At 63.4% G+C, this 867642-nt stretch carries 787 protein-coding genes, 4 tRNA genes, 3 rRNA genes, 20 pseudogenes and 2 other annotated features (1 of these 816 cut by a window edge); of the genes and pseudogenes, 405 read left to right on the top strand and 409 right to left on the bottom strand.

Going from position 1 to position 867642, the window contains the following annotated elements; genetic code table 11:
- Positions 1 to 46 precede the first annotated feature (46 nt).
- Both A2G96_RS13260 and A2G96_RS13255 read left to right on the top strand, forming a co-directional pair.
- A protein-coding gene (locus A2G96_RS13260; RefSeq protein WP_085960508.1) for an IS3-like element ISRme15 family transposase occupies positions 47 to 1296 on the top strand; the annotation gives its coding sequence in 2 pieces (ribosomal slippage) (positions 47 to 341 and positions 341 to 1296; 1251 coding nt in all).
- Positions 340 to 456: a sequence feature (AL1L pseudoknot), on the top strand. It overlaps the preceding gene by 117 nt.
- Positions 1297 to 1424: 128 nt before the next feature.
- Entirely contained in the window at positions 1425 to 1991 is a 567-nt protein-coding gene (locus tag A2G96_RS13255) for a P-loop NTPase family protein (RefSeq protein WP_062799899.1), read from the top strand.
- Positions 1992 to 2058: 67 nt separating this feature from the next.
- Here the strand turns inward: A2G96_RS13255 and A2G96_RS13250 are convergent, their stop codons facing one another.
- Entirely contained in the window at positions 2059 to 2361 is a 303-nt protein-coding gene (locus A2G96_RS13250) for an H-NS histone family protein (protein WP_062799898.1), read from the bottom strand.
- 220 nt (positions 2362 to 2581) lie between these two features.
- On the opposite strand from A2G96_RS13250, the gene A2G96_RS13245 reads away from it, so the two are divergent.
- Positions 2582 to 3010 carry a hypothetical protein gene (locus tag A2G96_RS13245; protein ID WP_062799896.1) on the top strand — a complete coding sequence of 143 codons (429 nt, stop codon included), beginning with the start codon at positions 2582 to 2584 and terminating at the stop codon, positions 3008 to 3010.
- Between the two features lie 65 nt (positions 3011 to 3075).
- On the opposite strand, the gene A2G96_RS13240 is transcribed toward A2G96_RS13245, so the two are convergent.
- From A2G96_RS13240 to A2G96_RS13125, 22 genes are all read right to left on the bottom strand, one after another.
- Positions 3076 to 4032 carry an ATPase gene (locus A2G96_RS13240; protein ID WP_062799894.1) on the bottom strand — a complete coding sequence of 319 codons (957 nt, stop codon included), beginning with the start codon at positions 4030 to 4032 and terminating at the stop codon, positions 3076 to 3078.
- A 293-nt stretch (positions 4033 to 4325) separates the two neighbouring features.
- Positions 4326 to 4760 carry a hypothetical protein gene (locus A2G96_RS13235; protein WP_062799892.1) on the bottom strand — a complete coding sequence of 145 codons (435 nt, stop codon included), beginning with the start codon at positions 4758 to 4760 and terminating at the stop codon, positions 4326 to 4328.
- A 119-nt stretch (positions 4761 to 4879) separates the two neighbouring features.
- Positions 4880 to 5782, bottom strand: a complete 903-nt coding sequence (locus A2G96_RS13230) for a GNAT family N-acetyltransferase (RefSeq protein WP_150124146.1) — start codon at positions 5780 to 5782, stop codon at positions 4880 to 4882.
- 16 nt (positions 5783 to 5798) lie between these two features.
- Positions 5799 to 7226, bottom strand: coding sequence for a DNA topoisomerase (locus tag A2G96_RS13225; RefSeq protein ID WP_062799888.1), 1428 nt, complete (start codon positions 7224 to 7226; stop codon positions 5799 to 5801).
- A 5-nt stretch (positions 7227 to 7231) separates the two neighbouring features.
- Positions 7232 to 7531, bottom strand: coding sequence for a hypothetical protein (locus A2G96_RS13220; RefSeq protein ID WP_062799886.1), 300 nt, complete (start codon positions 7529 to 7531; stop codon positions 7232 to 7234).
- Positions 7532 to 7957: 426 nt separating this feature from the next.
- Entirely contained in the window at positions 7958 to 13228 is a 5271-nt protein-coding gene (locus A2G96_RS13210) for a strawberry notch C-terminal domain-containing protein (protein ID WP_082818959.1), read from the bottom strand.
- A gap of 71 nt (positions 13229 to 13299) precedes the next feature.
- A complete protein-coding gene (locus A2G96_RS13205; RefSeq protein ID WP_062799880.1) occupies positions 13300 to 14487 on the bottom strand; it encodes a hypothetical protein in 1188 nt (395 codons plus the stop codon).
- 20 nt (positions 14488 to 14507) lie between these two features.
- Positions 14508 to 15536, bottom strand: coding sequence for a hypothetical protein (locus A2G96_RS13200; RefSeq protein ID WP_150124145.1), 1029 nt, complete (start codon positions 15534 to 15536; stop codon positions 14508 to 14510).
- 338 nt (positions 15537 to 15874) lie between these two features.
- The gene (pilV, locus tag A2G96_RS13190; RefSeq protein WP_082818958.1) at positions 15875 to 17326 is read right to left on the bottom strand and encodes a shufflon system plasmid conjugative transfer pilus tip adhesin PilV; all 1452 of its coding nucleotides are present in this window, start codon (positions 17324 to 17326) and stop codon (positions 15875 to 15877) included.
- 9 nt (positions 17327 to 17335) lie between these two features.
- Entirely contained in the window at positions 17336 to 18346 is a 1011-nt protein-coding gene (locus tag A2G96_RS13185; protein ID WP_062799871.1) for an ATPase, T2SS/T4P/T4SS family, read from the bottom strand.
- 35 nt (positions 18347 to 18381) lie between these two features.
- Positions 18382 to 18942, bottom strand: a complete 561-nt coding sequence (locus tag A2G96_RS13180; protein WP_062799864.1) for a type 4 pilus major pilin — start codon at positions 18940 to 18942, stop codon at positions 18382 to 18384.
- Positions 18943 to 18981: 39 nt separating this feature from the next.
- The gene (locus tag A2G96_RS13175; RefSeq protein WP_062799863.1) at positions 18982 to 20091 is read right to left on the bottom strand and encodes a type II secretion system F family protein; all 1110 of its coding nucleotides are present in this window, start codon (positions 20089 to 20091) and stop codon (positions 18982 to 18984) included.
- Positions 20092 to 20099: 8 nt separating this feature from the next.
- Positions 20100 to 21809 carry an ATPase, T2SS/T4P/T4SS family gene (locus A2G96_RS13170; protein WP_062799862.1) on the bottom strand — a complete coding sequence of 570 codons (1710 nt, stop codon included), beginning with the start codon at positions 21807 to 21809 and terminating at the stop codon, positions 20100 to 20102.
- A 19-nt stretch (positions 21810 to 21828) separates the two neighbouring features.
- Complete coding sequence (locus A2G96_RS13165; RefSeq protein ID WP_062799861.1) at positions 21829 to 22422, bottom strand: hypothetical protein; 594 nt, start codon at positions 22420 to 22422, stop codon at positions 21829 to 21831.
- The gene (pilO2, locus tag A2G96_RS13160; protein ID WP_062799860.1) at positions 22409 to 23677 is read right to left on the bottom strand and encodes a type 4b pilus protein PilO2; all 1269 of its coding nucleotides are present in this window, start codon (positions 23675 to 23677) and stop codon (positions 22409 to 22411) included. Before pilO2 (A2G96_RS13160) ends, A2G96_RS13165 begins: the two co-directional genes overlap by 14 nt.
- A gap of 14 nt (positions 23678 to 23691) precedes the next feature.
- Positions 23692 to 25443 carry a PilN family type IVB pilus formation outer membrane protein gene (pilN, locus tag A2G96_RS13155; protein WP_062799859.1) on the bottom strand — a complete coding sequence of 584 codons (1752 nt, stop codon included), beginning with the start codon at positions 25441 to 25443 and terminating at the stop codon, positions 23692 to 23694.
- Positions 25440 to 26249 (bottom strand): toxin co-regulated pilus biosynthesis Q family protein, encoded by an 810-nt coding sequence (locus A2G96_RS13150; protein WP_062799857.1) that lies wholly within the window; start codon positions 26247 to 26249, stop codon positions 25440 to 25442. The genes pilN and A2G96_RS13150 overlap by 4 nt, the downstream gene beginning before the upstream one ends.
- 15 nt (positions 26250 to 26264) lie before the next feature.
- On the bottom strand, positions 26265 to 26534 hold the full coding sequence (gene icmT, locus A2G96_RS34415; protein WP_062799854.1) for an IcmT/TraK family protein: 270 nt from the start codon (positions 26532 to 26534) through the stop codon (positions 26265 to 26267).
- Entirely contained in the window at positions 26531 to 27649 is a 1119-nt protein-coding gene (locus A2G96_RS13140) for a type IV pilus twitching motility protein PilT (protein WP_062799852.1), read from the bottom strand. The genes icmT and A2G96_RS13140 overlap by 4 nt, the downstream gene beginning before the upstream one ends.
- Positions 27646 to 28413: a type IV secretory system conjugative DNA transfer family protein gene (locus tag A2G96_RS13135; RefSeq protein WP_150124144.1), complete on the bottom strand. Its 768-nt coding sequence runs from the start codon at positions 28411 to 28413 to the stop codon at positions 27646 to 27648. Before A2G96_RS13135 ends, A2G96_RS13140 begins: the two co-directional genes overlap by 4 nt.
- A 34-nt stretch (positions 28414 to 28447) precedes the next feature.
- Positions 28448 to 28801 carry a DotD/TraH family lipoprotein gene (locus A2G96_RS13130; protein ID WP_062799847.1) on the bottom strand — a complete coding sequence of 118 codons (354 nt, stop codon included), beginning with the start codon at positions 28799 to 28801 and terminating at the stop codon, positions 28448 to 28450.
- A gap of 251 nt (positions 28802 to 29052) precedes the next feature.
- A complete protein-coding gene (locus A2G96_RS13125; RefSeq protein WP_150124143.1) occupies positions 29053 to 30255 on the bottom strand; it encodes a hypothetical protein in 1203 nt (400 codons plus the stop codon).
- A gap of 183 nt (positions 30256 to 30438) precedes the next feature.
- Between A2G96_RS13125 and A2G96_RS13120 the strand changes: the two genes are divergently transcribed.
- The 3 genes from A2G96_RS13120 to A2G96_RS13110 all read left to right on the top strand — a co-directional run bounded on the left by A2G96_RS13120 (position 30439) and on the right by A2G96_RS13110 (position 34049).
- On the top strand, positions 30439 to 31761 hold the full coding sequence (locus A2G96_RS13120) for a ParA family protein (protein WP_335340538.1): 1323 nt from the start codon (positions 30439 to 30441) through the stop codon (positions 31759 to 31761).
- A complete protein-coding gene (locus A2G96_RS13115) occupies positions 31745 to 32767 on the top strand; it encodes a ParB/RepB/Spo0J family partition protein (RefSeq protein ID WP_062799841.1) in 1023 nt (340 codons plus the stop codon). Before A2G96_RS13120 ends, A2G96_RS13115 begins: the two co-directional genes overlap by 17 nt.
- Before the next feature lie 262 nt (positions 32768 to 33029).
- Positions 33030 to 34049 (top strand): helix-turn-helix domain-containing protein, encoded by a 1020-nt coding sequence (locus A2G96_RS13110; protein WP_150124142.1) that lies wholly within the window; start codon positions 33030 to 33032, stop codon positions 34047 to 34049.
- 278 nt (positions 34050 to 34327) lie between these two features.
- Here the strand turns inward: A2G96_RS13110 and A2G96_RS13105 are convergent, their stop codons facing one another.
- Genes A2G96_RS13105 through A2G96_RS13095 form a run of 3 tightly spaced genes read right to left on the bottom strand, consistent with a single transcriptional unit; the run spans position 34328 to position 35909 of the window.
- Positions 34328 to 34768, bottom strand: coding sequence for a hypothetical protein (locus tag A2G96_RS13105; protein WP_062799836.1), 441 nt, complete (start codon positions 34766 to 34768; stop codon positions 34328 to 34330).
- A gap of 10 nt (positions 34769 to 34778) precedes the next feature.
- Positions 34779 to 35468 carry a StbB family protein gene (gene stbB / locus A2G96_RS13100; RefSeq protein ID WP_062799833.1) on the bottom strand — a complete coding sequence of 230 codons (690 nt, stop codon included), beginning with the start codon at positions 35466 to 35468 and terminating at the stop codon, positions 34779 to 34781.
- A complete protein-coding gene (locus A2G96_RS13095) occupies positions 35469 to 35909 on the bottom strand; it encodes a hypothetical protein (protein WP_062799830.1) in 441 nt (146 codons plus the stop codon).
- Positions 35910 to 37030: 1121 nt separating this feature from the next.
- Between A2G96_RS13095 and A2G96_RS13090 the strand changes: the two genes are divergently transcribed.
- From A2G96_RS13090 to A2G96_RS13020, 15 genes are all read left to right on the top strand, one after another.
- A complete protein-coding gene (locus A2G96_RS13090; protein ID WP_062802174.1) occupies positions 37031 to 37957 on the top strand; it encodes a site-specific integrase in 927 nt (308 codons plus the stop codon).
- A 585-nt stretch (positions 37958 to 38542) separates the two neighbouring features.
- On the top strand, positions 38543 to 38896 hold the full coding sequence (locus tag A2G96_RS13085) for a helix-turn-helix domain-containing protein (protein WP_167354368.1): 354 nt from the start codon (positions 38543 to 38545) through the stop codon (positions 38894 to 38896).
- A complete protein-coding gene (locus A2G96_RS13080; protein ID WP_062799826.1) occupies positions 38893 to 39579 on the top strand; it encodes a DotI/IcmL/TraM family protein in 687 nt (228 codons plus the stop codon). Before A2G96_RS13085 ends, A2G96_RS13080 begins: the two co-directional genes overlap by 4 nt.
- 8 nt (positions 39580 to 39587) lie before the next feature.
- Entirely contained in the window at positions 39588 to 39854 is a 267-nt protein-coding gene (locus tag A2G96_RS13075; protein ID WP_150124141.1) for a hypothetical protein, read from the top strand.
- A gap of 2 nt (positions 39855 to 39856) precedes the next feature.
- Positions 39857 to 40774, top strand: coding sequence for a DotH/IcmK family type IV secretion protein (locus A2G96_RS13070; RefSeq protein ID WP_062799822.1), 918 nt, complete (start codon positions 39857 to 39859; stop codon positions 40772 to 40774).
- Between the two features lie 2 nt (positions 40775 to 40776).
- Complete coding sequence (locus A2G96_RS13065) at positions 40777 to 41937, top strand: DotG/IcmE/VirB10 family type IV secretion system protein (protein WP_062799819.1); 1161 nt, start codon at positions 40777 to 40779, stop codon at positions 41935 to 41937.
- A 57-nt stretch (positions 41938 to 41994) separates the two neighbouring features.
- Complete coding sequence (locus A2G96_RS13060) at positions 41995 to 42924, top strand: hypothetical protein (RefSeq protein ID WP_062799817.1); 930 nt, start codon at positions 41995 to 41997, stop codon at positions 42922 to 42924.
- Positions 42924 to 43454, top strand: a complete 531-nt coding sequence (traQ, locus tag A2G96_RS13055; RefSeq protein WP_062799815.1) for a conjugal transfer protein TraQ — start codon at positions 42924 to 42926, stop codon at positions 43452 to 43454. Before A2G96_RS13060 ends, traQ begins: the two co-directional genes overlap by 1 nt.
- A gap of 24 nt (positions 43455 to 43478) precedes the next feature.
- Positions 43479 to 44030 (top strand): hypothetical protein, encoded by a 552-nt coding sequence (locus A2G96_RS13050; protein WP_062799813.1) that lies wholly within the window; start codon positions 43479 to 43481, stop codon positions 44028 to 44030.
- Between the two features lie 12 nt (positions 44031 to 44042).
- On the top strand, positions 44043 to 44819 hold the full coding sequence (locus A2G96_RS13045) for an HNH endonuclease signature motif containing protein (RefSeq protein ID WP_062799810.1): 777 nt from the start codon (positions 44043 to 44045) through the stop codon (positions 44817 to 44819).
- Positions 44794 to 46077: a hypothetical protein gene (locus tag A2G96_RS13040; RefSeq protein ID WP_150124140.1), complete on the top strand. Its 1284-nt coding sequence runs from the start codon at positions 44794 to 44796 to the stop codon at positions 46075 to 46077. Before A2G96_RS13045 ends, A2G96_RS13040 begins: the two co-directional genes overlap by 26 nt.
- Positions 46058 to 46312 (top strand): hypothetical protein, encoded by a 255-nt coding sequence (locus A2G96_RS13035; RefSeq protein WP_062799806.1) that lies wholly within the window; start codon positions 46058 to 46060, stop codon positions 46310 to 46312. Before A2G96_RS13040 ends, A2G96_RS13035 begins: the two co-directional genes overlap by 20 nt.
- The gene (locus A2G96_RS13030; protein WP_062799804.1) at positions 46309 to 49377 is read left to right on the top strand and encodes a hypothetical protein; all 3069 of its coding nucleotides are present in this window, start codon (positions 46309 to 46311) and stop codon (positions 49375 to 49377) included. The genes A2G96_RS13035 and A2G96_RS13030 overlap by 4 nt, the downstream gene beginning before the upstream one ends.
- Positions 49374 to 49871 carry a hypothetical protein gene (locus A2G96_RS13025; RefSeq protein WP_150124139.1) on the top strand — a complete coding sequence of 166 codons (498 nt, stop codon included), beginning with the start codon at positions 49374 to 49376 and terminating at the stop codon, positions 49869 to 49871. Before A2G96_RS13030 ends, A2G96_RS13025 begins: the two co-directional genes overlap by 4 nt.
- A gap of 10 nt (positions 49872 to 49881) precedes the next feature.
- A complete protein-coding gene (locus A2G96_RS13020; RefSeq protein ID WP_082818953.1) occupies positions 49882 to 52149 on the top strand; it encodes a DotA/TraY family protein in 2268 nt (755 codons plus the stop codon).
- Between the two features lie 184 nt (positions 52150 to 52333).
- Here the strand turns inward: A2G96_RS13020 and A2G96_RS33335 are convergent, their stop codons facing one another.
- Positions 52334 to 53293 (bottom strand): hypothetical protein, encoded by a 960-nt coding sequence (locus A2G96_RS33335; protein WP_150124138.1) that lies wholly within the window; start codon positions 53291 to 53293, stop codon positions 52334 to 52336.
- A gap of 124 nt (positions 53294 to 53417) precedes the next feature.
- Entirely contained in the window at positions 53418 to 53693 is a 276-nt protein-coding gene (locus A2G96_RS13005) for a hypothetical protein (RefSeq protein ID WP_231909566.1), read from the bottom strand.
- 854 nt (positions 53694 to 54547) lie between these two features.
- Here A2G96_RS13005 and A2G96_RS32550 point away from each other — a divergent pair.
- Positions 54548 to 54769, top strand: a complete 222-nt coding sequence (locus A2G96_RS32550) for a DUF2188 domain-containing protein (protein ID WP_082818952.1) — start codon at positions 54548 to 54550, stop codon at positions 54767 to 54769.
- A 55-nt stretch (positions 54770 to 54824) separates the two neighbouring features.
- Entirely contained in the window at positions 54825 to 55412 is a 588-nt protein-coding gene (locus tag A2G96_RS13000; protein ID WP_231909565.1) for an ATP-dependent DNA ligase, read from the top strand.
- A 47-nt stretch (positions 55413 to 55459) separates the two neighbouring features.
- On the opposite strand, the gene A2G96_RS12995 is transcribed toward A2G96_RS13000, so the two are convergent.
- The gene (locus A2G96_RS12995) at positions 55460 to 55735 is read right to left on the bottom strand and encodes a hypothetical protein (RefSeq protein WP_150124137.1); all 276 of its coding nucleotides are present in this window, start codon (positions 55733 to 55735) and stop codon (positions 55460 to 55462) included.
- A 356-nt stretch (positions 55736 to 56091) separates the two neighbouring features.
- Between A2G96_RS12995 and A2G96_RS12990 the strand changes: the two genes are divergently transcribed.
- Positions 56092 to 56820: an SOS response-associated peptidase gene (locus A2G96_RS12990; protein WP_167354367.1), complete on the top strand. Its 729-nt coding sequence runs from the start codon at positions 56092 to 56094 to the stop codon at positions 56818 to 56820.
- Positions 56821 to 56829: 9 nt separating this feature from the next.
- Here A2G96_RS12990 and A2G96_RS12985 read toward each other — a convergent pair whose 3' ends face one another.
- Positions 56830 to 57141 carry a hypothetical protein gene (locus tag A2G96_RS12985; protein WP_150124135.1) on the bottom strand — a complete coding sequence of 104 codons (312 nt, stop codon included), beginning with the start codon at positions 57139 to 57141 and terminating at the stop codon, positions 56830 to 56832.
- A gap of 495 nt (positions 57142 to 57636) precedes the next feature.
- The gene (locus A2G96_RS12980; RefSeq protein ID WP_062799785.1) at positions 57637 to 58644 is read right to left on the bottom strand and encodes a replication protein RepA; all 1008 of its coding nucleotides are present in this window, start codon (positions 58642 to 58644) and stop codon (positions 57637 to 57639) included.
- 463 nt (positions 58645 to 59107) lie between these two features.
- Here A2G96_RS12980 and A2G96_RS12975 point away from each other — a divergent pair, with 463 nt between their 5' ends.
- The 25 genes from A2G96_RS12975 (at position 59108) to A2G96_RS12860 (ending at position 84932) form a co-directional block, all read left to right on the top strand.
- On the top strand, positions 59108 to 59515 hold the full coding sequence (locus A2G96_RS12975; RefSeq protein ID WP_062799783.1) for a hypothetical protein: 408 nt from the start codon (positions 59108 to 59110) through the stop codon (positions 59513 to 59515).
- Positions 59512 to 59988 carry a lytic transglycosylase domain-containing protein gene (locus tag A2G96_RS12970; protein WP_062799780.1) on the top strand — a complete coding sequence of 159 codons (477 nt, stop codon included), beginning with the start codon at positions 59512 to 59514 and terminating at the stop codon, positions 59986 to 59988. The genes A2G96_RS12975 and A2G96_RS12970 overlap by 4 nt, the downstream gene beginning before the upstream one ends.
- Positions 59973 to 61091: a secretion/conjugation apparatus DotM-related subunit gene (locus A2G96_RS12965; RefSeq protein ID WP_062799777.1), complete on the top strand. Its 1119-nt coding sequence runs from the start codon at positions 59973 to 59975 to the stop codon at positions 61089 to 61091. The genes A2G96_RS12970 and A2G96_RS12965 overlap by 16 nt, the downstream gene beginning before the upstream one ends.
- Positions 61092 to 61101: 10 nt before the next feature.
- Positions 61102 to 62115 carry a thioredoxin fold domain-containing protein gene (locus A2G96_RS12960; RefSeq protein WP_062799775.1) on the top strand — a complete coding sequence of 338 codons (1014 nt, stop codon included), beginning with the start codon at positions 61102 to 61104 and terminating at the stop codon, positions 62113 to 62115.
- A gap of 14 nt (positions 62116 to 62129) precedes the next feature.
- Complete coding sequence (locus A2G96_RS12955; RefSeq protein WP_150124133.1) at positions 62130 to 64985, top strand: type IV secretory system conjugative DNA transfer family protein; 2856 nt, start codon at positions 62130 to 62132, stop codon at positions 64983 to 64985.
- Positions 64986 to 65077: 92 nt separating this feature from the next.
- Entirely contained in the window at positions 65078 to 65521 is a 444-nt protein-coding gene (locus A2G96_RS12950; protein WP_167354366.1) for a YcbK family protein, read from the top strand.
- Positions 65522 to 65637: 116 nt separating this feature from the next.
- Positions 65638 to 66759 (top strand): hypothetical protein, encoded by a 1122-nt coding sequence (locus A2G96_RS12945; protein WP_150124132.1) that lies wholly within the window; start codon positions 65638 to 65640, stop codon positions 66757 to 66759.
- Positions 66760 to 66762: 3 nt separating this feature from the next.
- Entirely contained in the window at positions 66763 to 67278 is a 516-nt protein-coding gene (locus tag A2G96_RS12940; protein WP_150124131.1) for a hypothetical protein, read from the top strand.
- Positions 67279 to 67299: 21 nt separating this feature from the next.
- Positions 67300 to 67899, top strand: a complete 600-nt coding sequence (locus A2G96_RS12935) for a hypothetical protein (RefSeq protein ID WP_062799766.1) — start codon at positions 67300 to 67302, stop codon at positions 67897 to 67899.
- Positions 67900 to 68037: 138 nt separating this feature from the next.
- Entirely contained in the window at positions 68038 to 68709 is a 672-nt protein-coding gene (locus A2G96_RS12930) for a hypothetical protein (RefSeq protein ID WP_062799764.1), read from the top strand.
- Between the two features lie 7 nt (positions 68710 to 68716).
- Positions 68717 to 69406, top strand: a complete 690-nt coding sequence (locus A2G96_RS32545) for a bactofilin family protein (RefSeq protein ID WP_167354365.1) — start codon at positions 68717 to 68719, stop codon at positions 69404 to 69406.
- Positions 69403 to 69651 carry a hypothetical protein gene (locus A2G96_RS12920; protein ID WP_062799760.1) on the top strand — a complete coding sequence of 83 codons (249 nt, stop codon included), beginning with the start codon at positions 69403 to 69405 and terminating at the stop codon, positions 69649 to 69651. Before A2G96_RS32545 ends, A2G96_RS12920 begins: the two co-directional genes overlap by 4 nt.
- A 39-nt stretch (positions 69652 to 69690) precedes the next feature.
- On the top strand, positions 69691 to 71079 hold the full coding sequence (locus tag A2G96_RS12915; protein ID WP_062799758.1) for a helicase HerA domain-containing protein: 1389 nt from the start codon (positions 69691 to 69693) through the stop codon (positions 71077 to 71079).
- An 814-nt stretch (positions 71080 to 71893) separates the two neighbouring features.
- A complete protein-coding gene (locus A2G96_RS12905) occupies positions 71894 to 72391 on the top strand; it encodes a hypothetical protein (protein ID WP_062799754.1) in 498 nt (165 codons plus the stop codon).
- Between the two features lie 12 nt (positions 72392 to 72403).
- Positions 72404 to 73042 carry a DNA topoisomerase gene (locus A2G96_RS12900; RefSeq protein ID WP_082818948.1) on the top strand — a complete coding sequence of 213 codons (639 nt, stop codon included), beginning with the start codon at positions 72404 to 72406 and terminating at the stop codon, positions 73040 to 73042.
- A gap of 1 nt (position 73043) precedes the next feature.
- The gene (locus tag A2G96_RS12895; protein ID WP_062799750.1) at positions 73044 to 73472 is read left to right on the top strand and encodes a hypothetical protein; all 429 of its coding nucleotides are present in this window, start codon (positions 73044 to 73046) and stop codon (positions 73470 to 73472) included.
- 12 nt (positions 73473 to 73484) lie between these two features.
- Positions 73485 to 73712, top strand: coding sequence for a hypothetical protein (locus tag A2G96_RS12890; RefSeq protein ID WP_062799748.1), 228 nt, complete (start codon positions 73485 to 73487; stop codon positions 73710 to 73712).
- Positions 73713 to 73714: 2 nt separating this feature from the next.
- Positions 73715 to 80257, top strand: coding sequence for an LPD1 domain-containing protein (locus tag A2G96_RS12885; protein ID WP_062799745.1), 6543 nt, complete (start codon positions 73715 to 73717; stop codon positions 80255 to 80257).
- Positions 80258 to 80264: 7 nt separating this feature from the next.
- A complete protein-coding gene (locus A2G96_RS33330; RefSeq protein WP_150124130.1) occupies positions 80265 to 80459 on the top strand; it encodes a hypothetical protein in 195 nt (64 codons plus the stop codon).
- Positions 80440 to 80853, top strand: coding sequence for a hypothetical protein (locus A2G96_RS33325; protein ID WP_150124129.1), 414 nt, complete (start codon positions 80440 to 80442; stop codon positions 80851 to 80853). Before A2G96_RS33330 ends, A2G96_RS33325 begins: the two co-directional genes overlap by 20 nt.
- Positions 80825 to 81301 (top strand): hypothetical protein, encoded by a 477-nt coding sequence (locus tag A2G96_RS12880; RefSeq protein WP_150124128.1) that lies wholly within the window; start codon positions 80825 to 80827, stop codon positions 81299 to 81301. The genes A2G96_RS33325 and A2G96_RS12880 overlap by 29 nt, the downstream gene beginning before the upstream one ends.
- An 18-nt stretch (positions 81302 to 81319) precedes the next feature.
- Entirely contained in the window at positions 81320 to 81826 is a 507-nt protein-coding gene (locus A2G96_RS12875) for a hypothetical protein (protein WP_062799741.1), read from the top strand.
- Entirely contained in the window at positions 81823 to 83025 is a 1203-nt protein-coding gene (traW, locus tag A2G96_RS33320) for a conjugal transfer protein TraW (protein ID WP_167354364.1), read from the top strand. Before A2G96_RS12875 ends, traW begins: the two co-directional genes overlap by 4 nt.
- The gene (locus tag A2G96_RS12865) at positions 83015 to 83968 is read left to right on the top strand and encodes an ADP-ribosyltransferase-containing protein (RefSeq protein ID WP_150124126.1); all 954 of its coding nucleotides are present in this window, start codon (positions 83015 to 83017) and stop codon (positions 83966 to 83968) included. The genes traW and A2G96_RS12865 overlap by 11 nt, the downstream gene beginning before the upstream one ends.
- Before the next feature lie 145 nt (positions 83969 to 84113).
- On the top strand, positions 84114 to 84932 hold the full coding sequence (locus A2G96_RS12860) for a prepilin peptidase (RefSeq protein WP_150124216.1): 819 nt from the start codon (positions 84114 to 84116) through the stop codon (positions 84930 to 84932).
- A gap of 76 nt (positions 84933 to 85008) precedes the next feature.
- Here A2G96_RS12860 and A2G96_RS12855 read toward each other — a convergent pair whose 3' ends face one another.
- The 3 genes from A2G96_RS12855 to A2G96_RS12845 form a co-directional block, all read right to left on the bottom strand.
- Positions 85009 to 85464, bottom strand: coding sequence for a hypothetical protein (locus tag A2G96_RS12855; RefSeq protein ID WP_062799733.1), 456 nt, complete (start codon positions 85462 to 85464; stop codon positions 85009 to 85011).
- 80 nt (positions 85465 to 85544) lie between these two features.
- Positions 85545 to 86678, bottom strand: a complete 1134-nt coding sequence (locus tag A2G96_RS12850; RefSeq protein ID WP_062799732.1) for an AlbA family DNA-binding domain-containing protein — start codon at positions 86676 to 86678, stop codon at positions 85545 to 85547.
- A gap of 344 nt (positions 86679 to 87022) precedes the next feature.
- Positions 87023 to 88126 carry an IS5 family transposase gene (locus A2G96_RS12845; RefSeq protein WP_062799342.1) on the bottom strand — a complete coding sequence of 368 codons (1104 nt, stop codon included), beginning with the start codon at positions 88124 to 88126 and terminating at the stop codon, positions 87023 to 87025.
- Positions 88127 to 88471: 345 nt separating this feature from the next.
- Here A2G96_RS12845 and A2G96_RS32540 point away from each other — a divergent pair, with 345 nt between their 5' ends.
- The 4 genes from A2G96_RS32540 to A2G96_RS12835 are packed head-to-tail and all read left to right on the top strand — an operon-like array spanning position 88472 to position 90059.
- Positions 88472 to 88666 (top strand): hypothetical protein, encoded by a 195-nt coding sequence (locus A2G96_RS32540; protein ID WP_197672292.1) that lies wholly within the window; start codon positions 88472 to 88474, stop codon positions 88664 to 88666.
- 6 nt (positions 88667 to 88672) lie between these two features.
- Positions 88673 to 89203 carry a PAAR domain-containing protein gene (locus A2G96_RS32535; RefSeq protein ID WP_082818946.1) on the top strand — a complete coding sequence of 177 codons (531 nt, stop codon included), beginning with the start codon at positions 88673 to 88675 and terminating at the stop codon, positions 89201 to 89203.
- Positions 89200 to 89760 (top strand): DUF4105 domain-containing protein, encoded by a 561-nt coding sequence (locus A2G96_RS12840; protein ID WP_062799730.1) that lies wholly within the window; start codon positions 89200 to 89202, stop codon positions 89758 to 89760. The genes A2G96_RS32535 and A2G96_RS12840 overlap by 4 nt, the downstream gene beginning before the upstream one ends.
- A 2-nt stretch (positions 89761 to 89762) precedes the next feature.
- Positions 89763 to 90059 (top strand): hypothetical protein, encoded by a 297-nt coding sequence (locus A2G96_RS12835; protein ID WP_062799728.1) that lies wholly within the window; start codon positions 89763 to 89765, stop codon positions 90057 to 90059.
- Positions 90060 to 90149: 90 nt separating this feature from the next.
- Here A2G96_RS12835 and A2G96_RS32530 read toward each other — a convergent pair whose 3' ends face one another.
- From A2G96_RS32530 to A2G96_RS12765, 16 genes are all read right to left on the bottom strand, one after another.
- Positions 90150 to 90581, bottom strand: coding sequence for a helix-turn-helix domain-containing protein (locus A2G96_RS32530; protein ID WP_082818945.1), 432 nt, complete (start codon positions 90579 to 90581; stop codon positions 90150 to 90152).
- Positions 90582 to 90656: 75 nt separating this feature from the next.
- Positions 90657 to 90902, bottom strand: coding sequence for a hypothetical protein (locus tag A2G96_RS12830; RefSeq protein WP_062799726.1), 246 nt, complete (start codon positions 90900 to 90902; stop codon positions 90657 to 90659).
- An 8-nt stretch (positions 90903 to 90910) separates the two neighbouring features.
- On the bottom strand, positions 90911 to 91093 hold the full coding sequence (locus tag A2G96_RS12825) for a hypothetical protein (protein ID WP_062799723.1): 183 nt from the start codon (positions 91091 to 91093) through the stop codon (positions 90911 to 90913).
- Complete coding sequence (locus A2G96_RS12820) at positions 91083 to 91862, bottom strand: adenylosuccinate synthase (protein ID WP_150124125.1); 780 nt, start codon at positions 91860 to 91862, stop codon at positions 91083 to 91085. The genes A2G96_RS12825 and A2G96_RS12820 overlap by 11 nt, the downstream gene beginning before the upstream one ends.
- A gap of 24 nt (positions 91863 to 91886) precedes the next feature.
- Entirely contained in the window at positions 91887 to 92318 is a 432-nt protein-coding gene (locus A2G96_RS12815; protein ID WP_150124124.1) for a hypothetical protein, read from the bottom strand.
- Positions 92300 to 92572 (bottom strand): hypothetical protein, encoded by a 273-nt coding sequence (locus tag A2G96_RS12810; protein WP_062799716.1) that lies wholly within the window; start codon positions 92570 to 92572, stop codon positions 92300 to 92302. Before A2G96_RS12810 ends, A2G96_RS12815 begins: the two co-directional genes overlap by 19 nt.
- 274 nt (positions 92573 to 92846) lie before the next feature.
- Positions 92847 to 93092 carry a hypothetical protein gene (locus A2G96_RS12805; protein WP_062799714.1) on the bottom strand — a complete coding sequence of 82 codons (246 nt, stop codon included), beginning with the start codon at positions 93090 to 93092 and terminating at the stop codon, positions 92847 to 92849.
- Positions 93093 to 93246: 154 nt separating this feature from the next.
- A complete protein-coding gene (locus A2G96_RS12800; RefSeq protein ID WP_062799712.1) occupies positions 93247 to 93558 on the bottom strand; it encodes a hypothetical protein in 312 nt (103 codons plus the stop codon).
- A gap of 77 nt (positions 93559 to 93635) precedes the next feature.
- The gene (locus A2G96_RS12795) at positions 93636 to 94076 is read right to left on the bottom strand and encodes a hypothetical protein (protein WP_150124123.1); all 441 of its coding nucleotides are present in this window, start codon (positions 94074 to 94076) and stop codon (positions 93636 to 93638) included.
- Positions 94077 to 94153: 77 nt separating this feature from the next.
- Positions 94154 to 94450 carry a hypothetical protein gene (locus A2G96_RS12790; protein ID WP_062799708.1) on the bottom strand — a complete coding sequence of 99 codons (297 nt, stop codon included), beginning with the start codon at positions 94448 to 94450 and terminating at the stop codon, positions 94154 to 94156.
- Between the two features lie 535 nt (positions 94451 to 94985).
- The gene (locus A2G96_RS12785) at positions 94986 to 95333 is read right to left on the bottom strand and encodes an outer membrane protein assembly factor BamE (protein WP_062799706.1); all 348 of its coding nucleotides are present in this window, start codon (positions 95331 to 95333) and stop codon (positions 94986 to 94988) included.
- A 123-nt stretch (positions 95334 to 95456) separates the two neighbouring features.
- Positions 95457 to 95804 carry a hypothetical protein gene (locus tag A2G96_RS12780; RefSeq protein WP_062799704.1) on the bottom strand — a complete coding sequence of 116 codons (348 nt, stop codon included), beginning with the start codon at positions 95802 to 95804 and terminating at the stop codon, positions 95457 to 95459.
- Positions 95805 to 95818: 14 nt separating this feature from the next.
- Complete coding sequence (locus A2G96_RS32525) at positions 95819 to 96256, bottom strand: single-stranded DNA-binding protein (RefSeq protein ID WP_082818944.1); 438 nt, start codon at positions 96254 to 96256, stop codon at positions 95819 to 95821.
- Positions 96257 to 96418: 162 nt separating this feature from the next.
- A complete protein-coding gene (locus A2G96_RS33315) occupies positions 96419 to 96781 on the bottom strand; it encodes a hypothetical protein (RefSeq protein ID WP_150124122.1) in 363 nt (120 codons plus the stop codon).
- The gene (locus A2G96_RS12770) at positions 96778 to 98013 is read right to left on the bottom strand and encodes a tyrosine-type recombinase/integrase (RefSeq protein WP_062799700.1); all 1236 of its coding nucleotides are present in this window, start codon (positions 98011 to 98013) and stop codon (positions 96778 to 96780) included. Before A2G96_RS12770 ends, A2G96_RS33315 begins: the two co-directional genes overlap by 4 nt.
- Before the next feature lie 14 nt (positions 98014 to 98027).
- Positions 98028 to 99014 (bottom strand): hypothetical protein, encoded by a 987-nt coding sequence (locus A2G96_RS12765; protein WP_062799698.1) that lies wholly within the window; start codon positions 99012 to 99014, stop codon positions 98028 to 98030.
- A gap of 319 nt (positions 99015 to 99333) precedes the next feature.
- Here A2G96_RS12765 and A2G96_RS12760 point away from each other — a divergent pair, with 319 nt between their 5' ends.
- Positions 99334 to 100173 (top strand): hypothetical protein, encoded by an 840-nt coding sequence (locus A2G96_RS12760; protein WP_062799696.1) that lies wholly within the window; start codon positions 99334 to 99336, stop codon positions 100171 to 100173.
- A 75-nt stretch (positions 100174 to 100248) separates the two neighbouring features.
- Here A2G96_RS12760 and A2G96_RS33310 read toward each other — a convergent pair whose 3' ends face one another.
- Positions 100249 to 101316 carry a hypothetical protein gene (locus A2G96_RS33310; protein ID WP_150124121.1) on the bottom strand — a complete coding sequence of 356 codons (1068 nt, stop codon included), beginning with the start codon at positions 101314 to 101316 and terminating at the stop codon, positions 100249 to 100251.
- 470 nt (positions 101317 to 101786) lie between these two features.
- Here A2G96_RS33310 and A2G96_RS12755 point away from each other — a divergent pair, with 470 nt between their 5' ends.
- Positions 101787 to 103508, top strand: a complete 1722-nt coding sequence (locus A2G96_RS12755; RefSeq protein WP_062799693.1) for a site-specific integrase — start codon at positions 101787 to 101789, stop codon at positions 103506 to 103508.
- Between the two features lie 29 nt (positions 103509 to 103537).
- Here A2G96_RS12755 and A2G96_RS12750 read toward each other — a convergent pair whose 3' ends face one another.
- On the bottom strand, positions 103538 to 104155 hold the full coding sequence (locus A2G96_RS12750) for a LysE family translocator (protein WP_024542570.1): 618 nt from the start codon (positions 104153 to 104155) through the stop codon (positions 103538 to 103540).
- A gap of 247 nt (positions 104156 to 104402) precedes the next feature.
- Between A2G96_RS12750 and A2G96_RS12745 the strand changes: the two genes are divergently transcribed.
- Positions 104403 to 105737 (top strand): chloride channel protein, encoded by a 1335-nt coding sequence (locus A2G96_RS12745; RefSeq protein WP_062799690.1) that lies wholly within the window; start codon positions 104403 to 104405, stop codon positions 105735 to 105737.
- A 140-nt stretch (positions 105738 to 105877) separates the two neighbouring features.
- Here the strand turns inward: A2G96_RS12745 and A2G96_RS12740 are convergent, their stop codons facing one another.
- The 3 genes from A2G96_RS12740 to A2G96_RS12730 form a co-directional block, all read right to left on the bottom strand.
- Positions 105878 to 106564 carry a haloacid dehalogenase type II gene (locus tag A2G96_RS12740; RefSeq protein ID WP_015063407.1) on the bottom strand — a complete coding sequence of 229 codons (687 nt, stop codon included), beginning with the start codon at positions 106562 to 106564 and terminating at the stop codon, positions 105878 to 105880.
- 106 nt (positions 106565 to 106670) lie between these two features.
- Positions 106671 to 108227, bottom strand: a complete 1557-nt coding sequence (locus A2G96_RS12735; protein WP_015063408.1) for a solute symporter family protein — start codon at positions 108225 to 108227, stop codon at positions 106671 to 106673.
- Positions 108224 to 108616: a DUF485 domain-containing protein gene (locus A2G96_RS12730; protein WP_015063409.1), complete on the bottom strand. Its 393-nt coding sequence runs from the start codon at positions 108614 to 108616 to the stop codon at positions 108224 to 108226. The genes A2G96_RS12735 and A2G96_RS12730 overlap by 4 nt, the downstream gene beginning before the upstream one ends.
- Before the next feature lie 337 nt (positions 108617 to 108953).
- Between A2G96_RS12730 and A2G96_RS12725 the strand changes: the two genes are divergently transcribed.
- Positions 108954 to 110645, top strand: a complete 1692-nt coding sequence (locus A2G96_RS12725; RefSeq protein WP_062799688.1) for a sigma-54 interaction domain-containing protein — start codon at positions 108954 to 108956, stop codon at positions 110643 to 110645.
- Between the two features lie 35 nt (positions 110646 to 110680).
- On the opposite strand, the gene A2G96_RS32520 is transcribed toward A2G96_RS12725, so the two are convergent.
- Positions 110681 to 111133 (bottom strand): helix-turn-helix domain-containing protein, encoded by a 453-nt coding sequence (locus A2G96_RS32520; protein ID WP_167354363.1) that lies wholly within the window; start codon positions 111131 to 111133, stop codon positions 110681 to 110683.
- A complete protein-coding gene (locus A2G96_RS33865; protein WP_062799684.1) occupies positions 111127 to 111561 on the bottom strand; it encodes a cupin domain-containing protein in 435 nt (144 codons plus the stop codon). Before A2G96_RS33865 ends, A2G96_RS32520 begins: the two co-directional genes overlap by 7 nt.
- 396 nt (positions 111562 to 111957) lie before the next feature.
- Here A2G96_RS33865 and A2G96_RS12710 point away from each other — a divergent pair, with 396 nt between their 5' ends.
- The 15 genes from A2G96_RS12710 to A2G96_RS12640 all read left to right on the top strand — a co-directional run bounded on the left by A2G96_RS12710 (position 111958) and on the right by A2G96_RS12640 (position 122028).
- Positions 111958 to 112551 carry a cytochrome P460 family protein gene (locus tag A2G96_RS12710; RefSeq protein ID WP_082818941.1) on the top strand — a complete coding sequence of 198 codons (594 nt, stop codon included), beginning with the start codon at positions 111958 to 111960 and terminating at the stop codon, positions 112549 to 112551.
- 47 nt (positions 112552 to 112598) lie between these two features.
- Positions 112599 to 113177 carry a cytochrome P460 family protein gene (locus tag A2G96_RS12705; protein ID WP_062799680.1) on the top strand — a complete coding sequence of 193 codons (579 nt, stop codon included), beginning with the start codon at positions 112599 to 112601 and terminating at the stop codon, positions 113175 to 113177.
- Positions 113178 to 113222: 45 nt separating this feature from the next.
- Positions 113223 to 113669: a peptide-methionine (R)-S-oxide reductase MsrB gene (gene msrB / locus A2G96_RS12700; protein WP_470290484.1), complete on the top strand. Its 447-nt coding sequence runs from the start codon at positions 113223 to 113225 to the stop codon at positions 113667 to 113669.
- 1 nt (position 113670) lies between these two features.
- Complete coding sequence (gene msrA / locus A2G96_RS12695) at positions 113671 to 114222, top strand: peptide-methionine (S)-S-oxide reductase MsrA (protein ID WP_062799678.1); 552 nt, start codon at positions 113671 to 113673, stop codon at positions 114220 to 114222.
- Positions 114223 to 114234: 12 nt separating this feature from the next.
- Entirely contained in the window at positions 114235 to 114912 is a 678-nt protein-coding gene (gene ccmA, locus A2G96_RS12690) for a cytochrome c biogenesis heme-transporting ATPase CcmA (RefSeq protein WP_062799676.1), read from the top strand.
- The gene (ccmB, locus tag A2G96_RS12685) at positions 114909 to 115580 is read left to right on the top strand and encodes a heme exporter protein CcmB (protein WP_062799674.1); all 672 of its coding nucleotides are present in this window, start codon (positions 114909 to 114911) and stop codon (positions 115578 to 115580) included. The genes ccmA and ccmB overlap by 4 nt, the downstream gene beginning before the upstream one ends.
- A gap of 108 nt (positions 115581 to 115688) precedes the next feature.
- Positions 115689 to 116444 carry a heme ABC transporter permease gene (locus A2G96_RS12680; protein ID WP_062799672.1) on the top strand — a complete coding sequence of 252 codons (756 nt, stop codon included), beginning with the start codon at positions 115689 to 115691 and terminating at the stop codon, positions 116442 to 116444.
- The gene (gene ccmD / locus A2G96_RS12675) at positions 116441 to 116620 is read left to right on the top strand and encodes a heme exporter protein CcmD (RefSeq protein ID WP_062799670.1); all 180 of its coding nucleotides are present in this window, start codon (positions 116441 to 116443) and stop codon (positions 116618 to 116620) included. The genes A2G96_RS12680 and ccmD overlap by 4 nt, the downstream gene beginning before the upstream one ends.
- Positions 116617 to 117084, top strand: a complete 468-nt coding sequence (gene ccmE, locus A2G96_RS12670; RefSeq protein ID WP_062799668.1) for a cytochrome c maturation protein CcmE — start codon at positions 116617 to 116619, stop codon at positions 117082 to 117084. The genes ccmD and ccmE overlap by 4 nt, the downstream gene beginning before the upstream one ends.
- Positions 117081 to 119054 (top strand): heme lyase CcmF/NrfE family subunit, encoded by a 1974-nt coding sequence (locus A2G96_RS12665; protein ID WP_062799665.1) that lies wholly within the window; start codon positions 117081 to 117083, stop codon positions 119052 to 119054. Before ccmE ends, A2G96_RS12665 begins: the two co-directional genes overlap by 4 nt.
- Positions 119051 to 119590: a DsbE family thiol:disulfide interchange protein gene (locus A2G96_RS12660; protein WP_062799662.1), complete on the top strand. Its 540-nt coding sequence runs from the start codon at positions 119051 to 119053 to the stop codon at positions 119588 to 119590. The genes A2G96_RS12665 and A2G96_RS12660 overlap by 4 nt, the downstream gene beginning before the upstream one ends.
- Positions 119587 to 120075, top strand: a complete 489-nt coding sequence (locus A2G96_RS12655) for a cytochrome c-type biogenesis protein (protein ID WP_062799660.1) — start codon at positions 119587 to 119589, stop codon at positions 120073 to 120075. Before A2G96_RS12660 ends, A2G96_RS12655 begins: the two co-directional genes overlap by 4 nt.
- Positions 120072 to 120572 carry a c-type cytochrome biogenesis protein CcmI gene (gene ccmI / locus A2G96_RS12650; protein ID WP_062799657.1) on the top strand — a complete coding sequence of 167 codons (501 nt, stop codon included), beginning with the start codon at positions 120072 to 120074 and terminating at the stop codon, positions 120570 to 120572. The genes A2G96_RS12655 and ccmI overlap by 4 nt, the downstream gene beginning before the upstream one ends.
- A 239-nt stretch (positions 120573 to 120811) precedes the next feature.
- Positions 120812 to 121447 carry a nitroreductase family protein gene (locus A2G96_RS12645; protein WP_062799655.1) on the top strand — a complete coding sequence of 212 codons (636 nt, stop codon included), beginning with the start codon at positions 120812 to 120814 and terminating at the stop codon, positions 121445 to 121447.
- Positions 121448 to 121482: 35 nt separating this feature from the next.
- Positions 121483 to 122028 carry a carboxymuconolactone decarboxylase family protein gene (locus A2G96_RS12640; protein ID WP_062802164.1) on the top strand — a complete coding sequence of 182 codons (546 nt, stop codon included), beginning with the start codon at positions 121483 to 121485 and terminating at the stop codon, positions 122026 to 122028.
- A 185-nt stretch (positions 122029 to 122213) separates the two neighbouring features.
- Here A2G96_RS12640 and A2G96_RS12635 read toward each other — a convergent pair whose 3' ends face one another.
- The 4 genes from A2G96_RS12635 to A2G96_RS12620 all read right to left on the bottom strand — a co-directional run bounded on the left by A2G96_RS12635 (position 122214) and on the right by A2G96_RS12620 (position 126252).
- The gene (locus A2G96_RS12635) at positions 122214 to 123206 is read right to left on the bottom strand and encodes a Bug family tripartite tricarboxylate transporter substrate binding protein (protein WP_062799653.1); all 993 of its coding nucleotides are present in this window, start codon (positions 123204 to 123206) and stop codon (positions 122214 to 122216) included.
- Between the two features lie 80 nt (positions 123207 to 123286).
- A complete protein-coding gene (locus A2G96_RS12630) occupies positions 123287 to 124048 on the bottom strand; it encodes an SDR family NAD(P)-dependent oxidoreductase (protein WP_062799651.1) in 762 nt (253 codons plus the stop codon).
- A 5-nt stretch (positions 124049 to 124053) separates the two neighbouring features.
- Entirely contained in the window at positions 124054 to 125346 is a 1293-nt protein-coding gene (gene hisD, locus A2G96_RS12625; RefSeq protein ID WP_062799649.1) for a histidinol dehydrogenase, read from the bottom strand.
- Between the two features lie 114 nt (positions 125347 to 125460).
- On the bottom strand, positions 125461 to 126252 hold the full coding sequence (locus A2G96_RS12620) for an HpcH/HpaI aldolase family protein (protein WP_062799647.1): 792 nt from the start codon (positions 126250 to 126252) through the stop codon (positions 125461 to 125463).
- Between the two features lie 134 nt (positions 126253 to 126386).
- Between A2G96_RS12620 and A2G96_RS12615 the strand changes: the two genes are divergently transcribed.
- Positions 126387 to 127325: a LysR substrate-binding domain-containing protein gene (locus A2G96_RS12615; protein ID WP_062799642.1), complete on the top strand. Its 939-nt coding sequence runs from the start codon at positions 126387 to 126389 to the stop codon at positions 127323 to 127325.
- A 67-nt stretch (positions 127326 to 127392) separates the two neighbouring features.
- Here A2G96_RS12615 and A2G96_RS12610 read toward each other — a convergent pair whose 3' ends face one another.
- On the bottom strand, positions 127393 to 128214 hold the full coding sequence (locus tag A2G96_RS12610) for a class I SAM-dependent methyltransferase (protein ID WP_062799641.1): 822 nt from the start codon (positions 128212 to 128214) through the stop codon (positions 127393 to 127395).
- A gap of 450 nt (positions 128215 to 128664) precedes the next feature.
- On the opposite strand from A2G96_RS12610, the gene A2G96_RS12605 reads away from it, so the two are divergent.
- Positions 128665 to 131577: a molybdopterin oxidoreductase family protein gene (locus A2G96_RS12605; protein ID WP_062799640.1), complete on the top strand. Its 2913-nt coding sequence runs from the start codon at positions 128665 to 128667 to the stop codon at positions 131575 to 131577.
- Positions 131578 to 131614: 37 nt separating this feature from the next.
- On the opposite strand, the gene A2G96_RS12600 is transcribed toward A2G96_RS12605, so the two are convergent.
- On the bottom strand, positions 131615 to 132232 hold the full coding sequence (locus tag A2G96_RS12600) for a LysE family translocator (protein ID WP_062799639.1): 618 nt from the start codon (positions 132230 to 132232) through the stop codon (positions 131615 to 131617).
- A 66-nt stretch (positions 132233 to 132298) separates the two neighbouring features.
- Between A2G96_RS12600 and A2G96_RS12595 the strand changes: the two genes are divergently transcribed.
- Complete coding sequence (locus A2G96_RS12595; RefSeq protein ID WP_062799636.1) at positions 132299 to 133219, top strand: LysR family transcriptional regulator; 921 nt, start codon at positions 132299 to 132301, stop codon at positions 133217 to 133219.
- Between the two features lie 277 nt (positions 133220 to 133496).
- Here the strand turns inward: A2G96_RS12595 and A2G96_RS12590 are convergent, their stop codons facing one another.
- The 3 genes from A2G96_RS12590 to A2G96_RS12580 form a co-directional block, all read right to left on the bottom strand.
- Positions 133497 to 134051 carry a hypothetical protein gene (locus tag A2G96_RS12590; RefSeq protein ID WP_150124120.1) on the bottom strand — a complete coding sequence of 185 codons (555 nt, stop codon included), beginning with the start codon at positions 134049 to 134051 and terminating at the stop codon, positions 133497 to 133499.
- 489 nt (positions 134052 to 134540) lie between these two features.
- Positions 134541 to 135023, bottom strand: a complete 483-nt coding sequence (locus tag A2G96_RS12585) for a hypothetical protein (protein WP_053821809.1) — start codon at positions 135021 to 135023, stop codon at positions 134541 to 134543.
- Between the two features lie 246 nt (positions 135024 to 135269).
- Positions 135270 to 136328: a DMT family transporter gene (locus A2G96_RS12580; RefSeq protein WP_053821810.1), complete on the bottom strand. Its 1059-nt coding sequence runs from the start codon at positions 136326 to 136328 to the stop codon at positions 135270 to 135272.
- A gap of 134 nt (positions 136329 to 136462) precedes the next feature.
- Here A2G96_RS12580 and A2G96_RS12575 point away from each other — a divergent pair, with 134 nt between their 5' ends.
- From A2G96_RS12575 to A2G96_RS34410, 7 genes are all read left to right on the top strand, one after another.
- On the top strand, positions 136463 to 136816 hold the full coding sequence (locus A2G96_RS12575) for a hypothetical protein (RefSeq protein WP_053821811.1): 354 nt from the start codon (positions 136463 to 136465) through the stop codon (positions 136814 to 136816).
- Between the two features lie 98 nt (positions 136817 to 136914).
- Positions 136915 to 138135: a TolC family protein gene (locus tag A2G96_RS12570; protein WP_150124119.1), complete on the top strand. Its 1221-nt coding sequence runs from the start codon at positions 136915 to 136917 to the stop codon at positions 138133 to 138135.
- Positions 138132 to 138686 carry a hypothetical protein gene (locus A2G96_RS12565; RefSeq protein ID WP_053821813.1) on the top strand — a complete coding sequence of 185 codons (555 nt, stop codon included), beginning with the start codon at positions 138132 to 138134 and terminating at the stop codon, positions 138684 to 138686. The genes A2G96_RS12570 and A2G96_RS12565 overlap by 4 nt, the downstream gene beginning before the upstream one ends.
- An 11-nt stretch (positions 138687 to 138697) precedes the next feature.
- A complete protein-coding gene (locus A2G96_RS12560; RefSeq protein WP_053821814.1) occupies positions 138698 to 139831 on the top strand; it encodes an efflux RND transporter periplasmic adaptor subunit in 1134 nt (377 codons plus the stop codon).
- A gap of 8 nt (positions 139832 to 139839) precedes the next feature.
- Positions 139840 to 142944, top strand: coding sequence for an efflux RND transporter permease subunit (locus A2G96_RS12555; protein ID WP_053821815.1), 3105 nt, complete (start codon positions 139840 to 139842; stop codon positions 142942 to 142944).
- A 51-nt stretch (positions 142945 to 142995) separates the two neighbouring features.
- Positions 142996 to 143373, top strand: a complete 378-nt coding sequence (locus A2G96_RS12550; RefSeq protein ID WP_053821816.1) for a hypothetical protein — start codon at positions 142996 to 142998, stop codon at positions 143371 to 143373.
- 105 nt (positions 143374 to 143478) lie between these two features.
- Positions 143479 to 143613 (top strand): YHYH domain-containing protein, encoded by a 135-nt coding sequence (locus A2G96_RS34410; protein WP_099047658.1) that lies wholly within the window; start codon positions 143479 to 143481, stop codon positions 143611 to 143613.
- A 28-nt stretch (positions 143614 to 143641) separates the two neighbouring features.
- Here A2G96_RS34410 and A2G96_RS12545 read toward each other — a convergent pair whose 3' ends face one another.
- From A2G96_RS12545 to A2G96_RS12535, 3 genes and pseudogenes are all read right to left on the bottom strand, one after another.
- Positions 143642 to 144100, bottom strand: a complete 459-nt coding sequence (locus A2G96_RS12545; RefSeq protein ID WP_053821817.1) for a chromate resistance protein ChrB domain-containing protein — start codon at positions 144098 to 144100, stop codon at positions 143642 to 143644.
- A 47-nt stretch (positions 144101 to 144147) separates the two neighbouring features.
- On the bottom strand, positions 144148 to 145338 hold the full coding sequence (locus A2G96_RS12540; protein ID WP_053821818.1) for a chromate transporter: 1191 nt from the start codon (positions 145336 to 145338) through the stop codon (positions 144148 to 144150).
- A gap of 22 nt (positions 145339 to 145360) precedes the next feature.
- Positions 145361 to 145897: pseudogene (locus A2G96_RS12535) on the bottom strand (chromate resistance protein ChrB domain-containing protein); the annotation flags it as partial.
- Between the two features lie 63 nt (positions 145898 to 145960).
- Between A2G96_RS12535 and A2G96_RS12530 the strand changes: the two are divergent.
- The 9 genes from A2G96_RS12530 to A2G96_RS33300 all read left to right on the top strand — a co-directional run bounded on the left by A2G96_RS12530 (position 145961) and on the right by A2G96_RS33300 (position 156130).
- Positions 145961 to 147781, top strand: coding sequence for an IucA/IucC family protein (locus A2G96_RS12530; protein WP_062799628.1), 1821 nt, complete (start codon positions 145961 to 145963; stop codon positions 147779 to 147781).
- Positions 147778 to 148965, top strand: coding sequence for an MFS transporter (locus A2G96_RS12525; RefSeq protein ID WP_062799626.1), 1188 nt, complete (start codon positions 147778 to 147780; stop codon positions 148963 to 148965). Before A2G96_RS12530 ends, A2G96_RS12525 begins: the two co-directional genes overlap by 4 nt.
- Before the next feature lie 28 nt (positions 148966 to 148993).
- Positions 148994 to 150838, top strand: a complete 1845-nt coding sequence (locus A2G96_RS12520) for an IucA/IucC family protein (RefSeq protein ID WP_231909563.1) — start codon at positions 148994 to 148996, stop codon at positions 150836 to 150838.
- Positions 150835 to 152067, top strand: a complete 1233-nt coding sequence (locus tag A2G96_RS12515) for a type III PLP-dependent enzyme (protein ID WP_062799620.1) — start codon at positions 150835 to 150837, stop codon at positions 152065 to 152067. Before A2G96_RS12520 ends, A2G96_RS12515 begins: the two co-directional genes overlap by 4 nt.
- On the top strand, positions 152054 to 152818 hold the full coding sequence (locus A2G96_RS12510; protein WP_062799618.1) for an HpcH/HpaI aldolase family protein: 765 nt from the start codon (positions 152054 to 152056) through the stop codon (positions 152816 to 152818). Before A2G96_RS12515 ends, A2G96_RS12510 begins: the two co-directional genes overlap by 14 nt.
- Before the next feature lie 271 nt (positions 152819 to 153089).
- Positions 153090 to 153464 carry a Fur family transcriptional regulator gene (locus A2G96_RS32510; RefSeq protein WP_082818940.1) on the top strand — a complete coding sequence of 125 codons (375 nt, stop codon included), beginning with the start codon at positions 153090 to 153092 and terminating at the stop codon, positions 153462 to 153464.
- Positions 153465 to 153972: 508 nt separating this feature from the next.
- On the top strand, positions 153973 to 155133 hold the full coding sequence (locus tag A2G96_RS12505) for an IS30 family transposase (RefSeq protein WP_062799617.1): 1161 nt from the start codon (positions 153973 to 153975) through the stop codon (positions 155131 to 155133).
- A 313-nt stretch (positions 155134 to 155446) separates the two neighbouring features.
- Entirely contained in the window at positions 155447 to 155845 is a 399-nt protein-coding gene (locus tag A2G96_RS32505; RefSeq protein ID WP_082818939.1) for a VOC family protein, read from the top strand.
- A 57-nt stretch (positions 155846 to 155902) separates the two neighbouring features.
- Positions 155903 to 156130 (top strand): hypothetical protein, encoded by a 228-nt coding sequence (locus tag A2G96_RS33300; protein ID WP_135706367.1) that lies wholly within the window; start codon positions 155903 to 155905, stop codon positions 156128 to 156130.
- Here the strand turns inward: A2G96_RS33300 and A2G96_RS12500 are convergent.
- Positions 156113 to 157021 (bottom strand): LysR family transcriptional regulator, encoded by a 909-nt coding sequence (locus A2G96_RS12500; protein WP_231909561.1) that lies wholly within the window; start codon positions 157019 to 157021, stop codon positions 156113 to 156115. The two genes, A2G96_RS33300 and A2G96_RS12500, sit on opposite strands and share 18 nt — an antisense overlap.
- A 119-nt stretch (positions 157022 to 157140) precedes the next feature.
- Here A2G96_RS12500 and A2G96_RS12495 point away from each other — a divergent pair, with 119 nt between their 5' ends.
- Positions 157141 to 157536, top strand: a complete 396-nt coding sequence (locus tag A2G96_RS12495; RefSeq protein ID WP_062799615.1) for a GFA family protein — start codon at positions 157141 to 157143, stop codon at positions 157534 to 157536.
- Positions 157537 to 157660: 124 nt separating this feature from the next.
- Here the strand turns inward: A2G96_RS12495 and A2G96_RS12490 are convergent, their stop codons facing one another.
- Complete coding sequence (locus tag A2G96_RS12490) at positions 157661 to 158560, bottom strand: helix-turn-helix transcriptional regulator (protein WP_062802160.1); 900 nt, start codon at positions 158558 to 158560, stop codon at positions 157661 to 157663.
- 241 nt (positions 158561 to 158801) lie between these two features.
- Between A2G96_RS12490 and A2G96_RS12485 the strand changes: the two genes are divergently transcribed.
- The 4 genes and pseudogenes from A2G96_RS12485 to A2G96_RS12470 all read left to right on the top strand — a co-directional run.
- The gene (locus A2G96_RS12485; RefSeq protein ID WP_417926412.1) at positions 158802 to 159488 is read left to right on the top strand and encodes a fumarylacetoacetate hydrolase family protein; all 687 of its coding nucleotides are present in this window, start codon (positions 158802 to 158804) and stop codon (positions 159486 to 159488) included.
- Positions 159489 to 159512: 24 nt separating this feature from the next.
- Complete coding sequence (locus tag A2G96_RS12480) at positions 159513 to 160391, top strand: polysaccharide deacetylase family protein (protein ID WP_062799607.1); 879 nt, start codon at positions 159513 to 159515, stop codon at positions 160389 to 160391.
- Positions 160392 to 160453: 62 nt separating this feature from the next.
- Positions 160454 to 161704, top strand: a complete 1251-nt coding sequence (locus tag A2G96_RS12475; protein WP_062799604.1) for an MFS transporter — start codon at positions 160454 to 160456, stop codon at positions 161702 to 161704.
- A pseudogene (locus A2G96_RS12470) lies at positions 161701 to 162039 on the top strand (TSUP family transporter); the annotation flags it as partial. The gene A2G96_RS12475 and the pseudogene A2G96_RS12470, both read left to right, overlap by 4 nt.
- Before the next feature lie 683 nt (positions 162040 to 162722).
- Here A2G96_RS12470 and A2G96_RS12465 read toward each other — a convergent pair.
- Together A2G96_RS12465 and A2G96_RS12460 are read right to left on the bottom strand one after the other, a co-directional pair.
- Positions 162723 to 163580, bottom strand: a complete 858-nt coding sequence (locus tag A2G96_RS12465) for an FAD synthetase family protein (RefSeq protein ID WP_062799598.1) — start codon at positions 163578 to 163580, stop codon at positions 162723 to 162725.
- 91 nt (positions 163581 to 163671) lie between these two features.
- Positions 163672 to 164643, bottom strand: coding sequence for a LysR family transcriptional regulator (locus A2G96_RS12460; RefSeq protein ID WP_062799596.1), 972 nt, complete (start codon positions 164641 to 164643; stop codon positions 163672 to 163674).
- A 148-nt stretch (positions 164644 to 164791) separates the two neighbouring features.
- Here A2G96_RS12460 and A2G96_RS12455 point away from each other — a divergent pair, with 148 nt between their 5' ends.
- The 8 genes from A2G96_RS12455 (at position 164792) to A2G96_RS12420 (ending at position 171431) form a co-directional block, all read left to right on the top strand.
- A complete protein-coding gene (locus A2G96_RS12455; RefSeq protein ID WP_062799594.1) occupies positions 164792 to 165343 on the top strand; it encodes a flavin reductase in 552 nt (183 codons plus the stop codon).
- Positions 165344 to 165447: 104 nt separating this feature from the next.
- On the top strand, positions 165448 to 167001 hold the full coding sequence (gene tcpA / locus A2G96_RS12450) for a 3,5,6-trichloro-2-pyridinol monooxygenase TcpA (RefSeq protein ID WP_062799593.1): 1554 nt from the start codon (positions 165448 to 165450) through the stop codon (positions 166999 to 167001).
- A 69-nt stretch (positions 167002 to 167070) separates the two neighbouring features.
- Positions 167071 to 167661 (top strand): malonic semialdehyde reductase, encoded by a 591-nt coding sequence (locus A2G96_RS12445; RefSeq protein WP_062799591.1) that lies wholly within the window; start codon positions 167071 to 167073, stop codon positions 167659 to 167661.
- A gap of 17 nt (positions 167662 to 167678) precedes the next feature.
- Entirely contained in the window at positions 167679 to 168509 is an 831-nt protein-coding gene (locus A2G96_RS12440; RefSeq protein ID WP_062799589.1) for an intradiol ring-cleavage dioxygenase, read from the top strand.
- Positions 168510 to 168606: 97 nt separating this feature from the next.
- Entirely contained in the window at positions 168607 to 169587 is a 981-nt protein-coding gene (locus A2G96_RS12435; RefSeq protein ID WP_062799587.1) for a SphA family protein, read from the top strand.
- Between the two features lie 39 nt (positions 169588 to 169626).
- Positions 169627 to 170694, top strand: a complete 1068-nt coding sequence (locus tag A2G96_RS12430; RefSeq protein ID WP_062799584.1) for a maleylacetate reductase — start codon at positions 169627 to 169629, stop codon at positions 170692 to 170694.
- Positions 170695 to 170791: 97 nt separating this feature from the next.
- The gene (locus A2G96_RS12425) at positions 170792 to 171016 is read left to right on the top strand and encodes a DUF2798 domain-containing protein (RefSeq protein ID WP_062799582.1); all 225 of its coding nucleotides are present in this window, start codon (positions 170792 to 170794) and stop codon (positions 171014 to 171016) included.
- A gap of 70 nt (positions 171017 to 171086) precedes the next feature.
- Entirely contained in the window at positions 171087 to 171431 is a 345-nt protein-coding gene (locus A2G96_RS12420; protein WP_062799580.1) for a Dabb family protein, read from the top strand.
- A gap of 20 nt (positions 171432 to 171451) precedes the next feature.
- Here A2G96_RS12420 and pdxR (A2G96_RS12415) read toward each other — a convergent pair whose 3' ends face one another.
- A complete protein-coding gene (pdxR, locus tag A2G96_RS12415) occupies positions 171452 to 172981 on the bottom strand; it encodes a MocR-like pyridoxine biosynthesis transcription factor PdxR (RefSeq protein WP_062799578.1) in 1530 nt (509 codons plus the stop codon).
- Between the two features lie 189 nt (positions 172982 to 173170).
- Here pdxR (A2G96_RS12415) and A2G96_RS12410 point away from each other — a divergent pair, with 189 nt between their 5' ends.
- Both A2G96_RS12410 and A2G96_RS12405 read left to right on the top strand, forming a co-directional pair.
- Positions 173171 to 173926 (top strand): SDR family oxidoreductase, encoded by a 756-nt coding sequence (locus A2G96_RS12410; RefSeq protein WP_062799577.1) that lies wholly within the window; start codon positions 173171 to 173173, stop codon positions 173924 to 173926.
- Between the two features lie 294 nt (positions 173927 to 174220).
- Entirely contained in the window at positions 174221 to 174679 is a 459-nt protein-coding gene (locus A2G96_RS12405; protein ID WP_062799576.1) for a cupin domain-containing protein, read from the top strand.
- A gap of 190 nt (positions 174680 to 174869) precedes the next feature.
- Here A2G96_RS12405 and A2G96_RS12400 read toward each other — a convergent pair whose 3' ends face one another.
- Positions 174870 to 175982 carry an ATP-binding protein gene (locus A2G96_RS12400; RefSeq protein ID WP_231909559.1) on the bottom strand — a complete coding sequence of 371 codons (1113 nt, stop codon included), beginning with the start codon at positions 175980 to 175982 and terminating at the stop codon, positions 174870 to 174872.
- A gap of 158 nt (positions 175983 to 176140) precedes the next feature.
- Here A2G96_RS12400 and A2G96_RS34130 point away from each other — a divergent pair.
- Positions 176141 to 176329: pseudogene (locus A2G96_RS34130) on the top strand (dienelactone hydrolase family protein); the annotation flags it as partial.
- 425 nt (positions 176330 to 176754) lie between these two features.
- Here the strand turns inward: A2G96_RS34130 and A2G96_RS32495 are convergent.
- The 4 genes from A2G96_RS32495 to A2G96_RS12385 all read right to left on the bottom strand — a co-directional run bounded on the left by A2G96_RS32495 (position 176755) and on the right by A2G96_RS12385 (position 178434).
- Positions 176755 to 176904, bottom strand: a complete 150-nt coding sequence (locus A2G96_RS32495) for a hypothetical protein (protein ID WP_197672291.1) — start codon at positions 176902 to 176904, stop codon at positions 176755 to 176757.
- Positions 176905 to 177244: 340 nt separating this feature from the next.
- Complete coding sequence (locus tag A2G96_RS12395) at positions 177245 to 177451, bottom strand: H-NS histone family protein (protein WP_062799574.1); 207 nt, start codon at positions 177449 to 177451, stop codon at positions 177245 to 177247.
- Positions 177451 to 177876, bottom strand: coding sequence for a phage tail protein (locus A2G96_RS12390; protein ID WP_082818938.1), 426 nt, complete (start codon positions 177874 to 177876; stop codon positions 177451 to 177453). Before A2G96_RS12390 ends, A2G96_RS12395 begins: the two co-directional genes overlap by 1 nt.
- Before the next feature lie 9 nt (positions 177877 to 177885).
- On the bottom strand, positions 177886 to 178434 hold the full coding sequence (locus A2G96_RS12385; RefSeq protein ID WP_062799573.1) for a phage tail protein: 549 nt from the start codon (positions 178432 to 178434) through the stop codon (positions 177886 to 177888).
- Between the two features lie 456 nt (positions 178435 to 178890).
- Between A2G96_RS12385 and A2G96_RS12380 the strand changes: the two genes are divergently transcribed.
- Positions 178891 to 183006, top strand: a complete 4116-nt coding sequence (locus A2G96_RS12380) for a putative Ig domain-containing protein (RefSeq protein WP_062799571.1) — start codon at positions 178891 to 178893, stop codon at positions 183004 to 183006.
- 57 nt (positions 183007 to 183063) lie between these two features.
- On the opposite strand, the gene A2G96_RS12375 is transcribed toward A2G96_RS12380, so the two are convergent.
- The gene (locus A2G96_RS12375) at positions 183064 to 183543 is read right to left on the bottom strand and encodes a hypothetical protein (RefSeq protein ID WP_231909558.1); all 480 of its coding nucleotides are present in this window, start codon (positions 183541 to 183543) and stop codon (positions 183064 to 183066) included.
- 254 nt (positions 183544 to 183797) lie between these two features.
- Between A2G96_RS12375 and A2G96_RS12370 the strand changes: the two genes are divergently transcribed.
- Positions 183798 to 185225 (top strand): homospermidine synthase, encoded by a 1428-nt coding sequence (locus A2G96_RS12370; protein ID WP_062799567.1) that lies wholly within the window; start codon positions 183798 to 183800, stop codon positions 185223 to 185225.
- 32 nt (positions 185226 to 185257) lie between these two features.
- On the top strand, positions 185258 to 186568 hold the full coding sequence (locus tag A2G96_RS12365) for an NAD(P)/FAD-dependent oxidoreductase (RefSeq protein ID WP_062799562.1): 1311 nt from the start codon (positions 185258 to 185260) through the stop codon (positions 186566 to 186568).
- A gap of 12 nt (positions 186569 to 186580) precedes the next feature.
- On the opposite strand, the gene A2G96_RS12360 is transcribed toward A2G96_RS12365, so the two are convergent.
- On the bottom strand, positions 186581 to 187021 hold the full coding sequence (locus A2G96_RS12360; RefSeq protein ID WP_062799560.1) for a DUF2231 domain-containing protein: 441 nt from the start codon (positions 187019 to 187021) through the stop codon (positions 186581 to 186583).
- A gap of 94 nt (positions 187022 to 187115) precedes the next feature.
- Positions 187116 to 188645: an FAD-dependent oxidoreductase gene (locus A2G96_RS12355; protein ID WP_062799557.1), complete on the bottom strand. Its 1530-nt coding sequence runs from the start codon at positions 188643 to 188645 to the stop codon at positions 187116 to 187118.
- 184 nt (positions 188646 to 188829) lie between these two features.
- Here A2G96_RS12355 and A2G96_RS12350 point away from each other — a divergent pair, with 184 nt between their 5' ends.
- On the top strand, positions 188830 to 189459 hold the full coding sequence (locus A2G96_RS12350) for a DUF2239 family protein (protein ID WP_062799555.1): 630 nt from the start codon (positions 188830 to 188832) through the stop codon (positions 189457 to 189459).
- Positions 189460 to 189468: 9 nt separating this feature from the next.
- Here A2G96_RS12350 and A2G96_RS12345 read toward each other — a convergent pair whose 3' ends face one another.
- A complete protein-coding gene (locus tag A2G96_RS12345; RefSeq protein ID WP_062799553.1) occupies positions 189469 to 189870 on the bottom strand; it encodes a hypothetical protein in 402 nt (133 codons plus the stop codon).
- 385 nt (positions 189871 to 190255) lie between these two features.
- On the opposite strand from A2G96_RS12345, the gene queE reads away from it, so the two are divergent.
- The 5 genes from queE to A2G96_RS12320 all read left to right on the top strand — a co-directional run bounded on the left by queE (position 190256) and on the right by A2G96_RS12320 (position 194927).
- On the top strand, positions 190256 to 190891 hold the full coding sequence (gene queE / locus A2G96_RS12340; RefSeq protein WP_062799551.1) for a 7-carboxy-7-deazaguanine synthase: 636 nt from the start codon (positions 190256 to 190258) through the stop codon (positions 190889 to 190891).
- 145 nt (positions 190892 to 191036) lie between these two features.
- Entirely contained in the window at positions 191037 to 191513 is a 477-nt protein-coding gene (locus A2G96_RS12335) for a 6-pyruvoyl trahydropterin synthase family protein (protein ID WP_018005632.1), read from the top strand.
- Between the two features lie 10 nt (positions 191514 to 191523).
- Complete coding sequence (gene tadA, locus A2G96_RS12330; protein WP_062799549.1) at positions 191524 to 192159, top strand: tRNA adenosine(34) deaminase TadA; 636 nt, start codon at positions 191524 to 191526, stop codon at positions 192157 to 192159.
- Entirely contained in the window at positions 192156 to 193112 is a 957-nt protein-coding gene (gene ldcA / locus A2G96_RS12325) for a muramoyltetrapeptide carboxypeptidase (protein WP_062799547.1), read from the top strand. Before tadA ends, ldcA begins: the two co-directional genes overlap by 4 nt.
- Before the next feature lie 192 nt (positions 193113 to 193304).
- The gene (locus tag A2G96_RS12320) at positions 193305 to 194927 is read left to right on the top strand and encodes an ABC-F family ATPase (RefSeq protein ID WP_062799545.1); all 1623 of its coding nucleotides are present in this window, start codon (positions 193305 to 193307) and stop codon (positions 194925 to 194927) included.
- 66 nt (positions 194928 to 194993) lie between these two features.
- On the opposite strand, the gene A2G96_RS12315 is transcribed toward A2G96_RS12320, so the two are convergent.
- Positions 194994 to 195596, bottom strand: coding sequence for a hypothetical protein (locus A2G96_RS12315; RefSeq protein ID WP_062799542.1), 603 nt, complete (start codon positions 195594 to 195596; stop codon positions 194994 to 194996).
- A gap of 245 nt (positions 195597 to 195841) precedes the next feature.
- Between A2G96_RS12315 and A2G96_RS12310 the strand changes: the two genes are divergently transcribed.
- The 4 genes from A2G96_RS12310 to A2G96_RS12295 all read left to right on the top strand — a co-directional run bounded on the left by A2G96_RS12310 (position 195842) and on the right by A2G96_RS12295 (position 201409).
- Positions 195842 to 197275, top strand: coding sequence for an aldehyde dehydrogenase family protein (locus A2G96_RS12310; RefSeq protein WP_062799540.1), 1434 nt, complete (start codon positions 195842 to 195844; stop codon positions 197273 to 197275).
- A 111-nt stretch (positions 197276 to 197386) separates the two neighbouring features.
- Positions 197387 to 199846 (top strand): penicillin acylase family protein, encoded by a 2460-nt coding sequence (locus tag A2G96_RS12305; RefSeq protein WP_062799538.1) that lies wholly within the window; start codon positions 197387 to 197389, stop codon positions 199844 to 199846.
- 130 nt (positions 199847 to 199976) lie between these two features.
- Positions 199977 to 200684, top strand: coding sequence for a glutamine amidotransferase (locus tag A2G96_RS12300; protein WP_062799536.1), 708 nt, complete (start codon positions 199977 to 199979; stop codon positions 200682 to 200684).
- Positions 200681 to 201409, top strand: coding sequence for an MOSC domain-containing protein (locus tag A2G96_RS12295; RefSeq protein ID WP_062799534.1), 729 nt, complete (start codon positions 200681 to 200683; stop codon positions 201407 to 201409). Before A2G96_RS12300 ends, A2G96_RS12295 begins: the two co-directional genes overlap by 4 nt.
- A 22-nt stretch (positions 201410 to 201431) precedes the next feature.
- Here the strand turns inward: A2G96_RS12295 and A2G96_RS12290 are convergent, their stop codons facing one another.
- Positions 201432 to 201683 (bottom strand): DUF1289 domain-containing protein, encoded by a 252-nt coding sequence (locus A2G96_RS12290; protein WP_062799533.1) that lies wholly within the window; start codon positions 201681 to 201683, stop codon positions 201432 to 201434.
- A gap of 210 nt (positions 201684 to 201893) precedes the next feature.
- On the opposite strand from A2G96_RS12290, the gene A2G96_RS12285 reads away from it, so the two are divergent.
- The 5 genes from A2G96_RS12285 to A2G96_RS12265 all read left to right on the top strand — a co-directional run bounded on the left by A2G96_RS12285 (position 201894) and on the right by A2G96_RS12265 (position 207269).
- Positions 201894 to 202379, top strand: coding sequence for a PaaI family thioesterase (locus tag A2G96_RS12285; protein ID WP_062799531.1), 486 nt, complete (start codon positions 201894 to 201896; stop codon positions 202377 to 202379).
- 274 nt (positions 202380 to 202653) lie between these two features.
- A complete protein-coding gene (locus A2G96_RS12280; protein ID WP_062799528.1) occupies positions 202654 to 204234 on the top strand; it encodes an alpha-amylase family glycosyl hydrolase in 1581 nt (526 codons plus the stop codon).
- A complete protein-coding gene (locus tag A2G96_RS12275; RefSeq protein WP_062799526.1) occupies positions 204231 to 205853 on the top strand; it encodes an alpha-amylase family protein in 1623 nt (540 codons plus the stop codon). The genes A2G96_RS12280 and A2G96_RS12275 overlap by 4 nt, the downstream gene beginning before the upstream one ends.
- Positions 205854 to 205892: 39 nt before the next feature.
- Complete coding sequence (locus tag A2G96_RS12270; protein WP_062799523.1) at positions 205893 to 206264, top strand: sensory rhodopsin transducer; 372 nt, start codon at positions 205893 to 205895, stop codon at positions 206262 to 206264.
- Between the two features lie 33 nt (positions 206265 to 206297).
- Complete coding sequence (locus tag A2G96_RS12265) at positions 206298 to 207269, top strand: TIGR03885 family FMN-dependent LLM class oxidoreductase (RefSeq protein ID WP_062799521.1); 972 nt, start codon at positions 206298 to 206300, stop codon at positions 207267 to 207269.
- Positions 207270 to 207376: 107 nt separating this feature from the next.
- On the opposite strand, the gene A2G96_RS12260 is transcribed toward A2G96_RS12265, so the two are convergent.
- The 5 genes from A2G96_RS12260 to prpB form a co-directional block, all read right to left on the bottom strand.
- On the bottom strand, positions 207377 to 208510 hold the full coding sequence (locus A2G96_RS12260; RefSeq protein WP_062799519.1) for an asparaginase: 1134 nt from the start codon (positions 208508 to 208510) through the stop codon (positions 207377 to 207379).
- 294 nt (positions 208511 to 208804) lie between these two features.
- Entirely contained in the window at positions 208805 to 209995 is a 1191-nt protein-coding gene (gene prpF, locus A2G96_RS12255) for a 2-methylaconitate cis-trans isomerase PrpF (RefSeq protein WP_062799517.1), read from the bottom strand.
- Between the two features lie 239 nt (positions 209996 to 210234).
- Positions 210235 to 212847, bottom strand: coding sequence for a Fe/S-dependent 2-methylisocitrate dehydratase AcnD (gene acnD, locus A2G96_RS12250; RefSeq protein ID WP_062799515.1), 2613 nt, complete (start codon positions 212845 to 212847; stop codon positions 210235 to 210237).
- A gap of 122 nt (positions 212848 to 212969) precedes the next feature.
- Positions 212970 to 214127, bottom strand: coding sequence for a bifunctional 2-methylcitrate synthase/citrate synthase (gene prpC / locus A2G96_RS12245; protein WP_062799513.1), 1158 nt, complete (start codon positions 214125 to 214127; stop codon positions 212970 to 212972).
- Between the two features lie 99 nt (positions 214128 to 214226).
- Positions 214227 to 215135, bottom strand: a complete 909-nt coding sequence (gene prpB, locus A2G96_RS12240; RefSeq protein ID WP_062799512.1) for a methylisocitrate lyase — start codon at positions 215133 to 215135, stop codon at positions 214227 to 214229.
- A gap of 280 nt (positions 215136 to 215415) precedes the next feature.
- Between prpB and prpR the strand changes: the two genes are divergently transcribed.
- Positions 215416 to 217389: a propionate catabolism operon regulatory protein PrpR gene (gene prpR, locus A2G96_RS12235; protein WP_082818937.1), complete on the top strand. Its 1974-nt coding sequence runs from the start codon at positions 215416 to 215418 to the stop codon at positions 217387 to 217389.
- An 8-nt stretch (positions 217390 to 217397) separates the two neighbouring features.
- Here prpR and A2G96_RS12230 read toward each other — a convergent pair whose 3' ends face one another.
- On the bottom strand, positions 217398 to 218399 hold the full coding sequence (locus A2G96_RS12230) for a cysteine synthase A (protein ID WP_062799510.1): 1002 nt from the start codon (positions 218397 to 218399) through the stop codon (positions 217398 to 217400).
- A gap of 131 nt (positions 218400 to 218530) precedes the next feature.
- Complete coding sequence (locus A2G96_RS12225) at positions 218531 to 218824, bottom strand: putative quinol monooxygenase (RefSeq protein ID WP_062799507.1); 294 nt, start codon at positions 218822 to 218824, stop codon at positions 218531 to 218533.
- 226 nt (positions 218825 to 219050) lie between these two features.
- On the opposite strand from A2G96_RS12225, the gene A2G96_RS12220 reads away from it, so the two are divergent.
- On the top strand, positions 219051 to 220274 hold the full coding sequence (locus A2G96_RS12220; RefSeq protein ID WP_062799505.1) for an HD-GYP domain-containing protein: 1224 nt from the start codon (positions 219051 to 219053) through the stop codon (positions 220272 to 220274).
- 146 nt (positions 220275 to 220420) lie between these two features.
- A complete protein-coding gene (locus tag A2G96_RS12215; RefSeq protein ID WP_062799503.1) occupies positions 220421 to 221749 on the top strand; it encodes a mechanosensitive ion channel family protein in 1329 nt (442 codons plus the stop codon).
- Positions 221750 to 221779: 30 nt separating this feature from the next.
- On the opposite strand, the gene purT is transcribed toward A2G96_RS12215, so the two are convergent.
- The 7 genes from purT to A2G96_RS12180 form a co-directional block, all read right to left on the bottom strand.
- Positions 221780 to 222985, bottom strand: a complete 1206-nt coding sequence (gene purT / locus A2G96_RS12210) for a formate-dependent phosphoribosylglycinamide formyltransferase (protein WP_062799501.1) — start codon at positions 222983 to 222985, stop codon at positions 221780 to 221782.
- 71 nt (positions 222986 to 223056) lie between these two features.
- Positions 223057 to 223536, bottom strand: coding sequence for a hypothetical protein (locus A2G96_RS12205; protein ID WP_062799499.1), 480 nt, complete (start codon positions 223534 to 223536; stop codon positions 223057 to 223059).
- A 144-nt stretch (positions 223537 to 223680) separates the two neighbouring features.
- Positions 223681 to 224850: an MFS transporter gene (locus tag A2G96_RS12200; protein WP_062802157.1), complete on the bottom strand. Its 1170-nt coding sequence runs from the start codon at positions 224848 to 224850 to the stop codon at positions 223681 to 223683.
- Positions 224851 to 225128: 278 nt separating this feature from the next.
- Positions 225129 to 226154, bottom strand: a complete 1026-nt coding sequence (locus tag A2G96_RS12195) for a Bug family tripartite tricarboxylate transporter substrate binding protein (RefSeq protein WP_062799497.1) — start codon at positions 226152 to 226154, stop codon at positions 225129 to 225131.
- Between the two features lie 89 nt (positions 226155 to 226243).
- Positions 226244 to 227008, bottom strand: coding sequence for a crotonase/enoyl-CoA hydratase family protein (locus A2G96_RS12190; protein ID WP_062799494.1), 765 nt, complete (start codon positions 227006 to 227008; stop codon positions 226244 to 226246).
- A 28-nt stretch (positions 227009 to 227036) separates the two neighbouring features.
- A complete protein-coding gene (locus A2G96_RS12185) occupies positions 227037 to 227801 on the bottom strand; it encodes an SDR family NAD(P)-dependent oxidoreductase (RefSeq protein WP_062799492.1) in 765 nt (254 codons plus the stop codon).
- A 50-nt stretch (positions 227802 to 227851) separates the two neighbouring features.
- Complete coding sequence (locus A2G96_RS12180) at positions 227852 to 229030, bottom strand: thiolase family protein (RefSeq protein ID WP_062799489.1); 1179 nt, start codon at positions 229028 to 229030, stop codon at positions 227852 to 227854.
- A 215-nt stretch (positions 229031 to 229245) separates the two neighbouring features.
- On the opposite strand from A2G96_RS12180, the gene A2G96_RS12175 reads away from it, so the two are divergent.
- On the top strand, positions 229246 to 230061 hold the full coding sequence (locus A2G96_RS12175) for an IclR family transcriptional regulator (protein WP_062799487.1): 816 nt from the start codon (positions 229246 to 229248) through the stop codon (positions 230059 to 230061).
- A gap of 15 nt (positions 230062 to 230076) precedes the next feature.
- On the opposite strand, the gene A2G96_RS12170 is transcribed toward A2G96_RS12175, so the two are convergent.
- The gene (locus A2G96_RS12170; protein ID WP_062799485.1) at positions 230077 to 230874 is read right to left on the bottom strand and encodes a crotonase/enoyl-CoA hydratase family protein; all 798 of its coding nucleotides are present in this window, start codon (positions 230872 to 230874) and stop codon (positions 230077 to 230079) included.
- 271 nt (positions 230875 to 231145) lie between these two features.
- Between A2G96_RS12170 and A2G96_RS12165 the strand changes: the two genes are divergently transcribed.
- The 7 genes from A2G96_RS12165 (at position 231146) to A2G96_RS12135 (ending at position 239537) form a co-directional block, all read left to right on the top strand.
- Positions 231146 to 233326: a PQQ-dependent dehydrogenase, methanol/ethanol family gene (locus tag A2G96_RS12165; protein ID WP_062799483.1), complete on the top strand. Its 2181-nt coding sequence runs from the start codon at positions 231146 to 231148 to the stop codon at positions 233324 to 233326.
- A 338-nt stretch (positions 233327 to 233664) separates the two neighbouring features.
- Complete coding sequence (locus A2G96_RS12160) at positions 233665 to 236469, top strand: monovalent cation/H+ antiporter subunit A (protein ID WP_062799481.1); 2805 nt, start codon at positions 233665 to 233667, stop codon at positions 236467 to 236469.
- On the top strand, positions 236469 to 236855 hold the full coding sequence (locus A2G96_RS12155) for a Na+/H+ antiporter subunit C (RefSeq protein WP_062799480.1): 387 nt from the start codon (positions 236469 to 236471) through the stop codon (positions 236853 to 236855). Before A2G96_RS12160 ends, A2G96_RS12155 begins: the two co-directional genes overlap by 1 nt.
- A complete protein-coding gene (locus A2G96_RS12150) occupies positions 236852 to 238417 on the top strand; it encodes a monovalent cation/H+ antiporter subunit D (RefSeq protein WP_062799478.1) in 1566 nt (521 codons plus the stop codon). Before A2G96_RS12155 ends, A2G96_RS12150 begins: the two co-directional genes overlap by 4 nt.
- 3 nt (positions 238418 to 238420) lie before the next feature.
- Positions 238421 to 238924, top strand: a complete 504-nt coding sequence (locus A2G96_RS12145) for a Na+/H+ antiporter subunit E (RefSeq protein ID WP_062799474.1) — start codon at positions 238421 to 238423, stop codon at positions 238922 to 238924.
- Positions 238909 to 239181, top strand: a complete 273-nt coding sequence (locus tag A2G96_RS12140) for a K+/H+ antiporter subunit F (RefSeq protein WP_025586311.1) — start codon at positions 238909 to 238911, stop codon at positions 239179 to 239181. The genes A2G96_RS12145 and A2G96_RS12140 overlap by 16 nt, the downstream gene beginning before the upstream one ends.
- An 11-nt stretch (positions 239182 to 239192) precedes the next feature.
- Positions 239193 to 239537 (top strand): Na+/H+ antiporter subunit G, encoded by a 345-nt coding sequence (locus A2G96_RS12135; protein WP_062799472.1) that lies wholly within the window; start codon positions 239193 to 239195, stop codon positions 239535 to 239537.
- Positions 239538 to 239568: 31 nt separating this feature from the next.
- Here the strand turns inward: A2G96_RS12135 and A2G96_RS12130 are convergent, their stop codons facing one another.
- Entirely contained in the window at positions 239569 to 240438 is an 870-nt protein-coding gene (locus tag A2G96_RS12130; RefSeq protein WP_062799470.1) for a DUF72 domain-containing protein, read from the bottom strand.
- 243 nt (positions 240439 to 240681) lie between these two features.
- Between A2G96_RS12130 and A2G96_RS12125 the strand changes: the two genes are divergently transcribed.
- The 4 genes from A2G96_RS12125 to A2G96_RS34120 all read left to right on the top strand — a co-directional run bounded on the left by A2G96_RS12125 (position 240682) and on the right by A2G96_RS34120 (position 244260).
- On the top strand, positions 240682 to 241473 hold the full coding sequence (locus A2G96_RS12125; protein ID WP_062799468.1) for a TorF family putative porin: 792 nt from the start codon (positions 240682 to 240684) through the stop codon (positions 241471 to 241473).
- Positions 241474 to 241565: 92 nt separating this feature from the next.
- The gene (locus A2G96_RS12120) at positions 241566 to 242387 is read left to right on the top strand and encodes a class I SAM-dependent methyltransferase (RefSeq protein ID WP_062799466.1); all 822 of its coding nucleotides are present in this window, start codon (positions 241566 to 241568) and stop codon (positions 242385 to 242387) included.
- A gap of 115 nt (positions 242388 to 242502) precedes the next feature.
- Positions 242503 to 243750, top strand: a complete 1248-nt coding sequence (locus A2G96_RS12115; RefSeq protein WP_062799464.1) for an MgtC/SapB family protein — start codon at positions 242503 to 242505, stop codon at positions 243748 to 243750.
- Positions 243751 to 243798: 48 nt separating this feature from the next.
- The gene (locus A2G96_RS34120; RefSeq protein WP_231909556.1) at positions 243799 to 244260 is read left to right on the top strand and encodes a hypothetical protein; all 462 of its coding nucleotides are present in this window, start codon (positions 243799 to 243801) and stop codon (positions 244258 to 244260) included.
- Here A2G96_RS34120 and A2G96_RS12105 read toward each other — a convergent pair.
- Positions 244257 to 245309, bottom strand: a complete 1053-nt coding sequence (locus tag A2G96_RS12105; RefSeq protein ID WP_062799461.1) for a glycosyltransferase family 4 protein — start codon at positions 245307 to 245309, stop codon at positions 244257 to 244259. The genes A2G96_RS34120 and A2G96_RS12105 overlap by 4 nt on opposite strands.
- Before the next feature lie 898 nt (positions 245310 to 246207).
- Positions 246208 to 246549 (bottom strand): winged helix-turn-helix transcriptional regulator, encoded by a 342-nt coding sequence (locus A2G96_RS12100; protein ID WP_062802155.1) that lies wholly within the window; start codon positions 246547 to 246549, stop codon positions 246208 to 246210.
- A 256-nt stretch (positions 246550 to 246805) separates the two neighbouring features.
- Between A2G96_RS12100 and A2G96_RS32485 the strand changes: the two genes are divergently transcribed.
- Positions 246806 to 247219 (top strand): GFA family protein, encoded by a 414-nt coding sequence (locus A2G96_RS32485; protein ID WP_082818934.1) that lies wholly within the window; start codon positions 246806 to 246808, stop codon positions 247217 to 247219.
- A gap of 87 nt (positions 247220 to 247306) precedes the next feature.
- On the opposite strand, the gene A2G96_RS33725 is transcribed toward A2G96_RS32485, so the two are convergent.
- The gene (locus tag A2G96_RS33725; protein ID WP_154676084.1) at positions 247307 to 247465 is read right to left on the bottom strand and encodes a hypothetical protein; all 159 of its coding nucleotides are present in this window, start codon (positions 247463 to 247465) and stop codon (positions 247307 to 247309) included.
- Between the two features lie 348 nt (positions 247466 to 247813).
- On the opposite strand from A2G96_RS33725, the gene A2G96_RS12090 reads away from it, so the two are divergent.
- Together A2G96_RS12090 and A2G96_RS34405 are read left to right on the top strand one after the other, a co-directional pair.
- Positions 247814 to 248917: an IS5 family transposase gene (locus A2G96_RS12090; RefSeq protein WP_062799342.1), complete on the top strand. Its 1104-nt coding sequence runs from the start codon at positions 247814 to 247816 to the stop codon at positions 248915 to 248917.
- A 119-nt stretch (positions 248918 to 249036) separates the two neighbouring features.
- Positions 249037 to 249495 (top strand): DUF6882 domain-containing protein, encoded by a 459-nt coding sequence (locus A2G96_RS34405; protein WP_417926411.1) that lies wholly within the window; start codon positions 249037 to 249039, stop codon positions 249493 to 249495.
- Here A2G96_RS34405 and A2G96_RS12085 read toward each other — a convergent pair.
- Positions 249476 to 250667: pseudogene (locus A2G96_RS12085) on the bottom strand (helix-turn-helix domain-containing protein). The gene A2G96_RS34405 and the pseudogene A2G96_RS12085 sit on opposite strands and share 20 nt — an antisense overlap.
- A gap of 771 nt (positions 250668 to 251438) precedes the next feature.
- Between A2G96_RS12085 and A2G96_RS12080 the strand changes: the two are divergent.
- Together A2G96_RS12080 and A2G96_RS12075 are read left to right on the top strand one after the other, a co-directional pair.
- Positions 251439 to 252074, top strand: coding sequence for a hypothetical protein (locus tag A2G96_RS12080; protein ID WP_062799459.1), 636 nt, complete (start codon positions 251439 to 251441; stop codon positions 252072 to 252074).
- An 88-nt stretch (positions 252075 to 252162) separates the two neighbouring features.
- Entirely contained in the window at positions 252163 to 252453 is a 291-nt protein-coding gene (locus tag A2G96_RS12075) for a hypothetical protein (protein ID WP_062799457.1), read from the top strand.
- A gap of 520 nt (positions 252454 to 252973) precedes the next feature.
- Here A2G96_RS12075 and A2G96_RS32480 read toward each other — a convergent pair.
- The 3 genes from A2G96_RS32480 to A2G96_RS33285 are packed head-to-tail and all read right to left on the bottom strand — an operon-like array spanning position 252974 to position 260666.
- A complete protein-coding gene (locus A2G96_RS32480) occupies positions 252974 to 255730 on the bottom strand; it encodes a pPIWI_RE module domain-containing protein (RefSeq protein WP_082818933.1) in 2757 nt (918 codons plus the stop codon).
- Positions 255727 to 259185 carry an ATP-binding protein gene (locus tag A2G96_RS33290; RefSeq protein WP_150124118.1) on the bottom strand — a complete coding sequence of 1153 codons (3459 nt, stop codon included), beginning with the start codon at positions 259183 to 259185 and terminating at the stop codon, positions 255727 to 255729. The genes A2G96_RS32480 and A2G96_RS33290 overlap by 4 nt, the downstream gene beginning before the upstream one ends.
- The gene (locus A2G96_RS33285) at positions 259182 to 260666 is read right to left on the bottom strand and encodes a restriction endonuclease-related protein (RefSeq protein WP_150124117.1); all 1485 of its coding nucleotides are present in this window, start codon (positions 260664 to 260666) and stop codon (positions 259182 to 259184) included. The genes A2G96_RS33290 and A2G96_RS33285 overlap by 4 nt, the downstream gene beginning before the upstream one ends.
- Positions 260667 to 261293: 627 nt before the next feature.
- On the opposite strand from A2G96_RS33285, the gene A2G96_RS33280 reads away from it, so the two are divergent.
- The 4 genes and pseudogenes from A2G96_RS33280 to A2G96_RS34115 form a co-directional block, all read left to right on the top strand.
- Complete coding sequence (locus A2G96_RS33280) at positions 261294 to 261923, top strand: hypothetical protein (RefSeq protein WP_150124116.1); 630 nt, start codon at positions 261294 to 261296, stop codon at positions 261921 to 261923.
- On the top strand, positions 261920 to 263881 hold the full coding sequence (locus tag A2G96_RS33860; protein WP_167354361.1) for a helix-turn-helix domain-containing protein: 1962 nt from the start codon (positions 261920 to 261922) through the stop codon (positions 263879 to 263881). Before A2G96_RS33280 ends, A2G96_RS33860 begins: the two co-directional genes overlap by 4 nt.
- A complete protein-coding gene (locus tag A2G96_RS32475) occupies positions 263874 to 264863 on the top strand; it encodes an ATP-binding protein (protein ID WP_167354360.1) in 990 nt (329 codons plus the stop codon). The genes A2G96_RS33860 and A2G96_RS32475 overlap by 8 nt, the downstream gene beginning before the upstream one ends.
- A gap of 1589 nt (positions 264864 to 266452) precedes the next feature.
- Positions 266453 to 266653: pseudogene (locus A2G96_RS34115) on the top strand (hypothetical protein); the annotation flags it as partial.
- Between the two features lie 757 nt (positions 266654 to 267410).
- On the opposite strand, the gene A2G96_RS33275 reads toward A2G96_RS34115, so the two are convergent.
- Positions 267411 to 267719, bottom strand: coding sequence for a hypothetical protein (locus A2G96_RS33275; RefSeq protein WP_147316269.1), 309 nt, complete (start codon positions 267717 to 267719; stop codon positions 267411 to 267413).
- 424 nt (positions 267720 to 268143) lie between these two features.
- A complete protein-coding gene (locus tag A2G96_RS32470) occupies positions 268144 to 268539 on the bottom strand; it encodes a DUF305 domain-containing protein (protein ID WP_082818930.1) in 396 nt (131 codons plus the stop codon).
- A gap of 201 nt (positions 268540 to 268740) precedes the next feature.
- Here A2G96_RS32470 and A2G96_RS33270 point away from each other — a divergent pair, with 201 nt between their 5' ends.
- The 6 genes from A2G96_RS33270 (at position 268741) to A2G96_RS12010 (ending at position 275345) form a co-directional block, all read left to right on the top strand.
- Entirely contained in the window at positions 268741 to 268965 is a 225-nt protein-coding gene (locus tag A2G96_RS33270) for a hypothetical protein (RefSeq protein ID WP_147316270.1), read from the top strand.
- A 1529-nt stretch (positions 268966 to 270494) separates the two neighbouring features.
- Positions 270495 to 271997, top strand: coding sequence for an IS21 family transposase (gene istA / locus A2G96_RS12030; RefSeq protein ID WP_062797539.1), 1503 nt, complete (start codon positions 270495 to 270497; stop codon positions 271995 to 271997).
- The gene (istB, locus tag A2G96_RS12025) at positions 271984 to 272751 is read left to right on the top strand and encodes an IS21-like element helper ATPase IstB (protein ID WP_062797542.1); all 768 of its coding nucleotides are present in this window, start codon (positions 271984 to 271986) and stop codon (positions 272749 to 272751) included. Before istA (A2G96_RS12030) ends, istB (A2G96_RS12025) begins: the two co-directional genes overlap by 14 nt.
- Positions 272748 to 272954, top strand: coding sequence for a hypothetical protein (locus A2G96_RS12020; protein ID WP_062797544.1), 207 nt, complete (start codon positions 272748 to 272750; stop codon positions 272952 to 272954). Before istB (A2G96_RS12025) ends, A2G96_RS12020 begins: the two co-directional genes overlap by 4 nt.
- Positions 272955 to 273090: 136 nt before the next feature.
- Positions 273091 to 274725: an FAD-dependent oxidoreductase gene (locus A2G96_RS12015; protein WP_082819048.1), complete on the top strand. Its 1635-nt coding sequence runs from the start codon at positions 273091 to 273093 to the stop codon at positions 274723 to 274725.
- Positions 274722 to 275345, top strand: a complete 624-nt coding sequence (locus A2G96_RS12010; protein WP_062799437.1) for a c-type cytochrome — start codon at positions 274722 to 274724, stop codon at positions 275343 to 275345. The genes A2G96_RS12015 and A2G96_RS12010 overlap by 4 nt, the downstream gene beginning before the upstream one ends.
- 832 nt (positions 275346 to 276177) lie before the next feature.
- Here A2G96_RS12010 and A2G96_RS12005 read toward each other — a convergent pair.
- From A2G96_RS12005 to A2G96_RS11975, 7 genes are all read right to left on the bottom strand, one after another.
- Entirely contained in the window at positions 276178 to 276516 is a 339-nt protein-coding gene (locus A2G96_RS12005; RefSeq protein ID WP_062799435.1) for a copper-binding protein, read from the bottom strand.
- Positions 276513 to 279686, bottom strand: coding sequence for an efflux RND transporter permease subunit (locus A2G96_RS12000; protein ID WP_062799432.1), 3174 nt, complete (start codon positions 279684 to 279686; stop codon positions 276513 to 276515). Before A2G96_RS12000 ends, A2G96_RS12005 begins: the two co-directional genes overlap by 4 nt.
- Complete coding sequence (locus A2G96_RS11995) at positions 279683 to 281260, bottom strand: efflux RND transporter periplasmic adaptor subunit (protein WP_062799430.1); 1578 nt, start codon at positions 281258 to 281260, stop codon at positions 279683 to 279685. Before A2G96_RS11995 ends, A2G96_RS12000 begins: the two co-directional genes overlap by 4 nt.
- Positions 281257 to 282564: a TolC family protein gene (locus tag A2G96_RS11990; RefSeq protein ID WP_062799428.1), complete on the bottom strand. Its 1308-nt coding sequence runs from the start codon at positions 282562 to 282564 to the stop codon at positions 281257 to 281259. The genes A2G96_RS11995 and A2G96_RS11990 overlap by 4 nt, the downstream gene beginning before the upstream one ends.
- 72 nt (positions 282565 to 282636) lie before the next feature.
- Positions 282637 to 283035: a hypothetical protein gene (locus tag A2G96_RS11985; RefSeq protein ID WP_062799425.1), complete on the bottom strand. Its 399-nt coding sequence runs from the start codon at positions 283033 to 283035 to the stop codon at positions 282637 to 282639.
- A gap of 160 nt (positions 283036 to 283195) precedes the next feature.
- Positions 283196 to 283417, bottom strand: coding sequence for a hypothetical protein (locus A2G96_RS11980; RefSeq protein ID WP_062799422.1), 222 nt, complete (start codon positions 283415 to 283417; stop codon positions 283196 to 283198).
- 601 nt (positions 283418 to 284018) lie between these two features.
- The gene (locus A2G96_RS11975) at positions 284019 to 284237 is read right to left on the bottom strand and encodes a hypothetical protein (RefSeq protein ID WP_145987315.1); all 219 of its coding nucleotides are present in this window, start codon (positions 284235 to 284237) and stop codon (positions 284019 to 284021) included.
- 986 nt (positions 284238 to 285223) lie between these two features.
- Between A2G96_RS11975 and A2G96_RS33265 the strand changes: the two genes are divergently transcribed.
- The 7 genes from A2G96_RS33265 to A2G96_RS11945 all read left to right on the top strand — a co-directional run bounded on the left by A2G96_RS33265 (position 285224) and on the right by A2G96_RS11945 (position 291280).
- Positions 285224 to 285526 carry a hypothetical protein gene (locus A2G96_RS33265; RefSeq protein WP_116322061.1) on the top strand — a complete coding sequence of 101 codons (303 nt, stop codon included), beginning with the start codon at positions 285224 to 285226 and terminating at the stop codon, positions 285524 to 285526.
- A 247-nt stretch (positions 285527 to 285773) separates the two neighbouring features.
- Complete coding sequence (locus A2G96_RS11970) at positions 285774 to 286172, top strand: hypothetical protein (RefSeq protein WP_062799417.1); 399 nt, start codon at positions 285774 to 285776, stop codon at positions 286170 to 286172.
- Positions 286173 to 286462: 290 nt separating this feature from the next.
- Entirely contained in the window at positions 286463 to 287230 is a 768-nt protein-coding gene (locus A2G96_RS11965; RefSeq protein ID WP_231909555.1) for a class I SAM-dependent methyltransferase, read from the top strand.
- A gap of 347 nt (positions 287231 to 287577) precedes the next feature.
- Positions 287578 to 288054, top strand: coding sequence for a CzcE family metal-binding protein (locus A2G96_RS11960; protein ID WP_082819047.1), 477 nt, complete (start codon positions 287578 to 287580; stop codon positions 288052 to 288054).
- A gap of 129 nt (positions 288055 to 288183) precedes the next feature.
- Positions 288184 to 288420 (top strand): hypothetical protein, encoded by a 237-nt coding sequence (locus A2G96_RS11955; RefSeq protein ID WP_062799411.1) that lies wholly within the window; start codon positions 288184 to 288186, stop codon positions 288418 to 288420.
- 216 nt (positions 288421 to 288636) lie between these two features.
- Complete coding sequence (locus A2G96_RS11950; protein WP_231909554.1) at positions 288637 to 290460, top strand: phosphoethanolamine transferase; 1824 nt, start codon at positions 288637 to 288639, stop codon at positions 290458 to 290460.
- Positions 290461 to 290467: 7 nt separating this feature from the next.
- Positions 290468 to 291280: a phosphatase PAP2 family protein gene (locus A2G96_RS11945; RefSeq protein ID WP_082818929.1), complete on the top strand. Its 813-nt coding sequence runs from the start codon at positions 290468 to 290470 to the stop codon at positions 291278 to 291280.
- Here the strand turns inward: A2G96_RS11945 and A2G96_RS11940 are convergent.
- Positions 291245 to 292510, bottom strand: coding sequence for a hypothetical protein (locus A2G96_RS11940; protein ID WP_062802153.1), 1266 nt, complete (start codon positions 292508 to 292510; stop codon positions 291245 to 291247). The two genes, A2G96_RS11945 and A2G96_RS11940, sit on opposite strands and share 36 nt — an antisense overlap.
- Positions 292511 to 292685: 175 nt before the next feature.
- Here A2G96_RS11940 and A2G96_RS11935 point away from each other — a divergent pair, with 175 nt between their 5' ends.
- The 5 genes from A2G96_RS11935 (at position 292686) to A2G96_RS11915 (ending at position 297306) form a co-directional block, all read left to right on the top strand.
- Complete coding sequence (locus A2G96_RS11935; RefSeq protein WP_062799407.1) at positions 292686 to 292961, top strand: DUF2933 domain-containing protein; 276 nt, start codon at positions 292686 to 292688, stop codon at positions 292959 to 292961.
- A gap of 13 nt (positions 292962 to 292974) precedes the next feature.
- Positions 292975 to 295416: a heavy metal translocating P-type ATPase gene (locus A2G96_RS11930; protein ID WP_082818928.1), complete on the top strand. Its 2442-nt coding sequence runs from the start codon at positions 292975 to 292977 to the stop codon at positions 295414 to 295416.
- 64 nt (positions 295417 to 295480) lie between these two features.
- Positions 295481 to 295897: a DUF411 domain-containing protein gene (locus A2G96_RS11925; protein WP_053823085.1), complete on the top strand. Its 417-nt coding sequence runs from the start codon at positions 295481 to 295483 to the stop codon at positions 295895 to 295897.
- 61 nt (positions 295898 to 295958) lie between these two features.
- On the top strand, positions 295959 to 296489 hold the full coding sequence (locus A2G96_RS11920) for a c-type cytochrome (RefSeq protein ID WP_062799403.1): 531 nt from the start codon (positions 295959 to 295961) through the stop codon (positions 296487 to 296489).
- A gap of 619 nt (positions 296490 to 297108) precedes the next feature.
- On the top strand, positions 297109 to 297306 hold the full coding sequence (locus tag A2G96_RS11915; protein WP_062799402.1) for a hypothetical protein: 198 nt from the start codon (positions 297109 to 297111) through the stop codon (positions 297304 to 297306).
- A gap of 213 nt (positions 297307 to 297519) precedes the next feature.
- Here the strand turns inward: A2G96_RS11915 and A2G96_RS34110 are convergent, their stop codons facing one another.
- The 6 genes from A2G96_RS34110 to A2G96_RS11890 form a co-directional block, all read right to left on the bottom strand.
- The gene (locus A2G96_RS34110) at positions 297520 to 297816 is read right to left on the bottom strand and encodes a CzcE family metal-binding protein (protein ID WP_257733711.1); all 297 of its coding nucleotides are present in this window, start codon (positions 297814 to 297816) and stop codon (positions 297520 to 297522) included.
- Between the two features lie 429 nt (positions 297817 to 298245).
- The gene (locus tag A2G96_RS11910) at positions 298246 to 298722 is read right to left on the bottom strand and encodes a cupredoxin domain-containing protein (RefSeq protein ID WP_053821774.1); all 477 of its coding nucleotides are present in this window, start codon (positions 298720 to 298722) and stop codon (positions 298246 to 298248) included.
- 69 nt (positions 298723 to 298791) lie between these two features.
- Entirely contained in the window at positions 298792 to 299709 is a 918-nt protein-coding gene (gene copD, locus A2G96_RS11905; RefSeq protein WP_062799400.1) for a copper homeostasis membrane protein CopD, read from the bottom strand.
- A gap of 7 nt (positions 299710 to 299716) precedes the next feature.
- On the bottom strand, positions 299717 to 300103 hold the full coding sequence (gene copC, locus A2G96_RS11900; protein ID WP_053823086.1) for a copper homeostasis periplasmic binding protein CopC: 387 nt from the start codon (positions 300101 to 300103) through the stop codon (positions 299717 to 299719).
- A gap of 38 nt (positions 300104 to 300141) precedes the next feature.
- Positions 300142 to 301410 carry a copper resistance protein B gene (locus A2G96_RS11895; RefSeq protein ID WP_231909553.1) on the bottom strand — a complete coding sequence of 423 codons (1269 nt, stop codon included), beginning with the start codon at positions 301408 to 301410 and terminating at the stop codon, positions 300142 to 300144.
- Between the two features lie 17 nt (positions 301411 to 301427).
- Positions 301428 to 303314: a copper resistance system multicopper oxidase gene (locus A2G96_RS11890; protein ID WP_062799397.1), complete on the bottom strand. Its 1887-nt coding sequence runs from the start codon at positions 303312 to 303314 to the stop codon at positions 301428 to 301430.
- 202 nt (positions 303315 to 303516) lie between these two features.
- On the opposite strand from A2G96_RS11890, the gene A2G96_RS11885 reads away from it, so the two are divergent.
- On the top strand, positions 303517 to 304203 hold the full coding sequence (locus tag A2G96_RS11885; protein WP_053821777.1) for a heavy metal response regulator transcription factor: 687 nt from the start codon (positions 303517 to 303519) through the stop codon (positions 304201 to 304203).
- Positions 304200 to 305594: a heavy metal sensor histidine kinase gene (locus A2G96_RS11880; RefSeq protein WP_053821778.1), complete on the top strand. Its 1395-nt coding sequence runs from the start codon at positions 304200 to 304202 to the stop codon at positions 305592 to 305594. The genes A2G96_RS11885 and A2G96_RS11880 overlap by 4 nt, the downstream gene beginning before the upstream one ends.
- A 118-nt stretch (positions 305595 to 305712) precedes the next feature.
- On the opposite strand, the pseudogene A2G96_RS11875 reads toward A2G96_RS11880, so the two are convergent.
- The 6 genes and pseudogenes from A2G96_RS11875 to A2G96_RS11855 all read right to left on the bottom strand — a co-directional run bounded on the left by A2G96_RS11875 (position 305713) and on the right by A2G96_RS11855 (position 312736).
- Positions 305713 to 306749 (bottom strand): annotated as a pseudogene (locus A2G96_RS11875) (IS630 family transposase).
- A 70-nt stretch (positions 306750 to 306819) separates the two neighbouring features.
- The gene (locus tag A2G96_RS11870; protein WP_062799395.1) at positions 306820 to 307893 is read right to left on the bottom strand and encodes a porin; all 1074 of its coding nucleotides are present in this window, start codon (positions 307891 to 307893) and stop codon (positions 306820 to 306822) included.
- 917 nt (positions 307894 to 308810) lie between these two features.
- Positions 308811 to 309095, bottom strand: a complete 285-nt coding sequence (gene copK, locus A2G96_RS11865; protein ID WP_053821780.1) for a periplasmic Cu(I)/Cu(II)-binding protein CopK — start codon at positions 309093 to 309095, stop codon at positions 308811 to 308813.
- 89 nt (positions 309096 to 309184) lie between these two features.
- Complete coding sequence (locus A2G96_RS33260) at positions 309185 to 309571, bottom strand: hypothetical protein (protein WP_144200242.1); 387 nt, start codon at positions 309569 to 309571, stop codon at positions 309185 to 309187.
- A gap of 238 nt (positions 309572 to 309809) precedes the next feature.
- Positions 309810 to 310802 (bottom strand): copper resistance protein B, encoded by a 993-nt coding sequence (locus tag A2G96_RS11860; RefSeq protein ID WP_223819835.1) that lies wholly within the window; start codon positions 310800 to 310802, stop codon positions 309810 to 309812.
- Complete coding sequence (locus tag A2G96_RS11855; RefSeq protein WP_053821781.1) at positions 310799 to 312736, bottom strand: copper resistance system multicopper oxidase; 1938 nt, start codon at positions 312734 to 312736, stop codon at positions 310799 to 310801. The genes A2G96_RS11860 and A2G96_RS11855 overlap by 4 nt, the downstream gene beginning before the upstream one ends.
- Positions 312737 to 313001: 265 nt before the next feature.
- Between A2G96_RS11855 and A2G96_RS11850 the strand changes: the two genes are divergently transcribed.
- The 5 genes and pseudogenes from A2G96_RS11850 to A2G96_RS11830 all read left to right on the top strand — a co-directional run.
- Positions 313002 to 313328, top strand: a complete 327-nt coding sequence (locus A2G96_RS11850) for a four-helix bundle copper-binding protein (protein ID WP_062799392.1) — start codon at positions 313002 to 313004, stop codon at positions 313326 to 313328.
- Positions 313329 to 313525: 197 nt separating this feature from the next.
- Complete coding sequence (locus A2G96_RS11845) at positions 313526 to 315340, top strand: glycoside hydrolase family 15 protein (RefSeq protein ID WP_053821782.1); 1815 nt, start codon at positions 313526 to 313528, stop codon at positions 315338 to 315340.
- Positions 315341 to 316336: an SDR family oxidoreductase gene (locus tag A2G96_RS11840; protein ID WP_062799390.1), complete on the top strand. Its 996-nt coding sequence runs from the start codon at positions 315341 to 315343 to the stop codon at positions 316334 to 316336.
- Between the two features lie 21 nt (positions 316337 to 316357).
- On the top strand, positions 316358 to 319042 hold the full coding sequence (locus A2G96_RS11835) for a vitamin K epoxide reductase family protein (RefSeq protein WP_082818925.1): 2685 nt from the start codon (positions 316358 to 316360) through the stop codon (positions 319040 to 319042).
- 249 nt (positions 319043 to 319291) lie between these two features.
- Positions 319292 to 321043 (top strand): annotated as a pseudogene (locus tag A2G96_RS11830) (Tn3 family transposase); the annotation flags it as partial.
- 346 nt (positions 321044 to 321389) lie between these two features.
- Here A2G96_RS11830 and merR read toward each other — a convergent pair.
- Complete coding sequence (gene merR, locus A2G96_RS11825) at positions 321390 to 321797, bottom strand: Hg(II)-responsive transcriptional regulator (protein ID WP_062799388.1); 408 nt, start codon at positions 321795 to 321797, stop codon at positions 321390 to 321392.
- Between the two features lie 71 nt (positions 321798 to 321868).
- Here merR and merT point away from each other — a divergent pair, with 71 nt between their 5' ends.
- The 6 genes and pseudogenes from merT (at position 321869) to A2G96_RS11795 (ending at position 328058) form a co-directional block, all read left to right on the top strand.
- Positions 321869 to 322219: a mercuric ion transporter MerT gene (gene merT / locus A2G96_RS11820; RefSeq protein WP_062799386.1), complete on the top strand. Its 351-nt coding sequence runs from the start codon at positions 321869 to 321871 to the stop codon at positions 322217 to 322219.
- A 13-nt stretch (positions 322220 to 322232) separates the two neighbouring features.
- Positions 322233 to 322505 carry a mercury resistance system periplasmic binding protein MerP gene (merP, locus tag A2G96_RS11815; protein WP_062799383.1) on the top strand — a complete coding sequence of 91 codons (273 nt, stop codon included), beginning with the start codon at positions 322233 to 322235 and terminating at the stop codon, positions 322503 to 322505.
- Between the two features lie 28 nt (positions 322506 to 322533).
- Positions 322534 to 322953, top strand: coding sequence for an organomercurial transporter MerC (merC, locus tag A2G96_RS11810; protein ID WP_062799381.1), 420 nt, complete (start codon positions 322534 to 322536; stop codon positions 322951 to 322953).
- Between the two features lie 40 nt (positions 322954 to 322993).
- On the top strand, positions 322994 to 324679 hold the full coding sequence (gene merA / locus A2G96_RS11805) for a mercury(II) reductase (RefSeq protein ID WP_062799379.1): 1686 nt from the start codon (positions 322994 to 322996) through the stop codon (positions 324677 to 324679).
- Positions 324639 to 324902 (top strand): annotated as a pseudogene (locus A2G96_RS11800) (DoxX family membrane protein); the annotation flags it as partial. The gene merA and the pseudogene A2G96_RS11800, both read left to right, overlap by 41 nt.
- 218 nt (positions 324903 to 325120) lie before the next feature.
- Positions 325121 to 328058: pseudogene (locus A2G96_RS11795) on the top strand (Tn3 family transposase).
- Between the two features lie 58 nt (positions 328059 to 328116).
- Here A2G96_RS11795 and dsbD read toward each other — a convergent pair.
- The 9 genes and pseudogenes from dsbD to cueR form a co-directional block, all read right to left on the bottom strand.
- Positions 328117 to 330053: pseudogene (gene dsbD, locus A2G96_RS11790) on the bottom strand (protein-disulfide reductase DsbD).
- Positions 330054 to 330243: 190 nt separating this feature from the next.
- On the bottom strand, positions 330244 to 330420 hold the full coding sequence (locus tag A2G96_RS34105) for a P-II family nitrogen regulator (protein ID WP_227311957.1): 177 nt from the start codon (positions 330418 to 330420) through the stop codon (positions 330244 to 330246).
- Positions 330421 to 330633: 213 nt separating this feature from the next.
- A complete protein-coding gene (gene petA, locus A2G96_RS11780; RefSeq protein WP_062799377.1) occupies positions 330634 to 331239 on the bottom strand; it encodes a ubiquinol-cytochrome c reductase iron-sulfur subunit in 606 nt (201 codons plus the stop codon).
- A gap of 494 nt (positions 331240 to 331733) precedes the next feature.
- Positions 331734 to 331982 (bottom strand): DUF2933 domain-containing protein, encoded by a 249-nt coding sequence (locus A2G96_RS11775; RefSeq protein WP_062799375.1) that lies wholly within the window; start codon positions 331980 to 331982, stop codon positions 331734 to 331736.
- Positions 331983 to 332027: 45 nt separating this feature from the next.
- Entirely contained in the window at positions 332028 to 332330 is a 303-nt protein-coding gene (locus A2G96_RS11770; RefSeq protein ID WP_062799373.1) for a hypothetical protein, read from the bottom strand.
- Between the two features lie 155 nt (positions 332331 to 332485).
- Complete coding sequence (locus tag A2G96_RS32450; protein ID WP_116359830.1) at positions 332486 to 332728, bottom strand: hypothetical protein; 243 nt, start codon at positions 332726 to 332728, stop codon at positions 332486 to 332488.
- 120 nt (positions 332729 to 332848) lie between these two features.
- On the bottom strand, positions 332849 to 333106 hold the full coding sequence (locus tag A2G96_RS11765) for a hypothetical protein (RefSeq protein ID WP_062799371.1): 258 nt from the start codon (positions 333104 to 333106) through the stop codon (positions 332849 to 332851).
- 96 nt (positions 333107 to 333202) lie between these two features.
- Positions 333203 to 335638: a heavy metal translocating P-type ATPase gene (locus A2G96_RS11760; RefSeq protein ID WP_371558780.1), complete on the bottom strand. Its 2436-nt coding sequence runs from the start codon at positions 335636 to 335638 to the stop codon at positions 333203 to 333205.
- 5 nt (positions 335639 to 335643) lie between these two features.
- Entirely contained in the window at positions 335644 to 336072 is a 429-nt protein-coding gene (gene cueR, locus A2G96_RS11755; RefSeq protein ID WP_062799367.1) for a Cu(I)-responsive transcriptional regulator, read from the bottom strand.
- A gap of 238 nt (positions 336073 to 336310) precedes the next feature.
- On the opposite strand from cueR, the gene A2G96_RS11750 reads away from it, so the two are divergent.
- The 5 genes from A2G96_RS11750 (at position 336311) to A2G96_RS11730 (ending at position 343139) form a co-directional block, all read left to right on the top strand.
- Positions 336311 to 336712, top strand: a complete 402-nt coding sequence (locus A2G96_RS11750; protein ID WP_062799365.1) for a hypothetical protein — start codon at positions 336311 to 336313, stop codon at positions 336710 to 336712.
- 70 nt (positions 336713 to 336782) lie between these two features.
- Positions 336783 to 338084, top strand: coding sequence for a TolC family protein (locus A2G96_RS11745; protein ID WP_062799363.1), 1302 nt, complete (start codon positions 336783 to 336785; stop codon positions 338082 to 338084).
- Positions 338081 to 339622, top strand: a complete 1542-nt coding sequence (locus A2G96_RS11740; protein WP_062799361.1) for an efflux RND transporter periplasmic adaptor subunit — start codon at positions 338081 to 338083, stop codon at positions 339620 to 339622. The genes A2G96_RS11745 and A2G96_RS11740 overlap by 4 nt, the downstream gene beginning before the upstream one ends.
- Positions 339619 to 342789, top strand: a complete 3171-nt coding sequence (locus tag A2G96_RS11735; RefSeq protein ID WP_062799358.1) for an efflux RND transporter permease subunit — start codon at positions 339619 to 339621, stop codon at positions 342787 to 342789. Before A2G96_RS11740 ends, A2G96_RS11735 begins: the two co-directional genes overlap by 4 nt.
- Positions 342786 to 343139 carry a copper-binding protein gene (locus A2G96_RS11730; RefSeq protein ID WP_053821791.1) on the top strand — a complete coding sequence of 118 codons (354 nt, stop codon included), beginning with the start codon at positions 342786 to 342788 and terminating at the stop codon, positions 343137 to 343139. The genes A2G96_RS11735 and A2G96_RS11730 overlap by 4 nt, the downstream gene beginning before the upstream one ends.
- 399 nt (positions 343140 to 343538) lie before the next feature.
- Here the strand turns inward: A2G96_RS11730 and A2G96_RS11725 are convergent, their stop codons facing one another.
- Complete coding sequence (locus tag A2G96_RS11725; RefSeq protein WP_082371464.1) at positions 343539 to 344435, bottom strand: sterol desaturase family protein; 897 nt, start codon at positions 344433 to 344435, stop codon at positions 343539 to 343541.
- 160 nt (positions 344436 to 344595) lie between these two features.
- Between A2G96_RS11725 and A2G96_RS11720 the strand changes: the two genes are divergently transcribed.
- From A2G96_RS11720 to A2G96_RS11685, 7 genes and pseudogenes are all read left to right on the top strand, one after another.
- A complete protein-coding gene (locus A2G96_RS11720; RefSeq protein ID WP_053821792.1) occupies positions 344596 to 345228 on the top strand; it encodes a cation efflux transmembrane domain-containing protein in 633 nt (210 codons plus the stop codon).
- Positions 345229 to 345306: 78 nt separating this feature from the next.
- Positions 345307 to 348342 (top strand): heavy metal translocating P-type ATPase, encoded by a 3036-nt coding sequence (locus A2G96_RS11715; protein WP_170265910.1) that lies wholly within the window; start codon positions 345307 to 345309, stop codon positions 348340 to 348342.
- Entirely contained in the window at positions 348332 to 348826 is a 495-nt protein-coding gene (gene lspA / locus A2G96_RS11710; RefSeq protein WP_053821794.1) for a signal peptidase II, read from the top strand. Before A2G96_RS11715 ends, lspA begins: the two co-directional genes overlap by 11 nt.
- Positions 348783 to 349646, top strand: coding sequence for a helix-turn-helix transcriptional regulator (locus tag A2G96_RS11705; protein ID WP_082371465.1), 864 nt, complete (start codon positions 348783 to 348785; stop codon positions 349644 to 349646). Before lspA ends, A2G96_RS11705 begins: the two co-directional genes overlap by 44 nt.
- A complete protein-coding gene (gene cadR, locus A2G96_RS11700) occupies positions 349643 to 350068 on the top strand; it encodes a Cd(II)/Pb(II)-responsive transcriptional regulator (protein WP_053821795.1) in 426 nt (141 codons plus the stop codon). The genes A2G96_RS11705 and cadR overlap by 4 nt, the downstream gene beginning before the upstream one ends.
- Positions 350069 to 350748: 680 nt before the next feature.
- Positions 350749 to 351126 (top strand): annotated as a pseudogene (locus tag A2G96_RS11695) (OmpH/Skp family outer membrane protein); the annotation flags it as partial.
- 40 nt (positions 351127 to 351166) lie between these two features.
- Positions 351167 to 352416 (top strand): IS3-like element ISRme15 family transposase gene (locus A2G96_RS11685; protein ID WP_085960508.1). Its coding sequence is split into 2 segments (ribosomal slippage): positions 351167 to 351461 and positions 351461 to 352416, totalling 1251 coding nucleotides; the frame shifts between segments, so codons are not numbered across the junction.
- Positions 351460 to 351576 (top strand) — a sequence feature (AL1L pseudoknot). Its footprint overlaps the gene before it by 117 nt.
- Here the strand turns inward: A2G96_RS11685 and A2G96_RS34400 are convergent.
- Positions 352307 to 352870 carry an MAPEG family protein gene (locus A2G96_RS34400; RefSeq protein ID WP_417926431.1) on the bottom strand — a complete coding sequence of 188 codons (564 nt, stop codon included), beginning with the start codon at positions 352868 to 352870 and terminating at the stop codon, positions 352307 to 352309. The genes A2G96_RS11685 and A2G96_RS34400 overlap by 110 nt on opposite strands.
- An 88-nt stretch (positions 352871 to 352958) precedes the next feature.
- Positions 352959 to 353531 (bottom strand): phosphatase PAP2 family protein, encoded by a 573-nt coding sequence (locus tag A2G96_RS32440; protein ID WP_115737191.1) that lies wholly within the window; start codon positions 353529 to 353531, stop codon positions 352959 to 352961.
- A gap of 417 nt (positions 353532 to 353948) precedes the next feature.
- On the opposite strand from A2G96_RS32440, the gene A2G96_RS11680 reads away from it, so the two are divergent.
- Together A2G96_RS11680 and A2G96_RS34100 are read left to right on the top strand one after the other, a co-directional pair.
- Entirely contained in the window at positions 353949 to 355874 is a 1926-nt protein-coding gene (locus A2G96_RS11680) for a cytochrome c/FTR1 family iron permease (protein WP_053823089.1), read from the top strand.
- A gap of 182 nt (positions 355875 to 356056) precedes the next feature.
- A pseudogene (locus tag A2G96_RS34100) lies at positions 356057 to 356233 on the top strand (DoxX family membrane protein); the annotation flags it as partial.
- Positions 356234 to 356256: 23 nt separating this feature from the next.
- Here the strand turns inward: A2G96_RS34100 and A2G96_RS11675 are convergent.
- Together A2G96_RS11675 and A2G96_RS11670 are read right to left on the bottom strand one after the other, a co-directional pair.
- Positions 356257 to 357762, bottom strand: a complete 1506-nt coding sequence (locus A2G96_RS11675; protein ID WP_004635319.1) for a tyrosine-type recombinase/integrase — start codon at positions 357760 to 357762, stop codon at positions 356257 to 356259.
- Positions 357759 to 358697: a DNA-binding protein gene (locus A2G96_RS11670; protein ID WP_004635320.1), complete on the bottom strand. Its 939-nt coding sequence runs from the start codon at positions 358695 to 358697 to the stop codon at positions 357759 to 357761. The genes A2G96_RS11675 and A2G96_RS11670 overlap by 4 nt, the downstream gene beginning before the upstream one ends.
- 598 nt (positions 358698 to 359295) lie before the next feature.
- Here A2G96_RS11670 and A2G96_RS33850 point away from each other — a divergent pair.
- Positions 359296 to 359472: a hypothetical protein gene (locus A2G96_RS33850; RefSeq protein WP_004635326.1), complete on the top strand. Its 177-nt coding sequence runs from the start codon at positions 359296 to 359298 to the stop codon at positions 359470 to 359472.
- A 693-nt stretch (positions 359473 to 360165) separates the two neighbouring features.
- Entirely contained in the window at positions 360166 to 361404 is a 1239-nt protein-coding gene (ltrA, locus tag A2G96_RS11665; RefSeq protein ID WP_231909552.1) for a group II intron reverse transcriptase/maturase, read from the top strand.
- Between the two features lie 657 nt (positions 361405 to 362061).
- Here ltrA and A2G96_RS11660 read toward each other — a convergent pair.
- On the bottom strand, positions 362062 to 362520 hold the full coding sequence (locus A2G96_RS11660; protein WP_004635330.1) for an MgtC/SapB family protein: 459 nt from the start codon (positions 362518 to 362520) through the stop codon (positions 362062 to 362064).
- A 249-nt stretch (positions 362521 to 362769) separates the two neighbouring features.
- Here A2G96_RS11660 and czcN point away from each other — a divergent pair, with 249 nt between their 5' ends.
- From czcN to czcE, 9 genes are all read left to right on the top strand, one after another.
- Positions 362770 to 363420, top strand: a complete 651-nt coding sequence (czcN, locus tag A2G96_RS11655; protein ID WP_020206397.1) for a heavy metal efflux RND transporter CzcN — start codon at positions 362770 to 362772, stop codon at positions 363418 to 363420.
- A gap of 314 nt (positions 363421 to 363734) precedes the next feature.
- Positions 363735 to 364082, top strand: a complete 348-nt coding sequence (czcI, locus tag A2G96_RS33245) for a CDF family cobalt-zinc-cadmium transporter CzcI (protein WP_137924345.1) — start codon at positions 363735 to 363737, stop codon at positions 364080 to 364082.
- 75 nt (positions 364083 to 364157) lie between these two features.
- Complete coding sequence (gene czcC / locus A2G96_RS11640) at positions 364158 to 365414, top strand: heavy metal efflux RND transporter CzcC (protein WP_004635338.1); 1257 nt, start codon at positions 364158 to 364160, stop codon at positions 365412 to 365414.
- A gap of 17 nt (positions 365415 to 365431) precedes the next feature.
- Positions 365432 to 366994: a heavy metal efflux RND transporter CzcB gene (gene czcB, locus A2G96_RS11635; protein ID WP_004635340.1), complete on the top strand. Its 1563-nt coding sequence runs from the start codon at positions 365432 to 365434 to the stop codon at positions 366992 to 366994.
- 16 nt (positions 366995 to 367010) lie between these two features.
- A complete protein-coding gene (gene czcA, locus A2G96_RS11630) occupies positions 367011 to 370202 on the top strand; it encodes a heavy metal efflux RND transporter CzcA (RefSeq protein WP_004635342.1) in 3192 nt (1063 codons plus the stop codon).
- A 50-nt stretch (positions 370203 to 370252) separates the two neighbouring features.
- Positions 370253 to 371203, top strand: coding sequence for a cation diffusion facilitator family transporter (locus tag A2G96_RS11625; RefSeq protein WP_062739169.1), 951 nt, complete (start codon positions 370253 to 370255; stop codon positions 371201 to 371203).
- Position 371204: 1 nt separating this feature from the next.
- On the top strand, positions 371205 to 371882 hold the full coding sequence (czcR, locus tag A2G96_RS11620; RefSeq protein WP_008646724.1) for a heavy metal homeostasis two-component system response regulator CzcR: 678 nt from the start codon (positions 371205 to 371207) through the stop codon (positions 371880 to 371882).
- 4 nt (positions 371883 to 371886) lie between these two features.
- Positions 371887 to 373317, top strand: coding sequence for a sensor histidine kinase CzcS (czcS, locus tag A2G96_RS11615; RefSeq protein ID WP_011229349.1), 1431 nt, complete (start codon positions 371887 to 371889; stop codon positions 373315 to 373317).
- Positions 373318 to 373425: 108 nt separating this feature from the next.
- Positions 373426 to 373827, top strand: a complete 402-nt coding sequence (gene czcE / locus A2G96_RS11610) for a copper-binding periplasmic protein CzcE (protein ID WP_011514820.1) — start codon at positions 373426 to 373428, stop codon at positions 373825 to 373827.
- Positions 373828 to 374425: 598 nt separating this feature from the next.
- Here the strand turns inward: czcE and A2G96_RS11605 are convergent.
- The 6 genes from A2G96_RS11605 to A2G96_RS11585 form a co-directional block, all read right to left on the bottom strand.
- Entirely contained in the window at positions 374426 to 374632 is a 207-nt protein-coding gene (locus A2G96_RS11605) for a hypothetical protein (protein ID WP_062799353.1), read from the bottom strand.
- Positions 374629 to 375396: an IS21-like element helper ATPase IstB gene (gene istB, locus A2G96_RS11600; protein ID WP_062797542.1), complete on the bottom strand. Its 768-nt coding sequence runs from the start codon at positions 375394 to 375396 to the stop codon at positions 374629 to 374631. Before istB (A2G96_RS11600) ends, A2G96_RS11605 begins: the two co-directional genes overlap by 4 nt.
- Complete coding sequence (gene istA / locus A2G96_RS11595) at positions 375383 to 376885, bottom strand: IS21 family transposase (RefSeq protein ID WP_062797539.1); 1503 nt, start codon at positions 376883 to 376885, stop codon at positions 375383 to 375385. Before istA (A2G96_RS11595) ends, istB (A2G96_RS11600) begins: the two co-directional genes overlap by 14 nt.
- A 765-nt stretch (positions 376886 to 377650) precedes the next feature.
- Positions 377651 to 378652, bottom strand: coding sequence for a hypothetical protein (locus A2G96_RS11590; protein ID WP_147316357.1), 1002 nt, complete (start codon positions 378650 to 378652; stop codon positions 377651 to 377653).
- Positions 378653 to 378752: 100 nt separating this feature from the next.
- Positions 378753 to 379040: an H-NS family nucleoid-associated regulatory protein gene (locus A2G96_RS32415; protein WP_082818915.1), complete on the bottom strand. Its 288-nt coding sequence runs from the start codon at positions 379038 to 379040 to the stop codon at positions 378753 to 378755.
- Between the two features lie 417 nt (positions 379041 to 379457).
- Positions 379458 to 379658: a hypothetical protein gene (locus tag A2G96_RS11585; RefSeq protein ID WP_062799349.1), complete on the bottom strand. Its 201-nt coding sequence runs from the start codon at positions 379656 to 379658 to the stop codon at positions 379458 to 379460.
- Between the two features lie 632 nt (positions 379659 to 380290).
- Here A2G96_RS11585 and A2G96_RS32410 point away from each other — a divergent pair.
- Positions 380291 to 380371: pseudogene (locus A2G96_RS32410) on the top strand (H-NS family nucleoid-associated regulatory protein); the annotation flags it as partial.
- Positions 380372 to 380398: 27 nt separating this feature from the next.
- Here A2G96_RS32410 and A2G96_RS11580 read toward each other — a convergent pair.
- The 6 genes from A2G96_RS11580 to A2G96_RS11555 all read right to left on the bottom strand — a co-directional run bounded on the left by A2G96_RS11580 (position 380399) and on the right by A2G96_RS11555 (position 391190).
- The gene (locus tag A2G96_RS11580) at positions 380399 to 381457 is read right to left on the bottom strand and encodes a DMT family transporter (RefSeq protein ID WP_062799347.1); all 1059 of its coding nucleotides are present in this window, start codon (positions 381455 to 381457) and stop codon (positions 380399 to 380401) included.
- A 188-nt stretch (positions 381458 to 381645) separates the two neighbouring features.
- Entirely contained in the window at positions 381646 to 381963 is a 318-nt protein-coding gene (locus A2G96_RS11575) for a hypothetical protein (protein ID WP_062799346.1), read from the bottom strand.
- Between the two features lie 103 nt (positions 381964 to 382066).
- Positions 382067 to 382363, bottom strand: coding sequence for a hypothetical protein (locus A2G96_RS11570; RefSeq protein ID WP_062799344.1), 297 nt, complete (start codon positions 382361 to 382363; stop codon positions 382067 to 382069).
- Between the two features lie 1787 nt (positions 382364 to 384150).
- Entirely contained in the window at positions 384151 to 385254 is a 1104-nt protein-coding gene (locus A2G96_RS11565) for an IS5 family transposase (RefSeq protein ID WP_062799342.1), read from the bottom strand.
- 885 nt (positions 385255 to 386139) lie between these two features.
- Positions 386140 to 390138 carry a PIN domain-containing protein gene (locus tag A2G96_RS11560; protein ID WP_043355224.1) on the bottom strand — a complete coding sequence of 1333 codons (3999 nt, stop codon included), beginning with the start codon at positions 390136 to 390138 and terminating at the stop codon, positions 386140 to 386142.
- Between the two features lie 116 nt (positions 390139 to 390254).
- Positions 390255 to 391190 carry a LysR substrate-binding domain-containing protein gene (locus tag A2G96_RS11555; RefSeq protein ID WP_052495059.1) on the bottom strand — a complete coding sequence of 312 codons (936 nt, stop codon included), beginning with the start codon at positions 391188 to 391190 and terminating at the stop codon, positions 390255 to 390257.
- A 410-nt stretch (positions 391191 to 391600) separates the two neighbouring features.
- On the opposite strand from A2G96_RS11555, the pseudogene A2G96_RS11550 reads away from it, so the two are divergent.
- Both A2G96_RS11550 and A2G96_RS11545 read left to right on the top strand, forming a co-directional pair.
- A pseudogene (locus tag A2G96_RS11550) lies at positions 391601 to 392227 on the top strand (aspartate/glutamate racemase family protein); the annotation flags it as partial.
- A gap of 63 nt (positions 392228 to 392290) precedes the next feature.
- Positions 392291 to 393130 carry a D-alanyl-D-alanine carboxypeptidase family protein gene (locus tag A2G96_RS11545; protein WP_052495066.1) on the top strand — a complete coding sequence of 280 codons (840 nt, stop codon included), beginning with the start codon at positions 392291 to 392293 and terminating at the stop codon, positions 393128 to 393130.
- A gap of 261 nt (positions 393131 to 393391) precedes the next feature.
- Here the strand turns inward: A2G96_RS11545 and A2G96_RS11540 are convergent, their stop codons facing one another.
- Positions 393392 to 393772: a winged helix-turn-helix transcriptional regulator gene (locus A2G96_RS11540; protein ID WP_043355288.1), complete on the bottom strand. Its 381-nt coding sequence runs from the start codon at positions 393770 to 393772 to the stop codon at positions 393392 to 393394.
- A 93-nt stretch (positions 393773 to 393865) separates the two neighbouring features.
- Between A2G96_RS11540 and A2G96_RS11535 the strand changes: the two genes are divergently transcribed.
- The 3 genes from A2G96_RS11535 (at position 393866) to A2G96_RS11525 (ending at position 395751) form a co-directional block, all read left to right on the top strand.
- Positions 393866 to 394270, top strand: a complete 405-nt coding sequence (locus tag A2G96_RS11535; RefSeq protein ID WP_043355290.1) for a DoxX family protein — start codon at positions 393866 to 393868, stop codon at positions 394268 to 394270.
- A 12-nt stretch (positions 394271 to 394282) separates the two neighbouring features.
- Positions 394283 to 395014 (top strand): SDR family NAD(P)-dependent oxidoreductase, encoded by a 732-nt coding sequence (locus A2G96_RS11530; protein ID WP_043355291.1) that lies wholly within the window; start codon positions 394283 to 394285, stop codon positions 395012 to 395014.
- A gap of 98 nt (positions 395015 to 395112) precedes the next feature.
- Positions 395113 to 395751, top strand: a complete 639-nt coding sequence (locus A2G96_RS11525; protein WP_043355292.1) for an NAD(P)-dependent oxidoreductase — start codon at positions 395113 to 395115, stop codon at positions 395749 to 395751.
- A 258-nt stretch (positions 395752 to 396009) separates the two neighbouring features.
- Here A2G96_RS11525 and A2G96_RS11520 read toward each other — a convergent pair whose 3' ends face one another.
- The 4 genes from A2G96_RS11520 to A2G96_RS11510 are packed head-to-tail and all read right to left on the bottom strand — an operon-like array spanning position 396010 to position 398313.
- Positions 396010 to 396741 carry a hypothetical protein gene (locus tag A2G96_RS11520; protein WP_066735637.1) on the bottom strand — a complete coding sequence of 244 codons (732 nt, stop codon included), beginning with the start codon at positions 396739 to 396741 and terminating at the stop codon, positions 396010 to 396012.
- Between the two features lie 47 nt (positions 396742 to 396788).
- Positions 396789 to 397424, bottom strand: coding sequence for a hypothetical protein (locus A2G96_RS33240; protein WP_043355296.1), 636 nt, complete (start codon positions 397422 to 397424; stop codon positions 396789 to 396791).
- Between the two features lie 29 nt (positions 397425 to 397453).
- Positions 397454 to 397777, bottom strand: coding sequence for a hypothetical protein (locus A2G96_RS11515; protein ID WP_066735635.1), 324 nt, complete (start codon positions 397775 to 397777; stop codon positions 397454 to 397456).
- Between the two features lie 5 nt (positions 397778 to 397782).
- Complete coding sequence (locus A2G96_RS11510; RefSeq protein WP_043355300.1) at positions 397783 to 398313, bottom strand: HAD domain-containing protein; 531 nt, start codon at positions 398311 to 398313, stop codon at positions 397783 to 397785.
- Between the two features lie 330 nt (positions 398314 to 398643).
- Here A2G96_RS11510 and A2G96_RS11505 point away from each other — a divergent pair, with 330 nt between their 5' ends.
- Entirely contained in the window at positions 398644 to 398907 is a 264-nt protein-coding gene (locus A2G96_RS11505; RefSeq protein ID WP_043355301.1) for a helix-turn-helix domain-containing protein, read from the top strand.
- Positions 398908 to 398932: 25 nt separating this feature from the next.
- Here A2G96_RS11505 and A2G96_RS34395 read toward each other — a convergent pair whose 3' ends face one another.
- A complete protein-coding gene (locus A2G96_RS34395; protein ID WP_370459387.1) occupies positions 398933 to 399073 on the bottom strand; it encodes an H-NS family nucleoid-associated regulatory protein in 141 nt (46 codons plus the stop codon).
- A gap of 120 nt (positions 399074 to 399193) precedes the next feature.
- Positions 399194 to 400225, bottom strand: a complete 1032-nt coding sequence (locus tag A2G96_RS11500; protein WP_043358190.1) for a DNA-binding protein — start codon at positions 400223 to 400225, stop codon at positions 399194 to 399196.
- A gap of 526 nt (positions 400226 to 400751) precedes the next feature.
- Here A2G96_RS11500 and A2G96_RS11495 point away from each other — a divergent pair.
- The gene (locus A2G96_RS11495) at positions 400752 to 401978 is read left to right on the top strand and encodes a tyrosine-type recombinase/integrase (protein WP_043355303.1); all 1227 of its coding nucleotides are present in this window, start codon (positions 400752 to 400754) and stop codon (positions 401976 to 401978) included.
- Between the two features lie 88 nt (positions 401979 to 402066).
- Here A2G96_RS11495 and A2G96_RS11490 read toward each other — a convergent pair whose 3' ends face one another.
- The 3 genes from A2G96_RS11490 to A2G96_RS11480 all read right to left on the bottom strand — a co-directional run bounded on the left by A2G96_RS11490 (position 402067) and on the right by A2G96_RS11480 (position 404238).
- Positions 402067 to 402402 carry a helix-turn-helix domain-containing protein gene (locus tag A2G96_RS11490; protein WP_043355318.1) on the bottom strand — a complete coding sequence of 112 codons (336 nt, stop codon included), beginning with the start codon at positions 402400 to 402402 and terminating at the stop codon, positions 402067 to 402069.
- 461 nt (positions 402403 to 402863) lie between these two features.
- Positions 402864 to 403271 (bottom strand): DUF4345 domain-containing protein, encoded by a 408-nt coding sequence (locus A2G96_RS11485; RefSeq protein WP_043355321.1) that lies wholly within the window; start codon positions 403269 to 403271, stop codon positions 402864 to 402866.
- A gap of 10 nt (positions 403272 to 403281) precedes the next feature.
- On the bottom strand, positions 403282 to 404238 hold the full coding sequence (locus A2G96_RS11480) for a sterol desaturase family protein (RefSeq protein ID WP_313817267.1): 957 nt from the start codon (positions 404236 to 404238) through the stop codon (positions 403282 to 403284).
- A 124-nt stretch (positions 404239 to 404362) separates the two neighbouring features.
- Here A2G96_RS11480 and A2G96_RS11475 point away from each other — a divergent pair, with 124 nt between their 5' ends.
- Positions 404363 to 405361 carry an AraC family transcriptional regulator gene (locus A2G96_RS11475; protein WP_043355323.1) on the top strand — a complete coding sequence of 333 codons (999 nt, stop codon included), beginning with the start codon at positions 404363 to 404365 and terminating at the stop codon, positions 405359 to 405361.
- A 230-nt stretch (positions 405362 to 405591) separates the two neighbouring features.
- Here A2G96_RS11475 and A2G96_RS11470 read toward each other — a convergent pair whose 3' ends face one another.
- From A2G96_RS11470 to A2G96_RS11460, 3 genes are all read right to left on the bottom strand, one after another.
- Positions 405592 to 405930: an EthD domain-containing protein gene (locus A2G96_RS11470; RefSeq protein WP_052495067.1), complete on the bottom strand. Its 339-nt coding sequence runs from the start codon at positions 405928 to 405930 to the stop codon at positions 405592 to 405594.
- Between the two features lie 327 nt (positions 405931 to 406257).
- The gene (locus A2G96_RS11465) at positions 406258 to 407883 is read right to left on the bottom strand and encodes a GMC family oxidoreductase (protein WP_196765235.1); all 1626 of its coding nucleotides are present in this window, start codon (positions 407881 to 407883) and stop codon (positions 406258 to 406260) included.
- Entirely contained in the window at positions 407876 to 409252 is a 1377-nt protein-coding gene (locus A2G96_RS11460; protein WP_063778466.1) for an MFS transporter, read from the bottom strand. The genes A2G96_RS11465 and A2G96_RS11460 overlap by 8 nt, the downstream gene beginning before the upstream one ends.
- Positions 409253 to 410287: 1035 nt before the next feature.
- Here A2G96_RS11460 and A2G96_RS11455 point away from each other — a divergent pair.
- The 5 genes from A2G96_RS11455 to A2G96_RS11435 all read left to right on the top strand — a co-directional run bounded on the left by A2G96_RS11455 (position 410288) and on the right by A2G96_RS11435 (position 415485).
- Complete coding sequence (locus A2G96_RS11455; protein ID WP_197672290.1) at positions 410288 to 411577, top strand: cytochrome P450; 1290 nt, start codon at positions 410288 to 410290, stop codon at positions 411575 to 411577.
- 24 nt (positions 411578 to 411601) lie between these two features.
- Entirely contained in the window at positions 411602 to 411799 is a 198-nt protein-coding gene (locus A2G96_RS11450; RefSeq protein WP_062802147.1) for a ferredoxin, read from the top strand.
- Positions 411796 to 412995, top strand: coding sequence for an NAD(P)/FAD-dependent oxidoreductase (locus A2G96_RS11445; protein ID WP_082818913.1), 1200 nt, complete (start codon positions 411796 to 411798; stop codon positions 412993 to 412995). Before A2G96_RS11450 ends, A2G96_RS11445 begins: the two co-directional genes overlap by 4 nt.
- Positions 412996 to 413026: 31 nt before the next feature.
- Positions 413027 to 413995, top strand: a complete 969-nt coding sequence (locus A2G96_RS11440; protein ID WP_062799334.1) for a Bug family tripartite tricarboxylate transporter substrate binding protein — start codon at positions 413027 to 413029, stop codon at positions 413993 to 413995.
- A 62-nt stretch (positions 413996 to 414057) separates the two neighbouring features.
- Positions 414058 to 415485: an NAD-dependent succinate-semialdehyde dehydrogenase gene (locus A2G96_RS11435; RefSeq protein ID WP_062794397.1), complete on the top strand. Its 1428-nt coding sequence runs from the start codon at positions 414058 to 414060 to the stop codon at positions 415483 to 415485.
- A 257-nt stretch (positions 415486 to 415742) separates the two neighbouring features.
- On the opposite strand, the gene A2G96_RS32400 is transcribed toward A2G96_RS11435, so the two are convergent.
- The 6 genes from A2G96_RS32400 to A2G96_RS11405 all read right to left on the bottom strand — a co-directional run bounded on the left by A2G96_RS32400 (position 415743) and on the right by A2G96_RS11405 (position 422218).
- Complete coding sequence (locus A2G96_RS32400; RefSeq protein WP_224040759.1) at positions 415743 to 416108, bottom strand: MarR family transcriptional regulator; 366 nt, start codon at positions 416106 to 416108, stop codon at positions 415743 to 415745.
- 387 nt (positions 416109 to 416495) lie between these two features.
- Positions 416496 to 417020 (bottom strand): gamma carbonic anhydrase family protein, encoded by a 525-nt coding sequence (locus A2G96_RS11425; RefSeq protein ID WP_043355330.1) that lies wholly within the window; start codon positions 417018 to 417020, stop codon positions 416496 to 416498.
- A 127-nt stretch (positions 417021 to 417147) separates the two neighbouring features.
- Complete coding sequence (gene glcF / locus A2G96_RS11420; protein ID WP_043358198.1) at positions 417148 to 418407, bottom strand: glycolate oxidase subunit GlcF; 1260 nt, start codon at positions 418405 to 418407, stop codon at positions 417148 to 417150.
- A gap of 10 nt (positions 418408 to 418417) precedes the next feature.
- Positions 418418 to 419491, bottom strand: a complete 1074-nt coding sequence (gene glcE / locus A2G96_RS11415; RefSeq protein WP_062794395.1) for a glycolate oxidase subunit GlcE — start codon at positions 419489 to 419491, stop codon at positions 418418 to 418420.
- A 1-nt stretch (position 419492) separates the two neighbouring features.
- Complete coding sequence (locus A2G96_RS11410) at positions 419493 to 421004, bottom strand: FAD-linked oxidase C-terminal domain-containing protein (RefSeq protein ID WP_043355338.1); 1512 nt, start codon at positions 421002 to 421004, stop codon at positions 419493 to 419495.
- 332 nt (positions 421005 to 421336) lie between these two features.
- A complete protein-coding gene (locus tag A2G96_RS11405) occupies positions 421337 to 422218 on the bottom strand; it encodes a LysR substrate-binding domain-containing protein (protein WP_043355340.1) in 882 nt (293 codons plus the stop codon).
- A gap of 472 nt (positions 422219 to 422690) precedes the next feature.
- Here A2G96_RS11405 and A2G96_RS11400 point away from each other — a divergent pair, with 472 nt between their 5' ends.
- The 4 genes from A2G96_RS11400 to A2G96_RS11385 all read left to right on the top strand — a co-directional run bounded on the left by A2G96_RS11400 (position 422691) and on the right by A2G96_RS11385 (position 427747).
- Complete coding sequence (locus tag A2G96_RS11400) at positions 422691 to 424295, top strand: FAD-binding oxidoreductase (RefSeq protein ID WP_043355342.1); 1605 nt, start codon at positions 422691 to 422693, stop codon at positions 424293 to 424295.
- Between the two features lie 34 nt (positions 424296 to 424329).
- Positions 424330 to 425553 carry a CaiB/BaiF CoA transferase family protein gene (locus A2G96_RS11395; protein ID WP_043355344.1) on the top strand — a complete coding sequence of 408 codons (1224 nt, stop codon included), beginning with the start codon at positions 424330 to 424332 and terminating at the stop codon, positions 425551 to 425553.
- A 58-nt stretch (positions 425554 to 425611) separates the two neighbouring features.
- On the top strand, positions 425612 to 426598 hold the full coding sequence (locus A2G96_RS11390) for a Bug family tripartite tricarboxylate transporter substrate binding protein (protein ID WP_043355346.1): 987 nt from the start codon (positions 425612 to 425614) through the stop codon (positions 426596 to 426598).
- 129 nt (positions 426599 to 426727) lie between these two features.
- Positions 426728 to 427747: a LacI family DNA-binding transcriptional regulator gene (locus tag A2G96_RS11385; RefSeq protein WP_043355348.1), complete on the top strand. Its 1020-nt coding sequence runs from the start codon at positions 426728 to 426730 to the stop codon at positions 427745 to 427747.
- Between the two features lie 357 nt (positions 427748 to 428104).
- On the opposite strand, the gene A2G96_RS11380 is transcribed toward A2G96_RS11385, so the two are convergent.
- On the bottom strand, positions 428105 to 428548 hold the full coding sequence (locus tag A2G96_RS11380; RefSeq protein ID WP_043355349.1) for a MarR family winged helix-turn-helix transcriptional regulator: 444 nt from the start codon (positions 428546 to 428548) through the stop codon (positions 428105 to 428107).
- A 151-nt stretch (positions 428549 to 428699) separates the two neighbouring features.
- On the opposite strand from A2G96_RS11380, the pseudogene aceE reads away from it, so the two are divergent.
- The 3 genes and pseudogenes from aceE to A2G96_RS32395 form a co-directional block, all read left to right on the top strand.
- Positions 428700 to 429062 (top strand): annotated as a pseudogene (gene aceE, locus A2G96_RS11375) (pyruvate dehydrogenase (acetyl-transferring), homodimeric type); the annotation flags it as partial.
- 109 nt (positions 429063 to 429171) lie between these two features.
- Positions 429172 to 430488, top strand: coding sequence for a cytochrome P450 (locus A2G96_RS11370; RefSeq protein ID WP_081201625.1), 1317 nt, complete (start codon positions 429172 to 429174; stop codon positions 430486 to 430488).
- A gap of 20 nt (positions 430489 to 430508) precedes the next feature.
- A complete protein-coding gene (locus tag A2G96_RS32395) occupies positions 430509 to 430730 on the top strand; it encodes a ferredoxin (protein ID WP_196765233.1) in 222 nt (73 codons plus the stop codon).
- Positions 430731 to 430903: 173 nt separating this feature from the next.
- Here the strand turns inward: A2G96_RS32395 and A2G96_RS33235 are convergent, their stop codons facing one another.
- The 9 genes from A2G96_RS33235 to A2G96_RS11330 all read right to left on the bottom strand — a co-directional run bounded on the left by A2G96_RS33235 (position 430904) and on the right by A2G96_RS11330 (position 440022).
- Entirely contained in the window at positions 430904 to 431506 is a 603-nt protein-coding gene (locus A2G96_RS33235) for a helix-turn-helix transcriptional regulator (RefSeq protein ID WP_124684263.1), read from the bottom strand.
- 121 nt (positions 431507 to 431627) lie between these two features.
- Entirely contained in the window at positions 431628 to 432743 is a 1116-nt protein-coding gene (locus A2G96_RS11365) for an acyl-CoA dehydrogenase family protein (protein WP_043355352.1), read from the bottom strand.
- 11 nt (positions 432744 to 432754) lie between these two features.
- Positions 432755 to 433936, bottom strand: a complete 1182-nt coding sequence (locus A2G96_RS11360; RefSeq protein ID WP_043355354.1) for an acyl-CoA dehydrogenase family protein — start codon at positions 433934 to 433936, stop codon at positions 432755 to 432757.
- Between the two features lie 29 nt (positions 433937 to 433965).
- On the bottom strand, positions 433966 to 434703 hold the full coding sequence (locus A2G96_RS11355; RefSeq protein WP_043355356.1) for an enoyl-CoA hydratase/isomerase family protein: 738 nt from the start codon (positions 434701 to 434703) through the stop codon (positions 433966 to 433968).
- 7 nt (positions 434704 to 434710) lie between these two features.
- A complete protein-coding gene (locus A2G96_RS11350) occupies positions 434711 to 435451 on the bottom strand; it encodes an enoyl-CoA hydratase/isomerase family protein (RefSeq protein WP_043355358.1) in 741 nt (246 codons plus the stop codon).
- Positions 435448 to 436716, bottom strand: coding sequence for a CaiB/BaiF CoA transferase family protein (locus A2G96_RS11345; protein ID WP_043358200.1), 1269 nt, complete (start codon positions 436714 to 436716; stop codon positions 435448 to 435450). Before A2G96_RS11345 ends, A2G96_RS11350 begins: the two co-directional genes overlap by 4 nt.
- Positions 436717 to 436729: 13 nt before the next feature.
- Positions 436730 to 438145, bottom strand: a complete 1416-nt coding sequence (locus A2G96_RS11340) for an aldehyde dehydrogenase family protein (RefSeq protein ID WP_043355360.1) — start codon at positions 438143 to 438145, stop codon at positions 436730 to 436732.
- On the bottom strand, positions 438145 to 439014 hold the full coding sequence (locus tag A2G96_RS11335; RefSeq protein WP_052495072.1) for a VOC family protein: 870 nt from the start codon (positions 439012 to 439014) through the stop codon (positions 438145 to 438147). Before A2G96_RS11335 ends, A2G96_RS11340 begins: the two co-directional genes overlap by 1 nt.
- A 24-nt stretch (positions 439015 to 439038) precedes the next feature.
- Entirely contained in the window at positions 439039 to 440022 is a 984-nt protein-coding gene (locus tag A2G96_RS11330; protein WP_043355363.1) for a Bug family tripartite tricarboxylate transporter substrate binding protein, read from the bottom strand.
- A gap of 94 nt (positions 440023 to 440116) precedes the next feature.
- Between A2G96_RS11330 and A2G96_RS11325 the strand changes: the two genes are divergently transcribed.
- Both A2G96_RS11325 and A2G96_RS34390 read left to right on the top strand, forming a co-directional pair.
- Positions 440117 to 440764 (top strand): IclR family transcriptional regulator, encoded by a 648-nt coding sequence (locus A2G96_RS11325; protein WP_043355366.1) that lies wholly within the window; start codon positions 440117 to 440119, stop codon positions 440762 to 440764.
- Positions 440765 to 441023: 259 nt separating this feature from the next.
- Positions 441024 to 441362 (top strand): DUF5615 family PIN-like protein, encoded by a 339-nt coding sequence (locus A2G96_RS34390; protein WP_373424146.1) that lies wholly within the window; start codon positions 441024 to 441026, stop codon positions 441360 to 441362.
- 582 nt (positions 441363 to 441944) lie between these two features.
- On the opposite strand, the pseudogene A2G96_RS11320 reads toward A2G96_RS34390, so the two are convergent.
- Positions 441945 to 442955, bottom strand: a pseudogene (locus A2G96_RS11320) (IS110 family RNA-guided transposase).
- Positions 442956 to 443170: 215 nt separating this feature from the next.
- Here A2G96_RS11320 and A2G96_RS11315 point away from each other — a divergent pair.
- From A2G96_RS11315 to A2G96_RS11295, 5 genes and pseudogenes are all read left to right on the top strand, one after another.
- Positions 443171 to 443533: pseudogene (locus A2G96_RS11315) on the top strand (IS5/IS1182 family transposase); the annotation flags it as partial.
- Between the two features lie 28 nt (positions 443534 to 443561).
- On the top strand, positions 443562 to 444023 hold the full coding sequence (locus A2G96_RS11310; RefSeq protein ID WP_224039293.1) for a group II intron maturase-specific domain-containing protein: 462 nt from the start codon (positions 443562 to 443564) through the stop codon (positions 444021 to 444023).
- Positions 444024 to 444244: 221 nt separating this feature from the next.
- Positions 444245 to 444687: pseudogene (locus A2G96_RS11305) on the top strand (transposase); the annotation flags it as partial.
- Between the two features lie 121 nt (positions 444688 to 444808).
- The gene (locus A2G96_RS11300; RefSeq protein WP_231108945.1) at positions 444809 to 445441 is read left to right on the top strand and encodes a tripartite tricarboxylate transporter substrate-binding protein; all 633 of its coding nucleotides are present in this window, start codon (positions 444809 to 444811) and stop codon (positions 445439 to 445441) included.
- A 124-nt stretch (positions 445442 to 445565) separates the two neighbouring features.
- Positions 445566 to 446588 (top strand): LacI family DNA-binding transcriptional regulator, encoded by a 1023-nt coding sequence (locus tag A2G96_RS11295; RefSeq protein ID WP_043355368.1) that lies wholly within the window; start codon positions 445566 to 445568, stop codon positions 446586 to 446588.
- A gap of 586 nt (positions 446589 to 447174) precedes the next feature.
- Here the strand turns inward: A2G96_RS11295 and bsrA are convergent.
- Complete coding sequence (bsrA, locus tag A2G96_RS11290; protein ID WP_043355370.1) at positions 447175 to 448089, bottom strand: LysR family transcriptional regulator BsrA; 915 nt, start codon at positions 448087 to 448089, stop codon at positions 447175 to 447177.
- A 165-nt stretch (positions 448090 to 448254) separates the two neighbouring features.
- Between bsrA and A2G96_RS34385 the strand changes: the two genes are divergently transcribed.
- From A2G96_RS34385 to A2G96_RS11280, 3 genes and pseudogenes are all read left to right on the top strand, one after another.
- A complete protein-coding gene (locus A2G96_RS34385; RefSeq protein ID WP_062799332.1) occupies positions 448255 to 449400 on the top strand; it encodes a sterol desaturase/SRPBCC family protein in 1146 nt (381 codons plus the stop codon).
- A gap of 42 nt (positions 449401 to 449442) precedes the next feature.
- Positions 449443 to 449565, top strand: a pseudogene (locus A2G96_RS34380) (hypothetical protein); the annotation flags it as partial.
- A 322-nt stretch (positions 449566 to 449887) separates the two neighbouring features.
- The gene (locus A2G96_RS11280; protein WP_043355374.1) at positions 449888 to 451114 is read left to right on the top strand and encodes a hypothetical protein; all 1227 of its coding nucleotides are present in this window, start codon (positions 449888 to 449890) and stop codon (positions 451112 to 451114) included.
- Positions 451115 to 451129: 15 nt separating this feature from the next.
- Here the strand turns inward: A2G96_RS11280 and A2G96_RS32390 are convergent.
- Positions 451130 to 451348: pseudogene (locus A2G96_RS32390) on the bottom strand (transposase domain-containing protein); the annotation flags it as partial.
- On the opposite strand from A2G96_RS32390, the gene A2G96_RS11275 reads away from it, so the two are divergent.
- On the top strand, positions 451296 to 453029 hold the full coding sequence (locus A2G96_RS11275; RefSeq protein WP_224039289.1) for an SAVED domain-containing protein: 1734 nt from the start codon (positions 451296 to 451298) through the stop codon (positions 453027 to 453029). The pseudogene A2G96_RS32390 and the gene A2G96_RS11275 sit on opposite strands and share 53 nt — an antisense overlap.
- 907 nt (positions 453030 to 453936) lie before the next feature.
- Here the strand turns inward: A2G96_RS11275 and A2G96_RS33225 are convergent.
- The 4 genes from A2G96_RS33225 to A2G96_RS33210 form a co-directional block, all read right to left on the bottom strand.
- Positions 453937 to 454689: a hypothetical protein gene (locus A2G96_RS33225; protein ID WP_137924358.1), complete on the bottom strand. Its 753-nt coding sequence runs from the start codon at positions 454687 to 454689 to the stop codon at positions 453937 to 453939.
- A gap of 578 nt (positions 454690 to 455267) precedes the next feature.
- Positions 455268 to 455654 carry a hypothetical protein gene (locus A2G96_RS33220; RefSeq protein ID WP_150124115.1) on the bottom strand — a complete coding sequence of 129 codons (387 nt, stop codon included), beginning with the start codon at positions 455652 to 455654 and terminating at the stop codon, positions 455268 to 455270.
- Positions 455655 to 455805: 151 nt separating this feature from the next.
- Positions 455806 to 456276 (bottom strand): hypothetical protein, encoded by a 471-nt coding sequence (locus A2G96_RS33215; protein ID WP_150124114.1) that lies wholly within the window; start codon positions 456274 to 456276, stop codon positions 455806 to 455808.
- A gap of 24 nt (positions 456277 to 456300) precedes the next feature.
- Positions 456301 to 458322, bottom strand: a complete 2022-nt coding sequence (locus A2G96_RS33210) for a hypothetical protein (protein WP_124684261.1) — start codon at positions 458320 to 458322, stop codon at positions 456301 to 456303.
- 1349 nt (positions 458323 to 459671) lie between these two features.
- Between A2G96_RS33210 and A2G96_RS11265 the strand changes: the two genes are divergently transcribed.
- The 3 genes from A2G96_RS11265 to A2G96_RS11255 all read left to right on the top strand — a co-directional run bounded on the left by A2G96_RS11265 (position 459672) and on the right by A2G96_RS11255 (position 462716).
- Positions 459672 to 461396: a galactose oxidase early set domain-containing protein gene (locus A2G96_RS11265; protein ID WP_231909551.1), complete on the top strand. Its 1725-nt coding sequence runs from the start codon at positions 459672 to 459674 to the stop codon at positions 461394 to 461396.
- 72 nt (positions 461397 to 461468) lie between these two features.
- Positions 461469 to 462008, top strand: coding sequence for a DUF4142 domain-containing protein (locus A2G96_RS11260; protein ID WP_062799330.1), 540 nt, complete (start codon positions 461469 to 461471; stop codon positions 462006 to 462008).
- 45 nt (positions 462009 to 462053) lie between these two features.
- Positions 462054 to 462716, top strand: coding sequence for an SOS response-associated peptidase family protein (locus A2G96_RS11255; RefSeq protein ID WP_062799329.1), 663 nt, complete (start codon positions 462054 to 462056; stop codon positions 462714 to 462716).
- Positions 462717 to 462718: 2 nt separating this feature from the next.
- On the opposite strand, the gene A2G96_RS11250 is transcribed toward A2G96_RS11255, so the two are convergent.
- Positions 462719 to 462973 (bottom strand): RNA-binding protein, encoded by a 255-nt coding sequence (locus A2G96_RS11250; protein WP_062799327.1) that lies wholly within the window; start codon positions 462971 to 462973, stop codon positions 462719 to 462721.
- Between the two features lie 593 nt (positions 462974 to 463566).
- On the opposite strand from A2G96_RS11250, the gene A2G96_RS11245 reads away from it, so the two are divergent.
- Entirely contained in the window at positions 463567 to 465048 is a 1482-nt protein-coding gene (locus A2G96_RS11245) for a SulP family inorganic anion transporter (protein ID WP_062799325.1), read from the top strand.
- Between the two features lie 127 nt (positions 465049 to 465175).
- Here the strand turns inward: A2G96_RS11245 and rrf are convergent.
- The 13 genes from rrf to A2G96_RS11180 all read right to left on the bottom strand — a co-directional run bounded on the left by rrf (position 465176) and on the right by A2G96_RS11180 (position 487016).
- Positions 465176 to 465288, bottom strand: a 5S ribosomal RNA gene (gene rrf / locus A2G96_RS11240).
- A gap of 115 nt (positions 465289 to 465403) precedes the next feature.
- A 23S ribosomal RNA gene (locus A2G96_RS11235) occupies positions 465404 to 468375 on the bottom strand.
- A 335-nt stretch (positions 468376 to 468710) separates the two neighbouring features.
- Positions 468711 to 470244: ribosomal RNA gene (locus tag A2G96_RS11230) — 16S ribosomal RNA — on the bottom strand.
- The 16S, 23S and 5S rRNA genes sit together here, the layout of an rRNA operon.
- A gap of 543 nt (positions 470245 to 470787) precedes the next feature.
- Positions 470788 to 472959, bottom strand: coding sequence for a PQQ-dependent dehydrogenase, methanol/ethanol family (locus A2G96_RS11225; protein WP_062799323.1), 2172 nt, complete (start codon positions 472957 to 472959; stop codon positions 470788 to 470790).
- A gap of 34 nt (positions 472960 to 472993) precedes the next feature.
- Positions 472994 to 473899, bottom strand: a complete 906-nt coding sequence (locus tag A2G96_RS11220; protein WP_417926410.1) for a transporter — start codon at positions 473897 to 473899, stop codon at positions 472994 to 472996.
- A gap of 101 nt (positions 473900 to 474000) precedes the next feature.
- Positions 474001 to 475419, bottom strand: a complete 1419-nt coding sequence (locus A2G96_RS11215) for an aldehyde dehydrogenase family protein (protein WP_062799315.1) — start codon at positions 475417 to 475419, stop codon at positions 474001 to 474003.
- Between the two features lie 256 nt (positions 475420 to 475675).
- Positions 475676 to 477562, bottom strand: coding sequence for a sigma-54-dependent Fis family transcriptional regulator (locus A2G96_RS11210; RefSeq protein WP_062799313.1), 1887 nt, complete (start codon positions 477560 to 477562; stop codon positions 475676 to 475678).
- 195 nt (positions 477563 to 477757) lie between these two features.
- Entirely contained in the window at positions 477758 to 480124 is a 2367-nt protein-coding gene (locus tag A2G96_RS11205) for a DNA polymerase II (RefSeq protein WP_062799311.1), read from the bottom strand.
- Between the two features lie 82 nt (positions 480125 to 480206).
- A complete protein-coding gene (locus A2G96_RS11200; RefSeq protein ID WP_062799308.1) occupies positions 480207 to 480698 on the bottom strand; it encodes a VOC family protein in 492 nt (163 codons plus the stop codon).
- Between the two features lie 180 nt (positions 480699 to 480878).
- Positions 480879 to 481481 carry a glutathione S-transferase family protein gene (locus A2G96_RS11195; RefSeq protein WP_062799306.1) on the bottom strand — a complete coding sequence of 201 codons (603 nt, stop codon included), beginning with the start codon at positions 481479 to 481481 and terminating at the stop codon, positions 480879 to 480881.
- A gap of 62 nt (positions 481482 to 481543) precedes the next feature.
- Positions 481544 to 483559, bottom strand: coding sequence for an acetyl/propionyl/methylcrotonyl-CoA carboxylase subunit alpha (locus tag A2G96_RS11190; protein ID WP_062799304.1), 2016 nt, complete (start codon positions 483557 to 483559; stop codon positions 481544 to 481546).
- A 67-nt stretch (positions 483560 to 483626) separates the two neighbouring features.
- Positions 483627 to 485234, bottom strand: coding sequence for a carboxyl transferase domain-containing protein (locus A2G96_RS11185; protein ID WP_062799302.1), 1608 nt, complete (start codon positions 485232 to 485234; stop codon positions 483627 to 483629).
- A gap of 57 nt (positions 485235 to 485291) precedes the next feature.
- Entirely contained in the window at positions 485292 to 487016 is a 1725-nt protein-coding gene (locus A2G96_RS11180) for an AMP-binding protein (protein ID WP_150124113.1), read from the bottom strand.
- Positions 487017 to 487355: 339 nt separating this feature from the next.
- Here A2G96_RS11180 and A2G96_RS11175 point away from each other — a divergent pair, with 339 nt between their 5' ends.
- The 11 genes from A2G96_RS11175 to A2G96_RS11125 all read left to right on the top strand — a co-directional run bounded on the left by A2G96_RS11175 (position 487356) and on the right by A2G96_RS11125 (position 501560).
- Positions 487356 to 488051, top strand: a complete 696-nt coding sequence (locus A2G96_RS11175; protein ID WP_062799300.1) for a TetR/AcrR family transcriptional regulator — start codon at positions 487356 to 487358, stop codon at positions 488049 to 488051.
- A 74-nt stretch (positions 488052 to 488125) separates the two neighbouring features.
- On the top strand, positions 488126 to 488494 hold the full coding sequence (locus A2G96_RS11170) for a VOC family protein (RefSeq protein ID WP_062799298.1): 369 nt from the start codon (positions 488126 to 488128) through the stop codon (positions 488492 to 488494).
- Between the two features lie 127 nt (positions 488495 to 488621).
- Positions 488622 to 489386 (top strand): cell envelope integrity protein TolA, encoded by a 765-nt coding sequence (tolA, locus tag A2G96_RS11165; RefSeq protein ID WP_062799296.1) that lies wholly within the window; start codon positions 488622 to 488624, stop codon positions 489384 to 489386.
- A gap of 200 nt (positions 489387 to 489586) precedes the next feature.
- Positions 489587 to 490150, top strand: coding sequence for a cysteine dioxygenase family protein (locus A2G96_RS11160; RefSeq protein ID WP_062799294.1), 564 nt, complete (start codon positions 489587 to 489589; stop codon positions 490148 to 490150).
- A 56-nt stretch (positions 490151 to 490206) separates the two neighbouring features.
- Positions 490207 to 490665: an Lrp/AsnC family transcriptional regulator gene (locus A2G96_RS11155; RefSeq protein ID WP_062799292.1), complete on the top strand. Its 459-nt coding sequence runs from the start codon at positions 490207 to 490209 to the stop codon at positions 490663 to 490665.
- Between the two features lie 329 nt (positions 490666 to 490994).
- On the top strand, positions 490995 to 492962 hold the full coding sequence (rpoD, locus tag A2G96_RS11150) for an RNA polymerase sigma factor RpoD (RefSeq protein ID WP_062799290.1): 1968 nt from the start codon (positions 490995 to 490997) through the stop codon (positions 492960 to 492962).
- Positions 492963 to 492999: 37 nt separating this feature from the next.
- Entirely contained in the window at positions 493000 to 493578 is a 579-nt protein-coding gene (locus A2G96_RS11145) for a DUF2760 domain-containing protein (protein WP_062799288.1), read from the top strand.
- Positions 493575 to 495422 carry an Hsp70 family protein gene (locus A2G96_RS11140; protein ID WP_062799286.1) on the top strand — a complete coding sequence of 616 codons (1848 nt, stop codon included), beginning with the start codon at positions 493575 to 493577 and terminating at the stop codon, positions 495420 to 495422. Before A2G96_RS11145 ends, A2G96_RS11140 begins: the two co-directional genes overlap by 4 nt.
- A complete protein-coding gene (locus A2G96_RS11135; protein WP_062799284.1) occupies positions 495415 to 498237 on the top strand; it encodes an Hsp70 family protein in 2823 nt (940 codons plus the stop codon). The genes A2G96_RS11140 and A2G96_RS11135 overlap by 8 nt, the downstream gene beginning before the upstream one ends.
- Before the next feature lie 101 nt (positions 498238 to 498338).
- Positions 498339 to 499082, top strand: a complete 744-nt coding sequence (locus tag A2G96_RS11130; protein ID WP_062799279.1) for a protein-L-isoaspartate(D-aspartate) O-methyltransferase — start codon at positions 498339 to 498341, stop codon at positions 499080 to 499082.
- A gap of 48 nt (positions 499083 to 499130) precedes the next feature.
- On the top strand, positions 499131 to 501560 hold the full coding sequence (locus tag A2G96_RS11125) for a spermine/spermidine synthase domain-containing protein (protein WP_062802141.1): 2430 nt from the start codon (positions 499131 to 499133) through the stop codon (positions 501558 to 501560).
- A 28-nt stretch (positions 501561 to 501588) separates the two neighbouring features.
- Here the strand turns inward: A2G96_RS11125 and A2G96_RS11120 are convergent, their stop codons facing one another.
- The 14 genes from A2G96_RS11120 to A2G96_RS11055 all read right to left on the bottom strand — a co-directional run bounded on the left by A2G96_RS11120 (position 501589) and on the right by A2G96_RS11055 (position 520124).
- Positions 501589 to 502467, bottom strand: a complete 879-nt coding sequence (locus A2G96_RS11120) for a class II glutamine amidotransferase (protein WP_062799276.1) — start codon at positions 502465 to 502467, stop codon at positions 501589 to 501591.
- Positions 502468 to 502580: 113 nt separating this feature from the next.
- Positions 502581 to 504278 (bottom strand): aspartate-alanine antiporter, encoded by a 1698-nt coding sequence (gene aspT, locus A2G96_RS11115; RefSeq protein ID WP_062799273.1) that lies wholly within the window; start codon positions 504276 to 504278, stop codon positions 502581 to 502583.
- Positions 504279 to 504312: 34 nt separating this feature from the next.
- Complete coding sequence (locus A2G96_RS11110; protein WP_231909549.1) at positions 504313 to 505719, bottom strand: BatD family protein; 1407 nt, start codon at positions 505717 to 505719, stop codon at positions 504313 to 504315.
- Between the two features lie 11 nt (positions 505720 to 505730).
- Positions 505731 to 507392 (bottom strand): VWA domain-containing protein, encoded by a 1662-nt coding sequence (locus A2G96_RS11105; RefSeq protein ID WP_062799269.1) that lies wholly within the window; start codon positions 507390 to 507392, stop codon positions 505731 to 505733.
- Entirely contained in the window at positions 507392 to 508468 is a 1077-nt protein-coding gene (locus tag A2G96_RS11100) for a vWA domain-containing protein (RefSeq protein ID WP_062799267.1), read from the bottom strand. Before A2G96_RS11100 ends, A2G96_RS11105 begins: the two co-directional genes overlap by 1 nt.
- A complete protein-coding gene (locus A2G96_RS11095) occupies positions 508455 to 508961 on the bottom strand; it encodes a DUF4381 domain-containing protein (RefSeq protein WP_231909548.1) in 507 nt (168 codons plus the stop codon). The genes A2G96_RS11100 and A2G96_RS11095 overlap by 14 nt, the downstream gene beginning before the upstream one ends.
- A 17-nt stretch (positions 508962 to 508978) precedes the next feature.
- Entirely contained in the window at positions 508979 to 510001 is a 1023-nt protein-coding gene (locus tag A2G96_RS11090) for a DUF58 domain-containing protein (RefSeq protein ID WP_062799263.1), read from the bottom strand.
- 29 nt (positions 510002 to 510030) lie between these two features.
- The gene (locus A2G96_RS11085) at positions 510031 to 511005 is read right to left on the bottom strand and encodes an AAA family ATPase (RefSeq protein ID WP_062799261.1); all 975 of its coding nucleotides are present in this window, start codon (positions 511003 to 511005) and stop codon (positions 510031 to 510033) included.
- Positions 511002 to 513668, bottom strand: coding sequence for a fused MFS/spermidine synthase (locus tag A2G96_RS11080; RefSeq protein WP_082818912.1), 2667 nt, complete (start codon positions 513666 to 513668; stop codon positions 511002 to 511004). Before A2G96_RS11080 ends, A2G96_RS11085 begins: the two co-directional genes overlap by 4 nt.
- Positions 513669 to 513737: 69 nt before the next feature.
- Positions 513738 to 515495, bottom strand: a complete 1758-nt coding sequence (locus tag A2G96_RS11075; RefSeq protein ID WP_062799259.1) for an arylsulfatase — start codon at positions 515493 to 515495, stop codon at positions 513738 to 513740.
- Positions 515496 to 515560: 65 nt separating this feature from the next.
- Complete coding sequence (locus A2G96_RS11070) at positions 515561 to 516643, bottom strand: HAD family hydrolase (protein ID WP_062799257.1); 1083 nt, start codon at positions 516641 to 516643, stop codon at positions 515561 to 515563.
- 58 nt (positions 516644 to 516701) lie between these two features.
- Positions 516702 to 517943: a formylglycine-generating enzyme family protein gene (locus tag A2G96_RS11065; protein ID WP_062799254.1), complete on the bottom strand. Its 1242-nt coding sequence runs from the start codon at positions 517941 to 517943 to the stop codon at positions 516702 to 516704.
- A gap of 160 nt (positions 517944 to 518103) precedes the next feature.
- Positions 518104 to 519276 carry a BamA/TamA family outer membrane protein gene (locus A2G96_RS11060; RefSeq protein WP_231909547.1) on the bottom strand — a complete coding sequence of 391 codons (1173 nt, stop codon included), beginning with the start codon at positions 519274 to 519276 and terminating at the stop codon, positions 518104 to 518106.
- 50 nt (positions 519277 to 519326) lie between these two features.
- Entirely contained in the window at positions 519327 to 520124 is a 798-nt protein-coding gene (locus A2G96_RS11055) for a hypothetical protein (RefSeq protein ID WP_062802138.1), read from the bottom strand.
- Positions 520125 to 520381: 257 nt separating this feature from the next.
- On the opposite strand from A2G96_RS11055, the gene A2G96_RS11050 reads away from it, so the two are divergent.
- On the top strand, positions 520382 to 521338 hold the full coding sequence (locus A2G96_RS11050) for a SphA family protein (protein WP_062802136.1): 957 nt from the start codon (positions 520382 to 520384) through the stop codon (positions 521336 to 521338).
- Between the two features lie 205 nt (positions 521339 to 521543).
- Positions 521544 to 522446 (top strand): acyltransferase, encoded by a 903-nt coding sequence (locus A2G96_RS11045; RefSeq protein ID WP_062802135.1) that lies wholly within the window; start codon positions 521544 to 521546, stop codon positions 522444 to 522446.
- A 6-nt stretch (positions 522447 to 522452) separates the two neighbouring features.
- Here the strand turns inward: A2G96_RS11045 and A2G96_RS11040 are convergent, their stop codons facing one another.
- From A2G96_RS11040 to A2G96_RS11030, 3 genes are read right to left on the bottom strand one after another with little or no spacing between them, the layout of a single operon-like run.
- On the bottom strand, positions 522453 to 524318 hold the full coding sequence (locus tag A2G96_RS11040; protein ID WP_062799250.1) for an NAD(P)-binding protein: 1866 nt from the start codon (positions 524316 to 524318) through the stop codon (positions 522453 to 522455).
- A gap of 7 nt (positions 524319 to 524325) precedes the next feature.
- On the bottom strand, positions 524326 to 525651 hold the full coding sequence (locus tag A2G96_RS11035; protein WP_082818911.1) for a cytochrome c: 1326 nt from the start codon (positions 525649 to 525651) through the stop codon (positions 524326 to 524328).
- A gap of 13 nt (positions 525652 to 525664) precedes the next feature.
- A complete protein-coding gene (locus A2G96_RS11030) occupies positions 525665 to 525850 on the bottom strand; it encodes a DUF2970 domain-containing protein (RefSeq protein WP_012352788.1) in 186 nt (61 codons plus the stop codon).
- A gap of 150 nt (positions 525851 to 526000) precedes the next feature.
- Here A2G96_RS11030 and A2G96_RS11025 point away from each other — a divergent pair, with 150 nt between their 5' ends.
- The gene (locus tag A2G96_RS11025; protein ID WP_062799247.1) at positions 526001 to 527416 is read left to right on the top strand and encodes an aminotransferase-like domain-containing protein; all 1416 of its coding nucleotides are present in this window, start codon (positions 526001 to 526003) and stop codon (positions 527414 to 527416) included.
- Here the strand turns inward: A2G96_RS11025 and A2G96_RS11020 are convergent.
- Positions 527413 to 528891: a glycine betaine ABC transporter substrate-binding protein gene (locus A2G96_RS11020; protein WP_062802131.1), complete on the bottom strand. Its 1479-nt coding sequence runs from the start codon at positions 528889 to 528891 to the stop codon at positions 527413 to 527415. The two genes, A2G96_RS11025 and A2G96_RS11020, sit on opposite strands and share 4 nt — an antisense overlap.
- Positions 528892 to 529120: 229 nt before the next feature.
- Here A2G96_RS11020 and A2G96_RS11015 point away from each other — a divergent pair, with 229 nt between their 5' ends.
- The 5 genes from A2G96_RS11015 to A2G96_RS10995 all read left to right on the top strand — a co-directional run bounded on the left by A2G96_RS11015 (position 529121) and on the right by A2G96_RS10995 (position 533999).
- The gene (locus A2G96_RS11015; protein ID WP_062799245.1) at positions 529121 to 530131 is read left to right on the top strand and encodes a LysR family transcriptional regulator; all 1011 of its coding nucleotides are present in this window, start codon (positions 529121 to 529123) and stop codon (positions 530129 to 530131) included.
- Positions 530124 to 531590 (top strand): FAD-dependent oxidoreductase, encoded by a 1467-nt coding sequence (locus A2G96_RS11010; RefSeq protein ID WP_062802130.1) that lies wholly within the window; start codon positions 530124 to 530126, stop codon positions 531588 to 531590. Before A2G96_RS11015 ends, A2G96_RS11010 begins: the two co-directional genes overlap by 8 nt.
- A gap of 43 nt (positions 531591 to 531633) precedes the next feature.
- Complete coding sequence (locus A2G96_RS11005) at positions 531634 to 532164, top strand: CMD domain protein (protein WP_062799242.1); 531 nt, start codon at positions 531634 to 531636, stop codon at positions 532162 to 532164.
- Positions 532161 to 532763 carry a peroxidase-related enzyme gene (locus A2G96_RS11000; protein WP_062799239.1) on the top strand — a complete coding sequence of 201 codons (603 nt, stop codon included), beginning with the start codon at positions 532161 to 532163 and terminating at the stop codon, positions 532761 to 532763. Before A2G96_RS11005 ends, A2G96_RS11000 begins: the two co-directional genes overlap by 4 nt.
- Before the next feature lie 123 nt (positions 532764 to 532886).
- Positions 532887 to 533999: an IS481 family transposase gene (locus tag A2G96_RS10995; protein ID WP_062798133.1), complete on the top strand. Its 1113-nt coding sequence runs from the start codon at positions 532887 to 532889 to the stop codon at positions 533997 to 533999.
- 215 nt (positions 534000 to 534214) lie between these two features.
- Here A2G96_RS10995 and A2G96_RS10990 read toward each other — a convergent pair whose 3' ends face one another.
- Positions 534215 to 534556 (bottom strand): cupin domain-containing protein, encoded by a 342-nt coding sequence (locus tag A2G96_RS10990; protein ID WP_062799237.1) that lies wholly within the window; start codon positions 534554 to 534556, stop codon positions 534215 to 534217.
- 32 nt (positions 534557 to 534588) lie between these two features.
- Complete coding sequence (locus tag A2G96_RS10985; RefSeq protein ID WP_062799235.1) at positions 534589 to 537780, bottom strand: DNA translocase FtsK; 3192 nt, start codon at positions 537778 to 537780, stop codon at positions 534589 to 534591.
- 257 nt (positions 537781 to 538037) lie between these two features.
- Between A2G96_RS10985 and A2G96_RS10980 the strand changes: the two genes are divergently transcribed.
- Positions 538038 to 539261: an EAL domain-containing response regulator gene (locus A2G96_RS10980; RefSeq protein WP_062799233.1), complete on the top strand. Its 1224-nt coding sequence runs from the start codon at positions 538038 to 538040 to the stop codon at positions 539259 to 539261.
- 18 nt (positions 539262 to 539279) lie between these two features.
- Here the strand turns inward: A2G96_RS10980 and A2G96_RS10975 are convergent, their stop codons facing one another.
- The 3 genes from A2G96_RS10975 to A2G96_RS10965 form a co-directional block, all read right to left on the bottom strand.
- Complete coding sequence (locus A2G96_RS10975) at positions 539280 to 539837, bottom strand: DUF4136 domain-containing protein (RefSeq protein WP_062802129.1); 558 nt, start codon at positions 539835 to 539837, stop codon at positions 539280 to 539282.
- 92 nt (positions 539838 to 539929) lie between these two features.
- Complete coding sequence (locus A2G96_RS10970; protein WP_062799231.1) at positions 539930 to 540349, bottom strand: DoxX family protein; 420 nt, start codon at positions 540347 to 540349, stop codon at positions 539930 to 539932.
- A 145-nt stretch (positions 540350 to 540494) separates the two neighbouring features.
- On the bottom strand, positions 540495 to 541442 hold the full coding sequence (locus A2G96_RS10965; RefSeq protein WP_062799230.1) for a LysR family transcriptional regulator: 948 nt from the start codon (positions 541440 to 541442) through the stop codon (positions 540495 to 540497).
- 184 nt (positions 541443 to 541626) lie between these two features.
- On the opposite strand from A2G96_RS10965, the gene A2G96_RS10960 reads away from it, so the two are divergent.
- Both A2G96_RS10960 and egtB read left to right on the top strand, forming a co-directional pair.
- Positions 541627 to 542247 (top strand): FMN-dependent NADH-azoreductase, encoded by a 621-nt coding sequence (locus A2G96_RS10960; RefSeq protein ID WP_062799228.1) that lies wholly within the window; start codon positions 541627 to 541629, stop codon positions 542245 to 542247.
- 183 nt (positions 542248 to 542430) lie between these two features.
- Positions 542431 to 543720, top strand: a complete 1290-nt coding sequence (egtB, locus tag A2G96_RS10955; protein WP_062799225.1) for an ergothioneine biosynthesis protein EgtB — start codon at positions 542431 to 542433, stop codon at positions 543718 to 543720.
- Here the strand turns inward: egtB and A2G96_RS10950 are convergent.
- The 8 genes from A2G96_RS10950 to mltG form a co-directional block, all read right to left on the bottom strand.
- Positions 543717 to 544118 carry a YkvA family protein gene (locus A2G96_RS10950; RefSeq protein WP_062799223.1) on the bottom strand — a complete coding sequence of 134 codons (402 nt, stop codon included), beginning with the start codon at positions 544116 to 544118 and terminating at the stop codon, positions 543717 to 543719. The two genes, egtB and A2G96_RS10950, sit on opposite strands and share 4 nt — an antisense overlap.
- Positions 544119 to 544133: 15 nt before the next feature.
- A complete protein-coding gene (locus A2G96_RS10945) occupies positions 544134 to 544880 on the bottom strand; it encodes an ankyrin repeat domain-containing protein (protein ID WP_062799220.1) in 747 nt (248 codons plus the stop codon).
- On the bottom strand, positions 544873 to 545667 hold the full coding sequence (locus A2G96_RS10940; protein ID WP_062799218.1) for a TatD family hydrolase: 795 nt from the start codon (positions 545665 to 545667) through the stop codon (positions 544873 to 544875). The genes A2G96_RS10945 and A2G96_RS10940 overlap by 8 nt, the downstream gene beginning before the upstream one ends.
- 44 nt (positions 545668 to 545711) lie before the next feature.
- Positions 545712 to 546218 carry a GNAT family N-acetyltransferase gene (locus A2G96_RS10935; RefSeq protein ID WP_062799215.1) on the bottom strand — a complete coding sequence of 169 codons (507 nt, stop codon included), beginning with the start codon at positions 546216 to 546218 and terminating at the stop codon, positions 545712 to 545714.
- A 37-nt stretch (positions 546219 to 546255) separates the two neighbouring features.
- Positions 546256 to 546669, bottom strand: coding sequence for a PilZ domain-containing protein (locus A2G96_RS10930; protein ID WP_062799213.1), 414 nt, complete (start codon positions 546667 to 546669; stop codon positions 546256 to 546258).
- A 74-nt stretch (positions 546670 to 546743) separates the two neighbouring features.
- Positions 546744 to 547751 carry a DNA polymerase III subunit delta' gene (locus A2G96_RS10925; protein ID WP_062799211.1) on the bottom strand — a complete coding sequence of 336 codons (1008 nt, stop codon included), beginning with the start codon at positions 547749 to 547751 and terminating at the stop codon, positions 546744 to 546746.
- A 75-nt stretch (positions 547752 to 547826) separates the two neighbouring features.
- Positions 547827 to 548438 carry a dTMP kinase gene (tmk, locus tag A2G96_RS10920; RefSeq protein ID WP_062799208.1) on the bottom strand — a complete coding sequence of 204 codons (612 nt, stop codon included), beginning with the start codon at positions 548436 to 548438 and terminating at the stop codon, positions 547827 to 547829.
- Positions 548439 to 548445: 7 nt separating this feature from the next.
- Entirely contained in the window at positions 548446 to 549441 is a 996-nt protein-coding gene (mltG, locus tag A2G96_RS10915; protein WP_062802128.1) for an endolytic transglycosylase MltG, read from the bottom strand.
- A gap of 217 nt (positions 549442 to 549658) precedes the next feature.
- Between mltG and ygfZ the strand changes: the two genes are divergently transcribed.
- The 3 genes from ygfZ (at position 549659) to A2G96_RS10900 (ending at position 551887) form a co-directional block, all read left to right on the top strand.
- Positions 549659 to 550675 (top strand): CAF17-like 4Fe-4S cluster assembly/insertion protein YgfZ, encoded by a 1017-nt coding sequence (ygfZ, locus tag A2G96_RS10910; RefSeq protein ID WP_062799205.1) that lies wholly within the window; start codon positions 549659 to 549661, stop codon positions 550673 to 550675.
- A gap of 16 nt (positions 550676 to 550691) precedes the next feature.
- Positions 550692 to 550982 carry a DUF4936 family protein gene (locus tag A2G96_RS10905; protein ID WP_062799204.1) on the top strand — a complete coding sequence of 97 codons (291 nt, stop codon included), beginning with the start codon at positions 550692 to 550694 and terminating at the stop codon, positions 550980 to 550982.
- 77 nt (positions 550983 to 551059) lie between these two features.
- Positions 551060 to 551887: an NRDE family protein gene (locus A2G96_RS10900; protein WP_062799202.1), complete on the top strand. Its 828-nt coding sequence runs from the start codon at positions 551060 to 551062 to the stop codon at positions 551885 to 551887.
- Positions 551888 to 551903: 16 nt separating this feature from the next.
- Here A2G96_RS10900 and A2G96_RS10895 read toward each other — a convergent pair whose 3' ends face one another.
- Positions 551904 to 552332: a GNAT family N-acetyltransferase gene (locus A2G96_RS10895; RefSeq protein ID WP_062799200.1), complete on the bottom strand. Its 429-nt coding sequence runs from the start codon at positions 552330 to 552332 to the stop codon at positions 551904 to 551906.
- A gap of 195 nt (positions 552333 to 552527) precedes the next feature.
- Here A2G96_RS10895 and A2G96_RS10890 point away from each other — a divergent pair, with 195 nt between their 5' ends.
- From A2G96_RS10890 to denD, 7 genes are all read left to right on the top strand, one after another.
- On the top strand, positions 552528 to 553262 hold the full coding sequence (locus A2G96_RS10890) for a FadR/GntR family transcriptional regulator (protein ID WP_062802127.1): 735 nt from the start codon (positions 552528 to 552530) through the stop codon (positions 553260 to 553262).
- Positions 553263 to 553310: 48 nt separating this feature from the next.
- Positions 553311 to 554222: an L-threonate dehydrogenase gene (ltnD, locus tag A2G96_RS10885; RefSeq protein ID WP_062799197.1), complete on the top strand. Its 912-nt coding sequence runs from the start codon at positions 553311 to 553313 to the stop codon at positions 554220 to 554222.
- 12 nt (positions 554223 to 554234) lie between these two features.
- Positions 554235 to 555506: a 3-oxo-tetronate kinase gene (gene otnK, locus A2G96_RS10880; RefSeq protein ID WP_062799194.1), complete on the top strand. Its 1272-nt coding sequence runs from the start codon at positions 554235 to 554237 to the stop codon at positions 555504 to 555506.
- Complete coding sequence (gene otnC, locus A2G96_RS10875) at positions 555506 to 556159, top strand: 3-oxo-tetronate 4-phosphate decarboxylase (protein ID WP_062799192.1); 654 nt, start codon at positions 555506 to 555508, stop codon at positions 556157 to 556159. Before otnK ends, otnC begins: the two co-directional genes overlap by 1 nt.
- Before the next feature lie 143 nt (positions 556160 to 556302).
- Complete coding sequence (locus A2G96_RS10870; protein ID WP_150124112.1) at positions 556303 to 557667, top strand: MFS transporter; 1365 nt, start codon at positions 556303 to 556305, stop codon at positions 557665 to 557667.
- Between the two features lie 26 nt (positions 557668 to 557693).
- On the top strand, positions 557694 to 558476 hold the full coding sequence (gene otnI / locus A2G96_RS10865) for a 2-oxo-tetronate isomerase (protein ID WP_062799190.1): 783 nt from the start codon (positions 557694 to 557696) through the stop codon (positions 558474 to 558476).
- Positions 558477 to 558502: 26 nt separating this feature from the next.
- The gene (denD, locus tag A2G96_RS10860) at positions 558503 to 559489 is read left to right on the top strand and encodes a D-erythronate dehydrogenase (protein WP_062799187.1); all 987 of its coding nucleotides are present in this window, start codon (positions 558503 to 558505) and stop codon (positions 559487 to 559489) included.
- Positions 559490 to 559681: 192 nt separating this feature from the next.
- On the opposite strand, the gene A2G96_RS10855 is transcribed toward denD, so the two are convergent.
- The 3 genes from A2G96_RS10855 to A2G96_RS10845 all read right to left on the bottom strand — a co-directional run bounded on the left by A2G96_RS10855 (position 559682) and on the right by A2G96_RS10845 (position 562228).
- Complete coding sequence (locus A2G96_RS10855; RefSeq protein ID WP_062799184.1) at positions 559682 to 560122, bottom strand: YbgC/FadM family acyl-CoA thioesterase; 441 nt, start codon at positions 560120 to 560122, stop codon at positions 559682 to 559684.
- Positions 560123 to 560146: 24 nt separating this feature from the next.
- Entirely contained in the window at positions 560147 to 561142 is a 996-nt protein-coding gene (locus tag A2G96_RS10850) for a tripartite tricarboxylate transporter substrate binding protein (RefSeq protein ID WP_062799182.1), read from the bottom strand.
- Positions 561143 to 561214: 72 nt separating this feature from the next.
- A complete protein-coding gene (locus A2G96_RS10845) occupies positions 561215 to 562228 on the bottom strand; it encodes an alpha/beta hydrolase (protein ID WP_062799179.1) in 1014 nt (337 codons plus the stop codon).
- 353 nt (positions 562229 to 562581) lie between these two features.
- Here A2G96_RS10845 and A2G96_RS10840 point away from each other — a divergent pair, with 353 nt between their 5' ends.
- Positions 562582 to 563730 (top strand): iron-containing alcohol dehydrogenase, encoded by a 1149-nt coding sequence (locus tag A2G96_RS10840; protein WP_062799177.1) that lies wholly within the window; start codon positions 562582 to 562584, stop codon positions 563728 to 563730.
- A gap of 59 nt (positions 563731 to 563789) precedes the next feature.
- Positions 563790 to 564311: an O-acetyl-ADP-ribose deacetylase gene (locus A2G96_RS10835; protein ID WP_062799175.1), complete on the top strand. Its 522-nt coding sequence runs from the start codon at positions 563790 to 563792 to the stop codon at positions 564309 to 564311.
- Between the two features lie 43 nt (positions 564312 to 564354).
- Here A2G96_RS10835 and A2G96_RS10830 read toward each other — a convergent pair whose 3' ends face one another.
- From A2G96_RS10830 to A2G96_RS10785, 10 genes are all read right to left on the bottom strand, one after another.
- Complete coding sequence (locus A2G96_RS10830) at positions 564355 to 565302, bottom strand: alpha/beta fold hydrolase (RefSeq protein ID WP_062799173.1); 948 nt, start codon at positions 565300 to 565302, stop codon at positions 564355 to 564357.
- Positions 565303 to 565369: 67 nt separating this feature from the next.
- Positions 565370 to 566272 (bottom strand): SDR family oxidoreductase, encoded by a 903-nt coding sequence (locus A2G96_RS10825; protein ID WP_062799171.1) that lies wholly within the window; start codon positions 566270 to 566272, stop codon positions 565370 to 565372.
- Positions 566273 to 566333: 61 nt separating this feature from the next.
- The gene (locus A2G96_RS10820; RefSeq protein WP_062799169.1) at positions 566334 to 567182 is read right to left on the bottom strand and encodes a class II aldolase/adducin family protein; all 849 of its coding nucleotides are present in this window, start codon (positions 567180 to 567182) and stop codon (positions 566334 to 566336) included.
- 81 nt (positions 567183 to 567263) lie between these two features.
- Positions 567264 to 568274: an NADP-dependent oxidoreductase gene (locus tag A2G96_RS10815; protein WP_062799166.1), complete on the bottom strand. Its 1011-nt coding sequence runs from the start codon at positions 568272 to 568274 to the stop codon at positions 567264 to 567266.
- 96 nt (positions 568275 to 568370) lie between these two features.
- A complete protein-coding gene (locus A2G96_RS10810) occupies positions 568371 to 568808 on the bottom strand; it encodes a PaaI family thioesterase (protein WP_062799164.1) in 438 nt (145 codons plus the stop codon).
- Positions 568809 to 568912: 104 nt separating this feature from the next.
- Entirely contained in the window at positions 568913 to 569695 is a 783-nt protein-coding gene (locus tag A2G96_RS10805) for an SDR family oxidoreductase (RefSeq protein ID WP_062799161.1), read from the bottom strand.
- Positions 569696 to 569737: 42 nt separating this feature from the next.
- The gene (locus A2G96_RS10800; protein WP_062799159.1) at positions 569738 to 571600 is read right to left on the bottom strand and encodes an acyl-CoA dehydrogenase; all 1863 of its coding nucleotides are present in this window, start codon (positions 571598 to 571600) and stop codon (positions 569738 to 569740) included.
- A 247-nt stretch (positions 571601 to 571847) separates the two neighbouring features.
- Entirely contained in the window at positions 571848 to 573026 is a 1179-nt protein-coding gene (locus tag A2G96_RS10795) for an acetyl-CoA C-acyltransferase (RefSeq protein ID WP_062799157.1), read from the bottom strand.
- Positions 573027 to 573073: 47 nt separating this feature from the next.
- Positions 573074 to 573718, bottom strand: coding sequence for a bifunctional nicotinamidase/pyrazinamidase (gene pncA / locus A2G96_RS10790; protein WP_062799155.1), 645 nt, complete (start codon positions 573716 to 573718; stop codon positions 573074 to 573076).
- A 30-nt stretch (positions 573719 to 573748) separates the two neighbouring features.
- Positions 573749 to 575830, bottom strand: a complete 2082-nt coding sequence (locus tag A2G96_RS10785; protein ID WP_062799153.1) for a 3-hydroxyacyl-CoA dehydrogenase NAD-binding domain-containing protein — start codon at positions 575828 to 575830, stop codon at positions 573749 to 573751.
- A gap of 492 nt (positions 575831 to 576322) precedes the next feature.
- Between A2G96_RS10785 and A2G96_RS10780 the strand changes: the two genes are divergently transcribed.
- Positions 576323 to 577861 (top strand): amino acid permease, encoded by a 1539-nt coding sequence (locus A2G96_RS10780; protein WP_082818910.1) that lies wholly within the window; start codon positions 576323 to 576325, stop codon positions 577859 to 577861.
- A 117-nt stretch (positions 577862 to 577978) separates the two neighbouring features.
- Here the strand turns inward: A2G96_RS10780 and A2G96_RS10775 are convergent, their stop codons facing one another.
- The 6 genes from A2G96_RS10775 to A2G96_RS10750 all read right to left on the bottom strand — a co-directional run bounded on the left by A2G96_RS10775 (position 577979) and on the right by A2G96_RS10750 (position 584944).
- Positions 577979 to 578692 carry an ABC transporter ATP-binding protein gene (locus A2G96_RS10775; RefSeq protein WP_062799149.1) on the bottom strand — a complete coding sequence of 238 codons (714 nt, stop codon included), beginning with the start codon at positions 578690 to 578692 and terminating at the stop codon, positions 577979 to 577981.
- The gene (locus A2G96_RS10770) at positions 578692 to 579468 is read right to left on the bottom strand and encodes an ABC transporter ATP-binding protein (RefSeq protein WP_062799147.1); all 777 of its coding nucleotides are present in this window, start codon (positions 579466 to 579468) and stop codon (positions 578692 to 578694) included. Before A2G96_RS10770 ends, A2G96_RS10775 begins: the two co-directional genes overlap by 1 nt.
- On the bottom strand, positions 579465 to 580778 hold the full coding sequence (locus tag A2G96_RS10765; protein WP_062799145.1) for a branched-chain amino acid ABC transporter permease: 1314 nt from the start codon (positions 580776 to 580778) through the stop codon (positions 579465 to 579467). The genes A2G96_RS10770 and A2G96_RS10765 overlap by 4 nt, the downstream gene beginning before the upstream one ends.
- A 4-nt stretch (positions 580779 to 580782) precedes the next feature.
- The gene (locus A2G96_RS10760) at positions 580783 to 581730 is read right to left on the bottom strand and encodes a branched-chain amino acid ABC transporter permease (protein ID WP_062799143.1); all 948 of its coding nucleotides are present in this window, start codon (positions 581728 to 581730) and stop codon (positions 580783 to 580785) included.
- Between the two features lie 189 nt (positions 581731 to 581919).
- Positions 581920 to 583170, bottom strand: a complete 1251-nt coding sequence (locus tag A2G96_RS10755; RefSeq protein ID WP_062799140.1) for a branched-chain amino acid ABC transporter substrate-binding protein — start codon at positions 583168 to 583170, stop codon at positions 581920 to 581922.
- A gap of 148 nt (positions 583171 to 583318) precedes the next feature.
- Complete coding sequence (locus A2G96_RS10750; protein ID WP_062799137.1) at positions 583319 to 584944, bottom strand: 3-(methylthio)propionyl-CoA ligase; 1626 nt, start codon at positions 584942 to 584944, stop codon at positions 583319 to 583321.
- A 455-nt stretch (positions 584945 to 585399) separates the two neighbouring features.
- Here A2G96_RS10750 and A2G96_RS10745 point away from each other — a divergent pair, with 455 nt between their 5' ends.
- From A2G96_RS10745 to A2G96_RS10720, 6 genes are read left to right on the top strand one after another with little or no spacing between them, the layout of a single operon-like run.
- Positions 585400 to 586977 (top strand): protein adenylyltransferase SelO, encoded by a 1578-nt coding sequence (locus tag A2G96_RS10745; protein ID WP_062799135.1) that lies wholly within the window; start codon positions 585400 to 585402, stop codon positions 586975 to 586977.
- A 51-nt stretch (positions 586978 to 587028) separates the two neighbouring features.
- Positions 587029 to 587484, top strand: coding sequence for a peptide-methionine (R)-S-oxide reductase MsrB (gene msrB / locus A2G96_RS10740; RefSeq protein WP_062799133.1), 456 nt, complete (start codon positions 587029 to 587031; stop codon positions 587482 to 587484).
- A 45-nt stretch (positions 587485 to 587529) separates the two neighbouring features.
- Positions 587530 to 588069: a septation protein A gene (locus tag A2G96_RS10735; RefSeq protein ID WP_062799131.1), complete on the top strand. Its 540-nt coding sequence runs from the start codon at positions 587530 to 587532 to the stop codon at positions 588067 to 588069.
- Positions 588070 to 588118: 49 nt separating this feature from the next.
- Positions 588119 to 588445 (top strand): BolA family protein, encoded by a 327-nt coding sequence (locus A2G96_RS10730; protein ID WP_062799129.1) that lies wholly within the window; start codon positions 588119 to 588121, stop codon positions 588443 to 588445.
- A 4-nt stretch (positions 588446 to 588449) separates the two neighbouring features.
- On the top strand, positions 588450 to 589244 hold the full coding sequence (locus tag A2G96_RS10725) for a peptidylprolyl isomerase (protein ID WP_062799127.1): 795 nt from the start codon (positions 588450 to 588452) through the stop codon (positions 589242 to 589244).
- A gap of 42 nt (positions 589245 to 589286) precedes the next feature.
- The gene (locus tag A2G96_RS10720; protein ID WP_062799125.1) at positions 589287 to 589586 is read left to right on the top strand and encodes a hypothetical protein; all 300 of its coding nucleotides are present in this window, start codon (positions 589287 to 589289) and stop codon (positions 589584 to 589586) included.
- Between the two features lie 132 nt (positions 589587 to 589718).
- On the opposite strand, the gene purL is transcribed toward A2G96_RS10720, so the two are convergent.
- The gene (gene purL, locus A2G96_RS10715; RefSeq protein WP_062799123.1) at positions 589719 to 593765 is read right to left on the bottom strand and encodes a phosphoribosylformylglycinamidine synthase; all 4047 of its coding nucleotides are present in this window, start codon (positions 593763 to 593765) and stop codon (positions 589719 to 589721) included.
- Positions 593766 to 593954: 189 nt separating this feature from the next.
- Positions 593955 to 594563, bottom strand: coding sequence for a winged helix DNA-binding protein (locus A2G96_RS10710; RefSeq protein ID WP_062799121.1), 609 nt, complete (start codon positions 594561 to 594563; stop codon positions 593955 to 593957).
- Between the two features lie 246 nt (positions 594564 to 594809).
- On the opposite strand from A2G96_RS10710, the gene A2G96_RS10705 reads away from it, so the two are divergent.
- From A2G96_RS10705 to pgi, 10 genes are all read left to right on the top strand, one after another.
- Positions 594810 to 595058, top strand: a complete 249-nt coding sequence (locus A2G96_RS10705) for a hypothetical protein (protein ID WP_062799119.1) — start codon at positions 594810 to 594812, stop codon at positions 595056 to 595058.
- A gap of 2 nt (positions 595059 to 595060) precedes the next feature.
- Positions 595061 to 595342 carry a hypothetical protein gene (locus tag A2G96_RS10700; RefSeq protein ID WP_062799117.1) on the top strand — a complete coding sequence of 94 codons (282 nt, stop codon included), beginning with the start codon at positions 595061 to 595063 and terminating at the stop codon, positions 595340 to 595342.
- Positions 595343 to 595528: 186 nt separating this feature from the next.
- Positions 595529 to 595747, top strand: coding sequence for a DUF2188 domain-containing protein (locus A2G96_RS32385; RefSeq protein ID WP_082818909.1), 219 nt, complete (start codon positions 595529 to 595531; stop codon positions 595745 to 595747).
- A gap of 126 nt (positions 595748 to 595873) precedes the next feature.
- Positions 595874 to 597259, top strand: coding sequence for an amidase (locus A2G96_RS10695; protein WP_062799115.1), 1386 nt, complete (start codon positions 595874 to 595876; stop codon positions 597257 to 597259).
- A gap of 125 nt (positions 597260 to 597384) precedes the next feature.
- Positions 597385 to 598350 carry a TRAP transporter substrate-binding protein gene (locus A2G96_RS10690; protein WP_062799113.1) on the top strand — a complete coding sequence of 322 codons (966 nt, stop codon included), beginning with the start codon at positions 597385 to 597387 and terminating at the stop codon, positions 598348 to 598350.
- Between the two features lie 87 nt (positions 598351 to 598437).
- Complete coding sequence (locus A2G96_RS10685; protein ID WP_062799110.1) at positions 598438 to 598989, top strand: TRAP transporter small permease subunit; 552 nt, start codon at positions 598438 to 598440, stop codon at positions 598987 to 598989.
- Positions 598989 to 600299, top strand: coding sequence for a TRAP transporter large permease (locus A2G96_RS10680; RefSeq protein ID WP_062799108.1), 1311 nt, complete (start codon positions 598989 to 598991; stop codon positions 600297 to 600299). The genes A2G96_RS10685 and A2G96_RS10680 overlap by 1 nt, the downstream gene beginning before the upstream one ends.
- 46 nt (positions 600300 to 600345) lie before the next feature.
- Positions 600346 to 601653: a D-amino acid dehydrogenase gene (locus A2G96_RS10675; RefSeq protein ID WP_062799106.1), complete on the top strand. Its 1308-nt coding sequence runs from the start codon at positions 600346 to 600348 to the stop codon at positions 601651 to 601653.
- A 29-nt stretch (positions 601654 to 601682) separates the two neighbouring features.
- Positions 601683 to 603272 (top strand): bifunctional ADP-dependent NAD(P)H-hydrate dehydratase/NAD(P)H-hydrate epimerase, encoded by a 1590-nt coding sequence (locus A2G96_RS10670; RefSeq protein ID WP_062799104.1) that lies wholly within the window; start codon positions 601683 to 601685, stop codon positions 603270 to 603272.
- Positions 603273 to 603478: 206 nt separating this feature from the next.
- Positions 603479 to 605122 carry a glucose-6-phosphate isomerase gene (gene pgi, locus A2G96_RS10665; RefSeq protein ID WP_062799102.1) on the top strand — a complete coding sequence of 548 codons (1644 nt, stop codon included), beginning with the start codon at positions 603479 to 603481 and terminating at the stop codon, positions 605120 to 605122.
- Between the two features lie 16 nt (positions 605123 to 605138).
- Here pgi and A2G96_RS10660 read toward each other — a convergent pair whose 3' ends face one another.
- On the bottom strand, positions 605139 to 605837 hold the full coding sequence (locus tag A2G96_RS10660) for an ABC transporter ATP-binding protein (protein WP_062799100.1): 699 nt from the start codon (positions 605835 to 605837) through the stop codon (positions 605139 to 605141).
- Here A2G96_RS10660 and A2G96_RS10655 point away from each other — a divergent pair.
- Entirely contained in the window at positions 605836 to 606522 is a 687-nt protein-coding gene (locus A2G96_RS10655) for an arylesterase (protein ID WP_062799098.1), read from the top strand. The genes A2G96_RS10660 and A2G96_RS10655 overlap by 2 nt on opposite strands.
- A gap of 578 nt (positions 606523 to 607100) precedes the next feature.
- Here the strand turns inward: A2G96_RS10655 and A2G96_RS10650 are convergent.
- Positions 607101 to 609035, bottom strand: coding sequence for a SurA N-terminal domain-containing protein (locus tag A2G96_RS10650; RefSeq protein WP_062799096.1), 1935 nt, complete (start codon positions 609033 to 609035; stop codon positions 607101 to 607103).
- 302 nt (positions 609036 to 609337) lie between these two features.
- Positions 609338 to 609414: transfer RNA gene (locus A2G96_RS10645), tRNA-Asp, on the bottom strand.
- 317 nt (positions 609415 to 609731) lie between these two features.
- On the opposite strand from A2G96_RS10645, the gene A2G96_RS10640 reads away from it, so the two are divergent.
- The 6 genes from A2G96_RS10640 to A2G96_RS10615 all read left to right on the top strand — a co-directional run bounded on the left by A2G96_RS10640 (position 609732) and on the right by A2G96_RS10615 (position 615699).
- Positions 609732 to 610817 (top strand): LacI family DNA-binding transcriptional regulator, encoded by a 1086-nt coding sequence (locus A2G96_RS10640; protein ID WP_062799093.1) that lies wholly within the window; start codon positions 609732 to 609734, stop codon positions 610815 to 610817.
- Positions 610818 to 610914: 97 nt separating this feature from the next.
- Positions 610915 to 611937 (top strand): ABC transporter substrate-binding protein, encoded by a 1023-nt coding sequence (locus tag A2G96_RS10635; protein ID WP_062799091.1) that lies wholly within the window; start codon positions 610915 to 610917, stop codon positions 611935 to 611937.
- 55 nt (positions 611938 to 611992) lie between these two features.
- Entirely contained in the window at positions 611993 to 612826 is an 834-nt protein-coding gene (locus tag A2G96_RS10630; protein WP_062799089.1) for an ABC transporter permease, read from the top strand.
- 8 nt (positions 612827 to 612834) lie between these two features.
- Positions 612835 to 613755, top strand: a complete 921-nt coding sequence (locus tag A2G96_RS10625; RefSeq protein ID WP_062799087.1) for an ABC transporter permease — start codon at positions 612835 to 612837, stop codon at positions 613753 to 613755.
- Positions 613748 to 614833 carry an ABC transporter ATP-binding protein gene (locus A2G96_RS10620; RefSeq protein ID WP_062799085.1) on the top strand — a complete coding sequence of 362 codons (1086 nt, stop codon included), beginning with the start codon at positions 613748 to 613750 and terminating at the stop codon, positions 614831 to 614833. Before A2G96_RS10625 ends, A2G96_RS10620 begins: the two co-directional genes overlap by 8 nt.
- Positions 614830 to 615699, top strand: coding sequence for a phosphodiesterase (locus A2G96_RS10615; RefSeq protein ID WP_062799083.1), 870 nt, complete (start codon positions 614830 to 614832; stop codon positions 615697 to 615699). Before A2G96_RS10620 ends, A2G96_RS10615 begins: the two co-directional genes overlap by 4 nt.
- 67 nt (positions 615700 to 615766) lie before the next feature.
- On the opposite strand, the gene ppk1 is transcribed toward A2G96_RS10615, so the two are convergent.
- Both ppk1 and A2G96_RS10605 read right to left on the bottom strand, forming a co-directional pair.
- Positions 615767 to 617890 carry a polyphosphate kinase 1 gene (ppk1, locus tag A2G96_RS10610; protein ID WP_417926426.1) on the bottom strand — a complete coding sequence of 708 codons (2124 nt, stop codon included), beginning with the start codon at positions 617888 to 617890 and terminating at the stop codon, positions 615767 to 615769.
- A gap of 135 nt (positions 617891 to 618025) precedes the next feature.
- On the bottom strand, positions 618026 to 618976 hold the full coding sequence (locus tag A2G96_RS10605; protein WP_062799079.1) for a GlxA family transcriptional regulator: 951 nt from the start codon (positions 618974 to 618976) through the stop codon (positions 618026 to 618028).
- 176 nt (positions 618977 to 619152) lie between these two features.
- Between A2G96_RS10605 and A2G96_RS10600 the strand changes: the two genes are divergently transcribed.
- From A2G96_RS10600 to A2G96_RS10590, 3 genes are all read left to right on the top strand, one after another.
- A complete protein-coding gene (locus A2G96_RS10600) occupies positions 619153 to 619956 on the top strand; it encodes an SDR family NAD(P)-dependent oxidoreductase (RefSeq protein WP_062799077.1) in 804 nt (267 codons plus the stop codon).
- Between the two features lie 37 nt (positions 619957 to 619993).
- Positions 619994 to 620215: a DUF2798 domain-containing protein gene (locus A2G96_RS10595; RefSeq protein ID WP_062799075.1), complete on the top strand. Its 222-nt coding sequence runs from the start codon at positions 619994 to 619996 to the stop codon at positions 620213 to 620215.
- A gap of 186 nt (positions 620216 to 620401) precedes the next feature.
- The gene (locus A2G96_RS10590; RefSeq protein ID WP_062799073.1) at positions 620402 to 621301 is read left to right on the top strand and encodes a MipA/OmpV family protein; all 900 of its coding nucleotides are present in this window, start codon (positions 620402 to 620404) and stop codon (positions 621299 to 621301) included.
- Positions 621302 to 621431: 130 nt separating this feature from the next.
- Here A2G96_RS10590 and A2G96_RS10585 read toward each other — a convergent pair whose 3' ends face one another.
- The 3 genes from A2G96_RS10585 to A2G96_RS10575 all read right to left on the bottom strand — a co-directional run bounded on the left by A2G96_RS10585 (position 621432) and on the right by A2G96_RS10575 (position 623973).
- The gene (locus A2G96_RS10585) at positions 621432 to 621833 is read right to left on the bottom strand and encodes a cupin domain-containing protein (protein ID WP_062799071.1); all 402 of its coding nucleotides are present in this window, start codon (positions 621831 to 621833) and stop codon (positions 621432 to 621434) included.
- A 4-nt stretch (positions 621834 to 621837) separates the two neighbouring features.
- Entirely contained in the window at positions 621838 to 622317 is a 480-nt protein-coding gene (locus A2G96_RS10580) for a carboxymuconolactone decarboxylase family protein (RefSeq protein ID WP_062799069.1), read from the bottom strand.
- 186 nt (positions 622318 to 622503) lie between these two features.
- Complete coding sequence (locus A2G96_RS10575; protein ID WP_231909646.1) at positions 622504 to 623973, bottom strand: patatin-like phospholipase family protein; 1470 nt, start codon at positions 623971 to 623973, stop codon at positions 622504 to 622506.
- Between the two features lie 461 nt (positions 623974 to 624434).
- On the opposite strand from A2G96_RS10575, the gene A2G96_RS10570 reads away from it, so the two are divergent.
- Positions 624435 to 625529, top strand: coding sequence for a branched-chain amino acid aminotransferase (locus tag A2G96_RS10570; RefSeq protein ID WP_062799065.1), 1095 nt, complete (start codon positions 624435 to 624437; stop codon positions 625527 to 625529).
- Positions 625530 to 625550: 21 nt separating this feature from the next.
- Here the strand turns inward: A2G96_RS10570 and A2G96_RS10565 are convergent, their stop codons facing one another.
- Together A2G96_RS10565 and A2G96_RS10560 are read right to left on the bottom strand one after the other, a co-directional pair.
- A complete protein-coding gene (locus tag A2G96_RS10565) occupies positions 625551 to 625952 on the bottom strand; it encodes a cupin domain-containing protein (protein ID WP_062799063.1) in 402 nt (133 codons plus the stop codon).
- Between the two features lie 48 nt (positions 625953 to 626000).
- Complete coding sequence (locus tag A2G96_RS10560; RefSeq protein WP_062799061.1) at positions 626001 to 626978, bottom strand: alpha/beta fold hydrolase; 978 nt, start codon at positions 626976 to 626978, stop codon at positions 626001 to 626003.
- A gap of 282 nt (positions 626979 to 627260) precedes the next feature.
- Here A2G96_RS10560 and A2G96_RS10555 point away from each other — a divergent pair, with 282 nt between their 5' ends.
- Both A2G96_RS10555 and A2G96_RS10550 read left to right on the top strand, forming a co-directional pair.
- Positions 627261 to 627746 (top strand): DUF6130 family protein, encoded by a 486-nt coding sequence (locus A2G96_RS10555; RefSeq protein ID WP_062799059.1) that lies wholly within the window; start codon positions 627261 to 627263, stop codon positions 627744 to 627746.
- Positions 627747 to 627820: 74 nt separating this feature from the next.
- Positions 627821 to 628714 carry a LysR family transcriptional regulator gene (locus A2G96_RS10550; protein WP_062799057.1) on the top strand — a complete coding sequence of 298 codons (894 nt, stop codon included), beginning with the start codon at positions 627821 to 627823 and terminating at the stop codon, positions 628712 to 628714.
- A 74-nt stretch (positions 628715 to 628788) separates the two neighbouring features.
- Here A2G96_RS10550 and A2G96_RS10545 read toward each other — a convergent pair whose 3' ends face one another.
- Positions 628789 to 629874, bottom strand: coding sequence for an alkene reductase (locus A2G96_RS10545; protein WP_062799055.1), 1086 nt, complete (start codon positions 629872 to 629874; stop codon positions 628789 to 628791).
- A gap of 155 nt (positions 629875 to 630029) precedes the next feature.
- Here A2G96_RS10545 and A2G96_RS10540 point away from each other — a divergent pair, with 155 nt between their 5' ends.
- A complete protein-coding gene (locus tag A2G96_RS10540) occupies positions 630030 to 630611 on the top strand; it encodes a Rid family hydrolase (protein ID WP_231909645.1) in 582 nt (193 codons plus the stop codon).
- A 21-nt stretch (positions 630612 to 630632) separates the two neighbouring features.
- Here A2G96_RS10540 and A2G96_RS10535 read toward each other — a convergent pair whose 3' ends face one another.
- Genes A2G96_RS10535 through A2G96_RS10525 form a run of 3 tightly spaced genes read right to left on the bottom strand, consistent with a single transcriptional unit; the run spans position 630633 to position 632557 of the window.
- Entirely contained in the window at positions 630633 to 631619 is a 987-nt protein-coding gene (locus A2G96_RS10535) for a LysR family transcriptional regulator (protein ID WP_062799051.1), read from the bottom strand.
- Positions 631620 to 631675: 56 nt separating this feature from the next.
- Entirely contained in the window at positions 631676 to 632131 is a 456-nt protein-coding gene (locus tag A2G96_RS10530; RefSeq protein ID WP_062799049.1) for a carboxymuconolactone decarboxylase family protein, read from the bottom strand.
- 9 nt (positions 632132 to 632140) lie between these two features.
- Positions 632141 to 632557, bottom strand: coding sequence for a cupin domain-containing protein (locus tag A2G96_RS10525; RefSeq protein WP_062799047.1), 417 nt, complete (start codon positions 632555 to 632557; stop codon positions 632141 to 632143).
- A gap of 87 nt (positions 632558 to 632644) precedes the next feature.
- Between A2G96_RS10525 and pdxR (A2G96_RS10520) the strand changes: the two genes are divergently transcribed.
- Positions 632645 to 634060 (top strand): MocR-like pyridoxine biosynthesis transcription factor PdxR, encoded by a 1416-nt coding sequence (pdxR, locus tag A2G96_RS10520; RefSeq protein ID WP_062799045.1) that lies wholly within the window; start codon positions 632645 to 632647, stop codon positions 634058 to 634060.
- A 183-nt stretch (positions 634061 to 634243) separates the two neighbouring features.
- Positions 634244 to 635155, top strand: coding sequence for an NAD-dependent epimerase/dehydratase family protein (locus A2G96_RS10515; protein ID WP_062799043.1), 912 nt, complete (start codon positions 634244 to 634246; stop codon positions 635153 to 635155).
- Between the two features lie 160 nt (positions 635156 to 635315).
- Here A2G96_RS10515 and A2G96_RS10510 read toward each other — a convergent pair whose 3' ends face one another.
- Positions 635316 to 636617, bottom strand: a complete 1302-nt coding sequence (locus A2G96_RS10510) for a c-type cytochrome (protein WP_231909644.1) — start codon at positions 636615 to 636617, stop codon at positions 635316 to 635318.
- 301 nt (positions 636618 to 636918) lie between these two features.
- On the opposite strand from A2G96_RS10510, the gene A2G96_RS10505 reads away from it, so the two are divergent.
- Positions 636919 to 637653 carry an RNA polymerase sigma factor gene (locus tag A2G96_RS10505; protein ID WP_062799041.1) on the top strand — a complete coding sequence of 245 codons (735 nt, stop codon included), beginning with the start codon at positions 636919 to 636921 and terminating at the stop codon, positions 637651 to 637653.
- Between the two features lie 469 nt (positions 637654 to 638122).
- Here the strand turns inward: A2G96_RS10505 and A2G96_RS10500 are convergent, their stop codons facing one another.
- Positions 638123 to 639184: a VWA domain-containing protein gene (locus tag A2G96_RS10500; RefSeq protein WP_062802124.1), complete on the bottom strand. Its 1062-nt coding sequence runs from the start codon at positions 639182 to 639184 to the stop codon at positions 638123 to 638125.
- A 114-nt stretch (positions 639185 to 639298) separates the two neighbouring features.
- Positions 639299 to 640039 carry a FadR/GntR family transcriptional regulator gene (locus A2G96_RS10495; RefSeq protein WP_062799039.1) on the bottom strand — a complete coding sequence of 247 codons (741 nt, stop codon included), beginning with the start codon at positions 640037 to 640039 and terminating at the stop codon, positions 639299 to 639301.
- A gap of 261 nt (positions 640040 to 640300) precedes the next feature.
- On the opposite strand from A2G96_RS10495, the gene uxuA reads away from it, so the two are divergent.
- Entirely contained in the window at positions 640301 to 641341 is a 1041-nt protein-coding gene (uxuA, locus tag A2G96_RS10490) for a mannonate dehydratase (RefSeq protein WP_062799037.1), read from the top strand.
- A 148-nt stretch (positions 641342 to 641489) separates the two neighbouring features.
- Here the strand turns inward: uxuA and A2G96_RS10485 are convergent, their stop codons facing one another.
- From A2G96_RS10485 to istA (A2G96_RS10475), 3 genes are read right to left on the bottom strand one after another with little or no spacing between them, the layout of a single operon-like run.
- Complete coding sequence (locus tag A2G96_RS10485) at positions 641490 to 641696, bottom strand: hypothetical protein (RefSeq protein WP_062797544.1); 207 nt, start codon at positions 641694 to 641696, stop codon at positions 641490 to 641492.
- Positions 641693 to 642460: an IS21-like element helper ATPase IstB gene (istB, locus tag A2G96_RS10480; RefSeq protein ID WP_062797542.1), complete on the bottom strand. Its 768-nt coding sequence runs from the start codon at positions 642458 to 642460 to the stop codon at positions 641693 to 641695. Before istB (A2G96_RS10480) ends, A2G96_RS10485 begins: the two co-directional genes overlap by 4 nt.
- Positions 642447 to 643949 carry an IS21 family transposase gene (istA, locus tag A2G96_RS10475; RefSeq protein ID WP_062797539.1) on the bottom strand — a complete coding sequence of 501 codons (1503 nt, stop codon included), beginning with the start codon at positions 643947 to 643949 and terminating at the stop codon, positions 642447 to 642449. The genes istB (A2G96_RS10480) and istA (A2G96_RS10475) overlap by 14 nt, the downstream gene beginning before the upstream one ends.
- 824 nt (positions 643950 to 644773) lie before the next feature.
- On the opposite strand from istA (A2G96_RS10475), the gene A2G96_RS10470 reads away from it, so the two are divergent.
- Positions 644774 to 645793 (top strand): Bug family tripartite tricarboxylate transporter substrate binding protein, encoded by a 1020-nt coding sequence (locus A2G96_RS10470; RefSeq protein ID WP_062799034.1) that lies wholly within the window; start codon positions 644774 to 644776, stop codon positions 645791 to 645793.
- Positions 645794 to 645960: 167 nt separating this feature from the next.
- On the opposite strand, the gene A2G96_RS10465 is transcribed toward A2G96_RS10470, so the two are convergent.
- The 6 genes from A2G96_RS10465 to mnmC all read right to left on the bottom strand — a co-directional run bounded on the left by A2G96_RS10465 (position 645961) and on the right by mnmC (position 654733).
- Positions 645961 to 646036 (bottom strand) — tRNA-Val (locus tag A2G96_RS10465).
- Positions 646037 to 646226: 190 nt separating this feature from the next.
- Entirely contained in the window at positions 646227 to 648638 is a 2412-nt protein-coding gene (lon, locus tag A2G96_RS10460) for an endopeptidase La (protein ID WP_062799032.1), read from the bottom strand.
- A 255-nt stretch (positions 648639 to 648893) separates the two neighbouring features.
- Positions 648894 to 650171, bottom strand: a complete 1278-nt coding sequence (gene clpX / locus A2G96_RS10455) for an ATP-dependent Clp protease ATP-binding subunit ClpX (RefSeq protein ID WP_012352668.1) — start codon at positions 650169 to 650171, stop codon at positions 648894 to 648896.
- Positions 650172 to 650423: 252 nt separating this feature from the next.
- Positions 650424 to 651074 (bottom strand): ATP-dependent Clp endopeptidase proteolytic subunit ClpP, encoded by a 651-nt coding sequence (gene clpP, locus A2G96_RS10450; RefSeq protein WP_011615108.1) that lies wholly within the window; start codon positions 651072 to 651074, stop codon positions 650424 to 650426.
- 99 nt (positions 651075 to 651173) lie between these two features.
- The gene (gene tig, locus A2G96_RS10445) at positions 651174 to 652529 is read right to left on the bottom strand and encodes a trigger factor (RefSeq protein ID WP_062799030.1); all 1356 of its coding nucleotides are present in this window, start codon (positions 652527 to 652529) and stop codon (positions 651174 to 651176) included.
- 230 nt (positions 652530 to 652759) lie between these two features.
- On the bottom strand, positions 652760 to 654733 hold the full coding sequence (mnmC, locus tag A2G96_RS10440; RefSeq protein WP_062799028.1) for a bifunctional tRNA (5-methylaminomethyl-2-thiouridine)(34)-methyltransferase MnmC2/FAD-dependent 5-carboxymethylaminomethyl-2-thiouridine(34) oxidoreductase MnmC1: 1974 nt from the start codon (positions 654731 to 654733) through the stop codon (positions 652760 to 652762).
- Between the two features lie 161 nt (positions 654734 to 654894).
- On the opposite strand from mnmC, the gene A2G96_RS10435 reads away from it, so the two are divergent.
- Complete coding sequence (locus A2G96_RS10435; protein WP_062802123.1) at positions 654895 to 655752, top strand: 23S rRNA (adenine(2030)-N(6))-methyltransferase RlmJ; 858 nt, start codon at positions 654895 to 654897, stop codon at positions 655750 to 655752.
- On the opposite strand, the gene A2G96_RS10430 is transcribed toward A2G96_RS10435, so the two are convergent.
- Entirely contained in the window at positions 655727 to 656101 is a 375-nt protein-coding gene (locus A2G96_RS10430) for a VanZ family protein (RefSeq protein WP_062799026.1), read from the bottom strand. The two genes, A2G96_RS10435 and A2G96_RS10430, sit on opposite strands and share 26 nt — an antisense overlap.
- A 251-nt stretch (positions 656102 to 656352) precedes the next feature.
- Here A2G96_RS10430 and A2G96_RS10425 point away from each other — a divergent pair.
- Positions 656353 to 656439: transfer RNA gene (locus tag A2G96_RS10425), tRNA-Leu, on the top strand.
- Between the two features lie 266 nt (positions 656440 to 656705).
- A complete protein-coding gene (locus tag A2G96_RS10420) occupies positions 656706 to 657155 on the top strand; it encodes a hypothetical protein (protein ID WP_062799023.1) in 450 nt (149 codons plus the stop codon).
- A gap of 42 nt (positions 657156 to 657197) precedes the next feature.
- Here A2G96_RS10420 and A2G96_RS10415 read toward each other — a convergent pair whose 3' ends face one another.
- Positions 657198 to 660311, bottom strand: coding sequence for an efflux RND transporter permease subunit (locus A2G96_RS10415; RefSeq protein ID WP_062799020.1), 3114 nt, complete (start codon positions 660309 to 660311; stop codon positions 657198 to 657200).
- A gap of 4 nt (positions 660312 to 660315) precedes the next feature.
- Positions 660316 to 661524, bottom strand: a complete 1209-nt coding sequence (locus A2G96_RS10410; protein WP_062799018.1) for an efflux RND transporter periplasmic adaptor subunit — start codon at positions 661522 to 661524, stop codon at positions 660316 to 660318.
- 417 nt (positions 661525 to 661941) lie between these two features.
- On the opposite strand from A2G96_RS10410, the gene hpnD reads away from it, so the two are divergent.
- Both hpnD and A2G96_RS10400 read left to right on the top strand, forming a co-directional pair.
- A complete protein-coding gene (gene hpnD / locus A2G96_RS10405) occupies positions 661942 to 662778 on the top strand; it encodes a presqualene diphosphate synthase HpnD (protein WP_062799016.1) in 837 nt (278 codons plus the stop codon).
- 50 nt (positions 662779 to 662828) lie between these two features.
- The gene (locus A2G96_RS10400) at positions 662829 to 664091 is read left to right on the top strand and encodes a Zn-dependent hydrolase (protein ID WP_062799014.1); all 1263 of its coding nucleotides are present in this window, start codon (positions 662829 to 662831) and stop codon (positions 664089 to 664091) included.
- Here A2G96_RS10400 and A2G96_RS10395 read toward each other — a convergent pair.
- Positions 664088 to 664435 (bottom strand): hypothetical protein, encoded by a 348-nt coding sequence (locus A2G96_RS10395; protein ID WP_062799012.1) that lies wholly within the window; start codon positions 664433 to 664435, stop codon positions 664088 to 664090. The two genes, A2G96_RS10400 and A2G96_RS10395, sit on opposite strands and share 4 nt — an antisense overlap.
- A 301-nt stretch (positions 664436 to 664736) precedes the next feature.
- Between A2G96_RS10395 and ompR the strand changes: the two genes are divergently transcribed.
- From ompR to A2G96_RS10365, 6 genes are all read left to right on the top strand, one after another.
- On the top strand, positions 664737 to 665459 hold the full coding sequence (ompR, locus tag A2G96_RS10390; protein ID WP_010810107.1) for an osmolarity response regulator transcription factor OmpR: 723 nt from the start codon (positions 664737 to 664739) through the stop codon (positions 665457 to 665459).
- Positions 665460 to 665483: 24 nt separating this feature from the next.
- A complete protein-coding gene (locus tag A2G96_RS10385; RefSeq protein WP_018004459.1) occupies positions 665484 to 666833 on the top strand; it encodes an ATP-binding protein in 1350 nt (449 codons plus the stop codon).
- 222 nt (positions 666834 to 667055) lie between these two features.
- Positions 667056 to 668360, top strand: a complete 1305-nt coding sequence (gene tcuC / locus A2G96_RS10380) for an MFS transporter (protein WP_062799010.1) — start codon at positions 667056 to 667058, stop codon at positions 668358 to 668360.
- Positions 668361 to 668648: 288 nt separating this feature from the next.
- Complete coding sequence (locus A2G96_RS10375; protein WP_012352655.1) at positions 668649 to 669197, top strand: peroxiredoxin; 549 nt, start codon at positions 668649 to 668651, stop codon at positions 669195 to 669197.
- A gap of 105 nt (positions 669198 to 669302) precedes the next feature.
- A complete protein-coding gene (locus tag A2G96_RS10370) occupies positions 669303 to 669824 on the top strand; it encodes a carboxymuconolactone decarboxylase family protein (RefSeq protein ID WP_010810111.1) in 522 nt (173 codons plus the stop codon).
- Between the two features lie 203 nt (positions 669825 to 670027).
- On the top strand, positions 670028 to 670600 hold the full coding sequence (locus A2G96_RS10365) for a GNAT family N-acetyltransferase (RefSeq protein WP_062799008.1): 573 nt from the start codon (positions 670028 to 670030) through the stop codon (positions 670598 to 670600).
- Positions 670601 to 670614: 14 nt separating this feature from the next.
- Here the strand turns inward: A2G96_RS10365 and ispF are convergent, their stop codons facing one another.
- Positions 670615 to 671124: a 2-C-methyl-D-erythritol 2,4-cyclodiphosphate synthase gene (ispF, locus tag A2G96_RS10360; protein ID WP_012352652.1), complete on the bottom strand. Its 510-nt coding sequence runs from the start codon at positions 671122 to 671124 to the stop codon at positions 670615 to 670617.
- 4 nt (positions 671125 to 671128) lie between these two features.
- Positions 671129 to 671869, bottom strand: coding sequence for a 2-C-methyl-D-erythritol 4-phosphate cytidylyltransferase (gene ispD / locus A2G96_RS10355; RefSeq protein ID WP_062799006.1), 741 nt, complete (start codon positions 671867 to 671869; stop codon positions 671129 to 671131).
- Positions 671870 to 672106: 237 nt separating this feature from the next.
- Between ispD and mfd the strand changes: the two genes are divergently transcribed.
- The 8 genes from mfd to A2G96_RS10315 all read left to right on the top strand — a co-directional run bounded on the left by mfd (position 672107) and on the right by A2G96_RS10315 (position 682238).
- A complete protein-coding gene (gene mfd, locus A2G96_RS10350; RefSeq protein WP_062799005.1) occupies positions 672107 to 675556 on the top strand; it encodes a transcription-repair coupling factor in 3450 nt (1149 codons plus the stop codon).
- Between the two features lie 79 nt (positions 675557 to 675635).
- Entirely contained in the window at positions 675636 to 676871 is a 1236-nt protein-coding gene (argE, locus tag A2G96_RS10345; protein WP_062799004.1) for an acetylornithine deacetylase, read from the top strand.
- 234 nt (positions 676872 to 677105) lie between these two features.
- On the top strand, positions 677106 to 678473 hold the full coding sequence (locus A2G96_RS10340) for an amidohydrolase (protein WP_062799002.1): 1368 nt from the start codon (positions 677106 to 677108) through the stop codon (positions 678471 to 678473).
- Between the two features lie 98 nt (positions 678474 to 678571).
- Complete coding sequence (serB, locus tag A2G96_RS10335; protein ID WP_062799000.1) at positions 678572 to 679426, top strand: phosphoserine phosphatase SerB; 855 nt, start codon at positions 678572 to 678574, stop codon at positions 679424 to 679426.
- Positions 679427 to 679640: 214 nt separating this feature from the next.
- A complete protein-coding gene (locus A2G96_RS10330; protein WP_062798998.1) occupies positions 679641 to 679928 on the top strand; it encodes a hypothetical protein in 288 nt (95 codons plus the stop codon).
- Positions 679925 to 680236, top strand: a complete 312-nt coding sequence (locus A2G96_RS10325) for a hypothetical protein (protein WP_062798996.1) — start codon at positions 679925 to 679927, stop codon at positions 680234 to 680236. Before A2G96_RS10330 ends, A2G96_RS10325 begins: the two co-directional genes overlap by 4 nt.
- 10 nt (positions 680237 to 680246) lie before the next feature.
- Positions 680247 to 681896: a PepSY-associated TM helix domain-containing protein gene (locus A2G96_RS10320; protein ID WP_062798994.1), complete on the top strand. Its 1650-nt coding sequence runs from the start codon at positions 680247 to 680249 to the stop codon at positions 681894 to 681896.
- A gap of 102 nt (positions 681897 to 681998) precedes the next feature.
- Positions 681999 to 682238, top strand: coding sequence for a DUF2789 domain-containing protein (locus A2G96_RS10315; RefSeq protein WP_062798992.1), 240 nt, complete (start codon positions 681999 to 682001; stop codon positions 682236 to 682238).
- 26 nt (positions 682239 to 682264) lie between these two features.
- Here the strand turns inward: A2G96_RS10315 and A2G96_RS10310 are convergent, their stop codons facing one another.
- The 5 genes from A2G96_RS10310 to A2G96_RS10290 all read right to left on the bottom strand — a co-directional run bounded on the left by A2G96_RS10310 (position 682265) and on the right by A2G96_RS10290 (position 688053).
- Entirely contained in the window at positions 682265 to 683488 is a 1224-nt protein-coding gene (locus A2G96_RS10310; protein ID WP_062798989.1) for a cystathionine beta-lyase, read from the bottom strand.
- Positions 683489 to 683623: 135 nt separating this feature from the next.
- Positions 683624 to 684247 (bottom strand): hypothetical protein, encoded by a 624-nt coding sequence (locus tag A2G96_RS10305; RefSeq protein WP_062798987.1) that lies wholly within the window; start codon positions 684245 to 684247, stop codon positions 683624 to 683626.
- An 8-nt stretch (positions 684248 to 684255) separates the two neighbouring features.
- Positions 684256 to 685440 carry a beta-ketothiolase BktB gene (bktB, locus tag A2G96_RS10300; protein ID WP_062798985.1) on the bottom strand — a complete coding sequence of 395 codons (1185 nt, stop codon included), beginning with the start codon at positions 685438 to 685440 and terminating at the stop codon, positions 684256 to 684258.
- Positions 685441 to 685555: 115 nt separating this feature from the next.
- Positions 685556 to 686935 (bottom strand): 30S ribosomal protein S12 methylthiotransferase RimO, encoded by a 1380-nt coding sequence (rimO, locus tag A2G96_RS10295; RefSeq protein WP_062798983.1) that lies wholly within the window; start codon positions 686933 to 686935, stop codon positions 685556 to 685558.
- Positions 686936 to 687096: 161 nt separating this feature from the next.
- Positions 687097 to 688053: a tRNA dihydrouridine synthase gene (locus A2G96_RS10290; RefSeq protein ID WP_062798981.1), complete on the bottom strand. Its 957-nt coding sequence runs from the start codon at positions 688051 to 688053 to the stop codon at positions 687097 to 687099.
- A gap of 222 nt (positions 688054 to 688275) precedes the next feature.
- On the opposite strand from A2G96_RS10290, the gene A2G96_RS10285 reads away from it, so the two are divergent.
- The gene (locus A2G96_RS10285) at positions 688276 to 688575 is read left to right on the top strand and encodes a type II toxin-antitoxin system RelE/ParE family toxin (RefSeq protein WP_041232117.1); all 300 of its coding nucleotides are present in this window, start codon (positions 688276 to 688278) and stop codon (positions 688573 to 688575) included.
- 3 nt (positions 688576 to 688578) lie between these two features.
- Complete coding sequence (locus tag A2G96_RS10280; RefSeq protein ID WP_012352636.1) at positions 688579 to 688869, top strand: addiction module antidote protein; 291 nt, start codon at positions 688579 to 688581, stop codon at positions 688867 to 688869.
- A gap of 51 nt (positions 688870 to 688920) precedes the next feature.
- On the opposite strand, the gene phaR is transcribed toward A2G96_RS10280, so the two are convergent.
- The 4 genes from phaR to phaC form a co-directional block, all read right to left on the bottom strand.
- Entirely contained in the window at positions 688921 to 689472 is a 552-nt protein-coding gene (phaR, locus tag A2G96_RS10275; protein ID WP_012352635.1) for a polyhydroxyalkanoate synthesis repressor PhaR, read from the bottom strand.
- A 422-nt stretch (positions 689473 to 689894) separates the two neighbouring features.
- The gene (locus A2G96_RS10270) at positions 689895 to 690635 is read right to left on the bottom strand and encodes a 3-ketoacyl-ACP reductase (protein WP_012352634.1); all 741 of its coding nucleotides are present in this window, start codon (positions 690633 to 690635) and stop codon (positions 689895 to 689897) included.
- Positions 690636 to 690706: 71 nt separating this feature from the next.
- On the bottom strand, positions 690707 to 691888 hold the full coding sequence (locus A2G96_RS10265) for an acetyl-CoA C-acetyltransferase (protein WP_062798979.1): 1182 nt from the start codon (positions 691886 to 691888) through the stop codon (positions 690707 to 690709).
- Between the two features lie 80 nt (positions 691889 to 691968).
- Positions 691969 to 693750, bottom strand: a complete 1782-nt coding sequence (gene phaC / locus A2G96_RS10260) for a class I poly(R)-hydroxyalkanoic acid synthase (protein ID WP_062798976.1) — start codon at positions 693748 to 693750, stop codon at positions 691969 to 691971.
- 447 nt (positions 693751 to 694197) lie between these two features.
- Between phaC and A2G96_RS10255 the strand changes: the two genes are divergently transcribed.
- Positions 694198 to 694425, top strand: coding sequence for a hypothetical protein (locus A2G96_RS10255; protein ID WP_062798974.1), 228 nt, complete (start codon positions 694198 to 694200; stop codon positions 694423 to 694425).
- A 12-nt stretch (positions 694426 to 694437) separates the two neighbouring features.
- Here A2G96_RS10255 and pgeF read toward each other — a convergent pair whose 3' ends face one another.
- Both pgeF and A2G96_RS10245 read right to left on the bottom strand, forming a co-directional pair.
- Positions 694438 to 695250: a peptidoglycan editing factor PgeF gene (gene pgeF, locus A2G96_RS10250; protein ID WP_062798972.1), complete on the bottom strand. Its 813-nt coding sequence runs from the start codon at positions 695248 to 695250 to the stop codon at positions 694438 to 694440.
- The gene (locus tag A2G96_RS10245) at positions 695234 to 696493 is read right to left on the bottom strand and encodes an RluA family pseudouridine synthase (protein WP_062798970.1); all 1260 of its coding nucleotides are present in this window, start codon (positions 696491 to 696493) and stop codon (positions 695234 to 695236) included. The genes pgeF and A2G96_RS10245 overlap by 17 nt, the downstream gene beginning before the upstream one ends.
- A 17-nt stretch (positions 696494 to 696510) precedes the next feature.
- Between A2G96_RS10245 and A2G96_RS10240 the strand changes: the two genes are divergently transcribed.
- Positions 696511 to 697341, top strand: coding sequence for an outer membrane protein assembly factor BamD (locus A2G96_RS10240; RefSeq protein ID WP_082818907.1), 831 nt, complete (start codon positions 696511 to 696513; stop codon positions 697339 to 697341).
- Positions 697342 to 697437: 96 nt separating this feature from the next.
- Here A2G96_RS10240 and A2G96_RS10235 read toward each other — a convergent pair whose 3' ends face one another.
- The 3 genes from A2G96_RS10235 to A2G96_RS10225 all read right to left on the bottom strand — a co-directional run bounded on the left by A2G96_RS10235 (position 697438) and on the right by A2G96_RS10225 (position 700743).
- Positions 697438 to 699624: a DNA repair helicase YoaA gene (locus A2G96_RS10235; protein WP_062798966.1), complete on the bottom strand. Its 2187-nt coding sequence runs from the start codon at positions 699622 to 699624 to the stop codon at positions 697438 to 697440.
- A 76-nt stretch (positions 699625 to 699700) separates the two neighbouring features.
- Entirely contained in the window at positions 699701 to 699904 is a 204-nt protein-coding gene (locus A2G96_RS10230; RefSeq protein ID WP_062798964.1) for a DUF465 domain-containing protein, read from the bottom strand.
- Positions 699905 to 699936: 32 nt separating this feature from the next.
- Positions 699937 to 700743, bottom strand: a complete 807-nt coding sequence (locus A2G96_RS10225) for a hypothetical protein (protein WP_062798963.1) — start codon at positions 700741 to 700743, stop codon at positions 699937 to 699939.
- A 166-nt stretch (positions 700744 to 700909) separates the two neighbouring features.
- Here A2G96_RS10225 and A2G96_RS10220 point away from each other — a divergent pair, with 166 nt between their 5' ends.
- The gene (locus tag A2G96_RS10220; RefSeq protein WP_062798960.1) at positions 700910 to 703270 is read left to right on the top strand and encodes a Tex family protein; all 2361 of its coding nucleotides are present in this window, start codon (positions 700910 to 700912) and stop codon (positions 703268 to 703270) included.
- A 57-nt stretch (positions 703271 to 703327) separates the two neighbouring features.
- On the opposite strand, the gene A2G96_RS10215 is transcribed toward A2G96_RS10220, so the two are convergent.
- Together A2G96_RS10215 and A2G96_RS10210 are read right to left on the bottom strand one after the other, a co-directional pair.
- Positions 703328 to 704689: an ATP-binding protein gene (locus A2G96_RS10215; RefSeq protein WP_062798957.1), complete on the bottom strand. Its 1362-nt coding sequence runs from the start codon at positions 704687 to 704689 to the stop codon at positions 703328 to 703330.
- On the bottom strand, positions 704686 to 705357 hold the full coding sequence (locus A2G96_RS10210; RefSeq protein ID WP_062798954.1) for a response regulator: 672 nt from the start codon (positions 705355 to 705357) through the stop codon (positions 704686 to 704688). The genes A2G96_RS10215 and A2G96_RS10210 overlap by 4 nt, the downstream gene beginning before the upstream one ends.
- A 212-nt stretch (positions 705358 to 705569) precedes the next feature.
- Here A2G96_RS10210 and A2G96_RS10205 point away from each other — a divergent pair, with 212 nt between their 5' ends.
- Both A2G96_RS10205 and A2G96_RS10200 read left to right on the top strand, forming a co-directional pair.
- Positions 705570 to 707351: a glycosyltransferase family 39 protein gene (locus A2G96_RS10205; RefSeq protein ID WP_062798951.1), complete on the top strand. Its 1782-nt coding sequence runs from the start codon at positions 705570 to 705572 to the stop codon at positions 707349 to 707351.
- A 3-nt stretch (positions 707352 to 707354) separates the two neighbouring features.
- A complete protein-coding gene (locus A2G96_RS10200) occupies positions 707355 to 708410 on the top strand; it encodes a bifunctional UDP-4-keto-pentose/UDP-xylose synthase (RefSeq protein WP_062798949.1) in 1056 nt (351 codons plus the stop codon).
- Between the two features lie 65 nt (positions 708411 to 708475).
- On the opposite strand, the gene A2G96_RS10195 is transcribed toward A2G96_RS10200, so the two are convergent.
- The 12 genes from A2G96_RS10195 to A2G96_RS10140 form a co-directional block, all read right to left on the bottom strand.
- Positions 708476 to 708904, bottom strand: a complete 429-nt coding sequence (locus tag A2G96_RS10195) for an Hsp20/alpha crystallin family protein (protein WP_062798947.1) — start codon at positions 708902 to 708904, stop codon at positions 708476 to 708478.
- 15 nt (positions 708905 to 708919) lie between these two features.
- Positions 708920 to 709360: an Hsp20/alpha crystallin family protein gene (locus A2G96_RS10190; RefSeq protein WP_026163953.1), complete on the bottom strand. Its 441-nt coding sequence runs from the start codon at positions 709358 to 709360 to the stop codon at positions 708920 to 708922.
- Positions 709361 to 709532: 172 nt separating this feature from the next.
- On the bottom strand, positions 709533 to 710621 hold the full coding sequence (locus tag A2G96_RS10185; RefSeq protein ID WP_062798945.1) for an alpha/beta fold hydrolase: 1089 nt from the start codon (positions 710619 to 710621) through the stop codon (positions 709533 to 709535).
- Between the two features lie 123 nt (positions 710622 to 710744).
- Positions 710745 to 711134, bottom strand: coding sequence for a hypothetical protein (locus tag A2G96_RS10180; RefSeq protein ID WP_062798943.1), 390 nt, complete (start codon positions 711132 to 711134; stop codon positions 710745 to 710747).
- A gap of 468 nt (positions 711135 to 711602) precedes the next feature.
- Positions 711603 to 713501: a potassium transporter Kup gene (locus A2G96_RS10175; protein WP_062798941.1), complete on the bottom strand. Its 1899-nt coding sequence runs from the start codon at positions 713499 to 713501 to the stop codon at positions 711603 to 711605.
- 321 nt (positions 713502 to 713822) lie between these two features.
- Entirely contained in the window at positions 713823 to 714563 is a 741-nt protein-coding gene (locus A2G96_RS10170; protein ID WP_062798939.1) for an ABC transporter ATP-binding protein, read from the bottom strand.
- Complete coding sequence (locus A2G96_RS10165; RefSeq protein WP_062798931.1) at positions 714560 to 715330, bottom strand: ABC transporter ATP-binding protein; 771 nt, start codon at positions 715328 to 715330, stop codon at positions 714560 to 714562. Before A2G96_RS10165 ends, A2G96_RS10170 begins: the two co-directional genes overlap by 4 nt.
- Positions 715327 to 716406 carry a branched-chain amino acid ABC transporter permease gene (locus A2G96_RS10160; protein ID WP_062798929.1) on the bottom strand — a complete coding sequence of 360 codons (1080 nt, stop codon included), beginning with the start codon at positions 716404 to 716406 and terminating at the stop codon, positions 715327 to 715329. Before A2G96_RS10160 ends, A2G96_RS10165 begins: the two co-directional genes overlap by 4 nt.
- A 1-nt stretch (position 716407) precedes the next feature.
- On the bottom strand, positions 716408 to 717274 hold the full coding sequence (locus A2G96_RS10155) for a branched-chain amino acid ABC transporter permease (protein ID WP_012352611.1): 867 nt from the start codon (positions 717272 to 717274) through the stop codon (positions 716408 to 716410).
- A 256-nt stretch (positions 717275 to 717530) separates the two neighbouring features.
- Positions 717531 to 718745 carry an ABC transporter substrate-binding protein gene (locus tag A2G96_RS10150; protein WP_062798927.1) on the bottom strand — a complete coding sequence of 405 codons (1215 nt, stop codon included), beginning with the start codon at positions 718743 to 718745 and terminating at the stop codon, positions 717531 to 717533.
- Positions 718746 to 718866: 121 nt separating this feature from the next.
- The gene (locus A2G96_RS10145; protein ID WP_174549314.1) at positions 718867 to 719682 is read right to left on the bottom strand and encodes an alpha/beta fold hydrolase; all 816 of its coding nucleotides are present in this window, start codon (positions 719680 to 719682) and stop codon (positions 718867 to 718869) included.
- Between the two features lie 34 nt (positions 719683 to 719716).
- On the bottom strand, positions 719717 to 721336 hold the full coding sequence (locus A2G96_RS10140; RefSeq protein ID WP_062798922.1) for a benzoate-CoA ligase family protein: 1620 nt from the start codon (positions 721334 to 721336) through the stop codon (positions 719717 to 719719).
- Positions 721337 to 721622: 286 nt separating this feature from the next.
- Here A2G96_RS10140 and A2G96_RS10135 point away from each other — a divergent pair, with 286 nt between their 5' ends.
- The 12 genes from A2G96_RS10135 (at position 721623) to A2G96_RS10085 (ending at position 731361) form a co-directional block, all read left to right on the top strand.
- Entirely contained in the window at positions 721623 to 722570 is a 948-nt protein-coding gene (locus A2G96_RS10135) for a helix-turn-helix transcriptional regulator (protein ID WP_062798920.1), read from the top strand.
- A 102-nt stretch (positions 722571 to 722672) separates the two neighbouring features.
- A complete protein-coding gene (boxC, locus tag A2G96_RS10130) occupies positions 722673 to 724370 on the top strand; it encodes a 2,3-epoxybenzoyl-CoA dihydrolase (protein WP_062798918.1) in 1698 nt (565 codons plus the stop codon).
- 32 nt (positions 724371 to 724402) lie between these two features.
- Positions 724403 to 725827, top strand: coding sequence for a benzoyl-CoA 2,3-epoxidase subunit BoxB (gene boxB, locus A2G96_RS10125; protein WP_062798916.1), 1425 nt, complete (start codon positions 724403 to 724405; stop codon positions 725825 to 725827).
- Positions 725828 to 725840: 13 nt separating this feature from the next.
- Complete coding sequence (gene boxA, locus A2G96_RS10120) at positions 725841 to 727085, top strand: benzoyl-CoA 2,3-epoxidase subunit BoxA (RefSeq protein WP_062798914.1); 1245 nt, start codon at positions 725841 to 725843, stop codon at positions 727083 to 727085.
- A 115-nt stretch (positions 727086 to 727200) separates the two neighbouring features.
- Positions 727201 to 727590, top strand: coding sequence for an MbcA/ParS/Xre antitoxin family protein (locus A2G96_RS10115; protein WP_062798913.1), 390 nt, complete (start codon positions 727201 to 727203; stop codon positions 727588 to 727590).
- Positions 727550 to 728302: an RES family NAD+ phosphorylase gene (locus tag A2G96_RS10110; RefSeq protein WP_082818906.1), complete on the top strand. Its 753-nt coding sequence runs from the start codon at positions 727550 to 727552 to the stop codon at positions 728300 to 728302. Before A2G96_RS10115 ends, A2G96_RS10110 begins: the two co-directional genes overlap by 41 nt.
- 122 nt (positions 728303 to 728424) lie before the next feature.
- Positions 728425 to 728500 (top strand) — tRNA-Met (locus A2G96_RS10105).
- A 175-nt stretch (positions 728501 to 728675) separates the two neighbouring features.
- Entirely contained in the window at positions 728676 to 728912 is a 237-nt protein-coding gene (locus A2G96_RS33200) for a hypothetical protein (protein WP_150124111.1), read from the top strand.
- Entirely contained in the window at positions 728909 to 729316 is a 408-nt protein-coding gene (locus tag A2G96_RS10100; RefSeq protein WP_062798908.1) for a type II toxin-antitoxin system death-on-curing family toxin, read from the top strand. The genes A2G96_RS33200 and A2G96_RS10100 overlap by 4 nt, the downstream gene beginning before the upstream one ends.
- 169 nt (positions 729317 to 729485) lie before the next feature.
- Positions 729486 to 729707, top strand: coding sequence for a DUF2188 domain-containing protein (locus A2G96_RS10095; protein ID WP_062798907.1), 222 nt, complete (start codon positions 729486 to 729488; stop codon positions 729705 to 729707).
- A 52-nt stretch (positions 729708 to 729759) separates the two neighbouring features.
- On the top strand, positions 729760 to 729987 hold the full coding sequence (locus tag A2G96_RS10090; RefSeq protein WP_150124110.1) for an ATP-dependent DNA ligase: 228 nt from the start codon (positions 729760 to 729762) through the stop codon (positions 729985 to 729987).
- A 198-nt stretch (positions 729988 to 730185) separates the two neighbouring features.
- On the top strand, positions 730186 to 731361 hold the full coding sequence (locus A2G96_RS10085) for a tyrosine-type recombinase/integrase (protein WP_062798903.1): 1176 nt from the start codon (positions 730186 to 730188) through the stop codon (positions 731359 to 731361).
- A 169-nt stretch (positions 731362 to 731530) separates the two neighbouring features.
- Here A2G96_RS10085 and A2G96_RS10080 read toward each other — a convergent pair whose 3' ends face one another.
- The 37 genes from A2G96_RS10080 to A2G96_RS33720 form a co-directional block, all read right to left on the bottom strand.
- Positions 731531 to 732706, bottom strand: a complete 1176-nt coding sequence (locus A2G96_RS10080) for a tyrosine-type recombinase/integrase (RefSeq protein ID WP_062798903.1) — start codon at positions 732704 to 732706, stop codon at positions 731531 to 731533.
- A 534-nt stretch (positions 732707 to 733240) separates the two neighbouring features.
- Positions 733241 to 733972 carry a KfrB domain-containing protein gene (locus A2G96_RS10070; RefSeq protein ID WP_150124109.1) on the bottom strand — a complete coding sequence of 244 codons (732 nt, stop codon included), beginning with the start codon at positions 733970 to 733972 and terminating at the stop codon, positions 733241 to 733243.
- A 201-nt stretch (positions 733973 to 734173) separates the two neighbouring features.
- On the bottom strand, positions 734174 to 735859 hold the full coding sequence (locus A2G96_RS10065; RefSeq protein ID WP_062798898.1) for a DNA cytosine methyltransferase: 1686 nt from the start codon (positions 735857 to 735859) through the stop codon (positions 734174 to 734176).
- Positions 735860 to 735910: 51 nt separating this feature from the next.
- Positions 735911 to 737140, bottom strand: a complete 1230-nt coding sequence (locus A2G96_RS33195; RefSeq protein ID WP_150124108.1) for a KfrB domain-containing protein — start codon at positions 737138 to 737140, stop codon at positions 735911 to 735913.
- Positions 737141 to 737151: 11 nt separating this feature from the next.
- Positions 737152 to 740298, bottom strand: coding sequence for an LPD1 domain-containing protein (locus A2G96_RS10060; protein ID WP_150124107.1), 3147 nt, complete (start codon positions 740296 to 740298; stop codon positions 737152 to 737154).
- Positions 740299 to 740302: 4 nt separating this feature from the next.
- A complete protein-coding gene (locus A2G96_RS10055) occupies positions 740303 to 741250 on the bottom strand; it encodes a KfrB domain-containing protein (protein WP_062798894.1) in 948 nt (315 codons plus the stop codon).
- A 21-nt stretch (positions 741251 to 741271) separates the two neighbouring features.
- The gene (locus tag A2G96_RS10050) at positions 741272 to 741859 is read right to left on the bottom strand and encodes a hypothetical protein (RefSeq protein ID WP_062798892.1); all 588 of its coding nucleotides are present in this window, start codon (positions 741857 to 741859) and stop codon (positions 741272 to 741274) included.
- A 118-nt stretch (positions 741860 to 741977) separates the two neighbouring features.
- Positions 741978 to 742973 (bottom strand): hypothetical protein, encoded by a 996-nt coding sequence (locus A2G96_RS10045; RefSeq protein ID WP_150124106.1) that lies wholly within the window; start codon positions 742971 to 742973, stop codon positions 741978 to 741980.
- 256 nt (positions 742974 to 743229) lie between these two features.
- The gene (locus A2G96_RS10040) at positions 743230 to 743502 is read right to left on the bottom strand and encodes a hypothetical protein (RefSeq protein WP_062798887.1); all 273 of its coding nucleotides are present in this window, start codon (positions 743500 to 743502) and stop codon (positions 743230 to 743232) included.
- A 22-nt stretch (positions 743503 to 743524) separates the two neighbouring features.
- Positions 743525 to 744244: a hypothetical protein gene (locus A2G96_RS34030; protein WP_062798885.1), complete on the bottom strand. Its 720-nt coding sequence runs from the start codon at positions 744242 to 744244 to the stop codon at positions 743525 to 743527.
- Between the two features lie 66 nt (positions 744245 to 744310).
- A complete protein-coding gene (locus A2G96_RS10030) occupies positions 744311 to 746944 on the bottom strand; it encodes a DUF5710 domain-containing protein (protein ID WP_062798883.1) in 2634 nt (877 codons plus the stop codon).
- Positions 746944 to 747264 (bottom strand): hypothetical protein, encoded by a 321-nt coding sequence (locus A2G96_RS10025; protein WP_062798881.1) that lies wholly within the window; start codon positions 747262 to 747264, stop codon positions 746944 to 746946. The genes A2G96_RS10030 and A2G96_RS10025 overlap by 1 nt, the downstream gene beginning before the upstream one ends.
- A 122-nt stretch (positions 747265 to 747386) precedes the next feature.
- Positions 747387 to 749075, bottom strand: a complete 1689-nt coding sequence (locus A2G96_RS10020; protein WP_082818905.1) for an LPD7 domain-containing protein — start codon at positions 749073 to 749075, stop codon at positions 747387 to 747389.
- 39 nt (positions 749076 to 749114) lie between these two features.
- Entirely contained in the window at positions 749115 to 749945 is an 831-nt protein-coding gene (locus A2G96_RS10015) for a KfrB domain-containing protein (protein ID WP_062798876.1), read from the bottom strand.
- Positions 749946 to 750032: 87 nt separating this feature from the next.
- Positions 750033 to 751094: a KfrB domain-containing protein gene (locus A2G96_RS10010; protein ID WP_062798874.1), complete on the bottom strand. Its 1062-nt coding sequence runs from the start codon at positions 751092 to 751094 to the stop codon at positions 750033 to 750035.
- On the bottom strand, positions 751091 to 752092 hold the full coding sequence (locus A2G96_RS10005) for a recombination-associated protein RdgC (protein ID WP_082818904.1): 1002 nt from the start codon (positions 752090 to 752092) through the stop codon (positions 751091 to 751093). Before A2G96_RS10005 ends, A2G96_RS10010 begins: the two co-directional genes overlap by 4 nt.
- Before the next feature lie 89 nt (positions 752093 to 752181).
- Positions 752182 to 754299, bottom strand: coding sequence for an LPD7 domain-containing protein (locus tag A2G96_RS10000; RefSeq protein WP_062798871.1), 2118 nt, complete (start codon positions 754297 to 754299; stop codon positions 752182 to 752184).
- 116 nt (positions 754300 to 754415) lie between these two features.
- Positions 754416 to 754928 (bottom strand): KfrB domain-containing protein, encoded by a 513-nt coding sequence (locus A2G96_RS09995; RefSeq protein ID WP_062798869.1) that lies wholly within the window; start codon positions 754926 to 754928, stop codon positions 754416 to 754418.
- A gap of 69 nt (positions 754929 to 754997) precedes the next feature.
- Positions 754998 to 755294, bottom strand: coding sequence for a hypothetical protein (locus A2G96_RS33190; RefSeq protein ID WP_150124105.1), 297 nt, complete (start codon positions 755292 to 755294; stop codon positions 754998 to 755000).
- A 365-nt stretch (positions 755295 to 755659) separates the two neighbouring features.
- Complete coding sequence (locus A2G96_RS09990; RefSeq protein ID WP_062798866.1) at positions 755660 to 756856, bottom strand: ATP-binding protein; 1197 nt, start codon at positions 756854 to 756856, stop codon at positions 755660 to 755662.
- 161 nt (positions 756857 to 757017) lie between these two features.
- Positions 757018 to 758223, bottom strand: a complete 1206-nt coding sequence (locus tag A2G96_RS09985; protein ID WP_062798864.1) for a DUF1173 domain-containing protein — start codon at positions 758221 to 758223, stop codon at positions 757018 to 757020.
- 214 nt (positions 758224 to 758437) lie between these two features.
- Entirely contained in the window at positions 758438 to 759709 is a 1272-nt protein-coding gene (locus A2G96_RS09980; protein ID WP_062798861.1) for a ParB/RepB/Spo0J family partition protein, read from the bottom strand.
- 47 nt (positions 759710 to 759756) lie between these two features.
- A complete protein-coding gene (locus tag A2G96_RS09975) occupies positions 759757 to 760548 on the bottom strand; it encodes a ParA family protein (RefSeq protein ID WP_062798860.1) in 792 nt (263 codons plus the stop codon).
- 664 nt (positions 760549 to 761212) lie between these two features.
- Positions 761213 to 762691: a TraB/TrbI/VirB10 family type IV secretion system protein gene (locus tag A2G96_RS09965; protein WP_062798856.1), complete on the bottom strand. Its 1479-nt coding sequence runs from the start codon at positions 762689 to 762691 to the stop codon at positions 761213 to 761215.
- Positions 762691 to 763590 (bottom strand): P-type conjugative transfer protein TrbG, encoded by a 900-nt coding sequence (gene trbG / locus A2G96_RS09960; protein WP_062798854.1) that lies wholly within the window; start codon positions 763588 to 763590, stop codon positions 762691 to 762693. The genes A2G96_RS09965 and trbG overlap by 1 nt, the downstream gene beginning before the upstream one ends.
- Positions 763591 to 763613: 23 nt before the next feature.
- Positions 763614 to 764327: a VirB8/TrbF family protein gene (locus tag A2G96_RS09955; protein ID WP_082818903.1), complete on the bottom strand. Its 714-nt coding sequence runs from the start codon at positions 764325 to 764327 to the stop codon at positions 763614 to 763616.
- Positions 764328 to 764413: 86 nt separating this feature from the next.
- Positions 764414 to 766033, bottom strand: coding sequence for a TrbL/VirB6 family protein (locus tag A2G96_RS32370; protein WP_082818902.1), 1620 nt, complete (start codon positions 766031 to 766033; stop codon positions 764414 to 764416).
- 14 nt (positions 766034 to 766047) lie between these two features.
- Positions 766048 to 766380, bottom strand: coding sequence for a hypothetical protein (locus A2G96_RS33185; protein ID WP_150124104.1), 333 nt, complete (start codon positions 766378 to 766380; stop codon positions 766048 to 766050).
- A 21-nt stretch (positions 766381 to 766401) separates the two neighbouring features.
- Positions 766402 to 767145: a TrbJ/VirB5 family protein gene (locus A2G96_RS09950; RefSeq protein WP_062802122.1), complete on the bottom strand. Its 744-nt coding sequence runs from the start codon at positions 767143 to 767145 to the stop codon at positions 766402 to 766404.
- Between the two features lie 73 nt (positions 767146 to 767218).
- Positions 767219 to 767506 (bottom strand): hypothetical protein, encoded by a 288-nt coding sequence (locus A2G96_RS34095; protein WP_062798845.1) that lies wholly within the window; start codon positions 767504 to 767506, stop codon positions 767219 to 767221.
- A 160-nt stretch (positions 767507 to 767666) separates the two neighbouring features.
- The gene (locus A2G96_RS09940; protein WP_062798843.1) at positions 767667 to 768257 is read right to left on the bottom strand and encodes a hypothetical protein; all 591 of its coding nucleotides are present in this window, start codon (positions 768255 to 768257) and stop codon (positions 767667 to 767669) included.
- Between the two features lie 44 nt (positions 768258 to 768301).
- Positions 768302 to 769405: a carbon-nitrogen hydrolase family protein gene (locus A2G96_RS09935; RefSeq protein WP_150124103.1), complete on the bottom strand. Its 1104-nt coding sequence runs from the start codon at positions 769403 to 769405 to the stop codon at positions 768302 to 768304.
- A gap of 167 nt (positions 769406 to 769572) precedes the next feature.
- The gene (locus A2G96_RS09930) at positions 769573 to 772098 is read right to left on the bottom strand and encodes a TraG/VirB4 family ATPase (RefSeq protein ID WP_062798839.1); all 2526 of its coding nucleotides are present in this window, start codon (positions 772096 to 772098) and stop codon (positions 769573 to 769575) included.
- Between the two features lie 59 nt (positions 772099 to 772157).
- Positions 772158 to 772478: a VirB3 family type IV secretion system protein gene (locus A2G96_RS09925; protein ID WP_062798837.1), complete on the bottom strand. Its 321-nt coding sequence runs from the start codon at positions 772476 to 772478 to the stop codon at positions 772158 to 772160.
- A 16-nt stretch (positions 772479 to 772494) separates the two neighbouring features.
- Positions 772495 to 772842, bottom strand: coding sequence for a TrbC/VirB2 family protein (locus A2G96_RS09920; protein WP_062798835.1), 348 nt, complete (start codon positions 772840 to 772842; stop codon positions 772495 to 772497).
- A 248-nt stretch (positions 772843 to 773090) separates the two neighbouring features.
- Positions 773091 to 774053: a P-type conjugative transfer ATPase TrbB gene (trbB, locus tag A2G96_RS09910; RefSeq protein ID WP_082818901.1), complete on the bottom strand. Its 963-nt coding sequence runs from the start codon at positions 774051 to 774053 to the stop codon at positions 773091 to 773093.
- Positions 774050 to 774211, bottom strand: a complete 162-nt coding sequence (locus A2G96_RS33720) for a hypothetical protein (protein WP_154676083.1) — start codon at positions 774209 to 774211, stop codon at positions 774050 to 774052. Before A2G96_RS33720 ends, trbB begins: the two co-directional genes overlap by 4 nt.
- Positions 774212 to 774403: 192 nt before the next feature.
- Between A2G96_RS33720 and A2G96_RS09905 the strand changes: the two genes are divergently transcribed.
- The 11 genes from A2G96_RS09905 to pilV (A2G96_RS09855) are packed head-to-tail and all read left to right on the top strand — an operon-like array spanning position 774404 to position 785819.
- Positions 774404 to 775519, top strand: a complete 1116-nt coding sequence (locus A2G96_RS09905) for an OmpA family protein (RefSeq protein WP_062798830.1) — start codon at positions 774404 to 774406, stop codon at positions 775517 to 775519.
- Between the two features lie 12 nt (positions 775520 to 775531).
- Positions 775532 to 775984, top strand: a complete 453-nt coding sequence (locus A2G96_RS09900; RefSeq protein ID WP_062798828.1) for a TcpQ domain-containing protein — start codon at positions 775532 to 775534, stop codon at positions 775982 to 775984.
- Positions 775985 to 775998: 14 nt separating this feature from the next.
- Positions 775999 to 777753, top strand: coding sequence for a hypothetical protein (locus A2G96_RS09895; protein WP_062798826.1), 1755 nt, complete (start codon positions 775999 to 776001; stop codon positions 777751 to 777753).
- Positions 777753 to 778502, top strand: coding sequence for a type IV pilus biogenesis protein PilP (gene pilP, locus A2G96_RS34260; protein ID WP_257733534.1), 750 nt, complete (start codon positions 777753 to 777755; stop codon positions 778500 to 778502). Before A2G96_RS09895 ends, pilP begins: the two co-directional genes overlap by 1 nt.
- Positions 778499 to 779692: a type 4b pilus protein PilO2 gene (gene pilO2, locus A2G96_RS09885; protein ID WP_082818898.1), complete on the top strand. Its 1194-nt coding sequence runs from the start codon at positions 778499 to 778501 to the stop codon at positions 779690 to 779692. The genes pilP and pilO2 (A2G96_RS09885) overlap by 4 nt, the downstream gene beginning before the upstream one ends.
- On the top strand, positions 779682 to 781265 hold the full coding sequence (locus A2G96_RS09880) for an ATPase, T2SS/T4P/T4SS family (protein WP_062798820.1): 1584 nt from the start codon (positions 779682 to 779684) through the stop codon (positions 781263 to 781265). Before pilO2 (A2G96_RS09885) ends, A2G96_RS09880 begins: the two co-directional genes overlap by 11 nt.
- Complete coding sequence (locus A2G96_RS09875) at positions 781255 to 782430, top strand: type II secretion system F family protein (RefSeq protein ID WP_062798818.1); 1176 nt, start codon at positions 781255 to 781257, stop codon at positions 782428 to 782430. Before A2G96_RS09880 ends, A2G96_RS09875 begins: the two co-directional genes overlap by 11 nt.
- Positions 782431 to 782483: 53 nt before the next feature.
- The gene (locus A2G96_RS09870) at positions 782484 to 782966 is read left to right on the top strand and encodes a type 4 pilus major pilin (protein WP_062798816.1); all 483 of its coding nucleotides are present in this window, start codon (positions 782484 to 782486) and stop codon (positions 782964 to 782966) included.
- Between the two features lie 3 nt (positions 782967 to 782969).
- Positions 782970 to 783983, top strand: a complete 1014-nt coding sequence (locus A2G96_RS09865) for an ATPase, T2SS/T4P/T4SS family (RefSeq protein ID WP_062798815.1) — start codon at positions 782970 to 782972, stop codon at positions 783981 to 783983.
- 13 nt (positions 783984 to 783996) lie between these two features.
- A complete protein-coding gene (locus A2G96_RS09860; RefSeq protein ID WP_062798813.1) occupies positions 783997 to 784473 on the top strand; it encodes a type IV pilus biogenesis protein PilM in 477 nt (158 codons plus the stop codon).
- 14 nt (positions 784474 to 784487) lie between these two features.
- Entirely contained in the window at positions 784488 to 785819 is a 1332-nt protein-coding gene (pilV, locus tag A2G96_RS09855) for a shufflon system plasmid conjugative transfer pilus tip adhesin PilV (protein WP_062798811.1), read from the top strand.
- A gap of 142 nt (positions 785820 to 785961) precedes the next feature.
- Here the strand turns inward: pilV (A2G96_RS09855) and A2G96_RS09850 are convergent, their stop codons facing one another.
- Both A2G96_RS09850 and A2G96_RS32360 read right to left on the bottom strand, forming a co-directional pair.
- Entirely contained in the window at positions 785962 to 787977 is a 2016-nt protein-coding gene (locus A2G96_RS09850; RefSeq protein WP_062798809.1) for an acyltransferase family protein, read from the bottom strand.
- Positions 787978 to 788246: 269 nt separating this feature from the next.
- Complete coding sequence (locus A2G96_RS32360; RefSeq protein ID WP_082818895.1) at positions 788247 to 788507, bottom strand: helix-turn-helix domain-containing protein; 261 nt, start codon at positions 788505 to 788507, stop codon at positions 788247 to 788249.
- A gap of 117 nt (positions 788508 to 788624) precedes the next feature.
- On the opposite strand from A2G96_RS32360, the gene A2G96_RS09845 reads away from it, so the two are divergent.
- Positions 788625 to 790445 carry a type IA DNA topoisomerase gene (locus A2G96_RS09845; RefSeq protein ID WP_167354357.1) on the top strand — a complete coding sequence of 607 codons (1821 nt, stop codon included), beginning with the start codon at positions 788625 to 788627 and terminating at the stop codon, positions 790443 to 790445.
- 80 nt (positions 790446 to 790525) lie between these two features.
- On the opposite strand, the gene A2G96_RS09840 is transcribed toward A2G96_RS09845, so the two are convergent.
- The 8 genes from A2G96_RS09840 to A2G96_RS09805 all read right to left on the bottom strand — a co-directional run bounded on the left by A2G96_RS09840 (position 790526) and on the right by A2G96_RS09805 (position 798759).
- Positions 790526 to 791803 (bottom strand): hypothetical protein, encoded by a 1278-nt coding sequence (locus A2G96_RS09840; protein ID WP_150124100.1) that lies wholly within the window; start codon positions 791801 to 791803, stop codon positions 790526 to 790528.
- A 221-nt stretch (positions 791804 to 792024) separates the two neighbouring features.
- Complete coding sequence (locus tag A2G96_RS09835; protein ID WP_062798803.1) at positions 792025 to 792567, bottom strand: SEL1-like repeat protein; 543 nt, start codon at positions 792565 to 792567, stop codon at positions 792025 to 792027.
- 104 nt (positions 792568 to 792671) lie between these two features.
- On the bottom strand, positions 792672 to 792998 hold the full coding sequence (locus A2G96_RS09830) for a hypothetical protein (protein WP_062798801.1): 327 nt from the start codon (positions 792996 to 792998) through the stop codon (positions 792672 to 792674).
- A gap of 9 nt (positions 792999 to 793007) precedes the next feature.
- On the bottom strand, positions 793008 to 794873 hold the full coding sequence (locus A2G96_RS09825) for a hypothetical protein (RefSeq protein WP_062798798.1): 1866 nt from the start codon (positions 794871 to 794873) through the stop codon (positions 793008 to 793010).
- 55 nt (positions 794874 to 794928) lie between these two features.
- On the bottom strand, positions 794929 to 795330 hold the full coding sequence (locus A2G96_RS09820) for a hypothetical protein (RefSeq protein ID WP_062798797.1): 402 nt from the start codon (positions 795328 to 795330) through the stop codon (positions 794929 to 794931).
- A 244-nt stretch (positions 795331 to 795574) separates the two neighbouring features.
- Complete coding sequence (locus tag A2G96_RS09815) at positions 795575 to 796327, bottom strand: P-loop NTPase family protein (RefSeq protein WP_150124099.1); 753 nt, start codon at positions 796325 to 796327, stop codon at positions 795575 to 795577.
- 12 nt (positions 796328 to 796339) lie between these two features.
- Positions 796340 to 797137, bottom strand: a complete 798-nt coding sequence (locus tag A2G96_RS09810) for a P-loop NTPase (RefSeq protein WP_082818894.1) — start codon at positions 797135 to 797137, stop codon at positions 796340 to 796342.
- Positions 797138 to 797391: 254 nt separating this feature from the next.
- The gene (locus A2G96_RS09805; RefSeq protein WP_082818893.1) at positions 797392 to 798759 is read right to left on the bottom strand and encodes a replication initiation protein; all 1368 of its coding nucleotides are present in this window, start codon (positions 798757 to 798759) and stop codon (positions 797392 to 797394) included.
- 576 nt (positions 798760 to 799335) lie between these two features.
- Here A2G96_RS09805 and A2G96_RS09800 point away from each other — a divergent pair.
- Both A2G96_RS09800 and A2G96_RS09795 read left to right on the top strand, forming a co-directional pair.
- Positions 799336 to 800547 carry a ParA family protein gene (locus A2G96_RS09800; protein WP_062798787.1) on the top strand — a complete coding sequence of 404 codons (1212 nt, stop codon included), beginning with the start codon at positions 799336 to 799338 and terminating at the stop codon, positions 800545 to 800547.
- A gap of 136 nt (positions 800548 to 800683) precedes the next feature.
- A complete protein-coding gene (locus tag A2G96_RS09795) occupies positions 800684 to 801727 on the top strand; it encodes a ParB/RepB/Spo0J family partition protein (RefSeq protein ID WP_082818892.1) in 1044 nt (347 codons plus the stop codon).
- 351 nt (positions 801728 to 802078) lie between these two features.
- On the opposite strand, the gene A2G96_RS09790 is transcribed toward A2G96_RS09795, so the two are convergent.
- The gene (locus A2G96_RS09790) at positions 802079 to 803902 is read right to left on the bottom strand and encodes a tyrosine-type recombinase/integrase (RefSeq protein ID WP_062798782.1); all 1824 of its coding nucleotides are present in this window, start codon (positions 803900 to 803902) and stop codon (positions 802079 to 802081) included.
- A 181-nt stretch (positions 803903 to 804083) separates the two neighbouring features.
- On the opposite strand from A2G96_RS09790, the gene A2G96_RS09785 reads away from it, so the two are divergent.
- From A2G96_RS09785 to A2G96_RS09665, 26 genes are all read left to right on the top strand, one after another.
- A complete protein-coding gene (locus A2G96_RS09785) occupies positions 804084 to 804773 on the top strand; it encodes a hypothetical protein (RefSeq protein ID WP_062798780.1) in 690 nt (229 codons plus the stop codon).
- A 10-nt stretch (positions 804774 to 804783) separates the two neighbouring features.
- A complete protein-coding gene (locus A2G96_RS09780) occupies positions 804784 to 804969 on the top strand; it encodes a hypothetical protein (RefSeq protein WP_062798777.1) in 186 nt (61 codons plus the stop codon).
- A 46-nt stretch (positions 804970 to 805015) separates the two neighbouring features.
- Entirely contained in the window at positions 805016 to 805504 is a 489-nt protein-coding gene (locus tag A2G96_RS09775) for a hypothetical protein (protein WP_062798774.1), read from the top strand.
- 105 nt (positions 805505 to 805609) lie between these two features.
- Entirely contained in the window at positions 805610 to 805816 is a 207-nt protein-coding gene (locus A2G96_RS09770) for a hypothetical protein (protein WP_062798772.1), read from the top strand.
- Between the two features lie 5 nt (positions 805817 to 805821).
- Positions 805822 to 806058: a hypothetical protein gene (locus A2G96_RS09765; protein ID WP_062798770.1), complete on the top strand. Its 237-nt coding sequence runs from the start codon at positions 805822 to 805824 to the stop codon at positions 806056 to 806058.
- A gap of 833 nt (positions 806059 to 806891) precedes the next feature.
- Entirely contained in the window at positions 806892 to 807398 is a 507-nt protein-coding gene (locus tag A2G96_RS09760; protein WP_062798768.1) for a transposase, read from the top strand.
- Positions 807398 to 808471, top strand: a complete 1074-nt coding sequence (locus tag A2G96_RS09755) for an IS3 family transposase (RefSeq protein WP_062798766.1) — start codon at positions 807398 to 807400, stop codon at positions 808469 to 808471. Before A2G96_RS09760 ends, A2G96_RS09755 begins: the two co-directional genes overlap by 1 nt.
- A gap of 26 nt (positions 808472 to 808497) precedes the next feature.
- The gene (locus tag A2G96_RS09750; protein ID WP_150124098.1) at positions 808498 to 808719 is read left to right on the top strand and encodes a hypothetical protein; all 222 of its coding nucleotides are present in this window, start codon (positions 808498 to 808500) and stop codon (positions 808717 to 808719) included.
- 141 nt (positions 808720 to 808860) lie between these two features.
- Entirely contained in the window at positions 808861 to 809100 is a 240-nt protein-coding gene (locus A2G96_RS33175) for a hypothetical protein (protein WP_150124097.1), read from the top strand.
- Positions 809101 to 809169: 69 nt separating this feature from the next.
- Entirely contained in the window at positions 809170 to 809403 is a 234-nt protein-coding gene (locus tag A2G96_RS09745) for a hypothetical protein (RefSeq protein ID WP_062798760.1), read from the top strand.
- A 29-nt stretch (positions 809404 to 809432) separates the two neighbouring features.
- Positions 809433 to 809657 carry a ribosome modulation factor gene (locus A2G96_RS33170; RefSeq protein WP_150124096.1) on the top strand — a complete coding sequence of 75 codons (225 nt, stop codon included), beginning with the start codon at positions 809433 to 809435 and terminating at the stop codon, positions 809655 to 809657.
- Positions 809658 to 809694: 37 nt separating this feature from the next.
- Positions 809695 to 809922, top strand: a complete 228-nt coding sequence (locus A2G96_RS09740; protein ID WP_062798758.1) for a hypothetical protein — start codon at positions 809695 to 809697, stop codon at positions 809920 to 809922.
- A gap of 36 nt (positions 809923 to 809958) precedes the next feature.
- A complete protein-coding gene (locus A2G96_RS09735) occupies positions 809959 to 810405 on the top strand; it encodes a hypothetical protein (RefSeq protein ID WP_062798756.1) in 447 nt (148 codons plus the stop codon).
- A gap of 387 nt (positions 810406 to 810792) precedes the next feature.
- Positions 810793 to 811803, top strand: a complete 1011-nt coding sequence (locus tag A2G96_RS09730) for a deazapurine DNA modification protein DpdA family protein (protein WP_231909642.1) — start codon at positions 810793 to 810795, stop codon at positions 811801 to 811803.
- A 76-nt stretch (positions 811804 to 811879) separates the two neighbouring features.
- Positions 811880 to 812593, top strand: a complete 714-nt coding sequence (locus tag A2G96_RS09725; RefSeq protein ID WP_150124095.1) for a hypothetical protein — start codon at positions 811880 to 811882, stop codon at positions 812591 to 812593.
- A gap of 23 nt (positions 812594 to 812616) precedes the next feature.
- Positions 812617 to 813815 (top strand): IS3 family transposase gene (locus A2G96_RS09715; RefSeq protein WP_150124094.1). Its coding sequence is split into 2 segments (ribosomal slippage): positions 812617 to 812884 and positions 812884 to 813815, totalling 1200 coding nucleotides; the frame shifts between segments, so codons are not numbered across the junction.
- Positions 813816 to 814583: 768 nt separating this feature from the next.
- Positions 814584 to 815102: a peptidoglycan-binding domain-containing protein gene (locus tag A2G96_RS09710; RefSeq protein WP_062798748.1), complete on the top strand. Its 519-nt coding sequence runs from the start codon at positions 814584 to 814586 to the stop codon at positions 815100 to 815102.
- Between the two features lie 61 nt (positions 815103 to 815163).
- Positions 815164 to 815562, top strand: coding sequence for a hypothetical protein (locus A2G96_RS09705; RefSeq protein WP_062798745.1), 399 nt, complete (start codon positions 815164 to 815166; stop codon positions 815560 to 815562).
- Between the two features lie 349 nt (positions 815563 to 815911).
- On the top strand, positions 815912 to 816382 hold the full coding sequence (locus tag A2G96_RS33165; protein WP_150124093.1) for a hypothetical protein: 471 nt from the start codon (positions 815912 to 815914) through the stop codon (positions 816380 to 816382).
- An 11-nt stretch (positions 816383 to 816393) separates the two neighbouring features.
- The gene (locus A2G96_RS09700; protein ID WP_062798744.1) at positions 816394 to 816699 is read left to right on the top strand and encodes a hypothetical protein; all 306 of its coding nucleotides are present in this window, start codon (positions 816394 to 816396) and stop codon (positions 816697 to 816699) included.
- A gap of 210 nt (positions 816700 to 816909) precedes the next feature.
- Positions 816910 to 817122, top strand: coding sequence for a hypothetical protein (locus A2G96_RS09695; protein ID WP_062798743.1), 213 nt, complete (start codon positions 816910 to 816912; stop codon positions 817120 to 817122).
- 895 nt (positions 817123 to 818017) lie between these two features.
- The gene (istA, locus tag A2G96_RS09690; RefSeq protein ID WP_062797539.1) at positions 818018 to 819520 is read left to right on the top strand and encodes an IS21 family transposase; all 1503 of its coding nucleotides are present in this window, start codon (positions 818018 to 818020) and stop codon (positions 819518 to 819520) included.
- Positions 819507 to 820274, top strand: coding sequence for an IS21-like element helper ATPase IstB (istB, locus tag A2G96_RS09685; RefSeq protein WP_062797542.1), 768 nt, complete (start codon positions 819507 to 819509; stop codon positions 820272 to 820274). The genes istA (A2G96_RS09690) and istB (A2G96_RS09685) overlap by 14 nt, the downstream gene beginning before the upstream one ends.
- The gene (locus tag A2G96_RS09680) at positions 820271 to 820477 is read left to right on the top strand and encodes a hypothetical protein (RefSeq protein WP_062797544.1); all 207 of its coding nucleotides are present in this window, start codon (positions 820271 to 820273) and stop codon (positions 820475 to 820477) included. The genes istB (A2G96_RS09685) and A2G96_RS09680 overlap by 4 nt, the downstream gene beginning before the upstream one ends.
- A gap of 134 nt (positions 820478 to 820611) precedes the next feature.
- The gene (locus A2G96_RS09675) at positions 820612 to 821070 is read left to right on the top strand and encodes a hypothetical protein (RefSeq protein ID WP_062798742.1); all 459 of its coding nucleotides are present in this window, start codon (positions 820612 to 820614) and stop codon (positions 821068 to 821070) included.
- Between the two features lie 728 nt (positions 821071 to 821798).
- On the top strand, positions 821799 to 822431 hold the full coding sequence (locus tag A2G96_RS09665; RefSeq protein ID WP_062798730.1) for a hypothetical protein: 633 nt from the start codon (positions 821799 to 821801) through the stop codon (positions 822429 to 822431).
- 863 nt (positions 822432 to 823294) lie between these two features.
- Here A2G96_RS09665 and A2G96_RS32350 read toward each other — a convergent pair.
- The 12 genes from A2G96_RS32350 to A2G96_RS09615 all read right to left on the bottom strand — a co-directional run bounded on the left by A2G96_RS32350 (position 823295) and on the right by A2G96_RS09615 (position 828743).
- Complete coding sequence (locus tag A2G96_RS32350) at positions 823295 to 823717, bottom strand: helix-turn-helix transcriptional regulator (RefSeq protein WP_082818890.1); 423 nt, start codon at positions 823715 to 823717, stop codon at positions 823295 to 823297.
- 161 nt (positions 823718 to 823878) lie between these two features.
- A complete protein-coding gene (locus A2G96_RS09660; RefSeq protein WP_062802120.1) occupies positions 823879 to 824136 on the bottom strand; it encodes a hypothetical protein in 258 nt (85 codons plus the stop codon).
- 70 nt (positions 824137 to 824206) lie between these two features.
- Complete coding sequence (locus A2G96_RS33155; RefSeq protein ID WP_150124091.1) at positions 824207 to 824488, bottom strand: hypothetical protein; 282 nt, start codon at positions 824486 to 824488, stop codon at positions 824207 to 824209.
- Positions 824489 to 824516: 28 nt separating this feature from the next.
- Positions 824517 to 824954, bottom strand: a complete 438-nt coding sequence (locus A2G96_RS09655) for a DUF7673 family protein (RefSeq protein WP_062798728.1) — start codon at positions 824952 to 824954, stop codon at positions 824517 to 824519.
- Between the two features lie 144 nt (positions 824955 to 825098).
- The gene (locus A2G96_RS09650; RefSeq protein ID WP_167354355.1) at positions 825099 to 825584 is read right to left on the bottom strand and encodes a 1-acyl-sn-glycerol-3-phosphate acyltransferase; all 486 of its coding nucleotides are present in this window, start codon (positions 825582 to 825584) and stop codon (positions 825099 to 825101) included.
- Positions 825585 to 825708: 124 nt separating this feature from the next.
- Positions 825709 to 826110 (bottom strand): hypothetical protein, encoded by a 402-nt coding sequence (locus A2G96_RS33150; RefSeq protein WP_150124090.1) that lies wholly within the window; start codon positions 826108 to 826110, stop codon positions 825709 to 825711.
- Positions 826111 to 826143: 33 nt separating this feature from the next.
- Positions 826144 to 826428 carry a hypothetical protein gene (locus A2G96_RS09645; protein WP_062798724.1) on the bottom strand — a complete coding sequence of 95 codons (285 nt, stop codon included), beginning with the start codon at positions 826426 to 826428 and terminating at the stop codon, positions 826144 to 826146.
- A 35-nt stretch (positions 826429 to 826463) separates the two neighbouring features.
- A complete protein-coding gene (locus A2G96_RS09640; RefSeq protein ID WP_062798722.1) occupies positions 826464 to 826949 on the bottom strand; it encodes a hypothetical protein in 486 nt (161 codons plus the stop codon).
- A 17-nt stretch (positions 826950 to 826966) separates the two neighbouring features.
- Entirely contained in the window at positions 826967 to 827164 is a 198-nt protein-coding gene (locus A2G96_RS09635; RefSeq protein WP_062798720.1) for a hypothetical protein, read from the bottom strand.
- 14 nt (positions 827165 to 827178) lie between these two features.
- Positions 827179 to 828006: a hypothetical protein gene (locus tag A2G96_RS33145; protein WP_150124089.1), complete on the bottom strand. Its 828-nt coding sequence runs from the start codon at positions 828004 to 828006 to the stop codon at positions 827179 to 827181.
- Positions 828007 to 828015: 9 nt separating this feature from the next.
- Entirely contained in the window at positions 828016 to 828453 is a 438-nt protein-coding gene (locus A2G96_RS09620; protein ID WP_062798714.1) for a hypothetical protein, read from the bottom strand.
- Positions 828450 to 828743 carry a hypothetical protein gene (locus tag A2G96_RS09615; protein ID WP_150124088.1) on the bottom strand — a complete coding sequence of 98 codons (294 nt, stop codon included), beginning with the start codon at positions 828741 to 828743 and terminating at the stop codon, positions 828450 to 828452. Before A2G96_RS09615 ends, A2G96_RS09620 begins: the two co-directional genes overlap by 4 nt.
- Here A2G96_RS09615 and A2G96_RS33140 point away from each other — a divergent pair.
- Positions 828742 to 829029 (top strand): hypothetical protein, encoded by a 288-nt coding sequence (locus tag A2G96_RS33140; protein WP_150124087.1) that lies wholly within the window; start codon positions 828742 to 828744, stop codon positions 829027 to 829029. The two genes, A2G96_RS09615 and A2G96_RS33140, sit on opposite strands and share 2 nt — an antisense overlap.
- A gap of 58 nt (positions 829030 to 829087) precedes the next feature.
- On the opposite strand, the gene A2G96_RS09605 is transcribed toward A2G96_RS33140, so the two are convergent.
- From A2G96_RS09605 to A2G96_RS09595, 3 genes are all read right to left on the bottom strand, one after another.
- Positions 829088 to 829378 (bottom strand): hypothetical protein, encoded by a 291-nt coding sequence (locus A2G96_RS09605; protein ID WP_062798708.1) that lies wholly within the window; start codon positions 829376 to 829378, stop codon positions 829088 to 829090.
- 652 nt (positions 829379 to 830030) lie between these two features.
- The gene (locus A2G96_RS09600; RefSeq protein WP_231909641.1) at positions 830031 to 830303 is read right to left on the bottom strand and encodes a hypothetical protein; all 273 of its coding nucleotides are present in this window, start codon (positions 830301 to 830303) and stop codon (positions 830031 to 830033) included.
- A 92-nt stretch (positions 830304 to 830395) separates the two neighbouring features.
- On the bottom strand, positions 830396 to 831565 hold the full coding sequence (locus A2G96_RS09595; protein ID WP_062798706.1) for a hypothetical protein: 1170 nt from the start codon (positions 831563 to 831565) through the stop codon (positions 830396 to 830398).
- An 872-nt stretch (positions 831566 to 832437) separates the two neighbouring features.
- Here A2G96_RS09595 and A2G96_RS09585 point away from each other — a divergent pair.
- The 4 genes from A2G96_RS09585 to A2G96_RS09570 all read left to right on the top strand — a co-directional run bounded on the left by A2G96_RS09585 (position 832438) and on the right by A2G96_RS09570 (position 837885).
- Positions 832438 to 833952 carry a Fic family protein gene (locus A2G96_RS09585; protein ID WP_062798702.1) on the top strand — a complete coding sequence of 505 codons (1515 nt, stop codon included), beginning with the start codon at positions 832438 to 832440 and terminating at the stop codon, positions 833950 to 833952.
- 80 nt (positions 833953 to 834032) lie between these two features.
- Positions 834033 to 834362: a plasmid mobilization protein gene (locus tag A2G96_RS34090; protein WP_231909640.1), complete on the top strand. Its 330-nt coding sequence runs from the start codon at positions 834033 to 834035 to the stop codon at positions 834360 to 834362.
- Between the two features lie 11 nt (positions 834363 to 834373).
- Positions 834374 to 835060 carry a phosphohydrolase gene (locus A2G96_RS09575; protein WP_335340550.1) on the top strand — a complete coding sequence of 229 codons (687 nt, stop codon included), beginning with the start codon at positions 834374 to 834376 and terminating at the stop codon, positions 835058 to 835060.
- A gap of 8 nt (positions 835061 to 835068) precedes the next feature.
- On the top strand, positions 835069 to 837885 hold the full coding sequence (locus A2G96_RS09570) for a relaxase/mobilization nuclease domain-containing protein (RefSeq protein ID WP_062798697.1): 2817 nt from the start codon (positions 835069 to 835071) through the stop codon (positions 837883 to 837885).
- A gap of 148 nt (positions 837886 to 838033) precedes the next feature.
- Here the strand turns inward: A2G96_RS09570 and A2G96_RS33135 are convergent, their stop codons facing one another.
- The 3 genes from A2G96_RS33135 to A2G96_RS09560 all read right to left on the bottom strand — a co-directional run bounded on the left by A2G96_RS33135 (position 838034) and on the right by A2G96_RS09560 (position 839900).
- Positions 838034 to 838414, bottom strand: coding sequence for a hypothetical protein (locus A2G96_RS33135; protein ID WP_150124086.1), 381 nt, complete (start codon positions 838412 to 838414; stop codon positions 838034 to 838036).
- Positions 838415 to 838498: 84 nt separating this feature from the next.
- Positions 838499 to 839248, bottom strand: coding sequence for a hypothetical protein (locus A2G96_RS09565; RefSeq protein WP_062798695.1), 750 nt, complete (start codon positions 839246 to 839248; stop codon positions 838499 to 838501).
- Positions 839249 to 839276: 28 nt separating this feature from the next.
- On the bottom strand, positions 839277 to 839900 hold the full coding sequence (locus A2G96_RS09560; protein WP_082818889.1) for a phospholipase D family nuclease: 624 nt from the start codon (positions 839898 to 839900) through the stop codon (positions 839277 to 839279).
- Positions 839901 to 840249: 349 nt separating this feature from the next.
- Here A2G96_RS09560 and A2G96_RS09555 point away from each other — a divergent pair, with 349 nt between their 5' ends.
- Positions 840250 to 841008: a TIR domain-containing protein gene (locus tag A2G96_RS09555; protein ID WP_062798693.1), complete on the top strand. Its 759-nt coding sequence runs from the start codon at positions 840250 to 840252 to the stop codon at positions 841006 to 841008.
- Positions 841009 to 841311: 303 nt separating this feature from the next.
- On the opposite strand, the gene A2G96_RS09550 is transcribed toward A2G96_RS09555, so the two are convergent.
- Complete coding sequence (locus A2G96_RS09550; protein ID WP_029306638.1) at positions 841312 to 842985, bottom strand: site-specific integrase; 1674 nt, start codon at positions 842983 to 842985, stop codon at positions 841312 to 841314.
- Between the two features lie 232 nt (positions 842986 to 843217).
- On the opposite strand from A2G96_RS09550, the gene A2G96_RS09545 reads away from it, so the two are divergent.
- On the top strand, positions 843218 to 843502 hold the full coding sequence (locus A2G96_RS09545) for an H-NS family nucleoid-associated regulatory protein (protein WP_017515957.1): 285 nt from the start codon (positions 843218 to 843220) through the stop codon (positions 843500 to 843502).
- A gap of 254 nt (positions 843503 to 843756) precedes the next feature.
- Here the strand turns inward: A2G96_RS09545 and A2G96_RS09540 are convergent, their stop codons facing one another.
- The 6 genes from A2G96_RS09540 to A2G96_RS09520 all read right to left on the bottom strand — a co-directional run bounded on the left by A2G96_RS09540 (position 843757) and on the right by A2G96_RS09520 (position 848046).
- A complete protein-coding gene (locus A2G96_RS09540; RefSeq protein ID WP_231909639.1) occupies positions 843757 to 844317 on the bottom strand; it encodes a LamG domain-containing protein in 561 nt (186 codons plus the stop codon).
- 83 nt (positions 844318 to 844400) lie between these two features.
- Positions 844401 to 844862 carry a chromate resistance protein ChrB domain-containing protein gene (locus A2G96_RS09535; RefSeq protein WP_024570398.1) on the bottom strand — a complete coding sequence of 154 codons (462 nt, stop codon included), beginning with the start codon at positions 844860 to 844862 and terminating at the stop codon, positions 844401 to 844403.
- Positions 844859 to 845197 (bottom strand): rhodanese family chromate resistance protein ChrE, encoded by a 339-nt coding sequence (gene chrE, locus A2G96_RS32345; protein WP_017515810.1) that lies wholly within the window; start codon positions 845195 to 845197, stop codon positions 844859 to 844861. The genes A2G96_RS09535 and chrE overlap by 4 nt, the downstream gene beginning before the upstream one ends.
- Positions 845198 to 845214: 17 nt before the next feature.
- On the bottom strand, positions 845215 to 845808 hold the full coding sequence (locus A2G96_RS09530; RefSeq protein WP_017515809.1) for a superoxide dismutase: 594 nt from the start codon (positions 845806 to 845808) through the stop codon (positions 845215 to 845217).
- Between the two features lie 18 nt (positions 845809 to 845826).
- Positions 845827 to 847032 carry a chromate transporter gene (locus A2G96_RS09525; protein ID WP_024570397.1) on the bottom strand — a complete coding sequence of 402 codons (1206 nt, stop codon included), beginning with the start codon at positions 847030 to 847032 and terminating at the stop codon, positions 845827 to 845829.
- A 39-nt stretch (positions 847033 to 847071) separates the two neighbouring features.
- Positions 847072 to 848046 carry a chromate resistance protein ChrB domain-containing protein gene (locus tag A2G96_RS09520; RefSeq protein ID WP_017514989.1) on the bottom strand — a complete coding sequence of 325 codons (975 nt, stop codon included), beginning with the start codon at positions 848044 to 848046 and terminating at the stop codon, positions 847072 to 847074.
- Positions 848047 to 848179: 133 nt separating this feature from the next.
- On the opposite strand from A2G96_RS09520, the gene A2G96_RS09515 reads away from it, so the two are divergent.
- The 7 genes from A2G96_RS09515 to A2G96_RS09485 all read left to right on the top strand — a co-directional run bounded on the left by A2G96_RS09515 (position 848180) and on the right by A2G96_RS09485 (position 856317).
- Positions 848180 to 848467, top strand: a complete 288-nt coding sequence (locus A2G96_RS09515) for a CnrY/NccY family anti-sigma factor (RefSeq protein ID WP_017514988.1) — start codon at positions 848180 to 848182, stop codon at positions 848465 to 848467.
- Positions 848464 to 848910: a periplasmic heavy metal sensor gene (locus A2G96_RS09510; RefSeq protein WP_024570396.1), complete on the top strand. Its 447-nt coding sequence runs from the start codon at positions 848464 to 848466 to the stop codon at positions 848908 to 848910. Before A2G96_RS09515 ends, A2G96_RS09510 begins: the two co-directional genes overlap by 4 nt.
- Positions 848907 to 849482, top strand: coding sequence for an RNA polymerase sigma factor (locus A2G96_RS09505; RefSeq protein ID WP_017514986.1), 576 nt, complete (start codon positions 848907 to 848909; stop codon positions 849480 to 849482). Before A2G96_RS09510 ends, A2G96_RS09505 begins: the two co-directional genes overlap by 4 nt.
- Before the next feature lie 73 nt (positions 849483 to 849555).
- Entirely contained in the window at positions 849556 to 850812 is a 1257-nt protein-coding gene (locus tag A2G96_RS09500) for a TolC family protein (RefSeq protein ID WP_024570395.1), read from the top strand.
- Positions 850809 to 851996 (top strand): CzcB/NccB family metal efflux transporter periplasmic adaptor subunit, encoded by a 1188-nt coding sequence (gene czcB, locus A2G96_RS09495; RefSeq protein WP_024570394.1) that lies wholly within the window; start codon positions 850809 to 850811, stop codon positions 851994 to 851996. Before A2G96_RS09500 ends, czcB (A2G96_RS09495) begins: the two co-directional genes overlap by 4 nt.
- Positions 851993 to 855223, top strand: coding sequence for a CusA/CzcA family heavy metal efflux RND transporter (locus A2G96_RS09490; protein ID WP_024570393.1), 3231 nt, complete (start codon positions 851993 to 851995; stop codon positions 855221 to 855223). Before czcB (A2G96_RS09495) ends, A2G96_RS09490 begins: the two co-directional genes overlap by 4 nt.
- A 38-nt stretch (positions 855224 to 855261) precedes the next feature.
- Positions 855262 to 856317 carry a DMT family transporter gene (locus A2G96_RS09485; RefSeq protein WP_024570392.1) on the top strand — a complete coding sequence of 352 codons (1056 nt, stop codon included), beginning with the start codon at positions 855262 to 855264 and terminating at the stop codon, positions 856315 to 856317.
- Between the two features lie 137 nt (positions 856318 to 856454).
- On the opposite strand, the gene A2G96_RS09480 is transcribed toward A2G96_RS09485, so the two are convergent.
- A complete protein-coding gene (locus A2G96_RS09480; protein ID WP_024570391.1) occupies positions 856455 to 859388 on the bottom strand; it encodes a Tn3 family transposase in 2934 nt (977 codons plus the stop codon).
- A 244-nt stretch (positions 859389 to 859632) separates the two neighbouring features.
- Here A2G96_RS09480 and A2G96_RS09475 point away from each other — a divergent pair, with 244 nt between their 5' ends.
- Both A2G96_RS09475 and A2G96_RS32340 read left to right on the top strand, forming a co-directional pair.
- On the top strand, positions 859633 to 860478 hold the full coding sequence (locus A2G96_RS09475; protein WP_062798690.1) for a hypothetical protein: 846 nt from the start codon (positions 859633 to 859635) through the stop codon (positions 860476 to 860478).
- Between the two features lie 301 nt (positions 860479 to 860779).
- Positions 860780 to 861103 (top strand): hypothetical protein, encoded by a 324-nt coding sequence (locus A2G96_RS32340; RefSeq protein ID WP_231909638.1) that lies wholly within the window; start codon positions 860780 to 860782, stop codon positions 861101 to 861103.
- Positions 861104 to 861303: 200 nt separating this feature from the next.
- On the opposite strand, the gene A2G96_RS09470 is transcribed toward A2G96_RS32340, so the two are convergent.
- The 14 genes from A2G96_RS09470 to A2G96_RS09410 all read right to left on the bottom strand — a co-directional run.
- Complete coding sequence (locus A2G96_RS09470) at positions 861304 to 861639, bottom strand: hypothetical protein (RefSeq protein WP_062798688.1); 336 nt, start codon at positions 861637 to 861639, stop codon at positions 861304 to 861306.
- Positions 861640 to 861652: 13 nt separating this feature from the next.
- A complete protein-coding gene (locus tag A2G96_RS09465) occupies positions 861653 to 861874 on the bottom strand; it encodes a DUF7706 family protein (protein WP_062798686.1) in 222 nt (73 codons plus the stop codon).
- 460 nt (positions 861875 to 862334) lie between these two features.
- Positions 862335 to 862634: a hypothetical protein gene (locus tag A2G96_RS33130; protein ID WP_150124085.1), complete on the bottom strand. Its 300-nt coding sequence runs from the start codon at positions 862632 to 862634 to the stop codon at positions 862335 to 862337.
- A gap of 46 nt (positions 862635 to 862680) precedes the next feature.
- On the bottom strand, positions 862681 to 863439 hold the full coding sequence (locus A2G96_RS09460) for a hypothetical protein (protein ID WP_062798684.1): 759 nt from the start codon (positions 863437 to 863439) through the stop codon (positions 862681 to 862683).
- Positions 863440 to 863455: 16 nt separating this feature from the next.
- Positions 863456 to 863713 (bottom strand): hypothetical protein, encoded by a 258-nt coding sequence (locus A2G96_RS33125; RefSeq protein ID WP_150124084.1) that lies wholly within the window; start codon positions 863711 to 863713, stop codon positions 863456 to 863458.
- A gap of 54 nt (positions 863714 to 863767) precedes the next feature.
- Positions 863768 to 863986: a hypothetical protein gene (locus A2G96_RS09455; RefSeq protein ID WP_062798682.1), complete on the bottom strand. Its 219-nt coding sequence runs from the start codon at positions 863984 to 863986 to the stop codon at positions 863768 to 863770.
- 74 nt (positions 863987 to 864060) lie between these two features.
- A complete protein-coding gene (locus A2G96_RS09450; protein ID WP_062798680.1) occupies positions 864061 to 864339 on the bottom strand; it encodes an HU family DNA-binding protein in 279 nt (92 codons plus the stop codon).
- 433 nt (positions 864340 to 864772) lie between these two features.
- Positions 864773 to 865255 carry a hypothetical protein gene (locus tag A2G96_RS09445; RefSeq protein WP_062798677.1) on the bottom strand — a complete coding sequence of 161 codons (483 nt, stop codon included), beginning with the start codon at positions 865253 to 865255 and terminating at the stop codon, positions 864773 to 864775.
- 52 nt (positions 865256 to 865307) lie between these two features.
- Positions 865308 to 865586 (bottom strand): hypothetical protein, encoded by a 279-nt coding sequence (locus A2G96_RS09440; protein WP_062798671.1) that lies wholly within the window; start codon positions 865584 to 865586, stop codon positions 865308 to 865310.
- 23 nt (positions 865587 to 865609) lie between these two features.
- Entirely contained in the window at positions 865610 to 865831 is a 222-nt protein-coding gene (locus A2G96_RS09435) for a hypothetical protein (RefSeq protein WP_062798669.1), read from the bottom strand.
- A 579-nt stretch (positions 865832 to 866410) separates the two neighbouring features.
- Positions 866411 to 866734, bottom strand: coding sequence for a hypothetical protein (locus tag A2G96_RS09425; RefSeq protein WP_062798664.1), 324 nt, complete (start codon positions 866732 to 866734; stop codon positions 866411 to 866413).
- A gap of 38 nt (positions 866735 to 866772) precedes the next feature.
- Complete coding sequence (locus tag A2G96_RS09420; RefSeq protein WP_062798662.1) at positions 866773 to 867066, bottom strand: hypothetical protein; 294 nt, start codon at positions 867064 to 867066, stop codon at positions 866773 to 866775.
- 61 nt (positions 867067 to 867127) lie between these two features.
- Positions 867128 to 867433, bottom strand: coding sequence for a hypothetical protein (locus A2G96_RS09415; protein ID WP_231909637.1), 306 nt, complete (start codon positions 867431 to 867433; stop codon positions 867128 to 867130).
- On the bottom strand, positions 867433 to 867642 hold the end of the coding sequence (locus A2G96_RS09410) for a site-specific integrase (RefSeq protein WP_231909636.1). The gene runs 435 nt beyond the window's last position; 210 of the gene's 645 nt are visible here — the last part of the coding sequence; the start codon falls outside the window, past its right edge — the gene reads right to left on this strand; it ends in the stop codon at positions 867433 to 867435. The genes A2G96_RS09415 and A2G96_RS09410 overlap by 1 nt, the downstream gene beginning before the upstream one ends.

The following is an 867642-nucleotide window of genomic DNA, read 5'->3' as shown; positions in this document are numbered from 1 at the left end:
GAACTGAATCGCCCCGGGTTTTGCGGAGGCTCTCACTCTTGAGAGAATGCGAGCCATGAGCAAGAACAACGCAAACAAGTTTTCCCCGGAAGTGCGCGAGCGCGCCGTGCGCCTGGTGCAGGAGTCGCGCGGCGAGTACCCGTCGCTGTGGGTGGCGGTCGAGTCCATCGCGCCCAAGATCGGCTGCTCGGCGCAGACGCTGCTGACCTGGGTCAAGCGCCACGAAGTCGACAGCGGACAGCGCGAAGGCGTCACCACCAGCGAGCGAGAACGCATCAAGGAGTTGGAGCGGGAGAACCGAGAGCTGCGCCGCGCCAACGACATCCTGCGCACTGCCAGCGCTTTTTTCGCGCAGGCGGAGCTCGACCGCAAGCTGAAGTCGTAAACACCTACATCGACCGGCACCGGGAGGTTTACGGGGTCGAGCCGATCTGCAAGGTGTTGCAGGTTGCCTCGTCGGCCTATCGGCGCCATGCCGCACGGCTGCGTGATCCGTCACGGCGCAGCGACCGTGCGCGTCGTGATGAACGGCTCATGCCGCAAGTCCAGCGAGTGTGGCAGGAGAACCATCGCGTCTACGGCGCCGACAAGGTCTGGCGGCAACTGAACCGCGAGGGCGTGACGGTTGCCCGCTGCACGGTCGAGCGATTGATGCGCGCCCAGGGACTGCAAGGTGTGCGGCGCGGCAAGCGGCTGCGAACGACCATCGCTGACGACGCCGCCAGTCGCCCGGTGGATCGCGTCAACCGGCAGTTCCGGGCCGACCGTCCCAATCAGCTCTGGGTCTCGGACTTCACCTACGTCTCGACATGGCAGGGTTGGCTGTACGTGGCCTTCGTCGTCGACGTCTACGCCAGGCGCATCGTCGGCTGGCGCGTGAGCAAATCCATGACGACGGACTTCGTGCTCGATGCGCTGGAGCAGGCCCTATACGCTCGCCAGCCTGGCAACGACGGTTCTCTGACCCACCACTCCGATAGGGGATCGCAGTACGTCAGCATCCGCTATAGCGAACGCCTGGCCGAAGCCGGCATCGAGCCGTCGGTCGGCAGCCGTGGCGACAGTTACGACAACGCCTTGGCCGAGACGATCAATGGCTTGTACAAGGCCGAGCTGATCCATCGCCGCGCGCCTTGGAAAACCAGGGAATCCGTCGAACTGGCAACACTGGAATGGGTCGCTTGGTTCAACCATAAGCGCCTGCACTCATCCATCGGCTATATCCCGCCCGCCGAGGCTGAGGCAAACTACTACAACCAACTCGGCAAAACCGCCGACGAGGCCGTTTTACTTTAACCAAACAGCCTCCGCGAAAACCGGGGCGATTCACCACGCCAGTCGACAAATACGTTGGTGCAATGCGAATCGTGCAGACTCGCACCGGAAAGGCTCCGCGAGCCGCTCTGGAGAACACGTTGCCAGTCATGCTCACCTCCGACGAAGCGGTCCTGTCGACTGCTCGCACTAGCGGGATCCCGCACGGACAACGTCTCGAACACGAGCCCGTGGTGCAAAGCTCTCGAGAACAGGTGCTCTTCCTTCAGCGCGGAGACCTGATCATGATCCAGGTGGACAGCGGAGGAGAACGGCGCCGTCTGCATCTCGGGGTGACGTTCGACGTGACGCCCCGAGTCCTGGTATCCGAACGGCCGATTGCGATGCCGTCGCCTTGGGCACAGCCCATCGTGGACGCTGACGCTGTCCAGCTATTGGAGGTGGCGTTGCGGCGCGAACTGACGCGCGCCGAGCAGTTCTTTGCCGCGGTCGCGATGCCGCAAACCTGGCAGAAATGTGGTGGCGGCCCCGTCGCGGCGATATCGAAACCAGGGAAAGACGACGCCGATCAGTGCAGGACGTTTGCTGCTTTGTTCAGCCAGCCGCGCGAGAAGCTCCGGCATTTCGCCGACACAGATCCGGCGTGGGCGTCGATCCTGTTCGATGAAAGCCCTGCGGTGGCCGGGACATCTGCCGCTCCACGGGTCCGAATGTAGGTCGCCGCCGGCTCCCTTGCTGGGGACCTGCCAACGTCTGTCACGGTCATTGCGGCCGTCAGCCCGATCAGACTTTGATCAGGAACCTTTCCGGCCGCTTCCCAAGCCAGCTGGGAGCACGACCCCGGCCAGACCACGTCTTCCCCGTCTTCGGATCCATGTATTTCGCCGGAACGGCCGTTCTTGCCCCGCCTACACCACGCGGACGGCCTCGGCCCCGCCGCGGCGCCAGATCATCGACCGTGAGCCCATAGTCGTCCATCAAGGCGCGGATTTTCTCGATCACGGCACCTATCTCATTCTCGCGGGCCTCGTTGAGTCTTGCTTCCAATGCTTGCTTTTCGGCGAGCAGTTCCTTGTATGTGGGCATGCTAAATTTCCTTTGAAATTTGCCTCGAAAGTCGATGCAAAGCGGCCATCCTTTTCGGCCATTGCGATACTACAAGCTGCCGGCGTTTCAAACCACTACGTTAAGGCCGCGGCGAGCGCTCGGGCCACGCATCGGCATAGAATATCGGCCTGGCGCGACTAGCGCTCCGTACCGGCCGGCAGACGGGACTCTCAATCAATGCATATCCACATAGGCTGATATGGCGAGCTACTACAAGGGAATGGAGTTCAGAACAAAGCTACTTGCCCGCTGGGCTGCCTTCTTTGATCTAGCCGGATGGAATTGGCATGCGAACCCGGCTTCAGTGGGAGACTGGCTTCCAGATTTCTTTGTCTCGTTTCGGTGTGGCCACTCCGAATGCTCCGGGGAGCACTCGCTGCTGGTGTCGGTTCTTTCGATAGAGGACATCGACGGCAATAGGGGCCATCCAGCGCTGCAGCACCACTACACCGTCGTCGACGGCACCGGAGCCATCCGTGCAAATGCGGGGGCATTGTTTGGCGTGAGCCCTGCTGTGTCGCAGTGGGAGATGGCCCATGGAGCAGGCGGAGGTATCGATGACGTGCCGGGTTGGGTGCCAGGCTTCACGCAGCTTTGGACCCAGGCGGGCCAGCTGGTGAGGACCTGAGCGTCCCGGGCTTCGGATGGCGCCTGCTTGAGCGGCAGGCCCATCGAGGAGAGGCGCGCCGCGCGCTACAACTTCGGCCGAGGGCTACCTTTCTCTTCAGGAACTGCGGCGGCGAGCAGTCCGGTGCGGTCGATCTTGCCTTTGGCGTACCGATATTGCAGGCACTGCCAAGCACCATTCTTGATGACGTCAGTTGCGAGCAGCTGCCGGTCGTGCAGAATGTATTCTCCTTTTGCGCTGAGCTGCAGGACGTGGTGCGCCGTATGGGCGAGGATCAATCCCATGTAATCCGCCCCATTAAATGCTTCCGCCTGCTTCGGCTCATCAGGCGGATCTTCCCCCCGCTCGGCGGCCCGCTCCACCATCACCGAAAGAAGTTCCGAACGCGAGGCGACACGCTCGCGCCATGGCCGTTCCAATGCTTCCGTGGCCCATGACGTATCTCGCTCCGCATACGAAAAGAACTGGACCTCCCCCTCGAACTTCCGAGCTACAACAACATGCTGAGCGTTGGTCGCAGAATTATCGTGAACAAGGGCGGCGTCTGCATGCTCGACCGCGCAGGCCAACAGATCGTGGGCTCGCCGGTACCGGTCCCTGACTGCCTCCGGATCCACGGCATGGCCGCCCAGCGCAACGCGGTTGGCAACACGCGCAACGTTTATCTCCGGGTCATTCGTAGACACGAAGATAAGTGCGACTTCATAGCCCTTGGCCTTAGCCTGCGAAAGGAGCGCGACCTTCTCCGGCGTCGACATGACCGTTTCGAAGGCGAAATCTTTGCCAGAAGCTAGCGCGGCCAGGCGGCGCTGTTCGGCAATTTCCGCGGCCTTGATGTTCCGTTCGCGATAGTCGGATATCTTGCCTTCAAGCGACTTGGCGATATCGTCGGCATTGATGTATGCCTCGGGAGGTAGTCCGTAGTCCTCAATAACCTCGATGATCGCCGTGCTCTTGCCGGAACCGTTTGGCCCGGCGAAGCAGATTACTGTGGATTCGTTCTTATTTTCGGTGTCCGTCATGCAACTCGCAGAGTCTTGCGCCTCGGTTTCGCTGGGGTGGGACCTTCAACGATTACCGTAGTCGCAGGACGAGTGCTTGGCTTGATGTTCGGATCGCCAGCGGGCGTCAAGCCGGCTGCACGCGTCCTCGCAACTGCCTTGTCGACACCGTGGCCAACAACGCCTTGGAAGCGTTCGCTCATGATGTAGCGGGTCAGTTTCGAAGCCATTTCACTCTCCATGTCGCCTATGGATTCCATTATAGGCCCATCACGCAGGGCACGCTGGGACATCGCCGCAGCGTGTGTCCAGCCCTACATTTTCATCGTTTTTTGCCGCGGCGCAGCAGCCTGGCGATTGGCCTCACCAGCTACCAGCGCCGAAATTGTGCGCTCAACGACATAAATTATGCCGCGGTTATAGGCGCTGAGGGCCTCACCTCTCAGGGCTGCATCCAGCGCGGCACCGACATCCGATGCCGTTTCCCACGGCGACTGGCCGTAGCTGCCAGGCCAACTTAGGTGTTTCGTCTCCCGCCAGAACTGGATGAGCTGGGACTTTGTCACTCCACCTTTGATCAAGCCAACAATCCTTTGCTCTTGATTGCCGAACCGATCATTGATGGCGGCGTCTTTGAGATGCGCCCACCTTGCGAGCGCGGCATCCCTGGGAAGAGGCGTAGCGTCAGAGAACTGGCGTTCCGGTTCCGCGTCGCTTGGGCCAATAATGTCCTTGGTACTCGTTGTCATCTTTTCGCCCCGTCACATGCGAGAAGCCGCCGCCTTTGAATGTACGGCAGCTGGGAGTCATCCGCGCCCTCCCGGAACCGGTTCCTTTGATGGCGCGCTGTGCCAGCGATAGTTTGCGTTCAGGGCTTCATTCGGGGCAGCTCAGCCGCCCGCCCGAGGTCCCCGGTGCGGAAACGCGCCAGAGCCGACTCCACATCCTCCGGGGTAACGGAAGAACGGTGCTTCCGATTGTCTTCCGACCTGTTCTCCGGGATCCTTCCATCAGGAAGGCGCGTTACGGTATGGGCCCGCCCATAGTCTGGGCACTTCCAGGACTCGCCGACTTTCAAGGTCCGGATGCCTTCAATGTCGTCCTCCGAGTAGCCCGCCTGCGCATTGAAATCCTGCTCGAGCTGCACCCGCTCGCCTGCCCGTTCGAAACTGGCATCCCATCTGGCGACGAACACCTTTGCACAATGCTCAGCCTCAATTGCCCCTGTCTGCTGCATATTGCTGCTTGTCACGGTAGCCTTGTTGTCCATGTTCGACCTGTCCTCTCCAATTGCAATGAGTTGCTTGACTGCGCTCTTACCAGCGACTTCCTGCTCGATCTCATCGATGCGGTCGTGCAGTAAGTTGATTCGATCCAGATCCGCGCGCTCGCCGCCAGCGATCCTGTCCAGCAGCGCCGCGCGCTCATGCCGTGCAAGCTCCAGCTCCTGCTTCGCTTCGGCGACATTGCGGTCCGGAATCGAAACCATAGGGAGGGAACGTCTCCAAGCGGCTCCGTCTTCGGTGAGCAGGCCGAACTCGATCTCTTGCCCTGGATGTTCGGCATGGAGTGCTTGTGCCAGCGCCGTAGCAATCCCGCGCCTTCGATGTGCCGAAGCCACTTCGATGAAAGCGATCCTCGGAACGCCCTGAAAACAGGAGTAATCGAGATGACCCAATTGCACATCGCCTGCTCGCGCCACCAGCGAGTAGTCGTCCTGACCGTGATGGCTCCCGCGATGGAGCGAAACAATTTCGATCTGCTGACCCATGAGTCGGCCCTGCCCTTTAAAAGGGACGCATGCGCAAAGTTTCGCGGTCCCCGGGCAAGCCTTCTGCCTTCGCGTCTTCATCATGCGGCTCGTCAACGGCCTTCCATCCTTGCACCGTGGTTTGCTTCCACGACGAGACAAAAACGTCTGCTCCGTACTCTGCCTCCAGCTTGTTGTCGATGAACTTGTGCTTTGGATAGAACTGAGCCATGTAGCGCCGTGCGACAGCGTCGAACACCTGTTGCTCCATCTTCGATAGGCCGGAGGCGATCTCTCCTGTCGGGATGATCGCGTGGTGAGCGGACACCTTTGCATCGTTCCAACATGCGTACTTGATGCTCGGGCTACTGCCACTGGCCAGCTTTGTGTATATCTGCGAGATGCCCTTCAACACGCCCGTGGCTTCGGCATGCATGGATTCGGGCAGGTACTGGCAGTCGGTGCCCACGTAGGACACCATCTTGTGATTCTGGTAGAGCGCTTGCGTGGCGGCAGAGGTCTCCTTTGCCGACATGCCGTGCCTGGCCGACATCTCCGACTGAAGCTTCGCCAGATTGAATGGCAAAGGCGGTGCCTGCTCCTTTTCATCGCAGTCGTAACGACTGACGATGCCATCCAGGCCAGCCTGAATGGCATTGACGATGGCCTCGGCCACCGCCCTATCGATGATGCGGCCTTCACCGTCGATACCACGCATGTCGCCACCCTCCTTTCGGCTGGACCAGGCGAGCACGCGCCCGTCTGGCAAGGCAATTTCTGGCACGAAATAGGCCACCGGCTTGAAGTTGCGGATCTCCATCTCCCTGCGCACGACCAATGCCAGCGTAGGAGTCTGGACGCGACCAACGGAAAGTGGCTTTTTCAGCCTCGCATTGACGGCCGCACGAACTGCGCGCGAGCCATTCATCCCAACGAGCCAATCCGCTTTGGCGCGGCAGTCCCCTGCCTGGCGCTGCAGAACGAACTGACTCTCGCCATTGTTCCGAACAGCGCTCTGCGCGAATGCGCCAGCCAGCGACGCATGGTTCAGCGCCTTGATCAAAACTCGCTCCACCGGCTTGCCTGCTCCGCTCGGGTCGACCCCGGCATAGCGCATCGTCTTGTCCGCGATGTATTGGCCCTGCCGGTCGATATCGCCCGCGTTGACCACTACGTCGGCTCTCTTCAACAGGGCAACTACGTGTCGCAGTTGATCCCGCTTCTCCGCGTCAGGGAAGTCCTTGAAGGTGGCCGGCAGGATAGGTAACTGAGCGAATCCCCGTAGCCCTTTCTGGGACTCGCTCATATAGTCCTCTGGCTTACCCTGGTCGAACATGTCGCCGATCATCCAAGTCACGGCATCCCCGTTCTTGAGCCAGTACGCTCCGGACTCGCGCCGTTCATAGCCGAAGAACTCGGCAACATGCTTGGCCACGTCCGGTTTCTCGGTCAGATAGACTCGCATTGCAGTCATCCTTGCTTGACAGAGAGCAGCTGAACTGCCTCGCAGAACTCCAGAAAGTTGGTGTGCACATCCTCATCGCGAAACACCACCTCTTCGGCCTCTGCATCCACGCGCGCAACTCCTTGGAAGATGGCCCCGTCTGCAGCGTCTTCATAGATCGACCAACTCATTTCGGGCGCCTCGTTCGTGAGGCGCATCTGAGCAATAACGCCAGGACCCAGCCAGGTCTGCGCGTGCGTACCCACTTCTGCGAGCGGGATCCCCGCTAGGGCCGCGACACTCTTGTAGGTCTCGGTAATCCTCATGGTCACCCCCTCCGTTACATCCGCGGACCCGGCGTGTACGCCCTGTCCTTTTGGTGGTCCCGCTCTGCATCCACCCGCATCTCCAATAGGCGGAAATGGTCATCCTTCACGGTCGCCAACCACTCAGGCCCCAGCTGGTTACGAATCGCCTGCAGATGCCCCGGATACGCGGCACGTATCCATCCCGCAAGGAGTCTGGACTTCCATCTCCGACCGGCTCCGTCTCGGAATCGGGACAGTGCTTCGAGCTGCCCGCCTTCGAGTTGGTCAAGCGGGTTCGTGCTACCAGCGCTGGCGACATCCTGCCGGAGGCCTCCTCGCGGCAGGTCGTCAGCATTCGACGATTCGGCGGTCTCGTTCCAATTCATCGGAAACTCCCCTGTGTGATACCGACATTGTTCCGTAGTGTTGCTATAGTACGCAACCTCATGCAGCCATCCTATGCTTTGATGGCGCGGCTTCGGCTTCCTCGCCGCCCCACACTTCGTCGGTTGCGAGTTGCGGCAAGAGTCGCTTCGCCTTTCCAGCGGCGACATACAAGGCCTGTCCGCATGGACCGGTCAGCGCTTCGATCACTGGCTCCAGCTTGTGGAGGGGAACCTCGACGGCCATCCAGGTCCTATTTCCGCCGAAGTCACCAGTTAGCGAGGTAAGCGCCGGATTGGTGTAGATGCTTCCCCCTGCTGTTTTCGTCCCGGGCGCTACCAGCTGGAAGCGCTCCGGATTCCTTCCATTGAAGACCAGCTGCACCCCATTCTTCGGCTCCAATGCGGGATCTCCGACGAGCGCCACGTTCACGCCCTCCGCGCTGGCGCGCTCCACAAGCGCTGCGGCCTGGCTCTTGGAGAGCGCAACGGGCTGACTTTCGAGGTCTTCTCGTGTAACGCGTCCGTACATGATGACGGCACGATGGCGCTCGCCCTTGTCGTCCACAAAGATGCCGGCGTTGCCAAAGCGGTTTTGCGCCGCGAACTGTGCCGCGGCGAACATGTTGCCCATCAGCACATACCGGCTGAATAGAATGCGTCCGGGCTTCGCCTCATCGAATGCCGGAAATGGATCGTTTTGGCCGGGGACGAGTTGCGCCAGCGGTGCGTACAGTGGGTCGCCGAAAAGTTGGTTCAGCGTCAGCGTGGTGGCCGTGGCGGAGCCCGGCACCACTACCTTCACGTTGTATTGGCCGAGCAGATGCGCGGCTTCCTTCTCCTCGGGCGGATCGAAGTGCATGACCATGCCATCGCGCGCCTCGTCCTCCTCGCCTGTGAACCGAATTAGCTTGCCCGGCATCACGTGTCGCAGGTTGTCTCGCATCCAATCTCGCCTCTTCTGGGAGAATTTGATTGGATTGGCTGAATCCGCCTGGAGGGCGGCCTGAATCGACTCAAAATCGGGCATTGACCGTATGGCCCTCTTTTGCACCTGATCGAACGCAGCTTCGACGTCCGCCATGAGCTTGTCCGGGGAGAGCATCCATCGATGCGCCTCGGTTACGGCATACTGGTTCTCCTTCAGCTCAAAGCGACCGTCGCTCTCAACCAGATACTGTCGGCTCCTGGCTACAGCGGCGCGCATGACGTCTGAACTGAGCGGGATGACTTCCTCTTCCCACTCGACCCGAGCGCAATACGTCGGTCGGTCGAATACCGAGCCTGACTCTTTCCCGGGGCGGAAAACTGTCTTCTCGACAATGCGTGCGCGCCAGTCGTAGACGGAAGTTTGGAAAGGGTTGATTCCCTTCGCCGCCATTTCTTGAAGCGTTTCAGCATAACCCCGCGAGAGATCCGCATAGGCCTGCCGCTGCTTCGCCACCGGCAAGAGCGCGATCCGACCCGTCAATTTGTTCGCGAAGTACGCCTCGTCGTCGCTCGGCGTCTCGTCCTCGGGATCAATGTCGAGCAGCGCAGCGATGTCCGGATTCTCCATCAGGTATCGCTTGCAGATCTCGTTGCCGACCTTGTTCAAGATGTCAGGCACGTCCCGCATCTCAGCCTGGTTGTTGCGGTTCGACTGGGTATTCGCCGACAGCTTGCGAAGCTTTGCGTTTTGCATCGCGAGCGTGCGCGCTTCCGAGGGAAGCGGCGAGACCAGCGTTGTAATCATTGGCTCGCAAACCTGGCCACGGCGGTTCACTCGCCCAAAGAACTGAACGCGCTCGGCAACGTTGTTCGCGATTTGCAACTCGATCAGTTCACGCTGCCGTTGGTCAGAAAATTTTTCGCTGGCATGGAGCGAGAGGCCTGTCGCTCCCGCTCGCGTGATCGCGACCGCGTCTTTGGTGCCGTTGTTGAACTCCTGAATCGTGCGCAGGCGCTCATCCGGACGTACGCTGACAATCATCTTGTTGCGATCAGTGGGGTCCACGCGCGTCTCGAAGCTGCGCCCAGAAATCTCGCCGGCCGAGTACCCGAGCGCCTGGATTCGTTCCCGAACCGTATCCAAGGGCGACACGGGCAGATCCGGCAGGTCTTCGATGCGCGCGCGCATCGACGCAATCATCCCCTCGATGGCCTCGCGCTCTTCGTCGGTCTCCGCCTGCTGCAACACATGCTCGTAGTGACCTACGCCATAGTCGTCGCGCACGTAGATGTACTCGAGCTTGGCTGCTACCCTGCGCATCACGTCCCGGAACGTCACGCGGTCAATACTGGTCCCTTCACCGGAGGCTCCAACCTTACCGGCCTCCATATCGTAAGGGTCATCCTGATCATTCTTCGCAAGCGCTTCCTTCAACAGGGCCTCGAACGTCTGCTCGACGACCAAGACCGGCTTGCGGCCCTCGCGTAGCGCGTTCGCCGCGGCTTCCGCCGCATCGTCAACCTTGATGGCGAGGCTAAACTGCCGGAGGATGTTGTAGAGGCGTGAGCCAAAGCTTTGGTAAGACACGCCCATCCGGTTGCCCTTTCGTGCCGCCTCCGGCAGTTTCTCCAGCTCCTTTTTGATCGCCTTGTTCATGCGCTGGGTGACCCGTGTCACATCGCCGGAGAAGTAAGCCATTTCACGCAACGCCGCGCTTAGCGAATCCGCCCACGATTCATAGTCGGCGGCATTCTTGCTGGCGACAACCGTCCGGAATTCCAGCTTAGACAGGTCGTGCTCGCGCCGAATGAACACGCCCTCTTCTGCCAACATGGCAGACAGCACCTCTTGCAGAGGCTCGCCGCCGACGGCCAGAGTATCCGCGAGGCTCTCGACCTGAACGCTCTCCGGGAATACCTTGCGGTATGCCCGCATGTTCTTGGCGCCCTTGGCGTAAGTAGCGCTCGAGTAGATCGCAGCATCGCAATACTCAGCGGCACGCGCGATGTTGTCTGAAATGTTGGAATCGCCAGCCGCAACATGGGACTCGTCCAAGATCATGACGCTGCCCTTGACGCCATCTGCGATCCAGTCGGCCTTCTTGCTCTTCGTCGCCTCCCGGTTGAACTGGGAGTAGGTGGCGAACATGATGTTGTACCCAGCATCACGTACGGACAGCTTCGCGTCCATGATGCGCTGCAGCTCGCCTGCCTTCGTCGCCTTAATTTCAACCTTGTTGGTATCCATATTGCGGATGTGTTCGTCCGCATTCAGGATCACTGGGCGAAACAGATCTTCTGTCCCGATGTCTTTCAGGTCGCGCCAGAAGTCTGAGAACAGATTCGCTTTCTCTGTGCAGAAGGTAACGGCCTTGCCATTGAGCGCTGCATAGCGTGCGATTCCCGCAAGTACCCGCCCCTTGCCTTGCCCGGTCTGGTCGCCGAGGATGAAGCCGCGCCCTTCCTCGATTCGCTTGATCGCGAGCGCGATGGCGTCTACTTGCTCGGCAGTGAATGCAATCTCCAGATCTTCTGGTGTGAAATCCAGCTTTCCGGCGACATAGCTGTCTACGCTCTCCCCGATCTCGTCGGTCAGTCTTGCGAGTGCTTTTCGGACGGGTTCGAGCAGATTTCGCGGCGTCATCGCGGTCGGTTCACTAATGAGGGACGCCGGAACGTACGGGGCCTGGTACTCGTTCTCCTCCTTCGCCGGCCGTTCTCGGCCGCCAGCCTCATCGGGCTCCGTACCATCGTCGGCCGTAAGATCCATGATCTGTGCAGGGAGCGCTTCTGCTTCGACCTGCTCGACGTCGATCTCTCCTACCCGCGGATCCGCGTCGGTGACGGATCCGGTGGCGACGTTTTCAGCTCCGATAGTGGCCCGCTCGGACAGGCGAGCGGACAGCCCCTTTGCATGCGACCAGAGTGCCTCCCATGTATGGATGACGGGAAGCGTGTCTCCAATGCGGAATTCTTTGGTCTTCAGCGCCGCCGCGGCCTCTACCTCGGTGCGCCGCCGCCCGACCGTAACCATGCGAACCGGGTACTCCGATCCCTGCTTTCGATACAGCGCACCGTTCAACTCGACGACATCCTCCACCTCGTAATGGTCCGCCAGCCACGCGAAGAACGCCTTGCTGCCGCCAGCGACCTTCCCCGGGTGCACAAGGCTCTCGCGGTCAGCGGCTATGAGAAATACCCCGCGTCCATTCGCTTTGCGGCGCTGCAGCGCCTTGATGACGATGAGGTGGTCGATCCGCGTACAGCGCAGACCATCGATTACGACCGACTGCTGCAGGCCACCGAAGGGAGGGTTCGCGATCACTCCGTCGTAGTCCTTGCCGCCGCGCCGGCCTATCCCCACGAAATCCCCCTCGATAACCGTTATTGGCTTACCGGTCACCTCGCTGCCGAAACGCGTTTGTTCTGCCCGTCTGGGGTCAATCTCGATACCGGTAACCGCCACATCACGCGGAACGAGTGCGACCAGGCTCGCATTACCAATGGTCGGCTCGAGGATCGTTTGGCCGCCAACGGGAGCGAGGATTCGTTGCGCCGCGACCGACATCGGTAAGGGCGTCGAGTACTGCTGATTCTCGACACTGGTAGACGTGCGGAAGGCAAATACCGGCTGTTTGTCTGTCAGCGCCACGGCATATCTGAAGGCCTCATCGGTCGGCGAGTCCGCGGCGCGCGTCAGTTCGCGTTGCATCGCTGCTTCGATTGCTTCCTGCGCCTGGCGCAGGCGAGTATCCGATGCGGATAGCGGCGTTTCGGCGCCAAACACGGCCTGCGCAAACTGCCGCAGATCGGCTTGGCGCATATTCCGACCGTCGAGCATCCAACGAACGAAGCCCTCCGCACAAAAATGCAGGCCTACCTCGTCATCTGCACGGAGCCACTCCGCCGCGCGCGCGCTGCGATCATTGGCGCTCGCGCCAGCTGCTACAAAGGCGCGGTCTTCATAGACTTGTGCACCCTGATAGCGATAGAACCGGCCTGACTGGTCTTCGAAGACCGGGTGGCCGGCATGATTGACACCGAGTTGACGGACTTCCACGTCGGCGCCCTGCTCCGGCTCATCGCCGCGTGCTGATGGCCTTTTCGAGGTCGTCTGTGCCCTCGCCTTGATCCACACCCGCGACACGTCCATCTCCGCGATTGCAGCCCGCGGGAAGATCTGTCGCAGTACACGGCTGTTCAGGTCTGCGCCCTCGCGGATCATCGTCTTGCCGGAGGCAGATGCGACGAACCCGAGCGCCTCGAGGCCCAGCCACTGCTGCGAGCCTGGAGCAACACCTGCAACGATAAGGTGGGTGGTACGGTCGTCCGCCTGATATAGCGCGAGGCGCGCGTTGTGCGCGGACAAATCGAGCCAACGCATTGTCGTGGAGTTGGACATGTTTCGGAAAAGCGGGAGTGGTCCAGAAAAAAGGGCCGCCCCGCGGGCGGCCCCGAGCCTAGATTCGGCCTTTACATGCGCATGCGCGGCGCGGTGTGGGCGGGCGCTGCCGTCTGCAGCATGACGTCCTGCAGCTCGAATTCCTCGTCCTCCTCGAAACCGGCCTCCTGACGAGTGCCTTCGCTCAGATCACGTGCCTCCGCGGTGACGCTATGCCCGGCAAAGTTCGCCGTAGCGACGTCGCGCGCATGAAAGAGCTGCGGCTTGTTCGACAGCGGTTCAGCCATAGTGAAGACTTTGGCACCGTTCGGCAGGCGGTGCAGCACGAGATAGGACTCGGCAAAGCCCGTTTCGCCCTGATCTTGGCGGTCCAGCCGATAGGCGCGGTTGACAACGTCGAGTTTGCCGCCGTTCTGCTCATAGCCGGCTTTGGTTTGACTACCCATCGCCAGCGATGCCAGAGGCATGACCTCGACTTGCAGAGCCGGGTTGGCCACCAGGGCCGAGATCTGCTTACCAGTCGAGGACTGCAGGAAGCGAGCAACGGCCTGGTCAACCGGCATATCCGAATACTCGTCGGTGTCCTTGCTCTTGACACGGGGCACGAGCATTTCCACTGCCTTGCTGACCTGCCCGTCGCTCAGTCGGATCAGCACGCCATTGCGACCGCCCACGTCGTTGCCATTGCCGCCGAAGGCCGACATGACTGCAGCTTCCAGTTGCTCCGCAGACTTGACGAGCTGCGCCATCGCGGGGTTGATGACGGTGACCGTAGCCGATGCCGGAGCGTTGTCACGGTAGATCACGGGATCGACCCGGGCCATGACCGACGGGTGCACCACCGTGTGGCCGGCATACTTCGATGCCGACACCAGCCAGCCTGCCTGCACCATCCCTTCGGCATCGGTGAATGCGCGTTGCACGATGATCGTGCCGCCCGGCTCGGTCTTCGCCTTGTAGCCCTTCATGACGCTCTTGCGGACTTCGTCGTTCGGCAGGCTGTCGATGACACTGGAGATCTCGCCGGGCTTGGCGTAGAAGTCCTTGATTTCGGCCCGCGGCGCCTTGAGGGGAGTCTTGCCGGTGTAGGGACGCAGATACACGCACACCTCCTCGCCCGTGTCCTGACGGACGCCGGTGATGAACGGCTCGCCCTTGGGGTCCCGCTTGTAGCCCTGCACTTCCATGGAGAAGTTCTCGGTCGGCGGCAGCTGACGCCGAGCACCGGTCTGCTCTTGAAACGAGTTGAGAATGGACATTTCCTGCTCCTGTTTGCGAGTTAAAGAGAAGCCGGCTTGCGAGCGGGCTTTCGGGTGATTTCCGTTGCCGGAAGTAGCTTTTCCGCAGGCACGTCGCAGATGGACGTGACGAACGACAAGTGGGTATCGAGCATCTGGGCGACGTCGCGTCGCAGGGCTTCTCGAAGGCTGGAGATTTGCGGGCTGCGGGTAATCAGGAAACGCAGATCGCCCGAATCTGATGCTTCGACGGTCAGGGCGCGCAGCTGCAGACTGGCGCTGCGCAAGCGCTTCTCGGCAAGCTGGGATCGAAGCGCCGGCTCGATAGCCTTGAATTCAGCGTATGCCGCGTCACCAAGCAGCTTGAGGAACGCAGCGCGGTCTGCCAACGCCTGCAGTCCCTCCCCCGCCGTCTCTGGTAGCTGATCGACCGCGATGTGGGCATGCCAGTAGTGATCCTGTACGCGGTCAATCTCGGCAAGCATGTGGGGACTGAGCTTTACCTCTGAGAGGGCGCCGTGCGAGCCAGCTGCGAACAGGCGAGTAACCTCGCATCCAAACGACTTCGCGATCACTGCGTCTACGTGCAGTTGCACCGCCAGTTCATACCCCTGCAGGTCCGTCCGCGTGATTATGGCCAGGGCACCATCGGGCAGCTGTCCAATCACGCTGTTTCCGGGGCGTAGCAACTGCCTCCGCGACTCTTGTCCTGCCTGCAGCGCCAGGTCCGACATCGGGATAATGTCGAGGCGGTTAAGTGCATTTTCCTTTTCCGCCTCTCTCCATCGAGCCTCGCCGCTGCGGTTCAGCTGCGCAGGAACTGCAAGCAGGAGCTTCTCGGCGCAGATTTGGCGGCCTGAGCGGCCGTGATGCGGGATGCCGTTCAGCTCCTTCGCGAGAAGCGCGACTTCGTCATGGGGAAAGTGACTGGCGAGAACTGCAGCTTGAAGAAGGGAGTCAGGACCATGCAGGCGCTCAACCTCCGCCGCCCATTCAGGGAACCGGCCGGCGATGACATTCCACTGCGGATGTTGTGCAAGGACAGCGAATGCCGTCGCTTTCGGATGCATGGTGCTGCTCGAATTGGTTGCGTATCGTACATATGATACGTACCCGAATCAGGGCGGCAAGCCATTTTTGTCGTTGGCCAAATGCCGACTTTCCTACCTTGCAACGGATTTCCAGCGCTTCCACCGCCAGGCCTAGAAAACCGTTCCCACCGTGCAAGAAAAAAAATTCGACCGCGTCCGGACGGATGCGGCGTCTTGCCAACAGCGGCTCAGGAGTTCGTTGCATTGCGCCGGCGCGCCAGCCCAGTGTCGTTGGCAAGGCGCTCGCCCGCGCCAGAAGCAAAAGAGCCGCCCGGTCCCACCTTCCCGAGCGGCTCCCCTGCTTCCAGACTACGGCGTTAATACTTGACGCACATGTGCATACGGTTGCCGCCCTCGACCAACACCTCGGTCCTTCCCCACCCACCCGGACATGCCATAGGCCCGGTGACCCAGCTAATACCCATGCATGCGACGGTGGGTCTCCCCGTATTCCACTGAACCCCGCAAAGTGAGCCAGCTGGTGGCTCGCCGCCGCCCAGCTTCTTCCAGATGCCGTCCTGGCAGCTGAGAAGTGCTCCCGGCCCATCCCGACCGATTAGCCCGTTGGGGGCACAGCCCCAGTTTTCATTCGCGATGCCGTCGATCTGCATGTACTCCCCTGAGCGGACCCGGCCCCATGATGAAATGTAGCCAGAGGTTACGCTTCCATCGGCCTGCATTGCGCCGGAAGTCCATATTCCCTTGCCGTTTAGGGCGCGAATCCAGCTTCCATCGCCCATGTACCAACCGCCCCCCCATTTCTCCCAATACAGCCCCGAGTCGTTTCGGGCGCGGAACCACCCGTTCACATAACTTTCGTTCGCCTGTGTGGTATTGGCGTACACGTCGCGGGTGTAGATGTCTCGCGACGATTTGATATCAGCCGCATTCCCGTTCACGTCCTGGACATGAAAACCTCCGCCAGCCGGTGTACGAACTGCCGAGTTCAATCCGTCGCCATAGAAGTAGGTGTTGCCCACGCGCAAGCTGTTGGCATTGCTAGCCCCAGGAAGGGTGGCGGACTGGGCGTCGAGCGCGTTGACGTTCGCGATACTGTGCCGCGTTCCCGCGGCATCTCGCATGTTGAGTGTGCCGGTCATTGGCAGGGAGCCATCCCGACGCAGGAACTGTTGCCAGCCTAGAGTCGCGTAACCAACCTGCATCGCAAGGGTGCCGATCTGAGATCCCATCGGATTAGGCTGGCTCCACTGTCCTCCGAAGCCAGAGATCGTTGCAGGGCTGAACTCGTCGGAGAAGCCGCCATCGCCGCCAATCGCTGATATTGCCTCACCAAGCCCCCGTCCGTATACACCTCCAGTCGCCGGATCCGTCAACGGGCCGGCCAGGTAGACGAGTCCGTTCACGTCGCAAGCTGGAGGAGTGCAACCCGCCGGCACACGCTGGAAGCGGAAGCGATAAGGCAGGCTGGTCCAGCCCGTGTCAGCGAAGTTCTGGAGTGGGAGGCCAAGTGCCTTCAACTCGGCCATCGTGGGTCGATAAGGGTCAGCTACGCCGGGGATGCTCGGCGCGGCTTTCTGCAGCTCGTTGTAGTAGCGCAGGATGTACTCGTTTCCTCCCGCATTACCGATGGCCTTCAGCGTTTCACCTTGCGCCTTGAAGGCATCGGCGAGCGCCTCTTGGCGAGCTGCCCACAAGCCTGCGGACAGGCCGATAGCAAGCAACGTCGACGCGATCAGCATTTCGACGATGGTGAATCCACCTTGGCCGTTTCGCGATGGCGAGCGACGGTGCAATCTTTCGCGTAGCATGGTGTTGCCTTACGGGCGCATCTGGGACTGGAACGCGGCCCGCCCAAGCAGTTGAGTGCTTGCCTGCCGGCGCTGCTGATCGATTGCGGTCGCGAGCGTTTTCAGATCCGCCGAGGAATCCGAGATGATGTTCGCCACCTCCTGCGTGACACGCAGGCATCGCACCATGGCACGCTGGTTCTCGAGCTTCTGATGGACCACAGCGCGCAAGTTCTGACCAATGAGGCTGCGTGCATACGTTTCCCCACCGCGCTCGGCAAACGCGATCAGCATCTCGATGGCCTGTTCCATTGTTGCCGAATGGATGGTCGTGATGACCAGATGGCCGCGCCCAATCAGCCGAGCCAACTCCGCCGCGGCCTCTTCATCGAGCACTTCGCCGAAGAAGAACATCGAGCGGGTTTCAGCTGGAAACTTGCGCATCGCACTGGCGACCTCGGATTTGAAACCCGTGTTGGTGGCGTCTACCTGTTCGCAGTAGCCCTCACCATGAAAGCCCTCCAGTTCCTTTTCAACAGGGCTTTCAACGGTCAGGCAATAGCCTCCGTATCGGGTCAAGCGTTCCTTGACCGTTGCATAAGCTGTCGTCGTCTTTCCCGAACCTGTGTCTCCGGCAACAAGAATCAGGCCGCCCTTGCGGAAGCTCTCGTCCAGAAGAAGCTGCGAAGCCTCAACCCCCAGCTTCAGCTCACCAAGATTCTGCACGACCTTCGGTGACAGCCGAAGTGCATACCGACCTGGCCGAATGCGCTCTCCGCGGAAGAAGAGCGGGCCGACAGGAAAGGACAGACTTTTGACGGCACTGTCGCCGACCGCCTCCCTGAGAACTTGCGCGATAGCGTGGCACACAGGAAGCATCGCCTGGGGAACCCTGGACGGCATCGACTGCGCCGTTGCCTCACCATCCCGCTGAGGACGAAACACCACGGTCTTGTCGATGTCGTCGAGGTCAACATGCCAGTCGCGAAAGCTGGAAGCTTCCAGCCAAAGCATGTCATCGATGGGAATATGGCCGTTCATCACCGTCCGCTCTCCTGATCAATCACGCGCCCGGCTTACGCCTTGCCGATGGTGTACACGATGGTATTTGAGGCACCGCCTGCAGCGCAGGCATTGCCGACTAGCATGATGTCGGTCTGGGCGTTGTTCGCCTTGACCGGAGTTCCGCCCACCGTGACGGCACGTACGCTTTGCTCCATTCCAGGGACGACGTCAGTACATTCGGCTCTCGGAACTTGCGTGAAGGTCAGCGTCAGACCATCGTTCGCCGACACAAGTGTCGTGGTGGCAACGGTGACAGTTCCGCCCCAACGGTTCTGTACGGTGTTCCCGATGACCCAGGACTCCGGAAACACACCGAGGTTGACCAGGCCCGCAGTCGTGGCTCCAGCGTAGCTCTGTCGTTGTGCGAACTTCTGCTGGATTGCCGCGATGACTGCAGGCAATTCCTTCAACTCCCGATTCGCACGGTCATTGGCCAAGTAGTCGGCCACGCCCTTGTAGATGCCGGCAATGGCGAGAGCCAGCAGCACTGCGGCGATCAGCATTTCCACCAGGGTGAAACCACCTTGGTTGTTGCGAAGCTTCATTTGGCCGGTAGTGCGCGCTTGATTCATAAGACTGCTCCTTTTCGTTGGAAAGTTTGTTCTGCCGCCTCAGCGGCGGTACTGCTGTTGATTTAGCTGACTCTTCATCGCACTCGATAGGTCCTGACCTGTGCGCAGCGTGCCGAGGATGAGATACCCAACTACGACCCCCATGATCAGCACCATCGTGAGGTTCAACTTGAATGCACTCTCCTCGACCTGCTGCCTCGTTTCGTCCATTCCCTCGATGCCGATTCGCTTCATGACGGCAGGAAAGTCGCTACTGCGACGGCTACTATCGATGAGCCTGTTGGCGATGGGCTGCGCAAGTACGCCCGTGTTGAAGGCCTCACCATGCGACCGCGAAGCGCGCAGGCGATTCTTCGCAATCTTGGCGATGTGCCATCGCAGCCATGGGCTTGATCGCTTCTTCAACTCCTCCAGTGTCGTGTCGAGGCCAACGCCCGCCGCCAGCATGGACGCCACGGCAACCAGGAACTGGGCCGCGTAATAGTCTCGAAACACGCGATAGAAGACTGATCGGTCCGCCTTAATACGGTAGGGTCCGGTCCAGTTGCGGATCGACCATACATATCCCCACGCACCGACTCCCAAGGCAACGGCGATCAGGACGCCGTAGTGGGTCACTACATAGGAGATCAGATACAGCGAGTAGCCGTATGTGCCCCACTTTTCCGGTGGAGCGATAAGAGAGAACACCGGCACCACGAGCAACGACAGGACCACCATGAAGACCACCGTGATACCAAGCGCAACGACGGGCACGGTCACGGCCTTGACGAGTACGCTGTTCAGCTTCCGCTGAGACTTGATCGTTGTCGCGAGAAACCGGAGCGTTTCGGGCAACCGGTGGAGCGTGAGGTCTTGCGCGGAGATGATCATTAGATCCATCTCGGGTGCGCATCCCTTCAACACGTAGGAGAGTCGCCCTCCTTCAGCGCCCGGCATGTCCATGCGCCGTAGCCACTGCTTGTACAACACCGCAAGGGGGTCCTTCTGCACTGCGGCCCGCGCGGCTAGCGCGCTGAAGTACCTCGCCATCGCCTCGCCGTCAGCAATGGATTCCGCGAGGGAGTCATAGAATTTCTCACGGGTCTTGCGAAACGCGCGTACCGCCGCGCGATACTTGACCTCATCGATAATTTCCCGAAATGCCATGGTGCGTCTCACAGGACGATTTCAAACCGGTCGAACGTTTCGAACGTCTCTACCGTGCGAGGGTCGATGCGGCCCAGATATGCCTTGTAGAGTGCATGCTGGAACACGGTTTTTCCGGTCATGTTCGGCGTGTCAAAGCGACCGTCCCAAGAGGCGCGCCACAACCGCTCGGCTTCAAAGATTTCGCCCTTGCGAATCTTGTCCAGGATTGCGCGCGTCGGCTGCAGCATCTCCGCTACGACTTCAACGCCAGCAACTCCGGTGTGATTGCACTTGGGGCAGCCTTTGGGGTTGCGCACCCGCATGCCACTGGTGTCGAGACTGAACCGCTCCTCGAGAAACTGCGCCAGATCCGGAAGGTGATCGGATAGCGGCTCTTTGCAGTCTGCGCACAGCGTTGGGACGAGCGCCTGGTAGACGATCAGGTTCCAGAAGTTGGGCATAGTCAGCGTGCCCAGCGTGAAACCAATCGTCGGGTCGACCAGACGGTTGAAGACGCCAAGCACGGAGTCCGCGTGAACCGTGAACAACGTCAGGTGCCCCGTTTCGTTCATGATCTTGGCGGTCTGGCCCGACTCGATACACCGCACTTCCCCGATGAAGACGGCATCGGGATCCTCTCGCACTAGCCGCCGCTGCACATCCCGCCAGGCGTCTGGTGTCGTTTCCTGAATGGTCTTCTGTCGAGCACCGTGGATCCTGTATTCGACAGGGTGCTCGACGGTGATGATGTTCAGACGGTGCCCGTTCAGTTTGTCGACGGATTCGAGAAAGTATTTCGCGGTGGTCGACTTACCCGAGCCCGTTATCCCTGAAATACTGATTGCACCCTTACGCGCCCGCATGGCGGAGAAAAGCAACGCCTCTTGGTCTGGCGAGTACCCGGCCCCTTGGGGCGATGACCAGTCAGTGGTCTTTGAGAACAGGTATCGCAGGTAGACGGTGAACCCACCGAACATCGGCGTGCCTGTGTAGCGAATGTTGAAAGACTCCTTGCCATTGTCATAGGGCACCATGCACTCGAGGTCGATCTCCGTGCTGAAGCCGGCATCGTTGTTCGTCTTCTCGGCATGCAACTTGTTGTAAGCGAACGCGACCGCATCCTTCACCGTGTCGATGGGATGAATGCCCTTGTCTTCCGTCCTTGGAGGGATCAAGTCACCGTTGACTCGGTACAGCAAGTGCGCGGTGCGGCTCGCCTCCTCAAGCAGTACGTGTAGGTCGGTAGCGCCCAGCGCTAGACCGTGATCGATCATTTCGTTCCAGAAGGCCTCGGCTTGCGTGAGCCCTTCCGTCAGTACGCGGTTGCCCGCCTCCAGGGTCGATTCCGTCGCATACAGCTGCGCGATCAACTCCGGGGGGGCGTAGTAATAGCTCTCAATCCTGATCCCTGCGGACCTGAGCTGCGCCGCCATGGACCGCACCAACGACTTGCGCTCTTCGTGAAACCGAGGATCGACGTAGAAACTCGCCGACTTCTCACTACCCAGTGCAATGCATCCGCGGCGAAAGTCGTCGGTGACGCCTTTTGCCAAATCGCTCTTTTTCCCCGTATGGATGCAACGATACGGTGGAACCTCGGCGAAGCTGCGCACCCACTTATGCTGCTCAGAACCTGGCTGTCCGGCTGGTTTCGCCGCGCTCTTGCGCATCGGCACCGGCGTCACGATGGCCGGCTTCTTTGGCCCGAAGCCAAGGAGGTTCGCGATGGCGTTCATCAACGTGCCCTCGTGGCGCTCAGCGCTTTTCAGCGCTTGCCGCCATATTCGTCAAGGCCTGCGCCAAAGGACTTACATGCGTCGGGGTCGGGGCGACGATTGGCGGCAAGGATGCACCGAAGCCGGTCGGCGGCGAAATGCCGCGCGCCTGCGTGCTCGCAACGGTTGCCGGTTCGGACAGGTACACGACGTGCCGCGCCCCCCCCTTTCCCTTCTTCTTCCCGCGCGTGAAGTTGACGCGCTGCGATGTGATCGTGTCAACGTACCAGCCGGGCATGACTTCGTAGCCTTCCTTAACGGCCGTCGGTACCCCGCCCTTAACCGAGACATCAGCGGTGAGTTTCCCAACTTCACCATATACGGCGACCACCGCGACGTCCGCTATGCGAGGCGTGGTGTCTTCTTTCGCGACTTGCGTCTGGACGGCGGCAACCGCCGGCGCGCCGGCCGCCGGCACCTCTCCCTTGGTCCGGGACTCGGCTCGCTTCTTCGCAATTTCGTCGGCCATCGCGGCGCGCTGCTCGTCGACAAGCTCACGCAGCGGCGCAGCCTGTACGACCTGCGCAACCAGCAGGGCCGCGGAGATGACCACGAATGCCTTAGTCTTTGACATAGTATTTGCCTTCCAGGTTGAATATCGGCCCAGTGCTATCGGAGCCCATCGTTATGCGCCCAAATGTCATATTCGGAGGCAGCATCGACGCGACTTCGGCTGCAAGCGCGAGAGGGCCTGTGTAGCTGTACGTGCCAGCGCGAACGGGCGATTTGATCGAACCAGCGGGAATGGTGGGGTCGGCCCCGAATATCTCGCTTGGTGTGAAGCTAAATTCGACACCAACGAGTCGGATGTCCTGGGAGAACGAGCCCGTCTCTTCCATGAAGCGCTGCATCGTCGGGAAGCGCGAGGGATCCGGGAGCGAAGGCGATGCCTTCTTGACTGGGACCGTGAACGACGCGCCTTTGCCATCCAAGGACGCGGTGATCGTCATCCCGCCCATGGCCTCCTTGAGCGAGAGATTGTTGCCGCCGACGTTCTCCCATGAGTAGGTGCAGCCGTTCGGTTCACAGACAACCTGCTTCATCATCCAGCCGCCCTCGTATACCTCTTGCTTCATCGCCGATTCGATGAGGGGAGGTGCAGCCTCTGCCACCGGAGGGCCGGCGGTCGATAGAGCGGCTGCGAGGCTTGCGGCGTACAGCTTCTGAGGATCCTGCTGCTGTGCGCGCGCCGCCAAGCGCGCCTGACGTTCGCGCTCGTTGCTCCAGCTCGAGTAACCGTACCCTGCGGCAACCACCGCTACTAGCGCCGCGAGGAACAGTAGCTTCGGATCGATGCCACGCGATGCAGGCACCAGGGTCGCGGCTTTGATGTCCCCCTCTTTCACCAGATCCGCTAGTGGAAGCGGGATACTGTCCGGAAGCAGGTTTCCAAAGAACTGGAACTTCGAGTCCGTCTGCGCCAGGATGGATTCAGCCGCGGCCAGCACTTCCGCCTTCGACCCGCGATAGTCGCCGCCTGGGAAAGGAACTCCGTTCTCAACGACGGCCATCTGGGCTGAGTCGCCTCGCAACTCAGCCCAAAGTAGGTTTGCACCTGCGTCAGGCATGGTCGCCAGCAGGATTGCCGGCGATACCAGCTTCGCGTTGCGCGGAACCGTTCCGGCTGAAACCAGCGCCCGGCGGTCATCCGCGGTCAGCAAGCCGTAGAGCACCTCCACCTGGCTGGCAGCGCGCACGCAATGCGAAGCGTCGAACTCCTTGAAGAGTTGGCGCGCCTCTGCCCGTTCGCGGTCAGTGTCGCTAAGCGGGTGCCAGCTTAGCCCGAAGACCGCCAAGGCATCGCCAGCTGGAACGATATGCACAGACATTCGGTCGTTCCGCCTTAGATTGCGCCTTCGGACAACACCGGCGTGACGAGGATGACGACGGCTTCACGATTCGAAGCGCCGTTGAGCGACCCGCCCAATCCGATAGGCGCACCGGACGACAGCGTGCGCTTGTCGTACTGGCCAGTGCTACGCTCGTAGCCTGACAGTACGAGCGTTTCCCCAGGTCGGATCGCTACCTTCTGCAGAAAGTCCGTCGAAGAGATTTCGGGTGCCTGGATCTTTTGATCGCCCGATGGCACATCCACGAGTCCGGTGAGGTCGGAGATCCCGAGGCCGAACTGCAGCAGGATGCTATTGCTGTCGAGGACGGTCGGCAGAAGGTTGAGCAGGAAGCCGGTTGTCACCGTACCCGGCTCCAAGCCCGGGGTGCCACCGGCACTGCCACTTGCGCCGGCGGGCGCAGGCGTGACCTTCGCGAGGTAGGTCGTCTGGTTGGTGATCGCCACCGGCACCGGCTGGCGATTCAAAGTCATCGCGTTCGCAGTTGTGACCACGCTCACGCGCCCGAAACTCGACAGCGCTTTGAAAAATGCCTTTGAACCTCCCCAACGAGCCTGAGATGCCGACATTGCGCCATTGGTCGGCGCAAGGATCGATACGCCGAGGTTCGATGCGTTGTTGCTGACCAGCGATGCGGGCGACGAGAAGCGCAGAGTCCAAGGAACCAGATTGGAAACTTGGTTGAACACCAAGTCCCAGTCGACACCGAACTCCTGGCCGTTATTCAGTTTGACCGAGAGGACTTCAACACGCATGGCAATCTGGCGCGTATTGGCAGCATTCTCGTGCTCCACGATCTTAGCCACTTGCTCCACCACATCCCGTGTATCCGTCACCGTGATGGTCCCAGAGGCCTGTGAGATCGCGTACTTGCCAGCGGGCGAAATTACCGATTTGATGGCGTCCTCAACCGATTCCCACAGACTGAATTTCGAGTTCATCTCGATGTTGGTCTGCGAGTTGTAGCCGGCGCTCGACTGCGTAGAGTTGCTGGAGCCCACTGCGCCCGCTTGCGTTTGTCCCTGTTTCCCGATGGACGATTTGAAGGTGGAATCGCCGGGAATTGCCTTGAGCGTGAAGATCTTCGTCACGAGGCGATGCAGCGAAATCACGCCCTCGCGGTATTCCCACGAAATACCAGCGCGAGCGGATAGAAGATCAAGAAAGCCACTGACAGCGCCCTCGTAGTTCATCTCGTATTCCGCCAGGCCCGGGTTGAATGCACCGCTTGCCGACAGGCCTGTTGCGAGCAACGATGACTGCGTGCCCGTCGTCTGCGGCGCAGGCAGGGGAGGCAGAATGGATGCGTTGCCGACGGGCGCAGGCTGCGCAGCCTGGCGTGCCACCGTGGCGAGGTTACCCCCGGTCACAAACGCGGTGGCCGGCAGCATCACATCGGGCTTCACGCGGACCGGAATGCCCGTCACTTGCGTGATGCGCTGGGCGACCGTCTCAATCCCTACCTTCCCGGGGAACTTAAAGGCGTAGCGCTTGCGAAAAACCTCGGGCAGCGTCAGGTCGGCCTGCAGCGGGAGTGCCTTGCCACCAAGCCATGCCCCGCTGCTCTTCTGAACCAACGGCACATTGCTGGTAGCGGTCTGAGTAAGGACCTTATTGCCGTAGGCCGTGACGGCGTCGCGGTTTGCCATATATTGGCTATCGACAGTCTGCTGAACAGTGCCGCAGGAGGCCAGAAGCAGCGTGGATGCGGCAATGGTTCCGCGCGCGGTAGAGTTGAGATTCACTGTTCGCATTCCTTCTTGTCGCCGTAATGGAGGATTCGGACCACACGATTCCCTTCGTACATGCAGCCCAGTAGGGGGAACTCGCTGGTCCGTAGCGATGCCGTGAACTGCTCCACCGCGTTTTCGAACGTGCCGCCGAACGCAGCCTCGAGCTGGACCGGGAAGTCGTACTTCACCTCCCACGAGACCTGCCAACCGGCATCTTTCGCCCACCGCATCAGCGACTGGCGCAGTGTGAGGTCGCTCGCACGGACCTCCCACCTCGCCGCGGCAGGGCTCGCACGGGCCAACTCCGTCTCGTTGCTGTGAACCTTCTGCATGCCGAACGTGATCGAGTGGTTGGTCCAGTCAAGGGTCGCGATAACGCCGGGCAGCTGTGAAACGACTTCACCCATGACCACCGGCCAAGGCTTACCGCCGGCCCAGCTGACCGGGACAGTACGGTTTACATCCGCGTAGTCGGCCCGAAACGTCGTTGGCAGGATCGCGGGAACGACATCGCCGAGGGCCATGGCAGAACCCTTGCCTCGCAATTCCTTGACGGTTGCCGGCCGAGTCCCAATCTCGATAAGGCGGCCAGGTGACACGCGGGCCTCAGAAAGTGGCTTTTCACCTTGGGCCGGGATGGGTGGCGTGCCGCCCACGGGCTGTCCGGCCCCAGTCGACGTCTGGGCGGCAGAGCCGGGTGCGAGCGCCCCGGCAGGCGCAGCGCCAATTGCCGCTTCATTGATGAAGCCGGCCATGGCTCCGCTGCTAAAGAGCAGCCCGCTAGCCATCAGCGCTGCCACCAGGTTCTTCTTATCCATTTGCTCTGAGATCCTTCAATCAAAGAAGCGGCGGTGTACCCACCACCCGCGAGAAGGCACACTCCTGCCCCGTAGCCAGTGCCGGACCGCCCTTAGGAACACGGGCAACGTATAGCCCCGCGTTTCCATCAGTCGAAACATGACAACAACGACGAATGCCAGGCAGAAGGTCCAGACACGCATGTGAAACAGCGCGAAGATGAGAGGGAAGAACGCGCGCGCGTCGACCGACGCAATACGGGGCGTACGAGCTGCGTCCCGCCAGATCGACTTCCTGCCCGTCATGCGTTCGACTCCCCTGCGTAGCGCTTGTAGGCCTTGGCGTCGATGCGTCCTGCTTCCAGCAGCCGCTTCAGTCCGTCGCTCATGGCTTGCTTACGCTCGCCCACCTGGCGGCGCAGGAAGCTGCCCCATTTCGTGTAGTCGATCTCTCCCATCTCGGCGCGGATCATGTCATCGAAGTAGAGCCATTCGCGGACGGCCACCCGGTCGCCGTCCAGCGTAGGCACCAGAATCTGCACGACCACAAGACGGATGGACCCTAGCAGCTTGGAAGCCACCGCCGAATGCTGGGCGGGCGGGAAGACCTGAATCGCACGGCTGATGGTCTCCGCAACGCTGTCGGTATGCATGGTCGCGTATGCACCGTGCCCGGTGAGCGCAGCCTCGACCAGCGTGCCGATAGTCTCGGCATCGCGCGCTTCGCCGATACCGATGATCGTTGGCTTGCAGCGCATGGCATTCCGCACGCCCGCAGCGAAGTCGGGGATGTGCCGACCAATCTGCATTTGCCGGATGCGCGGGCCGTTGTTCTTCACCTTCGTATAGAGAAACTCGATGGGGTCCTCGTAAAGGAGGATCTTTGCGTCCCCGGCGTGCTCTGAGCAGTGGGCATAGAAGGCCGACATCAATGTGGTCTTGCCAGAGCCGGTGGGCCCGCAGATCAGCACCAAGCCTCGCGGCTGGTAAAGGTTTTCCTCGATCCCCGCAGGAAGCCCGAGCGAGGTCATCGCAACAGGCGTTTCCGGGATGGATCGCATGGTCACGGAAATCCCATCATCCGCATCGCCGATCTGGCCGCTCGCGATGTTGACGCGATAGCGGAAGTTCTCGCGCGCAACGGTGAAGCGATAGGGGCGGTCTGCATCGCGACCGCCACGGATAACGCCGATCAAGTCGGCACCAAATGCACCGCTCAAGAGGGCCTTGATCTCCTGGTCCCGCAGTGGGCGAGTAGTCGCTCTGCGCTGCCGGCCTTTGATCTCCACCCAGGCATAGTCGTTGGTCTGTAGGACGATGTCCGAGGCGCCCTTTTCAGAGCAATAGCTAAGGAAGGACTGGCACTCGCTTTCGGAGAAATTCGGAGCCAGCTCGAACGGCTGGATATAGTCGTACGTCATTCCGCTGCCTTCGAGCCCGGCACTACAGTAGGCTGCCACTTCTTGGGGTCAGTAATGAAGCCGCCCGCATCGGTGACACGCATCAGCGTGTCACCTAGGCGCAGCTCGTTGCGGTCTCCGCTCACCACGCGCGGGGCCACGGCCACCGTCGGCTCCGAGACCATGCCGTTGTTCAGAAGATACGAGTACCTCATGATCCCGATGAAGTCGCGGTCCAGCCTGGCAAGGTTTCGTTCAAGGATCTCGTCCGCCAGCTTTTGGCCATGCGCCCAACCATCTGCCACGGCCTTCTTCCAGAAGGCCTTTTCTGCCGCAGTCTTCGGCAGCGCCGACGCCGCAGGCATCGGCAATTCCTTTGTCATACGCAAGCCGACGAAGAGATAGTCGCGCCAGGAAGGTGGCGTCGTGACCGGCCTCGCCTTGACCACGATCTTGTAGATTCGGTCTGCCACGCGAACCTGCTCGTCGGTAGACTGAACCGCGTCCCGCGCTTCGGTAATTACGGGAGGCAGAAGGCCGCTTTTGGTGATGTAAGCGGAGAAGCGATATTGCCTGTCCAGCACATAGGCACGCTTCTCAAGGTCCGCCACCAAGACGGCACAGCGATCAGCGAGTCCGGCCTTCGACCCCAGGCTCAGCGCGGCCTCGCGCAACATGGCAGCGCGAACGGGCGTGACCTCGGCGTGGGCCGGCACATGATCGGCTGAAAGCGAAGAGATTTGGTCCAGCGACATCTGTGCAAACGCTGCCTTGGTGGCAAACATGAGCGCGGCAGCAAGCGGCAAGAGCGCCCGGCGGTCAATTCGCACGGTAATGAACTTCCAAGGACTGCTGACGGAGCACAACGTCGCCGCGTCCGCCCAGCTGCACGCCGATGTTTTCTAGTACCGAAAGGAATGGCGCGTTAATCGCTTCGATAGCGACGGGCGACGGAACTCGTCTCCCCTTGATATCGAAGGCTAGCCCCTTGGCTTCGGCGAGCTTCTTGATCACGTCCGGCGCGTCACCGTGCCACACGACGGTGACGATATCCCCGTTGATTTCGACCTTGCTCGGCTTCTGCGCCGGCGATGTCAGAGCACCTGCGCGCGCGATGTCGACCAGCATGGCGTCAATCCTCTGAGCGGAAGCATTCAGCCTGGTATCAAGCATGCGCGCGGTTTCATCAACAGGTGCGGGTGCTGTCGTGCATGCGGCCAAGCAGCTGAGTGCGGTCAATGAAAGCAAGTAGGCACGTATGCACGTCATGGTTTTGCTAGTCAGTGTAATTTCGTATCGATCATATCATACGTAATTTTCCTACCAAACAAAAGTCTGCCCCGCGCAGGCTGCGCCCACGCGCCGCGGCAGACTGGAATGAAGGTACCGCTCGGGAATCTGGGAGTGGGCCGCTGCAGATCGGCCTAGACGAGGGCGTACCCCTTGCCTGATCGTTTCAGCTCCCCTGCGGCAAGCATTGCTGCGAGGTAGCGGCTAGCGACTACCTGCGTTGCACCATGTGCGGCGTAGATGGACCGCAATGAAGGCTTTATCTTACCGGCCAGAATGTCGGCCCGGACCCGAACAAATCGCCATCCGTCGTCATCGCCTGTTCCGGAATCCTTCACGCTCGCAACTCTCCGCTGCTCTTCTGGCGGCGCGTCGTTTTCGGTCACCTCCGCGCTGACGTTGCCAGTCGGTGCGGCCCGCTGAGGTTCCTTGATAGAAGGCTGTTGCGGTGTCCATGACTGGACGCTTACTTGTTGAGCAATCGCCGAAGGCAAAAGACTCATGAAGGCGAGCGGTACTGCTGCATACCGACCGCCACCGTGCGATGGCGCACCGGCCGTTCTCGCGACCGCAGTACTGCAAGGCTTTTTCGCGGCGAGGGACCCGCCCGCGGCCTGCTCTCGGCGCGCCTGGATCAATGCGCCGGCAACGGAGAAGAGCACTACTCCCATCAACACTAACAATAGCGAGCGAGCGAGCGCGTACGCGATCATGCCCTCCTTACCAAGGACGTCCCTTGTGGTTGCGACAACCCGTGCTTCTAGGTCTGCTAACTCGGCGGCCTGCGCAGACACCGCCGCGTTAATGTGCACGGCCTTGCTTGCCTGGGCGACGGCGGCCTCTCGGATCCAGGCGTGGCGGCTCTGCGATTGGCGGTTCGCTGCTTCTTGAATGGTGGCCAGTGCAGCGCGTTGCGCCGAAATGGAGTGTCGCAATTCCTCAATGCGCGTGTTCTGGCCGCGAGCGACCGCTTGGGAGGCCTCTACCAAAGCAACTTGGGTGAAGTACAGGGTGCCGGCTTCGAAACCAAGAAGTGCAACGCCAAGCGTCAGCAGTTTGATCCTGACAGCGCGTAGCGCTTGTTTTGGAAGGGTCGCCGCGAGGAAGAACGCCAGAAGTTCCACAATGACCATGATCCCGCCAGCCGCCATGAGTGCATGTCGCGCAGAGGCATCTGCTTCAAGCCGGTCTAGACCGATCATGAAGAACTTGGTTGTTATGGCAGCTGAAGCCAATCCGGCTGTGCCAGCAAGCAGCGCAAGAACCGTATAGGCCCATGGAGCCAAGGCGGCGTCGGGCGTCACCACACGGCGCGCCGTGTATGATTGTTTTTGCATTCCAGTCCTCTCGTACAGGGTTGGGGTGCCGGCGTGGGCGAGGCTGCAACCTCGTCCGCGCCACCTTCTTGTTCCTTCTTCTTTTACTGCCCCCCGGCAGCACTGCGCCCCCCTGCCCAAGAGCCTCTTGAGCAACATTGGCGGCCAACGCACCAGCTCTGCAAGGAACTCTTAAGAGTTTACTTGAAGTTTACCAAGCGGCGTTTTATTCTCCGGGTTAGCCGAATTATCCACGCCAACCCGGAAAATTTCCAGCTTACTTGGGACAGAACTGTGACCGCGAACGATTTGCTCATCTCCAGGGTGCCTGAGATTGACCAGTCAGTCTCAATCGCTGACATCCGCGATGTGATCGCTGGCCGGGCATTGGATATGTTGGATCAGGTCAGGGCGACGATGCTTGAACCCTACCCGCGCAAAAAGCCGCCAACTTTCACTGCGGCAAATATCGCGTCCTTGTGCGGGTTCGATAAGACGCGCATGAAGTACCTGACGACCAAGCTCGGCCTGCCGACCGGGACGCAGACCGGTACGGGCCGAGCGAAGATATTTACGCTGGAAGAAACGCTGGCTTGGATAGCCGCAACATCAAGCCGTGTGCAGCGTCCGAAAGGAGTCCGAGGTCGTGTGATTGCTTTCGCTAACTTCAAAGGAGGAGTCGCGAAGACGTCGACCTCGGTAAGCGTAGCGCAAAAGCTGACGCTGCTCGGCCGGAAGGTACTCTTGTTGGACAGCGACCCACAAGGTTCGGCTACGCAGTTATGCGGATTCGCTCCCGATGCTGAGATCTCGGACACGGACACGCTTCTTCCCCTGATATATGGGGACGAGACCTCGCTCCGGTACGCGGTCAAAGAGACCTACTGGAAGAACCTGGACCTGATCCCCGCGTGCAACGCGTTACAGGATGCGGAGTTTTCGATTCCCTCCCACATCCTCGAGGACAGCCGCTTCGAATTCTGGAACATCCTGCACTACGGGTTGGAATCTCTTCTCGATGAGTACGATGCGGTCGTCATTGATACGCCTCCTGCATTGAGTTATCTGACGACCAACGTACTGATGGCTGCAGACGCAATCATTATGCCGCTGCCGCCTGAAGCGCTGGACTTCGCTAGCTCGACGCAATTCTGGCAAATGTTTGGCGAGATTGCGTCGCGCCTTCCGAATGCTGAGCACAAGCGGTATGACTTCGTCAACGTCTTTATGACCAAAGTCCGGCCGTTCGACGCCGCCAAAGGCGTACAAGGTTGGATCCGCAAAGCATACGGTGAGCGGGTCTTCCCTCTGCATGTACCCGACTCAAAAGTGCAGGCAGCGGCGCTGGGAGCCTTGTCCACGGTCTATGACCAGAAGCGCCTCGATGTGGACGCAGAAGGTGAGACGCGAATGTCTGGCGAACAGTATGAACGCCTCAAAGCGCCATTGGACGCGCTTTCCGAGTTCATCGATGATCAACTCGTCAAAGCTTGGATGAAGGACACCAAGAATGAGCAAACTACTTGAGAAGACGGCCGCCCTCGAGCCGGGCAAGGGCGGCCAGCGGACGGAACGCTCAACGTCTGCCCGCACGGCACCGGGGCGGATGTTCGAGTTCACGAGCCGAATTAACGACGCAGAAGATCGAGCTGCAGCTGCCTCCGCTGAGGCAGCTGCAGTCAAAAAGCTGTTGGAGGAAGCCCGTCAGAAGATCGAGAGCCTTCAGCAGGGCCAGGGTGCTGCCGGTGCAATCGAACTCGCGATTTCATCCTTGGTGGAGGTTCCTGGGCGGCGTCGCATCTTGTCTCCAGTGGAGTACGAAGAACTCCGTGCCAATCTGGCCAAGAACAAGCTCATCCATCCAATCGTCTACTTGCCGCGGCCGGATGGAACGAACGAGATCGTGTCGGGCCACAATCGCGTGGCCATCTACCGGGACCTCGGTCGCACTACGATCTTGGGCATCCCGTTTTCTGGCGATGCCAAGAGTGCCGAACTTGGTGCGACCTTCTCGAACTTGCTGGCGCCTGCCCTACCCGACTTTGAGAAATATCGGCAATTTGTCCGGCTTCAGGAAGAGTCGGGGTTTACCCGCAGCGACATTCTTGAAGCGTCGGGCCTCAGTGCCTCACATGTCTCGCGGATCCTGGCATTTGAAAAGCTACCCGCGGCGGCTCGCGCGGCAATCGCTATGCGGCCCGACAGAGTCGGCGGCCATGCGGCCGAGGAGTTCGCTGCAATCGCCAGCAGCGGGAACGCTGAGGCCGTCGTCAAAGCAATCGAAGCACTCATCAGCGATGAATCGATGACACAGAAGCGAGCCTTGGAGCTTGCGAAGCCGAAGCTTGCAAGACCGGCCGCACCTGCAGCTCGTGCCATATTCGTCGGCAAGCGGAAGCTTTGTGACGTGTCAGTGCGAGGGGGTGTTATCGGACTCCGATTTAACGGCAAGAACAATGAGGCTGCGGTTGAGGATTGGGCCAGCAAGATCGAGGCCTTCATCCGCTCACAGATTGAAGAGGCGAACAAATAACCCGGCCCGCAAACGTTCCCAATGGGGAATCGTTAAAAATCAATCACTTAGAGAAAAAGGTGCCGATTTGACCAGCAACTATTGCTGACCCAAAAGACAAAAGCCTTCGGCTGGAACCGAAGGCTTTTGCAAAATGGGCTTGGCTGGAACCTTACCCGCTAGACTCACCGGCTGGAACCGGATGAGGACCGTAACTCGGAGTGTAGCGAAACGTGAGGGGCAGTCAAGCATTGTTTGGCCATTCTTGAAATGGAAGCTTGACATGTCTATCGCGCAACACTTCGTTGCTGGCGAGGGTGGCGTTCGCCCGACCCACGAATGCCAGCAGGGTCATCCTGTAACCCTGACTCCAGCAACACGTCGCAATCTGCCCAACCGTATCCTTCGTGCGTTTGACGCAGCGAAACACATTGAGGGCTTGAGCAAGAGCCTCCGCGCCGCACTCGCTGAGCTTGTTCGCTACGTGCCGCAATCCGAGCCGTTCGCTACCGTCTTTGCCCATAAGTCAAAGATTGCAGACCGTCTGGGCGTAACTGAGCGAACCCTGTACCGCCACCTGGCTGGACTCAAAAGCGAAGGCCTCATCGAAGTGATGCCCCAAGAGCGCAAGTCGCGTAACGGGCGGTACGCCGTCGCCCGCATCCGTCTTACCCCGAAGGCCGCTGCATTGGTGGGGCTGATCGAGGCTCCTAAGGATGTTATCCACACGCCACCGTCTGACAATTTGTCAGTCGGCCATTCGTTATCTGAACCCACTATCGCAAAGAATCATCGCCCTGTAGCCACTATTGGCGCCCTCCCCGTCGACTTGGCCCATCTCACTGGCCAAGGTTTGTCCAAGGCGGGCCTTTTCAAACTGATGGGAATAGCCAAAGCCCACGGCAAGCGGCTATCGGACATCGTGGCAGCGATGGCTAACCGTCTCGCCGATTTCAAAGGAGGTCGCCTGTATGCGTATCTGGCGAAGCTAGCCAGCGGCCCGACCGACTTTTCCGTCGCTGCCACTGCCGCCCGTGAGGCCGCCGCAAAGGCGCACGAGGCCGCACTGCTGCATACCCGGGTAGCGCGCTTCAAGGAGCGCTTCCGCGGCGCAACCTTGGCAACCCGCAGCGGTGACCGTCTCTATCGCATTGATCGCGATGCACGCTACGTGCAAGTCCTAGGGATGGACCGCAGCGGCACCGCCCCGATGAATGATCTCTTGCCCTGGATACAGGCCGTGGAACGCGGCGACCTGGTTCTAGCCACCTTCGATGTCGAGCGACGGCTCAACTGCCAATAATGCCGAACTGCATCGCCCAATGGCCTCGCATTGGCGATCCGGTCTCTTGCATCGCACCAACGATGATGCACCTCTGGCCCCACTGCAAAAACATGTCTCAGTGTCTGCAGCTGTGCGGTGCCGCGGCCGCCGAGCCACGACTGCTAGCGCCGCCCCGATCCATGTAGTGCATTGTGGTCCCATGGACGATGCGTTCACGCATGGGGAGATAGGCGTGCAGCGAAAGGTGCATCGCGAGTGCGAAGGCCAAACTGTAGCGAACACGCCACGCTAGCCAGTTACCTGCGATTTGCGGAGCGGGCCAGAGCCTCTTGAGCCTCCGGCGTCAGCGCGTTCCACATCCTCCTCTGGGTAGCGGGATCGAATGTCGGCCAAGCTTGCACGATGGCGTTTCCGATTTTCGCCGCGCGCTCCTGCTCCGGCGTATGCATAGGCTGAGTGCGGCTCACCCAGGCAGCCACGCCGGCCGATGTCATGACTCCTGCCATAATCGTTGCGACCACAAGTCCTTGACCCCAAGCCGACCGCGCAGCAAACGCATTGCGGTCAGGAGGATTCTGCGACACCCGCCCGGGCCGGGGCGTGCCACAGACCGCCGTTAGCGTGGCGGTGGCCCGCTCCACTTTTTCGGCGGCGTCCGTGATCTTGTTGGCGAGCCGGTCGACGTCTTCGAAGTGCTGAGCCAGCAGAGCCTCGTGGATCTTTCGGATTTCGCGCATGGCCGTGGCTCTACTTGAACAACACCTTGTAGACGGCGTCGAGGTTCTCGTCGGCCGAGTCAGCCAGGCGCTTTGCGAGGATCATCTGAACACAATACTCCTTCTCCTGATCGTCCTTGGCATCCTTGAGCTTGGCGCGGAAGTCGGTCGTGTCAGCGAGGATCTCGGAGATGGTCTTTCCCAGCGCCTGGCTTCTCTCGAAGATATCGCTTTCAAAGACGGCGGCTTCAGGCCGTACCACACACTTCTTTTCCTCGGCTGCATACCCGAAGATCGCGCCGAACTGGCTGTGCACATCGTCATCAATGGCCAATTTATTGAAGACCACGCGGATTTTCCTGGCAGGCACACCAAGAGCCGCCAGGGCGTCAATGGTGGCAATCGTGTCCTTCTGTTGCTTCGCTTCCTTTACGACGGGAACGACAAAGTAGTCAAAGTCCTCGTGCGACTTACGGTATTGAGCCATCGCATGGATGAAGACCTCGATGTTCGAAGCTCCAATGTCGACCACTGCAGTATGGGTCGTGAGCAGATGGCGTTGTAGGTCGTGAAACTGGCTGGCCCTAATGCTCTCGCCGCCTTCGCCGGCATTGATGGTTTCCACGGTAATCACGTGGGTGTTCAACCGCGGTGCCGCAAGATGGTGGGCGAGGGTGGTCTTGCCGTTGTTGCCGGAAAAATTGGCAAAGGCGATACGCATTTATGACTCCTTTTTCTGTCCGAGACGCTGGGAAAGGGTGGTGCTGGTTGAGTAACGAGAGAACTTCTCTTCGCGAGATTTCTGATTGGTCAATGCATCACGTACTGCATCGGTGTCGGCGACGGGCTCGATAGCCATGGGCGGCGCGTGTGCGGCTCCAACCGGTGTTTGGGGCGGGATGGCGGGCAGCGTCACTCCGCACGCAGCTGGCGTCCTTTGGCTTCGCTGCTTGCGAATTCTGTACATCGCGCTCTCGAATCCCTTGAAGGTCATCTTGAAGCCCTGTTGGTTCAGTGCCTCCAGGATCGCCCGACGCTTCACGCCGGCATTGAGAGCCGCTTCCACGTCTTCAAACACTTCGCGCAGACGCGCAGTGTCGGAGCGCCCCTTGTTGTCGGCTGCAAGCGCGCGCAGCGCGCAGACCACGCTGCTCTTCTCCATCGAATGTTCCTCTGCATGTATGTATCGCTGCAATTATACGGAATCAGGACGTCTGCGCAGTGAGCTTGGGGTGAGAGGGCGAGCGTCATGCAGTGCCGGCGCACTGATAGTGCAGGACAGTTGCAGTGAAGATGCAGTGCCCTTGCAGTGCACCTGCAGGAACACTTCGTCGGCTCGCCCGAAAGGCGGGGCATTCGGCGCTATGCCCGGTAACGGACCACTTGTTGTAGACCGTTCAAAGGCAACCGCTCCGATGCAGAGCACTACGAGGTAGCCGGGACAGCCTTGTGCAATATGGGCCGAGAGCCGCTATGTGGTTGCTGTCCGCGCCCGTTACCAAGCACATCGATATGCTCGGTAACGGGCGCTGGAGGGGACGGCAGGAGACCCATGGCGATGGAGACCTCAGCTGAAGGGAGCGCAACGCAAAGAGGGCGCTGGCGTGCGCGCCGCCCCGCGTTCGCCAGCCGGCCCACGCTTCTCGAACGCAATGTCGCGCTGCCACGGCTAGACCGTCACCGATATGGTCGCCAGCCAAACCGACGCTCCCACCCGGGTGGCACAGCGCGATGCGCAGAAAACACAACATCAGATTCCCGACGAACACGGTATCTGCTAGGATTCCGTCACCATGGGCCTGTTACACGACGCAGTGAGCGCTCGTGTAACGCGGCTATGTGACAACATAGCCGCCGCCGATACCAACCCGAGTAACGGAATCAACCAGAATCGCGACCTGCAGCGGCCGGCCACTGCAGGATCAGCACACCAGCAGCCAGCGCCCGTAAGCTCGTCACCACTCACTCGCAGATAGCAACCGCGGCACCCGTCACATCGGACCCTGCAGGTCAGAGACCGGTGTGGCCACCCAGGCAGGAATCGACCGGACCGGGCCCGCGAGCACGGATACCACCCGAAGGCGGGAGCCACCAGGAGGCACCGGCGAGGCCGACATCAACGGGGCAGCTATCGGAATGGGCGCAGGAGGCTGACATTGGATTCGAAGCGCATGGACCCTACTTGGCCGCGGAGACCATCGCGGTAGGTAAGCTGCAATGCACAGTGATGCCGCCGGGCGGCACGGCCTGCGGCCGACGACAATGGAATGGAGTTCGACGCACATGAATCCCAACAGAGCCCGTAAGCAGTCTCGGACGTCGGCAACAGTCGACAGTTACCTGCGGCGTGCGAATGGCCTGATGACCCGCTTGGCGAAGGAGATGGCGCTCCCCGATGACGCCTATCCGCCGCCCGAGGCCGTCGTCGCCTTCATGAAGCAGAACGCCCCGCAATGGAAGTGGTCAACATTCCGGCAATATCAGGCCAGTTTGGCCTGCCGCTACGAAATCGAAGCCGAACGAACCGGCAACGCGCTCTTCATGCAGACGGCTGAGGAAATCCGCCGCCTACCTTACGGCGACTGCATCCCCGCGAATACCGTGGGCCAGACTTCGTCGCGAAAGCGCAAGGGGATCAGGAAGGCAGACTACGATTTGCTTGTCGCCAACCTCTCGAACCCTACCCGAAACGGTTACTACGCCACGCGCGCCAGCCTATGGCTGATGGCCGCCGTCGCCACCGGCCTGCGACCACGCGAGTGGGAGCATGCCGAACTGGACGAAGCCACCGGCCAGCTGCATGCACGTAACGCCAAGGCGACCAATGGCAGGGGAACCGGTCCGACGCGCTCGGTCCCTGTCGCGCACGAAGACATGGGCATCGTACGGGCGCACATCGCCTCGATCCGCGAGATGCTCGGTGCCGGAAAATCCTTTACGGAGATCCACGAAAATTGCGCGGTGGCGGTCTATCGGGCCTGCAAAGCTTTGTGGGGGAACGACCCTACAAAGCGCTACGCGTTGTATTCCGCACGTCACCAGTTCAGCGCCAACGTCAAGGCTGTTCACTCGCACGAAGAAGTCGCAAAGCTACTCGGGCACGCGTCCACGAGAACGGCTCGCACGCATTACGCTCCAAAGCGCTCCGCCTGGCCGAAGTATCGGGACAAGACAAAACCGGTGCCCGTTGCGAAGCCAGACGGCAGCTGAGCAGGTACCAGCCTATTTGGGCGTCCCGCCTACAGCGCATGAGTCCGTAAGTCGCTGATTCGGAAGCAATAACGCCCGGTGCCCCCGCCGGGCCTCCCGGATTTGTAGGGCAGAGTGCAATGCAAATTATTTTTCGTAGCGCTCCTCCGGCCTCTACTCCGTGAGGCATCCCGCTACGGCGCAGCCATCTAGATTCACTCCTGCCTACCCACGGCCCGCTCCTTCGCAGCGCCGACCATCCAGCCAGCTGACGCAGCAAGAGCAAACGCCGATAGCGGGGCGACACGGCCCCCCCCCGAGTGGGGTATCCAGAAAGTGGCCGTCCGCGCCGTTTAACACAGTGGATAAATCAGATTAAAGAAGCGCTTACATCACATAGCGCTCGAGACCACGGTGCTTCATACGTCATTTCCATAGGCTTTCGCGCCGCCCGCCGACCCACGAGGGGGCAAAGAAACACCGCGCGCAAGCCATGGCCCCTCACGTCGCAGATTTGTTTCCCGTCAGTGAATGTTCTTGACAGTCAAAATCCGCGCGCGGTTTAATTTCGTACCATTCACACGATACATAATTACGCCCGTACCAATGTCCGCATCCGATAGACCGCTGACGGCACTCAAGGCCATACGCGTGGCGCGCAACCTCAGCCCAGACAAGCTTTGTGAAGCTGCTGGGATTTCCCGTTCGTACTTCACGCGTCTCGAGCAGGGGGGCGTCCCGACCCCGGAAGTCGCCGCGAGTTTGGCGCGCATTCTGAACTCTGGGACTTGCGGCCGTGATAAGGACGGGGCGCCCTCGGAACAGAAGACAAAGCTCTTGGCGGCCTGCAAGGAGCTGCTCGACCGCATGGGTGGGGTGTACATGATCGTGTCAGAGATCCACCTCCTTTATCCCGAGCGATTTGCTGCCCGCCAACCAGAAAAGGACGCTGTGCAATGACCTCGCCCGTCCAGAAAGCGGCGGCCAGCGCGCGCCCGGCCGCAAATACAGACCCCATCATGAGGACGCTCGCCACGTCCGGCTTCTACAAATCAGGCTTTAGCCGTCAGCTGACGAACAACCTAGTCATCGGGCTTGCGCTCGTTGGATCCATTGGCCTGAACATCATTCAATTCGTGACGCGGCCTGGCCCGCAACTGCTTGGCATGACAGAAGGGGGACGTCTGATCCCGATAGTTCCTCTGTCGAAGCCCTTCGTCAGTAGCGAAGCAGTCCTGCAGAAGGTGCAGAAAACCGCGACCGGCGCGTTCTCCCTGGACTTTGATGACACCAACCTCAAGGCGAAGTTGGTTGCGCTGCGACCACAGTTCACCCGGGATGGGTACGCCTCTCTGATGCAGCAGTACGACACGTCGGGTCTCATCGAGAAGATCCGCTCGCGTCGTTTGGTCACTTCGGCTGTAGCCACCGGTGCAGGGGTTATTGCGAACGAGTACGACCAGGGCGGCGTGTACACGTGGGAAACCGAGATGCCCATCGCCATCACCATTACCGGCCAGAGCGAACGCAAGACCTACGAATGCCTGGTCAAGCAGACGGTCAAGCGACTCCCGATCGAAGACAACCCGGCAGGCATTGCTACCCAGTCCCTGCGGCTTACTTGCAACACGAAAATCAACTAGGTTAAGTCATGCCACAAGAAGCAGAAGAATTCTCCTTGCCGACATCGCTGGACATCGTTCAGGAAGCGGCCTGCGGGGAGCACGGTCACCCTCTCAGCTCAGCGATGCAAACCGACTGGGCAGTCCAGCTCGATCTGATCGACGTCTTCGCGGCTTCGCGCGACACCCTCACCGAGTTGCAGCAAAGCGCACCGTCGCGCCGGTGCCATGACTGGTTGCAAGGCATCATCGATACCCGCTGCATGGTAGCCGCCGTCACCGGAGTGCCATTCTAGCCATGCGCCTTTCGATTCCGCGGCTCTACGCACTGTTGATCGTGTCGATCTCAACTGTCTGCGGCCAGGCCGCCGCGCAGGGCAGTCCCAGTGGGGCGGATGATGCAAACGCTCCGCGTGCACTCCCGCCTCTCAAAGCGCCTCCAGTCGGTTCGGCGAACTTCAACAGCGCTGTGGATACGATCTCGCCGTTGACGGCCAATGAGATCTTAGACCTGCGGAAACGAGTAGACAGCGCCAGGCGCGCTGCCGCGACGCATCCGGGCGTCCCGCCGAAGCCTGTCATCTCGACAATAACCGTCGATCTCTCTCCGGGATCGACTCCACCCATTGTGCGAGTGAGCAATCAGGGGGCTGCCGTTTCATTCATCGATATCACGGGCGCGCCATGGGACATCCTTGATGTGAACAACCTTGCCAAGCGGTCCTTTGAAGTGAAGCAGCCGGTCAAGGAAGTTCCCACCATCACGATCACAGCAATGGGTGATTACGTCGAAGGCAACGTTGCCATTTTCCTGAAGGGCCTTTCGATTCCCGTGATGGTGCGCATGGTCGCTGGCCAGCGTGAAACCGACTACCGTCTCGATCTGCGTATTCCGCAGCGCGGCCCCAACGCCATTGATCCGATTGCTGGCACGCCGTCGATCAACCTGCCCGCCAACTATCTGCAGACATTGCTGGACGGCATCGACACGCCAAACGCAAAGTCAATTCGTGTCGAAAATGCTCCCCCCGGGACGCGTGCATGGATGGTCGGTGGAAATGTGGTTCTCCGCACGACACATTTTCTAAACAATCCGGCCTATCAAGCAACGATAGCCGCCGCTGACGGCACGCGGGTGTACGAGATGGCGGCAACGCCCGTTGCCACACTTAGCGAGAACGGCTCGCTGCGCAATATCTACTTTGACTTGGAATGACCATGGCCGAACGCAAGAAGCTGCATCCCGGATTCAAGAAGAATGCCAAAGTCATGGCGGTCGTTGCCGGAGTAGCCGTGGCCGGGGTAGGGGTTGCATATATGGCTATGCAGGGGCGAAGCTCTCAGGCCGCAATCGTTGAAGTGCCGGCCATCGACACGCACGGCGCCAAGAAAACCGAAGAGACACCGAATTACTCGAAGGCGCTCAACCGGGCCAACGAAAAAGGGTTCCAGCAGGCCGAGCATGTTGGCGGGACGTTCATTCCCACGCTGTCCGAGAACAGCGGCAAGACGACGACCCTGGAGGACGATCCAGCCAAGCGCGCCGAGGCAAATCCCCCGCCGCAGGAGCGCGATCTGGCCCGTCCAAATCAACCCTATACAGCAACTGAAGCGCAACAGGTACAACCCACGTCGACGGGCTTGGGCGATCAACTGCAGGGGCTGCGGGCAGTATGGACACGGGACGAATCGTCGCAGCAGATCCTGAACATTGCCGCCCAGACCGGTGATGCTCGGAACGCGAACGCAACGACAACGAGTCTGGCCGGGGGAGGTACGTCAACGGCATCTGATGGCGCCAGCACGAAGCGCCAGGCAACTCCATACATTCGAGGCTTGGACCAAATCCCAGCGGTCTATCAGAACAGTATCGATACCGATGCACCGTCTGATGTACTCGCAAGCGTAGAGACCGGAAAATATGCTGGCAGCCTGTTGTACGGGACTGCGCGCCTATCAAACGAAGTCGTTGTCACCGAATTCACCAAGATGAAGGTACCGACGGGCGAAATGATCACCATCACAGCTGTGGCCCTGGACGAGGCGGAAATGCGCACGGCTCAGCCGGCAGACATCGATCACAGATACGCGCAGCGAATTGGCGTTCCGGCTCTTCTGGGCGCGTTGGGGGCCGCAGGTTCGGTCTACCAGAATGCAGGATCCGTCGTACAACAGACGCCGCTAGGAGGCGTTTCCACGACGACCAATCCGCATCCAAGTGGAAAGCAACTTGGCGGTGCGGCCGTATCGGCTGGCCTACAAGCTACGCAACAAGTAATCCAGCAGGAGAATGCGAGCATCCCACCGCGTCGCGGGCGCATCAAACGAGGCACGCCGATCATGGTGCTCTTCAAGGCAGACGCGTATTTGAAAGAGTAGGGTTTTTCCGCCCACGTTAGTACGTATAATTACATCGATACGCATCCGGGGACCCGCATGAGCCAGACCAATCACTTTGACGCCAATCTCGAAACGACCGACCACGACGACGCCCCATACGATCCTTCGCAAGACGAGATCACCGACGTTCCGACTTCGGAAAAACCGAAGCGCAAGCTGCCCGCCAACTTTCTGATCTATGGCGCGGTCGCTTTCGCCGTCCTGGGCTTCTGGGGCTACAAGAAGATGAGTAAGCCTTCTAGCCCGGCCGCATTCTCGTCGAGTGCACCGATGAGCGAAGGCGGAATGATGGGCGCACTGCAGCCGAATGGGGAGGGCCCCGCACCGGACTCGTTCTCTCCCAGCCGTCAACTTCAGCACGAGACCGCACCACAGGGTTTCGTTCCCAATGGCACAGGTCCGGCCATGCAGAGCGACAGCTTTGCTGCGGCTGTGACGGGGTCGGCGGCTTCTATTGGTTCTGCGAGCGAGGTGTCTGCTGCCTCCTTGACTGCTAGCGCTGTGAACGCGCCCACTGAAATCGGTAGCCGCAAGGAAGTTCCCAAGGACTCCGACAGGCGGGAAGCGAGCGACACGGACGCGGCCATCCTAGCGCAGCTGAAAGCTCAGACGGCTCAACTCGAGGACATGGGAAAGCGACTTGCCGCGCTAGAAAATCGTCGCGTCGAAGTCCAGCCGCGACCGAAAGCCACGCGAGCCACCAAGCCTCTATCTGACGAAGACCGCGCGCGCGAGAAGGCGGCTGGCGTAGTCCGCGCCAAGGCGACGCGTGCGCGCTCGAACCCGAGGGACGAAATTCAACTCGGCTACAAGATCAAGCAAGTCATCCCTGGACAGGCCTGGCTCGAAGATGAGACAGGCAAGCAGTATGTGAAAACCAAAGGAGACAAGCTTGGCGGCAGTGAAATCGTGGAGATTGACGCTGACAAGTACATCGTTCGCACGACGGCGGGCGTCATTCGCTGATGGATCTCACAACGATTGTCACGCAGATTGCCGCCTCTATTGTCGAGTTTCAGTCGCTCGCGGCGGCTGCAGCCTACGGAGTCGGCCTCTGGTACATCGCAAAGGCAGTAAATCGAGGGATCAAAGCCTCTAGTCACCCCGGGGGTGGCGAAACATCCGGCGCAGCGATCCTCACCGCGCTCCTGATCGGCGCAGTGTTGCTCAACTTCACCAGCACGATGGGCGATCTCTGGGAAACCATGACCGGCCAACGTGGTGCTGGGTTCGGCATGGTGTCCTACTCGGGGGCCAGTGCCGCTGGCGTGTTTGCGCCGGCTATCAACGCCATCTTCACCATTGTTTCGACGTTTGGCTGGTGGTACGGATTCAAGGGATTAACGATGTTCAAGAAAGCATCGGAGGGACACGGTAGCGGCGGATACGAAGACTACGCATGGAAAGGATTCATCCACGCCATGGGCGGAGCCGCGATGGTCAACATCGGCAGCACCGTGGATGCGTTCAAAGAAACCATTGGCATGACGTTTTAACAGTTCCCCATCTCGGAGATCAAAATGCAACACTGGATCAACAAGGCACACATCGCCGCCCAGACTCACGCCCATGTCCTGAAATTCGGGACGGCCGTGGCCATCATTTTCGGTGGTCTGCTGTATCGCAACCCGTCTCTGGCTTGCACGCTACTCCTTTCGACCGCCATCTGCTTGTACGTCCTCGTCGCAGCTGGCAAGAAGCCGCGGCTGGAGCCCGGCAGCATGGCTCCGATGGTAGCCGCCTCGCTCACGCTCGCGATGCTGCTCTCGCCCGATGTCGCCCACGCCGCCGGCGGCATTGCTGGCTGGGCTCGCGCCATCAAGGCGCAACTGGGCGACGTCTATGACCTGCTGATCTATGGGGCCTATGGCGGTGGCATGGTTGCGCTGATTACCGCCGTGGCGAACGGCAAGAAAAAGTCCAATGGCGACCAGAGCATCAAGACCGCCAGCATCTATGGCAACGGTATCGGTGGCATCGCACTCATGATGTTTGGTTACCTGGCCGACTCGCTCGCAGAGTCCGTTGGCGGCAGCTCCGGTCAGATGAACCGGATGCCTGGCGGCCTCTAAGGACTCGACCGAATGACAGAGAGCACCGCGCGCATGGGCGACGATCTCGTGGAAGCCATCGCGACCGGAATCTCGTGGGACAAGGCGACCGAGGGAATGTCGCCTCCTTCTGAGTCGCTCGGCGCCAACTTTGCGGTTCGCCGCTTTGCGCCCATCGTGTTCTCCGTCAAGCGCCATCTGTGGCGCAAGAACGACGACAACATGGAAGCCGCCGACGCCGAGTACCGCGCAAAACGGGAGTCGCGGCTTCAGAAGGGAAACTATCAGTGCGTGTTCTGTGGCTTCCGGTCCAAGCACACGGAGATCCACCACAAGAACGACAACCATGCGGATAACCGAGCTGAAAACCTCATCGTGGCAGATCCACTCTGTCATGGTACCCAGCACATCGGTCAGGTGGGGGCCAAGCGGCATGGTTTGATGATTGAAGCCGCAGGCCTGCCGCAGGCGGAGCTGAATCATCTGCAGCGAACAATTGCCGTGGTGCTGGAGGTCGGTACGGACGCCGAAAAGCGCGAAGCGTCGTCACTTCTTCAACACCTCGCCAGCCGCGGGGAACTAGTCATCAAGGTGTGGGGCAGCGCCAACCCGTCTGACTTTGCGAACGCAATGCTCGAATTGAAGGAGCAAGAAATGGAGAAGCGGGAAAGCGCTTTCGCCGGCCTCGGGCTCCTTTACCGACCATCGCGCTTTGTCGAGTACATCGGCCGCTGGGTAGACGAGTTGTACAAGTCTCTTCCCACGAATACCTGGCAGCGCATCCATGACCGTGCAGTCGGAAAACAATAGGAGGCAAGGCACGTCCACTGAAGCGGAAAACGACATCGTCATCCCTGAGGTGGGCGTCCTACTGTACGACAACCCGAACGAATGTACCTCAGGGCATGCCTCCGTCAATGGATCGCCTGCCACTCACGTTCGTCAGCATTCCGATCTCGCAAACAACGTCATCTGGATCACGAACGGCGCCTGGAGCCAGTTCATGGTGCAGGGCCACCGCAACGTTCACAATCTCCGCGGCTCGGACTTCTTTCGGACAAACGTCAGTCAGATCGGCGCGGATCTGGGCCTGGACATGAGCACGACAAACTCGGCCCAAGTTGCGCCGACCATCAGCCTCATCGCCACCCGGACGTTCAAGCTGCTGGCGGAGTGCTACGAGTGGAAGCCAAACGAACTCGCAAATGCGGAGAAGCTCCACCAGAACATCAGGTCGCGCTTTCCGCGCGACGTGAGCCTGAACAACCCCGCGCTTGAAAGAGGGTTGCAGGCTGCCTATCAGACGGATTCCGCATTGTCGAAAGCAGATTTCATCGCGGACTCCGTATTCCTCACGCTTCGTATGAACCGCCTCGCACACGCGAAGCGAGTGATGTCGTGTCCAATTCCAGAAGACGCGTGGGAGTACATCCCGGGCGTCGCGCTGCCGAGTAGCCAGCGAGAGCGCCTCGCATTCTGCCTTGGCCACGAACACCCTGTCCTGGCGGAAGTGCTGGTCGACATGTCCAAGGCCGACTCTCAGTATGCCGCGCTCTCAGCCTTCGGTCAGAAGGCCAGCAGTCGCATGGTGCTGCGTGAGTGGGTGTCCCATCCGGAGCTGCATTGGCTGTCACGCTTCGCACCGCTGGAGATCAAGTCCGTGTTCCGCTCATCACGATACGTTGCCCTGCCGGATACGCTGCAGTTACCAGCCGCGCTCACCTCCGATCCTCTGCTCCAACTGTCGTACTCGGCGGGGCTGCTGGCGGAGAATCACTGGATGAGCCTTGCCAGCGACGAGTACAACAAGATCACGAAACGAAAGACGCTTTCATCCCGCGCTGTATGGCTGCGGGCAGCAGACCGCGCGTTGTGCTTCGCCCTGGCGAAGAAGGCCGTCGACAAGGGGTTCGTGGTGACGGGATACGGAACGGGGGCCGTACGGGTGCGCATTCAACGGTCCGAGTTGTTTCAAGCACTGGAATTCGCAATCGAGAACCAGCTCGTTGCGCCCAACTTCGGCCGGATCATTCATGCAGGAGACGTCGATGCAGCCGCAGCAGCATGACCCCGTAGATCTGGAGGATCTAAGCGAGATCCTGTGCGCAGTGGCAATCCGAGCTGGCGATTTTCTAAGCCTTGACGTCCTTGCCACCATGTCGCCATTACAGCGTGTAATCCACGCCGTGAAGACGGCGAACGAATCCCTGAGCGCAGATCCGTTGGTGGCAAAGGTGCTGAGCGAGACGGGAGCAGCCCCCCTACTGAAGAGAGAATTCATGAAAAGAAGGAATGCACAATGAGCAGGGCACTCGCAACGAACGTAGTCGAGGGCGTGGAATCGATCTTGGCGTGGCTGGCCAGCTTCGGGTTAGGGGCCGACCTTCCTTCGTACTGCCATCTGGAATCGGCTATCGGACTAGACGAAGAAGACCCTCGCACTATTGCCGCGCGAGCCAAGAACCCGGACGGGGTCAAGCCTTATATTCTTCTGACCCGCGAATGCTCCATGCTCACCGCGTTCGAGTTGACGGGCTCGATGGACGTGGTCGGCGATGCAGAGTTTGAGTCCATCACATCGAAAGTTCACGACGCGCTCGCGTCCTACTTCCAGCGGCCCGGTCACAGCATCGAAATTTCATTTGACCGGGATCCCGCTCTTATGCGGGCTCATGTGGACAGGATGATGGAGCCTGCGTATGCGACAGCAAGGCGGCTAGGGTTGGACGGTCTGTGTGATGTTTTGGACGACCGTTGCGCACGTGTCGCCGCGCTATGCCAACACGAGTCCTGCCTGCTGCTCGTTTATACGCATCTGTCCTCGATGTCTTCGGAGGAACTCAAGCGCGAGATGGCGGACCACCGCCAACGAATCAAGGAACACGCGGTACCCGCTGCCAAGTATGCGCAGTCCCCAACCGCATTGATCAAAGGCCTACTCCATACGCATGAGACTCTGATCGAAGCCATTGAAGAGGACTTGCGCTCGGCGAAGATGCACGTCGGCCGCCTCTCTACGCACCACGCACTTCGCGAGATCCGCAGGTCCTTTGATCGACGGAATACTGGCTTGGACTGGAAAGCGGCGTTGCCTGGTGATCGGTACACGCCGCGGGCCTCGTCGCGCAAGGATGATGCTTCGAACCTGCTGCTTCCGAAGCTATCCCATCAGCTGTGCAAATCGAAAGTGGAGACCGATGGCGAGTTTGTGGTCATCAACGGCCAGTACCACGGGTATTGCTTTATGGAGCTTGGACCGCAGGATCCACGTGACTTCATGACCCTCTTCCGCCGGATGGGGGACCAACTGCCCTGGCGCGTCAAGTGGACCATTGAACCTGGTGGCATCGAGTCCATGGCCATGAAGAAAACAATCGTCGATATCACGGCCTTCTTGAGTTCCACTAACGCCGCAATCAAGCGCTCGTTCGACGCGCTGCAGGCGGCAATTGATGACGGCGAGCATACCGTCACCGTGAAGATCTGTGCGTCTACCTGGGCCGATAGCAAGGCAGACTGCCAGCGGCAAGTCTCCACCATCGCCAAGGCGTTGGAGGGCTGGGGAATTACCCAGGTTACTACCGATGCCGGCGATCCGATTCAGGGCTTGGTATCGACTCTGCCGGGCTTTAGCGAGAAGAACATCGCGCCGCGCATGGTGGCGTTGCTGAGCGACGTGGTTCGGATGCTGCCTTGGCAGCGGCCGGCGTCGCCTTGGTTCGAAGGCGGATCAATCCCGCTTCGGTCGCTTGATGGAAAGCTCTATCCCTACCAGCCGACGTCGTCGAAGCAGACCGCGTGGATCGACCTGATATGGGCGATCATGGGGTCGGGTAAGTCAGTCTGGCTAAACACATTGAATCTCGGATCGATTCTCTCCCCCGGGCTGAAGCGCATCCCGCTGATCACCATCATCGACGTGGGGCCAAGCTCCGCGGGTCTCATCGATCTATTGCAGAGTGCGCTGCCTGAAGAGCGCAAGCACGAGGCTATCTACGTTCGTCTGCGCAATACCGATGAGTTCGCTATCAACCCGTTCGATACGCAACTTGGTTGCCGGTACCCGACGCAGTTTGAGCGCGAGTTTCAGATTGCGCTGATCAGCATGCTGGCGACGCCGGCCGGTCACACGGACCCTCCCGAAAGCGCGCCCGAGCTGGCCGCTATGATGATCGATGAGGCATACAAGCTGTACGCCTCGCCCGGATCTATGAAGCGCTACGATGCCATGACGGATGAAGCTGTCGATCAGGCTCTGTCCGACATCCGCTTCGCGGCAGACGACATGACGACCTGGTGGGAGGTCACCGATGCACTGATGGATGCCGGCAAGCCGCGCGAGGCGCGATTGGCCCAGCGATTCGCCGTGCCAGTCTTGTCGGACCTCATTGACGTTGTTCGCAGTCCTTCGATTAGATCCATCTTCTCGCCGAGTGAAGATTCTCAGGCCCGCACCGCCTCTGGTCTCACACTGATCGACAAGATGGCACAGGTACTGACGACCGCACTGCGGGACTTTCGGATTATCTCTAGCCACAGCCGTTTTGAAATCAACGAGAACTCGCGTGTGGTAGCGCTGGACTTGGATGAAGTGGCGCGGGGTGGCGGGGAGGATGGCGAGCGGCGTGCCGGGATCATGTTCGTGTTCGCGCGGCAGATCGCGGCTCGGCAGTATTACTTGTCAGAAGAGATCCTGAAGCTTTGCCCCGCTCAGTACCAACGCTACCACCAAGAGCGGATCGAGGAGATCCGAGATCAAATGAAGGGGCTTTGTGTTGATGAACTGCATCGCACGGGTGGCAAGAAGGCCTTCCGCAAATTGCTGTCCCTTGATCGGCGGGAAGGGCGCAAGTGGGGGATTCGCGTATCCCTGGCATCGCAATTCATGAACGACTTCAATTCCGATGGCGAGTCCATCACGGAGTCTGCGTTCTCGGTCTACATCATGAATGCGGGTACCAGCGAAACGCAGAGGGCTGCGCAAGAGCTGTTCGGCCTTTCCGATTCGGCCATCGAGCGCCTGAAGCGAGATGTGCATGGCCCTGGCAAGTTCTTGGTATGGCACCAGGTCAAGTCCGGCGTGGTTACGCAGGTCTTGCATAACGCTCCTGGGGCTATCGAGTTGTGGGCCTTCTCTACGACGCCGAAGGATACGGGCCTTCGCCGAAGGTTGTATCGTCACATGAAGCCTGCGACGGCCCGCAAGATCCTCGCTAAGGAGTTCCCTGCAGGCACCGCCGAAGCCTACATGGAGCAGCGGCAGAAGGAGCTGAGCGAAAGCGAGGCGGACGGGATCATCGACATAGTGGCCAGCGAACTGGTCGCGAAATATCAAGCCGAGATTCAAGCAGAGAGGATGGCAGCATGAGTGAAGAAAAGAACCGAGGCGTCCTGCGGGCAGTCGGGAAAGTTATGAATCCATTCTCACCGCTGACGTCGATGAAACGAACGGTGAGCAGCGGTTGGCAAACGATTCAAGACCTGCAGGCCGACCTTGCGCATCAACGTCAGAACCCGCGGATCCGGACCTTTCGGGAGGCCATGGCAGCGCGCCCTACGGACGCTGCGCCGCTGGAGCAGATCCAACGCAATTGTCTGACCAACAAGCGCATCGCACTCGCGTTCGGCGTCCTTGCGCTGGTGTACGCCCTCGCGAGCATGGTGCCTGGCAATCTTTTCGGTGCTCTGACTGGCACGCTCTTTACTATTCTCTGCGCTATCCTGGCGACGCGTTACGCGCACCGGTCGTGGCAGATTGCTATGGGGCAGGCGTCTCCCGACGAGCCACTGCGTGGCGTCCGCGATTTCGTGCGCTCCAGTGACTTCTTACGAAAGACCTTCGATCCGCAGCTTTTTGAATAGGCGTGTGACTATGTATCGTGCCGTTTATACAGATGACCGCGGTGTGCTCCATTTCGCGGTGGCCTTGGTCCGCGCGGCCAGCGCGCTTGCTCTTGCTCTGACCAGTTCGGCGGCGTTTGCGCAGACGTCGGTTGGAGAGATCCAGAATGCGGCAAATCGAACTGGCGATAAATCCATGGCGCTGCTTGAGCTGGTCTTCGGCAGCATTGTCCGGAACCCGCTCTCGGCCTCCGGAGGCGCGGGCGGCGGGATGCTGGCCAGCATCTTTCTGGTTATCACCTCCTGCATCCTTGCGGTCGGCGTCATTTGGGCGATCTATCATTTCGCGTCCAGCATGATCGCCACCGGCCAGGATGGCGAGTTTCTGGGGCAGAAGAAGTCGTCGCCTTGGTTCATGATCCGCATGGTTGTCGGCTTTTGCTCCCTGGTGCCCATCTTCGGCGGCTACTGCGGCGCGCAAGTTGTGATGCTATGGGCCACGATGATGGGTGTCGGTGTAGCGAACCTCACGCAGGACGCAACCATCGCTGTGCTCAAGTCCGGCGGTTCCATGGTGGCCACGCCAGCCGCGCCGGCCGCAAATACCTTGGCGCAGGCGCTATTCGAGGCGAACCTCTGTGGTGAGTCGGTGAACACCGCAATTACGCAGATGCCAGCTGAAAGCGGAGTCAGCGCCGATGCGGCCGAACGATTCTCGCCGTCAGTCTCCAGTAAGAGCATCAATATTGTGAACGGGCGAGGGCAGTCTTGCGGTGGGGCGAAGCTTGAGCTTCCCCAGCCAGTCTCAATGACAGGCGGGGCCGAGAGCATTGCCGGCTATGGGCTAGATACTTCGACTTTGTATGGTCCGATGCAATCGGCTCACGAGGCCGGGCTGTCGACCATGCAGTCCACGCTAAGTGCGCTTGCCCAGCAGTACGTAAATGCGGTGAACGGTGGCAGCGCTCCGCCTGACGTGAGCGCGGCGCTGGCCTCGGCAGCGCAAGCGTATGAGAACACGATTCGCCAAGCGATAGCAGGATCTCGGGGATCCATCGACTCGCTGACCAGCAGAATCGAGCAGAACCTCAAGCGCGACGGTTGGATCATGACGGGGGCCTGGTATCAGACCTTTGCGCAGGCAAACGCCCAGGCAACGGCGTTGGCTAACGCAACCGCCGCTGGCATCGCAGGGACCGACACGAACAATCTGGCATATCCACAACTGTACCGCAAGGTTCTGAGCGCCTATCAGCAGCAGCGCGCAAAGGACGGGTCAAGTGCGTCCAGCACTGCGAATGCAGTCGCCGCATTGAAGACGGAATCGACGGATGCAAAAGGCTTTGTCGCGAGCATCTTCAGCGGGCAAGAGTGGGTCAAAGCCGCCATCAATTTGAACGGGAACAACGGAGGAGGCGGCACTACAAATCCGATGATAGGGATGAAGAATCTCGGCGACTACATCCTGATGGGGGGGTGGGGCGCCCTTGGAACCTACACGGCCATCAAAGGCGGCCTAGCCGCGGCAGATTCGACGCTGGGAAAGGCGGCAACCGCTGTGGCCGATGCGGTTACGTTCGGAGCCGCTGGGGCCTTGAAGAAGGCCGCGCTGGGGGTGCTGGATGCGTTGGGTCCCTTCATCATTGTCGCTCTACTCTCGCTATTCTTCTTTGGCGCGATGCTGTCCATCTATATCCCGATGGTGCCGTTCATCGTCTGGTTTGGCGGAGTCACCTCATGGTATGCGGTGGTGGGGGAGGCGCTGATCGCTTCGCCCTTGTGGGGCATTACACACCTGGATGGAGATGGTGAAGGCGTTGGGCAGCGGTCGACGCACGGCTACATTTTCCTGCTGAACGTCCTATTCAGACCCGCGCTGATGATGGTCGGCTTTGCGCTTGGCGGTGCCGGTGTCATTGTGCTTGGAACGCTGTTAAACACGATGTTCGGCGTTGCCATGGCAAACGCACAGTTCGATAGTACGACCGGGCTGGTGAGTATTATCGGATTTATCGCCTTGTACGTAGGCTTGTGCCTGACCCTTATCCACGGATGCTTCAATTTAATCCATGTCGTTCCCGATCAGGTATTTTCGTGGGTCGGAGGGCATATGGCCGGGCAGGTCGGGCGTGACACAGAAGATCGCGCCAAGCATGTCTTCGTCGGTGGCGTCGCAACAGGCAAGGACGCGGCACGGAACTCTATGGCGGGAATGGGCCGGGCTCCTCGTGCGGCGCCAGGGCCGAAGCCACCAAAGGCTCCCTCTGGCGACCACCCCTCGAGGCCGCCCTCGTTCTAATCCAACGCAAGGCCCGCCACCGGGCCTTTCATCTGGCATCGAACAGTCAGCGCCGGAGCAGTATCGAGTCCGTCCTGTATGCGCTGACTGGGGGACTTCATGAAACGTGCGGCTGGGGTAGCGACGCCCATAGGTATGTGCGGCGCTCGCAATTCGGAGTTGAGTAGGGGGACGGGCATCGAGACTACGCCATTTCCCCGCGGCCCCGAGACTGCTGTGCCGCAGGAAGCGGCATGCCAGTATTCATTATGTCCAGAATCACATTGATATACTCGTACGTCTGCATTTTGCTCGTTGAGGCATCGATCACCACGACTTCGCCGACTTGATCCTCGGCGCTGAAACCGGTCGCCGGCGTGACAAAGAAGCCATTGATCCCTCCGAACAACGTCACTCCGGACAGGATCGTCCTGCCAATTCGCACACAAGTAAGCACGTGCTGATTCTTCTGGTGAGGGCGGGGGAGCCCTGGGGGAAAGTCTTGAAACGTCGCGCCGCCTATGCCGACCTCCTTCAATTCCTCAACCGTCGACGTCATTATCGCTGCCCGATACAACCGGCCCGACTCGGACACGATCGCGTCGTCCCCGAATACGCGGACAGTCATAAGATAGGCGATCTTTAAGAGTTCTCTGCGCACGACGTGGTAATCCATCGCCGTTTCCACATGCACATCGGAGGGGTGCGGAATGACGTCGCCCGCCGCGACCGTCTTGCCCTTCTTCGCGTTGTCGCGTTGGAACTGGTCTGCCAGTTTCTGTGCATCATCTCCAAAGCCCATAATGCCGCGAATCTCGCCCGTTTCTGGGTCACGGTCCACAGGGCTGCGCAGTTTGAAAGTCGCGCCATCCTGGCTCAGCGTGACTCGAACATCTGCTCCGAGCGCGATGGCCGTGCCTTGGAGATCGACCTTGACCGAGCCCGAACGAGACTTGACACCTTGGGCGACTGCCAGGAGCCTGAGAACCGGATCATGAATTGCCGGTTCGTCAATCAGCTTATTCATCTCCAGATTCTTAGCCGCCTTCGCGGGCACGGTGAAGTTCTCAGGCGCACCTAATGCAGAAGGCAAGATGTGTTCAGCGTTCTCGGGCTCTGAACCGTCAAGGGGTTCCGTTGAGTAGGGGCATAGTGTTTGCGTCATAGTTCGCTTTCTCCGTCGAGATTGATCGCCACTTCGAGGTTCCCTCTCACTGGGCGGAATGTCCCGGCAAAAAATAAAAATGGCGAGTCTCAGACTCGCCATCCGGCCGTATCTGCGATTTCGTTCAGGATGCCTTGCGTTCTTCCAGGGCCTCATAGTAGGCCGCGTTGCCCAAAGCCTGGCGGTTCTTCTGGACCAAGAGGTAGTTGCGAGGGTCGACTCGTGCCAGTTCGGCAAGCGCCGCGTCCTTGACGGCATTAACGGCCTTTTCGCGCGCATTCGCTTCGAGCAGCAGCTGCTCGAGTCGATGGGCGTATGCGGCCCAGTCATCGGCAGCCTGTGCGTTCGCATTCGCGACGCGCGCATTTGCCCTTGCCTGCCCCATGAAAAGCATGTCCATCGCCATTTTGACCCCGCCGTGTATCTGTCACGCCGAATATATCGGACACACGAACGACCATGCAAGCCATTTTCGAGCTGGGACGGACTGTGTCCAAGGACGTAAACAATGGGCCGACATTCGTGGAGATCGCCGCGGTTGGTCAGATCCCTATGTCAAGTTTGGTCGTCGCGCCCGAGGAACCTGTGGGCAGCCGCCGACCGGTGGGGAAGGGCAGGGCAACCTGAAGGGTTGTCCTGTGCTTCTCCACGGGGAACCGCGTAGCGGTTAGGCGGGGACCCGCGAAGCGGGCTGTCCATAGGTTGTTCGGGCAAGTCCTAGCCGAATGGGTTATCCACAGCGATGCGTCGGTTAACTACAGGGATATATAGGAAGACCTAAAGGAAGAAATACAGGTACTACAGGGTATACGTGCCAAGCCGCCAGCAGCTTGGCTTAGCGGCAAATGGATGCGACCAATTCACCCCCCAGGCGCGACCACTTCACCTTCGGAGCGCGACCAATTCACCCTAGATGGCGCGACCATTTCACCTCGGTAAGCGCGACCATTTCACCTAGGATAACTTTAGTTATCCACAGGCTTATTCCTGGGACGCAGAGACCGCGACCAAAACACCCCACCATGGCAGCGCGACCATTTCACCCCCGCCCACCGCCCAAGCTGGCGCTGTGACAAGCATCTCACCTTCCCGCGGTTGGAGCGCGACCAAATCACCCCTCGTAGAGTGCAGTATTAGGCGCGCGACCAAATCACCCCTCGTTTCTTAGATGAATCGGTGTAGGACGCCGGCGGATACGCGATGTGGTGGCGCTGGTGCGAGACTCGATTCACTATTCACCCGCGAGAAGCAACCATGCCTGCAAGGAACATCCACGTTGTGCCGTCGGGGGACGGCTGGGCCGTCGAGATCGAAGGCGCGCAAGGCGGAGATGTACACGCGACACAAGAAGCCGCGATTACGGCCGGTACCGAGCGCGCGAAGCGAGACCAGGTTGAGTTGATCATCCATGGGCGGGACGGCCAAATCCGTGAGCGAAACAGCTTCGGTCATGATCCCCGGAATGTGAAGGGCTGATGCCATGCCTGGGCAGCCCGCTGACGCATCGCTCGACCTGGGCTGCTACTCATTGATGCTTGCCAAGCCCGGGATGATGCCGCAGGCCGGTGACTGGCATTACGAGATCAAGTACGACGGATATCGGCTTCTCGCACGGACTGGCGATCCAGCGCTTCGTCTGCGAGAAGGTGGCGACGCGACCGCCTGGTTTCCGGAGCTGCACGATTCACTTGCGGCGTTACCTTCGAGTTGTGTACTGGACGCCGAAGGCGTGATCCTGGATGACATTGGTCGCCCGGACTTCAACGCTTTTCATGAGCGGGCGTTGCGCAGGCGTTGGTATCCCGGTGCACGCCCGGTTGTCTTGGCAGCTTTTGATCTTCTGGTTCGACGAGGCCAAGATATCCGGGACTGGCCTATCGAAGAGCGGAAGGCCGCCCTCCAGGAGCTGCTGCACGGGGTCGATGTTGGTCTGCTCTGCGTGACTGCGGTTGACGAAGGGGAGGGACTGTATCAGTTCGTCAAGCAACTAGGCATGGAAGGCATCGTTGCAAAGCGCGCCGGTAGCGCGTACCGCGGTGGGGCATCCAACGACTGGCGCAAGGTCAAAGTGCCCGGCTATCACCGGCTCGGTAAGTTCACAAGGGCGGCTCAAGAATAGACCGCAAAGGGAAACCGTAGCGGAAGGTGCACCCTATAGTTGTCGCCTCATTCTTGTTCGTCGGCGTCTTCGTCCGGATCATTCATCCAGTCAGGCTCGATGTCATAGAACTGCAGATCGTGAGTAGTGGGCAGGATCTCGACGTCGTCAATCGTGAAGCCATCGCCGGTGCGGACGGTGACAAGAGCAGCGAACTCCACTTCGGCGGTTTCGCTCAGTTCTGCGAGGCCCATGTCGATGTACTCCCGGTCAATGCCACCCCACTTCTGAAGGCTGAAGCTGACACTGGCCGAGACGGTGGCGGTCCCACGTACCCTGATCACGGCATCTGGGTCTGGCCTGCACTGACCGACATAGGGTTGACCGAGACGATGGCACTGTATATATATACAGTCCATGAGATACCCCATCGGCCCAGACGGCAAATACGAGCTTCCAAAGCTTACGGCCCGTGAGCTACGTGCGCTCTGCCGCGCGGCACCATCGAAGCATGTGGTGATGGCGCTGGCGTGGGAAGTGTTTCGCCTTCGCCGGTTGGTGGTCCGGGGCGATCAGCTCGAACGGTCTCTGGACGGTGGATGCCTAGAGTCGAGAAACTTCATTCGAGCATGCTGGCAGCACGAGACTGCCGGCGAGCCATGTATTGCTGAGCACAATGCACGTGTGCACGACATTTTCCATGGGGCCAGCAACCCTGGCCGAGATGTTTCATTTCCGAGGTGACGGGATGTGCGGACGCATCACCCAATTTAGCGATTTACGGCTGTTTGCGGTAGCGATGGGCTGGGACAGTAGCGTCGCCGAGCACGTCGGGGATCTCCGGCCACGATACAACGTTGCGCCGCAGACTGAGGTTTGGGCCTTTGACCGCCTGAATTCCCAAGCCCTAGGCCGCTGTGAGGCCATCACATGGGGCTACAAGCCGCACTGGGCTCGCGCCGATAAGACCCGTAGGGTTGTCATCAATGCCCGCATCGAAAGCGTTCCGACCAGCGGGTATTACCGGGGGCTTTGGGCGGCTCGCAAGCGAGTAATCGTCCCCGCCGATGGCTGGTATGAATGGCCGGTTATCGACGGGGTTAAGCGACCACAGTTCATCTCACGTCGTGAGGGCCCCTGCTTCTTTGCCGGCCTAGCGGACGTCTGGGAGGAGCAGCCGGCCGGCGGAATGGTGATTATCACTTCGGATGCTGATGGGGGCCTGGTCGACGTCCATGATCGGCGCCCAGTCGTCTTAGATGGGGAGGATGCACGGTTGTGGCTTGATCCTGCCCTGGCACCCGAGGGCGCAGAGAATCTGCTTCGCACGGGCATGCTTGCCGCGGACACGTTCCAATGGTGGGAAGTAGGGAAGGAAGTGGGGAACGTTCGGAATCAAGGGCCCCAGCTCGTTGTTCCCGTCCAGTAAGACGCTTGCCTATCCAATAGCCTTGGCTGGAGCTGACCCGCCATCCGTCGCCTGTCCTAGAGCTTTCCGGCACCACCCCAGCTCATTGCGGAGTCGCTTGTTATCCGCCTCGAGCATCCGGATGTGTTCCTGCAGCACGGCGACCTTCTGGACGTAGTGCTGGGGATCATAAGCGTAGAGCCGGACAATGAAGTCACGCAGTGGCTTGGGAAGCGCGTTGATGTTTGGGGCCGATGGCACCCAGTCGCTTCCGATGACAAGCTTGTCGGTAATGACTCGGTTCCGGAACTGTTCGACCTTTCGGATGCGTCGGATCTTCACGTTGGCCTCCGTGCCCAGCACGGTTCCGCCAGCCAGTCTTTAGGATCGATGGCGGTCAAGCATCGCGCGACGTTGGGCGAGCATCGATTCCAGGTCGGCAATCAACCTCGTTACGGTGGCGTGCCGGACTAATACCTCGCGAACTTTATAGCAGATACAGAGAATGAATGCAGCAGCGACGATAACGATATCAATCATAAGAAAAGCACGAGAGACGCTTGGGAAACCCACGAATCTGTTGCTTGGTTATCGGTCTGCGAAAAGCGATTCCACACCCAACGTTGTGGGGGCATTCGCTTAGCCACGTTGCTGGCTCGCGCGACTCGGTGGCATCCACCGCCTGTAGTTTCGCCGCTGGCCGGCTCGCATGCCGCTGGAAGCGCGACCATTTCACCCCGGATGTTCGAGCTGCGGTATATCTGCTCCCAACACAGATTGCGCGGCTCCTTTGGTGGCTTTCGGTATCGGGCGCCGCGGCCTTACGTGAAACACCGTTTAGCTAACCAATAGCAGTTGGGGCGAAGCTTCACTGGCGTTGCGCGCCGCGGGCAGTGAGGTTGGCGCGACTGGTGTCGGCGATGGATAAAGAACTAGACCGGACCCACCTTCGGCTTCAGATACGCGGAGCCCGGGGTAGACGAGGTGGACTCGTTTAAGTGATTCGATGAACTCGCTTCGGAAGTCACGCAACCGCCCGTAGTTTGAGCCGAACTGCTGGTACAGCTGCTCCCAGGTTGGATAGGCCGGCTTGGTCAGCTTGAACATCCGATAGGCAAGCCACTGATAGATATCCAGATCCATGGGCGAGCGCTGCAGGGCAGTAACGGCTCGCAGATCCACTGGAATGCAGTGAGCCGTAATTTCGTCGAAGAAGTTCTCCGTAAGGGTAATTTCTGAGCTAAAGAGGGAACCTTGCTGAGACGCTTGCTCATCCGGATCAAAGAAGAGCGAGTATCCGTCGGCGAAGCTGAGTAGGTCGGTGTGCTTTAGCTTCGCGCTAAGAAAGTCCGCTCGCTTGCCGGTCGCGAGATGCGCGGGAAGTGTTACGAAGGCAGCACGGCTCTGCAGGAAGCGATCTGCTTGTTCGATCAGGGCTTTGCCCGCACCGCGCTTGCCTCGACTCCGATCAATATTCAGCTTGCGACAAAACTCAGCGAACGTTCCACCGGTATGAATCTTCCGGCTGCCCGTGCGGAGCGCCTCCGATGTCAGCCACATGACAAACAGTCGCGGATAAATGCCGTATGGAATCCCGTTGATACCGCCTTGTACCCACAGAGCGTAGTTGCCGTTGTGCCTGAGCCACGCGCCGTTGACCAACTGCTCTGGCTTCGGATTTCGGTATGGCAAGGAAGCCGAGACGAGACATTTCGCGCCAAATCCGACCTCATCAAGACCGGGCTTGCGAGCGGCGATCACGGTCGATGCGTGAATGACCTTTTCGCCAGCAACAACCTTGGGTCTCCTCGTGGCAGCCGGGGCAACGAGTTCCAATTCAGCCATGACCAATTCCGTATCGTTGTAATGACACGTAACCATAGAGCCGGAGCGGTGATATGTCAAATTCCTCGCGTCGTTCCTATCGCGCCGCCGATACACCTGCGCCAAGTAGGCCGGTGCTCGGCCCAACGCCAACCAGCGCTCACCTGGGGGTATAGCGCTTGCGAGGCTCGACCGCTGCTCGCGGGTCCGTGGCGAGGACGGACCCACCTGGGCGTTCGCCAACAATTTCCTCGGAAGCAGTTTCAGCAAAGTCTGCAACGTGACCAATCAGCCCGAGTCCTGCAAGACTCGCCAGATGACTAAGGTCCTGCGTGGAGCCTTCGTCATCCTCCTGCATAGCCGGCTTGGGGCGCGCTTGTGGCTTCTCCGTGGGTGCAGACAATTTTTCCTCCCAGTCAACTTAAATTTTGACGATACAATGCGTATCGTTACAGCGATACGGAACCACAGGAGATCCTAACACATGGCCTCAATGCTCGGAGAGCCACGGGCGGCGTTGATCGAACTGCTCCAGTCGGAAGTGGGCCGCATGGTGGCAAGGCAGATCGACGCGTCGCCCACAGGCATGCCCAGGCAGCAGATTGCCGCCGCTGCCCACCGCATGGCGCAGATGGTGTCAGCGATGTCACGGGATGACCTGGAAGCGTGCCATGTCGAGCTAAACCGCTTTTTCTCTGCAGTGCCTTTCACCGCGGCGATACCGGTTGTGATCGCCATCGAGCACAAGTGGCCGCATCACATCGAGACCATTCCGGAGGCAAATCGGCGCCTGGACCGTATCCGGAAGGGAGGCGAGTACGCCTTGTTGTTCTCGACTGAAAAGCTGCGCCATCTACTGGTTTGCATTGAAGAGATCGAGGAGACGCAATGAGGGTCCGGCTGGGAAAGCTTCTGGGTGCCGCAGCGATAGCTGGAATGGGATCCGTCGCGTCAGCTTCGGACGATGCAGAACTCGCGCAGTGTTTTGCGGCGACAGAGATCGAATATCAGGTGCCTTCCTGCATTCTGCGTGGCATCCACCAGGTGGAGTCTTCCGGGTCGAAAAGCACAACCATGGTCTCCCGACCCAATCGAAACGGATCACGCGATTACGGAATCATGCAACTTAATGACTTCTGGATCCGGGTGTTCCAGCGCAACTTCGGCATCACGGCGCAGCAGATCGTCCAGGATCGGTGTCTTGCAATCCGCGGTGCCGGATACGTCTTGCGCTACGAGATAAACCGTGCACGTGATTTCTGGACTGGCGTGGCGAGGTATCACAACCCGGACCCCGTCATTGGTTATGGCTATGTCTTGCGGGTCGCCGACGCCGCAAGGAGGTTCGGATGTCAGATCAAGTAAAGAACGACCGCTCGGCAGCGCCGCTGTTCGGCATGTGCATTCTGATCGCGGTCGCGCTCCTCTGGTTTCTGTGGACGTTCCGACATGAGGCCATGGCTCAACGACTGCTGATCTGGAAGGGATACGAGATCTACCCTTGGGCGAAACTGTTCGACTTCGCCAGAGATCGTCAGTGGCAGCTGGTCACCTATTTCAAGTACGCACGTGTCGTGACGTTCAAAGAGATCTGGGTGGCCGGGTCGGCAGTCGGGTACCTCTGGGCGTTTGTGCCTGTGTCCTTGGGCATCTGGTTCGCCCTCAAGGCTTTGCGCAACCCGATCCTAAAGGCAAAAAGCGTCTACACGATTCAAGGCCTGTTGGAAGCACAGAGCCGCAACTTCTCCGCGGTCGCGCCAATCTTGCACCGCGATCTCTCCCAGGAAGATCCGCCGGAGTGGGCATCGTCGGTGCATCCGGAAGAATGGGTTGCGGAGCACGGGCTTATCCATTCAGAGAAGCTGGACGATGAACGGGCCCGCGATCTCCTGGCGCAACAGCTCGGCAGGCCCATTGCTGACCGACGTGAGCTGGGGCAGTTGACGCCTACTGAACGGGCACTGTTCGCCGTGTTCGGGCTGCGGGTCTTCTTCAAGGACATCGATGCGTGTCGCGACCTCATGGATGCCCTCAACTACAGTGCTTCGAATGAAGGTTCGCGGCCAGACTTCTCTGTGGCCACCCCCGCATTTCAGCGTTGCCTGCGATCCAAGGAAGTGGATACCTGGATAAAGAAGCACAGGTACCCACGCACGCTCTTAATGGCGATGCTGATTCAAGCGCGGGAACTTGGCACTCTCCCATCCTCGGAATTCATCTGGCTCAAACCGAACGACCGCGCACTGTGGTACCCGCTCAATACGGCCGGGCGTAAGGCCCCGATGATGGAGTCGGCTGGCGTCTTCAATCATATGCAGGCTGAGGAGGTGGCGTGGGAAGCCGGATGCGTTTTGAAGGAACCACACGTGGACAACGCGCTGGCTGGCCTACGCAAGTACCTCGAGGATACGGGCCTAATCGAGCCATCCAGTAAGCAAGAAGAATTTTCGCTATTGAACCGACCGTGAAGGAATGAACATGAAGATCTCGTTTGAGCGTAAGGCGAAGGATTGCGTGCGAATCGAGCCGGACGGCTCCCTCTCGTCCTTCTTTGCTAGTACCGGCCACCTGAAAGCGTTGTCGCGCGTCCGGTTGACTACGGCGCCCGACGCATCGCTGAATGCGTTCTCGGTGGTCTCGGCCAGACAGGCCGAAGTGTCGCACGACGATGCGGCTACGGCGCCGTATGCCATCGTCTTTGTGACCGAAGATGCCAGCGAGAAGCTTCGCATTCTTGAGCGATTCCATTCGCGCGAAGACGCCGAGCGGGCGCATGGCCTGATTGTCGGCGCATTCCATCGTCGCTCGTCCGCGGAGCGTTGGAAAGCGCGGCTACGCACGCTCGGCTTATATGTCGGCGTCCCTATGCTCGTGCTGGGCCTATACAGCAGTATCGCCACCCTTGCGACAGCGAAAGCGCAATCGCCGGAATTGGCAGCCGCGATCTTGGCCCAGGCCAACAAGATGGTCGCACCGTCGGGACTGCCGTCGGAATCCGCGACGCATGTACCGAAGATCGCGCGCACGGAGCTTTTGGGTACAGACGGGCAGATCTACGTCAGTCCCGCGCTCTTTACCGAAGGCACGCCGCCGGTCTACGTTTTTTCCGACCCGAAATGCCCCGCGTGTCGTGCAGCTGAGCCTGTGATCCAGGAGCTTGCGCAACATCAACCGGTTGTCGTCCTACCCGTCGCGTACAAGCCAGGGTCCGATGAAGTGGCTGTCGACGCGTTGTGCCGCGGCGATTGGCAGCAGCAGGCAGAGACATGGCGAGAAGCGATGGCAGTCGACGTACGCGGTAAGGAGAACACTCTGAACGATGAACTATTCAAGAACCGAGATCGTGTTCCCAAGCTGTGCACCAAAGGCAAGGATTGGCTCGAGAAGAATCGTCAGGCATTCGAAGCCATGGGCCTCACGCAGACGCCTTCCGTGGTAAACGCGGATGGCAAGTTGCTGGACCTGAATGAGCTGGTGAAGCAGTACCGGTGATGCGGTGATCGACCGTGAATAACCCATACCAGACGTCGCCAAATCGAGAATTATCCCAACAGGGGATCACGCTCGACCCTCGACCAATCGCCCAAAAGATGGGCGATTGGCTCAAGCAGCCACGGAACTACGCCAAGTTCCAGCTAGGGGCCGCCGTGGCCTCGGTCGCACTGTCGTTCCTATGGCTGCCAATCACCGTGGTGATGCTGCTCGTCCAACTCTGGTACTCGTGGCAGCGCTTCCAATTGCCGATGCGAATGCCGAAGCATCTTGGGGGCATCGATCCTACGCTTGAAGCGGCGGAGCCGAACAAGGATGGTACAGGGGAGGTCATCAAACGCAAGGAAGCCGACGGCATCCTGCACCTAGGGAACCAGCGCTCCGTTGATCCTGCTGAGCATCTCAAAGAGCTTTGGGTCACGAACTCGGACGCGCGTACTCACATGCTGCTGATGGGGACAACGGGGTCGGGTAAGACTGTCACGCTGCTCTCGATCTGCTTCAATGCCTTGGCTTGGGGGTCGGGCTTCTTCTACTCGGACGGGAAGGCCGATTCGAGCCTGCATGCCGCAGTGTGGAGCATGTGCCGTCGCACGGGGCGAGAGGACGATTACCTTGTCCTCAACTTCATGACGGGCGGCGCGGATCCGTACAAGCGCAAGAAGACCACGGAGAAGCATTCGAACAGCATGAATCCGTGGTACGAGGGCACGCCAGACTTCTTGTCGCAGCTTTCGTCATCCCTGTTACCGAAGGCCGGCGGGGATGGAGCGCAGTGGCAGCAGAAAGCCGTGAACATGATGGACGCCGTACTGCGTACGCTTTGTTACGAGCGTGCCGCCGGGAACCTTACGCTGTCTATCGGCGTAATTCGGGAATACCTGGCGCTGCCCAACCTGGTGAAGCTATATCTGAAGGGCAAGAAGGGCGAGATTCCTGAATATGCGTTCCTTCCCATCAAAGCCTATTTGGAGACAGGTTTGCCAGGCTTTCGCCCGGATCTCGCGGACAAGCCTGACAAGTGGGATCAGGGCGTCTATGACCAGCACGGATACCTGACGGGCCAGTACGCGCGGACGCTCTCCATGCTCATGGACACGTATGGCTACATCTTCAAGGACAAATACTCCGAAGTCGACATGATGGATGTGCTGCTGAATCGGCGCATCCTGGTGGTCATGATCCCGACGTTGGAGAAGTCCGCGCAGGAAGCGGCCAACCTTGGCAAGCTTGTCGTCGCGAGTATTCGCCTCATGATGGCGATGAACCTCGGCCATAGGCTTGAAGGCACTTACGCTGAGATCATCGACACCAAGGCAACGAACTCGCCAGCTCCTTACATCATTACGATGGACGAACTGGGCTACTACTTTGCAGAGGGCATCGCACTGATGTTCGCGCAAGCGCGAAGCCTCGGCTTCATGATGATTGCCGCGGGTCAGGACGTGGCCGCAATGGCGAAGGGGGAGAACAAAGAAGAAGTCGATTCGATGATTGCCAACACCAAGATCAAGTACACGTTGGCACTGGAGGATCCAGACAAGACGCTGGAGGTCTTCAAGAAGGTCGCCGGTCAGGCGATCACTGTGGAGACGGGCTCCTATGAGGGCAGTGTTGGAAATCTCTTTCCGACAAACTTCAACCAGGCACTGACAGGCTCAATCCAGCGAAGAGATCGTATCGAGTTGCAGGAATTGAAAGCCTTGAAGGAGATGGAAGGTATCTTGATCTTCAAAGATCAGGTTACCAGGGCACGCAGTTTTACGTGGTTCCACTCGTTCAAGAAGACCAAGCTGCCTTTCCGTCTGAACCGCTTTCTGCAGGTGGACCGTCCACAGTTCGCTGAACTGAAAGGCAAGGTTACACCGATCAAGGCAACGGATCGTCGGTTCACGATCATCGCCAATATCATCCAGAAGATCCGAGAGGGAACGGCCAAGAAGTACCCCGGCAATGACGACCCAGTCCTCGCGGCGGTCCGCGAGACCTGGCTAAAGATCGAGGAATTGAATCCCAACGAAGGGGCAGTGAATCGCGGCATTGCCTATTACCAAGCGGCAGTGACAGCGATGCGCGCACGTCAGCCTGATGCGCAAGGCCGCTACTGGACCGCCGCCGGAGGCGAGGAAGAGCACATTCCAGAGGTCAGTGCGATAGACCAGTACGAAGGTGTCGACTTCGCAGCTGAATCGCCTGCAATCGTGTCCTCCGCTACGGCGCAAGAAGCGACCGTCCGGACCGACCCCTACCACAATCCTCCGCTGCAGGAGAAAGCAGCGCCCAACGCATTCGCGGACCTGGTGCGGGAATTCGCTGAGTCCACGCAGCGACCGGCATCGGTCCTGTCGAGCATCAAGGAGGAGACTGTCAGCGCCGTTGTGACAGAAGATTATGACGCCTTGCCGGATGCGCAAGCGGCGCGCCCGGTGAACAGTGGCGACGAAAATCTGGCCGACCCAGCAAGCGGCGACAGCACAGACGGCGGTCTGCACGAATGGCTCGCCCAGTATCAAAACAGCCAGCAGGGTGACGGTGGCACGGTCGATGATCGTCCCATGGAGCGGAGACAGAATCTGACCCCAGCCCAGGTGGACCTCGTCAACCCCGAGCCGCCAAGTCGGACAGTGCACCAGGTCGAAACGAATCCAGTCGTCATCGGCTTTAAGCAAGAGGCCGCCGAGATGCTGGTCCGCATGGAGGAGGCGCTCGGCAGCGAACATCCGCAGGAGGCGGTGCAGGCGACCGAGCGAGAGATCTCAGCGCAGCTGAAGTGGACTCAGCCCGCGGAAGACATGACCATCGACGACATTGAGCACCTCTTCGGAAGCATGCAAGCGAATATCGAGAAGTCGGCGAGCAAGGCACGGTGATGCTAAGACGGGAATTCCTCCGCGCGGCCGTGGCGGCTGCAACGATTGCTCCTTGCGTCGGGGTGCGTGAGGCCTTGGCCCAAGAGGTGGTGATGCCTTCTGTCCTGTGGCTGCGCCGCGGCAAGGACCATGCGCGCATCGACTTTGCCACTCCCGAGGGATACCGGGCTGCGGCGTACCTGCTTCGGGACGTCCAAGCCGGCTTCACCGGTAGTCCGCACCCTGCGCTGCTCCGGCTGCTTGCGTGGGAGCAAGCGTGGCTGTCGGCCTACGGCTACACGATTCCGTTTGTCATCCACTCCGGTTGCCGTGTGGCTTCAACAAATAGCCGTGAAGGCGGAGTCCAGAATTCGCGGCACTTGCCAAATCAGATGGGTGTGTTCCGGGCGGTGGACTTCAGCACTCGCGAGATCTCTGCAGAGTATCTCGGTCGCCTGGCCTATTTGGCGCGCCAAGGAGGGGTGGGTTTCTACAACCAAAGGGACTTCGTGCATAACGACGTCGATGAGAAAGTCAGAGCTTGGAGGGGCAAATAGTGACGCAGACGCCACATACTAACTTTTCCTCACCATTTTGGATGAAGCCAATTTTGGTCTTCCCTGTTTGCAACCCCGTATAATTGAAGCGATACAGAATCGCGCTGGAGCACTCTATGCCCCCGGGCGTAATGTCGGAAAGTTACTTTGGAAGCCCCGCAGAGAAAGATCTGGCCACCGCTGGTAGCGGTGAGCTTTGGCTCGACAAAGCCGCGCTGGCAAGCCGGGTGAAACGGTCCCCTATACAAGGGCAGGCGGCGGAGGGTATCAGTTTGCGCCATCTGATCGAGGCCATTCGAGTGTTGTTGCGCCGTATCGTCAGTTTCTTTACTGGCAGACCAGAGGTACCGGGCAGCGCAACTGGCGAAGGGCCGGCCGCTCCTCCGACCGGCGCGGGCTACGATGGCGGCCCGGCCATGACGGCAACAGAATCGCCTGAAGGCTTCCATGTGAAGGGGCCTCAGGAAATCCTCGAACGTGTCAATGCCATGGTAACCGGCTTGGTCGAGTCCGCAACGGGGCAGAATTTATCTGCTTCTCTGCAGGCTGCACTGAGTACGCCGGAACTTGCTGACCCAAAGATTGCTCTGCGGGTGCTACTCCAGTCGAACTGCGACTTGGATAGACAGATGAAGGGTGTGGTCTCGGATCTCGAATGCCGGGTTCTGGTCCATATCTCGCCGGCCGCGGCACGGCTGGACATCAGCGCGGAAGACGCCCTATCGGTGTTTGCCAATGACGTTCGCCGCGGCGGCGGCGCGCTGGCGCGTGAATTCGATCCACAAGGCGAAATGACGCCCTACATTGCTGAGTTGGACCGGCTTCACTCCGCACTGGCGGCACAACGTCGGGCGCGAGAGCAAATCTGCGCGACGGCATTGGAGGCCGGCTACAGTGAGGCGGCGTTGGCGGGGCTACTCGATAAGTATGGGGTAGGGCGGGACGCAATCAAGAATGCCCTTGCCCTCCGGCATCAAGCTAACGAGGAACTGCCGAACAATGTGGTGGAGTTGAAGCCGCTCCGCAACTTGCGGGCAGTCTCTGAGCCGCCAGCGGCGGTGCAGGATGTATTGAGCAAACTGGAGGCGGCCGGCCATTTGCCTCCGGCCGAGAAAGCAGGAATCGAGCAATCTGCTGCCCAACACGTTGCCTTGGTGGGTGACGACGACCTGTTTGAAATTGAAATGCAGGCGGATGACCTTTCCGGTTTTGGGAAAGGGAGTCGACCAACAACCTAACTTATGAAAAAGACAGACCGAAACTTGGCCGAACCAATCAAGAATCTTGAGGTCGAGAAGTGGCGCATAAAAAATGGCCTAACTGTGAGCGCGGCGTGCGAGCAACTGGGGCTGCAACGCGCTAAGTTCACTGAAATGCGATCTAGGCCGCAAGATCCAATCGAAGACAAGGCGGTCTGTCAGCTGCTTGAGATATACGAGGCCTATCCAGAATCAATGCCGAGCGTCCGGCAGCTCGATATTCAGCAATTTATGATCGAACTGGGTTTCGATCCGGAAAACCCTTCGCACAAGAAGGAGTTTGCAGTGCTCGTGGGGCGCGAGCCTGCAGCTGTCTACCGCTGGCTCGCTGGAGAGGGGAACTACAGCAAGCCAGTCGAGCGACTGATGGAGGCGTATAGCCGAATTCACCTGCCCGGACCGAAGAAGCGGGCTTTGCTGCGGACATACGCCATCAAGATTGCTGAACGCCTAGGAATTAAAGACCTGTTCGAACGGGCTACCTGGCGCAAGGAATAACCTGGGGAGCAGAGAGCCAACATGACAAAAAAAGGGGCGAGCGTCGACGTTGCTGTCGTTCTATTCTTCAAGAAATCGGAGATCCCGGACCAGATTCCAATCCGGGATTGCTCGATGCCGATACTTCACCGCATACCAGGATTTATTACCGGGCTGTCGGGCCAATCGAGTCTGGTGGGCATGATGCATGCGCGCAAGTATGCGGATGCGAAGAAGAGGGAAATGATCGTGGTCGACCTTACGGTCGAGGTCGCCAAGCCGTTGTATCCAAAGATACTTGGCACGGATCAATTAGAGAATGTCGACCTGCTCAACCTCAATAGGACCAGCCGGGAGTTGATTCAGATCATAGGTGAACACTGGCATGAGTGGCTGACTGAGGATGGTAAGCGAGGGATGGATCCCCGCAATCCTAAAGAAGCGGAGCTGATCGCCCGACGTCCCGATCTATTGCCGCGCCTATTGCGCTTGCCGGCCTTTTCTCATGTGAAAGTCGTCACCCATCCTGTCATGACGCAGTTTCACACGTTGCCTCTTACCGCAACCTCCTTTCCAAGCGACTACAAAAGGATTGCCTCCGCGAGGGCGCGTTTGCACCCGGACATCGAGATCGTGCTGTAGACGGCTTCTTGCGGGCGGATCGCGAGTGTCGCCGATCCGCCGCGCACAGACTTGCATTTCTTGACTCCTATGCAAAATGTTGCGAGCATGTATAGTATGTATCGTGTATGCGATACGCAATACAGAAATGAGGGCGAGATGCAAGGCGAGGGCACACTGAAGGCAATGACGACGGGGCATGCGGGCAAGTCAGGCGGCTATGAGATTACCGCGTCAGGTAAGGCGCTCCTGGTTGCGCTCCTGTTCGCAATTGGCATAGCGGGTTACCTGTACACCGAATCGAATGGATGGGGGTCTACCGAAGCCAGCGCCGCCGTCCCAAGGGAGGCGGCTGCGCCGCCTCCCTCAATAGTCGGGCTGCAAAGCAAGGAGGCCCCTGCGTCGCCGGTACACAGCACCGGGAAGGAACCTACGGCCGTGCTGCTGGCTGCGTTGCGGGCTACGACGGAAGCGCAGAGTGCGCGCCTCTCCGAGGCGGAGCGCGCTCTAAACAGGCTTGAAACCCAGCTGGAGTCCCTCCCGAAGGCGACGAGCCCGAGGGCGAAGGAGGAGGCCGCTGTATCCGCTCAGACGGCCCGCAAGACGGTAGCAGAGGCGAAAGTCAGCAAGGTCGACGTGAGCGCCCTGCCGGTCGAGTTCATGACAGCCGAAAAGAGCGGGATCAGCTCATTCGACAGCGGGTCTGTCGTGATCGCGGGCACGCGGCACACGGTCGGCGCGCACCTTCCTAGCGGCGAACTACTCGTCGCTGTGGATCCTCAAACGCGCACGGTCGTTACGGACAAGCGCATCGTCAACGTGCCGAACTGAGATGAGTATGCAAAGCAATCCCCCACTCCTCACGCGCATTCTCATATCTGCCGGCTTCGTACGGAAAAGGCCCATAGCTTTGCCGATGAAGTCGGTCCAGGATGCAGAGTCATCTCAAGTACGCACTGCGTTGACTCCGGCGCCGCATGCACCTCAATCTGAGGCCGGCAAGTCCCTCATTCCAGCCATTCCTACCAAGGTGAAGGTTCCCGGCGTGAACGGAACCGAGGTAGTCCATACGCTGATCCCCCCCTCCATGACGGTTGTTGGCGAGATCGAGATTGGCGAGAACGTCGTGTTCCAGGGGCCCGTCCGCGGCAACATTACGGTGAGGGGCGACCATCAGGTCATCCTGACCCACACGTCGAGCGTGCACGGAAATATCAGCGGAAAGGCCGCCATCATCGGCTGCCAGGTGGAAGGTGACATCGAAGCAGAGCGAGTGATCCTCACCGAAGGGGCCAGCGTACGGGGCGACATTCGGTACAGCACGCTCGCTATGGCCGAGGGGGCACGGGTTGACGGCACGTTGACCATGGTGATTCCGAACGTCGTGGCGGAGCATCCTGCCGAACCGGACCCGGCAAAGGAACTCGGCATCGATCTCGGTGCGAATGCTCGCGTTGAGGTGACGCGGGACGAAGGTGCTGAGGGAACAAACGTAAGCACGATTCGGCCGGCGGTGCGAACGGCATGAGCATTCGCGCGGCCGCGCTGGCGGTCTGCTTGTGGCTTGCCGCGTCGTTCGCAGTCGGGATAGCGCATCCACTCTGGATGTGTCTGGCGGCGGAAGAGCTTGCCCATGGCTTCGCACCTGTATTGGGCGTTGAAGCTGCTCTAACAGTGCTCGCCGTCCTCGTTGCCGCCTTGATAGTGCTGTTTAGCGCGGCGGCGGCCTCCCTGTTTCAACTGAGACGCTCAGGGCGCGCACAGCGCCGGTAACCAGACGTCGGATCAGCAAAGCACCATCGATATCGAATCATGAGAGTCTTTCTAGGCTACGACGACTACAAGCGAAAACACCAGTCCCAAGACGTGCCCGTCTATTGGGACCCGTCTTCCATCATCAACCCGCACATACTCGTTTGCGGTAAGTCTGGCACCGGCAAGAGCACTCGATTGAAGCAAATGATTGCCGAGGCGGTTGCAACGGCAGGTGATGAATTCGAGCGGTACCACAACCTTGACGTCCACGGCGACCTGGTTATCGAAGGCGAGTCGCGCGTTAGATTCGACGGCGAGACGAGATACGGATACAACCCGTTGGTCCTCGATACTGACCCACGGACGGGGGGCGTGAACCGCCAGATCAATTTCCTGATCTCCACGATCAACCGGACATCCCGAAAGTTGATGGACCGACAGGAGGCGACGCTGCGAAACCTTCTGACAGACCTCTACGCGTTCTATGGGATCCATGAGCGACAGCCCGAAACTTGGGTGCGCAAGGAGATGACCGAAGCGCTGCGCGACGAGATCTGGGAGCAGCGACGATGGAGCGAATTGAACCTCTACTATCCGACTCTGCGAGACGCCATCGGCTTCGCCGAGCGGCGCCTGAAGGCGATGTATGGTGGGCTGAACGGCAGCGAGTCCGGCTTCCGTGCTGTGGGCGCGCTGGAGGCGATGAACAGTGCAGCGGCACGCAAGTACCGCGCACAGGTTAAGCAGGAAAAGGCATTCTCCGTAGAAGAAAAGGAGAAGGCCCAGAAGGAGTTTGACGCCGCAGTGGCCCTCTTCAGGGAGAAGGTGGACGAGTACATTGCCTCCATCGAGAACGGTCTGGAGTTCGACAACTTAATCAAGTACGACAGCAAGGAAACGCTGAAGGGCGTCATTGACCGGTTGAAGAACTTCGAAGCACGGGGCATCTTCAATGCGAATCCGCCGCCTTTCGACCCTGCTGCGAAGGTCTGGTCCTATGACCTGACCAGCCTGTCAGAAGAAGAGAAGACGCTGTTCTGCATGGTCCGCGCCCAGTACATCGCGCGACGCAGGAAGCTGCTCGGAGCGGTGCCCCAGGTAAGGGAGATCCTCGGCGCGGACGAAGCGCACAACCTCTTCGATGATGATCCAGACAGCATCTACGTGAAGATCTGCCTCGAACTGCGGAAGTTTGGCATGGCCCTGTGGGTGGTCTCGCAAGCGCCGTCTCATTTCCCCGAGGCTGTCATCACCACGGTCGGGACAAAGATCCTTCTCGGCATCGATAGCTACTACTGGAGCGCGTCCTGCAAGAAGCTCAACATCGAAGAGAGTGTTCTGAAATTCATTAAGCCATGGAAGACCATGGCGGTGTACCGGGACACAGTAGGCTCGATTGCTTCGAAGTTCATACAAGTCCAACTTCACGCAATGGACACGGCATAGGCCATGAACCGGTTGCGCGCCGCGCGTCACGAGCCATGAACCGGGCAGTTGATTGTCGCGATACAGCGGGCTTTGCGCCATAATTGCGGGCGCTAGCGGAGACCCCTCGGGGACGTTGGCATTGACCCTTGGCCCGCCGTCCCGGCGGGCCTTTTTTTATTCCTCGGCACGAACGCAGAGAGCACCACGGGCCGGGGCTCTCCGCCTTGGCGCCCAGAGCCCCGCAGCGTGCCTTGGCAGCCTGTCATTCAACCGGAAAGGACCGTAACATCAGAATGCTCGAGAAGGCAAAGACCCTCGCCCTATGTGCGCTTGTTATATTGACCCTAACGATGTCGATCCGCGATCAGCTTCCTGCCACTCAGGACGACATCGTAGGCGCCATGGCGAGTCTGCACCATCTCCCGGCTGCGGCCGCAGCCTTGCAGCGCAATCTAGTTCTTCAGCCACATCCCACGAAGGCCGCCTTGCGGCGGATGCGCGCCGAGGTCCTTGACGAAACCACGCGCACAGCCACATCCGACGAATCTCTCTCTAGCGAAGCGAGAAACCGGCTGGCCATCTTGGTTGGGCTCACCTCCTGCGTGGTCTTGGTTGCTCTGCGCATCCTTGTGAGGCGCTTGCAACGTCGTTGGAACACCACGGCCGCGAGAAAATGCAATAAACCGCCAAGCCGGTTATCGAACAAGGATCGCTAGACAGTGCAAGCCCAAACGGCTATATTTTGTTGGTATTATGTATCGTTATGATGATACGAACGGCATGGCTACGTGTACTTGGCTCTGCTCTTCCAAACTTACTTCGGAGAATCGCGATGTCGTACGACCAAGGCCCGCAGCCGATCTTGCGTTGTGTACGCAAGATTGGTGAAAAGTGGTTCGAAAAGGCGGCGTTCTACAAGAATACCAATCCGAACAGCCGGGCTGCCTTCTCCGGTTATATCGATCTGGTCGGGCAGGGGCGTCAGCATGTGTTCGGCTTCATCAACCCTCGGCGTGATGGAGAGGGAGTCGTAATCTCTCTGACTGCCAGCTACATCGACCCAACTTCGGGCGAGATGGGCCGCCGGACGGTAGCCCTTGGAAGCGTTGTGAACCAACGTGCGGACGGCGGTGACGTCTATTTCGACACCATTCTGTTTAACCCGCTCGACGATGATGAGCAGCGCATCGACGACGCGGAGCCGGTGGCGGTGTACGTCACCGACGAGTGCGATTCAGACCTGCACCGGCAACTCGGCTTTCGGGAAGCGCGGCGGCCCCGACCAAAGCGGGAGTCCAGCGCAGACCAACCTCAGCGCTTCGGTGACTAACTCGGCAATCTCATGACGTATTCGGTTGGGCAGCGGCTTGTAGGGGGCCGCGCCCGTCTTCGGGCGGCCGAGACCACACCTCCGCGGCGATACAGCGATGGAACGTTGATCACGGCTATGACCAACATTCACCGCTTCGTTACGAACGAGGCGGATCGCCGCATTCTGCGGGACACGAAAGGGATAGGTACCGATCGGACTCGCGACGCGATCATTGAAACCTTGAAGGCGCGCGGATACCTCAAGGCCGTGAAGGGGGAACTGCATCCGACAGAGGCTGGGATCGAGTTGATCGAGAAGCTTCCACCGGAACTCAGGGATCCCGTAACCACCGCGAAATGGGAGATGGCGCTAGGGCTGATCGCCGAGGGAAAGATGCCTCCTGCCAGCTTTGACGACATGATCCGCAAGATGTGTTGCGCCCTGGTTGAGGGAATGAAGTCAGTCAAGTTCGACCTCTCCAAAATGGGTGCACAACAGGAGGTAGACGCAAAACCCCGCTCCGAAATCGATCATACGTTGCCAGGCCATGGTCAGCCATGCCCTAAGTGTCGAGAGGGGACGATGACTGGCCGCCGCCTCGCGTCGGGAAAGAGGCTGGTGAGCTGCTCCGCTTACCCCGCTTGCAAACACACTTCATGGATCGACTGACATGAGCGCTGGCGCACCTATTGCAAAAACTAAGTACCTATCTTTGATCGCGGATCTGGCAGGGGACAGAGCGCCACCGCTCCTGCTGCTGATTAGCCATGCGATGGGAGTTGTCGAGCTGGTCGGCGCTCACAACGACAGCGACGTCGCTACGTTGCGTCTCAGCGGCGATGTCATCGAGTTCGCCTGCTATCTCGGTGTCCACGGGACCATCTACCCGAGTTTCACCCTTGATGCGGGGTCACGGACACATTCGCTGACAGGGCAGCCTTACACAGAAGACAGCGTCATTCGGCTCCTGCGGACGTGCCTCCGGAGCGCGAGCGCACTGCGGGTCGAGGACGACTCGACCCTGTTCGACCCCGAGGACGAAACGTTCATCGTCGACCCGGCGTTCGAAGAACAGCTGCACGAGTTTCACAATACCTAAGAAGCAATCATTATGTCCCTGGACGAAAACATTGACCTCACCCGCAAGTTGCAGCACGCGGGACAGACGCTTGTCCGGCTGAGCCGTTACGGCGCGCTTGGCATTACGCCAAGCCGTGACAACCTGCAGAAGGCAGCGGACTACTTCGAATCTATCTCCGCGAAGCTGGAGCCCATTCTCAAGAGCGTCGAAGCGACCAAGTCTGTTCAGCGCGTGCGACCCCTCGGCATGAGGGGGTAGTCATGGCTGTGCGTCGCTGGGTCGATCTATCGCGCTACGACGGCGCGGAAATGCTCATTGCAACCGGGTGCCCACCTGACGGCAGACATCGCCTGGCAGTGCGCAACTACATCCGGAGTGATCTTTCGCAGTTCGGTTTCACGAGGCTGCAGGACAATGTCTGGCTCGGAAGCGTCCCCTCGTTCAAGACGAGCGATCTGCGAAAGTGGTTTCCGGGTTTCGACCCAGCTCGTGACGTGCGTGAGTTCGACACCGGGACTTTCCTGGTCGGTTACGAGGATCTGGACCTGGCGAACGCTGACTTCCAGCTCGATGAGCTGGTCGCGAAGGCCGCAGACCCCCATACCCATCCCGGCCGGGAAGAACAGGCACGTCGAGCACGCGCGGAGGCAACGCCGGAGCAGGTCGCGTCAATCCTCGCGGAATTTCCGAGTCTGGAAGCGTTGCTGGCCGCGAAACGCAGCTACACCGACCAAGCGTCCGAGAGGGCGCTGGAAGGGCTTGCGTTATCGGAAGATGCACAGGAGAGAGCTGATGCTCTACGGCAGCGTTTGGAGCAGAAGCACCACGCGCTACAGAGCCTGGTCGACCGCTATGACGAATTGCGGACGGTAGGACTCGATGCCATCTCTGACTACGACATTCTGATCGCCTTTCACGGTAAGGCACTTTTTGCCCTGAGAGGTTCGCTGAACTATCTGCGCAGTCTGATCAACGACGAGCTTGATCAGATCCTTGCACTGACGGTAGCCGCTCGAGAAGCGGAGGAGCACCTCAGGGCCGGAGCAGAGGCTCGTCAACATTCCGGGAGCGAGCTGCTTGCGCGGAAGGGTGACGTCCTGGTTGATATGCACGGCGAAGACGCGTGGTGGATCAACCATGATGTTGTCACCGCGAATCCGTTCATCGTATTCGTTACGGTGAACCTCGATCAGCTGAACGAGCAGACACGATTCGTCACGGCTGGTGAATTCCTTACCCGGGTCGCAGAGGATCGGGCCTTCCGGGCAACGGGGAGCGATGAATCCCGCAACAATACGACGCCGGGGACCAACATCCATTGGGGAACGCTCGGGCAATGGGTGGCGGGTTGGCGAAGCCTTAACCGGCGTGCGCCTTCTGCAAAAAAGCATGAACAGCTGGAAAGCCATGTTCACGCGCTTGCTCGCAAAGTCGGCATCATTACCTCCGAGTCGAAAGAGTCAGTTCTCGTTGCCGCTAAGCGGCTCATTGAACAGCTGCAGCCGCCTCGAGGAGCGCGGGAGCGTCATCCAACTACGGAGATCCTGCACCGCGTCGGTACGCGGCTGAATGAAGTTCGGAATGCCGCTCGGGACGCGGACTACCGGGACCGGCTCGCGAAGGCTAAGGCCATCGGTGAGGCGAACGGCATGGTCCAGTCGCCCTACAGCGACGGTTCCTCGTGGGAGAAGGGGGACGGCAATGACGACACACGAATTGAATTGCAGGTCTATAGCCCGCTGCATAGCGGGAAGACGAAGTATTCGGTGGTCCGCTTCTTCGGCGGTGAATATGCGAGCGGGACCTACGACACACCGGAAGAAGCCGAGCACGCCATCAAAGCGCGGTCCCGTGCGGAATTCGAGGCCGTCATTGATCCAACCGCAAGGTCCACGGCGCGCATCGCGGCTGCCGAACAGGCTGCAAATGCTGCCGGCTTGGTTCCTTCGGGCCAAGTCGGCTGCGACTGGGCGCATCCAACCCGTAATGACCGTCTTTCGCTATCCGCGCACGCGGGTCCAGGCGCCACCAGTGTGTTCACGGTGTCGCGCCTGAAGGCTGGCAGCTTCGAATACAGCAAGCACGATGAACTGGCAGATGCCCTGAGTGTCTTGTCCCAGTGGTCGCGAGAGCCTGATTCCGTCGATCACCTCGATGACGACTCCAAGACGGCGCGGGTCCATCACTTCGCGGTCGCCATGCGCTCGCTTGGTCTCGAAATGGATGGGCTCGACCCGCGCCGCTGGTCGGTGGACCTGGGCGGAGGACATGAAGTCCACGCCGAACTGGACGCGAGTGGCTCGACGATTCAAGTCCGCCGGCTGGAACGTGAAGAGTGGGTGGAGGAATGGGAGGGGCCGTACTCCGCTGAGGCAACCCGCCAGGTGGGCGATTTCGTCCGCCGCGCCATGGAGGCACCCGCAGCTGAGGTCGAACACGCCGACGTGGACGGAGGCCCCGAGGGGCGCGTCAAGGCTTTGCAGGAGCGGGTTACGCGCTTTGCCTCCGGCATGTCGAGAGCCAAGGACTTCCATCCCGCGGCACGGGCTGAGCACGGGATCGGCGTCGACATAGGGGAGCTGTCGGATGCCGCCCTGCGAGAACTGGCGGACCGGATCGTAAACATGCGGGCCCGAGTCTTCGTTGACTCTGGAGCGTTTGGTCTGTTCAAGCGGGGGCTCAAGAACGGGGATACGCAACCGATGAACTTCGATGCGGTGCTCAGGAAGTACGGGCAGCTGCAACAGTACATTGCCGAAGCCAACCCCGCTGAGGAACGGGTGACACCCCCTATGTTGGTAATGCCCGATGTCGTGGGCGACCAAGCCGCCTCTATCGATCTTGTTCGGCAGTACCGGGACTGGATCAAGGTGGAAACGGAGTTTCGGGTTTCGCGGCCCGTGGTGCCGCTGCAGCGCGGTGATCTGTCGCTTTCCGAGGCATATGCGAAAGTGGTAGAGGTCCTCGGTAGTGACCGATTTGTCGTTGGGATTCCGTCGAACGCTGCGGCGATCACGCCGGAGGAGTTCATTACATTCCTGCGCGAGAGCAAGCCCAAGGCAGTCCACATTCTCGGCGCGCTGGCGGACAGCCGCCTTGCTCCGCGACTGCAGCAAATCGTTGACGCCGGCCTGGACGCAGATATAGAGGTGTCGGCTGACGCAAATATCCTTCGCAGCAAGATTCTCACGAAGGATGCTCCAGCAGAAGGCAGGGCCGAACGCATCGAGCGGGTGCTTAGCCAGGCAGCAATCCAGGCAGATATTGAGCAGGTTCGGCGCGCCAAGGAGCGGGAAGCCGAAGCGCTCCACTCGGCTGCCACGACGGTGGATGACTTCGATGCTGCCCTGGTCGCGGCTAAAGGCGCGTCTTCATTGCCGGATGCCGGCTTCTCGATAGAGGAGGACGGACGGTTCAGGAAAGTGCTGTTCCGAGGCAAGCACGTTTGCACTCTCGATGGAAGGATCACACGTCGCGCCCTCCTGGCGGCGTTGGAGGGCAACGCCCAGGCGGAGCGCCAGCGTGTCGACGTGCTTCTCGAAGTCGCCAGTATTCGCCGAGGCCAGCACGCCGGATTCCGGGGCCTCAGTGACGCGGTCGCAAATGCTGATTTCTTCCTGTCTCGGTATGCCCGGGAGAATCCTGAGCTGGCAAAGGCTGCAGCGGCTGCGTGGCTCGCTCAGCCTGAGCACTACAGTACCGTCAGCGGATTGTCCCCCGCCCGGGTCAAGCAGCTGGGCAACTATCTTTTCGCCCAGCACAAGATCGCGATTGCCAATAAAGAGGAGGAGCGCACCGCGACCCGGACGGGTTCGCCGCCTGCTTCGTCAACGCCCGGACAACCGGACCGTGACGCCGAGCGAATCGCCCGTTGGATCGAGATGTTCGCCGCGATCAAGGTGAAGCTGGCGGCGGATCCGGAATGGCAGGCGAACGCAACGTCGGATCTGCGCGGAACTGGCCCCGATCACACGGGCATAGGGCATCGCGCCAGACTCGTCCTGGAAGCCGCTGTGTCGCTGTTCCCTATCGACAAGGTTAGCGTGGATGACTACGCCGAGTTGGTCAGGATCTGGCAAGAGCATCCGGCACAGTTTGCCAGCTTGGTGAGCGCTCTCAATGGGAGAGTGGAAACGGGTGACTCCCGACCCGAGGGATTGGCAGCCCACGAAGCCAATGAGCACTATCGTTGCGGCCATTGGGTAGTCATACCGGGGTCGGCCGTCGCTACACAGTCAATGGCCACCATCTTGGCTGCCGCGTTCAGCGGTGCTGACCTGCACCACCACTATCGTGCTTTGCAGTCCGGCGACGGCTGGATCGTTGAAATGCGATTCCGCGGGTCCGACCAGTATGAGACCTACCGTAGCGACCTCGATGCCTTCCGCGAACAAGGAGGCCTGGATACGGAGGGGCTGTTCGACTTCATCCGAGCCGATACCCGTCTGCAAGCCGGCGAGCGTGAGCGCTTGCTGGCCTACGCTGGCATCGAACCGCAGGCGGAGGCGGATATCGGTGGTCACCGGCTGACCGAAGGAGAAGCACGGGCTGCGGCAGTGGCCTACGTCGCCTCGCTAATCCGTCAAGATGGGATCACCGGCCCTAATCTGGTGATGCCTGGGATCCAGAAAGGCCACACGTTCCAAACATGGGCGGGTGCGGGGCTCCGCGTTAAGCGAAACCACCTGATGGTGGATGGCCCGATGGGTCACCAGTTCCCACTTCCCGGCCTATGGAAAGACGCCCACGCCGAGATTGCGAGCGAAAAGGCGGATGCCGGCAGCGTGCTGAACGCACAGGAACCGGTGCGCCGCCGCCGTGCAGCGAAGAATCCAGAGGCCGCGCGGGATCGCATCGATGATGCCGGTGAGAAGATCGGAGGAGCCCGCAAGGATTTCTACAACTTGGCCCTTCGCGTGGAAGATTTGGCGGACATGAACGACCGGGAGAAGATGGAACTGGTCACGAAGGACAACGTCTGGCCGTCGCGGTCTCTCGCAGATTATCGTGAGCGGGGCGTCGACGCGAGAGTCGCGCTATTCGTGCAGTCCATGCGCAGGGAGTTTCCTGCTGCTCCCAAGCACATTAGCCATGTGGAAGTCTATGTCGACATGGCGCGGAAGCTCCAGGATCTAGCGGGCAGGATCAAAACGAAGGCCGATCTTTCTGCCTTCGAGGATGGCCTGGTCAGTGCCGGTGTTCTCGTGCGAGAAGAGCGGCCCTATGGGACCTCACGCTCGTTGTCGAACGAGTATTCCGACATGCTGTACGCGGCTTCGCGCAGTGGCTTTAGGTTCGTCAACCGGTTTCTGTTCGATGCTGACGAAGGGTACAGGCTGGCCACCTATCCGTACCACTCCAAGCAGTTCAAGATTGGAGATGAGTGGCAACGTCCCCGTGACATGGACTCGGACGCGTTCTACGATTTTCTGGAGGCTCAGAGGCAGCAAACCGCGCAGAAGCGTAGGCAGACAATGGAGAACCGAGAAAGCGGGGATGCAGACAAGCAAGCACTGGCGCGTCCGCACCTCGCCAACGTCATCCGAGAGGGTCTTCCGGATGAGCGCTATGGCCGGAACGTTTTGCCTGAGGACCTGCTAAATGACTTCGGCTTCCGCGCGTGCGAGTTCGGAAACTGGCTGCCGGATACCGAGCGGCAGGACGTTTTGAATCGCGCCTACGATGCCTTGTGCACGCTCGCACGGGTGCTCGAAGTCGACAAGAAGGCCCTAAGCCTCGAAGGCACCTTGGCCCTTGCATTCGGATCGCGCGGCGTCGGACGAGCCCTCGCACACTACGAATGCGCACGAAAGGTGATCAACCTCACGCGTCTACGCGGGGCCGGATCTCTCGCTCACGAATGGTGGCACGCGTTCGACGATTATGTCGGCGATAAGCTTAAGAAGGAGGCCGCCGAGAAGCGCGGAGCAAACGCCCAGCTTGGCGACACGTACTTCGCATCGGAGCTGTTCCTTGCGGTGCAACGCGGCCGGCGGCGCGGAGATTTCAAGACGGCTATCTACGCGAACTGGAACAAGCTTCCCGCGGAGATGGAGGAGATGGGGCCACTGTTGAAGCTGGTCGATTCGATAAGTACGCGCCCCTGGTCGGACGAAGAAGTCCTGCGCGCAGTGCAAGAAGACGTGGCGAGAGAAGAGCGCGCATTGCTAATCTCGTTGGAGAACATCCTTCTTGCCGCACAACCGAATGCTTCAGCGGAGATTGCCAAGCACACTTGTCGAAAGTATCTCGACCAGTTGCGCCTTGAAGCTACGGACCCGGAGGCGAGACAGTGCAGTTGGGCGAAGCATCCGCTGCAGGAAGCATTGCGAGACCTTCCGGTGGTGATGGATGGAAAGGCCAAAGCGGATCATGACGTTCGCTTGATGGTGCTGGGCAGGCATATCCGTGGCTATATTCAGGCCTACGCGCTTCTCGCTGACGATACGCTGCGCCGCGAGAGCGACCATGCGAAGAAGCGGACCTATACACAGTATGCCGTCAGTGCACAGAATTTCGACAAGAAGAAGGCGCAGCCGTATTGGTCCCAGATGCGAGAGCTGACGGCTCGGGCATTTGAGAGCTTCGTCCAAGACCAGATCGAGGAAAACGGCTGGAGGGAGGACTATCTTGTCCATGGTACCGAGGAATCAGCTCACGAGACGCGGCCACACTCCGCGTATCCCCTCGGTCGGGATCGAGCAACGATCAACACCGCAATGAAGGACTATCTCGACATCGCGCGAACGAAGTTCGAGATGGTCCAGTCGAGCGCTCGAACACCGCGGCCGAAGGCTGCTTAGGACCGATATGACGATGCTGATCCGCTTTCTAAGCGCGGCACAGGAAAGACTGTCCCCGGAAGAATGGGACTACTTCAAAGCGCGGTACATGTCGTCGACGTCGCCACCTCCGCTGGTGGACGGCGGCCGGGCGGCCGAGATGCACGACCGCGTCCTTCGCAAGCTTCGTGAGGGTAAAGGCAATGCCGCGAATTGCCCTTGAGACGGACGAGAGGCGGGTTGCCGGTGGATCCATCTTCAAGCATCTGGCCATCGAAATGCTCGAATTGGCCGCCGCGGATCTAGCGCGGCCATTGCCGGGGCACCAAGATCTAACGCGCGGCGCTCGAGAAGCCAGGCTGAATCACAAGTCTGCAAAACGCTGGATCTCGGCCAGCTGCGGCGACGCCGCAACCATTCCATTCCCCTTTTGCTGCGATGCCTTGGGCATCGACCCACTGGTCGTTGCGGGTGCGCTGCTTGCGGATCCCAAAGGACTGATGGAGAAGCTGCGTCAACTGTCCAGGAGAGAAGAGCTGGGGCAGCGTGAGTTGGAGCACCGTGACGGCACGGTGCTTGCCGTTTCTCATGTCGCAGTACGCCATTCGTCTCGTTGACGGTAGAATACGTATCGTGGCGGCTATACGGAAATATATGGAAACTTTTCGGATTCCAGTGGAGCACCCGCGAGCGCTCGCCGTCTATTACGAGCGGGCACTGGGTTGCTCATTTGTCCTTAACGGACAAGAGTTCGGCCACGATGAAGTCTTTCACCATGGTGGCTTCCTGCCGATGGTCGTGGACCTCGCCAGCCAGTTGAGCGAGCGCATCTTCGGTGCACCACTACGTGCCCGATTCACCGCGTCCGAGCAAAGCATCCTTGGCAGGCGTGTGGAACTGGAGGACGAAGGCACGCAGCCGGTAATCCTTCTCCTATCTCGCGCCGCCGAGTTGATGTTCTCACCTGAGCGAGGAAAGACCGTCGAGTTGTATCCGATGTTCGAGTATGCCTGGCTGCCTCCTGAGCAGCGTGGTCGGGCGAGCTGGCGGCCGATTGCAATCTAGGGTCAAGAGAGGGCACGAATGAAGGTGACACTACGCGCTCGCTGCGTGACGGTAGCCCTGCTTGCCGCGAGCGTAAGCCCGTACGCAAACGCGGCCGCACAGGCCTGTGACATGTCAGCGGCGATGGAACAGAAGCGGCAGGAGGAGCGTGACCGGCGCATGAAGAACATCGACTCGCAGCTGGAGGTGCTTCAGAAGGCTAACGATCTGATGAAACTCTGCCTCGAGAATTTCCCGAGCTATCCAACGCAGTTGCCGTCGACCGCACTACTGCAGGAGGCGTTCAAGGTGCTGCGAAAGTCGACCTGCGAGGAGTTAAGCAAGAAGGCGCAGCAGAATTACGATGCGGCGGTGCAAGCTGCTCGAAATGCAACAAACGAGGCGGTGAAGGGCGCCACGAACGCCTTACCAGGAGGCCTCGGAAACAGCCTTCCCGGTGTGATCAACGGGATCGCGGGTCAAGGCAACGCAGCATCTAATGGTGGCGGCGGCCTCGTGGATTCTCTAAGGAGGTTCTTCCAGTGAAGCGAAAACTCCTAGCCCTGAGCGCGGTCATGGCGACGACGGCATCGCAGTCCGCCTTCGCCGTCTGCGACGGATGTGTTGTTGCCGCAGTCCAAACTGCGAATGCCACAATCACGGCCGCCGTTGCTGCTTCAACCACGACAATTTCGACCGCGATCAACCTGCTCAGTACCAATCTGGCAAACGTTGGTTCGAAGGTCTCCGACGCGGTTGTGCAATCTGCAAATCAGCAGCGCGAGCTGCAGATCGAAACGCAACGACGAACCGAGAAGGAGCGTGTCGAGCGGGAGACGGAGCTACCCATTGACCCATGCTCGAACTCGAGCGGGAACTACGCGAGCCAGGCAACAATTTCTACAGGCGGCAAGTCGTCAGGGTACAAGCGCGGCGGTGGCGGTGGATCCTCAGTCAGCAGTCCCGTGCTCAGCAAAGCGTTGAACGATCCCTTCCCTTCCCCCGAAGTAGCGCGCAGGCAATCCCACGCCATCCATATGGCGAAATATTGCAACGCAGTTGAACAGCGGTTGGGCTACGCGGGCTGCAGTGGTTCCAGCATGCCGGATGCCGACGCAAACGTCGAATCGATCCTCACCGGCGCGGGCAAGCCAGGCAAGGACCCTGAGCTTACTTTCTCGACCGAGCAGGAGGAGGCCGCACGCGCGTACGCGAGACTGTCGCTCGACCCCCACCCGCCCCAGAACATAACCAAGGCCGAGGCGGCCACGGAACAGGGCAAGAGCTATATCGCCCTGCAGAAGATGTATCAGGCGAACATGAGCGCAGCAGAGAAGATCCAGTTTGACCTGATTGCCTCTCGCATGCCTTTTCCCGGTAGCAACCAACTGGTTCAGGAGATCAAAAAAGCGGACCACGCTGCCAAGTATTTCGACATGACGGCATCAAAGCAGGCCAAGAATGGCGCGATGAGCCTTGCGGAGATGATGGACTTCGAGTCGGGTCGGCGCTTCCGTAATCCGTACTGGGTGATTGCCATGGCGGCCGAAGCTAGCCCAGAGAAGCTGCAGCGCGAGATGGTCTTGATGCAAGCCTATTCGAATGAACTGCAGCTCCAGAATCTGCGGATGATGGAAAAGGTGGGCGTTGCACTTGGCCAACTTCTTGCGGCCCAGACGCGGGCCGAGATGCGGCCGTCCATCGAGGCACAGCTTCTGCGAGCACAGAGCACGAATGCCAGATAGGAGACGACAGGAAGACGGAGCGTTCCCGCATACCAAGGTCGCCGGGCAAGATGGTTCGCTTCTGTCTGTCTACCACGGTACGAAAGCCAACTTTGCACAGTTCTCGAGAGATGCAATTGGCAGCGGTGCGGATTCCGAAACAAGTATCGGGGACTATGGGGACGGCTTTTATTTCACGAATGATCGCGAATATGCAGAGGCCGTGGCAAGGGGAGTGCAGGGCGAAGGAGAGCCCCGCATCATTGTCGCCCACCTGGATATCCGCCGCCCCATCACAAAGGCCGAGATGGTGGCGATACCCGAGGTCGCGGGAGCGCTGGTTGACCCCTACCCGGGCGAGAGCGTTGTACAGCTTCTGATGAAGCTCGGATACGACGGGATAGTGGTCGACGGCGGTAGGGAATATGTTGTTTTTGAGCCAGCACAGATCAAGATCGTAAGCAACATGACGATTGCCGAACACATGAACCAGAGCCAGGGGGCAGCAGCCCTACCGAGCCTTGTGCCAAGCCCAACGGATGCCATCGCGGCGTTTCGACGGGCGCGCGTCCAGACGGCGGTTGAATCGATAGCCGCCACGACACAGACCTTTGCCGCAGTGGTGGATGACTCGGTATCGGGTGAACGCGCGGCTTCGGCCTCGGTGAAGGCACTGGTGAAGGCCTTCGTGGCCAGTTTCCGCGCGCTGCAGGAGACACAGGACGCCGCCAAGGCGGCGGGTGTCATCAGCCACGACACCTCCAGCGCAATCAACGGCGTAATGAAGGGTATCCGTGGGGATTTCGAACAGGGCGTCGGCCGCCTCCGTGCGGAAGTGGACCGCCTTGAGGCGCATTCGCCCGGTGACTTCGGCGATTTCTGCCGGACTGCACAGGAGAAGCTAAGCAAGCTCGGCGTCTTCTGGAAAGACGCCGCCAAGAACGCGCCAGCCATGAAGATGTAGGGGGCAGATGCTATGGCAACCCCGGTTGAACAGTGTGGCCGCTAACGTGACAGGCCAATATTTCTACGTGCCCGCGGCGCATGCTCAATGGGAGGTGGCCGCTATCGCGGTGCAGCCGCTATGGTTCCAGTTCGGCGTCGTGGTGATGCTCGGCCTGCTGGTCGGCAGCTTTCTCAACGTCGTAATTCACCGCCTGCCGCGCATGATGGAGCGAGCGGAGGCCAACTATGTTGCTTCGCTGCGCAACGAGCCGCTGCCTTACCGGGATCGCTTCGACTTGGCTATGCCGCGCTCCCATTGCCCGGATTGCCAGCGGCCGGTTGCGCACCGGCATAATGTCCCGGTGATTGGCTTCCTGCTGCTGCGCGGGCGCTGCGGGGCCTGCGGAGCGCCAATCGGTTGGCGCTATCCGGCCGTCGAGGTGACTGGTGCCGCGGTCGCCGCGGCTGCACTGTGGCAACTCGGACCGACCTGGCAAGCGGCTGCCGGCATGGTGCTTGGGTGGTCGCTGCTCGCACTGGCGCTCATCGACGCGGAATCCTTGCTTCTGCCTGACCAGATCACGCAGCCGTTGCTCTGGCTGGGACTGTTGGTCAATGTCTGGGGCTTGTTCGTGCCCGCCACTGATGCGATTGTCGGCGCGGCGGGTGGCTACCTGATGCTGTGGGGCGTCTACTGGCTGTTCAAGCTGCTGCGGGGCAAGGAGGGTATGGGTTACGGCGACTTCAAGCTGATGGCTGCGCTGGGTGGCTGGTTCGGGTGGCAGGCTCTGCCGGCGCTGCTGCTACTGTCATCGCTCGCTGGTCTCGTCTGCGCGCTGGGCACCGGCCTTGTGCGCTCTCTCGACCGCGACCGTCCTCTTCCTTTTGGCCCCTGTCTTGCAGTGGCCGGCATCCTGGTATTGCTGGGCGGCGACGATTGGCTATTGCGCGTCATCGCGGCCGCCTTTCCATGGGTCCGTTGATGCAACCTCTGCCCTGTTGCGGCTTGCCCCTGTGCGACGTGGCCCCCATGCGGGGACATGAGAGGCAACTGTTTATTCAGCCTGCGTACTTTTCCCAGCGCTTCGTCGCACAGCGCTCGGGTGACAGCTCGTTGTCGGTTCCGGCCACAATCGAGTCCACAAGGCGTAGGTGCTCGGCCATATAGGCGTCGAATTCGGAGGGAGACACCCCGCGGTAGAGGGCCCGCATCCACCACCCGTAGACGATGGCTAACTTGCCGTCTTCCGCGGTGTAGCGGGCTAGGTCTAGTGGGCGATCTTGATAGGCGAGATTCCAGCCCACTGTCTTAAGCAGTTCACGTGCGACCATAGGCATACTGCCTTGGGCCAAAGCCGCATGCTCGGCCTCGTGCGAGCGCACGTCCTTGGCCTCACTCGTGACAAACGACATCCGGCAGACCCTGCAGGTCACCAGGTGGGAATCGGCGCGTCCGTTAGGGTTCGTCACCATGTCCGAATGGGCGGTGTGGAATCCTTGGATCTTGGGTGGCATAGAAGCTCCTTCGATAAAAATGAGGGCCGGCACATCCTCACTGTGTCGGCTCGATGGTCGCGACGCCGCGCGCCGAGGTGCTAAAAGTACCGCGAGCGGATGCCGTCCCTTCCGAACGCGTGATGAAGCACCACGCGAAGCTCTTCCAGCAACAATTCCATCGCCCCTGCATCAATCTCGCTCGGGTCAAGATAGCGTGCCGGCAGCGGCAGCGTATCTTCCCTCGCCGCGTTTCCCCACGTCGAATAGCGCGGTGGTTCATCCCGTAGCGGCTGCATGCCCTGCACGCCCACCAGCGTCACCGCGAATTGGAAAGGGCCCGCAACGGCGAGGTCGCTCACGCCCTCCAACCAGCGGGGAAGCAATGTTTCGACAGTAGCCTGCAACCTGGACAACGCGAGCCCGGGATTCCCGACGTGGGGATCCAACGCTAGGAACGACTCTAGCGCCCCGTTCCGGAAGATGTGGACATAGTGTGTCGATGCGGCATCATGCTCTTCGCCACGGTGAACGATGCCCTCAAGGTGATGCCGTGGGCCCCAGCCGTTTCCACGTGCCGGCAAAAATGCGGGCGACCTTGCCGCGGTCGCTAAGTCGATGCCAGCCGCCGTGCCGACCGCACTCAGGGGATAAAGGTGGATCAGCGCCGCAGGCTCAGCTGCCACCACAAGAGGCAGACGATTCGCGTAGTACCTGGAAATCCGCTCGTTGCGAAAGGCCTCCCATACCTGGGCGGCGTGGTCCCGCGCCAGGAAAGCCTGGCGTAGTCCGAGAATGTCGTACTCGCTGTTAGTGCTATCGCCCCGCACCATGAACCGGCGTTGGCCGACTGTGCGGTGAGGCCCGGACCAGCTCTGCGGCACACGAATTCCCACGACATGCCGTCCGTCAGCGACCGGCACGCAATCAATGCGCAATCCCGATAGCCGTGGCTCTAGTCCGGTCTCCACCATCTGGATCAGCCGTAGACGCAGTGCATCGGGGTCCGCCACCTCCAGGCCGGGCAGACCCGAGACGCTCCCCGCCTCCTCGGCCACGCCGAGCAGAAGCCATCCACCTCGCGCATTGGCGAATGCGCAGGCGTCTTCAATCAGACCCCGGCGATGATCTGCGTTGTCGGCGTTGAAATCCGACTTGAAATCCAGCTCGGCCGACTCACGCGCGGCACTGTCGAGTAGCGCCTGCAGTACGCCATTATCGAGTCGTGTCAGCATGAACTGCTCCTTCGCTGTGGCGGCGCATGCCGCCTAACCTGTCGTCGGCGGTGGTGCGTTGGGAAATGGAGGGCGGCATAAGTAATGATCTTCTTTGGACAGTGCAGACCAATAAGGCCAGATACCGGCAAAGGGGCCAAAAACGAAATCACACAGCCTGATGCAGCCGTAACTTGCGGAGCCAAGCGATTCCCCTAGCAGGTTGCTGAAGTACTCCCCGTACAAGAGGCGAGGCTTCCCCCTGCAAGGCAGTAGGCTTGCGATTTTTCACAATCTGGAAGCGGGACGTCCCTACATCGATTTTTTCGGCGGTTTGGCGCCCGATTCCGGCCTCATTACCGCGATTACTGCAACTGCGGACGGATTTGTCCCAGTGAGCGCATGCGCACGAGGTTGTAGGCGGCCATGCTCAGCACGAACATCTGGTCGACTCGCTTCAGTCCACGCACCATCACCTGGCGCATGCGCCCGACAGTCTTGACCCATCCGAAGCCTTGTTCGATCAGCTTGCGCTTTTGCTGCGAAACGGCATACCCGGCGCTGCAAGCAATGGCATCAGGAACGGCCGAGCGGCGCCCCGAGGTGTTCTGTGCCACGTGGGGCGTCACCTTCAGTTCCAGGCAGGCTTGAATGAACTCTTGCGCGTCGTAGCCCTTGTCTGCACCCACCGTGATTTCGGTGTTCGGGTCGTCCGTCACCTGTCGGGCATCGTTGAGCATCACCTTCGCGGCCTCGCGCTCAGCATGTCCGTCCGCATTGGTCACCATGGCGCTCACCACCAGGCCGTGACGGTTGTCGCTCAGGGTATGACCCATATAGCGAAGTTCACTCGCAGTTTTGCCCTTGCGGTACAGCTTGGCATCGGGATCGGTCTTGGACTCGTGCGTCTCGTTGCTGCGCGTGCGACCTTTGAAGTTGGCGCCGTCGTTGTCGTCCTTGTCGTCGCCGCCGTCCTTGCGCACGAAGCTCTTGTGGCCTGCCCACGCCTGAATCAGCGTGCCGTCCACGCTGAAGTGCTCGCCCGACAGCCAGTTCTTCTTCTGCGCGATGGCCAGCACCTCGTTGAAAAACTGGATCACCGCATCATGCTTGATCAGCCGCTCGCGGTTCTTGGTGAAGACCGTGGGCACCCAAACGGTGTCGTCCATCGACAGCCCGATGAACCAGCGAAACAGCAGGTTGTACTGCGTCTGCTCCATGAGTTGGCGTTCGGAGCGAACGCTGTAGAGCACCTGCAGCAGCATGGCCCGCAGCAACTTCTCCGGCGCGATGCTGGGCTGGCCACCCTTGATATCGTCCTCGTACATCTGTGCGAACAACCGGTCCATCTTTACCAGCGCCTGGTTGGCCATGGCGCGGATCGAGCGCAGCGGGTGGGACTTCGGCACGAAATCATCCAGCCTCCGCATAGTGAACAAACTTTCCGTGAAGGTATCTGCGCCGCGCATGAAAGTGGAGTTGGATGGGTTCCTCAAATCAACGCTTCAGCCAGTTGTCGCGCTGACGTCCACCGGAGGTATTTCAGCGGCCTGCTAGGGGTCTCGGCCGCTCTGTCTGATATATTAACGCAGCCCGCCTGTAAACCTTGGTTGCAGCTTTCAACCTGCTACCGCAGGCGGTCCGATAAAATAAAAAAACGCATGATAATGGTCAATATTCGAAAGCCTCTCTTGATTGCGGCCGTCTTAATCGCTGTCGTCTCCGGCGTGGGAGGCTGCGGGCGGACGGGAAGCCGTGCTGCTGATCTGTCGATGGCGGAACAATACCCTGGCCCTTGGAACGAGTCCTTCGACTTGGAGATCACCCAAGCCTTGGCAGCGAACCGGATCGGTGGATGCGGCCAGTACCGTTTCCGCCGACATTACCAAACGCCAGGCGAGGCCATCGTCGAATGCACGCGGGACGGGAATAGTTGGCAGGCCTATCTGGTCTTTGCTACCACCGGAAAAGTGATGGGGCCATACGCCCCAGATCCGACGTTGCGCTGATCTGCCATGAAGGACATCGTGCGGGTCGGTGATCGAACTGATCATGGTGGAACTGTGATTGAGGGCTTCGGCACAACAACCTCCGGCGGCAAGCCTTGGGCCGGCGTCGGCCACAAGGTCGTGTGCCCAAGGTGTAAAGGAGCGTTCCCGATTATCGAGGGACATGCGCACATCACGGTGGATGGTGTCCCCGTGGCAATGCATGGGATGAGGACCGCCTGTGGTGCGACACTTCTTGCCACGCCCTCCACAACAACCGGCCAACATCCGCTCCCAGGCGCGGCAGCGGGAGTGGCCACCGCTTTCCTGAACAGCGCCGGCACGACAACTGCACTGCCTCCTGCGTTGCTGCATGACGATCTGTATGTGCTTCGCGATGCTGGCACAGATGAGCCTATCGCAAATGCCGATTACGCGATCCGACGTGCCAACGGCGAGCTTGAGTATGGCCGAACGAATAGGCGAGGGCAGACCCATTTGCTGAGCGCGGTAGCCAAATCCGAACCCATCGAGATCTTTGTCGAAGGGCAAAGATGAGCGAGTTCGTCAAACACCCAAGCGGCAAGACGCTCTACCTGGCCGCCAAGCGCAAGACTACACCCACGCCCGCGAACGCCCCTAAGTCCATCTACCTGGACCGCGAGATCATTGAGGTCCAGGTTTTCGACAGCATTCTGGCCAATCCCGCAGCGGTGATGGGCCACGCAGCAATCGAGGTACGCGGCATTAGCTACAACCGGCAGCTAGATGGTTACCATCGCGAGCCTCCGTGGCAATACATTAGAGAGCAAGCCTCGGTACGAGACATCATCGGCGTACGCTTGTGGGTAACACCGATGGAGGCGAATAAGCTTCAGCAAGAATTGGAACGCCGCGTAAAGGAAGGGCGCCGATATAACCTGCTGAATAACTCCTGCTCTACCAACACCGCTGAGGCCCTTGAGCTGATCGGCATCATGGCCCATGACCCGCGTGGCCTGCCAACGCCCATCACCCCTGCGGAGCTGTTGGCCGCAGTGCGCAAATCAAGCCGGGTCGTCGGCGAGCGCAAGTACCCCAAAGGCTGGAAGGCAGGCGCCTCGGAGAACTGGTGACCATGAAACGAGCGGTAATAGTGTTGACGGCGTTTGCCGCGGTGGGCGTCTTATTCTGGTGGATCTTCGGGATGCGTGTCGATCCAACGCCAAGCGTTACGACTAGCGCGGTAAAGCTGTACGCAACGGAGGCAGACGCGAACGCGCGTACAGGCGATATCGCGACGATCCCTGTCGGGGCGAAGTGCTACACGGTTAGAGTCGGTGGCAAAGCAAACGCGATCCGGGTGCGCTGTGAAGACCCGAAACTGGAAGGATGGGTCCGCGAGTTTTACTTCTTCGACCCGCCACCGTTCTAGGTCAGCGGCGCTACGGCAGACGGCAAGGCAGAGAAGGGCATGCGGGGATCGGCCACCGGCGCAGCACCCGCATTTCTACCCTTGATCGGGTTATCTTCGAGAACCGCGGTGTGGCCCAACGACGCCAGACACCGGGCCGCTTGTGCTGCTCCGTCGCGATTCCCACCGTCGGACGCTCTGTTCGATAAAGTCGTCGATGCGCTCCAACTCATCCGCATCCATCTGCAGCACTCGGTCCCTGGAGACCCGAAACGGCCATCTGTCTGACGGGGCTTCTTCCCCTGGCGTCTGCGTTAGCTCGAATCCAATAGGCAGCAGGATTCGAGGATCTATGCCAAGAACCCGAGCGATGAGTGCGACCTTTGCCGGCCGCGGTGATGTCGTGTTGGATTCCCATTTTTGAACGGCCTGAGGCGTAACCCCAAGCTGTCGCGCCAACTCGGACTGGTTGAGCCCGCGCGCTTCACGCGCTCGTGCAATTGCCTCTCCGATGCTACTGGGGGTGTTCGATGTCGATGCCATGTACGGAACGCGTGCGGATGCGGTTTTCTGTCGGCCAGCAGGGGGACGGCGCTTCGGTCTTACGCTGCATGTCGCCTATGGCCCGCGATCATCGCCTTGCGGCTCGCAATCGAAATGCGCGGCTGCATACAGCGCATTGCAGCCCCACACTTGCTTGTCGTCTCGATAGAACACGCACCACTTGCCGTCGCTGACGCAATCGGCCTCGGGAAACACGAGGCTGTGGCCGTTCATGGCGGCCAGCAGCTTGTTGGGTTCTCGCGTGCGGATCCGGTATCTGCCGGCCGGCAGAGGGGCCGGTGCTTCCGTCTTGCGTTGCATGTTCGTTCCTAGGCGAGTTCGTATTTGGTGAGCAATTCGGCTTTCCGTGATCCCTTCCGCCGCCGCTCTGCCAGCGCGCGTTCGCTCGGCACAATGCTCGGATCCGAAGCAAGCGTGGCGTCGTAGCGCTCTGTCTCGGCCACCAGTTGGATCTGTTCGCGCAGTTCGCGGCGCGCATCGCTAAACACCATGTGCGGTACTCCTTTCAAGATAGGCTTGGCCGTTGCTGGCTGCGCTGGCACGGCGAGGTAGGGATTTGGGTAATCGCTCCAGCGTTGGATGCGGTATTGCATGCTCGTCCAAGGCACAGCGCAGCACGAAGTTATTGCGCTCTGCCGCCGTCGCTCGGTCGCGGTAGTGTTCGGCGGTCCTGGCTGCATAAGCCAGTCGATTGCGTGCCTCCTTCAGCTGCCGGTGCAACAGGTCGGCGTCGCCGACCCTGGCGAACAGTCGCACCATCAACGCAAGCTCACGCTCCCTGTTTGATGCAAGCGACCAAGGGGTGAAATCCCGCTGGTAGCTCTTCTCGGGCAAGCGAGGTGCCAGGACATGGCCGGCGCGGACCCGCAAGGCGCGTCCGTCGACCTCGATCAGCCCCCATCGGGGCGGCAACTCGTCGGGCCTTATCAGGCCAGCTGGCGCGAGGTAATAGCGAAACTGGCCCATGCCAGCCGCCGGTTCCTGGCGGTGCGGCTTCTTGGCGTCTGCGAGGAAATCGGCCCGCGACACCTTGACTTCGACCACTACCGAATGCAGCTCCTGGCCGACGGCGCGAAAGCCAATCGCATCGGGGATCTCGCCCGCATCGGCCGCCTGACATTCGCTGACCGCGATGGTGCAGCCTGGGCCTTGCCTGCTTTCCGACAGCTGCAGCCACCGCACCGCGCGCACGCACAAGGCGGCGTGCGCTTTGTCGTGGCCACCTTGGCGCACCACGCTTGGAATTTCCGTTGTCATCATCGTTCGTAGTCCACCCCGCCTCAGTTAGGTCGTGCGGGCAAAAGCGGCGATGGAACTTTCGACCGCCTGGATTGCCATCGGTAGCCCCGTGGGATCGAGCGCACGTTCGGCAATCAGCGCCAGCGCCCCGCCGTGTGCTGCCTCCCATCGCATGACGAGCGTGGGATCCAGCCCAAGCCGGCCGATGAGGTATTCGTTGATGATCAATCGTGGCAGGCGTTCGCGCGCGACAGACTGTGCGAGGTCGGAAACCTGGCCGCTTACCCGCAAGGCGGCTGCCAGCCATTGAACCTGCCCGGCACGCGCTAGGCGCCGGCAGGCCAGCAGCGCCGGCTCCGCGATCTCGTCAACCGTGCCGCCGTGGCGAAGGCGCGCATGCAAGGCGGACACCAGCCCATCGAAATTGATGGCTGGCTCGGCGTGGCCAGCTTCAGGCACTACGGTTGTTTTTTCCATTGTCGCTCTCGATCGAGGTCGGCCAGTCCAGCGCCGCCGGCGCGATGACGGCGGACCATGCCCTCCGCCTGTCGCGCGCTGGCGGTGCGGGCTTCGTCCTCGGTAAAAAACAGCTCCGGCGTGCGGGCCGGCTCGGCGTGGCCGTCCACGATCCCGGCGTTCCGTACGTCGCCCGCCGCCATCCAGAGGCGGATTTCGGGGACATGGGTGGCATCGGGGACGATGCGGAAACCGAGATAGTCGTAAGGCTTCATGGCAGTCATTCCAGTGGTTCGGATCTTGGGAATGATCGCGTCACGACTGCGGCAGGTGGGCGCTGGTTGCCTTCGGCTTGCCGGTGGTGCCCGGGCGCCGGCGCGCGCTCATGGTCGCCAACAGCTCGCTCAATGTCTCCTGCGCGGCGGCGCGAGCCTCGTCCCACGCCCGCCCGCTTTTGCGGACGAGAACGCCATGCCGATAATGCCAGTTATCGGCAAAGGCGCACAGGCACGAAAAGCCGCCCGCGGGCGGCTCGCCAGGCGCATTTGATTACTTCCACACGTCCGAGGCGTAGTTGACGACTTTGTTCAACGCGGCCTGCCGCTGATCGTACTGGCCAAAGGCTTGCCATTCGTTTTCCAACAGCGCCTGGATCTCCCACTTCGATTGCACAGCCGAGACCACGCGGAATTCCTTGATACGGGTGAAAGGCACAATGCGGTAGTCCGATTCACCGTCAACCAGGCCGAATGCTTTCGCATCCGCGAGTTGCCACACCTTGAGCGTCTTCGACATATTTTCTCTATTCTCGGCTACCGGCCGGTGCGGGGCGCGTGGAGCGCCTGTCTGCCCCGAAGGGCGTTTTCCTTGGCGTCGGTCCCTCACACGCTTCCGGGCGCCACTGCGCCAGGATCCCGCGGAAGTGCTGCTTGCGCCGGCGCCATCATGCTCACGCCTTGCCCTCTTGCCGGCCCGCATCTTGTGCCAAGGCTGCCTCCGCGGATGCTTGGGGAGCGTTTGGTGTTTGCGACGACTTGGCAGGAGCGGCGAAAGCGAAGTAGGCGGCGATGGACGTTATCAATGCCCACGCATAGATCCATGGGACGTCGATATCGAAGCTTTCGAAAGCGGCTTGAGCGATCCACATCGCCGGTCCAAGGCTCCCGATGATGAAAACCGGAGAGTAATACTGCTTGGCGACGCATTGGTAGGCTAAATAACAGATGCTGACGATCGTCACAAATTGCGCGATTGGCTCCATCGTTTTCGGTTCCTCCCGGCTGCCGGCCGGTTGCGAGGCGCCTTAGCGCCTGGTGCCCTGTTGGGGCGTTTTCCAAGTCATTGTTGGCTTCCCATTGGCGGCGCAACAGAGGACTGAACCTGCGAGCCCGCACCATCGGCAGTCACGAGTGCCCACGCAATTAGGATTGTAACCACGGCCGAGTAAGCCCCCTTAAACCAGCGATACCAGGGGTGCCTTTCATTGACGGTCCGCCTTCGCATACGCCTCAGATGGGCGCCATAGAGCGGATCGTGCAAGCCCTCTTCGATTTCCTTGCGCACGACAACATTACGTAGGTGAAAAAGGCCCACGGCAACGGCGAACCAAACCAGGCATGTCAAGACACCCGCCGGCCGCCAAAGAACCGATATCACGAGCGCTAGAGCCGGGGCCCCAAGCCAGAAGGCGAAGAACAGCAGGATGCGCGGTCCGGCCGCCGGCACCTCATACTTGCCGATATAAAGCGATTTGGAAGCTACCTCATGTGCGGATGTCATCGTGGAACTCTCGAACTGCTGACCGGTGCGGGGCGCCTGAGCGCCTGGTGACTGCCTAGTGGCCTCGAGGGGCGTTTTCACTGGCGAGCGGCTACCCAGCTCTCGCCTTCTGCATGCGCGTCCAGAAAGGCCGCATCGGTCAGGTACGCGCCCCAGGCGTCCTCCGGGCGCGCACTTTCCGCCTTGGCCAGCCAGCTGGCCCGTTCGTCCTCCGTCAGCGCATTGAACCACTCGATACCGCTTCGGCGTTCCGCTTCCTGGTCGACGGGGAACACACCGCCACCAACCTCGTTGCCGTCTTGCAGCAGCCGCAGTTGCCATCCACCCCCCACCTCCGACCGGCGCGGCTTGATTTCATACGCATAGGTCGTCATCAGTTTTCCTCGTGCTGTGCGACGTTTTCAGCAGTTCGCTCATCCGAGCCTCCGCGGTGGCGGTGCCCTCGGTTGGAGCTTTTTTTGTCGGCTGCGGTCAAAAAAAAGCCCGCCGGGGCGGGCAAAGGGTCAATGCCAACGTCCCTTATGCTGCATTTCATGCCGCCGACGTGGGAGATACCCCGATTTTCCACGGGGGCCTTGACCCTCAGAAGCACCAACGTCTCCCCTCCGACAGCTTTTGAAAGCCGTACGCGAGCAACTGGTGCCGGCACCGTGTCCGAAATGCCATGAGCCTAAGCGGATTGATGCGGAGCAGCAGGTCGGCACAGCATTCGTCCGCTGTCTCGCCTGCGGCCATAAGGGCCCGGAACAACTCAAAAGGGGAGACCTAACCGACCACGTCTTGTTGCTCGCAGCGGTTGGGGCTTGGAACAACCTGGCGCGATAGGCCGGCCGGCCAGCGTGCTTCTGCCTCTGACCGAGGTCACTGGCACAGCCCCGTCTACGAGAGAGGGGTTATTCCCTCTCCACCCTACAGACGGTTTTCTCCCTGCTGGAATTCCTTCACCACCCCCTTGCCCGTGAAGCGGAATACCAGACTTGATTCCTTCATGCTGTTGCCAAGCATGTTGGCAAATGGAATGTACGCGAGGGCACCGGTCTTCACGTTCTGATACGACCAGATCTGCTCCCCCTTTTCCAGATACTGAACGTTGCTCGGACGACCAAAGATCCGTTCCACATCTTTGGTGGTGGTAACGCCCGGCTTGATCATCGCGACCTTCGACTCGTCTGTGATGGCATTGCTCGCGCCTGTGGTCGTGCAGCCGGCAAGAGCCGCCGAGATAGCCAGTCCAATAGCCAGAATGGTCCTATTCATGAGGTACTCTCCCTTTGATTCTTGTGAACTCATACGACGAAACCTGGATCGCCGACACGACAGGATAAACCACTTACGAAATATCGAATAAGGGATAAAGGCGCGATTGATCGCCTATATTCATCATTCCTTTGTCGCCGAATCCGCCCCGGCATTGGTGCTGCGCTTGCTCTCCGCAAAGGCAGATCGTGCGGCGTGATCCATTGCCTTGAGGACAGGGACATAGGACTCGTCGCGTAGGCCTCCCAGCATCCACGGGAATGGCGCAAATGGCGCCCCCCCGTGGAACCCAAGGGGCTTGGGCGGATCCGTTTCTGCGCGCTTCCTTGCCCCATCTTCGCCGCCCCGGTGCAGCACCGCAGGAATCATGGCCACGTTAAGCTCCTCACAGAACCCGACCCAGCCGAGATCCTGGCCGTTTGGCGTGACGATGTGGAAGTAAGCAATTGGCACCCGCTGCATCGCTGCCATCACGCCTCTCATCCTTAGAACGGCCGTCCATCATCCCGCCACATATCCCCAAGCGCATCCGCACCGACGCCGTTGCTCGGGGGCGTGGTTGCGACGCGTGTAGGCATAGCAGATCCGCTGGCCGTTGTGTTCGACGCCAGTTTGTCCAGATCGAAGGCAATCACTTCGGTGATGTATGAGGCCTTGCCGTTGACCTCATACTTGCGTGTCTGCAGCTTTCCCTCGATGCTGACACGGTCGTTCTCGGAAAGCCTGGCGGCATCATCCGCGGTGCTGCCAAAGCACACAACACGGTGCCAGCTCGTGAACTCGGCTGTCTCGCCATTACGCTGCACTCGATCCACCGTAGAAACGCGAAGAGTTACGGTCCTATCGCCGTTGGGCTTGCTGCGGCATTCCGGCGCGGCGGCCACAGTCCCTTTGATGCTGACGCGATTGGTATCTCGACTCATGCCGAGACCTTCCCGGCAGGTGGGGGAATCTCGTTCACGCTCAGCATCGTTGCGACGGCGCTGGCGATGCGCGCGACCCGATTTTTCTGCATCGTTAAGGCTCCTTTTGTAGAGGGTAAGCCATGTACCGAACTAAGTGGCATGGGCCAGGGTCTTTTGGAGCTACTCTTTAGGCAGCCCCTCATCGAGGATTTCCACCCCTATCACTTGATCGGCTTGACCATCCAGTTCGACTGGATTGAGCAAACCTAAGGAGAATGCGAGACGCATGGGAACATTCGGAAACCCCATCTTTCTGAGCCAAATCTGCGCGCCGCGGCATTCAGCAATGCGCCCGGGGACCGCCTTGGGGTGATATGCCGCCTTGTGACACAGGAATGGCCTCGTATCATCGGCGATGAGCTGTTGAGCAATGGCGCGTAATCTTCCATCGGCCAGAGGGATAGCGCTCCCGGCAGGCCGGAAGGGGCAATTCGCGCAAGGCTCAGCCAAGGCCGCTACGGCAGGTCTGTCGACCGAGTTCATTGTTTTCCCGCCTGGTAGTGATCTAGGGTTTCGTACCGATGCATGTCCATGGCGTGCAAATCCGAGTAAAGCGACGTGGTCGAGCAGTCGGTACTTTCCGACACATCACTGGTGACGAGTACGGGCGCGCCGTTCCGGAGCATCGCTGAGGCTGCCATCCGGCGAAGCCAGTGTGCGGAGGCCGCTCTTAGATGCTCCGCGGCGGACCGATCTTCCAACGTCTTCGCCGCAGCCTCGAACATCTTCTTGAAGACTGTGTACAACGCCTGCCGTGTGATTGGGGTGAAGCCTTTCTTCACCTGGATCGAGAAGATCAGCGGCGTTGACTCTCGCGGGGCAATCGCCGCCGGCAAGCCGAACGACTGCCGGTATTGGGCCAGTTCGAGTAGCACATCGTCGGTCAATGGGATCGAGCGCGGCTTCGATCCTTTGGCCCTCACATTTAGGAACGCCCGACCCTGTTGGGCTCGGCCATCCTTTGCCCACTCAATATCCCCCATGGCTGCCGTCAACGCTTCGCTGCTGCGGATGCCGGTCGAATGGAAGAGGGCAATCAACCAGCGGTTGCGCGCATATTGACGCCGTTCGTTGACCGTGTCCCGCTTGGAGGCGGCCAGCCAGTCCAGCAGGCAACGCCACTGGTTGTCCGCTAACGTCCTCCGAGTCCGCCCCGCTTTCTCGGTATCCGATTGACATCCGCGACGGGGCGGCTGCTTGGGCAAGGGGTTCTCCGCCAGATAGCCGGCGTCACGTAGCCACAAGAACATCTGCCGGATAGCGCGCTCCGCGAAGGAGATGCTCTTGGACTGCAGCGGGCCGGCAAACGGCTTGTACGCGTCGGAAACGCGGCCGTCACGCCCGAGACGCGGCCGCTTCGCACCAACCCACAGGTCGGCTGGGCGGGGGTCCCGAAGGAACTCGGTGTAGCGCAACCAGTCGTCTCGAACGATAGAGGAAAGGGGCTTTTCCAAAGTAAGCAAGACCCAGACGTAAAAGCGCGAAACTTCTTTCTCGTAGGCGAGCAGAGTCGCGGACGCGACTCGGCCCTTATACTGGTTCAACCATAGCTCGATGGCATCCCAGTCTCGGTCCGCCGCAATCTGCGGGTGTCCTGGATTTCGGTTGGTGCCAGCGCTGCCGTCCAGATGTTTGGGAAGCGTTCCCTTCCGCAGCACCCGCAGAGCATCGCTTGGCGTCGTCAGTGTCGAGCCCGGGGCGAGGAAGTCCGTCATTCGGTCGGAGGGCCTCAACCCTTGCACAGGTCTGCGATTTCGAAGCTTTCGTCGTCCACCGGCGTCGCTCCTGCGGTTGCCTTCTTGTTGGCCTTTGCATCCTTCTTCATGTGCTTTTGGCGTTCAGCCTCCACCTTGTGGCGAGCATCGATCAGGCCCTTCAGGCAGGCGGCCGGCAACGTGATAGTCTTGTCTCCCAGCTCCGCCTCGTTGTTTTCGAGGAGGGTCGAGAGTTCGGAACGCTGCTGCTCCGAGAGCCGGTTGTAGAAGGTGTCCAGCGACCCGACCACGTCGTTGACAGTGGCGCGGGAGAAGGGTCGCCCAAGAACCGCGGTCTTGGTGATTTTCTTCTTTCCGCCATTCTGTTCCACCATGCCGCGCAACAACTCCAGCGCGCGCTTCATCCCGTACTTCTGGATTGCTGCGACCGCAGCGTCCGTGCCGACTCGTTCGTCCTCCAACAGCTTCTGCAATTCAAGAGGCGACTCCGCCAGCATGATCATCTGGTGAACATGGGTGTCCGACATACCGTTGCGCGCGCAGATCTTCTGAATCGACCAGCCCATGCGCCGCAGCCGCAGGTAGATGTGGCCAAGTTCCAAGCCGTTGAAGCGACGCCCCTGGTTGGAAGTGAGCATGTGCGCGGTACGCTCGTCTTCCGAGCCACGCCATTGTCTCGCTTCCAAGTAGAGCTGGTCGTGACCCTCGTCCATCAACTCGACGGCGGCGGTCGTGCGGCACTCCCCATCAACGAGCCAGATCTCCCCGTCTTCGACTTCTACGTCAATCGGCGGGAACGCCGCAGTGCCGGCGGTCCGCATGGACACCTTCATGGTGTCGATGTGGGCGCGTAGTCCTGCGTTCCTGATCCGCCCGTTGTGGCCAGGCCGCACCTTTACCAACCGCGGGTCGATCTTGTAGATGGTCTGCTTGCCGATGCCGTCCAGCTTCTTTTCGGCCATGGCCTTCAAGGAAGGCAGCGGCTTGATCGTGTCGTTCATCTGAATTCTCCCGTGAAAGCGGCCTCAGGCCAGTCGTCTCGCTCAGCGTCTGCGCTGCATCGTGCAAGCAGTATAACGTACGTATCGTTGTATCGCTACGCAATTCGACATAATTTTTTCTATGTCAAAGCTCGGAGACGTGGGCCCGAATCGATACGGCTCAACTCGCCATCGCCTGGCAGTGCCCCTCCCGGTGCCTCGGCGCACTTCCATGTCCGACTAAACGCTAAGCAACGATGACGCAGACTGCCTGACGAAGTGAGATGTAGTGTGTGGTGAGAACCCGTTAAACTCGCTCTTTTTTTGGTTCGAAACCGATATGAGCGATTCACACTACTTCTCGGATGGCAAGCCGGTGCATCGGCTCTCCTATTGCGCATTTCTGGATGTCCTTGGCTTTTCAGCGAGGGTCGGCGCGAGCTATAAGGACCAAACACACAACGAACTGCTTGAACGCTTTCACGGTATCCTGGCCCGAAGTATCGCGACCTTGAAGGACACTCGGGATGAGTATTCGATGCTGTACTTCAAGTCGTTCACCGACAACGTGGTGTTGGCGCATCCGCGTTACAGCTCCGACATGGAAGCGGAGTTCGGTGCCATCCTCGACGTCATCAATGAGTATCAACTCAAAATGGCGTTAGATGGCTTTTTCATTCGAGGTGGCCTGGCGGTTGGGCAGCTTTTTATCGACGACAATAGCGCCTATGGAGCCGCCTTGATCGAGGCCTATCGCCTCGAGAGCAGCATTGCCGTCAACCCGGTTGTTGTGCTCTGTGATAACACGATGCGGCTTGTGGACGAGCACATTAGGTATTACGCGGGGGAAAGCGCACCGCAGCATCAGGATGTTCTGAAAGGCCCTGACGGCCGCTATTTCCTGAACTACCTGACCGCCTGCGCTGTGGGGGACGACTTCGGCGAATTGCATCTTGATGTCACGTCCCTTCGTCGTCATAAGGAGCAGATCGAAGCATCGCTGCAGGCGTACGCGACCGTACCGGCGGTCTTCGCGAAGTTCGCATGGCTCGCCTCGTATCACAACTATTTCTGTGACACCGTGTCGGGCCACCCGCACTATGACCCCGCTCTAAAGGTGTCATCCGCGCTCACGGCAACCCAATTCAGCCGGCTGTCCAAGAAGAAGAGGAAGAAGTAGCCCGCCGTTGCACTAAGTGGTGACGCCCGGCCACACGTCGTTACCCAGCGACCGACGCAGCGCCGCGGCGGAATCTCACGGTAGATTCGGATTCGGGATGGCGCTTTTTGGTGGCCTTAGGAGGAACGGCCCTACTGCATCAATCGGTAGAGGAACAAACTCACTAGGTGGTTTCCCATCCGGCTCCGGCAGAAGAGCCACTCCTCGATAGCCGATCACGACAGGATGGGCAAACTTTCGCTGGAGCTTGAGGCCAGAATCTGAGCCAGTGACGATCTGCGCCGTTATGCCCGGAAATTGTTGTTGCTCTTGGCCCGCTGCCGATGCGAGGAGTGTATCTAGCTGGTCTCGAAGCCGTTGCACCGGTGTTCCACCGGCCGACCCTTTTTTGGGGATAGCTGCGCTCGCGGAGGAATTGGCGATTTGGCCTGACTTGGGTGTTGAACCAGATTTTGCACTGTCTGCAGGTGCATCTACGCCGCTTTCGGACAGCAGTTTCAATAGCAAGTCGAGCGTCGCATGCCTTGTGCTATCAGTGGGCAGTCGCATCGATTGCTGGAGCCTCGCCGCTCCACCTTTGGAGAAGCTAAAGTCAACGTCTAAAGCATAGGCCGCAAACACTTCCGTCACGAGCACGAAGACGGGCTGCTCGTCCACAGAGCAACTCAAGGAGTGGTAGGCGTACAGGTATTTTGTGGCCCAAGGCCAGAAGCCCGGGTCATTCCAGGGCGGTGATTGTTTTACGCTAGCCACAGCATTCCAGACCGGTAAACCGTATGACGCGGCGGCAGGAACGCTGACAGATACAGAGGCGACATCTTCACTACTCACGCCAAGGCCCGCCAATACCACTCCAGCGGGCAAGAGAGCGCCCATCTCAGAATGCGTGATCGTCGCCGAAAAGAATTCGGGCAACGAGACATTCCGTAGCCGCAACTTTGAACCATTCTTGCTTGCATCTAGGAAGGAACCGCTTTCGGGCAGCGTGCCGAAGTCTTGCGTCACGTTCGGTGAACTAGGCCCGGCCGTTGGCATGGTGATCGACGCCTCGTAGCCGTATCCCAATCCAGCCCGAACGCTGGCAAAGCGAGCAAGCCACGCTGCGATGGGCTGCCGGTGAGAACTTTTCTGCTTGGCGTCCATAGAGGATTGCTCAGGCGTTCGCGAGATACAGATACCGTAGAGGTCTCCGACTTGCAGGTCCTCGCGCGGTGGGAAGACCGGATAGATCTGGTATGCGCGGAGGCGCGAGGCCCATTGATCGGCAAGGTTAGTCGACGTGACTCCTGAATTGCTTATGCAGGCAGAAAGCAGAGGGCAGCACGCACAAGCAAGAATGGATGTAATCCGCATGCATTTCTCCATCGCGCCCTGACATCCACGGGCGCTCCTGGCCGGCCGGGGGGAAGCAGCTTGAATGGTATGACTTCCCTTTTGCTATCGACGCTGTCCGAACAACGCAATTGTGCGGTCCCGCACAATGTCGCACCCGTTAGTGCTTGACCGACGCCCGCCAACCAGCAAGGCCAGTTCCACGACGACGTGCGGCTTTGCTGCTATTGCGATAACTATTCTTATCGTAATGGCCGCATTGCTGCGCTAAACTGGCGGCCATGAAACCGCGCCCGCCTTCCACCCGTACCGCCCCTGACTTCCCGGACGCCGCCTCTGTCGCCGCGCTGCGCGCCTGGCATGCCGGGCTCGGCTCGCGGCAGGCGGTGGCGCAGTATCTCGGAGATGACAGGGCGCATGGCCAGTCTTCACGCGCCATCCTCGGCCGCATCCGGCGCCAGCTGGCGGCGTTCGCACGGCAGCGCGGCCGCGACGATCTCGCCGCGCTGTTCGAAATCCCTGCGTCCGAACGTGCCGCGCAGGGCAGGGCGGCCGACCGCGCCATCGACCTCATGCGCACGCTGCCAGCCCCACGGCCATCGATTGCCGACGATATTGGCCATTGGCTGCCGGCGCGCGCGGTGACTGCCTTGCGGGCCCATGGCATCGACACGCTGGCGGCGCTGACCGTGCGTATCCCGAGACGCCGCCGGTGGTGGACCGCCATTCCAGGACTCGGCGCGCGCAGCGCCGCGCATATCGAGGCATTCTTCGCCGCCCACCCGGCGCTGACGGAACGAGCCCGCGCGCTGGTCGTGCAGGAGCGGCGCAGCGTGGTCGTGCCCTGGGAACAGCTGCGGCTGCCACAAGAGGTCGATGGCTCGCAAGGGCGCTTTCGCGCGCCGCGGCAGACCTGCACGCTGACGGCCGACAATGACTACGAGGCAGTACAGGCCTGGCTGGCGCTGCATGAATCGCCAGCGACGCAACGCACCTACCGCAAGGAAGCCGAACGCCTGATCCTGTGGGCCATCGTCGAGCGGCAGCGGCCCCTGTCATCGTTGACCACCGAGGACGCCGTTGCGTACCGCGCCTTCCTGCGCCGCCCGACGCCTCGGGATCGCTGGGCAGGCCCGCCGCGCTCGCGCACGTCGCCGGAATGGCGGCCTTTTACCGGCGCACTATCGGCCCGGTCGGTCGCGCACGCGCTCTCCATCGTCGGGGCCATGTTCCGCTGGCTGGCGCAGCAGCGGTATGTCCTGGCCAATCCATTCGCGGGCATCAAGGTCCGGGGCGGTGGCCGCACCGCCGCGCTGGATAGCTCCCATGCCTTCAGCGAAGGCGAGTGGCGGCTCGTCCGGACCATCGCCGATGGACTGGAGTGGTCCTATGGGTGGGAAGCCGCCGCCGCGCAGCGCCTGCGTTTCGTGCTGGATTTCGGTTATGCGACAGGGCTGCGGGCGAGCGAACTCGTCGCCGCCAGGCTGGGCGATATCGGCGCCGACCGCGAGGGCGACGAATGGCTCCAGCTGACGGGGAAGGGCGGGCGTAGCGGCAAGGTGGCCCTGCCGCCGCTGGCGAGAACGGCTCTGGAGCGCTACCTGACAGAGCGCGGATTGCCCGTCAGCCGGCGCCTGTGGCGCCCGGACACGCTGCTGGTCGGCGGCCTGGGGGGCCTCGGGGGCCTCGGGGGTCTGACCGACACGCCGGACGCCGGCATCACGACCACCCGGCTTGGACATATCGTCAAGCGGTTCTTCCTGCTGGCCGCCGATGTCATCGGCGCCGATCATCCGACGGCGGCAGAGAAGCTAAGGCGCGCCAGTCCGCACTGGATGCGGCATACGCACGCCACACATGCGCTGGCGCGTGGCGTGGACCTGACCATCGTGCGGGACAATCTGCGGCATGCGTCGGTGTCGACGACGTCGGTCTATCTGCACAGCGATGAGGTAAAGCGGGCTCGGCAGATGGGGCAGGCGTTTGCCGCCGCCATCCCCTGAGTCCATCAGACCATCAGGCCATCAGGCCATCAGGCCCGGGCTGCCACCAGTGTCCCTGCGCCGATCAGCGTCAGGCCTCCCACGCGCTGGACGTTCGCCTGCGCTCGGGCACTGGTCAGCCGCGTCGCCAGCGATCGCGCCAGCAGCGCATAGATGGCGGCATTGGCCGCCGCCATGATCACGAAGGTCGGGATCAGAATGCCGGCCTGAGGCAGGAACGAACGGCTGGCATCAATAAACTGGGGAGCGAACGCAACGAAGAAGACGATGCTCTTCGGATTCAGCGCCGTTACCAGCCACGCCTTGCCGAAGCGCTGTAACGGACGGCCCTCGCTCACCGGTACCTGGCTTGCGCCGCTTCGCGCGGCGCTCCGCAGCGCCTGGACGCCAAGATAGATCAGATAGGCGGCGCCGGCCCACTTCAATGCGGTGAACAGTGTGGCGGAGGTCGCCAGGACCGCGCCCAACCCGGCCATTGACAGGGTAAAGGCCGTGAGATCGCCCGCGGCAACACCCGCCACGGTGGCGAACGCCGACTTGCCGCGGTGGGCCAAGGCATCGCCGATCACCAGCAGGATCGTCGGTCCTGGAATCGCCAGTATCACGACACTGGTCAGCACAAACGCAATCCAATGTTCGAACGACATCAAAGTCTCCCGTTGTTTCGGAACTGCGGCGAAAGCAGCGTCGCGCCAGCTTGGCGCACCGTGCGCGGCAGTCATGGTATCGGATTTCGGTCCCAACGGTCAGAGAAGACCCGAAGGCCCCTGCGCCCTGTGCCGGTGGCGAGCCTGACAAGTCGGTCTGGGGCTCACCACTGGCATGCATCCTGCGTTTGTCAGCCGCTCCGACGCGCATTGACGCACGTCGGCACGATAACAACGAGGGGACGATATGGAGCTGCGTGGGAGCGCGAACTGGAGGAAACCACGGGCCCGTGGCCGGCTGTGGTGGCATCACGCCGTACTGTGCGTCGGTGGCACCCTGGTCGGCGGTGTCGCCACGCTATATGCCTGGCTGATCGACATCGGCCACCAGCTGTTTCTCGCGGCAAGCGCCCACGGGCCGTGGGTCACCTTGCTGCTTTCGCCAGCACTGGGCGCACTCGCAGTCTGGCTCACACACCGCTATTTCGACGGTGCCGAAGGCAGTGGCATTCCACAGATCGTGGCCATCGTCAGCGGCGGCAATGGAACGGCTAAGCGGCGTCTGCTGCGGCCGGCGGTGATCGTCGGCAAGATCGGCCTGTCCTTTCTCGGCACGCTGGGCGGCTTCACGCTCGGCCGCCAGGGCCCCACCGTCCATATCGGCGCCGCGCTGCTCGTCAGCCTCCGCCGGTGGCTCCCCGGGCTGTCCGGTCCAGCCGGCGCCCATCTCACCGCGCTCGATCGCCAGCTTGCCCTTGCCGGCGCGTCGGCCGGATTGTCGGCAGCGTTCTGCACGCCGCTGGCCGGCATTGCCTTCGCCATCGAGGAACTGGCGCGCGGCATCCCGCCGCGCGGCAGCGCGGCGTTGATCGCGGTGGTGGTCTGTGCCGGCACCGTGGCGGGCGTGCTGCAAGGCGAGGGTCCGGCGCTCGGCATGATAGCGGCCGGCCCGTCGGCACCGTACCGCATGGCTGTCGCGGTCGTGACAGCGGGCGCGGTGGCCGGGCTGGCCGGCGCCGGCTTCTGTTGGCTGCTGGTTCACAGCGAGCGGTGGTTGCCGCCTCGGATACGCGGTCTGCGCGCGCAACGCCCTGCAATGTTCGGCGCGCTGTGCGGGCTGGGCGTTGCGCTCCTCGGGCTGGCGTCATCGGGAACCAGCCACGGCAGCGGGTACGGCGAAACGCGCGCGCTGCTGGCCGGCGACCTCGTGCTGCCGGCTGCGTATCCCTTCCTCAAGGGCCTGTCCTTGCTGCTGACCTGGCTGTCCGGCATTCCGGGCGGCCTGTTCGTGCCATCGCTGGCCATCGGCGCAGGGATCGGCAACCTGCTCCAATACACGATCGGGCAGGCACCTTTGCCGGTGTACGCGGCACTGGCGATGTGCGGCTATCTTGCCGCGGTGACGCAGCGCCCGGTCACGGCTTTCGTGGTGATGATCGAACTGGTGGGAGCGCGCGGCCTGACGATTCCGCTGATGGCTACCGCGTTGATCGCGGCCGGCGTATCGAGGATGGCGGTGCCGCCCTTGTATGGGGCGCTGTCGGGGCGCTATGCGCCCGCGACAGCCACGGGCAGGATGTAAGAGGAAGCAGCGGGGAAGTATCGGGAAGTAAGGAAGTAGGGAATCAGCGGAGCAGGGGGAACCAGGGGTGGCACGGCAGGCTGGATTGCCGCCGCCTCGCGCCCTCCCCGTCGGGAAGGGCGGAGGCCAGCGGCAGCCGCTCAAGCGCGATCCTGGCCTCGGACCCAATCGGCCAGCGTTTCCAGCGACTCGACCTGGACATCCGGCCGCGCACCCAGCTCGTCGTAGGTGTTGCCCACGCGATTGATCCACGCCACCTGGTAACCGAAGTGCTTGGCCCCTGATGCGTCCCAGGCGTTCGACGAGACGAACAGCATGTTGTCGCGCGCCAGGCCCATGGTCTTTTCGGGCAGCGCATAGACCTTGCCGTGCGGCTTGAACACTTCGACGTTATCGACGCTGATCAGATGGGCGAAGCGATCCTGCAGCCCCGCGTGGTGCACGACCGAATGAATCGACCGTACCGAGCCGTTGGACAGGATGGCCAGCGGAAGATCGAGCGCCTGAAGCATCGACAGGGCCGGCGGAGTATCCGGGTAGGGATTCAGCTTCAGGTACGCCTCGCACAACGCCGCGCGGTCCGGCGCCTGCAGCTGCAGCCCGAGATGGTTGCAGGTATAGACCAGCGCGTCCTCGGTGGCAGCCTCGAACGACAGGTACTGGCCCATCAGGCTGCGCAGCCAGGTGTATTCCAGTTGCTTCTGGCGCCACAGCACGCTGATCTCCAGTCCGCGTCCCGGATACAGGTCGCTGCAGCGGCCGGCTACCGAATGCACGTCGAACAGCGTGCCGTAGAGATCGAACACTACACCTTTGATTGCTTTCATCGTAAATCCCCAGTAATGGAGCGGGCAATGTGCCCGCGGGTCAGTCTTGCCCGCGCCGACCGTGGACGGCGCCGGCATGTACATGGATCGGGTGGAACCAGCGGGATCAGTCCGCCGGCACAACAGGAGCCGGCGGAGCATCCGGCCTGGCCCCGGTATGCGCCTGGAAGACGAAGGCGTCGAAGCGGGCCTCGTGCTCGGCGCTGCGCCGGCTCAGCATCGTGCCAAGCCATGCGCCGAGGAAGCCGATCGGCATGCTCAGGATCGTTGGATTCACGATCGGAAACAGCGCCTGGTCCTTCAGGAACGCCGGGCCGAGAAACGCCAGCGCGACCGACGAAACCAGGCCCGCGGTGACGCCACCGATCACACCGGCGGTATTGAAGCGGCGCCAGAACATCGACAGCAGGATGATGGGGAAATTGGCCGACGCCGCGATCGCGATGGCCAGGATCACCAGCACGCCCACATTGATGCCCTGCGCCAGCAGTCCCAGCGCGACCGCCAGCACGCCCACGCCCAACGTGGCGATGCGCGCGACGCGGACCTGCTGCTCTTCGCTGACCGCGCCCCGGCGAATCACATTCACATACAGGTCGTGCGCGATGGCGCCCGACGACGCGAGCGTGAGTCCGGCCACCACGGCGAGAATGGCGGCGAAGGCCACGGCACAGATACATGCCAGGAAGAACTGGCCGCCGAAGGTGCCGGGACCGCCGCCGAGATGCTGCGCCAGCAGCGGCAGTGCCAGGTTGCCGCCCTTGTCGGCCGCGCGGATGGCGTCCTGTCCCACGAGGGTGGCCGACGCGAAGCCGATCAGCGTGGTGACCAGGAAGAAGCTGCCGGCCAGGAACATCAGCCACAGCACCGACTTGCGCGCTGTCCGCGCATCCGGCACGGTGTAGAAGCGCGTCATGATGTGAGGCAGGCCGGCGACGCCGAACATGAACGACAGGAACAGCGATAGCGGGTCCAGCGGATGCTTGAAGTAGCCGCCCGGCAACAGCATCTGCGCGCCATACTGCTGCTCCACCGAAGCGAACAGCCGCAGCGGGTCGTATTGGACAGCAGCCAGCAGCATCGCCACCAGCACGGCAGCCGCCGCGAGCAGCAGAACGGCCTTGATGATCTGCACCCACGTGGTGGCGATCATGCCGCCGAACAGCACATACACGATCATCCCGACGCCAACCATGACCACGGCGGACTCGTACGAGATGCCGAGCATCAGCTTGATCAGGGCGCCGGCCCCTGCCATCTGCGGCACCATGTATGCCAGGTTGACCACGAAGGTCCCGATGACCGCCGCGAGCCGCGCATGCCGGCTGCGCATGCGTTCGGCGATCACGTCGCCATAGGTGAACCTGCCGGTATTGCGCACCGGCTCGGCCACCACCATCAGTACGATCAGGAAGGCTGCCAGCGCCGCCACCGCGTAGAGCGAGCCGTCCATGCCGTACAGCGAGATCAGGCCCGAGAAGCCCAGGAAAGCCGCCGCACTCATCCAGTCCCCTGCCAGGGCGAAGCCGTTGGCGCGGGCCGTCAGTTTCCCGCCGGCGGCGTAGAACTCGCTGGTGGTATTGGTGTGGCGGGCGGCCCACCACGTCACCGCCAGCGTCAGCGCGAGAATGCCGAGGAAGATTCCGATGGTCAGGGCTTTCATGACTGGCTCCTGGCGTGGGCCTCGGCTGCGGCGCGATCCGCGAGTTCCTCGAAGCGTCGGTTGGCGGTGTTCACATACACGGTGGCGACCAGCCAGCACAGGGCGTAGATCAGCAGGATCAGCACGTACCCCACGTTCAGCGGTCCAAGCACCTTCCAGCCCATCAGCTCCCGGCCGTAACCGGCGAGTAGGGTGACGGCAAGGATGAAGGCCAGACTGCCGCCAAGCAGCGGCACGACCAGGCGCCGCTTGGCGCCGATCAGTTCGCGGAAGCTGTGCGTGTATGCCGCACCGCGCCACGGCGGACCCGACGCGATAGCCTCTGGGGTGCGAGTCGTTTGCGCGACGTGCGCGGCCGGACAGACCGCGTCCTCCGATAGTTCGATCATGGTTGTCTCCTGGATTGCGCCCGTTCAGGCGGGCGTGATTTGTTGGCGCCGCACAGCCGGCAGACGCGGCGTCCTGGCGCCGACGTCCCTTGAGCAAGCGGCATGCCGACGTGCGAGCCACGGCGCCCCGGCGCTGCCAATGCCCACGCGCGATCGAATCGCGGCACGGCCGCACGCTGGGCGCGCATGCCGGCCCGGTAACGCGAACCGCTTTTGACGGCGCCTGATTCAGATATGAATCAGCGGCGGGCGGGCGTGGCGGCTTTCGAACCCGCAACGACGTGGTGTAAGCTCGCCGCACGGCCCGACGGACAAGTGGCCTGGGGAAAACAAGCCAATGGTGGAGATACTGGAAGCGTTGCCGATCGGCCTGGTGTGGCTGCGCGGCGACGCCGTGGTGCTGCAGAACGCCGTCGCGCGCGATGCCGTGGGCAGACATCACGGCGAGCCGGCGCGGACGGAGGGCGAGGGCGACGGCGACGGCGACGGCGACGGCGGCCGGCAGGATGCGATGTCCTGGAGCCGTCTGTTGTCCGCGCTTCGCGCGGACCCGGCCTCCGTGCCGGACACGGTCTCGCTGTCCGGGCGGACCTATGCGGTCGGCGTGCATGCACAGGGCCAGTACACCCTCGTCATGCTGATGCCCCTTGACGGGCACGAGACCGTCTTTCCCGCGATAGACAAGCTACGCCAGCACTGTGGCGATCTGGAGGAGATCTTCCACCATTCCTTCGATGGCATCTTTGTCGCCGACGGCAATGGCGTCACCATGATGGTCAACGAGGGCTGCGAGCGGAACTACGATCTGCCGGCAGCAGACATGATTGGCCACCACGTCTCGGAGTTCGAGAAGAAGGGATGGATTCGCCCGGTGGTCGCCCAGCACGTTGCCCGAACCGGCCAGCGCATCACCACCACGCAACATACGCACACCGGCAAGACCATCATGGTCACCGGCATGCCGCTATTCGACGGCGCGGGCAAGGTACGCAAAGTCGTGATCAATTCGCGCGACACCACCGAACTGGTGCAGTTGCAGGATGCACTGGCGCAGGCCAAGGCAGACCTGCGGCGCGTGGACGAGGAGATCGAAGCGCTGCGGACACAGAACCTGAACGTCGATGGCCTGGTGATCCGCAGCGAGGCCATGCACCGGGTGGCATCGCTGGCCGTGCGCGTTGCCAAGGTCGATGCCACCGTCCTGATCACGGGCCCGTCGGGCGCAGGCAAGGACGTGATCACGCGCCTGATCCACCGCGAGAGTCCGCGCGCAGCGGGACCGCTCATCAAGATCAACTGCGGCGCGGTGCCGCGCGACCTGCTGGAATCGGAACTGTTCGGCTATGAAGCGGGCGCCTTCACCGGGGCGCAGCGGCAGGGCAAGTCGGGCCTCATCGAGCTGGCCAACCGCGGCACGCTGTTTCTCGACGAGATCGGCGACATGCCGCTGGACCTGCAGGTCAAGTTGCTGCAAGTGTTGCAGGACCGCGTGATATCGCGCCTCGGCTCGACGCGTACCGTGCCGGTCGATGTGCGCGTCGTCGCGGCCACCAATCGCGACCTCGAAGCGATGGTCCGCGAGCGCACGTTTCGCGACGACCTGTTCTACCGCCTCAATGTGGTGCCGCTGCGCGTACCGCCGCTTGCCGAGCGCAAGGACGATATCGCGCCGATGGTGTTCCAGTTCCTGCGGGAATTCAACCAGCGCTATGGCGTGAACCGCATCGTATCGGAGGAGGCAATGACATTGCTGCTGGCGTACGACTGGCCCGGCAACGTGCGCGAGCTGCGCAACGTGGTAGAGCGGCTGGTGGTGACCAGCCAGAGCGACCTTGTCGAGCCGGCGTTCCTCGACGGGGTGCTGCCGGCCGAGATCCTCGACGCCAGCACCTTTCGCCAGCGCGTCGACCGTTTCGAGCGCCGGCTCATCGAGGACGCGATGCGCAAGTACGGCAATACCCGGGAGGTCGCACGGGCGCTTGGCATCAGCCAGTCCAGCGTGGTGCGCAAGCTCAGGCGCGGCGACTGATCCCGCTCGGGGGCGCCGCGCTGTCACGAAAAAGGCTACGGGGTATGCACGCCATCGCCAGCACCGGCACCTGGATCGTCTTTGCCGGCAGCGATCGTGGCACCCCGCTCACTGCGATACCGCGAAGGGTGCGTGCCGTAGGCATCGTGGAATGCCTTCAGAAAGCTGCTGCGGCTGGTATAGCCAACGGCGCGCGCGATCTGGTCGACGGATAACTCGCCGGTCATCAGCATCGAGGCCGCCTGGCGCATGCGCAGCTTGCGCAGGACCGTCATGGGCGGCAAGCCCACCGCTTCGGCAAACCGGGCCATGAACGATGACCGGCTCAGGCACGCGGTACGGGCGAGATCGTCCACGGAATGCGGTGCACCCGGCTGTGCTGCCATCCGCGAGAAAGCACGGGCGATATTGGTGTCTCCCATCAGCGAGAACCGTTCGACCCACAGGTTGATCGAGGATAGCGAGCGCCGGAGCAATGCAATCAACACGACGAAGCGCGGAAGTAGCCGCAGATCAGCATCAGGTGCGGACCATCTTCCCCTGCGACGAAGCGCCGGATCGCGCCAGGCGGGAATACCTTCCAGCGTCCTTCCACTTCGTTGGCAACCGTGCATTCCGGACCGTCAGGCGGCACCTCGACATGGAAGTACTGATTTGGCGGCGTAATCACCAGCGTGTGTGGCGACAGCTCGATGGCGGGATGTCCTTCCAGCACCATGCGGCCATGGCCAGACAGGTTGTAATGTATTCCGGGAGCCGAAGTGCCTCCCAGGTTCAGGCGCCAACCGGGGCTGACCAGGCACTCGGTCAGGCGGACGAATTCCACAGTCAGTACTGATAGCAGGCTATCGAGTTCGGCGTCCGAAATCCGCGCCATCGGCTGATCGCGATGGTGGTGTGCGGCACGCTTGTTCATGTAACACCCTTCGAATCCAAAGCCGCCGTTCCAGCGGCCTTCCAACGGCCCCGATCCCGTGCACGACGTGAAGCCAGGCATGGGCTGGGCGCCAGGGCGCGATGCAGCAGGATGCATCAGGGCGCCTGATCTCGCCGGCACGTTTGCGGGGAATAGCCTCTGAGTGTAGGTCAACTCCCCGCACCGCGCGTCCGGATATGGATCGATATCGTCCAATTCTCGTCCGATTCGTTTTGCCCCCGGATTATCGGGAATGCATGAACGCCAGGGCCCAATGGAAAGCGCCATTCGAATATCTGGACGAATCAGAACACTTTCGAGACCACCGAGCACGCGTGCAACGCTAGCATGAAGCCCATAACGATTCGTCATTCATCGCGAGAGAGGAGAGGGGAAATGCGTATTCCGGTAATGATTGCCTCGGTAGTTTCAAGCGCGCTTGTCATGGCGGCCGCGTTCGCCCAGCCGGCCAATGACGGCGGCGAGCAGACGAGAAAGCGCTATCTGCCCGAATATACGAAGTCCGGCGAGCTGATCCTGCCCAAGAACTACCATGAGTGGGTGTATGTCGGCTCGCCGCTCACGCCCAATGCGCTCAATGGCGGCAAGGCGAATTTCCCGGAATTCCACAACGTCTACATCGAACCCGGTTCATACGCGATTTACAAGAAGACCGGCGAATTTCCCGAAGGAACGATCTTCTTCAAGGAGTTGCAGCTGGTGCTCCCGGCCCAACACCCCGATGGATCGCGCACGGAGGCATCCGGCCGCGGCTACTTCCCCGGAAAGTGGAACGGCGCCGATGTGACTGTCAAGGATTCCAAGCGCTTTGCCGCCACCGGAGGCTGGGGCTATTTCAACTTCAATCACCACGAGCCGAAGGCCGCGACCGCCAAGGTGAAGGCCAATGACGAATGCGCGTTCTGCCACCGCGCCAGCGCCAAGAAAGACGACGTCTGGACCCAGTTTTATCCGTTGCTGGACAACTGAAAGCATCCATGATCGCTCCCGGTTCACCAACACGAGGAAACCGTGCCATGAGATTCATCGTTGCCGTGGGTGCAGCCCTCGCAGGATTGTCCATGGGCGGCGGCGCCACGGCCGCCGGACAGACCCATACGCGCTCGCAGTATGGCGCGACGACGGCCGCCGTTGTCGATAGCAAGGGAAACATGCAGGTGCCGGCCGACTATCGGACCCGCTATCAGATGCTCGGCACCTGGGCCATCGCGGCAGACAAGGGCGCCGGCGCCAAGGAAATGCACGTCGTCTATGCCTCGCCCGGAACCATCGGCGCCTATCGCAAGACGGGGCACTTTCCAGACGGCACTGTTCTCGTCAAGGAGGTGTTCAAGACGAACACCAAACCAATGACAACCGGCACCGTCAGCAGTGCTTCCACGCTCGATGGCTGGTTTGTGATGGTGAAAGACGACGTCGGCCGCTTTCCCACGAACAAGCTTTGGGGCGACGGCTGGGGCTGGGCCTGGTTCGCCGCCAGCGATGCCCGAAAGACGACATCCACGGACTTCAGGAAAGGCTGCCAGTCCTGCCATGTGCCGGCCAAGGCGTCCGACTGGATCTACACCGATGGTTATCCGCCCCTGCGCCGATAGCCGGGGCATTGCGCGCCCGGCTCTCATGCCACGTACTGGAGGCCAATGATGAAGTATGCGAAGTCACAGAAGGCGATCGATCAATTGACGCCCGAGCAGCGCCGCGTCACCCAGCAAGCCGGCACGGAGCGCCCGTTCTCCGGCAAATACAACCACCATACGGAGCCGGGCATCTACGTCGATGTCGTATCGGGCGAGCCGCTCTTTGCGTCGTCAGACAAGTTCGACTCCGGCTGCGGTTGGCCCAGTTTCACCAAGCCTCTCGTTCCCAGCCACGTCCACGCGCTGCGCGACACCTCTCATGGCCTCGTCAGGACCGAGGTGAGATCGGCTCATGGCGACAGCCACCTTGGACACGTCTTTCCTGATGGTCCGCCCGATCGCGGCGGCCTGCGCTACTGCATCAATTCCGCCTCGCTTCGGTTCATCCATCGTGACAACATGGAGCGCGAAGGCTACGGCGAGTATCTCGATCAGGTCGAGGAGGTCTGACATGTATCAGCGCGCTGTACTTGCTGGAGGATGCTTCTGGGGCATGCAGGACCTGATCCGCAGGCTGCATGGTGTGGTTTCGACGCGCGTGGGCTATACCGGCGGCGACACGCCAAACGCCACGTACCGCGACCATGGCAGCCATGCGGAAGGGATCGAGATCATCTTCGATCCAACACGGACGAGCTACCGGCGCCTCCTCGAATACTTCTTCCAGATCCACGATCCGACGACGCTGAACCGTCAGGGTGGGGACGTTGGCAGCTCATACCGCTCGGCAATCTACTATGTCGACGCGGAACAGAGGCGCATTGCCAACGACACCATCGCCGACATCGACGCGTCCGGGCTATGGAACGGCAAGGTCGTGACCGAGGTTGCGCCGGTCGGCGACTTCTGGGAAGCCGAGCCGGAGCATCAGGATTATCTCCAGAAGCGGCCAGGAGGCTATACCTGCCACTTTCCCCGCGCAGAATGGGTGCTTCCCGCGCGGGGCCCCGCGGACGCGCCCACGGCAAGTCCCGGCCGTGCGGGTATGGACGCCCCGTTATAGAAGCGGTAGGCCATGCACGAACCTGCTGGTTCGCCGGGTGCCCGGCGCGCAGCCGCTCGTCCGGTGCTCGATGCGGTGGGACTTTGCTGTGAACGGGGCGAGCGCCGGCTGTTCATGGGCGTGAGCTTCCGGCTGCAGGCCGGCGACATGCTGCAGATCCGCGGACCCAACGGCAGTGGCAAAAGCAGCCTGCTGCGGCTGCTGTGCGGCCTGGCCCAACCGGCCGCCGGACATGTCGACCTGTTCGGCCGGGCGCTGGTACAGCAGCGCGGCGCCCTGGCTTCCCGGCTGCTATGGATCGGCCATGCTGCCGGCGTCAAGGCCCTGCTGACCGTCGAGGAGAACCTGGCGTGGCTGGGCGCGCTGCACACGCCCGGCGCCTGCGCTGCGATCGGGCCGGCAGTGGCGGCGGTGGGCTTGCGCGGCTTCGAGGACACGCCGTGTCATGCGCTATCGGCTGGACAGCAGCGCCGCATTGCATTGGCGCGGCTGTACCTGCCCGGTACGCCGCCGCTGTGGCTGCTGGACGAACCTTTCACGGCGCTCGACAGGGCGGGGGCAGCGCAACTGGAAGTCCACCTGGCTGCGCATTGCGCGCGCGGCGGCACGGTGGTGCTGACCACGCACCACGACCTGACCAGACGGGCGCAAGCCTATACCGATCTCGACCTGGGGCAGTACGTCGCGTGAACACCGTCTTCATCTCCGTATTCCAAAGCGAGCTTCGCCTGCTATGCCGCCGCCCCGCCGAACTGGCCAACCCCCTGGCGTTTTTCTCCGTTGTCGTCAGCCTGTTTCCACTGGCGCTCGGGCCGCAATCCCGGTTCCTGCAACAGGCCGCGCCGGGGTTGCTGTGGGTGGCGGCGCTGCTGGCCGTGCTGCTCTCGCTGGACAGCCTGTTCCGGGCCGATTTCGAGGACGGCTCGCTGGAGCAGTGGGTGCTTTCCTCCCATCCGTTGGCGGTGCTGGCACTGGCCAAGGTATCGGCGCACTGGCTTTGCAGCGGCCTTGCGCTGGTAGTACTGGCCCCGCTGCTGGCCCTGATGCTCGGCCTGCCAGTCCAATGCCTGCCGGTGCTGGTGCTGTCGCTGTTGCTGGGCACGCCGGTGTTGAGCCTGCTCGGCGCGGTAGGGGCGGCCCTCACCGTCGGGTTGCGGCGCGGCGGGCTATTGCTGGCCTTGCTGATCCTGCCGCTTTACATCCCGGTGCTGATCCTGGGCAGCGGGGCGCTGCAGTCCGCCTTGCAGGACTTGTCCGTGGCGGGACACCTGTGGTGGCTGGCCTGCCTGGCCGTACTGGCCATCACGCTGTCGCCGCTTGCCGTCGCCGCGGGGTTGTCCATCAGCGTCGCCGAATGACGGGCGGAACGGCACGAGCCAAACGACAGGCCGAACGACACGCCGCCTGCGGCGTTGCGATCACGACATCCCGATGACATCCCCATGACATCCCGACGAACGACTCGAATGAACTGGACCTGGTTGCACAAATGGAGCTCGCCCAAGTGGTTCTACGAGATGAGCGGCAAATGCCTGCCCTGGCTATCCGGCGCCAGCGCGCTACTGCTGGCCGTTGGCCTGGCATGGGGCCTGGTATTCGCGTCGCCGGACTACCAGCAGGGCAACAGTTTCCGCATCATCTATCTGCACGTGCCCGCGGCGCTGCTGGCCCAGTCCATCTACATCCTGCTGGCGGCGGCGGGTTTCCTCGGCCTGGTCTGGCGTGTGAAGCTGGCCGACGTGGCGCTGCGGCAGGCCGCGCCCATCGGCGCCTGGATCACCGTCATCGCGCTGACCTCCGGCGCCATCTGGGGCAAGCCTACCTGGGGCACGTATTGGGTGTGGGACGCGCGCCTGACCTCCATGCTGGTTCTGCTGTTCCTGTATATGGGCGTGATCGCGCTGGGCCAGGCGGTAGCCAATCGCGATAGCGCGGCCCGTGCTTGTGCGGTGCTGGCGGTGGTGGGTGTCGTCAACATCCCGATCATCAAGTATTCGGTCGAATGGTGGAACACCCTGCACCAGCCGGCCACCTTCTCGCTGGCGCACAAGCCCGCCATGCCGGCACAGATGTGGCTGCCGCTGCTATTGGCCGTACTGGGTTTCTACTGCTTCTTCGGGGCGGTGCTGTTCGCGCGCATGCGCCTGGAGGTGCTGCGGCGCGAAGCCGGCAGCCGCTGGGTCGACGTCGAGATCGACCGGCTGCTCGAGGACCGGACATGACTGCCTTTGCCTCGTTCGCCGATTTCGTCGCCATGGGCCACCATGGTGCCTACGTCTGGACCGCGTATGGCGTCGGCCTGCTGCTGATGGCCCTGAACGCGGTGTTGCCCCTGGCGGCGCGCCGACGCTACCTGAACGAGCAGGCGCGCCGACGGCGCAGGAAGGGGCAGCCATGACGCCCGCCCGCAAGAAGCGCGTGTACTGGATACTGGCCCTGGTATTCGGCTGCGGCACCGCCGCGGCGTTGGCCCTGACCGCGCTGCAAGAGAACATCAGCCTGTTCTTCACCCCGAGCCAGATCGCCGCTGGCAAGGCGCCTGCGGGTACGCGCATCCGCGCCGGCGGCCTGGTGGAGATCGGATCGCTGGAACGTACGCCAGACTCGCTGGCGGTGCGATTCAGCGTCACCGACGGGGCGCGCAGCATCGCCGTACGCTACCGCGGCATCCTGCCCGACCTGTTTCGCGAGGGGCAGGGCATTGTCGCGTTGGGCAGGCTCGATGCGGTCGGCACGCTGCACGCCGACGAGGTTTTGGCCAAGCACGATGAGAACTACATGCCGCCGGAAGCCATGCATGCGCTACGGCAGGCGAATGGGCGCGGCCTCCTGCGCGATACCAGCCAGGAGCCATATCGATGATTCCCGAACTCGGACTGCTGGCCCTCATCCTGGCGCTATGCCTGGCCCTGGTGCAAGCCAGCATCCCGCTTGCCGGCGCCCGGCGCGGAGACCGGCTGTGGATGGGGCTGGCGAGGCCGGCTGCGTGGGGACAACTCACGTTCCTGGCGTTCGCATTCACCTGCCTGGCCCATGGTTTCCTGACCGACGACTTCTCGGTCAGGTATGTGGCGGAGAACTCCAACAGCATGCTGCCCTGGTACTACAAGTTCAGCGCGGTCTGGGCCGCGCATGAAGGCTCGCTGCTGCTGTGGGCGCTGATATTGTCGGGCTGGACAACTGCCGTCTCGCTTGGCGCCCGGCAGTTGCCGGAGGCGATGCTGGCGCGGGTCCTCGCCGTCATGGGCATGCTCAGCACGGGTTTCCTGCTATTGCTGGTCGCCACCTCGAATCCGTTCGCCCGCTTGCTGCCCAATGTCCCCATCGACGGCCGCGACCTCAATCCGCTGTTGCAGGACATCGGGCTGATCGTCCATCCGCCCATGCTGTACATGGGCTACGTCGGTTTCTCGGTGGCCTTCGCCTTCGCCATCGCGGCACTGATGGACGGCAGGCTCGACGCTGCCTGGGCGCGCTGGTCGCGACCCTGGACAACCGCCGCCTGGGCCCTTCTTGGGCTGGGCATCGCCCTCGGGTCATGGTGGGCCTATTCCGAACTGGGTTGGGGGAGCTGGTGGTTCTGGGACCCAGTCGAGAACGCATCGCTCATGCCGTGGCTGGTGGGGGCCGCGTTGATCCACTCGCTGGCGGCAACCGAGAAGCGCGGGGTATTCAAGAGCTGGACCGTCCTGCTTGCCATCGCCGCGTTCTCGCTCAGCCTGCTGGGCACCTTCCTGGTCCGCTCCGGCGTGCTGACCTCGGTGCACGCCTTCGCCACCGATCCGGCGCGTGGCGTGGTGGCGCTGGCATTCCTGCTCACGATAGTCGGCGGCTCGCTCGCGCTGTTCGCGTTGCGGGCGCCCACCGTCAGGAGCCGGGCCGCCTTCGGAGTCTGGTCGCGTGAAACGCTGCTGCTGGTGAACAACGTGTTGCTGTCGGTCGCGGCGGCCATGATCCTGCTGGGCACGCTTTACCCCTTGATCCTCGACGCGTTGACCGGCGCCAAGCTGTCGGTCGGCCCGCCGTACTTCAATGCCATGTTCGTGCCGCTGATGGCGCTGCTGATGGCTACGACCGCGGTCGGCATGCTGGCGCGCTGGAAAGGCACGCCGGTGCGCTGGCTGGCGCGCATGCTGGCCCCGGCGCTGGCGGCAAGCCTGCTTGCCGGACTCGCCTCGGCCACCCTGCACGCGGCGTCACCGTGGGCGGCGGCAACGGGTTCCGTGCTGGCCGTGTGGATGCTGTCGGCGGGCCTGCGCGACATTGCCGACAAGACGCGCCACACCGGACGCATCAAGGGGCTGCCGGGCTTGGGCCGCAGCTATTGGGGCATGCAACTCGGCCATCTCGGCTTCGCCGTGTCCGCCCTCGGCATCGTGCTGACCAGCGCTGGCAGTCTCGAGCGGGAGCTGCGCATGGCGCCCGGCACAGCCGTCGAACTGGGCGGCTATCGATTCGTGTTCGAGGGGACGGCCCGACTTCTGGGACCCAACTACGCCAGCGATCGCGCCAGTGTACGGGTCACCCGCGCCGGCCGCGAGGTCGCCTCGCTGCACCCGGAGAAGCGCTTCTATCCGGTCCAGCAGGCCACCATGACAGAGGCCGGCATCCAGGGCGGGTTCACGCGCGACCTGTTCGTGGCACTGGGAGAGCCGCTGGCCGGCGGCGCATGGGCGGTCCGCGTGCAGGTCAAGCCGTTCGTGCGCTGGATCTGGCTGGGCGCGCTGATGATGGCCCTGGGCGGTCTGCTGGCGGCGACCGACCGGCGCTACCGCGCGCGGCGCCTCCAGCCGGCCGCCGTGGCCATCGGCATCGCCGGAGCACGGCCGTGAAGCGACTGCTGTTGCTGCTGCCGCTGGCCTTGTTCCTGTTCATCGCGGTACTGCTGTACCGCGGGCTGTTCCTCGATCCAACGCGGCTGCCGTCCGCGCTGATCGGCAAGCCTTTTCCCGCCTTCGCACTCCCGGCGCTGGACCAGCCATCGCACGTGCTGACACGCACCGACTTGCAAGGGCGGCCAGCACTGGTCAACGTGTGGGCGACATGGTGTCCATCCTGCCGCCAGGAGCACCCGGTGCTGACCACGCTGGCAGGGCAGGGCGTGGTCATCTACGGGGTCAACTACAAGGACGACCGCGACGCGGCGCGGCACTGGCTACGCACCTTGCACAATCCGTATCGGCTGACCATCGAAGATGCGGCCGGTACGCTGGGCCTGGACCTCGGCGTGTATGGCGCCCCGGAAACCTTCGTCATCGACGCCCGGGGCATCATCCGGGACCGGTACGTTGGCATCCTCGATGAGCGTGTCTGGCGCGAAAGGCTGGCGCCCCTGTACCGCAAGCTGCTAGGAGAGGCGTCGTCATGAGGCGATGGACGGTGTCGGTCGTTCTAAGTCTTGCAATCCTCGGCGCCAGTCAGGCCGCCATCGACCCTCGGGAATTCGCCGACGACCCGCTGCGGCAACGCTATCAGCACCTCGCCGCGGTACTGCGCTGCCCGAAGTGCCAGAACCAGAATATCGCGGAGTCGAATTCCCCCATCGCCGCTGACCTGCGTGGCGAGATCCGGCGCATGCTGACGGAAGGGCACAGCGACCAGCACATTGTCGACTTCATGGTCGCGCGCTATGGCGAATTCGTACTGTACGACCCGCCGCTGTCGACGCGCACGGCGCTGTTGTGGTTCGGCCCGGCCGCATTGCTGCTGGCCGCCGGCGTGGCCGTGGTCGTCATCGTCGCGGGGCGGCGCCGCACCCCTTCCCGTACCGCGAGCGCATTGTCCGATGTCGAGCGGCATCGCCTGGCCCGCTTGCTGCGGGACGCAGGCCCATCTGCCGAGGATGCATCATGATTACCTTCTGGCTCTGCGCCGGGCTGCTGTGCGTGGCAGCCCTGGCCTTCGTCCTCGTGCCCCTGCTGGGCACCGCCCGCAAACAGCGCGATACCCATCGCCTCAGTGTCAATGTGAGCCTGTACCGCGAACGTGTACGCGAACTGCGGATGCAGCACGGGCGCGGCACACTGGATGCGGCGCGCTTCGAGGCCGGGCGCGTCGAGGCGGCCCGCGACCTGCTGGACGATACGCAGGATCCCCGCCCTGTCATGGAAGCGCCCCTGGGGCGCGCCGTTCCTCTGCTCATGGCGCTGTCAGTGCCGCTGCTGGCGCTGCTGCTGTACATGCATTGGGGCTCGCCGACGCCGCGCGCAATGGCGCGCCAACCTGCCGGCGAGGCAGCGCGGCACGTCGCCTTGCCAGAGCCGCTCACGGGCCGCGCCGAAATTGTCGTCCATCCCGCATCCGGCCGCGCATCCACCGAACCGAAAGCCGTGGAAAAGGCACCGCTGTGAACAGGACTTCCATCGCTGCCAGTTCAGGCCTCGATTCAGGCCCGGTGGTTCCTCGTTCCTGGTTCCTGGCTCCTGGTTCTTGGTACACACAGGAAGCGGAAGTCTTGGTTCTTCAATTCGCGTCATGCGCAGTACAGAATCCGCAGGCGATCCGGACCGCCTGCAGCAAGCCGCCTCACCCAGTGCCTCACCTCAGCCGCGCCTGAGTTCCAACTCGTCGCACACCCACAGGATTGATCATGACCAAGGGGACCACCATGACCAACGCCGTCATCGACTGCATTCTGAGCCGTACCGCCACCAAGTATTACGACCGCGCCGCCATTCTGAGCGACGACCAGATTCGGGAACTGGTGCGAATCGGCACCACCGCACCGACATCCTTTCACATGCAGAACTGGCGCTTCATCGCCGTGCGCACGCGTGAAGCCAAGGCTCGGCTCAGCCCGATCGCCTGGAGCCAGCCCGCCGTCACCGATGCCGCCGTTACCTTCATCGTCTGCGGCCAGCTGGCCGATTCGAGCGTCATACCCGAGCGCCTGGCGCCATTGGTGGAAGCGGGAGTCATGCCCGCCGCCATGGTGCCGGAATGGGAAAACCCCGCACGCGACCTGTACATGGACTACCCGCAGCGCCAGCGCGACGAGGCTGTGCGTACCGGCACCTTCGGCGCGGCGGCAATGATCTATGCGGCCCGCTCGATGGGACTGGGTTCGACGCCGATGATCGGCTTCGATGCCGATGCGGTTCACCGCGAGTTCGGGCTGGGGGAGAACGAAGTACCGGTCATGCTGTTGTCCATCGGGGCAGAGCGTCCGGGTAACTGGGCACAGAAGCCGCGCCGTCCCGTGGCCGATGTGCTGGATTTCGTATGAGCATGGACCAGACCAAGACCCTGACGGAGATCGCAATGCCAAGAACTGCTGCCTTGAAGCCGGACCAAGTCCCCGCCGAATCGAAACCGACGCTCGATGCGTTCACCAAGAATATCGGGTTCACCCCGAACATGATGGCGACCTTTGCACAGAGCCCGATCGCCTTCAACGCATGGGCTGCCTTGCTGGGCGCCTTGAGCAAGGCGCTCGACGTGAAAACGCGCGACAGCATCGGCCTCGCGGTCTCCGAGGTGAATGGCTGCAACTACTGCCTGACCGTTCACAGCTTCACGGCGCAGCATATGGCCAGGCTGCCTGCCGATGACATCATTCTCGCCCGGAAAGGCCATGCCAGCGACCCCAGGCGCGATGCCGCGATCCAGTTTGCGCGCAAGGTCGTCGAGGCGCGAGGCAATGTCAGCGATGACGACCTGCGCGCCGTCCGCGATGCTGGCTACACCGATGCGAACGTGATGGAGATCATCGCGCTGGTAGCGATGTACTCCCTGACGAACTTCCTCAACAACGTGTTCGATCCCGAGAAGGACTTTCCTCCCGTCGCGCCGGCTGGCGCGATCTGACGGGTGTCCGCTCGCATCGGGCATCTTCCGGCGGTGAAGCCGGATGGGCGCCGATGCGAGCGGGCATGCGGCGGGAAGTCCGTACTTTCCACAACGAAGACCTCCACTATGCAAGCGACTCAGGCGAGGCGTCGAGGGAGGGGGACCATGGCTACCGGCCCGCTCCCTAGACGCCCCGCGCCGCCTTACTCCGGCATCACCCCCGCCGCCTGGATGATCTTGCCCCACTTGGCCACTTCCGCCCGCTGGAACGCCGTGAACCCCGCGGAGGTCTTGCCCGACGGCTCCACGCCCAGCCCACGCAGCCGCTGCTGTACCGCCGGCGTGGCCACCACCGCTGCGATCTCGTTCGCCAGCCGGTCCACGATGGGCTTGGGCGTTCCCGCCGGCGCGAAGATGCCCTGCCACGACTGCATCTCGAAGCCCTTCAGCCCCTGGTCTGCGAGGGGTTTTACGCCGGGCAGGCTCGGCAGTGCATGGGTCGAGGTCACGCCGATCGCGCGTACCCGCTTGGCATCCAGCATCGGCTTGGCCGCCGCCACCGTCTCGAAGACGAGGTCGATCTGCCCGCCGATCAGGTCGGTCATCGCCGCGGCGCCGCCCTTGTAAGAGATCTGCTGCAATTGCGTGCCGGTGATGCTCTGGAACAGCTGGCCCGACAGCTGTTGCGAGCTGCCCGGACCTGCCGTGCCGAAGGTCAGGCCGCCGGGTTTGGCCTTCAGTGCGGCGATGATCTGGTCCAGCGACTGGTATTGGCTCTCGTTCGATACCACCAGCACGTTGCTGACCGTACCCACCAGGTTCACCGCCACGAAGTCCTTGATCGGGTCATAGCCCAGTTTCTTGTAGAAGAACGGATTGACGGCGTGGGTGGTGATCGTGCCGCCCATGACCGTGTAACCGTCCGGCTCGGCGCGCGCCACGGCCTGCGTGCCGAGAATGCCGGATACGCCTGGCTTGTTCTCGATCACCACGGGCTGTCCCAGCCGTTGCGACAGTCCCTCGGCAATGATGCGCGCGGTGGCATCCGACACGCCGCCGGGCGAGAACGGCACCACGTACTTGATCGGCTTGCTGGGCCAGGATTCCGCGGAAGCCGTCATGGCCAGCGCCATGCCGGTGACCAGCAGGCCGGCGCGAAGCGCGGTTTGCAGTGCGGTGCGATAGATCGATTTCATTGTTCTGTCTCCATGTTTGTGCTTCTGATGCTTGCTTCCGTTGCCCCGTACCGTCGGCACTGGGGCAGGACCGATGCCGCCTAATGCAGCGGACGCCCGCCATCGACGGGAATTGCCACGCCGGTGGTGAATGGCATCGCACCGGCTACGGCCAGCACGGTGGTGGCGACTTCGTCCGGACTGGCAAGGCGTCCAAGCGGCGTGAGGCGGGCCTGCGTATTGCGCCACTCCGGCTCCATCGACTGCACGAAGTCCGTATCCACCAGTCCGGGCGACACCGATACCACACGGATGCGCGGCGCCAGCGCCCGGGCCAGCGACGCCGTCAGGTTGTCCAGCGCGGCCTTGGAGGCGCAGTAGGCGATATTGCTGCCCATCGCGGTCCGCGCCGCCACCGACGAGATATTGACCACCACGGCGCTTTCCGACCCGTCGAGCAATGGCCGGAACGCCCGCACCATGGCGATCGGGCCGCGCACGTTGGTCGCCAGCACCGTGTCGATCAGGGCGTCGTCAAGGGCGTCAAGGTCGTCGTGTGGCACGAAACGGGTAGTGCCCGCGCAATTGACCAGGACATCGACCCGGCCACACGCCTGCTTGACGGTGGCCGCCGCCTGTCGCAATGCGGCGCTGTCCGTCACCGGCATGGCTACCGCGGCGTGCCGCGCGCCCGCGTGGGCGGGCAGGGCGCGCACCAGGGCCTGTGCCGCCTCGCCAGAGCGGTGATATCCCGCCACCACGGCCGCGCCGCCTTGCGCAAAGGCGTGGCAAATCGCCTTGCCCAGTCCGCCCGTGGCGCCGGTCACCACCACCACCTTGCCTTCGAAGTGCAGCGTGCCCATGGCGCTCAGGCCGCCTTGCGCGACTTGCCGTAGCGGCGAACGCGGATATCCGCCTGCTCCTTGTGCCCGGCGAATCCTTCGAGCGCGCAAAGCCGGGAGCAGTACTCACCGATCATCGCCGAGGCCTCGTCGGTCGTCACGCGCTGGTAGGTACAGGTCTTGATGAACTTGCCGACCCACAGGCCGCCGGTATAGCGCGCCGCCTTGGTAGTGGGCAAGGTGTGGTTGGTGCCAATGACCTTGTCGCCGTACGAGACGTTGGTGCGCGCGCCCAGGAACAGTGCGCCGTAGTTCGTCATGTGCTGCAGGAAATAGTCCGGATCGCGCGTCATCACCTGCACGTGCTCGGAGGCGATGCGGTCGGCTTCCGCCACCATCTCCTCGTACGAATCGCACAGGATGATCTCGCCGTATTCCTCCCATGCCACGCGGGCAATCGGCGCGGTGGGCAGGATCGCCAACTGCCGCTCGATCTCGGCCGGCACGGCTTCCGCCAGGGCGCGCGAATTGGTCAGCAGGATGGCCGGCGAGTTGGGACCATGCTCTGCCTGGCCCAGCAGGTCGGCCACGGCAAGCTCGGCGTCGCAGGTATCGTCGGCGATGATCAGCGTCTCGGTTGGCCCCGCCAGCAGGTCGATGCCCACGCGGCCAAATAGCTGGCGCTTGGCTTCCGCGACATAGGCGTTGCCCGGTCCGACGATCATGTCCACCGGCGCGATGTGCTCGGTGCCGAGCGCCATCGCGGCGATGGCCTGCACGCCGCCCATGCAGTAGATCTCATCGGCCCCGGCCAGATGCATGGCGGCCACGATGGCGGGCGCCGGCTTGCCGTCGAACGGCGGGGCCGCGGCGATTACGCGCTTCACGCCCGCTACCTTCGCGGTCAGCACGCTCATATGCGCCGACGCGACCAGCGGATACTTGCCGCCCGGGATATAGCAGCCGACGCTGTTGACCGGCAGGTTGCGGTGCCCGAGCACCACGCCCGGCAAGGTCTCGACTTCGACATCCCGCATCGAGTCCTTCTGGATCTGGGCGAAGCGCCGGATCTGCTCCTGTGCAAAGCGGATATCGGCCAGCACCTCGGGCGACAGCGAAGCCACGCAGGCCTCGATCTCTTCCTGCGACAGCCGGAAGCTGGCGGGCTGCCAGTTGTCAAAGCGGGCCGAGTATTCGCGCACGGCGGCGTCGCCCCGTTCGGCAATCTGCGCGAGGATGGCGGAAACGGTGTCGCGCACCTGCGCCTGGATCTCCGCCTTTACCTCCTGCGGCTTGGATGTCTTCAGATACTGGGCCATGCAAATCTCCTGGATCGGTTTGCTTGCCGCGCATCGCGCCGGGACGCACCGCGTCCAGGCCGCCCGCAGCGGTCCTCTTGTCATACAAAAAAAAAGTTTGGCAGCGCCTGTGGCCTAGTAGCGCAGCGCTGGCGGCGACGCATCCCGGCCGCCCTGTGCCGCCTGCCGGAACGCCTGTGTGATCAGGCTGGTGGCCACCGTGGCGAAATACCGCGCACCGAAGCCGCCGTATTGGGCTTCGTCTTCCGGGGTGAGCGCGATGATGCCGGGACATTTGCCCGCGCCGTGCACCGCACGCAGCGCGTGCTCGATGGCCACGGCAACGGCGGGCGCCTTCCAGTCGTTGCCATGGCCCATCGCATGCGCCAGGTCGTTGGGCCCGACGAACACCGCCTCGACGCCGTCGACCGCCGCAATCTCGCCGGCATTGACGACACCCTCCGGCGTCTCGATCATCGGGATCAGCGTTACCCCTTCGTTGCTTCGCTGGATATGGCTGGCGCCGGGAAAGGCGCCGTAGCCGGCGGCCCGGCCGCTGAAGGCACTGCCCCGCCGTCCCAGCACGGGATAGCGCACGCGGTTGACCAGATCGCGCGCCTGGTCGGCCGTCTCTACCATCGGCACCTGCACGGCGCTGGCTCCCATGTCCAGCACGCGCGGAATGTCCTCGGCAAAGCAGCGCACTACCGGAACGATGCCGCTCGCCCGGGCGGCGCGCAGCATATGCTCGGTGGTTTCGAAGTCGGCGGCGCCATGCTCGTTGTCGATGATCACGAATGTGAAGCCGGCATAGGCACACATCTCCACGATCGCCGGGCTGGGCAGCGCGGAAAAAATGCCGCGCAGTGGCTCGCCGCTACGCAGCAGCGCGGGCAACCGCGTGTCGATGGGGTGCTGGATCGTCATGTGTCTCCTGCCTTGTTATCGGTGTCGCCATGGGCGTGGCGGGGGGCCAGGGTGTGGCGGGTGAAGACATTCTCGGACGTCCCGAGTTATATTGCCAATACTGGTTTTGTATTGGAATTATATAAACCCTGTATATGTATACCCCGCTCGAACTCCGCGTGCTGACGTCGTTCCTGGTACTGGCCGAGGAACTGAATTTCACGCGCGCCGCCCAACGGCTCAACATGACGCAGCCCCCGCTGAGCCTGCAGATCAAGCAGCTCGAAGCGCAGGTCGGCGCGCAACTGTTCGAACGCTCCAAGCGAAGCGTGCGGCTGACCCCGGCGGGTCACGTATTGCGCAAGGAAGCCCAGAAGCTCTTCGATATCGAGCATCGGGCGCGGCAGATGGTGGGGCAGGCGGGCCGGGGAGAAGATGTCGGACACCTCGGCATCGGCTTGACGGCGATCTCGGCGATCGAGCTGGTGCCCGACATGCTTCGCCACTTCTCCGCCCGCGTGCCGGGCGTGCTGTACTCGCTGCGCGAAGTCAGCTCCGAGGTCATGGTCGAGTCGCTGCTGCGCAACGAATTGGATGTGGCGATCCTGCGGCCGCCGGTGACGGACCCGCGGCTACAGGCGCGCCGGCTGATGTCCGAACCCTATGTGCTGGCCGTGCCGCAACACCACCCGCTGGTCGGCCGGGAACGGGTGCGGGCACGCGACCTCAACGGCGAAAGCCTCGCCACCCTCGAACGGCGCCACGGCCAGTATGCGCATGACCTGATGATGAGCTGGCTGGCCGAACACAACGTCGTGCCGTCGCGCATCCACGATGCCGCCCGCCATCACGCCGTGATGTCGATGGTGGCGGCCGGCATCGCGGTCGCGCTCGTGCCGGCGTCCGCCGCGGCGCAACCGGTCAAGGGGGCGGTCTATCGCCGCCTCGCGGACCGCGACGTGCCCGCGCTGGAACTGTGGATCGCCTTCCACAAGGAGATCGGCAATCCCCTGACCTTGCCGTTCGTGGAGCAGGCGGTGGACAGTGCGGCGAAGTATCGGTTGGACGAGGGTTGTTTCGGCGCGGGCGGCTGACCGGGCTGCGGGCCGCCCCCGACTGCTACGATAGCTGCGATAGCTGCGATAGCCGTGACACCGGCGCTCAGGCACGCGCGGCAATCACATGTGCCGAGATTTTTCCTTCGATCGGACCCTCGCCAAACTGGCTGCGCAAGGCGGCCGCGCAATAATCGGTGGCACGTTGCATGGCATCGGCGCCGCGCCCTTCCAGTTCCGCACGCATCGGCGTGGCCTGGCAGAAGCCCATCGCGGGCGCCTGCGCCGATTCGGCTCGGCTACGTTTCGCGACAGTGTCGAAGCCCGGCACGGTGGCGAACCCGCCAGCGGCCAGATCGCGCTCGATGACATCCCGCCGATGGTAGCCGTGCGGAGTGCGCGCCATGAAGTCCGGCGGCGAATCCGGGAAACACGCCGCCAGCGCGCGGGATACCGCATTGGCGAATTCGTTCTCCTCGATGCGATCCCAGACATTGAACAATAGCGTGCCGCCGGGCTTCAGCACCCGGCGCGCCTCGGCGAAGGCCCGTGGCTTGTCCGGGAAGAACATCACGCCGAACTGGCAGACCACCAGATCGAAGCTGCCATCGTCGAAGGGCAACTGCATGGCGTCGGCCTGTCGCCATTGCACCACCCGGCCGCTGACGCCTGTCGCCTCGGCACGCGCGAGCATCGGCGCATTCAGGTCGGTGACGGTCAGCTCGGCCTCTTCGGGCAACACCTTCGCCATCGCCCGCGTGACCACGCCGGTGCCGGCCGCAATCTCCAGCACGCTGGCCGGTCGTCGTTCCGCCACACGGCTGGCCATGTCGTCGGCATAGGGCTGGAAGATCATCGGGACCAGATATCGCTCGTACAGCTCGGGAATGGGGCCGGTGAACAGCTTGTCGGTGTTCGGTGTGCTCATGGCGGGTCTCCTGGCAGGCTGCGCGGGGCGGTAGGCTCGCGGCTTCCGGGCCTGCCAGAACATGGTAGGCGGCGAAACACCGCCAGAGGGCATCCCATTGCGGCGCCCGCTTGCGCGAACGACAGCATCGTCGCAGCGGTGTGCCCTGGAAGCTGCAAGTTTTCCAAACAATGTAACGATGCAGGTGGAAGCCACCGGTATCGATGCAGGCCGCGCGGCGCAGCAATGCCGTGCCCGGATCGGCCCGCGGGGCTGCCACGCGCATCTGTCGGCATAAGCGGCCCCGGCGTACCGGCAGGGGCCGGCGGCCTCCCGGTGCTGGCCTGTCCTTTGCTGCACCGGGAGCGGCGCCTGCCTCATCACGAGGGGCGATGGAGGCCGTCCCCGACACGCTTCCTTGCTTCCGCCTCACCGGCTTAGCGCGCCATTCGTCATGGAGAAACGTACGCTATGGAAACGCGAGACAGCGTCGCGCAGGTCTGGGGCGAGCGCACCCCGTTTGCCGGTGAGGGCCAATGGCCGGTGCGTGTGGACCAGCGAATCGTGGACGAGCCGGACCACTGGGTTCAGTCGGCATGCGTGTTGTGCTCGAACGGCTGCGGCTGCGATATCGGGGTCAAGGGCGGCAGGATCGTTGGCGTCCGGGGCAGGGCGCAGGACGAAGTCAATCGGGGCAGGCTTGGTCCCAAGGGGCTGCATGGCTGGGAAGCCAACCACAGCGCGGACCGGCTGACGCAGCCGCTGGTGCGCAGGGACGGGCAACTCCAGCCTGCGTCATGGGATGAGGCGATGGACCTGATCGTCCGGAACGCACAGGAGGTGCGCCGCCAGTACTCCGCCGGCGCCATCGGCTTCTATACCAGTGGACAGCTGTTCCTGGAGGAGTACTACACGCTTGGCATCATTGGCAAGGCGGGGCTCGGCACGCCTCATATGGATGGGAACACGCGCCTGTGCACTGCCACCGCCGCCGCGGCGCTCAAGGAGACCTTCGGCAGCGACGGCCAGCCGGGTTCGTACCGCGATATCGACGCCACCGACTGCATCCTCATGGTGGGCCACAACATGTCCAGTACCGACACGGTGCTATGGATGCGGGTGCTGGATCGGCGCCGCCATGCCAATCCGCCCAGACTGATCGTGATCGATCCCCGCCGCACTGCGACGGCGCAGGAAGCCGACCTGCATCTCGCGCCGCGTATCGGTACCAATGTGGCCGTCCTGAACGGCCTGCTGCGCCTGCTGATCGAAGGCCAACATGTCCAGCGCGATTTCGTCGCGCAGCACACCATTGGCTTTGACCACTTGAAGGCGGTGGTGTCGACGTATACGCCTGAGCGCGTCCAGGAAATCTCCGGCGTGCCGGCCGCCGACCTCCAGCGGGCCGCACAGATGATTGCCGCATCGTCCATGTTGCTGTCCACCTGCCTGCAGGGCGTCTATCAATCCAATCAAGCCACCGCCGCGGCGGTACAGGTCAACAACATCAACCTGCTGCTGGGCCGCATCGGCCGTCCCGGCTGCGGCATCCTGCAAATGAACGGGCAGCCGACCGCGCAAAACACACGGGAAGCCGGCGCCGACGGAGACCTGCCGGCATTCCGGAATTGGGACAACATCGAGCACATCGAAGCATTGGCCAGGCTGTGGAATGTCGACCCGGCGATCATCCCGCACTGGACGCCCCCCACGCATGCATTGCAGATATTCCGCTACTGCGAGACAGGTTCGATCCGGATGCTGTGGGCCCAGGCCACCAACCCGGCGGTGACATTGCCCAACCTGCCTCGCATCCGCAACATCCTTCGGCGACCCGAGCTGTTTGTGGTGGTCCAGGATGCGTTTCTCACCGAGACCGCCCAATTGGCCGATGTCGTTCTGCCTGCGGCGATCTGGGGCGAGAAGACCGGCACCTTCACCAATGTCGACCGGACCGTACACATCAGCCACAAGGCGGTGGAGCCGCCCGGACAGGCGCGCCCGGACTTCGACATCTTCGTCGACTTCGCCCAGCGGATGGGATTCAAGGACAAGGATGGCGCACCGCTCGTCAAATGGAATACGCCGGAGCAAGCCTTCGAGGCCTGGAAGGAATGCACCCGGGGCCGGCCATGTGACTACACCGGTCTTAGCTATGCGAAGTTGACCGGAGGTTCGGGCATTCCATGGCCGTGCAATGACGAGCATCCGGAAGGCGACCACTATCCCTACCGCTCGCTGGTGTTTCCCACCGACCCGGACTATTGCGAAACCTATGGCCATGACCTGATCACCGGCGGCCTGATCTCGCCCCAGGCTTACCGGGCCATGAATCCAGCGGGCAGGGCGATCCTGAAGCCGGCGGAATATATGGCGCCGTTCGAGGAGCCGGACGACGCGTATCCCTTCTTTCTGACCACCGGCCGGCTGGTCTATCACTTCCATACCCGGACCAAGACGGGGCGCTCCCGGGCCTTGGCCGAGGCTGCCCCGGACGACTTCGTCCAGATTTCGCACGAGGATGCGCAGCGCCTGGGCATTGCCGATGGCGACTGGATAAGACTCACGTCACGGCGCGGCGCCGTCGAGGCGCGGGCTCAGTTGGGCGACATTGGTCCCGGGGAATTGTTTGTGCCGTTCCATTTTGGCTATTGGGATGATCCGGGCCGGGCACGGGCAGCCAATGAACTCACCGTCTACGAGTGGGACCCGGTAAGCAAGCAGCCGCACTTCAAGTACGCCGCCGTCCGTCTCGACAAAATCGACGCGCCCGCCACCCCGCAGCCACAGGGCATGAATGGATCAGGGCAGGGCGCCGCGGCACGCCCGGCGTCCGCCACCGGGGTGGTCCAGGTGATGAGCCGCTTGAAGGATGCGGCAGTGGAAGGATTCAAGGAGGGGCTGAACAAGGCGAAAACACCGCGGGCGCACGTGGCGGACTATATCGGCCTGCTACAGGAGAGCGAGCGGCGCTTGGTACGGGCGTTCGATCAGGTCCGGGAAACCCACCCGGACGAGCCGGATATCGCCCCGATATGCCGGATCTTCGCGAGCTGGTCCAACACCTCCGCCAACGCCCTCGACCCTTTCGTGCAACGGTATGGCGAACGGCGCAAGGGGGAACCGGAACGACTGGACAAGGCCTTGCTGCTACAGCGCAGCCAAGGCGGCTTCGACATGCTGCGCGATCTGCATGACCTGTGGCTTCTGGTCAGCGAGAGTACGATATCGCTCGATGTACTGGAGCAGGCCGCGAGGTCGCTGCACGACAAGGAATTCCAGGCGGCCGTCGAGGCAATGCGCGACCGAAACCGGCGGCAGCGAACGTGGCTCAGGACCCGCATCCGGCAGGGCGCACCGCAGGTTCTCGTCGTGCCGGCATGATGTCAGCCGCGCACCCCCTTGCAACATGGCGCGGCGGCTATCGCCCGCTGACCGAGCGCACGAGCGCGACGCCAAGCGCGACCATCAGTCCGCCGCAGACCCGGTCGACCCAGTGACGCACCGATAGCAGACGCGTGCGTACCGGCCCAGCCGACAGCGACGTGGCGACGAGGCTGAACCAGCCGATATGCGCGACCGCGATGAACACGCCGTAGGCGATCTGCGTTGCCAGCGGGGTACCGGGCTGCACCACCTGCATGAACAGGCTGACGACAAACACCATGCATTTCGGGTTCAACAGATTCGTCAGAAAGCCGGTGCGCCAGGCATCGCCATCGGACACTGCGCGCACCGTGGATTCCAGTTGCAGCGAACCCCGGCGCGTGCGCAGCATGCCGATGCCGAGATACACCAGATAGGCGGCACCGATCCACTTGAACACTTCGAACCACCACAGCGAACGCTGGATCAGCACGCCGATACCCAGCAGCGTGTAGCCCACGTGCACCAGCACCGCGCTGCCGATTCCCCACGCCGTCAGCACGCCAGCGCGGCGCGACAGCACCAGGCTGTTCCGCGTCACCATTGCGAAATCCGGCCCCGGACTAATGACGGCGAGCAGCGTGATGGTAATGACAGCCAGTGCCTCCGTCATGCAATATCTCCTATTCAGGCTCACAATGACGGGCAATATATCGTCATTCCATGCCGGCAAAAAACGATGCTTTATGACAATAACGGTGAGCCCGACTCACAATCGGACGGCCGCCTGCCGTCGCTGGTCGCGCTGCGCTGTTTCGAGGCCGCCGCGCGGCTGGAGAATTTCAGCCGCGCCGCTGAAGAGCTGCACCTGACCCATGGCGCGGTCAGCCGGGCAGTGCGCGCACTGGAGGAAGATCTCGGCGTACGCCTGTTCGAGAGGCGCAGCCGCCGCGTCTTTCTCACGCCATCGGGCCGCAAGCTGGGACGCGCAGTCAGCGAGGGACTGGAGGTGATCCGGCAAGCCATACGGGAGCTGCGCGTTGGGGCGCGCCAGAGTCGCCATTGGGTGCTGTCGTGCGAACCGACGCTGTTGATGCGCTGGCTGATTCCTCGCTGGCCCGGTTTTCAGGCCGCGCATCCGCGCATCGACGTGCATCTCGTTGCCGGCGGCGGGCCGTTTTCCTTTCACAACGGCATCGACCTCGCAATCCGGCGCAACGATTTCGACTGGCCCGACAGCTATCACGCCGTGCCATTGTTTCCTGAGCGCGTCGGGCCCGTCTGCCGGCCCGATCAGGTGTCCCGGTGGTTCACCGCGCTCGGATCGAAGGCGTCGCTCAAACGGGAAGCGCCACGCCTGCAGACACGCACCCGCCCGGGCGCCTGGCGGCAGTGGGCCTCGCTATCGGGACACACGCTGCCGCCGGGCAAGGAGACGGTGTTCGAGCATTTCTATTTCAGCCTGCAGGCCGCCGTGGCGGGCCTCGGCGTCGCGATGGGACCGTGGCAACTGGTGCGCGACGATATCGAGCGAGGTGTACTGTGCGCACCCATGGGATTCATCGAGGACGGCACGCAGTATTGTCTGCTGTCGGCGACGCCGATCGGGGAGGGAAGCGATCGCGATGCGCTATTGGCGTGGCTCAGGGGAATGGCATGACCAGTCGGCCTCGCGGTGCTGGCTGGGTAGCGGACGGCTAGGTCGTACGCCTGGACTGCTGCGCAGAGGACGTTGTTTTGCGTAATTTTGTTACTCACGCACTGACGGCGTGACGCTGCTTGTCGCTTGCCTAGTAACAAATTTAGTTGAACAAACGTTGCAGAAAATTGTTACTCCGTTGAACGGTTCAACTTAAAGTGTTCTTTGGATGTACGGCGGCCATGTTACATCTTCAGTCTGTCAGGTAGCGTGCGAAGGGGCGTGTCTCCCCGGCAGGTTATTCGTCTGCCAGTTTAAACGTGCCGTCGCCCCTCGCAATAATGCGTTCTGACCTGATCAGCGACGCCAGTCCTTCCAGAACATCGGCTACTTCCATCTCGAGCTGCTTGGCGATTTGGACCGCGTGCAACTTCTTGACGCTTGCACTGACGAGGTCGAGAATCTGGCCTTTGGGCCCCGACTCATAAGGTAGCCAGCTCAGCCGGCGGTGCTTGTCTGCGGTCTTGTCAATCTGAGGTTCGCGCTCTCTTTGCCGTGCAAGAAGTCGGTTCCGCATTTGCTCGTCTTCTTCGGCACTGGCGCGCTGTCTCTCGCGCTCTGCCGCAAGCCGCTGCGGACCCTCGGCGATAAAGGCGTCCATCACCTCGATCGGTCCCTTTCGGAAAGGCACTCCTCGAAATGCGCCGTGCTCATATAGCAGCTGTCGCAACCGTTCACATCGATACGATTCGCTCTCGCAGACGTCGGGTAGGTATTGCGCCTGTTGTTCCGCCGGTATGTCACGGTAGTAACGGCCACCAATCATGACGTAGCGCTCGATGAGGCGGAGCAACAGGTCTTCTCTGCTTAGTTCGTCGGGGTTTCCCATTGCCGCTCACAATGAAAAGAGGGCTGGCTCATCGAGTTAAAAATTGTAACAAATCTGTGCAGAAATCGAGCGGGCGGTGCCGGTGAGCCGGCGGCTATCTGCGGCGCTGCACGCTCACTGGCGCGATCGCGATGACCCGCTCTGCTATGCGTTGGGTTATCTGCGGGGCGTTCGCGCGCCACGAACCAACATGGTCGCGACTGCTACGCAACCATCACACTATAGCGCGCGTGGCCTTCGGCAACTGGTGTGGCGGGCCATGTCCGCGTTTAACGCGTCTCTCACCCTCAATGAGCGTGACCTGGGTCAGTGGTCTGCGCACATACGGCCTGGCGATTTGTCGCATGGTGTCGTGGCACGGGCGCTACCCGAACGATTGCGCGGCAAAGATGGTCCGCTGCAAATTACCGTGCGACAGCGACTTCGGCGCTGACTGGACGAGGCCGTCAGCGATCAGGTGTCATGCTCGGCGAACAGTTCCAGCCAGCCCGCGAGCCGATGGGACTGACACGCCTGCGCTAGTTGCCCGAGATTCCGCCAGAGCGTTGTGAAGGGGAGGTGTTGCTGGTTAGCGAGCTGCTCGATGGCGAGAATCAGCAGTGAAAGCGGCGTCTCATCCAGCAGGTGCCCGAGATGAGGGAACCACTCGGACACCACGCGGCCTTCGGCCAGCATGGAGGCCAGCACGTCCGACGGCAAAGAACCGCGGTAGCTGACGCTAGCTGTGCGGGCAGCCATGTCGAGCCAGGGGCGCGGTGCCAAGGGTTGCAGCGTCGAGATGTCGAGTCCTAACACGCGCACAATGCCGAGCGGGTCATCGGGGTCAGCAGCCACGGCCAAGAACCTCGCTTGGCGTGCGGACAGCTGCAGCGCCATCCGGCGCGCCGTCACCGCAGCCTGTTGCGCCGGCGTCAGCGCGAAAACGAAGTTAGTCATGCCAGTTAAGCGGTGAGGGTAGCCATAGTATTACAGGTCCGTCACGCTGCACCCACCGTTCCCCGTGGGCTGGTACCTTGGTTCCGAATCCGCCCATACAGTGGGGCTGTGCGGGTTGGGCGAGGCGGCCCAGGCGCGATGTAGCCGCGCCGGTTCGCTTCTGTGGGGTGGCGCACACACGTGCGCCAATATGGCGTTGATCCACGCAGCGCCGCATAGCGACTTTTCGGCGGGTTCGAACGTGTCCTAATGGCTGTGCCTATGGTGCGTGTCCGGATAATGCGGATGCCGATGGATCAGCACCTCATGCCGATGCCAATGGCGGTGCGGTTCGGCCCCTTCCCACGGAAAGTCATGCTCATGTTGATGGTGCGCGTCGTGCCGGTGGGCATGGCTGTGCTCGAGCGGGTCATGGGTATGCTCATGCTCGTGCCGTTCCCGGAGGTGCAACCAGATGCCGAGTGCCATCAAAGCTGCGGCAAGCCAGAACGTGACGCCTGGCACGTCGGGCCATATCGCCAGCGATATGACGACGCCAAATACCGGCGCAATCGAAAAATAGGCGCCGGTCCGCGCAGTGCCCAGCCAGCGCAAGGCTATGACGAACAGGGCGAGACTGACGCCGTATCCCGCGAAGCCCACGACCATGGCAGCCAGTGTGCTCGCAAACGGCGGCAGATCCGCGCCGGTGGCAAATGCCAAGCTTGTATTGCAGACGCCGGCTACCAGTCCCTTCAGGCAGGCAATGACCAGCGCGTCGTTGTTGGAAACCTTGCGTGTGAGGTTGTTGTCGACGGCCCAGCAAAGGCACGCTGCCACGACCAGAATCGCCCCCGATGCGAATCTGACTTCGCCCGGCTGCCACGAGAGCAGGAGCCCGCCCGCCACGATCGCGACCATCCCTAGAACGATCTGACGATCGGCGTTTTCCTTGAAGACCACCCAGGCAATCACGGCGGTCAACACTCCTTCAACGTTCAGCAGCAGCGACGCGGTCGCGGCGCTTGTCTCGTTCAGGCCCGTCATCAATAGGGCCGGGCCGGCGACGCCCCCGGCAATAATCGCGGCAAGCAGCCACGGCCACTCTGCGGGGGGAATGGCAAGCGTGCCGCCTTCGGCGCTTTGACGCGCACCAAAGAGTCGGCGGGCACCAATTGCGATGAGCAGGCCGATTCCGCTGCCCAAGTAAAGCAGTCCCGCCAACATCAGCGGCGATATTCCCCCGGTCAAAGCCTTGGCCAGCGGAGTGCTGGCTCCAAAAAGTATCGCGGCAGCGAGCGCCGGGGATGCTAAGCGTAGTGACATGGCGTATTGCGGTTGGCATAGCGGAATGGCATTGTCGCGCGCATCCGACAATTGAGGCGACCAGGTGATTGGGCGGCCCTTTACGCGGCAGGGGTGCGCCAATGACGCCGGCATATTCCTGTAGAATCCGGCGCATGTCGCGAATTGTTGCCATCCTTTTGATGCTGATGCTCCCGCTGCAGGCTCTCGCTGCAGTGGAGCGGCAATTCGCGCATGCGTCCGGCCCGGTGCTGGACCATATGGTTGTCCACGCCGAGCACGTGCCGCATCATCATGACGACGATGGCGATATCCACGAGGACGACTCCAGCGCCTCGGCGTCACACCAGTTGGACTTCGAGCTCGCCTCGAACCTCTTGGGAACGGTAAGCCTGGCTTACTCGCTTCCCGTCCTGCCGCCGCGTTACCAGACGCCCCTGTTTGACGGCGCTGTGATACCGGATCCTACCGGCACACCACCATTACGCCCACCTCACGCTCCTGTCTGACGACGGGGTAGCGTTCGTTTGTTCGTCTGCTGCGACGCCTTTTTACGGGTCGCGCCCCGTCGCATTGCTTCTTCAAGCCATTCGCGTTGGGGTTTTTCATGCAGAGATCATTTCTACTTCTGGTGGCAGCGCTCGTGCTGTCGCCCCTTACATACGCCCAAGCGCCCGCTGAGCGATCCGCGCCAGCGGACCTGCAGTCCCTGTTCGAGGTCGCATGGGAGCGTTCGGTCGCGCTCCAGACGGCCGAGGGGCGGCGACAGGAGGCCGCTGCAAGTCGTATTCAGGCGGATTCGCTGATCGCCGGACCTCCCGTCGCCGACCTGCGTCATCGTGGGGACCGGTTCACGGACGGGCGGGGCGTTCGAGAAAGCGAAGTCGCGCTTGGCGTGCCTATCTGGCTGCCGGGTCAGCGAGCGGCGAGGGGCGAGCTCGCTGACGCCCAGCTGGCGGAGGCGGATGCCAGAGCGAGACTTGCCAGGCTGGCCGTTGCCGGCGAATTGCGGGATCGGGTCTGGCAGCTTGCGGCGGCTGCGGCCGAGCAGGAAGTGTTGCGCCGACGCGTGCTAAACGCCACATCTTTGCGCGACGATGTGGCACGACGGGTTTCCGCCGGCGATCTTGCCCGGACCGATCTGCTGCTAGCGGATCAGGATCTTCTCGCCACGCGCGCGTTGTTGACCGACAGCCAGGCACGGATGACCGAACTGTCAACACGGCTGTTCCAATTGACCGGTGCCTCCGCGCTGCCGCTGCGCTACGAGGAGCGACCTGCCATGCCCGAGGCCGTCTCGGCCCACCCATCGCTGGAAGCCGCCGCCGGAGGCCTGCTCCGCGCGCAACGACAACTCGGGTATCTGCAGAAGTCCCGCCGGGACGCTCCGGAGGTAGGGGTCTCCTATCGCCGTGATGCGGCCGGTGGCGGCGCGCCGTCCGACCAGACCGTGGGCGTGTTCATTCGGATTCCGTTTGCGACGGACGCCCGCAATCTGCCAAGGGAAACTGCCGCTCAGACCGAAGTCATGACCGCACGCGCGGAGCGGGAGCGCATGGAGCGCGTGGTGCAGTCCGAAGCGGAGGCATCGCGACAGGCTCTCACGCTGGTGGAGCAGCAGCTCAAGCTCAGTGAGCAGCGCAGCGCGATGCTCGCCGAGCGCGCGGTCCTCCTGCGCAAGACCTTCGATGCAGGCGAAATCGGCCTGACCGAGGTATTGCGCGCACAAAACCAGGCGCTGGAAGCCGAAGCCGACGCAGCGCGACAGCGCGCGCGGCGCGGCGCTGCCATCGCCAATCTCAAACAGGCTCTGGGAGTATTGCCATGAATCGTTGCCTCATCGCGCTTGTGCTGCTGTTCGGATGCGGCCTTGGATACGCAGCCCCCGGCGCGCACGGCCCAAGTGGCGAACATCTTGACGCCCCGGCCGCAACTTCGGCCGGGACCACAAGGCCGACCATCGAAGCAAACACCGAAGCGTTCGAGCTAGTCGGGACGCTCTACGACGATGAGTTATCCATACTCGTCGATCGCTATGCGACCAACGAGCCAGTGACAGCAGGCACGCTAGAGGTCGAGCTAGGGGAAATCAAGGCGCAGGCCAAGCTGCATGCCGATTTGGGGGACTTTTCCTTCACCGATGCGGCACTGCTGAAGGCGCTGCAGGCACCGGGGCAGCATGCGCTCGTCTTTACGCTGGTTGCCGGCGCCGAATCCGATCTGATCGAGGGGCGTATCACCGTTGGTGGCGACGAACACGGCCACGACCACGTTGCCTGGAAGCCCTGGGCCGGCGCTGCGATCGCAGTGGTCCTCGCACTGGGGCTGTTCGTCATGATCCGCCGGTATCGCCGTCGGACTGGCGCGATGAACCGATAGGCCGACATCACATGAAAAACACGACATTCTGCCGGGCGCTGCTGGTGGCCGCCGCCGCGGCCCAATTCAGCGCCATCGTTCCCGCCTGGGCCGCTCCGGGCGCCCATGGTCCCGACGGCGAGCATCTTGACGGACCCGCGCCAACTGCAGCGGCCGGGCTCGCGCGGCTTCCTGATGGCAGCGTGCAGGTGCCCAAGCTGGCGCAGCGCCGGATGGCCATTCGTACCATCATGCCGCAAGCTGGCGAGCATCCTGTGTCGCTGGAGCTCAATGCGACTGTGGTGATGGACCCGAACGCGGGTGGCCGCTTGCAGGCCGGACACCCCGGCTGGCTTGAGGCGCCGCCGGGCGGATTCCCTGTGCTGGGCCAGCGTGTGCGAAAGGGCGACGTCATGGCGGTGTTGCGGCACAAGAACGAACCTTTCGACATCGGCAATCAGCAAGCTCAACTGGCAAACCTGAGCGCGAATTTGAAGCTCGCGCAACAGCGCCTGCAGCGGCTGGAGTCGCTGCAGGACAGCATCCCCCGCAAGGACATCGAAGCTGCACGCGCCGAAGTCCAGAGCCTGTCCGGTCAGCGCGCCGCCGTGGGAACCAGCCTGCATCAGACCGATGCGCTGCGCGCGCCGGCGAGCGGCATTGTCGCCTCGGCCAACGTCGTCGCAGGTCAAGTCGCCGCAAGTGATGACGTCTTGTATGAAATCGTCGACCCGACCCGCTTGATGGTGGAGGCCCAGAGCGCCGACGCCTCGCTCGCTGGCCGGATCCGGGATGGAGCCCTGGCAAACGTGCAGGGCGGGGCGTTGCAGTTTGTCGGCGCGGGCCGCAGCTTGCGCAACGGCGCGGTACCGCTGACGTTCCGGCTTGCCGGCCAGACGTCGCTCCCTCTTGCGGTCGGGCAACCCGTGACCGTCGTTGCGCACCTGACCGACACGGTGAAGGGAATTGTGCTGCCAAGCGAAGCGGTGGTCCGCGGGCAGAACAATGAGACCAGTGTCTGGATCAAGTCCGGGACCCAGCGCTTTATCGCACAGCCCGTCCAGGTACGTGTCCTGGATGCGCGCAATGTCGTCGTGGTTGACGGTCTGTCCCCCGAGAACCGCGTGGTGGTCAGCGGTGCCTCGTTGATCAACCAGATTCGGTAGGGGCGGGCATGTTCAACTGGATAGTTCGTGCCAGCCTCGGCAACCGGCTGGTGGTGCTGGCCCTGGCTACGATTTTGATGGCGTTCGGGGCCATGACGGCCTGGCGTACGCCCGTGGATGTGTTTCCGGACCTCAACAAGCCCCTGGTGACGGTGATCACGGAGGCAGGCGGCATGGCGCCCCAGGAGGTCGAGTTGCTGGTGTCCTTTCCCATCGAAACCGCGCTCAATGGCATGCCTGGCGTGACGCGAGTGCGTTCGGTCTCGGGCGTGGGACTGTCGATTGTCTATGCCGAATTCGATTGGGGGAGCGACGTCTATCGCAACCGGCAATTGGTGTCGGAGCGCCTGGCGCTGGTGCGGGAGCAATTGCCCGGTGGACTGACGCCCATCATGGGGCCGGTTTCGTCCATCATGGGCGAGATCATGCTCATCGCCTTGCCGATCGACGCTCAGAGCGTCAGCCCGATGGTGGCACGCGAGTACGCCGATTTCGTTCTGCGCCCGCGGCTGCTGTCGGTGCCGGGCGTATCACAGGTGATTCCCATTGGCGGCGAAGTCCGTCAGCTTCGGGTTGAACCGGACACTGCACGGATGGCGCAGTTCGGTATCTCGCTCGGCCAGTTGTCCGACGCGCTGCGGGACTTCGCCAGCAACAGCAGTGGCGGCTTCATCGACCTGAACGGCCGGGAATATCTGATTCGCAACCTGGGCCGTACGACGCGCCTGGATGATCTCGGCGGGCTGGCCGTCGCATATCGCGATGGTGCCCCGGTGCTGCTCCAGCAGGTCGCCAGTGTGCGCCATGCCCCCGCGGTCAAACGCGGCGACGCCGGGTTCAACGGCAAGCCGGCCGTTATTGTCAGTGTGCAAAAGCAACCGGACGCCGATACCGTCAAGCTGACACGCGAACTGGAAGCGGCGCTGGCCGAGCTCAAGCAGGGCATGCCCAAGGGCCTGGAAGCGCCGCGCGTGCTGTTCCGGCAAGCGGATTTCATCGAGGCTTCCATCGGTAATGTGGTTGAGGCACTGCGCGACGGCGCCATCATGGTCGCGATCATCCTCTTTGCCTTCCTGCTCAGTGCTCGCACGACCGCCATTTCTCTGATCGCCATTCCGCTGTCCCTGGCCGTGACGGCGCTGGCCTTTCACGTGTTGGGCCAGTCGATCAACGTGATGACGCTGGGGGGCTTGGCCATCGCCATTGGCGAATTGGTCGACGATGCGGTGGTCGATGTGGAGAACATCCTGCGCCGGCTCAAGCAGCGCAAGACCATGACGGAGGCGCCTGCGGTACTGGAGACGATCTGGCGCGCGTCCGTGGAGGTGCGCTCGGGCATCGTCTATGCCACGTTGATCGTCGTCCTGGTGTTCGTGCCGCTGTTTGCGCTACCAGGCATCGAGGGCCGGTTGTTCGCGCCATTGGGCGTGGCCTATATCGTGTCCATCCTTGCGTCGATGCTGGTGTCGATGACCGTCACACCGGTGCTGTCCTACTACCTGCTTCCCGGCATGAAGCGCCTGGACCATCCCGATAGTCCCTTGGTGCGATGGCTCAAGCGGGTCGATACGCGCGTGCTGAACTGGTCGTTTCCGCGTGCCCGGGTCATTCTCGCTGGCGCCGGGATCGCCGCGCTTATCGCGGCGGCATCGATACCGTGGCTTCCGCGGGCCTTCCTGCCGGCTTTCAACGAGGGCTCGCTGGTCATGTCCCTGATGTTCAATCCGGGCACATCGCTGACGGAGGCGAACCGCATGGGCGCCTTGGCCGAATCGCTGATTCGCCAGGTACCGGAAGTCACGCAGGTGGGCCGCCGTACTGGCCGCGCGGAGCTCGACGAGCATGCCGAAGGGGTGCATTCGTCCGAGATCGATGTCGACCTGAAGCGTTCCGATCGCAGCCGCGAGGAAGTCATGGCCGCCATCCGCGCACAACTCTCCTCGCTGCCTGCATCCGTCGCCATCGGGCAGCCGATCTCTCATCGCCTGGACCATCTGCTGTCGGGCGTGCGGGCGCAGATCGCCCTGAAGATCTACGGCGACGACCTCGATACCCTGCGGGGCTTGGCGGAATCCGTCCGCGGTCGCCTGGCGCAGGTGCCCGGCCTGGTCGACATCACGGTCGAGAGACAGGTATTGATTCCACAGGTGAACGTGCGCCTGGATTATCGAAAGGCCGCGCAGTATGGCATCACGCCCGGCGATGCGCTGGGCGCCATGCAGACGCTCTCCGAAGGCGCACGGGCATCCCAGGTTATCGAGGGCGTGAGACGTCATGATCTCGTTGTGCGGCTGGCCGAAACGCAGCGCACGCCACAGGATCTGGCGCGCATCATGATCCAGTCGCCACGCGGGCCCGTGCCGCTGGCCGCCATCGCATCGGTGGAAGAGGGCGATGGCCCCAATCAGATCGGCCGGGAAAATGGCCGGCGACGAATCGTCGTCTACGCCAATACCGACGGCTCCGACATGGGCCGCATCATCGCCGGAGTACGGGGCGCGGTCGCGCAGTCCAGTCTGCCGGGCGGGTACTTCGTCAGCATCGAGGGGCAATTCCAGGCGCAGGAGCTGGCTACGCAGCTGATTGCTCTCCTGGCCGTCATGTCATTGGCGTTGATCTACCTGGTGTTGTATTCCCGATATCGCGCGCATCGGCTGACGCTGATCATCATGGCCAACATACCTTTCGCGCTGATTGGCAGCGTCATTGCGATGTGGGCCGCGGGCCTGACGTTGTCCGTCGCATCGATGGTCGGTTTCATCACGCTGACCGGCATCGCGACGCGCAATGGCATTCTCAAGGTCAGCCATTACATCAATCTTTGCCGGCTCGAAGGGGAGTCGTTCGGCATGCCGATGATCGTCAGAGGCTCGCTGGAGCGTCTGACCCCGGTGCTCATGACCGCTCTCGTGGCGGCATTCGCTCTGACGCCGCTATTGGTGGCGGCCGATGCGCCCGGCAAGGAGATCTTGCATCCGGTGGCCGTCGTGATCTTCGGGGGGCTGGTCAGCTCGACCTTGCTGGACACCGTGCTGACGCCGCTGGCGGTATGGCTGTTCGGGCGTGAATCCATCGAAGAACTCGCCGGCCAAGCCGGCACGCACGCCTATTGAAATGGGTCAGGGCGGCGCCCTCGAGCCGCCCACTGTTTTTTGGAGTGGACTATGAACCAACGCATTGCCGCGGCGCTGGCCGCAATCTGCATCTCGATCTCGGGCACGGCGATGGCGCACGGCGCTAAGCCGGCGCAGTACGGCGGCGTCGTGCAGACGGCGAGCGATATGCAGTTCGAACTGGTGGCAAAGGACGGCAACGTCAGCCTGTACGTGGACGACCATGACCAGAAGAAGTCGGTCGCGGGCGCGAGCGGCAAGCTGACGGTGCTCAATGGCAGCAAGAAGAGCGAGACGGCGCTCAAGCCCGCGGAAGGAAATGTGCTGGTGGGCGCCGAACAAATCGCCGTGGCTCCCGGTGCGAAGGTGGTGGCAAATGTCGCCTTTGCCGATGGCAAAACCGTAACCGTCAGGTTCGCGGTGAAGTAAGCCTCCGCGCTTGAGGAGGTGGCCATCCCTCCTTGCGAAGGGATGGCCAAATGCGTCTTCGGTGCTACCTTACCGTCAAATCAACACTAGACGGACGGAGACATCATGCTGCGCAGCGCCATTGTTCTTATCTTTGCGGTCCTCGGTTTCGCGTCTACTGCGGCGTGGTCGCATAGCGGCGGCACCGATCGAAATGGCTGCCATATGGACCACAAGACTGGCATTCGACATTGCCATTGATCTCGCAGCGGGCTGCCAGCTGCTGCGTTCAGATGCGTTGCGCTGGTGGCCAGTTGTGCGTCTCCGATTGGCAATCCCTGCACCAGGCGTACAGCGCATCGTAGAGAACCATGCCATGGCGAAGCATCTCGTGATCGTCGGCAAAGCGCCGCGATAAACCGAGCGAGATGGCATAAAGTCCCGCCGACTGTGGCGTGAGGTCCAGCCTCGATGTGTCCGCGCCACGCACGATGGCGGCAAGCTGCTGCAGGGCCGGCTCGGCTAATCCGTACTTATCGAGAAAGGCATCGAAGCTGCAATGGTCGCCGACATGCGACAACTCCACATCGGGCACATCATATGGAACGGCGCCAGTGCTTTGTGCAACAGCCAATACGTCGGCCGGCGGCACATACAAAAACTCAGGCGTCTCATCGATATAGCGGGCGATCAGCCAAGGACAGGCAATGCGGTCGATCTTTGGCCTTTCGCGGGTGACCCATTTCATGGTCGTCTCCTCATGGGTACGGGTGCCTGGCCGCCCGCATCAGGGTTTCAGGACCGCAGCAGCGGATACACCAGGAGACCCACTGCCGCGGCGCCAGCGACAATCGCCGGTTCCGGCAACTTCTTGAATCGCCAAAGCAGCAGCACGGTCACGATCGCCAACACCAGTGTGGGTGCATCGATAATGGAACGTTTAGCCAGCACAACGACGGCGCCCGTGATGGCCCCGACTGCGGCGGCTGTCACGCCGTCCACGAAGGCGACAATGGCAGGCAGCTTCCCGTACTTCTTGAAGTAGGGCGCCGGAATCACGGTGAACAGATAGCACGGCAGGAAGGTGGCCAACGAAGCGACGATGGCCCCGGGAAGCCCAGCCACCAGATAGCCGATAAAGCCCACCGTGATGACGACGGGACCCGGCGTAATCATCGCCACCGCTACCGCATCGACGAACTGCTTTTCGTTGAGCCATTGATGCTCGGTCACGACGCCGCCGTACAGGAACGGAACGATGGCAAGGCCCGAGCCGAAGACGAAGGCGCCAGCCTTGGCAAAGAACAACCCAATCTGCGTCAGCAACGGCAAATCGAAGTTGGTCAAAATTCCCGAGCCCGGCGCAATTTGCCACGCAGCAGCGATCGGCATGCCACCTTGTTTGAACCACTTCGGCGGCGCGCGCCAGAACCACACGAGGACGCCGGCGGCAATGAACAGCCACGCGATCTCTGATTCCGTGATGATGGTGACCGCGACCAGGACGGCATAGATGGTCCAGAGCAAGGGGTCACCGCCAACACTCTTGCGCGTCAGCTTGTACGCACTGATCGCGATAATTCCGATCACCGCGGCACCCACGCCGTAGAAGACCGACTGCATCCACGTCAGGCCGCCAAAGCGCACGTATGCCCAACCCAGCGCCAACACCATGAGGAAGGACGGAAGCACAAAGGCGATGCCGACCAGGGTCGCGCCGGCAATACGGTAGTGGACAAAACCGAGATAGATGGCAAGCTGTGCTGCCAGCGGGCCGGGCGCCAATTGGGCCAGGGCCAGTCCTTCCTTGTAGTCGGCCTCGGTGAACCAGTTGCGCGACTCGACAAGGTCGCGATGCATATAGCCAGCCAACGCCACGGGGCCGCCAAAGCCCAGGGTGCCCAGGCGCAGCATGTACGCCACCAGTTGCCACAGGGTGTAAGACCCCCCTGAGGGGGACGGAACGGTAGTGCGATCGGCTTTCATTGGTGCATAGGTAAGTGAGAGATCAGCGCTTGGGCCGGGTGCTGAAATGACGATGCAACGCGCTCAGAACCGGTATGCCTTCGGCGAGCAATTGGTCGTCGTCCCGAGCGGTCTGCCGCAGCCCTGACAGCATCGCTTCGAGACCGGCGGCCTCCGCGGGCGGGTCCCCGCCGACATCCAGGGCATGGACGATCGCGGCGATGCGGGCAAGGGCGCGGTCTTCCTCCAGCCCAAAGCTGGCCAACAACACCTCGAAACTGACGCGCTGGCCCACGTGCGTGAAAGCGGCACCGTCGAAATCGAATCCAAGCGCGTCATCGGGACACGCCTGCGGATCAGCAAGCCAGAGGAATGTCGCGTGCGGATCAATGAAGCGCTGAATCAGCCAGGCGCAGGCGATGCGGTCAATCCAAATATGTCGCCGTGTTGCCCAGCGGCGTCCCTGGTACTGGGCGGGATCCCTGGGAACGATGCCCATGTCCGCCGCGTGCGGCTCACCTGGCGAGAGAACCCGACCGGCCCCGCGCTGAAATGCGTCCCAGCTCGCGGACGGTCCGGATACCTCGGGTCTCGCCGCCGCGGTGGAGCTGGCCAGCAGCAAGCTCGCATGGGAGATCGCACAATGACCGACCGTCTGCCTGACCAACCGGGCCTGTCCGCCGCGACGCCAGATGCGGATGCCGCCTATATCTGCGTCCGTGTCGTCGACACCTTGCTGCGCGAAGATGTCCGCGCGTGCGCCAGTCGCGGCGAGTTGCACAGCGCCGATGCCGTACCGGCCGCCACCGGGCATGGCTTCGACGCCCGCCAGCAGTGGCTGCGCGTGGCTCACCTTGGTGCCGGCACGCTCTGGATCCCAGTTACGCCCACCCGCTACATGCAGGAATGGCGCCTGACCCGCCTGCCGCTGCTGCGAGAAGACGCCGGCGCGTTCTCCCCACTGCATGACGTCGACACGATCCTGGCAGCATTCGCCGGCAATCTTCCTGCTGAAGACGCACGCCTGTTCACCGACTACGGCGACGAATGCCGTGCGGCTGTCGAGCATCGCAAGGTTTCGATGGCTGAGCGCGCACGCTGGTTTACGCAACCCGACAGTGCCGACGGTCACGCACTGCCGGCATGGGGCCAGCGCATGCTCCACTACGACCGCATCGCAGGCTTCCTCGACCATCCCTATTACCCCACCGCGCGTGCCAAGCTTGGCTTTGCCGCCAGTGAGCTGGCTCACTACGCGCCCGAGTTCCAGCCGGTCTTTGCGCTGACCTGGCTGGCGGTCCCGCGCGAGCGCCATCATCCCAGCGGCGACACGCTGCCGCCGATTTGGCCGGACTTCACCGATGTCGGTCTCGATCCCGCGCTCGCTGCATCACATGCGCTGGTGCCCGTGCATCCGTTCGTATGGCAGCATCACCTGGACGGCTTCCTGGCCGAAGCCGGACTGGACGGCCAGATCATCCGCGCCCCACGCGCCTACATGCGCGTGTCGCCCACGCTGTCGGTGCGTTCGCTGATCCTGCTCGATGCGCCCGACTGGCACGTCAAGCTGCCGCTCACGATCCGTACCTTGGGCGCCAGGAACATCCGTACCATTAAGCCCAGTACTATCGGCGACGGACATCGCATCCAAACGCTGCTTGGTGATATCGTCCGGCGTGAACCAAACCTTAACGGCCAGGTGCTTCTGACGGATGAGGCTAACGGCGCCCACATTGACCAGCGCCCATTCCTGGGCTACATCCTGCGCCGCTACCCCGAACAGCAGCTGGCGAACGCTACGGTGGTGCCGGTTGCCGGTCTGCTGGCCGAAACCGCCGGCGGCCTGTGCGTGGCAGAGGAACTTGCCGCCCGCTACCACACCGGCAACCTCAATGCATGGTTTGACGCCTACCTGGCACTCACGCTGCAACTGCACCTCACGCTGTGGCTGCGCTACGGGATTGCGCTGGAGTCGAACCAGCAGAATTCGATGCTGGTCTATGGCGACGATGGCTTGCGCCTGCTGCTGAAGGACAACGATGCCGCCCGCATCGACCGCGGCACGCTCGCGCGCCGTTGGCCGGCACTGGCGGGCCGCCTCAACGATCTGGAAGACCAGCGCATTGGCGTGGCAAGTGCGCTGCCGCTGGCGCAGATGTTCGTCACCATCACGCTGCAGCTGAACATTGCAGCGCTGGTGGAAGGCCTGGCGCAGCGTCGCGGCACCGATCCCGCCGCGGGGTACGCGCGCGTGCGGCGCCATGTGGAGGCCGTGCTTGCCGACCTGGCCGCCGCTGGCGAAGACACCGCCTTCGCGCGCCAGGTGCTGCTTGATGACGACCGGTTGCACCTCAAGTACCTGCTGACCGCGGCGTCGCTGGTGGAGAAGGCTCAGACCGGCGCGACCGACGTCAACAAGTTCTACGGCAAGCGCGCGCCCAACTTCCTCCAGGTGACCGCATGAGTACCGGCACCAGTACCGGTACCCGACAGGTAGTGGCGGTGGTCATGCTGTGCCATTTCATCGCGGCGTTTGCGGCGCTGGGCATGCCGCCATTCTTCGCGCTGATCCTGCAGCGCTCGCTGCACAATGACGTGCCGTGGCTCGCGGGTGCGTTCTACGTGGTGCCGACGCTGCTGGCAGCGGTGTCCGCGCCATGGTGGGGGCGGCTCGCGGATCGCTTCGGCAAGAAGCCGCTGCTGATGCGCGCGCAACTGGGCCTGGCGGCAAGCTTCCTGCTTGCCAGCTACGCGACCAACTCGCTCACCTTCCTGGCGGCGCTCGTGCTGCAGGGTGTGCTGGGCGGCACCTTCTCCGCATCCAATGCCTACCTGGCAACTGTCGCCAGCGGCACCACGCTCACACGCAGCCTGACGGCGATGCAGTGGTCGGCGCGCGCCGCGCTGGTGGCGGCGCCCGCCTGCCTCGGCCTGTGGATGGGGGCGGAGTCGCCGATCGTGCTGTACCGCTGGCTGGCGTTGCTGCCGCTGGCCGCCGCGGCACTGATCGCATGGTTGCCTGCGAGCGATGCCGCCAGCGTGGCAAAGCGCGCGGCGGCACCCACCGGCGACACAAGTGCCGCGGCACCAGCCACGGCCCGCCAGATCTACGTGCTGCAGTTCGCGTTCGTGTTCGCCACCGTCGTGACGTTCCCGTACTTCATCCCCGACATTCAGCAGCGCATGCCTGCCATATCCGCGGCGAAGGCCGGGCTGCTGTTCGGTCTGCCACACCTGGTGTATCTGGCCACCGCACCGCTGCTGTCACGGCGGCTGGGTCTGGCCCCGTCGCTGGGACTGCTCGCTACCGCCTACGGCACGCTGGTGATCACCCTGCTGGCACAGGCGGCGCCGCTCGGCCTGCCGGCGCTGGTGGCCTGGCGCCTGTTGATGGGCACCGCCATGACGGTCGGCTTTATCGCGCTGCACGCGCTGGTGGCCAGCGTCGTGCACGCCGGCAATGCCGGGCGGACCTTCGGCTGGTTCGAAAGCAGTTCGAAATGGGGGGGCGTCGTCGCCGGACTTGCCGCAGGCGCGACAGTCAGCCTGGCCGGCCAGCGTACGCCTTACCTCTTTGGCGCCGCGCTGCTTGCGCCGGCCGTCGCTTACCTGCTCCTTACCGCCAAACAGCGGATGAGCACACTCTGATCCCTCCCGAGAACGAGGTCACACGACAATGCAAGTGCAAACCAAGATGGAAGTTACCGGCAGGCGCCGCATGTCGGCAGAACTGGCGGAACTGGCTGCCGCGCGTCGCTGCCAGGAAACGCTGTTGAACTGCTACTGCCGCGAAGTCGCGGCGCCCGCCGGCCAGCTGCGCGTCGGCCTGCCAGCCGGGCAGAACGACTGGCCCGCGACGATTACGATGACGCTGCAGCGCGAGCAGGCCCAGGTCCTGGAAGTGCAGCTGCCGCATATCCACGACCGGCTCCTGGCCGTGGTCGGCGGTGCCTGGCTGACCGGTAACTATCGCTATCTGTCGCCAGTGTTCCACAAGGCCGAGAACAAGCCGTGGGCGCTGCTCGACTGGGAATCGCTGGCCGCGCTGGTGTTGCGCGAGATGGCGCAGCAGCACGAACTGCCGCCCAATACGGAGCTGATGGAGCAGATCCGCAACAGCGTGGCCGTCAGCACGGAAGTCCTGTCCGTGCCGGTGCCCGCCACGATTCCGGCCGATCCGGTGGAGGCCTACATTGATTCCGAGCAATCGCTTACCTTCGGCCATCCGTTCCACCCCACACCGAAGAGCCGGCAGGGCTTCTCCGATGAGGACCTGCTGCGCTACTCGCCGGAACTGCGCACCCGCTTTCCGCTCGCGTGGTTTGCGGTACCGCGCGACGACATCGCGCAGCAGTCCCTGCTCGACGCCAACTGCGACCAGCTGATCGCGGCGAATGCCCCGGCGGTCGCCGCCGACCGCGTGGCGGTGCCGGTCCATCCCTGGCAGGCGGGTTACCTGCGCGAGCACCCGCTTGTGCGCGATGCACTGGCGAGCGGCCGCATACAGGACCTGGGCGCGCAGGGCGCGGACTTCTTTCCTACCTCGTCGATCCGCACCCTGTACCAGCCCGGCAATCCATACTTCTACAAGCTGTCGCTGAACATCCGTATTACCAACTGCGTGCGCAAGAATGCATGGTACGAACTGGAGAGCGCCATGCACGTCAACCGCGTGCTGCGTCCGCTGCTGCCGGATCTCGGCCGGCTGTTCCCGGGCCTGGCGCTGATGGAGGAACCAGCGTTCCTGTCGGTGGACCTCAAGGACGCCGATATCGAGAAGAATCGCCAGGTCATCGAAGGCTTCGGCCTGATCCTGCGCCAGAGCGTGGATACATTGCGCACGCCTGACTGCGTGCCCCTACTGGCCGGCTCGCTGTTCGGCAACCATTACTACGGCGAAGCCCGCATGCAGCGCCTATTGACCGAACTCGCGGCGCAGGCAGGGACGCCTGTGGATGCCATGGCCGAGCGCTGGTTCTCCGCCTACGTGTCGCAACTGGTCTATCCGGTCTTCCACCTGTTCTTCGCGTACGGCGTCATCTTCGAGCCGCACCTGCAGAACGTGGTGCTCGGACTGCGCCAGGGCCTACCTGCGCAGCTCTTCCTGCGCGACTTTGAGGGCGTGAAGCTGACACCCTCGCGCCATCCCGCGTCTTCGATGCCGGAGCTCAGCGAACGCGCGCAGGCATCGCTGTGGTACGACGAGGAACAAGGCTGGAACCGCGTGGCCTATTGCCTGTTCGTCAACAACCTGTGCGAAGTCATCGCCCAGCTCGGTGCCGGCAGGCCGTCCATGACCACGCGGCTGTGGTCCGTGGTGCGCCATCACCTCCATACCTACCAGCATCGCTATGGCAATGCGGCCTCGGCCCGGCGTATCAATGGGCTGCTGGCCGGCAGCCCATTCCCGGCCAAGACCAATTTCAGCAACCGCTTCTTCCAGCGCGCTGACCGCGCTTCCACCTATGTGCCTGTCACCAATCCCATTCCTTTCGCCGGCGTGGAGGCGGCATGGCAATGACCGCCCCCGAACTGCGCTGGACGCGCGTCGCTGCCCACCTGCACGACGCGCTGGCCAATGCCAGCACCCCGCTGTGCACCTACGTCTACGACCTGGAGGCGCTGCGGCGCCACGCCGCGGCCACGGCGCGCGGCCTGCCGGCCGGCTTCGAGCTGTTCTACGCGATCAAGGCCAATTCCGACCTGCCGATCCTGCAAACACTGGAGCCGCTCGCGCACGGCTTCGAGATCTCCTCGGGCGGCGAATTGGCCTGGGTGCGCGAGCACTTTGCGGATGTACCGCTGATTTTCAGCGGCCCCGGCAAGACCGATGCGGAACTGGCCAGGGCGCTCGATCTCGGCGTCGAGGCCCTGCATGCGGAAAGCCTGCATGAACTCGAACGGCTGGCCTGGCTCGCGCGGGAGCGCAGCGTCACCGCCCCGGTGTTGCTGCGTGTCAACCTCGCCATCGAAGGACTGCAGGCCACCACGCTGATGATGGGCGGCAAGCCCACGCCATTCGGTATCGCCGGCGACCAGCTGCCATCCTGCCTGGCATGGCTGCGCGAACACCCGGAGATCCGGCTGCGTGGCTTCCATTTCCACCTGATGTCGCACCAGCTCGATGCCGCCGCCCACCTGCGCCTGCTCGACGCCTACCTGCAACAGGTCAGGCGCTGGCGCGCGGAGTACGGGCTCGACACCCTGGACCAAATCAACGTCGGCGGCGGCATCGGCGTCAATTACCGCGAGCCCGAGCGGCAGTTCGATTGGGCCGCCTTCGCCGAAGGCCTCCCGGCGCTATCGGATCAGCGCGACGGGCTGACCGTGCGCTTTGAATGCGGGCGCTATATCACCGCCTTCTGCGGCTACTACGCGATGGAGGTGATCGACGTAAAGCACGCCTTCGACCGCGCTTTCGTCGTGGCCTGCGGCGGCACACACCATTTCCGCACGCCCTATGCGCAGGGGCACAGCCACCCGTTCCAGGTGCTGCCCGTGGAACCATGGCGCTACCCGTTTGCGCGCCCCAGCGTGCAAGACGCGCGGGTCAATATTGTGGGGCAACTCTGCACGCCGAAGGACATCCTCGCGCAAGACGCTCCGGTGGTCCGCGTGCGCGCTGGCGACCTGGTGGTCTTTCCGTATGCCGGCGCCTACGCCTGGCACATCTCGCACCATGACTTCCTGCGCCACCCGCACCCGCGGCACTGCTACCTTCGCGTGGAGGATTCCCATGCTGCAGCCTAACCAACTGAAGGCTGCGCTTGCGGCCGGGCGCGATGTGTTCGGGCTGATCAACTCGCTGCCCCTGCCGCTGATGACCGAGATGATCGGCTACGCCGGCTTTGATTTCGTGATCCTGGACCTCGAGCATGTCGGCGTGAACCCCGAGACGCTGGAGAACATGATTCGCGCCGCGGAATGCGCCGGCACCACCGCCTTGGTACGCGTACCATGCGCGGCGCCGGACATCATCCTGCGCGTGCTGGATGCCGGCGCGCAGGGCATCGTGGTGCCGCACGTGCGCAGCCGGGCGGAGGCCGAACTGGCGGTCGACAGCGCGCGCTATCATCCGCTCGGCACGCGCGGCATCACCGGGGGGCGGACCACCGGCTTCGGCACGCTGGCGTTGCCGGCCTACTTCGAGCGGGCCAACCGTGAGCTGATGGTGGTGGCCATGATCGAGGACCGGGAAGGCGTCGATGCCATCGAAGAGATTGTCAGCGTGCCGGGCATCGACATGGTGCTGGAGGGTGCGATCGACCTGTCGCAAAGCCTCGGCGTGCCCGCTGACGCGCAGCATCCTTCCGTGCAGGCTGCTATCCGCCGTGTCGCGCAGGCCTGCCATGGACACGGCGTGCCGTTCTGCGCCATTCCGCGCGCTGCCGGGCAATGCGAGCACTGGCGCGAACAAGGCGTTCACGCCTTCCTGCTAGGCGACGACCGCGCTACAGCCTTCCGGGCAATGAAGCAACTGGTTGCCGGCTTTCGGGGGTGAATCCGAACTCTGGACTGTGCGTGTGCCAGGTCCTATGGGCCAGTAGTGCTGCCGCTGATTGTGAATCATTATTGGGTGCACTATGCTGATTGCTCCCACGGTTCGATGTTCACCAATGGCGAGCAGCATAATTGCGGGCTGGCGATTAGCCTGTATGGCGAGCCCGTCATTGGCGTACTACTATTGTCCAGTGTTGCCGGCACCACAGTGACCGATCCGAGGAACGCCGTTCCCCCTCGGCCGCGCTGAAGCTGGCCATCTCCGAACATCAATGCCAATCCCTCGCCGACCGGGACCTGAGACCTCCGCGTACGCCGTTGTCGAGGAGGACAGGATATGGGCTACGGAACTTCTCAGGAAAAGCGGCCTGTCTCCGACACCAGCAAACCAATTGGTCCTGCATATCCTTCGTCGCTGCCCGCCCCGCCATTTGACAGTCGACAGGCTTTGCGCGGTCATGCTGACCCTGCAGGAGAAAGTACCGGTGTCAACCTTCCGCAGTGCGCTCTATCAGTTGGCGGACGCGGGCCTGGTGGGCAGAGTCAAGATTGAAAGAGGGATTCCTCGCGCCCGTCACTACTATGAACTAGCCGACCATCCCCCGCATTTCCATTTTTTCTGCACGCAATGCCACGCCTTGGAGTAGATCGTCGATGTGAGGCTGGACGAACTGCATCGTGCGGCGATGCATCGGTATGGGTTCAATTTATCGGCTGCGGATTTTGTCGACTGTGGTCGATGCCGGCAATGCGAGCAAGATTTCCGGGAGCTAAAGTCGGTCGGTTGCTCAGCTGCCGCCCATTTCGACCTTGCTCCCGTTCCGAGCGCCTGCCCATTGACAGCCGACTCCGACACATCACCGCTACCACGACGCACTGCGCATTCAGCGGTTTTAGTTCTGACTCCGTGTCTTGCCATCTGCACGACGCTTTCACGGATACAAGATCACCAATTCCGCTGCATCCCCTTCGCGTGGTATTGACGCGATAAGCACAACGTTATCGAACCTTATTGCCGCGCCAGGCAACGCCGGCGTCATGTGGATCGTGTCCACGCGCAAAAGTCTGGAGGGAGCGCAGCGGCAGCAGCCGGCTGCAGATTCCACCGGTCGATGCAACACACTAAAGGCTTTGCGAGCCTGAGGGGTGCTGCAAATGAAACAAAGACGGCGGATCTACTACACCGAGAGTCAAAAGGCACTGATGTGGGAGCGGTGGCGCAAAGGTGACACGCTTGCGCAGATCGCCCGACTGTTCGATCGCTACCACTCCTCCATACAAGGGATTCTCGCCAAGACTGGCGGAATACAGCCAGCGCAACGACACCGCTCCAGGTTGGCCTTGACGCTTGCCGAACGAGAGGAGATTTCGCGCGCAGTAGTCGCCGGCCACTCCATCCGATCCGTAGCAGCCCGGCTGGGGCGTGCTCCTTCTACTATCAGCCGCGAGGTCCGGCGAAATGGGGGCAGACAGCGCTATCTGGCGAACCAGGCCGACGAGCTCGCATGGGAGCGCGCACGGCGCCCAAAGGCATGTAAGCTCGTCAAGAATCGGACACTTGCCCAGGTGGTGGCAAGCAAGCTTCGATTGCAGTGGTCGCCAGAGCAGATTGCGGGTTGGCTCAAGCACGTGTACGCGGTCAACAGGGACTATCAGGTGTCGCACGAAACCATCTATCGGAGCCTCTACATCCAGGCCCGTGGCGCGCTGAAAAGGGAGTTGCTGGAACACCTACGGCGTTCTCGAGCCATGCGTAGATCGCGCCAACACACACTGAAGACCGACAACCGTACGAACATCCGAGATGTCGTATCGATCAGTGAACGCCCTGCCACGGCAGAGGATCGCGCGATACCCGGGCACTGGGAAGGCGATCTGCTGTTCGGCAGCGCCAACAGCCAGATTGCAACACTCGTCGAACGCCAGACCCGGTTTGTGATGCTGGTGAAGATTGCCAGCAAGGACTCTGAGGCTGTAGTCAACGCCCTGATCAAGCACGCTGGCAAGCTACCGCAGGAATTGTACAAATCGCTGACGTGGGATCGCGGCACAGAGATGGCTGGCCACAAGCGCTTCACTGTCGCGACCGATATCAAGGTCTATTTCTGCGATCCTCAGAATCCCTGGCAGCGCGGCACGAACGAAAACACGAACGGGCTCTTGAGACAGTACCTCCCGAAAGGAACCGATCTCTCGGTCTATTCGCAAGCCAAGCTCAATGCCATCGCCAGGCGGCTCAACGAACGCCCGCGCAAGACATTAAACTTCGATACACCGGCTGAACGATTCCATCAAGCTGTTGCGTTGACCGGTTGAATCTGCGGCCGGCTGCGGCCGTTGCGATGCTCTCCATCGTTGGCATTTCAATTGGCTCAAGGGTGCGGAAATCCTGGATCGGGGAGGAAGGCAGTCCGGACGGTCGTGCTCAATGACCAGTTGCGATCGCACGTTGAGCGACGGTTTCCATCTATTGCCGCAGAAGAACAACATCGCCTTGCCGCTTAATTAGCCCCGATTTTGCGTCTCGGTATCGGACCGGCGAGGCTGACCCTTCGTGGGGAGGCTAGGAGCGATGCCACCTCACAGCCGTGATATTGTTCGTCGCCGCCACCTTCCTGGGAGACGCAAAGTGATTTCGCACATTTTTCTTGGCGTTAACGACTTCGATCGTGCTTTTGAGTTTTATTCGGCGTTGATGCATGAACTAGGACACAACCTCAAATTCTGCGAGCGCGACACGCCATGGGCAGGGTGGATGGCAACGGACGCACCGCGGCCGCTGTTCCTTATTGGCAAGCCATATGACGGCAATGCTGCGCGAGGTGGGAATGGTCAAATGGTGGCATTGCTTGCGCGTGACCGGCAGACCGTTGACCAGGCATACGCCCGTGCGCTCGCAAACGGAGCAAATTGCGAAGGCGCTCCTGGCCTAAGAACCCAGTATCACCCTCACTTCTACGGCGCATACTTCCGAGATGCTGATGGAAACAAGCTTTGCGTATGCTGTCATCACCCGGTGTCGGTTTAGCGTTATCGATTTAGCACTGACCTGCCTCTACGCCTGTCGACACGGCCAGCGCCTCAGATGGCCGTCGACGCGCTGGCGCGGGCAACGGAAGCCGAAGCGGACGGCGCATATACGGCGTTGAACGCCATCCTCGTCGAAGGAAACCACTTGCCACCGCCGACGATAGCTGTCATCCGAGCCATCCGTCCGGTCAAGGAAACGATGGGCGCCTGCGATCCCAGCAAGACACTCGATATATGGCGCACGACCCTCGCCCCGTTTGTGACGCTACTGGTGGGATGCTGAGGCGATCTTTTGAGAAAAAAACTTCACGAAAGCCTCGACCTTCCTCGGGTGATTGCGAGGTTTCGGAAACACCGCATATATTCCCGGCTGCTTAGACGCACCAATCTCGTCGTACTCTTCCAGCAGCCGAATCAAGCCACCGCTGAGCAAGTCCTGCGCGACAAGCCAGTCGGGCTGCCGGGTGATTCCCTTGCCTGCCTTGGCCCATGCAATCAGCGCATGCGATTCGTTACTCGAAAATGGCCCATCTACCGGAATTGCCATAGTTGTGCCGTCCACCTGGTACTGCCAAGATGAGGAATGCGGTTCATGGCGGTAAATCAGGCACTGATGTCGTGCCAGTTCGGCCGGATGCCGGGGGGCGCCATGAGATGCCAGATAGGCGGGGCTGGCGCATGTTACGCGGCGGTACGTGCTGAGGCATCGAGCGGAGAAATCGGAATCCCCCGGTCGCCCCGCCCGCAGGGCGAGATCGAAGCCGTTGGCGACAAGGTCGACAATCCGGTCGCTAACCTGGAGATCGAGGCTGATTCTCGGGAAGCGTGCCGTGAACTCATGGAGATGCGGGTACACAAAGGTCAGCGCCACGCCCAACGGTAATGTCACGCGCAGCTCACCCCTTGGTTCCGACGCAAGGCGCCGGACCGCATCTTCAGCTTCATGCGACTGTTCAATGATGCGCTTCGCGTGTTTGTACCAGAGCCTGCCCGCCTCGGTCACGGCGATGCGACGCGTCGTCCGGTCGAGCAGGCGCGCGCCAAGCCGTTTTTCTATTCGAGCTAGTGCGCCGGTCACCGTCGCAGGCGCGAGTCCGAGGACCCGGGCTGCCTGCGCCATGCTCCCCGAGTCCACGATCTGGCAGAACACCTGCATGCTGAACAGCTGATCCATCGTCGATTATTCGTAAATCATGAAGAATCCATTCATGGGCGGCTACTTTATCAAAATTTCCGCACACCCTACGATCTTCTCCAATTTGGCATTCATCGCAACACTTCCTGGAGAAGCCCATGACCCAGCACGGCAGTTGTCTCTGCGGACGCATCAAATACCGAATCCACGGCCCGCTAACCGACGTCCTGAATTGTCATTGTTCGATGTGCCGAAAGCTCCATGCCTCGGCCTTCCGCACGAGAGCTAAGGTGGCGATTAGGGATTGGGAATGGGTATCGGGGCAGAACACCGTCAAGTTTTACGAGTCCTCGCCTGGCGAGCACAAGGGATTCTGCAGCGAATGTGGCTCAAGCATATTGACGCGATTTGACTGCAATCCCGAGGTATTCGGATTCCCCCTCGGTACGCTTGATAGCGATCCCGGCGTGAAGGCCGAGCGTCATGTTTTTGTCGGCAGCAAGGCGTCGTGGTATGACATCACCGATACGCTTCCGCAGCACAAGGAATACTGAGGCCAGTCGGAGGGCAGTACACATACAAGGTAAATATCACGAATAAGAAGCTTGAAATAAAGAATAGTGGAAAGCCCCAACAATGCCAGTCTCATCGGCTAGCCCTCAGCTCACCACCGTGGTCTTACTCAACCCAAGTTCGCGCGCCCACGTCCTGGAATTGGCGTCGATATGCCAAAGGTGTCGAACCCACGATCTGCCGAAACCGCCTAGCAAAGTTATTTGGTTCACCGAATCCCGTGCTTTGCCCGATTTCTGCGGCCGAGGCGGATGTGAAAGCCAGCAAAGTCTTTGCCCGCTCGATCCGCCTTTCAGTCACGATCTCCAGAAAGGTCTTTCCGGTTTCACTTTTCAGCAGGTGGGCCAGGTGTGTTGCTGATACATGACTGGCCTGCGCAGCGTCGCCCAAGGTCAGTTCCCGCGAAAGGTTTTGGGTGATATACCGAATGCAGCGCAGCACGGACTGCTTGTACGACTGCAGCAACATCCCGTTGCCCTCGCAAAGACGGATCTTGTCACCGTGGCGTCGCCACACCATGCCAATCAGGTTTAGCAAGTGGCTGCGGATCAGCAAGTTGCTGGCCGTATCGTCACTGGGCGATTGCTGGGATTCTTGCGCCATGCGCTCGCATAGCTCCTGAAGGTACTCGGTGTCCAGTTCATCGAACTGAAAATCCAGACAATGCTGAAAGCGGAAGGGACCAAGCTCTGGCGCGCGCGCGAGCGGCACTTCCGACAACTCGAAGACATCAAGGTTAAGCGACGGTAGCAGATACTCTTTGCTGATGTTGATTACGTGGAACTTGCCGTCCGCTACGTTCGGAATGTAGTGAACCAGAAACGGCAGGACGAAGCTTACGGTGCCGGGGCGAATGGGCCGCTGCTGGCCCCCAATGTAGTGAGTGGTTTCGCCTAGCGTGTTGACGTAAATCTGGAAGTACTCGTGACGGTGCGGCACCGGGTTCGGCAGACAGTTGCTCTGATCGTGGATGCCAAAGTAGGCGCTCTGCGCCCGGGCCGCCATGGTGTAGTTCCGGATGACAGCGCCCTTTTTGCCCTCGTGGTCGAGGGGCGTCAGTGGGGCGTTCGAGGGATTCGCTCTGTGCATGGAAACGTGAGGAGCAAAGGATCGTAAGGATTGCGCATCTTTTCGCAAGCCTGTGCGTTGAGGCCGAACGACCGCGTCTCTAAACTCTAGCCACTCCGTTCAATAATCTTACACAGAGACAATCCTTATGCCTAGAGCCAGTGCGGACAGCGTCGTCGTGCAATCGACGAAGGTCCCGAGCGTTACCCCCGCCTTTATTGGTATCGTCGGCAGCGATCAGCGCTTCCCGGTACGGCGCGTCTATTGCGTGGGGCGCAACTATCTTGCCCATATCCGGGAAATGGGGGAGGGTGACGAACGCGACCCGCCATTCTTCTTCCAGAAGCCGGCCGATGCCATTGTGACCGATGGACGCGTCCCGTATCCGACGTTCACAGACGACTTTCAGTTCGAATTTGAACTCGTCGTTGCTATCGGCAGTGAAGCGGCGGACGTGCCGCCGGATACTGCATTGGATCATGTCTTCGGCTACGCCGCAGGGCTTGACATGACGCGGCGTGACCGCCAACGCGAATGCAACAAGCGCGGCCTGCCGTGGGAGCTGGGCAAGTCATTCGACCATTCGGCGCCATGCGGTCCCATCCATCCCGTGGCGAAGGTCGGCCATCTCCGTTCGGGCGCACTGAGCCTGGCGGTAAACGGTGACGTACGACAGCACTCGGTCCTGGAGAAGATGATCTGGAACGTCCATGAAATCGTCAGCGAGCTTTCCAGACAGTACCGCCTGCTTCCTGGGGACTTGATCTTTACCGGCACGCCAGAAGGCGTTGGGCCGGTGCAGCGCGGTGACAGGTTGATCGGCCGTATTGAAGGACTCGACCTCTTGCAGGTCGAGATCGTCTGAGTCCCGGGTCAAAGGAAACACGCCATGAAACCACTCGAACGCATCTCATTTTCGGCCATTTCCGAGCGTCCCGCCCTGACGCTGCCGGCTGGCAAGCGCCTGGCCGTTTGGGTCATCGTCAATGTTGAGGAATGGGATATCAACGAGACCATGCCGCGCACGGTTCTCACGCCTCCGGCGGGCGGTTCGCCGATGCCAGACATCCCGAACTGGGCCTGGCACGAGTACGGCAACCGCGTCGGCTTTTGGCGCATGCTGGACGTCATTGACGGGCTTGGGATCAATGCAACGCTCGCCATCAACGGCGCCGCCATCGATGCCTACGAGCCTATCGCCAAGGCGGCGAAGGCGCGTAACTGGGAGTTCATCGGCCATGGCTTTGGGCAGCGCAACATGCAGAAGGTGCCCGACGAAGCGGTCGACATCGCAAAGACCACCGAGGCCATTCGCGCCTACACCGGGAAGCGCCCCCGCGGCTGGCTCGGACCGGGGCTCACCGAGACCTGGAACACGCCTGACATCCTCGCGGAGCAAGGCTACGAGTACGTGTGCGACTGGGTGCTCGACGATCAGCCCGTGGAACTGAGGACGCGAGATGGTGGCCGTATCGTGAACGTGCCCTACACACAGGAGTGCAACGATGTAGCGATGATGCTGATCCAGCATCACAAGGCCAGCGAGTATCGCGACCGCGCTATCGACCAGTTCGAGCAGCTCTACGCCGATGCGAAGGACTCAGCCCGGGTGATGGCGCTGGTCGTGCATCCGTACATCATGGGCGCGCCACACCGCCTGCGCTATTTCCGGGAGGCGCTGGCGCACATTCGGGCACACGACGACGTTGCCTTCCTGACGGGAGAGCAGATCCTCGATTGGTATAAGGCAGCGCGCGCGGGCTCATAGCCGGATCCGTGCATCGCCAGGAACTCGAACAAATCTCTCGCTTGACGAGAAGGAGACAACACGTGAATTCCTCGACTTCGGCCGGCTCGCTGACCGGAGACGTGCGCAGCGATGCGCCCGTCACGGCATTGGAGATCGGCATGTTTCTTGTGCTGCTTGCCTCCTATGCGCTCAACGCGATGGACCGGCAGATCTTTCCGCTGATCGCCGCAGATGTGCGAAGGGAGTTTGGGTTCGGCCTCGCCGACACCGGCCTGCTTTCGACCATCTTTACGCTCGGCATGGCACTAGCCGGGGTGCCCACAGGCTACCTGCTGGCGCGGTGGTCGCGCAAGGCCGTGCTCCAGATTGGCATCGCGATTTTCTCGCTTGGCACGCTGTTGACTGCCTACTCGAGCGGCTTCGCCGACATGATCCTCTACCGCGCCGCTACTGGCATCGGCGAAGCGATGCAGCTGACTGTGGTGATCGCCATCGCGGCGAGCTATTTCGCTCGCTTCCGCGCGACGGCCGTTGGGGCCATCAACTTCTCCTTCGGTGTCGGCGCCATCGTGGGACCGCTGCTCGGTGGGCACCTGATCGGCATTGAGCGAAACTGGCGCTTGCCGCTGGTGGTGTTCGGCCTGACCGGATTTGTCGCCATGGCGCTGATCGCGGCTACCGTGAGCAAGCGCATGACCGAAAAGGCCAGCGCGATCGCCACGCACATCGACACGCGCGGTGCAACCACGATGTGGAACCGCAACACGGCTCTCTTGACTGTGATGAGCATCATTGGCGGGTTGTGCATCTATGGCTACCTCGGCATGTACCCCACGTTCCTGCGCGAGCATCTGCACTACACGCCGTCGGACACTGGTCGCGTCATGAGTATCTTCGGGTGCGGCGTGTTCGCCTCCATCTTTGGCGGCTGGCTTGGCGACCGCTTCCACCCCAAGCTTGTGTTGTCGCTGAGCTTTGCGGGGACCGGGCTGCTCGGCTTCCTTCTGTTCTCGGGGCCGACGGGCATGTTGGTCCAATCGGTGCTGTCATTCGTGTGGGGTCTGGTGGTAAGTGGCGTGCTGTACGTGAACCTGGCCGGCTACCATATCAAGTCCGTGCGCTCTTCGCTCACGAATCGGGCCACCGGTGTCTTTGTCACGACGCTCTACGGCGCGGGCGCTTTCGCGGGCTACATCATCGGCGGCATCGCGGCGCGCTTTGGCTGGAGCACCGCCGGCTTTGCGCAGATCACCTTGCTATCGGTCTTCGGAATAGTACTCACCGTGCTACTGCGGACCGACCGGATGTCGTTGCCTGTGCGTAAGCCATGACGCCGGCCGAATGGGTGCTGCTCGGTGGCGCTGCGACTTTCGCCGGGACGCTGAATGCGGTGGCAGGCGGCGGTAGTTTCCTGACACTGCCGGCCTTGGCGATGGTCGGCGTGCCGCTGGTATCTGCCAACGCCACCGGGACCGCCGCGCTCCTGCCTGGCTATATGGCGGGTGCCTGGGCACAGCGCAAGGATCTGTCGGGGCCGATGGCACCCTCGCTTCTTCGGCTAAGCGTGCTGTCGGTGCTGGGCGGTGCGGCAGGCGCCACGTTGCTGCTGTCGACCTCGAACAGCGACTTCGGGCGCATTGTGCCATGGTTGCTGTTGGCCGCGACCCTTCGCAATACGCAGCGCTGCTGCGAGAGCAAGGCGTCGAAACCAAAGTGGTAGTGCAGGCACGAGGTCATCACTTCGATGCAGTCGATTATCTGGGCAATGCAGAGGGAGAGCTTGCTGCGGCGGTGTTGCGGATGATTGCCGCCGCGTCTTAGGCGCCGGCACGTCCCCGCGCGCGGCGTCTCCCGATTGTGAAACATCAGAACATCGACCGCAACTCGCACAAAGCGTCTCCGGCTCTCACCCGGTCTCGCCCGGAAAGGCTATAACGCCATCCAAAGATAACGGTGCCGGCCTCTGCCGGCACCGAGCTGGTTTCTAAGTAGATCCAATTTGGCGGTGTTCGTCGTCAGCAAGTGAGATGTTGCAGTGCGTCGCGTCGCGGCGCATTGCAACCCAGTCGTGCCAACAACTTCCTGATGCGATAAGCACAACGTTATCGCGCCTTATCGCCGCCTACCCCAACGCCGATCCCGGATTTCCACATCCCGCGACACCCATAGGTGTGGCAGCGTATGCCACGCGCAACCAGTCAAGGCTGGCTTCGGAACGCATGCCCCGGGGTTTCGCTCTCCCCGATCCATAGCCGTCATCGGAGCGCGTGCCGTGCCGCCGCAATGAGCGGCTCGATAAAAGGGCTTTCCAGATCGCGGCGCAGGCAGACGGCTAACGCCAGGCTCTCTCTATTCGAGCAGATACCGCAGCTTCGCCGGCGCCGCGCCGAAGAAGCGTACCGACACCGCACTGCCCTGCCTCGGCGCGAACTGCGCGTCGCTGAACACGCGCGCCATGCCGTCCGCTCCTGTCAGATGCACGAGCGCCGGGCTCCAGCGTTGGGCACCAATCTGGACTCGGACCGCGGCAGCATATTGCCCCACAGGCGGCAAGCAGATTCCCTCCGGAAGACGAATCTCCGCCGCGCCGCTGGCGCGGGCGGGCGTCCTGGTCACCACCATGGCGCGGATCTCGTGCGGACGCGCCAGCAATGCAGCAGCAGCGCGCACGTCGCCACTCTGGATCAGGCGGCGGGCCTCCGTGGATGAACAGCGCACGCCTGCCCCGGCTGCATCGGTGGCCCGCAGCCGAACCGGCTCGACGGCATAGCCGTACGCTTTGCCAAGCTGGCCGAGGTAATCGACGTTGCCCTGTCGTCCTCGTCCGCAGCAAAAGTTCGCGCCAACCACCAGCCGCCGCATGCCCAGACGCGCCAGCAGCAGTCCACGGACAAAGTCATCCGCACTGGCTTCGCTGAGGGCGCGGTCGAACGGCAGTACCAGGCAGTGGTCGACGGCGCCGCTTTCAGCCAGCAGCGCGATACGGTCATCAGCGGTGGAGATCATGCGGGGCGCGCTCTGCGGCTGCAGGAACGCACGCGGATGCGGGTCAAATGTCAGCAACACGGTCGGCAGCCCGAGCGAATGCCCCGCGGCGCGCAACTCGGCCAGGACCGCGCGGTGCCCGCGGTGCACGCCGTCGAAGGTGCCGATCGAAACAACGGATGCTGCCAGCCGCAGCGGGTCGGCTCGTCTTGTCACCTGCATGATGGACTCCTCGTCTTGTCATGAACCGCATGCTAGGAGGGGACGGCGCGGGATGCCAATCTCTTGTTTTCATGACGACTATAACCGGCGCTCATCCCTCCATGCCGATCCCGGCACCCGCGTCCGCCACGGCATCATGGCGGGCAAAGAGCCTGTGTACCAGCGCGCGAATCCACTGGTTGCCCGGCTCCCGGTGCACGCGTTCGTGCCAGTGCTGGGCGATGTCCATGCCGGGCAGCGACAGCGGAGGCGCCACCACTGCCAGGTCCAGGTCCGCGCATAGTGCCCGGGCCAGCGTCAGCGGCAGGATAGCCACCGCGTCCGAATGCCGGGCGATCAGGGCCGCCGTGGCAAAGCTCGGCACGCGGCAGACGATGTTGGTATGCGGCACGCCGGCTTCGATGGCGCGCTCGACGCTGAGGTGTTCATGACCGGTCCCGACCGCGGAAACCAGCACATGCTTCTCGGCTATGAAGGCGTCCGGCTCGCCAAGCTGCGCCAGCCGCGGATGGTTCTTGCGTACCACGGCGCCGTAGGTCTCACGCCATAGCAACTGGCGACGGATGCTCTGCGTCAGCGTGGGGAACGAGCCAATCGCCAGATCGACAAGGCCATTTTCCAGCCAGAGATCGAGATGCGTGGCATCTGCGTTGACCGCCTGCACTAGGATACCCGGCGCTTCCTCCGCCAGCCGGCTTAGCAATGGTGGCAGCATTTGCGAGGCGTCGGCATCTAGCAGGAAGAAGCGGAAGCTGCGCTGGCTGGTGCGTGGATCAAAGCTGGCATGGTCTGAGCGCAATGCACGCACGCTCTGCAGAATGTCCCGCACCGGCTCGCCAAGCTCCATTGCCTTGGGCGTGGGTTCCATGCGCAGGCCCACCCGGACGAACAGCGGATCACCGAAATAGTGGCGTAGCCGCGCCAGGGTCTTGCTCAGCGCCGGCTGGGTCAGGTTGAGCACGCGCGCGGCCTTGGTAAGGCTGCGCTCGCTGAGCAGCACATCAAGCACCAGCAGGTGGTTCAGGCTGAGTTCGTCTTCATGACGCTGGGGAATAGTGTCCATGACGCGAGGTGATTAGCAAACGGGCCGACTCGGCTGTAGTCTAGTTTCACACAGCTGACACAGATCAGAAAGCAGATTTCAAGAGACGAAACTTCGTCTACGCCCTGTTGCAGCGCGAGGACGAAGGCCCCATCAGGAGGAGATTGCCATGTCGTCCGCAGTATCCATCGAAGCCGTAGCAAGCCGCATTACCGATCCTGGCATCGATGCCGCAAGCTTTCGCGATGCCTTGTCGCATGCCGTCACCGCCGTGACCGTGATCGCTACCGACGGCGCAGGCGGTCGTGCCGGCGTCACGTGCTCGGCGGTCTGTTCGGTCAGCGACTCGCCGCCCACTGTGCTCTTCTGCATCAACCGCCGCAGCGCCGCAAACAGCGTGATCAAGACCAACGGCGTGGTCAGCATCAACTGGCTGCACGCGAGCCAGACCTCGGTGTCCCAGCTGTTCGCCGGGGCCGGCGCGGTGCCGATGGCGCAGCGCTTCGATGGTGACAGCTGGGGCGTGTTCACCACCGGCGCGCCATACAGCAAATCCGCGATGGTCGCCCTCGACTGCAAAGTGGTCGACCAGATCGAGATCGGCACCCACAGCGTCTTCGTCGCGCAAGTCTTCGGCAGCGCCGGCGGCGAACGCGGCAACGACACGCCGCTGGTCTACTGCCGCCGCAACTACGCCACCACGCACCCGGTCGCGGACTGACGCGCGCGCCCCGCAGCACCGGAATTCCATATCCATGTCCGTATGCCCTTCTCCAGGGCAGGGACTGTCACACCCCGAACATCATCCACAAAGGAGACCTCGCGATGATTCGCACTGGCAAGCAGTACCTGGAATCGCTCAACGACGGCCGCAACGTATGGGTAGGCAACGAGAAGATCGACAACGTCGCAACGCACCCCAAGACACGGGACTACGCGCAGCGCCACGCCGATTTCTACGACCTGCACCATCGCCCCGACCTGCAGGATGTGATGACCTTCGTCGACACCGACGGCGAACGCCGCACCATGCAATGGTTCGGCCACTTCGACAAGGAGCAGCTGCGCCGCAAGCGTAAGTACCACGAGACCATCATGCGCGAGATGGCCGGCGCTTCGTTCCCGCGCACACCGGACGTCAACAACTACGTGCTCCAGACCTACATCGACGATCCGTCGCCGTGGGAAACGCAGACTATCGGCGCTGAGGGCAAGATCAAGGCAAAGAACATCGTCGACTTCGTCAACTTCGCCAAGCAGCATGACCTGAACTGTGCGCCGCAGTTCGTCGACCCGCAGATGGACCGCTCGAACCCCGATGCCCAGCAGCGCTCGCCCGGGCTGCGCGTGATCGAGAAGAACGACAAGGGCATCGTCGTGTCAGGTGTCAAGGCGGTCGGCACCGGCGTCGCCTTTGCCGACTGGATCCACATCGGGGTGTTTTTCCGCCCCGGCCTCCCGGGCGACCAGATCATTTTTGCCGCCACCCCGGTCAACACCCCGGGCGTGACCATCGTCTGCCGCGAGAGCGTGGTCAAGGACGATCCCATCGAGCATCCGCTCGCCTCACAGGGCGACGAACTGGACGGCATGACTGTATTCGAGAATGTCTTCATCCCCTGGTCGCACGTGTTCCACCTAGGCAACCCCGAACACGCCAAGCTCTACCCGCAGCGAGTGTTCGACTGGGTGCACTATCACGCCCTCATCCGCCAGTCGGTGCGCGCCGAACTGATGGCCGGCCTGGCGATCCTGATCACCGAGCATATCGGCACCAACAAGATTCCCGCAGTGCAGACTCGCGTGGCCAAGCTGATCGGCTTTCACCAGGCCATGCTGGCGCACATCGTCGCCAGCGAGGAACTGGGCTTCCATACGCCTGGGGGCGCCTATAAGCCGAACATCCTCATCTACGACTTCGGCCGCGCGCTATACCTCGAGAACTTCTCGGAGATGATCTACGATCTGGTCGACCTCTCCGGGCGCAGCGCACTGATCTTTGCCAGCGAGGACCAGTGGAACGACAAGACCCTGCATGGTTGGTTCGAGCGCATGAACAACGGCCCAGTCGGCAAGCCGCACGACCGCGTGAAGATCGGTCGCGTGATCCGCGACCTGTTCCTGACCGACTGGGGCAACCGGCTGTTCGTCTTCGAGAACTTCAATGGCACCCCGCTGCAGACCATCCGCATGCTGACCATGCAGCGCGCCGAGTTCTCCGCAGCCGGTCCGTACTGCACCCTGGCCCGCAAGGTCTGCGGCATCGAGCTCACCGAGGTCCACGAGAGCGAATACAAGGCCACCGCCGGCTACGCCCAGGCACTGGATTCGGCGCGACACCAGGAAAAGCTCGCGCTGAGCGGCACGATGACCGTATGACCGCCCGACCGTTTCACCTACCGGCAGGCCCGTCCGGCCGGAACACCTGAACCAAGGAAGGAGTGCAAGATGCAAACCAATGAACTGCTCGACAAGATCTTCCGCGGCGCGCGCAGCCAGAACGGCTGGCTGCCCACGCCCGTGCCCGACAGCAAGCTGCATGAACTGTATGAGCTGATGAAGTTCGGCCCTACCTCGGTCAACTGCTCGCCGGCCCGGCTGGTGTTCGTGCGCACAGAGGAAGGGAGGGAGAAGCTGCGTCCGGCACTGGCGCCGGGCAACGTCGAAAAGACCATGGCCGCGCCCGTCGTCGCAATCGTCGGCTACGACACCCGCTTCTACGAGCACCTGCCGGATCTGTTTCCGCACAACCCGGCGGTCAAGGCGTGGTTCGAGGGCGACGAGAAAGTGGATTTCGCCACCACCACGGCGTTTCGCAACGGAACTCTGCAAGGCGGCTATCTCATCGCCGCGGCACGCGCGCTGGGCCTCGATTGCGGCCCCATGTCCGGCTTCAACAACCAGGCTGTCGACCAGGCCTTCTTTGACGGCACCAGCATCCGCTCTAACTTCATCTGCGCCCTTGGCCACGGCGATCCCGAAAAAGTGTTCGCCCGCAGTCCACGCCTGTCGTTCGACCAGGCCTGCCAGCTCGCCTAGCGGCAAGGAGTCTCGCCATACAAGAGTACGACCAGCATAACCTGACCAGCGCCGTCATTGCGCGCCTGGCCGATACGCCTGACCGGCGCACCAGGGAGATCATGACCAGCCTCGTGGGGCACCTGCACGACTTCGCACGCAAGATCAGGCTGACCGAAGCCGAATGGATGCGCGGGATTGAGTTCCTTACCGCCACCGGGCAGAAGTGCGACGACAAGCGCCAGGAGTTCATCCTGCTCAGCGATGTGCTGGGCCTGTCGATGCTGACGGTGGCAATGAACCACCAGAAGCCCGATGGCTGCACCGAGGCTACCGTGTTCGGGCCCTTCCATGTCGAGGGCGCGCCGCACTACGAGCACGGCGCGGATCTGGCGAACGGGGCCAGGGGCCAGCTCTGCACGGTCTACGGACGGGTCACAGGCGCGGACGGGCGGCCAATTGCCGATGCCGTGGTGGAAACCTGGCAGGCCGACGCCGACGGCCACTATGACGTGCAGTATGAAGGGCTGGAAGTGGCACAGGGCCGTGGCGTGCTGAAGTCGGGCGATGATGGCCGCTTCCACTTCCGCACCATCGTCGCACAGGCCTACCCGATTCCTGACGATGGCCCCGTGGGCGAGCTACTTCGCGCCACCGGCCGTCATCCATGGCGGCCCGCGCATCTGCACTTCATGATCAATGCACCTGGCTACGAGACACTCGTCACGCACGTTTTCCGGCGCGGCGACAAGTACCTCGACTCCGACGCCGTGTTCGGCGTGCGCACGTCCCTGATCGGCGACTGGGTCCGCCTGACCGATGGCACCTACCGGCTCGACTTCGACTTCGTGCTCAACCCAGCCCGCTAGCATCGGCACCTGGCGCGCCGCCCGAGCGGGCGGTGCGGATGCAACCACGCACCGCGGCTTCCGGCCCGGTGCTCCATGCGGTCATTCGGAGTGGCAAATGGGTTCGATTGATGGCACGAAGGCCCAGCGGGCGCGCGCACTGCTGCCCGTCCGGTTCGGGCGGCTGGCCCTCGCCGCGGCCTGCGCGGCGAGCAGCGTGCCGGCACGCGCCACCGAGGGTGGCGGCAACTCCTACCCCATCGGGGTCGACAATCTCTATTCCGGCCTGATGCTGCCCGAGGGCGCCAACTGGCTGCTGTTCTACCAGCACTACGATGCGGGCAGTTTCAAGGACAACACCGGCCACGACAACCCCAAGCTGGCCAGTTTCCACTTGCGCCTCGATGCGCTGGCGCCGCGGTTGTCGTATGTGTGGCCCGACGTCAGGCTGTTCGGCGCCAACCTGGAAACGCGCGTGGTGGTGCCCGTCGTGTCGGCGAATCTCGCCATGTCAGTGGCCAGACAAGTTCCCCTGCCGCCGCTCGCCAAAGGCGGTAACAAGACTGGCCTGGCCGACATGACGCTGGCGCCGGTGGTCCTCGGCTGGCACGGCGGCGCATTCCACCAGATGGCGGGCGTGGAGTTCCACCTCAAGACCGGCGCCTATGATGTTCACGACCCCGTCAATATCGGCCGGAACTACTACCAGATTGCACCGAGCTACGCCTTCACCTGGTTCCCCACGCGCAACGTCGACATCAGTGCCAAGCTCCGCTACGGCTTCAACACGCGCAATGAGGCCACCCGCTACCAGTCGGGTAACGAGGCGACCATCGAGTTCAGTGCCGGCTACCGGGTAACGCCGAGGCTGACACTGGGCCTGAACGGCTATTACTACGTCCAGACGACCGACGACACGCAGAACGGCGCGCGCGTCAACGGCAATGGCAACCGTGGCCGGGTCACGGCGCTGGGGCCGGATATCTGCTTCCAGCTCACCGACAAGGTCAGCTTCTCGCTCAAAGGGCAGTTTGAGTTCGGCGCCCGCAATCGCCCCGAAGGCAACCGCATCTGGGCCATGGGCCGAATCTCGTTCTGACTGGCCTGAGCCATACCGAGCAGCATTGGAGGCCCTACGATGAACGCATTCCAGTACTCCTCCCGTGCCCAGCGCGTCGTCTTCGGCGCCGGCACCATCCAGCGGGTTGGCAAGGAAATCGATACGCTGGGCGCGTCAAGCGTTCTGGTGCTAAGTACACCCGAACAGCGCCCGCTGGCTGAACACGTGGTGGACCTGCTTGGCGCCCGCGCGATCGGCATCTTCGGTGGTGCAGCGATGCACGTGCCGGTCGAGGCGGCTCGCGCGGCCTGTGCGATGGCATTTGAACTGGGCGCCGACAGCGTGGTGGCGATCGGTGGCGGCTCTACCACCGGGCTTGCCAAGGCCATCGCACTTGAAATGGGACTGCCAGTACTGGCGATTCCCACCACCTATGCCGGCTCAGAGATGACTGCGATCTACGGCCTCACCGATGCGGGACTGAAGCGCACAGGCATTGACGTGAAAGTGCTGCCGCGCATCGTCATCTACGATCCTGAACTCACTTACTCGCTGCCGGTTGCGGTCAGCGTCACCAGTGGCATCAATGCGCTGGCCCACGCCGCAGAGGGCTTGTACGCCCACGACCGCAACCCGATTTCGGATTTGATGGCGACGGAGGGCATACGGGCCATCGCAGCGGCGTTGCCGGTACTCGCGACCGAACGGGATACGGCCATGCTGCATGAAGCGCGCGCGCAAGCCTTGTACGGAGCATGGTTGTGCGGCGCCGTGCTCGGCACCGTGGGAGTGGCGTTGCATCACAAGCTCTGCCACACGCTTGGCGGCAGCTTCAACCTGCCGCATGCCGAGACGCACACCATCATCCTGCCGCACGCGCTTGCCTACAACGAGAAGGCTGCACCGGGTGCCATGGCCACCATCGCGCAGGCCATGGGCGCAGCCAGTGCTGCGCAAGGCGCTTTCGACCTGGCACGTACGACCGGCGCCCCGCTCGGCTTGCAGCAAATCGGCATGCGCGAGGATGAACTCGACAAGGCGTGCGAGATCGCGTTGCAAAACCAGTACCCCAATCCGCGTCCGCTCGAAGCCGGTGCGATCCGGGAACTGCTGCAGAACGCCTGGGAGGGACGCCGGCCGGTCTGACGCCGGCGTAACGCTTGACCGCTACCTGCGCAATTCGCAGCAGCGCCGCAGGCTTTCGCACAGGTCACCGTTTCGGACAAATATTCAAAGGTACGAGATGTGGAAGCTTCCAAAGGAATACAACCATTTTGCGTTTGGCGTGATACAGGCTGGCGTCACGTGTGCGGTCGCATCGGCGATCGCAAGCATGCAGTTCGTGGCGGAAGGCACCTTTGTTTCGCATTGGCTGCGTGCGTACTTGTATTCGTGGGTGGCGATGCTACCCGTCGTCGTGGTCGCGGCGCCGTTCATTCGCTGGCTCGCGAACCGAATCACGCGTTGAACGCTGGCGGAGGTTCTGGCGGCCGCAATGCGGCTCGTCTCAACGGTACATATCCATTGGGTGGATAACGATGATCAAACATATTGTGATGTGGAAGGTGAAGGGTTCGACCCCGGAAGAAAAAAGCGAGGGCGTGCGTCGCATACAGGCTGCATTCCACGGACTGGTTGGCGTCATCCCGGGCCTGACGGCTCTGGAGGTGGGCGCCGACGTCAGTCGCATCGACTACGCGTGCGATGTGGTGCTCTACACGGAGTTCGATTCCCAGGAGGCATTAGACTCATATGCTAGCCATCCTGACCACCTGAGGATCAAGCGCGAACTGGGCGATGTCAGGATTGCCCGTCACCAGGTGGACTACGTCATTGGCTTGCGGGCGGGTATGTGCGGCGCCTCCGTGCGGGATGTACCCTGAGCAGCAACATGGCGCGCAAGTCAGCCATCCAGGCATGCCCGTAACGTACGCGCGAGACGGCCCGCTTCGTTCGCATCGGTGATGTTCGCGAAACCCATCACCAGGCCTCGCGGCGTGTCCCGCATACGGCCGTGCGCATACCAGATCGAAAGTGGCAGCACCGCAAGTCCCGCCTGGCGGGCACGCGAGGCAACGGCGACATCATCGACCGGACCATGGGCAGCCTCGGCGAATTGCACTGAGAATTGGATTCCGCCGGACGGCAATTCAACGGTCAGCTGTTCGCCAAACGTCTGCTTCAAGGCTTGCGCAATCAAGAGGCGCCGCTGTCCATACAACGTGCGCATCCGCTTTACATGCCGCGCAAAATGGCCCTGTTCAAAGAAATCTGCCAACGCCGCCTGAAACAGCGTTGGCGCGCCGGCATTCATGCTGCACGCCACCCGTCCAACACGCTCGACCGCGCGCTCCGGCACCACCGTGTACGCGAGCCGCAGACCGGGGAACATCACCTTGCTGAACGTGCCGCAATAGAGCACGCGGTCATGCCGGTCGAGGCTCTTCAAGGCCGGCAAGGGTCGACCCAGGTAGCGGAACTCGCTGTCGTAGTCGTCTTCGATAATCCAGCGAGACCCTGTCTCCGCCCAAGTCAGCAACGCCATGCGCCTTGCGAGCGACAGCGTGTTCCCCAGGGAGCTCTGATGCGATGGCGTGACGAGCGCGAAGCGCGCCTCCGGGTCCCGTTCGATGCCGCGCTCGACATCGATGCCTTCTTCATCGATGGGCACCGGGACGAGCTGCACGCCGGTCTCGGCCAGGAAGCTGCGCGCAAGCAGATAACCGGGGTCCTCGAACCACATGCGGTCGCCGGGGCTCGCAAGACTGCGCAATACCAGCTCGAGCGTCGCGCGGTAGCCACTGGTAATGAACACCTGGTCGGGCAGACACGTGACGCCACGCGACAGGCCAAGATAGGTGGCGATATGCTCGCGCAGCGGCAGATAGCCCACCGGATCCGGGTAGGCAAGCAAAGTGCGTTCGCCGCTGCGCGCACGCCGCGTAACGAGCCGGCTCCATATCTTGCGTGGAAATGCATCAAGCGCCGGGAGCCCTGGCTGCAAGGCTCGCGGCTCGCCGCTCAGGGCGACGGCGATCGCCGACTGGCGTGCCCTTGGCTGGCCGCTGGGTGATGCGTCTGGCGTCTTCGCTGCGCCAGCGGCTTCAGTGGTCTGCGCGTCAGGGGCATCCTGGCTGCCGCCTGCAGGTGCCGCTTGCATCAGGGATTCTGATAGCGAAGGCGATACAAAAGTGCCGGCAGCGCCACGCATCTGCAAGTAGCCCTCGTCGACAAGGATCGTATAGGCCAGTTCGACGGTGCCTCGCGCCGTGCTCAACTGCGCGGCGAGGCCGCGCAACGCCGGCACCCGATCACCCGGGCGAAGATGTCCCGCCGCAATCGCCGTTCTGAAACGCTCGCAAATCTGCAGATAGATCGGCAACGGCTTCTGGCGGTCGATCTCAATGGCCAACGTCGGGTTTCGTACGGTCATGACAGTCTCGCGGGCAAAAGGGGTGCAGAAAGAACTTGGACTAGTCGAATGGTTAATTCTTGGCCCTTATCCATAGGGCATGATTGTTCCACAATGGCCTCATGCGATGCGACGGGGACAGTCACTTTCAGTGATGCCGCCACACCAGGTGCGCAGCGCGTTCCTCTACCCTCATATGGAGAATCTGCCATGAAGATCGTTGTAATCGGTGGTTCTGGCCTGATCGGCTCACGTCTTGTCACGCTGCTCAATGAGGCGGGCCATACGGCAGTCGCCGCATCGCCGCGTACCGGTGTCAACACGGTGACGGGCGAAGGCCTAAGCCATGCACTGGTGAATGCGGATGTGGTCGTTGACGTGACGAATGCGCCGTCTTGGGAGCCGCAGGCGGTGCTCGACTTCTTCCGCACCTCGGCACGCAATCTCGGCAAGGCCGAGGTGGCCGCGGGCGTGCGCCATCACGTCGCGCTGTCGATCGTCGGTACCGACCGCATGCCCGACAACGCGTACTTCACGGCCAAGGTTGCACAGGAAGCGGTGATCGACGCGGCCGGTGTGCCGTACACGATCGTGCGCGCCACGCAGTTCATGGAATTCATCGGCGGCATTGCGGACTACGGCATGGATGATGGTGGCACTGTGCGCATGGGTGACGGGCTGTTCCAGCCGATCGCTGCGGATGACGTCGCGGCAGCGCTTGCGCAGGTCGCGCTGGCGGCGCCGCTAAACGGCACCATCGACATCGCCGGACCGGATCGCGCGCCCTTCGCGGAGATCGTTTCGCGCTATCTGAAGTCGGTGGGCGACTCGCGCACCGTCGTGACAGATCGTGACGCGCGATATTACGGCGGCCACGTCGAGGAACTGTCGCTCGTGCCGCTGGGGGACGCGCGGATAGGCCGCACCAGTCTTGATCAGTGGCTGGCGCGCGCTCATGTGGAGTAAATCCCCGCCGTGGCGGCTCCAGTCAATGGCATCGACGAAATCGCCGGTCCGGAGAGTCAACCGTTCGACGACATTGTCAGCTGCCACGTGGCTATGAGCGGTGACACATGCCAGGTAGCTCGCGACCCCGAAGCGAAGTACTTCGGGCGGGACCGTCGGCGAGATGTCCCTCGTGCCCCTCCCTCGGCGACGCTCGACTTGGCGCGGCTACACAGGGCGCTTGGTTTCAACGCCAACAGCCCGTCTGCTGATATCGACTGTGAGCGATATACCTACACCCACCGGAGACACAGCATGAAGCTCCTTATCGCGTCTATGATCTTGGCCGCCCTGCCCTTGCAGGCAGCCTTCGCCCAAGACCATTCCGGCCATCAGGCAACTGTGCCAGTGCAAGGATTGGCAACCACCTCCACGGGCGTGAAAGTCACGCTCGTGTACCAGCAGGAAATCCCTAACTTGCCGGGCAAGAGTGTCAAGGGCGTACTGGTGGAGTATGAGCCGGGGGGCGTCAACGCCGCGCATACCCACGCCAAGTCGGCAATGATTTACGCAACAGTGCTGGAAGGCGCCGTGCTGAACCAACTCAACGGAGGACCACTTCGCACGTTCACGAAGGGGCAGAACTTCACCGAAATGCCTGGCGACCGGCACGACGTCAGCGCCAACGCGAGCAAGACCGAGCCCGCCAAGCTGCTTGCGGTGTTCGTCGTGGACACGAATGAGACCGTGCTAACCACACCATTGAAGCGTTAACGCAGCCTGCGTAGCCAAGCCAATTATCTGACTTGGCTCCAAGATACCCATTGGTACGTCATTGCGTCCGCCCCAAGAAGCGACACCACGGCGAACGAACGGGCTAGATCGGGCGATATGTACAAAAGGACGCGTGTCTGCCTCAACCATTAGGTCGTGTCCCCTTCGTTTGAAGGCTTACCGAATCAGGTCACTCCGGCGCAGGCTCCTGACGCTTGCGAATCCACTCGGCGAACGCTTCGTCTTCGATGCGGTAGTCGCCCATGGCCAAACGGGTCACGACGTTATCGGCCAGCAAACGTCGCAGTGCGTGAGCCGTAGTGTTCCGGGTGGCTGGCTTGCCAAGCATGGTACTGAGCTTTTCTAGTGTTGCGCTGGAATGCAAATCGGACTCGCCACGTGCTAGCAGGTATAGAATCGCCCGGTCAGCGGGCTTAAGCTTGTGCCACTGAGTGAGCGAGTGTTCGTCGGAGAACACGGAAGCCTTTGTGTAAGCAAGCGCTGCGACGTCTCCCTGCGGTTGATAGAGCATATATCTTTCGATAAACCGTTTGAAGAACTCCGGAGTGCGATGCAGTTCGTCGAATGCGCGCATACCCTGCTCCAGCGTTAGCTTCTGACGTGCCATGCTGTTCAAGAGCTTGACCGTGAAGGCAACGAACTCATCCCCGAGCAAGGGAAACGGCTCCAGAGGGGCCCAATTGAAGAACGGCTCCGACGCCCTCGCAAACATGGCGCGAAGGGTCGTCTCGGAACTGCCGGCGAAGATGACTTTGATGCGATCCTTGCGGATATCGAGCGCCGCGCGCAGAGCGTGAGCGAAATCGCTGTGGTCCGCGCCGGCCAGGACTTGGGCCTCGTCAATCACGAGGAGCAGCGGCTTCTTGGTGCGGTCAAGCTGCTTTAGTACTTCATGCAGCGCCGCGGTCCGGTCTACGCCAACCTTTCCTAGCTCGGCTTCCAATGAGCCCTCTACCCCACCTGGAATTTTCGCGCTGGCCTTCACCTTCTTGACCGGGACGCGAAGCTTGGACAACATTGCAGCGGCCCCTTTGGGTTCGAGGGCTTCGCCAAGTGCTGCCACAAGGGCCGTTTCAGGCGAGGTCCGGTTATCCCAGAGGTTTGTGTACGCGGTGAGGTAACCGTGCTCGACAGCCGCCGGCATCAGGTCTCTGCGCAAGAACTCGGTCTTGCCCATTCGCCGGCGAGCGAACAGTCCGCGAGCTGCAGATAGCTTTAAGTCGAACGCATGCAGATACGCCTTCGCCAACTCGGGGCGGCCAAAGTGCCAGGGATCGGGCAAGCTCTTCTCATCCGTTCTCATGGGATATGAGAATTCTCAAAATTAGTGAGAAGTAATGATACAAGGCGCTCAGCCGCGCGTAAAGGGCGAGCTTGAGGTCATGGGGCGGCATCATCACGGATTTGTGGCGTAATCCGTCATGACGATCGGGGTGTCAAGAGCCAACGGACAAGCTCGAGGAGAAGCTGAGCGCCGGCGGCGTCGACGCGACGCTCCACCGTTACCTCGCGCATCATGCTTTTGCCAACGAGGAAGCCATCGGCGACTGCCGCATCGCTGGTATTCAGTACGACGCCGCTTGGGCGCAACCGCACCTGACGTTCTTTGCGCGCCACCTCTGGCGCTGATCATCGCCCGCCGGGAAGCCAGAAGGGCAAGACCTGGGAGATCCGCTACCACTACTTTCAGATGAGTGCTGTAAGGCAGCGTTATCGTGCCTTATCGCCGCGCCTTGGCCCAGTTTGGGCCGACCGCCTTCCGGCTGACGGAAGGCGCTTCCCGGCCATGAAGGGACCTTCTTCCGATGCGTCGCCGAGACATTCGTATGGCAGCTCCACTCAGCAACCGGTCGTTCGATCGCCGAGAGACGGCGTCGCGTCATCGGCCGAAACGAATTTTCGACGAAAGCCGCATCAACATTCTTCCTAGACCGCCGCGGCATTCCCTTGGCGCTGACCGTGACCGGTGCCAACCGCCACGACTCGGTTGTCTTCGAAGCGGCGCTCTGCTCGGCCCGGTATGCGCCATCGGCGATGGAGCAATCGTGCCGTAGTCACTCGGGCAATCCAGCCAGCCGCAGCCCCTCCGCAAACTGGGTCAGGTCTTCTGGGCGACGGATCGGAAGCCAGCCCTTGAGATTGGAGACGCGGAGTGACGGATCGAGCGTGCGCAGGCGCTGCATCGCCTCCTTCGCTTTGTCCATGCGTCCAGCGAGCGCATGACTCGCCGCCAGAACGCCGTGGCGATGTGACCAGGGCTAACCGACACAACCCACGACGCGCGTCGAGGTCTTCCAAGGTGAGCCCATAGTCGTCCATCTGCGCCTGGATCCAGCGGATCGCGTCCGCCCGCTCAGTCTTTACTGTCATCGCTGCCGTCACGGCTGTCGTTGCCTTCGTCCTGATTGCCAGGCAGCGCCGCCGCCCCCGGCTCGTTGCCCGGCTCTTCCCCTTGGACTTCCTACGCAGTGGCCGCCGAACGTCCGGCCTGCCGAGTTTGCTAGGCTAATGGGGGCGGACCGGCCGCGCCCGCCAACCTGTCGTTCAGGACAAGAGATCGATGAGGAAACGCTCGGGCTTCTTGCCAAGCCACGCGGGAGCCCGGCCGCGCCCCGACCAGGTCTGGCCCGTCTTGGGGTTGCGGTACCTCGGAGGCGGCGCGGCCTTCGTCTTGGTCGGAACAGCGCGGGCAGCGGGCTCAACACTGGGCTTGCCCGCAATGTCCTCAATGCTGAGGTCGTACTCCTGCATCAACTGCCGAATCTCCTCCACGGGTTGGCGGTGCCGGCGTCGTAGAACGCGTTGGGCGACGGCGTGGTGCCAGGCAGCACGTCCGGTCCCGGCGTCACCGTCGAGGCCATGGTGTTGGTCGCCTGGATCGGATGGGTGTGCCCGGGGATCTGGCCCGGCAGCAGCGTGATGTTCGGGCTGCCGAAGGCCTGGCCGATGGTGCGGGCGCTCAGTCCCGGCCCCGCGCCCTGGCCCAGCGGCAGGTTGCCGCGCAGGTCGGGCAGCCTGAAGGTGGTGGTGCCGTCGCCGCCGTAGATAGTGCCCAGCAGCGAGAACAGCATCTCGTACTGGGCAATGCTGAGCGTCTGGCCAGCGCAGAACTGCCATCCCGCCGGTGCGAAGTTGCCTGCAAACATGCGGATCTCACCCACGAACGGTTGCGCCATGATGTCTCCTCAACCCCGGCTCGGGTAGATGCCGGCCAGCGAAATGATGTAGTTCAGCACCAGCGACGGCTGCATGTTGTCGTGCGGCTGCCCGCCGCCGGTGCTGCCGCAGGCCTCGTCCAGCCATGGCGTGAGCGAGTCAGGCGTGCCGTACAACAGCTCGCCCGGGCCCGAGATCGACGGATCGTTGGGGTTGTAGAGGTTGCTGGCCGCCAGCATGCGGTCTTGCGATATGCCGACATTCAGCGCCGTCGCCGGGCTGGAAGAGACGTTGAACGGATGGGTGTGGGCTGGCACCTGCGCGGTGGTCAGCGTGACCGCCTCGACCCCCGCCATCTGGCCCTGTGCGATGCCGTCGGGATCGCGGTGCATCGGCGTGCGGCCGCGCAGGTCGGGCAAGGCGAAATTGGTGGTGCCGTTGCCGCCGTATTGAGTGCCGAGCAGGCTGAACAGCGCCTGGTTCTGCGCGATGGGCAACAAGGCGCCGTCGCACAGCGCCCAGCCCTTCGGCGCAAACGCGAACGCGCACAGCCGGATTTCCCCCAGATACTGGTCCAAGATCTGCCTCCCCGGTTGAACAACACCCAAAAGATGCGGCGCGTCCCTGCCAACGGCGTCGCAACAACACTGATTTAATTAAATTTGATATCTCGTATCAAATTTGATCAATTACGTATTGATCGATTTGACGTATTTTCTGCACCGGGCCGCGTCACTATTGCGGCCCGTTCCGCAGCCCATCCCGCGCGATTCACAGACAGACCGAAGTGTTGGCGATGCCGGCGGAAAGTCAACAAAAATAACAACGCCAGTCCCGAGACGCGCCCGGCCAAGCATCGGCGCGCCGCGCTCGACGACGGCAATGGCTGCCCGCCGCAAGCCGCGGGTGTCGGGAGAAATCGGGTGTCAGGACAAGCCAGGGGTTGCGCCGGCGCTGAGCGCGCGGGGCGGACGGTGGGGGCCGTCGTACGAGTCCATCGGTGGTGGCGGGGCTGGCGTTGCGGGTTCGGATCGGTGCTGGTGGCACTGTGTCTGGGTTTGCTGCTGGGGGCGCCGGCGCCGGCATTTGCCGTCTCGTGCACGCTGAACATCGCCGCCACGTCCAACCAGCAGAAGGTCTATGCCTTCACCGCCGCGGATTACACCGCCTGCGATCCGAACCAGTTCGGCATCGCCTATGACGCCATCGGCAACGGCAACTACGGCGCATCCACTCAGTCGACGCCAACTGCCCAGGGCGGCACGCTCCATGTCTACAACGGCAACCTGCCGAACGGACAGAACGAGAACGGCTTTGTCTACACGCCGCCCGCCGGTTTCATCGGCACCGACAGCGCTGTCTTCTATACCAGCGACAATGGCGCGAGCTGGTCGCCCGCCGGGACGGTGTACTTCAACGTCGCGGCCGGCCCGCCGACCGTGACCGGCGTGACGCCTTCGTCCGGCCCGGCCAGCGGCGGCACCGCCGTGACCGTTACCGGCACAAACTTTGGCGGCGTGACCGCGGTCAGGTTCGGCGCCGCGGCCGCATCGTTCGTGGTCAACAGCCCGACCTCGCTGAGCGCCACCGCGCCGGCGGGCGCCGCTGGCACCGTCGACGTGACCGTGACCACTGCCGGCGGCACCAGCGCCATCAGCGCCGCCGGCCGGTTCAACTATGTCTCGGCGCCCCCGGTGGCCAACAACGTCAGCGCCACCGTGGCGTATGGCAGCGCCGGCAACCCCATCACGCTGAACCTCACCGGCGGCGCGGCCGCCAGCGTCAGCGTGGCGTCGCCGCCCGGCCACGGCACGGCGATCGCCAGCGGTACGTCGATCACCTATACGCCGATCTCGTCCTACGCCGGACCGGACAGCTTCACCTATACGGCCACCAACGCTTCCGGCACGTCCGCCCCCGCCACCGTGACGATTACGGTGACGAACCCGAATCTCATCTACGCGCCGGCATCGCCGCCGCCGGGCTCGGTGGGCGGGGCCTACAGCCACTCGCTCGCGGCTGCCACGGGCGGAACGGGGCCGTACACCTATGCGGTGGCGTCGGGTTCGTTGCCGCCCGGCATGACGCTGTCTGCTTCGGGTTTGCTGGTGGGGACGCCGACGGCTGGCGGCACCTTCAACTTCACCGTGCGAGCCACTGACAGCAGCACGGGAACCGGGCCGTTCAGCGTCACCAGCGGCATGCTGTCGCTGGTGCTGGGCGGGGCCGCGATGAGCCTGTCGCCGGCGCCCGGCGTGCTGAGCGCGGCGGCAGGCACGCCGTTCAGCCAGGCCTTCACCGCGAGCGGCGGCACCGGCCCGTATTCCTACTCGATCACGGTCAATGGCGGCACCATGCCGTCCGGGCTGGCGTTCAACAGCGCGAGCGGCGTGCTGTCCGGTACGCCGCGCACGGCGGGCACCGTGTCGTTCACCATCCAGGCCAACGACAGCAGCACGGGAACGGGGCCGTACAGCGTGGCCGGCGCCTATACGCTGACCATCGCCGCGCCAACGGTCACGCTGGCACCCGCGACGCTGGCCAATCCCGCGCTGGGCGTCGCGTACAGCCAGAGCGTGACGGCGACCGGCGGCACCGCGCCCTACACCTACAGCCTGGTCGCGGGCGCCTTGCCGCCCGGCCTGACGCTGAACAGCAGTACCGGCGCTATTGCCGGTACCGCGGTGGCCGGCGGCACCTACAACTTCGCCGTCCAGGCGACCGACAGCCAGGGCTTTACGGGAAGCCGCGCGTACAGCCTTGCGATCGGCGCGCCGACCATCGTCATCAATCCGGCCACGCTGCCGCAGGCGACCGTCGCCGCGGCCTACCGCCAGGTCCTTACAGCCGCCAGCGGCACGGCGCCGTACACGTTCGCGGTCTCGGCGGGCGCCTTGCCCGCCGGCATGTCGCTGTCGCCGGCCGGCGTGCTGTCGGGCACGCCGACCGGCGGCGGCACCTACAACTTCACCGTGCGCGCCACCGATAGCAGCACCGGCACCGGCCCCTATGTCGGCAGCCAGGCCTACACGCTGACCGTGAGCGCGCCGGCGCTGAGCCTGTCGCCCGCGTCGCTGCCGGCGCCGGTGACAGGGGTGGCGTACAGCCAGGCGTTTACGGCGGGCGGCGGCACCGCGCCCTACACCTTTGCCGTGGCGGCCGGAACCCTGCCGGCCGGGCTGTCGCTGAACCCGTCCACCGGTGTGCTCAGCGGTACGCCGCCGACGGCCGGCACGCATACCTTCACGGTGCGCGTGACCGACAGCAGCACCGGCACCGGCGCCCCGTACAGCATCAGCCGTGTCTATACGCTGGCGACGGGGCAGGGCATGCCTTCGGCGCCGCCGGTGGCGGTGACCACGCTGTCGAATGCGCCGGTGACGATCCATGCCGCCGCCAACGCCGCCAACGGTCCCTTCTCCGGCGTCAATATCGTCACGCCACCGGGCAGCGGCAGCGCCGTGGTGAACGGACTGGACATCGTCTATACGCCGGTGCCGACCGCGTCGGGCCCGATCACGTTCACGTATGCGCTGGTCAACAGCGCGGGGACCTCGGCGCCGGTGCCGGTGACCGTCACGGTCAATGCGGTGCCGGTGCCGGTGGCGCAGAAGCAGGTGTCGACGCTGGCGGGCCGGCCCGTCGATGTCGACGTGACCGAGGGTGCCAGCGGCGGGCCGTTTACCGGCGCCGCGATCGTATCGGTGGTGCCCGCCGAGGCCGGCACCGCCACCGTCGCCGGCGCCGCGCCGAAGACGCCGGCCGCCGACAGCAAGCAGCCCGCCGCCACCGCCTACACCGTTAACTTCGTCCCGGCGGCGACATTCGCCGGCACCGCGGTGGTGACCTATACGCTCAGCAATGCCGTGGCGACGTCGTCGCCGGCGCTGATCCAGGTGGCCGTGGCGGCGCGCCGGGATCCGTCCACCGACCCTGACGTGGTGGGGCTGGTCAATGCCCAGATCCAGGCGGCGCGGCGCTTCGCCACCGCGCAGATCGCCAACTACAACCAGCGCCTGGAGGCGCTGCACGGCAAGGGCAGGGCGCCGTCAGGCAACCAGATCTCGGTGGTGATGCCGCGCGCCCAGGCGGACCCGGAGCGCTGCCAGGCGGTCGAAGGCTTCGCCGCGCGCGATGCCTGCCTGCGCGGCACGGCCTCGGCAGGCCAGCGCGGACGCGGGCCCGACCCCGCGACCGGCTCCCGTGCCGCGCGCGCGACCGGCGAGCCCGGCGCTGGCACCGGCAACGCCCCGGACCTGCCCGGCGGCGCTGACCCCGGCAGCGGCGCCGACGCGGCTGGCGCGGACGACACCGACGACGCGCGCCTGGCGTTCTGGACCGCGGGCACCGTCGATTTCGGCTTCGCCAATGCGGGCACGCAGCGCTCGGGCTTCCGCTTCACCACGGGTGGCGTGACCGCCGGGGCCGACTATCGCTTCTCCGACCAGCTCACGCTCGGCATCGGCTTCGGCTATGGCCGCGACAGCACCGACATCGGCTCGGCCGGCACGCGCAGCACGGCGGACAGTTTCAGCGCCGCGCTGTACGGCAGCTACCGGCCGCAGCCGTCGCTGTTTATCGACGGCGTCGCCGGCTACGGCTCGCTCAGTTTCGATTCGCGCCGCTGGGTGGGCGACGAAAGCGCGTTCGCCTACGGCAAGCGCGACGGACACCAGATCTTTGCCTCGCTGTCGGCGGGATACGAGTATCGGAGCGAGGCCTGGCTGGTCTCGCCGTACGGACGGCTCTCGGTGTCCGACAGCACGCTCGATCCGTTCACCGAGACCGGCGCCGGCTTCAGCGCGCTGAAGTATTTCGGCCAGACCGTGACCACGGTGTCCGGCACGCTCGGGCTGCGCACGGAATACGCCACCTCGACGCGATGGGGGCTGTTCCTGCCGTTCGCGCGGCTGGAGTACCAGCATGATTTCAGCGGCCAGAGCGGGGCCGGGCTGGCGTACGCGGACCTTGCCGGCACCGGCCCTGCTTACACGGTGGTCAACGCGCCATACGGGCGCGACCGCCTGCAGCTGGGGCTGGGCGGCAAGCTGCGCACGCGCTCGATGACGTTTGGACTCGACTACAACGTGATGGTCGGCATGGGCGGGCTGCAGCAGGGCGTGCGGCTGACGTTCGCGGCGCCGTTCTAGACGGCGGCGCCGCGCCCGTGCTGCTGTCCCGTCAGTTGGCGCGCTCAGTCAGCGCGCTCAGCGGCCCATGCCGGTTCCAGGCGCACCACCCGACGGCCCGGTCGTGCCGGTACCGCCCGTGCCCGTGCTCGGCGCGTCCATTCCGCCGCTACGCGTGGTTCCCGACCCGGTCACGGACGGTGAGCCGGTCGAGCCGGATGGCGCGGCCACGCCCGATGCCCCCGCCGCGCGGCCGGCGCCCGCGTCGGTGCCGTGCCGCTTGCCGGCCGACGAGCGCGAGCTGCCGTGCGTGTCGCCACTGGCAGCCTTGCCGCCGCCATCGGTCATGCTGGTGCCGGTGCCGGGCGTACCCGGGCTGCCCGGCGTGCCGGTCGTTCCCGACGGGCCCGTGCCGGCGCTGCCGCCGCCGGAACTGCCGCCCGAGCCGCCGCCAGCACCGCCAGCACCGCCAGCACCGCCGGCGCCCTGCGCCACTGCCGCACCGCTTGCCAGCGCCGTGCAGGCAAGCCACGCCATCATCCATGTCCGAGCTTTCATCGTCGTCTCCTTGCATTGGAAGCACGGTAGCCGCAAGGGGCGTTCCAGCCCGGCGCGCATGCTGGCGCGCACACGGTTGCAAGGTTTGCCGGTGTGGGCCGGCAATAGTTACCTGAGGCCACATCGGCCCGCGTGCGCGGCAGTGGCGCGCGGTATATCGCTGCGCCTGCGGCGACTCCCGGGCACGGGCATACCGATTGCTTATGAGAGATAGAAGTCATCTCCGCAACGGCGGGGTTTCTCTGGAGCCTGCGATGGACGCCCCGGCAACCACGTTCAAGAAATTCGGCGGATTTGGCGGCCGCATGCTGGTCGTCGGTTTCGGCAGCATCGCGCGTTCCGCGTTGCCGGTGCTGCTGCGCCATCTCGACATCACGCCGGGGCAGATCACCGTGATCTGTCCGGCGGGCAACGATCTCTCGGTTGCACAGGGTTATGGCATCCGCGTGGTGACCAAGGCGCTGACCGAAGAGAACTACAAGCAGGTGCTGCAGGACCTCGTCGGCGCGGGCGACTTCGTGCTGAACCTGTCGGTCAATGTCTCGAGCGAGGCGCTGGTGCGCTACTGCTGGGAGCACGGCGCGCTGTACCTGGATACCTCGATCGAGCCATGGGCGGGCGGTGCCACGGACCCGGCCGCGCCGCTGTCACGCCGCAGCAACTATGCGCTGCGCGAAGGCGTGCTGGCGTTCCGCCTCGACAAGCGCGACGGCCCCACCGCGATCCTGACCCAGGGCGCCAACCCCGGGCTGGTGTCGGCACTGGTCAAGCAGGCGCTGGTCAATATCGCGGCGGACAACGACGTCGACCATGAAGCGCCGGCCAGCTTCGAGGACTGGGCGGCACTGGCGCGGCAGCTGGAGATCCGCGTCATCCATATCGCCGAGCAGGACACGCAGGTGGGCGACCGGCGCAAGGCGGCCAACGAGTTCGTCAATACGTGGTCGGTCGACGCGTTTATCGAGGAAGGGATGCAGCCGGCGGAGCTGGGCTGGGGCACGCACGAGCGGCACTGGCCCGCGGATGCGAAGCGGCACGGGTTCGGCTCGGATGCGGCGGTGTACCTGACGCGTCCGGGATTCGGCACGCGCGTGCGCAGCTGGACGCCGCTGGGCGGCCCTTACCACGGCTACCTGATCACGCACGGCGAATCGATTTCGATTGCCGACCACCTGACCCTGCGCGACAGCGGCGAAGTCGTCTACCGGCCGACCGTGCACTATGCCTACCGTCCCTGCGACGACGCGCTGCTGTCGATCGACGAACTGATGGGCAACGGCGGGCGCAAGCAGGACCACCAGCGCATCCTGCGCGACGACATCGTCGCCGGTATGGACGAGCTCGGGGTATTGCTGATGGGCAATGCGCGCGGCGTCTACTGGTACGGCTCCAGGCTGACCACGGACCAGGCCCGGCAACTGGTGGAGCACAACACCGCTACCAGCCTGCAGGTGGTCGCCGGCATCCTGGGCGGCGTGGTGTGGGCGCTGGAGCATCCGCGCGCGGGCGTGGTCGAGCCCGACGACCTGGATTACGAGACCGTGCTGCGCGTCGCGCGGCCCTACCTGGGCGAGCTGGTCGGCGTCTATGGCGACTGGACGCCGCTGAGGCAGCACTCGCCGCTGTATCCGGAAGCGGGCGACGAAGACCCCTGGCAGTTCGTCAACGTGCGCGTGCCGTAGGTACGGGCCAGGCGCAACCGGAGCCGAAGGCGATGTCGGGGCTGCTGCAAAAAGAACTGGGCGTGATCGAAAACTCGTACTACGAGGCGAGCGTCGCGCGGCCGGCGCCGAGCCCGCCGCTGCAGGGACGCACGGAGGCCGAGGTGTGCGTGGTGGGCGGCGGCTATGCCGGGCTGTCGTGCGCGCTGGAACTGGCCGCGCGTGGCTTCCACGTTGCGCTGCTCGAGGCGCAGCGGATCGGCTGGGGCGCTTCCGGGCGCAATGGCGGCCAGGCCATCGTCGGCTTCGGCGCCGAGGGCGAGGGCGCGATCGAGCGCCAGTGCCCGGCCGAGGTCGCGCAGGCGGCCTGGAATGCATCGGTCGAGGGCATGCGCCTGCTCGAGCAGCGCATCGCCACCTACGGCATCGCCTGCGACCACGTGCGCGGCTACATGACGCTGGCGCCGAGGGCGCACAAGGTCGACGGCCTGCGCCGCTGGGTGCGCCATATGCGCGAGCGCTATGACTATCCGCTCGAATGGGTCGAGCGCCCGCACCTTGGCCGCCATGTCGCCAGCGACCGCTTTGTCGCCGGGGCGTATGACCCGCACTCGGGCCACCTGCATCCGCTCAAGTACTGCCTGGGGCTGGGCGCTGCGGCGCGGCGGCAGGGTGTCGAGGTGTACGAGAATTCCGCCGCCTATCGCGTCGAGCGCGACCACGCGCCGGTGGTGAAGACGGCCGAGGGCGAAGTGCGGTGCCGGCAGGTGGTGCTGGCGGGCAACGTCTACCTGGGCGAGTTCGGCGATCACCTGGCGCCGGAAATCGCGGCGCGCATCATGCCGGTGGGCACGTACATGATCGCGACCGAGCCGATGGATGCGCAACGTGCCGCCGCGCTGATGCCGAGCCGGGTCGCGGTATCCGACAACAACCTGATCGTCGACTATTTCCGTCTCAGCGCCGACAACCGCCTGCTGTTCGGTGCCGGCGAGACCTTCAGCGCGCGCCCGCCCGGTAACCTGGTGCAGCGCATCCGCGCGCGCATGCTGCAGGTGTTTCCGCAGACCGCGGACCTGAATATCGATTATTCCTGGGGCGGGTTTGTGGACATCACCATGAACCGGGCGCCCGACCTGGGCCGCATCGGCAGCAACCTCTACTATGCGCAGGGGTTCTCCGGCCACGGGCTGTCATTTGCCGGCATGGCCGGCAAGCTGATCGCCGACGCGATGTGCGGCGATGCGTCGAGATTCGATGTCTTTACCCGCATCCGGCATCACCGCTTCCCGGGCGGCGCGCTGTTCAGGACCCCCGCGCTGGTGCTGGGGATGTGGTACTACAAGCTGCGCGACCTGCTGTAAGGCGTTGCCGCGTCACCGCAGCGGTGCCGGCGGCGTCTGCACGCCCACGCCATGGACATGCACCATCTTGCCGCCCAGCCAGCCGGACACCGCCAGCAGGCCGATGGCGAGCGCCGACAGCACGATCGCGCCAACGCCGGCCCCACGCATGCGCCACCAGGCGTTGATCACATAGAGCACGACCACGGTCAGGTTGATGCCCATGTGCAGCAGCGCAATGCGGCGGATGCCGCTGGGCAGCGACAGCAGGTCGATCAGGCCGGGCACGGCCGCGATCAGCGCGCCAATGATGCCGCCGACCATGGCATAGAGCGCCACCACCGGCCAGTTGGGACTGTCGCCGCCGAAATAGCGGATCAGGTCGCAGGCAAAGGAAAAGATCCACAAGCCGATGGGGATGGTGATCAGCATCGGATGGATCGGGTGCTTGGCAATGCTGGCGGGAGTAAGCATGGCGACTCCTTTGACGTTCAGGGCGCATTCACGCCCTCGCGTTCGCCGCGCCATCGCAACGCCATTGCAGCGCCGGCGCGGCGTGCCTCCCCGTTCAATGATGGCGCTGGTCGTCCCGTGTCACGTCGACGGGTTCCAGGCCACCTTTCGCCGGACCATGCAGCACCGAGCCATCGACGCCGAAGCGCGAGCCATGGCAAGGGCAATCGAAGGATTGCTCCAGGCTGTTCCACTGGACCAGGCATTTCAGGTGCGGACAGGTGGCGTCGAAGGTGTGCAGGCCGCCATCCGCATCGCGGAACGCGGCCACGTGGCGGCCGCCGGCCTTGACCACATGCCCCGCGCCCGGGGCGATCGCATCGAGCGCGACGCCGTCGTCCTTGCCGAGCCAGTCGACGTACTGGGCCACCACATTGGCGTTCTCGCGCGCGTACTCGACCACCGCCGTCACCGACTTGCGCGACGGGTCGTAGAGATCGGCCCAGTCATTGGTGCGGTCGGTGATCTGGTCGCGGACCAGCATGCCGGCAATCGCGCCGTGGGTCATGCCGTTGCCGGAATCGCCGGTGACGACATAAACGTTGGTATCACCGGGGTTGCGGCCGATAAAGGCGACCCCGTCGACCGGCTCCATCACCTGGCCCGACCATGCGAACACGGGCTCGTCGACCACCGGGAAGCGCTGGCGGGTCCAGTCGACCAGCCTGGCGAAGCGCTGCCCGGCATCGTCGGCCTGGCCGACCTTGTGGTCTTCGCCGCCGCTGATCAGCAGCTGGTAGCCGTCGTCGAGGTCGCCGGCGATGCGTACGTAATGGTAGGGATCGAGCGTGTCCCAGAACTGGCACAGCGGCATGCTGCCGCGCGGCACCTTCATGCCCACCACGAAGGTCCGGTACGCGGCCTGCTTGGTATGGATGGCAAAGCGGTCGATAAACGGCGTATTGGTGGCGACGATAACGCTGCCGGCCTCGATGCGCGCGCCGCTGGCAGTGCGCACCGTGGCGGGCCGGCCGTCTTCGACCTCCATGGCGCGGGTCTTGCCGTAAATCTTGCCGCCGCGGCGCTGGATCGCTTCGACCAGGCCGCCCAGGTACTTCAGCGGATGGAGCTGCCCTTGCCGCGGGAACCGCAGCGCCGAGCGCAGCGTGACCTTGCCGGTCGGCACGTCGCTGACCCGCTCGACGTCGTCCAGGCCGGCGCGGTGCGCGGCATCCAGTTCCTTGGACAGCAGGTCCTCGCCCTCGGACGATTCGGCAAAGAGAAAGCCGTCGACACGCCGGAAGTCGCAGTCGATGGCCTCGGCAGCGCAGATCGACTCCATCCGCGACACTGCCGCCGCGTGGCTCTGGGCCACCTGCCGTGCCGCCTGGTGCCCGAGGTGGCGCTCGATGTAGAAGAAATAATCGTCGAAGGCCGTCATCAGGTGCGCGGTGGTCCGGCCGGTCTCGCCCGCGCCAGGCCCGTCCGCATCGATCACGATCACCGCTTGTCCGGCGGCGGCCAGTTCATAGGCGACCGACAGGCCGGCGATGCCCGCGCCGATCACGCAGGCGTCGCAGCGCGCGTCGCCGTCCAGGGGCGGGCTGGAAAGGGTAGTCCCGGCTGCCCAGTATGAAATCGTCATGCCGCCCGACCTCCGCTTGTTCTTGCCTATGTCTCAGTGATAGGTCAGTGATGCCGGCGCAGGTATCGGGCGCGGTCCTACACCCGGATGACAGGATCGACATAAATCACCCGGGTAATATTGACTTCTTATTTTATCCGGGTAATATTTGGCGATGTTCCTGTTTCTCTTTCGCCGACCTGCCATGACCGCGCCGACGCCTCATCACTTCACCACCTTCGACGGCCACCGCCGTATCGCCTCGGGTCCGCTGCCGGACAACGCGCTGGCGCTAAGACGCGCCCTGGACCACGGCGCGGCCGGGCCGGTGCTGGTATTCGACGACAGCACCGGCCGCTCGATCGACCTGGATACCAGCGGCACCGAACATGAGATCGTCGAACGCTCGGCCGTGCGCGCGGCGCAACTGGCCACGCTGCAGCCGGCGGCCGGAGAGGGCGGCGAGGGGGACGATGCCCCGGAAGCGGCCGAACCGCGCGGCCGGGGCCGGCCAAAGCTCGGCGTGGTGTCGCGCGAGGTGACGCTGCTGCCGCGCCACTGGGAATGGCTGGCCGCGCAGCCGGGCGGCGCGTCGGTGGCGCTGCGCAAGCTGGTCGAGCAGGCCCGCCGCGATCACGCCGGCAGGGACCGCAGCCGCGCCGCCAGCGAGCGTGCGTATCACTTCATGGTGGCGATTGCCGGCGACCTGGCCGGCTTCGAGGAGGCGAGCCGGGCGCTGTTCGCCAACGACCTGGAAGGGTTCGCCCGGCAGATTGCGGACTGGCCGTCGGATGTGCGCGAACACGCGCTGCGGCTGGCCGACAGCAACGGCTGAGCGGCGCGCTCAGGTCCCGCCGAGCAGGTCGTGCGCATCGACGATCGCGTAGGCGATCTCCGGATGCGCCTCCATGCTGCGCCGGATCGCGGACGGGATCGACTGGCGGATCTTGCGGCACAGGCCGGGCTGCTCCAGCACCTGGATGCTGATGCCGCGCACGGTGCGCACGCCGCGCGCGCTGGGCGTGATGCTCAGCACGATGCCGAGCTGGGCCTGCATCAGGCCCTCCATCCGCTGCAGCTCGGCCAGGCTGGTCAGGTTCTCGAGCCGTTCGACCAGCCGCTTTTCCTCGGCGCGCGTCAGGCGCAGCACGCGCAGGTCGGCATCGGGGTCGCTCAGCAGCGCTTCGCGCCCGCAGATGCAGGCACCGGGCGGGCATTCCGTGCGGAGAGGAAACGGCGCGTTCATGTGGGCGCGGGCTGGGCAGGATTGCAGGATTGCGGGGGCGGTGGCTGGCTATGTTAAATCAGGATGACGGCCAGCGGCGGCCAAGCGGAAACCCAGGGGCCTCTGGTATACTTGCGGCACGTCCGGCCCCGTGCCGGGCGCAGCCTGCGACAGGCCAGGCAGCCCCGGACAGCCCAGAACTGCACCACCCGGCAGCACCCGCGCTGCCAGCACAGCCGCCCCGATCGATACGTTTCGGTCCCCATCGAGGGCGCGACCGCGCGCCAGTGCGAGCACAGGGCGCGCGGCCCGGCTCCGGCCCTGCCCATCCTTTACTGAACCCCGGCCAGCAAGCGCTGCCGAACCGCTGCGAACCACCGTTTACGGTCCGAGAACGACCCCACGCATGACTTACGCCGTCAAGGAAATCTTCTATACGCTGCAGGGCGAAGGCGCCAACGCCGGCCGCGCCGCGGTGTTCTGCCGCTTTGCCGGCTGCAACCTGTGGAGCGGCCGCGAGCAGGACCGCGCCAGCGCGGTGTGCCAGTTCTGCGATACGGATTTCGTCGGCACCGATGGCACGCGCGGCGGCAAGTACCGCAGCGCCGAAGAACTGGCGGCGGTGGTCGCGTCGGAGTGGCCGCAGGGCGCCGGCGGCAAGCCGCTGGTGGTCTGCACCGGGGGCGAGCCGCTACTGCAGCTCGACGCGCCGCTGATCGACGCGCTGCACGCGCAGGGCTTCGAGATCGCGATCGAGACCAACGGCACCATCGCCGTGCCGCCTGGCATCGACTGGGTCTGCGTCAGCCCCAAGATGGGCTCGGAGCTGGTGGTCACGCGCGGCGACGAGCTGAAGGTGGTGATCCCGCAGCAAGGGCAGGACTTCGCCGCATACGAGAAGCTTGATTTCCGCCATTTCCTGGTGCAGGCCATGGACGGTCCGCTGGCGCGCGAAAATACCGCCGCCGCGGTGGCCTTCTGCCAGCGCCACCCGCAGTGGCGGCTGTCGCTGCAGACCCACAAGCTGCTGGGCATCCGCTGAGCGGTCGGGGCGGCCGCTCGCCCCGCGTGCGGCAGCGGGGCGTACAAGGCCATCACCACGCAGGCAATTCAGTCCACAATAGAGGCTTCGGACGCACGCGCGGCGTCCGCTTCAACGCAGGCCGCCGGCACCGGCGCCGGTACACATGAGCAAACAAGTTTCCATCACCCGCCGGCTGGAGTTCGACTCCGGCCACCGCATCCCCAATCACTGCGGGCAGTGCCGCAATATCCACGGCCACCGCTATCGACTGGACCTGACGTTGTCGGGCGAGGTGCTGCACCGCGAGGGCGCGTCGGATGACGGCATGATCCTGGATTTCGGCGACATCAAGGCGCTCGCTAACGAGCACCTGGTCAGCAAGTGGGACCACGCCTTCCTGATCTACCGCGGCGACACCGCGCTGCTGAACTTCCTGCAATCGATGGAAGGGCACAAGACCGTGGTGCTGGATGCGATCCCGACGGTCGAGAACCTGGCCCAGGTGGCGTTCGATATCCTGGCGCCGGTGTTCAAGGACTGCTTCGGCCACCAGCTGCAACTGACCAGGCTGGTGCTGTTCGAAACGCCCAACTGCTGGGCCGAGGTCAGCGCCCCGGCGCAGCTGCCCGCGCAGGACTGAGCCGGCGACGATGACGCAGCCGCCTGCACCGGCTTCACCGCCTTCGCCGCCACCGCTGCCGCTGCGCGCCCCGCGCGCGCTGCCGGACGATCCGGCGCAAGCCGCCGAGCGCGACGCGCGCTACATGCGCGCCGCGCTCGAAGAGGCCCGCCTGGCCGAAGCCGCGGGCGAGGTGCCGGTGGGCGCCGTGGTGGTCTGGAACGACACCATCATCGCGCGCGGCCACAACCTGCCGATCCGCTCGGTCGATCCGTCGGCGCACGCCGAAATGCAGGCGCTGCGCGCCGCCGCCCAGGTGATCGGCAACTACCGCATGCCCGAGTGCGAGCTGTACGTGACGCTGGAACCGTGCGCCATGTGCAGCGGCGCGATCCTGCACGCGCGGCTGCGCCATGTGGTGTTCGGGGCCAGCGATCCGAAGACCGGCGCGGCAGGCAGCGTGGTCAACCTGTTCGAGCAGGCCCAGCTCAACCACCAGACCAGCATTACCGGCGGCGTGCTGGCCGATGACTGCGGCCAGATGCTGAAGGATTTCTTCGGCGCCCGCCGCCGCGCGCAGAAGGCGGCACAGAAGGCAGCACAGAAGGCAGCACGCCAGCCCGCCCCGGCTGCCGCACCCGACCAGAACCAAGACACTGAAGCATGAGCACGCCGCACAGCAGGCCGCATACCGAAGTCCGACTGATCGCCTCGTCCGGGTATCCGCACGATGTCGCCGTCGCCGCGCGCGGCGTTGCCTGGCTCAAGCAGCACGGCTACCACACCACCAACCCCGACGTGCTGGCGCGGCGCTACCTGCGCTTCGGCGGCACCGACGCCGAGCGGCTGGCCGACCTGCACGCGATCGGCACCGGCGTGCCGCATGAACTGACGCTGGCGGTGCGCGGGGGCTACGGCATCGCGCGCCTGCTGGCACAGGTCGACTTTGCCCGCATCGCCGGGCAGGCGCGCGCCAGCGGCACGCCCATCGTCGGCCACAGCGACTTCACCGCGTTCCAGCTGGCCTACCTGGCGGCCACCGGCGGCGTCACCTTTGCCGGGCCGATGCTGCTGGCCGACTTCGGCGCCGAAGGCGTCGACGCCTATATGTGGGAGCACTTCGAGGGCATCCTGCGCAACCCGGCCTATCGCGTCGACATCGCCGCGCCGCAGTCCGGCGGCCAGCCGTTCTCCGGCAGCGTCGAGGGCACGCTGTGGGGCGGCAACCTGGCGATGCTGTGCAGCCTGCTGGGCACGCCGTTCATGCCGCAGGTGCAGGGCGGGGTGCTGTTTCTGGAAGACATCAACGAGCCCCCTTACCGGGTCGAGCGCATGCTGGTGCAGCTGCAGCAGGCCGGCGTGCTGGGTGCGCAGCGCGCCATCGTGCTGGGCGATTTCTCCAATTACCGCGTCACCGACTACGACAACGGCTACGACATGGACGCCGTGGTGGCCTACCTGCGCGAGCAGCTGCCGGTGCCGGTACTGACGGGCTTGCCGTTCGGGCATTGCGCACGCAAGCTGACGCTGCCGGTCGGGGCGCAGGTGCGGCTGTCGGCACGCGCCGACGGCTTCAGCATGGCGTTCTCGGGCTACCCGGTGCTGCCCCCGCTGGCCTGAGTCAGCGGCTTCGCCACCGCGCGCGCCGGTCGCAAGGAATGCGTCCGGATGATAGAATGCGCGGTTATTTCCTGATTTCCTGCCGGGTTCTCGCATGAAGCCGGCGTGGCCCGTGCCGCAACGCCGGCCATGGCTGCCGGAATCCTTCCGGCCCGCGCCGCGGCGCCACCATCTCCAGACAAGGTTCAAGACGTGCTTTCTACCGCAAACATCACCATGCAGTTCGGCCCCAAGCCGTTGTTCGAGAATATCTCGGTCAAGTTCGGCGAGGGCAACCGCTACGGCCTGATCGGCGCGAACGGCTGCGGCAAGTCCACCTTCATGAAGATCCTGGGCGGCGACCTCGAGCCGTCGTCGGGCAACGTCATGCTGGAGCCGGGCATCCGCCTGGGCAAGCTGCGCCAGGACCAGTTCGCCTATGAAGACATGCGCGTGCTGGATGTGGTGATGATGGGCCACACCGAGATGTGGGCCGCCGCGCAGGAGCGCGACGCGATCTACGCCAACCCCGAAGCGACCGACGAAGACTACATGAAGGCCGCCGAGCTCGAGGCCAAGTACGCCGAATACGACGGCTACACCGCCGAGGCGCGCGCCGGCGAGCTGCTGCTGGGCGTGGGCATCCCCACCGCGCAGCACCAGGGCCCGATGAGCGACGTGGCGCCGGGCTGGAAGCTGCGCGTGCTGCTGGCGCAGGCACTGTTCTCGAACCCGGACGTGCTGCTGCTGGACGAGCCCACCAACAACCTCGACATCAACACCATCCGCTGGCTGGAGACTGTGCTCAACGAGCGCAACTCCACCATGATCATCATTTCCCACGATCGCCACTTCCTGAACTCGGTCTGCACCCACATGGCCGACATGGACTACGGCACGCTCAAGGTCTACCCGGGCAACTACGACGAGTACATGGAAGCGTCGATGCAGGCCCGCGAGCGCCAGATGGCCGCCAACGCGCGCGCCAAGGAGCGCATCAGCGAACTGCAGGACTTCGTGCGCCGCTTCTCGGCCAACAAGTCCAAGGCCCGCCAGGCAACCTCGCGCGCCAAGCAGATCGAGAAGATCAAGGTCGAGGACATCAAGCCGTCGTCGCGGCAGAACCCGTTCATCCGCTTCGAATTCGAGAAGAAGCTGCACAACCTGGCGGTCGAGGTCGAAGGCATCACCAAGAGCTACGACCGCAAGATCATCGACAATTTGTCGATGGCGATCCAGGCCGGCGAGCGGGTGGCAATCATCGGCGAGAACGGCGCGGGCAAGACCACGCTGCTGCGCAGCCTGCTCAACGGCGCGGTGCAGACCGGCGTGCAGCGCGGCGTCGAGGTCGACCGCGGCACGGTCAAGTGGGCCGAGAACGCCAACGTCGGCTACATGCCGCAGGACACCTACGAGGAGTTCCCGGAAGACCGCGACGTGATGGACTGGATGAGCCAGTGGACCCAGGCCGGCGACGACGAGACCTCGCTGCGCGGCACGCTTGGCCGCCTGCTGTTCTCGGCCGACGACATCAAGAAGAACGTCAAGGTGCTGTCCGGCGGCGAGAAGGGCCGCATGATCTGGGGCAAGCTGATGCTGGGCCGGCATAACGTGCTGGCGCTGGACGAGCCGACCAACCACATGGACATGGAATCGATCGAGTCGATGCAGATCGCGCTGGACAAGTTCCAGGGCACGCTGATCTTCGTCTCGCATGACCGCGAGTTCGTCAGCGGACTGGCCACGCGCATCATCGAAATCCGCACCGACGGCACGCTGACCGACTACCTGGGTACCTACGACGAGTACCTGCAGTCGCAGGGCATCGACGGCTGAGCGCCGCACCCCGCTGCATGCTGAAGGCCGCCTGCGGGCGGCCTTTTTGCTGTCTGGCGTGGCGTGTCAGGCGGCGCTGCCGTCGCGGACCTGGTCCAGCTGCGCCGTGATGGCGCGGGCGGTGATCTCGCCCCGCGCCTTGAGCAGCGCCGCGTGCAGCGGCTCGCGCAGCGCCATCAGCGCGGGCAGGTCGCCGGCTTTCTCCACCTTCACCTGCAGCATGTAGCCGCGCAGCCCGAGATGCTGCCCGATCACGTCGGTATAGAAATGGTAGAGGCGCTGGTATGCCTGGACCTCGGCGGGCGAGTGGACGCCGGCTGCACTGGTGTGCGGCGGCGCCGCTGCCTCTGCCACCGGCGCATGGCGCATCGCGTAGACCGAGAACAGGTTGGTGTCGGCAGCCGGTGGCGCGACATGTGCGAGTTCTTGCGGCGCGGCGGCGGATGGCTGTGCCGGCTCGGCAACGGCTTCCACCAGCCCCTGCGCCAGCAGCGTCGCCATCGCCTCCGGGCCGATCCCCATGCCCGCCACCTGCGCCAGCAAGGCCTGTTCGCGGCGCTCGCCGTTGACCATCAGCAGCAGTGCGCGCAGCTTGTGGTCCAGCTTGCGCGCGCGGCTGCGGATTTCGTCCTGCCCCGCCTCCGTCTTGCGGTAGATCGGATCGACCATGCCTCGCCCCCTTAGTCTTGTTATGTGCGCGCGCCGTGGCGGGTTTCCCCAGTCAACGAGTCGCGTGTCTCCCGTCTGTCACCCGCGGCCGATTATCGCCAGGTTCTTGTGCCAGGCGGCAGGCGCGGCCGGCGCCATTTTCCGCAGCGCCATAACATAGGCGGGAATCCGCTCTACAATGTGCGTGCACCATAAAAGTAACAAAAAATTGCAATCGCCAATTCACCAAACCGAGAACTGTGGCCATGCAACAACGAGACAAACTCTTTATTAACGGCAAGTGGGTCGCGCCCCACGGCACCGGCAAGATCGACGTCATTCATTCCGCCACCGAAGCGGTGATGGGGACTATTCCGGAGGGCTCGGCCCGCGACGCCGAAGACGCCATCCAGGCCGCGCGCGCGGCCTTCGACGGCTGGTCGGCCACGCCGCCGGCAGTGCGCGCCGGCTATATCGCCAGGATCGCCGAAGGGCTGAAGGCGCGCAGCGAAGAACTGGCCCAGCTGATCGCCGGCGAAGTCGGCATGCCGATCAAGCTGGCACGCGCGATCCAGGTGGGCGGCCCGGTCTACAACTGGGGCCAGGCTGCCAGGCTGCTGGAAGAGTTCCGCTTCGAGGAAGAAGTCGGCAACTCGCTGGTGGTGCGCGAGCCGGTGGGCGTGGTCGGCGCGATCACGCCGTGGAACTACCCGCTCAACCAGATCACGCTGAAGGTGGCGCCGGCGCTGGCCGCGGGCTGCACCGTGGTGCTCAAGCCGTCCGAGGTGGCGCCGCTCAATGCCTTCGTGCTGGCCGAGGTGATCGAGGCCGCGGGGCTGCCGCCCGGCGTGTTCAACCTGGTGACCGGCTATGGCCCGGTGGTGGGCGAGGTACTGGCCAGCCATCCGGAAGTCGACATGGTGTCGTTCACCGGCTCGACCCGCGCCGGCAAGCGCGTGTCCGAGCTGGCGGCACAGACCGTCAAGCGTGTCGCGCTGGAACTGGGCGGCAAGTCGGCCTCGGTGATCCTGGACGATGCCGACCTGCCGGCAGCGGTCAAGGGCACCATCAACGCCTGTTTCCTCAACTCCGGCCAGACCTGCTCGGCGCACACGCGCATGCTGGTGCCGCGCGCCCGCTACGACGAAGTCAAGGCGATCGCGCAGAAGGTGGTGGCGGGCTTTACCCTGGGCGATCCGCTGCAGGAAACCAGCAAGCTGGGCCCGCTGATCTCTGCGGTGCAGAAGGACCGCGTGACCGGCTATATCCGCCGCGGCCTGGAAGAGGGCGCCGAGCTGGTGGCCGGCGGCCCCGAGACCCCGGAAGGGCTGGACCAGGGCTTCTACGTCAAGCCGACCGTGCTCGGCAACGTCGAGCCGCGTGCGACAGTGGCGCAGGAAGAGATCTTCGGGCCAGTGCTGTCGATCATCTGCTATGACACCGAGGAAGACGCGGTGCGCATTGCCAACGACAGCATCTACGGCCTGGGCGGCGGCGTGTGGTCCGGCGACGAGGCGCGCGCGATCCGCGTGGCGCGCCGCATCCGCACCGGTCAGGTCGATATCAACGGCGGGCCGTTCAACATGCAGGCGCCGTTCGGTGGCTTCAAGCAGTCCGGCAATGGGCGCGAAGCCGGCAAGTACGGGCTCGAGGAATTCCTCGAGTACAAGTCGCTGCAGCTGAAGAAGTCCGCCGCCTGACGGGCGCTAGGGCAAGCAGGCCATCAGCGAGGAAATGCCCGGCTGGTCCGGGCATTTTTTCGTCGGGATAATGTGCGGAACAACATCACAACGACAAAAGGGGGGGCAACGATGCGCGGGATCGGTCGGCTGGCCAGGTGGCTGGTAGTGCTGCTGGGGCTTGCAGTGGCCGCCGCAGCCGGCGCGTTGGTCTGGTATCGCCACGCGGCACAGCCGCCGGTGTCGGGCAACGAGGTGCTGGCGGGGTTGCGCGATGCGGTCACGGTGGTCCGCGACAGCCATGGCGTGCCGCATATCCGCGCCGCCAGCAAGGCGGACGCGTGGTTCGCGCTGGGCTACGTGCACGCGCAGGACCGGCTGTGGCAGATGCAGATGAACAAGCGCATCATCGCGGGGCGGCTCGCGGAAATCCTTGGCCCGTCCGCTCTCGATAACGACAAGTTCCTGCGCACGCTGGGCGTGCGGCGCAACGCCGAGGCCATCTTCGCGCAGGCGTCGCCCGAGGCGCGCGCGGCGCTGCAGGCCTATGCCGACGGCGTCAACGCATGGATCGACCAGCGCAAGGGCCCGCTGCCGCCGGAGTTCCTGCTGCTGCGCACCCGGCCCGAGCGCTGGGAACCGGCCGACACACTGGGCTGGCAGACCATGATGGCATGGGACCTGGGCGGCAACTGGGTCCAGGAGACGCTGCGCATGCGGCTGGCGCAGGTGCTGCCGGTGGCCCGCATCAGCGAACTGCTGGCGCCGTATCCGGGCGAGCAGCCGGTACGCACCATGGACTATGGCCATCTGTACCGGCAGCTGGCGCCGCTGGCGAGCGCGATGGCCAGCGTCGCCGACAAGGCGCCGCCGGGCTATGTCGAGGGCATGGGCTCGAACAACTGGGTGGTGTCGGGCGCGCACACGCAGTCGGGCAAGCCGATGCTGGCCAACGATCCGCATCTGGGGCTGCAGGCGCCTGCGCTGTGGTACTTCGCGCGCCTGAGCGCGCCCGGGCTGGAGGTGGCCGGCGCGACGCTGCCCGGCATGCCGCTGGTGGTGCTGGGCCACAACGACCGCATCGCCTGGGGCCTGACCAATACCGCGCCCGACGTGCAAGACCTGTATCTCGAGCGCGTGCGACCGGGCAACGACACCCAGTACCAGACGCCGCAGGGCTGGGCCGTGTTCGAGACCCGCACCGAGACCATCCGCGTCAAGGGCGCCGCCGACGTGACGCTGAAAGTCCGCAGCACGCGCCACGGGCCGGTGATTTCCGACGTGGCCGAATCGCTTGCCAGCGCCGCCGCGCCGCTGGGCGCGCAATACGTGGTGGCGTTCCAGTGGACCGCACTGCGCCCGGACGACCGCACCTTCGTGGCGGGGCTGCGGCTGAACCAGGCGCGCGACTGGAACACTTTCACCGACGCACTGCGCGACTTCCACTCGCCGCAGCAGAACATCGTCTATGCCGACGTCGACGGCAATATCGGCTTCTACGCGCCGGGCCGCGTGCCGCTGCGCCGCGCCGACAACGACCTCAAGGGCCTGGCGCCCGCCCCGGGCTGGGATGCGCGCTACGACTGGACCGGCTTTATCCCGTTCGAGGCGCTGCCGCACCAGTACAACCCCGCCGGGGGCGTGATCGTGACGGCCAACCAGCGCATCGTCGCGCCCGACTATCCGTACTTCATCACCAGCGAATGGACGGTGCCGTATCGCTTCGACCGCATCCGCACGCTGCTCGCGGCCACGCCGAAGCACAGCTTCGACAGCTTCGCCGCGATCCAGAAGGACGTGGTCTCGCTGGCGGTGCGCGATGTCCTGCCGCTGCTGCTGGCCGCGCCGGTCAGCAATGACGCCGCGCGTCCGGCGCGCGAACGCGCCTTGCTGCAGGCCTTGCGCCAGTGGGACGGCACCATGGACCCCGCGCGCGCCGAGCCGCTGGTGGTGACCGCATGGCTGCGCGAGCTCTCGCGCCGGCTGTTCGAGGAGAAGACCGGCGAGGCGATCTTCGTGCGCCTGTGGGACCAGCGCAACGTGCAGCAGCCCATGCTCAACATCCTGCACGATCCGCGCAAGCTGGGCGCGTTCTGGTGCGACCGGCCCCATACCGGCCCGGCCGAGAGCTGCGACGATGCCGTGGCCGACGCCTGGAGCCAGGCCATGGCGGACCTGTCGCGCCGCTATGGCGACGATCCCGCGCGCTGGCGCTGGGGCGAGGCCCACGCGGCGCGGCTCGAGCACCGGCCGTTCGGCAAGGTCGGCTACCTGGCGCCGTTGTTCAGCCTGCGCGTGCCGACCGGCGGCGACACCTACACGGTCAACGTCGGCCGGCACAACCTGCGCGACGACAAGGCGCCGTTCGAGAACACCCATGCGGCCAGCGTGCGCGCGCTCTACGATCTGTCCGACCTGGCGGCGTCGCGCTTCATGGACTCCACCGGGCAGTCCGGCAATGCGCTGCTGCCGCGCTACCGCGACTGGATCGGCAAGTGGGCGGCGGTGGAGTACATCACCATGCCGCCGGCGGCAGCCCACGGTCAGCAGGGCGCGGCAGGCGCGCTGGTGCTGGCGCCTGCGACAAAATAGCGCGGACCACGCATGTCTCGCCGGGAAGGTTCTCAAACTGGCGAGGTCATGCCCGGGTCGTCTGCCGGGAGTTGGCGCCAGGCGCTAACATGAGGGCCTTTCTCTCCCTCAATCCCGGCAGGAGCCCCTGATGACAACGCGTACCACCCATGTGATCCAGCACGTCGCCTTCGAGCACGCGGGCGTGATCGGCAACGCCCTGCGCGCGCGCGGGCACACGCTGCGGGTGTTCCAGGCCGGCGTCGACGACCTTGGCCCCATCGCCAGCGAGCCGGCCGACCTGCTGCTGGTGCTCGGCGGCCCCATCGGGGTCTACGAGACCGACGCCTATCCGTGGCTGGAGGCGGAAATCGCGCTGATCCGCGAGCGCCTGGCCGCCGGCGGCAAGCTGATCGGCGTCTGCCTTGGCGCGCAGCTGATCGCGCGCGCCGCCGGCGCCAGGGTCTACCCCGGCCCGCGCGAGATCGGCTGGGCACCGGTCACGCCGACGCCGGCCGGACACGATTCGGCGCTGGCCGAGCTGGCCGCGGCGCAATGGGAAGTCCTGCACTGGCACGGCGACACCTTCGACCTGCCCGCCGGCGCGCAGCTGCTGGCCTCGACCGCGGCGGTACCGAACCAGGCCTATGCCATTGGCAACCAGGTGCTGGCGCTGCAGTTCCACCCCGAGGTCATGCCACGCGATATCGAGGCCTGGCTGATCGGCCATACCGTCGAACTGGGCAAGGCCGGCATCGATCCCCGCACCATCCGCGCGCGCACCGCGCAAGTCGGCGCCAGCGTCGCGGCGGCGGGAGAGCGCATGTTCGCGCGCTGGCTGGAGCAGGCCGGACTATGAGCCAGTACGTAACTCCCCTGCGCGTGCCGCTCGCTGCGGTGCTGACCGGCGCCGTGCGCCCGTTCGGACCCAAGGGCGTACCCAGCGGCATTGCCAAGGCCGCAACGCGCGCGCGCCTGCGCGTGACCGCGACCGGGCTTGAAGGCGACGGGCAGGGCGATCCGCGCCACCACGGCGGCCCGGAAAAGGCGCTGCACCACTATGCCTTCGACCACTACCCGGCGTGGCGCCTGACGCTGCGGGAACAGGGCGCGTCAGCCGACGGGGCCGACGGCATCCTCGACACGCCTGGCGCCTTCGGCGAGAACCTGAGCACCACGGGCCTGACCGAGGCCGACGTCTGCATCGGCGACCGCTTCCGGCTGGGCACGGCGCTGGTCGAGGTGTCGCAGGCGCGCCAGCCGTGCTGGAAGCTCAATCACCGCTTCGGCTATGCGGGCATGTCGCGCGCCGTGCAGCAGAGCCTGCGCACGGGCTGGTACTACCGCGTGCTGGAAACCGGCGACGTGGCCGCGGGCGATATGCTGGAGCTGGTGGCGCGGCCCTGTCCCGGCTGGTCGCTGCAGCGTCTGCTGCAGGTCCTGTATGTCGACCGGCTCGACTATGCCGCGCTGGAGGAAATGGCCGCGCTGGTGCCGCTGGCCGAGAGCTGGCGCAAGCTGGCACGGCAGCGGCTGGAACGGCGCGAAGTCGAAGCGATGGAGCGGCGCCTGTCCGGGGAATGACCCCGCTGCGGGCGAGCGCGGCTCACCCCTGGCGGAAACGCTTGCCGGTGCCTTCACGCGTGATGCGTTCCCACACCCGCCGCTTTTCCTCGTCGCTGAAAAATACCCAGTTGCTGACCTCGGCCGCGGTGCGGCCGCAGCCCTGGCACACCTCGTCGAACAGCGTCGAGCAGATGCCGATGCAGGGGCTGTCGGGGCGCTCGGACAGCGCGGCGTCCGTGGTGCCCGGGTCCGGTTCGGCGTGGACGGCGTGGGATTCGGGCGGCTGCGGCATCGTCGGGGCAGAGAGGCAAGGGGCGGTGAAGCGGGAGCACATTATACGGCCTGAGGCGCCCGGTTCCACCGAACCGCCATGCCGGCCACAGGGCCGGAACGCATCGGCAATCCAGCCTCACTGCCGCGCACCGATTACCTGCGACGTCATTGAGGCAGCGTTCGCCGGCTTCTACGCTCATGGCATGCAAAGCCAGACCAGGGAGCCGCCATGCTGCAAGCCATACTCCACCAGCCCGGTACCGACGGCACTGCTGCGGTCGACCCGCGCATGCGCGCCATGGTCGATAGCGTGCTGATGGCGTCGCCGGTGGCGCGCGCGCTCGGCGTGCGGCTCGACCAGCTCGCGCCCGATCATGTCGAGCTGTTCATGCCGTACCTGCCCACCAATGTGACCCATGGCAGCACTGTCCACGGCGGCGTGATCGCGACGCTGATCGATATCGCCGGCGCCGCCGCGGCCGCTTCCGGCGCCCGTGCTGACGAGGTGAAGGGCGGGGCCACCAGCTCGCTCTCGGTGCAGTACCTGGCTGCCGCGCAGGGCGTTGCGCTGCGTGCCGTTGCCGAGGTAGTGCGCCGTGGCCGGCGCCAGGTGGTGACCGAGGTGGCGGTGTATGCCGACTCCGCCGGAGCAAACCAGCAGGACGAACCGGGCATGCTGGTCGCCAAGGCGCTGATGAGCAGTGCGATGTTCTGATAACTGGCGCCGGTGACATGTGCGGGCCGCAAGCCGGCCCCGGCGTGCTTCCGCCTTCATTAACGCAATTAACCGCCATGCTCGGTAACACACCGCATGGCGCAAAGCGCGCTTGAGCTTGCAGGGCGAGCGCGGGAAGGTTTTACAGCCAGGCGCGTGGTGGGCCGGGTGCTTTTTGCATAGCCTGCCGGCCGGCTGCGTCGATGCGCTGCGCCGGAGCATTCGGCACAGACATTGCGTGTCAGGCAGGCCATACCCGCCCGGACCCTGCGCTATGGCTGAAGACCGCACGCCCGTTTCGGAAAACCCGCTGCCTGCCGTGGCCGACGAGCCGCCGTGGTGGCAGGATGCGATCGTCTACCAGATCTATCCGCGTTCCTTTGCCGACGGCAACGGCGATGGGGTGGGCGACCTGCGCGGCATTGCCGCGCGGCTGGACCATGTCTGCTGGCTCGGCGCGGACACTATCTGGCTGTCGCCGGTGTTCCGCTCGCCGATGGCCGATGCCGGCTATGACATCAGCGATTACTGCGATATCGACCCGCTGTTTGGCACGCTGGCCGACATGCAGGCGCTGCTCGACGCCGCACATGCGCGCGGGCTGCGCGTGCTGCTGGACTTCGTCCCCAACCATACCTCCGACCAGCACCCCTGGTTCGTGGCCTCGCGCAGCGCGCGCGACCATCCGAAGCGCGACTGGTACATCTGGCGCGACCAGCCCAACGACTGGCGCGCCGCGATCGGCGCCGGCAGCGCCTGGACCTGGGATGCGCATTCCGGGCAATACTATCTTCACCTGTTCCTGCCGCAGCAGCCGGACCTGAACTGGCGCAACCCGGAGGTGGTGGCGGCCATGCATGGCGTGCTGCGCTTCTGGCTGGACCGCGGCGTGGACGGCTTCCGCATCGACGTGGCGCATTGCGTCGGCAAGGATCCGAGCTTCGCCGACCACCCGCGTTGCCTGGCCGGCGAGCCGCTGGCGCACTTCAACGACGATCCCTACAGCCACGAAGTCTTGCGTGGCATCCGGCGGCTGGTGGACAGCTACCCGGGCCACCGCGTGCTGGTGGGCGAGGTCAACATCCGCTCGACCGCGACCGTGGTGCAGTACTACGGCGCCGGCGACGAGCTGCACCTGTCGTTCAACTTTCCGCCGCTGGACGCCCCGTGGGACCCGGTGGTGTTCCGCACCTGCATCCGCGAGGTCGATGCGCTTCTGCAGCCGGCCCAGGCGTGGCCGACCTGGGTGCTGTCCAACCATGACAACGAGCGTCACCGTACCCGCTACGGCGGCTCGCTGTGCCGCGCCCGCGCCGCGGCGCTGATGCTGCTGACGCTGCGCGGCACCCCGTTCCTGTTCCAGGGCGAAGAGCTCGGCCTGCAGGACTGCGTGACGTTGCCGCACGAGCGCGTCGATCCCGGCGGCCGCGACGGCTCGCGCGCACCGCTGCCGTGGTTGCAGGCGCCGCCGCATGGCTGGGACGGCGCGCGCCCGTGGCTGCCGTTTCCGCCCGATGCGGGTGAGCTGTCGGTGGCCACGCAGAGGGCGCGGGCCGATTCGATCCTGCACCTGTACCGCGCCCTGATCGCACAGCGGCGCGCCAGCCCGGCGCTGCGCCGCGGCAGCTGGGAAGAGCTGCCGTCGCCGCCGGAGGTGCTCGCCTATCGCCGCAGGCATGGCGACGACGTGCGCGTGGCCTGCATCAATTTTTCCGCGCAGCGGCAGACGCTGGCGCTCGCAGGGCAGTGGCAGGTGCTGGCCGACAGCGATGGCGTGCCGGTGCCGCGCCGCTTTGCCGGCGAACTGCTGTCCGACCAGGCGCTGCTGCTGCAACCCGTGGAGGCCGCCTCATGAATGCACTGTGGTATCGCAACGCGATCGTCTACCAGGTCGACGTCAGCGTCTACCAGGACAGTAACGGCGATGGCTGGGGCGATATACCCGGCCTGACGGCGCGCTTGCCGTACTTGCGCGGGCTCGGCATCACCTGCCTGTGGATTTCGCCGTTCTATCGTTCGCCGATGCGCGATGGCGGCTATGACGTGGTCGACCATATCAATGTCGATGCGCGCTTCGGCACCTTGGAGGATGTGGTCAAGCTGCTGGAAAAGGCCGAGGAACTGGGCATCCGCGTGGTGATCGACCTGGTGGCGCAACATACTTCGGACCAGCATCCGTGGTTCCTGGCGGCGCGCAAGGACCGCGATTCGCCATACCGCGACTACTACGTATGGGCCGACCAGCCGGAGCAGACCGCGGCCAAGCCGATCTTCCCGACTGTCGAGGACGATGTCTGGACCTGGGACGATGCTGCCGGCCAGTACTACCGCCACGTGTTCTACCGGCACGAGCCCGACCTGAACTTGGCCAATCCCGCGGTGCGGCGCGAGATCGAGGACATCATGTCGTTCTGGCTGCGGCTCGGGGTCTCGGGCTTCCGCGTCGATGCCGCCTCGCACATGATCGAGCTGGCGCGGGCCGCGCCCGATGGCGGCGACGGCTTCTGGCTGATGGACGAGTTGCGCCGGCATGCCTCGCTGCGCCGCGCCGACGCGGTGCTGCTGGGCGAAGTCGACGTGCCGCCGCAGCAGTATGCGCATTACTTCGGCGACGGGCACCGGCTGACCATGCTGTCGAACTTCTGGCTCAACAACCACCTGTTCCTGGCGCTGGCGCGCCGCCAGGCCGAGCCGATCGAGCGCGCGCTGCGCGAGCAGCCCGCGCCGCCGGCGCTGGCGCAGTACGCGGTGTGGGTGCGCAACCACGACGAGCTCGACCTGGAGCGCCTGAGCGAGGCCGAACGCGACGAGGTGATGCGCTGCTTCGCCCCGGAGGCGCGCATGCGCATCTACAACCGCGGCATCCGCCGCCGCCTGCCGCCGATGCTGGACGGCGACGTGCAGCGCATCGCCCAGGTGCAGGCCCTGCTGTTTTCGTTGCCGGGCACGCCGATCCTGCGCTATGGCGAGGAGATCGGCATGGGCGAGGACCTGTCGCTGGAAGAACGGCACGCGGTGCGCACGGCCATGCAGTGGTCGGATGAAGAGAACGGCGGCTTCTCGACCGCCGCCCCCGATGCGCTGCAGGTGCCGGTGATCCGCGACGGGCCGCTGCGTTTTGCCACCACCAATGTCAACGCGCAGCTGCTGCAGCCCGATTCGCTGCTGGCGCGGGTGGGCCGCATGCTGCGCACCCGGGTGGGCATGCCGGAGATCGGCTATGGCCGCTGGTCGATTCTCGCGACCGACTGCCGGGCGGTGCTGGCGCTGCGCTATGCGCTTGACGGCCGCACCACGGTGACGCTGGTCAACCTCGGCGCCGAGGCGGTCGAATGCCGCATCGGCGAGTTGTCCGGCGTGGCGCTGTGCGACGTGTTCGCCGACCGCGGCTACGCCCCGAGTCCGCCTGGGGCTGCGTGCTTTGCGCTGGGCGGCTACGGCTATCGCTGGATGCGCCGTTGCGAGGACCGCTGAGCAGCACCCGGGGCAAACGGCCATGGAGGGAGAGGGACGATGGAAGCGATCGGACAAAGACGCTGGGTAATTGCCGAAGGCTACCTGCCGCGCCCGCGCGGCGACGAAAGCCGCGAGCTGGCCAGCCACGAAACCGCATGCCTGCTCAACACCGGCGACCTGCCGGCCCACGTCACGCTGACGCTGTTCTTTGCCGAGCGCGAGCCGGCCGGGCCGTACCGCGTGACCGTGCCGGCCCGCCGCACGCTGCATCTGCGCTTCAACGACCTGCGCGATCCGGAGCCGGTGCCGCTGGCGACAGACTACGCCTGCGTGATCGAGGCGGACAGGCCGGTGGTGGTGCAGCACACGCGGCTCGATTCGCGCCAGCCGGCGCTGGCCCTGATGACGACGGTGGCGTATGCGGGCTGAGCCGTACGCGAGCATCCGCACCGGGGAGCCGCCATGGCGCTGATCGGCTACCACGCTTCGCACGAACAGTTCGCGCCGGACCACCTGCTGCGCCTGGCGGTGCTGGCGCGCGATGCGGGCTTCGGCGCGCTGAGCGCGTCGGACCACTTCCATCCGTGGAGCGAGGCGCAGGGGCAGAGCGGCCACGCCTGGACCTGGCTCGGCGCCGTCATGGCGCAGGCAGCGCTCCCCACGGGCGTGGTCACGTGCCCGTTCGGGCGCTACCATCCGGCCGTCATCGCGCAGGCAGCCGCGACGCTATGCGTGCTGTTCCCTGAGCGCTTCTGGCTGGCGGTGGGCAGCGGCGAGGCGCTGAACGAACACATCACCGGGCGCGCGTGGCCGTCCAAGCCGCGGCGCAACGCCATGCTGCGCGAGTCGGTGGAGATCATGCGCGCACTGTGGCGCGGCGAGGAAGTCAGCCACCGCGGCGCGGTCACGGTCGAGCGCGCCCGGCTGTACTCGCTGCCGGCCTCGCCCCCGCCGGTGTTCTGCGCGGCGCTGACCGAAGCCACTGCGCGCTGGGCCGGCGGCTGGGCGGACGGGCTGGTCACGGTGTCGGGCGAGCGCGCGGCGATGCGCGCCCGCATCGAGGCCTTCCGCGATGCCGCGGGCAGCGCCAGGCCGGTCTATGTGCAGGTCAAGCTGGCCTATGCGGATCCGCAGGCCGGCGACGAAGCAGCGCGCGCGCTGGCGCATGCCCAGTGGCGTACCAACCTGCTGGACAGTGCCGATGCGGCCGAGCTGGCGATGCCGGCGGATTTCGAGGCGCGCGCGGCGGGGGTGACGCTGGCCGACATGGATCGCGCAGTGCGGATCTCATCGGACCTGGGGCGGCATGCGGCGTGGCTCGCGGAAGATTTGCGGATGGGGGTCGATGCGCTGTTCCTGCACAACGTTGGGGTCAACCAGCAGGCGTTTATCGAGGCCTTCGGCGGTACGGTGCTGGGCCAGCTGGCGCAGTGAACAGGGGCGTTGTGCTTGACCGAGGCACGGCGCCCCTCTCCGCTTGCGGGAGAGGGGCAGGGACGGGCGACGGGCGGCGAGCCCGCCGCCAACGCCCGGCAGCGCCATCAGTACTTCCAGAACACCTGCTGCAGCGCCTTGCTGTCGTTGGTCTGCGTCAGCGCTAGCGCCATCAGGATGCGCGCCTTCTGCGGCAGCTGGTCGTCGGTGACGATCCAGTCGTACTTGTCGTCCGGCTGCTCGGCGTTGCGCACCACCACGCCGCTGCCGGTGCGCGACGCGCGCACGATGTGCACGCCCTTGGCGCGCGCGGCCTTGAGCGACTCGACCATGTAGTCGCCGACGCTGCCGTTGCCGGTGGCGGCGTAGATGATGGCCTTGGCGCCGCTCTTCACCGCCGCCTCGACCGCGGCCGGGTTGGCGTTGCCATAGGCATAGACCACCGCCACCTCGGGCAGCTTGTCGATCTTGTCGATGTCCCACTGCGTCTGCAGCGTGTGCGGACGCGCCGGCAGGCGGTAGAACAGGGTGCGGCCTTCGACCACGTAGCCCAGCGGGCCGAACGGCGAGCGGAAGGTCTCGGTCTTGAAGGTGTTGGTCTTGGAGACGTCGCGGCCGGTGTGGATCTCGTCGTTCAGCACTGCCAGCGTGCCCTTGCCTTTGGACGCCGGATTGGAGGCGACCAGCACGGCGTCATAGAGGTTCAGCGCGCCGTCGGCACCCAGCGCGGTGCCCGGGCGCATCGAGCCGACCACCACCACCGGTTTGTCGCTCTTCAGCGTCAGGTTGAGGAAGTACGCGGTTTCCTCGATGGTGTCGGTGCCGTGCGTGATCACGATGCCATCGACGTCGGGCTGCTTGAGCAGTTCCGACACGCGCTTGGCGAGCTTGAGCAGGCGTTCGTTGTTGAAGCTTTCCGAGCCGATCTGGAAGATCTGCTCGCCCTTGACGTTGGCGACCTTGGAGATCTCCGGCACCGAGGCGATGATCTTGTCGACCGGGACCACGGCGGACTGGTAGGCGGCGGTGTTGGTCGCCGCCGCGCCGGCGCCGGCAATGGTGCCGCCGGTGCCGATGATGACGATGTTGGCCTTGCGCGCTTCGGCCGGGGCCGTGGCAGCAGTGGCAGCAGTAGCGGCAGGCTGGGCCGCGGGCGCGAGCTGCGCGTGGGCGGCGCCGGTGATCAGGCTCGCCGACAGCAGGGCAGCGGCCAGCGTGGTGACGCGGGCGGAATATTTCATGGTTCTCCTCGGTATCTATACGAACGTGTGGCCCGTACTGGAAGCGGCACGACATACCTTATGGGTGGAATGGTGCCGTCCGTGTTCAGTCGGTGGCTGCCCGCGGCCGGGCCTGTGGTGCAGGGTCCGGTTCAGGCAGCGGCAGAGACTATACGTGAGGAGAAATTCGCGGTGGAAGGGCGGCGCAAGGGTTATGCCGATTCGGCATAAAACCGCCTGCGCCATAACTTCAGGCGCATACATCGCCGGGCTGGACGAGCGTCGCCGGCGCCGGCGTTTTCGCTGGCAACCGGCTCAGAACGCGTCGCCCGGCACGCGCACCCAGCCTTCCATCAGCACCCGCGCGCTGCGGCTCATGATGGCCTTTTTGACCACCCATTCGCCATCGACCAGCTGCGCCTCGGCGCCGACGCGCAGCGTGCCGGACGGATGCCCGAAGCGGACCGCATTGCGTTCGCCGCCGCCGGCGGCCAGGTTGACCAGCGTGCCGGGGATGGCGGCGGCAGTGCCGATCGCCACCGCCGCCGTGCCCATCATGGCGTGGTGCAGCTTGCCCATCGACAGCGCGCGCACCAGCAGGTCGACGTCGGCCGCGGCCACCTGCTTGCCGCTGGAGGCGGTGTAGTCCACCGGCCTGGCCACGAAGGCGACCTTGGGCGTGTGCTGGCGCTTGGCCGCCTCGTCGACGTTCTTGATCAGGCCCATGCGCAGCGCGCCGTAGGCACGGATGGTTTCGAACATCGCCAGCGCCCTGGTGTCGCTGTTGATGGCGTCCTGCAGCTCGGTGCCGGTGTAGCCGATGCTCTCCGCATTGACGAAGATGGTCGGGATGCCGGCATTGATCATGGTCGCCTTGAGCGTGCCGACTCCCGGCACCTCCAGGTCGTCGACGACATTGCCGGTCGGGAACATCGCGCCGCCGGCGCCTTCTTCCTCTGCGGCCGGGTCCATGAACTCGAGCTGGACTTCGGCGGCGGGGAAGGTCACGCCGTCCAGTTCGAAATCGCCGGTTTCCTGCACTTCACCGTTGGTGATGGGCACATGGCCGATGATGGTCTTGCCGATATTGGCCTGCCAGATGCGCACCACGGCCACGCCGTTTTGCGGGATGCGGCCCGGGTCGACCAGGCCGGCGCTGATGGCGAACGGGCCGACCGCGGCCGACAGGTTGCCGCAGTTGCCGCTCCAGTCGACAAAGGGCTGGTCGATCGAGACCTGGCCGAACAGGTAGTCGACATCGTGGTCCGGACGCGTGCTCTTGGACACGATCACGGTCTTGCTGGTGCTGGAGGTGGCTGCACCCATGCCGTCGATTTGCTTGCCATAGGGATCGGGGCTGCCGATCACGCGCAGCAGCAGCGCGTCGCGCGCGGGGCCGGGCACCCGGGCGCGCTCGGGCAGGTCTTGCAGGCGGAAGAACACGCCCTTGCTGGTGCCGCCACGGATGTAGGTGGCGGGGATCTTGATCTGGGGTAGGTGGGCCATGGGAATGAATGTCGTGGTTAGGCCTGGGGCCTGGTGACAGCTTAGGAATCCATTTGCGGGGAAGCAAAGCCTGGCGCTTATTTGCTCCCCTCTCCCTCTGGGAGAGGGGCGGGGGAGAGGGCAGGCGTTGCCACGAAGTGAAGCGATATCGCGCTTGCCAACCGCCAGCCCTCTCCCCCAACCCCTCTCCCGCAAGCGGGAGAGGGGAGCACACCACCGGCTTCGGTAGCAGCTCGAGCTTACGCCGCCGCCTTGTTCGACTCCAAAAAGTCCTGCGCAAACCGCTGCAGCACGCCGCCCGCCTCGTAGATCGACACTTCCTCGTCGCTGTCGAGACGGCACGTCACCGGCACCTCGACGCGCTCGCCGTTCTTGCGATGGACCACCAGCGTCAGCGTCGTGCGCGGCTGGCGCTCGCCGATCACGTCATAGGTCTCGGTGCCGTCCAGGCCCAGCGTCAGGCGGTTCACGCCCGGTTTGAACTCCAGCGGCAGCACGCCCATGCCGATCAGGTTGGTGCGGTGGATGCGCTCGAAGCCTTCGGCGACGATGGCCTCCACGCCGGCCAGGCGTACGCCCTTGGCGGCCCAGTCGCGCGACGAACCTTGGCCATAGTCGGCGCCGGCGATGATGATCAGCGGCTGCTTGCGGTCCATATAGGTCTCGATCGCCTCCCACATGCGCACCACCTTGCCTTCCGGCTCGATGCGCGCCAGCGAACCCTTTTTGACCTGGCCGTCGACCACGGCCATTTCATTGACCAGCGTCGGGTTGGCGAAGGTGGCGCGCTGCGCGGTCAGGTGGTCGCCGCGGTGCGTCGCGTACGAGTTGAAGTCCTCTTCCGGCAGGCCCATCCTGGCCAGGTATTCGCCCGCGGCACTGTTAGGCAGGATCGCGTTGGACGGCGACAGGTGGTCGGTGGTGATGTTGTCGCCCAGCACCGCCAGCGGACGCAGGCCCTGCAGCGTGCGCGCGCCGGCCAGCGCGCCTTCCCAGTACGGCGGGCGGCGGATATAGGTGCTCTGCGGGCGCCAGTCGTACAGCGGCGCGGCGCTCTCGCCGGTGTCGGCGGTCAGCGCGAACATTGGCTCGTAGACCTTGCGGAACTGCTCGGGCTTGACGCTCTGCTTGACGATGGCGTCGATCTCTTCGTCGCTCGGCCAGATGTCCTTCAGGTACACCGGCTTGCCGTCCTGGTCGGTGCCCAGCACGTCCTTCTCGATATCGAAGCGAATGGTGCCGGCAATCGCGTAGGCCACCACCAGCGGCGGCGAGGCCAGGAAGGCCTGCTTGGCGTACGGGTGGATGCGGCCGTCGAAATTGCGGTTGCCCGACAGCACCGCGGTCGCGTACAGGTCGCGGTCGATGATCTCCTGCTGGATCTTCGGATCGAGCGCGCCCGACATGCCGTTGCAGGTGGTGCAGGCAAAGGCGACGATGCCGAAGCCGAGCTTTTCCAGGTCGGGCAGCAGCTTCGCTTCTTCCAGGTACAGCTCGACCGCCTTGGAGCCGGGCGCCAGCGACGACTTGACCCACGGCTTGCGCGTCAGCCCGCGCGCGTTGGCGTTGCGTGCCAGCAGCGCGGCGGCGATCACGTTGCGCGGGTTGCTGGTGTTGGTGCAGCTGGTGATGGCGGCGATGATCACGGCGCCATCGGGCATCAGGCCTTCGGCTTCCTGCGCGCGGGCCTGGTCCAGGTCGACGGCGATGCCGCGCTCGGCCAGCGCCGAGGTCGGCAGGCGTTTGTGCGGGTTGGACGGGCCGGCCATGTTGCGCACCACGCTCGACAGGTCGAACTTCAGCACGCGCTCGTACTCGGCGTTCTGCAGCGAATCGGCCCACAGGCCGGCGGTCCTGGCGTAGGTCTCGACCAGCTTGAGCTGCTCGTCGCTGCGGCCGGTCAGGCGCAGGTATTCGATGGTCTGCTCGTCGATGAAGAACATCGCCGCGGTGGCGCCGTATTCGGGTGCCATGTTGGAGATGGTGGCGCGGTCGCCGAGCGTCAGGCTCGACGCGCCCTCGCCGCGGAATTCCAGGTAGGCGCCGACCACTTTTTCCTTGCGCAGGAATTCGGTCAGGGCCAGCACGATGTCGGTGGCGGTGATGCCGGGCTGTCGCTTGCCGGTCAGCTCGACGCCGACGATATCCGGCAGGCGCATCCACGAGGCGCGGCCGAGCATCACGTTCTCGGCCTCCAGGCCGCCGACGCCGATGGCGATCACGCCCAGCGCATCGACGTGCGGGGTGTGGCTGTCGGTGCCGACGCAGGTGTCGGGGTAGGCCACGCCGTTGTCAGCATGGATCACCGGCGACATCTTCTCCAGGTTGATCTGGTGCATGATGCCGTTGCCCGGCGGGATCACGTCGACGTTCTTGAACGCCTTCTTGGTCCAGTCGATGAAATGGAAACGGTCTTCGTTGCGGCGGTCTTCGATGGCGCGGTTCTTGGCGAAGGCATCGGGATCGAAGCCGCCGCACTCCACCGCCAGCGAGTGGTCGACGATCAGCTGCACCGGCACCACCGGGTTAACCTTGGCGGGATCGCCGCCCTGGTCGGCAATGGCGTCGCGCAGGCCAGCCAGGTCTACCAGCGCGGTCTGGCCCAGGATGTCGTGGCACACCACGCGCGCCGGGAACCATGGGAAGTCGAGGTCGCGCTTGCGCTCGATCAGCTGCTTCAGCGAATCCGTCAGCGTGGCGGGATCGCAGCGGCGCACCAGGTTTTCTGCCAGCACGCGCGACGTGTACGGCAGCTTGTCGTAGGCACCCGGCTGGATCGCCTCGACCGCGGCGCGCGCGTCGAAGTAATCCAGCTTGGTGCCCGGTAGCGGTTTGCGGTTTGCAGAATTCATGGTGTAGGGAAATCGATATAAGTATGAAAAAAGGGTAGCGGCCCCGTGTCAGCGACCAGCTACCCTTTCGCCCCCGGGCCCGGATCAGTGCCTCCCGACCCGGGGCAATCCGGCAGCCGGTCTTACTTGCGATCCTTGATCGGCACGAACTTCAGGTTTTCCGGCCCGGTGTAGTTGGCGCTGGGGCGGATGATCTTGTTGTCGATGCGCTGCTCGATGATATGCGCGGCCCAGCCCGAGGTGCGCGAGATCACGAACAGCGGCGTGAACATCGCGGTCGGCACGCCCATCATGTGGTAGCTGACCGCGCTGAACCAGTCCAGGTTGGGGAACATCTTCTTGATGTCCCACATCACCGTTTCCAGGCGCTCGGCGATGTCGAACATCTTCATCGAGCCGGCGTCCTTCGACAGCCGCTTCGCCACTTCCTTGATCACCTGGTTGCGCGGGTCGCCGGTGGTGTACACCGGGTGGCCGAAGCCGATCACGACTTCCTTGTTCTCGACGCGGCGGGTGATGTCGGCCTGGGCCTCGTCCGGGTTGTCGTAGCGCTTCTGGATCTCGAACGCGACCTCGTTGGCGCCGCCGTGCTTGGGGCCACGCAGCGCGCCGATCGCGCCGGCGATCGACGAGTACATGTCCGAACCCGTGCCGGCGATCACGCGCGCGGTGAAGGTCGACGCGTTGAACTCGTGCTCGGCATACAGGTTGAGCGAGGTGTTCATGGCGCGCTCCCACAGCGCCGACGGCTTCTCGCCGTGCAGCAGGTGCAGGAAGTGGCCGCCGATCGAGTCGTCGTCGGTCTCCACCTCGATGCGGCGGCCGTTGTGGCTGTAGTGGTACCAGTACAGCAGCATCGAACCCAGGCTGGCCATCAGGCGGTCGGCGATGTCGCGCGCGCCCGGGGTGTTGTGGTCTTCCTTCTCCGGCAGCACCGTGCCCAGCACCGACACGCCGGTGCGCATCACGTCCATCGGGTGCGCGCTGGCGGGCACCCATTCCAGCGCCGCCTTGACGTTGGCGGGCAGGCCGCGCAGGCTCTTCAGCTTGGCCTTGTAGGCAGCCAGCTCGGATTTGGTCGGCAGCTTGCCGTGCACCAGCAGGTGGGCGATTTCCTCGAACTCGCAGGTCTCGGCGATATCGAGGATGTCGTAGCCGCGGTAGTGCAGGTCGTTGCCGGTGCGGCCGACGGTGCACAGCGCGGTGTTGCCGGCGGTCACGCCCGACAGCGCGACGGATTTCTTGGGCTTGGGAGTGACGAGCGGTTGCGCTTCGGACATCTGGGTCTCCTTGGTGTGATGCCTGGTGTTGCCTGTCTGTGGTCGTGCAAGCGGCCGGGAGGGGAGTTCCCCGGCCCGGCCGCGGCTGGATCTGGTCGCTTACTTGCCCTTGCCTTGCGCGAACAGGGCGTCGAGCTTCTGCTCGAAGGCATGGTAGCCGATGCTCTCGTAGAGTTCGGCGCGGGTCTGCATGGTATCGACCACGTTCTTCTGCGTGCCGTCGCGGCGGATCGCCGCGTAGACGTTTTCCGCGGCCTTGTTCATGGCGCGGAAGGCCGACAGCGGGTACAGCACCATCGACACGCCGGCGCCGCCCAGTTCCTCGGTGGTGAACAGCGGCGTGGCGCCGAACTCGGTGATGTTGGCCAGCACCGGCACCTTCACCGCGTCGACGAACTTGCGGTACATGCCGAGGTCGGTCATGGCTTCCGGGAAGATCGCGTCGGCGCCGGCTTCCACGCACGCCACCGCGCGCTCGATGGCCTTGTCCAGGCCTTCGACGGCGAGCGCATCGGTGCGGGCCATGATGACGAAGTTGTCGTCGGTGCGGGCGTCGACCGCGGCCTTGATGCGGTCGACCATTTCACCCTGGGTGACGATTTCCTTGTTGGGACGGTGGCCGCAGCGCTTGGCGCCGACCTGGTCCTCGATATGCATGGCTGCGGCGCCGAACTTGATCAGCGATTTGGTGGTGCGGGCCACGTTGAAGGCCGAGGCGCCGAAGCCGGTGTCGACGTCGACCAGCAGCGGCGTGTCGCACACGTCGGTGATGCGGCGGATGTCGGTCAGCACGTCGTCCAGGTTCGAGATGCCCAGGTCCGGCAGGCCCAGCGAGCCGGCCGCGACGCCGCCGCCCGACAGGTAGATGGCGCGGTAGCCGGCGCGCTTGGCCAGCAGCGCATGGTTGGCGTTGATGGCGCCAACCACCTGCAGCGGATGTTCGTCGGCCAGCGCCTGGCGGAAGCGGGCGCCAGCGGAGCGCGCGAGGTCGGAAGCGGAGTAGGTCATGGCGTATGCGTTGGTGAACAGGACAAGCCGGATACTGCAAGGGATGTGCCAGGATTTGCGAAAGCGGCCGGAAACCCCGCAAACCCTTGTCGTTATTGGGCTAGCGGGTAGGGCGTGGGATTTCGCCGTGGCATCCATGCCGGGATTTACGCACTTTTGAAATCCAAACCCTGAGTTTTGGAATTCAAAGTTGAAATACCGGGCCGCGTAGCGGACAATGTGACAGCACTGTACGCCCGTTCCCGCCGCTTTTCATCCGACTTTCCTTCCGCACCGCATCATGGCTCCGCCCGTTTCCACGCAAGGCCGACCGCGCATCTGGGCGATCGGCATCAGCCGCCTCGCGCGCGCCTTCGCCGACCTGATCCCGGCCTATGCCGACCGCGCCGAATTCCGCATCGTCGGCAAGGGCTTCGAGGCCGCCGCCAGCGCGGTGTCGCGCGAGGTGCGCGAGGGCCGGCTCGACGTAGTCGTCGCCGGCGGCTCCAACGGCGCCTACCTGCGCCAGCATGTCGACGTGCCGGTGGTGCTGGTCAAGGTCACGGGCTTCGACGTGATGAGCGCGCTCGCCACCGCACGGCGGATCTCGCCGCGCGTGGCGCTGGTCACCCACGCGGCCACCTATGCCGAGGTCGACGAATTCGTGCGCGCGTTCTCGCTGTCGGTGCCGGCCTACACCTACCTGACCGAGGACGACGCCGTGGCGCGCGTGAAGGCGCTCAAGCAGGAGGGCATCCAGGTGGTGGTGGGCCCCGGCCTGGTGACCGACCTGGCCGACCGCCATGGCCTGACCGGCGTGTTCCTGTACTCCGGCAACTCGGTGCGCATGGCGCTGGAAGACGCGATCGAGGCCGCGCGCCTGCGCCGCATCGAGGCCACCCGGCGCGACTACGTCAACACCATCCTGGCGCACCTGAACGAGGGCGTGGCGGCGGTCGACGCGCAGGGACGGATCCAGTCGTTCAACCCGGCGATGGAGCGCTTCCTCGGCACCTCGGCCGCCGCCGCGGTGGGGCGCAAGCTGCAGACGCTGGCGCCCAGCCTGGCGCTGGAAGGCGTGATGCAGACCGGCGACAAGGAACTCGAGGCGATCCACAAGCTGGGCGACAAGATGGTGGTGGTCAACCGCATCCCGATCCTGGGCGAGGCCGGCACCACCGGCGCGGTGCTGACCATCCAGGACGCCAGCGCGATCCAGCGCGTCGACCGCAACCTGCGCTCGCGCAGCCGCGCGCGGCCGGCGGCGGTGCGCTACAGCCTCGACGACCTGGCCGGCACTTCGGCGGCGATGACGGCGCTGCGCGAGCTGGCGCGGCGCTACGCCGCGGTCGACTCGACCGTGCTGATCGGCGGCGAAAGCGGCACCGGCAAGGAGGTGCTGGCGCAAGGCATGCACGATGCCAGCCCGCGCCGCGCGTTCCCGTTCGTCGCGGTCAACTGCGCCGCCTTTCCCGAGGCGCTGCTGGAAAGCGAGCTGTTCGGCTACGAAGAGGGCGCCTTCACCGGCGCGCGCCGCGGCGGCAAGGCCGGCCTGTTCGAGTCGGCCCACAACGGCACGCTGTTTCTCGACGAGGTCGGCGACATGCCGCCCGCGCTGCAGACGCGCCTGCTGCGCGTGCTGCAGGAAAAGCAGGTGCTGCCGATCGGCGGGCTCGACGCGGTGCCGGTGAACGTGCGCGTGATCGCCGCCACCCATCGCGACCTGGCCGCGATGGTGCGCGACGGCAGCTTCCGCCAGGACCTGTATTACCGCCTCAACATCCTGCGCATCGCCATGCCGCCGCTGCGCGAGCGCGCCGAAGACCTGCCGGAGCTGGCCGAGCTGCTGTACCGCCGCGCGCAGGACCGGCTGGGCCTGGAACGCCCGCAGCGCCTGCCCGCGGCCGCGCGCGCGCGGCTGGCGCGCTACCACTGGCCCGGCAATATCCGCGAGCTGGAAAACGTGACCGAGCGCATCGCGGTGCTGGTCGCCGGCCGCCGGCTCGACGGCGAGGCCCTGCAGCGCGAACTGCAGGCCGCCGCGCCCGAGCTGTTCGGCGGGGCCGCGCTGGCCACTGCGCCCGCGCCCGGAGCCGAAGCCGCACCGGCGGCGCCGGCCGCGCGGGCGCGCCGCTCGCTGGCGCGCGTCAAGCAATCCAGCGAGGTCGACCATATCCGGCGCGTGCTGGAAGAGTGCGGCGGCGACCGGACCGCCGCCTGCCATATCCTCGGCATCAGCCCCACCACGCTGTGGCGGCGGCTGAAGGCGGCCTAGCCTGGACGTTACCCTGCCGGGCTGGCCCGGCGGAACGGAATCGGCTGCAGCCCCTTGCCCTGCAGCCATTCTTCATTGAACAGCCGCCCCATATACAGGTCGCCACGGTCGCACAGCAGCGTCACGATGGTGTGCCCCGGCCCCATCTCGCGCGCCAGCGCCACCGCGGCGCCGACGTTGATGCCGGACGACCCGCCGACGAACAGCCCTTCCTCGCGCAGCAGCCGGTAGACCATGTCGACGCAGGTCTGGTCGTCGATGCGCACGGCGTCGTCGATCGGCGTGTCCTGCAGGTTGGCGGTGACGCGGCTGGAGCCGATGCCTTCGGTGATCGAGCTGCCTTCGGCCTTGACCTCGCGGTGCTTGACGAAGTGGTACAGGCCGCTGCCGTGCGGGTCGGCCAGCACGATGCGCACGCCCGGCTTGTGTTCCTTCAGGCAGCGCGCGATGCCCGCCAGCGAGCCGCCGGTGCCGGTGGCGCAGGTGAATGCGTCGATATGGCCGGCGGTGGCCTGCCAGATCTCGGGGCCGGTGGTCTCGTAGTGGGCCTGGCGGTTGGCAAGGTTGTCGAACTGGTTGGCCCAGATCGCGTTATCGGTTTCGTCGGCGAGCCGGCCGGCAATCTTCTGGTAGTTGTCCGGATCGGCATAGGGCCTGGCCGGTACCGCGCGCACCTCGGCGCCCAGCATGCGCAGCCGCTCCATCTTTTCCGGCGACTGCGTGTCCGGGATCACCACGATGCAGCGGTAGCCGCGCGCCGCGCACAGGTGCGCCAGGCCGATGCCGGTATTGCCCGCCGTGCCTTCGATCACCGTGCCGCCCGGCTTCAGCAGGCCGCGCCGCTCGGCATCGCGGATGATGTAGAGCGCGGCGCGGTCCTTGACCGAGCCGCCGGGATTGAGAAATTCCGCCTTGCCGTAGATGTCGCAGCCGGTGTCGGCGCTCAGGCCGGCCAGCCGGATCAGCGGCGTGTGGCCGATGGTGCCGGCAAATCCATCCCTGACTTCCATGGTGCCCTCCTGCCGCGCCCGTGGCGGGCGTCACCTTGAGTGATAGATCGGTGCGGCGGCAATGACAAGCGGGCGGGGCGGGAAGTGACCGGGATGGCGCCTTGCGCCGGGCCGGTAATGGGGCGGCGGGCTCAGGCGGCGTTGAGCCAGCGGAAGCTGAAGTCGCCTTCGACGAAGTCCGCGCGCGCGGCGTGGAAATCGCGCATATACGGGCGGTTCAGGTGCGATTCGAGCGCGCGCTTGGAGTCCCACACCATGTAGATGACGAACACGCGCGCGTCCTCGGCATCCTGACCGACGTGGTAGTCCAGGCAGCCGGGCTCGGTCAGCCCGCGCGAGCGCAGCGCGGCGAGCTGGGAGACCAGCGCATCGCGGCGGTGGGTCTTGGCACGGGCGATGCCGACTAGCGTGTACGTTCCGGACATGGGTGAACGGGGGCGACTGGCTGGCGTCTGTGAGCACTGGGCCAGCCATTGTAGCGGCGGCCATGGCCGCGCCGGCAATGCCCGACGGCGCCGTCCGGGCATTCGTCTGGCGCTTGACAAGGGTGCGCGGCGCGGTTCCTGCGGCCGTTGCCGGCGCTCAAGTTATGCGCGACGCTGCCGATAGCCGGATCGACAACAAGAAAACCATCATCCGGGGGGATGGCGCATGCTGAGACGCATCGGGTCGGAGCAATTGCAGGTCGGGATGTTCGTCGCCAGGCTGGGCGGGCCCTGGATCAACCATCCGTTCTGGCGCGCGCGCTTCCTGGTCGCCAGCGAGGAGCAGGTACGGCAGATCCAGTCGGCGGGCGTGCGCGAAGTCTGGATCGATATCCTGAAGGGCCGCAATCTGCCGGCGCCGGAGGAGGCGGCCGACCCAGCCTTTGCCATTGCCCCGGCCCAGCCTGCGCCCATCGCCGGCGGCCAGGCCGACGCGGCGCCAGCCACCACGCTCGAAGCCGAGATCGGGCATGCGCGCGAACTGCTGCAGTCCGGCAAGGCCGTGATCGGCTCGATGTTTGCCGACGTGCGCATGGGGCGGGCGCTGGAGGTCAGCGGCGCGCTGCTGCTGGTCGACGCGGCCTCGCGCTCGCTGTCGCGCCATGGGCAGGCGCTGCTGGCGCTGGCGCGGCTCAAGGCGCGCGGCGACGACAACTACCTGCATGCCTTCGCGGTCTGCGCGCTGATGATCGCGGTCGGCCGCACCCTGGGCCTGCCCGACGACGAGGTGCGCGAACTGGGCCTCGCCGGCCTGGTCCACGACATCGGCAAGCTGACCGTGCCCAGCGCCGCCAGCCTCCGCGCGGGCGAGCGCACGCCCGAGCAGGAAGAGGCCTACCGCCGCCATCCCTCCGCCGGCTACCGCATCCTCAACGAAGCCCGGCTCTATTCCAATATCCCGCTCGACGTCTGCGTCCACCACCACGAACGCGTCGACGGGCGCGGTTTTCCCTTTGGCCTGGTCGGGCACGAACTGAGCGTGCATGCCAGGATCGGCGCGGTCTGCGATACCTACGACACGCTCACCGCCAGCCACCCCGGGCACCAGCCATGGTCGCCGGCCCGCGCCATGGAATACATGGCGGTGCGCGTCGACACGCTGTTCGACCGGCGCGTGTTCAAGGCCTTCTCGCGCACCGTCGGCATCTACCCGCTCGGCACCGTGCTGCGGCTGCGCTCCAACCGGCTGGCGGTGGTGTGCGCGCAGCATGACGCCGACCCGCTGCGGCCCAAGGTGATGGCGTTCTACTCGGTGTCGCAGTCGCGGCCGGTGCCGACCGAGCTGATCGACCTGCGTCATGGCGACGAGACCGTGGTGGCGTTCGAGAACGCGGCGGATTGGGGCTTTACGGATGAGCAGTTGTTGGGGATGTATGCGCCGGTGGCTTGAGGGGGCCGCCATTGCGCGGTAGCAGCAAGTAGCTGCGCGCCGCGCAGTGGGGGGGCGCAGGATAGACCGCACCCACACGGCAGACAGCGGAGCCGGGCGCGTTCGGTACACTATCTGGCCAAGTCCAAGGCCAGAGTCGCCCCGCCATGAATTTCGATGCCCTGCTGGAGCTGTTCCAGCAACGTATTCCTGCCCATCCATGGGCACAGATCGCGCTGTACCTGGCCGCGCTATGCCTGATCGCCGCGCTGGCGCAATGGCTGTTCGGTCGTGTGATGTCGCGCATCGCCCACCGGCTGCTGAAGGTGTGGGGCAAGACGCCGTGGAGCACGGCATTGACGCGCCACCGCGCCTACCGGCGCTTCGGCTACGCGGTGGGCTTTGCCGTGATCACCGTCGGTATCGGCGAAGTGCCGCACATGGGGCGCTATGCGCTGGCGATCGAGCGCCTCGCGCATGCCAGCCTGTGGGTGTGCTTCTTCCTGATGCTGGGCGGGGTGCTGGGCGCCTGGCAGGACGTGTACGCCAGCAGCCGCCGGGCGCAGACGCGTTCGATCAAGGGCTATATCCAGGTGGGCCGGCTGGGGCTGGGACTGGTGTGCGCGGTGCTGGTGCTGTCGATCCTGATCAACCGCTCGCCGCTGTGGATGCTGTCCGGCCTGGGCGCGCTGTCGGCGGTGCTGCTGCTGGTGTTCAAGGACACGCTGCTGTCGCTGGTGGCGAGCACGCAGCTGACCTCCAACGACATGCTGCGCATCGGCGACTGGATCGAAATGCCCCAGTGCAACGCCGACGGCTACGTCAAGGACATCGCGCTGCATACGGTCAAGGTGCAGAACTGGGACAACACCGTGACCACGGTGCCGACCTACAAGCTGTTCTCGGAGAGCTATCGCAACTACCGGCAGATGTTCGAGTCCGGCGCGCGCCGGATCAAGCGCACCTTGCGGCTCGATGCGGGCAGCGTGCGCTTCCTGGAAGACCGCGAGGTGCAGGCGCTGATGCGCTTCCGCCTGCTGCACGACTACCTCGAAGAAAAGCAGCGCGAGGTCGACGAGGCCAACCGGCTGCTGATCGCCGCCGGCAACGACCCGGTCAACCGGCGCCGGCTGACCAATATCGGCACCTTCCGCGCCTATGGCATCGCCTACCTGAAGGCGCACCCCGAGATCCACCACGACCTGCTGCTGAACGTGCGCATGATGGAGCCCGATTCGCAGGGCATCCCGGTCGAGATCTACTGCTTTACCGCGCTCACCGCGTGGATGGACTACGAGCGCATCCAGGGCGATGTGTTCGACCACCTGCTGGCGATCCTGCCGGAACTGGGACTGCGGCTGTACCAGGCGCCGTCGGGCGCCGACCTGAACGGCGTGCGCATCGCGCCGGTGCTGGCCGCGGCGCAGGTGGCGGCCGCGCAGGCGGTCCAGCATGCCCCGGCCAACGGCGCCGCCGCGGGCAGCCATCCGATGTAGCGGGATGCAGGCGAGATGTAGGAGAGCGGCTCAGCCGACCGCGCGCGGGCGCACGCGGCTGGCGGCTTCCTTGGCGCGCGTGCGCGCGGTGTCGACATCGTCGGCATAGGCCAGCGCCACGCCCATGCGGCGGCGGGCGAAGCTCTCGGGCTTGCCGAACAGCCGCACCTCGGTCTGCGGCACGCGCAGGGCCTGGTCGACGCCGTCGAAGACCACCCCTTGGGCTTCCACGCCGCCGTAGATCACGGCGCTGGCGCCGGGGCTGCGCAGCGTGGTGTCGACCGGCAGGCCGAGGATGGCGCGCGCATGCAGCTCGAACTCGTTTTGCCATTGCGTGGCCATGGTGACCATGCCGGTGTCGTGCGGGCGCGGGCTGACCTCGCTGAACCAGACCTGCTCGCCCTTGACGAACAGCTCGACGCCGAACAGGCCCATGCCACCCAGGTCGGCCGTGACTGCCTGCGCAATGCGCTGCGCGCTGGCGAGCGCGGCCGGGTGCATCGGCTGCGGCTGCCAGCTTTCGACGTAATCGCCGCTGACCTGCACGTGGCCGATCGGGGCGCAGAATTGCGTCTCCACCTGGCCGCTGGCGCCCACCGCGCGCACCGTCAGCAGCGTGATCTCGTAGTCGAAATCGATAAAGCCCTCGACGATCACGCGGCCGTGGCTGACGCGGCCGCCGGCCATGGCGTAGTCCCACGCCGCCTGCACGCCCTCGGGGCCGTCGATCTTGCTCTGGCCCTTGCCGGAGCTGCTCATCACCGGCTTGACCACGCACGGGTAGCCGATGCCGCCGTCGATCGCGGCCTGCAGTTCCGCGAGCGAATCGCAGAACTTGTAGGGGCTGGTCGGCAGCCCAAGCGACTCGGCGGCGAGCCGGCGGATGCCTTCGCGGTCCATGGTCAGGCGCGCGGCGCGGGCGGTCGGAATTACGCGCACGGTGCCGGCGGCTTCCAGCGTTTCCAGCATCGGCGTGGCGATCGCCTCGATCTCGGGCACTACCAGGTGCGGCTTCTCGGCTTCGATCAGGGCCTTGAGCTGGTCCGGGTCGCTCATCGCGATGGTGCGCGCATGATGCGCGACCTGCTGGCCGGGCGCGTTGTCATAGCGGTCGACCGCGATGGTCTCGACGCCCAGGCGCTGCAGCGCGATCAGCACCTCCTTGCCGAGCTCGCCGGAGCCGAGCAGCATCACTTTGGTGGCGGAGGGGGAAAGGGGCGTTCCGAGGGTGGTCATGGCGGCGGGGCGGCGAGGCGCAGGGAAAAACGCGATTGTACGTGCTGCCGCGCCCGCTGGCGCCGCCGGCCCTAGTCTTCGGCGTCGCGCGAGCTGGCGGGGCGCCGCGTCGCCTGGTCCTTGCGGTCGGCCGCCTCGGCCTCGGCCGGGCTGGAGGCGACGCCGTACATGCCGTGGCGCGGCGTGCCCGGGGGCAGGTTGCCGAGATCGGTGGGCTGGTAGGGGTGCGGCCCCGGCGGCGGCTGCGAGGTGTCGCTGGACGGATGCGCGCGCCCGGTCAGTTTCTCGTCGCGGGTCACGCTGTGGCCGCCATAGTGGTAGTCGGTCAGCGAGCCTTCATGCGCGGGGGCGGAGGGGGCCGGCGCGCCGGAAATATCGGTCACGCGTACCGGAATCGACGGATAGACCTGCTGCGCGCCGGCGATCGCCATCTCGGGCGAGTCGAACTCGCCGTCGAGCCGCTCCGGCGCACCCTTGCCGGTGCGCATTTCCAGATGCCAGCGGCCGTGTTCCGGGCCGCACACGAGGATTTCCTGTTCGGTCGAGGTCATGGGGGCCTCCTTGGGTCTGGGCGTTGCGTCTTTGCGCAGACAGGCAGGAACCGTTCCAGCAGCTCGGCCCGCGCCGTACCGGCCCGTGCGTGCGCTGCGTGACGCCAGATTTACAATGCGCGCCCGTTCTTACCGCCGCCGCGCTCAGGACGTCGCCATCAACGGCGGCCGCGGCCGCGTCGCCACCGCGAAAGCGATCTGCGCGAGCCCCGCCGCCAAGCCCAGCGCGACGCCGGCCTGCCAGGCCACGGTATAGGAGCCGAGCGCGTCATAGACCAGCCCGCCGCCGAAGGCGCCGACAAAGCTGCCGATCTGGTGGCTGAAGAAGGCCACGCCGCCCAGCATTGCCTGCCAGCGCAGGCCGAAGGTCTCGGCGATCCAGCCCGACACCAGCGGCGCCACGCCCAGCCACAGGAAGCCCATCACCGCGGCGAACACCAGCGTGCTCTGCGGCGTCGGCGCCGACGAGAAGTACCAGGTAAGCGCCAGCGAGCGCAGCGTATAGATGCCGCCCAGCAGCATCAGCTTGTTGTAGCGGCCGCCGGCCCAGCCGAAGAAGATGCTGCCCAGCACGTTGAAGCCGCCGATCACGCCCAGCGCCTCGGCGCTGAGCATCGGGTCCATGCCGCACACATCGAGATACGACGGCAGGTGCGTGGTCAGGAACACCAGCTGCATGCCGCAGACAAAGTACGCCAGCGCCATCACCACGAACGGCGCGTGGCGCAGTGCGGTGCCCAGCGCCTGGCGCGCGTTGTCCTGGCCGACACCAGCCGGCGTCGCCAGCGGCAGGCGGTCGACACGCCCGGCCGCCCACGCCGCCGGCAGCATCACCAGCGCCAGCAGCACGAACGCGGCCAGCCCGGTGCGCCAGCCATAGGCCTGCGTCACCATCTGCCCGATCGGCGCCGCCAGCAGCGCGCCCAGCGAACCCGCGCCCGACACCAGCCCCAGCACCGTGCTGCGCAGCGCCGCCGGCACCGGCCGCGCCGCCACCGCCATCGCCAGCGCGCTGCCGGTGCAGGCCATCGACGCGCCGATGGCCACGCCCGCACCGAGCGTGACGCCGACCAGGCTGTGCGCGGTCGCCAGCAGCACCAGGCCGGTCACGTACAGCAGCGAGCCCGCCATCATCAGCGGACGGAAGCCGATGCGCGTGGCCCAAGCGCCGGCGAGCGGCTGCAGCAGCCCCCACGCCAGGTTCTGCACGGCGATGGCGACGGTGAAATCCGACACCGAGATGCCGATGTCGCGCGTCAGCGGCGGCATGAAGATGCCCAGGCTCTGGCGCAGGCCCATGGCCAGGCTCAGCATCACCGAAGCGCCGAGCAGGATTGGCAGCGCCGGGCGCAGGCCGGCATAGCGGGAAGTGGTGGGGGAGAGGGGCACGGTGGGTCTCGTCGCGGGGTTATCGTTATCGTTGTGGGCCCCCGGGCGCCTTCCATGTCTGCAATGTCTGCAATTTAAGCGGGCACTGAATATACCGCAGGGTAGGGCGAGGGTATGCCGCGGCGCCCGGCCGTGTCAATTTGGCTTTGGGGCGGGGCGCCTTCCGATTTGGCAAAGGCGGCTCGGTGAGGCACCCTGCGGGGTCAGTCCAGGCTGACCTTCGACGCCCGGATGGTTTCGCCCCAGCGCTGGATCTCGCCGCGCACCAGCGCGGCGAACTTCGGCTGCGGCTCGCCGCCGGCGACGCCGCCCATGTCGCGCAAGCGCGCCACCACCTCGGGATCGCGCATGGCCTTGCCCAGCGCGTCCTGCAGCGCCGCGGCCGCTGCCGGCGGGGTTTTGGCGGGGGCGAAAAAGCCCAGCCAGCCCATCACCACGAAGTCCTTCACGCCGGCTTGTGCCATGGTGGGCACGTCGGGCAGCGCGGGCAGGCGCTCGGCGCTGGTCACGGCCAGCGCGCGCAGCTTGCCGGCGCGGATCTGCGGCAGCGCCTGCGTCAGGTTGTCGAACATGAAGGTGGTTTCGCCCGCCAGCACCGAGGTGGTGGCCGGCGTCGAGCCCTTGTACGGCACGTGGATGATCTCGGTGCCGGTGCGCAGCCGGAACAGTTCCGCGGTCAGGTGGGTGGTCTGGCCGATGCCGGCCGAGGCATAGGAATACTTGCCCGGCGACTGCTTGAGCTGCGCCACCAGCTCGGCCACGCTGCGCACCGGCGCCTGCGCGCCGACCACCAGCACGTTGGCGAACGAGATCAGGTCGGTCAGCGGCAGGAAATCTTGCGGCTGGTAAGACAACTGCTTGTAGGCGCTGTAGTTGATGGCATGCGATCCGGTATTGCCGACCAGCAGCGTGTAGCCGTCCGGTGCCGCGCGCATGAAGGCCTGCGTGCCGATGATGCCGCCGCTGCCGGGCTTGTTGTCGACCACCACCGGCTGGCCGACGATGGCCGACAGCTTCTGCGCCACCAGCCGCGTCGGGATATCGGTGGTGCCGCCGGGCGCGCCGGGCACGATGATGGTGATGGGCCGCTCGGGCCAGGCGGCGGCATGCGCGGCCGCGGGGACCATGCCGGGCAGCGCCGCGGCAGTGGCCAGCACCAGTGCTGCGCTGCGATGGGTCAGCGCCGGGGTCAGCGACGGGAACAGCGGTGCGGGCAGCTTGGGTGTCATGGGTCTCCTCCACGTATGTTTATGGGCTGCTTGGCAAGGCAAGAACGGCCGGCTTGCGGCCGGCCGTTCTCAGGTCAGGTGCGGGCGTTTCACTTGCCCGTCCACACCGGCTTGCGCTTCTCGGCGAAGGCGGCGGCGCCCTCGCGTGCGTCGGCGGAAGTAAAGACGTGGTCGATCAGCGGCTTCTGCTTCACGAACATTTCCTCGCGGGTCCAGTCGCCGGACTGCGCCACCACCTGCTTGCTGGCGGCAATGGCCAGCGGCCCGTTGGCGCCGACCGCGTCGGCCAGCTGCAGCGCGGCGTCGAGCGCGCCGCCGGCATCGGTCAGGCGGTTGACCAGGCCCAGCTCGTAGGCGCGCTCGGCGGGCAGCATGTCGCCGGTCAGCGCGTATTCCATCGCGACGTGATAGGGCACGCGGCGCGGCAGGCGGATCAGGCCGCCGGCCGCGGCGGCCAGGCCGCGCTTGACCTCGGGCAGGCCGAACTTGGCCGCGCGCGACGCCACCACCAGGTCGCACGCCAGCACCAGCTCGAAGCCGCCGGCGAGCGCATAGCCCTCGACCGCGGCAATCAGCACCTTGCGCGGCGGCTGCTCGGTCACGCCGCCGAAGCCGCGGCCGGGAATGCTCGGACGCTTGCCCGCCAGGAAGCCCTTCAGGTCCATGCCGGAGCAGAAGGTGCCGCCGGCACCGGTCAGCACCGCCAGGCTCAGGTCGTCGCGCGCATCGAGTTCATCCAGCGCGGCAGCAATCGCCGTGGCGGTCTCGAAGTCCATCGCATTGCGGGCCTCGGGACGGTTGATGGTCAGCACCATCACGTTGCCGCGGATTTCCTTCAGCAGGGTATCGCTCATCAGTTCTCTCCTGTCTGGGGCGGCCGGTTCAGCGCGGTGCCATGCGGATGGCGCCGTCCAGGCGGATGGTCTCGCCGTTGAGCATCGGGTTCTCGAGGATATGCAGCGCGGTCGAGGCGTATTCGTCAGGCGCGCCCAGGCGCGCCGGGTGCGGCACCATGGCGCCGAGCGAGGCGCGCACGTTCTCCGGCAGCTTGGCCAGCAGCGGGGTGTCGAACAGCCCCGGCGCGATGGTGCAGACGCGGATCGCGCGCTGCGCCAGGTCGCGCGCGGCCACCAGCGTCATGCCGACGATGCCGGCCTTGGCCGAGGCATAGGGAATCTGGCCGATCTGGCCCTCGTAGGCCGCCACCGACGCGGTCAGCACGCAGGCGCCGCGTTCGCCGTCGACCAGCTCGTTCTTCGCCATGCGCGCGGCACCGAGGCGCAGCGCGTTGAAGGTGCCGATCAGGTTGATGCGCACGATCGACTCGTATTTCTCCAGCGAGCCCGGCGAGCCGTCCTTCTCGACCACGCGCACCGGGCCGCCCAGCCCGGCACAGTGGATCAGCGCGCGCAGCGGGGCGATGGCCTCGGCGGCGTCGTAGACCGCGTTCATCTGGTCGGTTTCGGTCACGTCGGCCTTGACGAAGCGGACCTTGCCGCCGAACTCGTCGACCACGGCGTTGCCGCGCTCTTCCGACAGGTCGGCGATGACCACGTCGACGCCGCGTTCCACCAGGCGCCGCACGCAGGCCAGGCCCAGGCCGGAAGCGCCGCCGGTGACGACGGCAGACATATTGGTCAGTTTCATGGGTGTCTCCTTGATGGGTATCGGGATGGGGGAATGGGGCAGGGCGCCGCCTACAGGCGCTCGATGATGGTGGCGTTGGCCATGCCGCCGGCTTCGCACATCGACTGCAGGCCATAGCGCTGGCCGCTGTCTTCCAGCGCATGCAGCATGGTGGTCATCAGCCGCACGCCCGAGGCGCCCAGCGGATGGCCCAGCGCGATCGCGCCGCCGCGCGGGTTCAGCCGCGCCGGGTCGGCGCCGAGCGCGCGCTGCCACGCCAGCGGCACGCAGGCAAAGGCTTCGTTGATTTCGTAATGGTCGATCTGCTCCAGCGTCAGGCCGCTCTTCTTGATCGCACGCTGGCTGGCGGGAATGGGGGCGGTCAGCATCGCGATCGGGTCGTCGCCGCAGACGTCGAACGCAACGAAGCGCGCGCGCGGCTTCAAACCCAGGCGCTGCGCCATCGCCTCGCTCATCAGCAGCATCGCGGCGGCGCCGTCGCTGATCTGCGAGGCATTGCCGGCGGTCACGTTCCAGCCGATCTGCGGGAAGCGCGCGCTCAGCTCGTCGTTGCGGAACGACGCCTGCAGCGTGCCCAGCTTCTCCACCGAGGTGCCGGGACGGATGGTCTCGTCGTGCTCGACCACGCCGTTGGGGGTGCTGATGCCGACGATCTCGCGGCGGAACGCGCCGCTTTCGCGCGCGGCGGTGGCCAGTTCGTGCGAGCGGGCCGAGTAGCTGTCCATCTGCTCGCGCGACAGCTCGTACTTCGCCGCGACCAGTTCGGCCGCCACGCCCTGCGACACCAGGCCCGGCGCGTAGCGCGCTTCCATCGACGGGCCATACGGGTTCTGGCCGATGCGCGCCGAGCCCATCGGCACCCGGCTCATCGACTCGATGCCGCAGGCGATGACGATGTCGTAGGCGCCGGCCATGATGCCCTGCGCGGCAAAGTGCACCGCCTGCTGGCTCGAGCCGCACTTGCGGTCGATGGTGGTGGCCGGCACGTGCTCGGGGAAACCCGCCGCCAGCCACGCCACCCGGCCGGGACCGGCGGACTGCTCGCCCGCCTGCGTGACGCAGCCGGTGATCACGTCGTCGACCAGACCCGGGTCCAGCCGGTTGCGCTCGACCAGCGCCTTGAGCACCTGCGCCAGCAGTTCGGTGGCATGGAGTTCGGTAAAGGCCGAGCCCGGCTTGGAGCGGCCCATCGGGCTGCGGATGGCGTCGACGATGACGGCTTGTTGCATGCGGAGTCTCCTGAGAAAGCTGAGCGTTGCGAGTCGTGCGGGGATATTGAGACGTCTGTATCGAAAAGTGATCGTCCGATACGATGAATTGGGATTCTGGCGTCGGAAAATCGCCATGTAAACGTAAAAAACCCGGTTTGACTTTCGAAATAGCGAAGGGCAACATCCGGGTTTTGAGACACGGGTATCAAAAAACTCCCTATCCAGGCTCGCCGATGACTAATGCTCCACCTGCCCCCGTGGCCCCACCATCCGCCGATGCCGACGGCGAGGCGCGCCTTGTCAGCGCGCTGGCACGCGGCGTCTCGATCCTCAATTGCTTCTCGCCGACAGTGCAGGAACTGAGCAGCCGGGAACTGATGGAGCGCACCGGCCTGGCCAAGCCGACCCTGTTCCGGCTGCTCGACACGCTGTGCGGGCTGGGCCTGCTGCATTACTCGGAACGGCTGTCGCGCTATGTGCCCGGCGTCGGCCTGATCAACCTGGCAGCGCCGGCGCTGGCACGCATGACCATCCGCCAGCTGGCGCGGCCGGCGATGCAGGAACTGGCCGACCATATCGCCGGGCAGGTCGAGCTGATCGTCGGCAGCGGCCATGCGCTGACCTATGTCGAGATCGCGCAGGGCGTCGGCAGCCATGTGTTCCGGCCGGAGGTGGGCACGCGCGTGTCGCTGTCGCGCACCGGCTCGGGCCGCGCCTACCTGCTGCGCATGGAGGAGGCGGAGCGCGAAGCCTACCTGGCCCGGCTGCGCGCCACCGACCCGCCGCGCGCCGACTGGCTGCAGGCGCGCCTGGACGATGCCGCGCGCGACCTGCAGGAACACGGCTTCTGCCGCGGCCATCGCGACCTGCACCGCGAGGTGGAATCGGTGGCCGTGCCGCTGCGCACGCGCCGCGACGGCGAGGCGTGGATCTTCGCCGCGTCGGTGCCGGTGTTCAGCCAGCAGAGCACGCAGCTGGAGACGGATATCGGCCCGCGCCTGGTCAGCCTGGTGCGCAATGTTGAGGGCGCGCTCGGCGTGGCAGGCTAGGGCGGTCGCGACGTTTCAGTTGCCGGTAAACACAGGCATGCGCTTTTCCAGGAAGGCCTGCACCGCTTCGCGGTGATCGGCGGTCTGGTGCGACAGCGCCTGGAAGCCGGCCGACAGTTCCAGCAGCGTATCCAGCCGCGTATGCATCGCTTCGCGCATCAGGCGCTTGGCGAGCCGCACCGCGTGCGGCGGATTGGCGGCGATACGGCCGGCCAGTTCATAGGCGGTCGGCAACAGCGCGTCGGGCGCGACCACGCGCGACACCAGGTTCCATTCGAGCGCCTGGCTGGCGTCGATCGGCTGGCCGGTGAAGGTCATCTCGGCCGCGCGCGACAGGCCGATCACGCGCGGCAGCAGCCACGCGCCGCCATCGCCCGGAATGATGCCCAGCTTGACGAAGGACTCGGCAAACTGCGCGCGTTCCGAGGCAATGCGGATATCGCACATGCAGGCCAGGTCCAGCCCCGCGCCCATGGCCGCGCCGTTGACCGCGGCGATCACCGGCACCTCCAGGTTGAACAGCGCCAGCGGCAGGCGCTGGATGCCGCAGCGGTAGTCCTGGCGGATCTCCATGCCCGGCACCGTGCCCGAGGCCTGGCGCTCCATGTCCTTGATATTGCCGCCCGAAGAGAACGCGGTGCCGGCGCCGGTGATCACCACCGCGCGCACGCTGCGGTCGGCGTGGATGCGCTCGATCGCGGCCAGGAATTCCGCCACCGCGGTGTTGCCGGTCAGCGGGTTGCGCCGCTCGGGCTCGTTCATGGTCAGGGTGACGATGTGGTCTTGCTGATCGTAGAGAAGGAACTGGCTCATGTCGGGGGGCTCCGGATAGGGATGCGGGGGTCTGTCCTGGCGCCAAGGCTAAGCGACGGTGGCCGCCAGCGTCCAATATTCATTTCTTGCAAGGCGATATCCATTGGATATTGGTGGCGTGGCCCGGCCATGCCAGCGGCTTCGGGTTATCCCTGTACCCATAACGCAAGGGCTCGCCGATGATCGATGGGCCCCGGCCACCGTCCGGCGTCGCGCAGTAACGTAATCCTGCAGTCCCGAATTCCAACAAGAACGCCCTCCAGGAGACGATATGAGCCATGCGTTGAAGCCGGCAACGGATTCCGTTGCCGCCGAATTTGCGACCGTGTTTGCGAACGTAGTTGCCACGGCGAGACGCCGAACCAGGACGCGCGCCGCGGCCTGGCTGGCCACGCTGGCATTGGCGGCGCAGCTGCTGCCCGCCAGCGCCGCGGCCCCGCGCAACGCGGCGGCGAAAGTCGACGGCGCCTTTATCAGCGCCAATGCCAGCACCACCCGCGACTGGCCCAGCCACGGACTGGACTACGCCGAGACCCGCTTCAGCCGGCTGCGCCAGATCGACACCGCCAACGTGCGCCAGCTGGGGCTGGTGTGGAGCTATAACCTGGAGTCGACCCGCGGCGTCGAGGCCACCCCTCTGGTGGTAGACGGGGTGATGTACGTGACCGCGTCGTGGAGCGTGGTGCATGCGCTCGATGCGCGCACCGGCAAGCGGCTCTGGAGCTTCGATCCCAAGGTCGACCGCTCGCTCGGCTATCGCGGCTGCTGCGACGTGGTCAACCGCGGCGTGGCGCTGTACCAGGGCAAGGTGTTCGTCGCCGCCTACGACGGCCGGCTGATCGCGCTCGATGCCGCCAGCGGCCGCAAGCTGTGGGAGCAGGACACCATCATCGACCGCCGCTACTCGTACACCATCACCGGCGCGCCGCGCGTGTTCAAGGGCAAGGTCATCATCGGCAATGGCGGCGCCGAGTTCGGCGTGCGCGGCTACATCACCGCCTACGACGCCGCCACCGGCGCGCAGCAGTGGCGCTGGTTCACGGTCCCCGGCGATCCGTCCAAACCGTTCGAGGACGAGTCGATGGCGGCCGCCGCCAAGACCTGGGACCCCAGCGGCAAATACTGGGAGGCGGGCGGCGGCGGCACCGCGTGGGACTCACTGGTCTTCGACCCCGAACTGAACCTGATGTACGTCGGCACCGGCAACGGCGCGCCATGGTCGCAGAGCAAGCGCAGCCCGGCCGGTGGCGACAACCTGTACCTGGCGTCGATCGTCGCGCTCAATCCCGACACCGGCAAGTACGTCTGGCACTACCAGGAGACCCCGGGCGACAACTGGGACTACACCTCGACCCAGTCGATGATCCTGGCCGACCTGAAGCTGGACGGGCAACTGCGCAAGGTCATCCTGCACGCGCCCAAGAACGGCTTCTTCTTCGTCATCGACCGCACCAACGGCAAGTTCATCTCGGCAAAGAACTTCGTCGACGTCAACTGGGCCACCGGCTATGACGCCAACGGCCGCCCGATCGAACGCCCCGAGGCGCGCGCCGCCGACAAGGCCTATGACGCGATCCCCGGCCCGTACGGCGCGCACAACTGGCATCCGATGTCGTTCAACCCGCAGACCGGGCTGGTCTACCTGCCGGCGCAGCACGTGCCGCTCAACCTGATGGACGACAAGGCCTGGCAGTTCAATGAAGGCAAGCCCGGCACGCCGCATGGCAACGTGGGCTGGAACACCGCCAAGTTCCTCAATGCCGAGCCGCCGCAGAGCAAGCCGTTCGGCCGCCTGATTGCGTGGGACCCGGTACAGCAGAAGGCCGCGTGGACGCAGGAGCTGGTCTCGCCGTGGAACGGCGGCACGCTCACCACGGCCGGCAACCTGGTGTTCCAGGGCACCGCCGACGGCCGCTTCGTTGCCTACGACGCGCGCAATGGCGACAAGCTGTGGGAATCGCCGACCGGCACCGGCGTGGTCGCTGCGCCGGTCAGCTTCGAGCTCGACGGCAGGCAGTATGTCTCGGTCGCGGTGGGCTGGGGCGGGGTCTACGGGCAGGCGCAGCGCGCCACCAACCGGCAAGGGCCGGGCACGGTCTACACCTTCGCGCTCGGCGGCAAGGCGCCGCTGCCGGCCTTCGCCGAATACCGTGCCGGCAAGCTGCTGCAAGGCGTGAAGTACGACCCGGCGCTGGTCCGGGACGGCACCGCGCTGTACGTCAGCAACTGCGTGCTGTGCCACGGCGTGCCCGGGGTCGACCGCGGCGGCAATATCCCCAACCTGGGCTATATCGACGCCGCCTTCATCGAGAACCTGGACAAGGTCGTGTTCAAGGGCCCGGCGATGGCGCGCGGCATGCCGGACTTCACCGGCAAGCTGACGCCGCAGGACGTCGAGAAGATCAAGGCCTTTATCCAGGGCACCGCGGACGCGGTACGGCCCAAGCCCTGAGCGCACGGGGTAGGGGTAGGGGTAGGGGTAGGGGCAGGGCCTGGTCCCCGCGTGCCGGCGCAGCGCTGCGACCGGCATGCGCATGGCGACACGCGTTCAGATTCTTGCGCGATACGATGATTTTTTTCGCGAATCGCGCCAATTGACTGGCACAGCCGGCGCAATGCCGGCAGAATCCGGTCAGTAGCGGCCGCAATCGCCCACCGAGATCTGCCCCACCATGACCACCGCCCCGACACTCCGACTCCGACACTGCGCCCCATCTGCAACCCGGCTGACCCTGCGCCGCAAGGCCGGCTGGCACCTGCCGGCCCCGGGCAACGGCTGAAGGGGCGGGCATGGTGCTGCCGCTGCTGATTGCGCTGCCGCTGCTGGCCGCGGCGCTGACGTGGTTGATCGGCACGCGTGCTCCGCGGCTGCTGGCGCCGGTCATCATCGGCCTGCCGCTCGCCGCGCTGATGCTGCTGCTGAGCCTGCGCGGCGAGGTCTTCGCGCAGCCGGGGCACGCACTGGGCTGGCGCGTGGCGTGGCTGCCCGCGCTCGGGCTGGACCTGTCGCTGCGCCTCGACGGGCTGGCCTTCCTGTTCGCGCTGCTGGTGCTGGGCGTGGGCCTGCTGGTGATCCTGTACGCGCGCTACTACCTGGCGCGCAATGAATCTGCGGTGCGCTTCTTCTGCCTGCTGCTGCTGTTCATGGTGGCGATGCTGGGCGTGGTGCTGGCGGGCAACCTGCTGCTGCTGGTGGTGTTCTGGGAGCTGACCAGCATCCTGTCGTTCCTGCTGATCGGCTTCTGGTCGTGGCGCGCCGATGCGCGCCAGGGCGCGCGCATGGCGCTGGCGGTGACCGGCGGCGGCGGGCTGGCGCTGCTGGCGGGGGTGCTGCTGCTGGGCCATATCTGCGGCAGCTTCGAGCTGTCGGTGGTGCTGGCGCAGGCCGGCAAGGTGCAGCACCACCCGCTGTACCTGCCGATGCTGGTGCTGGTGCTGCTGGCAGTGTTCACCAAGTCGGCGCAGTTTCCGTTCAGCTTCTGGCTGCCGCACGCGATGGCCGCGCCCACGCCGGTCTCGGCCTACCTGCACTCGGCCACCATGGTCAAGGCCGGCGTGTTCCTGCTGGCGCGGCTGTATCCGGTGCTGGACGGCACCAACGGCTGGTTCTACCTGGTCAGCATGACCGGGCTGGCCACGCTCATCGTCGGCGCCGGGCTGGCGCTGCTGCAGCGCGACCTGAAGGGCCTGCTGGCGTATTCCACCATCAGCCACCTGGGGCTGATCACGCTGCTGTTCGGCCTCGATACCCAGCTCAGCACGGTGGCGGCGATCTTCCACATCATCAACCACGCGGTGTTCAAGGCGTCGCTGTTCATGGCCGCCGGCATCATCGACCATGAAACCGGCACGCGCGACCTGGACCGCCTGCGCGGCCTGGCCCGCTATATGCCGCATACCGCGGTGCTGGCCATCGTGGCGTCGCTGTCGATGGCGGGGGTGCCGCTGTTCAACGGCTTCCTCAGCAAGGAAATGTTCTTCGGCGAGACCCTGGCGCAGGGGCTGCTGGGCGAGTTCAACTGGGTGATCCCCGCTGCGGCAACCATGGCTGGTGCGTTGACCATGGCGTACTCGCTGCGCTTCATCTACGGCGTGTTCTTCGGCGGGGGCCGGCCCGACCTCCCCAACTACCCGCCGCACGAGCCGCCGCGCTTCATGAAGGTGCCGGTCGAGTTCCTGGTGGTGATCTGCCTGGTGGTCGGGCTGGTGCCGGCCTACACCGTCGGCGACCTGCTCGCGGCCGCGTCGCTGGCGACGCTGCGCGCGCCGCTGCCCGAATACAGCCTGAACCTGTGGCACGGGGTCAACCTGCCGCTGCTGATGAGCCTGGTGTCGATGGCGGGTGGCGCGACCCTGTTCTTCCTGCGCCGCGACGCGCTGCGGCGCTGGCAGCAGGCGATCGAGCACCTGAGCGCGCGGCGCTCGTTCGAACACGGCATGCGCGCGCTGGAACGCTTTGCCGCGGCGGTCACGCGCCGGCTCGAGGACGGCTCGCTGCCGACCTATATCGGCTGGATGCTGCTGGCGATGCTGGCCGTGCCTGCCTATTTCATGGCCGACCTGCCCGCGCTGGCTGGCAGCGTGCCCGCCGGCGCCATCGATCCGATCAGCGCGGCCACGCTGGCCTTGCTGGCGCTGTGCGCGATCGCCGTGGTGGCGGCGCACCGCCAGCGGCTGCTGGCGCTGGTGCTGCTGAGCGGCTGCGGGCTGATGGTGTCGCTGGCGTTCCTGCGTTTCTCGGCGCCGGACCTGGCGCTGACCCAGATCTCGGTCGAAGTGGTGACCATCCTGCTGCTGGTGCTGGCGCTGTTCTACCTGCCGCGCGAGACGAATGACCGCGCACGCGCCGGCCGCCGCGTGCGCGATGCCGTGCTGGCGCTGGGCGGCGGCACGCTGCTGGCGGTGGCGGCCTACGCGGTGATGACGCGGCCGTATGACCCGGTGTCGACGTTCTACGTCGAGCAGGCGGTGCCGGGCGGGGGCGGGCACAACGTGGTCAACGTGCTGCTGGTCGACTTCCGCGGTTTCGACACGCTCGGCGAGATCTGCGTGCTGCTGGTCGCCGGGCTGGCGGTGCAGGCCCTGCTCAAGGGCATGCGCCTGCCGACCCCGTCGGCGGCGCCGGACGGCCTGCCGTGGACCAGCCAGCCGCATCCGCTGCTGCTGGCGATGCTGGCGCGGCTGATGCTTCCGCTGACGCTGCTGGTGGCGGCCTTTATCCTGCTGCGCGGGCACAACCAGCCGGGCGGGGGCTTTATCGCGGCGCTGATCACCTCGGTGGCGCTGCTGCTGCAATACGTTGCCAACGGCGTGCGCTGGACCGAAGCCCGCATCGCGCCGGACTACCGCGCCATCGCCGGTGCCGGCATCCTGGTGGCGGGGCTGACCGGGCTGGGCAGCCTGGCCTTCGGCTATCCGTTCCTGACCACCGCCTTCGGCCATTTCCACCTGCCGGGCATCGGCGAGGTGGAGCTGGCCACCGCCATGATCTTCGACCTGGGAGTGTTCTGCACCGTGACCGGAACCACGCTGGTGATCGTGTCTCATCTGGGCGTGCGCAACCTGCCGCCGGCACAGGCCACGGAGGACGACTGATGGCCGCGCTCTACGCCATCGCCATCGGCATCCTGACCGCCGCCGGCATCTACCTGCTGCTGCGCGAGCGCGTGTTCACGGTGGTGCTGGGCCTGACCCTGCTGTCGTATGCGGTCAGCCTGTTCCTGCTCGGCATGGGGCGCCTGTCGATCGGCCGGCCGCCGGTGATTGCGCCGGGGGCCAGCTATGCCGATCCGCTGCCGCAGGCGCTGGTGCTGACCGCCATCGTCATTGCCTTCGGCATGACCGCGTTCGCGGTGGTGCTGGCGCTGCGCTCGCTGGGGCTGACCGGCAGCGACCATGTCGACGCCGCCGGCAGGCCGGAGGCGCTCGACGGCCACGCTGACGCAGGCGGCCACAGCGCTGACACGGAGCCGCGGCCATGAACCACGCCGTGCTGCTGCCCATCCTGATCCCGATGTTCGCCGGCGCGCTGCTGACGGCGATGCCGGCGCAGCGGCTGCACGCGCAGCGCGTGGCCAGCGCGGTGGCGACGCTGCTGCTGGTGCCGGTGGCGGTGCTGCTGCTGCGCCATGCGGCCGGCGGCGACATCGTGGTCTATGCCATGGGCAACTGGAGCGCACCGTTCGGCATCGTGCTGCAGCTGGACCGCACCGGCGCGATGATGCTGGCGCTGACCGCGCTGCTGGCGGTGGCCGCGCTGGCCGCGGCGGGCGAGGGCACGGCGCGCCAGGGCCGGCACTTTTACACGCTGTTCCAGTTCCAGCTGATGGGCCTGAACGGCGCGTTCCTGGCGGGCGACCTGTTCAACCTGTTCGTCTTCTTCGAGATCCTGCTGATCGCTTCCTATGCGCTGCTGGTGCATGGGGCAGGGCGCGCGCGTGTCGGCGCCGGCCTGCACTATGTGATCCTGAACCTGGTGGCATCGTCGTTCTTCCTGGTCGCGATCGGCGTGCTGTACGGGCTCTCGGGCACGCTCAACATGGCGCACCTGGGCCTGCGCCTGGCCGGGCTGCCGGCCCAGGACCTGCCGCTGGCGGTGGCCGCGGGAGCGATGCTGATGCTGGTGTTCGGGCTCAAGGCGGCGCTGTTCCCGCTGTACTTCTGGCTGCCGCGCGCCTATGGCAGCGCAACCGGGCCGGTGGCGGCGCTGTTTGCCATCATGACCAAGGTCGGCATCTACGCCATGCTGCGATGCGACGCGCTGATCTTCGGCGGCGCGCAGGGGCTGCTGGGGCCGTTCCTGCACGACTGGGTGTTCGTGCTGGCGCTGGCCACGCTGGCGGTTGGGGCGCTGGCCACGCTGGCGGTTGGGGCGCTGGGCGCGCTGGCCGCGACGCCGCTGCGCGCCATGACCAGCTACCTGGTGGTGGCGTCGGTCGGGCTGCTGGCGGCGTGCGTGTCGATGCAGAGCCAGGCCGGCTGGGCGGCGGCGCTGTACTACCTGCTCAGCACCACGCTGTGCACCGCGGCGCTGTTCCTGCTGGCCGATGCGCTCGAACCCGAAGCCGTGCGCACCGACGGCGCGCCGGTGGTTGCGTCGCGCCTGGCCGGGGTGCTGTACCTGGTGGGCGTGGTCGCGGCGGTGGGGCTGCCGCCGCTGTCGGGCTTCCTCGGCAAGGCCATGATCCTGCGCGCCACGCCGGCGCCGTGGATGCCGGTGCTGTGGCCGGCGGTGCTGGGCTCGAGCCTGCTGCTGCTGATCGCGGTCTCGCGCACCGGCACGCGGCTGCTGTGGCGCCTGCCGCATGAGGCCCAGCGCGTCGCCGAAGGCGCCGAATACCTGGACGAAGACCATCCCGGCGCGGCGCGCCTGCGGGTGCGGCCGGACGCGCGCAAGCTGGCCTGCTGCATGCTGCTGCTGGCCGGCAACCTGGCGCTGACCGTGGGCGCGCGTCCGGTCAGCGACTACGTGGCGGACGCCGCCGCGCAACTGCTGGACCGCGGCGCGTACCTGCGCGCGGTGCTGCCCGGCGAGCGGGGGTAGGCCATGCTGCGTCGTCTGCTGCCCCATCCCTGGCTGAGCCTGATCCTGATGCTGATGTGGCTGATGCTGGCGCAGAGCCTGGCACCGGGCCACTGGCTGCTGGGCGCGGTGCTGGGCTGGGCCATCGGCCGGCTGGCCGACCGCTGGCTGGTGCTGGGGGCCTTCCGCCTGTCGCGCCCGGACCTGATCCTGCGCCTGAGTTGCCACGTGCTGCTCGACATCGTCAAGGCCAACCTGCAAGTGGCGATGATGGTGCTGGGCCGCACCGCGCGGCTGCGCCCGGCGTTTATCGTGGTGCCGCTCGATGTCGAGCATGAACTCGCTACCACCGCGCTGATCAGCATCGTCTCGCTCAGCCCCGGCACGCTGTGCGCCGAACTGAGCGACGACCGCCGCGCCTTGCTGGTCCATGTGCTGGACCTGGAGGAAGAAGCCGCGCTGGTGACGCTGATCAAGTCGCGCTATGAAACCCCGCTCAAGGAGATCTTCCAATGCTTGCCATCGTGATTCCGGTGTGCCTGGCGATCCTGGGCCTGGCCTTCCTGCTGACGCTGGGCCGGCTGCTGCGCGGGCCCAGCCTGCCCGACCGCATCGTCGCGCTCGACACGCTCAACATCAACGCCATCGCGCTGATCGTGGTGCTGGGCATCAGCCTGGACTCGGCGGTGTTTTTCGAGGCCGCGCTGCTGATCGCGGTGATGGGCTTCGTCGCCACCGTGGCGCTGTCGAAGTACCTGCAGCGCGGCGATATCATCGAATACTAGGAGCCCGGCCCATGCTGCATCCCGTTGCCGAATTCATCGTCTGCGCGCTGCTGCTGGTGGGCAGCGTGTTCATGCTGGTCGGGGCCATCGGCCTGTTCCGGCTGCCGGATTTCTTCATGCGCCTGCATGGGCCGACCAAGTCGACCACGCTGGGCGTGGGTGGGGTGGTGCTGGCGTCGGTGGCGTATTTCAGCTTCAGGGGCGACGCCACCCTGCATGAGCTGCTGGTGACCGCGTTCCTGTTCCTGACCGCGCCGATCAGTGCGCATATGCTGGCCAAGGCGGCGTTGCAGCGGCAACTGCCGGTGGATCCGCGCACGCGCGGCAGCGGCTGGATGCCGCGCATCCGGGACTGAGCGGAGCCCGGCGGCAGCGCGGCCGTGCTGCCTATTTCTCCTCGATACGCGCACGCAGCCGTTGCGCATCGAACGGGGCCTTGACCTTCTTGTCGTTATCGAAGTAGCAGTAGATATCCCGGTGCGCGGCGGCGCGGGCCCGTTTCGGCGAGATCCGCTGCGCATCGGCGGGCTCGCCGCCATTGGCCCACTTGACCAGCCGCGCGGCCCAGCGGTCCAGCGCTGCGTCGGAGTAGGCGCCGCCATACAGCGTCTCGGTGCCATGCAGGCGCAGGTACAGGAAATTGCTGGTGACGTCCTCGACATAGGGCCAGTCGGCCACGGCATCGGAGATGACCAGCGCAACCCGGTGCCGCCGCAGCAGGGACGGGAACTCGGGCGTGCAGAAGCTGGCGTGGCGGATTTCCACCGCATGCCGGATCGGGCGCCGGCGCCGGGTCTCGCACCACGGCTCCCTGACGTTGCGGTTGTGCTGGCGCGCCAGCTCGCGCGCGCTGTGCGTGTCGTGCGGAATCAGCGACAGGAAGCGTTCCATGCGCTCGGCATCGAAGCCGAAGTTGGGCGGAAACTGCCACAGCACCGGCCCCAGCTTTTCTTCCAGCGCCAGCACGCCGGAGGCAAAGAAGTTGGCCATCGCCGGCCGCGCCGAGTCGTCGCGAAAGCGCAGCATGTGGGTCAGGTAGCGCGGGCCCTTGACACTGAACACGAAGCCCGGCGGCGTGGCTTCATGCCAGGCGCGATAGCTTTTCGGCGTCTGCAGCGCATAGTGCGAGCCGTTGATCTCGATGGTCTCGACCGCGCGCGACGCGTATTCGAGCTCGCGCCGCTGCGCCAGCCCCTCGGGATAGAACACGCCGCGCCAGCCGGCATAGCGCCAGCCTGAGATACCGATCCGGATCATCGCGATGCCATGGTCTGTAGTTTTTGCAATCGACGGCGCCACGGTTCATGCGGTTGACCCCGAAGTTCCGTCGCGCAAGCCTGTCGAAGCCTTTCCCGCAAGATTCGCGCCTTGCGCAGACAAAACGCGTTTACCGCATTTCAATACGGCCACGGCGTCTCTTGACGCCGTTTTTACGTCGAAGTCCCTATCGTGGCGGGGCGTTCCGATGTGGACGCGCTCCTCAATCCGCCATCTTCGACCATGACCCTGCCTCGCATTTCCGCCGGCCGACAGACCGCAACCGCCGCGCTGGCCGCCACCCTCTGGCTGGCCGGCGCCGAGCCCGTACTGGCGCAAGCCGCTGCCGACACTGCCGCCCCCGCCGCCCACACCTTCAGCGCCAACGTCGCGCTCGCCAGCGACTACCGCTACCGCGGCCTGATGCAAAGCAACGGCCGCCCGGCGCTCCAGGGCGGCTTCGACTACAGCCATGCCAGCGGCTTCTACCTCGGCAACTGGAACTCGAGCATCAGCTGGCTGGGCGACAGCCACCCGGACGTGTCCGCGCCGATCGAGATGGACTTCTACGGCGGCTACCGCCATGCCTTTGGCGACAGCGGCTGGAGCACCGACGTCGGCGTGCTGCAGTACTACTATCCGGGCAGCTATCCCGACGGCTACACCAGCCCCGACACCACCGAGCTGTACGCCGGCATCGGCTACGGTCCGGTGACGCTGAAATACTCCTACGCGCCGACCAACCTATTCGGGCTGGCCGACAGCCGCCACAGCTGGTATGCCGACCTGTCGGCCAATGTTTCGCTCGGGTTCTGGGGCTTGACGCTCAACGCGCACCTGGGCTACCAGAAAGTGCAGGTCGCCGATGCCTCGTACGCCGACTGGAAGCTCGGACTGACCAAGGAGCTTGGCCATGGCTTCGCGCTGGCGCTGGCGTATATCGATACCAATGCCGAGCGCGCCGTGTACACCAGCGCGAAAGGGCGCTACCTTGGCCGCGCCACCGTGTGGGGATCGCTGAGCAAGACGTTCTAGCGGGCCGGTTTACATTCGCCGCGATGTGTCCTACACCCAGTCAGGCGACCCCGGCGACTTCGCGGCCGGGCAGGCAAGGGGAGGACGGCGCCATGGGCATGCAGCAGCAGGACAAGGTCTTTGCCGGGGCGATTGCCGAGGTCTACGAGGCCCTGATGGTGCCGATGATCTTTGCGCCCTATGCCGCCGACCTGGGGCGGCGCATCGCCGCGCTGCGGCCGCGCCGGGTGCTGGAGCTGGCCGCCGGCACCGGCGCGCTGACGCGGGAGCTGGCCGAACGCCTGCCGGCGGACACCCTGGTGGTCGCCACCGACCTCAATGCACCGATGCTGGCGCGCGCGCAGGCCGCGGGCACCGCGCGCCCGGTGCAATGGCGCGAGGCCGACGCGATGCGGCTGCCGTTCGACGACGCCAGCTTCGACCTGGTCGCATGCCAGTTCGGGGCGATGTTCTTCCCGGACAAGGGCAAGGCTTTCGCCGAGGCCCGCCGCGTGCTGGTGCCGGGCGGCACGCTGGTGTTCAACGTGTGGGACCGGATCGCATTCAACGCATTTGCCCGCGATATCACCGCGGCCCTGGCCACGCTGTTCCCCGAGGCGCCGCCCGATTTCATGGTCCGCGTCCCGCACGGTTACCACAGCCAGGCCGCCATCGCGCAGGACCTGCGCAGCGGCGGGTTCACGGCCGGCGCGGTGTTCGAGACCGTCACCGAAACCAGCCACGCCGCCGCCGCGCGCATCGCCGCCACGGCGTTCTGCCAGGGCACGCCGCTGCGCACCGAGCTGGAAGCGCGCGGCCCGGACGCCCTGGCGCGGGCGACCGGGCACTGCGAGCGGGCGCTGGCCCAGGCCTACGGCAACGGGCCGCTGGCCGGCCCGATGCAGGCGCACGTGGTGATGGTCGCCGCGCCCTGAAGCCACGTCCGGGCCCTTACGGTCCGACCGGGGGGTGCGCAAATCGCCGCCTGCACCGATACTGTGGTCACAGCATCCGCCAGGCTTCACGGCGACCGCAACCTCGGGCACACGCATGGATCCCTTGATCATTTCGGCATCGGTGGCATTGGGCATCGGACTGGCGATCGGGCTGGAGCGCGAGCGCAGCCAGGCCGCCGACGGCAGCAGCGAAGCGCCGGCCGGGCTGCGCACCTTCGCGCTGGCCAGCCTGGCGGGCGTGGCCAGCGCGCTGCTGTCGGCGGCGCTGGTGCTGCCGGTGATGCTGCTGGGCGCGGCGCTGCTGACGGCGGTGGCCTATTACCGCTCGGCCGGCCGCGACAGCGGCCTGACCACGGAATTCGCGCTGCTGCTGACCTTGCTGCTGGGCGCGCTGGCGGCGAGCCATCCCGCGCTGGCGGCGGCGCTGGCCACGGTGGTGGTGCTGTTGCTGCATGGCAAGTCCTTCCTGCACCACCTTGCCCGGCGCGAAGTCACGCGCGAGGAAATGAGCCAGGCGCTGATCCTGGCCACCGCCGCGCTGATCGTCTGGCCGCTGCTGCCGGACCGCTACATGGGCCCGCTCGACGCGTGGAACCCGCACGCGATCTGGCTGGTGGTGCTGCTGGTACTGCTGGCCGGCGCGGTCGGGCACGTCTGCGCGCGCGTGTTCGGCGACCGCCTGGGCCTGCCGATCTCGGGCCTGTTCGGCGGCTTCGTTTCCAGCACCGCAACCGTTGCCGCGATGGCGGTGCTGTCGCGCCAGGGCGAGGGGCGCGTCCACGGTCCGGTGGCGGCGGCCTTGCTGTCGAGCGTCGCCACCTACGTGCAGATGCTGGTGCTGCTGGGCGCCACCAGCCTGTCCGCGCTGGCGGCGCTGGCGCTGCCGCTAGCCGCGGGACTGGTGGTGATCGCAGCGTTTGGTGGCATCTGGCTGTGGCGCTCGTGGCACGAGGCCCGCGGCGGCAGCGCCGGCGTGCCCGGCGGCAGCATCTTCGACTGGCGCGGCGCGGCGGTGTTCGCGCTGCTGTTTGCGGTGCTGCAACTGGTGGGCGCGGCCACGCAGGCATGGGCCGGCAACGAAGGGCTGCTGGCGCTTTCCGTGGGTGCCGGCTTTGCCGACGCGCATGCCGCGGCCACCTCGATCGGCGCCATGGTCGGCGCCGGCAAGCTGGCGCCGCCGGACGCGGTATGGCCGGTGCTGGGCGCGTTGACGGCCAATACCGTCAGCAAGATCGTCGCGTCAACGGCAGGCGGCGCGCGCTTTGCCGTGCCGGTGGCGCTGGGGCTGGTGCTGTCGACCGCCGCGGCCTGGGCGGCGGCGTGGCTGCTGCGGCTGGGCTGAAGCCCGCCCGACAAGCGACCTGCAAATTCTGCAACGCTGACGCGCAGCTTGCCTGTCGCGACCGCCGTAACGGCAGCGATTTGCCGCGATTGGCCCGTGTTTGGCCGCGTGTGGCTGCCGGCGGGCGCCGGCATGCGGCATCTCGTCGTGGAACGGATGTTGCGTGATTCTCGCTTCCCGGTGCCGGCAGCCGCTACGGAAAAGCCGAGCCGGCCGGCACGGGGGAACAAGTCCTCAGATCGACCGATGTGTCACGACAAGGAGTTGGAAATGAAACCAGGTTCGAGCGGGAAGACCGCAGGCAAGAGTTCAGGCAAAACCGCGGGCAAAACCGCAGGCAAGGCCGGCGCCGACAAGAAGAACCCGGGCGCGCGCATGGACCGCGAGGCCAGCGAAATCAAGAGCCGCAGCGCCGATCCGGGGCAAAGCAGCTATGGCTGCTTCCGCAACGAGGATCCGCGCCGCCAGCACCAGGCCGAAACCGGCAAGCCGAAAAAGCCCGCGCGCTAGTGCCGCAGGAAGCCGGCGATGGCTTCAGCGTAGCGGCGCACGACGGTCTTGCGCTGGTGGTCGGCCAGGAACAGGCGCAGGGCCGGCTCGCTGCGGCGCGACTCGCCCGCGCAAATCGCGAGCATCGTTTCGCACAACGGGTCCTCGTCGGGTTCCACCACCCAGCCGAAGCCGTCGACGGCTTCCGGCAGCCCGCCGCGCCGCGTAACGACGACCTCGCAGCCGGCCGCGAGGCCTTCCAGCGCCACGATGCCGAAAGGCTCGTAGCCAATCGACGGCACCACCAGGCAGGCATGCTGCGCCAGCATGGCGGCTACCACCGGGGGCGGCTGCGCGCCGGCAAACATCACCGCTTCGGCGCACCCCAGGGTTGCCGCCAATGCCACCAGCAGCGTGTATTGCGGCCCGTCGCCGATCACCGTCAGGCGGGCGTCGGGCCGCATGGCGCGCAGCTTTGCGAAGCTGCGCAGCAGCAGGTCAACCCCTTTCTCCGTCACCAGCCGGCCGACAAAGGCGAAGCTGCCCGGCGGGCGCGGCGCGGCCGCGGCCCGGAACAGGTCGTCGCGATAGCCGTTGTGGATCACCAGCGGCTGGCCCGGCAGCCAGCCGGCCAGGTACCGGCTGACGCAGATGTTGTCGTAGAAGCGCGTCATCCAGCGCTTGACGTTGCCGGCGGTAAAGCGCCGCGTTTCGCCATAGTGGCTGTACGGGCCATGATGCGTCAGCACGATGCGGCGCCGTAGCACGGAGGCCAGCAACACGTCGTAGAAGGTCAGGCCAACGAACACCACCAGCGGGTGCCGCAGCATGGCGCGCGCCAGCTCGGCCACGCCCGACACGCGCGTGACGGGGTAGGGGAACGCCGGCGCGTCGCCCGCGGCCGCCGGCGTGCGCGTGGCCAGTTCGATGCGGTAGCCCAGCTCGGTCAGCCCCAGCGCCAGGTCTTCGGCAAAGCGCTCCATGCCGCCCACCGAAGGGTGGAACGGGGCGCTGAATATCAGCAGATCGGGCAGCGGCGGCGCGATGTCCGGGGGCTCGGGCTGGCTCATCCTCGTTGCGCTCCATGGCTTGCACAGCACAGGCCCCCGCTGGGGGGACGGCGACGTTCAAGCATGCCGGCAGCCGGTGCGGCGTTCGGTGCGCTGGCGCACGGACGCCTGTGTCGGCACAGAACGAGCGGGGCGCTACGGTGGTGCCGCGCATGGATATTGAAACGCAGGCCTGGCAATGCGGCCCGCATCGCTGCCATGTGCCATTTGCGCTACATTGCAGCGACCCGAACCAGCGCCCCGATCCCTGCATTCTCAGTGAAGAATACGCATGACCGCATCAGACAAAAACCAGAACAAAGGTTTTGCGCCCAACGCAGGGAGTTCAATGCTTTGGCACGAAATGACACCTGGCGGCGCGGCGAGGCCGCCTGCGGGTGGCAGCGTTCGACCTCACCAAGTCCGCCCCGATTTTTTCGGCTAACGACACGCCAGGATTTTTGAATGGCGGTGCGGTCGCCGCCAAGATCGGGCCAACGTCGGCGCTCGCTTGCGCTGGTGAGCGCGGCTGCGCCGTTCGGCCTGACGTCTGGCGCAACCATCCCATGTGATTGCCGCTTTTGTTCTATCCGCGCCCCGTGGCATTTGATGTACTGGCAGGCAACGTCGTCGCTGCCCCAAACCGATGCGCGAGGCCGGGTTGGGCGGTTCGACGGTCAACGGCCGATACCCGGTGCCGCCAAACATTGCTTACTGGGCGCAACGCGATGACGAAAGCTCCCCCGCCGTGGCCCTCCACGCCACTGTATGCGCAGCAGGCGTCACCGGCAGATCGCCTTCGATGCCAATGGCGACCTGAGGAATCCGACGTCGACGCTTTACCAGTTCAAAGGTGGCCGCTGGACGGCGGTTACGACGGTTGCGGCCGAGTAAGGCGAGGCCCGGCATGCCATTCCGCTCAGGCCGCTGCTTGCTGCCTGGCCTTCCACGCTTCGTGCCGTTTGCCCCAGGCGGACATCGCCGTTACCGCGTCGTTCAGGCTCATGCCCAGCGGCGTGATCGAATATTCGACGCGAGGCGGCACTTCATCGTAATCATGGCGATGGATCAGTCCGTCCAGCTCCATCTGCCGCAATTGCTGCGCCAGTACTTTCTCGCTGACGCCGGACAACAGCCGGCGCAATTCCGCGAAGCGATGCGGTCGCAGGTGCAATTCCCAAAGCACCGATGTTTTCCATTTGCCGCCGATTGCCTGTAGCGCAGAGGCAAAGCCACAGCTGTCCGGTTCCTTGTTCCTCATCGCAAAAAACTCCATCCCCGGATTCGGGGTACTTACCTTGAAGTGCGTTCTTCCACGGGCCAAGGCGAACCGATATCATCGATTCTCTCTTCCACAAATCATCAGGCGGTCGCAACCTCGATCGTTCGATCGCCGGAGAACTGTTGCATGACATCGATTCCGCATCCGCGCGTCGCTTGCCAGACGGACTTGGCCGCCATTGCCATTTTAATGAATCCGTGCCATTCGGTTCTGCATCAGATTGGGGAGTGCGCCAATGCAGGCTGAAGTCCGCAAGCGAACCGCGGCTTGTTCATGCCGTGGCGTCGAACTGATCCTCGCGGGCGAACCGCGCCGCGTCTATGCGTGCAGCTGCTTCGAGTGCCAGCGCTGTACCGGCTCGGCCTTTTCCTATCGGGCCATCTATGCCGATTCCGCGATTGTCGGTCGAAAAGGCGAAACCCGTACGTGGCGCCGTACCGGAACATCGGGACAATGGCTGGAGCAGGAATTCTGCACCACTTGCGGATCGGTGGTGCTGATGCGGGCCGAGGCATTGAAGGAAGCCGTTTCGGTATCGGCGGGATGTCTCGAAGACCGGGATTTCCCGCCGCCGCAATTGATGCATTGGGCGGAGCGCAAGCATCGATGGCTTTGTCTGCAAGGAATTGATGCGGCCGCGCCAGCCTGAACACGACCATGCCTTGATGGGCTCCTCGGCGTAGCGCGGGGAGTACTCCTTGCCATGCGAGTGCTGCTTCACTTCCTCGCCGCCGCGTCAGGCCCAACCGCCCCGGATTGGATGAACCGTCGGCGGGATCTCCCACAGTTTCTCTGCAGCGCGCCAGACCACCAGGCCATGGTCGACCACTGCCTGAATCACTTTGAGCCGATCGAGTTCGCGCATCGTCATCGTGAGGGTCTCGGGCTTGCGCATCGCGGCCTCCGGTCTCGGACAGACGGAAAGCCGTCAGCATGACAGCCCGGGCAAGGAGGTACGACATGTCTATTTGGCCCAGGTACGACATTCTATTTTGCCCTGACAGCTGTCTGTCCAGGCAAAGTTCAAATGTCCGGTGCGCGGCAAAGTTAAAATGTCCGAAATCAATCGCGAGATACTGCGGGTACTTGCCTCTATTCCCGACGGCGATGACAAACGAAGACTTTGACGCGTACTTGGAAAGCGCTCTGGATGAGCTAGCAGGCCGCTGAAATACCTCCGGTGGACGTCAGCGCGACAACTGGCTGAAGCGTTGATTTGAGGAACCCATCCAACTCCACTTTCATGCGCGGCGCAGATACCTTCACGGAAAGTTTGTTCACTATGCGGAGGCTGGATGATTTCGTGCCGAAGTCCCACCCGCTGCGCTCGATCCGCGCCATGGCCAACCAGGCGCTGGTAAAGATGGACCGGTTGTTCGCACAGATGTACGAGGACGATATCAAGGGTGGCCAGCCCAGCATCGCGCCGGAGAAGTTGCTGCGGGCCATGCTGCTGCAGGTGCTCTACAGCGTTCGCTCCGAACGCCAACTCATGGAGCAGACGCAGTACAACCTGCTGTTTCGCTGGTTCATCGGGCTGTCGATGGACGACACCGTTTGGGTGCCCACGGTCTTCACCAAGAACCGCGAGCGGCTGATCAAGCATGATGCGGTGATCCAGTTTTTCAACGAGGTGCTGGCCATCGCGCAGAAGAAGAACTGGCTGTCGGGCGAGCACTTCAGCGTGGACGGCACGCTGATTCAGGCGTGGGCAGGCCACAAGAGCTTCGTGCGCAAGGACGGCGGCGACGACAAGGACGACAACGACGGCGCCAACTTCAAAGGTCGCACGCGCAGCAACGAGACGCACGAGTCCAAGACCGATCCCGATGCCAAGCTGTACCGCAAGGGCAAAACTGCGAGTGAACTTCGCTATATGGGTCATACCCTGAGCGACAACCGTCACGGCCTGGTGGTGAGCGCCATGGTGACCAATGCGGACGGACATGCTGAGCGCGAGGCCGCGAAGGTGATGCTCAACGATGCCCGACAGGTGACGGACGACCCGAACACCGAAATCACGGTGGGTGCAGACAAGGGCTACGACGCGCAAGAGTTCATTCAAGCCTGCCTGGAACTGAAGGTGACGCCCCACGTGGCACAGAACACCTCGGGGCGCCGCTCGGCCGTTCCTGATGCCATTGCTTGCAGCGCCGGGTATGCCGTTTCGCAGCAAAAGCGCAAGCTGATCGAACAAGGCTTCGGATGGGTCAAGACTGTCGGGCGCATGCGCCAGGTGATGGTGCGTGGACTGAAGCGAGTCGACCAGATGTTCGTGCTGAGCATGGCCGCCTACAACCTCGTGCGCATGCGCTCACTGGGACAAATCCGTCCGCAGTTGCAGTAATCGCGGTAATGAGGCCGGAATCGGGCGCCAAACCGCCGAAAAAATCGATGTAGGGACGTCCCGCTTCCAGATTGTGAAAAATCGCAAGCCTACTGCCTTGCAGGGGGAAGCCTCGCCTCTTGTACGGGGAGTACTTCAGCAACCTGCTAGAGGCTAAACAAGCCTTGCTTGCAGATGCTTACGGGCTTGGCCGCCGCGAGCGATTTGTCGTCGACTATGAAAATTCAACGCTTTCCTTTTTTGAGGGAGAACGCACCCGTGCAACCGCACAGATCCTTCCCATTGCTACGCATGTGCCCGCTCAGAATAGCTTTCGTTGGGCTTGGGCGAACGAAATGTTTCCGGAGCCAGTGCGACAGCTCTCCACGGCAGTGAAGGAACTTCATTCAGTTACGGGATTTGACATGTTTGTCCAGGAGGCCATTGAGTGCGACGAGCCCATGGCTTGGGAGATTGCCGCGCTGGCCTGCAAATGCTTGAGAAAGGCAGGGGCTTATCGGATACCGCATCCAACTGCCCACTGCTACGTTCTTATCGAGAGCGTAAGTGACAGCGCTTTTAGCTCTGCGTTCCGGTAAGGGGCCAAGGCTCTTGCTGCAAGCGCTGCAGCGCTTCCAGCATGTCGTCATGGTTTATTGAACGCTGGGATTTGGTTCCTGGTGGCCGCCCGCGCTTGCGCGGAGTACCATCAGTCCGCGGTACTGATTGAGACCTCCGGTTGTCGCGCTTCTCCTGGACGTACTGCGCCAACTGCAACACGTGCCCGAGGCGCTTGTTGTCCACGATAGCGCCTTGGTCGACCTCAGAGAGGCGATCGTAGGTCGTGTAGGGCAGGGCAGCGCCATTTGCCCGCGGCTCAATCGTGCCATCCGGGTAGTGGTAGACATCGATGTAGCGCCCAGCCAGCTTGCGTTGTTCTGGAGTATCGGCCAGCAGGTAGAGCATCTTGTCGTACTGAATCGTCAGGCTCTTGGACACACAACGTGGCTCACGCACGGTGAAGATCAGGTCCAGGTTCTCATCGGATCGCAGCGGACGATGGGTGTTATGGCTGTTCCGGGGCACCTTGGCGAAGCGTGCGTTGTAGTCCGCGATGAACTCCGGCATGAAGGCGTTGGCCGCATCCATGGTGCTGATATTGCGCAGGCGCAGTTCCTTGACCAGCCGATCCTGCAGGTTCAAGTGGGTTCGTTCCACGCGGCCCTTGGCCTGGCTGCTGTTGGCGCAAATGCCCTCAATGTTCAGCTCGAACAGGACCCGGGCAAACTAGGTGTGGCCATTGCCGCTGGTTGCACTCGGCTTGTTGACGCGGAAGACGCTGGCCTTGTCGCTGTAGAACGCCACAGGCTTGCCATGGCGCTCCAGGTAGGCGCGCGTCGCGGCACAGCCCGGCCGCCGTCATCAGCCGGCGGATCGTCTCCTTGGACAACGTGAGTCCATGGCGTTCGCGCAGCTTCTCGGCGGCCAGCGTCGGCCCGAAGTCGGCGTAGTGTTCCTGGATTAGCCCCAGCGCCGCGGCTTCACGGTCGACCGCCAGCCGGTTGTTACTTGGGCAGCCGCGCTTGCGGGACACGAGCCCCGATGGGCCTTCCTGTCGGTAGCGCTCCAGCAACCGCCGGAACTGCCGGTCCGTGATCTCCAATCGTTTGGCGGCTACTCCGGGCCGTAACTGACCATCCACGACCGCCTGGACGGTCTTGAGCCTGTCTAACTCCTGCATGCTGACTGTAATAACCTCGGATCTAGCCATCCTCTGGCGTCTCCATCGCGTTCAACCGGGCAGGCTGAATACCACGGACGGAGCGCCTCAGGAGTCCTCTAACGCAAAGTTGTCGGAACCGATTTGGGGCTCTTGCTGCCTCACGCGCGATCCTTCGCAATGCACGTCAACTTTCCTCCCACGCTCTATCAGCGGAAAAGAGGTATGACAAGAAAGGCGTAGCGCAAAACTGCGGTTAAAAATTGGAAGAGCAACGGTGCGGAGGATTACTGGTGGGCAGTGGAGTTGAATTGCTAGGCGGCCGTTGCTCCAACTGCTCCAATCCTGCTGTCAGGATGTAAAATACGCTCTCGTCACCCCAATAAACGAAGCCTCCGCATGGGAGGCTGTGTTAGCGGGACCAACGCTGCTCCAGATATTGCGTCTGTTCGGTTTGCCGGATCGGCGCGCTACCCCTGGTGGTCATTGGCCGCCACGCAGAACAACGGCGCAATTTTTCTCATTTCACTAAGGTTACGCTCTTGAGGAGGTGATCTATGAGGTACTCAACCTCCCATTCCTCAGTGCGCGAGACAAAAAATCCGATCGCGGCGCCCCGGGGCCACACGCAGCGTTTCCGAACAATGGCGTCGATTTACAATGTGGAACGGGACCTCGTTAGTCCCATGCAGTTGGTCGGCATGGCGCTCGGCGTCGTTGCGCCGGTCACGCGCACTATGCAGCGGTCGCAGGAAGAACCGCAGCACCGTGCTATTGCGCGAATCCATCTAAGAGGGTTTCGAGTTTGCTTGGAGTGGTGCCATGGCTGAAAAATTTGTGTTCAGAGACATGGAGTTTCGCGCGGGCGCGCACCTGTGGTCCAACCCAAAACTGCGCGGTACCCCGGCGGAGATTCCCATCATTCTCGGACGTCCGACCCTGTTCGATGTGGTCCGACTCGCCCGTCGCTACCCGCTGGAAACGTTGTATGAGACGAATCGGCGACTCCGAGCGAGCCGGGAAATTTCCGAGCGCCAGTTTCTTCGCACGCAGGAGATCCTGCGCAACGTCGAGCGTGTCGAGACTCGGACGACTTCAACTCTCGACGACGTCGCCCGGGCGGTCGCCAACCGCTATGAAGATCCGCCCGTTCCGGTCGAGTGCATCCCGACGGCCGCACAAACCAGGCGCGCCTTGTCCCACTGGCTGCCGGCCGGACTACCCACCATAGCGCAGGGCGAGCAGTATATCTATCTGACCGATGTCCCATTCGAGTTGGAAACTGTGATCATGCGATGGCTACGCTGGCAACTCGATAATGAGCCGGAGAGATCGTCCACTTGGTTGATCCAGGGCAGCGGCGGGCTGGCGCTCTCGCACGGCGGATGGTGTGCATTCGTGCTCTGGCTAACCGATGCCTTACACCACCGACTGGATCAAATTGAAATTGGACTGTAACTAGATCGCGGGGCTCGCGGACCACGTGGGCCACAATTCGGAGTACATTGACAGCCATCTGTCGAGGACACCCATCGGAAAATCTGCCATGCACGCCCGGGACGTGGAAGCTGCGCTTATGATCCGCTGCGCGGCGGTCGCACGCGAGCCTGCGGCGTCCGCGCTGGACCAGCGCGAGGCCAACGTGTTCCGGCTGGCCGCTATGGTTGTGCAATCGCGCTTCCCGAGCGAAGCCTTGCACCTGATGCAGGCCAGCGAGCGCTACTTTGCTTCGCATCCCACCGAACGACTGCCTGCGCAAGTGGTGGTTGCCAAGGGCTGGGTGACCAACCTGCCTTGCCTGCGCGACCGGCTCAGCCACACTTTCCGATTTCATTGAAGCCAGGCCGCGGACGATCAAATAGCGCCTGTCTTTGTCGCGGTTGGCCAAGTCCAGACAGCGCGCTCTGGTCGCTTGCTCGTCCATGATGCCGTGTCTGATGTCGGCATTGTCATCCGCAACTCATAAGTCGCAAATCATTGGAGGGCGCTTTTTGTGTAGCCGTGGACTGGAGACCGCGCCGCCGGGACAGACGACAACGAGGCCTGCGCGGGATGAAGGCCTTGTTGTCGATGGTCCTGTGCTAGCCAGAAAGATGACAACGGCCAAATGACTTTGTTGTCGCAATCAATTACTCAGAATTCCTTCCAATCACTAACAATGTTGATAATTAGGCGCACTGAGGCCGAGCACTGGTTAGGTGCCCAGCGGGATCCTCTGCGTCGTCCGAGCTTCGCCGCACGATGCATCGTGAGATAGCCAGGCGCCCCCAGTCCCGCAGTTAGCGATGCGGCGGCGCTAGTTGCTGAGTCGTTTCGGACGCTCCAGTTGTAAGGAAGCGGTTCTGAACAGCGGATTTCTATGTGCGCATGTACTCGGAGAGCTTTTCGATAATTCGCAACGGAGTCGGGGTCGTGACCCAGGGCTCATTCCTCGCCGTCAACATCCCGGCACGCAAATGCTGGGCAAAGGAGGCGAGTTGTAGGTTCGAGTCCTGTGGCTGCTTCTGGAGGATCACGATCTCCACCGCTCGCGAGGTCAAATGCTGCTTGTCGGGTTGCGCGGGAAACATCGCATACGCTTCACTCGCTTCGCTTGCTTTTGATGAAGCGGGAAGGAGAATTGAGCGGTAGCAGCTTGCGCCACGTTTGTGGTGTGTCGAAGGCTTGGCCAATGACCAAAACGTCGGCGCCGATGTACCCTCCACCTCAAACAATCTCTGTGTGGATGTCCAGGAGCGGATGAGCATCCCGTGTTCGGTGCTATGCCCGTGAAATTTTTCTTGCCCGATAGATGGCGCTTGTTCTCGCACCCTCAGCACCCGTAGCATCGGCCAACGCTGTGACAGCACGATGCCAGCAACTATTTGGCGTTGAGGTGTACGCACGCCGACGTCGCCGAGCCAAGAGGCCAGACGAGCCGTACGCGTAGAGTCAATAAACACGACTGCGCTGGGATCGAGCGACGTAATGTCATCGAACGTGTCCGCGAAAAAATTGGCCAGCAGCATGCGTTGATCGGCATTCGTTCGCGGGAGTTCGACGCGGCGAGAGGCGAGATACTTTGCACCTTGGTCAAACCGCATCCAAGGCGACATGACGTGCTCTGCCTCAGCATGGGCAAAACGCACCCAAGATTCACCCGTGGCGCATTCCAAGCGCGTGGCAACGAACACCGACTGTTGACGGTCCCACTCGGTGTGTACCTGAAGCGAGCTCACCGCGCATGCCCACCGTGGTGCCTCCGGTTGGGAGCCGAAGCAGGCTTCCCGCGCCTGTCTCAAGCCCCAGACAAAGCCGGCGTGCCCAAACGCCAGGTCCAGGACAGACGCCTGTAAGCGGGGAAGGAATCGATCCATTCTGCCGGGCTCGCTGGGCAATAGGTACTGTACCGTGCAACCCGTGCTGCTCAGCGCCTTTCGCGCGGCCAATTTGTTGACATTATCATCGGGCTTCCTCTGCCCGTCCCGGGTCTCATAGAACAGAGGAGCTTGGATGAGGATCATCGCGCGTTCAGGCACGCCAATTTGATCGACAAACTTTTGCCATTCACGCACTCGTGCATCGAATCGCTGCTTCCTTGATCCCGTGTCGACTGGCAATAGGCTCCTAGGCCCGTGCGTGTTCAGCGGCAAGGGGGCACTGATTACCTCGGTATTGTCTCCGAGGATTGCGCTTGCAGTCGTCTTGACCCACTCGATATCGTCGGCGGTATAGCTTAAGAAGTAAATTCTTTGTCTTCCCGCATCAGCTTCATACGCTGTGTCTTTGACTAGCGTTTGAATGGCCTTAACGACTCGATCGTGCGCAGCATCCGGGGTGGGCGGCTGTAATCTGAACCAACGATTCGAAGGCGCCAAGGTTGCATTCTCAATTGCGCTCTCGGTGTCGGCATCGCTAAAGCCATGACGGGCAAGCAGTCTCGCCACGACAACCTCGGCCTTCAGAACGCTCAGTGGAGGAGCCTTATGCCGGATTGGCTTCCTCGTACTGAATCCCGAGAAGGGCCGTAGACCGAATCCTTCGAGCGCGTTGGTGGCGGATGCAAACGCATCGGCTTGGTCGACGAGAGGGACGCCAGCTTGAAGGTTGGAGCGACTTGCCTCGGCAACTTCAGCCTTCACCATTACGACCACGCTGGCGCGCTCGTCGCAAGGGTAGCGAAGCACATCTTCATCCTGATAGCCCATCGCCAGGTCTAATGCATGCTCGTACACGGGATAGCCAAGATCGGTGACCCAGGCGTCTTTGCGTCGCATCACGCTAAAGCGATAAGCACTGTTCGGCCGAGCATGATGGGGAAACACGTATCCCCCGATGGTAGGACTGGCAGGATACCGATTATTCAAACTATCGGCCCACCGGCGCCGCTTAAACTTCAGATAGACGATCGGCTTAGTCGCTCCAGGAAGCGTCTCTAGTGAGATTTCGCAGACCAAACTGAAGTACCCGCCAGCCGCATGGTGAGGGCGTGTCATGACTTCCGCCTTGTTTCCATCTGGGCTCCCGACGACCCGCACCACCGGGCCCAATTCTGGAAACAGTTCCTTACCGGCAAGCTGCGATGCGAGCCAGCCTGCTGTGATATTGAACGGCGAGAACGTCCCAGACTTTCCAGCCGTATCCCATGGAAACACTTGTACCTGCGACTGGGCGAATTGAATCACCTGATTGCATTCATTGAGCTTGCGCAGTGCGGCAATGCCGAGCGTATACGCGTCTCGACCTTGGCTAAAATGGGACAATGCGCCTTCCGACCACCGAGCAAATGCATCACGCACGCATTCGCTATAGTCCTGTGCTTTCTGGTAGGGCAGGAAACCCCATGGCCCGGGCTCCTTACTGAGGTCGGGGAAAGAGCGCAGTCCAATGTCATCCTTCAGAGCGGTCCAATCTTCAATCTCCAATTGAAGCTGCGCGCGTAGACTGGCGAAGGGCAGGTGAACAAATGCTTCTTCATCCTTGTCTCTCGCGCGATTCGTTGCCTCGTCACGAATTTGCTTCAGAATACGAAGGACGTCTGTGGTCCAGCGGATGGCCACAACGTCATGGACCAACGGTGGAGCCTGTTCGGCAAACTCGAGCGCGAATGCCACATCTCGGACAACGGTCGTCATGCTCCTGCCTCTTGTTGGATGGGAGAGTCTGCAACCCACAGGGGGTTATCCGTCCAAGGCTCATCCTGGTGAGCGTCTTCTCGCGCGAAGGCAACTTTCAGGCCCTTGGTCTTCGATAACGGATCAAGGAAAGCGCCGTAGAGAGCTCGGTATAGCGCAGCTTCCTTGGGGTCCTCAGACGCCGCACCACGCTCGAGCAGCCGGCGAAGTTGAACGAGCATGCTGCTGGTCTCCGTATCCGCTTCGCCCTTGGCCGAGCGCTCCGCCCATGCGCGATCAATGAAGAAGCACTGAACAGGGCAGCCATTGCGCATCGCACGGCCAATCGTCTGTAACAGTGAGACAGCGATATTTGCTGTGAAAGGCTCAAACAGGTCGCCCAGTGCACGTGCGTATAGGGGGCGCCGCAGCAGCCTGCCAACCTTTCGATAGGCTTGCCGGCGTGCAGCCAGCAAGCGCTTACCGATCTCTTCGACGGACACGGAGTCATCGTCGCAAAGATCGAAGTCGAGCGTGGCGCGTGCCGCCATGCTTACAGGCAGGCTCATGTCATTGGGCGCAGGGTGTGGACGCGTCAAAAAGTACAGCGACCCGAGAGCCGCATCGCGCAGACGCGGACCGGATGTGAAGACAATATTTGTGCCGCGACCCAGCGCGCCGGCGGGAAATATGAGCAACCTCCATGCATCATCATCGCCCAAACTTTCGACGCGAGACGACGTCACATACCCTTCGGTTGGTCCAACGTCAGGTAAGTCATCCACAACCGCAACAACGCGGCCGCGCCATGCGGGTAGCCGCTGATCAATAAACTGCTTCAATCGGCGAGCTTGATCATAGCTGTTGACAACGAATGCGGCGCGCCGTGCTATGCCATGGCGCACGTCAAAGTGGTCGCAATCGCGGGCGAGTTGAGAGTCCGTTAGTCCCCCGTCTAACAATGCGAAGGCCATTTTCTCAAGGTTCGCCATGCGCACGCTGTCCGATCTTTCGCCGCTGAAGCGCAGGAAGGTGGGCGAATCTGAGACATGTCCATCCGCGATGGGACGAAACTCGTACATTGAGGGGGCGACGTCCTCACGCTCAGGTGAAACGCGCTGCAGGACGTAGTGGGGGGGCACAGCGATATGGTGAGCGGGGCTGGGCGGTAGGTAACTCGTCGCGCTGGTAAGCAGTACCGCGGGACCATCGAACATGCCATTCGGTCGCCGAATCCACTCATGTAGCCGGTACATTAGCAGTCGAGGTGTACCAGCGAACACGACATACTGTAGTTGTACGTCTGTGGCATGCGCCAAAGGGTCGCGTTGAGAGGGCGTCGAGAAGAAGCGAACCCCACTCAAACTGCCCAAGATATTGTCGGGTGTTGCCAGCAGCAAGGATCGCGATGCGAGTTCGTCGATGCGGACAGGATCAAGCAAGCCCTGTGCTGTCATGTCGCTGAGCTTTGGGGAAAGGCGACGATAGCTCAGGATCGTGAACGTGACTGGCAGCAGCAGCCCAACCAATTGCTGCGCCTCTGCCTCACTCGACACTCGCCGAACATCACGTAAGCGTCGAGCAATTTGTTTGACGAGGTTGGATAGTTCCTGCAGGCTTGACTCGGCGAGCCAGTTGGTCATCAACTGGCAGAGATCGCTGTGCAGGCTTGATGCCTCTTCCGCGGACATGTGAAAGGCGCTAACCAAGCGCATTGTCACATCAGCGGGAATCGCGACGCTTACGGATCTCGTACCTCGCAGTTGGAATGCTTGAATCGCGGCACTCTCCCACAACTCACACAGCGCATCCTTTGACTGCGCCTGCGGATCCGCTCCAAAGTCGTCGCTCAACGAACTGACTCGCCTAGGAGAGAGCCAGTCGCCAATAATTCGTAAGGGGGACATCAGCAACCCGTCGAACGCCTTGCGCAGATCTTCCGTTAGGCGCAGGATGGCATGTGTCAACGCGACGTTCAGTTTCTCGAACTCTGCGATCTCGATTGCCAGTTGGGCATACTCGACTCCATGTAAGACCGCGTTTTGTCCGGATGCGATGGGCTGTAGTGTACTTCGTTGAACTTGTCGATGAAATGAACGGTCGTGGCCTGAAAGACTAAGTTCCGCAATACCACCTCGATCGAGATCCTGTTGCGCTCGGTCTGCCTCATCGAAGATCACGAGGTCAAAGGATCGTGCAATCAGCTCGAAGTAGCGCTCATCGAGAAGTGTCGTATGAGCTGGGACGCGGGTATCCGCGGACAAGATGTGTCCTAACCAAATATTTGCGTTTGGCAAGTCTGCGGCGGCGCGTGTGTACCCGCACAGGGACCAAACAGGGCATAGCCTGCGCTTCAGTGTGCCATCGCTGGTCGCTTTGCCAGTGTTGTCGTTGACGGGATTCTGCAGAACCCTGGTGCAAAAGGAGTCGGCGATGCCAAAGGCAGAATTTGGTGCTTCGGTGAGGGACGGCAGAGCGCAGACGCCTTCAAACAGATGAGCACTGTCGCAGGACGTTCCGAAACCACGGAGGGGGTCGCCTGTTGCCAGTGATTCAGCAAGCTTGTGAGCATGTCGAAGTCGCGTTTCGCGTGACTGCCCGACTAGCAGGCCAGCACGGACATCGTATCGACGCAAGTCATCGAGATACTGGCGGCATACCTCGATGGATGGAAAGAAGACTGCAACCTTGAGTCCCCGGCTGCCGAGATAGCGCAGCAAACACATGAGAAGCGTTGTTTTTCCTGCCCCTGGTAACCCTATCAGGTGCTTCAGACCTTCTAGGTTCAACGTCGATTCGACGTTGAAGTCGCCGTTGTTGTCGATGCTATGCAGCGCAACGGACTGCAGACGTTGCTGCCAGTTGCCACGCCTCGGTGATTGGAGTCGTTCGTCAATGGCGTCCATTTCACTTGCTTCCGCCAGCAAGTCAGTCCACGGAATCAAATGGTGCCGCTGCGGTGGTCGGCTGGTTTCATGAGCGCGAGGTAACGGCAAGTTCGCGGGCAATGCATGAACCGGATAGCGGCGCGATTCACCGCCAAATTGGACGTGAATGGCGATCGGCTTGTCGGATTCCGCCAACGTCTGATCATGTGCATCGGGCGTGTGAGGCGCCTTTAGTGCTGCCAGTGCCTCGCTGAGCTCCGGCGCAACGATGTCGAATCTCGGCTTGATGGCCAGAGAGCGCTCATCGATGCGAAATAGACGGCGATGCGTCGAGGCTAGGGCGGAATCGTTGTACCGCACCGCAGCGGCCTTCAGTGCGGCAACCGTCGAGAGTCCATTGCATGCTCGACGGAGATTGTCGAGTTCAATCTCCCGATCACGCAACAAGGGTGCACGAGCCACACTACGGAAGCCCATGAGCAGCGCCGGTGCGTGCTGGAGCGTATGCAGATCAAGCTCGTGGACGAAGTAGGCGCACAATAGGTCCAGCCGATGTAGTCCGAGGGATTGTAGACGTTTGACGATCACGAACGAGTCCTCAGCTTTCGGCGAAGAGCACCAACTGCCATGAATTCGATGTCCGTTCTATTGCACTCCCGGCGCAAGGTATCCAAATAGCCGGGGAAGCGCGACAGGGCCTGATCGTTGATGGCTATGTATTTCTTTGGGAATAGTTCCAGGCCCCCGACGTTTCGGTTCAGGGTGTCCGCAAGAAGGAAGGGATTGGCATGGCTCTTGACATCGATCCCGATGGTGTCATTGTCCAGGCTGACGTCGCATTTATCTCGACCGGGATACAGTGTCGCCACGAGTCCGGGCGGATTTGCGGTAGCGGTGTCATACAGAGCAACCTCGTCTTGGCCTGGGCCACACCAGTACACGAGAATATGCGACTTCGCGATTAGGACATCTTGTACTGGCACCTGTCGAGCCGATCGACAGGGTACTGGTGCGTCGAATGCGCCGCACTGACGTACCGCGCAACACGCATGACCTTTGATCACTGAGTTGGCCATCGGCGCGCCGCAAGTCGCGCAGCGTAGCAGGGCGCCATTTACGAGGTGGTGAGGTTGAACCGACTCGTAACAGGTCGCCATAAAGGGTGCTGCCAGTTGCATGCTGGATGCACTCAAAAATCGGCGTATCTCTGTGGGGGAGGAGATGGGATGTCGCGTGATGAACTCTCGAAGCTTGGAGTAAACGTCGCTTCCACGCATCCCGAACTGGTCGCAAGCCGAATTCAGTTGTGCAAACGCCTGCTGCTCATTCAGGTCGATCTCGGAACCCGACTGCCGTGCCAAGTCAATGCACTCGATCGTCGGAAGGCAAGTCTGCGCATCGAGCAAGCGAATACCGTAAAAGCGACAGTCCGGGCGGTCAAAAATCGGTATGCCCCACTCGCGGGCGCGCAAAGTGTGGCGACATTGTGCAACTAGGGTGTGGGCGCCATCAGATCGAACCGGCATGCCGAACATAACGTGCAAGCTGGCCATCCGCAACATCGCTCCGCGCAGGGCGGGCGAGAGCGCTGGATCATGAACGAGCAAGCGACCGGATCGCGCTCGCTGGAAATGGTCGACCAGGCCGACCGCAAGCAAGCATACGGCTTCGTGGGCAAGTCCCAAGGCGCGCGCGTGATCCACGGTGGGAATGCCTGGTTCAACGATCTCGGCTGAACCAGGCCCGTTGTGTTGCATCAGCAGCGCAATCAGCTCAGTGGGATCCATCGACTGCATCCGCTTTGCTGCGGACTTCCTGCTGTGGCCTGACTGCACCAGCACGCAGGCGACAACCAACTGCACCAGATGTGCCCACTGATACCGTTTGCGGATGGCTGGAGCTATTAGCCCCACAGAGCGATAGTCCACGACAACGGAGCGTGATGGTGGACGCAGCGTCTGACCTTGCCAGGGGTGAGTGCCGATCAGCTCTGAAGCGGCGAGCGTCAACTCATCCAGGGATCCCTCCCATGTTTTGTGACTTCCCAGCCGCAATAGCAATGCCGACATCAGAACGCCTCCGCAAGGCTCGTCAGAACCGACGTTCTAATATCCTAGTCGAGCCTTGCTTTCGGCACAAATGCCAAAGGGATTCCGGAAATCTCGGGGGCGGGCTGCGCAACGGCACTCCGGCACAGAATGTGCTTTATTCAGCGCCTTCGGGTGCGTATAGCCTCAAAAAATCCCCGAAAACCGCTAATGTAGGCACGAATTAATGCCTATCTACGATTATCGAATAATAAAAAAATGATTTATTTCCGTGCCGGACGGGAAACCAAGCATCCTCCTCCCGTTAAGTAACTGATAATCACCTCGGCTGGCTTCTGGCAAATCCGATAGTGCTTGCGTATTTCCGGGGAGGCAGCTATGACAAATATGATCACGAAGCGCTCGTGGTCAAGACGCAACAAGGCGCGAGATCAGTAGCGGCTGATCTCGCGCCCAATTTCAAATCATCCGACCCGATGAAAGGGAGCATTATCGCCTGAAAAAATCCTGGCCAGTGCCTTTCGCGCGCTTGCCCGAAATTTCTCCAAGTCTGGATTGACTCTGGTTCATTTTTGCCAGGAAGTCAAGGGGATCTTTTGTTTGCCGCCGCGTTAAGCCTGGTCTCATCCCTCAAACTGAGGAGCTGCGATGAAACACGAGGCACATGCGGTAGTTACGCCGCGTACGATCGCTGCGCGGCATTATGTTGATTTGCCTGGACGAGGCTTGCGCAGTCTGTACGTCTTTGAGTCTCCCAAGAATGACAAACGGTTGGCGGTATTTGGGCAAGTTTGCTTCTGGCACCTCATGTTGGCGGAGGGGAATCCCGAGATTTGCCGGTATCTCTTGTGCTCAGATCTTGCCGCCGATGTTTCCGCTTCCAACGCCGTGGACGTCCATTATATGGATGAAACCGTTGAGCGCTGGTATTTCAGCAGGCGTGGCTTGCCAAAGGAAGATCAATGCCCCTATCCCATCATTGTTAAGACCGAAGTACAAATTCGTGCTGCCGGGCTACTCCCGCATAATTGGCGATTCCTCTGTGCAGCACGTACCCGTGCTTATGGCAAGTACGCAGGCAAAGAACTGTTAGTGCTCAGGGGACTCTTTGAGAACCGCCATACCGTTGCGCTGAGCGAAGTTCTTGCTCAACCAGGCATAGATGTTGCCATTATGCTCGCCGCCGTTGCGCATCAACTGGCGGTAGGCGCTTTGCGCACCGAACTCAAGAAGCAATTGTTTTCACGTCGTTCCTTGATAGCGAGGATCGAAAAATGAAAACAGGTGCGAGACGTTCCTTGATTCCTGCGGCATTGCAGGATATTGAAGCTTGGCCAGATATCGATGTGTCTCAACTCGATGAAAATGGGCGTCGTGGAGTAGCGCGCAAAAAAGAAGCAATCGCCCTCTACATGGCAGGATACAGTTTCCGAGACATTGCAGCACAAACGCTGATCTCAGATGATAATTTACGTCGCATCATCAAACGTTGCCTCGTCGTCGCTCCGGATAGGCGGATCTTTGGTTTTCGTGCGCTTCATCCCGGGCTTCACGTGGTGGCATACACGCGCACTAAACCGGTGGTGAGTAATTTCGTATTGGGCACAAGTTGCTCAAGCGGATTCGCTGGTGCACTCGGGCAGCTGTTTCTCCGGTTTCCCTGGCTACGTAAGCGAGTCGAAAAACAGTTTCTGGGTCAGAATGATGATGGCGAGTATGTCGAAGCCAGGAAGTCAATTGCCAACATTCACAAGGAGTTCTTTGAGGAATTGAAAGGACAGCTCAAGCCGGGTGAGTGGCCGTTGAATACGGAGAATCACGGATACTCTGCGCTGCAGAAATATTTGCACTCGCGGTTGAAAACCAGTCCTACCGCATACATCCGGGAGCGCAGTGGGGAGGACGCCGCGTGGCGCTTGAGGATCGGGAGAGGGCATCCACGCTTGATCCAAGCGTGGATGCCATTTTCGATCTTGGAATTAGATTATGTCCGGCAGGATGCGCCCGGGTACATCGAGTTCGAGGACCGCTATGGCCACCTACATAGATTGCTTGTCGCTCGTTGGTATGTCGGGTTGTTGGCCGACGAGTGCAGTGGGGGCATAGGCGGCTATCACGTCGCTTATGAGGCCGAGCCGTCGTCCGATACGGCCCTCCAGACTGTCCTTAGTTCGTTGATGCCGGCAGCACAGGACGACGACGCACCACTGATGCGCGATGTTGTACCTGAACAGGCTTCGCTCCTGTCGAATCTGATTCCCCTATGCGCCCGCCAGGGGTGTTGCTTACTTAAAGTCGACAATGGGTGGGCGAACGTTGCCAATGACTTTGTGAACAATGTCATCGATGTACTGGGTTGCGCTGTCGAGTTCGGCGTCCCACGTGCCTGGTGGCTTCGCCCCTTCATTGAACGACTCAATGGAAAGCTCGCTGAACGGGGCCTCCATCGACTTCGGTGTACCTATGGCAGTGGGCCGCATGACCCGCGGCGCCGCGAGCCAGAGAAGGAGGCAGCACGGTACACGCTGCGTGACAGGGATCTTACGGCAATCCTCGATGCCGTCATCGCAGAACATAACACGGTATTTACGCCGGAAAAACTCTTCCGAAGCACGATTCGCGACACCTTGGAAGGTTTTGCGATGCGGCCGGAACTCGATTGGGTACCACAGCCTTTGCCAAACGCGAGCGAGCCAGAATTACGACTACTGATGCATAAGGTGGTGGCCAGTGTCCGTGGTTCAGTGAAGAAGGGCATGCGGCCCTACGTTCAATTTGATCGATGCCGCTATACAAATGAGCGACTTTCCTCTGACTTCACGTTGATTGGACAGAAAGTGGAGCTTCAAGTCCAGCGGATGGACATTCGCAAAGCATGGGCCGTCGTTCTCAGTACTGGGCAGGACCTCGGGCAATTAAATCCGGACGCCCGCTGGGCTGACTGGAAGTACTCGATTCTGGCTCGCCGACTCATGAATCGTAAAGCCTTAGCGAGTCCGGCCGAACGAGACCCTCAGACTGTGCATGAAACTATTAGGGCGAGGCGTCAAGCACTCATCGACCAGAAGCCAAAAAAGCGAAGCAAACGCGAAGCTTTGGAAATCGCCAAACTACAGCGGCAGATCGCGTACGACCCAGCGGAGAAGCCAACCACGTCATCTGCTGAGCATCGCAGCAGGGACCTCCGGGGAGTGTTCACGGGATTCCGCAACACAAGGAGAGATGATGATGTCTGAAAAGAATGTCGATAGTCTCCGTAGCCGTCTGCAAACCGGTACACATCCGCTTCTCGCGCACGAGACCAATAGTCCCTTGTGGACGCCGCCGATAAGACACGCGTATGCCGCATGCAAGCTATGCATATTGCAGCGTCGAAGCTTCTACATCTCCGAGGATAAGGGGGAAGGGAAAACGTCATTTCTGCGGGCTTTGCGTGAACAGTTGCCAAACGACTTTGAAGATTGCTTTGCAATCATATTCTATGCAGCAGCAAACAGACACGCAAATTCGATTCGTGCATATTTCATCGAATTCCTGCGATCGATAGATCATCCTACTCTCACCGGAGAGACTGCTAGGCTCAAAGCGCGAGTCGTCGATAAGTTGGAGGTGTTGGCTAGCATGACGCTGTGGAAAATGGTGGTCTTGCTTCTCGATGAAGCTCAGGCATTTCTACCCGAGGACTTTGGATTTCTAAAAGATATACAAAATGAACTGGAAAAAAAGGGGATATCGTTGACCGTGGTGACCTGTGGCGAGGAACCCCTTATGAAGAATATGCTGACAACCATGATAGAGAAAGGACCTGCCGGTGCGTGTGCCGATAGGTTCGGTCTTCATAGAGTGCGACTGCGCGGCTACGGCAAGGATTCCCTGCGAGAGGTGCTTCGCGCTGTCGATTCCAAGATCTGGCCGCCGGGCTCCGGATGCACGTGGACTCGATATTTTTTTCCCAAAGCGTTTTCAAACGGATTTCGGTTCGAGAATCACGTGGACGACCTCTGGGCAGCATTCACGGAGTTTGGTCAAATTAGAAAGAAGGAAATAGAAGACGAAAATGGCCATAGAGAGGAGGAATGCCTGCTAAGCCGTCGAATTTTCGAAGCGCTGCCATATTTGGCTGTTCGTGTTGCGGACGACGACTTTGACCACGGGTACTTGAAGAAGAGATTTTGGACTGCGGCGGCAGCGCATGCTGTCGGTAAGTTAGACGACTAGAAACTGGTGGTCCGCATGGTTACGGTAGCGACCGACAAAGGCAAGCGACTGCTGGGTTGGACAGGCGTCGAGTGGGGCCCGCTTCCCTATGAGTCGACCCTGTCTGTGTTGATGCGATGGGTTCAATTGAATGACCTAGGCGAGGGCGAGCTAAGAAGGCTGCATGTCAAACGTTACTGGGGTATTAGGCATGAATCTTACTTCGAAGTGTCTGATGCCTTAGCCGGAGCCTTGGAGACTGCTGCGGTCATACTGCAGCGCCCGGCTGAGGAAGCGAACACCATGAGTGGGCGCGCGGCCTGCCTCTTAAATGCAATGTTCTCGTCGACGCTGAGGATATGTCCGCTGTGTTTGGAGTCGGGATACCACAGCTTTTGGTTCCAATGCGTTGCGCTTCCATTGTGCCCTGTCCATGCGGTACCGCTAACTTCCCTTTGTCAGAGCTGTGGGCACCCCTTACCTCCCGTGGTTGACGCCTGCAGCTCGTGGAAACCTTATCAGTGCAACGAATGCCTATCGTGGATTTCAGGCGCGGAGTTTGTCCCCGCAATGCATCACGAATTTCGAGATCACGGACGAGAACTTCACCGACGGTTTGACAACCTAATGGCTTGGACAAACCGTCTGCATATGGCTCATGCTGAGGTTGGGTCTGCCGATGCTGCGGTAAGTCGGTACTGGCAATGGCGTGAAACACTTGCCTACGCGTTATGCGTGCGCCTTGCCCCAGTCCTACCACCAAGCCTGGAGAATTCGAAGCACGCTGTAACGATACTCAGTTGGTGTTTGCGTCGAGATGGAACGCAATTGTTTTACGGTAAACGTCGGACGGAGGAGCGACATTACGTCGATCTCGTGTATCGCGCTACGCTACGCATGCTGGCGAAATGGCTGTTATCAAGATTGCTACTGTTCCCGGAGCGACAATGTTCGATAGTGTGGACCGACGGTGTTCAATTGAGACTACGGTCGCTAGATCGTCACGTTGCAGCCCTTCACATTCTCCGGTATTTTTTTGACGGCGGGGCGGCTTCGTGCCGGTACGCATTGACAGACGGTCTTCGACATGTCTACGCGGGAAGGGAGGTGCAATCTTTGTACGGCCGCTGCCTAACCCGCTTGTCCGTGCGCGCCGTGACGCTCTGCCTCTATGCCACCATCTTCAAAATCCTTGGTCGCGGAAAGCCATTGTATTGGCAAAGTGTTCTGGTTGAACTCATGGAAAGTTCGACTATGGCTATTTTTGGGAATGAAGGGTGTTGCCGGGGCTTCATCGCATTCGAGAGTGTGGCGGGTATGCCGTTAAGGCCGTTTCAGTGAACGGAGTCATACTGAGGAAACGCGGACGGCAGCGCGCATTGGAGGGGATGTTGCCAGAGCTGAAAATACTCGATCGGCCCGGTCGCCAGATGATGTTCGCCCTAATTTTTGCGCCGTAGCGCATCGATAGTCAACAAGCCAGAATTGGCGTGCAGCTTGGCTTTTCTGATCAATGGCTTCTGTTATTAGTTGTAAGCTTACGCGCTGGCGAGGCGCGTAGCGCCGCCACGCAACCGCCGTTGTGCATTCTCGACGTCGTCGAGCGCCTGATTGACCTTAAGATGTCCATGTTCCTCGAGGTCGAAGGCGCGGCGCACTACCTGCCCGCCTATGCCGGCAACCTGGACGCCATGACCAGCGCGGCGTTGCGCACGGCCGAGACCCCGGCCAAGGCAGCTGGCACGCACCGGTTTGAGAGGCGATACATGAAGACGCTCTATATCTCGTGGGCTAAACCTCATTACGACTAGCATCACCGAAGCTGTACGTGGCGAGCCTGGTTGACCTGGTCAACGGCTGCAAGGCGAATATCAAGACGAACAGTAAGGCGACAATGTGGAGATCGTTTTGCTAGGCACCAACTGCGTATTCGCGGATGCGACGAAAAATCGATCCGGGCGTTGTTGCAAGCAATCGACGTTGCGTGCTGGCCCGCAGGAACTAATCGGACGTGGCCGGGATTCTTTTTCCCGTGTGCCGTCGCACACGGACTTTTACTAAAGAGGCATGCGGAGATGTTGTGGAAGGACCTTCAGTATGCCGGATTAGTGCGTCCTTGGGAGCCCAATTGGCGCCAATGACAGAGGAAAAAAACCGTCCAAAGCCGAAAGGTATTTGACGCAATCGTCTGAGCCGTCACAGCGCATGCTGAACAGGATAGTGATTCATTTACCGCTTACCGAGCGGGATTGGCAACGAGCAGCTGTGTTTGCGGCCGGCGTGCCAGACGCTTGAGAAGTAAGCAAAATGAGCAAGAACAACTCAGTAGGAAGAGCGCCTCTGGAGGAATGGACGGGCGCCCGATAGCGCTCTCTTCCTGGGGAATCCCACGCCTCCCTAATTCTGCGGTTCGCTTGGCTAAACGTTCTTCGTTCTCCTGGTTTAAGGCCGTTTACCGAGCCGATGATGAGCGCCTCGTGTGCTGTGCTGAGGGATGCTCAGGCATCGGTGGCCTATCCCGAAATGGACAGCGTGTCATGTATAGCGGTGCGTCATACACCTTATGCATCACTTGGTCGGCCTATTGCCGCTATTGCAGAGGACAGTAGCGCGGGCGCGATTCGCATTGGCGATACGATCCAGAAAGTCCTGTGTGTTGGCATGCTGTCGGGCGGTGATCTCGCCTCGCGTCAATAACTGATCGTTGATGCATTCCGGTTCGGCGATTGCCCATTGCTCCGCAAGCACGACTAGGTCAAACAGCGTCGGCGCTCGCATGACGGTTGGCAGAGCGGCCTCGGTACCGCGTCGTCTTGGATTGGACCAAAGATGCATGCCTGCACGCAGCGTGATGCCATGCCAACTGAACGATTTCATCTTCGACTCATGGGAACGTGGTCTCGTTACCACTGCCTGTTGAGCATCGGCTGCGGGATGGCAGCTCCGCGTGCCAAGGTAGCCAGGCGGCTAGGGCCTTCCGCGCATACTGAAGACCCCCGGATTCGATTGCTAAGTTGTAATGCGTGCGCAACATCACGGTTAACTCGTGCGTTCTATATTTGATAGTGCCTGATCGACGCTGGCGGGGTAAGCGGCGCGTCCATCTTGCCATAGCTGGTGCCTCTCTCCCCGGGGTCCAGCATGCTTAAAAGTCCCCGCAGCACCTAGGCTGCGGGGACTTCGTTTTTTTCGATGCACAGATTTCGACGAAAAAGCCCGAAATCGGCATCCGGCGTACCAACCCCGGATGCCGTTGTGCCGCTTGTGCTCCTCAGATCAATTGGGGCGCCAGAGGCCAGGGTCACCCGGGTGTCTTGCCTTGGTCTAACCAGCGATCGAACTTGCCGATATCGCGTTGTGCATCCTTGATGATCTGTTTCGCCAAGGCTTTCATTTCTTTCGAGTCGCCTTTTGCCAGTTCAGTCTTGGCCATGTCGATCGCCATCTGGTGGTGCATCTTCATCATCGTGGCAAAATCCTTGTCAACGTTGCCTGACGGTTGCATCGCCAACATTTTGTCCATGCCTGGCGCCATCGAGCCGTGAATCTCTTGTGCGGCGGAGCCGCCTGGCACGGCGCTTTGACCGTGTTCACCGGAAGCATGTTGCGCAAGGCCGGATGAGATGCCCGTCAGCAAAAGGCAAGCCGCCACAACAAGCCGGCGATTCGTATGCAGTTTGGGTTGTAGGATCAGCATGACGGATGCTCCGCAAGAAAGAAGACATTGGCTGTGCACCGCTCCTTTTCAAGCGCACATACATCTTCAGTCATCCCCGCGATGTTGGCCGCGAGGGCTACCGTGTAGCGGCATGCAGCGGCTGCATGCCGCTAAACGGCTGGTAGTCTGGAATGTTAAAGTCACGCTCCAGCATTTCGCGTCAATGCCCATGCCTTCGGCATGCCACGTCTCGTTGCACATCCGGATGAGCGCATCATGCCGCCGATCTGCGCCGGTGATGCGGACATTGAGCGGCTCCAGCGAAGTGAAGTGGTGCCTGCTAAAGACTTCGAGAAAGGCGTGCTCAAAGCCCTTGCCCAGTTGAACTCGTTCGAGGATCTCGATGGCGGCCTGCTGCTTCGGCCGGGCTCGGGGCTGATAGGGAACGCCATACCAATCGCGTAGCATCGCGAGTAATCGCAGGATCTCTTCCCGCTGGGCACGATTCTCCTGACGAGCATTTGACTTGATCTTGTTCTAAAGTTGGCCGCTACGGCGCGGGTCGGTACCAGGTAGCCAACTCGGTCATGCGCAAGGCGGAGTAGTGATGGTCGATCAGGAGCACCATCAGCGCAACTTCAAAGTTGGCTGTGATGGCGCGACCAAGGACGGCAGACCAAGTGGGCAGGGCCGACATTGTGAAGAGTCCCGCCGCCATACAGATGCGCCACGTGGGGAGATACTGAGCGCGGCGGCTTGATCGTGGGTGCCAGCCCCTCCCTCTGCGATGCGTCGTTGGGCCGTGTGCGGTTCATGGCAGCCTCTCCTCATCGATCTCTCGTTGGTATGCGGACCATTGTAGAAGGCACATCGTTTCAATCAAGAAGTAGTCAGGTTTGACTTTGCTCACATGGCGAAACATACAAGGACACGTAGTAGAACATGCGCGCGCGTGGCGGATGGCAACGGAGCAATATGAAAGTGGCAGCGTGGTAAATCGCGATTTCTCTTAATTTTCCGATCCGTCGCAATGTTTTCGCTCGCATTGATTACACGATAATGACGCGCGCGTAAGGTTCCCCTTGGCAAGCGTCATGCGTGCATAAGCCGACTGACGACGACATTGAGTTGGCACTTTAAATGCCGTGCTGGTGGAAGTGTCACCAAACTGCGCATGGCCAACTGTGAATGGCTGTCTAAAACCGGCACTAAACGGCGGCGCGGCTTAAAGATGCGGAGCAACTCCTGCATTGCAGGATTGTCTCGAGGTCTTCTGATTCGATATTGAAGGTGGCCACCGGGCGCGTCGGAGCGAGCCCGTAGGGCGAGTGCAGACGCGCCCGGTGATGGGCATTCCGCAAGGTGGTGACGTCGCAGTGGGGATGCGGTAAAAAGGTTGGCTTTACCGCCGAAAAGAAACAGGCACGACACCGGTCCAAACCGCCAAGTTCATCCCGATGTCGTGCCCCACTCGTGCCAAGGGCGCGCGTGCCGAGCCAGTATGGCACGGCTCGTCCATCCCGTCGAGGCCGTTTCGGCATGACTGGGGGATCGCCGATGCCGGCCACGGGCCGCCTCTTTGTGTGCGCCCATTGCCGGGCGCAGGTCGTTGTTTGCCGCCGCTGCGACCGCGGTCAGATCTACTGCAATGGCGGCTGCTCGCAAGCAGCGCGTCGCGCCAGCCTGCGCGAGGCCGCTCAGCGCTATCAACGCAGCCGCCGCGGCCGCTTGGCGCACGCGGAGCGGATGCGCCGCTACCGCTGTCGCCAAAAGAAAGTGACGCATCAGGGTTCCGCCGCGCAGGCCGCCGATGCTCTACTGCCGCTGACCTTGACGACGCCGGCCAGAGCACCGGCGCCCGCTGGCGCCTCAACACCGGTGCCTGAGCATTGCCACTTCTGCCGTTGCACATATTCGGGCTTTGTCCGCCTCGGACCACTGCGTCGTCGGGTCTTCCGTGATGTTCGTACGACTGACCGCACAGGACACGACCCATGACCATTGGAGTAGAACTTGAAGCCCAGATCCTGCGTTACTACCACGTCGAGAAATGGCGCGCCGGCACCATCGCGCGCCAGTTGCATGTGCACCGCGACACCGTCCAGCGTGTGCTGGCGCAGGCCGGCCTGCCCAGGATTGGCAGCGTGCAGCGGCCGTCGCAGATCGACGCCTACCTGCCATTCATCCATGAGACGTTGAAGAAGTTCCCGTCGCTCACGGCCAGCCGCCTGTATGCGATGGTGACCGAACGCGGCTACCGCGGGAGCCAGCACCACTTCCGGCACATGATCGCGCTGCACCGGCCGCGCCCACAGCCGGAAGCCTATCTGCGTCTGCGTACCTTGCCGGGCGAACAAGGGCAAGTCGATTGGGGTCACTTCGGCCATCTGCAGATCGGCCGCGCACGCCGGCCGCTGATGGCCTTCGTGATGGTGCTGTCATGGTCGCGGCAGATCTATCTGCGCTTCTACCTTGATGCACGCATGGACAGCTTCCTGGCCGGCCATGCCGGTGCCTTCGAAGCCTGGTCCGGCCTTCCCAGGGTCCTGCTCTACGACAACCTGAAGAGTGCCGTGCTGGAACGCCAGGGCGATGCGATCCGTTTCCATCCGACACTGCTCGCGTTCGCGGCGCATCACCGCTACGAGCCCCGGCCGGTTGCCGTCGCCCGTGGCAACGAGAAGGGGCGCGTCGAGCGCGCCATCCGCTATGTACGCGAGAGCTTCTTCGCCGGACGCACCGTGACCGACCTCGATGAGCTCAACGCCCAAGCCGCCCATTGGTGTGCGGGACTTGCGGCCGATCGTCCCTGCCGGGAAGAACCGACGATCAGCGTACGCGAGGCGTTCTCCCGCGAGCAGCCCAGCCTGCTCGCCTTGCCGGAGAATCCCTATCCATGCGAACTGCAACTGGCTGTCAAGGTCGGCAAGACACCGTATGTGCGCTTCGATCTGAATGACTACACGATCCCGCATACGCATGTGCGACGCACGCTCACGGTGCGGGCCAGTCCCCGGCAGGTACGCATCCTCGATGGCACGGAACTGCTCGCCACTCATGAGCGCAGTTACGATCGCGGCGCGCAGATAGAGATTGCCGCGCACATCAATGCCTTGGTCGAACGCAAACGCGAAGCCCGCCACCATCGCGGACTTGACCATCTGGCTCGGGCGGCGCCGGCCAGCCAGGCGCTGCTGCAGCGCGCAGCGGAACGGGGCGGCAATCTGGGCAACATCACCACCCACCTGCTGCGGCTGCTCGACCGCTATGGCGCCGCTGAATTGCAAGCGGCGATCGAGGAAATCCTCGCCAGCGATGCGGCGCCTCACCAGAATCCGGTGCGCCTGGCGCTGGAGCGCCGGCGCGAGGCGCGCCAGGCACCGCCGCCCGTGGGTATCCATCTACCTGAACACGTCCGGCACAAGGACAAGCTGGTGATACCCCACCGCCTCGACATCTACGATCAGCTCACGGGAGATGCCAATGAACACGCCTGAGAACCTGCAAAGCCGTGCGAACGCCTTGCGCCTGCATGGGCTACTGGCACACTGGCCGGAGGTCGCCGACGCCGGCTGGGTGGCGCCGCTGCTGCAATGGGAAGAAGAGGAGCGCTCGCGCCGCTCGCTGGAGCGACGCATCCGGGATGCCCGACTGGGCAACTTCAAGCCCTTGTGCGACTTCGACTGGGCCTGGCCGACGCGCTGCGACCGGGCCGCCGTCGAAGAATTGATGTCGCTGGAGTTCGTCAAGGACTCGGCCAACGTCGTGCTGATCGGCCCGAACGGCGTCGGCAAATCGACCCTGGCGCTGAATCTGGCCTATCAGGCGCTCGTCCAAGGGCACACAGCGCTGTTCACCACCGCCGGCCAGATGCTCGGCGAGCTGGCCGCCCTCGACAGCGATTCGGCCTTGCGTCGACGCCTGCACCGCTATGCCTCGCCGGACGTTCTGGTCATCGACGAGGTCGGCTACCTGTCGTACTCGAACCGACATGCCGATCTGCTGTTCGAGCTCATCAGTCGCCGATATGGCGCCACCAGTACGGTGGTTACAACAAACAGACCATTCGCCGAATGGTCGGAGGTGTTCCCGAACGCCGCCTGCGTCGTCTCGCTGGTTGACCGACTGGTGCATCGTGCCGAAGTCATCGCGATCGAGGGCGAGTCGTATCGCGTCAAGGAAGCGCGTGAGCGGGCCGATCAGCGAGCAAAGAAACGCAGCGTGGCCCGGGCGGAGAAAAAGCCATCATGACGCATCTGCACCTGCCTTCAGGAATCACCAACGGGCTGGACTTCCTGATCCCAGACAACTGGTCCCCAGAACAGGCCCTCGCCGTCGTCGAACTCATCGACGATCTACGCGAGCGAATCTGCGCGCACTACCAGCTCGCACTGCATGACCTGCTGCGTGAGCAGCGCTCGCCCCCCGAGAAAAGCCTCGACGATCCGTTCTAGCCTGCACCATCCAACCCAAACAGCAAGGGGCCGCATGCGGCCCCTTGCTGTTGACCTTCTGACCCAACCATACGCCGCCATTTACTGTCGCTTTTACACCGCCGTCAACACCAACTGAGGGAGGCTACGGATGGGCATGACATCACTGTGGGCGGCGACTTCTACATTGCCGCACCGGGCGGCGCTGACCGGCCGGATTCAGGTTGAGGTCATCGTGGTCGGCGCGGGCATTGTCGGCCTGACTACCGCGCTGATTTTGGCCCAGCAAGGGCGTTCGGTGGCTGTCATTGATGCGCATCGCATTGGGCGCGGCGCTACGGGCGGTTCGACAGGCAATCTCTATGCAACGGTCGCTGACGGTCTTGCGGCCCTTGTCAAGAAATGGGATGCCCAGACAGCGCGAGCAGTGGTGGCTTCACGCACTGAAGCCATCGCCTGGATCGAGCAGCAAACCACTGTCAGGCATTCAGACTGCGCGTTTCGGCGCTGCCCGATGTTCCAATACGCGATTAGTGAGCAAGCAGAAGGGCGACTTCAGGACGAGTTGGACGCGGCGAGATTGGCGGGCATGGCCGTTGACTGGACTGACCACGTGCCAAAGCCGCTACCTGTACCTTACGGGCGGGTTCTGGTGTTGCCCGGGCAAGCCCAATTCCATCCACTGCGCTACATGCATGCCCTGGCCGCGCACGCCGAGCAATGTGGAGTGCAGGTCTACGAGCACAGTCCAGCCATGGAGCTGGATGCGGGGTCAGGGGTCGTGCGGACCCCCGCTGGCAGGCTGGTCGGTCGCCACATCGTGCTGGCGACGCATACTCCCATTGGGTTTCATTTTATCCAGGCGGGCATGCAAGTTCGCCGCGAGTATGGCCTCGCCTTTCGGCTTGGGGGAGATGTTCTAGCGCCAGGCATATTCTGGGCCTTGGGCATGCCGCGTTTATCCGTGCGTTCATTCGAAACCGACGGCCAGCGGTATTTGCTTTGCATTGGTGAACATCACGAAACGGGTCGTCATGATGCCGCCGCGGCTCTGGCGCGATTGATCGCCGAAGCGCAGACCGCCTTGCAGTTAGGCGAGCCGGCCTGGCGGTGGTCGGCGCAACACTATCACTCGCCCGACGAATTGCCCTATATCGGTCAGGACAGTGCTGGCTTCTATGTCGCCACGGGCTTCTCTACCGACGGCCTTGTGTACGGCACGCTGGCCGGTCGACTGATTGCTGACCAAATCAATGGGCGTGAGAATCGTTGGAGCGAATTGTATCGCGTGCGTCGGTTTCATCCTGGGCGGGCAGGGTCGGACATGTTCAAGGCGAACACCGGCGTTGCCAAGGAGTTCTTCCACGACTATGTGACGTACCGCAGCGCCAAGCCGGCGCAGGCGCTGGCGCCGGGGCAAGGGGCGATCGTGCGGCTGGGGCACGAACGGGTGGCGGCCTATCGCGACGCAGCCGGCGCGCTTCACGTGGTATCGGCAGTTTGCACCCACATGAAGTGCATGGTGCACTGGAATGCCGTCGAACGCAGTTGGGATTGTCCATGTCATGGCAGCCGGTACTCCCCCGATGGCCAAGTGCTAGAAGGCCCGGCGCTGTCCCCGCTGCGCAATCAACTGGTCCTCCTTCAAAACCACGAAGTCGGGGAGTGCCATACAACCGAGACGGCGTCAAATGACACGCGCGGGCGTCCCGCTATGTCAGCACGCCAGTCCGATGACGAAGGTGCGCGGCGTAACGCTTCCGACGCGGCCAGCGACAGAGACTCGCAATGAGAACCTTCACAATTTCGATCATTGCGCTGCTGCTCCTTGCCGCCGCAGCTGTATTCGGGATCGCGTACTCGGGCGCCTATAGTGTGGCCGCCGACGAACCGCACTGGCCGATTACAGAGAAAGTCCTGGCGATGGTGCGTTCGCGCGCCATTGGCCAGCAAGCCGACAAACTGGAGCCGCCGAATCTGAATGATGCCCAGCGCGTTCTCAAAGGCGCCGGCCAATATGCATCCATGTGCGTGGCGTGCCACCGCGCACCGGGCTTGCCCGACAGCCAGTTGACGCGTGGACTGTATCCCGCGCCGCCGCGCCTGGACCAGGGCCGGGCCGATCCGAAGCATGCCTTTGTTGTGATCAAACACGGCTTGAAGATGACCGGCATGCCAGCGTGGGGCAGCGATCACGACGACGAGGCAATCTGGGATCTCGTCGCTTTTCTGGATAAGCTGCCCGCCCTGACGCCAACCGAGTACCGCGACATGGTCGATCGGTCGGCTGGCGACAACAATGAACAGTTCGGTGCAGAGATTGGTGGGCACCGTGCGGCTGGCCCGCGCCAGCCCGCAGCGCAGGCATCGGGCCAATCAGGAGCAGAAAAAGGGGGGCAGCACAGGCAGTAGCCATGATGCCGCGCAACATTGATCATCATCCCGAACGCGAGCATGCTCCCAAGGGCAAGTTGCACACAGCGGTACCAAGTACAGCCCACATCTTGGCGCGGTTTGCCGACCTCCCCCTCATTCCGTCAAGCTCATGCCGCGTCGATGACGAGGTTGCCATTAGGCATTGGGCGCGTCCGTTCGACCAAGCGCCATTGCCCGGGAGATCGCGACGGCGATGATGGCAACGCAAGGTGACGTCAGGAAGGGAGCGCCATGAATAGATCGACCATTTGGAGAATCATCTTGACCGTACGCGCTACCATCGGCGTGATCGCCCTCTTGGGTGCGGTCGGCATGCTGTTGATGCACCAGCGCATGATGGGCGGACTGAGTTGTTGCTAGTCTGGGCGGCAGCGTAGTGCGCCGAGCAAGGGCATGACCGCCCCGTCGATGCCGAGGCAGGCACGAACCGGTGCTGCATCGAATTCCGCTGCGAACGAACCGTTGTGGCCGCTATTTGCGACGTCTCGTCGATTTTCTGTTGCGCTTACGCGACGCCGCGCCGCGCGGATTGCGCATTCTCGAGGCAGGGCCATGTCGGCGTCTGACATACCAGGCAAACAGGCCGAGCATACAAAGGATGATTGCCAGTGAGCTCAGGACGACAACAAGGACATCGTGGGGCAGATCAAAAAGGGAGCGGGGCACGATAGGGGTTCGATTTGGATCTGGCCTGTCAGGGACTCTGCGCAATGCAACGCGAAACCAGGCGGCTTGATATTAGCAAGCCTGCCAGGAGCTAGGGCGCGCACGGCCTGCTTGGCAGCAAACCGTGCGCGCATGGCGTGAATTATTTGCGCTGCATGTCCACGACCGTGGGCGCGCCATCCACCTTGTCGAAGGTCACCGACACGGCTTCGCCTTCCTTGAACTGGCTAAGCGAGGCGCGATCCTTGACCGGAAACGCCATGGTCATTCCGGGCATGCCCAGGTTCTCGATGGGGCCGTGCTTGAGCGTAACCTTGCCGGCTTGCGCATCGATCTTCTTGATCTCTGCGGGCACCGGTCGAGGTGCCTGTGGTGAGGCGGCCGGGGCCTTCATGTCCATGCCGTCCATTGAACCCGCGGCGAATGCGACCGGCCCAGTAAGGATGGCCACGACGGCCGCGAGGGTTTTGAGGTATTTCATTGCGATTCCTCCTGAGGTGAGAGGTGGTGGGGGGAAAGGGAAGTCTGCTTGAGCTGGCGGCGGCGTAACAGCAGGTACACCGCCGGCACCACAAACATGGACAGCAGCGGCGCCGTCACCATGCCACCAACCATCGGGGCAGCGATGCGCTGCATTACTTCTGAGCCGGTGCCGTGCGACCACATGATCGGAAGCAGGCCGGCCAGAATCACCGCCACGGTCATCGCCTTCGGGCGCACACGCAGCACGGCGCCTTCCTGGATCGCATCGAGCAGGGCCGCGAGATTGCTTTGACCATCCTCAAGCCGTTCCTGCCAAGCGTGTTTCAGATAGAGCAGCATGATGACGCCAAATTCCGCAGCGACCCCGGCGAGTGCGATGAAGCCGACAATCCCGGCTACCGACAGGTTATAGCCCAGCAGATAGAGTAGCCAGAAGCCGCCGATCAAGGCGAGCGGTAGCGTCCCCATGATGAGCAGCGCCTCATCCAGCCGGCCGAACACCAGATAAAGCAAGACGAAGATGATCAACAGGGTGAACGGCACCACCACCTTCAGCTTGGCGGTAGCGCGCTCGAGATACTCGAACTGCCCTGACCAGCTCAGGGAGTATCCGCCTGGCATCGGGACGGCTTTGGCCACCGCCGCCTGCATGTCCAGCACGGCCGAGCGCAGGTCCCTGCCGCGAATGTCGACGTAGATCCATCCGGAGAGCCGCGCATTTTCACTGCGCAGCATTGGCGGTCCTTGCACGACCTGGATGCGCGCAACGTCGGCCAGGGTTATCTGCAGCCCCTTGTCGGTCACGATCGGCAGACTGCGCAGTTGCTCGATGGAGTCCCGATAGTCGCGCGGATACCGGACATTGATTGGATAGCGCGCGAGCCCGTCGACCACTTCACCGACGTTTTCGCCGCCGATGGCCGAGGAGACGATGGCCTGAACGTCTTCAATGTTCAGGCCATACCGGCCGGCAACCGCCCGGTCGATATCCACGTCGATGTACCGGCCGCCAGTGAGCCGTTCGGCCAGCGCGGAGGTGACTCCGGGGACCGTCTTGACGGCCTCCTCGATGCGAGTAGCCAAGCGATCGATTTCCTTCAGATCCGTACCGGCGACCTTGATCCCCACTGGGCTTTTTATGCCGGTGGCGAGCATGTCGATGCGGTTGCGGATCGGCGGCACCCAGATGTTAGACAGCCCTGGCACCCTGACGACCCGATCGAGTTCCTCCACCAGCTTGTCGGTGGTCATGCCGGCACGCCATTGGTCCTTGGGCTTGAACTGAATGGTGGTCTCGAACATCTCGATTGGCGCTGGATCAGTAGCGGTATCGGCGCGGCCCGCCTTGCCATACACCGTCGCGACCTCCGGCACGGTCTTGATGAGCCGATCGGTCTGTTGCAGGAGCTGGGAGGCCTTGCCTGCGGAGAGACCTGGCAACGCCGAGGGCATGTAGAGCAGATCGCCTTCATCCAGGGGCGGCATGAATTCGCCGCCGATGCGCATAATGGGCCACGCGGTGGCGACGAGCAGTACGGCGGCAATCGCCAGAGTGGTCTTCGGATAGGTGAGCACCTTGCCAAGCAGCGGCTGGTAGCCGCGAATCAGCCAGCGATTGAGCGGATTGGCCTGTTCCGACGGAATCTTGCCGCGGATCATGTAGCCCATCAGCACCGGTACTAAGGTGACGGACAATCCCGCAGCGGCCGCCATGGAATAGGTCTTGGTGAAGGCCAGCGGCGAAAAGAGACGGCCCTCCTGCGCCTCCAGCGTGAACACCGGGATGAACGACAGCGTGATGATTAACAGCGAAAAGAACAGGGCAGGCCCGACCTCGGCGGCAGATTCGCCAATGACGCGCCAGCGCTCCTGCGCGCTGAGTTCGCGTTGTGGGTTATCGGCATGCCAATGCTCAAGATGCTTGTGCGCGTTCTCGATCATCACCACCGCGGCATCGACCATCGCGCCAATGGCGATGGCAATGCCGCCCAGCGACATGATGTTGGCATTCACGCCCTGGTAGCGCATCACCAGGAAGGCGGCCAGCACGCCCAGCGGCAGCGAGACGATGGCCACCAGCGCCGAGCGCAGGTGAAACAGAAACACCAGGCAGACCAGCGCCACGACCGCAAATTCCTCGATCAGTTTGGTGGTGAGGTTGTCCACCGCCCGCTTGATCAGTGCCGACCGGTCGTACGTCGTGACGATCTCGACGCCCTTGGGTAGGCTCTTCTGTAAGGTGGCGAGCTTGGCCTTGACCGCTTCGATGGTTTCCAGGGCATTTTTGCCCGAGCGCAGCACGATGACGCCACCGGCCACTTCGCCCTGGCCATTCAGTTCGGCAATACCGCGCCGCATCTCGGGGCCGAGCTGCACGGTGGCAATGTCGCCCAGCCGTACCGGGATGCCCGCGTCGCGGGTGACCAGCGGAATCTGGCGAAAGTCGTCCAGCGTTTTCAGATAACCGGTCGCCCGGACCATGTATTCCGCTTCGCCCAACTCCAGCACCGAGCCGCCGGTTTCCTGGTTGGCGCCCTTGAGCGCTGCCAGCACCTTGGCTTGGGACAGGTTATAGGCGCGCAGCCGATCCGGCATCAGCACGATCTGGTACTGCTTGACCATGCCGCCGAGCGAGGCCACTTCGGCGACGTTAGGCAGGGACTTGAGCTCGAAGCGCAGGAACCAGTCCTGCAGTCCCCGTAGCTGGCTGAGGTCATGCTGGCCGGTCTTGTCGACCAAGGCATACTCGTAGATCCAGCCGACGCCGGTTGCATCGGGCCCGAGCGCGGGCTTGGCTGCCGCGGGCAATCGCGACTGCACTTGGTTCAGGTACTCGAGCACGCGTGAGCGCGCCCAGTACAGGTCAGTCCCGTCTTCGAACAGCACATAGACATAGGAGTCACCGAAGAACGAGTAGCCGCGCACGGTCTTCGCCCCGGGCACCGACAGCATGGTCGTGGTGAGCGGATAGGTCACCTGGTTTTCTACGATTTGCGGCGCCTGGCCAGGGAATGGCGTGCGGATGATCACTTGCACATCGGACAGGTCTGGCAAGGCGTCAAGCGGTGTACTTTGTACCGCCCAAAGTCCCCACGCGGTCACCATGACGGTGGCGAGCAGTACCAGGAAGCGATTGCGGATGGAGGCGAGAATGAGTCGGGCGATCATGGCTTGGCTCCCGCAGTGGTGTCGGCCGTCTCGACCGCCGACAGGGTCGCCACGCCGTCCTTATCCAGTCGGAAGCGGAACCTGACCTGATCCCCGGACTTGAATCCCTTGGGCATGCCGGCCGGCGGCGCGCCAAACTCCATCGCCATGGCGCCCCACTGCGCCGAGGGAATGGCGCCATGGGAGATCGTCATGCTCTGCTCGGTCACGGCCTCGATTCGCCCAACGCCTTGATGTTCCGGCCCGGGCGCCGCAGCGGCGCCAGGCGCCGACGCGCCGGCTGCAGAGGCGGCTGTGGGCGCGGTCATGCGCTGAGTAGTGCCGCGCAGGCTCGCCTCCGAGTCGATCAGGAACTGTCCTGATACGACCACCTTCTGACCCGCTTTGAGCCCTTCAATGACTTCGGTTTCACCGCCTGCCGCCGCGCCGGTCTTGACCTCCACGGGGCTGAAGCCGCCTTGGCCGGATGCGACCATGGCGATGGTGCGCGTGCCGGTGCGAATCAGCGCCTCGGTTGGCACGAGCACACGATCTGGCCCTGGGGCGGCGTCAAAGCGCACCGAGACAAACATGCCGGGCAATAGCTGACGGGCCTTGTTCTGCAATTCGATGCGCACCTTGACCGTGCGGGTGCCGGCGCTGATATCTGGCAAGATGGCGTCGACCTTGCCCGACAGCGGGTGGCCGGGCAAGGCTGCCGCGGTGGCCGACACTGTCTGGCCGGGCCGCAACGGGGCGGCCTGGCTCTCAGGCACCTCGGCGATGACCCAAACGGTTGCTAGGCTCGCAATGCGAAACAGAGTCGTTCCCGGCGAAACCGTCATGCCATCGCGCGCCCCGATTTCGGTGACGATGCCGTCGACCGAACTGGTGATCGCCAGCCGCGGCTGCAGTTTGCCGGTGGACTGGACCAACCGGATATGGCTCTCGGTCATACCCACCTGACGCATGCGCGCAATGGCGGCCTCACGCAGATCGCGCTGGAGGCTGCCGTCCATCCGGCTCACGGCCAGATATTCCTCCTGCGCGGCGACCCATTCCGGCGCATAGATTTGCGCCAACGCTTGACCTTTGCGGACCGGATCGAGGGTGGTCCGGGCATACGCGTGTTCCACGAACCCGCTGGTGCGCGCCTGGAGCACTTCGATGCCGCGTTCATTGATCGCGACATTGCCCGGGACCTGCAAAGCGGCCTCCAGCCGGCCGGTCTTGACCTCGGCCGTGCGAATGCCAAGGTTCTGTGTCACGCGGCTGTCAATCGTGACGGCCGCACCGCCGCTGGCTTCTTCGTATACCGGCGACAACGGCATGTCCATGTACGGTGACTTGCCCGGCTTGTCAAAGCGCTGTCCTGGCACCATCGGGTCATGCCAGTAGAGGATGCGCTTGCCAGTTTTCGGGTCGATATCGCCCGCCTTGAGCGCGGCACCGCTGGCGCCGCTCGTGTCCCTGCCAAAGCTCGCCGATGCGGGCGACTGCTGGCGCCCTTGCTGTTGACCGAGGAAATAGGCCGCTCCAACGCTTGCCACCACCATCAGGCCTGCCACCGTCCGTGCGATCGTGGTCTTGTTCATGGTTGAGCTCCTTGCAGTGACGTGGGCTGGGCTGCCGTGGGTAATGGCATCAGGAAAGCCAGATCCGCCCAGAGTCGGGCGGTAGCGGCTTCAAGCTTGAGGCGCTCGAGCGAAATATTGAGCGCCTTGCGACTGGCATCGGCGACGGCGGTCAGGGTGCCTGCGCCCGCGCGATAGGCGGTCAGGGCCGCTTCGGTCTGGGCCTTAGCCAGTGGCACGGTGGTGTTCCGATAGCGCTCGAGCCGCGACTGGCTGAGCGACAGCTCCGCCTGCTTGCCACGCAACTGTCCGATCAAGCCGCGGCGTATGACCTCGGCTTGCGCGCGCGCGGCGTCGGCCTGCGCCAGCTTTGCGGCGAGTTCCCGATCCTGGCGCTGCTTCTGGTCCCAGGGAAGCGGCAGTGAGACATTGAGAGAAACCATGTTGGAGTAAGCGGGGCCACGCTGGCTGTACATCAGTTCCACGCTCACATCCGGGATCTTGTTCTCCCGGGCGACGCGGCTTTCGGCCTCGGCGACGCCGACCTGGGCCTCGGCCGCCGCCACGTCTGGCAGTTGCGCCACGCCGTCGGCCTCCAGGGTGTTGAGCCAAGCCGGCGCCTCGAGCGCCGGGCGTTCGGTCAGCGGGCGCTCGGCCGCCTGGCCCACCCAGCGGCGCAGCATCGCACGGGCTGATGCCAGCGCCGCGCGAGCCTCGTCTTCGCGATCCTGCAGTTGCTGGAGTTCCAGTTCGGCGGCCACGATGTCGGCACGGGAGCCGCGGTTGCCGCGATAGGCGGCCTGCGCCGCGTCTACCATCAACTGGATGGAGTGCGCCTGTTCGGAGAGCACACTGTAGGCGCGCTCGGCATACCAGCGGTCCAGCCAGGCCGTCGCGGCGCCGCGCTGCACCGTGGCGAGCGCCGCCGTACGCTGGGCCTCCGCCGACGACGCCTCGGCTTCGAAGCGCTGGGCGCGAGCCTCACGCTTGGCCGATCTCGTGAACTCCTGCATCAGGCTGATCGAGCGCATCGTCATCGATTCCGTGCCGAGGGAAAACCGGTCGGGTCCGTTCGCCGGTACGTTATTGACACCGACTTTGAGCACCGGATCCGGCAATTGCCGGCCAGCGACCGCCATCTCGATGGCGGACTGGACCGCCGAGCGCGATGTTTCGGCGTCCGACGAGCCGGAAGACGCGAGGGCTACCGCTTCCTGCAAGGAGAGTGCGGCCGCCGGCTGCGCCCATCCGGGATGGGCAGCGGCGAACAGCGTAAGGGCCAGCGTCAGCCGGCACCCATACGCAAAGGGAGAACGCAAATGCATAAAGCCTCCGCAAAGCAACGACCACCCTGAACACCATGGTTCAGGGCACGATAGTAGGCGTTGCTGCGGAGGCTAGTTTCGGAAACAGCAGTGGAGGATGGGCAGCGGGCGAGGGGGCCCGCGTGGCACCGCGTCGGCGTAGGCGGCTCGCTGGCTGACGACTACCGGCACCAACGCCGGCTCAACCAGATTGACGAGCACGGGCTGGAACGCTGGAATCTGCGGGCTGGGGTGGTCGGCCGATTTGGAGCCAAGCTGGCAGTGCTCCAGGCACAAGCCGTCATGGGCAGCCGGCGCTTCGGCCTTCTGCGTCATGTCGGGACAGGACTCGGTCATACCGGCCATGTCCGTCATACCGTCCATCGAATACCGGCTGCCCGCGCAGGCGTAGGCCGCCGCTGCCAGCTGAACTGTCAGGAAGGTACTCAGCAGGAAGGCGGCAAGGCAAAGCCGGCGAAAGCGGATACGCACGTGGGAAACTCGGTTTGAGCCAAATGGTAGCAGCGTTTGGCCGCTTTCGGCACTTTGCCCTCGCGGCCGTTTGCCGCAGATCAAATGCGACCCACTTGTGGCATCGCCCAATCGAGGCGCTCCGATGCGCCACGCCAACGCAGCGCATCGGAGAAGCCGGTTACTTGGGCTGACCCATCATTTCGCGGCACTTTTGCATCATGGCGGCATGGTCACGCCTCATCGCGGTGTGGTCCTCTGCCTGCTGCGCCTTCAATTGTTGCGCCTCAGCCCGCTTGGCGTTGCGAGCCTTTTCGATCACATACCAGTCCGGACCTGCGACTGCTGACAGCGAGAGCCCAAGGGCGACGGCGCCCCCTAGCGCGTGAAAAAAGAATTTCATGATGTTCCTCGTTCTGGGTATGCAGCGCGCCGCTTAAACTCACCAGCGAGCGGCAGGCGACACTGCAAATGTCGAAATCAGACAGGAGCACGTTGGTGCGATGGCACCAAGCGCGGCACCCTGCCGTGCGGGACCGCCCTACAGACAGAACCGTTTGGGCGGGCGCTCGAGGCGAGGCGGAACGACGGAGCGATATGCGAACTCCGGATGCGCGACCAACACGCTGGTCCATGCATCCGTGGGGGCGGCGGTGGCCAACGGCGTGCCCGCGAGGATTGCACAAGCGGAAATCGTGCAGGGAAGACGAGACGGGCCGCTGACATGTCGGTCACCGGCGCAACCGAATTGACTGACGCAGTCATGGGGACTGCCGGCCTCGACACTGGCTTGCGCCGCTTGAGCAGGTCCGTGTGCTGGCATTTGAGCGATGCCAGCGATACAGCAGCTGTCCAACGGTCCGGCCTGAGCTCGTAGAGGCAAAGCCAGCGCCAGGGTCAGGAGCACGACGAGACGCCAAAGGCGATTCATAGGCTTACGCATTGAACCTCTCCGAGCCGACGTGCGGTAGCGCCGTCGCGGGAACCATATTGAGTATAGAACTTCATCTTGCGCGCGGCACGGTTGAGTCCGACAGCGCGTTGCCTGCAGGGCAGGTCGACGCGAACGACAGGTAGACCTCGTCGAGCATGCGATGGTTGTCGCCGGCCAATTGTTCCAGGGCAGCCAGCAGGTGCTCGGCCACGCTGTACTGCTGCTGTGCGCAGGCCAGACGGAACGCAGCGAACACGTCATCAAATAACGTTGGCGTTGCAGTCGTCATGCTTTCCCCGCTGGATGCGTGGTACGGCCAAGGCGTGATCGCCGCGATGCCGTCCTCATTTGCACTATGGACCTTCCCACGGGGGTAAGGTCAAGCAGTGCGCAGGCTGGCGTCGCGCTTCGATTGAAAACGACCGGTAAGCGCCACCCATCCGCAGCCGCTAGGCGTCGGGTGTAGAGAACGAACTCGCCGCGAATTGCCCCGCCATACGCGGGGCATGCGTTTCAAAACCGTCGATGCATACACGGTCCACTTCCGGCACTGAGGCGTAACACGCAGTCACGCCACGGATCCGAGTCTTTCTGATAGCCGAGCTTTTCGCAAGCGGGGCCCTCAACGCGTAATGAGGTCTCCATATCGCGCTCGGCGTGCGCGGTACGTTCTGCGACGGTCGCGCACCCGGCCAACATGACGGTAATGAGTAATAAGACACGCATGATTTCTCCTTTGCCCTAGATGACGAGAGTCCGTTGCGGTGGTTCAGGGCGCGACACGACCGGGAAGCCAGCGAAGCGGTGTGCAAACGGCAATGCCGTTATCGTGAATCTAGGTTCTGATTGCTTTTGCACCAAGATCTGCCTTTGCAGAAGGGCCCCGCAGCGTGCCATCTTTCAGCGACCTTACTTCACATTGCTATGCAATGACCCAACCATTACATGCTGGGCATCCATGTTCGGTTGGGCTTTCGTCCTAGTGATGTTCATCGGCAGGGGATTGCGACATTCACGACCCGCCAATATTACGCGACCATTACGTGCAGGAATTTTTTCTGTGTTGTCTTGGCCGGCGGGAATGGCAGCAAGCGTTCCCGTTTGGAAATTGCCGCCATCATTACCCAACCATTACGCGGCACTCATCGAGTTCGACTCGCGCGTCATTGCTGGGGTAATACCGTTACAACCGCTCACATTTGTAGGGAAACGCGAACACTGCCGGCAATGCAGAAGTCGTATGCTCCCACCCTCTACGCACGCAAAGGAGAAAACATGAAAAAGCTTCCCATCCTAGTCGGCACCGCGCTGGTCATCGGGTTCAGTTACGCCAATGCGCAGACGCATGGCTACACGCAAGATGGCTATGGTCGGGCCGGCCTCTACCCGTCACGGCCGGCGCCTGCCGCTGTGCACGTCGTGCCCGCGGTTGCGGTGGTACATGATGCCCAGCCCTCGTACGGGCATGGCACTGCGCTGCGCGAGTCGCATCGCCAGCCGCGCCACGGCATCGAACATGGGCGACGTGAGCCTGAGCGCCGCCGGCACAATGCCCCTCACGGTTCACGCGACCACTGACGCACTCGCCTGTTATTGATTGCCCGCTGGCGTGCCGACACCGGCCGGAGCGGGGGACTCCCGCATGATACGGATGCTTTCATCAGAGGCATCGCTTCTAGGCTTCCTTCGTTACCGTGACGCCGGCGTCCGTTGGAAAAAGTCAGGGGAAGCGCCGCGTCTGTCATGTCCACGTCATTCTACTGACAGGCGGCTCGTATAGACTCTCGACTCAATTGATGCTTGATGCCGCCGGATGAGAAGGCTGTTGCGCCACCTATCGCTTTGGCTCGTTGTATTGGCATTGCCGATTCAGAACGTTGGCGCAGCGGCTACTCTTTCGTGCGGCGAGCTGACCGAGTTGCGGCAGGGCGCCGGTCTCTTCGCCATCGTTGCCACCATCGACGTCGCTGACGAGGCGAGCGCCGACCAGGCCGACGCACACTGCGATCCGAGGTCGCATCACTGTCCGGCAAGCAAAGAGCGCGGCAAGGGGCGCGGTTGTCATGCGTGTTCTGCCTGCTCGGCCGCCTCGACACTTGCCATCTTTGCCTTCTCGGGGACCCAAGCATTGTCCATGAACAGCATGCTACCGGCGTCTCTGCAGTGGATATTTGCCAGCACAACGCCTGAAACGCTGCTGCGCCCGCCTTCCCATCATCTCTGACGCCGCCCAAGCAACTCCTGGGCTGGCTACCTCCACCTTCCTAGATCTCGTCCTTCGGCCTGACCGAAGACGAAACAAGCCTGCCTGCGCTCGTCCCTGTGCGAGAGCAAGGTAGGGCAATTATGGTGCGGCGTGCGATTGTCGCCTGGCGGTCGCCCGCGCACATATTGGAGACAGCGATGCGCATCTGTAATCAATGTAAGGCCCCGCTCAAAATTGACGTGTGGGCGTGCACCGCGTGCGGTTGGCAGCCCCGTGTTCTGGCCGGCGTGCTCTGCCTGGCACCCGCCATGATGGTCGACCATGATGGCTTTCACGAACCGCTCTTTGTCGAGTACGAGAAGCTCGAAGCGACGCACTTCTGGTTCGTCTATCGCCGCAAACTGATCCTGGACGCGCTGCAGCGCTACTTTCCGGCCTTGCGCTCGTTCATGGACGTCGGTTGCGGGACCGCGGAGAACCTGCGCGCGATCCAGGCCCGCTTCCCGCGTGCACGCTTGGTCGGCGGCGAGGCATCGTTGCGCGCCCTGATGCAGGGACAGCGCAAATGCAAAGCTCAGTTGTTGCAAATGGATGCCCGTGCCATTCCCTTTGCCCAAGCCTTCGATGTCCTGGGGGCGTTTGACGTCATCGAACACGTCGACGACGACGCCCAAGTATTGGCGGAGATGTACCGGGCCTGCAGGAATGATGGGGGAATCGTATTGACAGTGCCCCAGCATCCGTCGCTGTGGAGCCATATGGACGATGCGGCCAAGCATAAGCGGCGCTATACGCGCCAAGAACTGGTGAAGAAAGTGGAGGCGGCCGGGTTCGAAATCGTGGACGTCACCTCCTTCATGACGCTGCTGCTGCCTGCGATGGCCATCTCCCGGGTGTGGCAGCGCGCCAAGCCGCCCGGCGATGCCATGGACGACGGGTTTCGCATTGGGGCGGCCATGAACGGCATGCTCGGGGGTGTTTGCACCCTCGAGCACAACCTAATACGGGCCGGTTTGCGTTTCCCGGCAGGCGGCTCGCTGCTGCTGGTGGCCAGGAAGAAGGGCTGGACTTTGTAGAGGACGCAGTCACGCGTGGGCCCATCGCGGCGTTTAACGTCAATGACGAGGACGCCGCGGGCCGCGTCTCAAGCGTTCGCCAGGCTCGTCTGTGGCGCAAGAGCGGACGCGTCGGCTTGGGTTCTTCCGAAATGCCTTGGCTCGCGCGGCCGTCAGGGCAGCGTCGCAGGCGCGGCCCTCGCGCCTGACAATCCAGGTCGTTAGCCTCGCCGACGTACCCATTTCTGCGGCGCAGATGGATGCGGGAAAGCTTACGGGGATGTAATTCGCGAGTAACGTCCGCGTGAGTGCCGGTTGCCTACCATGACACTTAAGAGGTTACGCCTCGAAACGTTATGGAGCGCATCATGAACACCAAGAAGACCGCTTTGACCGCATTGGCGCTGGCGGCCGTTTCCGTCCTATCCAGTTCACCGGCGTGGAGTGCGGACCAGACCAGAACCAATGCGGGCGACAACTGGGCGGAGCACGTGCGGCGGCAAGCCGCCGACCAAACCAGCTCATCGGCATCGCTCACAGTGCCCAGCGCAATGGCTACGGCGCAGGCTGCTACCCCATTGGGGCCGCAGGCGACGCTCTTCGGTAGCCTGGCGCCGGCGAACACGGCCGCACGCGCGGTGACGCTCGCTCCCGGCCTGAAGTCTGTCAATGTGGCCTCCGGCGACACCGTTACCTTCCGCAGCGGCGCGCAGGAGGCCACCTGGACGTTCGCCGAATTTGTTCAAGGAAAATCCGTGGATCTTGGCGTCCTGTTCCCGGCAATGCCCAACGCCCAAGGCGTGCGCGTCTATATCGAGCGCAGCAAGCTCTTTACCGGTGGCTAAGAATGGCCGGTTTGCCAGGAGTGACAACATGACACATTTGTAATTTTGTCGTCAGGCCCTGGTGGGGTACATCTTTCTACACTGCAAATGCAGGCTCACTGAGCCACTATCGAAACAAGGAGAAATAGAATGCGTACATTGAAGAAGACTGCCTTGGTGGCATTGACCGTGGCAACCCTTGGTGGCGTCGCGGGCATCGCGAACGCTGGCGTCAATTCGCCGCGCGATACCTTTACCGATGGAGCGCATGCCATGGGCACGCGCGATCCGTTCACCGATGGCAGTCACGCCATGGGCACGCGGGACCCGTTCACCGACGGTAGCCACGCCGTAGGCCCTCGCGACACGTTCAGCGACGGCGCCTAAATCTCGGCAACGCGCCGACTCGTCGGGGCGATGGGCCGCTCGGTGGGCCGGTGCGTTGACGCGGGGCGGGTATCGGGGAAACTGTCCCGATACCCGTTATCGTGCTTGCGCACGCGCCGAGATTCAGCCTTGCCGATGCGCCGGCTCGGGTCGGACCAGGCCTGATCCAGGCAGACGGCATAGGCTGCAGCGGTCGGACCGCACCCAGCCCAGCGAGTGATCATCGCGCCTTCGGCGCGATTCTTTTTGTCCACCACTGGCTCAACACAGCGTTGCGTACTGCAACGCCTGCGGCTGGTAATGTCCCGCCTTTCGCGCCATGCGCCAATGATGGAACCGAATCTAAACCGGTCGCGCCGTGACCCGGCTTCGCCCGGCACACCACCGAGCGGGGCGCGCGCAAATTGGGTGGGTCGCGCCTGGCGTCTGGAGGTCGGCGTCGAGACCTTGCTACTCGGCTTCTGCCTATACTTTGTTCTCGTCCTGAACGGTCCGTTCTGGCGGGCGCTATTTGCCGAACGGACGTTGAGCGGGCTCCGTGATCTGGGCTACGGCGTGGCAGTGGGCACCGCGCTGGTCACGGCGCATTTTGTGCTGCTGGCGCCGTTCATAAACCGCTGGACGGCCAAACCGTTGCTGACAATTTTGGTCGTAGTGGCCGCCGGTGCCAGCTATTTCATGGGTCAATACGGCATCTACCTTGACCCCAGCATGGCCCGCAATGTGCTGCGCACCGACGTGGCGGAAGCTCGCGAGTTGCTAACGCTGCGTATGATGGGCAGCATCGCGCTCTTGGCACTACCACCATTGTTGTTGTTGCCCTGGGTGACGCTGCGCCAGCGCGCACTGACACGAAGCGTCGGCCTGCGCCTGGTCGCGATTTTGGTGGCGATTGTTGCCGGCGTGGGGACGCTGTCCTTGGTGTTTAAGGACTTCGCAGCCCAGATGCGCAATCATAAAGAGATCCGCTATCTGCTCGCGCCGGTCAATGTGGTGTACGCCTTCACCGGGGCGCTGGCACGCGATGCCAGTACCGCGAACCGGCCGCGCCAGCCGGTTGGCACCGACGCCCGGCTCGGCGCTAGCTGGAGCGAGCACAACAAGCCCCTGCTCTTCGTCGTGGTCGTGGGAGAAACCGCACGAGCGGCGGACTGGGGGCTCAGTGGCAGGTCGCCCCATGACACGACGCCGAAGCTGGCGCAGCGCGCTGTGATCAATTTCGCTCAAGTCACCAGTTGCGGCACCAATACCGAGGTCTCGTTGCCCTGTATGTTCTCGCCCCAGGGACGGCGCAATTACGACGAAGATGCCATCAAGGCCAGCGAGTCTTTGCTACACGTCATCGGACGAGCGGGAATGAAGGTGGGGTGGGCAGACAATCAATCAGGATGCAAAGGCGTCTGCGCAGGCCTGCCCACGTGGCAGCCGGATCCTCAGGCTATGTCGGCATTATGCGATCGCGACCGCTGCCTGGATGAAGTGTTGTTAGCCGGGGCGGAAGCTTTGCGGCACCAGCTACCTGGCAGCTTGGTCGTGGTCCTGCACCAACTTGGCAATCATGGTCCCGCGTACTACCGGCGGTATCCGGCCCAATTCGCGCAGTTCGGTCCGACTTGCGACACCGATGATCTCTCGCGCTGTACCCCAGAGCAAATTCGCAACGCGTACGACAATGCATTGCTGTACACCGATCATGTGCTCGCACGCACCATCGACTGGCTCGAACAACTCGAGGCGCGCTATGACACGGCCATGATCTATGTATCAGACCATGGCGAGTCGTTGGGAGAGCGCGGACTGTTCTTGCATGGCATGCCTTACGCGATTGCTCCGCGGGAGCAGACCGAGGTACCGATGGTGATGTGGTTCTCAGACTCATTCGCCCAGCGCATGCGGCTCGATGTCTCCTGCCTGCGCGCGCGGGCGCACGAACCGGCCACACATGACCACCTATTCTCCACAGTCCTGGGCCTGCTGGATATCCGTACCCAGACCCAGGATGCCACCATGGATTTGTCGGCACGCTGCCGCAACGGATAATGCCCCCATGAGAGAAATGCCGTTGGTTCAGACGCCCGCCAGTCAGCGTTGGCTGCGCCAGCAATGGTGGATGCTGGCATCGGCCGCGTTGGTGCTGGCCTACGTGTTCCAGCGCACCGAACTCGACCTCTGGCTCGAGGGCCGTTTCTACGATGTCGGTCGGACGGTCTTCCCGTTGCGCCAGCACTGGCTATTTGAAGCGGTGCTCCACAAGGGCGCGAAGTGGCTCACTTACGTCGCCGTAGCCGCGGCCATGGGTGTCTGCTGGCGGGGCTGGCGGGGGCGTCTGCCTTGGCTGCCGCGTCGCAATGCGTTGCTTGCCGCTGCGGGCATGGTGGTGATCCCGTTGAGCGTCACGCTCCTGAAGCTCATGACGGGACGCCACTGTCCCTGGGACATGGCTCAATTCGGCGGCAGCTTGCCCTATATGCGGTTGCTGGATCCGCTGCCAGCAGACGTCAAGCCGGGACAATGCTTTCCTGCCGGCCACGCCGCTACCGGCTTTCTCTGGGTCGTCTGGGGGATCGCATTGCGTCCTGCCGGCCGTCGCTGGGCGTGGGTTGGGCTGGCTGGCGGACTGCTGCTGGGCGGCACGCTTGGCGCGGCGCGCATGGCGCAGGGCGCGCACTTCTTGTCGCACACGCTCGCAACCCTCTGGGTGGCGTGGGCGGTCAGCTTGCTACTCGCGCGGGGGCTGCGGGCCAACGTCCGGCTAGGCAGCGCCGCGCCGCACCAGGGCCCGAAAGCTTGCCCGCGCCGTCGCCGACCACCGCCAGGACCGGACTCACAACTGTCTCGCGATGGCCTCGATCGGCTTTAAGCCACTGCCAAAGCGCGCAATGCTTTCGCGATGCTCGCGCAGGCTGGAATAGGGGACATAGCGGATATTGAGTGCCGAGACGCGGCTAAAGGCCGGGCGGCTCAATTGCGCGCGCACGTCGCCTTCGCGATCATCCGGCGCGACCAGGAAAAGATGCTTGCGGGCGGACGGGTCGGAGCCGAGGGCCAGATCGAGCAAGCGCACGATACCGGAATAGATCGAGGTGGTATGTTCGACTTCAAAGGCGGCTTCGACCTCGAGGGTGGTGGCATTTAGCCAGACAGTGTCAATCCATGGAACGGTATCGCCTCCCGCCACCAGCAGCGCCGGCGGCAACGTTGAGAGACAGCCCTGGCTCAAGGGCTCGCCGTTGTACAGCCGACTTCGGTCGTTGGTGGCAATCCAAACGGCAAAGCCGAGCGACTTGCCGAGATCGCGCAGCCATCCCTGCACTTCGGTATGGGTGGCGTCTTCGGCCTGCCCCAGCTGAATCTGCCTGGCAAGCGCGGCAGCCTGCTCGCGCACCTTGGCCAGTTCCTGCTGCCAGACGGCCACATCGTCGGCCTGCGCTTGCCGCGGTGGCAGCGGATAGCGCTGCATGCCGATGTCAAACAGTAGGCCCGCGATCGCGCCAAGGTCATTGGAGAGCAAATCCCGATAACGCTGATTCAGGGTGAGTACCCCCTCGCGCATCGCCAGATAGTGATCCCATTTGCCAAGCTTGACCGCCGATCCGGTCAGGGCGTTATAGCCGTTGACAATTGCGGTGTTGAACGGCATCACCAGCGTGGGATGAATGAAATACAGCAGGTTGGCCGCCGCCGGCCCGAGACCCTTGATGCCGAGGCTGCTCAGCTGACGAATCGCATCAAGGACTTCGGATTCGGTGTCACAGCAGTTGCAGGTATGGAGCAGTCTGGCAAAGGCACGCTGATTGTCGGCATGCTCATAGATATCTGGAATGCGCAGTTTTGGCTTCCACAGAAAGGCGTGATCCGCGCCTTTGAAAATCTGCCGTTGCTCTGCGATTGACGACACCACGGTCTCGAGCGATGAGCCCCGATACGCGTTGCCGAATGTACCGGCGTGGATCTCGTCGACCACCGCGCCGATGCCACGCCGAATCGAGCGGAAATTCTTCAGCCGCTCCGGCCAAAGAAACCAGGTTTGATAGGCGCCGGCGGGATCGGTCTTCCAGCGCTCAATGAGGATACGGATGGTGTCGGTCATGGTGTGCATTTTTGCCGGGCAGTGTATCACCGTGAGGCCTTTTGACTTGGCGCAATGTTGACGCGAACCGGCTTGACCTTCCCATTATCGGAAGCTCTACCGTTATCACAAGAAAGCTGGGCGCGGCGATTGACTGCCGGTCAGCTTCCCGTCATGGTCAAGTAAGGAGTCTGTCATGAAAGCATGTCATTCCCAATCGACGCATCACGGCGCCATCGCCGGCCAAGTCCGTCGGTTTCGCTGGTCGCTGCGTTGGGGGATCGTCCTCGCCGCCCTGGCAATCTTCGCCGCCATCGCGCTCGGGATGCCCCGTTGGAGCGCGGTTGCCTCCTGGTTGCCGTTTGCACTAGTGTTATTGTGCCCGTTGATGCATCTATTCCATGGCGGCCACGGGCGCAGCGCGCCGTCGAAAGAGGGCGGCGACTCAGTGGACGGACAGCGCCACGACTAACAGGAGGCCTTCCATGAATGAACCCAGCAGCCAGCGCCACCCACCGAAAGCGGGCCACCCTGACAAGGCAACAGGCCCCGGTCCTGGCGCGCATGCTGACCAGCACCATTCCCATCGCCACGGTGCGCCGCACGACAGCCCAGTGTCGGGCGTCGGCACCGCCAAGGATCCAGTTTGTGGCATGGTGGTGTCGGCCGGCTCGGCATTCCACAGCGAACACGCTGGCATTCCCTATTACTTTTGCAGTGCATCGTGTCAGCGCAAGTTCGAGGCGGACCCGGCCAAGCACGCCGCGGCTGCGGCAGCTCCTACCGCGGCCCCTTCAGCCGCCCCGGATGCGGAATCGGGGCCTCCCGGCACGATCTACACCTGTCCGATGCACCCCGAGATCCGGCAGGATCATCCCGGCAACTGTCCGAAATGCGGCATGGCGCTGGAGCCGCTGTTGCCGGACCTGGACGAGACCGAGAATCCGGAGCTGGTGGATTTTCGGCACCGTTTTTGGTGGACGCTGCCATTGACGGTGGTGACCACGGTGTTGGCCATGCTCGGGCATCGATTTGGGTGGATGGAGGCGGCGACGCAGAGCTGGGTCGAACTGGTCCTGTCGACGCCGGTGGTGCTGTGGGCGGGTTGGCCCTTTTTCGTGCGGTGCATCCAGTCGTTTCTGCATCGCAGCCCCAATATGTGGACGCTGATCGGTCTCGGCACGGGTGCGGCCTATGCCTATAGCGTGGTCGCAACCGTGGCACCGGATGCGTTCCCGCAGACCTTTGCCGCCCACGGCCGCATCGGCGTGTACTTTGAGGCCGCCGCCGTCATCATCTCGTTGACGCTGCTCGGCCAGCTGCTTGAACTTAAGGCGCGATCCCAAACCTCCGCAGCGATAAAATCGTTGCTCGGGCTCGCGCCCAAGACGGCGCGCCGCATCGGACGCGATGGCGCCGAGGAGGATGTGCCCCTCACTCATGTGCATGTCGGCGACTTGTTGCGCGTAAGGCCCGGGGAGAAGGTGCCCGTCGACGGCATCGTGACCGAAGGCAGCAGTTCGGTGGACGAATCCATGATCACCGGTGAACCGATGCCGGTCACCAAGCGCGAGGGCGACCCCGTTATTGGCGCCACCATGAATACCTCAGGCAGCCTGATCATCCGATCGGAGAAGGTTGGCGCACAAACAGTGCTCTCCCAGATCGTACAGATGGTGGCGCAGGCGCAACGCTCAAAGGCGCCGATGCAACGCATGGCCGACAAGGTCGCGGGCGTGTTCGTGCTCGGCGTCATCGGCGTCGCCGTGGTGACGTTCTTTGCCTGGGGCCTGTTCGGTCCACAGCCCAGCTGGGTGTTCGGTCTGATCAATGCAGTTGCGGTCTTGATCATCGCCTGTCCCTGTGCATTGGGGCTGGCCACGCCGATGTCGATCATGGTTGCCAGCGGCAAGGGCGCCACCAACGGCGTGCTGTTCCGCGACGCCGCCGCGATCGAGAACCTGCGCAAGGTCGACACCCTGATCGTCGACAAGACCGGTACCCTGACCGAGGGGCGGCCGGCTTTCGAGCGTGCAATTGGCGCCAATGGCTATGCCGACGACGAAGTCCTGCGGCTGGCGGCGAGCCTGGACCAGGGCAGCGAACATCCGCTGGCCGCGGCGCTGGTTAAGGCGGCCCGCATTCGTGGCTTGGCGCTGGAGAAGTCACAGGACTTTGAGTCGAGCACGGGCATCGGTGTGCGCGGTACGGTCGGTGGGAAGACACTCGCCATTGGTAATACGGCGCTGATGCAAGCCGACGGCATCGACACCGAGGCGCTGCGCGCCCAAGCCGATACGCTGCGCGCACAAGGCGCGAGCGTTATGTATCTCGGCGTCGATGGCCGTCTGGCCGGCCTGCTTGCGGTGTCGGATCCCGTCAAAGGCTCAACGCCCGAGGCGCTGGCGGCCCTGAAGGCCGAAGGCATCCGCGTGGTCATGGCCACCGGCGACGGCGTGGCCACGGCAAAGGCGGTGGCCGCAAGGCTGGACATTGCGGAGTTCCACGGCGAAGTGAAGCCCGCGGACAAGCTTCAACTGGTGAGCCAACTGCAGCAAAGCGGAGCGGTGGTCGCCATGGCCGGTGACGGCATCAATGATGCCCCGGCGCTGGCCAAGTCGGATGTGGGCATCGCCATGGGCACCGGCACCGATGTGGCGATGAACAGTGCGCAGGTGACGTTGGTCAAAGGCGACCTGCGTGGCATTGCGCGCGCACGCGAGCTATCCGAGGCAACCATTCGCAACATGAAACAAAACCTTGGCTTCGCGTTTATCTATAACGCGCTCGGGGTACCGTTAGCGGCAGGGGTGCTGTACCCGTTCACCGGTTTGCTGCTTTCGCCTATGATTGCCGCGTTGGCAATGAGCCTGAGCTCGGCCTCGGTGATCTCCAATGCGCTACGCCTGCGGCAGGCAGAGATTTAAGCTGGCGATGAGGCACTCGACCGGTGCTGACTTGTCTATTGACATGATGTTTTTCGGAGAATCCATGAAGTATTTCTTGGCCACTGCCGCTTTGCTCGCGGCCGCCACCGGCGCGCAAGCGGCCTCGCCGACGCTAACGGTGTACAAGGATCCCAGTTGTGGCTGCTGTGCAGAATGGGTCAAACACGTGAACCAGGCCGGCATTCAGACCAAGGTCATTGATTCGTCCGACATGACGGCGGTCAAAGCCAGGCTCGGCGTCCCGACCCAGTTCGGCTCCTGCCATACCGCGGTGATCGATGGCAGCGCGCAGGTGGTGGAGGGGCACGTGCCGGCAGCAGCGGTGCGCAAGCTCGCTGCGAAGCCGACCTTGAAAGGGGTCGCAGTGCCCGGCATGCCGGCAAACTCGCCAGGCATGGGGCAGATGGACGGAAAGCTTGTGACAGTGGATTTTAGCGGCAAGCCATTCTCGAAAGACTAGGACTGCAGCGGGGCTGCGCGGGTAAGCGTTGCCAGAACTTCAGAACTGCCAGACAAAGGACATGGAAGAGTCAACTCAGTCGCGCTGGATCGTGGCCTGCGGGTTGGTGGTGGCCGCCGCGGCGGCCACCGGGGTCGCGCTCAAGGCGAAACGCTATCTGGAGCCACCCTCCGGTGGACCGCAGACGCTCAGGGAAGGGCGCCAACTGCGCATCGATGCCACGGATGCCGCGCAGCTCGGTCGCGGCAGGCAGCTGTACGCACAGGCCTGCGCGTCGTGCCATGGCGTCAAGCTCGAAGGCCAGCCTAACTGGCGCGAGCGGCTCGCAAATGGCCGGATGCCGGCGCCCCCGCATGATGCATCGGGTCATACCTGGCACCATGCGGACGCGGTGCTGTTTGCCATTACCAAGAACGGGCTCGTTGCCGGCGTGACCGCGCCGAGAGGCTATGTCAGTGACATGCCAGCCTTCGGCCAGTCGATGTCGGATGACGACATCATTGCCGTGCTCGCGTACATCAAGAGCACTTGGCCTGAGAAAATGGCAGTAGCGCAGCGCGAAGCGACCGCGCAGTATGCGAGCCCGAAGTAGCGACCCAAGCAAACACCGCAAGCAGGCGCTTCGGTCAGCGATGGCGCCTACGTCCGTTTCGAGCCTAGCCTGGGCTGCTGCAGTGACCCTGCACGAGCTGTCGCGGTGTGTACGCCACAGCTGACGAACATGTCGCGTTGAGCGGCCGGCTTGCTGGTATTCAGGCGCTTGGATCGGCCTGGTAATTTCTGTCTCTTGCCTGCCTGCCCGCTCGCGCGTGGCACACAGCTGTATGCGAGCAGCGGTCGCGCGCCGTCGAAACGGCTCGAACACGCGTGCCGCTACGCCGATGACTCGTCGTGGGCGAAGATCGGCGAACGCTGCGCCGCACTAATCCCCTTACGTCGTCCAGAAGAGATACAAAAGCCCAAGCACGACCAGCGCCGCCCCAATGATCGAGTAGTAGCGCATGCCATGCAGGGGCTGGTCTGGATGGCCTCGCCGGTGAAAGACGAGTCTCATAGCCGTTATGGAAAGTCGAGCATTGCCATATGGTAGACCCAGCGCCGGTGATTTACCTTGACGTGTCTGCACGGCGGTCATTGAATGAATGCTGAAACGCGTCGCCACGAGAGCGGAACCATCCGCCGATTCACTTCTAGGGGTCCTGGAGACTACGATGCTGACACCACATGAAGTGGCCACCCTTATGCTGATCGACGACGCAGCCCCCAATCTCGCCGACCTCGATCACGCGTCGATCGAGGCATTGATTGAGCGGCAGCTGGTGCATCTGGAAAAATTGGCTTACGGCGATCGTCTGCACATCACGCCGCGGGGCAGTGACTTTTTGCATGCTCTCGATAAATTGCATTAGGCTGGTCTGCAAACGCACTTGCGCACTGAAGGCTATGCGTTGCGCGTTGCGCAGTATGTCGCGATATGGCTAGACCGGCGGTGCCCCTCGGGTCTGCAAGCGCCAAGTCAGCGGACCAAGGCGGACGTTCCACCGCCTACTGGTCCGGATGCGGCGTGGGGGATGGCTGTCGAAGTGGTCGTCTGGCATAGCGTCCAGTAAGCAACCAATACGTCATGAGCTGCCCCGATAGAGCGGGCTTGGCGCGATGATGGCCGTGATGCCTTTGGCTTCCGGCAGATCCGGCAAAAGGAAGTTCAGCGCAACTGCCGATCGTCCACTACTTGTGGTCATAAAGGTCCAAGCCACCGTGCGGTTGGCGCCCCGGAAAGCAACGGTTTCTCCAGAGGTGACATTAACGTATCGCGCACCTGGCCGCAGCGTGATCGACCGAGTCGCCGTCTCGACGGCAGCGGCGGTACCATACAAATCGGCCCTAGCAGGTGGCAAAGGCGCGCACGCCGACGCCATGCCGAAGGCAGAGAGTGCCAGTGTGATCCGTAAAGCCTGCGTAGTAGTCATAATGAGACATCCCTGTCGATGTGCGCAAGGTCTAACGGACCCGCCTGCGACAAACCGACTTCCACCCGCGCCAAGGACGCACGCAGCTTGGTGCTGCGCTGATCTGTGGGCAACTGGCAACCGGCACCCAAACGCGAGTTGCCGCACGATCTAGTCTAATCAGGGCATTCCAACGATAACGTTGCCCAAACGTTACATTCTGGACAGGTAACAATGTGGTCCACGTCATGCCCCACAAGTCAACGCTTCCAAGTGGGGAGGATCACGCGCAGTAAACGGGTCCGCCACGGCGGCACCATGACCCAACCTACGCTGTCGAACCCTCAGCATCGGTGCCGCCGTTTTGTTCGCCGCCGGACGCACCCGTCGTCGCGCTTTTTACTTGACGGCCACCTTGCCGACCATGCCGGCTTCGAAATGGCCCGGCACCAGACAAGCGAAGTCGACGGTCCCAGGACCGTCGAACTGCCACACGAGTGTGCCTTGTTTGCCAGGTGCGAGCATAATCTGGTTCGGGATAGAGTGCTTAGCATCAGGCATGCTGCGCATCATCTGCGCGTGCTCTTTCAACTCAGCGGCGGTACCGATCACCATTTCGTGCTCCACTTTGCCGACATTCCGGACGACAAAACGCACGGTTTCACCGCGCTTGACCTGAATCGAGTCGGGCGCGAAGCGCATCGTGTCGCTCATGGTCACGTTAACCGTGCGTGAGACCTTGGCCGGCTTGCCCGGCTGACCGGCAGCGGACTTACTGGCGCTAGCTGGGCTCGCATGGCCCTCCATGCTGCCGGCAGCCCACACCAGCATCGGCGACAGCCCCAACACCAGCAGCAACGACTTGAGCGTCTTCATGGCATCTCCTTGGCGGTTGTTTGAGAGCAAGACAAGCGCAGCCTTGCTGCGCGGTTCGTGAAAACGTGGCTACATGCCCGCGGGGGATAGGATGCCGAGCGAGGCGACAAGAGCCAGAATGAGCGTTGCCGCACTGGTCTCGAACATCAGGCTGCGCCGCAAGGTACGAACGGCGACGGCATGGTCGCCCGTCCGTACGGCATGCTCCAGGCGCGGGCTCAGATGAAAACGGTTAGCCGCGGCAAGGGCGAGCATGGTACCGAACAGCGCCAGCTTGGACGCCAGCAGTCCACCGTATGAGTTCAGCGACAGTTCTGGCAAGACCGGACCGACAATCAACCAATAGTTCACTGCGCCGGTAATGACCAAGGTTGCGACAACGATCGTACCCACCTGAGCGAAGCCGTTCGAGGTGCGGCTCAGTAGGGCAACCTTGGCAGGTGTGGCAGAGGGATGCGACAACAACACGAACGCGAGCAGAGCGCCGACCCATGCGCCGGCGGCCATTAGATGCGCGATATCCGAGGCAAGGTGAATGTAGCGTCGAATGCCATCATCCATGGCGCCATGGCCGCCCCAGGCAAGCGTGGACAGCGCGACGCCGCCCGCTGCAGCCAGAACCCAGAATTGAAGTTCTGGCCGTTTGCGGACAAACAACGCGACCAGCACGCAGAGGACCAAGGCAACGAGTCGCACGACCCAGGCCGCGCCAAACGCGGTGCCTGTCACAATCATTTCGAAGACATGGCCTTGCAGTTCGGCGTAGGATGCGGCACCGGTCATGCCCTTGGCCATGATGGTGATATTGGCCAGCGACAGGACGATGCCCAGGGCCGCGACCGCCGCGCCAAGCGTCAAAAAGCGCGCACCCGTTGGCGACGCCATTTCCTCACGGCGCAGTGCGTACAAGCCAAACAGCGGCAGACCAAACAGTGCAGTCAGGCCGAAATAGAGTGCGAAACGCACTGCAACAGTTGCCCAGTCCATCGGCGGATCACTTCACGGTGAACGCGATGTTGCCATTAATCGGGTGCGTGTCGGACGACACTGCACGCCAATCGACGCGGTAGCTGCCAGGCGCCAGCGTCTGGGCCGGGGTGATCACCATGGTCTTGGGGTCGTCGCTGCCGGCAACCTTGGCGGCAATTTTCATCGGCGCATGGTTGGCCATGCCGGGCATGCTGGTCATGACGAGGCTGGCCCCGGAGAATTGGGTCGCGAGGTTCTCTGAAAACTTCAGCTCGATCTTCTGCGGCGCCGCCACCTCGGCCTTGTCGGCGGGCATGGACGATACCAGCTTTGGATGGGCGAAGGCTGCAGTACTAGCCAGCACAGCGGCGGCTGCCAGAGCGGCACGAATGGTGAAGCGGGGCGCTTGCATGGTGAACTCCAAATATGAGTGTGGATTGAAATACGTGGTTAGAACCACATGCGAACACCCGCTACAAAACGGGTTTCGCCACTTCGGCCGCCGGCGGTGCGAACCATGTCGGCGGTATTGCCAAAGGTTTGGTACCGTTCAATGCCGATATAGGGAGCGAACTGACGGCTGAACTCATAGCGCAGGCGCAGACCCACGGCACCGCTGGAAAGCCCGCTGCCCACGCCGACCTCGGGATCGTTCTTGCCATAAAGATTGGCCTCGATTCGGGGTTGCAGGATCAGGCGCTGGGTAATTAGCAATTCATACTCGGCTGACAGGCGCAGTGCAGTGCGACCTTCGGTGCCGATATAGCCAGTAGCGTCGACCTCGAACCAGTATGGCGCCAGGCCCTGGATACCGAAGGCCAGCCAGTTTCGGGTTGGCCGGCCATAGCCGGCATCGTTGCGGATACCCAGTTGCGTGTCCCAATAGGTGGCAATGGCATGACCCCACAGCAATTCGGTCCGCGCCTCGTGGATCTTGCGCCTCTCGGATTCGCCTTCGGCCTTGATCACGAGGCGGTTAAAGCTGCTGCCAATCCACGCTTGCGCCTCATAGGCAGCGGCATTGCTCTCATTTCCCTTGACCCATTCCAGCCGGTCAACGAGTACCGAGGCAAATAGGTGTTCGTCTGCCATGTGCAGCGAACGGTGCGGACCAATGGCGTATTGACCCACGCCGAGCTGATAGCCCCCTGAGTAACCGTGCGGGTCGCGCGCATCCGCGGGCGCGCTCCCCCCTTGCATCTGCATGTCACCATGATCCATGCCCTGCATCGAACCCGTGCCTTGCATCTGGCTGTGGTCCATGCCCTGCATCGAACCCATGCCCTGCATCTGGCTGTGGTCCATGCCCTGCATCTGGCTGTGGTCCATGCCCTGCATCGAGTCCATGCCTTGCATCTGGCTGTGGTCCATGCCCTGCATCGAGTCCATGCCTTGCATCTGGCTGTGGTCCATGCCCTGCATCGAGTCCATGCCCTGCATCTGGCCGTGGTCCATGCCCTGCATCGAGTCCATGCCTTGCATCTGGCTGTGGTCCATGCCCTGCATCGAGTCCATGCCTTGCATCTGGCCGTCGGTCGCAGCGGTGCCGCCAACCTTGCCCGAAGACTTTGCTTTCGGAATGGACTTCGCCTTTTCCGCAACGGCGGGCGACGAAGTTTGCGTTGGAACCGCTTCGGTGTGGGCGTGCTGGGCCCAAGCTGCGCTCATGCCAGCGGAAGCAAGCACGGCGGCAAGTACTGTTCTTGTTGGTTTTTCCATGTGCATATCGGTTAGGGTCAGGCCACCACCACTTCGCGGAACATCCCGGCGTCCATGTGCAACATCAGGTGGCAATGCCAGGCCCACCGGCCCAAGGCGTCGGCGGTGACGAGAAAGCTGATGCGTTGCGCCGGCTGCACCGCGATCGTGTGTCGACGCGCGAGGAAGGCGCCATCCGGCGATTCGAGTTCGCTCCACATGCCATGCATGTGCATTGGGTGCGTCATCATGGTGTCGTTGTGCAAAATGACGCGCAGCCGCTCGCCGTACTTAAAGTGCACCGGCGTCGAATTTCCGAACTCCACCCCGTCGATGGACCACGAGTAACGCTCCATATTGCCGGTCAAGTGCAGTTCCACTTCGCGCCCGGGACCGCGTTTGTCCAATGGACCGCCAATGGTGTGCTGATCGGCCAGTGTCAGGACGCGGCGCCCGGTGTCGCGCAAACCGATGCCCGGGTCGTCCAAGTTGGTGCGCGCCATGTCAACGCGCATATCGGTGGTGGCGCCATACTCGGTCTTGGCGTGGCGCGCCTTGGTGCTGGGCACCTTCAGCGACGCACCGGTCGCCATGCCCCCCGACATGCTACCCATGGCATGCTGGCTGTGATCCATGGCCATAGCGCCATGGTTCATGCCTTGCATGCCCATCGAGCCGTGGTTCATGCCTTGCATGGCCATGCCGCCATGGCTCATTCCGCCCATGGCGCCGTGATCCATGCCGCCCATGCCTCCCATACTGCCCATCATGTCGGCCATGGTGAGCCACTGCGGCTTATCCACGGCGGGCACCGGTGCCGCCAGCCCGGCTCGAGTCGCCAGGGTGCCGCGGGCATAGCCGGTGCGATCCATCGACTGCGAGAAAATGGTATAGGCCTCGTCGCGCGGCTCGACCAGCACGTCACAGGTCTCGCCCGGGCCGAAGCGGAACTCATCGACGGTTACCGGTTCGATGTTCTGTCCATCGACTTGGATGACCTTAAGCTTGAGGCCGGGAATGCGCACATCGTAGAACGTGTTGCCTGCGCCGTTGATAAACCGCAGACGAACCTTCTCGCCCGGCTTAAACACGCCGGTCCAGTTGCCGGCCGGTGTGACGCCGTTCATCAAGTAAGTCAGCGTGGCGCCCGAGAGATCCGCCAGATCGGTCGGGCTCATCCGCATCTCGTTCCACATCTTGCGCTTAGCGAGCGCGCTCTTCATCCCTTCACTGGAGACGTCGCGGAAAAAATCGATAACCGTCGGCTGGTTATAGTTGTAGTAGTCGCTCTGAACCTTCAGTTTCGAGAGCACGCGCATCGGATCTTCGTCGGTCCAATCCGAGAGCAGCACGGTATAATCGCGATCGGCTCGCACGCCATCCACGCCGGTGGCTGGATCGATGACAATGCCGCCATACACGCCGGTCATCTCCTGGAAGCCCGAATGCGAGTGATACCAATAGCTACCAATCTGGTCGACCTTGAAGCGGTAGGTGAAGGTCTCGCCCGGCGCAATGCCCGCAAAGCTGATCCCCGGCACGCCGTCCATCTCGAACGGCAGAATGATCCCGTGCCAATGAATCGACGTGTGCTCGCGCAACCGGTTCGTGACCCGAATCGTCACCGTTTCGCCTTGACGCCAGCGCAGCGTCGGCCCCGGCAACATGCCATTGATGGTGGTCGCGACGCGTGGCGTCCCGGTGAAGTTGACCACCGACTCGCCGATCACGAGGTCGAAGTCGGTCCCGCGCAGCACTGGTGCTGTGCCGGATAAGACATCTGCCGGTCGGCCTGACGGCTGAGCCCAGGCCGCACCGCCCAAGCCAGACAGCCCCGCCATCACGCCACCGGCGGCCAGACCCTGTACAAAACGGCGGCGCGGCAGATTAGGCAGCACAAGGCCAGACGGTCGATCACGTCGCATGAAATAGTCCTTTTTGCTTGAATGGCCGCGTCGGAAGGCGGCAGCAAGAGAGTAACGACAGCGAGGCTACCGTCAACTTACCCAAACATTACATTCCGGTAAGGTCTGGGTTACCCACAGAGCGTCTCGGTAGACTACCCCGTATTAGAGCCGGTCCAACAGGCGGGCACATAATCCGAAAGACGAGGGGGAGGGCACGAAGATGAAGCTGCTGGTGGTAGAAGATGAATCCAAGACCGGCGAGTACCTGCGCCAGGGGCTGACCGAGGCAGGATTCGTGGTCGACTTGGTCGCCAACGGGCTGGACGGACAGCACTTGGCGCTTAACGAAGCGTACGACCTGATTATCCTCGACGTCATGCTACCCGATCTCGATGGCTGGCGTATTTTGCAGACGATCCGCGCCGCGGACAACCCGGTTCCGGTGTTATTTCTGACCGCCCGCGACAGCGTGGCCGATCGGGTCAGGGGGTTGGAGTTGGGCGCTGACGACTATCTGGTCAAGCCATTCGCGTTCTCGGAACTACTGGCGCGCGTACGTACGCTATTGCGGCGCGGTACTGTACAGCTAGCGATGGACCGCATTCAGGTGGGCGATCTGGTGCTGGATTTGGGCAGGCGCCGGGCGTCGCGGGCCGGGCGCCGCATCACGCTGACCAGCAAGGAGTTTGCGCTGCTGGAGTTGCTCGCTCGCCGGCGCGGCGAGGTGCTGCCACGCTCGTTGATTGCCTCCCAGGTCTGGGACATGAACTTTGACAGCGATAGCAACGTGATCGATGTGGCCATTCGCCGCTTGCGGGCGAAGATCGACGATGACTTTGATATTAAGCTGATTCAGACCGTGCGCGGCATGGGCTACGTGCTGGAAGCGCCGGAGGAGCAGGCATGACGCATCGCCTGTCCCTGACGATGCGTCTGACCATCCTGTTTTCGCTCTGCTCTGCCGTGGTGCTGCTGGGCTTGGGCGTTCTCATCTGGCTGGCGATGGACCGCCACTTCGCCACCGAGGATTATGTGGTGCTCGGCGACAATATTCGCCTGATCGAAAAGATCGCGCAGGAAACGCCGGCCGAGCGCTTGCCCCAGCGGCTTCGGGAAATGGTCGATCACCATCCTGGCTTCGTCGCGCAGGTGCAGACCGCACAAGGCCACAAGCTGTATGCGACCAAGGACTTCGATTTTGCGATTGCTTTCGAGGCGATTCCGCGCGAATTGGCGCGTGACAATACCTTCGTCTGGCAGCAAGGCGAGCAGGAGTATCGCGGCATGCGCGCGCAGGTTGGTGCGGCTGACCCGCGCATTGCACCTTTGCGCGTCGTGGTCGGCATGGACACGGAAATCCACGCGCACTTCATGCATGCATTTCGTCGTTCGCTGGCCTTCTATACCACATTGGCGGTGCTCGCCAGCGGTCTCTTTGGTTGGTGGGCGGCGCGACGCGGGCTCGCACCCCTGCGCATGATGGCCTCACGCGCCAAGGGCGTCACCGCGAACAAACTGGATGCGCGCATGCCGGTCGAAGCCGTGCCGGTCGAGATGGCAGATCTGGCGATCACGTTAAACGCGATGCTGGAGCGACTGCAGGATGATTTTCGGCGGCTCTCGGAATTCTCCTCCGATTTGGCGCATGAGCTGCGCACGCCCATCACCAACCTGATGACGCAGACGCATGTCGTGCTATCGCAGCCGCGAGATGCCGCCAAATATCGAGAGGTCCTGGCCTCGAATGCCGAGGAATTGCAGCGGCTTGGGCGCATGGTGTCCGATATGCTGTACTTGGCCAAGATGGAGCACGGCATCACACTGCCGAATGAGGAAGCGATCAACGTGGCTGATGAAGTACAGGCGCTGTTCGAATTCTACGACGCGCTGGCAGAGGACAAGGGCGTCAATCTACGGCTTGATGGGCAGGCGAAAATTACCGGCGACCGTCTGATGTTACGCCGAGCGCTCAGCAATCTGCTCTCGAACGCTCTACGCTATACGCCGTCCGGCAAAGAGATCCGGGTCGAGACGCGCGAGCAGGGCGGCAGCACGTCGATCGTAGTCGAGAATGAGGGCGAGGAAATCAGTCCCGAGTTGCTGCCATCGCTATTCGACCGCTTTTTCCGTGCCGACAAATCAAGGACCCGTGCGGAGTCCGAAAGCGTGGGACTGGGTCTCTCCATCACGCAAGCCATCATGTTTGCGCACGGGGGCCAGATTTCGGCGGAATCGTCGGAAGGCACTACGCGCTTCATTTTGACGTTTCCCCGCCAGCGAAACGCCGCCCGGAGCTAGACGGTTGGCCTCCAGCGCGTCGCCGCATAAAAATAGCCACGGCGTTGCGGCGCCGTGGCTAGTGGTCCTTCGGTAAAAGGACCGTTCAACCTATTGATCCGGCATTGTATCTACAATCTCATGCGGCATCACGAAGCGGTTTGGGCTCGAAACTCGTTTTTGGTCCGCTCGGGCTGTCGTTGACACCTTCACAGGTACATGGACGTCGCCTTGACCAGTTGCAGCTTGGTGCGCGCCGGCGTCAGCGTTGTGACGGCCGGCTTGAGGTCGGCGAAGGCCCTCTCGTCCGGGGTTGAGTTCGGGTCTGTAGCTTGGCCGGTAGAAGACTTCGATTTCGCGCTTGTGCTCGGCCAACCACGCCTTTACCCGCTTGCTGTGATGCACGCGCAGATTGTCCAGGATCAGGTAGACCTTGCGCTTGGCGCCCTTGACCAGCCGTTTCACGAAATTGATCAGGATGTCGGAATTGAGCGCGCCGTCGAATACCAACCAGCGCATCGTTCCCTGGTTGGTAACGCTGGAGATGACCGACAGTCCATGGCGCTCGTTGTTCACCCGTACCACCGGAGTCTGGCCGTGCGGAGCATGGCCGGGCCCGCGTACGTCATTGCTGCGCAAGCCGGTATCATCGCCCCAGTGGATCTCGGCGGCTTCTGCCTTGGCGCTCGCCACAATGACCGGATATTCCTCATCGAGCCACTGCTTCACTGCCGCTGGCGGCTCGTAGGCCTTCTGGATCGGCCTCTGCGGCGTGAAGCCCCAGCGCTCGTGGTAAAGACCTAGGGTGCGTGCAGCGAGTTCGATGCCGTAGCGATCGCGGATCAGTTTGGCCACCGCCTGGCGCTGCCACAGCGGGTACCCCAGCTTCATCTGATCGGGCGTACGGTCGCGAATCAGGCGCAGCACTTCACGCTCCTGCTCGGCCGTCAGCGTGCGTCCAATGCCGCGGGGTCGTCCCGGCCGCGTAGTGTCCACCGCCTTCCAGCCGCCCGCTTCATACGCCTTGAATGCCGCACTCACCGTCGCGCGCGTCAGCTCGCACTGCGCCGCCGCCTCGTTCACGCTCACGCCTTGAAGCCGCATTCTCACCGCTCGCCGTCGCCGCTCGTTCAACGCGTCGACCGACAGCGTCCTCGAGTCGATTTTGTCATGCATCATCTGACTAACCCTCTCGAGAACGTCCCCTATTTGTGTGCCGGATCAACAGGTATTCAGGCGGCTTTGCTTAAAACTTATGGCGTAGACCCAGCACGACACCGGTCTGGTTGTCGCCCGGCACGACATTGACCGGCGCGCCACTGCTGGCGTTAAAGCCGTTCAAGCCCAACTGTGAGCCACCTTTGTTACGGACATAGCCGACATTGAAGTACATGTCGGTGCGTTTGGAAAACGCGTAATCGGTCGAGGCCACGAACATCAGCGGATCGGCGCCGGAACCCCGCACATCGGTATAGTACGCTGCGCCGGTGAGCGACAGCGCCGAGGTCAGCTGATAACGCAGGCCTGCCCAATACAAGTTGGAGCGCATTGCGCTTACCGCGCTCGAGATATTTCCGTTGAGCCAACGATAACCGGCATACAGCTTTGCTGGTCCGATCCCATAGCTGATCCCCACTAACGCGCGCCGGTCCTTTTGCCCCTGCGATGCAACGGTTGACCCCTGGTACTCGTCGTACAGGGCGCCCAGGGAAAGCGGTCCAGTCGAATACACCAGACCCGCACTCATCTCCCGGTCCACCTTCGGCTCGCCGGGGACTTCGCCGCCGCCAGTGCGGCCGAAGCTGTACAGTGCCATGGCGGTCACGCCGCCAAACGTGCCCTTGTACTTGACGGAATTGTCCGCGCGACCGGCAATGGTATCGTCGCTCTTGAAAAGCGAGTATCGCGGCGCGAAACCCATGGGATCAAACTGAATGGCGGTGTCGTATAGCACCGTGGTCTGGCGACCAAGGGTCAACTGACCATATGGGCTGGACAGCCCGACCAGCGCGCCCCGGTCAAACAACCGGCCGGCGCTACTCGACTGCGCGGTATCAAGGGCGAAGCCGCTCTCCAGTTCGAACACCGCTTTGAGGCCACCGCCGAGATCTTCCGTACCCCGCAAGCCCCAACGCGAGGTCGACATATTGCCGGCCGACATGCGCACCTGGTTGGTGCCGCCGCTCGACGATGGCACATTCGATAAATATTCGATGCCGACATCGGCGACGCCGTATAGCGTAACACTCGTCTGCGCATAAGCCCCCAATGACAGCAACCCCAGCAGCATGCCAGCGGCGGTCATCTTTCTTCTTTTCATAGCGTCTCCAGTTCGCCACGTTATTGGTATTCGATAGGCACTGAAGTCTAGTGAGACCAAGCTTACTGCGACATTGCAAGCCGGTTACATTGTTGGGGCGGATGCAACTTGTGCAGCGCGCAGCGGTCGCCCCTTCCCACGGAATTAGCAGGCATGCGCTCGCGCTGGGCTAATGGGAAGTAGACGACAGGGGAGTGCGCGACGGCGGGATGATGTCTTGTCATGTTCTCGTAATCTCTGTGACAGACCGGCCGCCCTAGAATCAATGGCGTTGCCGCCTTGGGTCAACAGGAGCGCCCCGTTCTTTCAGGTGCCAGGTGGCATGCCGCGTCATGATGCTGGCCGTCAGATCCCACGAAGACAGCCTGCGTCCAGTTCTTTTTTAGGGAGACTTCGATTGAATCTGATCCGAACCGGCTTATCGGCGTTGCTTGTTAGTCTTAGCGCTTCTGCGTTGGCGCACGCCCCCATTTTGGATCTCGATCGGGGCCCTGCCGCTTTCGTGCCCGGTGGCCTGGCCGAGCCGCGCCCTACGGAGTGGCTGATCGACGTCGGGGCGCGGGTCGACGCGACCTGGCGCCGAACACTTGGTGCGGGGGAGGGGTGTGTGCTGGTTCTGGACAATCCCCGCAACGAGCCAGCCGAGGTCACCGTAGTGATTTCCCAGGATGACGCCGGACACGCGATGCCCGGAACGCGCCCGGTATCGCTGCGCATCCCTGCTCATGGTCGCCATGCCCTGACACTGCAGGCCTCTCGGTCGCTTAGCGTGTCCGTATACGCTGAGAAATAATGCAGCGCTCGCTCATCGCTCGGGCCGCGTGGGTGACGCTGAGCATGGCAAGCGGCCCGGACGGGCTCCGAGCAAGGGCACTGCACGGCGCCCGCTTGCTCAGAGCCCGTGTCAGGTCGCCCGCTTAGCCGCCTTCGCGGTGACCTTTGATGAGGGCGTCGTCCAGACGGAACACCTCATTGCCCTTCATCAGGATCTTGCTACCGTCTTTGGTCTCCATGACCTTGCCTTCTGGCATGCTGACGGACTTGCCGTACTTGTTCTCCATGCCCATCTTGCCGTCTTTGAAAACGTGGACTTTTGATCCGTCTTTGAGCTCATAGGTTTTCACGACCGTGCTCAAATCGGTCGCGGCGGCAGTAAGCGATACCGCGGCAATCAGGCTTGCAACGACAAGTTTGCTTTTCATCTTCGAGATCTCCTTTGGCTCGGTGGCACAGGTTGAGACTGCGTTGGCACACGCGGAAAGCGCGTACCGAAAAAGGGGGAACGTCTAGACTATTGCGGTGGCGCCGGTCGGGGCTGGCCGCAGTCACGGTTTTGTCGCTTCGCCTCTCGCGACGGCTTAGATTTGGCAGTATTCGATGGCGCCGCGGCGCCGTTGCCGTGCTTGAATAAGCGGTGCCGGGGGTTCACGGCAAGCGCATACTGCGGGGTTTCCTTGTCCCGCTGCGCTGTACAGTCCAGCGACCTGCTTTCCCATTCATGGTCCACGGCAGGCCACATCGCGGGCGCGGCAGGAGCCGGCACGCCACCGCACTGCAGCCACCAGTTACTGCTGAGCTCTTGCCTGGGCTCCCAGCCGATTTGAATGGCGCCAATCGCACCGGGCGCGATGCCCATTGCCGCGCCACCGAGCAGGACCAGCAGCTTTCCGGCTTTCATGGGTCCTTTCCTGAGTTGGCCGGCGACGTGTGCCACGCGCGCCAGCATGGCACGCGGAGAGGACGCAGACTAATGCCCCATCAAACGGGGCCCCCCTATGGCTGCTTGCACGTGCGTCATAATGACCATTCTATTTTCCCGCGCGCGGCCTTCGCAGGCGTGATACGAAATGTAATCGCACAGTAAGTTGGCGGTTAACCAGCAGCGGGCTTGAACCTGGCCGGCGTCTCAAATGGGTTCAGAACCAGATTCGCACGCCGGCAACGATTTGCTTGTCGGTGGTCCGCTCTCCGGCAGCACGCGCAAAATCCGCGGTATTGCCCAGCTTCTTGCCCCACACCACGCCTAGGTAGGGGGCGAACTGGCGACGGATCTCGTATCGCAGTCGCAAGCCAAGCTTGAACTCGGACACGCCGCTGCCAATGCCTCGCGCCTCATCTGCCTTGCTATAGGCGTTCGCCTCGAACTCCGGCGTCAACAGCAGACGTTGGGTGAAGCGAATATCGTAGGTAGCCCGCACTCGGGCGGCAGCGCGTCCCGACGACCCCAGATAAGCCGTGGCTTCGATATCAAACCAATAAGGCGCCAGGCCTTGCACGCCAAAGGCGCCCCAGGTCCGCGGCGGCCCATTGCCGAAATCCTGGCGCACGCCCAGTTGCCAATCCCAGAACGGCGCAAAGGCGTGTCCCCACAGTGCCTCAGCTCTGGCATCCTCTGTGTTGCCATACAGACGCGTGCCTTCCGACTTGACCCATAACCGGTTCAGATCCCGTCCTACCCAGGCGAGCATGTCCCAGGCCAGTCCAGAGCCGCCGGGTGCCTTGACGTACTCGAGGCGATCGAATAGCACCTGATAGTAGATATCGTTATCGGCCATCGTATCCCCAGGCATGGGAATGCCTCGGTTCGGATCTGCCATCGGCACCGGGGCCTCATTCACCTGGATGATCGCATTCGCGCCGCCGGGCACTGAGGCAGATTCTGTCGGACTGACTGCGGGATGGCTTGGCGCTGGCTTCCCGGCTGGAGCTGCGGTCTTTGGTGGCATCGGGGCATCGTGCGCCATGCCTGGCATCGGCGTATCGTGTGTCATACTTGGCATCGGCGCCATCGTCTGCGCCGCCACGCTGTGGCACTGCACGCTGGCCAAGAGAGCCAGGCTTGCGAGAAGGATGAGACGGTGGTTGGGCACGTCAATCTCCCTGGCGTTGGCGAGGTTCAACCCGCTCATGCGACCACGACCTTGCGGAACATGCCGGCTTCCATGTGGTAAAGCAAGTGACAATGAAAGGCCCATTGTCCCGGCGCATCGGCCGTCACCAGGAAGCTGACTTGTTTGGACGGCTGGACGTTGATCGTGTGCTTTCTGACCAGCGCCTGGCCTTCGTGATTTTCCAGCTCGCTGAACATCCCGTGCAGGTGCATCGGGTGGTTCATCATGGTGTCGTTGATCAGCGTGATGCGCAGGCGCTCCCCGTAGTAGAGCCGGATCGGTTCGGCTTGGGAAAACTTCTTGCCGTCGAGGCCCCAGATGAAACGGCGCATATTGCCGGTCAAGTGCAGTTCCAACTCCCGGCTGGGCGGGCGCTTGTCGATCACCGGGCCGAGCGTTTTAAGGTCCGCGTAGGTCAACACTCGCCTGCCGTTGTTGCGCAGTCTTGGCCCCGGATCCGACAGCGAGCGGGAAGGGTTCATCGAGCGCATGTCGACCTGTGGCCCCATGCCAGGCATATTGCCCATCTTGCCCATGTCATGCCCCATCTCGCCACCGGTTTTCTGCATCCCCGGCTTCGCGTCGGACTTGCCGTGGTCCATGCCGGCCATTCCGGCATGGGCGTCCTTCGCTGGCCCGGACATGGTCGACATGTCATGCCCCCCCATGCCCCCCATGGCGCCCATGCCCGCCTCCGGCGTCATTGGTTGCATCGTGGGTGCGCCACCCATGGACTCCATCCCCATGCGATCCATGGCCATGGATGGTTTCTGATCCATCTTCATGGCCCCCATTTCCATGCTGCCCATATCCATGTCCGCCATGTCGCCCATGCCCATATCGGCCATGGTGAGCCAGGTCTTCGGATCGAGCTTGGGCACGTCGGCTTCCATCCCGACTTCCGGTGCAAGTGTCGCCCTGGCGTAGCCGCTGCGATCGATCGACTGAGCAAAGATGGTGTGCGCCTTATCGTCCGGCATCTGCACCACTACGTCGTAAGTCTCGGCGACGGCAATGCGGATTTCATCCACCGGTACCGGTTCGACATCCTGCCCATCAGCCGATACCACCGTCATCTTCACGCCGGGAATTCGGACGTCAAAGTTGCTGGTCGCCGAGCCGTTGATAAAGCGCAACCGCACGCGCTCCCCGGCTTTAGCGATCGCTGTCCAATTTTTATCTGCGGGCGTGCCGTTGATCAGGTAGGTAAAAGTGGCTCCCGAAACATCGGCCAAATCGGTCGGATTCATTCGCATCTGGTTCCACATCGCGCGCTTAGCCAAGGCCTCGGACAGCCCCATTTCGGACACATCTCGGGCAAAGTCGCCCACCGTCGGCATCTGAAAGTTATAGACGTCGCTCATCTTCTTGAGCTTCGCGAACACCATTTCCGGGTTTTCATCCGTCCATTCGCTGAGCATCACGACATAGTCGCGATCGACCTTGATCGGGTCTGGATGCATTGGCTCGATGACCAGCGGTCCGTACAAGCCGGTCTGCTCCTGAAAACGGGTATGCGCGTGGTACCAATAGGTGCCGGCTTGCCGCACTTGAAAGCGATACACGAACGTCTCGCCCGGCCCGATGCCGGGAAAGGAGATACCGGGCACGCCGTCCATCTGAAACGGCAGCAAGATGCCGTGCCAGTGAATCGATGTTTGGGTATCGAGCAAGTTGGTCACGCGCAGCGTGACCTCGGTGCCTTGCTTCCAATGCAGAATCGGCGCGGGGATGGAGCCGTTCACACTGGTGGTAGGCCGGATACGGCCGGTAAACGACATGGGCGTCGCGCCAATGGCCAGGTCAAACGTGGTCCCTGTCAGCACGACCGGATAGCCTTGGCTCTTCAAGGCCCAAACGGCGCGTGGATACGCGCCCAGGCTCGCCAAGCCGCCTCCGGCGATCAGACTTCCCAGCAGTCGGCGGCGGCTCAGTGAGACGGGGCGAAGCATGGCATCGCTAGGGCGTTCGAACACGTTGTCTCCTCGCGCAATGGTGAAACGTCCACTTAGCATAGTGCGCGCCACGTCGAAGCAAAAGCTCCTTTAGCGTCATCAGCCTGGCCAAAACATGTGCTGTCACCGGTTTCGTCATCGTCGCGTAATGCTCCTGTAAGGCAGTCGCTCCCATGCTGTCGTCTGCTTCCTGTGGCGCGCGAATTGCTCTCAATTTGGCGGCGTCTCGCAACGCTGGTCGAATTTCTTTAGGAGCTTTGCCATGCCACATGAAAACTATCTATCTTGTATTGAAGCCTGTCACGCCTGCACAGTCGCCTGTCATCACTGTGCTGCGTCTTGTCTGCGTGAGCCAGAGGTTGAGGCCATGAAACGCTGCATCGCACTCGACCTGGACTGTGCCGAAACATGTGCCTATGCCGCGGCGATGATGGCGCGCGACAGCCAGTACGCGCGCGCGATATGCGCGCTGTGCGCGAAGGTCTGTGAAGAGTGTGGGACGGAGTGCGCCAAGCACGAAGCGCAGCATTGCCAAGAGTGCGCACGTGCCTGTCAGGAGTGCGCGCAGGTCTGTCGCGCCATGGCGTAGATCCAGGTAGCCCAACGACTCGATCTTGGACGGCAACGCGCGGCTCGGGTGGTGAAGCCATGGCACGCCGCGAACTTGAGCCGTGTAACGGCAGGCATAGCGCGTTGTAGTTCTTTCCCGCGCTAGCGCCAGATGTAAGCCAGGATCCCGACCTCGGCAACGCGTGTTGCCAGCGTGGCGAGGGTCAAGGAGACGGAGTGTTCACCAACCCCAGGTATCCGCCCATTGCCGACTATGCCGTCATTGGCAACACGCATAGCGTGGCGTTGGTGAGCACGTCGGGATCCATCGACTGGTGCTGTATGCCGCACTTTGACGCCGGCGCCGTATTTTGCAGATTGCTCGATGCTAACCGAGGAGGCTACTTTCAAATCCGGCCGACGGGTCGTGCGATCAGTTCGCGCTATTACCGGGTCCCAGGGGGCGTACTGGAAACCATGTTTGAAGCCAGCGGCGGGATCCTTCGCCTGACCGACTTCATGCATAGCGAGCGTCTCGCACGCAGTCGGCTGGACCATGACTCACCCGAGTGCCATCGGCTGTTGCGGCGCATTGAGGCGACCGTTGGCGAGGTGAGGGTGGAACTTGTGTTCAGTCCGAGCTTTGACTATGCGCGCAAGCCCCACCAATGGGAAGTCGGTTCGCATGGCGTGACCGCTGTATGCGAACACCAACGTCTCAGCCTGGTATGTTCGCCGCCGCTGCCGCTGGCGACCGAAGCGCACCGCGCCAAAGGCGTGGCCATCGTGCGGCCCGGCGCGCCGCTGTGGGCGATTGCGTCCTTCCAACAAGACGGGCCGGACCGGCCTGTGCACGACCCCCAGGCGGTCCTTGATGAGACCCTACGACATTGGGGCGAGTGGCAGCAGCAATGCACCTATCGCGGTCCCTTCGAACGAGAAGTGCGCACCAGCGCCTGTGTTCTCAAGTTGCTGACGTTTGGCCCGACCGGAGCACTGGTGGCGGCGCCAACCACCTCGCTGCCGGAGTGGATCGGTAGCAGCCGCAATTGGGACTATCGGTTTTGTTGGCTGCGCGACTCGGCCATGGTGCTGCGCGCGTTGATGGCGCTGGGCCATCACGAGGCCGCAATGGACTTCTTTCGTTGGATCGAGCGATTTTGCGATCTCAAACGACTGCAGATCATGTACCGGATCGATGGCAGCCCGAACCTGCCTGAGCAGGAGCTTCGCCATCTTGACGGGTACCGTGCGTCCCGTCCGGTGCGTATCGGCAATGCGGCGGCGGAACAGGTGCAACTGGATGTCTATGGGCATGTCCTCGACGCGGCCTGGGTGTGCCAACAGGGCATGCCAATGACACTGTCCGCCCCAATGCGGCGCGTGCTCGCCCGGCTAGCCGACGCCGCCGCGGCGCGCTGGCGTGAGCCGGACCAAGGATTCTGGGAAACGCGCGGGGTGCCCCAGCATTTCGTATCATCCAAGCTGATGTGCTGGGTCGCGTTGGACCGTGCCATTGCGCTGGCACAGGCTGGGCAACTCGACGGAAACGTTGCTGTCTGGAAGCTCGAACGGGACGCGCTGCGTCGCGTCATCGAGGGGCAGGGGTTTCACCACGGGACTGGCGCGTTCACGCAAAGTTTCGGATCGCCAGCTTTGGATGCGAGCGCGCTACTGATCCCGCTGACCGGCTTTCTCCCCCCAACTGACGCGCGCGTGAAAGCAACCGTGGCCCGCATTCAGCGGGATCTCACCAAGGATTCGCTGGTCTATCGGTACCGCATCCACGATGGCGTGCCAGGAGAAGAGGCGACCCTCGCCATCTGCAGCTTCTGGCTGGTACAAGTCCTGGCCCGACAAGGCCGGGCCAAGGAGGCGATCAAACTCTTTCGGCACATCTGCTCGTTTGCCAGCGATCTCGGCTTATTCGCGGAAGAGATCGACCCGGATAGCAAGGCGCTGCTGGGCAACTATCCGCAAGGCTATACCCATCTGGCACTGATCCAGGCTGCGCTGGACATTCAGCAAGCGCAGCAACGCGGGGAGGCCTGAATGCATCCGCCCAACGTTGTTGTCGTCACCGGTGGCACCGCAGGCGTGGGGCTCGCTGCCGTGCGGGCCTTTGCGCAGCGCGGGGACTGGATCGCAATCCTGGCAAGAGAGCCGGATCGCCTGGCCCGGGTCTGTAGCGAATTGCGCGACCTGGGGATCCTGGCGCTGGGCATCCCCGTCGATGTCGCCGATGCCCAGCAGGTGGAGGCAGCAGCGTCGCGCATTGAGCTCGAACTGGGACTGATCACGATTTGGGTGAACAATGTCTCGACGACCGTGTTTGCGCCGGTCGCCGAAACAACGGCGGCCGAGTATCGCCGCGTCACGGAAGTGGTCTATCTGGGCGCGGTGCATGGCACGTTGGCCGCGCTGAAACGCATGTCGGCGCGCAATCATGGCTGTATTGTGCAGACCGGCTCGGCGCTGGCCTATCGGTCCATCCCGCTACAGTCAGCATACTGTGGGGCGAAGGCGGCGATCCGTGGCTTTACCGATTCCCTGCGTTCGGAACTCGTTCACGATCATTCGTCGGTGAGACTGACGATGGTGCATTTATCGGCGTTCAATACGCCGCAATTCGATTGGTGCCGCAGCAAGTTGCCACGCCGTGCCCAACCAGTGCCGCCAATATTCCAGCCGGAAATCGCCGGCGAGGCCATTGTCTGGGCAGCCACGCACGGCCCTCGCGAGGTATGGGTGGGCTGGCCAGCCGCCAAAACCATTCTGTCCAGTCGATTTTTCCCAGGCCTGGGTGATCGTGTGGCGGCCAGACAGGCCTATGAGGCACAGCAGACCCAGGAACCCGCCCACCCCGATCGGCCCGATAACCTGTTTGTACCGGTCGTGGGCTTGTTTGCAGCACATGGCCGCTTTGACAATCAAGCGAAGTCAACCAGTGCGCAGTGGTGGATCTGCGTGCATCGCTGGCAAGTGTCCGCAGCGATCGGTGTGGCCGCCGTGGCTGGCCTGCTCGGTCTCTTCATGATAGTCAGATAACACCCCGGCAAGGAGTCGGCGTTGGCACATAGCACGGACACGATTTTGGTAGTGGGGGCAGGATCGCTGCTCGGCCGCGCCGTAGTGGCGCGCCTGTTGCAGCAATACCGTGTGGTCGCGCTCGATGGCGAAGACCTTGCCGCAGCGTTCCCCAGTGCGCTAGCGCTTCGCATCGACGCGACACGTGAAAAAGATATGGCGCAGGCATTCGATGCGGTGATAGCCGGTCACGGCGAGCTTATAACGTCGGTCGTCTATGTGGTCAGCGAGATGGAAGACGCGCCCAATGCGGACGGCAGCGTGCAGCGGATCGCGGCGGAACTCGACCTTGTCGGCAACCTGCAACGCATCATTGTTGAATTGCTGCGGTGCGCGGTGGGTCAATTCGTGCTGGCCGGCACCTTGCTAGTCCATGCCCCGTCGCAACCCGGCAATCCGATCAATGAAGCCTCGCCCATCGATCCCAAATCGCCATTGCGGGCGATGATGATCAGGGCGGAGCACCTGCTCCAGCACGAACTCGGCGCCGTACCGCGGTTGATGCTGCGGCTCGCGCCGCTCTACGACGATCTCGGTCATAACGCTTTCCTGGTGCAGCAGATCGCGGCAAGCTACGAGTCCAGCCTTGTCGCCCGGGCCGACGCACATCCGGACACCGCCCATGTGTTCCTGCACGTCGATGACGCGGCAGCGGCGGTCGCGCACGCTGTCGCAGCGCGCGGCCAGTTGCCTTGCAAGTTGTCGTTAGTGCTTGCCGAGGAGGAGGCAGTGACACCAAGGCAACTGCGGGCAGCAATTTTGCACGCACTGGATGGCCCGGGCGAAGCGATGCGGCCGCAGGCCGGCGTCGGGGCGCGCCTTTACTCACGCTGCCAGCATGCGCGAAATGTCGGTGACGCCTCTGACCCGGAACTGCGATGCCTGGCAAGCGATCATTATGAAGTGGACAGCGCCAGCGCGCGCGAGAGGCTAAATTGGCGGCCTGAGCGCCGAATTCTAGAAACGATGCCTCGCATCATCGCGGCGCTGAAGCAGGACCCGGTCAGTTGGTATCGCGCTAACCGGCTAAACACGGCCATCATCGCCGACCATCACCCCGTGGTGCGACACGGCAGCGTGACCGTCAAGGGCGCGCCGGAAATCAGCGGCTCCGCCGCTAAGCACGAGCACGAGCACGAGCACGAGCACGAGCACGCGCAGCATATGCGCGACGCCCATTACAGCCTGTTATGGGCGCATTATCTCAACATCTTGCTTGGTGCCTGGTTACTCACAAGCCCTTTTGTCTTGGGCGCCTTTGATACTCGGGAGTTTGGCACGCTGGTAATGCAAGTGACCGCAGAACGCGGTCTTGCGCCCCCTGCGTTGCGCATGACGTGGCTGGGCTGGAGCGACATGGCCAGCGGCAGCCTGATCATGGGCTTCGCCACATTGTCTCTTTCGCGTCGCTTTTCATGGGCGCAGTGGGGCAACGCCTGTGTCGGGCTCTGGTTGCTGTTCGCGCCACTGGTGTTCTGGGCGCCGTCCCCGGCCGTCTACAACAACGATGTGATCGTCGGCGGCTTCCTCATCGCCTTTGCCATCCTCGTACCCATGATGCCAGGCATGAGCATGGCGTCGATGAAGGACCAGTCCGATCTGCCGGTCGGGTGGACGTACTCGCCGTCCACCTATTTGCAGCGGCTGCCCATTATCGGGCTGGCCCTGTTCGGGTTCCTGATCGCACGCCAGCTCACGGCGTATCAACTCGGCCATGCGGCGGCGGTTTGGGAGCCGTTCTTTTCTCCTGACGCGCAAAAAAACGGGACGGAAACCATTATTACCTCCGCCGTGTCCCGGTCCTGGCCGATTCCGGACGGTGGCCTTGGCGCGGTCAGTTATCTGCTGGAGGTGTTGATGGGCGCGATGGGTGGGCGCCAGCGTTGGCGCACCATGCCTTGGATGGTGGCGGCATTTGGGATCGTCGTCGTGCCCCTTGGCGTGGTGAGCATCTATTTCATCATTATCCAGCCAATCGTGATCGGGACCTGGTGCACGTTGTGCCTGATCGCTGCGGGCGCAATGACGCTGATGATCCCTTATACGTTGGATGAACTGGTTGCAATGGGTCAGTTTCTGGGACAAGCGCATCGGCGCGGCGAGCCGGTACTTCGCCTCTTCTTCGTGGGCGGCGCCTCGCCAGGAAGCCAGCGCGACCGGCGTCCCGGTTTCGATAGCGCATTGTCCGACGCGATGGCGTCGGCGTTGCGTGGTGTGCAATGGCCCTGGACACTGGTTGCGTGTGTCGGAGTTGGCATCGCGCTGATGTTCACGCGCCTGTTGTTTGGCACCATTCCGCCGTTAGCGGACAGCGATCATTTGATCGGTGCGCTCGTAATTGTTGTCGCTGTGGCCGCGCTCGCAGAGGTAGCAAGGTTACTGCGCTGGATCAATGTCGGCTTTGGCGCTTGGTTGGTCATCGCACCGTGGGTGCTCAGCGGCGGAAATTCCGCGGCGGCGGCATTTGGGGCCGTCGCAGGGCTTGCGTTGATCGGATTGAGCCTGCCGCGCGGCTGGCGCAGCCGGGAGCACTATGGTAGCTGGGTCGGCTCATTCGGTAGCGGAATGCGGCGAACTGGCGGCGGAGTCGCCGCCAGTTTGACCGTCGGCCAGCGTGCCTTTGTTATCGGACCTCGCCTTCATGCATCATGCCTAACAATCATCTAGCCATCATTAACCTCTCCCGCCTTGACATCCTGATTGCGTCGCTTCAGGCAAACGCCGCCTTGCAACGTCGCCGACTTGTGCGCAGTCGGCCAGCAGCAGCGAAGGACGGCCGGGCGCAAAACTTGCTGGAAGTACAACTCGCAGCGCTCACCGCCCTACGGGCGATACGCTTTAATCTAGTAGAGTCGGCACCAGCGCCACGCAATGTTGATGGCGCCGCAATATTTGATCAGGCCGCACGGCGGCAGTCTGGCTGCCATCGATACGATCCGGACGATGAACGTCAACGATGTGCGCAAAGTCCCGGCCGACGCGCCGACCTCCTTCATCAAGAAGCGCTGGGAGCCACTGGTACGCACCAAGAACGGCATCGATCGTCGCTACTATGAGCTGTGCGCGCTGTCCGAACTCAGAAACCGCCTGCGCTCCGGCGACATCTGGGTCCAGGGCTCGCGCCAGTTCAAGGATTTCGATGAGTACCTGCTGCCCGCCGAGAAATTCGTCGCACTCAGACAGAGCCGCTTGCTGCCCCTGCCCATCGCCACCGATTGCGAGCGCTACTTGAGCGAGCGGCGCGGGCTGCTTGAACTGAAGCTGGCCACCGCCAACCGGTTGGCCGCCGCCAACAAGCTGCCGGACGCGATCATCACTCAGTCGGGCCTGAAGATCTCGCCGCTCGATGCGGCCGTCCCGATGGAAGCGCAGACCCTGATCGATCAGACCGCGCTCATGCTGCCGCGCGTCAAGATTACGGAACTGCTGATGGAAGTCGACGGCTGGACCGGCTTTACCCGGCATTTCACGCACCTGAAGACCAGTGAGCCTGCCGCCGACAAGACGCTGCTGCTCACGACCATTCTTGCCGACGCCATTAACCTCGGGCTAACGAAGATGGCGGAATCCTGCCCGGGCACCAGTTACGCCAAGCTCTCCTGGCTGCAGGCCTGGCATATTCGGGACGAGACCTATGCTCAGGGCCTGGCGGATCTGGTCAACGCGCAGTCCGCCCATGCGTTCGCTGCCCATTGGGGCGATGGCAGCACCTCATCGTCGGATGGCCAGCGATTCAAGGCGGGCGGCCGTGCCGAAAGCACCGGCCACGTCAACCCAAAGTATGGCTCGGAGCCCGGCCGGATGATCTACACGCACATCTCGGATCAGTACGCGCCGTATCACTCCAAGCTGGTGAACGTCGGCGTCCGTGACTCCACCTATGTGCTCGACGGCCTGCTGTACCACGAGTCGGACCTGCGGGTCCAGGAGCACTACACGGACACCAACGGCTTCACGGACCACGTCTTCGCCCTGATGCATCTGCTCGGGTTCCGGTTCTCCCCGCGCATTCGCGACCTCGCGGACTCAAGGCTGTACATCCCCGGCAATCCTGACGACTATCCGGCATTGGCCCCTATGATCGGCGGCGCGTACAAAGAGAGACTGATTCGCACGCACTGGGACGAGGTGCTGCGCCTCGCGACGTCGATCCGGCAGGGCACGGTCACCGCCTCGCTGATGCTGCGCAAGCTCGGCAGCTACCCGCGACAGAACGGACTGGCGGTCGCCCTCCGCGAGCTCGGCCGCATCGAGCGGACGATATTCACCTTGGACTGGCTGCAGGACCTGGAACTGCGTCGGCGCTCCCATGCGGGGCTCAACAAGGGGGAAGCGCGCAACGCCTTGGCACGGTCCGTGTTCTTCTACCGGCTTGGCGAGATCCGCGATCGCAACTTCGAACAGCAGCGCTACCGTGCCAGCGGACTGAACCTGGTCACCGCGGCCATCGTCCTGTGGAACACGGTCTACCTTGAACGTGCCGTGCAGGCGCTGGTGGAGCGCGGCATGCCCATCGATCCGTCCCTGTTTTCGTACCTGTCGCCGCTCGGCTGGGAACACATCAACCTGACCGGCGACTACGTGTGGCGTCAGAGCCAAAAGCTCCAAGATGGAAAATTCCGCCCGCTGCGATCGCTTCCGGAGGTGCGTTGGCCTAGCGCTGCCTGAACCCGCAATTCACCGGCGTTACGACTTCACGACCGTTCTCGGGCAGGGCCAACACCGGCATGGCACTTACACGGCGCCACATTGTCGTATCCAACCACTGGGCCGCCCCTCGTTGGCCAAGCCGAGGGCGTCGTAGAGGAATGTACGACTGGATCTTACAGCACAAGCGCGCCTTGCAAGCGCTGCGCCCGCTGGTGCCGCTTTGTCCCCCCGACGATGTCTGACTCGACTAGGTCGCTTGCCCCTCGATACGGGGCATATGAGGCTGGCTGCGCCGAAGCCGTACAAAAGAAGCCGGAACGAACTGGGGCAGCGTAGCCCGCGTCCACTACGTCCTTTGGCGCACTTATCCCGCTTGCAGCGCTGCGATCAGCGGGCAGGATACGTTACCCTGGCTGGCATGACAGGCGCCCACCAGTTCGGACAGCACGGCCTCCATGCGTCTCAGGTCGGCCAGCTTTGCGCGCACGTCATTGAGCTTGCGCTCGGCTAGGCTGCTCGCTTCCTCGCAATGGGTGCCGTCCTCCAGGCGAAGCAGTTCACCGATTTCTTCCAGACTGAATCCCAGCCGCTGCGCCGATTTCATGAAGCGCACCCGGACCACATCCGTTTCGCCATAGCGACGAATCCCGCCGGCGGGCTTATCTGGCTCTGGCAGCAGCCCCTTGCGCTGGTAGAACCGGATCGTTTCCACGTTGACACCAGCCGCCTTGGCGAAGGCGCCGATGGTCAGGCTCTCCAATCCGCTCCGCATATCGCTTGACTCCGTACATAAGTACGGAAGTAAGGTTACGCTATCCCTACCTACTAAGAAAGGAAAAACGCATGTCACGACTGCAAGCCGGGCGCCGTGCGCTCTTTGCCGGTGGCATCGCCGCAATCCTCGCCTCCACCTGCTGCTTGGGGCCGCTGCTCCTGATCGCGCTCGGTTTCAGCGGGGCCTGGATCGGGAATTTAACGGCGCTGGAGCCATATCGGCCGCTGTTTCTCGGCACCGCAGTGCTGGCTCTGTTCGTCGCCTGGCGGCGCGTTTTACGCCCGGCGCAAGTCTGCAAGCCGGGCGAGGCCTGCGCTATCCCGCGGGTACGCGCCACCTACAAGCTCATTTTCTGGGTCGTCGCCCTGCTGGTTCTGGTTGCGCTCGGCTTTCCCTACGTGATGCCATGGTTCTACTGATCAGGAGTTCGCCATGAAGAAGCTGTTTGCCGCCCTCGCTCTCGCCGCCGTTGCTCCGGCGTGGGCCGCCATGCAAGCCGTCACGCTGTCCGTGCCGGGCATGACTTGCGAAACCTGCCCGATCACGGTCAAAAAGGCGCTCTCCAAGGTCGACGGCGTGACCAAGACCGAAGTGAGCTTCGAGAAGCGCCAGGCCGTCGTCACCTTCGACGATGCCAAGACCAGCGTGCAGAAACTGACCAAGGCGACCGAGGACGCGGGCTATCCGTCCAGCGTCAAGCGGTAAGCCCCGGATCGAACATGGGAGTGACCGCATGGGACGGATCACGCGCGTGACCAACAAGGCAGGGGCGCTCGGCGGTATCGTCTCGGCGATGGGTTGCGCGAGTTGCTTTCCCGCCATCGCCGGCTTGGGCGCGGCTATTGGCCTAGGCTTCCTGAGCCAGTACGAAGGGCTGTTCATTAGCGTTCTGCTGCGGGTGTTCGCTGGTATCGCGCTACTCGCCAATGCGACTGCCTGGTTTAGCCATCGGCAGTGGCAACGGACCGCACTCGGCGTGATCGGCCCACTCCTGGTACTGACGGCGGTGTATTTGACGGTTGGCCGGCGCAGCGAGGCGCTGCTCTATGTCGGCCTGAGTTTCATGGTCGGCGTATCGATCTGGGACTTCATCTCGCCGGCAAAGCGCTGCGGGGCACCGAACGCCTGTGAACCCCCGGTCAAGCGCGGCTGACCGCATTGGCCGCTGCCGAAGTGAACATTGGAACTGTGGTATGACCCACTTGAAGATTACTGGAATGACCTGCGACTCGTGCGCCGTCCACGTCAAGGATGCCTTGGAGAAGGTGCCGGGCGTGCGGTCTGCGGTCGTGTCCTACCCGAAGGGGACGGCGCAAATCGCCGCCGAACCCGGCACGTCGCCAGATGCGCTGACTGGCGCCGTGGCCGGACTCGGCTACCGGGCCATGCTCGCCGAGGCCCCGCCGGCGGAAAAGCGCGGCAGCCTGCTCGACAAGGCGTTCGGCTGGCTGGGCCGCGGTGAGAAATCCGCAGGCGAAGGCTGCGGGCTTCGCATCGCCGTCATCGGCAGCGGCGGCGCCGCGATGGCGGCGGCCCTCAAGGCCGTCGAGCAAGGCGCCGAGGTGACCCTGATCGAGCGCGGCACCATCGGCGGCACCTGCGTCAACGTTGGCTGTGTGCCGTCCAAGATCATGATCCGCGCGGCCCACATTGCCCATCTACGCCGCGCAAGCCCGTTCGACGGGGGCATCCAGGCCACGCCACCGGCGATCCTGCGCGAGCGCCTGCTCGCCCAGCAGCAGGGGCGTGTCGATGAGCTGCGCCACGCCAAGTACGAGGGCATCCTCGCGAGCACGCCGGCCATCACGGTGCTGCGCGGCGAGGCCTGCTTCCAGAACGGACACACCTTGAGCGTGCGCCTGGCCGAAGGCGGCGAGCGCGAGGTGGCGTTTGACCGCTGCCTGATCGCTACTGGTGCCAGTCCGGCTGTGCCGCCGATCCCCGGTCTGAAGGACACCCCGTACTGGACCTCGAACGAGGCGCTGGCCAGCAACATCCTTCCTAAGCGGCTGGCCGTGATCGGCTCGTCGGTGGTGGCCGTGGAGCTGGCGCAGGCCTTCGCCCGGCTCGGCAGTCAGGTCACGATCCTGGCCCGCAGCACGCTGTTCTTCCGCGAGGATCCGGCCATCGGCGAGGCCGTCACGGCCGCCTTCCGTGTCGAGGACATCACGGTGCTGGAACACACGCAGGCCAGCCAAGTGGCCTACGCGAACGGCGAATTCGTGCTCACTACCGGGCACGGCGAAATCCGCGCCGACCAGTTGCTGATCGCCACCGGCCGCGCGCCGAACACGCGTGAGCTGGCACTGGAGGCGGCGGGGGTGACGGTCAACGCGCAGGGCGCCATCGTCATCGACAACGGCATGCGAACCACCGCGCAACACATCTACGCCGCCGGCGACTGCACCGACCAGCCGCAGTTCGTTTACGTGGCCGCGGCGGCCGGCACCCGCGCGGCGATTAATATGACCGGAGGCGATGCCGCGCTTGATCTGAGCGCCGTGCCGGCGGTCGTGTTCACCGACCCGCAGGTCGCCACCGTGGGCTACAGCGAGGCGGAAGCGCACCACGACGGCATCGAGACCGATAGCCGCCTGCTCACGCTCGACAATGTGCCGCGCGCGTTGGCCAACTTCGACACGCGCGGCTTCATCAAGCTGGTTGCCGAGGCAGGATCGGACCGCCTGATCGGCGTGCAGGCGGTGGCGCCTGAAGCGGGTGAGCTGATCCAGACGGCGGCGCTGGCGATCCGGGCGCGGATGACCGTGCAAGAGCTGGCCGACCACTTGTTCCCATACCTGACGATGGTCGAGGGGCTGAAGCTCGCGGCGCAGACCTTTGCCAAGGACGTCACGCAACTGTCTTGCTGTGCGGGTTGAGAAAAAGCCAACCGTCTGGAACTCGGCGATGGCCAAGCTGGCCAACTGGAATACCGCCCTCGAACTGTTCCGCGGGGACTACCGGGTGCCGCTGGTGCCCTCGAAGTCTGCGGCCTACCTGGCGGTGTCAATCGAGCTGACCGCCCCAGCTCTGCTGTTGCTGGGACTAGCGACCCGCGCCGTGGGGATGGTCCTGCTCGGCATGACGGCGGTGATCGGCGTCCCCTTGATTTCGGTGCAATTTACCGGGGTAGCCACCCTTAGCATTCACGCGGGTTTCCGGGCGGCGTCCGGGAAAATACCCCAGTAAATCAATAAGTTGCTGTCTACTGTCGCCAGTTGGGCGCGATTGCCTCATAGCGCACTTATTGTGTCGAAACGTTGCGTCCCGGTCTCATTGCCGATAACCTCAGCGGTCCGTCTTACGCTTGGGAGAGCGCGATGGATCACTGGCAACTGGCGTATCTGGGCATGCGGCAGATTCCGCGCGAACTCAGCGAGTTTGAGCTTACCACGTTCTTCACCTTCTCCGCCAAAGAGCGGGCCCTGATCCATGCGCGGCGCAGCCATTTGTACCGCTTGGCCTGTGCCGTTCACATTGGCTTTGTCCGCATGACGGGGCGCACCCTCGATGCCTACAAGCAGGTGCCAAAATTCCTCTGGGCCTTTGTGGGCGCGCAACTCGGCATCACGCCGCCGGACATGGGCACGCTGAGCGCGCTGTATGACGGGCGCACCGATACCTTGGTGGACCATCAGATGCTGGCCTACCAAGCCCTGGGGTTCAGCCCGATGGCAGAGCATCAGCGACGTTACGTGACGCGCTGGCTCAAGGAGCGGCTGGCAGGGCAACCGAGCCGCAGTGACCTGCTGCACGAGTTGAAGCGCTGGCTCTACGAGCATCGCATCCTGATTCCGCATGACCGAGCGCTGAAGCGGCTGATCAGCCAGGCCGGAGAGGCATTCGAGTCGGCCCTGGCTGACGCGCTGGTGCAGGCCTACGGCGAGGTTTCCCTCGATGCGTGGGGTGCCCTGCTACCGCGGCCAGAAAACGACCGGCCGAGCCTACAACAATGGCTGTGGGCTGTCCCGCTACGCAATTCGACCCATCAGATGGGCGAGTTGTTCGACAAGATCGACCGCCTGTACAAGCTGGGCATCCACAGCGGTTGGCCGGCAGCCTGCAATGAGGCGGTGGTGCGGCACTATGCGCGGCGCTGTGCCAACCGCCCGGCGTCGGTCAGCAAGCGGGTCGCGCAACAGTCCCGCCGCCTGGAATCGGCTTGCTTTTTACGCTATGCCTTATGCGCGGCCACGGATCAATTGTCGTCCATGCTGCGGCACTGGATTCGCAAATGCGTCAACGATGCCGGACGCCTAATTGACGCGGGCCGACCGGACCCAGGTACCAAGTTGGGGGAATTCGCTGCCGCCGTCAAAGCGCTGGTCGCAGACGAGACGCAGACAAGGGATGCCCTCTGTCAGCAACTGAGCAATCTGGCTGACGAGGCAGCTGGTCAGCATCTAGCGAGCCGTGCCAGCCTCATCCGCGCGCAACTCCTGTCGCGACACAGGCTATCCCGTGCCTTGCTGGGCAGACTGGTTCATCTGCCATTTGCGGCACAGTCGGCCCACCCGGTGATCGAGGCAATGGAGGTACTGCGCAAGCTCTATGCGCGCAGGGCCGACTGGCTCCCTGATCGGGTGATGGTTCGATTGGGACGCGCCTGGCAGCCAGCACTAGAGGGCTTGGATCGCAAGCGGGCCCTGGCCGCCTTCGAGTGGGGGACGCTGTTTGCCCTGCGGGTGGCGCTGCGCAATGGCTCGGTCTTCCTGGACCACAGCTTCGCCTTCCGCAGTCAGGCGGCCCTACTCATCTCCAAAGAGGATTGGCAAGCCCGGCGTAACCATTTCTACGGTCATCTCAAGCTGCCGCAGGACGCCAAGGCGTTCCTCGATCCTGTGGTGGCGCACCTGGACGCGGGGCTCGCCAGGTTGCGCGATGCAGTCCAGCGTGGGGAGCTGAACATTGATAGCGCCATCCATATCGATCCGCTCACGGCAAAGAAACCGGAAGCCTCTGTGGAGGCGCTGCGACGCGCGCTGTTCGAGCGGCACCCCGGTGGACAATTGCCCGAAATCCTGCTGGAGATTGACAGCAGCACCCACTTCAGCTGGCTCCTGCTGGGTCGGGAACCGCATTCGCGCAGCGAGCTGCTGATGATCTACGCTGCAGTGCTGGCGCACGGCACCTCAATGTCGGCGGCGGACCTCGCACGGATGGTGCCGGAGTTGTCGCCCAGCGCGATCCGGCAAATGATGCATCGCATCGCGGACGAGCGCAAACTGCGCCAGGCCGCCGATGCCGTCCTGATCTTCATGCATCAGCACCCGATCGCCCAGCACTGGGGGCGCGCCGATCTGGCGTCGTCGGACATGATGTCGCTGGAGACCACGCGCACAGTCTGGCGGGCACGGGCTGATCCGCGCCGGCGCACGGCATCGATCGGTATGTACACGCATGTCCGGGACCGCTGGGGCATCTTCTATGACCAGCCGATCCTACTGAACGAGCGGCAGGCCGGTGTCGCCATTGAGGGCGTCATCCGCCAGAGCGGATCGGAAGACGTGGCACAACTAGCGGTCGATACCCATGGCTACACCGATTTCGCCATGAGCCTGTCCCGGCTACTTGGCTTCGATCTCTGCCCGCGGCTTGCCCACCTGCGCGATCGCCGCCTGCATGTGCCCAGGGATCACGAGATACCGGCGGAATTGGCTGCGGTGGCGGACGCGGATGTCCGGCTGGTCTTGATCGAACGTGCCTGGGACGAACTGGTCCGGATCGCGGCATCGGTGCAAAGCGGGGCAATGTACGGCAGTGCAGGCCCTGATGCGTTTCGGTGCAGCGGCGAAAGGTCAACCCATCTATGAGGCTGGCGTGCATCTCGGGCGGCTGTTTCGCACGATCTTCCTCATCGACTATTTCACCAATCCCGCGTTCCGCCATGAGATGCAGCATGCCTTGAACCGCGGCGAGGCGGTCCACACGGTGCAGCGGGCCATCCACTATGGCAAGATTCCGTTGGAATTGACCCGGCACGATGCGTCGCTGGCGGCGGTGTCGTCGGCTCTGACCTTGTTGTCCAATGCCGTGATGGCCTGGAACACGCTGCACATGCAGCGCGCGCTGGACGCGATTGAGGCCATCGGCGGCGAATCCATGCGTGCCGAGGATTTGCGCCAGATTGCGCCGACTCGTCTGGAAGGCATCAATTTGCGTGGTACTTTCGATTTTCCGATTGCACGTTACGCCCATCGGCTGCTGCCGAGTGCGACGAGCACGCCGGACTCACCATCGCAGTGGCGCACTGCATAGCCCATTTTTTTTCGGATTGTGCCGTTATCCTCGCGGGTTGGAGTCGGTGATGTCATCCTTAGGGCCTGCCTTCCTTACCGAAGGCGCGCTCGAGGCTATCAAGGAAACGCGATGCGGATTGATAGCCGATGACCCGCACCGGGCTCTCTCGCCCATCGGCGCCGAACAAGATGATGCCGGGCGGCCCGAATAGGCCGAAGCGCTTTAGCAACGCCTTGTCGTCGGCGTTGTTTTGTGTCACATCAGCTCGAAGTACGACAACCCCGGCCAACTGCGTCTGAACTCCGGGATCGCTGAAAGTCGTCTCCATCTCCTTACAGCTGACACACCAGTCGGCATAGAAATCGAGCAGTACCGGCTTGCGGGCCGCAACGGCCTGCGCCAGACGTGCGTCGAGCTCGGCCACCGAGCGGATCCGCGCGAAGTGCACCACCGCGTGGTCGGCGGCGGTGGCTGGCGACGACTGGCGAGTGCGCAGGTGCGACAGAGGCTGCAGCAGATCCCGCCCGCCCGACGCCAGCCCGACCAACAGGATGGTTCCCGCCAGCGCGGCGATCAGGCCCAGGCCCTTGCCCAGCCGGGCCACGCCATGCGGTTTGGGGCCAAGCGAATCGAAGGCGCCCAGGAAAACTGCGGCGATCAGCAGCAGAGCGGCCCACGTTGCCATCACGGCCCAGGGTGGCAATAGCGGGGTGATCACCCAAGTTCGCCTCGCCCAGCAGCAGAAAGCCAAGGCAACGCTTGGTCACCTCCAGCCAGTGCCCGGCGCGCGGCGGGAGATTGCCGGCGGCGACGCCGGCCAGCACCAGCGACAACCCCATGCCGATCGCCAATGCGAATAACGCACCGCCTCCGGTCATGGCATCACCGGTTCGTGCGAGATAGGCGAGCGTGCTCGATAGCGGCGCCGGCATGATGCGCGCGACGGCCAACGCGGACATCGCCCCCAGTGCTGCGGCAGCCCGACGATCCAGCTGCTGTGCGGATGTCGTCGATCGGGGCTGCCGCAGCAGCGCGCGGAGCCCGAACATCGATAGCGCCAGGGCCACGAGCAACGTGGCGAAGGCCCCGAGCGCCCAGGGCGTCAGCAGCCCTGTCAAGACCCTCTCACCGAGCCACCCGGTGGCCATGCCGACGCCGGCATAGGCTACCGCCGAGCCGAGCACGTAGTCTAGCGAGATGATCAGCGCACGGCTGCGTGTCACGTGCTCGCCCACGACGATGGACCAAAGGATCGGCACCATCGGCAGCACGCTCGACGTGACCGTCAGCAGCAGGCCGAAGCCGAGGAAGAGCAGCGCGATTGCCCCAAGCTGGTGGCTGGTCAGCGCGCGAATGATGCGGTCGCCGTCATCGCCATGTGGCACGATCTCCGGTATCGCATGCCCGCCCTGGTATTCGCCCGCTCCGGGAGAGGTTACTGCAGTCGGTGGCACAAGCATCGCCATTGGCGTGCCACCCTCGCGCTTATCAAATAGGCCCGCCGAGCGGGCTGCCGCCCACCTTGTATACGCTCTCCATCGGTGGATAACAGATTCCCTTGTCGGCGCAGCCTTGCGATGTCACGACCAGCGTCCATTCGCCATCCGCAGGAGTGACCTCCACTGGCACGCGAATCTTGACGCCACCATGGTAGATCTCCATCTCCTTGCCAAACGCCTCGTCGTACTTAACCTGCCCTGGTGGAAGCACAGGTGTACCGAGCTTCACCCCTGCCGGCCGGGCAGCAAAGGCGAATCGCTCACGGTAGAGGTGATAGCCGTCCGCGATGTCGAAGTGCACCTCGATGGCGTGTTCGTCGAGTTGCCGGGCCGCAAAGCGCAAGGCCCGCTCAGGCGGCAGAAGATCTTCCTCGCCCACGGCGCGGGAAACGCCAGCGGCGCCCGCGATACAGAGCCACGTGACGAGGAGCAGCCCCAGGAGGAATTGCCCCGGAGCCAAGCGCCATACTCGCCCGGTGTCGCCCGTACGCGCCACTGCCATGCCAGTTTGCATAGCCCACCTCTGGAACTGAATTACCGGCCACGCAATGCCGCGGCTCGTGCCACTTGCATTCCGACCGGTGCCACGTGCCGCCGCAACTCCGTTCAACGGGCATCGTTATCTGGCCCTGCGGCCGATCTGTGCCTCGCCGCATTCATGGGCGCTCATCCCCGCCGGCACCCAACGCACCAGCCGATTCGGGTCATTCGGCTGTATCCACTGACGCTCCCGGGGGAACGTGTAGATGCAAGAACCTCTCGACGGCGATTACCGCCACAATCCCGGCGCCTGGCACGGTCGATTGTCCTACCTCGATGATCGCTTTGGTGATGGCCTCGACGTCGCTTTCCTCCGCGAAGATCTCGATCTTGGTGTGCACGGGTGGTCAGATCGCTCGAGAAGAAATTCCGATACTCGCCGTACCCCTTGACTTTCGTTGCGGTCAATCCGGGCGCGTGGACGGTTGCGAGGCGCTTCTCCAGCTTCTCCAAAAGCTCAGAGGGCACGATGGCAATAACACATATGGTACTCATGGGCGCCTCCTTGACAACGCAGGGTTGGACGATCAGCAGTGCACTGTCGGGGTAAGTCATCATCCGGTTCCATTGCGATCCTGGCCGATCACCAGACGGGTTTCGCCTTGATACGCGTGCGGTGGGATCTCCAGATTGAGCGGCGCTGGGACGTTGCGGAACACGCGGCCGGCCAGGTCAAACTTGGAACCATGGCAAGGGCAAAAAAAGCCACCAGGCCAGTCATCCCCCAAGTCCGCCGCGCCGACGTCCGGGCGATAGGTCGGTACGCATCCCAGATGGGTACAGATGCCTACCGCCACAAAGAAGTCCGGGCGGAGCGAGCGTGTCGCATTACTCGCATACGCGGGCTGCTGGTCCTTCTGGGACAGGGGATCGCTCAACAGGCGATCGTGCCTGCCCAGACGCGCCAGCATGTCGCGGGTCCGGTGCAGTATCCAGACGGGCTTGCCGCGCCAGGCGACGGTGACGAGTCCCCCTGGCTCCACGGCGCCGAGCCTCACATCGACGGGCGCGCCCCGCGACCTTGCGGCGTCGCTTGGCGCCATGCTGGCCACGAATGGCACCATGGCGCCGACCAGGCCTACGCCTCCCATGGCGCCGGTGGCCAGCAGAAGCAATCGGCGCTGGCGTGCGCTCTGTGTGTCTGCCGTCGGATTGTTCATGGCGATTTACTCCAATCCCGGGGGGGCATGTGGCCAGCAACGTGACTGGCTGCCCAACCGCTCACTCCCAGAGCTTGCCCAATAGCTGCGCCCATTGGCAGCGGCCCGGCAAGAACACGGGCACCCGCTTGCGATACGCCTCATAGTCCGCCGCGAAGCGGTGGGCCAGGTCTTGCTCTTCCTGCCTTGCAAGCATCAATTTCCCACAAGGTTGCCGAGTCCCCTTGCTTCGCCATGGCAGGAGGGCACGCACTTGCCCGTCTACTTCAGGCGCTGCTCCCCAGCTTGCACCCGGGCTAGCAAAGACTGAACCCGCCCATCATGCGTTGATGCATCACGAGCATGCCTACCGCGCCAAAGGATGCAGCACGCCGATGATGGCGAACACGATCAAGAGGACTCTCCATATCAACGATTTGTTCACGTGTTACCTCTCTCTTCGTTGGCGGCCCGGGTACGCGTCCGCCATGCGTGCCAATTGCTCTGCCGTCCTGTCACTCCTTGATTCGAAATGGATGGGGCTTCTGCTTTGGCGCTTGCTCGGTCATTCCGCCCACTTGATCGTCCTGCGCGCTCATGCTCTTCATCATCAGCCACATCGACAATGGGCAGATCAAGAGCAGGAGATACGGCCCAATACCCAGGACAAGCGCTCGGACCGGCGGCAATAGGGCATAGGCGGCTGCCAGCATTGCCGCCAGAGCGATGCCTGCGGTGATCATTGCTTTCGGATTGCATTTCATGGTGGTGGTACTCCTTTTCAAATGGTTCGGATCTGGACAGCGTCCTTACTTCGTCGGTGGCGTCTGGATCTTGTCCGCGTACTTGCGCATGATCTCGCCCATCGCCTGCATCATGTCCGCATGCATCTGCATCGAAAGCTTCTCGTTGCCAGGTGGCAGGCCCATCATCGGGCAGCTTCCCATCATGCCGCCGCCCATCATGTGGTCCATCATCATGTCGTGCCCCTTGTCCTGTGCACCCGTCTTGGCGCTTTCGGCGCCACGGGTTGCACCGGCCGCTGCGGACCAGCCGCTGGCGCCAAGCATCACCACGGCTAGGGTTGCGGCTACTAGTGATTTCGTATTCATGGCGATCTCCTTATCGATCGCGATTCAATGACCACGCGCCAATCCAGTACCAGACAAGTGGGCGGGCAGACAGTCAGTCCGGCTCCCTCAGGGCGGATGCCAGAGGCCGGATTGCACGGATGCATGCTTTGCCTGGTCGGCCGAAGCACCCTCAGTCACTTGGACTCGGAAGGCCCCATCGGGCTGCCGCCGCCGGTCGACTGGGAATCCATTTGTTTCATCATTGCATTGCAGCGCGCCAACATCGATGCCTGAGAGGCTGATGTACTGGAGGTCGCCGCAGGGTGTTGCGCTGCAGTGCGCGCGCGATTGATGACGTCCCAGTCGGGACCCGCGAGCGCCTGCGCGGTCGCGACGGCGAGTGAAATGAGAACGAGAGTCTTGAGAGTGGAATGCATGATGATCTTCCCCAGTATTCGGTTTTGTCTGGCTCAACCGCAACGGGTCAGAGCACCCACGCTCGGGTAGAGCCACCAAAGTCAAGCACGTGGCCGAAGTGGGCCACGCGTAGGGATAGATCAGATGCGCAAGCGGGCCGTTGCGAGATAGACCGGACCAGGCGAGTTGTTCGCGCTGTCAGCCGTGTGGAAGATGCGGAAGGTGTATGGCGTGGGCGGCAGAACGTGTTCAAGCCCAGCCATAGTCGGCAAGACACCGAGATCGGGCCCGTGACCGTTGCTGTCGGCCCAGTGCCGACCGTCCTGTTGATGGTCAGCGCACAAGGCCAACAACAGCAGCGCAAGCAAGCGAGTGAAGGGGCTGCGGCTATGCTTCATGAATCACGCCAGCATTTGTCCTAGTCTAGCCCCCCGATCTGGGCAGCAAGGCAAGGAGACACGGGTTGGTAGAGTCGAATTCACACATGACAATAGCTACGCCACGCGGCGTCTGAGTCGTAGCGCATTGGAGATCACTGAAACGGAACTCAGGCTCATGGCCAATGCCGCGATCATCGGCGACAGCAACCAGCCGGTGAACGGGTACAGCAACCCCGCCGCCAGCGGGATACCCAGCGCGTTATAGATAAAGGCGAAGCCCAGGTTCTGCCGCATGTTGGCGATAGTGGCCTCGGAGAGTTCGCGTGCTCGGGCGATACCGCGCAGATCGCCCTTGACGAGGGTCATCTGGGCGCTGTGCATCGCCACATCTGTGCCGGTTCCCATCGCAACGCCCACATCGGCCTTTGCCAATGCCGGCGCGTCGTTGATGCCGTCGCCCGCCATCGCAACCACGCGGCCTTCCCCTTGCAGCTTCTCGACGAGCGCCAGCTTGTCGGCCGGCTTCACTTCGCCATGAAACTCGTCGATGCCCAGGCGACCGGCTACCGCCTTCGCCGTGACAGCGCCGTCACCTGTCGCCATCACCACGCGGACCCCGGCTTGCCTGAGCGTCATCAGAGCCTCGGGCGTGCTGGCCTTGACGGGGTCGGAGACGGCAAGCAGACCGGCCAATGTTCGATCTGCCGCCAGATACATGACACTGGCGCCTTGCTGCCGCAGGGTATCCGCCTGAGACGCCAGTGGTGCAACGTCGACCTGTTCCTGCTGCATCAGGGCGGTGTTGCCCAGCACGAGCTGGTGGCCACCGACGCGGCCGCGTACCCCCATGCCCGTGTCCGAGGCGAAATCCTCCGCCTTCGCCAGGGCCAGGCCGCGCTCACGCGCGGCGGTGACGAGGGTCGCGGCTAGCGGATGTTCGCTGCCCTGGTCGAGGCTCGCGGCCAAACGAAGCACCTCGGTTTCCGTGAACGGATCGACACGATAGGCCCGTTCAAAACTCGGACGGCCTTCTGTCAGCGTGCCGGTCTTGTCCACGATCAGGGTGTCGACCTTGCGGAATTGCTCGATGGCCGCCGCGTCCCGGAACAGAATGCCCTTGGTCGCGCCATTCCCGCTGGCCACCATGATGGATGGGGTGGCCAATCCCAGCGCGCAGGGACAGGCAATGATCAGTACAGCCACCGCATTGACCAGGCCAAAGACCCAGCTCGGCTCGGGGCCGAAGACGCCCCAGGCGAAGAACGTGAGCAAGGCGATGGTTACGACCACCACCACGAACACGCCGGCGACCCGGTCCGCCATCCGCTGCATCGGCGCCTTGGAGCGCTGTGCCTGGGCCACCATCTGCACGATCTGCGACAGCACCGTCTGGGCGCCGACCTTTTCTGAGCGCATCACCAGGCTGCCCGAGGTGTTGATGGTGGCGCCGATCACGTGGTCGCCGACGCGCTTGGAGACGGGCAGAGGCTCACCGGTGATCATCGATTCGTCGATGGCGCTGGCCCCTTCGTTCACGACGCCATCCGTGGGCACCTTTTCGTCGGGCCGGACCCTCAGGAGATCGCCGACATGCACGTGCGTGAGCGGAATATCGGCCTCGCTGCCGTCCGGATTGAGGCGGCGTGCCGTCTTGGGGGCCAGGCCGAGCAGCGACTTGATGGCTGCCGAGGTCTGCGAGCGCGCCCGCAACTCGAAGATCTGGCCGAGCAACGTCAGCGAAATGATGACGGCCGCGGCTTCGAAGTAGACCGCGATCCGGCCGTGCATGAGAAAGGCGCGGGGAAACAGCTCTGGGGCAACGGTGGCGGCGACGCTGTAGACGAACGCCGTACCCGTACCCAGACCGATCAGCGTCCACATGTTCGGGCTGCGGTTTCGGAACGACTGGAGGCAGCGGACGTAGATGGGCCAGCCTGCCCAGAGGACCACCGGTGCGGACAAGACGAGTTCCACCCAGCTTTGCGTCGCGGGCTCCAGCACCCCGAGGCGGTCCCCAAGCATCACCAGCGACACGACGGCGATCGTCAGCGGCAAGGTCCACCAGAAGCGATGGCGAAACGCCGCGAGTTCGGGATTCTGGTCGTCGTCGAGGCTTGGCATGAGCGGCTCGAGTGCCATGCCGCACTTTGGGCACGTCCCGGGATGGTCCTCGCGGATTTCGGGGTGCATCGGGCACGTATAGGTCGTGCCCGGCGCCGTCTCGCCTTCATCGGGCGCCGAAACGCTTGGTGTCTCGACATAGCGCGTCGGCTCGGCCTCGAACCGCTTCTGGCAGCCGGCACTGCAGAAGAAGTATTGTGCCCCGGCATAGCTTGCCTGGTATGGCACATCCCGCATGACCGTCATTCCACACACAGGATCGCGTGCACTGGCCCCACAGACGGCAGCGCCGTGACTGGTGGAATCATGGTCTCGTCGATTCGGCGCATTTCCGCTGCCGTGCCCTACGTGCTCATCGTCTCGCGCTGCTGCCATCGCGTGATGTGAGGCAGGGTCGAGAGATTGCCGTTGTCGATCGCTCGTGGTCATCGCGCTCACTGCCTGGTTGCACGTACTGCCGCTCGATGTTTCGGCGGTTCGCCGCTGAACTCATCCAGGATCGGGCATTCGGGGCGGTCATCGCCTTCGCAATGTCGCGACAAGTACAGGAGCGTGTCACGCATGCTGGACAGTGAGGCAATGCGGGCGTCCAGCTCCTGGATTCGCTGTTCCGCAATCGCCTTTACCGTTGCACTCGCGCGCCGTTTGTTTTGCCACAACCCGAGCAACTCGCGGATCTGGGCCATCGAGAAGCCCATCGCCCGCGCTCGCCCAATGAAGCGCAGGGTATGAATGTCAGCTTGACCATACACCCGGTAGTTCCCCGCGCTGCGTGCGGCTGAAGTCACAAGACCAACGCTTTCGTAGTAGCGGATCATCTTGGCCGAGACGCCGGATGCGCCGGCGGCTTGTCCAATATTCATGATGTGCTCCTTACCTTCAATCCCTGTTGTCTCGGACACGCAACTTGAGCAAGCTGCGGGGTGGATGGCATCCAGGGTTCGATGACTCAACGATAGACCTTGCCCCGGTGGGAAGGTCAAGGACACGATCCTTCGGAAACTTGGGCCACGTTGCGAGAAGACCCGGGGCGAAAGGTCCGGTTGCATTACCCGCAAAAGACAGTATCCTTGCGACTATCACGCCCACCGCAAAGAACTCTTGCGTCACTCGGTCCGCCGGCATCCCTGGTTCGCCGGCCTCCTTCTCGTTGTGTTTCTGACAGTCCAACTGGCAGCGGCCGCGTACGCCTGTACCGGTAGCCGCTATCAGGTGGAAGGCAGCGGCACGACGGCGGCAATGACCGAATCCTGTGCCGATATGGCGGCTGGCGGTAGCGACCAAGGCACTGACCAGAGTGCGCTCTGCCTGGCGCACTGCCAGGCAGATTCCAAGAGCGCGGACCATGTTTCACCGCAGCTTCCGGCCTTCCTGCCAGTGCTGAAGAGCGTCGTGGAACCCACGCGCGTGGTCACGGCCGAGGTTCGCATCGCGCTGCGCGCCGAGGTCGAGGCGCGCGGCCCGCCGCCCCTGAACATCCTTCACTGCAGTTTTCAAACGTAGCCTCCAGATCGACGCCCATTCGGTGCTGCCCAGCTAGACTCGGGTAGCTGTCGTCGTTCACGGAGGCTTTATGCTTTTTCCTCGTCGCCTGACGCTGGCGCTGCTTTGCGCGCCTGCCTTCAGCATGGCGGTGTCGCATGCCGCGGCTGCGCAATCTGCCCCTTCTCTTTCCCTCGAGGAGACCGTCGCGCTCGCGACCACTCACGCCGGCGATGCCGAATCCTCGCGAGGCGCCGTCGAGGCAGCCGTGCAAATGGCGGTTTCCGCCGGCCAATTGCCGGACCCGGTGCTCAAACTTGGACTCAACAACGTCCCCGTGACCGGGCCGGACCAGTTCTCGCTCACGCGGGATTTCATGACCATGCGGTCCATCAGCGTGATGCAGGAATTCACGCGCTCGGACAAGCGCCGCGCCAAGGCGGCGCGCTTTGAAGCCGAGGCGACTGCCGCCGAGGCGCAGCGCGCGGTCGGACTGGCCAACGTGCAACGGAATGCCGTCGGTGCCTGGCTCGATCGGTGGTATGCCGAGCAGACCGGTGTCCTGCTAGGCCATCACGGCCATCCCCTGGACCTGGCGCTCCAGGCGGCGACCGCCGCCTATCGCAGCGGGCGTGGCACGCGTGCGGATGTCTTGGCGATGGAGCTGGAAGTCCAGAAGCTGCATGACCGCCTCGACGAAAACCGGGCCGCCGTAGCCACCGCCATGCTTAATCTGCAGCGCTGGGTCGGGCCTGCGGCTAACCGCACACTGTCGCAGCGCCCGCCGCTCGACGTACCCCAGAGCATTCAGCAACTGGCGAAAGACGAATTCGACGCGGTTCCCGAGATCGCGGCGGCACGGCGCGACGTGGCCCTGGCCGAGTCGGAGATCCAGGTGGCAACGGAGGCCAGGACACCAGATGTGACGGTCGAGCTGATGTACAGCCAGCGCGGCCCAGCCTTCTCCAACATGGGGTCGATCAACGTCAGCTTCCCGGTGCCCTGGGACCGGGGCAATCGCCAAGACCGCGACGTCGCTGCCCGGCTGGCACAGGCCAATGAAGCGCGTGCCAAGTCCGAAATCATCCGGCGCAATACCCAGGCCATGGTAGGCGCCAAACTTGCCGAGCTGCAGCGCAACCTTGAGCGGCTCCAACGCTACGACGAGAAGACCTTACCGCTCGCCAATCAGCAGGCGGAGGCAGCGCTCACGGCATACCGGGCCAATACCGGATCGCTGCTTGCCGTCGCCGAGGCCAACCATCGCGCCATCGACACAGCGGTGGAGCGGCTGACGCTGGAGGCCAGGACGGCAAAGCTGTGGGCCGACTTGACCTTCCTGATCCCGCTGCCTACCGCGCAGACCGAGCCAGCCACCAAGGAACGCAAATGAAGAAACCAGTCATTGCCGCGGTCGCCGGCGTCGTTGTCATCGGTGCCGCCCTCTATGGCGCCTACCACCTCGGCGTCATGCGCGGCACACAATCTGCGCAGACGGCCGCGCCAGGCGCGGCGTCTGCGCTCAAAGCAGGCGACACCGATCCGAACACTGGCAAGAAGATCCTGTACTGGCACGATCCGATGGTACCCGGCCAGCGTTTCGACAAGCCAGGCAAGTCCCCTTTCATGGACATGCAGCTCGTGCCCGTTTATGCGGATGGGGATGCCGGAGGCAGCGGAGGCAGCGGCGTCACGGTCGACAGCCGTGTCGCGCAGAATTTGGGCATCCGCACGACTGAGGTCAAGGCGAGCCGGATGAGCGCCGTGCTCGAGGCACCTGGCAATGTCGCCATTGACGAGCGCAGTGTCCAGGTGATCCAGGCGCGGACGAATGCCTTCGTCCAGCACGTAGCGGTCAAAGCGACCCTCGACCCGGTCCGGCGCGGCCAAGCACTGGTGACGCTGTACTCGCCCGATTGGGTGGCCGCGCAAGAGGAATATCTTGCCGTGTCCCGCATGGCCGCGGGTGGCCAATCCGACCTGCGCAGCGCGGCCAAGGCCCGCATGCTGCAGGCTGGCATGACCCCCGGCCAGGTCAGCACCGTCGAATCATCCGGCAAGCTCCAGCCTACTCTTGGCATTGTGAGCCCCGTCGACGGCCTTGTGACAGAGGTTGCGGTCCGGGAGGGCATGACTGTGTCTCCTGGCATGACCCTGTTTCGCCTGGCCGACCTGAGCCAGGTCTGGGTGATTGCCGAGGTACCGGAGGGACAAGCCCACGCCATCGCTCCGGGCCGGGCGGTCAAGGTGTCGCCGACCGGCGCAACCGAGTCAATCGTTGGCAAGGTCGATACCGTCCTGCCCGATGTCAATCCGGCCACGCGAACCATCAAGGTGCGCATTGTCCTGCCCAACAAGGGCAGGCACCTGTTGCCGGGGATGTTCGTGACGGTCCGGTTTGACAGCGGTGATCAGAAGGAATTGCTGATGATTCCGCTGGAGTCCGTCATCCGCACCGGCCAGCGCAGCATCGTCATGGTCGATGCGGGCAAGGCCGGCTTTGTGGCAACCGAAGTCAAGACCGGGCGCGAGGCCGCCGGCATGGTCGAGGTGCTGGACGGGCTGAAAGCGGGGCAGAAAGTGGTCACCTCCGGGCAGTTCCTCATCGATTCGGAAGCCAGCTTGCGTGGCACGGCCGAACGCATGAGCGCCACGACAGCGGCTTCCGCGCCGGCTGCGGCTGCGCCCGAGCACGAGGGCGTCGGGCGCATCGAGGCCGTGACGCGCGAAGGCCTGACCATCTCGCACGGGCCGATTCCCTCGGCACAGTGGGGCGCGATGACCATGGATTTCGCCGCGCCGCCTGCCGGCCTGCCGAAGGGGCTCAAGACCGGCGACCGCATCCGGTTCCGCTTCCACCTGGACAAGGATGGCCTGGCGATCCTGTCCGCAGTCGAGCCGGCCGGCACCACCCAGGGGGCCAAGCCATGATCGCCCGGCTCATTCTTGCTTCCATCCGCAACCGTTTCCTGGTCCTGCTGGTCACGGTCATGCTGACCGCCTGGGGACTGTGGGCCGTGCGCAGCACGCCGCTCGACGCGTTGCCGGACTTGTCCGATGTGCAAGTGATCATCCGCACGCCGTTTCCCGGCCAGGCGCCACAGATTGTCGAGAACCAGGTCACCTATCCACTGACCACGACCATGCTGTCGGTCCCGGGCGCCAAGACCGTACGCGGCTACTCGTTCTTCGGTGACTCGTTTGTCTATGTGCTATTCGAGGACGGCACCGACCTGTATTGGGCGCGCTCCCGCGTGCTGGAATATCTGAACCAGGTGCAATCCCGCCTGCCCGGCGCCGCCAAGCCGGCGCTGGGGCCGGACGCCACCGGCGTCGGCTGGATCTACGAGTACACGCTGGTGGACAAGACCGGCCAGCACGACCTCAGTCAACTGCGTGCGCTCCAGGACTGGTTCTTGCGCTTCGAGCTGAAATCGCTGCCCAATGTTGCCGAGGTCGCGTCCCTCGGCGGCATGGTGAAGCAGTTCCAGGTCGTCCTGATGCCGGACCGGCTACGCGCCTACAACCTGTCGCAGGGCAAGGTGCTTACGGCGCTCAAGGGCGCCAACCAGGAAACCGGCGGCTCGGTGCTGGAATTGGGCGAGGCGGAGTACATGGTCCGGGCCAGCGGCTACCTGAAGACGCTCGATGATTTCCGGCAGATCCCGCTGGTGACCAGCGACGCCGGCATCCCGGTGCGGCTGGGCGATGTCGCCACCGTCCAGCTTGGTCCCGAGATGCGGCGCGGCATCGCCGAGCTCGACGGCCAGGGAGAGGTCGCCGGCGGTGTCATCGTGATGCGCTCGGGCAAGAACGCGCTGGAAACCATCGAAGCGGTCAAAGCCAAACTCGCCACGCTGCAGAAGAGCCTGCCGGCAGGCGTCCAGATCGTCACCACGTACGATCGCTCCGCCCTGATCAACCGGGCGGTGGAAAACCTGACCCACAAGCTGATCGAAGAGTTTATCGTCGTCGCGGTGGTCTGCCTGGTTTTCCTGTTCCACCTGCGCTCCGCGCTGGTTGCCATCGTTTCATTGCCGCTGGGTGTGCTGGCCGCGTTTCTGGTCATGCGATACCAGGGTGTCAATGCCAACATCATGTCGCTGGGCGGCATCGCCATTGCCATCGGCGCCATGGTCGATGCCGCGGTCGTCATGATCGAGAACGCGCACAAGCATCTCGAGCATTGGCATGCGGATAAGCCCGGCCTGGATCTCACCGGCCATGAACGCTGGAGCGTGATCGGCGAGTCGGCGGCTGAGGTTGGACCGGCGCTGTTCTTCTCGCTGCTGATCATCACGCTGTCATTCATTCCGGTGTTCACGCTGGAGGCGCAGGAGGGCCGACTGTTTTCGCCGCTGGCCTTTACCAAGACCTACTCCATGGCCGCGGCGGCGGGCCTCTCCGTCACCCTGGTGCCGGTCCTGATGGGCTACATGATCCGTGGCAGGATCCCCACGGAGCAGTCCAATCCCCTCAGTCGGTGGCTGATTCGCGCCTATCAGCCAGTGTTGGCCAAGGTGCTCACCTACCCGAAGACCACTGTAGCGATCGCGGCAATTCTGCTCGTCGCGACCGCCTGGCCGATCATGCGAATTGGCGGCGAGTTCATGCCGCCTCTCGATGAGGGTGACCTACTCTACATGCCGTCGGCGCTCCCGGGGCTGTCCACCGGCAAGGCAGCGCAGTTGCTGCAGCAGACCGACCGCCTAATCAAGACCGTTCCCGAGGTAGCCACCGTGTTTGGCAAGGCCGGCCGCGCCGACACGGCGACCGACCCGGCGCCCATCGAGATGTTCGAAACCACCATCCAGTTCAAGCCGCGCGACCAGTGGCGTTCCGGCATGACGACGGACAAGCTGGTGGAGGAGCTCGACCGCGTGGTGAAGGTGCCCGGCCTGTCCAATATCTGGGTGCCGCCGATCCGCAACCGCATCGACATGCTCGCCACCGGCATCAAGAGCCCGGTCGGCATTAAGGTGGCGGGCACCGACCTGAAGGAAATTGACCGACTGGCCACGAGGATCGAGGATGCTGTCAAGGCGGTGCCGGGCGTCACCTCTGCACTCGCCGAACGCCTGTCCGGCGGGCGCTACGTCGATGTCGACATAGACCGGATGGCCGCCGGGCGATATGGGCTCAACATCGAGGATGTCCAGAGCATCGTGTCCTCGGCCATCGGTGGCGACAACGTCGGGGAAGTGGTCGACGGGCTGGCGCGCTTTCCGATCAATGTGCGTTATCCACGGGACTACCGCGACTCGGTGGAACAACTGCGCAGCCTGCCCATTGTCACCGACCGTGGCCAGCATATCACGCTGTCCGACGTGGCGCGCCTCCAGGTGGTGCAAGGACCGCCGATGCTGCGCAGCGAAAACGCCCGCCTGTCGGGCTGGGTGTACGTCGATATTCGCGGACGTGACCTGCGTTCGGCCGTCCAGGACATGCAGGCCGCCGTGGCCAAGGCGGTCCCGATGCCAGCGGGCTATTCCCTCAGTTGGTCGGGTCAGTTCGAGTATCTGGAGCGGGCCACCGCGAAGCTGAAGGTGGTGGTGCCGTTCACGCTGCTGATCATCTTCGTGTTGCTGTACCTGGTGTTCGGCCGTCTCGATGAAGCGCTACTGATCATGGGCACGCTGCCGCTGGCGCTCATCGGCGGATTCTGGCTGCTTTACTTGCTGGGCTACAACCTTTCGGTAGCGGGGGTTGTCGGCTTTATCGCCCTTGCCGGCGTGGCAGCCGAGTTCGGCGTCATCATGCTGCTCTACCTGAAGCAAGCCTGGAGCGAACGCGAGGGCCGAGGCGAAACCAGCGTGTCCGCATTGCTGGACGCCATTCAGGAAGGGGCAGTGCTGCGGGTCCGCCCCAAGGCCATGACCGTCGCTGTCATTCTTGCCGGCCTGATTCCCATCATGTGGTCGCATGGCACCGGCTCGGAGGTCATGCAGCGCATTGCGGCTCCGATGGTTGGCGGCATGGTCACCGCGCCATTGCTTTCCCTGTTTGTTGTGCCGGCGGTGTACTTGCTGATACGCAGACGGCAGGCCGAATCTGTCTCACTTTCCACCCACCCCTCACTCCCGGAGGAATCACAATGAAATACGTCAAAACTCTTGCCATCATGGCTGCTCTCGCTGCCACACCGGCTGCGTTCGCGGCAGGGTCGATGGACGGCATGGATATGAAGGGCATGGACATGAAGCCGTCAGCCGAAACGAAGCAGGCCCCCCACCCGGTTGCGGCAGAGGTAAAGAAGATCGATGCGAAGGCAGGGAAAGTTACCCTCAAGCACGGCCCGATCGAAAATCTCGGCATGTCCGCCATGACCATGGCGTTCCCGGTCAAGGATCGCGCTTCGTTGAAGGACTTCAAGGAAGGTGATGCGGTTACCGCCGTATTCGACACGGTCGACGGCAAGCCGACAGTCGTGGACATGCAGCGCAAGTAAAACTCAGGCGGCACCACCGCTCGCATCGGGGCAGTGTGCCGCCTGCCATGGCCAAAATCCTCCGTCACGCCGCTTCGGTAGACCTCCGAATGGCGTCGTCGGGATCGAAACCGCTTTCCATGAACGTTCGGCCACAGTGAGCCGCCCACCCTTCGACCTGCCACGTGAAGTCATCGTTGTCATCGTGTTTGCCGTGGCGTTCACGGTGTGTGCTACAGGTTCGCTTGCCTGGCATTTTCGTCGCCAGATGCGCATCAAGCGCGGCCTCGAGAATGACAGATCAGGTTCGTCCACGCGACGTCGCATAACTTCAAGACGGCGCAAATAGTCCTGTCAGATCCCACCTGAGCATTCATGCTGGATGCAGCTTGCGAGCCGGTTTCACCAACGAGAGCGGCTTTAGACATCAGCATCGCGGCCCTGCGAGACGTCTTCGGTGGCCAGACGAACTTGCGGATCCGGTCGTTCAAACGGATAAATCAGTTGCTCGCCGTAGCGGTGCGGCACCGGGTCGCCTTCGATGCCGATTGCGCCCAGTGGCGCCTGCGGTTGATAGAAGGTACCGAAGAGGTGGTCCCATACCAGCCAGAACTCCCCGAAATTGACCTGCGCGTCCGCGAAGCGCTCCCGATGGTGCCAGCGATGGAGTTCTGCCACGCCTAACATATACCGCACCGGCCCCAGGCTATAGTCCAGGTTGGCATGCTGGAATGCCAGATGGACCGCCAGGATTGCGAACCAGCCGGCCACTACCTCGGCCGGCGCGCCTAGTATGCCCAGGACCAGTAAGCCCGGACCCGCCATCAGGGCTGCATGCAGCGGGTGGCGGCGTTCCCCGTTTAGCCAGTAGAGCCGCCGCGACGAATGATGAATGCTGTGCAGCCGCCACAGAAAGCCGTAGTGGTGGCTGAGCCGATGGACGGCATACAGCGACAGGTCCAGTGGCGCCCCTGCGAGTAATACCTGCAACAAGTATGGCCATTCCGCAGGCCACCATAGCTTGGGCCAACCCGTTCCTTCCCGCAGCACCACGAACCCCAGCACGGCACCGTGCATCACGGCCAAATTCACAACGGCATGGGCGACATCCGCCGGAAAGTCGAGATCCCGCTTTTGCCACCGTGCATCGAACGGGACAATGCGCTCCAGCCAAGCAACAAGAAATAGCCCGGCGGCGGCCCACAACGCCAGCCAAGCCAGCGGCGTGCCGTGGGATGGGGCGACCGAAACCCCTGTGATTACCAGGGCCATGATGGTCGGATAGGCGCCGTACCGCACCACAGAACGCGCTGTCATTGCGACTCCAGAGTTCAATTTCCTCCAGTTTCTCCAAGCGACAGACAGCTAGCTTGAATAAACATGCTGTGTGCGGGCGACGTCTTGACTCTATAGCAGGTACGGGGTGTGAAATTACTCAGATCTTCTGTGGAAACAGGCGGGTTAACAAAGGAGTTGCATGAACGACCACTTCCCCGACAAAGAACGCCTTGACCTCGACGCGAGTCAGGCGGCCGACCGCCGGATTCTGTGGCTGGTACTACTGATTAATGTCAGCCAATGTCTGGCAGGTATGGGCGTGGGCCTTTGGGCGGCGTCCACGGCGGTGCTTGGTGCGGCTCTGGACAACCTTGCCGACGCGTTGGTGTATGGCGTCAGCCTGTACGCCGTCGGCCGATCGCGAGCCATCAAGGTGCGGGCAGCGCGGCTATCGGGGTGGCTTTTGATTGGGCTGGCCCTGATGCTATGCGTGGAAGTCCTGCGCCGGTTCTTTGGCGGCGAGGCGCCATTGGGGCCGGCGATGATGGTCATGGCAGCGATCAATGCGGCGCTGAACATTATTTGCTTGCGCTTACTGAAACGCCACCGCGGGGAAGACGTCAACTTCAAGGCTTCCGCCATATTCACCAGCAACGACTCGATTGTGAATCTGGCCATTGTGTTGTCCGGAGCGCTCGTGATGTGGTCGGGCTCCAACCTGCCAGACCTGGTTCTGGGTCTGGTGGTATCTGCGATCGCCGCTAACGGAGGTCGTGAAATCCTGGTTGACGCGACAGAACATGAGGAAAAGGCCCGTTCCGAGGCAACTTAACCTCCGACCAGGAGGCAGAGCCCTTGACTCTGTATCTACTTTAGGGTGTGAAATTCTGACATATACAGAAAGAGGCGAATGATGAAACTCGACCAAGCCCATGCCGAAAGTGATGCGAGATCAACTCAAGAAAGGAAGAAGGCGGAGGACCTGAACGGCGCGACATCCGTCTTCCGCATTCCCAACATGGATTGCCGCAACGAAGAAGCGGCAATCCGTGCACGGCTTGCCAAATTGCCAGCGGTAGAGTCCCTTTCGTTCGACCTTCCCCAGCGCCGCCTCACCGTCCGGCATGGGCTACCGAACCCGGGGCCGTTGCTGGAGGCCCTCCATGAGATCGGCATGCAAGCATCGATGGAGGACGACGGCGAAGCCGCGGGCAACGCCGCTTGCGGATCCGCGTGCGCTGGATCCTGCGCCGGCAGCCAGAGCGCTGCGTTAGAAGAGTCAAAAGACACATTCACGATTCCAAACATGGATTGCCGCTCCGAAGAGGCGGCGATCCGCGCGCGGCTGGAGCCGTTGGCCGGCGTCCGGTCGCTCGAGTTCGACCTACCCGCACGCCAGCTGTCTGTCGTCCACACCTTGTCCTCGGTGGAACCCCTGCTGACGGCGTTGCAATCGATCGGCATGCAGGCAAGGCTGGGCGAAGACACAACTCCTCCGGGCGCGAATTGCGCAGCGACAACGGAGACTGCCTGCGGTCCCTGCGGCACGCCCCCCGTCTCCTTCGTCCCTGCAGCCACGGGCAATACCACGCAGTTCCTGATCACAAACATGGACTGCCCCACCGAGGAAGCTTTGATCCGCAAGCGCCTAGGCAAGGTGGAGGGCATCGAACGCCTCGACTTCGACCTGATGAATCGCCGACTGGAGGTGCAACACCGCCTGCCCGATCCGGCACCGGTCCTCGGCGCACTGCGCGAGATCGGCATGCATGCCACGGTCGAGCGCGAGGCAGGGGCAAGTTCCAAGGGACGAGCCACCTACTTGATCGAAAAGATGGACTGCCCGACCGAAGAGGCGCTGCTGCGCAAGGCGTTGGAAGGCATGCCGGGTGTCAGCAGCCTGCAGTTCAACCTGATGAGCCGGACCCTGACCGTCAGCCATTCGCTGAAGGACGAGGTGCCAATCACAGCGGCCATTGAGCGACTTGGCATGCAGCCGGTGCTGCGCGACCATAGTCGGCCTGCCCCCGCAGTCACGAGGGACTTTGGCACCGGCATTTCGAAGGCGGAGTGGCTGCGCATGGGGGCCGCCGGCGTGCTGGCGGTTGGCGCGGAAGTCCTCACATTCGCCGGGATGGGTGAATCGGCATGGCCGGTGGTGGCCGCGTCGCTGGCGGCCATTGCGTTGGGCGGTATCGAGACCCTGAAGAAAGGCTGGATCGCGCTGCGCACGCTGTCACTGAACATGAACCTCCTGATGACGATTGCCGTCATCGGTGCCGCTTTGATCGGCCAGTGGCCGGAAGCCGCCGTGGTGATCTGGCTGTTCGCCATCGCGGAGATGATCGAAGCGCTAAGCCTGGACCGGGCGCGCAACGCGATTCGCAAGCTGATGGACCTGGCGCCGGAAACCGCACTCGTCCGCCAGGACGACGGTCGCTGGCAAGAGGTCAAGGCCGAGACAGTGCCGCTTGGAGCCGTCGTGCGCGTTCGTCCCGGCGAACGTATCGCCTTGGATGGGGTCGTGGTGTCGGGCGCATCAGCCATCAACCAGGCGCCCATCACCGGCGAAAGCATGCCCGTGGAAAAGAACCCCGGCGACACGGTGTTCGCGGGCACGATCAATGAGCGCGGCACATTGGAATTCGAAGTGCACTCGCGCAAGGGAGAGACCACGCTCGACCGTATCGCGCGCTCGGTCCAGGAAGCCCAAGGCCAGCGCGCGCCGACGCAGCGTTTCGTTGATCGTTTCGCGAGCGTCTATACCCCCTCTGTCTTTGCGCTGGCGATCGCCATTGCCGTGATCCCGCCGCTGTTCTTTGGGGCGCCTTGGTTCGAATGGGTCTACAAGGCGCTGGTGATGCTGGTGATTGCTTGTCCCTGCGCCCTGGTGATCTCGACACCGGTGACGGTCGTCAGCGGCCTGGCTGCGGCCGCGCGGCGTGGCATCCTCGTCAAGGGTGGCCTGTACCTGGAGCAAGGGCGTCTGCTGCGCGCGGTGGCACTGGACAAGACTGGCACCCTTACGCACGGCCGCCCGGCGCTGACCGATACGGTACCGACGGGCGCGCTCTCGGAGACGGAAGTGCTGCGCATTGCCGCCAGCCTGGATGCGTTGTCCGAACATCCAGTGGCCACAGCTATCGTCAACGCCTACGGCGACAAGCCGCACGCCTCAGTGCAACGCTTCGAGGCTCTGGCTGGCCGTGGCGTCAAGGGCGACATCGACGGCCAGACCTACTACGTCGGCAACCACCGCCTGGCAAATGAGCTTGGCGTGGCCAGCGAGCAGGTCCGCAAGCTGCTGGAGAGCCTGGAAGCGCAGGCCAAGACAGCAGTGGTGCTTGCCACCGATAAGCAGGCACTGGGTGTCCTGGCAGTTGCCGACACGGTCCGGGACAGCAGCAAGCGTGCGGTAGCGGCGCTCAAGCAGTTGGGCGTAGAGCCGGTGATGCTTACCGGCGACAACCGCAAGACCGCGGAAGCGGTGGCCGCCCAGGTGGGCATCACCGACGCGCGCGGCGACCTGCTGCCGCACGACAAGTTGGCTGCGATCGCAGAGCTTGGCGCGAAGGCGCCGGTAGGCATGGTCGGGGATGGCGTCAACGATGCGCCCGCGCTGGCCAAATCGAACATCGGCTTTGCGATGGGCGCTGCTGGCACCGACACCGCGATCGAGACCGCCGACGTGGCGCTGATGCAGGACGACCTGCGCAAGCTGCCTGAGTTCATCAAGCTGTCGCGCCGGGTGGGTGGCGTGCTGAAGGCAAACATCGCCTTCGCGATCGGTACCAAGGCGGTCTTCATGGTGCTGGCCTTCACCGGCCATGCCAGCCTGTGGCTCGCGATTCTTGCCGACATGGGCGCAAGCCTGGCCGTGGTGTTCAACGGACTGCGCCTGCTGGGGACCAGCCCCTCCACTGAGAGTGACCACCATGCGGGCTGATCGCAGCATTGGCCTGGGTTTCGTATTGGCGGCCCTTATCGTGGCGATGGATATCGGGACGAAAGTAGCCATCGTGGCCTGGGTCGACTACGGTGCAAGCCTCGACTGGCTGCCCGTCCTCAACGTCGTGCATGTGCTGAACCGAGGTGCCGCCTTCAGTTTTCTGCACGGCGCGGGGGGCTGGCAGCGATATTTTTTCATTGGAATTGCCTTGGCGGCCTCCGCGTTCCTTGTGTACATGATTCGGCGTACTGGTACCACCGATACCGAGCGGATCAGCTACGGACTGATCTTGGGCGGCGCGTTGGCCAATATGATCGACCGGGTCGCACGCGGAGCGGTGGTCGACTGGATCGATCTTCATTGGGGTTCGTACCATTGGCCGGCCTTCAATGTGGCTGACATCGGCATCACACTCGGTGCTGCCTTGATCGTGTTCCATGAGCTCTTCGGCAGAATGCAGGCACGCCCAGCCCGCGGATGAACACGAAGCATCCGACAGGCAGCCGCTGCTGACCATCGGCCGCGGCTGGGCCATTTACATCGGACCGATAGAGGCCGGTCGGTTGCACCGACATCAAGCAGCTCAGTTGGCATGGAGCAAACAGGGGATGTTGCTCCTCGAAGGGGCCTGGGGCGGATTGCAGGCCCCGGGACATTTTCTTGCGGCCGGGGTGCCGCATCGTCTCGTAGCGGCCGGCCCGGTGCGCATGGTGTTTCTCGACCCGACCATGCACAGCGTTTGCCCTACTGGCCGTCGGCCCGCAGCCACGATGGCGCCGAGCCCCGTGCAGGCGGATATGCTGGAACATGAGCTGGACCGCTGGCTGCGAGGCGCAATGCCGTCTGAAACAGCGAATGTGTCACAACCTGCCACGGAGGCTTCGCGTTGGGCTGCGGTCCTCCAGTGGCTGGAAACGTCGCTGGAGGGACCCGTGCATGTCGCACATGCCGCCGACGCCGTAGGCCTGTCGTCCTCCCGTTTCATGCATTGGTTCGCGGAGGCGAGCGGACTGTCGTTCCGGGCGTACGTGCGTTGGTTGCGCCTGCAGCGTGCGGTGCGCACCCTCTCCGATGGTTGTACGCTCACCGAGGCTGCTCATCTCGCCGGCTTCGCCGACAGCGCGCACCTGACGCGCACCTTCGTGTCCACATTCGGAGTCCGGCCAGCGCCGCTGCGTGGCGCTCGGATTGTCTGTACGGCACAGTCCAAACCTCCATTCACACTGCACGGACTTGAATTTGTCGACACCATCCGGCATGGAGGGCGTCAGACAGGAGCCCAACAAAGGGGAAAAGCATGAAGATCGGCAAACTTGCTCAAACCGCCGGCACCACGGTGGAGACTATTCGCTTCTACGAGCATGAAGGCTTACTGCCGGCGCCGGCTCGTTCCTCTGGAAACTACCGACTCTACGCTTCCCAGCACCTTGAGCGGTTGGCGTTCATCCGCCATTGCCGCTCGTTGGACATGACCCTGAACGAGATTCGGTCCTTGCTGCGTCTCAAGGATGCGCCCCACGAGGACTGTGGAGAGGTCAACGTCCTGCTAGAAGGCCACATTCGACACGTGGCGCGCCGCATACAAGAGTTGATGGCATTGGAACGTGACCTGAAGCAATTGCGCAGTCAATGCGGTCTGTCGCGAGAGGCCAAGGACTGCGGCATTCTGGAGGGCCTTACGAAAACAGCCCATCAGACACCACAGCTGTTGGGAGAAGAGTAGGGACGCGGATCCCACGAAGGACTACAGGCAGATCCGCCTTCAGCGAACGCTTTCCTGTCGCCGGCGCTAAGCGGCATGTGCGCCACCCCAAACAGCGCAGGCGGAAGCGTTCCCGACGCGCAAGGCAGCCTCTGCCATAGCCCCGCAGAAAGGCACAGACTCCCAAGTGCGCCTCCCAAGCCGCCAAAACGTCTGCCGGGAAATGCATGCCTGCGACCAGACGCGACCAGCCAACAAGGTCCACGCCAGTTTGGGCTAGCCCCTTCTAGTGCTTCATCTAGCACTGTGTAGCTGCCATAGGGTCAAGGAAAACGCTACGCGTTTGCCGAACTTTTCTCCTGAAGTGCGGCGCGGGTGCTTTGTTCGTAGCAGGCGGCATATATGCGTGCAGCCTTGTCTTGACCCTGTAGCCACTACATGGTGTCAAATCGCACCGACATATCAGCTGACAGGCTGCCAATGAGAGGCGCTGGGCTAAAGGCGACCGGCCATATCATTGGGGCATGCCTCGGCACTGCTCTATAACCTGCCGAGCGCGGGATCCAAGCCGACCGATCCAATGTGCTGCAACATCTTCGATTTCACTACACTCGAGCCCATGAATTTCTGCATGCCAAACGCCACTCCGAGAAGTAACCGGTAACCGCCATACACTCACAAAAGGTACGGCTCCGTCGCTCATGCAAACGCCAACCCCACATCCGAAAACTCTGATAGCGGCGGCGCTGTCCGCCGCCATGCTGTGCGCGGTAGGACCGGTGCTAGCGCAGCCAGCGCGCATTGCCGTAGTCAATTCCGAACTTATTCTGCCGGACTCGTTGCCAGCCAAGCAGGCCCACAACAGGCTTGCACAGGAGTTTTCCACGCGCGACCGTGAACTGCAGGACATGGACCGGAAGACCAGGGCCTTGGCTGACAAGCTCGAGAAGGAAGCGGCCGTGCTCACAGATCTTGACCATCAGCGCCGCCAGCACGAAGTGGCCGAGCTGACCCACGAATTCCAGCGCAAGCAGCGTGGATTCCGAGAGGACTTGCAACAGCGCCGCAACGAGGAACTGAATCGCCCCGGGTTTTGCGGAGGCTCTCACTCTTGAGAGAATGCGAGCCATGAGCAAGAACAACGCAAACAAGTTTTCCCCGGAAGTGCGCGAGCGCGCCGTGCGCCTGGTGCAGGAGTCGCGCGGCGAGTACCCGTCGCTGTGGGTGGCGGTCGAGTCCATCGCGCCCAAGATCGGCTGCTCGGCGCAGACGCTGCTGACCTGGGTCAAGCGCCACGAAGTCGACAGCGGACAGCGCGAAGGCGTCACCACCAGCGAGCGAGAACGCATCAAGGAGTTGGAGCGGGAGAACCGAGAGCTGCGCCGCGCCAACGACATCCTGCGCACTGCCAGCGCTTTTTTCGCGCAGGCGGAGCTCGACCGCAAGCTGAAGTCGTAAACACCTACATCGACCGGCACCGGGAGGTTTACGGGGTCGAGCCGATCTGCAAGGTGTTGCAGGTTGCCTCGTCGGCCTATCGGCGCCATGCCGCACGGCTGCGTGATCCGTCACGGCGCAGCGACCGTGCGCGTCGTGATGAACGGCTCATGCCGCAAGTCCAGCGAGTGTGGCAGGAGAACCATCGCGTCTACGGCGCCGACAAGGTCTGGCGGCAACTGAACCGCGAGGGCGTGACGGTTGCCCGCTGCACGGTCGAGCGATTGATGCGCGCCCAGGGACTGCAAGGTGTGCGGCGCGGCAAGCGGCTGCGAACGACCATCGCTGACGACGCCGCCAGTCGCCCGGTGGATCGCGTCAACCGGCAGTTCCGGGCCGACCGTCCCAATCAGCTCTGGGTCTCGGACTTCACCTACGTCTCGACATGGCAGGGTTGGCTGTACGTGGCCTTCGTCGTCGACGTCTACGCCAGGCGCATCGTCGGCTGGCGCGTGAGCAAATCCATGACGACGGACTTCGTGCTCGATGCGCTGGAGCAGGCCCTATACGCTCGCCAGCCTGGCAACGACGGTTCTCTGACCCACCACTCCGATAGGGGATCGCAGTACGTCAGCATCCGCTATAGCGAACGCCTGGCCGAAGCCGGCATCGAGCCGTCGGTCGGCAGCCGTGGCGACAGTTACGACAACGCCTTGGCCGAGACGATCAATGGCTTGTACAAGGCCGAGCTGATCCATCGCCGCGCGCCTTGGAAAACCAGGGAATCCGTCGAACTGGCAACACTGGAATGGGTCGCTTGGTTCAACCATAAGCGCCTGCACTCATCCATCGGCTATATCCCGCCCGCCGAGGCTGAGGCAAACTACTACAACCAACTCGGCAAAACCGCCGACGAGGCCGTTTTACTTTAACCAAACAGCCTCCGCGAAAACCGGGGCGATTCAGCCGACCGGTAGGATGCCGCGCATAGCCAACCGCGAACGTGATACGACCGAGCAGATACAAGCTCACCAGAATCGGCATCAGCCTAAGTTCGGCGCCATACAGCACTGTCGCAAGAATCAAATGCGCGCCTACCGCCAGTACGGTCTGTTCGAGCGAGTTCTGTAGCACCGCCACGCGCAGCTCAATAGCGGGACTAGGACGCGAAAACGCCGAGCCCTGGATATCGGCTTGCGATAAAAAGCGTCCCTTGCTTACGGCTCTCACGCAATCTGCTAACCATAGGAAAACAGGGAGATCGGCCTTGAGCGCAAACGCGACACGGTCGCCAATACCAAGCTGTCCATCGAGGCCGAACAGAGCGGGGGGAAGCCAGATATAACCCGCGCCAAGAACTACCGCGCAAACTAAGCAGGCAAGCATCGAATCGCGTACGATGCGACGTTGTTGCAGACTCCATGGCATGGTTGCACTCCTCGCCTGTTACCCCGGCACGACGATCCTTGGTACGTTAAGCAGCCCCCTTCAATAACCGGCTCGAAAGAGCCAAACTGCCGAGCGCTACTAACCAGCCCGCCAAGACGTCCGCCGGGAAGTGCATCCCTGTGGCCAAACGTGACCAGCCGACTAGCGCGACATAGGTAAGTAGAGCCGGTCGCCAGTGGGCGCGGACCATTGGCCATAACCCACCAGCAACCAGAGCGGCGTACGTGGAATGTCCACTCGGAAGACTGTAGTGCGTCTCAATTGAACCGATTGAATGCCACAGGTGACCGAACACGGCAGCCGGCCGCGGGAAATCGAAGAGAAACTTTGATGCTCCAACTACAGCAAATGCCATACCGAATGCGACTACAAATCGTGCCAAGTGAGCCTGTAGCTCCAACGAACGATCTACATCCGAGGTTGTTCTTGACCAGACCCAAAAGCCTCCCATGACAACAGGCGCGGTCCAATAGTTGCCCAATAGGTAGCTAAACAGCTTGGCCAAAGGCAAGAACATTGCCGGCGTGCCTTCATTGACCAGTAGGAAGATCTCTCGATTCCAGCCGCTCCAGTCGTAGAGAACAAGTGCCCAACTCATCGGATCACCATCCTCCGCCCCTCGCATCCCACCATACGGTAAGGACTCGCGATATGGGAGCGTTGGGTTCTATTGTTCGCAATCGTGCGAACGCCTGAAAGCCGAGGCGGAGGGTCGCCCGAAGTTGTGCGCACCTCACGTAAGCGCATTGCACCCTCCCGCATCTTGCACGCGGCTGCACTTGGCTCGACCCCATACGAGCAATCCGCCGGAAGTCCCCATCGGTTTGTGTTGCGCTGACTCAAAGTAGGTCGCCAGTATTGACTAACGTTGTTATTTCTACGCCCTCTAGCGGCTATAGAGTCAAGCGCGATTCCCCATACTTCCATCACCAAGATGGGTCGCTCGCGCAAACGATATGAATTACAATCATTCGCATTTGTCCGCGAAAACTGCCGCCCGCCCGGCGTGTTCCTCATGCAAGCCCTGCGCATCCTCTCCCTCGTTCTAGTCTCCTTGGCGCTATCCGTCTCGACGGCTTTGGCCGAGCCTCTATCCACGCAAGACAAGGCCAAGCAAGTCTGGCAATTGCTGGACTACCTTGCCGTTGACTATGGCGGTTCAGTCAACGATGGCCGCATCACCAATGAGGCTGAATATGCCGAGATGCAAGAGTTCGCGCAGACGGTCGCGCGACAGCTAGGCGAATTGCCGCCAGGACCCGCCTCCGAACAACTAGGCAAGGAAGCTGGCGCATTGCGTTTGTCCATCGCAGCGAAGGCCTCGCCAGAAACTGTCGCCGAACTGGCTCGGAAGTTGGCCAGCGGCGTCCTCACAGCCTATCCGGTTCCTATGGCACCAAGCAAGGCGCCTGATTTGCAGAACGGGGCGAAGCTCTATCAAAGCCATTGTGCGTCCTGCCACGGCGTATCCGGTAACGCGGACGGCCCCCTCGCAGCGAAACTCAACCCGCCCCCGATTGCGCTGGCCGACCACGCGCGCGCGCAGGAACGCAGCGTCTTTGCCTTGCAACAGATCATCACGCGCGGCGTGGAGGGAACATCGATGCCGGGCTTTGCCCATCTCTCCGAAGACGACCGATGGGCTCTGGCCTATTTTGCTTCGACGCTGTCTTATTCAGATACTGACCGCCAGGCGGGCGCCAAGCTTTGGACTGCTGAACCGGGGCTGCGCGCGGCGGTTCCCACGCTCGACAAGCTTAGCCAGACCTCGGAGGCGGCACTTGCTAAATTCGTGGGTGCACAGACCTCTCGTGATGGTCTTGCATACCTGCGAAGCTCACCGGACGTACTGGCCGCATCGACCACCGATAGTCTCTCAATCGCCAAGGAAAAGCTGAAGGAAAGTGTCACTGCGCTTGACAAGGGAGACACGCGGGCCGCATCGCAACTGGCTTTGTCCGCATATCTTGATGGGTTCGAACCAGTTGAGCCTGCGTTGGCTGCCAAGAACCAGGCTCTCTTCCTGGACATCGAGAAGACGATGGGACTCTATCGAAATGCCGTCGCGAATGGCCAGGCAGAGCGCGCGCATGACATCGCAGCGCAACTGCAGTCAAGGCTGGACGAGGCGCAGGAAGCGCTCGCAGGCGCCAATGACGCATTCTCGACCTTCCTTGGCGCCTTTACGATCCTGCTTCGTGAAGGGCTTGAAGCGCTGTTGGTAGTCGTAGCCATGCTGGCGTTCCTCAAGAAGGCCAATCGCACTGACGTCCTTCCCTACGTTCACGCGGGTTGGGTCACTGCGCTGGGAGCCGGTGGATTGACGTGGGCGGTAGCTACCTACGTCGTTGATCTGAGCGGCGCTAGTCGCGAAATGACCGAAGGCTTCTCCGCGGTCTTCGCGGCGGTCGTCCTACTCGGCGTCGGCATGTGGATGCACCAGAAGAGTCTGGCGGGACGCTGGCAATCGTACGTGAAGGAAAAGCTGTCGTCGGCATTGAACAGGAAATCGGCGTTTATGCTCTTCCTGCTATCGTTCGTCACGGTCTACCGGGAAGTATTTGAGACCGTGCTCTTCTACGCGGCCCTGTGGTCCGATGGCAACGGTGCCTACATGCTCGCGGGACTCGGTTGCGGTATTGCTGTGCTGGCAGTGATTGCGTTTCTGCTCCTGCGATCGACGGCGCGTTTGCCGATTCGACAATTTTTCGCGTTCAGCTCCGCCTTGGTTGGCGTGCTTGCCGTGGTCCTGATTGGCAAGGGCGTGGCGGCACTGCAGAAAGTTGGCCTGTTGCAAGTGACGCCGCTCTCTATGCCGCGTATCGATGTCTTGGGCGTTTACCCCTCTGTGCAAACCATTGCCGCGCAAGTGGCTATTCTCCTCATCATCGTTGCCAGCGTGACCTATAACTTGCGATCGCAACGTACCGCGAGGGTGTGAGCCCCTGTCAGGCGCGAAGCTTTGTTCGTCGACCATTTCAAAGTCAGCGATTTGGCCCAAATGTGGCGGACTTTTTGCGACTACCTTCCATTCGCGGCAGGATCGATGGACGGCATGGACATGTAGGGCTGCCAAGGATGTCACGCAACTGTCGTGCTGTGCGGGCTGAGAAAAAGCCAACCTTCTGGAACTCGGCGATCGCCAAGCTGGCCAATTGGAATGCCGCCCTCGACCTGTTCCGCGAGGACTACCGGGTGCCGCTGGTGCCCTCGGAGTCTGCGGCCTGCCTGGCGGTGTCAATCGAGCTGACCGCCCCAGCTTTGCTGTTGCTGGGACTGGCGACCCGCGCCGTGGCGATGCGACAAGGCAACGCGCGCTGTCGCTACGGCCCATCATCCGCAAACGTGGCATCGACAAAGGCCCGCAACTGCGTCAGGTCGGTCCTGGCATAGGCCGCCGTGGTCTGCACCGAGGCGTGGCCGAGCAGCGCCTGGGCGGCCGGCAGCGGCACCTGGTGGTCGACCACCAGTGTGCGCGCATAGGCATGGCGCAGCCAGTGCGGGGAGGCCGCGCGCAGTAAGAGCGCCTGCGCCGGCTCGCGCGCCTGCAGACCATCGGCCACGGCCGCAAAGATCGCCTTGACCTCCCGGTACAGGCCTGCCGACTGTAGCGCTTCGCCCTTGTTGCCGTGGATTACAGGCAGCGCCTCGTGCGCCGGCGGCTCGGACGGCAGGCCGCGTGCTTGTCGGTAGGCGCGCAATACCGTCACGCACGGCACCGGCAGCGGAATGGCCCGTGCCTTGCGCCCCTTGCCGCAGACATAGAGCGTCCACCGCCCGGGCGCCTCGGCCTCCAGGCGGGGCAGTGCGATCTCTGTCGACCAGGCCAGTTCCGCCAGGCGCACGCCGGCGTAACGATACAGCGCCCAAATCGCGCGCCGCCGCTGCGCCGCCAGCGTGTTGGTCGTGTTGGCGGCGGCAAACTCCGGCGCCTCAAGCCAGGCATCGCACGCGGCCAGCAGCGCTGGCGGGATCAGCCGCGTCGGCGCGAAGCCGGCCCGGGTGCGGCTGCCGGCGGACAGGCCCGCGGCCGGATTGGCATGCAAGTAGCCGGTGTCGTACCAGTAGCCGTAGAGGCTTGCCACCACCGCCAGCGCGCGCGTGCGGGTCGCTTCTGACAAGGGCGGCGCGGCGTCCTCCCTGCCGGTCTCCCCGTGCTGCAGCGCGTGCCGGTAGCCGAGCAACCGCTGGCGCGTGAGGTCCGAGAGCGGCCCAAGCTCGTGCGCGCCGCACCAGCGCATCAGGCGGCGCAGTTCGGCGCCATAGGCGCGCAACGTGTGGGGCGAGCGCCCGGTTCGGTCGCGCAGGAAGAGCGCCAGCGCCTGTGCATCGTCGGCGGCGCCGAGCGTGTTGGCCGCCGCGTGCGGCTGGGCGAAGCGGCCGGCGCGCGTGAGCCACGCGTGGTCAGCAGGGCCGTAAGCGGCCAGCCACGGGTTCGCCGCGACAGCTCCCCTCGCTTCCGCGGCGGTCGGCACCGTTGCTTCGCTCGCTAAGGCGGCGGTGGACCGGATGCGGCGCCGGTGCGTGTGCAGCAGCCGCGCGAGGACCGTCTCCGGGCGGGGCGCCAGATCCGCCGTCACCGTGCGCAGGCGCCCGCGCTCCCAGTATTCGACTGCCCCATCGTGCGCCAGCAGCAGCTTGAGCACGGTCGGCTGCGCGGCCTTGGCGTCGGCCAGCGAGCCATAGCGGCGCTTGACGCGCGCCAGCGTCCAGTGCGCGTAGACCGGGTGCCCGAGTGCCTCCGCCAGGTAGGCGAGGGCCGCCGCGACGGTGGCCGGCAGTGGGCGCGGCGGCACCGCGCCCGTATCGATCCAGTCGGCCGGCTTCATGACTGGGCGGTCCGCTTGGCGGCCGCCTTGCCCGTCGATCTGGGCACGCGCGTCTTGGCCGCTGGTGGCGCCGCGGCCAGGGTCGCACGCAGCAGCTCGTCGAGCTGGGCGCGCTGGCTGGCGGTGACGGCCTTGAGTGCGCTCGCCTCGCCCGCGGCGGTCTGGCGCGCGGCCCGCTCGCTGGCCAGGTCGGCGTCGAGTCGTGCGCGCTCGTCTTCCAGCGCGGCGATGCGCCGCTCGGCGAATTTGAGTTGGGAGGCCAGTTGCGCGCGCTCGGCCCGCACCGCGTCGCGCTGGTGCGCGGTTTCCTGCAGGAGCTGCTTCGACAGCGCCTCGTAGCGCGCCTGGGTGGTGGCGATCGCCTCGGTGTGGGTGCGCTCGCCCGCCGTGGCGCGCTCCTGGGCGGTCGCCAGCGCCGCCTCGAGCTCGCCCCGGCGTGCGGCTTGCTCATCGGCGCGCGCGCACGCCGCCGCCTGGGCGGCGCACGCTACGGCCAGCGCGGTGTCGCGCGCGGCGAGCTGGCCGCGCACCTCGCTCAGTTCGGCCCGCAGCAGCTCGACCCGCAGTTCGGCCTCGGCGCGGGCGGCCTCGGCGGTGTCGGCTGTGGCTTGCGCCTCGCGCTTCAGGCGCACCACGTCGTCGAGCTGCACCGCGACCGCGGCCTGCCACAGCGCGCGCATCGCTTCGGCGATCTCGACCGGAATCTCGGGCAGGGCGAGGTCGGCCAGGCCCGAGCGCACCACCTCGGCCTCGATCGCGTTGAGCGTACGCGACAGCGTTGCAGGGTCACCGCCGCCCAGGCGGTCACGCAGCTTGCGCACCGACACCACGCGGCGAAAGCGTGCGGCCGTGGGCGGCGCCGCGTCGCCGGCCTCGGTGAGCATGGCCAGCACGGTGGCGCGGATCTGGTCGGGGGTGGCGGCGAGGCGGGGCATGGCAGTTTCCGGAGGCGCATTTCAGCCTATCTTACGCACATACCTAACGTTAGAAAAGCCATTTATGTGTTGCTTGGGAAAACCAAAGACGGATAAATCTAGTTATCTTGCGGAAACAATGGCTTCCAGCCACAGGGCGCGCTTGGCCGCGCGGCGGGGGCGGTCAACGTTCCAAAACCAAGGGGAAAAGGACCAGTCAGCAAGTGACTGATTTGACTAGGGTTTTAGGGTGGGCATCACCCTGGAACCCGCATGGCTGCTACGGGTGGCTACCCCGGTAAATTGCGGCGAAATCAAGGGGACCCCTGATCCAGACATTCGTCTATTCGCTGGCCTGGCCGCATATCCAGTGGGCGGCGATGCTGGTGGTGCGGCTGCGCCCGGGTGCGGGTAACTAGTCGCTGGACGAACTGTAGGGGGCGAGCACTAACCGTCTCGCGCGGCGGCTTGCGAACCATAGGTCGGCCCGCGGCCGGAAAAATGCTTGACCTTCCCTGCCGTGGGAACGTCCATATTAACCATGGGGGACAGAAGCCCCTGCGGCGTGGCAGGACCAAGTCGGCAGAGAGCATCGGATTTTCCGCCGGAGGTTAGTCAAATGGGCGTTCCGGGGCGCACGTTGTATGAAGAGGTCTTTGCGGTGTTCGAAAGGGCATGCCAGGAAAGCGATTTCGAGCTGGCCGAGGACCTCCTGCTCGCCCTAGAAGCGATGGATCGCCGGCAGGAAGCTCATCGGCAACTCGACCGCGCCTACCTGCTGCTAGCCGATCTCTGAGAACGGGAGTCCCCCGACTTTGGTTTCTACCTGCTTGCCATCGGCTGGCCAATGCCCCTGGGGACAGCAGTGGTCCTCTTCCATGCCTTAGCGTGCAATATTTTGTGCGCCGTGCAAAGGCACGGTTTCTCAGCGGGTGCGAATCCCGCCCGGCAACTCTCGCTCCAGCCGGTAGCAATCGGAGCAGTCGTGGAGGTAACGAAGCGGCTGAAGCCTTCGATGTAGAGGGTCATGTAAGTGACTTGGCGAGTATGCAGGCCGTAACGTGAGTGAACGCTGAGCAGGCCTCGAAAGACGCAATGCGGAAGCCGACCCGTCGGAATATCGGGGAAGGCTGCCACCGTGGGGGAAGAGAGCGAAACATGCACCCCGCGGTTCCGCCGGGGTAGTGGCGACAGCATGCATACAAGAGGGAAACCGATGCAACACGGGAAGCCCCGTGCGTGGTCGAGCGCAACGACCAACCGGAAGCCGGTGACGGACAGGCCGGGCGCATAGGGGTGGCGGAGAGGCCCGTATTACCGAGGAAGCTGGGTAATGCCAGTGGAGGAAAGGGGCCTCAGTTCAGAACCAACGTTGAAAGTGGGAAAGGACAGGAGATTGGGAAACCTAGCAACTCCGATTAGCGTTCAGGGACTACGGACGGCGTTACATGCGAAAGCGAAGGAAGAACCCGAGTTTCGCTTCTATGCCTTGTACGACAAGATCTATCGAATGGACGTGCTAAGGCACGCCTATGCGTGTTGCCGCGCCAACAAGGGGGCACCGGGTGTAGACGGCCTGACGTTCGATGATGTTGAGCAGTATGGGCAGGAGCGATGGCTTGGGGAATTGGCGCAGCAGCTTCGGGATGGAACGTATCGTCCGGAAGCGGTAAGAAGGGTCTATATTCCAAAGCCGAACGGCAAACTCAGGCCGCTTGGCATTCCGCGACTGGCGGAAAGGGTGTGTCAGACGGCGGCGATGCTGGTCTTGGAGCCAATCTTCGAGGCCGATCTGCCGCCAGAACAGCATGCCTACCGACAAAACCGGAGTGCACAAAGCGCTGTGCGCGAGGTACACGGGCTACTGGCCAGTGGCCACAAGGATGTTGTGGACGCCGACCTGTCCGGGTACTTCGACACGATCCCGCACGTCGAACTCATGAAATCGGTAGCACGCCGGGTTGTTGATAGGCGTGTTCTGCATCTGGTGAAGCTCTGGCTGGATGCCCCGGTGGAAGAGGAGGATGAGCGAGGTCGCAAGAAGCGCACGACGTCCAATCGGGATACCAAGCGGGGCATTCCGCAGGGCTCGCCGATCTCACCCCTACTGTCCAATCTGTACATGCGACGATTTATCTTGGGGTGGAAGAAGGCTGGCTTGGAACAGCGGCTTGGTGCTCGGATCGTCAATTATGCCGACGATCTGGTCATCTGCTGTAAGGGCAGCAATGCCCAGAAGGCGCTCGCCGCCATGCGGCAGATGATGGGCCTGCTTAAGCTTACGGTGAACGAAGAAAAGACCCGGATTTGCCGCCTTCCGGATGGCGAGTTCGACTTCCTGGGGTACACCTTTGGTCGGCGCTACTCGGTCAAGACTCGGCGGCCGTACATCGCCGCTCGACCGTCGCGAAAGAGCATAAAGCGCATGACTGAAACGGTGCGTATCCAGACAGGCCGAAACATGGCATGGATGGATGCCGGGGAAATGGTGAAGCGTCTGAATCAGAAACTTGGCGGATGGGCCAACTACTTTAGCCTCGGCCCGGTCACTCCTGCCTATCGGTTCCTCGACAAGTACACCACAAACCGGCTCCGCCGATGGTTGTGCAAGAAGCACAAGCAGCGCAGTGGGGGAGTAGCGCGCTACCCCGATGAGGATCTCTACCAGCAGCTTGGACTCATCCGCCTGCCAAAGCTTCCGCAGAACCTTCCGTGGGCGAAGGCATGATGTTCTGTCCGAGAGCCGGATGCGTTAGTAGCGCACGTCCGGTTCGATGAGCGGGATGTGAAAACGGAGCCACGGTTCGGCTAATGAGGCACCGCCAAACGAAAGGGGCGGCTACTGATATGCAGAACCTAACGCCACCGCGTCACATCTCGACTCTACCCGTTTTCTGAAGTGACCCCTTCTTTACGGAGTCCCGCGTATACCAGTCGTTCTTCTCGACAACCGGCTCTTTGCGATAGTGCCGCATGACCCGAAGAAAGCACTCGAGAGGCTGTTCTTCTTTCGTAACCATCGGGCCTAACGTCGTCGGAGACAATTGCACGTTCCGGCTAATTCGAGAAACATCGTCTATTTTGCAGAAAGCGGCCGCTAACCGATCGAGCGGGGGAGTATCCGAAGGTCTTGCGAGCGCCGAGGCAATTTCTTCCATGTGCGCCGGGCTGCAAGGAAACTCATGTCGATCGGACAGTGCGCTCACTTTGGCTTGCAGAGCCGGGTTCGTGCCCTCGTGAAGGTACGCAAACAGGTTGTAATCCAGGTAAATTCTCATGCGATGGAGTTTGCGTATTGTTAAGCGCGCTCATACGTTTGGGAAATGCTGGCCGAACCTGAAGTTGGCGCATTCGCGCTGCACGTGGCTTGGGAGCAGTGGGAGTCTTACTTCTTCGACATTTGAAGGATTCTGAGCACGATGAGTGCGAAGGCAGTCGCGACGATGGCCGTCACCGCATGGCCCATGCCGGCGGCCACGCCGATCGCGGCAGCAATCCAGATGCTCGCGGCAGTTGTGAGCCCCCTGACGTGTGTCTCATTGTCCGGCTTCAGGATCGCCCCTGCACAAAGGAATCCGATGCCTGACGTGAGACCCTGAAGCACGCGGCTCATGTCGGCAAGCTGCACGCCCGCCTGGAGGGGAACCACGACAAAAACGCATGCCCCCAGCGCGACGAGCATGTGAGTGCGCACGCCTGCGGATTTTCCCGAGCTCTCCCGCTCGTACCCCAGCAAGCCCCCCAAAACGATAGAGACGGTCATTCGAACGACGGCACGTACTGCCTCGGCAGCATTAGCGAGATCGGAGAATTCCGAGCTCAATGTGCGGATGATGTCGTTCATTGCGGAGCGTCTCTGGGTGTGTCCTGAAAATGGCCAAGACAGTCTATGTCGCAGAAGATGACTGTCAGATTGCCGAGCTATGACACAACCGGATTCGCTGGCCCGGGGGCAAGATTAACAACGTATTACATTTCGGCAATAAAGCCTGACAACGGAAGGGCAACCTTAGAATGCCGGCCATTAGTGCTCGTTTTCGCGCCAGTGTGTCCACTCGAAGTGCGCGACATTCTCCTCCAGCCCCCGAACCGCATGACCGATTCTTCAATCTCCCCGTCCCAACCCGCTGGTCTCTCGAGGGCGCTGGACAATTTCCTGACACGCCACCGCATCGGCGTTTGGCGTGTTGTCGTAACGTTTGTCCTGGCAAGTCTGGTCTTTGGCCATTCTCGCTGGGACGGTACCTGGGTGTCGCCGCTGCTGCTGACGCTGGGGATGTTGGGGGTGAGCCTGGCCACGGTCGGGCGGCTCTGGTGCGCGTTGTACATTTCCGGGCGCAAGAACAATACCTTGGTGACCTCGGGTCCATATTCACTGTGTCGCCATCCGCTCTATGTCTGCAACTTGCTAGGCATTATCGGACTAGGGGCGATGACCGAGTCGCTGGCGGTTACCGCAGTCCTGGCGCTCGCATTTGCGCTGATGTACCCGGCTGTCATCCGGACGGAAGACCGCTTTCTGGCTTCCGCCTTCCCGGAATTCGCCGAATACGCACGCCGTACACCAGCGTTCTTTCCCCGTCTGTCGCTGTATAGGGGGGAGTCGACATGGACGGTCCATGTGTCTTCCTTTCAACGCAATATTGCGGACTCGGTCTGGTTTCTCGGCCTGTCGGTGGTCGTGGAGTCGTTTGATTTGTTCCATGACGCCGGCGTCCTCCGGGCGGTCGTGACGCTTGCCTGATGCGGGCAACTCCGCATACACGTACAGCCATGCACTACGCTCACGTCTCCGATTCTGTTGTCGAGAGCATGCTCGTGATGCTGGTCGGCCTGATCGTCCTGTATGTGGGGTTCGCTGTCTATTTGCGGTGGAAGCATGGGCCCGCCCCCAAGCGTAAGACTGATGAGGGGCGAAAGCGGCACCCCAAAACGAGCAGGCGAAAGCGATAATCGTAATCTGCTCTTAATGCTGGTGATCGAGGATTCATGTAAACTTCGGCGACGGCCCAGCCGTTAGTACTTCAACCCCAAGCCCCCCGCACAGTCTCCCAAGGAATGCGACGTTTCGTTCTGATCTTCGTGCTGCTCATTTTGCCGTTCCAGTTTTCCTGGGCGGCAGCGGCACGCTATTGTCAGCACGAGAAAGCCACGGCCACTTGGCACCTTGGGCACCACGAGCATCGTCATCAGCAGCCGGAAGGTAAAACGGATGCCGAGAAAAAGCCATTCGTGGATACAGACTGCGGGGTATGCCATCTGGTCTCCCTCCCGTTCGTCTATGGACAGACGCAGGACGTGTTGATAGCGAATCGGGTAGAAGTGACCGATACTCAACATGCGTCCGAGTTCTCGTCTCTGAATGCCAGGGCTCCCGACCGTCCTCAGTGGCAGCGTCTCGCTTGATCGGCGAGACGACGACTCTTTTTCTCCTTTCGTCTCTCGCCGAATTCTCCTGGTCACATACCTTGGTGCAATTCGATGCGAAGACTATTTCTGCCGCTCGGGCTGGCGGTAGCATTTCTCAGCCCAAACTTTGCCGTAGCGCAATCTGACACCGGCACGTCCATGGTGCCCGTCTTCCCAAGGGAAGCGGCGGGACCGTTGACCCTCGAGGCCGCGTTGTCGCTGGCGGCAGGAAGCAATTTCAACCTGTCCGCCGCCGCCAAGGAACTCGATTCCACAGAAGGTGGGATCATGCAGGCCCGGGTTATTCCGAACCCGGAACTCCAGACGCTGGTCGAGGACACGCGGAAATCCACCCGTACATCCACCGCCCAGATGAATATCCCCATCGAACTGGGCGGCAAGCGCTCGGCTCGTATCAATGCCGCGGAAAGGACGCGCGAACTGGCGCAGGCAACGCTGGCTGGCGTTCGCGGTGACATTCGGGCGCAGGTAATCGAGAGCTTTTTTTCCGTCTTGATCGCACAGGAACGCGTCAAGCTGGCAACTGGCTCCGCGGATATCGCTGCGAGGGGCGCGCAAGCCGCTTCACGCCGCGTCGCGGCCGGCAAGATCTCCCCGGTTGACGAAACTAAGGCACGTGTCGAACAGGCCAACGCCGAACTTGAATTGGCCGAAGCAACGGCGAGCCTGCAGTCCGCCCGTCAGGCGTTGACGGCGTTGTGGGGCAATGCATCGCCGCAGTTTACCGAAGCACAGGGCAATCTGGACGCGCTGCCATCCAGGCCGGCGCCTGAACTCCTTCTGAAGGAGCTGGAAAACTCACCGCTGGTGGCCGCAAGCCGCGCTGAACTTGACCGCCGCCAGGCATTGGTGGGCGTTGAGCGCAGCCGCCAGTATCCGGATCTGACAGTCAGTCTGGGTGCCAAGCGAGATACAGAAGCCAACCGCAACATGGCGGTGATCGGTGTGGCGATCCCGTTGCCGATTTTTGACCGGAATCAGGGCAACTTGTATTCGGCCATTCGCCAGGCGGACAAGGCCCAGGATGAATATCTGGCCAATCGCATCAGCCTGACCCGAAATCTCCTGATGGCATCGAACCAGCTGTCGGTATCGCGCGCCTCGGCACAAACGCTGAAGCAGACCGTCTTGCCAGGCGCCGAGCAAGCCTTCAACGCGGCGACCATTGGCTTCGAGGCCGGCAAGTTCAATTATCTGGACGTCCTGGATGCCCAGCGCACGCTGTTCCAGGCACGCATCCGCTATCTCGGCGTGCTTGGACAAACCTATCAGGCGGCGACCACGATCGATCGCATTCTGGGACGTTAAGACGGGATTCATAAAACATGGCTATTTCGAACAAACAAAAGGCTGCCATTGCGGCCATCGTACTGGTGGGCGGCGTCGCGACTGGTGGCGTTCTGCTGAGCGGGCGCTCTGCGCCGGAAGAGCAGGGTGGGCACTCGGAATCCAAGGGGCATGGCGACACCGAGCACCATGGCAAGCAGGCGGCGGAAGCCGACCACAAGGATGACAAGTCACACGGCGACGGCGAGCATCACGAGGTCAAGAAGGGCCCCAATGGTGGCGCGCTCTTTTCGCGTGATGGCTATGACGTCGAAATTGGCACGGCCGAATCCAAGGGCGAGGCCCGTATTCGGCTCTGGGTTAGCAAGTCTGGGAAGGCGGTGGCAAATGGCGTGGCAGCGACAGGCCAGCTCGTGCGGGCTACGGGCGAGTCTCAAGCGCTCAAGTTCGTGGTGTCTGGCGACGCGCTGGAAAGCCAACAGCCAGTTGCCGAGCCCCATGTCTTTGACGTGACCGCAAATGTGACCTTGCCCGGTTCGTCTTCGCCACTCGCCGTGCGGCTCTCGAAAGAGGAAGGCAAGATTGAGTTGACAGCGGACCAGCTGGCCAAGACAGGGGTAGTGGTTCAAACCGCGGGCTCGGCAAAGGTCCAGGCTGGCGTCCAGTTCCCCGGCGAAATCCGTTTCAACGAAGACAAGACAGCCCACGTGGTGCCGCGACTGGCTGGCGTCGTAGAGAGCGTTCCGGCCAATATTGGGCAACAGGTTAAGAAGGGACAGGTTCTCGCGGTCATCGCGAGCACCGGACTTTCTGACCAGCGCAGCGAACTGCTCGCAGCACAGAAACGTCTGGATCTGGCGCGTGTCACTTATGACCGCGAGAAGAAGCTCTGGGAACAGAAGATCTCTGCGGAGCAAGATTATCTGAGCGCCCGCAACGCGCTGCAGGAAGCGCAGATCAGTGTCCAGAACGCGCAGCAGAAGCTGACCGCCATTGGCGCCAGCAACAGCTCGACGGCACTCAATCGCTACGAGCTGCGCGCACCGTTCGACGGCATGATCGTTGAAAAGCATATCTCGCTTGGGGAAGCGGTGGCGGACAACGCCAACGTGTTCACGCTGTCGGATCTGTCGTCCGTCTGGGCCGAGTTCGTGGTGTCTGCCAAGGATGTCGAGCGGGTGCGCATCGGCGAAAAGGCGTCGATCAATTCGGCATCGTCCGATGTGAAGGCAGATGGCACCGTTTCATACGTGGGTTCGCTGCTGGGCGAGCAGACGCGGACGGCGAAGGCCCGCGTAACATTGACCAATCCACAGATGGCTTGGCGACCGGGTCTCTTCGTCACGGTCGACGTATTCGGTGCTGATGTCGAGGTGCCCGTTGCGGTGAAGACCGAGGCCGTCCAGGACGTCAATGGCGAGAGCGTAGTCTTTGTCGCGGTTCAAGGTGGATTCGTGCCGCAGCCGGTGAAGGTCGGCCGGACAAACGGCAAGGTCATCGAGATTGTCGAGGGCCTGAAGCCGGGCGCACGTTACGCCGCCGCCAACAGTTTTGTTCTGAAGGCCGAACTTGGCAAATCCAGCGCCGAACACGGCCATTGATACGGGGGAAACAGCAATGTTTGAACGTATCATTAGTTTCGCCATCCAGCAGCGATGGCTGGTCCTGCTCGCCGTGTTTGGAATGGCCGGGTTAGGGATTTTCAGCTACAACCGACTACCGATCGACGCGGTCCCTGACATTACCAACGTTCAGGTTCAGGTCAATACCTCGGCACCAGGCTATTCACCGCTCGAAACCGAACAGCGTGTTACGTATCCGATCGAGGTCGTGATGGCCGGCCTGCCGGGACTCGAACAGACGCGTTCCCTGTCCCGCTATGGCTTGTCGCAGGTGACGGTCATCTTCAAGGATGGCACGGACGTCTATTTCGCGCGCCAACTCGTCAACCAGCGCATCCAGGAAGCCAAGGACAATCTGCCTGAAGGCGTTGTGCCGGCGATGGGGCCTATTTCGACCGGCCTCGGGGAGATCTATCTATGGACCGTTGAAGCCGAAGAGGGTGCTCGCAAAGCTGACGGGACTGCCTATACGCCGACAGATTTGCGCGAAATCCAGGATTGGGTGGTACGGCCGCAACTGCGTAACGTGCCCGGTGTCACCGAGATCAATACTATCGGTGGTTTCAACAAGCAGTACCTGGTCGCGCCGAGTCTTGAACGGCTAGCGTCGTACGGGCTGACGCTGACCGACGTCGTCAATGCGCTGAACAAGAACAACGACAACGTGGGTGCGGGCTACATCGAGCGTAGGGGCGAGCAGTATCTGGTTCGTGCGCCGGGTCAGGTTGCGTCCGAAGACGACATCCGCAACATTATTGTCGGTACAGCGCAGGGGCAGCCGATCCGCATTCGCGACATCGGGGATGTGGAGATTGGCAAGGAACTGCGTACCGGTGCGGCAACCGAGAATGGCAAGGAAGTTGTGCTGGGCACGGTATTCATGCTCATCGGCGAAAACAGCCGGGCTGTGTCAAAAGCGGTCGATGAAAAGGTCGCTTCCATTAACCGTACGATGCCGGAAGGTGTGAAGATCGTAACGGTATACGACCGGACACGTCTGGTCGACAAGGCCATTGCGACCGTCAAGAAGAACCTTCTTGAAGGCGCGGTGCTCGTCATCGTAATTCTGTTCCTTTTCCTGGGTAACATCCGCGCGGCGCTGATTACCGCGACGATCATTCCGCTGGCGATGTTGTTCACCTTCACGGGGATGGTGAACTACAAGATCAGTGCGAACCTGATGAGCTTGGGCGCGCTCGACTTCGGCATCATCATCGATGGCGCGGTGGTGATTGTCGAAAACTGTGTGAGGCGACTGGCGCATGCGCAGGAACACCATGGCCGGCCATTGACGCGCTCCGAGCGGTTCCATGAGGTGTTTGCCGCAGCGAAGGAGGCGCGTCGCCCACTGATCTTCGGTCAGCTCATCATTATGATCGTCTACCTGCCGATCTTTGCGCTGACGGGGGTGGAAGGCAAGATGTTCCACCCGATGGCGTTCACGGTCGTCCTGGCGCTGCTGGGCGCGATGATTCTGTCCGTGACGTTCGTTCCGGCTGCGGTCGCCTTGTTCATCGGCGAACGGGTGGCCGAGAAAGAAAATCGTCTCATGCTCTGGGCGAAGCGTCGCTACGAGCCGCTGCTGGAAAAGTCGCTCGCGAACACGGCCGTTGTATTGACGTTTGCCGCGGTGTCAATTGTTCTGTGCGTGGCCATTGCGGCCCGCCTGGGCAGCGAGTTCATCCCCAATCTGAACGAAGGCGACATTGCCATCCAGGCGCTGCGCATTCCTGGCACGAGCCTGTCGCAGTCCGTGGAGATGCAGAAGACGATCGAGACGACCCTCAAGGCAAAATTCCCCGAAATCGAGCGCGTGTTTGCGCGGACAGGTACGGCGGAGATTGCATCCGATCCGATGCCGCCGAATATTTCGGATGGCTACATCATGCTCAAGCCTGAGAAGGATTGGCCAGAGCCGAAGAAAACACATGCCGAACTGCTGTCCGCCATCCAGGAGGAAGCCGGCAAGATCCCCGGGAACAACTACGAGTTCTCCCAACCGATCCAGCTGCGGTTCAACGAGCTGATCTCCGGGGTCCGCTCGGACGTCGCAGTCAAGATCTTCGGCGATGACAACAACGTGCTCAGCGAGACGGCGAAGAAGGTATCGGCCGTGCTGCAGGGCATCCCCGGCGCGCAGGAGGTGAAGGTAGAACAGACCACCGGCTTGCCGATGCTGACGGTCAAGATCGATCGGGAGAAGGCGGCGCGATACGGGCTTAACATGAGCGACGTGCAAGACGCGGTGGCAACGGGCGTCGGAGGCCGTGATTCCGGAACCTTCTTCCAGGGCGATCGTCGTTTCGATATCGTGGTCCGCCTGCCCGAAGCTGTGCGCGGCGAGGTCGAGGCTCTGCGCCGATTGCCGATTCCGTTGCCAAAAGGAGTGGACGCGAGAACGACGTTTATCCCATTGAGCGAGGTGGCGACGCTGGAAATGGCGCCCGGCCCGAACCAGATCTCGCGCGAGAACGGCAAGCGCCGCATCGTGATCAGTGCCAACGTTCGTGGACGTGATATTGGTTCATTCGTGCCCGAGGCGGAAGCGGCTATCCAAAGCCAGGTCAAGATCCCGGCTGGCTACTGGATGACATGGGGTGGCACCTTTGAGCAACTGCAGTCCGCCACCACCCGCCTGCAGGTGGTAGTGCCGGTGGCGCTGTTGCTGGTCTTCGTACTGTTGTTTGCGATGTTCAACAACATCAAGGATGGCTTGCTAGTCTTCACGGGCATTCCCTTTGCGCTGACTGGCGGGATTCTTGCCCTGTGGATACGCGGCATTCCGATGTCCATTACTGCAGCGGTGGGCTTCATCGCGCTGTGCGGGGTGGCGGTGCTCAATGGTCTGGTGATGCTGTCGTTTATCCGATCGCTGCGCGAAGAAGGGCATTCCCTCGACAGCGCGGTCCGAGTTGGCGCCCTGACGCGACTGCGTCCGGTGCTGATGACGGCCCTGGTGGCATCCCTGGGTTTCGTGCCGATGGCCATCGCCACCGGTACGGGCGCTGAGGTGCAACGTCCCCTCGCAACGGTGGTAATCGGTGGCATCTTGTCGTCCACGGCGCTGACCCTACTGGTGTTGCCGGTGCTCTATCGACTTGCTCACCGCAAGGATGAGGACGCGGAAGATACTCGCGAGCCAGTCACTCAGACGCATCAACCGGATCAAGGCCGCCAGCCTGCATGACGTAAATCCTTGGGCGGTCATCGTACCGCCCAATTTTTATAGGAGTTTCTATGGGCGCAGGTCACTCACACGACCATCCCGGTGGCAACGAGCGATCGCTCAAGATCGCCCTTGCGCTGACCGGTACGTTCCTGATTGCCGAAGTGGTCGGTGGTGTCATGACGAAGAGCCTGGCGTTGATCTCCGACGCCGCGCACATGCTCACGGACACCGTCGCACTGGCCATCGCACTGGCTGCTATTGCGATCGCCAAGCGACCCGCGGACAAGAAGCGGACATTTGGCTACTACCGTTTTGAGATTCTTGCCGCGGCCTTTAACGCATTGCTGCTGTTCGGTGTGGCTATCTACATCCTGTACGAAGCCTACCTGCGGCTGAAATCGCCACCTCAGATTGAGTCAACCGGCATGTTCGTCGTGGCTGTGCTGGGCCTGATCATCAATCTCATCAGCATGCGCATGCTGTCCTCCGGGCAAAGCAGCAGCCTGAACGTGAAGGGTGCTTATCTGGAAGTCTGGAGCGATCTGCTCGGGTCGGTTGGCGTCATCGCCGATGCGATCATCATCCGCTTCACGGGCTGGGCGTGGGTCGACTCCGCCATTGCGGTGCTGATCGGCCTCTGGGTACTGCCTCGCACTTGGATCCTGCTGAAGTCGAGCCTGAATGTGCTGCTCGAAGGCGTACCCGATGACGTGGATCTGGCAGAGGTTGAGAAGCAAATTCTGGCGACGCCCGGGGTAAAAAGCTTCCATGACCTCCACATCTGGGCACTTACCAGCGGCAAGGCGAGCTTGACGGTTCATGTCGTGAATGACACGGCCGTCAACCCGGAAATGGAAGTGCTACCGGAATTGAAGCAGATGCTGGCTGACAAATTCGATATCACGCACGTGACCATTCAGTTCGAACTGGCACCATGCGAACAAGCGGATGCAGCTCAGCATTTCAATGCATCGCCAGCACTGGTCGGATCGAAGTCGCTTGCTGCAGGAGGAAACTAAGGTGCGGGTACTTGTTGTAGAAGACGAACCGCGTACTGCGGAGTATTTGCAGAAGGGATTGTCGGAGTCGGGTTTCGTGGTCGACATCGCGAACAATGGTGGCGATGGGCTCCACATGGCGGAAGAGACCGACTACGACGTCATCATCCTGGACGTCATGCTGCCAGGTATGGACGGGTGGACGGTCATCAAGTCCATTCGATCCAAGTCCGAGACACCCGTACTGTTTCTGACGGCGCTGGATGATGTGGCGGATCGTGTCAGAGGCTTCGAGTTGGGGGCAGACGATTACCTGGTCAAGCCCTTCGCCTTTGCCGAGCTCCTTGCCCGTATCCGGCGTTGCTTGCGCCAAAGCACCTCGAAGGAGTCCGAGCGATTGCGCATTGCCGATCTGGACATCGACGTGCTTGGAAGGCGGGTATTCCGGGGAACTACCCGCATTGAATTGACGAATCAGGAGTTCTCGCTGTTGCACCTGCTCATGCGCCGGAGAGGGGAGGTGCTGTCGCGAACCACGATCGCGTCCCAGGTCTGGGACGTCAACTTCGACACGGATACCAATGTCGTTGACGTCGCGATCCGGCGCCTGAGATCCAAGGTGGATGATCCCTTCGATCAAAAGCTGATCCATACCGTACGGGGAATGGGCTATGTCCTCGACCCAGAGCGCGGCCGGTGACGGAATGAGGCCCGGGACTTCGATAACCCCGCTGTCACTGACGAGGCGGCTTGGGCTCTTCTTTGCATTGGTACTGTCTATCGCGCTGGCCAGCATGGGCGCCTTTGCTTACTACTCGCTCGCCGCGCAACTCGAGGCCAGAGACGATGAGGTTGTAAAGGGAAAACTCGAACAGGTCGAGCATTTCTTGCGCGAGGTGGACGGGGTGCAGGGCGTCCCGGCGGCGCAGCATCGCTTCGATGATCTGGTGCGAGGTTACTCGGACCTCATCGTTCGCGTCACGGCGCTGGATGGCCGGCTTTTGTTTCGCACGGGCAACGATGCATTGCTGGAAGGCACTGACCAAGCGGCGGTCACGGGAAAGTCATCGCTCATGTTCCAGTCCGCCGATGCGGTGTTGGGGCGAGACGGTACGCGGGCGACGGTGTTCGTGGCGAAGTCTGGCGAGGACAGGAAGCAGGTGACTGCGCGATTCCGGACGACGCTCGTGCTTGGTACCACCGTCGGTGTGATATTGACGGCCCTGGTGGGGGCGGCCATTACGCGCCGTGAGCTGGAGCCGGCGCACGTACTTATCAAGCAGATCAACCGGATCAGTGTGGAACGGCTGAGCTACCGGGTGGACATGCCACCCAAGCCCACCGAAGTGCGTGATATCGCCTCTGCGTTCAATGCGATGCTGCAACGCCTCGAGGATGGTTATCAGAAGCTGTCGCGGTTCTCCGCCGATCTTGCCCATGATTTGCGCACGCCGCTTAACAACCTCATTGGACATGCCGAGGTCGCCTTGTCACGAGACCGCACCGGGCCCGAGTATGTCGCCTTGGTGGAGGAAAGCCTGGTCGAATACCAGCGACTTGCGAGGATGATCGATGCGATGTTGTTCCTCGCGCGAGCTGACAGTGCCAATGTGGCGCTCGAGTTGACGGAACTCCAGTTGAATGCAGAACTTCGCAAGTTGTCCGCCTACTTTTCGGTGCTTGCAGAGGAGCGAAGCGTCGTAATCAGGGTAAGCGGGGATGCCACCCTGGTCGCTGATGCCATTCTGTTCCAGCGTGCGATCAACAATGTTCTGTCAAATGCGGTCCGTCATGCGTGGCCGAATTCGATGATAGATCTGGTGGTGCGCCGCGAAGCGGCACATTGTTGCATCGACATCACGAACGTTGGAGACCCAATCCCGGAGCGGGAACTTTCCCTCATCTTTGATCGGTTCTTCCGTGGGGATAGGGCGAGATCCAACTCGTCACAGTCCACGGGGCTGGGCCTGGCCATCGTCCTGTCGATCATGGAGCTCCATGGCGGCGACGCGTCAGCCGTGAGCGGCTTGGATGGGAAGACACGCTTTACATTGCGCTTCCCGCTCAACGGTGCTGAAGCCTCAGCGCGGGTTTCGGTGGGTAGGCCGAGTCAGGACCGACCAGTCGTTGGGTAGAGTGGTGCAATGAGCCCGATTGCCTATTTGTAATCGCCGGGCAAGGCTGCAGCATGCGTACAATTTATACACTCGTTTTCATAGATCAACGAAGTCTCTAGAAAGGAGATGACTATGAAAACGAAGAAACACGCCTTGCTGTTTGCGGCGTTGCTGTTGGGTGGGATGTCGGCTTCGTATGCTTTGGAAATGACCGGGTTGAAACCGGGCGTGCCTGCGTCGACGGCGACGGCGCAGGCGATGGCGAAGCGTCACGCGACCTTGTATGGCGATCCAGCCGGCCAATCTCAGGCCAGTCGCATTATCGACGTGAAGCCAGGGATGCGGTATGTCAACGTGGACTCTGGCGAGACGGTGGCGTTTCGGGCCGGCGAGAAGATCGTCGCATGGACCTTCGCCCAGATGGTCAGGGATACGAGTGTGGACCTTGGCTTGTTGATGCCGGATCTGCCGGGTAGCGCTGGCGTGCGCGTCTATATTGATAGAAGCGACCTCTTCACAGGTGGCTGAACGTTGCTGAACCGGTGAACTACAGGCCCCGCACAATGCGGGGCCTTTTTCATCGTCATTGGCGTCGGTTCTGCCGCTTAGCAATACACGAGGCGATGGGAAGTTGTAGCACGCGCCACCGCATCATGAACGGCACCGGATTGACGCCGATGGAGGGAAAAAAAGCTTGCCCTCCGGGGAGGGCAAGCTTCGGAAGCTTTCGCCATCGGGATAAAGCGAAAGAGCACCAAGAGCCAAGCAACTGACGGGTGCCTGGCTCCCCCACAGAGGTCGGTCTGAGTTTCAGGGACGGCTTGCGTCAAATTCCGCGTGCGCCATCGGTGAACACATCACGCGGCCCAATACGCGAGCCGTCGGTAAATACGTCACGCTGGCCGAGGCGTGCGCCGTCGGTGAACACGTCGCGCTTGTCGATGCGTGCACCGCCGGCGTAAATGTCGTTGACTGCGGCGCGTCCGCCGTCGGTGTAGGGGTCGCGGGGACGGTGGTGTTGACGGCGGTGTAAAAGCGACAGTAAATGGCGGCGTATGGTTGGGTCAGAAGGTCAACAGCAAGGGGCCGCATGCGGCCCCTTGCTGTTTGGGTTGGATGGTGCAGGCTAGAACGGATCGTCGAGGCTTTTCTCGGAGAGCGAGCGCTGCTCACGCAGCAGGTCATGCAGTGCGAGCTGGTAGTGCGCGCAGATTCGCTCGCGTAGATCGTCGATGAGTTCGACGACGGCGAGGGCCTGTTCTGGGGACCAGTTGTCTGGGATCAGGAAGTCCAGCCCGTTGGTGATTCCTGAAGGCAGGTGCAGATGCGTCATGATGGCTTTTTCTCCGCCCGGGCCACGCTGCGTTTCTTTGCTCGCTGATCGGCCCGCTCACGCGCTTCCTTGACGCGATACGACTCGCCCTCGATCGCGATGACTTCGGCACGATGCACCAGTCGGTCAACCAGCGAGACGACGCAGGCGGCGTTCGGGAACACCTCCGACCATTCGGCGAATGGTCTGTTTGTTGTAACCACCGTACTGGTGGCGCCATATCGGCGACTGATGAGCTCGAACAGCAGATCGGCATGTCGGTTCGAGTACGACAGGTAGCCGACCTCGTCGATGACCAGAACGTCCGGCGAGGCATAGCGGTGCAGGCGTCGACGCAAGGCCGAATCGCTGTCGAGGGCGGCCAGCTCGCCGAGCATCTGGCCGGCGGTGGTGAACAGCGCTGTGTGCCCTTGGACGAGCGCCTGATAGGCCAGATTCAGCGCCAGGGTCGATTTGCCGACGCCGTTCGGGCCGATCAGCACGACGTTGGCCGAGTCCTTGACGAACTCCAGCGACATCAATTCTTCGACGGCGGCCCGGTCGCAGCGCGTCGGCCAGGCCCAGTCGAAGTCGCACAAGGGCTTGAAGTTGCCCAGTCGGGCATCCCGGATGCGTCGCTCCAGCGAGCGGCGCGAGCGCTCCTCTTCTTCCCATTGCAGCAGCGGCGCCACCCAGCCGGCGTCGGCGACCTCCGGCCAGTGTGCCAGTAGCCCATGCAGGCGCAAGGCGTTCGCACGGCTTTGCAGGTTCTCAGGCGTGTTCATTGGCATCTCCCGTGAGCTGATCGTAGATGTCGAGGCGGTGGGGTATCACCAGCTTGTCCTTGTGCCGGACGTGTTCAGGTAGATGGATACCCACGGGCGGCGGTGCCTGGCGCGCCTCGCGCCGGCGCTCCAGCGCCAGGCGCACCGGATTCTGGTGAGGCGCCGCATCGCTGGCGAGGATTTCCTCGATCGCCGCTTGCAATTCAGCGGCGCCATAGCGGTCGAGCAGCCGCAGCAGGTGGGTGGTGATGTTGCCCAGATTGCCGCCCCGTTCCGCTGCGCGCTGCAGCAGCGCCTGGCTGGCCGGCGCCGCCCGAGCCAGATGGTCAAGTCCGCGATGGTGGCGGGCTTCGCGTTTGCGTTCGACCAAGGCATTGATGTGCGCGGCAATCTCTATCTGCGCGCCGCGATCGTAACTGCGCTCATGAGTGGCGAGCAGTTCCGTGCCATCGAGGATGCGTACCTGCCGGGGACTGGCCCGCACCGTGAGCGTGCGTCGCACATGCGTATGCGGGATCGTGTAGTCATTCAGATCGAAGCGCACATACGGTGTCTTGCCGACCTTGACAGCCAGTTGCAGTTCGCATGGATAGGGATTCTCCGGCAAGGCGAGCAGGCTGGGCTGCTCGCGGGAGAACGCCTCGCGTACGCTGATCGTCGGTTCTTCCCGGCAGGGACGATCGGCCGCAAGTCCCGCACACCAATGGGCGGCTTGGGCGTTGAGCTCATCGAGGTCGGTCACGGTGCGTCCGGCGAAGAAGCTCTCGCGTACATAGCGGATGGCGCGCTCGACGCGCCCCTTCTCGTTGCCACGGGCGACGGCAACCGGCCGGGGCTCGTAGCGGTGATGCGCCGCGAACGCGAGCAGTGTCGGATGGAAACGGATCGCATCGCCCTGGCGTTCCAGCACGGCACTCTTCAGGTTGTCGTAGAGCAGGACCCTGGGAAGGCCGGACCAGGCTTCGAAGGCACCGGCATGGCCGGCCAGGAAGCTGTCCATGCGTGCATCAAGGTAGAAGCGCAGATAGATCTGCCGCGACCATGACAGCACCATCACGAAGGCCATCAGCGGCCGGCGTGCGCGGCCGATCTGCAGATGGCCGAAGTGACCCCAATCGACTTGCCCTTGTTCGCCCGGCAAGGTACGCAGACGCAGATAGGCTTCCGGCTGTGGGCGCGGCCGGTGCAGCGCGATCATGTGCCGGAAGTGGTGCTGGCTCCCGCGGTAGCCGCGTTCGGTCACCATCGCATACAGGCGGCTGGCCGTGAGCGACGGGAACTTCTTCAACGTCTCATGGATGAATGGCAGGTAGGCGTCGATCTGCGACGGCCGCTGCACGCTGCCAATCCTGGGCAGGCCGGCCTGCGCCAGCACACGCTGGACGGTGTCGCGGTGCACATGCAACTGGCGCGCGATGGTGCCGGCGCGCCATTTCTCGACGTGGTAGTAACGCAGGATCTGGGCTTCAAGTTCTACTCCAATGGTCATGGGTCGTGTCCTGTGCGGTCAGTCGTACGAACATCACGGAAGACCCGACGACGCAGTGGTCCGAGGCGGACAAAGCCCGAATATGTGCAACGGCAGAAGTGGCAATGCTCAGGCACCGGTGTTGAGGCGCCAGCGGGCGCCGGTGCTCTGGCCGGCGTCGTCAAGGTCAGCGGCAGTAGAGCATCGGCGGCCTGCGCGGCGGAACCCTGATGCGTCACTTTCTTTTGGCGACAGCGGTAGCGGCGCATCCGCTCCGCGTGCGCCAAGCGGCCGCGGCGGCTGCGTTGATAGCGCTGAGCGGCCTCGCGCAGGCTGGCGCGACGCGCTGCTTGCGAGCAGCCGCCATTGCAGTAGATCTGACCGCGGTCGCAGCGGCGGCAAACAACGACCTGCGCCCGGCAATGGGCGCACACAAAGAGGCGGCCCGTGGCCGGCATCGGCGATCCCCCAGTCATGCCGAAACGGCCTCGACGGGATGGACGAGCCGTGCCATACTGGCTCGGCACGCGCGCCCTTGGCACGAGTGGGGCACGACATCGGGATGAACTTGGCGGTTTGGACCGGTGTCGTGCCTGTTTCTTTTCGGCGGTAAAGCCAACCTTTTTACCGCATCCCCACTGCGACGTCACCACCTTGCGGAATGCCCATCACCGGGCGCGTCTGCACTCGCCCTACGGGCTCGCTCCGACGCGCCCGGTGGCCACCTTCAATATCGAATCAGAAGACCTCGAGACAATCCTGCAATGCAGGAGTTGCTCCGCATCTTTAAGCCGCGCCGCCGTTTAGTGCCGGTTTTAGACAGCCATTCACAGGGGTGGCCATGGGGCTTCCAAATCCCAATCTCGCGAACCCCAAACGTTGATGATCCAGATGGAAGGCGATGTGGGCATTGCGTGCTTCGCTGGGATGGGCGAATGGCAGATACTGATATGCGTGGCCACCGGATTGAAATTCCAGGATTCCGCCAGCTAACTGCTCGGTGATGGCCATGATTCCCCCCGGCCGGTGGACCCGCGTGCGTTGTCTCAACAGTCGCCAGGGCGAGTCTCCCCAGGACATGATCGTTACGTCGTCAGGGTGGTAATGCGGGCGCGTACCGGCCAGTAACGCCTCGAAGCCGTTCAGACAGCCAGCGTAGCCCGCTTTCACAGGGCCAGTGACGCGTTCATCGGGCGCGCGGTAGTCCGGGTAGATGTTGACGAACAGGAGCGTGCCCAGTTTCCCGGACAATAGGGGCTCGGTCACGGCGGCGAAATAGCGCCTTGCGACGGACTCGTCGTTGTCTGGCAAGAGATGCAGGCCATCCTGCCGCATGGGCCAGTTCAGCCTGTGTGGCTTACCCTCACGCTTGGGCACGATCGGATACCAGTCGTGGCCCACGATGATCACCAGGCGGCGCACCGGGGCTTTGCCGTAAGTGCGATGCAGAGCGTGGTCCGTCCAGGGACTGATGCCGAAGCTAAAGCCAAGGTCGTGCTGCCTGCAGAGCGCTACCATGCGGGCGGCCAGCGCCGGCGCCGATATGGCGCGGCCGTTCTGCACCTCGGTATCGAGTTTCTCCACGGTTGTACTGAAGGACTCGTACTTTTCGAGCGTTGCCCGATGGAAATCCGACGTTAGGTATGACCATGGACGCGTCCGCGCGGTATCCCAGTAGCTCGCTAACTCCGGGGTAATGCGAGGAAAGATCTCACGGTAAGCCTCGATGATTCGCTGCGCACCTGTACGGTCGTAATGCATCGCTCTCGAAGAAGTATCGACTGGCATGGAGTTCTGGGAACTGTTCTTGGCTTTCTATGCAAGGTGAAGCAAGCGGTGCGCTGGTCCGCAAAGTCATGCCGACAATCACAGCCGCGATAAGCGCATCCTATGGCTTTACACGAAAATGCTCGATCGACTGGCCAGCGTTCACGGCGCGCTGCAGCCAGTCCGGCAGATCGCCGTGACCATCCCACGCGTGGCCATAAGCGTCTCGGAAGCAAATCGGACGGGCGGAGGCATTGGCGAGCGACGCTCCTTCAGAAAAGCAGCCTGCGTTCTGCAGGTCGGCCAGATGCAGGCCATATCTGGCCATTTGCGTCTTGATCCATAGGATCGTCTCGGCGCGCTCGCGCAACAGTTGGGTGTCGGAATCCTGGAGAAGGGCAGGAGGCATGCTGGCGAAAGAGCTAGGGTCGAAGCATCAGGAAAGAAAGGACGTTCGGAAGGCACCCGCCGGACAGGGCAGGGCATCGGGGCCAGACGCAAGAGTATTCTAACTGGTGCGCCACGCCCCAGGTCTACGCCTGACCTCGCCCGCAGCTAATGCCTGCGAAGCGACTGCCTAACGCATTCCCGCATTAGCGGCAATCAATCCGATAGAGACGGGTCAACCCACTTTTGTCGGAAATCACTGCCACATATCATGAATTGATAGTCCGTCCGCGCGAAAGATGGCGTGCGCGGCCCAAGCGAGGAGGTAGGCCATTGGACGGGAATTGAGGATGAGCAACGGCGTCAGACTACCGCCGTCCAGAGGGCCCAGACGTACGTGGGGGTTGGGTTGCCGGGGCGCGGCGGTAAAACCAAGCCCTTATCGAATGCTGCGGACGGCTTCGAGCATCGAGTGTCCTTGGCTGGTCAGGCGAGGATAAGCACTGCCACTATCATGCCCGTGTTCCATCGTGACCAGCTTGTGGGCTAGCAAGCCGTCCAATTGATCAGGTTCGAGATCATCGATATCGTGCGCATCGCCAAGCAAGAGTAGCGCAGCGATTTCGTGCGAACTTAGCATGGTGGCCTCCTTTGCCGGGGTCGGAAAATGGAACCTACGATAGCTGGTCCGTGGATCGAACTCCACGAAGGATGAGGGGAATGGAAATGGACTCGCCGGTGTCAGGGACACGCAGGACGCGCACACCGAGGGGCCACCTTAAACTGATTTTTTGCCGGAAGCAAGTTAAGACTGTGCTGCATCGCAGCGCGGCTTTCGCACCAGTGGTCGCCAGCCTGCCGAGCGATTCCGCTCGAAGCTATGGCCACGCCGCGGCTGTGAGGGACTTTTCGCAAACTTGATGGAAGAGCTGATGCTGTCCTGCACACAGACCTCACCGTCCAAGATGCCTCCCGAGGGTAGGGCAAATCCGAGAGTGGACTTCGTTCGACAATGTGGCTCGCACGACATCAAAGGATAGTCAGCGGCAGCCAGCTTTGACGGGCCCGCCAGCGAGCCAGCCAAGGGATGCCTCCGGCTTCCACCATAGTGGATCCTAATGACCCGAAAAAGTCAGCGCAGCATCTTCTCTCACTTATTATCGGTCATTGCTTCACGTTGATCCTCCTGGCCCAATTTTCCTTGAATTCAAGTGGCATTACATTGAGGCTTTCCTATTGGATTGAGCGCCCCTGATGATCGTGTCAAAAGAAAAGACTTGGTCCGGCCGTGGTCGCCAACCGGCATGGCTTGGCAAGAACCCCAAAAGGTTCCTGATCGCAGAAGAAGCCTAGGTAAGAACGGTATTCATCTCGGCCACTTCAGTGCGAATGTCTGTGATGAATATCCGGATAGTGAGGATGCTTGTGAACTATCGGGGCATGCCTGTGGGCATGCGTGTGCGGCTCCAACCCGTCCCACGGAAAATCATGCTCATGCTGGTGATGTTCGTCGTGGCGGTGGGCATGGGTGTGTTCCATCGCCTCGTGGATATGCTCATGCTCGTGCCGTTCCCGCAGATGCAGCCACACGCCTAACGCCATCAGCGCTGCAGCAAGCCAAAACAGGACACTGGGTATCTCCGGCCATAACGCGAAAGAGATCGCCACGCCAAACAGTGGTGCCACCGAGAAGTAAGCCCCCGTCCTGGCGGTACCAAGGTGGCGAAGCGCGATCACAAACAGCGCCAAGCTCACACCATAGCCAACGAATCCGATCAGCAGCGCCGATGCCAGCGGTAGTCCGGCCGACAGCTTGGCGCCGGCTGCCAGTGCGAATCCGGTATTGCATGCACCTGCCACCAAGCCCTTCAGGCACGCGATCAGGACGGCGTCATTCGATGACACCTTGCGGGTAAGGTTGTTGTCGATTGCCCAGCATCCGCAGGCTGCGACGATAAGCAGCGCACCCGGGGACAAGGCGGCGGCCTCTGGTTGCCAGGACAGCAGGACGCCTCCGGCAACGATGGCGATCATGCCGAGCACGATTTGCCGGTCGGCATTCTCTTTGAACACAATCCAGGCGATAAGCGCGGTGAAGACGCCTTCGACGTTCAACAGGAGCGAGGCAGAGGCGGCGTTCGTGACGACAAGGCCGGTCATCAGAAGCGCCGGACCAGCAACGCCGCCAGCCAGGATCGCTCCCAACAGCCATGGAATCTCGTGACGTGGGATTGGCGGTTGCGATGGCGGCTGGTTAGCAGGCTTCCGAGCAAGCCGTCTTAGAAGCAGGTATCCACCTAGACCCAAACCGCTCCCCAGATACAACAGGCCCGCTAGCAACAGTGGCGAGACAGAACCCGTCAGGGTTTTGGCCAGCGGCGTACTTGCTCCGAACAGTAGTGCAGCAGCGAGCGCGGGGGCGGCAGAACGAATGGACATGTCAGACAGTGCGATGGCAACAGTTATGTTTCAACAAACGCTGCAAGAAATTTCGCCTCCCGCCGGCAGGTGGCCCAGCAGGATCATTGAACATAACGGTTGTGCGATTTTTGCATTGCATAACCATGCAGGGCGGGCGGTTTAGGCAGCGCTTGGCCCGGCGACTCCGCAAACGTCCTCATGAAGGACTACTCGGGCCCGCGGACGATTTCTCCCCACGAATCTAAAGAGGTCGCGGTTGTTCGCTTCACCGGGGCGAGGACTTGCAGCGCGATGCTAACGAGTTGGACCGGCCTGATGAGTTCGCGGTCCACATCGTGAATTTTGGCTTCCGTGGTATAGATGGCTTGCTGGTCTCCTGCAGTTCGCCACGCTTCCTTCAAGACGGCGTTGTAATGCCCGGTACTTTGCGTACCGCTACCGTCATTGCTGATATCGACAGCAGCAAGCAGCGTAGCTGCTTCCTCATCGCCGTCTGGCAGCAGTTCAATGCGTACCCGCAACATAGTGGTTCCTTGCCTGATTGGTTCACCGGATGGGCACCTTAATGCGACGCGCCTTCCGTATCAAAGACGGAGGGCGACCGAAAAGGGGGGCACGAAGGCGTTGCTACTGGGCTTGCTCCATGTCGATAAGCTTGGCTCGAAGTGTTTCGACGAGCCAGCAGAGGAAACTTTCCCATCCTTCCCGGGTAATGGCTAAACCCTTGCCACCCTCGACCAGAACGCAAGTTGAGAGATCTCTGTCGGTAAGATCAGGCTGCAGAAGCAGCCAACGAGCAAGGATGCTCTCCAACTCGTACGGGACGTCATGCAGGTAGAGGTAGGAGCCGACTTCAGTCTCGACGTAAGGAAGCCCGGCCGGCAGCCAGGCCGACAAGAGCCGCATCTTCTGTTGCAGTGACATAGCAGTTCTGGCTAAGACAGCCCGTTCCGTTCCCATCTGTGATGGTAAAGCGGTTTTCAGTGGGCGAGTCAGAATGTTGGCCGAAGTGACCTTAGAGGGAGCCACGCACGGCTGCCAGAGCGCTGCCACCTGAACGTGAGCCAGAGCGCTGACACCCGAACGTGAGATGGCCGGGTCGAAACCGTCCAGGACCTCTCAGCCGAAGATTTCTTCCCGAGCGGGAAGTTTTGCGTGCTTGTAGAGACTGTGCCGCTTGGATCTTCCCGAACGGGAAGAAAATCCGCGCCCGAACCCAAGTCAGGCAGCTAAACCGCGACGTAAAGCCGTACGGAAAAGATAAAAAGTGCCTCATAGATCAATGCATGACACTTTTACGTCGAGTTACCGGACAACTTTACGTTAGAGGATTTCAGGCGGACATTTGAACTTTGCCAGAACCGGACATTACAACTTTGCCGCTACAGCTTTTTTTCGCATAATGTATCTTATGTTAAATAACAGATAGCCAGCACCTGCGATCCGCCCAGCGCCCCCAACGCTGCTAGTCGAAAGACGCAAAACTATGTTTGATCGCGACGTAAATACGTGTCCGAATGCTCTTCGGCTCATACGCGCCAAAACAAACATACTTTTTCATTTGCATCCCTTACTGCCCACAGTTTTGTTATCGGCCGAATGCCTTCGACCCGTGCGATGATGTCCAACGCATACGTGCCGCAGGAGTTTACATGGCCGCTCAAGAAGATGGGCTAAGCATCTCACCGTTTCCTTCTTCCCTGAGGGATCTCCGAACTCTATGCCAACCAGGGCATCCTTGCGATCCCGTCGATCGCGCTTTACATGATGGCGCGTATCAGGAGCTGGGGACTGTACTGCAGTGGCTGTCTGGATTTGCTACCCATGCTACGGAGCGTGCCTATGAGAAGGAAGTCCATAGGTTTTACTGCTGGGCGCTCTTCATCGATCGAAAGCTGTTGGCCGAAATCACCCCGTCAGACCTAGACTTCTATGATGCATTTCTCCGGGATCCTCCAGACTCCTGGTGCGGAATGCGCAATCGGCGTCGTACTGCCGGAGATTGGCGGCCGTTCGAGGGAGCTTTGTCGGACGCGAGCTGCTCATTCGCATTTCGCGTCTTGGAAAGTTTATTTTCGTTTCTGGTCGATTTCCGGCACATCCAATATAACCTCTTCCGCGAGCGACGAATCCGTCGGAAGAAAAGTGCCATGGGATCCACAAAGCCCTCGAGATCCCTGCCCCTTTTGTCGTTTGTTCGATTACTCCGAGAGCTCGAGTTAGAGTGCGAGAAGTTTCCAGTCGGACATCCAGCGCATGACGAGGCCGAGCGGATGCTCTTCGTAATTCGGTTCATGGGAAACACTGGCATCCGCGGGGAGGAGTTGGCCTGTATCCGCCTGTCCGATTTGTTTTGCTACAAGTCACCAAGCTCCGGAGATGAAACGTGGTCGCTTTCTTTAAGGAACGCGAGCGGGCAGCAGGCAAGGAAGATTGTCCTGAATCCTTCGGCCAAGTATGCCATTTACAGATACTTGGCGGCACGTGGTATCCACATTCCTCCTCCTCCGTCAGCAACGCCCTTGGTATCCCGGCTCCACGGAGACGAGCAAGCTGTTCCTTTAGCAGGTTGCTGAAGTACTCCCCGTACAAGAGGCGAGGCTTCCCCCTGCAAGGCAGTAGGCTTGCGATTTTTCACAATCTGGAAGCGGGACGTCCCTACATCGATTTTTTCGGCGGTTTGGCGCCCGATTCCGGCCTCATTACCGCGATTACTGCAACTGCGGACGGATTTGTCCCAGTGAGCGCATGCGCACGAGGTTGTAGGCGGCCATGCTCAGCACGAACATCTGGTCGACTCGCTTCAGTCCACGCACCATCACCTGGCGCATGCGCCCGACAGTCTTGACCCATCCGAAGCCTTGTTCGATCAGCTTGCGCTTTTGCTGCGAAACGGCATACCCGGCGCTGCAAGCAATGGCATCAGGAACGGCCGAGCGGCGCCCCGAGGTGTTCTGTGCCACGTGGGGCGTCACCTTCAGTTCCAGGCAGGCTTGAATGAACTCTTGCGCGTCGTAGCCCTTGTCTGCACCCACCGTGATTTCGGTGTTCGGGTCGTCCGTCACCTGTCGGGCATCGTTGAGCATCACCTTCGCGGCCTCGCGCTCAGCATGTCCGTCCGCATTGGTCACCATGGCGCTCACCACCAGGCCGTGACGGTTGTCGCTCAGGGTATGACCCATATAGCGAAGTTCACTCGCAGTTTTGCCCTTGCGGTACAGCTTGGCATCGGGATCGGTCTTGGACTCGTGCGTCTCGTTGCTGCGCGTGCGACCTTTGAAGTTGGCGCCGTCGTTGTCGTCCTTGTCGTCGCCGCCGTCCTTGCGCACGAAGCTCTTGTGGCCTGCCCACGCCTGAATCAGCGTGCCGTCCACGCTGAAGTGCTCGCCCGACAGCCAGTTCTTCTTCTGCGCGATGGCCAGCACCTCGTTGAAAAACTGGATCACCGCATCATGCTTGATCAGCCGCTCGCGGTTCTTGGTGAAGACCGTGGGCACCCAAACGGTGTCGTCCATCGACAGCCCGATGAACCAGCGAAACAGCAGGTTGTACTGCGTCTGCTCCATGAGTTGGCGTTCGGAGCGAACGCTGTAGAGCACCTGCAGCAGCATGGCCCGCAGCAACTTCTCCGGCGCGATGCTGGGCTGGCCACCCTTGATATCGTCCTCGTACATCTGTGCGAACAACCGGTCCATCTTTACCAGCGCCTGGTTGGCCATGGCGCGGATCGAGCGCAGCGGGTGGGACTTCGGCACGAAATCATCCAGCCTCCGCATAGTGAACAAACTTTCCGTGAAGGTATCTGCGCCGCGCATGAAAGTGGAGTTGGATGGGTTCCTCAAATCAACGCTTCAGCCAGTTGTCGCGCTGACGTCCACCGGAGGTATTTCAGCGGCCTGTTAGGCCGGGACTCAATCTATGGAATAGTAAAAAACGCCGTGAACCTCGTTGCCGACAGGATCGAACACAAAAATCCGGATGAAGCTGCCCGTTTTAGGAAGGCAACTCCCCATTGGTTGAGGGTCACGTATCGTCGAATGAACGTAGATTCTCGGCAAAATGTCTACGCAATCCCAAGGATGAGTGCTTAGCTTACGGCATATCGGCACCGCTGCACCCGCCCAGGGCACCACCATTCGGCATATGGATACGCGAATAGTCTCGGCATCGTTGTCACTGGCTGGGTTACCGGCTATACGAGCCTGTGGAGTGTTGTGCCGCCGCCAACTAGCGCTGAATCTGAAAATCCTCTAACTGCTATTTCTCGTTCACACATCGCGCCACGCTCGAGTGCTCAGGTTCGCCTTCAGCGCAATTCTGAGCCATAGAGACGAACAAAAGCCCGCTTGCGCGGGCTTTTGGCGGCCACCAATGAGACATTGGGGTGGCCTCGTAGGCTAGGCCTGCTTCCATTATGCCATCGCGAAGCAGGGCTTCATCTATCTCGCAGACGGGGGCAGATTCCAACTGCCGCCGATAGCCTGAAGATGGGCCGCACTGCCAAGGCAGCCAATTGCCTGGCGGTCACGGCAAAGCGTCGGTGGACGCGAGCAGAACGCTTATGATTGACTACTAGCCACGCATTGCTGCCACGATATCAGCGGATTGCCAAATGCACGTGCGTCATTCATGCGCAACGTATAGGTGATGCGACGAAAGCTGGCCTGCCCTGCCCTACGCGTTGACCCGTCGCCGTCCTATTAGCTTGCCGTTGCCGGTGACACCGTGACGTTTGTGAGCGCTTTCGCATTTGGCTGATGAACGACGAAGCCGGTTCTGCAATAGAGCGCTCCGATCGCGGGCGGCTCTATCGCGCCGCCCTCCCCGGCCAATGCAATTCCCGTTTCTAAGCCATGCTCCAGCACGTTGAGAAATTCAGCCTTGTCTTCCCTGGGAATCTCTCGTGTAGCGGGATACGGCGAGGTATAAGCAAACAACATGTCCGCTACTTGCCGCAACCATCGGGCAAAGCCCTCGCGCATTCCTGTGACGTTATCCTTTCTGCGAAACAAGCCATTGGCGATAAATTTCACGAACTCTACAACTGCGCCGTACTGCATGGACACGTTTGGCATTCCTTGAATCAGGTCGCGCGCTAGGCCGATCGCGTACCGGCGATTGAGCGCGGTTGCGAGGTGGGTGGCAACAAATTCAAGCGTCCGCGCCGCCATCTGCGGCTGCTGGAGTCCCCAAAAGACGTCATCTGCATGAAGGGCGAAAACGGTGCGATTGTGCAGCGCCGAGTTGAGGGCGAACTCTGCGTGATCACCACGTGAGATCTTGCCGTCCTGCAAGCCCTTCATCGCCACGAGATAGGGGAACACACCCTTGATACCAAACACTCCATAGACCCAGTTCCTAAGGCGTTCATCCACCGAGAACAAGGCTGCCCCCTTTTCGAGGCACAACGCGAGCGCGTCATAGGTATCTGTATCGAGAAGATCCTTTAGAAGGATGAGTTCGTGAGGCATTTGCTCCGGCCCATACACCGGGCAAACTTCGCAGTGTTCGTCCATTAGCCTCAATGCTTCGGTATATTGGCTTGCCTTCCACTTGCGAGCCTCTTCCGTGATAGGCAAGAATGCGAACTGCCCATCTATATCGGCCGCATGTCCCTCTGCGCGAGAATCCAACGCCTCGACTTCCGCTTGTTTGAATCGATCGTAGGTCCCCCGGCAAACATACACCCGTGGCAACACTGAGAGAAGATCACCCTGTCCAAAGCGGACAAGTTCAGCCAGCGTGAGCGCGTCCATCACAACGGGGAACGATTGGTCGAGCAACAATGCACTTGCGGCCTCAAGCTCTGGCGCTGTGGTGACACCACTTGCGAGCGGAGGGTTGCGCTGGTCCCAACTGAAGACCATTTGCATGCCGTCGGCGCCGAGCATTTGCGCACACAAGCCAAGCGGAAGCTTGCTCTCGGCGTATTGCTCCATTACCGATTTGCTACGTTGCGTTTGCGCCTTGAGTCGGTCATGGATGGGCGAGACATCCAGGTTCCCATCCTCTTTCTCGGTCAGGCTGAAGAGCTGCAGACCAGGCGCGGGTTCTAGCGATTTCGACAAGAGTTCGTGCGCGTACTCGCCCAGTCCTTGATGAGCATCACTGATCTCACGAATCGTGAAATTGCGAACATCGAACGTTCCCTCGATGTCAACGGTGTCGCCGCATGCCAGTCCTAGCATCGTTTTCGCCAGCGGGCTGTCCGCAGCAAGGAATCTCGCAGATTTCGGCAGATCCGTCATGCCTGCAGGATCGATCACGATTTTTACGATGCTCCTGTCCGCGCCCTCAAGCGTCACCATGGAGCCAGGCCTCACCTCCGGAAAGTGTGTTCTACCGTGTCTGGCTCGGTGACCGATCAAAACTCCCATTAGATAGGAGGAGGCGGCACTGACGTCGTCCATGTTCGAGCGGAACATGCGATAAAGCCGCGCGTACCCGACCTCTGGCTTGCCATACTGCAACTCTGCCGCCGCCAAGTGCGCGATCTGCTTCAGGGTCCCCGTAAGACGCTCGGGCGCCTCGCTGAAGGCGTTTCGGATTTGTGCGGGTGGTCTGGTATGAAGAACAACTTGGTACCAAAAGACCCATGCTTCCGCCCGCTCTGGATGGGCCTCGCGATGCAGTCTCGCAAGCAGTTCGAGCTGGCTCCAGTCATTGGCTTCTTGTGCGACGCCCATCGCTAGGCGGCGGAAGGCGTCATCTGAAAGCCATTCGGGTGGCACTTTTTCCAGGAGGTCTTTTGACTTTCGCCGGTACCCACCAAACAATAGGGCACGCAGTCGTCGCGTCTGAATTGGTAGGCTGCGGCCGCTGGGGTCCACCGACTCCAAGAGGCCGACGGCGTCGGAGAACTGATCGGCGCGAATCAAAATATCCGCGACGATCAGACGCTCGCGCGAACTCGAATGGGTGGAGACTCGCTTCTTTATGACCTCGACAAACCGGAGCGCTTCGCTGTCACGGCCGGCATTGAGCATCAGCCCCGCAAAGGCGCTGAGTGTAATCAGATCAAGGCCATCAGCGGGCGTCTCACTGACTTCCTTGACCACCTTTTCGGATTGGCCGGAGTTGCACGCGCACACCATTTCAAGCAGCTTGACAACCGGTTTCTCGTCCGGCGCATGCTCGCGCAATGCGTGAGTGATGCGAGCAAATGCCTCGGACTCGCCTCGGTTTGCGGCCGTTTCGGCCGCAAGGAGCAATCCGTCTTCGTCCAGCGCATTGAGGTGGGCTATGGAAAATTTAACAAGATCCTCGTGCCGGCGGAGGAAGAGCAAGGATCCGATGTGTAGGGCGGCCACGTTATCGGCATACTCAGGAATTTCCGTTTCGATTCGCTCGCATATGGCGAGCGCCACGCCAGGCTTGCCGGTTAGCATGTGGGCAAGCGCCACGTGCGAGGCAGCTTCGGCCCTGTGCTGGCTATTTTCGATCCGCCATAGTTCTGTTGCCGCAGGCTCGAACGCGGCGATTACCTCATCGAGACCCTCACGCAAATCTTCGGCGTAGGCGTCGAAGTCCGCGGAAATCCCGTCCTTTCCTGCGACGCTAACGATGATGCCTGCGGCCCCTTTGCGGGTGAAAAGGCCTGCATCCTTTGCGCGTAAAGCTCGCCGTGCGTAGGTTACCGCCAAGTCGCTCTGTTGCCGATAAAAGGCGTAGGCCATCATTTGCAGCGCATCTGCTTCTTCTCTGAAGCGCGCCGGCAATTCGGCTTCCGTCAAGTCCTCGTTCTCGCAGATTCGAGCATTGGTAGCCGCTAGCCAAACATGGAGCGAAAGCGGGAATAGGCCTAGCAGGCGTGCCCCTTCAGCGTTGGCAAGCTTGAGGTCTCCCTGGATGATATGCGCTCGGATTTTGTTAGCGGCGATGCGCTCGTCATCCCAAAACAGGTCATAGGCACGTAGAAACCACTCAGCAGCGACCTCCTCACGATTCTGTTGCCAGTGTGCAATGCCATTCTGAAGAGTCCAGCGCGCCTTCTGATGTCTGTCGAAGCTCGCGATCTCGGTTTCGAGAGTGGCAAGCAACTCCTGCGCAGCCTGAAATTTCAGGCCGCGCAGCAGGTCGTTCACCTTGTCAAGCTGCCTCGTCACAAGCCCATTCGGTGAATCTGTCCGACCTGTAGGCAACATCTGCAATAGTGCCGCCTTGAATGTTGCTTCCATCGTCGCAGGCATGGCAGCGATCTGCGCCCCAGTCCTTTCTCCCTGCTCACGTAGCACCGCAATGGCACCGCCCGCGCTGTTTGGGGAGTATTTCGGATGCAATGCGTCGTATCGTTGGATGTGGTTGCATATCTCGGTCCACGATTCCACTTCGACCAAGAATTGGCCATTGGCCTGCCGAAGGTCGCTGACTTCCTGTGCGTGCTTGACGAGCGCCGTGTCGCTTGCAGCTGTCGTGGCAATTATGAGGCGGACAATCTTCCAACCCGCCGCGTCGGCCGCGGCAACCTCATCATCAATTGTCTTGGTGGTCACCCCGCCATCGACATACCGCTTGCACTGGATGCCAATTCGACCGGCTCTTGATGTAACGAAAATGTCTACACCGCCCTGCTTCTGCCCTGATCTGCCGTTCCTCTTTGGAGTCGGATCGTCGAACACGACACCGTAGACATCCGTGCACATGTTTTCGAAGCTGTCAGCATTCGTTGGCTTTGAGATCTCGATCTCGAACGCGCGCATTCTGTAGGCCTTTCTAGTTCTGTGTCGACGGATGACCCTTGCAACCATTCCGCGGTCATTGCTTCCCCGCATTCTGCCAACAGGTCCCAGCGACTCCCCTTCCCTTCGCCGCTTGTTCAGACTGGAGCATCATCTTCGACGTGTTCACACGATGAAGTATTGTCCAATGACTGCCACAGGTCTTGCAGCGTAGGGTTGGCGTTGGCAATCGCCCGGTAGCACCTGATTTCCAATTGAGCAGTCCAGGTGTCGTGGCCCGCCTGGACGAGGCGTCCCGCTGCGATCTCCTCCGCAACCGCGCTTACCGGTAACCACGCAACGCCGTATCGCTCGACCACCATCTTCATCAGCAACATCGCCATGTCCGCCTCGTAGCAGCTACGCAGATGGTACGGTGCGTCGGCGCTGTTCAAGATCATATCGACAACGCGTCCCATGAATGTCGTGGCCGTGTACGCGAGGTACGGGAGCGGAGCGTCGGTCGTGCCCGGCAGCGAAAAGATCGGTTTGCCGCGGTCGTCTGGCGCAGATACAGGGATGAAATCCTCATGGCCTAACGTGATGCCGGCGAACTTGTCGCGGTCGAGCAGGATCGGCACGAGTGGATGGTGATAGCCGATCATCAAGTCGCAACTGCCTTCAGCCAATGCGACGACGGCATCGTGAACGTTCGCTGCGACGACTCGCGCATTGAAATCACCGGTTTGTTGGTGGAACTGCTTCAACCACCTTGGCAAGAACGTCAACGAGAGCGTATGGCCGGCGGCGATCTGGATGGAACGGCCTGGCATCTTTGCCTCCTGGCGCAGTTCCGAACGCAGTTCCGTAATGGCACCGACGGATTCTTTGCTTTGCTCGCAGAACCTGCGGCCAGCAGGCGTCAATTCGACCGGGTAGGTGCCTCGGTCTACCAATTCGACGCCAACCCAATCTTCCAGCGACTTTACGCGTCGAGAAAGTGCTGATTGCGTAACAAATCGGAGCTCTGAGGCCCGGGAGAAGCTGTGCGTCTGTTCGATCGCCAAAAGATCTTCGATCCACTTCAGTTGCATTTGGCACCTCTTTGCCGCTGAGGGTCACACGTACCCAAGTGGGCAGCCGAACGCCCACGTAAACCCCATGTATGGACCGAAAACGCAAGAAATAAGCGAATCCTGATCATCAAAGTACAGCATAAAGTGCGCTATGTGGCGCTCCAAGCAAAACTATTCTGGTATGGAATAGTTTCAATTTACATCCTCATAAAGTGGATTCCATTGCGCTCCTAGAATCCGGTTGGCAAACAAGGCGCACTGATGAGGAATGCGATGGCTATTCAACAAGATTTCAAGGGAACGCGGCGCGAGCATGACTTGCTTGGCTACCGCGAGGTGCCGGCAGACGCGTACTACGGCATTCATACGCTGAGGGCACTGGAGAACTTCCCGATCACTGGCGACCCAATCTCGCGTCCAAGGACCAGGATCACATTAAGATGGTCGTGGAGCAGAATCCGCAAATCCCGGATCGCACGGCAAATCTGCTGCGCCACGAAGCGGACCCGACAGTTGCACTCTACGCAACCTGCAAACGTCTGGAATCTGAGGGGGCAAACGCCATTGCGATCCCCTGCAATACCGCCCATGCGTATGTTGAGCGGATTCAGCCGCATCTCTCGATTCCGATCGTCAACATGCTGACGGAAACCATCGGACACATCGTCGGCAAGTATGGAAAGGGAACGAAAGTTGGACTTCTTGCGACGTCGGGCACGGTGGAGAGTCGGGTATATCACGATGCTGCCGCAGGGCAGCTAGAACTGATCACACCGTCGCCCGACTTCCAGGCGATGGTGATGGAGGCAATCTATGGCCCGACAGGCGTGAAGGCTGGCTACACGCAGGGGCACTGTGCAGCGTCGCTTCGGGCAGCCATCGAGCACCTCCAAAATAAGGGTGCGCAAGTCCAGATCCTCGGCTGCACCGAACTCCCGCTCGTTTTCTCGCAGACCGACAGCTTCCCGGTCGGAAGCGCGAGCGTCGCACTAGTGGACCCAACTGATGTCCTTGCAAAACGGTGCGTCCAGCTAGCGTCCTCCGCCCAGGCGTAGTCACCTACACAATGCTCTCCTCGAGGCGGCCTCACGCCTCGGCCCACGCACGACAGTTCATTGATGCCTTTTTTGCGCTTCACTCGTTTTCTTGCCGCCTCGGCATTTGCTTTCGGCGCCCTCCCCCTCCCCGCAACGGCCGCGCAGGCTCCACAGATTGCAGCACGCTCTTACATTTTGCTCGACAGCGGCTCGCATCGCGTCATGCTCGAGAAGAATGCTGACGAGCGTCTACAGCCCGCGTCGCTAACTAAAATGATGACAGCCTACGTCGTGCTTGACGCCCTGAAGGCGAGCACGATCAAGTGGGAACAGTTGGTGCGTGTGGAGGCCAGCGACCTTGCTCATGTGGGCGGCGACGAGGCAACCATGCGCCTCCAGGCCGGCCAGATCATCAGCATTCAGGACCTACTGACGGGTCTCATTGTTGTCTCAGCAAACGATGCGGCAATGGTCCTGGCCCGTACGGTCGCCGGGTCGGAGGACGCATTTCTAGGGAAAATGAACGATTACGCCAATCGTCTAGGGCTGAGTGCCAGTCACTTCGCCACCCCTTCCGGCATTACCACGCCAAACCACTACTCGACTGCCCGAGACATTGCCCACCTGTCGGTGCGCTTGACGGAGGATTTTCCGGTCTACCTGGCCTTCTCCGCTCAGCGGGATTTCAGCTATGGCAGCTTCACCAGACACAACAAGAATCGGCTGCTGGACGATCCAACTATCGATGGCCTGAAGACGGGCCATACTGCCAAGGCAGGCTATTGCCTGGCGGTCACGGCAAAGCGCTCGGTGGCCAAGGGCAAAGCGATGCGACGTGTTTTCGCTGTGGTTCTCGGCGCACCCTCCAACGATGGGCGCTTCGTCGCGGGCAGGCAACTGATCGATTACGGCTTTCATTGAGCCCGCTGCGGCTCTGAGCCGCTCGTCGCTGGGGATGGTCAACGGCAAGCAGCGGTATAGCCCTCTGACTGCATGTTGTGCCGGCGTATGGGGGCGCGCAATGCGAAGCACGAGAACTCCAGGTCGCCGTTGACGGGAGTTTGTGTAATTCCTGGCACGTTAAGACTCTCCCTCACTAGCGGGTTGACGATGCTCACCCCTGCGCTTGGCGAGCGTGATGCGAACCGGTGCCGGGGCAAACGCAGTCTCATGCCGGATGCGCTAACTCCCCTTTGCCCTGCGCCCGCGCGACGTCGGCTTCGCCGGCACACTTCTCCCATACTCATTCCACCACGCTGTCAGCGCCTCCATCGTGGCCCCCAAGCCGCGCGCCTTTGCCGTGATCTCGTACTCGACGCGCGGCGGCACCTCAGCAAACACCGTGCGCGATATTAGGCCATCCGCCTCCAATTCACGAAGCTGTGCCGTCAACATGTGCTGAGTGATCCCCGGTATGGCCTTGCGCAGTTCCCCAAAGCGATAGATCCGCTGGTTGAGCAGCCACATGATTTCCAGCTTCCACTTTCCCGACAGTAGCGCAAATGCCCGGCGCATTTCCTCGTGCATGTTGATCTCATCGCCGCCATTAGTCTTCTTTTCCATACTAACCACCAGTTTTTCATCCTACTTGCTGACTTTTAGCTTAGACGACATTCTGTTGCGTGTCGATGCAATCCCCCAGCTTTAGGAAACCTCATGACTCAAAGTTACGTGTACTGGATCAGCACGGCGCTGCTCTCCTTGCTCTATCTCGCTTCCGCGACGATGTATTTAGCCAAACGGGCTTGGGTTGTCCAGGCACTTACAGACCTTGGCTATCCCGGCTATCTCGTACCGTTTCTCACTGCGGTAAAGCTCCTGGGCGTGGCCGCCATTTTGGCGCGCGTCAGCGCGCCGCTAAGCGACCTGGCCTACGCCGGCATGTTTTATCACCTGCTGCTGTCTGGTTTGGCTCACCTTGGCGTCCGTGAACTGAGAGGTGCGCTGCCTGCGGTAGTCGGCGTTGTGCTGCTCGTTTCGTCGTTCGCAACACAGAACATCGCTCGCGAGACCCCGTCCCCCTACGCTCCATTTGCGGAGCGCCAAACATCCCTCAACTAACGGAGATCAACCATGGCTCGACTCAACGGAAAAGTCGCGATCATCACTGGTGCCAGCCGCGGCATCGCAAAACTGTTTGCCGCAGAAGGCGCCAAAGTGGCCGTTCTTTCGCGCACCCTGGCCAATGTGGATGCGGTCGTTGCCGACATTCGCGCTGATGGCGGAACGGCAATCGGCGCGCTTTGCGACATCGCCAATGCCGGCGAGATTAAGGCAGCGGTGGATAAAGTCGTCGCTACCTATGGCGGGATCGACATCCTCGTCAACAATGCCTTCGACTCATCCGCGCCGTTCTCTTCCATTACCGATCTGTCGACGGAACAGTTGCAGCGCAATTTCGAGATGGGACCGATTGCGTATCTGCGGACGATGCAGGCGGCGTACCCCTACCTCAAGGCGAGCGGTGAAGGACGTGTCATCAACTTCGGCTCAATGGCTGGTGTCCTGGGCTTGGTGGGATATGGTCCGTACAACATGGCCAAAGAGGCAGTGCGCGCTCTCACCCGCACCGCTGCCCGTGAGTGGGGCCCCGACAAGATCACGGTGAATAATGTACTGCCGGTGGCCGAGACATGGGGTCCGGAAACCAACGTCCCTCCGCCGACCAACCCGCTCGGCCGCTATGGTTCGCCGGAAGACGATATTGCGCCTGTCGTCCTGTTCTTGGCGAGTAAGGATGCCCAGTTTTTGACCGGATACAGCCTTACCCCCGACGGCGGCTCGATCATCGACAGCGCTCGATAGCTCGGAGCAACTGTCCGTGGTTCGAACACGTATGCAATGCTATCAAATTTGATCGGGCCACTAGCACCTGAGGCTGTGAAGCGGCAATTGAGAGAGAGATGAAAGTTACCCTTTTCGGAGCGACCGGGAAAACCGGGCCATCCCTTGTAAACGAGGGCCTGCAGCGCGGCTTCGAACTCACCGTCTTTGCACGTTCCAGCAGTAAGTTTGAGAACGCCAATGTGCAGATTGTCCGAGGCGAGTTTACCGATATTGACTTGTTGCGAGACGCAATCCGTGGATCAGATGCGGTGCTTTCGGCGCTGGGCCCTGCCAGGCAGCCACACCCGAAAGGTATGCCAATCACTACGGCGACCCGGGCAATCATCTCAGCGATGGAACGCGAGCAGGTGAAGCGGTTCATCGCGGTCTCGACCGGGACAGCCGCTGATCCTGGCGATGATTTCGACCTCAAGATCTGGCTGCCTGCCGCAATCATCAAGTTCGCGATGCCAAGTGCTTACGAAGATATGATCGGACTTGCAAGAGCGATCCGTATCTCGTCGCTTGATTGGACAATGGTTCGAGCGGCTGTATTGAAGAATCGCCACGCCGCGGAGCAACTCAACGTCGGCTTGTATGGTCACGCCAAGCATTCGCTGACGGTCGCCCGTGAAGACTTGGCCAAATTCATGTTTGATCAAATTGCGAACCACGATTTCGTTCGCCGGGCTCCCGGAATCAGCACCCGACAATGACTTCGGGGAGGAGACCGCTAAGCGCTTAACTGCCCGGCCCAGTGTTCATGAACGCTGATTTTCCGTCCTGCTTACAAAGCGGTAAAACACATCGATTTCCGGGACTGTTGGGAGTTGCACCGCCTTTCAGTCACGAACTGGACTCTCGGCGCATGAATGATGAGCGACCAAGAGTGTCGTACGGGACGGCGGCATTTGACGTCGGTGAAGGGCGCCTCCTACGGCCGTTCTCGTCAGTCCACAGCGCTGCCTCGAACTCTAATGGATGGCCTCGGCACGCAGCAGCTTCCACGTGCCAATTTGGTGGTCGAATACGGCCCCATCGGGAGCCACCGCAGATCGCACATCCCAAAATTGATACCGGTCTGCCTTCCCGCCGATGGCGATAGTTTGTCCGCGGGCAATGCTCGCGCCCTTCACCAACAAATGCCGGGTAATGATTCCGACAACATTCGCACAGTTTGGGATTTCGGCCGGGGCACTGACTTCCTTCATCCCAAAATTATGCATACCGCAACTATAGGCACCGCTGCCGGCCCCATCGACCGTCACGACAAACGCCCGAAGAATCCCATCGACGCCCTCGCTCGCGAAGTCCAGCCATTTTTGCGGCGTATGGGCAATGCCGACGTGCTCGACGAGCACACCCAGCGCCCCAGCTTGAACCACAGCGCTTGCCGCAGCCATCAGATGCATCATCCGATGCAAACTGCCCCCCGCGCCCTTGATAATGACGCACGACGCGTGCTGCCTCACTGCACGCATCTCGCTGGTGTCGTGCCAGTGCAGACCAAAACACCAAAAATCCAGCACGGTATTCCTACGACGTCCTTTCCGAAACTCGATGAGGACGCTCTCCCCCGTGTGCAAATCCGTGAGCATGCCGTCAACAAGACGATACTTTGGCGCTTGAGAACTTAGCGCGGATAGAAATTCGGCACGGGAGACCCACGCGCCCGGAAGGGAAAGAACAACGAGAGAGTTTTGCATCGGACGGCTACATGAAAGTTGTCGAAGCGGCGGCGGAGCGATGCTCGTCACATACCAACTTCGATTTGATCTAATCGACAAAGCAAGGCGTCGGTTAGCCAGGACAGGAAAGCGCACCATCCGCCGTGTGAGAGACCCTGGCCGTCAGGCGTATCGATCAGCCACCCCGACGACTGGCCCGGCGCGCAATCGAGTTGCCACCGTAGCCATCGACGGAGAGGCACCGTGAACTCCGACGGCACGTCGTCAAGGCGGATGTATTCTTCGGGTTCAGATTTGATGGTTTGCAGTCCGCCCGGCAACCAATTCGCCAATGCGCAGTGTCGTTGCGCTGGTGTCGACGTTCGTTCCTCCCTCGGAGGATCTTCGTAACCTACGGTCACCGCCGTCACGCAATCTTCGCAACTGAGCGCACCATCATTCTTTGCGCGTTGGATGTTGCGCAGAATCTCCTGCGTGCGAAGAAACTGGCGCTCGGAAATCTCCCGGGTCGCCCGGAGCCGGCGATTCGCCCGGTACAACGTTTCCAGCGGGTAGCGTTGGGCGAGTTGGACCACATCAAACAGGGTCGGACGCGCGAGGATGATAGGGATTTCCGCCGGGGTGCCGCGCAGTTTGGGGTTGGACCATAGGTGTGCACCCGCGCGAAACGCCAGGTCTCGGAATACAAATTTTTCAGCCATGGTACCCCTCCCAGCAACTCGAAACCGTCTTAGATCGACTCGCGCGATAGCACGGTGCCCTGCGGCACGTCCTCCGAACGATGCATCGTGCGCTTAACCGGTGCCACGACGCTAAGCGCCATGCCGACCAATTGCATTGGGCGAACGAGGTCCCGTTCCACATTGTCTAGCGATGCGATGGTCCGGAACGTTGTGCGCGGCCCCGGGCCCCGCGCATCGAACTCGTCCATGACGATTCGGTAGGCACCGGTCACCAGCGAATCGCCCGCGATGTTCTCGATCTCAAGCTGCCCAAGTGTTCGGCGGCAGTCTTCCTGTCCGTCTGGAATGAGTTCCACGGTCACGCGTAGCATGGTGTTCACTTCCCGCTGAGCGTGCTTGCGGCCATCCCCTGCAGTCGCTGGGTCAGGTCGCACCGTGTCGACGCGCTCGCAAGCCCCAGCGCCCCATCCGTCTCGACCAAGTGGTCGCGCAGCGCGACGGGCCAGCCCTCGCTGTCGTCGTCGATGGCCAGCCAATGTTCGGCCCGCAGCCCAGATCGCGCAACGTATCGCGCGATCTGGGCATACCGCGTGAGTTCGCTGAACCAGCTCGCGTCGATGCGGTGCGCACCCTCATGGTGTCGCGCCATGGCCGAATGCCAAGTAGCGCCGATCACGCGCGCCTGCAACGCAGCGGGCAGATAGGCTTGGGTTCGGCTGAAGCTCTTGAGCACGCGCACCCACGACGTGGAGAGAACAATCTGGACCTGGGGATAGGGGGCGAGAGCTTCCACGAGAATCGGCGCCCACATGAACAGCGAGCCTGCCGCACGCAATTGAGGCCGGCCATTGACCAGATAGGCCGCATCGGGGTGCAGAACACCGTCGTAGTCCAGAAACAAAATCATCGTGCATCGTGTCGTTGCGCTGACGCAGGGCAATGCGTAGCCGCTCGTGCCTGCCGCCCCAGATCCGCCGTTCGGCGGCAGGCCCTCTCGGTGCTATGCGCGCGGGGCGGCGATCGGTGTGCGCAGCAGTGTGACGCCGCGCGAAGCCCTTGGTTAAGGGCCGCTGCAAAGGCGGCATTGTGTCTCAACGACTACAGAATGAGAAGACCTTGACGCAAGAATATGTTCGGAAAGCCTTGTCTTTCATGGAAACGGCGAGCTTATATAGCAGGAAAATATTGTGACTCAACGACCACTGACAGATAAGGGAACGGTCCGCAATATGGACGCATGTCCCGTGTCCATCAGCCCTCCGCTCGTGAATTGCTCGCCCTGAATATTCGGCGACTGCGCGCGGCCTATGCATGGACGCAGGAAGATCTGGCCTGGCAAGCGGACATGGACCGTTCGTTTCTGGCACACGTCGAAAGGGCGGCCCGCAATTTGTCGATCGACGTCATTGAACGGCTGGCGCTCGCCCTGGAAGTCCCGGTCGCGGAACTGTTTCGCGTGCCAGACGTGACGCCCCCGCGCAAGCGCGCCCCGCGTCATTGAGCCAGGGGCGTTTGGCGCAGATTCCTCAGTCGATCTGAAAGAATTCCGGCTGCTGTCCGGCGTTGATGGCCCGCTGAAACCAGTCGGGACGCTCCCCTCGCCCATCCCAGGTTTGCCCCTCGGCATTTTGCGGTAGCGTGGCCGTGCCGCTGTGGGCGCGAAACAGCCGGCCGCCAATAAATCGGCCAGTGTCAGGCCCGATTGCGCCATCTTGATACGCACCCAGCGAATGGCGTCGGCGCGGGCAATCTCATGGGGCGCGTGCATGGGCGGTGGCTCGAAGCGGTTAGGCGGCGGCCTTGCGCCGTGCCCCGGATCGCACCTTGGCGCCGTCGCGCCAATTGCCCAGCAACTCGCGCGACAGGTCCCGTTCAGTCTCGGCACGCTCGGCCCGCCGGGTCATTTCTGCCAAGGCCTCCTGGGCGGCACCCAGTTGTTGCTGTCCGCTCTCCTGCGCGTCCTGCAGCGCCGCGCAACGTACCTGCGCCGCCTGCGCCTGGGCTTGCCAACTACCCAGCGCTTCGGCCGCGGCCACCGCTTCCTGCCGCTGCATGTCGCGCAAGCGATCCACCTCCACCCGCGCCGCATCGAGTCCCCGGTCACTCTGGCGCCGCGCCGTGCGTTCCTGGTCCAATTCCAGTTGGGCACGCCGCACGGCAGCGTCCCCGCGCGCCTCCATCGCTTCGAGTTGCTCGCGCATGCGCTCCAGCTCCGCCAGGAAATCACTGCGCGCGGCGCCCGCCTGCTCGCGCGCCGCCAGCAGTTCGCTCTGCAAGGCCTCCCGGTGCGTCGATGCGGCTGCTTCGGCGCCGCGCGCCTGCGCCACCTGCTCCTGCAACTGGCGGCATTCAGCCCGCAACGCCTCGCGCTCGCGCTCGAGCGCGGTGAGCGCGGCTTGAGCGTCGGCGAAAGCCATCTGCGCGGCATCCCGCTCGGCCGCGACGACTTGCTCCTGCGCCTCTATGTCTTGGCGCGTCGCGGCGAGTTCGGCCAAGACGGCTTCGCCGGCGGCGCGCCAGATGGTCTGGACGGCGTCGGCAGCCACCTGCTTCAGGCTGTCGGGGAGATCGGGATGGTCAATCGTGACCCGCGAACGGGCGCGCAGGTCTTGCCAGAACTGCTGCAGCGCCTGGGCCGGCGTGCCCATGCTGCCCTTGCGCACCAGTTGATAGAGCTTGTTGGTGGTGGGCGTGATGCCGTAGCGAAAGAACAGCAGCCCGCACACCTCGCGGTAGAGCGTGCGCGTGTCGGCGTGAAGGTGCCGCAACTGCTCGACCTCGGCTTCGAGGCGAAGGGGATCTACAGCGTCTGGCGTCATGGTCGAGCACCTTTTTGGACATTCAGAGTTAAATATTACTACGTAATACGTAGTGGATAACAAGATTCGTGTAAAAGTTTAGACATAAGTACGCTTATGTCTATAATATTGGCTCGAATCGCCTCCCCACGCTGCCCCTGTCGGTATGCATAAATTTGTGCCCTCTTTTTGCAGAATTTTGTTCCCGACCCCCATGGGCACGCCTGGCTGGCGCGCTGGAGCGCACGCACCGGCGGCAGGCGCGGCGTGACTCGGCTAGCTTGCGTGGCACGCCTGACGGCGAACGTCATCGCTTTGCGCAGCTGAATCCCGTCCATCGGATCGCCCCGCGCCGTCGGCGGGGTGAAGGCTGACGACGGACCGATGCGTTGGGGGAAGGTACAAAATTGCTTCAAGTGTCGGCTGGGGGAACAATTTCTTGCAGCGTTTCTCGACGCAATATTGTTACCATCGCCCTGCAATCGGCTTGCTGGCGTGCGACCAGCGGGAACAAATTTGTGCAAACCGACGCTTAGGCCGATACACCATGGAACTGCTCCCGATTAAACCTTTGGATGGCCTGGCCGCCCCGCTTCCCACCCCGCTGGAGCGCCTGCGCCTGACCCCGGCGCTGTCCGGCGCGGCCGGCAGCAACCGCGCGCCCGCCAGCGCCACGCGGATCGCCGCGGCCGACGACCTGGCCGCCGTCACCGCCTGGCTCGCGCGCTATGCCGACAGCACCGCGACGCTCACCACTTATCGCCGCGAGGTGGAGCGGCTGATCCTGTGGACCGTGCTCCAGGTGGGCAAGCCCTTGTCCTCGCTGACGCACGAAGACCTGCTCGCCTACGAGCGCTTCCTCGCCGATCCGCAACCCGCCGCGCGCTGGGTGCTGGCCGGCAGCAAGAAGCTTGCACGCGGCCACCCCGACTGGCGCCCGTTTGCCGGGCCGCTGTCGCCGTCCAGCGTGCGCCACGCGATGGTGATCCTGAACGCGCTGTTCGCCTGGCTGACCGAGGCGGGCTACCTGGCCGGCAACCCGCTTGCCCTCGCCCGCCGCCGGCGCGCCCCCACCCGAGCGCGCATCACCCGCTATCTGAGCCACGACCTGTGGGAAACGGTCAAAGACACCGTCGCGGCCATGCCGACCGAGACCGCGCGGGAACGCCGGCACGCCGCGCGCTGCCGGTGGGTGCTGACCGTGCTCTATCTGGGCGGCCTGCGCGCCTCCGAGCTGACGGCGACCCCCATGGGCGCGTTCTTCTGCCGGCGCGATGGCCAGGGCATCGAGCGCTGGTGGCTCGAGGTGACCGGCAAAGGCAACAAGACCCGGCTGGTGCCGGCGACCGACGAACTGATTGCCGAACTCGCGCGCTACCGTCGCGCCCACGACCTGCCGCCTACCCCGCAGTTCGGGGAGACGCGGCCACTGGTGCTGCCGGTGATTGGCAGAGAGGGTGGCGAGAAACCCCTGTCACGCGGCGCGCTGCACCTGATCCTGAAAGAGGTGTTTGGCATGGCCGCGGAGCGCCTGCGGGCGCGCGGGCCCGAGTGGGGGGCGCAGGCCGCGGTGCTGGCCAGCGCCTCGGCCCACTGGCTGCGCCACACCGCCGGCTCGCATATGACCGACCAGCAGGTCGACCTGCGTTATGTGCGCGACAACTTTGGGCACAGCTCGCTGTCGACGACGAGCGGCTATCTGCACAGCGAAGAGGATGCGCGGCACGAGGCCACGCAGGAGCGGCACCGCATCGGATGGATCAGGAAAGCATAAGGCGCGTCAGCACACCAAGCGAAGTGCATTTCCGCACCGATCTGGGATCGCATCAGAGATTGATGCCCAGCCTGATCGCAGGCCTCTACTACTCTTCCAGCCAGGCGTGCTGTCGCCTGGCCGCGTCCTCGCCGATCTTGGCCGTATGGGCCGCTGCCTGTTCAAGCCAAGGCGCATGCGCCCTGGGAACGACCAGCATCGCCAAACCCAGTCCGTCCAACGCACGCAGGGCGTGCTCGAGATTGACGCCCTTGCCGTTCTCGAGCTTGGACAGCATGCCGACCGAGACCCCGCAATGTCTTGCCGCCTGGTCAATGGGCATCCTTTTCCCTGCCCGCGTTGCTCGAATGCGGTCGCCCAGTTGGTGAATGGTGCGAATCGTCGCACGCGACGGTGGCTTCGGATCAGGTAGTGGTCGTGGCATGGAGGTCGTTCTTGCAAAAGGAACACCAGCGTGGAGAGCGGTTTTCTGTGTTGTTTCACTATCGTGAAATTATACTCTCACAATGGCGGCCGGATGCCGGCAAAGATCTGCGCCTGCTAATAAGCACTTCGCAGAGGGTGGCAATTGCAGACACGGCATCGAAAGACCCCAGAAGAGACCGAACACTACGGTCCTGGACGCAACCTCCGTAGTCTCTACTGGGGCCAGGCCCCAACACCTTGACTGCTCTCGGGAGAGCTAGCGTTCTCTTCGCTGCGTCGGACCCGTCGCGATGAAAGGATGCTTAGAAAGCGGTGAAGCCCGTCAACGCGGATATCTCGCGCGTTGTCCGCAAGACCGGTATCAGGACAGGTGGAGGTTGATCGGTGCGAGTTTAACTTGATAGGACTGGGTGAACGATGACCTCATGTCCACGCGTCGCGGGCGCTCAAAGTGAGCGCTCATCTCATGGAAGAGCGCGCATCATGTTTGTTGAGGAAGCACAACAGCGCTAGGCCGGTGAATGCCGCTGCTGCTTCGATTCCAAGCAACATTCGAACGAGATCATTTGGCCACCCGTCAGCGGAAATGCTGACCAGCCGCCCGAGCACCAGGCCGCTGGTGAACACGACGTTGATCCACATCGAGGGCTTTCGCCACGCCTTCGAGAGTAGACCCAGGGCCAGCAACAGACTGATACCGAGATGCATGCCACCGTAGTTGGCACGGATCTCATTGAAGGCATTCACCGAATGGGGTTGCATATCGAGGCCCGCCATTGCCGTAGCGGGGTCGTGAAACGTATGCAAGCCAATTAGCAGGAAAGCCAGTGCCGAAACGGCCAGGTATATTTGAGAGAGGCGATGCATGAGTTGGCTCTCAGGTAGCGGACGTTGACGGAGTGGGTGTCGACTCACTGCCGGTCGGCTCGTTCCTGTCCACCGTCCATGTGTGGATGGGTTCATGACCACGGCGCACCCATTCCGGCGGCCGCCACAGGTGTTGCAGTCGCTGCCACACGGGCCCCGGTGACATCACGTCACGCCACATGTCGACAAACTCGTGGAGATTCAGCACCAGGATATTGTAGGACTTAATCTGTTGGGTGATGCCGTATTGCACCGTCTCCCGTTCTTCTTCGAAAGTGCCAAACATGCGATCGAAAATGATCAACATGCCACCGTAGTTCTTGTCGATATATTGGTCGTTTCGGCCATGATGGGCACGGTGATGGGACGGTGTATTGAAGATGTACTCAATCCAGCCAGGAAGGCGGCGGATCAGTTCGGTATGAATGAAATACTGATAGGACAGATTCACGGCCAGGATGAGTGCGACTGCGGCCGGCGGCACACCGAGGAGCACGGGAGGAAGGAAAAAGATGAAACTCCCAGCGACCACATTGAGCATCGATTGTCGTGCCGCCGTAGTGAAGTTCATGTTCTCGCCGGTATGATGAACGACGTGCGCCGCCCAAAACCAGCGGATTCGATGGCTGGCGCGATGAAACCAGTAGTAGCAGAACTCGACCGACAGAATGATTGGGAGAATGGTCCAACCGTCCACCGGGATATCAAACAAACGTTTTGAATATACCCACGCATAGATGGATCCTGTCACAAGAGCCACTCCCAGGGGCTCCATGATCTGGTAAGTGGTGCCCAATGCGATGTTCGCCCACACCTCTTTCCAGTTCAGTGTCGATTCGGCTCTACGCCTTCGATTGATCAGGGTCTCGAGACTGAATGCAATGATGAAGAGAGGAACCATGCTGAGCATGAACGCCTGCTTCCAATCCACGGACTTCCCAAATATGGAATGCAGCCAGTTCATCATATCGGACGGCAATTTAGACTCCTGTTCGCTTGGCTTGCCGACAGTTTGATCAAACTGGTGACCCTCCGCATTGACAGTCCTCGACACTTTCTTGACACTTCGCGACATTGTTCATTGTCATCCCATGTCCGCGCCCACCGCTTACTACGCCAGCACCTACGTGAACCTGCTTTTCGACTACTTGCAGGACCAAGGGCTGGATGCCGTGCATGTGCTGGGGGAATCCAGCCCTAATTGCCAGGAAGTGCGACTCTACGCGCTCGATCACTGGCGGCGTTTGCTTGAGCGTGCCGCCGAGGTTTGCAATGATCCGCTCCTCGGATTGCACGTTGGCCAGCGCATTGCGCCTGCGCATCTCGGCGTGCTTGGATACGCACTTGGGGCTTGCCCTGACGTCGGGGCTGTCTTGCAACGCTGGCAACAGTACGACCGTGTGGTTGCAAACGTTACGCCGGCGGAGCTAAGAACCGAAGGTAAGTCCGTCGTGATGACGTGGCCCCGTTCGACGGAACCAACGGGGCCGCTCGTTGACGAAACGGCCTTGGCTGCGATGACCCGTTTCACGCGAGCCATGACAGATGGTGATGTGAGGCTGGAGGAGGTGTGCTTTGTTAACGCAACACCTCAAGACACCACCCCTTATCTTGCATACTTCGGCTGCCCGGTGAAGTTCGACCAACCGGAGACGAGTCTGCGCTTCCCCGTCGACCTTTTGCAGGCGCCTCTGCGTCAACCTGATGAAGCGCTACTGCGAATCATGGAGCTTCAGGTACAGGCTCTGCTGGGTGCCATGCCGAAGATGGATGACATGGAACATGCCATCAGGCAAGCGGTAGCCGGGCTCGCGCGTCAAGGCGAAGTGAGCCTTGAAACAGTGGCTTCCTCCATGCACATGACCCCCCGCACGTTGCAGCGGCGACTCGACAAACTGGGTCTGAAATTTCGCGAGCTACGTGACGACACGAGACGCCGGATTGCAGAGAATTACCTAAAAGATCCACGGCTTTCGCTCGCTGAGGTGGCCTGGATACTTGGGTACTCGGAGCACAGTGCATTTACTCGCGCATTCCGGAGATGGACATCGCAGAGCCCGCAAGCCTGGCGCCGCGAAATGGATGCGTGATCCGCTACGGGCAACAGCGCAGTCGCCCATGTGATTGCAGCGCTGAAGGTTTTAGGCTGGCCTCCTCGGCCCAAGTCCCAAGCTCTCGCACCGGGTTGCATGGCCTTCCATCGCCGCTACGGCGGAGTAAGCGACCCGCCCTGGCCCGTCGCCTCACGTGGCGGAGAAGCTGTTGAGCTTCTACCCGACTCATCTTTGAGACGACGGGAAAGCAGGTACTTCCATGCCGTCTACTTACTGCGAATCACCTCGGTGATTGGCTCGAAATAGCAACCATATTTGACATCGCCCACCGTGTCACTCATTTGCATCTCCGCTGTGTTGACGCGAGCCTGGATCCCATCTGTGACGACCTGCGGGTCAGCGGCCTCGCAGTTATAGAGTGCCAGGTACTGCCACGGATGAGGCCCCGCTTTTCGCTGCTGCTCCGTGCGACTGAAGCGCTGTGCGCTCACCACGCCCGGTACGCGCAACACGTCTGGAAGGTGCTGCTCGGTATACCAGCGATTGAACTCTTCTTCACGCCCCGGAACCGCGTTCGTGAGTACCAGATAGGTGAACTTGACCATTCTTATCTCCTTAAGGTTATTGAAGTACAGGGAATGTCCAGCGGCCGATGCCCTGTGACGCGCCCGTGATGGGTATGTGTTGACTGGCGAGTCCCTTGTTCACGTGGTCCTCTTTGCTGGAACCCGCGCTTTGGCATTCCGGCGGTTTCGGCGCTTGAGAGAAAGGGTGTGGCCCAACGCTTCCATCAAACGACGCAAGCCCGTAGACGTTCCCATTCGATGCTGGGAAATCTATGCTGCAACCTTTCGTCCCCGTGTAAGGGGACAACCGGGAAGAAGGCGACGGAGCAAGCTCGAAACGCCAGTGAACAGAGTTCTCCGAAAACTTCAACGAGCGGATGTGCGTGAATTTCGTATCAAGTCTGCGGCCTTCTCTGCCATGGCCATAATGGGAAGGTTCGTGTTCCCACTGATGATCGTTGGCATCACAGATCCATCAATTACTCTCAAGTTCTCAACCCCGCGCACTTTCAACTCCTCGTCAACAACAGCGTTGTCGTCGACTCCCATGCGACACGTGCCAACCGGGTGATAGATGGTTTCCGCATGCGAGCGTATCCATGCCTTACGGGCTGCACCGGTGGAGAAAGCATCGATGTCGAGCCTTCGTTTGATGTACTTCCGGAGCGCCGGCTGGTCGACAATCTCGCACGTGCGTTCCACGCCGCGCACCAAACTCTCCAGGTCAGACTCGTCTGAGAGGAAGCGAGGGTCGATTCGGGGAGAATCGGACGGATCTGAAGAACGCAGTCGCAGCACGCCTCTACTTTTTGGACGCAGCTGGCATACGCGGACTGCAAATCCGTGGGGAACTTTTTCGTTAGGCGGTGGATTGCGCAGCGCAATGATCAGATGGGCCTGCCACTCAGGCAGATCCGGATTTCTGTCGGAGTTGTAAAATGCTCCTGCCTCAACGCCTTGAGAGGAAGCCGGCCCGCCTCCTGAAAGAAGATAGCGAGCTCCTGCCATTCCGCCTCTTACCAGGCCGATATAGGGCGTGAGCGTATTGGGCTGCGACGCTTCTAAGCGAATCGCGCAATCAAGATGGTCCTGAAGGTTCTCACCGACGCCTTGCAGATCGACCACGGGAGCGATACCAATCGACTGCAGATGTTTGGCCGGTCCGATCCCCGAAAGCATCAGGAGTTGCGGTGAGGCAATGGCCCCTGCTGTCAGAATCACTTCGCGGTCCGCGCGAAGCTCCACCTCCTCCCATCCATCCTCAATCACTACGCCTTGCGCTCGCTTTCCGGCAAGGAGAATCCTGCGGACTTTACAGTTCGCCATCAATGTCAGATTGGATCGGTTACCTGCTCGATCCAGGTAACGATAAGCACCGGATCGCTTTCCCTCGGCAATCGTAAGCTCGTAGAATCCTGCGCCTACCTGCGACGCCCCATTGAATCCGTTGTTCTCCGGCATACCGGCCGATACTGCGCTCTCTATGAACGCAGTCGATATGGCGTTTTGCTGCGTGCCGTATGACAGGCGAATCGGACCCGCGTACCCGCGATCGTCATTCCTCGCCTTCGTTACCAGTGATGCATCCTCAATCTTTCGAAAGTACGGACGAAGGGATTCATAGTCCCAGCCCGACAGGCCCTGAGATGCCCAGTTGTCGTAATCGGATCGGTTCCCCCGGATAGCAATCATGGAATTGATCGAGGATGAACCGCCCACCACCTTGCCCCGGGGTATATAAATATTCCGATTGTCCAGTTGTGTCTGGGGCTCCGTCCAATAGCGCCAGTTGAATTTTTGGCTCTTATAGAGAACCCGGATCCCTGCCGGCATCTGAACAAAGATGGATGACGCGGGAGCGCCCGCCTCTATCAGCAGTACCTTGACGCTGGGATCTTCACTCAGCCGAGAAGCGAGAACACACCCTGCCGAGCCGGCGCCGATAACAATGTAGTCGTATGTAGCGGTTTTCATAATCAGGAGATCACTCAACGCGAGCCGATGCCTTGAGCGCCATGCGCACGCGGCGAATGTGCTCGTCCGACTGTCCGAGCTCATCAATCGGTACTCGTGACGTTTCAGGAGACGCCAAGATGGCAAAAATAGACAACACTGCGCCCCCCATCATGAAATAGGCGGGTGATGAAGGGTTTCCGGTCAGCTTCGTCAGAGAAGCGCTGATTAAAGGAGCGGTGCCGCCAAATAGCACCATGGCCACGTTGTAGCCTACCGACATGGCGCTGTAGCGTGTGCGTGTCGGAAACAACTCCGTCATCATGCAGAACGGCGCGCTGCCATACATCCCCATCAATACCCCGACGCTAGCCATCGTGGCAATTACCACCTCTGGTGTCGAGCCCACGACGATCCGGAACAAAGGAAGCGCAACGACGAGGTATGCCAATGCCGCCGTAAAGGCGACGGGTCGTCGACCCACGCGGTCGGATAGCGCTGCAGCGAATGGGATCACAATCACTGAACCCAGAAAGGCCAGGCCGGACGCCGCTAGAGCTTGCCCGCTACTCAACCGTCCAGTTGACACGAGATAAGACGGGAGATACGCCAGGATCAAGTAGTAAGGGATGCCGTGTGAGATCGCTACGCCAAGACATTTGACAATGCTTCGCCAGTCGTCACGAAGGGCTTCGCGCAATGGTGCTTGTGCCGCGCCCTCGCGTTCCAAGTGCAACCGGAATGCCGGTGTTTCCTCGATGCGCAGCCGCAGCCAGAACGCACCCAACCCAATCGGACCAGCGATCAGGAAGGGCAATCGCCAGGCCCATGCCTCAACTGCCGTCTGACCAAAAATGCTGGTGATCGCCAGAACAAGACCGGATCCGCTCAACGCACCAATTCCAGCCGACATACCGAAGAACCCGATCACAACGCCACGCCGGCGTGTCGGGGCGTACTCGGCAAGGAATGCGAGTGCTCCACCTGCTTCGCCTCCCGCGGAAAATCCCTGAATCATGCGTAGGGCTACCAGCAGCAAAGGAGCGGCGATGCCAATCGCCTCGTATCCCGGTAGGACACCGACCAACCCCGTCGAAACGCTGATCAAACCAACGACAATCGCGAGCGTATCGCGCCGTCCAAGCCGGTCTCCCAGCGATCCAAAAAACAGAGCGCCGAGTGGTCGGGTAACGAATGCGACGGAGAATGCCGCGAAAGCCGCTATCAGGCTAACGATCGGGTCGCTGCTTGGGAAGAACACCTTCGCCAGGGTGGCGGAAAGATAGCCATACAACGAGTAGTCAAACCACTCCAGCATGTTTCCCACGGCGGCACCGGAGATCGGCTTGAGAACATCCCGGACCCGCTGGGGGGTGGGGGTCGAACCTCTTCGGGGATGATGTTGCATTGATTTTGTCTCCACTTCTATAAGCAATGTTTGAAAAACCGAAGCGCGCTTACTCTTATTTGTGGTAAATATTAGGTAGCCTACCTATTACAATCAAATAGGCGTTTACCCTCCCATCAACGAAGTCAGGTGGCTGATTTTGAGCCGCAAATGACACTTTTACGCTTTATCTTGACAGACCATCGTGGCGACCTACGCTCTATGTAATCGATTGCATCGTGGAATGGGCTATGCGCCGATGCGAACGAGTGTTGAAAGACCTGCTTTTTTCTTGCGGTGGCCCCCCTAACTAAAGTCGATCACCCCGGAGGTAGCTATGTCACTGATGGCAGCGGTACGCGAGGCGTTCAATCAATGGGAGCGCTTTCGATTCATGTCGATGTTCGAGTACCTCAGTGCCGAGTTAGGGGAGAGCTGGAGCCTATTTATTTGATTTGTAGGCTGCCAAAGCGAGGTCGCTTCGGCTTTCTCGCTTGCCTTCTTGCACCGGCTTCACTGTCCCCCCGCGCCTCTTTAACAACGCGTCGTGAGGCTGCCCCCTTGGTCAGCGAGTGGTGGCGATCGCGCACTTCTAACCCCACGTCCATGCGGGTGTTTTTTCACGCCTATGCATAGGTAAGAACCGAAGCCCTGCGATCCCGACCTTACGGAAGGTCCCGGCGTCAAAGGTGGCCTCCAGCAGGTCCCAAGCGGGCCTCCGGCCGCGCCTCACTCGGTACCGACCTCTGTCGTCAGCCAGCCCGGCCGGACCGCATATCTACCCTGGGACGAGCTATAACAACCAGAAGGCAAACAGTCCTCGCGCATACCCAGTGGGTCACCGGCGGCATATCTTGACCACTGAAATCGGCGGTCGCCCGCCTTCAGGCCAACTGGGCTCCCCCAGTCTAGCCACGCCCTCCTCTCCCACCCCTGGTCCCGCTCGAGATTTGTGACGCGAGGTCAATCCTCTGCACCGATTAGGGTAAACCCCTTTTGCATATAGTAGGTAGGCTACCTAATATGTACTCACAATTTCCCATCGGAGACATATTCATGACCGCCCCCCAAACCCCCACGCAGTCGACTGGCTGCCCGTTTCACGCGGCCTCACCTGCGCAGTCCACGTGTCCGATGCACGCTGGCGGGGACAGCGGGATCCCCGACTTTCCGCCCGAACGGGTCGATCCTTTGTCGCCGCCGCCGGTGTACTTCCAGATGCAGCAAGGAAGCGGCTTGGGGCAAGCTAGGCTCTGGGACGGAAAGATCGCCTGGCTGATTACGCGCTATGACGACGTCCGCTCGGTCCTGTCTGACCCTCGCTTTAGTTCTGACATTACGAATCCCGGCTATCCCACTGTCAGTGCTGCAATGAAAGTTGCCCGGGGTAGTAACAGGACCTTCATCACCATGGATGCTCCCAAGCATGCAGAGCATCGGCGCATGCTGACAGGTGAATTCTCGATCCGCAAAATCGAGGCCCTACGCCCACGGATTCAGGCGATCGTAGACAAGCTGCTGGACAACTTCGCAACAAAGCCTCAACCCTCCGACCTGGTTAGCGCCTTTACGTTGGCCACGCCGGCATTGGTGATCTCAGAATTGCTTGGCGTTCCGTACGAAGACCATGACTTCTTTCAGGAACTGGCGATGGTCCTGACGTCGAGTAGTGCGACGCTTGAGGAGGCCATCGCTGCAAATCATGAGTTGTGCGAGGTGTACCTGAAGGACCTGGTGGCGAAGAGATCGGAGAACCCCGGGGAAGATATCCTCAGCCGCCTCATCGTCAATCACGTACGAAAGGGCGATATCACCGAAACGGACGTTGTTTCCCTTGCAAGGCTCTTGCTGATCGCCGGCCACGAGACCACGGCGAATACGACCGCAATGGGAGTGCTTTTCCTCCTGCAACGACCGGATATCTGGAATGAGCTTCGACAAGACACAAGCCTCGTTCCAAACGCGGTGGAAGAAATTCTGCGCTACCTGGATGTCACACATTCAGGAAAGCGTCGTGTCGCCACCGAGGACATTGTCGTGAACGGACAAATGATCCAGGCGGGCGACCCCGTTGTAGTGCTGAGTGTCTCGGCCAATCGCGACAGCTCGAAATTTGAAGATCCGAATGTGTTCGACCTTCGCCGAGATTCAAGGACGCAGGTCTCGTTCGGATACGGCCCGCATCAGTGCATCGGTCAACCCCTCGCACGGCTCGAAATGCAGATCATGTTCACCGCCTTGCTGGAGCGGTTTCCGAACCTCGAGCTTGCTGTTCCCGTGGAAAACCTTGATTTCAAGGGCGATTCACTCATGTATGGCGTCAAGGAACTCCCTGTTCGCTGGTAATCCACCACTTAAATGATACGCATCATGAAAATCACGATCTACCCCGAAAAGTGCTGCGGTTCTGGTCAATGTGTCGTCAACGCGCCGGATCTGTTCGACCAAAAGGAGGATGGCATCGTCATTCTCTTGAACGCAGAGCCGTCGGCTGACCAATTCGAATCAGCACGCTTGGCTGCTGGCATCTGCCCAGCGCTCGCCATCGAGATTCACGAGGATCAATGATGAACTCCCCCGAGCACATCGTCGTTGTCGGCGCCTCGGCCGCCGGCATCACGGCAGCACGAGCGCTGCGCGCACAGGGCTGGGGAGGGCGGCTCACGCTGATCGGAAAGGAAGGCGGCATGCCTTATGACCGCCCTCCTCTTTCAAAGAGGCTGATGGCAGGAGAATGTCCGGTAGAGGCGCTCAACTTTGTGTCCGAGGACGGCATGAAGGCGCTGAACCTGCACTACCTGGACGGGACATCGGCCACCGCCCTCGATACGAACGCCAGTTCGCTGCAACTCAGCAACGGCTCTACACTTCAATATGATCGCTTGCTGATCGCCACGGGCGCGGACGCTCGAGTGATTCCCAACCTCAACCAGGCGGCGAACTGCTACAGCCTGCGCAACTTAAACGACGCGCTGGCGATTCGGGAGCATCTGACTGCCGGAAAGCGAGTGCTAGTAGTCGGCGCGGGCTTCATCGGCACAGAGTTAGCGGCGATTGCAAAGACCAGCGGCTGTGAGGTGACCGTCATCGACAAGTCGAAAGTTCCTCTCGGGGCGAGAGTCGGGGATATCGTTGGGAAGCGGATCGAAAAAATCCATGAAGCCAACGGCGTGGTTTTCCACAACGACTGCGAACTCAGGGAGGTGAAATGGCGTGACCGCACCATTACCGAAGTCCGCTTGGACACTGGGGCTGTGATCACTTGCGACGTAATTGTTGTGGCTATCGGCGCAGTTCCCAGCGTGCAGTGGTGCAGCGGATTAAACATCCGCAGCGGCGTAGTCTGCAATGAATACTGTGAAGCAGCCCCGAACGTGTATGCCGCCGGCGATGCTGCAGAGTGGTTTCACAAAGGCTACGGCGAGCACATGCGCATTGAACACCGGACGAATGCAAGCGAACAGGCGATGGCCGCGGCAAAGAACATGCTCGGCTCTCGCGTTGAATACGCTCCGCTTCCGTTTTTCTGGTCGGATCAGTACCAGGTCCAAATCCAAAGCTACGGACGCATCGGCCCGCAATACACCGTTGAAGTTGTCGAAGGGGATCCACTGAAAGACGACTCCTGCATCTTTCGCTACTACAAGGGAGACGTTTTGATGGGCGTTCTTAGTTGGAACGCCAGTAGAAAAGCGCGTGAGTACATCAAGCCGTTGAAGGAGGAGTGGACGAAGAACCACGCTCCAGCTGCGGTAGCAGGTTGAGACTGTATTTCATAATAAATGAGGAGACAACATGACAAAACCCGCTTCGGCTATCCGCAGAGCAGTCCTACTCTGCTCCCTGGCCCTGCCCTCCATCCTGTACGGCCAGCAACCTGACCGGTTGCCGGTCCGGCTCTTTGTTGGCTACGGACCGGGCGGTGGCACCGACGTAGTTGCACGCGCAGTTGGCGAAGAGCTGGCGAAAATCTGGAATCGGCCTGTAATCGTCGAAAATCGGCCCGGCGCAAACGGGGCGATCGCCAGCAAGGCTGTCGCGCGAGCTGAACCGGACGGTTCGACCTTTCTGGTCATGCCCCCGACAACGTTGATCATCGACGCATACTTGCGCCCCACTGTTGCTGTCGATCCCACCAAGGAACTCACTCTTGTGAGCGGGCTGGCCGCAACCCCACTCGTTGTGGTGACCCCGGCTTCCGCGCCATACAACAACCTCGCTGACCTCATTAAGGCAGCTCGTGCGGCCAACGGGAAGTTCACGTACGGATGGGCCAACTTGGGCATGCGTGTCGGTATGGAGGAATTCGCGCAAAAGACCGGAATAAAGATGACCCCAGTCGGCTACAAGAGTGCTGGGCAAAGTGTCCCAGCTATCGTCTCAGGTGAGATCGATATGCTCATGATCGATATGGCACCGATCGCGCAACTCGTTAAGGCAGGAAAAGTGAAGGCCCTTGCCGTGTCGACGCCAGAACGCTCGCCTATGCTGCCAAACGTCCCTACATTCAAGGAAGCGGGGATTGACGTCCAGCTTACGGGAACCATCGCCCTGTATGCGCCTGCCAAGATGCCCCAGAACGCAATCAAAAAAATGCAGAGCGATGTCGCTACGATTTTGAAGAACGGCGAGCTTCGCACGCGGATGCAAGGCACTGGAATGGAAGTCATTACGCAGTCCCCGGAGGATTTCGAGGGCTACCTTAAGCAGCGCAAGAAGAGCATTGATGCAGTAATTAAGGTCGGTGATTTTAAGCTCGAATAGATCGACCTCCGTCACAAGCACAGAATTTCGTAGCTAACCTCTTAGTCATTGGAGTACACGCTGTGTATCCAGAATTATCCCTTTACATCAATGGCGAATTTCTCGGCATTGAAGGCCGGCGACACCAGGACGTAGTCAATCCTGCGACGGAGGAGGTCGTTGGGCGACTGCCGCTCGCCACCCGCGAGGACCTCGACACCGCCGTCGAGGCGGCTCATCGAGCTTTCCTGACGTGGCGCGACTCATCGCCTTTGGAACGCAGTGCAATCTTGCGTAAAGTTGCGGAGCTCGCCCGTCAAAGGGCGCCGGAAATCGGCCGCAACATGACCATTGACCAGGGGAAGCCTCTGCACGAAGCCGTGGGCGAAGTAACGGTTTGTGCAGAGCATGCGGACTGGCATGCAGAAGAGGCTCGGCGGATCTACGGCCGCGTGATCCCCAGCCGCAACCCTAACGTCCGCCAGCTCGTGCTACGTCAGCCGGTCGGAGTCTGCGCAGCCTTCACCCCTTGGAATTTTCCCTTCAATCAGGCGATCCGGAAAATCTCTGCCGCGCTTGGCGCAGGCTGTACGATCATTCTGAAGGGACCAGAAGAGACACCGAGTGCCGTGCTGGCGATCGCTCAACTGTTCCATGATGCGGGCCTTCCTCCTGGTTGCTTAAACATTGTATTTGGCGTCCCGGCGGAGGTGTCAGCACACCTCATTGCATCTCCGCTGGTCCAGAAGATCTCCTTTACGGGGTCCACTGCTGTTGGCAAACAACTAGCAGCTCTAGCAGGATCCCATATGAAGCGAATCACTATGGAGCTTGGTGGTCACTCCCCTGCAATCGTCTTCGACGATGCGGATGTCCATACCGCCGCCGAGATGCTTGCAAACTACAAGCTGCGAAACGCTGGTCAGGTATGCGTCTCGCCCTCCCGCTTCTTCGTCCAGCGCGGGGCTTACGATAGGTTCCTCAGGCGTTTTACGGACGTCATTGGCGCAGTGCGGGTCGGCAACGGTATAGACAGCTCGACACAGATGGGACCGCTCGCAAACCAACGCCGTGTTGCTGCAATGGAAGGGTTGATTGCCGACTCCAAAGCGCGCGGCGGAAAGGTTGTCGTGGGAGGGACCAGGTGCAGCGACACAGGACATTTCTTCGCGCCCAGCGTCGTTATAGACATTTCAGACGACTCCATGCTCATGACTTGCGAGCCATTCGGCCCTGTCGCCCCGGTTGTAGCGTTCGACGATCTGGATGAGGTGCTGGCACGGGCGAACAAACTGACTTACGGCCTGTCGTCTTACGTGTTTACCGAGTCAGCGAAGACAGCGCATGCTGTCTCTACCCGCCTTGAGGCCGGCATGGTCAACATCAACCACTTTGGAAGCGCTCTCGCCGAAACACCGTTTGGAGGCATTAAAGATAGCGGTATCGGGAGTGAGGGTGGGACCGAGACGTTCGACGGCTATCTCGTCACGAAATTTGTAACTCAAGTGTAGATCGGGGGCCGCAAAGGGCGATACGTCGCCCTTTCCCCCGAAGCTACGTTCCCAGTCAGGTTTTGGCGCCTAAGTGAGTGTTAGGCGCCTTTTTTATTAGCGTATAGGTCGCGGCAGTGCGCCCCATATTGGGCGATGCGGTTGCTCTCGGCGACTCTGACAACTCCCTGCATGGCTCCGCAGTTGCAGCGCAAGCGCGGCCGGCTAGCGATAAGCCTTCTCGAATCGTGTCGTCTTCCAGGAAGATTTCGTTGGTATTACTCGTGGTCCAGCCACGGTTCTCTTTTGAACATCTTATCGATGATGGGGAACATCGCGATCACCGTCTGCAACTCCTCGGGCGTCAATCCCTCCATGCGCTTGCCCAGTGCCGCCGTCCGCTGTGCGGCCAATTTGCCGGCCACAGCCCGGCCTTCATCAGTAATCTGAATCATGTTGTTGTACGAGCCGACGGGTGCGGAGCGCGCGATTAACTCGGCGTCGACCATCCGCCCGACAATCTGCGTCATCGTAGGCAATCTGACGCCTTCATTCCTGGCCAGATCGCTAACTCGCATCGGCCCTCTTACGAGCAATGCACTAAGAACAGCGCTCTGCGCGGGGGGCACGTGGGCCGCTCTCATTTCCCGCCGCAGCGCTACAACGATCCGCATCAAGCGGGGTCTAAGTTCGTCCGCAAGCATTTCAACCGTAGGTTCTGTCATGTCTACAAAAAGGGGGCAATCACTGAGCAGATGATATAACGATTCAGTGAAGAATGATCGCGCGAAGTACCTGGAGGCACCGAGTCGATATGGTCCGACTGGTGAGGGTAGCGACCACGCAGACAGCGGCGGCGCGTGAAGGGGTTCTGTGCCTGTGGCCGGGTAGCAACTCAAGGCCGGGCCTTGTCGCGTTCGTTCGCGATGGCCGGAGCACCAATCTTGATGGAGAGGGATGACGAGACGAGGCGCTGGCTGGCGCTCTCGTCTCAAGGCGTCGACGCTTGATCCGCCGACGCGCGGAGCTTGCTAACTCAGCTTGACCAGGTCCTTCTTGTACGTCTTCGCCTTGTTAATGTAGTCGTCAGCGTTCTTCTCGATCGCAGCTTTGACTTCCTCCGTTAGTTCACGTACCTGCTTTGCAGGTGTGCCCATGACCAAGCCTCCTGCCGGGAAGTTCTTGCGCTCGCCGATCAAGGATCCGGCCCCCACGAGGCATTGTTGTCCGAGTTCGGATCCATTCAGGATCACAGCCTGAATGCCGACCAGACTACGTGCTCCGACCTTGCAACCGTGAAGCATCGCCTGGTGTCCAATGGAGACCATCTCGCCTACCTCGACGGGAAAGCCAGGATCGGTGTGCAACACAGCCCCCTCCTGGACGTTCACGCCTCGCCTAATCGTGATCTTTTCATTGTCGCCGCGGATCACAGCGCCGGGCCAGATGGACACGTCTTCGGCGATTTCCACGTCGCCGATGATTACCGCATGCTCGGATACATACGAGCTCGGATGAATTGTCGGTTCTTTCTCTCCAATTCGATAGATCGCCACAAAATGCTCCTCTTATCTTGATGTGACTAACTTTTCGCCGACCGCGTTACTTGCAGGAGGCGAAACACTACTGCATGGGCCGCTCTCGCAGCCCGTGCCGACTTCGACGCCGTTTCTTGCCCTGCCGCTAGATAAATACTTGTTCCTCTGGTTGGACTGCCGGCTCGATTGCATCATCCAGTACCTCGATCCAGTGCTTTACTGGCGTGGGCGTTCCACTTTGCAAATGCTGGATGCAACCGATGTTCGCGGACACGATGCAGTCAGGTTGCTTCTCGCTCAGATGCTCGATCTTGCGGTCTCTGAGCTGGAGTGAAATTTCGGGCTGCAGAACGGAGTAGGTGCCGGCTGAGCCGCAACAAAGGTGACTCTCCACGCTGGCACGATGAACGGAAAAGCCCAACTGTCCCAGATGCTCCTCCACCACTCCCCGCAGCTTCTGGCCGTGTTGCAGCGTGCACGGCGGATGGAACGCCAAGGCCGGCTTGTCGCACGCTTTGACTTTGCCGCGCAGTCTTGGCAGAAGTTCAGGAAGCAATTCGCTCAGGTCGCGGGTCAACTCGCTAACCCGAGCTGCCTTCTCGGCGTACTCCGCGTCATGCTTTAGCAAGTCGGCGTAGTCCTTCACGGTCGCGCCGCAGCCGGACGCGTTCATGACAATTGCCTCGACTTCACCGCTGGAAATCGCCGGCCACCAGGCGTCGATGTTTCTGCGCATATCATCGAGGCCGCCCTTGTGATCTCCGGTGTGCAGCCGGATCGCGCCACAGCAACCGGCTCGAGGAACACTTACAACCTGAAAGTCGGCTGCATCGAGTACCCGCGCGGTCGCAGAATTGATGTTCGGCATCATCGCCGGCTGCACACAACCTTCGAGCATGAGCACTTTCCTGGCGTGGCGGCGCGTTGGGCGCTGACCCGCAGGTCTGCTCGGCGTAAGCTTGTTGGCGAGCTTGGAAGGAAGTAGCGGCCGAACCATTCGGCCAATCTTCATGGCCGGCAAGAACAATGGCGAAGTTAGCCCCTCACGCAGCAGCCAACGCACCGCGCGGTCTTTTGGCGGACGAGGAATTCGCTCATCGACTAGCTTCCGCCCAATGTGAACTAGCTTGCCGTACTCGACACCGCTGGGACAGGTGCTTTCACAGTTCCGGCACGTCAAGCAGCGGTCTAGATTCTGTTGGGTGCTTGCTGTGACCTCTTCCCCCTCAAGCAACTGCTTCATCAAGTAGATGCGTCCCCGGGGTCCGTTACGTTCATCGCCCAGAAGCAGGTAAGTCGGACACGTTGCCGTACAAAAGCCGCAATGCACGCACTTGCGCAGAATCTCTTCGGCCTCCGCCCCTTCTGGAGTGTTGGCAAACTCATGACTTAGTTTTGTCTGCATATGGAGCCCCTTACAGGCCGGGGTAGAGTCGACCAACATTGAAGATGCCATCGGGATCAAACGCTTGCTTGAGATTGCGATGAATCTCGAAGAGCGCATCGCTCGGTGGCGTGAACACGCCGCTCCTATGATGCGGATCCCTGAACAGCGTGGCGTGACCACCAAGCGATGACGCCATTTCCCGAACGTCCTCGATGGGATCGTCGGTGTATAGCCATCTCAATGCACCACCCCATTCAATAAGCTGATTCGCGGCCAAGAAGGGTTGGGAGACTGCCGGAACGGAAACACGCCAGAGAGGCGCGTCGCTCTGTGAAAAGAAGTCGTGGCGGTGGTCGCGGACGGCATCCCACCAGGACAACGCTTCGTCTGGTTCCAGCTCAGTCCCGCCCAAACGCTTTCTGGCTTCCGTGACAGCAGAGGCTGCACCACTCAGTCGGAGGAACAGCTTTCCGTCGTGCCAGGCACTCGCATTGACTGGCAATGCTTGCCGAGTCAGCCCGTTTAAGAGAGACAACGCCCCTGCTTCGTCGCGTTCAATGAACAGGGTGATCCTCGATGAATGAATGGGCAGAACCTTCAGCGAGACCTCACAGATAACACCGAGTGTTCCCATTGAGCCCGCCAGGAGACGCGAAACGTCATAACCGGCAACGTTCTTCATCACTTGCCCGCCGAATGTCAGAAGCTCGCCTTTGCCGTTAATCATGGTCGCGCCGAGAACGAAGTCCCGAATGGACCCTACCCCGACGCGTGCTGGCCCGCTCAGACCTGCCGCGACCGCTCCTCCGACAGTACTTCCTTTAGCAAAGCGTGGCGGCTCAAAGGCAAGGTACTGATTGTGCTCGGCCAGCACGGCCTCAAGTTCTTCTAGCGGTGTGCCTGCACGAGCGGTGACAACCAGCTCAGACGGTTCATAGCTGCAAATTCCGCTGAGGCGCCGGACATCACACGGTTCACCCGACGGCTCTTCACCGTAGAAGCATTTCGTACCGCCGCCAACGATGTTGAGAGAGGTCTTCGTTTTTCTTGCATGCAGGACTGTCTCAATCAGATGAGACACTTCCGTGGGGATCGTCGTCATTCTAGAACCTCGGGATTTCTGGATGCGGCAGCATCCCACGCCGAACAGTCATGCGACCATATTCGGCACATCGATGCAGCGTCGGAATTACCTTCCCAGGATTCAAGAGCGATTGCGGATCGAATGCACGTTTCAGCGCAAACATTTGTTCTCGCTCTGCGCCTGAGAACTGAACGCACATTGAGTTCAGCTTCTCCACGCCCACACCGTGCTCTCCGGTCACCGTCCCGCCAAGCGTGACGCTTGTTTCCAGAATCTCAGCGCCGAATTGCTCCGCCTGGTGCAGTTCTTCGGGATTGTTGGCGTCGAAAAGGATCAGCGGATGTAGATTCCCGTCGCCGGCGTGGAACACGTTCACGCAGCGAAGCCCATAGCGCACCTCCATCTCGCTGATTGCTCGAAGGATCGCAGCGAGACTCTTGCGAGGAATCGTGGAATCCATGCACAGGTAATCCGGGCTCATGCGCCCCGTCGCGGGAAATGCATTCTTTCGCCCGCTCCAGAAACGAAGACGCTGCGCCTCGTCCTGACTTGCTTCAAGACGAGTGGCCCCGCTGGCGGTGAGGACGGCATTCATCTTCACAATCTCGTCCTCGACCTCCAACGCCGTCCCATCACTCTCGCACAATAGGATTGCGGCCGCGTCCAGGTCATAGCCAGCATGCACGAAGTCCTCTACGGCGGCGGTCATCGGCTTGTCCATCAGTTCCAGGCCGGCTGGGATGATGCCGGCCGCGATGACGTTGGCTACGGCGTCACCAGCGGCTTCGACGGTGTCGAAGCTTGCAACGATGCATCGCGCAAGTTCTGGCTTAGGAATTAACTTGACGGTGACTTCCAATGTCACTGCGAGCATCCCTTCACTGCCTACAACGACGCCGAGCAAATCGAGCCCAGGGACATCAAGGGCTTCCGATCCAAACTCTATCGCCTCGCCCTGAATGGTGTATCCCCGTACTTTCATTACGTTCTGCAACGTGAGTCCGTACTTGAGGCAATGGACGCCTCCGGAATTCTCGGCCACGTTTCCACCGATCGTGCAGGCAATCTGGCTGGACGGATCGGGGGCGTAGTACAGCCCATACGTAGCGGCTGCCTCACTGATTGCGGCGTTGCGTACACCGCATTGGACCACTGCGGTACAACTCACAGGATCTACCCTGACGATCCGGTTAAAACGAGCGAGCGAAAGGAGCACGCCCATCTCATGTGGGAGCGCACCGCCTGACAATCCCGTGCCTGCGCCCCGAGCCACGACGGGCGCACCGAGCGTCTTGCACGTTCGCAGAATGGCAACAACCTGCTCTTCTGTTTCGGGAAGCACCACGACGAGCGGCTGCGCCCGATAGGCCGTAAGGCCATCGCATTCAAATGGCTGGGTGTCCTCGCGCTGCGACAGGATAAGGTCCCTAGGCAGCACGCCTTCTAGCGCGGAAACCACTTCCGCACGCCGGGCTTCCCTCCGCTCAGCGTCAGTAGGATGTGCCAACCAGCCGTCACGCGTCGCATTCATGACTTTGCCCTCCTGGTGCGATGAAGCTGCGTCGTGCTGTGCCGGTCTATTGGATAATCAGTGCGGAGCGACGGCGCGACCGTAGCGAGCCGGCGAACCGCGCAATCAGCCTGGACGGATGCTGCAGCTCCAAGGCGGAGCGTTGCTTCCGGGCGCTGAGGCTCAAACGTTGAGCGATGAATGCGATGCATTGTGTGGGGAGGTTCTAATACACTTCTGTCAAAGGCGTCGACGAGACGCCATGACTTGACTGTAGACAATCACGCGATATAGCAGGTTGAGAGTTATTTGCGGTTGAGTTGCAGAAAACTTGATTGCCGTGTTTGGGCCGCTCAACTTAGCGAGTCGGTGAGCCACTCCATAAAGGCGGCGCACTCCCATCTCTCCAGGGCCCCAGGTTCCCAGCATAAGTAGTGCGCCATCGGTGAAGGCACGGATCGATCCGATATGCGGATGAGTCGCCCCCCCTCTAGCCATGACTGCGCCATACGGGTCCTCACTAGTGCCACGCCGAACCCGCACGCGGCTGCGTCATAGAGAAGCCCTAGATCGTTGAATTGAGCGCCCACATGCGGCTCCGTTCTCGTCAATCCACATGAGGAGAACCATGTCGTCCAAGGCTCAAGCGGGCTACGTATCAGACGCGCCTGGTCGATTTCACCCGCCATTTCGAAGCCTTCGAAGGGGCCGAACTCGTTGAGATAGGTAGGGCTGCAAGCCGGCGCCACCTCCTCCGAGAGAACGACGCGATGATCGACGTCCGCATATCCGCCGGCGCCGTACCGGATTTCCAAATCGGATGGCTCGGCTGTGACGTCCAGGAATGGGATGGAGACCTGCAAGATAAGGTCGATGTCCGGATACTTGTTGCGGAACAGTTCCAGTTTGGGCATCAGGAACTGCCTGGAGAAAGTTGGGGTCACCGCGACCCGCAGTCGCGTGGAAGAGGCTTTTCCATTTTTGACCGGCATCTGCTGTAGCGCAGCGAGGCCGCTTCGGACATTCGCCAGGTACGCTGCACCATGTGCAGAAAGCGTGAAGTCACTCCGCCCGAAGAGTTCAACACCGAGGTGAGATTCAAGCTGGCGGATTCGATGACTCACGGCGCTGGTTGTTACACACAACTCGTCGGCGGCACGTGTGGCGCTCCGAAGCCTTGCAACCGTCTCGAAGGTGACAAGACATTGAATGGGCGGGATGTGTTGCAGGGCCATATCTTCTCTCCGTTTGGTGGGCTACCCAGGGCGGATATGCCGCATGTCATCGCTTGAGGCCTAGGGAGCGGCCACACTTCTTGCTGCTCTGTCGCTCGAGCACCATGCCAACGCTGCAACGAGCAAGCGCCCCCAGATTGCTTGCTCAGGATCGACTCACTGGGTCCTCAGGCAAGGACGTACGTGACGCCCTGCAAGGGAAGACCACCAAGTAAGTCGCTCTCCAACCCACAGTGACCTCGCCGCGGGAAGGTCTCTTAGCGATCCGATCTCTTCGTCGACTCCTGCTCCAACCCATGGCCGCGACTGCGTTAACTGCTTGACATTATGCCGCACCAATCTAAACTTATGTAATCGATTGCACGCAGTGCTGTTTTCGCCTCATCACCGTACTGGCATTGGTTATTTACAGTCTCTGATGCAGGTTACCGTAACGTATGTAATCGATTACCACATCACACAGGAGGCAACAATGCAGGAACGTCGTCGTAAGTTTTACGGGTGGGGCTATGAGGGTGACACCGTCACGCCGGACGAAATCCGGGAGTTCGAGGCAGCGTGGACACGCTTGCTGGGTGTCGAGCACTTCGAAGCGACACCTTTTCCGACGCCCGAAGAAATTTCGCTGCGCAAACCTCGCGTACAGCTGCCCGCGTCGCTTCGCGAAATCTGCACAAGCGATCATTACGACCGCCTGTATCACACCTACGGCGCGGGCACCATGGATGTTGCGCGCGCAATGCGCCGGGAATTTTCCAACCCGCCGGACGTCATCGCCTACCCGCGCACTGAGCAGGACATCGTGGACCTGTTCGACTGGTGCGGGCGCCAGAACGTTGCTGCAGTTCCGTACGGCGGCGGCACCAGCGTCGTGGCCGGCGTGAATCCGCCCGAGCACGATCGTTACCGTGGCGTGGTGTCCATCGACATGAAGCACTTCAACAAAGTGCTGGAGGTAGACCAAACATCGCAGGCCGCGCGCATTCAAGCGGGCGTCCTTGGCCCGGAGCTGGAACGACAGCTCAAGCCCACCGGCCTGACCATGCGATTCTTCCTGCAAGCGTGGGAGTTCTCGTCACTGGGGGGTTGGATCGCAACGCGAGCAGCAGGCCACTTTGCGACCGCGTTCACTCAGATCGACGACCACGTCGAGAGCATGCGAGTGGTAACGCCCCAGGGTGCCATTGAATCCCGACGTTTCCCGGTATCGGGTTCGGGACCCAATCCGGATCGACTTTTCCTCGGCTCCGAAGGCGCACTGGGCATCATTACCGAGGCGTGGGTCAAGCTTCACCGCCGGCCGGTCTTCCGCAAGCAGGTGACCGTACGTTTCCGTGACTATGCGCGCGCTGTCGAGGCCACACGGGTACTGTCTCAATCTGGACTGAACCCTGCCAATGCCCGCCTTGTGGAACGCGAAGAAGCCTTGTACACGGGTTCGAGCGACGGCAGCTATGACATTCTCGTGCTGGGATTCGAGTCCGCCGACCACCCGGTCGAGGCACGCCTGAAGCGAGCACTGGAAATTTGCGCGGAGTGCGGCGGCGAATGGGACGATGATCCGGTCAGCGGAAACCAAGGTGGTGCGGACGCTGCGACATCGAGCTGGCGAAACAAGTTCCTGCGCGGCCCATACCTGCGCGAGTACGCCATTGCTCGCGGCGTCATGCGCGAGACCATGGAAACCGCGTGCACGTGGGACAAGTTCGCCGCTCTTCACGCGCACGTCAAGGCAGAAACGCATCGGGCCATTCGCGAAGTTACCGGCCGCCCGGGTTCGGTGACTTGCCGCTTTACCCACCTCTACCCTGATGGCCCTGCGCCATATTTCACGTGGTTTGCCTATGGCGATAAGGCTCGATTGCCCGAGCAGTTCCAAGCGATCAAACGCATTGGAGAGCAAGCCATGGTGGACGCAGGCGGTACGGTGACCCACCACCATGCGCTTGGTCGGGACCATCGCCCTTGGTACGACAAGGAACGGCCGGAGCTGTTCTGCACCGCGCTAAAGGCCGCCAAGCAGGCCTTTGATCCGCACCAGGTCTTGAACCCTGGCGTGCTGTTCGACCCGAGCTAATTAGTTAGAAACTCAAAAAAGAGGAGTAGGAGATATGGCAGGCCCCCTTGCAGGTATCAAGGTCCTAGACTTGAGCCGGATCCTTGCTGGACCCTGGAGCACGCAACTATTGTCCGACCTGGGCGCTGACGTGATGAAGGTTGAGCGTCCCGGCACCGGCGATGACACGCGAGCTTGGGGCCCGCCGTTCCTTACTCGTGAGGATGGCACGACGACGGAAGAGTCGGCGTACTTCCTTTGCGCCAATCGCGGGAAGCGTTCGATCACTCTGGATGTCAGCAGCAAGGTCGGTCAGGATTTGCTGCACGAGCTAGTCAAAGATTGCGACGTCTTCGTTGAGAACTACAAGTTCGGCGATATGCAACGTTACGGGTTGGACTTCAAGACCCTGAGTGAGATCAATCCTCGGCTCGTCTACTGCTCCATCACCGGCTTCGGGCAGACGGGCCCATACCGCAAGCGGGCTGGATACGATTTCGTGGTGCAAGCCATGGGCGGGCTGATGAGCATCACAGGCGAGCGCGACGGCGTCCCCGGTGGCGGCCCGCAAAAATGCGGGGTGCCCATATCGGACTTGATGACTGGCATGTATGCAAGCGTTGCAATTGTCAGCGCGCTATTTGAGCGAGTCGGCAGTGGCCGCGGGCAGTACATCGATATGAGCCTGCTGGATACGCAGGTGGCGTGGCTGGCAAACCAGGCCTCGAACTATTTGGTGGGCGGGAGCCACCCGCGTCGTTGGGGCAACGCGCACCCCAATCTCGCACCTTATCAGTCATTCCCTGCAAGCGATGGCTCTCTGATCGTAGCAGTCGGTAATGACCGGCAGTTCCGAGCCATGTGCGAAGCGCTGGGTTTAATCAATCTTCCGGATGATGACCGCTATCGACGCAATGCGGATCGTCTAAAGAACCGTGAAAGTCTTGTGGAGGTGCTCTCGGCTCGCTTTGAAGAAGAAGAGAGAGACACGTGGCTCAAACTGCTGGAATCGGTCGGCGTACCTTGTGGCCCGATCCAGAGCATTCCAGAAGCACTGGAGGATCCCCATATCCGGGCGCGTGAAATGGTTTTCTCTTTGCCCCACAGCAGCGGTGCAAGCGCGCCCCAGGTTGCGAACCCTATCAAGTTCTCTCGCAGCAGTATCGACTACCTTCGCGCGCCCCCAGCGCTGGGCGAACACACTGAAACCATCCTGAAAAATGAGCTCGGGAAGTCTGTGGAGCAAATTGAGGCAATGCGCCGCGATGGGACGATCTGACGTGTAATCCGCCCGACCACAGTGATCACCATAAAGATCACGTTCAAAGGAGACAGACATGCATCGATTGCTACGAATTGCGGGGGCATTAGCCGTTTGCGGAGTGACACTGACCATCGGTCTGGCCGCCGCCCACGCTAAGGAATGGCCGGTCCAGCCGATTCGGGTCGTTCTTCCATATCCCCCTGGCGGCGCCTCAGACGTGACCGCCAGGCTCCTAAGCGCTAAGCTTAGCCAGGCATGGGGAGAGTCTGTTGTTGTGGAGAACCGGCCTGGCGCAAACGGCATCATCGCTAATGAAGCCGTTGCGAAGGCGCAGCCTGACGGCTACACCGTGCTGATGGCCAACCTTGGGCCGAATGCCATCAACCCGGCCGTATACGGGAGACTTCCTTATGACACGCTGAAAGACTTTACGCCAGTTGTCTTGGTGACAAAGGTGCCGCTCATTATCGTCACGGCAGCAAATTCGCCGGTGAAGGACCTGCGCCAACTGGTCTCATTAGCAAAGGCCAAGCCAGGACAGATTACCTTTGGATCTGCAGGCAACGGTTCGGGCAGCCATCTGGCCGGGGAACTCCTTAGTACCATGGCTGGCGTCAAGATGAACCACGTTCCCTATAAGGGAGACGCGCCTTCGCTCACAGACGTGCTCGGTCAGCAGATCAATGTTGCCCTTCCCACCGCGCTTGCTGGAATGCCACATGTCAAGAGTGGAAAACTCAGGGCTCTTGCGGTCACGAGCAAGACTCGATTGCCGGCACTGCCCGATGTGCCGACGGTAGATGAAGCGCTCGGGATAAGCGGATACGAAGCCGTTTCTTGGGGTGGATTTATGGTGCCGACCGGGACCTCACCAGCCATCGTTGCTAAGATGAACAGCCAGTTCAACAAAGCCCTTCAGGATCCGGAGGTCCGCGACAAGCTGATGGCTCAAGGCGCGCAGATCGCAGGCGGCACCCCGGAAGCATTCGATGCGTTTCTGCGCACCGAAGTTACGAAATGGAAGCGCGTGGCTGATTCAGCAAAGGTCCGGCTCGACTAGCCCTCACCGGGAATGCCGGTCCGTCGTCGGGATACCCCCCGACGACGGAAACTGCCTGTGGACTACCAAGGTCGTTACAATGACGGCAGTCGGCCGATATCCCAGGCTGAAGATAACCGCTGATCCGATATGGTGAATGTCAAGCAAGTCGCCCTCCTCGCCGGCGTTTCCTCGGCAACAGTCTCCCGTGCACTGACATCGCCGGATCGGCTGCGACCTGACACGCTGGAGCGCGTGCAGAACGCCATCGCAAGCCTCAACTACGTCCCGTCTTCCTCGGCTCGGGACCTGCGTCAAGGGCGCACGCGATCGGTCGGCATCATTGCGCCGACACTGATGAACGAGCTTTACGCGAAAGCGGTCGATACCTTAGAGGCGCAGCTCGATCGGCTCGGATACACCGTTTTATTGACGTGCCACCGGGACGACAGTGAGACAGAACTACGCTGCGCGCGCGCGCTTTTGGAGCGCAGAGTCGACGGAATCGCCATTATCGGGTCACAGCATCACCCTGACGTCTTCTCGCTAATCCACAAGCATGCCATTCCGTATGTCCTAATGTGGGCCGTCGATCGTGAGGGTATGCATCCCACGGTGGGATATGACAATCGCTTGGCGATGCGCAGGTTGACGAGCTATTTGGTCAAACAGGGACATCGAAAGTTTGCCGTCCTCCCAGGGCCACTAGAGACTCAATTTCTCTCCTCTCAACGACTTCTGGGCATCCAAGACGTCCTCAGTGAGAACGGCATTTCGATACCCGACGACCGCATTCTCCCGACACCGTACGAAGCATCTGCCGTCCGGCAAGCGGTTCGGACCTGTCTCGAGCGTAATGACTCGCTGCCGCATCAGGAACAGCCGACTGCCCTGATATGCATCAATGACTTCGTTGCTGTGGCAGCGATCGCGGAGTGCCGCACATTGGGACTATCGGTTCCGAGCGACATCTCAGTTACAGGCTTCGGCGACTGGCAGATGGCGGAACTGATGACGCCCGCACTCACGACCGTACACTCGAATCCCGTTCTGATTGGCGAACTTACTTCTCGTAACCTGGTTGATCAGATTGAAGGCGGGTCCAAACGCATTCAGACCGAGTTCGAGCCTGACCTTGTAGTTCGCGAAAGTACGGCGCCGCCCCAATAGTTGGTGAGCCAAACTACGTTTTGTCGCTACGGACGGAACTCAGCCGTCGCTCTAGCTAGGCCCTCACCGGGCACAAAGCGGTCGAAGCATACGTTGTCCAGCTATTAAATGAAGCGTTGCAGACAACGTTCTGAGGGAATTCTTCAGTCATGCGGGGCGCCTAATGGATATCAGTCTCTGCTCCATCCTGATGTCCGCTTAGGGTGGGCCGGTAAGCGCCGGTCATGCCACTGACCTTTGATTGAGGCGTCAGGGTACCGCCGTTGCCAACTAAGTCGAACGTGTCCCAAAAAGCGGACACATTCGTCCCCTCCGGCGCGAGCCAGAAGCGTCACCGCACGAAAAGGGAGTTCGAACCTATTTCGGCCACCCCGCTTTGGCTGCCGCCGCATCCAGCGCACGAGAAAATCGCCCGATGTCTTCCGGCCGGAACTCGGCCAGAAACAGTTCTTTGACCGCCGCCTCGTAGATGCCCCACATCTTCTTGCGCAAGGCCTTACCTTGCCGTGTGACGGACACGAACGCGGCGCGGCCGTCTTCCTCTGACCGGATACGGGTCACCAGCTCTTCACGCTCCAGCCGGTCAATCAGGCGAGTCAGGTTGTACCGCTCGATGGCAAGCACATCGGCCAGCTCATGCATCCGGCGGCTTTCCTCCGGCCCGCTTTCAATCCCCCACAGCACGTCGTACCACGCGTAGACAGGCAGTCCAGCCTCGGCAAGACGCCGATCCACCTCACGTATCAAGGCCCGGTGCGACCGTACAAACGAAAACCACAAATCCGGCTTCTCAGTCGACATGGTATCTCCAATAGTTGCAGTTGCAATTATGCCGCAGAGCGCTCACAATGCCCAGACGATTGCAACTGCAATTTATTTGAAGCGCAATGGCCACGCCTATCCGACCGGGCCTGATGCGAACCGAAGCCCCGTCAATCCCATGGAGACAGAGATGAATGCCCCGGTGTTGCCGCTACACGTATTGCCGCTGGATGTGGACCCGCAGGAAACCCAGGAATGGATTGAGGCCCTGGCCGCCGTGACCGAAGTGGAAGGCCGCGAACGCGCCCACTACCTGATCGGCCGCCTGCATGAATCGGACGCGGCCCGACACGGGGATTTCCATGGCGCAATCACGACGCCCTACGTCAATACGATTGCCGAATCGGGCGAGCAGCCGTACCCAGGCGACACCTCGATCGAGCGCCGACTGGCCGCCATGGCGCGCTGGAATGCCATGGCGATGGTGTTGCGGGCGGGCAAGCACTCCAACGTCGGCGGGCATATCGCCACATATGGGTTCTCCGCTTTCTTCTGATGTCTACGGGTCGACCTTCGATTCTGTTGTTGAGGGTAAACCCCCCTTTGCGCCACATAGGTAGGCTACCTAACATTAGCCACCAATCGCCCTCGGAGATATTTCCATGACGGAGTCGCCTGCTCCCACCCCTTCCTCCAACCCATCTTCCGCGGTAGAAGGGCGCTGTCCTTTTGATGCGGCTGCGAACGAGCCGAAATCAGCGTGTCCTTTTCACGCTGAGGGCGACAGCGGCGGAATCCCAGATTTCCCCCCTAAGCGCGTAGATCCCTTGGCGCCGCCGCCGGTGTTCTTCCAGATGCAACAGAAGGGCGAATTGGCACAAGGTAAGCTTTGGGACGGAAAGATCGCTTGGCTTGTCACGCGTTATGACGATGTTCGCGCTGTCTTGTCGGACTCTCGCTTTAGCTCCGACGTCTCACATCCGGGATTTCCCTCTTCCAGCGCCGCAGTAAAGGTTGTTCGGAGTAGTAACCGGACCTTCATTACCATGGATGAACCCAAGCATTCAGAGCAACGGCGGATGCTGACCAGCGAATTCACGATCCGAAAGATCGAGAATCTGCGGCCGCGACTTCAGGCCATCGTGGACAAGCTCTTGGAAGATTTTGCGATGGGGCCGCAGCCTTCTGACCTGGTTAGCGCCTTTACATTGGCGACACCAGCATTGGCTATCTCAGAGTTGCTTGGTGTTCCATACGACGATCACGACTTCTTCCAAGAACAGGCGATGATCATGACGTCGAGCACCGCGACGAGGGAAGAGGCTAGCGCCGCGAATCAAGCGTTGTGCGAATACCTGCGTGAACTGGTGGCGAAGAGATCCGAAAGCCCCGGGGAGGACATCCTCAGTCGCCTTATCGTTAATCATGTACGGAAGGGCGATATCACTGAAACAGACGTGGTCTCGCTTGGAAGGCTTCTGCTGATTGCCGGGCACGAGACGACGGCAAATACGACGTCGATGGGGGTGCTCTTCCTACTTCAGAGGCCGGACATCTGGGAAGAGCTTCGCCAGAATCCAAGCCTCGTTCCAAACGCGGTGGAGGAGATGCTACGCTTCCTGGATGTCATACAGTCCGGGACGCGACGTGTCGCACTGGAGGACGTTGTCGTGAATGGGCAATTGATCCGAGCCGGTGATCCCGTTGTCGTGCTTAGTATTTCCGCAAATCGCGACCAGGAGCAGTTCAAAGATCCCCACGTCTTTGACCTCCGCCGTGATGCCCGGACACAGATCGCATTCGGATACGGCCCGCATCAGTGCATGGGACAAGTTCTCGCCAGAGTCGAAATGCAGATCATGTTCACCGCCCTACTGAAGCGCCTGCCGAATCTTCGGCTGGCCGTGCCCATCGAGAGCCTCGCGTTCAAGAGCGATTCGCTCATGTATGGTGTTAGGGCACTGCCCGTTAGCTGGTAAATCCACTACGGCGAATCACGATGAAAATCACAATCTATCCCGAAAAATGCTGCGGTTCCGGCCAATGCGTCGTCAATGCGCCGGATCTGTTCGACCAAAAGGATGACGGAATCGTCATTCTTTTGAATGCCGATCCGTCGGCCGATCAATACAAAATCTGCACGCTTGGCTGCTGGGATCTGTCCGGCGTTGGCAATCGAGATTCACGAGGCTCTCTGATGATTCCCCTAAGCAAATCGTAGTCATCGGGGCAACGGCCGCCGGCATCACGGCGGCACGAGCAGCCTGCGCGCGCGAGGCTGGGGCGGATGGTACTTCCATCGCAAAAGAGGGCGGCCTGCCCAACGGCCGCCCATCTCTTTCGAAGCGGTTGATGGCTGGCAAACGTTCAGTAGAGCTCCTCTAAATAGATCGCCTAGCGGGCATAAAATTTCATTCCGCAAATAACATCTGCCGAAACTTTAAATCTATTATAGAAAGATGACTCAAAGTCATAGGATTGGCTCCACCCAATTCTGTTCGAAATATCCGGTATAGATCTTTCCAGTCCTGCCAATTCGAACAGCGAACGCATAAGCCGCTGCGTGTTACATATTTCCGTGAAGCAATTGCCCTGGCTGAAGAGGGTCCGCCTGACTCTCGAGGATGTTGTCTGCAAACTATCCGCTATATCTGCAATATTCCAAGCTTCCTTTGGATTCATAAACACCGACAATGAAATTGCCTCCCAAAGCGGCCTGGAATCCCACAGATCGTGCATTGGTTGATCACGCACCACAGAATAACTAGTTACATCCAGATCGAAGCTGCAATGCGAGCTCTTAAAAATAGAGCCGCCCAAGAACAGACTCGCAGGAGAAAAAGCGGGGAGCTTCACGAACTTCCCCTCTTTAATTACGCGTGAATAGCCTTGTCGGATGATTATCTGCTCGCCACTCAACGAAGTCACTTTCATTGGAATTGGAAGAAAAATATCATGGATCCCGACTTGGCTTCGTGACTGAAGTTGCGTCTGCATCAATTACGCTACTATCCCGGTCCGATACTATGAGCAGCGCGAGGATGTACCACCGCGCTGCCGGAAACGATGAGGGTCACCCGCCATCGCAATTCATCGAGCACTTACTCTTCGCGGCGCCTTAGGCAGCCTTGTCAAGCTCGGGATGCATGGAGTCCGACATCTGCGCCAGATGATGCAGCGTATCTCCGAACACCGATTCCATTTGGGTAAGGCGTCTAAAATAGTGGCTGACGATATACTCATCCGTCATTCCAATCCCACCGTGCAATTGCACGGCCTGCTGGCCGACGAATCGCATCGACCCGCCCAACTGATATTTCGCTTGTGCCATGGCGCGACGTCTCTGGTTCGCCGGCGCGTTGACGTTGAGCGAGGCGTAGTAGCTCATAGACCTCGCGAGCTCTAGACTCATCTTCATATCTGCGACGCGGTGACGCAACGCTTGGAAGCTCGCGATAGCGACGCCGAACTGCTTGCGCGTCTTCATGTAATCCACCAGAGCCTCCAGGGTTACGTCCATCACGCCCACGGCCTCTGCACACGTCATTGCAATGCCAAGATCCACGGCATACGACAGGCAATCCTGGCCTTCGCGGGTGACTAGCGTGCCCGGCGCCTTCGACAACGTCAGCTCCGCGGCGCGCGAGCCGTCGACAGTTTGATAAGGGTGTACCAATACACCTGGGGCGGAGCGCTCCACAAGGAACGCTCCGAGAGTGTCAGCAATCATGGCGGGTACAATGTACGCAGCAGCATGATCGCCAACCGGCACGAGGCTCTTACTCCCAGTAAGCTCCCAACCTTCCGCCGTCTCGACTGCTCGCGTCTCGCACGTATCGATGCGATAACGATTCGCGCGCTCCTGCTGGGCCAGTACGACCAGACTTTCTCCAGAAGCGATCGTAGGCAGCCACGCCGCACGTACGCTTGCTTCGGCGTAGTTCGACAGCACTGCACCCGCAAGTAGAACTTGCGCCAGCGGTTCGAGTACGATGCCCCGCCCCAGTTCCTCCATAACCACCATAACGTCGACCGGCCCCATACCGACGCCGCCATACTCTTCTGGGACGTAAAGTCCAGTCAGCCCAAGCTCCGCAAGCTCCGAATACGCGTCCGGGGAAAATCCGCCGCTGCTCTCGGAACTGCGACGGTGCTCAAACGTATAGCTACGCTTTACCCACTTTCTTACTGCATCTCGCAGTTGGTCCTGGTCGTCAGTGAATTCGAAATCCATGCTCTACTCCTTTATCCGAGGACCACTTGCGAAACAATGTTACGCTGCACTTCATTGGAGCCACCGTAGATAGTGGTTTTCCGCAGATTAAAATATGTCGCGGCAAGCGGAGCGTTCCGTCGCTCTCCACCTGGGAACTCGCCATCCCACTCCGTCAACATAGCGTCTTGAATAAATGGGAGGCTATAGGGACCTGCAGCCAGCATCATCAATTCACTGTAGCGCTGTTGAATCTCACTGCCTCGGATTTTCAGTAGGCCTGCGATATCCAATGGATTCTTCCCGGATTTTTCTGCCGAGATAACGCGAAGAACCAGCATTTCGAGCGCGATAATATCTACCTCGAGCTTCGAAACCTCGTCTTTGAAACGAGGGTCGTCCATCATGCCTTCTGCAGCCGCGATTCGCTTCAGGCGTCGGAGCTCACGCTTGGCACGCCCGACTTCTGCAATGTTCGAGCGTTCGTGACTGAGAAGGTGTTTGGCATAGGTCCAGCCCTTATTTTCTTCGCCAATCAGGTTCTCAACGGGGACCTCAACATTGTCGAACCAGACCTCATTGACCTCGCACTCGCCGTCCAGCAGCTTAATGGGCCGAACCGTGACGCCAGGCGAACGCATGTCAATGAGCAGGAAACTGATCCCTGCCTGCGGCTTCCCTTCTGTATTGGTCCGGACGAGACAGAAAATCCACTCCCCGTACTGAGCCAACGTGGTCCAGATCTTTTGACCATTGACTATGTACTTGTCTCCCTTTCGCTCCGCTCGTGTCTTGAGCGAAGCCAGGTCGGAACCCGATCCCGGCTCGCTGTAACCCTGGCTCCACCAAACATCGCCCGTCACAATGCCGGGCAAGAAGCGCGCCTGTTGCTCAGCGTTACCAAATGCCATGATGACTGGTGCCACCATGACAGGCCCATAGGGCACGAGTCGCGGTGCTCCTGCCAACGCGCACTCTTCCTCGAATATGTGCCGCTGCACTGGTGTCCAGCCCGTGCCGCCGAACTCGACTGGCCACTTATACGTCAGCCAACCCTTTTTCCCCAGAATTTGGTGCCAACGCTGCATATCGGTGCGGGATAGCTGCAGTCCGTTGTGCACCTTGTGCGAGATCTCCTTCGGCAAATGGGCGTCGATCCACGCATGTACCTCTTTTCTAAATTCCTGCTCTTCTTCTGTGAAATTCAGATCCATTTCTCAGTCCCCTACTGTGTTAGTTAGTCCTAGCGGCCCACGAAAACGGGAGCGCGACGCTCCTTGGCCGCCAACGCCCCTTCCCGGGCGTCTTCACTCCTGGCCAGCATCTGAGCTTGGTACTGGGCGCTATAGCCTGCCTCAACCAGTCCTACCGGAATCGAGTGTCTCGCCGCCTGTTTGAGGAAACGCAGTACCAGCGGCGCTGCGCTCGCAATCTGACGCGCTGTCACTAGAGCTGCCTCTGTTTCGCTTCCTGGTTCACAGAGTTCGTTTACGAATCCGACTTCATAGGCCCGTTGGGCGGATACCGGGCGCCCGGTCAACATGAGCTCCATCGCGATCTTGTGGGGAATCCGACCGACCAGCGAGCTAATCAAGCCGGCTGCCATGCCTAGGCGACCTTCGGGATAAACGAAGGTCGTTGCCGAAGTCGCTACACAAAGATCGCAGAATGCAAGCATCGATACGCCCGCCGCTATCACGGGGCCATTAACCGCTGCAATAACCGGCTTTCCAATGTCAAATGCGACATTGGGAATGGCATGCCAAAAGGAATCCGGTGGATCGTTCGTGTCGAGGCCTGCCGTAAACACCGACCCCTCTGCACGTAGCAGGGCAACGCGATCCTCTGAGCCCGCGAAGTCTTGCCACGCGTCGTGCAACGCGTCGCACATTTCCGAGTTCAGCGCGTTTCTCTTATCCGGCCGATTCATCGTAATGACCCGGACGAAATTTTCTGATTCGATTTTTATCAACTCGGCCATGGCGTTCTTAACGCTTCTTGTTCAGGAAGGATTTGAAGATTTCCTGAGTGGCTTCGGTATTCAAGAGTTCGGCGAACATCTTCACTTCCAGGTCGAGCGCAGAACCCACAGCGGCACGATTCTCGTGGTTCAACATCCGCTTTGTCGCGCGTACCGAAGCCTTGGGAAGCTTTGCCAGTTCGGCAGCCGTTTCGCGCGCCCGTGCAAGGGCTTCCCCGTCCTGCGTCAGCGACGTCAGAAGCCCGGCATCGAAAGCTTCTTCTGCATCAAAGAACTTTCCAAGCATCAACCACTCACGTGCCTTCCGGACACCTACCAGCGATTCGAGCAGGTAGCTGGATGCGCCCTCGGGGCACAGACCCAGCGATACGAACGGCATGCGGAAGCGCGCATCTTGGGATGCGTAGGCAAAATCGACGTGTTGCAGCATCGTGGCGCCGATTCCAATCGCCAGTCCCTCGACTGCTGCGATTAGCGGCACATCGATCGCGGCCATCTTCCGGAGAAGCGTGACAGCAGGGGAATCTTCATTACCCCGCCGGGTCTGGAAATCATTGATATCGGCACCGACAGTGAAGTGTCCGCCCGCACCATGCACGATGACTGCGGCACATTCCTTGTCCGCGTTGGCCTCATCCAGAAGACGGGTCAGTTCCTGGTACATCGCGGCGCTGATCGCATTGCGCTTTTCTGGACGCGCAATGCAAATCTCCAGGACGTTTCCGACATTATTAGCTTGGATGCTCATGATTGCTCCTGAAGTGTCTTTTTTGACGTTTGGCAACTAATCACCCCACGTTCTTCGAGACCGGCGATGTGGTCCGCGGAAAGTTCTAGCAAGTCGGAAAGCACGTCTTCTGTGTGCTGACCGAGTTTCGCGGGCGCCCGAACGTAGTGCACCGGCGTTTTACTGAATTTGATGGGATTGGCGATGCCCCGTACCGAGCCGATACCTTTGTCAACCGGCACGTCGATCGCCATCTGACGGTGGATGACCTGTGGGTGAGCAAAGGCTTCCTTGTAGGTATTGATACGACCGTGCGGGATATCCGCTGCGGAGAACGCGGCAAGCCAATGCTCGGTTTGGCGCGCCGCAAGAACCGACGACACCTGCGCAATTAGCGCCTCTCGATTCCGAATGCGTCCGGATGCGGAATAGAACGTCGAATCCCGGGCCAGTTCTTTGGCGTCGATCGCTTGGCAAAAGCGTTGCCACTGGGAATCGTTCCCCACAGCAACTACCACCTTACCGTCTGCCGTATCAAAGACTTGATACGGTACGAGAGACGGATGCGCGTTCCCCCACCGGTGCGGTTCGGCGCCATTGATCAGGCACGACAATCCCTGATTCGACGACAAGCCAACCAGACAATCGAGCAGTGCCAAATCGATGTGCTGACCTTCTCCCGTGACATTCCTGTGGTTCAACGCGGCGAGGATCGCGACCGTCGCATACAGTCCCGTCGTCAGATCAGCAATGGCGATCCCGACCTTCTGTGGCCCACCACCAGGCTCGTCATCACGCTCGCCCGTTATGCTCATCAGCCCGCTTTCCCCCTGGAAAACGAAGTCGTAGCCGGGGCGGTCAGCGTACGGCCCGGATTGGCCGTACCCGGTGATAGAGCAATAGATCAGGCGCGGATTGATCTTTTTCAGACTGTCGTAGTCAAGCCCTCGACGAGCCAGATCACCAACCTTAAAGTTCTCTACAAAGATGTCGCACTCAAGAACGAGCTTACGGATCAGATCCGCACCGTCTGGGTTGGCGATGTCCACGCCAACCGATCGTTTGTTCCGATTTGCGGAAGCGAAGTAGGTGGAATCCTCAAGCACTTCCGCTTCACTCGTCATCGCATACGGCGGCCCCCACTGCCGCGTATCATCCCCTCGCGATGGGTGCTCAATCTTGATGACATCGGCTCCCATGTCGCCCAGCATCTGGGTACACCATGGCCCTGCGAGCACTCGCGTCATATCCAATACGCGAATGTTCCCTAGAGCTTGTTTCTGCATAAGAGACATCCCGTCATCCCTCGTTCATTTGGATAGATTTGTACTCGAGGAACTCATCCAAACCGACGTGACCCGCCTCCCGGCCAACACCGCTTTGTTTGAAGCCGCCGAAGGGCGCTACGGGGTTGAATCGGGCGCCGTTAATATCGACCTGTCCTGCACGAATCTTCTTAGCGGCGTCGAGTGCGAGGTCAGGATCGCCCCAAACGGCCGCCGCCAGGCCATACACCGTTGCGTTGGCGATGCGGATGCCGTCGTCGATTTCGTCGTAGGGAATCACGCAGAGCACGGGGCCAAACACCTCTTCCTTGGCCAGATAGTTATGTTGATCTGTGAGAAACACCTTCGGGCTGACGAAGAATCCTGCAGGCGGAACATCCTGGCCTGACGCGATGAGCGTGGCGCCCTCCGCTACCCCTTTTTCCGCTAGTTCCTGCACGCGGTCACGCTGCTTGCCAGAAATGAGCGGGCCGATCCGATGGCCTTCGACGAGGCTGGATCCGACAGAGAACTTGGCGAGTTCTTGCTTCACCAGGGCTTCGACGGCCGACACATCACGCGAGTGAACAATCAACCTGGTCAGCGCGCTGCAAGTCTGACCGTTGTTGAGGAAGCAGGAAGCGAGCGTTCCCTTGACGGCCACAGTCAGGTCCGCACCCGGCAATACCAAGGAAGGCGACTTGCCGCCCAATTCCAGCGTCACCTTCTTAATGGTCGACGCGGCCAAGCAAGACACTGCACGACCCGCTTCCGTGGATCCTGTGAAGCTAACCATGTCCACGCCGTCAGCTCGCGCCAACGCTGCGCCCACTACCGCACCCAAGCCGTTCACAACGTTCACCACGCCCGAAGGAAAGCCTGCGTCATTGATGGCATCGCAGATAAGGCGCGTTGTTCGGGGCGTCAATTCACTTGGTTTGAGCACGACTGTGTTCCCGGCCAGAAGCGCGGGCACCACCTTCAGAATGATCTGATGAAGCGGGAAATTCCATGGCGTGATACATGCCACGACGCCGAATGGCTCCCGGACGATGACAGATGGGCCCGTTCGCGATTGCCATGGAAATCCTTCCGCCAGCTTTACGAAGTTCCCAATGTTCCGAATGGGCGAGTCGACTTGAACGATGCGTGAGATCTTCAAGGGCGTGCCAACCTCAGCCGCGATAGCATCGGCCAACGACTCCTGCCGATTTGTGAGTTGGTCTTTTAGGCGATTAAGAATTGCGCATTTGTCCGACACGGATGTTGCGGACCAGCTGGCCAATGCGTTCTGCGCGGCACCCAAGGCGAGACCGACGTCCTCCTCGGTACCTGGAAGAATTTGGGCCGATACCAGGCCAGTATTCGGGTCCTCTACGTCGATGAGCTGTGTGCCAGAAGCACGGCGCCACGATCCCCCGATGTATTGCTGATCGAAGATCTCCGGCATCACGACTGCACCTCTGAAATCTCTTCGACTTTCTCGGGGCTACCGGACCATCCCCACGCCAACGAGGTTCGGGATACACCAAGTAGGACGCCATTCAGCGCGCTCGGATGGATCCAGAGGCCGTCCTGCTCGGGCTTGCCCGTGTCGGTCCTTCGGGTCCACTTTGCGTTGCGCGATTCGAGTCGCCTGATTACGTCCGCCAAATCATGCGTTTCGATGTAGCACATGTAAAGTGCGTCACCTCGCTTGCCCGAAAACCTGCCCATGGCAAAGGCGGGATCATGCGCTTCAGCCAATTCGATGCGATCGAGACGATCCGGCGCGAACATCAGCAGCGTGCCTTCATAGCCAAATCGCGCGAACGTGATGTCTACTGCCTTGTCGCGCTGCAGGCCCAGTTTTCGCGCGTAGCAATCCGCGACTTCTCGCCAGTCGGTGCTGAGAACCATGGTGAGCTCGTACAGAAACGACACAGGACCATTCGCTCGAACCCGCGCTGCCGCTTCGCTGACAACGAGTGGCATGCCATAGAGGCCGCCCGCGTTCAAATAGAGACGGCCGTCGGCTTCAGCAAATCGGATACCTTGCTCGGCAAGGAACCTCTGGCATTCAGCCAGGCTAGCTGTCGAGACCCCTCCAAAGAAGAGGCCTTCCCCGAAGCTATCAAGATGATCACTTACGACCCCTGCTCCCCGCGGGGTCCAAAGTTCGACCGTGCTTTCGCCGATTACCAGGCTACGGCCACGGGCATTCAGATGGTCGCTTGCAAGCTCATCAAGATACTGCGCCCCAAGTACTTCCCTGTAGTTCTGCTCTGCTTGATCGAGGTCGCGCACCGCAACGAGGATTCTGTCAACCGAGTTCAACATTGCTTCTTCCTTAAAGTAACTGACCTACTGCACGGTGATGTGCGCGGTACGAATGAGCTTTTGCCATTTCGCCGACTCCTGCTGGATGAATCGGCCGAACTCATCTCGTCCTGCGCCAGAGATGATTCCGCCGATGTCGCCAATCTTGCTGCGGACGTCAGGCATCTTGAGTACAGCTTGAATTTCGGCATCCAAACGGGTGACGATCGGCTTCGGCGTTGCGGCAGGTACCAAGACGCCGAACCAACCAGTGATCTGATAGTTGCTCAGACCAGCTTCAGTCATCGTTGGGACGTCCGGCAGCAACGGGGAACGGACAGCACTCGTGATGGCGAGTGCGCGAACCTTTCCGCCTTTTACGAGATTCAATGCCGAAGGCATGTTGTCAAACATGATCGGTACATGGCCTGCCATCGTGTCGTTCAGGCCGGGGCCGCTACCGCGGTATGGCACATGAACCATGCGCAGGCCCGCTGTCGAAGCGAACAGTTCACCCGCCAAGTGCAAAGATGTTCCGTTGCCAGGCGTTGCGTACGACAAGGGATTGGGCTGTTGCTTCGCGTACTGAACGAGTTCCTTCACCGATTTGACCGGCAGTTGCGGGTTGACCACCAGCAGGTTGGGAACCTCCGCCAGGAGCGTCACCGGCGCGAGATCTCGCGTGGGAGAAAAGCGAGCGTCGGGAGTAAGCGTGGGGTTGATGGCAATAGGACCAATATTGCCCATAACGATGGTGTATCCATCAGCGGGCTGTTTCGCAACATAGGCCGTGCCAACATCGCCCCCAGCGCCTGGCTTGTTCTCGATCACCACGGGCTGCCCGAGTCGTTCAGAGAGCTTGGCACCGACGATACGTGCCAGCATGTCAGTGGTGCCGCCCGGCGGATACGGCACGACCCACTTGATCGGGCGACTCGGCCAGGACTCGCTGGCGTTCGCAACAGATTGACCGGTCGCTGCCCAGCACCCCACCACAGCGGCGCTAAAGCCCAATATCCATCGTTTCATTCGTTGTCTCCTGACCTCAAGAAGCAGGTTGCATCTCAAGGGCACCTGGTTTATGATGTTCACTAGGTGAACTAGCGGTACACAGGGTGTACGAATGAAGAATAATAGATCGATCCAACGCTGTCTAGCGGTGCTGCGCGCTTTCCGAGAGAACGGGCGACCTACGTTGGCGGAGTTGTCGCGTGCCGTAGACCTGCCGCACCCGACCGTTCTGCGCTTTCTATTGACTTTGGAGGAGGAGGGATATGTCGCGCGCGAGGGCAACCAATGGCGCTTGACTACCCGAGTCTTCGAAATCGGCTTTGCTGCTTTGGAAAGTTTGGGAGTGACAGACTCGGTTCAGCAGATGCTCCAGCAACTGGCTGACACGTACGCAGGAACATCCAACCTGGGTGAAGCGAACCCCGACGGGGTGATCATTATTGGAAGGGCGATGGCACTCGCGGAACGCCGTCGCCTCGTGGTGATGAATCTCCGGGTTGGAAGCATCCTGCCTCCAAGTAGCGCGCTCACACAGGCGTTGACCCTCGGGGTCGGTGAATGGGCGATGGTCGAGTATCCAGAGAGCAATCAGATCTCAGTTGCAGTCCCGCTTGCTCGGGTTGGCAACCGCCAGCTGGCTATCGGGATTTCCACATCGCCAGCCGAGGCGACACCCGAAAGGATCGAGAATGAAATCATTCCAACACTTCAGAATGCCGCAGCGATGGTCTCAAGGCTTGTTGGGATGGGGCCAGCGTAGGGAGTTCGCTCATCGCCCCGGGTGCGGAACCGTCGACTGATCAACACGAATCTGCCCGCTTGGCCGCTGGGATCTGTCCGGCGCTTGCAATCGAGGTTCACGAGGATCTCTGATGATTTCCCGTGAGCACATCGTAGTCGTCGGGACACCCGCCGCCGGCATCACGGCATCACGGCATCACGGCGGCACGAGCGCTGCGGGCGCAAGGGCTGGCCCGGACGCCTTACTCTCATCGGAAAAGTAGGCGGCTTACCCTAGCATGGCGCTCATTGGACACGCCGACGAGGCCAGTTTCGCGACGGCTTGTGAAACGCGACGCATCATACTGACGCACGATTCTGATTTCTTGGATGATCAGCGCTTCCCATTTCACCGTAACCCAGGCGTGGTCGTTCTACTAGCTGCAACTGGCAATGGGACGCTGGAAATCGCATTAGCAGATCACTTGCGCATACTAACGCCCCGTACGGCAACGCCCATGTTGGCGCCAATATCTTCGCAACAGACGATCGAGAATGGACCGTCCGCAGGCATACTCGCGCCGAAGGAACGCACGTTGAAACCCGCATCAAGCTGCATCCAGGAGATGACGCCCTAATTTGGGAGTAGCGGAGGCGTACCTAGCTACGCAGACGATTCTGCGACATGAAAGTTGCCGGGCAGGATCAATCTTCGAAGCTGTTCTGATGCGTGGTGTCTGCGACACTGCCGCTTTGGCTGGCGGTCAACGTAAAGGCATTGAGATCTGGGGCCGCTCAGTAGCCAGTACTTTGAGCCCGCATCCGATACTCCAGATCAATGCGGCCACCTTGGTTGTCAGCGTGCTCGTACTGATGATGGCGCGACAACCCGGTGTTCTGGCGATGCACAACTGTCATAGTTGCTGCGGCGCGATCCGTCACTAGGGAATCGCCTTATGTGGACGCCTCCCGGATTGCAAGCCGATTGACATGGTGGTCGACAGGTGAAGGCAGCACGCCTATGTCCGGCCCTTTTGTGCAGGCCGCTCAGCCTGCTGGCCCATATGGAATTCGCTGGCGAGGTCCTCATCTGATCATCGAGCGTTGCTGCTCACATTCCCTATCGGGTTTTCCTCGCCCCGGTCCAACCTGTTAGCCATCATGCGATCAATGCTTGCGCTCCTTGAGAAGAAGTCAGTTCAGGCGGGCCACGCACCTGGCTATGCAGCCATGGCGGGTGCCGTGTATCTCGTATCCCTTGCTAGCACCGCCCAGATGGTCCGGGCGAGTTTGTTGGCTACGGCAGCCACCACTACATTGAAAGGACGTCGCTGAAGCAATCCGTCGAGCCAGGCGGTTCATGCGCCTTTGATGATCACCGATCTGGCGCCGTGTATGAGTAGGGTGCGCAGGTAGGTGTCACCTCGCTTGCTAATGCCAAGCTGGCGCACGTGACCACCGGTGCCCGTTTGTTTCGGTACCAAGCCTAACCAGGCAGCGAACTCACGCCCGGAGCGAAACGTTTTGGCATCGCCGATCGCAGCCACCGCAGCCGTGGCGGTTAGCAGCCCCACGCCAGGAATTTCAGCGATCTTCTGGCATTCCTGATTGTCGCAAAGCGCAACCTTGAGCCGACGTTCCAGCACAGCGATTTCCTTGTCGGTTGCCTGCACGCGTGCCCATTGCTCTCGTAGGCTGTCGATCAGTATGGCTGGCAAGCGATTCGCGATCTTGGCAAGCGCACCAGAAATTTTTTCGGCAAATTCCCGAGATCCTTCCGGAAGGACTTCACCAAACTCATAGAGTAAGCCGCGCAATGCGTTCGTCTGCATGATCCGGAACTTCATCAGTTGAGCCCGGATGCGGTGCAGCGCCAGAATGGTCTGTTGCTGCTCGCTCTTGATCGCAACAAACCGCGCCTCGGGCTGCTGGACTGCTGTCCAGATAGCTCTGGCATCGGCAGCGTCGGTTTTATTACGCAACACAAAGGGACGAACCGATCGCACAGAGATGAGCTTCACTTCGTGGCCGAGCTTCTGCAGTTCTCGTGCCCAACGGTGGGCGCTGCCGCAAGCTTCGATGGCAATGAGTGAACGCTCCCGCTGAGCAAGGAAGTCGGTGACCTGGCTCCGCTTCAACTTGATGCGCTCGATTTCACCGGTGTTGGCATTCACCGCATGAAGTTGGAAGACATGCTTGGCAATATCCATGCCGATGACGGTAAGCTTCATTTTGGATCGTCCCGATCAGGGTCGTTTGCAATCGACACCTCCACTTTGGCATAGGGATGCCATGGCAGCGAGGACCCTTACAGTTACTCTTGCAGGTAAGCGGCGCCCCGTTGCCGGGGGGAGGCGTCCATACCATCTGATTAAATCAGTGCGCGAGTCATCGAGGCATTGGGTGAGCGCGTTGTCATGAGCGTGTCCATGATTCAGGTCCTGTGATGAAGCGACAGATCAGTTTTGCGGAAGCGGAAAGTCACGGCAAGAAGCGTGTGACGCGCCGCCAGCGCTTCCTGTCGGAGATGGAGAGCGTGGTGCCGTGGGCGCGCCTGATTGCGGCGGTCGAGCCGTACTACCCCAAGGGCAAACGTGGCCGGCCGCCGATCGGCCTTGAGCGGATGCTGCGCATTTACTTCCTCCTGCAGTGGTACGGGCTGTCGGACGAGGCACTGGAAGACGCGCTGTACGACAGCATGGCGATGCGGGCGTTTGCCGGGATCGACCTGGCAGTCGAGGCGGTGCCAGACGCGACCACGCTGCTGAAGTTTCGCCGCCTGCTCGTCGAGCATGAACTGACGCGAAAGCCGACGGCTTCGGGAAGAGTTTGCCAAGTTGCAGGTCGAGGTCAATGAAGAGAAGAGTCGCACGGTGGATTTGGACTGCGGTGAGAGCTTTGGCTTTCTGGGATTCGACTTCCGTCGATTGCGCAGCATAAAGAGACAGGTGTGGCGAGCGCACTATACGCCCAAGTTGAAGAAACGCACGGCGTTGCTGCGCAAACTCAAGGAGGTGTTCAGGCGATACCAGTCGCAGCCGGTGGATCGGGTGGTGCAACTGATAAATCCGGTGCTACGTGGCTGGGTGAACTACTTCGCGGTCGGACACTCCAGTGAGTGCTTCAGCTTCATCCAGGACTGGGTGGAAAAGAAGGTCAGGCGCCATCTGGAGCGCTCCCGGAATCGTCGGGGCTTCGGCTGGAAGACGTGGAGTAGGCGGTGGCTCTATGACGAACTGAAGCTGTTCAACGGCTATCGGGTTCGTCGTCGACCATCGACGAAAGCGGCCCCGGCATGATAGGTCCCATATACCTTGACATGAAGCAAACAGGAAAGCGTAGTGCGGGAAAACCGCATGCTGCGTTTGACGTGGCGGGAGTTGGAAACGTGACTATGGTCGCCGGATTGCGGGCCATCGCGAAAGCGGTGGAATCACCACCGGCACCTGAAGGTGCGCGCGCCAGTTCTCGACCCTACCTTAGGGGGCAGTGGCGCAGAAATGCGCCGCTGCTACCCGACGTCGGCGTGGATGCGGCCTCTGGGCTGGTGCATAGCGTGGTGGGCACAGCGGCCAAGAGTCGGACGTGTCGCAGGCCCATGCCTTGCTGCATGGCCACGAGGAGCATGCGTTTGGCGACGCGGGCTACACGGGCGTGGACAAGCGCGAGGAGATGCAAGGCAAGACCGTGAAGTGGCAGGTGGCCGTCAAGCGCGGCAAGATCAAGGCGATGTGTGACGGAGCCGTCAAGGACTTGCTGATCGCCGTCGAGCGGGTCAAGGCACAGATTCGGTCGCGGGTTGAGCATCCGTTCCACGTTATCAAGAATCTGTTTGGTCATCGCAAGGTTCGCTACAAGGGCCTGTTCAAGAACACGGCGCAGTTGTTCAGCCTGTTTGGTTTGGCGAATCTGGTGTTCGCCAGGAGGCTGTTGTTGTCCTTAGAGGGGAGCAATCCGTCCTGAGCGCGCAAAAGCGCGACCAGGAAAGGTGCGAAACGCGAGAAAGACGGCTTGAATCGGCCCATCTCTCCCGGATTGCGAAAGCTGAAGTCCTTGGCTTGTGCAACATCAAGCGCAAACCTCATTGATCAGCAATTCCTTAGTGACAACGGTGCCGCTCATTATCGTCACAGCAGCAAATTCGCCAATAAAGGACCTGCGCCAACTAGTCTCGATGGCAAAGGCTAGGCCAGGGCAGATCACCTTTGGATGCGCCGGCAATGGTTCGGGCAGCCATCTGGCCGGGGAACTCCTTAGTACCATGGCTGGCGTCAAGATGAACCACGTTCCCTATAAGGGAGACGCGCCTTCGCTCACAGACGTGCTCGGTCAGCAGATCAATGTTGCCCTTCCCACCTCGCTCGCGGGAATGCCGCAAGTCAAGAGTGGAAAGCTCAGGGCGCTCGCGGTCACGAGCAAGACTCGATTACCGTCACTGCCCGATGTGCCCACGGTAGATGAAGCACTCGGGATAAACGGCTACGAAGCCGTTTCCTGGGGCGGGTTCATGGTCCCGAGCGGGACATCACAGGCCATCATTGCTAAGATGAACAGCGAGTTCAACAAAGCCCTTCAGGATCCGGAGGTCCGCGACAAGCTGATGGCTCAAGGAGCGCAGATCGCAGGCGGCACGCCTGAGGCGTTCAATGCGTTGCTTCGCGCCGAAGTTTCGAAGTGGAAGCGAGTGGCAGATTCAGCAAAGGTCCGGCTCGACTAGCCTCACCAGGGATGTCGATCCGTCTTCGGGAACCCTCCAACGACGGGAACTGCTTTCGACTACCAATCGTTACAATGGATGGCAGACGGCCGTCATTCCGGCTGAAGATAACATCTGACCCGATATGGTGAATGTCAAGCAAGTCGCCCTCCTCGCCGGCGTTTCCTCGGCAACAGTCTCCCGTGCACTGACATCGCCGGATAGGCTGCGACCTGACACGCTGGAGCGAGTGCAGAACGCTATTGCAAGCCTCAACTACGTTCCCTTCTCGGCGGCTCGCGAACTACGTCAGGGGCGCACGCGATCGGTGGGCATAATTGCGCCGACACTGATGAATGAACTTTACGCCAAAGCAGTAGATACCTTGGAGGCCCAGCTCGACCGGCTTGGATATACCGTTCTGTTGACTTGCCATCGGGACGACAGTGAGACCGAATTGCGCTGCGCCCGCGCCCTATTGGAGCGTAGAGTGGACGGGATCGCAATAATCGGTTCACAACATCATCCCGAAGTCTTCTCGCTGATACACAAGCACGCTATCCCGTATGTACTAATGTGGGCCGTGGACCGCGAAGGGATGCATCCGACGGTGGGGTATGACAACCGCTTGGCTATGCGCAGGCTAACCACCTACTTAGTCAAACAAGGACACCGGCAGTTTGCAGTGCTCCCAGGTCCTCTCGAAACTCAGTTTCTATCGTCTCAACGGCTTCTGGGGATCCGAGACGTCCTCAGCGAGAACGACATTTCCTTACCCGATAACCGCATTTTTCCGACCCCTTACGATGCATCTGCTGTGCGACAAGCGGTGCGCGTCTGCCTGCAGCGCAAGGACTTGCTGTTGCATCGGGAACAGCCGACCGCCCTGATATGCATCAATGACTTCATTGCTGTGGCGGCGATCGCGGAGTGCCGCACATTGGGACTTTCGGTTCCGAGCGACATCTCTGTCACAGGCTTCGGCGACTGGCAGATGGCGGAACTGGTAACACCCGCGCTAACGACAGTGCACTCGAATCCCGTTCTGATTGGCGAGCTTACTTCGCGCAACTTGATTGAGCAGATCGAAGGAGGAGCCAAAAACATCCAGACCGAGTTCGAGCCTGACCTAGTAATTCGCGAAAGTACTGCGCCACCTCGACAATAAATGGCGGCCTCAAATCAAAAGTGCAACACCTTGCCATCATGCATTACTGTCCTGATCGTCCCAAGGCTTCCCATAGCCGCATGATTTCGCGAGCCTTGGTCTGACGGTCGATGACGTTGAACGGTCTTCCATCGAGGCCCATCGCCTCACGAGGGAATTCCGCACATCCTGCTGGTGCAAGTTGGACGATCGAGATGCCCTTTCAAAACGGCATAAAGCTGCCTTGCGGCAGCGACGCATTCTTGTGGCGTTGTTGCTTGTGACACGACCCCGGTCCCCTTTGATGCAGTGGGTAGGATTTTATCGCGCGAGACCTATGTGCCACACGAGCAAATGGGGCACGAAGCAACTGTAGGCGCAGGCAGGACATGGTTCCAGATGGATCGCGGCGATCCAATCGGGTTACATGGCGGTTACATAGACCGCAAAATGCACAAGGGTTTACAGGAAAACCCCTGTAAACCCTTGATTTTATTGGTGCGGCTGCAGGGCTCGAACGCGCCGCCCGATTTCCCGACACAGCGCAGGCAGCGCCACTATGGATTCAAAGATCCATCGCGCAGGCAGCCCAATGAGGCCCGCCACATCAGCTCGATTCGGTCTGTGCAACTTGCGCAATTTGCTCCTTCAGCCATTGCAGACCAGACATGTGTTGTTGTTGACGGTGCCATATCAAGCTGACCTGCACCGCAGGCGTTTCGAAAGGAAGCTCCGCGAGCTGCAAGCCATAGTTGTGCACGAAATGCCTGGCCAAGTGCCAGGGCACGGTACCCAGCAAATCGGTGCTGGCGACGATGGCTGGAATGGTCAGGTAGTGCGGAACTTGCAACTGCACATGGCGCTGCACTTTGGCCGAGCCCAGGACGATCTCGAGCGGACTGCCGCGGCCGGCTCGCGGCAAGAGCGAGACGTGCTGTGCGGCCAGATACGCCGTCTTGTCGAGGCCTTCCCTGAATGCAGGGTGGCCCGGTCGGCCGATAACTGCGAGGCGCTCTTCGTGAATCGGTTGGTAGAGCAAATCGGCGTCGTCGAAGTACAGGTAATCAATCGCCAAGTCCAGATCTCCGCTGGCCAGTCGCTGCGGGATCAGGGCACCTTCGTCCGACAGTACCTGCAGCTTCACCTGCGGCGCCAGCGCCATCAGCCGGGTCATCAGGCTCGGTAACAGCCGTAGCTGCCCATAGTCATTCATCGACAGTCGGAAGGTTCGCTCCGTGTCCGGCTGAAAACTCTCTTGAACGGCAAGCCCTGCCTGCAGCAAGCGCAGGGCTTGCCGTACCGGCACGTGCAGCGTCATCGCCCCGGCAGTGGGCTCGAGTCCCTTAGCGGTACGGCGGAAAAGAGGTTGCCCCAGTTGCTCGCGCAGACGACTGAGCGCATTGCTCACCGCCGGCTGGCTCTTGTGCAGTCGCTCGGCCGCGCGTGACAGGTTGCGCTCCTGCATCAGCATGTCGAACACGAAGAGGAGATTGAGATCAATCTGCTGCAAATTCTGATTCATCAATAATTCTCATCATCAATATCCATTGGAATGAAAATGATCGCACCAATAGACTACAACACCAAGCGACCTACTGGCGCCAGACGTCAGAAAGGTCCGCGGGGGCTTGGCGGAACTGGCCACGTATCGCGAGCCCGACAGCGCAACAGTCTTTGAGAGCCGATCATGTCTTTTGATACCCAAACCTTCCGGAAGAAATACCGGGCGAACATTTCGCCTTACTACAACCCCTGGCTGCATGCTGGCTTCGTTCTTGTTTTCGGCGTGACCTTGATCCTCTTCTTGCTGAACAAGTTGGACCACGTCAGCGCGGTGGAGTGGCTAACTGTGCCGGCCACCTTAATTTTCCACAGCAGTGGCGAGTACCGCACCCATAAGGGTCTCGGGCACAACAAGAAGCGATTCGCGAAGGCGTTCTACCAGCGCCACACGGGCGACCATCATAGTTTTTTCGCAGATGACCAGATGCGCTACGAGTTCGCCAAGGACTGGCGGGTGATTCTGTTCCCGGCATGGCTGATCGTTGTCTACAGCATTGGCGCGCTGCTCGCTTGGTCGATCATCGGCCTGGTCAATGCGAACGTCGCTGCGCTGTTTGCCGCCACGCTACTGGGCGGCTATCTCAGCTACGAGATCTTTCATGCCTGCGAGCACCTCCCGCCGCAGAATCCGATCTGTCGCCTGCCGTGGATTCGCCACATGCGGCGGTTGCATGAGTTGCATCACCGCCGTGACCTGATGCAGACCAAGAACTTCGCCGTAGTGTTTCCACTGTGGGACTGGATCTATGGAACCCTTCATTGGGAGCCCGAAGAAGCAAGCGAGAGCCTGGTCCCCACCGTCAAGATGCAGCATTCCATTGATATCGCCCGGACGCCAAGCCAGGTACTGGCCTACGTGAGTACTCCGCTTCGTTGGCACGAGTGGCATCCTTACCACGTAGCGATCACCGGGCAGGGAGGGTCGCTGCCGGTTGGGAGCCACTTTGCGTACGTCGGCGGCCGTGCAGGCAAGTTGCAGTGGGAAGTCGTGGAAAGTCTTCCGGATCGGCTCTGGCGAACCCGGGCCCGTGGCAACCGGGGTCTTGAGATGTTCGTCACGTATGAGTGCATCGGCACAGCCACTGGCACGCGCTTCGTGCGGACGCTGGAGTATCGGTTTTCCAGTGTGGTGGCCCGCATGGCTGATCGGCTGGTTTTGCGTAAGCGAATTGAGCGCGACTCTGTTGCCTTGCTTCACAAGCTGCGCAGCGTCTCCGAGAGTGTTCTTCCCGCGGCAGAAACGGATTGTGCTTCCAAACAGGCGACATGAAGGGCATGGGGGCATGCAGGCTCCACCGCGCGTGTCAGGCTGCAATGGAGCAATGGCCAGACGGAGGGTCATGTCAACAGGCTCAAGCTCCTCAAGCGCCAAATGTATGGCCGCGCCAATATCGAGCTTCTGCGGCTGCGGGTTGTTACGTCCCGCGCAATCTGAGGTTTGGGGAGGGCCGTTTATCCCGCGAACGGCTGGGGCGATTTTCTGAACATCTCCGCAATCAGCGCGAGACGCAACGGACATAAGGAAGGCCAGTACTGCTCTGATATCGTGCGATGTTTTCCAGGCGCCACACGACAACCAGAACAGACTGGCCTATGCATCGCATTGTATTTGCGTTTCTCACGCTCGAACAACATCTTCTCGCTATCCGTTGGAGAGCGTGCAAAGGTTGGGGAGGACACCAAGAAAGTGCCGCTTAGGCACCGCGCCGGTTGTATGTGAACTAGGCTGATCGGTATCGCAACGGTGGGAGCAAGCCATGCGGTTGATCATCGAAGCCAGGTTGGCGGACGAGGGCAGCGATATTGGCCATGCCGGTGAGGGCGTTTTGGCAGTGATCGAGCGCCGTGACGGTAGTCTTGCGGATCTGGGCCTGACCCTCGCGGAGGGCCGCTCGCTGTTGGCCAAGGTTCAGACCGAGCTGGTTTCGAAACAAGTCGCGGGATGGCTTTCGGGCCAGACTCATTGCAGGAGTTGCGGGGCGGCTTTGAGCCACAAGGACCAGCGCTCGACGGTGGTGCGCACGGTGTATGGCAAGGTGATGGTGAACAGTCCGAGGCTGTGGTCGTGTGCTTGCCAACGGACTGTGCCGACGCCACGATCCGTGATCCATCCCTTGTCTAAAGCGCTGACTAATCGCGCCACGCCAGAGCTGGAATACCTCCAGGCGAAGTGGGCAAGCCATCTGCCATATCGGCAGGCCACGGCGATGCTGAAGGAAATACTGCCTCTGGACAAGGGCATTTCGTTCAGCGGCACTCGAAATCGGATTCGTGCTATCGGAAAGCAACTCGACGCTGACATCGAGCGTGATATTGCGAAGCTGCCCCCTTTCGACGGAGGCGTCCAGGTTCGCGAATCCAGCCATGTCGCGACCGTGAGCGTTGACTCGGCGTGGTTGCGGCATTGCGACTCGGTGAGGGGCCTTGGCCGACATGTCAACCTCATCGCTGGACGAGCGACGTTCACCGACAGGCCGCCAAAGTTCTATGCCTATGTGCACCGGGAAGTTACCTCGGCAGTAGCGCGGCTGGATCAATTTCTCACTCGAAACGGTGTGGCGACCGACGAGCGCGTTACCGTGATCAGCGACGACGCCGGTGAATTTGAGAAGACCATCCGGGGCAGTCAGCTCGCACGCGGCAGGATTCTCGATTGGTTCCACATCGCTATGAAGTTCAAAGCGGCGCAGCGTTCCGTGTTCGGCAGTAAGGTTATCGATTCACTGGAACGAGAGTCGATAGAGACCGAAATCACGCACGCCAAGTGGCTCGCGTGGCATGGCAAGGGCCGCAAAGCGTTGGAGCGCATCAAGGCATTGGACGCGCAGCTCCTGACCAGAGCGGGGTATGAATTCAGTACGCTGTGGTGGAATCTAGATAAGGTCTGCGGGTACCTGCGGAGCAACGCGTCTACGTTGGTCAACTATGGCGCCCGGCATCGAAAGGGCTTGCCCATCGTAAGCGCCAGTTTCGGCACACCTTGAGTGCGACGAGCGTATTCAGGCAGGATGCGGCGGGGCGGCTTTCGGCGGGGCGAAGCTGAACGGCAACAGGTCGCTGATGTCGGCGTCTGGCGTTCGCTGTGGCAACTCTGTGAGCACGTGGAGCAGATAGGCATATGGCTCGACGTCACAGGCCCGGCACGTCAGCATCAGGCTATAGATCATGGCGCTTGCCTTGGCGCCGGCCACGGTGTCTGCGAAGAGCCATGCCTTTCGATTATGGAAGCCCTTCCATAATCGAAATTATCGTAAGTTCGCAATTATGGAAGCTTCGCGGGAGCTATATCGAACGAACACGCGTCGATCCATGCCGCGGCCCTGCATTTGCTGGGCTACGGCATCGATGCGGATGCATGTCCCGCCGCGCGTCAGCTATCGACTGCCGATAACTAAAGCGCCTGTGCGTCGGGACGGCGACAACTTCCAGGCCCGGATTTTCTGGCGCAAGGCCGTTTGCCTGCTTGACCCTAACAGCCCCGTCATTCGCGTGGGTTTCGAATCCGGTCCCAAAGGCTTCGACGACGTATGGGTGGAATATGACCCCAGCCGTGCACCAAATGACCCAGAAGGAAAACCAATCCTGCGGGAGTACACGCAATGCAAGTGGCACGTTTCGGTAAGCGACTTCGGACATAGCGACCTCATAGATCCCGAGTGGATCAACGCCAATCGTTTTTCCTTTCTTCAGCGGGCCCGAAATGCTCAGCACGCCCACGCGAAAGACGGGATCGGGGTCCGATTCAAATTGCTAACCAACTGGCGGATCGCGCAGACCGACCCGCTCCGACCCCTTATCCATCAGCGTCACAAAGCCATTCGCCTGGAGCAGTTGTTTGGCACGAAGACCGATGCGTCGGCGACAGGCCGGATCCGGAAACTGTGGCGGGAACATCTGGGCATCGACGATGCCGAATTGCGTCTACTGGCCCGCACGCTTTCGCTCGACACCGACTCCACATCGCTGGATGACCTCCGCGAACTGTTGGACATGCACTTCGAGAACCGGGGACTGCTTCGCATACCGCTGAACGAGAGTAGCTTCCGGTATGACGACATCGTCTTCCAATGGCTCGCCCAGGGTCGCCTCGAGTTCACGCGGGACACCTTTCGGGACGCCTGCCAGCGCGAGAATCTGTTTGCGAAAAGGAACTCTCCAAGGACACTAGTGGGTGTCAAGTCGTTCGAGCACGCGTTCGACCGACTAGAGGAACGATGCAGCACCGTCCTGGACTTGATACCGTATTTCAACGATCGGGCCATTCGCGACCAGCAAGATTGGACCGGCAACCTGTACCCCGCGCTCAAGCGCTTTCTCATTGACGCGGCGCGCGAACCGCAACCGTTACTCCTGGCGCTAGACGCCCACTTGACGCTGGCGTTTGCCGCTGGGTCCGTCGTCAACATCAAGTCTGGACGGCACGTGGAAATCGAGCAGCGTACGATCGACCGGCAAAGCTGGAGCGCGACGGACACTTTCACCAATCCAGACTGGCCGACGTGGAACTTTGAAGTGGAAGACTTGACGTCAGAGTCAGGAGAGATGGCCGTGGCTGTTGCGCTCACCCACGATATTCCCGACGCGGTGCGCGGCTATATTGCCACCGCCTTGCCTGGCGTCAGCAAGCTATTAGTCGCGAAACCGTCGTGCGGATCGGGAGCGCAGTCGGTCGCAAGCGGCAGGCACGCTTTCGAACTCGCCGAAGCCTTGGTTCAGCGCATCAATATGGAGCGGAAGGACGTGAAACCTCCAATGCATATTTTTATTGCGGCGCCCAACGCCTTTACGTTCTTCCTGGGCCAGCGTCAGCCGGGTATGGGACGAACAACCTTGTATGAGTATGACTTCGAGGGCGCGTTTGGCGGCGGCTATCAAGCCTCCCTGACGCTCCCGACCTAGCACGCGCGTCAGGCATTGCCGAATGACTGGGCCGATGTGGCTTTGGTGTGGGACATATCTGGCGAAAGTGATGGCAAAAAGCTACCGAACGGTGAGCCACGTCGATGGCTGGACTGGCCTCCCGCAATACGAGATTCGCGACAACAAGGTCTACCGGGCGGTGTCCCATGTTAGCGGTTGAACTGGCCTGCCTCAGTATGAGATCCGTGGCGATAAGGTGTACCGTACCGTGTCGCATGCAGACAGCTGGAGCGCAGTTCCTCAATATGAAATCCGAGGCAACAAGTTGTATCGCACGTGCTCCCATGCACAGGGTTGGACCGGCTCTGCACAATACGAATTACGCTAGCGCAACCAGCGCGTACGCGGAGTGGCTCACGTCGCATGTACCGTCAGCTTTCTTAGAATCACTCGTATTGGAGCGTGCGGCGGCGTTCCAGCCATTGAAAGCGCCGATCAATGTCCAACGTTGGGTCAGTTGCCGAGAGTTGATCGGGCACTCGGCCTACTGGTCGGTATGCCCTGGAGAAGCTGGCCCGCACAGAATCCATAACAGTTCGAGGCAAGACATCGCTGCCGATCGGGTGACATTCGCTACCTCCGGAACTAGTTTTCGTTCCAGCCTGCCTCCAACGAAAACAAAGTGATGGCGGATACCCGCCAAGGAAGCTCGAAACGCTGCAGCGGCACTGACGCAAAGCCCGGCGAGTTCATGAGAAACGGCCGGACGTCTAAACTGTGCTTCCTTCGGCCACACAGCCTCAAATATCGGCCCGTTGAAGGTCCGACCACGCCCTCTCGGGATCATAAGGGGCGTGCTGGCTTTCCCGCTTTCAAGGTGCTTTCGCTGCTGGCGAGTTGGCGCATGACTCCGACCACCACCGTGCGATGCCCGATTTCAGATTTCTTACGCAGAAATGCGGGGAAGATTCGGCAAAGGCCGAAACGGAGCCAAAGGCATTCCCACGGGCATCCGGAATACTACGACTCCCCGCTCGACAGTCTCCGAGTATTGATGGGCCATGACGACACCTTGTACCAGTTCGATCAGACGATCCCATTTCACAAATCCGGAGGTCGCTGCTTCTCGAATCGCACGATGCATTGTCGCATACGCCAATAGAATTCCTGCTCGGGTCGATGCTCTCGAGTTCTCGTCCCTGGAGAGAAACCATCCCAAATCTCTACTTGGCGACACCTGTTCTACTGCTGAATCAAGCGCGATAACACTATTGGCAGGTTGTTCCACAAAATAGCGTAGCAGCAGGTAGGCCTGTACTCGTGCATCCCCTGTGCTGACTTGTATTCCGTCGCCCTTCCTGAAGACGACAAATTGCTTCAGCGGAACCCTCCCGGAGCTCGCAATACCCGCAGCATAAGAACGCAGAAGCCGCAAAGTGCAGCAATAGACAACGCGTATAAGCTCGTCTTCGCGCCGTCTAATAGTAAACAAAGGCACGAATGACATATTTCCCGCCAAATGTCGTTGCCAGAACAGGGCTACGCCGTTGCATGATGGCCGTTCCAATATCTCCGGAGGCTTTGCCAGCGCACATGCAATCGCAAAGGCACATTCCGCATCCGCGGCCCATATTTCGACGTTGGAGTAGGCGATCCAACTGTCACCGCGAGCGGAGACATCCTCTACCCACTCATTCAACGTAGAGAATGCTTGTCGATATATTTTTACGTGGGTTCGATGTTCGTGGAGGTAGCTTTCGACAAAAACTCCTGGACTAAGGGGCGCCCCCGATAATGCACAGTGACATACCGGACAATGAAGCGCCTCTCTGAAGTTTTCCAAAATACCTATATCGGAGAGAAGGCTACTACACTTCATGCAACGATCATGTATATCAACATTGTGAATCGGGCATCGCGCTAACTTGCTACACTGAAACCAGATCGAGTGATATCCGGACTCCAAACAAACGGGACAAAATCTAAGGCGACTAGTAAAAATGGCGCCCAACAAATTTGAAACCTCCCCAGCCACCAGCGAACGCTCCTCTGGAAACCTAGTACTATTGAAGTTAACTCGCTCTATGACATGGCGGATTCGTTTCAGCTTGCCGAAAAAAGTCTGCGTGCGCGTGGGAAAATTCGGAGCATCGAGTAACCTCATTGCGGCTTGCATGCCAACTGCATTCAGCCAACACAACCGATGAAAATACCCGAATGAAGACTCATTTGGTATCGAATCTAATCCACCACCGCACCAGTGAGCGTCTTTCATGCCTAAGCTTGAGAGCAGTCTGGTCTATCCGTGGCATCCGGTTTTTCATCCCAGGCCGATTTAGCTGCAAACTTAGCGGCACTCTGCCAATCTTCCTTTGGAAACTCGAAGTTTGGGCAATCTTTATCCATACCCTTAAACGCTAAAAACCCAAGAGCATCGAAAATACGCCTCGAAAGCAATTTTCCATTTTGACTTGGTTCTGATATTTTATCGTCTCTTATAAGATGTACCTCCTTCATTGCCTGCCAAAATAAACTGGCTTGATTAGCTAGGCGAAAGCCAGAGGCATATCCGAGTGGAAAACAAAATTCTGTCCATGTTGGTCCAAAATCCGTCGGCCATCTTTTCACGTCGATCACCTCAAGCAGATCTTGCAGCTCTTCCAATCCATATCCGCTGAGTCTCAGCCGATGCCTAAAATACCGATCCAGGCAGCCTATTTGCTGCTCACTGGATAAGGTTCTGAATAATTCACGAATTTTTGGAGACTCGCCACAACAAATCACGACGAAATCAATCCTCACCTCTTCTAATTCATTATGCAGATCTTTGATAAAACCGAAAATCTATAGGACGAAGGGCCTGCGCTTCGTCAACCAGCATCACAATTAGCTTCCAATTAGTCTCCAGTGCAGAAGCCACAATGTCATTAATCAATCTCCGACTTAATTCGTATGAATTTCCATCAAGAGCAGCATGATTAACCGTATAAAGCAAATCCCTCACAAATCCACCATGAGAAAATATTTCCCTATTTAAGCCTCTATAAGAGAGTACGTGAATTTCGCTGAGATCTCTTGGTAACCGCTCACGAAGGACATTCATCATGATGGTTTTTCCCTCGCCAGCGATCTCTTCTATGAAAAAACTTTGCCTGAGAAACAATAAAGTTCTGGCGTTGTCATAAAAATTCGATATCGGGAGTGTCCATAATGGTGATTCCGCTCTGCTCTTCTTGGATATAATCGGGTGCTGCAGCATTAATGCTCGAAGATGACCCTCATCCATTTCTTTCTCCACGATCGCACGCAATCATTTCTTATTCCCCGAATCCAGCTTGAATATTCCGCGCGGATTTATATTTGGAAGCAGATCGTTATCACTCCCAACATTATTATTGTGGTTATCTTCTTCGGCCGGCTTTAGGGATGCTGATTTCGAACCAGTAAAGCTATCCCGAGCTACTTTCGCTATCGCAAGCGCAGTTTTTTTTCCGATATTTTCGCCGCTATTTTCGCTCGTTACAAACTCATAATCTACTTTTCCGGATCTAGCATAAATATCGGGGCTCCGGCCTCGGGGCCGTCCCTTTGCTTTTGCGCCTACCAGTTCTCTGACCCGCAATGCACATCGCCAGTTTTCCCATTTTTCCTCACCGTATAGCTTGCCCAAATTCTCGCCAGTTTCCGCGTCACTTGCCCATGCCTCTCTCGCATCGAGACGATTGATGTAGACAAACACTTTTCTTCCTATCATAGAAAAATCAGAAGCGATACGAGGATTTGTATATCGGCAGTATGCCGTATTAATGTACGGCCTACGCGTATGGACGCCCCATTCTCCCCTAACCTCCACCTTTCGTCGGTGCATAAGGAGTCGATCATTTGAATTGATAGATCTTGGTAGAGGCTGTGGAACCCATAGAAGCTCATGCTTATCTACGAATCTTTGCAGAACATTAATTACAGTTGCACCATTAAGTCGATCACCGGTTGAGATAGTATTATGTTCACGGACAACGGCATTCAACATATCGACCACAAAATCAAGGTCGATTCCGTCATTTAAACCGAGCTGTTCGACATCGGGGGGCCGGCGAACATCGTCGGGGCCCGACGCGTATGTGGCCTTCAGGCGATGCTCTCCGCGTTCTTTTGAAACCCCAATGATCCTTTCGACTAACGACCTTCCCCACCAGGCACGTGGGGGGCCGAACTCAATGGCACAACCAAATACATCAATAACGTTATTTACAAAATCATTTGCAATATTGCACCAACCGTTATCCACCCTAAGCAAACTGAATGCTTGCCCTGCCAACTGCGGTATCAACGAGCATATCAAGGTGGGGCCGCGTGCAACAAAATCCATATTGGTGCTACGTACCTCAATGCGAACGTCACCAGAATTCCGTGCGTCTAACACGACAGGCACACTGCTCAACATCGTCTGCAACGCACAATCGGCGCTCGGGTTAACTTCCAGAGAGATATGTGCGCCCAAAATTGCGCTTGTTTTTACCTCGACCAGCAACCCTAGATACCAACGAGATATAGGTATCAAATGCCCTGTACCGTTGGGATCAATCACCCTAACATGAGTGGGAATATCAATAACTGTGTAATCAAGCTCTACGACTGCAAACGGGAGAAGTGGCGATATGAGAGCATTAGGACCCATACCATGTCCTAGATTGTTAGTCGCCTCAGCACCCATTCTGGCTTTTACCGCACGCTCTGATCTTTCATTCTTCAAAGAATGAAGGAAGCGCAAAAGGGATCGTCTACCCTTGTCTTCCGTCAGGAAGGGCCATTCATTCTCTCCAACCCCTTTTGTCCGTAATTCAGAAAGAAACTCGCCATGTATTTCAATATAAGGCTGCGGCCCTAACTGCGGCGAACGGCTATTTTTTGACTTCTTTTGTTTATCCGGCTGCAGAAAGAATTTTTGTATTAAATCTTTCTTGACATCAGGAAACTTTTCGAATAACTGCGCCAGCGCGCCAGCGTAACCACTAGAGCGTTGATCGGCCAATGGATGCTTCGCAATAATGGGTTTCGTTCTGAAGTAAGGCTTAATGCGAAAACTCGGAAGCAACGCATAAAATCCTACAATACACCCCTCCCCTGCTGATGCCACGCATCGTCGGAGCAAGCGCCTCACTTCGTTTGGCGAGAATTTTGTCTGTTCTTGAATCTCACCGTAGGGAATATCGGCAGCATATAACTCAACGGCAAGCTTTCGATTCAGAAACGTTCGACGAGTCGCATCGTCAAGAACGGTGATATCGGGATGGGGCCAGTCGACAAGCTCACCGTGATATTGTTGAATCAACGATCTCCGCGCGCCCCCGCCCATTATTCAACCCGTTCTAGAAGGGAACGTCGGTGAAATGCGCTAGTACGAAGTTCGGTTTTAAGTTTCCCGTTTGCCAAGTAGCGCGCCACACTAGCAAGTAAGTGTGCGGGATCACAATCTTCTAGTGCGAGAACCTCCTGGAGCGTGAAGCTACTTCTGGCGCTAATTAATCCTGGGAGGGCCCTGGGATTCGGGTCTATAGCTCCTCTAACGCGTGTTCGATAGGAACATAGCAACATCCAATTATGGGGCAGCCATTGCGCCATTCGGATTTCGCCTTCGGTCTTGGTTATCCTATTCTTGTGTCGCGTGGGTGCCCCGTTCCTAGAGTGATTGAAGTGCCAACACTCCGTCTTGCCAGACTGATATAAAACATCAACTGTTTGTTTGTATTTTTTTTCAGATTTTTCTTTTGGTGGCCTGGATGGAAGATACGACAGTATTTCAGGATTTCCTTCGGCTAGCAATAAATGCGAAAATGCAACCACGCCGAAAATGCCAAAGCGACGATCATTTTTTGGGGAATCAAAAAAATAGACCGACGCGTGGCCGCGATTTGGATTTCTAACAAATTCAGCCGGGCTCAATCTGTGCTGGTCTGCGGCGTGATACATGATGAGTCACAACGGCGAGTCTTGGAGAATATATGGTAGAAAATTTTGTGAGTAGATAACGGTATCAGTAACCCTATGAAACTGGTTGCATAGTGCGCATAATTTTAATATTTTTTATTATCAGAAAATCGCAAAATTCGCATTTAAACCCAAGGACTTTCCCCAAAAAAATACTTTCGGTTGCGGGGACAATGTGTGGAGTGGAGCGGAATGAACTCCATGAACTGCAGGCGATTACTAGGAGCTCTGAGACAAGAGCGCAGAACCAAGGCTTTCGCCGTTTGCCTGCAAGCTCAAGGGAGGTAGGGGCGGGTAGGCGGCGCTCACACGCCAGCGGAGACATAGGCAGCATGACAACGGCTGCGGTCGCTCCCGAAAAAGACACACAATTACATCTTCGGCGTAGAACCGATAGAATATTTCATCCCCAAAAAAGACGAAAATATGTGTTGAATGCAGCGACAAAGTCTACGTAAGTAGATAATTCTTATCAGATTTTACCCCATCACTTTTCTCGTCGTCTGACTCTGCTTGGCCAAAACGCAAGCCCCCAATCGAACGCCTTCCGTGCGCCAGCCCACATTGCCTCTCTGATTGCCACCCTAAGCTAGAAAAGTCCGGTGCGAATGTCTTTGCGCATTCCACCGCGAGCTTCGCTGCGCGGAACTCCCGCATTCCATGGCAACGCTGTCACCGCAGGAGGTGATGCAAATGCGTCGACTCACCATTTTCCGCAAAACCGTGTGGGCGTCAGTGGTTGGCTTGTCGCTGGTGGCGCTGCCGACTCACGCAGCCCCGCCCAGCTTTGATAATGACGCCTGCATCAACCCCTCCGCCGAGGCCCGGCTCAAGCAGCGGGAAACCGCTGTGCTCGGCCCCGGCCATGCCGAGGCGCATGCCCGGGCGCGCGCCAAGCAGTGCCGCGTGGCAAGAGGCCTGGAGAAAGCGCCCGAGCCGGATGAACAGGTCCTTGCGGCCGCCAGAGCCCAGGCGACCAACACGGCCGGCCAATGGAGCGCACCGTTCGTGATTCCCGTGGTCGGCATTACCGCGGTATTGCTGCACACCGGCAAGGTGCTGTTCTGGTCGTATGAGCCGACGCAATACCATAATCCGGCAGCGTCGAACACCGGTGTCGCCTATGTGTGGGATCCCGCGACACGCACGGGGTATCCCATAACGCCGCCTGAGAATATCTGGTGTGCCGGCCAGACGATATTGAGCGACGGCAGGGTTTTCATTGCGGGTGGCAATCTGCGCTACCCCGACCCGAATGCGCCGGAAGGCCAGCAGAACTTCCAGGGCGCGCTGAGCAGCTATACCTTCAATCCGCTCAGCGAGAGCTGGACCACCCAGCCAAATATGTCGGTCGGCCGCTGGTATCCGACGGTGACCAAGCTGGCAGACAACCGGGTAGTTATCACCAGTGGCCTCGACGAAACGGGATCCGGAAATACCACGTCGGTGGTTGAGTTGTTCACCCCGGCCGCGGGCATGGACAGCGTTGGCACGATGAGCACGGTTGCGTTCCACCACCCGTCCGGCATGTACCCTTTCCAATACCTGCTGGGTTCGGGCCAGATGATGCAGGCGGGGCCGGCCTTCTTCAATACGGTGCTGCTGGCGCCCGGCACCTGGTCATGGAGCAGCATTCCGAACATGCTGAGCTCGCACTATGAGTACGCCAACGGCGTTATCTATACCGATGCCTCCGTCACGCCCGTCAAGCAGGCCGTGATGATCGCGGGCGGCGCCGAAGGCGACAGCGCGTTCCGCAACAACGAATGGTTCGATGTCAGCAACCCCAACGCCGGGTGGCGACAATTTCCGCAATGGCTGCAGCCTCGCCATAATGCCAATACCGTGATCCTGCCGGATGGCACGCTGTTTACGGTGGGTGGCAATGCGGCCAGCAACGGTTATGACAACCCGCATTTTGACAGCGAGCTTTACAACAAGCCCGCCGGCGATCCGACCGGGACCTGGGTTCCGATGAGCCCGAACACCATCCAGGCGGGCTACCACTCCAGTGCCATTCTGTTGCCGGACGCCACCGTCTTGCTGTCGCAGGACGACATGAATCCCCTGGCCGCCAGTACGCACCAGGCACAGGTATATTCGCCACCGTACCTGTTCAAGGGCGCGCGACCAAATATCACCAGCGCACCGGGTACATTGGGCCTGGGACAAACCTTTACCGTTGGCTCCAGCACGCCCAATGTTTCGAGCGTTGCGCTGGTGGCGCCGGGGGCCGTGACGCACGGCAACGACATGCACCAGCGCTATATCAAATTGCGCCATACCAAACAGGGGGCCAAGAACCTGCGCGTCACCCTGCCCGCCTCCAGCTCGCTGGTGCCGCCCGGTTATTACATGCTGTTTATCATCGACTCGCAAGGCGTCCCTTCCGTCGCCAAATTCGTCCGGGTTTCCTGAGGCAGGAGGTCGCACGACATGACGGCATGATTGTTGCAAGGCCGGGTATGGTTGTCCGTTCAGGAGACAGTCATGCCATTCGATGCACCCCAGCCCGGCCGCCTTGGGCGCCATGCCAGATCCGCGCTTGCGGCGGCATTGCTTTGCCTGACAACCGGCCTGTACGCTGCGCCGCCCGCCGGCGACGTGGACTTCATGAACAAGGCCGCACAGGCGGGCCAGATGGAGATCGATGCCAGCAAGCTGGCCGAGACCAAGGCCACCAGCGCCACGGTCAAGCGTTTTGCCGGCCAGATGCTGCAGGATCACCGCGCCGCGGCGGAAGATCTCAAGCGGCTGGCCAACGCCAAGGGCGTGCAATTGCCGACCACCCCAAGTCCCGCTGACCAGAAGAAGCTGGAAGCCATGGGCGCACTGCAAGGCGCCAGCTTCGACAAGCAGTACGCCGACGAAGTCGGGGTCAAGGCGCATAACGATGCGGTGGCACTGTTCCGCAAGGCCGCAAGCGACGCCCGCGACAGCGATGTACGCGATTTCGCAAAGAAGACCTTGCCGACGCTCGAGCACCATCTGGAATCGGCCAAGAAAATGGCCTCGGAGGTATCGCGATAGCTGACCATGCCTGCGGCAAGCATCTGACGTCAGGGAGGCAATATCGTGTGTACCAATTTCACCGCGGTGACGGGCCCGGCGCTGCGCGATGTGTTCGGGGCCGAGCCGCCGCCAGGAACATGGAAGCCGGAAATCTGGCCAGGCGATACCGCGCCCATCGTCCGTATGGATGCCAGTGGCCGACGCGAAAGCTTGCTCGCCACCTTCGGCCTTGTGCCGCGCTCGCGCCACGTCCACGGCGCCCGGGATTTTGAAACCATGAATGTCCGCGCCGAGTGCGTCGGCGACAAGCGCGGTTCATGCAGCGCGTGGCACCGCAGCCAGCTGTGCCTGGTGCCTGCGATGGCGATTTACGAACCGTGCTACGTCGCTGGCCAGGGCTGGATCCGCTACCGGATCTGGCTGCCGGACGAGCCGGCGCTCGGCATCGCCGGGTTGTGGAAGCAATGGCCGGATGGAACGGTTTCCTTCGCCATGTTCACGGTGAGCGCGCCCGGCCATGCAGTAATGAAGCTGATGCATGCCCCCGGCAAGGAAAAACGGTCGGTCGTGATGATCCCGTATCTTCAATGGCAAGCATGGCTCGCATGCCGGGATCCCGAACTGGCGCGCAGCTTCATGGCACTCTACCCTGCCGAGAAAATGATGGCGGTCCCTGCCCCGCTTACGCCAGCAGCCGCCGAGGAAGCGGGCGCGCCATCGCGATAGGCTCAGGCAAAACGGTCATGCAGGATCGAAGCGCTCAGCTGTCGCTTCTTCCAGTACATATGGTCGATGCGCTGCTGCAGCTTGCCCAGCACCGCGGGGTCCAGCGTTTCATAAGTCAGCAGCACGGCCGGGTGCGAGCCGTCGCCGTCCTCATGCTCCAGGCTGTCGAATGGCGGGAATCCGTATTTTTCCAGGAACGCCCGGATCTCCTCGTCCGAGGTATCGGGCTCGATATTGGTGAGCAGCAGGCGGCTCATTTTCCCTCCCAATGGCAAGGGTGGCGGGGCAGTGCCATTTTGAGGTTAGCACCTCGACACCATCCCTGCAGCACACCGATTCCATGCGCCCATTGGCCGGGATTTGCACGAATGCGTCTACCGGCACCGGCAGAGCTTGCAAATAATCCACGCCAGGCCCCAAAGTCACCACCGTCGAAGCCCGCCACGAATTTAGCCAGACGAGGACCTCCAACGGCAAAAAAGCGGCGTTTCAGTAACGGCGAGCAGTGCTCGCGTCGCTCCCCATCGCTGGACGATGCCGGCAGCATCCTCTAGAATTCCGCGCTGCGCCCCGGCATCGAACCGCCGTCGCGGGTGCTTCCTCCTACCAGCCCCGATTCGTCCAATGTAACGTCCCACCGAACCCTTCCAGTCCCAGACGACCGAACTGGAGGTTCGTGGTGCACGCCGCGCTTCGTTCCTGCTGCGCCCCGCCTTGCATAGGCGGCAAACGTTTTGCCCGCCCTGTTTCGCTTTCCCCGGAAAGCCCCCTTGCGTGGCATTGCCGCCCTGGCAGTCCTCCTGTCGGCCGCCCCATTGTCTTATTCACCGTTAGCAACGGCTTTACCCACATGAATACGCACACCATCCGCGAGGAGTGGTTCTCCAACGTCCGCGGCGATATCCTCGCCGGCATCGTCGTCGCCCTCGCGCTCATCCCCGAGGCGCTTGCCTTCTCCATCATCGCCGGCGTCGACCCCAAGGTCGGCCTTTACGCAGCCTTCAGCATCGCCGTGGTCTGCGCCATCGCGGGCGGACGGCCCGGCATGATTTCGGCCGCTACCGGCGCGGTGGCGCTGTTGATCGGCTCGCTGGTCAAGGCGCACGGCGTGGAATACGTGCTTGCCGCCGGCATCCTGGCTGGCGTGCTGCAGATCGGCGCAGGTTATCTGCGGCTTGGCGCATTGATGCGATTTGTGTCCCGCTCGGTCATTACCGGCTTCGTGAATGCGCTGGCGATCCTGATCTTCCTGGCCCAGCTGCCGCAATTGCAGTCGGTGCCGTGGTACGTCTACGCGATGGTCGGCGCCGGCCTGGCCATCATTTACCTGTTGCCCCGCATTACCACGGCTATCCCCTCGCCTCTCGTCTGCATCATCGTGCTGACCGGGCTGTCCATGGCATTGCAGCTGGATCTGCGCACCGTCGGGGACATGGGTGCGTTCCCGGAGGAATTGCCGGTCCTGGCGTTTCCGCACGTGCCGCTGTCGCTGGAAACACTGCGAATCATCTTGCCGTATTCGGTCAGCATCGCGGTGGTCGGCCTGCTTGAATCGCTGATGACGGCAAGCATCGTCGATGATTTCACCGATACCCCAAGCGACAAGAACCGCGAATGCCGCGGTCAGGGCTGCGCCAATATCGTCGCCGGTTTTCTCGGTGGCATGCCGGGCTGCGCCATGATCGGGCAGACCGTTATCAATCTCAAGTCAGGTGGCCGCGGTCGCCTGTCGACCTTCGTCGCGGGCGCGCTGCTGTTGATTCTGGTGGTGTTCCTGGGCCCGTGGGTGCAGAGGATTCCCATGGCCGCGCTGGTCGCGGTAATGATCATGGTATCGATCAGCACCTTCGACTGGGGCTCGGTGCTCAAGCTGCGGAACCATCCGAAGAGTTCTTCCGTGGTGATGGTGGCCACCGTCGTCGCGGTTGTGGCGACCGACAACCTGGCACTAGGCGTTGGCCTGGGGGTACTGCTCAGCGCCGTCTTCTTCACCGAAAAGGCGCGCCGCGTTCTCACGGTCGAATCGGTGCTGGACACCGTGCGCAACGAACGGCGTTATACGGTGCGCGGACAGGTGTTCTTCGCTTCCTCGGAGGCGCTGGTATCGGAATTCGACTTCACCGAGCCGGTGCGCTCGGTCCACCTGGACTTGTCACACGCGCATTTCTGGGACCTCACGGCAATCGATGCGCTCGACCGTATCGTCCATAATTTCCGCCGCCACGGCATCGCCGTCGATGTCGCGGGACTGAATCGGGCCAGTGCCACCCTGATCGAGAAATACGCGACACACGACAAGGCTGACACGGTGTCGTCCAGCCTGTCGCACTAAGACATCGAAGGGTGACGGGCCTGGCTCAGCGGTGCCGGCGCCCGTCCGGTTGGGCCACGCCAAAGTGGCGATGGAAAAGCAAAAACCCCTCGCAGCACACGCTGTCGAGGGGTTTTGCACAATAAGAGCCTGGCGATGACCTACTTTCACACGGGAATCCGCACTATCATCGGCGCGGAGCTGTTTCACGGTCCTGTTCGGGATGGGAAGGGGTGGTTCCGGCTCGCTATGGTCACCAGGCATGAGGGGTTGTGACGCTGGGGTTGAGGCCAGCATCACGAATCGGGATGTAGTGTTGGTTGTGCGTGTATCGAGGCACAAGGCGACGCTCAACCAGGTGAAACACACTGGTTATAGGATCAAGCCTTACGGGCAATTAGTACTGGTTAGCTTAACGCATTACTGCGCTTCCACACCCAGCCTATCAACGTCCTGGTCTCGAACGACCCTTCAAGGAGGTCAAGCCTCCAGGGAATCCTCATCTTCAGGCGAGTTTCCCGCTTAGATGCTTTCAGCGGTTATCTCTTCCGTACATAGCTACCCTGCGATGCCTCTGGCGAGACAACAGGTACACCAGCGGTACGTCCACTCCGGTCCTCTCGTACTAGGAGCAGCCCCCGTCAAGATTCCAACGCCCACGGCAGATAGGGACCAAACTGTCTCACGACGTTTTAAACCCAGCTCACGTACCTCTTTAAATGGCGAACAGCCATACCCTTGGGACCGGCTACAGCCCCAGGATGAGATGAGCCGACATCGAGGTGCCAAACACCGCCGTCGATATGAACTCTTGGGCGGTATCAGCCTGTTATCCCCAGAGTACCTTTTATCCGTTGAGCGATGGCCCTTCCATTCAGAACCACCGGATCACTATGTCCTGCTTTCGCACCTGCTCGACTTGTCGGTCTCGCAGTTAAGCACGCTTTTGCCATTGCACTTTAGGTACGATGTCCGACCGTACCAAGCGTACCTTCGAACTCCTCCGTTACACTTTGGGAGGAGACCGCCCCAGTCAAACTGCCTACCATGCACTGTCCCCGACCCGGATTCACGGGCCAAGGTTAGAACCTCAAACAAACCAGGGTGGTATTTCAAGGACGGCTCCACGTGAACTGGCGTCCACGCTTCAAAGCCTCCCACCTATCCTACACAGATCGGTTCAAAGTCCAATGCAAAGCTACAGTAAAGGTTCATGGGGTCTTTCCGTCTAGCCGCGGGGAGATTGCATCATCACAAACACTTCAACTTCGCTGAGTCTCGGGAGGAGACAGTGTGGCCATCGTTACGCCATTCGTGCAGGTCGGAACTTACCCGACAAGGAATTTCGCTACCTTAGGACCGTTATAGTTACGGCCGCCGTTTACCGGGACTTCAATCAAGAGCTTGCACCCCATCATTTAATCTTCCGGCACCGGGCAGGCGTCACACCCTATACGTCCACTTTCGTGTTTGCAGAGTGCTGTGTTTTTATTAAACAGTCGCAGCCACCATTTTATTGCAACCCCTTCACCCTTCTGGCGCAGGCCAGTCAAGCTACCAGGGCGTACCTTATCCCGAAGTTACGGTACCAATTTGCCGAGTTCCTTCTCCCGAGTTCTCTCAAGCGCCTTAGAATACTCATCTCGCCCACCTGTGTCGGTTTGCGGTACGGTCTCGTATGACTGAAGCTTAGAGGCTTTTCTTGGAACCACTTCCAATTGCTTCGCAGCACTAGGCCGCTCGCCCCGTAGCCTTGAATTACGCGCCCGGATTTGCCTAAGCGCCTTCTCCACTACAGGGACCGGGACTTCCAACACCCGGAGAACCTTCCGCGATCCGTCCCCCCATCGCATCATACGACGGTGCAGGAATATTAACCTGCTTCCCATCAGCTACGCATCTCTGCCTCGCCTTAGGGGCCGACTCACCCTACGCCGATGAACGTTGCGTAGGAAACCTTGGGCTTACGGCGAGGGGGCCTTTCACCCCCTTTATCGCTACTCATGTCAGCATTCGCACTTCTGATACCTCCAGCATCCTTTACAAGACACCTTCACAGGCTTACAGAACGCTCTCCTACCACGCGTGCGCTCCTTTAAATCCACTAGCACGACCACCAGCGATCATTGTTGGTGGCTTTGTCGATGCTGCGCATCGACAAGCTTGGTGCACTTAAAGGAACGCACGCGTCCGCAGCTTCGGTGACTGGCTTAGCCCCGTTACATCTTCCGCGCAGGACGACTCGATCAGTGAGCTATTACGCTTTCTTTAAAGGGTGGCTGCTTCTAAGCCAACCTCCTGACTGTTTTAGCCTTCCCACTTCGTTTCCCACTTAGCCAATCTTTGGGACCTTAGCTGGCGGTCTGGGTTGTTTCCCTCTTGACACCGGACGTTAGCACCCGATGTCTGTCTCCCGTGATTGCACTCTTCGGTATTCGGAGTTTGCTATGGCGGGGTAATCAGCAATAGACCCCCCAACCATGACAGTGCTCTACCCCCGAAGGTGAGACACGAGGCACTACCTAAATAGTTTTCGGAGAGAACCAGCTATTTCCAGATTTGTTTAGCCTTTCACCCCTATCCACAGCTCATCCCCTAACTTTTCAACGTTAGTGGGTTCGGTCCTCCAGTACGTGTTACCGCACCTTCAACCTGGCCATGGATAGATCATCTGGTTTCGGGTCTACACCCAGCGACTCAACGCCCTGTTCGGACTCGCTTTCGCTACGCCTTCCCTAACCGGTTAAGCTTGCCACTGAATGTAAGTCGCTGACCCATTATACAAAAGGTACGCCGTCACCCCCGAAAGGGCTCCGACTGTTTGTATGCATGCGGTTTCAGGATCTATTTCACTCCCCTCCCGGGGTTCTTTTCGCCTTTCCCTCACGGTACTGGTTCACTATCGGTCGATCACGAGTATTTAGCCTTGGAGGATGGTCCCCCCATCTTCAGACAGGATTTCACGTGTCCCGCCCTACTTGTCGTACACCTAGTTCCACAATCGTGTTTTCGCATACAGGGCTATCACCTGCTATGGCCGGGCTTTCCATCCCGTTCTGCTAACACCACTGCTAAAGAGTACAAGGCTGTTCCCATTTCGTTCGCCACTACTTTGGGAATCTCGGTTGATTTCTGTTCCTGCAGCTACTTAGATGTTTCAGTTCGCCGCGTTCGCTTCCCACACCTATGGATTCAGTGTGGGATGACCCATACGGGCCGGGTTTCCCCATTCGGACATCTCCGGATCAAAGCTCGTTTGCCAGCTCCCCGAAGCTTTTCGCAGGCTACCGCGTCCTTCATCGCCTGTGATCGCCAAGGCATCCACCACATGCACTTGTTCGCTTGACCCTATAACAAGTGTGTCTCATCGACACGCTCACTACAGGTTGAGTTCTCGCATTTGTGCCGTATTCCAAGTCATCTTTCGATCACTTTAAAATACATTTGGTTGATACAATCACAACCCGGTATCGCGTTCAACTACTGTGCTTCTCATCAAAGCACCGCGACACCTTTACTACATCCCATATTGTTAAAGAACAGCCGATCCGCAGGTCAGACCCGCGCTCGCTTGGCAATGCCAAATGCAAACGCTCAAAGCTTAAGCGCTTGCATTTGGCCATCTGGCCTTAACCAACAAACTACCGATAAGTGTGGACGCTCAACGTTGGCTGCACGCTCTGAAAGGAGGTGATCCAGCCGCACCTTCCGATACGGCTACCTTGTTACGACTTCACCCCAGTCATGAACCCTGCCGTGGTAATCGCCCTCCTTGCGGTTAGGCTAACTACTTCTGGCAAAACCCACTCCCATGGTGTGACGGGCGGTGTGTACAAGACCCGGGAACGTATTCACCGCGGCATGCTGATCCGCGATTACTAGCGATTCCAGCTTCACGTAGTCGAGTTGCAGACTACGATCCGGACTACGATGCGTTTTCTGGGATTAGCTCCCCCTCGCGGGTTGGCAACCCTCTGTACGCACCATTGTATGACGTGTGAAGCCCTACCCATAAGGGCCATGAGGACTTGACGTCATCCCCACCTTCCTCCGGTTTGTCACCGGCAGTCTCTCTAGAGTGCCCTTTCGTAGCAACTAGAGACAAGGGTTGCGCTCGTTGCGGGACTTAACCCAACATCTCACGACACGAGCTGACGACAGCCATGCAGCACCTGTGTCCACTTTCCCTTTCGGGCACCTGATGCATCTCTGCTTCGTTAGTGGCATGTCAAGGGTAGGTAAGGTTTTTCGCGTTGCATCGAATTAATCCACATCATCCACCGCTTGTGCGGGTCCCCGTCAATTCCTTTGAGTTTTAATCTTGCGACCGTACTCCCCAGGCGGTCAACTTCACGCGTTAGCTACGTTACTGAAGAAATGAATCCCCAACAACTAGTTGACATCGTTTAGGGCGTGGACTACCAGGGTATCTAATCCTGTTTGCTCCCCACGCTTTCGTGCATGAGCGTCAGTCACGTCCCAGGGGGCTGCCTTCGCCATCGGTATTCCTCCACATCTCTACGCATTTCACTGCTACACGTGGAATTCTACCCCCCTCTGACGCACTCTAGCCTGACAGTCACAAGCGCCATTCCCAGGTTGAGCCCGGGGATTTCACGCCTGTCTTATCAAACCGCCTGCGCACGCTTTACGCCCAGTAATTCCGATTAACGCTCGCACCCTACGTATTACCGCGGCTGCTGGCACGTAGTTAGCCGGTGCTTATTCTTCCGGTACCGTCATCGACCCGAGGTATTAGCCCAGGCCATTTCTTTCCGGACAAAAGTGCTTTACAACCCGAAGGCCTTCTTCACACACGCGGCATTGCTGGATCAGGGTTGCCCCCATTGTCCAAAATTCCCCACTGCTGCCTCCCGTAGGAGTCTGGGCCGTGTCTCAGTCCCAGTGTGGCTGATCGTCCTCTCAGACCAGCTACTGATCGTCGCCTTGGTAGGCCTTTACCCCACCAACTAGCTAATCAGACATCGGCCGCTCCTATCGCGCGAGGCCGTTACCGGTCCCCCGCTTTCACCCTCGGGTCGTATGCGGTATTAGCTAATCTTTCGACTAGTTATCCCCCACGACAGGGCACGTTCCGATGTATTACTCACCCGTTCGCCACTCGCCGCCAGGCCGAAGCCCGCGCTGCCGTTCGACTTGCATGTGTAAGGCATGCCGCCAGCGTTCAATCTGAGCCAGGATCAAACTCTTCAGTTCAATCTCTGTGTGGGTCCGTAGACCCTCGCTCTTTCGAGCGGTCGCTCACTCTCAGAAAACTGACTGACCAGATCCGAAGACCCAGTCACGTTTTGCTGTGCGAGCACTGTATAACTTTTAAGCTAAAAGACCGAAGTCTTTCGCATCCGCTATCAAGCGCCCACACTTATCGGTTGTTTGTTTGTTAAAGAACTTCGCTCACCGGCTTTGCCGTTCAGCGCGCTGCGTTGTCAGCAGCGAAGGAACGAGACTTTAAAGAAATTTTTTCGATTAAGCAACTGGTTTCGAAAAATTCTTTATTGCGCCGGACGCCCTCTTTCGAGTCAATTCTTGCGCGCCGTTCCATTCCCGTTGCGCGATGCCTTGCGAACGAGGGGGCGAATCTTAATGCCTGGATGGCAGCCTTGCAAGTGTTTTATCCAACGCAATTAAAAAGAGCCTCTTCTGTCACCTTGGGGGGCGGCGCGCCCCCGCCAGGCGATCGATATCGCCCGGTGGGAAGCGCGGCCGGCTTTGCCGCATTCCTGAAAGGCCGCAAAACCCTCAGTCGGACAGCTTCTTCGGGCGCACGGCATCGGCCGTACCCTGGATGAAGGCCTGGATCTTGACGACGTCTTCGGCCGTCAGCTTGCCGGTGAAATCCGGCATGCCCTGGCCGACATAAGGCCCGTTGAACACGATCTTGTCCAGGTTCTGGATCAAGCCGGAGCCTACGTAAGCCAGGTTGGGAATATTGCCGCCCTTGTCCACCCCGGGCACGCCATGGCAGAACACGCAGTTGTTGACGTACAGCTTCTGCCCTTCCTGTACATGGGCGGGGTCGTACTTCACGCCCTGCAGCAGCTCGGCCATCGGATACGGGGCGGACGGCGGAGCCTTGGCCTTGGCGCCAATGGCAAAGGTGTAGACCGTGCCGGGCGCCTTGCGGTCGGTGGCGCGAGTGCTCAGGCCGAACACGCCGCCCCAGCCCACCGCGATCGATACATACTGCTTGCCGTCGACCATGTAGGTGACCGGCGGCGCCACCACCCCGGTGCCGGTCGGGGTCTCCCACAGCTTCTCGCCGGTCGCCGCGTGGTACGCGATAAAGCGGCCGTCGGCGGTGCCCTGGAACACCAGTTCTCCGGCGGTGGTCAGCGTGCCGCCGTTCCACGGCCCGGTGTAGTCCTGCTGCCAGGCCGCCTTCTGCCGGACCGGGTCCCAGGCGATCAGCCGTCCCATCGGCTTGCTTTTCGGCGGTTCGGCGTTGACCAGCATGCCCAGGTTCCAGCCCACGCCGCGGTGCGCCTCCGGCGAGTCCTTCTGGTTGTGCACCCAGTGCTTGTTGTCGGCCAGGGTCAGCGGTACATGCTGCGCCGGGATATAAGCCAGGCGCAGGCGCGGGTTGTATGACATGGCATGCCAGTTGTGCGCGCCGAACGGTCCGGGCACGGCGTCGACCGGCTTGCCCGAGGTGTCCGCCTGCGGCGTCTCGATCGGTCGTCCATTCTTGTCATAGCCAGATGCCCAGTTGACATCGACGAAGTTCTTTGCCGAGATGAACTTGCCGTCGGTGCGGTCGATCACGAAGAAGAAGCCGTTCTTGGGCGCATGCAGCAGCACCTTGCGCAGCCGGCCGTCGATCTTCAGGTCGGCCAGGATGATGTCCTGGGTCGAGGTGTAGTCCCAGTTGTCCCCCGGCGTTTCCTGGTAGTGCCAGACGTACTCGCCGGTATCCGGGTTCAGTGCCACCACCGAGGCCACATAGAGGTTGTCGCCGCCCTTGGGGCTGCGCACCTTGCGGCTCCACGGACCGGCATTGCCGGTGCCGATGTACATCAGGTTGAGATCGGGGTCGAAGGCCATGGTGTTCCACACCGTGCCGCCACCGCCGTTGACCCAGTACTTGCCGGCGGGATCCCAGGTGCGGGCCGCGCGTGCCATGGCTTCGTTCTCGAACGGCTTCGAGGGGTCGCCCGGCACCGTGAACCAGCGCCACTGCTGCGCGCCGGTGTCGGCGTCGTAGGCGGTGATATAGCCGCGTGCGCCATATTCGGCGCCGCCATTGCCGATGATGACCTTGCCCTTGTAGACGCGCGGCGCGCCGGTGATGGTGTAGGAATGGCTGCGGTCGACGATGGTGTCCTGCTCCCATACCTTCTTGCCGGTAGCCGCGTCGATGGCGATCAGCCTGCCGTCGAAGGCGCCGACGTACACCTTGCCCTTGTGCAGCGCGACGCCGCGGTTGACGACGTCGCAGCAGCCCTTGTAGGCCATCTCGCGCGGCACCTTGGGATCGTAGCTCCACAGCTTCCTGCCGGTGCGCGCATCGATGGCGTGGACCACGCTCCACGGCGCCGTGACATACATCACGCCGTCCACCACCAGCGGCGTGGCCTCGACACCGCGCGTCGATTCGAGGTCATAGGACCAGGCCAGGCCAAGGCTCCTGATGTTGCCGGCGTTGATCTGGTCCAGCTTGCTGAAGCGAGTTTCCGCGTAGTCGAGTCCATACGAAGGCCAGTTCGGCGTGCTGGCCTCGTTGGTGCGAATCGCTGCGCCATCGATGCGCGCGGTGGCAGTGCGGATTTGCTGCACCGTCAGCGGCTTCGCCTGGCTGCCAGCCGCTGCATCCGCCGCAGGTGCGCTGGCGGGCGCCAGCGTCAGCAGCGCCAGCGCGACCGCTGCCACAGTGCGCACGCGCCCTCCGTCGCCGGCTTCTTTGCTTCCTGTCATCTTGGTCTCCTCTCTCTATCGATTCGTGGCTTGGTCAGAACACCTTGAGCAAACGAAGGTTGAAACGGCTGCTCTCCAGCGGGCCATTGCGCACCGAGATGTCGCGTCCGTAGGTGCCGAGCACCTGAACGGCAGGCGTGGGGAACCACGCCATGCCCACGGAGAACTTGGACGTATTGGTGTGATCGTTGCGGGAGACGCCGTTCACCTTGCTTTCGCCGCCGGCCGCGTAGGACAGCCCGCCGCGGATGTCGAAGCTGTCGGTCAGGTGGTAGCGCAGCCATGCCTGCCCCTGGAACAGCGGCTCCTGCCTGAGCGTGGCTGCGGTCGGCCCGAACTTGTCGTTGCTGCCGAAGAAGGTCACGTCGGCGACCAGGTCCAGCGTGAACTTGTTTGTCAGCGGCGTGATATAGCCCGCCTGCAGCGCGAATTTCCAGCGATGCTCGCCAAGGTTCAGCGGCCGGTCCTTGTCATAGCTGCCCACCGGCACGTACAGGAACGGCGTGATGCCGAAATAGCGCTTCTTTTCCGGCTGGTTCACCAGCCAGACCGTGGCGGCCAGGATCAGGTCGCCCACGCCGCTGGCGCTGCCGAGCGCGCTGAGGTTATCGGTCGCACGCAGCTTGCCGAACGGCAGCAGGAATTGCGGGTCGATGGTGTAGCCGCCGACCTCCATAAAGCGCACGTAGCGCACGATGCCGACATCCGAATCCAGGCTGCCGCCGGCGATGCGCTCGCCGCCGGCGTAGATCTTGTTACGCTCGGCGTGCTGGTAGTACAGCAGGCCAAGGTTCGTGCCTGCCGGCAGTGCGGTGTAGTCGCCCGCATCCACGTCGATCGCCAGTGCCGGCGCCGCGCCAAGCAGCAGCGCCGCGCCGGCCGCGCTGCGGCGCAGGGCCGAGCGCATCCCCGGGCGGAATGCCGTCCGTAGCTTCTTCATGTCTCCTCCACTTCTTCTAATTGGATTGCCCGTGCTACGGCACGGCGAACTTGCCGTGCCGCCCCGCCGGGCAGCGGGTACGCTGGTATGGGGAAAAGCGATCAGCCCCCCTGCTGCCGCGCGATATTGATCACGCTCATTTGCGCATATTCGGCCAGGCCCTCGGCAGCGAACTCCACGCCAACGCCGGACTCCTTGGCACCCACCAGCGGGATATGCGGGCCGAAATGCAGATGCTGGTTGATCCAGGCGGTACCGACATCGAGCCGCTGCGCCACCGCGTAGGCGCGCTGCGGGTCGGACGACCATACCGAGCCGCCCAGGCCGTACGGCGAGGCATTGACGCGCGCCAGCGCCTCGTCGATGTCGTGGTACGTCAGCACCGGCAGGATCGGCGCGAACTGTTCCTCGGCCACCAGTTCGTTGCCGTCGGGCAGATCGCGCACAATGGTCGGCGCGACGAAATAGCCGTCGCCAGGCAGCGCGGCGCCGCCGGTCAGGATCTTGCCGTCGCGGCGTGCGGCGGCCAGGAAGCGGCCCGCCTTGTCGAACTGCATGGCGTTCTGCAGCGGCCCGATGGTAACGCCCGGCTCCGCGCCATTGCCGACCACCGCTGCATTGGCCAGCTCGGCCAGCGCCTCGCACAGTTCGTCATGGATCGACGCATGCACGTACAGGCGCTTCAGTGCCAGGCACACCTGGCCGCAGTTGTAGAAGGCGCTGCCGAAGATCTTTGGCGCGATCTCCGCCACGCTGGCATCGTCGAGCACGATGGCGCCGTCGTTGCCGCCCAGCTCCAGCGTGACGCGCTTGAGCCGCGGGCCGGCGCTTTCCATCACCTTCTTGCCCGTCGCGGTGGAACCGGTGAACGACACCTTGGCCACGTCCGGATGCGCGGTCAGGAAAGCCCCGAGGTCGTTGCGGTCGGTAATCACATTGAGCACGCCCGGCGGGAAGATGTCCCTGGCCAGCGCGCCCAGCCGCAGCGATGCCAGCGGCGTGGTCGGCGCGGGCTTGAGCACGACCGTATTGCCCAGCAGCAGCGCGGGCGCAATCTTGTAGGCCGCGATCAGCAGCGGGAAATTCCACGCGGCAATCGCCGCCACCACGCCCAGCGGCTTGTGATGGATTTCGACGCGATGCGTCGCGTCGTCCTGCACCACCTCGACCGGAAGCTCGAGTCCGGCGAGATGCCGCACGAACGCTTGCGCGAACGCCAGTTCCTGATGCGCTTCCGCCAGCGGCTTGCCCTGCTCCAGTACCAGCAATGCCGCCAGCTCTTCGGCATTGGCACCCATTTCATCCGCAAAGCGAAGCAGCAACGCGCGCCGTGCCGGCAAGCCTGCTGCGGCCCAGCCGGGCTGGGCCTGTTTGGCGGCGGCTACCGCGTCGCGCGCCTCGCGCTCCGTGGCGCACGACACGGTGGTGAATACCTGGCCGGTGGCCGGGTTGACGACATCGAGGCGAGCCGTGCCCTCGACCAGTTTTCCGCCTATCAGCAGTGCTGCGTTGCTTGCCATGTGCTTGGTCTCCTTTGGTCCCTTGGTCCGTGCGCGCGGTGCTTGCCGCACGCTCGGCACTGTTGACGCAAAGGCTGTGCCTGCGCGCCATCCCGCAGTTTTTGCCGCTTCGCGGCGCGGGCGATGCGCATGGCTGTAGCAGTCTGAACCAGTGTCTCGATACAGCTGCGACACCGGGAATGGCAAGCACGCAAAAGCAAAACCCCCGCCGCCTGCGCACAGGCTGCGGGGGTCTGGAGCGGGCTGGCGCCGCCGGTCAGGAGGACTTGCTGCGCGCCAGCTTGCGGTACAAGGTCGCGCGCGAGATGCCGAGTGCGCGCGCGGCCTGCGAGCGGTTGCCGCTGAGCGCCGCCAGCGTGCGATGGATCAGCTCGCTCTGCATGTCGGCCATCATGGTCGAGTGCGTGTCAGGCCTGGCGGGCAAGACGCCGGGAGCCGGCGCGCCGGTCGCAGCCACCGCCAGCCAGCCCTCGTCGAAGTGTTCGCGTTGCACCAGTTCACTGTCGCCGGACAGCGCCATCGCGGCACGCAGTACCTGGTGCAGTTCGCGGATATTGCCCGGCCATCGATGCGCCATCAGCACCGCCATCGCATCGGCCTCGAGCCGCTTGGGGCGGCCGCGCGCCAGCGACTGCATCATGGCGTCGATCAGTTCGGGCAAGTCGGTGCGCTCGCGCAGCGCCGGCATGCGCACCGACATGCCGTTCAGGCGGTAGAACAGGTCCTGGCGGAAGCTGCCCTGGCGCACCAGTTCGTCCAGGTTGCGGTGGGTCGCGCAAATGACGGAGATGTCGACCGGCACCGGCTTGCTGCCGCCGACGCGCGTCAGGCTGCGCTCCTGCAGCACGCTCAGCAGCCGCGTCTGCAGCGGCAGCGGCATATCGCCAATCTCGTCGAGAAACAGCGTGCCATGGTTGGCCTGCTCGATCTTGCCGATGCTGCCGCCCTTGCGGCTGCCGGTGAACGCGCCGTCGGCGTAGCCGAAGAGTTCTGCCTCGGCCAGGCTCTCGGGAATCGACGAGCAGTCGAGCGACACAAAGGGCGTCCCCGGGCGAGTGGCGTCATGCAGCGCGCGCGCCAGCAGGCTCTTGCCGGTGCCGGTCTCGCCCAGCAGCATCACCGGCACCTGCGCGCCGATAACGGTCACGGCCTTGTCGAAGGCGCGCGCCAGGGCCGCGTCGGCAATCAGGCAGCCGCCGCCAACGGTTGTGGCCGCGGCGCTGTGTGTGCGCCGTGGGTGCTGCTCCAGCGAAACGAAGAAACGTTCGCCGCTGCGCGCGCTCAGCGAGGCCAGGCCCGTGCCGGTGCCGCCATGCAGGCCGCCGGCAAAGACCTCGCGCAAATCGGTGCCCGCGCCGACGCTACCGGCGCGCAGGCCAAGCATTTGCCGGGCAGCGCGGTTGGCGGCGATGATCACGTCGTCGTCGGAGATGGCGATGATGCCTTCGGCCGGCGTATGCAGCATGCGATGGTCATGATGCAGGCGCACGATGCGGCGAGCCGGCAGCCTTGCGTACAGGCGGTTTTCGATCGACATCGCGGCAGCCTGCACGCGGCTCAGCGCGTAGGCGGGCAGGTCCACGCCGAAGCCGGTGACGTCGAGCACGCCGATCAGCCGGTCATTGCAGTCGTAGATCGGCGCCGCCGCGCAGACCACGTCGACCAGCTCGTTCAGGTAATGCTCGCCACGCCGTATCTCCACCGACACGCCGCCCTCGCGCAGCACGCAGCCGGGGGCGTTGGTGCCGAGCGCGGCTTCGCACACCTGCTTGCCACCGCGGATGGCGGCCGCGGCGGCGGGCGCCGCGGCCGGACGGCTGCTGGCGCTGACGATCATGCCGGCCGCATTGGTGCAGAACACCAGCCAGTGCTGCGCGGGAAATGCGCGCGCCAGGATTGCCATGTCCTCGCCCGCGGCTTCGATCAGCACACGGTGTTCGTCCTCGATCCGCTGCAGCTGGCCATGCGTGACGAAGTTGCTGGACAGGGCGCGATCCTCTGGCCTTAGCCCCGAATGCGCGGCGCGCTCCCACGAGCGGGCAACCAGCTCGGGCACCGTTCCGGGCGGAATCAGTTTGCCGTTGAAGAAGTTGCGCCGCGCGATTTGCACGTCACGTACCGGGCCATCCGCCGCATGACTCATTCCCTTGTCTCCACACCGTTTCTGTACCCGGGCAATTTTCTGGGGCACCCGGTGGAAGGAAACTTTATGTGAGCCCTACCCTGTTTTCAAGCCTGTGACAGGGGCGCCATGGTTTTCACCTAAGGCGGTGCCGTCTCGCTTCTATCCAGGTGTCTCAATTTGAGCCACCCCGCCGTGGCCGGAAGCAGACTTGGGCTACTGCGGGAACAGCGCCATCTGCCCGGATATCAGCGTCTCGAAGCCGTCGTCGAGGAATGGCAGGATCGCATCGGCGATCGGCTGCAGCTGCTTGGTCACGTAGTGGCCGTAATCGATCGGCGCGGTCCGCACTTCCAGCGGTTCAGGCCCAGCCACCGTCATCACATAGCTGATCCAGCCGCCCTGCTGATACTGGCGCGGACGCCCCTGGCGCTCGTTATAGTCGTCGGCGATGCGGGCGGCGCGCACATGCGGCGGCACGTTGCGCTGGTACTCCTCGAGCCGGCGCCGCAGCCGCTTGCGGTAGACCAGTTCCTGGTCGAGTTCGCCGGCCAGCGTGCGGCGCACGATGTCGCGCACATAGTCGGCATACGGCTCGCGGTTGAAGATCTTTTCGTAGAGCGTCTGCTGGAAGCGCTGCGCCAGCGGCGACCAGTCGGTGCGCACCGTCTCCAGCCCCTTGAACACCATCTCGCGCGTGCCGTCGGCACGCTCCACCTGGCCGGCATAGCGCTTCTTGCTGCCCAGCTCGGCGCCGCGGATGGTCGGCATCAGGAAGCGCCGGAAGTGCGTCTCGAACTGCAGCTCGAGCGCGCTTTCCAGCCCGTAGGCCTGCCACAGGTGGTCGCGCCACCAGTCGTTGACATAGGCCACCAGGCTGCGCCCGATCTGCGCGGCATCGGCTTCGCTACGCGCGCGCCGCAGCCAGACGAAGGTCGAGTCGGTGTCGCCGTAGATCACCTCGTAGCCGCGCGCCTCGATCAGCGCCCGCGTCTGCCGCATGATCTCGTGCCCGCGCATGGTGATCGACGACGCCAGCCGCGCGTCGAAGAAGCGGCAGCCGCTCGAGCCCAGCACGCCGTAGAACGCGTTCATGATGATCTTGAGCGCCTGCGCCAGCGGCTTGTTGCCATCGCGCTTGGCGGCCTCGCGGCCTTGCCACACCCGTGCCACGATGGCCGGCAGGCAGTGTTTGGTCCGTGAAAAGCGCGCGCCGCGGAAGCCCGGCACCGCATCGGCATCGTCCGGATGCGCCAGCCCTTCGACCAGGCCCACCGGATCGATCAGGAAGGTCCGGATGATCGACGGGTACAGGCTCTTGTAGTCCAGCACCAGCACGGACTCATACAGCCCGGGGCGAGAGTCCATGACGAAGCCGCCCGGACTGGCCTCGGGCGCCTTCTCGCCAAGGTTGGGCGCGACCAGCCCCTGCCGGTGCATCAGCGGCATGTAGAGGTGCGTGAAGGCCGCCACCGAGCCGCCGCTGCGGTCGGCCGGCAAGCCCGTGACCGTGGCGCGCTCGAGCAGGAACCGCAGCAGCTCGGTCTTCGCGAAGATCCGCGTCACCAGCTCGCAGTCGCGCAGGTTGTAGCGTGCCAGCGCCGGCTTGTCGTGCGCGAACATGCGGTCGATCGCATCCATGCGGTCGTACGGATTGTCGATCGCCTTGCCCTCGCCGAGCAGCGCCTGCGCCACCGCTTCAAGACTGAACGATGGAAAGCTCCATGTCGCGGAGCGCAGCGCCTCGATGCCGTCGATGATGAGGCGCCCGGGCGCGCTGGCGAAGAAATGCTGCTGCGCGTTGTGCTCGCGCCATTCCATTTCCGTGCCGCCACGCCCCAGCCGCAGCGGCACCTGGAACCCGCGCGCCTGTTCCTGCAACACGCGCAGGTCGAATTGCACCAGGTTCCAGCCAATGATCGCATCGGGATCGTGGTCGGCCAGCCACTGGTTCAGCCGGTGCAGCAATTCGGGCCGGGTGGCGCAGTAGGTCAGCGAGAAATCGACGTCGATGGCCGTTTGCGGCGCCGGCCCAAGCACATAGACCTGGCGCTGGCCGCAGCCTTCGAGCGCGATCGAATAGAGTTCGCCCGCCGCGCTGGTTTCGATATCGAGCGACACCAGGCGCAGCGCCGGCCGGTAGTCGGCCGACGGCTTCATCTGCGCGTTGCGCAGCACGCCGGCGCCATCCGGCTCGCCGTCGAACCACACCGGCGCGGTGATAAAGCGCTCCATCAGGTAGCGCTCCGGCGGGCGGATATCGGCTTCATATACATCGACGCCGGCGTCGCGCAGCGTCCTGGCCAGCTGGATCAGCTGCCGGTGCTGCGCGCAGTACAGCCCCAGCACCGGCCTGCGCTGGAAATCGCGCAGCGCCAGCGGGCGCAGCTCGACCCCGCGCTCGCGCGACAGCAGCGCCTCGGCACGCTCGCGCTGCACCTCTGGCACAAAGGCCACCGATGGCTGCGGCGCCAGCCGCAGCCGGCGCGGCCCGTCATCGGTTGCCAGCCAGAATTCGACTTCGGTCCCGGCTGGCGTATCGCGCCAGTGCCGCGTCAGGATGAAGCCTTGCCGAAGTGCCACGTTGCTGCAGGGTCAGGAATGGAAATGCGCTGGATGCTCGAGGAAGCGGGCCGGCTTGCGCCGCGCAAGCCGGGGCGCTGCATCAACCCGGCGCTGTGCCCCGCCTTGCGGCCTCGATGGTGGCGATGTCGATCTTGCGCATCGTCATCATCGCGTCGAAGGCACGCTTGGCCGCGGCACGGTCGGGATCGGTGATCGCCGCCAGCAGCGCGCGCGGCGTGATCTGCCACGACAGGCCCCAGCGGTCCTTGCACCAGCCGCAGTCGCTTTCCTGGCCGCCGTTGCTGACGATGGCGTCCCACAGCCGGTCGGTCTCGGCCTGGTCGTCGGTCGCGATCTGGAACGAGAAGGCCTCGCTGTGCTTGAAATGCGGGCCTCCGTTCAGCCCGACACACGGAATGCCGGCGACCGTGAATTCGACCGTCAGCACATCGCCCTCCTTGCCATCCGGATAGTCGCCCGGTGCTCGCATCACGGCGCCGACCGCGCTGTCGGGAATGGTCTTGGCATAGAAGTTCGCCGCCTCCAGCGCATCGCGGTCGTACCACAAGCAGATGGTGTTCTTGCCTGGCATATTGCGTCTCCTTGAAGGCTCGGCGCCGGAGTCCGGCGCCCGATGGACCAGCGTGCCGTTGCGACCGGCGCCGCTGGCCGGGACTCCAATGTCTCACACTCCGGTGGGCAATGCAGGCCGTGGCGGCGTCACATGGACGGCAAGCCGCTCGCATGCAGCGCCCGAAGCACGCCGGTATTGCTAGCCTTTGGCCGCCCGCACGAAAGCATCGCGTGCGGTGACGCGCGCGACGTAGTCCTGGATGCAGCGGCTTTCGCGAATGCGCGGCGCACCAAACTGTCCCGCCCACGCCAGCGACGCGCCCAGATAGACGTCGGCGGCGCTGAAGCTGTCGCCGAGCACGAAGGGTCCCGGGGACAGGGCCTTCTCGATGGCGTCGATGACTTCGTCATAGTCGCCCCAGCCGACGGTCTGCTTGGGCAGCGGCGCCTGGGCACGCATCATGCGGTCGGTCAGCGCCGGCTCGAAGCAGCTGCCGCAGAAGAACAGCCAGCGCAGCACCGTGCCGCGCGCGGACGAGCCCGGCGGCGGCATCAGCCCGGCGTTCGGATAGGCATCGGCAAGCCAGGCGATGATCGCGCCGTTCTCGGTCAGCACAGTGCCGTCATCCAGCACCAGCGTGGGGATCTTGCCCATCGGATTGATCGCCAGGAAAGCCGGCGCCCGGCTCTCCCCCTTGGCGATATCGATGTGCTGCAACGCGTAGTCGGCGCCAACCTCCTCCAGCATCCAGCGCGCCACGGACGCGCGGCTCTGGGGGTTGTAGTAAAGCGTCATGGTCATACCGTCCTCCCGGCCTCGGCCCAATGGATTCGAGGCAGCAGGATAGCACCGACCCGGCACCGTCAGTTACTGAACGCGAGCAGCTGCGCCCCCTCGGTAACCTGCTCGCCGATGCCGTAGAGCACTTCGCTGACGACACCGTCGGCGGGGGCGCAGATGGTGTGTTCCATCTTCATCGCCTCCATCACCAGCAGCGGCGCGCCGCGCGCGACCGTGCTACCGGCCTCCACCATCACGGCGATGACCTTGCCCGGCATCGGCGCGGTCAGCTTGCCGCCCTCGCCTTCGGCCTCGCCGGCATGCGCGAGCGGATCGAGCCAGGCCAGCGTGGCGTGGCGGCCGCCGTGGAACACGTGGAACTCGTCGCCATCCAGGTGGACCTGCCCGTGCGCGCGCCGCGTGCCGAGGTTGACGCGGATATCGTCGGCCTGGCAGGTATAGGCAAAGGGCGCGGCCTGGTCGGCGTAGCTCAGCGTGCTGCCGCGCTCGTTGCTGTCCAGCGTCACGTCGAGCACCTGCTCGCCATAGCCGAAGCGCAGCGTGCGCGACGCACCGCCGTTCAGCCGCCACGCGCCGGCGTGGGTCCACGGCGAGTGCTGGTCGGCGGCATCGACGCGGCGCTGCTGGTTTTCGCGCGCCAGCAGCGCAGCCACCGCCAGCGCGATCACTTCCATGCCGACCGGCGCCGGCGGCGGGAACAGGACCGCCTCGTTGCGCTCGATCAGGCCGGTGTCGAGATCGGCGGTACGGAACGCCTCTGACTTGACCAGCCGCTGCAGGAAGGCCACGTTGGTTGACAACCCCACCACGTGGTACGCCGCCAGCGCCTGGCGCATGCGCGCCAGCGCCTCGTCGCGGTCCTTGCCCCAGACGATCAGCTTGGCGATCATCGGGTCGTAGAACGGGCTGATGGTGTCGCCCTCGCGCACGCCGGCATCGATGCGCACGCCGGCCGGGCCATGGGCATCCTCGCCGCGCATGAACTGCACCGCCGGCGGCGTGCGCAGGAAGCGCAGCGTGCCGGTGGACGGCAGGAACTGCTTGTCGGGGTTCTCGGCGTAGATTCGCGCCTCCAGCGCATGGCCGTCGATGCGCAGCTGCTGCTGCGTCAGCGGCAGCGGCTCGCCGGCGGCGACGCGCAGCTGCCATTCGACCAGGTCCTGACCGGTGATCATCTCGGTCACCGGATGTTCGACTTGCAGTCGCGTGTTCATCTCCATGAAGTAGAACGAGCCGTCTTGATTGGCGATGAACTCGACCGTGCCGGCGCCCACGTAGCCGACGGCTTTTGCCGCGGCGACTGCCGCCTCGCCCATGGCGCGACGGCGTTCCTCGGTCATGCCCGGCGCCGGCGCTTCCTCCAGCACCTTCTGGTGCCGTCGCTGCACCGAGCAGTCGCGCTCGAACAGGTAGACGCAGTTGCCGTGGGTGTCGGCGAACACCTGGATCTCGATATGGCGCGGGCGCGTCAGGTACTTCTCGACCAGCACCTTGTCGTCGCCGAAGCTGGCGCTGGCCTCGCGCTTGACCGATGCCAGCGCGGCCTCGAAACCATCGCCGGACTCGACCACGCGCATGCCCTTGCCGCCGCCGCCCGCACTGGCCTTCAGCAACACCGGATAGCCGATGCGGTCGGCCTCGCGCCGCAGCAGCGCCGGATCCTGGTCCTCGCCGTGGTAGCCCGGCACCAGCGGCACTGACGCCTTCTCCATCAGCTGCTTGGCCGCGCTCTTGCTGCCCATCGCGTGGATGGCGGAGGCCGGCGGGCCGATAAAGACCAGCCCGGCCGCGGCGCAGGCCTCGGCGAAGGCTTCGTTCTCGGACAGGAAGCCGTAGCCCGGGTGGATCGCCTGGGCGCCGCTCTCCTTGGCCATCTCGATGATATGGTCGGCGCGCAGGTAGCTGTCGCGCGCGGCGGCGCCGCCGATATGCACGGCCTCGTCGCAGAAGGCGACGTGGCGCGCCTCGGCGTCGGCGTCGGAATACACCGCGACGGTGCGGATACCCAGCCGGCGGCAGGTGGCGGCCACGCGGCAGGCGATTTCACCGCGGTTGGCGATCAGGATCTTGTTGAACATGGAGCTTCCTAGTCGTTGCAGTCGTTGTAGTCGCTGTAGTCGCTGTAGTCGTTGTGACAGGCCACGATTACATGCGGAACACGCCGAACTTCATCTCGTCGATCGGCGCGTTGAGGCTGGCCGACAGGCCCAGGCCCAGCACCGTGCGCGTCTGCGCGGGATCGATCACGCCGTCGTCCCACAGCCGCGCGCTGGCGTAGTACGGGTGGCCCTGGTGCTCGTACTGGTCGCGGATCGGCTGCTTGAAGGCATCCTCTTCCTGCGCGCTCCACTGGCCGCCCTTCGCTTCGATGCCATCGCGGCGCACCGTCGCCAGCACGCTCGCGGCCTGCTCGCCGCCCATCACCGAGATGCGCGCATTCGGCCACATCCACAAAAAGCGCGGCGAATACGCGCGCCCGCACATGCCGTAGTTGCCCGCGCCGAACGAGCCGCCGATGATCACCGTGAACTTCGGCACCTGCGCGGTCGCCACCGCCGTCACCATCTTGGCGCCGTTGCGCGCGATGCCCTCGTTCTCGTACTTGCGCCCGACCATGAAGCCGGTGATGTTCTGCAGGAACACCAGCGGGATCTTGCGCTGGCAGCACAGCTCGATAAAGTGCGCGCCCTTGAGCGCCGACTCCGAGAACAGGATGCCGTTGTTGGCGACGATGCCGACCGGGTAGCCCCAGATGCGCGCGAAGCCGCAGACCAGCGTGGTGCCGTAGCGCGCCTTGAACTCGTCGAACTCGGAGCCGTCGACCAGGCGCGCGATCACCTCGCGCACGTCGTACGGCTTGCGCGTATCGGTCGGGATCACGCCATACAGCTCTTCCACCGGGTACAGCGGCTCGACCGGTTCGTGCAGCCGGATCTGGTCCGGCTTGCGCCGGTTCAGGTGCTGCACGATATTGCGCGCCAGGCTCAGCGCATGGTGGTCGTTCTGCGCGAAGTAGTCGGCCACGCCGGACAGGCGTGTATGCACGTCGGCGCCGCCCAGGTCTTCCGCGCTGACTTCCTCGCCGGTGGCGGCCTTCACGAGCGGCGGGCCGCCCAGGAAGATGGTGCCCTGGTTCTTGACGATGATCGACTCGTCGCTCATCGCCGGCACGTAGGCGCCGCCCGCGGTGCACGAGCCCATCACCACCGCGATCTGCGGGATGCCGCGCTTGGACAGGTTGGCCTGGTTGTAGAAGATGCGGCCGAAGTGGTCGCGGTCGGGGAAGACCTCGTCCTGGTTGGGCAGGTTGGCGCCGCCGGAATCGACCAGGTAGATGCACGGCAGGTGGTTTTCCTCGGCGATCTCCTGCGCGCGCACATGCTTCTTGACCGTCATCGGGTAATACGTGCCGCCCTTGACGGTGGCGTCGTTGCAGACGATCACGCATTCCTGGCCGGCGACGCGGCCGATGCCGGTGATGATGCCGGCGCCGGGCGCGGCATCGTCGTACATGTCGTACGCGGCCAGCTGCGACAGCTCCAGGAACGGCGTGCCGGGATCGAGCAGCTGCTGCACGCGCTCGCGCGGCAGCAGCTTGCCGCGCGCCAGGTGCTTGTCGCGCGCGGCCGCGCCGCCGCCTTCGGCCAGCTTCGCGATCTTTTGCTGCAGGTCGGCAACCAGGTCCTGCATTGCCTGCGCATTGGTCCTGAACGACTCGGAGCGGGCGTTCAGCTTGGTTTCAATTACCGCCATAGGGGCCTCGGGCAGTCGGTTATCGGTTGTACGGGGTTTATCTGTCGGACCCGGCGTTCAGGCCGTCCTGGATTCTTCGAGGTTCAGTTCGCGCACCATCTGGTCGCGCATCACGAACTTCTGCACCTTGCCGGTCACGGTCAGCGGCATCTCGTCGACAAAGCGGATATAGCGCGGAATCTTGTAGTGCGCGATCTGGTCGCGGCAGAACGCGCGGATCTCGTCTTCGGTGGCGCTCTCGCCCGGCTTCAGCACGATCCACGCGCACACCTCCTCGCCGTACTTGGCATCGGGCACGCCGAACACCTGCACCGCCTGCACCTTGGGATGGCGGAACAGGAATTCCTCGATCTCGCGCGGATAGATGTTCTCGCCGCCGCGGATCAGCATGTCCTTGACCCGGCCGACGATATTGCAGTAGCCCTCTTCGTCAATGGTGGCGAGGTCGCCGGTGTGCATCCAGCCGTCGCGGATGGCTTCGGCGGTGCGGGCCTGGTCGTCCCAGTAGCCCAGCATCACCGAATAGCCGCGCGTGCACAGCTCGCCTTTCTCGCCCACCGGCACGATGGCGCCGCTGGCATCGACGATCTTGACCTCCAGGTGCGGCTGGACCCTGCCCACCGTGGTGGTGCGCTTGTCGAGCGGATCGGTGGTGCTGCTCTGGAACGACACCGGGCTGGTCTCGGTCATGCCGTAGGCGATGGTCACCTCGGACATATGCATCTGCGCCACCACCCGCTTCATGGTTTCGATCGGGCATGGCGAGCCGGCCATGATGCCGGTGCGCAGCGAGGAGAAGTCGTAGTCGGCGAAACGCGGATGGTCGAGCTGCGCGATAAACATGGTCGGCACCCCATGCAGCGCGGTGCAGCGCTCTTCGCTGACCGCGCGCATGGTGGCCTCGGGCTCGAACGCCTCGCCCGGGAACACCATCGCCGCGCCGGTCGAGACGCACGCCAGCACCGACAGCACCATGCCGAAGCAGTGGTAGAACGGCACCGGAATGCACAGCTTGTCCTGCTCGGAGAAGCGCATCGCCATGGCGATAAAGCGCGCGTTGTTGACGATATTGCGATGCGTCAGCGTGGCGCCCTTGGGCGCACCGGTGGTGCCGCTGGTGAACTGCACGTTGATCGGGTCATGGCGGTCGAGCTGCGCCGTGATGTGGTCGAGCTCCGCACGCGCCACGCCGGCGCCGCGCGCCAGCACCTCGGCATAGCGGATCATGCCGGGGGTGTCGCCCTCGCCCATGCGGATCACCCAGCGCAGCGACGGCAGCCGCGCGGCCTGCAGCGCGCCGGGCGCGCTCGTGGCCAGTTCCGGCGCCAGCGCCTGCAGCATGTCGAGGTAGCGCGAGGTCTTGAAGGCCTCGGCGGCGACGATCGCCTTGACGCCGACCTTGTTCAGCGCGTACTCCAGCTCCGCCAGCCGGTACGCCGGATTGATGTTAACCAGCACCAGGCCCAGCCGGGCGGTGGCGAACTGGGTCACCAGCCATTCCACCCGGTTCGGCGACCAGATGCCGACGCGATCGCCCCGGGCCAGGCCAAGCGCGTGCAGGCCGGCTGCCAGCGCATCGATGGCTTCGGCAAACTCGCGCCAGGTCCAGCGCACGCCCTGCTCGCGAAACACCACGGCCTCGCGTTCCGGGAACGCTGCCACGGTCTGCGCCAGCAGCGCCGGCACGGTCTGCTCGGACAGTGCAATGCTGGTGTCGCCACGGACATGCGACAGCCCGCCGATCGGCAGAATGGTGGGAAGCGGCTCGCCCTGCATCTTCATCGTTGTCTCCAAAGCGCTCGGTTTCGACCTGATTTGAGCACAACTCAAGGTCACGAATATCGCCGGGGTACTTCACCCAGTCCGGGTTAACCCCGTGAAGCTGCTGTCAGTGCTGCCGGATGGTCATTCGACTTCCGGTCTCGTCACATCGGAATGACGAAAAGGTATACGGGCCAGCCGGAAAATTCAACATTAATTTGAGGCTCACTCAACTTCGCGTAGAAATGGAGTACGATGTGACGGCATCGCGACGACCGCCTCGTCCGCGCTGCCGCAGTTCCGCGCCCTGCACCGGGTACGGCCTATCATTCGCGCTTTCGCCTGCCGGGGACCGCCACCATGGAAGACAACGCCGCCACCCGCCGGATCCCGTCCGGCGCCAGGGCGGAACAACGCATCCGCGACATCCTGCGCGTCAGCCGCGAGGTGTTCGCCGAACTGGGCTACGACAAGACCACCACCACCGAGATTGCCCAGCGCCTGGGCGTGTCCGAGGCGACGGTGTTCACGTACTTCCAGAGCAAGCGCAAGCTGTGCGTGCGCGTCATCGAGGACTGGTACGACGAAATCATCGACGCGGTCGAGCGCGGCATGCCGCGCGAACAGAGCACCAGGGCCCAGCTGGCGTTCTACGTGAAGACGCACCTGCGCCTGTTCCTGATCCAGGGCACCGGGCTGTGCGCGCTGGTGTTGTCGGAAGGACGGGCCAAGGGGCCGGACCTGGGACAGGAATTCGTGCCGCTGCAGCGCCGCTATACGGCGCCGCTGATGGAGCTGCTGGCGCGCGGCCGCGAACAGGGCGAGATCCGCGCCGACCTGCCGCTGAGCCTGCTGCGCTCCGCCATCCTGGGGCCGATGGAGCATATCCTGTGGGACGCCATCGCGCGCGAGCGCGAGGTCGATATCGACAAGACCGCCGCGGGCATGGTGGCCCTGCTGTGGCCCGCGCTGCAGCCGCCGGATATCGAGCTGGAGGCGCTGCGTGCCTTCCATGGCGAAGTCGGCGCGGCGCTGAGAAGGCTGGACCACGCCTGAGCGCAGCGCCGGGCGCTGCGCCCAGAATCCTTGTACGCTGGAGGAGGCGTTGTTCTCAGCATGGAGATTGCGACATGGCCATCCAGCTCAACCACACCATCGTCTTCTCTCGCGACAAGCAGGTCTCGGCCGACTTCCTGTGCGAGGTGCTGGGCCGTCCGCCGGCCGAGCCGTTCGGGCCCTTCCTCGGCGTGCGGCTCGACAACGGCGTGACCCTCGACTTCATGGACGCGGAAGGCGAGATCGCCATGCAGCACTACGCCTTCCTGGTCAGCGATGCCGAGTTCGACCACGGTTTTGCCCGCGTCCGCGCGCACCAGCTCACGTACTGGGCCGACCCATACCGGCGCCGCCCCGGCGAGGTCAATACCGACGACGGTGGCCGGCGCATCTATTTCGAGGATCCCAGCAAGCACTTCCTCGAAATCTTCACCAGGGGCTGAGGCCGGCGCGGCCTTGCCGTGCTTTTGGCGAGACACGGACAGGCGCAGCCTGTGGCGCACTGCCCTTGGTTGATGCGGTTGCGCCTCATAGAATGAAAAGGCCTGGTTTCCGCCGCATCCAAGGACCATGCAGACCGCCGCCTCTCCCTACCAGCCCGTGCGCGAGCGGCGCACGCTGACCTGCTTCCTGCTGGCCCTGCTCATGCACCTGCTGCTGGGGGCCCTGCTGTACTACGGCGTGCGCTGGCGCAACGCCGTGCCCACGGGAGTCGCGGCGGAGTTGTGGGAGCCCGTCCCCGAGGCCACCGCGCCCGAGCCTGTCGTCAGGCCGGCGCCGACGCCGCAGCCGGTTGAAGAAGAAGACGCCGATATTTCGCTGCAGGAAAAGCAGCGCAAGGCCAGGCAGGCCGAACGCGAGGCCGAGCAGGCGCAGCAGCGTGAGAACCAGGCCCGCGCCGAAGCCGCGCGCAAGGAGGCGCAACGCAAGGCCATGGAAGCGCAGCGCCAGGCCAGCAATGCCGAGCGCCAGGCCGAACTGGCGCGCCTGCGCGCGCAGGCCGGCGGTGCCGGCGCCACGGCCAACACCGGGGCCGGCTCCGGATCGTCGGCGAGGCCGTCGTCGGGCTATGCCGAACGGGTGCGGCAGCGGGTCAAGCCCAACATCATCTTCAACGAGGATGTCGCCGGCAATCCGGCGGCGGTGGTCGCCGTGCACATGGCGCCCGACGGCTCGCTGCTGTCGACGCGGCTTGCCAAATCCAGCGGCAATGCCGGCTGGGACAACGCGGTGCTGCGCGCGGTGCAGCGCTCGGACCCGCTGCCGCGCGACAGCAATGGCGTGGCGCCGTCCAATATCCTGATCACGTTCTGGCCCAAGGACGAGGGCGGCTAGCCTTTGCCGCGCCAGGCCGCACCCTTGTCCCGTAGCGTGCGTTATCGCACCAACGGCGGCACGATGGAATAAAATTCCAATAATTCGCGCTTTGCAGGAATGAGATTACAATTCCAGCTCGCCTGGAAGGACAACTCGCATGCCTGTGCTACCGCCGGTCCCTATCATGAACAGACAAGAACAAGCCGACGAAGCCCGCCATGACGACCGCCTCACCCGTTACTGCATCCCCTGTTACCGCATCCCCTGTTACCGCCGCCCCGCTCGACCGGCTGGCGCTCGACCTCGCCGACATCTTCAGCCACAGCGCGCGCCTGGTTGCCAGCCACATCGCGCAGCACCTGCCCGACACCGAAACGCTGCTGGCCGCGCTGCCGCCCGGTGCCTTGCTGGGCGCGGCCGACACCTATACCCGGCACCTGGTCTACGGCGATCCGCTCGAGCGCTTCTCGGCCATGGTGCTGGTCTGGCGCCCGGGCCAGGCCAGCCCGGTGCATGGCCACCGCACCTGGTGCGCCTACCGCGTGCTGCGCGGCACGCTGACCGAGCAGCACTACCGGTGGGATCCCGCCAGCAGGCACGCGCACCATGCCAACACCGTCACGCGCAGCGCCGGCGATACCTTCAGCGTGCCCGGGGGGCTGCAGCATATCCACGCGCTCGGCAACGCCAGCGACGAGATCGCGGTTTCGCTGCATCTCTACGGGGTCAGCCGCGACCATATTGCGACCGGCGTGAACCTGCTGGTGCCCGCCGACGCCTAGCCGAGCCGCTGCGCGCCGGGTGCGGGCGCTCCCTCTTCAACTGACCGCCACGCACCATGGACCGCTACGACAAACAGATCCTCGCCCTGCTGCAGGAAGACGCCACCTTGCCGGTGGCGGAAATCGGCGAACGGGTCGGCCTGAGCTCGACGCCGTGCTGGCGCCGCATCCAGAAGCTGGAGGAAGCCGGCCTGATCCGCAAGCGCGTGGCGCTGCTCGACGCCGCCAAGCTCAATGCCGGCGTCACCGTGTTCGTCTCCGTCCGCACCAGCCAGCACAACGTGAAATGGCTCAAGCAGTTCCACGGACTGGTGTCGTCGATCCCCGAAGTGACCGAGTTCTATCGGATGGCCGGCGACACCGACTACCTGCTGCGCGTGGTGGTGCCCGATATCGCCGCCTACGACCGCGTCTACAAGAAGCTGATCCAGGGCGCCGAGCTGGCCGACGTCAGCTCCAGCTTCGCGATGGAGCAGATCAAGTACACCACCGCGCTGCCGCTGGACTATGCCTGAGCCGGCACTTGGCCGGCCGTAGCGCAGCGGCCGGGCCGGCCGGCCCTCGCAATTCGCGCCATGGCAGCGGCTTGTGCCGCGCTTTTCAGCGCATCCTGTTGCAAATACCACGCATTCCGGCAGACTAGCCGCCACGCATTCCGGGCCCGGAACCTGCTGCGACGCAGCAATGGCTGTAGAATATGCGGCCCCTATTCAAACGGCCGCGGCGAACGGTTATCCGCCCCGCCCCCGCCGAACCCCACGCGAGCCTTGACAGCAGGTTGGAATCACGCGCGCCCTCGTGCGCACTGCCGTCGACACGCGATGCACGAAGGAAACAGCAGTCAATGACAAGTGGCGCACAACGAACGGCAGCCAAAACACGAGCAGCAGCAGTCAAGGACACCGGCCAGGCCAGCCCGGCCGCGGCACACACTGATCCGACGGCCGAAGCCGCCGCGCGCAGCCAGCAGCTGCGCGCGCTGATCCAGCTCGGCAGGCAGCGCGGCTACCTGACGCACGCGGACATCAGCGACCACCTGCCCGAGAACTTCACGGACACGGCCGCGATGGAAAGCATCGTCGGCACCTTCGCCGAGATGGGCGTGAAGATCTACGAGCAGACTCCGGACGCCGAGACCCTGCTGCTCAGCGACGGCCCGGTGGTGGCCTCCGACGAGCAGGCCGAAGAGGAAGCCGAGGTGGCGCTGGCCACGGTCGATTCCGAGTTCGGCCGCACTACCGACCCGGTGCGCATGTACATGCGCGAAATGAGCTCGGCCACGCTGCTGACGCGCAAGCAGGAAGTCGAGATCGCCAAGCGCATCGAGGAAGGCCTGAACAACATGGTCCACGCGATCTCGGCGTGCCCGTTCACCGTCGCCACCATCCTCGAGCTGTCGGCCAAGGTCGCCGCCAGCGAGATCGGCATCGACGACGTGGTCGACGGCCTCAGCGACGAGACCATCGCCGAGCCGGCCGCCGCCGCCGCGGATGACGCCGACGACAGCAGCCTCGACAGCGCCGACGAGTCCGACGAAGACGACGACGACAGCGCCGATGAAGGCAGCAGCGGCCAGCAAAGCGCCGAAGCCGACCTGGCGCGGCTGCGCGAAGAGTGCATGAAGCGCTTCGCGCGCGTCGCCGAGCAGTTCGAGCGCATGCGCGCCGAAACCGAAGCCGGCCGCGCGGGCGCACCGGGCTTTGCCGCCGCGCGCGACGCGGTGCGCGAAGAGCTGCGCACGATCCGCTTTACCGCCCGCACCATCGAGCGCCTGTGCGCCAACGTCCAGTCCATGGTCGACGAGGTGCGCGCGCTCGAGCGCCAGGTGGTGCAACTGCTGGTCGAGCGCTGCGGCATGGAGCGCGACGACGTCATCGCGCGCTTCCCCGGCAACGAGACCAACCTGGCCTGGGGCCAGGGCCTGGCCGCTGAAGGCCGCCCCTACAGCGCCGCGGTCGCGCGCGCGCTGCCTGACCTGGAGGCGTACCAGCAGAAGCTGATCGACATCCAGGCGCGCGCGGCGCTGTCGCTGGCCGAACTGAAGGCGGTCAACCGCAAGATGCTGGCGGCCGAGCGCCAGATGCGACAGGCCAAGCACGAGATGACGCAGGCCAACCTGCGCCTGGTGATCTCGATCGCCAAGAAATACACCAACCGCGGCATGCAGTTCCTGGACCTGATCCAGGAGGGCAACATCGGCCTGATGAAGGCGGTCGACAAGTTCGAATACCGCCGCGGCTGGAAATTCTCCACCTACGCCACCTGGTGGGTCCGCCAGGCGGTCACGCGCGCCATCGCCGACCAGGCCCGCACCATCCGCGTGCCGGTGCACATGATCGAGCAGATCAACAAGCTCAACCGCCTGTCGCGCGAGATCATGCAGCAGACCGGCAAGGAGCCCGATCCGGCGGTGCTGGCCGAGCGCCTCGACATGACCGAGGACAAGGTGCGCTCGATCATGAAGATCGCCAAGGAGCCGGTGTCGATGGAGACCCCGGTGGGCGAGGACGGCGACACCAGCCTGGGCGACATGATCGCCGACTCGGACACCGCCACGCCCGCCGACGCCGCGCTGCAGGCCGGCCTGCGCGCGGTGGTGCGCGAGATGCTCGACGAGCTGTCGCCGCGCGAAGCCAAGGTGCTGCGCATGCGCTTCGGCATCGACATGTCGACCGACTACACGCTGGAAGAAGTCGGCAAGCAGTTCGACGTCACGCGCGAGCGCATCCGCCAGATCGAAAGCAAGGCGATGAAGAAGCTGCGGCATCCCAGCCGCGCGGACCAGTTGATCACCTATCTGCGCGACGCCTGAGCGGTCCTCCGCCTCCGCGCACAGAGGAGTGTTATCCATGCCTGACCCGAACCTCTCTTTCTTTGGCAGGCTCTCGCTTGCCATGGGCACGTTCTTCGCGATCCTTGGCAACCGCGAGCTGGCCGCCGGCATCAAGCGCCTGCGCGCGGGCGAAACCGCCGCGCAGGCGGCCCCGGCCCCGGTGACGGCCCCCGCCCCGGCGCCGGCTGCTGAGCCCGCCCCCGCGCTGAAAGAAGCCAGCCCGGTGGCCGCGCTGCAATTGCTCGGACTGCTGCAGCGCGACGCCCGCTTCGTCGACTTCGTCGAGGAAGACATCGCGCGCTATGCCGACGCCGAGATCGGCGCCGCCGCGCGCCTGGTGCACGATGGCTGCCGCGCGGTGCTGCGCGAGCATTTCACCATCCGCCCGGTGCGCGAGGAAGCCGAGGGCAGCCGCGTGACGCTGGCCGACGGCTTCGATGCCAGCGCGATCCGCCTGACCGGCAACGTGGTCGGCAGCGCGCCGTTCCATGGCGCCATCAGCCATCGCGGCTGGAAGGTCGAGGAAGTGCGCCTGCCGCGCCTGGCCGAGCGCCATGACGCGACCGTGATCGCCCCGGCCGAGGTGGAGCTATGAGCGAGGCCCGCTATGCCATCGGCATCGACCTGGGCACCACCCACAGCGCGGTCTCCTACGTCGACCTGGCCGCCAGCGATGGCGAGAACACCAGCCAGCGCGTGCTGCCGATCGCGCAGCTGACCGCGCCCGGCGCGGTCGAGGACCTCGACCTGCTGCCCTCGTTCCTGTACCTGCCGCACGAAAGCGAACTGGCCCCGGGCGACCTGAACCTGCCGTGGAGCGCCGCGCGCGACTTCGCGGTCGGCGAGATGGCGCGCAGCCGCGGCGCCGGCACGCCGATCCGGCTGGTGTCCAGCGCCAAGAGCTGGCTGTGCCATCCCGGCGTCGACCGCCGCGCGGCGATCCTGCCCGCCGACGCGCCGCCCGAAGTGCCGCGCGTATCGCCGCTGGAAGCTTCGGTGCGCTACCTGACGCACCTGCGCGAAGCGTGGGACCAGGCCCATCCCGACGCGCCGTTCGGCGAGCAGGACGTCACCGTGACCATCCCGGCCTCGTTCGATCCTGCCGCGCGCGAGCTGACCGCCGAGGCCGCCGCGGCGGCCGGCTATGCCCGCATGACGCTGCTCGAGGAGCCGCAGGCCGCGCTCTACAGCTGGATCCAGAAGAGCGCCGGCCAGTGGCGCAAGCAGGTCAGGGTCGGCGACATCATCCTGGTGGTCGACGTCGGCGGCGGCACCACCGACCTGTCGCTGATCGCCGTGATCGAGCGCGACGGCAACCTGGAACTGCATCGCATCGCGGTCGGCGACCACATCCTGCTGGGCGGCGACAACATGGACCTGGCGCTGGCCCACGTGGTCGCGCGCAAGCTGGCGGCGCAGGGCACGCAGGCCGATCCGTGGCAGCTGCGCGCGCTGACCTACGCCTGCCGCGCCGCCAAGGAAACGCTGCTGACCGACCCGGCGGCCGATGCCGTGCCGCTGGTCGTGCCCAGCCGCGGTTCCAAGCTGATCGGCGGCTCGATCCGCACCGAGCTGACCCGCGCCGAACTGACCCAGACCATCCTCGAAGGGTTCTTCCCGCAAGTCGACGCCGCGGCGCGCCCGGTCACCCGGGCCCGCGCCGGCCTGACGCAGCTGGGCCTGCCATACGCGCAGGACGCGGCCATCACGCGCCACCTGGCGGCGTTCCTGGGCCGGCAAGCCGGCGCGCTGGCCGAGATCGAAGGCCTGCGGGCCACGCAGCCGGAAGGCGCCAGCTTCCTGCGCCCCACCGCCGTGCTGTTCAATGGCGGCGTGTTCAAGTCGGGCCTGCTGGTCGAGCGCATCCTGCAGACGCTCAACGGCTGGCTCGCTGCCGAGGGCGCGGCGCCGGCGCGCCTGCTCGACGGCGCCGAGCTGGACCTGGCGGTGGCGCGCGGCGCGGCCTATTACGGCTACGTGCGGCGCGGCAAGGGCGTGCGCATCCGCGGCGGCACCGCGCGCGCCTACTACGTCGCGGTGGAATCGTCGATGCCCGCAGTGCCGGGCTTCGAGCCGCCGATCCAGGCGCTGTGCGTGGCCCCGTTCGGCATGGAAGAAGGCACCGAGGCCGAGCTGCCGCCGCAGGAATTCGGCCTGGTGGTCGGTGAGCCGGTGCACTTCCGCTTCTTCGGCTCGTCGGTGCGGCGCCAGGACCAGGTCGGCACCCTGCTCGACTTCTGGGGGCCGGAGGAACTGCAGGAGCTGGAAGAAATCCAGGCGACGCTGCCCGCCGAAGGCCGCACCGCCGGCGAAGTGGTGCCGGTCAGGCTGCATGCGCGCGTGACCGAGGCCGGCACGCTCGAACTCGAGGCCGTGCCGCGCGCCAGCGGCGAACGCTGGAAGGTGCAATTCGACGTGCGCGGCAACGCCGATGCCTGAAGCCGCAGCACCGGCGCTGAAGCAGTACATCGTCGGCATCGACCTGGGCACCAGCAACACGGTGGTGGCCTACGCCCGGGCCGGCTCCGACGATATCCGCGTGTTCGACATCGACCAGCTGGTCGCGCCGGGCGAGGTCGCGGCCCGCCCCCTGCTGCCCTCGGTGCGCTACCACGCCGCGCCGGGCGAGCTCAACGGCGATGACCTGCAGCTGCCCTGGCAATCCGCCGCCAGCGCGGCCGCGCGCCGCACCGTGTTCGGCCGCCTGGCGGCAACGCTGGGCGCGCAGGTGCCGGGCCGGCTGGTGGCCAGCGCCAAGAGCTGGCTGTCGCATGCCTCGGTCGACCGCACCGCGCCGATCCTGCCCTGGGGCGGCGAGGAGGATCTCGCCAAGATCTCGCCGGTGGTCGCCAGCGCGAGCTATCTCGGCTACGTCTGCGCGGCCTGGAACCACCGCTTCCCCGACGCGCCGCTCGAACAGCAGGACGTGGTGCTGACCGTGCCGGCGTCGTTCGACGAGGGCGCGCGCGCGCTGACACTCGAAGCCGCGCGCCTGGCGGGCCTGCCCGCGCTGCGGCTGCTGGAAGAGCCGCAGGCCGCGCTCTACGACTGGCTGTTCCACCATCGCCAGACGCTGGAGCAGGACCTGGCGCAAACCCGGCTGGTGCTGATCTGCGACGTCGGCGGCGGCACCACCGACCTCACGCTGATCCGCGTGGACATGCAGGACGGGCAGCCGCAACTGACCCGCATCGGGGTGGGCAACCACCTGATGCTCGGCGGCGACAACATGGATCTGGGGCTGGCGCACCAGGTCGAAGCGCGCCTGGCGCGCCTGGACGAAGGCGCGCCGGCACAGCCGCGCCTGTCGGCTGCGAGCCTGTCGCAGCTGGTGGCGCGCTGCCGCGCCGCCAAGGAACAACTGCTGGGCGCGGACGCGCCCGATGCCGTCAACGTGACGCTGCTGGGCGCGGGCTCCCGGCTGGTCGGCGGCGCGCGCTCGGTGCAGGTGACGCGGCAGGAAGTCGAGCAGCTGGTGGTCGACGGCTTCTTCCCCAACGTGCCGGCCAGCGAACGGCCGCGGCGCGCGCGCGGCGCCATCGTCGAGTTCGGCCTGCCCTATGCCGCCGATCCCGCCGTGACCCGCCACGTCGCCGCCTTCCTCGGCCAGCACGCGGCGCAGGCCCGTGCCGCGCTCGGCATGGAAGACGCGCCGGACGATGCCCTGCCGGTGCCCGACACGCTGCTGCTCAACGGCGGCGTGTTCCGCGCGCAGGCGCTGGCCGAGCGCATCGCCGACACGCTGGGCGGCTGGCGCGGCGCGCCGCTGCAGGTGCTGCACAACGCCGATCCCGACATTGCCGTGGCCCGCGGCGCTGTCGCCTATGCGCGCGCGCGCGCCGGCCAGGCGCCGCGCATCGGCGGCGGCTCGGCGCGCAGCTATTTCCTGGTGCTCGACGATGGCGCCACGGGCCAGCAAGGCATCTGCCTGCTGCCGCGCGGCACCGAGGAAGGCCACGAGATCCACCTCAGCGACCGCACCTTCGCCTTGCGGCTGGGCCACCCGGTGCAGTTCCACCTGGTGTCGTCGGTGGCCGAGACGCCCTACCAGCCCGGCGCACTGACCGACCTGTCCGGCGGCGACTTCGTGCGGCTGCCGCCGATCGCGACCGTGGTGCCGACGCGCGGCGCCGGCGGCCCGCGCGAAACGCCGGTGCAGATCACCACGTCGCTGACCGAGGTCGGCACGCTCGAAGTCCACTGCGTCAGCACCGAGGATGCCGCGCAGCGCTGGCGCCTCGAGTTCCAGCTGCGCGGCAACGACGCCGCGGCGGCACCCACGGCGCCAACGGCGCCAACGGCCCACCCGTCGCTGCCGCAGGCTTTGGAGTTGATCGACCGCGCCTTCGGCGCGCGCTCGCAGGAGGTCGGCCCGAAGGAAGTCAAGCGCCTGCGCGCCCAGCTGGAGCAGATCCTGGGCGCGCGCGAGCAGTGGGACAGCGCGCTGCTGCGCGAGCTGTTCGGCGCCTTGTGGGAGCGCGCCCGGCGCCGCCGCCGCAGCGCGGACCATGAGCGCCTGTGGCTGAATCTGGCGGGCTATTGCGTGCGGCCCGGCTTCGGCTACCCGCTCGATGAATGGCGCGTCGCGCAGCTGTGGTCGCAGTACGACCAGGGCATCCAGTACGTCAACGAAAGCCAGAACTGGTCGGAATGGTGGACGCTGTGGCGGCGCGCCGCCGGCGGGCTCGACGAAAGCGCGCAGCTGCGACTGCTGGAAGACATGGCCTTCTACCTGCAGCCACCGGGCAGCGCGCACTTCAAGAAGCCGGCCGGACCCACCCGGGGCGGCTATGCCGACATGGTGCGGCTGGCCGGCTCGCTCGAGCGCCTGCCGGTCGACGCCAAGACCGAGCTGGCCGGCTGGCTGCTGACCCGGCTGCGCAAGCCGTCCGAGAACAACCAGGGCTGGTGGGCGGTGGGCCGCATCGGCGCGCGCATGCCGTTCTACGGCAGCGCGCACAGCGTGGTGCCGCCCGACACCGCCGGCCAGTGGCTGGACGCCATCCTGGCGCTCGACTGGAAAAAGGTCGAGCCGGCCGCGTTCGCCGCAGTGCAGATCGCGCGCATGACCGGCGACCGCACCCGCGACCTGCCCGACGCGCTGCGCGCGGACGTGGTGCGCCGGCTGGAAGCCGCCAACGCGCCGCCGGGCTGGATCGCGATGGTGCGCGAGGTGGTCGAACTCGACGCCGCGGACGAGGGACGGGTATTCGGCGAGGCGCTGCCGGCCGGCCTCAAGCTGATCGCGGGCTAGCCCGCAGGATCGGCGAGCACCGACAAGCGCCTCGTTTGCCACTTGCCGGCGCCGGCGCAGCCGATGACCTACGATGACGGTAGGCTCCCTCGGGTCCCATCGTGCAGCCGTCCGCCCATCATCCCTTTATTGCCTTGCTCGCCGTTGCCGCCTTGGCAGCGGCCGGGCTGTGCCGCGCCGACGATGCACGGCAGAAGCAGCGCGCCGAGATGGTCAGCGAGATCGCCGCGATCGACGCCGGCGCCGGCGTGCCGAACCGCAGCCACGGCATCGCCCCCGGGGTGATGGCCGTGATGGGCCAGGTGCCGCGACATGAATTCGTGCCCGACCCGCAGAAACCCCACGCCTACGAGAACCGGCCGCTGCCGATCGGCCATGGCCAGACCATCTCGCAGCCATACATCGTGGCGCTGATGACCGACCTGCTGCGGGTCCAGCCGGGCGACAGCGTGCTCGAGATCGGCACCGGCTCCGGCTACCAGGCCGCGGTGCTGAGCCGGCTGGCGCGCGCGGTCTACACCATCGAGATCATCGAGCCGCTCGGGCGCCAGGCCTGCGAGCGCCTGCGGCGGCTGGCCTACCGGCAGGTGGCGTGCAAGGTCGGCGACGGCTATTACGGCTGGGACGAGCACGCGCCCTATGACGCCATCGTCGTCACCGCCGCGGCCAGCCATGTGCCGCCGCCGCTGATCCGCCAGCTCAAGCCGGGCGGGCGCATGGTGATCCCGGTGGGCGCGCAGTTCCTGACGCAGTACCTGCTGCTGGTCGAAAAATCCGCGGACGGCAGCGTCAGCACCCGGCAGATCCTGCCGGTGCGCTTCGTGCCGCTGGTCGGCAAGCACTGAGGCGCGGCATCCGGCGGGACGCTTCATGCGACCAACGAGATGAACGCGCTGCCACGCCCGCCGCTGTTCGCCCTGGCCTTGCTCTCCGCCGCTGCGCTGGGCTATGAAATCCTGCTGATGCGGCTGCTTTCGATCATCCTGTGGCATCACTTCGCCTACATGATGATCAGCGTGGCCCTGCTCGGCTACGGCGCCGCGGGGGCGCTGGTGGCGCTGTCGCAGCCGGTGCTGGTGCGGCATTTCGTGCCGGTGTTTGCCGGCGGTGCGCTGCTGTTCGGCATCAGCGCCCTGGTGTGCTTCGAGCTCGCGCAGCGGGTCGGCTTCAACCCGCTGGAAATCCTGTGGGAGCCCACGCAGCCGCTGCGCCTGGTGGCGATCTACCTGCTGCTGTTCGTGCCCTTCCTGTGCGCGGCCACCAGCGTGTGCCTGGCCTTTGCCTGCTTCCCGCTGCAGGTGCCGCGGCTCTACAGCTTCGATATCCTTGGCGCCGGGCTGGGCAGCCTGGGCATCATCGCCGCGCTGTTCGTGCTGGCTCCGGTCGATGCCCTGCGCCTGGTCAGCATGGCGGGCATGGCGGCCGCGGCGCTGGCCTGCATCGAATGCCGCGCCGACCGCTTCTATCGCCCCTGGCTGCCGGCGCTGCTGCTGGCGGCGGCAGCCGTGCCGGCGGCCATCCCTGGCAGCTGGATGCCGTTGCGGCCGTCAGAATATAAGGAGCTGAGCCAGGCGCTGCGCATCGGCGACGCGCGCGTGGTGGCGCGGCGCTCGAGTCCGCTGGGGCTGGTCACGGTGGTCGAGAGTCCGTCGATTCCGCTGCGCCATGCGCCGGGGCTCAGCCTGAATGCCACCGCGGAACCGCCGCCGCAGCTGGCCGTGTTTACCGACGGCGATGGCCTGAGCGCGCTCAACCGCTATGACGGCCGCCGCGAACCGCTGGCCTACCTGGGCGACCTGACCTCGGCGCTGCCGTATCACCTGCTGCAGGCCCCGCGCGTGCTGGTGCTGGGCAGCGGCGCCGGCGCCGACGTGCTGCAGGCGCTCTACCACGGCGCCAGCGCGGTCGATGCGGTCGAGCTGAACCCACAGGTGATCGCGCTGGTGCAGGACCGCTTCGGCGCATTCTCGGGCAAGCCGTACAGCGCGGCCGGCGTGCAGTTGCATGTGGGCGAGGCGCGCGGCTTCCTGGCGGCCAGCCGGCAGCGCTACGACCTGATCCAGGTGGCGCTGCTGGATTCGTTCAGCACTTCGTCGGCGGGCCTGTACGCGCTCTCCGAAAGCTATCTCTATACCGTGGAAGCGTTCGAGGAATATCTGCGCCACCTGCGCCCCGGCGGCCTGCTGGCGATCACGCGCTGGGTCTCGCTGCCGCCGCGCGATATCCCGAAACTGTTCGCCACGGCCGTGGATGCGATGGCGCGCGCGGGCGTGCCCGACCCGTCGCGCCGGCTGGTGCTGGTGCGCGGCTGGAACACGGCCACGCTGGTGGTCAAGCATGGTGACTTCCAGCCCGCGGAAATCGGCGCGCTGCTCGACTTCAGCCGGAAGCGATCGTTCGACGTCGAATACCATCCCGGCATCCGGCCCGGTGCGGCCAACCGCTACAACGTGCTCGACCAGCCGGATTTCTACGCCGCCGCGCAGGCGCTGCTCGGCCCCGGGCGCGAGCTGTTCCTGTCGCGCTACAAGTTCGACGTGCGCCCCGCCACCGACGACCGCCCCTACTTCTTCCACTTCTTCAAGTGGCGCACGCTGCCGGAGCTGATCTCGCTGAAGGCGCAGGGCGGGCTGCCGTTGCTGGATTGGGGCTATCCGGTGCTGGTGGCGACGCTGCTGCAGGCCACGGCGGCGGCGCTGCTGCTGATCGGTGTGCCGCTGCGCGTGCTGCGGCGGCGCGCGCCGGCGTCACCGGTGCCGTTGGTGCCCGTAGCGCGCACCGGCTTCTACTTCGTCGCGGTCGGCCTTGGCTTCATGTTCGTCGAGATCGCCTTTATCCAGAAATTCATCTTGTTCCTGAGCCATCCGCTCTATGCCGTGGCAGTGGTGCTGTGCGCGTTCCTGTGCTTTGCCGGGCTGGGCAGCCGCTTTGCCCCACGGATGCCCGCGCGCGCCGGCCCCGGTCACGGCCGCCGCCAGGTGGCGCTGGCGATCGGCGGCGTGTGCGCCGTGGCGCTGCTCTACCTGGTCGCGCTGCCCGAGTTGTTTCCGCTGCTGATTGCCTGGCCGGATCCCGCAAGGGTCGCCATCGCAGTGGCGCTGATCGCGCCGCTGGCCTTCCTGATGGGGATGCCGTTCCCGCTAGGCCTGTCCGGGATTGCGGCACGCGACGACAAGCTGGTGCCGTGGGCCTGGGGCATCAACGCCTGTGCCTCGGTGGTGGCGGCGGTGCTGGCCACGCTGCTGGCGATCCACGCAGGCTTTACCGTGGTGGTGCTGGTGGCGCTGCTGCTGTATGCCGTCGCCGCGCTGGCGTGCCCCTGAGGCTGGGTCGTGCCGCCGGGCCGGCCCCTCAGCCTGCGGCCGCGTTGCCCTGCGCGGCATGCAATACCGGCTGGCTCGGCAGGCGCGGCACGAAGCGGTGCCGGTCGATCTCGCCGCCGCGCGCCACCAGGATGGTGCCCTCGGGAATCTCCTCCCACACGCCCTGCACGTCGATCAGCGGCTCCGACAGCACCAGGAAGGCGTCGTCGCCCGCGGCGGCGATGCGCGGGTCGTCCGGATAGAGCTCGCGCAGCTGCCGGAACGAGGTGCTGTGGAACAGCGAGCGCGAGTTGGTCTCGCTCGAATAGCGCACCGCCACGATCTGCCGGCCGTCGGTCACGCACACCGTCATGTTGAGCGGGAACTGCACGTCGTGGCGCTGGCCGACGTCCTCGATCAGCCCGGCCATCTGCTCGAGCGCGCCGACCGGGTCGCGTTCCAGCCCGAAGGTCAGCGCCAGGAAGAACATCACCTCGGAATCGGTCGAGCCCTCGATCCAGCGGAACAGGTGCGGCGCCACCGCCATCATCAGGTCGCGCCGTACCAGCGGATAGTCGCGGATCAGGCCGTTGTGGACGAACAGCCAGCGGCCGAAGCGGAACGGATGGCAGTTGGTTTCCTGCGTCGGCGTGCCGGTGGCGGCGCGCACATGCGCGACGAACAGCGGCGCGCGCACCGCGCGGGCGGTCTCGCGCAGGTTGGTGTCGCTCCACGCCGGGTGCAGGCAGCGGTAGCGGAACGGCACCTCGGCATGGCGCCCGTACCAGCCGACGCCGAAGCCGTCGCCGTTGGTGGTGGTATGGCCGAGCCGGGAATTCAAACTCTGGTCGATCAGCGAGTGTTCCGGCTGGAACAGCACCGTCTCCAATGCAACGGATCTGCCCGAATAAGCCAGCCAGCGGCACATAGTGCTCTCTCCTTGTCCTTTGCCGGTGCGGCGCGGTGCCTTCCGCCCCACACTCCAGTTGTAGGACGGCGCGGCGCGAAGGGCAAAGAAATGGCCCCTCAGGCGCTCGGTGTTCAGGCGAAGCGATAGGCCAGCGAGACGATGATCGGCCCCAGCACCGGCAGCAGCACGTTAGCGATGGCATAGGTGATGGTGTAGCCCAGCAGCGGCACCGAGCTCTGGCTGGCGGCCAGGATCGCGCTGATCGCCGGCGTGCTGACATGCTGCCCGGCAATCGCGCCGACCAGCAGCGGGCCTTCGATCCTGAGCAGCTTGTGCCCGATCCACAGCGACAGGCACGCCGGAACCAGCGACACCGCCAGCCCGATCAGCGGCAGCACCGCGCCGTGCTCGCGGATCAAAGCGATCGCATCCGGCCCGGCCGACAGCCCGACGCAGGCGACGAACACCGCCAGCCCGAGGTCCTTCAGGATCTGCACCGCAGACGCCGGGAAGGTGCCGAGCGACGGCTTGCGCGACTGGAGCCAGCCGAACACCAGCCCGCTCAGCAGCGCCCCGCCGCCGCTGCCCAGCGAGATATGCATGCCGCCCAGGCTGACGCTCAGCGTGCCCACCAGCAGGCCGGCCACGATGCCGGCGCACAGGAACACCAGGTCGGTGACCTCGGAGGCCTTTGCCTCCACGCCGATGCCCGCGATGGACTCGGACAGCGAGGGCTCCAGCCCGACGACGGTGATCACGTCGCCCAGCTGCAGCGGCGTCGAGCGCGTGATCGGCAGCGACAGGCCCGAGCGCCGCACTTCCAGCACCCAGACCTCGCGCAGCCGGCGCGGGCCGGCCAGGCGCGCCAGCTCGCCCAGGGTCTTGCCGTTGACGCGGCGCTTGTTCACCACCACCTGCTTTTCCACCAGCTGGATGGCATCGGTGTGCGCCTCGGGCAGCAGCACTTCCGGGCCGATCAGCGCGGCGGCCTTCAGCAGGTTGCTGCGGATGCCGACCATCGCCAGGATATCGCCGGCCTGCACGGCGTCGTCATCGCCCAGCTCGATGCTGGCCCCGCCGCGCAGCACCTTGACCACCGAGGCCCGGCCGCCGACCTGGTGCTGCAGCTGGCTGACCGTCATGCCGGCGGCCTGCTGCACCGAGTAGGCGCGCCCGATCAGCCGCGGCAGCGCCGGCTGGGTGGCGACGTCGTCGTCGGAGGCGGCCTCCATGCGCGCCGCGACCTCGCGCGCCGCCTGGCGCAGGTCGATGCCGAGCAGCGCCGGCGCGATCTGGCTGGTAAAGAACACGATGCTGATCAGCCCGACCAGGTAGGTCAGCGTATACGCGGTGGCGATATTGGCCTCGTAGCGGCCCACGGTGGCGGCATCCAGGCCCAGGTGCTTGAGCGCCTCGGCGGCGGTGCCCACCACCGCCGACTCGGTGGCGGCGCCGGCGGCCAGCCCCGCGGCGGTGCCCGGATCGAAGCCCAGGTAAGCCGCCGCAGCGAGCGCGATCGCCAGCACGACCACTGCCTCGACTACCGGCAGCACCATATAGCGCAGGCTCGAGCGGTTCAGGTTGGCAAAGAACTGCGGCCCGCCGGCATAGCCCATGGCAAAGATGAACAAGGCGAAGGCCATGTCCTTCAGTTCGCCATGCATCTGGCAGCCGGTCTGGCCCATGAACAGCGCGACGATCAGCGTGCCGCACACGCCCCCAAGCCGGATCGGTCCGACCCGCGCCTTGCCGACGAAGTAGCCGAGTCCGACGGTGATGAACAGCACCAGCAACGGGTTGGCGGCAAGGAAATCAACGGTACAGGTCATGGGGGCGCGGGTTGGGTGGGTGGGAGCGGCTGGATCAGGGATTGAGCGGTGGCAGCGCCGGCGCGGGCTGGCGCCGCCGGCTGCGTCGCGGCGCGGGCCTGGCGTGGCGCTGCAGCGCCTGCGCGAGCGGGTTGCCGTCCCAGGCGGACGGCGCTGGCGCCGCCCCGTAGAGGTGGCGCTGCAGGCCGGTAACGGCATCGGCCAGCGCGGCATCGCCCACGGCCTCGGCCCAGGCCGCCGGCGTGGCGCCGTGGGCGGCGCGGGTCCAGCCGGCCAGCGCCTGGCTGGCGGTGGCCGCATCGCCGGCGCGGCAGGCCTGCAGCGTGGCCGCCAGCCGGGCATCGGCGCCCTCGGCGCGCGCGTGGCGGCGCTCGGCGCGGCGTTGCCGCAGGCGCGCCAGGCGCGGCCGCAGCCGCCGCCACAGCCGCCGCCACAGCCGCCGCCACAGCAGCGCCAGCACGGCGGCGCCGAGCAGCGCGCCCGCGCCCCACAGCAGCGTGCGCCACGGCAGGCCGCCCTCGCCCGGCAGCGCGCCGGCCGACGGCCCGCCCGGCGCCAGCGCCCCGCCGTTGCGCGCGGCGGCCACCTCGACCTTCACCGCCGGCGCTGCGGAGCTGGCCGGCCGGCGCGTGGCGGGATCGACCCAGTCCACCGTGACCGCGGGCAGCGTATAGGTGCCGGGCCGCTCGAACACATAGGTCAGCGTATCGACGCGCGTGCCGCCCGGTTCCGGCGCCGCCTGGGCCTGGTCGGACAGCCGCGCATCCGCGCGGAACAGGCGCACGCCGCGCGGCGACGCGGCATGCGGCGGCACGATCATCATCGCCTGGGTCTGCGGCGCAAAGGTGGTGACGGTGCGCACCAGCGCATCGCCCGCATGCAGCCGCACCACGCCGTGATCGGGCTTGTGGTCCAGCGTCTGCGTCACGCTGAGCCGCGCCACCGGCAGCAAGCGCCGGCCGGCGGCGGCGCCCGCCGCCGCGGTGCCGCTGCCGCCGGTGCCGGCCCGGATCGTGGTGACCGGCAAGGTCACGCTGCCCTCGCGCGGCGCACCGTCGTCGCCGGCGTAGGTCACGCGGATGGTCGCGGCCGGCAGCCGGAACTCGCCATCCTGCTCGGCGGTGAAGGCGTAGGTCTTGCGGATGCCCGCATAGGCCACGCCGTCGATGGTCTCGGTGGAATTCACCGCGCGCGCATCGGGCAAGGTGACCACCGCGCCCGGTACCGCGAGCGGCGGGAACTCGGGCGCCGACAGGAAATAGTTGGGCGCGAGGATGGTGACGTCGATGCCGACCTGCTGGCCCACCAGCACCGGCTGGCGCGCGCCCACCTCGACGCGCACGATAGGCCCGGTGGCCGCACCCGCCAACCACGGCCACAGCCACGCCGCCAGCAGCAGCACCAGCGGCGCAGCGCAGCGCAGCCACGCGCGCGGCGGCATGGCGTGGCGCCTCATCGCGCGCCCTGCGCCGGCGCCGCCTGCCCGTGCTGCAGCGCGAACTTGCGCTGCAGCAGGTCGGTCGGCGTGGTCTGGATCGCGCGCATCCACATCTCGGCGTCCTGCGTCAGCACCACCTGCAGCGACTTGCCGCCCGGAGCCGACGGCTTCGCGGCGTCGTACTTGACCTGGTCCGGCGGCAGGTCGGGCGGCTCTTCGCCGTCGTCGGGATCCGGCTTTTCCTGCGGCATCTGCTGCGCCAGCAGCTTTTCCATCAGCGCCAGGTTGGCGGCTGCCTCTGGCCACTGCGGCTGGCGCTTCAGCGCCTGGCGGTAGCGCGCCGCGGCCTGCCGGTACTGGCCCTGCCGCGCCAGCGCATTGCCCTGGTTGTAGTCGGCCTGTGCGGAATCGACGCGCGCGAAGCTCTGCACCGCCTGCGCGTACTGGCCGGCGCGATACTGGGCGATGCCGCGCCACATCGGGTCATCGAACAGCGTCGCGGCGCGCGCAAAGTCGCCCTGCTCGAAGGCGCGCCGGCCTTGCTGGTCGTGCGTCAGCCACAGGTCGACGAAGCGCCATGGGCGTACCGCACTGGCTTGCGTGGCTGGTGCGGATGCCTGCGCGCGCGCCTCCGGCGGTGCGCCAAGCGCCAGCGCCAGCAGCACGCCCGCACTCCAGCGCACGGTCCAGCCCTTGCGGAACCACAGCACCGCCAGCAGCGCGAGCGGCGGCACCAGCCACCAGCCCTCGTCCTTCCAGCGGGTACGGTCGCCCGCCTGCATCTGCTCGAGATGCGACTGTACGTGGCGCTGCACCCAGGCCACGTCGTCGTCGCTGTCGGGCGTAAAGGTCGCCACCGGCACGCCGCTGTCATCGCCGAAGCGCTCCAGCGCTTTCACGTCCAGCCGCGCAAACACGCGCGCGCCGTCCTGCTCGACGAAGCCGCCGGCGGCATTGCGCAGCGGCCCGCCCTGCTCGGTGCCCAGCGCCAGCACCACCGGCTGGCTGCGGCCGCTGCCGGCCTGGGCGCGGAATGCCGCCGCGGCGGCGGGGTCGACGCCGTCGGTCAGGAACAGGATGGTGCCAGGCACCGGCTCGCGCTTCAGGTCGGCGTCGATCACGCGCAGTGCCTGCGCCATGTCGCGCCCGGGCACCGGCATGATGCGGGTCTGCAGCGCATCGGCGAAGGTCTGCAGCAGGCTGGCATCGTCGGTCAGCGGCAGCACCAGGTGGGCCGAGCCGGCATAGGCATAGATGGCGGTGCGGCCGCCGTCGCGGCGCGCCAGCAGCGCCTTGATCTTGAGCTTGGCGCGCTCCAGCCGCGTGGGCGTGACGTCGACCGCGTCCATGCTCGGCGACAGGTCCACGGCGATCGCCAGCGGCGCCTTGTCGTCGAGGAACGGCGGGCGCTCCTGGCGCCAGCTCGGGCCCGCCAGCGCCACCGCACCGAGCGCCAGCAGCAGCGCGGTCAGGTGCACCGGGCGCAGCGCCAGGCGGCGGCGTTCGCCGAGCATCAGCGCGTCGAGCAGGTGCGGCGCGATGGCATCGCGCCAGCGCCGCCGCACGTCGCCGCGGCGCCGCACCGCCCACACCAGCAGCGCGGCCGGCACCAGCCCCAGCAGCCACCACGGGCGCAGGAAATGGAAGTGGGCGAGCGGGTCGAGCCAGGCCGGCATCAGCGCGCGCTCCCGGCGGCGTCCGCCATCGTGCCTGGCGCTTCTGTTGCTTCCGTCGCTGCCGTCGCTTCCGCCACCTCGGCACGGGGCGGCCTGGGCCGCGCAGCCCACGCCGAATAGCCGAACATCAGCAGCTGGTACGCCAGCACCAGCGCCAGCGCCGCGCCCAGCGGCCACATGAACAGCTCGCGCCGCGGCCGCCACGACAGCGTCTTCTGGTCATGCGGCGTGATCCGGTCGAGGGTCGCGTAGATGCCCTCCAGGCCGGCCTGGTCGGCGCCGAAGAAGTAGCGCCCGCCGGTCTGCGCCGCCAGCTTCTGCAGCACGTCGAGGTCGACTTTCTCCTCGCCCGCGGCGTTGGGGTCGCCGATGCCGATGGTATGCACCACCACCTTGCGTTCGCGCGCGATGCCGCCGGCGCGCTCGGGCGGCATCCGGCTGGCGGTGTCGTTGCCGTCGGTCAGCAGGATCATCACGCGCTCCGGCGCCTCGCTGTGCCCGAACATCTTGATGCCGAGCCCGATCGCGTCGCCCAGCGCCGTGCTCGGTCCGGCCATGCCGGGCAGCAGGTCGGCCAGCAGCGCCTGCACCAGCTGGTGGTCCAGCGTAAACGGGGCCAGCGGGTACGGCGCATCGCCGAACACGACCAGGCCGATGCGGTCGCCCGGGCGCCGCGCGACGAAGTTGCTGACCACCTGCCGCACCGCCTGCACGCGCGGGATCAGCGCACCGGACGGATCGCGGAAGTCGCGCGTGTCCATCGACTGCGACAGGTCCAGCGCCAGCAGCAGGTCACGCGCCGGCTGCACCTTCTGCACCGGCGCCTCGAGGTACTGCGGCCGCGCCAGCGCCGTCACCACCAGCAGCCACGCCAGCGGCGCCAGCACCCATTGCAGCCGGTTGCGGCGCGGCACCACGGCGCCGGCGGCCGGCGTCAGCCCGGCGGCACTGGCAACCTCGCCAAAGAACGGCAGCCGCACCGACGGGCTTTCCTCGCGGTACGGCGGCAGCCACCACCACAGCAGCAAGGGCAGCGGCAGCAGCGCGAACAGCCAGGGATATTCAAACTGGTACATGGTGCTCCGCAATCCAGCGCCGGCATGCCGCGGCCACGGCGCGCACCTGGCTGTCGGGCCATTGCGCCAGCGCGGCGTCGCCACGGTACTCGGCCTCTTCCACCAGCGCGGCCAGCTGCGGCGCGACATCCGTGGCCCGCCCCGCATGCGCGCGCAGGAATTCGGCCCAGCCGGCGCCGGCCAGGCTGGCTACCTGCGCGCGCGGCCACGCCGCCAGCGCGGTGCGCTTGAGCAGCGCCGCCATCGCGCGCAAGGCCGCCGCGCGCTGCGCGGGGTCGGGGGCCTGCGGCAGCGCCGCCAGTTCCGCCAGCGCCTCGCGCCGGTAGCGGTTGGCGCGGTAGCGCCGCCACGCGCGCCAACCGGCCCAGGCCAGCGCCAGCAGCAGCACGCCGGCTGCGATCGGCCAGCCGATGGTCTGCGGCATCCACGACGGCGGCGGCGGCACCGACAGGTCGGCCAGCGTGGCCAGGGTCGCCGGGGCGGCGCTGTGCATGAGGCTCTGCGTGGGACTCATCGCGGCACCCCCGTGCGTTGCCGCGCCGGCGCCTGCTGCAGCGGCCGGCCCAGCAGCCGGCGCAACTGCGGCGCGGTCTCCTCGGCGGCGGACAGCGGCAGCAGCGGCACGCCCATGGCATGGTGCCAGTCCAGCAGCGCCCTGGCGCGGGCATCGGCAAACTCGGCGATATTGCGCCGCGTGGCGGCGTGGCCGAAGCCCAGCTCGACCTGCAGCTCGCCGTCGCTGACCACCAGCTGCCCGGAACCCGGCAGCGCGCCGAGGAACGGGTCGTGGACCAGGATGGTCAGCACATCGTTGTGCGTCGCCAGCGCCAGCATCAGGTCGCGGGTGCGGCTGTCATGGCCGTCGAAATCGCTGATGACGATGACGAGGCAATCGTGGCGCGCCATGCGCGCGGTGCGCTCCAGCGCCGCGTTCAGCTGCCCCGCGGCGCGGCGCGCCGGCGCATCCGCGCGCAGCGCCTGGTTGAAGCGCGCGATGCCGCCCAGCAGCTGCTGCACCGCGTCGCGGCTGCGGCGCGGCGCAAACGCTTCGATGCGGTCGTCGCCCAGCACCACGCCGCCGACGCGGTCGCCTTCGGCCAGCACACGCCACGCGGCCAGCGCCGCCGCCTCGGCCGCGCTGACCGATTTCATCGCACGCCGGCTGCCGAAGAACATGTTGATGCGCTGGTCCACCACCAGCAGCACCGGACGGTCTTTCTCCTCGGTGTAGACGCGCACATGGGGCTTGCCGGTGCGCGCGGTCACGCGCCAGTCCATGCTGCGGATGTCGTCGCCCGGCAAATACAGGCGCAATTCCTCGAAGGTCAGCCCGCGCCCGCGCACGCGCGAGGCATGGCGACCGGCCAGCACGCTGTGCACCGGCTGGCGCGGCAGGAAATGGAAGTCGCGCGCGGCCACCTCGAGCCGGGCCAGCGCCGCGGCGTCCACGCTGACACCGGGCTGCGCCAGCGAAAACGGCGCGCGTGCCGCGTCCGGGGCGGCGCGGGCGATGGCGCGGAATGGCAGGCGCATGACAGGCCCTCGCGATGGTTCAGGCTGGCTCAGGCCACCGCCACCTGCTGCACCAGGCGCTCGATCACGGCATCGGCGCCGACGCCGGCTGCATGCGCCTCGTACGACAGGATCAGCCGGTGGCGGAACACATCGCCGACCACCGCCTGCACGTCCTCGGGCGTGACGAAGTCGCGCCCGTGCAGCCATGCATGCGCGCGCGCCACCTTGTCCAGCCCGATCGAGCCGCGCGGGCTCACGCCCACCTGGATCCACTTGTCGAGGTCGTCGTCAACGGGCTTGGGCGCGCGCGTGGCCTGCACCAGCGCGACGATGTAGCGCTCGATTGCCTCGCTGACATGGATGTCATGGATGGCCGCACGCGCGGCGAAGATGGCCTCGGGCGCGAGCCGCACCGGCGCGCTTGTGCCCGCGGCCGCGCCGCCCGCCTCTTCCGCGCGCGCCAGCCTGACGATGTCGGCCTCGGCCTGCGCTTCGGGATAGCCCACGCTGACATGCATCAGGAAGCGGTCCATCTGCGCCTCGGGCAGCGGATAGGTGCCTTCCTGCTCGATCGGGTTCTGCGTCGCCATCACCAGGAACAACGGCTCGAGCTTGTGGGTGGTGCCGCCGACGGTGACCTGGCGCTCTTCCATCGCCTCCAGCAGCGCCGCCTGCACTTTGGCCGGCGAGCGGTTGACCTCGTCGGCCAGCACCAGGTTGGCGAACACCGGGCCGGGCTGGAAGCGGAACTCGCCCTTGCCGCCTTCGGTGAAGTAGATCTCCGAGCCGGTGATGTCCGCCGGCAGCAGGTCCGGCGTGAACTGGATCCGCGACAGCCGCGCATCGAGGTTGCGCGCCAGCATCTTGATGGCGCGGGTCTTGGCCAGCCCCGGCAGGCCTTCGACCAGCAGGTGGCCGTCCGCCAGCAGGCCCAGCAGCAGGCGCTCGATCATGCGCTGCTGGCCCACGATCGATTCGCCCATGCGCTGCTGCAGGGCCAGGACGTCGTCGCGTGTGCTCATGGGGCGTTCCTTGGGGCGTTCTCTGGAGTCTCTGGTGCGGCCGGGGCGCGGCGGGCCTGGCCGCCGACGAACCACGCATAGTAGGGATTGTCAGGGTCGGCGCGCATGGCCTGCGTGATATGGCTGGCCCACGCCTCGCGGTCGCCGCGGTAGGCGTCGAGGCCGGCGCGATAGAACGTGTGCAGGATCTCGCGCTCGTGGCGCAGCTCGCGCCAGAAGGCATCGTCGGCACCCGCCAGCGGCGGTTCGCTTTGCAGCGACAGCAGCCTGGACAACGATTCCGGGAAGGCGTCCGGGCGCACCCAGCCGGCGTATTCGATGCGCGGGCGGTCGTCGGTCACCGGCGGGGCGTCGGCCGCATACCAGTCGAGCCCGGCGCGGTCGGTGACCCAGGTGGCCAGCAGCGCCGCCGCCGAGCGCACGCCCACCGCCTGCAGCGCGGCGGCGACCTCGGGCTGCGCAAAGCGCGCGCGCACCTGCGCCAGATCCAGCGCCAGCGGCGACATCGAACCGACCAGCAGCATCTCGTGCAGCTCGGTGGTCCACAGCGTGGCGTGCGGGAACACGTCGAGGAAGCTGCGCACCAGCATGCGCGTATCGGCGTCGTTCTGCGTCGGCAGCGGCAGCCACTGCGCCACCAGGCCGCCGGCTTGCAGCCGCGCCGCCGCGAGCCGGTAGAAATCGGTCGAATACAGGTTGGCGACGCCGGCGGCCGACGGCGGCGGCGGCTCCAGCGTGATCAGGTCGTACTGCTGCGGGCTCTGCAGCAGTTCGCGCCGGCCGTCGCGCAGGCGGATCTCCACGCGCGGGTCGGTGGCGACGCCGAAATTCCCCTTGAAGCTGGGCACCGCGCGCGCGACCGGCGGCAGCAGCTCCGCCACCACGCGCCGCTCCAGCCCCGGCCACGCCAGCGTCGCGCCCGCCGTGATGCCGGTGCCGAGCCCGATCACCAGCGCCGACTTCGGCGCGCCGTTATGCACGATCAGCGGCAGCAGCGCCTGCAGCCGCATATAGCGCTGCGAAGTCATGGCATCGCCGGAATTGGACACGCCCTGGATATAGAGTCGCCGGAAGCGGTTGGTGGCAGAGCTTTGCTCGACCACCGCCACGGTGGCGCCGCGCCCTTCCTCGTAGAACACCAGCTCGCCGCCGCGCGCCCGCGCCAGCAGCGTGGCAAGGCGGTCGGGCGGCGCCAGCGCGGCGGCAATCACCGCCAGCACGCCCAGCATCGGCACCGCCCAGCGCGCCGCCGGCCGCACCCCGCTGCCCAGCGCCACCGCGACCACGCCGACCACCGCCGCGGCGACCGCCAGCAGCGACAGCGTACGCACCAGTCCCAGGTACGGCACCAGCACGAAGCCGGCCAGCGCAGTGCCGGCAATGCCGCCGAGCGTGTTGAGCGCAATCACGCTGCCCACGCCCGCGCCGATGCGCCGGCTGTCGACACTGACGCGCAGCACGAACGGGAACGCCGCACCCAGCAGCAGCGTCGGCACGAACACCACCGTCAGCGCCGCCAGCGCAAAGCGCGCGCACGCCGCCAGCAGCGGGCTCGCGCTCAGGCCCTGCACCCACGCCGACAGGCTGCCCTGCGCGCGCAGCAGCCATTCACCCAGCAGCACGAATTCCAGCAACGCCACCAGCCCGGCCGCCGCCACCAGCAGGCCGAAGGCACCCCACGGGTCGCGCACACGGTCGGCATGGCGCGCGGCCAGCGCGCTGCCGATGGCCAGTCCGGCCAGATAAGTGGCCAGCACCACGGTGAAGGCGAAGGTGCGCGTGCTGAGGAACTGCACGATGGCCTGCGACCAGACCACCTCGTAGCCCAGCGCGATGCCGCCGGCGGCGGCATACAGCACCAGCGCGAGCCGGCCGTTGGCGACATCGCCGGCGGCAGCGGCAGCTTGCGCCGCGTGGGCGCTGGCGGGAGCGGGCGGGGGCGGTGCCCGCCGCGCCAGCAGCCACGCCGCCAGCGCCGCGACGCCGTTGAGCGTGCCCGCAGCGATGGCGCTGCCAAGGACGCCAAGCACGGCCACCAGCACAAAGCCCGCCAGCAGCGTGCCCGCGATCGCGCCGGCAGTGTTGGCGGCGTACAGCCGGCCACCGTGGCTGCCGACGCGGCCCGGGCGCGAGCCCAGCACGCGCATCAGCACCGGCAGCGTGCCGCCCATCGCGGCCGCCGGCAGGATCACCAGCACGAACGGCAACGCCCACGCCAGCACGCCGACCCGGGCCTCCAGCCAGGCAAACGGCGCGGCGGCCCGCGCCAGCGCCAGCGTCGCGCCGACGCCCAGCACCAGCACCGCGATCTCGAGCCAGGCATACAGCCGCAGCGGCTCGCCATGGCGGTCGGCGATGCGGCCGAAGACCCAGCCGCCCAGTGCCAGCCCACCGAAGAATGCGCTCACGGCGGTGGTGACGGCGTGCACCTCGACGCCCACCACCAGCGCAAGCTGCCTGATCCACAGCACCTGGAACACCAGCCCCGCGGTGCCCGAGGCAAAAAGCAGCAGGGCAGGCACCAGCGCGGCGTCATGCCACGCCTGCTGGTCCTGCCCCACCTGCCCCATCTGCGCGGCGGCCCGGGCGCCCTGCCCGTTGGTGGCCGTCGCATGCCGCACCTTATCCTTGCCGGAACCTGCGCCGGCGCGCGCTTCTACCATGGTGCGATCCCTGTTGAATAGGCCAGCCGGCCCCTGCAACGGAACCCGGCTGGCCGGTCACGCCGGAGGCTACTTGCCGCCGGCCGCGCCCCTGTCGAGCGACGACATCACCGCCTCGGTCATCTGGTCGATAGTGAAGCTCGCCGGCCGCTGGCTGGGCGGGTAGTCCTTGAAGGTCTGCAGGAACGGCGCCACGCGCGAGGACGCATAACTGATCATGTAGGCGTTCTTGGCGGTCCAGTCGTAGTACTGGTCCGAAACGATATCCGCCCGCTCATACGGATCCATGCGCAGGTTGAACGCCTTGGGCACGCGCAGGCAGGTGAACGGGTTGGCCCAGACCTGGAAGCCGCCCGGCTGGCGCTGCTCGCAGAACACGAACTTCCAGTCGTTGTGGCGCATCGCCACCAGCTGGCCGTCATCGTTGAAGTAGAAGAAGTCCTGGCGCGGCCCGGTATTGGTCTGCCCGGTCAGGTAGGGCAGGAAGTTGTAACCGTCCAGGTGCACCTTGAACGATTTGCCACCGAGGCTGGTGCCCTTGAGCAGGCGCTCCTTGATATCGGTATCGCCGGCCGCGGCCAGCAGCGTCGGGAACCAGTCGAGCCCGGAAATCATCGTGGTGGACACCGTGTTGGGCTTGATCCGGCCCGGCCAGCGGATCATCGCCGGCACCCGGAACGCGCCTTCCCAGTTGGTGTCCTTCTCGCTGCGGAACGGCGTGGTCGCGGCATCGGGCCAGCTGAACTGGTTGGGGCCGTTGTCGGTGCTGTAGATCACGATGGTGTTGTCGGCGATCTTCAGGTCATCGAGCGCCTTGAGCAGCTTGCCGACGTGGCCGTCGTGCTCGATCATGCCGTCGGCGTATTCGTTGCCGGGCATGCCGCTCTGCCCCCGCATCGACTCGCGCACGTGGGTGAACACGTGCATGCGGGTGGTATTCATCCACACGAAGAACGGCTTGTCGGCCTTGACCTGCTTGTCCATGAAGCCGATCGCCGCCGCCGTGGTCTCGTCGTCGATGGTCTCCATGCGCTTGCGGTTCAGCGGCCCGGTGTCCTGGACCTTGCCGTCGGCGAACGAGTGGATCACGCCGCGCGGCGCGTTGGCCTTGACCCAGGCCTCGTCGTTCTTCGGGTAGTACGGGCGCTCCGGCTCCTCTTCCGCGTTCAGGTGATAGAGGTTGCCGAAGAACTCGTCGAAGCCGTGCGCGGTGGGCAGGTATTCGTTGCGGTCGCCCAGGTGGTTCTTGCCGAACTGGCCGGTGGCATAGCCCAGCGGCTTGAGCGCCTGCGCAATCGTCACGTTCTGCGCCTGCAGGCCGACCGGCGCGCCCGGGATGCCGACCTTCAGCAGGCCCGTGCGCAACCCGACTTCACCGGTGATGAAGGTGGAGCGGCCGGCGGTGCAGCTGTTCTCGCCGTAGTAGTCGGTGAACAGCATGCCCTCCTGGGCAATGCGGTCGATGTTCGGGGTGCGGTAGCCCACCACGCCATGGCTGTAGGCGCTGATGTTGGTCTGGCCGATGTCATCGCCGAAGATCACCAGGATGTTCGGCTTCTTGCCGGACGCCGCCGGCCCGGCCAGTGCGGGCGCGGAGGCCGCGGGAACCGGGGCGCTGGTCGCCACCGGCGGATTCTCGGGGGCCGGTACCGGTGCGGCCGCGCCCGGCGCCGGCGTCGCGGCAGGCGCCTGCGCCGCCGGCGGCTGGGCCTTGGGCGGGGTTTCCTTCTTGTCGCAGCCCGCCATCGCGACCACCACGGCGGCCACGGCCAGCATCGCCAGCCTGGAACTCCGCCCTCTGACTATGCGTTCTTCAACTCTGTGCATGTCCCGCCTCCGTTCGTTGACCCGTTACGGTCGGTTTGCTGCTGGTTCGCTGCTGATACCTGTGGTCATGGCTTGGCGGCCGGATAGACCTGCAGCCAGTCCCGCTTCATGCTGACCACCGTCCAGCCCCTGGCGCGGGCCGCGTCCAGGGCCTTGTCGAGCTTGCCCACCTTGGACTGGCGGTCATAGGCGAACTCGCGCTCGGCATCGTCGTGATGCACCAGCACGGCCAGGCGCGGGCCGTCGCCGCCCGTGGTGTACTCCAGCATCTGCAGGTCGCCGTCGGAGTTGCCCACGGCGAGGATCGGCCGGCGGCCGATATGGCGGTAGATGCCGACCGGCTTGCCGGGCCCGTCATCGATGAAGTCCAGCTTGGGGTCGCGCACCAGCACCGGCTTGCCGTCGCGCACCTGGTAGCGCACCGCCTGCGAGGAGCCGATCACCTGCTCGGGCGGGATGCCATAGATGGCCTGGCTCCACGGCCGCATGAAGTCGATGGTGCCGCCCGAGACGATGTAGGTCTTGAAGCCGTTGGCGCGCAGGTAGGACAGCAGCTCCAGCTGCGGCTGGTACACCAGTTCGGTGTAAGGCCGGTTGAACTTGGGATGCCGGGACTTTGCCAGCCAGTCGCGGATGGTGCGGTCGTACTCGTCGACGGTCATGCCGCTGTTGGCCTTGGCGACCAGTGCGGCCAGCGCCTTCTCGTTGCGCATCAGGCCCTGCATGTCGTTGGCCATCAGCGCCTTGAAGGCCGGGTTGCTGCGCCACTCCGGATGCTGCGGCGCCGCGGCGCGGACCTGGTCGAGCAGGAAGAAGAACTGGAAGTACAGCGGCTGCTCGCTCCACAGCGTGCCGTCGTTGTCGAACACGGCCACGCGTTCGTCGGGCGGCACGAAGGCGGGCGAGCCGGGCCGCGTGACGTCGGCGACGAATTTCAGCAGCGCCTGCCGGGCCGCGCCGTCGCGCCACGACGGCAGCGCCGACTGTGCCGATTGCGCGCTCTGCACCGATTGCGCGGCCGCATCCTGTGCCGCCGGCGCGGTCGCGGAGGTCGAGCAGCCGGCGAGCGCCAGGCCGGCCAGCGCCAGCGCGGCGATGGCCTTGCGCGTGTGGCTGGCAAGGATTGCGGAAGGCGCCGCCATGGTCATATTGCTCGCTCCTGTCTCGGGTTGTGCTGCGGGAAAGAAACGTGGTCCGCGCGCATCGTTAGCGCGCTGCGGGGCCGGCGTGGCCGGCCATCGCCACCGGCGGCCGCCGCTGCATTTCCGCCCAGCGGCTTTCGTCCATCACCAGCCGGAAGCCGAGGTGCGACATGCTGTTGAACGGGTCGGTCCCGCGCCGGGCGCTGGGGCGGTAGCTGAGGCAGAAATCCTCGTTGCACAGGAACGAGCCGCCGCGCGTGACGCGCTTGGGCGCGTTGACCGGCACCCCCGGTTCGGACGGGTCCCACGATGCCAGCGGGCCCACCGGATTCTCGATCGGCTGCGCCTTGCCGGCTTCGCGCCGGAACTGGTCGGCGCGGTACCAGTCCGCGACCCACTGCCAGGCATTGCCGGTCATGTCGGCAAGGCCATAGCCGTTGGGCGGAAAGGTGCCGACCGGACTGGTGCCGAGCGCGCCGCCGGCCTTGGGGCTGACCACCGGGAACGGCTGGTTCTGCTGTCCCTGCCAGACATTGGCCATCTGCCTGCCGTCGGGGGCAAACTGCTCGCCCCAGGCATAGGTCGCCTGCTCGAGCCCGCCGCGCGCTGCGAACTCCCATTCCGCCTCGGTCGGCAGCCGCTTGCCGGCCCACTTGGCATAGGCCTGTGCGTCTTCGTATGAAACCTGTACCACCGGGTGGTTGTCCTTGCCCTCGATCGAGCTGCCGGGGCCGGTCGGATGGCGCCAGTCGGCGCCGGGCACATAGCGCCACCAGCGCGAGTAATCCTGCAGCGGCACCGGCCGCGGCGTGCCGACGAAGACCATCCCCCCCGCGACCATGGCGCTGTCGGGCGGGCGCGGCGTGCCGGGCGGCAGCTGCACGCGCAGGGTTTCCCAGTCGGGCGCGCGCTCGGCGGTGGTGACATAGCCGGTGGCTTCGACGAACTTGCGGAATTCCGCGTTGGTGACGTGATGCTGGTCCATCCAGAACGCATGCACGCGCACCTTGTGCGCCGGTTTTTCATTGGGCTGCGCCATCTTGCTGTCGCTGCCCATCAGGAACTCGCCGCCGGGCACGCGCACCATGCCGGCGGGACCGTTCTTGCCATCGCCGACGACAATCGCGGGCGCGGCCGGGGTCCGTCCCTTCAGGTACCAGTAGCTGCCGCCGAGGCCGGCCGCGAGCCCGACGCCGAGCAGGCCCGCCAGCAGCCACGCCCGCCTGCCGCCGCGCCGTGTGGCCGCCAGGGCCGCCAGGACCGCTGGGGCTGCGCCGGGATTGCCGCTATCACGTGGTCCGCTCATTCCATGTCTCTGTATGCAAAACACTGCGCCGATCAGCGAAAACAATGATCTCAGATGGATTTGGCAATCAGAAGTCAGCTTTTTATGATTTCAGGCAGCAGTGAATTAAGTTTTTTTCGCATTCCGCGGTCGCCTCGGCGCCAGGCGCTTGCCACCTGGCTCAGCGCCAGGCGCTGCCGACCTGGATATAGAACGCGTTCTGGCCCTTGCTGTGCGCCACGTCCAGGCCGATCGACACCCCCAGCTTGCGCGCGATCATGTAGCGAAAGCCCGCGCCGACACTGTAGACGGTCGATGCATCCGAAAAATCGTGCCAGCGCCCATAGGCCTTGCCGGCGCCGGTAAAGCCCAGCAGCGACCAGCGCGGAGTCACGTCCCAGCGCAATTCCATTTCCGCCGCGAGCGCGTTGCGGTCCTGGTAGCGCCCCTTCTGCACGCCGCGCAGGTCGACGTAGGGCTGCGCATAGAACGGGACGTCGCCGCTGGAAAAGCGCGTATCGGCGCGCAGGCCGAGGATCACGGTGCGCGCCAGCGGCAGCCAGGTAAAGCCGCGCGCGTTGTACATGTTGAACGACTGGGTACTGCCGAAGCCGCCGCGCGCGAACTGCGCCTCGAGCTCGGCATAGCTGCCGCGGGTGGGATAGAAGATGTTGTCGCGCGAGTCGTAGTCGATCACCAGCCCGGCCTTGCCGATGCGCTGGGTCCGGTCGAAGCTGCCCAGCTCGCCGGCATCGCCAAACCTGAAGGTCGCGGTCGAATCGAAATACACATAGCGCGGGCCCACGTACCAGCGGGTGTCGGCGATGCGCACCAGCAACTGCTGCACCAGGAACACGCCGCGCAGCTCATAGGCACGCGGCTGGTTGCGCAAGCCGTAGTAATCGAGGTTGGCATCGACCTTGGCCAGGGCGCCGAGATAGCGGTAGCGGTCGCCGTCCCAGGTGTGGAAATGCGCGACGCCGGCGCCCCAGGTGCCATTCTCGGTATAGGCGCCGCCGATGCCGGTGATGTTGGGCGGCGCCGGGCCCTTGCCGCTGGCCTTTGCACTGGCGGCCGCGTCGGCCATCGACTGCGAGAAGAACATCAGCCCCAGGCCGCCGCCATAGCCGACCGCGGGCTCGGTGATGATGGTGGGCACGGGCAGCGCGCCGCTGTGGTTGAGCAGGAAGTCGCTCATGTCGAGCGCGCCGTCTTCCGGGTCGAAGAACGACAGCGGCTTCTTTTCGCCGGCTGCCTGCGTTTGCGCCTGCACGCCGCCGCACCAGCATACGGCCAGTGCGCCCATCAATGCGCCCAACAATGCGCCGATCCGCGCGGCAATGCGTCGGTTCATGGCGGGGCGGATCATCGGCATGCGTCGGGCCCTTTGCGTTGACGGTCGTGCTAAAGCGGGAACTGGATGTTCAGCCCCATGAACACCTGGAACTTGGGTACGCCACTGCCATCATGCTTCAGCGTCCACTGGGGTTCGGCGAACAGGTTGTAGGTGTCCTTGCCGACCTTCCAGATCTTGCCGGCGCCGACGCCGACCGGAATGTAATAGCTGCCGCGCCTGAGATCGAAATTCCAGGTCGCGCTGCTGCGCAGGTACCAGCCCTGCGGCAGGTTGACGATCACGAACGGCTGCGCGGTCAGGTTGTCTTGCGTGGGCCGGTCGCTCTCTCCGGCAAACGAATGCTGCCAGGTCACCAGGCCGCCCAGCATGCCCCATTGCTGCGGCGCGATGCCTACTGCTGCCAGGCCGGCCTGCCACTTGCCGGTGCCGGTCTGGTCGCGCGAGGCGGTGGGGATGGTCAGCTGCGGGCCGATGCCCCACTCCATGCCCAGCCCTTTCATCAGCACCAGGTTGAACAGGTTCAGGTCGCCCAGCCCGGTCTTGCTGCCATCGGGCGCGACGCCGGGCGTGGTGACCACCGGCAGCGTGAAGCGGACGATCTGCGGCAGCCCGAACAGCTTGTGCGGCACGGTGCCGCGCAGCAGCACGCTGTTGCCGTCCTCGTCGCCGAGCCCGTAATAGCGGCCGACGTACTGGTCCTGCAGGTTCAGCGTAATGGTGGGGCTCAGCGGGTTGTTCGACGCATTCATATCGGCGGTCGACGGGCCGGCAGCCTGGGCAAATGCCGGCGCGACCGCCGCCGCCACCGCCGCCATGCACCCTGCACCACGCCTGGACTTCTGCATGAATTCATTCATACGCGGACGCCCTGCTCAAGTGAAATCGCTGCCATCGCCGGTCGAATATGGCGTGAGCATCATGGCAGAGCGGCTTTGGCCTTGTGAAGTAAATATTTGCGATGCCGTAATGAAAATTTTTGCGTGCTTTTTTGCGTGTTCGCGCCAATAGCGAAGCGGGGGTTTGCTGCTAGTATGCAATGTCGAAAAACCGGCGCGGGCGCCGGCCGCATGCCCTGCCCGGCCTGTCCTACCTGTTGATGCCCATGTCCAAGACTCTCGCACAACGGCTTGCCCTGACTGCCCCGCTGCTGCTGGCCTGCGCCGGCGCCCACGCCACCGAAGGCGCGCTCGGGCGCCCTGTCACCGGCACCAGCGTGGTTCCCAACGCGGGCGTGGTGTCGCCCGAACCGGCGCTGATCGTCAACGTCGGCGAGATCTACCTGGACGGCTCGATCGGCGGCAGCCGCACCGTGCCGATCGCCGGCAAGGCCTCTGCCGGCATCGACGGCAAGATCGCCTTCACCCTGGCGACCGTGATGAAGGTGTGGGACACCGGCACCGGCGCCTGGAACTTCGCCTCCAGCTTTACGCTGCCCTATGTGTGGACCAAGGTCACGGCCAACCTCGCCGTCGGCGGGCGCAGCCTCAGCACCCAGGACACCGCCTCGAACCTGTTCGACATCTCGTTTGCGCCGGTCATCGCTGGCTACCATTTTTCCAAGACCGAACACGTGGCGCTGAGCCTGAACGTGTGGGCGCCGACCGGCAAGTACGATGCCAACGCGCTGGCCAATCCCAGCCTCAACAACTGGACCTTCATTCCGCAGGTGGCCTACACCAAACTGTTCCCCGAACACGGGCTCGAGTTCGATGCCGTCGCCGGCATCCAGTTCTACACCCGCAACCACGCCACCGACTACCAGAACGCGCCGCTGTTCACGCTCGACACGATGCTGCTCAAGCGTTTTGCCAACGGCGCCGGCGTGGGCCTGATCGCCGGCACCACGCAGCAGCTGGGCGACGACAGCGGGCCGCTGGCCGACCGCCTGAACGGCTTCCGCGGCCACGACTGGGCGGTGGGCCCGATCGTCACCTACGACACCAAGGTCGGCGCCAAGAGCCTGCTGTCGCTGGGCCTGCGCTGGGTGCCGTCGGTGGCCAGCAAGAACCGGCTGAAGAGCACCAACACCTTCATGGGCACCGCGACGCTGGTGTTCTGAAGGCATCACGCGCCAACGTGAGATACCCATGAGCCAGCGTCCGCATTGATCAAGCGCAAGCTCCAATTCCTTTCCTGCCTGCAAACTGGCGCCCATGACGACGTTGCCCTCTTCTTCCCCCGCTTCCCCCGCTTCCCCTGCCTCATCCGACGCCAGCCCGACCACCCTCGCCAACCCCGCCGTGCCGCCACGCCGCCCGGCGCTGGTGCCGCGCGGCCGCTTCGCCTTTGTCACCGGCATCCTCAGCTGGACCCTGTTGATCGCCAGCACGCTGTTCTGGTGCGCATTGCTGTTTCCGCTGGCGCTGCTGAAGCTGGCGCTGCCGTTCGCCGCGGCCAGGCGCCGCATCGACCCGCTGCTCAACGGCATCGCCACCGCCTGGATCTCCGGCAACACCGGCTGGTTCGCGTGGATCCAGCGCGAGCCCTGGGACATCCGCGGCAACGAGGGCCTGCGCTATGCCGACTGGTACCTGGTCAACTGCAACCACCAGTCGTGGGCCGACATCTTCGTGCTGCAGCGGGCGCTGAACCGCCGCATCCCGCTGCTGAAATTCTTCCTGAAGCAGCAGCTGATCTATGTGCCGGTGATCGGCCTGGCCTGGTGGGCGCTGGACTTCCCGTTCATGAAGCGCCACGGCAAGGCCGAGCTGCGCCGCAATCCGGCCCTGCGGCGCCAGGACCAGGAAACCGCGCGGCGCGCCTGCGCGAAGTTCTCGCTGGTGCCGACCAGCGTGATGGTGTTCGCCGAAGGCACGCGCTTTACCGCGGCCAAGCATGCCGCGCAGGCTTCGCCCTACCGCCACCTGCTCAAGCCCAAGGCCGGCGGCCTGGCGGTGGCGCTGAACGCGATGGGCGACAAGTTCCGCTCGCTGATCGATGTCACCATCGTCTACCCCGAAGGCGCGCCGGGCTTCTGGGACCTGGCCTGCGGGCGCGCCGGCCCGGTGCTGGTGCGGATGCGCCAGTTGCCGGTGCCACCGTCCTTCTGCAACGCCGACTACGGCAGCGACAAGGCCTTCCGCACCGAATTCCACCACTGGCTGGCACGCCAGTGGGAGGCCAAGGACGCGGAGATCGACGCGCTGACGCCACCGCGCCAGGGCTGATCCGCGCTATCCGGGCAGCCGCTCGATCGCGCGTTTGCCCTGCGCCACCGCCGCCGTCAGTGACGGGCTGCCGGCGTTGTCGCTGTTGGCGATGCTGATATTGCCGACGCCGCCCAGCCCGGGCCACGCCGCGTCCGGCGCCACGTTCTCGCCGGCCAGGCTATCCGGCATGTAGCTGTAGCCATGCGCCCATCGGTTGACGGTAATGCCCCGGATCACGTCCTTCGAGGCAAAGCCCTGGTGCCCGAGCATGCGGTCGAGCTGCGCGCGGATATCGCGCTCCATCGCATCGAACGGCGTGCCCAGCAGCAAGGCGCGGCCGGCGCGGAAGCGGTCGCGCGCGGGCATGCCGCTGTCGGGCACGGTCGGCACATAGAGCATGTGCAGCACGGCCGGGTCGGAGGGCTCCCGGCCCGCGGGCGGCTCCAGCCACAGATCGGTGTAGGCCATCGCCGGCGCATGGATGCGTCGCGTGCGCAGCGCGGCGAACGCGTGCCAGTGGTCCAGCGCCACCTTGGTATAGACCAGCGGCGCCTTGGCCTCGTTGTGCAGCGTGGCCTTCTGCTGCGCCGGCAGCGACGGCAGCAGGTACGGGATCATCATGTTGTAGCCGGCCAGCACCACGTGGCGCGCCTCGACCCGGTGCAGGTTGCCGCTGAAGCCATAGGTGACGCGCGTGATCGGGCCGTCGGGCTCGACCGCGATCGCGGTGCTGTTCAGGCGCAGGCGCACCGGCTCGCCTTCGCGGTCCAGGCGGCTGTAGTCGAACGCGGCCGATACCACCTGCGCCGGCGCGGCCACGCGCGCCACGCCGAGAATCAGGCTGTGCACCAGCAGCCTGGCCAGCGAGGCATTGCCATCGGCAAACCACAACCGCGAAGCGGGCGACTTGCCCAGCCGCGCATTGCCCGCCGGCGCCGGCATGTTGGCGCCGGCGGGCAAGCCGATGGCGATGGCGTCGGCCACCGAGATGCCGTCGGCATCGAGCGCGTAGGCATCGAGGCTGCGGCTGCGCAGGAAGCGCTGCCCGGCCAGGCCGATGCCGGCCTGGTCGCGCAGGAAGGCGGCGTAGCGCATGCTGCGCAGCGCCGCGCTGCGCTCGGCGCCCGCCAGCGCCGGCAGGTAGTCGGTGGTGCCGGCGGCCAGCCGCGCCAGCGCGGCGCGGTCCGCCGCGGGCAGTGGCGCGCTGTCGAGGAAGCGCGACAAGGCCGCCGCATCGGGGCCGCCCGCACGCGCGCCGCTGCGCGCATCGATCGCTTCGCCGAAGGGGTCGCCCGCCACCCACTGGTCGCGCCCGAAATGCTCGGCATTGAAGAACACCGCCCGGCCCATGCCGAGCTCGGCATAAGGGTCAGCGGCCACGGCCGCGGGCGGACGCGCGGCATCGAGGCCGAGCCCGACCAGCAGCTCGCGCACCGCGGCGTCGCCAGCCGCGCTGGCCGGCATCTCGGCGCTGCCGCCATAGGTCACCAGCCGCTTGCCGCGCACCGTGAACTCGTTGCGCTTGGCGTGGCCGCCGAAATCGTCGTGGTTATCCAGGATCAGGATGCGGCGGTTGGCGCCGAAGCGGCGGCGGTAGAACCACGCCGCCGCCAGGCCGCTGAGGCCGCCGCCGACCACCACCAGGTCGAAGGCCTCGCGCGCCAGCACCGCCGGATACTTCGCGCCTTCGCGCGCCAGGCTGTGGGCCAGCGTGTAGGTGCCGGCATGGTTGCCGCGCAGACCGGTCAGCGCTGGCGGATAGGTAGCGGACGGCGTGGCAGCGGACGGCGCGCCCGCGCGCGGCTGCGCGTGCAGCAGCTGCGCCGGCGCCAGTCCGGCGGCAATCGCCAGCGCGGTGCCATTGAGGAAGTCTCTTCGGGTGATCGTCATCGGCGGCTCATGGTTGGGCGTCGGCCTGGCGCTGCGCGGCCAGCGCCCGGCGCCGCGCGGCCACCTCGGCCTCCGCCACCGGCGCGGCGCGGTTGCCCCAGCTGCCGCGGATAAAGGTCAGCACGTTGGCCAGCTCCTGGTCGTCCAGGGTCCAGCCATAGCCGGGCATGTGGTAGTCCGACGGCGCGGTCGCCACGCGTGCGGTCACGGCGCCGTCGAGCAGCAGGTTGACCAGGGATGCCGGGTCGGGATCGGCCACGGTCGGGTTGCCGGCCAGCGGCGGGAAGACACGGGCGAAGCCCTTGCCGTCGGCGCCATGGCAAGGCATGCAGAACACCGCGTACTGGCGCGCACCGGGCAGGTCGAAGCGGCCCTGGCGCAGCTGCTGCGCGGTGGCGGGATCGTGGCGGAACGGCTTGTTTTCCCCACGCGCGCCGGGCAGCGACTTGAGATAGGCGGCAACCGCGTCGAGGTCGGCCGGACTCATATACTGGGTCGCGGTGGAAACCACCGTCGACATCGGGCCGAACGAGGTCGCATGCGCATTGCGCCCGGTGCGCAGGAATTCGGCGATGTCCGCGCGCGACCAGGCGCCCAGCCCGGTGACCTGGTCGCCGGTCAGGTTGGTGGCGGACCACCCCTCCACGCTGGCCCCGGACAGGAAATGCCGGCTGCGCTGGTCCAGGCCCTTCTCGGCGAACAGCGTGCCGCGCGGCGTATGGCAGGCGCCGCAATGCGCCACCGCCTGCACCAGGTAGGCGCCGCGGTTCCAGGCGGCATCGCGCGCCGGATCGTTGCGGACCGGCTCGTCATCGAGAAACAGCACGTTCCATACCGCCAGCAGGCCGCGCATGCCGAACGGCCAGCGCATCTGCGGCGCGGGATTGCGCTGCGCCACCGGCGCCACCTCGGCGCGCAGGTAGGCGTACAGCGCCGCCACGTCGTCCTTGTGCATGCGCGCATACGACGGGTACGGCATCGCCGGATACAGGCGCTTGCCGTCGCGCGCCACGCCGTGGCGCACGGCGCGGTCGAACTCGGCCAGCGTGTAGTTGCCGATGCCGGTGCCGGCATCGGGCGTGATATTGGTCGAATGGAGCGTGCCGACCGCGGTGCGGATCGGCAGCCCGCCGGCAAAGGGCTTGCCGCCCGCGCTGGTATGGCAGGCGGCGCAGTTGGCGATGCGGGCCAGGTAGCGGCCGCGCTCGACCTGCTGCGCGTCGCCGGCGGCATGCGCGAGGCCCGCGGGCAGCAGCAGCGCCAGCGCCAGGCGGGCCAGCTTGCGCAACACGGTGGACACGGCGAGACCAGCCCCGCGAAAAGAAGAGCGCATGGACGCAGTCAGTTCATGCCGCCGACACGGCCCAGTTGGCCGCCAGCACCAGGCAGGCCACCAGTCCGGCGGCGACGGCCACGCCGGTCACGATCAGCGGCACCGGGCGCAGGTTGTCCAGGTCGCGCTGGTGCTCGCTGCCCTGGCGCAGGCCGAAGAAGCCCCACAGCACGGTCCGCAACAGCCTCAACGGGTTCATGGCATCTCCTTGTACAGCGCGTATCGGGACGAGAGGCCGATTATGGTCCGTCGCCGCCAGCCATACCAGCATCAGATAACTGGAAAAATTACGTATCAGTTGTTCGCAGGCGGGCGATAATCCCCACACCGCCGCCGCCCTGTCCCCACCATGAAACGGTACGAAGCCCTGGCCGAAACCCTGGCCGCCGATATCCGCAACGGCAGCCTGCCGCCGGGGACGCGCCTGCCGTCGATCCGCAAGACCGTGGCCCAGTACGGCGTCAGCCCGTCGACCGCGTTCCAGGCCTATTACCGGCTGGAAGAGCGCGGACTGGTGCGGGCGCGCGAGCGCTCCGGCTACTACGTGGCAGGGGCGGCGCGACGCGAGCTGCCGCAGCCGCAGGCGCGCCCGTCGCGGCAGGTGTCGACGCAGGTGGACATCTCCAAGCTGGTGTTCGCCGTGCTCGAAGGCGCGCGCGACCGCGAGCTGGTGCAATTCGGCTCGGCCTTTCCGTCGCCCGAGCTGTTCCCGTGGGAGCGGCTCGGCAAGTCGCTGGCGCGCGCCGGCCGCGCGCTCGACCCGTGGTACTCGGTCAACGACCTGCCGCCCGGCAATGCCGCGCTGCGCCGCCAGATCGCGCTGCGCTACCTGGGCGCGGGCGTGCCGCAGCCGGCCGACGACCTGGTCGTTACCAACGGCGCGCTCGAGGCGCTGAACCTGTGCCTGATGGCGGTGACGCAGCCGGGCGACGTGGTCGCGATCGAATCGCCCGGCTTCTATGCCTCGCTGCAGGCGCTGGAGCGGCTGCGGCTCAAGGCGGTCGAGATCCCGGTCGACCCCGCCGAAGGCATCGACCTGGGCGCGCTCGACACCGCGCTGTCGCGCCATCCGGTCAAGGCCTGCTGGTTCATGACGCAGTTCCAGAATCCGCTTGGCGCCAGCATGTCGGAGGACAAGAAGAAGGCGCTGGTGGCCCTGCTCGCGCGCCACCAGGTGCCGCTGATCGAGGACGATGTCTATGGCGAGCTCTACTTCGGCAACCGCTGCCCGCTGCCGGCCAAGGCCTTCGATACGCACGGGCTGGTGATGCATTGCAGCTCGTTCTCCAAGACCCTGGCACCGGGCTTCCGCATCGGCTGGGTCGCGCCGGGCCGCTTTGGCGAGGCGATCCAGCGGCTCAAGCTGATGACCACGCTGTCGGCCGGCGTGCCCGCGCAGGTGGCGCTGGCCGAATACCTGCAGCACGGCGGCTACGACAAGCACCTGCGCAAGCTGCGCCACGTGCTGGAGATGCAGCAGGGCCGCATGATCGACGCGATCGGCCAGCATTTCCCGGACGAGGTGCGGGTGTCGCGGCCGGAGGGCGGGTATTTCCTGTGGGTGGAGTTTGCCGCGGGCTTCGATGCGCTGGCCTTGCACCATGCCGCGCTCGAAGCCGGCATCGGCATCGCGCCGGGGCCGATCTTCTCGGCGCGGCAAGGCTACCGCAACTGCATCCGGCTCAACTACGGCCACGTTTGGAACGACGAGGCCGAGGCCGCGGTCGCCACGCTCGGGCGCCTCATCGCGCAGCAAGCCGGCTAGCGCGTGTCGCGACGGCGGCGCAGCGCCCACTCCAGCGCTTCGAACGCGGCCTGCACCACCAGCGCCAGCACCGCGGCCGGGATCGCGCCAGCGAGCAGCAGCGTGGTGTCGTTCAGCGCCAGCCCGGTGGCGATGCGCTCGCCGAAACCGCCGGCGCCGACGAAGGCCGCGATGGTGGCCGTGCCCACGCTGATGATGGCCGCGGTCTTGACGCCGGCCAGCAGCACCGGCAACGCCAGCGGCAGCTCCACGTAGCGCAGCACCTGCGCGCCGCGCAGCCCCAGCGCGCGCGCCGCATCGCGCATGCCCTGCGGCACCTGCTCCAGCCCGGTAGCGGTATTGCGCACGATCGGCAGCAGCGCATAGAGAAACAGCGCCACCATCGCCGGCCACACGCCGATGCGGCCCAGCAGCGGGATCAGCATCGCCAGCAGGGCCAGCGACGGCACCGTCTGCAGCACGCTGACCGCGCCCAGCACCGCCTGGCCGGTGCGCCGGCGCCGCACCGCCAGCATCCCCAGCGGCACGCCCACCAGCGTCGCGGCGCCGACCGCGCCCGCGACCAGCCCGACATGGCGCCGCGCCAGCCGCGCGGTGTCGGGGCCGAACAGCGCGGCCAGCAGCCGGCTGTGCTGTGCATCAGCGACAGGCGCTGCCGGCGCTCCGCCTCCGTCCAGAAAGGCGCGCGCGATCGCGGCGAACGGCTGGCCGTCGAGCTCTGCCGCCGCGTTCATCGCGATCATGTCGTCGGCGCTGACGCGCCCGGCCAGCCGCTGCAGCGCCTGCCACGCCTGCGGGAAGCGCTGCGGCACGTCGAGCCGGTAGACCACCACGGCGTCGTAGCGCGGGAAGTAATGCCGGTCGTCCGTCAGCACGCGCAGCCGGTACTTGCGGATCTTGGCGTCGGTGGAATAGATGTCGATGGCATCGACCTGCCCTGCCGCCAGCGCCTCGTAGGCGACGCCGTGGTCCAGCCCGAGCGGGCGTTGCGGCAAGCCATAGCGGCTGGCCAGTCCGGGCCAGCCATCGGCGCGGCCAAGGAACTCGTGCGACAGCCCGAGCCGGAGCGCGGGCTGCGCCGCGAGATCGCTCAAGCGCTGCAGCGACCCCGCGCGGGCGTCGGACACGGCCAGCGCATAGGTGTTCTCGAATCCCAGCGGAATCGCCGCGCCCAGTCCCAGCGGCGCCAGCGCGCGCCGGATCTGGTCGAGGCCGGCGCCGGGCGGCAGCTTGAGGATTTCGGCGGCGAGCGTGCCGGTGTAGTCGGCGTAGAGATCGATGCTGCCGGCCCGCAGCGCCGCGAACACGATCGCGGTGTTGCCCAGCCCGGGCTGGTGCTGCGCGGTGCCGGGCGGCCCGGCGGCCTGGCTCAGCAGTTCGCCGAGGATGTACGACTCGGTGAAGCGCTTGGAGCCGACGCGCAGCGGGTCCGCCGCGCGCGCCGGCACGCTCGCCGCCAGTGCCGCAGCCAGCACCCACGCCACGGCGAACCCCAGCCGGTGCCACGGCCCGCTCCTTGCCTGCCTTCCACGAATCCCGGCCAACACGTCCGTCCCGATCTGGCGCCGGTGTGCGCCCGGCATCGCTACATCATAGGCGGCGCATGAACTTATCCCGAAATAGTATTTGCATTCCGCATGTTGAAGGCCTCAGAATCCAGTTTAGACATACAACCCGCTAGCGCGCCCGATCCTGCCCAGCCCCATGGAAATCCGGCAACTGGAAGCCTTCGCCGCAGTCGTCACCACCGGTAGCGTCACCGCCGCCGGGCGGCTGCTTGGCCGCTCGCAGCCGGCGATCACGCGGCTGATCCAGGAACTGGAGGCCGAACTCGGTTTCGCCCTGTTCACCCGCAGCGGCCCGCGCGTCAGCCCGACCGAGCAGGGTTTCCTGCTCTACGACGAGGTCGAGCAGACCCTGGCGGGCATGCAGCAAATCCGCACGCGCGCCGCGGCGCTGGCGCGCGGCGATGGCCGGCCGCTGCGTATTGCGGCCACGCCCGCCCTCGCCGCAGGGCTGCTGCCGCCGGCGCTGGCGCTGGCGTTCGCGCGCGGCCTGTGCGCGCCGGAGCGCGTGGCGGTGCAGAGCCAGTCGCCGGAACAGGTGGTGCACGCGGTGCTGACCGGCGCCGCCGACATCGGCCTGAACAGCCTGCCGCTGGAGCATCGCGGCGTGACCGTGCACTGGATCGGACAGTCCGCCTGCGTGGCGGCGCTGCGCGCCGACGACCCGCTCGCGGCGCAGCCCGCGCTCAGCTTGCAGGACTGCCGCGGCCGCCGGCTGATCACCATGCACAACCCCTACCGGCTGCGCCGCCGCGTCGACCGCGCGCTCGCCGCCGCCGGCGTTCCGGCGGCCGGCGTGATCGACACCAATACCTCGATCAGCGCCCTGACCCTGGTGCGCGCGGGGCTGGGCATCGCGCTGCTGGAGCCGGTGACCGCGCGCGGGCTCCCGCTGACCGATATCGCGGTGCGGCCGATCGATGCCGATATTCCGTTCTTTTTCGGGGTGATCACGCCGCAGGCACGGCCGGCCAGCGCCGCCGTGCAGGGGCTGGTGGAGGCGGTGGCCGACGCGGCTGCCGCGCTGCTGCCCGACCTGGTGCGGCGCGAGCCCGCCGAACACGGCGCGCTGCTGCAATCGCTCTATGGCGATGCCAGCGAAGACGCTGACACGCTCTCACACGATGCCGGACTTCCAAGCCATGACTGAACTATCCGCCCCCACCCCCACAGGCCTGGCCGCCCTCGAAGCCCGGCTGCGCCAGGACCTGTCCTGGCTGGAGCTGCCCGCCAAGGCCTGGACCATGCCGCGCAGCGTCGACGGGCAGGAGGTGCTCGACGTTGCCGTGATCGGCGGCGGCATGGCCGGCCTCGCGGCGAGCGCCACGCTGACCCACCTGGGCGTGCGCGTGCGCGCCTTCGACCGCGCCCCGGCGGGCTATGAGGGCCCGTGGGCCACCACCGCGCGCATGGAGACGCTGCGCTCGCCCAAACAGCTGACCGGCCCCGCGCTGGGCCTGCCGGCACTGACCTTCCGGGCCTGGTTCGAGGCCCAGTTTGGCGAGGCCGCGTGGCAAGCGCTGGACAAGATCCCGCGCCTGCAGTGGATGGATTACCTGCGCTGGTACCGCCAGGTGCTGGCGCTGGATATCCGCAACGAACACGAGGTCGAGCGGATCGTGCCGCGCCCCGACGGGCTGGTGGCGCTGTCGATGCAGACTCCGGACGGCCCGCTCACGGTGCTGGCGCGCCGCGTGGTGCTGGCCACCGGCCGCGACGGCCTCGGCGGCGCCTATGTGCCGCCGGTGGCCGCCACGCTGCCGCGCCACCTGTGGGCGCATTCGTCGGACCAGATGGACTACGCCGCGCTGCGCGGCAAGCGCGTGGGCGTAGTCGGCGCCGGCGCCTCGGCCATGGACAGCGCCGCGACCGCGCTCGAGGCCGGTGCCGCCAGCGTCGAAATGCTGATCCGCCGCGCCGACATTCCGCGCGTCAACAAGAGCAAGGGCGCCGGCAACCCGGGCCTGACCTTCGGCCACTACGGCCTGCCCGACGCGTGGAAATGGCGCCTGCGCCATTACATCAACAGCCAGCAGGTGCCGCCGCCGCGCGGCAGCACGCTGCGCGTGTCGCGCCATGCCAATGCGTACTTCAACCTGGGCGCCGCGCTGGAAGCGATCGAGGCGCAGGGCGACGTGCTGCACGTGCGCACGCCGCGCGGCGAATTCGAGCTGGACTTCCTGATCTTCTCCACCGGCTTCCGCATCGCGCTGGAAACGCGCCCGGAGTTCGCCGCCTTCGCCCCGCATATCCGCTTCTGGCGCGACCGCCATGCGCCGCCCCCGGGCCAGGAAGACCGCGAGTTGTCCGATTCGCCCGACCTCGGCGAAGCCTTCGAATTCCAGGAAAAGACCCCCGGTGCCTGCCCCGGCCTGACGCGCATCCACTGCTTCTGCTATCCGGCGGCGCTGTCGCACGGCACCGTGTCCGGCGACATCCCGGCGATCAGCGACGGCGCGCGCCGGCTTGGCCAGGGCATTGCCGCGCGGCTGTACCAGGAAGATATCGAGCTGCACTACGCCGCGCTGCAGGCCTATGCCGAGCCCGAGGTCTTCGGCGACGAATGGGTGCCGGCGCCGCCGCCGGCGCTGCGCACCGCCAAGGCCTGAATTCGCGAACCCACTCCCGACCCAACCCAGACAAGAGCGTCCGATGACCCAGCCCCCGACTTCCGCGGTCGACCTGATCGACCAGCTCACCGGCCTTGCGCCGGGCAGCGCCACCCACGCCCTGCGGCACCAGCGCGACAAGGTCGTCGCTGCCACCCAGGGCAGCTACGATGCCCTGTTCGATCCCGACCTGCCAGGCCTGTCGCTGGCGGAACGGCTGCTGGTGGCGCTGTACGCCGCCCGGCTGACGCCATCGGCGGCACTGGCCGAGCACTACCGCGGCCGGCTCGAGCAGCTCGGCATCGACGCCAGCCAGGTCCGCGCCGCGGCCGAGGGCACGCCCGCGGACATCGCCGAGCCGCGCCTGCGTGCCATGCTGGAATTCACCCGCAAGCTGATCGAGAAACCGGTCGAGGGCGACCGAGCCGCGCTGCTGGCACTGCCTGCCGCCGGCCTGAGCACCCCGGCGGTGGTAACGCTGGCGCAGCTGGTCGCGTTCCTGTCGTACCAGGTGCGGCTGGTGGCCGGACTGGACGCACTGAAAGCCTTGAACGAAAGCGGAGCCCCGGCATGAGCGAAATCATCAAATCCCACGGCTTCACCAATGAAGTGCTCGACTGGAAGGCATGGCTGGACGTAGTCGATCTCGACCAGGCCACGCCCGAGCAGATCGCCGTGCTCGAGGAAAGCCACCCCAAGGCCAAGGTGCAGGACTACTACCGCTTCCTGGTCCACCAGCCCGAGATCCTGCGCCAGCGCTCGACCGCCTTCAACGCCATCATGTACGCGCCCGGCGGCATGCCGCGTGCCGAGCGCGAGCTGTCGACCACGGTGGTGTCGCGCATCAACGGCTGCGTCTACTGCGCCTCGGTCCACGCCCAGCGCTTCGAACAGCTGGCCAAGCGTAACGATGTCATCCGCCAGGTGTTCGAGGATCCCTACAGCGCCGGCACCACCGCGCGCGAACGCGCCATCGCAAAGTTCTCGGCGGAGCTGACCGAGCGGCCGGCCGAAGTCACCGCCGAACAGCTCAAGCCGCTGCGCGAGGCCGGCGTGACCGATGCGGAGATCCTGGACCTGATCCACTCGATCGCGATCTTCGCGTGGGCGAACCGGCTGATGCTGAATCTTGGGGAGCCGGTGTTTCCGCAGGAGCAGGTAGCGGTCGGTTGAACAAGACCACGAACCCTCGCATACGCTCCCCTCTCCCGCGCGCTGTATAGACCGGGGACATAGGTAACAGGTGTGCCAGGACATGGGTAACACTTTTCCCGCTTAGTCAGCGGGAGGATAACGTTGCCCTGGAGCCAAACCACCGTGAAGCAGCAAAGAGAAGAGTTCGTCCGCCTGGCACGCCAGGCGGACGCCAACATTGCGGAGCTTTGCCGCCGCTTCTGCATCAGTCGCAAGACCGGTTACAAGTGGTTGAATCGAGAGGATCTGGACGACCGAACTCGGCGTCCACATAGCTCTCCCGGTCGAACTCCAGCTGCCGTCGAAGAGCGCGTGCTAGCGATTCGAGCCGAACATTCGGCCTGGGGCGCCCGCAAGATCGCACACGTGCTGGAGCGCGACCACCGCCTCCAGATCGCCCCGAGTACAGTCAATTGGGTGCTGCGCCGCCATGGCTTGATCGATCCGGCCGCCAGCGCGGCCGCGACAGCATGGCAGCGCTTCGAGCACGACCGGCCCAATGCACTATGGCAAATTGACTTCAAAGGTCACTTCGCGACCGACACGCAGAGGTGCCACCCGCTCACGGTCTTGGACGATCACTCCCGGTTCAATGTGCTGCTCAGGGCCTTGGGCAACGAACAGTTTGAATCCGTACAAGAAGCGTTAGCGAAGGCTTTTGCGCGCTATGGGCTGCCCGAGCGGATCAATGCAGACAACGGCCCGCCCTGGGGTTCTCCAGTGCCTCGTGCGTTAACCACGCTGGGCGCCTGGCTGATTCGCCTGGGCGTGCGGCTCAGTCATAGCCGACCTGGCCATCCTCAGACCAACGGCAAGGACGAGCGCTTCCATCGAACCATGCAGGCAGAGCTGCTGGCCAACCAGCGCTTCCGGGATCTGGATGATGCGCAGCATCACTTCAGCCATTGGCGCCACGTGTACAACTTCAAGCGCCCACACCACGCGCTGGATATGGAGACACCCGCAAGCCGCTATGCGCCTAGTCCACGGGCGATGCCGCGCGAACTCCCGCCTATCGAGTACGACAGCGATGACATCGTGCGAAAGGTAGGCGACGGTGGGCGCATCTGCTTCCGGGGAAAGACGTTCCGGGTCGGACGAGCCTTGATCGGAACGCCCGTAGCATTGCGCCCTCGCGTGGACCTGGACGGCACCTTTGACGTCTACTTCTGCCATCAAAAGGTGGCCACAATAGACCTACAGCAGGTCTATTAAACTGGAGACTGGACTGTTACCCATGTCCCGGCACATGTGTTACCCATGTCCCCGGTCCATACAGCGCGCGGGAGAGGGGTGGGGGAGAGGGCCGGAGTTTCAACGAAGTCAAGCGCGTTGGTATGCCAGCGCCTGCCCTCTCCCCGGCCCCTCTCCCGCAAGCGGGAGAGGGGAGAAAACAGCCGCGCATCGCAAACGCGCGCAGCCTGCACGTCCTAGCCTTCGCTGCTCCCACAATGCACCGCCAGCCAGACCGTCGGCTGCGTTGCATCAGTCCACGCGACGCGGTGCCGGCAATGCGCCGGCAAGTGCAGCCAGTCGCCCGGCGCCATGCGATGCTCGCCGGGCTGCCCTTCGATCTCGAGCGCGGCACCGCCACTGAGCAGCAGCACCCACTCCGCCTCCGCGCTGTCGTACCAGAAGCCCTCCGGGCTGGCCTGGCCGTTGGAGACGATGCGCTCGATGCGCAGGCCCGGGCGCTGCAGCAGCGGCTCGAAGATTTCCTGCGCCGCGCCGGCCGGGACGCCGGCGAGCAGGTTTCCGTATTCAGGCTGCATGCTGCCTCCGTCGGGCCGTGGTCGCGGGCCGCTCAGTCGCCCGGCCCGGGCGCGAGCACGTCGCGCGCGCCGTTGCGGCCCATCGGCGAGACCAGTCCCGCCACTTCCATCTGCTCGATCAGCCGCGCCGCGCGGTTGTAGCCGATGCGCAGCTGCCGCTGCACCGCCGAGATCGAGGCGCGGCGGCTGGTCAGCACGAAGCTGGCGGCCTCGTCGTAGAGCGGGTCGGCCTCGCCGCCGCCGCCGCCGTCGCCGAACAGGTCGGCGCCGCCGGCCTCGGCCGGGTCGCCGGCGAGGATGGCCTCATCGTAGTCGGGCTCGCCGAACTGCTTCCAGTGCTCGACCACGCGGTGCACTTCGTCGTCGGCGACAAAGGCGCCATGCACGCGCTGCGGATAGCCGGTGCCCGGCGGCAGGAACAGCATGTCGCCCTGGCCGAGCAGGCTCTCGGCGCCCATCTGGTCGAGGATGGTGCGCGAATCGATCTTGGACGAGACCTGGAACGCCACGCGCGTGGGGATATTGGCCTTGATCAGGCCCGTGATCACGTCGACCGAGGGGCGCTGCGTGGCCAGGATCAGGTGGATGCCGGCGGCGCGCGCCTTCTGCGCCAGGCGCGCGATCAGTTCCTCGATCTTCTTGCCGGCGACCATCATCAGGTCGGCCAGCTCGTCGATCACCACCACGATCATGGGCAGGCGCGACAGCGGCTCGGGCGCGTCCGGCGTCAGCGAGAACGGGTTGGGCACCTTGTGCCCGGCGGCCTCGGCGGCGCGAATCTTCTGGTTGTAGCCGGCCAGGTTGCGCACGCCCAGCGCCGACATCAGCTTGTAGCGCTTTTCCATTTCGCCGACGCACCAGTTGAGCGCGTGCGCGGCCTGCTTCATGTCGGTGACCACCGGCGCCAGCAGGTGCGGGATGCCCTCGTAGACCGACAGCTCCAGCATCTTGGGATCGATCATGATCAGGCGCACGTCTTCCGGCGTGGCCTTGTATAGCATCGACAGGATCATGGCGTTGACCGCCACCGACTTGCCCGAGCCGGTGGTGCCGGCCACCAGCAGGTGCGGCGCGCGCGCCAGGTCGGTCACTACCGGGTTGCCGGTGATGTCCTTGCCCATCGCCAGCACCAGCCGCGAATGATGCGCCTGGAACGAGGCGGCGTTGACGATCTCGGAGAGCCGGATCATCTGCCGGCGCGCGTTGGGCAGCTCCAGCCCCATGCAGGTCTTGCCGGGAATGGTCTCGACCACGCGAATCGAGGTCACGCCCAGCGCGCGCGCCAGGTCCTTCATCAGCCCGACCACCTGCGCGCCGCGCACGCCCATGGCGGGCTCGACCTCGAAGCGGGTGATCACCGGGCCGGCGCCGGCGCCGACCACGGCGACCGGCACCTTGAACTCGGCCAGCCGCTGTTCGATCAGTTCGCCGGTTTCGCGCAGGCGTTCTTCCGATACCTGCTCGGCGCTGTCGACTTCGCCTTCCAGCAAGTCCGCCGGCGGCAGGCGGTAGTCGACCACGGGACGCGGCTGCGGGGGCGCCGCCGGCGCGGGCGCCGGCTGCGTTGCGGCTGCCAGCGGCACGGTGCGGCCGACCACGGCGGGAAGCACGATGCGGGGCTTGGCCGGCGGCGGGCTGGCGGGCGCCACTTCGACGGGTACCTGGGCTTCAGTGGATGCGGCAGGCTCGACGGCTTCGCCGACCAGATCGTTGCCATCCATCAGGGCGCTTTCCGTGCCGGCGTCTTCGGCCGGGGGCAGCGCCGCGGGCTCGGGCTCGCCGCCCTCCTCCATCGCGGAACTTGCCACGGCGTTGGCCACGGCGTCGGCGTCGTGATCAGGTGCGCTGGCTGCGCGTTGCTGGGCAGCCTCCTCCGGGGCTTCCGGCACGTCGGCCAACGGAGCTTCAGCTGCCGCTTCGACGGTGGCATGCGCCGCGACGTCAGCTAGCGGCTGTGCCGCGACCGGATCGGGCTCTGCAGCGTCGACGTCGATGGCCGGATCCGCAGCCGCTTCGGGCATGGCCACCGGCAACGGGTCCAAGGCAGGGTCAACTGACTGCGCCGTCGTGGCCTTGCCTGCCAGGGCTTGCAGTTCGGCCAGCAGGTCGAGCGCTTCCTGCCGCAACGCGGCCAGCGATGGCGCATCGCCATCCCGCGCAAGGGGTTCGGCCGGGGCTGCGGCAACGGCGTCGTCCACCGGAACGGAAGGAGTCGCCGGCGCAGCCATCACGATATCCGGCTCTGGCGTTGGCGCTGGCTCGGGTGCCGCGATCGCCTGCGCTGTTGCAACGGCATCCCGCTCGACACTGGGGGCCGCCTGCACGGTAACCGCGATCTCGGCCGGAGCGGTGGCATTGGCGGCAACCGTAGCGGCCGGCACTGCGGCCTCGGCAGCGGGCTGCGCGGACGCTTCCGGCAGCGTCGTGATCGCCGAACGGACCAGCGGCTGCGGCTGGCGGAACGGGCTGCTGACCACGGTGCCGCGCAGCGGCTGCGCCGGTCGCGGCGCGGGGGCCGGCGCGGGCGTGGCGGCAGCGGGCTTGCGTGCCGCCGGCTGGGCCGGACGCGTTGCCGGCGCGACGGCAGCCGGCGCCGGCTGCGGGGCACGCACCGGCTTGGTCGCGCCCGGCGCGTCGGCATGATGCAGCCAGAGTTCGCCAGGCTGCGGCGGCGATTCACGGGTGCGGCGCGGCGGCTGCCAGGCGGGCTGGCGGCGCGCGGAAACGGCTTCAAAACTGCGATGGCGCGGCGCGGGGGCGGTCCAGCCCGGGTTGCCCGCCGCCGGCGCGTCGCGGCGCTCGGCCTCGCGCAGCGGCTGGATGGCGGCGAAGGACACCGGCGCGTCCTCGGGCGCCGCGGCGGGCGCGGCGGCGCGGCGCGGCTTGCGTGCGAACAGGCTGCGCCAGGTCTCGCCGAACACCATCGGCGCGGCCAGTGCCAGCACGCCCAGCATCAGCAGCAAGGCGCCGGTCCAGCCGAACAGGTTGCCGAAGCTGCCGGCCAGCGCGCGGCCGACACCGCCGCCGGCGCTCGATTCCGGATCCGCGCCGCTGGTCAGCGCTTCCAGGCAGGCGCTCGCGCACAGCACCGCCAGCGTGCCCAGCCACACGCGCAGCGAGCCGGGCCCGGCCAGGCGCCGCTCGCCGGCCAGCCAGCGCGTCACCAGCCGCCACAGCAGCGGTACTATCCAGAAAGTCGAAAACCCGAACCAGCCCAAACCCATTATCGACATGCCATGTTCAAAACACCGGGCAGCGATTGTAGCGGTTATGACAGGCGGCGATTGAATCGGAAAGCGCAAATATTCGTAACGCGGCGCTTTTTCAACGCCATTACGCAACAATGCCAGGACGATCGCGAGCCCATTCACGACCGTGCCATGGTCTCGCCGGCCATTGGCGCAGCCGCGCCGCGCTACCATTGGGCAAACGCGTTTGCATCGCATCGCGGCGCGCCGCCCTCCCCTTCTGCTCACGCTCCATGCCAATCCGTTACGCCAGGCTGCGCATCCTCGTCGTTGAAGACCATCCGTTCCAGCGCGCCGCGGCCGAGGGCCTGCTGCACCATGTCGGCGTGCAGTTCGTGACCAGCGCGTTCGACGGCACGCAGGCGGCCGAACTGCTCGCGCGCGAGCCGTTCGACGTGGTGCTGTGCGATATCGAGATGCCCGGCTGCAACGGCCCCGAGCTGATCGCCGAACTGCACCGGCGCGGCCCGCGCGCCTTCGCCGGGGCGCCGCCGGTGTGGGTGTGGGTCACGGCGCTGGCCGAAGACATCCTCGATTCCAACCGTGGCCTGGCGCATGCCGCCGGCATCCCGCGCGTGCACGCGCTGCGCAAGCCGCTGGCGCGCGATGCGCTCGAAGTGATCCTGGCCGATGCGCTGGTGCGCCAGGACGCCGAAGCCGGCGTGCCAGCCTGGACCCCCGACGCCGAGGAACTGCTCGCCGCGACCCGCGCCGGCACCGATTTGCTGGTCATGCTGCAGCCCCAGCACGATATCGCCAGCGGCCGCCTGGCCGGGGCCGAAGCGCTGGTGCGCTGGCGCCATCCCGAGCATGGCCTGGTGCCGCCCGACCAGTTCATCCCGCAGCTCGAGGCGCTGGACGCGGCCGACCCGGTGTTCTTCCTGGTCGCGCGCCAGTGCCTGGCGGCGCTGCAGCGCCTGCGCGCCGCCGGGGTCGGGATCGCGATGGGACTGAACGCGTCGGCGCAGACGCTGTGCCGGCCGGGCGTGCTGGAATCGTTCGAGGCGCTGGTGGCCGCCAGCGGCGTGCCGCGGCAGGCGCTGACGGTGGAGCTGACCGAGGCTTGTCCGGTGCCTGACGCGCTGGCGCTGTCGGTCGCGCTGAACCGGCTGCGGCTGCTCGGCTATGGCGTGGCGATCGACGATTTCGGCGTGGGCATCGCCACCCTCAAGCTGCTCGCGGACCTGCCGTTCACGCAGCTGAAGGTGGACCGGTCGTTCGTCGCCGCAGTCGACGGGAGCGGCCAGCGCGCCACGATCTGCCGCAACATGATCGGCCTGGCCCGGGAACTGGGCCTGGAGTGCGTAGCCGAGGGCGTCGAGACCGACGCCCAGCGCGCCGCGCTGCTGGCGCTGGGCTGTCCGCTTGGCCAGGGCTATCTATGGTCGGCGCCCAGGCCGGCCGAGGCCTTCGTCGCGGACGCGATCGAGCGGGCAACGGCAACGCCGCCGGCCTGATCAGCGGCGGCGCCTGCCTTACTGCGCGGCCCGGAACGGGTACTTGGCGAAGATCTGCGCCACGGTCTTGTCGATGCGCTGCTGGGCGCTGGCCTTGTCGCTGGTGTCGACGCTGCCGACCGCCACGCCTTCCCACACCAGCTTCATCTGGCGCCGGTCGACCAGGTCGATGTTCACGGTGCCCTCGGTGTAGCGGTAGACGTCGTTATAGAAGCCGTAGCCCGGCCACGGCGCATACAGCCCGCCGCGATAGCCGTAGTAGCCCATCATCGGCGCGGGTGCCGGGCTGACGTCGACCTTTTCCTGCAGCCTGGCATTGAAGTTGACCAGCAGGTCCGGCGACTGCGCCGCGTAGCGGTAGCCGCGCGCGCCCAGCTCGCGCTGGACCGCGGTCTTGAAGTACTGGGTGGTCAGGCTTTCATAGCCCGCGCGGTCGGTGCCGGGACGCTCGACAAAGCCGAAGGTGCGGTAGGCACTGAAGTCGGTGGCGGGGTTGTAGTCGGTCTTGATGTCGGGCACGCTGGCGCAGCCCGACAGCAGCAGCGCCGCGACCGCCGCGGGGATCGTTCCCCGGATCGATACCCGGACTCCAGCCGGGAAAAATTGCCGGAACGCATTCACGATACATCTCCAGAGATTGACGGCGGCGCGCGGGGTTGCGGGTCGCGCTAGTTGAGCTTGCCGTTGAGCCCGCCCACGCTGAGCCGGCCCGCCCCCAGCAGCGCCACCGCCAGCGCCGCGGCCAGGAACATGCCCTGCAGCTCCAGCGCCCAGCCGCCGGTATTGGACAGCATGCCAAGCTCCTTGGTGTGCACCAGCCCGATGGCAAACAGCATGTTGAGCGCCACCACCAGCGCCGCCAGCCGGCTCCACAGCCCGATGATCAGCAGGATCGGCGCGACGATCTCGCCCAGGTAGACGCCGTAGGCAACCCAGGCCGGCAAGCCGGCGTCGGCGACCACCTTCGACACGAAACCGATGCCGGACGCGCCCGTGACCTTGGCGATGCCATGCATCAGGATCAACACGCCAAGCACGATGCGCAGCAGCGCCTTGCCCAAGTCCTGGGAACCCTGAGAGCCACCCATGGCCATTCTCCTTGCCGTTGTCTGTGAGAGGTGATCGAGCCATGCGCCTTAGCCCTCACGCGCACGGTTCGCCCCTGTACCTTAGTGCGAGCCGGCGTGTCCGTAAAGCCGCAAATGCGCGACGCAAATGCGCGACGCACCAGCGCTACACCACGCGGTGCATCGCCGGCGTGCGCGGCTGCTGCATGCCGACCTTGTGCGCGCACTCGGGCAACACCTCGCCCAGGAAGTCGAGGAAGCGCCGGGTGGCCGGCGTCACGCCCTTGCGCGACGGGAACACCGCGTGCAGCGTGCCGACCGGCATGTCGTACTGCGGCAGCACCAGTTCCAGCTCGCCATTCTCCAGCGCCTCGCGGCAGAACATGCGCGGCAACATGGCCACGCCGACCCCCGCGATGGCGGCCTCGCGCAGCAACGCGAACTCGTCGGTGACCAGGCGCGGATCGTAGGCGATCTGGATCGAATCCCCGGTCTTGCAGCGCAAGGTCCAGGCGTGCTTGCCGTCGTGCGGCTGCTGGCCCACGCCCGGCATGCCGTCGAGCGCCTGCGGCGTGCGCGGCCGGCCGATGCTGTCCAGCAGCGCCGGGCTGGCCACCAGCATCAGCTCGCTTTCGCCAAAGGTGCGCACCGCCAGGCTGGAGTCTTCCATCACCTCGCGCACCCGCAGCGCGAGGTCGAAGCCCTCGCCGATGACGTCGACGCGCCGGTTGGTGGTTTCCAGTTCGATCCGCACCGCCGGATTGGCGCGCATGAAGTGGCCGATCGCCGGCGCCAGCAGGATCTGCGCGATGGCGATCGGGCAGCTGACCCGCAGCGTGCCTCCCGGCTGCTCGCGCGCCTGCTCGATGACCTCGCGCGCGGCCTCGGCCTCGTTGAGCATGGCGCGGCAGCGTTCGTAGAAGGATTCCCCCAGCGGGGTCACGCGCACCTGGCGCGTGGTCCGGCGCAGCAGCTGCACGCCCAGGTCGCGCTCGAGCTGGGCGATCCGCCGGCTCAGGCGCGACTTGGGCACGCCGGTGGCGCGGCTGGCCGCGGAAAAACTGCCGTGTTCGACCACCTGGGCGAACAGCGACAGGTCGTTGAGGTCTTGCATGGGTGGCTCCGGAGTCACGCGGACGGCCCCGCCATCCCGCGGCGATATGCGGGAATGTGCAGGGAATGGCGCCCGGCATGGTGTTGCATCGGTAGAACAATCCTTTGCATTTTGCCTCACTACCGATACCAATGCCCAGCCGCTATCTTTCCTCCATCGCAACCGCATCCTTGTGGAGAAAGACATGAACATCCTGCAGATCGATTCCAGCGTCCTCGGCGACAACTCCGTATCCCGCGGCCTGACCGCCAGCGTGGTGGCCGACCTGGTCGCCGCCAACCCCGCCGCCACCGTGACCGTGCGCGACCTCGACCAAGACGCCCCGGCGCACCTGTCCGGCAACCTGCTGCCGGTGCTGGGTGGCCCGAAGGACGGCCTGAACGCCGTGCAGCAGGCGGAGCTGGAGCGCACCGAGCAGTGGCTGGCCGAGTTCCTGGCCGCCGACGTGCTGGTGGTGGGCGTGCCGCAGTACAACTTCAGCATCCCCAGCCAGCTCAAGGCCTGGATCGACCGCATCGCGCAGGCCGGCCGCACCTTCAAGTACACCGAGAACGGCCCGGTGGGCCTGGCCGGCGGCAAGCGCGTGATCGTGGTGTCGTCGCGCGGCGGCGTGCGCCAGGATGCCAGCGAGCTGGACCTGCACGAAAAGACCGTCGACATCGTGTTCCGCTTCCTGGGCATCACCGACATCACCTACGTGCGCGCCCACGGCCTGGCGATGGGTCCGGAGTTCCGCGAAGCCGGCCTGGCCAGCGCCCGCACCGAGATCGCGGCGCTGAACGACGCCAGCCGGCTGGCGGCCTGAAGCCGACCGGGGCCGCGGGCCCGGCGCTGTAGGACGGCGCCGGCTCGCCCCGGGACCGGATCGGGTCTATGATGGTTCGGGGCGCTACGGCGCCCCGCGTGCCATGGGCGGCGCGCGGCCGCCGGCCCTGGCCGCGGCGGCGCACCGCCTGCAGTCATCGACCGATCCAACCCGGGAGCCCGCATGACTTCAGCCCTGTTGCCAGGAGCCGCCCTCCATCCGCCGCACGAACCCGCCCTGCTGTCGCAGTACCGGCATGTCCGCGCCGCCACCGAAACCCTGGTGGCCGACCTGTCCGATGCCGATGCCACCGTGCAGTCCATGGACGACGCCAGCCCGGCAAAATGGCACCTGGCGCACACCACGTGGTTCTTCGAGGAATTCGTGCTGGCCGCGCGCATCCCGGACTACGAGCCGGTGGACCCGGCCTACCGCTATCTCTTCAATTCGTACTATGAAGCGGTTGGCGCGCGCCATCCGCGGCCGCAGCGCGGGCTGCTGACGCGCCCGTCGCTGGACGAGGTGCTGGCATACCGCGAGGCCGTCGACGAGGCGATGCTGGCGCTGCTGGGCAGCGCCCAGACCGACGACGAGGCGGCGCTGATCACGCTTGGCCTGCAGCATGAACAGCAGCACCAGGAACTGCTGCTGACCGACGTGCTGCACCTGTTCGCGCAGAACCCGCTGCGCCCCGCCTTTGCCCCGGAACTGCCCGCCCCCGTGGTTGCCGACCCGCGCCCCGCGCCGGACTGGGTCGGCTTCGACGGCGGGCTGGTCGAGATCGGCCACCGCGGCGAGACCTTCGCCTTCGATTGCGAAACGCCGCGCCACAAGACCTACCTGGCCCCGTTCACGCTGTGCTCGCACCCCGTCAGCAACCGGCAATGGTTCGAGTTCATCGAGGATGGCGGCTACCAGAGCGCCGGGCTGTGGCTGTCCGACGGCTGGCGCTGGGTCGGCGAGCAAGGCATCCAGGCGCCGCTCTACTGGGAAGAGCGCGAAGGCACCTGGTGGCAGATGACGCTGCGCGGCATGCATCCGGTCGACCCCGACAGCCCGGTGACCCATGTCAGCTTCTACGAGGCCGACGCGTTCGCGCGCTGGGCCGAGCGCCGGCTGCCGACCGAGGCCGAATGGGAACACGCCGCCAGCCGGCTGCCGGCCACCGGGAATTTTGTCGAGGGGCGCGCGCTGCGGCCGCTGCCGGACCGGCAGAACACCGCCGGCGTACTGCGCCAGATGTTCGGCGACGTCTGGGAATGGACCGCCAGCGCGTTCCTGCCCTATCCGGGCTTCCGCCCCAACGCGGGCGCGGTGGGCGAGTACAACGGCAAGTTCATGAGCGGCCAGATGGTGCTGCGCGGCGGGTCGTGCGTCACGCCCGAATCGCATATCCGCGCAACCTACCGCAACTTCTTCTATCCGCACCAGCGCTGGCAGTTCACCGGCGTGCGGCTGGCCGACGACGCCTAGGGCCGGGCCCAGTATGGCGCCAGCCAGCGCCACGCCAGCCAGGCCAGCGCCACCCACACCAGCACGATGACCACGGCGGCCGCGCGATTGCGCGGCCGTTGCGCATGGGTGGCCTGCCAGGCCTCGGCGCGGCCGCGGCATTCGTCCCTGACCGTGGCGGGAATCATCCGCAGCGTCAGCCAGATGCCCAGCGGCACCAGCAGCACGTCATCCAGGTAGCCCAGCACCGGGATGAAATCCGGGATCAGGTCGATCGGGCTGAAGGCATAGGCCACCACCAGCGCGCCCAGCAGCCGCGCCGTCCACGGCGTGCCGGGATGGCGGCTGCAGAACCACAGCGTCAGCAGGCTGCCCTTGAGCCCGCGCGCCCACTGGCGCAGCCGCGAAGCGCTGGCCATCGCCGCCCGCTGTGCTTACCAGCCCTTGCTCTGCGGCGCCGCGGGGCGCTGGCCGCCGGGCTCGGCGACCGGCGGCTTCAGCGGCGGCGCCGGCACGATCGGCGTCTGCGGATACAGCTTCTGCCAGCGCGCCTTCAGGCCGCTGGCGATCTCGGCCTGGTTGTAGCGCTCGGCAAAGTCGATCACGGTCATGCCCTGCTGGTTCTTCAGGCGCATGTCGGCGCCTTCGTCGAGCAGCAGCTTGACGGTTTCGATATGGCCGCCGCGCGCGGCCATCATCAGCGGGGTGGTGCCGTTGGGGCTTTCGGCGTCGATATACGCGGCATGGTCGACCAGGTACTTGACCACGTCGTTGTGGCCGTTGGTGGCGGCATAGTGCAGCGGGGCCCAGCCGGTCTTGTTGATCTCGGCCTCCATGTCGTCGACCATCAGCTTGACCATGTCGAGCTGGCCCTGCAGCGCGGCCATCATCAGCGGGGTCTCGCCGGCCGGGTTGGCCTTGTCGAAGTCGATGTCCTTGGCGCGGATCAGCACCGTGGCGGCCTTCAGCGACTTCTCGCGCAGCGCCAGCACCAGCGCCGGGTTGCCGCGATTGTCGACCACATTGGGGTCGACGCCCCTGGCCAGCAGCTTCTTGACGGTGTTGGCGTCGTCGAATTCCACCGCCTTGCGCATATCGTCGGCCGGCGCGGCCTGCGCGAACGTGGCGGCGGCCAGCGCGACAGCGCCGGCGGCACGGCGGACAAACTTCATGTCAAACATGAGATTTCCTGTCAATGTGCTTGAATAGATTGAAGAAGTTTTCCGTCGTCTGTTCCGCGACCTGCTCCACCGGCACCCCGCGCAGCTGCGCGATGAACTCGCCCACATGGCGTACCCAGGCCGGCTCGTTGGTCTTGCCGCGGTACGGCACGGGGGCCAGGTAGGGGGAATCGGTCTCGATCAGCATGCGCTCGAGCGGCACCTTGCGCGCGGTTTCCTGCAGGTCCGCCGCGCTCTTGAAGGTGACGATGCCGGAAAACGAGATATGGAAGCCCTGGTCCAGCGCCTGGCGGGCGACCTCCCAGGTCTCGGTAAAGCAGTGCATCACGCCGCCGGCCTCGCCCGCGTTTTCCTCGCGCATCAGGCGCAGGGTGTCGTCGGCGGACGAGCGGGTATGGATGATCAGCGGCTTGCCGGTCTGGCGCGCGGCGCGGATATGGGTGCGGAAGCGTTCGCGCTGCCATTCCATCTCGGCGATGCTGCGGCCGTTGAGCCGGTAGTAATCCAGCCCGGTCTCGCCGGTGCCGACCACGCGCGGGTGCGCCGACAGCGCCACCAGCCGCTCCAGCGTCGGGTCCTCGCCTTCTTCGTAATCGGGATGCACGCCGACCGACGCGTACAGGTTGGGATGCTGCTCGGCCAGCGCCAGCACACGCGGGAAGTCTTCCAGCGTGACCGAGATGCACAGCGCATGCGTGACCTGGTTGGCGCGCATATTGTCCAGCAGCTCCGGCAGGCGCGCGGCCAGTTCGGGGAAATCGATATGGCAGTGGGAATCGACAAACATGGGGAAATCTCAGGTACGGCGTTCAGGCGGCGCTCAGGGCGCGTTCAGGCCGCGTCCACGCGGCGGCCGACGATGATCAGGTCGCGCTCGACGCCGTCGAGCACGGCCACGCGCGGCAGGTCGCCCCAGCGCGTGAAGCCCAGCGCCGCGAACAGGCCCAGGCTGGGCGCGTTGTGGCCGAAGATAAAACCGAGCAGCGTGTTGACGCCGACCGTGGGCGCGTGGTCGATGGCCTGCTGCAGCAGATAGCGCCCCAGCCCCTGGCCGCGGCGCTGCGCATCCAGGTAGATCGACACCTCTGCGGTCGCGCCATAGGCCGGGCGCCCGTAGAAATCGGAAAAGCTCATCCAGCCGGCCATGCCGCCGTCGGCGTCCTCGCACACCCACAGCGGACGGCGCGCGGGCTGGTGGGCGTCGAACCACGCCTGGCGCGAGGCCACGGTGACCGGCTCGGTGTCGGCGGTAACCATGCGCGAAGCCACGGTGCTGTTGTAGATGGCGACGATGCCCGGCAGGTCGCGGGGCTCGGCAATACGTAGCGAAAAATTCATCGAAAATCAAAAGGTTGCGATGGAAATCTCGCAACATTCATAAGGTTTGGGTGGGGCGCCCGGACTCCAGCATCTTGCCCAGGATTTCCTCCACCGCGCGGCGCAGGTTGCGCCCGTTGTCGTCGTCGGGCAGGTGCACGCCGACGCCGGGCGTCTTCATCGGCGTGCCCGCCGGGGTGATCCAGGCCACATGGCCCGCGATCTGGTATTTCTGCGGCCGGTCCAGCAGCGACAATACCAGGAACACCTGCTCGCCCAGCCGGAACGGTCGGTTCGACGGCACGAAGATGCCGCCGCGCGCCAGGAACGGCATATAGGCCGCGTACAGCCCGGCCTGGTCCTTGATCGACAGCGACAGCACGTTGGGCCGCGACGCCGCCCCGCCTCCGCTCGCTGTGACGCTGCCAAAGCCCGCCTCGGCCGGCCCGGTGCCGGCGACTGCCGTGTTCATGGTTGACCCCCTGATGACGTTGCTGCTTGTTGTTATGGCTTGTTGTTTTGCACTGCGCCCGGCCGCCGGCCGCGCTAGCGGAACAGCTGCCGGTACTCCAGGAATACCGCCTCCATCACCAGCCGCGCCGCCAGCGGATGATTCTCGCTGCGGCGGTGCGCGTTCAGGCGCGCGGCAAACGCCTGCAGCCCGTGCGCATCGGTCGCGCCGGCACAGCGCGCCAGCACGGCGCGCTCCCTGGGGAAGTACCGCGGCGTGGCACCGCCATCCAGCCGCAGTGCCAGCAGATCGTACGTCCAGCGCTGCAAGATGCCAAGCACGGCGGGCACCGGCAGCTTCTGCAGTTGCTCGGCCGCGGCGGCGGCGTCGAACGCGGCCGCGGCGCCGAGCTGGCCGACCAGCCAGCGCTGCAGCGGCTGCTCCTCGGCCTCGGCCGCGTGCAGCGCGGTCAGCGGCGAGCCGCCGGCCAGCGCCAGCTGGGCCTCGGCATCCGCCACGCCCTGCCCGCGCAACCACGCCAGCGCGGCCTCGGGGGTCGGGCGCTGGGCCGAGAACTGGCGGCAGCGCGACAGGATGGTCGGCAGGATGAGGTCGAGGCGGTCGGTCACCAGCAGGAACACGGTCGACGGCGGCGGTTCTTCCAGCGTCTTCAGCAAGGCGTTGGCGCCCTCGGCCTGCAGCGCGTCGAGCGGATAGACCACCACCACGCGCAGGCCAGCGCGGTGCGTGCCCACGCCGACCGCCTCGATCAGCGCGCGCACCTGCTCCATGCGGATGATCTTGCTGGGCGCCTTCTTCTTGCCGCCCTCGTCGGTTTCGGCCTCGGCCGAGGCGTCGAGGGCCTCGGGCCGCACCACGGTGAAGTCCGGGTGGTTGCCCTGGCTGAACCAGTGGCAGGCGGCGCACTGCCCGCACGGCTGCCCGTCCGCCAGCGGCGCCTCGCACAGCAGCCCCTGGGCGAAATGCAGCGCCAGGTCGCGCTTGCCGATGCCTTGCTGGCCGTGGATCAGCAAGGCATGCGGCAGCCGCTCGCGCAGCGCGCCCAGCCGTTGCCAGTCTTCGTTCTGCCAGGGATATAGCATGTGAATCAGTAGGTTAGCGAGCTAAGTTCGTGTACTGCCTGAATATCGATCGCACCGAAGGAAAAGCCAGGCAAATCAGATAGTTGCGAGGATCTTCTCAAGTTCGTCGCGAATATCGGCAATGCTGCGCGTGGCGTCGATGACGCGGAAGCGCTGCGGCGACTGCGCCGCGCGGCGCAGGTATTCGTCGCGGGTGCGCTGGAAGAAGGCGCGCGATTCGGCCTCGAACTTGTCCGGCGTGCGCGCCGCGGCCAGGCGCGCGCTGGCGGTTTCCAGCGGCACATCGAACAGCAGCGTCAGGTCCGGCTGCAGGCCGCACTGGACCCAGCCTTCCAGCACTTCCAGCCGGTCCGTGGCCAGGCCGCGGCCGCCGCCCTGGTAGGCAAAGGTGGCGTCGGTGAAACGGTCGGAAATGACCCACTTGCCGCGCTCCAGCGCCGGGGCGATGACTTCGGCGATATGCTCGCGCCGGGCCGCGAACATCAGCAGCGCCTCGGTCTCCAGGTGCATCTTGCGGTGCAGCAGGATCTGGCGCAGGTCTTCGCCCAGCGACGTGCCGCCGGGCTCGCGCGTGGTGACAACACCGGCGATGTCGGCGCGGGCGCGCAGCCGGTCGGCGACCCAGTCGATATGGGTGCTCTTGCCGGCGCCGTCGATGCCCTCGAAGGTAATGAATTTTCCGCGCATGGAATGCCTATTTGCCGCGCTGGTACTTGTCGACCGCGCGGTTGTGTTCGGGTAGCGAGTTGGAGAAATGGCTGCTGCCGTCGCCGCGGGCGACGAAGTACAGCGCGTCGGACGGCGCCGGCGTGGTCGCCGCGGCCAGCGAGGCCAGCCCCGGCAGCGCGATCGGCGTGGGCGGCAGGCCGGTGCGGGTGTAGGTATTGTACGGGGTGTCGGCCTGCAGGTCGCGCTTGCGCAGGTCGCCGTCGAAGGCGTCACCGAGGCCGTAGATCACGGTCGGGTCGGTCTGCAGCAGCATGTTCTTGCGCAGCCGGTTGATGAACACCGCGGCGATCATCGGGCGCTCGGCGGCCTGGCCGGTTTCCTTCTCGACGATCGACGCCATCACCAGCGCCTCGTACGGGGTCTTGTACGGCAGGTCGGGCGAGCGCGCGTTCCAGGCCTCGTTCAGGCGGCGCTGCATGGCGCGGTAGGCGTGCTTGTACAGCTCGATGTCGCTGCTGCCGCGCGCGAACAGGTAGGTGTCGGGAAAGAACAGCCCCTCGGGCGAGGTCTCGGGCGCGCCGATGGCCTTCATCAGTTCCGCGTCGGTCATGCCGCGGGTGTCGTGGCGCAGCGCCGGGCTGGCATCGACCGCGGCGCGCATCTTGCGGAATTCCCAGCCCTCGATCACCGTGACCACGTAGTGCGTGACCTCGCCGCGCGAGAGCTTGCCAATGATCGACAGCGGCGTGGCGCCGGTTTCGAACTCATAGCCGCCGGCCTTCAGGTCGGCGCCGTGGCCGGTCAGGCGCGCCAGCAGCACGAACAGCCGCGGGTCCATGCCCACGCCGCCGCGCTGGATCTGCCGGCCGACGCTGGCCACACCGGAATTGGGCTTGATCACCACTTCTACCGGCGACTTGCCCAGCGACACCGGGTGATTGGCCCACCACGCAAAGCCGCCCACGGCCGCCAGCGCGAACACCAGCACGGCAAGCCCAAGGCTGAGGAGTAAACGTTTCATGTATCGGTTGTAGGGGCCGGCCATCGGCGCCATCGGCGCAAGCGCGCACCGCGGCGGACCACTGGCGCCGGCCGAAAATCTCGTAGCCCCATATAATAACCGGCAGCCCGGCACCGACCGTAAGCCGTGGCGCCGGCGCCTCCCGCGCGTCCGGCACCCCGCACCGTCGGTGGCCCGTTTCCTTCCCTTCCCGAATTGCCTCGACGATTGCCTCGCAATGCCAGCATTGAATTCCCAAGCCCAGCAACTCGCCGCCAACCTTGACGCGCTGCAGGCCGGCGGCGTGGTCTGCACCCCGGCCGGGCTCGGCCTCGTCCGCGTGGCGGGCGACGATGCCGCCAGCTTTCTGCATACCCAGCTGACCAATGCGGTCGAAGACCTGGCGCCGGGCACCGCGCGCCTGGCCGGCTACTGCTCGCCCAAGGGCCGGCTGCTGGCGACCTTCCTGATGTGGCGCGACGCCGACGGCATCGTGTTGCAGCTGTCGGCGGAGATCCAGGCCACGGTGCAGAAGCGGCTGTCGATGTTCGTGCTGCGCGCCAAGGCCAAACTGTCCGATATCACCCCCACTCACGCCATCCTGGGCGTGGCCGGCGCCGGCGCCGCCGGGGCGCTGGCCGCGGCCGGGCTGCCCGCGCCGGAGGCCGCCTTCGCCGTGGCCACGGCCGACGGCGCCACCGTGATCCGCCTGCCGGACAGCGCCGGCCAGCCGCGCTGGCAGCTGCTGCTGCCGGCCGAGCGCGCCGACGCGGTGCGCGCGGCGCTGTCCGCGACGCTGACCGGCGCCGCGCCGGCGTTGTGGGACTGGCTCGAAGTGCAGTCGGGCCTACCCCGCATCGTCGCGGCAACGCAGGAGCAGTTCGTGCCGCAGATGATCAATTTCGAGCTGGTCGGCGGCGTCAATTTCCGCAAGGGCTGCTATCCGGGCCAGGAAGTGGTGGCGCGCAGCCAGTACCGCGGCACGCTCAAGCGCCGCATGTGGCTGGTGCGGGGCGAAGGCGAGGTGCCGGCGCCCGCGGCCGAGATCTATCGCCCGGAAGACCCGGGCCAGCCCTGCGGCATGATCGTCAACGCCGCGCCCGCGCCCGATGGCGGCTGGGCCGGGCTGGCCGAGCTGAAGATCGATGCCGCCGGCAGCGCGCTGCGGCTGGGCAGCGCCGAGGGCGCTGCGGTGACCACCGCCAGCCTGCCCTACGCGGTGCCGCTGGGCGAGGCCGCGCAGGCCGCCGGCTGATTGCACAGGCCCCGCCATGAGCGATCACCTCTACGTCTATTTCCGCGTGCCGGAGGCCGTCGCCGCCGAGGCGCTGCCGCACTGGCACCGCTGGATGGAAACGGTCGCCGAAGCCACCGGAATTGGTGGTACGCTGATGCGCAGGCCGGAAACCCGCGCCGGCGTGCAGACCTGGATGGAGTGCTACGCCGACGTGCCGCCCGCGTTCGATGCCACGCTGGAAGGGCTGTGGCGGCAGAGCGGGCTGGACCATTGGGTGGAAGGCGAGCGGCGCGCCGAACACTTTATCGACCTGGACGTGCTGTAGGCGTGCTGTCGACGCCGATGGACTGAAGTATGCGGAGACCGCCGGCGCGGCAACTCCGCGGCAAAGGAAGCCATACGATGTGTCTGATCCTGGTTGCCTGGCAATCCCACCCGGACTATGCCCTGGTCGTGGCCGGCAACCGCGATGAATTCTATGCCCGCCCCGCGGCGGCCGCGCACTGGTGGCAGGATGCGCCCCAGGTGCTGGCCGGCCGCGACCTGGCCGAGGTCATCGGCGAGCCCGGCACCTGGATGGGCGTCAACGCCGACGGCCGTTTCGCCGCGCTGACCAACTACCGCGCCCCCTCCGAAAAACGCACCGACGCGCGCTCGCGCGGCGAGCTGGTGGCGGGCTTCCTGCGCGGCCACGCGGCGCCGTTCGACTACCTCGACGGCCTCGCCGGCGAAGACGGCTGCTACAACGGCTTCAACCTGCTGGCGAGCGACCTGCGCGAACTATGGTGGTACAGCAACCGCTCGGCGTCGCGCCAGCCGCAACGGCTGCGGCCCGGCCTGTACGGGCTGTCCAACGCGCTGCTCGATACGCCCTGGCCCAAGGTGCGCAGCCGCGTCGGCGCGCTGGCCGAAGTGCTGGCCGCCGACAGCGGCCAGCCCAGCGCCAGCGCCGAGCCCTACCTGCAGATGCTGGCCGACGAACGCCAGGCCGCGGATTTCGAGCTGCCCGCCACCGGCGTGGCGCCGGAGTGGGAAAAGCTGCTGTCGTCCGCCTTTATCCGCTCGCCGATGTACGGCACGCGCGCCAGCACGGTCCTGCGCATCCGCCACGACGGGCGCTTCGACCTGAGCGAGCGCAGCTTCGACGCCGACGGCCGCATCGGCGACGTGGCCTACCACGGCACGCTGAACCTGTCGCGCGACACCGGCATCGTGCAGGCGCCGCGCTGAACGCAGCGCCGGCGCCTTATCCCCGCAAGCGCTTGCGCATCTCCACGTGCGGGATGCCCGCCTCTTCGAATTCCGGCCCCACCTGCTCGAAGCCCACGCGCGCATAGAACGGCGCCGCGTGGGTCTGCGCGTTGAGAACCAGTTCCGGATAACCCAGCTGTTCCGCCTTGCGCATCAGCGCCTCCAGCACCAGCGCGCCGACGCCGCTGCCGCGCGCCGGCTTCAGCACGGCCATGCGGCCGATATGGCCGTCGGGCAGCAGCCGGCCGGTGGCCAGCGGCGTGCCGTCGTCGGCCAGTGCCAGCGCATGCCAGCTGGGCTCGTCCCATTCGTCCCATTCCAGTTCCACCGGCACGCCCTGCTCTTCGACAAAGACGGTGTAGCGGATGGCGCGCGCGCGTTCGCGGGCTTCGGACCAGGGGCAGATCAGGACGGTGGCGGGCATGGCGAAAAGGGCAAGCAAGTGGAAATGCGGGCGCCAATGATACGCCAGGCCCCGCCGCACCGCAGCCGCACCAATGTGGAGCCATGTCCGCACGCTACCGCGATCGTTTGCACCATATAAGGGTTTACCTGGGGTCGGCAGCCGTATAGCAAATTTGTATGATGACCTGATTACCGAATGACCGGGAAAGCTGCCGTGTTCCAGAAAGTCCCTGCCCGCGCCCTGACCGACAACGTTGCCGAACAGTTGCTGGACAAGATCCAGAGCGGCGCCTTTGCCCGCGGCGACAAGCTGCCGACCGAGGCGGTACTGTCCGAGGAGTTCGGCGTCAGCCGCACCGTGGTGCGCGAGGCCATCTCCCGGCTGAAGTACGAAGGCGTGGTCGAGTCGCGCCAGGGCAGCGGCGTGTTCGTGACGCTGCAGGCCGGCATCCGCCCGCTGCGCATCGACTACACCGACACCGGCACGCTCGAAGCGGTGCTGCAGATCGTCGAACTGCGCCGCGCGATCGAGGCCGAAGTCGCCGCGCAGGCGGCCCGGCGCCGCACCGATGCCTCGATGGCGGCGATCGACGCCGCGCTGGCCCGCCTCGACGAGGTGGTGGCGCAGGGCGGCGACGGCGTCGCCGAGGACGTGGGCTTCCACCGCGCCATCGCCGAGGCCACCGGCAACCCCTATTTCCTCAAGACGCTCGAGTTCCTGAGCCAGTACCTCGAAGCCGCCACCCGCGTGACCCGAACCAACGAGGCGCGGCGCGCGGACTTTTCGCGCCAGGTGCGCGAGGAACACCAGGCCATCGTCGCCGCGATCCGCGCCGGCGACCCGCTGGCCGCGCGCAACGCCGCGCAGAACCACATGTACAACGCCGCGCACCGGCTGGCCCAGCTGGGGGCCGACGAGAGCGGCGACCAGCATGGCGCCACCAACTGAAGCGCGCCGCGAGCAACGAATCATCCGTATCTGTTTCAGGGAGTCCCTATGTCCAGGAATATCGGCGTCATCGGCCTTGGTGCCATGGGCTTTGGTGTCGCGCAGTCGCTGCTGCGGGCCGGTTTCAACGTGCACGCCTGCGACCTGCGTGCCGAAGTGCTGCAGCGCTTTGCCGATGCCGGCGGCGTGCCGTGCGCCTCGCCCGCCGAGCTGGGCAGCCGCTGCGACGTGGTGCTGACGCTGGTGGTCAACGCGCAGCAGACCGAGGCCGTGCTGTTCGGCGCCGACGGTGCCGCCGGTGCTGTGTCTGCGATGCAGCCGGGCAAGCTGGTGATTGCCAGCGCCACGGTGCCGCCGGGCTTTGCCGAGACCCTGGGACAGCGCCTCGCCGAAAAAGGCCTGCTGATGCTCGACGCGCCGGTCTCGGGCGGCGCCGCGCGCGCCGCCAGTGGCGAGATGACCATGATGACCTCCGGCCCCGCCGAAGCCTATGCGCTGGCCGAGGACGTGCTGGCCGCCATCGCCGGCAAGGTCTACCGCCTGGGTGCCGCGCATGGTGCCGGCTCCAGGGTCAAGATCATCAACCAGCTGCTGGCCGGCGTGCATATCGCCGCCGCCGCCGAAGCGATGGCGCTGGGCCTGCGCGAAGGGGTGGACCCGGACGCGCTCTATGACGTGATCACCCACAGCGCCGGCAACTCGTGGATGTTCGAGAACCGCGTGCCGCATATCCTGAAGGGCGACTACACGCCGCTGTCCGCGGTCGACATCTTCGTCAAGGACCTGGGCATGGTGCTCGACACCGCGCGCACCAGCAAATTCCCGTTGCCGCTGTCGGCCGCGGCGCACCAGATGTTCATGATGGCGTCGACCGCCGGCCACGGCGGCGAGGACGATTCCGCCGTGATCAAGATCTTCCCGGGCATCGAGCTGCCCGGGCAGGCCGGCCAGGCAGAGTAAGGAGCCGCGACCATGACCGCCCTCCTTGGCTGCATCGCCGACGACTTCACCGGCGCCACCGACCTCGCCAACACGCTGGTGCGCAACGGCATGCGCACCGTGCAGACCATCGGCGTGCCCGCATCCATGGCCGATATCGGCAGCGCCGACGCCGTGGTGGTCGCGCTCAAGTCGCGCACCGTGCCCGCGGCCCAGGCCGTGGCCGAGTCGCTGGCCGCGCTGCAATGGCTGCGCGCGCAGGGCTGCCGCCAGTTCGTCTTCAAGTACTGCTCGACCTTCGATTCGACCGACGCCGGCAATATCGGCCCGGTGGCCGAGGCCCTGCTGGCGGCGCTGGACAGCGACTTCACCATCGCCTGCCCGGCCTTCCCCGAGAACGGCCGCACCATCTTCCGCGGCCACCTGTTCGTCGGCGATGCGCTGCTGAACCAATCGGGCATGGAACACCATCCGCTGACGCCGATGACCGATGCCAACCTGGTGCGCGTGCTGCAGCGCCAGAGCAAGCACAAGGTCGGGCTGCTGCGCCATGACGCGGTCGCGAGCGGCGCGCAGGCGACCGCCGAGCGCATCGCCGCGCTGCGCGGCGACGGCGTGCGCATGGCGATTGCCGATGCGGTGTCCGACGCGGACCTGCTTACACTGGGCGAGGCGTGCGCCGGGCTGCCGCTGATCACCGGCGGCTCCGGCATCGCGCTGGGCCTGCCGGAGAATTTCCGCCGCGCCGGCCTGCTGCCGCAGCGCGCCGACGCCGACGCGGTGCCGGCCGTCGACGGCCCCGGCGTGGTGCTGGCCGGCAGCGCCTCGCGCGCGACCAACGGCCAGGTGGCACGCTGGCTCGAGCAAGGCCGTCCGGCGCTGCGCATCGACCCGCTCGCGCTGGCGCGCGGCGAGGCCGTGGCCGACGCGGCGCTCGCCTTTGCCGCCGCGCATGACCAGCCCGTGCTGGTTTATGCGACTTCCAGCCCAGACGAAGTCAAGGCGGTGCAGGCCGAGCTGGGCGTGGCGCGCGCCGGCCACCTGGTCGAGCAATGCCTGGCCACGGTCGCCGCCGGTCTGAAGGTACGCGGCACGCGCCGCTTCGTGGTGGCGGGCGGCGAGACCTCGGGCGCGGTGGTGCAGGCGCTGGGCGTGCGCGCGCTGCGGATCGGCGCGCAGATCGCGCCGGGCGTGCCGGCCACGGTCACGCTGGATGCCACGCCGCTGGCGCTCGCGCTCAAGTCGGGCAATTTCGGCGGCCCGGACTTCTTTGACGAAGCGCTGCGCCAGCTGGGAGGCGAGTAATGAGCACCGAAAGCAAGCTGCGCGAAGAGATCTGCCGCATCGGCGCCAGCCTGTACCAGCGCGGCTACACCGTCGGCTCGGCCGGCAATATCAGCGCGCGGCTCGACGACGGCTGGCTGATCACGCCGACCGATGCGTGCCTGGGCATGATGGATCCCGCGGCGGTCGCCAAGGTCGCCAGCGACGGCAGCTGGGTCTCGGGCGACAAGCCGTCGAAGACGCTGACGCTGCATCGTGCCATCTATGACAACAACCCCGGGGCGCACGCCGTGGTGCATACGCACTCGACGCACCTCGTGGCCCTGACGCTGGCCGGTGTCTGGCAACCGGACGACGTACTGCCGCCGCTCACGCCGTACTACGTGATGAAGGTCGGCCATGTCCCGCTGATTCCCTACCATCGCCCCGGCGATCCCGCGGTAGCCGCGCGCGTGGCCACGCTGGCCGCGCAGGTGCGCGGCGTGCTGCTGGAGCGCCTGGGGCCGGTGGTGTGGGAGTCCAGCGTATCGCGCGCCGCGTTCGCGCTGGAAGAACTGGAGGAGACCGCCAAGCTATGGATGACCATGAAAGACGTACCCGGCTTTGCCGCCCGCGCGGCGCTGCCCGACAGCGCCCTGGCTGAGCTGCGCGACACCTTCCAGGCGCGCTGGTAGCACCAGCCCCGCTGCTTCCCTGACCACCCCGGCCTGATCCTGGCGCGGCGGCCCCGGCCACCGCGCGGGGGACGCGCATGCCTGCGATCCGCGCGTGGCCGCAACCACAAGACCAGACTCACCACCATACCCGGAGACCACCGATGCCATCCAACCAACCGGCGGCCAGCGTGCCCGCCTTCGACAGCCTGGGCGGCAACGCCAGGCTCGACGCCGACAGCCAGATCGAGAAACGCGCCTACAGCAAGGTGTTCTGGCGCATCATGCCGTTCCTGATGCTGTGCTACGTGGTCGCCTACCTCGACCGCGTCAACGTTGGTTTTGCCAAGCTGCAGATGGGCCAGGACCTGGCCTTCTCCGAGACCGTGTTCGGCCTGGGCGCCGGCCTGTTCTTCATCGGCTATTTCCTGTTCGAGCTGCCCAGCAACCTGCTGATGCACAAGATCGGCGCGCGCATCTGGATCGCGCGCATCATGATCACGTGGGGCATCATCTCGGCGCTGTTCATGTTCGTGCAGACGCCGACGCAGTTCTACGTGATGCGCTTCCTGCTGGGCCTGGCCGAAGCCGGCTTCTATCCCGGCGTGATCCTGTACCTGACCTACTGGTTCCCGGCCAACCGCCGCGCCAAAATGATCGCGCTGTTCATGTCCGGCATCCCTATCGCCGGCATGTTCGGCAACCCGCTGTCGGGCTGGATCATGGACGCGTTCAACGGCACTCACGGCATGCGCGGCTGGCAGTGGATGTTCCTGCTCGAGGCGCTGCCCGCGTTCGTGATCGGCCTGCTGACGATCTTCGTGCTGCGCGACGGCATCGACAAGGCGCCGTGGCTCGACGCCGACGAGAAGCGCGTGCTCAAGCGCAATATCGAGGAAGACCAGCGCAATGCCGGCGCCGCCGCCGGCAAGGGGCATGGCCACTCGCTCGGCGCAGTGTTTGCCGACCGGCGCGTGTGGTGGATGTGCCTGATCTACTTCTGCTTCGTCACCGGCCAGTACGCGCTGACCTTCTGGATGCCCACGCTGGTGAAGTCGAGCGGCGTGACCGGCAACTTCAATATCGGCCTGCTGTCCGCGATCCCGTTTATCTGCGCGGTGGTGGTGATGAACATCCTGGGCCACAGCGCCGACGCGCGGCGCGAGCGCCGCTGGCACCTGATCGTGCCGGCGCTGATGGGCGCGGCGGGCTTTGCCATCGCCGCCTCGTTCACCAACAATACGACCGTGGCGATTGCCGCGCTGTCGCTGGCCGCCGCCGGCGTACTGACCTGCGCGCCGCTGTTCTGGTCGCTGCCGACCTCGTTCCTGTCGGGCATCGCCGCGGCCTCGGGCATCGCGGTGGTCAACTCGGTGGGCAACCTGGCCGGCTTCGTGTCGCCGTACATGGTGGGCGCGCTCAAGGACCTGACCCAGAGCACCCAGCTGCCGATGTACGTGCTGTCGGCCATCCTGGTGGCCGGCGCCGTGCTGGTGTGGCTGACGCCCGCTAAACTGGTCAACCGCTGAACCCGCTTTCGCTTCCGGAGTTTCCCATGCCGCGCTTTGCCGCCAACCTGTCGATGATGTACCAAGAGCACGCCTTCCTGGACCGCTTTGCCGCTGCCGCGGCCGACGGCTTCCGGGCGGTCGAGTACCTGTTCCCGTACGAGCACCCCGCCGCCGAGCTGCGCGCGCGCCTCGACGCGAACGGCCTCGCGCAGGCGCTGTTCAATGCCCCGCCGGGCGACTGGGCGGCGGGCGAGCGCGGCCTGGCGGCGCTGCCGGGGCGCGAGGCGGAATTCCGCGCCAGCATCGGCCGCGCGCTCGACTACGCCGGCGTGATCGGCAATGACCGCATCCATGTGATGGCCGGCCTGGTCCCGGCCGATGCCGAGCCCGCGCGCTGCCGCGCCGCCTACCTGGAGAACCTGGCCTTCGCCGCCAATACCGCGGCCGCGCAGGGCGTGACGGTGCTGATCGAGCCGATCAACACGCGCGACATGCCGGGCTATTTCCTCAACCGCCAGGACGACGGCCAGGCGATCTGCAAGGAGGTCGGCGCTGCCAACCTGAAGGTGCAGTTCGACTGCTACCACTGCCAGATCGTCGAGGGCGATGTCGCGATGAAGCTCAGGCGCGACTTCGCCGGCATCGGCCATATCCAGATCGCCGGCGTGCCCGAGCGCCACGAGCCGGACCTGGGCGAGCTGCACTACCCCTACCTGTTCGACGTCATCGACGCGCTCGGCTATGCCGGCTGGATCGGCTGCGAATATCGCCCGCGCGCCGGCACCTCGGCAGGCCTGGGCTGGCTCAAGCCCTATCTCGGGCGCTGATGCAAAACCACTGAAGAGCTCTTGCCATGAACGTACTGATTACCGGCGGCGCCGGCTTCCTCGGCCTGCAGCTGGCCCGCCTGCTGCTGCAACGCGGCACCCTGAACCTGGACGGCAAGGCCGTTGCCTTCGAGCGCCTGACGCTGCTCGACGTGGTCGCGCCGCAAGGCCTCGACCAAGGCCTGGACAATGGGCGCGTGCGCGTCGTCACCGGCGACCTGTCCGATCCCGCCGTGCTGCGCCAGGCCATCGACCAGGACACCGGCGCGGTGTTCCACCTCGCCGCCGTGGTCAGCGGCCAGGCCGAGGCCGATTTTGAGCTGGGCATGCGCGTCAACCTGGACGCATCGCGCGCGCTGCTGGAAAGGTGCCGTGAACTGGGCCACAAGCCGCGCGTGCTGTTCACCAGCTCGGTCGCGGTCTACGGCGGCGAGCTGCCGCCGGTGGTGCAGGACGACACCGCGCTCAATCCGCAATCGTCGTACGGCGTGCAGAAGGCCATCGGCGAACTGCTGCTGTCGGACTACAGCCGCCGCGGCTTTGTCGACGGCCGCGTGCTGCGCCTGCCCACCATCAGCGTGCGCCCCGGCAAGCCCAATGCGGCGGCGTCGTCGTTCGCCAGCGGCATCATCCGCGAGCCGTTGGCGGGCGTGGCGGCCAATTGCCCGGTGGCACCGGAGACCAAGCTGTGGCTGCTGTCGCCGCGCGCGGCAGTGGCGGCGCTGGTCAACGGCATCGAACTGGCGGGCGAGCGCCTGGGCAACCGCCGCGTGGTGAACCTGCCGGGCCTGTCGGTCACTGCCGCGGGCATGGTCGACGCGCTGCGCCGCGTCGCGGGCGATGCGGTGGCGGACCTGGTGACGTGGGAACGCGAGGAACGTATCGAGAAGATCGTCGGCACGTGGCCGGCGGCATGGAATGCGGAGCGCGCCTTGTCGCTGGGGTTCGAGAGCGACGCGAGCTTTGATGCGGTGATCCGGGCTTATATGGAGGATGCGGGGGTGGGGAAGTAAGCTTCTGCCGTCCTGCAATTGCGACTGCCTGTTCAGTTGCTGAGCGCCGGTCCCCTCTCCCGCTTGCGGGAGAGGGTTAGGGTGAGGGCCAGAGCGTCGCGTCCTTGCACCGCTTGCCGCGAGGCACACGCCCCGCCCTCACCCCCGCCCCTCTCCCGCGCGCGGGAGAGGGGAGCAAACAAGCGGAAATGGTCAGGCCGAAGCCGGCTTCACCACCTCATACCCCTCGATCACCTCCCGCACCACCCCCGGGATCGGCGCCGACTTCTGCGTCGCCGGGTCCGCGCACACATAGACGATTTCACCGGTGATCAGGTGCTCGTCGCTCCGATACATCTCCACCCGGAACAGCATGCTGGACCGCCCCAGCCGCGCCATGCGGCCGCGGATATCGAGCTGATCGTCGAAGCGCGCCGACGCGTGGTACTCCAGCGTCGACTTGACCACGAAGATATCCACGCCGTGCGCGTGCAGCACGTCTTCGGGATAGCGGATGCCCAGCGCGCGCCAGTACTCGGTCACGCAGATATCGCAATACGTCAGGTAGTGCGCATTGAAGACGATCGATTGCGGATCGACTTCGGACCAGCGCACGCGCAGCGGGATGGAATGGCGGAATTCCTCTTTGGCCATACGTGGTGTCCTTGTTGATCGGGCTTACTGCGGCTTGGCCAGCCCCAGCTTTTCGATGATCGCCTTTTCCTTCTTGACGGTGTCGGCCGCGAACTGCGCGTACTGCTGGGTGTTCATGTAGAACGGCTCCATGTCGAACTTGGCCAGCGACTCGCGGTAGTTGGGCATCTCCATCGCCTTCTTGAAGGCGTCATGCAGCTTCTGCACGATCTTCGGGTCGGTGCCCTTGGGCGCGACCAGGCCGAACGGCGAGGTCTGCACGATGCCCATGCCCAGTTCCTTCAGCGTCGGCACGTTGGGGAAGCGCGCCGAGCGCTTCTCGCCCCAGGTCGACAGCAGGCGCAGCTTGCCCTGCTCCACGTACGGCGCCCACGCCGGGGTGTCGGCCACCGACATCACGTGGCCGCCGAGCAGCGCCTGCATCGATTCCGAATTGCCCTTGTACGGGATATGCGAGAACTGCACGCCCTGCTTCATCGCCAGCTCTTCCATGGTCAGGTGCAGCGTGGTCATCGAGCCCGGCGAGCCGTAGGTCAGCTTGCCCGGGTTGGCCTTGGCGTAGGCGATGTAGTCCTGCATGGTCTTGATCGGCGAATCGGCCGGCACCACCAGGCCGAACGAATAGCCGGCAAGGTTGATGATGTAGCTCAGGTCCTTGACCGGGTCCCAGTTGATCTTGGTGGTGTACGGCAGGCGGTAGACCGGCATGGCCACCTGCGCCAGCGTGTAGCCGTCGGGCGCGGTGCTCTGCATCAGCTGCGCCGGCAGCACGCCGCCGGCACCGGGCTTGTTCTCGACGATCACGGGCTGGCCGAGGATCTTCGAGGCGTTGTCGGCCAGCACGCGGAACGGGATATCCGTGGAGCCGCCGGCGGTGTAGCCGATCACCAGCCGGATCGGGCGCTGCGGGAACTTATCAGCCTGAGCCTGGGCCTGGGCCTGGGCGGGCATGGCGGCAAGACCGAGGGCCGTGGCGGCGGCGGCGATGCCCGCGCGGGCGAGGAAGTGGCGGCGTTGCATTTGACGATGTCTCCTAGTGCTGCAAATCACTGCTTGAAAAATGCGTGGACCGGCGCGACCGCAAGGCGGGCCCTAGTCCTGCGTGGTGCCGAACGCGGTGCGCAGCGCGGCGACGGCATCGGCATGCGCCTGCGCCACCGCGGGCACGAACCGGCCCAGCTTGAAGAAGTCATGGATCATGCCGGGGTAGTCGGCCAGCGTGGCGGCAACGCCGGCGGCGCGCAGCTTCTCGGCGTAGGCCACGCCCTCGTCGTGCAGCGGGTCGTAGCCGGCCACCGCGATCCAGGCCGGGCAGACCCCGCCCACCTCTGCCCCGGTGCCGCCGCCGTCGAGCGGGGCAAAGCGCCAGTCGTCGCGGCTGGCATCCCGGTCCAGGTACTGCGCGAAGAACCAGCGGATCATGTCGGCCGTCAGCAGGTAGCCGTCGGCCAGCGCGCGATGCGACGGCGTATCCTGGCGTGCGCAGGTGCCCGGATAGATCAGCAGCTGCAGCACCGGCGCCAGGCCGGCATCGCGCGCCTCGACCGCGCACGCCGCGGCCAGCGTGCCGCCGGCACTGTCGCCGCCCAGGCCGATGCGCGCCGGGTCGGCGCCGAGCTTGTCGGCTTCGGCGAAGACCCAGTGCAGCACATCGAAGGCGTCATTGACCGCGGTCGGGAAGCGCCACTCGGGCCCGAGCCGGTAATCGACCGACAGCACCATGCAATCGGCCTGGCCGCACAGCAGGCGGCACAGCGGATCGTGCGAATCGACGCTGCCGACCGTGAAGCCGCCGCCATGAAAGTACACCAGCAGCGGCAGCGGCTCGATCCAGCTGGCCTCGCGCGGCGTATACAGCCGCACCGGGATGGCGTGGCCGTCGCGCGCCGGCACCAGCAGGTCTTCCGCGGTATGCACCGGCGGCGGGTTGATATCGAGGATCGGCGCGCTTTTCTCGTAGGCGATCTTGGCGTCTTCCGGCGCCATGGCGTGGATCGGCGGCCGCTTGGCGCGCGCGATCAGGGCCAGCAACGCGGCCATCTGCGGGTCCAGCGGACGGTCCGGCAGGCCTGGCGTGGCGGATGGAGAAGACGGTACGACAGACATAGGGCGTGATGCGGCGCAAACCCGGTACGGGCCGCGCGCAGCAGCGCTGGCGCGGCGTCGGCATCGGGACAAGTTCGAATAGTGAACGATCGTTCGATTTTAGTATGATGCCAGATGTTTCCGACCCCGGGCAGTCCGAGATAACCCGGAAAAGTCCTGCCCGCCGTGCCACGCCGGCAGTTTTTGCGCGATCATCGGCTGCAGTGGCGCCGGGGCCGGCGGAAACGATGCGACAGTGCCATTGAACCCCAGCCCGGCGCATGGTGCCAGCGGCGGGCCAGGCCCGTGACAACAACGAATTCCAGCGCGAATTCCACTATTTCGCGGCAGATCCCAGCAGGAGACAAGCAAACATGGCGTTCATCTACTATCTGACCCACATTCACCTGGACTTCGGCGCGGTCAGCGTGCTCAAGTCGGAATGCGAGCGCATCGGCATCCGCCGTCCGCTGCTCGTCACCGACAAGGGTGTGGTCGCGGCCGGCGTGGCGCAGCGCGCCATCGACGCGATGCAGGGGTTGCCGGTGGCGGTGTTCGACGAGACCCCGTCGAACCCGACCGAGGCCATGGTGCGCAAAGCCGCCGCGCAGTACCGCGAGCACGGCTGCGACGGGCTGGTGGCAGTGGGCGGCGGGTCGTCGATCGACCTGGCCAAGGGCATCGCGATCCTGGCCACGCACGACGGCGAGCTGACCACCTATGCCACCATCGAGGGCGGCAGCGGCAAGATCACCGACAAAGCGGCGCCGCTGATCGCGGTGCCCACCACCTCGGGCACCGGCAGCGAGGTCGCGCGCGGCGCCATCATCATCCTGGACGACGGCCGCAAGCTGGGCTTCCATTCCTGGCACCTGCTGCCCAAGTCCGCGGTGTGCGACCCGGAGTTGACGCTGGGCCTGCCCGCCGGCCTGACCGCCGCCACCGGCATGGACGCCATCGCCCACTGCATCGAAACCTTCCTGGCGCCGGCCTTCAACCCGCCCGCCGACGGCATCGCGCTCGACGGACTGGAGCGCGGCTGGACCCATATCGAGCGCGCCACCCGCGACGGCAACGACCGCGATGCGCGCCTGAACATGATGAGCGCGTCGATGCAGGGCGCGATGGCGTTCCAGAAGGGACTGGGCTGCGTGCATTCGCTGTCGCACCCGCTCGGCGGGCTGAAGATCGACGGCCGCACCGGGCTGCACCACGGCACGCTCAACGCGGTGGTGATGCCGGCGGTGCTGCGCTTCAATGCCGACGCGCCCACCGTAGTGCGCGATCACCGCTACGCGCGCCTGCGCCGCGCCATGCACCTGCCCGACGACGCCGACCTGGCGCAGGCGGTGCACGACATGACCGCGCGCCTGGGCCTGCCCACCGGGCTGCGCCAGATGGGCGTGACCGAGGACATGTTCGACAAGGTGATCGCCGGCGCGCTGCGCGACCACTGCCACAAGACCAACCCGAAAGAAGCCAGCGCCGCGGATTATCGGCGTATGCTTGAGCAGTCCATGTAGTGCGGCAGCAAGGTGGCCCGCCGGCACCGCGGCGGGCGCCTCCCAACCGAGGAGACAATATGACCGGCGAGCACCTGCAGGTAGTCCATGGCGACATCACCCGGATGGAAGTCGATGCCATCGTCAACGCCGCCAACAGCGGGCTGCTGGGCGGCGGCGGTGTCGACGGCGCCATCCACGGGGCCGGCGGCCCCGCCATCATGGAGGCCTGCCGCGCGATCCGCGACGCGCAGGGTGGCTGCCCCACCGGCGAGGCGGTGCTGACCACCGGCGGCCGCCTGCCGGCGCCGTACGTGATCCACGCGGTCGGGCCGGTGTGGCAAGGCGGGGGCCAGGGCGAGGAAGAGCAGCTCGCCAGTGCCTACCGCAACAGCATCCGGCTGGCGGCGCAGCATCACCTGCGCACGCTGGCCTTCCCCAATATCAGCACCGGCATCTATGGCTTCCCGCGCGAACGCGCGGCGGATATCGCCATCGCCGCGGTGCGCGAGGCGCTGGCCGGGGCGCCGGAGATCGAGCAGGTCACCTTCGTCTGCTTCGACGACGAGAACTACCGGCTTTACCGCGAGCGGCTGAGCTGAAGCATGCATGCGGCGGCCTGTGCCGCCGCGTGCGTGCGCTGAATTAGACCGGCAGCGCGCTGCGGATCAGCTGGTTGATCCGCTCCGGCTGCTCGTGGATCACCCAGTGGCTGCCCTCGGGGATGCGCTCCAGCCGCAGGTCGGGCACGAAATCGGCCAGGCCATCGACCAGCGACTTCGGCAGCGCGCGGTCGCGCTCGCCCCAGATCACGAACGTCGGCACCCTGACCACGAAAGCGGCCGGGTCCAGCCGTGAAATATCCGGCGGCGGCTCGCCCTCGCCCGGCGGATGCATCGGCGAAGCGCGGTAGAAGTTGACGCCGCCGGTCAGCGGATGCACGCCGGCGTCCTTGCCCTCGCCCGGCTGCGACCACGCCGCGTGATACCTGGCGCGGGTCTCGGCGGTGTACCACGCCGCCGGCTTGCCGTCGTCGTCGGACAGCATCCGGTCCAGCAGCGCGAAGTCGTTGGCCGCCAGCGCCTGTTCCGAGCCCGGCTTGCGCAGCCAGTTCATGTACGCCGACGCGGCCTGCTGCGCCGGGTCGGTGGCCAGCGCGCGCGCGAACAGGTACGGGTGCGGCGAATTGACGATGACCAGCTGGCGCACCAGCTGCGGGAACCGGATTGCCAGGTTCCAGCAGATCGCGCCGCCCCAGTCGTGCGCCACCACGATCGCCTGGTCATACCCGAGCGCACCGATGAACTGCACCAGGTCTTCGACGATATGGCGCGGGCGGTAGGCCTCTACCTCGGCGGGCTTGCTCGACAGGTTGAAGCCGCGCAGGTCGGGCGCGACAGCGAAGTGCGTGCGCCCGAACTCGGCCAGCTGCGCCTCCCATTCGAACCAGAATTCCGGAAAGCCATGCACGAACAGCATCAGCGGCTTGCCGCGCTCGCCCGCGCTGGCGTAGTGCAGCCGAGTTTCGTTGGGCAGCGTGGCGTACTGCAGGTGGCGGATCACGGCGGCGGGAGCTGCCATGTTGGTCTCCATATGCGGTCCCTCCTCGTTGTGGCGTGGTGCTGGCCAGCGTTGGTTAACGGGGTTGGCTAACGTCAGCTCAGCCGCGCAACGCGGCAACCAGGCCCGCGCGGACCTCGGGCTTGTCGGCAAACGGATCGCCGGGGTTGCGCTGCCCGACGATATCCTCGAAGCGCTGGCGCACGGGAGCGAGCGCCTGGGGGTGGGAATAAATATAGAAGCTTTCGTCGCGGATGGCATCGAAGGTGATCTGCGCCACCTCCGCCGCGGTCACCTTGCCCGAGCCGACGGCCTTGTCCGACAAGGCCTGCGACACCAGCTGCGAACGCGTCGGCGGCGCCTGGTTGGCCAGGCCGGCGGGCCGGTTGCGCTGCGACTGGCTGATGCCGGTCGGCACGAAGTACGGGCACAGCACCGAGCAGCGCACCTGCTGCGTCACCAGCCCGAGGTCCTGGTACAGCGTTTCGGTCAGCGCCACCACCGCGTGCTTGGACACGTTGTAGACGCCCATCGCCGGCGGATTCAGCAAGCCCGCCATCGATGCCGTGTTGACGATATGCCCCTCGAACGCCGGGTCCTTCTCCGCGGCGGCCAGCATCAGCGGCGTGAAGATGCGCACCCCGTGCACCACGCCGTACAGGTTGACGCCCATCACCCATTCCCAGTCCCGCTCCGAGTTTTCCCAGATCAGGCCGCCCGCGCCGACGCCGGCATTGTTGAACAGCAGGTTGACCTGGCCGAAGGCCTCGATCGCGGCATCGGCCAGCGCCTGCACCTGCCCGGCTTGCGAGACGTCGGTACGCAAGCCGATCACCGGCACGTTGCGCGCCTGGAATTCGGCGACGGTCGCGTCCAGCGCGTCTTCCTGCACGTCGGCCAGCACCAGCTTCATGCCGAGGTCGGCGGCGATGCGGGCAAATTCCTTGCCGAAACCCGAGGCGCCGCCGGTAATGACGGCCACCCTGTTGGAGAAATCCTTCATGTCGTCTGTCCTGTCGCGTGAATCGAATGGGGGCTGCCCGCCGCGTGGCGGGCATGCGGGTTCAGTCCAGCAGGTCGGGCTGTTCCTTGACGATGCGGGCATAGAGCGGCTGGAACTGGAACCAGCCCGCCTGCGCCGTGCCGACGATCGAATACGCCTGCCGTGCGGCCGCGTCGGCAATCACCTTCAGCGGCGCCTGCGTGCGCGCCGCGGCGGCTTCGGCCAGCAGCTGCACCTGGCACGAGCGCTCCATGGTGATGAACCACCACGCCGCTTCGTCGACGGTCTTGCCGACGGTGAGCAGGCCATGGTTCTGCAGGATCGCGGCCTTGTTCTGCCCGAGCGCGTTGGCGATGCGCTGGCCCTCGTCCAGCTCCACCACCACGCCGCCAAAGTCGTCATAGACCGCATGGTCGTTGTAGAAGGCGCACACGTCTTGCGTCAGCGGGTCGAGCGGCCGGCCCAGCGTCGACCAGGCGCGGCCATAGGTACTGTGCGAATGCGCGGCCGCAACCGCGTCGGGGCGGGTCTGGTGCACGCGCGAATGGATGGCGAAGGCCGCGGCATTGACCGGGTAGTCGCCCTCGACCACGTCGCCGTGGTGGTCGCAGCGGATCAGGTTCGATACCCGGATCTGGCTGAAATGCACGCCGAACGGATTGACCCAGAAGGTGTCGGGAAACTCGGGGTCGCGCGCGGTGATATGGCCGGCCACGCCTTCGTCGAAGCCGAATTTCGAGAACAGCCGGAAGGCGGCGGCGAGGCGCTGCTTGCGGTGCTGGCGCTCTTCGCCCACGGTGGCGAACTGCGGCGGCCGCGGCAGGTTGCGGTAGCGCGCCTTGACCTCTTCGGGCAGGCCGGCGCCGATCTCGTCGGCGCTCGGGATTTGCGGGGCTTGCGGGGCATTCATCGGTGTCTCCTGTGGCGGGTCCAGTGATATCCGTTGCCCGCGGCGCGCCCAGCAGACGCGCCGCGGCCCTGCATGCGCGGGTCAGACCAGCTTGACCAGCTGCTTGCCGAAGTTCTTGCCCTTGAGCAGGCCCATGAACGCTTCCGGCGCGCTGGCCAGGCCTTCGGCGATGCTCTCGCGGAACTTGAGCTTGCCCTGCGCGACCGCGGTGCCCAGCTCCTTCAGCGCCTGCGGCCACACCTCCATGTGCTCGGAGACGATAAAGCCCTCGACGGTCAGCCGCGAGACCAGGATCAGCTGCGGATTCTTCAGCGGCAACGGCTGGCCGTCATAGCCGGCGATCATGCCGCACATGGCGATGCGGCCGAAGGCGTTCATGCGCGACAGCACCGCGTCGAGGATGTCGCCGCCGACGTTCTCGAAGTAGCCGTCGATGCCGTCGGGCGTGGCCTCCTTGAGCATGGTGTAGAGCTCCTTCGGGTCTTTCGCCGCCTTGTAGTCGATGCAGGCGTCGAAACCGAGTTCGTTGACCACGTAGTCGCACTTGTCCTTGCCGCCGGCAAAGCCCACCGCGCGGCAGCCCGCCAGCTTGGCCAGCTGGCCCACCACGCTGCCGACCGCGCCCGACGCGGCGCTGACCGCGATGGTCTTGCCCGCCTTGGGCTGGATGATCTTGTTCAGGCCATACCAGGCGGTCACGCCCGGCATGCCGACCGAACCCAGGTAGGCCGACAGCGGGATATGCGTGGTATCGACCGTCTGCAGGCCGGTGCCGTCGCTGACACCCATCTCCTGCCAGCCGAACATGCCGACCACCTTGTCGCCCGGCTTGAACTTGCTGTTCTTGCTTTCCACCACTTCGCCGACGGTGCCGCCGATCATCACCTCATTGAGCGGCTGCGGCGCGGCGTAGGACTTGCTGTCGTTCATGCGGCCGCGCATATACGGGTCGAGCGACAGGTAGTGGTTGCGCACCAGCACCTGGCCATCGGCAATCTGCGGCACGGGCACCTCTTCCAGCCGGAAATTGGCCGGCGTCACCGCGCCTTCGGGACGCGAGGCCAGGACGATGCGCTTGAACGTGTTGGACATGGTGGGTTCCTTCCAATGGGAGATGGAAACTGCATGGAAACTGCCGAGGCGGGGCAAAGCGGCATATGGAGCGCCCCGCCTGTGCTGCGCCGGCGCTCAGCCGTCGGCGCCGGTATCGGTTTCGCCCGGGCGCTGCGGCGGCATGCGCCGGATGTACTTGAACGTGCCCGAGCCACGCGCCACGGTCTTGCCGTCGGCATCGACGATCTCGGCCTCGCAGAACACCATGGTGGTGGTGCGGTGCACGGTGGTGCCGCGCGCGGTCAGGTGGCCGCGGCCCGGCGCCATAAAGCTGCTCTTCATCTCGATGGTGACCACGCCGCGGCCATCGGCATCGCTGCTGCGGCCGGCCACCGCCATGGCCACGTCGAGCAGCGTCATGATCACGCCGCCGTGGGCCATGTCCCAGCTGTTCTGGTGGCGCTTTTCGGTCGCCAGCGAGATCTCGCTGCGCCCGCCCTCGGCCAGGCTGCAGGTCACGCCGAGTTCGGCAAGGAACGGGATATGGCTCACGGAGCCGGTGTACTGGTTCATGGCAATGCGAATGGAAGTGGGGGTTGGAGAGGCGCCGGCGGTTTGGCCGCCGGCGCCGACCCCCGAATTATTGCCGCAAACGAAGGCTGTCGCCCGGACTGCGCTCAGACCGCGCTGACGCCGCCGTCCACCGCCAGGATCTGCCCGGTGATGTGCTTGCCGGCATCGCTGGCGAACAGCAGCGCGGCGCCCTTCAGGTCTTCGTCGTCGCCCAGCCGGTGCAGCGGCACGCCCGCGCACATCGCTTCGACGCCGATGCGCTCGAGCGAGCCCTTGGTCATCTTCGACGGGAAGAAGCCGGGCGCCAGCGCGTTGACGGTGATGTTGTGCTCGCCCCACTCCGCCGCCAGCGTGCGCGTGAAATTGACCACCGCACCCTTGGAGGTGTTGTAGGCGATGGTTTCCATGGTGCCCGGCGGATTGCCGGCCAGGCCGGCGATCGACGCCACGTTGATGATGCGGCCGTGGCGGCGCGGGATCATCGACAGCTTGCCGATGCGCTGGCTCAGCAGGAACAGTCCGCGGATATTCAGGTTCATCACCTTGTCCCACGCTTCCAGCGGATGGTCTTCCGCCGGCGCGCCCCAGGTGGCGCCGGCGTTGTTGACCAGGATGTCGACGTGGCCCAGTTTGGCGATGGCCTCGTCGGCCAGGCGCGCGATCTCGGCTTCCTGCGAGCCGTCGGCGGCGATCCAGTCGGCCTCGATGCCCAGGCCCTTCAGATGCTCCTGCGCGGCGCGCAGCTCGTCGGCCTTGCGCGCCGACAGCACGATGCGCGCGCCCTGCTCGCCCAGCGCCTCGGCAATCTGCAGGCCAAGCCCGCGCGAGCCGCCGGTGATCAGCGCGGTCTTGCCCTTCAGGTCAAACAGTTGCTGGATGGTGCGCATATTGTCTCTTCCCTGGTTGTCTTTGAATGATGTGGCAGGCGCTCAGAACCACGCGTCCTGCATGTCCAGCGTGGTGCGGTCGAGCGATGCCAGCAAGTCGAACTGCGGGCCGACCTTTGGCAATTCGAAGCGGAAGAAGTACGCCGCCGCGGCCAGCTTGCCGCGATAGAAATCATGGTCTTCCTGGCCGCTTGCCTGCGCCAGCGCGGCCTGCGCCAGCAGCGCCTGCTCCAGCCAGATCCACGCGACCACAACGTGGCCGAAGGCTTCGAGATAGATCGATGCGTTGGCCAGCGTCACGTTGGCATCGCCGGCGCTCCACAGCGTCTGCGTGACTTCGGCCAGCCGCCGGGTTGCGGCGCCGAGGGCGCGCGCCTGCTGCGCCAGTTCGGCATCGTCCGCGGCCAGTGCGCGGCCGATGGTGGCCTGCACGCGCTCGCCCAGCAGCCTGAACGCGGCGCCATCCTTCATCACCACCTTGCGGCCGAGCAGGTCCAGGCCCTGGATGCCGTGCGTGCCTTCGTGGATCGGGTTCAGGCGGTTATCGCGGTAGAACTGCTCGACGTTGTATTCGCGGGTGTAGCCATAGCCGCCATGCACCTGGATCGCGAGGCTGTTGGCTTCCAGGCACCATTGCGACGGCCAGCTCTTGGCGATCGGGGTCAGGATGTCGAGCAGCAGCGCCAGGCGCGCATGCGCCTCCTGGTCGCCGGCGGCGGCAGCGGCTTCTTCCTCGTCGACCAGCCGCGCGCAGTACAGGTTCAGCGCCAGGCCGCCCTCGACATAGCTCTTCTGCGCCAGCAGCATGCGGCGGATATCGGCATGCTCGACCAGCTTCACCTGCGGGCTGGCGGCGTCCTTGCCGCCGGGGCCGACGGGGCGGCCTTGCGGGCGGTTGCGCGCATAGTCCAGCGCATGCAGGTAGCCGGTGTAGCCGAGCATCACCGCGCCCAGGCCCACGCCAATGCGCGCCTCATTCATCATGTGGAACATGCAGGCCAGGCCCTTGTGCGGCTCGCCCACCAGGTAGCCGATCGCGCCGGCCTTGCCGCCCGGCTTGTACTTCATGCCCTCGCCGAAGTTCAGCAGGCAGTTGGTGGTGCCGCGGTAGCCCATCTTGTGGTTCAGGCCGGCCAGCACCACGTCGTTGTGCTCGCCCAGCGAGCCATCTTCGTTGACCAGGTACTTGGGCACGATAAACAGCGAGATGCCCTTCACGCCCGGGATCAGCTTGCCGTCCGGGCCCGGGATCTTGGCCAGCACCAGGTGGACGATGTTCTCGCTCAGCTCATGCTCGCCGGCGGAAATCCACATCTTGTTGCCGCGCAGCCGGTATTGCGCGCCCAGCGGCGATTCGCCCTCATACTCTGCGCGCGTGGTGATATCCGACAGCGACGAGCCGGCCTGCGGCTCCGACAGGCACATGGTGCCGAAGAAGCGCCCTGCCATTTCCGGCTTGACGAAGGTCTCGACCTGCGCCGGCGTGCCGTGCGTCAGCAGCAGGTTGGCGTTGCCGATGGTCAGGAACGGATAGGAACTGGTGCCGACATTGGCGCCCTTGAAATAGGCGAAGCCGGCCTTCTCGACCACCACCGGCAGCTGCATGCCGCCCAGCTCGTAGTCCTGCCCGGCGGCCATCAGCCCGGCCTCGCAGAAGGCCTTCAGCGCGGTGCTGACCTCGGGGATGATTCTGACGGTCTCGCCGTCGAATTCGGGTTCGTGCTGGTCGTTCTTCTTGTTGTGCGGCGCGAACAGGTCGGTGGCGATCTTCTCGCAGGTATCCAGCGCGGCATCGAAGGTCTCGCGCGAATGGTCGGCGTAGCGCGGGATGCGGGTCAGCTCGTCGACCTTGAGCCATTCATACAGGATGAAGTTCAGGTCGCGACGGGAAAGGATCATCGACATGGTGTCTCCATGCGGCGCACTGCGTGGGGCGCTCGCGAATTCTTTTCTGTTCTCGGGACGGCGTAGCGCTTGAAGAACGCTTTGCTTCGGATGACCAATGGCGGGCTCCCTCTCCCGCTTGCGGGAGAGGGTTGGGGAGAGGGCCGGCGTGGCCACGAAGGGAGGCGCCCGGGTACTGCTAGCTCCTGCCCTCTCCCCCGGCCCCTCTCCCGCAGGCGGGAGAGGGGAGCAAACAGGCGGTCTGTCGTTACAGGACCTCGAACAGCCCCGCCGCGCCCTGCCCGCCGCCAATGCACATCGTCACGACCACATACTTCACCCCACGGCGCTTGCCCTCGATCAGCGCATGGCCGACCAGGCGCGCACCCGACACACCATACGGATGCCCCACCGCGATCGCGCCGCCGTTGACGTTGAGGCGGTCCATCGGGATGCCCAGCGTGTCGGCGCAGTACAGCACCTGCACCGCGAAGGCTTCGTTCAGCTCCCACAGGCCGATGTCGTCGACCTTCAGGCCGGCCTTCTTCAGCAGCTTGGGCACGGCAAAGACCGGGCCGATACCCATCTCGTCGGGCTCGCAGCCGGCCACGGCAAAGCCGCGGAACACGCCCAGCGGCTGCAGGCCCTTGGCCGCCGCCACGCGCGCGTTCATCACCACCGCCGCCGAGGCGCCGTCCGAGAACTGCGAGGCATTGCCGGCGGTGATCACGCCGCCCGGCACCGCGCTGCGGATCTTGGCCACGCCTTCCAGCGTGGTATCCGGGCGGATGCCTTCGTCGCGGTCGATGGTGACTTCCTTCGTCACCAGCTGGCCGGTGGACTTGTCGGCAACGCCGGCGAGCACCGTCATCGGCACGATCTCGTCGTTGAACTTGCCGGCTTCCTGCGCGGCGGCAGCGCGCTGCTGGCTGCGCACGCCGTACTCGTCCTGGCGCTCCTTCGAGATGTTGTAGCGCTTGGCCACGTTCTCGGCGGTCTGCAGCATGTTCCAGTAGATTTCCGGCTTGTTCTTGGTCAGCCAGCTTTCCTGGACCATATGGCGGTTCATCTCCTGCTGCACGCACGAGATGCTCTCGACGCCGCCGGCGACGAAGATGTCGCCCTCGTCGGCGATCACGCGCTGCGCCGCCATGGCGATGGTCTGCAGGCCCGACGAGCAGAAGCGGTTGACGGTGGCGCCGGGCACGGTGACCGGGCAGCCGGCGCGCAGCGCGATCTGGCGCGCGATATTGGCGCCGGTGGCGCCTTCCGGATTGGCGCAGCCCATCAGCACGTCTTCGACCTCGGCGGCCTCGATCCTGGCGCGCGCGATGGCGTGCTGGACCGCGTGGCCGCCCAGCGTGGCGCCGTGGGTCATGTTGAAGGCGCCCTTCCAGCTCTTGGCCAGGCCGGTCCGTGCGGTGGATACGATGACTGCTTCGTTCATGTGTTGCTCCTCGGAATCTCTTGTGTCGTTCAGTTCGGTGTTTCGGTTCAGCCCTGGCCCCTGAGCAGTTCGGCGGACATCACGCGCGCGACGCCGGCGGCGCCGAGGTCCTGCCATGCCTGTGCCAGCGACCCGTGCAGGTCGATGGCGCGGCACGCATCCTCGACCAGCGCGGCCTCGAAGCCCGCGGCGCGGGCATCGAGCGCGCTCCAGGCCACGCAGTAGTCCGTCGCCAGCCCGGCGCAGAACACGCGCCTGACGCCGTGCTCGCGCAGGTAGCCGGCCAGCCCGGTGCGCGTGGTGCGGTCCGCTTCCATGAAGGCGGAGTAGCTGTCCACGCCGGCATGGTGGCCCTTGCGGATCACCAGCCGCGCGTGCGGCACGTGCAGGCCCGCATGCAGCGCGGCGCCGGGCGTGTCCTGCACGCAGTGCACCGGCCACAGCACCTGCTCGCCGTACGGCAGCGCCAGCGTCTGGAACGGCTGCGCGCCGGCATGGTTGGCCGCGAACGAGACGTGCGCGGCCGGATGCCAGTCCTGCGTCAGCACCACGTGCCCGAACGCGCGCGCCAGCCGGTTGATGACGGGCACCACCTCGTCGCCGCGGGGCACGGCAAGCGCGCCGCCCGGCATGAAGTCGTTCTGCACGTCGATCACCAGCAGGCAATCGTCAGGTCGGAGGGTGGTGTCCATGTCAGTGCCAGGGGGAACCGTGGTGGCGTGTTAGCCGTTGAAGCCCTTGCCTTCGTCCGCCAGCTTCTGCAGCAGCGGCGCGACCTGCCAGGCTTCGCCGTGGTAGCCCTTGGCGTAGCGCTTCATTGCCAGCGCCACGTTGTACAGGCCGACCTGGTCCGCGTACAGCATCGGGCCGCCGCGGAACAGCGGGAAGCCGTAGCCAGTCAGGTACACCATGTCGATATCCGAGGCCTTGGAAGCAATGCCCTCTTCCAGGATCTTGGCGCCTTCGTTGACCAGCGCGAACACCAGGCGCTCGACGATCTCCTCGTCCGAGATCTTGCGGCGCGTGATGCCCAGGTCCTTGGAGTGCTGCACGATCATGTCGTTGACCTGCTGGTTCGGATACGGCTTGCGGTCGCCCGCCTTGTAGTCGTACCAGCCCGCGCCGGTCTTCTGGCCGAAGCGGCCCATCTCGCACAGCAGGTCGGCGGTCTTCGAATACTGGATGTCCGGCTTGTCCACGGCGCGGCGCTTGCGGATGGCCCAGCCGATGTCGTTGCCGGCCAGGTCGCCCATGCGGAACGGGCCCATGGCAAAGCCGAACTTCTCGATGGCCTTGTCGACCTGCTCCGGCAGCGCGCCTTCATCCAGCAGGTAGCCGGCCTGGCGGCTGTACTGCTCGATCATGCGGTTGCCGATAAAGCCGTCGCACACGCCCGACACCACCGCGGTCTTCTTGATCTTCTTGGCCACCTGCATCACCGTGGCCAGCACGTCCTTGCCGGTCTTGTCGCCGCGCACCACTTCGAGCAGCTTCATCACGTTGGCCGGGCTGAAGAAGTGCATGCCGACCACGTCCTGCGGACGCCTGGTGAACGACGCGATCTTGTTGACGTCCAGCGTGGAGGTGTTCGAAGCCAGGATCGCGCCTTGCTTCATCACTTCGTCCAGCTTCTTGAACACGGTCTCCTTGACGCCCATCTCTTCGAACACGGCTTCGATCACCATGTCGGCGTCCTTGATGTCGTCATAGGACAGCGTGGTGCTCAGCAGCCCCATGCGCTGCTCGACCTTCTCCTGCGTCAGCTTGCCCTTCTTGGCGCTGTTCTCGTAGTTCTTGCGGATGATGCCGACGCCGCGGTCGAGCGCTTCCTGCTTGGTTTCCAGGATCGTGACCGGGATGCCCGCATTGAGGAAGTTCATGCTGATGCCGCCACCCATGGTGCCGGCGCCGATCACGGCAACTTTCTCGATCTTGCGCACCGGGGTGCCTTCGGGCACGTCGGGGATCTTGCTGGCGGCACGCTCGCCAAAGAAGGCGTGGCGCAGCGCGCGCGATTCCGGCGTGGTCACCAGGTACAGGAAGCCCTCGCGCTCCTGCTTCAGGCCCTGCTCGAACGGCTTGAGCGAGCCGGCCACGGCTTCCAGGCACTTCAGCGGCGCCGGGAAATTCTTGGCCATTGCGGCCACGGTATTGCGGGCGAAGCCGAGGTAGCCTTCAGCATTCTCGTGGCGCACCTTCAGGTCGCGCACCTTCGGGTGCGGGCCGCTGGCGGCGCCGACGTTCTGGGCGAACTTGATGGCGGCGGGCAGCACGTCACCGTCGACAATTTCGTCGAACAGCTTGGTGCCGGCGAACTTCTCCGACGGCACCGCGGTGCCCGACACGATCATGTTGGCGGCGGCCTCCAGACCGATCACGCGCGGCAGGCGCTGCGTGCCGCCCGCGCCGGGCAGCAGGCCCAGCTTCACTTCCGGCAGCGCGATCTGCGCGCCCTTGGATGCGACGCGGTAGTTGCAGCCCAGCGCCAGTTCCAGGCCGCCGCCCATCGCGACCGAGTGCACCGCCGCCACCACCGGCTTGGACGACGCTTCCAGCACGCGGATCACCGAGTGCAGCGTCGGCTCCTGCATCGCCTTGGGCGTATTGAATTCGCGGATATCGGCGCCGCCCGAGAAAGCCTTGCCAGCGCCGGTGATGACGATCGCCTTGACGGCGGCATCGTCCAGCGCACGGGTCATGCCTTCGACGATGCCAAGCCGGGTGCTGTGACCCAGGCCGTTGACAGGGGGATTGTCGAGCGTGATGACGGCTACGCCGTCCTGAACCTGATACTGCGCTGTCATGCTGGTTCCTTTGGTGTCAGAAGTTGTCTCGGGATTCGAATTCTCGAATGAATGTTTTTTGCAGCGCGGGGCGTGCCGGCCAGTGCCGGTGCCTGCCCCGGGGCGCGGCCTTCATGGGCGGGTTAACCCTCGACCCGATCTGCCGCTTTCCCGCGCCCCACAACGCCTTCCGGCGCTTGGGCGAAACAAGCATACACAAAATAGCACGGTCGTTCAATTTTAATTTCCGAAGATTCCGGGGGCCATGCGCAACGCGAATGCCGCCCCTGATCGCGCTGCATGGAGCCGGTGCTTAACGACCGGCAGAACGCCGCCCGCGATGCCGGCCAAGGCACTTTGCCCATCTCGCAAGCGCCGTCCCCAGACCAGTATCGGACTTTATTTGACCGATACGGGAAAATCGGCGGCGCAGACGCGGTAGACTCGCGGCTTTTCGTTTTTTGCCCCCTGGCCTTCACGAGACGCCGGGCGGCGGAAGGTCCAGCGACCCTGATGTCTTCCCCAACCCATTCTTCGTCCCGGCACGATTCCGCGCTGCAGGAACACCAGCACCCGGTGGTCGAGCACGACGACCTCCAGCGCAAGCTCAAGGCCCGCCACCTGACCATGATCGCCGTCGGCGGCGCGGTCGGCACCGGCCTGTTCGTGGCCTCGGGCGCCTCGATCGCGCAGGCCGGCCCGGGCGGCGCGCTGCTGATGTATATGCTGCTCGGCGTGATGGTCTATTGCCTGATGACCAGCCTGGGCGAACTGGCGGTGCACATGCCGGTGGCCGGCTCCTTTGTCACCTACAGCGCGCTCTATGTCGATGAGGGCTTCGGCTTCGCGCTGGGCTGGAACTACTGGTTCAGTCTTGCCGTCACCATCGCCGTCGAACTGACCGCGGCGCAGCTGGTGATGCAGTACTGGTTCCCCGACGTGCCCGGGGTGCTGTGGAGCGCCGGCTTCCTGCTGCTGATGTTCGGGCTCAACGCGTTCTCGGTGCGCGGCTTCGGCGAGGCCGAATACTGGTTCGCGCTGGTCAAGGTAATCACCGTGGTGGTGTTCCTGGGCGTGGGCCTGCTGATGATCTTCGGCATCATGCAGGGCGGCCCACAATCCGGCTGGCACAACTTCACCACCGGCGACGCGCCCTTCGTCGGCGGCATCCCGGCCATGTTCGGCGTGGCGATGATCGCGGGCTTCTCCTTCCTCGGCACCGAAACCGTCGGCGTCGCCGCCGGCGAGGCCGAACGCCCCGCCATCACCATTCCGCGCGCGATCCGCCAGACCTTCTGGCGCATCCTGCTGTTCTACGTGCTGGCGATCCTGGTCATCGGGGTGCTGATCCCGTATACCGACCCCAACCTGCTGCGCAACGACGTGACCGACGTGGGCGTCAGCCCGTTCGCGCTGGTGTTCCGCCACGCCGGGCTGGCCTTCGCCGCCGGGCTGATGAACGCGGTGGTGCTGACCGCGCTGCTGTCGGCGGGCACCTCGAGCATGTACGTGTCGACGCGGATCCTGTACGGCCTTGCCGTCAGCCGCCGCGCGCCGCGCGTGTTCGCCAGGCTGACGCCGAACGGCGTGCCGTTCTACGCGCTGCTGGCGACCACCGGCATCGGCGCGCTGTGCTTCCTCAGTTCGCTGCTCGGCAACAAGACCGCCTATCTGTGGCTGCTCAATACCTCGGCCATGACCGGCTTTATCGCCTGGCTCGGCATCGCCGTCAGCCACTACCGCTTCCGCCGCGGCATGGCCCGCCAGGGGCATGACGTCAGCCAGCTCGCCTATCGCTCGCCGCTGTATCCGTTCGGGCCGATCTTCTCGGCGGTGCTGTGCCTGGTGATTATCGGCGGGCAGAATTACCAGGCCTTTGCGGACATCCCGAACCGGTGGCAGGAGATCGTGGCGACCTATATCGGCGTGCCGGTGTTTCTGGTGCTGTGGCTGGGATATCGGCTGGTCACCGGGTCGCGGCTGATTGCGTATGAGGATATGCCGTTCGAGTTTGCGCAGCGGAAGGCGGAGGATGAGCGGGAGGCCGCGTAAGAAGTTGGGGCCGGGCACAGCGACGCATGGAACTTCGTTGACGCGCCGGCCCTCTCCCCCGCCCCTCTCCCGCAAGCGGGAGAGGGGAGAAAACAGGCGAGGATCGCGGGGCTGGAGCTAGACCTCCAGCCACTCCTTCCTGACCTGGCCGTTGGCCTTCAGTTCGCCCGGCGTGCCTTCGAACACGATATGGCCGTGGCCCATGACGTAAACCCGCTGCGAGATATCGAGCGCAATCGCGAGCTTCTGCTCGATCAGCAGCACCGAGACGCCGCGTTCCTTCAGGGTCTTCAGGTAATCCCCCACCAGCGCCACGATCATCGGCGCCAGCCCTTCGGTGGGCTCGTCGATCAGGACCAGGTCAGGATCGCCCATCAGCGTGCGGCACAGCGTCAGCATCTGCTGCTCGCCGCCGGACAGCACGCCGGCCGAGGTGTTCTCGCGCTCCTTCAGGCGCGGGAACATGTTGAACATATCCTCCACGCTCCAGCGCGGCTTGGCCTGTCGCGGGTTGCGCTTCTCCCCGAGCAGCAGGTTCTGCCGTACCGTCAGCGTCGGGAAAATATCCCGGTTCTCCGGCACGTAGCCGATGCCGAGATGCGCAATCTCGAAGGTGCGTCGCCCGAGGATCTCTTCGCCCCGGAACTTCACCGACCCTTCCGCCTTGACCATGCCGAGGATGGCCTTGGCCATGGTCGAGCGCCCCACCCCGTTGCGCCCCAGCAGCGCCACGATCTCGCCCTCGTCGATATGCGCATCGACGCCATGCAGGATATGGCTCTTGCCGTAATAGGCGTGCAGGCCCGTGACTTCCAGCATGCGCTTGCCCATCAGTGCGCTCCTTCGGTGGTGGCCTCGTCGAGCGTGGTGCCCAGGTAGGCTTCCTTGACCTTGCGGTTGTTGCGGATGGCCTGCGGGGTATCGGTGGCGATGACTTCGCCGTAGACCAGCACCGAGATGCGGTCGGCCAGCCCGAACACCACGCTCATGTCGTGCTCGACCATCACCAGCGTCTTGCCCACCGTGACCTTGCGGATCAGCTCGACCGCGTGGTCCGATTCCGAGCGGCTCATGCCCGCGGTGGGCTCGTCCAGCAGGATCACCTCGGCGCCGCCGGCGATGGTGATGCCGATCTCCAGCGCGCGCTGCTCGGCATAGGTCAGCAGGCCGGCCTGGGTATCGCGGCGATGCTGCATGCCGATCAGCTCGAGCACGTCCTCGGCGCGCTCGCGCGCATCGCGCAGGCCGGTAAGCCGGTGCCAGAACGAATACTTGTAGCCGAGCGACCACAGCACCGCGCAGCGCAGGTTCTCGAACACCGACAGCCGGTGGAAGATATTGGTGATCTGGAAGCTGCGCGACAGCCCCATGCGGTTGATGACGAAGGGCTGCAGCCCGCCGATCTCTTCACCGTTCAGCCGCACCGTGCCGCTGCTCGGCGCGAAGCGGCCCGAGATCAGGTTGAAGGTGGTCGACTTGCCGGCCCCGTTGGGGCCGATCAGCGCATGGCGCTCGCCCTTGGGAATGCTCAGGTTCACGCCGCGGATGATTTCCGTCTGGCCGAACTTCTTGCGTACATCGGTCAGTTCCAGTGCCGCCGCGCTCATGCCCTGCCTCCTGCGATTTCTGCCTGCACCTTGTCCCATTGCGCGCGCGACGCGCGCACCGCCAGCCGCCACGCGGCCAGCCCCACCGCCCACAGCGCCGCCGCCGCCAGCCATGGCATCCAGGTCGCGGCATCGAAGCCGATGCCGAACAGCTTCATCGCGGTGCCATTGGCGCTGTCGACCTGCACCTTGTAGACCAGTTCGACGGTCACGATCATCGCCACCAGCAGCACCGCGCCGGCCGCGCCGGCCCTGGCATAGAACGGCAGCATGCGGCGCAGCTTGCCCTTCGCCGCCAGCGGCAGCTGCATCAGCAGCAGGCTGGCCAGGCCGCCCGGCACGAACATCACCATCAGCACGAAGAACAGGCCCAGGTAGAGCAGCCAGGCCTTGGTCAGGTCCGACAGCGCCACCGCGAACAGCACGAACACCACCGCGCCGATGATCGGCCCGAAGAACACCCCGGCGCCGCCGATGAACACCGCCAGCAGCACGCCGCCCGAACGCACCGCGCTGACGTTCTCGGCCGAGACGATCTCGAAGTTGATCGCTGCCAGCGCGCCGGAGATGCCGGCGAAGAACGCCGACAGGATCAGCACCAGGTAGCGCACGCGCTGGGTGTTGTAGCCGATGAACTCGACCCGCTCGGGGTTGTCGCGCACCGCGTTGGCAATGCGGCCCAGCGGGGTCTGGGTCCAGGCGTACATCGCCACCATCGACACCAGGCACCACGCCGCAATCAGGTAGTAGACCTGGCGCCCGGGCCCGAAGCTGATGCCGAGGAACGGATCGCCGACCACGCGGTTGGTGGAGATGCCGCCCTCGCCGCCGAAGAATTCCGGGAACATCAGCGAGCTGGCAAAGACCATTTCGCCGATGCCCATGGTGATCATGGCGAAGGTGGTGCCGGCCTTCTTGGTGGTGACGTAGCCGAAGATGACGCCGAAGAACGCGCCGGCCAGCCCCCCCACCAGCGGCAGCATCGACACCGGCAGCCACACCTTGCCGGCGCCGACCATGTTCAGCACGTGCACCGCGATAAAGGCGCCGAGCCCGGAATACACCGCATGGCCGAACGACAGCATGCCGGTCTGCCCCAGCAGCATGTTGTACGACAGCGCGAAGATGATCATGATGCCCATCTGCGACATCAGCGTGATGGCGAAGCCGCCGGTGAAGAACAGCGGCAGCACCAGCATCACCAGTACGGTCAGGCTCCAGATGATCCAGCGCGCCAGGTTCAGCGGGCGGTAGCGCAGGGTGCGGCCGGTTGCCACCGGCTCGCGGGGTTGTTGCATCGCTTGCTCCATGGCCTCAGCTCTCCCGGGTTCCCATCAGTCCACGCGGGCGGAAGATCAGCATCACCACCAGCAGCAGGTACGGCAGCACCGGCGCCACCTGGGCCACCGTCAGCTTCCACAGCGAATAGAACGGCGTGGCCTCGCTGACCGCCAGCCCCAGGCTGGTCATCAGCCCCGCCAGCGAGGCGTCGATGGTGACCGCGAAGGTCTGCAGCACGCCGATCAGGATCGACGCGATAAACGCGCCCACCAGCGACCCCATGCCGCCCACCACCGCCACCACGAACACGATCGACCCCACCGCCGCGGCCATCGACGGCTCGGTGACGAAGGCATTGCCGCCGATCACCCCGGCCAGCCCCGCCAGCGCGGCGCCGCCGCCGAACACCATCATGAATACACGCGGCACGTTGTGGCCCAGCGCCTCGACCATCTCCGGGTGGGTCAGCGCGGCCTGGATCACCAGCCCGATGCGGGTGCGCGTCAGCACCAGGTAGATCGCCACCAGCATGCCCAGCGACACCAGCATCATGAAGGCGCGGTACTTGGGGAACGACGAGGTGAACACCGTGAACAGCGGCCCGTCGAGCTCGGCCGGGATCCGGTACGGCACCGCCGCCAGGCCCCACACCAGCTTGACGCCCTCCTCGATCAGGTAGGCCAGGCCGAAGGTGAACAGCAGCTCGGCCACGTGGCCGTACTTGTGCACCGTGCGCAGGCCGAAGCGCTCCACCAGCGCACCCGCGCCCGCCACCAGCAGCGGCGCGAAGATCAGCGCCGGCCAGAAGCCGATCTTGCTGGCGATGGTGTAGGCAAAGTAGGCGCCCAGCATGTAGAAGCTGGCATGGGCAAAGTTGAGCACGCCCATCATGCTGAAGATCAGCGTAAGGCCCGACGACAGCATGAACAGCAGCAGCCCGTAGCTGATGCCGTTCAGCAGTGAGATGACGAAGAATTCCACAGCGTGTCCTTCAAGCTGGTGCCGCCATGCGCGCGCACGGCGGCAACCGTCCGGGTCGATCGAGGGTGAGCGCCTCCGCCAGGGGCAGGCATCGCCCCCGGACACTCCCCGTTATGGTCCGGAACAAAGACCGGAAGTATGCCGGGCGCGCGGCCACTTTGTCAGCGTGGCCGCGCGCCACCGGCAGGATCAGCCCGGCCGCTTCATCTGGCACGAGGTCGGCTGGGCCGACACGTACTGGTCCATCAGCGCGTTGGTCTTCCAGCCGTAGCCGGTGTTTTCCTGGTCGTACTTGACTTCCTTGCCGTCGACCTTGGTCCAGGTGGCGACCACCAGCGGCTGCTGCGCCTGGTGGTCGGTATTGCGCATCTCGACCGTGCCGTTCATGCTGTCGACCTTGATGCCTTCCAGCGCCTTGGCCACCTTGACCGGGTCGGTCGAGTTGGTTTCCTTCATCGCCTTGCTGAGCATGGCGATGCCGGTGTACGAGGCCATCACGTAGAAGTCGTCGTTGTACTTCTTCTTGTAGCCCTCGATGATGTCGGCGCCGCGGAAGCCCTTGTTGTTGGGGTTGTAGTAGCCCACGTACTTGACGTGCTCGGCGCCGGCGGCGCCCATCGCGGTCGGCACGCCGGTGGTGCCGGCGTAGTAGGTGTAGTAGTTGGTGGTCAGCCCGGCGTCCTTGCCGGCCTTGATCAGCAGCGCGAGGTCGCTGCCCCAGTTGCCGGTGATCACGGTATCGGCGCCGGAGGCCTTGATCTTGGCCGCGTACGGCGCAAAGTCCTTGACCTGCGCCAGCGGATGCAGGTCTTCGCCGACGATCTGGATGTCCGGGCGCTTGCGCTTCAGGTAGTCCTTGGCGGCGCGCGCCACCTGGTGGCCGAACGAGTAGTTCTGGTTGATCAGGTAGACCTTCTTGACGTTCGGGTCCTTGGCCAGGAAGGTGGTCAGCGCCTCCATCTTCATGTCCGAGTTGGCGTCCAGGCGGAAATGCCAGTAGTTGCACTTGGCATTGGTCATGTCCGGATCGACCGCGGCGTAGTTCAGGTAGACGATCTCCTTGCCGGGGTTGCGCTCGTTGTGCTTGGCCACCGCATCCTGCAGCGCCAGGCCGACCGACGAGCCGTTGCCCTGCACGATGTAGCGAATGCCCTGGTCGACCGCCTGCTTGAGGATAGTCAGGCTTTCCTGCGGCGACAGCTTGTTGTCGAAGCCCACCACCTCGAACTTGTGCGGACCGGCCCAGCCCTTCTGGTTGGCGACATCGGCCACGTACTGCCAGCTCTTGAGCTGGTTCTGGCCGACCGGGGCCATCAGTCCCGAGAGCGGATCGATAAAGGCGATCTTCACCGTATCCGCGAGCGCGGACCCCGAAACCAGCGCAGAACCCAGTGCGGCAAACATGGCCACACCGGCCACCAGCGGACGCATTTTCGTCATACCTGTCTCCTTCACTCTTGTCGTGGCTTGTCGTTCGATGTCGTCGATGCGGCCGGCCGCGTGGCGCCCTGCTGTTCGCGCCGCGCGGCGGCCCCCGGCAGCGCCGTGCCGCAAGCTGGCCGGCGCACCGGATGCTGGCCTGCCGGCCTCAGGCAGTCGGCAGCTTGTAGTCCTTGAACTGCTCGCGCAGCCGCAGCTTCTGCATCTTGCCGGTGGCCGTCAGCGGAATCTCGGTGACAAAGGCCACGTCGTCGGGGATCCACCACTTGGCGACCTTGCCTTCGAAGAACTGCAGCAGCTCTTCGCGGCTGACCTCGGCGCCGGGCTTCTTCACCACCACCAGCAGCGGGCGCTCGTCCCACTTGGGGTGGTAGGCGGAGATGCAGGCCGCCATGTGCACCGCCGGATGCGCGGCGGCAACGTTCTCGATATCGATCGACGAAATCCATTCGCCGCCGGACTTGATCACGTCCTTGCTGCGGTCGGTGATCTGCATGAAGCCGTCGGCATCGATGGTGGCGACGTCGCCGGTCGGGAACCAGCCGTCGACCAGCGGGCTGGCGTCATTGCGGAAATAGCGGTCGATGATCCACGGCCCGCGCACCAACAGGTCGCCGAAGGCCTTGCCGTCCCACGGCAGTTCCTTGCCCTCGCCGTCGACGATCTTCATGTCGACGCCGTAGATCACGCGGCCCTGCTTCTCCTGGATCTTGTGGCGCTCGGCATCGGGCAGGTCGTGGTGCTTGGCCAGCAGCTTGCTCGCGGTGCCCAGCGGCGACATCTCGGTCATGCCCCAGGCATGGATCACTTCCACGTCGAGCGCCTCGAGCGCGCGGATCATCGCCGGCGGCGCGGCCGAACCGCCGATCACGGTGCGGCGGAAGGTGGAGAACCTGAGCTGGTTGGCCTGCATATGCTGCAGCAGGCCAAGCCACACCGTTGGCACGCCGGCGGAGAAGGTCACCTTCTCCTGCTCGAACAGCTCATAGAGCGAGGCGCCGTCGAGCTTCGGCCCCGGCAGCACCAGCTTGGCGCCGACCAGCGGCACCGAATACGGCAGCCCCCAGGCATTGACGTGGAACATCGGCACCACCGGCAGGATCACGTCGCTGGCCGAGCAGCCCAGCGCATCCGGCATCGCCGACGCATAGGAATGCAGCACCGTGGAGCGGTGCGAATACAGCGCGCCCTTCGGATTGCCGGTGGTGCCCGAGGTGTAGCACAGGCTCGAGGCGAGGTTCTCGTCGAACTGCGGCCATTGGTAGTTGCCGTCCTGGGCGTCGAGCAGTTCCTCGTAGCACAGCAGCGGCACCTTGGCTTCGGCCGGCATGTGCGCGCGGTCGGTCATCGCCACCCAGCCCTTGACGTTGGGGCAATGCGGGGCCACGCCTTCCACCAGCGGCAGGAAGGTCAGGTCGAAGAAGATATAGCCGTCTTCCGCGTGGTTGACGATATAGGCAATCTGCTCGGGGAACAGGCGCGGGTTGACGGTATGGCAGACCGCGCCCATGCCGGACACGCCGTAGTAGATCTCGAGGTGACGGTAGCCGTTCCAGGCCAGCGTGCCGACCCGCTCGCCCTGCTTCACGCCGAGCGCGCCGAGCGCCTGTGCCAGCTTGCGGGCACGCAGCTCGCAATCGCGGTACGTATAGCGATGCAGGTCGCCCTCCGTGCGCCGCGAGACGATCTCGGTGCTGCCGTAATAACGCGCGGCGTGTTTGATGATGGAGGAAATGAGCAGCGGTGCGCTCATCATTTGACCCATCAATGCCATGAACCTGTCTCCTGAATGCTGTTCTGTTCCACCGAAAAACGAACAACCGTACTATTTTTGGACGGTCGTTCGCATGTATGGCATCGGCTCGGAGCCGATCCGGTCGTGCACTGCCGTACTGTTGTCGCGTTGCTGTTGTCGCGTCGCTGCTCGTCGGGGCCGCAATTCTGCGGAGGTCCATGCACCGGACTCATGGGCTGACTGAAGGCGGGAAATAACCTTGCGGTGCATGGCGGCATATCCAGGCCGGGCGCGTCTGGTGCCGCAGTCTGGTACCGTTGAGGACGTACAATACTGCGTGGCATGTTGCACCTCAACATGTCGTTTTCCCTAGCCACCATCGCATTTTCGTGCCTTGCGCATGCCGCGCCGCACCGCCTCCGGCGCGTGCCGCGGCAGCGCGCCGAGCGCACCGAAAGCGCACTGCCACCCCGGCGCCCGAGCGCCCCTACGCGATGCCAGACACGCCCCCGCCGCACGCTCCGCACTCCGCAGCCGATACCGCCACGCCGGCGACGCTGCCGCTGCCGTTTCCGACCGCGCCCGGCTTTGCCGAGCTGGGCCCGCAGTTCTTCACGCGCCTGCGTCCGACGCCGCTGCCATCGGCGTACCTGGTCAGCGTGGCGCCGGCGGCCGCGGCGCTGCTGGGCTGGGATGCCGGCGTCGGCAGCCGGCAAGACTTCATCGACACCTTCATCGGCAACCAGGTGCCGGACTGGGCCGATCCGCTGGCGACGGTCTATTCCGGGCACCAGTTCGGAGTCTGGGCCGGCCAGCTCGGCGACGGCCGCGCCATCCGCCTGGCGCAGGCGCAGACCGACACCGGCCCGTGGGAGATCCAGCTCAAGGGCGCGGGCCTGACGCCCTATTCGCGCATGGCCGACGGGCGCGCGGTGCTGCGCTCGTCGATCCGCGAGTACCTGTGCTCGGAGGCGATGGCCGCGCTGGGCGTGCCGACCACGCGCGCGCTGTCGATCATGGGCTCCGACGCGCCGGTGCGGCGCGAGACCATCGAGACCGCCGCGGTCGTGACCCGGCTGTCGCCCACCTTCATACGCTTCGGGCACTTCGAGCATTTCGCCGCGCACGACGACGTGGCCGCGCTGCGCAAGCTGGCGGATTTCGTCATCGACAACTTCATGCCCGCCTGCCGCGACGACGGTCAGCCGTACCAGGCGCTGCTGCGCGAGGTCTCGCTGCGCACCGCCGACCTGATCGCGCACTGGCAGGCGGTGGGCTTCTGCCACGGCGTGATGAACACCGACAATATGTCGATCCTGGGCCTGACCATCGATTACGGCCCGTTCGGCTTCCTCGACGCGTTCGACGCCAACCATATCTGCAACCACTCCGACACGCAGGGCCGCTACGCCTACAGCCAGCAGCCGCAGGTGGCGTTCTGGAACCTGCACTGCCTGGCGCAGGCGCTGCTGCCGCTGTGGCTGCCGCCCGCGCAGGCCGACCAGGAAGCCGCGCGCGATGCCGCCATCGAAGCCGCACGCGCCGCGCTGGACCCGTTCCGCGAGCGCTACGCCGCGGCGTTCTTCCGCCACTACCGCGCCAAGCTGGGCCTGCGCCCGCCCGCCGGCGGCGACGACAAATCCGACGAGCCGCTGCTGACCAGCCTGTTCCAGCTGCTGCACGGGCAGCGCGTCGACTACACGCTGTTCTGGCGCAAGCTGTGCGGCATTTCGTCCACCGATGCCTCGCGCGACGCGCCGGTGCGCGACCTGTTTCTCGACCGCGCCGCCTTCGACGCCTGGGTGGCCGACTACCGCGTGCGCCTGCGCGCCGAGCAATCGCACGACGCCGCGCGCGAACTGGAAATGCTGGCGGTCAACCCCAAATACGTGCTGCGCAACCACCTGGCCGAGACCGCCATCCGCCGTGCGCGCGAAGACAAGGACTTCAGCGAAGTCGACCGGCTGCTGGCGGTGCTGTCGCGCCCGTTCGACGAACAGCCCGAGGCTGAACACTACGCCGCGCTGCCGCCGGACTGGGCCGCGGGCCTGGAGGTCAGCTGCTCGTCTTGACGACTGCGCCAGACCGGCCATCTACTCAAAGGGAACACCGCGAGGACAACCATGACCACCACCAAGACCGACGCCGAGTGGCGTGCACAACTCTCCGACATCGAATACCGCGTCACGCGCGAAGCCGCCACCGAGCGCCCGTTCACCGGCCGCTACTGGGACCACTGGGACCAGGGCATCTACCATTGCGTGGGCTGCGGCACGCCGCTGTTCGAATCGGCCACCAAGTTCGATGCCGGCTGCGGCTGGCCCAGCTATTTCCGCCCGATCAACGGCGAGGTCATTGCCGAGCATGTCGACCACAGCCACGGCATGACGCGCATCGAAGTCCGCTGCAAGGAATGCGGCAGCCACCTCGGCCACGTGTTCGAGGATGGACCTGCGCCGACCGGCCTGCGCTATTGCATCAACTCGGCTGCGCTAAAATTCGACGATCGCGATCCTGCCGAGCGTGCGGCGGATGATGCCCACGCTGCCGAAGCTCCCAAACGCGACCCGCAGCCCTGATGCCTTAATCGTCCGGCGACGACGCCGGACACAACCTGGACCCGCATGAAATTCCTGTTCGACCTGTTCCCGGTCATCCTTTTTTTTGCCGCGTTCAAGCTGGCCGACATCTACACCGCCACCGCCGTGGCCATCGCCGCCACGGTGGTGCAGATCGGCTGGGTCTGGTTCCGGCACCGCAAGGTCGAGCCGATGCAGTGGGTCAGCCTGCTGATCATCGCGGTCTTCGGCGGCGCCACGCTGGTGCTGCACAACGAGACCTTCATCAAGTGGAAGCCGACCGTGCTGTACTGGCTGTTCGCGGCCGCGCTGCTGGGCTCGGTGCTGGTGTGGCGCAAGAACCTGATCCGCGCCATGATGGAAAAGCAGGTGTCCCTACCCGATCCGGTGTGGGCGCGGCTGAATCTCGCCTGGGCCGGCTTCTTCGCCGCCATGGGCGTGCTCAACCTGTACGTGGCCTACCAGTTCTCGACCGAGGCCTGGGTCAACTTCAAGCTGTTCGGCAGCATGGGGCTGATGCTGGTCTTTATCGTCGCGCAAAGCGTCTGGCTGTCGCGCCACATGCCCGAAAACACCCGGGACTGACGGCGCCGCCGCGCCCCGTTTCGCCCCCACGAACCGAAGGAAACCATTGATGGCAGCCGATCCCGCTACGATCGAGGCAATGCTGCGCGCAGCGCTCGCCCCCAGCCACCTGGCCGTGCGCGACGACAGCGCGCTGCACGCCGGACACGCCGGCGCCGCGTCCGGCGGCGGACATTACGACGTGACAATCGTCAGCGAGCGCTTTGCGGGTCACAACCGGGTTGCCCGACACCGCATGGTGTATGATGCGCTGCGCGGTCTGTTCCCCACGCAGATCCACGCCCTGGCCGTGACTGCGTTCACCGACCAAGAGTACCAATCCCGCGCACAATCCCTCGCACCCTCACGCGATTCTTCCAGCAACTCTCAGACCTGATTCCATGAAGACCACCGTCCTCTCGTTCAGCCTGGCGGCTGTGCTTGCTGCCGGCAGCCTGCCGGCCATCGCCCAGAATGCCGCCGTCGTGAATGGCAAGGCCATTCCGTCGGCAAAGCTGGACAAGTTGATCGCCGGCACCGGCCAGCCCGACAGCCCGGAGCTGCGCACGCGCGCCCGCAACATGCTGATCGACCGCGAACTGCTCGTGCAGGAAGCCAACAAGCGCGGCCTGACCCAGCGCGACGACGTGCAGGAGCAACTGGAACAGGCCCGCCTGAACGTGCTGGCCGGCGCGGTGTTCGAAGACTACGTCAAGACCCACGGCGCGAGCGACGCCGAGCTGCGCAAGCAATACGACAAGATCAAGTCGCAGTTCGGCAACGGCAAGGAATACCACGCCCGCCACATCCTGGTGGAAAAGGAAGCCGACGCCAAGGCCATCATCGCCAAGATCAAGGGCGGCGCCAAGTTCGAGGACCAGGCCAAGGCCGCGTCGAAGGACCCGGGCTCGGCCGCCAACGGCGGCGACCTGGACTGGGCCAACAGCAGCAGCTACGTGCCCGAGTTCTCGGCGGCGATGACCGGCCTGAAGAAGGGCCAGATGACCGACACCCCGGTCAAGACCCAGTTCGGCTGGCACATCATCGAGCTGGTCGACGTGCGCGACGCCAAGATCCCGTCGTTCGAAGAAGTGAAGCCGCAGCTGACGCAGATGCTGATGGGCGACCAGAACTGGCAGCGCGAGCAGTTCCAGGCCATGATGAAGGCCCTGAAGGACAAGGCCAAGATCCAGTAAGCCGCGGGCCGGTCGCCCCCGCCGGCCCTGCAGCCTTCAAGGATGCAGCGCGTGCAGAAGACCGGCCGCTACTGGCAGCTCTGGCATCTCTCGTCCCGTGGCCTGTGCTACTGCGCACTGGCCTGGACCACCCTGGACGGCGCCGCCCCCGGCTGGCGCCGGCTCCATCCCCACCTCCCCTTGCGGGACCGGTATTCCCCGGAAAAGACCTTGCATGCGGTCGTGGCCTATCAGCTGGCCAGCGGCGCGCTGGTGCCTGTGCGCGGATATGAGGGCGCGCGGATGCTGACGTTTGCGTATGTGGCGTGGAGTTCGAGGCCGCGAGGGGTGGCTGCGGCCTGATGCCGGCTTTGGGGCTCGGGTGGGGACCTGCTGCCGCGCTACGCAGACGAAAAGCGCAGGCCCGGAAGCAAAAAAGCCACCGGCGCTGCCGGTGGCTTCTGGCTGGACTGCTCTACGTCAGCCGCCGGAGCCTTACCCCACCCACTTCCTCGCATTGCGGAACATCCGCATCCACGGGCTGCCGCCGTCGGCGACCTGCTTCCATGCATCCGGCGCCCAGCTCATGGTGGCAGCGCGGAATACGCGCTCCGGGTGCGGCATCAGCACGGTGAAGCGGCCGTCGACGGTGGTCACCGAGGTGATGCCGTCCGGCGAGCCGTTCGGGTTGAGCGGATAGGTCTGCGTGACCGCGCCGTAGTTGTCGACGAAGCGCAGCGCCACGTGGGCCTGGTCGATATTGCCCTGCTGCGAGAAGTCGGCAAACCCTTCGCCGTGCGCGACCACGATGGGGATGCGGCTGCCTTCCATGCCGGCGAAGAAAATCGACGGCGACGACTGCACTTCCACGGTCACGTAGCGCGCTTCGTACTGCTCCGACTGGTTGCGCGTGAACTTGGGCCAGGCGCCCGCTCCCGGGATGATCGGGGCCAGGTTGCTCATCATCTGGCAGCCGTTGCACACGCCCAGCGCGAAGGTGTCCTGGCGGTTGAAGAAGGCGGCGAACTGCTCGGCCATCTGACCGTTGAACAGAATGGTCTTGGCCCAGCCCTCGCCCGCGCCCAGCACGTCGCCGTAGCTGAAGCCGCCGCACGCGACGAAGCCGGTAAAGTCAGCCAGGTTGGCGCGGCCGGCGATCAGGTCGCTCATGTGCACGTCGTGGGTGTCGAAGCCGGCGCGGTCCATGCTGTACGCCATCTCGATCTGCGAGTTGACGCCCTGCTCGCGCAGGATCGCCACGCGCGGACGCGCGCCGGTGGCGATGAACGGTGCGGCGATGTCTTCGGCCGGATCGAAGGTCAGCACCGGGCTGATGCCGGGGTCGGCGGCGTCGAGCAGGCGGTCGTATTCGCTGTCGGCGCAGGCCGGGTTGTCGCGCAGGCGTGCGATGCGCCAGCTGACTTCGCTCCAGTTGCGCTGCAGGTCGGTGCGCGAGGCGCCGAACACCTTCTTCGCGTCACGGTAGATCTCGACCTGGTCGGAGGTGTTGGGCTTGCCCACCACGTGGCTGCATGCCGACAGGCCGGCCTCGCGCAGCACCGCGAACACGGCGTCGCGGTCTTCCATGCGCACCTGCACCACCGCGCCCAGTTCTTCGGAGAACAGCGCGCGCAGGGTCTGGTCGTTGCGGCGCTCGGCGACCTGCTGGGCCCAGTTCTTGGCGTCGCCGTAGTCCTGCTCCTGCTGCGGATCGAGCACCAGCATGTCGACGTTGAGCGAGATGCCGCAATGGCCGGCAAAGGCCATTTCGGCCAGCGCCGCCATGAAGCCGCCGTCGGAACGGTCGTGGTAGGCCAGCAGCTTGCCGTCGCGGTTCAGGCGCTGGATCACGTTGAAGAAGTTCTTCAGGTCTTCGGCGTTGTCGACGTCGGGGGCGCTGTCGCCCACCTGCTGCGTCACCTGCGCCAGGATGCTGCCGGCCATGCGGTTCTTGCCGCGGCCCAGGTCGATGGCGATCAGCACGGTGTCGCCGGCGTCGGTGCGCAGCTGCGGCGTCAGCGTGCGGTTGACGTCGTCGACCGCGGCAAAGGCCGAGATGATCAGCGACACCGGCGCCACCACTTCCTTGTCGACGCCCTGGTCCTGCCACTTGGTGCGCATCGACAGCGAATCCTTGCCCACCGGGATGCTGATGCCCAGCGCCGGGCACAGCTCCATGCCGACGGCATGCACGGTGTCGTACAGCTTGGCGTCCTCGCCCTCGACGCCGCAGGCCGCCATCCAGTTGGCCGACAGCTTGACCTTGCCCAGGTCCTTGACCGGCGCCGCGGCCAGGTTGGTCAGCGCTTCGCCGATCGCCATGCGGCCCGAAGCCGGCGCGTCGATCACGGCCAGCGGGGTGCGCTCGCCCATGGTCATCGCCTCGCCGGCATTGCCCTTGTAGTCCAGCGTGGTCACCGCCACGTCGGCCACCGGCACTTGCCACGGGCCGACCATCTGGTCGCGCGCATTCATGCCGCCGACGGTGCGGTCGCCGATGCTGATCAGGAACGACTTGCTGGCCACGGTCGGGTGGCGCAGCACGTCGCGCACCGCTTGCTCCAGGCTGATGCCGGTCACATCGACGGCCGGCAGCGGCTGCTCGACGCGCTTGACATCGCGGTGCATGCGCGGCGGCTTGCCCAGCAGCACGTCCATCGGCATGTTGACCGCGTAGTGTTCCTTGAGCGCGGCGTCGACACTGGCGTCGACCAGCTGCAGCTGCTTCTCTTCGGTGGCGATGCCGACCACGGCGAACGGCGAACGCTCGCGCTCGCACATGGCCTGGAACTGCGGGAAGCTGTCCGGCGCGATCGCCAGCACATAGCGCTCCTGCGACTCGTTGCACCAGATTTCCGCCGGCGACAGGCCGGACTCTTCCAGGTGCACCTGGCGCAGGTCGAAGCGCGCGCCGCGGTCGGCGCCGTCGACCAGTTCCGGGAAGGCGTTGGAGATGCCGCCCGCGCCGACGTCATGGATCGACAGGATCGGGTTGGCGTCGCCGAGCTGCCAGCAGGCGTTGATCACTTCCTGCGCGCGGCGCTCCATTTCCGGGTTGCCGCGCTGGACCGAGTCGAAGTCCAGGTCGGCGGTGTTGGTGCCGGTCGCCATCGAGCTGGCGGCGCCGCCGCCCATGCCGATGCGCATGCCCGGGCCGCCCAGCTGGATCAGCAGCGTGCCGGCCGGCAGCGGGTTCTTGTGCGTGTGCGAGGCGTCGATATTGCCGATGCCGCCGGCAATCATGATCGGCTTGTGGTAGCCGCGCACGGTGCCGCCGACGTTCTGCTCGTAGACGCGGAAGTAGCCGCCCAGGTTGGCGCGGCCGAATTCGTTGTTGAACGCGGCGCCGCCGAGCGGGCCGTCGATCATGATCTGCAGCGGCGAGGCGATGCGGTCGGGCTTGCCGGTCACGCCCGGCTTGTCGTCGGGATTGCGGTGCGCCACCGGCTGGGCCGCGTCGCGGTCGTTTTCCCACGATTCGACGGCGTCGGGCAGCATCAGGTTGGACACCGTGAAGCCGGTCAGGCCGGCCTTGGGCTTGGCGCCGCGGCCGGTCGCGCCTTCGTCGCGGATTTCGCCGCCGGCGCCGGTGGAAGCGCCCGGGAACGGCGAGATCGCGGTCGGGTGGTTATGGGTTTCCACCTTCATCAGCGTGTGCGTCAGCGCCTCGTGGCGGCCATACTTGTGGTCGTCGCCGCGCGGGAACCAGCGCTCGGCCACGTCGCCTTCCATCACCGCCGAGTTGTCCGAGTAAGCCACGATCGAGCCCTGCGGATTGAGCTGGTGCGTATTACGGATCATCGCGAACAGCGACTTGTCCTGCTGCACGCCGTCGATGGTCCAGGTGGCGTTGAAGATCTTGTGGCGGCAGTGTTCGCTGTTGGCCTGCGCGAACATCATCAGCTCGACGTCGGTCGGGTTGCGCTCCAGCTTCGCGTAGGCGTCGACCAGGTAGTCGATCTCGTCTTCGGACAGCGCCAGGCCCATCTCGACGTTGGCCGCGGCCAGCGCGCTGCGGCCGGCGGAGATGTCGATAAAGCGCAGCGGCTTGGCCGGCAGTTCCTGGAACAGGCCGGCGGCATCGTCACGCGACGCGACCACGGTCTCGGTCATGCGGTCGAACAGGTGCGCGGCGACCGCGGCGCGGGTGTCCGCGTCCAGCGACTTGCGGCCACGCAGCAGGCCCTTCTTGCAAACGACGGTAATCTCGATGCCGCGCTCGATGCGGTGGATATGCGTCAGGCCGCAGTTGTGGGCGATGTCGGTGGCCTTGCTGGCCCACGGCGAGATCGTGCCGAAGCGCGGGATCACCACGAAGCGGTCGCCCTCGGGCTGCTCGGCGAACGGTGCGCCATAGGTCAGCAGCGCCGCCACGCGCGACTGGTCGTCGGCCGACAGCGGCGTCTGCGCATCGACGAAATGCAGGAACTGGCCGTGCACCGACTCGATATCGGCGTCGATTTGCCGGAGAGCGGTGAGCAGGCGTTGCTGACGGAAGGCGGAAAGCGCCAAAGCGCCGGGGAAGCACGAGAAATGCGCCATGATCGTAGCGGTCGGGAGGCGAGAGGTAGGGGCTGCAGCTTGACCGGCACCGCTGCATGGGGTGCCGGCTGGCGGGAAACCGGTATTGTACCTTGCCGTGCCCCGCTTTTTGCACTGCGACATCACGGCCGCGCTGTGTCAGCACGGATCGTGATAATGCTTATGCATCACTTGCGCGCGATGAACGGCTCAGAGTGACGTCGCCGACCGTGCAGCCTGCTCGTACAGCCCGGTCAGCACCCGCATCAGCCGGGCCAGTTCGCCGATTTCGGCATTCTCTTCGCTGCCCGCGGTGAAATTGCTGGTCAGGCATTGCTCGCGGATCTCGCGGTAGCGCGAGCACGCCTCGGCGCCGGCCTCGGTGGTCGAGTAGGTCGCCTCCTTGCCCACCCGCTCCCCGCTGACCAGCCCCAGCCCCTGCAGCTTCTTCAGCGCATAGGTGACCAGGTGCGTGTCTTCCACGTTGAGCACGAAGCAGATATCGGCCAGCCGCTTGGGCCGGCCACGGTGGTTGACGTGGTGCAGCACCAGCACGTCGAGGAAGGTCAGGTCGCGCACGCCGGCGGCGCCCATGCAGCGCACCACCCAGCGGCTGTAGGCGTTGTAGGCGGTGTTCAGGCCGAACTCGAATTCCGACAGCTCGGGACTGCGCACCGACACCAGGTGCGACGACGACACGATATTGGCGCCGGCGGCGCGCGACAGTGCGGTGGCGGGCCTGCCGGCAGGGGTATCGCCAATCGCGGCGGTCGCGGCGACCGCGGCGGCGGGCGCGCTTTCGGCTGGCTTGCGTGACATGGGGACGATTCCTTTCGATTGGGGGTGGCGTTAGCAGCGTTCGGGTACCAGATCTTCACGGGATCGCCCGGGCGGCCGCCGCCTTTGGCCTGACAGTTTATCGGTGAATTACCACGAATAAAACGACATTTCGGGCGCCCGCTACCCCCTCGGAGAGCCAGACAGGCGTCACCCCGGCTCAGACTCTTCCCAGACCAGCCAGAGACGCTATACTGTATATCCATACAGTATCATTCCGAGCCCCCCATGTCGCCCGAACCTGCGAACTGCCCCCTTTGCGGCGCTGCTGCCGAGCGCACGCGCGCCGCGCCGCGCGGCTACCTCTACCTCTGCCCCGGCTGCGGCGCCTATCACATCAGCCGCAGCGCCCTGGCGTGCCGCCAGGACATTCCGGCTTCCGCCCGGAGCGATGTGCGGCTGCTGCGCGCCTATGGCCACCAGCCGCAGATCGAGGTCTGCCGGGACGGCGTGCGCATCGTGCCCGGGCGGAGGTAGGCATGGGCAACAGCAAACGGGCGGCCAACTGCCACCTGCCGGCGGCAACGCCCGAGTATCCGGTGCCCGGGGCCAACGGCATCCTGGCGCAGGTGCAGGGCCACCATGTCGCCGCCGCGCTGCAGACGCTGCCGCGCGCCACGGCGGATGCGCCCAACCACCATGAGGTGCTGGTCGAGGCCGGCCATCTCGGCACGGTCCGGCTCTTTATCGTGAAGAAGCTCGCGCGCCATAACCGGCACAGCCACTACTACTGGTCGGCCTACCGCGCGGAACCCGCCTGAAACTGCCGCCGCCCCCCAAACGTCAGGACGTGATGCATTTCTGCCACGCTACCTCTTGAGTAGGGATATGCTATGGCGACCACGGCGCGGCAATATCCGACGGTCGGATGCGTTCACCCGTCCGGCTTCGACCGCCCGCTACATGTAGCGGGCGCTTTTTTTTTGCGCCCTGACCCGGGAGGCAATATGCAAGCGCGAATCATTCGCGTTACACCGGTCGACTCTGGCTGGGCGCTGGACTGCGCAAGCTTTCCGCAACCGCAACGGTACCCGACGCTCGAGGACGCGATCTCGGCGGGATGGGCGCAGGCCCGGCGGGAGAACGGCGAACTGCATATCCATCGCCACGATGGTGGCCTGCACCTGCGCGCGGCCGCAGGCTGTCCCGAGGAACCGCAGGGCTGAGGCCGCGGCCGGTTGCGCGACGGCGCCGCTGCCGGCGCGGCAACCTCGCATGGTGTCCGGCGCGGGCGATCCCTATCTGTCGCCCCGCAGGGGTTCTTGCTACCCTTGAGGCTCCCTGTACCGACCATGCCTCCGATGCTTCCCGACCTCGATACCCTCAACGCCCGCCTGCGCGACGGCGCCACCAGCCGCGCGCAGATCGTCGAGCAGGCCGCGGCCCGGGCCGCCACGCCGGCGGCCGAGGCCGTGTTCCTGCACAGCACCTTCGACGCCGCCGCGCAGGTGGCGCGCGCCGCCGATGCCGCCAGCCGCGCCGGCAAGGCGCTGCATCCGCTGGCGGGCCTGCCGGTCTCGGTCAAGGACCTGTATGACGTGGCCGGCGAGGTCACCCGCGCCGCCTCGCTGGTGCGCGCGGACGCCGCCCCGGCCGCCGCCGACGCCCCCGTGGTGGCACGGCTGCGCGCGGCCGGGGCGGCGCTGGTCGGGCGCACCAACATGACCGAATTCGCGTTCTCGGGCGTGGGCATCAATCCCCATTACGGCACGCCCGCCAATCCGGCCGGCGGCGGCGATACCGATGGCGCCGCGCGCATCCCGGGCGGCTCGTCGTCTGGCGCGGCGGTTTCGGTGGCGCTGGGGCTGGCGGTGGCCGCGCTCGGCAGCGACACCGGCGGCTCGATCCGCATCCCGGCGGCGCTGTGCGGCATTACCGGCTTCAAGCCCACCGCGCGGCGCGTGCCGCTGGCCGGAGCCTTCCCGCTGTCGTACACGCTCGACACCGCCTGCGCGATGGCGCGCACGGTGGCCGACTGCATCGCGGTGGACAGCGTGATCGCCGACAGCGCGGTGCTGCCGCGCGTGACCGATCCCGCCGCCACGCGGCTGGCGATCCCGCGCCAGCTGCTGCTGGACGATCTCGACCCGGTGGTGGCGCGCGCCTTCGACCGCGCGCTGGGCCGGCTGTCGGCCGCCGGCGTGCGGCTGGAGCATGTCGACCTGCCGGAACTGGGCGAACTGGCCGCGCTTAACGCGCACGGCGGCTTCAGCGCGGCCGAGGCCTATGCCATCCACCGCCACCTGCTGGCGGCCCGCCGCGACCGCTACGACCCGCGCGTGGCGTCGCGCATCGACCGCGGCGCCGGCATCAGCGCCGCCGACTATATCGACCTGGGCCGCGCGCGGCTGGACTGGATCGCCCGCATGGAAGCCCGGCTGGCCAGCTTCGACGCGGTGGTGTGCCCGACCGTGCCGATGGTGGCGCCCGAGATCGGGCCGCTGCGCACCGATGACGCGCACTTCTTCCGCGTCAATGCCCTGCTGTTGCGCAATACCTCCGCCTTCAATTTCTTCGACGGCTGCTCGCTGTCGATGCCCTGCCACGCGCCGGACGAGCTGCCGGTGGGGCTGATGCTGTCACATGGGCCGATGCGCGACGCCGCGCTGCTCGGCACGGCGCTTGCATTGGAGCGCATCGTGCAGCCCATCGTGCAACCGTCACCGCGCGACGACTGAGCCCGCCGCCGCGCCGCTGATCTTGCGCCACGCGCCCGGCCCCGAGCCAGGCCCGCGCGTGGCACCAGGTAGTACGCAACCCGCTGTACAACCGCGCCCCCGCGCGCACACCAGGAGAGATCGAGATGCGAGTCAAGGCAATGATCGCGGCCACGCTGATGCTGGCCGCCGTGGCGGCACAGGCGGACACCAAGTGGGACCTGCCCACCGGCTACCCCGTCGCCAACCTGCACACCGAGAACCTGCAGCAGATGGCCGCCGACGTCGACAAGGCCACCGGCGGCAAGCTCAAGATCGTGCTGCATCCCAACGGGTCGCTGCTCAAGGCCAACGAGATCAAGCGCGGCGTGCAGACCGGCCAGGTGCAGATGGGCGAGATCCTGATGTCGCTGCTGGCCAACGAGAACCCGGTATTCGGCGTCGACGCGGTGCCGTTCCTGGCCACCAGCTATGCCGATGCCTACAGGCTGTGGCAGGCCTCGCGCCCGGTCACCGAGAAGGTGCTCGACAAGCAGGGGCTGAAGCTGCTGTACGCGGTGGCCTGGCCGCCGCAGGGCATCTACGCCAACAAGCCGATCAATTCGGCCGCCGACATGAAGGGCCTGAAGTGGCGCGCCTACAATCCCGCCACCTCGCGCATCGCCGAACTGGTCGGCGCGCAGCCGGTCACGATCCAGGCCGCCGACCTGGCGCAGGCGTTGGCGACGGGCACCGTCAACTCCTTCATGTCGTCGGGCGCGACCGGGGTCGACACCAAGGTGTGGGAGAGCGTGAAGTACTTCTATGCGGTCGATGCCTGGCTGCCCAAGAACATGCTGGTGGTCAGCAAGAAGGCCTTCGCCGCGCTCGACAAACCCACCCAGGACGCGCTGCTCAAGGCCGTCGCCGACGCCGAGAAGCGCGGCTGGCAGGTGTCGGAGCAGAAGACCAAGGAATACCTGGCCACGCTCGCCAAAAACGGCATGACGGTGCAGCAGCCGTCGCCGCAGCTCAAGGCCGACATGCAGAAGCTGGGCCAGACCATGGTCGACGACTGGGCCAAGAGCGCAGGCCCTGACGGCAAGGCCATCCTCGACGCCTACCGCAAGTAAGCCCGCGGGCCCACCAACTCCAGCGCCTGCAACGCCGCCGCGCCGGCCGCGTTGCAGGAAGCCCATCCTTTCCCTGCGCCGCCCACCATGCCCACTGCCCCCTCTTCCAAGCGCTGGCTCGACCGCGTGCTGGACCTGTTCGCCGCGCTCGGCGCGCTGTGCATCCTTGCCGTCTGCCTGATCATGATCCTGATGTCGCTGTCGCGCGAAACCACGGTGATCTTCAAGGGCGGCGACGACATCGTGGCCTGGCTGTGCGCCGCCTCCGCCTTCCTGGTGCTCGGCCAGACCTTCCAGCATGGCGGCATCGTGCGCGTGGAGATGCTGCTGTCCGCGCTTGGCCCGCGCCGGCGCTGGCTGCTGGAGCTGGTGTCGCTGACCATCTGCCTGGTGTTCGCCGCGTATGCGGCCTGGGCGCTGGGCACCTTTGCCTGGCAGAGCTGGGAGATCGGCGATGTCTCGCAGGGCCAGATCGTGATCCCGTTGTGGATCCCGCAGAGTTTCGCCGTGCTGGGCTGCGCGGGTTTCCTGCTGGCGGTCGCGGATGAATGGCTGCGCGTGGTGCGGCGGCAGAAGCCGCGCTACCAGCTGGCCCAGGAAGCCAAGCTGGCCGCCGGCGATTTCGGGGAGACGGTCTGATGAGCACGGTCGTGGTTGCACTGATCCTGCTGCTGGTGCTGATCGTCTTCCTCGCGCTGGGCGCGTGGATTCCCGTGGCCATCGCGGTCACGTCGTGGGTCGGGCTGGTGGTGTTCTCCGACCGCGAGGCGCTGGTCAGCCTGGCCAATGCGTGGTGGTCGTCGAGCGCGTCGTACACGCTGGCGTCGCTGCCGCTGTTCGTGTGGATGGGCGAGATCCTGTTCCGCACGCGGCTGTCGGAGCAGATGTTCAGCGGGCTGTCGCCATGGCTGAGCTGGCTGCCCGGGCGGCTGATGCACGTCAATATCCTGGGCTGCGGCATCTTCGGCTCGGTGTCGGGTTCGTCGGCGGCCACCTGCGCCACCATCGCCAAGTCGGCGCTGCCCGAACTGACGCGGCGCGGCTACGACGAGCGCATCACGCTGGGCTCGCTGTCTTGCGCCGGCACGCTCGGCATCCTGATCCCGCCGTCGATCACGATGGTGGTGTACGCGGTCTCGGCGGACGTGTCGATCATCCGCGTGTTCCTGGCCGGCTTTATCCCGGGGCTGCTGCTGATGCTGCTGTTCTCGGGCTACATCGTGGTCTGGGCGCTGGCCAACCCGGACAAGACCCCGGCGTCGGAGCATTACAGCTGGCGCTCGCGGCTGGCCTCGTTCCGCCAGCTGTTGCCGTGCATCGTGCTGATTGCCTTCATCACCTGGATCATGGTGACCGGTTACGCCACCGCCACCGAAGCCGCCGCCTATGGCGTGGTCGCGTCGCTGGCGCTGGCGTGGGTGGGCGGCTCGCTCACGCGCGCGGCGTTCTGGGACAGCCTGATGTCGGCCACGCGCCTGACCGCGATGATCATGTTCGTGCTGGGCGCGACCTCGTTCCTGTCGGTGACCATGAGCTTTACCGGCATCCCGCGCGCGCTGGCCGAGTGGGTGGCCGCGCTGCAGCTGTCGCCGTGGGCGCTGATCGCGGTGCTGACGGTGATCTACATCGTGCTGGGCACGGCGCTCGACGGCATCTCGATGATCGCGCTGACCACCGCCACGGTGCTGCCGATGGTGCAGGCGGCCGGCTTCGACCTGGTCTGGTTCGGCATCTTCATCGTGCTGCTGGTGGAGATTGCCGAAGTGACGCCGCCGGTGGGCTTCAACCTGTTCGTGCTGCAGAGCATGACCGGCAAGGACAGCAACTATATCGCGCGGGTCTCGCTGCCGTTCTTCATGATGATGGTGGTGGCGATCGCGATCGTCACGATCTGGCCCGCCATCGTGACCTGGCTGCCCGACGCGGTCATGCAGCAGGAGGTCAAGTAGCCTTGGCCGGCATGGCAACGGACACGCGAGGAAGGTTCCCGCAGCGATGCATGTGATCGTCATCGGCGCCGGCGCGATCGGCGTCAGTTCCGCGTGGTACCTGCGCCAGGCCGGTTTCGACGTGACCGTGCTCGAGCGCCGCGGCGCGCCGGCGCAGGAAGCCAGCTTCGGCAATGCCGGCGTGATCGCGCCCGGCTACGTCACGCCCTGGGCCGCGCCCGGCATGCCGGCCAAGATCCTGCGCACGCTGTTCGCGCGCGAGGCGCCGGTGCTGTTCCGCCCCGCCGCCGATCCGGCGATGTGGCGCTGGATCGCGCGCTGGCTGCGCGAATGCCGGCTGGAACGCTATCGCGCCAACAAGCTGCGCATGCAGCGGCTGGCTTTCTACAGCCGCGCCTGCCTGCACCGGCTGCGCAGCGAGCTGGAGATCGACTACGAGCAGTCGCAGGGCTACCTGCAGCTGTTCCGCAGCGCGCGCGACCTGGACCTGGCCGGGCCCGCCATCGCTTTGCTGCGCGAGAACAACGTGCCGCACCGGCTGGTCAGCGCCGCCGAATGCCGCCGGATCGAACCGGGCCTGGCCGCCGGCACGCCGCTGGCGGGCGGGCTGCACCTGCCCGAGGATGAATCCGGCAACTGCCCGATGTTCGTGCGCGCGCTGCAGCGGCATGCGCAGGCCGCCGGCGTATCGTTCCGCTTCGACACGCAGGTGGCGCGCCTGCGGCCCGGCCAGGCCGGCAAGCTGGAGCTCGAGCTGTCGAAACCCGGCGGCCAGGGGGCGGCGGAAGTGCTCGGTGCCGAGCGCGTGCTGGTCGCCGCCGGCGCCGACAGCGCCGCGCTGCTGCGCCCGCTCGGCCTGCGCGTGCCGCTGTATCCGGTCAAGGGCTATTCAGTGACGGTGATGATCCGCGACGAACTGCAGGCTCCGCTGGGCGCGCTGATGGACGAGTCGTACAAGGTCGCGATGACGCGCATGGGCAACCGGCTGCGCGTGGCCGGCACGGCGGAACTGGGCTCGCGCCGGCTCGACCTGCGTCCCGCCGCGCTCAACACGCTGATCAAGGTCGCGCGCGACTGGTTCCCGGTGGCCGGCAACTACCAGGAGGCCACGCAATGGGCCGGCGCGCGGCCGATGCTGCCCGACGGCCCGCCGCTGATCGGCCCCACCGCGGTGCCAGGGCTGTTCCTGAACCTCGGCCATGGCTCGACGGGCTGGGCGATGAGCTGCGGATCAGGCAAGATTGCGGCTGACCAGATCGCCGCCAGCGCTGGCGCTGGCGCCGGCCGCGGCGGTCCGGAGATCGACATGGAAGGCCTGCTGCCCGACCGCTACGGGCTGGGGCCGGCCAATTGAGCCCGAATCGAGCCCGAATTGAGCCCGACATGACCCGCCCTGCCGCCACCGCCATCACGCCCACCGACCACGATCAAGACTGGCTCCCTCTCGATGCGGCCGCGCCGGCCCCGGTGCCGCTCTACGGCGTCGCCGCGATCCGCCGCCTCGAGCACGCTGCGCTGGCGCAGCTGCCGGCCTTCACGCTGATGTCGCGCGCCGGCACGGCGGCGGCGCGCTGGCTTGCCTGCCATGCGCCCGACGGGCCGCTGCTGTTCCTGGCGGGTCCCGGCAACAACGGCGGCGATGCGCTGGTCGCCGCCACGCAGCTGCATCGCGCCGGGCGTGCGGTGCAGGTCTGGCTCGCCGCCGATCCGCAGCGCCTGCCCGCCGATGCCGCCACCGCGTGGCAGCAGGCGCAGGCCGCCGGCGTGCCGTCGAGCGTGATGGCGGAGTCGGACACCAGCCGTGACGCGCACTGGCCCGCGGGCACCGCCGCGATCGTCGACGGCCTGCTGGGCATCGGCCTGAATCGTCCCGCCGAGGGCCGCATGGCGTGGTGGATCGCCCAACTCAACTGCGCTGCGCTGCCGGTGTTTGCGCTCGACATCCCCAGCGGACTGTCCGCCGACACCGGCGCGGGCACGCCCGCCGTGCGCGCCCAGCGCACGCTGACCTTCATTGCCGCCAAGCCCGGCCTGCTGACGCTGGACGGACGCGACTGCGCCGGCGCGGTCGAGATCGCGCCGATCGGCCTGGACTATCCCCCGCGCGAAACACCGCAGGGCCTGGTCAACGGCCCCGCGCTGTTCGGTGCCGCCCTGCCGCGCCGCCGCCACGCCAGCAACAAGGGCACGCATGGCGCGCTGGCCGTGATCGGCGGCAACCTCGGCATGACCGGCGCGCCGCTGCTCGGCGCACGCGCGGCGCAATGGCTCGGCGCGGGCAAGGTGCATATCGGCTTCCTGGCGCAGCCGGCACCGCTGCTCGATCCGCTGCATCCCGAACTGATGCTGCATGCGGTCGACGCACTGGCGCTCGCTTCAATGTCGGCGCTGGTGATCGGCCCGGGCATGGGCACCGATGCCAACGCCCGCCAGCAGTTCGCGCGGCTGCTGCAGTCCGCGACCCAGCCGCTGGTGCTGGATGCCGATGCGCTGAACCTGCTGGCGTCCGATCCCGCCCTGGCCGGCGCGCTCGCCACGCGCGGCGCGGCCACCGTGATGACGCCGCACCCGCTCGAAGCCGCGCGGCTGATGGGCGTGCCGGTGGCCGAGATCCAGCGCGACCGCCCCGCCGCCGCCGCGGCGCTGGCCGCGCAATGGCAGGCGGTGGTGGTGCTGAAGGGATCGGGCAGCGTAATCGCCGCGCCCGACGGCAGCCCGTGGACGCTGAACCCCACCGGCAACGCGGCGCTGGCCAGCGCCGGCACCGGCGACGTGCTGGCCGGCATGCTGGGCGCGCTGCTGGCGCAAGGCATGGCGCCGCTGGCCGCGGCGCAGGCGGCGGTGTGGATCCACGGCCGTGCCGCCGATGTGCTGGTCGAGCAAGGCACGGGCCCGGCAGGCGTCACCGCCAGCGAACTGTATGCACCGGCACGCGGAATATTCAACCAGTTGCTGAGCGCAGCGCGCACGTGAGTCGCGCGTTCGCCGCACCTGCCGTCAGACAACATCCGATACCTGCGCCGCGCCCCGGCTGTTATGTTGCAAGTGGTAACGATATGACGCCGCCGCGAGCCGCGATGCCGCGATCGCTGGCGATATACTTACCGCTCCGTCTTGCAAGCCGGCAATGCCCCGCGGCTCGCGCCCTGCAACCCGCCAGTCCTGCACGCTAGTCCTGCATGCCCACTGACCTTCACGCCTGGAACGCCCTGCTGCGGCACCATGACACCCTTCGCGACGCCCAGATGCGCGACTGGTTCGATCGCGAAGGCGCACAGCGCGTCGCGCAATGCTCGCTCGAGGCCGCCGGCCTCTATCTCGATTACTCGAAGAACCGCATCACCGCGCAGACCATGAGCCTGCTGATGCAGCTCGCGGCCGAGGCCGGCGTCACCCACCGTCGCGACGCGATGTTCGCGGGCGAGCATATCAACACCACCGAAGACCGCGCGGCCCTGCACGTGGCGCTGCGCGCCACCGCCGGCGCCGGCTACAAGGTCGACGGCGAAGCCGTGGTGCCGGCCATCCAGCAGGTGCTGGCGCGCATGCGCGACTTCTCCGCGCGCGTGCGCAGCGGCGCCTGGAAGGGCGCGACCGGCGAGCGCATCACCGATGTCATCAACATCGGCATCGGCGGCTCCGACCTGGGGCCGCGCATGGTGTGCCGGGCGCTGGCGCATCTCGCCGATGCCGATGGCAATACCGCGCCGCGCATGCATTTCGTCTCCAACGTCGACGGCACCGACCTCGCCGAGACCCTGGTGCGGCTCGATCCGCAGCGCACGCTGGTGATCGTCTGCTCCAAGACCTTCACCACGCTCGAGACCATGGCCAACGCGCACAGCGCGCGCGCATGGTTTGTCGCCGGCGGCGTGGCCGAGCAGGACCTGGCCAAGCACTTCGTCGCGGTCTCGACCAATACCGAGGCGGTGCGCGAGTTCGGCATCGACCCGGCCAATATGTTCGAATTCTGGGACTGGATCGGCGGACGCTTTTCGCTGTGGTCGTCGGTGGGCCTGTCGATCACGCTGGCGGTGGGCTTCGATGCCTTTGCCGACCTGCTCGCCGGCGGACGCGCGATGGACGAGCATTTCCGCAGCGCGCCGCTGGAGCGCAACATGCCGGTGATCCTCGGCATGCTGGGCATCTGGTACCGCAACTTCTGGAACCTGCCCACCAGCTGCATGGCGCCCTACTCGACCTCGCTGGAGCTGTTCCCCGCCTTCCTGCAGCAGCTGGAGATGGAGAGCAACGGCAAGTCGGTGCAGCTCGACGGCCAGCCCGTCCGTGCGCATACCTCGCCGGTGGTGTGGGGCACGGCCGGCACCAACGGCCAGCATGCCTACTTCCAGCAGATCCACCAGGGCTCGCAGGTGGTGCCGGTCGATTTCGTCGCGCCGCTGGTGCCGCCGCGCCGGCTGCCGGGCCATCACGCCAAGCTGCTGGCCAATTGCTTTGCGCAGGCCGAGGCGCTGATGCGCGGACGCAGCGCCGACGAACTGCGCGCCGCCGGGCTGAAGGACGAGGTGCGCATCGCGCATATGGTGTTCGACGGCAACCGCCCCAGCAATACGTTGCTGATGGAGGACCTGACGCCCAATGTGCTGGGCGCGCTGATTGCGCTGTACGAGCACCGCACCTTCGTGCAGGGCGTGGTGTGGCGCATCAACTCGTTCGACCAGTGGGGCGTGGAACTGGGCAAGATCCTGGCGCGGCCGATCGAGGCCGAACTGGCCGGCACCGCCACCGGCCAGCACGATGCCTCCACCGCCGCGCTGATCGCGCGCGCCCGCGCGGTGCTGCAGGCGGGCGCGGCCAGCTAGCCCCTAGCCGCCAGACCTAGACCTCGGCGCCGATCCATTCGTCGCTGGCCACGCGGCCGGCGTCGATGGTCAGCACGCGCCCGCAGCGCGACGCCACCGAGCGGTCATGCGTGACCAGCACCAGCGTCGAGCCGGCATCGCGGTTCAGTTCGAACATCAGCGCGATCACTGCTTCGCCGGTGGCGGTATCGAGGCTGCCGGTCGGTTCGTCGGCGAACAGGATGTCAGGGCGCGCGACGAAGGCGCGCGCCAGCGCCACGCGCTGCTGCTCGCCGCCCGACAGCGTGCGCGGGTAATGGCCCAGGCGCGCGCCCAGCCCCACGCGCTGCAGCATGTCGACCGCGCGCTCGCGCACCTGCGCGGTTTCGCCGCGCAGTTCCAGCGGCAGCATCACGTTTTCCAGCGCGGTCAGGTGGCCCACCAGCTGGAACGACTGGAACACGAAGCCGACATGCCGGCCGCGCACCGCGGCGCGCTGGTCCTCGTCCAGCGCATACAGGTCCTGGCCCTGCAGCCGCACCGTGCCGGTGCTGGGCAGGTCCAGCCCGGCCAGCAGCCCCAGCAGCGTAGACTTGCCGGATCCGGACGCGCCCACGATGGCGAGCGTTTCGCCCGGCGTGACGGAAAACGTCACGTCGTGCAAAATCGTCAGCGAACCGGTCGTGTCGGCTACGGTCTTTCCAAGGGATTCGACTGCAAGAATGGAAGAAGACATGGATATAGGGATCCGAGGAAGAAAGCGCAGGCTGCTGCTGGCAGCCGGCATGACGCTGGCGATTTCGGCTGCCGGACCGGCGCAGGCCCAGGCCCAGGCAAAGGCCACGACCCCGGCCAAGGCCCCGGCGCTGCTGGTGCTGGGCGACAGCCTGTCGGCCGAATACGGCATCGCGCGCGGCGCGGGCTGGGTCACGCTGCTGCAGGACCGGCTGCGGCAAGAGCGCTTCGATTATAGCGTCGTCAACGCGAGCATCAGCGGCGAGACCACCATTGGCGGCAAGACCCGCCTGCCGGAGTTGCTGTCGCGGCACCGCCCCGCCATCGTGGTGATCGAGCTGGGCGCCAACGATGCGCTGCGCGGCTTGCCGCTGCAGTCCACCGAGGCCAACCTGCGCAACCTCGTCACCACGGCGCAGCAGGCCGGCGCCAGCGTATTGCTGATCGGCATGCGCATCCCGCCAAACTATGGCCAGGACTACACCGAAAAGTTCGTCTCGCTCTATCCCAGGCTGGCGAATGAATACAAGGTGCGGCTGGTGCCGTTCTTCCTTGACCAGGTGATCGCGCGGCAGGATTGGTTCCAGCCGGACCGCATTCATCCGACCGCGGCGGCGCAGCCGGCACTGCTCGAGACGGTGTGGCCGCAGCTCAAGCCATTGCTGAGGAGAAGCGAGGGCAAGTGAGGGGGTTGTGATTGGGTTGTCGTGCTTGGCGGGCGCGGCTGTTTCGCCGGCGTAGCCGGCGACCTCCTTTCTGTCCGAGCGACAGAAAGGAGGCAAAGAGCGCGTCGCCTAAGCGGCTGGCTAAGGCGGCGTTGGTGGTTCCAGCGGTGGTGACTTGCGGTCCGGCGGTTGGTGGTTCGACCCTGCTGACGCTACCTGGAGGTGCCTGGCGTTCGAGGGCGGATGGACGAACCCGACTTTAGGTCGGTGGCAGCCTTCTAAGTGCGTTGTCGGTGGGACGCCTTCGGCTGCGCTGCGCGCGCTCCCTATCTCAGGTCTACGGCTCGGGCACGGAGTGCGTCGCTGCGCTCGCACGGCGCTGTCGCGTGCGATCCCAACAGCATGTTTCCTCCCGCTTGTTTGCTCCCTCTCCCGCTTGCGGGAGAGGGGCGGGGGTGAGGGCCGGCGCATCCACGAAGTCGATCGCTGCATCACTGCTTCGCCCTCACATCACCCCCCGTTCGGTGATGATGACAAAAACCCCTGCCATGCAGCAGGGGTTTCCGTTTCAGCGTGGCCTCGCGCCGGCCTGGCGCCGATCAATCGGCGCCCTGCTCCTGCGTCGCACCCGCCGGCGTCAGCAGCTTGACCTTGGAGCGCGCCTTCAGGCTTTCATAGAAGGCCTGCAGGTCGGTCTGACCGGCCAGTTGCGCCAGCTGCTGGGCCTCGGCCTGGCGCTGGGCCGGGTTGGCCTGCGCCGGCTGGTTGACCTTGGTGATGCGATAGACCGCATAGCCCTGCGCGACCAGGTCGACACCGACCAGCGCCGGCAGCTTGGCGGCATCGGCGCGCATCACGGCTTCCACGGCCTGCGGCGTCATGCCTTCGGCCTTGGTGCGCGACACCGTCTGCACCGGGCCAAAGCCCTCGGCACTGTCGGCCTGCTTCAGCGCGGCCAGGCGCGCCTCGCCGTCCTTGCGCGCCAGCGCCGCCGCCTGCTGCGCGACATAGCCTTCGCGCACCTGGGCTTCGACTTCCTCGAACTTGCGCACGGTTGCCGGGCGGTACGCGACGATGCGCGCGGCCACCAGCGTGTTGGGCGCGACCTGCACGGCTTCGGTGTTGCGCTTGTTCTTGATCGCGTCGTCGCTGAACAGCGCCTTGAGCAGCTTCTCGTTGTTCAGCGGGCTTTGCGCGCCCAGTGCCGGATTCGGCTGGCGCGTGACGTTGTCGGCGGTCTGGATGGTCAACTTGAACTTGTCGGCGGCGGGCTTGAGGCTGTCGGCCTGCTCGTAGACGGTATTGCCGAAGGCATCGGCCTGCTCGGCAAACTTCTTGTCGGCGAACTGCTTGCGCAGCTCGGCTTCCAGCTCGGTGCGCACGGCCTCGAGCGGCCTGGTCTCGGCGGGCTTGGTGCCGGTCAGCTTGATGATGTGGTAGCCGAAGTCGGTCTCGACTACGTCGCTGATCTGGCCTTCCTTGAGCGCGTACATGGCGTCCTCGAACGGCTTGACCAGCGCGCCGCGGCCCATGAAGCCAAGGTCGCCGCCCTTCTCGGCCGAACCCGGATCCTGCGAGTTCTTGCGCGCGACGTCGGCGAAGCTGTCCGGATGCTTGCGCACTTCTTCCAGCAGCTTGGTCGCCTTGTCTTTGGCGGCCTGGCGCTGCGCCGCCGGCGCATCCTTGGGCGCGCTGATCAGGATGTGGCTGGCGCGGCGCTGCTCGTCCACGCGGAAGCGCGCGATATTGCTTTCGTAGTACGACTTCAGCTCTTCCGGCGTCACCGCCTGCGACGCGGCCAGGGCCTCGCCCGACAGCACCAGGTATTCCACCTTGGCCTGCTCCGGCACCGAGAAGTCCTGCTGGTGGCTGTCATAGTAGGCCTTCAGCGCGGCGGCGTCGGGCTGCACCTTGGCGGTGTAGCCGGCGGGCTTGAACAGCAGCGCCTGCACCTCGCGCTGCTGGTCGCGCACCGCCATCAGGCGCTCGATCAGCGACTTTGGCACGAACGCGGTCGCGGCAATCGACCCACCCAGCTGCTGCGTGGCCAGTTCGAAGCGCATGCGCGCATCGAACTGCTCGGGCGTCATGCCCTGCGACTGCAGCAACTGCAGGTAAGCCTTGTCGTCGATCTTGCCGTCCTTGCCGCGCGGCAGCTGCGCAATCGCCGGCAGGCTGTTGATCTCTTCGACCAGCCTGGCGTCCGACACCGTCAGGTGCTCGCTGGCCACCGCATTGGCCATCACGCGCTGCTGGATCAGCTGCTCGAGCACGGCCTTGCGTGCCTCCGGGCCCTCGAACTGGCGCGGGTCATAGTTGGCGCCCAGGATCTGGCGCGCGCGCTCGCTCTGGTCGCGCACCACGTTGTCGACCTCCTGCACGCTGATGGCCCGGCCGTCGACCTTGGCGGCATCGTGCGAGCTGTCCATGAAGCGCGAATAGCTTTCCACGCCGAAGAACACGAACGACGGGAAAACAAGCACCAGCAGCAGCAAGAGCATCAGGCGCCGGTTGTTGCGTACGAAATCAAGCATGCGGATTCGGGTAGTGGATTGGCACGAAAGACAAACTCCGCGATTCTATCAGGAGCCGGTGGGCAAGCGCCCTTTGTGCAGGGTGGCGAACATGACGGCGCAACGCCATGGCGCAAATGAAAACGCCCGCTGGCGCGGGCGTTTCCTTGATACTGGCGGAGTGGACGGGACTCGCCTACGTACCGCAGGCCGCGGCTGCGCCTGCAGGCGCAGCCCTTCGATTCCCGCCGGAAGCCGCGCAGGCGGCTTCCTCCACTCCGCAAAATGAAAAACGCCCGCTGGCGCGGGCGTTTCCTTGATACTGGCGGAGTGGACGGGACTCGAACCCGCGACCCCCGGCGTGACAGGCCGGTATTCTAACCGACTGAACTACCACTCCTGTGTCGGTGCCTGCTGCAGCCTCTTTCGTACCTGCGCTGCAGCAGAGAGGCCGAACTATAGCGTATGTTGCCGGACCCGCGCAATACGGGGACACGTAAATCTGGCTCCTGGTGTCATCCCGCTGTCACTTGCGCCCCGCACAATCGCCCTCGTTCGGCCTTCCAGGCCAATTGCACGACCCCGCCGGATGTCTGGCGGCGCACCGCACCAACGGTTGTCCTTGACACCCGTTTTTTTGCGGCTTGAATGAAAACGTTTTCATTTTCTTCTGCACCGACTGCTGCTAGCTCCTGCACTGATTCCGACTACTGCCCAATGCGCCGCAACGCCACCGCCCTCGCCGCTCCGCCCGCGCCATCCAATGGCGCGACCCTGGTCAATGTCGCCAGGGCCGCGGGCGTGTCGCTGGCGACCGCCTCGCGTGTGTTCAGCAATCCGGAGCTGGTGCGCCAGGACACTGCCGAGCGCGTATTGCAGGCGGCGGGTGAGCTTGGCTTCCGCCCCAACCTGCTGGGTGCCAAGCTGCGGGCCCAGCGCTCGCGCATCGTGGGGGTCATGCTGCCGACGCTCGAGAATGCGGTGTTCGCCGAATGCTGGCACGGCATCGAGGAAGCGGCGCTGGCGCAAGGCTATTCGCTGATGCTGGTGACCAGCCGCTACGACCCGGCCCGTGAACGCGAGCGGATCGAATATCTGCTGCGTCACCGCGTCGACGGCCTGGTGCTGACGGTGGCCGATGCCGCCCGCAGCGCGGTGCTGGAACAGCTGGATGCCGAAGGCGTGCCTTATGTCCTGGCGTACAACCAGGCAGCGCGCCGGGGCAAACGCTATTCGGTATCGGTGGACAACCGCGTCAGCGCGCGCGCCGGCGTCGAGACGCTGATCGCTGCCGGGCATCGGCGCATCGCGGTGGTGTCGGGCGCCTTCGTCGCGTCCGACCGCGCCAGGCAGCGCCACATGGGTTACCAGGACGCGATGCGCGCGCATGGCCTGCAACCGTTGCCGCCGCTGTCCCTGCCAGCCCATACGCCCACGCACACGCCGGCGGAGGTCGAGCGCATCCGGCAATTCGTCACGGCGCCATCCGCGCCCACCGCGCTGTTTTGTACCAACGACATGCTGGCGATCGGTGTGATTGCCATCCTGAAGCGCCTGGGGGTGTCCGTGCCCGGCGATGTATCCGTGCTGGGCTATGACGGCATCGAACTCGGCCAGTTGCTGGAACCGCCGCTGTCCACCGTGGCACAGCCTAACAACGAGATCGGTGCCCGTGCGCTGGGCTGCCTGCTGGCGCGGCTGGAGCCAGCCAGCGCCGGGGCCGCGCCTGACCCCCGCTTGCCGCGCGCGACGCTGCTGCCGCACGCGCTGCGCGAAGGCGCTACCGTCGGGCCGCCGGCCTAGCGGCACTGCAACCTAAGCAGCGCCGACATCGCCGCGTCCTATGCCGTTTTCCCTACGTCGTTTTCCACCACCGTCGTATCTAGAAAAGGAGTGCATCATGCAATCGACTTCGTCCTGGCTGCGCCGCTTGCGCTGGCTGCTGCCCACGGTTGGCGCGGTCGTATTCAGCCACGCCGCGGCCGCGCAAACGGCAATCTGCTACAACTGCCCGCCGGAATGGGCGGACTGGGCAGCGCAGATCCGCGCGATCAAGGAGAAGACCGGCGTCACGGTGCCGCACGACAACAAGAACTCGGGCCAGTCGCTGGCCCAGATCGTCGCGGAAAAGGCCAATCCGGTGGCCGACGTGGTGTATTACGGCGTGACCTTCGGCATCCAGGCGCAGAAGGAAGGCGTGACGGCCCCGTACAAGCCCGCCAACTGGAATGACATTCCCGACGGCCTGAAGGATCCGCAGGGCCACTGGTTTGCCATCCATTCGGGCACGCTGGGCCTGATGGTCAATGTCGACGCGTTGCGCGGCAAGCCGGTGCCGCAGTCATGGGCCGACCTGCAGAAGCCCGAGTACAAGGGCATGGTCGGCTATCTCGACCCGGCCAGCGCCTTTGTCGGCTATGTCGGCGCGGTGGCGATCAACCAGGCCCTGGGCGGCTCGCTGGACAACTTCGGCCCGGCCCTCAAGTTCTTCAAGGACCTGCAGAAGAACCAGCCCATCGTGCCGAAGCAGACCGCGTACGCGCGCGTGCTGTCCGGTGAAATCCCGATCCTGCTGGACTACGACTTCAACGCCTATCGCGCGCGCTACAAGGATCGCGCCAACGTTGCCTTCGTGATTCCCAGGGAGGGCTCGCTGGTGGTGCCCTACGTCATGAGCATGGTCAACAAGGCGCCGCACCCTGCGGAAGCCCGCAAGGTGCTGGACTTCGTGCTGTCCGACGCCGGCCAGTCGCTTTGGGCCAATGCGTATCTGCGCCCGGTACGGGCCAAGGCAGTGTCCAAGGAAGTTGAGGCCCGCTTCCTGCCGGCCTCGGACTATGCGCGCGCGAAGACCATCGACTACGGCAAGATGGCCGAAGTGCAAAAGACCTTCAGCGACCAGTACCTGAAGGAAGTGCGCTGACGCCGCGCCGGGGCGCGCGTCGCCCCGGCCAGTCCCTCTCAAGATGGAGAAACCCATGCGCCGTCGCACCACTGCGCCAACCGCCCGCACGCTGATCGTCTTCGCACTGCCGGCGCTGATCGTTTTCCTGGCGTTCTTCTGCCTGCCGATGGCCAAGTTGCTGGCGGTCAGCGTGGCCGGGGAAAACGGCGCGGGAGTCTACTGGACCGTGCTGTCGAGCCCGCGCTACCTGCACAGCCTGCTGTCCACGGTGCTGCTGTCGGCCTCGGTGACGCTGGCCACGCTGGCGATCGCCGGCGTGGCGGGCACCTTCCTGCAGCGGCATCCGGTGCCGGGCAAGCCGGTGCTGGTCGCGATGCTGACCTTTCCGCTGGCCTTCCCCGGCGTGGTGATCGGTTTCATGGTCATCATGCTGGGCGGGCGCAACGGCCTGCTCGCATCGGTGGGCGACCTGCTCGCCGGCGAGCGCTGGACCTTTGCCTATGGCATGGCCGGGTTGTTCGTCGGCTACCTGTATTTCTCGATTCCACGCGTGATCCTGACCGTGATGGCGGCGGTCGAAAAACTCGACGCCTCGCTGGAGGAAGCGGCCCGCTCACTGGGCGCCGGCCGTTGGCGCGTGGTGCGCGACGTGATGCTGCCCGCGCTGATGCCCGCGCTGATCTCCAGCGGCGCGATCTGCTTCGCCACCAGCATGGGCGCGTTCGGCACCGCCTTTACCCTTGCCACGCAACTCGACGTGCTTCCGCTCACGATCTACAACGAGTTCACCAACTACGCCAACTTCGGCATGGCCGCCGCGCTGTCCATCCTGCTCGGTGTCGTGACCTGGGCGCTGCTGGCGGTGGCGCGTCATCTTTCCGGCAACGCGGTTGCCGCCACCGCGTAGGAGCAAGCATGAAGACCAACCGTCGCGGCTCCGCCTATTGGGCGCAACTCGCACTGACGCTCGCCGTTTGCGCGTTCATGACTGTCCCCGTGGCGCTGTCGGTGCTGGCCGGCCTCACCAACAATATCTTCGTCGGGCTGCAGAGCGGCCTGACCACGCGCTGGGTCGAGGAAGTGTGGGGCCTGTACCGCAACACCATCTTCCTGTCGCTATGGATCGCGCTGGCGTGCCTGCTCTGCACGCTGGTGCTCGGCGTTCCAGCCGCCTATTACATGGCGCTGCGCCGCAGCCGCGTGACCCGGCTGATCGAGGAATTGCTGATGTTGCCGGTGGCGATCCCCGGACTCGCGACCGCGCTCGGCCTGATCCTGTTGTATGGCGGCCTGCCATGGCTGCGCACCAGCTGGGTCTTCATCCTGATCGGGCATGTGCTGTTCACGCTGCCCTTCATGGTGCGCTCGGTGCTGGCCATCATGTCCGCCATCGATATTCGCACGCTCGAGGACGCCGCCGCCAGTCTCGGCGCGACCCGCATGCAGCGTTTTTTCACCGTGGTGCTGCCGAATTGCCGGCAAGGGATACTCGCCGGCGCGCTGATGGTGGTGACGCTTTCGGTCGGCGAATTCAACCTGACCTGGATGCTCCATACGCCCACCACGCAGACGCTTCCGGTCGGGCTCGCCGACAGCTACGCCTCGATGCGCCTGGAGATCGGCTCTGCCTACACCATCGTGTTTTTCCTGATGATCATTCCGCTGCTGGTGATCATGCAACTGGTGTCCGCGCTGGGTGCCCGGACCCAACGACATGTGGTGCAGGACACGGCCATGCCGTTCGCCGGCACGGTCACCACTTCGCTGAACTCGCCAGCCGGACCGGACAGCACGCCGCAATCCCAGCCACAGACGGAGGCCCCTCGCCATGCATGAGCCCACCACCATCGCCCTGCGCCAATGCGGCAAGACCTTCCCCGACGGCACGCGCGCGCTCGAACCACTGGACCTGGACATCGGTGCCGGCGAAACTGTCGTGCTGCTCGGTCCGTCCGGCTGCGGCAAGACCACCACGCTGCGGATGATCGCGGGGCTGGAATTTCCCGATCCGGGCGGCGAGGTCCTGTTCGGCGGCGCAGCGGTCACGCATCTGCCGATCGAACAGCGCGGTGTCGGCATGGTGTTCCAGAACTATGCCCTGTTCCCCAATATGACCGTGGCCGAGAATATTGGCTATGGCCTGCGCGTGCGCAAGGTCGACGCACAGACCCGCCGGCGCCGGGTCGACGACATGCTCGCCATGATGCAGCTGGGCGCCTTCGCCAACCGGCGCGTCGACCAGCTGTCCGGGGGCCAGCGCCAACGCGTGGCGCTGGCGCGCGCCATCGCCGTGCAGCCGCGTGTGCTGCTGCTGGACGAACCGCTGACCGCGCTCGATGCCAAGCTGCGCGATGCGCTGCGCGCCGACATCAACCAGCTGCTGCGCAGCCTGCGCATCACCACCGTGTATGTCACGCACGACCAGGCCGAGGCGATGGCGCTTGGCGACCGCATCATCGTGATGGACAAGGGCCGCATCGCGCAAAGCGGCACGCCGCAGGACATCTACCGGCATCCGGCCAATGCCTTCGTCGCCGACTTCATCGGCTCGATGAATCGCTTGCCGGCGGCTGCGGATCACCAGGTATGGCGCGTGCCTGGTGGCGCCTTGCCGCGTGAGCCGCGGCCCATCGAGATGGAGCAGGTGGAGCTGATGTTCCGGCCCGAGGACGTAGCGCTGGCCGACGCACCGAATGCGCCCGACGTCCATGTGGCCGGCAGTGTCGTCACGGCCCTGTTCCTTGGCCATGCGACCCGGCTGCTGGTCGATGTCGGCGCACCGGCCCCGATCGTGCTCGATACCGCGCGACGCGACCGCTGGGTAGCCGGCGACCGCGTTGGCCTGCGTATCGATACTGGCCATCTGCTGACGGTGCCCGCTGCGCCCTCGGTGTCAGTAGGGAGCGCGGCATGATGCAGAACGCCCCCTCGGCCACTCCCTACCTGGTCGCCCACATCACGGACCTGCATATCAAGGCGGGCGGCAAGCTCTCCTACCGGCGCGTGGATACCGCAGGCGCCCTGCGCCAGTGCATCGACACGCTGCTGGCGTTGCCGCAGCGCCCCGACATTGCGGTGGTGACCGGCGACCTGGTCGACTTCGGCAGCGAGGATGAATATCGCTTTCTGCGCGGGATCCTTGACTCCTTGCTGATACCGGTGCGGCTGATGCCGGGCAATCACGACAGCCGCGGCGCACTGCGCCGCGTATTTTCCGATCACGCCGATCACGCCTATCTGTTCGCCGCGGGCGATGGCGACGCCCCGGTCCATTACCGCATCGACGCGGGGCCTTTGACGCTGATCGCCTTCGACTGCACCGTCCCCGGCCATAGCGGCGGGCGCGTCGACCCGGATGCGCTGCCATGGCTGGAATCCGCGCTGGCCGCTGCCCCGCAGCGCCCCACGCTGCTGATGCTGCATCACCCGCCTTTCCACACCGGCATCGGCCATATGGACCAGCAGGGCCTGGAGAACGCCGCGCTGCTCGAGGCCGTGGTGCGACGCCATCCACAGGTGGAGCGGGTGCTGTGCGGCCATCTGCATCGGCATATCACCCGGCGCTTCGGCGGCACCATCGCCATGACCGCGCCCGGCCCGGCGCACCAGGTCGCGCTGGACCTCGATCCGCAGGCGGCTTCGCGCTTCCGGATGGAGCCGCCGGGCATGCTGCTGCACTGGTGGCATCCCGTGCACGGACTGGTCACCCATGCCGTTGCCATCGGGGACCATGGGCCTGCTTATCCGTTCTTCGATGCGCAGGGGAAGCTGATCGACTGAGGCAGCCTGCACCGAGAGTCGGCGGTGTCATTGATGCGTATGGGCAATCGGGGACGCTACCTAGCACTCATGTCAACGCAGCCAGCAGCCTGCGCTGCGCCGACTCCCCGTCCGGCACCGGCGGGCGCACATAGTTGCCTTCGGGCGTCATCATCCACGCTTCACGCCGGTCGGACAGATACGGCTCCAGGCCCTCGGCAAGAATCCTTGCCTTCAGGCGCGCATCGAGCACCGGAAAGCAAATTTCGATGCGACGCGACAGGCTTCGTTCCATCCATTCCCCGCTCGACAGCATGACCCGTTCGGCGCCGCCGTCGTGGAAGCAGAAGATGCGCGAGTGCTCGAGAAACCGGCCCATCACCGATTTCACCGTAATGTGCTCGGACAGTCCGGCCACACCCGGACGCAGCGCGCACGCGCCCCGCACGATCAGGTCGATGCGCACGCCCTGGCCTGACGCGTCATACAGCGCCTGGATCAGCTCGGGCTCCAGCAGCATATTCATCTTGGCGACGATGCGGCCCTCGCGCCCGGCCCTGGCGTGTTCGGTCTCGCCCCGGATCGCTGCCAGCAGCTGCTGCTTGAGCGTAAACGGCGATTGCCAGATATGGGTCATGCTTTGCGTCTGGCCGCGGCCGGTCAGCTGGCTGAAGACCTGGGCCACGTCCTGCGTCAGCGCTTCATCGCAGGTCAGCAAGCCGAAATCCGTATAGCTGCGCGAGGTCTCGTGATGATAGTTGCCGGTGCCGAGATGCACGTAGCGCCGCAGTCGTCCGTCCTCGCGCCGCACCACCATCAGCATCTTGGCGTGCGCCTTGAAACCGACCACGCCATAGACCACATGCGCCCCCACTTCCTCGAGCTGGCCCGCCCAGCCGATGTTGGCTTCTTCGTCGAAGCGCGCCATCAGCTCCACCACGGCCGTGACCTCTTTGCCGTTGCGGGCTGCCTCGATCAGCGACGACAGCAGCGCCGAGTCGTGCCCGGCCCGGTACACCGTCTGGCTGATCGCCACCACGTCAGGATCCTGTGCTGCCTGCCTGACGAAATCGACCACCGGCGCAAACGACTGGAACGGATGGTGCAGCAGGATGTCGCCATCGCGCATCGCGCGGAAGATATCGGGCTGGTCTCGCAGCGCCTTCGGCAAGCCCGGCCGGAACGGCGGGTATTTCAGTTCCGGCCGGTCGACCTGGTCCGGCACCTGCATCATGCGGACCAGGTTGACCGGGCCGTTGACCGCGAACACCTCGGCCGGCGCGAGGCCAAACTGCTCCTGCAGGAACGCGGTCATGGCGCGCGGGCAGTTGTCAGCCACCTCGAGCCGCACCGCATCGCCCAGGTGCCGGTGCGGCAGCTCGCCCTGCAGCGCCTCGCGCAGGTTCTTGACCTCTTCCTCGTCGACAAACAGCTCGCTGTTGCGCGTGACCCGGAACTGGTAGCAGCCGCGCACCGTCATGCCGCTGAACAGCTCGCCGACGTGGGCATGCAGGATCGAAGAGAGGAACACGAAGCCGTGTTCGCATCCGGCGATCTCCGCCGGCAGCGCGATCACGCGCGGCAGCGCCCGGGGCGCCTGCACGATGGCATTGCCGGAACTGCGGCCGAATGCATCCTTGCCCTCGAGCTCGACGGCGAAGTTCAGGCTCTTGTTCAGCACCCGCGGGAACGGATGCGCCGGGTCCAGCCGGATCGGCGTCAGGACCGGCATCAGCTCGGCAAAGAAGAACTCGCGAATCCAGTCTTGCTGCGCGGCGTTCCACGATGGCCGCCGCAGGAAGCAGATCTGCTCCTGCGCCATGGCAGGAATCAGCACGTCATTGAACAGCCGGTACTGCTGATCGACCAGCTCACGCACGCGCTGGTTGACCGCGGCATAAACAGCCTGGGGCGTCAGCCCGTCCGGGCCGACCACCGGCGACGACAGCACGCACTGTTCCTTCAATCCCGCCACGCGGACTTCGTAGAACTCGTCGAGGTTGCTGCTGAAGGTGCACAGGGCCCGCAGGCGCTCGAGCAGCGGCATGGCGGGGTCGGCCGCCTGCTGCAGCACGCGGTAAAAGAATTCCAGCTGGCTGAGTTCGCGATTGATGTAGCGCGCATTGCCGTTGGGCAAGGTCGCCGCATCCGCCGGGTCGCGCCCGGGGGGCTCCTGCGGTTCGCCGTGCATGACGCCAGATTCGTGTCTCATGATGCCGTGCCAAGGGAAGCTGTTTTCGGATTCTAGCTGGCGTATTGCGCATATCGGCGCGATTCCGCTTCCGGCGTTCGCGAAAGACGCCTTGCCAGAGACCCCTATATCCAGCCAATGTGACGGCTACACCAGCTAGGCCGTCTGCAAGGCGCCGCCGCGCGCCATGCGGCGGATCGCCTGGGGCGGTTGCCCGAACGCACGCAGGAAGGCACGCCGCATGCGCTCGGCATCGCCAAAGCCGGTATCGCGGGCGACCACATCGATGGGATGGCGGCCGCTTTCCATCATCAGCCGCGCCGCCTCGACGCGCAGGCGCTCAACGGCCTTGGCCGGGCTCTGCCCGGTTTCGTCGCGGAAGGCGCGCGAGAACTGGCGGGCGCTGAGGTGCGCCGCATTCGCCAGCTGCTCCACCGACAGGTCCTGTTGCAGGTTCTGCCGGGCGAAATCCAGCGCACCGCGAATGCGGTCGGAGCGCGGCTCCAGCTCCAGCAGCGCCGAGAATTGCGACTGGCCGCCGGCGCGGCGATGGTACACAACCAGGCTCCTGGCCACGCCGCGCGCGACCGCGGCGCCGGCGTCCTTCTCCACCAGCGCCAGCGCCAGGTCGATGCAGGCCGACATCCCGGCCGAGGTCCACACCGGACCGTCGATGATAAAGATGCGGTCCTCCTCCACGCTGACGTCCGGGAAGCGGCGCCGCAGCTCCTCGGCGTAATACCAGTGCGTGGTGGCACGGCGGCCGGCCAGCAGGCCCGCCTCCGCCAGGGTAAAGGCACCGGTACACGTGGCGCCGATGCGCCGCGAAGTGCGCGCCGCGCGCTGCAGGAACCTCACCAGGGCCGGCGGTGCGGGCAGCACGTCATTGTCGCCCACCACCAGCACGGTATCGAAGCGACGCCGGCCAAAGGGCACGGTGCTGACGGCAAAGCCGCCGGAGCTCGCCACGGGGCCGCCATGTTCGGACAGCAAGTGAACCTGGTACAGCGGCTCGCCAAGCGCCCGGTTGGCGAACTCGAGCACCGTCGACACCGCAAGGTTCAGCGCCTGGAAGCCTGGATAGAGCGCAATGGCCACATGGTGCATGGTGAACTCCTGATGGCAGTGGAAGCCACATTTCCCCGCCATGGCATAAAAGGTGGGATCTACGACATTGTTGCCATTGCCATTGTGCACCTAATCTTCGATGCACGCAGCGGCAATTCGCACCGCCGGCTGCCACCGACCTTCTCACTGCCTTCCCACTGTCTTGGAGCTTCAACGTGACAACTCATACCTACGCTGGCACCGCCCTGATCACCGGGGCGTCTTCGGGCATCGGCGCCATCTACGCGGACCGGCTCGCGCGCCGCGGCCATGACCTGATCCTGGTGGCGCGCAACCGCAGCCGCCTCGAGACCCTGGCGCGGCGCATCACCGACCAGACCGGCCGCTCCGTCGAGATCGTCACGGCCGACCTGGGCCAGGCGGCCGAACTACGCCATGTCGAGAACATCCTGAGGACGGACGCCAGCATCACCACGCTGGTCAACAACGCGGGCTTCGGTGGCGCGTCGCCGTTGCTGGTGTCGGATGCGGACACCATGCAGGCGATGATCGAACTCAACGTCACGGCGCTGACCCGCCTCACCTACGCCGCCGCGCCCGCCTTCGTGGCGCGGGGCCGGGGCACGATCATCAATATTGCGTCGATCGTCGCGCTCGCGCCCGAGGTGCTGAACGGCGTGTACGGCGGCTCCAAGGCCTTTGTGCTGGCCTTTACCCAGTCGCTGCAGCATGAGCTTGCCGGCCACGGCGTGCGGGTCCAGGCGGTGCTGCCGGGGGCGACCCGCACGGCGTTCTGGGATATTGCCGGCCACCCTGTCGAGAACCTGCCGGAAACGCTGGTGATGGACGGCGACGACCTTGTCGATGCTGCACTGGCAGGACTGGACCAGGGCGAGGTGATCACGCTGCCGTCGTTGCCCGACGCCGCGGACTGGCAGGCCTTCGAGGCGGCACGCGCCGCGCTCGGGCCCAATCTTTCGCATGCGCAGCCGGCGGCGCGGTACGGGATTGCGCGCTGAACGCACGCGCCCGGATTTTCAAGACATGAGATTCGCCATGAACGTAGAACTGAAACGGAAAATCGCCTTCGCGCTGTCGATGGGCGTGGTCACCACGGGGATCATCTCGTTCGCCCTGCTCGCCCTCAATATCGGGTTCACCGAGGCATTTGTGCTGACGTGGCTGCGCTCGTGGGGGGTCGGCTATGTGATCGTGATTCCCGCCATCCTGCTGGTCGGGCCGCGCCTGCAGGCGCGGGTCGAGCGCTGGGTCCGCTAGACGATAGTGATGGGATGCTGCCGCGGCCCGCGCTCCAGCAGCGCCGCCAGCCTGCGCAGCGAGTGCGAAAAGTACCGCGGCTGAACCGGAACCGCGCAGCGGGCCGCGCTCTGGCTATACTTGCCCAGGTATCCGTCCTGCCCGGTTTTCCCCCGCCCTTCCACGAAGTTCCTCCGGAGCCACGATATGCGAGCCGGGTTTTGCGCCAGCCAACCACGGCATGCTTCGCCACAGACCGGGCCGCGCAAGCGCTGGCGCGCTCTCCCGGCCATTGCCGCAGCCTTCGCCACCACCTGCGCGGCGCAGGACTTCGATGCCATCGACCGGCCGTTGTGGGAGGCCGGGCTTGGGGTCGGCGGCATCACCCTGCCGCACTACCGCGGCTCGGACTCGCGCGCCAACCTGCTGTTTCCGGTGCCCTACTTCGTCTACCGCGGCGAGCACCTGCGCGCGGACCGCAACGGCGTGCGCGGCAAGCTGTTCGACAGCGACCAGATCGAACTCAATGTCAGCCTCGGCCTCTCGCTACCGGTCAGGAGCAGCCAGGATGAAGTCCGCCGCGGCATGCCGGATCTCAAGACCGCGGTGGAAATCGGGCCTTCGCTGGCGATCACGCTCTGGCATTCCGCCGAGGACCGCACCAGGCTGGACCTGCGGCTGCCCGTACGGCTGGCCGTGACCGTGGAATCGTCGCCCAGGGCGATCGGCTGGATCTTTTCACCTAACCTGAACCTCGACGTTGCCAACGTTGGCGGCCTGCCCGGCTGGAACCTGGGCCTGATGGCGGGTCCGCTGTTCTCGACCGCGCGCTACAACCAGTATTTCTATTCCGTCGACGAGCAATTCGCCACCGCGGCGCGACCGGCCTACCGAGCACAGGGCGGCTATTCCGGCAGCATGGCGCTGGCTTCGCTGTCCAAGCGCTTCCGCCATGTCTGGTTCGGCGCCTTCGTCCGCTACGACCGGCTCGACGGCGCCACCTTCGAAAACAGCCCGCTGGTGCGCCAGAAGGACGCCCTGGCCGCCGGACTGGCGCTGAGCTGGATCTTCGGGCAGTCGTCGACATACGTGCAAAGCCGGGAATAAGGCCGCGGCCGGCCCTGCATATCGGCGCGCGGCCAGCGCCGGGCCAGGCATGCGATGGCCTATTTCAGCGCGCCCTACATGGTCAATGGCAATACGCCGATCACCCGCTGCGGGAACGCGCAGGACCGCGCTAGTTCACCGGCGTAAAGACCGGCGCACCCTGCTTCTTGAGCAGGAACACGACGAACTTCGCTGGCCTGGTCTTGCTGGCATTGCGACCGACGGTGTGGAGGTCGTCCGGGCCTTCGTAGAAGGTTTCGCCCGCCTTCAGCGTAACTTCCTTGCCGCCCTTCACGCCCATGACAATGCTGCCCTCGAGCACATAGACGAACGCATGCGCATCATGGCGATGCACCGGGTCGAAGCCGCCGGGCGGGTACTCCACCGTGATCATCTGCACTTCCTTGCCCGCATAGTCGGGCAGCGCCCTGGTGGTCAGCGACTGGACCACCACCTCGGGCGGCGCGGCGCTGGCCAGCGGCGCCGACATCAGCAGCACCAGGCTTGCCGCCATGGCGATCGACCGTTTCATGGCATTACTCCAGGTTGGCCTTGTCCAGCCCGAAGGCCTTGTCGGAGGAACCCGGCACCATGCGGAAGGCGACGTTCAGCCGGTTCCAGGTGTTGATGGCGCCGACCATGAAAGTCAGGTCGGACAGCTCCTGCTCGGAATACTGCGTGCGCACGCGCTCGTAGACATCGTCCGGTACCCCTTGCGCGGGCAAATGGGTCAGCGCCTCGGTCCAGGCCAGCGCGGCGCGCTCGCGCGGCGAGAACAGCGTCGATTCGCGCGAGATCGCCACGTGATGCAGCCGCAGCTCGCGCTCGCCGTGGATTTTTGCCATCTTGATGTGCATGTCGACGCAGAACGCGCAGCCGTTGAGCTGCGACGCGCGAATCTCGACGAGCTCGCGAATGTGCTGCTCGAGCGTCGTTTTCGCGAACAGGCTGTTGAGCTCCATGAGCTTCTTGGACAGCTCCGGGGATTGCTGGAAGTAGTTGAGGCGTTGCGTCATGATCGCTCCTGCTGAAATGGCGGGGATATCCGGCGGACCCCGCCCGATGGCAGGCAGGGACCGCCTGGAACGAAGCGTAGCCGTGCGCCAGACGCACCGGTAGTGCCGCAGCAGTACACGCACTGTTACCGCGCCGGCACCAATCGCCGGGCACGATACGGCTGCACCGATTTGCCTGCAGCGCAACTACCGCGCCGCGTTGGCTTCGCGCTCGAACTCGCGGATCACCGGGTTGCCCAGGATGGCGTCCCGGCCAGCTTCGATCAGGCGATCGACATCCTTTTCGGGCAGCCGGAGCCGGGTCGGCAGCTCGTTCAGGCTTGCGGCGCGCGCCTTGTCGAGGGCGTCGAAGGCGATCCGCGTCACGAAGAACTCGACGTCGTCGCAGCGCCAGCCTGGGCGGCTTGCGGCGATGGCCTGCTGCCGCGCAAACGGCATGGCGCAGCGATAGGCGACCAGGTCGTTGCGCCACTGGCGCATCATGGGCACGAAGGCGTCATAGCTCATGCGCACGTTGGTGGCCATGGCGGCGTCGATCGACGCGTTTGCCACTTCGATCCCCGACGGGCCCACCTGGCTTTGGTTCCAGTCGCCACGCGGCCCCTGGCCGGCATCGACCACGACGAACAGCAGCCGGCGCACCTTGATCGCATCGTTCTCGCTCATGGGCCCGTAGGCCGTGCCCAGCAGCAGGCGCGACTGAAAGATGGTGGCCAGCCCGTAGTTGTCCGTCACGCCGCCATCGACCAGCTTGACGTACCTGCCCTTGGACAGGTCCCGGTGGCCGCGAACGGCAACCGCCAACGCGCCGATCAGCAGCGATTGCCCCGGCGCCTCGGCGTGATCCAGGTCGGGCAGCGGCGCGCGGCAAGCCTCGGTATGCTTCTCCAGCACGATGGGCGCGAAGAACAGCGGCACCGCCATCGAAGCCGCGACGGCCTCGGACACGGGAAAGCTGGCCAGATCGCTGCAGAGCGCATCGAACGCCAGCTGACTGAACGGAAACGCGACCCGGTAATAGACGTTGGTGGCATTGATCCACACCAGCGGCTTGCCGCGGCGGAACATGTCGGCGTAGGTGGCCCCCTTGAACACATCTTCGTCCAGCCAGGCCCGGAGGTCTTCCCGATTATTGAGGCCCCCGCCAAACAGCCGCGCCAGGTTGAAGGGGTTAAGCAGGCTGAAGCGCAGCCGCGCCTCGCCGTCTTTCAGAAGCACCGAGCGGAACGTCGCCAGGCTGTCCTTGCCGTGCAGGCCGTAGTAGGCGGCGGTGAGCGAGCCTCCGGACACGCTGCTGATGAAGGCCACGTCGTCGAGCAAGGAAGCGCCGCCAGGCCCGCGCATGGCGTCAAGCCCCTGCAGCGCGCCGAAGGCGAAGGCCGCGGCGCGCGTGCCGCCGCCGGAGAAAGCCATGGCGATGGTGGTCGGCCCGGCGACATCGGTGGGTTCACGCAAGGGCACGGTTGCGCCGGCGCCCGTCGCCTGGGGCAGATTGCGGGGGACATTGTGAGAAAGCGAGCCGCAGGCACCGACTCCCGCAAGCAGGAGCACCATCAAGGCGCGGCCGGCCATGCCGCAGGCGCCGCGCCAGCTTGCCAGCCGGCGTGGCTCGGCCAGGCAGCCGTTCCGGCCGGGAGAGGGGTCGTGACGAGACATGCTTGGCGTGGCGCTGGCTGCAGGATGGGATCGGGGGATGCGTTGCCGCAAGCATCGATGGCAGATGCCTCACCATAATATGGCATCACGTCGGGCCCGGCACGTATGCCGCCGCCCACGTGATTGCCCTTGCCATCCCTGGCCTGGAACCCTGGGCCGGCAGCGCCTCGGCAACCTCGCCTGCTATCCGTTTTGCAGATACCAGATGTTGGAATTCTTGAATTTACCGCGGGCCAGCCGCTTCCTACACTGCTCCGGACAAAATCGAAAATCCGGAGACAGACATCATGGATGCCACCCTGCACGCCAATCCGAACCGGGCCACGGCGTAAACTGTGCGCCAACGGCGGCCTCGACAAGGCGCCGTCCCTATCGGCAGAATATCGCGGTGGCGCGCCACAGCGCTGCGGCCTGACTTCGCCGCCAGGCCATACGGCCCAACATCCCCCGAGCACTGAAGCATGAGCACCGAAAACCCACTGCAGTTCGTCCTGGAACCCCATCCCGCCCCCACCCCCGCCGATCAGATCGCGGCCAGGCTGGAGAACCCCGTCTTCGGCCGCGTGTTCACCGATCACATGGTGACGATCCGCTGGACCGAAGGCCGCGGCTGGCATGACGCCAGGGTCGAAGCCCGCCGTCCTTTCCAGATCGATCCCGCCTGCGCCGTGCTGCACTACGCGCAGGAAATCTTCGAGGGCATGAAGGCATATCGTGGCGAAGGCGGCAAGATTTCGCTGTTCCGGCCACAGGAGAACGCCAGGCGTTTTCGCGCCTCCGCTGCCCGCATGTCGATGGCGGACCTGCCCGAGGCCACGTTCCTGCAAGCGGTGGAAGCGCTGGTCGATGTTGACCGCGCCTGGATCCCCGGCAGTGAGGGCAGCCTCTACCTGCGCCCGTTCATGTTCGCCTCGGAGAGTTTTCTCGGCGTGCGCGCCTCGGCCGAATACATATTCTGCGTGATCGCATGTCCGGTCGGCCCGTATTTCAAGCCGGGCAAATCGGCGGTGACGGTCTGGGTGTCGGATCAATACACCCGCGCGGCTTCCGGCGGCACCGGCGCCGCCAAGTGCGGCGGCAATTACGCGGCCAGCCTGATCGCGCAGACCGAGGCCGCGGCCAAGGGCTGCGACCAGGTGGTGTTCCTGGACGCCGCGGAGCACCGCTGGATCGAGGAGCTCGGCGGCATGAACGTGTTTTTCGTGATGGATGACGGCTCGCTGCGCACGCCGCCGCTGAAAGGGACCATCCTGCCGGGCATTACCCGCGCGTCGATCATCGAACTGGCGCGGCACGAGGGTATTCCGGTCAACGAAACGCCATACGACTTCGACTCGTGGCGCGCCGATGCAGCCAGTGGCCGGGTCAGGGAAACCTTCGCCTGCGGCACCGCCGCGGTCGTCACCGCCATCGGCCAGGTGCGCCACGCCGGCGGCGAATTCACCATCGGCGACGGCGGCGAAGGCAAAGTCACGCAACGGCTCCGTACCTTGCTGACCGGCATCCAGCGCGGCAGCATCGCCGACCCATACGGATGGGTGCATCACGTCGATTGAGGCCGGCGCGGCCGTGCACCTCTATTTCGCGGGCACAACCAGCGGCGAACCCTTGGTGACGATATAGGTTGCCAATTCCGATGCCAGGCCGCCGCCGACATTCCGTGCCGAATGCGGCGTGCCTGCCGGGATGAACAGCGATTCGCCGGCCTTCAGCGTCACCGGCGGCTGATCGCCAAGCTGGTACTCAAGGCTGCCCTGCAATACATGGGCGATCTCTTCACCCGGGTGCGCGTGCCTGGGGGCGAACGCGCCCGGTTCAAAGTCGACGCGCACCTGAACGCCCTCCTTGCCTGCAACGCTGAGTTCATGGCTGACCAGGTCAGCCCGATGGATCCCCGGCGCTTGTGCATGGGCGTTGTGGATCGTTGCAGCGAGGCAGGCGACGGTCATGGCGGCGCTTGCAAACTTGGCGAGATTCATTTTGGATGGTCCTCCGTTCGGATTGAGATATATGCAAAATCGCATGGTCTAGCGCGCGTCGAACGCGGCTTGTACTTCTGAAACCGTCGCCGCCTTGTCCTGCAGGTGCGGATAATGGCCAAGGCCGGGCAACACCTTCATCTTCAGGCCGGCGCGGCCCGCCAGTTCCTCGCCCATCTCCTTGCGGATATAGATATCCTTCTCGCCCCAGATCACGCTGACGGGCGTCTTCAGCTTGCCCAGGTTCGCCTCGAAATAGTCCTGGTCACGCGTGAAATGAGAGTAGTAGTGGTAGAACGCATCGGCAGACGTCAGCGCGCCGTTTTGCCATCCGCGGGCGATGTCGGCCCTGAATTCCGGTGTCAATGCAAAGTGCGAGGACTCGGGAAGTCCGCGGGTAAATGCGTTCTGCAAGATCTCGTCGCGTGTGCGGTTGAACGCGGCATGAATCGCGTCGGCCGAGGCGGGCTCCTTGAGCCCTTGCAGGCGCTCCTGCATGAACTGCGGACGGTTGAATGGCGCAAAGTCACCGACAACAATGCGCCTGGCGATGGCCGGGTCGTCGAGGGCCGCCAGCAGGGCCGGCAAGGCGCCAATGTCCGTCGCGTAGATCACCAGGTCTTTCTTGTCGATGCCTGCCGTGACGATGTAGTCCTTGAGCACCTTTGCATAATCCCTGGGTGCGTACGCAAACCTGTCGGTCGCGGGACGTGAGGAATCGCCATAGCCCGGCCAGTCGAACGCGTGGGCCTCGTAGTCGTGGCCAAGTTGCACGGCAATGTCCTTCCACGCGTACAGCGTCTCGGGGAATCCATGCAGGAACAGCACCGTGCCCTTGCCCTCGGCATTGCGTACGATCAGGCGCCTCAACTTGATATCGGGGCTGGCCTGGATGAAGCCGATTTCCGGCACCGGCGGTTGCGGCGCCGCTGCGCGGGCGCCGCCAATGAGCAGCGTGGCGGCCAACGCTACAGCGCCGACGGCCGTGAGTCTTAGTGCACTGCGAACTGTGGATGTCCTGGTCATGTCATGTCCCTCCTGCCTGGTCGTTTGCAGCCAACCCGACCACCGCGGCGGATATACGTTTGCATAGCCAGCATTGAACGATGCGGATGTATCCCTGCTGTAGCGAACGGTGGCACTTAATGTATTAGTTCGTATCTGCAGGTTGCGCCGCTACGTTGTCATACAAAACGCCCGACAGCCCGCCGCGGCGGCGTGCTCAGATGCAAGGCCTATCCTGAAATCGCACGTCGCATCCGACCCGGATGTGCGTGTAGAGGCAACCCTGCACAAAAGGAAAACGCCATGCACCCTGTCCTCAAGTCCCTTTCCGCCGCCGGCATTGCAGCCGCGTTCTGTGCGAGCGTCTCCGCGCAACCTGCACAAGACGCCGTCCGCCCGCCTGCCATCCTTCCCCTCGGCAGCGAGCCCGCACCGAAACTGGTCCCCTACGCGGCGTTACCGGAGCCGCTCGCGCGCGGCGTCGTCATCGTCCAGTTTCGCACCGAGAACTTCCGCGTCATGCCGGTATTCGGCAATGCCGCGGCCGGGATCTCGCCTCGTATCGGGCACTTGCACGTGACGGTTGACGATACTCCTGGCACCTGGGCCCATACGAGCGACGATCCGATCATCGTGGTCGGGCTCGCGCCGGGGCCGCACAGGCTGCGCCTGGAACTGGCCGATCCCGGCCACAGGATCCTCGCCACCGAGGTGGTCGCCTTCACGGTGCCAGACGTAAAGGGATCGGGATCGGCGCCGGCATCGGCGTCCGGATCCCACCGACATTGAAGCACCCGCACAACGTTTTCATTTGCTGGACAACGAAGGTAAGATTTGGCAACAAGCTCAACATTGAACCTACCGTGGATCTGGCGGCCCTGGCTGACTTCAATCTCGTTGCCGCGCAAGGAGGCTTCGGCAAGGCCAGCCGATACAGCGGCCGCCCCAAGGCGACGCTGTCCCGGCGCGTGATGGATCTGGAGGACAGCCTCGGTGTACGGCTGTTCGAGCGCGGCACCCGCTCGCTCAGACTCACCGAGGCAGGCCGCGCGCTATACGAACGCACGCATCCGCTCGTGGCGGAGATCCTGGAAGCCGGGGACCTTGTCGCAACAGGCTTGTCGCCCCCCAGAGGACGCCTGCGCATCAGCGCGCCCGTGCTGTTTTCCCATACCCTGATCGGCAAGCTTGCTGCTGGCTTCGCCAGGGCCTACCACGATGTGGTGCTGGAGATCAACGCCGAGGACCGCAATGTCGAGTTGGTCGAGGAGAACTACGACGTCGCCATTCGGGTGAATCCCCGGCCCAACGAAATGCTGGTGGGGCGCTGCTTTGCGCGTGACGAGATGCTGGTGGTCGCGCCCGCCTCCATGCCCGTTCCGGAAGGTCAGGACGGCGATGTCTTCGACGTGCCGGCCGTGGTGCTCGCCAGTGGCTTCGACAGCGGGCATTGGAACTTCACGCATGAAGGCCGCCAGATCACGCTCAATCCGCGGGAACGCCTGCGCATGTCGTCGCTTATTCCGGTCCGCGATGCGGTGCTGGCTGGCGCCGGTGTCGGCCTGCTGCCGCGCTCGTTGCTCAGCTTGCCGTGCGTAGACAAGGCAGCATTGAACATATGGGGTCCTGTCCCGGACCGCCCCATTGAGCTGTGGGTATTGCATTCATCCCGACGGCTCTCGAGTTCAAAAGTCAACGCCTTCGTCGACTATCTGAGCAACGCGTTTCCTGAACGCAAGCTGTTTGCGGCGGAATGATTCCGTCAATCCGTCGCGGCGACGGATCCGGAACGGACGGGTCTCCGCCCTCTCGGCAACCGAATCGCCCGCGATCAGGCGACCCTGGCCGCAACGTTCGACGTGGTCAGCCTGGGATAGTCGGTGTAACCCTCGGCCCCGCCGCCGTAGAACGTCCCCTGGTCGGCCTCGTTCATCGGTTCGCCGGCGCGAAGCCGGTCCACGGCGTCAGGATTGGCGAGCGCCCATCGGCCAATCGGGGCCATATCCGCCAGTCCCGCTTCAATATCCTTGCCGACGGCATCGATCGGCCGGTTGATTCGATTGACAAGCAGTATTCCGCGCCAGATGGCGCGAATGTCCTTCAGCAATGACTCGTCGCCGCCGTGCGCGAGATGCAGGTAGGCAAGGTCGAGCTTCGCCAGTTCGCCAACCAGATGGCGATACACGTCGCCGTAATGCTCGCCCTCGTCGATGCCGCCCAGGCGCGATCCGGGCGACAGTCGGATGGCGGTGCGATCGGCACCGATCTCGGCCGATACCGCGGCCGCGACTTCCATCGCAAACCGGATCCGGTTCGGGATCGAACCGCCATAGTTGTCCATGCGCGTGTTGGCGTTGGGAGCGAGGAACTGCTGGATCAGGTAGCCGTTGGCGCCGTGGATTTCCACGCCGTCGGCCCCCGCTTCCACCGCCATGGCGGCAGCACGTCGAAAGTCCGAAACGGTGGCCAGCAGCTCCACTTGCGTCAAGGCACGCGGCACCGGAACCGGCAGCATGCCCGAGGGCGTGTAGAGCTCGACGTTCGGCGCGATTGCCGATGGCGCAACGGCTTGCCGGCCGTGTGGTGTATTGGCCGGGTGCGACGTGCGGCCCGCATGCATAAGCTGGATGAACAGGTGACCGCCTTTGGCGTGCACGGCCTCGGCCACCTTGCGCCAGCCGGCGACATGCGCCTCGGTATGGATGCCAGGGGAATTCGGAAACCCCTGCCCGTCCTCCGATGGCTGCGTGCCTTCGGTAATCAGCAGTCCAAGCGAGGCCCGTTGTGCATAGTATTCGGCAGCCAGCGGTCCCGGCGTGCCATCGGCTAGCGCGCGACTGCGCGTAAGCGGAGACATCGCCAGTCGGTGCTTCAGGGTCATGCGCCCTACGCGGACCGGATCCCAGATGGTGGTCATTGATTGCTCCAGAAGGATGGATGGAATAGCGCCTGATGCGTGGTGTGAACGTTAGACCGTTCCGCATACGGGCGGTAGACCACAAAAATCAGACACCTCATCCCATATCTGGATCACTCTCCTTCGCCAGCCGGATATCCGGCGCAGCAAATCCGATGGCATTTTTGCGCGTTGAAAATGCACAAATTCCCCGCTTCGGATTGCCCCGCAATGCTAGTCTGGGTGCTGGATCGTCTCTCCCTGGCGGTCCTTCGCCCAAGGAGCAGATCATGGTTGGCAATGCGCGTTCCATCGAAAAGAAAGCGACCTACTGGGGTGTCCCGTGGGAAGAGGCATACGGCTATGCGCAGGCGGTGCTGGTCGGCAACGATATCTATGTTTCCGGGCAGCTCAGCCACGACAGCAGCGGCAACCTGGTGGCACCGGCAGCCCTCGATGCAGGCGGCCGGCCGCGCGATTTTTCCATGATGGAAGCCCAGATGCGGGTCACCTACGAAAACCTGTCGGCCATTCTTGCGCGCTTCGGCGCCACACTCGACAACGTGGTGGAGGAAACCCTGTATGTGCTGGACGTGGATGCGGCATTCGCTGCCGCCGGCACGGTGCGCAAGGAGGCCTACGGTACCGAACGGCCGCAATGCGCAAGCAATCTGATCGGCGTTTCCAGGCTGGCCATGGCACCGCAATTGATCGAGATCGCCTGCAAGGCGGTGCTGAGGCCGGCGGCGGCAGCCTGACCGCGGCGGCCGGGCCTCGGTCTACGCGCCGCCGACAGGCTCCCGGCCTTCGATCAATGCCTTGCGTTCGGCGACAGCGGCTGCGCAGAAGCTCATGAATGCCTGAACGCGCCGGGATCTTCGGATATCCGGATGGGTGAGCAGCCAGAGTTCATCCCGCAATTCGGGCACGACGGGACCGACGCGCACCAGCCCGGGCATGATGTCTCCCAGCATGCACGGCAGAAAGCCCAGGCCGAGCCCGGCTGCGATGGCCGCGCTGACCGCTGCGACCGAGTCGGAACGGTATGAAATACTGCCGGAGGCGACCCGGCGCTCGACGTACTGAGATGCCTTGAGACCGGACAATTGGCCTGCATAGGACACCCACGCGCGATCGTAGAGGCCATCGGCCGCGGGCACCTTGCGGCCGAACTGCGTCGCGCAGCCGTAAGGCGCCCACGCGATGGTCGCGAGCTTGCGCCCGACCAGGCTTTCCGACGGGCGTCGGGTCGCCCTGAATGCAATATCGGATTCGTCGCGGGCAAGGTTCAGGGCGCCGTTGCCGACCAGTACCTCGACCGCCACCGCGGCGTTGCGCGCCTTGAAGTCCGCGATGATTGGCGTGAGGAAGTACAGCAACAGGGAGTCGCTGGTCGTGATCCGCAACGTCCCCAGCGGACCGTGCAGGCCGCGCGAGACACGCCTGGCGACACTGACGACGTCGAGCTCGACGCGCTCGCACAGCGCGCGCAACTCCAATCCCTCGGCCGTGAGCCGGTAGCCGGCACGCCGCCGGTCGAACAGCGTGACCCCGAGTGCCGCTTCGGCCAGCGCCACCCGGCGCGACACCGTGGAGACGTTGATGCCCAGCTTGCTGGCGGCGACCGCACGGCTGCCGCTTTCGCTGAGGGTCTTGATGATCCGCAGGTCGTCCCAGGACAGGCGCTGGGCGGCGTCGCCCGACGCCTGCCCTGCGCGCTCTTGCGCGTCATGGCCCGGCACGTGATCTGGGGATGTCGATTGCACGTTGGTGGCTCCCGCGATGGCATCGAGCTCCGCCCGGTGTTCGGGACCCAGCCGCTTCAGGCTGCAGCAGCGAGGGCGGACTCGGGAGCACGGCGGAAGCTGATGGCGAGCCGATTATAGGCATTCATCAGCCCGATGGCCATGGTCAGGTCGGCGAGTTCCTTTTCGCTGAACACCGCCGCGGCCCGTTGGAAGTCTTCGTCGGGCACATGGGTGTCGGCGACGCGGGTGACGGATTCCGTCCACGCCAGCGCCGCCTGCTCGCGCTCGCTGAACAAGGGCCCCGCCTCCTGCCAGGCCTGCACCAGCGCAAGCTTTGCTGGCGTGACGCCCTTCTTGATCAGGTCGCGGGTATGCATGTCGAGGCAATACGCGCAGCCATTGATCTGGCTTACGCGCAGATAGACCAGTTCGACCAGCACGTCTTCCAGTCCTGATTGCATGACATAACCGTATACGCCGCCAAATGCCTTGACGCCGCCCGCCGATACCTTGGTGTAGTCCAGTCTCATTTCACACTCTTAGTTGTCGTTGATGGTCAGTTCCTGGTCGGCCGTATCGACCACGAACACGGCCAGCAGCTTTGCCGGCCGGGTCTTGCTCGCATTGCGGCTCACCGGATGGCGGGAGCCCGGATTCTCGAAGAAACTCTCCCCAGCCTTGTAGACACGTTCCGGCTCGTCGTTCACCTTGCTGGCGATGCTGCCCGAAACGACGTAGGCATAGATAAACGACGACCTGGCATGGGTATGCGGCAGCGATGCACCACCGGGCGGATAGAACACCTCGACGGCGACGAGCGACTTGCCCGGGATATTGGGGATCTCCTTCGAGAAATTGGGCTTCACCGTGTCGCCGGCGCCGTGCGCCGCTGCGACACTGCTAAAGGCGATGCCCGTTGCCGCCAGCAGGGATAGAAGTATGCGTTGCAGTTTCATGTTTGGCTCCTTGGAGGCTAGAATCATGCACCTCACCTGGTTCACAAAAAAGAACCAAAAACACGATTTTTGAATGCACCAGAGGCGATGACCAGCATCCTCGACCTGAAGCTGGACCGTGCGTCCAGAACCTCACTGGCGGAACAGATACGGCTCGGTATCACCGGTGCGATCGAGAGTGGCGTACTGGTTCCAGGCGCCAGGTTGCCGTCGTGGATCGACCTCGCTGCCCAGCTTGGCGTGGCGCGAGGCACTGTCAGGACCGCCTACGAGCGGCTGTCCGATGCGCAACTGGTGATCTCATCGCGGGCCGGCGGCACCCGGGTTTCCGACCATGCCGCTGCGGCACGGCCCCGCGCGGAACAGGCGCGTTCGGTCGAGACCGATCTGCGCTCGGCGCTGTACCAGCATTTCCTGCCGGGTCCCGCGGTGTTCCAGATGGGCGTGCCGGCATCGGACTGCTTCCCTGCCCCCTTGTTCGCACGGCTGCGATCGCGGGCGGCACGTGACGAGGTGGAGGCACCGGCGACCTACCCGGATCCGCGCGGCGAGCATGAACTCCGCAGAGAGATCGCGGCGCACCTGGCATTGTCCCGGGGAATTGAATGCCAGCCTTCACAGGTCTTCATCACCGCGGGCTTTACCGGCGCGCTCGGTGTCACGCTGCGGGTGATCCAGGCCGAGGGCCGGCAAGCCTGGGTCGAGAACCCGGGTTTTCTTCCCAGTCGCAGAGCCATGGCACTGTCCCGGCTCACGATCGTTCCCATCCCGGTCGATGAAGACGGCATCGACGTCGGCTACGGCGAGGCGCATGCACCGGATGCCGCGGTGGCGCTGGTCACTGCGGGTCAGCAGGCGCCACTGGGCCCGACCCTGTCACTCGGTCGCCGCGTGCAACTGCTCGAGTGGGCCAGCCGCGCGGATGCATGGATCATCGAGGACGACTACCTTGGCGAACTTCAGCTCAGGCGCCGGGCGGCTCCCGCACTGGCATCGCAGGATCGGGCCGGGCGGGTCATCCATATCGGGTCGTTCAGCAAGACGCTCAGCCCGACGCTGCGGCTCGGCTTCGTGGTCGTGCCGCCTGGCCTGGTGTCGCGCTTCGAAGAAGTCGTCGCCTGCCTCGCTTCCGCGCCAGGGCCGGCGGTGCAGATGGCGACCGCCGAGTTTATGCGCGATGGCCACTATCTGCGCCACCTGCGCCGCATGAAGCGCATTTACGCAGCCCGCAGCGATGCGCTCCTGGCCGCGCTTGATGCCAGGGGCTTCCAGGCCTATGCGGCAGGCCTCGCCGTAGTGGTAAGACTGCCGGACGGCGCCGACGACCAGAGGATCGCCCGGGAAGCCTATGCCTACGGGCTGGCACCCGCACCGTTATCGGCCTGGTTCTGCTCTGCGTCCACGCAACGGTCCGGCCTGCTGCTTGGTGTCGCGACGGCGATCGAACACCAGGTTCCCGCTGCCTGCGACCGCTTGCAGCAACTGATCCGCAAGTTCTCCTAGTGCACCGGCAAGTGGGCAATCGGGATAGGTGGTACAGCGTTTCCCCGGGTTCTTGGTGCTTTCCTGGCGCACAGTGGACCAGCACAATATCCGCACGGAGTCCGGGCGGAGCGTCACCCCGCTTCGCTGTGTCGTCGACTCGTCGCTGCACCGTCTGGCTGTGCAGTTTCAAGGAGAATGTCCATGAAGATCTTTGTCGCCGGCGCCACTGGCGCAATCGGCTTGCCGCTGGTGCGCGTACTGCGCGCGCTGGGCCATGACGTTACCGGGATGACTCGCGCCGGCAAAGGTGCGGACAGGCTGCGCGAGCTCGGGGCCAGGGTCTCCTTTGCCGATGCCTTTGACCCGCAAGCGGTCCGGGACGCGATCCGGGAAGCCTCGCCCGATGTCGTGATCGACCAGCTTACGTGGCTTCCCGCGAATCCGGCCGACATCATCAAATCAATGCCCGACGATACGCGCCTTCACCGGGAGGGCGGCGGCAATCTGCTGGCCGCCGCCGAGGCGCTGGGCGTGCAGCGCTATATCGTGCAGTCGCGGGGCTTTTACCTCGCCGCCCTGCCGGGACAGCTCGCCGACGAAGCGGCCGCGCTTCGTTGTGACGCGCCCGGCGAGGTCGGCGACAGCGCGCGGACGATGGCCGCGTACGAGAACGCCGTCATGGGCGCGGCCTCGCTGGAAGGCGTGGTCCTGCGCTATGGCTTCTTCTATGGCCCCGGCACCTGGTACCGGCCCGACGGCGCCATTGCGGAGCAGGCGCGAAAAAATGAAATGTCGATCATCGGCGACGGCAATGCGGTCTGGTCGTTCGTCCATATCGATGACGCCATCGCGGCAACGGTCGCTTCGCTGACGGCCGAGCCAGGCGTGTACAACGTGGTCGACGACGACCCCATTGCCGTCGCCCAATGGATGCCGGCGTTTGCTCGCTGGGTCGATGCCCCGGAGCCAGCCCGCATAAGCGTCGAGGCCGCGCGGAAGGCTGCCGGGGAGGAAGCGGTCTACTACCATACCCGCCTGACCGGCGCCTCGAACAGCGCGGCAAAGGCGAAACTCGGCTTCGCCCCGCGGCCGCTGCTGTGGAAAGACGCTTAGCGGGACTGCCGCTTATATCCGGGTACCCATTGCCTCGCCGTGCTCGCACAAGGCGTGGACTCGCTCGGCCGCGTCCGGAACGCCTCGCTCGCCGCTTACCAGAAAGGCATCGTCAGCCTGATAGAAGTCCCGGCGCAACGCATTCCGCCCGGGCTGCGGGTCACAGCGACTTCAGATACTCCGTCAGGTCGGCAATATCCTGGCTGCTCAGCCCCAGTCCGCGTTTTGTGTTGTAGGTCGTCACGACATCCGACAAAGTCGCCGCAGAGCCGTCATGGAAATAGGGAGGGTGTTGCCATGCCCCCTTCAGCGGCGTGGTCCGGTATTGCTTTGTTGCGGAGCGCGAGGCGTAGCTTGGGCTCTCCGGTTCCGCCATCGAGTCTGCGGGCGGGTGAAGCAGCGAGTTGGCATCGGTAAATGCCGGGCCACTATGGCACGTGGCGCATCGACCCGCGCCTTCGAACAGGGCCTTGCCGCGCAATGCCGCCGCGGGGTCGAAGCTTCCCGCCGGTGGCGGCGGAGCACCCAGGGATAGCTGATACGCTTGCAGGGCCGCAAGCTTGCTGGTGACAAGATCGACCGAGCCGTTGGTGATGGAGATATTCAGGCGCGGCTCGGATACGGAGCCAAGGCCTCCCATCTGGGACACGGCGACATACCGGTTCCAGTACATGACGTCTTCGCCATCGCCGGTAAAGGTGATGCGATGAATGCCGGCCAGCCCGAAGGCCGGCGGTATCACGACCGGCTTGCTGAGGCCGTCGATATTGTGGCGGGGGTCGTACTTGCCTGCACCCCAGGCGTTGAGGACCTTTTTCATGGCCTCGTCAATGGCCGGGGACAGCGCGATGATGGCGCCGGGATTGAGATCCCGGTTGGGCCATCCGTCCAGCCGCTTGCCGATGCCCGGCGCGAACGAGTTGTCCACCGTCGAATGACAGAGCGCGCAGGTAGTGCCGACGCGGGTCAGCTTATCGACCCCATTGACGGTCTCGACGGTCCCCTGGAGGCCGACGACCGCGTTCAGTTTCAGCAGCGCCACCGTCGTAGCCGGGCTCTTGAGGTCGATCGTGCCATTGCGGATGCCATTTACGACAGCCTCGGGCAAGGCCTCGGCGTCCACCTTGAGGCCGACGGATAATGCGGTCAAGGGATCCACCGAGCTGGCGATGACCTCGTGCATCCTCAGGTTATCGGTCCACTTCGCTTCGTCCCCGAAGGTATCGAAGCGAAATATCTGCTTGCCCTGCTCAACCAGGGCCTTCTGCGCCGCTTCTGTGCTGGCCGCATCGGTTCCTCCCCCTCCAGAACTGCCGCCGCACGCCGCGGCGGCCCCGACCGCGGCTGCCATGATCAGTGCATTGGCCAGCCTCCGTCGAGGCATCTGCTGCATCGCCGAGTGCCGCAGCGGTACCGGCTGCACTTCAGTTTCAGGTGTCGGTGCGGAGGGTTGCCTTTTCATGATCGACGTCCTTGCCAGGATGAGATGCAGCAACTGAAATAAGGCAACCGACATCTCGCCGACGGCAGTCGCTCGAATTTGTCCGTTGCATAGGCGTTAGACGTCGGCAGACGCCGGAAGGTGACACGAGGCCCAGGCCACATTGCGATCGGTTGTGGCTGCGTGCATTTGCCTATGATTGCTGACACGTTGTTCGTGCCCAGGCGAGGGACGGCAGACGGGTATGCGCCCCAGTCGACTGTCACCTTTTTGCAGCAGTGCCGTCTAATGATCAGCAACGGGAAAGGAGCCAGATCTCCAAATGGACAAGAGCCGGGATCTCAGGCCGCCCACACCGTCTGGCGCCAATGCCACCACAGACGCCGAACTGGTTGCCAGCGCCCGCGCCGGCACCGCGTCCGCCTTCGAGGCCATCATGCGGCGCAACAACCGCCTGTTATTCCGCACGGCGCGCGGCGTGGTCCCGGATGATGCCGAAGCCCAGGATGTCGTGCAGGAAACTTACCTGCGCGCGTTTACCAGCCTGGATTCGTTTCGCGGCGAGGCCGCGCTGAGCACCTGGCTGGCGCGCATTGCCATCAACGCCGCGCTGACAGCGCAGCGCAAAAAGCGCCGGCTGGTCCAGATGGAAGCCCGGGGTGAAGAAGAAGATTTTCCTGGCGACTCTTTACAGGAGAACATGATGTCCTTCCGCGCCGCTGACGACGAATCCCCTGAAGCCATGGCCGAACGCGGTCAGGTGCGAGAACTGCTGCAGCTTGCGGTCGAAAAATTGCCGCCGATCTACCGCTGCGTGTTCATCCTGCGGGCCGTCGAAGACATGAGTGTGGAGGAAACGGCTTATTGCCTTGGCGTTAGCGACGACGTGGTCAAGACGCGCTTCCTGCGGGCCCGCATGATGCTGCGCGAATCCCTGGCCAAAGAGGTAAGGCCCTATCTGCAGAGCACGTTCAGTTTTGCCGGCGCGCGTTGCGATGCGGTGGTCAATCACGTGTTTGCCGCCCTTGGCGAGCGCGGGCTGGTCCGATCGCTATGACCACGAGTTCTCCAGACCGTGAAAGGCCAGCCCATGCCGTTGTTGGCGAGCCGGGGCTTCTTAAGCAATGAGACATTGCCCCGCCCCTGCCATGCCCTCGGAGTGACGCCGGCCCATCCTGGTCTTTGGCTTTGCGAATCCGGCCTAGTATGGAAGTGGTATGGCTTGACGATCTGGAGACTGCCGTGAAAAAGCTGGCCTTGGTTGCCGCCCTTTCGCTAAGCGTTGCGGCCCTGGCGCAGGGTGGTCGTTACGGCTCGCCTCCAACGCCAGGGACCGACACTGGCAGGCGCGCGGAACCTTCGGCGCAGGCTGCCAGCGGTGCCGCCGGCGAAGGTGCGAAAAAGACGGACAGCAAGGTTGACCGCAGTCCGGGGCGTGCTGGCAGCGGCCAAGGCGCATCGGCTGCAGCAACGCACAGGCACCCTGCTTCGGCACCCGAGAGTCGGCCTTGATGTGCTGAGGGTGGTCACCGCCGGAACCACAGCAATGACAGACTACAAGCAGCGATCAGCAGCACAACCGAGGTCCCGGCCAGCAAAGAACTGATTTCAGTCTCCTTGCGTTCCAACGCGAAACGGGCGCTAAGCTGCCGATATACCCGCGTCAGATCCGCGGCCGAGCCGGCCAGGAAGTACTCGCCAGCAGTCAGCGTCGCGACCGTGCGCAAAGTCGGCTCATCCAGTTGTGTGAAGGAGGACTGGCTCGACACCTCCTGGCCGTGCGGGGTACCGTAGCCTACGGTATAGACGCGAACCCCACGCTGGGCAGCCATGCGCGCGGCGTCTAGCGGATCTGGCCCAGTGGTCCGGCGACCATCGCTGAGCAGGATTACCACGCCGTGCCGATAAGCCCCGGGCATCGTCTGCGGCTGTTCCAGTTCGCGCTTGCGAACGGCGTCCGCCGCAGCAGCTTCAGACCGCGTTCTTCCACCAGGTCCCGGCGCTAAGGTCTCGCCGCGGAAAAGGATGGCTTCCAGGTCGATGCCATTATCGTCGGGAAACAATACCGCCAGGGCCTGGATCAGTCCGCTGCCTGTCGCCGTGCCGTGTTGGAGCAGGAAGCGATCGATCGCATCGAGCATGTCCTGACGGTTGTCGGTTGGAGGCAGCACTACGGTGGCCGTGGCGGCAAACGAGACAATGCCCAGGCGCACGCTTGCAGGCAGTCCTATGACCAGATCTCGTGCGGCCTGCTGCGCGGCGATGATCCGACTGGGCGCCACGTCGGTTGAATTCATGCTGAGGGAGGTATCGACAGCCAGCACCACTGTGATGATGTCTGATGGCAGGGTGATGGTCGCGGCAGGACGGGCGCACGCCAGCAGGGCCGCGCCCAACGCCAGGAGAAAAAGCACCGGCGGGATGTGGCGCCGAAGGCGTAGGCTGTGCCCCAACGCGGCGCGCGGCAGAGCAAGACTGGCATACAACAGGGCAGCTTTCTTGCGTCGTGCTATCAGGTAGACGTAAGCACCTGCCAGCAAAGGGAGAAAGCACAACAGCCAGAGCAATTGCGGCCAGAGAAACTGCATGCCGTACTCCATGGCGCGTTGATAAAGCGATGATACTGCAGGCTTATGCGCCAGGTGCAATGAGCATGTTTGCCGATCGGCAACGAAATGTGCAGCTGCCGAGCAGGCTATCCCTCAACGCCACGCCTGCGTAAACTCGCCGATCACTCTCTCCAGGTGGTTACGCATTGCCGCCCGCGCCGCTGTCGCGTCGCGCGCCATCACCGCCGCGAAGATCTGCTGATGGTCTTCCTGCGATGCCTCCCGCAGCCGCGTGGTATGGAAGTGTTCCTCGATCTTGCGCCATAGCGGATCGCTGCGCCCGCTGTCCCACAGTGCGGTGACCATATGCAGCAGCACCCTGTTGCCGGTCGCTTCGGCCAGGCACAGGTGGAACTGCCGGTCCGCCGCCTCGTTGGCCTGCTTGTCGCCCATGTGTTCGCGCATCAGGCTCAGCGCCGCGAACATGCGGTCAAGGTCGCCGTCCTTGCGCTCGCTGGCCGCCAGGCCGGCGATCTCGGATTCGATCAGCGCCCGGGCACGCAGCGACTCTATCGGCCCCGGCCGCCAGGGCATCTCGAACGGCTCGCGACCGGGCGCGGGCGCTTCTGCGCAGACGTAGATCCCGGAGCCGCCGTGCACTTCGACCAGCCCCTGCACCTCCAGCGCGATGATGGCCTCGCGCACCAGGGTGCGGCTGACGCTGAACCGCTCGGCCAGCGTGCGTTCGGACGGCAAGCGCATGCCGGCGCAGAACTCTCCGGATGCAATCAATGCCTGCACCTGGCTGGCCAGGCTCAGGTACGAACGGTCGCTGGCCGCTGTCGGGTTCTCGGGTGTCGGACGGGTTACTGGATCGCTGGGGGGATGTGGCATCTCGGGTAAGGCGGCGGGTATCCAAGGTGGTCACCGGTTGACCACTTGCCAGGGGAAAGGCATGGCCGGGCAGCGCCTGATGCACACCATGGTAAACCATGACGACAAAATTGGGCAACCTCTTCATAATTGGTGAACCAGATTAGACAACCGGTACACCAGTGCCCATGGCCTGCCGGCCTTGACCCGCGCACTGGTTCAGACCGGATTGCCTTTCCGCTCTCCGCTGCCGCATCAGACTCGCCTGAAGGAAGCTCGCCCATGAAGATGTCGTTCCGCTGGTTTGGCCCGACCGACCCCATCCCTCTCGAATACATCCGCCAGATCCCGGGCATGACCCACATCGTTTCGGCCATCTATGACGAACCGGTCGGAGAGGTATGGCCGCTGGACAAGATCCTGGCGCTAAAGTCCTCCATCGAGGCAGCGGGGCTGCAGTTCAAGGTGGTGGAGTCGGTTCCGGTCCATGAGGACATCAAGCTCGGCAAGCCGACGCGCGCGCGGCTGATCGCGAACTACCAGCAGAACATCAGGAACCTGGCCGCCGCGGGCATCGAGGTCATCTGCTACAACTTCATGCCGGTGTTCGACTGGACCCGTACCGAACTGGCAAAAAAGCTCGATGACGGCTCGACCTGCCTTGCCTTCAGCACCCGCGAGGTCGAACAGGTCGATGTCAGCCAGGGGATCGCCCTGCCCGGCTGGGATTCCAGCTACGCGCCGGCAGAACTGCAGTCGCTGCTGGCCGAATATCGTGGCATCGACGAAGGCAGGCTCTGGGAACACCTGGAGCATTTCCTGCGCGCGATCATTCCGGTGGCCCAGGAATGCGGCATCAAGATGGCCATTCATCCGGACGATCCGCCGCGCCCCATCTTCGGACTGCCGCGCATCGTCAAGAACCGCGACGACCTGGCACGCATCCTGGGTATCGTCGACACGCCGGCAAACGGGCTGACGCTGTGCTCGGGCTCGCTTGGCGCCGGCCCGCAGAACAACGTCGAGGCGCTGGTGCGCGAATTCGGCGGCATGGGGCGCATCCACTTCGCCCATATCCGCAACGTCAAGATCACGCCGGAAGGCGATTTCGAGGAAACCGCCCACCTGTCGAGTTGCGGATCGCTGGATATTGCCGCGATCGTCAAGGCGTACCACGACGTCGGCTTCCAGGGCTATTACCGCCCCGACCACGGCCGCATGATCTGGGGCGAGACCGGCAAGCCGGGATACGGCCTCTATGACCGGGCACTCGGCGCGGTCTATATCAACGGCATGTGGGAAGCAATGGAAAAGTCGGCCTGAAACGCCATGGACTGCGGTCCATTTAAAACATAACCGGATGTTGACGGCGGTGTAAAAGCGACAGTAAATGGCGGCGTATGGTTGGGTCAGAAGGTCAACAGCAAGGGGCCGCATGCGGCCCCTTGCTGTTTGGGTTGGATGGTGCAGGCTAGAACGGATCGTCGAGGCTTTTCTCGGGGGGCGAGCGCTGCTCACGCAGCAGGTCATGCAGTGCGAGCTGGTAGTGCGCGCAGATTCGCTCGCGTAGATCGTCGATGAGTTCGACGACGGCGAGGGCCTGTTCTGGGGACCAGTTGTCTGGGATCAGGAAGTCCAGCCCGTTGGTGATTCCTGAAGGCAGGTGCAGATGCGTCATGATGGCTTTTTCTCCGCCCGGGCCACGCTGCGTTTCTTTGCTCGCTGATCGGCCCGCTCACGCGCTTCCTTGACGCGATACGACTCGCCCTCGATCGCGATGACTTCGGCACGATGCACCAGTCGGTCAACCAGCGAGACGACGCAGGCGGCGTTCGGGAACACCTCCGACCATTCGGCGAATGGTCTGTTTGTTGTAACCACCGTACTGGTGGCGCCATATCGGCGACTGATGAGCTCGAACAGCAGATCGGCATGTCGGTTCGAGTACGACAGGTAGCCGACCTCGTCGATGACCAGAACGTCCGGCGAGGCATAGCGGTGCAGGCGTCGACGCAAGGCCGAATCGCTGTCGAGGGCGGCCAGCTCGCCGAGCATCTGGCCGGCGGTGGTGAACAGCGCTGTGTGCCCTTGGACGAGCGCCTGATAGGCCAGATTCAGCGCCAGGGTCGATTTGCCGACGCCGTTCGGGCCGATCAGCACGACGTTGGCCGAGTCCTTGACGAACTCCAGCGACATCAATTCTTCGACGGCGGCCCGGTCGCAGCGCGTCGGCCAGGCCCAGTCGAAGTCGCACAAGGGCTTGAAGTTGCCCAGTCGGGCATCCCGGATGCGTCGCTCCAGCGAGCGGCGCGAGCGCTCCTCTTCTTCCCATTGCAGCAGCGGCGCCACCCAGCCGGCGTCGGCGACCTCCGGCCAGTGTGCCAGTAGCCCATGCAGGCGCAAGGCGTTCGCACGGCTTTGCAGGTTCTCAGGCGTGTTCATTGGCATCTCCCGTGAGCTGATCGTAGATGTCGAGGCGGTGGGGTATCACCAGCTTGTCCTTGTGCCGGACGTGTTCAGGTAGATGGATACCCACGGGCGGCGGTGCCTGGCGCGCCTCGCGCCGGCGCTCCAGCGCCAGGCGCACCGGATTCTGGTGAGGCGCCGCATCGCTGGCGAGGATTTCCTCGATCGCCGCTTGCAATTCAGCGGCGCCATAGCGGTCGAGCAGCCGCAGCAGGTGGGTGGTGATGTTGCCCAGATTGCCGCCCCGTTCCGCTGCGCGCTGCAGCAGCGCCTGGCTGGCCGGCGCCGCCCGAGCCAGATGGTCAAGTCCGCGATGGTGGCGGGCTTCGCGTTTGCGTTCGACCAAGGCATTGATGTGCGCGGCAATCTCTATCTGCGCGCCGCGATCGTAACTGCGCTCATGAGTGGCGAGCAGTTCCGTGCCATCGAGGATGCGTACCTGCCGGGGACTGGCCCGCACCGTGAGCGTGCGTCGCACATGCGTATGCGGGATCGTGTAGTCATTCAGATCGAAGCGCACATACGGTGTCTTGCCGACCTTGACAGCCAGTTGCAGTTCGCATGGATAGGGATTCTCCGGCAAGGCGAGCAGGCTGGGCTGCTCGCGGGAGAACGCCTCGCGTACGCTGATCGTCGGTTCTTCCCGGCAGGGACGATCGGCCGCAAGTCCCGCACACCAATGGGCGGCTTGGGCGTTGAGCTCATCGAGGTCGGTCACGGTGCGTCCGGCGAAGAAGCTCTCGCGTACATAGCGGATGGCGCGCTCGACGCGCCCCTTCTCGTTGCCACGGGCGACGGCAACCGGCCGGGGCTCGTAGCGGTGATGCGCCGCGAACGCGAGCAGTGTCGGATGGAAACGGATCGCATCGCCCTGGCGTTCCAGCACGGCACTCTTCAGGTTGTCGTAGAGCAGGACCCTGGGAAGGCCGGACCAGGCTTCGAAGGCACCGGCATGGCCGGCCAGGAAGCTGTCCATGCGTGCATCAAGGTAGAAGCGCAGATAGATCTGCCGCGACCATGACAGCACCATCACGAAGGCCATCAGCGGCCGGCGTGCGCGGCCGATCTGCAGATGGCCGAAGTGACCCCAATCGACTTGCCCTTGTTCGCCCGGCAAGGTACGCAGACGCAGATAGGCTTCCGGCTGTGGGCGCGGCCGGTGCAGCGCGATCATGTGCCGGAAGTGGTGCTGGCTCCCGCGGTAGCCGCGTTCGGTCACCATCGCATACAGGCGGCTGGCCGTGAGCGACGGGAACTTCTTCAACGTCTCATGGATGAATGGCAGGTAGGCGTCGATCTGCGACGGCCGCTGCACGCTGCCAATCCTGGGCAGGCCGGCCTGCGCCAGCACACGCTGGACGGTGTCGCGGTGCACATGCAACTGGCGCGCGATGGTGCCGGCGCGCCATTTCTCGACGTGGTAGTAACGCAGGATCTGGGCTTCAAGTTCTACTCCAATGGTCATGGGTCGTGTCCTGTGCGGTCAGTCGTACGAACATCACGGAAGACCCGACGACGCAGTGGTCCGAGGCGGACAAAGCCCGAATATGTGCAACGGCAGAAGTGGCAATGCTCAGGCACCGGTGTTGAGGCGCCAGCGGGCGCCGGTGCTCTGGCCGGCGTCGTCAAGGTCAGCGGCAGTAGAGCATCGGCGGCCTGCGCGGCGGAACCCTGATGCGTCACTTTCTTTTGGCGACAGCGGTAGCGGCGCATCCGCTCCGCGTGCGCCAAGCGGCCGCGGCGGCTGCGTTGATAGCGCTGAGCGGCCTCGCGCAGGCTGGCGCGACGCGCTGCTTGCGAGCAGCCGCCATTGCAGTAGATCTGACCGCGGTCGCAGCGGCGGCAAACAACGACCTGCGCCCGGCAATGGGCGCACACAAAGAGGCGGCCCGTGGCCGGCATCGGCGATCCCCCAGTCATGCCGAAACGGCCTCGACGGGATGGACGAGCCGTGCCATACTGGCTCGGCACGCGCGCCCTTGGCACGAGTGGGGCACGACATCGGGATGAACTTGGCGGTTTGGACCGGTGTCGTGCCTGTTTCTTTTCGGCGGTAAAGCCAACCTTTTTACCGCATCCCCACTGCGACGTCACCACCTTGCGGAATGCCCATCACCGGGCGCGTCTGCACTCGCCCTACGGGCTCGCTCCGACGCGCCCGGTGGCCACCTTCAATATCGAATCAGAAGACCTCGAGACAATCCTGCAATGCAGGAGTTGCTCCGCATCTTTAAGCCGCGCCGCCGTTTAGTGCCGGTTTTAGACAGCCATTCACACCGGAGACCTGTCATGACGAACACCAGGAAATCGCCCGCGAATTCGCGCCGTTCCGCATTGATACTGGGCGTCGCCGCGCTCGGCCTTGGCGCGCTGGCGACGACCGCCGCGTGGGCGCAGACCACCTGGCCAACCAAGCCGGTGACACTGCTGGTCGGCTTTCCGCCCGGTGGCCAGACCGACTTCGCGGGACGTGCGCTGCTTAACGGCCTGCAGAGTTCGCTCGGCCAGTCGTTTGTCATCGACAACAAGGCCGGCGTGAACGGCAATATCGCCTCCATCGAGGTCATGCGCGCGGCGCCCGACGGCAACAAGCTTCTGGTAGGCAACGGCTCGATGACGATCATGCCGCATGTCTACACCAAGCTTGGCATCGTCGATCCGCAGAAGCTGACGCCGATAGGCGTGATGCTGCAGTCGCCGCTGGTCCTGGTCGTGCCCGCCAGTTCGCCGATCAAGACTTACGCGCAGTTCGTCGACGAGGTCAGGGCGCGCGACAAGTCGGGCAAGACCATCGATTACGGCTCGGGCGGTACCGGCGCATTGCCGCATGTCACGATGGAACTGCTGCGCGAGCGCATGGGCGGCCCGAAGATGAACCATGTGCCCTACAAGGGCAGCAGCCCGGCTATGGTCGACCTGATGGCCGGACGCCTGGATGCGATGTTCGATGCCACGTCGGTGGTCGCGCCTTTCATCAAGTCGGGCCAGTTGCGGCCGCTGATGGTCACGGGACCCAGGCGCGTGGCCATGATCCCGGACGTGCCAACGGCCACCGAGAGCGGCATCAAGGACTTCACCATCATCTCGTTCATCGGCCTGTACGGACCGCCGGGCCTGAGCCCTGACATCGTCAAGAAGGCCAACGCCGGCTTGAATACGGCGCTGAAGGACCCGGCCGTGGTCAAGAGCATCGTCGACCGCGGCGACGAGCCCGGCGGCGGCACGCCCGAGCAGCTCGCAACGCTGACCCGCACCCACTACAAGATGTGGGGCGAGGTGGTGAAGGCCAACAACATCACGGCCGATTAAGGCTGCGCAGGCCGGTGAATGCCGGTCTGTCGCCAGCGCCGCGTCGCACCGCTACGTCCGTGCTCCACGCCAATCATGCACGGAAGACCGATGTTCGGACGGCTGAGTCATGGACAAAAAAAAGGACCCAGATCGCCCTGAGTCCTTGATTCTTGCTGGTGGAGCGGTGGTGGGTGCTGAGGGGTTCGAACCCCCGACCTACGCCTTGTAAGGGCGCCGCTCTACCAACTGAGCTAAGCACCCGCTCGACCATCGCAGGCTGTCTGCCTGCAACTTGCTGATCGCTCCGCACCTCGCGGCAGATGCCGTGGTTTGCGTTGCGAGGGCGCAAGTTTAATACAGGTGATTTCGGTTTGCCAAGGCCCGCGCGGACAAAAAAACGCCGCCGGGCATCGCTGCCCTGCGGCGTTTCGTTCATGCGGCGAAGGCGTCGTCAGTGGTGCAGGCGTTCGACCTTGGCCGTAGCCTTGTCCGCCACCTCGGCAGGCTTGGCGTCCTCTTCCGGCAGGGCCTCGGGCTTGCGCTCGAGCGCCAGTTCCAGCACCTTGTCGATCCAGCGCACCGGCACGATCTCGATGGCGTTCTTGACGTTGTCCGGAATCTCGGCCAGGTCCTTGACGTTTTCCTCGGGGATCAGCACCAGCTTGATGCCGCCGCGGTGGGCTGCCAGCAGCTTCTCCTTGAGGCCGCCGATCGGCAGCACCTCGCCGCGCAGCGTGATCTCGCCGGTCATGGCGACATCCGCGCGCACCGGGATGCCGGTCAGCACCGACACCAGCGCCGTGGTCATGGCACCGCCCGCCGACGGGCCGTCCTTGGGCGTGGCGCCTTCGGGCACGTGGATGTGAATGTCGCGCTTCTCGAACATCTCATCCGTGATGCCCAGGCGGCGTGCCCGCGAACGCACCACCGAACGCGCGGCCTCGACCGATTCCTTCATCACATCGCCCAGCGAACCGGTGCGGGTGATGTTGCCCTTGCCCGGCATGATCGCGGCTTCGATGGTCAGCAGGTCGCCGCCCACCTCGGTCCACGCCAGCCCGGTCACCTGGCCCACCTGGTTTTCCTTGCCGGCCAGTCCGAAGTCGTACTTGCGCACGCCCAGGAACTTGTCGAGGTTGTCCGAATCGACCTTGATCGTGCCCGACTCCTTCTTCAGCAGCAGCAGCTTGACCGCCTTGCGGGCAATCTTGGACACCTCGCGCTCGAGCGAACGCACACCGGCTTCGCGCGTGTAGTAGCGGATGATGTCGCGGATCGCCGCATCGGTGACCTCGATCTCGCCCGGCTTCAGGCCATTGTTCTTGATCTGCTTCGGCAGCAGGTAACGCGTGGCGATGTTGAGCTTCTCTTCCTCGGTGTAACCCGACAGGCGGATCACTTCCATGCGGTCGAGCAGCGGCGGCGGAATGTTCAGCGAGTTCGACGTCGCCACGAACATCACGTCGGACAGGTCGAAGTCGACCTCGATGTAGTGGTCCTGGAACGTGTGGTTCTGTTCCGGGTCCAGCACCTCGAGCAGCGCCGACGACGGATCGCCGCGGAAATCCTGGCCCATCTTGTCGATCTCGTCGAGCAGGAAGAGCGGATTGCGCACGCCGACCTTGGACAGGCTCTGCAGGATCTTGCCCGGCATCGAGCCGATGTAGGTCCGGCGGTGGCCGCGGATCTCGGCCTCGTCGCGCACGCCACCCAGTGCCATGCGCACGAACTTGCGGTTCGTCGCGCGCGCCACCGACTGGCCGAGCGAGGTCTTGCCCACGCCGGGAGGCCCGACCAGGCACAGGATGGGTGCCTTCACCTTGTCCACGCGCTGTTGCACCGCGAGGTACTCGAGAATGCGTTCCTTGACCTTCTCCAGGCCGTAGTGGTCTTCATCCAGCACGCGCTCGGCGTTGGCGAGGTCGTTGTTGACCTTGCTCTTCTTGCGCCACGGCAGGTTCACCAGCGTGTCGATGTAATTGCGCACGACGGTGGCCTCGGCCGACATCGGCGACATCAGCTTGAGCTTCTTGAATTCGGCGTCGGCCTTCTTCTTGGCTTCCTTCGGCATGCGCGCAGCCTTGATGCGCTTGTCGAGTTCTTCCAGGTCGGCGCCTTCTTCGCCCTCGCCCAGTTCCTTCTGGATGGCCTTGACCTGCTCGTTCAGGTAGTACTCGCGCTGGCTCTTCTCCATCTGGCGCTTGACGCGGCCACGGATGCGCTTTTCGACCTGCAGGATATCGATCTCGCCCTCGAGCTGCGACAGCAGGCTTTCCAGGCGCTCGGTCACATTGACCATCTCCAGGATCTTCTGCTTCTGCTCGAGCTTGATCGGCAGGTGCGCGGCGATGGTGTCCGCCAGGCGGCCGGCCTCGTCGATGCCTGACAGCGAGGTCAGGATCTCGGGCGGGATCTTCTTGTTGAGCTTCACGTACTGGTCGAACTGCGACACGATCGCGCGGCGCAGGGCCTCGGTCTCGGCGCTTTCGCCAGGTGCGGGCGGCACGGGCACGGCTTCGCACATGAAGTGCGAATCGTCCTCGCTCACCTCGCGGATATTTGCGCGCTGGGTGCCCTCGACCAGCACCTTCACGGTACCGTCGGGCAGCTTCAGCATTTGCAGGATATTGGCGATGCAGCCGACCTCGTACAGGTCGTCGGCGGTCGGCTCGTCCTTGGCCGCCGTCTTCTGGGCCACGAGCATGATGCTCTTGCCCGCCTCCATCGCAGTCTCAAGCGCCTTGATGGACTTTGGGCGTCCCACGAACAGCGGGATCACCATGTGCGGAAACACCACCACGTCGCGCAGCGGCAACAGTGGGAGGCGAATCGGCTCGGCCGGGAGGAGTTGTGTTCCGGACATCATTTTCCCCAAGTCAGTCATTTAAGGCGTAAATTGGGCCGCCCGAATCGATTACAAGATACGTGCCAATCGATTCATCAAGGCAGGCAGATGCCGCTACCTGCACTTGGTGGCCCCTCTGAAACAGCATACCCGCGTTTCCTCCCTCTCGTCGGTAGAAATAAACAAAAAAAGCCGCTCGCTTCTACGCGAACGGCCTTTTCCGCCCTGCTGCCGGTGTGGTGCCGACCTCTGACCACTCTGGCAGGCCTCGCGTCAGTTAGACCCTGCCACCTTGGGCTGCTGCTCCTCATACATCAGCAGCGGCGGTGCATCGCCGTTGATCGTATTTTCATCGATCACCACCTTTTGCACGCCCTTGTAATTAGGCAAGTCATACATGACGTCCATCAGCGACTGCTCCAGGATCGAGCGCAGCCCGCGGGCACCGGTCTTGCGGCGGATCGCCTTGCGCGCGATGGCGCTCAGCGCACCCGGGCGGATTTCGAGCTCGACGCCTTCCATCGCCAGCAGCTTCTGGTATTGCTTGACCAGCGCATTCTTGGGCTCGACCAGGATCTGCATCAGCGCGGCCTCGTCCAGCTTGGCCAGCGTCGCCACCACCGGCAGGCGGCCGATCAGTTCGGGAATCAGGCCGAACTTGATCAGGTCTTCCGGCTCGGTCTGCGGCAGCACTTCGCTGACGTCGCGCTCTTCCTTGCTCTTGACCTGCGCGGCAAAGCCGATGCCGGTCTTGTCCGAGCGCTGCATGATGACCTTCTCCAGGCCATCGAAGGCGCCGCCGCAGATGAACAGGATATTGGTCGTGTCCACCTGCAGGAAGTCCTGGTTCGGATGCTTTCGGCCACCCTGCGGCGGCACCGATGCCATGGTGCCTTCGATCAGCTTGAGCAGGGCCTGCTGCACGCCTTCGCCGGACACATCGCGGGTAATCGACGGGTTGTCCGACTTGCGCGAGATCTTGTCGATCTCGTCGATGTAGACAATGCCGCGCTGCGCCTTCTCGACTTCGTAATTGCAGTTCTGCAGCAGCTTCTGGATGATGTTCTCGACGTCCTCGCCGACGTAGCCGGCTTCGGTCAGCGTGGTCGCGTCGGCGATCACGAACGGGACGTTGAGCAGGCGCGCCAGCGTCTGCGCGAGCAGCGTCTTGCCGGAGCCGGTGGGCCCGATCAGCAGGATGTTGCTCTTGGACAGCTCGACATCATCCTTTTTGCCGAGGTGCTTGAGGCGCTTGTAGTGGTTGTAGACCGCCACGGCCAGGATCTTCTTGGCCTGTTCCTGGCCGATCACATACTGGTCCAGGCTTTCGCGGATCTCGTGGGGCGTGGGCAGGTCGGAGCGCGCGGCCGCGGCGGCGTCTTTCTCGGATGCCGTGGCCTCGTCGCGGATGATCTCGTTGCACAGGTCGATGCATTCGTCGCAAATGAACACCGACGGGCCGGCAATCAGCTTCTTGACCTCATGCTGGCTCTTGCCGCAGAAGGAGCAGTACAGAAGCTTTTCGCTGGATGAACCTTTTTTGTCCGCCATAGGAATCAGTCACTTTTGCAGGGCGCACACCGCGGGGCGACAGGCTCCTCGGGGATACGCTTCAAACGCATCATACGCCAAAACAATTGGCATCACCGGCGCTTCCCCCCGGCTGTGGGGCCAAGGCCCCGTTGCACAGGTGCCGATGCAAAAAACGAGGCACGGGGCCTCGTTCCGGTGTAGCCTTCGCCATTTGAGCCGAGCCGGTGTGGCCGGCCGCCGTCGCCCGATAAGCCACGGCGGCGCGCCGCATTAGCCGCGGCGGGCGAGCACCTTGTCGATCAGGCCGTAGTCGACCGCCTGGTCGCCGCTCATGAAGTTGTCGCGATCGGTGTCGCGCGCAATCTTCTCGACCGGCTGGCCGGTCACTTCCGACAGGATGGTGTTGAGCCGCTCGCGCAGGTACAGGATCTCGCGCGCCTGGATCTCGATATCCGAGGCCTGGCCGCGCGCGCCGCCCAGCGGCTGGTGGATCATGATGCGCGAGTTGGGCAGCGCCGAACGCTTGCCCTTGGCACCCGCCGCCAGCAGGAACGCGCCCATGCTGGCCGCCATGCCCATGCACAGCGTCGACACGTCGGGCTTGATGAACTGCATGGTGTCGTAGATGGCCAGCCCCGCCGACACCGAACCGCCCGGCGAATTTATGTACAGGGACACGTCCTTGTCGGGGTTCTCGCTTTCCAGGAACAGCAGCTGTGCCACCACCAGGTTGGCGGTCTGGTCGTTGACCTCGCCCACCATGAACACCACGCGCTCCTTCAGCAGGCGCGAGTAAATGTCATAGGCGCGCTCGCCCCGGCCGGACTGCTCGACGACCATCGGCACCAGCCCCAGGCCCTGGGTTTCCAGTGCCGAAGCCTGCGTGGTGGCGAGACGGTCAAGCAAATCATTGCGGGTCATGCATGTTCTCCATGGATTCGTCGGATCGCAAGGCAATCCGGGTAACTCGGGAAGTCCCTGCCCCGCACCGTGGCGCGGGGCTGCCGGTCACTTCCGGCCTCAGGCCTGCTGCTGGTTGCCTTCGGCGGTGAGTTCCTCGAAGGACACCTTCTTGTCGGTGACCTTGGCCTTGCCGCACACGAAATTTACCACGTTGTTTTCGAGCACGTAGGCTTCCATTTCGGCCAGGCGCTGCTGGTCGCCGTAGTACCAGCGCATGACTTCCTTCGGGTCCTCGTAGCTCTTGGCGAAGTCCTCGATCTCGGCCTTGATCTGGTCGGCCTTGGCTTCCAGGCCGTTGGCCTTGACGATCTCGGCCAGGATCAGGCCCAGCTTGACGCGGCGCTCGGCTTGCTGCGCGAACATCTCGGCCGGGATCGGCATGTCCTTGGCGTTGGGCATGCCACGCTGCTCCAGGTCGCGGCGGGCCATTTCCACCAGGCGCTCCTGGTCCTGCTCGATCAGGGCCTTGGGCACGTCCAGCTCGCTCGCCTTCAGCAGCGCTTCCATGACCTGGTCCTTCAGCATGGCGTGCGTGCGGCGCTTCACTTCGCGCTCGAGGTTCTCGCGGATGTCGGCGCGCATCTTGTCGACGCTGCCGTCGGCGATGCCCAGCGACTTGGCGAAGGCTTCATTGACTTCCGGCAGGTGGGCCCACTCGATCTTCTTCAGGGTCACGGTGAACTCGGCGGTCTTGCCGGCCACTTCCTTGCCGTGGTAGTCGGCCGGGAAGGCCAGCGGGAAGGTCTTGCTCTCGCCGACCTTCAGGCCCAGCGTGGCCTGCTCGAACTCGGGCAGCATGCGGCCTTCGCCCAGCACGAACGGGAAGTCCTCGGCCTTGCCGCCGGCGAACTCTTCGCCGTCGATCTTGCCGACGAAGTCAAGCGTCACGCGGTCGCCGTTCTGCGCGGTGACGTCGGCACCGCCGTCGCCATGCTCGCCGGCCTCGCCGCGGGCGTGGTAGTGCACGCGCTGCTTGCGCAGGATGTCGATGGTCTTGTCGACTTCGGCGTCGGTGATCTCGGTGCTGGTGCGGGTGACTTCGGCAGCCGACAGGTCGCCGATGGTCACTTCCGGGTACACCTCGAAGGTGGCGTCGAACGCCACTTCATCCTCGGCCACGCCTTCGTTCTTGATCTCGAACTTCGGCTGGCCGGCAACCTTGACGTCCTGTTCCTTGGTGATGTCGAAGAACTTGCGCGCGGCCTTGTCGAAGCGGACTTCGAACTCGACCTGCTGGCCGTATTGCTTCTCGACCATCTTCATCGGCACCTTGCCCGGACGGAAGCCCGACATCTTCACGGTCTTCGACAGGCGAACCAGGCGCTCCTGCTTTTCCTTTTCCACTTCGGCCTTGGGGATGGCCAGGGTCACCTTGCGGTCCAGCTTGCCGAGGTTCTCAATCACGTTCGACATGGTCGTAGATCCAATCCAGAAATGTAGTTGTGTTCGTAGGTGCTGCCGTCTTGTACGCGTACCGCCCGCTTTACCGCCACGGCGCCGTCACGACAGGACGGCCAGGGCAGCGCACCGGCGAACGGAAAGCTCCGCGCAAACGGAAAACGGGGATTATCGCACGGTTTTGATTCGCTTCCGGCAGATTTTGCCCGGAACGCCCCGCAACCATGCAGCGCCGCTGCACCGCGCTACGCTGCCTGCCCATGGCGCAGCGCGCGCAGCAGCAGGCGTGCCGGATCGACCGCATCGGCCAGGTCGGACTCCAGCGGCAGCGGCTCGCCTTCGATCTGGCTGGCCAGCAGTTCCGCGCCCAGCGCGGCCCAGGTCAGGCCGCGCGAGGCATAGGCCAGCGCCGCATAGAGGCCGGGCAGGCGCGGCAGGTCGCGCAGGTGCGCGCCGCGCAGCGACGCCGCCTGCGCCATCGCGGCAGCCTCGTCAGGCACCTGCCCGATCAGCGGCAACCGGTTGTGCGTGACCGTGCGCACGCCGACATAGCCCGACACGTCGGCGGGGTCGATCGCAGCCACCGCATTGGCCCGATCCGGCAGCAGCGCCGCCAGCCGGGCGAGGTTGGCCGCGTGGACCGCCGGCTGCTCCACCAGCGGGCCGGTGTCTTCGTCGTAGCTGGAGCCGACGCGGCCGCTGCCGTCGGCGGCACGCGGCAGCAGGTAGCCCGCGCCGGTCACCACGCAGTCGGGCCAGCCGCCGAGCGCGTCGACCTGCGCGGCCGCCAGCGTGGTCAGCTGCCCGCGCACGCGGCGCAGGGTCCAGTGCTGCTGCGGCAGCAGTTGCTGCGCCTCATGTGCGTTGGCCAACACCAGCACCGGTGCCGACGCCAGCACGGCGCCGTCCTGCGCAAGTGCCTGCCATTTGCCGTCGACGCGCGCGATCGCGCCGACCCGGCAGCCGAAGCGCGCGGTTACCGCATCGCCGGCACGCGCCAGCTGCGCCGCGCAGATGTCCGGCGGCGCGACCCATCCGCCCTGCGGGAACCACAGGCCGCCGCGCGGCACGCCGGCGTGATGTGTTGCGGCGGCCTCGGCGGCGCTCATCCAGCGCACGAACTGCTGCGGCAAATCCATGGCGTCCAGCGCTGCGCGCTGGGCCTCGCCTTCGGCCTCGTCCTCGCCGATCTGCAGCACGCCGCAGCCGTGCCAGCCGACCGGGTGCCCGGCGTCGGCCAGCGCCGCCCAGGCGCGCAGCGCGTACTGGTTGCCGGCGCGCGACAGCCGCGACAGCAGGCTGTCGTCGGCCGATACATGCGCATGCATGGCCGCGGCGCGATGCGCCGAGGTCTGCCGCGCCGGCCCGTCGTGGGTGTCGAACAGGGTCACGCGCCAGCCGCGCGCGGCCAGGCGCTCGGTCACGGCGCAGCCCGCCAGCCCGGCGCCGATCACGATGGCATGGCGCTCGGCCCATTGCCCGGGCAGCGGCGGCGCGTGGCGGCGCGATTTCCATTGCGGGCGAAAGCGCGCGACCGTCATGTCGCGCTTGCCGCCAAAGCCGGAGGCCTTGTCGACCTCGAAGCCGACCTCCTTCAGCCCGCGCCGCACGAAGCCCGCGGCGGTATACGTCGCCAGCGTGGCACCGGGACGCGCCAGCCGCGCCAGGCCGCGGAACACGGGGGCCGACCACATGTCGGCATTGCGCGCCGGCGAGAAGCCGTCCAGGTAGAAGGCATCGGCCCCGGCGGCCAGCCGCGGCAGCATCGCTTCGGCATCGCCCAGCGCCAGCGTCAGCACCACGCGGCCCTGGTCGAACGCGAGCCGATGCAGGCCCGGCAGCGCCAGCGGCCATTGCGCCTGCAGCGCCTGCGCGAGTGGCTGCAGCCCGTCCAGGCCGGCATGCAGTTGCGCCAGCCCCTCGCGCGTGAACGGATGCTTTTCGATCGAGACGAAATGCAGCGTGCCGCAGCGCTGCGGATCGTCGCGCCACGCCTGCCACGTCGCCATGAAATTCAGCCCCTGGCCGAAGCCGGTCTCGACGATGACGAACTGCCGCTTGCCGGCCCACGCCCCGGGCAAGCCATTGCCGCCGAGGAAGACATGGGCGGCCTGCGCCAGCCCGCCTTCGGTGCTGTGGTAGACGTCGTCGTAGCGGGGCGAATACGGAGTGCCCCCGGCCGACAGGATCGGCTCGGCGGGCTCGAGTGCGCGCGGCATGGATGGAAAACTCTGTGGAAGCGAATTGCCCCGGCCGGAGCACCACGGGTGCAGCAGGGACCAGCAAGAGCAACTGGCGCCGGATGGTAGCATAGCGGCCTTGCCGCGGACCGCCTTGCCGTCCGCCTCCGATCTTGCGCCGCCAGGGCGCCCTGCTCCACATGCTCAGCTATCGTCACGCCTTCCATGCCGGCAATCACGCCGATGTCCTCAAGCACGCCGTCGTGGTGCAACTGCTGGAGCACCTGACGCAGAAGGACAAGGCGTTCTGGTACATCGACACCCATGCCGGCGCCGGCCTCTATGCGCTCGACCACGCCTACGCGCAGAAGAAGGCCGAATTCGAGACCGGCATCGCCCCGTTGTGGCGCGCCGCCGCAAGCGGCACCCAATTGCCGCCCATGCTGGACGAATACCTGGACCAGGTGCGCGCGCTCAACCCGGACGGCAACCTGCGCCACTACCCGGGCTCGCCCTGGCTGGCCTGGCAGATGCTGCGCGAACACGACCGCCTGCGGCTGTTCGAACTGCACAGCACCGAGATCCAGGTGCTGCGCGACAACTTCCGCGGCGCCGGGCGCCGCGTGATGCTGTACGACGGCGACGGCTTCGGCGGCATCAAGGCGATCCTGCCGCCGCCGCCGCGGCGCGCGCTCGTGCTGGTCGATCCGTCGTACGAAGACAAGCAGGACTACGCGCGCACCGTGCAGACCGTGCGCGACGGGCTGGAGCGTTTCGCCACCGGCGTCTATGCGGTCTGGTACCCGCAGGTGCAGCGACGCGAAGCGCTGCAGTTGCCGGTGCAGCTGAAGGCCTTGCCGCTCAAGAGCTGGCTGCATGTGACCCTGACGGTCAAGCACCCGGTCGAGGGTGGGCTGGGCCTGCACGGCAGCGGCATGTTCATCGTCAACCCGCCGTGGCGGCTGCAGGAATCGCTGCAGCAGGCCATGCCGGTGCTGGCCGACCTGCTCGGCCAGGACGACGGCGCGGGCTTCACGCTCGAAGCCGAGGAGCGCTGAGCCGGCGCACCAGCCAGTCCAGCGCCAAGGCCGCGGCCACGCCGACCGTATCGGCGAGCAGGTCGAGCCAGTCGGCCTCGCGGTAGCCGGTCTGCCCCTGCAGCAACTCGATCACGCCGCCATACGCAACCAGGCCCAGCCATAGCGGCCAGCCCCGTGCCGCGTAGGCGCGTGCGCCCAGCAGCCCCAGCAGCGCAAACCCGAGCGCGTGGTTGGCCTTGTCCCAGCCGGTGGTCGGCAGCGGCTGCGTCGGCGGCATCAGCGACAGCGCCAGCACGGCGGCGGCGCAGGCCCAGAACAGCAGGCGCCAGCGCAGCGGGGTCAGGGTCGGAACGGCAATCATGGGCAGGGATCAGGGTCTGGAAAGCCGACAATATAGCCGCACGGGGCCGCCAGGGCGCGCAGTCGCCACGGGGCTGGATTCCCCCCGCGCCTTGCGCTACAATCCGCAACCTCGTTGCACTGCGGGCTGCCGGCGGCAGATCCGGCAAGAAGACGGCAAAGGCAGGCGGCAAAGGCGGGCACTTCCAGCCGCCTTTTTTGCTTTCGTCTCCGGCAACGAGCATCGCGGCCGCCCGCCCGGGCAGCGCCGCAAGGACCGCGAGGGTGGCGAAATTGGTAGACGCACCAGGTTTAGGTCCTGACGCCAGCAATGGTGTAGGGGTTCGAGTCCCCTCCCTCGCACCACCCGCCCTGCAAGTGGCGGGCTGACAACCTTCCCCATCTCAGACTCCGATCGGCCATGCGGCAAGCGACTGCGTGGCGAAGCAATGACGCTCGCTATTCGCGCTTATTGGCGCCGATTCGCGGCGCTTGCCGCAGGTGGTAGAACACCTGAGTGGCACCGCCTTTCGCGGACCCTTGCGGCGATCTATGCTGAAGATGTCGGAGCCGCCGTGCGCACTGCGCAGGCGGTGCCCGCCGTCATCACCTCAGCCCTGATCGGAGGGCATATGAAATTCCCTGCCTTGCTGTTGGCAGCGTCGATGGCCGCTGGCTGGACATCGCTCGCACACGCCGCCGGATGCCATTACGACATGCAGTGCAAAGGTGAGCGAATCTGCCACCAGGGGCAATGCGTCTATCCTGAAGTGGACGAGTCCGCCGAAGCAGGCGGACCGCCAAAGGCCGGCGCTGCTGCAGCGGCCGCAGCGGCCGCCACGCCGGCGGCGGAGGTGAGCCCGGTGCCGACGACTTCGGTAATCCCGAGCGCTCCAGCCACGATAACCGGCACCACCGTCAAACGCAGCCCCAACCCGCCACCGCCGCGCGGCTGCTGCACCGTGGCCGGCAAGCTGAAGCTGTCGCCGGCGTCGGCATCGGACACCAGCCTGGCCAGCGGCGACGCGTGCCAGGGGCTGACTGCCTCCGGCAAGCCCGTACCCGGCACGATCTGCAACTAGGCGCAGGCCTGGTGCCGCAGCGCAGGACCCTGGCGCCGGCCGTCACACGGCCACGGCGCCCGGTCCGTCCTCGGGCCGCCGCACGCGGAACCATGCAGCGTACAGCGCCGGCAGGAACAGCAGCGTCAGCACCGTGGCAATGATCAGCCCGCCCATGATGGCTACCGCCATCGGCCCCCAGAACATCGAGCGCGACAGCGGGATCATCGCCAGCACCGCCGCGGCCGCGGTCAGGATGATCGGGCGGAAGCGGCGCACCGCGGCCTCGACGATGGCGGTCCATTGCGGCACGCCGGCGCGGATGTCCTGCTCGATCTGGTCGACCAGGATCACCGAGTTGCGGATGATCATGCCCAGCAGCGCGGTGATGCCCAGCTGCGCCACGAAGCCCATCGGCGCACGCAGCAGCAACAGCGTGGCGGCGGCGCCGATCAGCCCGAGCGGGCCGGTCAGGAACACCATGGCCGCGCGCGAGAAGCTGTGGAGCTGCAGCATCAGCAGCGTGAAGATGATGAAGATGCACAGCGGCAGCTGCGCCGCGATCGACGCGCCGGCCTTGCCGCTTTCCTCTTCCGCGCCGGCCACGGTGATGCGGTAGCCCGGCGGCAGCTGCGCGCGCAGCGCGTCCAGCTTCGGGTTGATCTGCGCGGTGACGGTCGGGCCCTGGATGCCGTCGACCACGTCGGCCTGCACGGTCACGCCGAAGTCGCGGTTCTCGCGCCAGACCACGCCGGGCTCGGAGCGCAGCGTCACGCGCGCCACCTGCGTCAGCGGCACCACCCGCCCGCTGCTGGTCGGCACCAGCATGTTGTTCAGGTCCGAGATCGCGTCACGCTCATTGCGCGGCGTGCGCATCAGGATGTCGATCAGCTTGTCGCCGTCGCGGTACTGCCCCACCGGCACGCCGCTCAGCACCGTCTGCGTGACCCGGGCGATGGCCTGGGTGGTCACGCCCAGCGCGCGCGCCTTGTCCTGGTCGATCTCCAGGCGCAGCATCTTGACGTTCTCGTTCCAGTTGTCGTTGACGCCGACGGTATTGGGGTTGGCGCGCATCTCGGCCTTGACCTGGTCGGCCAGCCGGCGCACGCCGGCTGCGTCGGGCCCGATCACGCGGAACTGCACCGGATAGGCCACCGGCGGCCCGTTGGGCAGCAGCTTGACGCGCCCGCGCAGGTACGGGAACTCGGCATCGAGCAGCTGGATGACGCGCCGGCGCAGCGCGTCGCGCACTTCGGTGCTGGCCGGCATCACGATCACCTGCGCCACGTTGGTCTGCGGGAAGATCTGGTCCAGCGGCAGGTAGAAGCGCGGCGCGCCGGTGCCGACGAAGGTGGTCAGGCTGGCGACGTCGCGGTCCTTGCCGATCCGTTGCTCGAAGCGTTTCGCTTCGGTTTCCATCTGGGCAAAGCTGGTGCCCTCCGGCATCCACAGCTCCACCATCAGTTCCGGGCGGCTGGAATCCGGGAAGAACTGCTTCTCGACGAACTTGAAGGCGTAGATGCCCAGCGCGAACGCCACCAGCGTGATCGCGATCACCAGCTTGCGCCAGGTGACGCACCAGTCCACCAGCCGGCGGAAGCGCGCGTAGAACGGCGTGTCGAAGACCTCGTGGGCCTCGCCCGCGCCCGGGCCGCGGGTCTTGAGCAGCAGGTAGCCCAGGTAGGGCGTGAAGTAGACCGCGGCCAGCCACGACAGCACCAGCGCCAGCGCCGTCACCGCGAAGATCGCGAAGGTGTACTCGCCCACCGTCGAACGCGCCAGCCCCACCGGCAGGAAGCCGGCCGCGGTGATCAGCGTGCCGGTCAGCATCGGCATCGCGGTCGAGGTATAGGCGAAGGTGGCGGCCTCCATCTTGGAGAAGCCCTCTTCCAGCTTGCGCACCATCATCTCGACCGCGATGATGGCGTCGTCGACCAGCAGCCCCAGCGCCACGATCAGCGCGCCCAGCGAAATCTTGTGCAGGCCGATGCCGAAGATGTTCATGAACAGGAACGTCACCGCCAGCACCAGCGGGATGGTCAGCGCCACCACCAGCCCCGGGCGCACATCGAGCCGCAGCGGCCGCGTGTGCAGGCCCAGCGAGACAAAGCTGACCGCCAGCACGATCACCACCGCCTCGATCAGCACCCGCACGAACTCGCCGACCGAGCGCTGCACCGCCTCGGGCTGGTCCTGCACCTGATCCATCTCGATGCCCACCGGCAGCTGGCCGCGCAGCCGCTCGAAGGCGCCGCGCAGGTTCTTGCCGAGCTCGATGATGTCGCCGCCCTTCTGCATCGAGATGCCCAGCCCGATCACGTCCTTGCCGTTGAAGCGCATGCGCTGCTGGGTAGGGTCGACATAGCCGCGGTAGACGTGGGCGATGTCGCCCAGGCGGATATTGGCGATGCCGTTGGGGCCGCGCAGCACCAGGTTCTCCAGGTCTGCCACGCTGGCGAACTGGCCCGACAGGCGCACCTGCAGGTTGTCGCTCGGGGTTACCAGCACGCCGCTGCCGGTCAGGTTGTTCTGCTGCGAGATCTGGTCGGCGATGGCGTTGATGTCCAGCCCCAGCTGGGCAAAGCGCGCCTGGTTGAACTCGATGTAGACCTTCTCGTCCTGCAGCCCGATCAGCGACACCTTGGCCACCGACGGCACGCGCAGCAGTTCCTGCCGCACCAGGTCGGCATATTCGCGCAGCTCCTTGTAATTGAAGCCATCGGCCGAGAGCGCGTAGATGGTGCCGTAGACGTCGCCGAACTCGTCGTTGAAGAACGGCCCGCGCACGCCGGCCGGCAGGGTCTGCTGGATATCGCCGATCTTCTTGCGCACGGTGTACCAGACCTGCGCGGTCTCTTTCGCGGGCGAGGTGTCCTTGAGCTGGAAGATCACCGTGGTCTCGCCGGGCTTGGAAAAGCTGCGGATCTTGTCCGCATACGGCACTTCCTGCAGCTGGCGCTCGATCTTGTCGGTGACCTGGACCGCGATCTGCTCGGCGGTGGCGCCGGGCCAGAAGGCCTGCACCACCATCACGCGGAAGGTAAACGGCGGGTCCTCGTCCTGGCCCAGCTGGAAGAACGCCAGCAGGCCGCCGAGCAGCAGCACCACCAGCAGGTAGCGGGTCAGCGGTTGATGTTCGAGCGCCCAGCGCGACAGGTTGAAGCGGGAATGGTCCATCCGCTCACCCCTGCTTCGGGGTGGCGGCCGGTGCCGACGCCGGCGCGACCGTCTGCAGCGGCCGCACCTTCTGCCCCGGGCGCAGCAGGTGCACGCCCGCGGTGACGATGGTCTGCCCCGGCGCCAGGCCCTGGCGCACCTCGATCTCGTTGCCGAAGGCTTCCCCCAGCGTCACCGCCACCGGCTTGACCGTGCCGGACGCGGCATCGTAGACCCAGACCTGGTCGCGGCCCTGTTCCTGCAGCAGCGCGGTCAGCGGCACGCGCAGCGCCGGCGCGGCGCCGTTGCGCACGAAGGTCACCACCGCGGTCATGCCCAGCTTGAGGTCGGCGGGCGGGTTGGGCACGCTCACGCGGGTGGCGTAGGTGCGCGTGACCGGGTCGGCCGAGGCGGCGATCTCGCGCACGCGGCCGGGCAGCGCACGCTGCGGCTCGGCCCAGGTATGGACGGTCACGTCGGTCAGGCCGCGCAGCAGGCCGACCTGGTCCTCGGGCAGGCCGATCGCCACTTCCTTCTCCGCCGTCTGCGCCACCCGCACCACCGGCTGGCCGGGGGTGACGACCTGGCCCACCTCGGCGTCGATGGCGGTGACCACGCCGTCGGCATCGGCATGCAGCACGGCATAGGCGGTCTGGTTGGACTGGCTGCGCAGCCCGGCCTGGGCCTGGCGCAGCCGCGCTTCGGCGGCATCGAAACTGGCCTGGCGCCGGTGCTGCTCGGCGGCGCTGATAAAGCCCTTGGCGAACAGGTCGTTGTAGCGCTTCAGGTCTGCCGCGGCGAGGTCGCGGTCGGTGCGGGCTGCCTCGAACTGCGCGCGCGAGCCGGCTTCAGCCAGCGACAGGTCGGCCGGGTCCAGCCGTGCCAGCGGCTGGCCCTTACTGACCACGGCGCCGACATCCACCAGCCGCGCGGCAATCTTGCCGCCGACGCGGAAGCCCAGCCGCGACTCCACACGCGGGCGCACGTCGCCGGAAAACTCGAAGACGGTCTTGCCGCTGTGCGGGCTAAGCTGCATCATGCGCACCGGGCGGATCTCCGGCGCGAGCTCCGGCGCCTTGCCGCAGCCGCCGAGGACCAGCGCACCGGCCAGCGCCAGCACCGCCATGACCATGCCGCTACCGGAGCGCACGGCCTGCCGGAGCGGCGTCGTGACGACAGGGGTGACTGAGGTATCTGCAGCCGCAACTTCCGGCACTTGGCAAAGCACTGGCATCGGTAGGCAACGAATCGGAATGGGTACAACTGCTGGGCGGACCGCGCTCCACCCCTTTCACGCCGCGCCATGTGGCAGCTGAGGGTGGCGGCCCGACGGTGGCCGGCGGATGGCCGGAAGCCGGCACGGGGGCTAAATAACTTGCCGGTCAGTAATATAACGACCGCCCCGGGGTGCGTCAAACGGCAGGCGACGAAACGTCTGGAAGAAAGCTTCAGCGGCGTTCCACGGCGGCGAACTGCGCCGGACCGGCCCGGGGTGGCCGGGGCGCGGTGCTACAATCCGGCGCGCCGCTGGCGCACCGCGACGCGGCTGGCGCCCATCGGCCTGGCCCCGCTCATCCGCGATTTGCTCCGAATTGCGGCAAATCGCAGCGGTTCCCCAGCGGTTTCCACATTTCTTCGACCCGAGACCGGCGTGACGCCCGATCAGTATTGCCAAGAGAAAGTCGCCCAGAGCGGCTCGAGCTTCTATTACAGCTTCCTGTTCCTGCCGGCCGAGCGCCGCCGCGCGATCACCGCGCTGTACGCGTGGTGCCGCGAAGTCGACGACGTGGTCGACGAAACCCATGACGCCGGCCTGGCGCACCAGCAGCTCGACTGGTGGCGCGCCGAGCTGCGCCGCCTGTTCGACGGCGCGCCGACCCACCCCACCACCCAGGCCCTGCAGCCGCACATCGCCAGCGCCGGCCTGAGCCAGGCCGAGATGGCCGAAGTGCTGGAGGGCATGGAAATGGACCTGACCCAGACCCGCTACCTGGACGAGGCCGGCCTGGCGCGCTACTGCCATTGCGTCGCTGGCGTGGTCGGCACCCTCAGCGCGCGGCTGTTCGGCTATACCGATCCGCAGACGCTGGTGTTCGCCGAAAAGCTGGGCCAGTCGCTGCAGCTGGTCAATATCCTGCGCGATGTCGGCGAGGACGCGCGGCGCGGGCGCATCTACCTGCCGGTCAATACGCTGCAGCAATTCCAGGTGCCGGCTTCGGAAATCCTCAAGGGCGAGCATTCCGCTCGCTTTGTCGCGCTGATGCAGTACCACGCCGGCCGGGCCCGCGCGCTGTACCATGAGGCGCTGGCGCTGCTGCCGCGGCAGGACCGCCGCGCCCAGCGCGCCGGCCTGCTGATGGGCGCGATCTACCATGCGCTGCTGGACGAGCTCGAAGCCAGCCAGTTCCAGGTGCTGAACCAGCGCATCGCGCTGACGCCGCTGCGCAAGCTGTGGATCGCCTGGAAGACGTGGGTGCGCAACAGCTAGCGCGCCGACCGCTCCGCCTTTTCCGATCACCTGTCCCAAGCCGTACCGCCATGACGCAGACCTCCGCCTCCCTCGGCGACACCATCCTCGCCCATGCCGACGAACTCGCCCGTTTCTCCGACATGGAGGGCGGCCTGACCTGCGCCTACCTGACGCCCGCCCACCGCGCCGCGCAGGCCCTGCTGGCGCAGTGGATGGAAGCCGCCGGCATGCAGGTGCGCATCGATGCCATCGGCAATGTGATCGGCCGCTATGCCGCCGATCCGGCGGTCGGCGACGCGCGCGTGCTGCTGACCGGCTCGCATTTCGACACCGTGCGCAATGGCGGACGCTATGACGGCCGGCTTGGCATCCTGCTGCCGATCGCCGTGATCGGCGCGCTCAACCAGGCCGGCATCCGCCTGCCGTATCACGTCGACGTGGTGGCCTTCGCCGAGGAAGAAGGCCTGCGCTTCAAGACCAGCTTCCTGGCCAGCAGCGTGCTGGCCGGCCGCTTCGACGCCGCGCTGCTCGAACGCCAGGACGCCGACGGCATCACCCTGCGCGAAGCGCTGGCAGCGTCCGGCCTGCCCGGCGCCGGCGCGCTGCAGGCGCTGCGCGACGCGGCGCTCGATCCGGCGTCATTGCTGGGCTTTGTCGAAGTGCATATCGAACAGGGTCCGGTGCTGCTGCACCATGGCCTGCCGCTGGGCGTGGTCACGCAGATCGCCGGCAGCAGCCGTTTCTCGGTACGCGTCGAAGGCCTGGCCAGCCACGCCGGCACCACGCCGATGAGCATGCGCCGCGACGCCGCGGCGGGCGCGGCCGAGATGATCCTGCTGGTGGAGCAGCGCTGCGCGGCAGCGCCGACGCTGGTCGGCACCGTGGGCCAGGTGCAGGTGCCGAATGGCTCGAGCAATGTCATCCCCGCGGCATGCACCTTCTCGATGGACATTCGTGCCGGCGAGGACGCGATCCGCGAAGCCGCTATCGCCGACATCGTCGCCGGCATCGCGCAGATTGCCGAACGCCGCGGCCTGAGCGCGCAGGTGGAACGCGTGCCGCCGGTCAACAACGCGCCGTGCGCGCGCTGGCTGATGGATCAGTTCGGGGCGGTACTGAAGAAGCGCGGGCTGCAGGCGTTCGAGCTGCCGTCCGGGGCCGGCCATGATGCCATGATGATGCAGCGTGTCACCGACGTGGCGATGCTGTTCGTGCGCTGCGGCAACGGCGGCATCAGCCACAACCCGCTGGAGACCATCACCGCGGAAGATGCGCAGCTGGCCGCAGAGGTCTTCGTCGATTTCCTGCGCCACTTCCAGCCGCGCGGCTAGCCGCCCTGGTAGATGTCGCGTCCGAAGTCGTAGAGGTTCTTGCGCAGCCGGCGGCGTTCGTCCGGCGACAGCCGCGAGCCGCCGCGTTCCTCGCCGCGCCGGCGCTCGGCCTCGCGCTGCTCGGCACGGTGGCGCTCGGCGCGGGCGCGCGCTTCGCGCTGGCTGTTGCCCGGATCGCTCGCCTGCGCCGACGGGTAGCGCTTGAGCAAATTGGCCATACCCGCCGATTGCGCCAGCGCCGTCCCGGCCGGCATGCACAGCGCCAGCACGGCCAGCGCCAGCGCAAGGCATGCGCCGGCGATACCATGCTGCGGATGCCCGTGCCGGGTTCGGTTCACTTTCATTGATAATGGCGGTTTGGCTTCGCGAAAAGGCAGTGGTTGGACTGCCCTGAAGCCCGGAATTCCGGTACCCCGTCCGGCACCGCGCCCTCTGCAAGCATTGCGCCAGCGGGCGCTGGACGGGCTGGCGGAAGCCGTGGATCGTCCGGCGAAAATGCGTGTAAAACTGCCGCGCACGGCGCCGAAATGGACGGATTGCGCAGTGTAATCGCACGATTGATGCACACTGCCATACCACGGGGTAAAGTATGTAACGTTTTGTTAAGCCATTTTGAGCGAAAGCGATAGTCGCTAAGATACCGCCATGGAAAATACCAGCCACAAGATTCTTGTCGTCGACGATGACCCGCGTCTGCGCGATCTGCTGCGCCGCTATCTGGGCGAACAGGGTTTTACCGTGCTGGTGGCGGAGAACGCCACCGCGATGAACAAGCTCTGGCTGCGCGAGCGTTTCGACCTGCTGGTGCTGGACCTGATGATGCCCGGCGAAGACGGCCTGTCGATCTGCCGCCGGCTGCGCGGCGCCAACGACCAGACCCCGATCATCATGCTCACCGCCAAGGGCGAGGACGTGGACCGCATCGTCGGCCTTGAAATGGGCGCCGACGACTACCTGCCCAAGCCTTTCAACCCGCGCGAGCTGATCGCGCGCATCCACGCAGTGCTGCGCCGCAAGGGCCCGGCCGAAGTGCCCGGCGCCCCGTCGGAAACGCCCGAGACCTTCGCCTTCGGCGACTTCGTGCTGAACCTGGCCACGCGCACGCTGACCAAGAACGACGAGGAAATCACGCTGACCACCGGCGAGTTCTCGGTGCTGAAGGTGTTCGCGCGCCATCCGCGCCAGCCGCTGTCGCGTGAAAAGCTGATGGAAATGGCGCGCGGCCGCGAATACGAAGTGTTCGACCGCAGCCTGGACGTGCAGATCTCGCGCCTGCGCAAGCTGATCGAGCCGGATCCCAGCAACCCCCGTTTTATCCAGACGGTGTGGGGCCTGGGCTACGTCTTCATTCCCGATGGCGTGAAATAACCGATTGCGGCCGCTGTTCCTATCGTGGCGACCGTAATCGGCCGTACCGCAACGCGGTTCTTTGGTTCGCTGTTCTGGCGGACCTTCATGCTGATCGCCCTGCTGCTGGCCATCTCGCTGGGCATCTGGTTCCAGAGCTACCGGCTGTTCGAACGCGCCCCGCGCGCGCAGCAGATCGCCATGCAGGTGGTCAGCGTGGTCAAGCTGACGCGCGCCGCGCTGCTCTACTCCGATCCCGCGCGGCGCCGTTTCCTGCTGCTGGACCTGGTGCAGAACGAAGGCATCAAGGTCTATCCGCGCGAGAAGGACGACGACTTCGCCGCGCCCACCGCCAACCCGTTCCTGACCTCGCTGGTGCAGCAGGAGATCCGCAGCCGCCTGGGCGAGGACACCGTGCTGGCCACCACCGTCAACGACATTCCCGGCGTGTGGGTCAGCTTCGAGATCGAGGGTGACGACTACTGGGTCGCGATCAGCCCGGAGCGCTTCGAGCGCGTGCCCGGTATCCAGTGGCTGTGGTGGAGTATCGCCGCGCTGCTGCTGTCGATCATCGGCGCGGCCTTTATCACCGCGCGCGTCAACTACCCGCTCAAGCGGCTGGCCAACGCCGCGCGCGCCATCGGTGCCGGCGGCGACCCGCCGCCGCTGCCCGAGCACGGCGCCAGCGAAGTGGCGCTGGCCAACCACAGCTTCAACCAGATGGTGCGCGACCTGCGCCAGCTCGACGACGACCGCGTGGTGATGCTGGCCGGCATCTCGCATGACCTGCGCACGCCGCTGACGCGGCTGCGGCTGGAGACCGAGATGTCGCCGATGGACGGCACCACGCGCGACGCCATGATCGCCGACATCGAGCAGATGGACGCCATCATCGGCCAGTTCCTCAACTACGCCCGTCCGCCGCTCGAGACGGTCGAGCCGGTCGACCTGTCGGCGCTGGTGCACGATGCCGTCGGCGTCTATGCCGCCCACGACGACGTGCGCGTGCATGTGCGCGCCAACGAGCCGGTGATGGCGGTCGCCAACCGCATGGAGGTGCAGCGCATCCTCGACAACCTGGTCGAGAACGCGCGTCGCTATGCCAAGGACGAGCAGACCGGCATGGCGGTGGTGGAAATCTCCACGCGCGTCGACGACAAGGAAGCGGTGCTGACCGTGGCCGACCACGGCAACGGCGTGCCCGACGGCCAGCTGTCGCTGCTGACGCGGCCGTTCTACCGGCTCGACGCCGCGCGCAGCGAGGCCAAGGGCGCCGGGCTGGGCATGTCGATCGTCAACCGCATCATGCAGCGCAACGGCGGCCGTCTGCTGCTGGCCAACCGCGCCGCGCCGGCCACCGGGCTGGTGGTCAGCGCCTGCTTCCGGCGCGCCTGATCGGCCCCTGGACGGCGCCCGGGCGCACTGACAGGTTTTCGACAGCCGCTGATAGCTTCCTGAAAGGCATTTGACAGGGCAATGACAGCGGCGCGGCGCACACTGGCGCGCGTCATCAGGCCCGCGGCAACTCCCCTCTCACATGGCGCGGCCCGCGCGCCTGGCTGATACCTCCCGACCATCATGCCGCCGGATCGCACCGGCGGTGCCTGAGAGACAGCCATGTCAGAGACCACCGCAGCGTCCGCCGGCTCGCAGCACGGGTTCCGCACCGTGTTCCGCGTCGTCAGCGGCAACTTCCTGGAAATGTACGACTTCATGGTGTACGGCTTCTACGCCGCCGCCATCGCCAGGACGTTCTTCCCGAGCGGCAACGAGTTTGCCTCGCTGATGCTTTCGCTCGCCACCTTTGGCGCCGGCTTCCTGATGCGGCCGCTGGGCGCGATCGTGCTGGGCGCGTATATCGACCACCACGGCCGCCGCAAGGGCCTGATCCTGACGCTGGTGCTGATGGCCATGGGCACGCTGCTGATCGCCTGCGTGCCGGGCTATGCCAGCATCGGCGTGGCCGCGCCGCTGCTGGTTCTGGCAGGACGCCTGCTGCAGGGCTTTTCCGCAGGCGTGGAGCTGGGCGGGGTCTCGGTCTACCTGTCCGAGATCGCCAAGCCCGGGCGCAAGGGCTTCTATGTCGCCTGGCAGTCGGGCAGCCAGCAGGTCGCGGTGATCTTCGCCGGGCTGCTCGGCGTGATCCTGCATGGCACGCTGGCGCCGGCGCAGATGGACGAATGGGGCTGGCGCATCCCGTTCCTGGTCGGCTGCCTGATCGTGCCGTTCCTGTTCCTGATCCGCCGTTCGCTCGAAGAGACCGAAGCCTTCAAGGCGCGCAAGCACCGCCCGGCGATCGGCGAGATCTACCGCTCGATGCTGGACAACTGGCGCATCATCCTGGCCGGCTGCATGATGGTGGTGATGACCACGGTGTCGTTCTACATGATCACCGCGTACACGCCGACCTTCGGCAAGACCGTGCTCAGGCTCGACGACACCGACAACCTGATCGTCACCATGTGCGTGGGCCTGTCCAACTTCATCTGGCTGCCGCTGATGGGGGCGCTGTCGGACCGGGTCGGGCGCAAGCCGCTGCTGCTGGGCTTCACGGTGGCGACGCTGCTGACCGCGTATCCGGCGGTGTCGTGGCTGGTGGCCGAGCCGTCGTTCGCGCGGCTGCTGACGGTGGAGCTGTGGCTGTCGTTCCTGTACGGCAGCTATAACGGCGCGATGGTGGTGGCGCTGACCGAGATCATGCCGGCGGCGGTGCGCACCACCGGCTTCTCGCTGGCCTACAGCCTGGCGACCGCGCTGTTCGGCGGCTTCACGCCGGCGATCTCGACCTACCTGATCCATGCCACCGGCAACAAGGCCGCCCCGGGCCTGTGGCTGATGTTCGCCGCACTGTGCGGGCTGGTTGCGACGCTGGTGATCTTCCGCGCGCGCCGCGGCAGCGAGGCGGCAATGCAGGCGGCTTGATTTCCAAGTGATCGTCACCAAGTTGCCATGTGCGGTGTCATCGCGCGTGGCATACTGGCCCATCGCAACGGCGGCGCGCTGGCGCGACCGTGGCGCGACCGTGTGCCACATGCGTTGCCATGCCTTTGCCTATCGGGCCCTTTGAGAATATCAATTAGCCCAGGCCCGGATGATGACGCATAATCACGTTTTGTCGCGGTACGCCGCCGCAGCAGCCGTATTACCGGTCCCACGCCGGGGCACGCGGCAGCGGCACCGCTCTCATTGCAACCGTATCAGGAGAAGTCTATGAAGACCGTTGGTGACAAGCTCGAAGCCTTCCACGTCGTCGGTGTCAAGCCGGGTTTCAACAATCACGAAGAGAACGGCCAGTCGGCTTTCGAAGACATCACTGAGAAGTCGTTCGAAGGCAAGTGGAAGATCATTTACTTCTACCCGAAGGACTTCACCTTCGTGTGCCCGACCGAAATCGTCGCCTTCGCCAAGCTGAACGGCGACTTCGCCGACCGCGATGCAATCGTGCTGGGCGGCTCGACCGACAACGAGTTCGTCAAGCTGGCATGGCGCCGCGAACACAAGGACCTGAACAAGCTGAACCAGTGGCAATTCGCCGACGTGACCGGTTCGCTGATCGACCAGCTGGGCGTGCGTGACCATGCTGCCGGCGTGGCCCTGCGCGCGACCTTCATCGTCGATCCGGACAATGTGATCCAGCACGTTTCGGTGAACAACCTGAACGTCGGCCGCAACCCGGACGAAGTCCTGCGTATCCTGGACGGCCTGCAGACCGACGAGCTGTGCCCGTGCAACCGTGCCGTTGGCGGCGCCACGCTGTAATTTCTGACCGTCGCCAGACGCCGTGGCGATCCGCGGAGGGCCCCGCCCTCCGCATCGAAACCCGCTTGCGCGGGTTTTTTGAGCCCTGATCGATAGGAGAAATAAATGGAATTCCTCAGCACGATTAAGAACCTCATCCCCGACTACGCCAAGGACATCCGCCTGAACGTGGACGGCACCATCGCCCGTTCCTCGCTGGAAGGCAACGATGCGGTCGGCGTGGCGCTGGCGGCGGCATTCGCGGCGCAGAGCAAGGTGCTGGTGGACGCCATCCGCAATGCCGGCGTGCTGTCGCCCGAGGAAACCAACGGCGCGCTGACCGCGGCCGCGCTGATGGGCATGAACAACACCTGGTACCCGTATGTCGAGATGGCCGACGATCCGGACCTGGCGAGCCAGCCGGCCGGGCTGCGCATGAACGCCTACGCCACCCATGGCGGCGTGGACAAGCGCCGCTTCGAGATGTACGCGCTGGCCGCATCGATCGTGGGCAAGTGCCACTTCTGCGTAAAGTCGCACTACCAGCTGCTGAAGAACGAACAGGGCATGACCGCGCAGCAGCTGCGCGACGTCGGCCGCATTGCCGCGGTGATCGTGGCCGCGGCCAACGTGATTGCGGCCCAGTAAGCGGCCAAGTAAGCGACCAACCAAGGCATCCGCGCGCCCCCGCGCCCTCCCTGGCGGCCCGCAACGGGCGCCGTAGCACAACAGCCGGCAGCTTCCCATCGGAACCTGCCGGCTGTTCCCATCTTGCAACCGTCATGGCCGCATCCTGCGCGGGCGCGGCGATCCGCCTACAATCCAGGCAGGAACCGCACTTTCAGCCTGCCATGACCCTGCCTTCGCCGACTTCCCCCCGCTTCCACTACCGCCTGGCGGCGGTGCATGACTGGGGCGATATCGCCGCCGTCACGCAACAGGCCTACGGGCAATATGAACTGGCCATCATGGAAGATTGCCGGGCATCGTTCCAGCGCGGCATGCAGGCCGTGCTGGCGACCAGCCACCCGGACATGGAATGGTGGGTGGCGGAGACCGATCACGGCATCATGGGCGCGGTATTGTTCTGCCACCCCGGCGCGACGCTGCCGGCGCTGGACGGCAGCACCATCACGCTGACTCAACCCGAAGCACGGCTGCTGTCGGTCAGCCCGCAGGCGCGCGGCCTGGGGCTGGGGCGCACGCTGATGCAGATCTGCATCCAGCGCGCGCGCGACATCGGCGCGTCGACGCTGGTGGTGCGCACCATGCCCGAAATGGCATCGGCCAACCGGCTGTGCCAGCAGATGGGATTCACCAAGCGCACCGAGGCCGGCGCGCGCAGCGGCGCGATGGCGCGGCTGATCGACTACACCTACGCCATCCCGCCAGAAGACACGGCGCCCGACGCGCCGCGCCCCTGACGTCGCCCCTGAGCTCAGTCCTGCGCGTCCGCCACCGAGGCGCGCCAGAGCAACACCGCCGCCTGCGCCACGATGCCTTCCTGGCGCCCTTCGAAGCCCAGCTTTTCGTTGGTCTTGGCCTTGACGTTGCAGCGCCCGCGCGCGATCGCCAGGTCTTCGGCCAGGTTGGCCACCATGGCGCCGATATGCGGCGCCAGCTTGGGCGCCTGCGCAATCACCGTGGCATCGACGTTGCCGATCTCATAGCCGGCCTCGCGCACGCGGCGCGCCGCCTCGCGCAGCAGCGCGCGGCTGTCGGCGCCGGCGAACTGCGCGTCGGTGTCGGGGAAATGGCGGCCGATATCGCCGAGCGCGGCCGCGCCGAAGAGCGCGTCGGTGACCGCGTGCAGCAGCGCATCGGCATCGGAATGGCCCAGCAGGCCACGGTCGTGCGGGATCTCGACCCCGCCCAGGATCAGCTTGCGGCCGGGCACCAGCGCGTGGACGTCATAGCCCTGCCCCACCCGGATATCGAAAGGCATCATGCGGTCATGCTCCTTTGGCGTGGTTGCCCAGCAGCACTTCGGCCAGCGCGAAGTCCTCCGGGTAAGTCACCTTGAAATTGCGCAGCGAGCCGTTGACCAGCCGCGGATGCAGGCCCAGGCGCTCGATCGCGCTGGCCTCGTCGGTCACCACCGCGCCGGCCGCCATCGCGTCCTGCAGCGCCTGGCGCAGCACGCCCAGGCGGAACATCTGCGGCGTCTGCGCCTGCCACAGCCCTTCGCGCGGCACCGTGGCGCCGATGCGGGCATCGTCCTGGGCGCGCTTGAGCGTATCGGGCACCGGCACCGCCAGGATGCCGCCGATGGCGGCGTCCGGATCGTCGTCGCCGTCGCTTTCGACCGCGCGCACCAGCGCGTGGACCATCGCCGGGGTCAGGCCCGGGCGCGCGGCATCGTGCACCAGCACCCAGTCGGCGTCGGTCGCGCCCAGCTGCGCCAGGTGGTGCAGGCCGGCCAGCACCGACGCATGGCGGCTGTCGCCGCCGACAAAGGCGGTATCGAAGCGCAGCCCGGCGAACGCGGCCGCGCCGAAGCGCGATTCCAGCGGCATGTCGTCGGGCGCCAGCACCAGTGCGGTGGCGTTGATGGCGTCGCACGCCGAGAACGCCGCCAGCGCGTACCAGATCATCGGCCGGCCGGCCACGGTCTGGTATTGCTTGGGCACGGTGCCGCCGGCGCGGCTGCCGGTACCGGCACAGGGAATCAGGGCAAAGCGGCGAGCGGACACAGGATCGGCGTGGAGTGAAAGAAGCGCGGGGCCACCGGCCGGCCCGGCAGGAAGGGGCGCAAAGAGCCGGCAGCGGGACAACCGGTGCGCATTCTATAATACGGCCCTTGCCCGTCGCCATGCCGCTTCGCCGTAACCGGAGGAGCGGCAGTGCGCCGCAGGCACCTGGAGTCCCTGCACCGACCCCCGCCCGCGATGCCGGCGGGGCGTCGTCGTTTTTGAACGCCCCCTGCCGACATGCCTGACGCCACGCCCGCCTTTCCCTTTGTCAACCTGCCGCTGGTCAAGCCGGGGCTGCGCCACAGCGTGGCCGGCCTGCGCGGCTCGGCCGATGCGCTGGCGGTGGCCGCATACGCGCGCCAGCACCGCGCGCGCGCGCCGATGCTGGCGGTGGTGTGCTCGCATGCGGTCGATGCGCAGCGCCTGGCCGAGGAAATCCCGTGGTTCGCGCCGGAGTTGCGCGTGCGCCTGCTGCCCGACTGGGAAACCCTGCCCTACGACAGCTTTTCGCCGCACCAGGACCTGGTCTCCGAGCGTTTGGCGACGCTGCACGACATCCAGAGCGGCCAGTGCGACGTGATGCTGGTGCCCGCCACCACCGCGCTGTACCGGCTGGCGCCGCCGGCCTTCCTGGCCGCCTACACCTTCTTCTTCAAGCAGGGCGAGCGGCTCGACGAGGCCGCGCTCAAGGCGCAGTTCACGCTGGCGGGCTACGAGCATGTCAGCGCGGTGATGCGGCCGGGCGAGTACAGCGTGCGCGGCGGCCTGATCGACCTGTACCCGATGGGCTCGGCGCTGCCATACCGCATCGACTTGTTCGGCGACGAGATCGAGACCATCCGCGCCTTCGATCCGGACACGCAGCGCAGCCTGTATCCGGTCAAGGAAGTGCGGCTGCTGCCCGGGCGCGAGTTCCCGCTCGACGAGGCCGCGCGCACCGCGTTCCGCGGCCGCTGGCGCGAAGTGTTCGAAGGCGACCCGACCAAGTCGCCGATCTACAAGGACATCGGCAACGGCGTGCCGTCGGCCGGCATCGAGTATTACCTGCCGCTGTTCTTCGAGCACAGCGCGACCGTGTTCGACTACCTGCCCGCCGACACCCAGCTGGTGTTCGCCGGCAACATCGACGAGGCCATCCGCCGCTTCTGGGCCGACACCACCCAGCGCTACAACTTCATGCGCCACGACCGCGAGCGCCCGCTGCTGCCGCCGGCGGACCTGTTCCTGTCCGAGGAGCAGTTCTTCGTCGCCGCCAAGCCGATGGCGCGGCTGGTGCTGCAGGTCGAGGCCGGCGCGGACCAGCCGGCGTTCTCGGGCATCCTGCCCGACGTCGCGGTCAACCGCCGCGCCGAAGATCCGCTGGTCAACCTGGAGTCGCTGCTGCTCGACCAGCAGACCCGCGTGCTGATGTGCGCCGACTCCGCCGGGCGGCGCGAGACGCTGCTGCAGCTCTTTGCCGAAAGCGGCCTGCGCCCGCATCCGGTCGAAGACTTTGCCGCGTTCCTCGCCGGCGACGCGCATTTCTCGATCGCGGTGGCGCCGCTGCAGAGCGGCTTCGCGCTGCCGCAGGCACGGCTGGCCTTCGTCACCGAAGCCGAGCTGTACGCCGGCACCGCGCGCCGCACCGGCCGCCGCAAGCAGGAGCAGGCGTCGGCCGTCGATTCGATGGTGCGCGACCTGGCCGAGCTGAAGATCGGCGATCCGGTGGTGCACAGCGAGCACGGCATCGGCCGCTACCAGGGCCTGGTGACGCTCGACATGGGCCAGGGCGACGAGGAATTCCTGCACCTGGACTACGACAAGGGCAGCAAGCTCTACGTGCCGGTGCACCAGTTGCACGTGATCTCGCGCTATTCGGGCGCCGATCCCGATACCGCGCCGCTGCACCACCTCGGCTCCGGCCAGTGGGACAAGGCCAAGCGCAAGGCGGCGCAGCAGATCCGCGACACCGCTGCCGAACTGCTCAACCTGTACGCGCGCCGCGCCGCGCGCGAGGGCTTCGCCTTCCCGCTGTCGCCGAAGGACTACGAGACCTTCGCCGAGAGCTTCGGCTTCGAGGAAACCCCGGACCAGGCCGCCGCGATCGCCGCGGTGATCGCCGACATGACCTCGGGCAAGCCGATGGACCGGCTGGTGTGCGGCGATGTCGGCTTCGGCAAGACCGAGGTGGCGCTGCGCGCGGCCTTCGTCGCGGTGCTGGGCGGCAAGCAGGTGGCGATGCTGGCGCCGACCACGCTGCTGGCCGAGCAGCATTTCCAGACCCTGTCCGACCGCTTCGCCGAATGGCCAGTGCGGATCGTGGAATTGTCGCGCTTCAAGACCAGGAAGGAGATCGACGCGGCGATCAAGCAGATCAACGAGGGCAGCGTCGACATCGTCATCGGCACCCACAAGATCCTGTCCGACCAGGTCAAGTTCCAGCGCCTGGGCCTGGTCATCATCGACGAGGAACACCGCTTCGGCGTGCGCCAGAAGGAAGCGCTGAAGTCGCTGCGCGCCGAGGTCGACGTGCTGACGCTGACCGCCACGCCGATCCCGCGCACGCTGGGCATGGCACTGGAAGGCCTGCGCGATTTCTCGGTGATTGCCACCGCGCCGCAGAAGCGGCTGGCGATCAAGACCTTCGTGCGGCGCGAGGAAGACGGCGTGATCCGCGAGGCCATCCTGCGCGAGCTCAAGCGCGGCGGGCAGGTGTACTTCCTGCACAACGAGGTCGAGACCATCGAGAACAAGCGCGCCAGGCTTGCCGAGCTGGTGCCCGAGGCGCGCATCGCGGTGGCGCACGGCCAGATGCACGAGCGCGAGCTGGAGCGCGTGATGCGCGACTTCGTCTCGCGCCGCGACAATATCCTGCTGTGCACCACCATCATCGAGACCGGCATCGACGTGCCGACCGCCAACACCATCCTGATCCACCGCGCCGACAAGTTCGGGCTGGCACAGCTGCACCAGCTGCGCGGCCGCGTCGGGCGCTCGCACCACCAGGCCTATGCCTACCTGCTGGTCCATGACGTCGACGGCCTGACCAAGCAGGCGCAGCGACGGCTCGAGGCGATCCAGCAGATGGAGGAACTGGGCTCGGGCTTCTACCTGGCCATGCACGACCTGGAAATCCGCGGCGCCGGCGAGGTGCTGGGCGACAAGCAATCGGGCGAGATCCACGAGATCGGCTTCCAGCTCTACACCGACATGCTCAACCACGCGGTCAAGGCGCTCAAGGCCGGCAAGGAGCCCGACCTGATGGCGCCGCTGGCCGCCACCACCGAGATCAACCTGGGCACGCCGGCGCTGCTGCCCAACGACTACTGCGCCGACGTGCACGAGCGCCTGTCGCTGTACAAGCGGCTGGCCAACTGCGAGACCCCGGAGCGTGTCGACGATATCCAGGAAGAGCTGGTCGACCGGTTCGGCCGGCTGCCGGCGCAGGCGCAGGCGCTGGTCGAGACCCACCGGCTGCGCATCGCCGCGGCACCGCTGGGCGTGCGCAAGATCGACGCCGGCGAGGCCACCATCAGCGTGCAGTTCGTGCCCAACCCGCCGATCGATGCGATGCGCATCATCGACCTGGTACAGAAGAACCGCCATATCAAGCTGGCGGGACAGGACAAACTGCGCATCGAGGCCAGGATGCCGGACGTGGCGGTGCGCGCGCAGACCATCAAGCATACGCTGCGGCAACTGGCGTAGCGTCCATGCCGATCGTGCATGGACGCGGCGCGCGGCCGGGTGTAGCATCAATTCCTTAACAAGTTAGTGATACCGCCCCATGCCGACCCAAGCCGCTCCCGCCCAAGCTGCTACAGTCCATTCCCGCCAGCCCGTCCCTGAAACCGCCGCGCGCGGCAGCGCGCTGGAATGGACCCAGCGGCTGGTGGCCTACGACACCACCAGCCGCAATTCCAACCTGGGTCTGATCGAGTCGGTGCGCGACCATTTCCTGGCCAAGGGGTTGAAGCCGCATCTGAGCTACAACCCGCAACGCGACAAGGCCAACCTGTTCGTCACCGTGCCCGCGGCCAACGGCGCCACCAACGGCGGCATCGTGCTGTCGGGCCACACCGACGTGGTGCCGGTCGACGGCCAGGCCTGGACCACCGACCCGTTCAAGCCGGTGGTGCGCGACGGCAAGCTGTACGGCCGCGGCACCTGCGACATGAAGGGCTTTATCGGCACCAGCCTGTCGCTGCTGCCCGCCATCCTCGAGGCCCGGCTGCGCGAGCCGGTGCACTACGCGCTGTCGTTCGACGAAGAGATCGGCTGCATGGGCGCGCCCTACCTGCTGGCCGAACTGCGCGAGCGCGGTGTCGCCCCGGGCGGCTGCATCGTCGGCGAACCCACCAGCATGCGCGTGATCGTCGCGCACAAGGGCATCAACGCGTACCGCTGCTGCGTGCGCGGCCAGGCCGCGCATTCGTCGCTGACGCCGCGCGGCGTCAATGCCATCGAATACGCGGCGCGGCTGATCTGCTTCATCCGCGACATCGCCGACGAGTTCAAGGCCAACGGCCCCTACGACCAGGCCTTCGACGTGCCCTACACCACCGCGCAGACCGGCACCATCCAGGGCGGCATTGCGCTCAACACGATCCCGGCGCTGTGCGAGTTCGTGTTCGAGTTCCGCAACCTGCCGGGCGTCGATCCGGAAGCGATCTACGCGCGCATCCAGGCCTATGCCAACGACGTGCTGCTGCCGAAGATGCGCGCCGAACATGCCGATGCCGACCTGACGCTGAGCAAGATCGCCGCCGCGCCGTCGCTCGACGTGGCCGAGCAGGAAGCCATTACGCAGCTGGTGCGCGCGCTGACCGCGGACCGCGACACCAACAAGGTGGCCTATGGCACCGAGGCCGGACTGTTCCAGCGCGCGGGCATTCCCGCGGTGGTATGCGGGCCCGGCGATATCCAGCAGGCGCACAAGCCGGACGAATTCGTTGCGCTGGAGCAACTGGCCGCGTGCGAGGCGTTTTTGCATAAGGTGGTGGACAGCCTGCGCGTGAGCTGACTGCGAGCGCCTCAAAGACTTGCTCCCCTCTCCCGCTAGCGGGAGAGGGGATGGGGGAGAGGGCCGGCGTTTCCACGAAGTTGCGCGTATCGCATCGAGATACGCCTGCCCTCTCCCCCGCCCCTCTCCCAAAGGGAGAGGGGAGAACCCACTCCGCTTCCGTTGGCGCATTGCTTTCGCAGAGCGCCAACCACACCGCCAGCACCAAACCAACAACAACGAAGGAGATCCCGCATGGCTGCACGTCGCACCGCATCCCGTTCCACCACCCGCTTCGCCGTCGCCGGCCTGTCCCTGGCCGCCGGCCTGCTGTGCAACACCGCGCAGGCCCAGACGCAAGGCGCCGAAGCCCTGCATGCCCAGATCGAGACCCGCGCCAAAGCGGTCGAAAAGCAGCTGATCGCCTGGCGCCGCGATATCCACCAGCATCCGGAGCTGGGCAACTACGAGACCCGCACGGCCAAGCTGGTAGCGGACCACCTGCGCAAGCTCGGCATGGAGGTGAAGACCGGCGTGGCCAAGACCGGCGTGGTCGGCCTGCTCAAGGGCGGCAAGCCCGGGCCGGTGGTGGCGCTGCGCGCCGACATGGACGCGCTGCCGGTGAAGGAGCGCGTCGACGTGCCGTTCGCATCGAAGGCCAAGGGCCAGTACCTGGGCAAGGAAGTCGACGTGATGCACGCCTGCGGCCATGACACGCACGTGGCGATCCTGATGGCCACGGCCGAGGTGCTGGCCGGCATGAAGGACCAGCTGCCCGGCACGGTCAAGTTCATCTTCCAGCCGGCCGAGGAAAGCCCGGCCGACTTCGAACCCAACGGCTCGAACATGTGGGGCGCCAAGCAGATGGTGGCCGAGGGCGTGCTGGACAACCCCAAGGTCGACGCGATCTTCGGCCTGCATGTGACCAGCGGCATCGAGTCCGGCAAGCTGGGCTGGCGCAGCGGCGCGTCGATGGCGGCGGCCGACCAGTTCTGGATCGACGTCAAGGGCCGCCAGACGCACGGCGCGCGGCCGTGGGGCGGGATCGACCCGATCGTGGTGGCGTCGCAGATCGTGATGGGCCTGCAGACCATCCAGAGCCGCCAGGTCAATGCCATGCTGGAGCCATCGGTGATCACCGTCGGCACCTTCCACGGCGGCAACCGCATGAACATCGTGCCGGAAAAGGTCGAGATGATGGGCACCATCCGCACCTATGACGAAGGCATGAAGAAGGACATCCATGCCCGCATGAAGCGCACCACCGAGGCCATCGCCTCCAGCGCCGGGGCCGAGGCGAATTTCCGCGTGGTCGAGCTGTACAACGCCACCATCAACCAGCCGGCGCTGACCGAGAAGATGGCGCCCACGCTGCAGCGCGTGGCCGGCGAAGGCAACTGGATGATCACGCCCAAGGCGACCGCGTCCGAGGACTTCTCGTTCTACCAGGAGAAGGTGCCGGGCCTGTTCTTCAATCTCGGCGTGACGCCCAAGGGGCAGGACGTGACCAAGGCGCCGTCGAATCACTCGCCGGAGTTCTATGTGGACGAGCCGGCGCTGATCAACGGCGTGCGCGCGCTGTCCAGCCTGACCGTGGACTACATGGTGATGGCGCAGCGCTGATTCGCGCGGGGGCGCCGCGGGGGGCTACAATAGCGCTTTTGCCGCGTAGCAGCCCCCGCCTTGCCGACGACCGCGCAAGCGCCCGATTTTCGTCCGTCATGCCCCTGATCCTGCAGAGCCTCGCCCCGCTTGCCCCCGCCGACCTCGACACCGCCCGCACCCTGGCCCGCGCTTCCGCGCTGGTGCCGCGCAGCGACACCGTGGCCGTGGCCGAGGATTGCGCGCCGCTGACCCCGGCACTGCGCGACGCGCTCGACGACTTCTGCGGCCCGCGCGCGATCGACTGGGCGGTGGTGCCGGCCGGGCGCAAGCTGTCCGACTTCCGCCTGGTGGCGATGGACATGGACTCGACCCTGATCACGATCGAGTGCATCGACGAGATCGCCGACTTCTGTGGCCTCAAGGCCGAGGTCTCCGCCATCACCGAAGCCGCCATGCGCGGCGAGATCACCGATTTCAACGAAAGCCTGCGCCGCCGCGTCGCGCTGCTCAAGGGGCTGGACGCCGCCGTGCTGGAGCGCGTCTATGCCGAGCGCCTGCGGCTGTCGCCGGGTGCGGAGCGCATGCTGGAAACGGTGCGCGCGCTGGGCCTGAAGACGCTGCTGGTGTCCGGCGGCTTCGTGCACTTCACCGACCAGCTCAAGCCGCGCCTGCAACTCGATTTCACCCGCGCCAACACGCTCGAGATCGTCGACGGCAAGCTGACCGGCAACGTCGTCGGCGAGATCGTCAACGCCGACGTCAAGGCCCGCACCGTGCAGGAAATCTGCGCGCAGATCGGCGCCACGCCGGACCAGGCCATCGTCATGGGCGATGGCTCGAACGACCTGAAGATGATGGCCGTGGCCGGCCTGTCGGTCGCGTTCCGCGCCAAGCCGGTGGTGCGCGCACAGGCCAGCGTCGCGTTCAACCACGTCGGGCTCGACGGCCTGCTCGCGCTGTTCCCGCACTGATCCCCCGCCAGGCTACGCCCCCACCGCACTGCCGTCATTCCCGCGCAGGCGGGAATCCAGCGTCTTTCACGTCCCCTTCGGGAATCCAGTCGCGCGGTTCCCGCCTGCGCGGGAACGACAGTGGCTAACTGAACGGCACTCCCCCCGAGCCGGTGCTTGCGCCAGCAAATGCGAATCATTATTATTAATGTTTCGTTAATCTGACATTTGCCCCATGCAAGTTCTGGCCGTCCTTCTCGGCCTGGCTGCGGCCGCGTGCCTGTACCTGGCCGCGCCCAACCAGGTATTGCTGCCGCCCGGCACCCTCTCCCGGCCGCGGCTGGCCGGCTGGCTGGGGCTGGCGCTGACCTGCGCCAGCACCTGGCTGTGGAGCCTGACCGACGGCTGGCCGGTCGCGATCGCCGCCAGCCTGGTCACGGTGCCGTGCGCGTTGTCGGTGTGGCCGTTCATCGGCACCTATGCGGCGCGCAGGCGCCATGGCGAACGGGAGCAGCGGGCATGAGCGCGGATGCATCCGGAATCGGCACCAGGTGGCTGGCCGGCACGCTGCTCGGCCTGCCGCTGGCGCTGGTGCTGTGCACGCTGGCCATCCTGGCCCTGCCGGGCGGCTGGCAAACCGGCATCGTCGCGGCGGTGACGGCCTGCCTGCCGGTATGGGTCGCGATCATCAGCGCCAGCCTGCTGTTCCGTTCCAGCCGCAGCGCGTGGCTGTGGCTGGGCGGCGCCAACCTGCTCGGCTTCGGCGCGCTGTGGGCGCTGCGCCTGGCTGGCCTGGCACCGGCCGCACTGGCCGCCGTGCCCTCTCCCTGAGACTGCCATCATGAAAACCGCAACCCTGCGCCTGTACCAGACGCTGCACACCTGGGTCGGCCTGATGGCCGGCTGGGCCCTGTTTATCGCCTTCTTTGCCGGGGCCATCACCGTATTCCACCACGAGCTGCATGTGTGGCAGTCGCCCGCGCGGCTCAAGGGCAGCGCGCCGGTCGAGGCCAAGGCCGACCCGGCCGCGGTCGACCGCTTCATGCAGAAGCTGGTCGCGATCCACCCTGAAGCCGCGGCCAGTGCCTATGTGATCATGCCGTCGGAGGGCGAGCCCAATATCTCGGCCTACTGGCAGGACCAGGCCGGCGAGTGGCAGATGACCACCGACGCGCGCCTGGCCGGCAACGCCGCGATGCAGCGCGACACCTCGCGCGACCACGTCATGGGCGAGCTGTCGGCATTCCTGAACAGCCTGCACTATTCGCTGGGCATCCCGGTCGGCGGCATCTATTTCATGGGCGCGATCTCGGTGCTGTACGGGCTGGCGCTGGTGTCCGGCGTGCTGCTGCACCTGCCGCGGCTGAAGAAGGACCTGTTCGCGGTGCGCCCCGGGCGCAACCTCAAGCGCTTCTGGATGGACACCCACAACGTGCTGGGCCTGTTCAGCCTGCCCTTCCACCTGATCTTTGCCATCACCGGCGCGCTGTTCTGCCTGTCGCTGGTGCTGATGATGGTGTTCAACACGCTGACCTTCAACGGCCGCCTGTTCGAGGCGGTGCCGACCGCCACCACCGCGGTGCCGGAAGTGGCCGCGGCGGGCCGCGCGGTGCCGACGCTGCCCACCGCCACGCTGATGCAGATTGCGCGCGAACACGGCGGCGAGCGCTTCACGCCGGAATCGTTCCGCTTCCAGCGCTACGGCGACGCCAACGCGGTGGTCGAAGTGCGCGGCACCAGCACGCGGGCGCTCGGCAACCTGGGCTCGGTCGGCATCCATGCCGCCAGCGGCGAACCCAATGCCGGCCAGCTGACGGCCAACCAGACCGCCGGTGCGCGCGACGGCAACCATGGTCTCTACAGCGCGCTGTACGCGCTGCATTTCGGCACCTTCGGCGAGCTGCCGGTGCGGCTGGTCTACCTGCTGGCCGGGCTGGCCGGCGCCTTCCTGTTCTATTCGGGCAACCTGCTGTGGATCGAATCGCGGCGCAAGCTGCGCCAGGCCGAGCAGCCGCGCGTGCATCGCCTGCTGGCGCAGGCTACCGTGGGCGTCTGCATCGGCTGCTGCATCGGCGTGGCGCTGTGCTTCCCGGCGGCGCTGCTGTGGCCCGAGCGCGCCGTCAGCCAGACCTATTTCGTCGTGTTCGGCCTGGCCTGCGCGTGGGCGCTGCTGCGCCCGCCGGTGCGCGCGGCGGTGGAGCTGCTCTATGCCGCCGCGCTGGCCGCGCTGACGGTGCCGCTGTCGAACGCGATCCTGACCGGCGACCACCTGCTGCACAGCATCCCCAGCGGGCACTGGATCATCGCCGGCTTCGACCTCGGTGCGATCGCGCTGGCGGCGGGTTTTGTCGCGCTCGCCCGCGCCACCGCGCGCCGCGCCCGCAGCGGGCCGGCGGAATCGGTCTGGGCCATGCCGCGCGCCGCGCGCGCGCAAGCGGCCGCCAGCCCCGCAGCCGAGGCCAAAGCGCTGTCCGGCACCGAGACGCGCTGAAGCGCAGCGCCGGCACCATGAAAAACGGACGCCACGGCGTTCGTTCTTGTTTTCGTGGCTGCCCTACACTACCTGAGGTCAACCACCGCGAGCCCGACCATCATGGAACCGACCTTCCACCAGTTTTCAGAGCTGTTCGACCAGCTCGGCCTGGCGTCCGACGAAGCCAGCATCCGCGATTTCATCGGCAGGCACGCGCCGCTGCCCGAGACCCTCGACCTGGCCGAAGCCCCGTTCTGGACGCCAGCGCAGGCGACCCTGCTGCGCGACGAGCTGCTCGACGACGCCGACTGGGCCGAAGTCGTCGACCAGCTCAACCTGGCGCTGAGGCAGCCGGCCTGATCTCGGCGCCCAATCTGGCGGCGCGATCAGGCGGACAGCGTAGCCTCGATCGCCTGGCGCAGGTCGGCGATCAGGTCGCGCGTGTCTTCCAGGCCGATATAGAGCCGCACCAGCTCGCCGGTATCGTTCCAGCCCGCCGGCGGCCAGGTGCCCGCCGGGCGCATGCCCTGCACGTGGTACGGCACCGCCAGGCTGTGCGCGCCGCCCCACGACCAGCCGATGGCGAACAGCTGCAGGGCCTCGACGAAGGCATCGACCTGCTGGCGCGTATAGCGCTCGCGCAGCACGATGGCGAACAGCCCGCTGGCGCCGGTGAATTCGCGCCGCCAGTTGGCATGGCCGGGACAATCCGGCAGCGCGGGATGCAGCACGCGTGCCACCTCCGGCCGCTGGCGCAGCCATTCGGCCACCTCGCGCGCGGCGCGGTCATGCGCGGCCAACCGCACCGGCAGGCTCGGCAGCGCGCGCAGCACCAGGTGGCAGTCGTCGGCGGACACGCCCCAGCCCATCAGCATGCGGGCGCGCTTGAGCCGGCCGTGCAGGCCATCGTCGCAGGTCAGCACCGCGCCCATCAGCACGTCGCTGCCGCCGGACTGGTACTTGGTCAGCGCCTGCACCGAGATATCGATGCCCAGCTCGAACGGGCGGAAATAGACGCCGGCCGACCAGGTATTGTCGATCGCGGTCAGCACGCCGCGCGCGCGCGCCGCGGCGACGATGGCACCGCAGTCGGGCACTTCCATCGTCACCGAGCCGGGTGATTCCATCCAGATCAGGCGCGTGTTGGGCTGGATCAGCGCGGGCACCGCGGCGGCGTCCATGGGATCGTAGTAGCGCACGGTCACGCCGAAGTCGCGCGCCAGCCACTCGCCGTGGTCGCGGTTGGGGCCGTAGACGTTATGCGGCACCAGCACGTCGTCGCCGCTCTTGAGCAGCGCGAAATACACCAGCGAGATCGCCGCCAGCCCCGACGGCTGCAGCAGCGTGTGGCGCGCGCCCTCGAGCAGCGCCAGGTGCTGGCACAGCGCCTCGCTGGTCGGCGTGGCATGCAGGCCGTAGCGCCAGTAGGTGGTGGCGCCGTCGCCATGCGCGCGCAGTTCGGCGAGGTTGCGGAACACCACGGTCGAGCCGCGGTGCGTGGCCGGGGAGAACGAGGCAAAGCCGGGAGCGATGTCCAGCTCGGGCTGGACCGCGACGGTCTGCAGGTAATGGGCGGGGGATGCGGGCTTGTCGGATGGGGAATCGGACACGGCGGTTTCCTTGCTGGCTGCTGGCCGGCCGCAGCGCGCGGCACGGTCAGGCATGAGACGCGATGAGCCTCCGAGCTTACCAGCAAATGCCGCCCGCGCCACCGGGAGGCTTCAGCGCGTGGCGCCGGAAAAGGCCTACCAGCCGGAAATCGACGACTTCGGCGGCGGCGGCGCGTAGGTGACGCCGCTGTTGGGCGTCATGTCGAACGGGGGAATCACCAGCATGCCCAGCGGGCGGATGAAGAACGGCAGCACGATTGCCGGGTTGAAGGCATCGGTCCAGGTGCCGCGCACGGCGCCGCTGGCATCTATGGTGCCCTCCCAGTTGCCCGACACCCGGGTGCCGTCGTCGGACTCTTCCATCAGGAAGGCGCCGTCCTCCCACTCGCCGGCCAGCAGCCGCACGCCGGCGCCGCGGCCGCTGTACTCGCCGCGCACGCTGTCGCGCTCGTCGGGCTTGGGGCCCAGGCGCAGGCGCACCGGCTGGTCGCCGACCTTGCCGACATAGACCGGCAGCGACGCATACTCCGGCCGCGGTGCCAGCGGCCGCGCGGCGCCGGTCGATAGCGCCGCGCCGCGGCGGGCCTCGCCGTCGCGGATGGCCTGGTTCAGGCCCAGCGCTTCACCGCCCGCGGTGGCGCCATTCACCGGGCCGGTCGACAGCTCGGTGGCGGGCGCCGCCTGCGCCGCGCCCGCCAGGGCGAGCACGGCGGCGGCACCAAGGGTCGTGCACAGGTCGGTCAGCCGGGCCACGCGCAAGGCAATCCTCAGATCCGTTCGAAGATCGCGGCAATGCCCTGCCCGCCGCCGATGCACATCGTCACCAGCGCGTAGCGGCCCTGGATGCGGTTCAGCTCATGCAGCGCCTTGACCGTGATCAGCGCGCCGGTGGCGCCGATCGGGTGGCCCAGCGAGATGCCCGAGCCGTTCGGATTGACCTTGGCCGGGTCCAGGCCGAGCGCCTTGCTGACCGCGCAGGCCTGCGCGGCAAAGGCCTCGTTGGCTTCGATCACGTCCAGGTCCGACACCTGCAGGCCGGCACGCTCGAGCGCGATCTTCGTCGCCGGCACCGGGCCGATGCCCATGGTCTTGGGGTCGACGCCGGCATGGCCGTAGGACACCAGGCGCGCCAGCGGCTTCAGGCCGCGGCGCTCGGCCTCGGCGCGCTCCATCATCACCACCGCGGCGGCGGCGTCGTTCAGGCCCGAGGCATTGCCGGCGGTGACGGTGCCGTTTTCCTTGACGAAGACCGGCTTGAGCTTGGTCATGTCATCCATGGTGGCGTCATGGCGCACATGCTCGTCGGTGTCGAAGGTGACCTCGCCCTTGCGGCCCTTGGTCACCACCGGGACGATCTGGTCCTTGAAGTAGCCGGCCTTGATCGCGGCCGAGGCGCGGCGGTGCGATTCCAGCGCGGCTTCGTCCTGCTGCGTGCGCGAGATCTCGTACTCTTTGGCCACATTTTCCGCGGTCACGCCCATGTGGATGCGGTGGAACGGGTCGTGCAGCGCGCCCAGCATCATGTCGACCAGGCCGGCATCGCCCATGCGCGCGCCCCAGCGTGCCGCCGGGGCCAGGTACGGGGCGCGGCTCATGCTTTCGGCGCCGCCGCCGATGGCGACGTCGGCATCGCCCAGCAGGATGGTCTGCGCGGCGCTGACGATGGCCTGCAGGCCCGAGCCGCACAGCCGGTTGACGGTCAGCGCCGGGGCGTTGATCGACACGCCGCCATTGACGGCGGCGACGCGGCCCAGGTACATGTCGCGCGGCTCGGTCTGGATCACGTTGCCGAACACCACGTGGCCGACGTCGTCGCCCGACACCTGCGCGCGGGCCAGCGCCTCGCGCACCACCAGCGCGCCCAGCTCGGCCGGCGCCACGTCCTTCAGGCTGCCGCCAAAGGTCCCGATCGCGGTACGGACACCGCTCACTACTACGACTTCACGCGTCATGACTGTCTCCATCCAGGTTATGTTGCACCGCACAGTATAGCCGCAGCGCAGCCGAAGCGAACGGTCGTACTTTTACCTAATGGCACCCTTGCCGGCATCGTCCTGCGGGACTAGCTCAGACCTCGCCCCACAGGTCGTGGCCGTCGGCGCCGGTGATCTTCACGTCGACGAACTCCCCTGCGCGATAGCGTTGCGAAGTGCGCTGCGCCGGTGCGATATAGACCAGGCCGTCGATTTCCGGCGCATCCGCCGACGAGCGGCCGATGCCGCCATCCTGGTTGACCTCGTCGACCAGCACGCGCAGGGTCTGGCCGACCTTGCGCTGCAGGCGGCGCGCGGACACCGCCTCGGCAACTTCCATGAAACGGGCGCGGCGTTCCTCGCGCACTTCGTCGGGCAGCGCGCCCGGCAGGTCGTTGGCGGTGGCGCCCTCCACCGGCGAATACGCGAAGCAGCCGACGCGGTCCAGCTCGGCCTCGGCGATGAAGTCCAGCAGCGTCTGGAACTCGGCCTCGGTCTCGCCCGGGAAACCGGCGATAAAGGTGCTGCGGATGGTCAGGTCCGGACAGATCTCGCGCCAGGCGCGGATGCGGTCCATGGTCTTTTCAGCATTGGCCGGGCGCTTCATGCGCTTGAGCACGTCCGGGTGGGCGTGCTGCAGCGGCACGTCCAGGTACGGCAGCACGTGGCCGTTGTTCATCAGCGGGATGATTTCGTCGACGTGCGGGTATGGGTACACGTAATGCAGGCGCACCCAGGCGCCATACTGCGCGGCCAGTTCGCCCAGCGCCGCCACCAGCTCGGTCATGCGGGTCTTGAGCGGACGGCCGTTCCAGAAGCCGGTGCGGTACTTGACGTCGACGCCATAGGCACTGGTGTCCTGCGAGATCACCAGCAGTTCCTTGACCCCGGCCTTGAACAGGTTCTCGGCCTCCAGCATGACCTCGGCCACCGGGCGCGAGACCAGGTCGCCGCGCATCGACGGGATGATGCAGAACGAGCAGCGGTGGTTGCAGCCCTCGGAGATCTTCAGGTAGGCGTAGTGCTTGGGCGTGAGCTTGATGCCGGCGGCCGGCACCAGGTCGGTGAACGGATCGTGCGGCTTGGGCAGGTGCGTGTGCACCGCCTGCATCACCTCGCCCAGCGCGTGCGGGCCGGTCACGGCCAGCACCTTGGGATGCACCGACGACACGATATCGTGGCCCGCCGCGTCCTTCTTTGCGCCCAGGCAGCCGGTGACGATGACCTTGCCGTTCTCGGTCAGCGCTTCGCCGATCGCATCCAGGCTTTCCTGCACCGCTTCGTCGATAAAGCCGCAGGTGTTGACCACGACCAGGTCGGCGCCGTCATAGGTGCCGCTGATGGCATAGCCCTCGGCGCGTAGCTGGGTGATGATCTGCTCGGAGTCGACCAGCGCTTTCGGGCAGCCAAGGGAAACGAATCCCACACGCGGACTATGGTCTTTCTGGTTCGTTGCTTCTGAGGGGTTTTTCACGTTGGAATCCGAATGTGGGGCAAGGCGCGGGCGGCCGGACCGTCGGGTCACGGGGACAAGGCCGCCGGGCGCGAAACAGGCAATCGCGCATTTTAACCGTTTGCCGCAATTTGCCGGCGCCTGAGGCACGACATGCTGCACGGGCCGCAGTCAGGCCGACGTCACTTCGCGCTCTGAAGCTCTTCCAGCAACTGCGCGATCTGCAGCGAGTTCTGCATGCGCCGGATCGCCGCATGCAGTTCGCCCGCCTGCGGCCAGGTCCGCTTCAGGTAGCTGAGCCAGAGCTTGACGCGTCCGTGCTCATGGCATGAGGCGATGCGCGCATGCAGTTTGTCCAGGTACGTCGCGATCTGGCCCAGCACCAGCGGCCATTCTTCAGCGGACGGCGTGCTGGCCATCCGGCCGCGAATGCGCAGCGCCAGGAACGGGTCCGAGACGGCGCCGCGCCCGATCATGACGTCGTCGCAGCCGCTGACCTCGCGGCAGCGCACCCAGTCCGCGACGGTCCAGACGTCGCCATTCGCTATCACGGGGATGTCGACGGCCGCCGCAATGCGCGCGATCCAGTCCCAGTGGGCCGGCGGCCGGTAGCCGTGGTCGCGCGTGCGGGCATGCACCACCAGCGAGGCCGCGCCGCCTTCGGCCAGCGCGGTGGCGCAATCGATGGCCAGCGCGGTATCCGATACGCCCAGCCGCATCTTGGCAGTCACCGGAATACCGGCCGGCACCGCGGCGCGCACCGACGCGACGATCCGGTTCAGCAGCGCCGGGTTGGTCAGCAGCATCGCGCCGCCGCCATGCCGGTTGACGACCTTGGCGGGACAGCCGAAGTTCAGGTCGATGCCATGCGGCGACAAGGTCGCGGCAAAGGCGGCATTGCGCGCCAGCCACTCGGGATCGCTGCCCAGCAGCTGGATCACCATCGGCGTGCCGCTGCGGGTATAGCCACCGGACAGGATCTCGGGCGTGTCGCGCTCATAGACTCGTGCCGGCAGCAGCGACCCCGTCACCCGCACGAACTCCGACACGCAGCCGTCGTAGCCGCCGGTCTCGGTCAGCACATCGCGCAGCACGTAGTCGGCAAGCCCCTCCATCGGGGCCAGGAACAGCCGGCTCATGGCAGGCACCGCGCCGCGGGCACCGGCGCCGGAGAGAAAGGTTGGAGAAGGCAGGACATGGGACGCCGCGCAAGCAAGGCGAGTCCCGAACCGAGCCGCCGCTGAAGGGTGCGATACAGAGGCCCCGGACGGGGCAAAGCGCGCATTCTACCTGCTTTGGGATGGGGTGGTTTTTCGGGAATCGATGATTCCACGCCTGTAGCCTAAAGGCTACGGTGTGGTATGCTCAGCATCCGCACAACCCAAACGTTCGACCGCTGGTACTCCGCCTTGCGCGACAACGCTGCCAGGATTCGCATCCAGGTCCGAATCGACCGCATGCTGAACGGAAATCCAGGCGACGTGAAAGCCCTTGGCGCTGGCCTCTTTGAAATGCGGGTGGATCATGGCCCCGGCTACCGCATCTATTTTCAGCGACGCGGTGAAGTTCTTGTCGTACTTCTCTGCGGCGGCAACAAGTCGACCCAGCACGCTGATATCGACCGGGCACGCCACCTCGCGGCGAATCTTGACCTGGAGTGAGCCATGAAAGAACCAACCCGCCCTTGGGACTCGGCCGCACAACTGCGCAACGAAACAGAGATCGCCGCCTACCTGGACGCCTGCCTGGCCGAAGCCGGCGACGACGATCGCTTCATTGCCTACGCGCTCGGCGTGGTCGCACGCGCGCGCGGCATGACGCGGCTGGCCCGCGAAACCGGCCTGTCGCGCGAAAGCCTCTACCGTTCGCTGTCGGGCGAAGGCAATCCGGAATTCGGGACGATCTGGAAGGTGATGCGGGCGCTGGGGATTCGCCTGCATGCAAGCGCCGGCTGAGCGCCGGCCCGGGAGGGGATGCGCGGCGGGCGCCCGGCCCGCCGCTTGTTGCTACTTCTTGTCCGGCTGGTTGAACGGGAACGTGCCGAACATGTTCTTGGCCTGGTTCTGCATCTGCTCCTGCATCTGCACGAACAGGTTCTTGCTCTGCTCGATGTAGTTGCTCATCATGCCCTGCATCATCGGGCCTTGCATGTTCATGAACTGCGACCACATGTCGGGGCTGAATGCTTCGCCGGAATACAGGCCCTTGGAGTTCTCGGCCAGCTTGTTCTGGATGTCGATGAAGGCCTGGATATTCTTTTCCAGGTAGGTGCCCATCATGCCCTGCATGGCGTGGCCGTAGAAGCGGATGATCTGCGACAGCATCGCGCTGGAGAACATCGGCACGCCGCCGGTCTCTTCTTCCAGAATGATCTGCAGCAGGATGCTGCGCGTCAGTTCGTCACCGGACTTGGCGTCGACGACCTTGAAGTCCTCGGAGTCCATCACCAGCTGCTTGACGTCGGCCAGGGTGATGTAGGTGCTGGTCTGGGTATCGTAGAGCCTGCGGTTGGGATACTTTTTGATCAGTCGCTCTGCGCCTTTTTTGGTCGTGGCCATCGGTGCTCTGTCCTTGTGTCGTCGCTGTTTGCGCGCTGCTGCACCGCATGGGGTGCAGTGCGCAAATCGGTACCGCCCGCGCCATCTGCTGTTATCGTGCCGGCCGTCTTGCTGCTGTCCGCGCATGGCTGCGCGCCGCGGCCTTGCCGTCTCGCCCCCGCGAGGGCCATGCTGCACGACTATGGTGCCGGCGGCGCCGCTGCCCTGATTCTATGCCCAACAAAGCACTAAGAAAAGCGAACGGGCTTAAGGAAAACCCGGTAGACCGACGCGCCGCGGCGCCGATTCCGCGCACCCGGAAATGATTCGCGGGCCATCACGGCCCGCGCAAGCGGCGACGGAACGCAGGCTCCGCCGCCTTGTGCGCCGCGCTGGCTGCACCGCAAAACGCGGCCGCCGGCGCGGGCTGGCTGAGCACCAGGTCAGCCCATGTGCAGGCCGCCGTTGAGCGAGAAGTCGGCGCCGGTCGAGAAGCCGGACTCCTCCGACGCCAGCCAGGCGCAGATCGAGGCGATCTCTTCCGGCTCGCCCAGGCGCTTCACCGGGATCGTGCCGACGATCTTGTCGAGCACATCCTGGCGGATGGCCTTGACCATGTCGGTGGCGATATAGCCCGGCGACACCGTGTTCACCGTCACGCCCTTGGTCGCAACTTCCTGCGCCAGCGCCATGGTGAAGCCGTGCAGGCCGGCCTTGGCGGTGGAGTAGTTGGTCTGGCCGAACTGGCCCTTCTGCCCGTTCACCGACGAGATATTGACGATGCGGCCCCAGCCGCGGTCGGCCATGCCGTCGATCACCTGCTTGGTGACGTTGAACAGCGAGGTCAGGTTGGTGTCGATCACCGCATCCCAGTCGGCGCGGGTCATCTTGCGGAACACCACGTCGCGCGTGATACCGGCATTGTTGATCAGCACATCGACTTCGCCGACCTCGGCCTTGACCTTGTCGAAGGCCGCCTTGGTCGAGTCCCAGTCGGCCACGTTGCCTTCGGAGGCGACGAAGTCGAAGCCCAGGGCCTTCTGCTGCTCCAGCCATTTTTCACGGCGCGGCGAGTTGGGGCCGCAGCCGGCCACCACGCGAAAGCCATCCCTGGCCAGCCGCTGGCAGATGGCGGTGCCGATACCACCCATGCCGCCGGTCACATACGCAATGCGCTGAGTCATGTCCACTCCTTGATTGGCTTTTCGTTATTTGCCGCCGGGCCGCGCCATGCGCGCGCCCGGCGCACCCCTTCTTAATTGCGCTCGACCGCCAGCGCCACGCCCATGCCGCCGCCGATGCACAGCGACGCCAGGCCCTTCCTGGCATCGCGGCGCTTCATTTCGTGCAGCAGCGTCACCAGGATACGGCAGCCCGACGCGCCGATCGGGTGGCCGATGGCGATGGCGCCGCCGTTGACGTTGACCTTGGAGGTATCCCAGCCCATCTGCTGGTGCACCGCCAGCGCCTGCGCGGCGAAGGCCTCGTTGATTTCCATCAGGTCCAGGTCCTGCGGGGTCCAGCCGGCGCGCGACAGCGCGCGCTTGGACGCCGGCACCGGGCCCATGCCCATCACCTTCGGGTCCACGCCCGCGTTGGCGTAGCTCTTGATGGTCGCGAGCGGGGTCAGGCCCAGCTCCTTGGCCTTGGCGGCCGACATCACCACCACCGCGGCGGCGCCGTCGTTCAGGCCCGAGGCGTTGGCCGCGGTCACCGTGCCGGCCTTGTCGAAGGCGGGCTTGAGGCCGGCCATGCTGTCGAGCGTGGCGCCGTGGCGCACGAACTCGTCAGTCTTGAACGCCACCGGGTCGCCCTTGCGCTGCGGGATCAGCACCGGCACGATCTCTTCGTCGAACTTGCCGGCCTTCTGCGCGGCCTCGGCCTTGTTCTGCGAGCCCACCGCGAACTCATCCTGCGCTTCGCGCGTGATGCCGTATTCCTTGGCCACGTTTTCGGCGGTGATGCCCATGTGGTACTGGTTGTACACGTCCCACAGGCCGTCGACGATCATGGTGTCGACCAGCTTGGCGTCGCCCATGCGGAAGCCGTCGCGCGAGCCCGGCAGCACGTGCGGCGCGGCGCTCATGTTTTCCTGGCCGCCGGCGACCACGATCTCGGCGTCGCCCGCCATGATGGCGTTGGCCGCCATCATCACGGCCTTCAGGCCCGAGCCGCACACCTTGTTGATGGTCATGGCCGGCACCATCGCCGGCAGGCCGGCCTTGATCGAAGCCTGGCGCGCCGGGTTCTGGCCCGAGCCGGCGGTCAGCACCTGGCCCATGATCACTTCGCTGACCTGGTCCGGCTGGATGCCGGCACGCTCGAGCGCGGCCTTGATCACCACGGCACCCAGTTCCGGCGCCGGAATCTTCGCCAGCGAGCCGCCAAATTTGCCTACCGCGGTACGGGCCGCGGATACGATGACAACGTCAGTCATGGTGTAGTCCTCTCAATGGAAACAGGGACCCGCGGTCCGCCGGCGCCCGCGCTGGGCGCACGCCGGCGGGCGCGCGGGCATCAAGCCTTGGCTTTGACGTATCGCCCAGGCGCGGGTTCGATCGCAGGGTAGCGCGCATTGCCGTACTGCGCAGGCGCGGCGCGCCTGGCGCCGGCATGGCTCGCCAGCCATGCCGACCAGTCCGGCCACCAGCTGCCGGAGTGCTCGGTGGCGCCGGCCAGCCACTGCTGCGGCGACGCCGGCAAGGCGTCGTTGGTCCAGTGGCTGCGCTTTTTCTTTGCCGGCGGATTGATCACGCCGGCGATATGGCCGGACGCGCCCAGCACGAAGCGCAGCTTGTTCTTCAGCAGCGCGGTCGAGGCATAGGCCGCGGTCCACGGCACGATATGGTCCTCGCGCGAGCCGTAGAGGTAGGTCGGCACGTCGATGCTGCCCAGGTCAACCGGCGCATTGCATACGGTCAGCTTGCCGGGCACCTTCAGCTCGTTCTGCAGGTAGGTGTGGCGCAGGTACCAGCAGTACCACGGCCCCGGCAGGTTGGTCGCGTCGCCGTTCCAGAACAGCAGGTCGAACGGCACCGGGGTGTTGCCCTTCAGGTAGTTGTCGACCACGTAGTTCCACACCAGGTCGTTCGGGCGCAGGAACGAGAAGGTGTTGGCCAGCTCCAGCCCGCGCAGCAGCGCGCACGGCGCGCCGGCACCGCCGCCCAGCGTGGCTTCGCGCAACTGCACGTGGCCCTCGTCGACGAAGACGTCGAGGATGCCGGTGTCGGCAAAGTCCAGCAGCGTGGTCAGCAGCGTCAGGCTCGCGGCCGGATGCTCGCCGCGCGCGGCCAGCACCGCGAGCGCGGTCGAAATGATGGTGCCGCCGACGCAGAAGCCGAGCACGTTGATCTGGTCCTCGCCGCTGATGTCGCGCGCGACTTCGATGGCGCGGATGGCGGCGTGCTCGATGTAGTCGTCCCAGGTGCGCGACGCCATGCTGGCATCGGGATTGCGCCACGACACCAGGAAGACCGTATGGCCCTGCTCCACCGTGTGCCGCACCAGCGAGCTTTCGGGCTGCAGGTCAAGGATGTAGTACTTGTTGATGCAGGGCGGCACCATCAGCAGCGGGCGCGCATGGACCTTGGCGGTGAGCGGCTTGTACTGCAGCAGCTGGAAGTATTCGTTTTCGTAGACCACCGCGCCTTCGGTCACGGCGACATTGCGGCCCACTTCGAACGCGGTCTCGTCGGTCTGCGAGATCTTGCCCCGCGTCAGGTCTTCCATCATGTTGCGCACGCCGGCGCGCAGCGATTCGCCGCCCGATTCGATCAGCAGGCGCTGCGCTTCGGGATTGGTGGCGAGGAAGTTGGCGGGCGACATCGCGTCGACCCACTGCGAGATCGCGAAGCGGATGCGCTGGCGCGTCTTGGCATCGGCCTCGACCGCATCGGCAAGCTCGGTCAGCGCGCGGGCGTTGAGCAGGTAGAAAGCGGCGGCGTAACGGTACGGCACGTTGTTGCGCCAGGCGTCGCCGGCAAAGCGGCGGTCGTGCAGCGGCCCGGTGCCTTCGGGCTTGCCCTCGGCCAGCGCCTGCCACAGCGCGGCGAAGTCCTTCATGTAGCGCTGCTGGATGTCGGCCAGCTGGGCCGGCGCGATCTTGACGCCTGCCAGCGAATCGAGGGCCGGGATGCCGGCCATCATGCCGGATGCGGCCGCGTGGCCGTTGCCTTCAGTGCCCTGCCACTGGCGGGACCATTCCAGCCAGGTGGCTGGATCGAATGGCCCCGGCGTGAACTTGGGTGGTTGGGACTTGCCTTCCTGCGTGGAAGCTGCCGCACCTTTGCCGGTCGCCATGATCAGTTTTGTCTCTCTGCCGTCACTATTCGAACCGGCTCCGGGCATTGCCCTGGCCGGCACTATGCATGGGGAGATGCTATCCGAATGGACCCGGCTCCAGCCCTTCCCAGGCGGGAGGGGTCAGCCGGCACATCTGCCCTGGAACTGGTCTGGAACCCCGGGCCGCACAAGCTGCGGCCAGGGCTTGCATCCATTCCGATAGCGGCTCCCTTTTATCCGGCGGGCGCGGTTCCTCGGTTGCCTGCGCCATGCGTTATGCTTGCCGGAAAAACCTGGGAATCGTCAGCGATTCCGAGACATTCGAGGCCATTGTTGCCTTGCAACGCGCGCGCTGTCAATGCGGAAATCCGCCCCGGCGCCGCGCGCTGCCCGACCTACCGGACGGTAATGCAGCACACGCACCTGCCGAGGCCATCGAGCATAGTCGAGAAGGATGAAATTCTGATGTACATCGTGGCCATTGGCTGGCTCTACGTGGCGCTGATGATGGCGATCGCCGAGCACAACGTGGTGGCGGGGGTCGCCACCTTCCTGATGTATGGGGCCGCGCCGGTCGCGCTGGTGCTTTACATCATGGGCACGCCCGGCCGGCGCCGGCGCAGGGCCGAGGCCGAACGCGCGCTGCAGAAGAACGCCGTGCCCGGCGAGGCCGCGAAGCGCGCGGACGAGTAAGGCCGCGACGGCTCAGTCGGCCAGCCAGACCAGGCTGGCCATGCGGCCGGTCACGCCATCGCGCCGGTAGGAGTAGAAGCGTTCGGCATCGGCAACGGTGCAGGCATTGCCGCCGTGGATGTCGACACAGCCCGCGCGGGCCAGGCGCGTGCGCGCCAGCGCATAGATGTCGGCAAAGTACTTGCCCGATGTTCCCGATGCGCCGGCGCGGAACGCCGCGGCCACCGCGGCGTGTTCGTGCGGGCGCGCCTGCGCAAGGAAAGCCTCGCGCACCTCGGCGCCGACCTCGAACGCATCGGGCCCGATCGCCGGACCCAGCCATGCCAGCCAGCGCGTGGCAGCGCCGCCGGCGGCCGCCTGCATCCGCGCCAGCGTGGCCTCGATCACGCCATTGCACAGGCCGCGCCAGCCCGCATGCGCGGCGCCCACCACCGTCCCCTGTGCATCGCACAGCAGCACCGGCAGGCAGTCGGCTGTCATCACGGCGCACACGTGGCCCGGCGTGATTGCCAGGCTCGCATCGGCCTGCGGCACGGGATCGCCCGGTGCGGCCACATGGTCAACCGTCGCGACCGCGCAGCCATGCACCTGTTCCAGCCATTGCGGCATCGATGGCAGGCACGCGGCCAGCCGCGCGCGGTTGCGCGCGACGTCGGCCGCATCGTCGCCAACATGGGTGCCCAGGTTCAGGCCGCCCGGCATGCCGCCGGCCAGCCCGTACGGACCCTGGCTGACCCCGCCCTGGCGCGTGGTAGACAGCGCGCGCACGCGCGCCGGCGCGGGCCAGTCCGGCACCAGCCAGGCGGGATCAGGCGTCGCGCTCATCGCCGTCACCGTCGTCGTCGTCATCGCCGGCGTATTCCCAGTGCGCTTTGCCGCCTTCCCACACTTCGTCCCAGGCCTCGTCCTCGTCGTCGGCCTGCGCGCTCTCGAAGTCGAGCGCATCGATCAGCGCCTGCAGGTCCTCGGGCGGCTGCGCGGTCCACGACATATGCTTGCCGGTGGCCGGATGCACCAGGCCGAGCTTGTACGCATGCAGCGCCTGGCGCTCGTACGGCACCGGCAGCGGCACGCGGATCGCGGGACGCTGGCCGCGCTGGGTGGCGCGGAAATAGACCGGGTCGCCCACCAGCGGATGGCCGATCGATTCGAAATGCACGCGGATCTGGTGGGTGCGGCCGGTCTCGAGCTTGCACATCACCATCGACACAAAGCCGCGCCCCAGCGGCACCGTGGCCAGCGTGCGGAAATGCGTGCGCGACGGCTTGCCGCTGGCGGTCTGCACGATCGCCATGCGGGTGCGCTCGCGCGGGTCGCGGCCGATGGGCGCGTCGATGGTGCCCTCGTCATAGGTGCGGCCCCACACCAGCGCGATATAGGTGCGCTTGACCGTGCGCGCCTGCAGCTGCCGCACCAGGTCGGTCTGCGCGGTCAGCGTGCGCGCCACCACCATCAGCCCCGAGGTTTCCTTGTCGAGCCGGTGCACGATGCCCGCGCGCGGCAGCGACGCGGCGCCGGGGTCGCGATGCAGCAGGCCATTGAGCACGGTGCCGCTCCAGTTGCCGGCGGCGGGATGCACCACGAGGCCGGCGGGCTTGTTGATCACCAGCAGGGTGTCGTCCTCGTAGACCACGTCGAGCGGCACGTCTTCGGGCGCGAAGGCCGATGATTCCGGCGCGGCCTGCGGCTGCACCTCGATGCGGTTGCCCATCTGCACCGCGTCGCGCGGACGACGCACCTGGCCGTCGACGCGCACCGCGCCGCTTTCGATCCACTGCTGCAGGCGGCTGCGCGAAAACTCGCTGAAGTGACGCGCCAGCAATTTGTCGAGACGCTCGCCATGCGAGGCGCTGTCCACCTCCAGCGACAGGGTCATGGCCGCGTCGGCCGCATCGACAGCGGCTGCGGGCGCGTCGACGGCATCGTCGAACTCATCCGCGCTGGCCTCGAAATCGGCCACCACCGCGGCGGCGCGCACCCGTTCGGGCGGCAGTCCTCCCACGCCGTCTCCGGCTTGCGGGTCGGGCTGGGGGCTTGGGCTATAATGCTTGACGCTATTTTTCTTCATCCGGGATACGATTGCCCATGCAATTGCAGAGCATGAAACGCGCGCGCTGGCGCACGACAATTGGAGCGGTTCTGCTCGCAGGCGGCTGCGTCATGCTGTCGGCATGCGGCCTGCTCGCGGACCAACCCGACGAGACCGCTGGCTGGTCGGCCAACAAATTATATTCGGAAGCCAAGGATGCCCTGGATGGCGGCGACTACACCCGCGCCGTCAAGCTGTATGAAAAGCTCGAGGGCCGCTATCCGTTCGGACGCTATGCGCAGCAGGCGCAGATCGACACCGCCTACGCCAACTACAAGGACGGCGAGACCGCGGCCGCGCTGGCGGCGGTGGACCGCTTCATCCAGCTGCACCCGAACCACCCCACCATCGATTACGCCTACTACCTGAAGGGGCTGATCAACTTCAACGACAACCTCGGCTGGCTGGGCCGCTTCTCGGGCCAGGACCTGAGCGAGCGCGATCCCAAGGCCGCGCGCGCCGCCTACGATGCCTTCCATACGCTGATCACGCGCTACCCGGAAAGCAAGTACACGCCCGACGCCACGCTGCGCATGCAGTACATCGTCAACTCGCTGGCCCAGCATGAAGTGCACGCCGCGCGCTATTACTTCCGGCGCGGCGCCTACCTGGCGGCGGTCAACCGCGCCCAGCAGTCGCTGAAGGACTACGACGGCGCGCCGGCCAACGAAGAGGCGCTGTACATCATGATCCGCTCGTACGACGCGATGGGCATGAAGGACCTGCGCGACGACACCGCGCGCGTGATGGAGAAGAACTTCCCGGAGAGCGACTTCATCAAGTACGGCGCGCGCCGCAAGGACAAGTCCTGGTGGGAAGTGTTCTGACGGGAAGTGTTCTGACGCCGCCGCGCAAGCAGCGATAAAAAAACGGGACGTGTCGGATGACCGTCCCGTTTTTCTTTTGCCCGCGGTCCGTCGTGATCAGTCGGCCGACGGATCCCCGGCGTCGGTTTCGTCCTGCTGCCCGGCGGGCGCACCGCGCAGCGACTCGAGGAAGCGCACCACCGTGGCGGCTTCGCGCGTGCGTGTGAACGGCGGCAGACTCTGCCAGATCTGGCGCCCGTAGGGCTTCTCGACCAGGCGCGTATCGAAGATCGCCAGCACGCCGCGGTCCGATTCGGAACGGATCAGCCGCCCCGCGCCCTGCTTGAGCGTGATCACCGCATGCGGCAGCTGGTGCACGGCAAACGGGCTCAGGCCCTTCTTCTGCAGCACTTCCATGCGCGCGGCCAGCACCGGATCGTCGGGCGGCGCGAACGGCAGCTTGTCGATGATCACCAGCGACAGCGCCTCGCCGCGCACGTCCACGCCTTCCCAGAAGCTCTGGCTGCCGACCAGCACCGCATTGCCCAGCTCGCGGAAGCGGTCCAGCAGTTCGGTGCGGCTGGCCTGGCCCTGCACCAGCAGCGGCAGGTTCAGCCCGCGTTCGGCAAAGGCATCGTAGAGCAGGTCCGAGGCGCGCTGCACCGCGCGCAGCGTGGTGCACAGCAGGAAGGTGCGCCCGCCGGCGGCCTCGATCAGCGGCAGCGCGGCCTGCACCACCGCATCGGTGAACTGCGGCGACTGCGGCGCGGGCATGTCGCGCGGCACGTACAGCAGGCCCTGCTTGGCGTAATCGAACGGGCTCGGCAGCGTCAGCGAGCGTTCCTTGTCGAGGCCCAGCTGCGCAGCGTAGTGGGTGAAATTGCCCTTCACCGACAGCGTCGCCGAGGTGAACACCCACGCGCGCGGCTGGCCGCCGCGCTGGCGCGTGAAGATCGGCGCGATCGACAGCGGCGTGCGGTGCAGCTGCACGGTGTGCGAGAACACCTCGACCCAGCGCACGGTTTCCGGGCCGGTCGCCGCCGCGGCCTCTCCCTGCTCCTCGCCCTCCTGTGGCTGTGGCGCCGGTGCAGCGGGGGCATCGGTGCGCCAGGCGGCCAGCTTGTTGGCCAGTTCCAGCGCGCGGCGGTGGCATTGCTGCAGCGATTCGGCGCGCTCGGCCTGGCTTTCGAGCATCTCGACGAAGTCGGACAGCGCCGCGTCGAGCGCATCGAGGGTCTCGTTGAAGGGTTCGGCGATGCGGCGGTCGGCCTCGATCTGCCCCAGCGCCAGGCGTGCGTTGTCCTTGCCGAAGGCCAGGCGCAGGTCGCGCGCGGCGCGTTCCAGCGGCGCGCCCAGCGCGACCCAGTCGACCGCATCGCGTGCGTGCGACAGGCCTTCGGCCACGGTGTCGCGCGCGATCTCGAGCAGCTGGCTGGTCGACAGGGTCTCGCCGAAGAACAGCGTCGCGGTCTCGGGCAGCTGGTGCGCCTCGTCGAAGATCACGGTGTTGGCGGCGGGCAGCAGCTCGGCCATGCCGGTGTCGCGCAGCACCACGTCGGCAAAGAACAGGTGGTGGTTGACCACCACCACGTCGGCCTGCTGCGCTTCCTTGCGCGCGCGCATCACGAAGCAGTCCTTGTAGTACGGGCATTCCGAACCGAGGCAGTTGTCGCGCGTGGAGGTCACCATCTGCCACACCGGGGCGTTCTCCGGCACCGACGCCAGTTCCGCCTTGTCGCCGGTCGAGGTTTCCTTGATAAAGCGCCCGATCTCGCGCAGCCACGCTGCATCCTGGCGCGAGGCCAGGCGCCCGCCGGCCTGCGCGCGCTCCAGGTGGTAGTGGCAGACGTAGTTGGCGCGCCCCTTGAGCAGCGCCACCGAGACCGGCACGTTGAGCGCGTGGCGCACGGTCGGGATGTCGCGCAGGAACAGCTGGTCCTGCAGGTTCTTGGTGCCGGTCGACAGGATCACCTTGCCGCCCCACAGCATCGCGGGCACCAGGTAGGCGTAGGTCTTGCCGGTGCCGGTGCCGGCCTCGACGATGACGGAATCGTTCTGCGCGATCGCGCCGGCGACGGCCTCGGCCATCTTGTGCTGCGACGCGCGCGGGCGGTAGCCGGGAATGGCCTGCGCCAGCGTACCGGTATCGGCAAAGATGGTGGCAAGCTCGGCGCCGCGGCTGGCGGCGGCATCGGCCTGCGCGGCATGGGCGGGCGCCGCGGCCTCGCCGGGGTCGCTGGGGTCGCTGGGGTCGCTCGGGTCGCTGTCCAGGGACAACTGGCGGGAATCGGGAAGATCGGACAAGGTGGGGAATGTTGTATGGGCTGCGGCTAACCGGCAGCGCTTGCCGGCCATCGCCGCGCCCGGGGCGCGTCGGCGCTCAGGCCGGCACGTCGGGTTCGAGCTGCAGCTGCAGCAGCGTGATGGCGTCCTTCAGCTTGAGCCGGCGCTTCTTCAGCCGGCGCAGCTGCAATTCGTCGTGGAGCGCATCGCCGGCCAGCCGGTCGATCAGGTAGTCGAGATCGCGGTGCTCGATCTGCAGCTCCATGATGCGCCGTTCCAGGGTATTGAGGTTGCTGTCCATCTATGCCTCCGCTGCCATCACGGTGCCGGGGCTCAGAAGCCGAACGGACGCGGCGCCGACGCCGGACCCTGTTGCTGCTCCCGGGCCTTGGCGCGCCGCTCTTCCAGCGCCTTCTGGCGCTGTTCGAGGTCGCGCTGCTTGGCTTCGTATGCCTTCACGTTCTCCTCGCGCTGGCGGGCCTGTTGCGCGCCCTTATGCTGCGCCTCGCGCATGCGGGCGTCGAAGTCGGACTGCTTCTGCTCGTAGGCCTGCGCGTTGGCGGCGCGCTGCGGGGCCTCGGCCTGGCGCTGCGCGTCGCGCAGCTGCAGTTCCTGCTGCTTCTTCTCGTATGCCTCGCGGCTGGATTGCTCGCTGGCGGCGCGCTGCGGCTGGCTGGCCTCGAACTCGGCGCGGCGCAGGGCCTGTTCGCGGTCGCGCTCGGCGGCGCGGTGGGCGCGTTCGGCCTCGCCCACTTCCAGTTCGCGCTTGCGCAGCACCTGCAGCTCCTCGCGCTGGATTTCCTTGGCGTTGTCGATGCAGCGGGTGACGAAGAACTTGCTGTAGCACTCGCGCTCGGCGGCGGCAAAGCGGTAGTTGGTCCACGCGCGCGAATCGCCGATGGCCTTGCGCTCGGCGGCAAAGTCGCGCACCGCGGCAGGTGCAGGCGTGGCCGCGGGCGCCGAAGCCTGCGCCTGCACCTGCGCCTGTGCCGCGCGCAGCGGCATCAGCGCGGCGCAGGCCGCCACGGCTGCGGCAGCCAGGGCGCCGCGGCGGAACAAGGTGAATTCGGGCACGTTGGCGATGGTTGGCATGGCCGGATGGGTGGCCTGGTCGGCGGCCGGGCGGGACTTGACGATCATGTCCGGATTCTAGCATCCGGGCCGCTCACGGGCCTGCCTGCCGGCACCCGCGCACGTGCGCGCAACGCCTCCCGCAAGCGCCGCGCCGCCGGCCCCGCCGGAGGCCTGCGCGCTTGTGGCAAAATGCCCCGCTTTCGACTGACTGCGTCTCACGCTGCGTTCCACGATGTCCAACCTGCCCGCATCCGTCTCGCAAAAGATCGTCGCGCTCATCGCGGCCGAACTGTCCGTGCAGCCCCGCCAGGTGGCCGCGGCCGTGGCGCTGCTCGATGAAGGCGCGACCGTCCCCTTTATCGCCCGCTACCGCAAGGAAGTGACCGGCAACCTCGACGACACGCAGCTGCGCAACCTCGAAGAGCGCCTGCTGTACCTGCGCGACATGGAAGACCGCCGCGCCGCGATCCTGGCGTCGATCGAGGAGCAAGGCAAGCTCACGCCCGAGCTGCAGGCCGCGATCGAAGCCGCGCAAACCAAGCAGGCGCTGGAAGACCTCTACCTGCCCTACAAGCCCAAGCGCCGCACCCGCGCCCAGATCGCGCGCGAATGCGGGCTCGAGCCGCTGGCGCTGGCGTTGCTGGCCGATCCCACGCTCGACCCGCAGGCCGAGGCGGCGAAGTACGTCAACGGCAATCCCACCGCCGACGGCGGCGTGCCCGACGTCAAGGCCGCGCTGGACGGCGCGCGCGACATCCTGTCGGAGCAGTTCGGCGAAACCGCCGAGCTGCTGGGCAAGCTGCGCGAGCACCTGTGGAACCACGGCGTGGTCGCCTCCACGGTGATGGAAGGCAAGGAAACCGCGGAAGAAGAGAAATTCCGCGACTACTACAACTACAGCGAGACCCTGCGCACGGTGCCGTCGCATCGCGCGCTGGCACTGTTCCGCGGGCGCAATGCCGGCGTGCTGATGATCAAGCTGGGGCTGGGCGAAGAGCAGGACGCGATGGTGCCGCACCCGTGCGAAGGCATGATCGCGCGCCATGTCGGCATCCAGCAGCTGGGCCGCCCCGCCGACAAGTGGCTGGGCGACGTGTGCCGCTGGTGCTGGCGCGTCAAGGTGCAGCCGCACCTGGAGACCGAGCTGCTGACGCAGCTGCGTGAGACCGCCGAAAGCGAGGCCATCAAGGTGTTCGGCCGCAACCTGCATGAGCTGCTGCTGGCGGCACCGGCCGGTCCCAAGGCGGTGATGGGCATCGACCCCGGCATCCGCACCGGCTGCAAGGTGGCGGTGGTCGACAGCACCGGCAAGCTGCTGGAGACCGCCACCATCTATCCGCACGAGCCGCGCCGCGACTGGAACGGCTCGCTGGCCGTGCTGGCGCGCCTGGCAAGGCAGCACGGCGTGGCGCTGGTCTCGATCGGCAACGGCACCGCCAGCCGCGAGACCGACAAGCTGGTGCAGGACCTGATCAAGCAGATGCCCGAGCTCAAGCTGACCAAGATCGTGGTCAGCGAAGCCGGCGCCTCGGTCTACTCGGCGTCCGAACTGGCCGCCAAGGAATTCCCTGACCTGGATGTGTCGCTGCGCGGGGCGGTGTCGATCGCGCGCCGGCTGCAGGATCCGCTCGCCGAGCTGGTCAAGATCGATCCCAAGTCGATCGGCGTGGGCCAGTACCAGCACGACGTCAACCAGCGCGAACTGGCGCGCGCGCTCGACGCGGTGGTCGAGGACTGCGTCAACGCCGTCGGCGTCGACGTCAACACCGCCTCGGCGCCGCTGCTGGCGCGCGTGTCGGGCCTGAATTCGGTGCTGGCGCGCAATATCGTCGAGTTCCGCGACGCCAACGGCGCCTTCGCCAACCGCAATGCGCTGAAGCAGGTGCCGCGCCTGGGCGACAAGACCTTCGAGCAGGCCGCCGGATTCCTGCGCATCAACGACGGCGACAATCCGCTCGACCGCTCGTCGGTGCACCCGGAAGCGTATCCGGTGGTGCAGCGCATCCTCGACCACGTCAAGAAGGGCCTGCGCGATGTGATGGGCAACCGCGAAGCGCTGCGCGGCCTGGCGCCGGAAAAGTTCACCGACGATGCGTTCGGCCTGCCCACCGTGCGCGACATCCTGTCCGAACTGGAAAAGCCGGGCCGCGACCCGCGCCCGGAATTCAAGACCGCGACCTTCCAGGAAGGCGTGGAGGACGTCAAGGACCTGCAGCCCGGCATGGTGCTCGAAGGCGTGGTCACCAACGTCGCCGCGTTCGGCGCGTTTGTCGATATCGGCGTGCACCAGGACGGCCTGGTGCATATCTCGGCGCTGTCGAACAAGTTCGTCAAGGACGCGCACGAAGTGGTCAAGGCCGGCCAGATCGTCAAGGTCAAGGTGATGGAGGTCGACGTCAAGCGCAACCGCATCGGCCTGTCGATGCGGCTCGACGACGAGCCCGGCCAGGCCGCGACGCGCGCCGGTGGTGGTGACCGCGGTGGTGACCGCGGCGGCCAGCGCAACGGCGGCGCCAAGGGCTTCGGCGGCGGCCGCCGCGAGCCGGAGCCGGCCGGCGCCATGGCCGCTGCCTTCGCCAAGCTCAAGCGCTGAGCGCGGCTGCTTGGGACACAACGCCCCGCACGGGAAGCCGTGCGGGGCGTTGTCCTTTCAGACGCCTTGGACGATGCGTACGTCCAGGCCTTTGCCGGGTCCGCCGTTGGCGTCGGCGCGGTTGGCAAACGCCATCTCCAGCCCATGCAGCCGCGCCACCCGCCGTGCGATGGAAATGCCCAGGCCGTGGCCCTGCTCGTGCTGCCCGGCGCCGCGGAAGAAGCGGTCGCCGAGGCGCGCCAGCAGTTCCGGCGCGACGCCCGGGCCCTGGTCGCGCACGGTGATGCTGTCGGGCCGGAACTCGACCAGCACCAGCGCGCCCGGCGGGCTGTAGCGGATGGCGTTGTCGAGCAGGTTGCGCAGCAGCAGCGACAGCAGTGCGGGGTCGCCCGCCACGGGCAAAGGCGACTGGTCGTGCGACGGCCAGGCCAGTTCCACGTCGACCTGCTTCCGCTGCGCCAGCGCCAGGCAATCGGACAGCGCCTGCTGCGCCACCGGCACCCAGTTGACCGGCTGGCGCGACGGCAGCGCGGCGGCGTCCTCGAGCCGGCTCAGCGTCAGCAGCTGCGACACCAGCCGGCCGATGCGGTCGATGCCGGCGGCGACATTGGCCCGCGCCAGCGCGCGTTCGTCGCGGTCGGGCGAGCGCTCGGCGATTTCCCATTGCGCCTTGAGCGCGGCCAGCGGCGTGCGCATCTCGTGCGCGGCATCGGCGGTCAGGCGCCGCTCATGCTCGATCGAATCGGAAACGCGCGCCAGCAGCCGGTTCATCGCGTGCACCAGCGGCACCAGTTCGCCAGGCACGGCATCAAGGCTGAGCGGACGGCGATCGTCCGCGGCGCGCGCCTCGATATCCGCCGACAGCGTGCGCACCGGCGCCATCGCACGCCGCATGAAACCGATCAGCAGGCCGATCAGCAGCGGCAGGCCCACCGCCCACGGCAGCACCTGCGCGGCGATGTAGGACAGGATCAACTCGTTGCGCTCGCCCAGCTGCTGGCCCACGCATACGCGCCAGCCGGTATCGGCATCGTCGAGGTAATAGAGCCGCCAGCGCTGCTTCTCCAGCGTGACGTCGGTAAAGCCCTTGACGCCTTCGGCGCGCGGCAGCTTGTCGCCGTCGGGATCGATATGCAGCGGCTTGCCGTCGGGCAGCCACGCGGCGATGGCGAGGTCGCCCAGGCCGGCATCGCCCAGGTCGCCCTCATCCAGCCGGGGCACGCGCGCACGGGACAGGCCGGCGCCGATGTCGACCAGCGGCACCACCGACTGCATCTGCAGCGCCATGCGCACCATGTCGGTGTCATAGAGTTCGTTGATCTCGTGCCGGGCGCGTACGTAGGTCATGCCCAGCGTCAACAGCCATACCACCGGCGCGGCCACCAGCACCGCCAGCACCAGCCTGCGCTGCAGCGTCATGCGCAGTCCTCGGCCGCGCCCAGCGTGTAGCCGGCGCCGCGGAAGGTGCGCACGATCTTCGGATGGATCTTGCGGCGCAGGTGGTGGATATGGACTTCGAGCGCGTTGCTCTCGATGCCGCCCTGCCAGTCATAGAGCTTGTCGCGCAGCACCTCGCGCGTCAGCAGCCGGTTGGGATGCGCCAGCAGCAGCTCCAGCAGCATGGCTTCGCGGCTGGTCAGCTCGACCGGCTGTCCCTGCCAGTAGGCCTGGCGCGCGGCCGGGTGGAAGGTCAGCGCGCCGTGCTGCCATACCGGCGCCGACATGCCCGCCGCGCGGCGCGTGACCGCGCGCAGCCGCGCCGCCAGCTCGTCGAGCGCGACCGGCTTGACCAGGTAGTCGTCGGCACCGGCATCGAGCCCGCCGATGCGGCTGTCGACGGCATCGCGCGCGGTCAGCACGATCACCGGGATGCGGCTGCCGTGCGCGCGCCAGCGCGCCAGCAGCGTCATGCCGTCGTCGCCGGGCAGGCCCAGGTCGAGCACCACGGCATCGTAGTGGGCCAGCGCGAGCGCGTGGTCGGCATCGGTGCCGTTGCGGAACCAGTCGACCGCGTAGTCGAGCAGCTGCAGGCCGCGGCGCAGACCGTCGCCCAGCATCGGGTCGTCTTCAACGATAAGGAGTCTCATGCTCTGGAGTGGCCTGGAGGTATCACGGCAGCGGATGGCAAAAAGCGCGTCCGCTTAATGTGCCGTTAAGGTTGGCGAATTATGCTCGGCACACCTTTCAGGCGCCTGTCCGTACAACGCGGCGCGCCGCGCCGGCGTGGACATGCTCCGCCCGCGCCGGCCTGCCCGCGCCTGCCCGCGCCCGATTTTCCGCCCATTCCGAGCCGCCCCGCATGCCGCACCGTTCCGATCGCCTTGCCGCCGAGCCCGGGCTTATCGTCTCCCGTGCCGCCACACGCATCGACGGCATGCCGGCACGGATCCCGATGCTGGTGGTGCTGGCCTTTGCGCTGCTGTGGTTCGGCACGCTCGGCCTGCGCCACCTGCTGGGCCCCGATGAAGGCCGCTATGCCGAGATCGCGCGCGAGATGCTGGGCAGCGGCGACTGGATCACGATCCGCTACGACGGCCTGAAGTACTTCGAGAAACCGCCGTTCCACATGTGGATGACGGCGCTGTCGTATGCGCTGTTCGGCATCGGCGACTGGCAGGCGCGGCTGTGCGTGGCGCTGGCCGGTGCGGCGGGGCTGGGGCTCTCGATGCTGGCCGCCGCACGCTGGTTCGGCACGCGCGCCGGCGTGACGGCCGGACTGGTGCTCGCCAGCGCGCCGATGTGGAATGTCGCGGCGCATTTCAACACGCTCGACATGACGTTGTCCGGCGCCATGGCGTGCGTGCTGGCCAGCCTGCTGCTGGCGCAGCATCCCGCGGCGACGCCTGCCGCGCGCCGCCGCTGGATGCTGGCGTGCTGGGCGGCCATGGGCGTAGCGGTGCTGACCAAGGGGCTGGTCGGCGTGGCGCTGCCCGGGCTGGTGCTGGTGCTCTACACCGCCGTCACGCGCGACCTGGCCCTGTGGCGGCGCCTGCATGCGGCGGCCGGGATCGCGCTGATGCTGCTGGTGGCACTGCCGTGGTACTGGCTGGTGGCGCGGCGCAACCCGGAATTCCTGCACTTCTTCTTTATCCATGAGCACTGGCAGCGCTATACCTCGACCGTGCATGCGCGCACCGGCGCGCCGTGGTATTTCGTGCCGCTGCTGGTTGGCGGCTTCCTGCCATGGCTGGGCCTGCTGCCGGGCATGGTGCGCGCCGTCATGCAGCGCGCCGGCGTGGCCCACGCGGCCGGCCCCAACCCGCCGTTCCAGCCCGCGCTGATGGCGGCCCTGTGGGCGCTGGCCATCTTTGTGTTCTTCAGCCTGTCGGGTTCCAAGCTGCCGGGCTACATCGTGCCGATGTTCCCCGCGCTCGGCATCCTTGGCGGCGTGGCGCTGGCGCACACCGGCAACCATGCCTGGACCCGGCAAGTGCGCGCCATGCTGGTGCTGGGCGCCATCGGCCTGCTGGCGAGCCCGGTCGTGGCCACGCTCGACGCCAACAACACCCCCAATGCGCTGTACCGCCACTACGCGATCTGGGCCGCGCTGGCTTGCGCGCTGGTGATCGCAAGTGCCGCCGCGGCCTTGTGGTTGCTGCGGCGCCACGGCCGCATGGCCAGTGTCACGGGCTATGCGTTCGGCATGCTGCTGGCATTTTCGGTCGCGCTGCTCGGCCACGAAGCCATCGGCCGGTCGGCCTCCGGCATCGACCTGGCCGCGCCGATCTCGCGCGTGCTGCGCCCGGACATGCCGCTGTATGGCGTCGGCATGCTTGACCACACGCTGCCGTTCTACCTGCGCCATCCGCTGACCATGGTGGCGCAGGCCGACGAGCTGGCCTTCGGCGCCGCGCAGGAGCCGCAAAAATGGCTGCCGACCGTCGAGGCCTTCGTCGACGCCTGGCAGCATGGTCCGCGCGCGGTCGCGCTGCTATCGCCGCAAGCGTATGCCGCACTGAGCGCGCGCGTGCCGATGCATGTCATCGCGCGCGACTGGCGCCGCGTCGCGGTGTCCAACTTTGCCTTCGCCGGCGAGCGCCAGGCGCGCCAGCCTGTTTCCGATTCCCCTGCCACCCTTTAACGCATGCAAGTCAAGAAAGTACTGATTCTCGGCGTCAACGGCTTCATCGGCCACCACCTGACGCGCCGCATCCTGGAAACCACGCCGTGGGAGGTCTACGGCATGGACATGAACACGGACCGCCTGGGCGACCTGGTCGACCACCCGCGCATGCATTTCTTCGAGGGCGACATCACCATCAACAAGGAGTGGATCGAGTACAACATCCGCAAGTGCGACGTGGTGCTGCCGCTGGTCGCCATCGCCACCCCCGCCACCTACGTGCGCCAGCCGCTGCGCGTATTCGAGCTGGACTTCGAGGCCAACCTGCCGATCGTGCGCGCCGCGGTCAAGTACCGCAAGCACCTGGTGTTCCCGTCAACGTCCGAGGTCTACGGCATGTGCAGCGACGAGGAGTTCGACCCCGAAGCCTCGCCGCTGGTCTACGGCCCGATCAACAAGCCGCGCTGGATCTACGCCTGCTCCAAGCAGCTGATGGACCGCGTGATCCACGCCTATGGCATGGAGCAGGGCCTGAACTACACGCTGTTCCGCCCGTTCAACTGGATCGGCGCGGGGCTGGACTCGATCTTCGAATCGAAGGAAGGCTCGTCGCGCGTGGTGACGCAGTTCCTGGGCCATATCGTGCGCGGCGAACCGATCAGGCTGGTCGACGGCGGCGCGCAGCAACGCGCCTTCGCCGACATCGCCGACGGCATCAGCGCGCTGATGCGCATCATCGAGAATCCCGGCGGCGTGGCCAGCGGCAAAATCTACAACATCGGCAACCCGGACAATATCCACTCGGTGCGCGAGCTCGCCGAGATGATGCTGAAGATGGCGGCCGACTACCCCGAATACGCGCAGGAGGCCCGCCACACGCAGATCGTCGAGACCTCGTCGGGCGACTTCTACGGCAAGGGCTACCAGGACGTGCAGCACCGCGTACCGAAGATCGACAATACCATCGAGGAACTGGGCTGGCGCCCGAAGATCGGCATGGAAGCGGCGCTGCGCCGCATCTTCGAGGCGTACCGGGGGCATGTCAGCGATGCCCGCGTGCTGGTCAACCAGGGCTGAGCGCTGGCGGCGAGCGCGCAGCAAGACGGCGGTGCCAGGCACCGCCGTCTTGCCTTGGGGCAGGCTTAGCCCACCGAGACCTCGATCCGGCGCGGCCGCGCTTCATCGCGGCGCGGGATGGTCAGCTTCAGCACGCCATCCTGCAGGTTGGCCTCGATCGCGGACGCGTCCAGGTCCGGGCTCAGCGTGAACGTGCGCGCATAGCGCGGCTGACGTACCTCGGCATGCTGCACGCGCAGGCCCGACGGCATCGGCAGCACCGCCTCGCCCTCGATGCGCAGGCTGCTGTCGTGCACGTTGACTTCCAGCTTCTCGCGCGGCACCCCCGGCAGGTCCGCCCAAAGCGTAACGCCCGCGGCGGTTTCGAAGATGTCGACGGCGGGGATCAGCGTCATGGCCGGGGCCGGGGCCTCTTCGCGGCGTTGCGCCACGGCACCACCCTGCCCGGCCGCATTGGCCTGGTCGCGCTGGACGACTTGATTCGAATCGGTCATGGCTACCTCCTCACATTAGCTGACGGTGATGGCACGCGGGCGCGAGGCCTCGCGCTTGCCGACGCTGATCGACAGGCAGCCGTTGGCGTAGCGTGCCTGCACCTTGTCGGGATCGGCCGCCTGCGGCAGCTCGATCACACGGCGGAAGCTGCCCGCAAAGCGCTCCTGCGCATAGGGCCGCGCCTCGGCGTCGCCCTCGGGCTGGGTCGCGGCGCGCTCGCCGCTGATGGTCAGCAGGCCCTTGTCGACCGACACCTCGAACTGCTCCGCCTTCAGGCCCGGGGCAAACACCACGATCTCGATGGAGTCGTCGGTGGTGCCGATATTGAGCGGCGGAAACGCACCGAAACGCCCGGAGCGCAGGCTGGACGGAAAGCCGCCGAACAGGCTCGCCATCTGCCGTTGCATCCGGTCGAATTCACTGAACAGATCAGTCCCGAAAATGAAGTCACTCATGGTTGGATCCTCCTTCTGTGCAGCGGGGAGGCGCACGGACGCCTTGTTTCCCGGCCGCCGGTGCGCCGGCTGGCGGGGAAGCCACAGCGCGTTGCTGCAGCGGCTGGGCAATCCTTAATTAGTGTCCGGGCCGGAGGATTTCAAGAGGGCCTGGTGCAGGCTGGCCGGCGCCTCAGGCACCGGCGCGATCGAAGCCGGCCTTGCGCGCCAGCACGATGGCCTGGCCGCGGTTTTCCACTTCCAGCTTGGCGAAGATGCTGGTGATATGGTTGCGCACGGTCTTTTCGCACAGGTCCAGGTGGGCAGCGATCTGCGCGTTGTCGCGCCCCTGCGCGATCAGTTCGACGATATCGCGCTCGCGGCGCGTGAGCGCGGTGAACGCGGCGAACGCGGGAGAGCGTGCCGGCTGCGCCGACGGCAGGAACGCGCGCACCTCGTCGAGCCAGCGACGCCACGCCGGCTCGTCCTCCAGCAGCAGGTGGTTGCCGCTTTCCAGGGGCACGAAGCGCGCGCCGGGAATCTCGCTGGCAATCAGGCGGCCTTCATCGAACGGCACGCGCGCGTCGCGCACCGCGTGCAGCACCAGCGTCGGGCACGATACGCGCGGCAGCAGCGCCACCACGTCGATGTCGTTGAACACGCGCATGAAGCGCGCGGCGTTCAGCGGCGAGGTCGACACCCGCTCGAGTTCGTTGAACCAGGCATGCTGCTCGGCGGTGCCGCCGGGAATGAACTGGGTGGTGAAAAACTGGCGGAAGGCGGGGTTCTCCTGACCCCAGCCCAGTTCGGCCAGCTTGTTCATCAGCTCGGCCTCTTCCAGCAGGCGCTGGCTCAGGTGGTCGCGCTTCAGGCGCCCGCGCGCGTAGCCGCCGTGCAGCACCAGGTGGCTGACCCGCTGCGGATGCGCGACCGCGTAGGCCACGGCGATCGATGCGCCCTGCGAGATACCCAGCAGCGGGAAATGGTCGACGCCGGTGGCGTCGACGATGGTTTCGAGATCGCGCAGCCAGGCGTCGAAGGACAGGTCCTCGATGTCGCGGTCGGACAGTCCGCAGCCGCGCTCGTCATAGCGGATCAGCGTATGCGTGTCGGACAGCGCCGTGATCATGTGGCTCCACACCGGGCTGCCGACGTCGAACTCCAGATGGCTCATCCAGTTGGCCGCCTTGACCAGCGGCGCGCCGCTGCCGGTGACGGCATAGGCCAGCCGCACGCCATCGCGGCTGGTGCACAGGCGGATCTGCTGCTTGAACATCGGCATGTCGGGGCCGCGCGGGCAGGAGCTGCCGGCCGGCGACCGCGGGCCGCGGCCGCCATGCGGGCGCGCCGCGTGACTTCCCTAGCTTAGGCAAAGGAGGAGCGGCGCAAAAGCGCCGCCGTGGGTTCAGGACAGGCATTCCCCGCTGCCGCGCGCATCGCTGCGCGCGCCGTCGACATACGGGTCACGAGCGGGGACGCGCGCGCCCTCGGTAAAGACGTCGAAGCGGCCCATGCGCGCGCCATCCGTATAGGGGTCCGGCTTGCGCATGCCGTCCTGGCTCGCGTCGAAGCCGCGCACCCGGCACACGGAAAGGTTGCCGCGCGCCACCACGGGCAGCAGCGCGGTCTCTGCGTCCGGACTGCGCGCGCCCTCGGTAAACGCATCGCGCTGCGCGGCGTGGCGCGGCATGGCAGCGGCCAGCGCTTCGCCATAGGCACCGGCGCTGGCCGGCTGGCTCAGGCCGGCGGCAAGTGCGGCAGCGGCAACGAGGGTGTAGGCAAGATTCCTGTGCATTGCAATCTCCAACTGCGGTAGCTGGCGGCAGGGTCGGCCGCGGCGGCTCCGTCATTCAGGCGATCGGCGGCGAAACGGCGTGGCTGCACGGGATCGCCCGTGCCGTGCAAGCCATGGCCTGGCGCCGGCCGGCTGCCATCCCATCAGGGCAGCGGCGTGGCGCCGGACTCCGGGGTTCCGGGGGTGTGCTGGGGCAGTCTGGAGGCCGCCGCGCCGATGAGGGAACTGCCGCAAGGCGCGGGGCTGAGACAAGCTGAGGGACGCATTGTCGGATGCGGACCGGCTGGCCGCATGAGGCCACGGTCCCGGTTCGGGCTGCCGCATGGCCGTTTTCCGGGACCTGTGCCCCGCCGCAGGGTGTTGCGGCCAACGCGCGACCCAAGCGCCACCAAAAGAAAAGCCCCCGGGGCGCCTGGCGGCGCCGACCGGGGGCTGGCGGAGCGGGCGGCGGGCACCGCCCGCGCTCGCTCAGATCTCGACCTTGGTGCCCAGTTCGACGACCCGGTTGGCCGGGATCTGGAAGAAGTCCGACGGCTTGGCGCCGTTCTGGTGCATCCACGCGAACAGGCTTTCGCGCCACATCGGCATGCCCGGCAGCTTGGACGGGATCACCGATTCGCGGGCGATGAAGAACGAGGTCTCCATCAGCTCGAAATGCATGTCCAGCTTGCGATCGGCCAGGTCCAGCACCTTCTGCACGTCCGGCGTTTCCTTGAAGCCGTATTCGGACTTGAGGATGAACACGCCGCCGCCCAGGTCCTTGCAGCTCAGGCGCTGGTCGTCGTCGACGTACGGCACGTCGCGCGTGATGAAGTTCAGGAACACCACGCGCTCGTGCAGCACGCGGTTGTGCTTCAGGTTGTGCAGCAGCGACACCGGCACCGAGTCGGTGTTGCCGGTCAGGAACACCGCGGTGCCCTCGACCCGGTGCGGCGGGTGCGCCAGCAGGCCGGCGATGAAGGGCTCGAGCGGAATGCCGTCTTCCAGGCTGCGCGCGCGCAGCAGCTTGCGCCCGCTGTACCACGTCATCAGCAGGAAGAACGCGCTGCTGCCCAGCAGCAGCGGGAACCAGCCGCCCTCGGCGACCTTGAGCAGGTTGGCCGCGAAGAACGACAGGTCGACCACCAGGAAGGCCGCGCCCAGCACCGCGACCAGCGCCGGGTTCCATTTCCAGACGTTGCGCATGCACACCGTCGCCAGGATGGTGGTGATGACCATGGTGGTGGTCACCGCGATGCCATAGGCGGCCGCCAGGTTCTCGGACTTCTTGAACGAGATCACCACGCCGAACACCAGCGCCAGCAGCATCCAGTTGACCACCGGCAGGTAGATCTGGCCGATCTCCGCCGCCGAGGTATAGCGCACCCGCATGCGCGGCAGGAAGCCCAGCTGGATCGCCTGGCTGGTCAGCGAGTACGCGCCCGAGATCACCGCCTGCGAGGCGATCACGGTGGCGCAGGTAGCCAGCAGCACCATCGGGATCAGCAACAGCTCCGGCACCATCAGGTAGAACGGGTTCTCGGCGCCGCCCGGGTTGTTCAGCAGCATCGCGCCCTGGCCGAAGTAGTTCAGCATCAGGCACGGCATCACCAGGATGAACCAGCCGATGCGGATCGGGCGCGCGCCGAAGTGGCCCATGTCGACGTACAGGGCCTCGGCCCCGGTCAGCACCAGGAACACCGAGCCCAGCACGATGAAGGCCTGCAGCGCGTGCTCGACCAGGAAGGTGATGCCGTAGTAGGGGTTGACCGCCTTCAGGATTTCAGGCGCCTGCACCAGGTTGTAGACGCCCAGTGCGCCCAGCGCCAGGAACCACGCCGTCATCACGGGGCCGAACAGCTTGCCCACCGCCGCGGTGCCGTGGCGCTGGATCAGAAACAGCGCCGCCAGGATCACCAGCGTGATCGGTATCACGAATTGCGACAGCTGCGGCGCGGCGATCTCCAGCCCCTCCACCGCCGACAGCACCGAGATCGCCGGCGTGATCACCGCATCGCCGTAGAACATGCAGGCGCCGAAGATGCCCAGCATCATCAGCACTTTGGCCTTGCCTGAGCGCGGCGCCACGGTGCGCAGCACCAGCGCCATCAGCGCCAGCACGCCACCCTCGCCGTCGTTGTCGGCCCGCATCACGAACACCACGTACTTGATCGAGACCACGATGATCATGGCCCAGAACAGCATGGAGATCACGCCCAGCACGGCGTCCGTGCTGAAGGCGATGCCGTGCTCCTTGCTGAAGCATTCCTTGAGAGCGTAGAGCGGGCTGGTGCCGATGTCGCCGAAGACGACGCCTACCGCGCCGAGCACCAGCGCGCGCGTGCTGGGGCTCTCGACAAAATAGTGGCTGGTTGTGGATTGGGTCATGAAGTTGGGTCTGCTCGACCGGAGCGCCGGCAGGTTTGTTGGCTCTGCCGCGGGCCGGTCCGATCCGGCGCAACAGCTTGCTGCGCGCGGGGCCGGTGCTGGTTGCGGTTCTTATTGCATTGCACAAACGCGCGCAATTCTAGTTGAACTGTCGACTATCGACCACTGCGGCAAAAAGGGATGCCGCTTTCGTGACTTCGCAAGAATGGGAGGGAAGTGGCGGATGGTCAAGCCCCGCGGGAGCAAAACAGCGACACCTTGCGCCTGCAAGTGCCGTTGCGGCAGGGCAACAATAGTGCCTTATCGGACACTTCAACGAGATCAAACGCCGAGGTAACGGTCCAGCGCTTCCGGCTTGCCGGCCAGGTCCGAGGCGGGACCGGACAGCACCACCCGGCCCTTTTCCAGCACCACGGCACGGTCGGCGTGCGCCAGCACCGAACGGAAATTGCGGTCGACCACCACCGACGCGATGCCGGTGGCCCGCACGGTGGCGATGACGGCCCAGATCTCGCGCACGATGCGCGGCGCCAGCCCCTCGGTGGCTTCGTCCAGCACCAGGCAATCGGGGTTGGTCATCAGCGCGCGGCCGATCGACAGCATCTGCTGCTCGCCGCCCGACAGCTGCTGGCCGCCATGGGACAGGCGTTCCTTCAGGCGCGGGAACAGGTCGAGCACGCGCGCCTCGTCCCAGTCGCTGCGGCCATGGCAGCCCTTGCGCGCCGCCATCAGCAGGTTCTCGCGCACCGACAGGCTCGGGAAGATGCCGCGCCCTTCCGGCACGTAGGCCACCCCCAGGCGTGCCACCTCGAACGGCTGCGCGCGCGAGACGTCGCGGCCGGCCACGCGGATGCGGCCCTGGCGCTGGCGCACATGGCCCAGCAGCGTGCGCAACAGCGTGCTCTTGCCCATGCCGTTGCGCCCGAGCAGCCCGACCGTCTCGCCCGCGCCGACGGTGAAGTCGATGTCGCGCAGCACGTGGCTGGAGCCATACCAGGCGTTGATGCCGGTGGCCTCGATCATCGGCGTGGCGGGGGCCGCCGCGGGGTTCTGCTGGTTCATGCGGCCTCGTCCTCTTCCTCGCCCAGGTAGGCGACCTGGACTTCGTGGTTGGTGCGGATCGCCTCGGGGCTGCCGGTGGCGATCACGGCGCCGTTGACCATCACGGTGATGCGGTCGGCGAACGAGAACACCGCGTCCATGTCGTGCTCCACCAGCAGGATGGCGTGGCCTTCGCGCAGGCCGCGCAGCAGTGCCAGCATCCGTGCCGATTCTTCCGCGCCCATGCCGGCCAGCGGCTCGTCCAGCAACAGCGCGACCGGCTGCGTGGCCAGGCACATCGCCACCTCCAGCTGGCGCTTCTGCCCGTGCGCGAGATCGCTGGCGCGCCGGTCCGCCAGGTGCTCCAGCCCGGCGCGCTCCATGGCCTCGTCGGCCAGCGTCGCGGCGGTGCGGCAGCCCTGGGCGCTTTCCCATAGCCGCCAGGCGCGCTGGGCGCGCGACTGCGCCGCCAGTCGGCAGTTCTCGCGCACCGTCAGCGGCAGGAAGATGTTGTTGCGCTGGTAGCTGCGCCCCACTCCATGGCGCGCCAGCCGCGGCTGCGACCAGCCGGTCACGTCCTCGCCCTTCAGGCGCAGCCGGCCCGAGGAAGGCGGCAATTCGCCGGACAGCATATTGATCAGGGTCGACTTGCCGGCGCCGTTGGTGCCGATCACGGCGTGGATCTCATGCAGCGCCAGCGTCAGGTCGACCCCCGCCACGGCGGTCAGGCCGCCGAAGCGCCGGGTCAGCTGCTGCGCCTCGAGGATGGGGGTGGCGGGCGCGTTCATGCGGCCTCCGTATGGCTGCGCGGCTCGGCGGCGGCTTCGTCGGTGCCGGAGCCGGCATCGCCATTGCGGCGGCGCCGGCGCCCGTGCCGCAGCACCGACGGCAGGCTCACCAGCCCGCGCGGCAGCAGCGCCACCGCGACAATGATGAAGCCGCCCATCAGCAGCTGCCAGTGCTTGGTCAGCGTACTGAACCACTCGGCCAGCAGCACGAACGAGAACGCGCCCAACACCGCGCCGGCCAGGCTGCCGACGCCGCCCAGGATCACTATCAGCATGGCGTTGCCGGACTGGTGCCACGACGCGATCTCCGGATTGACGAAGCCGAACTGGATCGCATAGAGGAATCCGGCCAGCCCCGCCAGCAGCCCGCCCGCGACAAAGGCGCCAAGCTGGTAGCGATACGTGGCATAGCCGGCCGCGCGCATGCGCTGCTCGTTGTGGCGGATGCCGACCAGCGCGTGGCCGAAGCGCGAGCGCAGCACCAGCATCAGCACCGCCACGGTCGCCACCAGCCCGAGCCACACCAGCCAGTAGAAGTGCATCGGGTCGTTCACCGTCAGCAGGTGCTCGCCGGGCACGGGAAATTCCGGGCGGAAGTAGATATAGGTGCCATCGCTGCCGCCCGCGACCTTGGTGTCGTGGAACACGAAATACACCATCTGCGCAAACGCCAGCGTCACCATGATGAAATACACGCCGCGCGTGCGCAGCACCAGCGCGCCCACCACCAGCGCCAGTGCGGCCGATGCCGCCAGCGCGCCGGCCAGCAGCACCCAGCCGTTGCCGGGCCCGCTCTGCGGCGCCAGCATGGCGGTGGCATAGGCGGCCATGGCGAAGTAGGCGGCATGGCCCAGGCTGACCAGCCCGGTGTAGCCGATCAGCAGCTGCAGCGACAGCGCGAAGATCGCCATGATCATCACCTTGCTGAGCAGCTCGATATAGAACTTGTGGCTGTCCGCGGTCAGCAGCAGCGGCAGCGCGGCCAGCACCGCGAAGGCCACTACCCAGCCCAGCGCGGTGGCCAGCGTGGCGTTGCGCGCGGCGTGCCCGCGCGCCGGCAATGTCGTCGGATTCATGTCATCCCGCCTTGAACAGCCCCTGCGGCTTCCACAGCAGGATCACCGCCATCAGCAGGTAGATCAGCACGCCGGCTGCCTCCTGCCAGAACACCTTGCCAAAGGTATCGACAAAGCCCAGCAACAGCGACGCCACCAGCGCGCCCTTGACCGAGCCGATGCCGCCGATCACCACCACCACGAAGCAGACGATCAGCACCTGCGCGCCCATGCCGGGATAGACCGACGACACCGGCGCGGCAATCATGCCGGCCAGCACCGCCAGCGCCACGCCGAGCGCGAACACGAAGCGGTACAGCACGGTGATATTGATGCCGAGCGACTGCACCATCTCGCGGTTGGTCGCGCCGGCGCGGATCATCATGCCCAGCCGCGTGCGGCGGATCACGTAGTACATCGCCAGCGCCACCACCAGGCAGACGGCGGAGATGAACAGGCGGTACACCGGATACGTCATGTCGTTGCCGATCGGCAGCGCGCCGTCGAGCAGCGCCGGCACCTGCACGCCGTGCACGTCGTCGCCGACCAGGATGCTGCGCAGTTCCTCGAACACCAGGATCAGGCCATAGGTCATCAGCACCTGCTGCAGGTGGTCGCGCTCGTACAGGTAGCTGAAGAAGGCCCACTCCAGCACATAGCCGAACGCCACCGCCAGCACGATGCCCAGCGGAATGGCGATGAACAGGTTGCCGGTCAGTCCGGCCAGCGTGAAGGCCAGGTAGGCGCCCAGCATGTAGAAGCTGCCGTGCGCCAGGTTGATCACGCCCATGATGCCGAAGATCAGCGTCAGGCCGCTGGCGACCAGGAACAGCAGCAGGCCGTACTGGACGCTGTTCAGGCACTGGATGAGGAAGGAGACGATGTCCATGCGGGGCACTTCTGCAAACTACGACAGGATGACGGTTTTGGGTGCACCCAAGCCGCCCGAACTTGCCTCAGCAAGGTGTTCTCCCTCTCCCCGCATGGGGAGAGTGTCGGGGTGAGGGGTGGTTTGGCTAGGAAAAACGTCAAGCGGGGCCAATGGTTCTATCAATCCGCGCGCTCAGCCTTTGATGCGCCTGCCCTCACCCCCGGCCCCTCTCCCGCAGGCGGGAGAGGGGAGAAAACACGCGGGTGTTAAGCGCCTACAGCCGGCACCCACGCGCCGGATCGGCCAGCGCCTTCACCGCCACGGAGCTGACCTTGTTCTCGCGCCCGTCGACCTTGCGCAGGTAGAAGTCCTGCACCGGGTTGTGCGCCTTGGACAGCGTGAAGGTGCCGCGCGGGCTGTCGATCCTGGCGCCGCCCATGGCCTTGTACAGGTCGGCCTTGCGCGTCATGTCGCCCTTCACCGCGGTGGCGCCGGCCGCCAGCAGCTGCGCGGCATCGTAGCCCTGCACCGCGTACACGTCGGGCTGCAGCTTGTAGGTCTTGGCGTAGTCCAGGCGGAAATTCTTGTCGCGCGCATTGGTCAGGCCATCGGCGTAATGCAGCGTGGTTTCCAGCCCCTGCGCGGCGTTGCCCTGCGCCTCGAGCGTGCCGTCGGTCAGGAAGCCCGAGCCGTACAGCGGGATCTTGTCCTTCAGCCCGGCCGCGGCCCAGTCCTTGACGAACTTGACCGCACCACCGCCGGCAAAGAATACGAACACGGCGTCGGGCTTGAGCGATGCCACTTCCGTGATCAGCGCCTGGAATTCGACATTGGGGAACGGCAGGCTCAGCTCCTTCACCACCTTGCCGCCCTTGGCCTCGAACGCTTCCTTGAAGCCCTTGACCGACTGCTCGCCGGCGGCGTATTTCCAGGTCAGCGTCACCACCTTCTTCAGGCCGCGCTCGCCCAGCACCTGGCCCATGGCATAGCCCGGCTGCCAGTTCGAGAACGAGGTGCGGAAGATGTTGGGCCCGCACAGCGGCCCGGTGGCCTCGTCGACGCCGGCGTTGGGAATGATCAGCAGCGTGTTGTTTTCCTTGGCCACCTTGACGATGCCCATCTGCACGCCGGAATGCACCGTGCCGACCACCACGTCGACCTGGTCGCGCTTGACCAGCTTGGTGGCATTCTCCGGCGCCTTGGCCGGATCGGATTCGTCGTCGACCTTGAAGTACTCGATCTCGCGCCCGCCCAGCTTGCCGCCCTGCTGCTGTACATACATGCGGAAGCCGTTCTCGATGGCGTTGCCCAGCGCGGCGTAGGTGCCGGTGTACGGCAGCATGAAGCCGACCTTGATCTTGCCGCCGGCGGGGGCGCCAGCTGCGGGGGCGGCGGGGGCCGCGGTCTGCGCGGACGCGCCGGCCATGGCAAAGACGGTGGCGACGGCAAGGCAGGCAGGCGCAAGCCTGCGCGATGGGAAGCGACGCATGGTGTCTCCTGGTGGTCAAGCCGGTTGGCTCGCTGGACCGTTGCCGGTCACCCCTGCCCTTGCCACGGGCCGCCGGCGCCTCCGGCACCGGGGACCCCCGCGCAATCGGCGGGAAGCCGAATTATTTTAGGTTTGAAGTATATGCGTTTATATGCCGAACCGCGGCCATCGTCAACGAATCTTTCTGGTCGCGATGGGGCGAATGTCCGCATCGCGCGAGTTTAAGCAAGGTGGTCTGGGGGGCATATCGATGGATACCCTCGATCTGCGCCATGGTGCCGTACTCGTCGTCCTCGCCCTGCACCGCCAGCACCGGGCACTGGATGCCGGACAGCAGCGGCCGCAGGTCCCAGTGACGAAATTCAGGGTCGAGCCAGATATCGTTCCAGCCCCAGAACGCGGAATCGACATCCGCGTGGTGGCGCGCCAGCCGCTCGCGCAGGTCGGTTTCGAGGTAGGCCTGGCGCGTTGCCGCGATGCTTTGCACCGACAGGTCTTCAACCACGATATGCGGCGCCAGCACGGTGATGCCCGCCACCGCACGCGGAAAGCTGGCAGCGTGGATCAGCGCGATCGAGCCGCCATCGCTGTGGCCGAGCAGCCAGGGCGTGCCGTGCGCGCGGCCGGGTCCGATCCCGAGCACATCGAACAGCGCGGGCAGCGCCTCGCGCGCCTGCCGGTGCATGAAATCGGGGCGCCACTTCTCGTCGTGCGGCCGTGGCGTCGAGCGACCGTAGCCGTAGCGCGAAAACACCAACCCGCGGTAATCGCCGGCCTCGCAGAAGTCCAGCGGAAAGTCGCGCCACATGCTGACCGAGCCGAGGCCCTCGTGCAGGAACACCACCAGCGGGCGCTGCGCGCGCTGCGGGCGTAGCCACTGGTATTCGATCTGGATACGGCGGTTGTCGAACGGGATCTCGACCAGGCTGCTCGGCATGGACATCTTGTCTGATTGCATCGGTTAAGGAAGTTCAGCCGCGCGCGGCCTGCTCGCGCTGGCGCAGGCGGAAACGCTGGATCTTGCCGGTCGCGGTCTTGGGCAGCTCCGGCACGCATTCGATCTGGCGCGGGTATTTGTACGGGGCCAGGCGCGACTTGATAAAGGCCTGCAGTTCCGCCGCCATGCCGTCGTGCCATTGCTGGCCGGGGCGCAGCACCACGAAGGCCTTGGGCTTGACCAGCTGGTCGGCATCGGCCACGCCGATCACCGCGGCTTCGAGCACGGCCGGGTGCTGTGCCAGCGCGGCCTCGACCTCGAACGGCGAGACATAGATGCCGCCGACCTTGAGCATGTCGTCGCTGCGGCCGGCATAGGTGTAGTAGCCGTCCGCGTCGCACAGGTACTTGTCGCCGCTGCGGGTCCAGGCGCCGACAAAGGTCTCGCGGCTCTTGTCGCGGTTGCACCAGTACATCAGCGCGGCGCTCGGGCCCTTGATGTAGAGCTCGCCGATCTCGCCCGCGGCGCAGGGCTGGCCCTGCTCGTCGAGCAGCCTGATTTCGTAGCCGGGGACCGGCACGCCGGTGGTGCCGTAGCGCACCGCGCCCGGCCGGTTCGACAGGAAGATATGCAGCATCTCGGTGGAGCCGATGCCGTCGAGGATGTCGCAGCCGAAATGCGCCAGGAAGCGTTCGCCGATATCGCGCGGCAGCGCCTCGCCGGCCGAGGTGCATACACGCAGCGCCACCTGCGCGCGCGCCGGCAGCTCGGGCGCGGCCAGCATGCCGGCAAACAGCGTCGGCACGCCGCAGAACACGGTCGGCTTGTGCTCGCACAGCCGTTTGAACACGGCCGCGGGCGTGGGCCGTTCGGCCATCAGCACGGTGGTGGCGCCGACCGACATCGGGAAGGTCAGCGCATTGCCCAGCCCGTAGGCAAAGAACAGCTTGGCCGCGGAGAACACCACGTCGTCCTCGCGGATGCCCAGCACTTGCCGCGCATAGAGATCGGCGGTGTGGAACAGGTTGGCGTGGGTATGCACGGTGCCCTTGGGCCGGCCGGTCGAGCCGGAGGAGTACAGCCAGAACGCCATGTCGTCGGGCCCCGTGCTGGCAGCCGGCGCCGGAGTGCGCGTGCGCGTGCGCGCCAGCATCGCGCCGACGCTGCACGACGGCGCGGCGCCGGCGTGGGGCGCGGCCTGGATCACGGTCGGAGACAGCCCGCTCTTGTCGATCGCGGCCTGCATCACTGGCAGCAGCGGCTCGGACACCACCACCGCGCGCGCGCCGCTGTGTTCGAGCATGTATGCGTAGTCGTCGGCGGTCAGCAGGGTATTGACCGCCACCGGCACCACGCCCGCCAGCAGGCAGCCGAGGAACACCACCGGAAAGTCGACCGTATCGAGCGCGCACAGCAACAGGCGCTCTTCCTGGCGCAGGCCGGCGGCGCGCAGCGCGCCGGCGAAGCGGCGCGACCGGTCGTCGAGCTCGGCGTAGGTCAGCGCGGTGCTGTCGTCGCGATAAGCGGTCTTGGCGCCGCGGCCGGCCTCGAGATTGCGCGACAGCAGGTCGTCGGCGGCGTTATAGCGTGATGGCAGCGCCGCAATGGCACCAGCGGTGCCGGCCGCGGCCGCGGCAGGGGTGGGGGGCGTCATGTCTGCACTCCTCGGTGTCGCACGCCGCGGCCCGCCATGGCCCGCGGGCGCGCGCCGGCGCCAGGCCAGTCGCTGTTTTATGGGGACCGGCCGGAATGCAGCCGGGATCCGCTTGTTGATGCATTTTATTTCACATCAACTATTATGCAACCAAGGGAATGCACTATAGGACAGGGCTCACGCTGGCAGCCGCCTCCGGCACCACTTGGCGCGACCCCGCTGAACGTATAATGCGCCCCTGCTTTTGCCCGAGCCTGCTTTGGCCGCACCAACCCCGACCGATACCATGCGCCGCGATTCCGCACCGCTGCCCGCCGCCAGCGCCGCCGAGGCCGACACCCCTGCCGCGCCCGCCGCCAACGCCGAACGCGACCCCTACCTGACCCGGCTGGGCGAGCGCATCCGTTCGCTGCGCGCCTCCCGCGGCATGTCGCGCAAGGACCTGGCGCGCGGCGCGGCCGTGTCCGAACGCTATCTGGCCAACCTGGAAACCGGCACCGGCAATGCGTCGGTGCTGCTGCTGCGGCAGGTGGCGCGCGCGCTGGATGTGCCCTTGCCGGTGGTGCTGGCCGAGGTCGACACCCTCAACGGCCAGCAGGCGTCCGAGTTCGCGCAGATGGTGCAGTGGCTGGCGCAGCTGCCCGCCGGCGACCTCGCGCGCGTGCGCGAAGCCTGCCGCCATGCGCTGGCGCCGGAACAGGCCGGCGATGCGCGCCACCGCCGCATCGCGCTGATCGGCCTGCGCGGCGCCGGCAAGTCGACGCTCGGGCGCGCGCTCGCAGCGGTGCGCGACGTGCCCTTTGTCGAACTGAATACCGTGATCGAGCAGGAAGCCGGCGCCAGCCTGTCCGAGATCCACTCGCTGTACGGCCAGGCCGCCTATCGCCGCTACGAAATGCGCGCACTGGAGCGGACCCTGCGCGAACACGACCGCATGGTGCTGGCCACCCCCGGCAGCCTGGTGTCGGAGCCGGCCACCTTCAACCTGCTGCTGGCGCAGTGCTACACCATCTGGGTGCGCACCTCGCCCGAAGAGCACATGGCGCGCGTGGTGGCCCAGGGCGACATGCGGCCGATGGAAGGCAACCGCGAGGCCATGGCCGACCTGCGCCGCATCCTCGAAGCGCGCGCGCCGCTGTATGACCGCGCCGACCTGTCGATCGACACCAGCGGCCAGGACGCCGCGACCTCGCTGCAGCAACTGCGCGCCCGGCTGGAGGCTGCGGGCGCCTGAGCCGCCCCCCGCGCCGACCGACAAAGACGTTGCACCGCTCGTTTCCATGCACTATATTTCATCAAAAGCCGCAAGGCACGATAGTGCACTCAGGAGACAGCCATGTCCACGCCGGCAATCGCCCCGCAACCTTCCGGCCAGGCAGACGCGGCCGCGCCGGTCACGTTCGAGCGCCATCCCGACCAGTACCGCCACTGGAAGCTGAGCTTTAACGGCCCCATCGCCACGCTGGCGATGGATGTCGATGAGGAAGGCGGCCTGCGTCCGGGCTATGCGCTCAAGCTCAATTCCTACGACCTCGGCGTCGACATCGAACTGCACGACGCGCTGCAGCGCATCCGCTTCGAGCATCCCGAGGTGCGCACCGTTGTGCTCACCAGCGCGCGCGAGCGCATCTTCTGCTCGGGCGCCAATATCTTCATGCTGGGGCAGTCGTCGCACGCGTGGAAGGTCAACTTCTGCAAGTTCACCAACGAGACCCGCAATGCCATCGAGGACGCCAGCAGGCACTCGGGGCTGAAGTTCATCGCCGCCTGCAACGGCACCACCGCCGGCGGCGGCTATGAGCTGGCGCTGGCGTGCGACGAGATCGTGCTGGTCGACGACCGCTCGTCGGCGGTGAGCCTGCCCGAGGTGCCGCTGCTGGGGGTGCTGCCCGGCACCGGCGGCCTCACGCGCGTGACCGACAAGCGCCATGTGCGCCGCGACCACGCCGACATCTTCTGCACCACCACCGAAGGCGTGCGCGGCCAGCGCGCCAAAGACTGGAAGCTGGTCGACGAGGTAGTCAAGCCGGCGCGCTTCGCCGAATACGTGGCCGAGCGCGCCGCGGCGCTGGCGGCCACCAGCGACCGTCCGCAAGGCCACCACGGCATCACGCTGACGCCGCTGTCGCGCACCGTCGAGCCGGACGGCTATCGCTTCGAGACCGTGCGCGTGCATGTCGATGCTGCCGCGCGCAAGGCCACGCTGACCGTGTTCGGCCCCGACAAGCACCAGCCCGCCGACCTGGCCGGCGTGGTCGCCGCCGGCGCGCAATGGTGGCCGCTGAAGATGGCGCGCGAACTCGACGACGCCATCCTGACGCTGCGCACCAACCATCTCGACATCGGCATCTGGGTGCTGAAGACCGACGGCGACCCGGCCGCGGTGATGGCGGCCGATGCCCTGCTGCAGGCGCACGCCGGCCACTGGTTCGTGCGCGAGACCCTGGGCATGCTGCGCCGCACGCTGGCGCGGCTGGATGTGTCGTCGCGCAGCCTGATCGCGCTGATCGAGCCCGATTCCTGCTTTGCCGGCACGCTGCTGGAACTGGCGCTGGCCGCCGACCGCAGCTACATGCTGCACCTGCCCGACGCCCCCGACGACGCGCCGCGCGTGTTCGTCTCGCCGCTCAATTTCGGCCACTACCCCATGCCCAACGGCCAGACCCGGCTGGCCGCGCGCTTCTACGGCGACGAGGCCGCGCTGGGCCCGGTGCGCGACCACATCGGCGCGCCGCTGGACGCGCTCAGCGCCGATTCGCTCGGCCTGATCACCGCGGCGCCCGACGATATCGACTGGGAAGACGAGATCCGCATCGCGCTGGAGGAACGCGCCAGCCTGTCGCCGGATGCGCTGACGGGGATGGAGGCCAACCTGCGCTTCGGCGGCGCCGAGACCATGGAGACCCGCATCTTCGGCCGGCTTACCGCCTGGCAGAACTGGATCTTCCAGCGCCCCAACGCCGTCGGCGAGAACGGCGCGCTGAAGGTCTTCGGCAGCGGCAACAAGGCCCGCTTCGACTGGGACCGCGTCTAGCGCGCCCGCCAGAACACACAGGAGACCAGGACGTGAGCATCGACTACAGCCAGAAGATCCCCAACAACGTCAACCTGTCCGACGACCGCGCGCTGCAGCGCGCGCTGGAGCACTGGCAGCCAGCCTTCCTCGACTGGTGGCGCGACATGGGGCCTGACGGCTCGCACGGGTTCGAGGTGTACCTGCGCACCGCGGTGTCGGTCGATCCGTCCGGCTGGGCGCATTTCGACCACGTCAGGATGCCAGACTACCGTTGGGGCATCTTCCTGCAGCCGGCCGATCCCGAGCGCCGCATACACTTTGGCGAGCACAAGGGCGAGGCCGCGTGGCAGGAGGTGCCGGGCGAGCACCGCGCCAACCTGCGCCGCATTATCGTGACCCAGGGCGACACCGAGCCCGCCTCGGTCGAGCAGCAGCGCCACCTCGGCCTGACCGCGCCCAGCCTGTACGACCTGCGCAACCTGTTCCAGGTCAACGTCGAAGAAGGCCGCCACCTGTGGGCGATGGTGTACCTGCTGCACCGCTATTTCGGCCGCGACGGCCGCGAGGAAGCCGAGGCGCTGCTGGAGCGCCGCTCCGGCGACCAGGACAACCCGCGCATCCTCGGCGCCTTCAACGAACGCACGCCGGACTGGCTGTCGTTCTTCATGTTCACCTACTTCACCGACCGCGACGGCAAGTTCCAGCTGTGCGCGCTGGCCGAGTCCGGCTTCGATCCGCTCGCGCGCACCACGCGCTTCATGCTGACCGAGGAAGCGCACCACATGTTCGTCGGTGAATCCGGCGTATCGCGCGTGATCCAGCGCACCTGCGAGGTCATGCGCGAGCGCGGCATCGAAGACCCGGCCGAGGTGCGCGCCGCCGGCGTGATCGACCTGCCGACCATCCAGCGCTACCTGAACTTCCACTACAGCGTCACCATCGACCTGTTCGGCGCCGACCAGTCATCGAACGCCGCCACCTTCTACAGCGCGGGGCTGAAGGGACGCTTCGAGGAAGGCAAGCGCGCCGACGACCATGTGCTCAAGAACGATGTCTACCGCGTGCCCGAAGTGCGCGACGGCCGCCTCGGCGAGCGCGAGGTGCCGATGCTCAACGCGCTCAACGAAGTGCTGCGCGACGACTACATCAAGGACAGCATGGGGGGCGTGGCGCGCTGGAACAAGGTCATCGAGAAGGCCGGCATCGCCTTCCGGCTGACGGTGCCGCACAAGGCCTTCAACCGCAGGATCGGCACGCTGGCCAACGTCCATGTCTCGCCCGACGGCAGGCTGATATCGGACGCCGAATGGCAGGCCCACGAACGCGACTGGCTGGCGACCGACGCAGACCGCGCCTTCGTCGCCTCGCTGATGGGCCGCGTCACCGGGCCCGGCAAGTATGCCAACTGGATCGCCCCGCCGGCGGTGGGCATCAACCGCCAGCCGATGGATTTCGAATACGTGCGCTTCAACTGAAACCCGACACGCCATGGGCGCCCCCGACCTCATCAAGCAGCACCTGATCGATCCGGAAATCTGCATTCGCTGCAACACCTGCGAAGACACCTGCCCGATCGACGCCATCACCCATGACGACCGCAACTATGTGGTCCGGGCCGACGTATGCAACGGCTGCAACGCCTGCCTGTCGCCGTGCCCGACCGGCGCCATCGACAACTGGCGCACCATGCTGCGCGGCCAGGCCTACCCGATCGAGGCACAGCTGCTGTGGGACGAGCTGCCGGCCGAGTTGCCATTGCCGGAGCTGGACAGCACGGACCAGGCCGCGCCGGCCACCTCCGCCAGCGGCACCACCGCAGCCGACGATGCCGCGATCCAGTCGGTCGAGACCAGCCGCCATACCTCGCCGCGCGCACCTTGGTCGGCCGCCCATCCCTATGTGAACCTGCACGGCGTGCGCGCCCCGGTAACCGCCACCGTGGCCGGCAATTACCGGCTTACCGCGGCGGATGCGTCCAGCGACATCCACCATATCGTGCTGGATCTCGGCACCCACTTCTTCCCGATCCTGGAAGGCCAGTCGATCGGCATCCTGCCGCCCGGCACCGATGCCGCGGGCAAGCCGCACTACATCCGCATGTATTCGGTCGCCAGCCCGCGCGACGGCGAGCGCCCCGGCTATAACAACCTCGCGCTGACGGTGAAGCGGGTCGAGCAGGACCACGACGGCAAGCCGGTGCGGGGCGTCGCATCCAACTACCTGTGCGACCTCGCCAAGGGCGACACGGTGCAGGTGGTGGGCCCGTTCGGCTCGACCTTCCTGATGCCCAACCACGCCGAGGCCAGCGTGATGATGATCTGCACCGGCACCGGCTCGGCACCGATGCGCGCCATGACCGAGCGCATGCGCCGCAACCTGGCCCAATTCAGCGGGCGCCGGCTGCTGTTCTTCGGTGCGCGCAATGCCGCCGAACTGCCCTACTTCGGCCCGCTGCTGAAGCTGCCCAGGGATTTCCTCGAAATCCACTTCGCCTTCTCGCGCGACCCGGCCACGCCGCGCCGCTATGTCCAGGACGCGATCCGCGACGCCGCCGACAGCGTCGCGGCACTGCTGGGCGACGCCAACGGCCATGTCTATATCTGCGGCCTGAAAGGCATGGAGGAAGGCGTGCTGGCCGCATTTGAAACGGTCTGCGCCAGCGCCGGTCTTAACTGGAAGGCGCTGGAAACCACCATGAAGGCCGAAGGACGGCTGCATATCGAAACCTATTAACCGCGTCCCGCCGCAATACCGGCGCGGCGCGTCATAGGCTCGGAATTCTTCAGCAGCCCCTTCCCTTCTGAAATTCATCGCCTATAATCTTTCTGAAGAAACAGGAGCATAGGCGATGCAATCGAGGCGGATTCCCGAAACCGATCCCGCCGGCGGCCCCGACCCCGGCACCACGCTGACCAAGGCGGTCATGGGCGCCGCCGGCTTCCTGGGCATCAGCCAGGCCATGGTGGCAAGCGTGCTGGGCATCAGCACGGCCTCGGTCTCGCGCATGGCGTCGGGCGGCTATGTGCTCGACGCGCACCGCAAGGAGTGGGAATTCGGCGTCCTGTTCGTGCGCCTGTTCCGCTCGCTCGACGCCATCCTGGGCCATGGCGACCAGGCCCGGCTTTGGCTCACCCATGACAACCTCGCGCTGGGCGGCAAGCCGCTCGAGCTGATCCGCACCACCGAAGGTCTGGTCCGTGTCGTTCACTACCTGGACGCCACCCGCGGTCGCATCTGAGCGCCGGCAGTTCGCGCTCACGCTGTGGCGGGCGGTGGAAGCCCAGCATGTGGTCTCGACCATGCCGCTGGTCGACAGCCTGGAGGAACAGGCAGTACTCGAAGCCGTGCTCGATGCCGGCAAACCGGTGGTGCCGGTCGAGGCACACCATCTGCACTATCTGCTGTTCACCCCGTTCCGCTATCCGCCCTCGCCCTGGGGCTCGCGCTTCCGCGCCAGCCAGGACCCGGGCGTGTTCTATGGCGCCAACGAGATCCGCACCGCGTGTGCCGAGCTGGGCTACTGGCGCTGGCGCTTCCTCAATGACAGCCCGGCGCTGCCCCGCATCGACGCGCGCGCGCAGACGCTGTTCGAGGTGCGCGTCGAGACCTCCGGCGTGGCGCTCGACCAGCCGCCGTTCGACCGCGACCGCGCCGCCTGGACCGACCCGGACAACCACGAGCCCTGCCAGGCCTTCGGCCGCATCGCGCGCGAAGCCGGCTTGGGCATGATCCGCTACACCTCGGTACGCGATCCGCAGCACGGTCCGTGCGGCGCGGTGCTGACGCCGCGCGCGTTCTCGCACCCGACCCCGCTGGCCACCACCACCTGGATGCTGACCGTGCGCCGCGACCGCGTGATGTGGCAGCGCGACGACCTGCAGCAGCGCGACAGCTTCGAGTTCGAGGCCGCGCTGTGGCAGCGCACAAGCAATACCCCCGAGGCCGGCTGAACCTCTGCCCCGCCGCGGCGATCTAATCGTTATGGCACGCGGCAATGCGCATCGCCGCCAGGTTTTGTTAAACAGGTGTTGCATTGCGCAACCGGATGCCATATAATCTTTTCTTCGACGGACGCGGGGTGGAGCAGTTGGCAGCTCGTCGGGCTCATAACCCGAAGGTCGCAGGTTCAAGTCCTGCCCCCGCAACCAAACTGAGAGACACTCAGTGCCAATCGCCTACGCTCCAAAAGGCGGCTGGAAATGACGACAAGCCCGCACATGCGGGCTTTTTGTTTTTCTGTCGATCCGGGGTGACGGCCAGCGTCAAAATACACTTCTCTTTTCCGGCACGGTTATACTGAATCGCAGAAGCCGAGGGTTTCCCATGTCCAAAGTCAACCTGTCCAAGTACAACATCCCGATCCGTGAGCGCGCGTCGGTCGCGCGCAGCCCTGTAACGGGCTCCTGGCAAACCAGGCCCGCTGAATCTAGCCTCGAAAGGCATGTCGTGGGCGGCAAGGTCACGACCGTGAAGCGCGCAGCATCGGGTAAGGTCTTGGACGTGGCGACCGGTGTGATCGAAAAGCACCACGACGTAATTAGGCGCCTCGCTAAACGATGAACGGCGAGTTCATCGAGATATCGGCCGACCAGGTCCGCGCGATTCACGACCTGATCCTGCGCACGGAGCCTGGCCGTCCCGGTGAGATCCCAGAGCGCCTCGAAGGCGCTCTCGGTAGAGTGGCCACCGCCCAGCATTACGCTGGCGTGGATGACATCTTCGAAATCGCAGCGACCTATGCGCAGGCCATCGGGCATGGTCACTGCTTCATCGACGGTAACAAGCGCACCGGCCTAGTTACCTGCCTGACTTTCCTCGAGCTGCATGGCATTACCGTGCAGCGCTCGCCTGAACTCGAAGAGATGATGGTCGACCTGACCAAGAAGGAACTGTCTCTGTCCGATTTTGCCACCCTGCTCTTCTCGCTCGCCGAGTACACGGACGCGAACGACACCGAAGAGTAGGCTGGAAGCCGCACCGCTCCAAAGCCCGCCACGCGCGGGCTTTTTGCTTGTGGCCCCGCCGGTCATGGCGGACTGTATATCCATACAGTTGGAGGTTTGTCGGACGGCGCCCGATACCGGCAGCATCCGCCGCGGAAGAGACTGGCTCCATAAACTTCAGGAGACAGCCATGCCCGGACAAGACATCCACGTAGTGCCCGCCGACGACCGCTGGGCCGTAGAGACCGAGGGCGGTAACGGCCGGGAGACGTACGACACTCAGGAGGAAGCTGTGGCCGCAGGGACCGAGCGCGCCAAGCTGAAACAGGTGGAGCTGTTTATCCACGGCCGCGACGGCAAGATTCGAGAGCGAAACTCGTTCGGCAACGACCCGCGCGACATCCCGGGCTGAAGCCATGGCCAGCTGGCTACCGACGGCTCCGACGTTAGACGAGTTGCAGCCCATGCTACTGAGCGAGCGCAAGACTATCCCGCGCGAGCCAGGTTGGCACTATGAGATCAAGTTCGACGGGTACCGCATGCTGGCCACCACTGGCGGCGCGCCGCGGCTGAAATCCAAAAACGGGGCTGACGCCACGACCTGGTTTCCCGAGCTGGTCGACGCGTTGGCCAGCCTGCCCGCCGGCGGCATCCTGGACGGTGAGGTTTGTTCTGTTGGGTGTAGTTTGTGAGTTTACTTCTCTCTGATATCGTCAGGCCTCAGGCGGAAAATATCGGAGAGAGCTTGGGGATAGCTGCTGCAGACAACCCGGAATTCTCTCGACGGCGGTGGATCGATGCGCGCGACGACCTCCCACGACTACCGAACTGACAGTCCTAGCCTTAAATAAAAGGGCCGTGAAGCTTTGGCGGCCCCCCTGACGGCACCCATGCGACTTCTGTTCAGCACTCCCAGCTTCACATATGCAGGCTATCCGCGGCCAGGGCTTCCGATCATCGTCGGCGATGACATGCGTCCGCTGCAGCCGGTTCAAGACTTTATTGTGTGGAAGCTTCTGGGGCAAGGAAAGCATCTAAGCTTACTAACATGGGAAGACTACGGTCGCCGGCTATGGGACTTCTTCTCGTTTCTAGGCGCCAACGGTTTAGACTGGGACGAACCGTGCAGAGAGCCAGGCAAGAGCCCGCTGGCCAGATACCGCAACTGGTCTCTCGTTGAACTGAAACTTAGCCCGAAGACGGTGAACGGTCGTCTCCGGATCGTTTGTGAGTTCTACGAATGGGCAGGTAGAAATGGACTCATCGACGGGGTGCCATTTGGCTACTTGGCGACTCGGCGGGTCACGCATAATGACCTTCTGACGCATGCGCGAAGCGATGCAAGTACCGTCAGTCGTCCTGATCTTCTAATCAGGGAGCCCTCTCTGCTACCAGAGTTCCTCTCGAAGGAGCAACTGAGGGTGTGCCGCTGCGCGCGTGCGAATGCAAGCACCATGCTGCTTTTCGACTTGGCCGCCCGAGTCGGCCTCCGCTCATGCGAGGCACGAACCTTCCCGCTCAAATACGTTTTCAATCCGGCAGCACGCGCGGACTGCCTGCCGAGCCAGATGATCCGTGTGAGGCTCGATCCGCGAGATATGTGGCTCAAGTTCAACAAGCCCCGGGACGTGGATATCCCCTACTCGCTCATGGAGAACATGTATTCGTACACGCTGTTCGAGCGAAACAGGCTTTCTGCGAATGGTGACGCTCGTGTCGAGTGTCTGGTGCTAAACGTCTATGGCAAGCCGTACACCAGGTCGGCCATAACTGAGGCATTCAAAGGACTCTCTGCACAGGTCGGGTTTCGAGTGCGCGCACACATGCTTCGCCACAGCTATGCAGTCCATACCCTTGCGCGCCTTCGAAAGGAACAGAATTTCCACGGAGAACCCTTGTTGTACGTGCGCGACCGGCTCGGCCACAGCAGCGTCGACACAACAATGATCTACCTACGCCAAGTCAACCAGTTGGCAAGTAGTCTTGTGCTCGCGCTCGAGCACGAGTTCGACGAGCTCTTCGGCATCGCGAGCGATCAAGACGAAGAAGGATTGCGACGTGCCTAGAGCGAAGAACTACGCCATTGCAGCGGGGACTTCGCGGCCAGACCCAGCTATCGAGAAAAGCCGCTTCACACGGAAGTCGGCGCTAAGCGCCGACTTCCGTGTGAAGCGGCTTTTCTCGATAGCTGGGTCTGGCCGCGAAGTCCCCGCTGCAATGGCGTAGTTCTTCGCTCTAGGCACGTCGCAATCCTTCTTCGTCTTGATCGCTCGCGATGCCGAAGAGCTCGTCGAACTCGTGCTCGAGCGCGAGCACAAGACTACTTGCCAACTGGTTGACTTGGCGTAGGTAGATCATTGTTGTGTCGACGCTGCTGTGGCCGAGCCGGTCGCGCACGTACAACAAGGGTTCTCCGTGGAAATTCTGTTCCTTTCGAAGGCGCGCAAGGGTATGGACTGCATAGCTGTGGCGAAGCATGTGTGCGCGCACTCGAAACCCGACCTGTGCAGAGAGTCCTTTGAATGCCTCAGTTATGGCCGACCTGGTGTACGGCTTGCCATAGACGTTTAGCACCAGACACTCGACACGAGCGTCACCATTCGCAGAAAGCCTGTTTCGCTCGAACAGCGTGTACGAATACATGTTCTCCATGAGCGAGTAGGGGATATCCACGTCCCGGGGCTTGTTGAACTTGAGCCACATATCTCGCGGATCGAGCCTCACACGGATCATCTGGCTCGGCAGGCAGTCCGCGCGTGCTGCCGGATTGAAAACGTATTTGAGCGGGAAGGTTCGTGCCTCGCATGAGCGGAGGCCGACTCGGGCGGCCAAGTCGAAAAGCAGCATGGTGCTTGCATTCGCACGCGCGCAGCGGCACACCCTCAGTTGCTCCTTCGAGAGGAACTCTGGTAGCAGAGAGGGCTCCCTGATTAGAAGATCAGGACGACTGACGGTACTTGCATCGCTTCGCGCATGCGTCAGAAGGTCATTATGCGTGACCCGCCGAGTCGCCAAGTAGCCAAATGGCACCCCGTCGATGAGTCCATTTCTACCTGCCCATTCGTAGAACTCACAAACGATCCGGAGACGACCGTTCACCGTCTTCGGGCTAAGTTTCAGTTCAACGAGAGACCAGTTGCGGTATCTGGCCAGCGGGCTCTTGCCTGGCTCTCTGCACGGTTCGTCCCAGTCTAAACCGTTGGCGCCTAGAAACGAGAAGAAGTCCCATAGCCGGCGACCGTAGTCTTCCCATGTTAGTAAGCTTAGATGCTTTCCTTGCCCCAGAAGCTTCCACACAATAAAGTCTTGAACCGGCTGCAGCGGACGCATGTCATCGCCGACGATGATCGGAAGCCCTGGCCGCGGATAGCCTGCATATGTGAAGCTGGGAGTGCTGAACAGAAGTCGCATGGGTGCCGTCAGGGGGGCCGCCAAAGCTTCACGGCCCTTTTATTTAAGGCTAGGACTGTCAGTTCGGTAGTCGTGGGAGGTCGTCGCGCGCATCGATCCACCGCCGTCGAGAGAATTCCGGGTTGTCTGCAGCAGCTATCCCCAAGCTCTCTCCGATATTTTCCGCCTGAGGCCTGACGATATCAGAGAGAAGTAAACTCACAAACTACACCCAACAGAACACACCTCACCGTCAATGATGTGGTGGCCAGCAGGAAGGGCAGAGAGGGCGTGAACAAGCTCCGGAAACCAGCGCGTCGCATCCGCGCCGCCCCGCGTTTTCAGGGCGTCACGCGTGGCGAGCATGCGGTACCCGTCGAACTTCGGCTCGAAGGACCAAACACCGGTACGCGGCAGCACCTTGCTGCGCTCGGCCAACATGGGGAAAACGTCTGCGAGCGATATCGTCGTGGTTTGCCTGCGGACCATGGCAGTAACGAATGCGCGTTCTGATTCGAGGAGCGTACCAAAAACTTCGCCCAAAGACTCAGCGCATCACCGCTCAACTCCGCGAGCCGGGCCCAGCGTGCTGACACGCCCGAGGCCATCCTTGTAGCTGATCTGAACTATCTTGCCCACTTCGACCGTCTCGGAGAGTGCGACGAGGCTGTGCCTCACAACTTCCCCTTGTCGATTGATGCGCTGCAAAGCAACCGGACCATCGATCTTCAGGACGGGGCCAACATACGAGCCCTCGCAGAATTGATCGTTGTCTCGGACTGGGAAGATTTGTTGATGCCGTTCGCCCCGGTGCAGTCCATCCGCTACCAGTGCTGCAATGTCCACCAGGTCCTGCAGTGACATCGGGCGCTTCCGGTTCTCACACACTTCGGCGAAGGCTAGCTGTCCAGCCGGCGCGCGGCGGTACCAGTCAGGCGAAATCAACTCGCAGGCGGAGGCAAACACCTCTTCAGCCTGTCTCCCGACAGGCTCATGCGGATACTCGCGCTCCGCGTCGCGCCACAGATCAATTAAGCCTGGCTGCTCTCGGGCCTCTGCGATCCCGGCGAGTAGGGCTCGCTTGTCAATTGCCGAGAAAGTATTGATTCCAAGGTGTCCGAGGAGTTCGTGGCGCAGCGTTCGTTCAACGTCTTGCGTACCACGAATGTTGGAAACTGCGAGGGCGACTCGACGTCTTGCAGGAAAGTAGGCTCCTGCAATGGTGCCGGCGCGTTCTTTTGTGGCTTCTGGGATTCCAAGGGCATCCTCCTGCTTGTCTCTGATCACGTACCCAATTGTGAGCGCAATTGGGTACCTTTGGCAAAAGTCGATGACCGCTCTCTTGCACTCATCGACCGAAAGAGCCGCTTGCTGCGTACCCATTTCTGCGAGCTTGGTGAAGGACCGATTTCAGCGGTTTAGGTCAGCGTTTGGCCGTACTCTGGCCTCGCTCGATGCCCAGGCCATGTCGGATAGCTCCGCGAACCACTACAAGCCCAACGCCATTTGCACGGGCTTCACCTGCGCCTCGACAACCGCTCGGCCTTCCCGGCATACCACGCGGACGTTTTCACCCAGCTTGGGCGCTCGATCCAGCGCGTCACGCTCAAGCACAATGCCGGACTGCCTCCCAACATCCATGATGAACACGTCGCGATCAGCCGCGACGATCCGACCGTAATAGGTGCTGGCCTGCATGTTGGGCTTCTTCAGCTCTGCAACCACCTCCGCAGCGAGCGCGGCAATCCGCACCTCGGCTGAGAGTGGCGCGTCATCATCGTTGACGATCACGGCCGATCTCCGTGCTGGCCGACGGCCGGGAACCACTGATTCGAGCGACTCGCCCAGGTGCTTCCCAACGCCGACAAAAGGCGGGTACACAACGCCTTGGCCGAGGATCTCGTGGGCCACCGTAGCGGACACACCGTCCACGAGATGCTCCGGCACACCTTTAATTCTGGCGTGCTCACTCGGAAGGAATTGCCTGAGTAAATTGGGGTCGCTCGGGTGGCGCAATTTCGGATCGGTGCTTCGGACCTTAGCGTACCCCTTCGTGATTGTGCCGACATGCTCGCTATCGGGATCGAAGATCTGCATCGCAAAGTTCTTGCCATTCTCACGATCGCGAATCTCCTTTGCTCGGAGCCCGGCCATGGCCGACCACGATGGATGATCCTCCGGAACGTTCTCAAGTACGTCCCCAAGTTTCTGCTGGCTACGGCCAGGCGGCTGAAGTTGATCAAAGTCGAATTCGATGCCTTCGCTCACTGCGACCATGCACCAACGAGTGCGATCCTCCAGGGCGCCCCATTCGCTGCCTCGGAGCAAGCGCTCATGGCACACGTACCCCATGTCACGCAATTGGTTGCGCAGAATATTGGCGCTCGCGCTGGTGGCGTAGGTGGGCACTTGCTCAAAGACAACGGCTGCCGGATTCGCTTTGCTCAAGATAATCAACGCGCCGACAACCAGGTGGCCGACATCGGGATGCGCTTCGCCGTTGGACAATCCCCGCTTGGCCTTCCCAGCACGCGATTCGCCGCTGCAGGGCAGTCCCATTTCGAGGATCTCGACCTTGGGAATGTTGGCAACACCGCGCTCATCAAAGGCAAGCTCCTGCAGGGGCGCGGAGAAGGGCACGGTGTTCTCGTCCCATGCGTCGTTATGGGCCGCCGCATGCTCTAGTAGCTCCTCGCGAATCTCGTTCGCGAAGGCCAATCTGTTTTCGACACCGGATGCCTTCAGGCCCGAATGGATTGCATGGGACAAGATTCCGCCACCGTGCGAAAGGCTCCCCACGGCCAACGGATCACCAGCCTCTAGCTTCTCCCGTAGCCGGCCGAAGCGCTCCTGCTTCTTCAGTTCGGATGCCAGAGGCAACAGGTAGATTTTCCCCTGCTGGACCGCGACCCGAATCGAACTCATGCCATCGAACAACGCGAGCAACTCGCGTGAATTCAAGTCGATGACCGGATTGGTCTTCTCGCCATCTTTTTTGCTGGATACGACGCGGCTTCCGTCAGGATTCGCCTGCAGCACAACTGTGCGTCCCTGGACGACAACGTCATAGCGCTGGCCAGGTTCAAAGCCGGCACGCTCCGTCTGACGATCCAGCCAAACTCTGGGTGCCCCACGGTTTTGCCCGATTCTCTTGATGTAGTAGCCGTCGATCATGGCTGCCTCTTCTTCTGGTTCTCAAATGTTCCAATTTCCGGTGCGCTGCATTCAGCGATCAACGCCACGCGCTTGACCACGGTCTTGCTCCCGCACGACGCCTTTGCCATCCTTGTAGGCAATTTCAGTGATCTCGCCCACCGTGACCGGCCCGGACAGATCCGCTATCCGGTGCGTGACAGTTTCGCCAGCGCGCCCCACCTTTTGGGTGACCATTCCATCCGCGATTCCCAAAACTCTTCCGATGAACAGACCGTGTGGTTTGGTCGGGATCGCCATTGAAGGCGACGTAAGTGCCAACGGCAGCGGCGGTGGTGTCATCGGCAGTGGAGGCGGCGCCAACGGCAGTGGAGGCGGTGCCATCGGCAGCGGCGCTCGCGGAAGAAGCTCATCCACTCCTTCCAAATGCGTCCGCCAATTTTCATTGATAGTCGAGGCCCTCTCTTCGAGTTGCGAAAGTGAAGAGAGGCGCCATTCGTAGTATGCGCCGCTGCGACTCCTCTCGTCCGGAGTCATTCCGTCGAGAATGACATTAAGCGTCTCACGTTGCCCATGTATGCGCGCAGTGATCAAGCCGTACATCGGTACTTCAGCGCCGTCTCCTAGCGTGTACAGGCGGTCGGTCTCGAATCTTTTAACCATAGCGCCAAGTCGCGCACCGGCCTCTATCGCATCGTCGACGCTGCTGCTATGCGGCCCGATATGGATGTCCTCGGCGCGAGATCCATAGACTCTGTCGGCAGTGTCTGTCGCCCACCGGCCTATTCCCTCGGTGTTCTGCCACGACCACATCCCCGCGATGCGTGGTTCGATCCCAGAGGAGCTAAGTACCTGGCTGATCGCGGCATTGCGTTCGGCAATCCCACCTTCGTAATGAATGACCTTTGTACCATCTGGGACCGCCGTACCTACCGGGGCGATGATGGTCGCATTCTTCCCAACGTCCAGCCCTCGATCCAGACTCCCATCCAATCGTGGTGAGGCATCCATCCGGTACCAAGTATCAACCTCTCCCAAGCCTGCAGGCACAGGTAGTTCTCTCGGATCCGCGATGATTACGATCTTTCCAATCAGACTCCCGTCAGTTGTTTCGTTGAAGCGTCCATACGGGTGATCTGCGACTGCACAATTGACAGACCAGTGCAGCGTATTTCGGTACTCGGCGAACTCTGAATCTCGTTCGTATTTAAGCCGCAAACCGCGCTCCGTGACGTGAGCGCCGTGCAAATCATCCTGGACCCGAACGAGCAGGAATGGAGGTGTATTCGTGCCTTCTGCCATATCGCGCTGCCTTAGCGGTCTACACTGCGCACGTGATGCTGTTCCGGCTCTCGGACCAGACCTTTGCCGTCTTTGTAAGCAATCTCGGCGATTTCTCCCACCTCAATTGGCCCGGACAAGTCCGCCATCGAGTGCAGCACGGTTTCACCAGCGCGTCCGACCTTCTGCGTCACAACCCCATCCGCTACGCCGAGGATCTTGCCGACGAAGAGCCCGCTAAGCATGCCCACGACCTTTTCCTGCAGCGACTGCTCGCGACGGCCGGCGCGAAGCAATGGGCCGTCCTTTGCCAACTCGGCGCTCTTGTGCAGAATGCCCTGCAGCTCGACATTGGTGAAGGGCACTGAGATGCCGTGATCGCGCAGCCAGCCGGTCACGCCGGCAAACACTCCCTTCATGAACCCGTACTGGACACGAACGTTGCCCTGTTCATCCAAACACTGCTCCCCTGCCCTTGCCACAATTTCCTTGGTTTGGATATCCGGAGGAAGGACGCCGTAGCGTGACCTCACGTTCTCGGCAATTGCACATACCGTCTCGTCGCCCTTCGCGATAAGTGACTGGACGCCGTGGTGGAGTTTGGCAAAGCCATAGTTGCCCAGCATTTCCTCTAGGCTATGGTGCATGATGCATTCGTGCGCCATCACCTTTTGCAACTGCCGCATGTCGCCGATGTTTCCCGCCACCACGTAGACCTTGCCGTCGTGGTACGCGCCATCAGCATTGGAAGGCGCCTCAAATGGAAGATCGGTGGGCTTACCAACGACCAGCACCGGCGGCATGCCTTTCCACTCTCCGCGCAGACGCTCGATCTCCGCGTGGATCTCGGGTAGTGGTAGCGCCGACCCCCGCCCCGGTCCGGCCGAAAACAATGCCGGTCCCAACTCCGACTCGCGCACGACAAACTCACCGATGAGGCCATCGAAGGCCGAGTGAATGGCATCTCGTTCTGTTCCAACTGGCACGGTTTCGGTTTCTCGTACACCGAAGGAGAGGTAGCTATTCTTGGCTTGCTTTGCCTCCAACTTATCCGCGACGAACGAGTCAAAGGCACGGGCGAACAACTCGCACTTCGTGGACCAGTAGACCTTTCCGCCCTTGTCCTTATCCAGCTTCGCCGCATTCAGCGCATAGTCGGTGCTGACCCGTCGGCGCTCCGGAACCACGTCCGCGTCGGCAGCCATCGCCTGCTGGTGTGCGGACTTGTCACGTCGAAAAGCGAGCGAGTCCAGATTGCTTTGCAGACCTTTGAGTTGCTCAATCGAGTAGACGCGGCCATGTTTGGCCTTGTAGAGATCCCGCATCTCGACCACCACCGGATGCAGGAGAGTGCTTCGACCAACCGCGACCATCTCCCCGCCGAAGTCGCCTTTGCGCACGCGCTCAGCCAGCACGGCGAACTCAGCTTCTTGCTCCTTGAAGTCGCGGCCGATCGAGGCAAGCCATCCGTTCACATTCTTTTCCAGACGCTGCTGATAGGCCGCATCAACGGCTTGAGCCTCTTCCACGGTCTGCAGGCGCTTGGTCATGGTTTGCACCAGCCCCTTGAACGCGCCGACAATTTCCGGGCGCACTTCGCCAAAACGCGGTGAGGAGACTGGCACGTACTTTCCCGCGACCAGTTCATGCCGGGTCTTCGTTTCGCCCAACAGAGCATGCTCGCTGAGATAGGGCTCTTCAGCCGTATCGAGCCCCGCCTGGCGGGCAAAGTAGTGATCGACCGCGTGGGCCCACTCGTGTGCGAGGGCGCCGGCACCAGTGGTCCGGGTCAGGTTGATTTCGTTCACACCTGGCACGAAGTGCGCAGCATTCCTGCCTCCGTGGCCTTGCGCGCCGATGGCCAACCCGAGCATGCCGCCCAACGACAACACCTTCGGTGGCACGTCCAGGATGTCGGCTAGATCGTGAAAGGCGTCATAGGCATGGTTCAGGTGCATCTGAGCTTCGGCACGCGCGGCGGGCGTTTTCATCCAATTGCCGAAGTTCACACCGCGCAGCCCGAACTCTTCCATTAGCCGCTCGCTGCTAATGTCCTCGCCTTCCATGCGCCGACTGACGCCAACGCGCTCAGCGTCGATGACGTTGTAACCCTTCTCGATGAGTTGACGTTCCGTGTCTTTGCCGCCGCGAGAACGTTCCTTTGCCGCCTCAACCGCCAACTCCCGCGAGTCGAAGGAATCGAGAAAGCCACGCTTGCCAACCAGTACGAAAGGCTTGATGGCCGCTGCGGCGGCCTGTGCGGCTTCCTCAGTATTGAATGTGTCGATGTAATAGCGGTCGACCGAGAGCGAATACTTCTTACTGAATCTGAACTCATTGGGGTCAACGCTTACCCTCGGCCGCTCAAGAACCTTGTATCCCTGAACCTCCCAGGATTCTCGCTTGTTCGGCCAACCGGCATCAATGGCCTTGCCCGCGCGCTTGATCTCTTCGTAGCCAGGCTGCAGGGCGCCGAGGAGCTTGTTCCCCCCAACGATTCGCAGCTCATCGCGATGGGCACGCCATCCGTCCGGATAGACATATTCCAGCAGAGACGTCGCCGGCCCGAGTTCAGACAGCGCGACCTGTTTCCCCAGCATGGCGCCCGCCACACGGATATTCGAGTTGGCCCAGGCTTTGAGCGCCTTCGTGTCCTGCGTCCACTTCATCAGGCCTTGCTCGATGCGCTGCATTCCGCCGATGTAGGTCTGCAGGTGTGCATCCGTAGTCTTCGTGCTGGCGCTGACCGCAGGCTTGGCGGCGACGCTGTCATAGACTTGCTTGACGATATGCGCAACCATCGGCTGCATGCCTGCATCGATGAGTTGCTGGTAGTCCGGCTTGAGCCAGACATTGCCCTTTACCGTTTCTTTGACCTTCAGAGTGTCATTCAGCCCTTCAAGATCCGACCAAGTGGTAGCCACCTTGCCACGATTGCGCCGATTGGCTACCAACTCCTCGCCAGCGTCGGCAATGCCCCCGACTACGACCGGCGCCGTCTCCACAGCGGCGGCAACGGCAGGGCCTCCCTTAGAGGCGACCGCAGCCTGTTGGGGTTGCGCAGGCTCTTCCACGACTGCTGTCGCCTGCTCGACAGGTTGCGCATTCTGCAGCGTCGTTTCGCTGAACAGATCCATTTGCAGCGAAGTCGCTGCGAGGCTGCCGTTGTCCCTGGACATGGTCTCAGCGTCCCAGATCGCTACCAACGCTGCGCGACATGTCCTTCGCTGGGGTATTCAGCATTTGGCCGGATCGGTAGGAAACCATCATTTCCGCGCCAAGCTTGGGTTCAACGGCGAAGTCCTTCAGATTGTGAATCGTGGCTTGACCTCGGCCGATAGACTGGATGACAACACCTCGGTCTTTATCGATTCCAAGGATCTTCCCGTAAGTGGAATCGTTCCCACGGGTCTTACCAAGGCAAGCATGGACTTTATCGTCAGTGACAACGATTCCGTGTTTATCCCAAATCTCCGACGCCACCCTTTCAACCAGACCTTGCTTGCCCAGTCTGGAATCCTCGGCGTCGCCAAACAGATCCTCCATTTCGTACTCAAACGCTGCATCGTATGTCTTTGCGGGAAGATTGTGTTTGGCTTCCAGCTTGCCCTGCTGCTTGAAGCTGTCGACCAGGAGATTCCGTGCCCCTTTGATCCAGTCACCGAGTCCAAGATTTGCTTTCCCTAGGGATTGCAACTGCTCCTTATCCCCCTGTTGGAGCGCATCGGCAAAAGCGAATCCCTTATCCATGTTTACTCGCATCAGCTTGCTGGCCGCCACCACTGCGAGGCCTGCCACCGACGCACCCAATGTCGCCACTGTTACAGCAGGAAGTACAGCAGTTCCGACTGCTACCGTGCCAAGCCCAGCCATCGCCGTAGAAGCCGACGCCAACAGACCAGAAGCGCCCAAAGCAGCGGCCTGATTTGCCATGGCTACGCCGGCCATTCCGAGGAAGGATCCGCCGCTTACCAAAATCCCGCCAGTTTGGATCCTCTGCTGCGCCGCTCGACCACTGAACTTGTCCACCAGATCCAGGTTCCCACGACCTTTCGTATGCAGCAGGGCCATCTTATTGGCCTCGCTCACTCGTTCAGCTTCAGCACGCAGGCGTTCGAACATCCCCGACATCGCACCCTCCTTGTTCATTGATTAATGATGCATCTCGCTCTTTACCGAGGCGACAAAGCGGCAGCTATCTTCGAAGAAGCGTGCCAATTCGCTGGGCGCCATATCAGAGGCGCCCGCAGGATCGGCAAAAGCCGCGTCAAGGTTTCGGGCAGTCACCTCCAACATGCCAATCACGTAGTGCGCATCCGTCTTCTTGTCCGTCGGCAGTGCTTCTGCCTCAACAGAGAGTTCGACAATATCCGCTTGTATGCCGCTCAAGAGATTCGTCAGGAATTCTCTGAAAGACAGATCCGAATCCTTGACGAAGTCCGGCCGCAATTGATCTGCGTTCACATAGTTAGCCGGGCGGTTGAGCGCATAGGAGATATCGGTATTCGCATCGACCACGGGAGCTTCGAGGTTCTCACGGATCAACCTGATGAAGTTCGCGATCCCTGCCTTGGCCGGCAAGTCCAGCAAAACACCATGCTGCAAGACGCGACCATACAGCCCGCCTTGGGCAAACATGTATGCCAGGTGTTGGCAATCTGATTGCGAAAACGCACCGTTCTCAAAGGACGATTTGATCGCCTGCACATACAATGAGATTTCTTGCTGGTCGATTTTCATGGGTACAAATTTATTCATTAATGCGGATGCGAGAGATGTGCGCAGATCAGACTGGCCAATTTCCTCAGCGATGGCGCCAGCGAGTCGCACCTCTCACTGGGGCCTGTAGCGTTTGCACTTACCGCGCGTTGCTTTCGATGCCAGCGGATTTCGAACTTACGCTCAACGTTCCCAATTTGAATCCGAGCCGTAGCGCCTCGCCAATGCGCGGCCGAACCCCCGGTATTTGCGCAAATGGCAGCTCGATCGCTTCATCGCGCTTGATCTTGATCAGGCTCGCCCGGTGGTCCTGAGCGACCACCGTCCCAAAATACTGACCACGCTCGCGATCCGGTTCCTTGATTTGCAGCCCCATCTCTTGTGCTTGTTCGCCAATAGTCGGCGCATCGGGATCGAGACCGTTGGCTGCTAGCAGGTTTGCTACGCCATGCAGACCGTATTCCTGTGCATGGCGCGCAATACTCCCGCTGGTCAGTCCACTTACGACAATCTCGGCCGCGTCCCGTGAAACGCTGCCGTGCAGCAGTCGCTGCACGCTGTCCGGCACCCACTCACTTAGTCCCGTCACTTTCACGCCCGAAGCCCAGGCAAGCAGGCCAGCACGCGTTGTTTGCGTAGCAACTTCAATGGCCGCCTGTCGGTGGAGTTCGACCACGTCGGCCATCGGCACCGGCACCGCGTATTTGCCGGGCAACCCATCGAACCCGAACCCAAGGACGCCCTTCTGCAGCGCCTGCGCTGCAACCATCTGCAGCGAGGCGCGCTGTGGGAGCGGCTGATCTCCGAGCGTCGCGACTCGCACCATCGGCGCTTTCAGAACGGATTGAATCAGTTCCGCTGCACGATGCTCACCGGCAAAGTCTGTCCCGGCCGCAACACGTGTACGAGCGCTTTCTTGCACCACCCGGCCATTCGTCTCGCGTTGGATTCCGGTTCCTGCCTTGCGCACTCCAGAGCCATCGACGCCCTTCGTCAATGCCGCCTGTAGATCGCCCTTGACGCTTTCAAACACCGCTGCACGTCCGCGTTCCACCAGCTTCTCATCGACTTTGAAGTTGGTCTCGCGCAGAACGTGGGCCATGGATTGGGCATCCATCGACTTCAGCAAATCCATCACCCCTCGGGGCGACTGCCGCTGCAAGGCGCCACGCAGCGCGTGAGAGCCCGCAGAGCCCCATACCCCATCCTTACCGACGGTTGGGCTCATGTAGCTGGGGCGACTGCCCAAATGCCGTGCCTCACTCATCTCCATAGGACCCTCATCGACGCTCACAATTAACACTTAATTAACAGTTTCATTATTGCACGCACGCGCGTAGAACGCCAGGCCGAAGCACCAGACGCATGAGATTTGTTGCCCTCCCTTGGTATCAATGAGACATGGAGGGATCCACGAACACCTGCAGCGCGCCGGCCGACCCAGCAAGAGCGACCTTGATTTGCCGCGCTGTTTCCTCCAAGGCGGCCAGGTTCACCATGCCAATCACGAGGAAGCCCGGAAACGACCTATCCAAGAACTCGTGCAGCGCGGGCTCGTTCGCGGCGCATACGATTCGCTGGATAAGCTCGCCACGCGGCTCTCGGCCCGACGCCGTTCCCTCGGAAAGCCGGCCCGTTACCAAAAAAACGTTCTCTTTGCGCATACGTCATCAGGCTCCGGATTTTTCAAGCGCTCTCACAGGGGCCATCGAAGAACGACGGACCCTTCGATGCCAGATCCACCTTGAAGCTGTAACCGAAGTCGTCGTCATGCTCCGTCCCCGCCATGTCGCCCGCTTGCAGTCTGGTGGCCACCGTTTGAAGCTGATCGACCAAGCTCGCCCTGTCGCTGTGCCGAGTTCCCTGCAGAAAGATTGAGATCTGCTGTAACGGATAGGCGTGAGCCTGCCACTTCTCGTCGGGCTCGACGACAGTCGGTTCGCGAGATATTGCCTTACTGGCAAAGCGATGCGCCGCGCCACTGTTCGCCTGGGTATGCGCCGGCGTAGTGAGCATGTGTTCTGATGCGTGCCACTGCCGGAATGCGGCATTGAATTCATCCCACCGCCCCCCCTTCACGACCTCCTGCAGATGCCGGTACTCCCCCTGAGCACGCGGCTCATACCCCTCCAGTAGCTCAAATAGCTTGTCCCAGAATGCTCGATGACTAGTCCTCCGCATACCGACCATGCCCACGGCAATCACGAACAATGGCAGTGCAATAACGACGATGCCCTTAACCCCGCAGGCAAACGAAAGAAACATGATGGTGAAAGACAGCAAGGCAGTTCCACCCACCCAAATACCCCGTGGCCCTCCAAACTTCTCTGCTAAGGAATATGCCTTGTAAATCTGCCTCAGCGCCTTCCGACGTACGCTTAACTCCATCTCGAATTTTGCTTCCATAGTCACCTCAAGTTGGCTGTTTCTTTCCACGTGAGCTTGCGAGCGAGTCGCATCGCCTATGTGTGATTACCGTTCCATCGCGCCGCTGGTGTGCTGCACGACCCGCGCAGGGCTTTGAACAACCCTTCGCACCTCTCTCTGCTGTGGGATCCCCAGCGCCGACATAACCTGTCTGGAAACTGATTGAGCGCCTTCGCTCCCAGCCAAGTCGTTCCAGTCAGTCGGCCGCCCTTGCAGGGACTTGAACTCAGGCACCAACATGACCGCTCGTGAAGTCGTCCCCTGTTCCTGTTCGCCCTCTTTCGCGGGACCGGCGAAGGCGTCTAGCGCAGCCCGACCAGCCTCTACTCCCCGGTTGCCAAACGAAAGCCGGACCGGACGCTGCCCTTCTTGGGTCACAGCCTCAATCGAGATGGATCGCACTTCCGTAGAGTCGTGCTCGCGCTCCAGGGACATGCAATAGCGTCCTTTGGGCGCTTGGTGCCACTCACCATCGGCGACAGCGTCGCCAAGCGACACCATGCGAGAGGAGTACTTGCCGCTGAGCACTTCCACCATGCTGCCGCGCTGCGAGTTCGGATTGACTCCCAGGTCCTTTGCCAAGTAGCCAAGAGCCCGCTCAACATGAAATTGATCGTTGTCCACGGCCATGATGGGCACAATGTTGTCAGGCCACTTGCGCGATGCCTCGGCCGCTACCGCTTCCAGATTGCCGGCGTCAAAGCAAACAATCACCGGCAAGCCTGTTGGCTGCCTGACCGACGCGCCCGTAGCGAAGCCCTCCACGAACAGCGCTGCCCTGGCAGCCTGGTCGGGGGAAGCGACAGCATGCGCGCACAGGGCATCAAGAGACGGCGCACCCAATACTGTCATCGTTCCCTTCTTCTGCGCTCCACGCATGAACGACTTGACAGTGCCATCCTCGTTGATGGCCTGCACCGCCCGGATCTCGCCCGCAGCGTTGCGCATCGGCACTATCAAATAGTTCTGGTCCTCACGGATCGCCGACTTGCCGTTTTCACCAATGAACTCCTCATAGCCAAGCAGGACTTTGCCGGAGACCTGAACCAGTCCCTCGGCGGCAATGCCCTTCTTGCGCACGTACCCATGGCCTGCTGCCGGCTGTCCTTGCGCCACGATTTCTGCGGCGTGCTCTGCAGCCACTGCTTGTGCCCGTTGCACGGCCCGGTCAGCCAACTCGGCTCGGCGCACGGCCTCGGCTCGCATACGCGCCCTCTGCTCGGGCGTAAGCAGAGGACCGTCGAACCTCCAAGACTGTGACTCACCCGTGTACTTGTCGTTAATCGCCCCGATCGGTGTGCCGTCGCGCCCGCCCTGAAGGTCCAGAAGATAGGCGCCTGACTTATTCGGTCCCTTCTTGCTGAAGGTGCGCACGTTATGCCATTTCCCGTCCGCTTTAATGTCATCCGGGACATCAAGGTCCATGTCCTTCATTGCCGCCCGGAAGCTGTCAATCACCTCTTGTTCGGCAGCAGTCTTACCCAGACAGTTATCGCGCGGATCCCACTCCTTGAACGTGGCCACGTCCAAGCCTTTCGGGACGAACCAAACCATTTGAGGCTTGTACCAAACAGCGCCCAACTCCTTTGCGCGGTCCTTGTCGGCGAACGGAACGGCCAATACCGCTTCGCGCTCTGCAAACATCGCTTCTACGCGAGCGCTGTGCGTTATGCCTTTAGCTGCTTGTCGGTCACTGCCGGTCTGCGCGAGTCCGGATTGACTGAGTTCCATTTTGGCCTCGTTCACGGCTTGGCCCTCCGGAAATTGCTCTGCCTGTGGCAGCGTTGTCGATACGGCCTCTTGCCGAGCAGTTTGAATATCGGTTTCCGTCCGCAACTCCAGGTGTGCGACGCGTGTTTGGATGAGGACTTGGGAAGCTACAAGCTCCGAGACGCGTACCGCATCGAAGAACGCCGACGGGTCGGCCTCGATCAGTGCGACCGTGTCGCGCACCCATTCCGCGCTCGACCATCGCGCTACATGCCGCTGCAACGCGCTCTGAGCGGCAGTGCCCGGAGCATCTTGCCAATCGACTTCTGAAAGTACCGCCGACATGGCCAGTGCTTGCGCCAAAGCTTGATCGGCTTGTCCATCTTGCCCGCCGAGTTCGCGGTACTGGGTATCCACCCAAGCCGCCAGCGCTTCGAGGATCTCCGTGCCTGGCTCGAAGTCTGCCGCCACCATCGCAGCTTCCAACGATTTGCTGGACAGCTTGGGGGCCGGCTCATACGCAGGTACGCCTTCGACGTGCACGGCATTGAACACGGCGAACCGCTTGACCTCCGGGACCGCCAATGCCGTTCCTGTGCCGTCTGTCGCGTTCACGAACTGGAGAACGACCGGCTGCGCGTTATCGCGCAAGCTCCAGCCTGAGGCCGATATCTGCTGGCTTGTGAAGAATCTCGAATCGGACCATCCACGATCCTGCATCACCTGCAGCAGCATCCACCGGTTGAAGCCCATGATCGGCCGTCGCTCACCAGCGCTGACGGTATAGGGCATTCCCATGGAGACTGTCCTGCCGCTGATGAATACGGCGTCACCGGCCTCTACACGCTCCCCAAACCGCTTGGCAATCGCCAGGCGGTGCGCATACCCTGCCGCGCGCGCGTCTTCCTTTGCCATCAACGCAGGCTGAGCATCGGCCAGCGCCGGTGAAATCTCCTGAATCCGGTCCATCACAGGCTTTCCTCACCAGCTTTCGCGCCGGCAACTTCGAGCGTAAGCAAGTAGCTATCAGCAAGGCCCAACGCCGTGAACTCGCCCACGGCTAGCGGGCGCCCGAGCTTGGCGGTCTCCACCAGGTCCTTCAGACTTTCTTCGTCGACCTTCGGCAAATCGATAGGAAGGACCGACCGCCTTTCCATGGCGAGTAGCTGCGTTCCATGAATGCGGAGCGTGTCGGCTTGCTTCAGGCCGCAACCCACAGGGACCGTCATCATGATTCCCTGCAGAGCCCCTGACGGATCTTTTGCAGCAAAAACCTCAATCGGGATCATCCTTGTGCTCAGTAGTTGATATGAAGAGCATCAAATAATGCTGAATATCATACATGACGAGTACATTGTTGGCACGCAAAGACTGCTTCGCGTGCCATTTCTTGCCCGCAGTTACCCGCAAGTCAACGCCCTACTCCCCGGTGCTCAACGGCCAGATCATGATTTTGTAGCCGGCCCTTGCCCCGCTCATAACTGACCGTGACCAGGTGACCGACCTCCACGTCGTCGCCGCTTAGAACGCTCCGGTCATGGACGACAACATTACGCGGATCGCGGCCGACTTTTTGCTCAAGGTGGTCGGCACTCAGAGCCATAACTTTGCCGACAAAGGTCCCGCTTGCCGGCGCCTGGTAGAGCGTGTCGCCCTTCGGGTTCATCTCCTGAGGCGGGGCTTCCGTCCGGTCACGAGATGGGGGATCTGCCAACAAGCTCGATAGGGCCTGCCCCACAGCGCTCTCAAGACGGTCAAGATCCTTGTTGGTCGGCTCGTAGCCCTGCACGTCCAACCCTGCGAGCCGTGCAGCGAACCATGCCTTAGCGCGAAACTCTTCCGCGCCTGTGACCTGAACCCCTTGCCAGTTCTTTGCTTCAGCCAGTTCACTCGCTGCCTGGAAGGTATCGATTTCCTTGTCCGCGAACCGGATCTTGTCACCATCGTCCACCAAGGCAATGTGTTCCTCGCCGAGGCGGCGGTACTGCCCTGCACCATCGCGAACATATCTACCACGAAGGAGCGTGTCCGGCCCATCTTGAGTACCGTCACCAAAAGCCGCGCTACCGCTACTCTCAATCCGCGAGATGTATTCGTTCAAGTCGATGGCACCGTGGCTGACAGTGCGAGGGATGCCGATGATCGCATTCTCTGGCGGCTCGACAATTTGCTCGTGCGCTTGACGGTCCCGCAATTGGCTGATCAAAAAGAACGCGCGCACGGCGTCGCGCTCCCGCGTAACGAGTTGCTGGTCGGCCATATAGGACTCCAGCTCACCTTCCTCGCAGAAACGAGTAACCGGAAGGTCAATCGTGCGCGGAACAACGGCAAAGTTCATGCCCAAACTGTCCTTGCCATCCAGGTACAAAAATTCGCCATGATCCAAAGACAATTTGTCACCCATGGCGTACTGAAAACCTTCAAGCGCCTGCAAGAGGTCTTCCTCCTTAGGAGATTCTGCCCCCAATGCGGAGCGGACTGCAGCATGCTGCCGCGTCCGCGTTTCGGACGTCCGCGCTGGCACACCGGCGACCAGTCCATAGTCGCTCGGTGTCTTTCCGAATTGATCGGCCGCCATGAGGTCCGCGCCGGCTGCGACAAGCTCCTTGGCGGCCTCACCATTGCTACGTGCAGCATAGTGAAGCGCGGTCCTTCCAAAGCGATCAACCGCACTGGTGTCAGCGCCCAACACGATGAGCTTTGCGACCAACACGCCGTCGTTGCGGTGTGCAGCATGGATAAGCGCAGATGCGCCTTGCACCAGGCCAAGCGCGCTGGAATCCCGCCTGATCGAGGCGTTCACGTCGGCACCCGCCCGCGCAAGCTGCTCAGCACACTCTGCGTTCGCCAACGCGATCAAGGGGATGTCACCGAACGCAAAGCCGTTCACGTCGGCTCCACCCGCAATCAGTTCGGCCGCGAACTCCGCGTCGTTGCGGCGTATTGCATACGCGAGCGGCGACATATTGGAACGTGTCCAATCCCGCACCGTTGGCGAGATCTTGTGCTCGGTCAGTAGCGCCTTAGCCGTGCCGAAATCGTCGGATGCAAGCGCCTCCATCAATGCTTCTTCACTACCAGTATTTTCCTTCGACATCATTCCCCCGAATCTAAGTCACATCAAAAATGGCGAGAGGGATCAACGTCCCATCCCCTGCTGCTCGACCGCCAGCTCGTGATTGCGCAACCGACCTTTTCCCATCTCATAGGTGATCGTCACCACGTTTCCAACAACCACGTCGTCACCACCCAACGCTCGCCTGTCGTGGACCACCACACCACGTGGATCTCGTCCGACCTTCTGCTCCAGGTGGGTGCCACTCAAAGCCGTGACTGTGCCCACATACGTCCCTTTGACCGCCAGTTGTTGAGCCACCGTGTTTCGCTGGTCGATTTCCTTTGCCAAGTCTGGTACCGCTTTCTCCAACGCTTCACGATAATCCGGGTTCGCCTTGGCATACTCAGCCATGTCGTTGAGCCGGTAATCCACTTCGTAGCGCGACACGAGCTTCAAGTTCGTGAGGTGGTCACACAGCGCGCTGGCATAGTCCGCTACATCGATCTGCGCTTGAATCGCTGCCTCTTCTGGCGTCCAAGTCATCGCGCGCTCTTGGCGTTCTTTACGCATGGCCTCGAATTCGCCCGCCTTGCGCCCTTCCTTCTCCGCGACCAGAGCGTCGTTTGCCGCTTTCAACGAATGAATGAGCGCCACAGTCTCCACGCCCGCGCGCTCAAACTCGGCCTTATATGCCGGGTTTTCCATGTTGTCTGTGATCGTGACGGCGGCGAAGCGCGCAAGGTTTCTGTCCTTGATCTTGCCGAAGTCCTCCACATCCAGCCGCGCCCACTCACGGGCGGCCTTTTCACCCAGCTCCTGAACGGCCGCCTTCGAACGCTCTTCTATGCGTCGTTCGGCTTCGACCTCGGCAGCGCTGATCGCCAGTTCGCCGGCTGCTTCCTTCTCACCCATGTTCCACCTCACACGTTGATAGACTTTGGTGTTACTACGGTCAGCCTCTTCGGCATGCACGCTGGTACGCCGGAATTCCGTCGTTAATCAGCGTCCCCTGCCGCGCTGTTCTACAGCGAGATCGAGATTGCTCAGTCGGCCTATTCCCATCTCGTAGCTGATCGTCACCACGTTGCCAACCGTCACGTCGTCACCGCTCAGAGTTGCCCTGTCGTGGACCACCACATCACGCGGATCTCTCCCGATTTTTTGTTCCAGACGATCGGCACTCAATGACGTGATCTTGCCCACGTAGATTCCGCTTACGTCGGCTTGACGGGTTGTGTCGGAGTCTCCAACAGATTCGTGGAGTTCGGCGGCCTTTGCCTGATTGCGTGCCGGCTTCTGTCGCATGCCACTCGACGTGAGCGGCAAATCCAGCTTGACGCCTGGATGCGCTTTCGTATCGATTCCAAGTACCTGACTCGCAAACCGCTCGATGTTGTCGAGGCGCTCGGCTTTCGCCTGCTTGTACCCTTTTGCATCGCGGTATCGGTTCACAGCCAAGAGCATGAGCGCCGTGTGGACTTCACGAATGCCACTGGCCAGCTCTTGTGCGACCCGTGGGCTACTCGTATCGACTTCGAGTTCGGATTTGAAGCCAAGCTGTGCCAGCCCAGGTCCAAGTTCGTTAAGACGCGCCAAGGCCGCGTGTTGGATCGCCTCGGGCAATTGAGTGCAACTAGGATCTACCGCCGTCAGATCCGTAGCAGATTGCAACTCCCACTTTGTCGGAATGACTTCCCCAAGCGTGCTGACGCGCGCCACTTCGACCCGCGCCTTTTCCTCGACAAAGGCGACGTGGTGCTCATCGAGGCGCCCTCCCTTGGCAGCAGCGTTGATCCCTCCAAGGATCGCGTCGTGCATCCTACGTGCCGGCGCACCCGCGTGGACGAGCCTGTCCAGTAGCGCATCAATGCGCTCAGAAAATTCCCCGCCTTTCCACGCGCCCGTATCGGCCAATAGCTTCGCTTTGTTAGCCTCGAAGCGGGCTTGACGCTCGCGGAGAATGGTCGCTTCGCGCATGCGCAACTGTTCGCGCACTTCGTCCAACTCAACGTCAAAGAGACCGAACTGGACCGTTCCAGCACTCCGGTCTACGGTCGTCATGCCGGCTCCGGCGCAGGCTGCTGCTCAACAGCGCGGTCGCGATTACGCAATCGATTCGCGACTTCGTCGCCGTCATTTCGCGCCGAGGCTTCCGCGTTAATCCCTTCCGGGGCGCGTTCACTGCCGAGCGAGTCAACCAGGTCACGGAGCAAGCCATTCAACTCGCCTGCCATCAGCAGAAAGTCGCCATCGAATGTCTCTTCAGCCGTTGCTGCTTGCGCCTTGCCTTCTTTCAACACATCCAGCGGCGCGACGCGTTTGACGATCAACCCCTCGGTCAGCACAAAGGAAACGCGATCATTCCATGTCATGGCCAGCTTGGTACAGCGCTTCCCTGCAGCGATGTGGCGACCTATGTCGTCCACGTCCAGCGGATGTCGCGCGTAGCGCACAGTTGGCTTGCTCTCTGCTGACGACTGCAGCTCGATATCCTGGTCAATCGTGAAGCCTTCAGGTGCCTCGTCACCGCTGACCCATTCCGTCATCGCGGCAACCGGCGACAGATTGACTTGCAAAGTAGTCAGATGCAAAGCGTCCACGGACTTGAAGAGCATGCCCCGGACCTCGTCGGCCTTGGCGGCGGAGGCGGCATCGATGACCAGCCAGCCGTTAATCGGGTCGATCCAGACGCGGGTGTCACTGCGGATGCTGAAGGCGCGCGGCAGCAGTTCTTCCGTGATCTGTTCCTTCAATTCCTTGAGTTGCTTGCGGCCTGGCTTGAAGCCTTGCTGCTCTTCGAGTTCGGCCGCACGGGCTTTCGTGACCTGATTGACAACGCTCGCCGGCAACAGCCTCTTCTCGGTACGCAGTGTCAGCAGCATTTGGCGCTCGACTGCATGTACAAGCTCACCGTTGTCGCGCGGAGAGGCCCAACCGGTGGTCTGCATTTCAAGGGTGGTACCTGGATGGAATGCGTGCTTCGCTAGCGCCTGCGACAACTCGGTGGCATTCAGGCTGAACGCTCCCAGCCTGTGAATTGAAAGGTTGCGGAACCACATGGCGTTGTCCTTTGATATGAGTTGGAGCCGCACACGGCGGCTCATTTGGGATCGGTTCAGGTTGTTCGAAGGGCCTGCCTCGATAGCACCTATCGCGCAAGCTCCTGCGCGCTCTGCTGCTCCTTCACCTGCCCGACGCCACCGCTATAGTTGATCTCCGCCCAGTCACCGACACCAGGCACTTTGCCCTGCAGTTTGGAGATGTCATGCCAAACGAGTTTGTTGGGGTCGCGGCCTGCCTTCTGCGCGATACGCCCTTCCTCGACACGCACGACTGGACCGAGAAACAGCCCACTGCTGGCAACGTCGACAGTCGGTTCCTGCGCCACCTCTGCAGCTCGTGACAGGACTGCCGTGTTCCAATTCACCCGATGCGCCGTCTTCCAGTCCTTCGTGCCGTCAGGCCCCTCGACCTCGACCTCCACTGGCTCTCGGCCGCCCTGGATCAGCGAAACAACGTCGCCAGGCTGGGCGCCTGCTGCTGAGAGGCTGCGCTCAAGATCCTTGCCCCAAACAGTCCGGGACTGACCACTCTCGCTCTCGACCGTGACAAAGTAGCTGGCCTTGTTCTTCGGGTTGTGGTCATAGGGCGCAGCGCCATGCGCGACCAAGCGTGCCCCTTTTTCCAGATCCACTATCGCGGTCTGTTCAGCCCTGACCTCATCCATCGCAGCATCGACTTCGTGATCAACTAGGGATGCTGCGATCGCTGACCGCGCTTGTCCCGCATACCCGACACCGCGCGCCGCGACCTTCGTCACGCCGGCAACGACGTCGTCTCGAACCAACCCATCTACGCGCGTGACTGTGCGCGTGACCACTGGCTCATCGAACGGTGTGGTCACTTCAGGATCGTTCGCTGCGTTGGACGGCTCCGTGTGAGTGCCTGTGCGCGCAACGGTGTACTTAACCGTGGCCATGACCTCTTTGCCCGTAGCATCCACAACCGGGCGCACTTCCACCGTTTCAGGGGTAAGCGCCTCGGCCCTTGCCGCCGCAGCCTCGCGCTTTCTCACCTCTTCGGCCATGCGCTGCGCGAGTCGCTCACGGTCCTGCTCGGTAGGCGTGTAGTTGACCACCTGAAGCCCCATCATCTGGGCTTCGAGCCATGCTTGGGCCAGCATCTTGGGCTTGCCTTTCAGTTCGATGGCCTTCCAGCCCTTCGCCAGAGCCAACTCCATCGCCCCTCTGTAGGCCTGCTCGGTCTTGTTCTTGAGCACGAGCGACGTGCCCTTGTCCTGCAGCACCGCCAGGCCTCCAGCCGTCGGTCGGTATGCACCCTCCTTATCCCGCACCAGTTCGCCGCCTAACAGTTGGGTCGGTTCGGCCGTGTTTGCCTTGAGGTGAGGATCATTGAGGTACTTCGAGCGCGCAACGATATCGACGCCCAGACTGCGACTATCCGGATAGGAGCTGAGCAAGGTGGCAATCGCGGCTTTGTTCTTTGCCAGCTTCTCTGCCTCGATCAACTGGTTCACCTGCCTGGCCAGCTCGATGCCCTCATAGTTATGCAGGCCGTCGAGCCAGTAAGGTGCCATCACCGCGAAATCCGCCTCGACGGCCGGCTCTGTAGGCGCCGCCTGCGCCGGCGCTACGTCAGGGCGATTCGCCACGTCCGCCGTCGCTACCTGCTCCACCGGACTATCAAGTTCCCCTACGGGCTCGCCAAGGAAGAGATCGGTGACACCTTCCGGCTCTGCATCCTGCACCAGCGCAACCGACCGCTCCGGACCGGGCGCGGGCCCTATCACGACGTCATCTTCAACCTCTCCGCCCGCTGGCGCTGGCGTATCAGCCTCAGGCTCCGCTACGCTTTGCTGCGCCTCGGGCGCTTCTGCCTCGACATCCTCGCCCCGCATTTTCAGAAGGGCCTCGTCGGACATAGCGAGCATGGCTTCCAATGACGGCATGCCCCGGACGTTCGACGCGTTGTAAAGCGTCTTTTCTCCCACAGAGCCATTTGCGGCATTGCGCGTCGTGATGCGAACCGTGTTCGCCTTGGCCGGGACCGTCCAGCCATTGGCCCGTGCCTGTTCCGCAGTGACGAAGCGGTAGTCCTTCCAGCCGAAAGTCTCCATCCCAACTTTCAGCCGCTCCACGTTCGCGCCCTTGATGTCCACGCCGTCAACAGGATTGAATGGGATGCCTGCCCGCGCCTGTTGCGCGAAGCGCTCTTTCAGTTGCTCGACCTTGGACTTTTCCGCCATGGATACACCTCAATATTTAATGAGCCCTATTGGTGCCACTTTTGCTGCAAAAGACCGTACCGGGGAATCACAGGTACTGAGTGCCGCGTCTAGACGTGAAGACAAGTACGTCCGGATCAGCGCTCCGGACCCTTACCCTTCTCCTGCGCCTGGACTGCACTTACCTTTGCCAAACCGCCCGCCTTGTCGTAGGCAATTCGCAGGTCTGCATGAAGGGGAGGTATGTCCTCGAAGCGTGAGACGTCATGTAGGATCCCAATGCGGCCCACCTTCTGAACAAGGTACCCTTTTGATTGGACAACCAGCGGCCCCTCATAGAGTTGCCCTGGCTGAGCGAGTGCGCACTGAAAATCTTGGCCATATAGCGCTTTAGCGACTTCAGTGGCCATGTATTGCAGCATTTCGTCCGCATCCTTGCAGACAGCGGCGAACTCCATCATTTCAGCCTGCTTTTCCCGCAGAGTCGTGATGGCCCGCGAAATTTGCGGGGCGAACATCTTGTGCTTTTCGGCGGCAGCAATGCCAGACAATCCGTCAACCAGCACATCCTTGCACGCCTCAAGGGTTCGCTTGCTGATACGCGTATTCCGCGCCACGCGCCGGAATTCGTCTTCCGTCCAGCCTTCCATGATCAGATGAGAGTAACCAAACTCTCTATCTTACAAGAAGGGACATGCACCGAGGAGGGCGTGGCACGGTTATTCGGCACTAACGACGGCGCCAATGAAACGATCGACCGATTGCCGAGCTGGCTCACGCGGCACGCTGCGCTTTTCCCAACCGAAAGCATCACCGTACATGGCGATAAATTCACTACGCTCCTCGTGAATCGCACGAGCGTAGGCCTCCAATCGTTCACTTTCGGTCAACGCGCCGTCCAAACCACTCACGGGCGGAAGAAACTGCTGAACCTCTGCTTCGATAGCATCGGCAATCGGTCCCTCCGGATAGTTAATGGAGAGAACCGCAATTGGGCGAACGATGGAGACCGTCATATGGATTACCGCAAGGATACTTTTTGTTACAAGACACCCGCACTGAGCACGGTACTAGACTAATGCCACGAGGGCAGATTAACACCTAATTAACAGTTGTGCACCCCCCTCATTAGGAGGGGCAATCATCACATCCCAGACCTGTGGGACATGATGCAAGTCAACATCTTGACCACAATAGTTGTCAGGCCATCTCACAGATGTCGGCCGGCAATCGCGCAACTAAACCCTCCGCAAGTGGGGACTTACTGGATTTGAATCTTGTCTCTATGACAATGAAGTGCCGTAACTCGGGTCGCCTCTTACCGAACGCCCTTCCTGCCCCAAGCGACTACAAGACTTTCTTTGGGCAATTGCCGTCCGTTTCAGCCAAGGCTGACCATGGTTGCCCCGCTAGCCAACTCGCCAACCCCCTTCATTTGAACTAGCGCCCTGCGATGCGGAATGATGGACTTGAGTAAAGCCTCGCTTAGCCCCAGCTTTCTGACCGCATAAGTGTTGTTCGTGTGATCGAGTCCCAAATAGAGCTTTGTGCCAAGATTGCCGATGAGAATGTCCGCCAAATCCTTTGGCGATTGAGTGGCAAAGACCATGCTAGTGCCGAATTTGCGGCCCTCCCGCACCATACGGTTGACCACGTAATCTTCCGCGTCATCGCTGTACCAATGCGCCTCGTCCAGTACGGCGATGTCCAAGATCTCATCGGTAATGCCACGCTGCACGGCGCGCGTGAAGATGGTTTCCAGCCTGGTAAGCGTGAACAGCTTTTTCTCATCCCGGCTCAGCGACTTGATGATGTAACGCCACACCCTGCTGCGCGGGTCGAGTGGTGGCGGCGTATTCCGGTAGATGCCGATCTGGTACAGGTTTTCGAGACGATCAACCACCGACTCCAGCGTTTCTTTCTGCCCGTCCGCTTCGAGCGCATCGTCGAACTCATCACCAGTGCGCGCAGTCTTCACGGCTTCCGTGAAACAAGCGATCGCTTTTTCTTGCACCGCCTGCAGCTCGCGTTCAAGCTTTGCTATCGCCACCCCATCGTCACCGCTCGCGCGCGAAAGTGACGCCTCCTTGATCCGCATCTGCTTTGTCGCACGGAAAACGTCCTGTAACGCGCTGACAGCCCGCTCGTTGGACCCTGTCGCCATGACCTTGATCCGCTCCCTGCCATATTCGATTGCATCAAGCAGGGTTGGATAACGCTTGCCGTTCGCGGGGTCCGCAGCCCATGTAGTATGGTCTTCCATCACGAAGCCCTCGCGTCGGTATAGCGCCACCAGCAGCCGCGACAACGCACGCTCCTGTCTTGGCCCCAGCCTGACCGACGTCCGGTTGATCGCCATGATCAGGGATTGGATTCGCTTACGGACGCCACCAAACTCTGGATCAGCACTCAGCTCCAACGGATTGAATCCAAAATCGGACGATTCATGGAACGTGACCGAAGACGCCTCCGGGATGTCGATATCTCCGTGACCGTCGAATACATGAAAGCGCACGCGCGGATGACCGGTCTCTTTCATCGCGGCCACAATACGACGCAGCATGGTTGTCTTGCCCATACCACTATCGGCGAATACCCCGATATGGGGATTCGCAACGCGGCCCGGTTCCCAAATGAGCTCTGCCCCGTTGACGACGTTAGCGCCCCATCGAATACGCAAAGCAATATCCTTTTTCTAAGTTGTTCTGGTCCTGGCGCAGCCGAGAGAGTTCGCAGATATCACTTGCGAGCCGGCCTTGCCTCCGCCATTGGAAACGCCGGCATTTCATTCGCCGTGTCCCATGTCCACGCTTCGAGCGTGCTTTCCTCGATCAACTCGTGTAGTTGCTTGCGAAACTCGTCTGAAGCGCCGTATGAGGTGATATACATCGCGACCGGAGTGGCTGTGTCGGAAAGCACCGCGCAGGCCAGGGGAGTGGACGACGGCAGGTTGTAGCGCAACCCCTTAACAAACCTCCGGTTCTGCGTGGTCAACGCGTCCACCAGCATTTTGTCGTCCACACTCTCGTAAGGTAGCCAGTTCTCGTTCACGAGCATCAGCGAGGCCTCTTCCAGAGACGCAACGCCAGCGCCGCTCACGCCGAACGTACCTACGACCAGAAGGTGCGAAGATTCCATCCCGCCCCAAAGTGCTAGTTCATGCTCGAAGCGCTTTAGCAGCCTCGTGTACAGGTCATCGTTCATGAAGAAGTGCGCGTCAGGCAGATGCTTGAGCACCATCTTTTTGCCGAAGCGCGCATCGCCAAGTTCCTTCACTTCACCGACGACCATCATCAGCTTGCGCTTGCTGCCGTCTGCTTGCGCGAGCGGGTTGAAAATCGCAAGGCGCCGACGAGTAATCTCGTCCTTCTTGTCTAGTGAAAAGCTCTCTGGAATGTACATGAGGTCTGCAACAGCCCCCCCCTTCGCAACCTTGTCGCTCGCAGCCAGAAGCAAGGCTTTGCGCACGACCCACCAGTTGCGCTTGTCGGCCATGGCCGGCGACCAGCGGGTCAAGCCGGCCTCGTCGTACAGGTAGTGCAGTAGACCGCGAAGTGTGAGTTTCTTGCCGTCTGTGCGGACGGTATCGTGCTCAGCGCCGCTGGGTGCCGGCGCGGCACGCGATCCGTTCTTGGAAAGCGCGAAATCGAATTTGAGCGTGGTGACGCCGTCAGCCAAGTTGGTTTGGATCGCCCCTCCCATCACCTCGCCGAGCCCCGACAATTCCGCTGGCGGCTCGTAGGACTCGCAGGAGGTGGCGTGCTGCGCGCCCGTGTTCGGCATGCGCTTGATGACGTACTGATGTCCGAGCTTTGCCACGTACATCTCGATACCCGAACCACGACACATGCACAGCGGCCGCCGGTCAGACCCGTACACTCCGGCAAGAGCCTGGTTCAGCCGTTGATCATCTGGTGTGTAGGTATTGCCAGCGATTTGATACATGATTAGTACTCCTTGAGCTCAGTGGCGTGCGTAGCAATGCGACCTCAATCAAGGGGGCACCACGTGCCACGAATGGCGCGACCGATTCTAATTTGCATTTTTTAATACTTCGCTCAACAAGACCGTCCGTCAGTACGGCAGCGAGATCTCGCCTCATATGAGACAACCGCTTCCGGACGCCGGAGGCTCCCAGGAGCGGCCTGCATTCCAACGGCTATTGCAGCTTCACCAGTTCGTTTTGTACAACTGCCGGCACCTCGCTCGCATCTACCACCACGCCGGTCAGCACGTTCGCGATCCGTTCAGCCAACGGGCCAGGCAAATTGATGCTCAACTGCATGCCGGCCAGAGCCTCCTTGTCAGCAGGCTCCAGCCTTTGCAGCAAGGCCTGCAGGCTCGCCACAGGCACGCGCACACTCACCGGGGGCTGAGCCGCAGCCTTCTCGGATTTGCTAAGCGTGACGCTGGCCGCGCCCAGAATCTGGGCGCGCGCATCCTCCGGGAGCTTGTATCCCGCGCCGATACTCGACACGGATGAGGACTTCTGCGTACCCGAATCTTGCTGCGCGGTCCCCTGCATGCGCCCTTGCTCCGCCATCTCTTCAAACGCCCGCAACACAGGGTCAGTCGGACCTTTTTCGCCAACCGTAGCACCAGGGGCGTCAGGCCGTTGCTCAGTGCTTTGGGAAGGAGCCCGATACTCTTCGAGATTGCGCGGCGACGCTGCAGGGGCCAGTGGAGCCCGCTTTGCCGCCTTCGCCTCACGCGTAAACTCATCGATTTGGATGCGGGTCAGCGGCTTCGGCAAGCGCTCGGGATCATCCTCGGGGAGCTGCACCCTGCGCTGAATGTCGGCCTGGACAGGCATAGGCAGGATAGAAAGGCGGTAGAAGTTTTCCACCGTGTCCGCGATCCCGGTCTGTACCCACAACCGCTGCTGCTCCTCATCACCGAATTTGACATACCGACTCACCCAACCCTCGCTTTTGCCCAGCGCCTTGGCAATTTGCGTTTGCGTCATGGGCTCGACTTCTGGCGTCCCTTCCATCAGGCTGCGGATAGACTTGGCCATGTCAGCATCCGTCAGATCCTTTCGGTTGACGTTCTCCGCGACTTGATAAACCAAGCGCTTCTTCGGATTTTTCAGGTCGTCGCGGATCTTCGCCTGGATTGTCGTCCGACCCAGCTTTAGGTAGGCTCGCGTGCGGCGTTCACCCACGACAACTCGGTACGTGCCATCGCCAATCGACTCAACAGTGATCGGATGAATCAGCCCCTGCTCTTCAATCGACTGCGCGAGTTCATCGAGATCCTTTTCGTCATCCTCAGCCACTCGACCGTCCGGGTGGTGGAAAGCCTGACGCGGTTGCGTCGGGTCGAAACGGATCTTGTCCAGCGGGATGGCTACGGCCTTACCCTCATCGTCCGCGACTGGCGCGGCACGACGGCTCAACTTCTCAAGTGCCGAAGATCTCTTCGTAATCATTCATCTCTCCAAATTCTCTCGACCCACGTGCACGGCTCGGCCAGAGCTCACTTGCACACGATCTCGGCGCAGACTTGGCGCCACTGGTCACGCAACTCCTTCGGTGCCCCACGGTGAGACCAAACGGGCCTCGCGGGGCTCTCCTCCATAGCCTCGGCCACTGCCGTTCGCGTGGAGAGTGTCGCCAGAATCTTGTTCCCGTAGTTCTTGCGCATCCAGGTGTCCTTTTCCCTCTGCGACTTCACGCGCATATTGGCGCGATTCATTACCCCAACCCACTTCAGCTTCGGGTTGAGCGCACTGATCGACTCGTCAACGACCTGGAGGACGTTCTGAAAGCCGGAGATGCCCGACATGGCGGGCTCAAGGGGAATCACAACGATGTCCGCCCAGAAGAGCGGCGACAAGTGACGCAACCCCACAGCAGGCGGCGTATCAATGATGATGTAGTCGTAGCCAAGCCCGCGAAGCAAATCGGGCATCTCGGTGGAGTACGCTCGCTCTTCGGCTGTTTGGTCGGCGTCGTACCGGTCGAGTTCTCGATGCCCGTGCAAGAGATCAATCTGCGGATGCGTCGTCTTTTGCGGCTGAGGCGTCGCGCCCTCAAACAGGTCGCCGACGCCGCCTTGAGTAACCGAGATCACGTCGAGATCGTCAGTCAGATACTGACTCAAAGTGCCCTGCGAATCCAAATCCAGGCACAGCACCTTGGAGTGCTCGTTCTCAAGGCCAGCGTGCGCCAAATGAAACGACAGCGTCGTCTTTCCCGGCCCGCCCTTTTGATTGATGACAACAATGATCTTGGTCTTCGGGCTCTTCTGCGTCTTTCTGGTTTGCATCGGTTTTGCCTCTCGCTTTCACCCTAAGCAAAATGCGCAAGCTGTGCGCATATAATAATGCGCATTGTAGGCGCCCCAATGGGGCGCTCGCAAGGGGATTGAGCAAGAATCTTTTGCAGCAAAAGCCATCAAGCACGTCTGGGCTCAACTGTTGATGAGCCCAGGCCCCTCATACGGATAGACAGCAATACACCACCAGCAGATTGCGGTGTACAGGAACGTCCGTAGCGAAAGCGACCTCGGCAGCACAGACGAATAGTTGGCGTTGACTTGTTCGATGGTATGCTTCATGCGATCCACGAGCACTGTAGGCAACACCATGTTCATCGGGACCCATCCAGAGTCAGTGTCCCGCCGTACGCTGGCACCGCCTGTCGTCCTGTGAATCCTGGCCAACCGCCATTCAAAAGGCGGGTTAGCCTTCCAGGGTTCATACGCCAAGAAGCTTTCCAGCATGTGAACATACATCTTGTTCAGTTTGCGCTGGTAGTGCACGTCCGCGAGCTGGCGACAGTAGGTCATCAACCAGTTCGGGACGGATGTCTGGGCTGGGACGAACTCCGTGTTCATAATGCCTAGGTTAATATTGTCTGAATCCAGAAGCATACACTGTTCGTCTGTCGCGGAGGATAGCCCCCAGTGGGGGAACGTAAGAGAACTCTCCCTAAGAAGCCCCTCCACCGCAGCGATTTCGCCAGACTTTCTTAAACACGATGCTCAACGGCAGCATGATCATGAAACGCTCACCAGCGTAGTTCTGCAACGTCGGCTGGACATACAGATACTTCCCAATAAGCTGGGCGCCGAGTTGCCCATACTGCTGAGTCAATGCGTTCGCAATACTCTGCTGAGGCGTCTGCGCGGTTGTGTTTGACGGCGTTGACGGAACGGACAACTGAACGCCTGCCGTAATCAGCGACATCCCGAACGTGAGTCCGAACAACCTTATGTAGTGGTTGTCCACATCGGCTTCGATGCCGGCCGCACCTGAACTGTCATAGCCTTGCATCGCGCCCAGGTTTAGCTCCGACCCGTCTTCGAAGCCCATGTAGTTCCAAACCACCAGGTTGCGCGTCTGTCCTACCGCTACCTTGGAGTCATAGACGCCTTGCACCATCGTCAACGCAGGAACCAGCAAACGGCAACCCGTTACGGTGTCATATACATCCTCTGTCACGCGGGCACGGACCATACCCGGTTGCCCTGAGTTGATGTTGCTCTCAAGGCGTAAGGGCAAGTACGACCCTCGCTTCAACTCATTGCGCGAGACGGGGGACTGCTGCGTGTGCTGCAAGTAGCTGCGATCATCCTTCCCAGCATTCTTGATGAAGCTCAGCTTTTCGTCCTGCTCCGAATCCGACTTCTGTGCCATCTGGCTTTGTGCGGCGGAGGACGGCATCCCCGCGAGTTGCGCCTGCAAGTTGGCTGGCAAGCCCGCTGGCGTCGCACCCGCTCCATTCTTCTTGTCGTCGCCTGAGTAGCTCTTGGCACTCAGCCCATTGTTTCGTGCCTGTTCGAGCCGCTTTAGCCTATTTTGTTTGGCTATCTGCTCCGCCTGCTGCTCTGCGGTTACAGGCGCGGGGGTTGGGGTTGGCGTAGGGGCCATCGTCGTGCCGCTGCCCAGGTCATTGTCGCCGGCGCCCGCATAGGACGCAGCGCCGCGCCCTTGCACCTGGCCGGGCTTAAGCCCAGGCACGCCACTGGCTGCCATCGGTGCAGTTGGCGTGAAGCCGCCCGCTGCACCGCCAGTCAACGATGGCGAGCCCGAAGTACTTCCGAGGAGATCATCCTGCACCTTTGGCGCCGAACCGACTAGACTCGCGGCCCCTGTAGCCGCCGCATCGCCCATCGGCGCATCAGTCAAGTCCTTGGGGACTACAGTATCGGCCACCTTACCAGGCTGAGGCTTTTTCTTGTCTACCTCTGTCGTTTCCTGGTGGTCTTTCTTCTTTCGATCCATGGCGTCTAGGGCCGCGAAGAAGATCCCGACCATCAACAGGATGATGGCCACCACGACCCCAATAACTCGTTTGGAGATGCGGTCGGCATACTTCGGATTTGGACGGATCGAGCCCTCGATCTTGGGCACGCCAGCATCGAGCGAGAATGCATCGACCTTCTTGCCACCATCAGCTTCAGCCATCAGCCACGCCCCCAGAAAGCGAAACGCGACTTCTCTTTGCGCTTCCAAATGATCTGGACTTTCTCGCTGTCTCGAATCAGCTCCGCCTTGCTGAATAGCTTGTCCACCACGTAGTGGATTGTTCCGGTCTTCTCGTCCACGGTGCGTCGATAGTCCACGACCATGGCCTTACCCTCGTCGTCAATCAATCGAAGCGTCGGATACTCGCTGTGGCGAATGTCGTCCGGCATGGCGATGTACACCCGCTCGCCATCGTTGAAGACACGAATCGGCCGAAAGTCGGCATCACCGTCGATCCGATAGTCGAAGGCCATCTTGTCCGGCGCGACGGCGGCCGGCATAACGTTGCTAGCTTCGTCCTTGGCCTTCGTTTCGGCCGCGCGCCCCATCTTGTCGTCCCATGAGGAAACCAATTGCTCAGGGTAGTAGAAGCCGATCCGGTTCAGGTACACGCCCTCGGTCTTGGGGGCATAGAGCTTGATGTGGTACGTGCGCCGGTCCGTGGTAATGATCAGGTTCGACTCGACATCACTGTCCTTTGGTTGAACCACGACGTGATTGACCGTCCTTCCCTTTTCAATGGAATCGGCAGCTTCCCACATCCAGTTCGCCTGATCCCCTAGGACGACCTTTCGCGGCATTTCGCCAGGCTCCATCTCGATGTCGCACGCTCGGCTCGGCGAACACGTGAGCTTCGGCATAGCCTGCCCAAATGGAAAAACCACTTTGCCGTCGGACGACATCAACGCCTTCGCCTTCTCCCCCGACTGCCAGCGCTTGGCCTGTGCCAATACTGCATCCTCCAGGACGTTGTAGCGCTGACCCGCCGCGCAGGCCGCCGACATGCCACTAATCGTATAGACCGCCGCAAACGCAGCGAGAATCAGTTTCTTACTCATCGTCTATTCCTCTCTCGCTTGCGTTACTTCACAACCTCTTGCCACTGCATCTCCGTCACCGTGAAACCGGTCGGATTACTACGGAAGACTTTTTCGTCTGGTGAGGGATTAAGTTCGTACTGCACCGTGGCACGCCAACGCGCCACGCCAATTTCTTCACCTGCCAGGCTAAAGGAGTGCTCCTCCCAGTCCACTTGCCAGCTTTTTCCGGTCAGCCTCAACGCCGAGCGGACAATCACTTGGACCGTCTTGTTTGCGCCGACATCATTCGGAGGAGCCTTGCGCAGCTCTGTCTTGACGTATCTTTCGGCAGCTCCGGTCAGCCGAGAGAAGCCCTTGCTAAGCCGCGAGTTGTTGGCCTGGCGATCAGTGGTCACGCTTCGAAGGTTCTCGATCAAATCGAACATCTCGCGGTACACCAAGCGCTGCGGATCTGTCACGGCTTCATCACCATGGAGAGCCTTTACTGCGACCACTTGCCCGAGCTTGTCTACTTCAAAGACCATCGGAATGAACTTCGATTTCGCGCCAATCCAAATCGCGCCACCGACTGCCAAGCCGGCGATTCCGAGCGAAATAAACGCGAACATGCGCCAATTGGCGATTTGCGCCTGCACACGTAGGACGCGGTCTTCGTAGGCTGCTTGAGCATTTGTCCAGGGCGTGTCTTCACCACCGGTACGTGGCTTAGTCGCAGCAACTTCTGCCTCATTCGATTTCTTGCGAAGGTTGAACATGTTTTGTTGTACTTGAGCCTCGAAGAAAGGCCTACACAATTAAATGCGGAGACTTTTGCAGCAAAAGTCCCCCCGCGAGTGCGCGATCAATCCGCGTGATGGGAGTTGATGGAAACGTGCGTTGCAGCCTGCTCTTGCGAAACGTGCTTGTTGGCTTCGCCCAGCCGTTCCCCCAGCGTCGGCTTCCTTGGCCCTTGCTGCTGTGACACCAGGTGGTCCACAAGCCTCGACAAATCCTTCTCCAAATTCGGCTTGCCACCGATACTTGCACTGCTCGCGGATCCGGGCGCTGCCTGCTCAGAAGACGACGGAGCCGCTGCACTTGGGCTGCCGCCTGCCGCAGTATTGCCCTGAGCGCTTGCCGGCGTGACCGTAACTGGATCCGTCGCCGCAGGAGTCGTACCGCTCGGTGTTTCGGCCGGAGCTTCGGCCGCAGCTTGTTGTGCCGGGCCTGACGAGTTCGTTGCGTCCCGCTGCACGCCAGCACCGTCTGGCATTTCGCCACCGTAACGGCCCGAGGCAACATTCGGCTTTGCGGGAGCCGCGCCAGCCCGACTTTCAGGCCTGCTGGGCGGCAAAGCGGCGGAAGCGTTGTCCGCGACGGGGGCACCAACAGACATAGCGGGCGCCGGAGGAGTGAACACCGGTGCGTCGCCGCCACCGCCCATCGGAGACGCATTTGAGATCGAGCCACTAGCCATCAGCTTGTCCATGAATGAGGACATCGATTGCGGTACTTTGCCAGCCGCTGTCGCAGCAGAGGCGCCGCCCGTCGCAATGGCAGCCCCGACTGCGGCACCAGCCGCTGCGGCCTGAGCCACATCACCCGTACCCATGGAGGTCGAGCCGGAAGCCAAGGAAGCTGCAACAGCATCAGATTTGTATGTGAGATAGGCAAGCAGCACATAGGCCCCGAGGGCCGTTAGCAAGACATTCGCTACCTCTCCCAGGCCGCTACCTCTGAAGGTATCGACACTAAATCCAGACACAGTGTTCGAAACCAAATCGCTAATCTGATTGTACGCGGTCAAGATAACCGTCAGAAGAATAATTCGATAGGTCAGCGACAGTAACGCTTTAAACGGGGCAATGCCTTGATCCTTCAAAGTATTCAGACCCAAAAAAGCGAAGCTCAATGGCGAAAGCATTACTATCAGGCCCAACTCCAGTTGGAGCATGAATATCTTGAAAGCAAAAAACAACCCAACGGCCAAAAGACCCAATGTAATATAAAGGAGCAACTGTCCCGCTGTGGTGCCAGCAAATGGAATTGAACCAACACCAAGTGCGATAGCCGACATTGCTGCAGCAACGCCAACCGTCTTAGTGATGATGCTACCCGGGCTAGGCAGATCTACGCCCAATAGACCCATCATCTGATTGCCGACAGCCTGAATAAATTGTGGCCCGTTGTTGATGATATAGATGCAAATGCCGACCCACGCTACAGCCCCGAATACTTTTGCAAGTACCGACTGGATATCCCCATCCGACTTCAAGAGGTTATAGTTGGTGATAAAGAACTGCAGCGTAGCGAATACCCCAAGCCATGATATGGCCTGTGCCGTCAACTTATTGACCGCAGGCACCATAGCCTGCTGGATCATGCCCAAAACAGTATCCGCTCCAATTGCTTGCGACTGGGCAAATGCAACCGAAGTCAGACACATCAGCAAAGCCGCGATCAACAGTTGACGTAGTTTCATTTCCGACCTCTGGTTTAGTCTGTTTTCTTGTAATTGATTTGCGAGTCCGACGTCAGAGATCCATCGGAGTTAATCGTTAGGACGATTGGAAATCCCTGCGGGGATTTCACAGTCACCTTTCCCGATTCGATCGTATAGGCCGCAATCTTGTCCGAAACAAGATTATTCTTAAGGGTGACCTTACCATCCGAAGAGAAGATGAACGTATCCTTCCCGGAAGAGTAAGTTCCACTCACCCCAAGAGCCGGCACCACCACACTTTCTTGGCTCTTATTCGAGGTGCTCTCGTTTTGGTTGCAGGCTGCAACAGCAAGCGACAGCATGGCGATTGCAATGTATTTTTTCACTCAAGATTCTCCGAAGTTCAATCAACGGCCAAAGAGGTTCCACTTTGGCGCTGGCGCAGATTGTGCCGCAGGTATCGGCCTTTGATAAGGCTGCATGAGCCCCGTTGCATCATCCAGGCCCTTCTGATCCTTCGCCGTCTGGGAGGCCATATAGGTAGTCGCTGCTTGGGCTTGGCTCGCCATCAGTTCCTGCAGCTTCTGCAATTCTTGAATCTGACGAATGTTGATCTGCGAAAGCGTTTGCAGGGAGTCCAAATTGCCGTTGGTGGCCTGACTGCGGTTGTAGAGGTCCGTCAGAGCGGCCTGGCTCGATGCATACTGGTCGCGCTGCGTCCCAATTGTCCGCAGCGCTGATTGAAGCGTGTCCGTATTGGTCTGGTGCCAGGATGTGAACATCTTGGCAAAATTGCCGGCCGTGGGGCTCTTGAACGTCGTCGCAAAGTTCTTGTCGATCTGCGCGAGGTTGTAGCCCATGGTATTTCCGCCGTTCCAGATCTGCCCGATGGTGTTGATCATCTGTCCAACTTCCGGGCCGAGGACCGAAGTCGGATTGGCGATCAGATTCTGCAATTCATGCTGGACTTGAAGCCCCTGGCGCACATACGCTTGCACCTGTTGCTCATAGCTCTGGATGAGTTGCAGATTGTTCAGAATCTGCGTGACCTCCGTCGAGCCACCAAAGCCGGCGACGCTACCAGCGTTCACGTTACCCTGCAGGCAAAGCAGAGTCGTCCCCACGAGCAAAACTTTCGTCCCGACCTTCATCACCCTCTCCATAGATCTTTTGCAGCAAAAGACACAGCATTTAATGCACATTGTACATGTGGCGGGGTCAGCGTCAAGACTGAGCGGCCGTGTGCGCCAAGATCTCGCCTATGAACTTCCACGCCATCGATGGCATGTTTCTGAACTCCGATGTTCCATGGCGAGCCATCCACTTGTTCAAGCATTTTTTCGAGACGCCAATCCGCTGGGCAAACTGCTCCTTCCTGGTCATGCCCAACTGGCTCATTGCATCCTGCAGGAACAGGGCTTGAGCCAATGGGGCCAGTTTGTCGAAGTCCGCCCTCGCGACAAACTGCCCCCAATTCCTTTCACCTGCTACAGCACCCTCCTGCGCGCTCATGACGATTGGCTCGGCACGCGGCTCTCCGATGGCTGCTGAACAGCCTTAAGAAACGCGCATGTCCAGGCAGCAGCGGCTGAGTTTTCGGGCGCCATGTCGTCTGCCACCTCCTCGGTAGTAAAACCCGTCTCAACGAATTCACTATCACTCGGCGCGTGACTCATGAATTGCCCCCAACCAAAGGTGGCGTGCAGTCAACATAGGGGATTTTCAGGATTGGCCCGTACTTGTTGTTGTCCACCATGTCTTTTTGGATCAAGGACCAAATATAGGTGTCGTCGGTGTCAAACTGCGGCCGCCAGCGGCCCTTAGCAACCATCTCCGGCTTCACCCTGTTCAATGAGTCGCGGCGGTCGGCAACCTTTTGGCGGTTGGCATACGAGTAGGCGCCATGTCCCGCATAGACGCTGTACCCGAGGAATGCCGCCGTAGTCTGCGCACCATCAGGAAATGGGATCGACAGCGTGATACGCTGCAGCAGCCCATTGTCATAGCGCGCTTGAAACGGGTAGAGACCGCCTGTGTAGTTCTGCCAGCCCTGCGGCGTCAACACAGAGCCAAGCGTTTGGTCCTGAGAAATGATGCCAAACCAAAACAGCCCCGGCGTACTGGCATCTGAACCCGTGTTGTATGTGACTTGCAGAACGGGGACCGGGTTAGGTCCGAACGCGTCACCAGGCTTGCTGCACTCCACCGTGGCGGTTCCGCCCGCGTGGGCAGACGCCATTGCTGTGAACAGGCCAGCCAGCATTGCCCATCTCATTTTGCTTACCATCTTCTTTCCCTCCTTTGAGATCAAATGTTCTTGGCGGATACCACCGGGACATGGAACAAGCGTGCAAACGCGCGAACGCTTTGAGTCTGGATCTGCGGAATATTGGTGGACCTTGCCCACCAGACATTGCTCACCGCCACAATCACATCCGGCTTGTCGGCCATCACACGCACGAGCGAATACGCCAGTAGCTGCTCATAGCAGACGGATACCCCGACACGCAGCCCATTCACCGTGATCGTGTTTGTTCTCGCCAGCAAGTCGGCTTCCGCACCGTCATTGGTCCAGGGCTTCCACATGGAGATCGGCACGGGGATACCCTGAATCGCGGCGCGATCCTCATGTCCCTTCGCACCCAACACAACGACAGCGTTCTTGTAGCGTCCGCTCTCTTGGGGCAATTCAGCACCCACCAGGACCTTGGAGTGCTTGGCCGTGAGATCCCCTTCCGCCTGCGCAAGCATCGCCTGCGCTACGCCATCAAAGCGCCCAATTAGGGTCTCTGGCAGGACGAGTGTGGCGTTCGCAGGCATTTCTGAGATCACGCCCCGCAACCACTCAATCCGCTGCATTGAGCTGAGGTACTGCGAGGCATGGTCTGCACCAGCACTGGAGAGCCTTGGGAAGCTCGTGTCGAAGCCAAGCCAGTCGCGATGAATGATCGGTCCCCTGTGCATACTGACGTTCGCTACCGCCACCACGATAGCGAAGCCGGCCAACCAACGTACACGCTGACGGACTAACGCGATGAACAGTACGAAAGTCAGGGCCAGGCCTATCCACCCTCCAGCGGGGAAGAGAATGCCGGCGATTGACAATGGACTCAGCCACCCGACTATTCCGAGCGGAGGAACCAAGCTCACCAGCAATGCAAGGACAAAGCCCACCGCCCGCTTGGCGGGTACGCGTGACCAGCAGAGGGCGAATGGAGCGCTCAACAGAACGCTGACGGCCAACCACATTGCAAGTCCCCACCAGTGAGGAGCCTCATCGCCAAAGAAAACCACGGCGCCGCCTGGAAGACCGCGCGAACCCGCGGCGAAGTAGGCGAGCATTAAAGACAGGCCCTCCCACCTCGATCTCATAATGCCCCACAGCAATGGCAGCGCGAGCAGATTGGCCAAGCTCACTAGGCCCTCTCCGCGCCCCCACGACATCCAACCTATCGCTGCGCCTGCGATCAGCGAAAGGACGATGCGTAACAGGCCGGACTCTCTGTTGGTCAAGCGACCCAGCCAGGAATGAAATCGATTGCCCCAGACAGGCCGAGGCACGGACTCATGCTGAGCTATCACGCGGCCTCCCGATAAAGTTCAGCGTTGCTCACAAGACTCGGGCTCAAGCCACGCCGCTGCAGCCAGAACCCGACCCACTTCTCGCCGTGGATGCGATACAACTCCTTGATCGTTCGACGGTCCTCCACTCCCGACGCGCCCACAAATGCCAAGGCCACCGGACCAAGCTCAAGCTGAAAGAGACGCCGGCCGGCTGGGCTTGTGAAGAAGTAGTCGCGCTTCGGTGTAGCGTTGGCAAGCAGCTCGATCTCCCGGTCGGTCAAACGCATCGACTTGTAGAGCTTGAGGTTGTCGTCCGTCTGCGCTTCCGGATTGGGCAGGAGGATCTTGGTTTGGCAGGCCGAGAAAATGGTTGATGCAATAGGAGAATTGGCAACGTCCTGCAATTCCTGCGTAGCGAACACTACGTGGGCGTTCGCTTTTCGCAAAACCTTGAACCATTCTTTCAGCTTCTCCGCGAACAGTTCATGCGCCAACATCAGCCAAGCCTCATCCAGAATAATCATCGTCGGCGAACCATCTAGCGACCGTTCGATCATTCGGAAGATGTACATGAGCACTGGCGCCACGTGCTTGTTGTCCATCTCCATGAGCTTCTCCATCTCGAAGACGGTAAAGCGACTGGACGTGACGTTGTCTCGGCGGGCATTGAGCATGCCGCCTGCCATGTCTCGCTCATAGCCCATCAGGACCTCCTTCACCTGGCGAAGCTGCACAAGCTGATTGAAGTCGGTGAACGAGCGCATCTCCATCGGTCGCGTCTGCAAAAGTTCCAGCACGCGCCCGATCTCGGCCGACACATCAAAGTCGACCTTGATCTTGTTCAACTCCAGAATCGACTCGACATAGCCCTTCGCCCAGGTACGGTCGGATTGGCGGTCGATGTGCGCAAATGGGGCAAAGCCAATCTTGAGCGAGTCCGGCGTGTCCTCGTCCATGAAGTTGTAGTGGTTCCCTCCAGCACCGAGGCACAGGCCTAGCAACGATTCACCTTTCTCAAAGGCAAACACTTTCGCATCGGGATACCGGAACTGTGAGGTTGCCATCAAGCCGAGGACCGTCGACTTGCCGGCGCCGGTGGGCCCACAGACGAATGTGTGCCCCACGTCCCCGTTATGCAGCACCACTCGGAAAGGTGTGCCGCCGCTGGCCGCACCCTGAAATAGCGGAGGCACCGGGCGGTTGGGAAAGAACTTCTTATAGAACGAGCACGGGTTCGAGATCGGTCCCTGCCAAGTCGATGTCAGAGGCAGGCAGTCAGCCAGGTTCATGCTGTGAATCTCAGGCTGGCGGACGTTCTCGTAGCCATGACCAGGAAGCGAGCCAAAGAACGCCTCGACACAGTTCACGTCCTCATCGCGGCAGGGAAAACCAAGACCACCCACGTGCTTAATGAAGAAGCGAACCACGCTCTCCAAGTACTGCGCGTCTTCGTCCATGAGCACGACCGTCGACGCCCAGAATCCGTAGCTCACGCGGCCGGACTCAAGATCCGTAAGCACCCCTTCGGCATCGGCCGCCATGTCCGCCGCGTCCTTGTTGATGGGACCATTCGTCTTGTTCATGATGTCCGCGACAAAGCCGCGAATCTTCTGACGCCACTTGCTGCGGACCTTCTTCGTGCTGGCTTTGGCCTTTTCCGGATCGCGTGCAATCCACCGCGTTGTCCAGCGGAACCTCACGTTAAGCCTGTTGAGTATCTCCAGAATGCCAAAGTGCGTTCCAGCGTCTGGCAGGCCTTCGATGGCCACGACACGGATACTCACGCCGTTGATCGTCGGTCGAATCCCCGGATAAAAACTGTGACTGCCGATGACGTAATCTACGCCGCACGCCACCGACTCGTTCGGCACGCGCACCGGATTTGAAACGCCGGTTATGCACTCTTGAAAGTATGCAAGCTGGTCTTCGTACCACACCAAGCGCTGTGTAGTGGGGTCCCGTTCTTGCCGAGGCATAAGACGCACAAGATTGGTCTTCATGCCCGATTCAAGAATCGCGACATAGTCGGCCAATTGGCGCTCAAAATACTCCACGTTTTTCTGGGCGATCCTCGCCGGGTTGCTGATGCCTTTGTCGCTTGTGTCATAGGCAAACGACTTGATCCGATTCACCAGAATCGGGTCTGGAAGGTACGTGAACGTGATGTAGTAGTCGTTCTCGTAGTGCGCACCTTCCGTTCGATACTGCTTGATGCGCTCGTTCTCGATGGCGCGGGTCACAGGGTCAGGAAAGGAGCCGTTGTCCTCATACTCGACTGACTCCGTTCGCAACGTGGTCGAATGAATCATCCAACCGCTTGCGAGCTTCTTCACCATGTCGTTGACGCGTTGGCGCAGATACACCGTCTCCGCATCACTCGCACATTGCATGTCTGGGCCACGGTACCGGTATGTGCTGATCAGCTCGCCGCCCTTGCCCAGGACAACACCTGGACGAATGCATGAGTCATAGCGCAGCAAATCGGGCAGTCCCAGGCGCTTCTGGCGATATTCCTTGTGAAAGAAGTCAACGCCTCCCATTTGATCCTCCGATTCCAATCAAAGCGCTAAGGCAGGGCCCGCATAGCGGCCCCTGCTCTTCATTTTGTGAAGTCCCGCACGTTTGGCGGCTCTTTCCCGATGTGTGATTTCGGGGCGTAATACTTGGCATATCTGAAATGCCGCAATATCACGTCGACCATCCATGGATCGGCGGCGTACATGTTCCGAGCCGCCCACAAGACGCCAAAGAAGAGACATACCGGCAGAATGACGAACAGGCCGTAGGACAGACCAAATCCGACGAACATCGTCCAACCAAGGGCCACACTGAGGATGCCCATAAGGCCGACTAAACGCCGATCCCCGCCAAGCCACGCGATGCGGCGTAGAAGGGATAGGCGGACAGGAGTCTTCTCCATCGTCAGCGCACGCTCGTTACGAGCATGCAGCGCCGCTCATGGAGTTGTAGGCCAGCGACAAGATGCCGCCGAAGGACAAGATCATCCCGACGATGGCCACAACAGTGACCATCTTCTTGACGCCATCAGTCAACTCAGCGCCAAACAACAGGGCTGAGCCGCCGCCGACCATTGACAACACCGAGATACCGAAAAGGAATTTGCCTGTCAGAAGGTTCACGATCTGACAGATGCCATTGCCCAGCTCATCGCCGTTGGCGGCAAAGGCCACGTTGACAGCGATCATGAGTAGCGCGCCCACAATCGCGTTACGTTGCTTTTTGCTTTCCTGCATGTTGGTCATGATTTGATGATTGCTTTGCATCGAAACTCTCCGTTGTTAAGAAGTCAAGCCGGGTGGTGTTGCGGCTGGGTTCGGATGAACCGGCGCCAGACATAGGAACCGACTAGCGCAATTGCGATAGACGACGCGATGAACACGTACAGAAAGGCGTGAGACGGCGCGCTGCACATATACGTGCTGCGATGCCACGTGACGAACCCATTGACCAGCCCGCCCGCTGAGCCAATCACGCTGTCCAGGATGTCCACATGAACCCCCTTTGAAAATGATCACTGAACGTTTTCCACTTGGAACCGCTGGGAGACCTCGTCATAGCCTCGTACGCGGATGATTTCTTTCACCTTCCGTTTGCCCTTCTCCTTCTCCAAGTAGACCACCAGGTTCACAGCCTGGCCGATAAGCACTCGTTGGGGGTGCGCCGAAACTTCTTGAATCAGTTGGTCCATACGCGTGAGCCCTTCGTAACTGGAATTAGCGTGGGCCGTACCCATCCCCCCCGGATGCCCGGTATTCCAGAGCTTCAGCAACGCAAGCGCCGGCCCTCCCTCTCGGACCTCACCAACGGAAATCGAATCGGGCCTAAGGCGGTTCACTGCCTTGGAGATTTGTGCCATGGTTGTCCACGGCGATGAGCGCAGGAACACTCGGTTCCTAAGCAAGCACTGCAGCTCGCGCGTGTCCTCAAGAATCAACATGCGGACTTCCGGCAGCAAATCGGCAAGCTCCGCCAACAGGGCATTGCAGAACGTGGTTTTGCCAGAGCTGGTGCCACCAATGACTAAAATGTTCAGACGCTCAAGGATGGCTCGCCGGAGGAGTTCCGCTTGCGTAAAAGTCAGTACCCCAGCGCGGATATAGTCAGCCAGCCTGAAGATCCTCGTAGCCTTCTTGCGGATCGCAAAAATTGAGCGCTCCGCTACTGGCGGAGCCACGCCCTCGAAGCGCTCACCATTGAAGAGGACAAGCTCGCCCTCAACGAAAGGATCCTCTTTGGAGAGCTCGCCGTTGAGGGCCGAAGACACTTGGTTCAGGATCGCCAGCGCATCGTCAGCCGACTTGCTGCCCACCTGCTTCATCTCGCCAAGCGACTCGATCCACAGCGTGCCGTCGTCGTTCAGCATGATCTCAATGACGTCGGGGTCCGCAAGCGCATTCATGACCTCGGGCCCGAATGCATAGACCAGCGCCTGCCGGCGCCGCTCAGTAAGCTCCGCATCCAGTTCCGCGCTCACTTGATCTTTCCTTCCAGCCAAAGGGTGCCATCGTCGTTCAGCATGACCTCAACGACGTCAGCATCAGCCAATGCGCTCACGACCTTCGGCCCGAGCGCATTGACCAACACCCCTCGTTGTGGCTCCGCCTGAGCCCCATCGCCGACTTCCGTCCTCATTTGAATCCTTCCTCCTCAGCGATCTTTTGCTGCAAAAGATCCGGGTAATGGGTTTCATGTCCCATATGGGGACGCGGCGCATTATGCATGTACATTATCTTTTGCACAATGCGCGATTCGTAGTGTACCATTGCGCCACAAATAATGTACTTTCAGCGCCCAAAGGCGCCTTCACCAGGCCTCGGACCCAACATGCGACCCAAGCTTTTTTCTGTACGCCGCTCGGTTGCCCCCTTCGCCGGGGCACTGGCTTTGATGTCGAATGCGCATGCCACCTACACCGTCATCGACGATGATCTCTACCCGACGGCCATGATTCAGGCCCGAAGCCGTTCGGGCACTGACTGGTCGGCGGACAAGTTCAAAGTCAACTTCACCAAGGGGTCCTCTAGCGTCGGTCCGCTGGCCCGCTCTGCTGTCGACGACTTGATTCCGCGCATGCAAGTGGCCTCGCTCATCCGAATTGTGGGTAGGCCAGACAGTGCGACGGCGACAGAGAACAAGAAGCAGCACTCGCTCGGCCTGGCTCGTGCGTCGGCCATTCGCACGTACCTGATTCGCGCCGGAATTCCCTCGGACATCATTCAGGTCGAGCTGGACTCAACGGGCAATCCCCTCGCCTCCAACGGAATTTCCCAAGCCGAAATCTTCATCAGCAATAGGCCAGATCCCCGCGCTGCCACGTATCAAGCCAATGCACCGATCCGCGCGCCGCAAGAACAAGCGATTCCGCACGCATATCGGTACCTGAATCAGGAAGTGGAAGCGCCCACCGCACGGATCATGACTGCGGCGCCGGCCACTGCAACCCCGCAGTTCCAAGCGACCCGTAATAGTTCGGATGATCGCCTGATCCAGTACATCAACCAAGCGGTTCAAGCGGGTCAAATGCTTCCCTCGGTTGCCGCACAGATCCTGCGCAGCCTGCTCGAAGCCAACGCCACCATCCAACAGCCAGCGCCTGCAGCAGCCTCTGCTCCCCCGGCAAATGCTCCTGCTCTTGCACCCGCACCGACCTATTCCGCCTCGGCTCCTGCCAGAGCCGTACCAGTTCGCGTCGAGCGATGGGTGCTCGACGCACGTCTGACACTCAAGGACAACCTGGACGAATGGTCGAAGGCCTCCGGGTGGCGCCCCACAAACTGGGAAGCCGCCAACTTCTATCAAGTCACAAGCACCACCGTTCTCGACGGCGCATTTCCGGACGTGCTCAAACGAATCGCCGACAGCACTGGTTTGAACATTTGCGCGATCACCCGCGACAAGTATGTGCGCGTGACCGACTCCAACGTGCCTTGCAGCAAATAAAAGGAACTGCCCATGCAAGTCAACAAATCCATCGGCATTCTCTTGGCGGCAGCCGGTTCGCTTGGCCACGTCACCGCATCACAAGCGGAAGACCTCGCGATGATCCGCCCGCTTCCCGTTACCTCAGCTCAGCCTGCACCGACTAACGCACTGGCCGTTCCCGTTGCCGCAACGACCAACCCCAATGCGGCCCCTCTACCCATCCAGCAGGTCTGGACACTTACTGCTGGCGACACCGTCGGGCAGAACCTCAGCGCTTGGGCAGAAAAAGTGGACTGGAAGGTCCAGTGGAATCTGCCCAAGGATATCGTCGTCCCAAACGCGGCCTCCTTTACCGGCAGCTTCGCAGACGCCGCGCAAAGCGTTATCGAGACGCTCGCCGCGAACGGCGCACTCATCCGTGCTCGGATTTGGGAGGACAACAAAACCATCGTGGTCTTTGGCCCAGGCGTCGCCCAACAGTAAGGACACTCACCGTCATGACGAACTCCAAGACTCAAGCGTCGACCCATGCCGCCGTACCGCGCACGCGCGTCGCCGTCACGATCAGCGCTCTTCTGGGTGCAGCCGCCCTCTCAGGTTGCAGCACCCTCAAGGAGGACGTGATTGCCTTGAAGACGCAGGCATCCAACAAGTACGCAGAGGAGAGCGAGAAAATCGCCCAACCTGTCCCCGTTGTTACCCGCATGCGTGGTGCGTGGCTGCTCGGCGATACGGTCCCCGTTGTTGCCCCTCCCCCGGCGTTTCTTTCGCGAAAGATCACCTTCAATCCGCCCCGCCCTGTCACCCTGAGCGACGTCGCGGCATACATCACCCAGAAACTCGGCGTCAGCATTGACACGTCCGAAGTTTGGTCCGTAACGGCCGGAGCGACCGCAGCGGGTGCAATTCCCGGAGTAATGACGCCGCCTACCGTGCCCGCACTCACTGGCCCATCCGCTCTTAGCATCAATGGTGCTCCCGGTGCCGCCGCCGTCGCCAACCCGGCCCTCGGTGCCGCAGGCATGAGCACGGGCATGGGCCCAGCTCAGCAATATTTCTCGGTTGACTATGGTGGCAAGTTAAGTGGACTGCTCGACATCGTTTCGAGCAAAGCTGGCGTGTGGTGGAAGGTCGTTGAAGGGCGCGGGATTCTCTTCTACAGGACCGAAACCAAGACGTTCTACTTCCCCGCTCTTGCAAACAAGTCTAAGGGGGCAGGCCAGATCACCGAGAGTTCGATCGGCAACAGCGGTGGCAGTGCCGTCGCGACGAGCAACGGCTCGCCCAACGGCAGCACATCCGGCTCCTCGACGGGCGGCTCTGGTGCAACGACTGAATACGACGTAGACGTCTGGCGCGACATCAAGGATTCCGCCCAGGTTGTCGCTGCAGGCGCCAAAACCGCTGTGAACCCCACCGCAGGCAGTGTTACTGTCACTGGTACCCCGACCCAAGTTCGCTATGTCGAAGATTGGGCGAAGAGCCTGGCGGCGAACCAGAGCCAACAGGTCAGCCTCACCATGGACATCTACACGGTGGACGTGAATGCCGAGGACAACTACAACTGGAATCCCAGCGTCATCTTCAAATCCGTGTCGGGCAAGTTCGGCGCCACCCTGAGCGGGCCGCAGTCCCCGGCCATTGTCTCGGGCACGAACCCGCTGTCCCTCACTACCAGCATTCTCAGTACCGCAACGGGTGGCCTGGCCCAGTTCAGCGGATCTGAGGTCGCTTACAACGCCCTGTCCACTCTCGGCCACGTAGCTCAGGTCTTCCACCAAGACATTACGATTCTCAATGGAAGCCCAGGCCTTATGCAGTTGGCCGATGTCGCAGGCTATCTAGCGTCCCAAACGCCGTCCGCCTCAGTTGCAATCGGCGCTACACCCCTTCCTCCGACTCTGACGCCGGGTTCGTTGACGACGGGCCTAACTGCCACGTTCCTTCCCAAGATCCTCAATGGAAAGGTCTTCTTGGCGATGGACATGACCAACAGCAACGACAAGGGCTTCGGGAAGGCCGGCACTGACGCGTCTTTCATTCAGACCCCGAACTACAACAAGAGCTCTTTCCACCAGAGCACGATGCTGACACCAGGACAGTCGCTCTTGCTTACCGGCATTCAGCAACAGAAGGGCAAGTCCAACAGTAGCGGCGTCGGCTCCTCCAGCAACTACTTCCTTGGCGGCGGCGTGGGTAACACCACCAACAAGCAGATCACCGCCATCGTTATTACCGCGAAGGTCCTGTGATGAACACGAAAACCACCCTCCGTGTAACCCTGCTCGCCCTGAGCGTCTCGTGCGCCCTGCATGCCCATGCAGACCTGTTGCCAGACCCTCTCGGGCCCCTGCCGAAAGACGTTTCACGTACCGCAAAGGCCAATGTGACGTCCGCCTTTACCCCTGCGAACCCCGGTAGTCCTAACCCTGCATCCGCACCCGCACCCGCACCCGCGCCCGCACCCGCACCCGCGCCTACTACGTCTGCGCCAGCCCCGGCACCTGCGGCACCGGCCACGTCGCCTGCACCTAATAATCCCACGGTGGCCTCATCTGTAACGCCTGCTGCTGCGCCCGCTCAAGTCCCCACACCTTCCTCGCCGGCGACACGTGAGCGCTCGACCTTTACGAACACAACCGGTCAGACGTTCCGGCAACTCGATGAATGGCGCACACAAAACGCCCTGCTTGCCGAGATGGTGAAGGCAGCAGAGATGAAAGCCAAGCTCACCACTCCGGGCACGAACGCAGGCCCGAGCGGCACTACCCCGTCCGCTCCGGTCGCTTTCCAAGTGCTTTCCGTAGAAGGTGTAGACGACGAACTCACCGCCGTCGTCACCCTGACCAATGGCACAACGTTCCCAGCCCGCGAAGGGCGCCCCATTCCTGGCTTGGGCAAGGTGAAGTCCATTGCTCGCGACGAGGTGATCGTCATCACTAAGGCGGGCCCGCGTTCCCTCGACTTTGCCCCCAAGGGGACAATTCCCGGGGTCCGATGAACATGGCCGGCGTCATTCAACTTGGTAAGCGTCGCTGGGTTGCCGGTATGACATGGGCTTCCTATGAGGACAAACCGAACAAGGTTGAGCTCCGCGAGGATGCCCAACGCTTGAACTCCACATGGACCGCAGTACGTATTGGCGAAGACTGCATCCAGAGTGGCTTCTGCAGCGCCATCGAAGGCGAAAAGGTTGGCAAGCTCTATAGCCTCGCCGCCATGCTCGCCGATTCGCGCAAACAGCCTTGGTTGGGCACGTTCAAGATCGCAGATGACCTGTGGTGGTATGTCGCCGTACGTGATGGGCACGCCATCCTACCGGATGGTGACGTACTCGGCGGCCAAGAGGAAATCTATGCTGCGCGCGATCGGCACTCAGGCTACACCGATTGGAACTACGTCGATGGCGATCTTGAACTCCTTGAAACGCTCATCAAGGACGTTGACGACGGCCCAACGCGCATCAGTTCGCTCGACGGCAACCCACACTTGCCGAAGATCCTGGCCGGCGCTGCCATTGGTTTGCTCGCCGCCGGAGCCACCGGATGGTGGCTGCACCAGCAACACGAGCAAGAAGCCGCCAAACAGCGGGCAGCAATGGCTCGAATGCGCGAACAGTTGGCCCACGCCAACCTCAACGAGAAGCCCATTACCTCTACGCCGGCTACAAGCATGCCGGTTGCCGCAGAGTTCCTGCGCTCGTGCGGCGATGCGGTGACCCTGCCGATCTCCCAATACGGGTGGTTGATCGACGGCGTGAGCTGTGCCGTGGACCACGCCACCGTCATGTGGGCTCGCAAAGACGGGGCAACAGTTGAATTCCGTCCGGAGGGACAACTGTCCGACGACGGTGAGAAGGTTACCCAAACGATCTCACTGAGCTTGGATCAGCACTCTAAGGACGATCGGATTCAACTCAACGAGGCAGCGAAACGACTGCGCGAGTGGACACAAGCCGCAGGCTTCAAGCTGGACCTCAAACCGCCCACCAATGACAAGAAGCCCATGACATTGCCTGGCGCCGACGCGACCGCCGCACCGCCGCCGCCGCCCCCAGAGCAGAGCGTGAGCATCAGCATCAACATCTCCATCTTTGACCTGGAAATCCCAGATATCCCCGGTCTGAGGCTGAGCACCATCAATATGACCGCAACAGGCTGGGAGCTAATTGGAGCGCTCTATGGACGATAACATCAACGAAGAATCCAACGCCCTTCCATTGCCCGATAGCTTTGTCGACAAGGTAGCTATCGACAACCTCAAGAGCATCGTCTACGTTGAACGCGGCTCTGCGGGCGACCCAGTCCTTCTCACCTGGGTAGATCGCAATCGTTCTCGTGGCTTCTCGTTCACGGTCAAGCCTGTCGAGTTCGACGAAGTGGTCCGCCTCCGCAACTCGGGTCTTCGTCAAGCCGAAGAGGCGGATGTGGATATGAAGGTGCGGGCCGAAGCGATTGACATGCTCACGACCGCAGCACGCTATCGAGCGTCCGACGTCCACTTCATGATGCGCGGGTCGCACACCGAGATCCAGGTTGCTGTGAAAGGCGGCCTGCGCGTTCTCGCGAAAAAGAGCCAATTAGACGGCGAGGCTCTCGTTCGCGCCATCTATCAGGGTGTGGCCAAGGTTCGCGACGCCAGCTATAACGTCCTCGAATTCCAGAACGCGCAGATTCCCGGCGAGGCCCTTCCGCCAGACACCGGGCTTACTTCCGTGCGCATCATTCGCGGCCCATGTTACCCACAAGCCCAGGGCGGCGCGTTCATGACGCTTCGCCTGCAGTATTCGACTGCCCAGACCGAGCAAGTCCAACTCAAGGGCTTGGACCTTCCGCGCAAACCGGAGGGCTCGCTCCGCTTAGGAGCTATGGGCTACACGCGCAGCAATATTGAGAAGCTCAGGCTGCTGATGGATGCCCCGAACGGCATCGTCATCTTTACCGGCCCGACCGGCTCCGGCAAGACGACAAGCCTCTTTGAAGTGCTACAGGAACAAGCCCGCCAGAAGCCCCAAAGCCGTCAGGTTACTATCGAGGATCCAGTCGAGTACCCGATGGACTGGGCCGTCCAGATGGCCGTGACCAATGCACGCGACGACGCCGAGACCGGCAAACAGTTCAGCGATCGCGGCCGTGTCGCATTGCGAATGGCCCCCAAGATCATTCTGCTGGGCGAGCTACGGGGGCCTGACGTCGCCGTAGCAGCAATCGAGGCCGCTGTTACTGGCCACCAGGTCTTCACGACTCTGCACGTGACCGACCCGTTTCTGTTCGTTGAGCGCCTGGAAATCATGGACAGCTCGCGCCTGGCTCGCAAGGTCTTCTGCGACCACAAGATCGTTCGCGGCGTGCTAGCCCAGCGCCTGCTTCCTCAACTCTGCCGACGCTGCCGCATTCCCCTGCACAAGGCCCCGAATGCAATCTCAGAACGTCTCCTGAAGGCTCTGCAAACATGGGGCGATCTGAAGCTCGTACACATCAAGGGGCCAGGCTGCCAGCACTGCAACCATGACGGCACCACCACCCGTTTCGCTGTGGCCGAAGTCGTCGTGATGGACGGCGATGTAATGAAGGACTTTGTTGAGCGCGGAAGTGAGGTCGCTCGCGATAATTACCGTGCTCGCCCGGACGCCGACCCGTCTATGCTCGAAGCCGCCATTCATCACGCCTTGTCGGGTCTTGTGGATCCGCGCTCGGTAGAAGATGAAGTGGATCTCATCGAGGCTAAGCCCCTCAGCCAAGCAGGAGGAAGGAATGTCCGATAAATTGGCTCTTGGTATCTCCCAGTCAAAGAAACGAGTCAGGGCCGCGAAGCGGAGGCGCCCCCAAAAGCCTCGCAGTCTCTGGGCGAAGATCTCCCACTCTGGTGACAAGCTCGCGTTCGCCTGGCCGATTCGTCAAGGCCTGTATCGCCATTTGTCGGCGCAGGTTGGCAACGGGGTTCAGGTCGAAGACGCTCTTGAGAACTACCGCCTTCGCCTGCAACGACGCAAGCACGTCACCGCAGACAAGATCGTCGGCGATATTTCGCGCCGCATGCGGGATGGTTCCACCCTCTCTGACGCCCTATCGAAATGGATCCCTACTGACGAAGTCAGCATCATCAACAGCGGTGAACTGTCGGGCAATCTGTCCAAGTCGCTGGATCTGCTCGTGGAGTCCAAACGCCGAATTGCTAGCGTGATGAGGACAGTTAAGTCTTCCATGACCCGGCCGCTGATCTACAGCGTCGCAATCTACGCCTTTGTGTGGGCCGTTGGGCGCTACGTAATTCCGGATTTGCAGTTTGCACTTCCAGAGGAACGCGCCCGAGGTCTTGTAGCCGCGATGTTCATCTTGGGACATCTCGCCAATAGCTGGGTTGCAATCATCCCCCCGGTGGCAGCGCAAATAGTCCTCGGCTTGGTCTTCTATTCACTCCCTCGCTGGAAGGGACGCTACCGGGTAACCGCCGAGCGGTATTTCCCATACAACTTCTACCGAGACATTCACGGCTACGCTTGGTTGATGGGGTTCACTGCACTGTTGCGCGCCGGCATGGCAGACGTGACGATTTTGAAGAACCAGTTCGCGCATGCGACGCCCTGGCTGCACGAGCGGCTACACGCGATCTGGTGGCGGATGGATAACGGTTCAAGCCTGCCCGCTGCGCTTATGGCCAAGGGTAAGGGTAAGGGCGGCATGCCACCCTTTGGTTTTCCCAACCCCGACGTCGTGGACGACATCTCCTCGATGGCCGGCTTTTCTGACTTCCCAGAGCGCATCACGAAAGTCGCTAGCACGTGGGCTGAAGAACTTGAAGAGACCACGAAAGCTCGGGCCGCAAGATTTGGTTTCTATGCCGAAATGGTGATGTACGGCCTTATGACGTTGCTCATGCTTGCCGTCAACGCCATGTCGGACCAACTTGCCAATGTGCCCTCAGCTTAGAACCCTTACGTTCCCTTAACCAAACCACCCCCTCAACTAGGAGCAATTCCATCATGAGTGAAATCCTCGGCGCCCTGTTCAAGAACCTCGCTGCCCTGATCGGTGTGGCAGCCGTCGCCCTTGTCCTTTATTCCTTCTTTGGCTCGTCAAAGACAGGTAACGCGACCAACGACCTGACCCAGCTTCAGACCAACGTGCAGGCCCTGTACAGCACCCAGTCAACTTTCACGTCGCTTACCAACACAGTCGCCGTCAACGGCGGCTTGGCACCCACTCGCATGGTCGCCGCCGGCGCTCTTATCAATCCGTGGTCTGGTGCAATCACTGTGAACGTCAATGCCGCCGATGCAACACGCTTCGACGTTACCGAGGCAGGCGTGCCGAACGACGCCTGCTCCAAGATGGCGACCAACACACCGTCGATTGTCGGTCTGAAGATCAATGGCGCGGCGCAGGCGCTGCCCATCGATGCTGGTGCTGCGGTCAGCGCCTGCAACGCGTCGCCAAACAGCCTGATTTTCACCTTCAGTCATTAAACGATGAAGTTGCACGACCTGGAGTTTTCCGATCTGTACGTGGCAGAGGATGCGCGGGAGTGCTGGTATAAGCCGACTCCCGACTCTCTGAACGTCGTACCTGTGGCTGACGCCTGCGCAGAAGAGGTCATGGCGTTGCGCAAGTTCCTCGTCGCCCAGGCACAGAGTCGTGGTCCGGCATTTCGCGTTCAGTGGCCCCCTAAGGAGGGCCCGCGAATGCGTGTCGGCCTGATGCAAATCTCCACTGGCAACAGTCTCTTCGTCTGTCGTCGCTATCGGATGCCCCCCGGCGACCTTGAGTCCCTTGGGGTACCTCCGCACTTCGCCAGGAAGCTCTACGACAAGACGCTGACAGAGGGCCTCGTGGTCTTCATGGGGAAGACTGGCAGCGGCAAGACGACCACCGCCGCATCTACCATTCTGGGCCGCTTGCACCGGCACGGTGGTGTCTGCTGGACCGTCGAAAACCCAGTCGAGCTCCCTATGCAGGGTCAACACGGCAAGGGATGGTGCTATCAGACCGAAGTGTCATCGGACGATGACATCACTTCGGCGATCCGCAACATGCTAAGAGCCAGCCCCAACATTATCTTCATTGGAGAACTGCGCAGTAGCGAGGCAGTACGTGCCGCCATCACTGCCAGCATCAGCGGTCACCTTGTGGTAGCGACATTCCATGCCGGGGATCTGGTTAGCGGGCTCTCGCGCCTTGCCATGCTCGCGAACAACGACAAGATCTCTGCAGCCTTGGCCGACGCACTCCGGGTTGCTGTTCACCTCACTCTGCACATCGCGGAACCGGGAAAGACGCCTCCGCCGGCAGCGCTTCCATTCACACTCCCGGAGTCGAAGGGCACTGGAGCCCCGCCTCGCATCCTTTCGTTTGAACCCCTATGGATGAACAGTGAATTGCAAGAGAGCCTCCAGTCGATCGTGCGCGACGGCACCTTCCATATGCTCAGCAGCGAGGTAGAGCGACAGCGCCGCACTGCAATGATGAACCGCAATTTGCCATGACGATGGATCATTCATGCGATTGATGCCCACTCTGGTGTTCGCGCTATTTACCGGCCTCGTGGCGATCTATCGCTACCAAAGCGCGTCCAACATCCCGCCTACGCAGGTCCTGCAAGCCGCCCAGGCTGGCCAAATGTTCGTCGCTTACGCCGGCGCAGTCGGGGCCTTCAGGAACAGCAATCCGGCCTTCACCGGCTCGGTTTCGGCTGCGCAGCTCGCTGCTCAAGGCACGCCCTTCTCGGCTTCGTTCCTTGCGACGGCCGGCAACAACATCACCCCGTTTGGATCGGCCGGTCGGACAATTACCACATACGCATCGTTGCCGACCGGTGCTATCAATACCATCGTCTCCATAACGGGTGGAGACGCGGCCTACGGTATGTCTTCCGGCACAACCTGGACCAGCGTGGCGCCGGGTTCAACCAGCCAAACACTTGCAACGACCGTGCCCAACGGCAGTGTCGTCTCCGTTATTCAGATCGGCCAGTAACTAGGACAGATCCAATGAGCGAAGTCATCGGTCTTCTCTTTGCCGTCATCGTCGGCTTGACGTTTCTTCCCACGCTGTCCACGTTCTCCCAAACGGCGAACGGCAACACGCGGTCGGCCACCACGGCTCAACAGCAAAAAAGACTGATTGACGCCGGCTCGGCCTACATTCAGCAGTACAGCACGAACGTGCAGAGCGTAGCCACCGCCACTACTCCGGCCATCATCACCGTCCCGATGTTGCAAGCCGTGAACCTCCTGGATGCGTCGTTTAGCGCGACGAACCCCTTCGGCCAGACGTGGCAGATTGAAGTACTTCAGCCCAGCGCGGGCAATCTACAGGCCTTCGTCATGAGCTACGGCGGGACAGCCATGAATGACATGGTTGCGTCCAAGATCGCAGGTCTTGTTGGTGCTCAGGGAGGCTTCATCCCAAAGAACGATTCAGGCGCCTACGCCGGCGGAGCCGCTACAGCCTATGGGTCATACAGCGGCTGGACGATGCCAACAGCCAACTACACGTCTATTGCGGGCGGCCACCTCGCAGCACTTCTGTCATTCAACAACGGGCAGTTGACCAACAATTACCTCTACCGTAATGCCGTACCTGGCCAGCCAAACCTCAATCGCATGGGGACGGCCATCGATATGGGTGGGAATAACATCAACAACGCAGGCACGGTGAACGCAACAACCACGAATACCTCGGGCGAGACCTACACTGGCGGGTGGTTCCGGACGCGCGGGGATTCCGGCTGGTACTCGGAAAAATGGGGTGGTGGGTGGTACATGAGCGACCCTACTTGGATTCGCGCCTACAACAGCAAAAATGTCTGGACTCCAGGTACATTGCAAGCCGATACCAACGTGAATTCTGCTTATATTTCCGCATGGGGCTGGATGAACTCGGCGGGTCGAATCCGCACTGGCGAGTTTCTGCAGGTCGACGGCTGGGCCAACGAAGGCTGGGGCTGTGGTCCCAATGGGCTCCACGGTCGTGATGGCACTGGAGCGCTGACCTGTGAAAATGGCGTATGGTCGCGTGGGGGAGGCAGCAATGGTGCTTATGTTTTCGCCAGCGGCTACTCTGGAGGCTCGGGCTGGGTGTGGAACAACTCTGGCAAGACGCAGTTCGTAGTCGCATCCGGTGGCACTGGGGTCAATCGCTGCCAACTAGTTGGCCAGCTCAACACAATTGGAGCCTTCGTGCAAAACGCCGACAACAACGACTCTTGGTCGAAGGTCTGCACCATTACATTCCCGGTGCCGAGCGGGACGGCGTGGATGGTTACCTCCAATCCCTACAACGAAGGCGCCGGCAATTTCTCGGTATGGGTTTACCAGTAAGGCAATCGAATCGCCCTACTACTCCTCCAGCATTGCCGACGACGGAACTCCAGACGTGCTTCCCCGGCAACGGATAGCCGTTCTGGAGCGGCCACGGAGAGCCTCCCCAGAACGGGGGGACGTGATTGCAGCAAAAAAATTGCTACTGGACGCTGTTGGCCGCTAGTTTGAGCCGCCCGCCGAAGACCTGCTCAAGCTCGTGTGGCCGAGTGCTTTGGTAAAGGTCGTAGTAGACGCGGCTGCCCTCCATGCTGAGGTGGCCGGAGTCGTTGAGACGATAGAGGGGTACGCCGTCATACTCCGCAACGCACCGTCCTGCAGTACAACTTGCGCCGTAAGTGCGGACAACAGAGACTGCCGGGTGCTTCGCCATAAGGCGATCGAGCACGGCTTGCGCCGCAGCGCGGTTGCCACTGGCATCGGCAAGGGCAAAGGTGCAATCGTGTTGCTCGCGTTGCCACCGAAGGCGGTTGTACAAAGGACAATTCACGCTGCTTTCCGGCAGCAGCGGAATATCGTCGAACACCACCACGCGCTTTCCAGCCTTCAGCAGTTGGCCAACAGTCTCATCGAGCGCACGGTCAATGTCTCCCGGCAGGTAGCCGTGGATATTCGGCGCTGCATCGGCACGCGGCTCCCCGTTTGCGTATAGGTCCCAGACGGCCGATAGGATCACGGTATCGATGCTGCGGTTAGCCACCAGGTAGCGCATGACATTCGCATTGTGCTCCGCGCAGCGTTGACGGTTTCCCTCATAGCGGGAGTCTCCGGCCCGTTCAGGGACTTGGACGATAGGGGCACACATCGGAAAGGCAACGTCCTGAACCTGCAGATGGTAGTCGATGCCGAGGCGGTCGACGAAATGCAGGAGATGATACGCGTGTGAGTCACCCCAGAGCACCGCCCGGCGCACAGCATCAGGCTGGCCAAGATGGCATCGACGTGGGTCGGTGACAGCGACCTGCTCCCAGCAGGCCTTGCCTCGTGCGTCATCCCATGTACCCTCTTCCGCCTTCGAGTAAGCGATTCGGAACGCTTGAGGATAGGCGAACAAGAAGCCACCAGAGACCTTGCCAATCACGATCACACCCGCAACAGCTAGTGCAGGGGCAAGCATGAAGCGAATTGCTGCCTTACGCTGTGGGATTGCTCCATAGCGAAATCGCTGCTCAATCCAACGATAGGACACTGCGCCAACGGCCAATGACGCAACGACCCCCGCCGCAGTCCACTCGGGCGCGCGCAGATCAAAACGGCGCAGCGCGAACAGTATTGGCCAATGCCAAAGATAGATGCTGTAGGAAGCGCGTCCCAGCGCCACTACCCACCGATTGGCCAGCAACAAGGAGGCAAGACTCGATCGAGGCGTAGCCCAAATCGTCGAGGCAACTGCCAGGCATGGCGCCAACGCCAGCATGCCGGGGAATGGTGCGGCAGGCTTTAGCATGACCGCGCTAATGACAACAACCGCGAGTCCACCCAACGCGATCAAGTCAAAGGTTCTCCGCTTGGCACCTTGTAAGGCCGGAGCGTACGCAAGCAGCACACCGATCAAGAACTCGAACGCCCGATTGTGTGCGAGGTAATACGCGCCTGGTTGCGCCTTGCCTATCGCCCATTGCGATGCGGCAAGCGAGATTACCAGTAAAGCACCAAGCACGACCGCTTGCATTCGTACTGACCGCCGGCGTAGCAGATACAGGACCAGTGGCAGCATCAGGTAGAACTGCTCCTCGACCGACAATGACCAAGTATGGAGCAGTGGTTGCTGTTCAGCAGCAGGATCGAAATAGCCAGTCTGCCTGGCCAGGTACACGTTACCAACCAAGAGCGAAATTAAGCCGATATGCTTGGCAAACGCCGTGGCATCCGACGGTAGCAGGAACAGTATCGCGAAGACGAACACCGCCGCCATCATGGCGTAAAGCGCTGGCAGCAGGCGTCGTGCGCGCCGAACATAAAAATCGGCAAACGACATGGTGCCGTCAGCCAAGGAGCGGCGCAGGCTTTGCGTGACTACGAAACCGGAGATTACGAAAAACACATCCACGCCGACAAAACCACCGCTAAGCCATGGCAATCCGGCGTGGCACAACACCACCATCAGGACTGCCAAGGCACGCAAACCGTCCACGTCGGCGCGATAGCCGACGTTCATTCTGACCCGGGTCATAGTTTGTTGTTATTAGGAAAGGCGAAAGGCCAAGATTATGCCTCACCCGCATAGCCAAGGTGGGTATGTCGTACGGTGAAGCATGGCAGCGAAACTGGCAGTGCCTTCGCTGCAGAGAGTTGTGAGCAAGATCCCCGGTTGGCAGAGATCTGCGATCGGTTTTCGCTTCCGACTATGGTCGGAGGCGGGGATGCCAACGGCACGCACGTATCAACGGGCGCGTTGAGGGAGGTGATGATGGCCGGCGGCGTTCGTTAAATCCTACGCGAATCTCTTGAAGTCTTCCGGAGCTCTTCAAATGTCATCTTGATCAACTCTTCCGCTCCAATATTCAATGCCTCGGCTAGGCTTGAAATGGTGTTCAATGTCGGCGAGCTCTCTCCTCTCTCAAGCAACGAAACATAGTTTCTTGTGAGATCGCACTCAAAGCTCAAGAATTCTTGTGTCCAGCCACGTTCTCTGCGCAGCCTGGCCAGAGTCTTGCCGAAGGCTGCATTAAGTTTTGAAGATTTCATGGCAGGCACCCGTCGGGGGCCTGAATGATATGCGTTACTTGACACACCGTCCGCCAACCATAGTTGGAAATTTGTGCAGGTGTGCCGGATTTTTTGCGGCAAAAGATGCATTATTTTATGATGCGCACGATGAATACCGCCATGGAATCCCAACCCGCCCTGCTGATCGTTGAATCGCCGAACAAGACTGGCAAGATCGAAGAGATGTTTCGAGGCCGATTTAAGGCCATGGCGACATACGGGCACATCTGCGACCTACCCCGCAATCCTAGGGAGGGTATCGGCATCGACCGAGAATCGATGCAGGGCGAATACGCCCTGACCTCAGATGCGCATCGAGCCATTGACGGTACGCGAGCCGTCGCCAAGATTCGCGAGTATCTCCGCGACAACCCCGGGACGGTTGTCTATCTAGGCACCGATGAAGATCGCGAAGGCGAGTCTATTGCCGCCTTCGTCATGAAGTATCTGCAACTCAGCAACCCGAAGCGCATGCGCTTCAATGCGATCACCCGCGAGAAGATCGAGCATGCATTTCAGCACGCTGATCATATCGACTGGAATGCGGTCGCCTCTCGCGAAGCTCGCCGGCTGATTGACAGGATCATTGGCAATGTGGCATCGCCGGTCCTAATGCGCCAAGTGAACCAGAAGGGCGTCGCGACCGGCCGGGTGCAAACTGCTGTCGAGGCGCTCGTGATCGAGCGTGAGCGCAAGATTCGCAATCACCAGGTGCAGACCTACTATACGGTCCACCTCGACCTCGGCGGATGGCAAGTTGAATGGCAGTATCAAGCGCCCAACGCTTCCAGGAATGGGCCGAAGCCCAACAGCGAGTACGACATTGACGACCCGTCCCCACGCTGCCTGGATGCCGAGCTGGCTAAGGCTGCAAGCAATCAACGTGCCCTCGCCGTTCAGTCCTGTGAAGACTCCTTCGAGCTGCGACTCCCTCCCTCGCCCTTCTATACCTTCAGCATGGTGCAAGCCGCGAACCGCATCTTTGACTGGGACGCGGAGAAGACCATGCAAGTCGCACAAAGGCTTTTCGAAGGCGACGGATCTGGCCACGGTCACATCACCTACCACCGCACCGACAGTCCGAACATCGATCCAGTTGCTGCAGAAGAAATCCGATCCTTATTGCGTTCACAGGGGATGTCCGTGCCGGAAACGCCCAACCGCTGGACAGTAAAAAACAAGAACGCTCAGGAAGGCCGTGAAGGCATCCGACCGTCGTACATCGACGTCGAGGAAGCTGGCGCAACCGAAGAGCAACGCGCACTCTACAAGCTAATTCGTGAGAGAGCGTTCTACAGCCAACTGGCGCCGGCTCGATACGCGATCAGGCGCGTCGTCCTCACAGACGCGAGGAACGTACAACGCTTCGCCGCTACCGCACGGATTCTCTTGGAGCCAGGATGGATGGCAAGCCCTGCAGCGAAATCGCCAGTCCTGCAGGACGATGAGGCAGCGAAGAATCACCCTGAAGCAAGGCGCCTGCCCAAACTGTCACCGGGCGCTACAGTCAATGTCGACCGTGCCGAGGTGCGCAGTCACCAAACTAAAACACCGCCGCGTTATACGCTCAACACGCTGACGGCGAAGCTTGAAAAGCTTGGAATCGGCCGGCCCGCGACCCTTGCTACGATTCTCAGAGGGGTACAGACCAAGGGCTCAATCAAGGTTGGCAAGGATCGCGAGCTGGAAGCTACACCATTGGCTGAAAAGTGCTACGACATCCTCTATCCCCGCTTCGGCTTCGCCCACATCGGCTACACAGCGGAACTTGAAGCTGCCTTAGACCAGATCGCGAAGGGCGTCCTCGACGGGCCGCGCCTGGTGCGTTATGTCTGGGATCGCCTCGATGCCGACTGCGCCGCGCTGACCAACTCAGGAACGCAACTTCAACAAGGCTCTTGCGGGGAATCGACCTGAGCACCGCCAATCCCCGCAGCAAGCGCACCGTGGTCGAATCAGTGCTACACGGTCGCCCACGTTCGTACCGCCCCCCGCGTTCACGCGGCTTGCGTTGAGCAGCTTTTCGAACTTCTTATCTGATCGGCCCAACTCACCAGATCCTTGTACGATCCGGGAAGGGCGGCTTGAGCGGCCTGGTCAATCCAACACATCGTGGCATGTGCTTTGTCCAAGGCGGCATTCTCAGCGCGCTTCGCTCGCAACATCTGGGTAAGTCTCGCAGCGTGTTCCGAGGATGTGGATAGCCGCCAATAGCCTACGGCAAAAATATCCGAGAACGCTTCACGCCACAGCATCGTCGATCTCTTGCGCCCTGCTGCGATGTACGTCCGGGCGTCAACGACACCATTCGCGTCGATAGGCGCAAGCGCAAACGTTGCAGGGGGGCGCCCGTTGAATCCCGGCAGATCTCGCCGCGTGTCGAGACAGTGCCCAAACTCATGCATCATCACGCCTCGCGTCCAAAGCGGAGCGTCGATCTTCTGTGAGGGTCCGAACTCGCGTTGGACGCGCGCCGGATTCATGTTCATCTCACAGTAGCCAGACGCCAGCGACATCGATGCTGGGGACCCGCCCGATGGGATACTCAACTCGGTCTCTGCCCAGCCGCCAGACAGCACGTCACCCAGAACCACCTCAACAGCGAAGTTATCCCGCGCGAAGGCCCGCAGGGTCGCAAATCCTTGTGGATCGTCGTTCAAACGGATTCGCTCTTGCTGGAATCTGCCTTGCGAAAGTGCGGGCATGACCAAGCTTGTCGTCCACGGTATGAAGTACACGGCCATGACGCCAAGAAAGGTCCCATAAACGCCTATCGACACTGTCCTTTCCAATCGACCAAGACGGAAGAACATCGCTCTGTTTAGCCACGGCATATTCCTCGCGGTCGCCCCTGCCACCACGACTACCAAAGGAAGCAAGATCCAGAATGGTGAGGCGCCCCACGTCAAGACTACGTTGCTCATGGTCGCAACCGAGATCATCAGCGCCCAAAGCATCGGCATCGCGATGTGGGCAAACGGTACGCCTTTCTCCGGACATTCGTCGACCGCATGCTGCACCAACGCAACGGCTTCTTGGCGCTCCGCTTTGCCTGCGATCCCCTGCAGATAAGAGGCGAGCTTCAGTTTCCACTCAAGCTTACCTTGCAATGCCGAATGCTTGACATCCCTCAGCCATGCCGAATCCGCTGCTGTTGCCGGCAGAACGGTCAGCACAAGGTCGAACACGGATTCGACCCGTGCTTCATAGCGCCTCCGGTCTCTGGAAATCTGTTGGCCAACTATGCGCATGAAGCGCTCGATGTCATTAAACACTTGTCCCCTCTTCCCAAAGCGACTCGCCCTGGCGGTCGCTGTGAACCGCCCAATGAAAAAGCCGCGAGCGACCATCGTTCGCGGCCTGCATGCCAATTATGGCGAATGGATTTCGTGTGGCAAGCTTCATCCAAATTGCCCGTGACCACCTTCGCGGCCGCGCGCCCCAGGTCTGGCGCGATCCTCTTACCCGAGGTCTAGCTCGCCCTCGCAAGCTACGTTCATTCGGTAAGGCCTTCGCCATTCCTGATGAGAAATAGCAGGGCATCCTCGCTGCCGGCTGCAGCCGCCTTGCGTACCAGTTCCAGTCCCTTCGCATGTCGCTGCGCTGGTGTCAGCGTAGGATCGACCGAGACGTAGCGCCCATCCGTCTCCTTGGTCATCATCAAGTATCCGCCGACCAGAAACATGGCTTTCGGATTCCCAGCATCCGCCTGCTGTTGCAACAGTCCAGGGTGTTCCTTCGGATAGTGCGTGGCCAACCAAGTGGCGGCTGTATGGTTACCGCCCCGCATGGCCTGCTCCATGGCCGGTCGCAGATCGCGCGTCTGAAGCGCATCCGTCAGATCCTGCAGCGGGCCGTGAGGCTGGATCGAGATTAGCGATAGCAAGGCGAAGGCACCGACAACGAACGCGAAGCGCTTGAGGCGCCTGCGGACTGTCGGGTCCGGATTCAGCAATAGCGCTGTTCTCTCCGGCCAGGTGATCGACTCAGCGGCCTCGCGCCGCGCCCGCAGCAGCGAATTCTGGGCGTCTGACTTCATTGTGCGACTCATCGAATTCTCCCTTTGAAGTTGCAGCCGTCGCGCAGGCTTAGCGTGCGCTACGTGGATGGTGGGTTCAGTGACTTATGGATGCTTCTTAGCCTTTAGAGGCCGTGCCCAAGGCTTCTTCCTAGCGCGAGACTCATCGCCTTTAACTGCGCGATTTGGATGCTCATGTCATTCAGCAGATCAAGCATCTCTTGCGGATCTGCGAACCCCATCTCATTCAGACTCACGCCCGCTTCCATGTCCTCTTGCATCGCCTTGAGCTTGGCGGTCATGTTCGAAAGCTGGCGTTGGATCCACTGAATGCGCGCCCTGACTGCCGGGTCCACCTTGGCTCCGTCTGAAAGCGGCTCGGGCAGGCCATCCAAGACCTTCTCGGCCGCTCCCAGGCAAGCGTCAAGTTCTGCCTGCAGCTCGGTGTCCATGGAGGCGTGTTACGTCGGCAGTGCGATACCTGCCTTCTTGAGTTGCTCCATCAGGCCAGCCATAGTTGACTGGACCATTTCAACCGCACTGATACGCTCCGCCTCGCGCTGTGTGGCTTCTCGGCGCTCAACCTCGCGTTGCAGCGCTTGCGCCTGCGTGCGAGCCCGCGTGCTAATCGAATAGCGCTCGGCCACGCCTCTGAGCAACCTCACGATCATCGCGATGAATGGGCCATCTGTAGCGTCCAAATGGATGACATACAGTTTCGGCTCCGCCGCCTCGACCATCGACCGAACGCTGAACGTGCGCACTTCGATCCCCAACTCGGCCGCCGTGCCATCTGCGGGCCGAACATCGAGGAATGACTCGCCTTCTTGGCAGAGCAGCAGGCCCGAGAACCGATCCAGCACCAAGCTCACGAAGCGCTCGTGAGCCTCGGGCTTGAGTGACGCGGCCTGGCTGATCGCTCCGCAAGACTCAGCACCGTCCGCCTTCAGCAATCCGACCAGCATGTCCCGAAGTTGGGCAGGGCCCTGCCGCCGCGCCAGTTGGAGCAGCGCAGAAGCGAACCAGACGCGCTCGACGGCGCATTGGGGCGCCAACTCATTCGCCACAACTTCGGCAAACCAAGGGGCATTCAGGTCAATTTCGCCGACGAGATCCCACCGCTCTGACTGGTGGATCAACCCAGGCCAGAGATGCACAACTTCAATCGCGCCGACCTGGCCAGCGTACTGACTGATCTCCTCCAACGACACCGGTGCATCGGGAAGGTCGAAACTAAGAGCGGAACTACCGACGCGAATGAGGCTTTGTGGAGCCGAACCCTTGCCCGAGCGCCCTACAAAAGTTGGCACGCGTGCTACTGGGGTATCGATTGGCGCGTCTGGCAATGGAGGCGATTCGGTGTGCCCGATCCGGACCGAATGGGCTATGGGTGCGCCTGCCGGCTGCCCGACCCGCCTTGGCTCTTCAGCCGCGACGGGTACCGCATTTGACTGCGCCGCTGTTTCGACATTTGCGTCGATGGAGAGGCCATCGCCGGCATAGACATCATCGCCACCGTTCTGCGAGGGGTGGGCGGCCGTCGATTGAAGTGTTGACGCGCCGAGGACCAGATCCACGGGCCCCGAATCATCGTCATCAAGGAATACCTGCCCGTGTGGCCGAATTGCATGAGCCGGCTCCGACAGCGATTGCCCCGGAATTGCGTCACCGATGCCGATGTCAAATTCGTCATCCAGATGCACCCGAGCCGAGACAGGTTCGGCCTCCATTGACGGTAGCGGTTGCTGGGGGACACTGGTATCCGTTGCAGCGACAGATTGGAATGCGTGGTCGGGCGCCATCGACTCCAGCTCCCCGAGCGCCAGGGCATTGAAGTCCTGCACTTCCTGATGCCCAACGGCAACTCCGTGCAGAAGCGATTTGCCGCGCTCAATTAGCGCAGTTTCCTCAGGAACGCGCCCAGTTTCTGACACGACCTTTGCTGCCTTGACGTCGAAGTCCATATGGCCCGGAATTGCCTTGCCCATGTCTTCCAGCAGCGCGGCCAAGGTCTCCGCTGGGTGGAACACCTCGGCTTCATTCCAGCCCAACGCGTTGAGCACCAGGAAGAGATCCGACAGAGCAGCCGACAAATTCCCGTCGCCGAATTGGATGGCAACGACATCGCCATCGTGCAGCAACAGTACACCCGTGTCGATGTGCCGGAAGGTTTGATCATTGCCGGGTGTGCTTGCGTCATCGAAGCCATACGTCTGGTAGGCCCGCAATGTCGCTGACGGCTCCCACTGACCGAGTTCATGGGTACAGCAAAGGACAGCCTCAAAGCTGGCGAAGTCCTGGATCCAGGGGTGGTTTTGATTTGACATGAGAGCCCTCTTTGCGAACGGGTTCGGGAACAATTTGGAAAGTGTGCTGCTGGGCTCAGTGCCACCATCGAGCCAACATCAGAGCGCTTCCCATGACGAGCAACATGGAAGCTGCACCGGTGGCGAACCACGACAGCCGCTGGCGCCAAATGGCCTTCATATCTCCCTGCTGCTTCAGCAAAAGATGCGAGATGTCTGCGATCATTTCCTTGGCCGTCAGGACTGCCTGCGTACGCAAATTCGTCCGATGCAACTCAATGGTTTCAACTACCTTTTGCTGCAAAAGGTCGGGGGCGGTTTCGATGATCATCTGACTCCGAGCCATCATTGCCAGCACCACATTGAGAGGATCATCGTCATCCAAGTCGAATTGCCGCTGGAACTCCTGCAGCATGGCTGCCTCGCCTGCGGTCAACGGTTGCTTCTTCAAGGCCTCAACGGCACTGATGAGCCTCATTCAAAGTCCTCCCCGCTGAGTGGCGGTCGATAGCCGATGCGGCCATACAGAGCTTCGCAACACTTTGCGCAGCACTGCGACCGCTCACCAGGCACGTCCATCTCGCGGACGCTTTGGAATGCCCTTCCCTCACCGCACACGGAGGTTGCCCCCGGCCGGATACTGAGATAAGCATGGAAGATTGGCTGGTCCGTATGCCGGATCCAGTGATGCGATGCGATGCGAGCAAAGCTCTCTGCTGCCATCACCATTTGCCGAACTCCAGATTCGGCATTTCCGTGTTGTCCACCATGTCCCACACTAACTCGTTGACCTGGCGCTGCCATGCGTGCAGACGAGCGCGGGACAGGGTCGGAATTGCGTATGTGCCGGTCCCCTTCTTTTTGAGTTTCATCGCCTCAGAAGGGAAGGTTTGAAGGTCAAAGAGCATCCGAACCTCCTCGCCTCTTAGTGCAGGGAGGTCCAATACCACTTTGAAGCCATCGAGGTATTGTTGATTGAAGGCCGTGAATCGGCGCTCCTGGCCGAAGTGAAGATTGCGCACCGGATATAGGAACTGAAAGCTCTCTGCCAGTTGCGGCAGCATCTCCAGCCCGTCTGGACGGTCCGACATCAGATAGACGAACCGGAAGTTGATGTTGCTCGCCTCCGTGTGGCTCAACGTGACATCAAACCACTTCTTCAGAACAGCGTCGGCACCGTCCGGCGTGTTGACAATCAAATGCGGGCTACCTGCAAGTAGCTGCTGGAGTTGAGTCTCATAGATGAGATCCAGATTGCAGAGATGCGATTCCGGGCGTAGTGCTCGGAAGTCGCCCTGGCGTGCCGGACACTTTCGCCGGAAGGCCGCGAACACGTCCCCGGTGCGCCCATCGCCGTCGAACACAGCAAACGGTTCGCCGCGCATTTCGAGCGCAGACGCGAATGCAAGGCAAAAGACGGACTTACCCACGCCGCCCTTGTTGCCCGACACCATCCAGACCGTTTTGCTAGACATTGCGAGGAGCCCTTACCCGGCGCTTGCGACTGCGGGAGCGACGGCAGGAGCAATGGCAGGTTCGAACGCCTTCTGGCAGTCCATCAACCATTGCTGGAGCTTCCAACGCTCGCTGTGCTCAAGCGCCACCGATTCCCCTACTACGGCATCCACAGCATCCGAGAACGGCATGATCTTGCGCGGGTCCAGCACTTTCGCCACCACGCGGATATGGAGGCCCGGGAAGAAGATCGTCAGACCTTGCTTCTTCTCAATCTGGATCTTCAACGGGCTCTCGTGCCAGAGCACAAAGGGGCCGTGCGGGGACTTGTCGCCGCCAGCGTAGTGCAGATTGCATACGACACGTACGCGCGAGAAGAACTGACCGTACGTCTTGTACGCTTCGTTGAGCAGATTGACCGAGTCGTGCTGGACGTTCATGACCCACCACAACTCCATCTCCACCGGCATGTCCTGCGCCTTGAGGAAATTGGCGAACGATTCCATGTCGGAGCGCATGTATTCGCCAATGCCGGCCGGCGTGTTCATGATGATGGTGTGGCCCGGATATTTCATCACGAAGTCCATCACATCCATCCAGCCGTTCTCGCTGCGTACGTTCGTTTGTGCGACCGGCAGATTGTTGCCGAACATCCGAGCAACATCCGGGTTCTGCGTGTCCGCTTCTACGATGGCCACCTTGGCGCCGGAACACATCAGTTGGTCAGCGAGCGCCTGGGCAACCATCGACTTGCCCACCCCTCCTTTATCTCCATGTACAACAATAAATTTTGAGACGGGCTGCGAAGTCTCTATTGGGGCTTTTGCCATCGGACTCTCCGAAAGTGTGAATGATGGAACAGCGACTCAAGGGTCCTTGCTTGTGCAAGGGTATCCAAGCGAAATCTAGCGTAGCTGACGCAGGTTTTCGTAATAGTACATTATTAAATGGCCGACAAGCAAACGCGCCCACTTGGGCGCGCTTGGTGAGCAGTCCAGCTAATTCGCGCATCATCTTTCACTGCAGCCCAGCGAATCCCATCTCCTCACCGTATCTTTTGCTGCAAAAGTCCCCCACTCCGCTGTCATGCTGACGACGTCGGCCTCTCCAAGGCCAGCGCAAGGAGTTCATCGGGCTTGGGCTTGTTCCACTCAGCGCCGAGCCAGGTCTCCCCAAGGAACGCCGCGAAGATGTCGCGGATCATTTTGTGGTTCCAGCCGGATGTTTCGAATCGCTTGATTAACGGTTGAAGCTCGTGGTACGAGCGGAATGTCGCCAGCAATTCCTCCTGCTCCGCTTCCGGCAGCTCTTGGAAGAGAGACCGTAGCTCATCTTTCTTCTGCCGCAACCACTCCTCAAGCAAGGCCGCCTTGCTTCGTTCCAGATCCTTTCCTTGACGGGCTTTCGGACTGGCCTCGGATGCCGGAACTTGCGCGGCGGCTTTCGGCCGCATGAGCGAGCGGAGATAAGAACCCGGCTTCTCCACTGCACCCGCGACTTGCGGAGGCATTGCCACGCGCTTTTCCAGATCGCCCAGCCCCTTCTGCAACGCCTCTGCACCGTGCTCTCGATACAGCCCTTCGGCTTCGTCCTGAGCCACGCCGAGCTTCAGCGCTTGTCCGATCAGCTTCAGGTCGGCCGGCTCTACCTTGTCCAGCGGTTTGCTGCCAGGCGCTTGCGGCTTCTTGGCGAGCCCCTTCAATCGGACCTCGAACTGAATGTCGGACACCGTCTTGTTGTCACGCTCCTTGAATTCCGGAAGCAGGCTGACTTCCAACTCCGTGTTGGCGTTGATCTCGGCGATAGCAGGCTGAAGAACATCACGCTTGAAATAGCGATACTCCCCTTTGTTCTCGTCGTAGACTTGGCCGCAAAGCACGGGGCGCCACCAGCGCCAATGCTGGCGGGCCGTTTTCCGACCAGGGTTGTCGACATAGCGCGCGCAAATCCTATACAACGCTTTCGCCGGGTGCGAGCGCAACTGCGTGATGGACTTCAACAGCAAACCTGCGTAGCGGTCCGGATCCAGCAACTGCGCCTTGATCTGTGTGTCGTAGCGCCACCTCACCTCCACTGCGTTGGTGCGCTTGTCCTTCCTGATTGATGCGCCACTCAGCAGAACACAGGCGTCCCACACCTCGATCTCGCCGCTCGTCGGGCTCTGCCATTCGACGATGGTCTTCATGAGGTTCTTCAATGCCTTCTTGATGTGTTCCGTGTTGTTGCTATCGAAATTAAGGTCCTTGACGATCTCGTGCATGCGTGCCGAGTACTCGTCCCTATCTCCCATGCCCTGTGCGCGATAGAGGAGCACGTCATACAGGGTACTGTCGAAGGCGGATATCTTTCCCCCGCCTTTGGTTGGCATGAGAGCGATAGCATTCACATGCTTGCGCAGAAGTTCATCGCGAGCTTCTGGGGCATCTACCGGATAGAGTTCGATTTGTTTCATGCGCACGTGACAGCAACATATGTGAGGCGAATTTAACCACACACCTCACGCATCTTGCTAGTGCCATGCCCAGGTCGACCCCCATTGGGGCTCACACATCCTCTGGCCACGATGCTTGGAAACGACAGTTGGCCGCCTGGCCTCACGCATGGCCGTGCATCAAAGGACTCTATCCGGCCATACGTGAGCCGTTGTGGGAGTCATTCACAGGGTAAAAACCGCTCCCAGATTCACTCACGGGAACTCCCAGGGTCCCTCACGTAAGCTCCCATTCCCACTCACATAGACCCCCATAGAAGCTCACACTCGCTCCCACATAAGCTCACACATTTGCATATAACTCGTTGATTTAATGCCGATTTACGGAGTGCAAAGGATTTAAAGGGGTTGAAGGCTTGTAAACTTTCTTAAACCCCAAAGCACGGGGCTAGGTGAGATATTCAGACCAAGAACCGCCCGGAATCATCACACGGGGCCTTTCGTCGCTGACTTTTCACAAGCTTTTTCGCGACTCTTGTAGTTTTTTGCTGAAGTGTAGGAGAATGCGATCACCTCAACCTACGCCACTAACACGCGATGGCTATCCTTGAAGAAATCCTCCTGCAGCCCGAATCCTTGGCCAGCATCATGGAACAGGCAGACCGTGCCGAGTTCATGATGGATGCCGTCAGAGGCAAGCTGCTTGCGCCGGACAGCAGGAAAGAGTCTCCTCGATTCAACGCGACGCAGCTCGCCGATCTGTGTGGTGTGGACCGGAATGCAATAGCCTACCGGTCCAAAAAGGATGACCACCTGCCAAAAGGGCAGATCAACGGGAGCGGAAACCGACGGGAGTTCGCACTGCCCGAGGTTCATGCTTGGGTTCGCGAATACCGGGCTAATTACCTGAAGCCTGCCGGGCACGATGCCGTTTGTATCGCTGTGGCCAACTTCAAGGGCGGTGTCGGCAAGACCACGACCACCATGACGCTTGCTCAAGGTCTCTCGCTGAAGGGCCATAGAGTCCTCGTGGTGGACTGCGATCCGCAGGGGTCTCTCACCACCCTCTTCGGTATTTTGCCAGCTACCGAAGTCACGGAGGATGACACTATTCTTCCGGTTTGCATGGGGACCGAGCCGAGCATTAGCAGTGCGATTCGAGAATCGTACTGGCATGGTATCGATGTGGTGGGCGCCGCGCCCCTACTCTTTGCGGCGGAATTCGCGCTGCCCGCGAGGCAGATGCGAGACCCGCATTTCCAGTTCTGGGACGTTCTTAACTTGGCGCTTGACGAGGCGCGCCAGAACTATGACGTGATCTTAATCGACACGCCCCCTGCCCTCTCGTATGTCACGATCAACGCGATCATGGCGTCTGACGGCATTCTGATGCCGCTGCCGCCGAACGCGCTTGCCGTCGCCTCGGCCGCCCAGTTCTGGCGGCTATTCTCGGACCTCGCTGCCCAACTCGTTGAGCAGCGAGGGGTTACGAAGGAATTTGACTTCGTTCGGGTTCTGATGACTCAAGTGAAGGTACGCGGAAAGATCGAAGCGGACGACACCATCACAGCGGTCAAGGACTGGATATACAAGACCTACGAAGGCAAAGTTCTATCCGTCGAGATTCCGGAAACCAAGGCCACGGAAACCAGCGCTGCCAACTTCGGCACGATCTACGATGAGTCACCCAAGCTCAAAGAAATGATCGACCCCCGGACGTACAAGCGCGCCCTCAGCGCATACGACCAGGCTACGGAGCAGATAGAGGCGTTGATCCGAGCCACCTGGCAGCGTCACCGTACGAATTGATGAAGAGGGCTCTTGAGAGGTGTTTGACCGTCAAACACCCCCTTCAACGAACCCACTGCAGCGACGCTGCGCGCCACATCCACGCAGGTGTTTGACCGTCAAACACCCTGAGCCAAGACGTTGGCTGGAGCAAAATATGACAAAGAAGAGACTTGGCACCTTGGTCGGAGAAATCGACATGAGTGCGTATGAAAAGCGCAGTAGCAATGCGGGGACTTCCGCAGTCGCGCGACCGCAAACCGGAGTCGGGATGGTCATGGGCGCCATCGCGGGCAATAGCGACATAGAACGCAAGCTCACGGAAACCCAAGCGAGTCTTGACCAGGCGAGCCAGCGCTTGGCCGAGTACGAGGGCGCGGAGCTTGTTCGAAAACTCGACCCCAACAGCATTCGCCGGAGCCGATGGGCAAACCGTGACGAACTCAACTTCAAAGGCCCAGACTGGGAGGCGTTCAAGGCCGAACTCCAAAACGCCGGCGGGAACGTTGAGCCCATCAAGGTTCGCAGGGTGTTTGACGGTCAAACACCCCCGCAAGAACGACGCACCGCGCTGGAGTATGAAATCGTCTACGGCCATCGGCGCCACCACGGTTGCCTGGAGCTTAGCCTCCCAGTCAACGCCATCGTTGTCGATTCGATGGATGACCGAGTCCTCTTTGCAGAGATGGACCGCGAGAATCGACAGCGAGAGAACCTGAGCGCGTGGGAGCAGGGGCGCATGTACAACCACGCCCTGAAGGAAGGACTGTATCCCAGCCTGAGGCGACTCGCCGACGAACTCGGTGTCAACCTTTCCGATGCCTCACGCTGTTGCAAGTTGGCGCAGTTGCCCGATGCCGTGGTCCAAGCCTTTCCGTCGCCGATGGTGATTCAAGTTCGCTGGGCGAAGCCGCTCGCCGATGCACTGCAAAGCGATCCAGACGGCATGCTGGAACGAGCGCGCGCCATCCAACCAGACCGCGACAGCCTTACGCCGGCAGAAGTCATCGAGCGACTTCTGAATCTGACCGCGAAGAGCCCGAAACCCTCGATTCCTATCCAGGCACGTGGGCAGACGGCTGCGTCGCTGAGAATCGGACCGAAGGGCAGGGCGGTCGTGGAATTCGAGCCGGGCGCGCTGGAACCGGCCCGACACGACGCACTGGTTAAGCTCATCACCGACTTCCTGAATGCCTCGTAGATGGCGCGGAGTCTTTTGCTGCAAAAGATTGCTACGTGTTAGCCAGAAGACCAATACGTGAGATGGAATGGGAGTCATGCTGCCAAGGATGTCTCACGCTGGCTATCTCAATCCGTCTGCGGCCCCGAACATGGTTTTTTAAGAACTTCAAGGCCCTTTAAGACCTTTGCATTCGGGAAGCACCAAGCCCATCAAGGGGTTGCCGCCCGATATGTGAGCATCCGAGGGAGTCAGTGTGAGCCCCAATGGGACCCATCGTGAGTGGGTCTGGGAGCATCTGTGAGATTCCTTGCGCCATACGTGAGTGAATATGGGACGCGTGCAAGGCGCAACGATGACTCCCAAATTGGCTCACGTATCCGTCGTGCTCGGCGTATCGAAGGCTTTGCCGAGCTCTGCGGTTCGGCGTTGGATGGGAGCGCGACCATAGATGTTCATGGTCGTCTGAATGCTCGCATGGCCGAGCTGCTCCTGAATGACATCGAGCGGAACGTGTCGGGCCACTGCGCGCGTCCCGAAGGTGTGCCGAAGCCAGTGCGTGGAAGCGCCGGCCAGCTTGCGCCTCTCGTGCTCAGGCAGAGCGGAGGCGGCCACAGCCTTCTTCAGCCAGCCTTTGACGTGCTCATGCAGCGCCTGGTATCCGACGGGCTGGGACGAGTCACCAAGACTCGCCAGCAGCGGGTAATCTCCGGATGCCGTTTCAAGGCCGCCCAGCCCCCGCGCACGCAGATACGCCTGCAGGGCATCCAGCGCTTGCCCGGGGACCGCAGCCACACGGTTCTTGGCGCCCTTCCCGTACACGTGCAGCACCCAGCCTTCCGGTTCCAGGCTGAAGTCCTTCAGACGAGCCGAAATAAGCTCTTGCGAGCGAAGTCCGACCGCTTCCATAAAGCCCAAGATGAAGAGGATTCTGGCGCGTGACGGGGAATCTGGCTGTGCGTGGATGACCCGCAGGATCTCCGTCATGGCTCCCTCGCCGATGGCTTTGGTGTCAAGCTGGCGCGCTGCAGGATCGTCACCAAGCTTCCGATTGACCAACACCCATGGGTTGCTTGGGATGTACTGCGCCGCCTGCAACCACGTGAAAAACGTTCCCAGGACATTGAGCGCGTACTGGCGGCTCTGATGGCTCAACGGACCACGGAAGGGTGCCCAGCCCTCAGCGCCGGGCCTGGCCCGCGCCTTCGACCGCCAGCGCGGCGGGATGTCCGCCAGAAATGCAGCGTACCGCGTGCAGTCGCTTGCCGTCATGTCGCCGAATCCCTTGCCTCCACCCTCCTCTCGGAGCCACAGCAGCAGCCGAGTCGCTTCACGACGGTAGCCCAGCGCCGTCTGCCGAGAGCCTGCCTTCGCCGCAATCCATTCGCCAATTGCATCGGCATCGCTGCGCGCCGCCAGGACGCTGTAGGTGGACTCGTACGTGAGCTGGAATGGGAGTCGCTGCGTATCGAGCAAGTCGGGCAGTCCCGTTGGCGACATTGCAGCGTCGTCGCTGCAGTCGTCGAGCGGCGCAGCGAACCGACGCTGCAGCGGGAATTTGTCGCCCAGCAAGTCCCGAGCAAACGCTGCAATGCGCTCGGCCTTTTTGACGCCCACACCGGGCATGGCCCCAAACCAGCGTCCCCCGAGTGCGATGCGGTCGGCCAGGTCCAGAAGCGAGACCATGCCTGCGTCCATGAGTCGCTGGGCCGTGATCGGATCAAACCAGGTGGCCACGGGGTCGACAGGGGAGGGCGGCACTACCGACCGCTTTTCCAGCTTCTCCAGCAGCGCAAGCTGCGCGCTGCGCAACCGCTCGCGCCGCTTCGTCCGCGCCGAGCCGGCTGCCTCGGCTTGTTCGGGATAAGCCTCCAGGTAGAACCGCCCGACGTCCTCCTCGCTCCAGTCTTCCAAGCCCCGGGAGGCGACGAACTCCGCAAGGGACGGACCTTGCTGCATTTCCACGTCCACACGGATCACGAGGCCGATCAAGCGCCACGCCGGCTCATGCTGACGGCGAGCCAGCGCCCGCACCGATTCCACCGTCAACCGGTGCACGCCCGCCGCCTGGTGGCCATGGTGAATGCCCAAATAGCGAAGCGCCGCCGCCTGGAATGGGACACCCATCGCCACCGCTTTCAGATGGGCGAAGTGGTGCATGCCGAGACGCTCGATAGTCGAAATGGGCTTGCGCATCGTGTGCTTACTAAGTCATTGATCGGATTGGCTTTTTGCCAGCGTGAAGATAGCGGTCCAATTTTGCCGGCAAAAAATAGCCCTTAGATAATAGCAGTTATCTTAGCCCTATGTGGTGTTGACACTACGCACATGTGCGTATAATATAGAAACCGTTGCACCACTTACCGAGGAGCTCAGCATGCAAGCCAATCAATCGATCACCCTGTCGCAAGTCCGCGATGCCCTGCACAGCGCCAATGTTTTCTCGGGCAACGAAGACTGGGAGATCCGCATGCGCAGCGTGCTGGCCGTGCCGGTGATTGACGGCGTGCGCGTGGTGGGGTGCCCCCTGACCGACGGCAGCGCCGTCTACGACTGGTCACAGTCCGCCAGCGAACTGCGCGACGGCGATGTGTTCATCTTCGCTGATGGCAAGTGCACGGGCGTGATGGTTGAGGCATGGCCGGTGCTGGTAGCCGGCGAGGCCGATGCGCTGCACACGCTAGCCGCCGACAAGAGCTGGGACACCCTTGATGCTGGCAAGTACGCTGCCGCCGCGCGCGTGGCCGCCAAACTGGCGCCGCAAGAGCCGGAGCCGACCCCAGCCGCAATCAAGCCGGCGACGCTGGCCGGCGCTTTTGCCCGCACCATCCGCGAATATCTGACCCGCGAAGAGTTGTCCGAAGTCATCGAGCGCAACCGCGCCGAAGCCGACGAGGGAATCTGCCATTCCCACGACTTTTGCGATGCGAACGAGGCCATGGTCGAGGCATTCGAACTGTGTGGCGTGCCCATGGATTTCGAGAGCCAGACGAATCTCAACTTGTGGGGCAATGCATGGAACACCGCCGCGCACGCCGATTTCGACCCGGCCAAGATCGCAGGCTGAGGGACGAGTGATGATGTACGCCAACGATCTCGCCACCGGCCGCAACCACTACACCGCAGACCGCGCCACTCTGAAAGTGTTTGGGGACTGCGCCCGCACTGAACTGCACTGGAACGATGGCGCGCTGGTGCGCTGCCTCTTCGATACCGTGCCCGAAGCGCGCCAGTACTTGCGCGAACGCGGCTTCGACGCCTGATCAACGGAAAACGCCCCCGCTACGGCGGGCACACCGAGAGAGAGCCATGACCACCCAGACCCAACGCCCCGACGCCGCCACCCTGCTGGCCAGCCTGCGTACCCAGGCTGCCACCCATGTGTTCACCGAGCCCGACGACAAGGCATACGCCGCAGCCTACGAGATTGGCGGCGATGACGTCGCCCAGCGCATCCTGATCGAGCGCGCCATCATCCGCCTCGCCGTGCAAGACCTGATAGGGGCCGGCTACGCCATTACGATTGACGATGGCAAGGACACGCCGGTCAAGAGCGCTACACAGTGGGAGCGCGTGATGCCCCACATCGGCCACTGCGACGAGGAATGGATCAATGTCATGGAGCGCCGCGAGGAAAGCGAGAACGACGTGACGGCGCCGCAGTGGAGCCGTGTGGGCTCAATCTATCTGGTCTACGCCACCAATGGCTGCGATGTCATCTGCAACTACACCAGCGACCTCGAACGCCCCCTGAGCGGCGCCAACGACCTCGCCATGGCGCTGCGAGAAATGCTGTGAAGCGCCTCTGGCGCGACCAACCCGGCCGCCGTGATGACATGGTGGCGAAGAGTATCGGCGCGTGAAGCGGACTTCGTTCACGTGCAAAACGCAAGGGGATAAAAGATGGCACACCAAAGCATGAGCGCTCGCGCAGTGCAGTCGCGAATCGACAAGGCTGCGCAAGAATTCGGCGCCCTGATCCGTGACGACCACTGGACGCTACAGCACGCCCATGACGTGCTGACTCACGCCGACCGCGACGGGCTGGATCTGTTCTCGATTGCAGGCCTTGCGAAAGCCATCGCCTGCTATCAGTGCAGTGAGGAGTGAGAAAGATGTCAGTCGCATTGCACCGAGTGCAAGACCTCAGCGTCGCTAGCGCCGCGTTCTATGCAAAGGAAGAATTGCAGCTAGCCGTATCAACCTACCGCGAATGGCGGGATCGACAAATTGACGCGGTAGAGGACGAAGACACGCACCTCGCTGCCGCCGTCGGACGCAGTATGAAAGAGCTTCGCGAGCGTTTCGATGCTTCCCAATGGGAGCGCGAGATTGCACGCCAGGACGCCTAACCACAACCTCGCCTACATGCACGCAAGGAAGCCAAAGATGGCAACAGAACCCGCAATTCGCCGCGATCACATTGGGGGCCATGGCGCAATTTCGCCGCGCCGCTACACGCCTGCACTCGCCAACCACGCTGCATGGGCGAAGCACCCGCACCACGTTTATCTGCACTCCCATTCCGGGCCGGTCGCTGCTGTCGCCTTCGGAGGCATCGATGGTGCCATCGCTTTGCTAGTGCAGATGGCAGGCCCCGAGTTCGTTGGTCCGCGTTTCGCCTAACCTGAACGATCCACAAAGAGAATGAAAACAACAACTTTCACTAATCCCTATCTCGGGCTCGCAGCAGCGCTGTTAATGCTGGCGGCAACAGATTCGCACGCAATAGCGTTGCAGCCAGTGGCGGACAGTCACGATGTGACGGTGGTCACTCTGTACAGTGAATCGCGTCCCGCACAAGGCACGTTGCGAACCGAAGGTCGGTCGGAGCGTCCGCCGATCCAGATCGTTGACGGGGGTGTGAAGAGCGCAGGCCCTTCGTGTTGGAACCTAGATGAGTCCGGTCATATAGTTCACGTGCCTGGCGAATGCTACATCTTCCGGTCGGCAGCTCCTGGCGAGAAGCCCCCGGTGCGAGTGGGTCAATGAAGCAGCTTGTGCTTCCAGCTCGCAACCGGTTGCACGGCGCGATGCCTTGCGCACGCACTAGGGGGTGAATGATGAGCATCGACCGTCAAGCCACAAGGCGAAAGATCCTTGCCACCCCCCCGCGGCAGAATAGATGTCGGTTCCATTTCCCAGCGGGTGACCCGCGTCGGAACGACAAGAGCAAATGCAAAGAATGAGAAGAACGCCTGAATTCAAAGAGCAGGCACTGAGCAAAGCCAGGCAGCGCGGAACGCGTACGCTGGCAGACATTGCGGCAGAGTTGAACATGCCGCTGCACACCCTCAAGGGTTGGCTCAAGGAGCCGCGCAAAGGCAAAGCTGAAGTTGCGATGCCTAGCGGCCTTCCCGAGAGCCTGCCGGCCCGCCAATGGAGTGCCGCCGAGCGGCTGTTGGCCCTGCAGGAGAGTCATGGCCTCAGCGGTGAGGCGCTGCACGCCTGGTGCCGCGAGAAGGGGCTGTTTGAGCACCAACTGACAGCGTGGCGCGAGGCCTTTTGCGGCAGCCCCGCCCCCGAGACGCTGCAAGAGCGGCGCGAAGCCAAGGCAGAGCTTAAGGCCCTGCAAGACAAGCACGAGGTGCTGCAGCGCGAATTGCGGCGCAAGGAGCGCGCGCTGGCCGAGGCAGCGGCGCTGCTGGTGCTGCAAAAAAAATTCCAGGCGCTGTTGGGGGACGAGGACTGATGACCTGCACCCAGCAGCGCCAAACTCTGCTGACGATGATTCAAGAAGCCTGCGCCGCCGGTGCGAGGCTGGAGCCGGCGTGCGCCCAGATTGGCTTGTCCGCGCGGACCGTGCAGCGCTGGCGGCGTCCTGAAGGGCGGGTCGGGGATCGTCGTGTGAAGGGCCTGCACGAACGGGCGGAGCCGGCCAACAAGCTCAGCGAAGCCGAGCGCAAGGCAGCCATGGCGGTGCTCAATGGCGACGAGTTCAAGAATCTGCCACCGAGCCAGATCGTGCCCCGTCTGGCCGATCAGGGGCGCTATATTGCCAGCGAATCGACGCTATACAGGCTGCTGCATCAGGCCGGCCAGATGCGCCATCGCCGGCCGGAGCGTGCGCCGCAAAAGCGCAGCAGGCCGCGGGCGCTGACAGCAACACGGCCCGACCAGGTCTTTTGCTGGGACATCACGTATTTGCCTACGTGCGTGCGTGGCATCCACTTCTATCTGTACCTGTTCGTCGACCTCTTCAGCCGCAAGATCGTAGGCTGGCAGGTGTTCGACAGCGAAAGCGCGGAGCAAGCGGCGGGGTTGCTGCAGGACATCTGCGCCAGACAGGGCATCGCCGCAGGGCAACTCGTGGTGCACTCGGACAACGGCTCTCCGATGAAGGGCGAGACGATGCTGGCGACCATGCAGCGCCTGGGCGTGGCGCCCAGCCGCAGCCGCCCCTCGGTAAGCAATGACAATCCCCATTCGGAAGCCCTGTTCCGCACGCTGAAGTACCGCCCGGAACTGCCCGTCAAACCATTTGAGAACCTGCTGCAAGCGCGTCGTTGGGCCACCGCTCTCGTGCGTTGGTACAACGATGAGCATCGTCATAGCGCCATCGGCTTCGTGACGCCCAATCAACGCCATGCGGGGCAAGACCAGGCCCTGCTCGCAAATCGCGCCGTCGTCTACGAACTGGCGCGCAAAGCCAATCCACAACGTTGGTCAACACAGACCCGCAACTGGAGCTACATCGACCAGGTCCACCTGAATCCCGAGACTCCGAAATCGAAGGAGGCCGACGCCTATAGAGAAGCCGCGTAATTCGACACCCTCACACGACAACTACCTTGACAGCCGCCGCCACTGTGCGTGAAATGGCGCGGCAGTATCCGGACGCTGATTACTGTTTTGCGCGCGAGAACTTTGGTCTGCTGGGTAAGGTAAGGCAGATCACTGGCGGCATCATGCCGACCGCGCGCCAATGCTGGGAGTACGTTGGACTTGACCGATCCACGCTGGTGGATGAGTTCGAGTTCATCCAGCAGGATATTGCCGCGCAACCCGCCTGAGACAGCCGGCGCCGATCTCTGTTGAGATGGTGGCCCTCGCCATCCGGAGGCGCGGCAATGTTGGCATCCTTAAATGCGCTCTTGCCATATACGCACATGTGCGTATATAATGAAGGCACGCAACACGCAAGGGGATGAAAGATGGAAATCGGAACCCGTATCGCACGAGTAAGAACGAACACCCGCCTTGACGGCTCGAAGATCACCACCCGGACCGTAAGCAGTGTTACAGCACTGGACGACTTCACCGCAGAATATGTTGTTGAATCTGTTGAGGTGTTGATAGGCGAAAGGCGCACCACTGACCCCGTAGAAGTCAAAGGCGGCTTTAACCCGAATCCTGCAGTTATGCGCGCCTTGAAGATTGAAGTCATCGGCTAACACTGCAAGCAGGTTTATCTGGGATCAACTTCCGCCCGCTACTGCGGGGCAAATGCAAGGCGATGAAAGATGGAGCTGAAGATCAAGCACGACGGCAGCACGTGGCGCGTCCTGGGTAAGGGTGTGGAGCGAGATGGCAAGACGTTTTGCCATCTGGCCAGCACGACGATGGGCCGCTGGCAGCGAAACGGGTTCTACCCAACGCAGATCAACGACTGGGTGCCCAATGAGGTGCTGGCCATCGCCGAGCACTATACCGACCGTGCCAATAGCGGGCAGGCCGCGCTCACCGCGCACCGCTGATCAACGCAACACGCGCAAGGGGATGAAAGATGGAACACAAGAACAGCGACGCAGTAATGCGCGGCCAAACGGCAGCAGAAGCAGGCGAGCCGCGAAGCGCTTGCCCGTGGAATAAGGCCAACATGAACACGATCCACCTGCGACGTGACTGGCTGCGCGGATGGGATTCGGTGAAGAAAAAAGCCGAAATTGACGCACAAAGTATGGTTGCCCGCAGCTACGCACGCGGTGTGCTGGACATCATCAGCCGCTAACCACTGGCGGGCCTGAAAACGCAACACAAGGGGATGAATGATGGAAGGCACCAAGCAGATCGCCCAGCGCATGGTGAACGCGGAGGAAAATTTCGCCGAAACTGTGCAGGAACTCACTGGCTGCACCCGTGACGAAGCTTTCAAGGCGCTGGCTACCATGCGCAAGCTGAAAGTCGTCAAGCTGAACGTCGCCATTGGTCGCTATATCCCCAAACATGGCGCATTCATGGAAGCCGATGCGCTGCGCAACGCCATCACCTACTAACCACAACTCAGCCACAGAAACTCAAGGGGATGAATGATGGCACGCACGAAGGCAACAGCAGGTGGCGAAACTGGCGTCAACGGGTATTTCTATAAAGGCGGCCAGTTTCTCCCGTCGACGCTTGCCGAGCCCGGCCGCTGGAAGATCGGCAACAAGTGGGTCACGACCGGTAGGGATCTGATCGCCCCCGGCGAGTTTTCCGTGCAGCCTACGCCGTTCTCGCGCTCCCTGTTCCGCCTGGCTGGCGTTGGATACTCGACCGTGCTGCGCGACGATGGCAAGTTGGCCATCAATCTCGGCGCGGATGGCCAGGGCGTACGCGGCCACGATGGCGTGATGCTTTCGCGCGAAACCATGATCCGCCCCGGAGTCAAAGGTGTGTTGGGCAAAGAGGAGATTTCGCTGGGCGCCATCATCGACGCTTGGAATAGTGGGCAGCGCTGGTTTGATGTGTGTCCTGACGCTGTGACGCAAACCGCCTAACCACAGCTCGCCCGCGCTACGGCCCGGCATACACAAGGAGATGAGGTGGCGCGCGGAAACCGGAAACCAGAAGTCGTAAAGGCGGCGCCACGCTGCCGTCTTTGCAGAAGAGCCATCAAGCCCACCGATTTCGTACGCCTCGGTGGCATCGCTCCCGCACACCGACATTGCGCGGTCCTGAGAAATCGGGAATTCACGGAAGGGCGAGAGATATTCACCCAACAGGACGTTGCGACGTAAGCCCGATTGGTGTCCGCGCGCAGAGATTTGATGGGGTGGCAATGCGAGGCAACGTCCATCTTACGGAATTGGCAATCTCCGCTTGCATATACGCACATGTGCGTATATTATGAAGTCTGTTGTTTGGACAGACCATCAAGAAACGCCATGCAAAAGCAGATCTTCCGAAGCGAGGCCATGATCAATCTGATCGGCGAGAAGCCGGGGATGCCCATCAATCAACAGAACGCCGAGCTGGGTGAGGATTTGGTGATGCGTGCCGGCGTGCCGCACAAGAGCGGACGCTTGGCCTTCCACGCATTCAACAAGAGCTACCCGGTCATGGTCAGCGCGAATGCCTTCTGGCACCCCGAAACGCGTTCCTTTCGCTTCCCGGAAGCGACTGACTTGACAGAGACGGACTTCGCGCTGGACAGCGCGGGATTCACTGCCATGAAGCTGTGGCAGTCGCGCGGCAAGCAGTCAGGTATGGCAGGGATCTTCCCCTGGTCCTACGCACAGTATCTCGAACTCGCTGCCGTCAGTGGCGCAAGCTGGTACAGCGCTCCTGACATGTGCTGCGAGCCGGAGGTGGCCGCAAATCAGGAAGAGATCGACTTTCGCATCGACGCTACCGCGACGCTTCTCGAAGGGTGCCTGCGGGTTCTGTACGACTGGCAGAACGAACTCGCCAAGGAATGCTCGCCATCTACTGTCGCCAATATGGTCCGCCCTCCGGTGCCTATCCTGCAGGGCTGGTCGGCAAGTGATTACGAACGGAGCTTGGATCTGACCATGCGCGTCTGGGAGCGCTGGCAGCCATGGCTGGACCAACCCGCACTGATTGGGATTGGATCGGTATGCCGGCGCACGCTCAAGCACCCGTCACACGGTCTCTACGCGATCCTGTCTCGGCTCGAAAGCGCGTTCCCCGCCAACTCGCGAGCACACCTGTTCGGCGTGAAGGGCGCAGCGCTGGAAGAGGTCAAGATGATGCCGTGGATCGCGTCTGCCGATTCGATGGCCTACGACTTCGGCGCACGCATCAACGCACGCAAGGCCGGCATTTCCAACTCGTTTGATCATCGGACGAAAGAGATGACCGATTGGATGTCGGCGGCAGCGCGCCGCTTGCAGCCTGCTGCAGGCGATCAGTACCGCTTGCCCCTGTTTGCTTGAACCCAGATAGAAAGCGGCGTTGGAGAGGGATTGCAGCCCTAACCAACGCCTGACACCCCAAACCTATCAGAGAGATTTGGAAATGCTGACTCAATCATACCCTTCTCCCGTTCACGGCACGGCGGAACAGAATACGCATCTGCCAGCTCGCGCCTACACAGTGCTTGCCATCCTGGTGGGCTTGGTCGGCCTCGCTGCTTCGGCTGTGACAGCCGACTTCTTTATCATCGGCCTGCTCAAGCTTGAAGCCGACGCGCTGGCTCGCGATGCTCTCGTGGCTGCAGGTGTCCTGATGATCGTAGCCGAAGTGTTGGCATTCAGCGTGGCCGCGCTACTGCCGCGCGCACGTCTGGCATCGCTGCGTCGTCGCTTGACCGTGTTTGGCATGGCGCTATTGGCCTTCGAAGGTGTAACCATCTACGCAACGCAAGTCGCACTGGCGCAGGCCGCTTCCTCCGATGCCCAGGCCTCTGTTACTCGTGTCGAGTATCTGCGCGCGGCCATTGAAGGTCAGCGAGCATCGGCAGCGGCTTTGCGCTCGAATGCCGAGCGGCAGAGTGCGAGCCAGTATTCGTGGGTGCGTACCGACGGCGCAAAGAGCCTCCGAGACGCAGTAAGCATTGACGCCAATATCTCGCGCCAAGCGGCGGAACTGGCGAACCTGCAAGCGGCCCAGCGCCCAACTCTGACCGGTATCCTTGGTCAAGACGGCCTGGTAGCCTACTCCGTGGCACGCGCCTTGTTGATCTTGAGGTTGCCCCTGAAAACTGGAGTTCTTAACCCTTGTTGAAAATACCGACAAGGAGTTCAGAGATGAGTGACAAGCAGGTGCGTGCGCAGTACACGCGAGAGTTCAAGCAGGAGGCTGTTCGGCAGGTCCGCTCGGGTCAGGCGATTGCGGTGGTGGCCAAGGTACTGGGCATTCCCAAAGCGAGCCTGGGCAACTGGGTACGGCTGTCAGCCAAGGGAGAATTGGACGGTGCGGGCGGTGGAGACAAGAGCATCCAGGTTTCGCCCGAGCAGATGGAGATAGCCCGGTTGCGTGCAGAGAATGCTCGCCTTCGCATGGAGCGCGACATCGCAAAAAAAGCCGCGGCGTACTTCGCGCAGGACACGCTGCGAGGTACGCCTGGATTCACCAAATGAGAAAGCTGTACCCGGTGAGTGTGTCCTGCGGGGTGCTGGAGGTCAGCGCAAGCGGGTACTTCAACTGGCTACGCCGGCGTGAGTCTGGCCACGGTGGACCTGCCCGGCGTCACAGCGACGAAGCCCTGCTGGCGTACATGCGCGCCATCCACGCCGAGGTGAAGGGGGAATACGGCTGGCCCCGCATGCAAAAGGAACTGCTGGCCCGGGGCATCCGGGTGGGCAAGGACCGGGTGCGCAAGCTCATGCAGCAGCACGGCATCAGGGCCAAGACCAAACGCAAGTTCGTGGTGACTACCGACAGCCGCCACAGCCTGCCGGTGGCGCCCGACTTGGTACAGCGGCGCTTTAACCCCGAGGCGCCCAACCAGCTGTGGAGTGGCGACATCACCTACATCCAAACCGACGAGGGCTGGCTGTACCTGGCTGCGGTCATCGACCTGTTCAACCGTCAGGTGGTGGGTTGGAGCCTGCAGCCGCACATGCAGGCCAGCCTGGTCAAGGACGCGCTGGCCATGGCGTGGTGGCGCCGCAGGCCACCTCCTGGACTGATATTCCACAGCGACCGGGGCAGCCAGTATTGCAGCCATGAGTTCCAGGATGCCTTGAAGGACTGGGGCATGCGTTCATCGATGAGCAGAAAGGGGAACTGCTGGGACAACGCACCGACCGAGAGCTTCTGGGGTCGGCTGAAAACAGCCAGCGTACATGGGTGCAAATTCGCTACCCGTGAGCAGGCCAGGCAGGCGGTGATGGACTGGATGGCCTTCTACAATCACCGCAGGCTGCATTCGTCGCTGGGCTACCTCAGCCCGATGCAGTACGAGCAGCGCTGGTACGAGGCACAGCGTAAAAAGGCCGCGTGAACCGTGGGTTAAGAGCTACACGAAACAGGGGCAAGGTCAATCTCTAGCGTGGGAATCATGATGTGTGCCGCCGCTGGCGCACTGCTGCAGGCTAGACGTAGCGTCATCGCTGCGCATGCAACTCAAAGCACTGCCACTGCACCGAAGCACCAGCGCCCTGAAGAAATCAAGGTTCCCCCTCTGCTTGCGAGTGGCGGACGCTATGCCAGTGCTGTTCTTGCACCAATTGCGGTCTCCTTGGCTGCCCCGGCCCTCGCGGCTCCCGTTACAGTGATCAGCATGCCGGCCGCGCCAGCACCGAAGCTGTCCCACGCGAAGCCGCAACAACAGCCTGCCCAGGAAACGGCAAGCGATAGCACGCCGAAGCCAAAGGTAAAGCGAAGCGCCATGCAGGATAGTGGCGTAGGCGAGGAAGATGGCGCTCGCTTCCTGCGGGTGCGTGCCGCAATCTTGGCGGGCGAGATCAAGCCGAGCCAGCGCGACATCTGGAACGCAGTGCGAGCCTCTCAGCGCGTAGCAGCTCGATATCTCGCAGCCATGGAAGCAGCCGGAGAATTGAAGCGGGAGGGTCGGCGCCATGTCTTGCTGTGATTGGCTCGCGCCAGTACATTTTTTGCTGCAAAAGATTGCTAGGGGGCGGTATCCTACGGATGCGTGCACTTGATACCGATATTGACGGATAGGGCAGATGCACGCCCCGCAGTGAGCCCGAGCAATTTCAACAGAGGTGATGCTGCATAAATTTTCAACCTGCAGGAGATCGACACAATGATCAAGTTCGTTGCCAAGAGCGTGCTTTTGGTTGCAGTAGCATCAAACATGTCGGCGTGCGCGCCGCTCATTTCGGGGGCCATGAACGCATCCGTCAACGAAGATTCGCTGAAGGCGAAGACCGCAGCCTATCTCGGTGTTCCGGCGGAAAACTTGGCGATCCAGTCAATTGACAAGAGCGCTCTGTCGACAAGCTATAAAGCGCAGTACGGCAACATGCGCTATGGCTGCACCATCTACTACGGTCAGGTCGATTGCAAACAGATCCCGTCTGTTGCTACTCCGGACCAAAGCAGCATCGCTGCGGCATCGCAGCCCGATCAAAAGTCCGGCATGATGACCTTCGCTCAAGCGCAAGCCAGGCTGAACCAGCTCGGGTTCCCAGTCGGCACTCCCGACGGCGTATTCGGGAAGAAATCGGTTCAACAGTTGAAGTCGTTCCAGACCTCCCGTGGTCTGAAGGATACCGGCAAGCTGGATAGCTCAACTATTGAGGCATTGCGGTCCGCAAACTGACGCTTCGACGCCAAAAAGACGCAGTATGGAATGCGGATACTCAAGAGTCTGAGCAGACGACATGGATTTGCACAAGCTGGCAAGTAACCCGGTTGGCATCGACCAGATTTCCCGAGCGCGCGAGCTTTGCGGGCAGTCGGAGTCATTGAACGCTACGCTTGATGCGCTGCTGCGCACCAAACCGACACGCGGTCAGATGCTGGACTTTCTCGAAGAGCTGAACAAGTCGGGGAAACAAGAGGCATTCGAAGAAGAGATGTCGCGCATTTGCGAAGCGGTTGGCATTCTGGAGCCGTCTCCGCAAGACAAGCTCATGGCGATGCAAGTCGGCATGCTTCGAGAGCAGAACGAGATGCTGCAGCACATTGCGCGTTGCGTTGGCTCGATCCCGAAGGACAAACCTCTCAGCTTCACCGGAGCGGTCGGCGCGGTGATTCTTGGCAACATGCTCACGCGCTGAGCATCACTCTGAAAAAAAATGACCAGCACTACGCCTGCGATTGAACACACAGTTCTTTACGCCCCAACTCGCTCCGGTATGAGCGCCAGATTGTTGCTGACACCGGAAGTACTGGAAGCCCTAATGGCGTCTAGTCGTGCGAGGAAGACCCTGGAACGTATGCGGCGTCACGGTTCCCACAGAACCAAAATCATGGTGCGGCAATGCCGTATGCTGCCGCCGTTAGAAGCCTTGGAGGCAGTTCGCTCGGCCGCAATCGGATATAACGCCGTGTGATGGAAGGGCGCGTGGTGGTGCCGCGTCGAGGATGACCCAAAGCAGTTCTAGAACGCAAAGGAAGGGAAGAAAGATGGAATCCAATCTAGCCATCGAACGAGTAGCGGCCTCAGCAAGCTTTCCGGAGGGAGCTGAAGAGTTGAACTATGTGAGCTTGGCCGAGATCCGCCAGCGGCTCATCGGTCGCCGCGTATCTTCGGTCGAATATGCAGGTCACAACGTCATTGCATTGATCTTCGAGGACGGCAGCTCGGTGACGTTCACCCCGAGCGGGACAGAAGGCGATGATCTGGAGCTGAGTATCGCTCGGAGTGCGGCCCCCCAAGGTGCAGGATCGACACAGGACGTTAGCAAGTCTGTGGATGAGCGTCTTCAAGAAACTGTCAAGGCGATCCTTTGCGACTCATGCTGCGTCGGCGAAGAACCCGTGTTTGTTTCCAAATCGGAGAGTGACAGGCCACTTGTCACAGCCGACAAGCCTGGTACTCCGGGGTTCTTCCTTCGATTTTCCACCGCGCGGCGCCACCTTCCTCAAACCAAATAGGAAAGGTAAAGATGAATGTCCACCTATTGAACCAAATCTCGTTGGGCTGCGCGGTACTGAGTTTCGTTTTGAGCTTCGCTGCATTGGCCCGCGAGAAGTGGTATGTCCGTGCAGCGATGTGGCTTGCAATATTTGCGACAGCGAGTTGCGTTCTGGCTTCGAGCTACGCTACGTGGTGTGGCCTGACCTGCTTAGATGGTTCGTGGTTCGAAGACGGGGACAAGGCGAAGCGATATGTCACGATGGCTCTTCTTGTCATCACCTTTGGGGTGGTTTGGATGTTCGGCAAGCCGACGACCGAAGCAAGCCCGAGCTGAATTTGGCAAAGAAAAGCAGATGAACAAAGACCAGATGAGCTGCTGCGTCCGGGATTGAACCCCCGACTTCGATGCCAGTCGACGCACCCACCCGCTCCGGCCCGATGCGTGGAAACTTGGCTTGGTGTGAAAACGCCTCCAACAGGAAGAACCAGGCGCGCGAGCGCCCCGCACCGGCCCGGGCCGGGCTATCAAACGAGAGCAAAGGATATGGAAGACAGCGAGCAAATGGTCCGCATCACCGACGGCAAGCTGAACCACTTTATTCGCCGCAGTGACATCAGGGCAATCCGGGGCATGCCGGAAGGCGGCAGCGCACTCTATGTCCGGCAAGCTCCAGGCGGCTTGCCTGATACGCCGTTCCTGGTGTTGAAAGACGATCCCCTCTATTTGGCGAAGCAACTTGGCCTGTGGTCATTCTGACGCACCGGCCCAGGTCCACGGCAACGCGGTAGAAAACGCCCCTTGGGGCATGACTGGCGCCCCAGGCGCCCCGCACCGGCCGGGTGTGAATGGCTGTCTAAAACCGGCACTAAACGGCGGCGCGGCTTAAAGATGCGGAGCAACTCCTGCATTGCAGGATTGTCTCGAGGTCTTCTGATTCGATATTGAAGGTGGCCACCGGGCGCGTCGGAGCGAGCCCGTAGGGCGAGTGCAGACGCGCCCGGTGATGGGCATTCCGCAAGGTGGTGACGTCGCAGTGGGGATGCGGTAAAAAGGTTGGCTTTACCGCCGAAAAGAAACAGGCACGACACCGGTCCAAACCGCCAAGTTCATCCCGATGTCGTGCCCCACTCGTGCCAAGGGCGCGCGTGCCGAGCCAGTATGGCACGGCTCGTCCATCCCGTCGAGGCCGTTTCGGCATGACTGGGGGATCGCCGATGCCGGCCACGGGCCGCCTCTTTGTGTGCGCCCATTGCCGGGCGCAGGTCGTTGTTTGCCGCCGCTGCGACCGCGGTCAGATCTACTGCAATGGCGGCTGCTCGCAAGCAGCGCGTCGCGCCAGCCTGCGCGAGGCCGCTCAGCGCTATCAACGCAGCCGCCGCGGCCGCTTGGCGCACGCGGAGCGGATGCGCCGCTACCGCTGTCGCCAAAAGAAAGTGACGCATCAGGGTTCCGCCGCGCAGGCCGCCGATGCTCTACTGCCGCTGACCTTGACGACGCCGGCCAGAGCACCGGCGCCCGCTGGCGCCTCAACACCGGTGCCTGAGCATTGCCACTTCTGCCGTTGCACATATTCGGGCTTTGTCCGCCTCGGACCACTGCGTCGTCGGGTCTTCCGTGATGTTCGTACGACTGACCGCACAGGACACGACCCATGACCATTGGAGTAGAACTTGAAGCCCAGATCCTGCGTTACTACCACGTCGAGAAATGGCGCGCCGGCACCATCGCGCGCCAGTTGCATGTGCACCGCGACACCGTCCAGCGTGTGCTGGCGCAGGCCGGCCTGCCCAGGATTGGCAGCGTGCAGCGGCCGTCGCAGATCGACGCCTACCTGCCATTCATCCATGAGACGTTGAAGAAGTTCCCGTCGCTCACGGCCAGCCGCCTGTATGCGATGGTGACCGAACGCGGCTACCGCGGGAGCCAGCACCACTTCCGGCACATGATCGCGCTGCACCGGCCGCGCCCACAGCCGGAAGCCTATCTGCGTCTGCGTACCTTGCCGGGCGAACAAGGGCAAGTCGATTGGGGTCACTTCGGCCATCTGCAGATCGGCCGCGCACGCCGGCCGCTGATGGCCTTCGTGATGGTGCTGTCATGGTCGCGGCAGATCTATCTGCGCTTCTACCTTGATGCACGCATGGACAGCTTCCTGGCCGGCCATGCCGGTGCCTTCGAAGCCTGGTCCGGCCTTCCCAGGGTCCTGCTCTACGACAACCTGAAGAGTGCCGTGCTGGAACGCCAGGGCGATGCGATCCGTTTCCATCCGACACTGCTCGCGTTCGCGGCGCATCACCGCTACGAGCCCCGGCCGGTTGCCGTCGCCCGTGGCAACGAGAAGGGGCGCGTCGAGCGCGCCATCCGCTATGTACGCGAGAGCTTCTTCGCCGGACGCACCGTGACCGACCTCGATGAGCTCAACGCCCAAGCCGCCCATTGGTGTGCGGGACTTGCGGCCGATCGTCCCTGCCGGGAAGAACCGACGATCAGCGTACGCGAGGCGTTCTCCCGCGAGCAGCCCAGCCTGCTCGCCTTGCCGGAGAATCCCTATCCATGCGAACTGCAACTGGCTGTCAAGGTCGGCAAGACACCGTATGTGCGCTTCGATCTGAATGACTACACGATCCCGCATACGCATGTGCGACGCACGCTCACGGTGCGGGCCAGTCCCCGGCAGGTACGCATCCTCGATGGCACGGAACTGCTCGCCACTCATGAGCGCAGTTACGATCGCGGCGCGCAGATAGAGATTGCCGCGCACATCAATGCCTTGGTCGAACGCAAACGCGAAGCCCGCCACCATCGCGGACTTGACCATCTGGCTCGGGCGGCGCCGGCCAGCCAGGCGCTGCTGCAGCGCGCAGCGGAACGGGGCGGCAATCTGGGCAACATCACCACCCACCTGCTGCGGCTGCTCGACCGCTATGGCGCCGCTGAATTGCAAGCGGCGATCGAGGAAATCCTCGCCAGCGATGCGGCGCCTCACCAGAATCCGGTGCGCCTGGCGCTGGAGCGCCGGCGCGAGGCGCGCCAGGCACCGCCGCCCGTGGGTATCCATCTACCTGAACACGTCCGGCACAAGGACAAGCTGGTGATACCCCACCGCCTCGACATCTACGATCAGCTCACGGGAGATGCCAATGAACACGCCTGAGAACCTGCAAAGCCGTGCGAACGCCTTGCGCCTGCATGGGCTACTGGCACACTGGCCGGAGGTCGCCGACGCCGGCTGGGTGGCGCCGCTGCTGCAATGGGAAGAAGAGGAGCGCTCGCGCCGCTCGCTGGAGCGACGCATCCGGGATGCCCGACTGGGCAACTTCAAGCCCTTGTGCGACTTCGACTGGGCCTGGCCGACGCGCTGCGACCGGGCCGCCGTCGAAGAATTGATGTCGCTGGAGTTCGTCAAGGACTCGGCCAACGTCGTGCTGATCGGCCCGAACGGCGTCGGCAAATCGACCCTGGCGCTGAATCTGGCCTATCAGGCGCTCGTCCAAGGGCACACAGCGCTGTTCACCACCGCCGGCCAGATGCTCGGCGAGCTGGCCGCCCTCGACAGCGATTCGGCCTTGCGTCGACGCCTGCACCGCTATGCCTCGCCGGACGTTCTGGTCATCGACGAGGTCGGCTACCTGTCGTACTCGAACCGACATGCCGATCTGCTGTTCGAGCTCATCAGTCGCCGATATGGCGCCACCAGTACGGTGGTTACAACAAACAGACCATTCGCCGAATGGTCGGAGGTGTTCCCGAACGCCGCCTGCGTCGTCTCGCTGGTTGACCGACTGGTGCATCGTGCCGAAGTCATCGCGATCGAGGGCGAGTCGTATCGCGTCAAGGAAGCGCGTGAGCGGGCCGATCAGCGAGCAAAGAAACGCAGCGTGGCCCGGGCGGAGAAAAAGCCATCATGACGCATCTGCACCTGCCTTCAGGAATCACCAACGGGCTGGACTTCCTGATCCCAGACAACTGGTCCCCAGAACAGGCCCTCGCCGTCGTCGAACTCATCGACGATCTACGCGAGCGAATCTGCGCGCACTACCAGCTCGCACTGCATGACCTGCTGCGTGAGCAGCGCTCGCCCCCCGAGAAAAGCCTCGACGATCCGTTCTAGCCTGCACCATCCAACCCAAACAGCAAGGGGCCGCATGCGGCCCCTTGCTGTTGACCTTCTGACCCAACCATACGCCGCCATTTACTGTCGCTTTTACACCGCCGTCAACACCGGGCGCCGGACGAGAGAAAGCAATGTCGTACCGCATTGTGGAAGCAACCCCCAAGAACATTTACCTTCAGGGCGATGCGAGAATTGTCCAGATTCCCAGGACAGAGTTTGGTGAGTTTGTCGTCCGGCCGGGAAGCGCCAATGATTTCCAGGTGGTGCTCAAGTCCGCCAAGGGCGAGTTTCCGATGGGCGCGGCTTTCGGTGTGCAACAGCAGGCCGAAGAGCATATTCCCGAGCTACAAAAGAAGCTCGCCACCATGAAGATTGCGGCGCAAGTGAAAGACATGCTGGCCAACGCGGACCCGGTGTGGGCGATGGCTTCGGCCGACTTGGCGCATGCCGTGATCGAGCGCGCTGCCGGCATGAGTCCGGATGAACTGCGGGCCTTTGTCGCCGGCACCACAACTGGCGCACGGTTTGCGACGGCTGGCGATAAGGAACTGCAAGCGACGGCGGCAGCGGTGGCCAGAGCATTGATCTGATCCCCGAAATTGCAGCATAGTTGCCGCCCGCGAGGCGGCTCATTAAGGAAAACGCTCCCTGAAATATGGAACACACGAGAGCAATCAACCATCTTGCCGTCTCCGTCTCGGGTCTTGCACTTACGGTCGCCTGCGCGGCGGCCGTCGTCTGTTTCAGCCTGTACCAACGCCCGCATACTGCGTCCGCTTACCCGGGAATCGCTGAAAGCAAGGCCCTCTACGTTGGCGTTGACGAGGCGGGGGAGCCAGCCCTGTGCGTCAGTGGTACGGCCTACAATTTTCCGAAGGCTGAGGACGAGGAATTGAGGTACAGGCCGCGACCGGCCAACCCTGATGGCTCGCTCAACCCTGTGCGCAGGTGCCAGTGAAGCCGTAAAACGAAAAACGCCCCTTGGGGCATAACTGGCGCGCCAGGCGCCCCGCACCGGCCGGCAGCCGTTCACAGACGACCGCAGAATGATAAGTTGGGTCAAGAATGAACTGAAGGCACAGGCCGGCAACGCGCATCCTATCGTCAAGATTTCCGCAGGCCTCGCGGGCGGGATCTTGGCAATGGGAATCTGCAAAATGATCGGCGTCTCGTCCGAGGTGGCACGCCCGGTGGCCGCCGGCGTTGCAGCCTTCTTCTGTGGCCTGGGACAAGGGTGCCAAGAGGAACCGTCCATGACACGGAAATCGGGCTGACTCAATCCGAAAAATCCAACCAAAAAGCTCTCGCGCAGGTTAGCATGCAGAACACTAATGTCTTCACTGTCGACATCCGCGATCCACGACTTGTGATCGGGGAGCAGCTTGCACTCTCACAACTCGTTAAAGCGGGGTTGCGTGAACCCGGGCCGTATCAATGTGGGCCCGGCACGCAAATCGACTCGGGGTTCGCCATGCAATACCAGTCGATGCATGCGCCGCACCCTCGTGAACCGCTACGGAAGTTACCGGGCTATCTGCCGGTCGCGCCCGGACCGGAAATTTTTCGCATTGAATCCCCGCTCAAGCAGGACCACTGGCGGCATCCCTTCATCATCAGATTGCTCGTCCGGTTGGTTGGTGACGCCTGGCCGGATGCACCGTTCTATCAGGCGTCGAACAATGCTGCCGTGTTCGGCGTCCCAGCGGAAGTCAGCGCCGCTCTGAAAGCACTTCAGTCCCGGGGCTATACCGACGCCATGAAGGCCTGGGTACACACCGAAGCAGAATGGGAGGAGATGGGCGTCACTCTAGCGGTACTAGACAAACTCGCTACAACTCCGGTCCCACGACAGGGGCCTCAGGGGCGTCTTACGTTTGCTCGCAAGCTGTACAACAAGCGGCCAGGCACTGACGAGCATATGCTAGAACTCAAAGTCAATCTGGTGCCCTAGATCATGCCGGGACACCGATCAATCGCGGCCGCCCTACTAGCATACGAACAGGCATGTGGCGAAGTGGGGAACGCGCGCATCCGATTGCTCGAAAGGCACCAGTCATGACCCCTCCATTCTTCTCTCTCGACGCGTGGAATATGGTGGCAAATTGGGTGACGCCGGCAGATGTTCCGCGCGTCTATGGATGGGTCTATCTCGATATGGTCGTGCATGAGTTAGGCCACTGCTCCATGTCCCTCGCGCTAGGGGGCCGGATGATCGGTGTGCGTTTTGGCAGCCCGGTTCTGATGTCCTTTCGAGGCAAACTGGTCCGCCGTGTGATGTTCGGTCTTACGCCGTACGGTGGGGCTAGTATCCAGGCAGATCGCCCTGCGTTGTCTCGCCCGGCGCAATGGCTTGTCACATTGGGGGGGCCGACAGCCAGCGCCGTGCTAGCGCTCATCGCTATCGGTGCGTATCACCTGAGTCCTTCCCCAACTACGTGGTTGATGTGCTATTTCTCAGCTATTTCAGTGTTGGGGGGATTCTTGTTCCCTTTGCCGGCCAACTCAGACGCCCGAAAGATCTGGCGGGGCATCCTCCAATTCATCCGTCGGACGTCATCTCACTGATATGACGAGCCTTGCTCGGAGCACTAGTATTCTGGTCCCATAAGAAACTTTATTAATGGTGCGAGGTCCCGAGGTCTGATGGTCACTGCTTTATGTGAGGAGCTGTAGGAAACCGGAATTAGCTGGACCACATGCGCGGTGGCTGGACTGGAAATCCGGAATTGAGTGGATTACTGTGCAGCGGGCGCGGCGTCCCCAGTGTTGTGCCCCTATACGGGTAGAGCCTATTGCTCTCCCTTGGGTAGGTCACTACTCTGCGTCGTCGTTCGATGTGCGACGTTTGACGCGCCCGGAACCATATGTCGGCTCTTCCATAAGAAGCTCATCGATCTTTACAAGTGACCGCAATGCCCGGATTTGGGCCGGATATAACCTGTCTATCTTTGCCCAAAGTTCATGACAAAGCAGGTATGTCTCGGTTGGAACATCCGCAGGGAGCACAAACCGCCGCCGGGACTTCTCTACTGCCTCCCGCATTTCGCAGTTGTCTCGATCCGTCAGAGCTAGTCCTCTCTGGAGTCTGTCGAGAAATTCATCGCTTGGTGGCTTCGCTCCCAGTTCGATAGCAGAGATGTAGGCCTGCTCGAAGCCGAGCACCTTGGCCAGCTCGTGTTGGCGCATCCCACTGCGCTGGCGCAGCGTACGCAGAAAATTGGCGAATGGACTGCTCATAGAGGGCTCATCCCGAGGGCACCGTGTACGACGCGAGTGTCAAGTGACTGGCATGCCGAGCCACAGAGGCCAGGAAGAATATGACGCGGTTTGAGGCCTAAGCCTGACTTACCCGTCCAACTTTACGGGGTCAGTTCAAGCTTGGGGCGTTTGCACTTCATTCAGACTCCGAACGTCGGTTTGCCAAACTTTTCGCGCAATTCTTCGATGAGCGCCGAATCGTCTGTTCGACGCGTCTCTTCTTCGGAGATGTCCGGCTTCGAAAAGGTTGATGCGACGTAGACACGACGGCGGACCGTCAACACCGCGTCCGAAGGAACGGCGACTTCCTCTACGCGACCGCTGTCATACCTGAAGCTGCCATCCACCCAACCGGCCGGCGTCAGGTGAACTTCCTCCCACTCGTTGCTCGCAGCCATAGACATCCCCCGTCAAAGCTTGAAGAGCGATAAGGCTATCGCCGCCGGTTCCCTGGCGTCAACCGGCGGTCTACCCCAATTTTGTGTGGATGGATGGGAAATAGATAAAGGGCTTCAATCCCTTTGCGCGGACTTCCTTTTTGATGCCAGTCGTTGCGCCCATGCCGTGCAAGTGCAGTTCGGTGGCCCCCAAGCCTATGGCGTGGTCGAGCGCACCACGACATGCCGCAATCTTTGTTGGAAAGATACCTTGCCGAAAGCGACTCGGCTCAGCCATGGCAGCAGCTTCATCCTCCTTTGGCACAAACCAATAGCCGGGAGCATCCTCGAACACGGTGAATTCAGCTTTCATAGCGATCTAGCCTATTGGTCGTTTTCGATCAAACGAGATTTGCTCGGGCTGCCTCCCTGGCAGCATCGCCGGGGGTGAGCCCAGCATTGAATTTTCCCTCGAACCAATCATATCGATCATCAGCGAGGTCGCGCGACAGACCGACGGTCCTCAACTCGCTTCGAACTTGGCGCAACCAAGCTTCGAATTCGTCCGCGCGCTGCGCAGCCGCAGCCTCCTCTTCAAGCCTCGCGCGACACTCTTCCGCGAGCGCCATGAACGTTGCGTCGTTCTCCCCGTTCTGTCGATACGACGACAGCATTTCCAGCACGGCTTTTGCGTGACTGTCGTCAAGATTGGTGAGTTGGGAGAGGCCAACTGGATATGCGTTGCCGTTCCACATGGCCAGCACAAGTCTGCGCAACCAGGCAGCAGTGCTGTAGTGGCCAAGAACCTTGTCTCGATGGGCGACAAAGGGGCTGGTCATAGTCTTCCTTCCTTCATGTTTGCGTTGGACTCGAAGAATCCGCAAGGTATGCATGGCACTTCGTCGCTGCGGACATAGCGAAGTTGCTATTCTATGGCCTCCCGGCCCGCGCATTACACCACGTCGACGGATCGGGCAGGGCCGCTAGAACTGGATCTCGATGCGCGGCCAAAGCTTGTCCCCGGACTTCGCGAAGAAGCGGCTTCTTTCGGCTCCCAGAATCCTGATCCGAACAACCTTTGCGCCGGATCGCCTAACCAGCCATGTCACGCCAGGTTGCTCCGCACATGGGTGACCGGTCTCGCTGATTTGTCCTTCGGGAAACAGCATCACCGACTCACCACGGTCCAGTGCTTTTGAAAGGGACCGGATACCGAAAGGAGAGTTGCCGTCGATTGGGACAACGGCGCCAAAGCCGAGCCAGGACAACACTGCCATGCCCCGACTGGCGACCTTGGAGCGTCGAGAAAAATCGGTGTCAACGCCGAAGGTCAAAGGTACTGGGCTCGCCAGGGCAACGATCACGCCATCGAGCAAACTGACATGGTTCGAGCAAACGATGACCCGTTCTTGCCGCAGAAGCTCAATGGTCGCGGCGCAGTAGGTCGTGCGGACGCGCAGCAGGCGCAAGGCCACACTGCGAAGGAACAGGCGGAGTTTAGGGCGCAACATGAATGATAGCGAATTGAACCCACAATGAATCAAATGATGCAGACGGGGCGACTTTTGCTGCAAAAACGCCCCATCCAATGAATCAATCGTCCAGGCTCTTGGAAACAGCCTCCCCGGTAATGGCGCCGGCTACAGAACCTCCAACCGCATACCCAGTCAACGCGCTGCCGGTGGCGTCAGCGACCACAACGGACGTGGCGAAATCTTCGCCCGACGTATTTTGCTCGGGGTCGTCCCGGTACTGCTGCTGACTCGACGGCGCAGGAGTCTTCTGTTGCGGGTAGGGCGTGTACGCCGAACCCGAGGCCTGACCAGGTGCGCGGTCAAGGATCTCTCCGCGTCGCAACGAAGCGCCGGCAGACAATTCCTCTTCGCGAAGGCGATTCAGATACCGTTTGGCCTCGTCCTTGCTAACAGCCGACGAGTTGCCCGGAGGATCCGCCCGGCGCCAGCCAAAACGAAATCGGTTTAAGAATTTCAGCATCGAGTCTCTCTGCTATCTGGAATGGCCAGCGGCTTATCGCCCAAGTCCAGCGGCCACATCCTCATAGAGGAACGCCCGATAGAGAGCGCGCAAATAGAAGTAGATCGCGATCCAGGAGCCGAGAATAGTGACAAGCCACATAGTGCCGATCACCACGTCTCGCAACGCCATGATGGCTACGCCGGGTTGTCCACGGAATCTGGCGATGGCGTACACCACCACGTGGTGCACCAGAACCACGGCGACAAGAGTCGCAAGGTACGACCCGAAACTGCTGAATCCAAGCTGCTCCACCAACGGAACTTCATACGACATCATTTTTCTTCTCCCAAAACAAAAAAGGGTGACCCTTGTTAAATTGCAAATCCGAAGTCTTTCGCAAGCAGCTCGAAAAACTTGCGTGCTTCGTGCGGCGCCAGTGAAAGCACCGCAGCTTCCTGGTACCCGTTATAGGTGAGGCGGTAGACTCGCTCCCCCTCAAACAGCTCATCGCCGTCGCGCACCTGCGCAGACGTAATGCCGAAGTTCTTGCGACGATGCTCGCGCATCGTGCGCATCTGTTCGTCGTCATCATCGGGGGGCGCCACGCTGCGCGCAGGACCCAACGCACCCACAGCAATCAGCTCTTCACGGATCGCGGAGATGATGCGCGTCGCACGCGCTGCACTGATTTGCTTCCTATCAGCCCACGTCTCAAGGTGGATCAGGTTGCTGTTCGGGTAAGTGGTGACGCAGTACGTTTTGTCGTCGGTCTTACCAGGTGCGCCCGGAAAGTCAGCGCGCCACTTTGTGCTCGCGCTACTGTTTTCCAATTTTGTCAATTTGATCCGGCCGGTCATGTTCGTCTCATTTCTCGTTAGTCGGTAGGCGGATCGAATGAACGGGCTTCGATGCAAAGCTCGTGAGCCTGCTCCAGATACTTCTGCCTCATCTCGTATCCATCACGGTCGCGGTCGTTGCCGTGCCGCGCCATAGCCTTGCCAATCAGATCCTGCAGTTCGGTGATGACTTGCAGCAGTTCACGCCGGGTCGGCTTCTTGGCGATTGCGAGCATGCGAGATCCGTGGACTAGGCGTTGCCTTTAGCCTGCTTGTCAACGAGGGCTTGGACTGCTGCGAACAAATCATCAGCGTTGCCACCGAGGTCCTCAAAGTCATCCAACAGAGCCGCAAAGTCATCGCGCTGATATTGCTTCTCTCTTGCGTTCTCTCGTTGCTGCTCCAACGCGTCCAAATCAATCGCGTTCATGCCATGCGCGCGTTCCAGCCAAGCTTCAGCTCGGTCGCGCTCATCGCTGCCGTTACTGCCATAGCCGTCAGCGCGGGGGCGCACTACAAAGTTATGGATGCCTGCAAGGTCGCCCGCGAAGCTACGCAACACCTCCTCTGGTGACATCTGGACACGATTGCACTCACGTACAAACTCAGGAGGGACGCGAAGCGTGACTTCAATCGTCTCATCCGCCACGAACTGTCCGCCCTCGCCTGGAATGAGCCCTACGGGCGCACGGAATCCATTCGGATTGGTATCACAGATCCAACCGACGATATTGGCTCTTCTGCCGCCGACAGTGGCACAAGCCGCGTCGTTAGAATCCAACTCCGGGACGCGCTGCAAACTCTGGTCCACGTACGGACGAAAATGGCATGCGCCGACAGGCAACTCGCGGCCGACTCGCGATGCGGGCACGATATAGCCAACCTTGCCCACGTCGCGCCGGCTCCATTCCTCGTTGAATGGACTACCGCCAACCAGCTCGTGCGTATTGCCGGCATGCTCGATAGTCATACGTACAAGGCCATCTTCCGCTGGATGAACGGCGATCAGACGGACGTTGTGGACAGTTGTTTGGTTGGCACCTGATTGCGTGGCCCACGCGAAGACATCGAAGCTCACAAGGTTCTCCTAGTGTTTTGCAATCTGGGATTCTTTATTCAGCCCAGCGCGGTAGATCAACCATACGATCACGGAATAGGCCAAGACTGCGGGCCCGAGCCAATAGTTCTCGGCCATCAGACCACGCCGAACGGTCCCGTTGGCGATTGGATAGCCAACGGCCCACAGCCCCCAGGTCAGAACCAAGTTGAAGGCTGTTCCACCCAAAACTGCAAACAGATAGCGATTTGCACGCGTCGAGAATGCGGTGCCTGGGTCCGTTGTGGCGAGAAGTAGGAACGTGACTCCGGTGCCGGCAGCCAAGCAGGCGAGTGCGTGAATTCCGCCGACGATGGCGCCGCCATTCCAGTACGGGGCAATCACGAACAGCCCGGCCGCCTCAGCCATGAAGAGTCCGAACAGGATGTACCAGATTCTCTTGGCAACTTGTCTTGAAGGGAATTTCACTTGGCGCTCTCCATACCCTGCCCCATGGCGACAAATCGTCCAATTGCCTCGGGCAGCAGGTCAGGTGAGCCTAGGTCTTCACACTCACATTGCCGCCCCTCTGGGTCTTCGAGGGCGATGATTACCGGCATGCCGGGGTGTAGCTCGGCCGTATCCTGATCGTTGGTGATGGAGATTTGCCAGCCGTGCACGACTGGAAGAAACCAAGCCGAGAACCCGCCGCCAGTGCTCGCCTGCTTAAGGCCTTGGCCGCTCAGATAGGCATGAATCTGATCTGCCGTGGTGAACATGGTAATCATCCTGTCCAATCCTTCAGGCGCCAGTCCGCTTTTTCTGCCACAACCGCACGATGGGTGCTGTAGTCCCGATTACACCGAGGAAAATGCCCGCACCACCCAGCGCGACCAAGGGCGATATATCGTGCGGATAGGGGCCGTTGGCGACACCGCCTACTGTGCACACAGCGGACAGCACAAATCCACCAGCGCAGAGCGTTGGCTCAAGCCACCCATTGCGGCGGCCAAGCATGGAATTGAAAAAGATCGCCAGCAAACCGACCACGAGCGCGAGGACTGAGATGCCAAAACTGACAGGGTTCAAGAGTAGGGACATTGCGTTTTCGTAGTTTGCGAACTCAACCCTTCTTGTATCCACTGGACCACGGCGCACTCAGGGAGCCGTCATCGTTGATGCTGTATGACGCCGGCAGACCATTCGGGAACTGGAAGCTCACCTTCTTATCGGCAATGGTGTAGGTGGTCTCAACCTCCTTGCCGAGCAGTGTTTTAGTCCTGACCTTGCCGTCGCTGGAAAAGACCAGAAAGCTCTTGCCGTCGTTGGCCCGGTAGTTGCCGTTGAGCGACGAAGGGGCGTTGCCGCAAGCAGCCAGAGTAAGCGCGAGAACCAGGATGCTGATGAATTTCATGGTGACTTCTCCTGAGGAGCCGACTGCCCGATGCAATCGATACGCTTTCATATTATACGCACATGTGCGTATTAGCAACCTCTTTTTTCGGCTTCTACTGTGAGCATATTTACGGCCCAATCTGGCGCGTTTCTGGCACTGCTGACAGAGGGAGGAGATTCCCAAGCTTGCACGGTCCGCAGAGTGCAAGGCCGCATGGTCTTGGCCGCTAGAAACTTCGCAACGTCGGTTTGAGTCATGCCCAGGCGTGTGCGAAGGTCTTTGATCTTCTCGTTGTTGGGCAAAGCGGAATCTTCTGCGTGCTGAACAGATTGTGCGGGTTGCGCGTCTCTCTCTGTTTGCCTCCTAATGTATTGGTGTAATCCACCGAGGGAAATCTCTACCCCGGCTTGTTTGAGATAGTCAATGACCTGAAGGAGCGAGTAACCGCCATTTCTGAGCTTCTTGATCGTGTCCCAGTGAGGCGCAAGCCTCGATGGGGCTTTGCCGCTCTTCGGCGTCTGTTGAGTCATAGCTGTCAATGTGTGAATACGGCGAGCGCAATGCCGTACGCTTCTCAAGAGGTATCAAGGGAGAGTGAGCCCATTACAAGCCTTGCAACTCTCAGTGTCCCGCCGATCGGTGGTCGGCGGCGTCTGGACGGTGCAACAGCTTACTCGTACAGCTCTCGATGCTTGCAAATCCAATCGGCTGGCAGTGAGGCGATTTGCTGTTCCGCCCAGCGTTTCACATGCTCTTCGGCCCAACGCGGCCGGCGCGGAGCATGCTTGTATGGCCCGAGCCTGACGCTCAGACGGTTCGCTACGTAGGAGGCCACGTACAGCACGCCTTGCACCCGAACAAGGGCCGTCCAGGCGCTGCCGTCAGCCTCTTGGATTTGCTTTTCAACCTGCATCGAAACCCCCAGCTCCGCAATCAGATTCATTCAACGCGTTGTACGTTACGCGCTGCCGTCATTGAATTATATGCGCACACGTGCGTATTGTGCGGAAATTGTGCGTAGGGGCGTGACGTCGCTTAGGACTGAGGCGAGAAAAGAGTTGGATCCATCCTGGTGAATGAAGCAGCGGTTCGGGTCGGCGTGATGGGAACCGTTTGACGCCACACCACACGGAACCGCTTCTCATCGGGAGTTTCAACTTTGATCACTCCCGCCTCGTCGCCATCCTCATCGAAGTATTCCAGGGATGCGCCGTAGAGACGCTGTTCGAGACTCAGCATGAGGCCAGGTATGGCAGGGTGCTCCAGTTCACCTGGTTCATAGACATGGGCAGGCACGTTGTCCCGACGCTTCAAAGGTGGTACGCCTTCCTGCAATGGGCTGGTGCGCTTCCTGGCCACGCCTTGCGTCGGTGCGCTTGCTACGCCCACCTGGCTGACTGCGACCGGAGCGCGCTCGGCAGGAGCCAGAGCCGTTTGCGAACGGACCGGTGGCTGCGCCTCACGACGGTCTGTTTTGGGGCGCTCAGAAGGCGCCGCAGGCCGTGCCTGAGGTGCCTGCTCGGTATCGAGCGTGAAGAAGCCTGCAGGCCCACTTTGCGATTGCTGAGAGGGTCCAGACAGCCCCAGAAGGCCAAATTCTCCTGATGGTGTATTGCCGTCGTCGTCCGAACCACCGTCGGCGTACTGAGGCGGCTGTGGCGCGGGTGCTGAGGGGCGGGATTTGGGGCGTTGAGTCGGCGCACCGGCAGGGGCCGGAATGACGCGGCGGCTGGGTTCTGCCTCCATGCTCCGGGAGGGCATAGCCGGAGGGGACAAGGCATCCATCCTCGCCAGAGCGGTTTGCTGCTGCTGCTGCATGAACGACTGCACCCGACCGGAAATGGCGGACAGGTCCATGCCAACCGTTTCACTGCGCACGGCCGCCATGACTGCAATTTGCTCGTTCATACGGGCCTGGCAGATGTCCATGCGTGCGGCCAACATCTCGCTGTAGTAGGTCCGAACCGTAGACGGCTGCAGGTGCAAGCCGCACTCGTTCAACAGCTTTGTGAGCTGCGCCCAAGAAAAGCCTTTGTTACGCAAGACGTAGAGGTTCGGCATCAGCTTCTCAAAGACCTGCCGCTGAGTCTGATCCTCAGGGACGAGCAGCAAGGCTGCTGTTCTGAGTGTCTCGTCGGCCGACGCAAAGTCAACCGCAGACACCCGGCGAAGCGCCCCCCGTCGCGCGATTGTCGCGTCACTCATCTGCGCTTTCCTTCGACATGTCGGCGTAATACGAACGCACTGTGTTTGCCTTGAGCGTGATTTGGCACTTGGCCAATAACTTGGCTATCTGTTCCCAGGAACAGCCTCGCTCTCGCAGCACCCGAAGAGACGGCATTAGGCGCTTGAAAGCCTGACGCCGGGTCATTTGGTCAGGCTCTATGGCCTGGCACATTGCGGCCATTTCAGTTTCGGCCAACGCAACATCTGCTGACGAGATCGTGACTAGCCGCCCTGACTTTCCTGCGCCGATGGCACTCATACCACGCTCGATTGTTAAGTATGTTGAGCGTCAATGTACATGAACCAATGTTCATTCTCAACAGGCCTCATCTCATTCCCTAGGCATACCGCCGCCGTCAGATCTACGAGGCGCGGTGCACCCGGCACAGGCCCGCTCAGTTTCAACCATCACTACGCCAAGGTTTCGCCAACAGCCTGCCAACGATCCCCGGCACGGCTCCTAGAACGGTAAAGGGCAGGATGCCAGTTGTGTGCCTCACGGCACGCAACTGATCCTGGTCCGCTAGGTCGCTTCGCGCCCGTCGCAGACACTCAGGGCTTCGCCCCGAGACCCCTTGCTGTTAAAACCACTGTTGGAGAGATGCCGGATTGAGTTGCCGCACGTACTACTAGTGCGCGGCGGCAGCAGCAGCGACAGCCAGCCCCTGAATCTGAGTTTGATGGGCCGGTGGCGAGGCGCACGGTGTTTGGCGCGTGGCCCAAGCGTGAGCCGCAAGTCTTTAGAAGCGGCTCACAAATTGAGTCGTATATGGCAAAATACGACTCAATGTGTGTCGAGACGCACTCCTCACCGCTCCTTTGAGCTTGGTCCACTCAACTACCGCACTCTCATGAATACCAAGTCACCTTGGATTTGGCTTCGCACGGATTGGCCTGATCTCGCCTATGACGCCCTGGCAGCCGCGCCTGACTTGGCGGAGGCCTACCGGATGCACGGCGTTGTGGAAGGCAAAGCCGCAGCCATCGGCCTCGGCAGTACTAGCCAGGTGGCGCTTGATGCGCTGTCCGATGAGGTGCTGGCCACTGCCGCCATTGAGGGTGAACGGCTGTCCCTCGATGCCGTCCGGTCGTCGGTGATGAGGCGGCTTGGATTGGCGACATCTGGGCCCGTTGACCGCAGTGTTGATGGACTGGTGGAGGTCATCAGTGACGCAACGACAGCAATCGATACGCCTTTGGACGAGGACCGCCTGTGCCGCTGGCAATCTGCGCTTTTCCCTGGCGGCACTTCGGGCATCCATCGCATCGCAGTCGGACGCTATCGTGACCATGCCGATCCAATGCAGATCGTGAGCGGCCGACCGGGTCGCGAAGTTGTCCATTACGAGGCGCCGCCCTCAAAAGATGTGCCGGGGCACATGGAACGCTTTCTCAAATGGTTCGCCGAAACCTCGCCGGCGCAGGCCTCGGCGTTGCCCGGAGGTGGCAAGCCCATCGATGGCTTCGCCAGGGCAGCAATTGCGCACCTGTGGTTCGAGAGCATCCACCCATTTGAGGATGGCAACGGCCGTATCGGTCGGGCGATTGTAGACATGGCCATGACGCAGCATCTGAGACAGCCTGTGCGCCTCTACAGCCTTTCGCGGCAGCTTCTGACCTCCCGCTCGGCGTACTACGACGCCCTAAACCACGCCCAGCGCGGCGACACCAACGTAACGGATTGGGTGCAGTGGTTTGCGCGCCAATGTACTGCCGCCTGCCATGCCGCTAGCCAAGTCATCGACCAAGCCATCGAGAAGCGGCAATTTTGGGAGAAACATGAGGGCAGTGGCCTTCATGAGCGCCAACGCAAAGTGCTGCAGCGACTCCTCGATGACGGGGATGGTGGCTTCCTCGGTGGCCTGAACGCTGAGAAGTACATGAAAATGACCGGCGTCTCAAAGGCCACGGCCACACGGGACCTTTCGGAGATGGTCACGGGCGGGCAACTGTGGAGCCAAGGCGTGGGCAAAGCGGTGCGCTATTACGTCAACGTGCCAGGGTGGGCGCATGGCGTAGCCGTTGAGCCCGGTCTGGTTGCCCCAGACCCCGACACAGGCTTAGTTGTCGCCGACGAGGACCGCGAGACCAAGCAGTCCGAGGAGGATGTACGCGCTGCAGCCGAAGCGGGACGCTATATCGTGTCCGGGAAATCAGGCGCCGAAGACCGGCAATACATCGGCCCAATCGTGGCCGTGTCCACGCTGCACGTCGCTCAGCATATCGGCCGTCGGCAAGTCGTCATCCACGACACACGTTTGCTCGACAGGGTGCCAGCCAAAGGCGAGCGCCTCGACGTGAAGTTCAAGGGCGGACACGGTACCGTGCTCGACATGGACAAAGCTGGCAAGGAGATCGACCGCTGAAGCGCGAATGCGTGTCAGGTCTTGACAACCGGACGGTTGACTGGCTTGTTGGGTTCTAAAGTGCATGGGATAATGCAAATATGGCCAAACATCTCTTCACCAAGAAGGACGACTCCCAGCGGCGCGGGATCCGCAAGGTGTTCCGCGTCAACGAGGATGAGGACCAGAAAATTCGTCATGCGGCCTCGATCCGGCAGATGGACGAATCCGAGTTCATCCGGCGCGCAGCTTTAGGGCGCAAAGCCGACGTGGACTTCGAGACTGAGATTGTCCTGGCGCTAAGCGACATCACCCGCGCCGTGCGTGCCCTGCACGCGGACATGGTGGAGCGTGGAATCACGCCACCGGAGGCGGAGCTTTTGCCGCTGATCCTTGAGGCTCGCGCAGCCATGCTGCGCATCTCCAAATAGCGGAGGGAAGGGTGGATCTTTTGCAGCAAAACCCAGAAATAATTAATTGTTGCACGGATATGCAACCGCAGGCGTTGCACCTGATCCCACGCGCTTTTGTTCGACAGCCCTCCGGTTTGCACCTGGACCTACTCAACCCGAGCGCCGACGGGTGGACCGACGAAGACCTGGCCATCGGTCTGTCACGCACCTACCGCTGGGGTGGCCACTCCACGTGGCCTCTGCCACTGTCAGTCGCTCAGCACTCAATCACAGTCGTGGAGCTATACAAGCGGTTCGCCAAACGATCCCTTACCCGCGTCGAAATGCTACGCGAGTTGCTGCATGACGCCGATGAAGCCTTGATCGGCGGCTTCGATCCCATCAGTCCGCTCAAGCCAATTCTGGGGCCTGGCTTTGCGCAAATCGCCGCGAAGCTGCAAGCCGCCGCGTTTGCCCGCTATGGCGTCCCCGCATGGTCTGCCGAAGACAAGCAGATTCACAAGCGAGCCGATCACCTGGCCGCAGCCTCCGAGGCGGTGCACGTCGCCGGGTGGTCCGCAGACGAGGTGCAGGATCTTCTCAACATCGGACTGACGCCCCTCAAGACGGATCCCTTGGTCGAGGTATATGGCTGCAAGCCATGGGAACCCTGGCCGCCTACCGTGGCCGCAGAGCGATTCCTTGATGAACTCAAGCGGCTCACGAAGCCAGCCTGAGCACGCACATGGTCCCCATCATTCCGAAGCAAAGGCAGCACAAGCCGAACGCGTCCAAGCGGTTCAATGATCTGATCGATTATCTGCAGGGTGAACAGGAGCAGGAGAAGCAGGCACAGCAGCCAGGCCCGGAGCAGGGCGCAGATGCCTCTCCAGCCGGAGCACCTGCAGGTAGCCGAATGGCAGAGCCCAGCGAGTTCAGCGATTTGCTGAACTACGCAACTGCCCCAGTGGACACGAAGATTCACGGCGAGAAATGCATCGCCGTCCGGACGCATGGCGTCAGCAGCATCGACTCGGCCAGCGTCGAGATGAACGCGGTAGCACGCAAGAATACGCGTTGCCATGATCCTGTGTACCACTTCATTCTGAGCTGGCCAGAACACGAGAAGCCGGCGCCAGAAGCGATCTTCGACGCCGCCGAGCATGCCATCAAGGCACTCGGCTTTGAAGAGCACCAGTACGTCATCGCCGTACATGCGAATACCGACAACATTCATGCGCACGTGGCAATGAACCGCGTGCATCCCACGACCTTCAAGAGCCGGCACATCGAATGGGCCAAACGCACGCTGCACTTCGCAGCTCGCGAAAGTGAGATCAAGCACGGATGGACCCATGACAATGGGATCTACGTTGTGCAAGTCGATGGACAAGGCAAGAAACAGATCGTCCTCAATACCAAGCACGCCGAGGCCGAGGTGGAGCAGGGCGCCAATGTGCATCCGGAGATCGAGCGCGAAGACCCGCTCCCGGTGTGGCACGACCCCGAAAGCCTGGACTCGTGGCTCAAGTCTTCCGTATCCAAGTCCCTCAAGCAAGACCTCGGAGATCTCACCAGTTGGCAGGCCCTGCACGTCTGGTTGGAGAAGTTCGACATCACACTCAAGGATACCGGGGGAGGGGGCTTGCGCCTGCGCGCCATCTCCCCGGAAACCGGAGAGATTCTGGAGACCCCTGTCAGCAAAGGCCTGCGGCTGCTCAAGCGCCCCGACCTGGAGAAGCGCTGGGGTCCGTTTAAACCACCGTTCACCAATCCGGTCATCGTGCCGGATCTCACCCACCTCACCCCCAGGCAAATTGACAAAGGAGTAGACCGTGTCATCCGAATCGCCCCAGACCGAGGAGTCCCGCCTCCCGACCACGTCCTTGGTATTGATGCAGACGCCCCCGGACCTCTACCCGAAGGCCCCGGTGGCATGCATGCAGTGCCCGGTAGCAGTATGGCAACTGGAGGACAAGTCCCTCCGGTGCTATTGCCGGGTGCTTTACAGGTTGACTTGGGAGACGGGCAAACCGGGCAAGATCCGGGCATGCGACATGCCGCTGAAGGCCGCTCAGGAGGCGGAGGAAGAGTAGTAGATGCCGCCCTACCTGCTACCGGCCGTAATACAGGCCGCAAGGCGCGAGACCCGGTCATGCGCGCCCAGCGTAAGGCTGAGCGAGCAGCCGCGCGGGCCGATCTGCGGAGGCGGTACGGCCAGTACCGCAATTTTGTCGCGGATGGCGATACAGACTACTTCGCCCGTCTCAAGGCCCTGCAGGTAGAACGGTCCCGTCAGATCAAGGCCCTGCAGGTTGAAGCGAAAGCCGCAAAAGCGGCCATCCCGAAGGTTCTGAGTCGCGAGGTGCGGTTGATCTCAGTTATTGAGATCGACGCAGAGCTGACGCGCCGCAAGCTTATCGTCGAAGCGCAATATCAGGAACGACGGGAGGCTCTGCGCATTACGCGCGTACCGCCCTTGCAGTGGCGAGAGTGGCTCTACGAGCAATCCAACCGTGGCGACAAGGCCGCGCTTTCTGCGCTGCGTGGCATCGTCTACCAAGCCCAACGCGACGCCAAGCTTCCGAAGGAGGATGGCAAGGACGATGAGCTGGAGGACCTGGATGTATCCGCTGCCGATTACCACGATCAGCAGTACAAGCGGCTGATGGCGCGGTTGCTGGCCGAGGAACGCAAGGAGAGGGCGATCCGCTCCAGCAGCGTCCAGGCCATGCGCCCTCACGAAGTGGATGCGCTGATCCTGGCATTTGCCGGTATCCAATGGCGCGTGACGGGCAACGGAAATGTCGAGTACAGCCGCAGTGACGGCCGCCATCTTTTCACCGACCGGGGCAACCGCATCACGTTCGACCGCATGCGCGTAACGGACGATGAAATCAAGCTCGCGCTCATTCACTCACGGGAAAAGTTCGGCCGTCAGATCACGTTGACCGGCGAGGAGCCGATCTTCGTGGAGCGCATGGCACGAGTAGCTGACGACATGGGCCTCAAGGTTCTCAACCCCGAACTGCAAGCTGTCATCCAGGCGCACCGAGCTTCCAAGAAGGTAGCCGCTGGTCAGGTGGCAAAGGAGTCCGCACAGGAAGCGCCACAGGCGGTCACTCCCACACCGCTGCAAAAGTTCGAGACAGAAGGTCGTGACGCTGGCCAGACTGCATTCGCGGTACCGGAGGAGCGCCAGGTCGCTGCCGACGCGGCGACAGGCACCGAAGCCGATCTCGTGGGCAGCCTTCAGCCAATGGAGCCGGCCCAGCCCGCTACTGCCGAGGAGCACTTACGCGCCACGGTGCTCGGCATTGACCCGCGAGCGAAGTTCGAGGTCGCTGATCCGGCAGATGAAAGCCGCCTCTACGTTGGGCCAGTGGCCTCGGCACTGGAAGAGGCGCAGCCCATGTTCGCCCAGCATATTGGGCGCAGCACTTACGTGATCCACCGGCAGGCGGCGCCTGCAGGACATGAAGACCGAGTGATTGAGGTGCGCTACCGTGCAGGCCGAGCAGACACAAGTCTTCCTCAACAGGACAAAGGCCATGGACTTTGAACTGCCCAGCCTCAACTACTGCCAGAGCCGATTCGCCAGATCAAGCGCTGTAGCGTCGCTTCCCCAGCGCCACATAGAAGAGGTCGTCTCCGCCAAAGCTCACGTCGCCCTTGCACTCAAATCGTTTCGAGAACGTATAGAGAACCTTTTAGTTCGAATCTTGCCTGAACCACGCAGTTGCACGCACATAGCCGGCTTCGAGCCTGTCAATCATGCGGAATACCCGATTTGCCGCATCGTCAAAGGGTGCCGCAACACTGGGCTTCAGGCGTGCGGCGCTGGCCAAGTCGCTTAACGTGTAATGCAGTGCCCTGAGTAGCGCCCAGGAAGAATTGAGGCGCGCACGGACGGTTTCCATTTGCCCCCAATTGCGCAGCGTCACGATGTCAGATACCTGTGCTTCAGCTTTCTCCGCTCGGGAGATCGCCTCTCTGCAGAACCAGAGAATGTACGCTTGATCGCTTGAGCCGTTGCCGTTGCAACTGGCAGCAGTTCCTGCACTGAATTCGAAGTCGTCCACTTTTTCCATCGTTTTGATCCTCAGTCAACGTTAGGTCGCGTGTCCACAACCGAATCCGGATGGCACCTCGCGATTGTTCCAGCACCACGTCGCTTAGCGTGTGACTCCCACCTCGCGAGAATCGCGCGACGCCATGGGCGTGCGATCAACCGGTGCCGCGCGGCGCGGGATAGCCTTACCTTTCTGCCGGGTAGCTTCAGGTGGGATGTCGATGCCGGCTTCCCAAAGGAGGGCTCGCAAGTGCGATGCAGTCTGCTGTGATTTCCTCAGTTCTTCGCTGAGCCGTTCGGCAGCATTGGCGGCATAGGTGAACTTGTTCCGCGCAGCCTTCAACTCCCTGTGGAGGATATCGGCATCTCCGACGCGGGCCAGTAGCCTTACGAGCAAGGCTCGCTCCCGGTCTCGATTGTGCGGGTGCTCCCAAGCTGTGTAGTCCTTTCTGTATCCGAGCTGCTGCTGGCGCTGCTCGAAGATGTGTCCAGCGCGCACCTTCAGAGCGCGACCGTGGACTTCGATCAACCCCCATCCCGAGGGCAGTTCGTCGACCGCGATCAAGCCGGCCGGCGCGAGGTAGTACCTGAATTTGCCCAGTCCCAAAGCTGGGTCAACGCGGTGCGGCTTCTTCGCATCCGCCAGAAAGTCAGCCCTGGAGACTTTGACTTCCACCAGTACCGAATACTCTTCCCAACCGATGCTACGGAATCCGAGTGCATCAGGAATTTCTCCGTTGTCGAACGGGGCGCACTCACTGACCGCGACGAGACAGCCTGGCCCCTTCTGGCTCTCCGCGCGCTTGAGCCATTTCACGGCCAGGGCGCAGCCCTCAGCGTGGGTCATGTTCATTGGAGTCCTTTCCGAATGCTCACCGGCATCAGTAAGCCGGCTGGTAAGGAACGCCCTGTCCCCAGTTGCGCTCCCAATGCTTCAGATATGCCGCCGCAAGCTTTGGGTTGCCCCACATCACCAATACGTTCTCGCTGTTCTTGTGGGCCGCCGCGTCCGAGTAGTTGAACGAGCCTGTCTCCACGGTCGTGCCGTCGACGCAGATCGATTTGTCATGGTGGATCGGGTAGACACTGATGGTCCTGACTTTGATGCCGGCATTGGCGACTGCACCCAGAGCGGCGCGAGCCTTGCCGCTCCGGTCTTCGCTGATGTTGTTCTTGTAGTCCACAACCATCGCAACATCTACGCCACGCTTCTTGGCTCGCAATAGGGCCGCAGTAACCGGTGCGCTTGTGAAGCTGTAGGTCAGCATGCGTATTTCTGACTTCGCCGAGTCGATGACCTTTACCACCAGCGCTTCCGTACCCTCATTGGGCGAGAAAGCAACTTCCACGGTGCCAGTTGCAGGCACTTGCACTATTCCAAGCTGAAAAACTGCCGCAACGCTCGACTCCGCTTCGCCTAGCAGTGTGGTCCTCTTTGCCAAAGCATTGGGCGACGAGCAGATTGACAGTGCTGCGAGGGCTGAAACTAGCAAGATCTTGTGCATAGGCTTCTCTATTTATACATGTACATGTTTTGCTGCAAAACTATACATGGATGCGCGGCCTTCGTTAAGGGGTGTAGGGAACCGGGGTTAGCTGGACTACAGGTCAGTTTGCTGGACTGGAAATCCGGAGTTTGCTGGACTGCCGTGCAAATCTCACCGACCCGGATCGACGCGAGCCAGGGAGGACCGTTGTCGGCTGCAAAGAACGGTCGTTCAAGCCTTCATGCGGCATGGCCGTGGACATTGGGATGTACAAAGCGACGACTGCTGCCGGCACGGGCGCACATTGAGTGCGAAAGCCAGAAGCGTCAGCTAAAATCGGACATCGCAAAGCTCAAGGAATTGAAAGATGCTCGGCCAAACTCAGATCATGTTGTGCCCTGCATTCGAGCTTGGCGACGACAGCGGGCCGGTTTCTATGTTAGAGCTTCCACTGCGCCCCGGCGATTTCTTCCTTTTCGGGGACACCGTGTTTGTGATAGAGAACGACCTTGCGACGTTAGAGGTTCCAGCGCCCTTCGCTGGTCGCGTGGTTCAGGTCCTTGCGAAAGTCGGGGACAAGGCGACGATCAACACACCGGTTCTTGAGATTGAGCCGATGACGAACGTTTTCCGAAAAGACCTCGATTCGTATGGCAGAGAGGAAGACGCGGCACCCAAGCATGCGAACAATGCTGTCTTCTTGGTTCACGGGCATAACGACCTGATCCGCGAAATGACGGCACGCGCGATAGAGAAGGTCGGCCTAACGGCCATCATCTTGAGCGAGCAAGTGAACCGCAGCGCCACCATCATTGAGAAACTGGAGCGCTACGACAACGTCCACTTTGCTGTCGTGCTGATGACAGCAGATGATGTTGGCGGAAAGAAGTCGCCGACTCCTGCGCTCCAGGACCGCGCCCGTCAAAACGTCATCCTCGAACTCGGCTATTTCATGGGCAAGATCGGTCGCAAGCATGTCTGCGTCCTGTACGAAAAAGGCGTCGAGCTTCCGTCTGATTACTACGGTGTTGTCTACATCGAGATCGACGACCGTGGTGCGTGGCGCTACGCTCTGGGCAAAGAACTCAAGGAAGCCGGCCTGCAGGTAGACTTGAACAAGCTTTAGCCGTTAACTTGGACGAGTTGAAGTCTTGGTAGTTGCGTCCCTGGCCAGATCTGAAGCGTCCTTGCCCAATTCGACCTTGATCGATGCCTTGGCCGTCTCGCTGCAATGACTTGCATCTCGGGGTGATCGTACTTTTGGTGCTAAATCTGGCGGTTTGGTTTGAATTTCTCTTATAGATCAATGCCTTGTGCGGCAGCGCATTTCCCGGTTGCTGTTCCTTCCGGTGCAAAATCTGGCGCATTTCAGGCCAGCGCTGCTATCTCCTCGCGCCCCGTACTCACGGCACGTGCTTAAAAAATGGTTTCAGGCAGCGAATGCCTCGCCGAACTGCCGGGCCCGCTTGACATCATCGGTATGTAAGTAGATGGACGTGGTCGAAATTGAGGCGTGGCGCAGGTTGTCGCGCACAGCGCTCAGTTCGACACCCTTGGCCAGCGCGTGGGTCGCGTGGGTGTGCCGCATCCAGTGTGGTGTCGCCCGGCGGAGCTTCTCTGCCAACGCTGGATGATCGCCTTCGATGATGTCCGCTGCGAGCCTGAAGAATCGGCGCATGACTTCCCACAGGCGCAGGGGCGTGATGCCGGTTTCACCACCATCCAGGCTACCGATTAAGGGCGTAGTGGGGTTCCAGCGAGCGCGGCTGACAGGGAGCTCGCGCTCCAGCAGGTAGCGTTCCAGCGCTGCCCGCGCCAAGGGCGTCAATGCGACCCTAGCGGGCTTGCCACCTTTGCCGACCAGGTGCAGCCAGTGATCGCCCAAGGCGTCGGCGTCGAGGTGACGCAACGCGGCATTGGCCAGTTCGCTGATCCGCAGCCCGGTCGCGTATCCGAAATCCAGCAGGAAGCGAAGCCGTTGTGCGGCCGCAGCTTGCCAGCCGTACGACCACTCGAGGCCGTTGGCGATGGTCCGTACCAGCAGCCATTCGCCTTCGGTGAACGCGTGCGTGGTTTCCACGGCCATGGCACGCTGGCTGCCGCGCACCTTGATACCCGCAAATGGGTTGGCAAGCACATAGCGTTGTTCCACCAGCCAGCGGAACAAGGCGCTGAGTACGGCCAGCGCATGTGCGACCGAGCGCGCCGAGAGGTTATCGACAAACGGGCGCCAGTCCGGCGACGTGCGTGGCCGTGGTGGTCCGACCCAGCGCTCGCGCGGCGTGGGTCTGCGCAAAAATGCCCGATAGTCGGTCGCATCCTTGGTCGTCAAGGATGAAAGGGCCTTCCCTCGCGCTACGATGGCCCACAGGATCAGCCGTTCGGCTTCCTTGCGGTAGGCGCGCTGCGTGGCCGGCGATTCGTGCAGGGCCAGCCAAGCCTGGATGGCCTCGTAATCATTGTCCACACCCAGAATGCAGGTCGACAGCGGAGCGCGGAAGGCGCCGGCGGAGCCGTCGACCTCGTGGGGCAGCCGCAGGTGTTCCCACGGCGTCACGATGGACCGTCGGTCGGCGACGATCAAAGCGCGGGCACGTTCGGTTAGCACCGGGTGTGCGGCAAAGAATGCCTCGATCTGGCGGGCGCTGGTGACTCCGAGCCCCGGCACGGCGGTCCACCACTGTCGCCGGCGGGGGATTCGAACGGTTAGGTCGGCCAGAGTGTTGATGCCAGCGGCCTGCAGCGCGCGTACGGCGCGCGCTGGCAGCCACTGTGCCACGGCATCGCTGATCTGTGGCGAAGGCGCGGGGGTTACACGCAGTTGCTCGATGGCCGCCGCAGCTGCCCGGGCGTAGCCCACGCGCTCGGTGGCAGAGCACACGAAGACTTCCGCCAGGTCGGGGCGCTGGCGCTGCCGGGCATACTGAACGAGTTGGCGCCGGATCGCTCCGATGATGCCTCTTGCCGATTGGCCATCGCCAATCCGATCACGCAGGTAGCGGTCGGCCGACTCACGCGAGGAAGCGCCCTCGTACCAGGCGCGCAGCGTGGCAAGAGCGGCGGGGTCGGGCAGGCCATCGGGAACAGTTAGGCGTCGGGGCATTTTGTGTGGAGCAAGTTACGTACCAAGATATTGGTACAGAGATAATAACTCTTATCTCTGTACCCATGATTCGAAACGTTGCCGAGGCATGGGCACACCTGTCCCTGGGGCGCGCGAGGCGGCATTGGGGGGAGGGTCGGCGGGCATGGGCTAGAATCGGCTGTGGGCTACAACGCCCGTCACGAACCGTGGGCGGGGCCGAGCAGACTGCCCGCCGTTATCTTCCCCCGCCATGCCAATCGCCTATCCTGGGGCCCAATCCTTGCGCGAGCGCGCCGACGCAGTCCTGTGGATCAAGTCACAGATGGCCCGGCTCGGGCTGAGCTATGAGCAACTCCTGGCGGCAGGCTGTTTCGCGGCGCCCGGCGTAGCCGGAGGCTCTGCCTCAGGCGTCATCAAATTTCGGGACGCCGCTGGCCACGCCTGGAATGGCGTGGGCGACCTGCCGGATTGGTTGCAGCGCGCGGTCAATGCGGGGCAGTCGATCGAGCATTTCCGCGCAGAGCAAAAGGTATAGCTTGGCGGAGGGCCGTACCCGACCCGTTACCGCCGCTGATCACACAGCATGTCAACGACCACTTGTTGAGTGGAAGCGGCCGTCCAATGCCGTTGTGGTGAAGCAACCAATGGCGACACCGACGCATATCGCGACACAGGATCGAAATTCAGAAGCTGTCGCAGCCGGTAAAAAGCGTCCCAATTGCAATCGCGTACCGCGAGTTTCCTTCCATGCCAGTACCCGGGTGATCATGCTTGTTCCCATTTTTTGCGCTACTTCGATACGGCGGCGCTGAACGAGAAGGCATCGAACACAGTCACGCTGTCCGCCTTCGTCCAGACGCCAACTGCGCCGGCGCCACTGATGTGCTCGTCCGTTACGTCAATCTGTCGTTTGCCGTCCAGGGAAACCTGGATATGACTCCCGGCGAATTCCACGCGCAATGTGTGCCAGACCCGGGCGGCGACTGGTGTTTCCTGATACTTGATCGTGTGCCTGCGTCCGCCGATCGTGTAATACAGAGAGACGTTGTTCTCCAATGCGTTTGCTCTCGCGACGTAGTACTGGTTACCGTCCTTCCAGCGCCAAACCACCCCACCGGCCTGATCATCCCGACCAGCGATCGGCTTGAACTTCACCTCGACATACCCGTCAGTAATAGAGGCGTCCTGCTTCACGCACCACGGAAAATCGCCGGAGCCAGACTGCTTGAGCACATTGGCCCCATTTGGCGCGGTCGGGTCGGCCTCAATGGTCCATTTCGGCTGGCCACGTCCGGTGACGCCAGCCAGCCACCCTGCGGGCAACGCCCCTTGCTTGTCTTGACTGAACATGACGGTCTCCCCCAATGTGGGCAGGGTCATCAGTAAAAGTAGTGGAGTGAGTAAGATCCGCTTCATCCGGCCCCCCGGTGCGTTCACGCAGGCATTTTTGGTGGCCACTGATGCGTTTCCGCCTGGCAACTCTGACACCATGCATACAGCGCGTCGTACATCACCATGCCGCGTTCAAGCATTTCATGGTCGTCGGTGAAGACGTGAGACAGCCCCAGTGAAATCGCATAGAGTCCGCTCGACTGCGGTGTCAGGTCCAACCGTGATGTATCCGCGCCGCGCACAATGCCGGCCAGTTGCTGCAGGGCCGGATCACCGCCGAGCTTGTACCTATCAAGAAACGCATCGAAGCTGCAAAGCTCGCCCACATGCGTCAGCTCAACACCAGGGATGTCATAAGGAATGGCACCGGATTCGTTGGCGATGCGCACGACGTCTGCGGCCGGCACGTACAGGAAGTCCGGCGTCTCGTCGATGAAGCGTGCGATCAGCCACGGGCAGGCGATGCGATCGATCTTGGGGCGTTCACGCGTGATCCATTTCATGGCGCAGTCCGTGGTTTGCTAACCGTGGGATGACTACCGGCGGCCCATTCTTCGAGACCGCCGACCAGATACGACGCATCAAAGCCAGCGGCTTCCAGCAGCGCTGCGCAGTCTTGGCCAACTTGGTGGCCGCGAACGCAATAGACGATGACCGGGCGGTTTGCGTCGAGAGTGGAAATCCAGTGGCCAAGGTCATCGGGGTTGCGCCAGATGGCCCCCGTGATAATTTGGTCACTCGCATCGAACGCTGCCTTGCGTCTGACGTCGATCAATTGCGGTGAGTCGAGGGCTTGCAAAGCCGCGGCGAGTTCACGGGAGGTGGTAGCATTCGGCATGGGCAATCCTGCGTCGGTTATTGCTGAGCTGTGGCAGCAAAGCGGGTTGCCACGCGTTGCCAACTGATGTTCGGCAGGAACGCATCGACATACGCGGCCGCCTTGGCGCCGTAATCCATGTGGTAGGAGTGCTCATACATGTCGAGCGCCAGGATGGGTGTGGCGCCTGCGAGCGTATGGGCGTGATCCGACGCCCACTGGTTGACGAGCCGCCCGTCGCGCGGCGAATAGGTGAGCAACACCCAGCCCGAGCCACCGCCAAGCGCCTTGCCCATTGCCGTGAATTCGGCCTGCCAGCGCGAGACCGAGCCAAAATCGCGCTCGATAGCGGCTTTCAGGTTGCCTTCCAGCGGCCCGCCATCGCCAAGGCTGTCGAAGTACACCTCGTGCAAGATCATCGAATTCGTGGCGATGAGTTCCTCACGTTTCAGCCCATTGAGTACGAACACAGGTGCGGTCGCGACATCCAATGCGACAAGCTCCGCCGTAATGGCATTCAGTCGCTTGACTGCGCCACCGTAGTTGTTCTCGTAGTGGCTGAAGATTAGTTTCTCGGACAGGCCTGGCAACCCCGCCGGATCGCATGAGAGCGGCTTCATCTGGTAAGTCATCGTGTCTCCTGTGGCGATTCAGTGGTGCAGCAGCGGATAGGCGAGCAGGCCGATCGCGGCGGCACCTGCAACAATCATGGGCTCGGACAGTTTCTTGAACTTCAGCAGCAGTGCAACGGTGACCAGTGCCAGCAACACCGTGGGGATATCGATGATCGAGCGCTTGGCCAGCACGATGACCGCGCCCGTGATCGCGCCGATGGCGGCTGCCGTGACACCATCCACGAACGCCAGGATGGCGGGCAGCTTCCCGTATTTCTTGAAGTACGGTGCCGGTAGGATCGTGAACAGGTAGCAGGGCAGGAACGTTGCCGCCGCTGCCATGCAGGCCCCCGGCAGTCCTGCGACCAGATAGCCGATGAAGCCGACGGTGATGACTACCGGGCCAGGCGTAATCATGGCCACGGCCACGGCGTCCACAAACTGCTTGTCGTTCAACCAGTGGTGTTCGGTCACCACGCCGCCATACAGGAACGGCACGATGGCGAGCCCCGAGCCGAAGACGAACGCACCGGCCTTGGCGAAGAACACCCCGATCTGCGAGAGCAGTGGCCAGTCCACGGTACTTAGCAGACCACTTGCCGCCGGCAACGGTGCTGCCGCCATCGCATTGAGCTTGCCTTGGCGGAACCATTTGGGCGGTGCACGCCAGAACCAGACCAGAACGCCAGCCGCCAGAAATAGCCAAGCCACCTCCGATTCGGTGATGACCGTCACTGCTGCGAGCACCAGGTAGATGCACCACAGCAGTTTGTCCTTACCAACACTCTTCTTGGTCAGCTTGTAGGCACTGATCGCAATGATGCCGATGACGGCGGCACCCACCCCGTAGAACACGGACTGCATCCACGTCAGTCCACCGAAGCGCGTGTATGCCCAGCCGAGTGCCAACACCATCAGGAAAGAGGGCAACACAAAGGCGATGCCGACGAGCGTCGCGCCCAGGATGCGGTAATGCACATAGCCAAGGTAGATCGCCAGTTGGGCCGCCATGGGCCCTGGCGCCAGTTGTGCCAGCGCGATGCCTTCCTTGTAGTCGGCGTCGGTGATCCACTGGCGCGCGTCCACCAGATCACGGTGCATGTAGCCGGCCAGGGCCACCGGGCCACCAAAGCCGAAGGTGCCGAGTCGCAGGAAGTAAAGCACCAGTTGCCGTAGCGTGTAGCCGGGGCGCTTATGGGTTGACTGGTCCGATGCGGTATCGGCTGGTTGGGGCGAGTTCATCGTTAGTCTTGAGGTGTGAAATTGATTGGCGAATTTGGATTAGCGCTTGCGGCTACTGGAGAAGTGCAGATGGAGCGAATCGAGGACATGGCTCATCTCGTCCAGCAGGGCATCATCGTCGGACAGCCGCTCACGGGCACCGGTCAGCACGGCTTCAAAGCCGCTCGCTTCCGCGACGGGCATGCCGCCGATGTCGAGTACATGAATCATCTGGCCAAGGCGCGCCAGCCCCTTGTCCTCGTCGAGCCCAAAGCTGGCGAGCAACACTTCAAAGGAAACGCGGTCGCCGATATGCGTGAACGTCGCGCCATCGAAGTCGAATCCCAACGCGTCGTCCGGGCATTCGTGCATGTCGGCGAGCCAGAGGAAGGTGGCGTGGGGATCGATGAAGCGCCGGATCAGCCAGGCACAGGCGACGCGGTCCACCCAGAGGTGCCGGCGTGTCGCCCAGTGCCGCCCCTGATACTGGGTGGGATCACGTCGTGGGATGCTGCCGGCTACCCCATGTGGTTCGCCCGGCGACAGGAGAATGTCAACGGCCGCGTTGAAGTCGCGCCATTGCGCTTCGGCCCGGGCCGAAGCGTCGTTGGGGAAGAAGTCGATATGGCGAATCGCGTCGAATCCCCGGCCGTGGCGGCGCACGAGGCGCAGCAATTCCGCTTCGTCCGTGTCGCCCAACGTTGCGCGCGCACCGGAGAGTTCGGCCGCCCAGGCCGCGTATTCGGCCGACCGGTCGAACAATGCGCGATACTCGGCATCCTCTCGCGCATCGTTCGTGTGGACCGAGAGGATCCAAACCTTGCCGTCTTCGCTGGTCGCGTCGGCAGCGAGCTTTTCGAGCTGGCCGCGCAATCCCGGCTGGTCGGGCAGAAGGTAAGCGCCGTCCCGCAACGACGCGCCGCCGAGCGACTTGATGCCGCGCCACAGTCGCATACGCGGGGTCGCAGCCGATGTCGGCAGGCTGACGATCAGCAGCAGCCAGGTGGCTTGGGGGCTGGATGGGAGAGGATTCATGCGCCAAGCGTAGCTGGCCGTAGTCGCCTCTTCAATGTTGTAGAGATCTCTACAATTCAAATATTCGATACGGATGCGAGGGTGTCTGCCGCTTAGCGCCGTATTAGCTAGGTCAACAGCTTGGAGATCAGCAATGGCTGACATCGACGAATGGCTAAATAGCGCCTCAAGGATCATACGAAAGGCGTCTTCCGAAACGGACATCGCGGAAATTCAGAGGCGGATCGCGGCAGAACCGACGCAAGAAGTCCTTGTCGCGCGCCACGATGTGTGGCGAGCCGTCCTCTGTGCCGCTGTGGCGGCGCTGGTGGCGTACGCGGCAATGGACCGAGTGGCCACGAGCCTGGTGGTCAGGACTGGACCGACCTGGGTGGCAACGCCGTCTGCCGCATCGCCGTTCGGCCTGCTGATCGGCGAATGATGACGCCGCGAACCCGACGCCTGTCCATTTCCACGCTGGTTGGCGCGCTAGTCGGCATTTCCGTGGCGATTGCAGGTGTCTATGTCACGCGTTCCTCGCATGAACGGCACACCGACTTGCATGAAATGCTGCACGAAGCCGTGCCGCTCGACGCCAACGAGCGCGAAATTCTCGAACTGAAAGAAGAGGCATTTGCCCAGCGCCGTCGGGAGATCGAGATGCGGTTGCGGGCGGCGAACGGAAAGCTGGCGAACGCCATCGCCAGAAATCCAAACTGGTCGCCCGAGGTCGAGGCCGCAACCCAGGAGGTCGAGCGCGCCGCCGGCGACCTGCAGCGCGCCACGCTGGTCCATGTGTTCGAGATGCGTGCCGGTCTCAAGCCCGAGCATCGGCCTGCCTACGACCGCGTCCTTGTCGATGCGCTTCGCCGTGGATCGCAGTGAATCCCGACGACGCGGACAAATTGCTCGCCCGCCAGGCGGCCGAAGGCAACCAGCGCGCGTTCGGTCAGCTTGTGGAACGGCATGGCATCGCGCTGGCTCAGGCTGCGCGCAGCTTTGGTATTCCCGAGACCGACGTTGACGACGTCGTACAGGACACCTTTGTCGCCGCATGGCACGCGCTGGATGATTTTGATCGAGACAGGCCGTTTCGCGCGTGGCTTTTCCGCATTGGACTCAACAAGATGCGGGACCTGTATCGCTTCCGGCGCGTCAGACAATTCCTTTTCGGCGCTGAGGACCTTGGCGACATGGAACTGGCCGGCGGGGTCGCACACGATGAGCCGGGCCCGGAACAGCACGTGGCAGCGCGCCGGGACCTGGCACGCGTAGTCAAGACCCTGGACAAGCTGGACAAGGGCTCGCGCGAAGCGATTGTATTGACGGCAATCGTGGGAATGTCCCAGCCGGAAGCAGCAGCCGTGCTTGGCATGAGCGTGAAAGCCATCGAGGGGCGCATTGCGCGTGCGCGGGCCAAACTTGCCGCCGTACTCGAGGCGGGCTCCCAAAAATAAAGACCCAATCCGACGAGGGGAAGCACCACCTGGATTCGTATAGAGAGGAATAGTAGTCAACCTTCTCTCTTCGATGAAACAGGTGATTTTTTCGTTGCTTTGCCGGCCTCGCTACCTCAGCGTGGCGTTGTGGTGCCTGCCTGCCGCATTGAGCCATGCCGCCGAGGCGCCTCCCTATCAGAACCTGTTGCAGCAGTCACTGGCACTTGCCCCGGCAATGGTCGCGCAGGCGGCCAATGTTCGCGCCGCCGGCGCCGACGCCGCTCAGTCCCGTGCCTGGCTCAACCCGCGGATCGATACCGTGCTGGAGAACTTGGGCGCCCCGGCAAGCGAAGGCGTAAGCCAGCGCCAGAATACCTATTCGATCACGCAGCCTTTTGAAATTGGGGGCAAGCGGGGCGCGCGCATCGAGGTCGGAGAACGCAACTTCGCCGCAGCACAGGCGCGAGAGCGGCAGGCTCAGGTGGCCTATGCCGCGGAACTCGCTGTGGTCTACGCAACCGCAGAAGCGATGCTGGGGCGCCAGGCGCTGGCGACCGAAAATCTGGCACGCGCCAATGAGGAGCTGGCGGCGGCGCGTGCCCTCGTCGATTCCGGGAAAGAGGCCAGTTTGCGCAGCGCGCAGGCAAGAGCCAGTGTGTCGGCGGCGCAGGCTGCCGAGGCGGCAGCCACCAACGACGCCACGCAAGCATTGGCAAGGTTGTCCGCGCTGTCTGGCGCCTCGGAGCCCTATACGGCGGTCACGAGTTCCTTGCTGACGGCCCAGCCGGCCATCCTGAATGCTCCCACCGCGCTTGGCGAGTCCCCCTCGGTGCGCGCTGCCGAAGCCGAACGCAATGCATTGGACGCCCAGGTGGACGTCGAAAGAAAGCGCTGGATCCCCGATGTCGGCGTCAGCGCGGGGGTACGCCGCTATGGCTGGACCAATGCCAGTGGCTACGTGGTGGGCGTGACGGCTTCCCTTCCGTTGTTTGACCAGAACCGCAATGGCATCAACGCTGCCGTCGAACGCGTCGCGGCTGCGCAGGCGCGGCTCGACAGCATTCGGCTTGAGGCGAATGCCGTACGCCAGTCCGCCATCTCCCAAGTGGCCACGACGGAAAAGCAACTCGCCGCGGCTAGCGAGGGAGAACAGGCGGCTACGGAAGCCTATCGCATGGGGCGCATTGGTTATGAATCAGGCAAGACGCCGCTGATGGAACTGCTGGTCGTGCGACGTGCACTGATCGAAGCCCGGCAACTGACGATTGACGCGCGCCTGGCGCGCGTGCGCGCCTTGGCGGCGCTGGCTCAGGCAGACGGCCGTCTGGCATTTGAGGAATCACGATGATGAAGAACGAGCGTCGGTCTGTGAACTGGCCAATGGTAGCTGGGGTGGCCGCAGTGGCGGCGGCGGTGGGTTTCGGCGCGGCGAGACTGTCTGGGCCGGAGAAGTTGCCCGCATCGTCACAGGCTGCAGAAGCGAAGAAGCCGGGAGTCACGGCGGAAAAAGCTGGCCCACAAGAGGTCAAAATTCCGGCCGCCTACCTTGCGGCCGCCAACATCGCGGTGGAGCCGGTAGCGAGCGCAGCAGTCGGCGCGGAAATCCTGGCGCCGGCCACGGTGGCAGCAGTGCTCGGCAGCGAGGCGGTTATCGTGTCGCGCGCCGCCGGCGCCGTGCAGCGTATTCAGCGCCGGCTTGGCGATTCCGTGCGGGCGGGTGATGTGCTGGCCGTGGTCGATAGCCCCGATGCAGCCGCCATGGCTGCCGAGCGCAAGGTCGCGCAGGCGAAGGCCGATCTCGCGCGCAAGACCTACGAGCGCGAGGCAAGCTTATTCCAGCAGGGCGTCACGCCCCGTCAGGAAATGGAAGCAGCGAAATCCGCGCTCGAAGTTGCGCAGGCCGAAGCGCAGCGCGCTGCCACGGTGGCCCAGTCCGCGCATCTGGCCAGCGACGGGCGCTCGGTGGCCGTCGTCAGCCCGATTGCGGGCAAGATCACGGCCCAGTCCGTCACGCTGGGCGCTTTCGTGGCCCCCCAGGCGGAACTCTTCCGCGTGGCCGGCACCGGTGCCGTGCAGGTGGAGGCCGCCGTGACCGCCGCCGATACGAACCGCATTGCCACCGGTAGCGACGCCACCATTGTGCTGGCCAACGGCTCGCCGCTGCCGGCGCGCGTGCAGGCGGTCACGCCGACTGTGACAGGTAGCGCGCGTGCCGCGACGGTGGTCGTGGTGCCGGCGCAGCCGACTGATCGGCTCGTGGTGGGCGAAGGCGTCCAGGTGCGCCTGCGCACGGCGGCGAGCGATGCCGCTTCCCTTTCTGTGCCGGAAGACGCGGTGCAGAACCTCGACGGCCGCGACGTCCTCTTCGTCCGCACGCAGGAAGGCTTCCGTCCACGTCCCGTGCTGGTGGGTACCCGTAGCGGTGGTTCGGCGCAAATCCTCTCCGGTGTACAGCCCGGCGAACAGGTGGCCACCCGCAATGCCTTCCTGGTCAAGGCGGAAATGAACAAGGGCGGCGGGGACGAGGAATGATCGAGCGTATCCTCAGCGGCTCGGTCCGCTATCGCTGGCTGGTTCTGTTCCTCACGGCAATCGTCGCGATCATTGGCGCCTGGCAACTCAACCTGCTGCCGATCGATGTCACGCCTGACATCACGAACAAGCAGGTCCAGATCAACACCGTGGTGCCGACGATGAGCCCGGTGGAAGTGGAAAAGCGCGTCACGTATCCGATCGAGACGGCTATTTCCGGTCTGAACGGTGTCGAGAGCACGCGCTCGATGTCGCGTAACGGCTTCAGCCAGGTGACCGTGATCTTCAAAGAGAGCGCGAACCTGTACTTCATGCGCCAGCAGGTAACCGAACGGCTGGCCCAGGCGCGTCCGAACCTGCCGGGAAATGTCGAGCCGCAGATGGGACCGGTATCGACGGGGCTGGGTGAGGTCTTTCACTACAGCGTCGAGTACCAGTATCCGGACGGCACCGGCGCCCCCATCAAGGACAGCGAGCCGGGCTGGCAGAGCGACGGCAGCTTTCTGACCGAGCGTGGCGAGCGTCTCGATGATCGCGTCTCAAGGCTCGCCTATCTGCGCACGGTGCAGGATTGGATCATCCGGCCGCAGTTGCGCACGACGCCTGGCGTGGCCGACGTCGATTCACTCGGCGGTTACGTCAAGCAGTTTGTCGTCGAGCCTGACACCGCCAAATTGGCAGCCTACGGCATTTCCTATGGCGAGCTTGCGCAGGCACTTGAGGATGCCAATCTGTCAGTCGGCGCGAACTTTATCCGGCGCTCCGGAGAGTCATACCTGGTGCGCGCCGATGCCCGGATCAAATCGGCCGACGAAATATCCCGGGCTGTGATTGCCCAACGACAGGGTGTGCCGATCACGGTGGGACACGTCGCAGCGGTCAAGATTGGCGGAGAACTGCGGTCCGGTGCCGCCAGCCGCAATGGCAACGAAACCGTGGTGGGCAGCGCGCTGATGCTCGTTGGGGCCAACAGCCGCACCGTGGCGCAAGCCGTGGGCGACAAACTGGACCAGATCTCGAAGACGCTGCCGCCAGGCGTGCTGATCGTTCCTACTCTCAATCGCTCCCAACTGGTGATTGCGACCATCGAAACGGTGGCGAAGAACCTGGTGGAAGGAGCGCTGCTGGTGGTGGCAATCCTGTTCGCCCTGCTGGGCAACTGGCGTGCGGCGGCCATTGCCGCCCTGGTCATTCCGCTGTCCATGCTGGTCAGCGCGATCGGCATGAATCAGCTCAATATTTCCGGCAACCTGATGAGCCTGGGGGCGTTGGACTTCGGCCTGATCATTGACGGGGCGGTCATCATCGTGGAGAACTCGCTCAGGAGGCTGGCTGAGCGGCAGCACCACGAGGGGCGTGTGCTGACACTCAATGAGCGGCTGGAAGAAGTTATCCAGTCCTCCCGCGAAATGGTCCGTCCGACGGTCTACGGCCAGCTCGTGATCTTCATGGTCTTCCTGCCATGCCTGACCTTCCAGGGAGTGGAAGGCAAGATGTTCTCCCCGATGGTGATTACGCTGATGCTGGCACTCGCGTCGGCCTTTGTGCTGTCGCTGACCTTCGTGCCCGCCATGGTGGCAGTGCTGCTGCGCAAGAAGGTGGCTGAGAAGGAGGTGCGCATCATCGCGGCAACCAAGCAGCGCTACCGGCCGTGGCTTGAGCTTGCCGTGGCGCGCCCAATGCCGTTCATTGGCACCGGTGTTGCGACGCTGGCGATCGCGGCGGCGGCCTTCACGTTTGTCGGACGCGAATTCATGCCGACGCTCGACGAGCAGAACTTGAACCTGTCGTCGGTGCGTATTCCGTCGACGTCGATCGACCAGTCGGTCGCCATCGATCTGCCACTTGAACGCGCTGTGCTGTCGCTGCCGGAAGTCCAAACGGTGTATTCGAAGGCGGGCACGGCCAGCCTGGCGGCCGACCCGATGCCGCCGAACGCTTCGGACAACTACATCATCCTGAAACCGAAGGACGAGTGGCCGGAGGGGGTCACGAGCAAGGAACAGGTTATCGAGCGCATTCGCGAGAAGACCGCGCCGATGGTCGGCAATAACTATGATGTGACGCAGCCGATCGAGATGCGGTTCAACGAACTGATCGGCGGCGTGCGTAGCGACGTCGCCGTGAAGGTCTATGGCGAAAACCTGGACGAACTGGCGGCCACGGCTCAGCGCATCGCGGGCGTGCTGAGAAAAACCCCGGGAGCCACCGACGTTCGCGTGCCACTAACCAGCGGTTTCCCGACCTTCGACATCGTCTTCGATCGCGCCGCAATCGCCCGCTATGGCCTGACGGTCAAGGAAGTGGCTGATACGGTGTCCGCGGCTATGGCGGGTCGGCAATCCGGGCAGATCTTCGATGGCGATCGCCGTTTCGACATCGTGGTTCGCCTGCCGGGCGAGCAGCGTGGGAACCTCGACGTCCTCGGCGCGCTTCCGGTCATGCTGCCAGCGGTTGACGGTCAGCCTCGTGCCTCGGTACCGCTACGCCAACTCGTGCAGTTCCGGTTCACGCAGGGTCTCAATGAAGTCAGCCGCGACAATGGCAAGCGTCGTGTGTACGTGGAAACCAATGTGGGCAGCCGCGATCTGGGCAGCTTCGTGGACGATGCCGCGGATCGCATCGCCAAGGAAGTCAAGCTACCGCCAGGCATGTATATCGAGTGGGGCGGCCAATTCCAGAATCTGCAGGCGGCAACCAAGCGCCTGGCCATCATCGTACCGCTGTGCTTCATCCTGATCGCCGCGACACTGTACATGGCGATCGGCAGCGCCGCACTGACGGCGACCGTACTGACGGCAGTGCCCCTGGCGCTGGCTGGCGGCGTGTTCGCACTGCTCCTGCGCGGCATCCCGTTCTCGATCTCGGCGGCCGTCGGTTTCATTGCGGTGTCGGGTGTGGCTGTGCTGAACGGACTGGTACTGATTTCAGCTATCCGGAAGCGGCTTGAAGATGGCATGACACCGCACAGTGCGGTGATCGACGGTGCCATGGAACGGGTCCGGCCGGTGCTGATGACTGCCGCAGTGGCATCGCTCGGTTTTGTTCCGATGGCCATTGCCACCGGCACCGGTGCGGAAGTCCAGAAGCCGCTGGCCACCGTCGTCATCGGTGGACTCATCACCGCAACCGTGCTGACATTGTTTGTGCTGCCGGCACTTTGCGGCATGGTGCTGAAGCGCCGGGCCGCCGGCCGGCCGGAAGCGCAAGCCGTGCTAGAAATGTGAGTTCGCGAGTCCACTTTAGCCCCATCCCCTGATCCGCCATGTCCATTCGTACCGCATCTCCGGCATTACTGGCCGCTCTGCTATTCGGTGCAAGCACGCCGCTGGCCAAGGCGCTGACCGGTTCAGTTGCCCCGCTCTTGCTGGCCGGGCTGCTATATCTGGGCAGCGGCTTCGGCTTGGCCCTTGTGCTCGCGATCCGAAGAATCTGGGCGAAGCCTGATCCGGGAAATGATCATGGTGGCATTCCGCGAGCAGAGGTGCCGTGGCTAATTGGCGCAATCCTTGCGGGCGGCGTGGCGGGGCCAGCGTTGCTAATGACTGGCCTCGTCTCGACCAACGCCGCGTCGGCATCCCTGCTGCTGAACGTGGAGGGTGTGTTCACGGCCGTCATCGCCTGGGTGGTGTTCAAGGAGAACGCCGACCGACAGATTGTTCTGGGGATGATCGCGATCGTGGCCGGCGGCTTGCTGCTTTCCTGGCAGCCGGGCAGCCTGCAGATGTCGACTGGCGCGCTGCTTATCGTCGGCGCTTGCCTGTGCTGGGCGGTTGACAACAACCTGACCCGCAAGGTCTCCAGCAATGACGCGCTACTCGTCGCCTGCCTGAAGGGTGTTGTCGCTGGACTATGCAACACGACGCTCGCCCTGATGCATGGGGCTGTGTTTCCACCGCTCAGTACCGCGACAGGTGCGCTGGTCGTCGGATTCGCCGGATACGGTGTGAGTCTCGCCTTGTTTGTGGTGGCGCTGCGTCTGTTGGGCACTGCGCGAACCGGTGCGTATTTCTCGGTCGCACCATTGTTTGGAGTCCTGATCTCATTTGTGATCTGGCCTGAAGTGCCAGGCTTGGCTTTCTGGCTTGCCGCGGCGCTGATGGCATTGGGCGTGTGGTTGCACCTGCGCGAGCGGCACGAGCACGAGCATACCCATGAGCCACTGGCGCACAGCCACTCGCATCGACACGACGAGCATCATCAGCATGAGCACGACTTCCCATGGGATGGCAAGGAGCCCCACAGACACTGGCACGCGCACGAGGTGATGGTACACAAGCATCCGCATTATCCGGACGTGCATCATCGTCATTCGCATTAGCGTGGCACTGCCTCCGCACTGTTGAAAATCGCTTGAGGGTCCTCCGACCACTTTCTCTACCTTGAGCTAAAGGAAGCTCAAGTTTCGGTAGTGCAAGACGAGGAGGCTTTCTCAGTACAGATTCCATGGTGCGTTCCTCATGAACCTGTCGCGCGCTGCCCGTGTGCGGCGTCCAGCAACATCTCCTGATACAGATGGAGCGGGAAACGCAGCGTGCCCCGGAAGTTGATATGTCCGAAGTGCGCTGGCCCCATTCTCCGTAGCCAGTCATCATCGATCCTCTGCCCCTTCTGGCGCCAGGCATCCACTGTCACCTGCATGCGCTGCGTGTTCCACGCAATCACCAGATTGGTGAGCAGGGTCAGTGAGCCCGAGATCGCGATCATCTCGTCACGCCGACGGCCCCGTTCTGGCGCGACCTTGCCGGTGTAGACCGCACGCTGGAGCTGATGGACTGACTCTCCGCGATTGAGCAGGGTATGCAACTCCCGCCGGAATTCTGGATTGCCAAAATAGTCGCATAGGAACAGCGTCCGCAGCAGCTTGCCGAGCTGATCGGCGGCACGATAGACGGCATCACCCTGTGCGGCACTGCCGAAGCGCTGAAGGGCAACCACGGCGCTGACGCGTCCGGACTTGATAGATGCCACCAGCCGCAGCAAGCCGTCCCAGCCATCACGAATAGCCTTGAGAGAGATTTCATGGGCGACGACCGGTGTCAGCTTGTCCGGGGCGGCCAATCGCCGCGGCAAGTAGAGCTTGCGCTCGGCCAGATTGCGCAGACGCGGGCACAGATCGAATCCAAGCAGCTTCGCAACCGCCATGCCGACGCTCGTATATCCATGCGTGTCGACGGAAAGTCGAAGCAAGCCACCGTCGTCGCGCGTGTCATTGTGGCGCACGACGCCTTCGATCGCGACGCCAGCTTGTCGCTCGTTGAGCACGATCGGCTGGTTGTACACAATTCCGTGCTGGTCCAGCACGTGCGTATAGATTCCGACCGCGTGGGTGCGCCGCCGGGGATCGGCGCGGGCATAGAAAAGGTGGGGTGAGGTGTCGAGGCTCATGGAGTCGCTCGAGGCTCGTTGTCCGTCTCCCCATAGTTCGGTGATCGTGTGAGTCCGCTGGAACTCAATTACCCGATCATTGGCACGTGCCAGTCGGCCTGGCATCTCCAACGCGCGCATCAGTGTTGAAATGTGCGCCGCGTCCAGCTGGGGAATCATCGCTGCGACAGCCTTGGCATCGATCTCAGTGCCGTGTGCGATCAGCGCGCCGTACAACGCCACGAGTTCGTTCGCGTCACGCGCTCTTCGGGCCAGGAGGACTGCGCTGAAGCCGGTGCGGGCGTCCATCTCCATGATCAGATCCGCGAACTGGGCTGTACCGATGGCCTTGAAGAGCATGTCGCGTGTCTTGCGAGGCAGACCATCCGTGGGCAGCGCCTCCAATGCCGACAGGTGCAGCGTACCGTCTGAGCCGATCGTGACCCGGCCGGCCTCGCGCGCCTCATCCAAGGCCGCAAGATTCACCTTGAGGTGCTCCGACAGGCGGTCGATAAACGCATTGGCCGTCGATGGCAATGCCAGCGACGACAGATGTCGGTCGCGTTCGTTTTCCCATTGCGTCGATGGAATCAGCAGTTGATCCCGTTCCCGGAAAGATAGACTGTGATGAATCCACACGGAGCCACGTCGCAGGCCTTTGCGCAGGCCGGTGATTGCCGAGGCTTCCAACGCATGCAGTGCACGTTTGCGATCGTCATTCTCGATAAGGTCATGCCAACTGCCGCTGGCTGGCACCTCACTGCCGCGGGGTAGCTCACTCGCACCGCTATCGTGCAATTTGGTAACGAGCGCCAATTGGCGCAGGCTGGGTTCCGCTTCCCGGCCGGCAAAATCCAGTTCCCGCAGCGATGTGAGTAGAGCTCGGATCCGCTGATTGTCCTCAGTCAGTGTCTCGCGCACACTGGCTGCATGGCTCATGGCGGGCTTGCTAGGTAAATCCCCCAGCAGCTTGCCGATCTCCGCGAGCCGCTCCTCGGCCGAACGTTCGGCCTCGCCGACGAGCATCTTGATCGCTAGCAGGCGCTGGCGGTAATCCGCGGCAGAGCGGGCCTGCTTGGTCGTGGTCTTTTCGTAGGCCTGTCGGACCAGATCGGAGACCCGTCGCCCTGTCTGATAAAGCAGGGAGTCTGTCAATTCCAGTAAGGTCACTCGAAGGAAGAAAACCAGTTCCAGCGTGCGCGTCGACGCCTTCAGTTCTCTGATCTTAACGGGGCGGCGCGCCTCGATGCGCTTGGCCCAGGCCCGCTGCTTCTCCATAGGCACCGCGTCCAGTTGCCAGGTATGCGCTCCGAGTTCCTTCAGGAATCGTATTTTCTCGAGCGTTTCGGCAATGGTTGTCGGGCTGTGACGTGCTGGCGGGGTCTTCAGCCACTCAAGAACGGTCACTCCCGACGTTTCGTGACGGGTCGACAGAACCGCGTCCGCACGCGCAAGTTGAGATTCCGGGATGGTAGCCTCGATCATGGCTACCACAGCTCGCTCGATTTCCGCCCAGATCGAGCGGCCGAGATCGCGCAACGCTCGCTCGGCCGGGATCAGGATCCGCCGCTCGTATAGCCAGGAGCGCGCGTGCTGTAGCAGGTCCTCGGGCGTCAGAGATTCTTTTGCATCCTGGCGCATCCACGCCCCAAGCCCTGCCCAATGGTCTGGCCCAATCCGTGTCAGCCCGAGATAGTCGCAGGCCCAGACTTGGTGGTCATAGAGCGTCTTGTAGCGGTGATACATGGTCCGCAGCGACGCGATGGTTGGCGTCGGCACGCCAAGGCGCTCACCGATGTAACGCAGCAACTGACGCGGCAGGGTGCCGACATGGTCCAGCGTATGGCCGCTCGCCCGAAGAAAGACCAGCTGGATTGCCGCGCCGGCGCGCCAGTCTCGTCGAAACCGCTCATTCACTTCCGCCATGTCGCTGTCGGTGAGCGCAAAGTACCGCTCCACGTCGAACTCCGACATTTTGGCGGGCAAGCGGTCGATTCCCACATAGCGAAATTCCATGCCTGGCATTTCCCTACCTCCTTGCGGCGGCGCGGTGCGTGGGCAGCTATGTTACCGCGAGATCTCTCAGAGTCTGCCGACGGTCGCGGGAGTCGACCGACAAGCCCTGCCAGTAACGGCTTTCAGGGAAAGCGCCAGATTTAGCACGAAAAGTACGATTACCCCATCTCGCTCGTCGTCGGCGACCCGTGCCACCGTCCCAAACGGTCGAAGGTTAGAATCCCGGACACCGATTTGGTTGGGAGCCGACGCTATGAAGATGGTCATTGACGCGAACTACTTTGAGCATGAAGATCTCCGTAACTACCTTCGATCCAGCCGCGAGAACATTGCGGTATTGATCGACTATGCCGGCATGGAGATGCGCAAAGGGGACGCGCTGCGAAACGTATCGCGCTCGCTCTCCATCCTTTGCCAATTTCCCAAGCAGGTGCTGGTACTGAAAGGAACGCGTGAAGTAGCTGGACTTCGTATGGCCACGCAGGGATTGGATAAGCGCCTGATCGACAAGACACAGACGCGAGACTTTGCCCAGTTTTGCGCGCAGACCCACCGGGCGGTCAACGGTGATAAGTTGCTCCTGGCGGCGTTGGAAGACAGTACCCGGACGGCCAAAGACCATTTTGACGCTATGCAAAAGGGCATGGAGCAGATGGAGGTTGTCGTCGCGGGCTACGCGACACGCTTCACGCAGAAGGAGCTTTCCGAGTTGCGAACTGGGCGCGCATACGGGCCTGAACTCGATGCCAGGATCGCGGAGCATGTATTCGAGCTGTGGGCCACTGTGCGTCAGTCTCATCCAGACGTAAAGCGCGCCGCCAACGTTGAAGAAGCGGTGAACAACATCGTTTTTCGCTATACGGCTGCGGGGTACGTATGGCTACTTGAGAAGTTGCGCAGCGGCGTGAGCATCGAAAATGTGCTATCTCCCAAAAAGGTGACCAGCGACTTCATCGATATCGTGTACGTAGCCTACGCGACCTACTTCGACGGCATTCTCTCAAAAGAGACCCGCGTGCAACGCAACTATGAGCAAACGCTAGCAATGCTGAAGAATAACGTGCCCAACGCATACTTCTCACGGCGCCGTCATCCCTGATGTCTGCAGGGCAATGCAAGTACTGTGACGGGGCTATCGTCCAGGGCGCCTGCGGAGCAGTCCAGCCAATTCGCGCATCATTTCACTGCAGTTCAGCTATTTCCAGTTCTAAGACAGTCGAGCGGGGACGGAATTAGATGTTGAGTCATTGATTCTTCGGAAAACGCCGTCCGACGAATTACGGTTCCTCACAGGGGGGTGTAGGGAACCGGAATTAGCTGGACTACGCACGCTTTTACTGGACTGGAAATCCGGAATTCGCTCGACTTGCCGTGCAAGTCCCATCAATGCCGAGCAAGACTTGCCGGTCGGTTCATCTTCTGGTCAAACGCGTGGGCTCAAGATATTGGAGGAGGAGGCCGTCAATACGGGGACTCCATTCTCTGTCTTCGCCATGCGTTACCTTCCGATCCGCGACCAGCGCCTCAATATCCTCGCCCGCAACCGCAATGCTTGGCGGACTACTCGGGCGGAACAGCGCTTTGACGTCGAAGGCCTCATTCGGGCATGCGTTCCGGATGCGGCCACTTGCGATCCACGCATTGTTGCAGACGCAATTCGGGAGTGGTTCGATAGTTTCGACGACGGCATTCCAGCATGGCGGCTGTCGCCGCAAGAGCAATAGGACGCCGGCCAGGCGGGCCCAGCGACGCGGTTCGGCGTGTCAGGTGCTGACCATTGTCTGCAGGGAGCAGACCGCGTGCTTCTGGCCAGCGCGGTGCAGCGGACGGGGAGCCGCCGCGGTCGGGTAAGACACCGCCGCAGCGCCCTGGACACGCACTCAATCCAGGAACCGTCTGCACAATCGACATAGCTTCATCAAGTCTATTGATGTGCGAGCAACCGGTTGAGTTGTGCTGGAACGCTCGCTCGATCAGTGCCTCTTGGAAGCATCGCATCGGGAGAGCTCGCCGCCTGCCGCAAGCAATCCACGACCTCGTCCGCTTCTGCCTGCCGCCGTTCGAGGCGACAGCTCATAGCCAGGCCAACCAGCAACGCGCGATCCTCCTGTGGCATCGACATGAGCGAGGGCCATACGATTTCTAGTCGAACCTTGGCGCGTTCACCGTCGGCGTTGCCCGCCATTGTGCCTAAGAACTGGCCGATTAGGGCAACCGCAAGAACGAGTGCGCCCCCTGCAATAGCGCGCTTCAAATTCATCTGCTTTTCCTTGTCAGCGGGGCGAGTAGCCTGCTGTTCTCAATGCCTCTTGGAACTTTCCGACGGCGCCCAGCATGACGTAAGCCTCCAGATCGTCTACGGCGCATGCGCGCAGATCGCTAAACGTGATGCGCTTGCAAAGTTGGGCGAATGCGAGAGCTTCCACCTCACTTAGGACCGCATGTCCTTCCGGGGCGGTCTCACCGTCCTCGATGGCGATTCGAAGATAGCTCATCCCTTATGTCCTTTTCCTTTGAAACCACATCGCCCGATCAGAGTTTGTCATGCCCAGCGAGTTCTACCCTGATCTTCATGACCACCTTTCCGAACTGGTCATCAGCGTTGCTTGCGGGCCGCGCGATAATTGGCAATCGCGTAGACCTGATAGAGAAGCCCCACAGCGATAGTGATAAACATCGCGTACATAGGCGTTAGGACACCCCTGAGCACGAGAATCACGCAAAGGAAAGCTGCCGCAGTTGCATGTGCAGCCGCCGAGATCGTCTCCGCTCGGTATCGGGCCAGCGACCGATCGACGCCCCGCGCGTGAATTCGATTGCGTAAGCGTCCGATCCACTTGCTGCCGGGTGAAATTTTTGCCCAGGAGCGCAGGCGACGTTTGATGCGATTCGCCTTTATCATCACCTCATCCCCACTTTCCTCTTGATCTTACGGCCGCTTTTCCGATCCGTAGGTTAAGCCCAAGGCCAATTGGCGAGTTGCACCCTGCGACCCTTCACCACAAGCACTCGATACAACTTTCTGGCGAGGAACGTTGCGCCAAGTCCGACCAAAGGAAGATAGGCCAGCACCCCGAGGCCAGACAGCAGGCACGGGATCAAGACAGCGGCGGACGGTTCGCGCAATGCGAACGAAATTCGAATGCGCCCACAACTGCTAAGCCATGCGTGATCGAGAATGTAGAAGACACTGACCGCTACAACCGCGTATGCGAGTAAGCCAGCGCCAATCAGCAAAACACGTTTTGTGTTCATCGCTCTATTCCTTTGCCTTGAAGCTCGTCTCTAGGTAGCCGCGATTTCAATAGGCTTGTACCGAACAGTAGAATAGAGCCTCGTAGCCCTCAACTTGGACGAGCCCAAGTTCCCAGTCCACCTTGAAGCCGCGCGCCTCGAACCAGGTCATACTAAATTGGTCTAGCGTAGTAAGTAGATTCCTGAGACCAGTCTCTACATCTCTTAAGGCCGGAAGGCGGCCTAGATCGGCGTGCACTGGCGAAACAGCGAGAAAGTCTTCCGTCATGTCAACATACACGCGTTTCCAGCATCGCCGATACTGGTATGAGACCTCCAGCGGTGCCATGCGCGAGAACTTTGCAGGCCAGTCCATTTCAAGGGGGACGTCGGTGGCATAGAGGGGCACATCGAAGTCGAGAGTTGCAATCCTCTCGAACGGGGCCGCGTTAGTTTCCCACCATTCCAGAAACACATCGGACTCAGGGCGCAGCCACAACTGCGAGTCTGCGTAGACCTGGATAAGCTGACGTGCCTCTTTCAGACGTTTGCCAAGCAACATGGCAGCGATGGAAACAGGAATCCAATCGTCCTTGCCGATCGCGTAGTGATAAGTGTCCTCGTCGCAGCCATAGTGGAACGACATATCACTGCGCTCGGCCTTGGCATAGTCGAAGCTGGCTTTGGAGGCCCGATGCGCCAAAGGCGCTATTTCAGCGACTTCGTCAACGACAGCTTGCACCGCTGGCTTCACAACCTGCGATTTCTCATAACCGAAGCGGCCAAGAACGCGGTCGATAAGCGAAGTCGAATCAAGGAGTCTCATTGCAATTTTCGTGGCGTCAGGCCGGGATTACAGTGAACGGCTTACCTGCAACAAGTGCGTCCGCGTCAGCATCGGCGTAGGCATCTCGAATTTGGCTCATGTCACTTGCTCCGAAGACGACATGCACGCCCGCCTGCGCGAACGAAACGGTGCCTCCCGGATGCCCACTCGCCAAGAGTTTTACGTATTCTACGTGGCTGACTTTGAGGCATTTATAGTCGGCGAGCTTTGCGTCTGCCGGATTGCTCGTGGTGAAGGATTTTGGCTGACTCATATATCGATCTTGCTGGCGTCCGGCCAGCGTGCGGGGCGCCTATCGCGCCTGGTGCTATTCCCGACCACGTGGGAGTCCTTTAACCTCAGCCCTGAGGTGCACTAGGTCATCTTCGGCAGCGACTGAGAATGCTTCGAGGTCGAAACCCGTCTCGTTCACAATGCTGCGCGCAATCGTCGGTTGACCGTGGAGCTGCACGGCTACGGCGGCGGCGAACGCCACTCCCTGAATGAAACCCTCGCGCACCGCGTTCTCGCGTTCCGCTGCGTCCATTTCTTTTCCTAGCTGTCGTGCCTGACTGTTGCCGCCGCTACGCAGCGGCAAGGTTCAGGAGTCAGCACGCCTGGTTAGTTGTTGACGGCGTCCTTAAACCTCTGGCCCGCCTTGAACTTCACGGTCTTGGCTGCGCTAACCTTGATTTCCTCTCCAGTCTGAGGGTTGCGCGCGATACGCTCGGCGCGTTCGCCCTTGCTGAAACTGCCGAAGCCGATCAAGTTCAGGGTGTCACCCTTGGCCACGGCGTCCATGATGGCCGACAGCGTTACGTTCAGTGCCTGTTCCGCCTTGGACTTCGTCAGACCATCTACACCGGCTGCGATTGCATCAATCAGTTCGCTTTTTGTCATGCTTGCTTTCTCTGCGTCAGCTACCGGCCGACCTTCGGGGCACAACTCGCGCCTGGTGCATGGTCAACGACGACGCCGCCACAAGCGGCGGGGTCGGGTGCCTTCCACGCGAGCGCAGGATGCGCCAAGGGATCTACCAGCGTCATGCCATTGGACCTAACGAGCCTTGTCAGGAGCCGCGACTTCCCTACACCTGTACGACCAGTGATAGCGATGGTTTTCATAGTCCTTTCCGTGGTCTCACTACTCATCGAAGGACGGGCAATCGTCCACATACCGATGCAAACTCTTGTCGCCAAAGTCCAAGCAAACTGCGCAGCGATACAAAGGGCGGCTCAGGTCATAAGCGCCGTCCGCGAGGTCACTGCAACGCGTTTGATCCAGTGGTGCGGCTAACGCGTTATCCCATCGGGTATCCATATCTTTTTCCGTTCTATTGCTTCGTATGGAAATCGCAGTCCGGTACTGGCGCAGCGCGTTCGCGCGCCTCTTGCTTTTCCTGTCTACCAAAGGTCCGGGCCAGCCGGCCGGAGATCAACCGCATTGCCAAGGCTGGCAGCTTCTTTGCTTTGCCCTGCAACTGCTTCGAAGGCATTGCCGATGTCATGAAGTGGAGGTTCATCTCCTGCGCTTCTTCTGCGACATCGCCAGAATATTGCTCACCCTCATGTGGACCAGTTATCTTGCCGAATCTTCCAACGCGTTTTGCCATTGATATCCATGCCGTTGATGGGGCCACGTCCCCATAATGGAGGACTTCGCACTGAATGAGTTCTTCCACCGCGCCTGAGAACACTGCGTCATCGGATTGCTGAAAAGTTAGCTCGCGTACTTGCTTTTCGGACGGTTCGATGCCCCCAGTCTGCGCGATATCAGTGTGGGCCTTATCAACCACGGTCGAGTAAAGGCCATACATTCTCGTTCCATCACAGAATGTGACGCGAAGTATTCTCGTCCCCATGGTTTTCCTATGCCCGTCCGCGAATTCGGTCGAGGCCCACTGCGCCGTTTTCGAGCAGGGCGCAGGCTAGTTCGTGGACAGCGTGCGCCGACAGGTTCTCGTTCGTCGCTGGCACCGCGAGCAGGAGGCACGCAGCTTGATGCGCCCGGCGTTCTTGATCGGCTCGCGTCATCGTTGCAGCATCAGGGTCTTGCACGACGAGGAAACCGTATTTGCGTAGCGAGCGCACGGCCACCGAGAGGTTTTCGGCCCAGCGCTCGCGTTCGTTGTCGATGATCTGATTCATTACTGTTCGCGGGTGCGCCGGCTTTAGGACCGGGACTGACCTTTGTCGAATACCTGCACCGTGCCGCCAGCTTTAGAGAGCTCGTCATGCAGGGTGTCGTACATGACGGACATGCCTTTGGACGACGGCGCGATCACAACGCTATGACCGACCTCTGCGTCATGGAAGTTGAAATGGAAGGGGGTAGTCGTTGTTCGTTTGCCGAGAATCGTAACGGCCGCGCCCAGCATCTTGGTGTCAATCATAGGAAGTCCAGTTGTTGGTCTTCATCGCGCCGGCCTGGCCGGCTTTTCCTAGTCCTCAACCTTCAGCTTTGTTTTCGCCTTGGCCAAGGCTTCCTTTAGTGTGGGTGCCTTCGCAATCCTGACTCGCTTCGAGTAGCCAGCTCCAGGCACTTCACGCCATTGGTAGACGTCGGCTTGCACAACCTGTCGGCCGATCATCTTCAAGGACCAATCGAGGCCCATCCGTCGATGCCATGGAACGCGAGGCATGGGCTTTTCCGTTTCGTTACGCCGCTGCAGCAGTCTGATGCCGCTGCTCCGCGCGACGGAAAGCCTTAATGCAACTTGCCGGACTCTGGAGCCAGTAGGGGGCGTCCCCGCAGTTCCTGTACTCCTCGTCAAACAAGCGGAGGAAGCCCCGTTGCTCCGCCTTCATTCGATACTTCTCGTGCCGGCGACGGTTAAACCACCCGTTCAGCATCTGTCCAACATCCGGCCCGCGTTGCGATGTACGCGAGCTACCCGATATAACGCCTCGCAGGACGTACCCCACTACAACACCGATAACCAACTCTTCCATGTGCATGTCTTTGCCGATTACTAGATTTGAAGCTCGCATGTACCCGCAAGCGGTACTGGCGAGGCCAACGTGGAAATCAGCGCGTAGCCCGGATATTTGGTTCGAACTTGCTCTGCGAAGTCGGCCACAGCCGCGTCACCTGTCTTGGCAGTGAAGATCCCGTGAACGGGCTTGATGTCCATAGTTCCAGTCTTCTGCAAGACGCCGGAGACCATGAATCGGGTCGGCTGACTTACTTGCCAGGAAATGGACTCCCATCGGCCCGAATACCCTTGCGCGTGCGCGGCGACTGCCGCCAACGCTACGGTCGATGCAACCAGAAACGATTTGAATGAGGCGCGCATTGCTTTTCCGGCGTTGTGCCCGCCGTAGCGGGCTTTGGTTAGGCGTAAGCGCGATGCAGCTTCGTACCGTATGCAAGCTTTTTCGGCAAATTCGGCGCGTGTTTCGTGCCAGTCATGCGGCCACCGAACGCAAGGTGCTTCCACTTGCGCGCCTGCATCATGTGGTGGCGAATCTTGGCGCGTGCAGCGCGGCAGTCAAGGAAGTCTGTAGCGACATAGGTGCGAGTAGCTTCGCCTTCGGCTATCCGGGCTTTGAAACGGCGTAGATTGCGCATATGAGCCTTCGCAACAGCCACGTGATATCGCACCTCTTGCATAAAGTTCTCGTTCATTTTTCATCCCCCTTGCGATCTCGGCACACCTACGCCGACGATGAAAACAGTATATGTTTATTTATCGTTGCGCGCAACGTTTATCTAGCTCAATCAGCGCTGCCTCGATGGTGGCTCGGTCCGATCCGTAGCGCTCCGACTGGTTGGCCAGCGCAGCCGTAGCCTCGGCCGACAGTCGCAGCCGGTTCAAGATGCGCCCGCCCGATTCGACCAGCGCAGCGTCCAAGTCCTTCACCCTCTGCGTGGCAGTCTTTGCTTCACCCGTGGCAGGGCGTCCCCGGCCGCGCTTCGCTTCTTGCTGCGCGTCGGCCGCGAGGGTCGCCAGCCGGCCAAGTCCGCGTGCCGTCTTCTTTGTTGCCGTGGCCATCAGATAACTCCGCTCACAATCGACGCCAAGCGCACAGGATTACCCTCAATCATTCGTTTAACGGCTGAAAGGCTGGAAACTCCAATCAGCTCCTGAATCAGCTTGGGAGACAGCCCCTTTCTGTGGAGCGACACTGCGAACGTCCGGCGCGCAGCGCTGGCATTGCCCATGGCAATGCCAGCCTGCTGGTGCAGCCGACGAATAATCTC

It is taken from the genome of Cupriavidus nantongensis (assembly GCF_001598055.1).
GTDB lineage: Bacteria > Pseudomonadota > Gammaproteobacteria > Burkholderiales > Burkholderiaceae > Cupriavidus > Cupriavidus nantongensis.
This window is presented reverse-complemented; position numbering and strand designations above follow the sequence as displayed.

Excerpts from the sequence above, each read along its gene's own strand:
- A2G96_RS13255 (WP_062799899.1), top strand. The coding sequence starts at position 1,425 with ATGCTCACCTCCGACGAAGCGGTCCTGTCGACTGCTCGCACTAGCGGG.
- A2G96_RS13250 (WP_062799898.1), bottom strand. The coding sequence starts at position 2,361 with ATGCCCACATACAAGGAACTGCTCGCCGAAAAGCAAGCATTGGAAGCA.
- A2G96_RS13245 (WP_062799896.1), top strand. The coding sequence starts at position 2,582 with ATGGCGAGCTACTACAAGGGAATGGAGTTCAGAACAAAGCTACTTGCC.
- A2G96_RS13240 (WP_062799894.1), bottom strand. The coding sequence starts at position 4,032 with ATGACGGACACCGAAAATAAGAACGAATCCACAGTAATCTGCTTCGCC.
- A2G96_RS13235 (WP_062799892.1), bottom strand. The coding sequence starts at position 4,760 with ATGACAACGAGTACCAAGGACATTATTGGCCCAAGCGACGCGGAACCG.
- A2G96_RS13230 (WP_150124146.1), bottom strand. The coding sequence starts at position 5,782 with ATGGGTCAGCAGATCGAAATTGTTTCGCTCCATCGCGGGAGCCATCAC.
- A2G96_RS13225 (WP_062799888.1), bottom strand. The coding sequence starts at position 7,226 with ATGCGAGTCTATCTGACCGAGAAACCGGACGTGGCCAAGCATGTTGCC.
- A2G96_RS13220 (WP_062799886.1), bottom strand. The coding sequence starts at position 7,531 with ATGAGGATTACCGAGACCTACAAGAGTGTCGCGGCCCTAGCGGGGATC.
- A2G96_RS13210 (WP_082818959.1), bottom strand. The coding sequence starts at position 13,228 with ATGTCCAACTCCACGACAATGCGTTGGCTCGATTTGTCCGCGCACAAC.
- A2G96_RS13205 (WP_062799880.1), bottom strand. The coding sequence starts at position 14,487 with ATGTCCATTCTCAACTCGTTTCAAGAGCAGACCGGTGCTCGGCGTCAG.
- A2G96_RS13200 (WP_150124145.1), bottom strand. The coding sequence starts at position 15,536 with ATGCATCCGAAAGCGACGGCATTCGCTGTCCTTGCACAACATCCGCAG.
- pilV (WP_082818958.1), bottom strand. The coding sequence starts at position 17,326 with ATGCTACGCGAAAGATTGCACCGTCGCTCGCCATCGCGAAACGGCCAA.
- A2G96_RS13185 (WP_062799871.1), bottom strand. The coding sequence starts at position 18,346 with ATGAACGGCCATATTCCCATCGATGACATGCTTTGGCTGGAAGCTTCC.
- A2G96_RS13180 (WP_062799864.1), bottom strand. The coding sequence starts at position 18,942 with ATGAATCAAGCGCGCACTACCGGCCAAATGAAGCTTCGCAACAACCAA.
- A2G96_RS13175 (WP_062799863.1), bottom strand. The coding sequence starts at position 20,091 with ATGGCATTTCGGGAAATTATCGATGAGGTCAAGTATCGCGCGGCGGTA.
- A2G96_RS13170 (WP_062799862.1), bottom strand. The coding sequence starts at position 21,809 with ATGAACGCCATCGCGAACCTCCTTGGCTTCGGGCCAAAGAAGCCGGCC.
- A2G96_RS13165 (WP_062799861.1), bottom strand. The coding sequence starts at position 22,422 with ATGTCAAAGACTAAGGCATTCGTGGTCATCTCCGCGGCCCTGCTGGTT.
- pilO2 (WP_062799860.1), bottom strand. The coding sequence starts at position 23,677 with ATGTCTGTGCATATCGTTCCAGCTGGCGATGCCTTGGCGGTCTTCGGG.
- A2G96_RS13150 (WP_062799857.1), bottom strand. The coding sequence starts at position 26,249 with ATGGATAAGAAGAACCTGGTGGCAGCGCTGATGGCTAGCGGGCTGCTC.
- icmT (WP_062799854.1), bottom strand. The coding sequence starts at position 26,534 with ATGACGGGCAGGAAGTCGATCTGGCGGGACGCAGCTCGTACGCCCCGT.
- A2G96_RS13140 (WP_062799852.1), bottom strand. The coding sequence starts at position 27,649 with ATGACGTACGACTATATCCAGCCGTTCGAGCTGGCTCCGAATTTCTCC.
- A2G96_RS13135 (WP_150124144.1), bottom strand. The coding sequence starts at position 28,413 with ATGTTTGCCACCAAGGCAGCGTTTGCACAGATGTCGCTGGACCAAATC.
- A2G96_RS13130 (WP_062799847.1), bottom strand. The coding sequence starts at position 28,801 with ATGCTTGATACCAGGCTGAATGCTTCCGCTCAGAGGATTGACGCCATG.
- A2G96_RS13125 (WP_150124143.1), bottom strand. The coding sequence starts at position 30,255 with ATGCAAAAACAATCATACACGGCGCGCCGTGTGGTGACGCCCGACGCC.
- A2G96_RS13115 (WP_062799841.1), top strand. The coding sequence starts at position 31,745 with ATGAGCAAACTACTTGAGAAGACGGCCGCCCTCGAGCCGGGCAAGGGC.
- A2G96_RS13110 (WP_150124142.1), top strand. The coding sequence starts at position 33,030 with ATGTCTATCGCGCAACACTTCGTTGCTGGCGAGGGTGGCGTTCGCCCG.
- A2G96_RS13105 (WP_062799836.1), bottom strand. The coding sequence starts at position 34,768 with ATGCGCGAAATCCGAAAGATCCACGAGGCTCTGCTGGCTCAGCACTTC.
- stbB (WP_062799833.1), bottom strand. The coding sequence starts at position 35,468 with ATGCGTATCGCCTTTGCCAATTTTTCCGGCAACAACGGCAAGACCACC.
- A2G96_RS13095 (WP_062799830.1), bottom strand. The coding sequence starts at position 35,909 with ATGGAGAAGAGCAGCGTGGTCTGCGCGCTGCGCGCGCTTGCAGCCGAC.
- A2G96_RS13090 (WP_062802174.1), top strand. The coding sequence starts at position 37,031 with ATGAATCCCAACAGAGCCCGTAAGCAGTCTCGGACGTCGGCAACAGTC.
- A2G96_RS13085 (WP_167354368.1), top strand. The coding sequence starts at position 38,543 with ATGTCCGCATCCGATAGACCGCTGACGGCACTCAAGGCCATACGCGTG.
- A2G96_RS13080 (WP_062799826.1), top strand. The coding sequence starts at position 38,893 with ATGACCTCGCCCGTCCAGAAAGCGGCGGCCAGCGCGCGCCCGGCCGCA.
- A2G96_RS13075 (WP_150124141.1), top strand. The coding sequence starts at position 39,588 with ATGCCACAAGAAGCAGAAGAATTCTCCTTGCCGACATCGCTGGACATC.
- A2G96_RS13070 (WP_062799822.1), top strand. The coding sequence starts at position 39,857 with ATGCGCCTTTCGATTCCGCGGCTCTACGCACTGTTGATCGTGTCGATC.
- A2G96_RS13065 (WP_062799819.1), top strand. The coding sequence starts at position 40,777 with ATGGCCGAACGCAAGAAGCTGCATCCCGGATTCAAGAAGAATGCCAAA.
- A2G96_RS13060 (WP_062799817.1), top strand. The coding sequence starts at position 41,995 with ATGAGCCAGACCAATCACTTTGACGCCAATCTCGAAACGACCGACCAC.
- traQ (WP_062799815.1), top strand. The coding sequence starts at position 42,924 with ATGGATCTCACAACGATTGTCACGCAGATTGCCGCCTCTATTGTCGAG.
- A2G96_RS13050 (WP_062799813.1), top strand. The coding sequence starts at position 43,479 with ATGCAACACTGGATCAACAAGGCACACATCGCCGCCCAGACTCACGCC.
- A2G96_RS13045 (WP_062799810.1), top strand. The coding sequence starts at position 44,043 with ATGACAGAGAGCACCGCGCGCATGGGCGACGATCTCGTGGAAGCCATC.
- A2G96_RS13040 (WP_150124140.1), top strand. The coding sequence starts at position 44,794 with ATGACCGTGCAGTCGGAAAACAATAGGAGGCAAGGCACGTCCACTGAA.
- A2G96_RS13035 (WP_062799806.1), top strand. The coding sequence starts at position 46,058 with ATGCAGCCGCAGCAGCATGACCCCGTAGATCTGGAGGATCTAAGCGAG.
- A2G96_RS13030 (WP_062799804.1), top strand. The coding sequence starts at position 46,309 with ATGAGCAGGGCACTCGCAACGAACGTAGTCGAGGGCGTGGAATCGATC.
- A2G96_RS13025 (WP_150124139.1), top strand. The coding sequence starts at position 49,374 with ATGAGTGAAGAAAAGAACCGAGGCGTCCTGCGGGCAGTCGGGAAAGTT.
- A2G96_RS13020 (WP_082818953.1), top strand. The coding sequence starts at position 49,882 with ATGTATCGTGCCGTTTATACAGATGACCGCGGTGTGCTCCATTTCGCG.
- A2G96_RS33335 (WP_150124138.1), bottom strand. The coding sequence starts at position 53,293 with ATGACGCAAACACTATGCCCCTACTCAACGGAACCCCTTGACGGTTCA.
- A2G96_RS13005 (WP_231909566.1), bottom strand. The coding sequence starts at position 53,693 with ATGGACATGCTTTTCATGGGGCAGGCAAGGGCAAATGCGCGCGTCGCG.
- A2G96_RS32550 (WP_082818952.1), top strand. The coding sequence starts at position 54,548 with ATGCCTGCAAGGAACATCCACGTTGTGCCGTCGGGGGACGGCTGGGCC.
- A2G96_RS13000 (WP_231909565.1), top strand. The coding sequence starts at position 54,825 with ATGCTTGCCAAGCCCGGGATGATGCCGCAGGCCGGTGACTGGCATTAC.
- A2G96_RS12990 (WP_167354367.1), top strand. The coding sequence starts at position 56,092 with ATGGGGCCAGCAACCCTGGCCGAGATGTTTCATTTCCGAGGTGACGGG.
- A2G96_RS12980 (WP_062799785.1), bottom strand. The coding sequence starts at position 58,644 with ATGGCTGAATTGGAACTCGTTGCCCCGGCTGCCACGAGGAGACCCAAG.
- A2G96_RS12975 (WP_062799783.1), top strand. The coding sequence starts at position 59,108 with ATGGCCTCAATGCTCGGAGAGCCACGGGCGGCGTTGATCGAACTGCTC.
- A2G96_RS12970 (WP_062799780.1), top strand. The coding sequence starts at position 59,512 with ATGAGGGTCCGGCTGGGAAAGCTTCTGGGTGCCGCAGCGATAGCTGGA.
- A2G96_RS12965 (WP_062799777.1), top strand. The coding sequence starts at position 59,973 with ATGTCAGATCAAGTAAAGAACGACCGCTCGGCAGCGCCGCTGTTCGGC.
- A2G96_RS12960 (WP_062799775.1), top strand. The coding sequence starts at position 61,102 with ATGAAGATCTCGTTTGAGCGTAAGGCGAAGGATTGCGTGCGAATCGAG.
- A2G96_RS12950 (WP_167354366.1), top strand. The coding sequence starts at position 65,078 with ATGCCTTCTGTCCTGTGGCTGCGCCGCGGCAAGGACCATGCGCGCATC.
- A2G96_RS12945 (WP_150124132.1), top strand. The coding sequence starts at position 65,638 with ATGCCCCCGGGCGTAATGTCGGAAAGTTACTTTGGAAGCCCCGCAGAG.
- A2G96_RS12940 (WP_150124131.1), top strand. The coding sequence starts at position 66,763 with ATGAAAAAGACAGACCGAAACTTGGCCGAACCAATCAAGAATCTTGAG.
- A2G96_RS12935 (WP_062799766.1), top strand. The coding sequence starts at position 67,300 with ATGACAAAAAAAGGGGCGAGCGTCGACGTTGCTGTCGTTCTATTCTTC.
- A2G96_RS12930 (WP_062799764.1), top strand. The coding sequence starts at position 68,038 with ATGCAAGGCGAGGGCACACTGAAGGCAATGACGACGGGGCATGCGGGC.
- A2G96_RS32545 (WP_167354365.1), top strand. The coding sequence starts at position 68,717 with ATGCAAAGCAATCCCCCACTCCTCACGCGCATTCTCATATCTGCCGGC.
- A2G96_RS12920 (WP_062799760.1), top strand. The coding sequence starts at position 69,403 with ATGAGCATTCGCGCGGCCGCGCTGGCGGTCTGCTTGTGGCTTGCCGCG.
- A2G96_RS12915 (WP_062799758.1), top strand. The coding sequence starts at position 69,691 with ATGAGAGTCTTTCTAGGCTACGACGACTACAAGCGAAAACACCAGTCC.
- A2G96_RS12905 (WP_062799754.1), top strand. The coding sequence starts at position 71,894 with ATGTCGTACGACCAAGGCCCGCAGCCGATCTTGCGTTGTGTACGCAAG.
- A2G96_RS12900 (WP_082818948.1), top strand. The coding sequence starts at position 72,404 with ATGACGTATTCGGTTGGGCAGCGGCTTGTAGGGGGCCGCGCCCGTCTT.
- A2G96_RS12895 (WP_062799750.1), top strand. The coding sequence starts at position 73,044 with ATGAGCGCTGGCGCACCTATTGCAAAAACTAAGTACCTATCTTTGATC.
- A2G96_RS12890 (WP_062799748.1), top strand. The coding sequence starts at position 73,485 with ATGTCCCTGGACGAAAACATTGACCTCACCCGCAAGTTGCAGCACGCG.
- A2G96_RS12885 (WP_062799745.1), top strand. The coding sequence starts at position 73,715 with ATGGCTGTGCGTCGCTGGGTCGATCTATCGCGCTACGACGGCGCGGAA.
- A2G96_RS33330 (WP_150124130.1), top strand. The coding sequence starts at position 80,265 with ATGACGATGCTGATCCGCTTTCTAAGCGCGGCACAGGAAAGACTGTCC.
- A2G96_RS33325 (WP_150124129.1), top strand. The coding sequence starts at position 80,440 with ATGCCGCGAATTGCCCTTGAGACGGACGAGAGGCGGGTTGCCGGTGGA.
- A2G96_RS12880 (WP_150124128.1), top strand. The coding sequence starts at position 80,825 with ATGTCGCAGTACGCCATTCGTCTCGTTGACGGTAGAATACGTATCGTG.
- A2G96_RS12875 (WP_062799741.1), top strand. The coding sequence starts at position 81,320 with ATGAAGGTGACACTACGCGCTCGCTGCGTGACGGTAGCCCTGCTTGCC.
- A2G96_RS12865 (WP_150124126.1), top strand. The coding sequence starts at position 83,015 with ATGCCAGATAGGAGACGACAGGAAGACGGAGCGTTCCCGCATACCAAG.
- A2G96_RS12860 (WP_150124216.1), top strand. The coding sequence starts at position 84,114 with ATGCTCGGCCTGCTGGTCGGCAGCTTTCTCAACGTCGTAATTCACCGC.
- A2G96_RS12855 (WP_062799733.1), bottom strand. The coding sequence starts at position 85,464 with ATGCCACCCAAGATCCAAGGATTCCACACCGCCCATTCGGACATGGTG.
- A2G96_RS12850 (WP_062799732.1), bottom strand. The coding sequence starts at position 86,678 with ATGCTGACACGACTCGATAATGGCGTACTGCAGGCGCTACTCGACAGT.
- A2G96_RS12845 (WP_062799342.1), bottom strand. The coding sequence starts at position 88,126 with ATGCGCGGCGCAGATACCTTCACGGAAAGTTTGTTCACTATGCGGAGG.
- A2G96_RS32535 (WP_082818946.1), top strand. The coding sequence starts at position 88,673 with ATGAAGGACATCGTGCGGGTCGGTGATCGAACTGATCATGGTGGAACT.
- A2G96_RS12840 (WP_062799730.1), top strand. The coding sequence starts at position 89,200 with ATGAGCGAGTTCGTCAAACACCCAAGCGGCAAGACGCTCTACCTGGCC.
- A2G96_RS12835 (WP_062799728.1), top strand. The coding sequence starts at position 89,763 with ATGAAACGAGCGGTAATAGTGTTGACGGCGTTTGCCGCGGTGGGCGTC.
- A2G96_RS32530 (WP_082818945.1), bottom strand. The coding sequence starts at position 90,581 with ATGGCATCGACATCGAACACCCCCAGTAGCATCGGAGAGGCAATTGCA.
- A2G96_RS12830 (WP_062799726.1), bottom strand. The coding sequence starts at position 90,902 with ATGCAACGCAAGACGGAAGCACCGGCCCCTCTGCCGGCCGGCAGATAC.
- A2G96_RS12825 (WP_062799723.1), bottom strand. The coding sequence starts at position 91,093 with ATGGTGTTTAGCGATGCGCGCCGCGAACTGCGCGAACAGATCCAACTG.
- A2G96_RS12820 (WP_150124125.1), bottom strand. The coding sequence starts at position 91,862 with ATGATGACAACGGAAATTCCAAGCGTGGTGCGCCAAGGTGGCCACGAC.
- A2G96_RS12815 (WP_150124124.1), bottom strand. The coding sequence starts at position 92,318 with ATGGAAAAAACAACCGTAGTGCCTGAAGCTGGCCACGCCGAGCCAGCC.
- A2G96_RS12810 (WP_062799716.1), bottom strand. The coding sequence starts at position 92,572 with ATGAAGCCTTACGACTATCTCGGTTTCCGCATCGTCCCCGATGCCACC.
- A2G96_RS12805 (WP_062799714.1), bottom strand. The coding sequence starts at position 93,092 with ATGTCGAAGACGCTCAAGGTGTGGCAACTCGCGGATGCGAAAGCATTC.
- A2G96_RS12800 (WP_062799712.1), bottom strand. The coding sequence starts at position 93,558 with ATGGAGCCAATCGCGCAATTTGTGACGATCGTCAGCATCTGTTATTTA.
- A2G96_RS12795 (WP_150124123.1), bottom strand. The coding sequence starts at position 94,076 with ATGACATCCGCACATGAGGTAGCTTCCAAATCGCTTTATATCGGCAAG.
- A2G96_RS12790 (WP_062799708.1), bottom strand. The coding sequence starts at position 94,450 with ATGACGACCTATGCGTATGAAATCAAGCCGCGCCGGTCGGAGGTGGGG.
- A2G96_RS12785 (WP_062799706.1), bottom strand. The coding sequence starts at position 95,333 with ATGAATAGGACCATTCTGGCTATTGGACTGGCTATCTCGGCGGCTCTT.
- A2G96_RS12780 (WP_062799704.1), bottom strand. The coding sequence starts at position 95,804 with ATGGCAGCGATGCAGCGGGTGCCAATTGCTTACTTCCACATCGTCACG.
- A2G96_RS32525 (WP_082818944.1), bottom strand. The coding sequence starts at position 96,256 with ATGAGTCGAGATACCAATCGCGTCAGCATCAAAGGGACTGTGGCCGCC.
- A2G96_RS33315 (WP_150124122.1), bottom strand. The coding sequence starts at position 96,781 with ATGAACTCGGTCGACAGACCTGCCGTAGCGGCCTTGGCTGAGCCTTGC.
- A2G96_RS12770 (WP_062799700.1), bottom strand. The coding sequence starts at position 98,013 with ATGACGGACTTCCTCGCCCCGGGCTCGACACTGACGACGCCAAGCGAT.
- A2G96_RS12765 (WP_062799698.1), bottom strand. The coding sequence starts at position 99,014 with ATGAACGACACGATCAAGCCGCTGCCTTCCTTGAAGGCCATGGCCGAA.
- A2G96_RS12760 (WP_062799696.1), top strand. The coding sequence starts at position 99,334 with ATGAGCGATTCACACTACTTCTCGGATGGCAAGCCGGTGCATCGGCTC.
- A2G96_RS33310 (WP_150124121.1), bottom strand. The coding sequence starts at position 101,316 with ATGGACGCCAAGCAGAAAAGTTCTCACCGGCAGCCCATCGCAGCGTGG.
- A2G96_RS12755 (WP_062799693.1), top strand. The coding sequence starts at position 101,787 with ATGAAACCGCGCCCGCCTTCCACCCGTACCGCCCCTGACTTCCCGGAC.
- A2G96_RS12750 (WP_024542570.1), bottom strand. The coding sequence starts at position 104,155 with ATGTCGTTCGAACATTGGATTGCGTTTGTGCTGACCAGTGTCGTGATA.
- A2G96_RS12745 (WP_062799690.1), top strand. The coding sequence starts at position 104,403 with ATGGAGCTGCGTGGGAGCGCGAACTGGAGGAAACCACGGGCCCGTGGC.
- A2G96_RS12740 (WP_015063407.1), bottom strand. The coding sequence starts at position 106,564 with ATGAAAGCAATCAAAGGTGTAGTGTTCGATCTCTACGGCACGCTGTTC.
- A2G96_RS12735 (WP_015063408.1), bottom strand. The coding sequence starts at position 108,227 with ATGAAAGCCCTGACCATCGGAATCTTCCTCGGCATTCTCGCGCTGACG.
- A2G96_RS12730 (WP_015063409.1), bottom strand. The coding sequence starts at position 108,616 with ATGATCGAACTATCGGAGGACGCGGTCTGTCCGGCCGCGCACGTCGCG.
- A2G96_RS12725 (WP_062799688.1), top strand. The coding sequence starts at position 108,954 with ATGGTGGAGATACTGGAAGCGTTGCCGATCGGCCTGGTGTGGCTGCGC.
- A2G96_RS33865 (WP_062799684.1), bottom strand. The coding sequence starts at position 111,561 with ATGAACAAGCGTGCCGCACACCACCATCGCGATCAGCCGATGGCGCGG.
- A2G96_RS12710 (WP_082818941.1), top strand. The coding sequence starts at position 111,958 with ATGCGTATTCCGGTAATGATTGCCTCGGTAGTTTCAAGCGCGCTTGTC.
- A2G96_RS12705 (WP_062799680.1), top strand. The coding sequence starts at position 112,599 with ATGAGATTCATCGTTGCCGTGGGTGCAGCCCTCGCAGGATTGTCCATG.
- msrB (WP_470290484.1), top strand. The coding sequence starts at position 113,223 with ATGATGAAGTATGCGAAGTCACAGAAGGCGATCGATCAATTGACGCCC.
- msrA (WP_062799678.1), top strand. The coding sequence starts at position 113,671 with ATGTATCAGCGCGCTGTACTTGCTGGAGGATGCTTCTGGGGCATGCAG.
- ccmA (WP_062799676.1), top strand. The coding sequence starts at position 114,235 with ATGCACGAACCTGCTGGTTCGCCGGGTGCCCGGCGCGCAGCCGCTCGT.
- A2G96_RS12680 (WP_062799672.1), top strand. The coding sequence starts at position 115,689 with ATGAACTGGACCTGGTTGCACAAATGGAGCTCGCCCAAGTGGTTCTAC.
- ccmD (WP_062799670.1), top strand. The coding sequence starts at position 116,441 with ATGACTGCCTTTGCCTCGTTCGCCGATTTCGTCGCCATGGGCCACCAT.
- ccmE (WP_062799668.1), top strand. The coding sequence starts at position 116,617 with ATGACGCCCGCCCGCAAGAAGCGCGTGTACTGGATACTGGCCCTGGTA.
- A2G96_RS12665 (WP_062799665.1), top strand. The coding sequence starts at position 117,081 with ATGATTCCCGAACTCGGACTGCTGGCCCTCATCCTGGCGCTATGCCTG.
- A2G96_RS12655 (WP_062799660.1), top strand. The coding sequence starts at position 119,587 with ATGAGGCGATGGACGGTGTCGGTCGTTCTAAGTCTTGCAATCCTCGGC.
- ccmI (WP_062799657.1), top strand. The coding sequence starts at position 120,072 with ATGATTACCTTCTGGCTCTGCGCCGGGCTGCTGTGCGTGGCAGCCCTG.
- A2G96_RS12645 (WP_062799655.1), top strand. The coding sequence starts at position 120,812 with ATGACCAAGGGGACCACCATGACCAACGCCGTCATCGACTGCATTCTG.
- A2G96_RS12640 (WP_062802164.1), top strand. The coding sequence starts at position 121,483 with ATGCCAAGAACTGCTGCCTTGAAGCCGGACCAAGTCCCCGCCGAATCG.
- A2G96_RS12635 (WP_062799653.1), bottom strand. The coding sequence starts at position 123,206 with ATGAAATCGATCTATCGCACCGCACTGCAAACCGCGCTTCGCGCCGGC.
- A2G96_RS12630 (WP_062799651.1), bottom strand. The coding sequence starts at position 124,048 with ATGGGCACGCTGCACTTCGAAGGCAAGGTGGTGGTGGTGACCGGCGCC.
- hisD (WP_062799649.1), bottom strand. The coding sequence starts at position 125,346 with ATGGCCCAGTATCTGAAGACATCCAAGCCGCAGGAGGTAAAGGCGGAG.
- A2G96_RS12620 (WP_062799647.1), bottom strand. The coding sequence starts at position 126,252 with ATGACGATCCAGCACCCCATCGACACGCGGTTGCCCGCGCTGCTGCGT.
- A2G96_RS12615 (WP_062799642.1), top strand. The coding sequence starts at position 126,387 with ATGTATACCCCGCTCGAACTCCGCGTGCTGACGTCGTTCCTGGTACTG.
- A2G96_RS12610 (WP_062799641.1), bottom strand. The coding sequence starts at position 128,214 with ATGAGCACACCGAACACCGACAAGCTGTTCACCGGCCCCATTCCCGAG.
- A2G96_RS12605 (WP_062799640.1), top strand. The coding sequence starts at position 128,665 with ATGGAAACGCGAGACAGCGTCGCGCAGGTCTGGGGCGAGCGCACCCCG.
- A2G96_RS12600 (WP_062799639.1), bottom strand. The coding sequence starts at position 132,232 with ATGACGGAGGCACTGGCTGTCATTACCATCACGCTGCTCGCCGTCATT.
- A2G96_RS12595 (WP_062799636.1), top strand. The coding sequence starts at position 132,299 with ATGCTTTATGACAATAACGGTGAGCCCGACTCACAATCGGACGGCCGC.
- A2G96_RS12585 (WP_053821809.1), bottom strand. The coding sequence starts at position 135,023 with ATGACTAACTTCGTTTTCGCGCTGACGCCGGCGCAACAGGCTGCGGTG.
- A2G96_RS12580 (WP_053821810.1), bottom strand. The coding sequence starts at position 136,328 with ATGTCACTACGCTTAGCATCCCCGGCGCTCGCTGCCGCGATACTTTTT.
- A2G96_RS12575 (WP_053821811.1), top strand. The coding sequence starts at position 136,463 with ATGTCGCGAATTGTTGCCATCCTTTTGATGCTGATGCTCCCGCTGCAG.
- A2G96_RS12570 (WP_150124119.1), top strand. The coding sequence starts at position 136,915 with ATGCAGAGATCATTTCTACTTCTGGTGGCAGCGCTCGTGCTGTCGCCC.
- A2G96_RS12565 (WP_053821813.1), top strand. The coding sequence starts at position 138,132 with ATGAATCGTTGCCTCATCGCGCTTGTGCTGCTGTTCGGATGCGGCCTT.
- A2G96_RS12560 (WP_053821814.1), top strand. The coding sequence starts at position 138,698 with ATGAAAAACACGACATTCTGCCGGGCGCTGCTGGTGGCCGCCGCCGCG.
- A2G96_RS12555 (WP_053821815.1), top strand. The coding sequence starts at position 139,840 with ATGTTCAACTGGATAGTTCGTGCCAGCCTCGGCAACCGGCTGGTGGTG.
- A2G96_RS12550 (WP_053821816.1), top strand. The coding sequence starts at position 142,996 with ATGAACCAACGCATTGCCGCGGCGCTGGCCGCAATCTGCATCTCGATC.
- A2G96_RS34410 (WP_099047658.1), top strand. The coding sequence starts at position 143,479 with ATGCTGCGCAGCGCCATTGTTCTTATCTTTGCGGTCCTCGGTTTCGCG.
- A2G96_RS12545 (WP_053821817.1), bottom strand. The coding sequence starts at position 144,100 with ATGAAATGGGTCACCCGCGAAAGGCCAAAGATCGACCGCATTGCCTGT.
- A2G96_RS12540 (WP_053821818.1), bottom strand. The coding sequence starts at position 145,338 with ATGAAAGCCGATCGCACTACCGTTCCGTCCCCCTCAGGGGGGTCTTAC.
- A2G96_RS12530 (WP_062799628.1), top strand. The coding sequence starts at position 145,961 with ATGACCGACCGTCTGCCTGACCAACCGGGCCTGTCCGCCGCGACGCCA.
- A2G96_RS12525 (WP_062799626.1), top strand. The coding sequence starts at position 147,778 with ATGAGTACCGGCACCAGTACCGGTACCCGACAGGTAGTGGCGGTGGTC.
- A2G96_RS12520 (WP_231909563.1), top strand. The coding sequence starts at position 148,994 with ATGCAAGTGCAAACCAAGATGGAAGTTACCGGCAGGCGCCGCATGTCG.
- A2G96_RS12515 (WP_062799620.1), top strand. The coding sequence starts at position 150,835 with ATGACCGCCCCCGAACTGCGCTGGACGCGCGTCGCTGCCCACCTGCAC.
- A2G96_RS12510 (WP_062799618.1), top strand. The coding sequence starts at position 152,054 with ATGCTGCAGCCTAACCAACTGAAGGCTGCGCTTGCGGCCGGGCGCGAT.
- A2G96_RS32510 (WP_082818940.1), top strand. The coding sequence starts at position 153,090 with ATGCCAATCCCTCGCCGACCGGGACCTGAGACCTCCGCGTACGCCGTT.
- A2G96_RS12505 (WP_062799617.1), top strand. The coding sequence starts at position 153,973 with ATGAAACAAAGACGGCGGATCTACTACACCGAGAGTCAAAAGGCACTG.
- A2G96_RS33300 (WP_135706367.1), top strand. The coding sequence starts at position 155,903 with ATGGCCGTCGACGCGCTGGCGCGGGCAACGGAAGCCGAAGCGGACGGC.
- A2G96_RS12500 (WP_231909561.1), bottom strand. The coding sequence starts at position 157,021 with ATGGATCAGCTGTTCAGCATGCAGGTGTTCTGCCAGATCGTGGACTCG.
- A2G96_RS12495 (WP_062799615.1), top strand. The coding sequence starts at position 157,141 with ATGACCCAGCACGGCAGTTGTCTCTGCGGACGCATCAAATACCGAATC.
- A2G96_RS12490 (WP_062802160.1), bottom strand. The coding sequence starts at position 158,560 with ATGGCGGCCCGGGCGCAGAGCGCCTACTTTGGCATCCACGATCAGAGC.
- A2G96_RS12480 (WP_062799607.1), top strand. The coding sequence starts at position 159,513 with ATGAAACCACTCGAACGCATCTCATTTTCGGCCATTTCCGAGCGTCCC.
- A2G96_RS12465 (WP_062799598.1), bottom strand. The coding sequence starts at position 163,580 with ATGCAGGTGACAAGACGAGCCGACCCGCTGCGGCTGGCAGCATCCGTT.
- A2G96_RS12460 (WP_062799596.1), bottom strand. The coding sequence starts at position 164,643 with ATGGACACTATTCCCCAGCGTCATGAAGACGAACTCAGCCTGAACCAC.
- A2G96_RS12455 (WP_062799594.1), top strand. The coding sequence starts at position 164,792 with ATGTCGTCCGCAGTATCCATCGAAGCCGTAGCAAGCCGCATTACCGAT.
- tcpA (WP_062799593.1), top strand. The coding sequence starts at position 165,448 with ATGATTCGCACTGGCAAGCAGTACCTGGAATCGCTCAACGACGGCCGC.
- A2G96_RS12445 (WP_062799591.1), top strand. The coding sequence starts at position 167,071 with ATGCAAACCAATGAACTGCTCGACAAGATCTTCCGCGGCGCGCGCAGC.
- A2G96_RS12435 (WP_062799587.1), top strand. The coding sequence starts at position 168,607 with ATGGGTTCGATTGATGGCACGAAGGCCCAGCGGGCGCGCGCACTGCTG.
- A2G96_RS12430 (WP_062799584.1), top strand. The coding sequence starts at position 169,627 with ATGAACGCATTCCAGTACTCCTCCCGTGCCCAGCGCGTCGTCTTCGGC.
- A2G96_RS12425 (WP_062799582.1), top strand. The coding sequence starts at position 170,792 with ATGTGGAAGCTTCCAAAGGAATACAACCATTTTGCGTTTGGCGTGATA.
- A2G96_RS12420 (WP_062799580.1), top strand. The coding sequence starts at position 171,087 with ATGATCAAACATATTGTGATGTGGAAGGTGAAGGGTTCGACCCCGGAA.
- pdxR (WP_062799578.1), bottom strand. The coding sequence starts at position 172,981 with ATGACCGTACGAAACCCGACGTTGGCCATTGAGATCGACCGCCAGAAG.
- A2G96_RS12410 (WP_062799577.1), top strand. The coding sequence starts at position 173,171 with ATGAAGATCGTTGTAATCGGTGGTTCTGGCCTGATCGGCTCACGTCTT.
- A2G96_RS12405 (WP_062799576.1), top strand. The coding sequence starts at position 174,221 with ATGAAGCTCCTTATCGCGTCTATGATCTTGGCCGCCCTGCCCTTGCAG.
- A2G96_RS32495 (WP_197672291.1), bottom strand. The coding sequence starts at position 176,904 with ATGGACAAAGCGAAGGAGGCGATGCAGCGCCTGCGCACGCTCGATCCG.
- A2G96_RS12395 (WP_062799574.1), bottom strand. The coding sequence starts at position 177,451 with ATGCAGGAGTACGACCTCAGCATTGAGGACATTGCGGGCAAGCCCAGT.
- A2G96_RS12390 (WP_082818938.1), bottom strand. The coding sequence starts at position 177,876 with ATGGCGCAACCGTTCGTGGGTGAGATCCGCATGTTTGCAGGCAACTTC.
- A2G96_RS12375 (WP_231909558.1), bottom strand. The coding sequence starts at position 183,543 with ATGAAAGCTCGGACATGGATGATGGCGTGGCTTGCCTGCACGGCGCTG.
- A2G96_RS12370 (WP_062799567.1), top strand. The coding sequence starts at position 183,798 with ATGGACGCCCCGGCAACCACGTTCAAGAAATTCGGCGGATTTGGCGGC.
- A2G96_RS12365 (WP_062799562.1), top strand. The coding sequence starts at position 185,258 with ATGTCGGGGCTGCTGCAAAAAGAACTGGGCGTGATCGAAAACTCGTAC.
- A2G96_RS12360 (WP_062799560.1), bottom strand. The coding sequence starts at position 187,021 with ATGCTTACTCCCGCCAGCATTGCCAAGCACCCGATCCATCCGATGCTG.
- A2G96_RS12355 (WP_062799557.1), bottom strand. The coding sequence starts at position 188,645 with ATGACGATTTCATACTGGGCAGCCGGGACTACCCTTTCCAGCCCGCCC.
- A2G96_RS12350 (WP_062799555.1), top strand. The coding sequence starts at position 188,830 with ATGACCGCGCCGACGCCTCATCACTTCACCACCTTCGACGGCCACCGC.
- A2G96_RS12345 (WP_062799553.1), bottom strand. The coding sequence starts at position 189,870 with ATGAACGCGCCGTTTCCTCTCCGCACGGAATGCCCGCCCGGTGCCTGC.
- queE (WP_062799551.1), top strand. The coding sequence starts at position 190,256 with ATGACTTACGCCGTCAAGGAAATCTTCTATACGCTGCAGGGCGAAGGC.
- A2G96_RS12335 (WP_018005632.1), top strand. The coding sequence starts at position 191,037 with ATGAGCAAACAAGTTTCCATCACCCGCCGGCTGGAGTTCGACTCCGGC.
- tadA (WP_062799549.1), top strand. The coding sequence starts at position 191,524 with ATGACGCAGCCGCCTGCACCGGCTTCACCGCCTTCGCCGCCACCGCTG.
- ldcA (WP_062799547.1), top strand. The coding sequence starts at position 192,156 with ATGAGCACGCCGCACAGCAGGCCGCATACCGAAGTCCGACTGATCGCC.
- A2G96_RS12315 (WP_062799542.1), bottom strand. The coding sequence starts at position 195,596 with ATGGTCGATCCGATCTACCGCAAGACGGAGGCGGGGCAGGACGAAATC.
- A2G96_RS12310 (WP_062799540.1), top strand. The coding sequence starts at position 195,842 with ATGCAACAACGAGACAAACTCTTTATTAACGGCAAGTGGGTCGCGCCC.
- A2G96_RS12305 (WP_062799538.1), top strand. The coding sequence starts at position 197,387 with ATGCGCGGGATCGGTCGGCTGGCCAGGTGGCTGGTAGTGCTGCTGGGG.
- A2G96_RS12300 (WP_062799536.1), top strand. The coding sequence starts at position 199,977 with ATGACAACGCGTACCACCCATGTGATCCAGCACGTCGCCTTCGAGCAC.
- A2G96_RS12295 (WP_062799534.1), top strand. The coding sequence starts at position 200,681 with ATGAGCCAGTACGTAACTCCCCTGCGCGTGCCGCTCGCTGCGGTGCTG.
- A2G96_RS12290 (WP_062799533.1), bottom strand. The coding sequence starts at position 201,683 with ATGCCGCAGCCGCCCGAATCCCACGCCGTCCACGCCGAACCGGACCCG.
- A2G96_RS12285 (WP_062799531.1), top strand. The coding sequence starts at position 201,894 with ATGCTGCAAGCCATACTCCACCAGCCCGGTACCGACGGCACTGCTGCG.
- A2G96_RS12280 (WP_062799528.1), top strand. The coding sequence starts at position 202,654 with ATGGCTGAAGACCGCACGCCCGTTTCGGAAAACCCGCTGCCTGCCGTG.
- A2G96_RS12275 (WP_062799526.1), top strand. The coding sequence starts at position 204,231 with ATGAATGCACTGTGGTATCGCAACGCGATCGTCTACCAGGTCGACGTC.
- A2G96_RS12270 (WP_062799523.1), top strand. The coding sequence starts at position 205,893 with ATGGAAGCGATCGGACAAAGACGCTGGGTAATTGCCGAAGGCTACCTG.
- A2G96_RS12265 (WP_062799521.1), top strand. The coding sequence starts at position 206,298 with ATGGCGCTGATCGGCTACCACGCTTCGCACGAACAGTTCGCGCCGGAC.
- A2G96_RS12260 (WP_062799519.1), bottom strand. The coding sequence starts at position 208,510 with ATGAAATATTCCGCCCGCGTCACCACGCTGGCCGCTGCCCTGCTGTCG.
- prpF (WP_062799517.1), bottom strand. The coding sequence starts at position 209,995 with ATGGCCCACCTACCCCAGATCAAGATCCCCGCCACCTACATCCGTGGC.
- acnD (WP_062799515.1), bottom strand. The coding sequence starts at position 212,847 with ATGAATTCTGCAAACCGCAAACCGCTACCGGGCACCAAGCTGGATTAC.
- prpC (WP_062799513.1), bottom strand. The coding sequence starts at position 214,127 with ATGTCCGAAGCGCAACCGCTCGTCACTCCCAAGCCCAAGAAATCCGTC.
- prpB (WP_062799512.1), bottom strand. The coding sequence starts at position 215,135 with ATGACCTACTCCGCTTCCGACCTCGCGCGCTCCGCTGGCGCCCGCTTC.
- prpR (WP_082818937.1), top strand. The coding sequence starts at position 215,416 with ATGGCTCCGCCCGTTTCCACGCAAGGCCGACCGCGCATCTGGGCGATC.
- A2G96_RS12230 (WP_062799510.1), bottom strand. The coding sequence starts at position 218,399 with ATGGAAGTCAGGGATGGATTTGCCGGCACCATCGGCCACACGCCGCTG.
- A2G96_RS12225 (WP_062799507.1), bottom strand. The coding sequence starts at position 218,824 with ATGTCCGGAACGTACACGCTAGTCGGCATCGCCCGTGCCAAGACCCAC.
- A2G96_RS12220 (WP_062799505.1), top strand. The coding sequence starts at position 219,051 with ATGCTGAGACGCATCGGGTCGGAGCAATTGCAGGTCGGGATGTTCGTC.
- A2G96_RS12215 (WP_062799503.1), top strand. The coding sequence starts at position 220,421 with ATGAATTTCGATGCCCTGCTGGAGCTGTTCCAGCAACGTATTCCTGCC.
- purT (WP_062799501.1), bottom strand. The coding sequence starts at position 222,985 with ATGACCACCCTCGGAACGCCCCTTTCCCCCTCCGCCACCAAAGTGATG.
- A2G96_RS12205 (WP_062799499.1), bottom strand. The coding sequence starts at position 223,536 with ATGACCTCGACCGAACAGGAAATCCTCGTGTGCGGCCCGGAACACGGC.
- A2G96_RS12200 (WP_062802157.1), bottom strand. The coding sequence starts at position 224,850 with ATGCTGAGCCTGGCCATGGGCCTGCGCCAGAGCCTGGGCATCTTCATG.
- A2G96_RS12195 (WP_062799497.1), bottom strand. The coding sequence starts at position 226,154 with ATGACACCCAAGCTGCCCGCACCGCTGTTCCCGTCGCTGACCCCGGCG.
- A2G96_RS12190 (WP_062799494.1), bottom strand. The coding sequence starts at position 227,008 with ATGAGCGATACCCTGCTGAAGGAAATCCGCGGCAACGTGATGGTGCTG.
- A2G96_RS12185 (WP_062799492.1), bottom strand. The coding sequence starts at position 227,801 with ATGAAACTGACCAATATGTCTGCCGTCGTCACCGGCGGCGCTTCCGGC.
- A2G96_RS12180 (WP_062799489.1), bottom strand. The coding sequence starts at position 229,030 with ATGCAACAAGCCGTCATCGTCGACGCCATCCGCAGCCCGATGGGCCGC.
- A2G96_RS12175 (WP_062799487.1), top strand. The coding sequence starts at position 229,246 with ATGACTAATGCTCCACCTGCCCCCGTGGCCCCACCATCCGCCGATGCC.
- A2G96_RS12170 (WP_062799485.1), bottom strand. The coding sequence starts at position 230,874 with ATGAGCCAGTTCCTTCTCTACGATCAGCAAGACCACATCGTCACCCTG.
- A2G96_RS12165 (WP_062799483.1), top strand. The coding sequence starts at position 231,146 with ATGAGCCATGCGTTGAAGCCGGCAACGGATTCCGTTGCCGCCGAATTT.
- A2G96_RS12160 (WP_062799481.1), top strand. The coding sequence starts at position 233,665 with ATGGTGCTGCCGCTGCTGATTGCGCTGCCGCTGCTGGCCGCGGCGCTG.
- A2G96_RS12155 (WP_062799480.1), top strand. The coding sequence starts at position 236,469 with ATGGCCGCGCTCTACGCCATCGCCATCGGCATCCTGACCGCCGCCGGC.
- A2G96_RS12150 (WP_062799478.1), top strand. The coding sequence starts at position 236,852 with ATGAACCACGCCGTGCTGCTGCCCATCCTGATCCCGATGTTCGCCGGC.
- A2G96_RS12145 (WP_062799474.1), top strand. The coding sequence starts at position 238,421 with ATGCTGCGTCGTCTGCTGCCCCATCCCTGGCTGAGCCTGATCCTGATG.
- A2G96_RS12140 (WP_025586311.1), top strand. The coding sequence starts at position 238,909 with ATGCTTGCCATCGTGATTCCGGTGTGCCTGGCGATCCTGGGCCTGGCC.
- A2G96_RS12135 (WP_062799472.1), top strand. The coding sequence starts at position 239,193 with ATGCTGCATCCCGTTGCCGAATTCATCGTCTGCGCGCTGCTGCTGGTG.
- A2G96_RS12130 (WP_062799470.1), bottom strand. The coding sequence starts at position 240,438 with ATGATCCGGATCGGTATCTCAGGCTGGCGCTATGCCGGCTGGCGCGGC.
- A2G96_RS12125 (WP_062799468.1), top strand. The coding sequence starts at position 240,682 with ATGACCCTGCCTCGCATTTCCGCCGGCCGACAGACCGCAACCGCCGCG.
- A2G96_RS12120 (WP_062799466.1), top strand. The coding sequence starts at position 241,566 with ATGGGCATGCAGCAGCAGGACAAGGTCTTTGCCGGGGCGATTGCCGAG.
- A2G96_RS12115 (WP_062799464.1), top strand. The coding sequence starts at position 242,503 with ATGGATCCCTTGATCATTTCGGCATCGGTGGCATTGGGCATCGGACTG.
- A2G96_RS12105 (WP_062799461.1), bottom strand. The coding sequence starts at position 245,309 with ATGAGCCAGCCCGAGCCCCCGGACATCGCGCCGCCGCTGCCCGATCTG.
- A2G96_RS12100 (WP_062802155.1), bottom strand. The coding sequence starts at position 246,549 with ATGAGGAACAAGGAACCGGACAGCTGTGGCTTTGCCTCTGCGCTACAG.
- A2G96_RS32485 (WP_082818934.1), top strand. The coding sequence starts at position 246,806 with ATGCAGGCTGAAGTCCGCAAGCGAACCGCGGCTTGTTCATGCCGTGGC.
- A2G96_RS33725 (WP_154676084.1), bottom strand. The coding sequence starts at position 247,465 with ATGCGCAAGCCCGAGACCCTCACGATGACGATGCGCGAACTCGATCGG.
- A2G96_RS12090 (WP_062799342.1), top strand. The coding sequence starts at position 247,814 with ATGCGCGGCGCAGATACCTTCACGGAAAGTTTGTTCACTATGCGGAGG.
- A2G96_RS12080 (WP_062799459.1), top strand. The coding sequence starts at position 251,439 with ATGGCTGAAAAATTTGTGTTCAGAGACATGGAGTTTCGCGCGGGCGCG.
- A2G96_RS12075 (WP_062799457.1), top strand. The coding sequence starts at position 252,163 with ATGCACGCCCGGGACGTGGAAGCTGCGCTTATGATCCGCTGCGCGGCG.
- A2G96_RS32480 (WP_082818933.1), bottom strand. The coding sequence starts at position 255,730 with ATGACGACCGTTGTCCGAGATGTGGCATTCGCGCTCGAGTTTGCCGAA.
- A2G96_RS33285 (WP_150124117.1), bottom strand. The coding sequence starts at position 260,666 with ATGTCGGCATTGCTATTGCGGCTGGGAAGTCACAAAACATGGGAGGGA.
- A2G96_RS33280 (WP_150124116.1), top strand. The coding sequence starts at position 261,294 with ATGAAACACGAGGCACATGCGGTAGTTACGCCGCGTACGATCGCTGCG.
- A2G96_RS33860 (WP_167354361.1), top strand. The coding sequence starts at position 261,920 with ATGAAAACAGGTGCGAGACGTTCCTTGATTCCTGCGGCATTGCAGGAT.
- A2G96_RS32475 (WP_167354360.1), top strand. The coding sequence starts at position 263,874 with ATGTCTGAAAAGAATGTCGATAGTCTCCGTAGCCGTCTGCAAACCGGT.
- A2G96_RS33275 (WP_147316269.1), bottom strand. The coding sequence starts at position 267,719 with ATGAAATCGTTCAGTTGGCATGGCATCACGCTGCGTGCAGGCATGCAT.
- A2G96_RS32470 (WP_082818930.1), bottom strand. The coding sequence starts at position 268,539 with ATGCTGATCCTACAACCCAAACTGCATACGAATCGCCGGCTTGTTGTG.
- A2G96_RS33270 (WP_147316270.1), top strand. The coding sequence starts at position 268,741 with ATGCCACGTCTCGTTGCACATCCGGATGAGCGCATCATGCCGCCGATC.
- istA (WP_062797539.1), top strand. The coding sequence starts at position 270,495 with ATGACCATTGGAGTAGAACTTGAAGCCCAGATCCTGCGTTACTACCAC.
- istB (WP_062797542.1), top strand. The coding sequence starts at position 271,984 with ATGAACACGCCTGAGAACCTGCAAAGCCGTGCGAACGCCTTGCGCCTG.
- A2G96_RS12020 (WP_062797544.1), top strand. The coding sequence starts at position 272,748 with ATGACGCATCTGCACCTGCCTTCAGGAATCACCAACGGGCTGGACTTC.
- A2G96_RS12015 (WP_082819048.1), top strand. The coding sequence starts at position 273,091 with ATGACATCACTGTGGGCGGCGACTTCTACATTGCCGCACCGGGCGGCG.
- A2G96_RS12010 (WP_062799437.1), top strand. The coding sequence starts at position 274,722 with ATGAGAACCTTCACAATTTCGATCATTGCGCTGCTGCTCCTTGCCGCC.
- A2G96_RS12005 (WP_062799435.1), bottom strand. The coding sequence starts at position 276,516 with ATGAAATACCTCAAAACCCTCGCGGCCGTCGTGGCCATCCTTACTGGG.
- A2G96_RS12000 (WP_062799432.1), bottom strand. The coding sequence starts at position 279,686 with ATGATCGCCCGACTCATTCTCGCCTCCATCCGCAATCGCTTCCTGGTA.
- A2G96_RS11995 (WP_062799430.1), bottom strand. The coding sequence starts at position 281,260 with ATGAACAAGACCACGATCGCACGGACGGTGGCAGGCCTGATGGTGGTG.
- A2G96_RS11990 (WP_062799428.1), bottom strand. The coding sequence starts at position 282,564 with ATGCATTTGCGTTCTCCCTTTGCGTATGGGTGCCGGCTGACGCTGGCC.
- A2G96_RS11980 (WP_062799422.1), bottom strand. The coding sequence starts at position 283,417 with ATGAAATTCTTTTTTCACGCGCTAGGGGGCGCCGTCGCCCTTGGGCTC.
- A2G96_RS11975 (WP_145987315.1), bottom strand. The coding sequence starts at position 284,237 with ATGACGACTGCAACGCCAACGTTATTTGATGACGTGTTCGCTGCGTTC.
- A2G96_RS33265 (WP_116322061.1), top strand. The coding sequence starts at position 285,224 with ATGAAAAAGCTTCCCATCCTAGTCGGCACCGCGCTGGTCATCGGGTTC.
- A2G96_RS11965 (WP_231909555.1), top strand. The coding sequence starts at position 286,463 with ATGATGGTCGACCATGATGGCTTTCACGAACCGCTCTTTGTCGAGTAC.
- A2G96_RS11960 (WP_082819047.1), top strand. The coding sequence starts at position 287,578 with ATGAACACCAAGAAGACCGCTTTGACCGCATTGGCGCTGGCGGCCGTT.
- A2G96_RS11955 (WP_062799411.1), top strand. The coding sequence starts at position 288,184 with ATGCGTACATTGAAGAAGACTGCCTTGGTGGCATTGACCGTGGCAACC.
- A2G96_RS11945 (WP_082818929.1), top strand. The coding sequence starts at position 290,468 with ATGAGAGAAATGCCGTTGGTTCAGACGCCCGCCAGTCAGCGTTGGCTG.
- A2G96_RS11940 (WP_062802153.1), bottom strand. The coding sequence starts at position 292,510 with ATGACCGACACCATCCGTATCCTCATTGAGCGCTGGAAGACCGATCCC.
- A2G96_RS11935 (WP_062799407.1), top strand. The coding sequence starts at position 292,686 with ATGAAAGCATGTCATTCCCAATCGACGCATCACGGCGCCATCGCCGGC.
- A2G96_RS11930 (WP_082818928.1), top strand. The coding sequence starts at position 292,975 with ATGAATGAACCCAGCAGCCAGCGCCACCCACCGAAAGCGGGCCACCCT.
- A2G96_RS11925 (WP_053823085.1), top strand. The coding sequence starts at position 295,481 with ATGAAGTATTTCTTGGCCACTGCCGCTTTGCTCGCGGCCGCCACCGGC.
- A2G96_RS11920 (WP_062799403.1), top strand. The coding sequence starts at position 295,959 with ATGGAAGAGTCAACTCAGTCGCGCTGGATCGTGGCCTGCGGGTTGGTG.
- A2G96_RS11915 (WP_062799402.1), top strand. The coding sequence starts at position 297,109 with ATGCTGACACCACATGAAGTGGCCACCCTTATGCTGATCGACGACGCA.
- A2G96_RS34110 (WP_257733711.1), bottom strand. The coding sequence starts at position 297,816 with ATGGCGTCGGCGTGCGCGCCTTTGCCACCTGCTAGGGCCGATTTGTAT.
- A2G96_RS11910 (WP_053821774.1), bottom strand. The coding sequence starts at position 298,722 with ATGAAGACGCTCAAGTCGTTGCTGCTGGTGTTGGGGCTGTCGCCGATG.
- copD (WP_062799400.1), bottom strand. The coding sequence starts at position 299,709 with ATGGACTGGGCAACTGTTGCAGTGCGTTTCGCACTCTATTTCGGCCTG.
- copC (WP_053823086.1), bottom strand. The coding sequence starts at position 300,103 with ATGCAAGCGCCCCGCTTCACCATTCGTGCCGCTCTGGCAGCCGCCGCT.
- A2G96_RS11895 (WP_231909553.1), bottom strand. The coding sequence starts at position 301,410 with ATGGAAAAACCAACAAGAACAGTACTTGCCGCCGTGCTTGCTTCCGCT.
- A2G96_RS11890 (WP_062799397.1), bottom strand. The coding sequence starts at position 303,314 with ATGCGACGTGATCGACCGTCTGGCCTTGTGCTGCCTAATCTGCCGCGC.
- A2G96_RS11885 (WP_053821777.1), top strand. The coding sequence starts at position 303,517 with ATGAAGCTGCTGGTGGTAGAAGATGAATCCAAGACCGGCGAGTACCTG.
- A2G96_RS11880 (WP_053821778.1), top strand. The coding sequence starts at position 304,200 with ATGACGCATCGCCTGTCCCTGACGATGCGTCTGACCATCCTGTTTTCG.
- A2G96_RS11870 (WP_062799395.1), bottom strand. The coding sequence starts at position 307,893 with ATGAAAAGAAGAAAGATGACCGCCGCTGGCATGCTGCTGGGGTTGCTG.
- copK (WP_053821780.1), bottom strand. The coding sequence starts at position 309,095 with ATGAAAAGCAAACTTGTCGTTGCAAGCCTGATTGCCGCGGTATCGCTT.
- A2G96_RS33260 (WP_144200242.1), bottom strand. The coding sequence starts at position 309,571 with ATGAAAGCCGGAAAGCTGCTGGTCCTGCTCGGTGGCGCGGCAATGGGC.
- A2G96_RS11860 (WP_223819835.1), bottom strand. The coding sequence starts at position 310,802 with ATGAGCGGGTTGAACCTCGCCAACGCCAGGGAGATTGACGTGCCCAAC.
- A2G96_RS11855 (WP_053821781.1), bottom strand. The coding sequence starts at position 312,736 with ATGCTTCGCCCCGTCTCACTGAGCCGCCGCCGACTGCTGGGAAGTCTG.
- A2G96_RS11850 (WP_062799392.1), top strand. The coding sequence starts at position 313,002 with ATGCCACATGAAAACTATCTATCTTGTATTGAAGCCTGTCACGCCTGC.
- A2G96_RS11840 (WP_062799390.1), top strand. The coding sequence starts at position 315,341 with ATGCATCCGCCCAACGTTGTTGTCGTCACCGGTGGCACCGCAGGCGTG.
- merR (WP_062799388.1), bottom strand. The coding sequence starts at position 321,797 with ATGCGGAGCGGATTGGAGAGCCTGACCATCGGCGCCTTCGCCAAGGCG.
- merT (WP_062799386.1), top strand. The coding sequence starts at position 321,869 with ATGTCACGACTGCAAGCCGGGCGCCGTGCGCTCTTTGCCGGTGGCATC.
- merP (WP_062799383.1), top strand. The coding sequence starts at position 322,233 with ATGAAGAAGCTGTTTGCCGCCCTCGCTCTCGCCGCCGTTGCTCCGGCG.
- merC (WP_062799381.1), top strand. The coding sequence starts at position 322,534 with ATGGGACGGATCACGCGCGTGACCAACAAGGCAGGGGCGCTCGGCGGT.
- merA (WP_062799379.1), top strand. The coding sequence starts at position 322,994 with ATGACCCACTTGAAGATTACTGGAATGACCTGCGACTCGTGCGCCGTC.
- petA (WP_062799377.1), bottom strand. The coding sequence starts at position 331,239 with ATGAACAATCCGACGGCAGACACACAGAGCGCACGCCAGCGCCGATTG.
- A2G96_RS11775 (WP_062799375.1), bottom strand. The coding sequence starts at position 331,982 with ATGAAATGCAATCCGAAAGCAATGATCACCGCAGGCATCGCTCTGGCG.
- A2G96_RS11770 (WP_062799373.1), bottom strand. The coding sequence starts at position 332,330 with ATGAATACGAAATCACTAGTAGCCGCAACCCTAGCCGTGGTGATGCTT.
- A2G96_RS32450 (WP_116359830.1), bottom strand. The coding sequence starts at position 332,728 with ATGCATTCCACTCTCAAGACTCTCGTTCTCATTTCACTCGCCGTCGCG.
- A2G96_RS11765 (WP_062799371.1), bottom strand. The coding sequence starts at position 333,106 with ATGAAGCATAGCCGCAGCCCCTTCACTCGCTTGCTTGCGCTGCTGTTG.
- A2G96_RS11760 (WP_371558780.1), bottom strand. The coding sequence starts at position 335,638 with ATGACCACGAGCGATCGACAACGGCAATCTCTCGACCCTGCCTCACAT.
- cueR (WP_062799367.1), bottom strand. The coding sequence starts at position 336,072 with ATGAATATTGGACAAGCCGCCGGCGCATCCGGCGTCTCGGCCAAGATG.
- A2G96_RS11745 (WP_062799363.1), top strand. The coding sequence starts at position 336,783 with ATGCTTTTTCCTCGTCGCCTGACGCTGGCGCTGCTTTGCGCGCCTGCC.
- A2G96_RS11740 (WP_062799361.1), top strand. The coding sequence starts at position 338,081 with ATGAAGAAACCAGTCATTGCCGCGGTCGCCGGCGTCGTTGTCATCGGT.
- A2G96_RS11735 (WP_062799358.1), top strand. The coding sequence starts at position 339,619 with ATGATCGCCCGGCTCATTCTTGCTTCCATCCGCAACCGTTTCCTGGTC.
- A2G96_RS11730 (WP_053821791.1), top strand. The coding sequence starts at position 342,786 with ATGAAATACGTCAAAACTCTTGCCATCATGGCTGCTCTCGCTGCCACA.
- A2G96_RS11725 (WP_082371464.1), bottom strand. The coding sequence starts at position 344,435 with ATGACAGCGCGTTCTGTGGTGCGGTACGGCGCCTATCCGACCATCATG.
- A2G96_RS11720 (WP_053821792.1), top strand. The coding sequence starts at position 344,596 with ATGAACGACCACTTCCCCGACAAAGAACGCCTTGACCTCGACGCGAGT.
- A2G96_RS11715 (WP_170265910.1), top strand. The coding sequence starts at position 345,307 with ATGATGAAACTCGACCAAGCCCATGCCGAAAGTGATGCGAGATCAACT.
- lspA (WP_053821794.1), top strand. The coding sequence starts at position 348,332 with ATGCGGGCTGATCGCAGCATTGGCCTGGGTTTCGTATTGGCGGCCCTT.
- A2G96_RS11705 (WP_082371465.1), top strand. The coding sequence starts at position 348,783 with ATGAGCTCTTCGGCAGAATGCAGGCACGCCCAGCCCGCGGATGAACAC.
- cadR (WP_053821795.1), top strand. The coding sequence starts at position 349,643 with ATGAAGATCGGCAAACTTGCTCAAACCGCCGGCACCACGGTGGAGACT.
- A2G96_RS34400 (WP_417926431.1), bottom strand. The coding sequence starts at position 352,870 with ATGCTTGCCTGCTTAGTTTGCGCGGTAGTTCTTGGCGCGGGTTATATC.
- A2G96_RS32440 (WP_115737191.1), bottom strand. The coding sequence starts at position 353,531 with ATGAGTTGGGCACTTGTTCTCTACGACTGGAGCGGCTGGAATCGAGAG.
- A2G96_RS11680 (WP_053823089.1), top strand. The coding sequence starts at position 353,949 with ATGCAAGCCCTGCGCATCCTCTCCCTCGTTCTAGTCTCCTTGGCGCTA.
- A2G96_RS11675 (WP_004635319.1), bottom strand. The coding sequence starts at position 357,762 with ATGAAGCCGGCCGACTGGATCGATACGGGCGCGGTGCCGCCGCGCCCA.
- A2G96_RS11670 (WP_004635320.1), bottom strand. The coding sequence starts at position 358,697 with ATGCCCCGCCTCGCCGCCACCCCCGACCAGATCCGCGCCACCGTGCTG.
- A2G96_RS33850 (WP_004635326.1), top strand. The coding sequence starts at position 359,296 with ATGGGCGTTCCGGGGCGCACGTTGTATGAAGAGGTCTTTGCGGTGTTC.
- A2G96_RS11660 (WP_004635330.1), bottom strand. The coding sequence starts at position 362,520 with ATGAACGACATCATCCGCACATTGAGCTCGGAATTCTCCGATCTCGCT.
- czcN (WP_020206397.1), top strand. The coding sequence starts at position 362,770 with ATGACCGATTCTTCAATCTCCCCGTCCCAACCCGCTGGTCTCTCGAGG.
- czcI (WP_137924345.1), top strand. The coding sequence starts at position 363,735 with ATGCGACGTTTCGTTCTGATCTTCGTGCTGCTCATTTTGCCGTTCCAG.
- czcC (WP_004635338.1), top strand. The coding sequence starts at position 364,158 with ATGCGAAGACTATTTCTGCCGCTCGGGCTGGCGGTAGCATTTCTCAGC.
- czcB (WP_004635340.1), top strand. The coding sequence starts at position 365,432 with ATGGCTATTTCGAACAAACAAAAGGCTGCCATTGCGGCCATCGTACTG.
- czcA (WP_004635342.1), top strand. The coding sequence starts at position 367,011 with ATGTTTGAACGTATCATTAGTTTCGCCATCCAGCAGCGATGGCTGGTC.
- A2G96_RS11625 (WP_062739169.1), top strand. The coding sequence starts at position 370,253 with ATGGGCGCAGGTCACTCACACGACCATCCCGGTGGCAACGAGCGATCG.
- czcS (WP_011229349.1), top strand. The coding sequence starts at position 371,887 with ATGAGGCCCGGGACTTCGATAACCCCGCTGTCACTGACGAGGCGGCTT.
- czcE (WP_011514820.1), top strand. The coding sequence starts at position 373,426 with ATGACTATGAAAACGAAGAAACACGCCTTGCTGTTTGCGGCGTTGCTG.
- A2G96_RS11605 (WP_062799353.1), bottom strand. The coding sequence starts at position 374,632 with ATGACGCATCTGCACCTGCCTTCAGGAATCACCAACGGGCTGGACTTC.
- istB (WP_062797542.1), bottom strand. The coding sequence starts at position 375,396 with ATGAACACGCCTGAGAACCTGCAAAGCCGTGCGAACGCCTTGCGCCTG.
- istA (WP_062797539.1), bottom strand. The coding sequence starts at position 376,885 with ATGACCATTGGAGTAGAACTTGAAGCCCAGATCCTGCGTTACTACCAC.
- A2G96_RS11590 (WP_147316357.1), bottom strand. The coding sequence starts at position 378,652 with ATGCCAGTCGATACTTCTTCGAGAGCGATGCATTACGACCGTACAGGT.
- A2G96_RS32415 (WP_082818915.1), bottom strand. The coding sequence starts at position 379,040 with ATGCCTCCTGCCCTTCTCCAGGATTCCGACACCCAACTGTTGCGCGAG.
- A2G96_RS11585 (WP_062799349.1), bottom strand. The coding sequence starts at position 379,658 with ATGCTAAGTTCGCACGAAATCGCTGCGCTACTCTTGCTTGGCGATGCG.
- A2G96_RS11580 (WP_062799347.1), bottom strand. The coding sequence starts at position 381,457 with ATGTCCATTCGTTCTGCCGCCCCCGCGCTCGCTGCTGCACTACTGTTC.
- A2G96_RS11575 (WP_062799346.1), bottom strand. The coding sequence starts at position 381,963 with ATGTTGCGGGTACGCATTGAACTGCTGCCAGACGGCGATGAGGAAGCA.
- A2G96_RS11570 (WP_062799344.1), bottom strand. The coding sequence starts at position 382,363 with ATGTCACTGCAACAGAAGATGCGGCTCTTGTCGGCCTGGCTGCCGGCC.
- A2G96_RS11565 (WP_062799342.1), bottom strand. The coding sequence starts at position 385,254 with ATGCGCGGCGCAGATACCTTCACGGAAAGTTTGTTCACTATGCGGAGG.
- A2G96_RS11560 (WP_043355224.1), bottom strand. The coding sequence starts at position 390,138 with ATGCGCGCGTTCGAGATCGAGATCTCAAAGCCAACGAATGCTGACAGC.
- A2G96_RS11555 (WP_052495059.1), bottom strand. The coding sequence starts at position 391,190 with ATGCAACTGAAGTGGATCGAAGATCTTTTGGCGATCGAACAGACGCAC.
- A2G96_RS11545 (WP_052495066.1), top strand. The coding sequence starts at position 392,291 with ATGCCTTTTTTGCGCTTCACTCGTTTTCTTGCCGCCTCGGCATTTGCT.
- A2G96_RS11540 (WP_043355288.1), bottom strand. The coding sequence starts at position 393,772 with ATGGAAAAGAAGACTAATGGCGGCGATGAGATCAACATGCACGAGGAA.
- A2G96_RS11535 (WP_043355290.1), top strand. The coding sequence starts at position 393,866 with ATGACTCAAAGTTACGTGTACTGGATCAGCACGGCGCTGCTCTCCTTG.
- A2G96_RS11530 (WP_043355291.1), top strand. The coding sequence starts at position 394,283 with ATGGCTCGACTCAACGGAAAAGTCGCGATCATCACTGGTGCCAGCCGC.
- A2G96_RS11525 (WP_043355292.1), top strand. The coding sequence starts at position 395,113 with ATGAAAGTTACCCTTTTCGGAGCGACCGGGAAAACCGGGCCATCCCTT.
- A2G96_RS11520 (WP_066735637.1), bottom strand. The coding sequence starts at position 396,741 with ATGCAAAACTCTCTCGTTGTTCTTTCCCTTCCGGGCGCGTGGGTCTCC.
- A2G96_RS33240 (WP_043355296.1), bottom strand. The coding sequence starts at position 397,424 with ATGGCTGAAAAATTTGTATTCCGAGACCTGGCGTTTCGCGCGGGTGCA.
- A2G96_RS11515 (WP_066735635.1), bottom strand. The coding sequence starts at position 397,777 with ATGCTACGCGTGACCGTGGAACTCATTCCAGACGGACAGGAAGACTGC.
- A2G96_RS11510 (WP_043355300.1), bottom strand. The coding sequence starts at position 398,313 with ATGATTTTGTTTCTGGACTACGACGGTGTTCTGCACCCCGATGCGGCC.
- A2G96_RS11505 (WP_043355301.1), top strand. The coding sequence starts at position 398,644 with ATGTCCCGTGTCCATCAGCCCTCCGCTCGTGAATTGCTCGCCCTGAAT.
- A2G96_RS11500 (WP_043358190.1), bottom strand. The coding sequence starts at position 400,225 with ATGACGCCAGACGCTGTAGATCCCCTTCGCCTCGAAGCCGAGGTCGAG.
- A2G96_RS11495 (WP_043355303.1), top strand. The coding sequence starts at position 400,752 with ATGGAACTGCTCCCGATTAAACCTTTGGATGGCCTGGCCGCCCCGCTT.
- A2G96_RS11490 (WP_043355318.1), bottom strand. The coding sequence starts at position 402,402 with ATGCCACGACCACTACCTGATCCGAAGCCACCGTCGCGTGCGACGATT.
- A2G96_RS11485 (WP_043355321.1), bottom strand. The coding sequence starts at position 403,271 with ATGCATCGCCTCTCTCAAATATACCTGGCCGTTTCGGCACTGGCTTTC.
- A2G96_RS11480 (WP_313817267.1), bottom strand. The coding sequence starts at position 404,238 with ATGATGAACTGGCTGCATTCCATATTTGGGAAGTCCGTGGATTGGAAG.
- A2G96_RS11475 (WP_043355323.1), top strand. The coding sequence starts at position 404,363 with ATGTCCGCGCCCACCGCTTACTACGCCAGCACCTACGTGAACCTGCTT.
- A2G96_RS11470 (WP_052495067.1), bottom strand. The coding sequence starts at position 405,930 with ATGGTCAAGTTCACCTATCTGGTACTCACGAACGCGGTTCCGGGGCGT.
- A2G96_RS11460 (WP_063778466.1), bottom strand. The coding sequence starts at position 409,252 with ATGCAACATCATCCCCGAAGAGGTTCGACCCCCACCCCCCAGCGGGTC.
- A2G96_RS11455 (WP_197672290.1), top strand. The coding sequence starts at position 410,288 with ATGACCGCCCCCCAAACCCCCACGCAGTCGACTGGCTGCCCGTTTCAC.
- A2G96_RS11450 (WP_062802147.1), top strand. The coding sequence starts at position 411,602 with ATGAAAATCACGATCTACCCCGAAAAGTGCTGCGGTTCTGGTCAATGT.
- A2G96_RS11445 (WP_082818913.1), top strand. The coding sequence starts at position 411,796 with ATGATGAACTCCCCCGAGCACATCGTCGTTGTCGGCGCCTCGGCCGCC.
- A2G96_RS11440 (WP_062799334.1), top strand. The coding sequence starts at position 413,027 with ATGACAAAACCCGCTTCGGCTATCCGCAGAGCAGTCCTACTCTGCTCC.
- A2G96_RS32400 (WP_224040759.1), bottom strand. The coding sequence starts at position 416,108 with ATGAGAGCGGCCCACGTGCCCCCCGCGCAGAGCGCTGTTCTTAGTGCA.
- glcF (WP_043358198.1), bottom strand. The coding sequence starts at position 418,407 with ATGCAGACAAAACTAAGTCATGAGTTTGCCAACACTCCAGAAGGGGCG.
- glcE (WP_062794395.1), bottom strand. The coding sequence starts at position 419,491 with ATGACGACGATCCCCACGGAAGTGTCTCATCTGATTGAGACAGTCCTG.
- A2G96_RS11410 (WP_043355338.1), bottom strand. The coding sequence starts at position 421,004 with ATGAATGCGACGCGTGACGGCTGGTTGGCACATCCTACTGACGCTGAG.
- A2G96_RS11405 (WP_043355340.1), bottom strand. The coding sequence starts at position 422,218 with ATGGCCCTGCAACACATCCCGCCCATTCAATGTCTTGTCACCTTCGAG.
- A2G96_RS11400 (WP_043355342.1), top strand. The coding sequence starts at position 422,691 with ATGCAGGAACGTCGTCGTAAGTTTTACGGGTGGGGCTATGAGGGTGAC.
- A2G96_RS11395 (WP_043355344.1), top strand. The coding sequence starts at position 424,330 with ATGGCAGGCCCCCTTGCAGGTATCAAGGTCCTAGACTTGAGCCGGATC.
- A2G96_RS11390 (WP_043355346.1), top strand. The coding sequence starts at position 425,612 with ATGCATCGATTGCTACGAATTGCGGGGGCATTAGCCGTTTGCGGAGTG.
- A2G96_RS11385 (WP_043355348.1), top strand. The coding sequence starts at position 426,728 with ATGGTGAATGTCAAGCAAGTCGCCCTCCTCGCCGGCGTTTCCTCGGCA.
- A2G96_RS11380 (WP_043355349.1), bottom strand. The coding sequence starts at position 428,548 with ATGTCGACTGAGAAGCCGGATTTGTGGTTTTCGTTTGTACGGTCGCAC.
- A2G96_RS11370 (WP_081201625.1), top strand. The coding sequence starts at position 429,172 with ATGACGGAGTCGCCTGCTCCCACCCCTTCCTCCAACCCATCTTCCGCG.
- A2G96_RS32395 (WP_196765233.1), top strand. The coding sequence starts at position 430,509 with ATGAAAATCACAATCTATCCCGAAAAATGCTGCGGTTCCGGCCAATGC.
- A2G96_RS33235 (WP_124684263.1), bottom strand. The coding sequence starts at position 431,506 with ATGCAGACGCAACTTCAGTCACGAAGCCAAGTCGGGATCCATGATATT.
- A2G96_RS11365 (WP_043355352.1), bottom strand. The coding sequence starts at position 432,743 with ATGGATTTCGAATTCACTGACGACCAGGACCAACTGCGAGATGCAGTA.
- A2G96_RS11360 (WP_043355354.1), bottom strand. The coding sequence starts at position 433,936 with ATGGATCTGAATTTCACAGAAGAAGAGCAGGAATTTAGAAAAGAGGTA.
- A2G96_RS11355 (WP_043355356.1), bottom strand. The coding sequence starts at position 434,703 with ATGGCCGAGTTGATAAAAATCGAATCAGAAAATTTCGTCCGGGTCATT.
- A2G96_RS11350 (WP_043355358.1), bottom strand. The coding sequence starts at position 435,451 with ATGAGCATCCAAGCTAATAATGTCGGAAACGTCCTGGAGATTTGCATT.
- A2G96_RS11345 (WP_043358200.1), bottom strand. The coding sequence starts at position 436,716 with ATGCAGAAACAAGCTCTAGGGAACATTCGCGTATTGGATATGACGCGA.
- A2G96_RS11340 (WP_043355360.1), bottom strand. The coding sequence starts at position 438,145 with ATGCCGGAGATCTTCGATCAGCAATACATCGGGGGATCGTGGCGCCGT.
- A2G96_RS11335 (WP_052495072.1), bottom strand. The coding sequence starts at position 439,014 with ATGTTGAACTCGGTTGACAGAATCCTCGTTGCGGTGCGCGACCTCGAT.
- A2G96_RS11330 (WP_043355363.1), bottom strand. The coding sequence starts at position 440,022 with ATGAAACGATGGATATTGGGCTTTAGCGCCGCTGTGGTGGGGTGCTGG.
- A2G96_RS11325 (WP_043355366.1), top strand. The coding sequence starts at position 440,117 with ATGAAGAATAATAGATCGATCCAACGCTGTCTAGCGGTGCTGCGCGCT.
- A2G96_RS34390 (WP_373424146.1), top strand. The coding sequence starts at position 441,024 with ATGGCGCTCATTGGACACGCCGACGAGGCCAGTTTCGCGACGGCTTGT.
- A2G96_RS11295 (WP_043355368.1), top strand. The coding sequence starts at position 445,566 with ATGGTGAATGTCAAGCAAGTCGCCCTCCTCGCCGGCGTTTCCTCGGCA.
- bsrA (WP_043355370.1), bottom strand. The coding sequence starts at position 448,089 with ATGAATCAGAATTTGCAGCAGATTGATCTCAATCTCCTCTTCGTGTTC.
- A2G96_RS34385 (WP_062799332.1), top strand. The coding sequence starts at position 448,255 with ATGTCTTTTGATACCCAAACCTTCCGGAAGAAATACCGGGCGAACATT.
- A2G96_RS11280 (WP_043355374.1), top strand. The coding sequence starts at position 449,888 with ATGCGGTTGATCATCGAAGCCAGGTTGGCGGACGAGGGCAGCGATATT.
- A2G96_RS11275 (WP_224039289.1), top strand. The coding sequence starts at position 451,296 with ATGGCGCTTGCCTTGGCGCCGGCCACGGTGTCTGCGAAGAGCCATGCC.
- A2G96_RS33215 (WP_150124114.1), bottom strand. The coding sequence starts at position 456,276 with ATGGATGAGGGTCATCTTCGAGCATTAATGCTGCAGCACCCGATTATA.
- A2G96_RS11265 (WP_231909551.1), top strand. The coding sequence starts at position 459,672 with ATGCGTCGACTCACCATTTTCCGCAAAACCGTGTGGGCGTCAGTGGTT.
- A2G96_RS11260 (WP_062799330.1), top strand. The coding sequence starts at position 461,469 with ATGCCATTCGATGCACCCCAGCCCGGCCGCCTTGGGCGCCATGCCAGA.
- A2G96_RS11250 (WP_062799327.1), bottom strand. The coding sequence starts at position 462,973 with ATGAGCCGCCTGCTGCTCACCAATATCGAGCCCGATACCTCGGACGAG.
- A2G96_RS11245 (WP_062799325.1), top strand. The coding sequence starts at position 463,567 with ATGAATACGCACACCATCCGCGAGGAGTGGTTCTCCAACGTCCGCGGC.
- A2G96_RS11225 (WP_062799323.1), bottom strand. The coding sequence starts at position 472,959 with ATGACAGGAAGCAAAGAAGCCGGCGACGGAGGGCGCGTGCGCACTGTG.
- A2G96_RS11220 (WP_417926410.1), bottom strand. The coding sequence starts at position 473,899 with ATGAAGAAGCTACGGACGGCATTCCGCCCGGGGATGCGCTCGGCCCTG.
- A2G96_RS11215 (WP_062799315.1), bottom strand. The coding sequence starts at position 475,419 with ATGGCAAGCAACGCAGCACTGCTGATAGGCGGAAAACTGGTCGAGGGC.
- A2G96_RS11210 (WP_062799313.1), bottom strand. The coding sequence starts at position 477,562 with ATGAGTCATGCGGCGGATGGCCCGGTACGTGACGTGCAAATCGCGCGG.
- A2G96_RS11200 (WP_062799308.1), bottom strand. The coding sequence starts at position 480,698 with ATGCCAGGCAAGAACACCATCTGCTTGTGGTACGACCGCGATGCGCTG.
- A2G96_RS11195 (WP_062799306.1), bottom strand. The coding sequence starts at position 481,481 with ATGACCATGACGCTTTACTACAACCCCCAGAGCCGCGCGTCCGTGGCG.
- A2G96_RS11190 (WP_062799304.1), bottom strand. The coding sequence starts at position 483,559 with ATGTTCAACAAGATCCTGATCGCCAACCGCGGTGAAATCGCCTGCCGC.
- A2G96_RS11185 (WP_062799302.1), bottom strand. The coding sequence starts at position 485,234 with ATGGCGGTAATTGAAACCAAGCTGAACGCCCGCTCCGAGTCGTTCAGG.
- A2G96_RS11180 (WP_150124113.1), bottom strand. The coding sequence starts at position 487,016 with ATGAAGATGCAGGGCGAGCCGCTTCCCACCATTCTGCCGATCGGCGGG.
- A2G96_RS11175 (WP_062799300.1), top strand. The coding sequence starts at position 487,356 with ATGGAAGACAACGCCGCCACCCGCCGGATCCCGTCCGGCGCCAGGGCG.
- A2G96_RS11170 (WP_062799298.1), top strand. The coding sequence starts at position 488,126 with ATGGCCATCCAGCTCAACCACACCATCGTCTTCTCTCGCGACAAGCAG.
- tolA (WP_062799296.1), top strand. The coding sequence starts at position 488,622 with ATGCAGACCGCCGCCTCTCCCTACCAGCCCGTGCGCGAGCGGCGCACG.
- A2G96_RS11160 (WP_062799294.1), top strand. The coding sequence starts at position 489,587 with ATGACGACCGCCTCACCCGTTACTGCATCCCCTGTTACCGCATCCCCT.
- A2G96_RS11155 (WP_062799292.1), top strand. The coding sequence starts at position 490,207 with ATGGACCGCTACGACAAACAGATCCTCGCCCTGCTGCAGGAAGACGCC.
- rpoD (WP_062799290.1), top strand. The coding sequence starts at position 490,995 with ATGACAAGTGGCGCACAACGAACGGCAGCCAAAACACGAGCAGCAGCA.
- A2G96_RS11145 (WP_062799288.1), top strand. The coding sequence starts at position 493,000 with ATGCCTGACCCGAACCTCTCTTTCTTTGGCAGGCTCTCGCTTGCCATG.
- A2G96_RS11140 (WP_062799286.1), top strand. The coding sequence starts at position 493,575 with ATGAGCGAGGCCCGCTATGCCATCGGCATCGACCTGGGCACCACCCAC.
- A2G96_RS11135 (WP_062799284.1), top strand. The coding sequence starts at position 495,415 with ATGCCTGAAGCCGCAGCACCGGCGCTGAAGCAGTACATCGTCGGCATC.
- A2G96_RS11120 (WP_062799276.1), bottom strand. The coding sequence starts at position 502,467 with ATGTGCCGCTGGCTGGCTTATTCGGGCAGATCCGTTGCATTGGAGACG.
- aspT (WP_062799273.1), bottom strand. The coding sequence starts at position 504,278 with ATGACCTGTACCGTTGATTTCCTTGCCGCCAACCCGTTGCTGGTGCTG.
- A2G96_RS11110 (WP_231909549.1), bottom strand. The coding sequence starts at position 505,719 with ATGCCGCCGCGCGCGTGGCTGCGCTGCGCTGCGCCGCTGGTGCTGCTG.
- A2G96_RS11105 (WP_062799269.1), bottom strand. The coding sequence starts at position 507,392 with ATGCCGGCCTGGCTCGACCCGCTCGCCCACTTCCATTTCCTGCGCCCG.
- A2G96_RS11100 (WP_062799267.1), bottom strand. The coding sequence starts at position 508,468 with ATGTACCAGTTTGAATATCCCTGGCTGTTCGCGCTGCTGCCGCTGCCC.
- A2G96_RS11095 (WP_231909548.1), bottom strand. The coding sequence starts at position 508,961 with ATGCACAGCGCCGCCCCGGCGACCCTGGCCACGCTGGCCGACCTGTCG.
- A2G96_RS11090 (WP_062799263.1), bottom strand. The coding sequence starts at position 510,001 with ATGCGCCTGCCATTCCGCGCCATCGCCCGCGCCGCCCCGGACGCGGCA.
- A2G96_RS11085 (WP_062799261.1), bottom strand. The coding sequence starts at position 511,005 with ATGAGCACACGCGACGACGTCCTGGCCCTGCAGCAGCGCATGGGCGAA.
- A2G96_RS11080 (WP_082818912.1), bottom strand. The coding sequence starts at position 513,668 with ATGGTAGAAGCGCGCGCCGGCGCAGGTTCCGGCAAGGATAAGGTGCGG.
- A2G96_RS11075 (WP_062799259.1), bottom strand. The coding sequence starts at position 515,495 with ATGCACAGAGTTGAAGAACGCATAGTCAGAGGGCGGAGTTCCAGGCTG.
- A2G96_RS11070 (WP_062799257.1), bottom strand. The coding sequence starts at position 516,643 with ATGACCATGGCGGCGCCTTCCGCAATCCTTGCCAGCCACACGCGCAAG.
- A2G96_RS11065 (WP_062799254.1), bottom strand. The coding sequence starts at position 517,943 with ATGAGCGGACCACGTGATAGCGGCAATCCCGGCGCAGCCCCAGCGGTC.
- A2G96_RS11060 (WP_231909547.1), bottom strand. The coding sequence starts at position 519,276 with ATGAACCGACGCATTGCCGCGCGGATCGGCGCATTGTTGGGCGCATTG.
- A2G96_RS11055 (WP_062802138.1), bottom strand. The coding sequence starts at position 520,124 with ATGCAGAAGTCCAGGCGTGGTGCAGGGTGCATGGCGGCGGTGGCGGCG.
- A2G96_RS11050 (WP_062802136.1), top strand. The coding sequence starts at position 520,382 with ATGTCCAAGACTCTCGCACAACGGCTTGCCCTGACTGCCCCGCTGCTG.
- A2G96_RS11040 (WP_062799250.1), bottom strand. The coding sequence starts at position 524,318 with ATGACGATCACCCGAAGAGACTTCCTCAATGGCACCGCGCTGGCGATT.
- A2G96_RS11035 (WP_082818911.1), bottom strand. The coding sequence starts at position 525,651 with ATGCGCTCTTCTTTTCGCGGGGCTGGTCTCGCCGTGTCCACCGTGTTG.
- A2G96_RS11030 (WP_012352788.1), bottom strand. The coding sequence starts at position 525,850 with ATGAACCCGTTGAGGCTGTTGCGGACCGTGCTGTGGGGCTTCTTCGGC.
- A2G96_RS11025 (WP_062799247.1), top strand. The coding sequence starts at position 526,001 with ATGAAACGGTACGAAGCCCTGGCCGAAACCCTGGCCGCCGATATCCGC.
- A2G96_RS11015 (WP_062799245.1), top strand. The coding sequence starts at position 529,121 with ATGGAAATCCGGCAACTGGAAGCCTTCGCCGCAGTCGTCACCACCGGT.
- A2G96_RS11010 (WP_062802130.1), top strand. The coding sequence starts at position 530,124 with ATGACTGAACTATCCGCCCCCACCCCCACAGGCCTGGCCGCCCTCGAA.
- A2G96_RS11005 (WP_062799242.1), top strand. The coding sequence starts at position 531,634 with ATGACCCAGCCCCCGACTTCCGCGGTCGACCTGATCGACCAGCTCACC.
- A2G96_RS11000 (WP_062799239.1), top strand. The coding sequence starts at position 532,161 with ATGAGCGAAATCATCAAATCCCACGGCTTCACCAATGAAGTGCTCGAC.
- A2G96_RS10990 (WP_062799237.1), bottom strand. The coding sequence starts at position 534,556 with ATGCAGCCTGAATACGGAAACCTGCTCGCCGGCGTCCCGGCCGGCGCG.
- A2G96_RS10985 (WP_062799235.1), bottom strand. The coding sequence starts at position 537,780 with ATGGGTTTGGGCTGGTTCGGGTTTTCGACTTTCTGGATAGTACCGCTG.
- A2G96_RS10980 (WP_062799233.1), top strand. The coding sequence starts at position 538,038 with ATGCCAATCCGTTACGCCAGGCTGCGCATCCTCGTCGTTGAAGACCAT.
- A2G96_RS10970 (WP_062799231.1), bottom strand. The coding sequence starts at position 540,349 with ATGGGTGGCTCTCAGGGTTCCCAGGACTTGGGCAAGGCGCTGCTGCGC.
- A2G96_RS10965 (WP_062799230.1), bottom strand. The coding sequence starts at position 541,442 with ATGCAAGACCTCAACGACCTGTCGCTGTTCGCCCAGGTGGTCGAACAC.
- A2G96_RS10960 (WP_062799228.1), top strand. The coding sequence starts at position 541,627 with ATGAACATCCTGCAGATCGATTCCAGCGTCCTCGGCGACAACTCCGTA.
- egtB (WP_062799225.1), top strand. The coding sequence starts at position 542,431 with ATGACTTCAGCCCTGTTGCCAGGAGCCGCCCTCCATCCGCCGCACGAA.
- A2G96_RS10950 (WP_062799223.1), bottom strand. The coding sequence starts at position 544,118 with ATGGCCAGCGCTTCGCGGCTGCGCCAGTGGGCGCGCGGGCTCAAGGGC.
- A2G96_RS10945 (WP_062799220.1), bottom strand. The coding sequence starts at position 544,880 with ATGTTTGACATGAAGTTTGTCCGCCGTGCCGCCGGCGCTGTCGCGCTG.
- A2G96_RS10940 (WP_062799218.1), bottom strand. The coding sequence starts at position 545,667 with ATGTTTGTCGATTCCCACTGCCATATCGATTTCCCCGAACTGGCCGCG.
- A2G96_RS10935 (WP_062799215.1), bottom strand. The coding sequence starts at position 546,218 with ATGAATTTTTCGCTACGTATTGCCGAGCCCCGCGACCTGCCGGGCATC.
- A2G96_RS10930 (WP_062799213.1), bottom strand. The coding sequence starts at position 546,669 with ATGAACACGGCAGTCGCCGGCACCGGGCCGGCCGAGGCGGGCTTTGGC.
- A2G96_RS10925 (WP_062799211.1), bottom strand. The coding sequence starts at position 547,751 with ATGCTATATCCCTGGCAGAACGAAGACTGGCAACGGCTGGGCGCGCTG.
- tmk (WP_062799208.1), bottom strand. The coding sequence starts at position 548,438 with ATGCGCGGAAAATTCATTACCTTCGAGGGCATCGACGGCGCCGGCAAG.
- mltG (WP_062802128.1), bottom strand. The coding sequence starts at position 549,441 with ATGAAACGTTTACTCCTCAGCCTTGGGCTTGCCGTGCTGGTGTTCGCG.
- ygfZ (WP_062799205.1), top strand. The coding sequence starts at position 549,659 with ATGCCAGCATTGAATTCCCAAGCCCAGCAACTCGCCGCCAACCTTGAC.
- A2G96_RS10905 (WP_062799204.1), top strand. The coding sequence starts at position 550,692 with ATGAGCGATCACCTCTACGTCTATTTCCGCGTGCCGGAGGCCGTCGCC.
- A2G96_RS10900 (WP_062799202.1), top strand. The coding sequence starts at position 551,060 with ATGTGTCTGATCCTGGTTGCCTGGCAATCCCACCCGGACTATGCCCTG.
- A2G96_RS10895 (WP_062799200.1), bottom strand. The coding sequence starts at position 552,332 with ATGCCCGCCACCGTCCTGATCTGCCCCTGGTCCGAAGCCCGCGAACGC.
- ltnD (WP_062799197.1), top strand. The coding sequence starts at position 553,311 with ATGTCCAGGAATATCGGCGTCATCGGCCTTGGTGCCATGGGCTTTGGT.
- otnK (WP_062799194.1), top strand. The coding sequence starts at position 554,235 with ATGACCGCCCTCCTTGGCTGCATCGCCGACGACTTCACCGGCGCCACC.
- otnC (WP_062799192.1), top strand. The coding sequence starts at position 555,506 with ATGAGCACCGAAAGCAAGCTGCGCGAAGAGATCTGCCGCATCGGCGCC.
- A2G96_RS10870 (WP_150124112.1), top strand. The coding sequence starts at position 556,303 with ATGCCATCCAACCAACCGGCGGCCAGCGTGCCCGCCTTCGACAGCCTG.
- otnI (WP_062799190.1), top strand. The coding sequence starts at position 557,694 with ATGCCGCGCTTTGCCGCCAACCTGTCGATGATGTACCAAGAGCACGCC.
- denD (WP_062799187.1), top strand. The coding sequence starts at position 558,503 with ATGAACGTACTGATTACCGGCGGCGCCGGCTTCCTCGGCCTGCAGCTG.
- A2G96_RS10855 (WP_062799184.1), bottom strand. The coding sequence starts at position 560,122 with ATGGCCAAAGAGGAATTCCGCCATTCCATCCCGCTGCGCGTGCGCTGG.
- A2G96_RS10850 (WP_062799182.1), bottom strand. The coding sequence starts at position 561,142 with ATGCAACGCCGCCACTTCCTCGCCCGCGCGGGCATCGCCGCCGCCGCC.
- A2G96_RS10845 (WP_062799179.1), bottom strand. The coding sequence starts at position 562,228 with ATGTCTGTCGTACCGTCTTCTCCATCCGCCACGCCAGGCCTGCCGGAC.
- A2G96_RS10840 (WP_062799177.1), top strand. The coding sequence starts at position 562,582 with ATGGCGTTCATCTACTATCTGACCCACATTCACCTGGACTTCGGCGCG.
- A2G96_RS10835 (WP_062799175.1), top strand. The coding sequence starts at position 563,790 with ATGACCGGCGAGCACCTGCAGGTAGTCCATGGCGACATCACCCGGATG.
- A2G96_RS10830 (WP_062799173.1), bottom strand. The coding sequence starts at position 565,302 with ATGGAGACCAACATGGCAGCTCCCGCCGCCGTGATCCGCCACCTGCAG.
- A2G96_RS10825 (WP_062799171.1), bottom strand. The coding sequence starts at position 566,272 with ATGAAGGATTTCTCCAACAGGGTGGCCGTCATTACCGGCGGCGCCTCG.
- A2G96_RS10820 (WP_062799169.1), bottom strand. The coding sequence starts at position 567,182 with ATGAATGCCCCGCAAGCCCCGCAAATCCCGAGCGCCGACGAGATCGGC.
- A2G96_RS10815 (WP_062799166.1), bottom strand. The coding sequence starts at position 568,274 with ATGTCCAACACGTTCAAGCGCATCGTCCTGGCCTCGCGTCCCGAAGGC.
- A2G96_RS10810 (WP_062799164.1), bottom strand. The coding sequence starts at position 568,808 with ATGAACCAGTACACCGGCTCCGTGAGCCATATCCCGTTCCTTGCCGAA.
- A2G96_RS10805 (WP_062799161.1), bottom strand. The coding sequence starts at position 569,695 with ATGCGCACCATCCAGCAACTGTTTGACCTGAAGGGCAAGACCGCGCTG.
- A2G96_RS10800 (WP_062799159.1), bottom strand. The coding sequence starts at position 571,600 with ATGTCGATGATCCTTTCCCGTCGCGACCTGAACTTCATCCTGTATGAA.
- A2G96_RS10795 (WP_062799157.1), bottom strand. The coding sequence starts at position 573,026 with ATGAACGAAGCAGTCATCGTATCCACCGCACGGACCGGCCTGGCCAAG.
- pncA (WP_062799155.1), bottom strand. The coding sequence starts at position 573,718 with ATGGACACCACCCTCCGACCTGACGATTGCCTGCTGGTGATCGACGTG.
- A2G96_RS10785 (WP_062799153.1), bottom strand. The coding sequence starts at position 575,830 with ATGACAGCGCAGTATCAGGTTCAGGACGGCGTAGCCGTCATCACGCTC.
- A2G96_RS10780 (WP_082818910.1), top strand. The coding sequence starts at position 576,323 with ATGTCTTCCCCAACCCATTCTTCGTCCCGGCACGATTCCGCGCTGCAG.
- A2G96_RS10775 (WP_062799149.1), bottom strand. The coding sequence starts at position 578,692 with ATGGGCAAGCGCATGCTGGAAGTCACGGGCCTGCACGCCTATTACGGC.
- A2G96_RS10770 (WP_062799147.1), bottom strand. The coding sequence starts at position 579,468 with ATGAGCGCGGCGGCACTGGAACTGACCGATGTACGCAAGAAGTTCGGC.
- A2G96_RS10765 (WP_062799145.1), bottom strand. The coding sequence starts at position 580,778 with ATGGAGCAAGCGATGCAACAACCCCGCGAGCCGGTGGCAACCGGCCGC.
- A2G96_RS10755 (WP_062799140.1), bottom strand. The coding sequence starts at position 583,170 with ATGACGAAAATGCGTCCGCTGGTGGCCGGTGTGGCCATGTTTGCCGCA.
- A2G96_RS10750 (WP_062799137.1), bottom strand. The coding sequence starts at position 584,944 with ATGGCATTGATGGGTCAAATGATGAGCGCACCGCTGCTCATTTCCTCC.
- A2G96_RS10745 (WP_062799135.1), top strand. The coding sequence starts at position 585,400 with ATGCCAGACACGCCCCCGCCGCACGCTCCGCACTCCGCAGCCGATACC.
- msrB (WP_062799133.1), top strand. The coding sequence starts at position 587,029 with ATGACCACCACCAAGACCGACGCCGAGTGGCGTGCACAACTCTCCGAC.
- A2G96_RS10735 (WP_062799131.1), top strand. The coding sequence starts at position 587,530 with ATGAAATTCCTGTTCGACCTGTTCCCGGTCATCCTTTTTTTTGCCGCG.
- A2G96_RS10730 (WP_062799129.1), top strand. The coding sequence starts at position 588,119 with ATGGCAGCCGATCCCGCTACGATCGAGGCAATGCTGCGCGCAGCGCTC.
- A2G96_RS10725 (WP_062799127.1), top strand. The coding sequence starts at position 588,450 with ATGAAGACCACCGTCCTCTCGTTCAGCCTGGCGGCTGTGCTTGCTGCC.
- A2G96_RS10720 (WP_062799125.1), top strand. The coding sequence starts at position 589,287 with ATGCAGCGCGTGCAGAAGACCGGCCGCTACTGGCAGCTCTGGCATCTC.
- purL (WP_062799123.1), bottom strand. The coding sequence starts at position 593,765 with ATGGCGCATTTCTCGTGCTTCCCCGGCGCTTTGGCGCTTTCCGCCTTC.
- A2G96_RS10710 (WP_062799121.1), bottom strand. The coding sequence starts at position 594,563 with ATGTCACGCAAGCCAGCCGAAAGCGCGCCCGCCGCCGCGGTCGCCGCG.
- A2G96_RS10705 (WP_062799119.1), top strand. The coding sequence starts at position 594,810 with ATGTCGCCCGAACCTGCGAACTGCCCCCTTTGCGGCGCTGCTGCCGAG.
- A2G96_RS10700 (WP_062799117.1), top strand. The coding sequence starts at position 595,061 with ATGGGCAACAGCAAACGGGCGGCCAACTGCCACCTGCCGGCGGCAACG.
- A2G96_RS32385 (WP_082818909.1), top strand. The coding sequence starts at position 595,529 with ATGCAAGCGCGAATCATTCGCGTTACACCGGTCGACTCTGGCTGGGCG.
- A2G96_RS10695 (WP_062799115.1), top strand. The coding sequence starts at position 595,874 with ATGCCTCCGATGCTTCCCGACCTCGATACCCTCAACGCCCGCCTGCGC.
- A2G96_RS10690 (WP_062799113.1), top strand. The coding sequence starts at position 597,385 with ATGCGAGTCAAGGCAATGATCGCGGCCACGCTGATGCTGGCCGCCGTG.
- A2G96_RS10685 (WP_062799110.1), top strand. The coding sequence starts at position 598,438 with ATGCCCACTGCCCCCTCTTCCAAGCGCTGGCTCGACCGCGTGCTGGAC.
- A2G96_RS10680 (WP_062799108.1), top strand. The coding sequence starts at position 598,989 with ATGAGCACGGTCGTGGTTGCACTGATCCTGCTGCTGGTGCTGATCGTC.
- A2G96_RS10675 (WP_062799106.1), top strand. The coding sequence starts at position 600,346 with ATGCATGTGATCGTCATCGGCGCCGGCGCGATCGGCGTCAGTTCCGCG.
- A2G96_RS10670 (WP_062799104.1), top strand. The coding sequence starts at position 601,683 with ATGACCCGCCCTGCCGCCACCGCCATCACGCCCACCGACCACGATCAA.
- pgi (WP_062799102.1), top strand. The coding sequence starts at position 603,479 with ATGCCCACTGACCTTCACGCCTGGAACGCCCTGCTGCGGCACCATGAC.
- A2G96_RS10655 (WP_062799098.1), top strand. The coding sequence starts at position 605,836 with ATGGATATAGGGATCCGAGGAAGAAAGCGCAGGCTGCTGCTGGCAGCC.
- A2G96_RS10660 (WP_062799100.1), bottom strand. The coding sequence starts at position 605,837 with ATGTCTTCTTCCATTCTTGCAGTCGAATCCCTTGGAAAGACCGTAGCC.
- A2G96_RS10650 (WP_062799096.1), bottom strand. The coding sequence starts at position 609,035 with ATGCTTGATTTCGTACGCAACAACCGGCGCCTGATGCTCTTGCTGCTG.
- A2G96_RS10640 (WP_062799093.1), top strand. The coding sequence starts at position 609,732 with ATGCGCCGCAACGCCACCGCCCTCGCCGCTCCGCCCGCGCCATCCAAT.
- A2G96_RS10635 (WP_062799091.1), top strand. The coding sequence starts at position 610,915 with ATGCAATCGACTTCGTCCTGGCTGCGCCGCTTGCGCTGGCTGCTGCCC.
- A2G96_RS10630 (WP_062799089.1), top strand. The coding sequence starts at position 611,993 with ATGCGCCGTCGCACCACTGCGCCAACCGCCCGCACGCTGATCGTCTTC.
- A2G96_RS10625 (WP_062799087.1), top strand. The coding sequence starts at position 612,835 with ATGAAGACCAACCGTCGCGGCTCCGCCTATTGGGCGCAACTCGCACTG.
- A2G96_RS10620 (WP_062799085.1), top strand. The coding sequence starts at position 613,748 with ATGCATGAGCCCACCACCATCGCCCTGCGCCAATGCGGCAAGACCTTC.
- A2G96_RS10615 (WP_062799083.1), top strand. The coding sequence starts at position 614,830 with ATGATGCAGAACGCCCCCTCGGCCACTCCCTACCTGGTCGCCCACATC.
- ppk1 (WP_417926426.1), bottom strand. The coding sequence starts at position 617,890 with ATGAGACACGAATCTGGCGTCATGCACGGCGAACCGCAGGAGCCCCCC.
- A2G96_RS10605 (WP_062799079.1), bottom strand. The coding sequence starts at position 618,976 with ATGCACCATGTGGCCATTGCGCTCTATCCAGGCTTCCAGGCGCTGAAC.
- A2G96_RS10595 (WP_062799075.1), top strand. The coding sequence starts at position 619,994 with ATGAACGTAGAACTGAAACGGAAAATCGCCTTCGCGCTGTCGATGGGC.
- A2G96_RS10590 (WP_062799073.1), top strand. The coding sequence starts at position 620,402 with ATGCGAGCCGGGTTTTGCGCCAGCCAACCACGGCATGCTTCGCCACAG.
- A2G96_RS10585 (WP_062799071.1), bottom strand. The coding sequence starts at position 621,833 with ATGAAACGGTCGATCGCCATGGCGGCAAGCCTGGTGCTGCTGATGTCG.
- A2G96_RS10580 (WP_062799069.1), bottom strand. The coding sequence starts at position 622,317 with ATGACGCAACGCCTCAACTACTTCCAGCAATCCCCGGAGCTGTCCAAG.
- A2G96_RS10575 (WP_231909646.1), bottom strand. The coding sequence starts at position 623,973 with ATGTCTCGTCACGACCCCTCTCCCGGCCGGAACGGCTGCCTGGCCGAG.
- A2G96_RS10570 (WP_062799065.1), top strand. The coding sequence starts at position 624,435 with ATGAGCACCGAAAACCCACTGCAGTTCGTCCTGGAACCCCATCCCGCC.
- A2G96_RS10565 (WP_062799063.1), bottom strand. The coding sequence starts at position 625,952 with ATGAATCTCGCCAAGTTTGCAAGCGCCGCCATGACCGTCGCCTGCCTC.
- A2G96_RS10560 (WP_062799061.1), bottom strand. The coding sequence starts at position 626,978 with ATGACCAGGACATCCACAGTTCGCAGTGCACTAAGACTCACGGCCGTC.
- A2G96_RS10555 (WP_062799059.1), top strand. The coding sequence starts at position 627,261 with ATGCACCCTGTCCTCAAGTCCCTTTCCGCCGCCGGCATTGCAGCCGCG.
- A2G96_RS10545 (WP_062799055.1), bottom strand. The coding sequence starts at position 629,874 with ATGACCACCATCTGGGATCCGGTCCGCGTAGGGCGCATGACCCTGAAG.
- A2G96_RS10540 (WP_231909645.1), top strand. The coding sequence starts at position 630,030 with ATGGCATTTTTGCGCGTTGAAAATGCACAAATTCCCCGCTTCGGATTG.
- A2G96_RS10530 (WP_062799049.1), bottom strand. The coding sequence starts at position 632,131 with ATGAGACTGGACTACACCAAGGTATCGGCGGGCGGCGTCAAGGCATTT.
- A2G96_RS10525 (WP_062799047.1), bottom strand. The coding sequence starts at position 632,557 with ATGAAACTGCAACGCATACTTCTATCCCTGCTGGCGGCAACGGGCATC.
- pdxR (WP_062799045.1), top strand. The coding sequence starts at position 632,645 with ATGACCAGCATCCTCGACCTGAAGCTGGACCGTGCGTCCAGAACCTCA.
- A2G96_RS10515 (WP_062799043.1), top strand. The coding sequence starts at position 634,244 with ATGAAGATCTTTGTCGCCGGCGCCACTGGCGCAATCGGCTTGCCGCTG.
- A2G96_RS10510 (WP_231909644.1), bottom strand. The coding sequence starts at position 636,617 with ATGAAAAGGCAACCCTCCGCACCGACACCTGAAACTGAAGTGCAGCCG.
- A2G96_RS10505 (WP_062799041.1), top strand. The coding sequence starts at position 636,919 with ATGGACAAGAGCCGGGATCTCAGGCCGCCCACACCGTCTGGCGCCAAT.
- A2G96_RS10500 (WP_062802124.1), bottom strand. The coding sequence starts at position 639,184 with ATGCAGTTTCTCTGGCCGCAATTGCTCTGGCTGTTGTGCTTTCTCCCT.
- A2G96_RS10495 (WP_062799039.1), bottom strand. The coding sequence starts at position 640,039 with ATGCCACATCCCCCCAGCGATCCAGTAACCCGTCCGACACCCGAGAAC.
- uxuA (WP_062799037.1), top strand. The coding sequence starts at position 640,301 with ATGAAGATGTCGTTCCGCTGGTTTGGCCCGACCGACCCCATCCCTCTC.
- A2G96_RS10485 (WP_062797544.1), bottom strand. The coding sequence starts at position 641,696 with ATGACGCATCTGCACCTGCCTTCAGGAATCACCAACGGGCTGGACTTC.
- istB (WP_062797542.1), bottom strand. The coding sequence starts at position 642,460 with ATGAACACGCCTGAGAACCTGCAAAGCCGTGCGAACGCCTTGCGCCTG.
- istA (WP_062797539.1), bottom strand. The coding sequence starts at position 643,949 with ATGACCATTGGAGTAGAACTTGAAGCCCAGATCCTGCGTTACTACCAC.
- A2G96_RS10470 (WP_062799034.1), top strand. The coding sequence starts at position 644,774 with ATGACGAACACCAGGAAATCGCCCGCGAATTCGCGCCGTTCCGCATTG.
- lon (WP_062799032.1), bottom strand. The coding sequence starts at position 648,638 with ATGTCCGGAACACAACTCCTCCCGGCCGAGCCGATTCGCCTCCCACTG.
- clpX (WP_012352668.1), bottom strand. The coding sequence starts at position 650,171 with ATGGCGGACAAAAAAGGTTCATCCAGCGAAAAGCTTCTGTACTGCTCC.
- clpP (WP_011615108.1), bottom strand. The coding sequence starts at position 651,074 with ATGACCCGCAATGATTTGCTTGACCGTCTCGCCACCACGCAGGCTTCG.
- tig (WP_062799030.1), bottom strand. The coding sequence starts at position 652,529 with ATGTCGAACGTGATTGAGAACCTCGGCAAGCTGGACCGCAAGGTGACC.
- mnmC (WP_062799028.1), bottom strand. The coding sequence starts at position 654,733 with ATGCCGCGCGCACTCGAGCCCGCCGAGCCGATCCTGTCGGCCGGGGGC.
- A2G96_RS10435 (WP_062802123.1), top strand. The coding sequence starts at position 654,895 with ATGCTCAGCTATCGTCACGCCTTCCATGCCGGCAATCACGCCGATGTC.
- A2G96_RS10420 (WP_062799023.1), top strand. The coding sequence starts at position 656,706 with ATGAAATTCCCTGCCTTGCTGTTGGCAGCGTCGATGGCCGCTGGCTGG.
- A2G96_RS10415 (WP_062799020.1), bottom strand. The coding sequence starts at position 660,311 with ATGGACCATTCCCGCTTCAACCTGTCGCGCTGGGCGCTCGAACATCAA.
- A2G96_RS10410 (WP_062799018.1), bottom strand. The coding sequence starts at position 661,524 with ATGCCAGTGCTTTGCCAAGTGCCGGAAGTTGCGGCTGCAGATACCTCA.
- A2G96_RS10400 (WP_062799014.1), top strand. The coding sequence starts at position 662,829 with ATGACGCAGACCTCCGCCTCCCTCGGCGACACCATCCTCGCCCATGCC.
- A2G96_RS10395 (WP_062799012.1), bottom strand. The coding sequence starts at position 664,435 with ATGAAAGTGAACCGAACCCGGCACGGGCATCCGCAGCATGGTATCGCC.
- ompR (WP_010810107.1), top strand. The coding sequence starts at position 664,737 with ATGGAAAATACCAGCCACAAGATTCTTGTCGTCGACGATGACCCGCGT.
- tcuC (WP_062799010.1), top strand. The coding sequence starts at position 667,056 with ATGTCAGAGACCACCGCAGCGTCCGCCGGCTCGCAGCACGGGTTCCGC.
- A2G96_RS10375 (WP_012352655.1), top strand. The coding sequence starts at position 668,649 with ATGAAGACCGTTGGTGACAAGCTCGAAGCCTTCCACGTCGTCGGTGTC.
- A2G96_RS10370 (WP_010810111.1), top strand. The coding sequence starts at position 669,303 with ATGGAATTCCTCAGCACGATTAAGAACCTCATCCCCGACTACGCCAAG.
- A2G96_RS10365 (WP_062799008.1), top strand. The coding sequence starts at position 670,028 with ATGACCCTGCCTTCGCCGACTTCCCCCCGCTTCCACTACCGCCTGGCG.
- ispF (WP_012352652.1), bottom strand. The coding sequence starts at position 671,124 with ATGATGCCTTTCGATATCCGGGTGGGGCAGGGCTATGACGTCCACGCG.
- mfd (WP_062799005.1), top strand. The coding sequence starts at position 672,107 with ATGCCTGACGCCACGCCCGCCTTTCCCTTTGTCAACCTGCCGCTGGTC.
- argE (WP_062799004.1), top strand. The coding sequence starts at position 675,636 with ATGCCGACCCAAGCCGCTCCCGCCCAAGCTGCTACAGTCCATTCCCGC.
- A2G96_RS10340 (WP_062799002.1), top strand. The coding sequence starts at position 677,106 with ATGGCTGCACGTCGCACCGCATCCCGTTCCACCACCCGCTTCGCCGTC.
- serB (WP_062799000.1), top strand. The coding sequence starts at position 678,572 with ATGCCCCTGATCCTGCAGAGCCTCGCCCCGCTTGCCCCCGCCGACCTC.
- A2G96_RS10330 (WP_062798998.1), top strand. The coding sequence starts at position 679,641 with ATGCAAGTTCTGGCCGTCCTTCTCGGCCTGGCTGCGGCCGCGTGCCTG.
- A2G96_RS10325 (WP_062798996.1), top strand. The coding sequence starts at position 679,925 with ATGAGCGCGGATGCATCCGGAATCGGCACCAGGTGGCTGGCCGGCACG.
- A2G96_RS10320 (WP_062798994.1), top strand. The coding sequence starts at position 680,247 with ATGAAAACCGCAACCCTGCGCCTGTACCAGACGCTGCACACCTGGGTC.
- A2G96_RS10315 (WP_062798992.1), top strand. The coding sequence starts at position 681,999 with ATGGAACCGACCTTCCACCAGTTTTCAGAGCTGTTCGACCAGCTCGGC.
- bktB (WP_062798985.1), bottom strand. The coding sequence starts at position 685,440 with ATGACGCGTGAAGTCGTAGTAGTGAGCGGTGTCCGTACCGCGATCGGG.
- A2G96_RS10290 (WP_062798981.1), bottom strand. The coding sequence starts at position 688,053 with ATGAGCCGGCTGTTCCTGGCCCCGATGGAGGGGCTTGCCGACTACGTG.
- A2G96_RS10285 (WP_041232117.1), top strand. The coding sequence starts at position 688,276 with ATGCTCAGCATCCGCACAACCCAAACGTTCGACCGCTGGTACTCCGCC.
- A2G96_RS10280 (WP_012352636.1), top strand. The coding sequence starts at position 688,579 with ATGAAAGAACCAACCCGCCCTTGGGACTCGGCCGCACAACTGCGCAAC.
- phaR (WP_012352635.1), bottom strand. The coding sequence starts at position 689,472 with ATGGCCACGACCAAAAAAGGCGCAGAGCGACTGATCAAAAAGTATCCC.
- A2G96_RS10270 (WP_012352634.1), bottom strand. The coding sequence starts at position 690,635 with ATGACTCAGCGCATTGCGTATGTGACCGGCGGCATGGGTGGTATCGGC.
- A2G96_RS10265 (WP_062798979.1), bottom strand. The coding sequence starts at position 691,888 with ATGACTGACGTTGTCATCGTATCCGCGGCCCGTACCGCGGTAGGCAAA.
- phaC (WP_062798976.1), bottom strand. The coding sequence starts at position 693,750 with ATGGCGACCGGCAAAGGTGCGGCAGCTTCCACGCAGGAAGGCAAGTCC.
- A2G96_RS10255 (WP_062798974.1), top strand. The coding sequence starts at position 694,198 with ATGTACATCGTGGCCATTGGCTGGCTCTACGTGGCGCTGATGATGGCG.
- pgeF (WP_062798972.1), bottom strand. The coding sequence starts at position 695,250 with ATGAGCGCGACGCCTGATCCCGCCTGGCTGGTGCCGGACTGGCCCGCG.
- A2G96_RS10245 (WP_062798970.1), bottom strand. The coding sequence starts at position 696,493 with ATGAAGAAAAATAGCGTCAAGCATTATAGCCCAAGCCCCCAGCCCGAC.
- A2G96_RS10240 (WP_082818907.1), top strand. The coding sequence starts at position 696,511 with ATGCAATTGCAGAGCATGAAACGCGCGCGCTGGCGCACGACAATTGGA.
- A2G96_RS10230 (WP_062798964.1), bottom strand. The coding sequence starts at position 699,904 with ATGGACAGCAACCTCAATACCCTGGAACGGCGCATCATGGAGCTGCAG.
- A2G96_RS10225 (WP_062798963.1), bottom strand. The coding sequence starts at position 700,743 with ATGATCGTCAAGTCCCGCCCGGCCGCCGACCAGGCCACCCATCCGGCC.
- A2G96_RS10220 (WP_062798960.1), top strand. The coding sequence starts at position 700,910 with ATGTCCAACCTGCCCGCATCCGTCTCGCAAAAGATCGTCGCGCTCATC.
- A2G96_RS10215 (WP_062798957.1), bottom strand. The coding sequence starts at position 704,689 with ATGACGCTGCAGCGCAGGCTGGTGCTGGCGGTGCTGGTGGCCGCGCCG.
- A2G96_RS10210 (WP_062798954.1), bottom strand. The coding sequence starts at position 705,357 with ATGAGACTCCTTATCGTTGAAGACGACCCGATGCTGGGCGACGGTCTG.
- A2G96_RS10205 (WP_062798951.1), top strand. The coding sequence starts at position 705,570 with ATGCCGCACCGTTCCGATCGCCTTGCCGCCGAGCCCGGGCTTATCGTC.
- A2G96_RS10200 (WP_062798949.1), top strand. The coding sequence starts at position 707,355 with ATGCAAGTCAAGAAAGTACTGATTCTCGGCGTCAACGGCTTCATCGGC.
- A2G96_RS10195 (WP_062798947.1), bottom strand. The coding sequence starts at position 708,904 with ATGACCGATTCGAATCAAGTCGTCCAGCGCGACCAGGCCAATGCGGCC.
- A2G96_RS10190 (WP_026163953.1), bottom strand. The coding sequence starts at position 709,360 with ATGAGTGACTTCATTTTCGGGACTGATCTGTTCAGTGAATTCGACCGG.
- A2G96_RS10185 (WP_062798945.1), bottom strand. The coding sequence starts at position 710,621 with ATGCCGATGTTCAAGCAGCAGATCCGCCTGTGCACCAGCCGCGATGGC.
- A2G96_RS10180 (WP_062798943.1), bottom strand. The coding sequence starts at position 711,134 with ATGCACAGGAATCTTGCCTACACCCTCGTTGCCGCTGCCGCACTTGCC.
- A2G96_RS10175 (WP_062798941.1), bottom strand. The coding sequence starts at position 713,501 with ATGACCCAATCCACAACCAGCCACTATTTTGTCGAGAGCCCCAGCACG.
- A2G96_RS10170 (WP_062798939.1), bottom strand. The coding sequence starts at position 714,563 with ATGAACCAGCAGAACCCCGCGGCGGCCCCCGCCACGCCGATGATCGAG.
- A2G96_RS10165 (WP_062798931.1), bottom strand. The coding sequence starts at position 715,330 with ATGAACGCGCCCGCCACCCCCATCCTCGAGGCGCAGCAGCTGACCCGG.
- A2G96_RS10160 (WP_062798929.1), bottom strand. The coding sequence starts at position 716,406 with ATGAATCCGACGACATTGCCGGCGCGCGGGCACGCCGCGCGCAACGCC.
- A2G96_RS10155 (WP_012352611.1), bottom strand. The coding sequence starts at position 717,274 with ATGGACATCGTCTCCTTCCTCATCCAGTGCCTGAACAGCGTCCAGTAC.
- A2G96_RS10150 (WP_062798927.1), bottom strand. The coding sequence starts at position 718,745 with ATGCGTCGCTTCCCATCGCGCAGGCTTGCGCCTGCCTGCCTTGCCGTC.
- A2G96_RS10145 (WP_174549314.1), bottom strand. The coding sequence starts at position 719,682 with ATGCCGAGCAGCCTGGTCGAGATCCCGTTCGACAACCGCCGTATCCAG.
- A2G96_RS10140 (WP_062798922.1), bottom strand. The coding sequence starts at position 721,336 with ATGACGCCCCCCACCCCTGCCGCGGCCGCGGCCGGCACCGCTGGTGCC.
- A2G96_RS10135 (WP_062798920.1), top strand. The coding sequence starts at position 721,623 with ATGCGCCGCGATTCCGCACCGCTGCCCGCCGCCAGCGCCGCCGAGGCC.
- boxC (WP_062798918.1), top strand. The coding sequence starts at position 722,673 with ATGTCCACGCCGGCAATCGCCCCGCAACCTTCCGGCCAGGCAGACGCG.
- boxA (WP_062798914.1), top strand. The coding sequence starts at position 725,841 with ATGGGCGCCCCCGACCTCATCAAGCAGCACCTGATCGATCCGGAAATC.
- A2G96_RS10115 (WP_062798913.1), top strand. The coding sequence starts at position 727,201 with ATGCAATCGAGGCGGATTCCCGAAACCGATCCCGCCGGCGGCCCCGAC.
- A2G96_RS33200 (WP_150124111.1), top strand. The coding sequence starts at position 728,676 with ATGTCCAAAGTCAACCTGTCCAAGTACAACATCCCGATCCGTGAGCGC.
- A2G96_RS10100 (WP_062798908.1), top strand. The coding sequence starts at position 728,909 with ATGAACGGCGAGTTCATCGAGATATCGGCCGACCAGGTCCGCGCGATT.
- A2G96_RS10095 (WP_062798907.1), top strand. The coding sequence starts at position 729,486 with ATGCCCGGACAAGACATCCACGTAGTGCCCGCCGACGACCGCTGGGCC.
- A2G96_RS10090 (WP_150124110.1), top strand. The coding sequence starts at position 729,760 with ATGCTACTGAGCGAGCGCAAGACTATCCCGCGCGAGCCAGGTTGGCAC.
- A2G96_RS10085 (WP_062798903.1), top strand. The coding sequence starts at position 730,186 with ATGCGACTTCTGTTCAGCACTCCCAGCTTCACATATGCAGGCTATCCG.
- A2G96_RS10080 (WP_062798903.1), bottom strand. The coding sequence starts at position 732,706 with ATGCGACTTCTGTTCAGCACTCCCAGCTTCACATATGCAGGCTATCCG.
- A2G96_RS10065 (WP_062798898.1), bottom strand. The coding sequence starts at position 735,859 with ATGATCGACGGCTACTACATCAAGAGAATCGGGCAAAACCGTGGGGCA.
- A2G96_RS33195 (WP_150124108.1), bottom strand. The coding sequence starts at position 737,140 with ATGGCAGAAGGCACGAATACACCTCCATTCCTGCTCGTTCGGGTCCAG.
- A2G96_RS10060 (WP_150124107.1), bottom strand. The coding sequence starts at position 740,298 with ATGTCCAGGGACAACGGCAGCCTCGCAGCGACTTCGCTGCAAATGGAT.
- A2G96_RS10055 (WP_062798894.1), bottom strand. The coding sequence starts at position 741,250 with ATGTCGGGGATGTTCGAACGCCTGCGTGCTGAAGCTGAACGAGTGAGC.
- A2G96_RS10050 (WP_062798892.1), bottom strand. The coding sequence starts at position 741,859 with ATGAAAATCGACCAGCAAGAAATCTCATTGTATGTGCAGGCGATCAAA.
- A2G96_RS10045 (WP_150124106.1), bottom strand. The coding sequence starts at position 742,973 with ATGGATTTGCTGAAGTCGATGGATGCCCAATCCATGGCCCACGTTCTG.
- A2G96_RS10040 (WP_062798887.1), bottom strand. The coding sequence starts at position 743,502 with ATGCGCAAAGAGAACGTTTTTTTGGTAACGGGCCGGCTTTCCGAGGGA.
- A2G96_RS34030 (WP_062798885.1), bottom strand. The coding sequence starts at position 744,244 with ATGGAAGCAAAATTCGAGATGGAGTTAAGCGTACGTCGGAAGGCGCTG.
- A2G96_RS10030 (WP_062798883.1), bottom strand. The coding sequence starts at position 746,944 with ATGGACCGGATTCAGGAGATTTCACCGGCGCTGGCCGATGCTCAGCCT.
- A2G96_RS10025 (WP_062798881.1), bottom strand. The coding sequence starts at position 747,264 with ATGATCCCGATTGAGGTTTTTGCTGCAAAAGATCCGTCAGGGGCTCTG.
- A2G96_RS10020 (WP_082818905.1), bottom strand. The coding sequence starts at position 749,075 with ATGATGTCGAAGGAAAATACTGGTAGTGAAGAAGCATTGATGGAGGCG.
- A2G96_RS10015 (WP_062798876.1), bottom strand. The coding sequence starts at position 749,945 with ATGGGTGAGAAGGAAGCAGCCGGCGAACTGGCGATCAGCGCTGCCGAG.
- A2G96_RS10010 (WP_062798874.1), bottom strand. The coding sequence starts at position 751,094 with ATGACGACCGTAGACCGGAGTGCTGGAACGGTCCAGTTCGGTCTCTTT.
- A2G96_RS10005 (WP_082818904.1), bottom strand. The coding sequence starts at position 752,092 with ATGTGGTTCCGCAACCTTTCAATTCACAGGCTGGGAGCGTTCAGCCTG.
- A2G96_RS10000 (WP_062798871.1), bottom strand. The coding sequence starts at position 754,299 with ATGGCGGAAAAGTCCAAGGTCGAGCAACTGAAAGAGCGCTTCGCGCAA.
- A2G96_RS09995 (WP_062798869.1), bottom strand. The coding sequence starts at position 754,928 with ATGGAAGGCTGGACGGAAGACGAATTCCGGCGCGTGGCGCGGAATACG.
- A2G96_RS33190 (WP_150124105.1), bottom strand. The coding sequence starts at position 755,294 with ATGACGGTCTCCATCGTTCGCCCAATTGCGGTTCTCTCCATTAACTAT.
- A2G96_RS09990 (WP_062798866.1), bottom strand. The coding sequence starts at position 756,856 with ATGGGCAAGACAACCATGCTGCGTCGTATTGTGGCCGCGATGAAAGAG.
- A2G96_RS09985 (WP_062798864.1), bottom strand. The coding sequence starts at position 758,223 with ATGTATCAAATCGCTGGCAATACCTACACACCAGATGATCAACGGCTG.
- A2G96_RS09980 (WP_062798861.1), bottom strand. The coding sequence starts at position 759,709 with ATGATTACGAAGAGATCTTCGGCACTTGAGAAGTTGAGCCGTCGTGCC.
- A2G96_RS09975 (WP_062798860.1), bottom strand. The coding sequence starts at position 760,548 with ATGCAAACCAGAAAGACGCAGAAGAGCCCGAAGACCAAGATCATTGTT.
- A2G96_RS09965 (WP_062798856.1), bottom strand. The coding sequence starts at position 762,691 with ATGGCTGAAGCTGATGGTGGCAAGAAGGTCGATGCATTCTCGCTCGAT.
- trbG (WP_062798854.1), bottom strand. The coding sequence starts at position 763,590 with ATGAGTAAGAAACTGATTCTCGCTGCGTTTGCGGCGGTCTATACGATT.
- A2G96_RS09955 (WP_082818903.1), bottom strand. The coding sequence starts at position 764,327 with ATGTTCAACCTTCGCAAGAAATCGAATGAGGCAGAAGTTGCTGCGACT.
- A2G96_RS32370 (WP_082818902.1), bottom strand. The coding sequence starts at position 766,033 with ATGAAACTACGTCAACTGTTGATCGCGGCTTTGCTGATGTGTCTGACT.
- A2G96_RS09950 (WP_062802122.1), bottom strand. The coding sequence starts at position 767,145 with ATGAAGGTCGGGACGAAAGTTTTGCTCGTGGGGACGACTCTGCTTTGC.
- A2G96_RS34095 (WP_062798845.1), bottom strand. The coding sequence starts at position 767,506 with ATGAGCGCGCAGGAGGGTGCTGTAGCAGGTGAAAGGAATTGGGGGCAG.
- A2G96_RS09940 (WP_062798843.1), bottom strand. The coding sequence starts at position 768,257 with ATGCTGGCTGGCCTGTTCACAGCAATGGCGTCTGCCCACGCGGGCGGA.
- A2G96_RS09930 (WP_062798839.1), bottom strand. The coding sequence starts at position 772,098 with ATGGGAGGCGTTGACTTCTTTCACAAGGAATATCGCCAGAAGCGCCTG.
- A2G96_RS09925 (WP_062798837.1), bottom strand. The coding sequence starts at position 772,478 with ATGGAGAAGACTCCTGTCCGCCTATCCCTTCTACGCCGCATCGCGTGG.
- A2G96_RS09920 (WP_062798835.1), bottom strand. The coding sequence starts at position 772,842 with ATGCAAAGCAATCATCAAATCATGACCAACATGCAGGAAAGCAAAAAG.
- A2G96_RS33720 (WP_154676083.1), bottom strand. The coding sequence starts at position 774,211 with ATGAGGACGGAAGTCGGCGATGGGGCTCAGGCGGAGCCACAACGAGGG.
- A2G96_RS09905 (WP_062798830.1), top strand. The coding sequence starts at position 774,404 with ATGCGACCCAAGCTTTTTTCTGTACGCCGCTCGGTTGCCCCCTTCGCC.
- A2G96_RS09900 (WP_062798828.1), top strand. The coding sequence starts at position 775,532 with ATGCAAGTCAACAAATCCATCGGCATTCTCTTGGCGGCAGCCGGTTCG.
- A2G96_RS09895 (WP_062798826.1), top strand. The coding sequence starts at position 775,999 with ATGACGAACTCCAAGACTCAAGCGTCGACCCATGCCGCCGTACCGCGC.
- pilP (WP_257733534.1), top strand. The coding sequence starts at position 777,753 with ATGAACACGAAAACCACCCTCCGTGTAACCCTGCTCGCCCTGAGCGTC.
- pilO2 (WP_082818898.1), top strand. The coding sequence starts at position 778,499 with ATGAACATGGCCGGCGTCATTCAACTTGGTAAGCGTCGCTGGGTTGCC.
- A2G96_RS09880 (WP_062798820.1), top strand. The coding sequence starts at position 779,682 with ATGGACGATAACATCAACGAAGAATCCAACGCCCTTCCATTGCCCGAT.
- A2G96_RS09875 (WP_062798818.1), top strand. The coding sequence starts at position 781,255 with ATGTCCGATAAATTGGCTCTTGGTATCTCCCAGTCAAAGAAACGAGTC.
- A2G96_RS09870 (WP_062798816.1), top strand. The coding sequence starts at position 782,484 with ATGAGTGAAATCCTCGGCGCCCTGTTCAAGAACCTCGCTGCCCTGATC.
- A2G96_RS09865 (WP_062798815.1), top strand. The coding sequence starts at position 782,970 with ATGAAGTTGCACGACCTGGAGTTTTCCGATCTGTACGTGGCAGAGGAT.
- A2G96_RS09860 (WP_062798813.1), top strand. The coding sequence starts at position 783,997 with ATGCGATTGATGCCCACTCTGGTGTTCGCGCTATTTACCGGCCTCGTG.
- pilV (WP_062798811.1), top strand. The coding sequence starts at position 784,488 with ATGAGCGAAGTCATCGGTCTTCTCTTTGCCGTCATCGTCGGCTTGACG.
- A2G96_RS09850 (WP_062798809.1), bottom strand. The coding sequence starts at position 787,977 with ATGAACGTCGGCTATCGCGCCGACGTGGACGGTTTGCGTGCCTTGGCA.
- A2G96_RS32360 (WP_082818895.1), bottom strand. The coding sequence starts at position 788,507 with ATGAAATCTTCAAAACTTAATGCAGCCTTCGGCAAGACTCTGGCCAGG.
- A2G96_RS09845 (WP_167354357.1), top strand. The coding sequence starts at position 788,625 with ATGATGCGCACGATGAATACCGCCATGGAATCCCAACCCGCCCTGCTG.
- A2G96_RS09835 (WP_062798803.1), bottom strand. The coding sequence starts at position 792,567 with ATGAAGTCAGACGCCCAGAATTCGCTGCTGCGGGCGCGGCGCGAGGCC.
- A2G96_RS09830 (WP_062798801.1), bottom strand. The coding sequence starts at position 792,998 with ATGGACACCGAGCTGCAGGCAGAACTTGACGCTTGCCTGGGAGCGGCC.
- A2G96_RS09825 (WP_062798798.1), bottom strand. The coding sequence starts at position 794,873 with ATGTCAAATCAAAACCACCCCTGGATCCAGGACTTCGCCAGCTTTGAG.
- A2G96_RS09820 (WP_062798797.1), bottom strand. The coding sequence starts at position 795,330 with ATGAGGCTCATCAGTGCCGTTGAGGCCTTGAAGAAGCAACCGTTGACC.
- A2G96_RS09815 (WP_150124099.1), bottom strand. The coding sequence starts at position 796,327 with ATGTCTAGCAAAACGGTCTGGATGGTGTCGGGCAACAAGGGCGGCGTG.
- A2G96_RS09810 (WP_082818894.1), bottom strand. The coding sequence starts at position 797,137 with ATGGCAAAAGCCCCAATAGAGACTTCGCAGCCCGTCTCAAAATTTATT.
- A2G96_RS09805 (WP_082818893.1), bottom strand. The coding sequence starts at position 798,759 with ATGAAACAAATCGAACTCTATCCGGTAGATGCCCCAGAAGCTCGCGAT.
- A2G96_RS09800 (WP_062798787.1), top strand. The coding sequence starts at position 799,336 with ATGGCTATCCTTGAAGAAATCCTCCTGCAGCCCGAATCCTTGGCCAGC.
- A2G96_RS09795 (WP_082818892.1), top strand. The coding sequence starts at position 800,684 with ATGACAAAGAAGAGACTTGGCACCTTGGTCGGAGAAATCGACATGAGT.
- A2G96_RS09790 (WP_062798782.1), bottom strand. The coding sequence starts at position 803,902 with ATGCGCAAGCCCATTTCGACTATCGAGCGTCTCGGCATGCACCACTTC.
- A2G96_RS09785 (WP_062798780.1), top strand. The coding sequence starts at position 804,084 with ATGCAAGCCAATCAATCGATCACCCTGTCGCAAGTCCGCGATGCCCTG.
- A2G96_RS09780 (WP_062798777.1), top strand. The coding sequence starts at position 804,784 with ATGATGTACGCCAACGATCTCGCCACCGGCCGCAACCACTACACCGCA.
- A2G96_RS09775 (WP_062798774.1), top strand. The coding sequence starts at position 805,016 with ATGACCACCCAGACCCAACGCCCCGACGCCGCCACCCTGCTGGCCAGC.
- A2G96_RS09770 (WP_062798772.1), top strand. The coding sequence starts at position 805,610 with ATGGCACACCAAAGCATGAGCGCTCGCGCAGTGCAGTCGCGAATCGAC.
- A2G96_RS09765 (WP_062798770.1), top strand. The coding sequence starts at position 805,822 with ATGTCAGTCGCATTGCACCGAGTGCAAGACCTCAGCGTCGCTAGCGCC.
- A2G96_RS09760 (WP_062798768.1), top strand. The coding sequence starts at position 806,892 with ATGAGAAGAACGCCTGAATTCAAAGAGCAGGCACTGAGCAAAGCCAGG.
- A2G96_RS09755 (WP_062798766.1), top strand. The coding sequence starts at position 807,398 with ATGACCTGCACCCAGCAGCGCCAAACTCTGCTGACGATGATTCAAGAA.
- A2G96_RS33175 (WP_150124097.1), top strand. The coding sequence starts at position 808,861 with ATGGAAATCGGAACCCGTATCGCACGAGTAAGAACGAACACCCGCCTT.
- A2G96_RS09745 (WP_062798760.1), top strand. The coding sequence starts at position 809,170 with ATGGAGCTGAAGATCAAGCACGACGGCAGCACGTGGCGCGTCCTGGGT.
- A2G96_RS33170 (WP_150124096.1), top strand. The coding sequence starts at position 809,433 with ATGGAACACAAGAACAGCGACGCAGTAATGCGCGGCCAAACGGCAGCA.
- A2G96_RS09740 (WP_062798758.1), top strand. The coding sequence starts at position 809,695 with ATGATGGAAGGCACCAAGCAGATCGCCCAGCGCATGGTGAACGCGGAG.
- A2G96_RS09735 (WP_062798756.1), top strand. The coding sequence starts at position 809,959 with ATGGCACGCACGAAGGCAACAGCAGGTGGCGAAACTGGCGTCAACGGG.
- A2G96_RS09730 (WP_231909642.1), top strand. The coding sequence starts at position 810,793 with ATGCAAAAGCAGATCTTCCGAAGCGAGGCCATGATCAATCTGATCGGC.
- A2G96_RS09710 (WP_062798748.1), top strand. The coding sequence starts at position 814,584 with ATGATCAAGTTCGTTGCCAAGAGCGTGCTTTTGGTTGCAGTAGCATCA.
- A2G96_RS09705 (WP_062798745.1), top strand. The coding sequence starts at position 815,164 with ATGGATTTGCACAAGCTGGCAAGTAACCCGGTTGGCATCGACCAGATT.
- A2G96_RS33165 (WP_150124093.1), top strand. The coding sequence starts at position 815,912 with ATGGAATCCAATCTAGCCATCGAACGAGTAGCGGCCTCAGCAAGCTTT.
- A2G96_RS09700 (WP_062798744.1), top strand. The coding sequence starts at position 816,394 with ATGAATGTCCACCTATTGAACCAAATCTCGTTGGGCTGCGCGGTACTG.
- A2G96_RS09695 (WP_062798743.1), top strand. The coding sequence starts at position 816,910 with ATGGAAGACAGCGAGCAAATGGTCCGCATCACCGACGGCAAGCTGAAC.
- istA (WP_062797539.1), top strand. The coding sequence starts at position 818,018 with ATGACCATTGGAGTAGAACTTGAAGCCCAGATCCTGCGTTACTACCAC.
- istB (WP_062797542.1), top strand. The coding sequence starts at position 819,507 with ATGAACACGCCTGAGAACCTGCAAAGCCGTGCGAACGCCTTGCGCCTG.
- A2G96_RS09680 (WP_062797544.1), top strand. The coding sequence starts at position 820,271 with ATGACGCATCTGCACCTGCCTTCAGGAATCACCAACGGGCTGGACTTC.
- A2G96_RS09675 (WP_062798742.1), top strand. The coding sequence starts at position 820,612 with ATGTCGTACCGCATTGTGGAAGCAACCCCCAAGAACATTTACCTTCAG.
- A2G96_RS09665 (WP_062798730.1), top strand. The coding sequence starts at position 821,799 with ATGCAGAACACTAATGTCTTCACTGTCGACATCCGCGATCCACGACTT.
- A2G96_RS32350 (WP_082818890.1), bottom strand. The coding sequence starts at position 823,717 with ATGAGCAGTCCATTCGCCAATTTTCTGCGTACGCTGCGCCAGCGCAGT.
- A2G96_RS09660 (WP_062802120.1), bottom strand. The coding sequence starts at position 824,136 with ATGGCTGCGAGCAACGAGTGGGAGGAAGTTCACCTGACGCCGGCCGGT.
- A2G96_RS33155 (WP_150124091.1), bottom strand. The coding sequence starts at position 824,488 with ATGAAAGCTGAATTCACCGTGTTCGAGGATGCTCCCGGCTATTGGTTT.
- A2G96_RS09655 (WP_062798728.1), bottom strand. The coding sequence starts at position 824,954 with ATGACCAGCCCCTTTGTCGCCCATCGAGACAAGGTTCTTGGCCACTAC.
- A2G96_RS33150 (WP_150124090.1), bottom strand. The coding sequence starts at position 826,110 with ATGCTGAAATTCTTAAACCGATTTCGTTTTGGCTGGCGCCGGGCGGAT.
- A2G96_RS09645 (WP_062798724.1), bottom strand. The coding sequence starts at position 826,428 with ATGATGTCGTATGAAGTTCCGTTGGTGGAGCAGCTTGGATTCAGCAGT.
- A2G96_RS09640 (WP_062798722.1), bottom strand. The coding sequence starts at position 826,949 with ATGACCGGCCGGATCAAATTGACAAAATTGGAAAACAGTAGCGCGAGC.
- A2G96_RS09635 (WP_062798720.1), bottom strand. The coding sequence starts at position 827,164 with ATGCTCGCAATCGCCAAGAAGCCGACCCGGCGTGAACTGCTGCAAGTC.
- A2G96_RS33140 (WP_150124087.1), top strand. The coding sequence starts at position 828,742 with ATGGTAATCATCCTGTCCAATCCTTCAGGCGCCAGTCCGCTTTTTCTG.
- A2G96_RS09615 (WP_150124088.1), bottom strand. The coding sequence starts at position 828,743 with ATGTTCACCACGGCAGATCAGATTCATGCCTATCTGAGCGGCCAAGGC.
- A2G96_RS09605 (WP_062798708.1), bottom strand. The coding sequence starts at position 829,378 with ATGAAATTCATCAGCATCCTGGTTCTCGCGCTTACTCTGGCTGCTTGC.
- A2G96_RS09600 (WP_231909641.1), bottom strand. The coding sequence starts at position 830,303 with ATGAATCTGATTGCGGAGCTGGGGGTTTCGATGCAGGTTGAAAAGCAA.
- A2G96_RS09595 (WP_062798706.1), bottom strand. The coding sequence starts at position 831,565 with ATGAGTGACGCGACAATCGCGCGACGGGGGGCGCTTCGCCGGGTGTCT.
- A2G96_RS09585 (WP_062798702.1), top strand. The coding sequence starts at position 832,438 with ATGAATACCAAGTCACCTTGGATTTGGCTTCGCACGGATTGGCCTGAT.
- A2G96_RS34090 (WP_231909640.1), top strand. The coding sequence starts at position 834,033 with ATGGCCAAACATCTCTTCACCAAGAAGGACGACTCCCAGCGGCGCGGG.
- A2G96_RS09570 (WP_062798697.1), top strand. The coding sequence starts at position 835,069 with ATGGTCCCCATCATTCCGAAGCAAAGGCAGCACAAGCCGAACGCGTCC.
- A2G96_RS33135 (WP_150124086.1), bottom strand. The coding sequence starts at position 838,414 with ATGGAAAAAGTGGACGACTTCGAATTCAGTGCAGGAACTGCTGCCAGT.
- A2G96_RS09565 (WP_062798695.1), bottom strand. The coding sequence starts at position 839,248 with ATGAACATGACCCACGCTGAGGGCTGCGCCCTGGCCGTGAAATGGCTC.
- A2G96_RS09560 (WP_082818889.1), bottom strand. The coding sequence starts at position 839,900 with ATGCACAAGATCTTGCTAGTTTCAGCCCTCGCAGCACTGTCAATCTGC.
- A2G96_RS09555 (WP_062798693.1), top strand. The coding sequence starts at position 840,250 with ATGCTCGGCCAAACTCAGATCATGTTGTGCCCTGCATTCGAGCTTGGC.
- A2G96_RS09550 (WP_029306638.1), bottom strand. The coding sequence starts at position 842,985 with ATGCCCCGACGCCTAACTGTTCCCGATGGCCTGCCCGACCCCGCCGCT.
- A2G96_RS09545 (WP_017515957.1), top strand. The coding sequence starts at position 843,218 with ATGCCAATCGCCTATCCTGGGGCCCAATCCTTGCGCGAGCGCGCCGAC.
- A2G96_RS09540 (WP_231909639.1), bottom strand. The coding sequence starts at position 844,317 with ATGTTCAGTCAAGACAAGCAAGGGGCGTTGCCCGCAGGGTGGCTGGCT.
- A2G96_RS09535 (WP_024570398.1), bottom strand. The coding sequence starts at position 844,862 with ATGAAATGGATCACGCGTGAACGCCCCAAGATCGATCGCATCGCCTGC.
- chrE (WP_017515810.1), bottom strand. The coding sequence starts at position 845,197 with ATGCCGAATGCTACCACCTCCCGTGAACTCGCCGCGGCTTTGCAAGCC.
- A2G96_RS09530 (WP_017515809.1), bottom strand. The coding sequence starts at position 845,808 with ATGACTTACCAGATGAAGCCGCTCTCATGCGATCCGGCGGGGTTGCCA.
- A2G96_RS09525 (WP_024570397.1), bottom strand. The coding sequence starts at position 847,032 with ATGAACTCGCCCCAACCAGCCGATACCGCATCGGACCAGTCAACCCAT.
- A2G96_RS09520 (WP_017514989.1), bottom strand. The coding sequence starts at position 848,046 with ATGAATCCTCTCCCATCCAGCCCCCAAGCCACCTGGCTGCTGCTGATC.
- A2G96_RS09515 (WP_017514988.1), top strand. The coding sequence starts at position 848,180 with ATGGCTGACATCGACGAATGGCTAAATAGCGCCTCAAGGATCATACGA.
- A2G96_RS09510 (WP_024570396.1), top strand. The coding sequence starts at position 848,464 with ATGATGACGCCGCGAACCCGACGCCTGTCCATTTCCACGCTGGTTGGC.
- A2G96_RS09500 (WP_024570395.1), top strand. The coding sequence starts at position 849,556 with ATGAAACAGGTGATTTTTTCGTTGCTTTGCCGGCCTCGCTACCTCAGC.
- czcB (WP_024570394.1), top strand. The coding sequence starts at position 850,809 with ATGATGAAGAACGAGCGTCGGTCTGTGAACTGGCCAATGGTAGCTGGG.
- A2G96_RS09490 (WP_024570393.1), top strand. The coding sequence starts at position 851,993 with ATGATCGAGCGTATCCTCAGCGGCTCGGTCCGCTATCGCTGGCTGGTT.
- A2G96_RS09485 (WP_024570392.1), top strand. The coding sequence starts at position 855,262 with ATGTCCATTCGTACCGCATCTCCGGCATTACTGGCCGCTCTGCTATTC.
- A2G96_RS09480 (WP_024570391.1), bottom strand. The coding sequence starts at position 859,388 with ATGCCAGGCATGGAATTTCGCTATGTGGGAATCGACCGCTTGCCCGCC.
- A2G96_RS09475 (WP_062798690.1), top strand. The coding sequence starts at position 859,633 with ATGAAGATGGTCATTGACGCGAACTACTTTGAGCATGAAGATCTCCGT.
- A2G96_RS09470 (WP_062798688.1), bottom strand. The coding sequence starts at position 861,639 with ATGAATTTGAAGCGCGCTATTGCAGGGGGCGCACTCGTTCTTGCGGTT.
- A2G96_RS09465 (WP_062798686.1), bottom strand. The coding sequence starts at position 861,874 with ATGAGCTATCTTCGAATCGCCATCGAGGACGGTGAGACCGCCCCGGAA.
- A2G96_RS33130 (WP_150124085.1), bottom strand. The coding sequence starts at position 862,634 with ATGAACACAAAACGTGTTTTGCTGATTGGCGCTGGCTTACTCGCATAC.
- A2G96_RS09460 (WP_062798684.1), bottom strand. The coding sequence starts at position 863,439 with ATGAGACTCCTTGATTCGACTTCGCTTATCGACCGCGTTCTTGGCCGC.
- A2G96_RS33125 (WP_150124084.1), bottom strand. The coding sequence starts at position 863,713 with ATGAGTCAGCCAAAATCCTTCACCACGAGCAATCCGGCAGACGCAAAG.
- A2G96_RS09455 (WP_062798682.1), bottom strand. The coding sequence starts at position 863,986 with ATGGACGCAGCGGAACGCGAGAACGCGGTGCGCGAGGGTTTCATTCAG.
- A2G96_RS09450 (WP_062798680.1), bottom strand. The coding sequence starts at position 864,339 with ATGACAAAAAGCGAACTGATTGATGCAATCGCAGCCGGTGTAGATGGT.
- A2G96_RS09445 (WP_062798677.1), bottom strand. The coding sequence starts at position 865,255 with ATGTATGGCCTTTACTCGACCGTGGTTGATAAGGCCCACACTGATATC.
- A2G96_RS09440 (WP_062798671.1), bottom strand. The coding sequence starts at position 865,586 with ATGAATCAGATCATCGACAACGAACGCGAGCGCTGGGCCGAAAACCTC.
- A2G96_RS09435 (WP_062798669.1), bottom strand. The coding sequence starts at position 865,831 with ATGATTGACACCAAGATGCTGGGCGCGGCCGTTACGATTCTCGGCAAA.
- A2G96_RS09425 (WP_062798664.1), bottom strand. The coding sequence starts at position 866,734 with ATGCGCGCCTCATTCAAATCGTTTCTGGTTGCATCGACCGTAGCGTTG.
- A2G96_RS09420 (WP_062798662.1), bottom strand. The coding sequence starts at position 867,066 with ATGAACGAGAACTTTATGCAAGAGGTGCGATATCACGTGGCTGTTGCG.
- A2G96_RS09415 (WP_231909637.1), bottom strand. The coding sequence starts at position 867,433 with ATGGCCACGGCAACAAAGAAGACGGCACGCGGACTTGGCCGGCTGGCG.